750 protein-coding genes, 3 tRNA genes, 25 pseudogenes and 1 riboswitch (2 of these 779 only partly in view) are annotated in these 922,746 nt (G+C 61.9%); of the genes and pseudogenes, 418 read left to right on the forward strand and 360 right to left on the reverse strand.

Translation table 11 applies throughout. From position 1 onward, the window contains the following. The 4 genes in view from P7C00_RS15210 to P7C00_RS15225 are tightly spaced (at most 57 nt apart) and all read left to right on the forward strand, a layout consistent with a single transcriptional unit that may run on beyond the window. A protein-coding gene (locus P7C00_RS15210) for a beta-ketoacyl synthase N-terminal-like domain-containing protein (RefSeq protein WP_404939741.1) crosses the window boundary here: on the forward strand, positions 1-9,158 show its 3' portion. The gene continues 2,332 nt to the left of window position 1, outside the view; only the last 9,158 of its 11,490 coding nucleotides appear in the window; the start codon falls outside the window, past its left edge; it ends in the stop codon at positions 9,156-9,158. A 53-nt stretch (positions 9,159-9,211) separates the two neighbouring features. After that, positions 9,212-10,627: a cytochrome P450 gene (locus P7C00_RS15215; RefSeq protein ID WP_404939743.1), complete on the forward strand. Its 1,416-nt coding sequence runs from the start codon at positions 9,212-9,214 to the stop codon at positions 10,625-10,627. A gap of 57 nt (positions 10,628-10,684) precedes the next feature. Further along, positions 10,685-11,440 (forward strand): metallophosphoesterase, encoded by a 756-nt coding sequence (locus tag P7C00_RS15220; protein WP_346632830.1) that lies wholly within the window; start codon positions 10,685-10,687, stop codon positions 11,438-11,440. Then, on the forward strand, positions 11,437-12,246 hold the full coding sequence (locus tag P7C00_RS15225) for a 4'-phosphopantetheinyl transferase superfamily protein (RefSeq protein ID WP_346632831.1): 810 nt from the start codon (positions 11,437-11,439) through the stop codon (positions 12,244-12,246). The genes P7C00_RS15220 and P7C00_RS15225 overlap by 4 nt, the downstream gene beginning before the upstream one ends. Positions 12,247-12,450: 204 nt before the next feature. Here P7C00_RS15225 and P7C00_RS15230 read toward each other — a convergent pair whose 3' ends face one another. Further along, positions 12,451-13,110 carry an HD domain-containing protein gene (locus P7C00_RS15230; protein WP_346632832.1) on the reverse strand — a complete coding sequence of 220 codons (660 nt, stop codon included), beginning with the start codon at positions 13,108-13,110 and terminating at the stop codon, positions 12,451-12,453. Positions 13,111-13,257: 147 nt separating this feature from the next. On the opposite strand from P7C00_RS15230, the gene P7C00_RS15235 reads away from it, so the two are divergent. After that, entirely contained in the window at positions 13,258-14,046 is a 789-nt protein-coding gene (locus P7C00_RS15235; protein WP_404939745.1) for an APH(3') family aminoglycoside O-phosphotransferase, read from the forward strand. Between the two features lie 68 nt (positions 14,047-14,114). Then, positions 14,115-14,430: pseudogene (locus P7C00_RS15240) on the forward strand (transposase); the annotation flags it as partial. Between the two features lie 103 nt (positions 14,431-14,533). On the opposite strand, the gene P7C00_RS15245 reads toward P7C00_RS15240, so the two are convergent. Beyond that, positions 14,534-16,147 (reverse strand): carbohydrate porin, encoded by a 1,614-nt coding sequence (locus P7C00_RS15245; RefSeq protein ID WP_404939747.1) that lies wholly within the window; start codon positions 16,145-16,147, stop codon positions 14,534-14,536. 207 nt (positions 16,148-16,354) lie between these two features. Here P7C00_RS15245 and P7C00_RS15250 point away from each other — a divergent pair, with 207 nt between their 5' ends. The 4 genes from P7C00_RS15250 to P7C00_RS15265 all read left to right on the forward strand — a co-directional run bounded on the left by P7C00_RS15250 (position 16,355) and on the right by P7C00_RS15265 (position 20,841). Next, entirely contained in the window at positions 16,355-17,644 is a 1,290-nt protein-coding gene (locus tag P7C00_RS15250; RefSeq protein ID WP_346632835.1) for an MFS transporter, read from the forward strand. A 13-nt stretch (positions 17,645-17,657) separates the two neighbouring features. Then, on the forward strand, positions 17,658-19,133 hold the full coding sequence (locus P7C00_RS15255) for a glycoside hydrolase family 32 protein (RefSeq protein ID WP_404939749.1): 1,476 nt from the start codon (positions 17,658-17,660) through the stop codon (positions 19,131-19,133). A 102-nt stretch (positions 19,134-19,235) separates the two neighbouring features. Beyond that, positions 19,236-20,234, forward strand: coding sequence for a LacI family DNA-binding transcriptional regulator (locus P7C00_RS15260; protein ID WP_404939751.1), 999 nt, complete (start codon positions 19,236-19,238; stop codon positions 20,232-20,234). A 235-nt stretch (positions 20,235-20,469) separates the two neighbouring features. Continuing rightward, on the forward strand, positions 20,470-20,841 hold the full coding sequence (locus P7C00_RS15265) for a DUF4156 domain-containing protein (protein ID WP_346632838.1): 372 nt from the start codon (positions 20,470-20,472) through the stop codon (positions 20,839-20,841). Between the two features lie 25 nt (positions 20,842-20,866). Here P7C00_RS15265 and P7C00_RS15270 read toward each other — a convergent pair whose 3' ends face one another. After that, positions 20,867-21,256, reverse strand: coding sequence for a MerR family transcriptional regulator (locus P7C00_RS15270; protein WP_346632839.1), 390 nt, complete (start codon positions 21,254-21,256; stop codon positions 20,867-20,869). Positions 21,257-21,329: 73 nt separating this feature from the next. Here P7C00_RS15270 and P7C00_RS15275 point away from each other — a divergent pair, with 73 nt between their 5' ends. After that, positions 21,330-22,400 (forward strand): SDR family oxidoreductase, encoded by a 1,071-nt coding sequence (locus tag P7C00_RS15275; RefSeq protein WP_346632840.1) that lies wholly within the window; start codon positions 21,330-21,332, stop codon positions 22,398-22,400. 520 nt (positions 22,401-22,920) lie between these two features. Further along, positions 22,921-23,123: pseudogene (locus P7C00_RS15280) on the forward strand (IS3 family transposase); the annotation flags it as partial. A 178-nt stretch (positions 23,124-23,301) separates the two neighbouring features. Here P7C00_RS15280 and P7C00_RS15285 read toward each other — a convergent pair. After that, a pseudogene (locus tag P7C00_RS15285) lies at positions 23,302-23,487 on the reverse strand (transposase); the annotation flags it as partial. 186 nt (positions 23,488-23,673) lie between these two features. Here P7C00_RS15285 and P7C00_RS15290 point away from each other — a divergent pair. After that, a complete protein-coding gene (locus P7C00_RS15290; RefSeq protein ID WP_404939753.1) occupies positions 23,674-24,996 on the forward strand; it encodes an AAA family ATPase in 1,323 nt (440 codons plus the stop codon). A 2-nt stretch (positions 24,997-24,998) separates the two neighbouring features. Next, a complete protein-coding gene (locus tag P7C00_RS15295; protein ID WP_330213280.1) occupies positions 24,999-25,841 on the forward strand; it encodes a hypothetical protein in 843 nt (280 codons plus the stop codon). Positions 25,842-25,906: 65 nt separating this feature from the next. Here P7C00_RS15295 and P7C00_RS15300 read toward each other — a convergent pair whose 3' ends face one another. The 5 genes from P7C00_RS15300 to P7C00_RS15320 form a co-directional block, all read right to left on the reverse strand. Then, entirely contained in the window at positions 25,907-26,881 is a 975-nt protein-coding gene (locus P7C00_RS15300; RefSeq protein ID WP_404939755.1) for a toll/interleukin-1 receptor domain-containing protein, read from the reverse strand. A gap of 925 nt (positions 26,882-27,806) precedes the next feature. Next, complete coding sequence (locus tag P7C00_RS15305; RefSeq protein ID WP_404939757.1) at positions 27,807-28,163, reverse strand: hypothetical protein; 357 nt, start codon at positions 28,161-28,163, stop codon at positions 27,807-27,809. Between the two features lie 46 nt (positions 28,164-28,209). Beyond that, entirely contained in the window at positions 28,210-29,985 is a 1,776-nt protein-coding gene (locus P7C00_RS15310) for an SIR2 family protein (protein ID WP_404939759.1), read from the reverse strand. A gap of 141 nt (positions 29,986-30,126) precedes the next feature. Further along, positions 30,127-31,650, reverse strand: a complete 1,524-nt coding sequence (locus P7C00_RS15315) for a purine phosphorylase (RefSeq protein ID WP_404939761.1) — start codon at positions 31,648-31,650, stop codon at positions 30,127-30,129. 52 nt (positions 31,651-31,702) lie between these two features. Continuing rightward, positions 31,703-32,611 (reverse strand): WYL domain-containing protein, encoded by a 909-nt coding sequence (locus P7C00_RS15320; RefSeq protein ID WP_330213284.1) that lies wholly within the window; start codon positions 32,609-32,611, stop codon positions 31,703-31,705. A 238-nt stretch (positions 32,612-32,849) separates the two neighbouring features. Here P7C00_RS15320 and P7C00_RS15325 point away from each other — a divergent pair, with 238 nt between their 5' ends. The 4 genes from P7C00_RS15325 to P7C00_RS15340 all read left to right on the forward strand — a co-directional run bounded on the left by P7C00_RS15325 (position 32,850) and on the right by P7C00_RS15340 (position 35,832). Further along, positions 32,850-33,797 carry a CBASS oligonucleotide cyclase gene (locus P7C00_RS15325; RefSeq protein WP_330213285.1) on the forward strand — a complete coding sequence of 316 codons (948 nt, stop codon included), beginning with the start codon at positions 32,850-32,852 and terminating at the stop codon, positions 33,795-33,797. Further along, a complete protein-coding gene (locus P7C00_RS15330; protein WP_404939763.1) occupies positions 33,794-34,291 on the forward strand; it encodes a hypothetical protein in 498 nt (165 codons plus the stop codon). The genes P7C00_RS15325 and P7C00_RS15330 overlap by 4 nt, the downstream gene beginning before the upstream one ends. Beyond that, complete coding sequence (locus tag P7C00_RS15335) at positions 34,288-35,184, forward strand: AAA family ATPase (protein ID WP_404939765.1); 897 nt, start codon at positions 34,288-34,290, stop codon at positions 35,182-35,184. Before P7C00_RS15330 ends, P7C00_RS15335 begins: the two co-directional genes overlap by 4 nt. A 96-nt stretch (positions 35,185-35,280) precedes the next feature. Further along, a complete protein-coding gene (locus tag P7C00_RS15340; protein ID WP_401126146.1) occupies positions 35,281-35,832 on the forward strand; it encodes an exonuclease domain-containing protein in 552 nt (183 codons plus the stop codon). Positions 35,833-35,836: 4 nt separating this feature from the next. Here the strand turns inward: P7C00_RS15340 and P7C00_RS15345 are convergent, their stop codons facing one another. The 4 genes from P7C00_RS15345 to P7C00_RS15360 are packed head-to-tail and all read right to left on the reverse strand — an operon-like array spanning position 35,837 to position 38,953. Next, positions 35,837-36,628 (reverse strand): aldo/keto reductase, encoded by a 792-nt coding sequence (locus P7C00_RS15345; RefSeq protein ID WP_404939767.1) that lies wholly within the window; start codon positions 36,626-36,628, stop codon positions 35,837-35,839. Next, complete coding sequence (locus P7C00_RS15350; protein WP_404939769.1) at positions 36,625-37,206, reverse strand: AAA family ATPase; 582 nt, start codon at positions 37,204-37,206, stop codon at positions 36,625-36,627. The genes P7C00_RS15345 and P7C00_RS15350 overlap by 4 nt, the downstream gene beginning before the upstream one ends. Continuing rightward, positions 37,203-37,817 carry a 3'-5' exonuclease gene (locus P7C00_RS15355; RefSeq protein ID WP_404939771.1) on the reverse strand — a complete coding sequence of 205 codons (615 nt, stop codon included), beginning with the start codon at positions 37,815-37,817 and terminating at the stop codon, positions 37,203-37,205. Before P7C00_RS15355 ends, P7C00_RS15350 begins: the two co-directional genes overlap by 4 nt. Then, a complete protein-coding gene (locus P7C00_RS15360) occupies positions 37,817-38,953 on the reverse strand; it encodes a radical SAM protein (RefSeq protein ID WP_404939773.1) in 1,137 nt (378 codons plus the stop codon). The genes P7C00_RS15355 and P7C00_RS15360 overlap by 1 nt, the downstream gene beginning before the upstream one ends. A gap of 393 nt (positions 38,954-39,346) precedes the next feature. On the opposite strand from P7C00_RS15360, the gene P7C00_RS15365 reads away from it, so the two are divergent. Continuing rightward, positions 39,347-39,739 carry a hypothetical protein gene (locus tag P7C00_RS15365; RefSeq protein ID WP_404939775.1) on the forward strand — a complete coding sequence of 131 codons (393 nt, stop codon included), beginning with the start codon at positions 39,347-39,349 and terminating at the stop codon, positions 39,737-39,739. Positions 39,740-40,047: 308 nt separating this feature from the next. Here the strand turns inward: P7C00_RS15365 and P7C00_RS15370 are convergent, their stop codons facing one another. Then, complete coding sequence (locus P7C00_RS15370) at positions 40,048-40,962, reverse strand: LysR family transcriptional regulator (protein ID WP_047304668.1); 915 nt, start codon at positions 40,960-40,962, stop codon at positions 40,048-40,050. Positions 40,963-41,231: 269 nt separating this feature from the next. On the opposite strand from P7C00_RS15370, the gene P7C00_RS15375 reads away from it, so the two are divergent. Then, positions 41,232-42,254: a zinc-dependent alcohol dehydrogenase family protein gene (locus P7C00_RS15375; protein WP_346632841.1), complete on the forward strand. Its 1,023-nt coding sequence runs from the start codon at positions 41,232-41,234 to the stop codon at positions 42,252-42,254. A 253-nt stretch (positions 42,255-42,507) separates the two neighbouring features. Further along, a complete protein-coding gene (pgm, locus tag P7C00_RS15380) occupies positions 42,508-44,154 on the forward strand; it encodes a phosphoglucomutase (alpha-D-glucose-1,6-bisphosphate-dependent) (protein ID WP_346632842.1) in 1,647 nt (548 codons plus the stop codon). 178 nt (positions 44,155-44,332) lie between these two features. On the opposite strand, the gene P7C00_RS15385 is transcribed toward pgm, so the two are convergent. Beyond that, positions 44,333-45,028, reverse strand: coding sequence for a pirin family protein (locus P7C00_RS15385; RefSeq protein ID WP_346632843.1), 696 nt, complete (start codon positions 45,026-45,028; stop codon positions 44,333-44,335). Positions 45,029-45,303: 275 nt separating this feature from the next. Between P7C00_RS15385 and P7C00_RS15390 the strand changes: the two genes are divergently transcribed. Beyond that, positions 45,304-47,763: a UvrD-helicase domain-containing protein gene (locus P7C00_RS15390; protein WP_404939777.1), complete on the forward strand. Its 2,460-nt coding sequence runs from the start codon at positions 45,304-45,306 to the stop codon at positions 47,761-47,763. A gap of 51 nt (positions 47,764-47,814) precedes the next feature. Here P7C00_RS15390 and P7C00_RS15395 read toward each other — a convergent pair whose 3' ends face one another. Continuing rightward, positions 47,815-48,084, reverse strand: a complete 270-nt coding sequence (locus P7C00_RS15395) for a DUF1652 domain-containing protein (RefSeq protein WP_102865161.1) — start codon at positions 48,082-48,084, stop codon at positions 47,815-47,817. A gap of 279 nt (positions 48,085-48,363) precedes the next feature. Between P7C00_RS15395 and P7C00_RS15400 the strand changes: the two genes are divergently transcribed. The 4 genes from P7C00_RS15400 to P7C00_RS15415 are packed head-to-tail and all read left to right on the forward strand — an operon-like array spanning position 48,364 to position 52,178. Beyond that, a complete protein-coding gene (locus P7C00_RS15400) occupies positions 48,364-49,179 on the forward strand; it encodes a helix-turn-helix domain-containing protein (protein WP_346632845.1) in 816 nt (271 codons plus the stop codon). A gap of 51 nt (positions 49,180-49,230) precedes the next feature. Beyond that, positions 49,231-50,637, forward strand: coding sequence for an NAD(P)/FAD-dependent oxidoreductase (locus P7C00_RS15405; protein WP_404939779.1), 1,407 nt, complete (start codon positions 49,231-49,233; stop codon positions 50,635-50,637). A gap of 57 nt (positions 50,638-50,694) precedes the next feature. Next, positions 50,695-51,036: a cupin domain-containing protein gene (locus P7C00_RS15410; RefSeq protein WP_404939781.1), complete on the forward strand. Its 342-nt coding sequence runs from the start codon at positions 50,695-50,697 to the stop codon at positions 51,034-51,036. A 47-nt stretch (positions 51,037-51,083) separates the two neighbouring features. Continuing rightward, complete coding sequence (locus P7C00_RS15415; RefSeq protein WP_404939783.1) at positions 51,084-52,178, forward strand: polyamine ABC transporter substrate-binding protein; 1,095 nt, start codon at positions 51,084-51,086, stop codon at positions 52,176-52,178. Positions 52,179-52,288: 110 nt separating this feature from the next. Here P7C00_RS15415 and P7C00_RS15420 read toward each other — a convergent pair whose 3' ends face one another. From P7C00_RS15420 to P7C00_RS15440, 5 genes are all read right to left on the reverse strand, one after another. Beyond that, complete coding sequence (locus P7C00_RS15420) at positions 52,289-53,050, reverse strand: SDR family oxidoreductase (RefSeq protein ID WP_404939785.1); 762 nt, start codon at positions 53,048-53,050, stop codon at positions 52,289-52,291. After that, positions 53,047-54,429 carry an aspartate aminotransferase family protein gene (locus tag P7C00_RS15425; RefSeq protein ID WP_404939787.1) on the reverse strand — a complete coding sequence of 461 codons (1,383 nt, stop codon included), beginning with the start codon at positions 54,427-54,429 and terminating at the stop codon, positions 53,047-53,049. The genes P7C00_RS15420 and P7C00_RS15425 overlap by 4 nt, the downstream gene beginning before the upstream one ends. Before the next feature lie 61 nt (positions 54,430-54,490). Further along, positions 54,491-55,306 (reverse strand): molybdenum cofactor biosynthesis F family protein, encoded by an 816-nt coding sequence (locus P7C00_RS15430; protein ID WP_404939789.1) that lies wholly within the window; start codon positions 55,304-55,306, stop codon positions 54,491-54,493. An 89-nt stretch (positions 55,307-55,395) separates the two neighbouring features. After that, a complete protein-coding gene (locus P7C00_RS15435; protein WP_404939791.1) occupies positions 55,396-56,070 on the reverse strand; it encodes a LuxR C-terminal-related transcriptional regulator in 675 nt (224 codons plus the stop codon). 169 nt (positions 56,071-56,239) lie between these two features. Continuing rightward, positions 56,240-57,574 carry an aspartate aminotransferase family protein gene (locus tag P7C00_RS15440; protein WP_404939793.1) on the reverse strand — a complete coding sequence of 445 codons (1,335 nt, stop codon included), beginning with the start codon at positions 57,572-57,574 and terminating at the stop codon, positions 56,240-56,242. A gap of 563 nt (positions 57,575-58,137) precedes the next feature. Here P7C00_RS15440 and P7C00_RS15445 point away from each other — a divergent pair. The 4 genes from P7C00_RS15445 to feaR all read left to right on the forward strand — a co-directional run bounded on the left by P7C00_RS15445 (position 58,138) and on the right by feaR (position 63,033). Further along, complete coding sequence (locus P7C00_RS15445; protein WP_346632859.1) at positions 58,138-59,625, forward strand: aldehyde dehydrogenase family protein; 1,488 nt, start codon at positions 58,138-58,140, stop codon at positions 59,623-59,625. Between the two features lie 240 nt (positions 59,626-59,865). Further along, entirely contained in the window at positions 59,866-61,386 is a 1,521-nt protein-coding gene (locus P7C00_RS15450) for an APC family permease (RefSeq protein WP_404939796.1), read from the forward strand. Further along, positions 61,352-61,945, forward strand: coding sequence for a DUF3156 family protein (locus P7C00_RS15455; protein ID WP_346632861.1), 594 nt, complete (start codon positions 61,352-61,354; stop codon positions 61,943-61,945). Before P7C00_RS15450 ends, P7C00_RS15455 begins: the two co-directional genes overlap by 35 nt. A 149-nt stretch (positions 61,946-62,094) precedes the next feature. Continuing rightward, positions 62,095-63,033 carry a transcriptional regulator FeaR gene (gene feaR, locus P7C00_RS15460; RefSeq protein ID WP_346632862.1) on the forward strand — a complete coding sequence of 313 codons (939 nt, stop codon included), beginning with the start codon at positions 62,095-62,097 and terminating at the stop codon, positions 63,031-63,033. A gap of 294 nt (positions 63,034-63,327) precedes the next feature. Here feaR and P7C00_RS15465 read toward each other — a convergent pair whose 3' ends face one another. Next, positions 63,328-64,104 carry a response regulator transcription factor gene (locus P7C00_RS15465; protein ID WP_404939992.1) on the reverse strand — a complete coding sequence of 259 codons (777 nt, stop codon included), beginning with the start codon at positions 64,102-64,104 and terminating at the stop codon, positions 63,328-63,330. A 232-nt stretch (positions 64,105-64,336) separates the two neighbouring features. Here P7C00_RS15465 and P7C00_RS15470 point away from each other — a divergent pair, with 232 nt between their 5' ends. The 12 genes from P7C00_RS15470 to P7C00_RS15525 all read left to right on the forward strand — a co-directional run bounded on the left by P7C00_RS15470 (position 64,337) and on the right by P7C00_RS15525 (position 84,297). Continuing rightward, positions 64,337-65,701 carry an APC family permease gene (locus tag P7C00_RS15470; protein ID WP_346632864.1) on the forward strand — a complete coding sequence of 455 codons (1,365 nt, stop codon included), beginning with the start codon at positions 64,337-64,339 and terminating at the stop codon, positions 65,699-65,701. A 9-nt stretch (positions 65,702-65,710) separates the two neighbouring features. Continuing rightward, entirely contained in the window at positions 65,711-66,811 is a 1,101-nt protein-coding gene (locus tag P7C00_RS15475) for a P1 family peptidase (RefSeq protein WP_404939798.1), read from the forward strand. 299 nt (positions 66,812-67,110) lie between these two features. Next, positions 67,111-68,559 carry a serralysin family metalloprotease gene (locus tag P7C00_RS15480; RefSeq protein ID WP_346632866.1) on the forward strand — a complete coding sequence of 483 codons (1,449 nt, stop codon included), beginning with the start codon at positions 67,111-67,113 and terminating at the stop codon, positions 68,557-68,559. A gap of 93 nt (positions 68,560-68,652) precedes the next feature. Then, complete coding sequence (locus P7C00_RS15485; RefSeq protein ID WP_346632867.1) at positions 68,653-69,039, forward strand: AprI/Inh family metalloprotease inhibitor; 387 nt, start codon at positions 68,653-68,655, stop codon at positions 69,037-69,039. A gap of 208 nt (positions 69,040-69,247) precedes the next feature. After that, positions 69,248-71,041 carry a type I secretion system permease/ATPase gene (locus P7C00_RS15490; protein WP_346632868.1) on the forward strand — a complete coding sequence of 598 codons (1,794 nt, stop codon included), beginning with the start codon at positions 69,248-69,250 and terminating at the stop codon, positions 71,039-71,041. Positions 71,042-71,055: 14 nt separating this feature from the next. After that, a complete protein-coding gene (locus P7C00_RS15495; protein ID WP_404939994.1) occupies positions 71,056-72,372 on the forward strand; it encodes an HlyD family type I secretion periplasmic adaptor subunit in 1,317 nt (438 codons plus the stop codon). A 2-nt stretch (positions 72,373-72,374) separates the two neighbouring features. Further along, positions 72,375-73,736 carry a TolC family outer membrane protein gene (locus P7C00_RS15500; RefSeq protein ID WP_346632870.1) on the forward strand — a complete coding sequence of 454 codons (1,362 nt, stop codon included), beginning with the start codon at positions 72,375-72,377 and terminating at the stop codon, positions 73,734-73,736. Between the two features lie 48 nt (positions 73,737-73,784). Further along, positions 73,785-75,470: a polyurethanase gene (locus P7C00_RS15505; protein WP_346632871.1), complete on the forward strand. Its 1,686-nt coding sequence runs from the start codon at positions 73,785-73,787 to the stop codon at positions 75,468-75,470. Positions 75,471-75,629: 159 nt separating this feature from the next. Next, positions 75,630-78,617: an autotransporter domain-containing protein gene (locus P7C00_RS15510; RefSeq protein ID WP_404939800.1), complete on the forward strand. Its 2,988-nt coding sequence runs from the start codon at positions 75,630-75,632 to the stop codon at positions 78,615-78,617. Between the two features lie 165 nt (positions 78,618-78,782). Beyond that, positions 78,783-81,782: an autotransporter domain-containing protein gene (locus tag P7C00_RS15515; RefSeq protein ID WP_404939996.1), complete on the forward strand. Its 3,000-nt coding sequence runs from the start codon at positions 78,783-78,785 to the stop codon at positions 81,780-81,782. Between the two features lie 110 nt (positions 81,783-81,892). Then, positions 81,893-83,746: a polyurethanase gene (locus P7C00_RS15520; RefSeq protein ID WP_346632873.1), complete on the forward strand. Its 1,854-nt coding sequence runs from the start codon at positions 81,893-81,895 to the stop codon at positions 83,744-83,746. A gap of 170 nt (positions 83,747-83,916) precedes the next feature. Continuing rightward, complete coding sequence (locus P7C00_RS15525; RefSeq protein ID WP_404939802.1) at positions 83,917-84,297, forward strand: hypothetical protein; 381 nt, start codon at positions 83,917-83,919, stop codon at positions 84,295-84,297. Between the two features lie 14 nt (positions 84,298-84,311). Here P7C00_RS15525 and P7C00_RS15530 read toward each other — a convergent pair whose 3' ends face one another. Further along, on the reverse strand, positions 84,312-84,536 hold the full coding sequence (locus P7C00_RS15530; RefSeq protein WP_346632875.1) for a YgdI/YgdR family lipoprotein: 225 nt from the start codon (positions 84,534-84,536) through the stop codon (positions 84,312-84,314). Positions 84,537-84,741: 205 nt separating this feature from the next. Between P7C00_RS15530 and P7C00_RS15535 the strand changes: the two genes are divergently transcribed. Both P7C00_RS15535 and P7C00_RS15540 read left to right on the forward strand, forming a co-directional pair. After that, complete coding sequence (locus P7C00_RS15535; protein WP_404939804.1) at positions 84,742-86,394, forward strand: VRR-NUC domain-containing protein; 1,653 nt, start codon at positions 84,742-84,744, stop codon at positions 86,392-86,394. Next, positions 86,391-88,685 (forward strand): ATP-dependent DNA helicase, encoded by a 2,295-nt coding sequence (locus P7C00_RS15540; RefSeq protein ID WP_404939807.1) that lies wholly within the window; start codon positions 86,391-86,393, stop codon positions 88,683-88,685. Before P7C00_RS15535 ends, P7C00_RS15540 begins: the two co-directional genes overlap by 4 nt. Positions 88,686-88,736: 51 nt before the next feature. Here P7C00_RS15540 and P7C00_RS15545 read toward each other — a convergent pair whose 3' ends face one another. The 6 genes from P7C00_RS15545 to P7C00_RS15570 all read right to left on the reverse strand — a co-directional run bounded on the left by P7C00_RS15545 (position 88,737) and on the right by P7C00_RS15570 (position 98,276). After that, the gene (locus P7C00_RS15545; protein WP_346632878.1) at positions 88,737-89,150 is read right to left on the reverse strand and encodes a TIGR03067 domain-containing protein; all 414 of its coding nucleotides are present in this window, start codon (positions 89,148-89,150) and stop codon (positions 88,737-88,739) included. A gap of 26 nt (positions 89,151-89,176) precedes the next feature. Beyond that, positions 89,177-89,824 (reverse strand): response regulator, encoded by a 648-nt coding sequence (locus P7C00_RS15550; protein ID WP_346632879.1) that lies wholly within the window; start codon positions 89,822-89,824, stop codon positions 89,177-89,179. 74 nt (positions 89,825-89,898) lie between these two features. Further along, positions 89,899-93,135 (reverse strand): response regulator, encoded by a 3,237-nt coding sequence (locus tag P7C00_RS15555; RefSeq protein ID WP_404939809.1) that lies wholly within the window; start codon positions 93,133-93,135, stop codon positions 89,899-89,901. 109 nt (positions 93,136-93,244) lie between these two features. After that, positions 93,245-94,435: an EAL domain-containing protein gene (locus tag P7C00_RS15560; protein WP_346632881.1), complete on the reverse strand. Its 1,191-nt coding sequence runs from the start codon at positions 94,433-94,435 to the stop codon at positions 93,245-93,247. Further along, positions 94,422-97,256 (reverse strand): ATP-binding protein, encoded by a 2,835-nt coding sequence (locus tag P7C00_RS15565; protein WP_346632882.1) that lies wholly within the window; start codon positions 97,254-97,256, stop codon positions 94,422-94,424. The genes P7C00_RS15560 and P7C00_RS15565 overlap by 14 nt, the downstream gene beginning before the upstream one ends. A gap of 198 nt (positions 97,257-97,454) precedes the next feature. Next, positions 97,455-98,276 carry an aldo/keto reductase gene (locus P7C00_RS15570; RefSeq protein ID WP_346632883.1) on the reverse strand — a complete coding sequence of 274 codons (822 nt, stop codon included), beginning with the start codon at positions 98,274-98,276 and terminating at the stop codon, positions 97,455-97,457. 243 nt (positions 98,277-98,519) lie between these two features. Here P7C00_RS15570 and P7C00_RS15575 point away from each other — a divergent pair, with 243 nt between their 5' ends. Genes P7C00_RS15575 through P7C00_RS15595 form a run of 5 tightly spaced genes read left to right on the forward strand, consistent with a single transcriptional unit; the run spans position 98,520 to position 102,297 of the window. Continuing rightward, positions 98,520-98,735: a molybdopterin-binding protein gene (locus tag P7C00_RS15575; RefSeq protein ID WP_102865121.1), complete on the forward strand. Its 216-nt coding sequence runs from the start codon at positions 98,520-98,522 to the stop codon at positions 98,733-98,735. Between the two features lie 42 nt (positions 98,736-98,777). Then, the gene (locus tag P7C00_RS15580) at positions 98,778-99,815 is read left to right on the forward strand and encodes a 2-oxoglutarate and iron-dependent oxygenase domain-containing protein (protein WP_346632884.1); all 1,038 of its coding nucleotides are present in this window, start codon (positions 98,778-98,780) and stop codon (positions 99,813-99,815) included. 30 nt (positions 99,816-99,845) lie between these two features. Further along, positions 99,846-100,655 carry a MetQ/NlpA family ABC transporter substrate-binding protein gene (locus P7C00_RS15585; protein WP_404939811.1) on the forward strand — a complete coding sequence of 270 codons (810 nt, stop codon included), beginning with the start codon at positions 99,846-99,848 and terminating at the stop codon, positions 100,653-100,655. Then, a complete protein-coding gene (locus tag P7C00_RS15590; RefSeq protein WP_346632886.1) occupies positions 100,652-101,629 on the forward strand; it encodes a methionine ABC transporter ATP-binding protein in 978 nt (325 codons plus the stop codon). Before P7C00_RS15585 ends, P7C00_RS15590 begins: the two co-directional genes overlap by 4 nt. Continuing rightward, positions 101,626-102,297, forward strand: a complete 672-nt coding sequence (locus P7C00_RS15595) for a methionine ABC transporter permease (RefSeq protein WP_346632887.1) — start codon at positions 101,626-101,628, stop codon at positions 102,295-102,297. Before P7C00_RS15590 ends, P7C00_RS15595 begins: the two co-directional genes overlap by 4 nt. Positions 102,298-102,301: 4 nt before the next feature. On the opposite strand, the gene P7C00_RS15600 is transcribed toward P7C00_RS15595, so the two are convergent. Further along, a complete protein-coding gene (locus P7C00_RS15600; protein WP_346632888.1) occupies positions 102,302-103,228 on the reverse strand; it encodes a LysR family transcriptional regulator in 927 nt (308 codons plus the stop codon). Positions 103,229-103,315: 87 nt separating this feature from the next. Here P7C00_RS15600 and P7C00_RS15605 point away from each other — a divergent pair, with 87 nt between their 5' ends. Beyond that, the gene (locus tag P7C00_RS15605; protein WP_404939813.1) at positions 103,316-104,842 is read left to right on the forward strand and encodes an MFS transporter; all 1,527 of its coding nucleotides are present in this window, start codon (positions 103,316-103,318) and stop codon (positions 104,840-104,842) included. An 8-nt stretch (positions 104,843-104,850) separates the two neighbouring features. Here P7C00_RS15605 and P7C00_RS15610 read toward each other — a convergent pair whose 3' ends face one another. Continuing rightward, on the reverse strand, positions 104,851-105,762 hold the full coding sequence (locus P7C00_RS15610) for an AraC family transcriptional regulator (protein WP_346632890.1): 912 nt from the start codon (positions 105,760-105,762) through the stop codon (positions 104,851-104,853). A 104-nt stretch (positions 105,763-105,866) separates the two neighbouring features. On the opposite strand from P7C00_RS15610, the gene P7C00_RS15615 reads away from it, so the two are divergent. Genes P7C00_RS15615 through P7C00_RS15635 form a run of 5 tightly spaced genes read left to right on the forward strand, consistent with a single transcriptional unit; the run spans position 105,867 to position 110,307 of the window. Then, on the forward strand, positions 105,867-106,427 hold the full coding sequence (locus P7C00_RS15615; RefSeq protein WP_346632891.1) for a carboxymuconolactone decarboxylase family protein: 561 nt from the start codon (positions 105,867-105,869) through the stop codon (positions 106,425-106,427). Positions 106,428-106,474: 47 nt separating this feature from the next. Further along, entirely contained in the window at positions 106,475-107,542 is a 1,068-nt protein-coding gene (locus tag P7C00_RS15620; protein ID WP_404939815.1) for an acyl-CoA dehydrogenase family protein, read from the forward strand. Further along, positions 107,539-108,378: an ABC transporter ATP-binding protein gene (locus P7C00_RS15625; RefSeq protein ID WP_346632893.1), complete on the forward strand. Its 840-nt coding sequence runs from the start codon at positions 107,539-107,541 to the stop codon at positions 108,376-108,378. Before P7C00_RS15620 ends, P7C00_RS15625 begins: the two co-directional genes overlap by 4 nt. Further along, positions 108,344-109,543, forward strand: coding sequence for an ABC transporter substrate-binding protein (locus tag P7C00_RS15630; protein WP_346632894.1), 1,200 nt, complete (start codon positions 108,344-108,346; stop codon positions 109,541-109,543). Before P7C00_RS15625 ends, P7C00_RS15630 begins: the two co-directional genes overlap by 35 nt. Next, positions 109,543-110,307 carry an ABC transporter permease gene (locus P7C00_RS15635; RefSeq protein ID WP_404939817.1) on the forward strand — a complete coding sequence of 255 codons (765 nt, stop codon included), beginning with the start codon at positions 109,543-109,545 and terminating at the stop codon, positions 110,305-110,307. The genes P7C00_RS15630 and P7C00_RS15635 overlap by 1 nt, the downstream gene beginning before the upstream one ends. Before the next feature lie 149 nt (positions 110,308-110,456). Here the strand turns inward: P7C00_RS15635 and P7C00_RS15640 are convergent, their stop codons facing one another. The 11 genes from P7C00_RS15640 to P7C00_RS15690 form a co-directional block, all read right to left on the reverse strand. Further along, positions 110,457-111,251, reverse strand: coding sequence for an ABC transporter ATP-binding protein (locus P7C00_RS15640; RefSeq protein WP_346632896.1), 795 nt, complete (start codon positions 111,249-111,251; stop codon positions 110,457-110,459). Between the two features lie 10 nt (positions 111,252-111,261). After that, positions 111,262-112,023, reverse strand: a complete 762-nt coding sequence (locus P7C00_RS15645) for an ABC transporter permease subunit (RefSeq protein WP_346632897.1) — start codon at positions 112,021-112,023, stop codon at positions 111,262-111,264. 10 nt (positions 112,024-112,033) lie between these two features. Further along, a complete protein-coding gene (locus P7C00_RS15650) occupies positions 112,034-112,801 on the reverse strand; it encodes an ABC transporter permease (protein WP_404939819.1) in 768 nt (255 codons plus the stop codon). 425 nt (positions 112,802-113,226) lie between these two features. Beyond that, positions 113,227-115,698, reverse strand: coding sequence for a TonB-dependent receptor (locus P7C00_RS15655; RefSeq protein ID WP_346632899.1), 2,472 nt, complete (start codon positions 115,696-115,698; stop codon positions 113,227-113,229). A 342-nt stretch (positions 115,699-116,040) separates the two neighbouring features. Further along, positions 116,041-118,311, reverse strand: a complete 2,271-nt coding sequence (locus tag P7C00_RS15660; protein WP_346632900.1) for a TonB-dependent receptor — start codon at positions 118,309-118,311, stop codon at positions 116,041-116,043. Positions 118,312-118,990: 679 nt separating this feature from the next. Further along, positions 118,991-120,049 (reverse strand): ABC transporter substrate-binding protein, encoded by a 1,059-nt coding sequence (locus tag P7C00_RS15665; protein WP_123727342.1) that lies wholly within the window; start codon positions 120,047-120,049, stop codon positions 118,991-118,993. 37 nt (positions 120,050-120,086) lie between these two features. Further along, positions 120,087-121,139 (reverse strand): ABC transporter substrate-binding protein, encoded by a 1,053-nt coding sequence (locus tag P7C00_RS15670; protein ID WP_346632901.1) that lies wholly within the window; start codon positions 121,137-121,139, stop codon positions 120,087-120,089. Positions 121,140-121,158: 19 nt separating this feature from the next. Further along, positions 121,159-122,316: an LLM class flavin-dependent oxidoreductase gene (locus P7C00_RS15675; RefSeq protein ID WP_404939821.1), complete on the reverse strand. Its 1,158-nt coding sequence runs from the start codon at positions 122,314-122,316 to the stop codon at positions 121,159-121,161. A gap of 340 nt (positions 122,317-122,656) precedes the next feature. Beyond that, on the reverse strand, positions 122,657-124,495 hold the full coding sequence (locus tag P7C00_RS15680) for an ABC transporter ATP-binding protein (RefSeq protein WP_404939823.1): 1,839 nt from the start codon (positions 124,493-124,495) through the stop codon (positions 122,657-122,659). Next, positions 124,488-126,269, reverse strand: coding sequence for an ABC transporter ATP-binding protein (locus P7C00_RS15685; RefSeq protein ID WP_404939825.1), 1,782 nt, complete (start codon positions 126,267-126,269; stop codon positions 124,488-124,490). Before P7C00_RS15685 ends, P7C00_RS15680 begins: the two co-directional genes overlap by 8 nt. Positions 126,270-126,619: 350 nt before the next feature. After that, positions 126,620-127,867, reverse strand: coding sequence for an acyl-CoA dehydrogenase family protein (locus P7C00_RS15690; RefSeq protein ID WP_346632904.1), 1,248 nt, complete (start codon positions 127,865-127,867; stop codon positions 126,620-126,622). A 492-nt stretch (positions 127,868-128,359) separates the two neighbouring features. On the opposite strand from P7C00_RS15690, the gene P7C00_RS15695 reads away from it, so the two are divergent. The 8 genes and pseudogenes from P7C00_RS15695 to P7C00_RS15730 all read left to right on the forward strand — a co-directional run. Further along, positions 128,360-129,415, forward strand: coding sequence for an ABC transporter substrate-binding protein (locus tag P7C00_RS15695; RefSeq protein ID WP_346632905.1), 1,056 nt, complete (start codon positions 128,360-128,362; stop codon positions 129,413-129,415). Positions 129,416-129,430: 15 nt separating this feature from the next. Further along, positions 129,431-130,162, forward strand: coding sequence for a class II aldolase/adducin family protein (locus P7C00_RS15700; RefSeq protein WP_404939827.1), 732 nt, complete (start codon positions 129,431-129,433; stop codon positions 130,160-130,162). Positions 130,163-130,417: 255 nt separating this feature from the next. Continuing rightward, positions 130,418-131,617 (forward strand): LLM class flavin-dependent oxidoreductase, encoded by a 1,200-nt coding sequence (locus P7C00_RS15705; RefSeq protein ID WP_346632907.1) that lies wholly within the window; start codon positions 130,418-130,420, stop codon positions 131,615-131,617. Between the two features lie 10 nt (positions 131,618-131,627). After that, positions 131,628-133,199 (forward strand): ABC transporter substrate-binding protein, encoded by a 1,572-nt coding sequence (locus tag P7C00_RS15710; protein ID WP_404939829.1) that lies wholly within the window; start codon positions 131,628-131,630, stop codon positions 133,197-133,199. After that, entirely contained in the window at positions 133,192-134,253 is a 1,062-nt protein-coding gene (locus tag P7C00_RS15715) for an ABC transporter permease (RefSeq protein ID WP_346632909.1), read from the forward strand. The genes P7C00_RS15710 and P7C00_RS15715 overlap by 8 nt, the downstream gene beginning before the upstream one ends. 23 nt (positions 134,254-134,276) lie before the next feature. Beyond that, positions 134,277-135,122, forward strand: coding sequence for an ABC transporter permease (locus P7C00_RS15720; RefSeq protein WP_404939831.1), 846 nt, complete (start codon positions 134,277-134,279; stop codon positions 135,120-135,122). Continuing rightward, positions 135,119-136,912, forward strand: a complete 1,794-nt coding sequence (locus P7C00_RS15725) for a dipeptide ABC transporter ATP-binding protein (RefSeq protein WP_404939833.1) — start codon at positions 135,119-135,121, stop codon at positions 136,910-136,912. Before P7C00_RS15720 ends, P7C00_RS15725 begins: the two co-directional genes overlap by 4 nt. 192 nt (positions 136,913-137,104) lie before the next feature. Beyond that, a pseudogene (locus tag P7C00_RS15730) lies at positions 137,105-137,560 on the forward strand (REP-associated tyrosine transposase); the annotation flags it as partial. A gap of 286 nt (positions 137,561-137,846) precedes the next feature. On the opposite strand, the gene P7C00_RS15735 reads toward P7C00_RS15730, so the two are convergent. The 6 genes from P7C00_RS15735 to P7C00_RS15760 form a co-directional block, all read right to left on the reverse strand. Continuing rightward, positions 137,847-138,938 (reverse strand): LLM class flavin-dependent oxidoreductase, encoded by a 1,092-nt coding sequence (locus P7C00_RS15735; protein ID WP_404939835.1) that lies wholly within the window; start codon positions 138,936-138,938, stop codon positions 137,847-137,849. Positions 138,939-138,976: 38 nt separating this feature from the next. Further along, on the reverse strand, positions 138,977-141,559 hold the full coding sequence (locus tag P7C00_RS15740) for a TonB-dependent receptor plug domain-containing protein (protein WP_404939837.1): 2,583 nt from the start codon (positions 141,557-141,559) through the stop codon (positions 138,977-138,979). Between the two features lie 462 nt (positions 141,560-142,021). Next, on the reverse strand, positions 142,022-143,605 hold the full coding sequence (locus tag P7C00_RS15745) for an ABC transporter substrate-binding protein (RefSeq protein WP_404939839.1): 1,584 nt from the start codon (positions 143,603-143,605) through the stop codon (positions 142,022-142,024). A 4-nt stretch (positions 143,606-143,609) separates the two neighbouring features. Then, positions 143,610-144,818 carry an LLM class flavin-dependent oxidoreductase gene (locus P7C00_RS15750; protein WP_346632915.1) on the reverse strand — a complete coding sequence of 403 codons (1,209 nt, stop codon included), beginning with the start codon at positions 144,816-144,818 and terminating at the stop codon, positions 143,610-143,612. Between the two features lie 15 nt (positions 144,819-144,833). Further along, positions 144,834-146,057 carry a lipase family protein gene (locus P7C00_RS15755; RefSeq protein ID WP_404939841.1) on the reverse strand — a complete coding sequence of 408 codons (1,224 nt, stop codon included), beginning with the start codon at positions 146,055-146,057 and terminating at the stop codon, positions 144,834-144,836. Between the two features lie 22 nt (positions 146,058-146,079). Further along, on the reverse strand, positions 146,080-147,153 hold the full coding sequence (locus tag P7C00_RS15760; RefSeq protein ID WP_346632917.1) for an ABC transporter substrate-binding protein: 1,074 nt from the start codon (positions 147,151-147,153) through the stop codon (positions 146,080-146,082). Between the two features lie 522 nt (positions 147,154-147,675). Between P7C00_RS15760 and P7C00_RS15765 the strand changes: the two genes are divergently transcribed. Further along, a complete protein-coding gene (locus P7C00_RS15765; RefSeq protein ID WP_346632918.1) occupies positions 147,676-148,743 on the forward strand; it encodes a sigma-54 dependent transcriptional regulator in 1,068 nt (355 codons plus the stop codon). Positions 148,744-148,795: 52 nt separating this feature from the next. Here the strand turns inward: P7C00_RS15765 and P7C00_RS15770 are convergent, their stop codons facing one another. The 4 genes from P7C00_RS15770 to P7C00_RS15785 all read right to left on the reverse strand — a co-directional run bounded on the left by P7C00_RS15770 (position 148,796) and on the right by P7C00_RS15785 (position 153,041). Then, positions 148,796-149,584, reverse strand: a complete 789-nt coding sequence (locus tag P7C00_RS15770; RefSeq protein ID WP_346632919.1) for a type 1 glutamine amidotransferase domain-containing protein — start codon at positions 149,582-149,584, stop codon at positions 148,796-148,798. Between the two features lie 124 nt (positions 149,585-149,708). Beyond that, complete coding sequence (locus P7C00_RS15775) at positions 149,709-150,548, reverse strand: metal-dependent hydrolase (RefSeq protein ID WP_404939843.1); 840 nt, start codon at positions 150,546-150,548, stop codon at positions 149,709-149,711. Positions 150,549-150,586: 38 nt separating this feature from the next. Continuing rightward, positions 150,587-151,486, reverse strand: coding sequence for an SDR family NAD(P)-dependent oxidoreductase (locus tag P7C00_RS15780; RefSeq protein WP_346632921.1), 900 nt, complete (start codon positions 151,484-151,486; stop codon positions 150,587-150,589). Continuing rightward, positions 151,473-153,041, reverse strand: a complete 1,569-nt coding sequence (locus tag P7C00_RS15785; protein ID WP_404939845.1) for a flavin-containing monooxygenase — start codon at positions 153,039-153,041, stop codon at positions 151,473-151,475. Before P7C00_RS15785 ends, P7C00_RS15780 begins: the two co-directional genes overlap by 14 nt. Before the next feature lie 265 nt (positions 153,042-153,306). Here P7C00_RS15785 and P7C00_RS15790 point away from each other — a divergent pair, with 265 nt between their 5' ends. From P7C00_RS15790 to P7C00_RS15835, 10 genes are all read left to right on the forward strand, one after another. Beyond that, entirely contained in the window at positions 153,307-154,302 is a 996-nt protein-coding gene (locus tag P7C00_RS15790; protein WP_404939847.1) for an alpha/beta fold hydrolase, read from the forward strand. A gap of 293 nt (positions 154,303-154,595) precedes the next feature. Further along, complete coding sequence (locus tag P7C00_RS15795; RefSeq protein WP_404939849.1) at positions 154,596-155,888, forward strand: alkane 1-monooxygenase; 1,293 nt, start codon at positions 154,596-154,598, stop codon at positions 155,886-155,888. 173 nt (positions 155,889-156,061) lie between these two features. Beyond that, positions 156,062-156,511 carry an alkane oxidation protein activator PraA gene (gene praA, locus P7C00_RS15800; protein WP_404939999.1) on the forward strand — a complete coding sequence of 150 codons (450 nt, stop codon included), beginning with the start codon at positions 156,062-156,064 and terminating at the stop codon, positions 156,509-156,511. 207 nt (positions 156,512-156,718) lie between these two features. Continuing rightward, a complete protein-coding gene (praB, locus tag P7C00_RS15805) occupies positions 156,719-157,219 on the forward strand; it encodes an alkane oxidation protein activator PraB (RefSeq protein ID WP_346632926.1) in 501 nt (166 codons plus the stop codon). A gap of 122 nt (positions 157,220-157,341) precedes the next feature. Continuing rightward, entirely contained in the window at positions 157,342-158,757 is a 1,416-nt protein-coding gene (locus P7C00_RS15810) for an outer membrane protein transport protein (RefSeq protein ID WP_404939851.1), read from the forward strand. Positions 158,758-159,036: 279 nt separating this feature from the next. Continuing rightward, positions 159,037-161,586 carry an acyl-CoA dehydrogenase gene (locus tag P7C00_RS15815; RefSeq protein ID WP_404939853.1) on the forward strand — a complete coding sequence of 850 codons (2,550 nt, stop codon included), beginning with the start codon at positions 159,037-159,039 and terminating at the stop codon, positions 161,584-161,586. Positions 161,587-161,616: 30 nt separating this feature from the next. After that, entirely contained in the window at positions 161,617-162,969 is a 1,353-nt protein-coding gene (locus P7C00_RS15820; protein WP_404939855.1) for a 3-oxoacyl-ACP reductase, read from the forward strand. Between the two features lie 3 nt (positions 162,970-162,972). Beyond that, positions 162,973-163,863, forward strand: coding sequence for a MaoC/PaaZ C-terminal domain-containing protein (locus P7C00_RS15825; protein WP_346632930.1), 891 nt, complete (start codon positions 162,973-162,975; stop codon positions 163,861-163,863). Further along, entirely contained in the window at positions 163,863-165,161 is a 1,299-nt protein-coding gene (locus P7C00_RS15830) for an acetyl-CoA C-acetyltransferase (protein ID WP_404939857.1), read from the forward strand. The genes P7C00_RS15825 and P7C00_RS15830 overlap by 1 nt, the downstream gene beginning before the upstream one ends. A 19-nt stretch (positions 165,162-165,180) precedes the next feature. Continuing rightward, positions 165,181-166,884 carry an AMP-binding protein gene (locus tag P7C00_RS15835; protein ID WP_404939859.1) on the forward strand — a complete coding sequence of 568 codons (1,704 nt, stop codon included), beginning with the start codon at positions 165,181-165,183 and terminating at the stop codon, positions 166,882-166,884. Positions 166,885-167,042: 158 nt separating this feature from the next. Here the strand turns inward: P7C00_RS15835 and P7C00_RS15840 are convergent, their stop codons facing one another. From P7C00_RS15840 to P7C00_RS15855, 4 genes are read right to left on the reverse strand one after another with little or no spacing between them, the layout of a single operon-like run. Continuing rightward, positions 167,043-168,329, reverse strand: a complete 1,287-nt coding sequence (locus P7C00_RS15840) for an efflux RND transporter periplasmic adaptor subunit (RefSeq protein WP_404939861.1) — start codon at positions 168,327-168,329, stop codon at positions 167,043-167,045. Next, positions 168,319-169,818, reverse strand: a complete 1,500-nt coding sequence (locus tag P7C00_RS15845; protein ID WP_346632934.1) for a TolC family protein — start codon at positions 169,816-169,818, stop codon at positions 168,319-168,321. Before P7C00_RS15845 ends, P7C00_RS15840 begins: the two co-directional genes overlap by 11 nt. Beyond that, positions 169,811-171,010: an ABC transporter permease gene (locus P7C00_RS15850; protein WP_346632935.1), complete on the reverse strand. Its 1,200-nt coding sequence runs from the start codon at positions 171,008-171,010 to the stop codon at positions 169,811-169,813. Before P7C00_RS15850 ends, P7C00_RS15845 begins: the two co-directional genes overlap by 8 nt. Further along, positions 171,007-171,711 (reverse strand): ABC transporter ATP-binding protein, encoded by a 705-nt coding sequence (locus P7C00_RS15855; RefSeq protein ID WP_404939863.1) that lies wholly within the window; start codon positions 171,709-171,711, stop codon positions 171,007-171,009. The genes P7C00_RS15850 and P7C00_RS15855 overlap by 4 nt, the downstream gene beginning before the upstream one ends. 353 nt (positions 171,712-172,064) lie before the next feature. Between P7C00_RS15855 and P7C00_RS15860 the strand changes: the two genes are divergently transcribed. Together P7C00_RS15860 and P7C00_RS15865 are read left to right on the forward strand one after the other, a co-directional pair. Further along, on the forward strand, positions 172,065-172,820 hold the full coding sequence (locus tag P7C00_RS15860) for a TetR/AcrR family transcriptional regulator (RefSeq protein WP_123728268.1): 756 nt from the start codon (positions 172,065-172,067) through the stop codon (positions 172,818-172,820). 92 nt (positions 172,821-172,912) lie between these two features. Next, a complete protein-coding gene (locus P7C00_RS15865) occupies positions 172,913-173,860 on the forward strand; it encodes an alpha/beta hydrolase (RefSeq protein ID WP_346632937.1) in 948 nt (315 codons plus the stop codon). A gap of 142 nt (positions 173,861-174,002) precedes the next feature. On the opposite strand, the gene P7C00_RS15870 is transcribed toward P7C00_RS15865, so the two are convergent. From P7C00_RS15870 to P7C00_RS15880, 3 genes are read right to left on the reverse strand one after another with little or no spacing between them, the layout of a single operon-like run. Continuing rightward, positions 174,003-175,316 carry an NAD(P)/FAD-dependent oxidoreductase gene (locus P7C00_RS15870; RefSeq protein ID WP_404939865.1) on the reverse strand — a complete coding sequence of 438 codons (1,314 nt, stop codon included), beginning with the start codon at positions 175,314-175,316 and terminating at the stop codon, positions 174,003-174,005. Then, positions 175,313-176,401, reverse strand: coding sequence for a polyamine ABC transporter substrate-binding protein (locus P7C00_RS15875; RefSeq protein WP_346632939.1), 1,089 nt, complete (start codon positions 176,399-176,401; stop codon positions 175,313-175,315). The genes P7C00_RS15870 and P7C00_RS15875 overlap by 4 nt, the downstream gene beginning before the upstream one ends. A gap of 48 nt (positions 176,402-176,449) precedes the next feature. Continuing rightward, positions 176,450-177,808, reverse strand: coding sequence for a glutamine synthetase family protein (locus tag P7C00_RS15880; protein WP_346632940.1), 1,359 nt, complete (start codon positions 177,806-177,808; stop codon positions 176,450-176,452). A 163-nt stretch (positions 177,809-177,971) separates the two neighbouring features. On the opposite strand from P7C00_RS15880, the gene P7C00_RS15885 reads away from it, so the two are divergent. From P7C00_RS15885 to P7C00_RS15900, 4 genes are all read left to right on the forward strand, one after another. Next, positions 177,972-178,877 carry a helix-turn-helix domain-containing protein gene (locus P7C00_RS15885; protein ID WP_404939867.1) on the forward strand — a complete coding sequence of 302 codons (906 nt, stop codon included), beginning with the start codon at positions 177,972-177,974 and terminating at the stop codon, positions 178,875-178,877. Positions 178,878-179,188: 311 nt separating this feature from the next. Beyond that, on the forward strand, positions 179,189-180,529 hold the full coding sequence (locus P7C00_RS15890; protein ID WP_346632942.1) for a hypothetical protein: 1,341 nt from the start codon (positions 179,189-179,191) through the stop codon (positions 180,527-180,529). Positions 180,530-180,583: 54 nt separating this feature from the next. Next, positions 180,584-182,863, forward strand: coding sequence for a P-loop NTPase fold protein (locus P7C00_RS15895; RefSeq protein WP_404939869.1), 2,280 nt, complete (start codon positions 180,584-180,586; stop codon positions 182,861-182,863). Positions 182,864-183,083: 220 nt separating this feature from the next. After that, a complete protein-coding gene (locus P7C00_RS15900) occupies positions 183,084-183,833 on the forward strand; it encodes an SDR family NAD(P)-dependent oxidoreductase (protein ID WP_404939871.1) in 750 nt (249 codons plus the stop codon). Here the strand turns inward: P7C00_RS15900 and P7C00_RS15905 are convergent. Further along, on the reverse strand, positions 183,830-184,747 hold the full coding sequence (locus P7C00_RS15905; RefSeq protein ID WP_404939873.1) for an AraC family transcriptional regulator: 918 nt from the start codon (positions 184,745-184,747) through the stop codon (positions 183,830-183,832). The genes P7C00_RS15900 and P7C00_RS15905 overlap by 4 nt on opposite strands. 131 nt (positions 184,748-184,878) lie before the next feature. Between P7C00_RS15905 and P7C00_RS15910 the strand changes: the two genes are divergently transcribed. Then, the gene (locus P7C00_RS15910; RefSeq protein ID WP_404939875.1) at positions 184,879-186,351 is read left to right on the forward strand and encodes an aldehyde dehydrogenase family protein; all 1,473 of its coding nucleotides are present in this window, start codon (positions 184,879-184,881) and stop codon (positions 186,349-186,351) included. A 365-nt stretch (positions 186,352-186,716) separates the two neighbouring features. Next, positions 186,717-187,814, forward strand: coding sequence for a P1 family peptidase (locus P7C00_RS15915; RefSeq protein ID WP_404939877.1), 1,098 nt, complete (start codon positions 186,717-186,719; stop codon positions 187,812-187,814). A gap of 107 nt (positions 187,815-187,921) precedes the next feature. On the opposite strand, the gene P7C00_RS15920 is transcribed toward P7C00_RS15915, so the two are convergent. Then, positions 187,922-188,731, reverse strand: coding sequence for a response regulator transcription factor (locus tag P7C00_RS15920; RefSeq protein ID WP_404939879.1), 810 nt, complete (start codon positions 188,729-188,731; stop codon positions 187,922-187,924). 114 nt (positions 188,732-188,845) lie between these two features. Between P7C00_RS15920 and P7C00_RS15925 the strand changes: the two genes are divergently transcribed. Next, on the forward strand, positions 188,846-189,661 hold the full coding sequence (locus P7C00_RS15925; protein WP_346632949.1) for a carbon-nitrogen hydrolase family protein: 816 nt from the start codon (positions 188,846-188,848) through the stop codon (positions 189,659-189,661). A 99-nt stretch (positions 189,662-189,760) separates the two neighbouring features. Continuing rightward, positions 189,761-190,861 carry a polyamine ABC transporter substrate-binding protein gene (locus P7C00_RS15930; RefSeq protein ID WP_404939881.1) on the forward strand — a complete coding sequence of 367 codons (1,101 nt, stop codon included), beginning with the start codon at positions 189,761-189,763 and terminating at the stop codon, positions 190,859-190,861. Between the two features lie 245 nt (positions 190,862-191,106). Here the strand turns inward: P7C00_RS15930 and P7C00_RS15935 are convergent, their stop codons facing one another. Next, complete coding sequence (locus tag P7C00_RS15935; protein WP_404939883.1) at positions 191,107-192,123, reverse strand: MFS transporter; 1,017 nt, start codon at positions 192,121-192,123, stop codon at positions 191,107-191,109. 291 nt (positions 192,124-192,414) lie between these two features. Next, a complete protein-coding gene (locus P7C00_RS15940; RefSeq protein ID WP_346632952.1) occupies positions 192,415-193,122 on the reverse strand; it encodes a peptidoglycan DD-metalloendopeptidase family protein in 708 nt (235 codons plus the stop codon). A 255-nt stretch (positions 193,123-193,377) separates the two neighbouring features. Here P7C00_RS15940 and P7C00_RS15945 point away from each other — a divergent pair, with 255 nt between their 5' ends. Together P7C00_RS15945 and P7C00_RS15950 are read left to right on the forward strand one after the other, a co-directional pair. Beyond that, positions 193,378-193,599 carry a PLDc N-terminal domain-containing protein gene (locus P7C00_RS15945; protein WP_346632953.1) on the forward strand — a complete coding sequence of 74 codons (222 nt, stop codon included), beginning with the start codon at positions 193,378-193,380 and terminating at the stop codon, positions 193,597-193,599. Positions 193,600-193,652: 53 nt separating this feature from the next. Next, positions 193,653-194,174, forward strand: coding sequence for a hypothetical protein (locus tag P7C00_RS15950; RefSeq protein ID WP_346633060.1), 522 nt, complete (start codon positions 193,653-193,655; stop codon positions 194,172-194,174). A 27-nt stretch (positions 194,175-194,201) separates the two neighbouring features. Here P7C00_RS15950 and P7C00_RS15955 read toward each other — a convergent pair whose 3' ends face one another. Further along, positions 194,202-194,744, reverse strand: coding sequence for a histidine phosphatase family protein (locus tag P7C00_RS15955; protein ID WP_404940001.1), 543 nt, complete (start codon positions 194,742-194,744; stop codon positions 194,202-194,204). Positions 194,745-194,761: 17 nt separating this feature from the next. Next, positions 194,762-195,832: an SDR family oxidoreductase gene (locus tag P7C00_RS15960; RefSeq protein WP_346633062.1), complete on the reverse strand. Its 1,071-nt coding sequence runs from the start codon at positions 195,830-195,832 to the stop codon at positions 194,762-194,764. 179 nt (positions 195,833-196,011) lie between these two features. Between P7C00_RS15960 and P7C00_RS15965 the strand changes: the two genes are divergently transcribed. Further along, the gene (locus P7C00_RS15965) at positions 196,012-196,893 is read left to right on the forward strand and encodes a LysR family transcriptional regulator (protein ID WP_346632954.1); all 882 of its coding nucleotides are present in this window, start codon (positions 196,012-196,014) and stop codon (positions 196,891-196,893) included. A gap of 19 nt (positions 196,894-196,912) precedes the next feature. On the opposite strand, the gene P7C00_RS15970 is transcribed toward P7C00_RS15965, so the two are convergent. The 6 genes from P7C00_RS15970 to P7C00_RS15995 all read right to left on the reverse strand — a co-directional run bounded on the left by P7C00_RS15970 (position 196,913) and on the right by P7C00_RS15995 (position 205,984). Then, entirely contained in the window at positions 196,913-198,913 is a 2,001-nt protein-coding gene (locus P7C00_RS15970) for a U32 family peptidase (RefSeq protein ID WP_404939885.1), read from the reverse strand. Between the two features lie 124 nt (positions 198,914-199,037). Beyond that, a complete protein-coding gene (locus P7C00_RS15975) occupies positions 199,038-199,418 on the reverse strand; it encodes a RidA family protein (protein WP_232642144.1) in 381 nt (126 codons plus the stop codon). Between the two features lie 59 nt (positions 199,419-199,477). Continuing rightward, entirely contained in the window at positions 199,478-200,617 is a 1,140-nt protein-coding gene (locus tag P7C00_RS15980) for an HNH endonuclease (RefSeq protein WP_404939887.1), read from the reverse strand. Beyond that, positions 200,610-202,499: an AAA family ATPase gene (locus tag P7C00_RS15985; RefSeq protein WP_404939889.1), complete on the reverse strand. Its 1,890-nt coding sequence runs from the start codon at positions 202,497-202,499 to the stop codon at positions 200,610-200,612. Before P7C00_RS15985 ends, P7C00_RS15980 begins: the two co-directional genes overlap by 8 nt. Continuing rightward, positions 202,500-204,143 carry a restriction endonuclease subunit S gene (locus P7C00_RS15990; protein WP_404936816.1) on the reverse strand — a complete coding sequence of 548 codons (1,644 nt, stop codon included), beginning with the start codon at positions 204,141-204,143 and terminating at the stop codon, positions 202,500-202,502. It abuts the gene before it with no gap. Beyond that, positions 204,140-205,984, reverse strand: coding sequence for an N-6 DNA methylase (locus tag P7C00_RS15995; RefSeq protein ID WP_404936817.1), 1,845 nt, complete (start codon positions 205,982-205,984; stop codon positions 204,140-204,142). Before P7C00_RS15995 ends, P7C00_RS15990 begins: the two co-directional genes overlap by 4 nt. A 261-nt stretch (positions 205,985-206,245) precedes the next feature. Here P7C00_RS15995 and P7C00_RS16000 point away from each other — a divergent pair, with 261 nt between their 5' ends. The 8 genes from P7C00_RS16000 to P7C00_RS16035 all read left to right on the forward strand — a co-directional run bounded on the left by P7C00_RS16000 (position 206,246) and on the right by P7C00_RS16035 (position 213,076). Continuing rightward, entirely contained in the window at positions 206,246-206,857 is a 612-nt protein-coding gene (locus P7C00_RS16000; protein WP_346632960.1) for a helix-turn-helix transcriptional regulator, read from the forward strand. A gap of 24 nt (positions 206,858-206,881) precedes the next feature. After that, positions 206,882-207,694: a ubiquinol-cytochrome C chaperone family protein gene (locus P7C00_RS16005; protein ID WP_123728234.1), complete on the forward strand. Its 813-nt coding sequence runs from the start codon at positions 206,882-206,884 to the stop codon at positions 207,692-207,694. 47 nt (positions 207,695-207,741) lie between these two features. Then, positions 207,742-207,885 (forward strand): hypothetical protein, encoded by a 144-nt coding sequence (locus P7C00_RS16010; RefSeq protein ID WP_185073911.1) that lies wholly within the window; start codon positions 207,742-207,744, stop codon positions 207,883-207,885. Between the two features lie 68 nt (positions 207,886-207,953). Continuing rightward, positions 207,954-209,183, forward strand: coding sequence for a hypothetical protein (locus P7C00_RS16015; protein WP_404936818.1), 1,230 nt, complete (start codon positions 207,954-207,956; stop codon positions 209,181-209,183). Positions 209,184-209,275: 92 nt separating this feature from the next. Continuing rightward, positions 209,276-210,304 carry a radical SAM protein gene (locus P7C00_RS16020; RefSeq protein ID WP_346632962.1) on the forward strand — a complete coding sequence of 343 codons (1,029 nt, stop codon included), beginning with the start codon at positions 209,276-209,278 and terminating at the stop codon, positions 210,302-210,304. After that, complete coding sequence (locus P7C00_RS16025) at positions 210,301-211,146, forward strand: histidinol-phosphatase (RefSeq protein ID WP_346632963.1); 846 nt, start codon at positions 210,301-210,303, stop codon at positions 211,144-211,146. The genes P7C00_RS16020 and P7C00_RS16025 overlap by 4 nt, the downstream gene beginning before the upstream one ends. A gap of 2 nt (positions 211,147-211,148) precedes the next feature. Further along, the gene (locus tag P7C00_RS16030; RefSeq protein ID WP_346632964.1) at positions 211,149-212,285 is read left to right on the forward strand and encodes a hypothetical protein; all 1,137 of its coding nucleotides are present in this window, start codon (positions 211,149-211,151) and stop codon (positions 212,283-212,285) included. Continuing rightward, positions 212,282-213,076, forward strand: a complete 795-nt coding sequence (locus P7C00_RS16035) for a glycosyltransferase (protein WP_346632965.1) — start codon at positions 212,282-212,284, stop codon at positions 213,074-213,076. The genes P7C00_RS16030 and P7C00_RS16035 overlap by 4 nt, the downstream gene beginning before the upstream one ends. Positions 213,077-213,101: 25 nt before the next feature. Here P7C00_RS16035 and P7C00_RS16040 read toward each other — a convergent pair whose 3' ends face one another. After that, positions 213,102-214,565: a glycosyltransferase family 9 protein gene (locus P7C00_RS16040; protein WP_404936819.1), complete on the reverse strand. Its 1,464-nt coding sequence runs from the start codon at positions 214,563-214,565 to the stop codon at positions 213,102-213,104. Next, positions 214,562-215,182, reverse strand: a complete 621-nt coding sequence (locus tag P7C00_RS16045) for a TetR/AcrR family transcriptional regulator (RefSeq protein ID WP_404936820.1) — start codon at positions 215,180-215,182, stop codon at positions 214,562-214,564. Before P7C00_RS16045 ends, P7C00_RS16040 begins: the two co-directional genes overlap by 4 nt. Positions 215,183-215,320: 138 nt before the next feature. On the opposite strand from P7C00_RS16045, the gene P7C00_RS16050 reads away from it, so the two are divergent. Then, positions 215,321-215,764: a nuclear transport factor 2 family protein gene (locus tag P7C00_RS16050; RefSeq protein WP_346632968.1), complete on the forward strand. Its 444-nt coding sequence runs from the start codon at positions 215,321-215,323 to the stop codon at positions 215,762-215,764. A gap of 9 nt (positions 215,765-215,773) precedes the next feature. Here the strand turns inward: P7C00_RS16050 and P7C00_RS16055 are convergent, their stop codons facing one another. After that, positions 215,774-216,034: a hypothetical protein gene (locus tag P7C00_RS16055; RefSeq protein WP_346632969.1), complete on the reverse strand. Its 261-nt coding sequence runs from the start codon at positions 216,032-216,034 to the stop codon at positions 215,774-215,776. Between the two features lie 216 nt (positions 216,035-216,250). Between P7C00_RS16055 and P7C00_RS16060 the strand changes: the two genes are divergently transcribed. Then, complete coding sequence (locus P7C00_RS16060; RefSeq protein WP_404936821.1) at positions 216,251-216,592, forward strand: hypothetical protein; 342 nt, start codon at positions 216,251-216,253, stop codon at positions 216,590-216,592. Between the two features lie 14 nt (positions 216,593-216,606). On the opposite strand, the gene P7C00_RS16065 is transcribed toward P7C00_RS16060, so the two are convergent. Next, complete coding sequence (locus P7C00_RS16065; protein WP_080774193.1) at positions 216,607-216,750, reverse strand: DUF2256 domain-containing protein; 144 nt, start codon at positions 216,748-216,750, stop codon at positions 216,607-216,609. After that, a complete protein-coding gene (locus P7C00_RS16070) occupies positions 216,747-218,225 on the reverse strand; it encodes a cryptochrome/photolyase family protein (RefSeq protein WP_404940003.1) in 1,479 nt (492 codons plus the stop codon). Before P7C00_RS16070 ends, P7C00_RS16065 begins: the two co-directional genes overlap by 4 nt. 499 nt (positions 218,226-218,724) lie before the next feature. On the opposite strand from P7C00_RS16070, the gene P7C00_RS16075 reads away from it, so the two are divergent. From P7C00_RS16075 to pelG, 13 genes are all read left to right on the forward strand, one after another. Continuing rightward, complete coding sequence (locus P7C00_RS16075) at positions 218,725-218,925, forward strand: hypothetical protein (protein WP_232642140.1); 201 nt, start codon at positions 218,725-218,727, stop codon at positions 218,923-218,925. A gap of 88 nt (positions 218,926-219,013) precedes the next feature. After that, positions 219,014-219,448 (forward strand): hypothetical protein, encoded by a 435-nt coding sequence (locus tag P7C00_RS16080; protein ID WP_404936822.1) that lies wholly within the window; start codon positions 219,014-219,016, stop codon positions 219,446-219,448. After that, positions 219,445-220,905 (forward strand): ATPase domain-containing protein, encoded by a 1,461-nt coding sequence (locus tag P7C00_RS16085; protein WP_346632973.1) that lies wholly within the window; start codon positions 219,445-219,447, stop codon positions 220,903-220,905. The genes P7C00_RS16080 and P7C00_RS16085 overlap by 4 nt, the downstream gene beginning before the upstream one ends. Before the next feature lie 9 nt (positions 220,906-220,914). Next, complete coding sequence (locus tag P7C00_RS16090) at positions 220,915-221,679, forward strand: sensor histidine kinase (protein WP_404936823.1); 765 nt, start codon at positions 220,915-220,917, stop codon at positions 221,677-221,679. Beyond that, entirely contained in the window at positions 221,607-221,999 is a 393-nt protein-coding gene (locus P7C00_RS16095; RefSeq protein WP_404936824.1) for a sensor histidine kinase, read from the forward strand. The genes P7C00_RS16090 and P7C00_RS16095 overlap by 73 nt, the downstream gene beginning before the upstream one ends. Positions 222,000-222,319: 320 nt before the next feature. Then, a complete protein-coding gene (locus tag P7C00_RS16100) occupies positions 222,320-223,252 on the forward strand; it encodes an NAD-dependent epimerase/dehydratase family protein (protein ID WP_346632975.1) in 933 nt (310 codons plus the stop codon). A gap of 80 nt (positions 223,253-223,332) precedes the next feature. After that, positions 223,333-226,143: a bifunctional glycoside hydrolase 114/ polysaccharide deacetylase family protein gene (locus P7C00_RS16105; RefSeq protein ID WP_346632976.1), complete on the forward strand. Its 2,811-nt coding sequence runs from the start codon at positions 223,333-223,335 to the stop codon at positions 226,141-226,143. Continuing rightward, a complete protein-coding gene (locus tag P7C00_RS16110) occupies positions 226,121-229,708 on the forward strand; it encodes a tetratricopeptide repeat protein (protein ID WP_404936825.1) in 3,588 nt (1,195 codons plus the stop codon). The genes P7C00_RS16105 and P7C00_RS16110 overlap by 23 nt, the downstream gene beginning before the upstream one ends. A gap of 28 nt (positions 229,709-229,736) precedes the next feature. Continuing rightward, the gene (locus tag P7C00_RS16115) at positions 229,737-230,258 is read left to right on the forward strand and encodes a penicillin-binding protein activator LpoB (RefSeq protein ID WP_102865063.1); all 522 of its coding nucleotides are present in this window, start codon (positions 229,737-229,739) and stop codon (positions 230,256-230,258) included. A 5-nt stretch (positions 230,259-230,263) separates the two neighbouring features. Further along, complete coding sequence (locus P7C00_RS16120; RefSeq protein ID WP_346632978.1) at positions 230,264-231,634, forward strand: PelD GGDEF domain-containing protein; 1,371 nt, start codon at positions 230,264-230,266, stop codon at positions 231,632-231,634. Beyond that, complete coding sequence (locus P7C00_RS16125; RefSeq protein ID WP_346632979.1) at positions 231,612-232,601, forward strand: HEAT repeat domain-containing protein; 990 nt, start codon at positions 231,612-231,614, stop codon at positions 232,599-232,601. Before P7C00_RS16120 ends, P7C00_RS16125 begins: the two co-directional genes overlap by 23 nt. Continuing rightward, positions 232,598-234,130 carry a GT4 family glycosyltransferase PelF gene (pelF, locus tag P7C00_RS16130; protein ID WP_404936826.1) on the forward strand — a complete coding sequence of 511 codons (1,533 nt, stop codon included), beginning with the start codon at positions 232,598-232,600 and terminating at the stop codon, positions 234,128-234,130. The genes P7C00_RS16125 and pelF overlap by 4 nt, the downstream gene beginning before the upstream one ends. Continuing rightward, positions 234,131-235,501: an exopolysaccharide Pel transporter PelG gene (gene pelG, locus P7C00_RS16135; RefSeq protein ID WP_346632981.1), complete on the forward strand. Its 1,371-nt coding sequence runs from the start codon at positions 234,131-234,133 to the stop codon at positions 235,499-235,501. 135 nt (positions 235,502-235,636) lie between these two features. Here pelG and P7C00_RS16140 read toward each other — a convergent pair whose 3' ends face one another. After that, entirely contained in the window at positions 235,637-236,404 is a 768-nt protein-coding gene (locus tag P7C00_RS16140; RefSeq protein WP_404936827.1) for a substrate-binding periplasmic protein, read from the reverse strand. Between the two features lie 498 nt (positions 236,405-236,902). Between P7C00_RS16140 and P7C00_RS16145 the strand changes: the two genes are divergently transcribed. From P7C00_RS16145 to P7C00_RS16170, 6 genes are all read left to right on the forward strand, one after another. Continuing rightward, positions 236,903-239,044: a type I secretion system permease/ATPase gene (locus tag P7C00_RS16145; protein ID WP_404936828.1), complete on the forward strand. Its 2,142-nt coding sequence runs from the start codon at positions 236,903-236,905 to the stop codon at positions 239,042-239,044. Then, complete coding sequence (locus P7C00_RS16150) at positions 239,041-240,429, forward strand: HlyD family type I secretion periplasmic adaptor subunit (RefSeq protein ID WP_404936829.1); 1,389 nt, start codon at positions 239,041-239,043, stop codon at positions 240,427-240,429. The genes P7C00_RS16145 and P7C00_RS16150 overlap by 4 nt, the downstream gene beginning before the upstream one ends. A 2-nt stretch (positions 240,430-240,431) precedes the next feature. After that, entirely contained in the window at positions 240,432-242,591 is a 2,160-nt protein-coding gene (locus P7C00_RS16155) for a type I secretion system permease/ATPase (protein WP_404936830.1), read from the forward strand. Positions 242,592-242,712: 121 nt separating this feature from the next. After that, positions 242,713-251,715 carry a TcdA/TcdB pore-forming domain-containing protein gene (locus tag P7C00_RS16160; RefSeq protein ID WP_404936831.1) on the forward strand — a complete coding sequence of 3,001 codons (9,003 nt, stop codon included), beginning with the start codon at positions 242,713-242,715 and terminating at the stop codon, positions 251,713-251,715. A 78-nt stretch (positions 251,716-251,793) separates the two neighbouring features. Beyond that, positions 251,794-253,287, forward strand: a complete 1,494-nt coding sequence (locus tag P7C00_RS16165; protein ID WP_404936832.1) for a TolC family outer membrane protein — start codon at positions 251,794-251,796, stop codon at positions 253,285-253,287. A 79-nt stretch (positions 253,288-253,366) separates the two neighbouring features. Then, entirely contained in the window at positions 253,367-256,594 is a 3,228-nt protein-coding gene (locus P7C00_RS16170; RefSeq protein WP_404940005.1) for an ATP-binding protein, read from the forward strand. Here P7C00_RS16170 and P7C00_RS16175 read toward each other — a convergent pair. The 9 genes from P7C00_RS16175 to P7C00_RS16215 all read right to left on the reverse strand — a co-directional run bounded on the left by P7C00_RS16175 (position 256,591) and on the right by P7C00_RS16215 (position 266,856). Further along, entirely contained in the window at positions 256,591-257,508 is a 918-nt protein-coding gene (locus P7C00_RS16175) for a LysR family transcriptional regulator (protein ID WP_236185959.1), read from the reverse strand. The genes P7C00_RS16170 and P7C00_RS16175 overlap by 4 nt on opposite strands. Positions 257,509-257,528: 20 nt before the next feature. Then, the gene (locus tag P7C00_RS16180; protein WP_404936833.1) at positions 257,529-258,509 is read right to left on the reverse strand and encodes a two-component system response regulator; all 981 of its coding nucleotides are present in this window, start codon (positions 258,507-258,509) and stop codon (positions 257,529-257,531) included. A gap of 176 nt (positions 258,510-258,685) precedes the next feature. Beyond that, on the reverse strand, positions 258,686-259,936 hold the full coding sequence (locus P7C00_RS16185; protein WP_404936834.1) for a TIGR02270 family protein: 1,251 nt from the start codon (positions 259,934-259,936) through the stop codon (positions 258,686-258,688). 24 nt (positions 259,937-259,960) lie between these two features. After that, positions 259,961-260,842: a hypothetical protein gene (locus P7C00_RS16190; protein WP_346632990.1), complete on the reverse strand. Its 882-nt coding sequence runs from the start codon at positions 260,840-260,842 to the stop codon at positions 259,961-259,963. 27 nt (positions 260,843-260,869) lie between these two features. Further along, entirely contained in the window at positions 260,870-261,982 is a 1,113-nt protein-coding gene (locus P7C00_RS16195) for a PAAR-like domain-containing protein (protein WP_346632991.1), read from the reverse strand. Further along, positions 261,982-263,022 carry a hypothetical protein gene (locus P7C00_RS16200; RefSeq protein ID WP_346632992.1) on the reverse strand — a complete coding sequence of 347 codons (1,041 nt, stop codon included), beginning with the start codon at positions 263,020-263,022 and terminating at the stop codon, positions 261,982-261,984. Before P7C00_RS16200 ends, P7C00_RS16195 begins: the two co-directional genes overlap by 1 nt. Beyond that, positions 263,022-264,134: a DUF2169 domain-containing protein gene (locus P7C00_RS16205; protein WP_346632993.1), complete on the reverse strand. Its 1,113-nt coding sequence runs from the start codon at positions 264,132-264,134 to the stop codon at positions 263,022-263,024. Before P7C00_RS16205 ends, P7C00_RS16200 begins: the two co-directional genes overlap by 1 nt. Positions 264,135-264,148: 14 nt before the next feature. Next, positions 264,149-264,595 carry a DUF6484 domain-containing protein gene (locus P7C00_RS16210; RefSeq protein WP_346632994.1) on the reverse strand — a complete coding sequence of 149 codons (447 nt, stop codon included), beginning with the start codon at positions 264,593-264,595 and terminating at the stop codon, positions 264,149-264,151. 11 nt (positions 264,596-264,606) lie between these two features. Beyond that, entirely contained in the window at positions 264,607-266,856 is a 2,250-nt protein-coding gene (locus tag P7C00_RS16215) for a type VI secretion system Vgr family protein (RefSeq protein WP_404936835.1), read from the reverse strand. A 610-nt stretch (positions 266,857-267,466) separates the two neighbouring features. Here P7C00_RS16215 and P7C00_RS16220 point away from each other — a divergent pair. Further along, positions 267,467-269,158 (forward strand): SulP family inorganic anion transporter, encoded by a 1,692-nt coding sequence (locus tag P7C00_RS16220; RefSeq protein ID WP_346632996.1) that lies wholly within the window; start codon positions 267,467-267,469, stop codon positions 269,156-269,158. Between the two features lie 72 nt (positions 269,159-269,230). Here P7C00_RS16220 and P7C00_RS16225 read toward each other — a convergent pair whose 3' ends face one another. Further along, on the reverse strand, positions 269,231-269,890 hold the full coding sequence (locus P7C00_RS16225) for a hypothetical protein (RefSeq protein WP_346632997.1): 660 nt from the start codon (positions 269,888-269,890) through the stop codon (positions 269,231-269,233). 338 nt (positions 269,891-270,228) lie between these two features. Between P7C00_RS16225 and P7C00_RS16230 the strand changes: the two genes are divergently transcribed. The 4 genes from P7C00_RS16230 to P7C00_RS16245 all read left to right on the forward strand — a co-directional run bounded on the left by P7C00_RS16230 (position 270,229) and on the right by P7C00_RS16245 (position 275,954). Next, positions 270,229-271,089 carry an RNA ligase family protein gene (locus P7C00_RS16230; protein WP_404936836.1) on the forward strand — a complete coding sequence of 287 codons (861 nt, stop codon included), beginning with the start codon at positions 270,229-270,231 and terminating at the stop codon, positions 271,087-271,089. Between the two features lie 13 nt (positions 271,090-271,102). Further along, a complete protein-coding gene (locus P7C00_RS16235) occupies positions 271,103-272,248 on the forward strand; it encodes an AAA family ATPase (RefSeq protein ID WP_404936837.1) in 1,146 nt (381 codons plus the stop codon). A gap of 118 nt (positions 272,249-272,366) precedes the next feature. After that, a complete protein-coding gene (locus tag P7C00_RS16240; RefSeq protein ID WP_346633000.1) occupies positions 272,367-272,879 on the forward strand; it encodes an Imm15 family immunity protein in 513 nt (170 codons plus the stop codon). A gap of 1,254 nt (positions 272,880-274,133) precedes the next feature. After that, the gene (locus P7C00_RS16245) at positions 274,134-275,954 is read left to right on the forward strand and encodes a caspase domain-containing protein (protein WP_404936838.1); all 1,821 of its coding nucleotides are present in this window, start codon (positions 274,134-274,136) and stop codon (positions 275,952-275,954) included. A 3-nt stretch (positions 275,955-275,957) separates the two neighbouring features. On the opposite strand, the gene P7C00_RS16250 is transcribed toward P7C00_RS16245, so the two are convergent. The 8 genes from P7C00_RS16250 to P7C00_RS16285 all read right to left on the reverse strand — a co-directional run bounded on the left by P7C00_RS16250 (position 275,958) and on the right by P7C00_RS16285 (position 293,893). After that, complete coding sequence (locus tag P7C00_RS16250) at positions 275,958-276,389, reverse strand: hypothetical protein (protein WP_404936839.1); 432 nt, start codon at positions 276,387-276,389, stop codon at positions 275,958-275,960. Between the two features lie 276 nt (positions 276,390-276,665). Continuing rightward, complete coding sequence (locus P7C00_RS16255; RefSeq protein ID WP_404936840.1) at positions 276,666-281,951, reverse strand: AAA family ATPase; 5,286 nt, start codon at positions 281,949-281,951, stop codon at positions 276,666-276,668. 379 nt (positions 281,952-282,330) lie between these two features. Beyond that, positions 282,331-283,398, reverse strand: a complete 1,068-nt coding sequence (locus P7C00_RS16260) for a UvrD-helicase domain-containing protein (protein ID WP_404936841.1) — start codon at positions 283,396-283,398, stop codon at positions 282,331-282,333. Beyond that, positions 283,391-284,995: an ATP-dependent nuclease gene (locus tag P7C00_RS16265; protein ID WP_404936842.1), complete on the reverse strand. Its 1,605-nt coding sequence runs from the start codon at positions 284,993-284,995 to the stop codon at positions 283,391-283,393. Before P7C00_RS16265 ends, P7C00_RS16260 begins: the two co-directional genes overlap by 8 nt. Before the next feature lie 113 nt (positions 284,996-285,108). Further along, positions 285,109-285,360 (reverse strand): AVAST type 1 anti-phage system protein Avs1c, encoded by a 252-nt coding sequence (gene avs1c / locus P7C00_RS16270; RefSeq protein ID WP_059397355.1) that lies wholly within the window; start codon positions 285,358-285,360, stop codon positions 285,109-285,111. Between the two features lie 17 nt (positions 285,361-285,377). After that, positions 285,378-291,149 carry an AVAST type 1 anti-phage system protease Avs1b gene (gene avs1b, locus P7C00_RS16275; protein WP_404936843.1) on the reverse strand — a complete coding sequence of 1,924 codons (5,772 nt, stop codon included), beginning with the start codon at positions 291,147-291,149 and terminating at the stop codon, positions 285,378-285,380. Positions 291,150-291,171: 22 nt separating this feature from the next. After that, positions 291,172-292,359 carry an AVAST type 1 anti-phage system MBL fold metallo-hydrolase Avs1a gene (avs1a, locus tag P7C00_RS16280; protein WP_404936844.1) on the reverse strand — a complete coding sequence of 396 codons (1,188 nt, stop codon included), beginning with the start codon at positions 292,357-292,359 and terminating at the stop codon, positions 291,172-291,174. 481 nt (positions 292,360-292,840) lie between these two features. Continuing rightward, positions 292,841-293,893, reverse strand: coding sequence for a DNA-binding protein (locus P7C00_RS16285; protein WP_404936845.1), 1,053 nt, complete (start codon positions 293,891-293,893; stop codon positions 292,841-292,843). A gap of 87 nt (positions 293,894-293,980) precedes the next feature. Here P7C00_RS16285 and P7C00_RS16290 point away from each other — a divergent pair, with 87 nt between their 5' ends. The 3 genes from P7C00_RS16290 (at position 293,981) to P7C00_RS16300 (ending at position 298,750) form a co-directional block, all read left to right on the forward strand. Then, positions 293,981-295,102: a site-specific integrase gene (locus P7C00_RS16290; RefSeq protein ID WP_404936846.1), complete on the forward strand. Its 1,122-nt coding sequence runs from the start codon at positions 293,981-293,983 to the stop codon at positions 295,100-295,102. A 266-nt stretch (positions 295,103-295,368) separates the two neighbouring features. After that, positions 295,369-296,526, forward strand: a complete 1,158-nt coding sequence (locus P7C00_RS16295) for an ATP-binding protein (protein ID WP_404936847.1) — start codon at positions 295,369-295,371, stop codon at positions 296,524-296,526. A 1-nt stretch (position 296,527) separates the two neighbouring features. Next, positions 296,528-298,750, forward strand: coding sequence for a hypothetical protein (locus tag P7C00_RS16300; protein ID WP_404936848.1), 2,223 nt, complete (start codon positions 296,528-296,530; stop codon positions 298,748-298,750). Between the two features lie 1,001 nt (positions 298,751-299,751). Here the strand turns inward: P7C00_RS16300 and P7C00_RS16305 are convergent. The 7 genes from P7C00_RS16305 to P7C00_RS16335 all read right to left on the reverse strand — a co-directional run bounded on the left by P7C00_RS16305 (position 299,752) and on the right by P7C00_RS16335 (position 309,767). Then, the gene (locus tag P7C00_RS16305) at positions 299,752-300,156 is read right to left on the reverse strand and encodes a hypothetical protein (protein WP_404936849.1); all 405 of its coding nucleotides are present in this window, start codon (positions 300,154-300,156) and stop codon (positions 299,752-299,754) included. A 631-nt stretch (positions 300,157-300,787) separates the two neighbouring features. Then, entirely contained in the window at positions 300,788-301,681 is an 894-nt protein-coding gene (locus P7C00_RS16310; RefSeq protein WP_404936850.1) for a TniB family NTP-binding protein, read from the reverse strand. A 30-nt stretch (positions 301,682-301,711) separates the two neighbouring features. Beyond that, complete coding sequence (locus tag P7C00_RS16315; RefSeq protein ID WP_404936851.1) at positions 301,712-303,556, reverse strand: Mu transposase C-terminal domain-containing protein; 1,845 nt, start codon at positions 303,554-303,556, stop codon at positions 301,712-301,714. Between the two features lie 242 nt (positions 303,557-303,798). After that, on the reverse strand, positions 303,799-304,203 hold the full coding sequence (locus P7C00_RS16320) for a DUF2251 domain-containing protein (protein WP_123728170.1): 405 nt from the start codon (positions 304,201-304,203) through the stop codon (positions 303,799-303,801). Positions 304,204-304,722: 519 nt separating this feature from the next. Beyond that, positions 304,723-305,163 (reverse strand): carboxymuconolactone decarboxylase family protein, encoded by a 441-nt coding sequence (locus P7C00_RS16325; RefSeq protein WP_123728169.1) that lies wholly within the window; start codon positions 305,161-305,163, stop codon positions 304,723-304,725. A gap of 179 nt (positions 305,164-305,342) precedes the next feature. Next, positions 305,343-308,546, reverse strand: coding sequence for an efflux RND transporter permease subunit (locus P7C00_RS16330; RefSeq protein WP_404936852.1), 3,204 nt, complete (start codon positions 308,544-308,546; stop codon positions 305,343-305,345). A 21-nt stretch (positions 308,547-308,567) separates the two neighbouring features. Beyond that, the gene (locus P7C00_RS16335) at positions 308,568-309,767 is read right to left on the reverse strand and encodes an efflux RND transporter periplasmic adaptor subunit (protein ID WP_404936853.1); all 1,200 of its coding nucleotides are present in this window, start codon (positions 309,765-309,767) and stop codon (positions 308,568-308,570) included. 258 nt (positions 309,768-310,025) lie between these two features. Here P7C00_RS16335 and P7C00_RS16340 point away from each other — a divergent pair, with 258 nt between their 5' ends. From P7C00_RS16340 to P7C00_RS16350, 3 genes are all read left to right on the forward strand, one after another. After that, positions 310,026-310,223: a co-regulatory protein PtrA N-terminal domain-containing protein gene (locus P7C00_RS16340; RefSeq protein ID WP_404936854.1), complete on the forward strand. Its 198-nt coding sequence runs from the start codon at positions 310,026-310,028 to the stop codon at positions 310,221-310,223. Between the two features lie 223 nt (positions 310,224-310,446). Continuing rightward, positions 310,447-311,886: a PLP-dependent aminotransferase family protein gene (locus P7C00_RS16345; RefSeq protein ID WP_402895026.1), complete on the forward strand. Its 1,440-nt coding sequence runs from the start codon at positions 310,447-310,449 to the stop codon at positions 311,884-311,886. Between the two features lie 420 nt (positions 311,887-312,306). After that, positions 312,307-312,891, forward strand: a complete 585-nt coding sequence (locus P7C00_RS16350) for an SAM-dependent methyltransferase (protein WP_404936855.1) — start codon at positions 312,307-312,309, stop codon at positions 312,889-312,891. Positions 312,892-313,068: 177 nt separating this feature from the next. Here P7C00_RS16350 and P7C00_RS16355 read toward each other — a convergent pair whose 3' ends face one another. Further along, on the reverse strand, positions 313,069-313,902 hold the full coding sequence (locus P7C00_RS16355) for an enoyl-CoA hydratase/isomerase family protein (protein WP_404936856.1): 834 nt from the start codon (positions 313,900-313,902) through the stop codon (positions 313,069-313,071). Positions 313,903-314,195: 293 nt separating this feature from the next. Next, positions 314,196-314,296, forward strand: a riboswitch (guanidine-I (ykkC/yxkD leader). A gap of 61 nt (positions 314,297-314,357) precedes the next feature. On the opposite strand from P7C00_RS16355, the gene P7C00_RS16360 reads away from it, so the two are divergent. From P7C00_RS16360 to atzF, 7 genes are all read left to right on the forward strand, one after another. Continuing rightward, positions 314,358-315,440, forward strand: coding sequence for a putative urea ABC transporter substrate-binding protein (locus tag P7C00_RS16360; RefSeq protein WP_404936857.1), 1,083 nt, complete (start codon positions 314,358-314,360; stop codon positions 315,438-315,440). Between the two features lie 32 nt (positions 315,441-315,472). Next, positions 315,473-316,288 carry an ABC transporter permease gene (locus tag P7C00_RS16365; RefSeq protein WP_404936858.1) on the forward strand — a complete coding sequence of 272 codons (816 nt, stop codon included), beginning with the start codon at positions 315,473-315,475 and terminating at the stop codon, positions 316,286-316,288. Beyond that, on the forward strand, positions 316,285-317,073 hold the full coding sequence (locus P7C00_RS16370; protein ID WP_346633004.1) for an ABC transporter ATP-binding protein: 789 nt from the start codon (positions 316,285-316,287) through the stop codon (positions 317,071-317,073). The genes P7C00_RS16365 and P7C00_RS16370 overlap by 4 nt, the downstream gene beginning before the upstream one ends. A 13-nt stretch (positions 317,074-317,086) precedes the next feature. Continuing rightward, complete coding sequence (locus tag P7C00_RS16375; RefSeq protein ID WP_346633005.1) at positions 317,087-317,809, forward strand: urea amidolyase associated protein UAAP1; 723 nt, start codon at positions 317,087-317,089, stop codon at positions 317,807-317,809. Positions 317,810-317,819: 10 nt separating this feature from the next. After that, positions 317,820-318,461 (forward strand): urea amidolyase associated protein UAAP2, encoded by a 642-nt coding sequence (locus P7C00_RS16380; RefSeq protein WP_404936859.1) that lies wholly within the window; start codon positions 317,820-317,822, stop codon positions 318,459-318,461. A gap of 195 nt (positions 318,462-318,656) precedes the next feature. Continuing rightward, complete coding sequence (uca, locus tag P7C00_RS16385) at positions 318,657-322,235, forward strand: urea carboxylase (RefSeq protein WP_404936860.1); 3,579 nt, start codon at positions 318,657-318,659, stop codon at positions 322,233-322,235. Between the two features lie 33 nt (positions 322,236-322,268). Beyond that, positions 322,269-324,047 carry an allophanate hydrolase gene (gene atzF, locus P7C00_RS16390; protein WP_404936861.1) on the forward strand — a complete coding sequence of 593 codons (1,779 nt, stop codon included), beginning with the start codon at positions 322,269-322,271 and terminating at the stop codon, positions 324,045-324,047. Between the two features lie 90 nt (positions 324,048-324,137). Here atzF and P7C00_RS16395 read toward each other — a convergent pair whose 3' ends face one another. Then, on the reverse strand, positions 324,138-325,085 hold the full coding sequence (locus P7C00_RS16395; protein WP_404936862.1) for an ABC transporter substrate-binding protein: 948 nt from the start codon (positions 325,083-325,085) through the stop codon (positions 324,138-324,140). Between the two features lie 197 nt (positions 325,086-325,282). After that, positions 325,283-325,774 (reverse strand): alkane oxidation protein activator PraB, encoded by a 492-nt coding sequence (gene praB / locus P7C00_RS16400; RefSeq protein ID WP_346633010.1) that lies wholly within the window; start codon positions 325,772-325,774, stop codon positions 325,283-325,285. A 344-nt stretch (positions 325,775-326,118) separates the two neighbouring features. Here praB (P7C00_RS16400) and P7C00_RS16405 point away from each other — a divergent pair, with 344 nt between their 5' ends. Then, positions 326,119-326,280: a hypothetical protein gene (locus P7C00_RS16405; protein WP_185073897.1), complete on the forward strand. Its 162-nt coding sequence runs from the start codon at positions 326,119-326,121 to the stop codon at positions 326,278-326,280. A gap of 44 nt (positions 326,281-326,324) precedes the next feature. Further along, positions 326,325-326,924, forward strand: coding sequence for a helix-turn-helix domain-containing protein (locus P7C00_RS16410; RefSeq protein ID WP_404940007.1), 600 nt, complete (start codon positions 326,325-326,327; stop codon positions 326,922-326,924). 84 nt (positions 326,925-327,008) lie between these two features. On the opposite strand, the gene P7C00_RS16415 is transcribed toward P7C00_RS16410, so the two are convergent. Beyond that, positions 327,009-327,512, reverse strand: a complete 504-nt coding sequence (locus tag P7C00_RS16415; protein ID WP_404936863.1) for a hypothetical protein — start codon at positions 327,510-327,512, stop codon at positions 327,009-327,011. 398 nt (positions 327,513-327,910) lie between these two features. Here P7C00_RS16415 and P7C00_RS16420 point away from each other — a divergent pair, with 398 nt between their 5' ends. The 5 genes from P7C00_RS16420 (at position 327,911) to P7C00_RS16440 (ending at position 331,358) form a co-directional block, all read left to right on the forward strand. Continuing rightward, the gene (locus tag P7C00_RS16420) at positions 327,911-328,720 is read left to right on the forward strand and encodes a helix-turn-helix domain-containing protein (RefSeq protein WP_404936864.1); all 810 of its coding nucleotides are present in this window, start codon (positions 327,911-327,913) and stop codon (positions 328,718-328,720) included. A gap of 84 nt (positions 328,721-328,804) precedes the next feature. Then, the gene (locus tag P7C00_RS16425; RefSeq protein WP_404940009.1) at positions 328,805-329,440 is read left to right on the forward strand and encodes a LysE family translocator; all 636 of its coding nucleotides are present in this window, start codon (positions 328,805-328,807) and stop codon (positions 329,438-329,440) included. A 190-nt stretch (positions 329,441-329,630) separates the two neighbouring features. Beyond that, the gene (locus P7C00_RS16430; RefSeq protein WP_404936865.1) at positions 329,631-330,047 is read left to right on the forward strand and encodes an NUDIX domain-containing protein; all 417 of its coding nucleotides are present in this window, start codon (positions 329,631-329,633) and stop codon (positions 330,045-330,047) included. A 226-nt stretch (positions 330,048-330,273) separates the two neighbouring features. Beyond that, positions 330,274-330,879 carry an SCO family protein gene (locus P7C00_RS16435; RefSeq protein WP_346633014.1) on the forward strand — a complete coding sequence of 202 codons (606 nt, stop codon included), beginning with the start codon at positions 330,274-330,276 and terminating at the stop codon, positions 330,877-330,879. Further along, positions 330,879-331,358 carry a copper chaperone PCu(A)C gene (locus P7C00_RS16440; protein WP_404936866.1) on the forward strand — a complete coding sequence of 160 codons (480 nt, stop codon included), beginning with the start codon at positions 330,879-330,881 and terminating at the stop codon, positions 331,356-331,358. The genes P7C00_RS16435 and P7C00_RS16440 overlap by 1 nt, the downstream gene beginning before the upstream one ends. Positions 331,359-331,466: 108 nt before the next feature. On the opposite strand, the gene P7C00_RS16445 is transcribed toward P7C00_RS16440, so the two are convergent. Further along, positions 331,467-332,084 (reverse strand): class I SAM-dependent methyltransferase, encoded by a 618-nt coding sequence (locus tag P7C00_RS16445; protein ID WP_346633016.1) that lies wholly within the window; start codon positions 332,082-332,084, stop codon positions 331,467-331,469. Positions 332,085-332,214: 130 nt separating this feature from the next. Then, positions 332,215-333,132 (reverse strand): LysR family transcriptional regulator, encoded by a 918-nt coding sequence (locus P7C00_RS16450; protein ID WP_404936867.1) that lies wholly within the window; start codon positions 333,130-333,132, stop codon positions 332,215-332,217. Positions 333,133-333,293: 161 nt separating this feature from the next. On the opposite strand from P7C00_RS16450, the gene P7C00_RS16455 reads away from it, so the two are divergent. Together P7C00_RS16455 and P7C00_RS16460 are read left to right on the forward strand one after the other, a co-directional pair. Continuing rightward, positions 333,294-335,000, forward strand: coding sequence for an AMP-binding protein (locus tag P7C00_RS16455; RefSeq protein ID WP_404936868.1), 1,707 nt, complete (start codon positions 333,294-333,296; stop codon positions 334,998-335,000). 49 nt (positions 335,001-335,049) lie between these two features. Next, entirely contained in the window at positions 335,050-338,322 is a 3,273-nt protein-coding gene (locus P7C00_RS16460; RefSeq protein ID WP_404936869.1) for a carboxyl transferase domain-containing protein, read from the forward strand. A 114-nt stretch (positions 338,323-338,436) separates the two neighbouring features. Here P7C00_RS16460 and P7C00_RS16465 read toward each other — a convergent pair whose 3' ends face one another. Both P7C00_RS16465 and P7C00_RS16470 read right to left on the reverse strand, forming a co-directional pair. Next, positions 338,437-339,756, reverse strand: coding sequence for a DUF6687 family protein (locus P7C00_RS16465; RefSeq protein ID WP_404936870.1), 1,320 nt, complete (start codon positions 339,754-339,756; stop codon positions 338,437-338,439). Between the two features lie 37 nt (positions 339,757-339,793). Continuing rightward, on the reverse strand, positions 339,794-341,209 hold the full coding sequence (locus P7C00_RS16470) for an MFS transporter (protein ID WP_404936871.1): 1,416 nt from the start codon (positions 341,207-341,209) through the stop codon (positions 339,794-339,796). Between the two features lie 224 nt (positions 341,210-341,433). On the opposite strand from P7C00_RS16470, the gene P7C00_RS16475 reads away from it, so the two are divergent. From P7C00_RS16475 to P7C00_RS16500, 6 genes are all read left to right on the forward strand, one after another. Next, positions 341,434-342,102: a helix-turn-helix transcriptional regulator gene (locus P7C00_RS16475; protein ID WP_404936872.1), complete on the forward strand. Its 669-nt coding sequence runs from the start codon at positions 341,434-341,436 to the stop codon at positions 342,100-342,102. After that, the gene (locus P7C00_RS16480; protein WP_404940012.1) at positions 342,093-343,577 is read left to right on the forward strand and encodes an alpha/beta hydrolase; all 1,485 of its coding nucleotides are present in this window, start codon (positions 342,093-342,095) and stop codon (positions 343,575-343,577) included. The genes P7C00_RS16475 and P7C00_RS16480 overlap by 10 nt, the downstream gene beginning before the upstream one ends. A gap of 90 nt (positions 343,578-343,667) precedes the next feature. After that, positions 343,668-344,138 carry a sn-glycerol-3-phosphate transporter gene (locus tag P7C00_RS16485; RefSeq protein ID WP_404940014.1) on the forward strand — a complete coding sequence of 157 codons (471 nt, stop codon included), beginning with the start codon at positions 343,668-343,670 and terminating at the stop codon, positions 344,136-344,138. Positions 344,139-344,315: 177 nt separating this feature from the next. Next, a complete protein-coding gene (locus P7C00_RS16490) occupies positions 344,316-345,803 on the forward strand; it encodes an aldehyde dehydrogenase family protein (RefSeq protein ID WP_404936873.1) in 1,488 nt (495 codons plus the stop codon). Positions 345,804-345,876: 73 nt separating this feature from the next. Then, entirely contained in the window at positions 345,877-346,587 is a 711-nt protein-coding gene (locus P7C00_RS16495; RefSeq protein ID WP_404936874.1) for an AzlC family ABC transporter permease, read from the forward strand. After that, complete coding sequence (locus P7C00_RS16500) at positions 346,584-346,901, forward strand: hypothetical protein (protein WP_346633026.1); 318 nt, start codon at positions 346,584-346,586, stop codon at positions 346,899-346,901. The genes P7C00_RS16495 and P7C00_RS16500 overlap by 4 nt, the downstream gene beginning before the upstream one ends. An 18-nt stretch (positions 346,902-346,919) precedes the next feature. Here the strand turns inward: P7C00_RS16500 and P7C00_RS16505 are convergent, their stop codons facing one another. Together P7C00_RS16505 and P7C00_RS16510 are read right to left on the reverse strand one after the other, a co-directional pair. Continuing rightward, positions 346,920-347,390, reverse strand: a complete 471-nt coding sequence (locus P7C00_RS16505; RefSeq protein ID WP_346633027.1) for a hypothetical protein — start codon at positions 347,388-347,390, stop codon at positions 346,920-346,922. Beyond that, positions 347,384-347,839: a glucosaminidase domain-containing protein gene (locus P7C00_RS16510; RefSeq protein ID WP_346633028.1), complete on the reverse strand. Its 456-nt coding sequence runs from the start codon at positions 347,837-347,839 to the stop codon at positions 347,384-347,386. The genes P7C00_RS16505 and P7C00_RS16510 overlap by 7 nt, the downstream gene beginning before the upstream one ends. A 224-nt stretch (positions 347,840-348,063) precedes the next feature. Between P7C00_RS16510 and P7C00_RS16515 the strand changes: the two genes are divergently transcribed. Next, entirely contained in the window at positions 348,064-348,276 is a 213-nt protein-coding gene (locus P7C00_RS16515; RefSeq protein WP_346633029.1) for a DUF4880 domain-containing protein, read from the forward strand. 11 nt (positions 348,277-348,287) lie between these two features. Here P7C00_RS16515 and xerC read toward each other — a convergent pair whose 3' ends face one another. Next, positions 348,288-349,223, reverse strand: coding sequence for a tyrosine-type recombinase/integrase (gene xerC / locus P7C00_RS16520; protein WP_346633030.1), 936 nt, complete (start codon positions 349,221-349,223; stop codon positions 348,288-348,290). A gap of 457 nt (positions 349,224-349,680) precedes the next feature. Between xerC and arnB the strand changes: the two genes are divergently transcribed. The 11 genes from arnB (at position 349,681) to P7C00_RS16575 (ending at position 361,691) form a co-directional block, all read left to right on the forward strand. Next, positions 349,681-350,820, forward strand: a complete 1,140-nt coding sequence (gene arnB / locus P7C00_RS16525; protein WP_404936875.1) for a UDP-4-amino-4-deoxy-L-arabinose aminotransferase — start codon at positions 349,681-349,683, stop codon at positions 350,818-350,820. 5 nt (positions 350,821-350,825) lie between these two features. Continuing rightward, positions 350,826-351,845 carry an undecaprenyl-phosphate 4-deoxy-4-formamido-L-arabinose transferase gene (gene arnC / locus P7C00_RS16530; protein WP_346633032.1) on the forward strand — a complete coding sequence of 340 codons (1,020 nt, stop codon included), beginning with the start codon at positions 350,826-350,828 and terminating at the stop codon, positions 351,843-351,845. Next, entirely contained in the window at positions 351,842-353,848 is a 2,007-nt protein-coding gene (gene arnA, locus P7C00_RS16535) for a bifunctional UDP-4-amino-4-deoxy-L-arabinose formyltransferase/UDP-glucuronic acid oxidase ArnA (protein WP_346633033.1), read from the forward strand. The genes arnC and arnA overlap by 4 nt, the downstream gene beginning before the upstream one ends. Beyond that, positions 353,848-354,732 (forward strand): 4-deoxy-4-formamido-L-arabinose-phosphoundecaprenol deformylase, encoded by an 885-nt coding sequence (arnD, locus tag P7C00_RS16540; protein WP_404936876.1) that lies wholly within the window; start codon positions 353,848-353,850, stop codon positions 354,730-354,732. Before arnA ends, arnD begins: the two co-directional genes overlap by 1 nt. After that, positions 354,729-356,378: a lipid IV(A) 4-amino-4-deoxy-L-arabinosyltransferase gene (gene arnT / locus P7C00_RS16545; protein ID WP_346633035.1), complete on the forward strand. Its 1,650-nt coding sequence runs from the start codon at positions 354,729-354,731 to the stop codon at positions 356,376-356,378. The genes arnD and arnT overlap by 4 nt, the downstream gene beginning before the upstream one ends. Continuing rightward, positions 356,375-356,719, forward strand: a complete 345-nt coding sequence (arnE, locus tag P7C00_RS16550; RefSeq protein WP_092314836.1) for a 4-amino-4-deoxy-L-arabinose-phosphoundecaprenol flippase subunit ArnE — start codon at positions 356,375-356,377, stop codon at positions 356,717-356,719. Before arnT ends, arnE begins: the two co-directional genes overlap by 4 nt. Continuing rightward, a complete protein-coding gene (gene arnF, locus P7C00_RS16555) occupies positions 356,716-357,129 on the forward strand; it encodes a 4-amino-4-deoxy-L-arabinose-phosphoundecaprenol flippase subunit ArnF (protein ID WP_346633037.1) in 414 nt (137 codons plus the stop codon). Before arnE ends, arnF begins: the two co-directional genes overlap by 4 nt. Beyond that, positions 357,126-358,490 (forward strand): UDP-glucose/GDP-mannose dehydrogenase family protein, encoded by a 1,365-nt coding sequence (locus tag P7C00_RS16560; RefSeq protein ID WP_346633038.1) that lies wholly within the window; start codon positions 357,126-357,128, stop codon positions 358,488-358,490. The genes arnF and P7C00_RS16560 overlap by 4 nt, the downstream gene beginning before the upstream one ends. Beyond that, entirely contained in the window at positions 358,491-360,116 is a 1,626-nt protein-coding gene (locus tag P7C00_RS16565) for an ArnT family glycosyltransferase (protein ID WP_404936877.1), read from the forward strand. A gap of 41 nt (positions 360,117-360,157) precedes the next feature. Then, positions 360,158-360,673 carry a GNAT family N-acetyltransferase gene (locus P7C00_RS16570; RefSeq protein ID WP_404936878.1) on the forward strand — a complete coding sequence of 172 codons (516 nt, stop codon included), beginning with the start codon at positions 360,158-360,160 and terminating at the stop codon, positions 360,671-360,673. A 313-nt stretch (positions 360,674-360,986) separates the two neighbouring features. Next, on the forward strand, positions 360,987-361,691 hold the full coding sequence (locus P7C00_RS16575) for an HPP family protein (RefSeq protein ID WP_404940016.1): 705 nt from the start codon (positions 360,987-360,989) through the stop codon (positions 361,689-361,691). Between the two features lie 173 nt (positions 361,692-361,864). Here the strand turns inward: P7C00_RS16575 and P7C00_RS16580 are convergent, their stop codons facing one another. The 8 genes from P7C00_RS16580 to P7C00_RS16615 all read right to left on the reverse strand — a co-directional run bounded on the left by P7C00_RS16580 (position 361,865) and on the right by P7C00_RS16615 (position 368,733). Next, positions 361,865-362,728 carry a LysR family transcriptional regulator gene (locus P7C00_RS16580; protein ID WP_346633041.1) on the reverse strand — a complete coding sequence of 288 codons (864 nt, stop codon included), beginning with the start codon at positions 362,726-362,728 and terminating at the stop codon, positions 361,865-361,867. 59 nt (positions 362,729-362,787) lie between these two features. Further along, a complete protein-coding gene (astA, locus tag P7C00_RS16585; protein WP_404936879.1) occupies positions 362,788-363,822 on the reverse strand; it encodes an arginine N-succinyltransferase in 1,035 nt (344 codons plus the stop codon). Then, complete coding sequence (ctlX, locus tag P7C00_RS16590; protein WP_404936880.1) at positions 363,819-364,757, reverse strand: citrulline utilization hydrolase CtlX; 939 nt, start codon at positions 364,755-364,757, stop codon at positions 363,819-363,821. Before ctlX ends, astA begins: the two co-directional genes overlap by 4 nt. A 372-nt stretch (positions 364,758-365,129) precedes the next feature. Continuing rightward, the gene (locus P7C00_RS16595; protein ID WP_346633044.1) at positions 365,130-365,609 is read right to left on the reverse strand and encodes an Lrp/AsnC family transcriptional regulator; all 480 of its coding nucleotides are present in this window, start codon (positions 365,607-365,609) and stop codon (positions 365,130-365,132) included. 12 nt (positions 365,610-365,621) lie between these two features. Continuing rightward, positions 365,622-366,383, reverse strand: a complete 762-nt coding sequence (locus P7C00_RS16600) for an ATP-binding cassette domain-containing protein (protein WP_346633045.1) — start codon at positions 366,381-366,383, stop codon at positions 365,622-365,624. A 65-nt stretch (positions 366,384-366,448) separates the two neighbouring features. Then, the gene (locus P7C00_RS16605) at positions 366,449-367,159 is read right to left on the reverse strand and encodes an ABC transporter permease (protein ID WP_404936881.1); all 711 of its coding nucleotides are present in this window, start codon (positions 367,157-367,159) and stop codon (positions 366,449-366,451) included. After that, entirely contained in the window at positions 367,156-367,881 is a 726-nt protein-coding gene (locus tag P7C00_RS16610; protein WP_346633047.1) for an ABC transporter permease, read from the reverse strand. Before P7C00_RS16610 ends, P7C00_RS16605 begins: the two co-directional genes overlap by 4 nt. A 72-nt stretch (positions 367,882-367,953) precedes the next feature. Beyond that, positions 367,954-368,733 carry a transporter substrate-binding domain-containing protein gene (locus tag P7C00_RS16615; protein ID WP_346633048.1) on the reverse strand — a complete coding sequence of 260 codons (780 nt, stop codon included), beginning with the start codon at positions 368,731-368,733 and terminating at the stop codon, positions 367,954-367,956. A gap of 460 nt (positions 368,734-369,193) precedes the next feature. Between P7C00_RS16615 and P7C00_RS16620 the strand changes: the two genes are divergently transcribed. Both P7C00_RS16620 and P7C00_RS16625 read left to right on the forward strand, forming a co-directional pair. Next, positions 369,194-370,300 carry an enoyl-CoA hydratase/isomerase family protein gene (locus P7C00_RS16620; RefSeq protein WP_404936882.1) on the forward strand — a complete coding sequence of 369 codons (1,107 nt, stop codon included), beginning with the start codon at positions 369,194-369,196 and terminating at the stop codon, positions 370,298-370,300. A 4-nt stretch (positions 370,301-370,304) separates the two neighbouring features. Next, the gene (locus P7C00_RS16625) at positions 370,305-371,456 is read left to right on the forward strand and encodes an acyl-CoA dehydrogenase family protein (RefSeq protein WP_404936883.1); all 1,152 of its coding nucleotides are present in this window, start codon (positions 370,305-370,307) and stop codon (positions 371,454-371,456) included. Positions 371,457-371,730: 274 nt separating this feature from the next. Here the strand turns inward: P7C00_RS16625 and P7C00_RS16630 are convergent, their stop codons facing one another. The 8 genes from P7C00_RS16630 to P7C00_RS16665 form a co-directional block, all read right to left on the reverse strand. Next, positions 371,731-373,326: a DUF2875 family protein gene (locus tag P7C00_RS16630; protein ID WP_404936884.1), complete on the reverse strand. Its 1,596-nt coding sequence runs from the start codon at positions 373,324-373,326 to the stop codon at positions 371,731-371,733. After that, positions 373,326-375,491: a DUF3274 domain-containing protein gene (locus P7C00_RS16635; protein WP_404936885.1), complete on the reverse strand. Its 2,166-nt coding sequence runs from the start codon at positions 375,489-375,491 to the stop codon at positions 373,326-373,328. The genes P7C00_RS16630 and P7C00_RS16635 overlap by 1 nt, the downstream gene beginning before the upstream one ends. Before the next feature lie 279 nt (positions 375,492-375,770). Next, the gene (locus P7C00_RS16640) at positions 375,771-376,544 is read right to left on the reverse strand and encodes an enoyl-CoA hydratase (RefSeq protein WP_346634424.1); all 774 of its coding nucleotides are present in this window, start codon (positions 376,542-376,544) and stop codon (positions 375,771-375,773) included. A 20-nt stretch (positions 376,545-376,564) separates the two neighbouring features. After that, positions 376,565-377,692: an acyl-CoA dehydrogenase gene (locus P7C00_RS16645; protein WP_346634423.1), complete on the reverse strand. Its 1,128-nt coding sequence runs from the start codon at positions 377,690-377,692 to the stop codon at positions 376,565-376,567. Positions 377,693-377,704: 12 nt separating this feature from the next. Further along, positions 377,705-378,895 (reverse strand): acetyl-CoA C-acyltransferase, encoded by a 1,191-nt coding sequence (locus tag P7C00_RS16650; protein ID WP_404936886.1) that lies wholly within the window; start codon positions 378,893-378,895, stop codon positions 377,705-377,707. Between the two features lie 12 nt (positions 378,896-378,907). Next, positions 378,908-379,669, reverse strand: a complete 762-nt coding sequence (locus P7C00_RS16655; protein ID WP_346634421.1) for an SDR family NAD(P)-dependent oxidoreductase — start codon at positions 379,667-379,669, stop codon at positions 378,908-378,910. 14 nt (positions 379,670-379,683) lie between these two features. Then, positions 379,684-381,348, reverse strand: a complete 1,665-nt coding sequence (locus P7C00_RS16660; RefSeq protein WP_404936887.1) for an AMP-binding protein — start codon at positions 381,346-381,348, stop codon at positions 379,684-379,686. A gap of 424 nt (positions 381,349-381,772) precedes the next feature. Then, the gene (locus P7C00_RS16665) at positions 381,773-382,795 is read right to left on the reverse strand and encodes an AraC family transcriptional regulator (RefSeq protein WP_346634419.1); all 1,023 of its coding nucleotides are present in this window, start codon (positions 382,793-382,795) and stop codon (positions 381,773-381,775) included. Between the two features lie 389 nt (positions 382,796-383,184). Between P7C00_RS16665 and P7C00_RS16670 the strand changes: the two genes are divergently transcribed. From P7C00_RS16670 to P7C00_RS16700, 7 genes are all read left to right on the forward strand, one after another. Continuing rightward, positions 383,185-384,456, forward strand: a complete 1,272-nt coding sequence (locus P7C00_RS16670; RefSeq protein ID WP_404940018.1) for an ABC transporter substrate-binding protein — start codon at positions 383,185-383,187, stop codon at positions 384,454-384,456. A 156-nt stretch (positions 384,457-384,612) separates the two neighbouring features. Next, positions 384,613-385,539 (forward strand): carbohydrate ABC transporter permease, encoded by a 927-nt coding sequence (locus tag P7C00_RS16675; protein ID WP_404936888.1) that lies wholly within the window; start codon positions 384,613-384,615, stop codon positions 385,537-385,539. Positions 385,540-385,549: 10 nt separating this feature from the next. After that, on the forward strand, positions 385,550-386,380 hold the full coding sequence (locus P7C00_RS16680) for a carbohydrate ABC transporter permease (RefSeq protein WP_346634417.1): 831 nt from the start codon (positions 385,550-385,552) through the stop codon (positions 386,378-386,380). Between the two features lie 23 nt (positions 386,381-386,403). Then, positions 386,404-387,507 (forward strand): ABC transporter ATP-binding protein, encoded by a 1,104-nt coding sequence (locus tag P7C00_RS16685; protein WP_404936889.1) that lies wholly within the window; start codon positions 386,404-386,406, stop codon positions 387,505-387,507. Between the two features lie 17 nt (positions 387,508-387,524). Continuing rightward, positions 387,525-389,024 (forward strand): mannitol dehydrogenase family protein, encoded by a 1,500-nt coding sequence (locus P7C00_RS16690; protein WP_404936890.1) that lies wholly within the window; start codon positions 387,525-387,527, stop codon positions 389,022-389,024. Continuing rightward, positions 389,024-390,517 carry a xylulokinase gene (xylB, locus tag P7C00_RS16695; RefSeq protein WP_404936891.1) on the forward strand — a complete coding sequence of 498 codons (1,494 nt, stop codon included), beginning with the start codon at positions 389,024-389,026 and terminating at the stop codon, positions 390,515-390,517. Before P7C00_RS16690 ends, xylB begins: the two co-directional genes overlap by 1 nt. A gap of 13 nt (positions 390,518-390,530) precedes the next feature. Next, positions 390,531-391,466, forward strand: a complete 936-nt coding sequence (locus tag P7C00_RS16700; RefSeq protein WP_404940020.1) for a carbohydrate kinase — start codon at positions 390,531-390,533, stop codon at positions 391,464-391,466. A 167-nt stretch (positions 391,467-391,633) separates the two neighbouring features. Here the strand turns inward: P7C00_RS16700 and P7C00_RS16705 are convergent, their stop codons facing one another. Next, positions 391,634-392,935 (reverse strand): OprD family porin, encoded by a 1,302-nt coding sequence (locus P7C00_RS16705; protein ID WP_404936892.1) that lies wholly within the window; start codon positions 392,933-392,935, stop codon positions 391,634-391,636. A gap of 646 nt (positions 392,936-393,581) precedes the next feature. Between P7C00_RS16705 and P7C00_RS16710 the strand changes: the two genes are divergently transcribed. The 18 genes from P7C00_RS16710 (at position 393,582) to P7C00_RS16795 (ending at position 412,423) form a co-directional block, all read left to right on the forward strand. Then, on the forward strand, positions 393,582-394,934 hold the full coding sequence (locus tag P7C00_RS16710; RefSeq protein WP_346634412.1) for a UDP-glucose/GDP-mannose dehydrogenase family protein: 1,353 nt from the start codon (positions 393,582-393,584) through the stop codon (positions 394,932-394,934). Next, on the forward strand, positions 394,931-395,950 hold the full coding sequence (locus tag P7C00_RS16715; RefSeq protein WP_404936893.1) for an NAD-dependent epimerase: 1,020 nt from the start codon (positions 394,931-394,933) through the stop codon (positions 395,948-395,950). The genes P7C00_RS16710 and P7C00_RS16715 overlap by 4 nt, the downstream gene beginning before the upstream one ends. Before the next feature lie 58 nt (positions 395,951-396,008). Next, the gene (locus tag P7C00_RS16720; RefSeq protein ID WP_404940022.1) at positions 396,009-396,761 is read left to right on the forward strand and encodes a sugar transferase; all 753 of its coding nucleotides are present in this window, start codon (positions 396,009-396,011) and stop codon (positions 396,759-396,761) included. A gap of 1 nt (position 396,762) precedes the next feature. Beyond that, a complete protein-coding gene (locus tag P7C00_RS16725) occupies positions 396,763-397,407 on the forward strand; it encodes a CpsD/CapB family tyrosine-protein kinase (RefSeq protein WP_346634429.1) in 645 nt (214 codons plus the stop codon). A gap of 22 nt (positions 397,408-397,429) precedes the next feature. Then, the gene (locus tag P7C00_RS16730; protein ID WP_346634409.1) at positions 397,430-398,449 is read left to right on the forward strand and encodes a polysaccharide biosynthesis/export family protein; all 1,020 of its coding nucleotides are present in this window, start codon (positions 397,430-397,432) and stop codon (positions 398,447-398,449) included. Positions 398,450-398,460: 11 nt separating this feature from the next. Beyond that, complete coding sequence (locus P7C00_RS16735) at positions 398,461-400,053, forward strand: lipopolysaccharide biosynthesis protein (protein WP_346634408.1); 1,593 nt, start codon at positions 398,461-398,463, stop codon at positions 400,051-400,053. Next, entirely contained in the window at positions 400,038-401,165 is a 1,128-nt protein-coding gene (locus tag P7C00_RS16740; protein ID WP_404936894.1) for a glycosyltransferase family 4 protein, read from the forward strand. Before P7C00_RS16735 ends, P7C00_RS16740 begins: the two co-directional genes overlap by 16 nt. Beyond that, complete coding sequence (locus tag P7C00_RS16745; protein WP_404936895.1) at positions 401,162-402,529, forward strand: O-antigen ligase family protein; 1,368 nt, start codon at positions 401,162-401,164, stop codon at positions 402,527-402,529. The genes P7C00_RS16740 and P7C00_RS16745 overlap by 4 nt, the downstream gene beginning before the upstream one ends. A gap of 27 nt (positions 402,530-402,556) precedes the next feature. Further along, on the forward strand, positions 402,557-403,522 hold the full coding sequence (locus P7C00_RS16750) for a glycosyltransferase family 2 protein (protein ID WP_346634405.1): 966 nt from the start codon (positions 402,557-402,559) through the stop codon (positions 403,520-403,522). Beyond that, on the forward strand, positions 403,515-404,651 hold the full coding sequence (locus tag P7C00_RS16755; protein WP_346634404.1) for a glycosyltransferase: 1,137 nt from the start codon (positions 403,515-403,517) through the stop codon (positions 404,649-404,651). Before P7C00_RS16750 ends, P7C00_RS16755 begins: the two co-directional genes overlap by 8 nt. A 1-nt stretch (position 404,652) precedes the next feature. Further along, positions 404,653-405,651: a polysaccharide deacetylase family protein gene (locus P7C00_RS16760; RefSeq protein ID WP_404936896.1), complete on the forward strand. Its 999-nt coding sequence runs from the start codon at positions 404,653-404,655 to the stop codon at positions 405,649-405,651. Beyond that, positions 405,648-406,955: an oligosaccharide flippase family protein gene (locus P7C00_RS16765; RefSeq protein WP_346634402.1), complete on the forward strand. Its 1,308-nt coding sequence runs from the start codon at positions 405,648-405,650 to the stop codon at positions 406,953-406,955. The genes P7C00_RS16760 and P7C00_RS16765 overlap by 4 nt, the downstream gene beginning before the upstream one ends. Continuing rightward, positions 406,955-408,883: a hypothetical protein gene (locus tag P7C00_RS16770; RefSeq protein WP_404936897.1), complete on the forward strand. Its 1,929-nt coding sequence runs from the start codon at positions 406,955-406,957 to the stop codon at positions 408,881-408,883. Before P7C00_RS16765 ends, P7C00_RS16770 begins: the two co-directional genes overlap by 1 nt. After that, positions 408,880-409,584: an N-acetyltransferase gene (locus P7C00_RS16775; protein WP_346634400.1), complete on the forward strand. Its 705-nt coding sequence runs from the start codon at positions 408,880-408,882 to the stop codon at positions 409,582-409,584. The genes P7C00_RS16770 and P7C00_RS16775 overlap by 4 nt, the downstream gene beginning before the upstream one ends. Continuing rightward, a complete protein-coding gene (locus P7C00_RS16780) occupies positions 409,581-410,705 on the forward strand; it encodes a GNAT family N-acetyltransferase (RefSeq protein ID WP_404936898.1) in 1,125 nt (374 codons plus the stop codon). The genes P7C00_RS16775 and P7C00_RS16780 overlap by 4 nt, the downstream gene beginning before the upstream one ends. After that, the gene (locus P7C00_RS16785; protein ID WP_404936899.1) at positions 410,702-411,481 is read left to right on the forward strand and encodes a ChbG/HpnK family deacetylase; all 780 of its coding nucleotides are present in this window, start codon (positions 410,702-410,704) and stop codon (positions 411,479-411,481) included. The genes P7C00_RS16780 and P7C00_RS16785 overlap by 4 nt, the downstream gene beginning before the upstream one ends. A 190-nt stretch (positions 411,482-411,671) precedes the next feature. Beyond that, positions 411,672-411,926 carry a DUF2790 domain-containing protein gene (locus P7C00_RS16790; protein ID WP_346634397.1) on the forward strand — a complete coding sequence of 85 codons (255 nt, stop codon included), beginning with the start codon at positions 411,672-411,674 and terminating at the stop codon, positions 411,924-411,926. 230 nt (positions 411,927-412,156) lie between these two features. Continuing rightward, complete coding sequence (locus tag P7C00_RS16795) at positions 412,157-412,423, forward strand: DUF2790 domain-containing protein (protein ID WP_404936900.1); 267 nt, start codon at positions 412,157-412,159, stop codon at positions 412,421-412,423. Between the two features lie 58 nt (positions 412,424-412,481). Here P7C00_RS16795 and P7C00_RS16800 read toward each other — a convergent pair whose 3' ends face one another. Then, entirely contained in the window at positions 412,482-412,748 is a 267-nt protein-coding gene (locus P7C00_RS16800; RefSeq protein ID WP_404936901.1) for a DUF1652 domain-containing protein, read from the reverse strand. A gap of 571 nt (positions 412,749-413,319) precedes the next feature. On the opposite strand from P7C00_RS16800, the gene P7C00_RS16805 reads away from it, so the two are divergent. Then, positions 413,320-413,625, forward strand: coding sequence for an NIPSNAP family protein (locus P7C00_RS16805; RefSeq protein WP_346634394.1), 306 nt, complete (start codon positions 413,320-413,322; stop codon positions 413,623-413,625). A gap of 208 nt (positions 413,626-413,833) precedes the next feature. Here P7C00_RS16805 and ilvA read toward each other — a convergent pair. Further along, a pseudogene (ilvA, locus tag P7C00_RS16810) lies at positions 413,834-414,850 on the reverse strand (threonine ammonia-lyase, biosynthetic); the annotation flags it as partial. A 287-nt stretch (positions 414,851-415,137) separates the two neighbouring features. Here ilvA and P7C00_RS16815 point away from each other — a divergent pair. Together P7C00_RS16815 and map are read left to right on the forward strand one after the other, a co-directional pair. Beyond that, a complete protein-coding gene (locus P7C00_RS16815; RefSeq protein WP_123725234.1) occupies positions 415,138-415,338 on the forward strand; it encodes a ParD-like family protein in 201 nt (66 codons plus the stop codon). Then, positions 415,335-416,099, forward strand: a complete 765-nt coding sequence (gene map, locus P7C00_RS16820) for a type I methionyl aminopeptidase (protein ID WP_346634393.1) — start codon at positions 415,335-415,337, stop codon at positions 416,097-416,099. Before P7C00_RS16815 ends, map begins: the two co-directional genes overlap by 4 nt. A 3-nt stretch (positions 416,100-416,102) precedes the next feature. Here the strand turns inward: map and P7C00_RS16825 are convergent, their stop codons facing one another. Together P7C00_RS16825 and P7C00_RS16830 are read right to left on the reverse strand one after the other, a co-directional pair. Then, positions 416,103-417,044, reverse strand: coding sequence for a magnesium transporter CorA family protein (locus P7C00_RS16825; protein WP_346634392.1), 942 nt, complete (start codon positions 417,042-417,044; stop codon positions 416,103-416,105). A gap of 7 nt (positions 417,045-417,051) precedes the next feature. Continuing rightward, positions 417,052-418,638, reverse strand: a complete 1,587-nt coding sequence (locus P7C00_RS16830) for a RimK family protein (protein WP_346634391.1) — start codon at positions 418,636-418,638, stop codon at positions 417,052-417,054. Positions 418,639-418,731: 93 nt separating this feature from the next. On the opposite strand from P7C00_RS16830, the gene rimI reads away from it, so the two are divergent. Continuing rightward, positions 418,732-419,835, forward strand: coding sequence for a ribosomal protein S18-alanine N-acetyltransferase (rimI, locus tag P7C00_RS16835; RefSeq protein WP_404936902.1), 1,104 nt, complete (start codon positions 418,732-418,734; stop codon positions 419,833-419,835). A gap of 101 nt (positions 419,836-419,936) precedes the next feature. Here the strand turns inward: rimI and P7C00_RS16840 are convergent, their stop codons facing one another. The 3 genes from P7C00_RS16840 to lpxO all read right to left on the reverse strand — a co-directional run bounded on the left by P7C00_RS16840 (position 419,937) and on the right by lpxO (position 422,730). Continuing rightward, a complete protein-coding gene (locus P7C00_RS16840; protein ID WP_346634389.1) occupies positions 419,937-421,088 on the reverse strand; it encodes a PQQ-dependent sugar dehydrogenase in 1,152 nt (383 codons plus the stop codon). An 80-nt stretch (positions 421,089-421,168) separates the two neighbouring features. After that, entirely contained in the window at positions 421,169-421,543 is a 375-nt protein-coding gene (locus P7C00_RS16845; RefSeq protein WP_404936903.1) for a hypothetical protein, read from the reverse strand. 287 nt (positions 421,544-421,830) lie between these two features. Next, positions 421,831-422,730, reverse strand: a complete 900-nt coding sequence (gene lpxO, locus P7C00_RS16850) for a lipid A hydroxylase LpxO (protein ID WP_123725241.1) — start codon at positions 422,728-422,730, stop codon at positions 421,831-421,833. On the opposite strand from lpxO, the gene P7C00_RS16855 reads away from it, so the two are divergent. The 4 genes from P7C00_RS16855 to P7C00_RS16870 all read left to right on the forward strand — a co-directional run bounded on the left by P7C00_RS16855 (position 422,693) and on the right by P7C00_RS16870 (position 427,202). Next, positions 422,693-423,094: a hypothetical protein gene (locus P7C00_RS16855; RefSeq protein WP_346634432.1), complete on the forward strand. Its 402-nt coding sequence runs from the start codon at positions 422,693-422,695 to the stop codon at positions 423,092-423,094. The two genes, lpxO and P7C00_RS16855, sit on opposite strands and share 38 nt — an antisense overlap. Beyond that, the gene (locus P7C00_RS16860) at positions 423,091-423,825 is read left to right on the forward strand and encodes an alpha/beta hydrolase (protein ID WP_346634387.1); all 735 of its coding nucleotides are present in this window, start codon (positions 423,091-423,093) and stop codon (positions 423,823-423,825) included. The genes P7C00_RS16855 and P7C00_RS16860 overlap by 4 nt, the downstream gene beginning before the upstream one ends. 248 nt (positions 423,826-424,073) lie before the next feature. Further along, positions 424,074-425,660 carry an ABC-F family ATPase gene (locus P7C00_RS16865; protein ID WP_159890447.1) on the forward strand — a complete coding sequence of 529 codons (1,587 nt, stop codon included), beginning with the start codon at positions 424,074-424,076 and terminating at the stop codon, positions 425,658-425,660. Positions 425,661-426,014: 354 nt separating this feature from the next. Further along, positions 426,015-427,202, forward strand: a complete 1,188-nt coding sequence (locus tag P7C00_RS16870; protein ID WP_346634386.1) for an MFS transporter — start codon at positions 426,015-426,017, stop codon at positions 427,200-427,202. A gap of 1 nt (position 427,203) precedes the next feature. On the opposite strand, the gene P7C00_RS16875 is transcribed toward P7C00_RS16870, so the two are convergent. After that, positions 427,204-428,241, reverse strand: coding sequence for a dienelactone hydrolase (locus tag P7C00_RS16875; protein ID WP_346634385.1), 1,038 nt, complete (start codon positions 428,239-428,241; stop codon positions 427,204-427,206). 264 nt (positions 428,242-428,505) lie between these two features. Then, on the reverse strand, positions 428,506-429,117 hold the full coding sequence (locus P7C00_RS16880) for an FMN-dependent NADH-azoreductase (protein WP_346634384.1): 612 nt from the start codon (positions 429,115-429,117) through the stop codon (positions 428,506-428,508). Between the two features lie 130 nt (positions 429,118-429,247). Here P7C00_RS16880 and P7C00_RS16885 point away from each other — a divergent pair, with 130 nt between their 5' ends. Together P7C00_RS16885 and P7C00_RS16890 are read left to right on the forward strand one after the other, a co-directional pair. Beyond that, positions 429,248-430,156: a LysR substrate-binding domain-containing protein gene (locus P7C00_RS16885; RefSeq protein ID WP_404936904.1), complete on the forward strand. Its 909-nt coding sequence runs from the start codon at positions 429,248-429,250 to the stop codon at positions 430,154-430,156. Further along, positions 430,153-430,512 carry an MmcQ/YjbR family DNA-binding protein gene (locus P7C00_RS16890; RefSeq protein ID WP_346634382.1) on the forward strand — a complete coding sequence of 120 codons (360 nt, stop codon included), beginning with the start codon at positions 430,153-430,155 and terminating at the stop codon, positions 430,510-430,512. The genes P7C00_RS16885 and P7C00_RS16890 overlap by 4 nt, the downstream gene beginning before the upstream one ends. Here the strand turns inward: P7C00_RS16890 and P7C00_RS16895 are convergent. Next, a complete protein-coding gene (locus P7C00_RS16895) occupies positions 430,509-430,931 on the reverse strand; it encodes a DUF1294 domain-containing protein (RefSeq protein ID WP_404936905.1) in 423 nt (140 codons plus the stop codon). The two genes, P7C00_RS16890 and P7C00_RS16895, sit on opposite strands and share 4 nt — an antisense overlap. Beyond that, positions 430,928-431,758, reverse strand: coding sequence for an undecaprenyl-diphosphate phosphatase (locus P7C00_RS16900; RefSeq protein ID WP_346634380.1), 831 nt, complete (start codon positions 431,756-431,758; stop codon positions 430,928-430,930). Before P7C00_RS16900 ends, P7C00_RS16895 begins: the two co-directional genes overlap by 4 nt. Positions 431,759-432,052: 294 nt before the next feature. Between P7C00_RS16900 and P7C00_RS16905 the strand changes: the two genes are divergently transcribed. The 9 genes from P7C00_RS16905 (at position 432,053) to P7C00_RS16945 (ending at position 440,166) form a co-directional block, all read left to right on the forward strand. After that, entirely contained in the window at positions 432,053-433,687 is a 1,635-nt protein-coding gene (locus tag P7C00_RS16905; RefSeq protein ID WP_346634428.1) for a methyl-accepting chemotaxis protein, read from the forward strand. Between the two features lie 88 nt (positions 433,688-433,775). Next, positions 433,776-434,339, forward strand: a complete 564-nt coding sequence (gene pnuC / locus P7C00_RS16910) for a nicotinamide riboside transporter PnuC (RefSeq protein ID WP_346634379.1) — start codon at positions 433,776-433,778, stop codon at positions 434,337-434,339. Further along, positions 434,336-434,860, forward strand: a complete 525-nt coding sequence (locus P7C00_RS16915) for an AAA family ATPase (protein ID WP_346634378.1) — start codon at positions 434,336-434,338, stop codon at positions 434,858-434,860. Before pnuC ends, P7C00_RS16915 begins: the two co-directional genes overlap by 4 nt. 332 nt (positions 434,861-435,192) lie before the next feature. After that, positions 435,193-435,645 (forward strand): hypothetical protein, encoded by a 453-nt coding sequence (locus P7C00_RS16920; RefSeq protein ID WP_346634377.1) that lies wholly within the window; start codon positions 435,193-435,195, stop codon positions 435,643-435,645. Position 435,646: 1 nt separating this feature from the next. Further along, positions 435,647-436,225, forward strand: a complete 579-nt coding sequence (locus tag P7C00_RS16925; protein ID WP_346634376.1) for an adhesin — start codon at positions 435,647-435,649, stop codon at positions 436,223-436,225. Between the two features lie 63 nt (positions 436,226-436,288). Then, positions 436,289-437,278: a heme utilization protein gene (locus tag P7C00_RS16930; RefSeq protein ID WP_346634375.1), complete on the forward strand. Its 990-nt coding sequence runs from the start codon at positions 436,289-436,291 to the stop codon at positions 437,276-437,278. 64 nt (positions 437,279-437,342) lie between these two features. Next, positions 437,343-438,023 carry a C39 family peptidase gene (locus P7C00_RS16935; protein ID WP_346634374.1) on the forward strand — a complete coding sequence of 227 codons (681 nt, stop codon included), beginning with the start codon at positions 437,343-437,345 and terminating at the stop codon, positions 438,021-438,023. 58 nt (positions 438,024-438,081) lie between these two features. Continuing rightward, positions 438,082-438,816 (forward strand): hypothetical protein, encoded by a 735-nt coding sequence (locus tag P7C00_RS16940; protein ID WP_346634373.1) that lies wholly within the window; start codon positions 438,082-438,084, stop codon positions 438,814-438,816. A 54-nt stretch (positions 438,817-438,870) separates the two neighbouring features. Then, complete coding sequence (locus P7C00_RS16945; RefSeq protein ID WP_346634372.1) at positions 438,871-440,166, forward strand: hypothetical protein; 1,296 nt, start codon at positions 438,871-438,873, stop codon at positions 440,164-440,166. Between the two features lie 69 nt (positions 440,167-440,235). Here the strand turns inward: P7C00_RS16945 and P7C00_RS16950 are convergent, their stop codons facing one another. Further along, a complete protein-coding gene (locus tag P7C00_RS16950) occupies positions 440,236-441,561 on the reverse strand; it encodes a sigma-54 dependent transcriptional regulator (RefSeq protein ID WP_346634371.1) in 1,326 nt (441 codons plus the stop codon). A 354-nt stretch (positions 441,562-441,915) separates the two neighbouring features. Here P7C00_RS16950 and P7C00_RS16955 point away from each other — a divergent pair, with 354 nt between their 5' ends. Then, positions 441,916-442,182 (forward strand): hypothetical protein, encoded by a 267-nt coding sequence (locus P7C00_RS16955; protein WP_346634370.1) that lies wholly within the window; start codon positions 441,916-441,918, stop codon positions 442,180-442,182. Positions 442,183-442,365: 183 nt separating this feature from the next. Here the strand turns inward: P7C00_RS16955 and P7C00_RS16960 are convergent, their stop codons facing one another. The 4 genes from P7C00_RS16960 to paaY form a co-directional block, all read right to left on the reverse strand. Then, positions 442,366-444,513 (reverse strand): phosphocholine-specific phospholipase C, encoded by a 2,148-nt coding sequence (locus tag P7C00_RS16960; protein WP_404936906.1) that lies wholly within the window; start codon positions 444,511-444,513, stop codon positions 442,366-442,368. 240 nt (positions 444,514-444,753) lie between these two features. Next, the gene (locus P7C00_RS16965) at positions 444,754-445,764 is read right to left on the reverse strand and encodes an adenylate cyclase (protein ID WP_404936907.1); all 1,011 of its coding nucleotides are present in this window, start codon (positions 445,762-445,764) and stop codon (positions 444,754-444,756) included. Positions 445,765-445,951: 187 nt separating this feature from the next. Then, positions 445,952-446,875, reverse strand: coding sequence for a phenylacetic acid degradation operon negative regulatory protein PaaX (gene paaX, locus P7C00_RS16970; protein WP_404936908.1), 924 nt, complete (start codon positions 446,873-446,875; stop codon positions 445,952-445,954). 75 nt (positions 446,876-446,950) lie between these two features. After that, complete coding sequence (gene paaY / locus P7C00_RS16975) at positions 446,951-447,544, reverse strand: phenylacetic acid degradation protein PaaY (RefSeq protein WP_346634366.1); 594 nt, start codon at positions 447,542-447,544, stop codon at positions 446,951-446,953. A gap of 479 nt (positions 447,545-448,023) precedes the next feature. Between paaY and paaG the strand changes: the two genes are divergently transcribed. The 9 genes from paaG to nhaB all read left to right on the forward strand — a co-directional run bounded on the left by paaG (position 448,024) and on the right by nhaB (position 458,168). Next, positions 448,024-448,815, forward strand: coding sequence for a 2-(1,2-epoxy-1,2-dihydrophenyl)acetyl-CoA isomerase PaaG (paaG, locus tag P7C00_RS16980; RefSeq protein ID WP_346634365.1), 792 nt, complete (start codon positions 448,024-448,026; stop codon positions 448,813-448,815). 193 nt (positions 448,816-449,008) lie between these two features. Beyond that, a complete protein-coding gene (gene paaK / locus P7C00_RS16985) occupies positions 449,009-450,328 on the forward strand; it encodes a phenylacetate--CoA ligase PaaK (protein WP_404936909.1) in 1,320 nt (439 codons plus the stop codon). A 179-nt stretch (positions 450,329-450,507) separates the two neighbouring features. Continuing rightward, positions 450,508-451,497: a 1,2-phenylacetyl-CoA epoxidase subunit PaaA gene (gene paaA / locus P7C00_RS16990; RefSeq protein ID WP_123725264.1), complete on the forward strand. Its 990-nt coding sequence runs from the start codon at positions 450,508-450,510 to the stop codon at positions 451,495-451,497. A 32-nt stretch (positions 451,498-451,529) separates the two neighbouring features. After that, positions 451,530-451,811, forward strand: coding sequence for a 1,2-phenylacetyl-CoA epoxidase subunit PaaB (paaB, locus tag P7C00_RS16995; RefSeq protein ID WP_110597045.1), 282 nt, complete (start codon positions 451,530-451,532; stop codon positions 451,809-451,811). Between the two features lie 8 nt (positions 451,812-451,819). Further along, positions 451,820-452,581 carry a 1,2-phenylacetyl-CoA epoxidase subunit PaaC gene (gene paaC / locus P7C00_RS17000; RefSeq protein ID WP_346634363.1) on the forward strand — a complete coding sequence of 254 codons (762 nt, stop codon included), beginning with the start codon at positions 451,820-451,822 and terminating at the stop codon, positions 452,579-452,581. Further along, the gene (paaD, locus tag P7C00_RS17005) at positions 452,568-453,098 is read left to right on the forward strand and encodes a 1,2-phenylacetyl-CoA epoxidase subunit PaaD (protein ID WP_346634362.1); all 531 of its coding nucleotides are present in this window, start codon (positions 452,568-452,570) and stop codon (positions 453,096-453,098) included. The genes paaC and paaD overlap by 14 nt, the downstream gene beginning before the upstream one ends. A gap of 29 nt (positions 453,099-453,127) precedes the next feature. Then, positions 453,128-454,204: a 1,2-phenylacetyl-CoA epoxidase subunit PaaE gene (paaE, locus tag P7C00_RS17010; RefSeq protein WP_404936910.1), complete on the forward strand. Its 1,077-nt coding sequence runs from the start codon at positions 453,128-453,130 to the stop codon at positions 454,202-454,204. 122 nt (positions 454,205-454,326) lie between these two features. Beyond that, positions 454,327-456,381, forward strand: a complete 2,055-nt coding sequence (gene paaZ / locus P7C00_RS17015) for a phenylacetic acid degradation bifunctional protein PaaZ (RefSeq protein ID WP_404936911.1) — start codon at positions 454,327-454,329, stop codon at positions 456,379-456,381. 284 nt (positions 456,382-456,665) lie between these two features. Next, complete coding sequence (gene nhaB / locus P7C00_RS17020; protein WP_404936912.1) at positions 456,666-458,168, forward strand: sodium/proton antiporter NhaB; 1,503 nt, start codon at positions 456,666-456,668, stop codon at positions 458,166-458,168. On the opposite strand, the gene P7C00_RS17025 is transcribed toward nhaB, so the two are convergent. Genes P7C00_RS17025 through gnd form a run of 3 tightly spaced genes read right to left on the reverse strand, consistent with a single transcriptional unit; the run spans position 458,165 to position 461,477 of the window. Next, positions 458,165-458,986, reverse strand: coding sequence for a Cof-type HAD-IIB family hydrolase (locus P7C00_RS17025; protein WP_346634358.1), 822 nt, complete (start codon positions 458,984-458,986; stop codon positions 458,165-458,167). The two genes, nhaB and P7C00_RS17025, sit on opposite strands and share 4 nt — an antisense overlap. Then, positions 458,983-460,500, reverse strand: coding sequence for a glucose-6-phosphate dehydrogenase (gene zwf / locus P7C00_RS17030; protein ID WP_346634357.1), 1,518 nt, complete (start codon positions 460,498-460,500; stop codon positions 458,983-458,985). Before zwf ends, P7C00_RS17025 begins: the two co-directional genes overlap by 4 nt. Then, positions 460,497-461,477, reverse strand: a complete 981-nt coding sequence (gnd, locus tag P7C00_RS17035) for a phosphogluconate dehydrogenase (NAD(+)-dependent, decarboxylating) (protein ID WP_346634356.1) — start codon at positions 461,475-461,477, stop codon at positions 460,497-460,499. The genes zwf and gnd overlap by 4 nt, the downstream gene beginning before the upstream one ends. A 493-nt stretch (positions 461,478-461,970) precedes the next feature. On the opposite strand from gnd, the gene P7C00_RS17040 reads away from it, so the two are divergent. The 5 genes from P7C00_RS17040 to P7C00_RS17060 all read left to right on the forward strand — a co-directional run bounded on the left by P7C00_RS17040 (position 461,971) and on the right by P7C00_RS17060 (position 467,076). Continuing rightward, positions 461,971-462,153, forward strand: a complete 183-nt coding sequence (locus P7C00_RS17040; protein ID WP_404936913.1) for a DUF6026 family protein — start codon at positions 461,971-461,973, stop codon at positions 462,151-462,153. A gap of 244 nt (positions 462,154-462,397) precedes the next feature. After that, complete coding sequence (locus tag P7C00_RS17045; RefSeq protein ID WP_404936914.1) at positions 462,398-464,140, forward strand: phosphoethanolamine transferase CptA; 1,743 nt, start codon at positions 462,398-462,400, stop codon at positions 464,138-464,140. Positions 464,141-464,431: 291 nt separating this feature from the next. Then, on the forward strand, positions 464,432-464,656 hold the full coding sequence (locus P7C00_RS17050) for a hypothetical protein (protein ID WP_346634353.1): 225 nt from the start codon (positions 464,432-464,434) through the stop codon (positions 464,654-464,656). A gap of 321 nt (positions 464,657-464,977) precedes the next feature. Beyond that, complete coding sequence (locus P7C00_RS17055) at positions 464,978-465,652, forward strand: heavy metal response regulator transcription factor (RefSeq protein WP_346634352.1); 675 nt, start codon at positions 464,978-464,980, stop codon at positions 465,650-465,652. Then, positions 465,649-467,076 (forward strand): heavy metal sensor histidine kinase, encoded by a 1,428-nt coding sequence (locus P7C00_RS17060; RefSeq protein WP_404936915.1) that lies wholly within the window; start codon positions 465,649-465,651, stop codon positions 467,074-467,076. The genes P7C00_RS17055 and P7C00_RS17060 overlap by 4 nt, the downstream gene beginning before the upstream one ends. Here P7C00_RS17060 and chrA read toward each other — a convergent pair. From chrA to speB, 6 genes are all read right to left on the reverse strand, one after another. After that, positions 467,073-468,266 (reverse strand): chromate efflux transporter, encoded by a 1,194-nt coding sequence (gene chrA, locus P7C00_RS17065; protein WP_404936916.1) that lies wholly within the window; start codon positions 468,264-468,266, stop codon positions 467,073-467,075. The genes P7C00_RS17060 and chrA overlap by 4 nt on opposite strands. Beyond that, a complete protein-coding gene (locus P7C00_RS17070) occupies positions 468,266-468,757 on the reverse strand; it encodes a GNAT family N-acetyltransferase (RefSeq protein WP_346634349.1) in 492 nt (163 codons plus the stop codon). Before P7C00_RS17070 ends, chrA begins: the two co-directional genes overlap by 1 nt. A gap of 158 nt (positions 468,758-468,915) precedes the next feature. Next, positions 468,916-470,043, reverse strand: coding sequence for a cell division protein ZapE (zapE, locus tag P7C00_RS17075; protein WP_404936917.1), 1,128 nt, complete (start codon positions 470,041-470,043; stop codon positions 468,916-468,918). A gap of 104 nt (positions 470,044-470,147) precedes the next feature. Beyond that, positions 470,148-470,486, reverse strand: a complete 339-nt coding sequence (locus P7C00_RS17080; protein ID WP_346634347.1) for a nuclear transport factor 2 family protein — start codon at positions 470,484-470,486, stop codon at positions 470,148-470,150. 52 nt (positions 470,487-470,538) lie between these two features. Further along, positions 470,539-471,258, reverse strand: a complete 720-nt coding sequence (locus P7C00_RS17085) for a YafY family protein (protein ID WP_346634346.1) — start codon at positions 471,256-471,258, stop codon at positions 470,539-470,541. Between the two features lie 95 nt (positions 471,259-471,353). Then, the gene (gene speB, locus P7C00_RS17090; RefSeq protein WP_346634345.1) at positions 471,354-472,313 is read right to left on the reverse strand and encodes an agmatinase; all 960 of its coding nucleotides are present in this window, start codon (positions 472,311-472,313) and stop codon (positions 471,354-471,356) included. Positions 472,314-472,481: 168 nt separating this feature from the next. On the opposite strand from speB, the gene P7C00_RS17095 reads away from it, so the two are divergent. Next, on the forward strand, positions 472,482-473,375 hold the full coding sequence (locus P7C00_RS17095; protein ID WP_346634344.1) for a LysR family transcriptional regulator: 894 nt from the start codon (positions 472,482-472,484) through the stop codon (positions 473,373-473,375). 22 nt (positions 473,376-473,397) lie between these two features. On the opposite strand, the gene P7C00_RS17100 is transcribed toward P7C00_RS17095, so the two are convergent. The 3 genes and pseudogenes from P7C00_RS17100 to P7C00_RS17110 all read right to left on the reverse strand — a co-directional run. Beyond that, positions 473,398-475,836, reverse strand: coding sequence for a TonB-dependent receptor (locus P7C00_RS17100; RefSeq protein ID WP_404940024.1), 2,439 nt, complete (start codon positions 475,834-475,836; stop codon positions 473,398-473,400). A gap of 161 nt (positions 475,837-475,997) precedes the next feature. Continuing rightward, positions 475,998-476,954, reverse strand: coding sequence for a FecR family protein (locus tag P7C00_RS17105; protein ID WP_404936918.1), 957 nt, complete (start codon positions 476,952-476,954; stop codon positions 475,998-476,000). 4 nt (positions 476,955-476,958) lie between these two features. Beyond that, positions 476,959-477,459 (reverse strand): annotated as a pseudogene (locus P7C00_RS17110) (RNA polymerase sigma factor); the annotation flags it as partial. Positions 477,460-477,718: 259 nt separating this feature from the next. Here P7C00_RS17110 and P7C00_RS17115 point away from each other — a divergent pair. Both P7C00_RS17115 and P7C00_RS17120 read left to right on the forward strand, forming a co-directional pair. After that, positions 477,719-479,158, forward strand: a complete 1,440-nt coding sequence (locus P7C00_RS17115; RefSeq protein WP_346634341.1) for a nucleobase:cation symporter-2 family protein — start codon at positions 477,719-477,721, stop codon at positions 479,156-479,158. 73 nt (positions 479,159-479,231) lie between these two features. Then, positions 479,232-479,693: an LEA type 2 family protein gene (locus P7C00_RS17120; protein ID WP_346634340.1), complete on the forward strand. Its 462-nt coding sequence runs from the start codon at positions 479,232-479,234 to the stop codon at positions 479,691-479,693. A 3-nt stretch (positions 479,694-479,696) separates the two neighbouring features. On the opposite strand, the gene glsB is transcribed toward P7C00_RS17120, so the two are convergent. Next, positions 479,697-480,605 (reverse strand): glutaminase B, encoded by a 909-nt coding sequence (gene glsB / locus P7C00_RS17125; RefSeq protein ID WP_102863474.1) that lies wholly within the window; start codon positions 480,603-480,605, stop codon positions 479,697-479,699. 504 nt (positions 480,606-481,109) lie between these two features. Between glsB and P7C00_RS17130 the strand changes: the two genes are divergently transcribed. Further along, positions 481,110-482,363: a ferredoxin reductase family protein gene (locus P7C00_RS17130; protein WP_346634339.1), complete on the forward strand. Its 1,254-nt coding sequence runs from the start codon at positions 481,110-481,112 to the stop codon at positions 482,361-482,363. Here P7C00_RS17130 and P7C00_RS17135 read toward each other — a convergent pair whose 3' ends face one another. Continuing rightward, on the reverse strand, positions 482,364-483,902 hold the full coding sequence (locus P7C00_RS17135) for an MFS transporter (RefSeq protein ID WP_404936919.1): 1,539 nt from the start codon (positions 483,900-483,902) through the stop codon (positions 482,364-482,366). Between the two features lie 127 nt (positions 483,903-484,029). On the opposite strand from P7C00_RS17135, the gene P7C00_RS17140 reads away from it, so the two are divergent. Together P7C00_RS17140 and P7C00_RS17145 are read left to right on the forward strand one after the other, a co-directional pair. After that, entirely contained in the window at positions 484,030-484,944 is a 915-nt protein-coding gene (locus P7C00_RS17140; RefSeq protein ID WP_404936920.1) for a LysR family transcriptional regulator, read from the forward strand. Beyond that, the gene (locus P7C00_RS17145; RefSeq protein WP_404936921.1) at positions 484,941-485,489 is read left to right on the forward strand and encodes a GNAT family N-acetyltransferase; N-acetyltransferase; all 549 of its coding nucleotides are present in this window, start codon (positions 484,941-484,943) and stop codon (positions 485,487-485,489) included. Before P7C00_RS17140 ends, P7C00_RS17145 begins: the two co-directional genes overlap by 4 nt. Before the next feature lie 14 nt (positions 485,490-485,503). Here the strand turns inward: P7C00_RS17145 and P7C00_RS17150 are convergent, their stop codons facing one another. The 9 genes from P7C00_RS17150 to P7C00_RS17190 all read right to left on the reverse strand — a co-directional run bounded on the left by P7C00_RS17150 (position 485,504) and on the right by P7C00_RS17190 (position 531,985). Next, the gene (locus P7C00_RS17150; RefSeq protein ID WP_404936922.1) at positions 485,504-486,424 is read right to left on the reverse strand and encodes a carbon-nitrogen hydrolase family protein; all 921 of its coding nucleotides are present in this window, start codon (positions 486,422-486,424) and stop codon (positions 485,504-485,506) included. Positions 486,425-486,542: 118 nt separating this feature from the next. Beyond that, the gene (locus tag P7C00_RS17155; RefSeq protein WP_404936923.1) at positions 486,543-487,493 is read right to left on the reverse strand and encodes an acyltransferase domain-containing protein; all 951 of its coding nucleotides are present in this window, start codon (positions 487,491-487,493) and stop codon (positions 486,543-486,545) included. 29 nt (positions 487,494-487,522) lie between these two features. After that, positions 487,523-488,365 (reverse strand): ACP S-malonyltransferase, encoded by an 843-nt coding sequence (gene fabD, locus P7C00_RS17160; protein WP_346634334.1) that lies wholly within the window; start codon positions 488,363-488,365, stop codon positions 487,523-487,525. Positions 488,366-488,401: 36 nt separating this feature from the next. After that, complete coding sequence (locus P7C00_RS17165; RefSeq protein ID WP_404936924.1) at positions 488,402-493,144, reverse strand: SDR family NAD(P)-dependent oxidoreductase; 4,743 nt, start codon at positions 493,142-493,144, stop codon at positions 488,402-488,404. A 17-nt stretch (positions 493,145-493,161) separates the two neighbouring features. Beyond that, positions 493,162-502,734, reverse strand: a complete 9,573-nt coding sequence (locus P7C00_RS17170; RefSeq protein ID WP_404936925.1) for an SDR family NAD(P)-dependent oxidoreductase — start codon at positions 502,732-502,734, stop codon at positions 493,162-493,164. Next, positions 502,727-517,471: an amino acid adenylation domain-containing protein gene (locus tag P7C00_RS17175; protein ID WP_404936926.1), complete on the reverse strand. Its 14,745-nt coding sequence runs from the start codon at positions 517,469-517,471 to the stop codon at positions 502,727-502,729. The genes P7C00_RS17170 and P7C00_RS17175 overlap by 8 nt, the downstream gene beginning before the upstream one ends. Then, positions 517,468-528,177 (reverse strand): SDR family NAD(P)-dependent oxidoreductase, encoded by a 10,710-nt coding sequence (locus tag P7C00_RS17180; protein WP_404936927.1) that lies wholly within the window; start codon positions 528,175-528,177, stop codon positions 517,468-517,470. Before P7C00_RS17180 ends, P7C00_RS17175 begins: the two co-directional genes overlap by 4 nt. Before the next feature lie 157 nt (positions 528,178-528,334). Beyond that, a complete protein-coding gene (locus P7C00_RS17185) occupies positions 528,335-530,083 on the reverse strand; it encodes a fatty acyl-AMP ligase (RefSeq protein ID WP_404940026.1) in 1,749 nt (582 codons plus the stop codon). A gap of 1,068 nt (positions 530,084-531,151) precedes the next feature. Continuing rightward, positions 531,152-531,985 (reverse strand): helix-turn-helix transcriptional regulator, encoded by an 834-nt coding sequence (locus P7C00_RS17190; RefSeq protein WP_404936928.1) that lies wholly within the window; start codon positions 531,983-531,985, stop codon positions 531,152-531,154. Between the two features lie 846 nt (positions 531,986-532,831). On the opposite strand from P7C00_RS17190, the gene P7C00_RS17195 reads away from it, so the two are divergent. Continuing rightward, positions 532,832-533,767, forward strand: coding sequence for a LysR family transcriptional regulator (locus tag P7C00_RS17195; RefSeq protein ID WP_123725290.1), 936 nt, complete (start codon positions 532,832-532,834; stop codon positions 533,765-533,767). Here P7C00_RS17195 and P7C00_RS17200 read toward each other — a convergent pair. After that, positions 533,739-533,993 (reverse strand): hypothetical protein, encoded by a 255-nt coding sequence (locus P7C00_RS17200; protein WP_011061196.1) that lies wholly within the window; start codon positions 533,991-533,993, stop codon positions 533,739-533,741. The genes P7C00_RS17195 and P7C00_RS17200 overlap by 29 nt on opposite strands. A 222-nt stretch (positions 533,994-534,215) precedes the next feature. On the opposite strand from P7C00_RS17200, the gene P7C00_RS17205 reads away from it, so the two are divergent. Further along, the gene (locus P7C00_RS17205) at positions 534,216-534,536 is read left to right on the forward strand and encodes a YqjD family protein (protein WP_123725292.1); all 321 of its coding nucleotides are present in this window, start codon (positions 534,216-534,218) and stop codon (positions 534,534-534,536) included. A gap of 55 nt (positions 534,537-534,591) precedes the next feature. On the opposite strand, the gene P7C00_RS17210 is transcribed toward P7C00_RS17205, so the two are convergent. Continuing rightward, the gene (locus P7C00_RS17210) at positions 534,592-535,629 is read right to left on the reverse strand and encodes an Ldh family oxidoreductase (protein ID WP_404936929.1); all 1,038 of its coding nucleotides are present in this window, start codon (positions 535,627-535,629) and stop codon (positions 534,592-534,594) included. A 290-nt stretch (positions 535,630-535,919) separates the two neighbouring features. Here P7C00_RS17210 and P7C00_RS17215 point away from each other — a divergent pair, with 290 nt between their 5' ends. Further along, positions 535,920-536,921, forward strand: coding sequence for a FecR family protein (locus tag P7C00_RS17215; protein ID WP_404936930.1), 1,002 nt, complete (start codon positions 535,920-535,922; stop codon positions 536,919-536,921). Between the two features lie 52 nt (positions 536,922-536,973). On the opposite strand, the gene P7C00_RS17220 is transcribed toward P7C00_RS17215, so the two are convergent. After that, positions 536,974-539,307 (reverse strand): acylase, encoded by a 2,334-nt coding sequence (locus P7C00_RS17220; RefSeq protein ID WP_404936931.1) that lies wholly within the window; start codon positions 539,305-539,307, stop codon positions 536,974-536,976. A gap of 300 nt (positions 539,308-539,607) precedes the next feature. On the opposite strand from P7C00_RS17220, the gene P7C00_RS17225 reads away from it, so the two are divergent. Beyond that, positions 539,608-539,988: a fe2+ zn2+ uptake regulation protein gene (locus P7C00_RS17225; protein ID WP_346634324.1), complete on the forward strand. Its 381-nt coding sequence runs from the start codon at positions 539,608-539,610 to the stop codon at positions 539,986-539,988. 17 nt (positions 539,989-540,005) lie between these two features. On the opposite strand, the gene P7C00_RS17230 is transcribed toward P7C00_RS17225, so the two are convergent. After that, entirely contained in the window at positions 540,006-540,194 is a 189-nt protein-coding gene (locus P7C00_RS17230) for a hypothetical protein (RefSeq protein WP_042941707.1), read from the reverse strand. A 171-nt stretch (positions 540,195-540,365) separates the two neighbouring features. On the opposite strand from P7C00_RS17230, the gene P7C00_RS17235 reads away from it, so the two are divergent. Next, a complete protein-coding gene (locus P7C00_RS17235) occupies positions 540,366-540,494 on the forward strand; it encodes a hypothetical protein (protein WP_256596732.1) in 129 nt (42 codons plus the stop codon). 93 nt (positions 540,495-540,587) lie between these two features. On the opposite strand, the gene P7C00_RS17240 is transcribed toward P7C00_RS17235, so the two are convergent. Then, a complete protein-coding gene (locus P7C00_RS17240; RefSeq protein ID WP_346634323.1) occupies positions 540,588-541,502 on the reverse strand; it encodes a LysR family transcriptional regulator in 915 nt (304 codons plus the stop codon). A gap of 118 nt (positions 541,503-541,620) precedes the next feature. On the opposite strand from P7C00_RS17240, the gene P7C00_RS17245 reads away from it, so the two are divergent. Continuing rightward, positions 541,621-542,616 carry an aldo/keto reductase gene (locus P7C00_RS17245; RefSeq protein WP_346634322.1) on the forward strand — a complete coding sequence of 332 codons (996 nt, stop codon included), beginning with the start codon at positions 541,621-541,623 and terminating at the stop codon, positions 542,614-542,616. A gap of 50 nt (positions 542,617-542,666) precedes the next feature. Here P7C00_RS17245 and P7C00_RS17250 read toward each other — a convergent pair whose 3' ends face one another. Then, positions 542,667-543,203: a hypothetical protein gene (locus P7C00_RS17250; RefSeq protein ID WP_346634321.1), complete on the reverse strand. Its 537-nt coding sequence runs from the start codon at positions 543,201-543,203 to the stop codon at positions 542,667-542,669. Between the two features lie 99 nt (positions 543,204-543,302). Between P7C00_RS17250 and P7C00_RS17255 the strand changes: the two genes are divergently transcribed. The 17 genes and pseudogenes from P7C00_RS17255 to P7C00_RS17335 all read left to right on the forward strand — a co-directional run bounded on the left by P7C00_RS17255 (position 543,303) and on the right by P7C00_RS17335 (position 564,165). Further along, a complete protein-coding gene (locus P7C00_RS17255; RefSeq protein WP_404936932.1) occupies positions 543,303-543,608 on the forward strand; it encodes a hypothetical protein in 306 nt (101 codons plus the stop codon). Positions 543,609-543,722: 114 nt separating this feature from the next. After that, a pseudogene (locus P7C00_RS17260) lies at positions 543,723-544,793 on the forward strand (cache domain-containing protein); the annotation flags it as partial. 339 nt (positions 544,794-545,132) lie between these two features. Next, a pseudogene (locus P7C00_RS17265) lies at positions 545,133-545,654 on the forward strand (methyl-accepting chemotaxis protein); the annotation flags it as partial. An 80-nt stretch (positions 545,655-545,734) separates the two neighbouring features. Continuing rightward, on the forward strand, positions 545,735-546,190 hold the full coding sequence (locus P7C00_RS17270) for an SRPBCC family protein (protein WP_346634318.1): 456 nt from the start codon (positions 545,735-545,737) through the stop codon (positions 546,188-546,190). A gap of 396 nt (positions 546,191-546,586) precedes the next feature. Then, complete coding sequence (locus P7C00_RS17275; RefSeq protein WP_346634317.1) at positions 546,587-547,036, forward strand: DUF411 domain-containing protein; 450 nt, start codon at positions 546,587-546,589, stop codon at positions 547,034-547,036. Next, positions 547,033-547,470 (forward strand): YqaA family protein, encoded by a 438-nt coding sequence (locus P7C00_RS17280; RefSeq protein ID WP_346634316.1) that lies wholly within the window; start codon positions 547,033-547,035, stop codon positions 547,468-547,470. Before P7C00_RS17275 ends, P7C00_RS17280 begins: the two co-directional genes overlap by 4 nt. A gap of 220 nt (positions 547,471-547,690) precedes the next feature. Next, positions 547,691-548,644, forward strand: coding sequence for a D-2-hydroxyacid dehydrogenase family protein (locus P7C00_RS17285; RefSeq protein WP_404936933.1), 954 nt, complete (start codon positions 547,691-547,693; stop codon positions 548,642-548,644). Between the two features lie 483 nt (positions 548,645-549,127). After that, the gene (gene glgA / locus P7C00_RS17290) at positions 549,128-550,696 is read left to right on the forward strand and encodes a glycogen synthase GlgA (protein WP_404936934.1); all 1,569 of its coding nucleotides are present in this window, start codon (positions 549,128-549,130) and stop codon (positions 550,694-550,696) included. 14 nt (positions 550,697-550,710) lie between these two features. Beyond that, positions 550,711-552,507, forward strand: a complete 1,797-nt coding sequence (treZ, locus tag P7C00_RS17295; RefSeq protein ID WP_404936935.1) for a malto-oligosyltrehalose trehalohydrolase — start codon at positions 550,711-550,713, stop codon at positions 552,505-552,507. Then, the gene (malQ, locus tag P7C00_RS17300) at positions 552,504-554,585 is read left to right on the forward strand and encodes a 4-alpha-glucanotransferase (RefSeq protein WP_404936936.1); all 2,082 of its coding nucleotides are present in this window, start codon (positions 552,504-552,506) and stop codon (positions 554,583-554,585) included. Before treZ ends, malQ begins: the two co-directional genes overlap by 4 nt. Next, the gene (locus P7C00_RS17305) at positions 554,582-557,368 is read left to right on the forward strand and encodes a malto-oligosyltrehalose synthase (RefSeq protein ID WP_404936937.1); all 2,787 of its coding nucleotides are present in this window, start codon (positions 554,582-554,584) and stop codon (positions 557,366-557,368) included. The genes malQ and P7C00_RS17305 overlap by 4 nt, the downstream gene beginning before the upstream one ends. Before the next feature lie 21 nt (positions 557,369-557,389). Further along, the gene (locus tag P7C00_RS17310; protein ID WP_404936938.1) at positions 557,390-557,689 is read left to right on the forward strand and encodes a DUF2934 domain-containing protein; all 300 of its coding nucleotides are present in this window, start codon (positions 557,390-557,392) and stop codon (positions 557,687-557,689) included. A gap of 116 nt (positions 557,690-557,805) precedes the next feature. After that, positions 557,806-559,965 carry a glycogen debranching protein GlgX gene (gene glgX, locus P7C00_RS17315; protein ID WP_346634309.1) on the forward strand — a complete coding sequence of 720 codons (2,160 nt, stop codon included), beginning with the start codon at positions 557,806-557,808 and terminating at the stop codon, positions 559,963-559,965. Positions 559,966-560,385: 420 nt separating this feature from the next. Then, entirely contained in the window at positions 560,386-561,144 is a 759-nt protein-coding gene (locus P7C00_RS17320; RefSeq protein ID WP_404936939.1) for a PIG-L deacetylase family protein, read from the forward strand. 84 nt (positions 561,145-561,228) lie between these two features. After that, complete coding sequence (locus tag P7C00_RS17325; RefSeq protein WP_404936940.1) at positions 561,229-562,035, forward strand: endonuclease/exonuclease/phosphatase family protein; 807 nt, start codon at positions 561,229-561,231, stop codon at positions 562,033-562,035. A gap of 106 nt (positions 562,036-562,141) precedes the next feature. Beyond that, positions 562,142-562,831, forward strand: coding sequence for an alpha/beta hydrolase (locus tag P7C00_RS17330; protein ID WP_346634306.1), 690 nt, complete (start codon positions 562,142-562,144; stop codon positions 562,829-562,831). 356 nt (positions 562,832-563,187) lie between these two features. Further along, positions 563,188-564,165, forward strand: coding sequence for an autotransporter outer membrane beta-barrel domain-containing protein (locus tag P7C00_RS17335; protein ID WP_346634305.1), 978 nt, complete (start codon positions 563,188-563,190; stop codon positions 564,163-564,165). Between the two features lie 56 nt (positions 564,166-564,221). On the opposite strand, the gene glgB is transcribed toward P7C00_RS17335, so the two are convergent. The 3 genes from glgB to P7C00_RS17350 form a co-directional block, all read right to left on the reverse strand. Next, positions 564,222-566,456 carry a 1,4-alpha-glucan branching protein GlgB gene (gene glgB / locus P7C00_RS17340; RefSeq protein ID WP_404936941.1) on the reverse strand — a complete coding sequence of 745 codons (2,235 nt, stop codon included), beginning with the start codon at positions 566,454-566,456 and terminating at the stop codon, positions 564,222-564,224. Then, on the reverse strand, positions 566,453-569,803 hold the full coding sequence (treS, locus tag P7C00_RS17345; protein ID WP_404936942.1) for a maltose alpha-D-glucosyltransferase: 3,351 nt from the start codon (positions 569,801-569,803) through the stop codon (positions 566,453-566,455). Before treS ends, glgB begins: the two co-directional genes overlap by 4 nt. A 136-nt stretch (positions 569,804-569,939) precedes the next feature. Further along, positions 569,940-571,934, reverse strand: coding sequence for an alpha-1,4-glucan--maltose-1-phosphate maltosyltransferase (locus P7C00_RS17350; protein ID WP_404936943.1), 1,995 nt, complete (start codon positions 571,932-571,934; stop codon positions 569,940-569,942). Positions 571,935-572,138: 204 nt separating this feature from the next. Here P7C00_RS17350 and P7C00_RS17355 point away from each other — a divergent pair, with 204 nt between their 5' ends. The 9 genes from P7C00_RS17355 (at position 572,139) to P7C00_RS17395 (ending at position 580,707) form a co-directional block, all read left to right on the forward strand. Continuing rightward, positions 572,139-572,306 (forward strand): hypothetical protein, encoded by a 168-nt coding sequence (locus tag P7C00_RS17355; protein ID WP_346634301.1) that lies wholly within the window; start codon positions 572,139-572,141, stop codon positions 572,304-572,306. 211 nt (positions 572,307-572,517) lie between these two features. Continuing rightward, positions 572,518-572,751, forward strand: a complete 234-nt coding sequence (locus P7C00_RS17360; protein ID WP_346634300.1) for a DUF3203 family protein — start codon at positions 572,518-572,520, stop codon at positions 572,749-572,751. A 208-nt stretch (positions 572,752-572,959) separates the two neighbouring features. Next, positions 572,960-574,375 carry a cytochrome c oxidase accessory protein CcoG gene (ccoG, locus tag P7C00_RS17365; RefSeq protein WP_346634299.1) on the forward strand — a complete coding sequence of 472 codons (1,416 nt, stop codon included), beginning with the start codon at positions 572,960-572,962 and terminating at the stop codon, positions 574,373-574,375. 155 nt (positions 574,376-574,530) lie between these two features. Then, the gene (gene mapR, locus P7C00_RS17370; protein WP_053151441.1) at positions 574,531-575,940 is read left to right on the forward strand and encodes a GntR family transcriptional regulator MpaR; all 1,410 of its coding nucleotides are present in this window, start codon (positions 574,531-574,533) and stop codon (positions 575,938-575,940) included. A 579-nt stretch (positions 575,941-576,519) separates the two neighbouring features. Then, a complete protein-coding gene (locus tag P7C00_RS17375) occupies positions 576,520-577,575 on the forward strand; it encodes a hypothetical protein (RefSeq protein WP_346634298.1) in 1,056 nt (351 codons plus the stop codon). Positions 577,576-577,588: 13 nt separating this feature from the next. Beyond that, on the forward strand, positions 577,589-578,386 hold the full coding sequence (locus P7C00_RS17380; RefSeq protein WP_404936944.1) for a PoNe immunity protein domain-containing protein: 798 nt from the start codon (positions 577,589-577,591) through the stop codon (positions 578,384-578,386). Positions 578,387-578,517: 131 nt separating this feature from the next. Next, on the forward strand, positions 578,518-579,303 hold the full coding sequence (locus P7C00_RS17385) for a PoNe immunity protein domain-containing protein (protein ID WP_404936945.1): 786 nt from the start codon (positions 578,518-578,520) through the stop codon (positions 579,301-579,303). A gap of 14 nt (positions 579,304-579,317) precedes the next feature. Then, positions 579,318-580,109 carry a PoNe immunity protein domain-containing protein gene (locus P7C00_RS17390; RefSeq protein WP_404936946.1) on the forward strand — a complete coding sequence of 264 codons (792 nt, stop codon included), beginning with the start codon at positions 579,318-579,320 and terminating at the stop codon, positions 580,107-580,109. Between the two features lie 43 nt (positions 580,110-580,152). Continuing rightward, positions 580,153-580,707, forward strand: a complete 555-nt coding sequence (locus P7C00_RS17395; RefSeq protein WP_346634294.1) for a hypothetical protein — start codon at positions 580,153-580,155, stop codon at positions 580,705-580,707. A 205-nt stretch (positions 580,708-580,912) separates the two neighbouring features. Here P7C00_RS17395 and P7C00_RS17400 read toward each other — a convergent pair whose 3' ends face one another. Both P7C00_RS17400 and P7C00_RS17405 read right to left on the reverse strand, forming a co-directional pair. After that, complete coding sequence (locus P7C00_RS17400) at positions 580,913-581,659, reverse strand: SDR family oxidoreductase (RefSeq protein ID WP_346634293.1); 747 nt, start codon at positions 581,657-581,659, stop codon at positions 580,913-580,915. A gap of 139 nt (positions 581,660-581,798) precedes the next feature. Then, positions 581,799-583,874: a putative bifunctional diguanylate cyclase/phosphodiesterase gene (locus P7C00_RS17405; protein WP_404936947.1), complete on the reverse strand. Its 2,076-nt coding sequence runs from the start codon at positions 583,872-583,874 to the stop codon at positions 581,799-581,801. Positions 583,875-584,238: 364 nt separating this feature from the next. On the opposite strand from P7C00_RS17405, the gene P7C00_RS17410 reads away from it, so the two are divergent. From P7C00_RS17410 to P7C00_RS17425, 4 genes are read left to right on the forward strand one after another with little or no spacing between them, the layout of a single operon-like run. Next, positions 584,239-586,314, forward strand: coding sequence for a type VI secretion system tip protein VgrG (locus P7C00_RS17410; protein WP_404936948.1), 2,076 nt, complete (start codon positions 584,239-584,241; stop codon positions 586,312-586,314). Continuing rightward, complete coding sequence (locus P7C00_RS17415; protein WP_404936949.1) at positions 586,311-587,159, forward strand: DUF4123 domain-containing protein; 849 nt, start codon at positions 586,311-586,313, stop codon at positions 587,157-587,159. Before P7C00_RS17410 ends, P7C00_RS17415 begins: the two co-directional genes overlap by 4 nt. After that, positions 587,156-587,950, forward strand: coding sequence for a hypothetical protein (locus P7C00_RS17420; RefSeq protein WP_404936950.1), 795 nt, complete (start codon positions 587,156-587,158; stop codon positions 587,948-587,950). Before P7C00_RS17415 ends, P7C00_RS17420 begins: the two co-directional genes overlap by 4 nt. Continuing rightward, positions 587,947-590,253 carry a lipase family protein gene (locus tag P7C00_RS17425; RefSeq protein WP_404936951.1) on the forward strand — a complete coding sequence of 769 codons (2,307 nt, stop codon included), beginning with the start codon at positions 587,947-587,949 and terminating at the stop codon, positions 590,251-590,253. Before P7C00_RS17420 ends, P7C00_RS17425 begins: the two co-directional genes overlap by 4 nt. 89 nt (positions 590,254-590,342) lie before the next feature. Here the strand turns inward: P7C00_RS17425 and P7C00_RS17430 are convergent, their stop codons facing one another. From P7C00_RS17430 to P7C00_RS17460, 7 genes are all read right to left on the reverse strand, one after another. Beyond that, the gene (locus tag P7C00_RS17430) at positions 590,343-591,836 is read right to left on the reverse strand and encodes an efflux transporter outer membrane subunit (protein ID WP_346634287.1); all 1,494 of its coding nucleotides are present in this window, start codon (positions 591,834-591,836) and stop codon (positions 590,343-590,345) included. Continuing rightward, positions 591,833-594,940 (reverse strand): efflux RND transporter permease subunit, encoded by a 3,108-nt coding sequence (locus tag P7C00_RS17435; protein ID WP_346634286.1) that lies wholly within the window; start codon positions 594,938-594,940, stop codon positions 591,833-591,835. Before P7C00_RS17435 ends, P7C00_RS17430 begins: the two co-directional genes overlap by 4 nt. 37 nt (positions 594,941-594,977) lie before the next feature. After that, a complete protein-coding gene (locus tag P7C00_RS17440) occupies positions 594,978-598,076 on the reverse strand; it encodes an MdtB/MuxB family multidrug efflux RND transporter permease subunit (RefSeq protein WP_404936952.1) in 3,099 nt (1,032 codons plus the stop codon). Next, entirely contained in the window at positions 598,073-599,392 is a 1,320-nt protein-coding gene (locus P7C00_RS17445; RefSeq protein WP_404936953.1) for an MdtA/MuxA family multidrug efflux RND transporter periplasmic adaptor subunit, read from the reverse strand. Before P7C00_RS17445 ends, P7C00_RS17440 begins: the two co-directional genes overlap by 4 nt. Before the next feature lie 176 nt (positions 599,393-599,568). Then, positions 599,569-600,069 carry a thiol peroxidase gene (tpx, locus tag P7C00_RS17450; protein ID WP_123725341.1) on the reverse strand — a complete coding sequence of 167 codons (501 nt, stop codon included), beginning with the start codon at positions 600,067-600,069 and terminating at the stop codon, positions 599,569-599,571. A gap of 166 nt (positions 600,070-600,235) precedes the next feature. Further along, a complete protein-coding gene (locus tag P7C00_RS17455) occupies positions 600,236-600,913 on the reverse strand; it encodes a type 1 glutamine amidotransferase domain-containing protein (protein WP_404936954.1) in 678 nt (225 codons plus the stop codon). A gap of 30 nt (positions 600,914-600,943) precedes the next feature. Next, entirely contained in the window at positions 600,944-601,402 is a 459-nt protein-coding gene (locus P7C00_RS17460) for an SRPBCC family protein (protein ID WP_346634282.1), read from the reverse strand. 387 nt (positions 601,403-601,789) lie between these two features. On the opposite strand from P7C00_RS17460, the gene P7C00_RS17465 reads away from it, so the two are divergent. Continuing rightward, a complete protein-coding gene (locus P7C00_RS17465; RefSeq protein WP_404936955.1) occupies positions 601,790-603,412 on the forward strand; it encodes a J domain-containing protein in 1,623 nt (540 codons plus the stop codon). After that, complete coding sequence (locus P7C00_RS17470) at positions 603,409-604,389, forward strand: DUF3829 domain-containing protein (protein WP_404936956.1); 981 nt, start codon at positions 603,409-603,411, stop codon at positions 604,387-604,389. Before P7C00_RS17465 ends, P7C00_RS17470 begins: the two co-directional genes overlap by 4 nt. A gap of 42 nt (positions 604,390-604,431) precedes the next feature. Here the strand turns inward: P7C00_RS17470 and P7C00_RS17475 are convergent, their stop codons facing one another. The 3 genes from P7C00_RS17475 to P7C00_RS17485 all read right to left on the reverse strand — a co-directional run bounded on the left by P7C00_RS17475 (position 604,432) and on the right by P7C00_RS17485 (position 607,444). Continuing rightward, on the reverse strand, positions 604,432-605,103 hold the full coding sequence (locus P7C00_RS17475; RefSeq protein ID WP_404936957.1) for a DUF3313 domain-containing protein: 672 nt from the start codon (positions 605,101-605,103) through the stop codon (positions 604,432-604,434). Between the two features lie 176 nt (positions 605,104-605,279). Continuing rightward, positions 605,280-605,774 (reverse strand): DUF934 domain-containing protein, encoded by a 495-nt coding sequence (locus P7C00_RS17480; protein WP_346634278.1) that lies wholly within the window; start codon positions 605,772-605,774, stop codon positions 605,280-605,282. Next, a complete protein-coding gene (locus P7C00_RS17485; RefSeq protein ID WP_346634277.1) occupies positions 605,771-607,444 on the reverse strand; it encodes a nitrite/sulfite reductase in 1,674 nt (557 codons plus the stop codon). The genes P7C00_RS17480 and P7C00_RS17485 overlap by 4 nt, the downstream gene beginning before the upstream one ends. 273 nt (positions 607,445-607,717) lie before the next feature. On the opposite strand from P7C00_RS17485, the gene ccoN reads away from it, so the two are divergent. Both ccoN and P7C00_RS17495 read left to right on the forward strand, forming a co-directional pair. Continuing rightward, positions 607,718-609,145, forward strand: coding sequence for a cytochrome-c oxidase, cbb3-type subunit I (ccoN, locus tag P7C00_RS17490; protein WP_346634276.1), 1,428 nt, complete (start codon positions 607,718-607,720; stop codon positions 609,143-609,145). 59 nt (positions 609,146-609,204) lie between these two features. Then, positions 609,205-609,423 carry a hypothetical protein gene (locus P7C00_RS17495; RefSeq protein WP_060843700.1) on the forward strand — a complete coding sequence of 73 codons (219 nt, stop codon included), beginning with the start codon at positions 609,205-609,207 and terminating at the stop codon, positions 609,421-609,423. A gap of 101 nt (positions 609,424-609,524) precedes the next feature. Here the strand turns inward: P7C00_RS17495 and P7C00_RS17500 are convergent, their stop codons facing one another. Both P7C00_RS17500 and P7C00_RS17505 read right to left on the reverse strand, forming a co-directional pair. Next, positions 609,525-610,016: a hypothetical protein gene (locus P7C00_RS17500; RefSeq protein WP_346634275.1), complete on the reverse strand. Its 492-nt coding sequence runs from the start codon at positions 610,014-610,016 to the stop codon at positions 609,525-609,527. A gap of 86 nt (positions 610,017-610,102) precedes the next feature. Next, complete coding sequence (locus P7C00_RS17505) at positions 610,103-610,882, reverse strand: helix-turn-helix domain-containing protein (protein WP_404936958.1); 780 nt, start codon at positions 610,880-610,882, stop codon at positions 610,103-610,105. A 79-nt stretch (positions 610,883-610,961) separates the two neighbouring features. Here P7C00_RS17505 and P7C00_RS17510 point away from each other — a divergent pair, with 79 nt between their 5' ends. After that, positions 610,962-611,663 (forward strand): aspartate/glutamate racemase family protein, encoded by a 702-nt coding sequence (locus P7C00_RS17510; RefSeq protein WP_404936959.1) that lies wholly within the window; start codon positions 610,962-610,964, stop codon positions 611,661-611,663. A gap of 12 nt (positions 611,664-611,675) precedes the next feature. Here P7C00_RS17510 and P7C00_RS17515 read toward each other — a convergent pair whose 3' ends face one another. The 11 genes from P7C00_RS17515 to P7C00_RS17565 all read right to left on the reverse strand — a co-directional run bounded on the left by P7C00_RS17515 (position 611,676) and on the right by P7C00_RS17565 (position 622,794). After that, positions 611,676-612,194: a GNAT family N-acetyltransferase gene (locus P7C00_RS17515; RefSeq protein ID WP_346634272.1), complete on the reverse strand. Its 519-nt coding sequence runs from the start codon at positions 612,192-612,194 to the stop codon at positions 611,676-611,678. A gap of 282 nt (positions 612,195-612,476) precedes the next feature. Next, positions 612,477-613,454 (reverse strand): LysR family transcriptional regulator, encoded by a 978-nt coding sequence (locus P7C00_RS17520; protein WP_346634271.1) that lies wholly within the window; start codon positions 613,452-613,454, stop codon positions 612,477-612,479. 178 nt (positions 613,455-613,632) lie between these two features. Beyond that, on the reverse strand, positions 613,633-614,589 hold the full coding sequence (locus P7C00_RS17525) for a peptidylprolyl isomerase (protein WP_404936960.1): 957 nt from the start codon (positions 614,587-614,589) through the stop codon (positions 613,633-613,635). Continuing rightward, positions 614,586-615,071, reverse strand: coding sequence for a YbjN domain-containing protein (locus P7C00_RS17530; RefSeq protein WP_404936961.1), 486 nt, complete (start codon positions 615,069-615,071; stop codon positions 614,586-614,588). Before P7C00_RS17530 ends, P7C00_RS17525 begins: the two co-directional genes overlap by 4 nt. Before the next feature lie 20 nt (positions 615,072-615,091). Next, positions 615,092-615,739, reverse strand: a complete 648-nt coding sequence (locus P7C00_RS17535; RefSeq protein WP_404936962.1) for a DNA repair protein — start codon at positions 615,737-615,739, stop codon at positions 615,092-615,094. A 17-nt stretch (positions 615,740-615,756) separates the two neighbouring features. Beyond that, positions 615,757-617,448, reverse strand: a complete 1,692-nt coding sequence (locus P7C00_RS17540) for a putative porin (protein WP_404936963.1) — start codon at positions 617,446-617,448, stop codon at positions 615,757-615,759. Positions 617,449-617,488: 40 nt separating this feature from the next. After that, the gene (locus P7C00_RS17545; RefSeq protein WP_346634266.1) at positions 617,489-618,205 is read right to left on the reverse strand and encodes an energy transducer TonB; all 717 of its coding nucleotides are present in this window, start codon (positions 618,203-618,205) and stop codon (positions 617,489-617,491) included. Between the two features lie 3 nt (positions 618,206-618,208). Next, positions 618,209-618,634, reverse strand: a complete 426-nt coding sequence (locus P7C00_RS17550) for a biopolymer transporter ExbD (protein ID WP_011061113.1) — start codon at positions 618,632-618,634, stop codon at positions 618,209-618,211. A gap of 11 nt (positions 618,635-618,645) precedes the next feature. Then, on the reverse strand, positions 618,646-620,463 hold the full coding sequence (locus P7C00_RS17555) for a DUF2341 domain-containing protein (RefSeq protein ID WP_404936964.1): 1,818 nt from the start codon (positions 620,461-620,463) through the stop codon (positions 618,646-618,648). A 19-nt stretch (positions 620,464-620,482) separates the two neighbouring features. Next, entirely contained in the window at positions 620,483-622,117 is a 1,635-nt protein-coding gene (locus P7C00_RS17560; RefSeq protein WP_404936965.1) for a ShlB/FhaC/HecB family hemolysin secretion/activation protein, read from the reverse strand. A 74-nt stretch (positions 622,118-622,191) separates the two neighbouring features. Continuing rightward, positions 622,192-622,794, reverse strand: a complete 603-nt coding sequence (locus P7C00_RS17565) for a transposase (RefSeq protein ID WP_011061110.1) — start codon at positions 622,792-622,794, stop codon at positions 622,192-622,194. Between the two features lie 975 nt (positions 622,795-623,769). On the opposite strand from P7C00_RS17565, the gene P7C00_RS17570 reads away from it, so the two are divergent. Both P7C00_RS17570 and P7C00_RS17575 read left to right on the forward strand, forming a co-directional pair. Next, the gene (locus P7C00_RS17570) at positions 623,770-624,033 is read left to right on the forward strand and encodes a short-chain dehydrogenase (RefSeq protein WP_404936966.1); all 264 of its coding nucleotides are present in this window, start codon (positions 623,770-623,772) and stop codon (positions 624,031-624,033) included. Positions 624,034-624,280: 247 nt separating this feature from the next. Further along, positions 624,281-628,297 (forward strand): hypothetical protein, encoded by a 4,017-nt coding sequence (locus P7C00_RS17575; protein WP_404936967.1) that lies wholly within the window; start codon positions 624,281-624,283, stop codon positions 628,295-628,297. A gap of 439 nt (positions 628,298-628,736) precedes the next feature. On the opposite strand, the gene P7C00_RS17580 is transcribed toward P7C00_RS17575, so the two are convergent. Then, positions 628,737-629,114: a hypothetical protein gene (locus P7C00_RS17580; RefSeq protein WP_110653312.1), complete on the reverse strand. Its 378-nt coding sequence runs from the start codon at positions 629,112-629,114 to the stop codon at positions 628,737-628,739. A gap of 24 nt (positions 629,115-629,138) precedes the next feature. Further along, positions 629,139-629,702 (reverse strand): hypothetical protein, encoded by a 564-nt coding sequence (locus P7C00_RS17585; RefSeq protein ID WP_404936968.1) that lies wholly within the window; start codon positions 629,700-629,702, stop codon positions 629,139-629,141. 891 nt (positions 629,703-630,593) lie between these two features. On the opposite strand from P7C00_RS17585, the gene P7C00_RS17590 reads away from it, so the two are divergent. Further along, positions 630,594-630,926, forward strand: coding sequence for a type II toxin-antitoxin system HigB family toxin (locus tag P7C00_RS17590; protein WP_404936969.1), 333 nt, complete (start codon positions 630,594-630,596; stop codon positions 630,924-630,926). Beyond that, positions 630,923-631,561 carry a type II toxin-antitoxin system HigA family antitoxin gene (locus P7C00_RS17595; protein ID WP_404936970.1) on the forward strand — a complete coding sequence of 213 codons (639 nt, stop codon included), beginning with the start codon at positions 630,923-630,925 and terminating at the stop codon, positions 631,559-631,561. Before P7C00_RS17590 ends, P7C00_RS17595 begins: the two co-directional genes overlap by 4 nt. A gap of 50 nt (positions 631,562-631,611) precedes the next feature. On the opposite strand, the gene P7C00_RS17600 is transcribed toward P7C00_RS17595, so the two are convergent. The 3 genes from P7C00_RS17600 to P7C00_RS17610 all read right to left on the reverse strand — a co-directional run bounded on the left by P7C00_RS17600 (position 631,612) and on the right by P7C00_RS17610 (position 632,842). Next, the gene (locus P7C00_RS17600; RefSeq protein ID WP_404936971.1) at positions 631,612-632,208 is read right to left on the reverse strand and encodes a hypothetical protein; all 597 of its coding nucleotides are present in this window, start codon (positions 632,206-632,208) and stop codon (positions 631,612-631,614) included. Positions 632,209-632,285: 77 nt separating this feature from the next. After that, the gene (locus tag P7C00_RS17605; RefSeq protein ID WP_346634257.1) at positions 632,286-632,708 is read right to left on the reverse strand and encodes a hypothetical protein; all 423 of its coding nucleotides are present in this window, start codon (positions 632,706-632,708) and stop codon (positions 632,286-632,288) included. A 2-nt stretch (positions 632,709-632,710) separates the two neighbouring features. Then, positions 632,711-632,842 (reverse strand): hypothetical protein, encoded by a 132-nt coding sequence (locus tag P7C00_RS17610; protein WP_350024079.1) that lies wholly within the window; start codon positions 632,840-632,842, stop codon positions 632,711-632,713. Between P7C00_RS17610 and P7C00_RS17615 the strand changes: the two genes are divergently transcribed. Beyond that, positions 632,841-633,293, forward strand: a complete 453-nt coding sequence (locus P7C00_RS17615; RefSeq protein ID WP_346634255.1) for a DUF6896 domain-containing protein — start codon at positions 632,841-632,843, stop codon at positions 633,291-633,293. The two genes, P7C00_RS17610 and P7C00_RS17615, sit on opposite strands and share 2 nt — an antisense overlap. 14 nt (positions 633,294-633,307) lie before the next feature. Next, positions 633,308-633,739 carry a hypothetical protein gene (locus P7C00_RS17620; protein ID WP_404936972.1) on the forward strand — a complete coding sequence of 144 codons (432 nt, stop codon included), beginning with the start codon at positions 633,308-633,310 and terminating at the stop codon, positions 633,737-633,739. Here the strand turns inward: P7C00_RS17620 and P7C00_RS17625 are convergent. The 3 genes from P7C00_RS17625 to P7C00_RS17635 all read right to left on the reverse strand — a co-directional run bounded on the left by P7C00_RS17625 (position 633,734) and on the right by P7C00_RS17635 (position 636,971). After that, positions 633,734-634,393, reverse strand: a complete 660-nt coding sequence (locus P7C00_RS17625) for an HAD family hydrolase (protein ID WP_404936973.1) — start codon at positions 634,391-634,393, stop codon at positions 633,734-633,736. The two genes, P7C00_RS17620 and P7C00_RS17625, sit on opposite strands and share 6 nt — an antisense overlap. Before the next feature lie 122 nt (positions 634,394-634,515). Beyond that, on the reverse strand, positions 634,516-635,700 hold the full coding sequence (gene tssI / locus P7C00_RS17630) for a type VI secretion system tip protein TssI/VgrG (protein WP_404936974.1): 1,185 nt from the start codon (positions 635,698-635,700) through the stop codon (positions 634,516-634,518). 167 nt (positions 635,701-635,867) lie between these two features. Continuing rightward, positions 635,868-636,971, reverse strand: coding sequence for a polyamine ABC transporter substrate-binding protein (locus P7C00_RS17635; RefSeq protein WP_346634251.1), 1,104 nt, complete (start codon positions 636,969-636,971; stop codon positions 635,868-635,870). A 138-nt stretch (positions 636,972-637,109) separates the two neighbouring features. Here P7C00_RS17635 and P7C00_RS17640 point away from each other — a divergent pair, with 138 nt between their 5' ends. The 3 genes from P7C00_RS17640 (at position 637,110) to P7C00_RS17650 (ending at position 639,250) form a co-directional block, all read left to right on the forward strand. After that, positions 637,110-637,895 carry a response regulator transcription factor gene (locus tag P7C00_RS17640; protein ID WP_404936975.1) on the forward strand — a complete coding sequence of 262 codons (786 nt, stop codon included), beginning with the start codon at positions 637,110-637,112 and terminating at the stop codon, positions 637,893-637,895. Positions 637,896-638,028: 133 nt separating this feature from the next. After that, positions 638,029-638,439 carry a hypothetical protein gene (locus P7C00_RS17645; protein ID WP_404936976.1) on the forward strand — a complete coding sequence of 137 codons (411 nt, stop codon included), beginning with the start codon at positions 638,029-638,031 and terminating at the stop codon, positions 638,437-638,439. Between the two features lie 28 nt (positions 638,440-638,467). Further along, positions 638,468-639,250 (forward strand): hypothetical protein, encoded by a 783-nt coding sequence (locus P7C00_RS17650; protein WP_404936977.1) that lies wholly within the window; start codon positions 638,468-638,470, stop codon positions 639,248-639,250. 578 nt (positions 639,251-639,828) lie between these two features. On the opposite strand, the gene P7C00_RS17655 is transcribed toward P7C00_RS17650, so the two are convergent. Continuing rightward, a complete protein-coding gene (locus tag P7C00_RS17655) occupies positions 639,829-640,416 on the reverse strand; it encodes a TetR/AcrR family transcriptional regulator (protein WP_404936978.1) in 588 nt (195 codons plus the stop codon). Between the two features lie 149 nt (positions 640,417-640,565). Between P7C00_RS17655 and P7C00_RS17660 the strand changes: the two genes are divergently transcribed. The 4 genes from P7C00_RS17660 to P7C00_RS17675 all read left to right on the forward strand — a co-directional run bounded on the left by P7C00_RS17660 (position 640,566) and on the right by P7C00_RS17675 (position 644,519). After that, the gene (locus P7C00_RS17660; protein ID WP_404936979.1) at positions 640,566-641,666 is read left to right on the forward strand and encodes an alkene reductase; all 1,101 of its coding nucleotides are present in this window, start codon (positions 640,566-640,568) and stop codon (positions 641,664-641,666) included. Positions 641,667-641,719: 53 nt separating this feature from the next. Further along, a complete protein-coding gene (locus P7C00_RS17665; RefSeq protein ID WP_404936980.1) occupies positions 641,720-642,508 on the forward strand; it encodes an SDR family NAD(P)-dependent oxidoreductase in 789 nt (262 codons plus the stop codon). A gap of 75 nt (positions 642,509-642,583) precedes the next feature. Beyond that, positions 642,584-643,453: an alpha/beta fold hydrolase gene (locus P7C00_RS17670; protein WP_404936981.1), complete on the forward strand. Its 870-nt coding sequence runs from the start codon at positions 642,584-642,586 to the stop codon at positions 643,451-643,453. Between the two features lie 67 nt (positions 643,454-643,520). Then, positions 643,521-644,519 (forward strand): NADP-dependent oxidoreductase, encoded by a 999-nt coding sequence (locus tag P7C00_RS17675; RefSeq protein ID WP_404936982.1) that lies wholly within the window; start codon positions 643,521-643,523, stop codon positions 644,517-644,519. 231 nt (positions 644,520-644,750) lie between these two features. Here the strand turns inward: P7C00_RS17675 and P7C00_RS17680 are convergent, their stop codons facing one another. Further along, positions 644,751-645,152, reverse strand: a complete 402-nt coding sequence (locus P7C00_RS17680; protein WP_346634242.1) for a hypothetical protein — start codon at positions 645,150-645,152, stop codon at positions 644,751-644,753. 177 nt (positions 645,153-645,329) lie between these two features. Between P7C00_RS17680 and P7C00_RS17685 the strand changes: the two genes are divergently transcribed. Continuing rightward, a complete protein-coding gene (locus tag P7C00_RS17685; protein WP_404936983.1) occupies positions 645,330-647,549 on the forward strand; it encodes an OsmC domain/YcaO domain-containing protein in 2,220 nt (739 codons plus the stop codon). Positions 647,550-647,708: 159 nt separating this feature from the next. On the opposite strand, the pseudogene P7C00_RS17690 reads toward P7C00_RS17685, so the two are convergent. Both P7C00_RS17690 and P7C00_RS17695 read right to left on the reverse strand, forming a co-directional pair. Then, a pseudogene (locus P7C00_RS17690) lies at positions 647,709-647,894 on the reverse strand (hypothetical protein); the annotation flags it as partial. Between the two features lie 104 nt (positions 647,895-647,998). Further along, positions 647,999-648,358 (reverse strand): hypothetical protein, encoded by a 360-nt coding sequence (locus P7C00_RS17695; RefSeq protein ID WP_346634238.1) that lies wholly within the window; start codon positions 648,356-648,358, stop codon positions 647,999-648,001. A 189-nt stretch (positions 648,359-648,547) separates the two neighbouring features. On the opposite strand from P7C00_RS17695, the gene P7C00_RS17700 reads away from it, so the two are divergent. From P7C00_RS17700 to P7C00_RS17725, 6 genes and pseudogenes are all read left to right on the forward strand, one after another. Further along, the gene (locus tag P7C00_RS17700) at positions 648,548-649,396 is read left to right on the forward strand and encodes a Suppressor of fused protein (SUFU) (RefSeq protein ID WP_404936984.1); all 849 of its coding nucleotides are present in this window, start codon (positions 648,548-648,550) and stop codon (positions 649,394-649,396) included. Between the two features lie 20 nt (positions 649,397-649,416). Next, the gene (locus tag P7C00_RS17705; protein WP_346634236.1) at positions 649,417-649,863 is read left to right on the forward strand and encodes a hypothetical protein; all 447 of its coding nucleotides are present in this window, start codon (positions 649,417-649,419) and stop codon (positions 649,861-649,863) included. A gap of 146 nt (positions 649,864-650,009) precedes the next feature. Next, positions 650,010-651,722: an amidase gene (locus P7C00_RS17710; RefSeq protein ID WP_404936985.1), complete on the forward strand. Its 1,713-nt coding sequence runs from the start codon at positions 650,010-650,012 to the stop codon at positions 651,720-651,722. Between the two features lie 102 nt (positions 651,723-651,824). Beyond that, positions 651,825-652,298 (forward strand): hypothetical protein, encoded by a 474-nt coding sequence (locus P7C00_RS17715; RefSeq protein WP_346634234.1) that lies wholly within the window; start codon positions 651,825-651,827, stop codon positions 652,296-652,298. Positions 652,299-652,374: 76 nt separating this feature from the next. Then, complete coding sequence (locus tag P7C00_RS17720; protein ID WP_346634233.1) at positions 652,375-652,545, forward strand: YhfG family protein; 171 nt, start codon at positions 652,375-652,377, stop codon at positions 652,543-652,545. Next, a pseudogene (locus tag P7C00_RS17725) lies at positions 652,545-653,144 on the forward strand (putative adenosine monophosphate-protein transferase Fic). Before P7C00_RS17720 ends, P7C00_RS17725 begins: the two are co-directional and overlap by 1 nt. A 31-nt stretch (positions 653,145-653,175) precedes the next feature. On the opposite strand, the gene P7C00_RS17730 reads toward P7C00_RS17725, so the two are convergent. Further along, a complete protein-coding gene (locus P7C00_RS17730) occupies positions 653,176-653,706 on the reverse strand; it encodes a hypothetical protein (RefSeq protein WP_404936986.1) in 531 nt (176 codons plus the stop codon). Positions 653,707-653,990: 284 nt separating this feature from the next. Between P7C00_RS17730 and P7C00_RS17735 the strand changes: the two genes are divergently transcribed. Further along, positions 653,991-654,488 (forward strand): hypothetical protein, encoded by a 498-nt coding sequence (locus tag P7C00_RS17735; protein WP_346634231.1) that lies wholly within the window; start codon positions 653,991-653,993, stop codon positions 654,486-654,488. A 147-nt stretch (positions 654,489-654,635) separates the two neighbouring features. Further along, positions 654,636-654,785 (forward strand): hypothetical protein, encoded by a 150-nt coding sequence (locus P7C00_RS17740; RefSeq protein ID WP_015635448.1) that lies wholly within the window; start codon positions 654,636-654,638, stop codon positions 654,783-654,785. 89 nt (positions 654,786-654,874) lie between these two features. Here P7C00_RS17740 and P7C00_RS17745 read toward each other — a convergent pair whose 3' ends face one another. The 6 genes from P7C00_RS17745 to P7C00_RS17770 all read right to left on the reverse strand — a co-directional run bounded on the left by P7C00_RS17745 (position 654,875) and on the right by P7C00_RS17770 (position 662,809). After that, positions 654,875-657,001 (reverse strand): TonB-dependent receptor family protein, encoded by a 2,127-nt coding sequence (locus tag P7C00_RS17745; protein ID WP_404936987.1) that lies wholly within the window; start codon positions 656,999-657,001, stop codon positions 654,875-654,877. 154 nt (positions 657,002-657,155) lie between these two features. After that, positions 657,156-657,389: a DUF4287 domain-containing protein gene (locus P7C00_RS17750; RefSeq protein ID WP_346634229.1), complete on the reverse strand. Its 234-nt coding sequence runs from the start codon at positions 657,387-657,389 to the stop codon at positions 657,156-657,158. Then, entirely contained in the window at positions 657,386-657,889 is a 504-nt protein-coding gene (locus P7C00_RS17755) for a hypothetical protein (RefSeq protein ID WP_346634228.1), read from the reverse strand. The genes P7C00_RS17750 and P7C00_RS17755 overlap by 4 nt, the downstream gene beginning before the upstream one ends. A gap of 128 nt (positions 657,890-658,017) precedes the next feature. Then, a complete protein-coding gene (locus P7C00_RS17760) occupies positions 658,018-659,592 on the reverse strand; it encodes an FGGY-family carbohydrate kinase (protein ID WP_404936988.1) in 1,575 nt (524 codons plus the stop codon). 21 nt (positions 659,593-659,613) lie between these two features. Further along, complete coding sequence (locus P7C00_RS17765) at positions 659,614-661,209, reverse strand: glycerol-3-phosphate dehydrogenase/oxidase (RefSeq protein ID WP_404936989.1); 1,596 nt, start codon at positions 661,207-661,209, stop codon at positions 659,614-659,616. Positions 661,210-661,213: 4 nt separating this feature from the next. Beyond that, on the reverse strand, positions 661,214-662,809 hold the full coding sequence (locus P7C00_RS17770; RefSeq protein WP_404936990.1) for an FAD-binding oxidoreductase: 1,596 nt from the start codon (positions 662,807-662,809) through the stop codon (positions 661,214-661,216). Positions 662,810-662,986: 177 nt separating this feature from the next. On the opposite strand from P7C00_RS17770, the gene P7C00_RS17775 reads away from it, so the two are divergent. Further along, positions 662,987-663,691 carry a hypothetical protein gene (locus P7C00_RS17775; RefSeq protein ID WP_404936991.1) on the forward strand — a complete coding sequence of 235 codons (705 nt, stop codon included), beginning with the start codon at positions 662,987-662,989 and terminating at the stop codon, positions 663,689-663,691. Between the two features lie 169 nt (positions 663,692-663,860). Next, positions 663,861-663,935 (forward strand) — tRNA-Gln (locus tag P7C00_RS17780). A 13-nt stretch (positions 663,936-663,948) separates the two neighbouring features. Here the strand turns inward: P7C00_RS17780 and P7C00_RS17785 are convergent. Next, positions 663,949-664,857, reverse strand: a complete 909-nt coding sequence (locus tag P7C00_RS17785; protein WP_346634224.1) for a LysR family transcriptional regulator — start codon at positions 664,855-664,857, stop codon at positions 663,949-663,951. Positions 664,858-664,980: 123 nt separating this feature from the next. Here P7C00_RS17785 and P7C00_RS17790 point away from each other — a divergent pair, with 123 nt between their 5' ends. After that, positions 664,981-666,192 carry an MFS transporter gene (locus P7C00_RS17790; protein WP_404936992.1) on the forward strand — a complete coding sequence of 404 codons (1,212 nt, stop codon included), beginning with the start codon at positions 664,981-664,983 and terminating at the stop codon, positions 666,190-666,192. A 6-nt stretch (positions 666,193-666,198) separates the two neighbouring features. Here the strand turns inward: P7C00_RS17790 and P7C00_RS17795 are convergent, their stop codons facing one another. The 3 genes from P7C00_RS17795 to P7C00_RS17805 are packed head-to-tail and all read right to left on the reverse strand — an operon-like array spanning position 666,199 to position 666,960. Then, positions 666,199-666,348: a hypothetical protein gene (locus tag P7C00_RS17795; protein ID WP_404936993.1), complete on the reverse strand. Its 150-nt coding sequence runs from the start codon at positions 666,346-666,348 to the stop codon at positions 666,199-666,201. 15 nt (positions 666,349-666,363) lie between these two features. Further along, positions 666,364-666,498 carry a hypothetical protein gene (locus tag P7C00_RS17800; protein WP_404936994.1) on the reverse strand — a complete coding sequence of 45 codons (135 nt, stop codon included), beginning with the start codon at positions 666,496-666,498 and terminating at the stop codon, positions 666,364-666,366. A 42-nt stretch (positions 666,499-666,540) separates the two neighbouring features. Beyond that, positions 666,541-666,960 (reverse strand): hypothetical protein, encoded by a 420-nt coding sequence (locus P7C00_RS17805; protein WP_346634425.1) that lies wholly within the window; start codon positions 666,958-666,960, stop codon positions 666,541-666,543. A gap of 196 nt (positions 666,961-667,156) precedes the next feature. Between P7C00_RS17805 and P7C00_RS17810 the strand changes: the two genes are divergently transcribed. Further along, entirely contained in the window at positions 667,157-667,609 is a 453-nt protein-coding gene (locus tag P7C00_RS17810) for a hypothetical protein (protein WP_346634221.1), read from the forward strand. Between the two features lie 78 nt (positions 667,610-667,687). Here the strand turns inward: P7C00_RS17810 and P7C00_RS17815 are convergent, their stop codons facing one another. The 11 genes from P7C00_RS17815 to gspG all read right to left on the reverse strand — a co-directional run bounded on the left by P7C00_RS17815 (position 667,688) and on the right by gspG (position 693,886). Next, a complete protein-coding gene (locus P7C00_RS17815) occupies positions 667,688-668,401 on the reverse strand; it encodes a class I SAM-dependent methyltransferase (protein ID WP_346634220.1) in 714 nt (237 codons plus the stop codon). Positions 668,402-668,585: 184 nt separating this feature from the next. Next, on the reverse strand, positions 668,586-681,122 hold the full coding sequence (locus P7C00_RS17820) for a filamentous haemagglutinin family protein (RefSeq protein WP_404936995.1): 12,537 nt from the start codon (positions 681,120-681,122) through the stop codon (positions 668,586-668,588). 192 nt (positions 681,123-681,314) lie between these two features. Continuing rightward, positions 681,315-682,487, reverse strand: a complete 1,173-nt coding sequence (locus P7C00_RS17825) for a substrate-binding domain-containing protein (RefSeq protein WP_404936996.1) — start codon at positions 682,485-682,487, stop codon at positions 681,315-681,317. Positions 682,488-682,651: 164 nt separating this feature from the next. Beyond that, the gene (locus P7C00_RS17830) at positions 682,652-683,845 is read right to left on the reverse strand and encodes a substrate-binding domain-containing protein (RefSeq protein WP_346634217.1); all 1,194 of its coding nucleotides are present in this window, start codon (positions 683,843-683,845) and stop codon (positions 682,652-682,654) included. A 554-nt stretch (positions 683,846-684,399) separates the two neighbouring features. After that, a complete protein-coding gene (gene gspF, locus P7C00_RS17835) occupies positions 684,400-685,611 on the reverse strand; it encodes a type II secretion system inner membrane protein GspF (RefSeq protein ID WP_346634216.1) in 1,212 nt (403 codons plus the stop codon). Further along, entirely contained in the window at positions 685,611-687,032 is a 1,422-nt protein-coding gene (gene gspE / locus P7C00_RS17840) for a type II secretion system ATPase GspE (protein ID WP_346634215.1), read from the reverse strand. Before gspE ends, gspF begins: the two co-directional genes overlap by 1 nt. A gap of 1,294 nt (positions 687,033-688,326) precedes the next feature. Then, positions 688,327-690,717: a type II secretion system secretin GspD gene (gene gspD, locus P7C00_RS17845; RefSeq protein ID WP_346636320.1), complete on the reverse strand. Its 2,391-nt coding sequence runs from the start codon at positions 690,715-690,717 to the stop codon at positions 688,327-688,329. Then, positions 690,714-691,274, reverse strand: a complete 561-nt coding sequence (gene gspM, locus P7C00_RS17850; RefSeq protein ID WP_346636321.1) for a type II secretion system protein GspM — start codon at positions 691,272-691,274, stop codon at positions 690,714-690,716. The genes gspD and gspM overlap by 4 nt, the downstream gene beginning before the upstream one ends. Continuing rightward, the gene (gene gspL, locus P7C00_RS17855; RefSeq protein WP_346636322.1) at positions 691,267-692,451 is read right to left on the reverse strand and encodes a type II secretion system protein GspL; all 1,185 of its coding nucleotides are present in this window, start codon (positions 692,449-692,451) and stop codon (positions 691,267-691,269) included. The genes gspM and gspL overlap by 8 nt, the downstream gene beginning before the upstream one ends. After that, positions 692,448-693,431: a type II secretion system minor pseudopilin GspK gene (gene gspK, locus P7C00_RS17860; protein WP_346636323.1), complete on the reverse strand. Its 984-nt coding sequence runs from the start codon at positions 693,429-693,431 to the stop codon at positions 692,448-692,450. The genes gspL and gspK overlap by 4 nt, the downstream gene beginning before the upstream one ends. A gap of 8 nt (positions 693,432-693,439) precedes the next feature. Beyond that, positions 693,440-693,886 (reverse strand): type II secretion system major pseudopilin GspG, encoded by a 447-nt coding sequence (gene gspG, locus P7C00_RS17865; protein WP_123725119.1) that lies wholly within the window; start codon positions 693,884-693,886, stop codon positions 693,440-693,442. 148 nt (positions 693,887-694,034) lie between these two features. Here gspG and gspI point away from each other — a divergent pair, with 148 nt between their 5' ends. After that, complete coding sequence (gspI, locus tag P7C00_RS17870; protein WP_404936997.1) at positions 694,035-694,421, forward strand: type II secretion system minor pseudopilin GspI; 387 nt, start codon at positions 694,035-694,037, stop codon at positions 694,419-694,421. Between the two features lie 3 nt (positions 694,422-694,424). Here the strand turns inward: gspI and P7C00_RS17875 are convergent, their stop codons facing one another. Next, entirely contained in the window at positions 694,425-694,853 is a 429-nt protein-coding gene (locus P7C00_RS17875) for a type II secretion system protein N (RefSeq protein ID WP_404940028.1), read from the reverse strand. Positions 694,854-695,025: 172 nt separating this feature from the next. On the opposite strand from P7C00_RS17875, the gene P7C00_RS17880 reads away from it, so the two are divergent. Next, a complete protein-coding gene (locus tag P7C00_RS17880) occupies positions 695,026-695,445 on the forward strand; it encodes a GspH/FimT family pseudopilin (RefSeq protein ID WP_404940030.1) in 420 nt (139 codons plus the stop codon). Then, positions 695,442-696,053 (forward strand): type II secretion system protein GspJ, encoded by a 612-nt coding sequence (locus P7C00_RS17885; protein WP_404936998.1) that lies wholly within the window; start codon positions 695,442-695,444, stop codon positions 696,051-696,053. The genes P7C00_RS17880 and P7C00_RS17885 overlap by 4 nt, the downstream gene beginning before the upstream one ends. Before the next feature lie 222 nt (positions 696,054-696,275). Here P7C00_RS17885 and P7C00_RS17890 read toward each other — a convergent pair whose 3' ends face one another. From P7C00_RS17890 to P7C00_RS17900, 3 genes are read right to left on the reverse strand one after another with little or no spacing between them, the layout of a single operon-like run. Further along, complete coding sequence (locus P7C00_RS17890; protein ID WP_346636328.1) at positions 696,276-697,226, reverse strand: FecR domain-containing protein; 951 nt, start codon at positions 697,224-697,226, stop codon at positions 696,276-696,278. A 38-nt stretch (positions 697,227-697,264) separates the two neighbouring features. After that, positions 697,265-697,810: an RNA polymerase sigma factor gene (locus tag P7C00_RS17895; RefSeq protein WP_123725113.1), complete on the reverse strand. Its 546-nt coding sequence runs from the start codon at positions 697,808-697,810 to the stop codon at positions 697,265-697,267. Continuing rightward, positions 697,807-698,463 (reverse strand): secretin and TonB N-terminal domain-containing protein, encoded by a 657-nt coding sequence (locus P7C00_RS17900; RefSeq protein WP_346636345.1) that lies wholly within the window; start codon positions 698,461-698,463, stop codon positions 697,807-697,809. The genes P7C00_RS17895 and P7C00_RS17900 overlap by 4 nt, the downstream gene beginning before the upstream one ends. 243 nt (positions 698,464-698,706) lie before the next feature. Between P7C00_RS17900 and P7C00_RS17905 the strand changes: the two genes are divergently transcribed. From P7C00_RS17905 to P7C00_RS17915, 3 genes are all read left to right on the forward strand, one after another. Beyond that, entirely contained in the window at positions 698,707-699,021 is a 315-nt protein-coding gene (locus tag P7C00_RS17905) for a hypothetical protein (protein ID WP_346636329.1), read from the forward strand. 185 nt (positions 699,022-699,206) lie between these two features. Further along, positions 699,207-700,571, forward strand: a complete 1,365-nt coding sequence (locus P7C00_RS17910; RefSeq protein ID WP_404936999.1) for a hypothetical protein — start codon at positions 699,207-699,209, stop codon at positions 700,569-700,571. A gap of 362 nt (positions 700,572-700,933) precedes the next feature. Continuing rightward, entirely contained in the window at positions 700,934-701,659 is a 726-nt protein-coding gene (locus P7C00_RS17915) for an META and DUF4377 domain-containing protein (RefSeq protein ID WP_346636331.1), read from the forward strand. 100 nt (positions 701,660-701,759) lie between these two features. Here the strand turns inward: P7C00_RS17915 and P7C00_RS17920 are convergent, their stop codons facing one another. Continuing rightward, entirely contained in the window at positions 701,760-706,619 is a 4,860-nt protein-coding gene (locus tag P7C00_RS17920; protein WP_346636332.1) for an NAD-glutamate dehydrogenase, read from the reverse strand. 552 nt (positions 706,620-707,171) lie between these two features. Between P7C00_RS17920 and P7C00_RS17925 the strand changes: the two genes are divergently transcribed. From P7C00_RS17925 to P7C00_RS17980, 12 genes and pseudogenes are all read left to right on the forward strand, one after another. Continuing rightward, positions 707,172-707,528, forward strand: coding sequence for a hypothetical protein (locus P7C00_RS17925; RefSeq protein ID WP_346636333.1), 357 nt, complete (start codon positions 707,172-707,174; stop codon positions 707,526-707,528). 552 nt (positions 707,529-708,080) lie between these two features. Beyond that, on the forward strand, positions 708,081-709,040 hold the full coding sequence (locus tag P7C00_RS17930) for a MoxR family ATPase (protein ID WP_003218556.1): 960 nt from the start codon (positions 708,081-708,083) through the stop codon (positions 709,038-709,040). A gap of 5 nt (positions 709,041-709,045) precedes the next feature. Then, complete coding sequence (locus P7C00_RS17935) at positions 709,046-709,987, forward strand: DUF58 domain-containing protein (protein WP_346636334.1); 942 nt, start codon at positions 709,046-709,048, stop codon at positions 709,985-709,987. Further along, complete coding sequence (locus P7C00_RS17940) at positions 709,984-710,478, forward strand: DUF4381 domain-containing protein (RefSeq protein WP_346636335.1); 495 nt, start codon at positions 709,984-709,986, stop codon at positions 710,476-710,478. The genes P7C00_RS17935 and P7C00_RS17940 overlap by 4 nt, the downstream gene beginning before the upstream one ends. Continuing rightward, positions 710,471-711,547: a VWA domain-containing protein gene (locus tag P7C00_RS17945; RefSeq protein ID WP_346636336.1), complete on the forward strand. Its 1,077-nt coding sequence runs from the start codon at positions 710,471-710,473 to the stop codon at positions 711,545-711,547. The genes P7C00_RS17940 and P7C00_RS17945 overlap by 8 nt, the downstream gene beginning before the upstream one ends. Then, a complete protein-coding gene (locus P7C00_RS17950; RefSeq protein ID WP_404937000.1) occupies positions 711,544-713,286 on the forward strand; it encodes a VWA domain-containing protein in 1,743 nt (580 codons plus the stop codon). Before P7C00_RS17945 ends, P7C00_RS17950 begins: the two co-directional genes overlap by 4 nt. Continuing rightward, positions 713,283-714,917 (forward strand): BatD family protein, encoded by a 1,635-nt coding sequence (locus tag P7C00_RS17955; protein WP_404937001.1) that lies wholly within the window; start codon positions 713,283-713,285, stop codon positions 714,915-714,917. The genes P7C00_RS17950 and P7C00_RS17955 overlap by 4 nt, the downstream gene beginning before the upstream one ends. Before the next feature lie 255 nt (positions 714,918-715,172). Further along, entirely contained in the window at positions 715,173-716,417 is a 1,245-nt protein-coding gene (locus P7C00_RS17960; RefSeq protein WP_404937002.1) for an exonuclease SbcCD subunit D C-terminal domain-containing protein, read from the forward strand. Further along, entirely contained in the window at positions 716,414-720,058 is a 3,645-nt protein-coding gene (locus P7C00_RS17965; RefSeq protein WP_404937003.1) for an AAA family ATPase, read from the forward strand. The genes P7C00_RS17960 and P7C00_RS17965 overlap by 4 nt, the downstream gene beginning before the upstream one ends. After that, positions 720,055-720,675 (forward strand): glutathione S-transferase, encoded by a 621-nt coding sequence (locus P7C00_RS17970; RefSeq protein WP_404937004.1) that lies wholly within the window; start codon positions 720,055-720,057, stop codon positions 720,673-720,675. Before P7C00_RS17965 ends, P7C00_RS17970 begins: the two co-directional genes overlap by 4 nt. A gap of 355 nt (positions 720,676-721,030) precedes the next feature. Beyond that, positions 721,031-722,989 carry an HAF repeat-containing protein gene (locus P7C00_RS17975; protein ID WP_404937005.1) on the forward strand — a complete coding sequence of 653 codons (1,959 nt, stop codon included), beginning with the start codon at positions 721,031-721,033 and terminating at the stop codon, positions 722,987-722,989. A gap of 80 nt (positions 722,990-723,069) precedes the next feature. After that, a pseudogene (locus P7C00_RS17980) lies at positions 723,070-723,258 on the forward strand (glutathione S-transferase); the annotation flags it as partial. Here P7C00_RS17980 and P7C00_RS17985 read toward each other — a convergent pair. Both P7C00_RS17985 and P7C00_RS17990 read right to left on the reverse strand, forming a co-directional pair. Next, on the reverse strand, positions 723,242-724,828 hold the full coding sequence (locus tag P7C00_RS17985) for a DUF2875 family protein (protein ID WP_404937006.1): 1,587 nt from the start codon (positions 724,826-724,828) through the stop codon (positions 723,242-723,244). The pseudogene P7C00_RS17980 and the gene P7C00_RS17985 sit on opposite strands and share 17 nt — an antisense overlap. Further along, positions 724,828-726,983 (reverse strand): annotated as a pseudogene (locus P7C00_RS17990) (DUF3274 domain-containing protein). Before P7C00_RS17990 ends, P7C00_RS17985 begins: the two are co-directional and overlap by 1 nt. A 239-nt stretch (positions 726,984-727,222) precedes the next feature. On the opposite strand from P7C00_RS17990, the pseudogene P7C00_RS17995 reads away from it, so the two are divergent. The 10 genes and pseudogenes from P7C00_RS17995 to P7C00_RS18040 all read left to right on the forward strand — a co-directional run. Continuing rightward, positions 727,223-727,369, forward strand: a pseudogene (locus tag P7C00_RS17995) (glutathione S-transferase); the annotation flags it as partial. A 1,004-nt stretch (positions 727,370-728,373) separates the two neighbouring features. Next, on the forward strand, positions 728,374-729,015 hold the full coding sequence (locus P7C00_RS18000) for a DUF1345 domain-containing protein (RefSeq protein WP_404937007.1): 642 nt from the start codon (positions 728,374-728,376) through the stop codon (positions 729,013-729,015). A gap of 78 nt (positions 729,016-729,093) precedes the next feature. Continuing rightward, positions 729,094-729,933, forward strand: a complete 840-nt coding sequence (locus tag P7C00_RS18005) for an AraC family transcriptional regulator (protein WP_346635387.1) — start codon at positions 729,094-729,096, stop codon at positions 729,931-729,933. Between the two features lie 50 nt (positions 729,934-729,983). Further along, complete coding sequence (locus tag P7C00_RS18010; RefSeq protein WP_404940032.1) at positions 729,984-730,592, forward strand: LysE family translocator; 609 nt, start codon at positions 729,984-729,986, stop codon at positions 730,590-730,592. An 81-nt stretch (positions 730,593-730,673) separates the two neighbouring features. Beyond that, positions 730,674-730,991 (forward strand): annotated as a pseudogene (locus P7C00_RS18015) (alpha/beta hydrolase fold domain-containing protein); the annotation flags it as partial. Between the two features lie 156 nt (positions 730,992-731,147). Further along, on the forward strand, positions 731,148-732,173 hold the full coding sequence (locus P7C00_RS18020) for a LacI family DNA-binding transcriptional regulator (protein WP_404937008.1): 1,026 nt from the start codon (positions 731,148-731,150) through the stop codon (positions 732,171-732,173). A 76-nt stretch (positions 732,174-732,249) separates the two neighbouring features. Then, entirely contained in the window at positions 732,250-733,032 is a 783-nt protein-coding gene (locus P7C00_RS18025; protein WP_346635390.1) for an AP endonuclease, read from the forward strand. After that, a complete protein-coding gene (locus P7C00_RS18030; protein WP_346635391.1) occupies positions 733,025-733,987 on the forward strand; it encodes a sugar kinase in 963 nt (320 codons plus the stop codon). Before P7C00_RS18025 ends, P7C00_RS18030 begins: the two co-directional genes overlap by 8 nt. Positions 733,988-734,125: 138 nt before the next feature. Next, positions 734,126-735,421 carry an MFS transporter gene (locus P7C00_RS18035; RefSeq protein ID WP_404937009.1) on the forward strand — a complete coding sequence of 432 codons (1,296 nt, stop codon included), beginning with the start codon at positions 734,126-734,128 and terminating at the stop codon, positions 735,419-735,421. 18 nt (positions 735,422-735,439) lie between these two features. Next, on the forward strand, positions 735,440-736,435 hold the full coding sequence (locus P7C00_RS18040; RefSeq protein WP_346635393.1) for a D-glycerate dehydrogenase: 996 nt from the start codon (positions 735,440-735,442) through the stop codon (positions 736,433-736,435). 121 nt (positions 736,436-736,556) lie between these two features. Here the strand turns inward: P7C00_RS18040 and P7C00_RS18045 are convergent, their stop codons facing one another. The 3 genes and pseudogenes from P7C00_RS18045 to P7C00_RS18055 all read right to left on the reverse strand — a co-directional run. Then, positions 736,557-737,756, reverse strand: coding sequence for an aminotransferase class I/II-fold pyridoxal phosphate-dependent enzyme (locus P7C00_RS18045; RefSeq protein ID WP_346635394.1), 1,200 nt, complete (start codon positions 737,754-737,756; stop codon positions 736,557-736,559). A gap of 85 nt (positions 737,757-737,841) precedes the next feature. Next, positions 737,842-738,390 (reverse strand): methyl-accepting chemotaxis protein, encoded by a 549-nt coding sequence (locus P7C00_RS18050; RefSeq protein WP_404940034.1) that lies wholly within the window; start codon positions 738,388-738,390, stop codon positions 737,842-737,844. Between the two features lie 357 nt (positions 738,391-738,747). Continuing rightward, positions 738,748-739,503, reverse strand: a pseudogene (locus tag P7C00_RS18055) (MCP four helix bundle domain-containing protein); the annotation flags it as partial. 343 nt (positions 739,504-739,846) lie between these two features. On the opposite strand from P7C00_RS18055, the gene hpaB reads away from it, so the two are divergent. Together hpaB and hpaC are read left to right on the forward strand one after the other, a co-directional pair. After that, positions 739,847-741,409 (forward strand): 4-hydroxyphenylacetate 3-monooxygenase, oxygenase component, encoded by a 1,563-nt coding sequence (gene hpaB, locus P7C00_RS18060; RefSeq protein ID WP_346635396.1) that lies wholly within the window; start codon positions 739,847-739,849, stop codon positions 741,407-741,409. A 128-nt stretch (positions 741,410-741,537) separates the two neighbouring features. Next, positions 741,538-742,050, forward strand: coding sequence for a 4-hydroxyphenylacetate 3-monooxygenase, reductase component (gene hpaC / locus P7C00_RS18065; RefSeq protein ID WP_123725454.1), 513 nt, complete (start codon positions 741,538-741,540; stop codon positions 742,048-742,050). A gap of 17 nt (positions 742,051-742,067) precedes the next feature. Here hpaC and P7C00_RS18070 read toward each other — a convergent pair whose 3' ends face one another. Next, positions 742,068-742,418, reverse strand: coding sequence for a VOC family protein (locus P7C00_RS18070; protein WP_346635397.1), 351 nt, complete (start codon positions 742,416-742,418; stop codon positions 742,068-742,070). A gap of 83 nt (positions 742,419-742,501) precedes the next feature. Beyond that, positions 742,502-743,353 carry a helix-turn-helix domain-containing protein gene (locus P7C00_RS18075; RefSeq protein WP_404937010.1) on the reverse strand — a complete coding sequence of 284 codons (852 nt, stop codon included), beginning with the start codon at positions 743,351-743,353 and terminating at the stop codon, positions 742,502-742,504. Positions 743,354-743,567: 214 nt separating this feature from the next. Between P7C00_RS18075 and P7C00_RS18080 the strand changes: the two genes are divergently transcribed. The 4 genes from P7C00_RS18080 (at position 743,568) to P7C00_RS18095 (ending at position 747,953) form a co-directional block, all read left to right on the forward strand. Continuing rightward, positions 743,568-744,545: a LuxR C-terminal-related transcriptional regulator gene (locus P7C00_RS18080; RefSeq protein WP_346635399.1), complete on the forward strand. Its 978-nt coding sequence runs from the start codon at positions 743,568-743,570 to the stop codon at positions 744,543-744,545. A 136-nt stretch (positions 744,546-744,681) separates the two neighbouring features. After that, on the forward strand, positions 744,682-745,554 hold the full coding sequence (locus P7C00_RS18085) for a transporter (protein WP_404937011.1): 873 nt from the start codon (positions 744,682-744,684) through the stop codon (positions 745,552-745,554). 24 nt (positions 745,555-745,578) lie between these two features. Then, positions 745,579-746,769 (forward strand): MFS transporter, encoded by a 1,191-nt coding sequence (locus tag P7C00_RS18090; protein WP_404937012.1) that lies wholly within the window; start codon positions 745,579-745,581, stop codon positions 746,767-746,769. 62 nt (positions 746,770-746,831) lie between these two features. Beyond that, the gene (locus P7C00_RS18095) at positions 746,832-747,953 is read left to right on the forward strand and encodes a class II histone deacetylase (protein ID WP_346635402.1); all 1,122 of its coding nucleotides are present in this window, start codon (positions 746,832-746,834) and stop codon (positions 747,951-747,953) included. Positions 747,954-748,601: 648 nt separating this feature from the next. Here P7C00_RS18095 and P7C00_RS18100 read toward each other — a convergent pair. Then, entirely contained in the window at positions 748,602-749,609 is a 1,008-nt protein-coding gene (locus tag P7C00_RS18100) for a helix-turn-helix domain-containing protein (RefSeq protein WP_346635403.1), read from the reverse strand. A gap of 307 nt (positions 749,610-749,916) precedes the next feature. On the opposite strand from P7C00_RS18100, the gene P7C00_RS18105 reads away from it, so the two are divergent. Genes P7C00_RS18105 through P7C00_RS18125 form a run of 5 tightly spaced genes read left to right on the forward strand, consistent with a single transcriptional unit; the run spans position 749,917 to position 755,866 of the window. After that, positions 749,917-750,450 (forward strand): 2,4'-dihydroxyacetophenone dioxygenase family protein, encoded by a 534-nt coding sequence (locus P7C00_RS18105; protein WP_346635404.1) that lies wholly within the window; start codon positions 749,917-749,919, stop codon positions 750,448-750,450. Between the two features lie 33 nt (positions 750,451-750,483). Beyond that, positions 750,484-751,755 carry an MFS transporter gene (locus P7C00_RS18110; RefSeq protein WP_404937013.1) on the forward strand — a complete coding sequence of 424 codons (1,272 nt, stop codon included), beginning with the start codon at positions 750,484-750,486 and terminating at the stop codon, positions 751,753-751,755. After that, positions 751,752-752,816, forward strand: coding sequence for a 2,3-butanediol dehydrogenase (locus P7C00_RS18115; RefSeq protein WP_404937014.1), 1,065 nt, complete (start codon positions 751,752-751,754; stop codon positions 752,814-752,816). Before P7C00_RS18110 ends, P7C00_RS18115 begins: the two co-directional genes overlap by 4 nt. A gap of 51 nt (positions 752,817-752,867) precedes the next feature. Then, positions 752,868-754,169, forward strand: coding sequence for a carbohydrate porin (locus P7C00_RS18120; protein ID WP_404937015.1), 1,302 nt, complete (start codon positions 752,868-752,870; stop codon positions 754,167-754,169). 35 nt (positions 754,170-754,204) lie between these two features. After that, positions 754,205-755,866 carry a GMC family oxidoreductase gene (locus P7C00_RS18125; RefSeq protein ID WP_404937016.1) on the forward strand — a complete coding sequence of 554 codons (1,662 nt, stop codon included), beginning with the start codon at positions 754,205-754,207 and terminating at the stop codon, positions 755,864-755,866. An 8-nt stretch (positions 755,867-755,874) separates the two neighbouring features. On the opposite strand, the gene P7C00_RS18130 is transcribed toward P7C00_RS18125, so the two are convergent. Together P7C00_RS18130 and hpaA are read right to left on the reverse strand one after the other, a co-directional pair. Then, the gene (locus tag P7C00_RS18130) at positions 755,875-756,966 is read right to left on the reverse strand and encodes a DUF1176 domain-containing protein (protein WP_404937017.1); all 1,092 of its coding nucleotides are present in this window, start codon (positions 756,964-756,966) and stop codon (positions 755,875-755,877) included. A 126-nt stretch (positions 756,967-757,092) separates the two neighbouring features. After that, positions 757,093-758,022 carry a 4-hydroxyphenylacetate catabolism regulatory protein HpaA gene (gene hpaA / locus P7C00_RS18135; protein ID WP_346635410.1) on the reverse strand — a complete coding sequence of 310 codons (930 nt, stop codon included), beginning with the start codon at positions 758,020-758,022 and terminating at the stop codon, positions 757,093-757,095. A gap of 206 nt (positions 758,023-758,228) precedes the next feature. Between hpaA and P7C00_RS18140 the strand changes: the two genes are divergently transcribed. The 8 genes from P7C00_RS18140 (at position 758,229) to hpaI (ending at position 765,682) form a co-directional block, all read left to right on the forward strand. Beyond that, entirely contained in the window at positions 758,229-758,888 is a 660-nt protein-coding gene (locus P7C00_RS18140) for a fumarylacetoacetate hydrolase family protein (protein WP_346635411.1), read from the forward strand. 9 nt (positions 758,889-758,897) lie between these two features. Then, positions 758,898-759,698 (forward strand): fumarylacetoacetate hydrolase family protein, encoded by an 801-nt coding sequence (locus tag P7C00_RS18145; protein ID WP_346635412.1) that lies wholly within the window; start codon positions 758,898-758,900, stop codon positions 759,696-759,698. After that, the gene (gene hpaE, locus P7C00_RS18150; RefSeq protein WP_325984799.1) at positions 759,699-761,159 is read left to right on the forward strand and encodes a 5-carboxymethyl-2-hydroxymuconate semialdehyde dehydrogenase; all 1,461 of its coding nucleotides are present in this window, start codon (positions 759,699-759,701) and stop codon (positions 761,157-761,159) included. Between the two features lie 54 nt (positions 761,160-761,213). Continuing rightward, a complete protein-coding gene (hpaD, locus tag P7C00_RS18155) occupies positions 761,214-762,071 on the forward strand; it encodes a 3,4-dihydroxyphenylacetate 2,3-dioxygenase (RefSeq protein WP_404937018.1) in 858 nt (285 codons plus the stop codon). 135 nt (positions 762,072-762,206) lie between these two features. Beyond that, positions 762,207-762,596 carry a 5-carboxymethyl-2-hydroxymuconate isomerase gene (locus P7C00_RS18160; protein WP_325984803.1) on the forward strand — a complete coding sequence of 130 codons (390 nt, stop codon included), beginning with the start codon at positions 762,207-762,209 and terminating at the stop codon, positions 762,594-762,596. A 161-nt stretch (positions 762,597-762,757) separates the two neighbouring features. Beyond that, positions 762,758-764,065 (forward strand): MFS transporter, encoded by a 1,308-nt coding sequence (locus P7C00_RS18165; RefSeq protein ID WP_346635414.1) that lies wholly within the window; start codon positions 762,758-762,760, stop codon positions 764,063-764,065. 2 nt (positions 764,066-764,067) lie between these two features. Then, positions 764,068-764,871 (forward strand): 2-oxo-hept-4-ene-1,7-dioate hydratase, encoded by an 804-nt coding sequence (gene hpaH, locus P7C00_RS18170; protein ID WP_404937019.1) that lies wholly within the window; start codon positions 764,068-764,070, stop codon positions 764,869-764,871. Positions 764,872-764,881: 10 nt separating this feature from the next. After that, positions 764,882-765,682: a 4-hydroxy-2-oxoheptanedioate aldolase gene (gene hpaI / locus P7C00_RS18175; protein ID WP_346635415.1), complete on the forward strand. Its 801-nt coding sequence runs from the start codon at positions 764,882-764,884 to the stop codon at positions 765,680-765,682. An 84-nt stretch (positions 765,683-765,766) separates the two neighbouring features. Here hpaI and P7C00_RS18180 read toward each other — a convergent pair whose 3' ends face one another. Continuing rightward, positions 765,767-766,909: a glycerate kinase gene (locus tag P7C00_RS18180; protein WP_346635416.1), complete on the reverse strand. Its 1,143-nt coding sequence runs from the start codon at positions 766,907-766,909 to the stop codon at positions 765,767-765,769. A 207-nt stretch (positions 766,910-767,116) separates the two neighbouring features. Then, entirely contained in the window at positions 767,117-768,247 is a 1,131-nt protein-coding gene (locus tag P7C00_RS18185) for a sugar diacid recognition domain-containing protein (RefSeq protein ID WP_346635417.1), read from the reverse strand. A 155-nt stretch (positions 768,248-768,402) separates the two neighbouring features. On the opposite strand from P7C00_RS18185, the gene P7C00_RS18190 reads away from it, so the two are divergent. Further along, a complete protein-coding gene (locus tag P7C00_RS18190; RefSeq protein ID WP_346635418.1) occupies positions 768,403-769,713 on the forward strand; it encodes an MFS transporter in 1,311 nt (436 codons plus the stop codon). 78 nt (positions 769,714-769,791) lie between these two features. Here P7C00_RS18190 and P7C00_RS18195 read toward each other — a convergent pair whose 3' ends face one another. Then, positions 769,792-770,202 carry a hypothetical protein gene (locus P7C00_RS18195; protein ID WP_404937020.1) on the reverse strand — a complete coding sequence of 137 codons (411 nt, stop codon included), beginning with the start codon at positions 770,200-770,202 and terminating at the stop codon, positions 769,792-769,794. Next, the gene (locus P7C00_RS18200) at positions 770,199-770,930 is read right to left on the reverse strand and encodes an SDR family oxidoreductase (RefSeq protein WP_404937021.1); all 732 of its coding nucleotides are present in this window, start codon (positions 770,928-770,930) and stop codon (positions 770,199-770,201) included. Before P7C00_RS18200 ends, P7C00_RS18195 begins: the two co-directional genes overlap by 4 nt. A gap of 100 nt (positions 770,931-771,030) precedes the next feature. On the opposite strand from P7C00_RS18200, the gene P7C00_RS18205 reads away from it, so the two are divergent. From P7C00_RS18205 to rarD, 3 genes are all read left to right on the forward strand, one after another. Then, on the forward strand, positions 771,031-771,930 hold the full coding sequence (locus P7C00_RS18205; RefSeq protein ID WP_346635421.1) for a LysR family transcriptional regulator: 900 nt from the start codon (positions 771,031-771,033) through the stop codon (positions 771,928-771,930). 185 nt (positions 771,931-772,115) lie between these two features. Then, the gene (locus P7C00_RS18210) at positions 772,116-773,129 is read left to right on the forward strand and encodes an aldo/keto reductase (RefSeq protein WP_346635422.1); all 1,014 of its coding nucleotides are present in this window, start codon (positions 772,116-772,118) and stop codon (positions 773,127-773,129) included. A 203-nt stretch (positions 773,130-773,332) separates the two neighbouring features. Then, on the forward strand, positions 773,333-774,214 hold the full coding sequence (rarD, locus tag P7C00_RS18215; protein WP_346635423.1) for an EamA family transporter RarD: 882 nt from the start codon (positions 773,333-773,335) through the stop codon (positions 774,212-774,214). Between the two features lie 51 nt (positions 774,215-774,265). On the opposite strand, the gene hpaR is transcribed toward rarD, so the two are convergent. The 3 genes from hpaR to P7C00_RS18230 form a co-directional block, all read right to left on the reverse strand. Continuing rightward, positions 774,266-774,688: a homoprotocatechuate degradation operon regulator HpaR gene (gene hpaR / locus P7C00_RS18220; RefSeq protein ID WP_123725484.1), complete on the reverse strand. Its 423-nt coding sequence runs from the start codon at positions 774,686-774,688 to the stop codon at positions 774,266-774,268. Between the two features lie 129 nt (positions 774,689-774,817). Beyond that, complete coding sequence (gene hppD / locus P7C00_RS18225) at positions 774,818-775,894, reverse strand: 4-hydroxyphenylpyruvate dioxygenase (protein ID WP_346635425.1); 1,077 nt, start codon at positions 775,892-775,894, stop codon at positions 774,818-774,820. Positions 775,895-776,145: 251 nt separating this feature from the next. Then, positions 776,146-777,102, reverse strand: coding sequence for a DMT family transporter (locus P7C00_RS18230; protein WP_404940037.1), 957 nt, complete (start codon positions 777,100-777,102; stop codon positions 776,146-776,148). A gap of 85 nt (positions 777,103-777,187) precedes the next feature. Here P7C00_RS18230 and P7C00_RS18235 point away from each other — a divergent pair, with 85 nt between their 5' ends. The 3 genes from P7C00_RS18235 (at position 777,188) to P7C00_RS18245 (ending at position 780,312) form a co-directional block, all read left to right on the forward strand. Beyond that, complete coding sequence (locus P7C00_RS18235) at positions 777,188-778,081, forward strand: LysR family transcriptional regulator (protein WP_404937022.1); 894 nt, start codon at positions 777,188-777,190, stop codon at positions 778,079-778,081. A gap of 81 nt (positions 778,082-778,162) precedes the next feature. After that, positions 778,163-779,701 carry an EAL domain-containing protein gene (locus P7C00_RS18240; RefSeq protein WP_404937023.1) on the forward strand — a complete coding sequence of 513 codons (1,539 nt, stop codon included), beginning with the start codon at positions 778,163-778,165 and terminating at the stop codon, positions 779,699-779,701. A 245-nt stretch (positions 779,702-779,946) separates the two neighbouring features. Then, on the forward strand, positions 779,947-780,312 hold the full coding sequence (locus tag P7C00_RS18245) for a histone-like nucleoid-structuring protein, MvaT/MvaU family (RefSeq protein ID WP_123725488.1): 366 nt from the start codon (positions 779,947-779,949) through the stop codon (positions 780,310-780,312). A 230-nt stretch (positions 780,313-780,542) separates the two neighbouring features. Here P7C00_RS18245 and P7C00_RS18250 read toward each other — a convergent pair whose 3' ends face one another. Further along, positions 780,543-781,070, reverse strand: coding sequence for a DUF4946 domain-containing protein (locus tag P7C00_RS18250; protein ID WP_404937024.1), 528 nt, complete (start codon positions 781,068-781,070; stop codon positions 780,543-780,545). Between the two features lie 199 nt (positions 781,071-781,269). Here P7C00_RS18250 and gloA point away from each other — a divergent pair, with 199 nt between their 5' ends. Further along, entirely contained in the window at positions 781,270-781,791 is a 522-nt protein-coding gene (gene gloA, locus P7C00_RS18255) for a lactoylglutathione lyase (RefSeq protein ID WP_346635429.1), read from the forward strand. A 168-nt stretch (positions 781,792-781,959) separates the two neighbouring features. On the opposite strand, the gene ahpF is transcribed toward gloA, so the two are convergent. The 3 genes from ahpF to P7C00_RS18270 all read right to left on the reverse strand — a co-directional run bounded on the left by ahpF (position 781,960) and on the right by P7C00_RS18270 (position 785,312). After that, positions 781,960-783,525 (reverse strand): alkyl hydroperoxide reductase subunit F, encoded by a 1,566-nt coding sequence (gene ahpF / locus P7C00_RS18260; protein ID WP_404937025.1) that lies wholly within the window; start codon positions 783,523-783,525, stop codon positions 781,960-781,962. Between the two features lie 133 nt (positions 783,526-783,658). Beyond that, a complete protein-coding gene (gene ahpC, locus P7C00_RS18265; protein ID WP_011061677.1) occupies positions 783,659-784,222 on the reverse strand; it encodes an alkyl hydroperoxide reductase subunit C in 564 nt (187 codons plus the stop codon). Positions 784,223-784,373: 151 nt separating this feature from the next. Further along, positions 784,374-785,312 carry a site-specific integrase gene (locus tag P7C00_RS18270; protein WP_346635431.1) on the reverse strand — a complete coding sequence of 313 codons (939 nt, stop codon included), beginning with the start codon at positions 785,310-785,312 and terminating at the stop codon, positions 784,374-784,376. A 181-nt stretch (positions 785,313-785,493) separates the two neighbouring features. On the opposite strand from P7C00_RS18270, the gene P7C00_RS18275 reads away from it, so the two are divergent. Beyond that, on the forward strand, positions 785,494-786,501 hold the full coding sequence (locus tag P7C00_RS18275) for a DNA-binding protein (RefSeq protein ID WP_404937026.1): 1,008 nt from the start codon (positions 785,494-785,496) through the stop codon (positions 786,499-786,501). Here P7C00_RS18275 and gorA read toward each other — a convergent pair whose 3' ends face one another. Further along, positions 786,502-787,860, reverse strand: coding sequence for a glutathione-disulfide reductase (gene gorA / locus P7C00_RS18280; protein WP_404937027.1), 1,359 nt, complete (start codon positions 787,858-787,860; stop codon positions 786,502-786,504). A gap of 131 nt (positions 787,861-787,991) precedes the next feature. Then, entirely contained in the window at positions 787,992-788,831 is an 840-nt protein-coding gene (gene galU, locus P7C00_RS18285; RefSeq protein ID WP_003182953.1) for a UTP--glucose-1-phosphate uridylyltransferase GalU, read from the reverse strand. A 466-nt stretch (positions 788,832-789,297) separates the two neighbouring features. On the opposite strand from galU, the gene P7C00_RS18290 reads away from it, so the two are divergent. After that, entirely contained in the window at positions 789,298-789,579 is a 282-nt protein-coding gene (locus P7C00_RS18290) for a hypothetical protein (protein ID WP_102863257.1), read from the forward strand. A gap of 15 nt (positions 789,580-789,594) precedes the next feature. Here P7C00_RS18290 and P7C00_RS18295 read toward each other — a convergent pair whose 3' ends face one another. The 4 genes from P7C00_RS18295 to P7C00_RS18310 form a co-directional block, all read right to left on the reverse strand. Further along, the gene (locus P7C00_RS18295) at positions 789,595-789,825 is read right to left on the reverse strand and encodes a hypothetical protein (protein ID WP_102863256.1); all 231 of its coding nucleotides are present in this window, start codon (positions 789,823-789,825) and stop codon (positions 789,595-789,597) included. 69 nt (positions 789,826-789,894) lie between these two features. Next, a complete protein-coding gene (locus P7C00_RS18300; RefSeq protein WP_404940039.1) occupies positions 789,895-790,746 on the reverse strand; it encodes a c-type cytochrome in 852 nt (283 codons plus the stop codon). A 65-nt stretch (positions 790,747-790,811) separates the two neighbouring features. Further along, positions 790,812-791,462, reverse strand: coding sequence for a c-type cytochrome (locus tag P7C00_RS18305; protein WP_404937028.1), 651 nt, complete (start codon positions 791,460-791,462; stop codon positions 790,812-790,814). Positions 791,463-791,619: 157 nt separating this feature from the next. Then, the gene (locus P7C00_RS18310) at positions 791,620-791,970 is read right to left on the reverse strand and encodes a hypothetical protein (RefSeq protein WP_346635436.1); all 351 of its coding nucleotides are present in this window, start codon (positions 791,968-791,970) and stop codon (positions 791,620-791,622) included. Positions 791,971-792,179: 209 nt separating this feature from the next. Between P7C00_RS18310 and P7C00_RS18315 the strand changes: the two genes are divergently transcribed. The 5 genes and pseudogenes from P7C00_RS18315 to ada all read left to right on the forward strand — a co-directional run bounded on the left by P7C00_RS18315 (position 792,180) and on the right by ada (position 795,126). Beyond that, positions 792,180-792,482, forward strand: a complete 303-nt coding sequence (locus tag P7C00_RS18315) for a DUF1883 domain-containing protein (RefSeq protein ID WP_011061687.1) — start codon at positions 792,180-792,182, stop codon at positions 792,480-792,482. 32 nt (positions 792,483-792,514) lie between these two features. After that, on the forward strand, positions 792,515-792,685 hold the full coding sequence (locus tag P7C00_RS18320) for a hypothetical protein (RefSeq protein WP_317068900.1): 171 nt from the start codon (positions 792,515-792,517) through the stop codon (positions 792,683-792,685). A gap of 171 nt (positions 792,686-792,856) precedes the next feature. Next, positions 792,857-793,297: pseudogene (locus P7C00_RS18325) on the forward strand (2OG-Fe(II) oxygenase); the annotation flags it as partial. Continuing rightward, positions 793,287-793,967 carry a DNA oxidative demethylase AlkB gene (alkB, locus tag P7C00_RS18330; RefSeq protein ID WP_404937029.1) on the forward strand — a complete coding sequence of 227 codons (681 nt, stop codon included), beginning with the start codon at positions 793,287-793,289 and terminating at the stop codon, positions 793,965-793,967. The pseudogene P7C00_RS18325 and the gene alkB, both read left to right, overlap by 11 nt. 85 nt (positions 793,968-794,052) lie before the next feature. After that, positions 794,053-795,126 carry a bifunctional DNA-binding transcriptional regulator/O6-methylguanine-DNA methyltransferase Ada gene (gene ada / locus P7C00_RS18335; RefSeq protein ID WP_404937030.1) on the forward strand — a complete coding sequence of 358 codons (1,074 nt, stop codon included), beginning with the start codon at positions 794,053-794,055 and terminating at the stop codon, positions 795,124-795,126. Here the strand turns inward: ada and P7C00_RS18340 are convergent. Beyond that, positions 795,090-795,578 carry a GyrI-like domain-containing protein gene (locus P7C00_RS18340; RefSeq protein ID WP_346635439.1) on the reverse strand — a complete coding sequence of 163 codons (489 nt, stop codon included), beginning with the start codon at positions 795,576-795,578 and terminating at the stop codon, positions 795,090-795,092. The two genes, ada and P7C00_RS18340, sit on opposite strands and share 37 nt — an antisense overlap. Positions 795,579-795,780: 202 nt before the next feature. Between P7C00_RS18340 and P7C00_RS18345 the strand changes: the two genes are divergently transcribed. The 4 genes from P7C00_RS18345 to modC all read left to right on the forward strand — a co-directional run bounded on the left by P7C00_RS18345 (position 795,781) and on the right by modC (position 799,592). Then, the gene (locus P7C00_RS18345) at positions 795,781-796,845 is read left to right on the forward strand and encodes an NAD(P)H-dependent flavin oxidoreductase (protein ID WP_404937031.1); all 1,065 of its coding nucleotides are present in this window, start codon (positions 795,781-795,783) and stop codon (positions 796,843-796,845) included. Positions 796,846-797,056: 211 nt separating this feature from the next. Further along, positions 797,057-797,824, forward strand: coding sequence for a molybdate ABC transporter substrate-binding protein (gene modA, locus P7C00_RS18350; RefSeq protein WP_346635441.1), 768 nt, complete (start codon positions 797,057-797,059; stop codon positions 797,822-797,824). Continuing rightward, positions 797,825-798,505, forward strand: a complete 681-nt coding sequence (modB, locus tag P7C00_RS18355; RefSeq protein ID WP_346635442.1) for a molybdate ABC transporter permease subunit — start codon at positions 797,825-797,827, stop codon at positions 798,503-798,505. Between the two features lie 4 nt (positions 798,506-798,509). Continuing rightward, positions 798,510-799,592, forward strand: a complete 1,083-nt coding sequence (gene modC, locus P7C00_RS18360) for a molybdenum ABC transporter ATP-binding protein (protein ID WP_346635443.1) — start codon at positions 798,510-798,512, stop codon at positions 799,590-799,592. Between the two features lie 194 nt (positions 799,593-799,786). On the opposite strand, the gene P7C00_RS18365 is transcribed toward modC, so the two are convergent. Further along, positions 799,787-800,542 carry a carbonic anhydrase gene (locus tag P7C00_RS18365; protein WP_346635444.1) on the reverse strand — a complete coding sequence of 252 codons (756 nt, stop codon included), beginning with the start codon at positions 800,540-800,542 and terminating at the stop codon, positions 799,787-799,789. Between the two features lie 403 nt (positions 800,543-800,945). Between P7C00_RS18365 and P7C00_RS18370 the strand changes: the two genes are divergently transcribed. After that, entirely contained in the window at positions 800,946-802,586 is a 1,641-nt protein-coding gene (locus tag P7C00_RS18370; RefSeq protein WP_404937032.1) for an ABC-F family ATP-binding cassette domain-containing protein, read from the forward strand. An 88-nt stretch (positions 802,587-802,674) separates the two neighbouring features. After that, positions 802,675-803,067 (forward strand): VOC family protein, encoded by a 393-nt coding sequence (locus P7C00_RS18375; RefSeq protein ID WP_346635446.1) that lies wholly within the window; start codon positions 802,675-802,677, stop codon positions 803,065-803,067. Between the two features lie 45 nt (positions 803,068-803,112). Here the strand turns inward: P7C00_RS18375 and P7C00_RS18380 are convergent, their stop codons facing one another. The 4 genes from P7C00_RS18380 to P7C00_RS18395 form a co-directional block, all read right to left on the reverse strand. Then, positions 803,113-803,433: a YbjQ family protein gene (locus P7C00_RS18380; RefSeq protein ID WP_346635447.1), complete on the reverse strand. Its 321-nt coding sequence runs from the start codon at positions 803,431-803,433 to the stop codon at positions 803,113-803,115. Between the two features lie 144 nt (positions 803,434-803,577). After that, the gene (locus tag P7C00_RS18385; protein WP_221811941.1) at positions 803,578-803,736 is read right to left on the reverse strand and encodes a hypothetical protein; all 159 of its coding nucleotides are present in this window, start codon (positions 803,734-803,736) and stop codon (positions 803,578-803,580) included. Between the two features lie 224 nt (positions 803,737-803,960). Continuing rightward, complete coding sequence (locus P7C00_RS18390; protein ID WP_346635448.1) at positions 803,961-804,353, reverse strand: MliC family protein; 393 nt, start codon at positions 804,351-804,353, stop codon at positions 803,961-803,963. A gap of 182 nt (positions 804,354-804,535) precedes the next feature. Next, positions 804,536-805,135, reverse strand: coding sequence for a GNAT family N-acetyltransferase (locus P7C00_RS18395; protein WP_346635449.1), 600 nt, complete (start codon positions 805,133-805,135; stop codon positions 804,536-804,538). Between the two features lie 203 nt (positions 805,136-805,338). On the opposite strand from P7C00_RS18395, the gene P7C00_RS18400 reads away from it, so the two are divergent. Further along, the gene (locus P7C00_RS18400) at positions 805,339-806,274 is read left to right on the forward strand and encodes a hypothetical protein (RefSeq protein ID WP_346635450.1); all 936 of its coding nucleotides are present in this window, start codon (positions 805,339-805,341) and stop codon (positions 806,272-806,274) included. 112 nt (positions 806,275-806,386) lie between these two features. After that, positions 806,387-807,160 (forward strand): methanethiol S-methyltransferase, encoded by a 774-nt coding sequence (gene mddA, locus P7C00_RS18405; protein WP_404937033.1) that lies wholly within the window; start codon positions 806,387-806,389, stop codon positions 807,158-807,160. Positions 807,161-807,308: 148 nt separating this feature from the next. Here the strand turns inward: mddA and P7C00_RS18410 are convergent, their stop codons facing one another. Both P7C00_RS18410 and P7C00_RS18415 read right to left on the reverse strand, forming a co-directional pair. After that, complete coding sequence (locus P7C00_RS18410) at positions 807,309-808,040, reverse strand: ABC transporter substrate-binding protein (protein ID WP_346635452.1); 732 nt, start codon at positions 808,038-808,040, stop codon at positions 807,309-807,311. Positions 808,041-808,733: 693 nt separating this feature from the next. Then, positions 808,734-808,874 carry a hypothetical protein gene (locus P7C00_RS18415; protein WP_346635453.1) on the reverse strand — a complete coding sequence of 47 codons (141 nt, stop codon included), beginning with the start codon at positions 808,872-808,874 and terminating at the stop codon, positions 808,734-808,736. 321 nt (positions 808,875-809,195) lie between these two features. Between P7C00_RS18415 and P7C00_RS18420 the strand changes: the two genes are divergently transcribed. From P7C00_RS18420 to P7C00_RS18430, 3 genes and pseudogenes are all read left to right on the forward strand, one after another. After that, on the forward strand, positions 809,196-809,726 hold the full coding sequence (locus tag P7C00_RS18420; protein ID WP_404937034.1) for a GNAT family N-acetyltransferase: 531 nt from the start codon (positions 809,196-809,198) through the stop codon (positions 809,724-809,726). Between the two features lie 33 nt (positions 809,727-809,759). Beyond that, a pseudogene (locus P7C00_RS18425) lies at positions 809,760-809,897 on the forward strand (XRE family transcriptional regulator); the annotation flags it as partial. 46 nt (positions 809,898-809,943) lie between these two features. Continuing rightward, on the forward strand, positions 809,944-810,153 hold the full coding sequence (locus P7C00_RS18430; protein WP_346635455.1) for a hypothetical protein: 210 nt from the start codon (positions 809,944-809,946) through the stop codon (positions 810,151-810,153). 699 nt (positions 810,154-810,852) lie between these two features. On the opposite strand, the gene P7C00_RS18435 is transcribed toward P7C00_RS18430, so the two are convergent. Next, positions 810,853-811,236 carry a c-type cytochrome gene (locus P7C00_RS18435; RefSeq protein ID WP_404940041.1) on the reverse strand — a complete coding sequence of 128 codons (384 nt, stop codon included), beginning with the start codon at positions 811,234-811,236 and terminating at the stop codon, positions 810,853-810,855. Between the two features lie 1,112 nt (positions 811,237-812,348). Between P7C00_RS18435 and P7C00_RS18440 the strand changes: the two genes are divergently transcribed. Both P7C00_RS18440 and P7C00_RS18445 read left to right on the forward strand, forming a co-directional pair. After that, a complete protein-coding gene (locus tag P7C00_RS18440; RefSeq protein WP_404937035.1) occupies positions 812,349-813,236 on the forward strand; it encodes an ETX/MTX2 family pore-forming toxin in 888 nt (295 codons plus the stop codon). A 732-nt stretch (positions 813,237-813,968) separates the two neighbouring features. Next, a complete protein-coding gene (locus P7C00_RS18445) occupies positions 813,969-816,374 on the forward strand; it encodes an acyltransferase family protein (protein ID WP_404937036.1) in 2,406 nt (801 codons plus the stop codon). Positions 816,375-816,583: 209 nt separating this feature from the next. Here the strand turns inward: P7C00_RS18445 and P7C00_RS18450 are convergent, their stop codons facing one another. Next, entirely contained in the window at positions 816,584-816,991 is a 408-nt protein-coding gene (locus P7C00_RS18450) for a thioesterase family protein (protein WP_346635459.1), read from the reverse strand. Positions 816,992-817,116: 125 nt separating this feature from the next. Here P7C00_RS18450 and P7C00_RS18455 point away from each other — a divergent pair. Beyond that, positions 817,117-817,445, forward strand: a pseudogene (locus P7C00_RS18455) (hypothetical protein). A 123-nt stretch (positions 817,446-817,568) separates the two neighbouring features. On the opposite strand, the gene P7C00_RS18460 reads toward P7C00_RS18455, so the two are convergent. Continuing rightward, positions 817,569-817,886 carry a hypothetical protein gene (locus tag P7C00_RS18460; protein ID WP_346635460.1) on the reverse strand — a complete coding sequence of 106 codons (318 nt, stop codon included), beginning with the start codon at positions 817,884-817,886 and terminating at the stop codon, positions 817,569-817,571. Positions 817,887-818,220: 334 nt separating this feature from the next. On the opposite strand from P7C00_RS18460, the gene P7C00_RS18465 reads away from it, so the two are divergent. Beyond that, positions 818,221-818,412, forward strand: a complete 192-nt coding sequence (locus tag P7C00_RS18465; protein WP_404937037.1) for a DUF4224 domain-containing protein — start codon at positions 818,221-818,223, stop codon at positions 818,410-818,412. 20 nt (positions 818,413-818,432) lie between these two features. After that, positions 818,433-819,466 (forward strand): annotated as a pseudogene (locus P7C00_RS18470) (tyrosine-type recombinase/integrase). 222 nt (positions 819,467-819,688) lie between these two features. Here P7C00_RS18470 and P7C00_RS18475 read toward each other — a convergent pair. Continuing rightward, positions 819,689-819,886: pseudogene (locus P7C00_RS18475) on the reverse strand (DUF4113 domain-containing protein); the annotation flags it as partial. Between the two features lie 411 nt (positions 819,887-820,297). Here P7C00_RS18475 and P7C00_RS18480 point away from each other — a divergent pair. The 7 genes and pseudogenes from P7C00_RS18480 (at position 820,298) to P7C00_RS18510 (ending at position 827,765) form a co-directional block, all read left to right on the forward strand. Continuing rightward, entirely contained in the window at positions 820,298-820,834 is a 537-nt protein-coding gene (locus P7C00_RS18480) for an AidA/PixA family protein (RefSeq protein ID WP_346635462.1), read from the forward strand. A 466-nt stretch (positions 820,835-821,300) separates the two neighbouring features. Beyond that, positions 821,301-821,508: pseudogene (locus P7C00_RS18485) on the forward strand (hypothetical protein); the annotation flags it as partial. 1,236 nt (positions 821,509-822,744) lie between these two features. Next, positions 822,745-822,981: a hypothetical protein gene (locus P7C00_RS18490; protein WP_041752391.1), complete on the forward strand. Its 237-nt coding sequence runs from the start codon at positions 822,745-822,747 to the stop codon at positions 822,979-822,981. An 819-nt stretch (positions 822,982-823,800) separates the two neighbouring features. Beyond that, the gene (locus tag P7C00_RS18495; RefSeq protein ID WP_015636211.1) at positions 823,801-824,127 is read left to right on the forward strand and encodes a hypothetical protein; all 327 of its coding nucleotides are present in this window, start codon (positions 823,801-823,803) and stop codon (positions 824,125-824,127) included. Positions 824,128-824,239: 112 nt separating this feature from the next. After that, positions 824,240-826,114 carry a D-arabinono-1,4-lactone oxidase gene (locus tag P7C00_RS18500; protein WP_404937038.1) on the forward strand — a complete coding sequence of 625 codons (1,875 nt, stop codon included), beginning with the start codon at positions 824,240-824,242 and terminating at the stop codon, positions 826,112-826,114. 67 nt (positions 826,115-826,181) lie between these two features. After that, on the forward strand, positions 826,182-826,895 hold the full coding sequence (locus tag P7C00_RS18505) for an SOS response-associated peptidase family protein (protein ID WP_404937039.1): 714 nt from the start codon (positions 826,182-826,184) through the stop codon (positions 826,893-826,895). 189 nt (positions 826,896-827,084) lie between these two features. Continuing rightward, complete coding sequence (locus P7C00_RS18510; protein ID WP_404937040.1) at positions 827,085-827,765, forward strand: EndoU domain-containing protein; 681 nt, start codon at positions 827,085-827,087, stop codon at positions 827,763-827,765. Positions 827,766-827,853: 88 nt separating this feature from the next. On the opposite strand, the gene P7C00_RS18515 is transcribed toward P7C00_RS18510, so the two are convergent. From P7C00_RS18515 to P7C00_RS18570, 12 genes and pseudogenes are all read right to left on the reverse strand, one after another. Further along, on the reverse strand, positions 827,854-828,369 hold the full coding sequence (locus P7C00_RS18515) for a lysis system i-spanin subunit Rz (RefSeq protein WP_404937041.1): 516 nt from the start codon (positions 828,367-828,369) through the stop codon (positions 827,854-827,856). Then, positions 828,366-828,796 (reverse strand): annotated as a pseudogene (locus P7C00_RS18520) (lysozyme). Before P7C00_RS18520 ends, P7C00_RS18515 begins: the two are co-directional and overlap by 4 nt. Before the next feature lie 57 nt (positions 828,797-828,853). Then, on the reverse strand, positions 828,854-829,372 hold the full coding sequence (locus P7C00_RS18525) for a hypothetical protein (RefSeq protein WP_346635469.1): 519 nt from the start codon (positions 829,370-829,372) through the stop codon (positions 828,854-828,856). Positions 829,373-829,384: 12 nt separating this feature from the next. Beyond that, positions 829,385-830,332 (reverse strand): hypothetical protein, encoded by a 948-nt coding sequence (locus P7C00_RS18530; protein WP_346635470.1) that lies wholly within the window; start codon positions 830,330-830,332, stop codon positions 829,385-829,387. Between the two features lie 57 nt (positions 830,333-830,389). Continuing rightward, on the reverse strand, positions 830,390-830,989 hold the full coding sequence (locus P7C00_RS18535) for a tail assembly protein (RefSeq protein WP_404937042.1): 600 nt from the start codon (positions 830,987-830,989) through the stop codon (positions 830,390-830,392). A gap of 646 nt (positions 830,990-831,635) precedes the next feature. Then, positions 831,636-832,046, reverse strand: coding sequence for a hypothetical protein (locus tag P7C00_RS18540; protein ID WP_346635472.1), 411 nt, complete (start codon positions 832,044-832,046; stop codon positions 831,636-831,638). 128 nt (positions 832,047-832,174) lie between these two features. Further along, a complete protein-coding gene (locus P7C00_RS18545; RefSeq protein ID WP_346635473.1) occupies positions 832,175-832,534 on the reverse strand; it encodes a DUF2388 domain-containing protein in 360 nt (119 codons plus the stop codon). Between the two features lie 514 nt (positions 832,535-833,048). After that, a complete protein-coding gene (locus tag P7C00_RS18550) occupies positions 833,049-833,432 on the reverse strand; it encodes a Rap1a/Tai family immunity protein (protein ID WP_306393865.1) in 384 nt (127 codons plus the stop codon). A gap of 42 nt (positions 833,433-833,474) precedes the next feature. Further along, positions 833,475-834,245: a C40 family peptidase gene (locus tag P7C00_RS18555; RefSeq protein WP_404937043.1), complete on the reverse strand. Its 771-nt coding sequence runs from the start codon at positions 834,243-834,245 to the stop codon at positions 833,475-833,477. 2 nt (positions 834,246-834,247) lie between these two features. Then, positions 834,248-834,391: a hypothetical protein gene (locus P7C00_RS18560; protein ID WP_346635475.1), complete on the reverse strand. Its 144-nt coding sequence runs from the start codon at positions 834,389-834,391 to the stop codon at positions 834,248-834,250. Further along, entirely contained in the window at positions 834,328-835,050 is a 723-nt protein-coding gene (locus tag P7C00_RS18565) for a hypothetical protein (protein WP_404940130.1), read from the reverse strand. Before P7C00_RS18565 ends, P7C00_RS18560 begins: the two co-directional genes overlap by 64 nt. A 301-nt stretch (positions 835,051-835,351) precedes the next feature. Then, a complete protein-coding gene (locus tag P7C00_RS18570; RefSeq protein ID WP_170003564.1) occupies positions 835,352-835,528 on the reverse strand; it encodes a hypothetical protein in 177 nt (58 codons plus the stop codon). A gap of 105 nt (positions 835,529-835,633) precedes the next feature. On the opposite strand from P7C00_RS18570, the pseudogene yejK reads away from it, so the two are divergent. Both yejK and P7C00_RS18580 read left to right on the forward strand, forming a co-directional pair. Beyond that, positions 835,634-836,641: pseudogene (gene yejK, locus P7C00_RS18575) on the forward strand (nucleoid-associated protein YejK). Positions 836,642-836,690: 49 nt separating this feature from the next. Further along, complete coding sequence (locus P7C00_RS18580; protein WP_346635476.1) at positions 836,691-837,095, forward strand: hypothetical protein; 405 nt, start codon at positions 836,691-836,693, stop codon at positions 837,093-837,095. Positions 837,096-837,138: 43 nt separating this feature from the next. On the opposite strand, the gene P7C00_RS18585 is transcribed toward P7C00_RS18580, so the two are convergent. After that, positions 837,139-837,309: a hypothetical protein gene (locus P7C00_RS18585; protein ID WP_346635477.1), complete on the reverse strand. Its 171-nt coding sequence runs from the start codon at positions 837,307-837,309 to the stop codon at positions 837,139-837,141. A 295-nt stretch (positions 837,310-837,604) separates the two neighbouring features. On the opposite strand from P7C00_RS18585, the gene P7C00_RS18590 reads away from it, so the two are divergent. Then, entirely contained in the window at positions 837,605-837,781 is a 177-nt protein-coding gene (locus P7C00_RS18590; protein ID WP_404937044.1) for a hypothetical protein, read from the forward strand. An 11-nt stretch (positions 837,782-837,792) separates the two neighbouring features. Here P7C00_RS18590 and P7C00_RS18595 read toward each other — a convergent pair whose 3' ends face one another. The 6 genes and pseudogenes from P7C00_RS18595 to P7C00_RS18620 all read right to left on the reverse strand — a co-directional run bounded on the left by P7C00_RS18595 (position 837,793) and on the right by P7C00_RS18620 (position 841,279). After that, entirely contained in the window at positions 837,793-838,062 is a 270-nt protein-coding gene (locus tag P7C00_RS18595) for a hypothetical protein (protein WP_110652669.1), read from the reverse strand. A gap of 945 nt (positions 838,063-839,007) precedes the next feature. After that, a complete protein-coding gene (locus P7C00_RS18600) occupies positions 839,008-839,238 on the reverse strand; it encodes a hypothetical protein (RefSeq protein WP_346635479.1) in 231 nt (76 codons plus the stop codon). Between the two features lie 234 nt (positions 839,239-839,472). Next, positions 839,473-839,793: pseudogene (locus P7C00_RS18605) on the reverse strand (integrase arm-type DNA-binding domain-containing protein); the annotation flags it as partial. A 282-nt stretch (positions 839,794-840,075) separates the two neighbouring features. After that, positions 840,076-840,162: transfer RNA gene (locus P7C00_RS18610), tRNA-Leu, on the reverse strand. 367 nt (positions 840,163-840,529) lie between these two features. Next, positions 840,530-840,736, reverse strand: coding sequence for a hypothetical protein (locus P7C00_RS18615; protein WP_404937045.1), 207 nt, complete (start codon positions 840,734-840,736; stop codon positions 840,530-840,532). Positions 840,737-841,015: 279 nt separating this feature from the next. Continuing rightward, a complete protein-coding gene (locus tag P7C00_RS18620; protein ID WP_346635481.1) occupies positions 841,016-841,279 on the reverse strand; it encodes a DUF1652 domain-containing protein in 264 nt (87 codons plus the stop codon). Positions 841,280-841,451: 172 nt separating this feature from the next. On the opposite strand from P7C00_RS18620, the gene P7C00_RS18625 reads away from it, so the two are divergent. After that, on the forward strand, positions 841,452-841,940 hold the full coding sequence (locus P7C00_RS18625; RefSeq protein ID WP_346635482.1) for an ATP-binding protein: 489 nt from the start codon (positions 841,452-841,454) through the stop codon (positions 841,938-841,940). A gap of 91 nt (positions 841,941-842,031) precedes the next feature. Here P7C00_RS18625 and P7C00_RS18630 read toward each other — a convergent pair whose 3' ends face one another. Both P7C00_RS18630 and P7C00_RS18635 read right to left on the reverse strand, forming a co-directional pair. Beyond that, positions 842,032-842,532, reverse strand: a complete 501-nt coding sequence (locus tag P7C00_RS18630; protein WP_346635483.1) for a hypothetical protein — start codon at positions 842,530-842,532, stop codon at positions 842,032-842,034. A gap of 27 nt (positions 842,533-842,559) precedes the next feature. Continuing rightward, positions 842,560-843,168, reverse strand: coding sequence for an NAD(P)H-dependent oxidoreductase (locus tag P7C00_RS18635; protein WP_404937046.1), 609 nt, complete (start codon positions 843,166-843,168; stop codon positions 842,560-842,562). A gap of 93 nt (positions 843,169-843,261) precedes the next feature. Between P7C00_RS18635 and P7C00_RS18640 the strand changes: the two genes are divergently transcribed. The 4 genes from P7C00_RS18640 to P7C00_RS18655 all read left to right on the forward strand — a co-directional run bounded on the left by P7C00_RS18640 (position 843,262) and on the right by P7C00_RS18655 (position 846,405). Then, complete coding sequence (locus tag P7C00_RS18640; RefSeq protein WP_346635485.1) at positions 843,262-843,894, forward strand: TetR/AcrR family transcriptional regulator; 633 nt, start codon at positions 843,262-843,264, stop codon at positions 843,892-843,894. 56 nt (positions 843,895-843,950) lie between these two features. After that, positions 843,951-844,487, forward strand: a complete 537-nt coding sequence (locus tag P7C00_RS18645; RefSeq protein ID WP_404937047.1) for a hypothetical protein — start codon at positions 843,951-843,953, stop codon at positions 844,485-844,487. Between the two features lie 105 nt (positions 844,488-844,592). Beyond that, on the forward strand, positions 844,593-845,309 hold the full coding sequence (locus P7C00_RS18650; protein ID WP_404937048.1) for an HAD family hydrolase: 717 nt from the start codon (positions 844,593-844,595) through the stop codon (positions 845,307-845,309). A 190-nt stretch (positions 845,310-845,499) separates the two neighbouring features. Next, on the forward strand, positions 845,500-846,405 hold the full coding sequence (locus P7C00_RS18655; protein ID WP_346635488.1) for a hypothetical protein: 906 nt from the start codon (positions 845,500-845,502) through the stop codon (positions 846,403-846,405). Here P7C00_RS18655 and P7C00_RS18660 read toward each other — a convergent pair. Next, positions 846,392-846,877 (reverse strand): helix-turn-helix domain-containing protein, encoded by a 486-nt coding sequence (locus P7C00_RS18660; protein ID WP_346635489.1) that lies wholly within the window; start codon positions 846,875-846,877, stop codon positions 846,392-846,394. The genes P7C00_RS18655 and P7C00_RS18660 overlap by 14 nt on opposite strands. Positions 846,878-846,992: 115 nt before the next feature. Between P7C00_RS18660 and fabF the strand changes: the two genes are divergently transcribed. Beyond that, positions 846,993-848,261, forward strand: coding sequence for a beta-ketoacyl-ACP synthase II (gene fabF, locus P7C00_RS18665; RefSeq protein ID WP_346635490.1), 1,269 nt, complete (start codon positions 846,993-846,995; stop codon positions 848,259-848,261). 70 nt (positions 848,262-848,331) lie between these two features. On the opposite strand, the gene P7C00_RS18670 is transcribed toward fabF, so the two are convergent. The 3 genes from P7C00_RS18670 to P7C00_RS18680 all read right to left on the reverse strand — a co-directional run bounded on the left by P7C00_RS18670 (position 848,332) and on the right by P7C00_RS18680 (position 849,651). Continuing rightward, complete coding sequence (locus tag P7C00_RS18670; RefSeq protein WP_346635491.1) at positions 848,332-848,784, reverse strand: anti-virulence regulator CigR family protein; 453 nt, start codon at positions 848,782-848,784, stop codon at positions 848,332-848,334. Between the two features lie 126 nt (positions 848,785-848,910). Further along, positions 848,911-849,144: a YceK/YidQ family lipoprotein gene (locus tag P7C00_RS18675; RefSeq protein WP_346635492.1), complete on the reverse strand. Its 234-nt coding sequence runs from the start codon at positions 849,142-849,144 to the stop codon at positions 848,911-848,913. 75 nt (positions 849,145-849,219) lie between these two features. Continuing rightward, on the reverse strand, positions 849,220-849,651 hold the full coding sequence (locus P7C00_RS18680; protein WP_346635493.1) for a hypothetical protein: 432 nt from the start codon (positions 849,649-849,651) through the stop codon (positions 849,220-849,222). Positions 849,652-849,921: 270 nt separating this feature from the next. Here P7C00_RS18680 and P7C00_RS18685 point away from each other — a divergent pair, with 270 nt between their 5' ends. Continuing rightward, a complete protein-coding gene (locus P7C00_RS18685) occupies positions 849,922-850,167 on the forward strand; it encodes a hypothetical protein (RefSeq protein WP_346635494.1) in 246 nt (81 codons plus the stop codon). Between the two features lie 116 nt (positions 850,168-850,283). On the opposite strand, the gene P7C00_RS18690 is transcribed toward P7C00_RS18685, so the two are convergent. Both P7C00_RS18690 and P7C00_RS18695 read right to left on the reverse strand, forming a co-directional pair. After that, positions 850,284-850,586: a hypothetical protein gene (locus P7C00_RS18690; protein ID WP_346635495.1), complete on the reverse strand. Its 303-nt coding sequence runs from the start codon at positions 850,584-850,586 to the stop codon at positions 850,284-850,286. A gap of 567 nt (positions 850,587-851,153) precedes the next feature. After that, positions 851,154-851,567, reverse strand: coding sequence for a hypothetical protein (locus tag P7C00_RS18695; protein WP_346635496.1), 414 nt, complete (start codon positions 851,565-851,567; stop codon positions 851,154-851,156). 228 nt (positions 851,568-851,795) lie between these two features. Here P7C00_RS18695 and P7C00_RS18700 point away from each other — a divergent pair, with 228 nt between their 5' ends. Genes P7C00_RS18700 through P7C00_RS18710 form a run of 3 tightly spaced genes read left to right on the forward strand, consistent with a single transcriptional unit; the run spans position 851,796 to position 853,860 of the window. Next, positions 851,796-852,356: a hypothetical protein gene (locus P7C00_RS18700; RefSeq protein ID WP_404937049.1), complete on the forward strand. Its 561-nt coding sequence runs from the start codon at positions 851,796-851,798 to the stop codon at positions 852,354-852,356. Positions 852,357-852,367: 11 nt separating this feature from the next. Further along, entirely contained in the window at positions 852,368-852,757 is a 390-nt protein-coding gene (locus P7C00_RS18705; protein ID WP_346635498.1) for a hypothetical protein, read from the forward strand. A 59-nt stretch (positions 852,758-852,816) separates the two neighbouring features. Further along, positions 852,817-853,860, forward strand: coding sequence for a hypothetical protein (locus P7C00_RS18710; RefSeq protein WP_346635499.1), 1,044 nt, complete (start codon positions 852,817-852,819; stop codon positions 853,858-853,860). A gap of 307 nt (positions 853,861-854,167) precedes the next feature. On the opposite strand, the gene P7C00_RS18715 is transcribed toward P7C00_RS18710, so the two are convergent. Then, positions 854,168-854,527, reverse strand: a complete 360-nt coding sequence (locus tag P7C00_RS18715) for a hypothetical protein (protein WP_404937050.1) — start codon at positions 854,525-854,527, stop codon at positions 854,168-854,170. A gap of 265 nt (positions 854,528-854,792) precedes the next feature. On the opposite strand from P7C00_RS18715, the gene P7C00_RS18720 reads away from it, so the two are divergent. Continuing rightward, on the forward strand, positions 854,793-855,275 hold the full coding sequence (locus P7C00_RS18720; protein WP_404937051.1) for a hypothetical protein: 483 nt from the start codon (positions 854,793-854,795) through the stop codon (positions 855,273-855,275). Here the strand turns inward: P7C00_RS18720 and P7C00_RS18725 are convergent. Then, a pseudogene (locus P7C00_RS18725) lies at positions 855,258-855,444 on the reverse strand (hypothetical protein); the annotation flags it as partial. The gene P7C00_RS18720 and the pseudogene P7C00_RS18725 sit on opposite strands and share 18 nt — an antisense overlap. Positions 855,445-855,580: 136 nt before the next feature. Continuing rightward, positions 855,581-855,889: a hypothetical protein gene (locus P7C00_RS18730; protein WP_404937052.1), complete on the reverse strand. Its 309-nt coding sequence runs from the start codon at positions 855,887-855,889 to the stop codon at positions 855,581-855,583. 37 nt (positions 855,890-855,926) lie between these two features. Between P7C00_RS18730 and P7C00_RS18735 the strand changes: the two genes are divergently transcribed. From P7C00_RS18735 to P7C00_RS18750, 4 genes are all read left to right on the forward strand, one after another. Further along, entirely contained in the window at positions 855,927-856,838 is a 912-nt protein-coding gene (locus P7C00_RS18735; RefSeq protein WP_404937053.1) for a GNAT family N-acetyltransferase, read from the forward strand. Positions 856,839-858,003: 1,165 nt separating this feature from the next. Then, entirely contained in the window at positions 858,004-858,423 is a 420-nt protein-coding gene (locus P7C00_RS18740; protein WP_404937054.1) for a hypothetical protein, read from the forward strand. Between the two features lie 120 nt (positions 858,424-858,543). Next, a complete protein-coding gene (locus P7C00_RS18745; protein WP_404937055.1) occupies positions 858,544-859,062 on the forward strand; it encodes a hypothetical protein in 519 nt (172 codons plus the stop codon). A gap of 325 nt (positions 859,063-859,387) precedes the next feature. Continuing rightward, entirely contained in the window at positions 859,388-860,227 is an 840-nt protein-coding gene (locus tag P7C00_RS18750; RefSeq protein WP_404937056.1) for a hypothetical protein, read from the forward strand. Positions 860,228-860,760: 533 nt separating this feature from the next. Here P7C00_RS18750 and P7C00_RS18755 read toward each other — a convergent pair. From P7C00_RS18755 to P7C00_RS18775, 5 genes are all read right to left on the reverse strand, one after another. Beyond that, positions 860,761-861,351, reverse strand: coding sequence for a hypothetical protein (locus P7C00_RS18755; protein WP_404937057.1), 591 nt, complete (start codon positions 861,349-861,351; stop codon positions 860,761-860,763). Positions 861,352-861,416: 65 nt separating this feature from the next. Then, positions 861,417-862,214, reverse strand: coding sequence for a DNA adenine methylase (locus P7C00_RS18760; RefSeq protein WP_404937058.1), 798 nt, complete (start codon positions 862,212-862,214; stop codon positions 861,417-861,419). A gap of 150 nt (positions 862,215-862,364) precedes the next feature. Beyond that, positions 862,365-862,886 (reverse strand): lysis system i-spanin subunit Rz, encoded by a 522-nt coding sequence (locus tag P7C00_RS18765; RefSeq protein ID WP_404937059.1) that lies wholly within the window; start codon positions 862,884-862,886, stop codon positions 862,365-862,367. Further along, on the reverse strand, positions 862,883-863,434 hold the full coding sequence (locus P7C00_RS18770; RefSeq protein WP_404937060.1) for a glycoside hydrolase family 19 protein: 552 nt from the start codon (positions 863,432-863,434) through the stop codon (positions 862,883-862,885). Before P7C00_RS18770 ends, P7C00_RS18765 begins: the two co-directional genes overlap by 4 nt. 26 nt (positions 863,435-863,460) lie before the next feature. Then, on the reverse strand, positions 863,461-864,504 hold the full coding sequence (locus P7C00_RS18775) for a phage late control D family protein (protein WP_404937061.1): 1,044 nt from the start codon (positions 864,502-864,504) through the stop codon (positions 863,461-863,463). 80 nt (positions 864,505-864,584) lie between these two features. On the opposite strand from P7C00_RS18775, the gene P7C00_RS18780 reads away from it, so the two are divergent. Beyond that, entirely contained in the window at positions 864,585-865,055 is a 471-nt protein-coding gene (locus P7C00_RS18780; protein ID WP_016966892.1) for a hypothetical protein, read from the forward strand. Here the strand turns inward: P7C00_RS18780 and P7C00_RS18785 are convergent. From P7C00_RS18785 to P7C00_RS18840, 12 genes are all read right to left on the reverse strand, one after another. Next, positions 865,052-865,258, reverse strand: coding sequence for a tail protein X (locus P7C00_RS18785; RefSeq protein ID WP_102863714.1), 207 nt, complete (start codon positions 865,256-865,258; stop codon positions 865,052-865,054). The two genes, P7C00_RS18780 and P7C00_RS18785, sit on opposite strands and share 4 nt — an antisense overlap. After that, positions 865,233-866,078 (reverse strand): phage tail protein, encoded by an 846-nt coding sequence (locus tag P7C00_RS18790; RefSeq protein ID WP_404937062.1) that lies wholly within the window; start codon positions 866,076-866,078, stop codon positions 865,233-865,235. The genes P7C00_RS18785 and P7C00_RS18790 overlap by 26 nt, the downstream gene beginning before the upstream one ends. Positions 866,079-866,087: 9 nt before the next feature. Further along, entirely contained in the window at positions 866,088-868,646 is a 2,559-nt protein-coding gene (locus P7C00_RS18795) for a phage tail tape measure protein (protein ID WP_404937063.1), read from the reverse strand. Between the two features lie 141 nt (positions 868,647-868,787). Continuing rightward, entirely contained in the window at positions 868,788-869,093 is a 306-nt protein-coding gene (locus P7C00_RS18800; protein WP_404937064.1) for a phage tail assembly protein, read from the reverse strand. A gap of 11 nt (positions 869,094-869,104) precedes the next feature. Continuing rightward, positions 869,105-869,614: a phage major tail tube protein gene (locus P7C00_RS18805; protein WP_041118645.1), complete on the reverse strand. Its 510-nt coding sequence runs from the start codon at positions 869,612-869,614 to the stop codon at positions 869,105-869,107. Between the two features lie 12 nt (positions 869,615-869,626). After that, positions 869,627-870,793 (reverse strand): phage tail sheath subtilisin-like domain-containing protein, encoded by a 1,167-nt coding sequence (locus tag P7C00_RS18810; protein WP_404937065.1) that lies wholly within the window; start codon positions 870,791-870,793, stop codon positions 869,627-869,629. 99 nt (positions 870,794-870,892) lie between these two features. Then, the gene (locus P7C00_RS18815; RefSeq protein WP_404937066.1) at positions 870,893-871,321 is read right to left on the reverse strand and encodes a phage tail assembly chaperone; all 429 of its coding nucleotides are present in this window, start codon (positions 871,319-871,321) and stop codon (positions 870,893-870,895) included. A 4-nt stretch (positions 871,322-871,325) separates the two neighbouring features. Further along, positions 871,326-872,717, reverse strand: a complete 1,392-nt coding sequence (locus P7C00_RS18820; RefSeq protein ID WP_404937067.1) for a phage tail protein — start codon at positions 872,715-872,717, stop codon at positions 871,326-871,328. After that, complete coding sequence (locus tag P7C00_RS18825) at positions 872,714-873,319, reverse strand: phage tail protein I (RefSeq protein ID WP_404937068.1); 606 nt, start codon at positions 873,317-873,319, stop codon at positions 872,714-872,716. The genes P7C00_RS18820 and P7C00_RS18825 overlap by 4 nt, the downstream gene beginning before the upstream one ends. 1 nt (position 873,320) lies before the next feature. Continuing rightward, positions 873,321-874,202 (reverse strand): baseplate J/gp47 family protein, encoded by an 882-nt coding sequence (locus tag P7C00_RS18830; RefSeq protein ID WP_404937069.1) that lies wholly within the window; start codon positions 874,200-874,202, stop codon positions 873,321-873,323. Further along, positions 874,199-874,525: a GPW/gp25 family protein gene (locus P7C00_RS18835; protein ID WP_072444073.1), complete on the reverse strand. Its 327-nt coding sequence runs from the start codon at positions 874,523-874,525 to the stop codon at positions 874,199-874,201. Before P7C00_RS18835 ends, P7C00_RS18830 begins: the two co-directional genes overlap by 4 nt. 4 nt (positions 874,526-874,529) lie before the next feature. Continuing rightward, positions 874,530-874,730 (reverse strand): hypothetical protein, encoded by a 201-nt coding sequence (locus P7C00_RS18840; protein WP_404937070.1) that lies wholly within the window; start codon positions 874,728-874,730, stop codon positions 874,530-874,532. Between the two features lie 278 nt (positions 874,731-875,008). On the opposite strand from P7C00_RS18840, the gene P7C00_RS18845 reads away from it, so the two are divergent. Beyond that, positions 875,009-875,557: a hypothetical protein gene (locus tag P7C00_RS18845; RefSeq protein ID WP_123394371.1), complete on the forward strand. Its 549-nt coding sequence runs from the start codon at positions 875,009-875,011 to the stop codon at positions 875,555-875,557. A 125-nt stretch (positions 875,558-875,682) separates the two neighbouring features. Here the strand turns inward: P7C00_RS18845 and P7C00_RS18850 are convergent, their stop codons facing one another. From P7C00_RS18850 to P7C00_RS18930, 17 genes are all read right to left on the reverse strand, one after another. Then, a complete protein-coding gene (locus P7C00_RS18850) occupies positions 875,683-876,264 on the reverse strand; it encodes a phage baseplate assembly protein V (RefSeq protein ID WP_404937071.1) in 582 nt (193 codons plus the stop codon). Then, positions 876,261-876,773, reverse strand: a complete 513-nt coding sequence (locus tag P7C00_RS18855) for a hypothetical protein (protein WP_404937072.1) — start codon at positions 876,771-876,773, stop codon at positions 876,261-876,263. Before P7C00_RS18855 ends, P7C00_RS18850 begins: the two co-directional genes overlap by 4 nt. Then, positions 876,766-877,419, reverse strand: coding sequence for a hypothetical protein (locus tag P7C00_RS18860; RefSeq protein WP_404937073.1), 654 nt, complete (start codon positions 877,417-877,419; stop codon positions 876,766-876,768). The genes P7C00_RS18855 and P7C00_RS18860 overlap by 8 nt, the downstream gene beginning before the upstream one ends. Further along, positions 877,416-877,730, reverse strand: coding sequence for a hypothetical protein (locus P7C00_RS18865; protein WP_123394373.1), 315 nt, complete (start codon positions 877,728-877,730; stop codon positions 877,416-877,418). The genes P7C00_RS18860 and P7C00_RS18865 overlap by 4 nt, the downstream gene beginning before the upstream one ends. 2 nt (positions 877,731-877,732) lie before the next feature. Then, complete coding sequence (locus P7C00_RS18870) at positions 877,733-878,728, reverse strand: major capsid protein (protein WP_404937074.1); 996 nt, start codon at positions 878,726-878,728, stop codon at positions 877,733-877,735. 63 nt (positions 878,729-878,791) lie between these two features. Further along, a complete protein-coding gene (locus P7C00_RS18875) occupies positions 878,792-879,136 on the reverse strand; it encodes a head decoration protein (protein WP_161467334.1) in 345 nt (114 codons plus the stop codon). Beyond that, positions 879,133-880,275: a head maturation protease, ClpP-related gene (locus tag P7C00_RS18880; protein WP_404937075.1), complete on the reverse strand. Its 1,143-nt coding sequence runs from the start codon at positions 880,273-880,275 to the stop codon at positions 879,133-879,135. The genes P7C00_RS18875 and P7C00_RS18880 overlap by 4 nt, the downstream gene beginning before the upstream one ends. After that, a complete protein-coding gene (locus tag P7C00_RS18885; RefSeq protein ID WP_404937076.1) occupies positions 880,272-881,753 on the reverse strand; it encodes a phage portal protein in 1,482 nt (493 codons plus the stop codon). Before P7C00_RS18885 ends, P7C00_RS18880 begins: the two co-directional genes overlap by 4 nt. Next, on the reverse strand, positions 881,753-881,959 hold the full coding sequence (locus P7C00_RS18890) for a phage head-tail joining protein (RefSeq protein ID WP_047287306.1): 207 nt from the start codon (positions 881,957-881,959) through the stop codon (positions 881,753-881,755). Before P7C00_RS18890 ends, P7C00_RS18885 begins: the two co-directional genes overlap by 1 nt. A 1-nt stretch (position 881,960) precedes the next feature. Beyond that, positions 881,961-883,976, reverse strand: coding sequence for a phage terminase large subunit family protein (locus tag P7C00_RS18895; protein WP_404937077.1), 2,016 nt, complete (start codon positions 883,974-883,976; stop codon positions 881,961-881,963). Next, on the reverse strand, positions 883,957-884,589 hold the full coding sequence (locus P7C00_RS18900) for a terminase small subunit (RefSeq protein WP_404937078.1): 633 nt from the start codon (positions 884,587-884,589) through the stop codon (positions 883,957-883,959). Before P7C00_RS18900 ends, P7C00_RS18895 begins: the two co-directional genes overlap by 20 nt. 207 nt (positions 884,590-884,796) lie before the next feature. Beyond that, the gene (locus P7C00_RS18905; protein ID WP_404937079.1) at positions 884,797-885,141 is read right to left on the reverse strand and encodes a phage holin family protein; all 345 of its coding nucleotides are present in this window, start codon (positions 885,139-885,141) and stop codon (positions 884,797-884,799) included. A gap of 520 nt (positions 885,142-885,661) precedes the next feature. Further along, complete coding sequence (locus P7C00_RS18910) at positions 885,662-886,027, reverse strand: hypothetical protein (protein ID WP_093403712.1); 366 nt, start codon at positions 886,025-886,027, stop codon at positions 885,662-885,664. After that, positions 886,020-888,239 carry a VapE domain-containing protein gene (locus P7C00_RS18915; protein ID WP_404937080.1) on the reverse strand — a complete coding sequence of 740 codons (2,220 nt, stop codon included), beginning with the start codon at positions 888,237-888,239 and terminating at the stop codon, positions 886,020-886,022. Before P7C00_RS18915 ends, P7C00_RS18910 begins: the two co-directional genes overlap by 8 nt. Continuing rightward, positions 888,232-888,456 (reverse strand): TraR/DksA family transcriptional regulator, encoded by a 225-nt coding sequence (locus P7C00_RS18920; RefSeq protein ID WP_060839754.1) that lies wholly within the window; start codon positions 888,454-888,456, stop codon positions 888,232-888,234. The genes P7C00_RS18915 and P7C00_RS18920 overlap by 8 nt, the downstream gene beginning before the upstream one ends. Beyond that, complete coding sequence (locus tag P7C00_RS18925) at positions 888,449-888,967, reverse strand: phage regulatory CII family protein (protein WP_263001015.1); 519 nt, start codon at positions 888,965-888,967, stop codon at positions 888,449-888,451. The genes P7C00_RS18920 and P7C00_RS18925 overlap by 8 nt, the downstream gene beginning before the upstream one ends. Positions 888,968-889,293: 326 nt before the next feature. Continuing rightward, the gene (locus tag P7C00_RS18930) at positions 889,294-889,518 is read right to left on the reverse strand and encodes a helix-turn-helix transcriptional regulator (RefSeq protein ID WP_080774206.1); all 225 of its coding nucleotides are present in this window, start codon (positions 889,516-889,518) and stop codon (positions 889,294-889,296) included. Between the two features lie 101 nt (positions 889,519-889,619). Between P7C00_RS18930 and P7C00_RS18935 the strand changes: the two genes are divergently transcribed. The 6 genes from P7C00_RS18935 (at position 889,620) to P7C00_RS18960 (ending at position 891,986) form a co-directional block, all read left to right on the forward strand. Next, complete coding sequence (locus tag P7C00_RS18935) at positions 889,620-890,369, forward strand: XRE family transcriptional regulator (RefSeq protein ID WP_041118665.1); 750 nt, start codon at positions 889,620-889,622, stop codon at positions 890,367-890,369. 77 nt (positions 890,370-890,446) lie between these two features. After that, positions 890,447-890,626: a hypothetical protein gene (locus tag P7C00_RS18940; protein ID WP_258717740.1), complete on the forward strand. Its 180-nt coding sequence runs from the start codon at positions 890,447-890,449 to the stop codon at positions 890,624-890,626. Next, a complete protein-coding gene (locus P7C00_RS18945; RefSeq protein WP_275927163.1) occupies positions 890,623-891,207 on the forward strand; it encodes a hypothetical protein in 585 nt (194 codons plus the stop codon). The genes P7C00_RS18940 and P7C00_RS18945 overlap by 4 nt, the downstream gene beginning before the upstream one ends. A 9-nt stretch (positions 891,208-891,216) precedes the next feature. Next, positions 891,217-891,501, forward strand: coding sequence for a phage antirepressor KilAC domain-containing protein (locus P7C00_RS18950; protein WP_404937081.1), 285 nt, complete (start codon positions 891,217-891,219; stop codon positions 891,499-891,501). After that, positions 891,488-891,667 carry a hypothetical protein gene (locus P7C00_RS18955; protein WP_016966897.1) on the forward strand — a complete coding sequence of 60 codons (180 nt, stop codon included), beginning with the start codon at positions 891,488-891,490 and terminating at the stop codon, positions 891,665-891,667. The genes P7C00_RS18950 and P7C00_RS18955 overlap by 14 nt, the downstream gene beginning before the upstream one ends. Beyond that, positions 891,660-891,986: a pyocin activator PrtN family protein gene (locus P7C00_RS18960; protein ID WP_404937082.1), complete on the forward strand. Its 327-nt coding sequence runs from the start codon at positions 891,660-891,662 to the stop codon at positions 891,984-891,986. The genes P7C00_RS18955 and P7C00_RS18960 overlap by 8 nt, the downstream gene beginning before the upstream one ends. 53 nt (positions 891,987-892,039) lie before the next feature. On the opposite strand, the gene P7C00_RS18965 is transcribed toward P7C00_RS18960, so the two are convergent. After that, positions 892,040-892,633 (reverse strand): hypothetical protein, encoded by a 594-nt coding sequence (locus tag P7C00_RS18965; protein ID WP_404937083.1) that lies wholly within the window; start codon positions 892,631-892,633, stop codon positions 892,040-892,042. A gap of 190 nt (positions 892,634-892,823) precedes the next feature. Here P7C00_RS18965 and P7C00_RS18970 point away from each other — a divergent pair, with 190 nt between their 5' ends. Next, complete coding sequence (locus P7C00_RS18970) at positions 892,824-893,243, forward strand: hypothetical protein (RefSeq protein WP_404937084.1); 420 nt, start codon at positions 892,824-892,826, stop codon at positions 893,241-893,243. A gap of 302 nt (positions 893,244-893,545) precedes the next feature. On the opposite strand, the gene P7C00_RS18975 is transcribed toward P7C00_RS18970, so the two are convergent. Continuing rightward, positions 893,546-894,142, reverse strand: coding sequence for a hypothetical protein (locus P7C00_RS18975; RefSeq protein WP_404937085.1), 597 nt, complete (start codon positions 894,140-894,142; stop codon positions 893,546-893,548). Positions 894,143-894,216: 74 nt separating this feature from the next. Here P7C00_RS18975 and P7C00_RS18980 point away from each other — a divergent pair, with 74 nt between their 5' ends. The 3 genes from P7C00_RS18980 to P7C00_RS18990 all read left to right on the forward strand — a co-directional run bounded on the left by P7C00_RS18980 (position 894,217) and on the right by P7C00_RS18990 (position 898,110). After that, positions 894,217-894,477 carry a DUF4224 domain-containing protein gene (locus tag P7C00_RS18980; protein ID WP_123473537.1) on the forward strand — a complete coding sequence of 87 codons (261 nt, stop codon included), beginning with the start codon at positions 894,217-894,219 and terminating at the stop codon, positions 894,475-894,477. 3 nt (positions 894,478-894,480) lie between these two features. Beyond that, positions 894,481-895,545: a tyrosine-type recombinase/integrase gene (locus P7C00_RS18985; protein ID WP_375538789.1), complete on the forward strand. Its 1,065-nt coding sequence runs from the start codon at positions 894,481-894,483 to the stop codon at positions 895,543-895,545. A gap of 282 nt (positions 895,546-895,827) precedes the next feature. Then, positions 895,828-898,110, forward strand: coding sequence for a restriction endonuclease (locus P7C00_RS18990; protein WP_404937086.1), 2,283 nt, complete (start codon positions 895,828-895,830; stop codon positions 898,108-898,110). Positions 898,111-898,145: 35 nt separating this feature from the next. Here P7C00_RS18990 and P7C00_RS18995 read toward each other — a convergent pair whose 3' ends face one another. The 3 genes from P7C00_RS18995 to P7C00_RS19005 all read right to left on the reverse strand — a co-directional run bounded on the left by P7C00_RS18995 (position 898,146) and on the right by P7C00_RS19005 (position 901,098). Beyond that, the gene (locus P7C00_RS18995; protein WP_404937087.1) at positions 898,146-899,294 is read right to left on the reverse strand and encodes a hypothetical protein; all 1,149 of its coding nucleotides are present in this window, start codon (positions 899,292-899,294) and stop codon (positions 898,146-898,148) included. Next, on the reverse strand, positions 899,278-900,441 hold the full coding sequence (locus P7C00_RS19000) for a nucleoid-associated protein (RefSeq protein WP_404937088.1): 1,164 nt from the start codon (positions 900,439-900,441) through the stop codon (positions 899,278-899,280). Before P7C00_RS19000 ends, P7C00_RS18995 begins: the two co-directional genes overlap by 17 nt. Before the next feature lie 583 nt (positions 900,442-901,024). Then, positions 901,025-901,098, reverse strand: a tRNA-Cys gene (locus P7C00_RS19005). A 394-nt stretch (positions 901,099-901,492) separates the two neighbouring features. Here P7C00_RS19005 and P7C00_RS19010 point away from each other — a divergent pair. The 3 genes from P7C00_RS19010 (at position 901,493) to P7C00_RS19020 (ending at position 905,023) form a co-directional block, all read left to right on the forward strand. Further along, positions 901,493-902,593 carry a polyamine ABC transporter substrate-binding protein gene (locus tag P7C00_RS19010; RefSeq protein ID WP_346635513.1) on the forward strand — a complete coding sequence of 367 codons (1,101 nt, stop codon included), beginning with the start codon at positions 901,493-901,495 and terminating at the stop codon, positions 902,591-902,593. Positions 902,594-902,651: 58 nt separating this feature from the next. Then, positions 902,652-904,067 (forward strand): aminotransferase, encoded by a 1,416-nt coding sequence (locus P7C00_RS19015; protein ID WP_346635514.1) that lies wholly within the window; start codon positions 902,652-902,654, stop codon positions 904,065-904,067. A gap of 77 nt (positions 904,068-904,144) precedes the next feature. Further along, on the forward strand, positions 904,145-905,023 hold the full coding sequence (locus P7C00_RS19020; protein ID WP_404940043.1) for a LuxR C-terminal-related transcriptional regulator: 879 nt from the start codon (positions 904,145-904,147) through the stop codon (positions 905,021-905,023). 14 nt (positions 905,024-905,037) lie between these two features. Here P7C00_RS19020 and P7C00_RS19025 read toward each other — a convergent pair whose 3' ends face one another. After that, positions 905,038-905,655, reverse strand: a complete 618-nt coding sequence (locus tag P7C00_RS19025) for an extracellular solute-binding protein (protein ID WP_404937089.1) — start codon at positions 905,653-905,655, stop codon at positions 905,038-905,040. A gap of 157 nt (positions 905,656-905,812) precedes the next feature. On the opposite strand from P7C00_RS19025, the gene P7C00_RS19030 reads away from it, so the two are divergent. Further along, positions 905,813-906,781: a LysR substrate-binding domain-containing protein gene (locus tag P7C00_RS19030; protein WP_346635517.1), complete on the forward strand. Its 969-nt coding sequence runs from the start codon at positions 905,813-905,815 to the stop codon at positions 906,779-906,781. Between the two features lie 67 nt (positions 906,782-906,848). On the opposite strand, the gene P7C00_RS19035 is transcribed toward P7C00_RS19030, so the two are convergent. The 3 genes from P7C00_RS19035 to P7C00_RS19045 all read right to left on the reverse strand — a co-directional run bounded on the left by P7C00_RS19035 (position 906,849) and on the right by P7C00_RS19045 (position 910,623). Then, a complete protein-coding gene (locus P7C00_RS19035; protein ID WP_346635518.1) occupies positions 906,849-907,889 on the reverse strand; it encodes an ABC transporter substrate-binding protein in 1,041 nt (346 codons plus the stop codon). A 546-nt stretch (positions 907,890-908,435) separates the two neighbouring features. Then, positions 908,436-909,383: an AEC family transporter gene (locus P7C00_RS19040; RefSeq protein ID WP_404937090.1), complete on the reverse strand. Its 948-nt coding sequence runs from the start codon at positions 909,381-909,383 to the stop codon at positions 908,436-908,438. Beyond that, the gene (locus P7C00_RS19045) at positions 909,376-910,623 is read right to left on the reverse strand and encodes a pyruvate carboxyltransferase (RefSeq protein ID WP_404937091.1); all 1,248 of its coding nucleotides are present in this window, start codon (positions 910,621-910,623) and stop codon (positions 909,376-909,378) included. Before P7C00_RS19045 ends, P7C00_RS19040 begins: the two co-directional genes overlap by 8 nt. Before the next feature lie 391 nt (positions 910,624-911,014). Between P7C00_RS19045 and P7C00_RS19050 the strand changes: the two genes are divergently transcribed. From P7C00_RS19050 to P7C00_RS19060, 3 genes are all read left to right on the forward strand, one after another. Then, positions 911,015-912,163, forward strand: a complete 1,149-nt coding sequence (locus P7C00_RS19050; protein WP_404937092.1) for a MalY/PatB family protein — start codon at positions 911,015-911,017, stop codon at positions 912,161-912,163. A gap of 282 nt (positions 912,164-912,445) precedes the next feature. Beyond that, positions 912,446-913,504, forward strand: a complete 1,059-nt coding sequence (locus tag P7C00_RS19055; RefSeq protein ID WP_404937093.1) for a Rieske 2Fe-2S domain-containing protein — start codon at positions 912,446-912,448, stop codon at positions 913,502-913,504. Positions 913,505-913,563: 59 nt separating this feature from the next. Continuing rightward, complete coding sequence (locus P7C00_RS19060; protein WP_404937094.1) at positions 913,564-914,514, forward strand: PDR/VanB family oxidoreductase; 951 nt, start codon at positions 913,564-913,566, stop codon at positions 914,512-914,514. 4 nt (positions 914,515-914,518) lie between these two features. Here the strand turns inward: P7C00_RS19060 and P7C00_RS19065 are convergent, their stop codons facing one another. The 6 genes from P7C00_RS19065 to mdlC form a co-directional block, all read right to left on the reverse strand. After that, positions 914,519-915,232: a GntR family transcriptional regulator gene (locus P7C00_RS19065; RefSeq protein ID WP_346635524.1), complete on the reverse strand. Its 714-nt coding sequence runs from the start codon at positions 915,230-915,232 to the stop codon at positions 914,519-914,521. A 195-nt stretch (positions 915,233-915,427) separates the two neighbouring features. Next, positions 915,428-916,684, reverse strand: coding sequence for an OprD family porin (locus tag P7C00_RS19070; protein ID WP_404937095.1), 1,257 nt, complete (start codon positions 916,682-916,684; stop codon positions 915,428-915,430). A 120-nt stretch (positions 916,685-916,804) separates the two neighbouring features. Continuing rightward, positions 916,805-918,280: an aldehyde dehydrogenase family protein gene (locus P7C00_RS19075; protein ID WP_404937096.1), complete on the reverse strand. Its 1,476-nt coding sequence runs from the start codon at positions 918,278-918,280 to the stop codon at positions 916,805-916,807. 137 nt (positions 918,281-918,417) lie between these two features. Continuing rightward, positions 918,418-919,341 carry a 2-dehydropantoate 2-reductase gene (locus P7C00_RS19080; RefSeq protein ID WP_346635527.1) on the reverse strand — a complete coding sequence of 308 codons (924 nt, stop codon included), beginning with the start codon at positions 919,339-919,341 and terminating at the stop codon, positions 918,418-918,420. Between the two features lie 38 nt (positions 919,342-919,379). Continuing rightward, the gene (locus tag P7C00_RS19085; RefSeq protein WP_404937097.1) at positions 919,380-920,771 is read right to left on the reverse strand and encodes an MFS transporter; all 1,392 of its coding nucleotides are present in this window, start codon (positions 920,769-920,771) and stop codon (positions 919,380-919,382) included. Between the two features lie 81 nt (positions 920,772-920,852). Beyond that, complete coding sequence (mdlC, locus tag P7C00_RS19090; RefSeq protein ID WP_404937098.1) at positions 920,853-922,439, reverse strand: benzoylformate decarboxylase; 1,587 nt, start codon at positions 922,437-922,439, stop codon at positions 920,853-920,855. Positions 922,440-922,555: 116 nt separating this feature from the next. On the opposite strand from mdlC, the gene P7C00_RS19095 reads away from it, so the two are divergent. Beyond that, on the forward strand, positions 922,556-922,746 hold the 5' end (the start) of the coding sequence (locus tag P7C00_RS19095; protein WP_404937099.1) for a LysR family transcriptional regulator. The gene runs 706 nt beyond the window's last position; only the first 191 of its 897 coding nucleotides appear in the window; its start codon is at positions 922,556-922,558; the stop codon falls past the right edge of the window.

Genomic DNA, 922,746 nt, shown 5'->3' on the forward strand with positions numbered 1-922,746 from the left:
CGCATGCCCTGGAAGACGCCGGCTACACCCGCCAGAGCCTGCCCCGGGAGGTGGGGGTCTATGTGGGGGTGATGTATCAGGAATATCAGCTGTACGGTGCGCAGCAGACGGTACTGGGCAATCCGATGGCCTTGGGCGCCAGCGCCGCGAGCATCGCCAACCGGGTGTCCTATGTGTGCAATTTCACCGGGCCGAGCATGGCCGTCGATACCATGTGCTCGTCGTCGCTGACCGCCTTGTATCTGGCCTGCCGCGCGCTGGAGCGGGGCGATTGCAGCAGTGCCCTGGTGGGGGGCGTGAACCTGTCGCTGCACCCCAATAAATACTTGATGCTGGGCCAGGGGCGCTTCGTGTCCAGCGAAGGCCGCTGCCAGGCCTTCGGTGACGGCGGGGATGGTTATGTGCCGGGTGAGGGGGTCGGCGCCATGCTGCTCAAGCCCCGTGCCCAGGCCGAGGCCGATGGCGATCATATCTATGGGGTGATCAGGGCTTGTGAGATCAACCATGGTGGCAAGTCCGCCGGCTATTCGGTGCCGGGGGTCAAGGCCCAGGCGCAGGTCATCGCCCGCACCTACGCACGGGCCGCTATCGACCCGCGGCATATCGGCTACCTGGAGGCCCACGGCACAGGCACCGCGTTGGGCGACCCGATTGAAATCGCCGCCCTCAGCGCGGCGTTCCGGCCTCACACCGAGGACCGGCAGTTCTGCGCCATCGGTTCGGTGAAATCCAATATCGGCCACTGCGAAAGCGCTGCCGGGATTGCCGGGATCACCAAGGTGCTGTTGCAGATCAAGCATCGGCAAAGGGTGCCGTCGCTGCACAGCACGACCCTCAACCCACGGATCGACTTTGCCGCATCGCCCTTTGTGGTCCAGCAGCAATTGGCCGATTGGCCGGCGATGCACCTCAACGGAGTGGCCTTGCCGCGCCTGGCCGGTCTGTCTTCATTCGGTGCCGGCGGCTCCAATGCCCATGTGGTGTTGCAGGAGTATCTTCAGGCCGAGGACCTGGGCGAGGTTGCGCCACAGTCGTTTTTGATTCCGCTGTCCGCCGCCAGCCTGCCGCAGCTGCAGCGCCTGGCCCAGGCGTTGCGCGTCCGGGTCGCCGGCTTGCTGGAGCAGGTGACCGCCGCGGACGTCGGTCAACGCCGGTTGGCGGACATCGCCTTCACCCTGCAGACCGGACGCGAGGTCCATCAGCATCGCCTTGGCCTGCGGGTGGATTCCCTGGCCCAGCTGGCGGAGAAACTCCAGACTTTTCTGGAGCACGAGCTGCTCGATGCACCGGCGTTGGCACGTTTGCGCGAGCATCAGGTGTACCTGGGTGTGCGGCCATCGGCAGGCGAAGCAGCGCAGGGCCAATTGGCCGAGGCTGATGTCCAGCTGTTGGTGAATGCCTGGCTCGATCAGCAACGCCTGGATGAAGTGCTGCGGTTCTGGTCCCAGGGCGCCGCATTGGACTGGCGCGCTCTGCAGCGACCCGCCGGCAAGCACCAGTATCGGCCACGGCGCATCAGCCTGCCGGGCTATCCCTTTGCCCAGGAGCGCTACTGGTTCGAGGACCGGGCGCAGCCAAGCGCGGAGGTTTTACCGGCCCATGTCCAGGCACCTGAATCGGCTCCGGCAGTCTCGGCCACGGCCCCGGTAATTGACGAAAGCACAATGTTCGAGCGCCTGGCGCAGGCGCTGTTTGAAATCACCGGCATCAGCCCCGCACGCCTCGATCCCCATGGGGATTTTGAAAGCCTGGGCCTGGATTCGGTGATGATCATGAAGCTCAACCAGCGGGTCAGCGCCTGGACCGGCGAAACCGACGCTACCTTGTTCTACAAGTACAAAACCTTGCACGAACTGGCCGGTTATCTGCAGACACGCCCAAGCCTGATCTTGCCGACGCCGACGCCGACGCCGACGCAGGTCCGGGCCGAGGCGCTCGAACCGGGCGGCGCCAGCGCGCCTGTGGGCCGGGCCGAGGGCACGCTGGCGAGCGACGACCACAGCATCGCGATCATCGGCATGAGTGGCCGTTATCCGCAGTCCGAGACCCTGGAAGCCTTCTGGCAGAACCTGCGGGACGGCGTCGATTGCGTGACGGAAATTCCCCTGGAGCGGTTTGACTACCGCTCGATCTTTACCCCGGGGGTAAAAGGCCGTGCGGATTCGATCTACTGCAAGTGGGGCGGCTTCCTGGGAGACGTCAGCCAATTTGACGCGCCATTTTTTAATGTCTCGGCAGCGGACGCCGCGTTCATGGACCCCCAGGAGCGGCTGTTCCTGGAAATGGCCTGGACCTGCCTGGAAAGCGCCGGCTACCTGTCACCGCGCTGGCAGGCCACGCCCCGGGACTTCGGGGTGTTCGCCGGGGTCAGCGTCAACAACTACCAGCTGGTGGGGGCCGATGCGCTCAAGGGCCGCGCGCCCTTTTACCCGGCGGGGTCACAAACCTTTTCCGTGGCCAACCGGGTGTCGTTCTTCTTCAACCTCACCGGTCCCAGTCTGACCGTGGACACGGCCTGTTCTTCATCGCTGTACGCCTTGCACCTGGCCTGTGAAAGCCTGCGCAACGGCGAAACCCGTGCGGCGTTGGCCGGCGGGGTGAACCTGACCTTGCACCCCAGCAAATACCTGACGTTGTGCGCCTCAGGCTTCGCCGCCAGCGATGGCCGCTGCCGGGCATTCGCCGCGGGCGGTGACGGTTATGTGCCCAGTGAAGGGGTGGGCGTGGTGCTGCTCAAGCGCTACGCCGATGCGGTGAAGGATGGCGACCGGGTACTGGCGCTGATCAAGGGCACCGGGGTCAGCCACGACGGCAAGACTCAGGGTTTTACCGTGCCCAACCCGGTCAGCCAGACCTTGGCGATCAATGCGGCGCTGGCCCGCGCCGGCGTGCCCAGAGACACCATCAACTACATCGAGGCCCATGGCACCGGTACGGCCTTGGGTGATCCCATCGAGATCCAGGGGCTGATCGATGCCTATGTGAGCGGCAGCGATGCGCCGGTCTCGCGGGCCCTGGGATCGGTCAAGGCGTCCATCGGCCATGGCGAGGCCAGTGCCGGGATCGCTCAACTGACCAAGACCGTCCTGCAATTGCAGCACGCCACCCTGGCGCCGAGCCTGTTGCATGGTCCGCTCAACAGCGATATTCCCTTCGCCAAGGCCGGGTTCCATATCCCCGACCGGGCGATGCCGTGGCCGGTGATCGAGCGTGAGGGCAAGGCCGTACCGCGGCGTGCAGCGATCAGTTCCTTTGGCGCCGGCGGGGTCAATGTCCATCTGATCCTGGAGCAGGCGCCCGAGGTTGACAGCCCGCCAGCCACCCCGGACAGCCCGTGCGTGCTGGTCCTCAGTGCCCAGGCGACGTCGCCGCTGAAAGAGCAGGCTCGACGCTTGCTGGCATTTCTCGACAACCCGGCCAATGACCGGCATGCCTTGAGCGATATTGCCTTCACCCTCGCTCATCATCGGGCGGCGTTGCGTTTTCGGTTGGCCGTGCGGGTCAGCGATCGCCAGGACGCCCGCGGGCGTCTGCGGGCCTGGCTGGAGGCCGATGGCGCCGCGCTGCCGGGTGTGCATCAGGCCGATAGCCTGGACCGGGCCGCCAGTGTGGCGCTGACTTGCACCACCGATCTGGATGACCAGGCCCGGGCCTGGGTGACCGGCGCACCGATGCCCGGGTTGGGGATCATCGCCAGCGGGCGTTGCGTGCCGCTGCCGGTGTATCCGTTCCAGACCAAGCGCCACTGGATCGCCGACCAACTGGCGGGGCTGGACGCGCCTGCGCTCCAGGCCGCAAGCGTTGCGCCTGCGGGCAACCTCGACCACTGGTTGATGCAGACGCGCTGGGTCGAGGCGCCGGTCAACCCTGAATCCAAGGCCCCGCGCCAGCTGCTGGTGCTCGGCGAGGATCAGGCGGCGCTGCGGCTGTGGTCGTCACGGCCGGGTGTCACCACCGCGGCGGATGTGTTCGATGAGCGCCGCATGGCGCAACTGCTCCAGGACAGCCAGGCCGATACGGTGGTGCTGCTGCAGCCGTATTCGGCGCTCTCGGGCTTGTCGGGGGCCGCCCTGGATCAACGCTTCACCCAGCAGGCCGGGGTCCTGACACAAAGGGTGCAGGCGCTGGTCAGCCTGGCCGCGAGCCACAAGGGCCTGAAGCTGGTGCTGCTGAACATCACCCATGACGGTCAGACTGATGGGGTTCAGGAAAGTCTGGCGAAGTACTTTAGTTTCCTGCGCTACGAAATCCCGGAAATCGGCAGCCTGGTGCTGGACACCGACAGTCTGGAGGGCGCCCGCCTGGAGCAGATCAGCCAACACTTGCATTGCCGGCAGGCACAGGTGCGGGTGCGCTTGCAGGGGGGCCATTGCTTGACCCCGACCTTGCAACCGCTGGCCATTGCCCGGGCTCCGGAATCGGTCCCGGCGCTGCAGCTGTCGGGCAGCATGATCGTCACCGGCGGTTTTGGCGGGATCGGCCTGACGCTGCTGCGCTGGCTGGTGAGCAAGGGCGTGAAATCGCTGATTGTCATCGGTCGCAAACCCTTGTCGGCGCCGTTGCAACACCCCAGCCTGAACCAAGGCACCACCGTACAGGGGCTGATCGACAGCTGGGCACGGGAGCAGGGCGTGCGGCTGCACTACCTGCAAGCGGACCTGAGCGACGAGGGCGCCTTGGCCGGGCAATTGGACGGACTGCGGCCGATCCTCGGCGGGCCGATCACCGGTGTGTTCCATCTGGCGGGCGTGACCACCGAGGCCGTGGCCATCCAGGCAACCTCGGCGACCCTGTTGGCCGACGTGGTCCGGCCGAAACTGTTGGGCGCGCACCTGCTGGAGCGGCTCACTCAGGGTGATCCGTTGCGCTTTTTCTGCCTGTTCTCGTCGATCTCGGCGGTGGAAGGGATGCAAGGCAACGGGCTCAGTGCCTACAGTGCCGCCAACGCCGGCCTGGTGGCTCTGGCCGCCGAGCGGCGGCAGCGGCGGTTGCCGGCGCAGCTGATCCAGTGGACCGACTGGGATGGCGCCGGCATGGCCGTGGCGCACAATCACCGGGCCTTTTTCAACGCTCTGGGCATGCACATGCTGACCCCCGAGCAAGGGGTGGCATTGTTGGAACGCATCCTCGCCACTGGCATCGACGAATGCATTGTGTTCGATGCCGATTGGCAGCGTTTCGCCGCGATCAACCCGGCCATACAGACCGCACCGGTGTTTGCCCATTACCGCGAGCGCCTGCAGCAGTCGTCTGCGCTGCAGCCGGCGCCGGGTCAGGCCGCAACGAGCCAGGCCACAACGGGCGAACCCCTGGACATTACCGCGTTGCTGCGCGACGACCTGCAACGACTGCTGGGCCTGGAGGACATCCATCCGGACCAGACATTCGCCGAAATCGGCCTGGATTCGGTCAACTCGTTGGCGTTCTTTTCAACCTTGTCCCAGCGCCTGGCTTATCAGGTGCTGCCGTCGGCGATCTTCCGTTACCCGACCATTCGTGGCCTGGCGGACTACATCGCTGCCCACCGTGAGCAAGGCCCGCTGAGCGACAACCCCACTCCGGCTGCGCTGCCTGGCCCGCAGTCGTCCATGACCCCCCGGGTCGCAGACAACGCCGCCATCGCGATTGTCGGCATGTCCGGGCAGTTCCCCAAGGCGCCCGACTTGCCACGGTTCTGGGAGCAGTTGTGCGCAGGCTTTGACGGCGTCGATCACTACCCTGGGGCCCGACGCGACCTGTTGGGGCTCAATGACAGCTTCAGCGATCAGGACTTGCAGGGCATCCATGGCGGTTACCTGGACGACATCGAGCTGTTCGATCCGGGGCTGTTCAATATCTCGCCTCGGGAAGCGCGCTTCATGGACCCCCAGCAGCGGCTGCTGCTGCTCAATGCCCATCGGGCCATCGAGGATGCGGGGATCAAGGACCATCCGGGCTTTGCCCGCACCGGGGTGTTCGTTGCGCAATACGCCAGCGAGTACATGCAGTTTGCCAATGACTACGACAAGGACAATGCGCTGTTTATCGCCACCGGCAACGCGGGCTCCATCGCCGCCAACCGGCTGTCCTACCACTACGGTTTCCGTGGCCCCAGCCTGGTGCTGGACACCGCGTGTTCCTCGACCCTGGTGGCCATCGACATTGCCTGCCAGTACCTGCGCAGCGGGCAGATCGACTTTGCCCTGGTGGGCGGTATCAGCCTCAACCTGAGCCCGGCCCTGACCCGTCTGTTGCAGGATTCGGGCATGTTGTCGCCCACTGGCCGTTGCCAGACATTCGATGCCAAGGCCGACGGCTATGTCCCGGGCGAGGGTGTGGGCATGATCGTCCTGCAGCGCGAGGCCGATGCGCGTCAGCACCAGAAGCAGCACCCCGATGCGCGTCTGTACGCCCTGATTGCCGGTTCCGCGGTCAACCAGGATGGCAAGAGCAATGGCATGACCGCGCCCAACGGCCTGGCGCAGGAAGAAGTGATCCGCCAGGCCTTTGAGCGTGCTGGCCTGGCGCCGTCCCAGGCGGGATACGTCGAAACCCATGGCACCGGGACCTATCTGGGCGACCCGGTGGAAATCGAAGCCCTGGGCAATGTGCTCAATGAAGGGCGCGGCGCCGGGGAGGGATGCATTCTCGGTTGCCTGAAAACCAATATCGGCCACCTGGAGCCCGCCGCCGGCATTGCCAGCGTGATCAAGGCCGCGTTGTGCCTGTACCTGGGCAAAGTCCCCGGCAACAAGCACCTGGCGACCCTCAATCCGTTACTGGCGCCGACCCGGCCGGCGTTTCGCCTGCCGGACCACCCGCTGGACTGGGAGGGGCCGGGCCGAGTGGCCGGGGTCAGTTCCTTCGGCTTTGGCGGGGTCAACGCCCACGTTGTGCTCACCGGTGTCGACACCCCCGGGCTGCCGCCCGTGCCCGCCGGTGAACGCGAGCGCTTGTTCCTCGCCCAGTACCCACGACCCAAACTGGCCCTCAAAGCCTATTGGGCCCGGCGTCCGCTGAGCGCTGTCACGCCTGTGGCGCCCGTCGTGGCGCAGACCCAGAGTGGATTCCTCAGCGTGGCGTACCTGGGGCAGGGCAGTGCCACCCGTGAGGCAGTGTTCACCTTGCCTGCGGACACCCCAGGCTTGCTGGACACCGGCAATTTTCATGTCGGTTTCTATCTGGAGGCCATTTACCAGGTGTTCCGCGAGCGCTTCGGGCGCAGCAACCTGCATGTCAGCCGTTTCGACTTCCAGTCGCCGTTGCTGATCTCCCACAACCTGACCACCCAGGTGCGGATGAGCATCGAGCCACTGGCATCCGAGCAATATCGCTTGCAGTTCGATTACCGGGCTGTGGCTGCGCAACCGGCTGAGTGGATGCAGACGGCGCAAGCCTGGGTGGATTTCGCCTCGCTGGCCCAAGCCGACACCGCTGTGCAGGCCCGTCTGGCGGCGGTGTTGCAGACTCCGGGCAACCCGTCGCGGACCCTGGACGAGACGGCGTTTTACGCCCGCTACACGCAAATGGGCTTTCCCGCCGCGGGCTTCGTGCGGGCCATCGACGAATGCCGGCTGCACGAGCGTTTCAGTCTTTCGACCCTGACCGCGCAAGTCGAGCCCGAGCGCTATGCCTTCGGCGCTCACCCAGGGGTCATTGACGCGGCCTTGCAGCCTTCGATTCTGTTGGCCGATGGCGATCAGAACCTGCCGTACATGACCACCCGGATGGAGGATATCTACCTCAATGGGCCATGGCGCCGGGATGAGGTCTACCGCTTGGTCAATCTTCTCCACGCGCCGACCGCGGACGCGGCGGGCGGTGGCGTGCGTCGTTTCCAGACTGCGTGGGCGGTGCTCAATAGCCGTGGGGACAGCCTGATCACGTGCCGCAGCGCCAGTTTGCAGCAGTTGGCGGTGAGCAATCGGGAACTGTCCGACGCCGCACAGACACGTTTGGCAGAGGAAGGCGGGCTGTCCAGTGATGGCTTGTTGTTCATCATTGCCGACCTGCTGGACTGCACCCCCGAGGAGATCGACCAGGACAAGGCGCTGCTGGAACTGGGCATGGATTCGCTGATGCTGATCAAGCTGCAAAAACGCCTGGATCATCAGCAGATTGCCATCAGCGGCCTGTTCAAGATGACCCTGCAGCAATTGCTGGATCAGGTGCGGCCGGGCACACCCAAGAGCCCCGAGGCCAGCCCTGCGCAGCCCGTGGTGGACAGCGCCTATCCACCCTTTACCCAGTTCAAGCCCTGGTCGCGGGACAAGAGCCGCTGGTTGCGCGGGCAGGAGCGGCCGCAGAGCCGGATTCGCTTGTACTGCTTCCCCTACGCGCATCTGTCCAGCACGGTGTTCAAGGAGTGGCAGGCGTTGCTGCCCGACTGCGTGGAAGTGCGCCCGATTGAGCTGCCCAACCGTGGCGACCGCCTGCGGGAAAGGCCGCTGCAGGATATGTGGACCCTGGCGGCGACCCTGACCGAGGTGCTGGGCGATGAGTTGGACCAGCCCTTTGCCCTGTACGGCCACAGTGCCGGGGCGTTGATGGCGTATGTGTGGTGCCAGCACCTGCGGGCGGTCGGCAAGCCAATGCCTCGGCATCTGTTCGCGGCGGCCTATTCCGCGCCGGGTCAGGAGGTCAATCCGGTGATCCGCGACATGCTCACGGTGTATCGCCAGCACGGCCTGGAGCGGATGCCGTCGCTGGACGATATCTGCCAGCCCGGTGCCGAGCCGTTGATTGGCCAGTTGATCGATGCCCTGGAGTCCTCGATGAAACAGGCCGGGCTGTTCAATTTCAGCCGCGAGCTGATCCATGCGCAATTGCCCTCGCTGGTGGCGACGTTCGAGATGGTCGACCGCTTCCAGCCAGGCGCACCTTCGCCCTTGGCGTTGCCGATTTCCGGCTTGCATGGCTTGGGGGACATTCAGGTGCCGGAGGCCGATGTGCGTGGCTGGCAGCACCTGGGCAACGCAGGATTCACCTTCAAGGCGTTCGAGGGCAACCACTTGTTTATCGAGCCGGGACAGAGCGTCGAGCAGGTTACGGCCTATGTCGGTCAGGTCCTGCAAGACATTGTGCTGAATGATCTTGAGTGCCCGCGTGCTCCTGAAACCGATCTTGCGTCCCTGGGCATGGCCGCTGCGATGTACGGCAGCGGAGAGGCTGGGGCCTGAGGGGCCCCGTCTTGGCTTTATGTGTTGATCAACTCATTACAAGGTAAATGGATATGAAAACGCTCAAGGATCTACCCCAACGCCGCGGCCTGCCCTTGCTGGGCAACCTGCACCAGTTGGATAAAACCGCGTTGCACCTGTCACTGGAGCAGTGGTCGCGGGACTTTGATCACCAGCCGTTCCGCCTGCAGTTGGCCCATATGCACTTCGTGGTGTTCAGCAAGCCCGAGCAGGTTCGCCATATTCTCAAGCACCGACCTTCGCAGTTCCGGCGCATGAAAGAGATGGCCAGGTTGTTCGATGAAGTGGGTTTCAGCAGCCTGTTCACCGATGAAGGGGAGGCCTGGAAACGCCAGCGGCGGCTGATCATGCCGGCGTTTTCCAAGCGCAGCCTGGTGGCGTTCACCCCACAGATCGCCAGTACCGCGCTCAAGTTGCGCGATCGCCTGCGCACCCGTTCGGGGCAAGCGCTGGATCTGCGCGACGACCTGCGGCGCTTTTCGGTGGATGTCAGTTGCCTGCTGGTGTTCGGCTTCGACCTCAAGAGCCTGGATAACGACGACAGCCAGTCGCTGCAAACCTTCCATGACGTGGTCAACACCATCAATAGACGCATGCAGACGGTGGTGCCTTACTGGCGCGTGCTCAAGCTGCCGTCGGACCATCGCTTCGACCGTTCCATGCATGAGCTCAAGAGCATGGTGATTGGAATCGCCCGGGACACTCAGGAGCGCATGCGGCGCCAGGAGGACATGGGTGCCCATTGCGTCCTGCACAGCATGCTCGAAGCCGTGGACAGCGAAGACAGCGCGCTCACCGATGATGAGCTGTTCGCCAACATGATGATCCTGATTCTGGGCAGTGAGGGCACCACCGCGGCGATGCTCAGCTGGTTGTGCTTTTTCCTGGGCCAGGACCCGGACTTGCAGGACCGGCTGCGCCGCGAAGTCGCGCGCCTGGACCTGCATCAGCTTGACTATCATGCGCTGGCCGACTTGCCGCTGACCGAGGCGGTGATCGAGGAAACCTTCAGGATCAAGTCCACGGTGCCCGCACTGTTGGTGGAGACTCTGGAAGACACGGTCATCGACGATATCCAGCTGGAGAAGGGCACCCGGATCTTTGCCCTGACCCGTATCGACGGCCTGAAGAACCTGGAGCAGGACTCGCTGTTCAACCCTTATCGCTGGCTGGATGAACAGCACGCCTTGATCGATATGAAAGAGGCGCGGCAAAAGCAGTTTCCATTCGGTTATGGCCCACGTTCCTGTCCCGGCGCGCCGCTGGCCAACGTCGAGTTGAAAGTGGCGGTGGCGATGCTGGTCAAGTACTTCGACATGGAACTGATCGACAAGGATCAAGTGAAAGACGTGTTCACCACCTCGGCGGTTCCGGACAATCTGAAGATCCGCCTCAGCCCCCGTGTGGAGCAAGAGGTGCCTGCTGCCAGCGAAGTTGATCTTGTCTGACGCCGCGGCTTGCGCCGGCGAGTGGTTTCCAGTGCTTATGTCTACTCAGGTATCTCAATGCGGCTATTTACCGTTTCAGATCTTCATACCGACCATCCGGAGAACTGGAAATGGCTTGAACAGCTGTCTTGTGAGGATTATCTCGACGATACCTTGATTGTGGCGGGGGACGTGGCCGATGAAATAGGCCTGCTCAGGGCCAGCCTTGAGCGGTTGAGCAGGCGTTTCCGGCATGTGTGTTTCGTGCCGGGCAATCATGATCTGTGGGTGATCCGCTCGGACCTGAGCTCATCCTTCGAAAAGTACCGCACGGTCAGCCAGGCGTGCCGCGACGCGGGTGTCCACACCCAGGCCTGTCGCGTGGGCAGCACCCTGATCGTGCCGTTGCTGGGCTGGTATGACTATTCCTTCGGGCCGCTCAACGAGACGTTGCGGGCCAACTGGATGGACTTCAAGGCCTGCCACTGGGAGGGGCATGACGACGAGACGGTGAGCCGAACCTTCGATGAGCTCAACCGTTTGCCCGATACGCGTGGGGCAGGGCGCATCGTGTCGTTTTCCCATTTTCTGCCCAGGATCGACCTGATGCCCAACGGCGTGCCGGCCCAGTACCGCTACCTGTACCCGGTGCTGGGCTCGGCGCGCCTGGAGCGGCAAGTGCGCCGGCTCGGGGCCCAGACCCACATTTACGGACACAGCCACCTCAATCGCAGCGTCACCCTGGAGGGGGTGACCTACATCAACAATGCCTTTGGCTATCCATCGGAGCGACATATCGCCAACAAGGCCTTGTTGTACCTGGGGGCACTGTGAACGCGTTTGATGATCGAGGGTTGCGGCTGGGGGCGGGTGAAATTCACGTGTGCAGCACCCGTGATCAGCACATCGGCGACGAGGCCTTGCTGGCGTTGTATCGCTCCTGGTTGAGCGCCGAGGAAACCGAGCGCATGGCGCGCTTCAGGTTCGAGCGTCATCGCCATCAGTACCTGATTACCCGGGCGCTGCTGCGCTCCACCTTGTCGCGCTACGCACCCTGGGTGGCGCCGCAGCAGTGGAGGTTTGCCAACAATGCCTGGGGCAAGCCGGCGATTGTCGCACCTGCTGTGCCGATGGCCTTCAACCTGTCTCATACCGAGGGCTTGGTGGTGTTGGCGCTGACCCTGGAAAACAGCGTCGGGATCGATGTGGAGTCGAGCCAGCGGCCGGTTGATCCCGACCTGGCCGAGCGTTTTTTTTCGGCCGCCGAAGTCCGCTACCTAGCCAGCCTGTCAGCCACCGACCAGACCTCGGCCTTCCTGACCTTATGGACCTTGAAGGAGGCCTATATCAAGGCCTGTGGCCAAGGCTTGTCCATCCCGCTGGAAAGCTTTTGCTTCGACTTGGCGACACCGGGGCAGATTGGTTTTTCCTGTCAGGCACTGGCGCTGTTTCAAGCCAGACGCTGGCGTTTCTGGCAATGGGAAAGCGGGCCGTTTGTCCTGTCCCTGGGCTGCTGCCCGCCATCGCAACACCTGCCCGCGATGGCCGTCAGGGTCTACGAGGTCATACCCGGGCTAAGCCATGAACCAAGGGAGGCGGTCATGTGTCGGACGTCCGCTGATTGTTCTGCGCTGTGCTGATTAAAAAAATACTGGATGGTGGTGGTATTCGATCAAATCCTGTTGGCATCCGGGGCGAGCGGGCTGTTGAGCTTTCGCAACAGCCTATGGCGCAATGCGTCATACGAACGTCCCTTGCACAGCATCGGTTGCCGATGCTGTGGCCGTGGAGATCGTTTGCAGCAAAGTGACTAGCGTATGAAATAACCCGGATCGATCACACAGTTAACACTCTGGCGATCCAATCTCCGCCATGAATTCTTTTACAAAGTGCTCAAGGCTTTCATGCCTTTTAGCCGCAATGCGCGCGCCTTCCTGTGTCTGGAAACCGTAGGCCAGCTTGAGCAGCTTGGTGTGGAAGTGCTCGATAGCGAAGCGCTTATCCTGGTACTCCCTATCCAATGCCAGGGGGTTGGTGAAGTCGTACAAGGCCGATCCCATCCGCCCGGCAATATAGAAACACCTCGCTACCCCGACCATGCCTATGGCATCCAGCCGGTCACTGTCCTGGAGTATTTTGGCTTCGAGGGTGGTCGGTTCGAATCCTGCGGAAAAACTGTGAGTTTTTACGGCGTGAGCTACAGCCAGCACCTTTGATTCCGACCATCCCAGGCCCGCTAAAATACTGGCGGCTTTATCTGCCGAGAGCGTTGAGGCTTTGGCCCGCAGTGGTGAGTTTTTTTCGACAGCGACGCAGTCATGCAAGAGGGTGGCCGCCAAAAGCGTTTCCAGATCCCCACCTTCGATTTTCTGAATGGCTCTGGCGTTAATCCACACACGATGGATGTGGGAAAGATCGTGGGAACCATCGCCGTTGTCTTCGGGAAGATGCTGTAACAGATCCCTGGCCAGGCTTTGAAAGGGAAAAAATGGGGCATCAATCATGTTTAGTCGTCTTTGTGAGGAGAATGAAACCTGAAGGCGATTATTAGGCTCTGTACGAAAAATTTCGAAATATTATTTCATAGCGACGGCTTCCGGTTCACTGTAAACCGGTCTGCGTATTCACCTTGTATCCACCGTTCCGAGTACATGTCATTGCGGACTCCTTTCGAGTTACCCGTCGCCATTGCCCAATTTATTGGTAGTAATCAACTCGTAGCCGACGAGGTGGGCGAGTCTCCCGCCAGCGTTTACGGCTTCACCCGAGGCAATGAACGTTTTTTCCTTAAAACCTGCGCAGCGGTCTATACGCCCACGACCTACAGCGTCTTACGTGAAGCTCGCGTGCTGCAATGGCTGGATGGCCGGCTGAGTGTTCCCGAGGTTGCAGTCGTTGCCGAAAGCGATGCAGGGGAGTTCATGATCACGCGTTGTGTGCCTGGAGAACCGATACAAGCACGCTGCGACGATCAGGGCGCAATGTTGGCGCTGTTGCGCGAAGCACTGCGGCAACTGCAGGCTGTGCCGATCACTAATTGCCCGTTTGACTCAAGTGTTTCGGTGCGCCTGAATGAACTGGGGTATCTCATCGCTCGCGAACTGTGTGCTGATGATGTCGACCTGGAGCAATGGCCGAGCCTCGGCACACCCAGGAAATTGCTGGCCCACCTGCACGCCACACAACCGGTCGAGGAGAAGGCGTTCAGTCATGGCGACCTATGTGACACCAATGTTTTCGTCGACGCCCATGACCAGTTGCATTTCATCGATCTGGGGCGTGGCGGTATCGCGGATCGCTGGCTGGACATTGCGTTTGCTCATCGAAACCTGCGCGAAGATGTTTCGGACAATGCAGCAAACGACCTTCTTCGGGGGCTTGGCGAGCCCGACCAGTCTGCGAAGCGTATATTTTTCGAGCAGTTGGATGAGTTGTTCTAGGTTTTGAACGAAAATCCTTGAAACACCAAAATGGGTAAAATCGCCGCCATCAACAGCAGGAGCCCCTGATAACCAAGCGATACAAACTCAGCGATTCATTTTGGGAAATGATCGAAGATCTCATCACCCAGGATAACGGGACGTCCACGACACGATGACCGACTGATGCTCAACGGCATCTTGTGGGTGCTCTGCTCAGGTGCCGCATGGCGCGATATGCCCGAACGTTTTGGCCCTTGGTCGACGGTTTATCAGCGCTTTCGCGACTGGCGAAATCGAGGCACGTTTGACCAAATGCTCAAGCGCCTGCATATCAGGCTCAACGAGCAAGGTCTGATAGCGCCAGAGCCGCTGACGGAAGCTACGACGGCCATATTGGCTACCTTGCTCGCTGTGAAACAGGACGCCCCGTGGAGGTTATGGCTGTACGGGAAGACCCGGTTGGACGCAGACGTATTGGCGAGATTAGCTATAGGCACCCGTGCCTCTAAAACCATGTTTCCATCTGTACACCTAGTTGCCAGTCGCCACCGGACTTGAAGCCCTTCTGGCCGAAATCGTCTGTTGCACTGAAGTTGTCCAGGTCTCTGGACCAGTTCATGTAGGTGGCGAACAGGCGCAGTTCCGGGCGAATGAAGAAATCACCGGTCTGGGCCTTGAAGGTCGGGGCGAGGGTGAGTTTCCAATAATCGCCCTTGGCCGCCTGGCGGCCATCGTAGCCCCGGGCGTCGAGGTCCATGGTCTGCCAGCTCAGTTCATATTGCATCTCGAAGTTGCTGCTCAGTTCGTTGGCCAGGCGCACGTTGAATGTCATGTAGCGATAGTCGTCGCCGGGAACATAACGATCCTTGCTCTGCTCGGCGATCAAGGCCGGGGCGATGCGCCAGTCCTGATTGAGGCGCGTATGGCCATAGAACGCCAGGCGCAAGGTCCTGGCCTGGTCCAGCAAGTCGCCATCGGCACCGATGTTGTTGACCTCCGCCCCCAGGCCCTGGCCATACAGCAGCACCGCCTTGGCGTAGCCCTCATGGCCGAAGAAATCGGGCCTATGGTAGGCGAGCAGGCCATGGCCCCCACCCGTGGCGGGGCTGAAGCCGGACTTGTTCACTCGGCTCTTGCACTCGGGTTCTGCTCTGTTCCCGGAGTCCAGGTCGGCATCGTTCTGGCCTGATGAGATGCCATTGAGCATGACCTGCCAGCGGCCCTGGTCGAAGAATTGATTCAGGGTCGCGACATAGCTGCGGATATCCTTGTTTTCCTCGGTGCCGAAGTCTCCGTAGGAGCGGCTCATCACTGATGCGTTGAGGCGCCAGTCCGGGGTCAGTTGCAGGTCGTAGATGCCGCCGCCAGTACCGGCCAGGAACACGATCCCTCTGTCGAGCCAATGCAGGTCGTAATTGTCCCGATCAAAGCGCTTGCCTGCCCATAGTGTGGTATTGCGCAGCAGCGGGCTGTCCTGGAACGAGGCCAGGTGGCTCAGTTCGGTGTAGGCCTGGCGCACATTGAGCTGGCTTTGCGCCGCGGTCCAGTCATTGGGCGTCTCCAGGCCGTCGGCGAGCATCAGCAGGTACTTGGCACGTGTGCCGTTGTCGGCCTGGCTTTCCTTGGCGAACTTGGCCTCCATGTAGGTATCGACTTCATTGCCCAAACGGCCGACCGCACCCCCCACCGAGCCGGCAGGGGTCACATAGGGGCCGCCACGACCGGCGCCTGATCCATTGCTCATGATGCCGGAGCGGGCGTAGGCGCCAAAGGTGAAGCCATCGCTCAACCGTTCGCTCGCCTTGGCTGGAGGCGCGGTCGCCGGGGCCGCGCTTGCCAAGGCCTGCTGAGTGGCCTCTATCCGCGCTACGCGTTGGTCGAGGGCATTTTCTGCAGGCGCGGGCAGCCGGCCGACGACTTGCTGGTTGAGCAGTTGGACTTCCCGGCGCAACCGCGCCGCGTCGGCTTCGGCCGCTGAGGCACGCGCTTCGGCGGAGGAGGTCCGGGCTTCGAGCCTGGCCAGACGCTCCTCGATGCTTTGCGCGGGTGCGGCGAACAGTTGAGTGGACAGCACGAACAGAGAAAAGCCAGCCCAGGGCCGGCACACCGCAGAACGCATAGTTAACCCTCTTGTTTTTGTATTCGGGCATTGCAGACATCTTTCGAACGGCTCGCGGGCTTCAGTCGGGCAGGGACCTTCTGCGGGTCATGCAGGGCGCATTGAGCGCCTTTTTGCAGCGGACTCCACTTGACAGCGAGGCGTTTGAAGACGCGTAATGTGTTGCGATGTTAACGTTAACCTAAATAAAAACAAGAGGGTCGTCACATGCAGATTGCCGCCAAACGCGAGTACTGGCTTATCAGTGGTTTATTGTTTTTCTTCTTCTTCTCGTGGTCATCGAGCTATTCGCTGTTCTCTATCTGGCTGCATCGAGTCATTGGCTTGAATGGCACGGAAACCGGCTTCATTTTCGCCGCCAACGCCATTGCGGCACTGCTGGTTCAGCCCTTCTACGGCGCTCTTCAAGACCGCCTCGGGTTGTCCAAAAAACTTCTGGTATGGATCGGCATCCTGCTGTGTGCCGCAGCCCCGTTTGCAATTTATGTCTACGCCGGCCTGTTGGCGCAGAACGTGGTGCTCGGCGCGTTGGTCGGTGCGGCATTCCTGGCGCTGGCGATGCTGGCAGGCGTGGGGGTGATCGAGTCCTACACGGAGCGCTTGTCACGTCATGCAGGATTCGAGTTTGGCACCACCAGAATGTGGGGGTCGTTGGGCTGGGCCAGTGCGACAGGCGCGGTCGGCGTGGTGTTCAACATTGATCCTGACATTGCGTTTTACATGAGCAGCGTCGCCGGCGTCGTGTTCCTGGTGATCCTGTTCCGTCTGGACCTTGACCGGTTGAGCCAGCCGGCGGCCCAAGCTGACACAGCTGCCCAACCCGTGCGCCTGAACGATCTCTGGAAGTTGCTGGCCCTCCCGCGATTCTGGGCGTTCAGCCTTTACCTGACGGGGGTGTGCGGGATCTACATGATCTACGAACAACAGTTTCCGGTGTATTTCTCCTCGTTTTTCCCGACCCCGGAGGAGGGGACCCGCGCCTATGGCTACCTGAACTCGTCTCAGGTGCTTGTCGAGGCGGTCCTGATGCTGTTTGCACCCTGGGTGGTCAGCCGCACAGGCGCCAAATACGGGCTGATCCTGGCCGGCAGCATCATGTTCGTACGCATCCTTGGCTCCGGGCTGGCAACGGAGGCCTGGGCGATCGCCGCCTGCAAGATGTTGCACGCCTTGGAGGTGCCGATCTTGCTGGTCTCGATATTCAAATACATTTCGCTCAACTTCGACTCTCGACTGTCCGCCTCGATCTACCTGGTGGGATTCCAGTTCGCCCAGCAATTGACCGCCATGCTGCTATCACCGCTGGTGGGCTACGGCTACGACCATTTCGGTTTCTCCAGCGTCTACGTGCTGATGGCCGGCCTGGTCGGCGCCTGCCTGCTGCTTTCATGGAGCTTGTTGCGCAAGGACCCTGTGCGTGACGCCTCTCAAGTCGGGGCTGGCGATTCGCGGGAACTCCCCGCCATCGCGCAATCTGCCCCTCGTTATGAACCCTAGACAGGAACCAGCCATGCACGCTGCACTGTTAGAGCAAGCGCATCGCGCTATCGAAAAAAAGCTGCCTGGGCGGGGTAATGACTATCGCCTTGCCTATCATCTCGCGCCGCCGGCAGGGTGGATGAATGACCCCAACGGTCTGGTTTATTTTCGCGGCGAGTACCATGTGTTCTACCAGCATCATCCCTATTCGGCGCAGTGGGGACCGATGCACTGGGGGCATGCCAAGAGCCGCGATCTGGTGCACTGGGAGCATCTGCCCATCGCGTTGGCGCCTGGCGAGGACTATGACCGCGACGGCTGCTTTTCAGGGTCTGCGGTGGTCGCGGACGACAGGCTGTATCTGATCTACACCGGGCATACCTGGCTGGGTGCGCCGGGTGACGAGCGGAGCATTCGTCAGGTCCAGTGCCTGGCCAGCAGCACCGATGGGGTTGCGTTCAATAAGCACGGGCCGGTGATCGATGCGGCGCCGGAGCCGGGCATCATGCATTTTCGCGACCCCAAGGTATGGCGGCGAGCAGAGCAGTGGTGGATGGCCCTTGGCGCTCGTCAAGGCGACGACCCCCAGCTCCTGCTCTATCGCTCCGACGACCTGTATCACTGGACGTACCTCAGGTGCGCACTGCAGGGGCGACGCGAGTCGGACGGCTATATGTGGGAATGTCCTGACCTGTTCGAACTGGATGGCAACGATGTGTTTCTCTATTCGCCTCAAGGCCTGAAGCCCAGCGGTTATGACAACTGGAACAAATTCCAGAACAGCTATCGGATGGGCCTGCTGGACGATCGCGGGTACTTCAGCGAGTGCGGTGAGCTGCGTGAACTGGATCATGGTCACGATTTCTATGCGGCGCAGACCTTGCTGGCGCCGGACGGGCGCCGCCTGTTGTGGGCCTGGATGGACATGTGGGAGAGCCCGATGCCGAGTCAGGCGCAACACTGGTGTGGTGCGCTGACGCTGCCTCGTGAACTGAGCCGCAATGGCGAACGGCTACGCATGCGGCCGGCCCGCGAACTGACGGCGCTACGCCAGTCACACCGGACACTGGCGATCGGCGTGGTCGAATCCGGCAGTTGCCTACTCGATGAGCAAGGTACGCTGTTGGAATTGGAACTGACCCTGGATCTGGCTGGCAGCACGGCTGAGCGTTTTGGGCTGGCGCTGCGTTGCAGTGAGGATCAGCAAGAGCGGACCCTGGTGTACTTCGATGCAATGGCGCGCCGTCTGGTGCTGGACAGGCAACACTCGGGAGCGGGTGTCAGCGGTGCGCGCAGCGTGCCGATAGCCAAGGGCCAAACCCGGATAGACTTGCGGATTTTTCTGGATCGCTCCTCCATCGAGGTGTTTGTCGATGACGGCGCCTATAGCTTGAGCAGTCGGATCTATCCTCGCTCCGACAGTCAGGCGGTCAGGGCGTTTGCGGTCAATGGCTGCGGTGGGTTTGGTGACGCGTCGGTCTGGCACCTGGCCGATCTGCGCCTCTGACCCCGGTGATTGGCTACGGTTGGCGCGGCGTCCGGTGGCGTGTTGTCATGCTTTTGCCAAGCATGACATGATGCCCGGCCATACAAGCATTGGCACCTGCGAATGGCCTCAGTTAAAGATGTCGCGCGCCTGGCAGGGGTTTCCTTCATGACCGTGTCCAGGGCGCTCAATACCCCGGAAAAGGTCAATCAGGAAACCCTGGCGAAAGTTCTGCAAGCGGTTGAGACCCTGGGTTATGTCCCCAGCCTTTCTGCCCGAAAGATCCGCGGCGGCGCCTCCGGAGGCAAGACCATTGGCGTCTTCGCGTTGGATACCGCCACTACGCCCTTCGCTGTGGAAATGCTCCTGTCCATGGAGCGCACCGCCCGGGAACACGGCTGGAATGTCTTCATCCTCAACGTGTTCGAAGTGCCGCCGAGCCAGCAGACCATCGACCTGATGCTGTCCCACCAGCCTGACGGAATCATCTTCAGCGCCATGCAGTTGCGCACCGTGGAGATCCCCACGGTGTTGCGCAGCCTGCCGCTGGTGCTGAGCAACTGCATGAGCCTGGACCCCGGGGTGGCCTGTTATGTGCCTGACGATGCAGACGGCCAGTATCAAGCGGTGCAACACGCGCTCAAACGCGGCTACCGGAGTCCGCTGTGTATCAACCTGCCGCAAACCAGTCTGGCCTGGGAGCAGCGCCAGCTGGGCTTGTGTCGCGCCCTTGTCGAGGCCGGAATATCCGTGGCCGATGTTCCTCAATACAGCCTGTCGCAGGATGACGCCTATCAGGAAACGATTGCTGTGCTGGAGGGGCAATTGCGAGAGTCGCAAGGAACGCCAGCGTTCGATCTTCTTATCTGTGGTAACGACCGTATCGCTTTGGTGGCTTACCAGTACTTGCTAAGTCGTGGTCTGCGTATTCCAAACCAAGTGGCGGTTCTGGGGTATGACAACATGATCGGTGTTGCAGAGCTGTTCTACCCGCCGCTCAGTACTGTGCAGTTGCCATATTACGAAATGGGACGACGCTCTGCCCAATACATCATTGAACGCAGGAGCGAACCCGGGATTCAGCGGGTGGAATGCCCCTTGGTTGAACGTGAGTCCTGTTAGCAAACTATGCAGGTAGATTGGCAAGTCACTAGATGGTGCTTGGTTAAGTTGCTGGTGGCGAGTCGTTGCCAGGCTCTTGATAAGACGTCTGTGGGCCAGTTTTTACATTTTTAGACCATACATTTACTGATTAATACACCTGCAGTTTGACTAAAGCTTGATACTGCGCGCCCTACCGCCCTGACAATTTATCCCTTAAGGGCATCGCTCTAATCGTACGAAAGGAATCATGTAGATGTATCTCCCCCATACTCTCGCGGGCATTGGTCTGTGCGCGTCGCTGTTTGGCCTGATGGGTTGCGCGCCCACCTCCGTTGCCGGACCGGGCGCCAACAACGTGCGCATCACCCACAATGAACCGGGGCGAGAGTGCCAGTTCCTGGGTGATGTCACGGGTAGTCAGGGCAACTTTTTATTGGGCAGTATCACTGGTAATGCCGATCTGGAGACCGGGGCGCGCAATGACCTCAAAAACAAAGCAGCGGCAATGGGGGGTAACAGGGTTTATCTTCTCACTCAGCGTGCCGGGCAAACCGGCTCGGATAATCGATTGGAGCAAACCAACGTGACTCTTTCAGGCAATGTCTATCACTGTCCAGAGCGTTGAGTCGCTCCGGACTCTCTCTGAAAGTTCAGTTGGAAGAGTTGTTCAGTTGCTGAAGCTCTAGTTGTCTGGCGGCACTGGCTTCGAGGTTTGCACGCTCTTGATCCAAATACCGATAAATGCTTTGAAGGTTGGCGATTTTCTGTTTGATCTGCGCCATCTTCTTTTCAATTAGCTTGGCGCCGTCAGCACAATCGATCAGCTTGTTGCGCTGCGCATCCAGAATCTCGCCTATTTCTCCCAGGGAAAACCCCATGCTTTGTGCGCGCTGGATAAAGTCCAGATCCTGCAGCGTCTGTGGCGTGTAAACGCGATAGTTGTTACTTCGCCGCTGCGGTGAGATCAGGCCGATTTGCTCGTAGTAACGCAGTGTATGGCGGCTGGCGCCGCTGCGGGCCTCGAGTTCGCCGATTTTCATGAAAACACCCCTTGACTGTAGAGTTGGGTCGATAGTTTACGCTTGATTTCTTACCTTAACTAGGAGCGGAGAAATGAGCGTGGAGTGCTTTGTCACAGGGGGAACCGGCTTCATCGGTCAACATTTGGTGGCGTACCTGAGTGCAAAAGGTCACACCGTTCGGGTGTTGATGCGTCGCCCAGAGCGACTAACTGCGTTGCGGGAGCAAGTTGAAAATTTGGGAGGGAGCGCAAGCCGGGTATTTGCCGTAGCTGGCGATCTTGAACGGGACAGCCTCGGGCTGAGTCCTGCTGACCGAGAAGTGCTAAGGCACGCCAGCGTCGTATTCCACCTAGGCGCCCACTTCGCCTGGGGGCTTTCCTTGGAGCAGTCTCGTGCGGTGAACGTAGAAGGGGCAAAGCGGGTGGCGCTGTTGGCGGCTGAGCAAAACAGCCGCTTGGTGATGATCGGCGGCTACATGCTGAAAAATCATCAACATCTGCAACGCATCGGAATTGATCCTCGTTATCCGGAGCGGACAGATTGGCCAGCCGTCTACCGGCGTGTAGGTGGTTACGAGGCGAGCAAGCTGGAGGCGCATTTTGCGACCCTGGAGCTCATGTCCGCCAAGGGCGGGGAGATTACCGTTGTACACCCCTCGACAGTGTGTGGCCACAGCCGCACGGGGCATATCCTTGACGGCCAGCCGCTGGTGGAGCTGATACGCAACCTGGTGCAGGGAAAGCTGACTGCAGTGCCCGGTACCGCCAAGCACTGGCTGCCACTGGTCACTGTGGATTACCTGGTTGAGCTGACGGCGGTGTGTGCTTTTGATCCTGCCATGGCGGGCCAGGAACTGCTGGCGCTGGATGAGCAAACGCCCAACTTGCGAGAACTCCTGGTACAGGTGGCACAGCCTTTGGGCTTAAAGCCTCCCAGGCATCACATTTCGCTTCGATTGCTGAAGTTGCTACTGAGCATTCCTCTCGTCGCGCGCTTTATGAATACCAAACCCGAAGCCTTGGACTTTATCCAGACCACTCGTTTTGACACGGCGGCGGTTGAGCAATTTGCCAACAGGCATGGATTAGCCAAGCCGGATATACGTCAGTCCGTGCAACACACGGCAAAGTTCGTCAACTCATATTACATAGCCAAGGGCTAGGTCCGCTGACTTCTCCTTTGGGGGCATCCCTTCCAAGAAGCTAGAGTTTGCCCCCACTCATGCTCCAAACATCTCTCAAACCAGCGGAATTTGACGGACGGTCAGGGAGTAAAATTATTCGGTAGGTTATTGTTTTTAAAATAATTTATTGAATTTTTTGGGGCTCGATCAAAGACTGTCCGGATCGCCGAAGAACATTTTGACTAGGCTCTAAAACGGTAGTTATAGCCAGAAAAAATCGAATTGTGCCCCCAGTTTTGCCCCCATTTGCACCGACTAGGCTAGTGATCGCGAATGGCGATCTCCGACGGGCTCCAGTATGGCAGTGGCTGGTATTCAGCGCGCCTCCGTGTACTGGATCAGAAACCCAAGCTGCCTAGAGTGTCGGCGCTGATGCGATTTTGACCCAGGTTGCTGATTTTGACTGAGCCACACGCAGCCTCCGAAATCACCCGCAAGGTAATCATTTCTTGAATACTCGGGTGGGTCAATGAATTCCGGTAGCCTGCGTCAAAATCGCATCAGCGCCAACAGGCAGTCCTTCATCCGCGGCATGCAGCCCGAGAAAGTCCTGAGCAAGGAAGAGCGCGAGCAGATACGCAAGGACAAGAAACGTATCCAGCAGCTTGAGAGCGAACTTCATCGCAAAGAGAAGGCGCTGGCCGAAACAGCCGTGTTGCTGGTGCTGCTAAAAAAGCTCAACGACTACTGGGGGATCCCCGGGGGGAATACCAAGGTGGTAGGGGTGCCCACTCATGCGCGCCGACTGGATCAGGCTCATGATCGCCGCCGCCCGTTTACCACTGCGCAGTGATCCTGCGAAGAGCCAGTTCGAAGACCCAAGCGCCCATGGCCTGATTGTGTTTTCGACCTAGTTGAATGCCGTTGAGTCAATACACTAGGTGTCCAGGTCGATCAGACCTTGAGTGTTGAGTTTGACGTGTAGGCGCTTGAGCATCTTGTCGAAGATGCCCTGGCTACACCAGTGTCTAAACCGCTGATAAACAGTAGACCAAGGGCCGTATCGCTCAGGCATGTCTCGCCAGGTCGCACCGGAGCAAAACATCCAGAACACGCCATTGAGCATCTGTTAGTCATCGGCTTGTGGAGGACGATTCGGAGAGGCGCGCGCTGATTGTACTGGTACACTGTCAACAGAAAGCTATGTGTTCCGTTGTGCGAGAGTGAGAGTCCAAAGCGGCTATCATGAAATGCTCAATGAGTCAGTTGAAACTTGTGTAAACTGAAGAGGCACGCACTGGAAGGGGGACAGATGTTTTTAGTACGAGTTGCACTTCAAGATGTACGCTCAATAAAGTCTATCGAGCTTGACTTTCGATCGCCTAGAAGTAAAGCAAGGCGTTGGACTCTTTTGTTGGGTGAAAACGGGTGCGGAAAGAGCTCTGTGCTACGTGCTATCGCATTACTACTTTCCGGGAGTGATGCTTTGCCAGAGCTTTTGGGTGAGCCAGACATCTGGATCCGTAATGGTGCCAAAAAGTGCAAAATTGAAGGCACATTAGTTACCGCGAAAGGTGAGGTTCGTGAAATTGCTTTAGAGATTCACCGAGGTGATGGAATTCGAAGTATTTTCAATCGGAATCATACGTCTCTAGAGGCGTTGGATAATGCCTTGTTTAAGGCAGAGCGAAATTATTTTGTGCTCGGTTACGGCGTTTCACGAAGACCAACTTTGGCAAATTCTAGATCAACTTTTCCTGAGGAGCGATCACGTAATCCTCGCGCCCAAGGCTTGGCTACTATGTTTTCTCCTGACGCCTCGCTTATATCCTTGGAACAATGGGCAATGGATCTTGACTATCGCAAAGGTAGAAAATCAATTGGTGCGGTGAGCCAGGCATTGAATCAACTCCTTCCAGGTATGGAATTTGCGCGTATTGATAGAGACCTGAGGCAAATTATTTTTAAAACTGTAGACGGTGAAGTACCTTTGAGTCAGCTATCTGATGGATATCAGAACATGGCTGCGTGGTGCGGGGATCTTCTTTTTAGAGTGACTGAAGCTTTTCCCGATCGGAAAGATCCCCTACTAGCTCGGGGGGTGTTGCTCATTGATGAGCTGGATCTGCATCTCCATCCAGTGTGGCGTCGTCGTCTGGTGGATTTTCTTTCCACGACGTTGCCAAATTTCCAGTTCATTGCTACGACACACTCAGCGTTGACAGCTCAACAAAGCGGGGAAGGTGAGCTCTATGTGATTCGTCGAGACGGGCAAACCAATGCCCCCTGTTTGGTTCCGTTCCAGGGTGAACCTCGAAAAATGATGCTGCACCAGTTGCTAATGAGCCCCATGTTCGGATTGGAAACTTTGGATTCCGTGGAGGTGGAAAAAGCCCGCACTGTGGTTCGGGAACTGAGTGCCAGATCCGCCCCCTTAAGCACTGTCGAGCAACAACAGCTTCATCGAATGGAAAAGGTTCTGAAGGATGCTCCGGATTGGGATGTGATCCCTGAGTACGCGCTGGCTCAAAAACAACTTCTGGATCAAATAAGCTCGTCTATCAGTCGTGGCAAAAAGCGTCCCTCTGTATCTGCCTCAAAAATACGGGCGGTTGTTAAAAGCCTGGAGGGCTAGGGATGATTAAAATTGTCCGCATTAGAACCAGAAAAGGACTGGAAGGTTATACGGGGTCATACCTCCAGAAAAAATTGAGCAAGTTACTGGGTTATTATTATTCGGATGGCGCTACTGGGAAAGTAAGTTTTAAGTTCAAGAACCGTCAGGTTTGGCGTAAGGCCAAGCCGCAATTAAAAAAAGAGTCTCACAGTAAATGTGCATATTGTGAGGCGGATACAGCGGTTGTAGCTCATGGTGATGTCGAGCATTTTCGGCCGAAAAGTGAGTATTGGTGGTTGGCTTATTGTTATGATAACTATACGTTCAGCTGTCAGGTGTGCAATCAGGTCTATAAGGGGGATAATTTTTTTGTTTCCGGGCCTAAACTTCCCTCTCCAGTAGTCCCGCCTATTTTGCCAACTGACTCTAATGCGCTTGCCCAGTTGATAAAAAGTCTTTGTCCTGATCCGGTGACTTCGAGTGATCTAGATGTGTCTGGGTTGTTTTTGGTCGAAGATGCGAATCTTCTAAATCCCTACTTGAACGATCCGGAGCTGGACTTTTCGTGGGACCCGAAGCCGGCCACAAAGGAAGTATGGTTGGTATCAAATTCTACTGCGAGATCAACTAGGGTAGTGGATGCAGCTGTTGATATGTTGGGGCTGAATAGAGAAGAGTTACTAAGGCTCAGGTGGAATGCGTATTATGAGCTTGAAACTTTAGCGCTTGTTTTTCAGGGTGCAAACTTTACTGTTGAAAAAAGAAAAGATCTGCTGGCGCGTGTTCGATTGCATGCTTCGGACGATAAGCCGTTTGCTGGGATGAAACGCTATTTTTTGAGAGAGTGGGGCTTGCTTGATTGATGTCTCTATTTAGCGTCAAGGCCAGGTGCCCCCTGGGTTCTGGCTAATTCGCACCCAGCAATGATTTACCGATTGCGTTGTAGCGGTGCGATGAGAAGGCCCCAAAGCGTCTCGGCACCGCCTTCTTGGGAAAGCTTCTGGTCTTGCCGAGTGTGGAACGCCATGCCGAAGGTCTTCAGGTACATGGATTGGTCGTCCGTATTTACGGTGAGCGCCTCGTTGTACGAGCCGCCGCCAAACGAGTCTCCATGGCTGTAGTAGATACCGGCGCCCATCTGGCCCTGGCCGCCGGTAAACACTGCCGCTTTTGCAACGTCGTGGCCGTCCTTGTAGATATTCGCAGAAAAGCGATTTGCATCTATCCGACGGAACACCCCTTCATACCCTGAGTTGCGCGCTTGGAGCTCCAGCAACGAGTTCTCGAAATAGCGGGCGATGTACTCGAAGCTGTCGAGCAAGAAGCGGTCTTTGTCCAGCTGGGTGAAGCTCTTAGCCATTCGAAGGTTACTCGACCTAGGGCCAGCCGGGGCGATAAGGGAGGGCGCTGAACCTCCATTGAAATCGTTGCGTTCAGCTCGCGGAGCAGTGTTCGGTTGGCCACGGCTGCGTCGCTCGGCGGCCTTCCGAACCTCCTTCGCAACCTGCAAAAATGCTTCGTCCCGATCAGGCCAGAGGGTCACTGGCTTACCATCTTGGGGCGTACCAAGCAGCTTGCCGAAGGGGGCATGATGCCAATCGCATGGGCGAAGAATCACAGGAATGACAGTCGCTTCTTTAGCGGCATGGCGCTCCATCGCGCGAGCCATCTCGATGTTGTAGCAATAGTCGGAAGCGATGAAATCGGGGCTTACCAGCAACAGGATAATTTCGTCGCTGTTGATGTGATCATCAATGGCAACATCGATCTCTTGACCTGCTCCGATTCTGCGGTCGTGCCAAGTCTCAATGACGCCTTGGCGCTTGAGCATCGAAAGCTGCTTTTCCAGCTGGTCGCGCAGCGCTTCGTCAGCATGGCAATAAGAAAAGAACACGTTCGGCAAAAGGGTCACTCCTACTCGGATAGGTGCGACGTCAATCTTACGGGCAGCTTGGCTGCGAAGTACAGACGTGGGCTTGGTTTGACTGCTGATTGGATGCCCTTCAGTTGAACCTGTTAGCCAAAAAACAACGGTGCTCGAGTCGTGACATGGTCGTAGATCATTTTGGCTCGCTCGTAATGAATGATGTGCTTGCCGTGAGGCGTTGGCCACACGAACTGACGGATCTCAAGTGGCGCAAATGTAAAGGAATGTGGAAGGCCTAGGCGTCTCTTAACCGTGCCGTCAGCACTGTTGCATTGCTCGCAGATGATGACGGGAGCAAATGTGGTGATCCGATGAGGTTCTCCAGGAAGCGGTTTTCGTACGTAAGGGTCGGTTCCATGGTCATGGTGAGTATGGAGACCTACAGCCCAGCCTTCTCGCCTATGCGGTTTGTTCGGGTAAAGCATCGTCCAACGTAGCAATTGGTATCGTGTCCGTTCGCAGCACGGGCATCGCCAATGATCATCAAGCTTCGCCCATAGCTGGTGGCAATGGGCGCCATCAAAGCTCAGGTATTCCTCCCAGCTAGGAATGCGCCGGAGCAGATTGCTATTCAGCGTTTTCTCTCTGTTAGCATTCTTGATTTTGGTACCGTCGCAGGCCAAACAGTAGCCATTGGCCGAAAACTCGGGCTTGCAGGGACAGAGGTTTTTGGTCATCAGAGCTTCTCAGTCTGCCGTTGGGTTAACCCACGTGATGACCGCGCGCCAGGCATTTGTGCTGGAGTTGCTGGCAGCCACCATCATTTGTAGCTACTAACGGTATGCGGGTCTCTGAGGGTCTCATCTGTCCACGCAAGGCCAATGCAGAACATCAGGGTCAAGGAGGCGTAGTTGATCACTGCATGTACTCCTCCTGCACTCACGTCATCAACTGCTCGGTATCACCATACAAGCAGATCACCAATCATCGCCCCCAACGCAGCCCTACAGGCAGTCAGCAAGCTACCTCCTACGTTGATGAAGAACGTGTGCACTTCCCGCGACCTTCCAATGAGGTGAAAGGATCGAAACGTCACCCTAAGCGTGAAGATGCTGACGATAGCGAATGCTATGAGCAGGTACACGTAGTAAGCCATGAGCTCGGGTGCGGTCAGTAGCGCGGTCACCAAAACGCTCACCTCTTCTGGTGAGGTGGTGGCCAGGAGTGGCAGTGACCCGATGAAGAACGCATAAATCACCTCCCTCGATGCCCGCTGCCAGAATCCAAACTTGTCCTGGGTTTTCACCAGCAAACGCATGTACCCCATTTGAATCGTATTTGCATTAATTGGAATGCGTGAGGCGTCAGTACCTGGACAGCCGCTTCAGTCCTTCAAGCATTTGCTCCAGGTAGCTTTGCGACCCAAGTGCGAACCCTGCTGCCAGCAGCGGGGCCCTGTACTCTTCGGTCGCATATTCGTGAGCGAAGCGGTTGATGGTCTCTGAATGCCAGGAAAGCCGGCCCAATGCGATTTTCTTGAAACCGTGGTTTTTCACCGCATCCGCGAGTGATTCTTCACTGACTCCGCGTTGCTCGCAGAAGAACAGGAAACTGAAAAACTCAAACCGTTCGTAAAGCAGCCCGTGATCCTGCAGACCTGCGAAGTCAGGCGCCCACCGAGGCGTAAGACGGTCATGGAGTCGGTTGCACAAGGGAGTAAGAGCTCTACTTTGGTCTTCGAAGCTCTTCCATAATTCAAACAGGCCATTGACTCCCTCAACGTAGAACGGTGATAGATCAAGTCCCACAGGGAAAGGCATTTCGCGCCGGTTGATAAGTGTCGTGTTAAACAGCTCGTTTAGCTCGCTCAGGCGATTGGCCCGCACAAGTCCCATGCCATACGCATAGGTAACAAGTGCTATCGGGTAACTCTTCAATGCAAGTCCAGCTACCCACCCTGACTGCTCGACCTGAGACGCAGCGTGCAGGCCCTTGATCGCATCCAAAACGATCGTATGCTCAACACCTGCACCCCATCGCCCTAACACTGCACAAAGGCGTGCTAGTGGCTCGATGGCCGCTTCGTAGATCTCAACCAGGTCGGTAAAATCCTTGGACGTGCTGCCCTGAGGTCGTTCTGCGAAGAGAGGAGCCAGATGGCTGATCGCTTGATGAGCCTGGCTGGTCACTAAATCATCGAGCTGAATCCTGTGTTCGGGTCTGGCCATAAAGCGTTTGGCCATAGCGAGAGTCAGCTCGATGCCGGCAGGGTTCTGCAGGCGGGATTGCTGGATGGTTTCCAGTTTGAGGTTCAGCCCATCGAAGAAGGTGTCGGCATCCAGGCCCGTCACGACGTTGGCGCGCCGCTGAATGATGAGCTCTTGGCCACGCTCGCTCAATTTTCCTCGCGAAAGCCAGTAGGTCGGGTAGCGACGGGAGGGCGCCCTCAAAAACGCCGCCCTCAGCGCATGATCCCACTCACCTGACCAGCCCGCGACGATCAGCCCAAACTCATCGATGATGCGGTCAAGCAACGTATTGAACGCTGGCGGGTACTTGCCCAGCTCCCCATCGGTATTGAGGATCCTGGCATCCTTGTAATCACCATGGATCTTCAGGATGTAGCAGGACGCATGAGTGAGTGGCTCCGCTCCTGCGAGGGTGTCTTCTGAGCTGACGACAGTTGGCTCAACGCCGACATCGCGCAGCGCATTTTCCATGAGTCGGTCGAAGTTCGTCGTGATGATCACGCGTACATGACCCGCTTTGACCATCGCAGCGATCGCTCGATGTGCGGGGGTAGGCAGTTTAAGGCCATCCTCTAACTCGTCTTCGCTAGGTTCCAGAAAGCCTTGAATGATCGCTCGCCGTTCAGTCTGGGTTGTCGCCAGGCGTTCGAGCAACGTGGAGTAATTGGGCTGCTCTCCTGTTTGACCTACGTACCACGCGAGCCAATCTTCCTGTTCGCCGGCACCAGACGCTATACCCCATCGTTTCACCAGCTCCATGGTGATTTCCCAGCCGGTCGGTATGCCCGCCGAGCGTGATACGCCCGAGCCAAGAAGCACTGCGTAGACGCCTTTGTTCTCAAACATTGAAAACGCGATTTGGGCTGTTGAATCACTGATGGCAGCGGTCATGCACATTCCTAAATTTCAGCGGGGAGGTGAGGTTTCTGCACGAGCATCGGCTTATCTAAGAGTAGTCAGATCCGTGTCGGTCGGTGGCAGCGACGGTGGCTGGTGACGACTTGCTGCATCTCCAGCCAATCGCAAATCGACCTATTTGCGGTGCAAGATAAGCCCATGAGCGATGTAGTCAGCAGTCACGACTGCCGCGGCCATCGATGCCACATAATGAAGTGCATCGTCCTTGAGGTGGTCACCATGGTCACTGATCCCTCGAATCACCAGAGCGGGGACTTCATGTCTAGAGCAGGCTTCAAATACACCGTGGGCCTCCATCTCAGCGACACACACCTTGCCATGCAGCTCCTGCATTTTCTTGAAGAGCTGCTCATCGCGTACGAGCTTTTCGCCTGCCGCAATCGTGGTGAGTGTTGGGTTCAGGGCCGTTGACACTTCGCCGGCGGCTGATGAAGGCGGGAACACCAGTCCTACGGACTCAGCGTGTCGTGCTAGGCGTGCTAAGCGGGAGCCGCGGGCAAGGTAAGCCCCCATGTCTTGTTGGGTTCTGAACTCGGGCTTGGACATGTCTGGCCTCGCAACCATGACACCGCCCGAAAGCGCGGCAGCACCTTCATAAGCAACTACGCGCTCGGACAAGATCACATCGCCGAGCTTCAATTTCGATCGCATCCCGGCAGCGATGCCCATCATGAACACCGCATGGGGTCGGAATTCGGAAATGAGCATTGATGTCACTGCTGATGCCTGGGTATTTCCGGCACCGTTGAACGACGCTACAACACAGGTGAGAGGGCCGTTCCGGCCTTCAACCTTGACTCGCCAGACATGGATGCCATGCTCGCTCTGAAAACCGTAATCGTCTTCATCGATGCCAAGGGCATGCTTAGCTGCGGCCAGTTCGACAGGCAACGCTGTCAGCACCAGGACATCCGGGGACGCTGCCGCGTCCTTCGCCGCAAATTCATCAACGAAGAGCTGAATGGTTTTGTCGGCCAGTGGCTGGAGGTCACCCAGGGTATGTTGAGCTGATAGCCCAAGCATCTTGCGACGAACGCTCTCCCCGGTATGAGGCAGGTAGGCGGCTGGATTTTGGGTGAACTGCCGGTGGAGCAGGGGGGCACCCGGGCCATCATCGCAGAATGCCCCGACATCAATGTCAAAAGGAAAAACTGGAAGCTTAAGCTTGAGCGCGCGTTGGGCACGGTCGAGAACGCCTTTGCCTCCACTGATGGCAATCATGGCTGTCGCCAGATCCAGCTGCGCGTCGCGAATATTTCCACCCGTGACGACGTCGTCATCTACGTATTCAATCTGGGCGATGTCTTGGCCAACCAGGCGGCTGACCAACTCACGACCTTCGTCATCCATCTTGCTGTACAAGGAGCGCTGGGATGTGACGATGTGCAGCCTGCCCTTAACGTCCAACTGGGTGCTCAACTGCTCCACTTCACGGGCAATCGTCCAATCGAATACCATGGAGTCGCCGTGCTCATTCTTCGGCTCGCCGCTGAGATAGACAACCAGTGAAGCCTTTTCAGCCAGCGCTGCTTTCGTCAGGCCGCGAACCAGCTGATGCGCCCGTCCGACCTGTGTTCGATCCGTTGATTTCGAAATGCTCCCTGCGATCAGGAAGCACTGTTTTTCTAAGCTGGCCATCCAGAGGCTCCTAGTGCTGATAAGTGTTGGGGCAGGCATCTTGCTCGTTTAGTCAGCTCAGCGGCGGTAGCAGATGCTCTATTTTTTTGCGGTTCTTAAGGGTCAGCTGCTGCCGCAGGGGAGAGTTCTCAGGCTTCTCCTCCTGCAGGTTCAACTGGTACAGCAAGTAGAACGTCAGAGCCTGCCGGCACTGCAAGGTGATCTCGCCGTTTTCCATGGCATAGTCCCACTCGATGACCCTTTTCTGATGCGGCTTTAAGCGAGGATTGGCGCCGATAACGAGATCCACGATGGTGTGCCACTGAGTATCCCCAGCAGCTCGATCCTCATCAGGGCCAGCGTCGCGGGCCGTGATCACTCGGGACAGCGAGAAATCTCGAAACTCATGCTTGGTGTGGCAGAACGCTCGGAAATGCCAACGCGCGCCATCCTGAACAAGCGCATGAGGCGTCAACTTCCTATCAGTCGGTTCCGGAGTCGATAGCGAGCTGTACGTCACGAAAAGGGCATGGTGCTGACGAATCGCTCTCAGCACCAGACCGACAGTATCTGCATCCAGGCGTCGTCCAGGGCGGGGCACTGTCGCTACAGGCGCGTGCCAACCCAGAAAGCTTCCGTATGGGATGTCAGGCTGGATCGCGATTCTGAGCAGGTCGTCCAGGTAGCGATCCAATGCGCTTGAGGCGAAAACCGGTGAGAAGGCCGCGGTGGATCGGTAGACACGAGTGCGGTTGTCGTACTCAAGATTATGCGACGCCAAGCGCGCGTACTCGGAAAGGTCGATAGATGCCTGCGGTACGGAAATTCCAAAAAAATCAGTCAGATCGCTTCGGTTGATCTGCCCGTCCCACCTGAGTCGGTAGTCAATAAATTCTAAACGACGCTCTTGACCCCAGCGCGCGCCTGGGCGTGCAGGTGAAGCTGGGCTGTTGCCCGGCGCATTGGGTTCATCAGTCATCATGGTTGCCTCTGTGCGTATAAAAACTAGACTACATCTAAAAAGTAGTCGTATAGTTAGGCTACGCGAGCAACCTGTAGATGGCAATCGGTCTTCCCGGAAACCTAGAGGCTCCGGCTCCAATTCCACGCATGCGCCGCCGTTAAATAGGTGCCCTGGCACCTGCTGTCACCTGGCTGGCCGGCTCATGGGGAGGCGTACGGTAGGTGGTGGCTGGCTCAAATCATCGAGGCTAAGTGTCATGCCATTGAATAACGCTGAGATTCGACGCTACGACAGTAACGTGCTGCGCCTGCCCAAGGATAAACGGGAGATATACAACGCCCAGGTCGACAGGCTGATCAAAGCGCTGCGGAGCAAGATTCGCGAACAGCACAAGATCACCATCGAACGGGTGGTCAAGGCTGGCTCCTTCGCTAAGCACACCATCTTGCGCAAAAGCAGCGACAACCCCGTCGATGTGGATGTGGTCTTCTACATCTCGGGTAAAAGCGTTAGCCAGGAGACCTACAAAAGCCTGAGCGACTTGATCCACGCCGCGCTGATCGAGATGTACCCAAACAAGGCGGTTGACGATTTTGTCATCCAGCGTAAGGCAGCGACGGTGACCTTCAAGGGCACGGGGCTTGATGTGGACATCGTCCCGGTGATCGCCAACCCAAACAAAGAAGGTTACGGCTGGCAGTTTGATCGTGTGGATGGGTCGAAGGTCGAGACGTGCGCCCCCTGCCAGATCAAATTCGTCGCTGATCGTAAGAAAGAAGACGCCGATTTCCGTACCTTGGTGCGCTTGGCCAAACGGTGGCGCAACTACACGGAGTGTACCCTCAAATCGTTCGCCATCGAGCTCATCATGGCCCACGTGCTGGAGGTCAACGGCAAGGAGGGATCGCTGGAAGAGAGGTTTCGCGCTTTCCTGCTCTACATCGCTCAGTCTCAGTTAAAGGAAGTGATCAAGTTCCCCGAAAATACTGGGGTAATCCCGGCTTTCGATGACGCTGTCGTCATCCTTGATCCAGTGTGCAACGCCAACAACGTTGCCAGTCGTATCACCGAGGCGGAGCGTAAGGAGATTGTCGCGCTCGCCAAATCGTCGTGGGAGACCGCATACCTGGCGTCTGTCGACGATGACTTCGACGTTTGGAAAGAGCTGTTCGGTAAAAACTTCAGCGTGGAGGACGCGGCATGAGTCAGACAGCTACTCGGACAGAAACTTACTCGGTCGCAGACATCGAGACCGTCATGCGGCGAGTCAAGATGGACTTGATGATGATCGCATCCAGCACTGGCGCAGCTACTGAGGAGCGCGCGAAGGAGTGGGCTCATGATATTGATTTGTTGGCCAAAGGCGGCTACTTGAAATCGGTGGACGTTACCATTCTCTCCGGCGATAAAAAGGAGTTGAAGGCAACATGCTTCACCATCGACGCGGAGTCGGGAACGTTGAGCAATGAGCGGCCTGGTGACAGCCTGTGGCCAAGGTGCCCAGAGGGAAGGCTGCGTATTGTGTTGTCCTACACCCACCATTACGACTCTGCAGCTGAGGAAAAACTGACCCCTAAGTTCAAGCGCACCTGGTCACCCTCCACGGCTGACATCAGCCATGCCTCGCTGGCTTCAAAGCCAGGCCGCGAGTATTCCAGCAACGGTTACGGTGTACAGCGCAAGGATTTCGGCCAATGAGCAAAGTAAGTGTTTTTGATACCGAAACGGTGCTGCCCGATGGTGAACTGTCTGCGCGTGAGGCAGGCCTCCTAGGATTCGCTAAGCGATACGACCGGGTTTATAACCAACTCCGGCTGTTACTGGATGTCGGCCAACTAGGGGCTTGGAGCAAGGATTACCACCAAAGTGTTTTGCCGATCTGCAGCCTGGTTGCAGATCAGTACCCACTGGTCATCTTCCACGGTGACGTTGGTACGGGCAAAACGGCCATGGCCGAGTGCATCGCCAATCGCATCGTGCGCGAATCCGGGGCGGAAGATTCGGTGCTGCTCAAACTGAGCAACCGTGTCCGCGGTAGCGGGCGTGTGGGTGAAATGGGCACGTTGCTGACTCAAGTTTGGGCGGAGGTCGCGGACGCGGCCGGTAAAAACCGGCGAGCGATTCTGCTGATTGATGAGGGTGACTCCATCGCTGCATCCCGCTCTCAAAGCCAGAGCCATCATGAAGACAAGGTTGCGGTGAACACGCTTATCCAGGGCGTGGACGAGATGCGTAAGTACAAGGGGCGAGTGGTCGTGTTCCTGTGTACCAATCGACTGTCGGTGGTCGACGCCGCGCTCCAGCGCCGTGCAGCGATCGTCGAAGAGTTCCGCAGGCCCGACGCTGATGAGCGCAAAGCCCTGTTCGAGATGGATCTGCAGGGGTTGCGCTTGACCGACAAGCAGTTCCAAGAGCTGGCTGCGCTGACCGGAGAGCGTAGCGAGCGGCCGGCATGGACGTACTCTGACCTTCGCACCCGTCTCTATCCGGCAGCACTCGCACTGGCTTATCCGGATCGCGCGCTGACGTTCAAGGACTTGAAGGACTCCATTGAGTCACTGCGTCCTTCGCCTGTTATGGAAGACAAGTAAGTGCTGTTGCACCTGCGCGGCTGATGTACCTCGGCCGCGCACCGCAATCGAGTTGCGAACGGGCTGACTCGATGACTGATTGCCGAGGAGTAGCTAATGACTGCAACACCAGAAGTTTTCATTTCCGTGGATGTCGAGGCATCAGGGCCTATCCCCGGGGAATACAGCATGCTGTCGATCGGGGCGTGCCTTGTATCTGATGACACCCAGACGTTCTCCTGTTACCTCAAACCTACCAGTGACCGATATGTCCCGGAGGCGCTGGAGGTTACAGGGTTGTCTTTGGAGCAGCTTCGTTCCGAAGGGCTAGATCCCCGCGAAGCCATGCAGCAATTCAAGGCTTGGGTTGAACAGGTGGCACCTGAGGGCACGCGGGCCGTATTTGTCGGCTTCAACGCCTCGTTCGACTGGGCATTTGTGAACCATTACTTCCATTACTTCCTGGGGGAAAACCCTTTCGGTATCGCGGCTCTGGATATCAAATCGATGTACTTCGGCGCCGCGCGCAGCACCTGGGAGCAGACCCGCTCCAGTGAGATCGCCAAAATCGTCAACCCTCGCAAGAAAGGTGACCATGACGCTCTCCATGACGCGGTTTACCAGGCCGAACTGTTCAGGCTGATCCAAGCCCAGTTGATGAGTGGCTAGTCGTCTAGTCTGCGTCCGCGGCCCTCATGTTCTCCAGCAGGTGCGAGGCGTTTGATGTCCCTGGGATGGGGAACATAGCGGGCGAGTAATCCAGCAGCCACCGGAGGGCGTCCTGCGCTAGAGCCGGGTTCGCTGGTTCCCTAGAGCCTTCTACTGCCAAGCATCGACCAGTTCCCAAGGGGGCATAGGGCACGAAGGCAACGTGGTTGCTCTCGCACCATCGCACAACGTCATCCGAGTCGGTATTGATCAAACTGAAAGAATTCTGGATGGCAGCTATTGGAGCAATCTTCGATGCTTCCACCGCTTGCGCGATGGTCGCCTTGGACAGTCCCAGCGCTTTGATTTTACCCTCCGTGCGCATTTGCTCCAGCTCTCCGACCTGATCGGCGAGCGGGACGTTTGGGTCAATTCGGTGCAGGTAGTAAAGGTCGATGGCATCGACGCCAAGTCGGCGCAGGCTAAGTTCAACGCACTGGCGCAGGTAGGCTGGTACTCCGCAAGGTGTCCATTGGCCCGGGCCTTGGCGCGTGAACCCACCTTTCGTTGCAATGACCAGATCATCCGCGAAGGGGTGCAGAGCTTTGCGGATCAATGTTTCGACATCGTGCGGGCCATAGGCATCGGCAGTGTCGATATGCTGAACGCCTGACGCGACTGCCAAGCGGAGGACTTGAATCGCGTTGCTCTCGTCGGCAGGCGGCCCCCAAATACCTGGCCCTGTCAGCCGCATGGTGCCGAAACCAAGGCGACATACCGACTTCCCAGCCAGCATCCCGCGTGTAGTCAAAGTCATGCTAATCCCATGCGTAGGAATACGTCGGCGGTAACTTGCGCAAGAAGCGCTTCGCGCAAGCCGTGAGATAGAACCTGGTGATGGATTGAATGCCGACCCAGAAGCTCATGAAGGTGCGTGTCCACTGCTGCCCTGTAGTGACTATCTGTGTCTCGACCAGGGCCGAGAGCAATTGAGGGTTCAAGTTTTGTGGCAAGAACGGTCGTATAGTTGGGGCTATGACCCGTCATCAAGGCGCCGATCGCTTCCAGCTCATGTGCCGCTACTTCGCAGCCCCGATATTCAACAGCAGCGTTCCAGTACGCCACCGCGTCCATGATTGGGCGATCAACAAGTACAACTTCCGCGTTAATACGGGCTGCCTGCTCAGCCTCGAGCGTCCTTTCGATGAACCACATCGTCGAGTCATACGTGTGTTGAGTTAGCAGTGGAATGCCTTGCTGCACGGCAAGAGCCCCAAAGGAGGGAATGGTTTCGACGCGAACTCCTTTCGACTCAAGTACCGTCCGCAGCTCATTACAGAAGGTTGATTTGCCGGTTGAGTGGGTGCCGGCGACCCCAATCACAACGGAGCTCACCATAAGCTTCCTTGTTCCGGTGGCGAAGCTTCTTTCTCCTTTTGAATCTTGAGCTGGGCGATTTTGCACACTTCAATCCAGCTCTTGATGAGCGAGTCCTTGATCAGGCGATTCAGGAGGAGGGCGGTCACTCGTGCATCCTCTCCAGCGCGATGCAGTTCACCCGAGACTTCAGCGTCCAAACCTGTCAAGGCCAGCAGTGATGAGAGGCTATGGCTTTCTGCATCTGGGTACACATGGCGTGCTAGCTTGAGGGTATCGATCACTCCAATTGGCGCCCAGTCGGGCAGGTAGCGCTTCATCACGCCATAGTCGACTGAGGCGTTGTGTGCGACAAACCATTTGCCCTGCAAATGTTGTTCGACGCTGGCCCGCAGCTCCTCCCAAACTGGTGCAGTCTTCACTTTCGAGTTGCCGATGCCATGTACACGCTTGGCTTGCCAAGTGATTGGATTCGGCGGCTTGATGAGCCAGCTGGAAGGCTCTGCTCCCTCGATGACAGGGAAACCGGCAATAGCGAGCTCCACGAGGTCAGGCGGCGTCTGGCCATTTCCTTCAACGTCGACGATTACGATGGGCTCGGAGGGCCACTGAAACTCCGTGTCTGTCATCAGATGTTCCTATGCGCTTCCGCGCGTCCATGGCGATCATAGTGGTGCGGCTTGTCGGCATCGTGCACTTGATATCCCAGCGTGTGCTGCATGAAGTAACGTCGCTGTTCATCAAGACCCCGAACGATGATGGATCGCTCGGTAATAACAGGGTCACCTTCGGCTCCCATGCGCTGACATAAGCTATTGAGCACTGACTGTTCAGGTTTCTTCCAGGCAGCTTTGCACGTGGAGTACTGAGCAGTAGGGCAGGTGTCACACAACTCGGTGATCCCGAAATGACCGTTGTAGTCGGGCTGCTGGTGAGCATAGGCAACCCCGCAAGAAGTCTTTCTGAAGATCGGAGTACCTGGAGCTTGCGCCTGATACATCCCCAGCAAACGTTGCTCCTCCTCCAGCGGCAGAAGCTTGCGTCTTGCGGTTGAGGTGTAAGGTTCAGGGATGCCTTGGCTTTGGTAGTATTGGGCAATCTCCTGGCGATAAAACAAACCGCTGAACACCGTGGCGTGAGCGTGTTTCGCCAGCTGAGCAGCGCGGGCGATATGCTGTTCAGAATCGTTGAGCCCAGGGACTATGGGACGCCAGTACAGGAGCGTCCTGTACCGCTGGGCATGCTTGAAAAGGGTACGTAGGCTTTTAGCCGCAATCGACGATTTGATCGGCTCGACCTTCGGATCTTCGATCCCCGAGTAGGTCACCAAAATTGTCAGCTTGATGTTGGTCAAGGCGTTGAAGCGTTCGCAGTCCTCGGGCGTTACACGCCAGCGAGTGATGACCAGGACGTTGTTGGTCAGGCCTGCTTCATCTAACAGCCGCAAGAGGTTATGCGTGTGGCTTTTCACGTCCGACAGCATCGGGTCAGTCGCCCGATTGAAAAGCTGGATTGGCGTGATGTGGGGCTGGAAAAATCGATGTGAGACGAACCGTTCGAACGCCTCTTCGTCACTCATCAACGCCTGGGGCGTACGCTGATCAAAGTTTCCGAACAGGTGCCTCACGCAATAGCTGCAATCTAGTGGACAGCCGACGATATGGTTTAGGCTCAGACCGCTTTTGCGGTACTCGACAGGATCCCTGAGGCTTGGGTTGACCAGTGACTGCTGCGTGGCGTCGATGATGGCGACGTTTCTTTCCATTGACGCACTCCTTGCGGCTCGACCAAGCCGCAGATGCTCCTTAGAGGTATGCCTATCCATCCTGGGACGTGTGCGCTGCAGAGCGATGTCTACCAGGCAGGCGAGCTGATAGACTATCAATCTGCCATCAAATTGGGCAATGATGGATCTAAAATTTCCACGCGAACAAACAGTCCCGTCCTCTGACTTGACGTCCTCGCATCCGAAACGCCCGAGGTAAGGTTTCCGACGTTAGATCGGCCGGGACTATAAATGGCTGTCCTATGGGCACTGACGGAGCTGCCCTCGAGTCATCCGGGAGGTGCATAGATTGGACGTAGATTTCTTCCTCAAAGAGCGTACGGCATTTATCCAGACTATTACGATGAGGCTGCAGCCCCGTTCGTTGAAACCATGTGCAAAATTGATGCACAGGAAGCGCCTTACCAGCCACCGCCATTCGATCCCGACACCATGAGCCTGGAGCCGGAATTTTTGCAGGAGTGGCTTCGGGCTCAGGCAGGTTTCCAAATGGTTGGCCAAACCTGCTTGTCCATGCTGTCCGATACCTTGAAGATCTTTTTCATGACGCATGAAGAAATTAACGGCTTCGACTGCATGGGGGCGTGCGGAAAGGGTTTTTTCAAGAAAAACGGATTCATCCAAGGCTATCGAACGGGTTTCGCTCATTACGGCGTTGACTGGAGTCAGTGCCTTGTAGATTTCGACATTCTGGAACAGGTGGTGCTGGCAAGAAACTCGACTCAGCACGGTAATGACATCATCTCTACGTGCATTCATGACTGAACGGCATCGGTAAGCTGCCCATCACTGGTTACGACAATCGGTTTAGAACAGACATCGAGACTAGTAGAGTAGAGCCTACACTCTATTGCTAATGATCAAAACAGTTGGTGCGATGGTGGTTTGCGAGCAGTAGCGTAGGACTTTTCCGAAAAAGGGCTGTTGGACCTCAGGCTGGGAGCATCCTTTTCAAACCATCCAAAGCATGCCCTCAGATGTGCCCCCAATGTAGCAATCCACCGGAAGTGAATGGAGCTCCATGGTTTGTGGAAAGGCAGAAATGATCAGCCGAACAGCCTGCCAGACGACGCCTAAAGACTCTCAGGGTCGCCGAAGAACATCTGAATCCGCGAGCGCAACCAGCGTTCCCCCGGGTCGTTATCCTGTGAACCACGCCAGGCCATGTGCAGTTCAAAACTGCGCACCGGCAGCGGCGGGTCTTCGGCGCGTACGCCACCGGCGGCGGTCAGGGCCTCGGCGGTGTAGTCGGGCACGGTGGCGAGGATGTCGGTGCCGGCCAGCAGGGTGCTCAGGCCGTTGAACTGCGGTACGGCGAGCACTACGTGGCGTTTGCGTCCGAGCTTCTCCAGTTCTTCATCGATGAAACCGCTCAGGTCCCCGGCGAACGACACCAGGGCGTGGGGCCGGGCGCAGAAGTCGTCCAGGCTGAGGGCGCCGGGTACGGTGTCGGCACGCAGCAGTTTGGGTAGGCTGCGGCGCAGCACCTTGCGCTTGGCGTTGGCCGGCAGGTCGGCGGTGTAGCTGACGCCGATGGAAATCTCGCCGGAGGCCAGCAGCGACGGCATCAACAGGTAGTTGGCCCGACGCACCACCAGCACGATGCCTGGGGCTTCGGCCCGCAGGCGCTTGAGCAGCATCGGCAGCAGGGCGAACTCCACGTCGTCGGACAGGCCAATGCGGAACACTGTGGTGCTGGTAGCAGGGTCGAACTCGGCGGCGCGGCTGACGGCGGTGGAGATCGAGTCCAGGGCCGGTGAGAGCAGGGCGAAGATTTCCACTGCCCGGGCCGACGGCTCCATGCTACGGCCGGTGCGTACGAAGAGCGGGTCGTCGAACAAGTTGCGCAGCCGTGACAGGGCGGCACTGATGGCCGGTTGGCCGAGAAACAGCTTCTCAGCGGCGCGAGTCACACTGCGTTCGTGCATCAGTGTTTCGAACACGATCAACAGATTCAGGTCGACACGACGCAGGTCATTACGATTCATCTGGAGTCCTGGCAGAGTCAGCGAACTTGACGGGAGCGGCCATATCGGAACAATGGCCGGCGTGAATCTTACGGGTAAAGGCTGGTACTCTGCATCGGCTAAATGTTGTTTGTTTGTAGTCAGGCTGGGGCCTGGCACGCTGTCCGCCCTGATTTTCAAGGGCACGGAATCAATGACAGACATGTCGACTATTAATAGGCACTGATAGTCTTGCTTTCAAAGCCCGGATAAAGTTCGTGGCATTAGAGGTTAATTTGACGAGGTTTGCGATGTCCCGCACGATTCGTTTTCACAAGTTTGGACCGGCCGAGGTGCTCAAATGCGAAGAGCATGCGGCCTCGTTGCCTGCGCCAGGCGAAGTGCAGGTACGAGTCGAAGCCATCGGTATCAGTTGGTACGACGTGCTCTGGCGGCAGAACCTGGCGTCGTCCCATGCGCGTCTGCCATCCGGCCTCGGGCATGAAATGGCCGGCGTGGTCACGGCTGTAGGCGAGGGCGTCGACGACCTTGCGGTCGGTGACAAGGTCGCCAGCTTTCCCGCGCAAAGCCCCAATGACTATCCGGTGTATGGCGAGCAGATCGTCCTGCCACGCTCGGCGCTGACCCGTTATCCGGATGTGCTCAGCCCTATCGAAGCCGCGGTGCACTACACGCCGCTGTTGATCGCCTATTTCGCCTACGCCGACCTGGCACGGGTCAAGCCCGGGCAATTCGCCTTGGTCACCGATGCCAGCCACTGTGCCGGCCCGTCTTTTGTGCAGTTGGGCAAGGCCCTGGGTGTGCGGGTGATTGCCGCTACCAAGACCGCTGAAGAGCGTGAGTACCTGCTGTCCCTCGGTGCCGAGAAGGTGATTGTCACCGAAGAGCAGGACCTGCTGATGCAGATCAACAAGCTCACCGACAATCGCGGGGTCGATGTGGTGTTCGACGGCCTGGGCGGTCCACAGATGTCGATGCTCGGTGATGTCCTGGCACCTCGCGGCAGCCTGGTGCTGTACGGCCTGCAAGGCGGCAACCAGACTCCGTTCCCGGCCTGCGCGGCGTTCCAGAAGAACATCCAGTTCTTTGTTCACTGCATCGGCAACTTCACCGGCAAGCCGGAGTTGGGGATCATTCAGGATCAGGTGGCGTTGCAGCGTGCGCTGCGCGACATCAACCAGTTGACTGCGGATCGAGTGCTGATGCCCTTGAAGACCCGGGTCTTCCCCTTCAGCGAGTTTGTCGAGGCGCACCGTTACATGGACGAGTGTCCATGTCGCGAACGGGTTGCGCTGCAGGTCGAACCGGCCTGATTCCCCAACGCCAGGCTTAGCCTGGCGTTTTTGCATCTGGCCAGTAGGAACCGGCTTGTCGGCGAAGAGGTCGCCAAGCCATGCGCTGCTCATGCAGACGCCTTCGCTGGCAAGCCAGCTCCTACACCAGCCAACTCCTGCATGAGTCAGCTCGAAAAGGCGCTGTTGTGCCGGGATAGATTTCATCGCGCCGTGGTCAAACTGCCAGTAAACTGCGCTCCATTCCCGAACCATCCTTTTTCAGAGGTTTTGCATGACTCTCAGTCCTTTTGCGGGCAAGCCGGCACCCGTTGAGTTGCTGGTCGATATCCCGCGACTGGTTACGGCGTATTACACCGGTCAACCCGATGCATCGGTGTCCACCCAGCGAGTGGCTTTTGGTACCTCCGGGCACCGCGGCAGCTCGTTCGATCTGAGTTTCAATGAGTGGCATGTCCTGGCCATCAGCCAGGCAATCTGCCTGTACCGCGAAGCCCAGGGCATCACTGGCCCGCTGTTCGTTGGCATCGATACCCACGCCCTGTCGACCCCAGCCGGGGCCAGTGCCCTGGAAGTCCTGGCGGCCAACGGCGTGACCGTGATGATTGCTGCCGGTGACGAGTACACCCCGACCCCGGCGGTGTCCCATGCCATCCTCTGCTACAACCGCGGCCGCACCTCGGGCCTGGCGGACGGGATCGTCATCACCCCGTCCCACAACCCGCCACAAAGCGGCGGCTACAAGTACAACCCCACCAATGGCGGCCCGGCCGACACCCACATCACCAAGTGGATCGAAGCCAAGGCCAACGAACTGCTGGCGGCCAAGCTCGCCGGGGTCAAGCGCATCAGCTACGAGCAAGCGCTGAAGGCCGACACCACCCATCACCACGACTACCTCAACACCTATGTCGCCGACCTGATCAACGTCATCGACCTGGATGCGATCCGCAACGCCAAGCTGCGCCTGGGCGTAGACCCACTGGGTGGAGCAGGGGTGCGCTACTGGTCGGCGATCGCCGAGCACTACCGCCTCGACCTGGAAGTGGTGAACAAGCAGGTGGACGCCACCTTCCGTTTCATGTCGGTGGACTGGGACGGGCAGATTCGCATGGACCCATCCTCCAGCTACGCCATGCAAGGGCTGATCGGCCTGAAAGAGCGCTTTGACGTGGCCTTCGCCTGCGACCCCGATCACGATCGCCACGGCATCGTGACCCCAAGCGGCGGCCTGCTGGCACCGAACAACTACCTGGCGGTGTCCATCGACTATCTGTTCCAGAACCGTCCGCAATGGCGGGCCGATGCCGCCGTGGGCAAGACCGTGGTCAGCAGTGGCTTGATCGATCGGGTGGCGGCGCGCCTGGGCCGACGCCTGTACGAAGTGCCGGTTGGCTTCAAATGGTTTGCCGATGGCCTGTTTGACGGTTCCCTGGGCTTTGGCGGCGAAGAAAGTGCCGGTGCTTCCTTCCTGCGCAAGGACGGCGGCGTCTGGTGCACCGACAAGGACGGCCTGATCCCGTCGCTGCTGGCTGCTGAAATGACTGCCCGCACCGGCCGCGATCCGAGCCAGGCTTACCGCGCGCTGTGCGACGAGCTGGGCGAACCGTTCTCGGTACGGGTCGACGCCAAGGCCAATCCGCAGCAGAAGGCCTTGCTCAGCAAGCTTTCGCCGCAACAAGTGACCTCGACCCAATTGGCCGGCGAGCCGATCCAGCAGATCCTCAGCCAGGCCCCGGGTAACGACCAGGCCATCGGCGGCCTGAAAGTCATGACTGAGAACGGCTGGTTCGCCGCACGTCCGTCCGGCACCGAGGACATCTACAAGATCTACGCTGAAAGCTTCATCGGTGACGACCACCTCAAGCAACTGGTGCAGGAAGCCCAGACCCTGGTGGACGCCGCCATCAGCGGCAACTGATCCGCGTAGCCGGCGGGCCGGCGAAAAGGTCCTTGAGACGGATACAGGTCTTGCGGACGCTTTCGCTGGCAAGCCAGCTCCTACGGTCGTTGTTCATTGCGCGGTCTTTGTAGCCGGCACGCCGGCGAAAAAAAAGGGGCGACCATCACGGTCGCCCCTTTTTATTTGCCCCTGCGTTTCAAGCCAGATCCACCAACACGATTTCGCTGTCTTGCACGGCGCTCACCCGCAGTACTCGCTCATCCTGGACCGCAACACCGTCTCGAGCTTCGGCACGCAAGCCGTTGATCTCGATCACCCCGGTTGCCGGCACCAGATAGGCCCGGCGTCCCGGGTCCAGGTGGTACTCGGCGGTTTCCCCGGCCTTCAGGTTGGCGGCCACCAGCCGTGCATCGGCGCGAATACGCAAGCTTTCCTCATCGCCTTCCTTGCCGCTGGCCAGGGTCACGAACCCCTCGCGCAGCCCCTTGGGAAAAGGCTTGGCGCCCCAGGATGGCGCGGAGCCGGCCTGATTGGGAATGATCCAGATCTGGAAGATCTTGGTCGGCGTGGCTTCCAGGTTGTATTCACTGTGGGCGATCCCGGTCCCCGCACTCATTACCTGCACGTCACCGGCTTCGGTGCGCCCCTTGTTGCCCAGGTTGTCCTGGTGGCTGATGGCGCCTTCGCGAACGTAGGTGATGATTTCCATGTCCCGGTGCGGATGCTGGGGGAAGCCGGTGCCGGGGGCGATCACGTCATCGTTCCACACCCGCAGGTTGCCCCAGTGCATGCGTTTGGGGTCATGGTACTCGGCGAAGGAAAAGTGATGATGGGCATCCAGCCAGCCGTGGTGAGCGCCGCCCAGGGAGCTGAAAGGTCTGAGTTCAAGCATGATCGTCTCCTCATAAAGGGCTCGTAATGGCTCGTTGGACCCGGGCCAAAAAACGATAACCGTTGGTTGATGGCGTGCATCATCCATCAGCTATTGATCGATAAAAAGCGCAAAAAATGCCGTAATCCAATCGTAAAATTAGATGGTTATTTTGTCGAAAAGCTGGTGTTAAACCTTCGGTTCATCGCTTAAGTTAATGACCCGCAAGCAATTCGCTGGATACCGTGAAAAAATCCGGCGACCATTACCGCTCAGCCTCATCCCCTGGAGTCCGCGTGTCGCAACACAGCCCCGATCTGCCCCCCGATCTTTTGCCCCTAGCCCAGATGCCGCTGTTGAAGCGCCTGGCGGCGCGGTTCTTCGGCCATGGCCTGAACCGTCTGCGGGCCCAGCACCGTGCGTCCTGGCTGCATGGTCAGGCCGACGGCTTTCGCAGCGGGCACACGGCTGGAGTGGAGTACGGCTACCAGGAGGGGCGGCTCGAAGGGCTGGAGGAAGGTCGGCAGGTGCTGCTGATTCGCGACAGTCGCAACACTGAGCACCGGCCGCCGGGGGTGGATGATCGGCTGTTCGACGACTGGCGCCTGCCGCTGACCGCCGAATTGAAAAAGCGCTTCAAGGCCGATGTCGCCCGGTTGCTGGCACCGCAGGCCCAGCCCAGCGCGGCCCAATGGAAGATGATTTTCAGCGACACGCCTGCCACAGCGGTGATTGCCGGAGCCGGGGCCGGCAAGTCGACTTCTTTGGTGTTGCGTCTGCTTTTGCTCAATCACTACCTGGGGTTCGAGTTGGATTCCATGACCGTAGTGACTTTTACCCGGGAGTCGCGCAAGGATTTCATCAATAAGCTGGTGCAGGTCTTTGCCCTGTGGAACCGGGCGCTCAGCCCTCGGGAAGCCCGGGATCTGGTGCGCACCTTCCACTCGCGGATCTTGCCCATGGTGCGCAGTCTGCCGGGGTTCGAGCGCCTTCAAGCCTTCGAGAACCTCAGTGAGCGGGTGCAGGGTGCCGAAGACGAGGTGGACAGCAACCCCTTCGACCTGCGTATCAACGACGCCCAGCGCAAGCACCTCAATGCCTGCTACCAGGCGTTGTACCGCAGCGATGAGCGCTTCCGCCTGGCACTCAAGCCCTTGCTGCGCCATGCCTTGCAGCTCAAGGAGCTGGAGCGCGATCACCCCGATGTACAGAAGCGCGTGGCGGTCACCGAGCTGGCGGCCAAGCGTGATGAGGAACTCTGCGACACGGTGGAAGACCTGTGGTTTCGTGCCGGGGCCTGGCCGATCAAGGGCATCGAGCCTCAGCGTCAGAGCTTTGAAATCAATGGATCGACCTTCCATTGCCATGGCTATGCCGCTGAGCTGGATGCCTGGGTGGTACTGGGCTTCGACCCTCGGGAGAATCCGCAGATCAGCCGGCCCGGAGCCAAGCTGACGGTGCGGGCGGAGTGGGCGGTAAAGCGCACCCTGTTTCAAGCTTTCTGTCGTAAGCCATTGATTTGGCTAGATAGTTACGAGTCGTCCAAGCGTGCTTTGGGCGCCTTTTCTGCCGAGGTGAGTGCCGGCCCGGGGTTCGACTACAAGGTCAAGGGCGAGCTGGCTTCGGCGCCGTTGCTGGATTGCTTTGTCGCGGCTGCCGGTTTTATCGAGAACCTGGGGCTGGATGTGGGCGACGCGGTCGGCAACATGAGCTTTGCCCAGGATGATCCGGACCGATTCTTCTTCGAGGCCTTGAGCCTGTTCTGGCGAGCCCTTGAAGACCACTTGCTTGACCAGTCACCGCCGATCATGAGCTACAACCGGATGTTCGCCCTGTTCAGCGAGCGCTCGCCGGAAAACTTCAAGCTGCTCAGCGACAGTTGCCTGAGGCCGATGTCGCACTTGATGATCGACGAGTTTCAAGACGTTTCGCCGCAGATCGTTTCCTGGATCAAGGCCAGTCTCCGGGAGATTCGCAGCCGCGGCGCGGCCCTGCACGTGGGGCGGGGAGCTCAGCATTCCTCCCTGCTCTGTGTGGGCGATGACTGGCAATCGATCTACGGCTGGCGTGGCAGTTCGCCGAAATACTTTATCGAGTTCAACAAGGAGTTCCCGTCCCCGGGCACCACTCGAGTCATGCTCAGCGAGAACTACCGCAGTCACCAGCACGTGATCGATGCGGCGGAGCATATTGTTCGCGCAGCCCCGGCGATTGCCGGGAAGAAGGCCAAGGCCAGTGGCGAAGCCAAGGACGCATGGCCGGTGCAGGTACTGGATCGTGACGATCAGGGCCTGGCCCTGCGCCTGGCAGAGCACTATCGACAGGGTGACTCAATCTTGATGTTGTTTCGAAAAACTAGCGATAAGTTATTGATAGAAGAGCATATTTCACAAATAGTTAATGTTGATTCTAGCTTGCCGCCGGCAGCTCGTCGGCTCAAGCAACTCACCTATCACAGTGCCAAGGGCCTGCAAGCGGACGCGGTGTTCCTGCTGGGGGATTGTCAGCACCTGAGCAGCTCGCCCTACAAGAATCAGGTGTATCGCATGGCCGGCCTGGGCAAGGATGGCGACGCCGAACCCTACGACAGTGCACAAAAGGACGAGATCCTGCGCCTGGCTTATGTAGGGATCACTCGGGCGGCCAAGCACTGCTACTGGTACGTCGATCGTCAGGAGGCGGCGGCCGGCAATGCGCCCAAGGCTTCGGATCGGGTGCCCCGTGACAAGCCTTATTTCCGCGACCTGCGGCAGTGAGCACGAAAAAAGCCCGCCGGTCAGGCGGGCTGCGGTTGATGGGGCCTGGCGTCAGGCCTTGAGTGTCAGGGACGGAGCAAAGGCTTCCAGTTCATCTTCCACCGCCTCGATTATTCGTTCGACATCCGCGGCGCTCATCACTGTGGCGCAGGGAATGCCGGCGATGGCGATCATGGTTTCGCCGCTGGCACGATCGAAGAGCCGGGCGATCATGCTGCCTGGCGCATCCATGCTGGCCTCGAAGCCCAGGGGATGAAAATGCCAGCGCATCAGCTGGCAGGCGTTGGGAAAGGTGACTTTACTGGCCCAGACTCTGTTCATCGGTGGCCCACCTTGATTCATTGAGCGCTTCCTTGTGCTCGCGGTAGGAACGATCGGGTCGTCAATGGCCCGATCAGTCAAGGGTTTAAAAATAGCACTGGCTTGTGACCGATCGCGGTTTTTTTGCCCACCGTCCGGCGGTTCAATCGCAGATTTTTGATGCAGGTCATGTATTGGCCCTGGCGGGGCTGCAGAACCTGGGGCCTTGGCTGAAGGACGGTCATTGATGCCTCTGCCGAAGTTCGGCAAGCTGCGTTTTTTTCGCTGTTCGAGACCCTTATGACTGTCCCTGACGACGGGCCTCTGCAAACCCAGGCCACCGGTGAAACCGTGATGCGCTATCACCTGTGCTGGAAGCACCGCGACCTCGATGGCGTGATGGCGCTTTACCATCCTGAAATCCAGTACAACGACTTTTTCCAGAATCGCACCCTAGGCCTCGCCGAACTGCGGGAATACGTGCGAGTGAGCATGCCCCGGGCCCCCGACGAGGCCCTGGAGCACAGCGATCGCATTCGTCTGGATGGCAATACGGCCTTTATCCAGTATCAGGTGACCCTGCGAGGTGGCCAGGGCCTGGTGTCGTTCCGCTCCAGCGAAGCGATTACCGTGCGCGACGGTCTGATCTGGCGGGTCAATGAATATGCGTCCCTGGTGCGTGAGTCGGCGACGGACACCTCCTCGGGCAGTCTGCGTCCGGCGGCCAGTCGCCTGGGGCTGTCGCCGCGCCAGTTGAGTTTCATGGCCGAGGACTTGCAACAGTACTTCCAGCGCCAGCAGCCTTATCTTGATCCGCAGCTGGACTTGCAGCGGGTAGCCCGTGAGTGCGGCTACAGCCGCAATCAGATTTCTTACCTGCTCAATCAGGTGCTGGGTCAGAGCTTCTACCGCTATGTGAACCAGGCGCGCCTGCAGCATGTGCTGACCGCCCTGGACAATGCCGCGCCACCGCTGCGGGTCGACGAACTGGCCTTTGCGGCCGGGTTCAATTCCCTGTCGGCGTTCTACAGCTGTTTTCGCCAGCATACCGGGCAGTCGCCCAAGGCTTATGCCAAGCAAATTTCTTTGCGTGCACGCGCGCAAGACAGCCCCTGAAGACAGGGACTAGGATCGCCGCATTCGAAGTTCGGGTTGCGGAGTGCTTGCATGCCAGCGTGGCGCAGTATCAGTTTGTGGATGGACCAGTTGGACGAGCCGCTATTGCCGCGGCCGTCCCTTGAACAAGACCTGGACCTGGACGTGGCGATCATCGGCGCCGGTTACACCGGGCTGTGGACCGCCTATTACCTCAAGCGCCAAGCGCCGCAGCTCAAGGTGGCGGTGATCGAGGCCCAGACTGCAGGGTTCGGTGCCTCAGGCCGCAATGGCGGCTGGCTGATGGGCAATCTGCTGGGGGAAGACCGCCTGCTGGCAGGGCTGTCGCCGGAACAGCGTCGAGCCTCTTTCGATCTGCTGCATGGCATTCCGGATGAAGTGGCCAGGGTCCTCGAACGTGAAGGCATCGACTGCGATTACCGCAAAGGCGGGGTGCTGTATTGCGCGGCCCGCTATCCCGAGCAGGAAACCAGCCTGCGCCAGTACCTGGACAAGCTCTACGCCCAGGGCCTGAACCAGGACGATTACCGCTGGCTGAACCCCGAGCAACTGGCCCGGCAGATCCGCGTGGCCAAACCTTATGGCGCTATCTATGCCCCCCACTGCGCCACTATCCAGCCGGCCAAGCTGGTACGCGGCCTGGCTCGTGCGGTGGAGCGCCTGGGGGTGAGTATTTACGAGAACAGCCCGGTAACCCACTGGCAGGCCGGTAGCCTGCAGACCCGCCACGCCGCGGTGCGCAGCCGTTGGATAGTGCCAGCGGTGGAGGGGTACTCGGTGACCTTGCCGCCCCTGGGCCGCTATCAGTTGCCGGTGCAAAGCCTGCTGGTGGCCACCGAGCCCTTGCCGGAATCGACCTGGGACGAAATCGGTCTGAACCAGGGCCAGGCCTTCAGCGAGAGCAGCCGTCAGGTTACTTACGGTCAGCGCTCCATGGATAACCGCCTGGTCTTTGGTGCCCGGGGCGGATATCAGTTTGCCAGCAAGCTGCGCCACGATTTCGACTTGAGTCGGGACGAGGTTGAGCTGCGTCGCTACCTGTTCGGCGAACTGTTCCCGCAACTGAAGAACGTGCGCATCACCCATTCCTGGGGCGGCAACCTGGGCATGTCCCGGCACTTCAAGCCGCACATGCTGTGTGACCGACGCAAGGGCATCGCCTTGTCCGGCGGCTACGGCGGCGAGGGCGTTGGCGCCAGCAATCTGGGTGGCCGGACCCTGGCCGACCTGATTCTCCAGCACGACAGCCTGCTGGTCCGCCAACCCTGGGTGCTGGCGGATAGCCGCCTTGACGCCCTGCGGACCTGGGAGCCCGAACCCTGCCGCTGGCTGGGCTACAACGCGATCATTCGCAGCTTTGTCCATGAGGACCAGACCCTGGCCAACCCGGCGTCTCCTCCGTGGCGCAGACGCATGGCCAGCCGGGTCGCCGAATTCATGGAAGGTTTCATGCACTGAGTGGGGTTTCTTGCACCGAACGATGTCCGTTCGGGTTTTCCAGCGAAAGGTAGAGCCATGAGCATCACGCAATTCAAGCACGCCGCAACGGTCACCCTGGACGAGTCGGCGCCGGTCGCCGTACCCCTGGGGACGCCCGTGGCCGTGACATCGGTGACCGCCGTCGAACGCAGCGACGGGGTCGAAACCGGGATCTGGGAATGCACCCCGGGACGCTGGCGGCGGCAGATCGTCGCCCAGGAGTTCTGTCATTTCATCCAGGGCCGCTGCACCTTCACTCCCGACCATGGCGAGCCCCTGCACATAGAAGCCGGCGATGCACTGATGTTGCCGGCCAACAGCACCGGAATCTGGGATATCCAGGAAACGGTGCGCAAGACCTACGTCTTGATTTTCTGATCCCTTGATTGCCTGCCAATAACAAAACCAGCCACAGGTATCGACTCATGATCCGCAAGACTTGCACTTTGCTGTTACTCAGCCCGTTGTTCCTGGGCGCTTCCCTGGCCCAGGCCGCCGACACGGTAAAGATCTACAACTGGTCGGACTACATTGCCCCGGACACCACCAAACAGTTCCAGAAGGAAACCGGGACAGGGTTCACCTACGACGTCTACGACAGCAACGAGACCCTGGACGGCAAGCTGATGACCGGTAAATCCGGTTACGACGTGGTGTTCCCCTCCAACCATTTCATGGCGCGGCAGATCCAGGGCGGGGCGTTGAAGAAGCTCGACAAGAGCCAGTTGCCCAACTGGAAAAACCTCAACCCGGTGCTGCTCAAGGCGCTGGAGGTCAACGATCCGGGCAACCAGCACGGTTTTCCGTACCTGTGGGGCAGCACCGGGATTGGCTACAACGTGGCCAAGGTCAAGGAAGTGCTGGGGGATGACGCACCGCTGGACTCCTGGGACCTGATCTTCAAGCCCGAGTACATGCAGAAGCTGCAGAAGTGCGGGGTAGCGATTCTCGACAACGGCCCCGAACTGATTCCCACGGCCTTGAATTACCTGGGGCTGCCACACCACAGCAAGAACCCGGCGGACTACAAGAAAGCCGAGGCGCTGCTGATGAAGGTCCGGCCTTATGTCAGCTACTTCCACTCGTCGAAGTACACCAGTGACCTGGCCAACGGCAATATCTGCGTGGCGGTAGGTTTCTCCGGGGACATCCTGCAAGCGGAGAGCCGGGCCAAGGAAGCGAAGAACGGGGTGGAGATCGGCTATTCGATTCCCAAGGAAGGCACGCCGATCTGGTTCGACATGGTGGCCATGCCGGTGGACGCACCGGATGAGAAGGCCGGTTACGCCTTCATGAACTACCTGCTGCGTCCGGACGTGATGGCCAGCATCAGCAATTACGTGCATTACGCCAATGGCAACCAGCAAGCCGATGGTCTTGTCGACCCGGCGATCAAGAACGATACCAAGGTCTATCCGAGCCCGGCCATGATGGACAAGTTGTTTGCCCTGGAAGCTATGCCGCTGGACATCGACCGTATCCGCACCCGCTTGTGGAACAAGATCCGCAGCGGCAGCTGATCCCCACCAACGAATCAGCCCCGCCGATTTTTGTAGGAGCCGGCTTGCCGGCGAAGAGGCCTCAGAGGCGAGCACTGCCCCTGAGGACGCCTTCGCTGGCAAGCCAGCGCCTACAATCGGCTGTTTTCCGGGAGCAGGGCGCCGCCGTCCACTATCAGGGTCTGGCCGGTGATGTAGCCGGCCTGTTGCGAGGCCAGGAACAACATGGCGTAGGCAATGTCTTCAGGCGTTCCCAGGCGCCCAAGGGGAATGCCCCTGGACAAGGTCGCGGCGTCGCCGAGGTTGTCCAGGGCTTGGGTGGCGATAAGCCCGGGCTCGACGCCGTTGACGGTGATTCCGTACTCCGCCAGTTCCAGTGCCGCTGCGCGAATGAAGCCATTGACCCCGGCCTTGGACGCCGCGTAGTGGGCCAGTCCGGGAATCGCCGTGCGTGGACCGGTCACCGATGAGGTGACGACGATCCGTGGTGCTCGGGCCCGACGTAGCGCCGGCAAGGCTGCCTGGGTCAGCCAGAAGCAGCTTTTCAGATTCACCGCCAAGGTGCTGTCGAGGGTCTGGTCCTCAAGCTCGGCCAGCTTCTGCATGGGAAAGATCCCGGCGTTGTGCAGCAGCAGGTCCAGGCCGCCAAAGGCCTCCAGGGTCGCCGTTACCGCCTGTTCGGCGGCTGCCCGGGTGCTGAGGTCCAGGGTCAGCAGTTCCGCCGTTCCGCCGGCCTGACGAATCAGGCGTTGGGTTTCGGCGCCTGACGCAGCGCTGCGGGTGGCCAGCATGACTTTGGCGCCCCTGGCAGCGAACACCTGGGCGATCGCCCGGCCAATACCCTGGCCCGAGCCGGTGATCAGGGCGATACGCCCGTGAGCATCCTGGCTCATGACCGGACTCCTGGCAGGACCTGGGCCAGGCACTGGTCCAGCAACCGATTGTGCAGATCGACCTGCTCCTCGCGGGTGGCCGGACACATCAGGGCCATGTTGTGGAATGGGGTCAACAGCACCCCGCGATTGAGCAGGTACAGGTGCAGGTACGCCTCGATCAGACCATGGCGGGCGTGGTGGGCTTCGCCACCGTTGCGCGGAGGCTGCTGCATGAACAGGTATTCGACCCGGGCACCGATACGGGTCACATGCCAGGGCAAGCGGTGCTTGCCAATGATGCTGTCGACGCCGGCTCGCAGGCGTTCTGCGAGGAGGAACATGCGTGCGTAGTTTTCATCGTTCATCACTTCGCTGAAGGTGGCGCGCATGGCGGCCATTTGCAGGGCGTTGCCGGCCAGGGTTCCACCGAAGCCGAAGTGATTGATCGCCTGGCCCGGCTGGAAATGTGGCAGTACCCGCCAGATCCGCTCGGCCATGGCCTGGCTGGTGCCCCAGACGGCGGTGGGAATGCCCCCGGCGATGGATTTTCCCAGGACGAAGAAGTCCGGCTGCAAGCCATGCTCGCCGCAATAGCCCCCCGGTCCACAGGACAGGGTATGGGTTTCGTCAATGATCAGCGGCACGTCATAACGCTGGGTCAACTGCCGCAAGCCGTCATGGAAGCCCGGGGCCGGTGGCACCATGCCCACGTTGGTCATGAAGGGCTCGGTCAGCACGGCGGCCACGTCGCCGTGGGCCAGGGCCGCTTCCAGGGCCGACAGGTCGTTGAATTCCACCAGTCGGGTGGTGGAGTCGTGCTGCAAGCCGTTGGGGTGCACGCCGTCCCGGGGAATCATCTGTCCCTGGGCGTCGAACTCCACCTGGGATTCGTCGACGCTGCCGTGGTAGTTGCAGTTGAACACCAGGACCTTCTGCCGTCCGCTGATCATTCGGCACAGGCGCAGGACAAAGCGGTTGGCATCGGTGGCTGAAGTGGTGACCTGCCAGTAGGGCAGGCCAAAGCGTCGGGTCAGCTCCTTGCCGACCCACAAGCTGTCGGCGGTGGGCAGCATCAACGTCGAGCCATGCAGTGCCTGTTCGGCAATGGCTGCGGCTACCGCCGGCTGGGCATGGCCGAACATGGCGCCCGTGTCGCCCAGGGCAAAGTCCACGTACTCGCGGCCGTCGCAATCGGTGAGGGTCGCACCACGGGCATCCGCCACCATGATCGGGTAGGCGCCGGGCCATTGCTGCATCCAGTGCAGCGGCGCGCCGTATAGCCAGTGCTTGAGGTTTTCCTGATAGAAGGCACCGGAGCGCGGGTGTTGCTCGGCAAACAGCTGCAGTTCGGACTGGTAGCAGCTGGCGACGCGTTGCAGATCAAGGCCCAGAGTCATGGGAGTGTCCTATGAAAAGCGTTGCAGGCTGGCGCTAGGACAAGCCTGCAGCGGTACGGAATCAGGGGTGCAGGGTTCGGTTGAGTACTTGGGCCAGGGCGCCCACCGGGAAGTTGGCGGCATGACTGAAGTCTGCACCCTGGTAACCGAAGATCTTGCCGTCGGTACGCCCGGCCTTGAGGTCGATGAGCACCAGGCCCAGGGTCGGGACGATCTTCTCGCGCCAGACAAACAGGTACAGTTGCTCGTCGATCTTGTAGTAGTGACAGCGGTCGGTGTCCGCCAGGCCTTGCTCGACACCCCTGAGGCACTGCCAGCTATAGAAGTTGGCATTCAGGTAGATGTGCTCGTAGGCCTCGCTGGCGCTGTAGACATACTGGTTGCGCAGGCCGATCAGTTCGGCGGTGGGCGTATGTCGCGCAGTCTCGGTCGTGGGCACGGCATCGATTGCGCCGTGGAGGAACTGCGCCTTGACCGAGGTCAGCTCACCGCCGGCCAGGGCCCGGCTGAACAGGTCGACGCTGCACTCGGCCTGGCTCGGCATCTGGCCGACCACGGCGGTGAAACATCGGCGCTCAAGATCGAGAATCAGGCTCACCGAGTGGGGCTGGCCATGCTCCAGCTTGAGAAAGTCCACCAGGTAGATACCGGGGCGCACCGAGGTTGCGCGATAGGGCAGATCGTCACTGGCAGGCTGGCCGACGCTGTTCCAGCGCAGGGTGTCGGCAGCGAAGTGGTGTTCGATCTGCCAGCCATTGTCGAAGTGCAGGGACAGGGTGCGACCGGACAGATCATCCACCCTCGCAAGGATGTGATTGTCGTCTGCAAAACCGTCCGCCAGGGCGCCGACGGTGATCCATTCAGGTTGCTGATTCATGGCAAGGCTCTTGTCCGGGAAAGGAGAACCCCATGTTCTGCCTGGGAGCCGGTGCTGCCCATCAACCGAATGGTTGAGCCTGTGGCCCTTTACAAGAACAGCGCGCTCACCAGCTCCGTACGATTGCCGACCCCGACCTTGCGAAACAGGTTGATCAGGTGGGTCTTGACCGTGGGCAGCCCCAGGTCCAGGCGCCTGGCGATGCTCTTGTTGTCGGCGCCATCGCGCAGCAGCCAGGCGATCTCCCGTTCCCTGGGGGTGAGGTTGGCCAGACGTTCGTCGACCTGGGAGTAGGGTGCCAGGGCAGCGATTTCCAACAGGCCCTGCAAGGCATGCAGGGTACCCAGTTCGTCGACACTGAAATGCCCCAGGGCGTTGTCCCGCAGCAACGACAGGCCGGCGACGGGCCGTTCACCATCACAGGCGAGAATCTCCACCACATCCAGTACCCCGTGGCGTTGCAGGAATCCCTGGTAGACCTCGGTTGCATGACGGCCCTGCTGGGCCATGCCCATGTGCAGCGAAAGCACTGGGCGCCCGGCGGCGGCGCAGTTGCGTGGCTGCAGCGGGTCGTAGTGGCGGTAGCGTTGCAAGTAGGCCTGGTGCATTTGTTCGGGCATGCGGTACAGCGAGAAGTCCCGGGCCTGCAGACTCGGATCGATGCGGTAGAAGGCGCAGAGGGTGGCGGGGACCACCCGGGTGAAGGCGGCGATGCAGCGTTGCCCCAGTTCATGGGCCCCGGGCAAGGAAGTGGGCGCAATCATTGGATAGCTCCTGGCTGCCGGCTGGGCAGTGGCTCGGGTGGTTGGAGGCTGCGACGGGGGGGCGGTGTCCGTGTCAGGGCGAGTGAATACCAGAGGTGAAGCGCCTGGCAAGTAGGGATGCAGCGCAGGCTGCGGTCGCTGTTGCATCGACCGCAGCCTGTTGCAACAATTAGCGGCGGGCCTTGCTCAAACCCTCGGCCAGGGCATCGACTATGGCATCCACCTGTGGCTGCTGGATTACCAAGGGCGGCGAAAGAATGATCTTGGTGCCCACTGGACGCACCATGACGCCATTGTCCCGGGCAATTTGCGCCACCTGATTGGCATAGCCGCTCATGGGGTCAATGGGTTCGCGAGTGGTCTTGTTCGCCACCAGATCCAGGGCCAGCATCAGGCCCTGGCCCCGCACCTCGCCGACGCTGTCGAAGCGATCGACGAAGGGCCGCAGCTTGTCCAGCATGTAGTCGCCCATCTTCGCCGCGTTGGCCGGCAGGTCCTCCTTGACCACGATATCCAGGCACGCCAGGGCTGCAGCACAGGCTACCGGGTGTCCGGAGTAGGTGTAGCCGTGCATGATGGCGCCGGTAAAGTTGGCGTTTTTCTCGAAGGCGGCCTCGATCCGCCGGTTGACCACGGTCGCGCCCAGGGGGATGTAACCCGAGGTGATGCCCTTGGCCAGGCACATGATGTCGGGTTTGACGCCCCACAAGCGGCTGCCGAACATCGATCCGCTGCGGCCGAAGCCGGTGACCACCTCGTCGGCGATCAGCAGGACGCCGTACTTGTCGCAGACTTCGCGGATCAGCGGCCAGTAGTTGGCGGGGGGCACTATCACGCCGCCGGCGCCCTGGATCGGCTCGGCAATGAAGGCGGCCACGGTGTCCGGGCTCTGGAACTGGATCTCCCGCTCCAGCAGGTCGGCGCAGATCTTGCCCAGCTCTTGCGGGTCCTGGCTGTAGGGGTTGCGGTACAGCCAGGGTGTGTCGATGTGGTAGCAACCGGGCAGCAATGGTTCGTAGTTGCGGCGGAACACGGTGTTGCCGTTGACCGAGGCACCACCGAAGTGAGTGCCGTGGTAGCCCTGGCGCAGGGAAATGAACTTGGTGCGGTCGGCCTGGCCTTCGAGCTTCCAGTACTGGCGGGCCAGCTTCAGGGCACTTTCGATGGCATCCGAACCGCCGGAACTGAAGGACACCCGGGACATGTCCTCGGGCTCCAGCAGGTTCATCAGCACCCGGGACAGTTCTTCGGCACGAGGGTGGCTGACCCCGTCGAACAGCTGGAAGTACTCCAGCTCATCGAGCTGTGCGGTGATGGCCGCTTTCACTTCCTTGCGGTTGTGGCCGACGTTGACGTTCCACAGCCCGGCGACGCCATCCACCAGCTGGTGGCCTTTGTCGTCATAGACATAGCAACCATCGCCACGGACGATGCGGATCGGTTCGCGTTGCTTCATTTCGTTGGGGTGCAGCATGGGGTGCCAGAAACGGCTTGCTTCGCTCACGTTGAGTCTCCTGAAAACGCACGGACAGCGTGGAGCTATTAGTGCGTCATTTGTGGGCTCCTGGCTTGCCTCTGTGTGCCAGGACATTTGACCCAGGCTGCCAGTGGCGGCTTGGCGGGTGTCGCTGCCGCCCATTCGCAGGGTCTGGCTTGCCAGCGAAAGCGTCCGTGCAGGCTGTGCAAGACTTGCGGGCCTGTTCGCCGGCAAGCCGGCTCCTACGGGGAACTGCACGGTGTATCTGACTGCTGTAGGAGCTGGCTTGCCAGCGAAGGCGTCCGCCTGGGCGCTGCATGACTTTCGGGCCTGTTCGCCGGCAAGCCGGCTCCTACGGGGAACTGCACGGTCTATCTGTCTGCTGTAGGAGCTGGCTTGCCAGCGAAGGCGTCGGCCTGGGCGCTGCAAGACTTTCGGGCCTGTTCGCCGGCAAGCCGGCTCCTACGGTCTGCGTAGGTGCCGATGGCGCTGGCAGCCAGGGCCAAGTTTTGCGGCAGCCAGAATCAAGACGGCATCCGACTTTGGGCTCAAAGTCCACCTCGAACAAGGTCTACCTGCGAGGAATCAAGATGAGCGTTGCCATCGACCCACGTGTCGCTGCATTCATAGACAGTCAGCACGGTCTGCTGATTGACGGTCTCAGCCAGCCAGCACTCTCCGGAGCGCGGATGCCGGTGTACAACCCCGCCAGTGGTGAGCAGTTGACCCAGGTTGCCGCCGCCGCCCAGGCTGATGTGGATCTGGCGGTGGGGTCCGCGCGCCGGGCCTTCGAAGGCAGTTGGAAGGCGTTGCGTCCCGCCGATCGTGAGCGTCTGCTGTTGAAACTGGCGGATCTGCTGGAAGCCAATGGCGAGGAGCTGGCTCAACTGGAGACCCTCAACAATGGCCAGTCGATCCATCTGGCCCGGGCCCTGGAGGTGGGTGCGGCGGCGGAGTTCACCCGCTACATGGCCGGCTGGGCCACCAAGATCGAAGGCAAGAGCCTGGATGTGTCCATCGCTGCGGTGCCGGGGGCACAGTACCGGGCCTATACGGTGCCGGAGCCGGTGGGCGTGGTGGGGGCCATTGTGCCGTGGAATTTTCCGTTGCTGATGGCCATCTGGAAAATCGTCCCGGCCCTGGCTTGTGGCTGCACCGTGGTACTCAAGCCGGCCGACGAGACCCCGTTGACCGCGCTGCGCCTCGGCCAGCTTTGCCTGGAAGCGGGGATCGCTCCCGGCGTGGTCAACGTGGTGACCGGCAGTGGTGCCCAGGCCGGTGCCGCGCTGGCTGCCCATCCGGGGATCGACAAGCTGGCGTTCACCGGTTCGACCCAGGTCGGCAAGCTGATCGGCCACGCTGCAGTGGACAATATGACGCGCTTTTCCCTGGAATTGGGCGGCAAGTCGCCGGTGATCGTTCTCGACGACTGCGATCCGCAGACTGCGGCCGCTGGGGCTGCCGGGGCCATCTTCTTCAATCAGGGACAGGTCTGCACGGCGGGCTCGCGGTTGTATATCCAGCGCGGGATCTACACCGAAGTGCTGGAGCGTCTGGTCGCCATCGCCGAATCCTTGAGCATTGGCCCGGGGTTGGACGAGCAGGCACAGATCAATCCGCTGATTTCTGCCAAACAGCAGAAGCGCGTGCTGCAGATGGTCCAGCGCGGGGTCGAGGAGGGCGCCAAGGTGCTCTGTGGTGGAGTCGCCCATGGCGAACGGGGCTTTTATGTCCGTCCCACGGTGGTGGCCAACGTCAACGCCAACCTGCAGTTGGTGCGCGAGGAGATCTTCGGCCCGGTGGTGGTCGCGACGCCTTTCGACTCACTGGAGGAAGTGGTGGCCCTGGCCAATGACAACCAGTACGGGCTGGGGGCGAGTATCTGGTCCAACGATCTGAGTCAGGTCATGCAGCTTATTCCACAGATCAAGGCCGGCACCGTTTGGGTCAACACCCACAACATGCTGGACCCGTCGATGCCCTTCGGTGGTTACAAGCAATCGGGCATGGGGCGCGAGATGGGCCATGCGGCCATCGAGGCCTATACCGAGAACAAATCGGTGTGCATCGCTTATTGAGCGCGCCCCACGCAGACGCCTTCGCCGGCCAGCCGGTTGGCTGTAGGAGCCGGCTGGCCGGCGAAGAGGCCCCCGAGACAGGTGTCACTCTCATGGGCGCCTTCGCTGGCAAGCCAGCGCCTACGGGGCGTGAACATGATTTCAGCTGCGTCAGACAGCCAAGCTCTGCGCCCTTGCCGGGCGTGCCCTTGAAATGCCTAGAACAACAATCATCAACCCATGCTTTCGAGGTTTACCATCATGTCGCTCAACGACAGACTCAACCACCACCTGGATCAGGGCGTGGTCGGCTTTCCCACCGCGCTGGCCAGTGCCGTGGGCCTGATCATGGCCAGCCCGGTGATCCTTACTGCCACCACCGGATTCGGTATCGGTGGTGGAGCATTCGCCGCAGCGATGGTGATCGCCCTGCTGATGATGCTGGCGCAATCCACCACGTTCGCCGAAGCGGCTTGCCTGCTGCCCACCAATGGCTCGGTCTATGACTACCTGGCCTGTGGCCTGGGCCGTTTCTTCGCCATCACCGGCACCTTGTCCGCCTACCTGATCGTGCATGTGTTTGCCGGGACGGCGGAAACCATTCTCAGCGGCGTCATGGCCCTGGTGAATTTCGAATCCCTCAATACCCTGCTGGAACAGAGCGGCAGCGCCTGGCTGGTAGGTGTCGGGCTGGTGCTGTTTTTCGGCCTGCTCAACGCGGTGGGCATCACCGCTTTCAGTCGCGCCGAGGTGATCCTGACCTTCGGCATGTGGACCACCCTGATCATCTTTGGCTTGCTCGGGGTCATCAAGGCCCCGGCGGTGGCGCTCGATGGCTGGTTCGGTGCTTCCATGGTGGGGACCGACCTGTCGACCATCCTGTCCTTGGTGGGCATGGCCATGTTCATGTTCGTCGGCTGCGAGTTCGTCACCCCCCTGACCCCGGATGTGCGCAAGGCTGCCAGAACCATTCCCCGCGCCATGGCCCTCGGCCTGGTAGGCGTCGCGGTCTGTATGTTCATCTATGGCGCGGCCATGAAGCGTCAGGTGGAAAACATCGCCCTGAGTGAGGACGGCAGCGTGCATTTGCTGGATACGCCCATGGCCATCCCGCATTTCGCCGAGCAGATCATGGGGCCGTTTGGCCGCATCTGGCTGGGGATTGGCCTGCTGTTCGCCGGTGCCGCGACCATCAATACGCTGATGGCTGGCCTGCCGCGGATTCTCTATGGCATGGCCCTGGACGGTGCATTGCCCAAGGTCTTCACCTACCTGCACCCACGCTTCAAGACTCCGCTGCTGTGCATCGCCGTGGCGGTCCTGATTCCCTGTCTGCACGCCTGGTGGCTGGGTGGCAGCACCGACAGCATCATGCACCTGGTGCTGGCGGCGGTCTGTGCCTGGAGCACCGCTTACCTGCTGGTCACCTTGTCGGTGGTGATGTTGCGCATTCGCCGGCCGGATTTGCCGCGGGCTTATAAATCGCCATGGTTTCCGTTGCCGCAGATCCTGTCTTCGGTGGGGATTCTCCTGGGTATGTGGTTCATCACCCCCCCTGGGATGAATCCACGGGATATCTATGTGCCCTTCGGCAGCATGTTGGGCCTGACCGCTATCTACGCCCTTGTCTGGACCTTGCTGGTACAGAAGGTCAATCCGTTTCGTCCGGTGCCGGTGGAGGAGGTGCTGGAACAGGCGCTGAACCTTGCACCGGAAGATGTCCCAAACCCTCGGGAGGCCCTGTCTGATGAATCTTTCAAGCTGGCGACAAAACCTCTTTGAATTTTGGCACCGGGCACCCTCGGGCTATCGCCCGGGGGTCACCCTGGGTCAGGTGCGACGGGATCTGGCGGGCCTCGATTTCACCCCTCGCGCTGTTGGGCGTGGTGTTTTCCATTGCCCGAAAAGCGCTCTGGAGTTCGAAGTACGGGAGCGCCCCCAGGCGCAGTTCCTGATGCATCTCGTGGTCTGTGAGTGGCGTCTGCGGGTGCCCAGTGAGCGTCCCGGACAGGCGCGGATCGGCCTGCGCCATACCGGGACAATTCGTCGACAGGGCGTCGCCGCGCGATTGCTTGCGGGAGAAGCAGGGCAATGGGCGCCCCTGCTGCAGAGGTTGTGCAGTGATCAACCACTGCTGGAACGGCTGCTGCCACTGGACTTCAAGCACCTTGAGCTGTGGCGGGATGAACAGGGCTGGCAAGTGCGCCTTGAACACTTTGGTGCCAGCGAGGTGGTCAATCGTTTACCGGGGTTCAGACGCTATATCCGCTTGAGTGCTGAACAGCGGGTGGCGTTATTGGGCAGCTTCACTGAGTTGTACAAGCTTCTACGAGAATTCTGACCGACATAACCGTAAGCACTGGCATACACCCTGCTTAAGCCATAACAGACTATCCATGCTGTCAGGCTCCTTGCCTGACAAATAGATAACATGTTAATGATATCGCCATAACAACAACGGCGGTCTGAACCGGCTTATGGAGGTGCACAGTGCTTGCTTCGCATAGTTTCAGTTCCTGGGTAGGTGCCCTGCAGGGTGTCTGTGGTCGATTCGACGCCCGTCCGGCGCGCAATCCCGCCTTGTTTATCGGAGAAGTGGGTTTACAGGATTATGCCGGGCTGGAGGTGGCGCAGATCCGCACCAATGCCGGGCTGATCTCCCGTCAGAGCACCAAGGTCGACCATGAGGACGATCGCCATTGTTTCCTGATCATCCAGCGCAGTGGCCACGCTCGCCTGAGCCAGGATGGCGAGAGTATTGAGCTGGCCCCCGGCGACATGGCGTTGCTGGATTCGGCCGGCGCTTGTGAAATCGTGCCCCACGGCCTGATCGAGCACGCCTCGTTCCACCTGTGCCGAGAAGAGGTGTACCGGCATCTGCCGGCCCAGCAGCGCAAGTTCGGCAAGTTGTCGCAAAACTGCGCCAGTGGCCGCTTGATGCGTTTGCTGGTGGAGCAGATCTGCGCCGGCGATCTGCAGGGGTGTGCAGCGCAGCAGGAGGGGCAGGCTCTGCAGGAGGCCCTGATCGCCTTGCTTGGGCCAACCCTGCGTCAGACGGCCAGTACCCTGGATGGCTTTGACGATAACCTGCATGGCCAATGCCTGCGTGATCAGGCTCGGCAACTGATCAATCAATCCCTCAATGAGCCGGGCCTGACCCCGGTATCCCTGGCCGGGCAGTTGAACATTTCGGTGCGCCAGTTGTACCGGCTGTTTGAGGAACAGGGAGATAGCGTGTGTCGTTTCATCCAGCGCTCCCGGCTCAAGCGCAGCGCGGCGGACCTGAGCAACCCGCACCTGCGCAACGAATCCATTACCGACATCGCCTTCAAGTGGGGGTTTACCGATTCGGCGCATTTCAGCCGGACCTTCAAGAAGCATTTCGAACAATCGCCCCGTGACTTCCGCGCCCGCTCCCTGAACGCGTAGGCGCTGGAGTATCGCATCGCCCGACACTTCCGCTGGCGTTGTAGGCGCCGGCTCGCCGGCGAAGAGGTTCCTGAATTTTGTATTGCCCTCAAGGATGCCTTCGCTGGCCGTGTAGGAGCCGGCTTGCCGGCGAAGAGGTCCCTGAATTTTGCATTGCCCTTGAGGGCGCCTTCGCTGGCAAGCCAGCTCCTACGGTAGGCAGGCATGCGGGCAGGTAGGTAGGCGGTCAGGTCAGCAGGCAGGTGAGAGCGCGGTAACGCGAGAAGACCGGCAACAGCAGCTTGAACGGGGGCTTCAGGGATTGTCCAGGTCATGCCCCAGGGATTGGATGAACAACGAAAACAATTCGGGCTGGCTGGAGATATCCAGCTTGGCGTAGAGGTGCCGGCGGTGCACCTTGATGGTGTCCGGCGAGATCTTCAAACGCTCGGCCATGGCTTTGGAAGAAAAACCCCGGAGGATCAGCCGGGCAATCTCCAGCTCTCGGTCCGACAGCACCGCGCTGCCGAAATGGCTCAGGGCATCGCGAATCTGGCTGGCCATTTCCTCTGCAACCGGGGCCTGGGGACGTATCTGGCTGTGCTGCCAATGCTGTTGCATCAGTGGCAGCACCCAGGCCGCAAAGGTCGTGAGCTGGCCTATTTCTTCACGATTGAAGACCCGTTGGTTGCCCAGTGACAGGGACAGGGTGCCGGTATCGGGTAGTTGCAGGATGAATTGCACTTCATCTTCCAGGACGTTGTCGTGGAAGTAGCTGAGAAAGTACTCGCTCTGGCGGAAGTGGTCCGGGGCCACTTCTTCCAGACGGTACAGGCCGCTGGGGTAGCCCTCGCGACAGGCCTGGAAGAACGGGTCCAGCAGGTACAGGCCATTGAGGTAGGTGAGCATCGACGCCGGCTTGCTGCTGGGCTCCGCGTCATATTCTTCAAGGGCTCGGGGCGGGCCATCCACCGGGTAGAAGATCGCCAGGGCATTGTCGAACGGCGTGGCCTGGTGCAACAGCAGGATCAGCTGTTTCCAGAATCGCGGGTTGCCGATCAGCGTAAGGGTGCGACCTAGGCCGGCATGCATGCCGACTTCCCAGAACAGATTACTCAAAGTCCTTGCTCCCCTGATGCGCCGTAAGTGCCGTAGAACGGTGTCGTCGATTTGCCCATTGCCGTCAAGGGGAGTACTCCAATAGGGGAATTGGTCGCAGCCATGTGACTGCCTAGAGTAGCTCCCAGCAAGTGCGTCCCAGAGCGCACCCGCCCGATGGATTTCGTTTCTGCCTCAGACCAACAATAAACACGAGGATAACGATATGAGCTCTCCCTCCGCGCCCGACGGCGCGCTGAAACCAACCCTGAGTGTGTTCGATGTGGTGGCTATCACTGTCTCCGGTGTGACCCCCGCCAGTTCCGTGTTCGTGATTGCGCCCTTTGCCATCCACCAGGCCGGCAGCGGGGTGTTCCTGGCGTTCGTCATGGCCGGGTTGCTGGCATTGATGTTTGCCTTTTGCTACGCCGAGCTGGGTCGGGCCCATAACAGTGCCGGCGGTGAGTACGTCTACGCCAAGCGCGTGTTTGGCGGCATGGCCGGTTATGCCACCTTCCTCACGGTGCTGGTGATGCTGCTGTTCATCCCTCCGGTGCTGGCCACTGGCGCCGCCACCTATTTGAACAACGCCCTGGGTACGCACTTCGACTCTCAGACCGTAGCCCTGGTGATAGTGGTCTGCAGCTATCTGCTGGGCATTCTCAACATCAAGCTCAACGCCTGGATCACCGGTACTTGCCTGTTGCTGGAGGTAGCGGCGTTGCTGGTGATTGTCTGGCTGGGCTTTGGCAATGCCACGCAACCGGTGAGCATTCTCCTGCAGCCGCAGATCGTCGATCACGGTGCGCTGCAGATGGCGCCCTGGGCCCTGGTGATCGGTGCGGTGGGCATCGGCCTGTTTTCCTACAACGGCTACGGGCCGGCGGTGCTGCTGGCCGAAGACATGAAGTGCAAGGGGCGCGGCGTGCACAAGGCGGTGCTGTGGTCCCTGGTGCTGGTGGTGATCATCGAACTGGTGCCGCTCACTGCGCTGCTGATCGGCGCCCCGTCCCTGAGCGCGATGCTGGCCAGCCCAGATCCCATCGGCTACCTACTCACCAGCCATGGCAATGAAACCCTCGCCAGGGTCGTCAGTGGCGGGATCTTCCTGTCGGTGTTCAACGCCATTGTCGCCATCGTCATCCAGATCGGTCGCGTTGTGTTCAGCAGCGGCCGCGACGCCCTGTGGACGCCCACCGTCAACCGCCTGTTCACGCGGATCCATCCACGCTGGGACTCGCCATGGCTGGCTACGTTGTTCCTGGCGATTCCTTCGGCAGTACTCAGTTTTAGCTCGAATCTGGCGGACCTCACGTCCTTCAGCGTGTTGCTGATCATGCTGGTGTACCTGATCGTTGCCCTCAGCGCGCTGATGAGCCGGGTGCTGCTGCGCGACCGCGAGCATCCCTATCGCATGCCCCTGTGGCCTTTGCCGGCACTGCTGGCGGTGGTCGGCGCGGGGTATCTGCTGATCAATCTGTTCCTCGAGGCTTCCCTGCGGGACATCATGGTGATTATCGGGCTGCTGGCGCTGTCGGTGATTCTCTATGGCACCAATGGCCGGTACAGCCCGGCGTTCCAGAAATTGTAAGGAGTGGTTATGCGAGCACGTCAATTGGGCATCAGCCTGGGGCTGGGGTCACCAGGCCCGTTCAATGCGATCACCGACGTACCTGGGGTACGGGTGGGGCACAGCACCCTGAAAACCACCGTGGGCGGCAAGCAGGTGCGCACCGGGGTCACTCTGGTCCAGCCCCGGGCCGGGCATGCACGGCAGCAGCCCTGTTTCGCTGGTTGTCATGTCCTCAACGGCAATGGCGATGCCACGGGGCTGGAGTGGATTCGCGAGGCGGGCACCCTGACCACGCCGCTGGCGATTACCAATACCCACAGTGTCGGCGTGGTGCGCGACACCCTGATCGCCCTGGAGCGCGAGGCTCTGGCGGACCCCGCCGTTTACTGGTGCATGCCGGTGGTAATGGAAACCTACGACGGCCTGCTGAACGACATCTGGGGTCAGCATGTGGGAGCGCAACAGGTGCGCGAGGCCATGGCCTGCGCCGAATCCGGGCCGGTAGCCGAAGGCGCGGTGGGAGGCGGCACCGGGATGATCTGCCACGAGTTCAAGGGTGGGATCGGCACCGCATCCCGAAGGCTGGCGGCAGAGCAGGGCGGCTACACCGTCGGCGCCCTGGTCCAGGCCAACCACGGCAAGCGTGAAGAACTGCGGGTGGACGGTTACCCGGTGGGGCGTCGTCTGGGTGGGATTGCCTCACCTTTTGCCGAGCGCGGCACCCCGGGCATGGGCTCGATCGTGGTGATCCTGGCCACCGATGCGCCGTTGCTGCCCCATCAATGCCAGCGCCTGGCTCAGCGTGCCTCCATCGGCATTGCCCGCACGGGCGGCGGCACCGAAGATTCCAGTGGCGATATCTTCCTGGCCTTTGCCACGGGAAACCGGGACTTGCCCGCTGCGGATTATGGGCGCAAGGACCTGGCGTTCACCGCACCTCTGGCGATGCTCAACAACGATCACATCTCGCCACTGTTCAGCGCAGCGGCCGAGGCCGTTGAGGAAGCCATCATCAACGCCCTGTTGGCAGCCGAGCCGATGACCAGTGCCGACGGGGTGCAAGTACCGGCGCTGACCCCGCAAGTATTGAGGGACGCATTGGAACTAACTGGTTGGAACATGAAATAACTAACTAAAAAGTGCGACCCAGTTGGCATAACTGTCTATATGGATATTTAATAATTAAATTGTAGATTGTCGGACAATGCCTGCCGTTAATCGGCTGGAAAAGAATCTTTTGACTGCGCAGTCATTGTTTGCGGGAGTTTGTCGGAACAGTGGAATTTGACGTCAAAAAATGAGTGGACGCCTGATTTCAAATTGTGTCAGCTTTCTTTCGCCTGCTTAGGGCGAGTGATAGGACGATCTCGCCAGGGATTGTCGCTATCTGACAAAAACTGTTCCATTGATTACAAGGAAGTGTGTTTATGTCGAAAGTAACAGAGAGTGCTATTGCATCTGCCGAACAGCAACTCGTGCCACTGGCCGCAGCAAGTTCGGCGTATAACCAGATCAATAGCTTTAGCCACCAATACGACCGTGGCGGCAATCTCACGGTCAATGGCAAACCTTCGTTCTCGGTCGATCAGGCCGCCACGCAATTGCTGCGTGACGGCGCTGCCTATAAGGACCTGAACGGTAACGGCAAGATCGATCTGACCTATACCTTCCTGACCTCGGCCTCCTCGAGCACCCTGTACAAGCATGGTATCTCCGGGTTCAGCCAGTTCAGTGCCCAGCAGAAGGCCCAAGCAGTGCTGGCCATGCAATCCTGGGCCGATGTGGCCAACGTCGTGTTTACCGAGAAAGCCTCGGGTGGCGACGCCCACATGACCTTCGGCAACTACAGCGGTGGCCAGGACGGTGCGGCGGCCTTCGCCTACCTGCCGGGCACCGGTGCCGGTTATGACGGCACCTCCTGGTACCTGACCAACAGCAGCTACACCCAGAACAAGAACCCTGACCTGAACAACTATGGCCGTCAGACCCTGACCCATGAGATCGGTCACACCCTTGGCCTGGCTCACCCTGGCGACTACAACGCCGGCGAAGGCAATCCAACCTACAAGGACGCCACCTACGGGCAGGACACCCGCGGTTACAGCGTCATGAGCTACTGGAGTGAAAGCAATACCGGCCAGAACTTCAGCAAGGGCGGGGTCGAGGCCTATTCGTCCGGTCCGCTGATGGACGATATTGCGGCCATCCAGAAGCTCTACGGGGCCAACTACGGCACCCGTGCCGGTGATACCACCTACGGCTTCAACTCCAATACCGGGCGCGACTTCTACAGCGCCAGTTCGTCTGCGGACAAGCTGGTGTTCTCGGTGTGGGACGGTGGCGGCAACGATACCCTGGACTTCTCCGGGTTCACCCAGAACCAGAAGATCAACCTCAATGAAGCCTCATTCTCCGACGTTGGCGGCATGGTTGGTAACGTTTCCATCGCCCAGGGCGTGACCGTGGAGAACGCCATCGGCGGTTCGGGCAACGACCTGCTGATCGGCAACAACGCTGCCAACGAGCTCAAGGGCGGTGCCGGCAACGACATCATCTACGGTGGCGGTGGCGCCGATAAGCTCTGGGGCGGTTCGGGCTCGGACACCTTCGTGTTCGGTGCCAGCTCGGACTCCAAGCCGGGTGCGGCCGACCAGATCATGGATTTTGTCAGCGGCCTGGACAAGATCGATCTGACCGGTATCACCAAGGGGGCGGGCCTGCATTTCGTCAACGCCTTCACCGGTGCGGCGGGTGACGCCATCCTCACCACCTCCGGGGGCGTCAGCACCCTGTCCGTGGACTTCTCCGGGCACGGCGTGGCGGACTTCCTGGTCAGCACCGTTGGCCAGGCAGCCGTCAGCGACATCGTGGCCTGAGTGAAGTAGGCGGAGGGCGGCGCCGATGCGCTGCCTTCCGTTCTTGCATTGGCCCCGGGGCTGAGCGAGTCTACCGGGCGGACGGAGCACCCTATGACCCCACACACCTTGAGTTGCAAGGCGGCCACCTGGCTGCTGGCGACGCTGACGATCTTTTATGGAGCACTCACTATGGCAAGCAGCCTGCGCTTGGCGGACCCCTCGGAATTGGTTGGACACTGGCAACTGCAGCAAGCGGCGGAGCCTGCCAAGGGCTGCACCCTGGACCTTCTGCAGAACGCTGCTCTGGGCGATGGCGCCGAGTGCCTGTCGAAATGGATAGGTGAGGCCGCGGTGGGCTGGTTTCCGGAGCCCGATGGCATTGCCATCACTGGGCGCGAAGGGTCGAAAGTGATCTTTTTCAGCCGCCAGAAAGACGGGCTCTATGAGGCGCGCCTGAAAAGTGACGGCCTGATTGTTTTGCAGCGTGCCGCTAATTAAAGGCTAAGAATGTTCGTCTGATAATGGGCGGCCATTACATTGCCATTCTCTTGATCGGCAGGAACATGTTCGGGCTGCTGTTGAATACAGCTGTCCGAATTGTCCGTGTCCGCAGGCTTTATTAACTAAGAGAGGCATCTGTTAGTTATGCACTATATTGGTTCTTCGCTATCGCGCGTGGATTAACGGCTCGGGGAATTTGTTAAAAATGGTGAAGAACACTCATCCTGCTCCACTGTTCAAGGCACTGGGCGAATATAAGGGCATCCTGATCAGTGTCGGCTGTTTCACCGCGTTGATTAATGTGCTGATGCTGGTGCCCTCCATCTATATGTTGCAAGTCTACGATCGGGTGCTGTCTTCGCAGAATGAGACCACTCTGGTGATGCTGTCCCTGATGGTCGTGGGCTTTTTCCTGTTTATCGGGCTGCTGGAAGTGGTGCGCAGCTTTATCGTCATCCGCATCGGCAGCCAGCTGGAGCGCCGCTTCAACCTGCGGGTCTACCAGGCGGCCTTCGAGCGCAACCTGTCCCGTGGCGAAGGCCATGCCGGCCAGTCACTGGGCGATCTGACCCATATCCGCCAGTTCCTTACCGGGCCGGCGCTGTTCGCCTTCTTCGACGCCCCCTGGTTTCCCATCTACCTGCTGGTGATCTATGCCTTCAACGTCTGGCTCGGAGTGTTCGCCACAGTGGGCGCGGTGTTGCTGATCGGCTTGGCGTATCTGAACGAAGCCATGACCAAGAAGCCCCTGGCCGAAGCCAGCGGTTTTTCGCAGCGGTCCACCCAACTGGCTACCAGTCATTTGCACAATGCCGAGACGATCCAGGCGATGGGCATGCTCGGGGCCTTGCGCAAGCGCTGGTTCGCGGTGCACTCGCGCTTTCTCGGCTTGCAGAATGAGGCCAGCGACACAGGTTCGGTGATCAGTTCCCTGAGCAAGACCCTGCGCCTGTGCCTGCAGTCCCTGGTGCTGGGCCTGGGTGCATTGCTGGTGATCAAGGGCGACATGACCGCGGGGATGATGATCGCCGGGTCGATCCTCATGGGCCGGGTCCTGAGTCCCATCGACCAGTTGATCGCGGTATGGAAGCAATGGAGTTCGGCCAAGCTGGCCTATGGTCGGCTGGACGCGCTACTGCGGGAGTTCCCGCCCAGTGACAGCGCCATGTCGTTGCCGGCGCCCAAGGGCCAGGTGAGTTTCGAGCAGGTCAGCGCCGGTCCTCCTGGGCGCCGGGCGGCGACCCTGCAGCAGGTGACCTTCAGCATCAATGCCGGTGAAGTGCTCGGGGTGCTGGGGGCCTCCGGTTCCGGCAAGTCGACCCTGGCTCGGGTTCTGGTGGGCGTCTGGCCGACCCTGGCCGGTACGGTGCGCCTGGACGGCGCCGACATTCATCGCTGGAATCGCGACGAGCTCGGCCCTTATATCGGCTACTTGCCCCAGGACATCGAGCTCTTCACCGGCAGCATCGCCGAGAACATCGCGCGCTTTCGCCAGGCCGACCCGGAGCAGGTGGTTCAGGCCGCGCAGCTGGCCGGGGTGCACGAGTTGATCCTGCGCTTGCCCCAGGGCTACGACACCGTGCTTGGCGATGACGGCAGCGGCCTGTCCGGTGGCCAGAAACAACGGGTGGCCCTGGCCCGGGCCTTGTATGGCAATCCCAGCCTGGTGGTGCTCGACGAACCCAACTCCAACCTCGACACCGTGGGCGAGAGTGCCTTGGCGGCAGCCATTGCCCAGCTCAAGGCCCGGGGCACCAGCGTGGTCCTGGTGACCCATCGCTCGTCGGTGCTGGCCCTGGCCGACAAGCTGCTGGTGCTCAATGAAGGTCGCCTGCAGGCCTTTGGCCCCAGCCAGGAAGTGCTCAAGGCGTTGGCCGGTACCCAGCAGCCCCAGCAACCCCAACCCCAGGAACCGGCCAGACCCGCCGCTGCGGCCGCTCCCGGTGGTTTGAGCATGAGTCGCCAGTATCAGGCTCCGACACGGAATAAAGGCGCATGAGCAAGGACAGCAACATGATGATCGAAGAGGGTTACGCGCCGGAACGGGTCGAGCGTGATGCGGGCTTTTTTGCCCGCATGGGCTGGATTCTGGCCCTGGTGGGCGCCGGCAGTTTTTTCGTCTGGGCAGCCCTGGCTCCCCTGGATCAGGGAATTCCCGTGCAAGGCACGGTGGTGGTGTCCGGCAAGCGCAAGGCGGTGCAGTCCATGAGTAGCGGGGTGGTCAGCCGGATTCTGGTGCGTGAAGGTGAAAGTGTGAAGCAGGGCCAGCCGCTGTTCCGCCTGGATCAGACCCAGGTGGCGGCGGACGTGCAGTCGCTGCAGGCCCAGTACCGCATGGCCATGGCCAGCCTGGCGCGCTGGCGCAGTGAACGCGACAACCTCAAACAGGTGGACTTCCCGCCGCAGCTGAGCAGCAGCGACGATCCACGTCTGGCCCTGGTGCTGGAAGGCCAGCGCCAACTGTTCAGCAGCCGCCGTGAGGCGTTCTTCCGTGAGCAGGCGGGCATCCGCGCCAATATCGAAGGCGCCACCGCGCAACTGGCCGGCATGCGTCGGGCCCGCACCGACCTGGGCAACCAGGCCGAGTCCCTGCGTCAGCAGTTGAGCAACCTGCAACCTCTGGCGGACAACGGCTACATCCCGCGCAACCGCTTGTTGGAATACCAGCGCCAGTTGTCCCAGGTGCAACAGGAACTGGCGCAGAACACCGGTGAAAGCGGGCGGGTCGAGCAGGGCATTCTCGAGTCCCGGCTCAAGCTGCAACAGCACAGCGAGGAGTACCAGAAAGAGGTCCGCAGCCAATTGGCCGAAGCCCAGCTCAAGACCCAGACCCTGGAGCAGCAACTGACCTCCGCCGGTTTCGACTTGCAGCACAGCGAAATCATCGCCACTGCCGACGGCATCGCGGTCAACCTTGGGGTGCACACCGAAGGCGCCGTGGTGCGCCAGGGTGAAACCCTGCTGGAGATCGTGCCCCAGGGCACGCACCTGGAAGTGGAAGGGCGGTTGCCGGTAAACCTGGTGGACAAGGTCGGCACCCATCTGCCGGTGGACATTCTGTTCACCGCCTTCAACCAGAGTCGTACCCCACGGGTGCCTGGGGAAGTCAGTCTGATTTCCGCCGACCAGATGGTCGACGAGAAGACCGGTATGCCGTACTACGTGCTGCGCAGCAGCGTCAGCGACCAGGCCATGGAAAAGCTCAACGGCCTGGTGATCAAGCCCGGGATGCCGGCGGAAATGTTCGTGCGCACAGGTGAACGTTCACTGCTCAATTACCTGTTCAAGCCTCTGCTCGACCGGGCCGGCTCTGCATTGACCGAAGAATAAGGATGTCGCGTTGTATGAGTAAGCTTTCCATTCTCGCGGCGGCCCTGGCGCTGTTCGCCTGCCAGACGGCCCAGGCCATGGGTCCGTTCCAGATCTACGAGCAGGCCCTGCGCAACGATCCGGTGTTTCTCGGCGCCATCAAGGAGCGCGACGCCGGCCTGGAAAATCGGGCAATAGGCCGTGCCGGGCTGTTGCCCAAGGTGGGCTACAGCTACAACAAGGGCCATAACAACTCCAAGGTCAGCTACCTGGACACCGTGCGCGGCACCGTCACCGAAAAACGCAACTACGACAGCTACGGCTCGTCCCTGACCCTGCAGCAGCCGCTGATCGACTACGAGGCCTATGCCAACTATCGCAAGGGCGTGGCCCAGGCGCTGTTCGCCGACGAGAACTTTCGCGGCAAGAGCCAGGAGTTGCTGGTGCGGGTGCTGAGCTATTACACCAAGGCGCTGTTCGCCCAGGACCAGATCGACATTGCCCAGGCGAAGAAAAAGGCCTTCGAGCAACAGTTCCAGCAAAACCAGCACATGTTCCAGCAGGGCGAGGGCACCCGCACCGATATCCTCGAAGCCGAATCGCGCTACGAGCTGGCCACCGCCGAGGAGATCGAAGCCCGGGACGAACAGGACGCCGCCCTGCGTGAACTGGGGGCACTGATCGGCGAACCCGCTATCGATGTCCGTGACCTGGACCCCTTGCAGGAGAACTTCCAGTCGTTCTCCCTGACGCCTGCCAACTACGACACCTGGCACGAGATGGCCCTGAGCAACAACCCGGTGCTGGCCTCCCAGCGCCAGCGGGTCGAAGTGGCTCGCTACGAGGTCGAGCGCAACCGCGCCGGGCACCTGCCCAAGCTCAGCGCCTACGCCACCCTGCGCCAGAACGAGTCGGAAAGCGGCAATACCTATAACCAGCGCTATGACACCAACACCATCGGCATCGAAGTCAGCGTGCCGCTGTACGCCGGTGGCGGTGTCTCGGCGTCGACCCGCCAGGCCAGTCGCTCCATGGAGCAGGCCGAGTACGAGCTGGACGGCAAGACCCGCGAGACCCTGATTGAACTCCGCCGGCAATTCAGTGCCTGTCTATCGGGGGTGAACAAGTTGCGGGCCTACCAGAAAGCCCTGACCTCGGCCGAGGCCCTGGTGATTTCGACCAAGCAGAGCATTCTTGGCGGCGAGCGCGTCAACCTCGATGCCCTCAATGCCGAGCAACAGCTCTACACTACCCGGCGTGACCTGGCCCAGGCCCGCTACGACTACCTGATGGCGTGGACCAAGTTGCATTACTACGCAGGAACCTTGCGAGAAGAAGATCTGGCCAGAGTCGATGAAGCCTTTGGCCAGCGCACAGTGCGTTAGGCTGCCCGAGACCGGACCTGACGGCACTGAAATAACAAGGAGAAAGGAATGAGCATCTTCGACTACAAAAACGCCCTTGGCAGTGCCGGCAAAGCCCAGTACAGCGATGCCATCACGCTGGCCCTGTATGCCTCGTCGCCCACCGGTGAAGCCCTGCCGGGCACCTCATGGCGGCCGATCAACGCCTCCCAACTGGGCTACCAGGGCAATATCAGCGCCCAGGGCACCATTTCCGGCGAACAGTCTTCGGTCAGCGACGCTCAGGTGGAGATCCTGGGCAAGTACGACGCCGCCGGTCAATTGCTGTCCATCGGCATCAGCTTCCGCGGCACCGAGAGCCTGGCAGATGTGGTGAATGACTTGCAGGCGGCCTTTGTCCCGGGCTTTGCCGACAACTACAGCCGCTTGGCCTTCGACAATCTACTGGGCAAGGTTGCCGCCTTCGCGGCTGCCCAGGGCTTGAGCGGCAGTGATGTGCTGGTCACCGGGCACAGTCTCGGCGGTTTAGCGGTCAACAGCCTGGCGGCCATGAGCGCAGAGCATTGGGGCGGCTTCTTCAAGGACGCCAGCTATCTGGCCTTTGCCTCGCCGACCCAGAGCGCCGACAACCAGCAGGTGTTGAATATCGGTTATGAAAACGACCCGGTGTTCCGCGCGCTGGACGGCACCCATTTCAACGCCTCGTCCCTGGGCACCCATGACCGGCCACAGGAGTCGGCCACCAACAACATCGTCAGCTTTACCGATCACTATTCGTCGTTGTTCGGCAAGCTGGTGCCCCAGAGCATCCTCAACCCCTGGTCCTGGTCGGCCCATAGCGCGGTGGACTACGCCGGTGGGCTCAACCGCCTGATCAATTCGGATTTCTATGACCTGACCAGCCGCGATTCGACGGTGGTGATTTCCAACCTGTCCGAGGGCAAGCGCGACAAGGTCTGGGTCAAGGACCTCAATCTTTACGCCGACAAGCACAGCGGCAGCACCTTTATCATCGGAACCCAGAGCAACGACCTGCTGCACGGTGGCAAGGGCAACGATTACCTCGATGGCGGTGCCGGTGATGATCGTTTCCGCGACGACGGTGGCTACAACATCATCCATGGTGGTTCGGGTCACAACGTTCTGGAGTTGCAGCAGCCGCTGAAGAACTTCTCCATTGCCAATGACGGTGACGGCACCTTGTACATCCGCGATGCCTACGGTGGCATCAGCATGACCCGGGACGTTGGCGCCCTGGTCAGCCACGAGGCCGGGAGCTGGTGGCAACTGTTCGGCAAGGACGTCAGCTACAACGTCACCGCCGACGGCCTGCAAAACGGCAACCAGTGGACCGCCTACAACCACTCCCTCAATGGCGATGCCTATGGCAATGCCCTGGTGGCCAGCGTCAATGGCGATTGGCTGTTCGGCCATGGCGGTGACGACCTGCTGAGCAGCGACAAGGCCAACGTGACCTTCGTCGGCGGTGCCGGCAACGACGTCATGCACTCCAGCGGAGGCGGCAGCAACACGTTCCTGTTCAGCGGCAACTTCGGCCTCGACCTGATCCACGGCTACCAGAGCAGCGACAAGCTGGTGTTCATGGGCGTGCCCGGCATCGATGCCCATTACGACTACAGCCAGCACCTGTCCCAGAGCGGCAATGACACCTTGCTCAAGGTGGGCGACTACTCGGTGACCCTGGTGGGAATCGGCATGGAGGGGGTCAACGGTTCAGGCATCGTGTTTGCCTGATTCACCCTCGGCCGGGGGCGCGCAGGATTCGCTCCCCCGGGCTTTGCGGACGTTGAACTCAAGGAGGCAGTCGGGGTGGCTCCCCTGAAGTAGCCGGCAACAAGCTGATCCGTCCCGGATGGACGATCGAACAACAACAAAAAACGAGAAGTCATCAACATGGATGTGAGATGTCATCAGCTCAAGAGGCTGGCGGGCACTGTGTGCCTGGCGTTTGCCGCAAGCCTGCCGTTGGCGGCCCTGGGCGCCTATCGGGAAGCCGGCCGTTCGGGCGACGCTGCCAGTTGGCATTCCGCCGAATACCTGCAGGACTGGGGCCTGGCGCGCATGCAGGCGAGCCAGGCCTACGCCGCCGGTATCAGCGGCGCCGGGGTGCGGATCGGTGCCCTGGATTCGGGGTTCGATGCCAGCCATCCCGAGGCCAGCCCCGATCGCTACCACCCGGTCACTGCCGACGGCCATTACCTGGATGGCAGCCTGTTCAGCGTTTCCGGGGTGCTCAACAGCGCCAACGACAGCCATGGCACCCATGTCACTGGCACCCTGGGCGCCGCGCGTGATGGCAGCGGTATGCACGGCGTGGCGTTCAATGCCCAGGTGTACGTAGGCAACACCGACCATAACGACAGCTTCCTCTTTGGCCCGGGCCCCGATCCCCGCTACTTCAAGGCGGTGTACGGCGCGCTGGCGGACGCTGGTGTGCGGGCCATCAACAACAGTTGGGGCAGCCAGCCCAAGGATGTCAGCTACCAGACCCTGGGCGATCTGCATGCCGCCTATGCCCAGCATTTCCAGCAGGACACCTGGCTCGATGCGGCTGCCGAGGTCTCCCGGCATGGCGTGATCAATGTGTTCAGCGCCGGCAACAGTGGCTATGCCAATGCCAGCGTACGGGCCGCGTTGCCGTACTTTCAGCCGGATCTGGAAGGTCACTGGCTGGCGGTGTCGGGGTTGGACAAGAACAACCAGCAGAAATACAACCAGTGCGGGATCGCCAAGTACTGGTGCCTGGCGACGCCGGGGGCTGCCATCACCAGCACTGTGCCCGGCGGCTATGCCACCTACAACGGCACCTCGATGGCCGCCCCCCATGCCACCGGCGCCCTGGCCCTGGTCATGGAGCGCTACCCCTACCTGGACAACCAGCAGGCCCTGCAGGTGCTGTTGACCACCGCGCGCCAGCTCGACGGCGCCTTGACCCAGGGCCCCAACAATCAGGTGGGCTGGGGCGTGCCAGACCTGGGCCGGGCCATGCACGGGCCGGGGCAACTGCTCGGCGAATTCAACGTCAACCTCGGTGCCGGACAGGGTGATCGCTGGCGCAACGGCATCTCCGATCAGGCCCTGGCCCAGCGGCAGGTGGAGGACCGCGCCGAGCACTTGGCGTGGCAGCAAACCTTGAAGGATCGGGGCTGGGAACAAGGCTTGGGGACGGGGGCCAGCCAGCAGGATCGGACCGACTACGCCCTGGGCCAGGCCCGTGATGCGGCGGCCGGGCAGCGGGTGTACCAGGGCAGCCTGATCAAGTCCGGGGCCGGCTGGCTGGTGCTCGATGGCGACAGCAGCTATCGCGGTCCGACCCGGGTTGACGGTGGCTTGCTGGCGGTCAACGGCCACTTGCAGTCGACGGTCACGGTCAATGCCGGAGGCACCCTGGGTGGTTCCGGGCAAGTGGCCGGGCTGACCGCCAACGCCGGCGCGATTGTGGCCCCGGGCAACTCCATTGGCACTTTGCACGTGGCCGGCAATCTGGACTTTCAGCCCGGCTCCCGCTACGTGGTGGAGCTGTCGCCCGAGGCCAGTGACCGGATTGTCGCCACGGGCCAGGCCAGCCTCAGTGGCGCCCAGCTGAGCCTGGTGCCACAGCGCCCAGGCAACCTGTTCGGCGCCGGGCCGGTGCCGAGCCTGATCGGCCGTCAGTTCGACATCCTGCAAGCGGCGGGCGGGGTGCTTGGGCATTTTGCCGAGGGCGCGGCCGTTTCGCCGTTCCTGGGCAGTGTTCTCGATTATTCGGCCAGTGCCGTGCAACTGGCCGTGGTGCGCAGTACGACGACCTTCGCCAGTGTCGGCGCCACACCCAACCAGCGCGCCAGCGGTGCTGCGCTGGAGCGTCTGGGGCCAGGCCATCCGCTCTATGAAAGCCTGCTGCTGTTGCCTTCGGCAGCCCAGGCCCGGGGTGCACTGGAGCAACTGTCCGGGGAGGTCTATCCGGCCCTGGGCGCGATGCTGATCAACCAGGGCTCGGTGCTGCGCGAGGCCTTCGGGGAACGCATGCAACGCGCCGGGCAGGATGTCGCGGCAGCTGAAGATCAATCGGCCAGTCTGTGGATCAAGGGCCTGGGAGCCTGGGGGCGCAACGCCGGCGGCCAGGACCACTCGGCCTACACCAGCTCCCTGGGCGGCGTGCTGCTGGGGATCGAGCGCGATCTCGGCTCGCCGCAGACCCGGGTGGGCCTGGCGGGAGGCTACAGCGACAGTTCATTGCACATGGGCACCGGCAGCCGCGACAAGGCCCAGGTCGACAGCTATCACCTGGGCGCCTATGTCCGGCATGACCTGGACGCCCTGCGCCTGAGCCTGGGCGTCAGCCAGAGCTGGCATCGCGCCCAGGTGCGGCGCGAGTTGGCCTATGGCGAGGTGTCCGCCCGGGACAAAGCCCGGGTGGCGGCCCGCAGCCAGCAGCTGTTGGCCGAGGCGGCTTACGCCGTGCCCCTGCAACCGCTGGTGCTGGAGCCTTTCGTCAACCTGGCCTACCAGCACCTGGACCGCGATGCCTTCCATGAGCAAGGCGACGCGGCGGCTTTGCACGCAGATGCTGACCAGCGCGATGCCTGGCTTGGCACACTCGGGCTGCGAGGGCGCCGGCAGTTGCAACTGAGCGCCCGCCAGACCCTGGAGCTGTCGGCGAGCCTGGGCTGGCAGCGGCGCCTGAGTGGCAGGCAGTCCCGCGAACACCTGGCCTTTGCCGGCACTGACAGCGAGTTTCGGGTGAGCAGCACGCCGGCGTTGCGCGATGCCGCCCTGGTGGGGGCTGGAGCGCGCCTGGCGCTGGCCCGGGACCTGGACCTGAGCCTGGAATACCAGGGCCAGTGGGCCAGTCGCGAGCAACACAATGGCGTCGGACTCAACCTCGAATGGCGTTTCTGAGGCGTCATTCGGGCGGGCGGCGGGCATGGAGCCCGCCAAGGCAATTTCGCAACACAACTAAGGAAGGTCGTAGTGAAGCAAGTCAAACGCAAGGATGGCGCTGTGCTTGGGCAGGACCGGGGCTGGTTGCCCCTCGCTCCGGCATTGTTGGGCTGGGTGGCGCTGATGGGCACGGCCCAGGCGGCGCCTTATGTGGAGAGCGGCCGTCGGGGCGATGCCGCCAGCTGGCGCAGCACCGAGTTCAAGGCCGATTGGGGCCTGGGGGCGATTCATGCCGACAGCGCCTATGCCGCCGGCTACAGCGGCAAGGGCGTCAAGCTGGGGATCTTCGACCAGCCGGTGTATGCCCAACATCCGGAGTTCGCCAGCCCGGGCAAGGTGGTGACCCTGGTCACCAGCGGTACTCGTCAATACACCGATCCCTATATCCCGGTGAAGGCCGGCGATACCTTCGTCTATGACGGCCGCCCTTCGGTGGGCTCGGACGGCAAGCTGGGGTCCCATGGCACCCACGTCGGCGGGATAGCCGCCGGCAACCGCGATGGCGGAGCGATGCACGGGGTGGCCTTCGATGCCCAGATCATCAGCGCCGACAACGGCGATCCCGGCCCGGAGGACGGCATCATCCTCGGTAACGATGGTGCGGTGTACAAGGCCGGCTGGGACGGCCTGGTGGCCAGTGGTGCGCGGATCATCAACAACAGCTGGGGCATCGGCATCACCGATCGCTTCAGCAAGGGCGGGCGCGATCCGGCGTTCCCGCACTTCACCCTGGACGATGCCCGGGCGCAGTTCGCGCAGATCCAGCCATTGCTGGGCAGCTTGCCGGGCGGTGCCTACGACGGGGCGATCGCCGCGGCCCGCAGCGGGGTGCTGACGATTTTCGCCGCCGGCAACGATTACAACCTGAACAACCCCGACGCTATTGCCGGGCTGGCCTACTTCGTTCCGCAGATTGCCCCCAACTGGCTGACCGTGGCGGCGTTGCAGCAGAACCCCGACACCGGCAGCGCCGATCCCTATGTCATCAGTACCTTTTCTTCCCGCTGCGGTTACACCGCGAGCTTTTGCGTGTCGGCCCCCGGCACCCGGATCTACAGCTCGGTGATCGGCGGCACCAGCCTGGAGAACATGACCCTGGGCTACGCCAACAAGAACGGCACGTCCATGGCTGCGCCCCATGCGGCTGGCGCCGCGGCGGTACTGATGGAGCGTTTCCCCTACATGAGCGCGGCACAGGTCGCCAGCGTCCTGCGCACCACGGCCACCGACCTGGGCGCTCCGGGCATCGATGCCTTGTACGGCTGGGGGATGATCGATCTGGGCAAAGGGATTCGCGGGCCCGGGATGCTGGTGACCGAAGCGGATATCCCTGAGGAGTTCCGCATCCAGGGCGGCTACGGTTCGACCCAGTTCGTCGCCGACCTGCCGGGCTATGGCGCGCTGCTGGATGCCGGCAAGCCGACCCAGCGGCGCTGCAATGACATCAGCTGTGTGCTGGATATCTGGAGCAATGACATCAGTGGCCACGGTGGCCTGACCAAGCAGGGCGTCGGCACCCTGGTGCTCAGCGGCGCCAACACCTACGCCGGGCCGACCCTGGTCAATCAGGGGCGGCTGGCGGTCAACGGCTCGCTGCTGTCGGCGGTGACGGTGAACGCCGGCGGCATCCTTGGCGGCACAGGCCGCGTGGGCGCACTGACCGCCAACGCGGGCGCGATTGTGGCCCCGGGCAACTCCATCGGCACCTTGCATGTCAGCTCCGATGTGAACTTCCTCCCGGGTTCGACCTACGCGGTGGAGGTGTCCCCCAGCGGCAGTGACCGGATTGTCAGCGATGGCCAGGCAACCCTCGGTGGGGCCAGCCTGGCCCTGGAACTGGAAAACCCCGGGCTGTCCCTCAATGCACAACGGGTCCCGAGCCTGGTGGGGCGGCAGCTGGATATCCTGCAGGCCGCCAATGGCGTGCAGGGCAGCTTCGGCCCGGTGCTGTCCAACTCGCTGTTTCTGGGGGGCAACCTCGGTTACAGCGCCGGCGGTGTACAGCTGGCGGTGGCGCGCAATGCCACGTCGTTCAGCAGCATCGGCCTGACCGCCAACCAGCGCTCGGTGGCCGGCGCCGCAGAGCAACTGGGGGCGGGCAACCCGGTGTATGAAAGCCTGCTGCTGGCCGCCAGCGCGGCCAGTGCTCAAGAGGCCTTCGAGCAACTGTCCGGGGAGATTCATCCGGCCGTGGGCAGCCAGTTGCTCAACGACAACCGCTACCTGCGTGAAGCGATGGGGGAGCGGGTACGCCAGCAGGGCGGGGTCGCAATCCCGAGCGTCGAGGGCGGCGAGCAGGGGGTGTGGCTCAAGACCCTGGGCGCCTGGGGCAAGGCCGACGCCGGCCAGGATCGAGCGGGCTATACCAGCTCCATCGGCGGCCTGCTGGCCGGTGTCGACGGGCAAGTGGACCCCAGTACTCGTCTGGGCGTGTTCACCGGCTACAGCGACAGCTCACTGAGCATGGGCGATGGCCGGCATTCTTCGGCCAGCATCGACAGCTACCACCTGGGTGCCTACGCCGGACGGGAGCTTGCACAACTGTGCCTGAGCCTGGGCGGTTCCTACAGCTGGCACCGGATCGCGACCCGGCGCGAGCTGCAATATGACGAGGTTGCCGATCGCCAGAAGAGCAAGCGTGACGCCCGCAGCATGCAGCTGTTCGGCGAGGCGGCGTGGCACCTGGATCTGCAGCCCATGGCCCTGGAACCCTTTGCCAGCCTGGCTTATGTGCATGTGGACAGCGACCGTTTCAAGGAACACGGCGGCGCCACGGCACTCAAGGGCGATAGCGACAATCGCGAGGCCTGGCTCTCGACCCTGGGCATGCGTGCCGGCAAGCAGTTGCAACTGTCTTCCGGGCAGACTGTGGACCTGTCCGCTACCCTCGGCTGGCAGCACAATCTGAGCGCCACCGGGGCCGATCAGCATCTGGCGTTTGCCGAGGGTGGACAAAGCTACAAGGTGCAGAGCCTGTCACTGGACCGCGATGCGGCGGTCGTCGGTGCGCGGGCGGGCATTGCCCTGGGTCGACAGACCCGGGTCAATCTGGATTACAACGGGTTGCTGGGCAGTCGGGACCGGAACCATGGGGTCGGCTTGACCCTGGACTGGACTTTCTAAGACCCAGGCAACGGATGTGCAAGGTGTTGTACAGGTCCTCCGGTCCCGGAAACGGGGCCTGCGAGGGCCTGAGCTTTCTCTGACAATTCCAACAATAGAGAGGCAATACCATGGGTGTCTTTGACTACAAGAACTTCACCGCAGCCGACTCCAAAGCGCTGTTTTCCGATGCGCTGGCGATCACGCTGTATTCCTATCACAACCTCGACAACGGCTTTGCCGTGGGGTACCAGCACAACGGCTTCGGCCTTGGCCTGCCGGCGACACTGATCACCGCGCTGATCGGCAGCAGCGATTCCCAGGGGGTCATCCCCGGCATTCCCTGGAACCCGGATTCGGAACAGGCCGCCAAGGACGCGTTGCACCAGGCCGGGTGGTCCACCCTCAGTGCCCAGCAACTGGGCTACAGCGGCAAGGTGGATGCCCGGGGCACATTCTTCGGCGAGAAGGACGGCTACGGCACGGCCCAGGTGGAGATCCTCGGCAAGTACGATGCCCAGGGCCATTTGAGTTCCATCGGTATCGCCTTTCGCGGCACCAGCGGTCCCCGGGAGTCGGTGATCGGCGACACCATCGGCGATGTCATCAGTGACCTGCTGGCCGCCCTGGGACCCAAGGACTATGCGAAGAACTATGCCGCTGAAGCCTTCGGCAAGCTGTTCGGGGATGTGGCGGCCTTTGCCCAGGCCAACGGTCTGTCGGGCAAGGACATCCTGGTCAGTGGTCACAGCCTGGGCGGGCTGGGGGTCAACAGCCTGGCGGACCTGAGTGCCGATCGCTGGTCCGGGTTCTACAAGGATGCCAACTACATCGCCTATGCCTCGCCGACCCAGAGCACCAGCGACAAGGTGTTGAACATCGGTTATGAAAACGACCCGGTGTTCCGTGCCCTGGACGGTTACAGCTTCAACCTGTCGTCCCTGGGGGTGCACGACGCCCATCAGGACTCGGCCACCAACAACATCGTCAACTTCAACGACCATTACGCCTCGAGCCTGTGGAACGTGCTGCCGTTCTCGATCCTCAACATCCCCACCTGGATCTCTCACCTGCCCACCGGCTACGGCGATGGGCTGACCCGGGTGCTGCAATCGCAGTTCTATGACTTCACCAGCAAGGACTCGACCATTGTCGTCGCCAACCTGTCGGACCCGGCCCGGGGCAGCACCTGGGTCCAGGATCTGAACCGCAACGCCGAAACCCACAAGGGCAGCACCTTCATCATCGGCAGCGACGGTAACGACCTGATCCAGGGCGGTGGAGGCAACGATTATCTGGAAGGCCGCGACGGCAACGACACCTTCCGTGATGACGGCGGCTACAACATCATCCTCGGCGGCAAGGGCAGCAATACCCTGGACCTGCAGCACTCGGTGAAGGACTACAGCTTCGTCAGCGACGGCGCTGGGACCCTGTACGTGCGCGACGCCAGCGGCGGGATCAGCATGACCCGCGACATCGGCGCCATTCAAAGCAAGGAGCCGGGGTTTCTCTGGGGTCTGTTCAAGGATGACGTGTTCCATCAGGTCACTGACCAGGGGCTGAAGGTGGGCGGCCAGCTGACCCAGTACGCGTCTGCGGTCAAGGGCGACGGCGGTGACAATCTGCTCAAGGCCCATGCCGCCGGCGATTGGCTGTTCGGCCTGGACGGCAACGATCACCTGATCGGCGGCAAGGGCAACGACGTCTTCGTCGGCGGCGCCGGCAATGATCTGCTGGAGTCGGGTGGGGGCAATGACACCTTCCTGTTCACCGGCCATTTCGGCCAGGACCGCATCCTCGGTTACCAGAGCGGCGACAAGCTGGTGTTCATGGGGGTGAGCGGCGTGCTGCCGGGCCAGGACTATCGGGCCCACGCCAGCAGCAGCGGCAATGACACCGTCCTGACCTTCGGCCACGACTCGGTGACCCTGGTGGGCGTCAGCCTCGCGCACCTCAACGGCTCGGGCATCACCATCGCCTGATGGACCTGCAGCGCGGGGCTTGCAACGGGCTCCGCGCTGACTTGGCAAGAAAAATCGTGACCTGTCGGTCGGTTGGCGACTCAAATACCTGTAAAACCCAAGCCTGGTCATGCGTTACCCAAGGTATTGAGCAGTAATCGATTCAAGGAAAAGGCAGGAGAGTTTTGACAGTGAGTAATAGCAAGAGGTGTGCGAGCGGTCTGGTGCTGGCCCTGTGGGCGTTCATGGCATCGGCCGAGGAGCTGCCTCACAGCTCGATTTTGAAACGTTACGGGGTGACCCCGGATCAATTGCCGGCAGGCCTGCCGGCGCCACCCGAAAAGCAGGAACCGGCCCCCAGCCGCTTCAATCTGCAGCCGGAGCAGCCCTTTGCCAATCTGCGTCTGGGGGATGGCAAGGCGCCGGAGAGTACGGGCAACATCAGTATCGATAACGCCGAAGCTCGGGAGCGGCAGCGCTGCCAGCAAGTGCGTGACGAGCTGTCAAAGCGCGGCAAGGCGCTGGGGATTTTCTGCGAGCCGGGGCAGGGCCCCTTTCCCTGGTCGCACTGAGTCACACGGCTGAGTCATTTTTCCTGGCGGACGGTGGCCACATCGTCCGCCTTGACCCGGATGGTCTTGCCGGAAATATCCTGGAATTCGTAGAAGCCATCAGCGGTTTTGGTCTTGGGCTGGTCCCGGGTCAGGTACTGAGTACCGTTCTGCAAGGTCACCACGGTGGGTGAGGCGCAGCCGGCCAGGGCCAGGGCGGCGACACCGGCCAGGAGCAATCCCAGGTTCTTCACGTTCATACAGACCTCTCATCGGTAGGGGGCATCCGTGTTGCGTCGGACACTATAAGCATGGCCCCTTGGTGTAGCGAAGACGACGAAAGTTCGCCAGGGCAGCGGAAAAATCTTCTTCCCGCCATTTATCCAATAGTGTTTGCCAGACCGGGGCGTCGGCTGTTATCTGTACGCATAACCAGTATCAGTCCAGCCGTGGCGTCTTCGTTCAGTGACTTCCAATCCCCTCGAAAATCCCCTTTATTACCTGCATAACTTCCAGCAAGTCCTGAACTGGCTGGAGCAGCGCTACGCCGATGTGCTGTGTGACGAGGAGCAGCGTTTCATCGCGGATTTTGCCCAGTTGCCCCAGCCATCCCAGGCTTTGCTGGTGCGCATGGTGATGCGCAAGGGACGACATTTTCGCCTGGGCAAATTGAGTTACCCGGAGATCGGCGACTGCACCCGGGCCCTGGCGCCGTTGCTGGAATTGGGCTGGGTCGACGAGCAGGCGCCATTGGCCCTGGACGAGTTGTTCGGCCTGTTGCAAAAGGCCGAGATCCTGCAGTGCTTTCGCGACCAGGGGCTGGCGGCCAAGGCCAAGAAGAACCAGTGGCTGGAGACCTTGCAAGCGCTGTATCCGCATCCCCAGGCCTTCGGCCAATGGTGCCCGGCACTGGCAGACCGGCTGCTGAGCCTGACGGTCATGCCGTTGTGCGATCGCCTGCGCCTGATGTTCTTCGGCAACCTCTATCAGGACTGGTCGGAATTCGTGCTGGCGGACCTGGGGATCTACAGCTACGAAAAGGTCGAGATCAGTGCCGACGCCCGGGGCTTGCGCAGTCGTGACGATGTGAACGGCTTCATCTATCTGCACCAGTGCCAGGAAGCCTTCGAGGCCGGGGAGGAGGTGGGCGCCGTACTCGCGCAGATTGGCGCGTTGAGCACCGCCAACCCCTGGCTGGAGAAACGCCGCGGCAAGCTGTTGTTCCAGCTGGGGCAGCATTGCGAGCGGTTGACGGAATGGTGTCAGGCCCGGGAGATCTACCAGCAATGTGCCTACCCGGGTGCTCGCCTGCGGTTGATCCGGGTGCTGGAGCTCAGTGCCGAGTACCCGGCGGCCCTGGCGTTGGCCGAGCAGGCTGCGGCGGCGCCCCAGAGCGCGGCCGAGGCCCAGCAGTTGCTGCGGGTCATGCCCCGGCTGCGGCGCAAACTGGGTGGCCCGCCGGCGCCTCGGGCGGTCAGCCGCGAAGTGGCGCGACTGGATCTGTGCCTGCCCCGTGACGCCGACGGACTGGCGGTGGAGCTGCATGTCCAGGCTCATCTGCAGCAACCCCAGGCACCCGTGCACTACGTGGAAAACACACTGATCAATTCGCTGTTCGGGCTGCTGTGCTGGCCGGCGATCTTCGCCCCCTTGCCGGGGGCCTTCTTCCACCCGTTCCAGCGTGGGCCGGTGGATCTGCTGAGCGAAGACTTCCATGAGCGGCGCAGCGATCTGTTCCAGGCCTGCCTGGAGGAGCTGAACGATGGTCGCTACCGGGACAGCATCCGCCAGCGGTTTGTCGACAAGTGGGGTCTGCAGTCGCCCTTCGTGTTCTGGGGGGCCTTGACCGAGGAATTGCTGGAGCAGGCCCTCGACTGCCTGCCGGCCGAGCACCTGAAACACTGGTTTGAGCGCCTGCTGCTGGATATCAAGGCCAACCGGGCCGGGATGCCGGACCTGATCCAGTTCTGGCCCGAAGCAAGGACCTACCGGATGATCGAGGTCAAGGGCCCGGGGGACCGGCTGCAGGACAACCAGCTGCGCTGGCTGGATTTCTGCCAGGAGCACCGGATGCCGGTGGCGGTGTGCTATGTGCAATGGCAGGACCTGTCAACGTGAGCTACCGCATTGCGGTGCGCGCCTTGTGCGAGTTCAGCGCCAAGAGCGGTGACCTGGATCTGCGTTTCACCCCATCGCCTACCGCCCTGGAGGGGATAGTCGGGCACCGCACCGTGGCTTCCCGGCGCAATCCCGGCTACCAGAGCGAAGTTGCTCTGGAGGGCCAATACGGCGAGCTGCTGGTCAGGGGCCGGGCGGACGGTTATGACCCGGCGCAGAATCTCCTGGAGGAGATCAAGACCTACCGGGGCGACCTGACCCGCATGCCCGACAATCACCGGCAATTGCACTGGGCCCAGGCCAAGGTCTATGGCTGGCTGTTGTGCCAGAGCCTGCAGCTGCCGAGTGTCCGTGTTTCGCTGGTGTATTTCGACATCCTCAGCGAGCAGGAAACCGCCCTGGTGGAGGAGCACAGTGCCGAGGCACTGCAGGGCTTCTTCAATCGGCAGTGCGCGGTGTTCCTGGAGTGGGCGCAGCAGGAAATGCGTCACCGAACGGCCCGCGACCAGGCCACCGGGGCCCTGGTTTTTCCCCATGGCGAGTTTCGCCTTGGCCAGCGACATCTGGCGGAATCGGTGTACAAGGCGGTCAGTACCGGCCGTTGCCTGCTGGCCCAGGCTCCCACCGGTATCGGCAAGACCCTGGGCACGATCTTTCCCATGCTCAAGGCCATGGCCCCGCAGCAATTGGACAAGCTGTTGTTTCTCACTGCCAAGACCCCGGGGCGGCAGTTGGCGCTGGATGCAGCCCGGGTGCTGTTCGCCAGCCAGTCCCAGCTGCCGTTGCGGGTCCTGGAACTGGTGGCCCGGGACAAGGCTTGCGAGCACCTGGACAAGGCCTGCCACGGCGAGTCCTGCCCGCTGGCCAAGGGTTTCTACCAGCGCCTGCCCGCAGCGCGCCAGGCGGCCAGCCAGGTGCCGATGCTGGATCGCCAGGCGCTGCGCGAGGTAGCCCTGGAGCATCAGGTCTGTCCTTACTACCTGAGTCAGGAGATGGCCCGCTGGAGCGATCTGGTGGTGGCCGACTACAACTATTACTTCGATTTCAGCGCCTTGCTGTTCGGCCTGGCCCAGGCCAATCAATGGCAAGTGGCGGTGCTGGTGGACGAGGCCCATAACCTGGTGGAGCGCGGGCGGGGCATGTACAGCGCCAGCCTGGATCAACAACAGCTGGCCAGCGTGCGCAGCACTGCGCCTCAGGCGCTGAAAAGCGCATTGCAACGGCTCAACCGCGAGTGGAACGCCTTGCACAAGGAACAGCTTGCGCCTTACCAGGCCTATGAGCAGTTGCCGACGGCCCTGCTCAGGGCGCTGGCCTTGTGCGTCGCCGCCCTGGGGGACTACTTCAACGAGCAGCCCCTGGGCCTGGACAGTGGTTTGCAGGGGCTGTATTTCGAGCTGTTGCAATTTGCCCGGGTGGCGGAGCTGTTTGACCAACAGCAGTTCATCTTCGATATCAATAAGCGCTCCCTGAGTGCCAAGCGCAGCCTGTCGCGGCTGAGCCTGCGCAATGTGGTGCCGGCGCCGCTGCTCGGGCCTCGACTGGCGGCGGCCCGCAGCACGGTGCTGTTTTCCGCGACTCTCAACCCGCAGCATTACTACCGCGACCTGCTGGGATTGCCGCAGACCACGGTGTGGCTGGACGTGGAGTCGCCGTTTGCCGCCGCGCAACTGGACGTGCATATCGTCAGCCGCATCTCCACCCGCTATGTGCATCGACAGGCGTCCCTGGCGCCCATCGTCGAGCTGCTGGCCCGCCAGTTCGCTACGCGGCCGGGCAACTATCTGGCGTTCTTCAGCAGCTTCGATTATCTGCAGCAGGTGGCCGAGCTTTTGGCCCGCGAGCAGCCGCAGATTCCCCTGTGGCTGCAGTCCAGGGGCATGGATGAAGCGTCGCGCCTGAGCTTTCTCCAGCAGTTTCGTGCAGAGGGGCAGGGCATCGGGTTCGCTGTGCTCGGCGGGGCTTTCGGCGAAGGCATCGACTTGCCCGGCTCAAAACTCATCGGCGCCTTTGTCGCCACCCTCGGACTGCCTCAGCTCAACCCGTTGAACGAGCAGATGAAGCAGCGCATGGCCAGGCTGTTCGGCTCCGGATACGACTACACCTACCTCTATCCCGGACTGCAGAAAGTGGTGCAGGCGGCAGGGCGGGTGATTCGCAGCCAGGCCGATCGAGGGGTGTTGATGTTGATCGACGATCGCTTTGCCGAGCCCAGGGTGCGGCAGTTGTTGCCGAGCTGGTGGGCGGTGGATGCCCAAGGGAAGGCGCCGGCAGGGGAGATTTCGAGGTGATGGCAGGGACTGTGCGGCTTGCCCCCGGCGTCTGTTCGCCGGGGGCGAGGGTCACTGGCCTTGGCGGACCCGGACGAAGCGCCGCAGGGTCTGGCCCGGCCCGGTGCTGAAGCGGGTCGGCCGGGGTTGGCCTTCATCGGCGGCGATGAACACGAAGTCGTCCTCAGTCAACTCATAGCTGGCGGGCAGGGGCTTGCCCGCATCCGCGCCGATGGAGTCGATCCAGGTGATCGACTTGGGGGTGGTGCTGCTGTCGAGGGTGAAGCTGCCGGCCAGCAGCACTTCACCCGCCACCGTCAGCACGCGAAACCTATCACCTTCGATCAGGGTCAGGGCCCCGGGCGCACTGTGTTCGTCAGGCGGATTCAGTACGCCGCTGTCCTCCATCCCGGTTTGCTCCCAGGCTCCCTGCAGGCGTTGAAGTTCCAGCGAGTCGTTGCTCCTGGTGGATGACAAAGTATCCATTGTCGATCAATTCCTTGTGGGGGCGTTCAGTTGAAGATGTTGCGGCCAATGCAGTAGGTCAGCAGGTCCTGGTCGCTCTGTACTTCCAGCTTGCGCATGGCGGAGATCTTCTGGGCGCTGATGGTTTTGGAGCTGCGGTTCTGGCTGCGGGCGATGTCGCTGACACTTTTGCCGGAAACGAACAAACGGAGGATTTCGAACTCCTTGGGCGACAGGGTGGAGATGCGCTCATCGATCGCCACATTGGACTCCATCACCGAGTTGGAAGCAGGTTCCAGGCTGCGGTAGATGCCTTTTTGCGCGATGGCCTTGAGGGCGGTCTGGATCTCTTCGTGCAGCTGGCTTTTCTGGATCACCCCGACCACACCCAACTCATGCAAACGGGTGAGGATCAGTTGGTTGGAAATCATGGTGAGGATCAGAATCTGCAGGTGCGGAAAGTTGCGCTTGAGGTATTCCACCAGCTTCAGGCCATCACCGTAGGGCGAGTCTCCGGGCATGTTGTAGTCGGTGATGACGATGTCCACCGGCTGGGATTCCAATTGCTGGATCAGACCTTTGGAACACACCGCTTCACCGACGATTTCGAAACGTTCGTCGCGCTCCATCAACTCGCGTACGCCCAGCAAGACAATAGGGTGATCGTCAGCAATGACTACTTTCAGTTTTTCCATGGCAAACACACCCGTGTAATACGCAAATTAGTAAAGAAACATGAGACTGACGGTACATTAAACCCTGCCACCCATTATTCAAGGGGCAACAGGAGTTCCGACAAGCGCTGCATCAGTTGCCTGACTTGAGCTACCAGTGCCGGGTTCAGGGTGTTTTCCAGTAATTGGCACTCAAGTTCGGCGCAGGCCCTGGCCAGCGCCCCGGCCTGCACCGCGCCCATGGCCCCGGCAATACTGTGCAGACGCTCTGCCGCAGCCTTGCTGGAGCCGGTCTCCAGGGCCTTGGCCAGTCGTTGCAGGTCATCGTGCATGGTGCTGAGAAATAGCGGCCGCATCCGCTCCGAGACCTGAATAGTGTCTGCTACGGGGCGGGGCGGCGCTGGCCGGTTTTCGGTCTGCAACGCAGGTCCGGCGGCAGGCGAGGCGCTTTTGCCGGGCACCTGGCAGAGTTTCGACAATTGCCCCCGCAGGGTCTGCAGGCTCATGGGCTTGACGATCCAGGTGTTCATGCCGGCAGCCAGGCAGCGGCGGCCTTCTTCGCGCAGGGCATTGGCGGTGACGCCGATGATCGGCAGTTCCGGCTCGCGCAGACGCAGCTCCCTGGCCAGGTCGTAGCCGTTCATGACCGGCATGTTGACGTCGGTCAAGGCGATGTCGAACCGCTGCGGCTGCCACTGCTCCAGGGCCTGTTCACCATTGGCCGCCAAGGTTACCTGGCAACCCAGGGCCTCCAGTTGCTCCTTGATGATGGCCTGGTTGATGGGGTTGTCTTCGGCCACCAGGATGTTCAGGTTCAAGTGTTGCAAGGGACCGGGCTCGCGCCGTGCCAGGTGCAGTGGCTGTCCCTGGCGAGCCAGCGCCGCGGCCTGGGCGATGGCACGGATGTCGTGGGCGTCGACCTCCCATTGCGCCGGCTGCAGGTTGCTGTTCCAGCGACCGCTGGAACTGGCGCTGACACAGGGGCCGGGCCAGGGTGCCTGGGTGTCCCGGGGCAGCATGTCGATCAGCACGTTGCTCTGGGGCTTGTCATCCCGGTTGAGGGGCAGCGGATAGGCCTGGACCCCAAGGCGGTTGAGCCAGTCGCACGTGCTTTTCATCAGTTCCGGCACCGGTGCGCGCACATAGACTGGCGGCCCTTCGGGCAGTGGCTCGGCTCCCGACAAGGTCCCTGGCAGGCGTTGCAGGGTCAGGCGCAGGGAAAAGCTGCTGCCCAGCCCCGGTTCGCTGATGACCTGCATCTGCCCGTCCATCATCTCGCTCAGGCGTTGGCAGATCGCCAGACCCAGCCCGGCGCCGGCTTCACTGGAGGCGTCGCGGACCTGATAGAAGGGGTCGAACAACTGGGGTTGCTGCAACGACGAGATGCCAATGCCGGTATCGGTGACTTGCCACTCTATGCTCGCCTGGCGCGCATCCTGTTCCAGCACCCGCACGCGCAGCACCACCCGGCCGCAGTCGGTGAACTTGATCGCGTTGCTCAGCAGGTTGTTGAGAATCTGCCGGATGCGGGTGGCGTCCCCGAGCATCAGGTCCGGCAGGCTCGGGTCGATGCAGGCATAGAGCAGCAGCCCGCGGCGTTCGGCAAAGGCTGCGTAGGTGTGCAAGGCATCCTCCACCATGTCCAGGGGGCAGAACTCCACCGGGTCGATGCTCATTTGCCCGGATTCGATCTTGGAGACGTCGAGAACGTCGCTGATCAGCTGGAACAAGGTACTGGAGGAGCGCTGGATGGTCTGCAGGTAATCGCTCTGGCGCGGGTCCAGTTGGGTCAGGCCCAGCAGTTCCAGGGTGCCGAGCACGCCATAGAGCGGGGTGCGGATCTCGTGGCTCATGGTGGCCAGGAACAGGGTCTTGGCTTCGTTGGCCGCGTCCGCTGAGCGTCTGGCCTGTTCCAGCACCTGGGCGTCTTCGACATGCTGGGTGACGTCATTGAAGGTGCAGAGCAGCACGTCCTGGCCCTGGTAGCGGGTCGAGACCAGGCCGACCTGCAAATGGCGCCCATCGACATCGAGGTAGGTTTCGCCGTTGTCGCTCAAGCCCTGTTCCCGCTGCAGCAGGGCCAGCAGTTTTGTCGTGCCTTGCCATTGTTCGGCCTGGCGATTTTCCAGCAGCACCTTGAAGTCTTCACGACGCACCACGCACAGGCCGGTGGGCGCGGTGTCGAGCACCACCCGGCTGAAGGCTTCACTCTCGGCAATGCTCTGGTGCGCCAGTTGCGCCGGCGTTACGACCTTGTCGCGATACCAGCGACTGGCGGCCCAGCCGCTGAAGAGGGCGCCCAGGGCCAGGGTCAGCAGGCCGATCAGGGTCCATAGGGCGTAGCCGAAATAGCTCTTGTAGCTGATGGTGTAGATCCCGGTCCAGAGTGCCGGGGTGTGGCTCGTCACCTTGAAAATCATCCCCTGCCAGCCGAAGTTGAGACCCTCGTGCAGGGCGTCGGCAGAGGCATGGGAGCCGGTAAGGATGCTGCCGGAGGGCTCGATCAGGGTGAAGTCGTCATAGATCGACCAGTCCATGAGGCGCTCGATGTTATTGACTTCGTCCAGGTTCAGCAGCGAGGCCACCACCATCCAGTTGTTCGCGCCCTGGATGTGCAACTGTTGCGGGCCAAGGTGCAGGTTGATGTAGGCCAGCAGCTTGGGGGAAACCTGCATCGAGGCCGGGAGGTGGTATTTCTCCCAGTAGACCTGATTGTCCGGGAAGCCGTTGTTCTTTACTGCCAGGTGCCGCAGGACCCTTTCCACCACACTGTTGTAGGGCCTGTTGCTGCTCCAGGGGTTGCCCCGTGCATGCCGCGCTGCGGGTACGCTGATGTCGAAGTTGCCGAAGGTATTGAACAGGAAGGTACGTGGCGCGTGATAGTGCGAAGTGGACCAGAAGGCGCTGTAGAACGTCGACAGGTGCAGGCCCAGGGCGAACACCTTGGGCAGCTCGCTGGCGGCCAGTTGCTGGTGATTGAAGTTCAGGCTGAAGGGAATCGAATAGGGGGCTTGCTGCCCTTCGTAGGCGGTTTTGCCTTCACTGGGCAAGGGCTGCTGCAGGTACAGGGCGGATGGTTCGTCAGCCAGCAGCGCTTCGATGGACTGGCGGCTGGCCAGGCGTCGGAGGAACAGCTCCTGCTCCTGAATGTTTTCCATAAGCCGGGCGAAATGAAACCTCACTGTGCTGTTCTGCTCATCGATCAGGCGTTGGGCGGCCCAGTAGAGGGTAGCGAACAGCAGCAGCGCCAGCCCCGCGAGAATCAACAGACCCTTGTTCAACCGGATCGAGCTTCGAGTGAGATTCTCCAGGAAGGTGTCGCTGTATTTCATCACTGAATTCCCAAATGCATATAAGGGCCTTGATTCCGAGATTCCTCTCTCTGAAGCAAGGCCGTCAGCGATGAGTGAAGGTTGCGTGGGTGAGCAATGGGCTCATCGGCTAGTACAGGGTCGCCGGACCATCTTGGGCCAGCAGTTGTTGAAACTGTTGCGAGGACACGGCGTGTGAAATCAGAAAGCCCTGCACCTGGGTGCAGTCGATTTTTCGCAACAGGGCCAGTTCCTGTGCGCTTTCCACGCCCTCGGCGACCACCGTCAGGCCCAGTTGACGACCCAGCGCAATGATACTGGTCAGGGCCTGGGCGATTTCCTCATTGTTGTGGCAGCCCTGGACCAGGGCTCGATCGATCTTCAGCTCGGTGAAGGGCGTCGACACCAGATTCATGTAGGAGCTGTAGCCCTTGCCGAAATCGTCCTGGGACAGGCCGAAACCCTTGATGCGCAGGCGGCAGGCACCGGCGTAGAAGTTGCTGATGTGTTCTGGAGTGGAGCACTCCATCAGCTCGAAACAGATCTTGCCGGGTATGCCTTGGCGCTGGATCACGAACTCATGCAGACGATCCGCCAGGTCGGCGCTGTTGAGCAGGTGGGTTGGCAGATTGATCGACACTGGGATGTCATAGCCGTCTTCGCGCCAGTGCACCTGGGCTTCCAGGGCCTGCTCCAGGATCAGCCACAACAGTTCCTCTTCGAGTCCTGCGGCGGTGAGCTCCGGTAGAAAGTCGCAGGGCAACAGCATGCCGTGTTGCGGGTGCATCCAGCGCACCAGGGCTTCGGCGGCGACGATCCGGCCGTTGTTGAGGGATTTTTTGGGCTGGAACCAGGCTTGAATCTGCGAATTGCGCAGGGCGTGTTGCAGGGTCTCGCTGCTGCGCTCGACCCAGATCGCCGGTGGCGGCTCGCTGCTGGCCAGCCCCGGCAACTGCGCAGTGAGGCTACGCAACGCCGCCAGGTTCACCGGTTTGGATATCAGTCCTATGACCCGCAGGCCCAGGTTGCGGGCCACCAGGCTGGCGCCCATCAGCATGCGCCGGGAAGAGGCACTCATGATTGCCAGGGCCGGGCGCACGCGGTGCGTGGCCAGGCCCTGGATGAATTGCACACCGTCCATGCCAGGCATCAGCAGATCCGTCAGTACCAGGTCGAAATGCCGTTGCTTGAGGCGCTCGAGAGCCTCGGAACCGTTGCTCGCGACCTCCAGCTGGTAAGGCCCCAGCTCGTTGAACAAGTGTTGCAGGTACATGTACTGAAACGGCTGATCTTCGACGATCAAAATGCTACAGGACTTCATGAGGGGCTCTTTCATAGGGCGCCAGATAGTTGAACAACGCTCTTAATGCAAAGGGCTTGACCAGGCAGTGGTTCATCCCGGCTGCAAGACAGAGCTCTTCTTCTCCGCGCATTGCATTGGCCGTCGCCCCGATGATCGGGATCGAACAGCCTTGACGTCGAAGCTCCTTGGCCAATTCATAGCCGTTGAGCTTCGGCATGTTCACATCGGTCAACACCACGTCGAAGTGTCCGGTTCTCCAGATGGACAGGGCCTCTTCTCCGTTCGAGGCCAGTTCCACGCTGCAGCCCAGCTCCTCCAACTGGTCCTTGAGGATCAACTGGTTGATCACGTTGTCTTCGGCCACCAGCACATGCAGGCTGAGTTTTTTCAGTTCGCGGCTGTCGGAGTGTTCCTCGCTCTGTGCCACCCAGACGCCCTGGGCCTGGCTCACCGCCTGGTGGATCGCCCGCAGGTTGTTGGTGTTGACCTGCCAACTGCCGCCACGGATCCGTGGTTCGTTGTGGCCGTCGCCACTGGTGAGCACCAGGGGGCCTTGCCAGTCGGGCTCCAGGCGATGCTCCACGATCCCTGGGTGCAGCTCGATCAGCACGTTGCCCCGGCTGCGATCGGACTGAGTGGGCAGGCTGAACTGGGCCCGGGCGCCCCAGCGCCGCAACCAGCCGGCCACGGATTCCGCCAGTTCGCGTACCGGGGACACCACATAGATCATTTCTGGCAGCAACGGGCTGATCAGGGGTGCGCTGGACAGCATGGAACAGGCTTCCAGGGGCAGGGTCAGGGTAAAGCTGCTGCCCAGTCCGAGTTCGCTGACCATGCGGATGTTGCCGTTCATCAATTGCGTCAGGCGCTGGCAGATCGGCAGGCCCAGGCCCGTGCCGGCGATGACATTGGTGTTGCCCTCGGTCTGGTAGAAGGGCTCGAAGATCAGCGTCTGGTCGTCCTGGGCGATGCCGCGTCCGGTGTCGGATACCTGCCAGAGGATGTTGCTGCGTTCGCCGTCACGACTGTCCACCCGGACTCGCAGGACGATGCGGCCCGAGTCGGTGAACTTGACCGCGTTGTTCAGCAGGTTGCTGAGGATCTGGCGGATCCGCGTGACATCGCCAAGGAGCACTTCCGGCAACTGCGGGTCCACGCAGGCATAGAACTGCAGACCCTTGGCGTGGGCGGCAGCGGCGTAGCCCTGGATGATCTCGTGCACCAGGTCCAGGGAAGAGAATTCGCTGAGTTCCAGGGCCAGCTGCCCGGCCTCGATCTTGGACACATCCAGCACGTCGCAAATCAGTTGCAGCAGAGTGCCGGAGGAGCCTTCGATGGCCCGCAGGTAGTCCTTCTGCTGGTTGTCCAGGTGGGTCCGGGAGAGCAGCTCGAGGGTGCCGAGCACGCCGTACAGCGGTGTGCGGATTTCGTGGCTCATGGTGGCCAGAAACAGGGTCTTGGCTTCGTTGGCGGTATCGGCCAGGCGCTTGGCTTCTTCCAGTGCCGCTTCGATCTGCTTGCGTGCGCTGATATCGCTGAAGGCGCAGAACAGCACGTCTTCGCCGTTGTAGCGGGTCGGTGCCGAGCTGAGGTAGAGATGGCGACCATCGGCGGTTTCAAAGTAATCCGAACTATTGGGCCGGTTGGGATCGAAGGCCTGCTCGATCCACCCGGCACACAGTTGATCGCGCTCGGTGCCGTTGCCCAGCCATTGCTGGGACAGGGTGTTCTCCAGCACCACCCGGCCATCGCTGCGGCGCAGTACGCACAGGGCTACCGGGGCGATCTGGATCACGTCGCGGCTGAAGGCTTCGCTTTCGATCAGGGCCTGGATCCGGTCCAGCGCCGGAGCGATCAGGCGGACTTCGACCCAGTGGGTCAAGAAGCTGATCAGGGCCATGCCGAACAGGCTGATGAGCAAGGCCACAAGCAATTGCGGCCAAAGACTCTTGAGCAGATTGTGCAAGTCGAAGGAATACACCAGTTGCCAATCCGATGACCCCAGTTGCTTGCGGATCACCAGGTGGTCAGGCCACCAGCGGCCACCGAGAAAACCGAAGAAACTGTCGCCCTTGACCTGCTGCACGTCCTCGCTCAGTTGTGCGCTGGGGGTGCTGCTGAAAATCAGCCCGCCCTGGGAATTGAACATCATGAAATCCCCGGCGCTCTGGTCGCTGAGGGCGGCGGAGACACTCTTGCCATCCATCTCCAGGCCCAGCCAGCCAGAGTTGGCGAAGCGTTCGTCAAGGCGAGTGAAAATGTACAACTGGGCAGCACTTGAGGAGTGGTCCATCAGCCACAATTCTTCACCCGGCGGCACTTCGGAAAACTTCAGAGTGGCCAGTTTGGCCAGCAGCGGTCCGGGCAGATAGGCGCCTTCAGGCTGAGTGCTGAACAGGCGTTGCACCTGAGGTTGCTCGCCGCCGTGGACATAGAGCAGATTCAGCTGTTTGTTTCTCAGATAGTCGCGCATGCGCTGGGTGAGCCAGACCCCCCATTGGTTTTCTCCCGGGGTCCCCAGTTGCAAGTGGATTTCCTCAGCCGAGTCTGCACTGGGCGCATAGATTTCGTTCTGCCGGGATTTGTGTACGGCGGACAGGCTCAGACTTTCCAGCAGGGCTTCGCGGCTGGTGAAGAATGTCTGGGCTTCGGCAATGGCACTGCTCATGTAGCTGCGCCGTTGTGACAGTTCGTTGCTGATGCTTGAGCGCAAGAAGTTGTAAACGGCGCCCAGCAGGCCGATCAAAAAAATCAGCGCCACGACACGAAGCAGCCGACGGGCTGCTTCAGGACTGGAAAAAAGGGGATTGATCTGATGCAGGTAGCTTTTTAATCTCATGCGCCAACTGTAATTGGGGGGCATGCCAAGCAGGGATCAGACAATTCTTAAATAACTGGGTACAAAGTAGTTTTATGGTGTTTATCGGGAACTTAGTTGTTTGTCTGAAATAGCAACTTTTCTCTGAACCATTTTCCTACGATTAGTTTTTTGCAACTTTTCCTGAGGTTGAAAATTTCTTATTCCGTTATAGCGGTATCAAACCATCTCCAGGCGCTGTTTACGCCGAGGCGGAGTAAACACTTGATCCAGGGCTTGCAGGTCCTGGGGTTCCAGTTGCAGTTCGCCGGCCTGGGCGTTGAGACGCAGGTGCGCCGGGCGCACTGCCTTGGGAATCACCAGCACCTGGTCCTGTCGCAGCAACCAGGCCAGGGCCACCTGGGCTGACGTGACACCGTGGTTCCGGGCAATTTGCTGCAATACCGGTTCGGCCAGCAAGGCGCCGCCCTGACCGATCGGGCAATAGGCCATAAGCGGCATCCGTCGCTGCTGGCAGGCGGGTAACAAATCGAACTCGATACCCCGCGATTCCAGGTTGTACAGCACCTGATTGGTGGCGCAGACCGGCGAATCAAGCTCCTCCAGGTCGGCCACGTCGAAGTTGGAGACCCCCCAGCGGCGAATCTTGCCGGCTTCCCGCAGCCGCTCGAAGGCCTCGATGGTTTCCGCCAGCGGATATTGGCCGCGCCAGTGCAACAGGTACAGGTCGATGACCTCGGTACCCAGGCGTTGCAGACTGCGTTCGCAGGCCAGTGGCAGGCCTTTGCGACTGGCATTGTGGGGATACACCTTGCTCACCAGGAACACCTGATCACGGCGGCCGGCAATGGCCTGGCCGACCACTTCCTCGGCGCCGCCTTCGCCATACATTTCCGCGGTGTCGATCAGGCTCATGCCCAGGTCGATACCGGTACGCAGTGCCGCGATTTCCTGGTCCCGCTGCCGGCGATCCTCGCCCATCCGCCACGTGCCCTGGCCAATGACCGGAACCTGTGTGTCCGCGAGTTTCAGCGTGCGCATGGCTGCCTCCTGGTGTCTGTCACGCGTTGACTGTGGAGGCACAGGGAAACAAAGCCGCCGGCAACGGTCAAGGGCACGCCGATGTACTCGAACGCTGAAAATCAGCGAAGAGGGCAGAGATCTCATATTCTCAAAAGGAATAAAATACTAATTATTTATTCCTTTGAAGGCTTTGGCCAAAGGTGCATGTTTGTCACCAGCCGCTCAATTTCAGAGTCCGGTGCCAGCAGAGGATTTTTCAGCATGACCATTCAAGCGATCAACGTACGCAACCAGTTCAAAGGCGTGATCAAGGAGATCCACGAAGGCCAGGTGGTTTCGGAAATCGACGTGCAGACCGCTTCGGGCATCGTCACCTCGGTGATCACCACGCGCTCGGTGCGCGACCTGGAACTGAAGATCGGCAGTGAGGTGATCGCCTTCGTGAAATCCACCGAAGTGTCCATCGCCAAGCTCTGAGCCACGCACCTCGGACGTCGTCAACTCACAGGGGAGTGAAACATGCCGCACTCGCTGGATATCACCGCGTTACCTGTGCTCGACCTGAGCCAGCTGGAGGGTCACCCGGAGCAGCGCCAGGCCTTTCTCCAGAGCCTGCGCCAGGCGGCGCGGGATGTCGGGTTCTTCTACCTCACCGGGCACGGCATCGACAGTGGCCTGCTGCGTCGGGTGCAGGATCAGGCCCGGGCCTTCTTTGCCTTGCCCGACGCCGACAAGGCGGCGGTGGGCATGATCCATTCAGCGCATTTTCGCGGCTATAACCGAGCGGCCTCGGAGATCACCCGGGGCCAGCCGGACCTGCGCGAGCAGTTCGACCTGGGGGCCGAGCGCCAGGCCTTGCCCCTGGACCCGCAAAGCCCGCCCTGGGCCCGTTTGCAAGGGCCCAACCAGTGGCCGGCACAGTTGCCGCAGCTCAAGCCCCTGTTGCTGGAATGGCAGCAGGCAATGACCCGCATGTCCCTGCGCCTGCTGCGAGGTTTTGCCCAGGCCCTGTCATTGCCGGAGCACGCCTTCGATCCCTTGTACGGCGAACGGCCCAACGAACACATCAAGCTGATCCGCTATCCCGGCCACGCCCCGGGGCAAAGCAACCAGGGCGTGGGCGCCCACAAGGACTCCGGATTCCTCAGCTTTCTGCTGCAGGACCAGCAGGCCGGTCTGCAGGTGGAAGTGCAAGAGGGCCGCTGGATCGACGCGCTCCCCAGGGACAACACCCTGGTGGTGAACATCGGCGAGCTGCTGGAGCTGGCCACCCATGGCTACCTGCGGGCCACGGTGCATCGGGTACTTTCGCCACCGGCGGATCGCGATCGCTTGTCCATTGCCTTTTTCCTCGGTGCCCAACTCGACGCCCGAGTGCCGCTGTACCCCTTGCCCGCAGCGCTGTTGCAGGAAGCCCGGGGCCCGGCCAGCGATCCGGACAATCCATTGTTTCGTGAGGTGGGCTGGAACTACCTCAAGGGGCGCCTGCGCTCCCACCCCGACGTCGCCCAGCGCTTCTACCCCGATGCCCTGGTACCCAAGGCCCTGAGTGCCTGACCCCCGATTCGCCGACCCAAGGACATCACCATGTTGAAGAAGAACCTGTTTGCCCTGGCGCTGCTGACCGGCCTGGGTCAGCTCTTGCCGGCCGTTGCCGCGCAGCCGTTGCGGGTCGCGGCAGACCCGGTGCCCCACGCGCAGATCCTCGCGTATGTGCAGAAACTCGACCCGCAGCTGGCGTTGCAGATCATCGAGATTCCCAACGGCGTGAACTCCAATGAGTTGCTGGCCCACGGCGACGTGGACGCCAACTACTTCCAGCACCTGCCTTATCTCAAGTCTCAGGAACAGGCCCTGGGCCAGCCGTTCGCGGTGGCCGCCAGCGTGCACATCGAACCCCTGGGCATCTACTCCCGGCGGCACAAGAGCTTCGATCAGGTGCCTCAGGGCGGCACAGTGGCGGTGCCCAACAATGTCACCAACCTCAGCCGCGCCCTGTACCTGTTGCAGAGCTACCAACTGATCCGCCTCAAGCCCGGCTTCAGCGATCCGGCTCGTGACCAGGCCACCCCCAAGGACATCGCCGACAACTCCAGGCAACTGAAGATCCTGGAAATCGAATCGCCGCAGATTCCCCGGGCCCTGGAAGATGTCGACCTGGCGGTCATCAACGGCAATTACGCCCTGGAAGCCGGCCTGGTGCCGGCCAAGGATGCCCTGGGGCTGGAGAAGGCCGAGCACAATCCCTACGCCAATATCCTGGTGACCACCCCCCAGCTGCAGGACGACCCGCGCATCCGTCAGTTGGCCAAAGACCTGCGTTCTCCTGAAGTGGCCCAATACATAACCGAGACCTACTCGGGCTCGGTGCTCCCGGTTGCGGATCGCCAGCCATGATCCAGGTGGAGCAGGTCAGCAAGGTCTATGGCGAGGGCCAGCCACCGGCCCTGGATCGGGTGTCACTGACGGTTCCCGATGGCGCGGTCTACGGCATTCTCGGCCGCAGCGGCGCCGGCAAGTCGACCCTGCTGCGCTGCCTGAACCTGCTGGAACGCCCCAGCAGCGGGCGCATCCTGATCGATGGCCAGGACCTCGGCACGCTGTCCGAAGGCCAGTTGCGCAGGCAGCGCCAGGGCATCGGCATGATCTTCCAGGGTTTCAACCTGCTGCATTCACGCACGGTGCAGGACAACGTCGCAGTGCCCCTGGAAATCGCCGGCCTGGGCAGGCCGCAACGTCAGGCCCGGGTCCGGGAACTGCTGGATCTGGTGGGGTTGAGCGACAAGGCCCAGGCCTTTCCCTCCCAACTGTCCGGCGGCCAGAAGCAGCGGGTAGGGATTGCCCGAGCCCTGGCCGCCGGCCCCCGTTATCTGCTGTCGGATGAAGCCACCAGCGCCCTGGACCCGGAAACCACCGCCTCGATCCTGCAACTGCTGGCGCGAATCAACCGCGAACTGGGGCTGACCATCGTGCTGATCACCCACGAGCTGGAAGTGGTCAAATCCATCTGCAGCCATGCCGCTTCCCTGGCCCAGGGACGCTTGCTGGAGTGCGGTCCGATTGCCCAGTTGCTCGCGGACCCGCAATCGGCCCTGGGCCGCGCCTTGCTGCCGGGCTACAACCTGCCGTTCAACGGCAACCAGCCCGAGGCCGAGCTGACGTTCTTCGACAACCAGCGGGCCGCGCCGCTGCTTGCGCAACTGAGTCGCCAGCAGGCGTTGGAACTCAAGGTGCTGGCCGGCGGTGTCGAGTCGGTGGGCGGCCGGCGGGTAGGGCGCCTGCGCATCGCAGCCGCCGGTGCCGACGTCGGCAAATTCCAGCAACTGCTGACGGCCCTGGCCCAGCGAGGCATCCGGAGTGAACGCCTGTGAACCGCAGTATTGATTGGCAGGAACTGGCGCAACTGCTGATAAACGCCACTGGCGAAACCCTGTACATGGTGCTCCTGGCCTCTTTGTTCACGGTGTTGATCGGCCTGCCTCTGGGCGTGCTGCTATTCGTCAGCCGCAAGGGCGGCCTGTCCCCCATGCCACGGATCAATCGCCTGCTGGGGGCCCTGGTCAACCTGGGGCGCTCCTTGCCCTTTGTGGTGCTGCTGATTGCCTTGATTCCCCTGACCCGGCTGGTGGTAGGCACCACCCTGGGCAGCACCGCAGCGGTGGTGCCCATCACCATCGGCGCCTTTCCATTTTTCGCGCGGATCGTCGAGAACGCGCTGGATGAAGTGGACAAGGGCCGGATCGAAGCGATCCTGGCCATGGGCGGGCATATCGGTCATGTGATCTTCAAGGCGCTGCTGCCGGAAGCCTTGCCGGCCCTGCTGGCGGGGCTGACCCTGACCCTGGTGATGCTGATCGGCTTCTCCTCCATGGCCGGGGTCATCGGCGGCGGAGGCCTGGGCGACCTGGCGATCCGCTATGGCTATCAGCGTTTCAACAACCAGATCATGGTGGCCACGGTGCTGGTCCTGGTGTTGCTGGTGCAGGGAGTACAGAGCTGCGGCGACAGGCTGGTACGCTCCCTGGCGCACCGCCGCTGAGTCCTCAAGTCACGGGCGGCCTGGGGCCGGGCAGTTGCTGCCAGCACTCGGCCAGCCAGTCGCTCAGGGCGCTGACCCGCTCCGGGACGAAGCGACTGTGCAGACGCAGCAGGTTCACCGGTAGCGCGGGCAATTGCCATTGCGGCAGCAACCGGCGCAATTCGCCCCGTTGCAACGCTTCGTCGAGCAACCAGTCCGGCCCGGCATGCAGGCCGGCCCCAGCCAGCAATGCGGCCCGTATGGCGCCGACGTTATTCAGATAGAAACTGCCATTGAGCTCGACGTTCTCCACCTGGCCCTGGCGGGTCAGTGTCAGTTGGCTCGGGCTGTGTTCGGTCATCCAGGAATAGATCAGCGCCCGATGGGCCGGCAGGTCCCCGGGATGTTGCGGCGTGCCGTGGGTCTGCAGGTAGCCGGGGCTGGCGTACAGTCCATGGGACAACGCTCCCAGGGGACGGGCCACCAGGGACGAAGCGGGCAGGTGGCCGACGCGCAATGCCAGGTCGATGCCCTCGGCCATCAGATCCAGGGCCCGGTCGCACAGCAGCAGATCGAGGACGATGTGCGGGTGGCGCTGCTGAAAGGCCGCCAGCCAGGTGGCTACATGGCGCTCCCCGAGGGCCACCGGGGCACTGACCCGCAGCCGCCCGGACAATGTCGTCTGCTGTTGATCGAGGCCGGCCAGCAGGGCATCCATTTCCTCGATCAGCGGCCGCATCTGCTCATAAGCCCGGGTGCCGACCGTGGTCAGGCTGATCTTGCGGGTACTGCGATTGAGCAATTGGCTGTTGAGACGCCGCTCCAGGGCGGTGAGCTGACGGCTGACGGAGGAGGGTTCCAGGTGCAGGTCCTCGGCGGCCAGCGTCAGGCTGCCACGCTCCACCACCCGGAAGAATATTCGCCAAGCGGCGTTGTCTTGATTTTTGCGCATGGCGCAATTTGCTTTTGATGTTGCGGACATGTCAATGCGTAAAGTGCAGCAATAGCATCGCAGTCCCTGTTATCCGGAATCCCTGCCATGTCCTCGATCCCCCCCTGCATATCTTCTGCCGATCGTTACTGGGTGCTGTTCGCCGTGTGTGCGGCGGGTTTGATCCTGCCCCTGGAGTACACCGGTCCGGCCATGGCACTGCCGGCCATCGAGCGTGCCCTGGGGGGCAGCCCTCTGGCCCTGGCCTGGGTCATCAACGCCTTCGCCCTGAGCTTTGGCAGCGTGGTGATGGTGGCCGGAACCCTGGCCGACCGTTATGGGCGCAAACGCATCTTTACCCTGGGCATGGCCAGCTTCACCCTGTTCTCGCTGGTGATCGGCTTCTCGCCCAATGTGCTGGTGCTGGACCTGTTGCGCGGCCTGCAGGGCATCGCCGCCGCCCTGGCCATGTCCGCCGGCGCGGCGTCCCTGGCCCAAGTGTTTGAAGGGCGGGCGCGGACCCAGGCCTTCAGTCTGCTGGGCAGCGCCTTTGGCCTGGGGCTGGCTTCGGGGCCAGTGATCGCCGGGGCCCTGGTACAAGGTCTGGGCTGGTGGGCGATCTTTCTCCTCGGGGCGCTGATCGGCATCGCGGTACTGACCCTTGGTGTACCGCGCATGCAGGAAAGCCGCGACCCACAGGCCGGCAGCCTGGACAAGCTCGGCAGCCTGACATTCAGCGCCTTCCTGGTGTTTCTCACCTTTGCCATCATGCAGATTCCCCAACACGGCCTGGGCAGCTTCGAGGTCGGGGGCCTGCTGGCCGGCGCGGTTCTCTGGTTAGGGGCCTTCATCCGGGTGGAGCAACGGCAGCGGCGACCGATGCTGGATCTGCGGCTGTTCGGCTATCGGCGCTTTGTCGGCATTCAGCTCCTGCCGGTGGCCACGGCCGCCTGCTTTATCGTGCTGTTGATCATCCTGCCGCTACGCCTGATCGGTGCCGAGGGCCTGAGTGAATGGCAGGCCGGGGTGCTGATGATTGCCCTGTCGGCACCGATGGCCATAGTGCCCTTCAGTGCGGCACTGCTGACGCGCTGGGTCAGCGCCGGCGCCCTTGCATGCCTGGGCCTGCTCATTGCCGCTGGCGGTCTGCTCTGGCTCAGTCAGGTGCCGGTGGGGCAGGCCGGGATGTCGATGGTCTGGCCGCTGCTGGTGATCGGCATCGGCACGGGCCTGCCCTGGGGGCTTATGGACGATCTGGCCATCAGTCAGGTGCCGGTGGAGCGGGCCGGCATGGCCACCGGCATCTTCACCACCATGCGCGCCTGTGGCGAAGCCATCTGCGTGGCGGGGGGGCTGGCCTTGCTCAAGGCATTCCTGTGGCGCGAAATGGCCGATGGCGCCACGCTGGAAGCCATTGACGGCGTCCGCCTTGAGAGCGCCGCCAACGCCATGGTCATGGGCGATATGTCCGGCGTCCAGTCCCTCGCCCAGGGGCTGCCGAGGATGGAGCAACTCTACGGCAATGCCTTCGCCAGCCTGTTGCAGGTCCTGGCGGGCATCACCTTGCTTGCCGCGGTGTTCAGTGCCCTGGTACTGCGCCGGCCCCGGGCGGCGGACTGCCCGGTAGTGCCCTGAAGCCTGAATCAGCGCCCTTCATGCTGCTTGCGATAGGCCCCGGGTTGTAGGCCCACGGCCTTGGTGAAGGCCCGGGTGAACGCGGCGATGGACTGATAACCCACGCTCGCCGCCGCCTGCTCCACGGTCTGGTTGGCCTTGAGCAACTGGCAGGCGTGGCGCATGCGCAGGGCCAGCAGCACCTGCCCAGGGGACTGACCGGCCAGTTCATTGAAACGCTTGAAAAACGCCGAACGCGACAACCCGGTCAGGGCCGCCATGCTTTCCAGAGGCCAAGGCTGGCCGGGTTGCTGGATCAACTGCTCCAGCAGCGGGGCAAACCCCGGGTGGCGGGCCAGGGCCACCAGGCCGCCGAGGTCCTGGTTGGCGCTGACCTGCTGGCGCAGCACATAGAGGAACAGCAGATGGCTGAGGCGCTCCAGCAAGGCCGAGGACGGTGCCGGGGTGCGTTGGCACTCGTCGAGAATCAGCTGGAACAGCGCACGGGCGGCGCTGAGGGACGGATCGCCGGCCCGCAGGATCAGCCAGCCCGGCAAGCCGTCGATGATCAGCGAAGACAATCCCGACTTGAAGTGGAAGAAGCCGCAGACCAGGCCCACGCCATCCTGGGCAGTGGCATCCAGGGCGCTCATGGTCATGCGCGGCAGTTGCTGCGCCGCTTCGCACTGTTGGGCGCTGGACAGTCGATAGCCCAGGTCCTGTAGTAGAAACACCGCATCCCCGGCGTCCAGGCGCAGCGCCTCGGGCACGCCATCGAGGTGCAGCCAGCAATGACCCTGGACGATCAGGTGGAAACTGGCCCGGGCCAGCCCCTGAGTGCTGGCGTGCCAGCCACCGCAGTAGCGCCCGACATGAAACAGGCTGGCGTCCAGTTCCAGGCTTTCTAATAACCAATCAACCAAGGGGCTTGATGAAATCATCTAAGGGAAACACTCAGGAGCAAGTAATCGCTACTTTAGAATATGGATCGGAATTCTTATAACCAACAGACTTGACGCACACCTACACAGCAGGAGTCCACTCCATGTCCCGCGTCACTCTACACACCTTGCACAGCGCCCCAGAAGCCGCCCGGCCATTTCTTGAAAATGCCCTGAAGAATTCCGGCTACATCCCCAACCTGCTGGGCATCCTGGCCAACGCCCCGGCGGCCCTGGAAACCTACGTCACGGTCTCGGGCCTCAATGCCAAGGCCGAGCTGAGCCTGGCGGAGCGGGAAGTGGTGCAGTTGATCGCCGCCACCACCCATGGCTGCGATTTCTGTGTCGCAGGTCATACCGCGGTCGCCCTGAACAAGGCCAGACTCCCGGACCCGGTGGTCAGCGCCCTGCGTGAACAGAGCACCTTGCCCGAGGCCCGCCTGGAAGCCCTGGCGGATTTCGCCCGGGAAGTGATCGCCACCCGGGGCAAGGTCAGCGACCCGGTTTATGCCCGGTTCAAGGCCGCAGGGTACAGCGAAGGCAACGCCCTGGAAGTGATCCTGGGCATCAGCCTGGCGACCCTGTGCAATTTTGCCAACGTGTTCGCCGGGACCGAACTGAACCCCGAGCTGGCCAAGTATCGCTGGTCCGCCCAAGGTCAATGATTCAAGGCGCCGGTTATCCAACGGCGCCCCTTCAAGGAGAAAACCACATGCTCAGTGCACACTTGAGTGAATGGCTGGATGCCCAGGCCCAGGCGCTGGACCAGGGTCACTGCGATCCCCAGCAGGTACTCGCCCGACTGGCCGGGGCCGATGTGCTGCGGGTCGGCATCGGCCAGGAGCAGGGGGGCAGCGGCGGTGAATTGACCGATGCCCTGGAAGTCATGGCCGCGGTGGCCAGTCACTCCCTGGCGGCCGCCTTTGTGTTCTGGGGCCAGCGGGCCTTTATCGAATACCTGCTGCACAGTCCCAACCAGGCGCTGCGTGAGCGCTTGCTGCCATCGCTGCTCAGTGGCGAGCTGGCCGGAGCCACCGGGCTGTCCAACGCCATGAAGTTCCTGTCCGGGATCGAGGCGCTGCAAGTCAAGGCCCGGGACCAGGGCCAGGGCTGGAGCCTCAACGGCCGCCTGCACTGGGTCACCAACCTGCGCAAGAGCGGTTTCGTGGTGGCGGCGGCCATCGAGCACGAGGAGGGCGGTGCGCCCTTTATTCTGGCGATTCCCGACGCCTTGCCAGGGCTGCAGCGCTCCGACGATCTGCAACTGATGGGCCTGCAGTCGAGCAACACTGCAGCCCTGGACTTGAGCCAGGTGCAGGTCCCGCGAGATTGGCTGCTGCACGAGGACGCCCGGGTATTCCTGCCGGCCGTGCGCCCGGCCTTTCTCGGTCTGCAATGTGCCCTGGCCATCGGCCTGGCGCGCCGGGCTCTTAGCGAAGTGCAAAACCATGTCCAGGGCGCCCGCTCGATCCTCATGGAGCCGTTGCACGAGCAGCGCCAGCACCTGGAACAGACCGTTGCCGAGCTCAAGAGCGGTCTGCTCGACGGGCGCTTCCTGACCCAGCCCGGAGCGCTGTTCCGGGTGCGCATCGCCTTGGCCGAGGCCACTGCCAACGCCGTGCAACTGGAGTTGCAGGCCAGTGGCGGCAAGGCCTACCTCAACGAATTCGGCAGCGGCTTTGCCCGGCGCTGGCGCGAGTCGGCCTTTGTGCCCATCGTCACGCCAAGCCTGGTGCAATTGCGTGCCGAACTGCAGCGCCAGGCGCGCAACGCAGCATGAGCCCGTTGTTGAACGCACAGAGCATCAGCCTGGGCTATCCCGGGGCCGAGGGCTGGCACACGGTGCTGGAAGACTTCGAGCTGCAACTGCAAGCCGGCGAAGTGGTGTCGATCCTCGGCCCCAGCGGGGTCGGCAAGTCCAGCCTGTTGCGGGTCCTGGCCGGCCTGCAGCAGCCCCACAAGGGGCAGGTCAGCCTGTTGGGAGAAGTGCTCAGCGGACCTCACCCTCGGGTCGCGGTGGCCTTCCAGGACCCCAGTCTGTTGCCCTGGTTGACCCTGGAGCACAACGTCGCCTTCGGCCTGGATTTTGCTCGCCAGCCGCACCTGAGCCAGGGGCAGCGCCAGGCCCGTATCGACCACGCCATCAGCGCCGTTGGCCTGGACCACGCTCGTCGGCAGTATCCGGCCCAGCTCTCCGGCGGCATGGCCCAGCGCACCGCACTGGCCCGCTGCCTGGCCCGGCATCCGCAAGTCTTGCTGTTGGACGAACCCTTCGGCGCCCTGGACGAGGTGACCCGGGCCGACATGCAGCAACTGCTGCTCAAGGTGATCGGCGAACAGCGCACGGCCGCGTTGCTGATCACCCACGACATCGACGAAGCCCTGCTGTTGTCCGATCGGGTGCTGCTACTGGGTAACAGCCCGGCGCGCACCCTCGGCCAGTGGCACATCGACCTGCCGGCGCCCCGTGCCGAGCGGATCGAGGAACTGGGCGCCCTGCGTATCGAGATTCTCAAAACCCTTCGGCGGGCGAGCCGCAATCCCCTTAATTCCCCATTGCCTGCACCGTCGGAGATTGACCATGTGCCTGGACGACTTCACTCACACGCGTCGTGACTTCCTCAAACTCAGCGCGCTGCTGACCGCCGGCGGCGCCTTGCCGCTGCTCAACAGCCTGCACGCCCGCGCCGCCCAGGAGCCGGATGCGCCGGTACGCATCGGCTACCTGCCGATCACCGACGCCACGCCCTTGCTGGTGGCCCATAACAACGGCCTGTTCGAGGCCGAGGGCATCCAGGCCGAACGCCCGGTGCTGCTGCGCAGCTGGGCCCAGGTGATCGAGGCGTTCATTTCCGGGCAGGTCAACGTGATCCACCTGCTGTCGCCGATGACCGTCTGGGCCCGCTACGGCAGCCGGGTGCCGGCCAAGGTGGTGGCCTGGAACCACGTCGGCGGTTCCGGCCTGACCGTGGCCCCGGGCATTACCGAGGTCAAGCAACTGGCGGGGCAGTCGGTGGCGATTCCGTTCTGGTACTCGATCCACAACGTGGTGGTGCAGCAACTGTTTCGCGACAACGGCCTGGTGCCGGTGAGCAAGGCCGCCGGCAGCACCCTGGGCGCCAACGAGGTCAACCTGCTGGTGCTGCCGCCCTCGGACATGCCTCCGGCCCTGGCCAGCAAACGCATTGCCGGCTACATCGTCGCCGAGCCCTTCAATGCCCTGGCCGAGGAACTCAAGGTCGGCCGGGTGCAGCGCTTCACCGGGGATGTCTGGCGCAACCACGCCTGCTGCGTGGTATTCATGCACGAGCATGACCTGAACAACCGCCCCGAGTGGTCGCAGAAAGTGGTCAACGCCATCGTCAAGGCCCAGCTCTGGACCCGGGATCACCGCGCCGAGGCGGCGCAACTGCTGTCCAAGGACGGCAGCAACCGCTACACGCCCCATGCGCCGCAAGTGCTCAAGCGGGTGCTGGCGCCGGCGGCCAGCGACCGCGAGGCCTACCTGGCCAGCGGCGCGATCCAGCACAGCCACTGGGACGAGTCGCGCATCGACTTCCAGCCGTATCCGTTCCCCAGCTATACCCAAGAGCTGGTCAAGCGCCTCAAGGACACCCTGATCGAGGGCGACAAGGGCTTTCTCGCCGGCCTCGACCCGGCGCACACCGCCCAGGATCTGGTGGACGAGCGCTTCGTGCGCAACGCCATTGCTTCGGTGGGCGGGCTCAAGGCCTTCGGCCTGGCGGAGAGTTTTGAGCGCAGCGAGGAGTTTGGTCTCTGATGGACAAGCAACCTTCGGCACTGAGTCACTGGGGCCTGGGCCTGGCGGGGCTGTCGAGCCTGTTGCTGGGCTGGTGGCTGGGGGTGCATCTGCTGGGCGGCGGCGGCGGGCTCGCCGCACGCTTCTCACCCGAAGCGACCTTCGCCAGCCTGCTGGAGCTGCTGGGTCGCGCCGAGCTGTATGAACACATTGCAGTGAGCCTCAAGCGCATCCTCGTGGGCCTGCTCCTGGCCTTGCTGATCGGCGTGCCCCTGGGTCTGCTGGTGGGCAGCTACCGGCACCTGGAGGCGGCCACCACCCCGGCGTTCCAGTTCTTGCGGATGATTTCACCGCTGTCCTGGATGCCCGTGGTGGTGATGCTGATGGGGGTAGGGGACCAACCGATCTACTTCCTCCTGGCGTTCGCCGCCCTGTGGCCGATCCTGCTCAATACCGCGGCCGGTGTGCGCCAACTGGACCCGCGCTGGCTGCAACTGAGCCGCAGCCTCAGCGCCACCCGTTGGGAAACCCTGCGCAAGGTGATCTTGCCGGGCGTGGTGGGGCATGTGCTGACCGGGGTGCGACTGTCCATCGGCATCCTCTGGATCGTCCTGGTGCCCTGCGAAATGCTCGGTGTCAGCGCTGGCCTGGGCTACTTCATCCTCGACACCCGGGATCGCCTGGCCTACTCGGAACTGATGGCCATGGTGCTGCTGATCGGCGTCCTCGGATTTGCCCTCGACGCCTGCGCCCGCGCCCTGCACCGACGCTGGTCCCACGCCTGACCCCCCGTATTGCCGGCGCAACCCCGGCTCCCCTTGTAGGAGCCGGCTTGCCGGCGAAGAGGCCCGCAGCCTTGCACCGCTCTGGCCGACGCCTTCGCTGGCAAGCCAGCGCCTACGGCGCCCACGTAATCGCGGCGCTAGCCCGATAATCAATGCCCGACCAATTCCTCCAGCAATTGCTCCTTGTAGCCTTGCAGCACCGCTGAGCTGCGGTCCCGCGGATGGGGCAGGTCGACCCGAATCTCATGCTTGATCCGCCCCGGGTGCGCGTCCATCACGATCACCCGATCCCCCAGGTACAGCGCTTCTTCAATGTCATGGGTGACCATGATCACCGTGCAGCGCTGCTGCACCCAGATCCGTTGCAGCTCATGCTGCAAACGCACCCGGGTCAAGGCATCCAGGGCTCCCAGGGGCTCATCCAGCAACAGCACCTTGGGCTGGTTGATCAAGGCACGGGCGATGGCGCCCCGTTGCGCCATGCCGCCGGACAGTTGATGGGGATAGGCCTGCTCGAAGCCTTGCAGGTTGACCAGGGCGATATGCTCGGCCACCCGCTGCTGTTTCTCGGCCTCGGACAGGGGGTGATTCTTCAGCGCCAGGGCAATGTTCTGGGTCAGGGTCATCCAGGGAAACAGTCGGTGATCCTGGAACACGATGCCGCGCTCCAGGCTGGTGCCGGTCACCGGCTTGCCGTCCAGGAGCATCTGGCCCTGGTAGTCGCCTTCCAGGCCGACGATCAGCCGCAGCAAGGTGGATTTGCCGCAGCCGCTGGCGCCGACAATGCTGATGAACTCACCGGGGCGCACGGCAAGGTCGATCCCTTGCAGCACCGGCAGGGACTGGCCCTGGATCTGGTAGCGCTTGCTCAAGCCGCGGATTTCAAGGGCGCCGGACTGTTGCTGGCGGCTTTGCAGTGGGGCGTGTTGGGCGATTGCATTCATGGGAGAGGCCTTAACGGGTTGGCCGCCAGCGCAGCAGGCGGCGGCTCAGAAGGGTCAGCAGCAGGGTCATCAGGTAGCCGCACAGGCCGATGCACAGCACGCAGAGCACGATCACTTCCATGCGCGAGCCAGCCTCGGCATTCATCATCAGGTTGCCCAGGCCGGCGCCGGAGGACAGGAACAGTTCGCTGCCCACCGCCGTGACCCAGGCGAAGGCCAGGGCCTGCAGCAGGCCGGTGGCAATACTGGGCAGGGCCGCGGGCAGCAGGATATGCCGCAGCCGTTGCCAGGGTCCCAGCACCAGCACCTGGCCCACTTCGCGGTAGCGGATCTCCACCTGGCTGAAACCCTGGTAGGTGTTGAGCACCATCGGGTAGAAGGCCGCCAGGCTGACGATCAGCATCTTGGAGAACTCGCCGTTGCCGAACCACATGGCGATCAGTGGAATCCAGCCCAGCATCGGTACCTGGCGCAGGGCGTGAAACAGCGGCCCGACCAGGCGGTTGACCAGGGTCGACTGAGCCATCAGGGCGCCCAGCAGCACGCCCCACAGCGTGCCCAGCAGCAGGCCGCCACTGGCCCGTCCCAGACTGGCCAGCAGATTGACCAGCAACTCACCGTTGCCCAGCAGTTCCAGCAAGGCACTGCCGATGGTGGCGAGCGGCACAAAGGCATAGGCCCCGGCAGCGTCTTGGCGGGACAGGTACTCCCAGCCGCCGATCAGCAACAGGGGCAGCAACAGGCCGCGAAACTTGGCTATTAAAGAGGTCATGCGGGGGCTCCTAACGGGTCTGCCAGCGCAGCACACGCTGCTCCAGGCGGCGGAAGGAAAAGTCCAGGGCAAAGCCGATCACGCCGGTGACCAGAATCCCCACCATCACCACGTCGATGCGCAGCATCTGCCGGGCCATTTCGATCATCTGTCCCAGGCCGCTGTCGGCGGCCAGCAACTCGGTGGCCACCAGCACCACCCAGGCCCGGGTCAGGCTGATGCGCAGCCCGGTGATGATCGGCGGCGCCGCGGCGGGCAGGGCGATTTCACGCACCAGGGTCGGCCAGCGCAGGCGGTAGACCTCGGCCACCTCGAAGTAACTGCGGGGAATGGCCTTGACCCCCTCACTGGCGGCCAGGGCCACCGGGAAGAACGCGGTCTTGGCGACGATGACGATCTTGAAGGTTTCATCGATGCCCAGCAGCAGCACGAACATCGGGATCAGGGCGATGCTGGGGATCTGCCGCAGGGTATGGAACAGCGGCGCGCAATAGGCCTCGACGCTCTTGGACAGCGCCATCAACACCCCGAACACCAGGCCCCCGAGGGCCCCCAGGGCAAAGCCCAGGCCCAGGCGGGACAGGCTGTTGTGCAAGTGTTCCCACAGTTCGCCACTGGCTAGCAGCGCCTCGAAGGTCTGCAGCACCTGGGCCGGTGGCACCAGCAGATTGCGCGGAAAGATCCCGGCGTCGGCCACCAGGGTCCAGAGCAGCAACAGGGCCAGGGGCGAGATCAGCCAGGACAGGGAAGTGAACGTGTAGCGCAAGGAATGAGCCATGGCAGGTCTTATATCGGCGAAGTACCCGATGCCTGTCGCAAGACCTGTGCCATCCCGCCTTTGTAGGAGCTGGCTTGCCAGCGAAGGCGTCGCCCCAGGCGCTGTATGGCTTGAGGGCCTCTTCGTCGGCAAGCCGGCTCCTACGGGGCACGGCACGGTCTATCTGACGGCTGTAGGAGCTGGCTTGCCAGCGAAGGCGTTGCCCCAGGCGCTGCATGGCTTGCGGGCCTCTTCGCCGGCAAGCCGGCTCCTACGGGGGAACTGCAGGGTCTATCTGACGGCTGTAGGAGCTGGCTTGCCAGCGAAGGCGTCGCCCCAGGCGCTGTACGGCTTGAGGGCCTCTTCGTCGGCAAGCCGGTTCCTACATTGTGATGCCTGGGCAGCAGCCACTGCTGCCAGGGCAGCACCCCAGCAGCAGTCGGGCATCAGAAGTCGTAACTGATGCTGGTGTAGTAGAACGCGCCCTGAGCCCCCTCGGGGCTGGTGATGGAGTATTTCGGCACGCCATACAACTGCGCCCCGGAGGCCTTGTCCGGGTGGGTATCGAACAGGTTGATGGCCCCCACGGACAGCTTCAGCGACTTGTCGAAGCTATAGGAAATGTCCAGGTCAGTGACCCATTGCGCACTGTAGGTCTGGTCCAGGGTCGGGTTGCTGGCATTGAGGCTTTTCCATTGCCCGTAGCGGCGCTGGGCCAGGGTCAGGCCCCAGCTGTCATACAGCCAGTTGGCGCTCAGGGTCAGCTTGTTCTTCGGTGTGCCGTCCTCGATCAGGCCCTGGGTGGTGCGACCGACAATCTGTGAGCCGGCGATGTTGCCCACGTCCCGCAGGGCGGTGATCCTGGTGTTGTTCTGGCTGTAACCGCTGGACAGGTTCAGACGCCCCCATTGCTGCAGGTCCAGTTGGTAGTTGCCGGTCAGCTCGACACCATCGGTGCGGGTGTCGGCGACGTTGGTGTAGAAGGCAGCGCTCTGGATGTTGGCGTAAGGGGTGCCGGCAAAGATCGGCGTAACCACCGAGGCCGGCAACTGGTCGGACAGGGTGATGCGGTTGTCGATGTTGATCCGGTACGCATCCAGGGTCACCGAAGCGTTGGCCAGGGGCCGCCAGACCAGGCCCAGGGAGTAGTTGGTGGACTCTTCGGGCTTGAGTGCCTTGCCCCCCAGCAGCTTGGCTTGCGGGCTGTCGGCGCGCAGGGTGCGTTGTTGCACTTCGACGTAGTTGCCGCTGCCCGGCGGTTGCTCCACCACCTGCACGCTGAACGAGGACAGCCCACTTTGCACCAGGGACGGCGCTCGGTAGCCGGTACTGGCAGTGGCCCGAGCCGCGAGCTGCGGGGTGAAGTCGTAGCGCAGCGACAGCTTGCCGTTGGTGGTGTCGCCAAAATCCGAGTAGTGCTCGGTGCGCACCGCGACCCCGGCCTGGAACTTCTCGGTGATCTGGCCTTCGACGTCGATATAGGCGCCCCAGACCTTGCGCTCCAGAGAGGCGGCGTCGACCTGGGTGATGCCCGAGTAGTAGCCGGGAATGCGTCGGCCGGTGATCGGGTCGACGGTATTGAACAGCGGCCCGTTCTGCCAGCCTGCGGCCTCGCCGGCGCTGAGCTCATAGTTCTCCTGGCGCCAGGCCAGGCCCGCCGACAGGGTCAGGGGCTTGAACAGCAGGTCGGTGGGGAAGTCCCGCACCCAGTCCAGGGTCAGGTTGGTCTGGTCGGCCTCGCGCTTGCCGGTGTAGATCTTCGCCGGGCTGGCGTCGCCCCAGCTGGGGTTGATGGCGTTGCGGTCGGCGGACTTGAGGCTGTTGTCACCGTGGTTCAGCGCCAGATCGAACTTGCCCAGGCGTTCGTCCTCGTAGCGCAGCCCGCCGGTCAGGGCATAGTCCTCCAGCGCGTAGCGGGTGATCGGCAGGCGGCCGTCGGGGTAGCGTTGCAGGGCCGTGCTGCCGTAGTTGTTGCGCAAGGTGGTAGGCGGGTCGAAGAAGCCTTCGGCGTCGGTGTTCTTGTGGGAATAGGTGGCAAAACCGTAGGCGGTCAGGCCCTCGCTCAGGCCGAACTCGCTGTTGGCGGCAAAGTTGTACTGGTCCGAGACATTGCCCGCCCCCCAGCGCCAGGTGCGGTAGCGGTTGTTCTGCTCCCGGGGGGTGTTGGTGCTGGTGGAACCGGGATAGAAGATCCGGTTGTCGGGGTTGGTGTCACTGGCCGGGTCCTGGCTGCCGGCGTCGAAACTCAAAGTCAGGAAACCATCGTTGGGCAGGCTGAAGCCTTTCCAGCCGCTGAGCTTGCGTTGCAGGCCGTCGCCCTTGTCGTAGCCGCCGAAGCGATAGCCGATGCTGCCGCCGTCGTCCTTTTCCTTGAGCACGATATTGATCACCCCGGCGATGGCGTCGGAGCCGTATTGCGCCGCCGCGCCGTCGCGCAGGATCTCCACCCGCTCGATGGCACTCAGGGGGATCAGGCTCAAGTCCACCGCGGCGGCGCCCCGGCCGTTGACCAGGCTCTGGCGGGTGACGTTGGCGCTGGTGTGGCGGCGTTTGCCGTTGACCAGCACCAGCACCTGGTCCGACGCCAGGCCGCGCAGGGAGGCGCCCTGGGCGATGGAGCCGGCGAAGGCGCCCTGGGGCGACTGCGGGTAACTGAACGAAGGCGACAGGGCGGTGAGGGCACCGGACAGGTCACTGGCGCCGGTCTGCTGCAACTGCTGGGCGGACAGCACGTCCACCGGCGCGGCGCTTTGCAGCGCAGTAACGTCACTGCGGCGGGTGCCCAGGACCACTACGGTATCCAGGTGATCGGCGCTGGCGCCGGGGGCATTGCTTGAGGTCTGGGCAGCGAACGCGGGCACGGCAAGGCTGCCGACGACCAGCGCCACGGCGCCGGCCAACGGATTGCGATGGAACATCTGCGGATTCCTTCTGAAATGGATGACCCCAACCGGCCCGTGGGAGCTGGCTTGCCAGCGAAGGCGTCGTCATGGACGGCACAAGGCTTGCGGGCCTCTTCGCCGACAAGCCGGCTCCTGCACGGTGGGGGTGGGCGGTGGTTAGCGATACCGGCAGCCCGGAAATCAGGGTTCGGGTTGTCCGCCCCGGTAGGCGCTGGCTTGCCAGCGAAGGCGTCGTCATGGACGGCGCAAGGCTTGCGGGCCTTTTCGCCGGCAAGCCGGCTCCTGCACGGTGGGGGTGGGCGGTGGTTAGCGATACCGGCAGCCCGGAAATCAGGGTTCGGGGGCTCGCCGCGGGGCTCAGAAGCGGCTGGTGACGCTCAGGCCCACGGTGCGCGGGTCGCCGTAGGTGATGACGTATTGCCCCAGGGTGCCATTGGGCCGGCCATGGACCTGGTAGCGGCGGTCGGTGAGGTTGTTGACGAAGCCGGTGACGCTGAGCTTTTCATCCGGGCTGAACCAGGTCAGGCGGGTGTTGGCCAGGGTGTAGTGGGGCTGGCTCAGGGTCTTGTCGGCGCTGCTCTGGCGGTCGGCGAGGAAGTATTCCTTGTCACGGAAACTCAGGTCGCCGCCGGCCACCAGCTTGCCGCCGATTTCCAGGGGAATGGTGTAGTCGGCCCCCAGGGACACCACGTTGCGCGGCGAGCGCACGAAGCTGTTGCCGCTGTAGTCGCCGGTGACCGCGCCGGTGTTGGGGTTGGTGTTCTTGAAGTCGGTGTATTCGGTATCCAGGAACGAGATCGCCGCCCGCAAGTGCAGGTAGTCGGTGGGCTGGCCTTCGAGCTCCAGCTCGGCGCCCTTGACCTTGCCCTTGGCGCCGTTGGTCAGGGCGGTGGTGAGCACGCCGTTGTTGACCGTCAACAGGTTCACCTGGATGTCCGAGTAGTCGTAGTAGAAGACGTTGGCGTTGGCCGTCAGGCGGTGGTTGAACCATTCCGACTTGAGGCCGATTTCGTAGGCGTCGAGTTTCTCCGGGTCCACCGTGGTCAATTGCGCCAGGCTGGTGGAGAGCCCGGTATTGAAGCCCCCGGAACGGAAGCCGTGGGCGTAGCGGAAGAACACCCGGACGTTGTCGTTGATCCGGTATTCCGGGGTCAGATCGTAGGTCCAGGCTTCCCAGGTCTTGCTCTCGTCGCGGCTGCCGTTGCTGCCGGCGGCGCCCAGGGGAATCAGCGGGCCGTTGGCCGTGGCCCGGGTGAGTTGGGTCAGGTCCAGGTCGATGTCTTTCTTTTCCTGGGTCCAGCGCAGGCCGCCGGTCACGGTGAAATCGTCGGTGAAGTCGTAGGTCAGGTTGCCGAACAGCGCGTAGCTGTCGGTGCTGTGCTGGTAGTTGAGGTCGCGAAAGTCGGTGGCGCCGCCGGTCTGGTTGGAACCGGTGCCGTTGGGCGTGGGCCCCGGGGTGATGAGGCGCTTGGCCGAGCTGTCCAGGTCTTCATGGAAGTAGTGCACCCCTGCCAGCCAGCGCAGGGTTTCCTGCTGTGGCGAGGCCAGGCGCAGTTCCTGAGAGTACTGGTTGTAGCGGTTGTCGCTGATGGCCGCACCGTTGACCTCGTAGGGGGTGTAGTCGGCATCGCTGGTGGACTGCCCGCGAATGTAATCGTAGGCGCTGATGGAGGTCAGGGTGTAGTCCCCCAGGCGCCAGTTCAGGGTCAGGGACGTACCGTCGTGATCAAGCTTGGCGTCCTCGTTGACGTTGAGGGCGATATTGCGCCCGTTGGGCCGTTGATAGCCGACGTTGTAGTAGCGGCCCACCGGCAGCGAGCCGTTGCTGCCGTCGCCCTTGTATTCCCGGGCGTGGATCTTCAGCAGGGCGTCCAGGTCCGGGTTGAGCTTGGCCAGGAACTGCAGGCGCACGGCTTTCTTGTCGACGTCGCCGTAGCTGTGGTCATCGGTGAGGTTCTTCTGGAAGCCGTCACGCTCTTCCGAATACAGCGACAGCCGCGCCGCCAGCCGGTCATCCACCAGGGCGCCGCCGATGGCGCCATTGAGGATGCGTTCGCTCTTGCTGCCGATGCCCAGGGTGCCGTAGCCGTCGGTGTCGAAGGTCGGCTTCTTGGATATCACGTTGACCGCACCGGCGGTGGTGTTCTTGCCGTACAGGGTGCCCTGGGGGCCGCGCAGAATCTCGATGCGCTCCAGGTCGAACAGCGGCCCGCCGCCGGCGATCGGCGCGTTGAGGTAGACGTCATCGGCGTAGATGCCCACCGGGAACACCGTGGCCGCCCCGGTATCACCGGTGCCCAGGCCGCGGATGTACCAGCGCGGGCGGCCGTCGCCGTCGGGGTTCTTGGCCGAGGCATTGGGGATGAAGGTGGTGATGTCCCCCATATTGCGTACCCCGTCGGTCACCAGGCTGGTGCCCTGGACTGCCGACACTGCCACCGGAACCTCTTGCAGGGTTTCCTCCCGGTGCTGGGCCGTGACGGTCACCGTCTTCAAGGCGGGTTCGGTGCTGTTCCTGGTGGTGTCGGTGTCGGTGGTTTCAGCGGCCAGCAACCCCTGGCTGAATGTGCCTCCAGTGAGGGCCAGTGCCAGCCATAGACTCTTGGTGATCGGATTAAGCGTATGCATGTTGAACTCCCCCATTTAAAGTTTCGCTAAGAGGGCTAGAGCAGAGATCGTGCCAAGAGGCTTAGAGGGTTTTTTGGGTAAGCGTTAGTTTGATCAAGGTATTGAAAAATAACGATTAATTATAATTTTATGGAATGTTCTGGAAGGGTGTTTGGCGGGGCTGAAGCGTTGCGATGCAAAGGTGTAAAACAGTCTGCGCAGGATTCAGCAGAAGTTGCTTGGCTGGTGCTGCTGGAGCAGCACCGATTGCTCGCTCGACTGTTGCCACACCAGCAACGACCGCGACCCTACGGGGGGACGCGGTGCATCTGCTTGTGTAGGAGCCGGCTTGCCGGCGAAGAGGCCCGTGAGACATGCATCGCCTAAGCCGACGCCTTCGCTGGCAAGCCAGCTCCTACGGGGGGCGCGCGGTGCATCTGCTTGTGTAGGAGCCGGCTTGCCGGCGAAGAGGCCCGTGAGACATGCATCGCCTAAGCCGACGCCTTCGCTGGCAAGCCAGCTCCTACGGGGGGCGCGCGGTGCATCTGCTTGTGTAGGAGCCGGCTTGCCGGCGAAGAGGCCTGTGAGACATGCATCGCCTAAGCCGACGCCTTCGCTGGCAAGCCAGCTCCTACGCAGAGCGTGGTGCCGTGGTTATGTGCAGGTCCCCCGTCAGTTCGTGCGGGGGAGTGGGGCGGGGTTACACCGCCACTCGGGAGGTGGAACCGATGACCGTCTCCAGCACGCTGAAGTCGATCCATTCGCGCACGTCGAAACGCCGGGGAATGAATTGCCAGCGGTGCAGGAAATCGGTGAAGTCCTGCAGGGCTTCGATGGAGCGGGCATCCAGGGTGGTGCGCAGGCGCCGGTGGGCGTCCTCGCCATAGGCTGCCGCCACCCAGTATTCGCTGGTGTTCAGTTCCCGGGCCAGAAAGCGCCGGGTTTCTTCGGGATTGGCCCAGGCCCACTGTTCGGTGCGCAGCACGGTGTCGACGATTTTCACGCTGGCATCGAAGTGCTCGCGCAGCAGGTGGGTGTCCACGGTCAGGGTCCGTGGCGTGCCGTTGTTGGAACGGATCAGCGGATCGGGGTGGGAGCCGGTGTCCACCACCACTTGCAGGCCGAACTCATTGGCCAGGTGCACGGCGTGGGCGCCCTTGAGGAAGATCGCATCGATGTCGCCCCGCAGCAGGCCGATCAGTTCGTTGTTGCGCCGGCTGAAGCGGGTCACCCCGAGGCTGACTTCGGAGCCGTACAGGTGTTGTTTTTGCTCATCGCTGTAGGTGCCGCCGTAGGGGTAATCCACTAGTTCGACGTCGCTGACCGCCAGGCCTTCAAGCTTGAGGGCGTTCTCCAGCCCGCGCAGGGCCTGGGCGCGGGTGAAGTCAATCTGCACGTTGGCCCATTTCGGCAGGCCGAAACGCCGGTTCTTCAGGTCGCGGATGCTCTTCACGCCGCTTTCCGCGGTGGTCAGGATCAACTGCACCTCGTCGCTCCAGGACAGCCCCAGGACCCGGGTCTGCACGCCGCTGGAATAGGCCCAGATGGCCGGGATGTTGCCGCCGTGGCGCACCGAGTTCTGCAGGTGGTGGTCGTAGTGAGCCTCGCGCACCTCGCGTTCGCTGGATTCGCGCAGGGACTGGATATTGGTGCCGAAGGGCAGGAAGGCTTGCGCCAGTCGCCCGGACTGCACCGCGATGCCGAGCCCGGTGGGCACCGGGCTGTGGGTGTACCAGAGGGTATCGAGTGGTTTGCTCATAAGGGTCTTCAGTTCGAATCCATGAAACCTGGCGCGGTCAGCCGGCCAGAGCGGTAGGGGTGGCCAGCAACGCATCCAGCGGCCGGCGGTCGATCCATTGGCGCACGTCGACCTGTTGCGGGATGAAGCGCCAGCGCCGCAGGAAGGCGCTGAAGTCCTGCAAGGCGTCGATGGCCTGTTCGTCGAGGCCGGTGCGCAAGCGCAGATGGGCGTCATCGCCATAGGCGGCGCTGACCCAGTACTCGCTGCTGTTGGTTTCCCGGGCCAGGTAGCGGCGGGTGTCTTCCGGGTGCCTGTGGGCCCAGTCTTCGGCCCGCAGCACCGCGCCGAGAATGCCCCTGGCGACGTCGAAGTGCTGCTCCAGCAGATGACTGTCCACCGTCAGGGTACGGGGCGTGCCGTTGTTGCAGCGGATCAGCGGGTCGGGGTGGGCGCCCGTGTCGATCAAAGTGCGCAGGCCGAATTCATGGGCATGACGGGCGGCGCTGGCACCCTTGAGAAAGATTGCATCGACCTCGCCGCGCAACAGGCCCTGCAGTTCCAGGTTGCGGCCGCTGGCGGGCTGGACGCTGACCGGGGTGTCAGCCAGGGTTTGCACCAGCGGGTCGCTGAAGGTACCGCCGTAGCGGTAGTTCACCAGTTGCAGGTCGCCCACTTGCAGGCCGTCCAGGCTCAGGGCATTTTCCAGGCCGCGCAGGGCCTGGGCGCGGGTGAAGTCGATCTGCGCGGCGGCCCAGTCGGGCAAGCCGAAACGCCGGCCCTTGAGCTCCTTGATGCTGTGAATGCCGCTGTCGGCGCGGGTCAGGATCAATTGCACCTCGTCGGCCCAGGACAGGCCGATCAGCCGGGTTTCCCGGCCCTGGGCCCGGGCCCACAGGGCCGGGATGCTGCCGCCGTGGCGCACCGAGTTGCGCAGGCTGTGGTCGAAGTGGGATTCACGCACGGCCTGGTCGAGGGACTCGCGCAGCGACTGCACCTGGGTGCCCAGGGCGCCGAGGCTGTCCTGCAGCCAGCCTTGCTGCACGGCGATGCCCAGGCCCGTGGGGACCGGGCAGCGGGTGTACCAGAGGGTATCCAGAGGATGAGACATGAACGGGCTCCTTAAGGCGTCAGGCACGCGCCTGCAAGGGCGTCGCCTGGGCGACGGGGCGTTGATGCACCAGGGGCAGCACTTCCTGGCCGATGCGCAGGGCTTCTTCCAGATGCGGGTTGCCGGCCAGGATGAAGGTGGAGAAACCGGCGTCGCGGTACTCCACCAGGCGCTCGGCGATGTTCTGGTGGCTGCCCACCAGGCCCACGGTAGGGCCGGGCTTGGCCTTGGCGAAGCCGGCCCAGAGGTTGGGGCCGAGGATCAGGTCATCGAAGCGATCGATGTTCTGGTGATAGGCGGTCTGCCGGGCGCCGCCCACGGAATCGGAGCCGCTGGTGAAGTTCTTGGCAATCAGGCTGCTCTTGCCTTCGAGCTTGTCGAACTGCCGGCGCAGATCGGCCCAGGCCTGCTCCTCGGTCTCCCGGGCGAACAGATCGACCCGCAGGCCGAAGCGCACCGTGCGCCCTTGCTTGTCCGCCAGCTCCCGGACCCGCTCGATATGCGGTTTGAGCTGGTCGATGGGCTCGGCCCAGTTGAGGTAGACGTCGGCATGCTTGGCCGCCACATCCAGGGCCGCGTCGGAGAAACCGGAAAAATACACCCCGGGCTTGCGTTCATGTTGCAGGCCCGGGGGCAGGGCGCCGTTCTCCAGTTGATAGATATCGCCGTCGTAGGAGAAGCGCTCGTTCTCCCATAGGCCCTGGATGATGTCGAGGAACTCGCCGGTGCGCTGGTAGCGCCGGTCGTGCTCCAGGTAGTCGCCATTGGCTCGCTGACTGACCGGATTGCCGCCGGTGATGATGTTCCAGTCCAGGCGGCCGTGGCTGAGGTTCTGCAGGATCGCCGCCTGCTGGGCGGCATAGGCCGGCAGGGTCCAGGTGGCCTGGAAGGCGATCAGAAACTTGATGCGTCGGGTTTCCCGGGCCAGAGCGGCGGCGGAGATCCACGGCTCGGGTCCGGTGGGCAGCAACGCGCCCTCGAAGCCTGCGAGCTCGGCGGCCTTGGCCACCTGAGCGATGTAGTCGATGTAGGTGAAACCGTCGGCCTCGCCATTGGGCAAGCGCCCGGGGGCGATATGCCCGGGACGGTGTTGGGGATTGCCGCGATTGTGTTTGTCGGTGCTCAACTGCGGACCGTCGGTGCCCAGCGGCAGGCGCCAGAAAAATTCAGTGCTCATGGGTGCTCCTGATTCAGTAACGCGTTGCGCCGCGCGGATGCGAAGACGCCTGTCAGGGGTGATTGCAACGGCCATGCCATGGACCGCAGAGGCCGCAGGCGTGGGGTTTGAGGGGCTATGCCAGAGACTGTGGCGAGGGCCAGTGCTGCTGTAGCAGCACCCCGTCAGCAGCGGTTGCTGAGCGCGCAACAGATACGCCGCCCCCCATATCAACGCTGCCCGTGTAGGAGCCGGCTTGCCGGCGAAGAGGCCCTTGAGCCCTGTGTTGTCCTTGCGGACGCCTTCGCTGGCAAGTCAGCGCCTACGGCTGGCGCAAGATCGGCGTCGTCCTTATGGGTGGTCAGGCCGGGGCGGTCTCGGCGCTGCGCAGGTAGGCCTGATACAGCGCGGCGTAGGCGCCGTCGCGTTGTATCAGTTGCCGGTGCGGCCCCTGTTCCACCAGCCGGCCATGACGGATCACGGCAATCCGGTCGGCGTCGCGGATGGTCGCCAGGCGGTGGGCGATGATGATCGCCGTGCGCCCCTGGCACAGCCGGCGCAATGCCTGCTGGATACGCCGCTCGGTATGGATGTCCACCGCCGAGGTGGCTTCGTCCAGCACCAGCACCGCCGGGTTGGCCAGGTAGGCGCGCACCAGGCACACCAGCTGGCGCTGGCCGTGGCTCAAATGCCCGCCCAGGGGCCCGACTTCGCTGTGGTACTGGTGCGGCAGGCGCTCCAGCACTTCATCGGCCCCCAGTTCCCGGGCCGCGGCAATCAGGGTCGAGTCATCGGCGTCGGGAGCCGCCAGGCGCAGGTTGTCGAGAATGCTGCCACTGAACAGCACATTGTCCTGCAGCACCACGCCCACGGCCCGGCGCAGTTCATGCTGGGCCAATTGCCGGATGTCCACGCCGTCGAGCTTCACGGCACCGCCTTGCACGTCGTAGAAGCGCGTCAGCAGTTGCACCAGGGTGCTTTTGCCGTGACCCGAGGGGCCAACGAGCGCCAGCACTTCCCCGGCCTCGATCTTCAGGTCCAGGTTGTGGATCACTGGCGTGGGGCTGTTGGGGTCATAGGCGAAGCGCACCTGTTCGAAGCTGACGTCGCCCCGTGGACGCGGCAACGGCTGTGGCTTGTGCGGGTCGAGGACCTGGGGCCGGGTATCGAGCAGCAGGAAGATCCGCTGGGCCGAGGCCGAGCCGGTGGCGTAGCGCTCGAACAGGTCGGACAGCTCCTGCAAGGGGCCGAGAAACAGAAACACGTAGAACAGGCTTTCCGCCACCTGGCCCACGCTGACTTCGGCGCTGGCCAGGCCGAAGGCGCCCACCAGCAACAGCGCGGCCATGCCGGCTGAGCTGAGCAGGGCAGTGAACGGGGCGAACCAGCTGGAGCGCAGGCTGCCGCGAATCAGCGCCTGATTGAAGTCCTCCAGCAGGCCGCGATAGCGCTGCAAGTTGCGCCCTTGCTGCCCACATTGCTGGAGCATGCGCGCACCGCTGACGCTTTCCACCAGGTGCGCGGTGAAACGGCTGCGGTTCTCCGCGACCTTGGCCCAGTTGCGCTGGGAGATGCGCTTGAATCCCCAGGTCGCCACTGCCAGCAGCGGCACCGTGGCCGCCAGGCTGAGGAAGAATCGCGGGTCGATGCGCCACAGCATCACCGAGGCCAGCCCGCAGCGCAGCAGGGCACCCAACAGCTCCGGTGGCCCCTGGATCAACAGCGGCTCCAGGCTGTCGACGTCGCGGTCGGCGCGGGAAATGATCCGCCCGGCACGAGTCTGGTCGAAGTAGCTGATGCTCAGGGCCTGGACATGGGCGAAGACCTTGATCCGCAGGTCGTTGAGCACCCGGATCGCCGCGCTGCCGGCGACGAACTGTGACAGCCCGGCGAGGACAAAGCGCCCCAGCCAACTGGCTGCCAGCCCCAGTCCCAGCCACAGCAGCAGCGACTCGTCCAGCAGCCAGTGCCCCTGGTCGAGCACCAACCCATGGTCCAGCAGTTCACGGACGAACCAGGGCCGCAGAAAGACGGTGAACACCAGCAGCAGCTCGATGCCGATCACCGTCAGGATGGCCCCGCGAATCGGTCGCAGCAGGGGCAGCAGGCGGGAAAACATGCTGCGGTCCAGGGCCTGCCTGGCGAGCATTTCTTCTATTTCGATGTCGCTCAGGGCCTTGCCGGCGATTGGGTTAGCCATGGTCGATTCCCAGCAGATCGCGGTAGTGCGCGTTGGAGTTCAAAAGGTCGGCGTGACGGCCGCTGGCGCTGATGCGCCCGTCCTGGAGCAGCAGTACCCGGTCCGCCAGGAGAATGGTCGAGAGCTTGCTGGAGATCACCAGCAGAGTGGTGGCCCGGCCCTGGTCCCGGCGTAGCTGGCGGATGTTGTGCAACACCTGGCGTTCGCTGATGGCGTCCAGGGCGCTGGTGGCATCGTCCAGGCAGAGGATGTCCGGCTCGCCGAGCAGGGCCCGGGCCAGGCTCAGGCGCTGGCGCTGGCCGCCGGACAGGGTCACCCCGCGATCGCCGAGTCGGCTGTTCAGGCCTCGGGGCAGGCGTTCGAGTACATCTTCGGCAGCCGCCAGGGCCAGGCCTTGGCGCAGTTGCTGATCACTGGCGCCGGGGGCTGTCAGGCGCAGGTTGGCGGCCAGGGTGTCGGAAAACAGGAAGCTTTCCTGGGGCACCACATGCACCCGGCGCCGCAGTTGGTCCAGGTCCAGGTCGCGCACGTCCTGCCAGCCGCTCTGTTCGCAACCCAGCAGCAGGCGGCCTGTGCCGACTTCCGTGAGGCGCGGCAGGAGGCTGGCCAGCAGGCTCTTGCCGGTGCCGGTGGCGCCGACCAGGGCGACGATCTCGCCGGGCTGCAGGGTCAGGGAACAGTGCTCGAGAATCTTGCGGCCGCCGCCCGGAGCGCTGACGCTGACTTCTTCCAGCTTCAGCCCCAGGGGCGTGAGTGGCAGCAGGGCCGTGCCGCTGCGAATGCCGGCCGGCTCATCCAGCAGGTGCCAGATGCGTTCGGCGCTGGAGCGGGCGTCAGCGAAGGTCTGCATCACTCGGCCAATGCCTTCGATGCGAAACACCAGGGCGGTGACGATCAACAGGGCGCTGACCAGCTCGCCGATCCCCAGTAACCCGGCGGCCACCTGATGGGCGCCGTACACCAGCACCCACACATGGCTGAGGGCGACCACCGCCTGGGGCAGAGGAATCCGCGAACTGGAATAGGCCAGGGCCCGGCGTGCCTGTTCGGCGAACAGCGCGACCTGGGCGGCGAAGCCCTGGATACGGCTGTGCTCCAGGGCGAAGGACTTGATTACCCGCACGCCGCCGATGCCTTCGCTGAGGTCCTGGTTGACTCGGTCGTAGGCCGCACCCACGGCGCGGTCGAGGCTCACCAGATGCTCGGTCTGGCGCACGAAGATCCACAGCCCGCAGGCCGTCAGCAGCAGCGGCACCACGCCGAGCCAGGGGCTGTACCAGCTCAGCAGGCCGACAGTGGCCAGCACCACCAGGGGCGTCTCCACCACTTGGCGCCAGAAGCTGATCAGGGCATCGCGGACCTTGTCCGCATCGCGGGTGGTCCGGGTGATCATCTCGCCCATGCCGTGCTGCCAGTGGTAGCCCAGGTGCAAGCCCTGGACCTGCTGCAGGATGCGTTCGCGCAGGCGGGTCAACAGCTCCTGGCTGAGCACCAGGGACAAGACGCTGGCGGCGTACTGCAAGGCGCCACGGCCCAGGGCCACCGCCAGCATCAGCCACAACCAGTACCAACCGAGGCGGGCATCCAGACTGCCGTCCGCCAGACGCTGCACCGCGCGTCCGGCGCTGACATCGTTGATGGCATGGCCGATCAGCCACTGCTGCCAGACCAGCCCCAGATTGACCGCGATATAGAGCAGCGCCACCAGAGCGAAGCGCCAGGGCATTTCCCGGTAGATCGCCAAGGCGCGCAAGAGAGGGTGTTTTTTGATCATGCAGGGCTCATTCAAAAAAGTCGGACACTCCCCGTAGGAGCCGGCTTGCCGGCGAAGAGGCCATCGAGCCTTGTGCCGGTCTTGAGGACGCCTTCGCTGGCAAGCCAGCTCCTACGGTGCTGGGTGATGCGTGCTTCTTCGTAGGAGCCGGCTTGCCGGCGAAGAGGCCCCGAGCCTTGTGCCGGCCTTGAGGACGCCTTCGCTGGCAAGCCAGCTCCTACGGTGCTGGGTGATGCGTGCTTCTTTGTAGGAGCCGGCTTGCCGGCGAAGAGGCCCCCGAGCCTTGTGCCGGCCTTGAGGACGCCTTCGCTGGCAAGCTAGCGCCTACGAGAGGGGTGGCAGTGGGTGGGTTATGGGGTCGGGCGAGTTGCGCCCTGTTGTTCCTTGGCGTTGAGGATGGCGGTGTATTCACCCGGGTCGACGCCGTTGAGGTAGTAGTTGCCAACGTGATGCAGGCGCCAGCGGATCGGGTCGTGGGTGGTGTGCACCCGGGCGTTGCGCCAGAAACGGTCGAGGTTCCATTTGCTCAGGGAGGAACTGGCCCCCAGCAGCGAGAAGATGTCGCTGGAAATCTTCAGCGAGGCACTGTCGGAGTGGGCGCGGGCGGTGGCCACGCAGAGGATCAACTGGTCCTGCAATTCCTTGTTGTCCGGGTCCTGTTCGTGCTCATCGAAGACTCGGGCGGCGTCCCGCAGCAAGGATTCGGCGGCGCGCAGGGCCACGGCGTATTCGCCGATCTGCTTGATGATGTGGGGCTCTTCGCTGGCGTGGTCGACGCCGCTTTCCACCCAGGGCCGGGCGTGCTGTTTCAGGTAGTCCACCGCCGCTCCCAGAGCCCCGGCGGCGATCCCGGTGTCGATGGCCGCATGGAGGATCTGCGGAAAGGTCAGACCAGTGCGCTTCATCGGCCCCTTGCGCGGCGAGACGAAGTCTTCGTCCAGTTCGATGTTGTCGAAGATCACCGTGCCGCTGACCGAGTTCTGCTGGCCGAAGGCGTGCCAGTCGTCCACCAGGGTCAGGCCCGGGGTGTTGCGGTTGAGCAGCACCCCGGCACCGCCTTCCTCACTGGCGGCGGTCAGGGAGATCCACTCGGCCAGGTAGGCGCCGGTGGAGTAGAACTTGCTGCCATTGAGAATCAGCTTGCCGTCGGCGCGGCGCTCGATGCGGGTCTTGAGGGCAAACTTGTTCTTGCCGCCGACTTCCGCCAGGGCGTTGCCAAAGCGCTTGCCGGCCAGCACATCGCTGATCAGGCGGTCGCGTACCGCCTCCGGGTAGCCAGTGAAGATGCCCCGCAGCATCACATTGTGGATCTGCAGCAACTGGCCGACGCCGCCGTCGGCCACCGAGATCAGGCGCACGGTCTCGACGATGGTGGCCACCGAGGCCCCCAGACCGCCAAAGGCCTTGGGCACGCCGATGGCAGTCAGGCCGCTTGTGGACAGCAGTTCGGCCTGACGCCGGGGCAACTGGCCGTTGGCCTGACTGTCGGCGGCAATGGCGGCGATTTGCGTGGCGATCTCCCGGGCGGCGGCGATGGCTTCGGCCTCGCTGCGCAGGACACGGACCGGAGTGACAGGAAGGGCTTGGACGCTACTCATATGGAACCTCTCTCAAAGAAATCTGCCCCCAGGGGCGTGTGTATCGGCCTGATCCGTAGGAGCCGGCTTACCGGCGAAGGAGCCCTTGAGCCTGGCGCCAGTCCTGGTGACGCCTTCGCTGGCAAGCCAGCTCCTACAGAGGGTGTATGCATTGACCTGATCCTACGAAGAAGGGGGCGTGCTTGAGGGGCTTGAGCAAGTTCTGCGCCAGGGCCTTTTCAGTGTGCTGAAAATCCGTTGCAGGCCCTGTGTAGCAGGGCTTGCAGACGGGGGTGCAGCTGGCGCTAAAACGTCTGTTGCTGCTCCAGCAGCAATGCCCGTCGGCCCGTTGCTCCAACAGCAGCAGTCGCCGCGCAATGCTGCTGGTCGGGCAGCAATTGGCATCGCGCGGCTTTCGCCGACAGCGGCCCAGGCCCCGGAATCCGGGGCTTTGCCCGGTTGGCACGGGCGCTGCAATGGCTCCGGCAACTGCCATTGCACAGGAACCGGTCCATGACGCTTGCTGCCTCTTTACCCTTATCCGCTGCCCAGCCTCGGCTGGAGCAGATCTGGTTCACCCGCTGCCCGGTGCCCACCGCTTCCGGGATCGCCTACAAGCTGGGCTGGCTCAGCGAGGAATTCGCTGCCGACGGCCTGCCGGTCGCGACTCTGCAGGAAGCCCGGCAGCTGGGCCATCACCACTACGATCACCAGTTGCCCGGGCTGTTTCGCGAGGGCGGCAACGTCCCGGCCCTGGCCGCCCGCGCCGCCGGTTCCCCTAGCCGACTGATCGGTCTGACCTGGATCGAGGAATGGCAGACCCTGCTGGTGCGCCCCGACTCCGGTATCCGCCGCCCCGAGGATCTCAAGGGCAAGCGCCTGGCCCTGCCGGCCTGGGGCGAGAATCGTCCGGGCAGCATTGCCCGGGCCATGAGCCTGCATGGTTACAAAGGCGCGCTGAGCCTGGCGGGCCTGGGTTTCGATGATGTCGAGCTGGTGGAGGTGGCGCTGCAGGATCAGGAACGTGCGGCGACTCCCCAGGAAGGTTTGCAGCGCCTGTGGTCCGGCCTGGACTACCTGGTGCGCGGCGAGGTGGATGCGGTCTACGTCAAGGGCGCTGCCGCCGCCGATGCGGCGCGGCGCCTGGGGCTGGTGGTGGGCATCGATCTGGATCAGATCGCCGAGCCGCGCTACCGCATCAACAACGGCACGCCGCGACCGATCACCGTGCACCAAAGCCTGCTGGACAACCACTTCGATCTGGTGGTGCGCTTTCTCGCCCAGACCCTGCGCGCCGCCGAATGGGCGGCGCAGAACCGCCCGGCGCTGAACGCCATTCTTGAAGAGGAAACCCGTGCCGGCAGCGCCGGCGTCGCCCAAGCCTATCGCGGCGATTTCCACACCACCCTGGCTCCCGACCTGTCGCCCCAGCGCCTGGAGTTCCTCGATATCCAGAAAAACTTCCTCTATCGCCATGGCTTCCTGGAACGGGATTTCGCCATCGCCGATTGGGTCGACCCACGCCCCTTGCACGCCGCCCATGAACTGCTGGCCCAGCGCCGCGCCTGAACCCGGAGAATTGCCATGACTGTATTGATCAACGAAACCCCCATTACCCAGGAACTGCAGGCCTTCATCGATCAGGTGCTGCTGGAGGCCGAACAGGCGTTCACCGTGTTCCGCGAAACCCAGACCATCACCGCCAACGGCACCGTGGGCTTCATCGAGCGGGTGCCGGGCCAGGAGCTGCTGGTCTCGGTGAACTACGGCGGCCCGTGGAACTACCGCAAACCGTTGCAGGCCACGGTCACCGACTTTGTCGGCAAGGTCATCCTCGGCCAGGGCAAGGGCGGCCTCGGTCGCTACACCAAACTGTTCCAGCAACACCCCGACATCACCACCGTGTCCCACGTGCATTCGCCGTACCTGGGAGCCTGGGCCCAGACCCACCGGACCTTGCCGTTCCACTACGTACCGGTGCAGCGCTACCAGCTGGCCCGGGAACTGCCGGTGTACATCGACCGACGCCAGCCCGAGGTGGACTTCATCCTCGACAGCATTGCCCAGAACCCCTTCAACCTGGCGATTCTCGAAGCCAACGGCGGCTCTACCGTGTGGGGCAAGCAAGGCCTGCGGGCCACGGCGGAATTCATCCTGTTGCTGGAAGAGGGCGCGCAACTGCAACTGCTGGCCGATGCCTTGGGCGGCTCTCGGCCTTACGGCCCGGGGGTCTTGACCCAGCAATGGAAGATGAGCGGCCTCTACGAGCGCGCCACCGAGCTGGGCCTGGTGCCCGCCATCGACCGCCGCACCTGACCCGCCGCCCCGCGGGATCGCGCCGGGCTCCTGCGGGACTTATCTGACTGCTGTAGGAGCTGGCTTGCCAGCGAAGGCGTCCGCAAGAGCGATGCAAGACCCGAGGGCCTCTTCGCCGGCAAGCCGGCTCCTACACAAGCACTGCCGGTATCGCGCCAGCTGTAGGAGCTGGCTTGCCAGCGAAGGCGTCCGTCAGGGCAACGCAAGGGCAATGCCCAGGCGCTAAAGGCGTTCAAACATTCAAGGAACAGGCACATGGCCGTCAAGATTCTCTGGTACCTCACTACACCCGATGGCCCCTATCCCTGGGAGCCCGAAGGACGCTGGAACACCGATTTCGAGCACCTCAAGCAGCTGGCGGTGGCCAGTGATCGCCTGGGTTACTACGGCTCGCTGCTGGGCTCGAGCCCCAATGAAAGCCTGGCGGTCTCGGCGGCGCTGATCGATGCCACCCAGCGCTTGCGCTTTCTGGTGGCCCAGCATCCGGGGGAGCTGTCACCGGCGGTGCTGGCCAAATGGGCGCTGACCTTCGATCAGTTCTCCAACGGCCGCTTGCTGTTCAACGTGGTCAACGGCAGCGATGCCGGGCTGGCCACGCTGGGGGTGCACTATCCCCATGATGAGCGTTATGACTTCAGCCTGGAGTACTGGCGGGCCTTCCAGGGCTTCTATGCCGGCGACACTGCTGGCTATGACGGTCGCTACGTCAAGCTGGCACCGCGTTCCCCGGCGGCGGCCAGCCATCCCCTGGGCGGCTGGCACGCGCCGCGGCAGGTCCCCGGCATTCCCCTGTGGGGCGCCGGCACCTCCGGCCCGGGAGTGGCCCATTCGGTGCAGTTGCTGGACGTGTACCTGAGCTTTGCCAACACGCCGCCGAAACTCGGCGAAAAATTCCGCCAGGTGGCTGCCGAGGCGGCGAAGATCGGCCGCGAGCTGAGCTTCGGCACGCGCCTGCAGATCATCGTCCGGGAAACCGAGGAGGAGGCCTGGGCCCACGCCGAGAAACTGCTGCAGCGCACCTCGTTGCAGACTGCCCGGGCCTCCATCGAGCGCCAGTTGCCACCCGGAGAAACCCTGGACAGCTTCCACAGCGACGACCCGCAGATCCAGCGCAATGTCGAGGCCATCCGCGCCGGCCGCCTGCCCAAGGCCCGGGACCTGGAGATCTACCCCAATGTCTGGCTTGGTCCGAGTCTGTTCGGTTTCAACATCCTCGGTCCGGCCGCGGGCACCTACCTGGTGGGCAGTGCCGAGCAGGTGGCCGAGCGTATTCGCGAATACGAAGAGCAGGGCACCTCGGCCTTCATTCTCTCGGGCTTTCCGCTGATCGACGAGGCCCATCGAGTGGCGGACCTGCTGTTCCCGCTGCTGGACCTGGATCACGGTTTCGAGGTGCCGCGCCTGGGGGCCGTCGCGGCGGCCCGCCAGCCAGCCACTGCCACTGAGCAGGCCTGAGGAGCGAGCCATGAGCGAGGTGTTTTCCCGCCGGGTATTTCTCGGCAACTCCCTGGCTGTCGGTGGCGGCCTGTTGCTGGGCACGGGCCTGCTCGGCGGCTGCGACAGTGGCGTGGCGGTGAACGGTGCGGCGCTGGCGTCCAGCACCCCGGTGCGCGGCGGGCGCCTGCGGGTGGGGATCATCGATGGCGACCAGTCCGGCAACCTCGATGCGCACAAACCCGTGGGCGGCGGGATCATTCGTGGCTGGGCGCTGTACAGCAAGTTCTGGGAGTGGAACCCGGACGTCAGTACCCGCCTGGCCCTGGCGGAGTTTGCCGAGCCCAATGCCGATGCCAGCGCCTGGACCATCCGCATCAAGCCGGGGCTGGAGTTTCACCACGGCAAGAGCATCGGCGCCGACGACATGCTGTTTTCCATCCTGCGCCTGACCGATCCGCAGCTGGCTTCACCCTTTGCCGGGCTGGTGGGGGCCATCGACCGCCAGGCCTTGCGCAAGCTGGACGAGCGCACCATCGAGATTCGCTTCAAGCAGGGCCAGAGCTTCTTTCCCCTGGACGAGACCCTGATCAGCTTCGGCGGCATCGTGCCCACCGACTATCACCCGGTGACCAACCCGGTGGGAGCCGGTCCCTACAGGCTCAAGCGCTTCATTCCCGGGCAACGCTCGCTGTACAGCCGTTTCGAGAATTACTACAAGCCGGGACAGCCCTATGCCGATGAACTGGAAATCATCGAGTTCAAGGATCAGGTCTCCCGGGCGGCGGCACTGCGTGCCGGGCAGATCGATGTAGCCAGCGGGGTCCAGGCCGAGCACAGCGCGCTGCTCAAGGCCGATCCGCGGCTCAGGTTCTATGCCTCGCCGAGCACCTCGTTCACCGGCTTCAACCTCAATCTGGCCAAGGCGCCGTTCCAGGATGAGCGAGTGCGCCAGGCGTTTCGCCTGCTGGCCGACCGCCAGGAACTGGTGGATCGCGGCCTCAACGGTTTCGGGCGGGTCGCCAATGACCTGTATTCGCCCCACGATCCCACCTACAACCACGGCATTGCCCAGCGCCCCTACGACCTGGACCAGGCCCGTTCCTTGTTGCGTCAGGCCGGGCACAGCGATCTGCGGGTGGAGCTGACCAGCACCCCGGGTGCTGGTGTCAATGCGGCCCTGGTGTTCGCCCAGCAGGCGAAGAAGGCCGGGGTCGAGATCAAGGTGACCCAGGTCGACGGCTCGGTATTCAACGGCCCCCAGCGGGAGAACTGGCTGCTGTCGCCCGGGGCCACACCAGCCCGAGGCTTTCTCGCCTCGGCGTTGCACAACGATGCGCCCCAGGCCATCTACAACCGCAGCAATTTCCATGATCCGCGTTTCACCGAGCTGTACCAGCAAGCCCTGGCCCAGCCCGACCTGGAATTGCGCAAGCCACTGGTGCACCAGGCCCAGGCCATCCAGCACCAGCGCGGCGGCCTGCTGATCTGGGGCTTCAATGATGTGCTGGACGCCGCCTCGGTGCGGGTCGGCGGCCTGGTGCCGGAACAGACCACCTTCGCCTCCTGGCGCTTTGACGAGTTGTGGTTGAACCATGTCTGAACCCTGCGCAAAAACCTCCAGAACGCCAGCCTGGCTGTCCTGGTTTATCGGTCGCCTGGGCTATGGCCTGCTCACGGCCTGGGTCATCAGCCTGGTGGTGTTCGTCGCCACCCAGGCACTGCCCTCGGACCCGGCGCGGGTGATCCTCGGTCCGGACGCGCCCCTGGAGAGCATCCTCACCCTGCAACGGCAACTGGGGCTGGACCGGCCGCTGCTGGAGCAATACCTGCGCTGGCTGGGGCAGACCCTGGCCGGTGACCTGGGCCAATCCCTGGATTCCAGCGCCCCCGTGGCCGAGATCCTTTTTGCCCGGCTGGGCTACACCCTGGCGCTGTTGGCCGGGGTCGTCGTGCTGGTGGTGCCCGTGGCCCTGGCGTTGGGGGTGACCCTGGCCCTGCGCCGGGACAGTCGCCTGGATCGCTGGAGCCTGTCGCTGCTGATCTTTCTCAAGGCGACGCCGGGTTTTCTCCTGGCCATTGGCCTGGTGCTGCTGTTCTCCATGCCCCACATGGACCTGCTGCCGGCGGTGTCGATCCTCGATCCCCAGTTGCCGCTGTGGCGGCAGTTGCAGTTCCTGGTGCTGCCAGTGCTGGCCCTGGCGCTGTCGGCCTTGCCCTACCTGACACGCATGGTGCGTGCGGCGATGATCGAGGCCCTGGAGTCCGACTATGTGATTGCCGCGCGGCTGCGGGGCATCCCGCAGTGGCGCATCGTCTGGCGCCACACCTTGCCCAATGCCCTGGTGCCGGCGATCCAGGGCCTGGCCCTGACCCTGCGCACCCTGATTGGCGGGGCCCTGTTGGCGGAAGTGGTGTTCAGCTACCCGGGCATCGGCACCTCGCTGAACGCGGCGATCCAGATGCGCGACCTGCCGATGATCCAGGCCATCGTGCTGGTGATCACCCTGGGGGTGGTGCTGATCAATCTGCTGGCGGACCTGGCCACGGTATTGCTGACCCCCAAACTGCGCACGGCGAGGCGGGTCGGCCTGATCCGCCGCAACCGGCGCGGCATCCAGCCTTGGTGGCGTCGCTCGGCGCCCAAGGCCCCCTGAACCTGCGGCATGAGAACCGATGCATGAGTGATTTCCGTACTTCCCGCTGGCGCCTGTGGCTGGCCGAATCGCAAACCCGCAAGGGCGCCCTGATCACCTTGCTGGTGGTGCTGCTGGCATTGCTAGGGCCCTGGCTGGCGCCCAGGGGCAGCACCGACATGCTGGGCCCGGTCTACGGCGCCCCCGACGCCGGCGCCTGGCTCGGCTACGACTTTCTTGGCCATGACGTGCTGTCGCGCCTGCTCAGCGGTGGTCTGTCAGTGTTGTGGATGTCCCTGGCGGCAGCGTCCATCGCCTTGCTGCTGGGCGGCGCACTGGGGTTGCTGGCGGGGCTGTCGCGGCGCCGCCTGGATCAACTGATCAGTTGGCTGGCGGATGTGTCCCTGGCCTTTCCCGACCTGATCCTGGTGCTGCTGATCGTCTCCATGCTGGGGCGTGCGCCCTGGCTGATCGTGCTCACCGTGGCCATTGCCTTCACCCCCGGGGTGGTGCGCCTGGCGCGTGGCAGCGCGGTGGCGGTGGCCGGCCAGGAGTTCGTCGAGGCGGCGCAGATGATGGGGTATTCACGCTGGCGGATTTTGTTGCGCGAGATCCTGCCCAACATCCTCACGCCCTTGCTGGTGCACTTGGGCAACATGCTGACCTGGGGGGTGGGCATGCTCTCGGGCCTGAGCTTCCTCGGTTATGGGGTGGCGCCGCCGGACGCCGACTGGGGGCTGATGATCAATGAAAACCAGGCCGGCCTGCTGGTGCAGCCCTGGGCGGTACTGGCCCCGGCGGTGCTGATCGGCATCTTCGCCTACGGCACCAATATCCTCGCCGAGGGCATTGGTCGCAGTCAGTCGCGGATCGGGGAGAAACGCCCATGAACGCGGTCGCGGAAATTGCCCGGGATGTCCGGGTGCTGCAGGTCCGTGACCTGCGGGTGGAATTGACGCCCGAGGTCGATGTGCTGTCCGGGGTGTCCTTCAGTGTGGTCACCGGGGAGATTCTCGGTCTGGTGGGAGAGTCGGGATCGGGCAAGACGACCCTGGCCACGGCGCTGCTGGCCCATGCTCGCCAGGGTGCGCGTATCGTCGGCGGCCGGGTCGACGTGGCCGGGGAGTCCTTGCTGGAGCTTACCGGCGAGGCCCTGCGCCGGGCCCGGGGCAGCCTGATCGGCTACGTTGCCCAGGACCCGGCCACCGCCTTGAACCCCGCCCTGCGCATCGGCAGCCTGCTGCGCGAAACCCTGGCCGTGCATCAGGTGCGCCTGGCGGCGACGGCGCAACACCAGCGCATCGTCGACACCCTGGAACAGGTAGGGCTGCCGGCGGACCCCGAGTTCCTACGGCGCTTTCCTCATCAACTCTCCGGTGGCCAGCAGCAACGGGTAATGCTGGCCCTGGCCTTTGTCTTGCGGCCCAGGCTGATTGTCCTGGACGAACCCACCACGGCCCTGGATGTGACCACCCAGGCGCACATCCTGGCGACCCTGCGCCAGCTGTGCAAAAGCCAGGGGGTGGCGGCGATCTACGTCTCCCATGACCTGGCGGTGATCAAGGATCTGGTGGACCGGGTGCTGGTGATGTATGCCGGGCGGATCGTCGAAAGCGCATCCCGCGAGGCGCTGTTTCGCCAGCCGGCCCATCCCTACACCCGGGGCTTGCTGGCGGCGATTCCCGACGTCGGCCAGCGCCGGCCATTGCTGGCGATCCCCGGGCAGGCCCCGGCCCCGGGCCAGCGGCCCCAGGGCTGCGCTTTCGCACCCCGGTGTCCGCGTCGTGGCCCGCAATGCAGCGTGCTCGAACCGCCATTGCGCGCCCTTGCGCCTGAGGTTCAGGTGGCCTGCGTCGATCCGCATCGGCAGGCACTGCCGGAGCCTGTACCCGTGTCCGCGCCTGCGCTGCAGTTGGCGCCCGGAGCCGGGCTCGTGCCCCTGCTGGAGGTCGAAGACCTGAACCTGGCCTACGACCGTCAGGTGCTCTTTGATGTGTCACTGCAGGTGGCGCCTGGAGAGTGCCTGGCCCTGGTGGGCGAGTCCGGCTCCGGCAAGACCAGCCTGGCCCGTGCCCTGGCCGGACTGGGCGACAATGCCGAAGGCCGGGTGCGTTATGCCGGCCGCCCCTTGAGCCTGTCGGCGCGCCAGCGAGAGAAAGGCTTGCGGCATCAGATCCAGTACATCTTCCAGAACCCGTACCGGGCGCTGAACCCGCGGCACACGCTGTACCAGACCCTGAGTGCGCCCCTGGAGCACTTTTTCGCGATCAAGGGCGCCGAGGCCCGGGCCCGAGTGGACGCGGTGTTGCAGCGGGTGTCGCTGTCGCCGGCCCTGGCGGACCAGTATCCCCACAGCCTGTCGGGGGGCGAACGCCAACGGGTGGCGATTGCCCGGGCGTTGATCTGCGAACCGAAACTGTTGATCTGCGATGAAGTCACCTCGGCCCTGGATGTGTCGGTGCAGGCGTCGATCCTGGCCTTGTTGCGGCAACTGCAGGAAGAAGGTTTGACCCTGCTGTTCGTCACCCATGACTTGGGCGTGGTGCGGGCCATTGCCGACCGAGTGCTGGTGCTCAAGCAGGGACGGGTGGTGGAGCAGGGCACGCTGGATCAGGTGCTGGACCGGCCCGAACATGCCTACACCCGGACCCTGCTGGAGAACTCGCCGCGGCTGGGCTGACGGCGACATCTTCTGCGGCAATTGCACCGTCTTCGCTGGCAAGCCAGCTCCTACAAGGCCTGCGCGCACCCGTAGGAGCCGGCTTGCCGGCGAAGAGGGCGCCCGAGACACACCCCGATCCACAATCCGCCGTCGCAATCGTCCCCACGCTTTAGCCTTCCAGTGTGAACCCGGCATTCGGAGGGCAACGCAATGTCCCAGCGTTTTCACGGCAACCGGCTGCGCACCGGGCGCTACTCGCAAACCGGTCAGATCTACCTGCTCACCGCGGTGACCCACTGTCGTGAACGGCTCTTCGACGATTGGCGCATCGGCCGTCTGGTGGTGCAGCAACTGCGTCAAGCCGAGCTGCAAGGGTTGGCCCATTCCCTGGCCTGGGTGGTGATGCCGGATCATCTTCACTGGCTGCTGGAGCTGGGCGGTTGCTCATTGTCGGCCCTGATACGGCGGATCAAATCCTCCAGCGCACGGGAGATCAACGCCCACCTGCAACGTAGCGGTCGGCTTTGGCAAAAGGGTTACCACGACCGGGCCCTGCGTCGCGAAGAAAACCTGCGCGTGGTTGCCCGTTACCTCATTGCCAACCCGATCCGCGCCGGCCTCGTCACCCGCGTGCACGACTACCCCCTCTGGGATGCCATCTGGCTTGCCGGCGAAGAGGCCCCTGAGCCTTGCGCTGCCCTTGCGGACGCCTTCGCTGGCAAGCCAGCTCCTACGGGTTCTGTGTAGCACGCGGTTTTTGTGTGTAGGAGCCGGCTTGCCGGCGAAGAGGTCCCTGAGCCTTGTGCTGCCCTTGCGGACGCCTTCGCTGGCAAGCCAGCTCCAACGGGTTCTGCGTAGCGCGCGGTTTTTGTGTGTAGGAGCCGGCTTGCCGGCGAAGAGGCCCCTGAGCCTTGTGCTGCTCTTGCGGACGCCTTCGCTGGCATGCCAGCTCCTACACGGATGGGTGGGGCGCGCGGCGGCGGGCGGCGGCTTCGCGGACGGCGGGGATGATCCAGCGGCCATAGTCGATGGTGTCGTAATAAGGGTCGTAACCCCGGTTGAGGAAGGTGGTGACTCCAAGGTCGACATAGTCCAGCAGGGCCTGGGCCACGGTCTCGGGGGTGCCGACCAGGGCGGTGGTGTCGCCGTAGGCGCCCACGGCGGTGGCAGTGGGCATCCACAGGGCGCGGTCGTGGCGGTCGCCGCGGGCCGCAGCCGCCAGCAGGCGTTCGGAACCGGTGCCCTTGAGGCGTTTCTGCCAGGGGCTGCCGGCGGCGAACTGCGGGTTGGCCTGGATCTGCGCGAGGATCTGTTCGGCGCGTTGCCAGGCCAGTTCTTCGGTGGCACCCAGGATCAGCCGTACCGAGAGGCTGACCCTGGGCGCGGTCACGCCTGCGGCGCTGGCGGCGGCCTTCAGTTTGCCGATCTGTTCGGCTACCCCGTCCAGGGGTTCGCCCCACAGGGCATAGAGGTCGGCGTGCTTGACCGCGATCTGGTAGGCGATGTCGGAGGAGCCGCCGAAGGAAATCGGAATGTGCGGCTGTTGCAGGGGTTTCACCGGGGAGAAGGCGCCCTTGATGCTGAAGTAGCGGCCCTCGAAGTCGAAGGGTTCCTCGGCGGTCCAGGTGCGACGGACGATCTCCAGGTATTCGTCGGTGCGTTTGTAGCGTTCGGTCTTGTCCAGCAAGGTGTCGCCTTCCTGAGGCTCGGCGGTGATGCCGGTAATGGCGTGCAGGCGGATACGTCCGCCACCGGTGGTGTGATCCAGGGTGGCAAAGGCCCGGGCGGCGACGGTGGGGGCGCTGAGGGCCGGGCGGTGGGCGATCATGAAGCCCAGGCGCTCGGTGTGGGCGGCGGCATAGGCGGCAATCTGCAGGCTGTCGGCGCTGCCCGGGCCGCTGGCGATCAGTACCCGGTCAAAACCGGCGTGTTCATGGGCGCGGGCGTGCTGGCGGATGAATTCCAGGTCGAAGTCCGGGCTGCGCACGCCGCGGGTTTCGGACCATTGACGGGGGAAGATCATGCCGACGAATTCGATGCTCATGTGCAGGCTCCTGGGGCGAAAGTTGGGGGGAAGGGGGGTTAGAACTGGTAATCCATCTGGGCCAGCACGGTGCGTCCGGGCATGGGCTGCAGGAAGGTGTTGGTGGAGCCGGCCAGGCCGCTGACGAAGTTCAACTCGTTGGTCAGGTTGAGCACGCGCAAGGTGGTGCTCCACTGGGGCTGGCGGTAGTAGAGGGCCAGGTCGAGGTTGTATTCGTCGGGGATCTTCACGGTCTTGCTCAGGTTCAGGTACCAGCTGCTGGTCCACCAGCCGGAGAGTTCGGCACCAAAGCCGGAATCGAAGCGGTAGTCGAGGTAGCCGCTGGCGGTGTATTCGGGAATCTGCACGGCGTCGAAGCGCCCGGACGGCCGTCGGTTGAGGCTGTTGTTGTCGCCGAATAGCGTGCCGTTGTCGGCGATGAACCCGGCTGAAGCGAAGCCGGCCTGGGAGGTGAATTCGTTGTAGGCGCTGAGCCTGGACAGGTTCAGGCCGCTGCGCAGGTGGTTGTCCGGCTGGTAGCGCAGGGTCGCTTCGGTGCCCTTGATGATCAGCCGGGCGATGTTGTTGTTGCTGTCCGGAGACTGGTCCCGGGCCTGCTTGAACGCCGCCAGGGTCATGAACAGCTGGTCGGGCACGGCTTCGACTTTCAGCCCCACTTCATGCAGCACGCTGAGGCTCTGGAAGGCCAGGGGGTTGAGCTGGTTGGCGCCACTGCCGCTGCCCCAGCCCAGGCCGTTGGAGAAGAACCCGGTGTTGACCGCCAGGGAGCGGTCGAAGGTGTAGTACAGGGTGCTGTTCTCGGTGGGCTTGACGTAGGGGCTGACCTGGAAGGCGAACAGCCGATAGTTATGGCTGTCGCGGCGGTCGTTGCCACCGGCAAGGACGAAGGGGTTGTCGATTTCGGCATCGATCCAGCTGCGGCTGGCGCCGATGTTCAGGCCCACTCGGTCGCCCAGGCGCAGGTTGTGCTGGCTGAACAGGGTCTTGGTGGTCCAGGTGCTTTCGGCAGTGTAGGGCGCCACCGATTCGGCATACAGGCCGTGGCCGGCGGGGTACATGGCCGCCAGGTTGAGCCAGCCGTAATAGTTGGAATATTGGGGGACCCCGGGCTGACCGATCCAGGCGCCGTTGCCGCCGGCGGGGTTGCTGCCGGTCAGCCCCAGCAGGTCGCCGGGGTTCTTGCCCGAGGGGTCCTGGGTCAGGTCGTAGGCGTTGATGGTGGAGCCGAAGTGGTTGTTGGCGGCGATCGACTGGTTGAACTCGCGGCGGTAGATCAACCCACTGTTGCTGTCGTCGCGCAGGGTCAGGTCGCCGAGCCGGGTTTCATTGCGTGAACGGAACTCGAAACGGTTGTCCAGCAGGTTGTCCTTGGATTGCACCTGGAAGGCGCCGACGGCGTCGGTCAAGTCCCTGGAGCGCTGGTAGAAGGTGCTGTTGGCCAGGGTGATCGTCGGGGACAGATCGGCCTCGACCCGCAACTGGCTGGTGAAGCGCCGCGAGCTGCTCTGGTCTTCGCCGCGCTGACCGACCTGGGGCGACAGGGAGGTCAGGCCGTTGCCCGCCAGGCTCGGGTCATAGACCCAGCCACGCAGGGTGCCGGGGCTGGCCTGGGTGTTGGGCGAGGCGGCCTGGAAGCTGCCGTCGACCACGCTGTACTGGCCCAGGGCGTTGCGCTGGCGCTCCACCCAGCCCAGGGTCGGGGCATTGGCGGCGCCGGAGGCCAGCACTGGCGACCACAGGCTGTTGCCGTTCTGGATGATCGGCGTGGCGCGCCCGGCGTAGTACTGGCCGTTGTCCACCAGTTGCTGGGTGGCGCGGTTCCAGCCATGGGTGATGTTGTAGTCGTAGTAGTTGTCGTAGCTGGCGTTCCAGTCCACCCGCAGGTTGTCGTTGCGCCAGGCCAGGGCGCCGTAGAAGGCATCGAAGTTGTTGTCGACGTTGTCGTAGTAGTCCTGCTGGCGCTGCTGGGTGATGCTGACCCGGTAGGCCAGCTGGTCGCTCAGGGGGCCGGTGTTGTCGATGCTGAACTTGCGCGAGTCCCGGGACTGGCCGTCCGGCACCCAGGCACCGAGCTCGCCGCTCAGACGGGTCTTGAATTCGCTGAAGTTGGGTTTCTTGCTCAGGTAGTTGACGTAGCCGCCGCTGCCGGACACCGAGCCATAGGTCACCGAGGAAGGGCCGGCGACGATATCCGCCCCCTCGTAGGCGTTGAAGTTGGCCGGATGGCGCACACCGTAGGCACGCTGGCCGTCCTGGAATACCTCCGAGCCCTGGGCGCGGAACTGCGGGGCGATGCCGGCGTTCTGCCCGCCACCGCGGGTGATGCCCGGGGCGTACTTGACCAGATCGTCGGCGCTGCGGATCGGGTCGTTGGCCAGTTGCTCGGCGTTGATCTGGGTCACCGAACGTGGCGTATCGAGCACCTTGGTTTCGGTGCCGCCATATACCGAAGTCGGCGGCCGGGTGGGCAGGGCATCGTCGTCGGACTGGCTGCTGCTGGCCTGGACGGTGACGGTTTGCAGCTGGGTATCGGCGGCGCACAGCGGCGAGGCCAGGGGAGAAAACATCACTACGGCCAGGGCCGGGCCGAATGCGGGGCGAGCGAAGGCGTTGGAGGGCATGGCACATGAGCCTCATATTGAATCGCATGGGTGTTCTGCAGGAGCCGGCTTGCCGGCGAAAGGGCCTGGAGGCTCGCGGTGCTCTTGCGGGCGCCTTCGCTGGCAAGCCAGCTCCTACGGGTTGTGTGGCGGTTGCGGTGGTTCCTTGTAGGAGCCGGCTTACCGGCGAAAGGGCCTGGAGGCTCGCGGTGCTCTTGTGGGCGCCTTCGCTGGCAAGCCAGCTCCTACGGGTTGTGTGGCGGTTGCGGTGGTTCCTTGTAGGAGCCGGCTTGCCGGCGAAAGGGCCTGGAGGCTCGCGGTGCTCTTGCGGGCGCCTTCGCTGGCAAGCCAGCTCCTACGGGTTGTGTGGCGGTTGCGGTGGTTCCTTGTAGGAGCCGGCTTGCCGGCGAAGAGGGCCTGGAGGTTGGCGGTGCTCTTGCGGGCGCCTTCGCTGGCAAGCCAGCTCCTACAGTGGGCGGTGGGTCAGGCGCTGTCGTTGAGCCACAACCTTTCGAAACGCCAGGTGCTGAACAGCGATTGTTCTTCGTGGGCACCGCCCACGCGGGTGGAGACGCTGTCTAACAGGTCGGCGTAGCCCCAGATCAGCATGCCGCCCCGTTCGTACTGGATCTGCTGGGCCTGGTGTACCAGGGCCGTGCGCCGTTGCAGGTCGGGCTGGGCCATGGCGGCGAGAAACACTTCGCTGAATTGCGGATCGTTGAAGTGGGTCTTGTTGGATACGGCAAAGGGCGCGTCGGTGTGGATGGCGCTGGCCAGGAAGGGCGCGCCGATGCTGCCGCCGGTGCTCAGGGTCCAGTCGTTGCGCTGTGGGCCCTGGAAGGTCGCCAGGTCCACTTGCTTGACCTTGAGGGTCACGCCAATGCGCTTGGCCTGTTCCGCCAGGACCAGGGCCGAGGTCAGGCCCGGCCCGGGAGTCGTCACCAATTCCAGTTCCAGGTTCTCCTGGCCGGCCTCCTTGAGCAGTTGCGCGGCGCGCTGCGGGTCGTGGGCGCGCGGCCCCAGGCTGTGGTTGAAGGTCGGGTCGCTGGGGGCATACAGGTCGTTGGCCACCCGACCCTGGCCATTGAGGGCGCGGCGTACCAGTTCCTCGCGGTCCGCCAGCAGGCGGAACGCCTCACGCACCCGGGGATCGTTGAACGGCGGCTTGTCCAGGTTCATGTCGAACGACAGCCAGTTGCCGGTCACCGATTTCAACAGCCGTACCCGAGGGTCGCGCTGCAGCACCTGCAGTTGTTCGGTGGGCATCACGTTGGCCATGTCGATCTGCCCGGAACGCAGGGCTGCCAGGCGTGCCACCTGATCCTTGAAGTCGATGATTTCCAGCTCGTCGGCGTAGGGCTGGCCGTCCTTGTAGTAGTTGTCGAAGCGGGTGAACAGCGAGCGCTGCCCCGGAGTGAAGCTTTTCAGCTTGTAGGGGCCGGCGCCCACCGGATTGGTCACCGGGTGGTAGTCCACCGGGACGATGCCGCCGAAGTTGACCCAGGTTTCCGCCAGCGGCATGTAGCTGCGGCCCTCGCGAAAGCTCAGGCGCACGGTGCGCTCGTCGAGCTTTTGCAGGTTGTCGCGATCGACCCAGTGCAGCAGCGCCGCATAGGGCGAGGCCAGTTGCGGGTCGGTGAGGCGGCGGATGGAGAAGATCAGGTCATCGGCGTCGATGCTTTTGCCGTGGTGGAATTCCAGGCCCTGGCGCAGGCGCAGGGTCCAGCTGCTGGCATCGGCATTGGGTTCGGCGAACTCGGCCAGGGCCAGGCGCGGTTGCATCTGCTCGTCCCATTCCCAGAGTTTGCTGTACAGCGCAAAGCCTCGGACGATGCCGCTGCCGATGGGCTTGTGGGCATCCAGGTTGCCGCTCTGGTTGCCGTCGAGAATGCCCAGGCGCAGGCGCCCGCCGTAGCGTGGTTGATCGCTGGCGAGCGTGCCAGGGGCGCTGGCATTGTCCGCGTCGCAACCGGCCAGCAGGCCGCTGCCCAGCAGCAGGCCACCGCCGAACAGCGCGCTGTGGCTCAGAAAGCGGCGGCGACTGAAACCCGAGTAATCCTGGCTCATGACATCAGGCTCCAGCCGGGCCGTTGGCGCTGCGCAGTTCCAGCGGCGCTTGCGGCTGACGACTCAAGGCGGCGCGCTCGGCGCGAAAGTGCGGCAGGATGTGCTCGCCCAGACGGTAGGCTTCTTCCAGGTGCGGGTAGCCGGCGAGGAAGAACAGGTCGATGCCGATGGCGTGGTACTCGCGGATACGCGCCACGACGTTTTCGTAGCTGCCCACCAGGGCGCAACCCGGTGGAATGCCGATGTAGCCGAAACCGGTCCAGACATTGGGGTGGATGAAGAAGTCGTCGAAACCCTGGGTCTCGTTCTTCTGCGCGAACTGGTTTTCGTAACTGAGCTTGCGCGCAGTGCGCAGCCCGGCATGAGCGGCCACGGCCTTGACCGCGCCCTTGGCGATACCTTCGTCGAAGAAACGCTTGGCTTCGGTGCGCGCCAGTTCCTCGGTTTCCCGAGTGATGACGTCGATGGACAGGCCGAAGCGGATGTCGCGGCGCCCGTACTTGAGGGCCCGCTCGCGGATATCAGCGATCAGCGCGGCGATCTCGTCCGGGTGCTCGGCGCGCATCAGGTAGAAGTCGGCATGCTTGGCGGCGAACTCGCGGGCGGCGATCGATGAGCCGGCGGTGCAGATCAGCGGCAGTTCGGCCTTCTTCAACGGCCCGCGCAGGCCACCGCCTTCGGCGCGGTAGAAGCGGCCTTCGTAGTGGAAGTTCTCGCTGTGCCAGTAGCCCTTGACCACGTCCATGAACTCGGTGGCTCGGGCATAGCGCTCATCGTGGTCGCTGAAGTCGCCGACCTGGCGCTGAATCGCGTCCGAGCCGCCGTTGATGATGTTCCACACCAGGCGGTTGCCGGTGGCGCGCTGGTAGGTGGCGGCTTGCTGTACCGCGACCCATGGCGTGTAGTGATAGGGCTGGAAGGCGGTGACGAACTTCAGGGTGCGGGTTTCCCGGGCCAGCAGCGAGCACACGGTCCAGGGCTCTTCGCCGGAGGGCGCGTTGACCATCAGCGCACCGCCAAAACCGTTGATTTCAGCGGCACGGGCGATCTGCCCGAGGTAGTCGATGTAGGTGAAGTGATCACCGACGCTGAAGCTTGAGACGGCGCCGGTGCTGGGCCCGCCGCGGTGCCAGTCGCCGCGGTTGCGCGGGTCGCCGGGGAGGAACTGGGTTTCGCCGTGCAGGGGCAGGCGGGTAAAGAATTCGATGCTCATGGCAGGGCCTCCTGGCTATTGCACGCTGGGGTTGCAGATGGGGGTAATGGCTTGGCCGTTGATGACCTTGTGGGCGAAGGGCACTGAGTCCTTGAGCGAGGCATTCACTGTTTCGCTGTGGCCCAGGCCCTTGTACAGGTGGCCCTCGACCAGCGAGCCGGCCTTGCAGGCGTCCTGCATCAGCGCCACCTGGGTCGCGGCGGCCGGGGTCTTGTCCTCGGCACCGGTGCCGATGAACACCGGCTGGGCGGTTTTCAGGGTCGGGTAGGACACTTGTTTCTGCCAGGCCGCCAGTTGGCTGCCCTGATAGTCCTTCTTGGCGTTGGCCGGGGTCAGGCCGACCCCCACCACGTCGCTGACCAGGGACGCCAGGCAACTGGTACGGGCCTGTTCGAACAGCGGCAGGGCCTTGTCGGTATAGAAGTCCTTGGGGTTGATGCTCGGGTCGTACTGCTGGGCGGCCAATAGGGTGTAGAAGCCGTAGGCCAGGGAGGCGTCGACCTTGTTCGGGTCCTGTTCGCCGACATTTTTCGCGCCGATGGTGTAGATCACCCCGGTGCCGATGCTGCCCTTGACCCCCAGCTCCGGTGCGTAGGTGGAGGCGTAGGCGGCCGAGGCGAAGGCGCCGGCACCGCCCTGGGACTGGCCGACGATCAGCACCTTGTTGGCCAGCCCGGGCACCTCGGCAACCACCGCTTTGGCGGCGTCGAGAATGCCGTAGGCGGCCATGCGGTTGTTCAGCAGCGGATGGCCGCCGGGCACGCCCAGGCCCTGGTAATCGCTGGCGACAATGGCAAAGCCTTCGTCCAGCCAGCGGCTCAGGTACTGCACGTCACGGTAGGAGCGGCCCTGCCAGGAGGGTGCGCAGACATCCGCCACGCCCACGGTGCCGTGCCCCCAGGACGCCACCGGCCAGCCGCCGGCCGGAGCCTTGCCCTTGGGCAGGAACAGGGTGCCGGAGACCACCACCGGGGTCTTGCCATCGATGCCGTCGGTGGAGCTGTAAAGAATCCGTTGCGCACTGGCTGCGTTGGGCAGGCTCAGGGTCGCTTCCAGGGGCTCGCTGCGCAGCAGCTTGCCCGGGGTGGCGGGAATCGCGTCCTGCCAGGTGTAGAAGACCGAGACCCGGCCGTCGCCCTGCAACGGGTCGGGCTTGGGTGCGTAGGTCGGGCCGGCCAGGGCCGACAGGGAGACAGCCAGGACACTCAGGCCGAAGGCGAATTTTGCGGACAGTTTCATCAAGAAGACTCGTACTCAGGGTTCAAGGAAGGGTGGTGACCTGGCCGCGCAGGGCGGGCCAGTAGTCAGCGAGGTGCAAGTCGATCAGCGCCTGGTTGGTGAAACCGGTGGCCAGGGCCGGGGTGATGTCGTAGGGCGTGCGGATCAACTGGTTGTCCAGGGCATAGGTGCTCAGCGCCTGGTAGTGGGCCTTGAGCTGCTGGTCGCTTTTCGGCGCCCAGCGTTCCTTCCACGTCACCGGGTCGCCCTGGTCGTCGCGGCGCAGCACGCTCTCGGCAGTGCCGGCCCGGGAGGACAGCTGGTAATAGGCGTCCTGGTTCTGTTCCTGGGAAATCCACCAGGCCGCCTTGACCCAGGCGGTGGCCAGCAGTTGGGTAACTTCCGGGTGCTGTTCGATGAAGCTGTCGGTGCCCCAGAGGTCGGAGACCAGGCGCCAGTCGTTGGCTCCTTGCTTGGTGGACCAGATGATCTTCCCCACGCCCTTGTCTTCCAGGGCGTAGGCCTCACTGAGCAGCACCGCCGCGTCGACCTTGCCGGCGGACACCGCCGCCGCGCCGACCTGGGGGTTGAGGTTGGCGATCTTGAAGTCGTCGAGCTTCAAGCCCTTGCTGGCCAGGAAGTTGCTGAAGGCAAACTCCCAGGGCCGGCCGCGATGCAGGGCCAGGCGCTGGCCCTTGAGGTCCTCGATGCTCTTGGCCGTGGAGTTCGCCGGCACCACCAGATAGATATTGTTGCCACTGCCGCCGGGCACGATCAGCTTGCCCGGCACACCGCCGGCACCGGCGATCACCGAGGGCAGGTCGCCGCGCACGGCGAAGTCGATGCTGTTGTTGCTGAAACCTTCGTTGATCTGTGGCCCGGCGCCGGCGTGGGGCAGGGCGATCCACTGCAGCGTGATCCCGCGCTGGCTCAATTGCTGCTCCAGCCAGCCGTCCTCGATGACCCGCCCGGCAATCCCGCCGAACACCGGCTTGCCGCCTTGGGTAAAGGCGACGATGGCGATCTTCACCGCGGTCGGAGCCGGATTGGCCAGGGCGGTGACACTGATCAGCAGCGCGGCCAATGCGGCCAGGGTGTTGCGCCATAAAGCTTGCATTGCACTCTCCCTAAAAATGTTTGCCTTCATCGCCCCAGCGAATCTCGGCCTGCGCCCTTGGGCCTTGTGTTGCCCTGGCGGACACCTTCGCTGGCAAGCCAGCTCCTACGGCGGATATCGCGGTGTTTCCTGTAGGAGCCGGCTTGCCGGCGAAGAGGCCCTTGAGCCTTGCGTTGCCCTTGCGGGTGCCTTCGCTGGCAAGCCAGCGCCTACAGGGGGGTGGGTTGCTGCGGCGTAGGGGCCGGTGTTGGCAGGGTGAGAGCAGAATGCATGCCAGGGCGCGGAAAAATCGCTGCAGGCCTTGCAGGACAAGGGTTTTAGAAGGGGCGGGGAGGTGTGTCGAAGGCCTCTGTTGCTGATCTGCGAACAGCCAGGTGCTGGCCGATTGCTGCTCCAGCAGCAGGGCAGGAACAGTCACTGCTTATATTCGTAAAAGGAATATCTAAAGATTAATTAATAATTATTTAGTCTAAATATCTTCGTGCACTATTGAACCCGCGCTTTTACTGCCAGGAATGCACCATGTCGCTGATCACTCATCCAAACGCCCGCGAATTGACCAAGTCGGTACGGGCCACCGTTCTGGTGTTCAAGGACCCGCGCTCCCAGGAGTTGCTCAGTCGCATCGAGCGCCTGGCCCCCAGTGAGGCCAATACCCTGATCATTGGCGAGACCGGCACCGGCAAGGAACTGGTGGCCCGGCACATCCATCATTTGAGTCGCCGCGGGCGCGAGCCCTTTGTCGCGGTGAACTGCGGGGCCTTTGCCGAAACCCTGGTGGAAAGCGAGCTTTTCGGCCATGAGAAAGGCGCCTTTACCGGCGCCACTACCCACAAGGCCGGCTGGTTCGAAGCGGCCAACGGCGGCACGCTGTTTCTCGACGAGATCGGTGACCTGCCGCTGAACATGCAGGTCAAGCTGCTGCGAGTGCTGCAGGAGCGGGAGGTGGTGCGCCTGGGCTCGCGCACGCCGATCCCGATCAATGTACGGCTGGTGGCGGCCACCAACGTCAACCTCGCCGATGCGGTGGTGGCCGGGCATTTTCGTGAGGACCTGTTCTACCGCCTGCACGTGGCCACCATTCGCCTGCCGCCGTTGCGCGAGCGCCCGGGGGACATCCTGCCCCTGGCCGAATTCTTCCTTGAGGAACACTGCCAGCGCCTGGGCTACAACCGTGCCTCGCTGACCGAAGAGGCCGAACGCAAGCTGCTGGAACACAGCTGGCCGGGCAACATCCGTGAGCTGGAAAATGCCATTCACCACGCCTTGCTGGTGTGCCGCCAGCAGCGGGTCGCTCCCGGCGATCTGCACTTGGTGGACATGCGTTCTTCCGGCATCCGCCAGGAACAGGCGCCGCCGTCAGCGTCGCTCCCGGCCGCTCCGGCGGACCTGGGGCGGGCGCTGCAGGCGCTGTTCGAACAGAACATTCCGGACCTGTACGAACACATCGAAGAGACGATTTTCCGTGAGGCTTACCGCTACTGCCACGGCAATCAGTTGCAGACCGGGCGCTTGCTGAACATCAGCCGCAACATCGTGCGCGCGCGGCTGGAGAAGATCGGTGAGTTGAACAAGCCCCTGGCTTCCTGAGGATCGAACCCATTGGCGGCCGGGATGGTTTGCCGTGCATGCAGTGACGGCTTCAAGCCGGGTCAGCGAGCGCCGGTTGAACCTGGGCGTCGCGGGCCTGCTGCAGCAGGGTGACCCATTCATTGGCAAAGCGGTGACAGTCCCCCGGCCAGCGCGCAGTCAATAGATTGCGGTCACGGACCACAAAGCCGCGCTCGGGATGCTGCGCCGAGTCTCGGCGTGGCAGCCAGGGTCCGGAAAGAAAGTCCGCCGGGCTGGCCAGTACCTGTTTGATCTCTTGCTCGACGCTGTGGTCGTAGGTGCGGTAATAGCGCCCCAGCCACGGCGCGGTGACGATCCAGGCCGCCAACTCCATGGGCCCGGCGAGCAGGGCGGTGACCTTGCGCCCGTAGAGCACCGAGCGCCCGCTTTCGGGGTCGATGCAACGGGCCAGCGCGAGTGGGCCGTGACACACCGCGGCCACGGGTTTGTCGGCCTTGAAGAACGCCAGGATGATCCGCCTCACGTCGGCAGACTCCAGCAGGCTGCGCATGCCCCGGGCATGCCCGCCCGGAATCAGCAGGCCCTCGAAGGCTTGCGGATCGACTTGGGCATAGTTCAGGGGGCTGAGAAACGCCGGATCGCGGGTCATGCTGTGGTAGCGCTCAAGGTCTGCGGCCGGGGTCATCAACAGCGGATTGAGCGGGCCGAAGCCCAGGCTCACCAGGCGCGAGTCGGCATAGGCCACAAACCCCAGGGGCGTGGCGAATTGTGCGGCAAAACCCGCGTCCCTGGCGGCCTGCCACGGCAGGCTGCTTTCGCTGGGGTCGTAGTCGGCGTGGGGCAGCAGGATCAGGATCATGGCGCGAGCTCACAGCACAAAGGGTGCGCTGCAGGTTAGCAGGCCCTGGCGTGCGCGCAGGCGCTCATGGCACGCCGCTGTCGCCGCGTGTCATGGCTGTCCACTTGGCCGCTCATTTGGCCGCTCACTTGGCTGCGGCGGCCCGGGTGCGCTCGATGTCCTGGACCAGGCCGTCGATGCGTTGCAGCTGCTCGCGGTTGTCGTGATCCCAGGGATGGAAGCCCGGTTTGAAGAACTGCAGCCAGGGCAGGGCGATGCGCGGGAACACACCCTTGGGGCCGTAGAGGTACTTGATCACCTGCCACAAGCCCCGCCAGTGGCCACCACGACGCCGGTCGGCGATGAGCATGCGCACATGGAAGTCGAACACCACCAGCCAGAAGGTCAGGGTGGTGAAGAGCATGGTCCCGGTGCGGATCAGGTAGCGCTTGGGCCCGGGCTTGAGCACGCTGTTGAAGACGTCGTAGGACACCGATTTGTGTTCGGTTTCCTCCAGGGCGTGCCACAGCCACATCTGCCGATAGCCCGCCACCGAATCGCCGAAGAGGCTGGGGTCGCGCAGTAGCAGGTCGGCGAGGATCGCCGTGTAGTGTTCCAGGGCCACGGTGATGGCCAGGTTGAAGGCCGCCGGGAAGTGCTTTTTCTGGAAGTCGAGGATCATCCGCAGCCGCCGGTCGAGCAAATGGGCCGGCAGCCCGGCGTCCTGCAGCAAGTCGTTGTAGCGCACGTGCTCGCGGCTGTGCATGGCTTCCTGGCCGATGAAGCCCTGGATCTCGCGCTTGAGCTCGGGGTCGTGAATCTGCTCGCGGTAATGGCGCACGCTGTCCATGAAGAACAGCTCGCCGGCAGGAAACAGCAGGGACAGGGCATTGAAGAAGTGACTCACGTGGCTGCCTTGTTCGTGCCAGTCGCAGGCACGTTCGGCAGGCAGTTCGACCTTGATGTCGCGGCGGATGGGCAGCATGGCTGGCGCTCCTCTAGACATGAAATGGGTACGCGGCGCTACAGGCCGCGCTCGTCCTGGGCCTCGTAGACCGCCGGCCGTTCCTGGCCCGGCTTGGGCGCCATGCGCCGGCTGATCCACACCACCAGGGCCTGATAGGCGCCGGGCAGCAGGCGCACAAACAGATCGAGGAAGTGCGCGTCGCGGCCGATCAGTACCCGGCGCTTGTTCTTGCGCACCCCGAGCAGGATCACCTTGGCGGCGGTTTCGGCCGAGGTGATGAAGAGCTTTTCGAAGTCGTCCCGGGCCTGCTGTTCGTTGTCGATCAGGAACCCCTTGACGTTGTCGCTGATGCGGCTGGTGCGGGCGATGTCGGTGCGGATGCCGCCCGGGTGCACGCAGGTGGCAGAGACGCCGTTGCCTTGCAGGTCCAGCTCTTGGCGCAGGGACTCGGTAAAGCCGCGTACGGCGAACTTGGTGGCGTTGTAGCCGCTCATGCCCGGTTGGGAGAACAGGCCGAAGACGCTGGAGGTGTTGATGATGTGACCGTCGCCGGATTGCTTGAGGTAGGGCAGGAAGGCCTGGGTGCCGTGGACCACGCCCCAGAAATTGACGTCGACGATCCACTCCAGGTCCGCCAGGCTCGAACCTTCCACGGTGCTGGACAGGGCCACGCCGGCATTGTTGAAGATCAGGTTGATCTGCCCGTGTTCGGCGGCGCTGGCGGCGGCCCAGGCGAACATTGCCTGGCGGTCGCCGACGTCCAGTTCCTGGCTGCTGATGCGCAATGGCAGCAGGGTTGCGGCTCGGGCCTGGGCCACGGTCTGCGCCAGCCCCTGGGGGTTCTTGTCGGCCAGGGCCAGGTGGCAACCCTCGCGGGCCAGGGCAATGGCCAGGGCGCGGCCCATGCCGGAGGCGGCGCCGGTGATGGCCGCGACTTTACCGTTAAAATTTTTCATCGATGGCGGCCTCTTGCAGGTTCAGCGGGCGTGTTGCAGCCGGCGTGGCGGCAATCCCGGGATGGAGCAGGTGAGTGGTCAGGTAGTCCTGGAGCTGGAAGTGCTGCACGGTCTTCCTGAAGCTCCAGGTAGAGCCGGGCCAGAGGGTGGTGTTCTGCCCGCTACGGGGGTCCAGGTACCAGCTGCGGCAACCGCCGGTGGACCAGATGGCCCCGGCCAGACGTTGTTGCAGGCGCTGGTTGTACTGGCTCTCGACCTGGGGCTTGACCTCCAGGCTGGCGATGCCGTCCAGACGCATCCGCTCCAGCGCCTTGAGGATGTAGTCCACCTGGGCCTCGATCATCAGGATCATCGAGTTGTGCCCAAGGCCGGTATTGGGCCCGACGATCATGAACAAGTTGGGAAAGCCCGGCAGGCAGGTGCCGAGATAGGCATGGGCCCCCCCGGACCAGGCGGCCATCAGGTCCTGGCCCTGGCGGCCGAAGAGCAGGCCCTGGGGGATCGGGTCGGTGGCCTGGAAACCGGTGCCGAAGATGATGCAGTCCACCGGATGTCGGGTGCCGTCGGCGGTGATCACCGCATCGCTGTCGATGCGCTGGATGGCATCGCCGATGACCGCCACATTGCCCCGGGACAGGGCCGGGTAGTAGTCGTTGGAAATCAGGATGCGCTTGCAGCCGATGGTGTAGTCGGGCGTCAGGCGTTGGCGCAGGAGCGGGTCGGGCACCTGTTTGCGCAGATGGCGCAGAGCCACGCGCTGCACCACTTGCATCAGTTTCGGCCGACGGGCGAAGGCGATCACCCGGCTTTCCAGGGCCCAGTACAGCGCCGAGCGCACCAGCCGCTGGGTGAAGGGCAGGTGCTTGAAAGCCCAGCGTTCGGCCGCACTGAGCTCGCGGTCGGGCTTGGGCATGATCCACGGTGGGGTGCGCTGGAACAGCTTGAGCTGAGCCACCCGGGGAGCGATTTTCGGGACGAACTGGATGGCGCTGGCGCCGGTGCCTATCACCGCCACGCGTTTGCCTTGCAGTGAGTAGCGATGGTCCCACTGCTGGGAGTGGAAGCGCTTGCCGGTGAAGGTTTCCAGGCCGGGAATCTGCGGGATCGCCGGACGCGACAGGCCCCCCATGCCGGACACCAGCACGCGTGCGCTGACCTTGCGGCCATTGCCGAACGTCAGTTGCCAACGCTCGGAAACCTCATCGAAGACCGCCTGCTCCAGGCCCATGTTGAAGTGCAGAAAGGGCGCCAGGGCGAAGTCCCTGGCGCAGTTCTCCAGGTACTCGCGGATTTCCGCCTGGGGCGCGAACTGCCGGGTCCAGTTCGGGTTGGGCGCGAAGGAAAAGGAGTAAACGTGGGATTGCACGTCGCAGGCGCAGCCGGGGTAGTGATTGTCGCGCCAGGTGCCCCCCAGGGACGCGGCTTGTTCGGCGACCAGGAAGTCTTGCTGCCCGGCTTGCTTGAGCTTGATCGCCATGCACAGCCCGGCGAAGCCGGCGCCGATGATGGCGATGTCAACGACCTCGGGGTCGTTGGGTGGCGAGTACGCATTCATGGTGTGTACCTCGATTGTGGTGACGCTTGGGGTGACTTTCGTCGGTGAGTGAAATCTCAGGATTGCACAATTTAAAATAATGTTTTAAAAATTAATTTAAATAAATCACCTGGAAATGTCACCTGCGCCATTCGCTTGTGGATCTTGCAGGGCTCATCCGGACCTGGGATGAGACGCCACAGGCGGTACCCGGCCAAGGCGACAGCCACTGCTGCGGATCATCCTGATCCTGCAGTGCGGCGCAGGGAAGCTGAGGGGACGGGTTATGGAGTGGCTGGTAGCGGCAGCGGTATTCCTGGTGGTCAGCGCGGTGCTCTGGGTGGTGAGCTTTCGCATCAACCGCAGGATCGAACGTCAGGTCCCGATCAACGGACGCTTTCTGGAAGTCGGTGGTGAACGCCTGCATTACACCGACGAGGGGCGCGGCCCGGCACTGCTGATGATCCATGGCCTGTCCGGCTGCGGTCGCAACCTGACCCACTCCCTGGCGCCGCAACTGCGCGAGCGGTTCCGGGTGATCACCCTTGATCGCCCCGGCTCAGGCTATTCCACTCGGGCCCGGGGGGCGCCGGCGGACCTGCCGGCCCAGGCCAGTCTGGTGGCCAAGTTCATTCGCACCCTGGACTTGGGGCAGCCGCTGGTACTCGGGCATTCCCTGGGCGGCGCCGTGGCCCTGTCTTTGGCGCTGGATCATCCGCAGTCGGTGTCCGGGCTGATCCTGGTGGCGCCCTTGACCCATCCGCAACGCATGCTGCCCTGGGTGTTCCTGTCCCTGGGAGTGCGTCCGGCCTTCCTGCGGCGCTGGATGTCCCTGACCCTGGCGGCCCCCATGGCCATGCTCGGGCGTCGTGGCCTGGTGAAGGCGATATTCGCGCCGGACCCGGTGCCCGAAGACTTCGCCGAGCGTGGCGGCGGCTTGCTGGGCATGCGTTCGGACAACTTCTATAACGCCTCCAGCGAGATCGCGGTGGTCAATCGCGCTTTGCCGGGCATGGTCAAGCACTACCCCAGCCTGAAGCTGCCGGTGGGCCTGATCTATGGTTCGGCGGACTCGATACTCAATTACCGCCGGCATGGCGAGGCCATGGTGGGCAAGGTGCCAGGGCTGCAACTTGAGATCGTTCAAGGTCGGGGGCACATGCTGCCCATCAGCGCCGTCGAGCGGGTGGTGGCCATGGTCGAGCACATTGCTTCCCAGGCTGCACCGCAGCGCAGCGCCACCGTGCTGCACCCGCCGTTCGCGGCATCACGAGCAGGCTAGGGGCGTTGTGGGGGGCGATTCCGATCGTCGCGCAACGACTCTGGCAGCAGCTGTAAACGCTTCACGGGCGACATTCAAAACAAGCCGAGAAAATAGTTGACGAGCTAACGAACCCGAGCTATTTTTTTAAAAAAATGTTTTTAATGTTTTTTTTGAAAGTGCAATTGAGCGATTAAAATAATGAAAATAACGCCATTTCACGCTTTTGTTTTTTCATCTGTCCACGCTCCGTACAGCGCTATCGCGCTGTCCTTTATAGCATCCCTGCCGACGGCCATCCTGCGGAGGCTGCCATGACTGTTTCCGTGGCGGCAACCGGCGTCTGGACCGATGGCAAGCGGCACCTCTGGTGGCTGGGCACCTTGCCGATGATCACCCCTCTGCTGGCTGGTCTGTTCGCGCTGACCACCGGTGTCCAGGTGTTCTGGTGGAGTGGGGTGGTGGTGATCTTCGGTCTGATTCCGCTGATTGACGGCCTGCTCGGAGAGGACGCCAGCAACCCGCCGGAATCCGCGGTTCCCGATCTGGAAAAACAACCCTACTACCGCTTTATCGTCTACAGCTGCGCCGTACTCTCGGTGGCGTCCCTGGTGTTTACCGCCTGGATGGCCATCCAGGGTGTCGACTGGATCATGGCCGGTGGCTTGTTGCAACTGAGTGAACAGTTGCACCTGCAGGGCAGCCTGGCGAGCTTCGCGGCCTTTCTGACCGAGCGTGCGCAACTGCATGGCAGCGTCGGCTGGTTCACTTACCTGGGCATGGCCATGTCCACCGGTGCCGCCACTGGCATCGCCATCAACATCGCCCATGAGCTGGGGCACAAGAATCGCGGGATGTCCAAGTTCCTGGCCAAGCTGGCCCTGGCTTCGACTTTCTACGGGCACTTCTTCGTCGAGCACAACCGTGGCCATCACGTTCGCGTGGCGACTCCTGAAGATCCCGCCAGCTCCCGTCTTGGCGAATCCTTCTGGAGCTTCCTGCCGCGCACCGTGTGGTTCAGCCTGCGTTCGGCCTGGCACCTGGAAAGCGAGCGTCTGCACAAACTCGGGCTGCCGACCCTGCACTGGAAGAACGGCGTGCTCAGTGCCTGGCTGTACAGCGTGGTGCTCTGGGGTGGGCTGATTGCCTGGCTCGGCGCGGCGGTGATTCCCTTCCTGGTGATTCAGGGCATCTACGGTTTCTCCCTGCTGGAAGTGGTGAACTACGTCGAACACTACGGCCTGCTGCGGCAGAAACAGCCCAATGGCCGCTACGAGCGCTGCTCGCCACGCCATTCCTGGAACAGCAACCGCATCGTCACCAACATCTTCCTGTTCCAGCTGCAGCGTCACTCCGACCACCATGCCAACCCGACCCGGTCGTATCAGGCCCTGCGCCACTTCGACGAGTCGCCGCAACTGCCCTATGGCTACGCCACGATGATTGTCTGGGCCTATGTGCCGGCGCTCTGGCGGCGGCTGATGGACCATCGGGTCCTGGCCCACTACTCGGGGGATGTACGGTTGGCCAACCTGCACCCGGCCAAGCGCGCCGAACTGCTCAAGCAATACGGTTTCACCGACACCGATTCAGACACCGCTCTTTAGTTGTACCGCTCACCCCTTCAAGTGGCCGTGAACCGCCTGCGTTTGCCTGCTTGAAGGGTGAGCCCCGCAACACAGAAGTCCTTTAGCACGTTGACCGACAACAACAATAAGCAACTGTAAGGAAGTCACGGATGTCTATTTCACCTCTGCTCGCTGCCCGTCTGTTCGTGGTCATGGTGGGTGTGTCGCTGATGGGCGCCGCCGAAGCGGCGCGCATCGAGCCGGCCAACACCGAGTTCACCGCCAAGGGGCCCATCAGCTTCGCCAAGAGCATCATCAATGCCGACTGCACCATCCAGGTCAGCGGCAAGGTCAGCCCCGACGGCAGCTTCGCCAGCGTCGAGAAAGTCGACTTCAGTGGCGGCCTCAAGTGTGGCCAGGTGGAAGCCACGCACTTGCCCTGGAAGCTGATTGCCAAGGACGAAACCCGCGGCGCCATGTCCGGCATCCAGGTCACCGTGCACGCCCCCCTGGTGGGCGGTGATTGCGGGCCAAGCACCGCCGAAGGCAGTTGGAACAACAGCACCGGCAAGCTGGAGGCGGCCCAAGTCAGCCTCGAAGGTGGCTGCACCATCAAGACCGTATCGATCCAGATGCCACCCACCTTCCGGGTCGCACCCTGAGTCACAACAGATTCCATGGAGGGACGCTGATGAACTTGCGATCGAGTAGTCCGAAAGCGCCGGCAGCTGAGGCCGGGTCGGTATCGCCATAGCGTGCTCCAGCACCGAATTCGGTCGAACTGGAGAGCCGATGGCGTCATCGACCCCCTGGCAAGGCTGATAACCCCCTGGCAACTGACCGTTGCCTAAATCTTGAGGAAAACAACAATGCAAAGCATCAAGACTCTGGTATCCGTAGCCTCTTTCGCCATCTGCATGGGCGCCGCGTCGATGGCCAGCGCTGCCACTATCGGACCCTCCACCAACTTCGGTAAGACCTTCTCGGCACCGGGCACCATCTCGGTATCCTCGCCGGCATCGTTCGGCATCCCGGTGAATTGCAACATCAACTTCACTGGCACCGTGGCAGCTGACGGCTCCAATGCCTCGATCACTGGCGCCACCGTTGGCGGCAGCAACTCGCTGTGCGGCGTACCGGTTCTGCTGAACCTGCCTTGGACCCTGACCGCCTCCAGCGTCAGCGCCGGCACAGTGACCGGGGTCAATTTCAAGATCCTCTCCAACTGCAGCAGCACTCCGGTGACCATCAACGCCACCTGGAACAACGCCACCAACACGCTGAGCATTCCTTCGGCGCAAACCGTCGGCAGCTGCAAAATCACGGCGCTGAGCGTCAACCCGAACCCAGCCTTCACCGTAACTCCATGAAGTTGATCTGACTTCAGCCTGTTGATCACTTGCTGAAAAACAGGCGCCTCGTTTGGGGCGCCTGTTGCAACACCCTGGATCGGTGGTGGCCGATCGCGGTCGATAATAATAAGGAGTGGGGCATGAATAATAAGAAACACAAGATCCAGGCAGCTATCGGCCTGGCGGTGCTGGGCGGCCTGATCAGTTCCGGGCCGGTGCAAGCGGGTGGTTTCACTACTCCTACCTTTGGTGCTCCCGGCTGGGGCCGGGCATTCGGTGGGGGCTCGCTGTTCAAGAACGATCCCAGTGCGGCCTACAACAACCCGGCGGCTATGGCGTTCATCGATCAAAACGTGGCACAGATGACCGTGGATTACGCGCGGATCAAGATGAAATACAAAGGCAATGCCTACGATTATCAAGGCAAGCCGGCCTCCAGTTCGCCGATCGACGATCCGTTCGCCCAGACCCCCCTTGAAGGTGATGGTGGCCAGGGTGGTTTTACCGCCTGGTTGCCGACCGGCTTCATGGTCATGCCCATCAATGATCGTTTTGCCTTCGGCCTGGCTCAAGTGGTGCCCATGGGCATGCGCAGCACCTGGGACAACGGCTGGAAGGGACAGGATTTTGCGGTGGACACCAAGATTGAAACGGCGGGGGTCTCGGGCTCCTTTTCGTTCAAGGTCAACGATCAATTTGCCCTCGGCCTGGGCGCCATCCTTCAGCACACCAACGGTTTTGTCAGTCAGAACCTCAACTTGAGCGGTTCGGCGGGGGTCTCCCTGTTGCCTGGCGCGCCTTCAGGTGTGGGGTCCAACCTGATGCGGGTCAAGGTGGATAACACCTCCGTCGGCTGGTTCACCGGGGTGACCTGGAAGCCTACCGAGCAGGACACCCTGGGGCTGAACTATCACGCCAAGATCAAGAACAAGCTCGAGGGCAAGTACAACATCCGTGCCGACGCGCTGGGTCGCTCCTACACCGACTCCTCCGGTGGGCCATCCCTGGTGGAGATCGCCTACCCGGGGCTCAAACTGTACCCCGATGGCGCCAATGCCTCGGCGCAATTGGACATTCCGGCCAGTGCCGGTCTCGACTGGGTGCACGTGTTCAATGATCGCTTCACGCTCGGGGTCAGCGCGCTGTGGACCCAGTGGTCGTCGTTCAAGGACCTGACGCTCAAGTCCGACGGCAACACCCTCATCGCGATCCCCTACAAATACAAAGACTCGATGATGTACTCGGTGGGTGGCGATTACCGTTTCACCGAACAGCTGACACTGCGTGCCGGTGTGGCTCTGGACCAGACGCCTACTCGCGGCGAGACCCGTGACCCGCGGATTCCGGACAACGATCGCTGGTTCACCTCCCTGGGTTTTGGCTACGACATCAAGGCGATTCCCGGGCTGACCATCGACGGTGCCTACTCCCGGCAATTTGTTAAGGAAGCGCGGATCCGCACCCAGAACCAGGACCGCCTTGGCGGCTCGCGCCTGGACGGCAAAGTCGACTCCAAGGGCGAAGTGGTGAGTCTCTCCGCGACCTATCACTTCTGAGGTCTCGCGCTTCATCCGTGTCTTGAGATAACGGCAGTACCAAGGGATTGTGCTACTGCCGTTGGCTGGGCGGGTCACTTCAGGACCCGTCTCGACCTGCCTGCTTTTCCAACCCTTGGCTGACATCGTTCAGCCGTCGTGCGTTGCTGAAAACACTCAAAATAATATTTAAAAATAAAATTTGAAACATGCTTCTTTCCTTTGTAGGGTGATCTTCGAGGGGCCGGCACAACGCCCGGGCTCCCAGTGGTTGTCTCGTTAGAACAAGAGAGGTATTCCATGATTGTCTGGTTATTGGTGGGACTCGCCGCAGCCTGTGCACTGGCCTATCGCCAGGCCGCCGCGGCCCTGTGGCTGGGCAGCGGCCTGGTGTGGCTGGCGGCAGGTTATCTGTTCAATCTGGTGGGCACCCTGGGACTGACCCTCGGCGTACTGCTGGTGCTGGCGCCGGCCGCGCTGCTGAGCATCAAGCCGCTACGCCGTGCCTTGCTCACCCGCAAGGCCCTGGCCATGTTTCGCAAGATCATGCCGGCCATGTCCGACACCGAGCGCGCCGCCATCGAGTCCGGTACGGTCTGGTGGGACGCTGAGCTGTTCAGCGGCAAGCCCGACTGGCCGCGCCTGCTGCAGGCCGCCCCGGCCAGCCTGAGCGCCGAAGAACAGGCGTTCATGGACAACGAAGTGGAAACCCTGTGCGACATGGCCAACGACTGGGAAACCACCCAGATCTGGCAGGACCTGTCGCCCAAGGCCTGGCAATACACCAAGGACGCGGGTTTCCTGGGGATGATCATTCCCAAGCAATACGGCGGCAAAGGCTTCTCCCATTACGCTCACTCCCAAGTGGTGATGAAACTCTCCACCCGCTGCTCGGCGGCGGCGATCTCGGTGATGGTGCCCAACTCCCTGGGCCCGGCCGAGCTGCTGCTGCACTACGGCACCGAGGCCCAGCGCCAGCATTACCTGCCGCGCCTGGCCCGGGGCGAAGACATTCCCTGCTTTGCCCTGACCAGCCCCTATGCCGGTTCCGACGCTGGGGCGATTCCCGATGTCGGGGTGGTCTGCAAGGGCCAGTTCGAAGGTCAGGAAGTACTGGGCTTTCGTGTCACCTGGGACAAGCGCTACATCACCCTGGGCCCCATCGCCACGGTGTTGGGCCTGGCGTTTCGCGCCGAAGACCCGGACGGCCTGCTGGGCGGCAACGGCAGCCTGGGGATTACCTGCGCACTGATTCCCACCACCCATCCGGGGGTCAATACCGGGCGTCGTCACTGGCCGCTGAACGCGGTGTTCCAGAACGGCCCGACCACCGGCAAGGACGTATTCATTCCCCTGGAGTGGGTGATCGGCGGTGGCGATCAAGTGGGCAACGGCTGGCGCATGCTGATGGAGTGTCTGGCGGCCGGACGGGCGATTTCCCTGCCGTCGGCCAACGTCGGCCTGGGCAAGGTGGCGGTGCGCGGCACCACGGCGTATGCGGCGATGCGCAAGCAGTTCGGCTTGCCCATCGGCAAGTTCGAAGGCGTTCAGGCGCCCCTGGCGCGCATGGCCGGGCACCTGTATGCCTGCGATGCGGTGCGCAAGGTCTCGGTGGCGTCCCTGGATGCCGGTGAGAAACCTTCAGTGATCTCGGCCATCGCCAAGTACCACGTCACCGAACGCGCCCGGGCCATCGTCAACGACGGCATGGACATCGTCGCCGGCAAGGGCATCTGCATGGGCCCCAACAACTTCCTGGCCCGGGCCTACCAGCAAAGCCCGATCGCCATCACCGTGGAAGGCGCGAACATCATGACCCGCTGCCTGATCATCTACGGCCAGGGGCTGATCCGTTGCCATCCTTATGTGTTCCGCGAAATGGAAGCCGCCCGGGATAGCGGACGCAAAGGCCTGGAAGCGTTCGACAACGCCATGTTCGGCCACATCAGCTTTGTCTTCGCCAACACCGTGCGTGCCGCGGTGCATGCGCTGACCGGCGGCCGCCTGATCAAGGCCCCGGCCAATACCGACAAGGCCCTGGCCGCCTATTACCGGCAGATCCAGCGTCTGTCGGTGGTCCTGGCCCTGGCTTCGGACATTTCCATGGGCGTGCTGGGCGGTGCCCTCAAGCGCAAGGAAAGCATCACCGGGCGCCTGGGGGACATTCTGTCCCAGCTGTACATCCTGTCCTGCGTACTGAAGCGCTTCGAAGACGATGGCCGGCCCCAGGCCGATCTGCCGCTGGTGCACTGGGCGGCCCAGGATTCCCTGCTGCGGGCCCATGAAGCCCTGGCCGAGGTACTGGACAACTATCCGTCCAGGGCGGCGGCGCGGATTATTCGTGGCCTGAGCTTCCCCCTGGGCATTCCCCAGCACAAACCCAGCGACCGTTTGCTGGCCGAGGTGGCCGAGCTGGTGCAAACCCCGGGCGCCACCCGCGACCGCCTGCTGGCCGACTCCTACATCCCGCAGCCGGACATCGACAAGCTGGCCTACGGCGAACTGGCGTTCCGCCTGCAACCGCAAGTGGAACTGATCGAGGCCCGGCTCAAGCCGGTGATCAAGCAGGGCGCCCTGGCGCCGTTGCCGATCTCCCGCGAGGCGTTCGTCATCTGGCGGGTCAAGGCCCTGGAGCAGCAGTTGATCAGTCAGGAGGAGGACGAACTGCTGGGCCGTTATGTGGAGTACGGCGATCACGCGATTCAGGTCGACGACTTCCCCCAGGACTTCGGTCTGCTGGAAGCCCTGCAACAGCGTCAGGCGCACTTCGAGCAAAGCGCCAAGCCGGCCTCGCGCAAACGCGCCGCCAGCAGCGAAGACACGGTGGTGGCCAGCGACTCGGCCTATTGACCCTCTACTGGTTCTGATCGGGATCTCTTTATGTCTGACGGTTATCTTTCGTTCGTCAATTCCGGGTGGGGCCGCTGGCTGGCCCAGCGTGCCGGCCTGCCACAACCGGTGCCGCTGCAACGCCACCGCGAGGGGCAGGGCGGCAACCTGATCAACCCGGTGGTCCTCGCCGCGGCGCCCGAGGGGCGCCTTTTAGGCGAGCTGCAACGGATCTTCGCCGCCACCGACACCGTGGCGGCCCAGGCCGCGAGCATCAACGCGCCCTCGACCGTGAAGGTCCAGGGCCTGGTCTTCGACGCCAGCGGGCTGGCGGATATCGCCCAGCTCGATGAGCTGTACCGCTTCTTCCACGCCAATGTCCGGCGCCTGAGTGCCCATGGCCGGGTGCTGGTGCTGGGCACACCGCCGGAGCACTGCAAGGCGCTGGCCCAGGCTGTGGCGCAGCGGGCCCTGGAGGGTTTCGTGCGGTCCCTGGGCAAGGAGCTGCGCCGGGCCATTACCGCGCAACTGCTGTATGTCGAGCCCGGCGCCGAAGGTGAGCTGGACAGCAGCCTGCGGTTTTTCCTGTCCCGTCGTTCGGCCTATGTCTCGGGCCAGGTGGTGCGCATCGGCGAGCCGGTGGATGTGCCCAGGTACATCGATTGGACCCAGCCACTGGAGGGCCGTCGGGCCCTGGTCACGGGGGCCTGTCGCGGCATCGGCCTGGCCATTGCCAAGGTCCTGGCCCGGGAAGGCGCCCAGGTGGTGTGCCTGGACATTCCCCAGGTCGAGGCCGAATTGCAACAGGCGGCAGCCGGCCTCAAGGGCAGCGCCCTGGCCCTGGACATCACGGCTTCTGGCGCCGGGCAGCGGCTGCTGGAGTTCGTCGGAGAGCACGGAGCCTTCGATATCGTCGTGCACAACGCCGGGATTACCCAGGACAAGACCCTGGCGAAGATGACCGAAGCCGCTTGGCGCAAGGTCATGGCCGTCAACCTGGAAGCACCGCTGCTGCTCAGCCAGGCGCTGCTGGAGGGCCAGGGCCTGAACCCGGGGGGACGGATCGTCTGCGTCTCGTCGATTTCCGGGATCGCCGGCAACCTCGGGCAGAGCAACTACGCCACCTCCAAGGCCGGAGTCATCGGCCTGGTGGAGAACCTGGGGCCTCTGGCGGCGCGTCAGCAGATCACGGTCAACGCTGTGGCTCCGGGCTTTATCGAAACCCAGATGACCGCGAAGATCCCGCTGATGATTCGCGAGGCCGGACGGCGCATGAACTCCATGTCCCAGGGCGGTCAGGCCGTGGATGTAGCGGAAACCATCGCCTGGCTGGCCCATCCGGCCTCCGGCGGGATCAATGGACAGGTGGTCCGCGTCTGCGGGCAAAGCCTGCTGGGGGCCTGAACCATGAATGCCGATTCTGCCATTCGCATCATCGAACCGCCTCCGTCCCGGGGGCAGTTGCTGTACGACGGCATCCGCAGCCTGCGCAAGCCCAAACCGGACGCCGCCCCCAAGCTGCCTAGCGAGCGTCTGGTGCGCCCGGCGGTGGAACTTGAGGCCGCCGAAGTCGCCCGTTATGCCCAGGCTTGCGGCTTTCGCCGGGAGCACGGAGTGCCGCTGGCGTTTCCCCATACCCTGGCTTTTCCATTGCACCTGTTGTTGCTGACCCACCCGACGTTTCCCTATCCGGCCAGCGGCATGGTCCACCTGGCCAACCGTATCCGTCAGTACCAGAAGCTTGCGGAGGGGCAGGCCCTGCGCCTGGAGGTGTTTGCCGAGCGTTGGCTGGCCCATCCCAAGGGCCAGGCCCTGTCGATTGCCACCCGGGCCCACAGCGGTGGCAGCCTGGTCTGGGAAAGCGACAGCCTGTATTTGCGCCGTGGCGTCAGCGGGCCCATTGGCGAGCCCTGGCAAGGCTCGCTGCCGCTGGATGAGCAAGCCTTGATACGCACTCAGCGCTGGAGTCTGGCGGGCGACCTGGGACGCCGTTTTGCCCAGGTCAGCGGCGATTTCAATCCGATTCACACCTCCTGGCTCGGTGCTCGGCTGTTCGGTTTCCGTCGGCCCATCGCCCACGGCATGTGGACCCTGGGCCGGGCACTGGCCGCGCAGCAACCGCCCCATCCACTGGCGGCGGCCCAGCTGGACTGCGAGTTCAAGCTGCCGATTTTCCTGCCGGCGGCAGTGACCTTGTGGAACTGCCTGCCCGACGGTCCGCGCCATGCATTCGAAGTGCGCAATAACGCGGGGGACAAACCCCACATGCGCGGCCTATTTATCTGGGGAGCTCGGTGATGACTGAGTACAGTTTCAATCCGGCGCCGGTGCGCCGGGTAGCGATCATTGGTGGCAACCGCATCCCGTTTGCCCGTTCCAACACGGTGTACGCCCATGACAGCAACCAGGACCTGCTGGTGGCGGCGCTGCAAGGGCTGGTGGATCGCTTCCGCCTGTCGGGCCAGCGTCTGGGGGAGTTCGCGGCGGGGGCGGTGATCAAGCATTCCCGGGATTTCAACCTGGCCCGGGAAAGCCTACTGTCCACCACCTTGTCGCCGCAGACGCCGGCTTACGACGTGCAGCAGGCTTGCGGCACCGGGCTTGAAGCGGCGCTGCTGGTGGCCAACAAGATCGCCCTGGGGCAGATCGAAGTGGGCATTGCCGGGGGGGCCGACACCACCTCCGATGCGCCCATCGGCATCAACGAAGGCCTGCGGCGGACCTTACTCCAGGCCAACCGCGCCAAGGGCACCGGCAACAAGTTGCGCAGCCTGCTCAAGGTGCGCCCGGGGATGTTCTTCAAGCCGCTGCTGCCACGCAACGGCGAGCCGCGCACCGGGCTGTCCATGGGCGAGCATTGTGAAGCAATGGCCAAGCGCTGGCAGATCAAGCGCCTGGCCCAGGATGAACTGGCCCTCACCAGCCACCAACAGTTGAATGCGGCGTACCAGCGCGGCTTTTTCGATGACCTGATGACCCCGTACCGGGGCCAGACGCGGGACAACAACCTGCGGGCCGATGCCAGCCTGGAGAAACTCGCCGGCCTGGGCCCGGCCTACGACCGCCACAACGGCACCCTGACCGCCGGCAACTCGACGCCGCTCACCGACGGTGCCTCGGTGGTGCTGCTGGCCAGCGAAGACTGGGCCGCCGCGAACAATCTGCCGGTGCTGGCCTACCTGCGTACCGGGGAAACCGCCGCAGTGAACTTCGTCGATGGCACGGAAGGGCTGCTGATGGCCCCGGCCTACGCGGTGCCGCGCATGCTGGCCCGGGAAGGCCTGGGCTTGCAGGATTTCGATTTCTACGAGATTCACGAGGCTTTCGCCGCCCAGGTGCTGTGCACCCTCAAGGCCTGGGAAGACCCCGACTACTGCAAGGACAAACTCGGCCTCGACGGCGCCCTGGGCAGCATCGATCGCAGCAAGCTCAACGTCAACGGCGGTTCCCTGGGCTGCGGGCATCCCTTTGCCGCCACCGGCGGGCGGCTGTTGGCGACCCTGGCCAAGGCGATCCACCAGCGCGGCTCCGGCCGCGGGCTGATTTCCGTTTGTGCAGCAGGCGGGCTGGGTATCACCGCCATCGTCGAAAAATAAAATAACAAGGAGACTGCCAATGAGTGTCGTGAGCCTGCAAGCCGCCGAGCGTATCTGGCTGAACGCTTACCTGCCGGGTGTGCCCAGCGATATCGAAGCCGACATCGACCGCTATCCGTCGCTGCGGGAAGTGTTCCTCGAACACGTGGACAAGTACCGTCAGCGGGTGGCCTATGTGAGCATCGGCACCGAGATGGGCTACGACCTCTGGGAGAAGCGCGTATTCGCCTTTGCCGCCTGGCTGCAATCCAAAGGGGTGAAGAAGGGCGACCGGGTGGCGTTGATGATGCCCAACTGCCTGCAGTACCCGATCTGCCTGTTCGGCACCCTGTTGGTGGGGGCGGTGGTGGTCAACGTCAATCCGCTGTACACCGCTCATGAGCTGCGGCACCTGCTCAAGGACAGCGGCGCCGAAACCGTGGTGATCTTCGAGAACTTCGCCCACACCCTGGAACAGGCGATGCCCGGCAGCCAGTTGAAGAACGTGGTGGTGGCCGCCATTGGCGACCTGCTGGGCACCTTCAAGGGCGCGGCCTTGAACTTTGCCTTGCGCCATGTGCAGAAGCAGGTGCCGAAATTCAACCTGCCGGGCAGCATTCGCTTCCCGGCGATGATGAAGCTGGCCGCCGTGCTGGAGCATCGTCCGGTGGACCTGAAGCAGGACGACATTGCCTTCCTGCAATACACCGGCGGCACCACTGGCGATGCCAAGGGCGCCATGCTCACCCACCGCAACATCCTCGCCAACCTGATGCAGGCCAAGGCCTGGGTCGGCGACCAACTGGACGAGAACCAGCAGGAAACCAACGTCACCTTGCTGCCGCTGTACCACGTGCTGTCGCTGACGGTGAACTGCCTGATGTTCATGTGCCTGGGCGGGCGCAACATCCTGATCGCCAACCCCCGGGACGTGAAGCGGGTGCAGATGATCCTGCGCAAGGAAAAGTTCAGTGGCATCGTCGGGGTCAACACGCTGTTCAACGGCTTGCTGGAGAACGAAGAGTTTCGTGGCCGGGACTTCTCCGACCTGAAGCTGGCCATCGCCGGCGGCATGGCCACCCATACCGCCGTGGCCCGGCGCTGGAAGGAAGTCACTGGGGTGCCGATCATCGAAGGCTACGGCCTGACCGAATGCTCGCCGGTGGTGAGCATCAGCCCCATCGACATTGCTCGCATGCGCGAGGGCGAGTTCACCGGGACCATCGGCGTGCCGCTGCCTTCGACCTGGGTGCGTTTCGTGCGTGAGGATGGCGAACTGGCGGAGCTGGGCGAAGAGGGCGAGTTGCAGGTGCGTGGTCCCCAAGTGATGAAGGGCTACTGGCAGCGTCCGGAAGAAACCGCCAAGGTCCTGGATCGTCATGGCTGGCTGTCCACCGGGGATATCGGGGTGATGAACGAGCAGGGCTTCATCCGCCTGGTGGATCGCAAGAAGGACATGATCCTGGTGTCCGGCTTCAACGTGTACCCCAATGAGATCGAAGATGTGGTGGCCCTGCATCCGGGCGTGGCGGAAGTGGCGGCGATCGGGGTCGAGGATGGGGTCACGGGGGAGAAGGTGAAGATCTTCGTGGTGCGCAAGGACCCGAATCTGACCCAGGACCAGTTGCTGGCCCACTGCCGGGAATACCTGACCGGCTACAAGGTACCGCGGTATGTGGAATTTCGCACCGAGGAATTGCCCAAGACCACCGTCGGCAAGGTCCTGCGCCGAGCCCTGCGCTGAGCCCCTGAATGGACGGCCGCGGCCGTTAGCGGCGACATGCCGGCGGTCTTCCTGTAGGAGCCGGCTTGCCGGCGAAAGGGCCGTTGGAGAGGGCGTAGTTCTTGAGTACGCCTTCGCTGGCAAGCCAGCTCCTACGGGATGTTGTTGGTGTTTGGGAGTCAGGGGGCGCCGGGGAGGCGCACCTGGCCCGGCTGCAGGCCGAACACTTCGATACCCTCCGCCGTCGATTGGCCGACGCTTACCGGCAGGCGTTTTGCCGGCTGATCGGCGCTCGGCCGATATTCCACGCTCATGCCGTCTGCGCCACGCTGGATCGCAGCCGTCGGGATGACGATTGCCTGATCGTTGCGGTAAGTGATGATGGTCAACCGCGCGCTCATGCCCAGGCGCACACGCTGCAGTTGTTCGCGGGTCAGCGTGGGGATCGACAGGGTTACCGGGAACTGTGCGCTGGCGCCGCTGGCGTCGCCGGGCAGGGCCAGGCTGCTGACGATGTCCACCTGGCCATTGAGGCGTTCGCCATCAAAGCCGTCGCCAAGAATTTCCACGCTCTGGCCCTGGTGCAGCTGGTTGATATCCAGCTCCGAGACCTTGCTGACGATCTTCAGTTGCTCGATGTTGGCCAGGCCGAACAAGGCTTGGCCCTGGCCGACCTTGCTGCCGGTCTGCACCGGGCCCGAGGTCGCCGCCGAGGCCATCTGGGTCAGGTTGACGCCCGGCGCCGGCACCACGATGCCGGCAAACGGCGCGGTGACGTCCTTGCCCGCCAGCAGGGCGCGCAGGGCTTCGTACTTGACCGTGGCATTGGTCAGTTCCATCTCGGCAATCTGCCGGTATTCGCCCTTGCCCTGATCCAGAGCCTGTTGCAGCTCGCCCTGAGCCGCGGTCAGGTCCAGGCGCTGGGTCTGCAGTTGCTGGGTGAGGTCGTCCAGCTCGTTGCGGGGAATGATGCCCCGGGCAAACAGGCTCTGGCTTTCACTGAGCTTGCGCTCGGAATTGCTGACCGCCATCTGCGAAGAACGCAAGGTCCGCCGGGCACGGGTGACCTGGGCGCTGTTGTTCCAGTCCTGCAGTTCCTGGACGCTGCGTCGCGCCTTGAGCTGGACCGACAAGGCCTCACGCAGCTGGATCTCGATCAGGCTGGGGTCCATTTTCAGCAGGGTCTGGCCGGCTTCCACGCGCTGGCCCTGTTCCACCAGGTTGGCCAGGACATTGCCGTCGAACGGCGCGGTCAGGCTGATGGTGCGCTGCGGTTCGATCTTGCCCACCAGGCCGATCTGATGAATCAGCGGCGCGCTGCTGACCTCGATCCAGCGGCCCTTGTCGGCCGCCGTGTCAGCCGGGGCGCGGTAACCGATCAGGGCCACGCCGGCCAAGGCCAGCACCACCAGCGCCGCGCCCCCTTGCAGGTAGCGCTTGCGCGAGGTTTTCTGCTCAGTAGTCATTGAGCGCAATGTCCCAGGTCTCCAAGGTCATGCCCAGGGTCAGATCCAGTTGGGTCTGGGCGTTGAGGTAAGCGATAAGTGCGTTGAGGCGGGCGTTTTCACTGGTGCGCAGATCGCTTTCATAGCTCAGCACCTGAAAGTTGCTGGAGCGCCCGGCGCTGAGTTTTTCCCGTTCGATATCCAGTTTGCGCTTGGACAGCTCCACCGCGCGCTGGGCAATTTCGTACTGGCGCCAGCGGGTGCCCAGGTCGCGCACCACGTCATTGACACTGCGTTCCAGGGCCTGGCGGGCATCGGCCAGGACCAGCGCCTGGTTTTCCACGTCGACCCGGGCATGCACTTCGGCCTGGCGTGTGCTGAGGTCGCCAATGGGTATCTGCACCTGGACTCCCGCATAGCTGTCCCAGGTTCTGCCGGTGCCATTGCCGCCGTCGTTGTCGTAGCGGTTGCGCACCTGGTTGGCACCGGCCACCAGGGACACGTCCCAGCGGCCCTGGTCCTTGGCAATCACCAGGTTCAGATCGGCCTGCTGGCTGCCGAGCAAAGTCGCCAGGTAACTGGGTTGCTGGAGCTGGGCCAGGCGCAGGGCGTCCTGCTGGTCGATGCTGATCCTGGCGGCCTCCAGACCGTCGCTGGCGCGAATGCGCGTGGACAGGTCCAGGGCCAGCAGACGCAGCAGCGACAGGCGATTGATGTCCACCTGATTGCGCGCTTCTTCGACCCCCAGTTCCTGGCTGGCGATATCGGCTTCGGTCTGCACGATTTCGAACTCGGCCATGCGCCCGGCGGCGATCAGCGCCTTGTTCACCTGGAGCAGGGCATTGGCGCGCTTGAGGGCATCCTCGACGATCGCCAGCTGTTGCTGGGCCCGCAGCAGCTCGCGGTAGGCGCCGATGATGTCGCTGATGGTCTGCGCGACGTTGGCCTTGAGGTTGAGGCGATAGGCCTGTTCGTTGATCCGCGCCAGGCGTAGCGGGGCGGTGGTCACATCCCAGCCGGCACCCTTGAGCAGGGGTTGGATAATCGCCAGGTCGAGGCCGTCGCGACGGTAGTAGCCGGCCCGATTGGCGTTGTTCAACTCCTGCCGCCAGGCCATGTTCAAGCGGGTGCCGTACTCCCCCAGCAAACTGGAACTGGGCGTCAGCATGGCGTTGCGCACCCCGTCGTTGCTGCCCTTGTTGGCCTGGTAGGTGCCACTGAGCAGCAGCTTGGGGTTGAAGGCATCTTCCGAGACCCGCAGATCGAACTTCTGCGCCACGCGCTGCAAGTAGGCGCTGCGAATCCCGCGGTTGTTGCGCAGGCCCAGGTAGACCGCATCGGCGAGGGTCAGGTCGGTCTGCTGCTGGCTCAACAGGACGCTGCGTTCATAGCCGCTGTGCATGGTCGGGGCTGACGCCTGGCGAGCCACATTCATGTCCTGGGAGGCGGCCAGCCCCAAGGGGCTGATCAGCCACAGCAGCAACAGCCCGGCGCGTTGGCGATCATTCATCGCGCAGCGCCTCCACCGGTTGCAGGCGCGAGGCCGAGATGGCCGGGTACAGGCCGAAGAACAGGCCGATCAACAAGGTGCTGCCGATGCCCAGGGGCAAGGACGCAGAGGCCAGGGAGAACTGCCAGCCGGAAACCCGGGCATAGAGGTAGGCGGCGCTCATGCCCAGCACTGCCCCGGACAGGGCACCGACCGCGGTCAGGGTCACCGCTTCGAGCAGGAACAGATTGCGGATATCCCGGCGCCTGGCGCCCAGGGCCATGCGGATGCCGATCTCCCGACGCCGCTCCGAAACGTTCATCAGCATCACGTTCATCACCCCGACGCCGCCCCCCACCAGGGAGATGCCCCCCAGGGCCATCAGCAGGTAACCGAAGGTGCGACTTTGCCGGGTCATGCCGTCGATGATCTTTTGCGGTATCTGCACTTCCACGCTCCGCCCCGGCAGCTGTTTCTTCAGCGCATCGCCCAGGGCCGCGGCCAGTTGGTTCATGTCCTGGGAAGGGCCGGCGCGAGCAATCAGGTTGCTGATCTGCGCACTGGAGGAAATTCGCCGCATGCCCTCCAGGGGGACGAACAGGGATTCGTTGGTCTGCACCGGGATCAGCACGGCAGCGGGTTGCGGGTGCAGGATGCCAATCACCTGGAACAGGTAATCGTTGATGCGGATTCTGTCGCCCAGGCGCAGCGGGTCATGGGGCTGGCTCAGAGCCTGGGCCACTTGCGCCCCCACCACCGCGTAGGTTTCGGCGGCATCGAACTCCGAGAGGAAGCGTCCTTCCTGCAACTGCAGGCGCATGGCGTCGGTCAGTGCCGCGGTGCTGCCCACCAGGTTGGCGTTGGTGGTGCGTCCCTGGAACACCACCGGGCCGCTGAACAACGCCACCGGGGCGATGTGCAGCAGGCTGGGCAGGGCCTTGTACAGGGTGGCGATGTCCAGTACCGCCGGCATGGGCGTGCGCGCGCCCGAGGCGTCGGGGAACTGTACCGCCAGGGTATCGGTGCCCATGTCCTGGAAGATGGCCGCGGCGTCTTCGGCGGCGTTGTGGCCGATATTGATCAGGGCCACCACCGACGAACTGCCGATGACGATCCCCAGCAGAGCCAGGATCGAACGCTTGCCGAGGGTGCGCAGGCTGACGAAGGCTTCATGCAGCAACTGGCTGGCGCTTTGCTCGACCTTGAGGCTCATGCCGGGCAGACCTCCTGGACCACGCCGTTGGTGACCCGGATCTGCCGCTCCAGGCGCTGGGCAATGCCGGGGTCGTGGGTGACGATGATCAGGGTTACCTGGCGCTCGCGGTTCAGCGACAGCAGCAGGTCCATGATCTCCTGGGCAGTGTGGCTGTCGAGGTTGCCGGTGGGTTCGTCGGCGAGGATCACCGAGGGTTCGCCCACCAGGGCCCGGGCAATCGCCACCCGCTGGCGCTGGCCGCCGGAGAGGTCCGCCGGGCGGTGGTGAGCCCGTTGCCCCAGGCCAACTTGATCGAGCATATGCAGGGCACGTTCCAGGGATTCACGCCGGGCCACGCCGCGGTAGCTCAGGGGCAGGGCGACATTGTCCAGGGCACTGAGTCGCGGCAGCAGGTTGAAACTCTGGAAGACGAAGCCGATCTGCTGGTTGCGGATCGCCGCCAGCTGGTCGGGGCTGGCGCGGAAGATATCGTGACCGGCAAAGCGGTAGTCGCCGTTGTCGGGCAGGTCGAGCAGGCCGAGGATGTTGAGCAGGGTGCTCTTGCCGGAACCGGAGGCCCCGAGAATGGCACAGCTTTCACCGGCTTCGATGGACAGGGATACGTTCTTGAGAATATGGAGCGGTTGCTCCGCCAGCCGATAGCTCTTGCCTATGCCCTGCAGGGAGATAAAACCTGGGTCGATTATCGTCGCTGTCATCGCTTACCGCGCCGGATGGCTCGACTGAATGCTTGAACACTCCCACCGCGTACGGTTCGTGCAGCGGGGATTCAGGGGCAACGCCAAGCTCTGGTTTTATTTATTATTTTAAAAACTTTGTTTGAATAGTAACTGCGTTCATCCTGGTGCGCCAGCCGTCTGAACCGGGTAATTGCGGGCTTTTTTCGGCAAATTTCCGGCAGGAACCCATGAGTCACAAAACGGCCTTGGGCCGCTGGGGACGTCCCTTGGACGCTTGCTTTTAGGGCTTCTCACGGGTATAAAAAATCAAATTTTTTTTTAAAACACTGTTCGAACGGTCAGTTTTTCATCCCAGCAAAGGTTAGTCCTCCATGGTCGCCAAGAAACTCAGTGCCCCCAATGTCACCAAGACCCGACTGCTGGAAGCGACCGAGGCATTGTTCATCAAGTACGGCTACGACGCCGTGCTGTTGCGTCAGATCACCGAGCGCGCCCAGGTCAACCTGGCGGCGGTGAACTATCACTTCGGCGACAAGGATTCGCTGATGAAAGCCCTGCTGATGCAGCGCCTGGGCCCCCTCAACGATCAGCGCCTGGAACTGTTGGCCAAATGCGAAGAGCAGGCCCAGGGACCTCTGGATTGCGAGACCCTGCTCGGCGTGCTGTTCGCCCCGGCCATGGGCCTGGAGCGCAGCGATGCCAACGGCGGCGTGGAAGGCCGTTCGTTCATTCGTTTTCTTGGCCGGGTGTACAGCGACACCTCGCCCTTCATCCAGGAATACCTCAAGGAACACTACCAACCGGTATTCGAGCGTTTCTTCAAGGCCTTTGCCCTGGCCCTGCCGGACCTGCCGCGCAACGAGCTGGGGGTGCGCCTGCAATTTGCCCTCAAGGCAATTTCCGGGGTCATGGCCGGCACTGAACTGCGCCTGCTGATGCAGGCCATGAGCCTGGGTCGTCCGGCCACTGATGCCGAAGTCATGGCCAAGCTGATCAGCCTGGTGTCGGCGGCCATCCGTGCGCCGATGCAGGACCCGGATTCGGAACAGGCCCTGGAAAAGGTCCTCGACACCCAACGCCTGATCCGCCAGCACAGCCAATCCCTGGCGGGCTTGATTCCCGGCTGAACAGGCCCGTCATTCGATTGATCAATGATGACCAGGATCGCCACCAGCATCTGTTAGGTTCTGCTCCCTGCACCGGCTTTGGAGCACCCGACATGACTGCCTATCAACAGCACCTTCTGTCCGTCAACGGCATCGAGCTCAGCGTCCAGGTGGCCGGTCCCGAGCAGGGGCGGCCAGTCTGGCTGCTCCACGGCTTTCCCGAGTGCTGGTATTCCTGGCGCTATCAGGTGCCGGCCCTGGTCGAGGCCGGGTTCCGGGTGTTCGTGCCAGAGATGCGCGGCTATGGCCGCAGCTCCGCTCCCGAGGCCGTCGAGGCTTACGATCTGCTGACCCTGTGCGCCGATATCCAGCACGCCATGGACGCCTTCGGCCACCAGCGTGTGTGCATGGTCGGCCATGACTGGGGCGCGCCGGTGGCCTGGCACCTGGCGCTGCTGGAGCCCGAGCGGGTGGGGGCGCTGGTGACCCTGTCGGTGCCCTTTGCCGGGCGGCCGAAACGCCCGGCCAGCGAGATCATGCGCGAGGTGCATGGCGAGCATTTCAACTACATCCTCTATTTTCAGCAGCCCGGAGTGGCCGAGGCAGAACTGGATGCCGACATCGACGCCAGCTTGCGGCTGTTCATGGGCAACGTCGGCGCGCTGCTGGTGGCGAAACCGGCCGCTGCCCGACTGTTTGACGGAGTAACGGTGCCCGACGGGCTGCCCGCCTGGTGTTCCGAGGAAGCGTTCCAGGTTTATCGTCAGACCTTCGCCGGCCGGGGATTTCGCGGTGCCTTGAACTGGTACCGCAATTTTGAGCGCACCTGGCAGCGCACCGAGTTTCTGCAGGACGCCCAGGTGCAGTCGCCGACCCTGTTCCTGATTGGCGACCGCGACCCGGTGGGCGTCCTTGAAGCCCATACCCTCAAGCGCATGCCGAGCCGGGTGAGCGACCTTGAACAGCATGTACTGGCCGATTGCGGGCATTGGCTTCAGAGCGAACGGCCGCAGCAGGTCAACGAATTGCTGCTGGATTTCCTGCAGCGCCGTTTCCCATAGGCGCCGCTGTGGGTAGGAGCTGGCTTGCAGGTAGGAGCTGGCTTGCCAGCGAAGGCGTCAGCGAAGGGCGGTGCAGGACTCGAGGGCCTCTTCGCCGGCAAGCCGGCTCCTACGGTGGTGCAGTGCGGGGCGGGGTGGGGCGTCAGGCGAGGGTTTCGCGCAGGCGGTGCCAGAGCATGCCCAGAGCCAGCAACGGGGCGCGCAGGGCCGGGCCGCCTGGGAAGGTCATGTGGGGCACAGCGCTGAACACATCCAGGCCATGGCTGTGGCCGGCATGGATGGCTTCGGCCAGCAGCCGTGCGGTCCAGTGGGTGACATTCAGGCCGTGACCGGAATAGCCCTGGGCGTAATACACGTTGGGGTACTGGCGCAGGCGCCCCACCTGGGGGAAACGATTGGCGGTGATGCCAATCTTGCCGCCCCACTGGAAGTCGATGGCCACCTCCTGCAGTTGCGGGAAGACCTTGAGCATCTTGGGCCGCATATAGCCGGCGATATCCGCAGGATCACGTCCTGAATAGTGGCAGGCACCGCCGAACAGCAGGCGTCGATCCGCCGTCAGCCGGTAGTAGTCCAGGCCCACTTTCTGGTCGCACAGCGCCAGGTTCTGCGGGATCAACTGTGTCGCCAGCGCCTCCGGCAATGGCTCGGTGGTGATGATGTAGCTGCCGGCTGGCAGCACCTTGCCGCTCAGGCGTGGCTCCAGTTCATCCAGGTGGGCGTTGCAGCCCAGCACCAGGCTTGCGGCGCGCACGGTGCCTGTGGCGCAACGCACCTGGACCCGGTTGCCATGCACCAGTTCCAGCACCGGGCTCTGTTCGAAGATCTTCACCCCCAGGGAGGCCGCCACCCGCGCTTCCCCCAGCACCAGCTTGAGTGGATGCAGGTGCCCCGAGCCCATGTCCACCAAGCCCCCGGCATACACCGGGGAGCCCACCACCTGATGCATGTCCTGGGGAGCCACCAGGCGGGTAGGGTGGCGGTAGCCCAGACCCACCAGGCTGTCCTGCTCGGCCTGGAACGCGGCGAACTGGGCCGGGGTGTTGGCCAGCTCGCAGAAGCCCCAGCGCAGGTCGCAATCGATGCCGTGCTCGGCGATGCGCTGGCGCACCACGTCCACCGACTCGATCCCCGCATGCTCGAGGTATTTCACCCCTTCCTTGCCGACGTAGCGGGCAAAGCCGCTGACGTCGTGGCCAATGCCGCGGATCAGCTGGCCGCCGTTGCGCCCACTGGCGCCCCAGCCGATGCGCCGGCCCTCCAGGAGGATCACCGACAGCCCGCGCTGGGCGAGTTCGATGGCGGTGTTGACCCCGGTGAAACCGCCGCCGATGACACAGACGTCGGCGCTCAGGTCACCGTCCAGGGACGGGTAGCCGGGCAGGCTGCCGGCCGAGGCCGCGTAGTAGGAGCGGGCGTGCCCGTTAGCAATGCCCGAAAGGTTTGGCTGAATCATTTGTTGGACTTCACTTTGCTCCAGGAGCGGGTCATCAAGCGCATGATGGCCGGCGACTGGGTGGTGGAAATGTACAGTTTGTCGAGAACGTCCTGAGGCGGGTACACCTCGGGATTGTTCACCAGCTCGGCGTCCATGTACGGCTGGGACGCCGGGTTGGGGTTGGCATAGCCGACATAGGCGCTGACTTTGGCGATCACTTGCGGGTCCAGCAGGTAATTGATGAAAGCATGAGCCTCCTTGACGTTGCCGGCATCGGCGGGAATCGCCAGCAGGTCGAACCACAGGTTGCTGCCTTCCTTGGGAATGGCGTAGGCGATGTTCACCCCGTTCTTGGCTTCCTTGGCCCGGTTGGCGGCCTGGAACACGTCCCCGGAGTAGCCGAAGGCGATGCAGATATCACCGTTGGCCAGGTCCGAGACGTACTTGGAGGAGTGGAAGTAGGTGATATAGGGGCGCAGGGTCAGCAGCTTGGCCTCGGCTTTCTTGTAGTCCTCGGGGTTTTCGCTGCGCGGGTCCAGGCCCAGGTAGTTGAGCACCGCCGGAAACACCTCATCCGGCGAGTCCATCATCGACACCCCGCACTGCTGGAGTTTCTTCAGGTTCGCAGGCTCCAGCAGCACCGCCCAGGAGTCGATGCGCTCGATGCCCAGCACCTGCTTGACCTTGTCGACGTTGTAGCCGATGCCGTTGGTGCCCCACAGGTAGGGCACCGAGTACTGGTTGCCGGGGTCGTTCTGCTCCAGCAGGGCCAGCAGCTTGGGGTCCAGGTTCTTCCAGTTGGGCAACTGCGAGCGGTCCAGCTTGAGGAACGCGCCGGCCTTCACCTGGCGCGCGAGGAAATGGTTGGAGGGCACCACCACGTCGTAGCCGGTGCGACCGGCCAGCAACTTGCCCTCCAGGGTTTCATTGGAGTCGAAGACGTCATAGATCACCTTGACCCCGGTTTGCCCCTGGAAGTCGGCGAGGGTGGTCTGGCCGATGTAATCGGTCCAGTTGTACACGCTGACACTGGGTTGGGCCTGGACGGCGGTGCTGCACAAGACCGCCAGTGCGGCCGGGATCACTGTTTTCAAAAGACGCATGTCGACACCTCTTCGGGTTGTTTTTGTTGATTGCAGACTGCGGGCAAATCAGACGCTGAGCAGCAGGAACTCACGCTCCCAGGAACTGATCACGCGCTTGAAGTTTTCGTGTTCGGCCCGCTTGACCGCCACATAGCCACGGACGAATTTGCGCCCCAGGTAGTGCTCGATGGTCGGGCAATCCTCCATGTGCGCCAGGGCGTCTTCGATGGTGATCGGCAGGCGCAGGTTGCGCCGTTCATAGGCCCGGCCTTCCACCGCGGCGCTGGGCTCGATGCCCTCGACCATGCCCAGGTAGCCGCACAGCAGGCTGGCGGCAATCGCCAGGTAAGGGTTGGCATCGGCGCCGGGCAGGCGGTTTTCCACGCGCATGGCATCCGGGCTGGCAGTCGGCACCCGCAGGCCGACGGTGCGGTTTTCTTCGCCCCATTCGACGTTGACCGGGGCCGAGGTGTCCGGCAGGAAGCGGCGGAACGAGTTGACGTTGGGGGCGAACATCGGCAGCACCTTGGGGATGTACTTCTGCAGACCGCCGATGTGGTGCAGGAACAGCTGGCTCTTCTGGCCGTCGGCATCGACGAAGATCGGCTTGCCGGTGGCGATGTCCACCACGCTCTGGTGCAGGTGCATGGCGCTGCCAGGCTCGTCGGCAATCGGCTTGGCCATAAAGGTCGCAGTGACGTTGTGCTTGAGCGCCGCCTCGCGCAGGGTGCGCTTGAACACGGTGATCTGGTCCGCCAGATCGAGGGCGTCGCCGTGGCGGAAGTTGATTTCCATCTGCGCCGGGCCGTCTTCGTGAATCAGCGTGTCCAGGTCCAGGCCCTGGGCTTCGCACCAGTCGTAGACATCCTCGAACAGCGGGTCGAACTCGTTGGCGGCGTCGATGGAGAACGACTGGCGGCCGCTTTCCGCGCGGCCCGAACGGCCCAGCGGTGCCTTGAGCGGCAGGTCCGGGTCTTCACAGCGCTGGGTCAGGTAGAACTCCATTTCCGGAGCCACGATCGGCTGCCAGCCCTTGTCGGTGTACAGCTGCAGCACTTTTTTCAGCACGTTGCGCGGCGACAGCTCGATGGGGTTGCCGAACTTGTCGAACGTGTCGTGGATGACGATGGCCGTGGGCTCGATGGCCCAAGGCACCAGGTAGATCGATGACGAGTCGGGGCGGCAGATCATGTCGATGTCCGCCGGGTCCAGCAGTTCGTAGTACAGGTCGTCGTCGACAAAATCCCCGGTTACCGTTTGCAGCAGGACACTTTCCGGCAGGCGCATGCCGCGCTCATGCAGGAACTTGTTGGTGGGCGCGATCTTGCCGCGGGCAATGCCGGTCAGGTCGCTGACCACGCACTCTACTTCGGTAATCTTGTGATCTTTCAGCCAGGAGGAAAGCTGATCGAAAGGGGCGTTCATAAAGACCTCGATGATTGGTTTTATCTGCACCGAGGTGAGCGGGAGTATCCCGGCAAGGCTTCCCCTGCGGCGCATTGGCGACTATCTTGGGCGAGCCTTGTTGTTCCATCTATCCACTTTAAGCAGCACCAAAGCGCACCAAAAGAGTGCGCAAGGTCCCCCGATGACAGCGTCCAATCCGCTTCAGGTTCAAGCCTTCAACACCTTCGATGTCGCCGAGCAGATCCGTGCCACCCCGGGTTGGGTCCAGCACTACCAGCAGATGTCCCCCGGGCATTTCAACGGCCTGGTGCGTTACCTCGACCTGCAGGGCGTAGAGATCTACGAGGAGTGCATGAACACCCGGGTCGAGCAGAACTTCAGCGCCCCTCAAGGCGCCCTGGCGTTCTGTTTCGATCGCAGCGACAACGCCCTGTACCTGCTCAATGGCGAGAGCCGCAATATCTGGATCACCCCGGAGAACTACCAGGAAGTGGCGGTGGTGTTCGGCCCCGAGTTCGTCCAGCGCCAGGGCCTGGGGATGGAGCGCCTGGACGGGCTGTTCATGGCGCCGCTGACCAACCAGCAGAATGCCCTGTTCTGCCGTTGGCTGAGCGCCACCTTGACCCGCCTGTCCCAGACCCTCGACCCACCCAGCCGCGAAGCCTTGACCCAGCAACTGCTGGACGACTGCCTGTACATCCTCGACAACGCCTGCGCGCGCCTGGACCCGGGCAGCCTGCAACGGCGCAACGAGGAGCGGGGCATCATGCAGCGGGTGGCACAATGGGCCGCCGACGTCCCCGAAGAAACCCTCAACCTGCTGGAGCTGTCCCAGGTGGCCGGGGTTTCCCTGCGCCAGTTGCAGAGTGCGTTCAAGGCCTTTACCGGCATGGCCCCGAGCCAATGGCTGCGCCTGCGCCGGCTCAACAGCGCGCACCGCGAACTGCTCAGCCGCGGTCCCGGCGAAACCACCGTGGCCGAGGTGGCGATGCACTGGTCGTTCTGGCACTTGGGACGGTTTTCCAGCAGCTATCGGGCGCTGTTCAGGGAGTTGCCCAGCGAGACCCTGAAGCGTCGCCCGAGCTGATCGGCACCATTCCTTTACGCTTGTTGCAGGGGGGGCTCGCTTCAGTTGAGCCGGCTCAGGCCAGAGAAGGAGGGCAAACCTGATGATTGAATGTAGACCGATGCGACCCGGGGAGCACGGTTAAACGGTTTAAACATTCGCCAGTGGCGCCTTACGCTGATCTGGAGCGAGGAAGAGAGGGGTGGCAATACGCCATAAAGGATTTAAAGTGAACGCCCCTCACCCATGCTCAAGGATTGGCGATGCGCAGAACCGGACTCTGGACCCGTTGCAAGACAACCTTACTGACAAGCTGCCTGCTAAGCCTGCCATTGGCTGCTCTAAGCGTTGAGACCCAGGCAGCGGAGCCTGATTTCATCACCCTGGTGATCGAGAACGAAGGCGACTATCCCATCACCTTCGAGCCGCCTTTCAACGTCAATTCCTCGGACTTCGAGCGCAAGTACCCGGTCGATGTGCCCAAGTACGCCACCGTCAAGGGCCTGGAGTCGGGGCCGGTGGTGATCGGCGCGCGCCAGCAGGGGATGCTGGTGATGGCCTTGAGCAAGCCGATGTTCAACTTCCTCGATATCTTCAGCAAGGACTGGGGCTTCAACCTCAAGTTCTGTCAGGAGCGTGGGGCCTGCGACGAAGCCCGACTCAGCGGGACCATCCGCTCCACCACCAGCTTCAACTGGAACCAGTCGAAAAACTTCAGCCAAGCGCAAGTCAGCAACATGACCAACGACGAGCTGGACGCCTATGCCAAGACCAAGAGCCTGGTCTCGGGCATTCTGACCACCCTGGGCAGCGTCCTCGGCCTGCCGTTCGGAGCCGGCGGCATGATCGGTGGCCTGCCGGACGTGCAGAACTTCAAGGTGACCCTGAAGCAGCAGTGCAACGCACGCTTCTCGATGAACCTGGAGCCCTCGCTGGCGCCCAACGGCGATTTTCTCGTCGACTTGCGGGTCAACCGTGTGCTGCCCAGCGACATGACCAACTTCAACGGTTTTGTCATCGACGACAGCGCCGTGGTCGGCAAGGGTCTGCGCCTGATGGACAACGGCTGCCGCGACGGCCGGCAAGCCCAGTGCCTGATCAGATTCAACGGCGGCACCGACATGAAGAACCTCAACACCACCGAGTTCGCCGTCACCGATCGCGCCGGTTGCCAGGCTGGTGACAAGCTGGCCTATTCCCAGGGCGCGTTCATGCTCAGCAACAAGGTCGGTTTCCCGGTGCTCTACACACTGTTCATCAAGGACCGCATCGTCGACAAAGGCGAAGTCTGGCCCGACCAGAACAAGGACCTGCGCCAGTTGGTGGGCCAGGTCATGGCCACCGTCGGCGACCAGGAATGTCCGCAGGCCCAGGACCCCTGGATGGGTGGGCGACGCATGGGGGTCTGCCCACTGCGCCTGGAAGTCCAGGGTGACGGCGGCCCGGGGCTCAAGGGCAGCCTGCGTTGCAGCCTGTCCATGCGTCAGGGCACCGTGGGCGATCCCAATGCCGACTACATGAACCTCTACAGCCTGACCGGCTGCACCCCGGCCATGCCGGCGTCCATCAGCCCGGTGGCCGGTTTCTACCAGATGGATATCAAGCGTCTGGTGCCCCTCAGTGGCATGCACAAGATGATTTCCATCGACCTGATCAAGCCGCAGCAGCAGTAAGGCCTGCGGGCATAGGCCGCAGGGAAACGCAAACCAGCACAAGGACGTAAGCAGATGTCGGTAACACAGGCCTTTACCGCCCCGGGCGGGCACGATGCGGCGCTCACCCAACGCGCCGACGACCTCCTGGAGCGTTGGCCTGTGGCCAAGCTGATCTATCGCATGATTACCGCGACGCCCTTGGGCTGGTCGACCCGAATTGGGCTCTATGGTCAGTGGGGCAGCGGCAAGACCAGTGTGCTGAATTTTCTGCAGCAGATTGCCGAGGAGGCAGATGACATCGTTGTACGTTTTCCTGCGTGGCAGGCCACAGGGGAGGAGGGGTTCATTGCTCAGTTCTATCTGCAATTGACTGCAGTGTTGGAGCACGAGGGACTGGCTGAACCCTTGCGGCCCTGGCTGAAGCGCTTGAGCAAAAAGGTCACGGACACCCTGAACAAAGTGTCGAATTGCGCTGCGCAGGTGACGCTTCCCGACTCCGTCGAGTGCGCCCCGGTGATCAGTGCCGCAGCCCATGTCTCGGGCGTGGCCTTTGACAAACTCAGTGGCATGTTGCAGCTGGATGCAGAAGACCTTAACGCGCTGCATCAACAACTGGGAAAGAGGCGGGTGATCGTCTTTATCGACGACCTCGACCGGGCCGATCCGAAGGCCCTCCCGCAGACGCTACTGGCCTTGCGAGAGTTGCTCGACTGGCCGGACTTCGTGTTTGTCCTGGCCTTCGACAAGGAGGTGGTCAGCCGGGCGCTGCACAGCTACTCCGCAGCCTTTGGCGAATCTGCCCAGCATTTTCTCGACAAGATCATCGACGTGCCCTTCACCTTGCCGGCGCCGACGCCCAAGCAGGTGCAGAGAATGGTGGCGAAGAATCTGCAGGACAGCTGTGGGTTCCTGCCGCCCCTGGCCATTGAGCAGTGCGCCCAGTGGTTTCCCGGTAATCCGCGCTATGCCAAGCGCATCTGCCGCAGCCTGTCGGTCTTCGGCGCGGCGCACGATCGACACGAAAAGGACGAGCTGGATTGGCGCGGGATTATCCTGCAGACCCTGTTGCGCGAGAGCGAGCCGGGCATGGCGGAGTATTTCATGCAGAATTTCCAGGAGATCATCAGTGCGTTCAGGCCACCGATGTTGGCTTCGCCCAAAGAAGAGGCGTGCAACCGGCACCGGCAGGCCGCGCTGGCCATGACGCCTCATGCCGCCAACAGCCCTCAAGGCACCTGGGCGCTGGGGCTGTTTGAGGAGGTGACGAAAGCCCGGATCGATAGCCACTCGTGGCTGGAAAAAATCAACTACGAGATGAGCCTGGCGGTGCTTGTACCGGCCTTTACCTTTCCTGGTCTCAAGCAGTTCTTCAACACCTGGCGTGAGCACAGGGCTGCGCGGATTATTCATGAATTCATCGAAGGGGCAGTGGAAAGAAGTGGCGAAGCTGAATCGGCCGTGGCTGCGAGCATGCTCAAGGCGGTCAATATTCTCTATACCCAATTGTCCAGGGAGGCGGTCTCGAGTTACTCGCGCGACGGCTTTGAACGCGCCTCTGGAAAGCGTGTTGAGCTGCTGGAACTGATGGCGCTCTTGTATGGCGGCGAGCTGGGAGGTGAGCTGGCCGTTGTCGGTCGTGAACCTGAGACCTGTGTGATGGCGATCCGCACCTTCTTTGATTTCTCGACCCAGGATGACACCGCGCTTGATCGCGACCAGCGCCGACGTGAACGGGCGCTGGCCCGCGACATTGCCCGGCGTTGCAACGACCCTACGGTGATTTATCGTCAGGCCCAGGAGTTGCAGAACTACCTGACTCACAGCCGGCAGGACCCGGAACTGCGAATGGCTTATCTGCAGGACATAAGCCAGTCAGTGATACCGGAGCTCATCAGTCGCGCCCTGGAGCTTTTCTTCACCCCCAACGGCATCGCCAACGCCTATCTCACGGGGGAGTCGAAGTACCTCTGGGTCCTGAACGCCATGACTTCCCCGTTGTATCAAACACCGGACGCAGTACAGCAACTGGAGCGACTCATGCGGCGTCCTAGAGACCCTGGGCAGCAGGCGGTAGTGGCCGAAAACGCAATGAGCTACCTGGGCAACTTCGGGCTGGAGCAGGACGCGCACTTCCCGCCGATACTCCAGTACTCGGCGCCGATTCACGCCGGATACATTGAGTTGGCCTGGGAAGCGCTGATGCGGGTTGAGCCAAGAATACAGACGCTGGTCTACCTGGAAGAGCTGCACCAGCGCCTGGTGCGTGCCGGCGTGGCAGTGGAGCTGCTGCCGCTGCCCGAGTGGTGGAATGGCCGGGAAGGCGACATTCGGCACCCACTGCAAGGCTTGTGATCCGCAGCTTTTGATCAGCTTTGTTTACCTGCTGTTATCCCATCACGTCACGGTGTTCCTGGCGCAACGCTGCGAGCGAGCCTTCCACTGCCTTGGACGCTGGAGCATGTTTCCCGGCTTTTCAGTGATTAACACGCCCGGACCTCAGGCTTAAGCTCAATCCATCGCCCGGCCCCACAGGGCGAACGGATCACTGACGAGCACAGCGCAAGGTTCAAGCATGAAAAAACTGGAAAAGAAAATCGCCCTGGTGACCGGCTCCTCCAAGGGCATCGGCGCCGAGATTGCCCGGCAACTGGCCGCAGAGGGAGCCACTGTTATCGTCAACTACACCCGCAGCCAGGCCGACGCCGACCGGCTGGTGACGCAGATCGTCGAGGAGGGCGGCAGGGCCTTTGCGGTCCAGGCCGATGTGTCCAATGGCCTTGAGGTCAAGACGCTGTTCAAGACCATCGGTCATCAGTACGGCCACCTCGATATCCTGGTGAACAATGCCGGGGTCTATTCCACCGGGGCCCTGGCCGAGGTCACCGAAGAAGCCTTCCACCGGCACTTCAACTTGAACGTACTGGGCCTGATTCTCTGCTCCCAGGCCGCCCTTGAATACTTCAACCCGGCCGGGGGCAGCATCGTCAACATCAGTTCCAGCGTCACTTCGTTTACCCCGGCCAACTCCACGGTCTACACCGCGTCCAAAGGGGCGGTGGACGCCATTACCCGCACCCTGGCCAATGAACTGGGGGCCAGGAAGATCCGGGTCAACTCGGTGAACCCGGGGCTGGTGGAGACCGAGGGGGTGCACGCCAGTGGTTTCTTCGCCGACGAGTTCCGCAGCCAGATCGAGTCCATCACCCCACTGGGACGCATTGGCGCTCCCCGGGACATCGCGCCGGCGGTGGCCTTCCTGGCCTCGGACGCTGCCGGCTGGATCACCGGCGAGACCCTGATCATCGGCGGCGGTTTGCGCTAGAGGGTTTGCTGGGCGCGCTGATAGTGCCGCGGCGCTTCACTCATGATCCGCTTGAACGCGGTACTGAAAGCGCTTTCCGACTCGTAGCCCAGGGCGAAGGCGATGCTGGAGATGCTGTCCTCGCTATTGCGCAAGCGGTCGCTGGCCAACAGCATCCGCCAGCGCGTCAGGTACTCCATGGGGGCGACCCCGACAATGGTTTTGAAGCGCTGGGCGAAGGCCGAGCGCGACATGTTGGCCAGGCGCGCCAGCTCTTCCACGCTCCAGCGCCGTGCCGGCTCGCCATGCAGGGCGCTGATCGCGGCACTCAAATGACGGTCGGCCAGGCCGGCGAACCACCCTGTGCCTTCACTGTCGAGGGTGCTCAGGTGCGCCCGCAGCACTTCGACCAGCATGATGTGGGCCAGGTGTTCGGTCATCAGCGAGCGCCCCGGCCGGTGCTGGTGCAGCTCCGAGGTAAAGCGCTCCAGGGCCCAGCGCAGGACTGAGGCCTGGGCGCAAACGCCAGTCAGGTGGACCAGGGAGGGCAGGGTGCTGAGCAAGACCTGGGCCGGCACCCCGGTGAACTCGAAGCGACCGCCCACCAGCTGGGTTTCCTGGCCGCCATAGTCGAGGCGGATCTCATCCTCGGCGATGCGCTGGAAGTACTGCTCGGAATCGAGTGGAACCTGGGTCATGTCGCTGTAGAGGGCAAAGGGCGCGCCCCGGGTCATCAGGAAACAATCGCCTTGTTGCAAGCGTTGTGGCTGTTGTTCGCCCTCAACCCATAACCAGCCGCCGCCCTGAACCACGGTGGTGAACTTGATCCCGGCATTCTCGGGAAAGCTGAACGCCCAATCGCCCGCCAACTTCAAAGTTGCAGAGTGATAGTTGCGAACTCGCAATAAGGAAAGAACACCCGACAGTGGGTCCATGGATAAGCCTTTTTAAATATTGAGAAGCAGGAGGGAACTCTAACATCGAGATTGTTGTGCTGGATATATAAACCTTATCTCGATGGGCATCGGCAATATGACCTTAAATCTTTAACTTGTAGAGGCATGATATGACTATCTTATTTGATCCTGTATACGGCCCGTTGATTAACGGCGTATTTGAAAACAACGACAATGCTCCCGTTCCCGCCCTCGATCCGGCCACGGGCCAATGCCTGGCGCACATCCATTACTGCAACGCGGCCGATGTAGATCGTGCGGTTGACGCCGCCCAGGCAGCCTTTGCCGGCTGGAAGGCCCTAGGGCAGCAGGAGCGGGGCCGGTTGATCAATGCCCTGGCCGACGCGGTGGAGGCCGACAGCGAGCGTCTGGCGCGGATCGATGCCCAGGATGTCGGGCGCTGCATCAGTGAAGTGCGCAAGGACTATCAAACCGCCGTGCGTCACTATCGCTACTTTGCTGCGGTGATCATGGCCCATGAGGACTATGGCCGGGAGATCGTCGGTGGCTATGCCCTGGGCAAACGCGAGCCTCTGGGCGTGTGCGGGCAGATCATTCCGTGGAACGCGCCGGCCATCATGGCCGCGTTCAAGCTGGCGCCGGCCCTGGCGGCAGGCAACACCGTGGTCCTCAAGCCCGATGAGAACGCGTCCCTGTCGACCCTGGAACTGGGCAAGCATATTGCGCGGATTTTCCCCGCTGGGGTGGTCAACATTGTTCCTGGCCTCGGCGAAGTGGTGGGCGCCGCCCTGAGTGTCCATCCGCTGGTGCGCAAACTGTCGTTCACCGGTAGCACCGAGGTGGGAAGAATCGTTGCCGGGGTGGCTGCCGAGCGCCTGGTGCCGGCCACCCTGGAGCTGGGGGGCAAGAGCGCGAATATTGTGTTTGCCGATGTCGAAGATCTCGACGCCGTGGTGGACAATGCCACCTTCGCCGCCATTCACAACAATGGCCAGTCGTGCCTGGCCGGCACCCGGCTGTTTGTCCATGCGGATATTTTCGAGAGCTTCAAGGACAAACTGATCGAGTCGTTCCAGCGGGTCAGGGTCGGTGCGCCCCTGGAGGAAGACTCCCGCGTCAGTTGCCTGGTCTCCGCCAGTCAGGGCCGCAAGGTCCTGGCATACATCGATGCAGGTATCGCAGAGGGGGCCACGCTACTGGTGGGTGGTTCTCGGGTCGAGGTAGCCGGTTGTGAGGCTGGCTACTTCATCCAGCCCACGGTGTTGCTTGCCCGCAATCACATGCGCATCTGCCAGGAAGAAATTTTTGGCCCGGTGCTGTCGCTGATCCAGTGGAGCGATTACGAGGAGATGATCGCCCAGGCCAACGACACCGAGTACGGCCTGGCTGCGGGGATCTACACCAGCAACCTGAAGCACGCCATGCACACCGCCAACCGCCTGCAAGCCGGCTCGGTCTGGATCAACCGCTACTCCAACATCAGTGACGGCACCGCCTTTGGCGGCTACAAGAACAGCGGTATTGGCCGTGAGTTCTGTCGCGAGACGCTGAATGCCTACACCCAGATCAAGACCATCACGATCCAGGCTGAAGTGCCGGCGCCCTGGTTTGCACCGCGCTAGCTCTAAGCTGTTTTCGGAACGCCTGAAGATGATCTTTTCAGGGCGAATGGTGCTCGATTGAATATATTTCCTAATACCTAAAGAGGATGTTCGTGATGGTTGAGTGGTTTGCTGCGAGTTGAGCAGGCTGGGGCTTTCGAAGATCAAGGCAGACCACCAAATTGTGCAGTTCAAGAATATCGCCGGGTATATTTTTATTAACTTTGTTTCGCAGGTGGTATCAACTTTTTCGGCGAGGTCAGCTCGCTTTAGTTGCCCCTGTCGGGCATTAACCTGCTAGGGGTAATAAATGAGGGTTATCGTCAATGGCGTTGCAGGTTCCTACACTTCGAGCCCTTAATCGATCGAATGTGGAGAGTAAAACAATGCGTTTACGCGACCTTGGCATCACCTTGGGTTCGGGTACCCCAGGCGTCTACAACGCGATTACCGATGTGCCCGGCGTGCGGGTCGGCCATCACACCCTCAGCCTGGAAACTGCCGAGGCTTCCATTCATACCGGGGTGACGGTGATCGAGCCTCGGGCCGGATCGGCGCACCTGGAACCCTGCTTTGCCGGGGTTCATGTGCTCAATGGCAACGGTGACGCCACGGGCCTTGAGTGGATTCGCGAAGCGGGCCTGCTGGCTTCGCCGATCGCCTACACCAACACCCACAGTGTCGGCGTGGTGCGCGATGCGCTGGTGGCGGCCGAGCGGGAGATGGCCAAGCAACACACCTACTGGTGCATGCCGGTGGTGCTGGAAACCTACGACGGCGTGCTGAGCGATATCTGGGGGCAGCATGTCACGGCCGAGCATGTAACGGCGGCCTTGGGCGAAGCGCGTTCCGGGCCTGTGGCCGAGGGCAATGTCGGGGGCGGCACCGGGATGATCTGTCACGAATTCAAGGGCGGCATCGGTACGTCGTCGCGGGTCTTGAGCCAGGAGCAGGGCGGCTGGACCGTCGGCGCGCTGGTTCAGGCCAACTATGGCGTGCGCGAGGAGCTGCGCGTGGCAGGTTATCCGGTGGGTCGGGTGCTGGCTGACGTGGCCTCGCCGTTCAAGGGCGCGAGTAATGTCGGCGAGCCGGGCATGGGCTCGATCGTCATCACCCTTGCCACCGATGCCCCCTTGTTGCCGCACCAGTGCACCCGGCTGGCACAGCGGGCCAGTGTCGGTCTGGCGCGGGTCGGTGGCGGTACTGAAGATTCCAGTGGCGATATCTTCCTGGCGTTCTCGGTGGGCAATTGCAATCTGCCGGTGGCCAATCACGGGCACCCGGGCGCGCCGACCACCGCCTTGCAGATGGTCAACAACGACTACATTTCGGCGCTGTTCCTGGCGGCTGCGGACGCGGTGGAGGAGGCGATCCTCAATGCGCTGCTGGCCGCCGATGACCTGAGCGGCTGCGGCAGCCAGGTCCTGGCCTTGAAGCCCCAGCGCCTGCTGGCGGCCTTGGAGCAAGTGGGCTGGCGGCCCTGAAACCGATCGGACGGCACCCGGCGGTGGGTTGATCCACTGCCCGCCTGCTCCGCGATGTGACCTGGCGAGCGCACCTTGAGTGGTCCGCTCGCTTTTTTTTGCCCCTTCTAGCCTTGCTCGCCACCTTCCTGCGCCTGCAGAAACAGGGCAAACAACTCGGACTGGGACTTGATCCCCAGCTTGCTGTACAGGTGCTTGCGATGGACCTTCACGGTCTCCGCAGAAATCGCCAGCTTGCGCGCGATCTCCTTGTTCGAGCAGCCGCTGAGCAGCAGTTGGACCACATCCATTTCCCGTGCCGAAAGCGCGGTGCCCGATTGCAAGGTGGCCTGTTCCAGGCGGCTTTGCCAACTGGGTGCGGTTTGTGGCGCATCCGCCGACTCACGCTCGAACACCAGCCGCTGGCGCATCAGCGCCGCGACCCAAGGTTGGACCAGGCCCAGCAGGGCGGTCTGCTCGGGGCTGAAGCGGCACTGGCAGCCCAGGGACAGGCTCAGGGTGCGCGCGCCATCGAGCTGGACATTGATGTGGACCTCGTCGGCCACCACGTTCAGGCGGAAATAGCGCTGGTAGTAGTCGGTCTGCTCGAAGCATTCCGGCGCCACATCTTCCAGGCGAAACAGGCCGCTGCGGGGCGTTTCCCGATTGTGGATATAGAAGGGGTCCAGCAGGTACAGGCCCTTGAGGTAGTCCTGGAACAGCGCGTCCGGCTCGCCGTCCGCCGCCGGGGACTCGGCCAGTACCTGGGGGCGGCCGGGGCTGAAGACCAGCACCACCCAATTGTCCACGGGCACATAGTGCTGCAACAGGCGCACCAGTGCGCTCCAGAAATGGTCCCGGTCCAGGGTGTCGATCAAGCGGCCCACGGCATCGTGCCAGGCCACGTCCTGCAAGGTCAGGTGTGTTTCGCTACCCATAGCGGGGTACCCCATCGAAGTGATTCTGTGCCGCGTGGCGGCGCTCCATACTCTGTGCGTCCCCGGCGCCTGCAGCGGCGATCGGGGCACCTCCAACGCGTGCAAGGATCAACGATGAAGATCGAACTGGTGCAACTGGCTGGCCGTGACGGCGACAGCGTTTATAACCTGGGGCGGGTGCTCGAAGCCATTACAACCTGTGCCGAGGACACCGATCTGCTGGTGTTTCCCGAGACGTGCCTGACCGGGTTCATCGGCGCCGAACAATTGCCGCTCTACGCCGAGCCTCTTGAAGGGCCGAGCGTGCAGGCGGTGCTGCAGGTGGTGCGCCAGCGTAATGTCGCGGCCGTCATCGGCCTGGCGGAAAGCGCTGAAGGCCGCTACTACAACACCTCGTTGCTGGTGACCCCCGAAGGCATCGCCCTGCAGTACCGCAAGACCCATCTGTGGCCCTCGGAACGGGGCGAATTCTGTCCCGGCGACCGTTATGCCACGGTGCTGTGGAAAGGCCTGCGGGTCGGCATCCTGATCTGCTATGACATCGAATTGCCGGAAAGCGCCCGGGCCCTGGCACAGCTGGGGGCCGAGCTGATCATCGTCACCAACGGCAACATGGACCCTTACGGCCCGGTGCACCGCACCGCGATCATGGCCCGGGCCCAGGAAAACCAGTTGTTCGCGGTCATGGTCAACCGGGTGGGCGAGGGCGACGACGGGCTGGTGTTCGCCGGCGGCAGCGCTGCCATCGATCCCTTTGGCCGGGTGCTGTTCGAGGCCGGGCGCGATGAGTGCCGGCAACTGGTCAGCCTCGATCCGCAGCAGCTCCAGGCCGCCCGCCGCGACTATCACTACCTCAGCGACCGCCGGTTGCTGTTGCACGGTGAACGGATCGACCACCCGGACGGTCGACGCGAGCTGTTGATTCCCTGATTGACCTTCACCGCACTGATTCCTGCCACAACAATCCCAATATCAGCAGGCGCGGTGCCGGTCCTCAAGGGCCGGAAACTGGCGCTGTGGAGTATCCCGATGAAAACCATGCGCTGCGCCCGATGGGCCCTGGCCTCAATGTTCAGCTTCAGCCTGGCCTGCGCCGCCAATGCCGAACCCCAGGTGCACATCTACAACTGGTACGACTTCATCGCCCCGGACACCACCAAGGACTTCCAGGCGCAAACCTCGATCGTTGCGACCTACGACGTGTTCGACAACAGCGATGTCATGCAGAGCAAACTCATGGCCGGGCGCAGCGGCTACGACGTGGTGGTCGCCACCGGCGACCTGCTGCCGAACCTGATCAAGGCCGGGGTGCTCAAGGAACTGGATCGCAGCCAGTTGCCCAACTGGTCCCACCTGGACCCGCAGATCCTGGCCAAGGTCCAGGGCAACGACCCGGGCAATCGCTACGCCGTGCCCTATCTGTGGGGCACCACCGGCATCGGCTATGACGCCGACAAGGTCAAGGCCATCCTCGGGGCCGACGCCCCGGTGGACTCCTGGGACCTGATCTTCAAGGAAGATAACCTGGCCAAGCTCAGCCAGTGCGGCGTGGCCATGCTCGATGCCCCTGGCGAGGTCATTCCCATCGCCTTGCACTACCTGGGCTTGCCCTACAACAGCCAGAACCCCGAGGACTATCGCAAGGCCGAGGCCCTGTTGCTGAAATTGCGCCCCTATGTGCGCTACTTCGATTCCTCGAAGTTCATCACGGACCTGGCCAACGGCAACATCTGCGTGGTGCTGGGCTGGGCTGGCGGCGTACTGGACGCCAGGACCGCCTCGGAAGCCGCCGGCAATGGCCGCCATATCGAATACCGCATCCCTCGGGAAGGCGCACCGATCTGGGTGGAGAGCCTGGTGCTGCTCAACGATGCCCCCAATCCGCAACAGGGGCTGCAGTTCATCGACTACATGCTGCGCCCGCCAGTGATCGCCCAGACCACCAACTACCTGAAGTACCCCAATGGCAACCTGGCCGCCAAGGCGCTGATCGAACAGAAGATTCGCGACAACCCCAGCGTCTACCCGAGCCAGGCAGTGCTCGAAACCCTGTTCCCGCTGGAGCCGCTGCCATTGAAACTGGAGCGGGTCCGCACCCGGGTCTGGAGCAAGGTCAAGAGCGGCAGCTAGCGGTGAGAGACGGCGGTCTGCCCCCTGCGTTGGCACTAAGACCGAGCGGGGGCAAGGCGGACCTTGTGCGCCATCAGCAACAGCGCGCTGCCGACCATCAGGAACAGCATGAGTGCACTGTGGACGGCCTGAGCCATGCCTGATGAGTCCAACACAAACCCGAGGGGAATCGGCACGGCATTGAACAAGTAGATCGTCATGTAGAAGTAGGCGATGAGCTTGCCGTGTCCACGGCCCACGGCCAGCTAGTTGATCAGCCGGGCACTGCCGACAAAGATGGCGCCGTAGGCATAGCCGCCGACGATCAGGGCCAGCACTGCCAGGAGCAAAGAGCCCTGGTAGAAGGCCATCAGCAACATGACGAAGGCGAGGTTCTGGCACAGCAGGCCACTCAGCAGGGCGCGCCGGGCCTCGAGGCGCTGGCAGAACAGCTGGCTGGCCCCGGCGATCAGCAGATAGGCCGATAGGCCGTAGCCGAACGCTGCGTGATCATGCAACCCCAATAACTGCTCCGCAGCGCCGGGACCGATCACGAACACACAGGCGGCAAACGACCAGCTGAAAAACACTGACCAGGCGCACAGGTGATAGGGCACACCAATGCCTTTCAGGCTCTGGAGCAAGCCGGGTGCCTTGATCGACGGCGTGTCGGCAACGGCCGTCGGCACGGTTGGCGATGACGGCCAGCATCCCAGCACCCCCAGGATAGCCACCAGGCCCAGGAACATGATCAGCCAGAACGGCAGCGCCCTGGGATAGCAGTCCAGTTGCAAGGCGGCCCCGCTGAGCAGCGGTCCCAAGGCCAGCCCCACGACCATCGCCAGGGTGGCCAGCAGCGCCGCGAGCTTGCCGTTGTCGGCTGGACCGAAGCGCACCAGCGCCATGTTGATACCGGCGGTCATCGCCCCCGAACCTACACCAGCGATCAGACGCCCCGTACCCAGTTGCCACAAGGAACTGCCCTGGGAAAACAGCCAGGCGCCAAATACCACGAGGGCGGCGGAGGGCACCAAGAGTCTGCGCAGATCCTGCAGGCGCCCGGCGAACCCGGCTAGGGTCAGCAGCGACAGCAGGACGCCCACGCCGTAGACGCCGAAGATCAATGTCAGCTCCACGGCACTCAACTGCAGCTGTTGTTTATAGAAGGGGTACAGCGGCGTTGGCGCGCTGCTGTTCATCAAGGACACCATCAGTGACAGCGTCAGAAAGAGTAGAAACACCGGTGACGGCGCTTTATTGCAGGCGTGCGGATGCGTGGACATGACTTATCCGGTATGTGCATGACTGTAAAAGGAGCTCGACGAAGCGAAGGGAAAATGGGCGGGCAGGTTATCGGACGCTCGATAACCGAGGTGCTTTGCCGGACAACGCTCGGGATAGGGTAGTGAGGGGCGAGGGGGTAAACAGGCCTTTCAAACCCTGATGCAAATGATAGCGCCTGGCCCGGTCACTACCATGCTCGAAACCCCTGAGTTCATTTTCCTGCGTCCAGTGCGGCGAAGCGGTGCGGGCAATAGGGCCGCTCGAACGTCATCGCCGGCGAGCGCCTCGACTCAACCCGGCGGCAGCAACCGCAACGGGTCCACCGGTACGCCATTGGCGCGGATCTCGAAATACAACTGGGCGCGGTCGGTGTCCTGGGACCCGGCCTCGGCAATCTTCTGGCCCTTGATCACCATCTGGCCTTCCTTGACCAGCAGGCGGCTGTTGTAGGCGTAGGTGCTGGTGTAGGAGGGACCGTGCTGGAGGATCATCAGGTTGCCGTAGCCGCGCATGTAGCCGGCGAACGCTACCTTGCCGCCCAGGGTGGCGTGGATCGGCTGGCCTTGGGTAGTGGCGATGCGGATGCCCTGGTTGAGCTTGCCGGTGGGGGAGAAACGACCGATCAGCACCCCGCGCAATGGCCAGCTCCAGCCTTGCAAGGTGACCTTGGGCATCGGCGGGGCAGGCGGGGCGGCCTTGCCCTTGCTCTTGCTGGCGGTGCTACGCGACTTGCTGCTGACCACCCGGGTGCTCTTGGCCGCGCCGCCGACCCGCAGCACCTGGCCGACTTCCACGGTATAGGGCGCCTTGAGGCCGTTGAGCCGCGCCACTTCCTTCCAGTTGGTGCCGTTGCGGCTGGCGATCGAATACAGCGTGTCACCACGCTTGACCCGATATTCACCGGCCTTGAGGGGCGCGGTGCCGCCAGGGCTGGAGGAATTGGAGCTGCAGGCCGTCACCGCCAGCAGTAGTGCAATCAATAGAAGTCTTACCAACACACGGCAACCATTAAGTCCTGATAAAGCCCTGCAGCTCGAGCTGCCCGCGACGCGCCAGGCAAGCCGGCAACTATACCTGTTTGCGGCTTGAGAGGCGCGTTATAGACCGCAACATGCAGCGTTAAATTCAATCAGGATGTCACTGCGCGCAGGTTCTTGTCCGTCGTTTCCCTGCCCGGGGGCTGCGACCGTGCAAACTTAATGAACCCTCGCTCCCGCCGCCGACCTAAGGCAGTTCAGACCGGGAGGAACTCCATGCATATCGAATACATCTGGATCACTCTGGCAGTGATGGTGCTGCTGGCTGAACTCTGGGCCATCAAGCGTTTGCTCAGAAGCGGTGCGCGGGCCGAAAACAAGGGGCTGTGGATCGTCGTGATCATCTTTGTACCCTTGCTGGGGCTGCTGCTCTGGCTGTGCATCGGCCCCAAGGAGCTGAGCCGTGACGCCTCGGCGTCGCATGTTGGCAAAAGTTGAGACGCAGCGTTCATTGCATAAGCCAGGAAGACCGCGCCGTGCCCAGAATCCTCATGTCCCAGGTGGATGAAGCCGAACTCAGCGAGCACAACGCCAAGATGTTCGGCTCACCCAAGGAGCGCCTGGACTTCTACCGCCGGGAAATCCAGTACGAAACCACCATCCTGGCCAACCGCACCGACGCGTACCTGACGGCTCAGGCCTTTCTGGTGATCGCCTTCGCGTCCTGCATGGCCAACCTCAATCCGGAGTGGGGCAAACTCTTTACCCTGTCGGTGCCGCCGTTTCTGGCGTTGCTGGGAATCCTCAGTTCCCTCAATGCCTGGCCGGGGATCAGGGCCGCGTACGAGATCATTGATCACTGGCACTTCAAGCAGAGCCACCTGCTGCACAGCGAGCCGCTGATGGGCCTGGCCTACGACGAGTCGCCACTGTTCTGCGAGAGCGAATCCAGCCACAAGGGCTATCGCAAGTCGTTGCTGTTTTCCATGCGTTCACCCTGGTTGTTCGCGGTGTTCTGGCTGCTGTTGGGGAGCTGGGCGGTGTATATCCAGGTGACCAATCCGGGAGCCTGAAGGAGGCAGGACCAAGGGCCGCCCCCCTCAGACACCATCACGCCGATAAACCGTCGCACTCCAATAGCGGCTGCCGGTGCGTTCTTGTCGACGCCAACCAGCGCCAGCCAGCTGTTTGCCAATCAGGCGATTCATCCAGCCATGGCCGAGCAACAGCACTGAGCCGTCCTGGGTCAGGGATTGAAGTTGCAGCGCGGCGGCTGCCGCCCGACTCCGAGCCGTAGTGGCGGTTTCGACGTGCCTGGAGTAACCGCACAGCCACAGGACTCGAAGAATGGACGCCCAGGCAATAGGCGACAGGCGTGGTTGTCGCCAAGGACCATAAGGCAGTTGCGCCTCGCAGAACAGCGGGTCCACCAGGGTCGGTTCCAGCCCCAGGGCCCGGACGGAGGCCAGCGCTCGAGGAGCGCTGCTGGAGACAATCACCGCTGCGCTGGCGGCCAGTTGCAGACTGGATGGCGGAGCAGGGTGCGCGGTGATTGCCGAACGATCGTAGTCCTGTATCCAGCCCTGCATGTCGAGTGCTGAAATCCGCTCGGTGGTTATGCCTTCGGGTGGACCGTGACGCATGAGGATGATGGTGCTGTTCAAGGTCTGGTTGCGTCCTGCTCGGTGCGGTTCGATGAGTGGGCGGCCGGTGCCCGCCTGGCCAGCCAGCCGTGGTCCTGATACCAGGCCAGGGTATCGCTGATGGTGCGTTCCAGGGTGCGGAAGCTCAGGTCCAGCTCCTGTTCGCTCTTGCTCGGGTCGAAGCGACTGCGCCCGGCTTCCTGGCGCATCAGGCGCACGGTGGCCAGGCTCAGCAACACCGGCTTGCCGGTCAAGCGCGCATAGAGTTCCTGCGCCGCCGCCAAGGTATACAGCAACGGTACTGGCAACGTCCGCACGGGAGTCCTGACGCCGGCGATACGTCCCAGCAGCGGCACCAGCTCTGCCATGGTCATGTGGCGGCCCGCCGCCAGGTAGCGTTCGCCCCTGCGTCCCTGGCGCGCGGCAGCAATCTGCGCCAGCGCCACATCGCGGGCGTCGACCACCGAGAAACTGCCTGGAACCAGGCCGGGCAGGCGGCCCAGCACCACGTCGTTGAGCAATTGTCCGGAGGACGTTGGCCCGATGTCGCCGGGGCCCCACATCCAACCGGGCAGCACCATGCAGGCCTGCATCTGCGGATGGGTCTCGAGGAATGCCAGCACTGCTTGGTCGGCGAGAATCTTGCTGCGGTAGTAGGGGTCCGCATCGGCGGGGTCACGCAAGCAAGTCTCATCGATCAGATGACCGGGCTCGCCCTTGAGCACGGCAATCGACGAGGTGTGGATGAAGCGGCGGATACCGGCACTGTAGGCCCGCTCCAGCAAGCGCTGAGTGCCCAGGACGTTGATCCGCTGCAGTTGTTCCCAGTGACTGCCGCCCTTGTAGTTGTCGCGAAAGAACGCCGCGGTATGAAACAGCGTGTCGCAGCCATGCAACGCGGCGGCGAACCAGTCGACATCGGCCATGTCGCCCACTACCAGTTCCAACCCTCGCAGAGCACCGAACTGTTGTTCACCCTTGGCTCTTGAACGTACCAGGGCTTTGACTTTGCAGCCTCGGGCCAGCAGCTCCCGTACCAGATTGTTGCCCAGCAGACCGGTGGCTCCGGTGACAAAGGTGTAGTGCATTTCAGGGCGATAGCCGCTATCGGTGGCCGCTTGGGTGCGGTGTTCGGGGGCAGTGCTCATACAGTCCGTTCCATGGGGTTCGAGGGCGCTAGATATACCTTGGCCAGCACCACGGAAAAACAGCGAGTCCTGCATAATGGCTTTGCGAATTTGCAAAGCGACAAGCATGGAGTAGGGCTTTGGAAGCGAATTGGGATGATCTGCGCCTGTTGCTGGCGGTCTGGCGGCGCGGCAGTTTTCTGCAGGCCGGGCAGCTTCTGGGGGTAGCGGCCTCGACGGTATCCCGTCGCTTGAGCCAATTGGAAGCGGCCCTGGGCGAGCCGCTGCTGCAAAGAGGCGTCGAGGGCTGCTGGCTGACGCCTCGGGGGCAATCACTGGTGGAAGTCGCCCTGGCGGCGGAGGAAGGGTTGAGGCGCCAGAGCACGCTGGGCCTCCCAGAGTCGCAGGGCCAATTGCGCGGCAGCATCCTGATCAGTGCAGGCGAGGGCTTTGCCCCTTGGGTGCTTGAGGCGGCTCATCGGGTGACCTCGATTCATCCAGGGTGCTCGGTGGAGCTGCAGGTGAGCGCCGAGTTTCACAAGCTCGCCCGCGGCGTGGCGGACATCGCGGTGCGCACCGCGCATCAGGGTGAACCTTCGCTGATCTATCGGCCATTGGGCAAGCTGGAGTACGGCGTGTTCGCCAGTGCGGAGCTGTTGCACAGGTTCCCGGACATCACCCCGGCGTCGGCCACCACCATCGGCCTGCTTCCTCCCCTGGATAACCTGCCGCAGATGCGCGCGGCCAAGGCCGCTGGTCTTGAGGGACGGCAGATCAGGGTCAGTTCGTTCACGACGCAGGTCGAGGCGGTACGGCGGGGGATGGGGATTGCGGTCATGCCGCGGATTCTGGCGAGCGATCTGGTGGAGCTGTTTGCGTCGATGGCGTTTCCAGCGATGGAGATCTACCTGGTAACCCGGCCTCAAGCCTTGAAGCAGGCTCACATCAAGCACTGTTTCGCGGTTCTGGAGCAGGTACTGGGTGAGGCACTGTCGACTGAAGCAACCGGCGCAATCCCTTAGGGCTGCGCCGGTGCGTCACTCAGTGTGGCGCGCGAGGGATGGTCTTGAGCAGGTCTGCGGGGCTGATATGGCCGACGACGGAATCGGCGGCGCTGCCCGGCAGCGGCAGGTCGAGGATGTGGCCCTTGATCTTGCCCACCACGTGCATCTCGCAGGGCTTGCAGTCGAACTTCAGGGTCAGCACTTCGTCACCGTGTACCAGTTGCATCGGCGCCACCTTGGTGCGCACGCCGGTCACGCCCTTGGCCTGCTTGGGGCACAGGTTGAAGGAGAAGCGCAGGCAGTGCTTGGTGATCATCACCGGTACGTCGCCGTGCTCTTCGTGGGCCTCGAACGCGGCATCGATCAGTTGCACGCCGTGACGGTGGTAGAAGTCACGGGCCTTCTGGTTGTAGACGTTGGCCAGGAATGACAGGTGTGACTCCGGGTACACCGGCGGCGGGTTGCTTTCGGCCTTGCGCCCGCCCCGTGGATGAGCGGCGACGCGGGCCGTGTCCAGGGCCTCGATGACTTCCCGGCGCAGGGCCTTGAGCTGGGAATTGGGGATGAAGTATGCCTGGGGCGCATCCAGTTTGATGTCGGTGGCGTGGTAATGGGTGGTGCCCAGTTGCCCCAGCAGGTCCTGCAGTTGCCCCAGGGCCTGCTCCGGTTTGTTGGCCACGCCGAACGGACCGTCCAGGGCGACGCTGGCGCTGATGCCTTCTTCGCTGGTGGCGGTCAGTTCCAGACGCTCTTCGCGCAGACGGGCCAGCCAGGACAGGCCAATGCGCCGCTCGGCGGAAGTGCGGGTCAGGGCCTGCTGCCAGTTGTGGTCGAGGTTGCGGCTCAGCGGATGGTTGGGACGCAGGCGCTGCAGGGCTTCGGGCATCTCGTTGGGCTCGACCCGATAGCGGTAGCGTTTCTCGCCGTCTTCTTCGAATTCGCCGCGGGCTTCGGCGATGTTGGCGCGGAAACCCACCACTTCACGCTTGACCAGCAGGTTGAGGCCGTCGCCATTGGACAGCGGCTCGAAGGTCACCACTTGCAGGTCGCGCTTGCCGACTTTTTCCACGGTGCCCACTGGCAGCCCGGTGAAGGTCGGCGAGTCGAAGGCGCCGATGTCGATCTTGCGCTCGCTGACGAAGTAATCGGTGCTGCCCCGGTGGAAGGTCTTGTCCGGATCGGGGACGAAGAAGTGCGCGGTGCGGCCGCTGGAAGCGCGGGCCAGGTCCGGACGGTCTTCGAGAACGTCATCCAGGCGCTGACGGTAGTAGGCCGTGATGTTCTTCACATAGGCCATGTCCTTGTAGCGTCCCTCGATCTTGAACGAGCGCACGCCGGCTTCCACCAGGGCGCGGATGTTGGCGCTCTGGTTGTTGTCCTTCATCGACAGCAGGTGCTTCTCGTAGGCGATCACGCCGCCGTGCTCGTCTTTGAGGGTGTAGGGCAGGCGGCAGGCCTGGGAGCAGTCGCCGCGGTTGGCGCTGCGACCGGTCTGGGCGTGGGAGATATTGCACTGGCCTGAAAAGGCCACGCACAAGGCGCCGTGAATGAAGAACTCGATGGCCGCGTCGGTTTCGGCGGCGATGGCGCTGATTTCCTTCAGGTTCAGTTCACGGGCCAGTACCAACTGCGAGAAACCGGCCTGATCGAGGAACCTGGCCCGCTCCAGGGTGCGGATATCGGTCTGGGTGCTGGCGTGCAGCTCGATGGGCGGAATATCCAGCTCCATCACTCCCAGGTCCTGGACGATCAACGCATCGACACCGGCGTCGTACAACTGGTGGATCAGCTTGCGCGCCGGCTCCAGTTCGTTGTCGTGGAGGATGGTGTTGAGGGTGGTGAACACCCGCGCGTGATAGCGGCGGGCGAATTCCACCAACTGGGCGATCTCGCCCACCTCGTTGCTGGCGTTGTGACGGGCGCCGAAGCTCGGGCCACCGATGTACACCGCGTCGGCGCCATGCAGGATGGCTTCGCGGGCGATGGCGACGTCGCGGGCGGGGCTGAGCAGTTCCAGGTGATGTTTGGGCAAGGACATGTTTTTTTAATCAGGCTTATCAGGGTCAAGGCGCGCATTGTAGCGGCGAAACGCTTGCCCGGCACCCGTGTCCTGCCAGGTGGCGGCCGCGCCGGGTGCGCGGCCACCGGATAGCGTCGACGGATCAGGCCTTGGCGGCCATCGCCGTGACTTCCACACGCATGCCTTCCACCGCCAGAGCGGCCACGCCAACGGCGGCGCGTACCGGCCAGGGCTTGGCGAAGAAACGCTGGTAGACCGCATTGAATGCCGCGCGGTCGGCCATGTCGGTGAGGTAGATGGTCAGGTGCATGACCCGGTCCATGGAACTGCCGGCGCGCTCCAGGGCCACTTTCAGTGCCTGCAGGGTGCATTCGCTTTGCAGGGTGATGTCCCCCAGCTCCAGGCTGCCGTCGGCGCGGGTCGGGATCTGGGTCGAGACCAGGATGCCGTTGAACGCGGCGACGTCGGAGGAGATGGAATCGGCGTCCGGGTCGGGGGTGAAGACGAGGTCTGGGTTGGCCATGGGAATCTCTTGTTCGAGGGGAAAAAGGTTCGCAAGGATGAGTGGGTGCCGACTGAAGTTCAAGTTGCGAGCATCTTTTTACGGTCCTCAACCAATGCATCGTCCAGGTCGCGCTTCCAGGCGGCAATTCGCCGAGGGTCACACAGGGCCTTGGCCAAGGCCTGGTGCACTTCATAGTTGGGTTCGGTTTCACTGAGCCCGTCGGTCCAGTCCTTCACCTGTTGATAGATGCTTTGGAGCGGCGTTGGGACATCGTTTTTTCGCTGACGGGTCAGGATGGATTTGTACAGCTTGCGGTTCTCGCCCTTGAGCTCTCGGGTCCAGCGATCTTCGAGGTTCAGGAGGGTGTTCAGGTTGGCCACCCTTTGAGTGTCGGCGGTGCGAGTGCTGCTGAGGGTGATGCCAAGTTTGTCGTCATCGAATTCCAGCTTCAAGGTTCCGGCAGGGTTGCGCTTGTAGGGGTGGAACCACTCCTGGAACGAACCGGCGCTGTGTACCGCGCGTGCAGCCTTGTTCTGCGGCCCGTTGCACTCGCCGCAGATGGGCACCAGGTTTTCCGCGCACACCGAAAGCAAAGGGTAGGCGCTCTTGGGAATCCAGTGATCGACCGAGATATTGCGCAGTTCGCCACCACACATCACGCAGACATGCCGGGCGTCCGAGTGCTTGTCGCCCTTATGAAACTTGAGAAACTCATCGCGGAAATCTTCATATTTCAGTAACTGCTTCTTGTCGCTGGTCGGCGTGCCGTTGGACAGATAGGGCAGCCCGTCCTTCAGCCCCTTGTTGTAAAAGGCCTCCATCAGGTCCTGGAGATTTTTCTTGTGGGCATCGCCTTGGGGATCTCCGGTAAAGGGGTACTCCAAGGGAATGGTCGCGGTGATGGGTGGCGACTCGAAATATGCTCCGATCCGGGTAGTCGCATGAATCCATTCCTGCAAGCGAGCCTTTTGAGTGGTGTCGAGTCCAGCCAGATGTTCGGCGCGCTCCAGAAGCTTGCGCTCCTTGAGCTTCTTGTTCAGAAAGCCCCAGAGCCACAGGCCTTCTTCTCTACTGGGCATCTCTGCTTCCAGCTGTGCCTGGGTCAGATCTGTCACCCCAGTGGTGGGCCGGCACAGCCACAAGGCGAACTCCTGAATCAGGACCTGGCAGGCGCTCAAGGCCCTGGAGCAATCGATGGGAGATATGGGCTTAATCAAGGGCACCATCCGGGTTGGATTTGCTGAGTTTGTGTTTGTCGATCAGATCCTGCAAACCCGCTTTCAGGTCGGATGCCCCGACCTTTTCGATCAGAGCATGGATGGTCCGAGTATCCTGATTCTCTTCCCAGCGGTTGAGCCGGGTGCGTAGTTCGGAGCGATAGAAACCGGTGCCCAGCCGATTGATCACCGCTTTGAGCTGTTCCACGTCCTGGTCGGTGGGGGTCTGCACCTGTTTGACATACTCGAGAAAGGCCTCGATACGCTGCTGTGCTCGGCTGCCGATGCTGTCTTGCGTGTGAAACAGATTCATCATCAGCGCCCCGGGATCGGTGGCGAAGGTGCGGGTGCCAACCTGATTGGCTGAAGAACTGCCGTCCGCTCCCTTCTTGATAAAGATGATTTCTTCATCGAACACATCCGACAGCACGATGGCCGAATGGCTGGCGATCAGCACGCTGTTGGCGTCCTGGCCCATGGCCTGCTCGATATTGCTGACGATTTCGCGTTTCCAGGCGTCGTTGAAGTGGGTTTCCGGCTCGTCGAGCAGCAGCAGGGCGTCCTGCTGGCCCGCCAGCAGGTGGAACAGCGCCCAGCGCCGCAACACCATCTGTTCGCCATCGGAAAGGTCGGCGTAGCTCATGACCCCGCTGTCGCTGGCGAACTCGTCCTCGGGCTTTTCGTTGCGCCGCAGTGACATTTCGATGCCGTCGATCAGGCCTACAGCCAGCCAGCGCGACAGTTCGTTGAAGCGACTGAAGGCACTCTGGCCGGCTTCGCCCAGCATCAGGGTCAGGGCCTGTTCCTGAGTCGTTGCCTGCTGCAGTTGCGGGTTCAGGTACTGGTTTTTGCCCAGAGCCGGTAGTGGGGCACCCACATCAAAGTGCAGCACCCGCAGGCGATTGGCGGGGTCGGATTGGTTCAGCACCTCGCCGGCCACCAGCATCAGGTCATGCATTTTGTTCTGCAAGGCCCGGGGGGCAGCCAGGGCCCGCTCCAGGTCCAGGCACAAACGTACACTGACCAATCGATGCCAGCCGGCCTTTTCGAACAGGCCGGCCAGCCCCCGATCATTCTGTTGCGGCTTGCGTTGCTGCATCAGGTCCTGCAGGACCACGGCCAGCAAGGCTGCATCCGGGCGACCGTCGCTGAGCAGGATGGGGCGGTTGAGCTGGTCGCTGGCGTCGTCAGTGCTGTGGGGCAGGGGACTGGGCTCCCGAGGGCCCGGCTCACTGGCATCCAGTGATGCTTCGTCATGGTGAGTCCAGCCTACGGGACGCTCCAGCTCGAAGGGGTAGCCCTCATCAACCTTGAAGCGCGAAGCGCTGCTCGACTGCTCAAGGGGGGGACGCCAGATATCCTGCCAGGCCCTCCAGGAGCCGGAGGTGTAGGCCAGCACCCTTGGCAGCAGGTCCGTCACCGCCTGCGGGTAGCTGCCTTCCCTGACCCGGGCAATGAATGGCAGTGGTTGCTCCGGGGCGGTCGGCTCCGTGCCCAATCGCTGGATGGCCGCTTCGAACGCCTTGCCGTCGGTGCTTTTAGCAAAGGGCGCGTCCTGCGCCAGCCACAGGCTGGTGGACGCATTGGAGCCTGCGCTCTTGAAGATCACCGTGCGCAGGTTGCCGCTGGCTGCGGCGCCCAGTTCATAGACCAGAGTGAAGGCAAACCCCGGCAGCTTGCCATCGGCCAGGGCGATAAAGATCGAGGCGATGGCGCGCAGCAGGTGGCTCTTGCCGCTGCCGTTGAGGCCCACCACAAAATGGATGGCACAGGGCGCTGCCTTGTCCTGGATAAAGGCGTCCCAGGGGGCATCCTGGGCGAAGCTCACCTTGAGGTCGCTCAGGGGTGCATAGAGGTTCAGACTCAAATAACGCAAACGCATTTATTGCCCCTTGTCCGAGCTTGCACGGTTGTCAGTGAAACGCTTCAGATCACTTCCCCGGTTGTCTTCCTCGGCGTGGCCCGACGCGTTGAGTCGACAGGCCCTGAAGGCGGTCATGAAGCGGCCATCACCGTGGCCCCCGGCACCGGGAATGCCGACTTTGCGGATCAGCCCCAGGGCCGTGATCTGCTCCAGGGCGCGGCGCAGGGACACCTCGGAGATCGGGGTTTCCTGGTTAAACAGCGGATGGCGGCAGAAGGCGTCGACGGCATCCTGGTCATCGATCAACAGCGCGAACGGCAAGTTGCTCAAGGCCTCCCAGACCCGCGCCTGAAAGACCGACAACTGCGCAGCGACCCGTGCACGCGCGGTGCGTTGTGCGGGTGTTGCCCACCCCAGCACCGGGCGAGGAGCCAGGCGCGGGGTTTGCTCGACTCGGTGTGGAGCAGGGTTTTGCGTGGATCGTGTTTGGCTGCGCCACTTGCGGGAAAGACTTGCGGAGAAGGCCTCGGTCAGCATGGCTGCTGCCAGCATCCGAGCCTTCTCCAGAGCATCGTGCAGCTGTTGGCGTGGGACCTTGTGCAGCAGGTCGACAATGATCTGCTGCTGCGCCAAGGGCGGGAGTGGCAGTTCCATGCGCTCGAAGAGTGATCGGGAGACCATTCCGCGATCACTGATGCTTTGCACCTGTTTACCGAGCCAGGACAGCCCCATGAAGCAAGCCAGGTACTCCGGGAGGACCTTGTTGTTTGGCCGCAGCACCTGGAAAGCACTCGACGCGAAAGGCGTGGCTGATTTCTCCTTGGGGACAACGAAGGCGCTGCCACTTTCGCCAAAACCCTCGGCCAGTGCGAACAGCACATCGTTGGCCTGGACTTCGATGCAGGACTTTCTCAGCGTCTCGAACTTGACCTTGGCGGGCTGCACCTGCCCGGTTGCCCGATCAATGCTTTCGGGGGTGAAGAGAAGGACTCTTGCCGGCCTGCGGCTCTCCCTGGGACTGTGCCTTGGTGGCCTGAACTTGCAAATGGACGACATGGTGACCCGGGGCCAGGCCTGGGCCTTGACCCCGGAAACCAGCAGCTCCAATGCCAGGGCATCGGACAGGTGAGCGGCTTTATGCAGCGCTTCCTCGTAAGGCCTCAACGAGGCTTGCTGCAAGAGGTCGACAAGGTAGGCCTGCTCATCGAGGGGCGGCAGCTGCATTCTCAGATTGCGGAAGAAACTCAGGGGAATGCTCAGCTGGCTTTGAGTTCCCCGGTTGGTATCCAGAGCGGCCTGCTTGAGCCAGGGCTGCTGGATGAAATGCAGCAAAAAGGCCGGAAGCACCTGAGGGCCCGGACGCAAGGCGAGAAAGTGCTGGGCAACCCCGAATTCGGTGGTCAGCCCCGACATGATCCTGGCTTGCATGACATCCCGCCCACGGGTGGCGATCAGTACATCCCCCTCCTGAAACAGCGCGCCCTGTGAAGATGTTTCGCCATAGGGGCGGATATTGGCGGTCGGGCTCTGTCCGTCCAGATCGCCGAGTGCCGAATTGGGGTAGAAGCTCACCAGCACTTCAGGGGCCGGACGCAGCGCACGGGGGTTGAGTTCGCAGACGTCCAGCAGCCCGACTTCCCTCCAAGAGGGAGGAAAGCTCATTGCACCTCTCCAATCAGCTTGCGCAACTGGCGCAGGCGCTCAAGGACATCGACTTCTATGGCCTCCAACTCATCGATCAGTTCCAGGGCCGAACGTTCCTCCGTGGGTTTTGGTTGCTCGATGACCTTGTAGTCTTCGAGGTCCAGGCTCCAATCGTTACCTTCGATGCAGTGTGGGTCCAGGAGGCCCGGGCGCAACTTGTCATTGATATAGAGCCTGGGCTGCATCACTTCCACATAGGCGGAGCGGACCTGTCCCTGCTCATCGTGAGAGCCGTGGATCTTGTTATTGACCAATCGCCATGCTGGCTTTTGCAGCCAGCGGCGTACCGGAACCAGCCACTGCTTGAGCTGGGTCGCTTCGCGCTTGGGGATCGCATCGAGGGACGCCCAACTGGCGTCCTGCCAAGTGTCCGGCCGGAAATACCGCTCCTTGCCGGCATCCCACACATGTTCACCCTTGTGACGCTGTCGGAAATGCACCAGGGCATCGAACAAGTCGTTATCTGCGCCAGCGGGCAGCTCATCGCGCTTGTGGTCCATCGAGTAACCATCCTGGGTGACTTCATAGAACCAGACCGCATCGGTTTTCGGTTCCTTGCTGAATGAAGTCGATGCGCCATTGAGCCCGGTGACCTTGCGCACCACCAGAATCGCGGCCTCAATGCCGGTATAGGGATTGAAAATCTCTCCCGGCAACAGGATCACCGCCTCCACGTGATGCCGGGACAGCAGCTCGCGGCGCAGTTCAACCTCGGCTTTCGAGCTGCCGTACAACAGGCTCTGGGGAATGATCAGCGCCGCGCTGCCTCCGACCTTCAACAGGCTCAGTGCACGCCAGACAAACAGCAGATCAATCTTGTCGGACTGATTGACCTGATCCTCCCGGGTGTAGCTCGGCAAGTACTGAGTACCTGCGGCTTCCTCCGGATCGATGCGGCCACCAAAGGGCAGGTCACAGAGCACGAAGTCGAAACTTTCGCTAAGCAAAGGCTGTGCAGGCCCCTGGAAGTCAGTCATGACCAGGCTGTTGCCCTGCATGAACTGCGGCAGTTCGATGCCGTGCAGCAGCAGGTTCACCCAGCCAATCCGTGCCAGGGCGTGACTGAGGTCTACTCCCACCAGGCCTTCGCCAATCGGCGCCAGGCGTTTGCTCCGGGCTAGCGGGCCGGGCGCATCGGCCAGCATGTAGTGCAGGGCGCTGACCAGCAACCCGCCGGTGCCGGCCGCGGGGTCGATGATCCGCTGCCCGGGTTTGGGGTCCAGCAAGGCCACCATGAATCGGGTGATATGCCGTGCGGTGACCAGTGGGCCGATCCTGCTGTTGGCCGAGGCCTCGGTGAACAGGTGTTCGAACACATCGCCGGATGAGAAACCGTTCTTGCTCTGGCGTCCTTGATAGGGGAACAACTTATCGATTTCTATAACCAGGGATTTGAGCGCCTGGGGTTTGCTCAGGTCGAGCTGAAAGTAGGCGTCGCGCAGCATGCCGTTCAAGCTCAAGCGCCTGGCCAGGGACGGATAGTCACTGATCATCAGTTCCAGTTCCCGCAGCCACGGAAACACCACGCCATTCAGGTAGCTGCCAGGGTCCTGGTGTTGCAGCAAGGTGTTCCAGAACGAAGGGCGCTCGTCGAACAAGTTCTCATCATCAGGCATGAGCAACTGGAAGATCGACGGCAACCCATCCTCATCCGGCTCAGCGGCCATGCCATCCAGGCGCTTGAGAAATATCAGGCAGGCAATCTGTTCCAGTGCCACGTAGGGCGAGGCGGCCAACCCGGCGCCAGAAACCAGGTCCCAGAGTGAGGCAACTTTTTTCCGGATATCAGCAGGAAGCATCGTAATCCTTTGCGATTGAGGTCGGGGGCAGCGAAAAGGTGGCAAGTATAGGGGGTTTGCTGCGGTGCGATAACAGCACAGGGCTATCGTGCGGTGCGCCCGCAGGTCGGCACCAGAGGCCGTGTTTTCGAGCATTTTGGCCATTTATGGAGTGTTTGCACTCCATATTCTTTAGCAAATGGAGTGTATAGGCTCCAAGTTTGATATCCATTGGCCACTGCTGCGGATATTGTGCGTCCATCAAGTTGCAGGACGACAGCCATGGATACCAACGCATCAGCGCAGCCTCTGCCCAGGACCCTGGGGCAATGCTTCAGCGACAACCTCAGCGCGGTACTGGCGGTGGCCGGTGAAGCCCGGGACAACCACGCACCGGGTGCTTTTTCAGCGGTGCGCATGCAGCGCAGGACAGGGATCGCCCGCAGTACCCTGCGCGCACTCAAGTCGGCCGAGGCCAATCCGGATCTGAGCACCATCAGCCGCCTGGCCGATGCCCTGGGTGTGCCGCCGGCTTTCCTGCTCATGCGCCCGGAAGATTGGGAACAGTTGGCGGCGGCCATCGGCGACAGCGGCGATTACCTGGCAGCGGCCGACAAACTGCTGCGCGAGGAGCGCCTGGAGGCGAGAAATCCGGTGGAGAAGGTGTTGCGTGAATGCAAGGTCCATCCGGATGCGCGGCCCATTGGAGTGGGCGCATCGCCCGAGGTCAGCCGGGTCAACGCCAGGGATGAATGGCGGCGGCGCAGCTGTCTCAAGTTCGATGCGTTGATGCTGCGCCAGACTCGTGCCCCGCGGACTCGGGTCATGCTGACCGCCATCGCCGGTGCGCTGGTGAGCCGAGCGACCCCACATAACCCCAGCAACGACCAATAAACTTTTTTAAAGAGGAGTCGCAGCATGCCCATCATCCACGACCCCGATCTTGCCGATGTCCTGATGAGCGCCGCCGCCGACGATGTCAGGTTGCTGATCGATGTAATCACCGACAACGGCAAGGGTCGTATCTCTCTGTCGTCCTCTGTGTGTCGCCAACTGACGGCGGCCAAGGACAGCGAGCTCAATGAGCTGGCGCGGGCCATGGTGGCCGAAGAACTGACCCGCTTTGGCGGCAACTCGATGATGAACATCCTCCGGGGTGGGAGCGGGGTGCCGTACCGGGAGCTGTTGAGCGACGTCGCCAGTCATGTAAAAGCCTCGAAGAACGACACGGACACCTGCGCCCAGATGGAAATGACCATCATCGGCAAGGTGCTTGAACAGTCCATCGGCCGGATGAGCGAAGAGGACAAGGCGACCTTTTTTGAATCCATGGGTACCACTTACCGTCCGGGCATGGGCCCTGGAGCCCTGGCGACCCTGATTGCCACCCTGAGCGCCTCGGGGCTGGGTTCCTACAACGTGGCCGCCCTGGTGGCGAGCGCGACCCTGAGCAGCCTGGTGGGCAAGGGCGTGGCTTTTGCGGCCGGCTCGACCGCTCTGGGCCGGGGCCTTGCAGTGCTCGCCGGGCCAGTGGGCTGGGCCATCACCGGCATCTGGACCGCGTTCGATCTGGCCAGCCCGGCTTACCGGGTGACGGTGCCCTGTGTGATTCAGATCGGCCACATGCGCCAGAAAATGCTGCTCAAGAGCACCTGTCCCGGTTGTTACGCGCCGATCACCCCAGGCAGCAATTTCTGTGGCCGTTGCGGTGCCCGGCTGAACCCGGGATAAGCGCACGGCCCTGGTCTACCACGCCATCGATAAAGGAAGAGTTCGCCATGAATCCTACGATTTCGCCCCTCGAATTCCTGCTGGTCAATGTCATCTGTTTCGCCGCGGGCGCGGCAGCGGCTGGCGCTATTTACCTAGGGGCCAAGGCCTTCTACGCCGCTGGCCGGCGCTCGGCGCACAGTGCCTGTTGAGCCCTGTATCCATTGAAAGGCTCGACCGTCTGCGTTGGGCGTATTGATTGAAATAAGGATCAGATACCGTGTATACCAACGACCACGCGACCCGACTTGTATTCCTCAACACCGAGGCCGAGCGCATTGCCTCGAGCATGCAGCGCACCCAGGACAAGCTGGACTGGTTGAACGACTTTGACAGTGCCCAGAGCCACTCCAGCCTGGCCCAGTTGAAGCGCGAGATGCGGGCCTCCCGGGAGCGCCAGGGGCAACTCGAGCAACTGCTCAAGTCCAATCAAACCCAATTGGACAGTGCCCAGGAGCAGGCCGCCGCCGGATTCAATCCTGGCCACTGGTTCTCCACCGAGCGCAGTGTCGCCAAACGGCTGGTGGAGACGTTGACGGTGCGGATCAAGGCGCTGCAACGCAACCTGATCGACGTTCGCGCCGAGCTCGTCGAGCACGGTGCGCAGGAGCAGCGTCTGGAGCAGGACCTCAAGCGCTACCGCAGCTTCGACCCCCTGGAAGCCCAGGCATTGATGGCCCAACTGCGCGATGAGCAGGGGCAACTGAAGCTCACCATCGAGCAGACCCGCAAAGCCAGCGAGCGCTGGGAGGCCGCCGCCGGCCAGGTTTCCCGCGAATGGCAGAGGGCCAAGAGCACTCTGGAACGCCTCGAACGGGACATTGCCGAGGCCGACGCATTCTATGAGGCCTTGAATCAGGCCCAGAGCGCTCGGGAGCGCGCGCAGATCCACGAAGCCTGCGCCCGGCACTTTGGCTCGGGTAACAGCAGCCCGCGCAGCCTCCTCAAAGACCTCAAGTACGAGCAGCGCAAGGTGACCCAGGATGCCGACAAACTGCAGCTGCGCCTGCGGGACGTGGTCCGTCTTCTGCAGAACGAGATCGGCACGCTGATCGTCGACGGCAACAACCTGTGTTACGCACCTATGGAGAACGGCCAACGGCGCTTTATCGGCCTTGTGGCACTCAAGGCGCTGGTGAGCCACCTGTGCGCCACTTACAAAGTGACCCTGGTGTTCGATCCAGGTATCCGCCAGCAGTTGAAGATGGACGACGGCGCCCTGCAAGCGGCCTTTCCCAACGCCACCGTGGTGGTGATGAACGACAAGGCCAAGGCCGACGAAGCCATTCTGGCGGCCGCCGAATTCGACGAGAGCGCCTACGTCATCAGCAACGACCGCTATGCGGACTTCCCGGAAATGGCCAGCGTGCGCGAGGGCAGGGTGCTGACCCACATCATCCACCCACGCTCGGTACAGATTCAGCAACTGCAGATCAATCTCCAGTACTGACCGGCATCGGCAAGACCCTTGACGACCTGCTCACAGGATCTGCGTGATCCTGGGGCCAGGTATTTGCAAACCATTGGAACGAGTCAACAGGCATGGACCTCCAAGGACATCTGCTGTACATCGACATCACCCAGATCTGTGGCATCGGCTGTGCGTTCTGCATGTACGCCGACAAGCACAAGTCGGGCATGAGCATGGAACTCTCGACCCTGGCCCGGGAGAACCTCGCGGCCCTGATCAATGCCCCCGCCGTGAAACGGATTTCCATCAGCGGCGAAGGCGAGCCTCTGAACAACGCCAAGGTGTTCCACGAGATCCTCGGGCTGTCCCAGGGCGGCAGGAGCTTCGAGTTCATCACCAGTGGTTTTTTTCCCCACGACAAGATGCTCGACTTCTACGAGACCACCAATCGCATCGTGGTGGGCAACGGCGATACCTGCAATATCCGCTTGAGTGCCGACAGCCACCATATCGAGAAAGTCAAATGGCGCGCCCACGGCCTCAGCCTGGATTACCTGCGCAAGCAGCGCCCGGCCGGCCTGGGGTTTTCGTTTCGCTCCATTGACACCGATCGCCAGTTCACCCGGGACTACCTGCTGAGCGAACTGGCCCAGTGGGGCATCCACGGCAGTATCGAGGCGCGCAACGCTCTTGAGGATGTACTGGTCACGGCAGACGGGCGCTTCGGCATCGACTACAAGAATCTGGTACACCCGGCAGCGGACACTGCGCCGGGTTATCTGAACCTGCACGACTACATCGAGGCCATCGAGGCCAAGATCAACAAGCGTTTCACCTTCGGTAGTCTGAACCAGCCACCGCTGAGCAACGGCATGGATGTCACCGTCAAGCCCAATGGCGATGTCTATCTCTACGGCATCGAGAACCAGCGCCTGGGCAACCTGCATTTTGACCGCGTGTGCTGGGAGCAACTGGCCGTCCATGTGCGGGAAACACCACTGGTGCGCACCCTGTATACCCAGCCCCTGGCCGACCTGCTGGCACGCTTCGACAAGATGGAACCGATGCAGTCGATCCTGGCCAAGGCCAACAATCCCTATTGGCTGGTCAAGGAACTGGCGAACCACGATGGCCTGCTCGAACAACTGGTGCCCGCATGATCGATTCCCACAGCCACACTTTCTATTCCAAGCACGCCGTCGGCACGGTGGATGAACTGGTTCGCGCCTCGATCAAGGCCGGGGTGAGCATCCTCACCATCACCGATCACGCACCCTTTACCGTCGACCGCGACAACCGCCTGCGGCTGTCCGAACTCGACCGTTATTTCGCCGATATCCTCCAGGCGCAACAGACCTATCAGGGGCAGATCCAGATCCTGCGTGGCCTGGAGTTCGACTACATGCCCGGTTCCGACGTCTACAACCGTGAACTGCTGGACCGCTACGAACTGGACTTCGCCATAGGTTCGATCCATTACGTCGAAGTGCCCGGCGAGCCCATGGTCAAGGTCTGGGAACTGCCCCGGCTGGCCGGTCAGGCGTTCCTCGATCGTTATTTCGCCGATCTGGAGGCGCTGCTGGACAGCGGCCTGTTTGATGCCGTGGGGCATGCCGACACCTTGCTGCGGGGCGTGCCCGAGGAGGTTGTGCTGCGCCGACTGGAACCGCTGCTGGGGCTTTTTGCGCGCAACGGCGTGGCCTATGAATTGAATGCTTCGGGGCTGCGCAAATCGAGCCTGGACCCTGAGTCGGGGTGCGAGGTGCAGGGGCTGTGGTCCTACCCGTCACGGTTGTTGTTGCCGCAATTGATCGCACACGACGTGGCCTTCACTGTCGGCTCCGATGCCCACGATCCTCGGGATGCTGGTGAGGGCATCCGCGAACTGTTGCACGCACTGCAACCCCTGGGGCTGCAGCGCATCAGCTATTTCCAGCACCGTCGGCGCATCGACGTGCCCCTTGGGGACGCCATGGCCATCAACATGAAGGGAGAGGTCTGACTATGGAGACGACCCTGTCCGATACCTGGACCGAGGCTCAATGGAGCACCCTGAACGCTCTGCCTGTCGATCTGCAGTTGCGCCGGTTCCGTCAGGCGTCGGCACAGTGCCGTCCCCAGGACGTCAAGCTGGGCTTGCGAGCATTCGCCGCGGACCTGTTGTCCCGCAACCTGATCGACATGCCGGAGTACGTGTCGGTGTTGGGTGGCCACGCCTTGAACTGCCTGTCGCCGGGCGCTCCGGGTTCGTTCCGCGACATGGCCAGCGGCGCCGATGCCACCCCTCTGGTACAGGCCTACAGCCGGGCCAAGTACGGCAGCATGCAGGACATCCGCTACTTGGCGTGGCGGTTGATCGAGCACTTGTGCGAGCAACTGGACCAACCCCAATCCCATTGGGCGCGGCTATTTCGCAGCGCCAAGGCGAGCGGCGACAACGTGGTGATGATGACCACCGGCTGGCGCAATGTGCCGTCCACCGCAAACGTGCTGTACGACCTGGTGGTGGAGGAGATCAACGTCAAGCTGGCGCACATGGGGCTGCCGACGATCATCAACGTCAAGCTCCCGCGGATTGCGCCGCCTTGCGAGAATTACGCCAGCCTGAGTACCGAGGAGCGTGAGCGGGTGAATCTGGTCCAGGACCATGTCATTCCCGCTGCGAATTTCTATCGCTGGAGCGGGGTGCATGTGATTTTTGGCGACGATGTGCTGGTCACCGGTTCGACGGCAGACAAGGTGCTGTACGAGTCCCTGTGCAACGGCGCCAAGTCGTTCCAGGCGATCTACCCGGTGGCCATCGATCCACGGGTCGCCCTGGCGGACGCCACGATTGAAGAGCGGCTCAATCATGTGGTGATCAAGCAGGCATTGGACGAGACCCTGGCCGCACTGCTGTCCGAAGCCGGTTACCAACCGATCCTGCGGACGTTGCGCTTGCTGTTTTGCGCCAGTAATCGGCAGGCCCTCGCTGGGTTCCTGCCCAGGGTGCCCATGGACAATTGGCTGCGCCTGTACAAGTCGGCCCTGGGCAACGAGTTCCTCGCGCAGGACGAGTGCGCGCCGTCCCTGGCGCTGCTCAAGCAGTACCTGGCCGAAGCCGGGTTGCTCAGCCCCAATGGCATGGCGGTGCGCCGATGAACTCCGGTGCCGTGCGCTATGTGAGCTACTGGGAGACGGCCCCGGGACAATCGATGCCGCCCTACGTTGCACTGGGGCTGGTTTCGATCCGGCGGGCACTGGGCGACGCCTTCCTGCTGCTGACCCCCGCCACGGCGGCCAGGCTCATTGACCCACAGATTCTCGGCAAGGCATGGGGCTTCGAGCCCCTGGCCTTCACTTTGGCAGCGGGCATCGAGGCCATCGTCGCCAAGAGCGACCTGATCCGCATGGCCTACGTCCACCAGTACGGCGGTGCCTGGGTCGATGCCGACAGTATCTTCCTGCGTGACCCAACCCCCATCCTGTTTCCGGATGGACTCAGCCCCGGGCTGCACTGGTACAACGAAAGCCTGTTCGCCTCACAGCCGGGCAATGCGCTGCTGGCCGAGGCCCTGACTGCCGCCTTGGCGGGCGGCACTCATCACTGGGGCAATCCGGGAGGCATCAAGGACATCGTGCAGCGCCGGAGCAAAGAGCTGGTGCCCATTGCCCCCGCCGTGGTCGACCCCGGCTACCACCCGCAGTACAACTTCGCCAGCTGCGAGGTGATGCACCGCCAGGATTTGCCGGTCGCCGACTTCCTGCTGGCTGACGTGGCCCTGCTCAAGCTCTACAACACCTACTTCAAGCGCACCGCCCAGCGTATCGAGACGGTGGCGCAGTTCCTGGCCGGCGGCACGTTACTGGCCAGGTTGTTCCTGCATATCGAGCCCGATTCCGGCTACTGGCTGGAGGAGACCGAGCGGCTGATCCAGAGCTGCGAGCAGTAATGCCGTTACGGGCCTGCGACAGGGCTCACGCCTCGAGCGCAGCCACGGCACTGGCGCGCAGGTGGACGCGACAGCTGGAGACACCGGACAGATCCAGGCGTGGGGCAATCACTTCATGGATGGTCGGCGTCTGCCGGTGGGGAGAACCGTGGGCGATATACAGCCAGGCAGGAATGCGCAGGGGGCGTTGATCGAGCTGCAACTCGATGCGCAGCAGGTCGAACACTTCAGTGGTTCGACCGCTGGGCGTCCAGGCGAGGGGCGCGCTGCGGTGATCGGGCGCACTGATCACCAGCGGGCGTTGCAGCTCCAGGTTGATGGTTCCGGGGTGGCAACTGCCGACTTCCGGAAAATCCCGGCTGAGCAGCGGCAGCTGGCGGGCCAGGGTGCCGGTGGCCACCCCCAGGCCGGAAACAATGCGAGCCTGGAGCACGAGTTGCGGGCCGGGATCAAGCGCGTCGGCCAGTAGCCTGTGCAGGCCATCGACCACCTCCTGGATGGCAAACCGGTTCATGTCCTTCCTGCCTGTACGTCGGTACTGCGCTACGTCCTGTTGGCTGTAGACCACCAGGGTGGAAGACGCGGGCGGTGGCAACCACGGATTGTGTTCGGCCCCCATGGCCGGGTAAATGGCAATCAGCCGGGTCCCCAGCCCGACGGCCATGTGCACGATCGCGGTATCGACACTGATCACCACCTGGGCGCGTTGCAGGTACCCTGCAGCGTCTCTGGGCGTGGCCAGGTCCTCGAGGGCATGCACATTGTTCCGGGCCACGGCGGCCGCCAGTTGCGCGGCGTCTGCGCGGGTGGCGGGGCTGCAGAGAATCCCCAGGGACTTGTCGGGGCAGGCATCGGCCATGGCGCGCAGCAGTGCCAGCGACTGGGCCTGGGACAGGCTCTTGTCCGCCCGGCTTCCATAGGGGTTGAACAGGATCTGCGGCGCGGCGGGTGGTTGGAAGTGCTTGGGAAGCGGGACGATGTACCGAGACTCGACCGCGCGTGCTCCCAGATCCACGAGCACGCGCTCCAGGCACTGGGCGTAGCTCAGGCCCAGGGTCGCGGCGCCGAACTTGCGATTGACGCAGCGCAGCTCGTCATCGAAGGAGTAGACCCGCGACGGCCGCAGTAACCGCAGAAAGACGATTTCTGCCGGCTGAATCCGGCCCACCAGATGGATCACTACATCCACCTGGCCCAATTGCCCGGCAATCTTGCACAGCTCCAGCAGCCCGGGATTGGCCTGGGTGACTATGATGCGGTCCACGCCAAAGTCCTGTACGTGCAAGGGCGCAAGCTCCGGCACCGTCAACACGGTGATCCGGGCATTGAGCTTGCGCGCCTCGCGAAAGAAGAACGAGGAGACGATCGAATCGCCCAGTTTGGCATCCCACCGGGGGACCACTATGTGCAGGCCGGCAGCGGGCGTTACCGATCCAGGCCGGCGATCCGCCAGCGCTCGGAACAGACAGCGGGCGATGGCCTTCTTCATGTCCGGTTACCGGCCTGGAACAGTTGCAGGAAGCCTTGCAGGGTGCTGTCGACGAAGCGCTGGTCCGAGGTGCCGGCAGGAAAGTGCAGGACGCCATGGATCACCAGTGATGCCAGGCCGTGGGTATAGGACCAGCCGGCGAGGGCGGCCCGGCGGACCTCGGGGTGTTCGATGTCCAGTTCGAGGATCTGCGCAATGATCCGTCGCAGTTCGCCAAAGGCCTGGTTGCGGGCATCGAGCAATGTTGGAGGCATCTGGCCGTTGGCGAACTCGGGGCCGAACATCAGCTGGTACAGCGCCGGGTTGGCGCGGGCAAAGCTGAAGTAGGCCAGGCAGGCATCGCGCAATTTCTGCTGGCCGCTCTGGGTACTGTCTCGGGGCAACACCTGGGCCAATTCGTGAAAGCCTTGAGCCGCCAAGTGACCGATGAGCTCCGCGCGATTGGCGTAATGGTGATAGGCCGCGGTGGCACTGACCCCGACTCGCTCGGAAACAGCCCGCAGCGACAGCTTGGTCGGGCCTACTTCCTCGAGCATGTCCCGGGCCGCATCGAGCAGTTGCGGTGCCAGATTGCCCACGTGGTAGGAATCCCGGGAGCGTGAGGAGTGCTTGGTCATGTCTGGGAGGCCCTGAATGGCTTCGACTGGAAGGCAAAAAAACGCCGGAATCTTATCATGAGCAATAATCTTGACGGCGCTAAGATTGGCTCGTAGCCTGGGTCCCACAACAACAAGACCACTCAAGGAAGCCCCCCTATGTCAGAACTGAAACTGCAACCCCAGGCCGCCGTATCCTTGCAACGCTGGCACGCCATGGTCGCCGGGCAAGACCTGGGTGACTTGCCCGAACTGCTGGACTCCAAGGTGGTGTTTCGTTCGCCCATGGCCCATACCGCCTACCCGGGGGCCCAGGTCGTGGCGACCATCCTTGGCACGGTGCTCAATGTTTTCGAGGCGTTCGCCTATCACCGTGAACTGGCCAGCGCTGATGGCCTGAACGTGGTGTTGGAGTTCAGCGCGCGAGTCGGCGACAAACAGGTCAAGGGCATCGACATGATCCGCTTTGACGAGAGCGGCAAGATTGTCGAATTCGAGGTCATGGTGCGGCCCATGAGCGGGTTGCAAGCCCTGGGAGAGGAAATGGGCAAGCGTTTGTCCGCCTACCTCGCTGCCAGCAAGGGTGCGCCGCCGGCACCCTGAGAACCCGGGTTATTCGAGGGTTTCACCGGCGTCCAGGGTCAGCCAGGACGCCACCACCCGCCGGTCCAGCTCTTCCCAGTCAGCCATTCCCAGCACCCGAGTGGTGTTCAGGCCACGCAAATAGCCGCGCAGTTGATAGGCAACCGCCTGCAGCGTCTGCGGTTCTGTGCTGTTGTCACGCAATACACTTTCATACTCGACCAGATAGTCGGCCACCCGCTCGCGAAATTCCGGCAGGACGGCATCACGGATCAGATCAAAAGTTCTCACATGCAAATCCTTTTTTTAGTTGTAGTTCGGCTGTCAGCCAGTCTGCACGGGGCACAACTATTGGTTCAAGCAATAGTGACAATCAAGCAACACAAGTTCTGCCCGGGTCGATAAGCATGGACAATTGCCCCCGACGAAAAACCTTGATCGCAAGGGCGGCGCCCGTGACGCCGACCCCTTGCGCACCGAACCCGGCTTTATTTCAGGACTTCACCGATGCGCCTTCCATTGATTCCCGCCATGACCCTGGCCTCCTTGCTGCTGGCCGGCTGCGCAACTGCACCGAACGACCCGACCCTGGTCATGCAGACCCACAAGACCCCGGCCGAATACGCCGAATGTGTGGTCCCCAAACTGCAGAGCCGCGCCCAGACGGCCAGCGTCTCGCAATCACAGCGCGGCTACCGGATCGTGGTCACCAGCAAAGTCGCAGCGGACAACGTGCTGGAGGCTTACAAGGCGCCCAATGGTGGCAAGGTATTCCTCTATGAGCGGCATTTGCTGGCCTCCAGCTTCGCCCCGTCGAGCTTCGAACAGACCGCACAAGACTGTCTGTAATCCGCCCCTGAGGCTCATTGCGTCCTGGCGCGGGCGGTCCGCCGACAGCGTTCGGAACACCAACGCACCTGGTCCCAGCAACGGGCCCAGCGTTTTCGCCAAGTGAAGGGCCGGCCGCACGCGGCGCAGTCCTTTCTTGGCAGTTCGGATTTCTTCATAGGGCTTGCCCTGCATCCAGACGCGCCAGCAGCTCCTCGCCGCGTTGCCAGATGGCTTCCCGGCGTGGCTCGTCCATGCGCTGCAGGTTGCGATAGCTGATGGCCAAGCGTGGATTGCCGCCCAGTTGTGTTTCGTGACGCATCAGGAAGTGCCAGTACAGGGCGTTGAACGGGCAGGCATCGGTGCCGGTGGCCTGGTCCACCCGGTAGCGGCAGCCGCCGCAGTAATCGGACATCCGCTGGATGTAGCGACCGCTGGCGCAGTAGGGCTTGGAGCCCAGGTAGCCGCCGTCGGCGTGCATCACCATGCCCAGGGTATTGGGCAGTTCGACCCAATCAAACGCATCCAGGTAGACCGCCAGGTACCAGTCGCAGATGGCTTTGGGCGCAATCCCGGCCAGCAGCGCGAAGTTGCCGGTGACCATCAGCCGCTGGATATGGTGGGCATAGCCCAGTTCCAGGGTCTGCCCTATGACCTGGGACATGCAGCGCATGTCGGTGGCGCCACTCCAATAGAACTCCGGCAGCGCCCGGGTATTGCCCAAACCGTTGAGTTCGGCGTATTCAGGCATGCGCAGCCAGTAGATCCCCCGCACATATTCGCGCCAGCCGATCAGCTGGCGGATAAACCCTTCCGCGGCATTCAGGGCAACCCGTTTCTCGCGGTACGCGCGTTCGACATCACGGCACAGCAGGCGCACATCCAGCAGCCCGATATTCAGCGCCGCACTGATGCGCGCGTGGAACAGAAAGGGCTCGCCCTCGGCCATGGCGTCCTGGTAATCGCCGAAGGCGGCCAGGGAGAAGTCGAGGAAATGCTGCCAGAGTTCCTGTGCCTGCTCGTGAGTCACCGGATAGTCGAAATGCTCCACGTCGCCGTAGTGATCGCTGAAGCGTTGGCCCACCAGCTGCAGCACCTCGCGGGTGATCCGGTCGTGGCCGAAGCGGGCCTGAAAGGGCCCGCGCAGGCCGCGGGGCAGGGCCTTGCGGTTGTCGGCGTCGAGATTCCAGGTGCCGCCGCAGGGGCGGCCATCGGGTTCCAGCAACAGGCGGCTTTGCTTGCGCATCTCGCGGTAGAAGAACTCCATGCGCAACGACGGGCGAGCGGCGGCCCAGTGGCGGAACTGCTCCCGTGAGCAGAGGAAACGTCGGTCCACATGCCAGGTCATGGGCAGGCCGCAATCGCGCAGCGCCTGTTCGAGCCGCCATTCGCCGCACTCAGTGACATGCACCTGATCCACGCCAAGGGCGGCCTGCCAGCGCCGCAGCTCGCCCGGGAGACTGCCGCTGTTGTCGGGATCGTCCAGCTTCACGTAGATCACCCGCCAGCCTTGCTCGCGCAGGCGCTCGGCGAAGTGGCGCATGGCACTGAAGACCAGCACGATTTTCTGCGGATGATGACGGACATAACGCGCTTCGCTGTCGACCTCGGCCATCAGCAGGGCGTCGCAGGCTGGGTCCAGCGCCTCGAACATTGCCAGGTCGAACGACAACTGGTCGCCGAGCACCAGGCCCAGCCGGCCGGCAGAGGAGACGGCTACCACGGCAGACGCTCGCCATCACAGGCAAACAGCTGGCCGCTTTCGGCCGGCGTCAGGACATCGCTCAGGACGTTCGTGTTCAGGGAATCGCTCATTGTGTTTCTCACGCAGACAGATGCCACAGCCGGTCTGGCTCCTTGCTCTAACAGTCAAAAATTCATGATTTATATTTGTACATGAAGTCTTGTTTTGTACAGGTTTTTGAGCGATTTCCTGCTGGAAATTCTCCAGGGTGAGGCCGCCGCTGGAGTCGGCTCCGGTTTACTCAACCAGGACGTTGAGAGTGTCGGTGATGGCAGTGAGGGATCTGCAGCTGCTGCCGTTGGCGCCGGATCCCCGAACAGCATCGATTTGAACTAGTGGTTTTGCAGGCACTCAACGGCAGAAGGGACAAGATTTCTTCGTGCAGATGGGTCGCCACCAGGGAAAAACCATGAAATCCGACGACGATTTCCGGCTTGAAGCGTACAAGCTGCTACTTGAGCTGGATGCCGCAACGACGAGCATGATGATGCTGGTTTCCGCACGACAGGCCTGCGGGCCTGAGTGGGCGAACGCAACCCGCAGGCACCAACAGGCTTATGAGGCCTGGACGCTGTTTCTCGAAAGTCGGGCCTCGGAGCCCTGTTTGTAAGGGCCGGAACGGGGCCGCAGCCAATAGCGCTTCTATACGCGGATATAGGGTGTACTATCGAACTCTTCCCACCCACTATCAGCCCATCATGTCCACGCTAAGCGAAGAGAGCCGCCAGATCGTAGCTTCTCTGGCGCGAAGTGTTGGCCCTCAGGCTGACATTGCCAGCATCGCCCAGGCGATTGTCTCGACCTTGCAGGGTATGAGCAGCGCCCTTACGCCGATCATCGGCGAACAGGGGCTTGCTGCTCTTTACTGCCGCAGTCTTCATCTGTGTACCTCGGCGCAACCGCGCCTGGCCGGCCTCTATGACGGGCTCCAGGGTGAGTTGAACCTGGCGGCCCTGAAGTCGGTACTCATTGAGCAAAGCCCGGCCGAGGCGCTGTTTTTCGGTGAAGTGATGCTCACCACCTTCTACGAATTGCTGACCACGCTGATTGGCCCCTCGCTCACTGCACGCTTGCTGAGTGGCGTGTGGGAGCCTTTCTTGAGCGATCCCCCCTCGCAGGAACATACGCCATGAGCAGCAAAGTCACGATCAACCGCTTGGCCACTGGCGTGCCAGGACTGGACGAGGTGCTGGGCGGAGGATTGCCGGAGTTTTCGTTCAACCTGATCGCCGGCCCGCCGGGCTGCGGCAAGACCACCTTGGCTCACCAGATGATGTTTGCCCTGGCGACGCCGGAGCGTCCGGCGCTGTTCTTTACGGTGCTCGGGGAGCCGCCGCTGAAGATGCTCCGGTATCAGCAACAGTTCGATTTTTTCGATAGCGCAGCGATCAACCAGTCGATTCACTACATCAACCTGGCCGACGACACCCAGGCCGGCGACCTCAATGAGGTGCTACGGCGCATCGTCAGCGAGGTCCAGGCTCACTCGCCGGGGTTGGTGTTCGTCGATTCCTTCCGTTCGGTGGTGCTGGCAAGCCAGACCCAGGACAACCCCAACAATAATCTGCCGCTGTTCGTCCAGCAGTTGGGTATGTTGATGACCACGTGGCAGGCGACCACCTTCCTTATCGGTGAATACTTCAATGAAACCGACACCAACCCGGTGTTCACCGTTGCCGACGGCTTGATCTGGTTGCGCCAGAGCGTTCAGCGCAACTCCATGGTGCGCAAGATGGAAATCATGAAGATGCGCGGCCAACCGACGCTGCCGGGGCTGCACACCTTTCGCATCGCCACCTCGGGAGTCCGGGTCTTTGCACCGGCGGCCACCAGCGTCGTTGAAACGCCACTGGAGTTCCCCATCAAACGCCTGAAGATGGGGGTTGCGCGCCTTGACGACATGCTCGGTGGCGGACTGCCGCAGGGCTATTCGCTGCTGGTTGCCGGGCCGTCGGGCTCGGGCAAGAGCATTCTGGCGGCCACCTTCCTCGCCGAAGGCGCGCGCAACGGTGAAACCGGCGTGATTGCGGTGTTCGAGCAACGGCCCAACCACTCACAAAACCCCACCCTGGCCGCCTTGATCCAGAGTGGCCAGGTTGGCCTGGTGGACAGCCGGGCCGCTGATTTGTCGATCGATGAAATAGTCCATCTACTGCTGACCGAGATCACCCGGATCAAGGCGACCCGGGTGGTGGTGGACTCACTGTCCGGTTTCGAACTGGCCCTGGCGCCGACCTTTCGCGAGGATTTTCGTGAGTCACTGGCACGGATGGTCACCGCGCTGACCAGCGCCGGTATCACCGTGCTGATGACCTCGGAGTTGGAAGATCGCTATACCGACCTACGCTTCAGCCCCTACGGTACGGCGTTTCTCACCGATGCCATCATCGTCCAGCGCTACATCGAAGTGGAAAGCCGTTTGCAGCGCATCATGGCGGTGGTCAAGGTGCGGGCCAGCGCTCATTCGGATGAGCTGCGCCTGTACCGCATTGATGATGACGGCTTGCAGATCGGCGAAATGCTGCCTGATCAGGAAGGCCTGCTCGGCGGCCGTCCCACCCGCAAATACTTGGACAAAGGTGAGGTGTGAGTAAAAAAAATGGACGAGGTCAATGGCAAGACTGACCAGGCCGCCACGGCGGCACGCGAACTGTTCCTCCTCGGACAGAAGATCGTCCAGGCGCGCGCGGTACTGGCGTCGTTGCAAAATGAATTGGGTGAAGCCAACACCCGGCTCGTCGATAACCAGTACATCGAGCAGTTGATCGAGGCCAATCAGCAACTGGTGCAGGCAATCCTGCTGGCGCAATCCAACGCGCAGGAAGCCTTGCGTACCCAGCAAGAGCACCCGTTGAACCTGGAGATGCGTGAAGCCAATGAACAGTTGGTGATTGCAGCGCTCAGCGCGCAACACCTGCAGGCCACGGCCGAGCAACTGCTGGAGCAACAGCGGCACATCCTTGTGCTGGTGGCCCACGAACTGCGCCATCCGCTCACCCCCATCAGCATGATTGCCGGGCGCCTGGCCCGGGTCCCCAGTGAAGAACTGCCGCGAATGCAGGCATTGATCGAAGGCCAGGTGCAGCATATGTCGCGGCTTGTGGATGATCTGCTGGATGTCTCCCGGGTCAGCACCGGCAAGCTGCATCTGGATCGCCGTGTGGTGGACCTGAGGCAGGTTGTCGATGACGCCATCGAGACCTGTAGACCGGTGATGAATGCACGGCATCTGCACTTCAGTGCCCAGCGACCGGATGACCGGATGACCCGTTGCCGGTCGACGGTGATCCGGTGCGCCTCAAACAGATCCTCGGCAACCTGTTGGGCAACGCTGCCAAATACACCCCGGCAGAGGGGCAGGTGACGCTGACGGTCAGCACTCAGGGCGACGTCGTGCACATGACGGTTTGCGATAACGGTATTGGCATTTCTGCCAAAGCCCTGCCGTTTATCTTCGAACCCTTCATTCAGGACGCCCATGCGATCGGATTCAATGGCGCCGGCCTGGGTATCGGCCTGACGGTGGTGCGCGAACTGGTTGAAGCCCATGACGGAACGGTGACAGGCATGAGCGAAGGCAGTGGCAAAGGCAGTCGCTTCGTGGTGATTCTGCCCCTGGTGAGTGATTTAATTTCCCCCCCAACCCGTTGTGATGATCCCCTGGGCCATCACCCTCAGGGCTGATCGCCTTGATCCAGAGCCTTGAAACCCCAAGTCGTCAATATATTGGCCTATTTTTGACCGTGTAACTGAAAAAATAATAAATCGACGCAATATTGACGCAATGGCATTTTTATCCCAGTATCCCGGCCCTGAGCGCTTGATTCTATTGATGTTTTTTTGACGTCAGCGTTTCGAAAGTTCTGCCAAAAAGGCGGTTTAGCCTTTGAAAGAGAGCAAGTACCCAGGGAAATACTGGCCATAGGGGCTGATAGCCATGGCGTATTCAGTGGGTGTGCTAGCTTCAAACGGCGCAGCAGCGATATTTTTCTTCGGGATGATCTATGTCTACTGAACGGATACTGGTGACAGGGGGCGCGGGCTTTATCGGTTCCCACCTGGTCGATGCGCTATTGGCCAAAGGCTATGGGGTCCGGGTTCTGGATGACCTTTCTACCGGCAAGGTCAGCAATTTGCCGATGGACAATGCGGCGCTGGAGCTTGTGGTCGGCGATGTCGCCGAGGCCGCGACCCTGGCGGAAGCCATGCAGGGCTGTGGTGCGGTGGTGCATTTGGCAGCTGTTGCATCGGTCCAGGCTTCGGTCGAAGACCCGGTGCGTACTCACCAGAGCAACTTCATCGGCACACTGCGAGTGTGCGAGGCCATGGTCGCTGCCGGTATCCGCCGAGTCGTGTTTGCGTCCAGTGCGGCGGTTTATGGCAATAACGGGGAGGGCACCCCGATACACGAAGACACGCCCAAGTCTCCCCTTACGCCCTATGCGGCGGACAAGCTCGCCAGCGAGTACTACCTGGATTTCTACCGTCGTCAGCATGGCCTGGAGCCGGTCATCCTGCGCTTTTTCAATATCTTCGGCCCGCGCCAGGACCCATCGTCGCCGTACTCCGGCGTGATCAGCATCTTCAGCGAACGGGCCAAGAGCGCACGCCCCATCACCGTGTTCGGTGACGGCGGTCAAACCCGCGACTTTGTCTATGTCGAGGACCTGGTGAAGATCCTGGTCCAGGGCCTCGAACGCCCGACACCTGCAGTGGATGCCACCAACGTCGGCCTCAGTGGCGTGACTTCGCTCAACGACCTGATTGCCGCGCTGGAACAGATCAGCGGCCAACCACTGAACGTGAGCCATGGGGCGGCCCGTTCCGGCGATATCCGTCATTCGAAGGCTGACAACCGGCGTTTGCTGGAGCGCTTCGACCTGGGGACGCCAACCAGCCTGACCGAAGGCCTGGCCCGGCTCTACCGCAGTCTTTAGCTTCCTGGTCTTGCGGGGGCCCGCTTGAGGGCGCTTGAGAGTTTGATGTTGTGCGGATTGATCTACTTGAAGAGTGAGTTATGGACATGGAGTTTCGCCGGGGGAGTGTCTGCACAGTGGTACGGCGTCTGTTTACTGCATTAGCCTTGTGTGCCACGAATTCGCTGGTGCAGGCCGCACCGGCAGCTCCCGCCAGCGTCGGCTTCTGGTACGCCGAGCAACCGCCGCTGCCGGAGCTGGCGCAGTTCGAATGGGCGGTGGTCGAACCCGGCCATATGGCCCCCGGGGATGTCGCCACTTTGCGCAAGCTGGGCAGCCAGCCGTTCGCCTACCTGTCGGTGGGTGAGTTCGACGGTGATCGCGCTGCACTGGACAAGGAAGCCTTGAGCAAGGGGGCCAGCGCCACCCGCAACAAGGCGTGGAACAGCCAGGTGATGGATATCGCCACACCGGCCTGGCGCGAACACCTGTTCAAGCGTGCCAAGGCGTTGCAGGACCAGGGTTATGCCGGTCTGTTCCTCGATACCCTGGACAGTTTTCAGTTGCTCCCCGAAGCCAATCGCGAACCGCAACGCCAGGCTCTGGCCTCGTTCCTGCGGGAACTGCACAGCCGCCAGCCGAACCTCAAGCTGTTCTTCAACCGGGGGTTCGAGGTGTTGGGCGAGCTCGATGGTGTCGCCTCGGCCGTGGCCGTGGAATCGATCCACGCCGGCTGGGACGCCTCGGCCAAGCGTTATCGCCCGGTTTCCGAGTCCGATCGCAACTGGCTCGAAGGCGAGCTCAAGCCGCTGCGTGCGAAAAACATTCCGTTGGTGGCCATCGACTACTTGCCGCCCAACCGTCGTGAAGAGGCGCGCAAGCTGGTGCGCCAATTGAGTCAGGAAGGCTTTATCCCGGTGGTCACCACCCCGGACCTCAATGCCATCAGCATGAGCACCGTGGAAGTGCAGCCGCGCCGCATCGCCATGCTCTACGACCCGCGTGAGGGCGAACTCTACGATCACGCCGGACACCGGATGCTGGGCGGCCTGCTGGAATACCTGGGTTATCGGGTCGACTACCTGCCGGCCGATGACAGTCTGCCGTCCTACAGCTTCGCCGGCCTCTACGCCGGGGTGGTGCTGTGGATGACCAGCGGCCCGCCCCAGGACAGTCGTGCCTTTAATAGCTGGCTTGGCCAGCGCCTGGACGAACAGGTGCCGCTGGCCATCATGGCCGGGCTGCCGATCGAGGATCGCGCATTACTCAAGCGCCTGGGGTTGAACCTCGCGGCGCCGGGGGCCCGTGGAGCACTGCACGTGCTGAGCCAGGACAAGTCGCTGATCGGTGGCTTCGAAGCACCGGTGGTGGCCCGTACCCGTGAATTGACCCGAGTGACGCTGCTGCCCGATGGGCCGAAACCGGCGCTGTTGCTGGGGGATGACAAGGGTGGCAAGTACGCCCCCGTGGCCATCGGCAGCTGGGGCGGCATGGCCCTGGCACCTTATGTGGTGGAGGCCAACGTCGAGCGCAGCCGCTGGATTCTCGACCCCTTCGCCTTTATCCAGAAGGCCCTGCGTCTGCCGGCGCAACCGCGCCCGGACACCACCACCGAGAACGGCCGGCGGATCGCCACCGTGCATATCGACGGCGATGGCTTTCCCTCCCATGCCGAAGTGCGCGGCACCCCGTATTCCGGGCGCCAGGTGCTGGATGACTACATTCGTCCCAACCCGTACCTGACCTCGGTGTCGATCATCGAAGGGGAAATCGGCCCCAAGGGCATGTCGCCGTTCCTCGCCAGGGAACTGGAGCCGATCGCCCAGGAGATCTTTGCCGACCCCAAGGTCGAGGTGGCCACTCACACTTACAGTCACCCGTTCTACATGCAGCCGGAGAAGGCCAAGAAGGACGAGGATTTCCACGCCGAATACGGTCTGCGCCTGAATATCCCGGGGTACAAGAACCTGGATTACAAGCGCGAGATCCTTGGCTCGCGGGACTACATCAATAGCCGCCTGACCACCGCACAAAAACCGGTGAAGCTGGTCTTCTGGCCGGGGGATGCGCTGCCCAGCGCCGAGACCATCAAGCTGGCCTACGACGCCGGACTGAAAAACGTCAACGGCGGGCAGACCATCCTGACCAAGGCCAATTCGTCGCTGACCGGCCTGTACCCCTTGTTGCGTCCCACCAAAGGCGGCTTGCAGTACTACGCACCGGTGATCAACGAGAACATGTACACCAACCTCTGGAAAGGTCCGTATTACGGCTTTCGCGACGTGATCGACACCTTCGAGCTGACCGACAGCCCACGGCGCCTGCGGGGCATTCACCTGTACTACCACTTCTATTCGGGGACCAAACAGGCGTCGATCAAGGCCATGACCGACATTTACCAGTTCATGCGTGGCCAGCAGCCCATGTCCTTGTGGATGAGCGACTACCTCGATCGGGTCCATGGTTTGTACCAGGCCAGCCTGGCCCGCACCGTCAACGGTGACTGGCAGGTTCGCGGCATGGACGGCTTGCGCACCCTGCGCCTGGACCCGGCGCTGGGCTGGCCGGACCTTGGCCGTTCCCAGGGCGTAGCGGGGGTCCGCGATCTGCCTCAGGGGCGTTATGTGGCCTTGAGCCGCGAGCATGCGCTGCTGGCCCTGCGCCCTGAGCGTGATCCACGTCCGGCACTGGAGCTGGCGAACATTCCCCTGCGGGACTGGCGTTATGTGAGCGACCGACAGGTGACGTTCTCTTTTGCCGGTCAATTCAACCTGGAGTTTTCGGTGCGCTCGGCCAGCGCCTGTCGGGTCGAGGTCCAGGGCCAACGTTATGCCGGCAAGTCCGAGCAGGGCCTGTGGCATTTCCAACTTCCCATGAAGCAGGTGAGTGATGCCCAACTCTTCTGCAACTAAGGCCCCACGCGCGCGGCTGCTCAATCCCTGGGCATTGCTGCTGGTGGCGATTGTCGTCGGCGTGCTGCTGTGGGCGACCTATCGCAACGAAGATGCGTTCCGTCCCAAGGGCGGCCAACCGGACGAAGTGTCCGCCAGCTATGCCGAGGTGCTGCTGGCGGCCCACCCGGACAACAACGAGTTGCGCACCCAGTTGCTCGACCTGCTGATTCAGCTGGGCGATTACTCGAGAGCGGAAAAACACCTGGCGCAGTGGCCACAGCCCGATCCCGCGCTGAAGGCCTACTACCGCTTGCAGCTCGATGCCCTGGCATTGAACAACAGCACCGACAGCGCAGCGTTGCAGGCCCTGGCCGAGCGCTTCAAGGCCTTTGACTACAAGACACTGCCCAGCCCGCAGCTCGAGCGCCTGGCGACGCTGGCCCTGAGTGCCCAGGCCCCGGGACTGGCAGCGGATGTCTATACCGAACTGGCGCGCCGCGATCCCAAGCAGCGCGATCAATGGCTGCCCGAGGCGGCGAAGTGGTACCAGGCCAGCGAGCAACCCGGGCGCGCCGCCGATCTCTATGTGCAATTGCTCGACGCCAGCCAGACGCCGGAAGCCCGTCGCCCGCTGCTTGAGCAAGCCTTCAAGACCCTGGTGGCCGCGGATCGCGGCGACGAGGCCGCCGAGCTGCTGGCCCGGGAGTTGGCTGCCCAGCCGGGGGAACTGGACCCGGCACTGCTTGACCAGGGCGTCGATGTGGCGGTAGCGCACAACCGCCCGGACCTGGCCGAACAATTCTTTAGCGCCTGGCGCAAATTGCAGCCCGACAGCCCGGAAATCCTGGCCAAGGAATTCAAGCAGCGCCTGGCCTTCGGCGACCTCGAAGGTGCGCATGCAGTGGGCACGCAACTGCTTGAACTGCACCCGGATGATCCGCTGCTGCTGGAGCAGATGGCCCATCTTGCCGAATGGCAGGGCGACTCGGCCTCGGCGCTGGGCTACTGGATCAGCCTGAGCAAGCTGCGTCACAACCCGGCCGAGTTCGAGCACACCTGGCGCCTGGCGATGCAGACCTACGATTTCGACCGGGGCATTCCGCTATTGGCGGGGATCATGGAGACCCGGGCCCTGAGCAATATCGAGCTCGATGCCCTGGTGTACGCCGAAGAATCTCGGGGCACGCCCGAGCAGGGGGAAAAGTGGCTGCGCCGCTATGTCGCCAAATACCCGAAACACCGTCTGGCCTGGGTCCGCCTGTTGCAGAACCTGGAAAACACCGAGCAGTACCCGGAGCGGCTGGTGGTCTGGAAGCGCTTCGCCGGCCTTTATCCGTTGACCAGCACCGAGCGGGTGGACTGGGCCAACAACCACCTCAAGCTGTTTGACAGCCAGTCGGCCTGGAAGGTGATCACCGCAGTCGACGGCAACAAGATCGACGACCTCAACTACTGGCAGTCCCGTGCCGCCCTGGCCTGGGACCTGGAGTTGGACGATGAACTGCAACTGGCACTGGAGAAGATGCTGGCCATCAAGGGCTCGCTCAATAGCGGTGACGAGAGTGAATTGATCGCTCTCTATCGCGTCCGCGATCCGCGCAAGGCCTTGCAGTTGACCGTCGACAGCTGGCGCCGGGAGCACAATCCGCAGCGCCTGATTGCGGCCCTGCAATTGGCCCAGGAGCTTCAGGACTGGCCACTGGTGGTCGACCTGCTCAAGGAAGCCGATCAGTACCCGGATGCCTCCGACCGCTCCCAGGTCCTGGCCGCCCGCGGTGCACTGGCGGTGCAGCAGGGCCACACCGACGAGGCCCTGCGCCTGTATCGCCTGGGCTTGAGCCGCTTCCCGGATGACAACACCTTCCGCGAACGCCTGATGTGGCTGTATGTCGACCTGGGTCGCACCGGCGAGCTTAAGCCGCTGTTGCAGCAATGGCGCTCCCTGGCCCGTGGTGACAGCACCCTGTGGCTGCCGTTTGCCGCGGCCAGTCAGTTGCTCGGGCGCAATACCGAGGCCCTGGCCTGGTACCGCCTCTACCTGCAGGCCAACCCTCAGGACTGGATGGTCCAGGCAGCCTACGCCGATGCCCTGGAAGGCGCAGGTTATGCCGACTCGGCCCAGCGCTTGCGGCTCAAGCTCAATCGCGAAGTGACGCCTGAACAGATCCGCGCCACGCCCCAGGGCTATGCGACCTGGCTGCGCCTGGTGGCCAGCAGCTACTCGTCGCGCAAGGCGCAGAACAAGGCGATGCAATGGCAGGACGGCTCCAAGCCGATGCTGCAGCTGTGGTTCGACCAGATGCTGGCACGCCTGGACGACATCAATCAGTCGGCGCAGAAGGATGAATGGCTGGCCTGGGCTCGCGCCCGCGGCCTGAAAATCAGTCGCTACGAGCAGATCCAGGAAGCCCTGCGCGGCAACAACCGCCAGGCCCTGGAACGACTGGTGGCCAGCGGCGATCTGGACCCGGCGCAGCAGGCCGAGGCCCTGAACAGCCTGGGGCGCAGCGGCGAAGCACTGGCGGTGGACCTGTCGGCGCTGGGCGAGGACCAGCCAGCGGCGCTCCGTGAGCAATTGCGGCGCCAGGCCATCGAGCTGACCGAGCGTACGCCCCAGGGTGTGCAAATCGCCTGGGACCGCCAGGACTACGGCGGACTGGTGTTCAACGGCCCACGCCTCACCGCGGCGCGTTACTTGAACGACAACTGGTACGCCAAGCTGGTACTGGAGCAGGGCCGATACAGTGGCGATGTCCTCGATGAATCGCGCCTGGGCAATGAGACCAACACCGAATTGACCTTGCAGCGGCAACTGGAGAACGGCAACTACAAGCTGATCTTCGACAGCAGCCTGCGCAAGGACGATGACCGCAACGGCCTGGGCGCCAGCCGCACCTGGCAGGTGGACAGCGGCAACGAACTGGACGTCGGCGCCGACTGGCATCGCAAGAACGAGGACAGCGGATACATGCGCACCTTCGGCCGACAGGATGATGTCTGGGTCGGCGGCCGGCATCGCTATTCGGCCCGTGACCAGTTGTCCTGGAGCCTGGCCCAGCGCTGGTTCTCGACCCGCAGTGGCGACGACCTGGGCAGTGGCCAGGCGTTGAAGATCGAGTTCGACCACACCTTGCAGTTCGAGGGGCCGAACTGGGAATTGCGCAGCGGTATCGACTACCAGCAAAACAGCCTGAACAACCGCTCGCTGCCCAACCTGGCCAATACCCTGGGCGGAGGCATCGACCTGATCGGGGCCGAACTCGACAATCCGAACCAGATCAACAGCCAGACCCTGCTGCAGAAACGCTACGGCCAACTGTTCTTTGGCAGTTCGTGGCGCCGTGGCTTCCCGGGGGCACTGAACCGCACACGTGGGCAGTACACCTGGCTGGTGGACGTCAGCTCCGGCTGGCAGTGGACCGACAACACCATCAACTACGCCATCAGTACCGGTATCGGCACCGAGGTCATAGGGGATGACGAATTGGCAGTGACCTTCGGCTACCAGTCGGCGCCTCAAGGCGGAACTGGCCAGTCCGGCGGCACCGCAGGTGTCAGCTACAGCGTGCGTTTCGGACGCTGATCATGGAATTAAAAGAGGAGTGAACCTTATGCAATCCATTCGTTGCGTGAGTCTGGCGATGGCCGCTTTGCTGATGGCCGGCTGCACGAGCTTTACCGGTCAAGACAGCCCTGAGCTGTCGAAGAGTGCGCGTTGGGGCGTGCTGCCGCTGGTCAACTATTCCCAGACGCCCCAGGCCGGGGAGCGCAGTGAGCAGATTCTGTTGAGTGTGCTGAGCAGCCGCGGCCTGCAACCCCAGGTCTATAGCGGCGCGCCGGGGCAGGGCGAGCAGGCCCTGCTCGACGACAACGAGCGTCTGGCCGGCGCCATGGATTGGGCCCGTGAGCAGAAGCTCGACTATGTGGTGTCCGGCAGCGTTGAAGAGTGGCAGTACAAGAATGGCCTGGATGGCGAGCCGGCGGTGGGCATCAGCCTGCGGGTGGTCGAGGCGGGCACCGGCAAAGTGCTCTGGAGCAATAGCGGCGCCCGCGCCGGTTGGTCCCGCGAAAGCCTGGCTGGCGCCGCGCAGAAGGTGCTCGACAAGCTTGTCGGTGGCCTTAGGATCGAGTAACTGTCATGAGCTCTCCACACATGGACTACGCGCTGGCGCCCCGCGCCAGCGGTCCGGCGTCATGGCTGGAAACATTCCTGGTGACGGCTCTAGTCATCGGCGTGGGACTGTGGCTGGCGCCACAGGACCCTTTGCAAGTGCAGGGCGAGTTTCCCTGGTCAGTGCTGGCGCCGTTGTTGCTGGGCGTGCGCTACGGGTTTGTCCGCGGCCTGATCAGCGCCAGCCTGCTGGTGGCGGCATTCTTCATTCTGCGTCAGTCGGGGCTGGCGGGTTACGCGCAGATCGCGCCGTCCTACATTGTCGGCGTGCTGGTCTGCGGCATGCTCGTCGGCGAGGTGCGCGACCTGTGGGAGCGACGACTGTTGCGCTTGCAGATGGCCAACGAGTATCGCCAGTACCGGCTCGACGATTTCACCCGGGCGCACCAGATCCTGCGGGTGTCCCATGATCGCCTGGAGCAGCGCCTGGCCGGCAGCGACCAGAGCCTGCGCAGTTCGTTGCTGGGCCTGCGCGAGCGCCTGCGTGCGGTGCCCAATGGCGATGATTCGCTGACCCTGCTGGCCGAGCCGGTGCTGACCCTGCTGGGCCAGTACGGCTCGTTGCGAGTGGCCGGGCTGTACCGTGTGGAGCAGGCCGGCAGCGCACCACCGACCCTGACCTTGCTGGCCTCCACCGGGACCATGGGCCCCCTGGACAACAAGGACCTGCTGGTGCGCTTGTGCCTGGAGCGTGAAGAACTGGTGAGTGTGCGTGAAGAACTGCTCGACAGCGGCGGACAGGCTTCGGTGTCGTCGCTGCAGGCCTGTATTCCCTTGGTGGACACCCAGGGGCGGGTGCTGGCGATCCTCGCGGTGCGGCAGATGCCGTTCTTTGCCTTCCAGGAGCGCACCCTCAGCCTGCTGGCGCTGCTGGCGGGGCATATCGCCGACCTGCTGCACCCTGACTCACAGGTGCTGCAGCTGGAAAACGCCGATGCCCAGCACTTCACCCGCCAGCTCAAGCGTTCGCTGGTGGACGTCGAGCAACACGGCCTGTCCGGATGCCTCTATGCCTTTGAACTGACCCAGCCCAACGATGAACTGGCGCGGCTGTTCGAACGCAGCCAGCGCGGACTGGACCTGCACCTGAGCCTTGTCAACAGTCGCGGGCACGGGCTGTTGCTGGTGCTGTTGCCACTGACCAGTGCCGAGGGGGCCCAAGGCTACCTGACGCGCCTGGGCAAGCTGGTTCACGAGCACTTCGGCATGAGCGTGGACCTGGCCGGCCTGGGGGTCACGGTGCTGCCTTACGACCTGGAGTCGGCCCGGCAACGCGATGGGCTGCGTAACTTCCTGTACAACGAGTGTGGCCTGAATGATCAGCAAGTGGCTGTTTAGCGGAGCGCTGTTTTTCGAGGTGGGGAGCTGGGCCAGCCTGACGGCGCAGTTGCCCGACCTGCAGACCGCGCTGCTGTATGCAATGTCCCACGGTATCGCCTGCGGCCTGCTGACGGCGGCGGTGTGGCTGCTGTTGCCGGCGCGCTATCGCCGGCCGCTGCCCTGGAGCCCGCTGTTCATTTTCAGCCTGGCGTTCTTTGTGCCGCTGCTGGGTTCGGTCGGGGTGATTGCCGCGATCTTTCCGGCGCTGTACCTGCCGCGCAAGCGCGAGACGCAGATGTGGCAGGCGGTTGGCATTCCTGACCTGCCGTTTCGCGCACAGTCCCATCTGCATTCGCCGACCTTCGGCGACAGCGGCTTGCAGGACGTGCTGCGCCACGCTCCGGACCCCGACCAGCGCCTGGCGGCGCTGCTCGCCACCCGCAAGATGCCGGGCAAGGAAGCGGTGCCGATCCTCAAGCTGGCCCTGGGCGATCCCAGCGACGATGTGCGCCTGCTGGCGTATTCGATGCTCGACAAGCAGGAAACCGACATCAACCAGCGCATCCAGACGTCCCTCGAACAGTTGCCCGGTGCCGCGCCCAAGAAGGCCGGCGCCTTGCATGCCACCCTGGCGCGCTGGTACTGGGAACTGGCCTACCTGGGCCTGGCCCAGGGCAGCGTTCAGCAGCACGTGCTGGGGCAAGCCGGCGAGCATGCCGAGCTGGCGCTGGAGGCGGGAGAGGGCGGCGAGTTGCTGTTGCTGGCCGGGCGTATTGCCCTTGAGCGTGGCGACATCGGCAAAGCGCGACTGCATATGCACCAGGCCCAGGAAGCGGGCATGGACCCGGCCAAGGTCTTGCCGTTCCGTGCCGAAATCGCCTTTGAAACCGGAAACTATTCAGAGATTCCCGCGCTGTTGAAAAGCTTGCCGCCGCAGATGCAACAACGTCCGCCCTTTGCCGGGCTGGTAAGGACCTGGACATGAAAACCGCCGTCAACCCAACGCCCATTGCCGATGTCTGCCTGCTGCTCGAGGGCACCTGGCCTTATGTGCGCGGCGGTGTGTCCAGCTGGATTCACCAGATGATCCTCGGACTGCCGCAACTGACCTTTTCCGTACTGTTCATTGGTGGCCAGCGCGAAGCCTACGGTCAGCGCCGCTATGAGATTCCAGTCAACGTGGTGCACATCGAAGAAGTGTATCTGGAGGAGGCCTGGCGCAATCCCAAGCACAAGCGAGTCGCCCACACCGCGTCCCTGGACGAGTTGAGCAACCTGTACCGTTACCTGCACAACCCGGAGAAGCCAGCCGCCGAACTGGGCATTGGCGTGCTCGATTCCCTGGCCCAGGCGCGTATCACCCTGGATGACGTGCTCTACAGTCGCCCCAGTTGGGAGGCACTGACCGAAGGTTACGAACAGCACTGTGCCGATCCGTCCTTCGTCAACTATTTCTGGACCCTGCGCACCATGCAGTCGCCGTTGCTGATGTTGGCCGATGCCGCGCGGCGCATGCCGCGGGCTCGGGTTCTGCACTCGATTTCAACCGGTTATGCCGGGCTGGTGGGCTGCATTCTCAAGCAACTGTGGGGCTGCCAGTTGCTGCTCAGCGAACATGGGATCTACACCAAGGAGCGCAAGATCGACCTGGCTCAGGCCAGCTGGATCGCTGAAAGCAGCAACCAGGCGCTCAACGACAGCATGGACACCGGCTCGGGGTACATCCGCATACTCTGGGTGCGCTTCTTCGAGCGCATCGGTCATCTGGTCTATGAAAGCGCTGACCAGATCATCGCCCTGTACGACGGCAACCGTCAGCGCCAGATCAAGGACGGTGCTCCGGCCGAGCGCAGCCAGGTGATTCCCAACGGCATCGACCTGGACGTCTGGACCCAGGCCCTGGAGTCCCGGGCCGATGGCATCGCCCCGGTGGTCGGGCTGATCGGCCGGGTAGTGCCGATCAAGGACGTGAAGACCTTCCTGCGGGCCATGCGCGGGGTGGTCAGTGTCATGCCCGAGGTCGAAGGCTGGATCGTCGGGCCGGAAGAGGAAGACCCCGAATACGTCGCCGAGTGTCGCAGCCTGGTGGCCAGTCTCGGGCTGGAGCAAAAGGTGTTGTTCCTCGGGTTCCAGAAGATCCAGGACATCCTGCCGCAACTGGGCCTGATGGTGCTGACCTCCATCAGCGAGGCCCAGCCCCTGGTGATTCTCGAAGCCTGGGCCGCCGGTACGCCGGTGGTGAGCAGCGACGTGGGCTCCTGCCGTGAGCTGATCGAGGGCGGCGAGGCGGCCGACCGCGATCTGGGGCTGGCCGGGGAGGTGGTGGCAATCGCCGATCCCCAGGCCACGTCCCAGGCGATCATCGACCTGCTGCGCAGCCCCGAACGCTGGAAGTCCGCCCAGGCCGCCGGCTTGTTGCGGGTTCACCGTTACTACAGCGAAACCCTGATGATCGAGCGCTATCGCGCGCTGTATCAAACGGCTATGGGCACCGCACACAAGGAGGCTGTGTAAATGGCCGGCATTGGTTTCGAACTGCGCAAGATTCTCTCGCGCGACTCCTACACGGCGACGCTGCACGCCTACGTCTATGCCGGCCTGATCAGTTCCGGGCCCTGGGTGCTGTCGATTCTCAGCGTGATGCTGGTGGGGGTCATCAGCCTGGGGTTGGTGGTGCCGGAGGTGCTGATCCGCCAGTTCCTGATCACCGTGACCTACCTGATGGCCACGTCGCTGATCCTCACCGGCGGTTTGCAGCTGTTCTTCACCCGTTTTGTCTCCGACCGCCTGTTCGAGCGCAAGTACGAGCAGATCCTGCCGAACCTGGTGGGTGTGCTGCTGCTGGTGACCCTGGGCTCCGGGGTGCTGGGCATTCTCCTGTTGACCAGCTTGTTCGACCAGCCGCTGATCTACCGCCTGCTGACCCTGGCCAACTTCGTGGTGCTGTGCAACTTGTGGCTGGTAATCATCTTCCTCTCGGGGATGAAGGCCTATAACCGCATCCTGCTGGTGATGCTGGTGGGCTATGGACTGATGGTCGGCAGCGCTTTCTTCCTCCGGCACATGGGCATGGAAGGCCTGTTGCTGGCGTTGCTGCTGGGGCACAGCTCACTGTTGTTCCTGTTTCTCTACGACATCCTGCGCGAGTACCGGGCCGAAAAGCTGGTGGCCTTCGACTTCCTCGACCGCCGTCAGGTGTTCCTCAGCCTGCTGTTGACCGGGTTTTGCTACAACCTGGGCATCTGGATCGACAAGTTCATCTTCTGGTTCAACCCGGACACCTCGAGCCAGGTGATCGGGCCGATGCGCGCCTCGATTCTGTACGACTTGCCGATCTTCCTCGCCTACCTGGCGATCATTCCCGGTATGGCGGTGTTTCTGGTCAGGATCGAAACCGACTTCGCCGAGTGGTACGACCGGCTGTTCCGCGCGGTGCGCGATGGCGAGACCCTGCAGCATATCGGCTCGCTGAAAGCCGAGATGACCTTCTCGATCCGCCAGGGCCTGCTGGAAATCTGCAAGGTCCAGGGGCTGACGGTGGTACTGCTGTTTCTCTTCGGCCCGCGCCTGCTGGAGTGGCTGGGAATGTCCAGCTACTACCTGCCGCTGTTCTACATCGACCTGATCGGAGTGAGCATCCAGGTGGTGTTCATGGCGATCCTCAACGTGTTTTTCTACCTCGACAAACGAGCGATCGTGCTGGAGCTGTGCCTGTTCTTCGTCGCTCTCAACGCTGCGTTGACCCTGCTGAGCCTGCACCTGGGGCCGAGTTATTTCGGTTATGGCTTTACCCTGTCGCTGCTGATCTGCGTATTGCTGGGGCTGGCGCGGTTGTCGACGGCGCTGGATGACCTGGAGTACGAGACCTTCATGCTCTCGCGTTGAGGCGTGCACGATCACCCATCCAGGCTCGCGTTCATGACGCCAGCGCAAGCCTGGTACAGGGCCGAGGTGCTGCTGTGCACTGCGCGAACAGATCCTTGGCGCGGGGTGCTGATGGACCTGCGCCGGGGCAACGGGTCACGGCTGTTTCAGGTAAGCGTCTTTTATTCGCTCCAGCGTGCCGTCCTTGCGCAGCGTCTCGACTGCCGCCCTCAAGTGGCGCACGAACACCGCGTTGCACTGTTTGGAGCAGGCCAGATACAGATCGGTCTTCATCAAGGACGGACTGACCTGCAACGTCCTGTTTGACACGTTGCGCCAGATAGCTTGCGTTTCAGGAATGCCATTGAACCAGGCATCGACGCGCCCCATCAGCAGCAATTGCGCCGGATTCTCACCAATCTCAAACGGATAAATCTGGGTATCGCTAAAACCCTCTGCCCGCAGTTTTTGCTCTTGGGCGCTGCCGCGGCCAACGGCGATACGGGCAAAGGTTTCCCGCGCTTGCTGCATGCTCTGGACGCGTTTATCGAGGCTGAAAAACGCTCTGTCCATGGTCATGATGGGCGCGATCCAGGTGTAATCAGCCTCTCTTTCTGGCGTGCGCGACAGGGGAATGATCAGCTTGTCGACGCCTTTGCGCACGTTTTGCTGGGCTCGGGCCCAAGGCGCTTCTATGAAGTGCAGGGTATAACCGGCGCGGGTCGCCGCTTCCAGCGTCGCGTCGCCGACGATGCCATGCAGGCCAGCCTGGTCCAGCATCGATAAAGGCGGCGCGTCGACGACGTACAGGTCGAGGCTAGGGGACTCTGCGCCAGACCCTGAAGGCACCCAGACCATCAGAGCGAGCAGCGTCGTCAGGATCAGCGCCCCCCGCTGGCGCAACGATTGACTCACATGAGTCATGGCAGTAACTCAACAAACAGTGGCATTTCATGCTCTCGGATTAACGCTGCGTATTCGACACGTACAGAGACCGACCCGCAACGACCTGCAAAACGTGCCGCCAAGATTAGAGGGTTATGCGCAGAGATGAATGGGTTTGACGGATTTTTTTGACCGCTGATAACCATCACGGTTCAGGGCTCGCGCAACCGGTAAGGGCATTGACTGGCACGCGCTGATACTCAGGTTGAACAGCCGTGGGCAGCGCTATATCAGTAGCCTCGCCACCCTCACCAGTCTGGGGCCAGGCTCTCTGCATGCGCCGTATGAGCATGCAGGGGATTTACGGGACAGCCTTAAGTTTTAGTTAAAACGCTTCAATCAAACTGCTGATTATCATTCGTAATTGGCTGACTCAGACTGCGTTCGTGCCTCCATGCTCCCTGGAGCAAGAAACGAGCGGTCTATGCCAGTCAATACTGCAACAACCCGCAGCCCGTCCTCAGCGGATGCTCCGCTATGATAGCGCTGTCTGCCCCATCAGCCGCGGCCGATACGGCCGTTCACTCAGCCTTGGCCTGCTGCCATCTGCTGCTGCAACTGACCCAGGAACGCGTGCCGCAAGCCGCGGACCCGCAAGCCCTGCACCCGCATCCCTCACGGGACCTGCGCCAGGCCGTCAGGGACTATGCACGCAACGCCGGCGTCGATCTGCGCCTTGAACGTCTGGCGCTGACCCGGCTGACCCCGAAGATGCTGCCCCTTGTCTGGCGCAACCACAGCGGCGACTTCATTTTGCTGGCGCGGCTCTCGGACACGCAGGCCCTGGTGCAGCGACCTGCAGTGCCAACCCCGGACATGCTCGATCGCCCGCAGTTGGCCGAGCAGTGGAGCGGGGAGGTGATTCGCCTGCGCCAGAGCGGTCTGCGCTTCGATCTGTCGTGGTTCATTCCGGAGCTGCTGCGCCATCGGCGGATACTGGGCGAAGTGCTGCTGTGCTCGCTGTTGCTGCAGGTGCTGGCCCTGGCGACGCCGTTGTTCTTCCAGGCGGTGATGGACAAGGTCATGGTGCACCGGGCGCTGTCGACCCTCGACGTGCTGGTGATGACCCTGGTGCTGGTGGGCCTGTTCGAGGTGCTGCTCAAGGGCTTGCGTGAATACCTGGCAGCGCACACTGCCAATCGCATCGACATTGGCCTTGGGGTGAAGCTGTTGCGCCATCTGCTGGGCCTGCCGCTGCTGTACTTCAAGCAACGCCAGGTGGGGGCGATCATCACCCGAGTCCAGGAGCTGGACAGCATCCGCGAGTTTCTCACCGGCTCGCTGCTGACCCTGTGTGTCGACGTGGCCTTCACCCTGGTGTTTTTTGCGGTCATGGCCTGGATTTCCTGGCCGTTGACCCTGCTGGTGCTGTTGACCCTGCCACTGTATGCGCTGCTGGCCTGGTTCAGCACCGGCCCGCTGGAGAAACGCATCGAGCGCCAGTTCTACAGTGCGGCGCGCAACACGGCCTTTCTCAATGAAAGCGTCAGTAGCAGCGAAACCATCAAGAGTCTGGCGGTGGAGCCGCGCATGCAGCGTCGCTGGGAGTCGCAGACGGCGCAGATGGTCGAGGCCGGGTTTGCCAGCCAGACCCTGGGCAGCGCCATCAGCCAGGCCGTGATGCTGTTGCAGAAAGTCACGGCGGTGGCGGTGATCTGCTGGGGCGCAAGCCGTGTCATCGACTTGCAGATGAGCATCGGCCAATTGATTGCCTTCAACATGATGCTGTCCCACGTCAGCCAGCCTGTGGCCAAGCTGATCGAGGTCTGGCAGCAGTTCGTCCGGGTGCGGGTGTCGGCGGACAAACTGGGCGACATGCTCAACCTGCCGGTGGAGCAGGCCGAGGGGGATCTGCGCCCGGCACAGGCCTTGCGCGGCGAAGTGCGCATCGAACAGTTGGTGTTCCGCTACCGTCCGGAACTTGCGTGGGTGCTGCGCGGCCTGGACTTGCAGATCGCCGCGGGGCAGACCCTGGGCATCGTCGGGCCGTCCGGGTCCGGCAAGAGCACACTGACCCGCTTGCTGCAGAAACTCTACACCCCCGATGGCGGGCGCATCCTGATCGACGGCTTGCCCCTGGATCAGTTGCAGCCGGCCTGGTTGCGCAGCCAGATTGGCGTGGTGCTCCAGGAAAACTACCTGTTCAACCGCAGCGTGCGCCACAACATCGCCCTGCGGCATCCCACGGCCTCCCTGGAAAGCGTGATCGCTGCAGCACGGCTGGCCGGTGCCCATGATTTCATCCTGCGCCTGCCCCTGGGCTACGACACGGTGCTGGCCGAAGCCGGCAGCTCGTTGTCCGGTGGCCAGCGGCAACGCATCGCCATTGCCCGGGCACTGATGGGCGACCCGCGCATCCTGATTTTCGACGAAGCCACCAGCGCCCTGGATGACGAATCCCAGGCGCTGATCCAGGACAACATGGCGAGCATCGCCCAGGGACGCACGGTGATCATCATTGCCCATCGCCTGTCTGCGGTACGGCATTGCCAACGCATTATCGCCCTGGAGCAGGGGCGCATCAGCGAATCCGGCAGCCATCAGCAACTCTTGGCCAACGGCGGTTGCTACTCACGGCTGTGGGCGCTGCAGCAGGCGCTGTGCAAGGAGGCGTCATGATGTTCGACGCTCTGTTGTCTCGCTGGCGCCGCGCCTGGCAGCGCCTGGGTGACGCACGGACGCGGCTCAAGCGCAGCCGCGACGAGTACGAGTTTCAGCCCGGCTACCTGGAAATTGTCGAGCGGCCACCCGCGCCCTGGGCCCGGGGCACGGCATTGCTGCTGATCCTGGCGATCCTGCTGGCCCTGGGCTGGGCGATCCTCGGCTTTCTCGACATTCATGCCAGTGCCGCTGGGCGCCTCATGGTCTCCAGCTACACCAAGGTGATCCAGGCGCACGAGGCGGGTGAAGTTCAGGCCATCCATGTGCGTGACGTGCAGCGGGTCAAGGCCGGCGAGGTGCTGGTGGCGCTGAACCCGATCGGCATCGACGCCGAACTCAGTGAGTTGCGCACGCAACTGGACTTCAAGCGCCTGGAACTGGCCCGGGCCCGCGCACTGCTGACCCCGGAGCCCTTGCACAGCTACCAGACGCCTGCTGGCCTGGATGCACAGCAGGCCGCGGCGGCCCGGGAGCAACTGCTCAGTACCTGGAAGGAAATCAGCGCCAACCTGGACAGCCTCAACGCCGAAATCGCCATCAACCAGGCCAATCAGCGGGCTCGGGGCAGCGAGATCAGCGCCTTGGGCAAGCTGGCCAGCAATGTGCGCAAACGGCTCCATGCACGCCGGGCGATGGCCGCCGAACAACTGATGCCCCTGGTGGAATTGCTTGAGCAGGAAAAGGAGCAACTGGACGTCGAGCGTTCGCTGGCCCAGCAACAGGCCGAGCTGCAGGTGCTCAAGGCCCAGGCGCAGAACCGTCGGGAGCAGCGCGACAGCTTCCTGGCCCGAACCCAGCGCGAACAGCATGAATTGCTCAACCGCAGCCAGCAGGAGATCGCCGTGCTCGAGCAGCAACTGATCCGTGGCCGCGACCGGCAGCGCCTGCAAACCCTGCTGGCGCCGGTGGACGGCGTGGTCCAGCAACTGGCGGTGCATACCCTGGGCGGCGCCGTGCAAGCGGCGCAGCAGTTGCTGGTGATCGTGCCCGAGGGGGCCGAGCTGGACGCCGAGGTCATGGTGCTGAACAAGGACGTCGGTTTCGTCAAGGCCGGCCAGCCCGTGGAGATCAAGGTGGATGCGTTTCCCTATACCCGCTACGGCACCTTGCGCGGCACCGTGGCCCATGTCTCCGGTGACGCCATCAAGGACGAACAGCTGGGGCTGGTGTTCCCTACGCGGATTCGCCTGGAGCGTGCGGCCATCGCTGCGGGGCAGGGCTGGATGCCCTTGCAGGCCGGCATGAGCGTGACCGGCGAGATTCGCACCGGTGAGCGACGGGTGATCAATTACCTGCTGAGCCCGATTCGCGAGTATCAGTCCGAAGCGTTGCGGGAGCGTTGAACATGACCCACGCCTTCGATCTGGCTTCTGAACCATCATCGACGATGCTCGACACTGGCCTGCACGCCCTGGCCTGGGCTGCCCGGCGCTTCGACCTGAGCATCAGCGTGGCGCAGCTGACTCACCGCCTGGGACGGGTTGAAGGCCCGGCCGACAGCCTTGACCTGCGGCGCTGCGCCGGCTGGATCGGCCTGCGCGCACGGGCAGTACAGAGCCGGGTGCAGCGCCTGCATCACCTGCCGCTACCAGCGCTGCTGGATACCACTCGGGGCTGGGCGGTGCTGGACGCGGTGGAGGGCGATCGGGTCCGGGTGTTCTGGCCGTTGCAGGGGCAATGCCAGACCCTGTCGCGCCAGGAGCTGGCGACGCTCTGGCAAGGCCATGATCAGGGACAGGGAGAGGTGTTGCTGCTGGCCGAGCGGCATGTGCAACTGAAGACGAGTGGTTTCGGCGTCTCCTGGTTCCTGCCGTCGATCCTCAAGCATGGGCGGCAGTTTCGCAGCGTGCTGCTGGTGTCGCTGATGCTGCAAGGAGTAGCACTGGTCACGCCGCTGCTGTTCGAGAACATCATCGACCGGGTCCTGGTCAGTCGCGGCCTGTCGAGCCTGCAAGTGCTGGGTATCGCCATGCTGGCCCTGGCGTTGTTCGAGCCCTTGTTCGGCCTCTTGCGATCCTGGCTGTTCAGCAATGTGGCGAGCAAGATCAACGCCGAGCTGTCCGCGCGCCTGTACCAGCACCTGATCCAGCTGCCGCTGGGGTATTTCCAGCGGCGCCAGAGCGGCGAGATCATCGCCCGGGTCGGTGAGATGCAACAGATCCGCCAGTTTCTCACCGGCTCGGCCTTGACCCTGGTGCTGGATCTGGCGTTCTGCGGGCTGTTCATCGCCGTGATGTACAGCTACGCACCGCTGCTGACCTGGGTGGTGGTGGGCTCCCTGGCCCTGCATTTCCTCTTCTGGCTGTGCGTGGGCCCCTTGCTGCGCAGCCGGGCCTTGCGCGAATACGAGTTGAATGCGGCCAACACGGCGTTTCTCACCGAGACCGTGACCGGCATCGAGACCATCAAGACCGGGGCCATCGAAAGCGCCTTCCAGCAGCAGTGGCAGCGCCAGCTGGCGGCCTATGTACGTGCTGCGTTCCACACCCGCGTCGTCGGGATCTGGGCCGGGCAGGGCATCGGCCTGATCCAGAAGCTGACCGCGGCGCTGTTGCTGTGGTGGGGCGTGATGCTGGTGCTGGATGGCCAGTTGAGCCCCGGCCAACTGGTGGCCTTCAACATGCTTGCCGGGCATGTGGTGGAGCCGATCCTGCGCCTGGCCCAGGTCTGGCAGGACTTTCAGCACACGCTGATTTCCCTGCGCCGCCTGGGGGACATTCTCGACAGCGACTGTGAAAGCGGCAGCGGCGGTCTGGCTTCGGTGCCGGCGTTGCAGGGCGGGGTGAGCTTCCAGGGGGTGCGTTTTCGCTACGAGGAAGACGGCCAGGAAGTGCTGCGCCAGCTGGATCTGGAGATCCAGCCGGGCGAGTTCGTCGGCATTACCGGGCCCTCCGGTTCCGGCAAATCGACCCTGACCCGCCTGCTGCAGCGCCTCTATGTGCCTCAGCACGGCCGAGTGCTGGTGGATGGCATCGACCTGGCCATCGCCGACCCGGTGGCCCTGCGCCGCAACATGAGCGTGGTGCTCCAGGAAAGCGTGCTGTTCGCCGGCAGCGTTGCCGAGAACATTCGCCTGTGCCGGCCTCAGGCCAGCGACGCCGAGGTGCGGCACGCCGCCAGTCTGGCCGGGGCGGCGCCTTTTATCGAGGCCCTGGCCCAGGGCTACGAGACCGAGGTGGGCGAGCGTGGCGGCCAGCTCTCCGGCGGCCAGCGTCAACGCATTGCCTTGGCCCGGGCCCTGCTGACCAACCCCGGCATCCTGTTGCTGGACGAAGCCACCAGTGCCCTGGACTACGAGTCGGAAGCGGCGGTGATGGCCAACCTGCAGGGCATCGTCCGCGGCCGCACGGTGATCAGCGTTGCCCATCGCCTCAATACCCTGCGCCATGCGGACCGGATTCTGGTCATCGATCAGGGCCGGGTGCTCGAACAAGGCACACACCAACAGCTGCTCGCCCTGGACGGGTTGTATGCCCGGCAGTGGGCGCTGCAGATGAAGGATTGACCCCACCGACGGCAGGAGGACTCGCCCACCTGTCATGTCTCCCCACCCCGCAGTTCCATACCCATAGGCAGCCTTTCGCGACGCGCAGGGCTTTGCTCAAAACAGACAAAGGATCATTGCAATGGCTTTTATGTCCAAGGACTTCACGCGCCTGCTCAATTCCCTGATCGACCAACAGATCAAGACGGCAGGGCGGCAAACCGAATGGTTCAACATGAGCGCCGACGAGCGTGCCGCGTACATCGGCCAGGTCGGCGACCGCTTGCTGGAAATGCAGCAGAGCACCCTGAGCGTGCTGGCCGCCCAGCACTACCAGATGCAGGACAACCCGGTCTCGGTGGGCGACCAGTTGCAGGTGCTGCAACAACGCCGCAAAGAAATGAACACCATCGCCGACACCCCGGCCACCCGTGCCTACAAGCAGCAACTGGACCGTGACATTGTGCTGTACAGCCGCCAGCACACGGCGATCACCCACTATGACAGCACCTGGAACAAGGCCCTGCGGCTGCTCAGTCCCGGCGGCGCCAAGGCCGAGGTCCTGCAAGCCGATGCGCCGGCCAAGCAGAAAGAGCTCAAGGGCCGGATCAATCGCCTGGAGAAGCTCCTGAGCGTGCAGGTGGCCGACTCCACCTTCAGTCAGTCCTACGTGACCCTGTTCTCCGAGCTGCAGGCCTACAAGGAAGTGAGTACTCGCTACAACGCCTGGCTCAAGGCCGCCCCACAGCAGCAGGCCGCGAGCCTGGACGCACTGGCCAAGGCGCCCCGGGCCTCCGACGAGCTGCCGGTGAACCTGTCACTGCTGATGATGGAGGAGCGCCCGGGCTACATCCGCATGAACGTGGCGCTGGTCAATGCCAGCACCGATGGCCGCTTCAAGGACTTCTACCTGGAACACGGCCTGCTGGTGGTGCCCACCGACGGCGTGCTGAATTTTTCCTTTGGCACCGCAGCCCGTTCCCTGGCCTGGCAGCAACAGTACCGGCTCAAGAGCGAGCCGCCGTCCATGCGTTCGCCGACCTATGCACCGATTCGCTCGGTGCTGGTCAAGACCGGGTTCGTCGAGCAGTACTTCGCCAACCACCTGGTGTCGGAAAGCTCCCTGCGCGAAGGCTTCAAGGCCCAGGTGCTGAGCAACGGCCGCAAGCTGCTGTTGACCAGCGTCGATCGCAAAGTGCCCAACCAGATCGGCATCCAGGTATCGGGCCAGTCGCCCGGCACCAGCGTGAGTCGCGAAGTGCCCTTGGCCGGCGCCTTGAGCGAGCTGATCAATCAGAACGCGGACATCACCAGCTTCCAGACCCTGGGTGTCGAAGACTATCGACAGAACAGCTACCACCCGGACCGCGACGGCCTGTTCGTCAATATTCACGAGCTGGAGCGCTCGGTCGGCTTTGCCGAGCATCAGTACCTGCTGGAAATGCCCCAGGGCGACGCTTACCGTTCGGCGACACCTTTTGCCCTGATGACCGTCGAGGGCGACAAGGTCAGCAGCAGCCACCTGAGCAAGGCCCAGACCGAGATTCTGTATCAATACAACGCGGCGTTTTTTGAGCGTCTGGAACAACTGCGCGGCGAGGGCTTCAAGGCCAGCCGGCTGTTTGCAGGCAGCAGCGAGCGCGCCACCTTCGTGCAGCAGCTGACGCGCCTGCTCGAACGCAACCACATCACCCCGGCCGGGGTGCTGCTGGCGCAACACAGCCGCCCGAGCCTGCGGGATATCAAGGGCAACAACCTGAACAAGGTGCTGTGGGAACAGGCCTTCGCCGCGTCGGTCTGGCAGAGTCACGACAACGATGAGCTGCTGTTCGGCCTGGGGCAGAATCTGGTGAAGAACCAGGCACTGGACAAGGTCCTGCAAGGCGGTTATCTGCAGAGCGACATTGCCCAGGCCAAACTGCTGCTGGCACCGCTGTACGAACAGTGGCGTGCCCAGGCGATCGAGGTGGAAACACAGCGCGTGGCCAGCGCCAACGCCGGGCAGCATCCAGGCAACCCGAAGGTGCATGTCTTTGATCAGGTGGCAGTGGAGCGCGGCCTGGACAGCAAACTGCTGAACCTGTTGTTGAGCGGCCCCCAGGGCCTGGCGCCGGCCGACGGTGCCTTGCGGCCGACGGTCGAGGCGCTGTTGTCCGGCGACCAGGGCCGCAGCCTGCGTAAACAGGCGTTGTTCCATGCCCTGCGCCCCGTGGCCGACAGCTTTTCCAAGGCCGCGGTGCCGGTCAATGCCCATGTCGCGCTTGCGCCAAAAACCGGCGCCGACAAGGTCATGATCAACAACCGGCTGAATCAGCCCGACCCCTACCTGATCCTCAATACCCACCCGGAGCAGGCCCAGACCGCTGCCGCGTTGCTGATCCAGGACGACAAGTACCGCAGCTACAGCCAGTTCCGTCCCGATCCGAACAATGAAGCCACGCGCTACATGAACGACCTGGACACCCCGTTCGTGGGGGGCATCTCCGGCACCACCCAGACCGTCAGCAATGCCTTGCCGGAGTTGTTCGGCAGTGCGCCGAGCGTCAAGCAGTACTGGCAGTTCCAGATGGCCAACGCGGCCTTCATGATCCGCAACGGCTATCACTCGTTCTTCGAAACCCTGTATGTCGCCGCCCGCTATGAACCACAAGGGCCGGACAGCATCGGCAAGGACCTGCTGCAGACCTTCGACCGCTACCGTGCCCAAGGGCATCGGGAGGCCTTGCACGGAGAGCTGTACGACGCCGTGATGGCCCGAGTGTTGCCTATCGTCAATCAAGGCTTGGCGCCGAGCGAGGAGTTCCATCCACCGCGTTTCACCGACCTGGGTCCGCTGCCCGCGCTGTTGGGGCAGGCCACCAGGGACCAGCAACTCAAGAGCGGACTGGCAGGGCACGGGGCCGGCTTCGAACCGCGCCAGGGCAGCGCCGACATTCATCAGTTTGCCGCCGACCCGGTGCAGTTCGCCCAGACTCACACCCTCAGCGCCGAGGCCCTGGTCAAGGCCGGGCGCTTGCCGGCCCAGGGCAACGTGCAGTTGGTGGAAGTCGCGCCCAAGCTGTATGAGCTCGAATACACCGAGCACAACGCCAACTCCGTGAGTGCCGCGAGCCCGGACAGCGTGCCGGCGTATTTCCTCGGCTACAACGGGCCGAACCAGGCCAACGCCGCACCGGCCTATGTGGACATTCCCAAGCAGGGGCGTGCGGGCAGCTTCCTCTTTACCGGCACCTTGTCGGGCTGCTCGCTGGTGGTGACCAGCCTGGACGCCAATACCTATCGGGTCTATCACGACGGTCGGGTCAACAGTTCGCTGCTGTACGACAACGTGGTGATGGCGGTCGACTACAAGGACTACCAAGTGGCCGGCACCGCCGAGGGCCTGGCTGCGGCGTACATGCAGGTCGTCGACGGCCAGTGGCAGTTGGTGTTCCAGCGCCAGGAGTACCAGCGCGAGGGGCAGATGGTCTGGCCGAAGTTGCGCGACGGTGCCCAGCCTCTTTCCATCCAGACCGCCGACAGCCAGGTGCAGGAACGCAACCGGAGCCAGTTCGCCGACTACCGCGAACTGGTGCACCAGAACCTGAAGAAGGTGGCGACCCAGTTCGGCGTGTCCACTGAAGGGGTGGCCGATGGCGTCTACAGCGGCGGCGACTTTTCTCCCGAGCATCCGGCCATTGCCGCTTGGAACCGGCTGCGCGAAGCGGTTCAGGCCAAGGTCAGCGCCGACATCGAGCAGCTCAGCGACCAGCGCTATCAACTCCAGGAGCAGCGGCGCGGTACCAGCGACAAGAGCCTGATCGACCAGCAGATCAAGCAGCTCAACCTCACGCAGGACTTCTACCGGGCGCAGTACGAACCGGTGTTGCGTGAGGCCGCTTCGGTGGAAAAGACCTGGCTCTGGCAGCAGATCCAGGCCAAGCAGGGCAGCGCTGCGGTGGTGCGCACCGACGACACGGCGATCCAGGGCGGCGGCGATGAGCGCAGCACCAGCGTGGGCGAGCGCTACGCCATTGCCGAGGCCTATCAGCGCGGGGCCCGGGGCACGGCATTCAGTGACGGCGTGCGCGATTTTCGCGAGATCAAGATTCCTGGGCTGGACGACAAGAAGTCGGCTCTGGAGATGAAGCGACTGTTTCTCGACGGCCAGCTCACACCTGGACAGCGTGGCGCCCTGAGTGCCCGCATCAGCGAAACCAGCCAGGCCGAATACATCGACAAGGTGCTGCGCCAGACCGCGACCTTCAGTGAAGACTTCCGGGGCGCCGGCAGTATCTTCGGCCAGTTGGCGCCCCAGGATTTCTACCTGTCGCTGGTGGGTGACCGCTCCGGAGGCCGCTGCTACCCGCTGGTCAGGGCCATGGCCGTCGCCCTGGCCAGGGGCGGCGAGGCGGGGGTCAACAGCCTGGTGCAGAAGCTGTTCCTGGCCTCGGCCGATCCCCAGGCGGGCAGCTCGACCTTGCTCAAGAACAGCCTGATCCGGCTGCATTCCAATGTCGACGCGGTCCAGGCGTCCAAGGAGCTGGGGCAGTTCCAGTTGTCCGACGTGGTGGCACGGCTGGCCAACAGCAGCAGCGACTCGATGTTTGCCCTCAACACCCAGAACCACTCGATGATGGTGGGCAGTACCCAGGGCCCCGAAGGCCGTCGTTTCTACTTCTACGACCCGAACGTGGGGATCTTCGCTTTCGACTCCAGCAAGGGCTTGGCCAAGGCCATGGAGCAGCATCTGGTGCGCCGAAAACTGGCGGCGCACTACGGCTCGTTCGGCAGCCAGTCGCAGCCGGCCTTCAACCTGATCGAGATCGACACCCACAAGATGGCCGAGGTGCCGGTGGGCAGCGGGCTGAACGTTGCCGATCTGTCGCGTCCCGAGGAGTTGGCCGGCGTCATCGGCCAACGCCGCCAGGTGGAGCAGGCGGTGGGTGCCCAGCAGCGCGTCAGCCAGGACCTGCGCCTGGGCGCGGCGCTGACCACTTTCGACGCCGAGCAATGGGGGGCTCGCTTCGACGCCGCCAGCACCCGGCTGGCCCGGGAACACCAGCTGAGCAGCCAGTGGATACCGATCATCGCCAACACCGAGCCACAGCCGGAGGGCGGCTATCGGGTGCAGTTCATCAACCGTGACCAGCCCGATCAGACCCGCTGGCTGAACACCGACGATGGCACCTTTGTCGAATTCCGCCGTTTCGTCGATGAGCACATGAGCGTGCTCAGCGAGCACTTCACCCTGGAACACGGGCAGATCCGGCCGCGCGGCGGGGTCGGCGAAGCGGCGCCGGTGGACGGCCTGAACGCGGGCTTTGCGGTACAGACACTGATCCAGTGGTTTGCCGACAAGAACCGCAAGGATGCGGCCCAAGGCGTGGTTTCACCGGACCTGGCCACCGCCCTGAAGATCCATAGCTACCTGGGTCTGGCGCAGATCGGTCATGGCACCTTGCAAGATGTGGCCAAGGTCACCCAACTGGTGCAAACCGCGTTGCGCGGCGAAGCCCTGGCCGCCGAATCCTCGCTCAAGGATTTTGCCTCGACCCTGGGACACACGGTCAACGAGGGTGCAGGCGTGCTGTTTGGCGGGGCCATGGTTGGCCTGGATGCCTACGAACTGGCCCATGCCGAGAACGATGTGCAGAAAGCCGTATTCGGCACCCAGCTGGCGTTCGATTCGGCGAGCTTCGTCAGTGGCGCGGCGGGTATCGGTGCCGGGCTGATCGGTGCCTCGACCACCGCGGCGGTGCTGGGCGGCGCGGGGGTGATCCTCGGTGGCCTGGCGGTAGGGTTCACGGCACTGGCCCAAGCCTTTGGCGCCGTGGCCGAAGACGCCAAGGCGGTGGGGCGTTACTTCGACACCCTGGACAAGGCCTACCAGGGCAACGGCTACCGTTATGACGAGAAACAGCAGGTGCTGGTGCCGCTGCCCGGGGCGGTGGTCAAGCGCCTCGATCTGCGGGCCAACGAGGTCGGTTTCGACAGCCAGTACATTTACCGCACCCACCACGGCTCCACCGGTTCCGGGGCGATCAACTACTTCTTCTGGGTCGGGGACTTTCCGCGGATGATCCACGACCGCGCCCAGGCGATCGAGGTGCGCAGCGGCATTGGCCACGGCGCCAAGCCGCCGAAACTCGAACACGGCGACAACAGGACGGTGATCCTGCCGGGCACGCCCAAGTCCTACATCAGCTACGAGTACATGATCCTGCCGGGGGCCACCACCCGGCATGACACGGGTTTCGATGTGATTCGCAAGCTCGAGCAGGACCGGCGCTTCGACTACGACTTCTACATCTTCCCGAGCGAGGAGACGATCCGGCGCATTCACCAGGAGTACGTCGAGACGCCGGTAGAAGTGCTGCTCGATGGGCACAGCCGGCAATTGGTGATACCGCAGCTGCCCAAAGAGCTGTACGGCTACCTGCGCTACGACATCCAGGGCGCAGGCGGCGAATACCTGATCGTCCTCAACGAAGGCACCGAGGTCAGGCTCAGCAACGAGGCCGGCACTCAGCCGTCACGCTGGATCATCGACAGCAGCCAGCTTGAAAGCGACAGCATCACCGTGGCGAAGGACCACTTGCTGGTGGGTGGGGTCACGGTCAAGCTCGATCCGGCCCAGAGCGGCCAGGTGCTGCTGGTCAACGCCAAGGGCGAAGTGCGGGCAGCCGATTTTGCCGGCCAGACCACCTATGTGGTGAAAGAAGACGCAAGCCAATGGCAAGTGCCCGGGCAGCGCATCGAACAGCACCTCAAGGAGCTGGCCCAGGCCCATCAGTTGCACGGCCAATACGTGCTGGTGGAGAACTACAAGCACGGTGAGCGCAATGTCGGCCGGGCGTACTACGACGTCGCCAAGGACCGCATGCTGTTCACCGACACCGATGTGCAACAGGCGCGCAACGCCCAGTTGGGGGCGGTCATCGGCGAGCATGCCTACTTCGTCGATGCCGAGAACGCCGCCGCCTGGCGGGTCGATATTGCCAGCGGCAAGGTCGATGCGCAGTTCGCCCCTTCGTTCAACCAGAGCGCCGGCCAGATCAGCCGGTTCTGGCAAGAGGGCGATGCGCTGTATCTGGCCCGTCGCTATCAGCTCAAGGAGCGGGAAGCCGAACTGAGCTTCCGTATCCTCGGTGACCGGATGGAGCTGGTGGGGGTGGTCGGCGATGAGTCGCTGCTGCAGCTGTCGGCGCGCACCGGCCAGCATGGCGACGGCCTCAAGACCCTGCTCAAGGGCTACGAGACGCAGGCCACCGAGCGCGACACTCCGCTGTACAGCCTGGGTGCCCCCATGCTGGAACCGACCGCGGCAGAACTGATCACGGTGTTTGGTCTGGATAACGCCAAGGTCGCGCACCGCTACTGGGTGCGCAGCAGCGACGGCATCGTGATCAAGCCGAACCTGGCGCCACCGGCCGGGCAGGCGCCACGTGCCGATGCCCCGGGGCAAGCGCAAAGCGCCTGGCAGATTCCGGCGGATCTGGTGTTGGCGGGCAGCCTGGCGCAGCCCGGTGGCCACGAAGTGTTTTATTTCTACAGCAAGGCGCAGCAGGTGCTGTTCCGCCAGGAAGGGCCGGGGCAGAAGGTGCTGGATGCCGGCCAGCCGAGCGCTTTGCGCCTGACCACGCCGCCCCTGGCCAATGTGCTCAACCTCAACGGCCATCTGCTGGCCGTGACCGAGGACGGGCGCATGGCCCGGATCGAGGCGAGCGGACGACTGAGCTATGAGGCGGTCAACGAGCATTGGCTCAAGAGCCACAATAACTGGTGGACGAACCTCGCCGAGGTCGCCGGCAGCAACGCCACCCTGGCGGTATTCGGGGTCAAGACCGCCGACGGCAAGCGTGCGCTGCCGGTGTGGTACCACAACGGTCAGGTGGTGGTGGCCTCGTCCCCGCTGCAAGGCAAGCCGCTGCAGTTTCTCGGCTTCGACAGTGCCAGCGCCAGTGCCCGGCTGTTCGAGCCCGAGAGCGGCAAGCTCTATCTGCAGCCGCCGCTGACATCGCAAGCACTGGCCACCGCGTTTGGCAACGACGAGGTGCTCGAGGCCTCGGCGCAATTGCCGGCCGCCATTGACTGGATGCCCAAGCAGCCACTGCGTTCGGCCGTCCAGGTCGATGCCGGGTTGCGCCTGACCACGGTGCAGGGCGAAGTGCTGCTGCGCAACAACAACGGCGATGTGCAACTGGTGGCCGTGGACAAGGGCTGGCAGCAGGCGCGGCTGGGTAATCTGCCTCAAGCACTGGCAACGGTGGCCGGCCAGTGGGGCGCCAAAGGCGTGTTGACCTTGCAGGACGGCGACACCCGCGGCTGGTTCGATATCGCCAGTGGGCAGATGTTTGCCAGCAACGGCATCCCGGGCGGCAGCGACCTGCGCTTTATTGGAGTCGCTGCCGGCGCGCCGCACTCGGCCTATGTCTACAGCCCGACGGAGCAGGCGCTGTATCAGGTCAAGGACGGCAAGGCACTGCAGCTGGGCCATTACGCAAATATCGAGCGCATCGGCTCCTCGCTGCTGATTCAGGGAGCCAGCGGCAATGCTCGTCAGGATGACCTGACGCCGCCGTTGATTGCCGGGGTCGACAGTGTGGTACTGCACGGGGGCGCCGGGGATGACACCTATCGTTTCAGTCCGGCGATGTGGGCGCATTACCGCTCGGTGGTCATCGACAACGATGATCCGGGCCTGGCCCTGGATCGGGTGATCCTGCCGGTGGCCGATGGCAAGAACATCCTCGTCAGCCGTCGGGGCGAGGACGTGCAATTGACCGACACGGGCAATGGCACGGCCCTGGTGCTGCGCCAGGTGCTGGGCAGCCAGGCGGCCGCCCACGGGCATTTGCTGATCGAGCTCAAGGGCGACTCGTCGATGATCAGCGTCGAGCAACTGCTCAAGGGCTTTGGCCCGAGCGGATCGACCAGGGACAGCGTGTTCGAACTGGCCTGGAGCCAGCGCGAGACGCTGCCGACGGCGAACGCACTGAGCTCGGCGGCGGATGGGCTGGACTCGGCTGCGGATGGCCGGGGCCCCAGCCTGGCAAAACTCAGCGGGGCCATGGCGGCCTTCGCTGACACTGGCGGCGCTCGCGAACAGCTGCCGAAAAACCATCAGGCCGCGCAGGCGGTGCTGGTGCCTTCACTGACCTGACCTCGCAGGAGAAACACAGGAGGGGCGCAAAGCCTCTCCTGTCTGCGGCTCCCTCTTTTCCCGGTGTTAGATCCAACCATGAGCAAATCCATGATTTCGCGGCAGCGAGCCCTTGCCGGCTGGCTGCTTGCCGTCCCGCTGCTGGTGGCGCCTCTGGCGCAGGCGGCCCCATTGCACCGGCAAGACCCGCTACAAGACTCAGCACAACATCCGCCACAACACCGGCCCGAGGCCCTGCCCAGTGACCTGTGGCGGGTGTACCTGGATGCCCGGCAGAACAATAGCGAGCTGGCGGCGGCCCAGGCCGATCAGGCGGCCCGCGCCGAGGCGGTGCCCCAGGCCAGGGCCGGTCTGCTGCCCACGCTGTCCGCCAGTGCCGATCTCAATGCCACCAGCACCTCCCTGGAGCAGCCGCGGCAGGACACCCGGCGCAGTGGCACCAGTTATCAGGCGGTGCTGAACCAGCCGATATTCCGCGCCGATCGCTGGTTCACCCTCAAGGCGGCGCAAGCACAAGACCAGCAGGCCCAGCTGGAGCTGGCCGCCGCCGAGCAGAAACTCATGTTCGACAGCGCCCAGGCCTACTTCGGCCTGCTCAAGGCCCAGGACGCCCTGGCGGCGGCCAAGGCCGAAGAAGCGGCGCTCAAGCGCCAGCAGCAACTGGCCGAGCGCGGCTTGCAACTGGGCCTGTCGGACCGCACCGATGTGCTGCAGGCCCAGGCCGGGCATGACACGGCGCGGGCCAACCGCATCGTGGCGCAGAAGCAGACCGACGATGCCTTCGAAGCCCTGGACACCCTGACGCATCAGCAGTACCAGGCGATCCAGGGGCTGCGCCACGACATGCCGGTGCTGTTGCCCGAACCCAACGACGCCCGGCGCTGGGTGGACACGGCGGTGCGCCAGAACCTGACCCTGCAGGCCAGCCAGTTTGCCCTGGAGGCGACGCAGCAAACCCTGAGCGCACGCAAGGCCGGGCACGCGCCGACCCTGGACGCGGTGCTGCGCTACCAGACCGGTGACAACGACACCCTGGGTTACGGCAACAGCGATATCCGTGGCAATGGCTACGGCGGCAATGTCGAGCAGCGCACAGTCGGGCTGCAGTTGAACATTCCGCTGTTCAGTGGCGGCCAGACCCGCTCCCAGGTGCGCGAAGCCCACCAGCGGATGAACCAGCGCGAGTACCTCAACGACGGCCTGCGGCGTCAAATCGTGGAGCAGACCCGCAACCTGCATCGTGGCCTCAACAGCGGTGTCGACCAGGTGCAGGCGCGACGCCAGTCGATCATCTCCAACCAGGGCGCGGTGCTGGCCTCGCAGATGGGCTTTCAGGTCGGAACCCGCAATATCGTCGATGTACTGGAGGCGCAGCGTCAGCTCTATAACGCCGTGCGCCAGTACAACAACAGCCGCTATGACTACATTCTCGACACCCTGCGGCTCAAGCAAGCGGTGGGGACATTGTCGCCCCAGGACCTCAAGGCGCTTGGTGATTACCTCAAGGCCGACTACGATCCGGACCGCGATTTTCTGCCGCCGGAGTTTCCACGCCGGCTGGCTAAGCGCTGACAGGGCCTGGCAATGCCCCAGGCAAGGGTTGGCGGGCACGGTTTTTTTAAGGCAAAGGGGCAAACGGTTGTACGGTTTTTTGGACTTCTTCGACAGTCACAGGCGCTGCTGTTATGCCCTGGGCGTGGTGATCGCGGTCGGCGCCGCAGTGGCGCTGGGCAATTACTACCGTGTGCAGGTCGAAGACGTCTACCGCGCGAGCATCGAGATGCAGACCCGGGAGCAGGCCCAGGATCTGGAACAATGGAAATCCAACGGTTTTGCCATCGGCGCACTGTCGATCCTCGGGCGTCACAACCCCTCGCTCAAACGCATCGTCCTGGAGCCCAAGCCCTCTGCCGACCTGATGCAACGGGCCACCATTCCCCTCAAGACCCTGTCCCTGGTGGTGGACGCCAACCATGCGTTTGTCCTCAACCGCGACGGGGTGGTGGTGGCGGCCCATGACCAGCAGGGGCAGACGCCACTGGGGCTGAATGTGGCCTTCCGCCCCTACTTCAAGGTGGCCCTCAATGGTGGCAGCAGTGTCTACGGCGCCATCAGTGCCACCACCGGCACTCGCATGTTCTACATGGCGGTGCCGATCTTCGAGTCGCGTACGCGTCAGGACAAGGTGATCGGGGTGCTGGTGGCGCGTTTTGATGCCGATAGGCTCGACGCCAGCCTGAGCAAGCCGTACAGCGACGACCTGAAGATGATCCTGTCACCCAGTGGCGTGGTGCTGGCCGCCAGTTCCCCGGCCTTTGTGCTCAAGTCCGATCGGGCCTGGCCCTGGAACCGCTTCACCGGAGAGATCCGTCGCCAGTTCAGTGACTACCGGTTTGCCAACGGGGTGCCCGAGCGCTTGCCCTTCGATGCCCATCAGCCGGTGGTTCGGCTGGACGGCCGGCGCTACAGCCTGTCCCGGGTGGATTTCGACTGGAATGACCCCAGCGGTCCCTGGACCCTGATCACCCTGGGCGACCTGGATACGCTGTTGCCGGGGGAACAGGTGCTGTTGATCGAGGGGCTGAGTGCCCTGGTGTTCTTGCTCTTGCTATGGGGCGGCCTGCGGCGTCTGGCCGATGCCCGGCGGCACAAGCGCGACGTGGCGCAGATCGAGCAGAGCGAACAGCGCCTGGACATGGCCCTGCAAAGCGGGGCCCTGGGGTTGTGGGACTGGAACCTCAGCCTGGGAACGGTCATCAACAACGATGTCTGGCTGCAGATTCTCGGCTACAGCAAACAGCAGATGGAACAGGCTTTCGGCCATGGCCTGGAGCGCTGGACCGCTCTGGTGCATCCGGACGACTACGAGCCGGTCATGGCCCGGCTCAAGGCGCACCTGAACGATGAAGTCGGCGAGTACCGCGCCGAATACCGCATGCGCAACAAGGCGGGGCAATGGCTGTGGGTGCTGGACATCGGCAAGATCATGCAGCGCGACGCCAATGGGGCGCCGACGCGGGTCACCGGGGTGCTGCAGGACATCAGCGAGCGCAAGGCGGTGGAGGCGCAAATCCAGCAGTCACGACGGGATGCCGAGCGGGCGACCCAGGCCAAGTCGGAGTTTCTCGACTGCATGTCCCATGAGATCCGCACGCCGCTCAACGCAATCATCGGCATGGCTCATCTGGCACTGGACTTGCCGCTGGAGCCGGTGCAGCGCGACTACATCGAAAAGATCGACCGTGCGACCAAACACCTGGTGGGCACCATCAACGGCGTGCTTGATCTGTCGAAGATCGAAGCCGGCAAGCTGAGCATGGAGCAAGTGGGCTTCGATCTGCGGGAGCTGGTGGACGATGTGTTGCTGCTGGTCCGCCAGCGCGCGGAAGAAAAGGCGCTGCGGCTGCAGCTGGATATTCCCGCTTCACTGCCGCGCCGTTATGTCGGTGATCCACTGCGCCTGGCCCAGGTGCTGACCAACCTGGTGGACAACTCGATCAAGTTCACCGAGGCCGGCCATGTCTGCATCGGGGTGTGCCTGATGCGGCAGTGGGATCAGCAGGCCCTGCTGTGCTTCAGCGTCACCGACACGGGGGTGGGCATCAGCGACGAGCAGCAGGCCCGCTTGTTCAATGTCTTTGTCCAGGCCGACCGGTCCATCAGTCGGCGTTATGGCGGCAGCGGCCTGGGGCTGACCATCTCGAAGAAAATCGTGCAACTGATGCAAGGCGATATCTGGGTGAAAAGCCGGCCGGGGCAGGGCGCTACGTTCAAGTTCAACGTGCAGTTGAGCCTGCCGCCGGTAGCGCGTGAGGCAAACTGCACCGCGCCTGCCGGGCCATCGAGCGGCGCCGCAGCGGGGCAGGGCGCGATCAATGACCCGGCACGCTGGCTGGCGGGGACGCGGGTGCTGGTGGTCGAGGACAACCGGCTCAACCAGGAAGTGTTGCAGGGCCTGCTGCAGCGCGTCGGGGTACAGGTGGTGCTGGCGGCGAACGGCGCCGAGGCCCTACGTCTGCTGCTTGAGGAAGGGCGCTTTGACGCCGTGCTGATGGATTGTCAGATGCCGGTCATGGACGGCTTCGGCACAACCCGCAAGATTCGCGGTTATCCGCACCTGCAGTCGCTGCCGATCATCGCCGTGACTGCCAGTAGCCAGACCGATGTGCAGGGCAGGGCGCTGGCGGCCGGCATGAGCGATCTGTTGAGCAAGCCCCTGGAGGTCGCGGCGTTCTATCGGACCCTGGTGCGCTGGATCAAAGCGACGGACGTGCCGCTAGCGCAAGTTCCGGCGCCTCCGGCTACAAGCGTCTTGAACTCGACTTATGAAGGAATCGACACCGCGCGCGGGCTGGCGGTGGTGAACCAGGACCTGGCCCTGCACCGCAAACTCCTGGCCGACTTTCGTGACAGCCAGCAGCAGGTCATCGAGCGCTTGTGGCAGGCCCATGCCGCAGGCGACTTGGCCGCCATCGGCTTTCTGGCCCACAGCCTACTGGGCAATGCCGGGAGCATCGGTGCCACGGCGGTCCAAGAGGCCGCCGGGCAATTGGAGGAGCAGGCGACCGGGCCGGCAGAGCTGGGGCCGCTGATCGAGCAGCTGGCGCAGTGCCTGGAGCCAGTGCTGGCCGGCCTGGCATCCCTGCCAGCGGCGGCGGACGGGGATCAGGCACCGCAACACCGGGAACTGGACGCTGAACAAGTGTTGGCGCTGGCGCGTCTGGCCAAGCTGCTGCGCAGCCATAATGCCCAGGCCCTGGCGCTGATCGATGAGCTCTACGAGCAATACCCGTGCGGCCCTCTGCGGGCCATTCAAGAGCGGATCTACCGGTTGGAGTTCCAGCAGGCCCATGACCTGCTTGTCGACTTTGAGGGCTAGCGGGTGTTCTGGGTCAGGGCCTGATAGCGAGCCATACGGTCGGTGCAGTGCTCGACCAGGCATTGATGCAAGGCGCGCAACGACGAAGTGATCTGCGAGCGGTGCGATACCACCAGATTCAGCGGCGCCGCGTCGGACTGCCAGCCGGGCAGCAGCGGCAGCAGGCGACCGGCGAGCAGGTCCTCGACCACATTCAGCAGCGGCAGGTTGACCACGCCATGGCCGGCCACGGCCCAGCGCCGCGCCGCATCGCCATCATCACAGCAAAAATGCCCTTGCACCGGCACGTCCTCGACCTTGCCGGCCCCATGGAAACGCCAGCGGCTCTCCGGGCGGCCAATGCTGTGGCAGATGATGCATTCGTGCTCGCTCAGCTGTTCCGGCGACTCAGGCTGGCCATGCTCAGCCAGGTAATCGGGCGCGGCGCAGGCGATGAAGTAATGCTGCTTGAGCACCGGCAGCTCGACCAGATCCAGGGCCTGGTTCTTGCCGTAGCGCAACGCCGCATCGAAGCGGCCCTTGAGCAGGTCCTCTTCCTTGTCGCTCAGCGCCAGCTTGATGTACATGCGCGGCCGCTCCTGCTTGAGCCGGGCGAGCATGTCCAGCAACAGGTTGCGGCCCAGGTCGGAAGACACCGTGAGTTCCAGCATGCCGTCATCGTGGCGCAGCGAACGCTTGCCGTTGGCCAGAATCTTCAAGGCGTGCTGGGCACTTTCCAGGTAGCGTGCGCCCTCGGGGGTAAGTTTCATGGTGCGGGTGGAGCGGGTGAATAGCCGCACGCCGAGGCGGTTTTCCAGGCGCTTGAGCCCCAGGCTGGCGGCAGCCGGGGTGATCGACATGACACGAGCGGCAGGGGACAGGCCCTGCAGCTCGGCGATCAGAATGAACAGCTCCAGATCTGCGAAGTTAGGCATTGGCCAGGCTCACCATCCGTTCACCGGCCGAGAAAACTCTGTGACGAACTCAGCAAGGCCGCCGACAGTAGCTCCGGGTCGCCGGCGATGCATTGCTCGAACCCGGGCTGGCGATACATCTGGCCCATGGCTTGCGTATGTCGACTGTGGAGGTCCTCGGTGCTGGCCTGGAGCAGGCTCAGGTGGTAGTTCAGCGCCAGGGCGAACAGACGGGCCGACAGGGACAACTGCTCGCAGAGGTGCAGCTCGCTGGGGCCCTTGAGCAAGGCATCGGCGTGGGTGAGTTTCCAGGCCAGGTTGAGGATCGGGTCTTCCGGCTCGGCGTGGGCAAGAATCTCTTCAATCAGCAGCCTGCTGTTGCCCAGGGCCTGATCGATGCGGCTGCCCGGCTGATTGAGGCCCATCAGCGCCAGGCAGGCAGCGCTGCGCAAGGCTGCGGGGTCGCGCCGGCTCGGGCTGCTACGCAGCAGAATTGACAGGGTATCGAGCAGGGCCTGGAGGCGGATCTGCGGATTGCCGGCCAGTTGCAGGGACAATGCACTGACAAAACCGTCGCGCATGTCGCTGCCGGCGCAGGGTCCGGCAACGGCTTGCAGGCCATGCAGGGGTTTGTTGCGGTAGCCCAGTTGCGTTGCCACCCGCGCCAGTACCACCGGCGGCGAAATCGGCTTGGCGATGTAATCGGCGGCGCCCAGCAGCAACCCCAGGCGTTCGTCTTCGACGCTGCTGCGCGAGGTCAGGAAAATCACCGGAATGGCCGCAGTCGCGGGATGGCTCTTGAGCTCGCTGAGCACCTGGAAGCCATCCATCTCGGGCATCAGGATATCGAGAATGATTAGATCGGGGCTGGCACTGCGAGCCAGGGCCAGACCACGCTCGCTGTTCTTCGCCAGCAGCACTTCGTATTCGGTGGTCAGGGTTTTCGACAGCACGATCAACGACTGCGGATCGTCGTCGATGGCCAGGAGCGTATAGGGCTTGGGAACATGCTCTGCGGGCATGACGAGGGGCCTGAACAAAATAGGCCGGCAGTCTAGCGTATTTGGTTTATTGGCACCTAGCGTCCAGCTGCCGCAGTCACTGTGTCGTGGGGTTGTTGTTGGAACGGTTGGCTGTGGAGGAGGGGCAGGGCATTTGCAGGGGGGGGCGGCACGAAAGAAGAGAATGAATCGCCTGCTCATCCTCCGAACAACAACCGCTTTTGCCGCCAGGCCGGTGCGCTGGTGGGAAAAAGCACCTCGGTCGGCCGGAAGCGGGCGATGCCGTAGGCGGCAGCAATACGCTGGCGTTGCTGGCCCCGGACAAGCGCTTGCTGAAAACTGCTTTCGCGCTGCGCCAGCCCCAGCACATAGCCCACGCCCGCCTGGAAGTCGCCTCCATGGGCCTGCCACCAGGCTGCGATCAACTGCGGGTCGGGCCAGGGCAGATTCTCATCGGGGTCCATGGCCACATTGGCATCCTCAGGGTCGTCGTTCGGTCCTGCAGCGAAATCCGGCAGGTCCTGCAATTCCAGATCGAGTAACGCCAGGTCAGCCCCAGTAATCTGGCTGAAGGCCTCGCCGGCGACGCGGGCATGAGGCAGGTCGCTCATCTGCTGGATCAGCCAGGGCACGCTGACCGGATCGCCCAGCAGCCCAACGGCCTGGATGCCGACGCGTTGCTGCTCAGGGTTCTGTATCAACTGGCGTATCCAGGCGATGCTGTGCTCACGCCTTTGCCAGGCCAGCAATACACAGAGCGCGCGGTACTGGAACTGGCCCGGTTGCTCGGCGAACTGCCGCAGCGGCTCCAGCGCTTCCTCGTCGCCCATCTGTGCGGTGGCCCAATTGGCCCAAAAGCGCGTGGCGGTGTCCTGGTGTTGACGGTGGGTACGAATTGTCGGCATCAGGTCACGACGGCGCAGCTCGCCGGCAGTGCGGGCGGCACGTGCCAGGACGCTTGGGTCGGCGTGGGAAAGTCCGGTAAGCAGGGCAGGGCCGGGGTCGTGGCGGTGCATGCCACAGGCGGCCAGGCCGAGGCGGAGAAACAGGGGGGCGGGGGAGGCGAGCAGGCGATCAACCCAGGGCGATACCCACTTCCAGTCGAGCCAACCCAAGGCCATCAGGTAGCCGCTCTCCGTTTCTACGGCACTTCGCAAATGCTCACTGAGCCGTGACAACACCTGTGCGTTACCCGCCTCGAAGGCCAGCACCACACTGGCGAACAGCTCGCCAATAGCGTGTGGGCCAAGTTGAGCCAGCAGGGTTTCCAGGCCGCAGGTGCCGGCGACTCGAAGGCCGTCAAGGTGGGCGTCGATGCGGTCGTCGAGTTGGCTGAGGTGGTCGAAGTCGTAGTGCGGTGCGCCCAAGGCATAGTCCCGCAGGACGGCGAGGAAGCTGGCTTCTTCGACATGTTGATCCAAAATCAGCGGAATCAAATTCGAGTACATTTCAAAGTCTTGAGAAATAGTGAGTTAAGCAAGTTTCCTCCAGCGCTGCCCATCATGTACCAAAATATCCTTTTGGCCGACAGACCAAAGCGCCCCGTTTTTAGCGGATAGACAGTAGCAAGTATTGGGCTTCGGCATGTTCCAGTTGACTGGCTGCAAAGAATCTTCATCGAGAACGAATACTTCGAACAAGGTGGCTAAATATATTTTTCCTTGGTGTTCAGCAATGCTCCAGAAATCATCGGTGAACTCGTCGAGATCGATAATTTCCCATGTGTCCGCTCTACCACGCAGCAAAGTGCCTTGGCGGCCACATAAATAACAATAACCATCAGAGGCGCATATCAATGCAGTTATTTTAAAGTTGGTTGGACTGTCGATTTGCCGCCAGTTACCTTGCTCCCGCAGCCATATTTCTCCCTTCCAGCCGGCGGCATAGATTTCATCATTGGAGAAACCGCCCAGTGCTTCGAAGCCAAAAACACTGTCTTTACTCGTAGGCTTTGGGGCATGTATAGGCTGCCAAGCAGAAGATCCATGGCGTACATACACCTCTCGGGACACTCCGCATAAGTAGGTATATTCGCCTATCGAGCTTATCCCTCTGAGCATTAGCGGTGGCGGATCCATTTCTGACAAGCTGAGGGTCGAGCCGAGATAACCTTCGCCAATTTCACCCTCTTCGGATATTGCCAGCATTTGTTGTGACCGGTCGGTGGTCATGGCAACGGTATCCCAAGTCGCCTCGCCAACTTCTCGCCACTTTCCAGAGTTGTACTCCAGGAAAATCGTGTGCGAAACGTCCTGAGCATCTAGTCCTATTTCCCGAAAAGCGAAAAAAGATTTCTCTGCGTCTACGGCGGCAACATAAGCATAGTAATAATCTTCCAGCCATTCGTCAGCCATATGAATATCCGTTTATTGGGTGGTGGCTCAAGGGGAGGGTCTTCTCGCGGTACGGTTCAATACCGCCGGCTTACTTCTTCCGCTTGGTGAATGTTTTACTTTAGGGGGCTTGGTATTTGGCGGTAGCATTTTTTTATGCCCGTCGGCCAACTGTGCCGTTAGGCAGCGTTCGCTACAGTTTGACTCGGGAAACGCGCCACGAGTACTTTGGGCCGCCATGGAGGCCTCTTTACTGAATTCGCGCATATCGCCTTTCTTGACCCCAGCGATAACCCCCAGAGCTTTATGCTCGCTGTGTCGTACACCATGACTCCCATGAGTGTTCCCCCAGCCCTCAACGCACATACAAGGTGCTGAATCTTTCGAATACTCTTCCCAGCCAGGCTGGCGCTTGTTGTTACTGAACGCTCCTACAGAAAATGAGCTTTTCGGTATGACATGGTCAGGTGTTTGTGCTGGACAGCATCCAGCTACACCTGCTTCGTCCTTAGGACGGTACGGTACTAACTGACAGCGGCGAGCCGACAAGCATTTGTTTGCTTTGGCTCTTGTCGCTGCTTTGCTGGCCCAAGCGCTTTCATTGACCATTTCACCGCTCAGATCGGCCTCTTTACACACATTCTTTTCACCGTACGGTTTGTATTCCTGGCAGGATTTTCTTTCTCTTTTTTTCTCCCTTTTGCATTTTCCCTGGGTGCTCGGCGACATCTTGGAAAGGTGAGGCCAGGGAGGGGTATTACCTGGCTGTGAAGCATGGTTATGCGTCGTGATATCAAGGTGCCGTACTACGTTTTGACCTTCGAACTTCACATTCATTGACCAGGAAGTGAAGTACACCTTCCCCTTGATCTTGCTAGTGATGACCCCCTTCTTGGGGGCATTCCCAGCCTCATCCCCATAACTTGTCTTGAAGTAACTCTTGTCCTTGAGCATCACCTCTTTGCGGGTGATCTTGACCGTTCGTGTGCCCCGGGTGGTGTCCTTGGACATACCCGTATTGGGGTAGGGAATGGGCACCCCTATCGGTGTCGGCGGAGCCACGGGCGGGGTGAAGCAGACATCCGGAAAGCAGGCGACGGACTTGCCGTCGGCCGCCTTGCAGGAAATCTCCATATTGTTGGCATACACCTCGTTGGCCATCAGGCAGCCCTCACGGTCTGGTAGCTGAGCAGGGCGGCGGCGCGTTGGCCGGCGTCGTTGCCGAGGTGGCAGAAGATATTCGGGCCGTCACCGTAACCCTTGCGGCTGGCGGCCAAGGCCACGGCCAGCATCGTCGGGCCGATGGCGGCGCCGACTTCGCCGATGCAGTCGGCCGGGTGCCAGAGGTGGAAGAACTCCTTGCGCACCCGCAGGGTACGGCTCAGGGCCAGGGAGGCTTCCTTGAAGTAGTACTGCTCGCCGGAGATGTCGGTGAGCCGATAATCCATTTGCTCCAAGCCACAGCCGACTTCGCTCAGGGCAGCACGTATGGCTTGAGTCAGACCTTCGGCGCGCAGGGGAGTGTCTTCAGACTCCACGGTGGCCTTCTCCACGCCGAATCCCAGGCCGAGGCAGGCCAATTGCGGCTCTTCGCTGGCAACGGGGGCGGCCAGCACTACGGCGGCGGCGCCTTCGCCGGGGATAAATCCGTTGGAGTTCTGGCTAGTGAGCAGGCGATCGCGTGCTTCGAAAGCGGCCAGCGTCGGTCCACTCAAGAAGGAGTCGACGCCGGCAATCAGCACGTGGCGATGGCCGCCCTGGTAGATCAGCGTACGCGCATCAAGCAGGGCCACGGCAGCGCTGACCCGTCCATAGGCGATGACGTTGGAACTGAGATGAAAGCGCAGGCCCAGTTCGGCTTCGATGGCGTGTATCAACCCCTTATCGAGGCCGTCGAGGCGGCCGGGGCGCTCGACTTCCGCCACCCCCAGCAGCAGCGGGGTCTTTTCCGGATCGACGTTAGGGGTGCTTTGCAGCGCCTCGGCGATGGCGCAGGCGGCCATCTTGATCAGCTTGCTGCGCCCACGCCAGGGCTGTTCCAGAGGCACGCTGGCAGCGATCAGCCATTCGCCGCCGCAGTCGATGAAGCGGGTCTCCTGGAAGTTATCGATAGAGCAGCGGATCGCCGCGCAGCTCGCGGGTGCGCTGAGGCCAACGGCGCTGACCATGCCGGAACCGATGATGCAAAGTGCAGTAGTCATCAGTCTGTCTCCTCGGGGGCGTGCTTGGCTTTTACCAGGGAGGAGAGCGACGGGTAGTAATCCTTGCCCAGTTCGTGGGCGCGCCACCAGCCTGTGGACATAGTGCCGACCAGCACCTGAGCGATCTCGAAAATGTTGTGTCGTAGCGCACGGGAGACACGCCAGGTCAGCTGCACCTGGAGTGCGTCTGTGTCGATCAGCAGGGTGTCGATCACCGCTTGCACAGTCTCGTGACCGCCTTTTTTCAGAAAGAAGGTCACCGGCACCTCCATTTCGGGGATGCGAAAGCCTGCGCGCTCCTGGCGTGTGAGGTTGAGCAGCAACACCTCCTCGCCGCCACGCAGGTAAGGAATCTGCTGATCGTCAGGGGCTGCCTGAAAGTAGCGACGGTCGAAATCACTCGGTAGAAACGGAAAACGGTCGGCCAGCCAGGCATCGTCGTAAGTTCCAGCGAAGCGAGCACGTTGCGGCCAGCTGCGGCCGATGGGGCCAAGGGCCATAGGACGGAAGTCGCCAGAGGGACTGTCGATCGCCTTGCCCAATTCCTCGGTGCTCGGCATCGGCATGCCGACGATGGCAGCACTCCCCATGCTGCTTGGGAACCAGCCACAACCGCTCGGATTGTCCAGGTAGCAGTGACGCAATTCGGAGTCTTTCGCTATCGGATGGCTGCCGCCAAAGGCCTGGGTATAAGAGATGTCCTGCTCGATGAAGGGCTGCGGCAAGCCGGGAGAAACGCCCAGTAGCCCCAATTGCCATTGTCGGGGGCCGAGGACGGAAAAGGCCTTGCTCATCTGACCGACGCGAATGCCCGCTGCCAGCTGCCTGACGGGTCGCCCGCCTGGGGCATAGGCCTTGCCGCGCACCAGCACATCGCAGAACGGCTTGACCGGGGCGAAGTCCATTTCCTGCAGCGGGGCGCTGAGACCGGGTTCACCGAGGAAGGTATCGGCCATCAGCAGCGGTTGCTGGGTCTCGGCGAGGGTCGCCGGGCGGCCGTCCAGCGGCAGATTAAACGTGCCTTTGGCCACCACCACCAGCGATTCGCGGCCATCGGGCTCCATGCCCTGGGTATAGGCAGCAAGCAGTTTGCTGGCGTTGAGCAGTTCCATAGGCGACTACCTGTCTAGTTGATCTGCACCGAACCACCCTTGATGCGGTTGACCCCGCTGGAGCGACTGGACAGGTAGGCGCCCTGGATGATCACTTTGCCCGCGCGGGTCAGGGTGATGCTGGCCTTGCCGCAACGCAGCACGATCTCGCGTTCGGCGCGCAGTTCCAGGCGCTGGTCGTCCAGTTGCACGCTGGCAAGCGGTTCGGGCGCCATGGCCTGGCTCAGCAGGCGGCCGATCACTAGTGGGCGGGAAGGGTCGCCATCTTCGAACATCAGCGCCACTTGGCTGCCGATGTCTTCAGGGGAGAGCAGGGTGGTGCTGCGGGCGGCGATGCTCTGTTGCTCGGGGCAGCCGGGGTAGGTCACCAAGGGCGCACTGGCCTGTGGCAGGTCGAGCAGTACACCGACGACTACGCCATCGATGCGGGCCTGCGCGGGCAGTGAGTATTGAACCGTCATACGCGTTACTCCTAGTTTTGCAGGATCTTGCGTCCCTTGATCACCACGTTCTTGTTGGCCTTGATGTTGATCGCACCAGAGCCGTCTATGGTGATGTCCTTGCCGCTGATGCTGATGGTGCCGTCCTTCTTCATGACGATGCTGGCTTTGCCGGTCTTGATAGTCACCGAGTCACCGGCATCGATGACAAGGTTCTTGCCCACCGTCAGCTCATCGTCCTTGTCGATATCGGTCGTGCGTCCTGCACCGACCTGGCGCGATTCGTTTTCTTTTACCGTAGTTGAAAGATTGGCTCCGACGTCCACCGAGCGGTCGGCGCCCACATTGGTCGACTGGTAGAGGCCAACGTTGACGTTTTGGTAGGCCCCGACATTCACCGTTTGAAAGGCACCGATGACTACTTCCTGCGCGGCGCCGATGGCGATCGTCTCGTTGATACCTACCGCATGGGTGCGTTGCAGGGCCACGGTCGCGGTTTCGCTGGCGCCGACGCTGATCGTGCGGTTGCGGCCTATGCTGATCGTCTCGTTACTGCCGACGCTTTCGGTACGGTTGACGCCAATGCTGATGTCCTCGTTGTTGCCCACGCTTTCGGTGCGGTTGACGCCGATGGTGATGGTCTCGTGGTGATCGACGGTTTCGGTGCGGTCGTGTTTGACGTGCACAGTCTCGTCGTTGTCGATGGTCTTGCTGCGGTCGTGGCCGACCCAGTGGGTCTCGTCGTTCTCGACCTCGATGTCCTGATTCTTCTCGGCATGGATAAACAGTTGCTCTGCACCTTTCTTGTCCTCCATGCGGATTTCATTGAAATTGGCCGGTGAGCCGTCCTTGCTCGAACGGCTTTTCACCCCGCTCTGAGTGGCATTGGCCGGTAGCGCGTAGGGCACGGTCTGTTCGGCGTTGTAGACGCGGCCAGTGATGATCGGCCGATCCGGGTTGCCTTCGATGAAACTGACGATCACTTCCTGACCGATCCGCGGGATCTGCACCGCCCCCCAGTTTTTGCCGGCCCAGGCCTGGGACACGCGCATCCAGCAGGAGCTATTGGCATTGGATTGGTCGTGGCGGTCCCAGTAGAAATGCACTTTGACCCGGCCATACTGGTCGGTCCAAATCTCCTCGCCATCGGGGCCGACCACCACGGCGGTCTGCGGCCCGCGAACAATGGGCATGGGGGTCAGGGGGAGAGGGCGGAAGGCCTGGCTGGCATCCATGCAGTCCAGCTCGCTGGTGAACTGCTCGGACAGGTCCAACTGCGCACTTTCATAGAGTTCCTGGCGGATCTGATAGCGTGCGAACACCACCAGGTATTCGCGGTTCTGGTCCTCGCGCTCGTAGCCGGTCAGCTTGAACAAATGGCCGCAGCCCAGCCCCCGGGCGCGGCCGCGTAGCTGCACGCGCTCGAACTGGCTGTGAATGGCTTCGATGCGGGTACGCGCGTAGTGCTCGCCATCGTTGCTCTGTACGTATTCACCGGGGTAGTCGTAGAGCGGGTGGTCGCCGTTGCTGTGACTGCGCGACACACTGGAGCGCACCTCTAGTCTGGCGCGGGGGCGCTTGAAGTCGTAGTCGTTTAGCTCCAGAGAACCGGGTTGGACTTCCCGCTCAAGTTGCCAATCGTAGAAATGGTCGCGCTCGCGCATTTGCCGATCGGGCGGGAAGAAGGGCACCGAGTCATAGTCGGCCACCGTGGAGTGGGCGCCATAGGCGTCGGCAAACACCAGTACATGACGCGCCTGCTCATGGCGAAAGTAGTAATAGATGCCTTCGTGCTCCATCAACCGGCTGACGAAGTCAAAGCTGGTTTCGCGGTACTGCACGCAATATTCCCACTCGCGGTAGTTGCCGCTCAGGCTGTCTTCGAAATCGGAGTACCCGAGGTCGCGGAACACCTGCTTGATGATCTCCGGCACCGTTTTGTTCTGGAAAATCCGGCAGTCCGAAGTGCGCGTGAGCAGCCAGAACCAGGGCCGTAGGCTGACGCGGTAGCCGGCGAACTGACCGTGGCCGGTCACTTGCCGGCAGCTGCAGACAATGCCGTGGAAATAGCGTTTGCTGCTGTCGTGTAGCTCCAGGGTCAGGCCCATCGGCTTGCCCAGCAACTGGTCGAACGTGATCGCTCGGTTTTCGGAGGTGAGGTCCAATTCGTAGTGGAACAACCGCCCCAGCTCTTCGCTGCCTTCCATGCTCTGCAGCAACAGGACATCGCCGCCGAGGGGACTGTCAACCTGTACCAAACGGTTGTTTTGCGTTATTGCCATAAACGGCTTCCTCTGGCTCGTGTTCGGGCGTCAGTCGGCCGTCTCGAGGGGGTCAGGGGAAATCGTGTCCATCCATCGCGGTACATCCACCACAGAGATGATCTCCATATCGGCCTCATAGGCACTAGGTCAGAGCGAACGTACGAGTCAATCCGTTTCCTGCGGATTAACCTTCTGTCCAGAGCCACTTGGGCATCACCTCTAACAATTCCGGTTAAAGTCTTAGCGCGGTTTAATGCTAGTCAAGAAACTCTCCGACCAATGGAGCGAACACCGAGACGTTTCAAGGTAGGTGACCGACGGTCATTAGCTGCTTGGCTACGAGCGCGACGACATGCACCGGGAGGTGGCGCGTCATCAAGGCAACGCGCCGTTATAGCTGGCTTGGCGTCCCATGAATGGGGGTGGTTGTTCATCTATAGCGGCCGAAGCTCACCACCAGCTCCGCCTCAGCGGGTTGCCCATGGCCAATCACCTGGGTGAATCGAAGCAAAAGCTGCTCCAGCTCATGGCGCTAAGTTGCCCGATTCGCTTGAATAACGCCCCGCGTCGCCTTGCCAAACAAGAGCGCAGCCAAAGAACAAAACGGAATATTTCGAAAGGACCCGGCATGTCGTTATCCCGCTGTCTATCTGGCCTGTCCAACTTGTTGCACTACCGCCGCGAATGGTTGCGCGCTGACCTGCGGGCCGGGTTGTCCGTGGCGGCTATCCAGATCCCCATCGCCATCGCCTATGCGCAGATTGTCGGCCTGCCGCCGCAGTACGGGCTTTACGCCTGTGTGCTGCCGATGATCGTCTATGCCTTGATCGGCAGCTCGCGGCAACTGATGGTCGGCCCCGATGCCGCCACTTGCGCCATGCTCGGCGGGGCCGTGGCGCCTTTGGCCATGGGCGACCTGCAGCGTACTGTCGAATTGTCGATGATCGTCACGGTGCTGGTGGGCCTGATGCTGATTGCCGCCGGGATTGCCCGGGCGGGTTTTATCGCCAGCTTCTTCTCGCGGCCGATCCTCATCGGCTACCTCAACGGGATCGGTTTGAGCCTGATCGCCGGACAAATGGGCAAGGTGGTGGGCTTCAAGATCGAAGGCGACGGCTTCATTCTGGGGCTGGTGGACTTTCTCCAGCGTCTGGGGGAGATCCATGGCCTGACCCTGGTCGTTGGCCTGGCCAGCCTGGGCCTTTTGATCTGGCTGCCGCGACGCTACCCGCGCCTGCCAGCAGCGCTGCTGACGGTGGCGCTGTTCACCTTGCTGGCCGGGCTATTGGGTTTCGACCGCCTCGGAGTGGCGATCCTCGGTCATGTGCCGGCCGGGATGCCGGAGTTGTCCTGGCCCAAGACCACCCTGGAGGAAAGCAAGAGCCTGCTGCGCGACGCGCTGGGCATCGCTACCGTGAGCTTCTGCAGCGCCATGCTCACTGCCCGCAGCTTCGCTGCGCGCCATGGCTACGCGATCAACGCCAACCATGAATTTATCGCCCTGGGCCTGAGCAACCTGGCGGCCGGAGCCTCCCAGGGCTTTGCCATCAGCGGTGCGGATTCGCGTACCGCGGTCAATGACATGGCCGGAGGCAAGAGCCAGCTGGTGGGCATCATCGCCGCCCTGGCGATTGCGCTGATTCTGCTGTTTTTTACCGCGCCCATGGCGTGGATTCCGCAGCCGGCCCTGGGCGCGGTGCTGTTGATGGCGGGCTGGGGCCTGCTCGACGTCAAGTCTCTGAAGCAAATCTACCGACTCAGCCGCTTCGAGTTCTGCCTATGCCTGCTGACCACCGTCAGTGTGCTGGGGCTGGGCGTGCTGCCGGGCATCATGTTCGCCGTGACCCTGGCCATCCTGCGCCTGCTGTACAGCATCTACCAACCCACCGACGCGGTGCTGGGCTGGATGCCGGGCATCGAAGGCCAGGTGGATATCCGCCAGTACCCGCAAGCCCGCACGGTGCCCGGCCTGGTGGTGTATCGCTTCGACGACGCGATCCTGTTCTTCAACGCCGACTACTTCAAGATGCGCCTGCTGGACACCGTGCAGCGCGAGACTCAGCCCGAGGTGGTGCTGTTCGATGCCGAGGCGGTGACCGATATCGATGTCAGCGGTATCGCGGTGCTGCGGGAAATCCGCGAGACCCTGGCCGCCCAGGGCATCTACTTCGCAATCGCCCGTGCCCGCGGTACTTTCCTGGCGATGCTGGAACGTTCGGGGATGACCCGGGAAATGGACAGCCAGTTGCTGTTCGGTTCGGTGCGTTCGGGGATCAGGACCTACCGCATATGGCGCAACAGCATGCGCGGCAAGCAATGAAGCAGAGGAGGGTGACCGGCAGGGAGCGACCCTGCCGGCGCTGGAGCGACGTTCAGCCGAGCCGGCGAGGCCTCACTGGGTGATGGTCATGCTGCTGGTGGCCTGGACTGAGCCGTAGCGGATGCGCGGATAAGTCGGATCGGCGTAGCTGAAATCCATCACCGTGCCGACGGAACCGAAGTACAGGGCCTGGCAATTGAAGTTTACCGCCACCTGGCCGCCGTAAGGGGTGACTCCGATGGCGACCTGGGTCGGCCCGGTCCATTCGATCTTGCACCCCAGCGTACCGCCTGCTGCGCCGGCATTGTATCCGCGACAGTTCAAGGTGGCGTTGCCGTTGCTGGTATTGGGAAAGCCCGCCCATTTGGCGATGGCCAGGTTGGCCGAGCATGAAGTGTTGACGCTGCTGGCTCCCGGAGCGAGCTTGTAGACCCCGGACGGTGGCGCAAGCGTTGCCGTGACAGGTGTCAATGGCAGCGCGGCAAGGCTCGATGCCGCCTGGTTTTCCACCACGGTGGTGGGCGACGGCGGGAGCTTGCACACCACCACGGCGCCGACGTCGTCGGATTTCTTCAACTCCCCCAGCGCAGTGATATCGGCGCCGCCCTTCGATTCGCAGAAGAGTTTGCGTAACTGGGCTTTTTCTTCGCTGTCAGCCATGGACGAAGCCTGGGCCAAAGGTGCTAGTGCCAGGCCAATGACTCCAGCCATCAGCACGCCTGAAAGTTTCATGATCGATTCCTTATCGGGTTATGACTGGCTGCACCCTATGAGCGCCAGGCGGTTTTTTTCATGACAAAAGCTCGGGTGTTTCGCGTAGACAGGGACGCTGGGGTTTTGTCCTTTCGGGGCTTGACCTGATGCCGCTATCTGCTGTTGAATGCGCGCCCTAAAGCCTCTGCAACCTATTCTCCAAGTGGTGAAGCCAGTGCCCTACGCCAGCCAACACGCCTGATACCGACGACGGTCCATCCTGCCTGATGGCTGCCCGTGCTTGCGCGCGGCGGCGCTTCATTGCCATGCCTGCCTGATCCTGTCGTTGGTTTTTCTCTTTTTTCGAGGACAAACCCATGCACACGGATATTCGTGCCACCGCGCACAACCTGGAACTGCTCAAATACCCCCGTACGCCCCACCTGCAAGGCTCGCGCCTGCAAGATGGCGACACTGATACTGGCCAGATGCGCTATGCCGCTTTGGCCGGACAGTGGCTGGTGGTGGAAGAAAAACTCGATGGTGCCAACACCGGCATCAGCTTTAGCGCAGGCGGCGAGTTGCGCCTGCAATCTCGCGGTCACTACCTCACCGGCGGTGGGCGCGAGCGTCAGTTCAATCTGTTCAAGCAGTGGGCCTCGGCCCACGAGCATTGGTTGCTGGAACGCCTGGAAGATCGCTTCGTGCTGTATGGCGAGTGGCTACACAAGAAGCATTCGGTGTTCTACGACCACTTGCCACATTACTTCTGCGAGTTCGATGTGTGGGATCGCGCCACAGGGCTGTTCCTCTCCACCGCGGCGCGCCGGTGCCTGCTCGATGGGGGGCCAGTGCTGTCGGTGCCTGTGCTGTACGAAGGCCCGGCGCCGCGCCGGCATGCCGAGCTGCTAGCGCTGGTGGGCGATTCGCTGGCCAAGACCGCGCACTGGCGCCAGGTATTCGAGCAGGTGGTGCGCCGCGAAGGCCTCGACCTGGCCCGTGCCTGGCGCCAGTGCGACCGCTCCAGTCGCATGGAGGGCCTGTACCTGAAGCTCGAGGACGAGCAGCAGACCCTTGGCCGGCTCAAGTGGGTACGCCAGGACTTTGTCCAGGCCATCCTCGATGCCGACCAGCACCATGCCAACCAACCCTTTATCCCCAATCAACTGGCCGACGGCGTCGATCTCTATGCGCCGCGCCTGTCCATGGACTGGCAGGGCCCACGCCACGGCTACTGAAGGAGCATCCGAAATGGATATTCGACAACTGCAACAACTGGTCCCCGAGCCGGGGCGCGATATGGACACCGCCGCCTGCCTGGCGGCCATTCCGGCCCTGGCGCGCCTGGCCGACACACCGCAGGACCCGATCTACCACGCCGAGGGCGATGTATGGATTCATACCTGCCTGGTGGTCGAAGCATTACTGGCCCAACCCGCCTACCAGCAGGCCAGCGCCGAGCAGCGCTTTGTGCTGTTCTTCGCTGCCCTGTTGCACGACATCGCCAAGCCTGACACCACAGTGATCGACCCGGATACCGGGCGTATCGGCCAGCCCGGTCATTCACGCCGGGGCGCGGTGGATGCGCGGCTGCTGTTGTGGCGCGCCGGTGTGCCGTTCGAGTTGCGTGAGCAGATCTGCCGCATCATCGCCGTGCACCAGGTGCCGTTCTTCGCCCTGCAGGGTGATCGCAGCGGCCGCAGCGCTGAGTTCCTGTTGCACAAACTGTCCTGGGAACTGCCGTTGTGGATGCTCTGTGCCGTGGCCGAGGCCGATATGCAGGGCCGCGATTACGCCGGCAAGGCCGATGTGCTGAGTGCCATCGAACTGTGGCGCGAACTGGCGGAGGAGGAGGGCTGCCTGCACGGGCCGCGGGCCTTTGCCGACGACTACACACGTATTCAGTACCTGCGTGGCGCCCGGGTACATCCCGACTACCCGTTGCATGCGCCGCAGGGTTCGTCGGTGGTGATGCTCTCGGGCCTGCCGGCCAGTGGCAAGGACACCTGGACCGCACAGCACTACCCGGATCTGCCGGTGGTGTCATTCGACGACGCGCGCCAGGCCCTTGGCCTGCGCCATGGACAGAACGAGGGCGCCGCTGCGCACTACGCCATCGACCGGGCCAAGGCGCTGTTGCGCAAGCACAAACCCTTTGTGTGGAACTCGACGCACCTGTCGGCGCAGATGCGCAACCGCACTCTGGACTTGCTCTACGGCTACGGCGCCGAGGTGGAGATTCTTTACCTGGAGCGCCCCGAGAACGAGATCATGCGGCGCAACCAGAAGCGCGACACCTCACTGCGCAACGACGATATCCGCCGCATGCTGTTCAAGTGGGAAGTGCCGCTGCCGACCGAGGCGCACCGGGTTGTTTATCAGGCGGTGACGGGGTAAGCGGTACTTAAGTTCCTGATATAAGGCCGCACTTCATTAACAGTTTTTAAAGTTTTATAGCAGAGCAAAAGAAAACAAATTAATGACTTAACAAGTGCGGATGGAGCCCGTCCTAAAGATGAAGCTTACAGATATCTACAGTAAAATAATCAGCGAAGAACCGTACAATGACATGGATGTGTTCTTTGAGAACTATGAGAGCTTTGAAGAAATTCCGCTTGTATCAAGATACAGCCGCTTAAAGCTTTTGAAGGATGAGCTGAGCGGCAGCGGGGCTTCTAGCTTTCTGACAGGGCTTGCTGTGTTTCTTTTGAATACTTTAAGAATTCTAGAAGTATCAAGAAGTGAACGTGTGTTTTTTGCCGTGACTTTTACAGACTTTGAGGGCTTGGAGGAACAAGGCATCCTCATACCTAATATATTTATTTATCCAAAGCCGGCCTCGGTCGGTTTTTTGGAAAAGGTACGAGGAAATGATGAAGGTCTTGAATCACGGGAGATGCAGGAAGTAAAAAGGCTTTTTTCCAACTGCGGGGTAGAAACTGCTTTTGATTTTTATGAAAGCAGATTTCATGACGCCGTTTGCGCTGAGGAAATTGTAAGGGTCTTTGCTGTTCCCAGGACTTGTTGAGTGCAAAGAACTCGTCTGTTCGATGAAGATGAGAAGTTTCTTTGGCGCTAGGTTAAGGTTCAGTCCGTGGCACTGTAGGTGCTACATGGAGCAGTGGAGTCATCCAGTTGTTGGCGCTGAGAGATGTGGCGATTGTTTATCACAAGCCTCTTGCTTGTTGATCTGGGAGGGCTGGTCAGAGCTGGTTTATGACCAGGCCACTCAAAACGTGATTGGCGCATCAATGCCCTGAATGCGACAGATGCTTAACCGCGTGAGCGAGCAGCAGATCAATGCCGGCATAATACGTAATTTAACATAATATACATTATGTGTAGTTATGTAATGCGCTATCAAGGTCAGTTGTCGAGATTTTTTAAATATGCGAATAAACAGCTAAATATGAAACGACCGAAAAATCAGCCCTTTAGGGACCTCCGCTCACTGCATCGTCCAGAAAATATTATTTAAATATGCGCACCAGCTTTAAAACGTCAGCGTGGTAAATCGAGCCTGGTGTCCTTTGTTGCCGGTGTTGCTGTAGATCGCCTGCCCAGTAGTCGTTTGACTTCTCAAAGGTCTAGCGCTGATCTTGCCGCATCCGTCGAACCGGATCGGCCTGCATGAACAACGCTTCCAAGAATGGCAGCAATCATGATGCTGTGTGAAATCTGAGGCTTTCGGCATGGTTTCGGTGCGCGGATTTCAAGGAAAGCCATACCGTTATTGGCCAACGCCTGGTGACGCCGTCGAAAATTACGCTCCTCGCGACCCGTGCACCAAGCATTCTTGGTGCTCATGCTGTACGCTCGAAATGCGGGCCAACATGTTATAGATAAAGACAATGGCTCCCATGTGATAAATACGATGAAGTACGGTTTTTTCATTGTGAATGATATACAACTATTTATGCGATCTAAGCGTGTTTGGAAATGTCGAATAGATTAGCTGAACGCCTGTTTTAAAGGTGTCGCAGGGTATCCCGAGCTGGAAATAACGCAATTGGGGATTGCCGACTTCACCCGTTCCGATTATTCACGGGTGCTTTTCATTAGCGAACTTTTTAACTACCGTTTCTCGCAACACGTTCGTTTTTGGAGGTGCAACGTTATTGGTCTGGGTTCAACTCAACTAAACATATATTTAGTTTAGTTATATGCGGCATTGCCAACCCTTATCTGAGTCGACCTTTCTTTCTCGGTACGCGTCCACGTCATACTTGCCCCTGGCTCCGCGCTCGCAGAAACTCCACCGTCTTGAACTTGGAGATCTGCAATGAAGCGCTATGGACTGGTGATCGGCAACGCGGCCTATGCCCTGGAACCATTGGACAACACCCTGAACGACGCCAGGACCGTACACCAGGCACTTCAGGCCCGTGGCTTCGATGCCTCGTTGATCTGCGACGCCTCCACGGCACAGATGGCCGACGCGGTGGCCGCACTCAAAGCCCGGCTCGAACCTGGTGACCTGCTGTTTTTCTTCTTTGCCGGTCATGCCTTCGAGCATCTCGGTTACGGCTACCTGATGCCGGTTGACATCCCCGAGTTCACCGCAGGTGCCATACGGCACTACGCCTATCCCGTGGATGAATTACTCCGCGAGACCCAGGGGCTGGGTACCTGCAGGGTGGTCGTGCTCGATGCCTGCCGGGATGCATTCGACGAGGCAGACCTGAGTTTTCGTTCACTCATCGAGTCGATCCATCAGCAGCGCGCGGATAGCGAAAAGCATCAGCGCAACCTGTTGCTGTCCTACTCCACCAGCTATGGCGCGTCGGCGTCGGACGGCAGCGAAACCAACAGCCCCTTCACCAAAGTACTCACGACGCTTTTGCCAAACCATCGCCTGAACATCGAGGAGATGTTCAAGGAGGTCGGCTGCTCAGTGATCCGCAACACGAACAACCAGCAGCGCCCCTGGTTCTACTCCAGCCTGGAAACCGACGTGAAAATGTCGGATCTGCCCACGTACCAGCAACGCCAAAGCTTCTACGCGCCGACCAAGGGCAGCCTTTACGCCCTCGCCAGCTCACGAGACCACAGTGCCTTGTTCCTGGTGGGCAGTGCCCCGTACATTTACCATCTGGGCAGCCATGGCCCCAAAGGAAGCATACGCTGCGAAGACGGTGTGAAAGCGGCGTCTGTTAGCAATTCAGGCGCGGTTTTCCTGCTCAATGGCAAGGACTGCCTTGTCATTCCACATCTGAGCCACACCGTCGATCTCAGCCACATCGAGCCCATCGGCATTACCTCCAGCAATGACGGGCGATTCGTTCTCGTCTATGGCGATCAAGAGTTCGTGATTTTTCAGATAGGGCCTGCCACATGTGATCGCATCCATTACCAGCACGGCAGTGATCGGTATTTCTACTGCGCCGAGTTCGTCGATGACTCGCAGGTCTGGATCGGCGGTGACTGTCATGCCATTCACGCCATACAACTCGATGGCGCCACTGCGGTGTGCCAGATCATCGAACTGCCCTTCACGGACTATGTGTACGCCATGACGCCTGTCACCGATGCGCGTGTCCTCCTAGCAACGTCATCCGGGGGGGTGTACATGATCAACAGGGCGTCGAGGGTGGCGGGCTTGGTGATGAACCTTGGAGAAAGCGTCCGTCTGCCTTCCTCACGCCGCAGTTCGCTGCTCCATGTGACCGGCGAAGATCAGATCATCAACACGTTCCTTTTTGCCCCGAAGGAGATGGACCACATCACACTGAAAAGGTTAGGCGAACACCTGCGCTCCAACGAGCTGCTCTATGCCGTGCGCTCGACCAGCCTTCCCCTGATGGCCATCGGCAGTTCCGAAGGGCTCATCACGATCATCGACACGCGTAACTGGGACAACTACCAGCAACTCGATGCAAGCGGTGGCAGGGAAACAGAACTGACCGGCCTGGCGTTCACGGCCGACAATACGCTGGTGGCCGCCACGAAGGACTGCCATGTACTGTTTTACGCGCCGATCAATGAGCGTTACTCGGCATCGCTTACGCATATCGATACGCATGTCCACAGCTCCCCCCACCGTCCTGGAGACACCGGTGATACTGGGCTTGCCCCGCGATGGGCTGCCCAGCAGCCCCAATAGATCTTATCCATATGTTGAGGGGCTTGGGGCGATAGGCGCAATTTTCGCCCCTAGCTTGATCGAAGGCCTTATGTCGAGTTTGGTCAACTCCTCATCGATTCTGGCATGGCTCTCCAGCTTGAGGAACTCCAACGCCTTCAACCGATGCTTTTGCAATACGTCGACCCGATCTAGGTGTTTGCGTAGAAAGTCCCGCTTCCCATCGATTTCAAGGCCCCGAAAATCGCTCAGTTGCTCCGTAATTTCCCCGTAGGTTTTTTTGAGCTGTAAGTCTTTGCATTCGATGATCAGCACCCTCCCCTTGGTTGGGCTCCAGGCCAACACATCAACGTCGCCGTAGTCACGGTCAAGCGGCATACGCAAAATTTTCGTCAATTTAATCTCAGGTGCAACCTGCCAGCCCAATTCGGTGTAGCTGATCTGCTTGTGGCCCATGCTGAGTCAGTCTTAAAACGGGAACCGAAGCCTAGAAAAATCGGTGCGCACACAATCGTAAATATTTAGTTAGGGCGAAGCTCCCCTTCAATCGATAGCAGTGGGTGAACATCCCCGCAAAGAGCATGCCTCCGCAAGGTTGCAGCGGATGTCACTACTCAACCGAATGAGGAGAAGTTGACCCACCGTTCATTCAGGATCTGTCATTCGGCCGCAAATTTCAGAAGACGGTGCCGCTTTGAGAACCGGCACCGTCACTTTACTGGCAATACAAAGTCAGCAACTTTTGCGTACATCCCTGAACGCTTCACTCTGTTCCAGGGCAGAGCTGCGACGGTCACCTAGATCGATCAGCGTGTCGAGTATGCTTAGCAAGCCAAGCGATTGGTCCTGGTCAAGAGGGAAGTGTTTATCTGCGAGGCGTTGCACGACACCTGCAATGCGTGCTGGAAGCGCGGTACCTGCCCAGCTCCCCTGGGCCAATTCAAGGGACTTAAGTGCGGTTGATACCTGTTTGATGAACGCATCCAAAGGATAGGCGTCTGCAGCTCGCTCACAGAGTGTCAAGAACTTGCCCATTACATACGAAGACCAACCGATGGAGGTCATGATGCTTGAAACCAATGGCATGATTACCGCGATTTGTGACCAGTCGCCATTCGCGAATCTACTCGCACCTGGAGCATCCTCTATCTCAACAAAAAGCAACGCAGTGATGAGTCGTGACAACGCATTATCGTGGACAGAACCGTCATTGCGTTTGGAAAACGCCCGATCGTTGATGAGCCTTTCCGCGCACAACTCCAGCAGTGGTAGCGTGCTAGGAGGAATGCAGGCGGCATCAACAACATGACGGATAGTCACGGACTGAGCTATACGGCTCAGCATTTGAAGTGCATTGCGCTCTGGCACTAAGTACGGTCTCAAGCAGACATCAATGAACCATTGCTCGTCTACTAGAGGTGCTGAGCGAGCACACAGATGACCGAGTGAGTTATGCCACTCGTACTCCTCTGGGTGATGTTGCTCCCTTCCGGGAGGCTCCGGTGGTATCAATCGTGAAGCTGTCCATCCTGCGAGCCCGGCAAGCGCTGATTGCCAAAGGGGCCCATATTTATCTGAAGCACACCAACGTTCGACGGGGAAGAACTTGAAGATGCTCGCGGCAAAACGCCAATCAAAAGACGGGTCAGGATCACGCAGAACCTGATCGCTCCCCTCCTCCACACTCCCTGGCAACTTATCCCAGGCCTTTGGCATAGTCGGGAACTGGGTAAGTTGCACCTCACAAAGTGCTTCCTGGGCGAGCTGCAGAGACTGCTCCCGACTGACATGGTCTTGGGAGTGATCATGACCACCTTCGGGTGTCCAGCGAGAGCGCCACCGTATGGCCATCCGCATGGCCAACTGAGCGGCTACCCAAGTCACGACCAGGTCGGCATCTCGGAGCAAACCAGCAAAAGCTAGCGCAGAAACGCCCTCCAGCGGATGAGCAGTTAAATCGACTAGGGCTGTAACAGCATCAGTGTCTGGGTTATCGGTTTGCCTCTGATGCACCAACGCCACAATGAGGTGGTTGAAAGGATGCCATGAAACCTGAGAGCCGTTGAGGGGCCGCTCCTGCATGTTCCAGACGCGCCTCATGACCTCCCATGCCCATCCAAAGTCGCCACCTTCCTCTGGGCCAAAGCGTATAACACATGCGGCGATGCAGGAGATGGCACTCTGCACCGCATGATCACCGACGTCGTAGCGCACATCAAACATGTCATCGGCATCATGCTCCTTGGCAAATACAATCGCACTCTCTAGGTTCAAGCGAGGCTGTAACGCATTTTGCTCCAGTGAGTGGGTTGCCCAGTCAAGAACGCTCGAAGCGCGAAGGAATGCCGTCGTTTCCTCCAATCGCGTCTGCTGTTCTGAATCTAACGGCACCGGCGACTCGTAGGAGATTTCCGTAAAGCCTGATTGAGTCGGTACCGCTCGGTAGTTGTCGCTATCCCCCTGGCCTGCCCACTGTACCGCTAATTCCTTCAAACGCTTGGTGGCGTGGATATCGTTAGTGTCTTCCTCAAATTCGAAAGGAAGTTCGGTGGGGAAAGCGGCAAGGGCTGCCCGAAAACGAGCACGTAGCTGATCATCGCCGGTTATGGCAAACGCCACCGCGAGTTGCCGCACATTGCGAGTCCGGCTTTGCCGTGTCTTCAGAAAGTCTTGGGCCTTGGCCTTGTCGCCCGTCAAGCGTGAATGCAGGCCAAGCCCAAAGATGTCAATGTCCAAGGTGGGCGTTTGGACCAGGCGCTTAATGTCATGCTGCCAGAGCCTCTGGCAACCTACCAATGCCAGGGTGGTTTCTGACACATGCAGCGTTTCAAGCGCAATCACCAAGGCTAATCCAAGCGTAGCGATGCATTCCGAGTCTTGTACCAGCACGCGGATAAGGTCATCAGTCGCCCGGCCTTGTTCAAGCTGTCGGTATGCCCAATAGCTCATTGCCAGAAATGCGCATTCCAGTGGTGCTGCCGTCAATTGGCCCTGAGACCAGCTGTAAACAAGCCAATCACCCCAGAATGTCTGCTTGCCCCAGGGGAATTCCACGATGACTGGCAAGGGTGTCTTCATGTCACCCCGTAGCGCATGGACTTGCCGCCACCCTTTCACCGCGTGGTTGGCCATGTCTCTGATGAGCTCCAGCGCACTATCTGGCGCGTGGGCAAAAAGGCTGGCAAAGGGCTCATGCAGCGCAGACGTGTCAGTATAAAAAACGTGGTATTTCCTGATACCGATGTCATCGAGCCCTGGCAGCTGTTGGCCCAGAGAATAGAACGCGTGGTCAAGCAGCTGTTGTTGCTTATGGGTTCGGTCTGCTTCGGGGATTGCTCGTATGGCTTTCCTGCGTTCCATACGCTTCTGGTTTTCCTCTTCCTCACGCGCAAAGCGGTCACCAGGAAGCTCTTCCAGTAGCTCTGATTTTGCCAGCGTAACGATGGCTTCTGGGGCAACGGTCGCCATGATGTGGGCGTAAGCCATCAGGTTGCCGTACACGTCATCGCGTGAGTGCTCGGTTTCTGCCGCACGTTTATAAAGTTCAATAGCTGCATCGGGGAATGTCGGCGCGCTTCGCAGAATCGCCCGACGTAGTGTTGCCGCGAGCTGGCCAGTCGCCTCGCGTCCGAGATCGTTCCATTTACCATTGTCTAAATCGGCACGGCCGCTATTTTCCAGTTGCAATAGCCATTGGCTGCTTTGAGCCACGATGCCGGCAGTGCGTTTATTGTGGTGGTTCGCCCACATGTTCAGCCACACCTCAAAGACCTCCGCGGCATGCAGTATCAGACGCCCGGGCAATGTAGCGGCAACTGACAACAACCAATCTATTAGTCGCCCCCAGCTTCTGACATCGGAGGGCCAACCCAGCAGGTGGGCTATACGGATGGAATCCTCCCCGTCCTCGGCACTTCCTGCACGCCCTAGGATTACGGGATTAGGGATTGCATGTTCTGCCTGGAACCACACGAGAAGCTTTTCAAGCAGCTGAAAATTTGCTTCCTGCATGACCGAAGTAAATTCTGCCTGCGCGCCTGGTGCCATTAAGGCTGCGGTAAATGGTGGAGCGGTCAGCCAGACTCTTCGCCATTGCGGTCTCAATGGCTTGCTCTCCAGTAAGCGATACCCTTTCGTCCAACGCCCGGGACTGCTCAGGCTCTGCTGGGCCAACAACCCCACCACTCGGCCCAGCAAGGGTGGTTCGCCGGATGCGGCGATCGCGTCGTGCCAATCAGGCCCGAGGTCGACCAACAATCGATAAAATGCCCACTCAAAGAAAATGTCGTGGGTAAAGGAGACGGCCGCTCCATCGTCTTGGTCGCGAACAATGAGGTCGACCTTGAGCGAGGCCAGCTGGGCAATAGTGCTTGGCTCCAATCTCCGAAGCCGAATGCTTTTTCCCAGCTCACCGACACCTTTTTCCGCTAGGTCAATAATGGCCCGCCGGCGTACGTCAGCAGAGTCAGGTGACGCATCGTAGCCGGCGCGCGACCACCAAGCTGTGATCAAATCGATTTCTGTCTGGGGAGCTGAGCCTTGAGTTGTGGTGCTGTCCCTTGCCAGCACGGCGGCGAAGAACGGTCTGCGTGCGATTTCCTTGACCACAGACGAACTGCTTAACAGTGAACAGAGTGCTGGAAGCTGGTCTGCCAGTTGATTGGCCTCTCCGTCCGAGAAGGCTTTTACGAGGACATCGCCAATCCCATCTTCTTGATAGAAGCTGCTCGGAAACCAAGCTCGGTAGGGTTCCATGCCTTGGTCTCGGGAGGTCGCTAGGACTTTCCAATCGCTGAGGCTGTCATGGGTTTCGATGACCCTCAGCAAATCGGTAATGACACCCTTCTGATCTGGCCGAACCCTATCAATGCCGTCAATAAACAAGATCGGCGTTCCCGCGCTACCAATTTCTGCGAGTATTTCTTCTGCGGTATGCCGTAGGCCCAGCATTGCTGAGAAGGCAGACCAACTGTTGCCGAGTAAACGGTCTGACTTGAGGAACAGTAACGGCCCCTTAGCGGATGCCCTCTTGGCGAACTGCTTTAAAGCCACAGACTTGCCACAGCCTGGCAAGCCGGCGAGATTCACTAGCCGAAACTTCTCTAGGTGCGCATCAATTTCATCGCAGACGCTGGGGCGCTCGACGTGGCACCCGCCAATGGTCTCCAGGATATCGGCCATGCCCTCAGAGGAAAACCGTTGAACCAAGTCAAGGTCAGCGAAATAGCTCGGCGCGCAGCGCAGTGGTGCGGCGCCCCGAATCTGCTGCACAAGTGTTGCTCGGGTCCATTTTCTAGCAAGCCCTGCTCCATCGCTTGCAAGCCGGCACAACCGATCGAACAGCAGCTCCGCTAGGCCGCCCTGATCATTCGCGATCAAGCCTTGTAACTGGGTCACTACGGAGCCTCGATTGAGTCCGCCCTCGCCGAGTCCATCGATACGTAGCGCAACGAGGTGCTGATAGAAAGCTACTTCCTCTTCGTCTGTTTGAGCCTCGGTAAGGGAGCGCAAATCTTTGCGCATTTCCCGCTCCGCAGCGGCGGCACTTCCTCCGGCTTCAAAGCGTCTAGCGAATTCCTTTCCGCAGACCTCAGCTCGTGCCCAATCGATCAACCGATTGATTGAGCGGTAGCTTTGCATTGCCACATGCTCGACCACAAAGCCATATGCATCGCGGCCTTCCTGGAAAGCTGGCAACCGTCGGGTGGCTACTGCGGCAGCCATGGTGTTGAGGAAATCTGAATTGCTGGTGGCTGCCGTGAGGCGTAGCGAGCGCTTTATTTGCAGGGCGAGTACTCGGTGGCCGATCTCATCCTCCAACTCCACGACAAGATCATCCATCGGGTGATCGGCCGCCTGCTGTACCGCAACGGACCTCACCACTCCTGTGCCCCCAGCAGCATGCCCTTCGAGCAGTAACGCAGCGAGGTAGTAAGCAACCACCAAGTCTTCGTAGTTGAAACCTGCGCCACCGGTCAGCTCCGTGGAGGTGGATTGACTATTGCTGCCTGCAGTCATGAAGGGACCTATGATGTTGAAGTACCGGGCTCACCAGCGAGGGAGCGCTAAGTGGTGATCAATCAAACCACTCGCCGGGCTGATGTCCTAACCTAGTGTTTACAGTAAGGGCTAATTCATGAATTGTAGGGTGTTGTGAACCCAGCTGTCAGTGAGCTTCTAGCGCACTAATGCGAGACATGGAATTTCTGCATCGTGCACTGCAAGACGCTAGATTGATTGCCGAGTTTATGGAACCGTTCCTGATGCAACGTGAGACCGTTGGCTTGAGCGGCTTGTAGATCCCTGAAGTCGCATAAGACCGCCCTCAGACCACCACAGGACTTGCACGTCGCCCCCTGGCATTAGGGTTTAATCGATAGTTTGGCTTGTTGCGCACCTACGGTTCCCACACTGGTAGTGTCGACTTTCCTGGCTTGTCCGTCACGATCGCGAGACTCTGTTTTGCCCGAGTAACCGCCACATAGAAGGCGGCGGCCGTCGTGGACTCCAATAACGTTGATTGGCTGATAAATTGTTCGATCTTGCCTGTGGGGACAATCAGGACGCGTTCGAACGTAGAACCCTTCGAACCTTTGAAGTTAACGTATTCAAGGTCGTACTGCTTACCCGAGTTGGCCGAGTGTCGGAGGCAGCGCGGTTGATAGCGTTCGACATAAGTATCTAGGTCTTTACTGTGTACCAAGAACACCCCGTCATGGCCCGATACTTCGTGATTCTTGGATGTCGTGGGTGGGTACTCCCAGTCGGCATCAAAAATGGAGTCTGAAAACGTGGCGATCTCGGTACGACAACGGTATGTGGTCGTCGCGTAAGTGATGCTCAGCAGCCCAACTATTTCACGCTCTCGAAACCACTCCAACGCACCCGCATAGCCATATTTCTTGTTCTTCCGTCCGCGTGGATTCGTCGATAGAACCGCCTGGCGGACGTCCCCCACCATGCAGACATCAATCCGGGAGAGAAGCAACGCGTGCATGATTTCCCAGTCATAGCCACTCAGATCCTGCACTTCATCGATCAAGATCTCATCGTAGAGGCACTCTAGCCTCCGAAGTAGTGCCGGCGTGGCCCCCATCAGCTCGAACGCAAGGCGACCGAGCTCACAGGCATAAACTTGGTTACTTTTGTTCAAGTAGCGATCTTTATCACGGGCCATTCGGAAGGGGCGCCCATCAAAGTCGAAGCCCCCTACCCGCTCTTTTGGAAATTTGAAGCGCAAAAAGGGTTGGGCGAAGTGGCGCAGGAGGAACGTGTACCACCCCAAAACCTCTAGGTTGTGGCGATCACCGGCCTGAGTGGCTAGACGATTACGGATTTCTTGCTGGTTCGACTGAGTGAACGTAATTACCGCGATTTTTCGATCGATGGGCAGCGCCCTGCATTGCTCTATCAGCCCCTGTGTCTTTCGACCCCCTGCTACCGCCAGCGTCAGGTGGTTAGGCATTGACGATGAACTCAGCTGCAGCCTTCATGTATTTTGGGGCGTGGAGCACCTTTTTTGAGCTCGCGAGGCGCAAGGCCCCTTCTGTCTTCTCTCGGGTCATCCAAACCAACAGATTTGCTGCCGGTGTAATGGCCAGTACATCGCGCAAGTGCGCCTCCGTGTTTGCGGTGATAAGTTGCGGTTCCAACGTGTGTCCATCGGCAACGTCGCCGATGAACAGTTCCCTTTTAGCGCCATCGAGCCATTCCTTGTTTGGCTCACGCAATTCGGACGGGTCGATTCCGTCGTTATCTCGCATCACTGCAACAGGTTTATTGATCGCGGCACAGAGTTCCAGGCAGCGCGCGAGAGCCAGGCCGCGCATGCTCACCACATCAATGCCAGCAGCCATCGGCCGGAGGTCGAATAGATCCGAAAACACCCGTTCAAAAATGATTTCGTCTGATGGCCCCTCGACAAGGACTACCCTTTTTGCCAGGACTAGGCGCAACGTGTCATAGCCCGGCAGCCGCTTGAAGTAGCTAACCGTATCTGGATCAAGCTCTGTGATCTTGGACACTGAGTTCCGGTTCAACAGGTGGAGTGCATCCAGTCCGAGTCGATTGAGGACATAGGTGCTGTGAGTCGATATGAAGAGCTGTTGATTGTCTGAAGCCAAAGACTCAATACGCTCCAACAGCGTCGTTAGGCTTGTATGTGACAAGTGGTTCTCGGGCTCCTCGATCATAACTATCTTGACATTCGCGGAGTGACGTTTCATTGCCAGAGATATTTTGATCGCCGCTTGTTGGCCTTGGCCCGCCATCGCGAACGGAACACCGTCTACATGAGGTGTCACAACGCTTTCCCATGATGTACGCGAGGTCTGATCCATTGCTAAGGCCATTGGTTCAGCTTGCAGGGATGCATCCAGCGTGGAGAGACGTTTGTTCACTGGCGCAAGCGCGCCGGTGGTCATATTCGCCTTTACCTCACGAAAGTCTAGCGAGATGGATGCCTTCTCAGCGGTCTCCAAGTGGTCGCTCAGGATCTGACGCAGGTGATAATCCACTCCGGCAGTCGACTTTACGGTGCGGGAATCGATGGTTGCAATGGACAGCATTCTTGGACGTTTGGTGAGCTCTTTGTCCGCAAAAGAACGCCATTCATAAGTGTAGTACTCGACGGGCAGCAGCGGATTGGGATCCTTTAGCCACGCATCCAGCATGTCCTGATACTCCTCATTTGGGAAAATCCTGAGGAACACGCCCGGGCAAGCGTTTGTGGGCACTTCGGTATTGACAGCACCACAGAGCCCCTGCAACTCATCGTTATCTTCGAAATACAGCTCAATCAGTATTTCGGGCAGCGCAGCCTTTTGTCCTGCCTTACGTTGCGATACAAACTGCTCCACCAGGTTGACGTTGAACCAATGTGGATTTAGCTCCTCAAGCACACCTCTCCCCGCAATTCGCCCGTTGAGCGCCAGCGCTATCGCTTCCATGAGGGTCGACTTTCCGGCGTCATTATCACCTACAAGAATGTTCAACTTTGCGTTTGGACGCAGGGTGAAATCCTTGTAGATACGGTAACCGCGAATGTGGATTTTAGTGATCAAGGTCGACATTCCTTTGCGTGAGTACGGGTCGCCAAGGCTTCGGATCGCTTTGCTATTTCAGCCTGCTTGTATGCCAGACTTCGGTGGTTTCAGGTACTAGTAGCCGTGGCGATTCAATCTTCATAGGAGGCAAGCGAGGGGGAGAACTTTGGCATCTGATGAGCCATGTTCGCTTGCAAGCGAGCTGACTCGTCAATGCTGAGCAAATCTACCCTGCCGTTCGGTAAACATCTGACTCGGGTCAGGCTCTCAAGCCCCCCTACTCCCTCGACAAAGCGCATGCGGCCGGTTCGGCAGAGTTCGGCCAGGACGCCCACTCGCTCTTCAAAATCAGCTCGCGTTACTGGCGTGTCAAAAAAAGCCATCGTGATCTCCAGTCCTATCAAGCATTTAAAACTGCCAGGACTTTGCCATTTAGGCGAAGCTCCCAGCCGATATCCCAGCCACGCGGGAGTGTCAAAGCACCTTCATGGATCGCAAGCATAGCCGCCTCGTAGCGACGACTGCCTCCGCTTCCCACCACGGTGCTGGCATCACGCCAGTGGTATCGGACAGTTGCCGATTCGCTGGCTCCGATCAACTGGAGGAATTTGCGCGTCGGTACGGCAGGTGCGCGCGATGCAAAATAAGCCACCATAGGTTGGGCCCGCACACAAATGGCCATCTGCCCGTCAGGCGCCTGTGGGGCGACCTCGTTGGCTTTGAATCCTTCAAACGATAAATACGGTGACTGCCGAGGATCAGGTGAGTGAAGGTGAGCCAACAGTTCAACAGTGGCCACTTTCCCATTGAGCTCGATAACGCATTGCACGTCTAGAAGTACTAAACCATGACTAAACGGCCGGAATCCTTGCAGTGAACGGTTTTTTAGCGCAGTGATGAGGTCTGAGAGCAGCTGCGGCCCGTTCTGCGGCGTCGCGCAATTGCTGGGGTTATAGCACCGCAGCAGATTGTCGATGGCGTACAACTGCTCTCGGGACATGGGTTGATATAATGCGGTATGGAACGCATAACGTACCCTGTTGGCCCAGCGGCCCGTCGGGAATTGGTCCGGTTCTCTGAAGTTTTCTGCAACCCGCTGCTCCAGCAACTGCGCGACGTCTGTCGATAGCGGCGAGCAGATGTGCGCTAGCGTCTTATCGGTTGTGCTCCGTGTGCCTGGCGTCACCACTCCTTGCTTCACCAGTGCATCCCAGTGCGAGCGCAGTTCTCGTGGGAAGTAGTCTGGCGGGTCGACGTCCTCGACAGACAACTCAGTGGCCTGCTGGTCAAACATGGTGCTTATCGCTGCCCGCGCTGCATGTGCCGTGGCGCTGTCCTTTTCTGCGGCGCGATCAACGATACGTGAAAGGATGGCCAAGCGCGACACGTGTCGACATTCGCTGAGCAGCGTTGCAATCTCGATATGCGGAGCGAGGTGCTCCCAGAAATCCACAGGGTTTCGACGGGACAGCATATCCAGCACCGCCGCCGCGAGATCCGCCCGATTGTGCGGATCCATCGAAAACGCCAGGCGTGCCGCTGGGGCAAAATAGGTCTCCCCTTGGCTCATCAACCAGAGCAACATCGCTGCAGCACCATCCCGCCGTTCCCAAGACGGATGATCGAGCGTCCACAGCAACAAGTCGAATAGCGCTGCCGCAGCACTTGTTGTGGAGCCTCCCAAGTAGTCGAATCCCTTTGGTGAGGCTGTTCCGACCATGTAGCCCACGTGCTCGATAGCAATATCGAGTACCGTGCTTTGCTGTTCCGCATCCAGCTTGCTGGCCACCTTGTCGATGAGGTGGGACGCGATCAACCAGCGTTGCGCATGGCGTTCTTCCAGAACCAGAGGACCATAGAGCCTAGCTACGGCGTCAGCCTCTAGGATCTCGTCTTGGATCATCTGCTCCGCGGGTGAGCCGGTGTGGTTGCTCGTCCAGATGGACCAGCCGCCTTCCTGCAACGTTTGTAATACGTTGACAGCCGCCTTGACGGCGGCCGATGTGTTACCACGACGCTTGAGCGTAAGCACCGCTTGCAAGTCGATGCGCGCCTGCTCGTCAACCGAGAACTTTCCAAACACACCGGGTTGGTAGAGCGATTCTTCCACTGAGGGGGCGCTGGTGGAGTGGCCCCCTGGCGTCGCCTCAGGTCCAACCGGTGCAGGCTGCGCAGCGGAAGCGGAATGGCTGGAGCTGGACGCGAACTGCTCGAATGGCTCTGGCCCTGCCCGCTTCTCGATGGCCGAAAGCAATGGCTCAAAAGTGGGTGCATGTGTTGTCGGCAAAGCTGACACCAAGGCTTGCAGCAGACTGCGCGACCGTTCGGTATTCATGCCGTGCGAAATGGTGCGAATGCGCCGCGTCGCCCAGGAAAGATCATCGGAGTCTGCAGCCATAGCGCTGATCAAACGGGCATATTGCATCCCCCAGCCGCCAAGGTGGCGTTCGTCGCCGTCCTGGAAGACTTCCAGCAAAGCCCAGTGCAACCGCCAATCAACAGTCTCTGGGGTTTCCTGCAGCAGCGCGAGCAAGGCGGCCTGCTCTTCAAGCGCTCCGCCAGGGAAATGCATGCCGGTCAATGGCGCGACCCGGTCCAGGTCCCCAGCAGCTGCTTGTGCATACAGTTGCGGCAATGTTCCACACGATTGATGTTTGAAGTAGTCAACGGCTTGGGTGTACAGCGATCGTCGGCACAGTTGAGCAATGAAATTGCCCTTGTCTGCCCGCACATAGCGCTGAAACGTCATCTCCCCGCTCGCGCGCTCCAGGTAAGCCGCAACTTGCATCAGCGATGCGGACGGTACCGGCGTGGCCGCAGGCAGCGATGCCAGCGTGCTGGACATCAGCGACAGCTGATCTTCCTTGTACCAGCTGGGCCCCATCGAAAAGCGCAAAACAGCCTGGTAAGTTCTGGCCGCCTCTTCCTGTGCGTCCAAGCGCGCCAACAACGGAACTATACGCAGCAGCTCCGGTATCAGTTCGTAGCGGTTTTCCACGTTTATCTGGACGTAATCGCGCCAGCGGATTACAAGGTCGAACAGTGCATCAGCAGTCTCCGGCTCCAGCGCCACGGCCATGAATTGGTCTGCCGCCAAGGCCAAGGTCTGTCGAAAACCTTCATTGTACAGCCCCAACTGCTCGGCGAACCCCTGATCGAATACGTCTAAAAGTCGGCCGGCTTGTTTTGGGAGGCAGTCCAGCAGCAGTTTCGCTAAACGCTGGAAAAGCGCAGGGAAAATAGTTTCCGGTATGGCATACGCCTGCTGCCATTGGATGCGAACACTCAACGGACGCGTAACAATCGGCAGTACGTGGTCCGATAGAAACGCCCATACCTGGCCAAGGGTCTGCTCATCAGTGCTTGCTTTTGCCCGACGAGCAGTGCCGTCTGCCCAGGCGACAGCAGCCACCAGCGAGCGCAACCATGCCTCCCAGTCGTCGCGTGGGGCGGGTTGAATTACCGGTTGCGCCTGACTTTCATCGAGAAAGTCCGCAGCCCGCCACTGCTCATACGACTCTTGGAACCCCTCAAGGTCCGGTCGTGCTCGATTGGATGCATACAGCACAAGTGGCTGGGCCTTGGCTACATTGGTCCCCCCACACTTGCGGATAAGGTCCAGCGACGCCCCGGTTTCGATCAATGTATTGACCACGCCTAAACGCAATTCGGCGGGCTGCTCGAGTCGGTCACTGGCCTTTGCCAGATCGCTCAGCAGCAGTGCAATCATAGTTGGAGGTAAGGGAATTCCATAGAGGCGCGAGTTCAGGTCGGCATGAATGAGGACGCCGAGCAGCATCGATAGCAGCGATTCAGGCGGAACAGCAACCAGAGGCAATTGCGCTACCGGGGTATACAGCCCGCTTAGGCATAATCTGGCACCATAAAAGCTGCCGCCCAGGTTGGCGATGACATCAACCGAGTTGTTTGCGCTGAACGCTTGCGGCGCAGCACGGACCTGCCGTATCGCCGCCGCTAAAATGCGCCCTACCGGTGGCTCACCACCGGCTGCGCATTCCAGCGCGAATCCATGAAGACGCTGCAGGATGGTTTGAATAAACAGGTCGGTTTCGATACTGCCGGTAGCTTGAAACTGCTCAAAAACCGTATCCAATGATTGTTGAATTTTGTCCAAGAGCTGTATGGCTTGCTCAGTACTGCCGATCCGAATCAGGGCCTGAACGACAGCGTAGGCGCCCAGCGGAGGGGCAACCAGGCGACCGTTGCGAATCACATGACGAAGCGCATGGTCGGTCTGCCCCAGCGCGCACAAGGCCAAGGCCACTTGCTCGGCTGCTTGGGCGAACAATGTGTTGTACCGGAAAGTCAGGCGTTGCGACAACAACAGCAAGCGAATCGTGTCCTGGGCGGCGCCGATCCGCGTCGCGGCGGCAAGCGTCGCCTCAATGTCGCCAAGGAGCACATCCGGTTCAGCCCCCAGTGTGACCGAGATGTCCACCCAGCTTTGATGGCAGTGCTGGATCGCCTGTAGCTGCGCCACGGTTCCGCCCAGCAGCCCGTGATAGACCCGGTTCAACTGTCCATAGTCGCCGCTTTGCGCCGAGCAGCAGAAGGCGGCCAACCGTTCCTGCAGCCGCTCACTCACCGCAGCGGTTTTGTGCGCAACAAATTCCGAAAACGAAGCATGGTAGATTTCGGTGTTGTCCGCTTTAGAGAGCAGATGGCGGATCCTGCTGAGCGTGGAAACATAAACCGCGCTCTCGGCCGGCTGCAGCATCACGGTCAAGTCTTTGGTGGGTATTCCCCAGCGCAGTCGCGCCAGAAGGCCCAGCAGATTGACCGCATCTTGATCGGGCAGCAACTGTCCCCACAAGGTTTCATAGTAGTCTTGGATGGTGCCACTGAATGCCGGCATCTGGATAATGTCGGCTTCGCTTGCCCCAGTGTTCACCATGTCCGTTAGGTAACGCAGGTACAGTGGATGCCCCTTTGCCCGCTCGCATAAAAGGGAGACGAGACTTGAGGTCGCCACGCCCAGATCCAGCAAGTCTGCGCATAGCTCTCGTTGGCAGTCCTGTCCCAGCGCGGGCAGCGTTAACCGTATGGCACCCTGCAACACTGAGCCGATGCTCGCGGCATGCGCGTCTAAGCCTACACCGGTGATCACAATCACCAGCCCGGTCGGCAGTGCTGACGGGAGTAACGCCGCTAGGCGTTGCAGTGCGTCTATGCCGGCGCTGGCGGCTTCGTTCAGGCCGTCGATGAAAATCACGCCGATCTTACCCGCCGCCGCGTGTCGACTGGCCAGATCTTGGAGTCGCTTATGACTGGTCCGGATCAGCTCTGGATAAGAAAGCTCCAGCAACCGCGCCGGTTTTCCGCTCACCGAACTCGACCACAGCGAATTGACCCAATCGAAAAAAACCTCCGGCTGGGCCTGGTGCGCAGGCGTGATCCCACGTCCCTGCTCAGAGAGCGCATATACGCCTATCACCTCGATCGATTCGCTGGCGGGCACAAATTTCTGGCAATAGCTCGACTTGCCGATGCCGTGTGCCCCCTCCATGACCAGGTAACCGTTCTGTAGCGTGGCCAGACGGTCTTCAAACAGCAGGTCAAAGTCCGGACGAGTGCCGAAGGGCAAGCTCGGCGTTGCGTCTGGAGCGACCTCGGCCAACACCCCATGGGTTTCAAGGAACGGGCGCAGTTGAAGGAAGCTGATGGCCGCAAGAGCGGTATTCACACTAACCCGCAACAGCCCGCGACAATCCCCTTCGACCATCAATGCCGCGCCGGAAAGACCGTCATAATGCGTAAGCTGGGTATCAGCGCTGACTGAGAGGTCTAAATCCACGCCGTGAATGAGTTCTTCCAGCGTCTGCTGGATCGTGCCGTTGAGCGCATGCCCCAAGTTAAGCTTGTGCACGGGATAGCCAAACGCAGACCATTTTTCGCCTACCCTGGGAAGCCTGGTATCGATCACGAGGGGCTCGATCTGCAGAGCTATAGGAAGACGCAGTAAGCAGACATCCAAGTTCTCATCGTGGGCCTGAAGCTCTACGCAGTGCTGGATCGCTGCGACACCGGTGCCAAATTGGACCGTCAGGGTTTCACCAGACACCACCGCCGTCTCCACGCAGTGAAAGGCCGTCAGCACGAGTGAGGGGGTAATGAGCCAGCCCGTGCCCACCTCGTGGACATTGGTGATCATGCATGTCGCTTGTTTGACAGCTTCATCCGTCACAGGTGACGTCTCCTAGTTGAATCCATTCACCCTCGACGACGTGAACACTGAAGCGCGCCCCGGCTTTTGATGAATAGTTCCGCAGTCGTTGTGCGGCCGCGGTTTCATAGTTGAAATAGAGTTTACGTTCATAGGTCGCTGGTCTATCAACGATCGCTGCCAGGACTTCAAAGTCTGGATGACCGTGCCCTAGCCCATTGGTAGAAATTAGGTAGCAAGGCGAATCTACCAATGCAAGCAGCTCTGGGCTGGTGTTGTGAACGCTTCCGTGATGGGCAATTTTAATGGCACTGAACATGAGGCGCTGGGCGTCCGGGTGACGCTGTTTCAATTCAGCGAGGATATCCTCTGCCCAAGCGTCGCCTAACAGCAGCACGCGGGCAAGACCGGCGGTGAGCATCAACGCAATGGAGCTGCCATTGGCCGCCGAAGTATCCGGGGAATAGACCTCAGCGAGCGTCGGCTCACGGCGCGCGGCAATGGGTCGAACACTCGGCGTACTGGATTGCTGCGCTGAGTAACTGCACCACATCTCGTAGGCATCATCGACAAGGTCGTCACTCAGCGGTTTACCCCGATATCCAAGCCGGCGCATCTCCTTTAGCCAAAACGTGCGCAGTGCCTCCAGTCGTTCGACGGTCGGCCCGAGCACCTCCAGTTGCACCTGGTTGGGCAAGGTGTAGGTAGCACTGCGGCGATCGATGGAGCGAGAGCCGTCGCCATGATTCCAGTGATAACCTTTGGACCTTAGAAGCTTGGCCAGGGAACTCCCCTGGACAGCCCCGATAGGATTGGGGGCAAACGCCAGCGGCACAGGGAAGCCGCGGCGCTTGATGGCTTCCAGCACTCCTGCATGATTGGTCAAACACGGACCATCAACTGTGCAGGGCAATGAGCGCAAACTGTTATGCCAGACCGCTTCGATCTCGATCCGGCGATGCTCGGGACTGCCATTATCAGTGAACAAAGCCAGCAGACCACCGATGTGATCTGCGTCGATGTGGGTGCACACTACTAGCCTGAGGGGTATGCCCCGCTCTGCCAGCTCGGCCAACTCCCCCGCGAGGTATGTGGTGTACGTGCTGGCATAGCCGGCATCGACCAGCACATGCTGACCATTGGCTTTGATTAAAAACGCATCACCATTATTAGCTGGGTACATTTTGAGTTTAAGCATGCGGCTGCATCGACAGGATTGGCGGCATGAGGCGGTAAGGATACGCTTGGAGCAGCTCCTGAAATTTGATGGTAATGCGGCTAAATCGCATGCGTGATCTTCCCTTTTCGATGTTGTGATATCAGATTTGTCGCCTGATCACAATCGAACACCCCGCACGCTTCGGGCGCGGATGCAGGGCGGCGAGCTCGGCAGCCAGATGAATCAGGCAGGATATCATCTGCCCTGAATGTCATTCGATCACTCATCAGAGTGATCGGCATCAGCACTTGGCCACTCAATCCAGACCGACACACTGGCCCCGTGCGTGGGAGTTGGTATTCAACCTATAAGCGCACCTGACCAGTGACTTGAGCCTTGCTTTCAAAGATTGCCAAGGGCATCACTCCCGCAAAAACACCTGGCGGGACCAAAACGTACACTGCATGCTTGGACTTGTCTGGGTTCGGGTTCGGCGTGATCGACGCCCCGCCCCCTTCTGCTATTGTTTGTTGGCGACAGTGACCTTGGGGCTGGCAGCTCCGCGTTTTTTGGAGGCTGCCTTACCCGGGCGCCGAGCAGGCTCCGCTGGGGCACTGCTATTGGCCGCCGCCAACTGATCGGCCAGCATCTCGGCGCGTGCCTGCGCCGCCGCCGCGCGTTCGCGCGCGCCCATTAACTCGGCTTCGGCATGCAGCAAACGCTGCTGCACGGTGTTGCGCTGTTCAGTCGCATCCAGGCTTGCCTGACGATACTGCTCCAGCTGGTCCCGCAGACCTTGAGTGTGACTCAAGGCCGCGCCAAGCTGCTCACGCGCCTCGGTAAGCTCCGCCTGTCCCGATAGCAGCGTCTGCTGCAGGGTCTGCAGGCGGCCACCGGCCTCCTTAAGCTGGACGGCCAGGGCTTTACTCTCCTCGCGAGCCCGATCGATCTCGCGATAGGCCCGGTCTTCGACCTCGCGGCTGTAGCCCTGCTGTGCTTCGCGTGTTTGCTCCGCCTGCTTGCGCGTTTCCTGCAACTCCTCATGCGCCTTGGCCAGCTGCGCACGCATCTCATCGCGCTGACCGAGTAATGCCTCACGCTGCTCGCGCAAGTCATCGATCTGGGCCTGACGCTGGACCAGCAATTGCTCTAGGTCGACTAGGCGGGTGTCCGCGACTTGGCGCGCGGCCAGTGCTTCGGCGGCCTGCTGCCGGGCTTGGGCCGCGTCCAGGCGAACCCGCGCTTCCACTGCAGCTAATTGCTCGCGTTCGCCTGCCAGGATCTGGCGCTGACTCTCCACGGATTGTTCGACAACTCCATGGGCCAAGATGGTCGCTTGCTGCCAGATGGCGACAAAAGCCTGCGCCACTTCCGCCGGCAATCCCGGCAGACGGGTCTCGCCGCGCAGGCGCCCGGCCAGCTGTTCCCACCACTGATCGAGCAAGGTACCAACCCGCGCCGGGCTGCCGCGGCCCAGTTCCAGGCGCACCCGCTCCACCGTCGGTCGTTCACCGCGGGCCAGCACCGCATCCGCGGCGGCAAACACGTCGTTTTCCGGTACCCCTACCGCCATGGCTCACCTCTGGCTATATTAGGTCTGATAATGAAAGATTATCCGACCTTATAAATTGAAATATTCAAATATAATACGTAGAACGTAATGAAAAATACACTTCCACTCAATGGACTGCCAGTGATCCCGTTGGCGCTGCACGGCCTGACGGACAGCACCAGGGCCGCCGCCGAGGCTTTCATCGCCGCTGGCACCGCGGCCAACACCGTGCGCAGCTACCGCAGCGCCCTCGCCTACTGGGCCGCATGGCTGCAACTGCGCTACGCCCGGGCACTCGGTGACGGCCCTCTGCCCGCGGAGGTCGCGGTGCAGTTCATTGTCGACCACTTGGCCCGCCCGAGTTCCGACGGCATCTGGAGCCAACTGCTGCCGGCGCCGCTGGATATGGCGCTGGTCGCCGCCGGCGTCAAGGGCAAGCTCGGCGCCCTGGCCTTCAACACGGTGAGCCATCGCCTGGCGGTGTTGGCCAAGTGGCACCGTCTGAACACCTGGGACAGCCCGTGCGACGCGCCGGCGGTGAAAACTCTGCTGCGCGAGGCACGTAAGGCCCAGGCGCGCCAGGGCGTCGCGCTGCGCAAGAAAACCGCAATCGTGCTGGAGCCCTTGCAGGCGATGCTCGCCACTTGCAACGATGGCGTGCGCGGGTTACGTGATCGCGCCCTGCTATTGTTGGCCTGGAGCGGTGGCGGCCGCCGGCGCTCGGAGGTGATTGGCCTGCAGGTGGAAGACCTGCGCCGCCTGGACGGCGACGCCTGGCTATATGCGCTCGGTGCGACCAAGACCGACACCGGCGGTGTACGCCGCGAAAAGCCGCTGCGCGGGCCGGCAGCACAGGCGTTAAACGCCTGGCTGGCGGCAGCGCCGGCGCGCAGCGGGCCGCTGTTCCGCCGCCTGTACAAGGGCGGCCGGGTCGGCACCTCCGGCCTCTCCGGCGACCAGGTCGCGCGCATCGTCAAGCGCCGCGCCGAGCTGGCCGGGCTCGACGGTGACTGGGCCGCGCACAGCCTGCGCTCAGGTTTTGTTACCGAGGCCGGACGCCAGGGGGTGCCGCTGGGTGAGGTCATGGCGATGACCGAGCATCGCAGCGTGACCACGGTGATGGGTTATTTCCAGGCTGGAGCGCTGCTGGAGAGCCGCGCCAGCCGATTGTATGGCGAGCCTCCGCCTACTGAAGCCCTCAGCGACAAGCCGGAGGTGGAGGCTGGCTAGCAAGCCAAGAGCTGGCCGGATAGCCGCTTGACTTAGCCTCCGCCTTGTCGACGATCGCTGCCGATTGAGTTGGCCCGGTAACTGCCGCCCTGGTTTTCTGCCGAAACCCCGGGACCGGCCGGTTACGACGACTCTGTAAGCAGATAGATACTCAACCTTGTGCAGCGGTATATCTCCTGATACTTACCGAACGCTATGATGGCGCGGGGGGGGTGTGTCCAGGCATTTGGTTCAACACTCATAACGATGGACTGTCAGAGGTGCCGATGAAGATCACCAAGAACCTGAACACCTACGAAATTGAAGACCTCTACCCGTTTTGCCATGAAGATGCCTCCCTTCGGCTGCCCAAAAGCATGAGCCATGGCGGCTTGTTCGGGGTTGATGCTGCACTGGCTCAGTTGGTGATCAGCTGGGCTCGCGCCCATGAGCAAAGCGTTCTGCACCTCTATGCCGATATGGCAAGCGCTCCCGACCAGATCCTGCACCTAGGCAAGACAGCCGCAGGTCTTGCGGCATTGATCATGTCCTCTAGCATCGAGACAGAAGCTCACGAGACAATAGAAAAGCGCGCCGCGCTCACCGTCATCAGACCCCTCATTGAAGCTATGTACGAAGGAGATCTTCGTAACACGTCAAGCGAGCGAGGCGCTCGCCCTAAAGCTATCAACCTCTTCAGCATCAACTTTGCGAAGATGGAGTTCATCAAGCCCTTCTACTACGGTGGGACTTCTCCGCAGATCCACTCTCACACCTCGTTTGCGAGCCTGCTGGAAATGTCGTCTGCGCTCATGCACACGAAGCAGGACAAGAAAGCACTTCATCGAAGCGGATTGCCTGCCTTAGGCAGCGTGCTTGCTGAGTTGATCGCAAATGCCGACCAGCACTCGGTCACCGATGTCCATGGGGTCAAATATAAGAAGGGGCTGCGAGGCACCTCAGTGAAGGCCAGTCGGATCAAGAAAGAGGATATCCACCTCGTTTCAGACAAAGAGCCGCAATTTGCCTTGTTCGTAATGCGAAATATGCTCAGAGGCGCGGAATACCTCGACTTTATTGAAATTTCAGTGATCGACAGTGGGCCGGGCCTAGCACGTCGGTGGCTATCAGCCAAGAAAGGCGCTCCCGTGGAGGCCTTGAGCGACCTCCCCCTGGCAGAAGAGCTTGAGGCCACTTTGGAATGTTTCAAAAAGCATGTCACTACCAAAGATTCGGCAACCTCCGGCATGGGACTGCACAACGCAGTCCAGGCACTCAATAAGCTGAAGGCCTATGTACGTCTCCGCACCGGGAGGGTTTGCCTTTACCAGGCCTTCCAAGGCCAAGACCAGGTCGTGGAATACAACCCCAAAAACTGGAGCGGTGACCGTGAGCTGGCGGCGGCTGAAGGCACTGTATTCACCATCTGCATTCCGGTGAACTGAGATGCCAGACCTGTTCGATTTTGAAGTAATCCTCACCCCCGCCCCGGATGCTGAGCCCGCTCACGTGGTGGTGTTTTTCGCAGGTCCAGAACAAATCACGGACGCCCATATTACCGAGGCCCTGCAGAAACGGCTGAACAACTACATCCTCCCCGATCATGTGACCTTCCTCGTCCCCGACTGTCACCGGACATGGATTCAGGAGCAATGTGCTGACAAGTCGTCACCTATCGCCATCGCCCTTGAGCGTCGCTCTAGCGGCGGAGCGCCCTCCTACGGCTTCTCCTTCTTCAATGAGCATGGGGATATCATTAGATACGTAAAGGTCGCCGGCACTGACAAGGGGATTGGCAAGCTAATCACGGGAGCGGCTGACGCGTTTGTACAGGCAGGAATGAAGAAGCTGGTCAAATGCACCTCCGTACTGACGAAGGCTCCTGCTGGCTTCTTGTTTTCGAAACCCTCGTCCCGAGCCTCCAACTACTTCATTCGTGCCGAGAATCTGCTCACCGAAACGCTTCATTCGCATTTCCTGGCCTTCACCTGCCTGAAAGTGATCAAGGAGGCTTCCGAGGGGGGGATGCGAGAACCAGACACCATTTACCTCGATACCATGGCATTCCTACCAGTTGCGCTCTCGATTCAACTGCTCCAGGCGAAGTTCGGTACGCAGACGATTCAGAACATCCAGTCCTTCCACTCTCATGACGGCCTGAAGGACGGCCCATTGCCTGATGGATCCTCGTCGCTTTGCTTGATTTCTGCCTCGACCAACTGTGGTTTGGCAAAAGAGTGGGTCAAGGTCAACGGAGCGCCGCCTACCCGGGTAGCCACCTTCCTCTCGTTCCTCGCAGATTCTGAGTCATGTACGGTACTGCATACCATCGAGAAACCTGAGGATTTCGAATCGTTCGCTGAGACGGAATCGACCGAAGGCCGCAAGTTGATCCGCATCCACGGCGAGCGGTTTGTGGCCCAGCACACCGAGACTCGACTGCTCAACATCAGCATGGGGCATTTACCAGAAGGACTGCAGAGCAGATTTTTCTCGTTTATGGGCAAGGGCCTCTTTACCTGCTTCAGTCAAATTCCCAACAGAGAACGATTTCGGACTGTCCAGGTAGACAAGGACAAGCTGGTCCGTACCAGCGACTTCGATCAATGGTTCAAGAAGGTGTTGATGGAGGAGTCTCCCGCATCGACCTCACTTATCATTCATGACGATGACAAGGCCAGTGCGAAGATGGCTGCGGACGCCTTGGAGTTCCTTCAAGCTATGGGCCTCACCTGCGACGTCGTAAGCGCTTTAATGTTTGACCCTAAAGAAAAATTTCACGGATCGGTGATCGTCGTGGCAGCTGCAGCAGAGCGAGGCACCTTGCTCCTCAGCATTAGCCGTCGTCTGCGGTCAGCCCAACAATCTGGCACGCGCATTTATCTTGTGGGTGCGCTGTTGGGTCGCTCCTATGAGTTGATGGCAGAGCTGGCCGCAAACCTTACGCAGCCGCCAAAAGGAAGCCGAAAGTACGTTTTCAAACCCTTCATCGAAATTCCGTCTGCCAGCCTGGCCTGTAACAGCCACTGGCACCAGGAGTACAAACATCTCAGCCGCATGATCACGTTCGATGGCGCCGGCGTGTCGGAATTGGTCAAAGCTCGCATTGAGGCGTTCGACACCGCGGGTGCGAACGGCCTTATCGACCAGGCTTTCTGGCCGAGCAGCTATCAAACTGGCCAGATGAAGCTTACTAAGGGCTTTGCCTTCGTGAGTAGTGATAAGGACGTCACCGTCGCCGCTTGCGCTGACATCTTCCTGACTATTTTGTGGATTCTGCAGAACGCCCGGGAAAGCGCCAAGATTGCAGACTCGAAACGCCTTGAATCGGGTGAGCTTCAACAGGTGCTGCTCTCGCCCGAAATATTTTCCCGCTATGACGACGGAATCATTCAAGGGGCGTTTCTCCGAGCGGCACTGCCTACCGAACTGGACTACAGCGCTCATGAAACTCACAGCGCGTCCATGGCAGACATCATCTTGCGAGTCGTCCAAGGCCACGGCTTCGAGCGTGGTGATGCCTCAATGGAATTCGTCACTGCCCTGGCCATTGGGAAGATTCGTCTTCACAAAGAGGTTGATGAGAAGTTGCGAAGCAACATCAAGATAGCTCTCCTGGGTAAGGTCGAGGACATCGAGCTTCTGCTTGGCGAGGAGTCACCTATCTAGCATAACCATGGTACCGGCAGCCGGCTAACTTTCGTTCTACAAGTTGGGTATCAGGAACTAGAGCACCAGATTCCGGGACGCAATTGTCAGTGACCACCATGCTGGGGATATCGCAACATAGAAGAGCTCGGCGACGGCCTACTCGGTGAGAGAATACGGCATCGGAAATATGCATGTGGTCGTACTCTACTGGCGCTGACGCCGAATTGACCCGGTGGCCGATGCCGCGCCCCAACACCAATCGGAAAAAATCCAGCACTGAGAATGGTTCACAAGGTGTGAGCCTGGGTCAGTAAAACTTCGGTAGCTAGGTCAATCCTGTGGTAGCGATAACAAATAGACATCTGATCGTTACGTTTCTAAGCAAAGGGGATCAACGGGAAACTCCGAGTTGTAAGGCTTGTGCTAGCATCCAATTTGATCCGAAGATCGAGGTCGGCAGCGATGAAGCACCCAGTTCAGCCGGAAAATAGTCTCTCTGAGATTTTGGAAGGTAAACAGAATCGCCGTGATGCGTTAATGCTTGCTGTTAGCCTTGCTTCGCCGTCTGAGTTAGAAGGACCTGCTAAGCGTTTGAAAGAGGTGATGAGAAAACCTGATGAATCGCACCGTCAACGCATTCCGCCCCCAGAGTTCTCTCGTTAGATAAGAGTGGTTCCCTATCTCAAATGCCGACGCTCATTCAGTCTAGGCTTGCTTTATATCTGGAAAACCACGTTGCGCCGACGGTATACCGTAGTGATAGGTCAATCAGCTGCCAAGAATCATAGACTGTTGGCACTGACACCGAATTGACCCAGGGGCCGGTGCCGCGCTGACCCAACACTAATCGGAAAAATCCAGCGCTGGGAATGGTTCAAAAGGTGTGAGCCTGGGTCAGTAAAACTTCGGTAGCTAGATTAATCCTGTGCTGGCGATAACAGGCCAGGCTCAGTTGTAGCTCTTCGCACAATCGTCGCTCGGCATGAGTGCGGTAGCATTAGATTACGTATACAGTTTGGTTAGCTTTCCAATAAATAGCGAAAATGTGCGCGAATGGGAGCGCTCCAACCGTCGGCGCGCTCCTTCAGCCAATCCAGGTAACTGGGCATCCTCACCGCGTCGCTGTGCATCGATCTCCAGAACCGCTCAATATTGTTGTCGTATATTGGGACACCGCTGAGCCGCCACATGCACACGCAATTCGGCAGCTTCAAAAATAAACCTAGCAAGGCAAACATGGCCATGCGGATCTGAGCGGAGTGTTCCCCTACGTCTTTGCACAAAAAAGCTTCACAACCTGCCTCTGGCGGTAAATTAGAGCGCAGAGAACAACATGCCTTGATATTCAGAAGCCAGGCGATTTGCGAGCGTGGATCAAACGGATAGATTCTCTTTTTTCCTATTATCGCCAGGATATCGTCCATTAACAGCTCAATCTCAGGGACGCTCGCCGCAAGCTCGACATCGCCGATGGTAACGGTCCCGCGCTGCACACAGACCTGATACCAGCACTGAAAATGCCAGGCCATGAGCGTCAAAATTTGGCGCGTCGAACACCGATAACTCCAGCATTGCTCAGTTGACTGAAACGCCCCGTGCGTAAAAAATCTCCATGGTAAATCGAACTGGACGATTGAAAGCAGCTCGGCAGGCGCCGAGGTACTGTCTCCTATATACAGGCAGCAACCGTGTACCGGACACACATTGAACCACCAATAGAACCAGTTGATTCTCAATGAGGGTTGTCGACCGCATCGAAAATCATTGAGGAGGCAGAACTGGCAAAACTGCAGGCGCCTCTCGGGCGGTGCCTTGAGCCAGTCACCGGGTAAGGGAAATGATCGTCTTAAGCATTCGTTTGAAATTCCTAGTGCCATGGATAACTCTTCCGTCACCGCGCGAGTTAGGTTCCCATCAGCGTCTTCGACACACAGCCGTTTTAGGCAGTCAGTGGCACGTATAAAGGGTGCAGGATTTCGGGTGCGCAACCCCCTGGCAAGCCACGCAGAAAAAGCCTCTTGAGGTACCGGCTTAAGCAGTCCGCCGAAGTGCGCGTTACTCCTCATGGTCGAAACGTTCGAGATATGGCGGGATATCGGCGGCTTTTTCCAAGCAGTCCAAGTCAATTTCTTCCTTGCGGTCCAAGATTGCCCAAACCGCGCCCCGGGTAATCCGCTTGACTATGGCATCGGTGATGCCGCCCGTCGTGCTCAGCAGGAACTTGACCTTCTCTTGCCGCCAGAGTTCCGATGGCCTCCTCAGTGGCAACGCGCTTTCATACCCGGCTAGAAATGACCTGAAGCTCTCGTTTTCTTTCCAGCGCGGCAGATTGTATATTTGAAAGCGGCGTTCCAGCTGGGCATCACTGCTGATGGCATGCACGGCGTCATCGACGCCGAATGCAATGATCGACAGCGACATCGGCGGGCTACTCAGCGCTCTCAGAAAGGCCAGGTTCTTTCGCTGATCAACCCGCCCGGCATTGAGGAGGTTGTGCACCTCATCGATCAGCACCAGGCGCATACTCCTCAGCTGAGCCAGTCGACAAAACGCCTCGGGAACCAGACCATTGCGAATTTTGCCAATTGGTACTCCCAGAGCCTCACTGATGCTGTCTTCGAAACCGCGCAAGCTAGGATCCGGGGACAGGCTGAATGAAATGTAGCCGTAGGAATCTACATGCCTCTTTCTGAGGCTCTCCATATCCAACTGAATTCTTTCAAAAAGACTGGTTTTACCCATTCCCGGGCGACCGGAAATCAAGATGCATTGCGCCTGAGTTTTGGGAGGCATTTCATAGACCGCTCTGACCGCGGTCCTGACCGAACTAACTTGAGGGTAGTTGACCCAGCAATCCTTATAGATGCTGCCGATTCGGCCCTTGTCCCCGAGGAGCGCGAGGTTTCGACGCTGCGGTGAAATGTGCTCCAGGCTCAATGCGTCTTTCATAGGCACTCGCCTCATCATGGGCTCCGGGCCCTATTCTTCGATCTCGTAAGCTTTCGGCTTAAGGCTGTAATCCGTCGACGCGGGGTGATCCGGAACCGCAATTTTTTCATTAAGTGGATGACCCGGATCGGTGAAGCGAGTTTTTTTTCGCTCTCTCATTTTTCGCGCCTGCTTGCTTTTCACACCAGCGGCATTTACGAGTGTTTCGTTTTTTTCAATTAGATTGAATACTTCCGCAGCGGGAACCCTGCGTTCGCTCTCATCCTTTAATTGTGCTCTCAACCGCTTAAATTCCGTGAGTGTGGTATTCGGCAACCGCAGATCCGCGTAACCCAGCTCTATATACGTCCGCTCGCCGGTGGGGAGTACCCACACTTTGCTTAATGACTCCGGATCGTAGCGCACAGTGCACTTTGTCCCGATGTCAAAGCGCTTCAAGGTTGAAGAGTAATAATCGATGTTATGAAGCCTGACGCCCGCCCGACCGATCACCCTTTTTTTTATTGGCATGAAGTCGATCAGCAGGCGCAATTGATCATCAATAATCGGTGGAGAGGCAAAGCCACCATCCTTGTTGAGGTAATGATTCTCCCACTGAAGCAGCGGTGAGCAGCCGAGCGCTGAGTGTGTTGTTTTGTGATAGATCTCCACCTCTCGGATGAACCACTCTCGAAATTCAGGAAACGACAGCGTGGCATGCTGATCACTTTTGTAGTGGCCTTTATCTTTTGCCGAGGACATGGTGGTTCCCGGCAACACATGGACTTTTCCCATCAACGTGCCGATCAGGCGTTCAATGTGGGCTCCGTTGTGGGGCGTACCTTTGGGTCTGAACGTCAACTCAATGCCATACCACCGACAACTGTCAGATAAATTTTTCGACCTGAACTCCCTGGCATTGTCGACGTGGATTCTTTTCGGTACACCGTAGAACGGATACTCCCCACCAGTAAAACCGTACGTTTTTAACCAGCGCTCCTTGGGTAATATTGAATGGGCGATACACAGCGCTACCGACATCGCCGAGGGATACGACAAGGATAAATAAAAGCCGAGCACCACCCGCGTATATACGTCGATAGCGATAGTGACCCAGGGGCGCGTCAACGGCAGGCGCCGTTCACTGTCGACGATGATGCAGTCGACAAGGGCATGATCTATCTGGATCAGCTCCAGAGGCGCCTCAGGTTGTATCTTTCCTCCCCGAACCTCGTAGGCCTGACGCGCGGCTTTCGAGCCCGATTTCTTGGCCAGTAGTGCGCGAGGCTTACGTTCTCTAATTCTGCTGGCTATGGTGGCGGCGCTCGGGGCCGGGATAGATGACGCCAGGCAGCGCTCTGTGATTTTTTCGATAACGCGCTGGTGGGTTGCTCCAGGACCGGCATAGTACTCATCAATGGTTTCCTGGATGATGTCCTCGGTGGCTGCCGCGATCAACTTGACACCCTTCGTTCTGCCCCGTCGCTGCTGCAGCAGACTCAACGGCCCTACATTCAGATCCAGCCTAGCGAAGAGCCTGCGCACCTGGGAAGCGCTAAGCCCTAACGCAGCAGTGCATTGCGCAACATCCTGTTTGGAGAGAACCTTGTTGCCGGCCATTGAGGACAGGACGCTAAACCGCTCTGACGCCAACTGGAGGTCGGCCTCCTTTACATCGCCGATGTCGGGAGGTTCTTTTTCCGTTGCTGCCTCACGATCCACTACAGTTGGAGTTCTTTTCAGTTCGCACTCAATTTCTCCAGGCGATATCAATACCGCTTCCCCAGTGACAAGATCCCTAGCTTGGATTTTGTTCGAGGAAACGGGGGCGATTATTTCCAGCTGTTTATTCCCGGCGAGCACTAAAATGCCAGGGGCTATGCTTATTTGTTGCATGGCTTCACCTACAACAAAACATGCACCAATTTAATTAAATCTAGTTAAACATGCGAAAATTTCAATACTCAGGTGTTTCGCGCATCGACTTTTCATATAAATCGTTGCTTTTCAATGATCTATACAATTCGCACATTTAAAAAATCTCGACATCAGTGCAGGCCAGATTTGAAGCTCCGACCTGCAGATTTTCACTGGCTTTGGCTCATAAGGAAAAACAACCTGGTTACCCAGGCCTCTTATCAGGCAAACAGCTCCAATGCAGCTTCGTCCCACTGATGACCCGCCTCGGACCAGCCTTTGCCTATCTGGGGTGGAAATCCGGATCGGCAATATCCCTGCTGAGCGTCGAAATCAAAAACCGCGTGCGGATAATCATTGATCAGCAACACCGCCTTGCGGTGATCGGTGGACCAGCCAACTTTCACAACGGATGGCTTTTCACGGTCCGAAACGTCCGTGACGTTGTAGATATGCAGCGCGTCCTGAATCGGGTTGTCGCCGCTGGCGGTATCCAGGGCATAGAAATAGCCGGTGTGTTCATCGTCCTCAAAAACCACGACGCAGGTTCCTGACTCTGCGGGTGCTTCCAGCACCAAGGCGCTCCCGACCTTGAGTTGACTGTCAGCGGCTAGATAAATGGGCATGTGTGGCGGTCCTTGTTCTGGCAACTATTGAAGTGGGCGGATGATGACAACACTCGAGCAGCACGGCAATCTCCCGGTTGATTGGGTAACCGAATAGACTCTCTACATCCCCTCTTGCTTTGCACTTTATAGGTTTTATTTATAACTAAACTAAACATCTATTTAGTTGAGTTATAAGTAACTGGCCTTCAAGCAATTTTTCGTTGTTCCAGTAGCTCTTTTGGAAATCTCTTTGCTCACGTAGCTCTGTGTGGAGGCTACCTTTCTTGAAGTGAGGCTTCGGCTAAAGGGCTTTGACTTGGCGAGGACTGGTAAAATCAGTTATGCGGAGTATTCTCCTGAGGAACACATGTTCATGTGCCTTTAGTGATGCAATGTGTCATTGGATGTGTGCCATCTCCAAGTAGAGTAGTCCTCCCCTGCCCCAGCACTCCATTGGTTCCCGATTGGCTGTCGATTATCGAGTACAGCGATACGTTTACCAGGACGAGCCAGTCGCGGCCATCGGTAACACCTAAACTAGGTATTAGGCTTTTGGCGAAAGCTTACTGCGAGCCGATTCCAACTGTTGATTGAGTTAATTGCCATGGTCAGGTCAACCATTTCTACCTCGGTGAACTCAGAGCACAACTGTTCGTAAACATCGTCAGGTACGCCACTGCCAGTCATCTGTGTGAGTGCGTCCGTCCATGCAAGGGCGGATCTTTCTCGGGCAGTGAAAAAGTCGCTGTTGCGCCATACGGAAATTGAATACAGGCGGCGTTCGGACTCGCCCAGGCGACGCGCGTCGATCGAGTGCATATCCGTACAGAACGCGCAGTTGTTCAATTGTGAGGCGCGAATCTTGATCAAGTGCAGCAGAGTTTCATCAATGCTCAAGTTACTGGTCATAGCTTCAAGAGTCATCATCGCCCTCATTGCCTTGGGTGACGCTGTGTAGTAATCCAGTCGAAATTCCATCAGTCGGCTCCATCTCGGTTGTGTTACGAATGTAGGATGTCCTGCCAGGGCAGACCACCGCCAATACTTAAAGAAATAGCAGGGCCATTGACCTGCAGAGTTTCACCTTCACGTCGCCCAAGTCCCGGTAGTGTTTTTTGCGAGAGCGACTTGTTCGGTATCTGCCTTTACCCAATTGCTCAAGCCTCCTCGGTGAGCGGATGAGGAATAGCATTGTTGGCGATGTTGCTTGGCGACACTTGGGGCAGGCGCAAGAGACGCACCGACAGATTACGAAGCAGCACATAGAACACTGGAGTCAAAAACAGGCCAAAGAACGTTACACCAATCATCCCCGAGAATACGGCGACCCCCATGGCTTGACGCACCTCAGAACCTGCACCGCTGGAGGTAATTAGTGGTATAACGCCCGCAATAAAGGCGATCGAGGTCATCAGAATTGGACGCAGGCGAAGGCGCGCCGCTTCAACTGCGGCTTGGCGAATCGAACGGCCTTGATGCTCCAGTTCATGTGCGAACTCGACGATCAATATCGCGTTCTTGCAAGCCAGCCCCACGAGCACCACGAAGCTGATCTGGGTGAACAGGTTATTGTCTCCGCCGGTCAACCAGACTCCAGTGATTGCAGAAAGGATGCCCATGGGAACAATCAGCAGAACAGCGATTGGCAACGTCAGACTTTCGTACTGTGCAGCGAGCACGAAGAACACCAACAGCATCGACAGCGGCAAGATGATGAACAGCGTGTTGCCCGCAATCTTGTTCTGGTAGGTCAACTCTGTCCATTCGTAGCCTATGCCACGAGGCAGGGATTCGGCTGCAATGCGTTCGACTGCCTCTAGCGCCTGGCCACTGCTGTATCCCGGAGCCGCTCCACCGCTGATGTCTGCCGAGGGGAAACCGTTGTAACGCGCCGCTTGATCTGGCCCGTAGGTCTGCGTCATTTTCAACACCGACGCCAACGGCACCATGTCACCTTTGTCGTTACGCGCCTTGAACAAGCCGACGTCTTCCGCATGCCCCCTAAACTCGGAGTCGGCTTGTACTTTAACCTGGAAGGTACGTCCGAACTTGTTGAAGTCATTGACGTAAATGGAGCCCAGGTATATTTGCAGTGTTTCGAATACCGACGGGATTGAAAGCCCCAACTGCTGAGCACGAGTACGGTCGACATCAGCGTACAGTTGAGGCACGTTCATTTGGAAGCTGGAGAACATTCCGGCGAGTTCAGGGGCTTGCTTGGCCTTGACCATGAACGCTTGCAGCGCATCATTCAATGCCGGTGTGCCGAGTGCAGCACGATCCTGAAGCTGCAACTTGAAGCCGCCTACGTTCCCCATACCTGACACCGGCGGTGGTGAGAATACTGCGGTGTAAGCGCCTTTGATCTCCCCGAACCTGGCATTGAGCCGAGCAGCAATTTCGTTGCCCGTCATGCCTGGTCCTTTACGCTCGGCGAAGTCTTTGAGCAAGAAGAACGCAACACCGGAGTTAGGGCTGCTAACGAAGCCGTTAATGGACCAGCCTGCATAACCAGTGACCGCGTGCACGCCTTCCTCCGCCAACGCTGTGGTAGTCATGTCGCGCAATACTGCTTCAGTACGATCCAAGGATGCAGCATCTGGCAGTTGAACTAAGCCCAGCAGGTATTGCTTGTCTTGTGGAGGGACAAAACCTGCCGGAACTTTGTTGAAAATCAACACGGCAGTTACGACCAGTACTCCATAAACCAGTAACGACAGTGATTTGCGCTTGAGAACACGTGAAACGCCCGTCCCATAGTTGTCAGAGGCTCGGCCGAACAACCGATTGAAGTGTTTGAAAAAAACACCGAAGATTTTGTCGAATGCTTTTTGAAACGCGTCCTTTGGCGCGTCGTGCTCCTTTAGCAAAATCGCAGCCAAAGCAGGCGACAAGGTCAACGAGTTGAACGCGGAGATCACTGTCGAAATGGCAATGGTCAAGGCGAACTGTTTGAAGAACTGCCCACTAAGCCCACTGACGAACGCCAATGGCACGAAGACCGCACACAGGGTCAGCGCGATCGCAATGATCGGCCCCGACACTTCGCGCATGGCCTGATACGTCGCTTCACGGGCCGACAGGCCGAGACCAATGTTACGCTCGACATTTTCAACGACTACGATCGCATCATCGACCACTACCCCGATTGCCAAGACAAGCCCGAACAGGCTTAAGGCGTTGATCGAAAAACCCATCATCAACATGATGGCAAATGTACCAACCACCGATACGGGCACTGCCAGCAGTGGAATGATCGATGCACGCCATGTTTGGAGGAAAATAATGACCACCAAGACGACCAGCACAATAGCCTCAAGCAGTGTGTGAATGACCGCATCAATCGAAGAGCGCACGAACTGCGTTGGGTCGTAGATAACCCGGTAGTCCACGCCTTCTGGCATGTCCTTTTTCAGTTCCGCCATGGTCTTGCGCACATCGTCAGAAATCTGCAATGCATTGGAACTAGGAAGTTGGAAAATGAAGATGGCGTTAGCCTGTTTGTTGTCCACCAACGTGCGTAACGCATCCTCGCCGGCCGCCAGTTCTACACGGGCAATATCACGAAGACGTGTGACGCGACCGTCAGTTGAAGTGCGAACAATCACGTCCCGGAATTCTTCCTCGGTTGTCAAACGGCCTCGAGCGTTCACCGAAATTTGATAGTCAACACCCGGAGCTGAAGGAGCTGCGCCGATCACACCTGCGGCTGCGTTGACATTCTGCTCGCGCAGCGCCTGCACTACATCAATGGGTGCCAGGCTGCGAGCCGCCAACTTGCGCGGATCAAGCCAAATACGCATCGCGTAGTCGCCCGAGCCCCCAACCTGAACCTGTCCCACGCCTGGAATACGCGCGAGTTGGTCCTTGATGTTGATCAGGGAGTAGTTGCGAAGGTACTGCATGTCATAGCGTTCGTTTGGTGAATGCAAATGCACCACCATCGTGAGGTCAGGCGAGCTTTTGAGAGTGGTGACACCCAGGCGCTGCACCGCTTCGGGCAAACGAGGCAATGCCTGGTTTACGCGGTTCTGCACCATCTGCTGTGCGAGGTCAGGATTGGTGCCGAGCTTGAAGGTTACGGTCAGGGTTAGCTGTCCATCCGGGGTGGCTTGGGAATTCATGTACAGCATCCCTTCCACGCCGTTGATTTGCTCCTCCATAGGTGTTGCCACAGTTTCGGCGATTGTCTGTGGGTGCGCGCCAGGATACTGAGCTTTGACCACTACGGACGGTGGAGCTACATCCGGATACTCGGATAGGGGCAAATTGAAAACTGCAATCAGACCGGCAATGAACACAATCGCTGAAAGCACTCCAGCGAAAATCGGCCGATCAATAAAAAAGCGCGAGATGTTCATGTGAACCTTACTGACCGAAGATCAGGATCTTCCAGGTTGATTTTGGGCGCCGACTGCAACTGCGCTGACGGCTGGCTGCGGCTCGACTAGATCGTTAGGGCGGATTTTTTGCAGCCCTTCTATGACGATGCGCTCACCTTTTGAGAGACCGGAACGTACTACACGCCAGCCATCAATTACTGGGCCTAGAGTTACCTCGCGGTAGACCACCTTGTTGTCCGAAGTGACTACAAACACGTACTTTTTGGATTGATCAGTGCCTACCGCCTGATCGCGTATGAGCGTCGTAGCCCGCGGGGCGGAATCACCAGTGCGAACGCGGGCGTACATTCCAGGTGTGAGCTCGCCGTTCGCGTTGTCGAACACCGCGCGCACCCTTAGCGTTCCGGACTGACGATCGAGTTGGTTGTCCAAGAATTTGATGCGCCCGCTATAAGGGAAATCACTCTCATTCGCCACGCCCATGAATACCGGCAAGTTGTTGACTCCGGTGTTACCCTTCGCGCCGTTGCGAACGAAGCGAATATAGCTCGCTTCATCAAGCTCAAAGCTCACGTAGACCGGAGACACAGAAACGATGCTGGTGAGGACTGGAGCATCCTGACCACTACCTACCAGGTTACCAACGGTGAGCTCGGCACGAGAAACCCGGCCGGTTACTGGCGCAGTGATAGCCGTGTATTGCAGATTCAGCTGCGCGCTCAGTACGTCTGCCTGTGTTGCGTTCAGGGCCGCTTGAGTTTCAAGCACTTCATTCGTGCGTTGATCGTGCTCGCGCTGAGAGATTGCCCGCTCGACAATTAATTTGCTCGAACGAGCCAGTTCAGTTTTAGCTAGCGCGAGGCGCACCTTGGCAATTTCGCGAGTCGCTTGGGCTTTAGCCAAAGCCGCTTGGTAAGGGCGTGGGTCGATTGTGAACAGCGTCGCCCCTTTGGTGACCATCTGCCCTTCCTGGAAATGCACAGCATCGATGGTGCCATTGACTCGTGGGCGAATCTGGACATGTTCAACCGCTTCTACCTGGCCAGAAAAGTCACTCCACTCGACAACCATTTTTTCAATGACTTGCGCAACGCTCACAGATGTCGCTGTGATTTCAGATTGGGCCGCTGGAGCGGCGACTGGACGTTGTATTTGGTAACTGCCCACGCCCAGTATGATCAATACACTGACAGCGAGTGCAGTTTTGCTTTTTTTAGCCATTGGCTTTGAGGTCTTCATGTTAGGTCTCGCACATGGATGAATGCAACTACTGAGCAGTGATAACTTCATCAGCCAGCCGCCACGGTAGATGCTTAGGCAGCGAAGCGGAACATCCAATTTTTTATAAAATCGATATACCGGCATCCTCCATCTTTTGAGCCAGATTCGAGAATTGGTCATCTTGTTTTTTTGTACATTGGGCGTTCTCCAAGTGCAGGCTTTCAAATATCCTAAATATCAAATCACAAACAGTGGCACTACTCGGAAGACGCTCTCATGAAAGAGATTATTGTTACATTCACTTTGTTTTTGTCCGCACTTAGTTCTTTGGCTTTCGCTGAAGGTGGTGCTGACAGACTTCAGGAAAAAAATGAAATCCTTGTTCAGGAAGCAATGGCTGCACAAGCCGAAGCCAAAAGCGATACTCAAAAAACCACCAAGTCTGATGAAGAAGCGAACTTAGAAAGCAACTAATCGGCGATGACTGCATCGCCCTAAGTAGAAGTTAAGTAGCCCTCACGCCACGCGTAAGGGCCGCTTCATTCTTTTTCGATCATCCATTTTGGATCGGTAAAAAATGCAAGCGCCGAATTGGGCCAATACTGAAAAATAATGCTTTACCACGGCTTCACCGCTGGCCTTCAACACCTTCTAACGTCATGCTATTTTGAATAGCATCTACGAGGAGACTAGCGGTATGGAACTACATGTTGTCATCAATGGCCGTAAAGATCTCGCTGCGCAGTTGTATAAACAACTGCGTGAAGCGATCGAAAGCGGCCGATTGGCAGCAGGCATGCAACTGCCGCCAACTAGGCTACTCACAGAGCAGCTAGGCATTTCGCGGAAAACCATTTCCGACGTTTACGCACAAATGGCGTACGAGAATTTTCTGATAGCCAAGGTTGGCAAGGGAACCTACGTCAATGCTCGTCCTTCGAAGACGCTGCGCAAGCAGAAAACTTCTGAGCTGGCATGTGCCGAAACCTTAAATTTTTGGAAGTCACTTCACTCCCCTCTTCCCGATCCGTCTTTGGAAGGCACACTGCGCTGTGAATTTGTAGGGGGAGCAACCAACAAGAGTCAATTTCCTCAAAACGAATGGCGTCGCTGTGTGCAATATGGCCTGCGTCAGATGCAACGATCGTTAGGTTTCTACAGTAACATCGCGGGCATTCCCGCCTTACGCGGAGCTATCGCTCAACATGTAGCCTTCTGCCGGGGAGTCGTTTGCCAAGATAGTGATGTGGTTGTTTGTCATGGAGCGCAGCAAGCGCTGGATTTGATATCCCGCATAGTGTTGACGAAAGGCAGCATAGTGGCAGTGGAAGATCCGGGTTACCCGCCGGCTAGATTATTGTTCGCGTCTCAAGGGGCCGCCGTGGTAGGCGTGCCAGTAGACAAGGATGGTATTCGTGTTGACCTCATTCCGGACCAAACACGCCTCATCTACGTCACCCCAGCTCATCAGTTTCCGTTAGGCATGCCGATGAGTCTTGAGCGGCGACGGGCCCTGCTGAATCGGGCTAGAGAACTTGGCGCTATTATTATCGAAGACGATTACGACAGTGAGTTCAGATATGAGGGGCTACCAACGGACTCACTACAAAGCATGGATGAGTACGGGATAGTCGCGTTCGTAGGAACATTCTCTAAGACTATGCTGCCAGAATTGCGCTTGGGTTATGTCGTTGTTCCACCCGTGCTTTTAGAGGCTGTGATAAAGGCCAAACAGTTCACTGATTACCATACTTCATTGCTACCACAATGGGCTTTGGCCAAGTTTATGGCTGACGGGGAGCTGCAGAAACACATTCGGCGGTGCCGTGCTATTTACGCCGGGCGCAGGGAGTGTATTCGTAGCCGTCTCAATGGTGATTTGTCTCCTTGGCTGGAGCCGATCCACACCACAGCTGGCTTCCACATAGCAGCCTTGTTCAAGAATCCTATCGATCTCAAGCTGCTGATTGAGTTATCCAGAAAGGTAGAGGTAGGCCTTTACTCAATTGAGGGTTATTTTTATCAGGAAGCCCCCAGAAAAGGCTTATTATTTGGATTCGGCTCTATCGAAACGCTCGATATTGACCCCGCGTTGGATCGTTTGTATGACATTCTTTTACAACTTGATCCAAGGTGATCTGCAACATCGAAATTTATAATTTTATGAGGCGCCAGTGATTCTTGTTGCTACCGCCACGAAGGGAACTGACTTGTTACCTTCAGGCTAGAGCAGCGTGTGGCTAATCAGGTCAAGACACGTGCGATAACACCTACTCCGGGCGGCAGGTAATACCTCGCGAAATACCCAAGTAAGTCGCAATGCCGGATTTTCTAACGTCTTACCTGCGCCAGGTACTTAACACTCTCGGATTGTTCGACCCCCAGTTCACCTACTTTCAGGGCATGGTGTTCGGTGAAGAGGCCGTCCGAGCAACCGTCCAGGATACCCGCGCCGGGCTGTCACAGGAGCAACTGTTCAAACACCTCATTTGCGCTTGATCCGTCGGGCCTCAGAACTGCCATTTAACGTAGGAAATAGACCAAGGAGTCGAACAGCATGTGGGACGCACACTATTCCGCTGACGAATATGTATATGGAATGACGCCGAACGCCTTCCTGGCGGAGCACGCAGGCCTACTTTCCGGGCCTGTGCTCAGCGTCGCCGAAGGCGAAGGACGAAACGCTGTTTACCTTGCTTCGCTGGGTCTGGATGTCCTTGGCGTGGACAGTTCCGCCGTTGGCCTCACTAAAGCGCACAAACTCGCGGCACTGAAAGGCGTAACAATCCGCACCGAAATTGCCGATATGGCAACGTACAGGCCGCCGGAGGGTGCTTTCGGAGCGGTCGTCTCGATCTTCGCGCACATGCCTAGCTACGTGCGTAGAAGGTTGCATGGCTTGGTAGCTCAGTCACTAAGTCCGGGGGGAATCATCCTGCTTGAGGCCTATCGAAAAGACCAACTCACCCGGGACACGGGGGGCCCGGATGATCTGGACATGCTCATGGCTGGCTCAGAGATAGAGCAGGAATTCCCGCACTTTGATGTGCTGATGTCCCGCGAGATCGAACGGGATGTAATCGAAGGAAAGTTCCATACCGGGCCAGCGTGCGTGGTTCAATTCATCGCAAGAAAGAGATAGGCCGAGCGCGCGCCTAAAGTTTCGACCGCGCAGGAACCCAGGTCTTCAATATCGGAGGATTTTCTTAGCCGCCCTGTTAGCTCGCGCATCAGTGCGATAGCGTCAGCGTACTCTCCAGCGCCGACACCACGGCGGACAACAGCGCCTCGCAGAAAGCCTGAAACCCGGCGCCGGGCCTCAATCCCTGACAATGCCCGGCGTGCCGGGGGCTTGCCGAGCCCCGCGATCTGGGTGATCGCGATCGATGAAGCGGCGCAATCCTTCCTGGGTTTCAGGGGCGTGGATCGAGCGATTGAAGCACTGGGCTTCTATCTTCAAGCCTTCGGCCAAGGGCAATCCGTAACCGCGGATGGCCGCTTCCTTGTCCGAGCGCATCGCCGGTTGCGGCAGACCGGCAAGCACCTGGGCCAATTCCAGCGCGCGCTTCAGGGAGCGCCCGCTGGGCACTATTTCGTTGACCAGGCCGATGCGGTACGCCTCTTGGGCATCGATCACCTTGCCGGTCAAAATCAGCTCCATGGCCCGCCCCATGCCGATAATCCGCGGCAAGCGCTGGGTGCCGCCGTCCGCCAGGCCGATGTTCCAGCGGCGGCAGGTGACACCGAACGAGGCATGCTCTTCGGCGATGCGCATATCGGCAAAACAGGCCCACTCCAGGCCGCCGGCATAGGCCACGCCATTGACCGCGGCGATCACCGGTTTGTAGACGTCGACCCAGCGGCTGGGGCCGATGATTCCTGGGCGCTCACCGCGATCATGGGCGGCGATTTCCTCGGCGCTCGACGGCACCAGTTGCGCGGCAGCCTTGAGGTCGCCGCCGGCACAAAAGGCCCGATCGCCGGTGCCGGTAATGATCGCGACCAGGGCTGTGTCGTCGTCGCGAAAACGCGTCCAGGCATCGATCAATTCACGGTGGGTCACGGGGCCGATACAGTTACGCTGCTCGGGGCGATTGAAGCGGATGACCACTACGGGTCCATGTTGCTCGTAGGCGATTTCCTTGAAGTTCATGGCAGTTCCTGTTGCAGGTCGTGGCACGGTTGAACGAAATCCGGATTGCAGTATAGGCAGCCCTGGCTTTTCTCTTGGTGCTCACCGGACCTGACGCCCGAATTGAGTGCGCATGCACCAAGTTCGCGCCGGCAGAACGCTTGAGTCAGGCCCCTTGCCCGGTTTTGCCAACCACGCTTCGAGCGCTCTGCAACAGCTAATGCAGCGATCTTTGTGCCCTCCAGGCAAAGCTGGCATGGATCTCGCTATCTCTGGATTGTGCAGGAGCATTACAGGTTCGCGGCACCACAATTTCAATGGCTGACTAGGGTTCCGGCTCGCAACTGCGAGTGACTGGTCCGAGAGTCGGCGACCTCCAGTTGAGGTTACACGGCGGGAAAAAAGCCCGGGAGACAAGACACCGTTAGCGGTGCCGCGTTGCCTCCTGTCCGCCCTTGATCAACTGGAGAATCCCTATGCCCCCTCTGCGTCTACCCGCCTTGCTTGTTGCCGCCTTTGCGGCCCTCGTCAGCCTCTCGTCTGCGGCCGCGACCAAGGATCATTTCAGTGTCTGCTGGACGATTTATGCCGGCTGGATGCCGTGGGAATACGCCGGCAGCCAGGGCATCGTCGACAAATGGGCGAAGAAGTACGGCATCAGCATCGATGTGGTGCAGCTCAACGACTACGTCGAATCCATCAATCAGTACACCGCCGGCCAATTCGACGGCTGCACCATGACCAACATGGACGCCCTGACCATTCCCGCAGCCGGTGGCGTGGACAGCACGGCGCTGATCATCAGCGACTTCTCCAACGGCAATGACGGGGTGCTGCTCAAGGGCAAGGACCGGCAACTGGCCGACCTCAAGGGCCTGTCGGTCAATCTGGTGGAGCTTTCGGTCTCCCACTATCTGCTGGCCCGAGCCCTGGACTCGGTGGGCCTCAAAGAGCAGGACCTGCGGGTGGTCAACACCTCCGACGCTGACATCGTCGCCGCCTTCAACACCGATCAGGTGCAGGCGGTCACCACCTGGAATCCGATGCTTTCCGAGATCAAGGCCCAGTCGAACGCTCGCACCAGCGGCGTCAGCGAAGTCTTCAACTCCAGTCAGATCCCCGGCGAAATCATGGACATGATGGTGGTCAACAGCGCCACCCTCAGAGACAACCCGGCCCTGGGCAAGGCATTGACCGGAGCCTGGTTCGAAGTGGTGGCGCTGATGTATGCCGGCAACGCCGACAGCCAGGCCGCACTGCAGCACATGGCCCAGGCCTCGGGCACCGATCTCGGCGGTTTCCAGGCCCAGCTCGCCACCACTCGGCTGTTCGCCAGTGCCCGGGAAGCCTTGGCCTTCGCCACCAGTCCCGAACTGCCGAACACCATGGCCCGGGTCGCCGATTTCTCCTTTCGTCACGGCCTCTTGGGGGAAGGTGCCAGGGACAGCAGCGCCGTCGGCATGAGCTTTGCCAATGCCGTGATCAGCGGTGCTGCGGACAATCTCAAGCTGCGCTTCGACCCCAGCTACGTGCAAATGGCCGCCGACGGCAAGCTGTGACCCGGGCCGCGTTTCGACAAGAGGAACTGGCCATGCGCCTGATCAATCGTCACCCGGATCGTCCCGGCCGACTGCTGTTGGTGATCCTGCCTTTCACCCTGTTGCTGCTGGCCTATTTCCTGGGTTCGGCCGAACGGCTGACGGCCAACCCCAATGACAAGTTGCTCCCCAGCGCCGTGCAGATGACGGATGCGCTGCAACGCATGGCATTGCAGGCCGATGCTCGCACCGGCGACTACCTGCTCTGGCAGGACAGCGCCGCCAGCCTCGGACGGTTGGCCATGGGCTTGGGCATCAGCGCCCTCGCCGGCCTGTGCCTGGGGGTCGCGGCCGGCACCCTGCCGCTGCTGGGCGCGCCGTTGTCGCCCTTGCTGACGGTGCTGTCCATGGTGCCGCCCCTGGCAATCCTGCCGATCCTGTTCATCGTCTTCGGCCTCGGCGAGTTGTCCAAGGTGATGCTGATCGTCATCGGCATCACCCCCTGCCTGGCCCGGGATCTGGAACAGCGGGCCCGGGAAATTCCCGTGGAACTGCTGATCAAGGCCCAGACCCTGGGCGCCTCCACCTGGACCCTTATCCTGCGGGTGGTGCTGCCACAGTTGCTGCCGCGGCTGCTGATATCCCTGCGGCTGATGCTGGGTTCGGCCTGGCTGTTCCTGATTGCCGCCGAAGCCATCGCCGCCACCGACGGCCTGGGCTATCGCATCTTCCTGGTCCGTCGCTACCTGGCCATGGACGTGATCCTGCCCTATGTGGCCTGGATCACCCTGCTGGCCTGGCTGATGGACTGGGGCCTCAAGCGCCTGACTCTGGTGGCCTTTCCCTGGCATGGGGAGGCTCGCCCATGAGCTTTATCAAGGTCAGCAACCTGTGGCAGCAGTACGCCGGTCAGGTGGTGCTCGAAGGTCTCAATCTGCAAGTCGAAGAAGGCGAGTTCTGCACCCTGGTGGGTGCCTCGGGCTGTGGCAAGTCGACCTTCCTGCGCCTGCTGCTGGGCCAGGAGCAGGCCAGCCGCGGGCAGATCCTGCTGGATGGCCAGCCCCTGGCGCGGGAGCCGGATCCCAGCCGTGGCGTGGTGTTCCAGCGTTATTCGGTATTCCCCCACCTGTCGGCGCTGGACAACGTGGTCCTGGGCCTGGAACTGCCACGCTCACCACTGCTGGGCCGGTTGTTGGGCCGTACCAAGCAACAGGCCCGGGAACAGGCCGCGGCACTGTTGCACAAAGTAGGCCTGGGTCACGCCCTGGACCAGTACCCGGCCCAACTCTCCGGTGGCATGCAGCAGCGCCTGGCCATCGCCCAGGCCCTGATCATGCGCCCCCGTGTGCTGCTGCTGGACGAGCCCTTCGGGGCCCTCGACCCGGGCATCCGCAAGGACATGCACCACCTGCTGCTGGAGCTGTGGCAAGAAACTCCGCTGACCGTGTTCATGGTCACCCATGACCTGGCGGAAGGCTTCAGCCTCGGCACCCGATTGCTGGTGTTCGACAAGGTGCGCGTCGATCCCCATGCCCCCGGTGCCTATGGCGCCCGCATCACCTACGACATCCCGTTGAACAGCGACCGCCGCGCCCTGCGCGCCGCCGTGCCGACCTTGCCGCCCGCGCTGGCGGCCTCCCTGCTCCGGACCTGAAAGGACCTTTCCCATGCTCGATACCCGCCTATTGCTGCCCTTCGCCGAGGAACTGCTGCCCGGTGGCGGCCACCGCTCCTTCATCCTCAAGCGCGGCCAACTGCTGCGCCTGACCGACCTGCGCGGTGGCGCCAATGTCAGCCTGACCCTGCTCAATGCCAACGAGAAAACCGAGCGCCTGAACCTGCCGGACAGTCTCAAGTGCCAGCACACCGCCAAGCTCACCGCCGGGCATTGCCTGTACTCGGACATGGGCCGGGTACTGGCCGCCATCACCCGCGACACCTGCGGCTGGAGCGACAGCCTGGGCGGTGTGCTCTGTGCCGAGGAGGTTGCCGAGAAATACGGCCAGGGCCGCTACCAGGAGCTGCGCAACGGCTACTACCGCAACGGTACCGACAACCTGCTGGTGGAACTGGGCAAATGGGGCCTGGGCCTGTCGGACCTGACGATGACCCTCAACCTGTTCAGCCGGGTCCGGGTCGACGACGCCGGCCGCTTGCAGTTCGTCCCCGGCAACTCCCGGGCCGGTGACTGCATCGAGCTCTACGCCCCCATGGACACCCTGGTGGTACTCACCGCCCTGCAGCACCCCATGGACCCCAACCCACAGTACGCCCCCCAGCCGCTGAAACTCAGCTGGATGCATGCCGGCGCCGACGTCGCCGAGCACTGCCGCACCTCGCGCCCGGAGAACGAGCGCGGCTTCATCAATACCGACCGCCTGTTCGCCTGAGGATTGCCCCATGTCGCTTGCACTTGCCGCCCTTGAACGCTCACCGGACACCGCGCAGTACCGCGCCACCATTCCCGCCGGCGAACCCTGGCTGATGGAACTCAGGACCGGGCAGACCCTGCGCATCCTCGACCTGGAAGGCAACCAGGCCGTGGACACCCTGTTCTACAGCCTGGCCAATCCCAAGGAGCGCTATGACGTACAGCGCACCCTGCGCCGGCAGCAGCGGGTCTACCTGAGCACCGGCAGCGTGCTCTATTCCAACCTCGGCCGGCCCATGCTGACCCTGGTGGCCGACACCTGCGGCCGCCACGACACCCTGGGCGGTGCCTGCGCCCAGGAGAGCAACAGCGTGCGTTACGCCCTGGAAAAGCGCCACATGCACAGCTGCCGCGACAACTACCTGCGGGCCTGTGTCCATGACGGTCGCCTGGCCAAGGGCGACCTGGGGCCCAACATCAATTTCTTCATGAATGTGCCGGTTACCGCCGACGGCGGCCTGAGTTTCGAAGACGGACTCTCCGCGCCGGGCAAGTACGTCGACCTGCGGGCCGAGATGGACGTCATCGTCCTGATCTCCAACTGCCCGCAACTGAACAACCCCTGCAACGCCTACAACCCCACCCCTGCGGAGCTACTGGTATGGAACTGAAGATCGCGCGCCTGCGTCGCTGGCTGTACACCCTGTGCCAGAGCCGTTCCGCTCAATGCCTGAAGCGCTAGGGCCCTGCCCCGCCAGCTGACTGCACCCTGGCCCCCGGGACGACCCGGGGGCTGACTCGAAAACTGCGGGACGGCCCGCATCCCAGTGGGGGGCAGTCCAGCACTCACCCCCAGGGGTCATGCCATGTTCGAAACACTGTTGATCGCCAACCGTGGTGCCATTGCCTGCCGTATCCTGCGGACCTTGCGCGAGCTGCAAGTCCAGGGGGTCGCGGTCTATTCCGAGGCCGACGCCGCCAGCCTGCATATCCGCCAGGCCGACCAGGCCCACAGCCTCGGTGAAGGCCCGGCCGCCGCGACCTACCTGGACGTGGAAAAAATCCTCGCCATCGCTCGCGCCAGCGGCGCTAGCGCCATTCACCCGGGCTACGGCTTCCTCTCGGAAAACGCTGCCTTCGCCGAAGCCTGCGAAGCGGCCGGCATCGCCTTTGTCGGCCCGACCCCGGAGCAGTTGCGGGTGTTTGGCCTCAAGCACACCGCTCGGGCCCTGGCCCGGGAATACGGGGTGCCACTGCTGGAAGGCAGCGACCTGCTGGACGACCTCGACGCCGCACTGCACGCCGCCGCGCAGGTCGGCTACCCGGTGATGCTCAAGAGCACCGCCGGCGGAGGCGGCATCGGCATGCGTGTCTGCCATGATGCGCACGAGCTGGGGGAATCCTTCGAGGCGGTCAAGCGCCTGGGGCAGAACAACTTCAGCGATAGCGGCGTGTTCATCGAGAAATACATCCCCCGGGCCCGGCACCTGGAAGTGCAGGTCTTCGGCGACGGCCAGGGCCAGGTCATCGCCCTGGGCGTACGTGACTGCTCGGTGCAGCGCCGTAACCAGAAAGTCCTGGAGGAAACCCCGGCGCCGAACCTGCCCCAGGGCATGGCCGAGGCTCTGTGCGCCGCCGCCATCACCCTGGCCCAGGCGGTGAACTACCGCAGCGCCGGCACCGTGGAGTTTGTCTTCGACAGCCACGACCAGCGTTTCTACTTCCTGGAAGTGAACACCCGCCTGCAGGTCGAACATGGCGTCACCGAGCAGGTCTGGGGCGTGGATCTGGTGCGCTGGATGGTGCAGCTGGCGGCCGGTGAACTGCCGCCTCTGGGCACCTTGAAAGAAGGCCTGGAACCCCGCGGCCATGCAATCCAGGCGCGGCTGTACGCCGAAGACCCGGGCCGGGATTTCCAGCCCAGCCCGGGGCTGCTCACCCAGGTGGAGTTCCCCGCCGCCGATGGCCGCCAGTTGCGTATCGACACCTGGGTGGAAAGCGGCAGTGAGATCCCGCCCTACTTCGACCCCATGATCGCCAAGCTCATCAGCTGGGCAGAGGACCGGCAAAGCGCACGCCTGGCCCTGCATCACGCCCTGGGCGAGAGCCGCTTGTACGGCGTGGAACACAACCGCGACTACCTGCGGCAGATCCTCGTCGATACGCCCTTCGCCAGTGGCCAGCCCTGGACCCGCTGCCTGGATGGCCTGGTGTACCGCGCCTCGACCTTCGAGGTGCTCAGCCCCGGCACCCAGACCAGCGTCCAGGACTACCCGGGACGCCTTGGTTACTGGGCTGTGGGCGTACCGCCCTCCGGGCCGATGGACAGCCGCGCCTTGCGTGCAGGCAACCGCTTGCTGGGTAACGCCGAAGGTGCAGCGGCCCTGGAAATCACCATGAGCGGCCCCCTGCTGCGCTTCAACTGCACAGCGCGGGTTGTGGTCACTGGCGCTTCCATTGCCCTGAGCCTGGACGGCGTTGCACAGCCGATGAACAGCGTGCTGTCGATCCCTGCGGGGGCCACCCTGAGCATTGGCCAGATCAGCGGTCCCGGCGCCCGCAGCTACCTGTGCCTGAGTGGTGGCGTGCAGGTTCCCGACTACCTGGGCAGCAAGAGCACCTTCACCCTGGGCCAGTTCGGCGGTCACGGCGGCCGCGCCCTGCGGGCCGGCGATGTGCTGCACCTGCTGCCGCTCAAGGCGGGCCCCAGTGGCCATAGCCTGCCCCTGGAACAGGTCACCGTGCTCCCCACAGTCCGGCGAATCCGGGTGATCTATGGCCCTCACGGCGCGCCGGAGTATTTTGCCCAGGGTTACATCGACACCTTCTTCAACACCCAGTGGCAGGTGCACTTCAACTCCAGCCGCACCGGGGTCCGGTTGATCGGCCCCAAGCCCGAGTGGACCCGCAGCGATGGTGGCGAGGCCGGGCTGCATCCGTCGAATATCCACGACAACCCCTACGCCATCGGCGCCGTGGATTTCACCGGGGACATGCCGGTGATCCTCGGCCCGGACGGCCCGAGCCTGGGCGGCTTCGTCTGCCCGGTGACGGTGATCGAGGCCGACCTGTGGCAGTTGGGTCAGCTCAAGGCCGGGGACCTACTGCAGTTCTTCCCGGTCTCCCTGGAACAGGCCCGGCAGGCTGCGCTGCATGACCTGGAACTGGCGGACAATCCCGCCGCCGAACCGCTGCGCTCCCCGGTGGTGCTGGACATCGGCGAGGACGCCAGCCGGTTGGTGGCGCGCCTGTCCGGGGACACCCACCTGCTGCTGGAAATCGGCGCCGCGGAGCTGGACCTGGTGCTGCGCTTTCGCGGCCATGCACTGATGCAGGCCCTGGAGGCCAAGGCCTTGCCGGGGGTGATCGACCTGACCCCGGGCATCCGCTCGCTGCAACTGCACTACCGGCCGGAACAACTGCCCCTGGCTGCATTGCTGGCGATCATCGCCGGCGAATGGACCGCCGTATGCGCCACCGAGAACCTGCAGGTGCCGTCACGGATCGTCCACCTGCCGCTGTCCTGGGATGATCCGGCCTGCCAGTTGGCGATCGACAAATACATGACCACAGTGCGCAAGGATGCCCCCTGGTGCCCGAGCAACCTGGAGTTCATCCGTCGCATCAACGCCTTGCCCGACTTGGCCCAGGTGCAGCACACCGTGTTCGCCGCCAGCTACCTGGTAATGGGCCTGGGAGATGTCTACCTTGGCGCACCGGTGGCAACGCCCCTGGACCCGCGCCACCGACTGGTGACCACCAAGTACAACCCGGCCCGCACCTGGACCGCGGAGAACTCGGTGGGCATCGGTGGCGCCTATCTGTGCGTGTATGGCATGGAAGGCCCCGGCGGCTATCAGTTCGTCGGGCGCACCCTGCAGATGTGGAATCGCTACCGCGAGGTGGCGGCGTTCCAGGGCCGGCCCTGGCTGTTGCGCTTCTTCGACCAGATCCGTTTCTACCCGGTGAGCGCCGCCGAGCTAGCGCGCATCCGCCGGGACTTCCCCCTGGGGCGCTATGCCCTGGAGATCCAGCCCAGTCAGCTCAACCTCGCCGACTACCAGGCCTTCCTGGACCGCGAAGCCGACAGCATCGAGGCCTTCCGGCACCAGCAGCAGGCGGCGTTCAATGCCGAGCGCGAACGCTGGATCACCAATGGCCAGGCCCATTACCAGGCAGAGGACGTGGCGGTGCAAGAGGACCTGGAGCCGCCTCTGGAAAGCGGCCAGCACAGTGTCGACAGCCAGATCGCCGGCAATCTCTGGCAGGTCCGGGTCAGCCCGGGCACTCGGGTCGCCGCCGGTGACGTGCTGGTAATCCTGGAGTCGATGAAGATGGAAATTGCGCTCGTGGCGCCCCTGGCCGGCGTGGTCCGGGAGATCCGTGGGCAACCCGGTTCGGCGGTACGCGCCGGGCAGCGGGTCGCCGTGCTGGAACTGGATTGAGTCGTTCTTCCCCTTATTCGATGGACCCTGACCATGACTGTGAATCTGCAACTCGATGCCCTGCGCGCCGCCTACCGTGACGGTCGCACCACCCCTCGCAAACTGCTGACGCACCTGCGGGACAAGGCCGCAGCGTTGAACCCCGACTATCACCTGTTCATCCACCTGCTCAGCAACGCGGAACTCGAGCCCTACCTGGCCGCTCTGGAGCAACGCGACCTCGACAGCCTGCCCCTGTATGGCGTGCCCTTTGCCATCAAGGACAACATTGACCTGGCCGGTATTGCCACCACGGCCGCCTGCCCGGCCTTCGCCTATGTCGCGCAGCGTTCGGCCACCATCGTCCAGCAACTGCTGGACCTGGGGGCGATCCCCCTGGGCAAGACCAACCTCGACCAGTTCGCCACCGGGCTCAATGGCAGCCGCTCGCCTTATGGCGCCTGCCCCAATAGCGTGCTGGGCGAGTATCCCAGCGGCGGCTCCAGCGCCGGTTCGTCCCTGGCGGTGGCCCTGGGCGTCTGCAGCTTCGCCCTGGGCACCGACACCGCCGGCTCCGGCCGGATACCGGCGGCGCTCAACAATCTACTGGGGCTCAAGCCCAGCAAGGGGCTGTTGTCCACCGCAGGTGTGGTACCGGCCTGCCGCACCCTGGATTGCGTCTCCACCTTCACCGCCACAGCGCGGGAAGCCAGCCAGCTGCTGGCCCTGTGCGCCCGCCTCGATCCCGGCGATTGCTACAGCCGCCGCAACCCTCAGTGGAATGACGCCTCAGCCTTTGGCGCGCCACGGCCTTTTCGCTTTGGCGTGCCTCGGGCCCAGGACCTGGAGTTCTTCGGCTGCAGTGAAGGCCCGCAGTTGTTCAACGACGCCATTGAACAACTCAAGGCCCTGGGCGGCGAAGCGCAGGAGCTGGATCTGTCGCCCTTTCTGGAGGCTGCGCGCCTGCTCTACGACGGCCCCTGGGTTGCCGAACGCTACAGCGTCGCCGGCACACTGATGCAGCAGCAACCCGATGCCGTGCTGCCGGTGATTCACCAGGTACTGGCCAAGGCCCCGAAGGTGGACGGCGTGCAGACCTTCAATGCCCAGTACCGCTTGCAAGCCTTGAAGGCCCGGTGCGACCCACTCCTGGCCGGTCTCGATTGTGTGCTCACGCCCACCCTCGGCCGCCCGGTGACCCTGGCCGAACTGGCGGCCGAGCCGCTGCTGCGCAACGCTGAACTGGGTTACTACAGCAACTTCATGAACCTGCTGGACTACGCCGCCGTCGCAGTGCCCAGTGGTTTCATGAACAACGGCCTGCCTTGGGGCGTGACCCTGTTTGGCCGGGCCTTTACCGATCAGTACCTGCTGAGCCTGGCTGACGCGATGCAGCGCCGGCAAGGCTTACCGGCCCCTGCCCCGTCCACCCCGGCGCGCCATGACCGGGTGCAACTGGTGGTGTGCGGCGCACACCTGGAAGACCTGCCCCTCAATAGCCAACTGACCCGGCGCGGTGCCCGGCTGATCGAAGCCATCCACAGCTCCCCGGACTATCGCCTGCACGCCCTGGCGGGCGGTCCCGTCCGGCGCCCGGGCATGGTCCGGGTCAAGGAAGGCGGTGTAGCGATTGCCGTGGAAGTCTGGGAATTGCCCAGCAGCGAACTGGGCTCCTTGCTCAACGGCATCCCCGCGCCCCTGGGACTGGGCAAGGTGCAACTGGCTGACGGCCGCTGGGAGACCGGCTTTATCTGCGAGCCCTGTGGCCTGGAGGGCGCCGTCGATATCAGCCACCTGGGGGGCTGGCGCGCTTACCTCAAACAACACCCGTAAGAGCTGGTTTGCCGGCGAAGCAGCCCTTGAGCCTTGCGCCGGTCCCGCAGGCACTTTGGCTGGCAGCCAGCGCCGGTAGAAATCGAGGAATCAATCCGCCAGGGCTTGCTGGAACGAATGATCAATCAGCGGCGCGGTGGCCAAAGGCGCCGGCAAGGCCTTGACCTTGAACAGGAAGTCCGCGGTGCTTTGCAGGTCCGAGGCTGCCTGCGGGTCCACCGGGCCCAGGGTCAGGTGGGCCTGGCGCAACCAGTGGCGGGATACGCTCTGGTCGAGGTTGGCTTTCTTCGCCCACAGATCGGCGTACTCGTCGGTGTGGGTGTCGACCCACTGCCGGGCCTTTTTCAGGCGCACGAGAAAGTCGGCAATGGCCGCGTGCTTGCTGTCCACGGCCGCGGTGGACGCCGCCACGGCACTGAGACCGGGCATCAGGTTGCGGGCGGTGAGGATCGGACGCGCACCGGAGAACACAATCTGCTGGGAAATGTAGGGTTCCCACACCGGGAACGCACCGATACCGCCCTGGGGAAAGGCCGCTGCAGCATCGATGGGCATCAGCTTGACGAAGTTCACATGGTTTTCCGGCAGGCCGGCCTGCTCCAGGGCGCGCAGGGTCAGTTGCTGGCTCCAGGCGCCGGGCCAATAGGCGACTTTCTTGCCCTTGAGGTCGGCGATGCTTTTTACCGGTGAATCCTTGGGCACCAACAGCGCAATGGTGTCCGGATTCTGTCGGGAAACACCGATCAGCTTCACTGGCGCCTGCTTGGCCGCCAGAAACAGAAAACCCGAGTCACCGAGAAAACCCAGGTCCAGCGCGCCGGTATTCAGGGCCTCGGCCAGCGGTGCCGCTGCCTGGAAGTGCCTCCACTCGACCTTGTAGGGTGCACCTTGCAGTACCCCGGAGGCCTCCACCGAGGCGCGAATGTTGTAGTAGTTCTGATCGCCGATATTCAGCACCAGAGGTTCGGCGGCCTGGGCCAGAGGAGTGAGGAGCAAGGCGCTGGCGAGCAATTCGCGCAGGCGTCGTGAGAGGTTCATGGGGGCGGTTCCTTGGACTGGGATCAGGGATTCGCATAGACCATAACGGTCTTGGCAGACCGTCCTGAAATTCTCTTTTTGCATAAGCTAAGAGAGCCTTGAGCGCGTCCTGGCCAGCAGCGGACCGCAGCTGGCGTCCAGAGCCCCGGGACCGAAGGCCTCAGGGCAGGTGCAACCGGGTTAGCCGCGACCGGGGATCAATACACCACCATCAACTGCGGTGAAATCACCACATCCAGGGAGATGAGCTTGCAATAGCCGCCCAGCGACTGGTTGGAGGCGTTCAAACTGGAGGTGGCATTGTTCCATTGGATACGGATGGTATTGATCCCGCAGTTCGAGGAGGTTCCGGTCAGGGCCAGCCCCATCTCCGAAATGCCGCCGCTGAGCTGGCTATCCATGTACATCGGCCAGGAAAGGCTCTTGGCTACCAGCAACGAGCAAAAGGGCGAGCTGCCCGCGAACCTGGCCGAAGTGATTTTGGCGCTGTACACCGGATTGACCGAGCCGTCGATGCTGATGTTGCAGACGATCGTCTGCTGGAGCGTGGCGGGGGTTTGCAAACGGATGGTGCCATGCCCCTGGAAATACACCACAGGGGTGAAGTGCGGGTCGGCCAGCGCGGGAGAGGCGACTGTGCAAGCCAGTATCAGCGTACTGGCAACAAACAGACCATTCAGGTTTTTCATTGTTATTCCTCGCAGATAGGGCGATGGATATCGCCGGGTAATGGCCGTGATCGAGAAGTCACGAGAAACGGCAGGACATCCCTTTCCAGCCAAATTTCAGAGCTATTACCGCTGCGCAGGGGCAGCCAGGAGGTACGCGATAGCATCACACTTCGAGCGAATTCAAAATATACATTCAAAAATATTTTTTAATTTCGCCGTTGCTCGGGTTTCGGCGCAAGAGTCGCTACGACTGATATAGACCCGAAAAGAATTAATAAATGAATATTGATTATTTATGGCTATATGAATATCCACGTACTCTCAGCTCCACCGACTCCTCGTCATCACAGTGAGTGCCCACCATGCAGCCGACTGACAACCTCATCGACCTGGCCAGCTACCGCAAACGCAAACAGGCTCAGCAACGGGCACGGCTGATGTGGGAAATCTATGCGCGCAATGCCGCCTGCCAGGCCATGCAATGGGTTCAGGCCCAGCACGGCAATGAGACCCGCCACGGGTGAACGCTCAAGACCCCTCGCGCTTTCTGGCCAGCGATGCCCCGCCGCTGCTGGACCTTGCGCCCCTGCATGCCCAGGACGAAGACCCCATCAGCCAGCGAGTCGCGCAGAACCTGCTGCGCCTGCGTGGCAAGCGCCATCTGTCCCTGGATGCCCTGGCCCGCCAGTGCGGCGTGAGCCGGGCGATGCTGGCGCAGATCGAGTCCGGGCGCAGCGTGCCGTCGATCAAGGTGCTGTGCAAAATCGCCAAGGGCCTGAAAGTTTCAGTGGCGGCCTTTCTCGAGCATCGGGCCTTCGAAGGGGTCGCGCTGCTGACGGCGAGCCAGAGCAAACGCCTGGTCAGCGCCAATGGCGCCTTCGTCAGCCGTGCGCTGTTTCCCTTCGATGTGGCGCGCCAATCGGAATTCTACGAATTGCGCATCGCGCCCCTGGGTGAAGACCGCTGCGAAGGCCACGGCCCGGGGGTTCAGGAAAATCTGGTGGTGGCCCAGGGCGTGCTGGAAATCAGCGTCAACGAGGAGCGCTATCTACTGTCTCCTGGGGATTCGATCCTGTTCTACGCCGACCAGCCCCATCGTTATCGCAACCCGGCGGACAGCGAGGCCGTGGCCTATCTGGTGGTGACCCATCCCGAGTGCCTGGACTGATCAGCCCACGCAATAAGCCCACGCAATAAAAAGCCCGGCGAGGGAGTCATCCCCGCCGGGCTTTTGCATGCAACCGCTGCTGGCTTAACAGGTGCAGCACATCATCGGCATGCCATTGCAGCTCATCATCATCGGCATGCTGCAATCGTTCATCATCTTCATCATCAGGGCGCAGCAGTTCTTCATCATGTCCATGTTCATGCCGGCCATGGGCATCAGCTTGCACAGCATGCCGTCAGCCATCGGGGTGCATTCCATCACGCACTTCATCGAGGGCATCGGCATGCCCATCATCGGCATGGGCATCATCATGTTCATCATCGGCATGGCCATGGTCGTCTGGGACATGCACAGCATGCTCATGTTGGCGCAGTGCATCATCATCGGCATGCCACAGTTCATCATCATCTGCAGCATTTCGGCGCTGTTCTTGAACATGGCCATGTCCATGCCCGCGGCCGGCATCATCTTGCACTGCATGCCGTCTTCAAGCATCTCGCAGCTCATGGTCGCCATCATCATCGGCATGCCCATCATCGGCATCATCGGCATGGCGGTGTTCATTGGCATCTGCATGGCGTTCATCATGATCTTGTTCCCTGAAGTATCGATAGTTGGATGAAGCGAATGGAGCGGATTCTATGGAACGCCGCAGGGTCGGCAAGAGGCCGGTCCAGCAGCGGCAACGGCTGTCGCGACCCGCTTTTCAGCGTGGCGCAGCCGAGAACTTCCACTGTTGCATCGACCTGTCTTCCATAGCGGATGGAAATGGTTTTGCAGCGTCATTGCGCCTGCTTTGGATATGTGAAAAACAGCTATCTACATAACCCAGAGAAATAAACGGTCTAACCCAGCCACGGTTTTTTTCAACGCTCTACTTGCGTAGACCCCGGCATGCCGGTGAACCCTCCTTCAGCGCTAACTGGCACCCTTGCAATCCACCCTGTTAGCCTACCCGCCCGCTCCCCTTACCGCAGACCTGCACCATGACGCCTTCAGCGCAATTCTGGCGCGACCCGAACCTGCCCTACGTAGAAAGCCGTCGAGCCTGTGACAGCCGCGCCAACTACAGGGCCCACAGCCACCCGACAGTGTCCATCGGCGCCGTGGACCGGGGTGTCAGCCTGTTCAGCGGCGGTGCCGAGGGGCCAACCCTGATAAAGGCCGGCAGCGTGGTAATCGTCCCGGCCCATTGCGCTCATGCCTGCAATCCCCAGCCCGACACTGCCTGGAGCTACCAGATGCTGCACCTGGACCCGCGCTGGGTCGAAGGCGTGCGCCTGGAAGCGCAGCAGCAGCCGGTAACGGCGCTTGGCCAAGTGCTATTGAGCCACGATGAGCAGCTGTACCAGCGTTTTTGCCGCCTCAACGACCTGCTGTTCTGCGCTGCCAGCTGGCAAGACAAGGAAGCTGCGCTGATCGAGTTCATTGGCGATTTTCCACTCCAGGGGCAGCCGGTGATTGCCCACGCCGCCGACCCGGCACGGGCCAGCGTCGGGGTGCGACGGGTCATGCAATTTCTGCAACAGGAGGCGCAACAGGCTCACCCTCTGGAGCGCTTGGCGACGCTGGCCGGCATCAGCCGCTACCAGCTGATCCGGGCCTTTCGCGCCGCCACCGGGATGACACCCCACGCCTACCAACTGAACCAGCGCATCATCCAGGCCCGGACCTCACTGCAGGCCGGCGAGCCCCCAGCGGCCCTGGCCCAGCGCCTGGGCTTTGCCGACCAGGCGCATTTCCAGCGCGTGTTCAAGGCCCATGTCGGTGTCACACCGGGTTTGTACAAGCGCTGAAGACCGCGCAATTTTCTTCAATACCCCGGTCCCCACGCCCAGCACACTTCCAGCCCCTCACGTCTCTGGAAGTCTGCCTCCATGTTGCAACAGTTCCTGCTGGTCGCCGCTGCGCATTTTCTCGCCCTGCTCTCCCCAGGGCCGGACTTTTTCCTGGTGGCGCGCCTGTCCATGGCCACCGGTTGGAAAGCGGCCACCGGTGCCTGCCTGGGCATCGCCCTGGCCAACGGCCTGTTCATTGTCCTGGCCTTTGGCGGGGTCTCGGTATTGCGTCCCGACGGCGGGTTGTTCCTGGTGATCCAGCTGGCCGGTTGTGGCTACCTGCTTTACCTGGGCTGGCTGTTCATCCGTCATGCCGGCGCCAGCTCCCTGGCAGCGGTGGATGCCCAGGGCGACACCCGGGCGCTGCCCCGGGCCACCTGGTGGCGAGGCCTGGGCATGGGCCTGCTCTCGGGTCTGCTCAACCCGAAGAACGCTCTGTTCTATGTCAGCCTGGCCTCCCTGGTGGGTACCCAGACCAGCACCGGCTGGAAACTGGTCTATGGCCTGTGGATGTTCAGCGTAGTGCTGTTGTGGGATCTGTTGGTGGCACTGGCCATTGGCAATGGCCGGGTGCGGGAACGCTTCTCTCGGGCCCTGCCCTGGCTGGAACGAATCACCGGGGTGATCCTGATCTTCCTGGCACTGGCAGTGATCGCGGCCACTCTTTTTCGCCACTGAGTCGAGCACTGCAGTCGGGTTCCAGGCCGGGGACTGAAGCGGCTTAGAGCCCTTCGCCTTGAAAGTTACAAATAAACAACAATGCAACACGCGGTTGTCATCCTCGACAGTCGATAGTGTGCGAACCGCACAGCAACTGCCGGGCAGGACCACGGGCCTTGCCCCTCCCCCAACGCACAGGAGCACCGCCATGTCTCAACAGCCCCGCCTGGGATGCGGCGCCGCCATCGTCCGCGACGGCCAGTTACTTCTGGTCAAGCGCCTGCGGGACCCCGAAGCCGGTTGCTGGGGATTGCCCGGTGGCAAGGTCGACTGGCTGGAACCGGCGGAGCAGGCCATGCGCCGTGAAATCCTCGAAGAGCTCGGACTGACCCTGCAAGGCGTCAGCCTGTTATGCGTGGCGGACCAGATCGACCCCGAACGGCAGGAGCATTGGGTTTCCCCGGTGTACCTGGCCTCGGCCCCGGCCATGGAGCCGCGTAACAACGAGCCGCACAAGCACAGCGATATCGCTTGGTTCGAGCTGGACCGGCTGCCCAAGCCCCTGACCCTGGCCACCCGCGTCGCCGTGCGGGCGCTGGTGCAGATCGCGGCGCTGGAAGATTGAACGCGCATATCGCCCAAGGCCCTGAGGCTGCTCGTCCAGGGCCTGGCGGCAACAGCGCTGCGCGCCTCCCGACCACGATCGACATTGCCCTTGAGTCGGCACAATCCTCAGCCCAGGCTGCGACCGATGGCCGCAGGCATTGGTCTAATTAGCCCGCCGCCGCTTTCGTCTGTTTGTTACCATGCGCGGGTTTTTGCCTGTCTGGCTGTTCAAAGGGCGTTATTTCATGAGTGTTTTGCTGACTCGCCGCACCCTGCTTACCAGCGCCGGGGTGCTCGGCCTGGGCCTGCTCGCCGGTTGCGACAACAGTCCCCGACTGTCCTTCAAATATGGCAAGGACCTGAGCAATCAGATTCTTGGCCGCACCTTCAAACTCACCGACTCCCAGGGCGAAACCAAGTCGCTGTCCAGCTACCGTGGCCTGATGCCGATGATCTTCTTCGGCTTCACCCAGTGCCCGGCGATCTGCCCCACTACCCTGGCCCGCGCCGCCCAGGCCAAGAAGCTCATGGGCCGTGACGGCGAACGCCTGAAAGTGGTGTTCATCACCCTGGACCCCGAGCGCGACACGCCCGAGGTGCTGGACGCCTACGTCAAGGCCTTCGACCCGAGCTTCGAGGCGCTCTACGGCACCCTGGAAGAAACCGCGGCCACCGCCAAGGAATTCGGCGTGTTCTACGAGAAGATCCCCAGCGGTTCGACCTACACCCTGTCCCACACCGCCACCAGTTTCGTCTACGACTCCCGGGGCACCTTGCGCCTGGGTCTGTCCCAGTCCCTCAACGCCCAAGAGTGCGCGGAAGATCTGCTCACCGTCATGGAGGTCTGCTAATGAACTCGCAACGTCGCCCATCCCGGATTAAATCCGCCCTGCTGATGCTCTCCCTGCTGGGCCTGGCCGGCACCGCCGGCGCCGCGACCCAGGTGGACAATGCCTGGGTCCGCGCCACGGTTCCTGGCCAGCACGCCAGCGGCGCCTTCATGGACCTCACCGCCAGCAGCGACAGCAAGCTGGTTGAAGTGCAATCGCCCGTGGCCAAGAACGTGCAGATCCACCAGTCGAGCATGCACAACGACGTGATGAGCATGCAGCAAGTGGACGCCGTGGCTCTGCCGGCCGGGCAGAAAGTCAGCCTGGACACCCACGGCTATCACGTGATGCTCATGGAGCTCACCGGCCAGATCAAGGCCGGCGACAAAGTGCCCCTGACCCTGACAGTGGAAAACGCCAAGGGCGAGAAGGAAACCATCAAGGTCGAAGCCCAAGCCCGAGCGCTGAATGCGCCGGATCACAGCATGATGAAGCACTAAAGTACGGTGAGCGAAAGCGCTCCCAAGACCTGATACAGCCGGTTTCTATTCAACGGAAACCGGCTTTTTTTGCCCTGTGCCTTGCCAAGAGACGGGGCCGCCGGAACCTCAATAAATCCCCCGCGCCAACCACACCGTCAGCCCACAACACTCCGGGTCTTCACTGACCTGCTGCACCACCTCGAAACCATGGGTGTCGAGCAAGGTGCAATATTCCCCCGGGTCCAGGCTGGCGTGGTACAGGGCCTCGCCTTCGAACTCGCCGATGGCCTCTCCTGCCGCAGGTCCGCTGGTGAACATCAGGGCGCAGCCCGGGCCGGCGTGGCGTTCGAACACGGCGAACATGGCGCGCTGATCATCCGGGCTCAGGTGGAACAGGCTGTTCCAGGCCAGGATGCCGGCAAAGTCCTGGTCCAGGGCCAGACCGCGCATGTCGGCGTTGATCCATTGCTGCTGGGGAAAGCGCTGGCGGCACTGCTCCAGCAAGGCGGCGGAGCTGTCGACGCCGGTGACCGCGTATTGCTGCTCGATGAGATAGCGCGCTACCGGCTCGCCACCTCCGCAGCCCAGGTCCAGTACCTGTCGGCCCGAACCCATGACCTGGCGAAAGCGCTCGAACCAGGCTTGTTCACTGTGAAAGGCCTGGGTGCTGGCCTGCCGCGCCCGGTCCCAGGCCTGGGCATGACGCTGGTACAGATCGACGATGTGACGAGCGGATTCGTGCATCCACGGGCTTCCTTGTGCTGTTCGGTGGCTGCGGATTACAGCACAGCAGCAGGGGGCAAGGCGAAGTAGGTGGTACCGTCGGGCCGCGAAACGGCTGTCCCCGGTGTTGTCCACTTGATAAAAGACCGCTTCAAGTGCGCCCCGCCAGCTCCAGCAGTTGCCCACGCAACCAGCGGTTGGCCGATTCGTTCTGCACCTGCTTGCTCCAGTACAGGTTCAGGCATACCTGCGGCAGGGTCAGGGGCATGTCGAGAATGCGGTTGTTCAGGCCGGCATTGATCAGTTGCGCATTGTTGCGGGTCAGGGTCAGGAGGAAGTCGCCCTGGGCCACCAGTTGCGCGGCGGTGAGGAAATGCTGGCAGTGCTGGCGGATCCGCCGCACCACCCCCAGGTGCCCCAGGGCCAGGTCTTCGACGCAGATGCCTCGGCGCCGGGAGGTCACCGCCACATGTTCGGCCGCCAGGTAGCGTTCCACCGTCAGCTCGCCGCTGAAGCCGGGGCCGGCCATCACACAGAAGGAATCCTGCAGCAGCAATTGCTGTTGCAACTGCGCATCGGTCAGGCGTGACAGTTCGATCGCCAGGTCGATGCGTCCGGCAATCATCTCCAGCTTCAGGTCGGCCCAATGCACGCTGGTGCTGCGCACCTCCAGGTGCGGAGCGACGCGGTTCAGGTGCGCCAGGATCAACGGCAGGATCACCGGCTCCAGTTGTTCCGGCATGTTCAGGGTGAAGCGCCGGCGGTCACGCTGGGGGTCGAAGGCCTGGTTCGGGTTGAGGCTGCGGCGCAGGCCGCTGAGGGCGTCCTGGATGCCCGGCGCCAGTTGCTTGGCCAGGGGCGTAGGCGCCACGCCGTAGCCTTCGCGAACGAACAGCGGGTCATCCAGTTGTGCCCGCAGGCGCGCCAGAGCGTGGCTGATGGCCGATTGGCTCAGGTGCAGAATCGAGGCGGCGCGGGTCAGGTTGCGCTCCTGGTACACCACCTCGAAGACCCGGAACAGGTTCAAGTCCAGGCGGCTGAGCCCCGACCATTCATGCGGTGAGTTCATGGTTGCGTCCTCGCAGTCTCGACCCGGTGCAGGCTAACAGTCCGCCATGGCGGACCGAACCATGTAGCGCATTCATGAATCTCGATGAATAACCGTCGGTTCTGTGACCCCGCGGGGGCTGCCTAAGATGGCCCCGCCCATAACAAAAATCAGGAGGCACCATGGACCTTGCGGATCAGCATCTCGCGGCCTATCAGCAGCATCTTCACGCCTTGCAGCAGGCCGCCTGGCCCGAGGGAGCACCGCGTACTGCGCAATATCCCCACGGCCGGCAACCGCTCACCCAGTACCTGCGGACCTGGGCCCAGCTGCGAGGAGATGCCGTGGCCGTGGATTTCTACGGTCACAGCCTGAGCTACAGCGAGCTGGATCGGCTCTCCGATCGTTGCGCCGCCCTGCTCGGCGAGTTGGGGGTCGGCCCTGGCGATCGGGTGGCGGTGTACATGCCCAACTGCCCGCAATTGCACATCGGCTTCTGGGGCATCCTCAAGTGCGGCGCGGTTTACGCCCCGGTCAGCCCCCTGGCCCGCACGCTGGAGCTGGAATACCAGCTCAAGGACTGCGGTGCACGGGTGATCCTGTGCTTCGATCAATTGCTCGATGTGGTCCACGCCGTCGCGCCGACGTGCGCCCTGACCCGGATCCTGGCCACCAGCCTGTCGGAGCTGTGCCCGGCGACTCCGAGCATTCCGGTGCCGGACCTGCTGCTGGCGCCCAAACGCCTGGATGCCGGGGTTCTGGACTTCTACCCTGCCCTGGAAAACTGTCGCGCCGCCACGCCCGGGCACCGCCCTGCCCTTGAGGACATCGCCGCCCTGAACTACACCGGCGGCACCACCGGCCTGCCCAAGGGCTGCGTGCATACCCACGGCGACATGCTCTACACCTGCGCCAGTTACGTGCCCGTGGCCCTGGGCCTGGAGCAGCGCAGCGTGATGTTGAATTTCCTTCCCGAGTTCTGGATCGCCGGGGAAAACGCCGGCCTGCTGTTTCCCATCTACGCCGGTTGCCGCCTAGTGTTGCTGGCGCGCTGGGACGCGCTGGCGTTCATGGCGGCGATCGAACACTACCGGGTCAGCCATTGCGGCTTGCTGGTGGACAGCGCCGCCGAAGTCCTGGAGCACCCCGCCGTTGCCGACTTTGACCTCGGCTCGCTGCGGGCCAGTGGCTGCATCTCCTTCGTCAAGAAGCTGACCCCGGACTACCGTCGGCGCTGGCGGCAACTGACCGGCTGCACGCTGTTCGAATTCAGCTTCGGCATGACCGAAACCCACACCTGCGACACCTTCACCGCCGGTCTGCAGCATGACGACTTCGACCTCAAGAGCCCTCCGACCTTTGTCGGCCTGCCGGTGCCGGGCACCGAGTTCAAGGTCTGCGACTTTGTCAGCGGCGCCCTGTTGCCCCTGGGCAGCGAAGGCGAACTCTGCGTGCGCAGCCCGTCCCTGCTGCAGGGCTACTGGCAACGGCCGGAAGAAACCGCAGCGGTGCTGCGCGACGGCGGGCTGCACACCGGCGACCTGGGGCAAATCACCGAACAGGGTTTTATCCGCTACCTGGGACGGCGCAAGGAGATGCTCAAGGTCAATGGCATGAGCGTGTTTCCCAGCGAGCTGGAGGCGCTGTTCGGCCAGCATCCCCAGGTGCTGGCCAGCGCGGTGATCGGCCGTGTCGATGAGCGTCGCGGCCAGCAGCCGGTGGCCTTTGTGGTGCTCAAGCCGGACGCCCCCCAGGACCCGCTGGCCCTGACCGCGTGGTGCCAGCAGGTGATGGCCGCCTACAAGGTGCCGGAGATCCGCCTGGTGAGCAGTCTGCCCATGACCGCCACCGGCAAGGTCAAGAAAAACGAGCTGGAACAACAGCTCTGAGCGACTGTGTGAAACGCCTGAGCCGCCCTTTGCCATTGTGAGAATTGCCATGTTTCAGAGTCTGTTGATCGCCAATCGCGGCGAGATTGCCATCCGTATCGCCCGGGCCTGCGCCGACCTGGGCATTCGCAGCGTCGCGGTGTACGCCGAGGACGATGCTGCCAGCCTGCACCTGCGCCGGGCCGATCTGGCCCTGCCCCTGAAAGGGCGCGGGGTAGCCGCCTACCTGGATCGGCAGCAGTTGATCAGCCTGGCCCAGGTGCACGGCTGTACAGCGATTCACCCCGGCTACGGCTTTCTTGCCGAGAACGCCGACTTCGCCCGGGACTGCCTGGAGGCCGGCCTGACCTTCATTGGACCGGCGCCCGAGGTGCTGCAACTGTTCGGCGACAAGGCCGCGGCTCGGGCCCTGGCCCAGGACTGCGGGGTGCCGCTGCTGGACGGGATCAACCATCAGGTGAGCCTGGAACAGGCGGCCGCCTTCTTTACGCGACACGGCGCGCTGATGCTCAAGGCCCTGGCCGGAGGCGGTGGTCGGGGCATGCGCGCAGTCACCGAAAGCGGCCAACTGGAACAGGCCTTTGCCCGCTGCCAATCCGAAGCCCAGGCGGCGTTCGGCAATGGCGCACTCTATGTCGAACAGTTGCTGCAACGCGCTCGGCACATCGAGATCCAGGTGTTGGGAGACGGCAGTGGCGCGGTCAGCCACCTGTGGGAGCGCGATTGCAGCCTGCAGCGCCGCCATCAGAAGCTGGTGGAGATCGCCCCCAGCCCGGACCTGCCCGCCGAGCTGCGCCAACAACTGATCGACGCCGCCTTGCAACTGGCCAGTCGGGTGCACTACCAGGGCATTGGCACCTTCGAATTCCTCCTCGATCAGCAGCGGCCGGGGCGCTTCTACTTCATGGAGGCCAATCCGCGAATCCAGGTGGAGCACACGGTGACCGAGGCGGTGACCGGTATCGATCTGCTGCACACCCAACTGCGCCTGGCCGCCGGTGCGTCCCTGGACAGCCTGGGCCTGACCCGAGCGCCGACGCCCCAGGGTTTTGCGCTGCAGGTGCGGATCAACCTGGAGGAACAACTGGCCGATGGCGGCACCCGCCCGGTGGCCGGAACCTTGAGCGCCTATGAGCCCCCCAGCGGTCCCGGGTTGCGGGTCGATGGCTACGGCTATGCCGGGTACCCGGTCAACCCCAGCTACGACTCGCTGCTGGCCAAACTCATCGCCCATGGCACGGACTATTCCAGCGCCCTGGGGCGGGCCTATCGCGGGCTCTGCGAGTTCCGCCTGGAAGGCGTGGCCAACAACCTCGGGCTACTGCAGAACCTGCTGCGCCATCCGGCGGTGGCCGAGCATCAGGTCAACACCGGCTTCGTCGAGCAGCACTGGGCCACATTGGCCCAAGTCGCCCCCGATGGGCACCGGTCGCTGTTCTTTGCCCAACAGCCGCTGGCCCCTGGGCAGATCCGCGCCAACGTACAGGCGCCCCCGGGCACCTTGGCCCTGGAGACCCCGAGCACCGGCGTTGTGGTGACCCTGGAAGTGGCCGAGGGCGATACCTTGCAGGTCGGCCAGCGAGTGGCGGTGCTGGAAGCGATGAAGATGGAGTTCGAGGTCAAGACCCAGTGCAGCGGGATCGTCCGGGCCCTGACAACCCAGGTCGGTGACGCGGTCAGCGAAGGTCAGCCGCTGCTGTTCCTGGAGCCGGCCGAAGTCGCCGGTAGCGGCCTGTGCAGCGAAGAGCAGATTGACCTGGAGTTGATCCGCGCCGATCTGGCCGAAGTCCGCCAACGCCACGCCCTGTTGCAGGACGCCCAGCGTCCGGAAGCGCTGGCCAAGCGCCGCAAGACTGGCCAGCGCACCGCCCGGGAGAACCTCGACGACCTGCTGGACCCGGGCAGTTTCATGGAATACGGCGCCATGGCCCTGGCGGCTCAGCGCCGGCGGCGCAGCCTCGAGGAACTGCAAGCCTTGAGCCCCGCCGACGGCCTGGTGGGCGGCATCGGCACGGTCAATGCCGAGCTGTTTGACGGCCCGTCTGCCCGTTGCCTGGCCCTGGCCTACGACTACACGGTGTTCGCTGGCACTCAGGGGGTGATGAACCACAAGAAAACCGACCGCCTGCTGAGCCTGGCCCAGGAGTGGCGGCTGCCGGTGGTGCTGTTTGCCGAAGGCGGCGGCGGTCGCCCCGGCGACAGCGATTTTGTCGGGGTCGCTGGGCTCGACTGCCATACCTTTGCCGCCATGGCCCGGCTCTCCGGCTGGGTGCCGACGGTGGGCATCGCTTCAGGCCGCTGTTTTGCCGGCAACGCCGCGCTGCTGGGCTGCTGCAACCTGATCATCGCCACGGCCAACGCCAGCATCGGCATGGCCGGCCCGGCGATGATCGAGGGCGGCGGCCTGGGCAGTTTCACTCCCGAGCAAGTGGGCCCGGCATCGGTACAAGGCCCCAATGGCGTGATCGATGTTCTGGTCAAGGACGAGGCCGAAGCCGTGGCGGTGGCCAAGCAATACCTGGGCTACTTCCAGGGGCCGCTCAAGGATTGGCACTGCGCGGACCAGCGGGAACTGCGCCAGCTGATCCCGGAAAACCGCCTGCGGGTCTACGACATTCGCCGGGTGATCCAGACCCTTGCCGATCGTGGCAGCGTGCTGGAGTTGCGGCGCCAGTTCGCTCCGGGGCTGATTACCGCATTGATCCGGATCGAGGGCCGGGCCTTTGGCCTGATCGCCAACAACCCAGCGGTGCTGGGGGGCGCCATCGACGCCGCGGCCGGCGACAAGGCCGCGCGCTTCATGCGCCTGTGCGAAGCCTTCGGCCTGCCCCTGGTGTCCCTGTGCGACACCCCGGGGTTCATGGTCGGGCCCGAATCGGAACAGCAAGCCACAGTGCGCCATGTGTCGCGGATGTTCGTCAGCGCCGCCAGCCTGACGGTGCCGTTCTTCACCCTGGTGCTGCGCAAGGGCTATGGCCTCGGAGCTCAGGCCATGGCGGCCGGCAGCTTCCACAACCCGATGTTCACCGTGGCCTGGCCCAGCGCCGAGTTCGGTGCCATGGGCCTTGAGGGTGCGGTACGCCTGGGCTTTGCCAAGGAACTGGCGGCCCAGCCCGAGCCCCTGGAGCGTCAGGCGCTGTTCGACAAACTGGTGGCCAAGGCCTACGCCCAGGGCAAGGCCCTGAACATGGCCAGCTACCTGGAGATCGACGCCGTGATCGACCCCCTGGACAGCCGCTCCTGGCTGCTTCGTGGTCTTCAAGCAGCGCCTCGGCCGACACCCTGGACCGAGCGCCCCCAAGGCTTCGTCGACACCTGGTAACCCACCTGCAGCCGGCCTGTGCCGCAGCTGGCTTGTGTAGGAGCTGGCTTGCCAGCGAAGACGCCCGCAAGAGCAACACAAGCCTCAAAAGCCGCTTCGCCGGCAAGCCGGCTCCTACAGGTTGGCATCCCAGGCCACCGGGGCCTGGTCGAGGAACTGGCGCAGTTCGGCCAGCAGCTTGTCGCTGGAGTGGCTGCTGGGCCGGTCGGCGACAAACCTCAGGCTCGGCATGATTGCCTGCACCCCGTCGTAGTGCCACTGCCCTGGAGTACGCTCCGTTTCCTGCAGGGCCCGGGCGAAAATCGCCAGGTCCCGACGGGCCCGGGGAATGCCGCTGCTGCGCTCGACCCAGCTTTCGTAACGCTGGCGGATTTCGATGCGCCCCTGGTTGACGATGGCCAGCACCGCGCAGCGACTGCGATTGTGCAAGGCCACCGGCGACAGGCCGAAGTACTCGCCCTCGCCCTGCCATGCCCCTTGCGGCAGGCGAAAGATCGCCAAATCGATATCCGGGTATTTCTCGATCCGTGTGGCGGGATGCTCCACCAGCGCCGTGCTGCGCTGCAGGTCCTGCATGGCCGGACGGTAGAGTTCGGTGTAACGCCGGGTGTTATCCAGCACATCGGCCAGTTGCGGCAGCAGTGCGGTGAAGCGCGCCATGAGTTGCCGGTCGTTGCCACCCTGACTGTCGCTGCGCACTCGGGCGGCCAGGGCATGCAGGGTAAAGGCGCAGTGCAGGGCCTGGGGCGAAGTGCCCCGGGTGAAGTCGCCGAGTCGAGCGATATCGATCAGCAATTGACGGTGCCGCAGAGCATGCTCGGGGGCCAGGAAGGCGTAGACCGAGGCCAGTCCGTCAAGATCGAAATGGTCGCTGGTGATCACCTGCGCCGGCTCCACCCTGAGCCCCTGCTGAAGAAAAATCAGGGCACTGGCGGTGGACAGGTTGGCCTTGTAGGCACTGGGGGTCTTGTTGGCCGGCCAATGGGACAGGGTCAGCACAGTGGCCGGATTGTCGATGGAGTCCAGGGAAATATTGTCCCGTCTGCGGGTCTGGCCCAGGGGCAGGAATCCGTAGGGGCTGTGGGGCCCCAGGCGCCAGGGTTGCAGGCCAAGCTCCAGCGGCGCTTCGCCGGCGCCGGAGGTCAGTCTCTGGGGCAGCTCCCGCAGCGCCGGCGTTGCGCTTTTGAGTTCCCCCGAACCGTCCAGGCGATAACTGAACTGGCGCAGATTCTCCTGGCGCAAATCCCTGGGGTTGCCATTGCGCACCCCGCAGCCGGGGCCGCCGAGAACGCTGAGCAGATCGGTGAACTGATTGTCGGCAATGCCGATGGCGCGTCCTCCCAGCAGCCTGAGGTCCAGGTGCGCGAATACTGGGGCGACACCCGGATCGAAAAGCCAACCCTGTTCCTGACTTGCGGTATTGAGGCTGTTCATCTGTACGTCCTTGCCAAGTGATGAATCCAGGTAGGCTTCAAGCCTCGGCCAGGGCCCGGGCATGGCTGCGCCGGACCTGGCGCATGCTGATAAACAGCAGTGCCGACACCCCGGCATAGAGACCGAACAGCCAGGCCGCGGCCTGGGCCGCACCGGCAGCGCCTGCGGTGGAGCTGAGGCCGGCCAGGTTGACAATCATCCCGGCCAGCGCCGCGCCCAGGGCCGTGGCCACCAGTTGCACGGTGGTGATCGAGGCACCTGCCAGCTCCTTCTGATCATCGGTAGCGTTTTCCAGGACCCGGGACAACAGATGCGGCCACGCCAGGCCGATCCCTGTGCCCACCAGCAACATGGCCAGGCACACCGCCCCCAGACTCAGGACTGGCGTAGCCGTAGCGGGCATGAACAGGCAGGCCAGAAGCAGACCGGCCACCACCAGGAATGGCCCGCTGGCGATGGCGCGGGACGCACCCCGGGGGCTCAGGCCGGAGCTGAAGATCGCCCCCAGGGTCCAACCGGCCGCCATCAGCGCGGCGATGTAACCCGCCAGCAAGGGAGTCTGCTGGTGCAGCACTTGCAGGAACAGCGGCACAAAGACCTCGCTGGTCATGCCCACCACCAGCAGCGCCATGGAGAGGTACAGCGCCAGCAAGGGGCTGCCGGACTTCAGGCTGTCACGGGGCAGGAGACGTTTGCGGGAGCGGTTTTCCACGAGCACCACCACCAGCAGCAGGCCCAGGCCGACTCCCAGGCCCAAGGCGTTGTACCCGGGTGAAGGCGTAATGCTGCCAATGGAGATCGCCAGCACCACCGCCGTCAGCAACACCAGTTGCAGGCCGGGAATAGGACTGCGCGGCACCGCTTCACGGCTTTTCCCCGGTAACAGGGCGATCGCCAACAGCATGAACAGCAAGGTGCACGGCAGCAGCACCCAGAACGCCGCACGCCAGGCTCCGTGTTCGGCGAAGACCCCGCCCACTGCAGGGCCGATCAAGGTGGCCGCGCCCCACATGGCGGAAATCAGCGCCATTGCCCGGGGCCAGAGCGGCTCATCGAATACCAACCGGATCATCGCGTAGGGCAAGGCGAACAACAGCCCTCCGCCCAGCCCCTGGACGCTGCGCCCGAAGATCAGCCAGCCCATGTCCGGGGCCAGGGCACACAGGCCGCAACCGAGCATGAACACCAGCCCGGCCAGGGCATAGGCGACTTTCGGCCCCAGTACCCCCAGAGCTCGGGTGGACAGCACCGAGCCGATGATCGAGGCCACCACAAACAAGGTGGTATTCCAGGCGTAATAGTCCAGGCCGCCGATATCCTTGACCACCGAAGGCAACAGCGTGGTGACCAGGTACACGTTGATTGCATGCAGTGCCACGCCACCAGCCAGGGCTGCCGAGCGCAGTCCGTTCTTGCCCAGTAACAGTGCCGACCATCCGCTTGTCGAAGCCATGCTTTGCTCCCTTCGGGTTGTTCGATGAAGCCGCACTGTATTACACAAGCAATTACTTTGATAATTAATTTTTCATGGCTTAGCCCCCTTGCCCAATCCGCCGTTCGAAGAGCGACAATGGCCGGGTCCCGAGGCTGCAGCCTGTTATGCTTGCGTGGTTTGCCGCGTCCTGTACGCCCTTGATACCCCACTTGCGCATTGGTTAATGGCCCAGCATGTCCTCGATGTCCTCCCCTGCCGAGAAGAAGAACCCCGGAGCTACCGCCGAGCGGATTCTGTTTCTGCTGAAAACCCGCGGCCCCTTGAAAACCGCCGACCTGGCCCCGCTGCTCAAGGTCTCCCTGGAAGCCACCCGCCAGCAGCTACAGAAGCTGCTGGACGGTGAACTGATCGCCGGGCAGATGATGCCGGCCCAGGGCGCCGGGCGTCCGTCGCAGAAATGGGTGTTGACCGAGCAGGCCCAGGCCCGCTTTCCCGACACCCATGCCCACCTGACCCTGCAACTGATCGACTCGATTCGCGCGGTCTATGGGTCCGACGGCGTGGAGCGCATCGTCACTGACATGGAGCGGGTCAACACGGCGCAGTACCTCGACGTCTGCGCCCCGCTGCCGACCCTGGAAGAGCGGGTCCGGGCCCTGGCGCAGATCCGTGAAGTCGCCGGCTACATGGCCAGCGTCGAGGCCGACGGCGACGGCTGGCTGTTGATCGAGAGTCACTGCCCGATCTGTGTCGCCGCCCAGCAGTGCCAGGGCTTCTGCCGCTCCGAACTGCAGGTGTTCCAGGCCGCCATTGGCGAGCTGGGCCAGGTGCAGCGCGTGGAACACCTGATTACTGGCGATCGACGCTGCGTCTATCGCATCTGTGCCACTCAACCGAGTCCCTGCCCGTGATCGCTCCTGCCCTGTCCCGCCTGCTCAAGCGCGGCGCGCTGATCCTTGGCGTTGCCGCATTCACCCTGCTGGCCTGGCGCGCCTTCGACAGTGAGCGCGGTCCGGCATTGCAACCCTGGCACCTGCGGGTGCCCCATGAACTGAGCATCGAACAGATCGATAGCGCTGACTGGGCGGCCTGGCTGCAGGCCGAGGACAGCTTGTTTGCCGAAGTCCGGCATGAAGTCAGCGACCGCCTGGACCCGACCCAGGTCCCGCCTTTCAACCGTTATCGCGTGGACAGCCGGGTCTACCCGCCCCGCTTTGCCACCGACTGGAACCGCTCCTACCTGCTGCGGCCCCCAGGCACGCCACGGGGCGTGGTGGTGCTGCTGCACGGTTTGACCGACTCGCCCTACAGCTTGCGCCACGTTGCCCGGCGCTACGTCGAACACGGCTACCTGGCCATCGGCCTGCGCCTGCCCGGCCACGGCACCGTGCCGGCGGGCCTGACCGACGCCCATTGGCAGGACTGGCTGGCCGCCACCCGCCTGGCCCTGCGTACCGCCCGGGCCGAAGTCCCGGCGCCTGGGCCCTTGCATATCGTCGGTTACTCCAACGGTGGCGCCCTGGCAGTCAAGTACGCCCTGGACGCCCTCGACGATCCGCAGTTGCCACAAGCCCAGCGCCTGGTGCTGATTTCGCCGATGATCGGCGTGGCCCCATCGGCGCGCTTTGCCGGTCTGGCCGGCTGGCCGGCGGTGTTTCCGGCCTTCAGCAAGGCGGCCTGGCTGAACCTGCGCCCTGAGTACAACCCGTTCAAGTACAACTCGTTTCCGGTCAATGGTGCGCGCCAGTCCTGGCTGCTGACCGACGCCCTGCAAAGCCAGCTGCTGGCCAGGGTGGGCGATCCACGCCTGGACCGGTTGCCACCGATCCTCAGCTTCCAGTCACTGACCGATGCTACGGTCAGTACCCCCGCCCTGGTCACCGGCCTGTACCGGCAACTGCCGGCCAATGGCAGTGAACTGGTGATTTTCGACCTCAACCGGGACCGCGACTTCGAAGGCCTGCTGGACCCCGCCAGTCTCACCTCCCTGGCCAGCCTGCTGCCGGCACCGCCGCGCAACTACAGCACCCGGGTGCTGACCAATGAAGGCGCCGGCGGTGCGAACCTGGACGAGATCAGCACCCCAGCCCTGAGCCTGGACAGCCGTCGGCGGCCCCTGGACCTGGCCTATCCGGCCGGGGTGTTTTCCTTGTCCCACGTGGCCTTGCCGTTCCCTGTGGACGACGGTTTGTACGGGACCCAGCCCAACCCCGGAGAAGACTTCGGCGTGCACCTGGGCACCATCGCCGCCCGCGGCGAACGCGGCGTGCTGGTGGTACCCATGGATGAGCTGATGCGCCTGACCGCCAACCCGTTCTTCCCCTACCTGATGCAGCGCATCGAAGCTGATATAGATCAAGCAACAGTTCAGTCATTGATTCGTTGAATGGTCGGGTGTTAGCGTCAGCGCCCTTTTCCCCCCTTGATTTGCGAGGGGGCACGACTGCCGTGATGGCAGGGAATCCTGATGAAACCCATGCTTCGAACCCAAGCCGCGAGCCTGGCCCTGCTGCTGGCCGCCGCCACCCAGACGCTGCAAGCCGCCGAGCAACAGGACTACTGGAACGTGCAGACCAGCGTCTACACCAACCACTGGAGCAACGATCCCGACCACAACAACCACCAGGACCTGATCGGCCTGGAGCACAACTACGCCGACGGCCAATTATGGGGCGTGAGCACCTTTCGCAACTCCTTCTCCCAGCGTTCCTACTACGCCTACGTCGGCAAGGCCTGGGAGCATGCGGACTGGCCGGTCTACGCCAAGCTCAGCGGCGGCCTGATCCAGGGCTACAAGGGCGACTACAAGGACAAGATCCCGCTGAACCACTTTGGCGTGGCGCCGGTGCTGATTCCTGCGCTGGGCGTGCATTACGGGCCGGTGGGCACTGAACTGGTGGTGCTGGGCGCTGCAGCAGTGATGGTCAACGTGGGCTATCGCTTCTGAGCACCCGGCAAAGTCGCACAATCGTACAAGACGCTGTCCCAGTCCCTTTCCTAGACTCCCCCGACGAATGACCGCGGCGCCGCCCCGGGTCTTTGCCCAGGCCGTCAACGCCCAGGTTTCAACGGTGCGGCGTCCACACAGTTGCCAGTCCCGGCACACTTGGAAAGGGACCTTCCAATGCACGGATTTCAACCCCGGACCCCGCAGTTCTATATCAATCCGCTGTTCCTTCCGGCGTCTGGCAGTGATTCCCGCCAGGCGGTGAATCCGGCCACGCTGGAGCCTGTGGGGCAGATTGCCTATTGCGACAAGAGCGATATTCGCCTGGCCGTGGATGCGGCCAACGTCGCCCATGAATTGTGGCGCCTGCTGGACGGCGATCAGCGCAGGGCACTGTTGCATCAGTTGGCGGACAGCATCGAAGCCGCCAGCGCCCTCAACCGACAGATTGTCCAGCTGATGATCCTCGAGCAGGCGCTGTCCCCGGCTGAAGCCAACCGCGAGCTGAGCCACTGCGCGGGGATCTTGCGCTACTACGCGGATCTGACCGACGCCGGCAGCCCTGCTCCAGCCCACGGCACGCCCGGCGCGGCACTGTGCCAGCTGCGCTACGAGCCCTACGGGGTCAGCGTGCACATCCTGCCGTTTGTCCAGGGCATCGAGCTGATGTGCCGGACGGTGGCGGCAGCACTGGCCGCAGGCAACAGTTGCATTGTCAAACCTGCGGAACACGCCACCCTGTCGACCCTGGCGTTCATGCAGCACTTTGTCGGCCTGCCGGCGGGCCTGGTGTCCTGCATCCCCGGAGACGCGCGCACCGGACAATGGCTGTTGCAGTCCTCCGGCACCCACGCCGTGGCCTTCACCGGCAGTGTCGCCGCCGGCAGCGCGGTGGCGGTGACCTGCGCGGAGCTGCTCAAACCCTGTGTGATCGAGAGCGCCGGGCGCGGCTCGATGATCGTGTCCCGGCATGCCCGATTGGACCTTGCCGCTGCCTGCGGTGTGAGCGCCGCCTTTGGTCGCAGTGGCCAGAGTTGCCTGTCGATCCAGCACTTCTTTGTCGAAGAATCGATCCATGATCAGTTCGTCCGCCAGTTCATCGAGCACAGCCGCGTCCAGTGTCAAGGGCACAAGGCGGCCTGCTCCATTGGCCCGTTGATCAGCGAAGCGGCGCAGCAAAAGGTCATGCGGCTGGTGAACGATGCCCTGGCCAAAGGCGCGACACGGGTGGCAGGCGGGGATGAATGCCCGGATGCGCCGGTGCTCGGTTGGTTCCATCCGTGGGTGATCCTCACCGAGATCGACGACGACATGGCCATTACCCAGGAAGAATGCCTGGGGCCGGTGGCCCTCATTCGCCGGGTGACCGATCTTGGCGAAGCCGTGCAACTGGCCAACGACTGTCCCGCAAGCGTTGAGGCGACCCTGTTTTCCAATGATCCGGCTGAGGCGCTGCTGGCCTGCCAACGGCTCCTGGCCACTCGGGTCCGGGTCAACCAGGCGCTCACTGGCGACAGCGCCACTGATGGCAACCGCTGGCTCGACGACCTGGCACCCAGGGCACTGGACGCTTTCAGGCGTCCCAAGACGGTCGTTATTCGTCACGACCTCGGGCAGGAACTATCGGCCTCGTACGATTTCGACGAGGTCGCGCCGGGGAGATAGTTCAGGGAGAAAGCTCAAAGAGATGATGTTCTTGTCTGTTTATTGCAGCAGTGATTCAAAGGTGGAGAAACCTATGCAGGTCGAGCAACAGATGCCGTTAGCGCAAAGCACGCCAGCCACCCTGCGCAGGGTGGCCCCGGCCGCGTTGGCGATTGTCCCGGTAAGCATGCTGTTCGGTCTGTTGGCCGGTCGCGCCGACTGGTCGCTGCTGGAGGTGGCGCTGGTGGGGCTCCTGGGATTCACCGGCAGCGGTCAGTTCGCCGCCCTGCCCCTGGCCCAGTCGGGAGCCGGGTTCTTCACCCTGTTGCTGGTCTCGGCCTCGATCAACAGCCGCTACCTGCCCATTGCCTTCACCTCGAGCCCGCGGTTGCCCCGGGGGTTCCTGCAGAAGGTCGGTGCGGCCCATATGCTGGGGGACGAGGCCTACGCCACCGAGCACGAACGGGACAGTCCGGCCACGCTGCTGATGATACGCGGGACGATTTTCCTGACCTGGGCACTGGCCGGGGTTCTGGGGGCATTGCTGGGCAAATGGCTGCCTCTGCAGTGGATCGGCACCGAGGTCAACCTGGGCTACCCCGCCAGCGTAGTGCTCATGTACCTGTCGCTGGCGCAGTTGCGCAGCCGCTTGAGCCTTGCGCACGAACGCCGCCTGGCCTTCTTGTCGATGGTGGCGCTCTGTGTGGCGCTGACCCTGGTACTGATCATGTTCCTGGGCCCCCTGTATTTCTGGATTCCCAGTGTGCTGATCACCACAGCCTTGCTGACGAGGGCCAAGCTATGAGCGATTCGGCCTGGGTCACCATCGCTGCACTGCTGGCCACCAGTTGCCTGGTACGGATTATTCCGGCGTTCGTCAGCATCCGCTTGCAGCCCGGCCTGCAGCGTTGCCTGGAGCGGGTACTGCCGGTGGCAGTGTTCATCAACTTCGCGGTGTACATCGCCTTCAGCGAGATGAGCCGCGAGCCCCTGGCGGCCTCGGTGTCCCTGCTGCTGGTGGGGGCCATCGCCCTGAGCAACCGCTTGGGCCTGATCAGCAGCGCAGTGATCGGTACGGCGGCCTATTTTGCGGTGCTGCACCTGACCGCCGCGGCCTGATGCAGGCCGGTGCCGGGACTATTGTTCATCCTCGCAACCCAGTCCCTGGCGCTGGGGTTCTTCATCCACCAGGGTCTTGCCGGTACGGGCCATGATCTGTCCCTGCAAGGCCCGCAACTCACTGCCGTCCAGACGCTTGCAGCTGTTGATTTCCCAGACATCGCCGGTGGCGGTGCTCACCGAGAACAGGCCCCAGTACTCAGTGGCGCCGGCCTTGGGGTCGTTGTAGCCGAGGCTGAAGTCGAAGTACCCCGGATGCGGCGGCTGGCCGCTGTCGTCCTGCAGGTCACCATCGACAAAGACCCCGGGCTTGTTCAGTTGATAGTCCTGATGCTTCAAGGCCACCAGCAGCACTTCCTGGGCCTGCTCGCGGGTCAGGCCTGTGGCCTTGACCTCGGCCGGCTGCAGGGCGTTACCGGCGCAGGCGACGAGCGCGGCGCAGGCCAGGGGCAGGCCCAGCAACCATGAGTGGGGATTTTTTCTCAGCACGCCATGCGCCCTCTGACCGCGACGATGATCTTCGCCAGGTACTCGGCGAAACCGTTGCGACCACCGGTGGCCGCGTCGCCGCTGTTGTAGCCGCTGCGCACCAGGGCCTGGGCGAACTCCATGGGGTCGCGCTTGCTACGGACCGACGAGCCATAGCGCAAGGCGAAGGACTGGGCGCATTTCTGGAAAGAGTCGAACTTCGCCACCTTGATGCTGGCGTTGCCCTGGGGCGCCTCGGCACCGCTTTGCAGGGGCGCCGGGGCATGCAGGGAGAAGTAATTGTTGAGCTCGCGGGCAATGCGTCCGGCGCCGTACTGGCTCTCCTGGGCTGCCAGGCCGAGGATGTTTTCCACCGGCAGGTCCAGTTGATCGGCGATCGGCTGGCAAGCCGCCTTGTATTTACTGACGAAGGTGACGGCATTGGTGTTGTTGCACAGTTTGGCGCTCACGATTGCTCCCTCATTTGACTGGTCGATTCCATTTGCCACAGGTGAAACATGCCGATTATAGAGCAGCATCCAGGCCTTGCCTCAGACCGGTGCGCCGACACGAATGACTGATCTCACGCAAAAAATTGACGCTTTTTTCTCGTTATACACTCTAGATTGCAAGTGATTTCTACGTGCCGCACGTCGCCCTCATGACCCGCGCCACTTTGAACAAGGACAGAGCGATGAACAGTCCTGCCAGCGAAGCAGATGAATACTTGATGATGCAGGCCGCCCATTGGTGCATACGCCTGCGCGAGGCCGATTGCAGCCTGGAGGAACGCCGGGCTTTCGAAGACTGGCTGCAGAGCGATCCCAGCCACGCGTTTGAATACGCGAAAATGCTTGAGGCCTGGGATTTTACCGGGCATCTGTCCCCTTCCCTGCCGACCTCTTGAACGGCTGACACTCACAGGTCGAAGCGATCGACGGCCCGACGCCGCTCGTTGTCGTCACGCATGTCATAGCTGGCGGTGGTCTGGATATTGGTGTGGTGCGCCAGCTTCTGGGCGATCGACAGGTCATGTTCCTCGATCACCCGGGTAATGAACGAACGGCGAAAGTCGTGGGGCATGATCCGCACGCCGACCTGGGCGCCCCGCTGGCGGGCAATGTAGTAGATGGCGTGCTTGCTGATGCGTTCACGGGTGATATGACCGCCGCGACGAATCCGGTTGAACAGAAAAACATCGTCCTCCAGGCCTTCGGGCAGGTACGAACGGCGCAGTTCCAACCAGGCCTGCAGCTTGTCGAAGGCCCAAGAGGGAGCGTACTTGATCAGTTGCTTGTTGCCCTTGGCCAGCACCTGCAGGCTGCGCTGGGCGAAGTCCACCTGGGCCAGGTCCAGGTTCACCGATTCGGACTTGCGCATGCCCGAGCCGTACAGCACCGCAATGATGGCCGCGTCGCGCACGCCCTGGGGACGCGGATCGGCGGCACACACCGCCATCAGTTCCTGGATCAGGCCGCGCTTGAGATTGCGCCCCCGGGACAGGCGTGTACCGCCCATGGCCTTGACCGAGCGCATTTTCAGCAGGTGATCCTGGCTGATCAGGCTGCTGCGCCAGGCTTCGTTCATCACTCCGCGCAGGGCATTGACGTACAGCGACGAGGTGCTCGGGGCATAGCCGTCACGGCGCAACGTGGCCACCAGGGCGGTCACCTGTTCGGGTTGCAGTTGGTGCCAGGGGATGTCCTCGAGGTTGAGTTCGTCATACCCCAGGCGGTCGGCGGCGTCCTGCAGCACGTAACGCAGGGTCGACTGGCTGGAGGGCGCCAAACGGGCCAGGTACAGGCGCAACGGGTTGGCAATGGCAGTACAGGGTTGATGTTGCTGGCTATTCATCGGTACTCCAGCCCCCAGGTTGCACCCGGTGACACCCGGAGCAAGCCGAAAAGAACAAGCTTGGCAGTCCCTTTAACAGTCACTGCAGAACAGCTAAAACAGTCGCTGCCAGGGGATTGATTCACAACGATATAAACAAACTGAACAGCAGCTGTCTGGCCCGCAGAAAAACGGACTTTTGCCCTATTTTTCATATTCGTTTCACATTTTTCCGCTTAATCTCAGCCACCAACACGCCACCTGCCAAACGCAGTGTTTTCTCAGGTTGCCAAGATAACATCTTGATCCGCATTTACTTTTAACAAACATCGTCTTTACTCAAACGCTGCATGGATCGCCACCCCGGCCCAATAACTGGATGAGCCTTGATGACTGCATGACCTCCCCCGCTTTTCCTGAACCGTTCGTTCACGCGCAACACCCCGTATTTCCGGCATCAGCTAAACCCGAGGTAACCATGAACCAGGCTTTCCTTCCCTTCTCGCGTCCGAGTATTGGCGACGAAGAGATAGCTGCAGTGGAGCAGGTTCTGCGCTCCGGCTGGATCACCACCGGCCCGAAAAACCAGGAACTGGAACAGCAATTCGCCGAGCGCGTCGGTGCTCGCCATGCCGTGGCCCTGTCCTCGGCCACCGGCGCCATGCACATCACCCTGCTGGCCCTGGGCATTGGCCCCGGCGACGAAGTGATCACCCCGTCCCAGACCTGGGTCTCCACGGCCAACATGATCTGCCTGCTGGGGGCTACCCCGGTATTCGTCGATGTCGACCCCGACACCCTGATGAGCGACGCGGCCACCATCGAAGCGGCCATCACGCCACGAACCAAGGCCATCATTCCGGTGCACTACGCCGGCGCCGCCTTCGACCTGGACCCGCTGTACGTCCTGGCGGACAAGCACGGTATCCCGGTGATTGAGGATGCCGCCCACGCCGCCGGCACCGTCTATCGCGGCCGGGCCATCGGTGCCCAGGGCACGGCGATCTTTTCCTTCCACGCCATCAAGAACATGACCTGCGCTGAAGGTGCGATGTTCGTCAGCGACGACCAGGCCCTGGCCGACCGGGTGCGCATGCTCAAGTTCCACGGTCTGGGCGTGGACGCCTACGATCGCCTGACCCACGGCCGCAAGCCCCAGGCCCAAGTGATCGAACCCGGATTCAAGTACAACCTGGGGGACATCAACGCGGCCATCGCCTTGGTGCAGTTGCAGCGCCTGGACCAAATCAACGCCCGGCGCGAAGTGCTGGCCAAGGCTTACCTGGAACGCCTCAAAGGTCTGCCGGTGCAGCCCCTGCACCTGCCCCAGTACCCGCAGCAGCACGCCTGGCACCTGTTCATCCTGCGTATCGACGCCGAACGCTGCGGCCTGGACCGTGAAGCCTTCATGAAGGGCCTGCAGGAACAGAACATCGGCACCGGCATCCACTTCATCGCCACTCACCTGCATACCTATTACCGACAGCGCTTCCCCGATGTGCGGCTACCGCACACCGAATGGAACTCGGCGCGTCTATGCTCGATTCCACTGTTCCCGGACATGACCCTCGACGATGTCGTACGGGTCTCCGGTGCCATTGCCAACCTCCTGGACTGAAGCCTTTGAAACCTTATCCAATCCAGTTCGTGTCGATCGTCATTCCGGTCTACAACGAAGAACAGAGCTTGCCCGAGCTGCTGCGGCGTACCGAAGCGGCCTGCCGCGAGCTCAAGCACGAGTTTGAAATCGTCCTGGTGGACGACGGCAGCCGCGACGAGTCGGCGAACATCCTGCAAGAAGCCGCCGAACGCGAAGGCAGCCCGGTAGTGGCGGTGATCCTCAACCGCAACTACGGTCAGCACGCGGCGATCATGGCCGGCTTCGAGCAGTGCCGCGGCGATGTGGTCATCACCCTCGACGCTGACCTGCAGAACCCGCCGGAAGAAATCCCGCGCCTGGTAGCCCAGGCCGAGCTCGGCTATGACGTGGTCGGCACCGTGCGCAACAACCGCCAGGACTCGGCGTTCCGTCGCTGGCCGTCAAAACTGATCAACCTGGCCGTGCAGCGCTCCACCGGCGTCGCCATGAGCGACTACGGCTGCATGCTGCGAGCCTATCGGCGCACCATCATCGACGCGATGCTGGCCTGCACCGAGCGCAGCACCTTTATCCCGATCCTGGCCAACAGCTTCGCCCGGCACACCACCGAGGTGCTGGTGGAGCACGCCGAGCGCGAGCACGGCGACTCCAAGTACAGCCCGATGCGCCTGATCAATCTGATGTTCGATCTGATCACCTGCATGACCACCACCCCCCTGCGGCTGCTGAGCATCATCGGCTTCGGCATGGCCGGCCTCGGCGCGTTGTTCGCCCTGATGCTGATCGTCCTGCGGCTGATCTTCGGCGCCACCTGGGCCGGCGACGGCACCTTCGTGCTGTTCGCGGTGCTGTTCGTGTTCACCGGTGGCCAGTTCATCGGCATGGGTTTGCTGGGTGAATACCTGGGACGCATGTACAGCGACGTACGGGCCCGCCCGCGCTTCTTCATCGAAAAAGTCTTGCGCAGCCAGCCTGCGGCCCCGGCCCCTGCTGTGACTGTCGACGGTTTATCTTCCACTCATACTGATCAGGTTTCGCCATGAGCAATAAAGCTGTTGTCTTCGCCTACCACGATATTGGCTGTGCAGGCATCGAAGCCCTGCTCAATGCAGGTTATGAGATCGCTGCGGTCTTCACCCATGCCGACGACCCCAAGGAAAACACCTTCTACGGGTCCGTCGCCCAGCTGTGTGCACGCAAGGGCATTGCCGTGCACGCCCCGGAAGATGCCAACCACCCACTGTGGATCGAGCGCATCAGCAAGCTCGACCCGGACTATCTGTTCTCCTTCTACTACCGCAACCTGCTGAGCGAACCCCTGCTGGCCACCGCTCGCAAGGGCGCGTTCAACCTGCACGGCTCCCTGCTGCCGCACTACCGTGGTCGCGCACCGGCCAACTGGGTACTGGTCAAGGGCGAAACCGAGACCGGCGTGACCCTGCATCGCATGGTCAAGCGCGCCGATGCCGGCGCCATCATTGCCCAGGAACGCGTCGCCATCGAGCGCAGCGACACCGCGCTGAGCCTGCACCACAAACTGCGTGACGCCGCTGCCAGCCTGCTGCGCGACACCCTGCCGGCACTGGCCCAGGGCAAGATCACCGAGACCGCACAGGACGAATCCAAGGCCAGCTACTTCGGTCGTCGTACCGCCGCGGACGGCAAGCTGGAGTGGAAACGCCCGGCCGAAGAGCTGTTCAACCTGGTACGCGCAGTGACCCAGCCTTACCCGGGCGCTTTCTGCGCCGTCGGCGAGCACAAGCTGATCGTCTGGAGCGCCGAAGTTGCAAAAGGCAACGAAGGCCAGGCCCCGGGCCGGGTCATCAGTGTCGACCCGCTGCGCATCGCCTGTGGCGAAGACTCCCTGGTGATCACCTCCGGCCAGCGCAACGCCAACGGCCTGTACCTGGGCGGCCCGCAACTGGCCAACGAACTGGGCCTGGTGGACGGTTCCCTGCTGCGCGGTGCCGAGTCCGGGCGCAAGCCACGTCGCACCCGCGTGCTGATCCTCGGCGTCAACGGCTTTATCGGTAACCACCTGTCCGAGCGCCTGCTGCGCGACGACAAGTACGACGTCTACGGCCTGGACATCGGCTCCGACGCCATCGAGCGCCTGCGCAGCCATCCGAACTTCCACTTCGTCGAAGGCGATATCAGCATCCACTCCGAGTGGATCGAATATCACATCAAGAAGTGCGACGTGGTCCTGCCGCTGGTGGCCATCGCCACCCCGATCGAATACACCCGCAACCCACTGCGCGTGTTCGAGCTGGACTTCGAAGAGAACCTCAAGCTGGTTCGCTACTGCGTCAAATACAACAAACGCGTGATCTTCCCGTCGACCTCGGAAGTCTATGGCATGTGCCAGGACAAGAACTTCGACGAAGACACTTCCAACCTGATCGTCGGCCCGATCAACAAGCAACGCTGGATCTACTCGGTTTCCAAGCAGCTGCTGGACCGGGTGATCTGGGCCTACGGTGCCAAGGGCCTGAACTTCACCTTGTTCCGTCCGTTCAACTGGATGGGTCCGCGCCTGGACCGTCTGGACTCGGCCCGTATCGGCAGCTCCCGGGCCATTACCCAACTGATCCTCAACCTGGTGGAAGGCACGCCGATCCGTCTGTTCGACGGTGGCGAGCAGAAGCGTTGCTTCACTGACATCGCCGACGGCATCGAAGCCCTGGCACGCATCGTCGACAACGACAACGACTGCTGCAACGGCCAGATCATCAACATCGGCAACCCGGACAACGAAGCCAGCATTCGTCAGTTGGGCGAAGAGCTGCTGCGTCAATTCGAAGCTCACCCGCTGCGCAGCAACTTCCCGCCGTTCGCCGGTTTCCGCGACGTCGAAAGCAAGGCCTTCTACGGTGCCGGCTACCAGGACGTGGAACACCGTAAGCCCAGCATCGACAACGCCAAGCGCCTGCTGAACTGGGAGCCGACCGTGGAGATGAGCGAAACCATCGGCAACACCCTGGACTTCTTCCTGCGTGAAGCCATGCTGGAAATCGCCGATCGTTCCAAAGAAGAAGCTCGCTGATGCAGGCAGGTCTGCGCATTGATGTCGATACCTACCGCGGCACCCGGGAGGGGGTGCCACGGCTGCTCGAATCGCTGGACGAAGCCGGGGTCAAGGCCACGTTCTTCTTCAGCGTCGGGCCGGACAACATGGGGCGCCACCTGTGGCGCCTGATCCGTCCGCAGTTCCTCTGGAAAATGCTGCGCTCCAATGCCGCGGGCCTGTACGGCTGGGACATACTCCTGGCCGGCACTGCCTGGCCGGGTAAACCCATTGGCCGGGACCTGGGGCATCTGATGCGCCAGACCCTGGCCGCCGGCCATGAAGTCGGCCTGCACGCCTGGGATCACCACGGCTGGCAGGCCAACACCGGGCGCTGGAGTCAGGCACAGTTGATCGAACAGATCCGCCGTGGCGTCGACAGCCTCAACGATATTCTCGGGCAAGCGGTGAGCTGCTCGGCGTCCGCCGGTTGGCGCGCCGACGAACGCGTCATCGAAGCCAAACAACAATTCGGCTTTCGCTACAACAGCGACTGCCGCGGCCAGAGCCTGTTCCAGCCGCGACTGGCGGATGGCAGCCTGGGCACCCCACAGATTCCGGTGGACCTGCCGACCTTCGACGAAGTGGTCGGGCCGGTGGTGACCGCCAAGGATTTCAATCGCTACATCCTCGACCGGTTCAGCCCGGACAAGCTCAACGTCTACACCGTGCATGCAGAAGTAGAAGGGATTCTCATGGCCAACGATTTCCGCCAGCTGCTGGCCAGTGCCAAGCAGCGCGACATCCATTTCCAGCCCTTGGGCGAAATGCTCCCGACGGACCTTTCCAGCCTGCCTGCAGGCAAAGTCGTGCGTGGTGTGCTGGAAGGCCGTGAAGGCTGGCTGGGAGTGCAAGGCGCATGACCAGACGTTGGGCCCTGCCGCTGCTGCTGATCGCTTTCGGTCTGTTCTACCTGTTGCCCATGGCCACCCACGGCCTGTGGATTCCCGATGAAACCCGCTACGCGCAGATCAGCCAGGAAATGCTCCTCGGCGGTAAATGGGCGTCGCCGCACTTCATGGGCATTCGCTATTTCGAAAAACCCGTGGCCGGCTACTGGATGATCGCCATCGGCCAGGCGCTGTTTGGCGACAACCTGTTTGGCGTGCGCGTGGCTTCGGCCCTGAGCACCGGCCTCAGCGTGGTCCTGGCCTATCTGCTGGCCCGACGCCTGTGGAACGATCCGCGCAAGAGCCTGGCCAGCGCCCTGCTCTACATGAGCTTTACCGTGGTGGCGCTGCAAGCCGGCTACGCCAACCTCGATCCGCAGTTTACCTTCTGGGTCAACCTGAGCCTGGTGGCGCTGTGGTTCACCTTCGACTGCCAGACCCGGCGCGGACAGATCGGCGCCTGGGTACTGCTAGGCCTGGCCTGCGGCATGGGCTTCATGACCAAGGGCTTTCTCGCCTGGCTGCTGCCGGTGCTGGTGGCCCTGCCCTACGCGGTGTGGCAGAAGCGCCTGCGCTCGCTGCTGATTTACGGCGGCCTCGGCGTGCTGGTGGCGATTCTGGTCAGCCTGCCCTGGGCTCTGGCAGTGCACGCCCAGGAACCGGACTACTGGCGGTTCTTCTTCTGGCACGAGCACATCCGCCGCTTTGCCGGTGAAGACGCGCAGCACGCCTCCCCCTGGTGGTACTACCTGCCGTTGCTGGTGGGCTTCTGCGTGCCCTGGGTGCTGCTGTTGCCGGCCAGCCTGAAGCAGGCCTGGGAACAACGACGGCTGAACAGCAGCGGCTTCCTGCTGCTGTGGCTGGTGCTGCCCCTGGCCTTCTTCAGCCTGAGCAAAGGCAAGCTGCCGGCCTACATTCTTCCCTGCCTGCTGCCCCTGGCCCTGCTGATGGGCCACACCCTGATGGACCGTCTGGCCGCCGGCAAGACCCGGATCGTCAGCCTCAATGGTGTGCTCAACCTGCTGGCGGGCCTGGTGGCCCTGCTGGCTCTGGTGTACTTCCAGTTGAAGAAGCCAGTGTATGTGGACGAACCCCAGCATTTGGTCTTGGTTTACGTCTTGTTGCTGGGCTGGATCATCAGCAACCTGTTGCAGGCCATGCGCCCCTTGAGCCTGTGGGCCGCCCCGGCCCTGGGCAGCTTCCTGCTGGTGGCCCTGGCCCCGGCGGCGCTGCCGAACAAGGTGGTCTACAACAAGATTCCCGACCAGTTCATCATCGATCACGTGGCCGAGCTGGGCCAGGCCAAGGCCCTGCTGAGCAACGACCTGGGCGCGGCTTCCGCGCTGGCCTGGCGTCTGCGCCGCCCTGACGTGACCCTGTACAACACCGAGGGCGAAGTGAAATACGGCCTGGGCTATGAAGACAGCGTCGCGCGCAAGGTCGACCTGAATCAGGTCCAGCCGTGGATCGCCCAAGCCCGCAAGCAGGGTTCGGTGGGCGTGGTGATGCGGGTCAAGAGCAGCGACGAGGAACATGAAGTCGAGCTGCTGCCCAAGGATGCCAAGCGCTACGAGCAAGGCAATATCGTGATCTTCATCATTCCCCAGAGTCAGCCATGAGCCTGCTGTTGCTATTGCTGGCCTGCGGGCTGACCTGCCTGGGCCAGGTGGCGCAGAAATTCGCCGTGGAAAGCTGGCGTGACCAACCTTCCGGTGCCCTGCAAAAACTGCGTTCCGGCTGGCTGTGGCTGGCCCTGTTCAGTCTCGGCCTGGGCCTGCTGGTGTGGCTCCTGGTGTTGCAACGCATGGAGGTGGGCGTGGCCTACCCGATGCTCAGCCTGAATTTCGTGTTCATCACCCTGATTGCACGCTTCGTCTTCCATGAGCCCATCGACCGCCGCCATTGGCTCGGTGTCGCCCTGGTGATTGGCGGCGTGCTGCTGTTGAGTCGCCACGCATGAGCCGGGTCAAGGGCTTTGCCTTCGCCCTGGGCAGTGTGGCCCTGGTCAGCGGCGCCCAGCTGGGCATGCGCTGGAGCATGACCCGCCTGCCCGCCCCGGACCAGTGGCTGACGGCACTGAGTGCCGGCAGCGTCGACCTGGCGGCTCTGGCGGTGGTGGTTGCGGCGATCGGCGCTTACGCCTTGTCGATGCTCTGCTGGCTGCTGGCGCTACGCGATCTGCCCCTGGGCCGGGCCTACTCGCTGCTGAGCATCAGCTACGCGCTGGTCTACCTGCTGGCCGCCAGCCTGCCGCTGTTCAACGAACCCTTCACGCTTTCCAAAAGCCTTGGAGTGGCCTTGGTCATCCTCGGCGTGATCACCATCAACTCTCGATCTGCACCCGCGACAAGTCCCAGGAATACCCCATGAAAATCAGCGTATTTGGAAGTGGTTACGTCGGCCTTGTACAAGCCGCCGTGTTGGCTGAAGTCGGCCACGATGTCATCTGCATGGACATCGACGAGCAAAAGGTCAAGCAACTGCAACAGGGACATGTGAGCATCTTCGAACCCGGGCTTGCCAGCCTGGTGAAGGAAAACCTCGAAGCCAAGCGCCTGCAATTCACCAGCGACGAAAAACTCGCGGTGCAACACGGCCAGGTGCTGTTCATCGCCGTGGGCACGCCTTCCAGCGAAGACGGTTCGGCGGACCTGCGCTACGTGCTGTCGGTGGGCGACGCCGTAGCCCGCCACCGCCAGCAACCGGTGATTCTGGTGGAGAAGTCCACCGTTCCAGTGGGCACCGGCGACACCCTGAAGGCGCACATTGAAAAAGCCCTGGAAGGCCGCGCCCTGGAATTCGACATAGTGTCCAACCCGGAATTCCTCAAGGAAGGCTCGGCGGTCAGCGACTGCCGTCGCCCGGACCGGATCGTCATCGGCTGCGAGCGCGAAGCGGTGCAGGATGTGATGCGCGATCTCTACGCGCCGTTCAACCGCAACCACGACCGCATCATGTTCATGGACCTGCGTAGCGCCGAGCTGACCAAGTACGCGGCCAACTGCATGCTGGCCACCAAGATCAGCTTCATCAACCAGATCGCCGAGCTGGCCGAGCACCTGGGGGCCGACATCGAATCGGTACGCTTGGGCATCGGCGCCGACTCACGGATCGGTTATCACTTCATCTACCCGGGCTGCGGCTACGGTGGCTCGTGCTTCCCCAAAGACATGCGCGCGCTGATCCACAGCGCCGAGCAAGCCCACTGCTCCAGCGACCTGTTGCAAGCGGTGGAAGCCATCAACGAGCGGCAGAAACACAAGCTGTTCGAGCGCATCAAGGCCTTCTACAAAGGCGACCTCAAAGGCAAGACCTTTGCCCTCTGGGGCCTGGCGTTCAAGCCCAACACCGATGACATGCGCGACGCCCCGAGCCGGGTGCTGCTGGACGCGCTGTTCGCCGCCGGCGCTGAAGTCCGAGCCTTCGACCCGGAAGCGATGCAGGAAACCCAACGTCTGTACCCAGACGAGTCGCGCCTGATGCTCATGGGCACGCCGGAATCGGTACTCACCGGCGCCGACGCCCTGATCATCTGCACCGAGTGGCAGCAGTTCAAGGCCCCGGATTTCGACCTGATCCAACAGCGGCTCAAGGCCCCGGTGATCTTCGACGGACGCAACCTGTACGACGCCGAGCGCCTGGCCCGCAACGGGTTCACTTACTTCCCGATCGGTCGCGGTGAATCGCGCCACCTGCCGATTCCTTACCAGCAGTGGTCCACCGAGGCTTGAATGAACCCGCACTCCAGCTCCCCTTCGAACACATTACTTTGGCAATCGTTGGGGCTGGGGCTGCTGGCCTTGCTGCTGTTCTGCGCCGGCACCGGCCACGATTCGGCCATCGGTTTCGACTCGCGCTTCGTGCTCTTCGCCAAGGAAATGCTGCGCCATGGGCCGGGGTTCTTCCCCACCACCTATGGCCAGCCCTACGCTGACTACTCCAGCGCCTCGACCCTGCTGGTGTGGCTGTTCTCCCTGCCCACCGGGCAGGTCACCAGCTTCAGCGCCTGGCTGCCGACGGCCATTGCTTCGGCGCTGATCGTCAGCCTGATCTATCGCCTGCTGGCGCCCTACTCCCGCACCTGGGCCCTGCTCAGCGTCGCTTTACTGCTGCTGAGCAATACCTTTATCAGCGAAACCCGTGCCGTCTCCCTGGACCAGATGCTTGCCGCGGTGTCCCTGGCGGTGTTCTACCTCGGCTATGCCCACGACCACTTCGGAGCCCGCCGGCACCTGGGCTGGATCTTCCTGCTGCTGGTGCTGGGCTTTGCCATTCGCGGACCCATCGGCCTGGTGATTCCCACCGGCATGCTGTGCAGCTACTACTTGCTCAACGGCCAATGGCGGCGGCTGTTCAGCGTCGGTTTTGGCGCACTGTTGCTGCTGGTGGCCTGCGTAGGCCTGCTACTGTGGCTGGCCAAGCTCAGCGGTGGCCAGGCCTTTGTCGACGATGTGATCCGCATGCAGTTCATGGGGCGCATGGACGGCAGCGAAGGCTCCAGCGATGTCTTCTATTACTTCACCAGCTCTCTGGGCAACTACGCCCTGGCCTATCCCCTGGCGATCCTCGCCTGGGTCGCGGTGCTGCTGAGTCGCCCCACGGAACAGGGCCCAGCCCTGAAACTGCTGCGCCTGTGCACCGCTGCCGGGTTGATCGTGATGATCGGCCTGTCGATTCCCCAGGCGAAGAAAGCCCGCTACTTGCTGCCGATGTTGCCCATGGCGGCGATCATCGCGGCGTATCCGTTCCAGGCCGGCCGCGGGCGGGTCATGGGCTGGCTGCGGGTGTTGATCCAGGGCCTGTGGTTGCTGCTGCCGGGGTTGCTGATGGTGGGGCTGCTGGTATTGCGCCGCAAGTTCCCCGAACAACTCACGGCACTCACGCCCATGCTGCTGATCCTCGGCCTGCTGCAGGCGGTGTCCCTGGGATTGCTGTTCAAGCGCCAGTGGCGCGCCGTGGGTCTGGCCTACAGCGCGGTGCTGGCGGTCTGGGCCTGTTACATCGGGGTGTTCGAACCGGTGGAGCACCGGCTCTATGACACTCAGGCGTTCAGTCGCGATGCCATGCAATTGATCGATGCCGATCCGGCGCCGGTGATCCTGCACCGCATGGGCAAGGACGCCAAGGCGATCAAGTTCATGGTCAACCTGGATCGGGACCTGCAGCCACAGTTCACCGATCAGGCTACCGCCCTGGCACAAGTGCCGGCCCCGGCCTGGGTGATACTTGACCAGAGCGACCTGCCCAGCCTGCAAGGCACGCCACTGGCCGGGTTGAAACCGGTGCTGAGCGGGCGTTTCGACAAGAATGACTTTGTGCTCCTGCACCTGCCCAAGGCCACTCAGGCACAACCCTGAAAGCGTTGCGCAGCCCCTGCCGCCTCCTTACACTCGCGCCCATGACTATTCAGATTCGCCGGGCGCGAGTGGCCGATGCGGCCTTCCTCCCCGCCATTGAAACCTCGGCTGCGGAACTGTTTCGCAGTGATCCGCAACTGGCCTGGCTGGCAGACGCCGAAGTGGCCGATGCCCAGAGCCAGCGCGAGAACATCCAGCACCACCCGGTCTGGGTTGCAGTGACAGTGGACGGCGACCGCTGTGCCTTTCTCAACGCCCAGATCTGTGACCGGGAACTGCATGTCTGGGAGATTTCCGTCGCCAGCGGCCACCAGGGCCAAGGCATCGGCAAGCGCCTGTTGCAGGCGGCACGGCAATACGCCGAGGAGCAGCAGCTTGAAGCCCTGACCCTGAGCACCTTCCGCGAACTGGCCTGGAACGAACCCTTCTACCAGCGCCAGGGCTTTGTCACCCTCGAACCGGCACAGCTTGGCCCGCGGTTGCGCCAGGTCCTGGCCGATGAAACACAGCACGGCCTGCCCGCACCACGCCGCTGCGCCATGCGCCTGAGCGTGTAAAAAGCGCACCGCCACCGCTGGCTATGGAACTGGCAGCAAGAGCTGGCTGTAGGAGCTGGCTTGCCAGCGAAAGCGCCCTCAAGACCAGCTACCCAATTCGCCCCCCCCTTTGCCGGCAAGCCGGCTCCTACGCGGGGCGCAATACCTCAAAATAAATGCACTTAAACAGCATTATTATGAATTTGTCAGCTACACGAATGCTCGGCACACTGTGCCCGTTCCTCCCCCAAATGTTGGAACGTTCAAGGGCTTTCTGGCGATCCAGACAAGCCCTTCTTTTTGCCCGTCGTTTAGCCCTGGACCGTTCTTGCCGATGTTTACCCGCTGGAAACCCGCCGCCATCAATACCCGCCCCCTGGAATGGAGCCGCGCCGCTGTCGGCATGGCCCTGGGCACCCTGTTCAGTGTCTGGCTCTGCGCCCAGGTGTTCGGCATGCCAGTGGCGCTGCACCTGATCGGCCCGCTGGGGGCTTCGGCGGTGTTGTTGTTTGCCGTGTCTTCCGGCGCCCTGGCCCAACCCTGGTCGATCCTGGGCGGCTACCTGTGCGCCGGGGTCGTGGCCTTGCTGGTGGCCCATGTCCTGGGCCGGACCCTGGGCAGCGCCTGCCTTGCGGCGGGCGTGGCCCTGGTGCTGATGTGCTGGTTGCGTTGCCTGCATCCCCCGGCCGGTGCTCTGGCCCTGACCCTGGTGCTGGCGGACCCGGCCAGCGCGGCCCTGGAGTGGCGAGAACTGGGTCCGGTGATGCTCGCAGCGGCCAGCCTGTTGGCCAGTGCCCTGCTCTACAACAACCTGACGCGAATTCGCTACCCCAAGGGCCCGAGCGAAGCTCCGGTAATGCTGCCCTCGGCGGCCCCCGCCGACAGCCTGGCGATCACCGCCGAAGACCTGAAGCGGGCGTTGGCGGAGATGGAAGAGTTCTTTGATGTCACCCCTGAAGACCTCGAGCAACTGATCCACGCCAGCGAAGCCCACGCCCGCCGGCGCAGTATTGGCCAAGTCCTGTCCTCACGCCCCTGATACCGCCTCAACCCTCTCCCTTTGCTGGCGCGGGCGGCCCAGCGAAGACAGCCTCAGAAGCGGCGCAAGATTCAATGGCCTGTTCGCCGGCAAGCCGGCTCCTGCAAGGGCATCGCCGGTATTGCGCCAGCGAAGGCACTCTCAAGCGCAACGCAAGATTCAAGTCAGCCGGTTCAAACCATCGGTGACCAGCGCTGGGACCAATCGTGGTCGCACTCGATCACCTCGCGCAGCACCGCGAACGCCTGCTGCAACACTGCTGTATCCCGGTCCCGGGCATACAGCAGATAGGTGGGAAAACTGAATTCCGGAGCCTTTTCCACCCGTTCCAGCACCCCGCTGTCCAGGTAGCTCTGCACCACCCGGGTGCGGAAATAGCCGCTGCCACCGGCATCGAGGATGAACTGCAGCGCCAGGGGCCCAAGGTTGAAACCCACCGCGGCCTTGGCCTGCTCCGGCAATGCGGCGTCGTGCTGACGGCGAAAATCATCGCCCCAGTCGATGTACACATAAGGCTCCGGACGACCGGCCAGGCGGACCTGAATCAGTTTTTCCTCCAGCAGTTGCTCCACCTGCAATCCCGCGCAATACAGCGGCTGGAACACCAGCGCCGCGTCCAGCACGCCCAACTCCAGTTGCCGCTGCAGGCTCGCGCCTTCGGCGATCTGGGTGCGCACCGCATGGTTGGGCAGCGCCTGGCGCAGGCCTCGCACCCAATTGAGCATCAGCGGGTTGCACAGGCTCAGTTCGCCACCGATGTGCAGCACATTGCGGTAACCCGCCAGCAGCGGCAGGTCGCGCTGGGCGGCCTCCCAGGTCTGCACCAGCTGATTGGCATAGGCGATGAAGGCCTCGCCATCGGCGGTAGGTCGAGCGCCGGCGCGGTTGCGTATCAGCAGCTTGCAGTTGAGCTGGCCTTCCAGGTTCTGCACCCGTGCGCTGATGGCGGTCTGGGTCAGGTGCAGGCGCTCGGCGGCGGCAATCAGGCTGCCACTGCGGACGATTTCCAGGAAGGTGCGGGCCAGATCGATGTCCATGGTGCCTCGCCGGCAAAAAATTCGAGCGCCATTGTAGCGGCGCTCGCCCCGCTGTGCCCCTAGGCCGCGGACATTTGCCGGGCCGGCACCGCCAGGCTCACGGCCCGCACCGAGGCACCGGCTGTGAGCCCCAGAGCCTTGGCGCTCTGCGCGCTGACAATCAGCGTGCCGGCCGCCACCCGTGCCGGCGCGGCGCTGATGCGGCAGTCGGCGAACTGGCGGTTGTGAATCAGATAGGCTTCGGCCTGGTCTCCTGGAGTGCCGATGCTCAGTTGCAAGATCTGGCTGTCGCGCACCGCACGGATCTCCCCGGTGGCGCATTCGATCAGCGGCCCGCCGTCGAAGATATCGATGTAATCCTTGAAGCCGAAGCCTTCAGCCTTGAGCATGCCCAGGGCCGGCTCGGTGTTGGGGTGCACTCGCCCGATCACCGCTCGGGCCGACTCTGGCAGCAGGCAAGTGGGCAGCGGGAATTTGGGCATCAGCTCAGCGATGAAGGTCTTGTTGCCAAGGCCAGTGAGGTAGTCGGCATCGGCGAAGTCCATCTTGAAGAAGTGCCGCCCCAGTCCTTCCCAGAACGGCGACACGCCTTGCTCATCCGAATAGCCGCGCATCTCGGCGATCACCTTGTCGCCGAAATGCTCGCGGAACTCGGCCAGGAACAGGAAGCGTGCCTTGGACAGCAGCCGGCCGTTGAGCCCCTGACGGTGATCGGCATGCAGAAACAGCGAGCACAGCTCCGATTGACCGGTCATGTCGTTGCCGAGAAACAGGGTCGGCAGTTGCTGATTGATACCCAGGTTCTTCGAGGCGGCGACAAACAGCCCCAGACGATAGTTGTACCAGGGCTCGCGCAGGCCCACGGCGCCGGCCAGGGCACAGATGCCCACCACTTCGCCCTGGGGCGTCTGCAGCACGAACAGGTAGTCGGCATCGGCGCGGGACGCCTGCCCGGCGAACGTCTGCTCGGCCCACTGCAGGCGTGAACGCAAGCGCCCGGCGTCGGCGGGCAAGGTGGTGAGGCCGGCACCGGCGCTGTGGGCCAGGGCCAGCAGGGCCGGCAGATCGGCCTGGGTGGCGGGACGGACAATCATCGCGAATGCTCCAGCTGAGGTTGACGTTCGGGCAGGTAGATTTCCGCCAGCATGCAGCGGGCGCTGCCGCCGCCGATGCGTTCAATGGTGTCGATGTTGACGGGCAAGGGTTGCACATGGCGCTCGATCAGCTGGCGCTGCTGGGCGTCCAGGGAGCGCCAGGCAGTGCGGGACATCACCAGTAGCGGTTCACCGGCACGGTTGTGCACTTCCAGCATATTGCCGGCGAAGGACTCCAGCTGGGCCCAGGTCAAGGGCAGCACCTGTTTGCCGCTGCTTTCCAGACGCTGGCGCAGAGCGGCACGCTCTTGCGCAACGTCCAGTGACTGCAGGCAAGCCACTGCCAAGCGGCTGCCGACGCTCATCATCACGTTGGTGTGGTAGATCGGCACCCCATGCCGGTCCCGAGCATGAAAGGCGCACAGCTCGTAGCCCAGGTGGTCCACCCACTGATCCAGGGCCCGGGCGTGGGTGCGGCTCGAATAGCCGGCGTAGCAGATCCGCTGCTGGCGATCGAGGACCATGCTGCCGGTGCCTTCGAGGAAGGTTTGCTCTTGCTCCAGGGGCGTCAGGTCCAGGGTGCGGGCCACCTGATAGTGCTCATGCAGATGAGCCAGCACGCCTTTGAAGCGCTCCAGGCGGCGATTGCGGCCTTGCATCGGGTACAGCACCAGTGTGCCGTCCGGATGGCTGCTCCAGCAGTTGTTGGGGAAGATCGAATCCGGAGTATGGGGCGCGGCACCGTCCTCGTGGACCAGCACCTGGACCCCCTGCTCGCGCAGGGCTGCGACGTAACCGTCGAACTCCTCCAGGGCCTGGGCCTGGACGTCTTCGGCAAGGCCGGCCGGATGCTGGAAGCTGTTGTTGCCTGCGGTGTCCTGATTGAACGAGAAGCGCGTGGGACGAATCATCAAAAGGCTATGGGTGGTCTGCATGGGGCACGCAATCAATGAGGTTTCAGAGGTGCTCATTGTGGTTTTGTACGCGGGCAAAACCCGGCTGATCCCAAGGGCTGCACGGCAGGAAACGGCTGAAAGCGGCGGGTTGCTCAGCCGATTCCGCCAGCCCCCAACACCGCCCTCGAGGATCAGCGCACCAGGCACGTAGGAGCTGGCTTGCCAGCGAAGACGGTCTTGAGGGCAGTGCAAGACTTGCGAACCCTTTCGCCGGCAAGCCGGCTCCTACGCAAGGTTCACGGATGTTGCGACAGGCACGTAGGAGCTGGCTTGCCAGCGAAGGCTGGTCTTGAGGGTGGTGCAAGGCTTGCGGGCCCTTTCGCCGGCAAGCCGGCTACAGGGGGGCGACGGTTATTCCATGCCGGTCTTGACCATGGCCAGCTCGGGATGGCTGACCAGTTTGTCGATGTGCAGGTCCGGGTCGTCGAACCAGACTTCGGTCAGCACCCGGTAATGCTCCATGTCCCGGCAACGCATGCGCAGGCTGTAGTCGAAGGCGCCGCTGATCAGACGACACTCCAGGACCTGGGGGCAGCCCCGGACTTTGGCTTCGAAGGCTTTCTGCGCCGCGCGCCCGCTCTGGTTGGACAGGGCTACCAGCACCAGCAGCGACAGGCCCGGGGTGAGTTTCTTTTCGTCGAGGATCGCGCCGTAACCACGGATGACCCCGAGCTGCTCCAGCTTGCGCACCCGTTCCAGGCAGGGCCTGGGCGTCAGGTGCACGCGCTCGGAGAGTTTCTGGTAGGTGATGCGCCCTTCGTGGCGCAGCACCTCGATGATCGCCTGGTCGATTCGATCAAGCACGATCGACAAGTCGCGGATGTCCGCCATGGATGCCTTCCCTCACTTCAAACGGCCGGATAGAAACTGCTGCAAACGTTCACTCTGGGGCTGGTCGAGGATCGCCGCGCTACCCTGCTCCTCGACTCGCCCTTGATGCAAGAACACCACCTGGCTCGACACCTGCCGGGCAAAACCCATTTCGTGGGTGACCATGAGCATGGTCCGCCCTTCTTCCGCCAGGGCCTGGATCACCTTGAGCACCTCCCCTACCAGCTCCGGGTCCAGGGCCGAGGTCGGCTCGTCGAACAGCAGGATCTGGGGCTCCACCGCCAGGGCCCGGGCAATCGCCACCCGTTGCTGCTGGCCACCGGACAGAAACGCCGGATATTGCTCGGCCACCCGCTGCGGCAAACCCACCTTGTCCAGGTAGGCCCGGGCGCTGGCCTCGGCGTCCTTGCGGCTGCTGCCCAGCACCCGGCACGGCGCCAGCATGATGTTTTCCAGCACGCTCAAGTGGCTCCACAGGTTGAAGTGCTGGAACACCATGGCCAGGCGCGTGCGCAAGCGCTGCAACTGGGCCGGGCTGGCCACCTGCATGCCCCCGGGAGCCTCCCGGGTGACCACAGCTTCGCCATCCAGAGTAAAGGCCCCGGCGTCGGCCCGCTCGAGGAAATTGATGCAACGCAGCATGGTGCTCTTACCCGAGCCACTGGCGCCGATCATGCTGACCACGTCACCGGCCCGGGCTTTCAACGAGACGCCCTTGAGCACCTCGTTGTCACCAAATCGCTTGTAGAGATTTTCAACGGTCAACTTGTACATCGGACACTCCTGGAGCGTCGCCACGGTCAACGACACTCTGGACAGATAAATAGGGATGAATGCACTCAGTGGGCAGGGCCGAGAAAGCTCAGCCAGCGCCGCTCCGCCAGGCGGAATGCGCCCACCAGGCCGAAGGACAGACCCAGGTACAGCAGCCCGGCGATGCCAAAAGCCTGGAAGGTCAGGAAAGTCGCGGCATTGGCGTCCCGAGCCACCTTGAGGATGTCCGGGATGGTCGCGGTGAAGGCCACGGAGGTGGCGTGCAGCATGAGGATCACCTCATTGCTGTAGTACGGCAGCGCCCGGCGCAGGGCTGAAGGCAGGATCAGCCGCCAGTACAGGCGCCAGCCACTCAGGCCGTAGGCATGGGCCGCCTCGATCTCGCCGTAGGGGATGCTGCGGATAGCCCCGGCGAAGATTTCCACGGTGTAGGCGCAGGTATTCAGGGTGAACGCCAGCAAGGTGCAGTTCATGGCATCGCGGAAGAAGGCTTCCAGCAGCGGTTGCTCGCGTATGGCGGCAATGCCGTAAAGACCGCTGTAGCAGATCAGCAGTTGGATATACAAAGGCGTGCCGCGAAACACATAGGTGAATAACTGCACCGGCCAACGCACCAGAGCCCAGTGGGAGGTGCGCATGATCGCCAGGGGCAGCGACAGGACAAAGCCCATGGCCAGGCTCGCCACCAGCAACCACAGGGTCATGGCCAGGCCGGTCAGGCTTTCACCGTCACTGAACAGAAAGGGACGCCAGTATTCCTGGATCAGTTCGATCATCGCGACAGCCCTCGCACGCCTTGGTTGTAACGTCGCTCCAACAGCCGCAGCAACTGGTTCGAAGCGCTGGTGATCAGCAGGTACAAAGCGGCTGCCAGGAGCAGGAAATCCAGCATGTTGAAGGTGCTCTTGCCGGCTTCCTGGGCCACCTTGACCAGGTCCGAAAGGCCGATGATCGACACCAGCGCAGTGGCCTTGAGCAGCACCAGCCAGTTATTGCCCAGGCTGGGCAAGGCAAAGCGCATCATCTGCGGGAAGACCACGAAGCGGAACCGCTGCCAGCGATTGAGGCCAAAGGCCGCCGCCGCTTCCTGCTGGCCTCGGGGTACGCTGAGAATCGCCCCGCGAAAGGTCTCGGTGAAATAGGCGCCGTAGATGAAGCCCAGGGTGATAATCCCGGCGACAAAGGGGTCGATCTCCATATAGGGCCAGTCCAGCAGTTCGGTCAGGGCGGTGAGCCAGCCCTGCAGGCTGTAGAAGATCAGCAGCATCAGCACCAGGTCCGGCACCCCGCGAATCAGGGTGGTGTAGCAGGTCGCCGGCAGGTTCAGCAGGCGCAGTGGCGAGAGCTTGGCCGCCGCGCCCAGCAACCCCAGGGCCATGCTCACCAGGAGCGCCAGGGCCGAGAGTTTCAGGGTCACCCAGGTGCCGTGTAGCAGCAGCGGGCCGTAGCCTTGCAGGACCGTCAGGTCCAGGCCAAAAAGAGTCGTCGAGGTATTCACGCCATTCACCTTGCAGGCGCCGCAGCCCGGCCCGGGACCGCCCACGCAAGTCCCGGGACCGGCCAGGGGCAATCAGTTGTTGTAGAGGTCGAGGTCGCCGAAGTACTTGCGCTGGATCTGGGCGTAGATGCCCTTCTCATGCAGGGCCTTGATGGCGCCATTGAGCATGGCCTTGAGCTCGTCCTGGTCCTTGCGCAGGCCGATGGCGATCTCCGAGGGCACCAGGGGGTCGCTGATCCCGGCGCTGTTCTCGAAATCCGCGCCTTGTGGCGATGCGAGGAAACTCATCTGTGCCTGCAGCTTGTCCTGGATCGAGGCGTCCAGGCGCCCATAGACCAGATCGGCGTAGACCTGATCCTGATTCTGGTAGGCCCGCAGCTTGACCCCTGCCGGCCCCAGCTTGGCCCTGGCGTAGGTCTCCTGGATGGTGCCTTGCATATAGCCCAGGGTCTTGCCTTTGAGGGACTCGCCGGTTGGCTCAAGACCTGCGCCCTTGCGGGTGACGATGGCGGTGGGCCCGGCATACAGGCGATCGCTGAAGTCGATCTGCTTGCGCCGTGCATCGGTGACAGTCATGGACGACTCGATGGCGTCGAACTTGCCGGCCTTGAGTGCCGGAATCAGGCCGTCGAAGTCGTTACTGATCCAGACGCACTTGAGCTTCAGTTCAGCGCAGATAGCATTGCCCAGATCGACGCCAAACCCCTGCACGCCGCCATCGGCGGTGGTGGATTCAAAGGGCGGGTAGCTTGGATTGACACCGAAACGCAGTTCTTTCCACTCTTTGGCACTGGCGCCCATGGAAACGCACGCGATTGCCAGTAACGGCACGGCCAGCCATTGTTTAGTCATCTTCAGAGTCCCGGATTATTTGGATTTATAGCGGTCCGACGAACAAGCCGGACCCCACTTGTGACAGGGGCAGAGAGTGTGTGCGGGGTCACCGCAGTCGGTTTCTTGTTGTGATTGAACAAGCTCGGCGCGCAGAGCCGGACCTGTACCTGATTGCCGCGGTCTACGCTGCAACGGAGCGCCAGAATGCCAACAGCCACTCCCACCCAGGTGTCGTAAGGGGCTCCTGAAACAGCCGGGATCGGCTGATCACGGCTATTTCACAGCCGATTCTGTCGTCAACGCTCTAAGCCAAGGGCCAGAGCGCCGACGCGAGATCGATAGAGGCTTTTTCAACATGCAAAAATGCACAGCCAACCTGCAGTTTTCGGGGTTGTACTGGGCAAAATTGCACTGTTACGATCCGCCGATGCTCGCGCGCGAGCCTCATATAAAAAACAATAAAAGCAGGGAGTTAGTGATGACTGCTCAGGTTTCATCCCAGGCGACACAGGACCTCGACGCCACCCCCGACGAAGTGCTGGTCGAGGTGCGCAACCACATCGGTCACCTGACCCTCAACCGCCCCGCCGGTCTCAATGCCATCACCCTGTCGATGGTGCGTACCTTGCAGCAGCAACTGGACACCTGGGCCCAGGACCCGCTGATCCACGCGGTGGTGCTGCGCGGCGCCGGTGAAAAGGCCTTCTGCGCCGGCGGCGATATCCGCTCGCTGTACGACAGCTACCAGAGCGGCAACACCCTGCACGAGGACTTCTTCGTCGAGGAGTACGCCCTGGACCTGACGATCCACCATTACCGCAAGCCGGTGCTGGCCCTGATGGACGGCTTTGTCCTCGGCGGCGGCATGGGCCTGGTGCAAGGCGCCGACCTGCGAGTGGTCACCGAGCGCAGCCGCCTGGCGATGCCGGAAGTGGCCATCGGTTACTTCCCGGATGTGGGCGGCAGCTACTTCCTCTCACGGATTCCCGGCGAGCTGGGCATCTACCTCGGCGTCAGCGGCGTGCAGATCCGCGCCGCCGATGCCCTGTACTGCGGCCTCGCGGACTGGCACCTGGAGAGCGACAAACTGAGCCTGCTGGACCAGCGCCTGGATCGCCTGCACTGGAGCGACTCACCGCTCAAGGACCTGCAGGGCCTGCTGGCCAAGCTGGCGGTACAGTCATTGCCCGATGCGCCCCTGCAAGCCTTGCGCCCGGCCATCGACCACTTCTTCGCCCTGCCGGACATAGCCAGCATCGTCGAGCAGTTGCGCAGCGTGACGGTTGCCGACAGCCACGAGTGGGCCAAGACCACCGCTGACCTGCTGCAAAGCCGCTCGCCCCTGGCCATGGCCGTGACCCTGCAGATGCTGCGCCACGGCCGCCAGTTGAGCCTGGAACAATGCTTCGCCCTGGAGCTGCATCTGGACCGTCAATGGTTCGAGCGTGGTGACCTGATGGAAGGCGTACGCGCCCTGATCATCGACAAAGACAAGACCCCCCGCTGGAATCCGCCGACCCTGGCAGCCCTTGAGGCTGAACGGGTAGCGAGCTTCTTCAGCGGTTTCGACGGCAGCGGGAGCTGAACTCATGCACGACATCGAATTGACCGAAGAACAAGTCATGATCCGCGACATGGCCCGGGATTTTGCCCGGGGCGAAATCGCGCCCCATGCCCAGGCCTGGGAAAAGGCCGGCTGGATCGACGACACCCTGGTGCGCAAGATGGGCGAACTGGGATTGTTGGGCATGGTGGTTCCCGAAGAATGGGGTGGCAGCTACCTGGACTACGTGGCCTACGCCCTGGCGGTGGAGGAGATCTCTGCCGGTGACGGCGCTACCGGGGCCCTGATGAGCATCCACAACTCGGTGGGCTGCGGGCCAATCCTCAACTACGGCAGCGAGGAGCAGAAGCATGCGTGGCTGCCGCGACTGGCCAGCGGCGAAGCCATCGGCTGCTTCTGCCTGACCGAACCCCAGGCCGGCTCGGAAGCCCACAACCTGCGCACCCGCGCCGAACTGCGGGACGGCCAGTGGGTGATCAACGGCGCCAAGCAGTTCGTCAGCAACGGCAAGCGTGCACAACTGGCCATCGTCTTTGCGGTGACCGACCCGGAACTGGGCAAGAAAGGCCTGTCGGCGTTCCTGGTGCCCACCGACACCCCGGGTTTTATCGTCGACCGCACCGAACACAAGATGGGCATCCGCGCCTCGGATACCTGCGCCGTGACCCTCAACCAATGCACGATCCCCGAAGCCAACCTGCTGGGCGAACGCGGCAAGGGCCTGGCCATTGCCCTGTCCAACCTCGAAGGCGGACGCATCGGCATTGCCGCCCAGGCCCTGGGCATCGCCCGTGCGGCTTTCGAAGCGGCCCTGGCCTACGCCCGGGAACGGGTGCAGTTCGACAAACCGATCATCGAGCACCAGAGCATCGCCAACCTGCTGGCCGACATGCACACCCGGCTCAATGCCGCGCGCTTGCTGATCCTGCATGCCGCGCGCCTGCGCAGCGCCGGCCAGCCGTGCCTGTCCGAAGCCTCCCAGGCCAAGCTGTTCGCTTCGGAAATGGCCGAAAAGGTCTGCTCCTCGGCGATGCAGATTCATGGTGGCTATGGGTATCTGGAGGACTATCCGGTGGAGCGCTACTACCGTGACGCACGGATTACCCAGATCTACGAAGGCTCGAGCGAGATCCAGCGGCTGCTGATTGCCCGAGAGCTGAAGCACTATCAGCTCTAGGCACCAGCGCCGCCCACAAAAAAATCGCAGCCCAGGCTGCGATTTTTTATGGCGGCTCCCCGTAGGAGCCGGCTTGCCGGCGAAGAGGCCCTTGAGCGTGGTATCGCCCTGGCGGACGCCTTCGCTGGCAAGCCAGCTCCTACACAAGCCAGCCCCTTCGCAAACCGCTTTCTACAACCGGCGGTACTGGACTGGCCGTCAGCGCCGGTGATCTACGGCTGCAAGTTCACCCCAAAGTGCTGACTGCCAAGGGGCTTTTTACCGGGGGTTAGTGCTAGAGATCATCCATCCAATTGTCCTTAGGTCTCAGTTCAGCCAGAAACTCTTCCAGCGCATAGTCCTCTCCCGCGATCGGCATGAGTGGGGACGCTGAAGCCACAGAGGCTGGTTTTTCAGGGGTACTGTCGTCACTGCTGGCGGTCTGTGGCATCAACCTCACGCCAAAATACTGATTAGCCGGTTTTTCTCCCGGAGTCGGCGAGGTGATGGCAATAATCGTCGCCTGGTCTTGACGGCGCATGGGCATGACCACGCTGGTATCGGCATTCAGGTAACTGGCCATGGTAGCCAAGGCAATCCCCACGAAGGGCGACGCCGAACCGGTATCACCCAGGCGCTGGGTCAGGTCGTAGCCTTCGCGGGAATCGAGCAGGTCCAGGGAGCTGCGGGCAGCAGTCAGAGCAGGAAGCAACTCGGCCAATGGCGTGCTGTTCAGGCCGCTGTCGTAGAACACCCGGGCCGGTGCTGGTGTAACTGTGTCAGTGGCTTTTTTCCAGCCAGCAGCCAGTTGAGCGGTCAAGGCTTCGCGCTTGAGACGCTCGCCGTTGTCCGGGCGCTGCAGGGAAACCGTGACCGGACGATGAATCCTGGCCAGCACCGGCAAGGCGTCCCATTGTTCAAAGGCGCGCTCGGTCCAGGGTTGCGGGATGAACTCCGAAGGTTGGAATTCGACAGCAGGTTTACGCCAGCCCCAACCTGTGAATTCGGGATCGATCTTGTTCTTGTTGACCTTGGTGAAGGGGGCGTAATAGCGCAGCCATTCGACACGTTCGGGGCGGCCGACGACCAGGGCGACCATTGCGTCGGTGAGCTTGTCAGGTTGGCGTGGACCCGCGACAGCCCCAAGTGACTTCAAAGAGACATCTCTGCTCGATAGAGCGCCAGCCATGCTTATTCCCTCATTGACATACACCAAAAGTGCAGGAAGATCGGGGCTACTCTCGAATATCTGGAACAGCGACTCCATCATTCCCTCAGGCGTGTCATTACAGATAATGCCATCCTGAAAACTACGAATACGGTGCCAATGCAATCCTGCGGGTGTTCGCATGTCATTGACCATGACAGACAAACTGCGACGAGTTCTTTCGGGCGTAAAGCGAAGGTTCGGGGTTTTAGGATTCCAACTTCGAACCACAGTGATGGTAGGAATCGGCCACTTCTCCAGAAAGTCCCTTAACCCCAGTTCCAATGCATCCGTTTCCCGTTTGTCATAGGCCATATTCTTGTCATCAGCAGTCTGGGGATACTGCTTCGGGTCCGTAGGCAGAACACTGCCTACGTGCAGTGACTCCGTCTGTTTTGTACTCTGGTCTTGCAATGCTTGCCAAATCTGCCCCTGACGGAAAACATCCAGACTTACACCGAGGCTGAGCACATCTAGAGTTTCCAATTGCGGCGATGTAGTGGGGGCACGGTAACGAGGTTCAACAGTCATGGTGGTAGCCTTCCTGGCTGAGGTATAGGCCGTCACGGCCGTGGCCGGACTGGCAAAGCAACGGATAGATGTCAACTCGGGTTCAGCAGCCTGAGTCAAGTGACTGGTCAGTAGCAGGCTGGAAAGAGACCAGTACGTAAGCACGCGGCGCATCAGACGGTCTCTCCAAAGCTGACGGGGATTCCCGCTTTGCGTCCCGCCAGAGACTGGGTAGCTACCAGAGAAGGCATTTTGTCCTTGACGGTAGTTGGTAATGCACCGCTTATTCGGTACGTTACTGTTGAGTTAATCAGCTCGCGATTACTACTCTCCTCTTGAAGATAGAGTGCCTCCACATCTTCGTCTGGAAGGTCAATATCCACATCTTCCTCACTGTAGATATCCCCTCTAGTTCTCTCCCAATCCAACCGCCAATCCGCCACCCGACACAAATACGCATAAAACGTCACATCATCCACGCTCTCACCCGCCCCTATCGCCACGTCATACGCCAGCACTCGCCGGCTATGTTCAGGGTTGTTTGGAATGGCCGAGTGAAAAGACAGCGCTTCCTCGTGCTCCTTGTTCTTGCCTCCACTTTGCAGGCGCATGCGTGCCTCGTAGGGTGTCTCTGAACGCGTCACCAGCACCTTGCCGTTGTCTGTCGCTCGAGCGGCAAACACATGGGTGGTTTCAGATATTTCCTTGCCTTCGTTGAGGGCCTTTTGAACGCTGCCAATATCACGCCCGTGCTTGAAGGCGACGGTTTCGTCGATCGACTCCAGCCGGGTGTGCCGGGTGCTTTCAGGGGTCCAGGCCTTATTGCTGATCGCAATGGCTGCGTCGATGGGCGCCAGTTTGTCCTTGACCTGATAGACACCGCTGTTTGAGTCCTCCCCCGGCATGACCACCGTGCCATCGGCGTCAAAGTTGGTTGCAACGGGCACTGGCAATAACGGTGCGGTCAGCATCACCGACTTCCCTTGCTCAAGGGAGGCGCGGGCCACGGACATCCGCTGCAGGCAAGGCAGACCGGTGTCTTCCCAGGTGTCCTCTCCTCGAAGCAGCAATGGGTAGACATAGGGCGGCGTGTGCAGACCGATCAGTTCCTTTTCTCCGCCGCGCTTGCGCAGGGTAAAGATTCGTTGGTGAAAGCTCATCGGCAAAGTCCGGCGCAGTGGCTTGCCATACAGGTGCTCGTCAACGCCCTGCCAGCCGATCCCCTGGACGTTGGCCAGGCCAACGGTCTGGTCCTGTGGGGTGAAGTACAGGTAGACGCTGCCTCGGTTGTCGCGCTCGTTGAAGGCAATGCGCTTGGCGTCAATCGTGGTTTCACAGGCGCTGCCACCGCTCCAGCCAGGCCCGCCAATAGCGCCATAACCCTGGCAGTTCTTGAGGGCGATACTCGACAAGGCCGGGTACGGATTGGGCGCTGCGGTCATGAACTTCAGGATGGCATCAAGGGTCGCCAGGCGGGCCTCGGCCGTCTGCTGCGCGCCAAAGCCCTGAAGCTTCTCCATGTTGGGTTCGCGCAGGCTGTAGGGCGAGTTGATCATCACCACGCCGTCGGCCGGCCGCACCTTGTCCTCATTGAGAAATGCATGGGCCAGGAGCGTGATGAGCGTGCCTTGGCTGTGGCCGACCACATTCACTGTGTCGTTGGGGTAGCGCTTGCGGATGATCCTGATCAGCATCGCCAGGCGCATCGCCGCCAGCACCATGTAGCGGCGACCAGGCGCGGAGAACAATGGGTGAGTCAGCTCTCCGGCAAGCAGATTCAGGGAAATGAAGCCAAACAGCTTGCCGTTGAAGCCCTTGCCCCACATGTCCGGCAGGTTGGTGGTGGCATTGACGAAATGCCCCCCCTCCAGGGTGCCGGCCTTGTCCAGGCGGTTTTTATTGCGATCCATCCACTCGCCGTGGGGCGCATCCTTGATGATGTGCTGCTCTTCCTCACGAAAGCCCCAATAGAACGGAATGACCACGCTGCGGCTGTCGGCGCCGTTGGCCGAGGCGCCGAACTTGCGCCGGTAGTACACCGCGTCGGGGTTGCTGGCCTTGCCATCATCGTCCTCGGGCAGGCTGTAGCCGGCCGGGCGCAGCAAGCCTGGATTGCTCACGCCATTGGGCAGGGTCGGCGACATGTCCAGGCGTTCGTTGAGCCCCTCGCACAGGCCGCGCTCGATGCGCTCGTAGCAACCGGCAAGGTCATTGACGCCATGCACCACGATGGTCACGCAGGGCTTGGGGGGCGGCGCGATCAGGTGTACGTCGCCACCGCCCGGCAGGGTGATCGCTTCACCGGTGCAAATGGTCCTCATCCGTACGGCGTCATTCATCGTGCGTGTCCTCCTTGGTGGCACTGATGCTGCGCAAAAAAAAGCGGGCGCCGCACCATAACAAAGGACCCGGACGATAAATGTAGGAGTTCTCTGAAAGGCACTCGGACTAGGGTCGCCTGATGATCACAGGTGCCGCCGAGGCAAAAAAAATCGCAGCTCAGGCTGCGATCTTTTTTCCGGATTCCACTGTAGGAGCCGGCTCGCCGGCGCAGGCGTCGTTGAGTCTTGCACCCGTCTTGCGGACGCCTTCGCTGGCAAGCCAGCTCCTACGGAGGTTTATTGGTCCTTGAACTGCGGGTCGCGCTTGGCGATGAAGGCGGCCATGCCTTCTTTCTGGTCCTGGGTGGCGAATGCGGCGTGGAATACTCGACGTTCGAAGCGCACGCCTTCGGACAGGCTGACTTCGAAGGCGCGGTTCACGCTTTCCTTGATCATCATGCTCACCGGGATCGATTTGCCGGCGATCAACGCAGCGACTTTCAGCGCTTCATCCACCAGTTCATCCGCCGGCACGATGCGCGCGACGATGCCGCAACGTTCGGCTTCCACGGCGTCGATAAAGCGTCCGGTCAGGCACATTTCCATGGCCTTGGCCTTGCCCACGGCGCGGGTCAGACGCTGGGTGCCGCCCATGCCCGGCAATACGCCGAGGTTGATTTCCGGCTGGCCGAACTTGGCGTTGTCGCCGGCCAGGATGAAGTCACACATCAAGGCCAGTTCACAGCCACCACCAAGGGCGAAACCGTTGACCGCGGCGATGATCGGCTTGCGCCGGTTGGCCACGCGGTCGCTGTCGCTGAACAGGTCGTCGAGGTAGATCTGCGGGTAGGTGAGTTCGGCCATTTCCTTGATGTCGGCACCGGCAGCGAAGGCCTTCTTCGAACCGGTGATGACGATGCAGCCGATCTGCGGGTCGGCTTCCAGGCGATCCAGGGCCTGGTTCACTTCACCGACGATCTGCGCGTTGAGGGCGTTCAGCGCCTGGGGACGGTTGAGGGTGATCAGACCGACGCGGTCCTTGATGTCCAACAAAATGGTTTCGTAGCTCATGAATCAGCTCCTGCTAAAAGTCAGAGATTGCGCGAAATGACCATGCGCTGGATGTCGCTGGTGCCTTCGTAGATCTGGCAGATGCGCACGTCGCGGTAGATGCGCTCCAGCGGGAAGTCGCTCAAATAGCCATAGCCGCCCAGGGTTTGCAATGCCGCGGAACAGACCTTCTCGGCCATTTCCGAGGCGAACAGTTTGGCCATCGAGGCTTCCACCAGGGCCGGCTTGCCACTGTCACGCAGGGCCGCAGCGTAATGCACCATCTGCCGCGCCACGGCGATTTGGGTAGCCATGTCCGCCAGACGGAACGCCACTGCCTGGTGCTCGATGATCGGCTTGCCGAAGGTCTCGCGCTCACGGGCGTAATCGCGAGCCGCTTCGAACGCCGCCCGGGCCATGCCCACCGACTGCGAGGCAATGCCCACGCGCCCGCCTTCAAGGTTGGCCAGGGCAATCTTGTAGCCTTCGCCCTCCTCCCCCAGGCGGTTGGCCACTGGCACCTTGACGTCCTCGAAAAGGATCTGGCAGGTGTCGCTGGCGTGCTGACCGAGCTTGTCCTCGATGCGCGCGACCTTATAGCCCGGCGAATCGGTGGGCACGATAAAGGCGCTGATACCGCGTTTGCCCGCCGCCGGATCGGTGACCGCGAACACGATCACCACCCCGGCGTTCTGCCCGGAGGTGATGAATTGCTTGCAGCCGTTAAGGACATAGTGATCGCCGTCGCGGCGGGCCCGGGTCTTCAAGCTGCTGGCATCGGAGCCGGCCTGGGGCTCGGTCAGGGCAAAGGCCCCGAGCATGGCGCCGCTGGCCAGGGGCTTGAGGAAACGCTCTTTCTGCTCGTCATTGCCGAACTTGAGGATCGGCACACAGCCCACCGAGTTGTGCACGCTCATGATGGTGGAGCAGGCGCCGTCACCGGCGGCGATTTCTTCCAGGGCCATGACATAGGCCAGGTAGCCGGTGTCGCAACCGCCCCACTGTTCAGGCACCAGCATGCCGAAGAATCCCAGCTCGGCCATCTCGGCGATGGCTTCCTTGGGAAAGCGGTGCTCGCGATCCCACTCGGCGGCGAAAGGCTTGAGGCGTTCCTGGGCAAATTGCCGGGCCGCGTCGCTGATCTGCAGTTGTTCGTCATTGGGCAACATCGGGATTCCTCGTTACAGGCATTCAACGGCCATGGCCGTGGCTTCACCACCGCCGATGCAGATCGCGGCCACGCCACGCTTGAGGCCTTTCTGGCGCAGGGCCGACAGCAGGGTCACCAGGATCCGCGCACCGGAAGCACCGATCGGGTGGCCCAGGGCGCAGGCGCCGCCATGCACGTTGACCTTGGCGTGGGGGATTTCCAGCTTGCTCATGGTCACCAGACTGACCACGGCGAAGGCTTCGTTGATCTCGAACAGGTCCACGTCCTGCAAGGACCAGCCGGTCTTTTTCATCAATCGCTCGATGGCGCCCACTGGAGCCACAGGGAACAGCCCAGGAGTGTCGGCGAAGGCCGCGTGACCATGGATGACCGCCAAGGGCTTGAGGCCGCGTTTCTCGGCTTCGGAGCGACGCATCAGCACCAGGGCCGCAGCACCGTCGGAGATCGAACTGGAGTTGGCGGCAGTGACCGTGCCACCGTCACGGAACGCCGGCTTCAGGGTGGCGATCTTGTCCAGCTTGGCCTTGGGCGGCTGCTCGTCATCGCTGATCAGCTTCGATTCCTTGCCGATCATCACTTGCAGGGGAACGATCTCGTCCTTGAACAGACCGTCCTTGATCGCCTGCTGGGCGCGGGTCAGGGAGGCCACGGCAAACTCATCCTGAGCCTGACGGGTGAAACCGTTGGCCTCGGCGCAGTCCTCGGCAAAGGTGCCCATCAGGCGGCCCTTGTCGTAGGCGTCTTCCAGGCCATCGAGGAACATGTGGTCGAGGACCCTGCCGTGGCCCATGCGGTAGCCGCTGCGGGCACGGTCCAGCAGGTATGGGGCGTTGGACATGCTTTCCATGCCGCCGGCGATCACCACCTCGGCACTGCCGGCCAGCAGCATGTCGTGGGCGAGGATGGTGGCCTCCATGCCGGAACCACACATCTTGTTCAGGGTGGTGCAACGGGTGCCCTTGTCCAGGCCGGCGCCCAGGGCGGCCTGGCGCGCCGGGGCCTGGCCGAGGCCGGCAGACAGCACGCAGCCGAACAGCACTTCTTCTACTGCGTCAGCCGCAATGCCGGCCCGCTGTACCGCGGCGCGGATGGCCTCGCTCCCCAGTTGCGGAGCGCTCAGGCCTTTGAGTTCACCCTGGAAACCGCCCATGGGGGTGCGGACGGCGCTGACAATGACAATCGGATCGTGGGCAATGGACATGATGAATCCTCCTTACTTGGCGGCCATGCGCAAGGCACCGTCGAGACGGATCACCTCGCCGTTGAGCATGCTGTTTTCAATGATATGCCGCACCAGCGCGGCGTACTCGGCGGGTTTGCCCAGGCGTGGCGGAAACGGCACGCCAGCGGCCAGACCGGCCCGTACTTCATCGCTCATGCCGGCCATCATTGGGGTTTCGAAGATCCCCGGGGCAATGGTCATCACCCGGATGCCGAAACGTGCCAGTTCACGGGCCACCGGCAAGGTCAGGCTGGCGATGGCGCCCTTGGAGGCGGCATAGGCGGCCTGGCCGATCTGCCCGTCGAAGGCCGCGATGGAGGCCGTGTTGATGATCACCCCGCGCTCGCCTTCGGCATTGGCGGTGCTTTCGGCGATGGCGGCCGCCGCCAGACGCAACAGGTTGAAACTGCCGATCAGGTTGACGTTGATCACCTGGCTGAAGCTGGCCAGGGCGTGGGGGCCGTTCTTGCCGAGGACCTTCTCGCCACGCACGATGCCGGCGCAGTTGATCAGCCCGTTGAGGCCGCCAAAGGCCTTGACCGTGGCCTGCACCGCCGCTTCGGCCGCCGTTTCCTGGCTGATGTCCGCCACCACGCTCTGGCAGCCCAGTTGCTGGGCCTTGGCCGCCACGGCCTCGGCGTTGAGGTCCACCAGCATCACTTTGGCGCCGGCGGCGACGAGCATTTCGGCGCTGGCGGCACCGAGGCCGGACGCACCGCCACTGACGAGAAACACCTGGTTTGCAATGTCCATCATTCAAATCCTGTTCATGCGGTAGCTGTTGACGCCGCGGCCTCTTGAGCCTTGGCGATTTCCTGGTTGCGCAAGATAAAGCGCTGCAATTTGCCGCTGGGGGTTTTCGGCAAGTCGCTGACAAATTCGATTTCACGGGGGTAGGAATGGGCCGCCAGGCGCTTACGCACGTGCTGACGCAACTCCTCGGCCAACTCCGGGGTGGCGCGGTACTGCTCGCTGAGCACCACGAAGGCTTTCACCAGCTCGGTACGCTCGGGGTCGGGCTTGCCCACCACCGCCGCTTCTACCACCGCTGGGTGCTCGATCAGGGCACTTTCCACATCGAAAGGGCCGACCCGGTAGCCGGAAGTGGTGATCACATCGTCGCTGCGGCCGACAAAGCTGATGCTGCCGTCCTGGTTCAACTCCACGGTGTCGCCGCTGAGGTAGTAATCGCCGACAAAGGCCTTGGTCGGCACCCCGGCGTAACCGGCGAACCAGCACATCGGCGACTGGCTGCGGTCGATGGCGAGAATCCCCGGCTGGCCCACGCCCAGCTCCCGATACTCTTCGTCCAGCACCACAATGCGGTGGCCCGGCGAGGCGAAACCGGCGGCGCCCACATGCACCGGATGCTCCAGGCCATGGTGGTTGCACAGCACCATGCCCAGCTCGGTCTGGCCGTAGTGGTCATGGATCACCACGTCCAGTTGCTCGGCGAACCAGCGAATCACTTCCGGGTTGAGCGGCTCGCCGGCGCTGCTGACGATGCGCAGACGCCCCTTGATCGAAGCGGCGAACCGGTCGCCACCGGCAATCAACAGGCGATAGGCCGTAGGTGAACCAGTGAGGTTGGTGATGCCGTACTTGTTGATCACCCGGCAGGTACTTTCCAGGGTGAAGGGGCCGTCATAGAAGGTGATCGGATGGCCCAGGCCCAGGGGCCCGGTGACGCCAAAATAGATGCCGTAGGCCCAGCCCGGGTCGGCGACGTTCCAGAACGCATCCTCAGGTCGCAGGTCCACCGCGTCGCGGGTGTAGTTCTGGAACGCGACGATGGCCTTGAGCGGCACTTCCAGGGCTTTCGACGGGCCGGTGGTGCCCGAGGTGAACATCAGCAGGAACGGGTCTTCGCCGCTCAGCAGCAGCGGCTCGCACTGGGCCGGGTATTGCTCCAGCTCGGCCCAGAAACTGAAGTCGCCACGCACGATGCCCTGGCCCTTGGCGCCTCCCACAGTGACGACGGTGGGGCAATCGGCGACTTCCAAGAGCTTGGCTCGGTTGACCCCGTCAGTGACCACCACCTTGGCCCCCGAACTGTTCAAGCGATGCTCGATGGCCTTGGGGCCAAAGGCGGTGAACAGCGGCTGGTACACCGCGCCGATACGCCAGGTGGCAAGCACCGTGATCAAGAGTTCGACATTGCGCGGCAACAGTCCGGCGACCTTGTCGCCCTTGCCGACCCCCTGGGCCAGGAGGAAGTTGGCCAGGCGTGCGGCCTGGTCCTGCAGTTCAGTGAAGGTGTAGGTAGCGCTGCTGCCGTCCCGGCCTTCCCAGAACAACGCAATACGACCGGGCAATGCATGCCGGTCACAACATTCGACACAGGCATTGAGTGCCGACAGCGAGCCCGCCAGGGCTGCCTCGACGGTGTGCTGATAGTTGAACTCTTTGATAGCGGACAAGTAGTTGCGCATTGCCAGAATCCCTCACTGTTCTTATTAGGATGGGAACCTCATGAAAATCAGGGAAATACTGGCGCCAGAGCCCTCGCGGAACAATGGTCAAAGCTATCAAGTTGCGTGACCGGTTTGGCCAAGCGCCCGCGCTGCCCCGGCGAGATTGCTGGGGCAGCGCGGGGTGGTGCGAGGCTTGCGGGCCCTTTCGCCGGCAAGCCGGCTCCTACGGGGAGCTGCACGGTGTATCTGACTGCTGCAGGAGCTGGCTTGCCAGCGAAGGCGTCGGCCGGGGCGGCGCAAGGCTCAAGGGCCCTTTCGCCGGCAAGCCGGCTCCTACGGGGAGCTGCACGGTGTATCTGACTGCTGTAGGAGCTGGCTTGCCAGCGAAGGCGTCGGCCGGGGCGGCGCAGGGCGCGCGGCCCCTTTGTCGGCAAGCCGGTTCCTACGAGAGGTCCGGGTCGTTGAGGATCAGGCTACGGTAGTGTCCGGGGTTGGAACCGGACCATTTGCGAAACGCCTTGTAGAACGAGCTGGTATCGGCAAACCCCAGGCGCCCGGCTATTTCGGCGAAACTCAGTTGCGGCTCCGCCAGCCAGACAATCGCCAGTTCCTTGCGCACGCTGTCCTTGAGGGCCTGGTAGCTCTGGCCCTCTTCCGCCAGGCGCCGGCGCAGGGTCGAGGCGGACATGCACAGACTCTGGGCCAGGCTTTCACTTTCCGGCCACTGTTCCCCCGGCAGTTGCCGCAGTTGCTGCTTGATGCGGCTGGCCAGGCTTTCGGGATCGCGGTATTTCACCAGGATATTGGCCGGGGCATGGGCCAGAAAGCGCTTGAGCTCCGCCTCGCTGCGCTTGATGGGCAGGTCCAGGCAGTCGGCGGCGATGATCATCCGCGTGCGTGGCCGGTCAAAGCGCAGGTTGTCGGAGAACATCACCCGGTAGTCGTCGCAGAAATCCGGCTGGGGGCAACGCAGTTCGATGGCCAGGATCGGAATCCGCCGGCCCGCCAGCCAACAGGCCACACCGTGGACGATCATCCAGTAAGTGAAGTAGGTAAAGGCCCGCTGCGGCTCGTGTTCATCCTCCAGCAGGACGATTTCCGCCAGGCTCTGCTGGTGCACCAGTTGCGCCGGCAGGCGCTCGAACATCAGCGACAGAAAGCCCAGCACCGAGTCCAGCCCCGTGGCCAGGGTCGGCTGGGCCATGGCCGAGCGACAGAGGAAGGCCAGGCTGCCGGATTTCAGCTTGCGCGGGTCCATGCCGAAGAACTCATCGTCCAGACGCCGGGCCAGCAGGCGCCAGAGCCGCGCATAGGCACTGGCCGGGACCCGTGCCCTGCCCTGCTGCAAGCCCGCCGGGTCGATGCCGACCTTGAGCAGCACTTCATCGGTGGCCGCGCCTGGAGCGCAGCTTTGCAGCAGCGCCTCACGCACCAATTGCATGGAGATGGTGTCTTTTTCGGACATCGGGACCAAGGCTTTCCTGGATCTGGGGTTAGGACGGCCATCTTAGGCAGTGATCGGGAAAAAGCCAGTGGGCTTTGGGCTAAGTGTCGCCTTCCGGATCAGCTTGAAACCGATACGGATTCACGGACTCCATAGCGGGTTCAACCCGAGACAGGCCCCGCAAACCAGCATCCGATGCCTGAGCGCCGCCTCACGTCAGTGCAAAATAGTATCAATTCAAGTGTCATGGACGATTTGTCAGCGCCGCGTTTGAGGGCTGTAATCAGCCCACATTCTTCCTCTCTGGCGGAAGACATAACAACAATAACCGTCCTTCTGTCGCCAGCACTGGCGCAGAAGTGGAGTGACCGATGAAAACTTGCACCCAAGCCCTGCTCCTCAGCACCTGCATGACCCTCAGCAGCATCACCTTCGGCGCCCAGACCCTGACCATCGCCACCGTCAACAACAGTGACATGATCCGCATGCAACGGCTGTCGAAAACCTTCGAGAGCCAGCACCCGGAGATCAAGCTGAACTGGGTGGTGCTGGAAGAAAACGTCCTGCGCCAGCGCCTGACCACCGACATCGCCACCCAGGGCGGTCAGTTCGACGTACTCACCATCGGCATGTACGAAGCCGCGCTCTGGGGCGCCAAGGGCTGGCTGCAACCGATGCAGGACCTGCCCGCGGCCTATGACCTGGACGATGTCTTCCCTTCGGTCCGTGAAGGGCTGTCGGTCAAGGGCACCCTCTACGCCCTGCCGTTCTATGCCGAAAGTTCCATGACCTACTACCGTACCGACCTGTTCAAGGAGGCCGGACTGAGCATGCCGGAGCGGCCGACCTGGGAGCAGATCGGCGAATTCGCCGCCAAGCTCAACAAGCCCGAACAGGAACAGTACGGCCTGTGCCTGCGGGGCAAGGCCGGCTGGGGCGAGAACATGGCCCTGATCACCACCCTGGCCAACAGCTACGGCGCACGCTGGTTCGATGAACAATGGCAGCCCGAGTTCGCCGGGCCTGAATGGAAGAACGCCCTGAGCTTCTATGTCGACAACATGAAGAAGTCCGGCCCGCCCGGGGCCTCGAGCAACGGTTTCAATGAAAACCTGGCGCTGTTCAATAGCGGCAAGTGCGCGATCTGGGTCGACGCCAGCGTGGCCGGCTCCTTTGTCACCGACAAGAGCCAGAGCAAGGTCGCCGAGCACGTGGGCTTTACCTACGCGCCGCATCAGGTCACCGACAAGGGCAGCGCCTGGCTGTATTCCTGGTCCCTGGCGATCCCCGCCAGTTCCAAGGCCAAGGACGCCGCGAAGACCTTCACCACCTGGGCCACCTCCAAGGAATACGCAGCCCTGGTGGCCGAGAAGGACGGCATCGCCAACGTGCCACCGGGCACCCGCGCCTCCACCTACAGCCAGGCCTACATGAGCGCCGCGCCGTTCGCCCGAATCACCCTGGAATCGCTGAAGGCGGTGGACCCGAGCAAGCCGACCCTCAAGCCGGTGCCCTACATCGGCATCCAGTTGGTGACCATTCCCGAGTTCCAGGCCATTGGCACCCAGGTCGGCAAGCTGTTTTCCGCGGCGCTGATCGGCCAGACCACGGTGGACCAGGCCCTGGCAGCGGCGCAGCAGACCACCGAGCGGGAAGTGAAGCGCGCCGGCTACCCCAAATAACCCGGCGCTTCCTGTAGGAGCCGGCTTGCCGGCGAAGGGGCCTGTGAACCTTGCGTGGCCCTTGAGCACGCCTTCGCTGGCGAGCCAGCTCCTACCGTCCGCCGGCAACGCCAGCGCGCTGTCGCGCACTCTTGTACCCAACGGGTTGTGATCACCATGAATACCTCGACTGCCAAGCTCCATCTGCAAGCGCAGGCGGCCCCCCGCAAGCGTCGCCTGGCCAACCCCGGCTGGTTCCTGGTCAGCCCCTCGGTGGCGCTGTTGCTGCTGTGGATGGTCGTGCCCCTGGGCATGACCCTGTATTTTTCGCTGATCCGCTACAACCTGCTGTACCCCGGCGAAAACCAGTTCGTGGGCCTGGAGAACTTCAGCTACTTCCTCAGCGATTCGGGCTTTGTGCCCGGAGCCACCAACACCCTGTTGCTGGTGGGCAGCGTGCTGCTGATCAGCGTGGTACTCGGGGTGCTGATCAGCGCCCTGCTGGAGGCCAGCGAGTTCCTCGGCCGGGGCATTGTCCGGGTACTGCTGATCTCGCCGTTCTTCATCATGCCCACGGTGGGCGCACTGATCTGGAAGAACCTGATCTTGCACCCGGTCTCGGGGATTCTGGCAGCGCTGTGGAAACTGTTCGGCGCCCAGCCGGTGGACTGGCTGGCCCACTACCCGCTGCTGTCGATCATCATCATTGTCTCCTGGCAGTGGCTGCCGTTCGCCATCCTGATTCTGATGACCGCCATGCAGTCTCTGGACCAGGAACAGAAAGAGGCCGCGCGCCTGGACGGTGCCGGCCCCATCGCAATCTTCTGGCACCTGACCCTGCCGCACCTGGCGCGCCCCATCGCCGTAGTGGTGATGATCGAAACCATCTTCCTGCTCTCGGTCTTCGCCGAAATCTTCACCACCACCAACGGCGGCCCGGGCTACGCCTCGACCAACCTGGCGTACCTGATCTACAACCAGGCGCTGGTGCAGTTCGACGTGGGCATGGCTTCCGCCGGCGGCCTGATCGCCGTGGTCATCGCCAATATCGCCGCGATCATCCTGGTACGGATGATCGGCAAGAACCTGACTGACCAGAGCTGAGGTGCCCGCCATGACCCTGCAACAATCCCGACGCCTGCAAAGCCTGCTACTGGGCACCCTGGCCTGGGCCATCGCGATCCTGATCTTCTTCCCGATCTTCTGGATGGTGCTGACCAGCTTCAAGAGCGAGATCGATGCCTTCGCCACACCGCCGCAGTTCATCTTCACGCCAACGCTTGAGAACTACCTGCACATCAACGAACGCAGCAATTACCTGTCCTTCGCCTGGAATTCGGTGGTGATCTCCTTCAGCGCCACGGCTCTGTGCCTACTGATCGCGGTGCCGGCGGCCTACTCCATGGCCTTCTACGAGACCCGCAACACCAAGCGCACCCTGCTGTGGATGCTCTCCACCAAGATGCTGCCACCGGTGGGGGTGCTCATGCCCATCTACCTCCTGGCCAAGAGTTTCGGCCTGCTGGATACCCGCATCGCGCTGATCCTGATCTACACCCTGATCAACCTGCCGATCGTGGTGTGGATGGTTTACACCTACTTCAAGGACATCCCCCGGGACATCCTCGAAGCCGCTCGCCTGGACGGCGCCACCCTGGCCCAGGAGATGCTGCGGGTGCTTATGCCCATTGCCAAGGGCGGCCTGGCCTCCACCGCGCTGCTGTCACTGATCCTGTGCTGGAACGAAGCCTTCTGGTCGCTCAACCTGACCTCCTCCAATGCCGCCCCGCTGACCGCGCTGATCGCGTCCTACTCCAGTCCCGAAGGGCTGTTCTGGGCCAAGCTCTCGGCGGTTTCGACCCTGGCCTGCGCGCCGATCCTGATCTTCGGCTGGATCAGCCAGAAGCAACTGGTGCGCGGCCTGTCCTTCGGCGCAGTGAAATAACCCATTCAAAGTGGAGGCCCGTCATGGCCCATCTGAAAATCAACAATCTGCAAAAAGGCTTCGAAGGCTTTTCCATCATCAAGGGCATCGACCTTGAGGTGAACGACAAGGAATTCGTGGTGTTCGTCGGCCCCTCGGGCTGCGGCAAGTCCACCCTGTTGCGGCTGATTGCCGGCCTGGAGGAAGTCAGCGGCGGCAGCATCGAACTGGACGGGCGCGACATCACCGAAGTCAGCCCGGCCAAGCGCGACCTGGCCATGGTGTTCCAGACCTACGCCCTGTACCCGCACATGAGCGTGCGCAAGAACATGTCCTTCGCCCTGGACCTGGCCGGGGTCGACAAGGCCCAGGTGCAGAAGAAGGTCGATGAAGCGGCGCGCATTCTCGAACTGGGTCCGATGCTCGAACGCAAGCCCAAGCAACTCTCCGGCGGCCAGCGCCAGCGCGTGGCCATCGGCCGGGCCATTGTGCGCAACCCGAAGATTTTCCTGTTCGACGAACCCCTGTCCAATCTCGACGCCGCACTGCGGGTGCAGATGCGCCTGGAGCTGGCACGCCTGCACAAGGAGCTGCAGGCCACCATGATCTACGTGACCCACGATCAGGTCGAAGCCATGACCCTGGCGGACAAGGTAGTGGTGCTCAACGGCGGTCGGGTGGAACAGGTGGGTTCGCCCCTGGAGCTCTATCACCACCCCGCCAACCTGTTTGTCGCAGGCTTTCTCGGCACGCCGAAGATGGGCTTTCTCAAGGGCAGCGTCAGCCAGGTGGACGGTCAGGGTTGCGAGGTGCAACTGCAGGCCGGGGCACGCCTGCGCCTGAGCCAAAGCCATCCGCAGCTCCAGGTCGGCAGCCTGGTGACCCTGGGCATCCGTCCCGAACACCTGGAACTGGGCGAGCCCGGCCCCGGCAGCCTGCACGTCACCGCCGATGTTGCCGAGCGCCTGGGTAGCGACACCTTCTGCCATGTGCTCAGCGCCTCCGGCGAGGCACTGACCCTGCGCATCCGCGGCGATCTGGCCAGCCGCTACGGCGAGCAGTTGCACCTGCGCCTGGACCCGGAGCACTGCCACCTGTTCGATGCCCAAGGCGTCGCTGTTCCCCGTTCCCTGCGCGCCGCCGCCTGATTACCGAGAGCCCATGCATGAAACTCAATCGCTTCAACCTCAACCAGCTCCCGTCCCAGGTGCAGGTGCCTGCCTACAGTGCCGCCGACACCCGCCAGGGCATCGTGCACATCGGCGTCGGCGGTTTTCACCGGGCGCACCAGGCCTACTACACCGACGCCCTGATGAACCAGGGCTGGGGCCTGGACTGGAGTATCTGCGGGGTCGGCCTGCGTCCCGAAGACCGCCGCGCCCGGGACGACCTGGCGGGCCAGGACTGCCTCTACACCCTGTTCGAACTGGGGGACGGTGACGACCATGAAGTGCGGGTGATCGGTTCCATCAGCCAGATGCTGCTGGCCGAAGACGGCCCCCAAGCGCTGATCGACAAGCTGGCCAGCCCACAGATCCGCATCGTCTCCCTGACCATCACCGAGGGTGGTTACTGCATCGATGACAGCAGCGGCGAGTTCATGATCCACCTGCCGCAGATCCAGCACGACCTGGCCTATCCCCAGCAGCCACGCACCGTGTTCGGCTTCCTCTGTGCCGCCCTGGCCAAGCGTCGCGCCGCGGGCATTGCGGCCTTCACCCTGATGTCCTGCGATAACCTGCCCCACAACGGCGCCGTGACCCGCAAGGCGCTGCTGGCCTTTGCCGCCCGGCGCGACGCCGACCTGCACGACTGGATCGCCACCCAGGTGAGCTTTCCCAATGCCATGGTCGACCGCATCACCCCCATGACCAGCACCGCTCACCGTCTGCAACTGCACGACCAGCACGGCATCGACGACGCCTGGCCGGTGGTGTGCGAGCCCTTTGTGCAGTGGGTCCTGGAAGACAAGTTCGTCAACGGCCGCCCGGCTTGGGAACAGGTGGGCGTGCAGTTCACCGACGACGTCACGCCCTACGAAGAGATGAAGATCAAGCTGCTCAACGGCAGCCACCTGGCCCTGACCTACCTGGGCTTTCTCAAGGGTTACCGCTTCGTCTACGAAACCATGAACGATCCGCTGTTCGTCGCCTACATGCGCGCCTACATGGACCTGGACGTGACCCCGCAACTGGCGCCGGTGCCGGGCATTGACCTGGCGGCCTACAAGGACACGCTGGTCCAGCGCTTTTCCAATCAGGCCATCGCCGACCAGTTGGAGCGGGTGTGCAGCGACGGGTCGTCGAAGTTTCCCAAGTTCACCGTGCCGACCCTCAACCGCCTGATCGCCGATGGCCGCGATACCGAACGCGCGGCCCTGGTGGTCGCCGCCTGGGCCCTGTACCTGCGGGGCGTGGACGAAAACGGCGTGAGCTACAGGATTCCCGATCCACGGGCCGAGTTCTGCCAGGCCCTGGTGGCGGACGATACCCTGCTGACCCAGCGCCTGCTGGGGGTGGAGGAAATCTTCGGCCCAGCAATTCCCAGGTCCGCCGAGTTCGTCGAAGCCTTTGAGCGCTGCTTCAACAGTCTGCGCGAGTACGGCGTCAGCCAGACCCTGGAACGCCTGCTGGTGAAGCCGGCGCGTCCATCACGGAGCGCATGATGAGCACCGCCGCGCTGTACCTGGGTATCGATTGTGGCACCCAAGGCACCAAGGCCCTGATCCTCGACAGCCAGAGCGGCGCCGTCCTGGGCCTGGGCGCCGCGCCCCACAGCCTGATCAGCGGCGCCAACGGCCGTCGCGAGCAGGACACCGGACAATGGCTGCAAGCCTGCATCAGTGCCACCCACCAGGCGTTGCAAGCGGCCGGAGTCGATGGCCGGGACATTCTTGGCCTCGCGGTCTCCGGCCAGCAGCACGGCCTGGTGCTGCTGGATGATCAGGGCCAGGTGCTACGCCCGGCAAAGCTCTGGTGCGACACCGAAACCGTGGCCGAGAACCAGCGCCTGCTGGATCACCTGGGGGGCGAGCAAGGCTCCCTGGAGCGCCTGGGTATCGCCCTGGCGCCGGGTTACACCCTGTCGAAGCTGTTGTGGACCCGGGAGCAGCACCCCGCCGTGTTCCAGCGCATCGCCCATATCCTGCTGCCCCACGATTACCTCAACTTCTGGCTGACCGGGCGCTGCTGCAGCGAATACGGCGACGCCTCCGGCACCGGTTACTTCAATGTCCGCAGCCGTGACTGGGACCGGGCCCTGCTGGCCCATATCGACCCCGACGGACGCCTGGAACGTGCCTTGCCGGAACTGATCCAGGCCCAGCAGCCGGTGGGTCGGATACTGCCGCAGATAGCCGGGCTCCTGGGCATCAACCCCCAGGCCCTGGTGGCCAGCGGCGGTGGCGACAACATGCTCGGGGCTATCGGCACCGGCACTATCGAGCCCGGCATCATCACCATGAGCCTGGGTTCTTCCGGCACCCTGTATGCCTATGCCGAGCAGCCGCTGGTCAGCCATGGGTCGGTGGCGTCCTTCTGCTCTTCCAGCGGTGGCTGGCTGCCGCTGGTCTGCACCATGAACCTGACCAACGCCACCACCCTGGTGCGGCAACTGCTGGACCTGGACCTGGACAGCTTCAACCGCTTGGCGGGCCAGGCGCCGATCGGCGCCGAGGGCTTGTGCCTGCTGCCGTTCTTCAATGGCGAGCGGGTCCCCGCCCTGCCCCACGCCCGTGGCAGCCTGCAGGGCATGACCCTGGACAACCTGACCCAGGCCAACCTGTGCCGCGCGGTGCTGGAGGGCACCACCTTCGGCCTGCGCTACGGCCTCGACCTGCTGCGGGCCAATGGTTTGCAAAGCCAGAGCATCCGCCTGATCGGCGGCGGCTCAAAAAGTCCGCTGTGGCGGCAGATGGTCGCCGATATCATGCACACCCCGGTGATCTGCACCCGCGAAGCCGAAGCCGCCGCCCTGGGTGCGGCGATCCAGGCCGCCTGGTGCCATGGACGGCAAACGGACCCGGCCTTTAGCCTGGCGCAACTCTGTGAACGCTGCGTGAGCCTCGACCTCGACAGCCAGACCTGGCCCCGGGCCGAACAGGTGAAGGCCTACGAGACCGCGTATGAACGCTATCAACAGCATCTGGCAACCCTTTGAAGAGCGAATGACTATGTATCTGGTGTGTGGCGAAGCACTGTTCGATTTTTTCAGCGTCGATGACGCAAGTACCCAAGCCAATAAAGTGCAGTTCCAGGCCATTGCCGGGGGCTCACCCTTCAACGTAGCGCTGGGCCTGCGCCGCCTGGGCATTGACGTGGCGCTGCTGGCCGGGCTGTCCCGGGATTACCTGGGCCAGCGCCTGCGACGGGTGCTGCAGGACGAAGGGGTGAACACCCGATACCTGCACGAGTTCGACGCCCCCACCACCCTGGCCATGGTGGCGGTCGGCGCCGACGGCTCGCCCCACTACAGCTTCCGTGGCGAAGGCTGTGCCGATCGCCAGCTTCTGCAGGAGCACTTGCCGGAGCTGGACCCGAGCGTGCGCGGCTTGCATATCGGCTCGTTTTCCCTGGTGGTGCAACCGATTGCCGACACCCTGCTGACCCTGGTGCGCCGCGAGCGGGGGCGGCGCCTGATCAGTCTCGATCCCAATGTGCGCCTCAACCCGCAGCCGGATATCCAGCTGTGGCGTCAACGTATCGGTGAACTGGTGCAGCATGCCGACCTGATCAAGGTCAGCGACGAAGACCTGGCCCAGTTGTATCCCGGGCAGGCGCCCGAGGAACTGATCCAGGGCTGGCTGCAAGAGCATGCGCAGTTGGTGTTCCTGACCCGTGGCAGCCAGGGCGCCACAGTATTCAGTGCACGGCATGGCAGCTGGTCGGTGGCCTCGCCCCAGGTGCAGGTGGCCGACACCGTGGGCGCCGGTGACACCTTCCAGGCGGCGTTGATCGCCTGGCTCACCGAGCACGGGCTGGATTCACCGCAAGGCCTGGAACGGCTGAGCCGCGAACAGATCGACGCCCAATTGCGCTTTGCCGTGCGCGCCGCGGCCCTCACCTGCAGCAAGACCGGTCCCGACCTGCCCTACCGCCATCAACTCTAGGCGCCGCCTTCGCTGGCAAGCCAGCTCCTACAGCTCACCACAATCCGTAGGAGCCGGCTTGCCGGCGAAGACGCCCGTCAGCCTTGCGCCGATTCGGGCGACGCCTTCGCTGGCAAGCCAGCGCCTGCAACATTCAGTGCCACCGTGGTGCTTTTCCTGGGCCTTGGTCAGAGCAGCGAGAAGTTGTAGCTGACGATCAGGCGGGTATCGTCCATGTCACGGGCAATCTTCTGGTAGTTGCTGCGGTAAGTGGCGTTGCGCAGGCGCAGGCTCACGTCCTTGAAGGTGCCGCTCTGCACCACGTACTTGAGCTCGCTGTCGCGCTCCCACTCACGACCTTCACGCAGGCTGCCCGGCACCTTGATGTGGTCACCGCTGACGTAACGGGTCAGGAAGCTCAAGCCATTGAGGCCGAGCGCCTTGAAGTCGTAGTCGTAGCGCAGTTGCCAGGAACGTTCCTGGATCGCGGCGAAGTCGTTGACCTGGACGTAGTTCACCAGGTACGGGTTGCTGCCATCGAGGTAAGGCATCGAGTTGTCGCCATACATACGCTGCCAGCCGGCACTGAACACATGGCCGCCCAGGCTGTAGCCAAGCAGGGTGCTCAAGGCACGGTTGTCGATGCTGCCGGCGCGCTCGGCGCCACTGTCGGCACTCTTGAGCAGGCGCAGGTCGCCCTTCAATACGCCGGGGCCCAGCGGCTGGTTGGCCAACAGGCCGACAAAATGCTGGCGGTAGATGTCTTCCAGTTCGGCGTAGTGATACTGGCCGGTCAGGCGCTCATTGAACTTGTAGTCCACGCCATAGGTGTCGAAGTGGTCCGCCGTGGTGTTGCAGGCATAGCGCTTGTTCTTGCAATGCACGCGAATGTCCTGGGCATCGGTGGAATCCCGGGCGGTGTACTGGTTCAGGCGCGCGGCCGTCAGGGTCAGGCCCTTGACCTCCTTGGAGGTGAGCACGGCACCGTTGAACATCGTCGGCAGCAGGCGCCCGTCGTTGTACTTGAGCAACGGCAGGTCCGGCAGTTGCGCCCCGTATTTGAACACGGTCTGGGACATCCGCACCTTGGCGGTCAAGCCCAGCTTGGCGTACTGATCCGCAGAACCCCGTGGGTCATGTCCGCTGGAAGGCAAGAGACCACTGTTGCTGCGGTCCGGGCTGGAATCCAGCTTGATGCCCAGCATGCCCAAGGCATCCAGGCCAAAACCCACGGTGCCTTCGGTGTACCCCGATTGCAGGTTGAGGATGAAACCCTGGGCCGACTCTTCACGCTTGGAAGCGCCCTGGTCAGTGCTGGTGTGACCGTCGCGAAAATCCCGATTGAAGTAGACCGTGCGTGACTCCAGCTTGGCGCTGCTGTCCTCGAAAAAGCCGTCGGCCTGGGCCAGCGGGGCAAATCCTGCGCACAGGACGACCGCTCCGAGGCCCAGGAGTGGGCACGGATTGAGTAAAGGAAAAGGGGGACGCATGAACGGGCTCCAGCAGAAAATCAGTGACGCGAGGTAAAGAAAGACCCAGGTGAAATCCATCCTGCGAATCAGCGATCACAAGTTGAATTGATTGAATCAATGAAGACCGCCAATGATGGCAGATGGCCCCACCCACCCCAACTCGACTTTAGTCTGACTCCTCGGTCGCAGCGCCGGCAGCCATTCCTCTACGCCACAAAGCAGGCATAATCAGGAAAAAACCTATCAATTTCGCTAATTTTTGCCACGAAAAAACCTGTCAAAAAACCTGACGCCATGATCAGAAAGCCACCTGACGAGGACAGTGCCGTAGTCGATAGTGGCGAAAAAGCATCATCTTTTTGTGATTTTTATCTACCGTTCGTCGGTTTTATTATTTTTTCTGAACACCTGATCAAGTATTTGACGCTTTCCATGATGACCATCATGAGCAATCCTAAGATATTGTTTTTATTGATGTTTTTACCAATATAAAAATCAATGAAAGCACCTGTGTCATTTATGTAACACCGCAAAACGTCAATTAAACGTCTCGCACCTATGGTAGTGTCAAAAAAAGAGCGTGATAGCGGCCATGTGCCATACGCCTTTTAAAGAAGGTGAGTAACTCTCTCACCCAACACTCATCATGGACGAGGTCGTTCCCTTGGAAGTCAGCGTTTTTGGTACTGGCTATGTCGGTCTGGTGCAAGCAGTTGCCCTCGCCGATGTCGGGCACAACGTGGTCTGTGTCGATATCGACAGCCATAAGATTGCCCAGCTGCAACGTTCCATTCCTCCGATTCACGAGCCGGGTCTGGCGACCCTGATCGAAGAGAATCAAAAGGCCGGCCGACTGCATTTCACCACCCAGGCCAGCGATGCAGTGGGCCACGGCCAGGTGATTTTCATCGCGGTCGGCACTCCCTCCAACGAAGACGGCTCGGCGGACCTGGACCATGTCCTGGCGGTGGCCCGCAACATTGCCTGTCTGATGCACAGCGACAAGACCCTGGTGATCAAGTCCACCGTGCCGGTGGGTACGGCCGACCTGGTGATCGAGACTGTCGCCGAACAACTGGCGGACCTGGGCAAATCCCAGCTGCGAGTGCACGTGGCCTCCAACCCGGAGTTCCTCAAGGAGGGCTCGGCGGTGGCCGACTGCATGCGTCCGGACCGGATCGTCGTCGGCTGCTCCCACGAGCGGCCGCGCCAGCAGTTGAGCGAGCTGTATGCACCGTTCAACCACAACCATGACCGCCTGATGTTCATGGATAACCGCAGCGCCGAGCTGGTCAAGTACGCCGCCAACGCGATGCTCGCCACCCGTATCAGCTTCATGAACGAGATGGCCAACCTGGCGGAACGCCTGGGGGTGGACATCAACGCGGTGCGCAAGGGCATCGGCGCCGATCCGCGCATCGGCTACCACTTCATCTACCCCGGGGCCGGTTTCGGCGGCTCGTGCTTCCCCAAGGACCTGCGGGCGCTGATCCACACCGCAGAAAGCCACGGGCTGGAGCCGCATATGCTCAAGACCGTGCGCGACGTCAACGAACAGCAGCGCCATGTGCTGTTTCGCAAGCTCAAGGCGCACTTGGGGGACAACCTCAAGGGCAAGGTCATTGCGTTGTGGGGGCTGGCCTTCAAACCCAACACCGATGACATGCGCGAAGCCACCAGCCGCTACCTGATGGAAGCGCTGTGGCAGGCCGGAGCCAAGGTCCATGCCTACGACCCGGAAGCCATGACCGAATGCCGACGGCTGTACGGCTACCGCGACGACCTGCAGCTGTGCGCGACCCGCGACGACACCCTGCAAGGCGCTGACGCCCTGGTGATCTGCACCGAGTGGAAAGCCTTTCGCGTGGTGGACTTCAAGCTGCTGCACGACACCCTCAGCGATCGCCTGATCGTCGACGGCCGCAACCTGTACAACCCGCAACAGGCAGCGGACGCCGGCCTGCATTACCTGAGCATCGGCCTGCCCTACCGCGTCCCGGAGGCGTTGCGCGCATGAATATCCTGATCACCGGGGCCGCCGGCTTCATCGGCGCCCATACCGCACTGCGTTTGCTCAAGGATGGGCATCAGGTCACCGGACTGGATAATTTCAACGACTACTACGACCCCCAGCTCAAACGCGACCGGGTGCGCTGGGTCGAACAGCAAGCGGGGCACTTCCCCCTGCAACGCCTGGACCTGGCGGACAGCGAGGGCCTGGAGCGGCTGTTCGCCGAGATCCGGCCCCAGGTGGTGATCAACCTCGCCGCCCAGGCCGGGGTGCGCTACTCCCTGGAAAATCCCAAGGCCTACCTGGACAGCAACCTCTCAGGCTTCCTCAACCTGCTGGAAATGTGCCGACGCTACCCGGTGGAGCACCTGATCTACGCCTCTTCCAGCTCGGTGTACGGGGCCAACCAGCAAACGCCGTACAAGGTCAGCGACAACGTCGACCACCCGCTGTCGCTGTATGCGGCGAGCAAGAAAGCCAACGAACTGATGGCCCACAGTTACAGCCACCTGTTCGGGGTGCCGGCCACCGGCCTGCGCTTCTTCACCGTCTACGGTCCCTGGGGCCGGCCGGACATGTCGCCGATCCTGTTCGCCGATGCCATCAGCCAGGGCCGGCCGTTGAAGCTGTTCAACTACGGCCTGCACCAGCGCGACTTCACCTATGTCGACGACATCGTCGAGTCGCTGGTGCGCCTGCTGGGCAAGCCGCCGGTACGCGACCCGCTGTGGGACCGCGAGCAACCGGACCCGTCCACCAGCATGGCGCCCTGGCGTCTGTTCAATATCGGCGGCCAGCGCCCGGTGGAACTCAAGGAGTACGTGGCGACCCTGGAAAAACTCCTCGGGCGCCAGGCCCAGGTGGAGTACCTGCCTCTGCAGCCCGGTGACGTGCTCAACACCTGCGCCGACGTCAGCGCCCTGGAAAACCTCACCGGTTTCGGCCCCCAGGTGACCCTGGAGGAAGGCCTGAAGCATTTCGTCCAGTGGTACCTGAGCTACTACCCGGGCGGCGCGCCCTGAGCCCACGCCCCTGGGCGTTTTTACCCAACCATTTGCAATGGAAGTATTCCCGGTGGATATGGAAAGACCCTTCTCATCGCCTGCAATCGAGGTGCCGGCGCCTGCTCGCATCGACCGGCGCAACGATCCGTTCCGGCGCAAGGTCCAGGCCGCCATCGAGCTGCAACAGCACGGCTGGATCAGTGGCCGCGACGGCGGGCGGCCCTGGACCCTGTCGCGCAGCAAGCGCCTGACCTCGGCGCTGCTGGCGGCCACGCTGCTGGTGCTGCTGTCGCCGGTGCTGTTGACGATCGCATTGTTGATCAAGCTCACCAGCCCCGGGCCGGTGTTCTTCGTGCAGCTGCGCACCGGTTTTCGTGGTCGGCGCTTCGGCATGTACAAGTTCCGCACCATGGTGGTCAACGCCGAAGCCTTGAAGGACTCGGTGCGCCACCTGAACAAGCACGGCCCGGATTCGGTGGATTTCAAGATCGATCGCGACCCGCGGATCACCGGCATCGGTGGCTTCCTGCGGCGCACCAGCCTCGACGAGTTGCCGAACCTGATCAACGTGGTGCTCGGCCAGATGCGCATCGTCGGCCCGCGCCCCACCTCGTTCCACGCCCAGACCTACAAGGAACACCACCTCGGCCGCCTGAGCATCTACCCCGGGATCACCGGCCTGTGGCAAGTGTCCGGACGCAGCGACGTGGACTTCGACGGTCGGGTCACCCTCGACATGACCTACATCTTCCAGCAGAGCCCCTGGCTCGACCTGAAGATCCTGATCAAAACCCCTTTCAAGGTCCTCAATGGCCATGGAGCAAGTTGAAATGGCGGCAGCAACCTTTGCCAGTCTGAAGATCCAGCGTCCCAGCGAAAGCAACCTGGCGGTGACCGTGCTCGACAAAGAACTGCGGGTGATCCTGCTGACGGCGGCCAACCGCAACAGCGGCATCACCAGCAGCAGCTTGAGCATGGCCAGTGAACTGGCCCGCACCAGCCGCGGCCGGGTACTGCTGGTGGACACCAGCCTTTCGGACAACAGCCTGACCCGGCGCCTGAACCTTGGCGAGCGTCCGGGCTTTCTCGATCTGGCCCTGGCCGAAACCCCGCCGCTCCTGGCGGCGTGCATCGAAAGTAGCGATGAACTGGGCTTCGATTTGCTGCCCCTGGGCCGTCGCCAGCAATACGCCGAGCGCCTGACCCCGGAACTGCTGCAGGAACTGTTGCAGGAACTGGCCTCGGACTATCGCTTCGTGATCATCGACGGCGACCCGGTGTACAGCAGCGGCGACATCCTCACCCTGAGCACCCAGGTGGACGGTGTGGTGCTGGTGGTGCGCAGCGAGGAAACCCGCTGGGAAGTGGCCCAGGCTGCGGCGCAGCGCTTGATCCAGGCCGAGGCGAAGCTGATCGGCAGCGTGTTCAACGCCCGCAAGTACTACATGCCCAAGTGGGTTTATGACCGTCTCTGACCGGCACAAGGACCGTGTAACCATGAACAAGCCAAGACTTTCCCTGCTGGGCCTGTCGTTGCTGGCGGCCCTCGGCGGCTGCGTCAACCGTGAGCCGCAGCAGATGCCGGTGCAGATCCTCAGTGCCCCGGCCGATCAGGCCCAGCTCACCGAAGTCATGCCCATCGAACAGGTGCTGCGCCCGCAGGACGTGCTGGACGTGATCTTCCATATCGGCACCACCAGCCAGCAACGCTACCTCGTACAGCCCGGCGATCAGGTGGACGTGAGCTTCCTCACCGCCCCGGAACTGGGGGGCAGCAAGCTGGTCCTGCCCGACGGCAGCATCGACATGCCCTACGTGGGCAACATCCAGGTCGCCGGGCTGTCCGCCGAACAGGCGCGCCAGGCCCTGGAAACCCAGTACGCCAAGGTCCTGAAGAAGCCGCAGATCACCTTCTCGATCTCCCATGCCATGGCCCAGCTGGACAACCTGCGCACCAGCCTGACCAACCCGGCCACCGGCCTGAGCCGGGAGATCGTGGTGGGTTCCGATGGCCGCGCCAGCTTCCCGCTGTTGGGCAGCCTGTCCTTGCAGGGCAAGAGCCTGAGCGAGCTGCAGACCCTGATCAACCAGCGCTATGCCAAGGAAGTGGGACAGGTGAGCGTCGATGTGCTGCTCAAGACCACCGCCGCCAACGAAGTGTTCGTCATGGGCGAAGTCGGCCAGCCCGGGGCCTACCCGATCCGCCGGCCGATCTCGGTGCTCGAAGCCCTGACCCTGGCCAAGGGCGCTGGCCCCACCGCGCGCCTGGACTCGGTGGTGATCATGCGGCGCAAGGGCAATCAGGTCGAAGCCCGGGTCTATGACGCCGATGCAGCGCTGGATGGCAAGGCCCTGCAGTTCGCCTACCTGCAACCGGACGACATGCTCTACGTGCCCAAGACCCGCCTGGCCAAGGCCGGCGCCCTGAGCAAGCAGCTGGCGGACGTGATCATGTTCCAGGGTGTCGGGTTCAGCTTCGGCTACCGCGTCGACAACAAAGAAACGAACAACAACTGAGTTCCCTCTTGATGACCAAGATCGAAAACTACCTGCACGAGTTCCTGCTCGTGTTCTTTGTCAATCGACGCCTGATCAAGCGGGTGTTCCTGGGTTTCGCCCTGATTGCGCTGTTGCTGCCGCTGGTGCTCAAGCAGAGCTTCGAGATCACCGCCGAAGTCATTGTGCAGTCCAAGAAACTGTCCCAGACCGACGCCAATACCGTGCTCACCCCGGACAGCGACAAGTTCATCCCGCCATCCCTGGCGGACATGGAGACCGAGAGCAATATCCTGCGCTCGCCGACTCTGATCCGCGACACCATCGACCAGCTGCGCCGCGAAGGCCAGTTCGGTGGCAGCGAAGGCCTGCTGACCAGGCTGATCGTCAAGCCGATCCGCAACGGCCTGATCGATCCGCTGCGCAACCATGTGATCAACCCGGTGCGCGGCTTCTTCGGCCTGGCCGTGGACCCGGTGCGCGACACCAGCCTGGATGCCTTCACCGACCAGGCGGTCAAGGACCTGAAGATCGGCACCCTGCCCGGCTCCAACGTGATCTCCATCGTCTACGCCAGCCCCAATGCCGCCGAAGGCACGCGCTTCGTCGAGCGCCTGCTGGCCAACTACCTGAAGAGCCGCCAGGACCTGCAATCCAACGAACTGCCCGAAGCCTTCTACGAACAGAAGAAGGCCCAGTACCAGTCGCGCCTGGATGACCTGGAAGGCAAGCGTCAGGCCCTGCTGGAAGCCGCTCATGCCTCCGACCCCAAGGAAGAGATCACCTTCCGTCTCAATGCCATCAACACCGAGGAACAGTCCCTCAACGGCTACCGCGACCAGGCCCTGGAGAACCAGCGTCGCCTGGATTACCTGCAGAAGAACCTGAGCGCCGCACGCAAGGCCGGCATCACCGACTACACCTTCCCCTTCGCCTTCGCCAACACCGTGGACAACGTTGCTTACGAAGACCGCGAGATCAAGCAACTGGGCGAGCAACTGACCAATCTGGTCAGCCAGTACGGCACCACCGCCGACACCTATCGCTCCGACAGCGTGCCCATGCAGCAGCAGCGCGAGCAGATCGTGCGGGCCCGGGCGCAGTTCCTCAAGGTGGTGGAAAACCGTGTTCGCGAGCGCAGCAGCGACCTGCAGATCACCCAGTCGGTGATCGCGCAGAAAACCGCGCGGATCAACGACTACAAGGCCCGGGTTCGCGACCTGCAGGAAGTGCTGAGCAAGCTGCGCCAGCTGGACACCGAGATCGATGCCTTGCACAAAGCCTTCTTCACCTACACCCAGCGTTACGAAGAGAGCCGCGGCGAGCGCCTGATCAGTGGCGAGCTGTCCAACGCCCGGGTGCTCAGCCAGCCTTACGAACCCAGCGAAGCGGCCTTTCCCAAGCCGATGCTGATCATTCCCCTGGGCCTGCTCACCGGCCTGCTTTTGGCGATTGCCCTGGGGTATGTCTACGAGTTCTTCGATCACCGCTTCAAGCACCCGGCCCAGGTCAGCGATCACCTCGGCCTGCCAGTGCTGATGGTGCTCAACGCGGTTGAAGAGCAGCAGGTCAACCCCTATCCACGCTGGACCTGGCGCTGGGCCTGGTATTGGGCCAAACAGTGAACGACCTGAGCCTGGCCGCGCGGCCTATCGTGCACCTGATCCACAGCGGCGGCTTCTATGGCGCCGAACGCATGCTGCTGGATCATTGCCGGATCACTCCGGGGCAGCACCGGGTGGTGTTCATCAACGCCCCGCAAGCCTTGTTGCAGCGGTTCATCGAGGCCGGCGTGCCGAGCCACAACTGCCACTGCCTGAAGGCGCTGCTGGCCCATCTGCGGCAGCAGCCCGGCCTGCTCAACGCCCACAACTTCAAGGCCCAGGTGTTTGCCTGGGTCTGTGCCCGGCGTCTGCAACTGCCCCTGGTGGTGACCCAGCACGGCTTCACGCCGCGCAGCCTGAAACAGAAGCTCTACACCTGGATCAGCCTGCGCCTGTGCCGCAGCCCTCAGGTGCGCCGGGTGGCCTGTGTGGCCCAGAGCATTGCCCAGTTGCACCTGCAAGCCGGCGTGGCCGAAGACAAGCTGCGGGTCATTCCCAACGGCCTGCCGGAGCCCAGGCTGGTGCTGCCGGTCAATCAGGATGGGCCTCCGCTGCGGGAGGCCGAAGTGCGCCGCGACGAAATGGCGCCACTGGTGGGCTTCGTCGGACGCCTGAGTGCGGAAAAGGGCCCGGACCTGTTTCTCGACGCACTGATCAGCCTGTGCCGGCAGCGCCCTGCGCTCAAGGCGGTGTTGCTCGGTGACGGCGAACAGAACCAGGCCCTGCGCCAACGCATCGACGCCGCCGGGCTGTCGCTGCGCATTCTGTTGCCCGGTTACCAGCAAGACATGCAGCCCTGGCTCAAGCGCCTCAATGTACTGGTGCTCAGTTCGCGCACCGAAGGCACGCCGATGATCCTGCTCGAAGCCATGCAGGCCGGCACCCCGGTGGTGGCTTTTGCCGTGGGGGGCATTCCCGATGTCCTGCAACACCGGCAGAACGGCTTGCTGGCCAAGCCCCTGGACAGCGTCGATCTGGAGCGGCGCATCGGCCAATTGCTGGATGACCCGGCACTGGCCGAGGAACTGGCCCAAGCCGCCCGCGTCACCCAGCGCAAGCACTATCACCTGCCCACCCTGGCCCGAAGCTGGGATGAGCTGTATCGCCTGGCCAGGGAGAGCATCCCGGTATGATCGCCGCCCCTTTTCTCGGCCTCTTCCTGGGTCTTGCCAGCCTGCTGCTACTTGCCAGCCCCTGGCCGTTTCTGGCGCCGCTGGTGGTGGTCGGGCTGGTGGGCCTGGCCCTGCTCTATCGCCGCCCGAGCTGGGGCCTGCTGGGCATCTGCGCCCTGGTGCCTTTCGAGGGCCTGTTCAAGGACAGCGCGTTCTCCGGGGCCAAGCTGCTGGGGGCCTCTCTGATCCTGATCATGCTGTTCAAGCTGCTGTTGCGGCAGATCCCCGACACCCGCCTGCGCAGCAACCTGTGGCGGGCCCTGGGACCATTCCTGCTGTGCCTGCTGCTGAGCCTGATGTACAGCGAGAACCTGATGGTGTCCCTGGACAGCCTGCGGGAACTGGCGGTGGGCCTGGTGCTGTTCTTCGTCACCTTGCTGATCGCCCGGGAAACCAACCTGCTGATGCTCTGCCGCCTGTTGGCGGTCAGCGTGGCCATCACCTGTGTGATCGCGCTGATCTCCGCCAAGTACCAGGTAGGCGGCCGGGCCATCGGCCTGCTGCAGGACGCCAACTACTTCGCCCTGCTGATCGCCATGGCGGTACCGCCGGCGATCCTCCTCGCCCTGCGCTCGCCCTACTGGCCAGTGCGGCTGTTCTGGGTCGGCATCAGTCTGACCCTGATGGCCGGGATGACCAAGACCGACTCGCGCTCCGGTCTGTTGGTGGTGCTGTTCACCCTGGTCATCGGCGCCTGGCACTACCGCGACCGGCTCAAGGGCCTGCGGCCCAAGCACCTGGGGTTCGCCATGTTCGCCGTGGCGATCGTCGTGCCCCTGGGCATCGCCGTGCTGCCGGCGGACTACGTGGCGCGGATTCAGTCCCTGAGCATGCTCAAGTCCGGCGCGCATTCGGCGGACACCTCCCTGGGCCGACGTACCTCCTACCTGGTGGTGGGCGGCCAGATGATCCGCGAGAACCCACTGCTGGGCTCGGGCCTGGGCACCTTCCCGATCCACTACGCGCAGACCGGCTTCGCCAGCAGCTTCTCGGAAAACATGAACGAGCCCGACCTGTTCCGCCGGGCCCACAACACCTACCTGGAGCTGTTCAGCGAACTGGGCATTCCCGGCGGCCTGAGCTTCGTGGTGCTGATGCTCATGGGCCTGCGCAACTTCGAGCGGGCACGCCAGGCGTTCCTCGCCCGGGGCGCTCGAGAACAGGCGGATATCGCCACCCACCTGGGCCTGAGCCTGTTGGCCATGGCGGTGTTCCTGCTGTTTCTCAGCGCGCCGAACCACAAGTACCTGTGGATCTTCCTGGCCCTGTCCAGCGTGCTGCGGCTCGAGGCCGAAGCCGCGCCAGCGCCAGCGCCCGCCCCATAAATGCAAATCTGGCCAAGGGAGGCAAAGATGCAAAGGATCAGCGTGATCGTGCCCATGTACAACGAGGCGCGTCACATCACCCGGACCCTGGACAGCGTGATCCTCGCGGCCCGGGTTGCGGCCATCGACTACGAGTTGATCGTGGTGGACAACGGTTCCACCGACCAGGGGCCGCAACGGGCCCGAGAGCTGGGGGCGCGGGTGTTGCTGTGCCCGGGCCTGGGCATCGGGGCCTTGCGCAATCGCGGCGCTGGCGTGGCCACCGGCGATTGCCTGGCGTTTCTCGACGCCGACATCGAGGTGCCCGGCAACTGGTTGCAACTCTGGCAACAGACCCTGGCGGATAACCGCGCCGAGGTCTTTGCCCTGGACTGTGCCGCCCCGGACTGCGCGCCCTGGTACGCCCGGGCCTGGCAGCGCCGCAGCCTCGCCGGCAGTCGGCAGGCGCGCCTGCTGCACTGGATGCCGACCCCCAACCTGTGCCTGAAACGGGTCTGGTTCGAGCGGGTCGGCGGCTTCGACGAGCACCTGCGCACCGGTGAAGACAAGGACTTCGGTCTGCGTCTGCACGCTGCCGGCGCCCGCCAGTTGAGCCTGTCTGAGCCCCAGGTGCTGCATTGGGGCTTCGAAGGCAGTTGGGGCGAATGGGCCGGCAAGGAGCGCTGGCGCCAGGGCAGCCATCTGCAGTTGCTCCAGCGGGGTGGCCTCAACCTGCGTCTGTTGCGCTTTCCCCTGCTGTGCCTGGCCTGCGCCTTGCTGAGCCTGCTGGCGTTGTTCGGCCTGCTGCTGGGCCAGCCGGGCGGCGCCGCGCTGTGCCTGCTGCTGGGTTCCCTGGCGCCTCTGGTCCTGGCCTTGCGCCAGGGCTTGCGCCAGCGCGATCCGCTGTTTGTCCTGCAACTCTGGCTGCTGCACTGGGTGCGCCTGCACCTGGGCGCCGTGGCCCTGGTTCAGGGTCTGTTCAACCGTTCTGTCGTGAGACCTGACCGTGGCTAAAACAATTTTCTGGCTGTGCCTGTTACTGCCCTTCTATGCCTGGATCGGTTATCCCGTACTGCTGGCCCTGCTCAGCCTGTTCGTGCGGCCGCGTCCGCTGCAAGCGGGCGAGCCGCTGTCGGTCAGCGTGATCATCGCCGCCCACAACGAAGGCCCGCACATCGAGCACAAGCTGCGCACCTTGCTGCAACAGGACTACCCGGCCACGGACCTGCAGATCATCCTCGCCAGCGACGGCTCCAGCGACGACACCGTGGCCACCGCCCTGGCGGTGCGTGACTCGCGGGTGCTGGTCCTGGACCTGCCGCGGGTGGGCAAGGCCGGAGCCCTGAACGCCGCGGTGGAACTGGCACGCAACGACATCCTGGTGTTCACCGACGCCGACAACCAATGGTCCGGCGACACCCTGGGCAAGCTCCTGGCGCCCCTGGCCGATCCACAGGTCGGCGCCTGCGGCGGGCACATGATCATCCCCAACCCGGGGCACAACCTGAGCCTGGGCGACAGCCTGTACCGGCACTACGAAGCCTGGTTGCGCCAGGCCGAGAACCGCACCGGCTGCATGGTCTCCGCCGACGGCGCGCTGCTGGCCCTGCGCCGGGAGCTGTTCCAGCGGATTCCTGCCGAGGTCAACGATGACTTTTTCATCAGCACCTGCGCCCCGGTGGCGGGCAAACGCATCGTCTATGTGGAGGAGGCTCAGGTCCTGGATCAGGGCGTGGACGAAGCCGGCAAGCAGTATCGGCGGCGCCTGCGGGTCACGGTCGGCGGCCTGCAGAGTCTGGCTCAGCGCCGCGAGCTGATGAACCCCTTGCGCCACGGTGCCTACGCCATTGCCCTGATCAGCCACAAGCTGATCCGCCGCCTGGCCCCGGTGCTGTTGCTGCCGTTGCTGCTGTGCAATCTGTGGCTGTGGAACGCCGGCGCCTTCTACAGCCTGGGCCTGGCGGCCCAACTGCTGGGTTACGCGGCCGGCGTGCTGGGGCTGCTGGACAGTCGTGGGCGCCTGCCCAAGGTATTTCGTCTCGCCGGCTTCGTGCTGGTGACCCTGGCCGGCATGAGCATGGGCCTCTGGCAATTTCTCCGCGGGCAGCGCTACGCCCTGTGGAACCCACAACAGAACCGCTGACATGGCCATCAAACAATCCTTCAAGCGCCTGCTGGGCAGCGCCTATCTGCACAGCCTCGGCCGTGTCCGCCTGAGCGAAGCCGGAGTGGTGCTGATGCTGCACCGGGTGCTGGCGGATTCCGCGGCCGCCAGCCTGCCCCATCGAGCGCCGCTGTGTATCGGCCAGGAGCATTTCCAACACCTGCTGCGCTGGCTGCGCCGGCACTTCGACTGCGTGCCCTTGCAGCACCTGCTGGAGTTCCCCGGTGGCGACCGGCCCCGGGTGGCCCTGACCTTCGACGATGGCTGGCGCGACAACGCCGAAGTCGCCTATCCCCTGCTGGAGCGCTACGAGATGCCGGCGAGCATCTTCCTGTCCACGGACTTCATCGGCAGTCGCCAGGGCTTCTGGTGGGAGTCCATCGGCGAAACCCTGTGGCAACAGGTCGACAGCGCCGCAGCCCAACCGCTATTGGCACAGTTGCGGGCCTTGGCGCTGGCACCGCCACCGGAGCTGTTGCAGCCCGGGACCGGTCACGCTCGCAGCCGCGCCCTCGGGGGCTATCTGCAACACCTCAAAGGCCTGTCGCCCCAGACCCTGCAAGCCCTGGCCGACAGTTGCCCCGACGACACCGCGCCCCACAGCCTGGACTGGGCCCAGGTCCAGCGCCTGGAGCGCTCGGCACTGGTGCGCTTTGGACCCCATGGCGCCAGCCACGGCATTCTCACCCGGCTCGACGGCGCCGCGTTGCAGGCCGATCTGCAACGCTCTCACCACGCGTTGCAGGAACACTGTGAGGCGCCGCTGGGGGTCTATTGCTACCCCAACGGCGATCACAATCCCGAGGTCCGCGCCGCGGTGGCCGAACTGGGTTATCGCTATGCCCTGGGTACCCGTCCGGGCCTGATCGAGGCCGATGGCAATCCGCACCTGGCCCTGCCGCGCATCGATGTCAGCCACGCCAGCGCCGGCCGCCCCGGGCTGCTGGCCTGGCGCCTGCTCCAGGGAGCCCGGGCATGAAGCGCGGCAGCTACCTCTGGCACTTGGCCCTGAGCATGGGCACCCGACTGGCGATGATCGGCCTGCGCCTGCTGCGCAACGTCTTGCTGGCGCGTCTCCTGGGCCCGGCCGATCGCGGCCTGTTCGCCCTGCTCAGCACCCTGCCGGACCTGATTGCGGCCCTGACCAGCGGCGGCCTCAACACCGCCGTCGGCTATGAGGCTGCGCGCCAGCGGCCCATGGGCCTGCTGCTGACCCAAGTGCTGGTCTATGGCTGCCTGCTGGCAAGCCTGCTGACCCTGGCGGGCCTGACCCTGATGAACACCCTGGGCAGCCAGTGGGACCTGAGTCTGCAATTGGGGGACCTGGCCTGGCTGTTACTGCTGGCGGTGCCGATCACCGTACTCAAGAGCGGCCTGTTGACCCTGCACAACGCCGACGGCCGGGTCGAGGCCTTCAATGCCTTGCGCCTGCTGGAATCCCTGGTGCCGCTGCTGCTGTTCGTCGGCCTGTGGTGGATCTGGCGCGACCAGCCGCTGTCGGCGGCGCTGGTCAGTTGGCTGGGGGGCACCCTGCTGGTGGTGATAGTGGGCTGGTGCTGGATGCGGCGCTGGCATGACCTGCGCCTGCGCTGGCAGGCCGGGGAGCAACGCCAACTGCTGCGTTATAGCGCCCAGAGCCATCCCGGGGTGCTGTCCCAGCAATTGATGCTGCGCTCGGACTACCTGTTCATCGGCGCCCTGCTGGACCCGGCCGCCCTGGGCTGGTACGCCATGGCCAGCGCCGCCGCCGAACTGCTGCTGATCATCCCGGAAGCGGTGACCACCCCCTTGATGAAACGCCTGCTGCAACAGGGCTCCGGCATCGAGCAACTGACCGCCCTGGCCCTGCGCCTGACCGCCACGGTGATGCTGGGGGCCTGCCTGGGCATGGCGCTGATCGGCCAATGGCTGATCGTCACCCTGTTCGGCGCCGCCTACGCCCCGGCCTACGGCGCTCTGCTGGCCCTGCTGCCGGGCCTGTTCGGCCTGTGCTACGCCAGCATCCTGCGCCTGGACCTGCTGGGTAAACAGCGCCCCGGCAGCCTGTCACTGCTGCTGGCTGGGGGCGCACTGCTGAACCTGATCCTCAATGCCGTATTGATTGGGCCACTGGGCATAGTCGGTGCAGGCCTGGCCTCGTCGATTGCCTACCTGGCGGTGAGCCTGGTGATGCTCGGCCTGTACTGCCACCTCAGCGGCGTGGCCTGGTATCGCACCCTGATCCTGCTGCCTGGAGACATTGTCTACGTGCGCCATTTGCTGCGCCCTAAGGAAACGGCCTGATGAAACCCTGTTCCCTGCTCGCCCTGATGCTGATCGCGGCGGCCTCATCCCTGCACGCAGCCCCCATGCAATGGGGGGATATCCGCGACGGCAGCCTGTATCTGCAAGCCGATAGCGCCGACACCCTGCAACTGCGCTGGAGCCCGGCCTGGCAAAGCGACGCCAACCAGGAGCAGTTGTACCTGCTGCAACCGAACGGGCAGTTGCTGCAACAGCTGGAGATCCGCGCCGACCAGCCTTACGGCCAGCGGGAGATCCAACTGCCCGCCGCCCGCGGCGACTATCGCCTGCAGGTGCCGGGCTACAGCTTTCGCAACTTCAAGGTCGGCCATGACAGCTCGACCCTGGCCCAGTTCGAGCCGGCCAAGGTGCATTTCAGTGCCGATGTGCCCAGCGGCGTCGAGCTGTACTTTCACGTGGCCGCTGGCGAGCAGGCGCTGCTGGCGGGCAAATACTACGGCGGCGTCAGCGTGCTGCAAGCCACGCGCCTGGGCGACGGCCAGCAGGTGCGCCTGAAGCTGGTGGAGCACGCGCAATACGGGCAGTTCGACCAGGCCGCCCTGCCGGTGGCCCAGCAGGACGAAGTCTGGCGCCTGTCCCTGGGCGGCTCCGGCAAGGTGGCGTTCTGGCTCGATGGCACCGCCAACCTGTTCGCCCAGGACCTGCGCCAGCTGCACCCGCTGCAATGGACCCCGGCCCGGGTCGAGATGCGCCTCAAGCCTGAAGTGCGAGGCCCCAGCCCGCACCTGGGGATCGCCCTGCCCTATGCCGAGCCACCGTCGTCAACCTTCGAACTGCTACGAGCCCTGGGCCCACGGGCCGCCAACTTCTACAGCTTCGTCGATGTGATCAAGCAAGAACCCCAGCGGGAAATCACCTTTCGCCGGCTGTACCGCGAACACTTCAAGATCGACCGCGACATCACCTTGCTGGCTGGCACCGGGCGCCGGGCAGTGCTGGACGCCGACAGCACCAGCTTCGCCGGACTCGACGCCTGGCTGGCGGACAGCGTGCAGTTGGGCAGCCAGGGTCTGCATTACCTGGCCTTTGCCGACGAACCCAACCTCAACTACCCCAGCTACGCGGTGTTTGCCGACTATTTTGCGCGGATGCTGGAGCACACCAAGGCCAACCCCGATGCCCGCGCAGCCGGGGTGCGCATCGCCATGCCGGTGAGTTCGCGGCTGCTGGACGGCCCCTTCCGCATCGGCGCCGGACAACGTCGGGGCATCGACTGGGCGCGGCAATTGCTGGCCGAACACGGTGCCGACATCGATGCGCTGGCCTGGCACGAATGGATGGTCCGCGACCTGCTGGCCACCCGTCGCTATCGCACCAGCGTGCGTGCCGCCGCCGATCTGGTGGGGCTCGATGAGCAGGGCCGGCCACGCAAAGCGCTGTTGCTGAGCCAGACCAACATCTCCAGCGGCCCGGACCTGAGCCCCTATCAGCAGGACACGCACTACGCCGCCCTGTGGTGGGCCTCGGTGGTGATCAACGCCTCCCAGGATGGCCTGCTGGACATGCTCAACTGGTTCCAGGCCGCCGACGAACCCGAATACCCCAAGGGCATGCTGTCCCAGCAGGATGCCCAGCGCTTCAGCCTGAAGCCGGTGGCCGTGGCTCAGCAGTTCATCCAGCAGCATTGGCTGGGTGAGGTCCAGGCCCTGGACAACTCCTCCTTTGAAGTGGATGCCCTGGCCCTGCGGGACGGTCAGCGCCACAGCCTGCTGGGGGTGGCCAAGACGCCCCGTACTCAAGACGTCGAGCTGGGCGACGCCAGCGCCCTCTGCCAATCGAACCCCACCCTCGAACTGCTGGGCCCCGAAGGCCGCAGCCGTCACACCACGCTGCACTGCAGCGATGGCCGGGCCAGCTTCCAACTGCCCGGTGAAACCTTGTTTGCCTTGACCTGGAAAACCCTATGAGTCGCTTGACCGGCCTGTTGGCCAAAATCCGCCGCAAGGGCCTGCGGGGCAGCCTGCGGGTCTTTTCTGAACGCTTCTTCTATTACCACTGGGAGCTGCTGACCCTGGAACGCTCACTGAGCTTGCCGGTGCCCTGCCCCATCAACCCCGGCCGCTGGCCCCAGGTGCGCATCACCCGGGAGCTGCTGCCGGCCTTCGACAAGTACTTCAAGGCCCAGCTGCCGGCCATTCGCGGTCTGCTGGACAAGGGCAACCGCGGCAGCGCGCACCTGGACCCGGACGGCAACGTGATGATGATGGTCTGGGTCAGTGAGCGCGATTACTACGACGATCAGCTGTACCGCTGCTGGATGCGCATGCCGCCGGGCTGCCTGTACCAGTTCGCCGGTGAATGCGCGCCGCCGTTTCGCGGCTCGGGGGTGGTGATCCTGGCGCAGAAGATGCTCTGGGACGAGTACCGCGAGCGGGGCTTCAAAGCCACCCGGGCCCTGGTCAATGTGCGCAACGAGCCGGCGCTGAAGATGCACATGCGCCTGGGTTTCCAGGAAGTCGGCGAATCCCTGCACGTCTATTGCCTGCTGCGCTGCCTGCATTTCCACCGACGTCGCCCCTATCACCAGACGCGCCTGCATCACCTGCGCCGGGGCCGCCTGGCCGAATCAGCGGTCCCGGCCACTCAAACAGACAAGGAGCGGATGTGAAGCTGCGTTGGCAATGGTGCACCAGCCTGAGTGCCCAGGACTTCCCCGTGGAGGCTTATGAACAGCTGCGACAAACAGTCGAACAGGCCACGCCGTTCAATCGTTTGAGCTGGCTGCGGGGCGCCGAACAGGCACTGCAGAATCAGCAGTTGCAGATTCTGCTGGGCTGGCAGGAACAGCGCCTGCTGCTGTGCCTGCCACTGATCCGCGGCCGCGAGCCCAGGGCCGGGCTGAACCTGCAGGTGGTGCGCCACCTGGGCCATCCCTTGAGCGACCGCCTGGCGCTGCTGGTGGACGCACAAGCACAAGGCGCCATGCCCGAAGTCCTGCGGGAAATCCGCAGACAACTGCCCCATGACCTGCTGCAACTCCATGAACTGGTGGATGCCGCCCCCCTGCTGGCGTCCTGGCGCCGGGCAAGCGGGTACAGCGATCAGTCCCTGAGCTGCCGCGCGCCAGAACACCTGATCGTCCCCAGCGACCACGAGGAAGCCAGCGGCACCTTGCGTTACGAGCTGCGCCGGGCGAGGAAACGCTGCGCCCAAATCGACGCCCGGGTGATCCGCGTGGCGCCCCAGGCCGATGGCATCGACGCGGTACTGGACATGCTCCGCGGGGTGGAACAGGCCAGCTGGAAAGGTGCCGAAGGCCTGGGGATCTTCTCGGGAGCACAACGCCAACAATGGATGCACACGGCGTTGCACGGCCTGGCTGCCGAGGGTTGTGTGCGGGTGGTGATGCTGGAACACCAGGGCCGCTGCATCAGCTATCGCCTGGGCCTGCTGGAACGGGGTCGCCTGTATGACTACAACATCGCCTTCCTCACCGACTACGCCAACCTGGGCAGTGGCCGCCTGCTGCTGGACGAATGGATTCGCTGGGGCCTGGAGGAAGGCTGGCAGTGGGTGGATGCCTCCCGGGTCAGCCTCAGCCGCTCCAGCCATCAGTTGCATGAACGCATGAGCGGCGTGGTGGAGCACCAGCGCTGGAGCTTCTACTCCTGGCGCCCTCGGGGCCTGCTGGCCGGTATGGCCGAGCGCCTCTGGCAGCAGCTCAAACCTCGTCTCAAGGCCTGGCGCGAACGCCGCCAGGCCACCACCGCACAAGGGGCTCGCCCATGAAACAAACCCTGGCTGTCACCCGACCGCACCGGGTCATCGTCAACGCCGACGACTTCGGCCTCGACCTGGACTACAACCAACTGACCCTGCGTGCCTTCAAGCGCGGGGTGATCAGTTCCGCCACCCTGATGGCCAACATGCCGGCCTTTGAGGATGCCTGCCGCCTCACCCACGAGCACGCCCTGCTAGGACGCATAGGCCTGCATTTCAACCTCACCTACGGTGCGCCCCTGAGTCAGGGCATCCGCAGCGAAGCGCTGTTCTGCAATGCCCAGGGGCAGTTCGACCTGAACCTGCCGCGCTCCGTCCTGCACCTGCCGTCGGCAGCCGCCGATGCCGTCTGGCAAGAGCTGGCGGCGCAATGGCAGCGCTGTGTCGACCAGGGCCTGCGGCCCAGTCACATCGACTCCCACCAGCACGTGCACAATCTGTGGCCGGTGGCGGCCATCGTTGCCCGCTTCGCCGCCCGCCAAGGAGTGCCTGTGCGCCTGGCGCGCAATGTCGGCGGCAATATCGGCCCCCTCAAGCGCCTGTTCAAAAGTGCATTGAACCGACGCATTGGCTGGCTCACCGGACGCCGGGTGAACGCGGTGTGCACGCCCAAGGATCTGCTGGACGGCTTTCTCCCCACGGGGGTGGTCGAAGTGGTGGCTCACCCGACGCAGCTGGCCGACGGAGATTTTGGCGACGATTACCTGCCCCCGGGACAATCCCTGGAGCAACTGTTGAACCGCACCTTGCCCAGCCATCAGCGGATTGCCTACAGCGAGCTGTGAACTCCGCTGTAGGCGGGAGGTTATTTTCAGAAAATTAATTAGCTCCCTACCTAATTTAATCAACCGTTAATCCTGCGGCTCAACAGTGTTCTTGACCGCGCCGAATCAGATCTTTCTGAAGAGCTGCGCGGCAAGTCCTGAACCTCATCAGGTACAGAACTGTACGTTCAGTCTGTTTTGGAGAGCCCCCATGAACCTGCGTACCGGATTGACCGCCGCCCTCTTGCTCAGTGCCCTCGGCGGCCTGGCCCAGGCGGACAGCACCACGGCCGTGCCCTACCACTACGGCATGCCGCTGCATGTGGCCAAGGTGATTTCCATGAGTGAGCCTGACACCCAGGATTGCAAGGTGATCACGGCGGATATGAAGTACATCGACCAGGCCGGCAAGCCCGCGGAAATCACCTACAGCAAGCTGTCGGACGCCTGCAGCAACCAGAACTGATCCACCCGCTGCCCAGGCCCGCCAAATCGCTAACCAATAGGACGGCCCCTCGTCCTATCGGCCAATTCGAAAGATTTTTTTACAAAATCTATCGATCATCTCTTAACGATAGATTAATCCTCAAAATCGACTCTGTTCCGGACAGCACTGGCCCGGAATGCTTCTGGCGCTTCGTGCAGCAGGTTCGGCGACCACGCTGAACCGTCTTTATCTGTAGCGGAGATACCACCATGAATAACCGTATCAAGTGGGTCCTTGGCACTCTGGCTGTATGGGGTTTTGCCGGCCTGGCCCAGGCATCGGACGCCCCGAACGTCGAAACCGTGCCCTACCAGTACGGCATGCGCCTGGACATCGCCAAGGTCGTGTCGATGACTGAGCCCCACACCACTCAATGCCAGGTAGTGACCGCGCACATGCGTTACATCGACAAGTCCGGGGAGTTGGCGGAAATTTCCTACCAGAAACATGCCCATGCCTGCATGTACGAGAACTGAAGCAGCACGCTGGGTCAGGGCTGTGCCAGACAGGATCGGTATTGCCAACGTTCCCGGCTTAATGCGCTTTGCGTTTGAGCTCGGACAGTTGACTTTGGGAATGGGCCAGGTCGTAGCGCAACTCGGCGATCAGCTCGTTGATTTCACGGCAGCCATTGAGCAGGGAAGCATCAATGCCGCTGACCACCAGATCGACGCGGTCGGTTTGATGGTCACCGAACACCTTGACCGTCATCGACAGATCGGGACTCAAGGTGCATTGGCAGCGTTTGGGCAGAAAACTGCTTTCAATGATGTTGCGCAGTTCCAGGGCAGATAAAAACATGGCGACTCTCTCCTTTTATTCGAGACGGCCAATCAATGGGCACACAGCTTTGACTTCCGTGTTCGTCTACGCTCCCGGCTCAGTCTTGGTTGTCCTTGCAGACGGGGCCAAGTTACAGACTAAGCCGCTTTTCGGGCGCCGCTAAATTCGATTTCGCTCTGAGCTCCGGGCTTTTTCGCCTGAAGGGCGAAAAGCTCTCAGAGCAATCGGGCGATCCAGCCTTTGGAACGCAGGCCTCCCGTCTCAAGGCTCGGCCGATTTCGCGCGCGCAGTTGGAAGGAGCAGGAAACGTGCCCACGCCGCACTCCGTGACAGGGTCGTCAAATCAGCCACTTGCTCGGTGCCGTGATGGCCGCAGCCATGCAAAGTGCAATAGAGGCACTGATTCGCCTTGCAAAATGCCCTGTCATGCAACCGGATTGCATGGGTGCTTTGACGCCCTTCGAAATGCCTCGGCGAGGCTTTTCCTTTGCTTGCATCCAGACGGATGGCGGTTCTGCTCCTGGGGCAAGACCTGCAATCTAGAGCCAGCCCGCGAGGCATGACCTGCCCCTCTCACTGGAGTACCGCCTTGATTACCTGTCACGTCAGATATGTCATCGATCCCTACCAGTTGCCTGAGTTTGAAACTTATTCCAAGGCCTGGATTGCCGTGGTCAGGCGTTTGGGCGGCACCCACCACGGTTACTTCCTGCCGTCCGAAGGCGCCAGCAACATTGCCTATTGCCTGTTCAGCTTCCCGTCCCTGGCCGATTACGAAGCCTATCGCCAGAGCGCCCTGAGCGACGCCGAGAGCGTGGCCCTGGTGGCATCGGTGATGGAGAAGAAATTCATCCTCAGTTACGAACGCAGTTTCCTGCGCCCTCTCCTGTCCTGATCCTCAATCCGTCGTAGGAGCCGGCTTGCCGACGAACAAACCCTCAAGCCTTGCATCGCCTCGGCCGACGCTTTCGCTGGCAAGCCAGCTCCTACAGCAGTCAGATACACCCTGCAGTTCCCCGTAGGAGCCGGCTTGCCGGCGAAGAGGCGCGCAAGACATGCATCGCCCCGGTCGACGCTTTCTACAAGGGGGCGCTGTGCACGGCTGCGCGTTCGGCTACGTGCCGCAGGCTGTCGAAGTTGATGTTGGCGCCCGAGTCGATGGCCACCAGGGTTTGGCCCCTGGCTCCGCTCCGGGCCACATACTCCTTGATCCCAGCCACCGCCAGGGCGCCAGAAGGTTCGGTGATGGAACGGGTGTCGTCGTAGATGTCCTTGATCGCGGCGCACAGTTGGTCATTGCTGACGCTGATCACCTGATCCACGTGATGCCGGCAGATCTGGAAGCCATGCTCGCCAATCTGCGCCACCGCAACACCGTCGGCAAAGGTCCCGACTTGGGGCAAGACCACCCGCTCCCCCGCCGCGAGCGCCTGTTGCAGACAATTGGAGTGCTCGGATTCGACGCCAACGATGCGGATCTCCGGCCGCAGGTATTTGACGTAGGCAGCAATCCCGGCGATCAGTCCGCCCCCGCCCACGGGGACGAAGATGGCATCCAGCGCGCCCTGTTGCTGACGCAGGATCTCCATGGCCACGGTGCCTTGGCCGGCAATCACGTGGGGATCATCGAAAGGTGAAACAAAGGTGCCCCCAGTGCGCTGCGCCAGGTCCAGGGCATGGGCCAGGGCAAAGGGAAAACTCTCGCCATGGAGAATCGCCTCGGCGCCACGGCTGCGTACGCCCAGCACCTTGAGTTCTGGAGTACTGGCGGGCATGACGATACGGGCCTTGATCCCCAGCTCCCGCGCCGCCAGGGCCACGCCCTGGGCGTGATTGCCGGCGGACGCGGTGACCACCCCTCGCTGCCGTTGCTCAGCGCTGAGCTGGGCCAGACGGTTGTAGGCGCCGCGGATCTTGAAGGAAAAGGTCGGCTGCAGGTCTTCGCGCTTGAGCAGGATCTGGTTGCCCAGCCGTTGCGACAGCGCCGGTGCCGCCTGCAGCGGCGTGCAGATCGCCAGGTCGTAGACCGGCGCCGCAAGAATCATCTTCACATAGCGTTCCAGCAGGGCCATGTCGGCGCTGGGCTGGGGCGTGCTGGCAAGACGGCTGGGGCAATGCATGATGGATCTCCTGGCTATGTTCGGAGCCCGGGAGACGGAAAGAAAAAACCCGCCTCGAGGGCGGGTTGGGTGCAGTCGTCAGCAAGCCCGCCAATAAGGAATGGCGGTAATAATGCTTGGCTGGGAGCGAAGGGTTTGCAAAGTCATGGACGGAAACTAGCGAATTCGCCGGCAAGCCGCAAGCCACCAGCAGTGAATTTCTCCCTTGTCCCCAGGGCGTGCCGCTTGAGTCGCTTTATACGAAACATATATGATTCGTATATTCCCTCAAGAGAGACCCTATCAACATGGGTATCGTCAAAATCTCCGATGAGCTGCACGAGCAGATCCGCGTCGCCAGTGCCGCCATGGACCGCTCGATCAATGCCCAGGCTGAATTCTGGATCAAGATCGGCCTCTTGGCCGAGCTCAATCCACACCTGGCCTACAACGACCTGATCAACAAACTGCTGCTGAACAAACCCGACCTGCTCAGGGGGCGCCCATGACCCAAGCCCTGATCAAGACCCCGGAACAACTGGCGCTGATGCGCGAATCCGGGCGCCTGCTGGCCCAGGTGTTCACCTTTCTCGACGGTTTTGTCGCCTCGGGCCTGTCCACCCTGGAGCTGGACAGCGCGGTGGAACACTTCATCCGCCATGAGCTCAAGGCGCGCCCGGCGAGCAAGGGCCAGTACAACTACCCCTACTGCATCAACACCTCGATCAACGAGGTGGTGTGCCACGGCATGCCTCACCCCAAGGCGGTGCTCAAGGACGGGGACATCGTCAACATCGACATCACCCTGGAGAAGAACGGCTACATCGCCGACGCCAGCAAGATGTACCTGATCGGCCAGGTCGGTCCCAAGGCTCAGCGCTTGGTGAACACCACCTTCGAGGCCATGTGGGCGGCAATCGAAGTGGTGCGCCCGGGGGCGCGCCTCGGCGATATCGGCCATGCCATCCAGTCTCACGCCGAAGCCAGGGGCTACAGCGTGGTCCGCGAATACTGCGGCCACGGCATTGGCCGGCAGATGCACGAAGAACCGCAGGTCCTGCACTTCGGCCGCCCAGGCACCGGCCTGGAACTGCGCGAAGGCATGGTCTTCACCATCGAACCCATGCTCAACCAGGGCAGTGCCCGGGTCCGCGGGCTCAAGGACGGCTGGACCGTGGTCACCCGCGACAATGGCCTTTCCGCCCAGTGGGAACACACGGTGGCGGTGACTCGTGACGGCTTCGAAGTGCTGACCCTGCAAGCGCAATAAGGCTCATATGACCTTGTCGCCATGGCCGGTGAGCCTTCGCAGCCCCAGGGACATGGCCCCGGCGGCCAGCAACATGGCCAGCAGCAACAGCGCGTAGGCAATCCACCACGGCGTGCCCGCGGTCATCATGCTGAACTCGGACATGCCACCGATGCTGGCGATCAGGTTCAGCGGCAGGAACACCACGTTGATCAGGGTCAGCTTGCGCAGCAGCTGGTTGGTGCTGTTGTTCATCAGGTTGCCCCGGGCATCCATCAGCCCGGCGAACACCGTGGAGTAGATCTCCGCCTGCTTGTAGCACTGGTTGTTCTCGATGATCAGGTCGTCGATCAGGCCGATGGCCTGGCTGCCGAACTGCTCCTTCTCGGCGTGGTTGCGCAGGCGGGTCAGCAGCGCGCCGTTGCTGTGCAAGGCATTGAGGTAATAGATCAGGCTCTCGCTGAGATTGAACATCTGCATCAGGTGGCGGTTTTCCATCGAGCTGTTGAACTTGTGCTGCAGCTCCCGGGCCACCAGCTTGATCACCTTGAGATGGCCCAGATAGTGATGGATGTTGTTGAACAGCAGGTCCAGCAGCACATCCAGCGGCGTGTGCAGGTTGTGCCGCGCCCCCAGCCCCTGGAGCGGCGTATCGTCGGGGGCGATCACCAGCAGCCGGTCTGGCGAAAACAGCAGGCCGCAGGACGACACCTCGAAGGACAGGCTGCCGCCGCCGGAATAGTTTTCCGGGCGCTTCCAGATCAGGAACAGGTAATCGGGATGAAACTCGATGCGCGACACCTCGTCCGGGTCCAGCGCCGAAGCCAGGGCGTGCTCATCGAGCTTGAAGGCACTGTGCAGCAAGTCGCGCTCCGCCAGGTCCGGGTTGCTGAACAGCATGACCTGGGCGTCCAGTTCAGGGACGGCTTGCAGGCCGCCATGGGCCAGTCGATAGCTGTGGATCATCGCCGCCTCACCAGGCCTGGCCGCGACGCTTGAGCTCCAGGCGGCGCACGAACTCCTCCAGTACCAGGGAATACAGGTCGTCCTGCAGGTAGGCATCTTCGATGCCGGCGTCGAGATTGGGATTGTCGTTGACCTCGATCACCACCACTTTGTCGCCAGACTGCTTGAGGTCAACCCCGTACAGACCGTCGCCGATCAGGTTGGCGGTCTTCACGGCCAGTTCCACCACGGCCCGTGGCGCCTCATGGACCGCCAGGGTGCGGCATTCACCGTTGATGTCCTGGCCCTTGGCCTTGTGGTTGTAGATCTGCCAGTGGCCCTTGGACATGAAGTACTGGCAGGCAAAGATCGGCTTGCGGTTGAGCACGCCAATGCGCCAGTCGTACTCGGTGTAGAAGAACTCCTGGGCCAGCAGCAGCACCGAGTGCTCGAACAGTTCGGCTGTGGCCGTAAGCAGCGCCTGCTGACTTTCGACCTTGATCACCCCGCGGGAAAAACACCCATCGGGAATCTTCAGCACCAGGGGAAAGCCCAGGCGTTCGCCGACCCGTTCGAAGTCTTCCGGTCGCTCCTTGTAGAGGATCTCGGTGGCGGGCATCCCCAACTGATGGCCCTTGAGCAGGTCGGTGAGATAGACCTTGTTGGTACAACGCAGGATCGAGGTGGGGTCATCCATCACCACCAACCCTTCACTTTCGGCCTTCTTGGCAAAACGATAGGTGTGGTTGTCGACGCTGGTGGTTTCGCGGATCAGCAGCGCATCGTATTCGGCAAGACGGGAGTAATCCTTCTTCTCGATCAACTCCACATCGATGCCCAGCCCCTTGCCGACCCGAATGAAGCTTTCCAGTGCCCGGGCATTGGAAGGCGGCAGGATTTCGTGGGGATCGTGGAGTATCGCCAAGTCATAACGGGCCAACTGCCTTGAGCGTGGAATACGCCAGACCTTGCGGCTGAAACTGTCCAGGGAGTTGGCAAATTGATCTTCCTGATCTTCTCGCAACTTGTGCAGGGCACCGGACTTCACCCCTTCGATATGCCAAGTGTTAGTGCGCTTGAAATCAACTAGCAGGATCGGACAAGGAAAGAGTTCAAACAATTGACGAGCCAGTTCCTGCAACGGCTCGATATGGGTCCGACCAAAATACAGCGTCAGAGTAAAACCTTCGGTATCACTGTAGAGGTGATTGCTCAGGGCTTTTTCCAGGGTCTTGTCCAGGTCGTCCAGGGCCAATCCATAGAGGGCCTTGCGGGTCAGTTCACTGATGGTGCGTACAGATGGAATCACCCGGTGGCCGCGGGCTTCAGCCAGCAGCGAACAGTAGTAACCGTGTCCCAGGTACTTGTAACTACGGCACAGATTGATCACCTGAACCCTTTTTCCCGGGGCGTGTTCCCGGCTCTGCTCAAGGTATTCCTGGGCCGTGAGAATATCTTCACTGGGAAAGTAGGAGGCCCAGTCTTCCTTGCGTTCGACAATGATAATCACCTGACTTGAAGCTTTATCCCCGGGGGAAAAATAACTTGCCGAAGTGATTGTCGCCGGCAAACTTTGCTCGGATACTTCTCGCCAATGACCTTGTACCGCTGACATAAAGTTCGCTCTCGCTTAAGAACCTGACCCTTTCTATTAAGCACGAACTTTTTTCGAAGTCTCGTTTCGTTACGCAACTTTTACGGCGGTTATATGGATCTTGTCTTTCGCACTGCAACCCCCGACGATCTGCCGGCGCTGGTGGCCCTGGAACAGCAATGTTTCACCAGCGACCGGCTGACTCCACGCAGCTTCCAGTGGATGATCAACCGCGCCCACGGGCAACTGCTGGTGGCCGAGCATCAGGCGCGGTTGCTGGGCTATGCCGTGGTGCTGTTTCATCGCGGCACCTCCCTGGCGCGGCTGTATTCCATCGCCATTGCCGAAGACGCCCGCGGCCTTGGCCTGGGCCGGCGCCTGCTGCAACGGATCGAGGCCTGTGCCCTGGCCCATGATTGCGCCTATCTGCGCCTGGAAGTGCGCACCGACAACCCGGCAGCGATTGCCTTGTACGAACGCCACGGCTACCGGCGTTTTGCCCGCATCCATGATTACTACGAAGACCACGCCGACGCGCTGCGTCTGGAGAAACGCATTCTCCAGCACCGTGAGACCCGCAGCATCCGCGTGCCCTATTACCAGCAGACCACCGACTTCACCTGCGGTCCGGCCTGTTTGCTGATGGCCATGGCGGCCCTGCAACCGTCGCGGCCCCTGGAGCGACGTGAGGAACTGCAGATCTGGCGTGAAGCCACCACGGTATTCATGACCGCCGGCCATGGTGGCTGCAGCCCTCAGGGCCTGGCCCTGTCCGCCTGGCGCCGGGGCTTTGGCGTGCGCCTGCAAGTCAACAGCGCCGGGCCACTGTTTCTCAGCGGCGTGCGCGACGAGCATAAAAAGGACGTCATGCGCCTGGTTCACGACGAGTTCTGCAAGGAACTCGATACCAGCGATGTGCAACAAGTACTGGGCGGCCCTCTGGACCTGCCGAGGTTATTGAGTGAGGGCGGCCAGCCCCTGGTGCTGATCAGCAGCTATCGCCTGACCCGTTCCAAGGCGCCTCACTGGGTGATAGTCACCGATTGCGACGAGGACTTCGTCTACCTGCACGACCCGGATGTCGACCATAGCCAGCACCGCCAGCCGATGGACTGCCAGCACCTGCCGGTCAGCCACAGCGAGTTCGACAAGATGTGCAGCTTCGGCAGCAGCAAACTGCGGGCCGCCGTCATCCTCTCCCAGCGCGCCCAAGCGTAGGAGCCGGCTTGCCGGCGAATAGGCCTTCGGATTTTGTGCTGTCCTCGTTGACGCCTTTGCTAGCAAGCCAGCTCCTACAGCAATGGTGTCGGGCGGGCGGATTATTCCAGGCCAACCTTGTACAGGCCGCCCTGCTCCTCGTCGGTAAGGATGTACAGATAACCGTCCGGGCCCTGGCGCACGTCACGGATGCGCGCATTGAGGTCGCCCAGCAGGCGCTCTTCATGGGTGACACGGTCGCCGTCGAATTGCAGGCGGATCAGTTCGCGGCTGGCCAGGGCGCCAATGAACAGGTTGTGCTGCCAGGGCTTGAAGCGATCACCGTCATAGAACGCCATGCCGCTGATGCCGGGGGACTTCTCCCAGACATGATGGGGGGCCACGGTGCCTGGCGCTGTCTGGCCACCGGCCTCGGGAATCGGCTGGCCGGAATAGTTGACCCCGTGGGTTGCCAGGGGCCAGCCGTAGTTCTTGCCCCGTTCGATGATGTTGATCTCGTCACCGCCCTTGGGTCCATGCTCGTTCTCCCACAAGGTGCCGCTCCAGGGGTTGAGCGTCGCGCCTTGTGGATTGCGGTGGCCGTAGCTCCAGATCTCCGGACGCACCCCGGACTGACCGACAAAGGGGTTGTCGTCCGGCACCCGGCCATCCGGATACAGGCGCACTATCTTGCCCTGGAGCTTGTCCAGGTCCTGGGCGGTGACCCGGTTGTTGTTCTCGCCCAGGGTGATGAACAAGTAGCCGTCGCGGTCAAACACCAGGCGGGAGCCGAAGTGGTTGCCGGTGGACAGCTTCGGCTCCTGGCGGAAGATCACCCGGAAATCCTTGAGCCCGCTCAGGTCGTCGGCCAATCGGCCCCGGCCGACCGCGGTGCCGGCTGTGCCGTTCTCGCCACCGCCTTCGGCATAGGACAGATACACCATGCGGTCCTGCCTGAAGTCCGGCGACAGCACCACGTCCAGCAAGCCGCCCTGGCCATTGGCCCAGACCTTGGGCACGCCGCTCAAGGGGGCCGAAAGCTTGCCATCCGGGCTCACCACCCGCAGGTTGCCGGGACGCTCGGTGACCAGCATCCCTTGGCGATCCGGCAGGAAGGCCAGGGCCCAGGGATGGTTCAAACCTTGCACCAACGGCGTCAGGCTCAGAGTACCCTGCTCGCTGGGAAACGACTGTTCGCCCGCCGCCGAGGCCGGCAACACGCTGCCCAGCAGGACGCTGGCGCACAAGGTGGCGAAAAAGGTTTTACGCAACATGCTCGCTTCCTTCTGTGGATCAAGAAAATCCCTCGCGCGCCACGCACAGGCGACGGTCGACAACGCAGTGCACAGGCGCCTCAGCGCCGGTTGCTCGGATCGTTTTCTCGGGGGCTTTGCACTCGGGGATCGGGATTGGCTCGCTGTACACCGCCCCGGGGGTAACCGTTGCCGATACCGCCGTTCTCCAGGGTCGGCGGCCGTCCGCTGGGTGCTGTGCTGGGGCCACGAACAGGCGGACTGCTGGGCTGGGTGCCCTGCATGCTGTTGGGATTGGCCCGGCGAATGGGGTTGCTGTAGGGATCGTTGTTGCCGCTGTTGGGCAGGGTCTGCGCCAGCAACAGAGCACTGGGCAACTGCGGGGATGGGAGCGGTTCAGGGACGGCGGCCCAGATCGCGCCACTGGCCCAAGTCAGCGCGATGAATGCGGCAAACCCGCGAGCCAGACTGTTCATGACAAGCCTCCTGAAGAGCGACAAGGTATCGAATTCGATTCCACGCTACGCCCAGGGTTCGGCTTTGTTAATTAAATAATCCTGCAGAACATGTAACACCCGGTATCCACGGCGCGCCATAGTCGCCGCGGCGTAAGAGCCGGCTTGTCGGCGAAGAGTCCGCTGAGCCGTGCATTGCTCGGGCCGACGCCTTCGCTGGCAAGCCAGCTCCTACACAAGCCAGCCCCTACACAAGTCGCAGGCCCGCATCCAGACGCTGGAGCAGGCCAAGAGGCAGGATGGGCCGATCAGATATAGATGAAGAGCAACAGCAGCGCGGCGAAGATCGCCCACTTTTCCAGGTAGTAGCGGGTGCGGTTGCGCTTTTTCAGTTCCTTGCCCCGCAGGCGGATCTTGTACAGCTTGTTGAAGGCCCGGTTCAGGCCACCGGTCTTGTCTCCGGCATCATTGGGCGAGCCGGCAGCGGACATCACGGTGCGGCTGAACCAGCCATTGAGCGCTGCAGCCCAGCGATACTTCATCGGCCGCTCGACATCGCAGAACAGAATGATGCGGTTTTGATCGGTGGTGTTTTCCGCGTAGTGGATGTAGGTCTCGTCGAACATCACCGCTTCGCCGTCGCGCCAGTGATAGCGCTCGCCATCGACCTCGATGTAGCAACCTTCATTGTTCGGCGTGGACAGCCCCAGATGGTAGCGATAGGAACCGGCATAAGGGTCACGGTGGCGCACCAGCTTGGAGCCCGGTGGCAGCTCGGCAAACATCGCCGCCTTGATCGAGCCGATGCTCTGCACCAGCTCGGTGGTGCGCGGGCACAGTTTCATCGCCGAAGGGTGGCTGTCGCCGTACCACTTCAGATAGAAGCGTTTCCAGCCGGTCTTGAAGAACGAGTTGAAACCCACATCGTTGTACTGGTCCGAGCGTTTGATCTCACCGGCCTGCAACAGGTTCTGGCCCTCGGTGCGAATCTCTTCCCAGTGTTCCTGCAGCTTGTTCATCTCGGGAAAGTCGGCCGGGTCCAGGTAGGGCCGGTTGGGAAACCTGGAGAACAGGTAAAGAAAGCAGTTGATGGGGGCCAGGAAGGTGGAGTGATCACTCAGTTGGCGACCCAGCTTATGGCGCACGCGCCCCCGCAGGTGTACGTACGCAATGGATAAAACGTATACAGCGGCAATGATGAGTTTCACGGAAATTGTCACACTTCAGAAGAGAGCATGCTGCGCCCCTGAAAGCCCGAAGGGCCAAAGGCAAATGGCAGCGTCTGAGTTGAAAAAAGCGCAATCGGCGAACGTCTTCGTCGCCGATCCGACCCTCGGCGTCCGGCCGTCGGCTGGCATTTTAGCCACAGTTTGTAACCAATGGTTAACTCAAATTTGTGAAAAGCTGCGCGACTTCTGTCGAAATTTGCCTGTATTGCGCCAGGTTTTGATTCAGCTCAAGAGAATGCCCTCCAGCCCTCTAGCCAGCACAATCGAGCTGTGCTGGCCGGGTTCCCGAGGTATCCTGCCGGGCGCCTTTTTCCTTTCTGCCTGGCAAGGACCGCTGAATTGATCGACCTCACCCCACTTCCGACCCTGGTCCTGCTACCCGGGATGGATGGCACCGGCAGGCTGTTCGACCCGCTGCTTCAGGCCCTGCCCCCGAGCGTACCGGTGCAGGTCCTGCGCTACCCCGCCGATCAGGTGCTGGACTACCCCGCCCTGGTGGAACGCGTAGGGCAACAATTGCCACTGGACCGTCCTTTCGTATTGCTGGGCGAGTCGTTTTCCGGCCCGGTGGCCGTCAGCATCGCCGCTCGGCGTCCAGCCGGGTTGAAGGGGCTGGTGCTGTGCAGCAGTTTTGTGCGCAATCCGCGTTCGGCACTGGCCCCTCTGTCTCCGTTGCTCAAGCTTCTGCCCTTGCGACACTTGCCGTTCTGGCCCATGGATGCCTTGTTGCTCGGTGGTTTTTCCACGCCCGCGCTACGCGCCGCACTGGCCGCAGCCATCGCCCAGGTGCAATCCCGGGTACTGCGAACCCGATTGCAGTCAGTGATGGCGGTGGATGCAAGCCAGGCGCTGGTGGCCACGGAGGTACCGCTGCTGTATCTCCAGGCCCGCCACGACCGGTTGGTGCCTGCCTCGGCGTCCACCCTGATCCGGCAACTGCGCAACGATGCCCAACTGGTGGCCATCAACGGCCCCCACTGCCTGCTCCAGGCCGCACCGACTGAGGCCGCCGAGCACCTGCTGCGGTTCATGCACGAGTTGGCACAGATCCGAGTTGCGGTCGACGGCCGTTGAACATCGACCATTGCGGCAAAAATCCCTAGCCGAGCGTCATACAACTGCTCGGTTACATATGCGACAATGCGCACAAATTCCAACATGCACCCCGCACTCTTTGCTCAGCAACCCGGCCCCGTCGCCGGAATGTTGCGCTCGACGTACGCCCGCTGGCTCAGCTCCACACCCAGACCGGCCCGACCTGGAAGGCTCCAGATCGCGCTTCGTGGATTCAGGCCGGCGCTAAATCATTGGTAGGTAAGTAATTGATCTCCACAGCTAACATCACCATGCAGTTCGGCGCCAAGCCACTGTTCGAGAACGTTTCGGTCAAGTTCAACGGTGGCAACCGTTACGGTCTGATCGGCGCCAACGGTTGCGGCAAGTCGACCTTCATGAAAATCCTCGGTGGCGACCTCGAGCCGTCCGGCGGCCAGGTCATGCTGGAGCCGAATGTGCGCCTGGGTAAACTGCGCCAGGACCAGTTCGCCTACGAAGAATTCACCGTGATCGACACCGTGATCATGGGTCACGAAGAGCTGTGGAAGGTCAAGGCCGAGCGCGATCGCATCTACTCGCTGCCGGAAATGACCGAAGCAGACGGCATGGCTGTGGCCGAGCTGGAAACCGAATTCGCCGAGATGGACGGCTACACCGCCGAATCCCGCGCCGGTGAATTGCTGCTGGGCCTGGGTATTCCCCTGGAACAGCATTTCGGCCCGATGACCGAAGTCGCTCCAGGCTGGAAGCTGCGGGTGCTGCTGGCCCAGGCGCTGTTCTCCGATCCGGAAGTGCTGCTGCTGGACGAACCGACCAACCACCTGGACATCAACACCATCCGCTGGCTGGAAAACATTCTCACGGCGCGTAACAGCACCATGATCATCATTTCCCACGACCGGCACTTCCTCAACAGCGTCTGCACCCACATGGCCGACCTGGACTACGGCGAGCTGCGTCTGTTCCCGGGCAACTACGACGAGTACATGATCGCCGCGACCCAGTCCCGCGAGCAGCTGCTGTCGGACAACGCCAAGAAGAAAGCCCAGATCGCCGAGCTGCAGACCTTCGTCAGCCGCTTCTCGGCCAACGCCTCGAAAGCCAAGCAGGCCACGTCCCGGGCCAAGCAGATCGACAAGATCCAGCTGGCTGAAGTCAAGCCGTCGAGCCGGGTCAGCCCGTTCATCCGCTTCGAACAGACCAAGAAGCTGCACCGCCAGGCGGTGACCCTGGAGCGCATGTCCAAGGGTTTCGATGGCAAGACCCTGTTCCAGAACTTCAGCTTCACCGTCGAAGCCGGCGAGCGCGTGGCGATCATCGGTCCCAACGGTATCGGCAAGACCACCCTGCTGCGCACCCTGGTGGGCGAACTGACCCCGGACGCCGGTACCGTCAAGTGGACCGAAAGCGCGGAACTCGGCTACTACGCCCAGGACCACGCCCATGACTTCGAAGACGACGTCAGCCTGTTCGACTGGATGGGCCAGTGGACCCAGGGCGAGCAGATGATCCGTGGCACCCTGGGCCGCATGCTGTTCTCCAACGACGAGATCCTCAAGTCGGTCAAGGTGATTTCCGGTGGTGAGCAAGGCCGCATGCTGTTCGGCAAGCTGATCCTGCAAAAGCCCAACGTACTGGTGATGGACGAACCGACCAACCACTTGGACATGGAATCCATCGAGGCCTTGAACCTGGCCCTGGAAAACTACCCGGGCACCCTGATCTTCGTCAGCCACGACCGTGAGTTCGTATCGTCCCTGGCCACTCGCATTATCGAGTTGAGCCCAAGTGGCGTGACCGACTTCAGCGGCACCTACGACGATTACCTGCGTAGCCAGGGCGTGATGTTCTAAAGCAGCAGGCCGTTTCAAGCGACAAGCGTCAAGCAAAGCCCCGTCCGTTGTGACGGGGCTTTTTCGTTTGCCCCTCCTCTCGCAGGAGCCGGCTTGCCGGCGAAAAAGCCCTTGAGTCGGCATTGCCCCTGCCGGCGCCTTCGCTGGCAAGCCAGCTCCTGCACGGATTCACGGGCCTCTGTAGGAGCCGGCTTGCCGGCGAAAAGGCCCTTAAGTCGGCATTGCCCCTGAGAACGCCTTCGCTGGCAAGCCAGCTCCTACGGGACGGCGGGGAGATATCGTTAGCCTGCTTCCTTTTATTATCGCGGCACGCGATGATGCGGTTCTCTAACCGCCGCACGCGAACGAGCCTTCATGCCCGAGCCACACAGCCCCGCTCAAAGCTCCATGGCGATCACCCTGCAGATCGTCTCCATCGTCATCTATACCTTCATCGCCTTCCTCTGCATCGGCTTGCCGATTGCCGTATTGCCCGGGTATGTGCACGAACAACTGGGCTTCAGTGCCGTGGTCGCCGGCTTGACCATTGGCTCGCAATACCTGGCCACCCTGCTCAGCCGCCCCATGGCCGGGCGCATGTCGGACACGGTCGGCACCAAACGCTCGATCATCTACGGACTGGTGGGGATTCTGCTCAGCGGGGTGCTGACGCTGCTGTCGGTACTGCTGGAACAACTGCCCCTGCTGAGCCTGACCATCCTCCTGTGCGGGCGCCTGCTGTTGGGCGTGGCCCAAGGTTTGATCGGGGTCGGGACCATCAGCTGGTGCATGGGCCAGGTCGGCGTGGAACACACCGCCCGCTCGATTTCCTGGAACGGCATCGCCTCCTACGGCGCCATTGCCATTGGCGCGCCGCTGGGGGTGGTGATGGTTCAGCAATACGGTTTCACCAGCCTCGGCTTCGCCCTGTCGATTCTGGCAGTGCTGGCCCTGCTGCTGATCCGCAACAAACCCTCGGTGCCGGTGATTCGCGGCGAGCGCCTGCCATTCTGGGCAGTCTTCGGACGCATTGCTCCCTTCGGGGCCAGCCTCAGCCTCGCCTCCATCGGCTACGGCACCCTGACGACCTTCATCACCCTGTTCTACCTGAGCCGCGGCTGGACCGGCGCCGCCTATTGCCTGACGGTGTTCGGGGTGTGCTTCATCTGCTCGCGGCTGCTGTTCATCTCCAGCATCAGCCGCTTTGGCGGCTTTCGCTCGGCCATTGTCTGCATGTGCGTCGAAACCCTGGGGCTGACCCTGCTATGGCTGGCGCCCTCCACTGCCTGGGCGCTGATCGGTGCCGGGCTCACCGGCTTCGGCTTGTCGCTGGTGTATCCGGCGCTGGGGGTGGAAGCCATCAAGCAAGTGCCCAACAGCAGCCGCGGTGCCGGCTTGAGTGCCTATGCGGTGTTTTTCGATCTGGCCCTGGCCATCGCCGGCCCCTTGATGGGAGCGGTGGCCTTGAACCTGGGGTACTCGTGGATCTTCTTCTGCGCCGCCCTGCTCTCGATCACGGGCCTGGGACTGACCTTGCTGCTCAAGCGCCGGGCCGGCGCCTGAATCACTGGTCGGCGGTCTGCATCCCTGCCCGGCTCGGCCGGCCCAGGGTATGGGCGAAGAACTTGCCGGCTTCGGCAATCAGGTTGCGATGGATATCCTCGCGGTCGACACCGTCGGCGTCGGTACACAGGGCCGGCATGGCCGCCAACTGTTGGGCGGTGCACGGCGCCATGAATACGAAGTGTCCGGCACCGGCCAGCAGCTTGAAGTCCGGGGCCACGGGCAACTTGCGCGCCAGGGCCGCAGCATTCTTGTCCAGGGCCACGAGCTTGTCGCCATCGCCGCTGTAGAGCAGCACGGGCACATGCACCCCGGCCAGGGTCTGGCGACCGAACTTCAGGCTCAGGGGCGCCATCAGCATCAGCGCATGCACCCGCGGGTCGGCCACCGGTTGCAGATCGTCGCGGTCGACAATCAGTTCGCCCTGGGTATTGCAGGCATCGCGATCATCGGGACGTTCCTGGCAGTAACGCCGCAGACGGTCCAGGTCAGGCGTGGCGCCGGACAGGATCAAGGCGGTCTCGCCACCGGCGGAATAGCCGATGACCCCGACCTGATCGGCATTGACGAAGGGCGACAGCATAGGGTCGCCGAGGGTGGCAGTTATGGCTTCGGAAATCTGAATCGGCCGCCCATAGAGGTTGCTCAAGGTGCCCAGGCGGCTGTGGTCCTTGGAGTTGTCACCGGGATGAATCACCGCCACCACGACAAAGCCCTTGCGCGCCAGGGACGTGGCCAGGTCGTGCAGGGCCAGGGGCGTGCCGGTATTGCCGTGGGACAGCATCAGCATCGGGAAGCGGCCGATGGCGATCTTGGCGTCCCGGGATGCGGCAATCTGATAACCCTCGACCTGGCTGGGGTGCTCGATGCCGGTGGACGGGTAAAAGGCGATGGCGCGCATCGGCTGCTGGTCCAGGGGATCGAGAAAGCTCATCTCATGAAAGCCAACGCTCCAGTGCGGATGTGGCGCAGGGGCGGCCTGCACCGAAATCAGGCTGCTGAGCAGGCAGATCAGTAACATTGCACAAAGACGTTTCATCACACGCCCACCTTTGCCGCTGGATCGAGAAAGCCCGTTGCCCCTGCCATCCCTTGCCGCCAAGGCCTTGAAGCGAGATTGGCCCGTCACTCCGGATGCACCGCCAGGGAGCAGGACTCCCCGCCGCGAAAAACTTGCATAACCTGGGCCAGAAACATTGAAAACCGCCAACAAAAAAACTCCGCATTCCGATCACTTCAAACAGTGATCAGAATACAGAGTCTAGTGGCGCTTGCCGTGCAGGAAAGCGTCTTTACACAAGTCTTACGCCGCGGCGAAGAGCTGCTCGCTGATCTGAGCCTGAGCATCGCTCATGGCTTTGTTGCGCACGTCTTCACCGTAGGCCAGGCCGTGGGCACGAACGAATTCGATATCGGTGATACCGAGGAAGCCGAACAGCACCTTGAGGTAGTCCTCATGAGCCGCCCCAGTGGCCTGGCCAACGTGCAGGCCGCCGGAGGTCGAGACCACTATGACCTTCTTGCCGCCGCACAGGCCTTGTGGACCGGCTTCGGTGTAGCGGAAGGTCTGGCCGGCCACGGCGATGCGGTCGATCCAGGCCTTGAGCTGGGTCGGGATGGTGAAGTTGTACATGGGCGCCGCGATCACCACCGCGTCGGCGGCCTGGAATTCGGCCAGGGCCTGGGCGCTGAGCTCGGCCTCGTGTTTTTGCGCGGCATCACGCAGTTCCGCGGCGGTGCCGGCGGCCACCAGGGTCGCAGCCGAGAAGTGGCTGATGGCATCGCCGGCCAGGTCACGATAGGTCACTGCCAGGTCAGGCTGGGCGGCTTTCCACGCCTGGACCACGCTGTGGCTCAGTTGGCGCGATGCCGAGTTGTCACCCAGGATGCTGGAATCGATATGCAAAAGTTTCATGTGGGATCTCCAAGTGAGGACCGCCACTGGGCGATCGGATGCTGGCAATCCTACAGATGAATTCAATAGCTGATTAGTCGGCATAAATGCGATAGTTCGTCCCATCAGCAGGACAATCGAGCCCTTCCCCATGCAAGACCTCAACGATCTCTATTACTTCGCCAAGGTGGTGGAAGCCGGTGGCTTCGCCGCCGCCGGACGCCAATTGGGCATTCCCAAGTCGCGCCTGTCGCGGCGCATCGCCGAACTGGAAGAGCGTCTCAAGGCCCGGCTGCTGCAGCGCACAACCCGGCAGCTCAAGCTCACAGCCGTGGGCGAACGCTACCTGCGCCATTGCCAAGCCATGTTGCTGGAAGCGGAAATGGCCGACGAGGCCGTGGCCAGCATGGCCAGCGAGCCCCGAGGACGCCTGCGGGTGTCGAGCCCGGTGGGCCTGGCCCATGAATTGCTGACGCCACTGGTGAGCAGTTTTCTGGAGAAATACCCTCAGGTGCAGCTGGAGATGCTGTTGCTCAACCGCCGTGTCGATCTGGTGACCGAAGGCATAGATGTGGCGTTGCGGGTGCGTGAGCAAGGCGACGAAGATCCTTTGTTGGTCACCCGACGCCTGCGCCCGGCACAGACAGCGGTGGTCGCCTCGCCGGCCTTCCTGCGGGACAACCCGGTGACCCACCCGCAAGACCTGAGGCGCCTGCCGATACTGGGCGCCCTTGAGGCCGACCGCTTGGTGCACCTGCGGTTGCTGGATCAACAGGGCAACGCCTGCGACCTGGCCCTGGAAGCGCGCCTGGGCATCGATGACTTCATCGTCCGTCGCGCCTGTGCCCTCGCCGGCCTGGGCTGCACCGTACTGCCAATGCTGTACTGCGAGGCGGAACTGACCAGCGGTCAGCTGGTGCAACTACTGCCCCAGTGGTCACTGCCCGGCGGCTGGCTGCAAGCGGTGTATCCTCACCGCCGGGGTGTGCTGCCGGCCGTGCGGGCCTGGATCGAACACCTGAGTGAATCCTTCGAACGCTGTGGAGAACGTGCCCTGTGAAAGCCGCAACCCTTAATGAAGAGCAAGTGGCGCAATTCTGCCTGGGCCTGCCAGGCGCGCGGGAAGACTACAAATGGGGCGGCGTGCGAGTGTTCTCGATTGCCGGCAACAAGATGTTTGCGCTGCAGAACCTGCGGGGCGACTCCCTGGCTTTCAAGGTCGACCGGGAACTGTTTCTTGGCCATGTCGACCGTCCGGGCATTGCCCCGGCGCCCTATCTGGCCCGGGCTCACTGGATCATCATGCACAGCCCCTACCCGCTGGGGGCCGAGGAACTCAAGGCCTTGCTGCAAACGTCCCATCAATTAGTGGTGAGCAAGCTGCCCAAGCGCACCCAGGTCGGCCTGCTGCTCTAGAACAGGCTCAGCAGGCGGTTTTCCAGGAACAGCCGATCAATCCAATAGACCTGATGCAGGGCGACGATCAGCCAGAACAGCGTCTGATAGGACACCTTGCGGGTCTTGTGTCGCAACAGCTGCTGAGCCAGCAAGGCGCCGGGCCAGCCACCGGCCAGTTCCAGAGCGTGCAGGACCTTCTCCGGCGTGCGCTGCCCCTCGGCCCTGGCCCGACGCTTGTCGTGCCAGTACAGCAGGAAGGTCAGCAGGCTGACGGCGGCATAGGCGACCAGGGGGATGATCGAGATCCCTCGCCACCATAGAGACAACGAGCCGAACAACGGCAGTGCACACAGCAGGACAAAGACCAGCAACTTGAGCTTCAGGTTGTGGACACGCGCGCCGCTGCCGGCACGCGGTTCGCTACGGCCCGTCGTCACGGCTTGACCGCCGTCCAGTCAACCCAGCCGAACTGCCAGGTCGCCAGGATCAGCAGGCCGAAGGCGATGCGATACCAGGCAAACGCCGCATAACTGTGGCTGGCAATGAATTTCAGCAAGCCCTTGACCGCGATCATGGCGAAGATGAAGGCGGTGACGAAGCCGATGGCGAACACCGGGAAATCATCCGGCTGGAACAGGTGGCGGTACTTGTAGCCGGAGTAGACCGCGGCCCCCACCATGGTGGGCATGGCCAGGAAGAACGAAAACTCGGTGGCGGTCTTGCGCGACAAGCCGAACAGCAGCCCGCCAATGATGGTCGAGCCGGAACGCGAGGTGCCCGGGATCATCGCCAGGCACTGGGCACAGCCTACCTTGAGCGCGTCCTTCCAAGTGATTTCGTCCACCGTTTCGGCGTGTACCTGATGCTGCCGGCGCTCGGCCCACAACATGATGATGCCGCCGACCACCAGGGCCGTGGCCACGGTGATGGGGTTGAACAGGTAGGCGTGGATCAGGTCGGCGAAGATCACCCCCAGCACCACCGCCGGCAGGAAGGCGATCAACAAGTTGACGGTGAAGCGCTGGGCCTTGGGTTGTGTGGGCAAGCCCAGCACCACATCGAAGATCTTGCGGCGAAATTCCCAGACAACCGCGAGAATTGCCCCCAGCTGAATGATGATGTTGAAAGCCATCGCCCGCTCGCCCCCGAAGTCGAGCAAGTCGGCGACGATGATCTGGTGCCCGGTGCTGCTGATGGGTAAAAACTCGGTCAGGCCTTCGACAATCCCAAGTATCAATGCCTGCGCGGCGGTCCAAAGATCCATCAATCCCCCATAAGGCGATGCACCAGGCATGCCTCTTTTTTAAGTATTCAAAGCGTTCACTGCGACGAGCGTAGCCGAGATTTCGGCGCCCATAAGATCAACACAACTCCATGAAAATTCTGTGAAAACTTCAGAAAGGTTCAGGTTTTGCGCGAAGGCGCCGAAATCCTAACAGACAGGCGCAAAATACGCCGCGATGTTATTGGACTTCCGTAGGGTTGGCGCTCGAAGGCAGGCGTGCTTGGATGCTCACGGCCTTTTATGACAAGAACAAGAATCTGGAGTGACCGGATGATGAATAGCTTACGCAAGATGTCCATCAGTCAGCGCTTGTGGCTGATCCTGATCGTGGCGGTGCTGACCCTGGTGACCCTGGGCGTGATGATGCTCAAGCAGATTCATGGTGACCTGTACCAGGCCAAGGCGCAGAAAACCCAACACGTGGTACAGACCGCCGCCGGTGTATTGAACTACTACCAGGGCCTGGAGGCCGCCGGCAGCCTGAGCCGCGAACAGGCGCAGAAGCAGGCGCTGCAGGTGATTCGCGGGCTGCGCTACAACCAGAACGACTACTTCTGGATCAACGATCTGACGCCGGTGATGATCATGCACCCGGCCAACCCCAAGCTCGACGGACAAAACCTTGCGGCAGTCAAGGACCCGGACGGCTTCGAGGTGTTCAACGAAATGGTGGCCCTGGCCAAAAGCAAGGGCGCCGGCATGGTGGACTACCGCTGGCCCAAGCCCGGGGCCGAGCAGCCGGTGCAGAAGACCTCCTATATCCAGCTGTTCCAGCCCTGGGGCTGGATCATCGGTTCCGGGGTCTACATCGATGACCTGCAACAGGAGTTCTATGCCCAGGTACTGCGGGCCTCTTCCATCGGCCTGGTGATTGCCCTGCTGATGGCCGGGCTGGTGGTACTGATAGTGCGCAGCATCGTCAGCCCACTGCGCGAAACCGTACACGCCATGGCCAATATCGCCAGCGGCGAAAGCGACCTGACCCGCAGCCTGGATACCCACGGCCAGGATGAAGTCACCGAGCTGGCCCGGCACTTCAACGGTTTCACCGCCAAATTGCGTGGCGTGGTCACGCAGTTACAGACCAGCGCCGCCGCTCTGGAACAATCCTCCAGCGAGTTGGGCAGCAATGCCACCGAGGCCCAGGAGCGTAGCCAGCAACAGTCCCAGCAGATGGAACAGGTGGCCGCGGCCATCAGTCAGGTCACCAGTGGCGTTCAGGATGTCGCGAAGAACGCCGAGCACGCCGCCGGTGAAGTGCGCGAGGCCGAAGCCCAGGCCCAGCAAGGCCAGGTCAATATCGACGGCAGCCTGCAACAGATCGAACAACTGTCGGGCACCATCGACCAGGCGGTGGAAGTGATCCGCACCCTGGCGGCAGAAAGCACCCAGATCGGCACCGTGCTGGAAGTGATCCGCTCCATTGCCGAACAGACCAACCTGCTGGCCCTGAACGCCGCCATCGAAGCGGCCCGGGCCGGGGAGCAAGGCCGGGGTTTTGCCGTGGTGGCCGACGAGGTGCGCCTGCTGGCCCAGCGCACCCAGCAATCGACCGCGGAAATCCAGGGCATGATCGAGCGCCTGCAGAATCACTCGGAAGCGGCGGTCAAGGTGATTGGCGACAGCAGCCGCGCGTCCCAGTTGACCATCGAGCAGGCGGGCCTGGCCGGGGCCAGCCTCAACGCCATCGGCCAGGCCCTGCGCACCCTCAACGGCCTGAACGCCTCGATTGCCAGCGCCACCCTGCAACAGGCCCATGTGGTGGAAGACATCAACCACAACGTCGGTCAGGCAGCTGGCCTGTCCCAGGGCACGGCTCTGGCGGCCCAACACTCCAGCGCCGCCAGCCGCCACCTCAAGGAGCTGTCGGAACAGCTCAACAACCTGCTGCGCCAGTTCCGCGTCTGAGTCACCACAGGGTCATGGCCCCGGGCTAACGCCCAGGGCCCAGACTGGGTACAATCCGCCCCCTCCTCCACTTCCCCAAGGAACCGCCATGTCCGGGCTTGAACTGTTTGCCGCTGCGCTAGGCGTCATCGCCGTCTGGCTGACGGTCAAACAGAATCCCTGGTGCTGGCCCATCGGCCTGGTCATGGTGTTGCTCTACAGCTGGATCTTCTACGAGGTCAAACTCTATTCCGACATGCTGCTGCAGGTGGTCTACGCCGTGCTGCAGCTTTATGGCTGGTGGCAGTGGACCCGGGGCGGCGAGCAGCATCAGGGGCGCCCGGTCAGCCAGCTGCAGGCCGTTGGCTTGCTCCAGGGCCTGGCCCTCGGCGCGCTGGGCAGCCTGTTATTGGGGGCGGCCATGGCCCACTGGACCGATGCCGCGCAACCCTGGCTCGACGCCGCCCTGACCGCCTTCAGCCTGGTGGCCCAATGGTGGATGGCACAGAAGCGCGTGCAGTGCTGGCCGCTGTGGATCGCCGTGGATGTGATCTTCGTCGGTCTGTTCCTCTACAAGGAGCTGTACCTGACCGCGGCGCTCTATGCCCTGTTCACCCTGCTGGCAGTCCAGGGCTGGCGCACCTGGCGCGCCGACCCGGCGTTGCAGTCGTGAAGGTACTGGTACTGACCGGCCCCGAATCCAGTGGCAAAAGCTGGCTGGCGGCCGAGCTGCAAAAGCACTTCGGCGGCATCCAGGTGGGTGAGTACGTGCGCCACTTCATTGAGCAGGAGCGCCGCGATACCTGCCTGGCGGACATCCCCGAGATCGCCCGTGGCCAGTTGGCATGGGAGGACCAGGCCCGGGCCCGGCAACCCGCCCTACTGATTCTCGACACGCACCTGCTGAGCAACCTGCTGTGGAGCCGGACCCTGTTCGGCGATTGCCCGTCGTGGCTGGAGCCCCAGTTGCTGGCCCGGCATTACCACCTGCACCTGTTGCTGTCCCCGGAGGATGTGGCCTGGAGCGACGACGGCCAGCGCTGCCAGCCGCAACTGGCGCAACGCCAGGCCTTCTTCGAAGCCACACGGCAATGGCTGGACCTGCACGCGCAACCTTACCGAGTCATTCGCGGTGATTGGCAGGAGCGCCGGCAGCAGGCCTTCGCCCTGGTCCAGCAACTGCTGCTGGACTGATCCCGTAGCGGGCGCGTGCGCCCCCCAACGTGTCCATTCCTGAAACACCTCCCTGGCGATCAGGCCGCCATTTTCCGGGGCCCGGCCAACTGTCGGCGAAACTGTTGCGCTACTGATACACCCCCGCAGCAACCCCCGTTCCAGAGCATTGTCCCGGTTATGGCCAATGGCCGTCGGCGGCGTCTGTCTCAATCCTGAAACACCTGCTGCGCCCTTCCCCTCTGCATTTTCACAAGCCCTTGATTCTGCAAAAGAAATCAAAAGCGGCACGGCTTCTGCTCTCTCCCTCTCAACGCTGACTAGGGCCAGCACTGAGAAGAAGGAATACCGCCGTGGGGACTCTGAACCAAAGTTTCACCCGCCTACTGCTGATCGGCTGTGCCGTCAGCGCGGTGTCCAGCCTTCCGGTTCTGGCGGCGGGGAATGGCGAGATCATCATCCAACGCACCGTACAGGCACAGCCCATTGGCCGTGCGCCTCTGCAAAAAGATCCCAATCCCATATCGGTCAATACCAACCCTTCGGCTTTGGTCAATCAAATGACCGGCAATGAAATGACCGATGGCGATTTCGCCGGGATCAGGACCGGCTCGCTGATCCGCGGCACCGTGCTGTCCGGCAACAACGGTGTACCGGGGATGAATGTCCTGAGCAACAGCAATAGCAATGGCCTGCCCGGCATGGCGGTCGGTCATGGTGGCGGCGCCGGGGCCAGCATTTCCGGCTCGATCAATCGGAGCATCAACGCCGGCATGGCTCCCTTGAACAATATCGGGGGCCAATAAGATGAATCGCTCAGTCCTGCTCCTTGCCTTGCTCGCCTGCTCCGGGGCCATGGCCGACTCTGCCAGTCAAGTCGCCGACACCTCCAGCATCCAGAACTCCGGCGCCGGCTACACCGGCAACTTCAACGTCAACCAGGCAGCCGGCGACCAGCAACAACAGACCAACGTGCGGGCCATTGCCATCGGCACCAACGCCACGGCCACCACCAGCATCACCCAACGCATCACCACGCCAGCCGACCGCTCGGTCAATGCCAGCAGCACCATCGGCGGCAACTCTTTCAGCAACGGCAGCGGCGCACTGGGCGTGAACCAGTCGGCCGGGGCCAACAACCAGATGGCCAATGCCCTGCGGATCAGCATCAGCGCCAATCCGCAAAGCATTGACGACAGCGCCCTGTCCCAACAGAACGTGGCGCTGTTACCAAACTCGGGAGCAACTGGCACTCAACAAGGCAGCCGCCAGGTCGTTACCAGCGACCAGGCCTTCACCGGCAGCCGCGGAGTGATTCAGGTGAACCAGAGTGCCGGGGTGGGGAACCGCATGGCTAACACCCTGAGTATCCGGGTCGCAGATTGACCCCTCGTAGTGCAATTAGAAAGTACCAACACTTAACCAACTAATAAGCACCGGAGAAACACCATGAAACCTACAATGGCTCTCAAACCACTGGTTTTCGCACTGGCCGCAGTCATGGCAATGGCCGCCCAGGCAGGTGGAAATAACAACGGTCACAACGGCGGTCATGGCAATGGCCATGGCGATCATGATCAAGGTCCAGACCTCAGCACCCTGCTGCAAATCACCGCCGGGGCCGGTGCTGCAGTGATCGACGTGCAGAACAGCAACACCAACGTGGTGAAAAACCAAGGCACCAACAACAACGCCAAGATGGACAACTCCCTCAACAATTCCAACGGCAACATGGGTGCCAACGTCGCCGCCGGCGACGGCAACCAACAAGACAACGCCGCCGCCCTGGCAACCGCTGACGAAAGCTTCATCTTCGGCAGCGCCGTGGCTGCTTCCAGCGCCACCCAGGTCAACAACAATAACTATGTGAAAAACTCTTCGACACAGAACAACGCTGTGTTGAACAACTCCGGCAACAACGGTTCCGGCAACATCGGCATCAACGTTACCGCCGGCGACTTCAACCAACAGAAAAACAACCTGGCAATCGCCGTGTCCGGTGGCCGTGTAGCCACTGCCGCCGCTGCAGCCAACCAGCAGTCGACCAATCTGGTCGTGGATAACAAAGGTGTCCAAGCCTACAAAAAAGACACCCTCACTGGCGGCTTCGTAGCCCATGGCAGCTACAAAGGTACCGGCAGCGGCAAAATCGAAGGCGACGATCATGGCGGCGGCCATGGCCACGACAACAAAGGTGGTCATGACAACGACGATCAAAAATTCACCTTCAAGGAACAAGGCACCATCGAACTGGCTGGCTACTGGACCCAGCAAGTGCTGACCAAAGACGGCTGGAAAAACCCAGTGGTCAACAACGCCAGCATGACCAACTCGATGAACGGCTTCTCCGGCAACGGCGGCGCCAACGTCTCGGCCGGTGTGGGCAACCAACAAAGCAACTCGCTGTCCATCGCTGCTGGCTGCAAAGCCTGCATGTAATCGCGATCGTAACGAAAGCCCCGGAAACGGGGCTTTTCCACAGTCCGACTCAGGCGTAACGATCATGCGTACTGCGATCCTCTCTCTCTTGCTTTGCCTCTGTGCTCCCGTCCAGGCTGCGCAGATGGCCGTCGCCGGCCTGCCCGGTGGCAACCTGATCTTCAAACAGGTGCAGAGCGTGCGTGAGCGCAAGTTCAGCGACATCGTCGAACAGAAGACCGACTTCAGCTGCGGTGCCGCCGCACTGGCGACCATTCTGCGTCAAGCCTACTGGCTTGATGTCGATGAGGAGCACGTCATCAAGGGCATGCTGGTCAATTCGGATCAGGGCCTGGTTCGCACCCAGGGCTTTTCCATGCTCGATATGAAGCGCTACGTGGAAAGCATCGGCATGCGCGCCCGAGGCTACCGGATTCCGCCCGACAAGCTCGAAGCGGTGACCATTCCGGTGGTGGTACTGATGGAAATTCGCGGCTACAAGCACTTCGTGGTGATGCAGCGGGCCCAGAAAGACTGGGTCTACATCGGTGACCCGGTGTTGGGCCACAAGCGTTACTCCCACGAAGACTTCGTCAAAGGCTGGAATGGAATCGTGTTCGCCATCATCGGCCCCGGCTACGACAAGACTAACGCCTTGCTCGAACCACCTGCCCCGCTGACCGCGAAGAACAAGTTCGATGGTTTCTACCCGGTCAAAGACGCGGACCTGATGGACTTCGGTTTTATCCAGAGTGACTTCTTCTAGCAGTTCTAGAAGCCCGAACAATCATAAAGGGGCAGGACGCTCCGGGAGCAGCAAGCAGATGAAGACTTCATACTGGCTGGCAGCCGCCTGCCTGGCAGCAGCTCTTCCAGCCCATGCTGGTTTCAAGCCCGAACTCATCCAGGATCAGGAGTTATCGCAGTTACGGGGCCGTTACGTAATGCCGGGGCGGATTATCAGCTTCGGCATTGTCATGAGCAGTACCTGGCGCAACGCCAGCGGTGACCTGATCGGTGCGACCACCTCGCTGCAGATCCAGCAAGCCACCATCAAACCGGAATTCTACGTTTCCACCATCACCCAGACCGGTAACGGAACTACGCCGCCCCCAGGCACCGGCAACGTGATCGGCGGTGCAGGCCTGGCCAGTAGCCAGGGCGTGACCCAGAGCGTGAGGGCTGCCGGCGACGGCAACTCTGCCTACAACAACATCAGCATCAATGTCACAGAGGCCAACCAGGCACCCGCCTTGGCCGCCGGGGTCGGCCAGGCCTTGATGAGCGGCCAGACCATCACCGGCAGCAACGCCGCCGGCAGCGTGGCGGTATCGGCCCTCAATGGCGGTATCCAGATGGCGATACAGGCCAACGGCAATCAGGGCAATGCACTGCAGCAGGTGGCCCAGGGCAATCTGCTGCAAAACACCCAGTTGATGGGTAACAGCAACCTGGTCAACAACCTGACTCAACTCAATGTGGTACTCAGAAACAACGGTCCCAGCAACGGTGCTTTGGACTGCAACCTGACTACGCTCGACGCTCTACGCAAATTCTGATCTTGAACTACGCTGATTCTCGACCATTGGGGTTCACAAGGGACGGTTTATTTCATGTATCGATCGGTTTCACTGCGCGCAGTAATGTGTTTAAGCACTCTATTACCGGCGGCGCTGGTCCAAGCAGCGCCGGATGCCGATGTAGAGACCCTGAAACGCGAACTTCTGGAGCTCAAGCAACGTTACGAAGTACAGCAGAAGGCCTTGGCGGTACTTGAGCAACGGGTGCGTCAGGTAGAGGATCAGCCAGCAGCGCCACCGCCCAAGCGCCTGGCCAAGTCGCCGGCGGACCTCAAAGGCAATCAACAGGTTGCCGGCACAGGCGCCGGAGCGGCGTCCGGAGGAGCAGCCGGGGGCGCTTCCTATGGTCAGTCGCTCAAGGATGATTCGGCTCCGGCACAAAGCGTCAGCAACCTTTACGACGAAGCCAGTGGCTTCTTCGGCGGCGGCAAGTTCAGCGTCGAGACCGGCTTGACCTACGCCCGCTACGACGCCCGACAACTCACGGTCAACGGCTTCCTCGCGCTGGACTCGATCTTTCTCGGCAACATCAACCTGGACCGGATCAAATCCGATACCTGGACCCTGGACCTGACCGCGCGCTACAACCTCAACAACCGTTGGCAATTCGACATCAACGCACCCGTGCTGTATCGCGAGTCCACCTTCCAGTCCGGTGGTGGCGGCGGCTCCGGCACCCAGACCACCGAGGAATCGGTGACCCGTGACCCGACATTGGGGGACGTGAACTTCGGCGTGGCTTACAAGTTCCTCGACGAATCGGAGTTCTGGCCCGACGCCGTGGCCACCCTGCGAGTCAAGGCACCCACCGGCAAGGAACCGTTTGGCATCAAGCTGGTTCGATCCGCAGGCAACAACAACCTGTACGTGCCTGAAAGCCTGCCCACCGGTAACGGCGTCTGGTCGGTCACCCCCGGGATCTCCCTGGTCAAGACCTTCGATCCGGCCGTGCTGTTCGGGACCCTGGCCTACACCCACAACCTGGAAGAGTCGTTCGATGACATCAGCTCCACGGTTGGCAGCAAGACCCCCGGCAAGGTCCGCCTGGGTGACAGCTTCCAGATCGGTGCCGGTGTAGCCTTCGCCCTCAACGAGAAGATGAGCATGTCCTTCTCGGTGTCCGACCTGGTGCAGCGCAAGAGCAAACTCAAGCAGGACGGTGGCGATTGGCAATCGGTGGTCTCCAGTGACGCCAACGCCGGTTACTTCAACGTCGGCATGACCATCGCGGCCACCGAAAACCTGACCATTGTGCCCAACCTGTCCATCGGCATGACCGAGGACGCTCCGGCCTTCACCTTCAGCCTGAAGTTCCCCTACTACTTCTGATCCACCGGCAAAAACGCCAAGGCCCGCTGCGATTGCTCAATCGCAGCGGGCCTTGGCGTTTTCGCCGCCCTAGCGGATCTGGTGCTTGTGCAACAAACGGTAAAAAGTCGGACGCGAGATGCCCAGCACCCGGGCAGCCACGCTGAGGTTGTCGCTGTGCCGGTTGAGCACGTCGCACAGGGCCTGACGCTCGGCGCGGTGCTTGTAGTCTTCCAGGGTGCCCATGGGCAGATCCTGGGCTTGCAGGCCCTGCAATCCCAGGTCACTGGCCTGGATCTGCCGCCCCTCGGCCAGCACCAGGCCCCGGCGCACCCGGTTGGCCAGTTCGCGGACATTGCCCGGCCAGTCATGTTTGCCCATGGCCACCAGAGCGTCCTCACTGAAACTGCGAGGCCGGCGCCCGGTTTCCTGGCTGTAAAAGTGAGCAAAGTGGCTGGCCAGCATCCCCAGGTCGCCGTGACGCTCACGCAGCGGCGCCGTGATCACCTGCAGCACGTTCAACCGGTAATACAGATCCTCGCGAAAACGACCACTGGTGATGGCCGCCTCCAGGTCCACGTGGGTCGCAGCCAGCACCCGTACATCCACGGGTATCGGCTGGCTGCCGCCTACCCGCTCGATGTGCTTTTCCTGCAGGAAGCGCAGCAGATTGGCTTGCAGTTCCAGCGGCAAATCACCGATCTCATCGAGGAACAAGGTGCCGCCATGGGCCGCCTCGATGCGCCCGACCTTGCGTTGGTGTGCCCCGGTAAAAGCGCCCTTTTCATGGCCGAAAAGCTCGGACTGGATCAGGTGTTCGGGAATCGCCCCGCAGTTGATCGCCACAAAGGGCTTGTCGTGACGCTGGGACTGGCGATGCAGAGTCCGCGCCACCAGCTCCTTGCCGGTGCCGCTCTCGCCACGGATCAGGACCGGTGACTCGGTGGGCGCCAGTTTGCTCAGCAGCTTGCGCAGGTCGCGGATCGGCCGGCTGTTCCCCAGCAACTCGTGCTCGGGCTGGTCCACATGGATCGAGCCCTGGCCCCTCAGGCGGGCCATGCCGAAGGCCCGGCCCAGAGTCACCTGAACCCGGGATACGTCGAACGGCAAGGTATGGAAGTCGAAAAACCATTCGCAGACAAAGTCACCGACCTTTTGCAGGCGCAGGACTTCCGGACTCAGCACCGCAATCCACTCGGTGCCGCTGTGGCTGATCAGGTCCTTGACCGCTTCCGGGCGCTCCAGGTGAAAGGGTTGCAGGCGCAGCAAGCCGACATCGCAGGAACGCTCACGGGCAGACTCCAGGTCACAGCTATCCACATCCCAGCCAATGGCGCGCAGACCGGGTAGAAGGCGATGGCAGTCGTCACAGGGATCGACCACCAGCAAGCGGCGCTGCACGGGAGCTTCGAGCATGACTGTACCTTGGCGCCAAGAGGATGGAAAAGTTATTAGAAACAGTGGTTTGGCTAACCTGGCTGTAACACTAGCAAGAACTTGACGCGTGAATGTACCAATTGCTTATAGCGCTTCTTCCCAAAGGAACTAAGGTGCCGCCAGAACTTCGCCCAGAGTGACTGATTGTCGCAGTTGTTTTTTAGAAACCCCGTAACTAATGGCCCTGTCACAGGGCTCAGACGCGAAAGTTGTAAAAACTTGTTTTTCCGTGTGACCCGATCACTACCTCAGTGCATCAGTACAAGTGACCAGCCGAACGGTAAGCCCAACCGACGGCACATCATCTGATTGGGCACATAGAGAGAAGACCCCATGAACGCCCCGCTCCGTAGAAACGAAGCACTTTTGATCGCCGACCGCGCATTCAAGCCTTTTCAATGCGTGGCCTGGGCCCCACAGGACGGGAACGGCGAACTGAGCCTGACCGTCATCGACCGTACCAGTACCCGTATCGGTCAAACCCGGATTCCCAGCAGTGCCTACTCTGATCCAGCCCAACTGGAAGACCTGCTCAAACAAGCCCGCGCTGAACTGAGCCAGGAAGGTTATATCTTGCAGTCTTGGGCCATGCCCAAGTAAGCGATGCTGTTAGCGGATCACCCGAACAGGTGATCCGCTATTTAAGCAAAACAACTAAGCACGCTATCTATTTCCCCTTCGCTACAACTTTTACCTTCAGGGTAGTGGTTGTTTTGGCTATTGCAGAAGCGCCACCTCCTCGCTGTTTCCAGCTGTTGTCCCCTTTGCCTCTCCGATGGCCTCTCAGGGCCGCCCCATCAGTGGGTCACTGATGCTGTGCGCCCCGGTTTCCAACCGTCCGGCCACCCGGCGCAACCAGCCTGCGTCACTGCGCAGGGTCAAGTCATACCAGCCACCGCTGGACTCACAGGCAAAGACCTGGCGCACCTCTGCTCCCCCAGGCACGGCCAGGGTCCAGGGTCCTTGCTGGGTATAAGGGCAGCGATCGATAGTGACCGATACCCCACGCGTACCCGGATTGCTCAGGGTGAACTGCAGTTGGTTGTTGCTGGACGTCACCAACAGCTCCGGCTGCAACTGTTGCAGTTGACCGCTGAAACTGCGGTGGAAGCCATTGGGACCCAATACCCACAGCTGATAGCGCTCCACCACCGGCCAGCTGTCCTGCAGCGCCTTGCCGGCCTCCACTGTGTAACGACGCGGAATATCGCTCAGGTGCAGGCCGTCATAGACATGGAACACTGCACCCTGCCCGCCGGTGTTCTGCAGGCTCAGAGACAGCGTCTTGGCCTTGGGGTCTACCTGGCTGTCGACATGCAGACGATATGGCAATGCCCGTGAGGGGCGTGCCAGCCGCGGCTGGTGCGGTGGCAGCTGCTGGCTGGCCAATGGCACCGGCACCTGAAGCAGTTTTTCCTGGCGCTGGCGCAAACCATCGGCGGCCTGGCGGGTGGTGGTCTGCAGCGCCGGCAATGGCTCATGGTTAGGGTCGACGAAATTCAACGCCGACGTCAGGTCGCCACATACCGCACGCCGCCATGCACTGATATTCGGCTCCCGCACACCAAAGCGCTTCTCCAGAAATTGCAGCACCGAGGTGTGATCGAACACCTGGGAGTTGACCCAGCCTCCCCGGCTCCAGGGAGACAGCACCAACATCGGCACCCGCGGTCCAGGGCCATACACGCCGCCATCGGGCAGTGGTTGCTGGGTCGAGCCGGGTGGCGCCGGATGCTTGAACAGTTCGCTGTCGAAACCCAGCGTGGACTTGCCGGCAAAGCTGCCATCCTGGCGCTGGGAAGGTGCCGACGGCGACGGCACATGGTCGAAGAAGCCATCGTTTTCATCGTAGGTGAGCAACAGCACAGTCTTGCTCCAGACCTCGGGATTGCTGGTCAGCGCCAGGAGGATCTCCTGGGTGAACCAGCCGCCCTGGACCGGACTCGATGGGCCGGGATGCTCGGAATAGGCGGCCGGCGCAACAATCCAGCTGACCTGGGGCAACTTGCTGGCCTGCACGTCATTGCGAAATCCACCAATGATGGTCTCCAGATTGCTGCCGCTGCTGGCCGGCAAGGTATTGCCATTGCCCTTGTACAGCGGAGCCACGGCGTTCAAGGCATCGCTGTAGGGCACAAAGGCATTGAAGTCCTTGGGCGGCTGGGCTGGATTGCCCACCTGCACGCTGGCGGCACGGTACTGACGGAAGCCGGCCAGGGGGTTGTCGCCAAAATTGTCCGGCAGGTGCTGGTAGACCTTCCAGCTGACGCCCTGCTCTTCCAGGCGTTCAGGATAGGTCTTCCAGCTGTAGCCGACGTTTACCGCGCCCGGACCATCCCATTCGTTGACCACCGCGGCGACCTTTGCCGCTGTCGGGCCGTTGCAACCGGTCCAGAGAAACAGCCGATTGGGGTTGGTGCCAGCGTGCACCGAACAGTGATAGGCGTCGCACAGGGTGAAGGTGTTGGCCAGGGCGAACTGGAACGGCAATTCCTGCTCACGGTAATAACCCATGGACGTGGTGGTCTTGTGGGTCGGCCAGGCATTCATGCGGCCGTTGCCCCAGGCCGCATGTGCATCTGCCCACGAATGGGGCGTGCCACTGACGCGCTGGGCGTTGCCTTTGGTGCTGTCCAGGTGATACGGCATCACCAACCGGCCCTTGCCCTGTTGTTCCCAAACCTCGCGCTGACCGGGCAGCGGAATGGTAAAGCGGTCACTGAAACCCCGCACCCCGGGAAAAGTACCGAAGTAATGATCGAAAGAGCGATTTTCCTGCATCAGGATCACTACGTGTTCGACGTCCTTGATCGTCCCCGTACGGTTATTCGCCGGTATTGCCAGGGCTTGGCGAATAGCCACTGGCAAGGATGAAAAGAATGAACCGATAGCGGCCGCTTGCAATAGCTTCCTGCGTGAAAGACTGGGCATGGGTGATTGAATCCTTATGGTTGCAGCGCGATATATGACGCTGCAATAAAAGTATTCACCTCAAGTAACAATGCAGTGACATTGTCATTGCACTTGCATCAAGTCGATATTGCTCAGGCCTGCTGCCTCACAAACATTCCACGTTCTCAAGGTTGCAGAAGAATATTTCATGAATAAAACACCCGAGCTTGCAAAGCCGTCTTGGACAACCAGACCCAGGAACAATATCGACCCGTGGCCTTATTGAAGATTGTCCGCCACTTCATTGCGTTGAACCCGCAACGGATTGAATACCAGCCGGATAAACTGCGGGTCCCGTGCGAGTTTGTAGTCCGGACCGACAAAGTACTCCTTGGCCTCCGGATCATTCTGGCCAAGATATAGAATCCAGGCCGTTGTAATACCGGCGAACTCGTTTTCCCGGACACTTCGCACCGGACTGAAATGGGTGGCGTTATGGGCCGTGGCACTCCATCCCGGCACTGCCTTGATCAACCCACCCTGCCAGAGCCGCGGCCAGGCCCAGGCCGGCACCACCACATCCGCGGCCCCGGTGAGCACCAGGGTCGGAGTCTTGACGGTAGAGCCAAGGCCTATGGGCCCGGGCTCGATGGGCAGCGAGCCGATGTAGCGCAGCTGTGGATCGATGTCCTTCAAGGTGCCAGGCAGCAGACTCGACGACAGGATCGACGCCCCGCCGCCGGCGGAATGCCCCGCTACTATGGTGCGGGACAGGTCGACCTTACCGAACAACGGTGAGGTTGGGTCCTGGTTGAGCTTGCTCAACTCAAGAGCGCCGAGTACATGCATGCTGGGCGCGGTATTGATGAAGTCGGAGGAGATGATCACGATAAAGCCGTAACTCGCCCACAGCTTCAGCAGATCGGTGTATTGCCCCTGATTGGAAAGGATGCCGCCAACAAAGTTGACCACCGGCAACTTGTCCAGATTCTTTATATTGCTCGGGTAATAAACGCTGGTGGAAATCGGACTGGAAAAACCATATGGAAAGGACGAGTTACATTGAACGCTGTTGTCCAACAGCATGATCTTCGCCAACACCCCCAACAAACCACGACAATCACTCAGGACCGCATTGGTAGTTACTTTGTAGGGCCCCGGTGACTTGGCATATTGATCATTGGCCAGCCCCAGCGCCGGAACAAGTTGCGAGGCACCAGCCAGACTCCCGCTAGTAATGAACAGACCGGCCAAACACAGTTGCACTGCCACCTTGCGTATCGATCTCATTGATAAGTCCTTTATCTACCTGCGTTCCCTGCATGACCGAATATTCCCTCACGGCCGTGCCCCTCTTACTGCCAATCACCTGAACTTCATCCAACTGCAACAACGCTTAAACATTTCAAACTTAGTTGCCCAGCAGACCCTGGCGACCCTAAAACAGGTCAATTTCCAAGGTCAATCCTTATTTAAACTAGAGCAATCCGCCGAAGCGCCGATAGAAGCTCTCGCCTACATCCGGTAGTGGACCATCGGCGCTCTCCAGAGCCGTGGCCAGCCACTCCTCGGCCTTGGCCTGGATCAAGCGATAGATGTTGCGACACAGCTGGCGTGCTGCCCGGCCCTCCCAATCGCCGGGAAGCAGTTCGTCTGGCAGTTGCGGGTCGCGCAGCAACAGCTTGCGGTACTCATGAATCAGCAGCAGGCGAGCCAGGAAACAGTCGGACGGCTGCAGTTGCTCCTGTTCCCGCAGGGCCTGCCAGAGGGGACGAAACAGTTGGATGAATTCACTGTAATGGGCCGCCAGCTCTTCAATGTTCCAGCTCTCGCGCACTTGCTGGCGCAGGGCTCTGGAACCGAGCGCATCCTCGGGCGTGGTGGCAAAGACGATGGTGTCGTCCTGGGCGCCAAGCTCCAGCAAGGTGGCATTGATATCGGCGCGATCGCTGCGCGGGCATGCCAGCATCAGCGGCGACATCGCGGCAAACCCTTGCCACTCCAACTCTTCACGCACTTGCTTGCGCAACTCCGGCTGCAGTTGCCCGAGCATCACCAGGCACCAGGAACCGTCCCAGGCCGGCACACCGGCGCTGTAGACCCGCTTGAAGGCCTTGTCGAAACGACGGCGACCGGCCAGGGTCAGGCTGTAGTAACTGCGGCGACCGACCTTTTCGGCAGTCAGCCAGCCCTCCTTGCTCAGGCGGAAAATCGAGGTACGGATCAGCCGCTCGTTGATCCCCATGGGCTCCAGCAGTTGAATCAGGCTGCCCAACCAGACGGTGCCGCCATGGGGCTCGATGGCATCGCCGTACAGGGTGATGATCAGCGAACTGGCGCGGATCGGGGTCTGCTCCTGAAAGCGTTTGATCAGGTGATTCAGTGGCGCTAGGGACGACATGGACGTACCGGAAAAAAAAGGAAGGAATATAGCCGGTTTAAGGCCGTTGCAGCGGCCCGGCGTATTCATGGGGGTTCATTGGCCTGCCTTGGGACGAAAGCCGCCGTCAGCGATTCGCGGCCGATCGACCTCGACCCGAGACAGCGGCTCACAGGCTTGCATCCGCTCCAGGCAGCGACGGGTCAAATGCTGGTACTCCCGGGTGCCGGCCAGCTTCCAGGCCACTTCCTCGTCGCTCAACTGACGCGTGACCCGCGCCGGCGCGCCCATGACCAGCGATTGCGGTGCGCATTCGAAGCCGGCCTTGACCAATGCTGCCGCCGAGACGAAGGAGCGTGGCGCAATAAAGGCGTTGTCCATCACCACCGCATTCATGCCCACCAGCGCATCGGCGCCAATCCGGCAGCCGTGCAACACAGCGCCATGACCGATATGACCATTGCGCTCCACCACCGTGTCGCTATCGGGGAAGCCGTGCATGACGCAGGTGTCCTGCAGATTGGCCCCCTCTTCGAGGACAATCCGGCCGAAATCCCCCCGCAGGCTGGCCAGGGGGCCGACATAGCAGTGGGGGCCGACTATCACATCGCCGATCAGCACCGCCGAAGGGTGTACATAGGCACTGGGATCGACCACCGGAGTCAATCCGTCAAGGCTGTAGCACGTCATGCTGTTTCTCTCTCTGATCAACAGGAGCTGCTGTTGTTGGAGCGACCGGGGAGGCGGTCCACTTACCCGCGAATACACCGCCGAGAATGCACGACACCAGTCCCCCCAGGATACCGATACAACGCGGACGGCATTTTGTATCAGATTATTCTCGGCACACAACAGCCCTTGAAAAACACTGGCCTGCTCCGCCACTAACCCCACAACCGGCAAACCATAAAGGATGTAGCCTGAATCAAGGGCGCCAGGCAGCATCCCGTCGACCTTCCGTCCCGAACAGGTCGCAGTCGAGAGCGAATAATAGGACACATTAATAATCTTTTAATCTTGATTTTATGTATCGCATTGGCGATATACTCGGCGAAAACCGGCTCCCGGGCCGACCCAACAATCGAGCCGGCAAACGGCCGCATCACGCCGAGGACATCCACCATGCCTCAATACCTTGCCGTCAAAACCCTGAACAGAGTGTCCCGACCATGAACTTCGCCACCATCCTGTTCTCCATCAGCGAGGGCGTCGCCCTCCTCAGCCTCAACCGCCCCGAACAGCTCAACAGTTTCAACCCGCAGATGCATGGCGAGGTGCAAGCGGCCCTCAAACACGTGCGCAACAACCCCGAGGTGCGGGTCCTGCTCCTGACCGGCGAAGGCCGCGGCTTCTGCGCGGGGCAGGACCTGGGCGAGCGCAACGTCGCACCCGGCGACGCAGCGCCGGACCTGGGTGCATCCATCGAACAGTTCTACAACCCGCTGGTGCGCGAGCTGCGCGACCTGCCGTTACCGGTGATCTGTGCAGTCAATGGTGTGGCCGCCGGCGCTGGCGCCAACCTGCCCCTGGCCTGCGATCTGGTGCTGGCGGCGCGCTCCGCGAGCTTTATCCAGGCCTTCTGCAAACTCGGACTGATTCCCGATTCCGGCGGCACCTGGCTGCTGCCACGCCTGGTGGGCATGGCCCGGGCCAAGGCCCTGGCCCTGCTCGGCAACCGCCTGAGCGCCGAACAGGCCGAGCAATGGGGGTTGATCTACCAGTGCGTGGACGACGCCTTGCTGCGCGATGAAGCCCTGAGCCTGGCCCGGCACCTGGCGACCCAACCCACCTATGGCCTGGCGCTGATCAAGCGCAGCCTGAATGCCAGCCTGCACAACAGCTTCGATCAGCAACTGGAGCTGGAGCGCGATCTGCAACGCCTGGCAGGGCGCAGCGACGACTACCGAGAAGGCGTCAGTGCCTTCATGGAGAAACGCGCTCCCGTGTTCAAGGGACGCTGAAATGGCCCCGCTGCCCGATATCGCAGAGACTGCCGCAGTCGTTACCGGGGCACGAGCGTCCATCACCCTGATCATTCAGAGGCGCTAACCCGCGCCTGCAGGACTCTCCCGGGAGCCAGCCGTGGCGCTCCCGGGTCATGCACTCAGAACCCGCAGCGGCGGGTTGAAAGACAACAACAATACGAGTGACACCATGAACATGCCGATAGCCCGAACCGTGCCCGAAGTGCCGCTGGACCCGATGGAAACCGCCAGCATCGACCACCTGCGCCAGCATCAGCTGGAGCGCCTGCGCTGGAGCCTGAACCACGCCTACGCCAAGGTGCCCCTGTATCGCCAGCGCTTCGACGCCCTGGGCGTGCATCCCCAGGACATCCAGCGCCTGGAGGACCTTGCCCAACTGCCCTTCACCACCAAGTCCGACCTGCGGGACAACTACCCCTACGGCATGTTCGCGGTGCCCATGCAGGAGGTGGTGCGCCTGCATGCCTCCAGCGGCACCACCGGCAAGCCCACCGTGGTGGGCTATACCCGCAACGACATCGACACCTGGGCCCAGGTGGTGGCCCGGTCGATCCGCGCCGGCGGCGGCCGGCCCGGAGACAAGGTGCATGTCTCCTATGGCTACGGCCTGTTCACCGGCGGCCTGGGGGCACACTACGGTGCCGAACGCCTGGGGTGCACCGTGATTCCCATGTCCGGCGGCCAAACCGAGAAACAGGTGCAACTGATCAAGGATTTCCAGCCGGACATCATCATGGTCACGCCGTCCTACATGCTCAACATCGCCGACGAGATCGAACGCCAGGGTCTTGATCCCCACAAGCTGGCCCTGCGCCTGGGAATCTTCGGCGCCGAACCCTGGACCGACGAACTGCGCGACGCCATCGAGCAGCGCCTGGGCATCAAAGCCCTGGACATCTACGGGCTGTCGGAGATCATCGGCCCGGGAGTGGCCATGGAATGCGCCGAGACCCGCGACGGACCGACCCTCTGGGAGGATCATTTCTATCCCGAGATCATCGACCCATTGACTGGTCAGGTACTGCCCGATGGTGAAATGGGCGAGCTGGTGCTCACCTCCCTGACCAAGGAGGCACTGCCGATGATCCGCTACCGTACCCGCGACCTGACCCGCCTGCTGCCGGGCACGGCGCGGCCCATGCGGCGCATCGACAAGATCACCGGACGCAGCGACGACATGCTGATCATTCGCGGGGTCAATGTGTTTCCGACTCAGGTAGAGGAGCAAGTGCTCAAAGCCGTACACCTGGCCCCCTGTTACGAGATCCATCTGTATCGACACGGCAACCTCGACAGCGTCGACATCCACGTCGAGCTCAAGAGCGAGTACCAGCAGTTGGGGGATGAGCAGCAAAGGGCCATCTGCAGCGAACTGAGTCGCCACATAAAAACCCATATTGGCATCAGCTCACGTATCGTTTTGCAGCCCCCTTTCAGCATCAAGCGCTCGGAAGGCAAGGCCTGCCGGGTGGTCGACAGCCGTAAATAGCTTTAGCGCAAGCATTGGAGCCCCGTGATGACGGGGCTTTTTTTCGTCTGTCATTCGGGTATGGAGGCAAAGCGATACAGAAACAAAACATGACACGTTATTTTGTGTTTGATATTTATTTATGTATCACATATAAACATTCACAGCCTCACCCACACCTGCAACCCGGGAGACACTGCATGTACGCACAGCTGGTAGAGACGGGGGTCAAGCGCATCAAGCCGCTGGCAGAAATGTCCGAGCAGGAGCGCACCTTCCAGGAAAAGATCGACGGGGAAATCAAGATCGAGGCCAAGAACTGGATGCCCGATGCCTACCGCCAGACCCTGATCCGGCAGATTTCCCAGCATGCCCACTCGGAAATCGTCGGCATGCTGCCCGAAGGCAACTGGGTCACCCGCGCGCCGACCCTCAAGCGCAAGCTGCAACTGATGGCCAAGATCCAGGACGAAGCCGGCCACGGCCTGTACCTGTACAGCGCCATGGAAACCCTCGGCGCCGATCGCGACGAAGAAGTCGCCAAACTCCACAGCGGCCGGGCCAAGTATTCCAGCATCTTCAACTACCCAACCCTGAACTGGGCCGACATGGGCGCCGTGGGCTGGCTGGTGGACGGCGCCGCCATCGTCAATCAGGTGGTGCTGCAGCGCACCTCCTACGGCCCCTACTCCCGGGCCATGGTGCGCATCTGCAAGGAAGAGAGCTTCCACCAGCGCCAGGGCTACGAAATCCTCCTGACCATGATGCGCGAGGGCAACCAGGCACAACGGGAGATGGTCCAGGACGCCATCAACCGCCTCTGGTGGCCGGCCCTGATGATGTTCGGCCCCAGCGACGAACACTCCCCCAACAGTGCCCAGTCCATGGCCTGGAAAATCAAGCGCCAGAGCAATGACGAACTGCGCCAGCGCTTCATCGACCAGACCATCCCGCAGCTGGAGCTGCTGGGCTGCACCTGCCCCGACCCGGAGCTGAAATGGAACGCCGAGCGCGGCCATTACGACTTCGGCGAAATTCAGTGGCAAGAGTTCTACGAGGTGCTCAAGGGCAATGGCCCGTGCAATCAGGAACGCCTGGAGACTCGCCGCAACGCCATCGACGACGGCGCCTGGGTACGGGCCGCCGCCGTGGCCCATGCACAGAAGAAAGCCAACAAGAACGCCGCCTGAGCGCGCACCCAGCCTGATCCGGAGTCAATACAATGTCTGAATGGACCCTCTACGAAGTCTTCGTGCGCAGCAAGCACGGCCTCAATCACAAGCATGTCGGCAGCGTGCATGCCGCCGACGACGCCATGGCCATGAACAACGCCCGGGACCTGTACACCCGGCGCAGCGAAGGCGTAAGCCTGTGGGTGGTGCCCTCGGCGCAGATAGTCGCCTCCTCCCCCGATGACAAGGACCCGCTGTTCGACCCTGCGGACGACAAGGTCTACCGCCACGCCAGCTTTTATCAGCTGCCCCCCGAAGTCGGACACATGTGAGGCCGGCCATGAACCCTACAAACGATCTGATCGACCACCTGCTGCGCCTGGGCGACAGCGCCCTGATCCAGGGCCAGCGCCTGTGCGAATGGTGCGGCCGGGCGCCGGCCCTGGAAGAAGAACTGGCGCTGATGAATGTCGGCCTCGACCTGGTGGGCCAGGCCCGCAACTGGCTGGACTATGCCGCCGAGCTGCTGGCCGATGGGCGCGACGCCGACCATCTGGCATTCCGCCGGGACGAGCGGGCCTACCGCAACCTGCTGCTGGTGGAGCAGCCCAACGGTGATTTTGCGCTCACCATGCTCAAGCAGTTCTTCTATGACGCCTGGCACCTGGAAACCCTCCAGGGCCTGAGCCAGTCCAGCGACCCGCGCCTAGCCGGAATCGCCGCCAAGGCGCTCAAGGAAGTCACCTACCACCTGCGCCGCTCCAGCGAATGGGTCGAGCGCCTGGGGGACGGCACCGAGGAAAGCCACCAGCGCATGCTGCAGGCGACCCCGCGGCTGTGGCGCTTCACTGGCGAGCTGATTGAGCACCACGCCGGTGAGATCCAGCTGCATCAGGCGGGTCTGTGGGCGGACCCGGCCCGGGTTGCCGAAGCCTGGCGCGCCACCGTAGAAGCCGTGTTCTGCCGGGCGACCCTGCCCGTGCCCGAGGCCCCGAGCCCTTTCTACCTGGACGCGCGCCGGGGCCTGCACAGCGAACACCTGGGCCCGCTGCTGGCCCAGATGCAATTCCTGCCGAGGGCCTACCCCGATGCGGTCTGGTGAGTTGATCGGCAGCGACCAGGGCGCGCGGCCGATGCGGCCTGGGGACCTGGACCTGGCCTGGGCCACCCTGGATCGGGTGATGGACCCCGAGGTGCCGGTGGTCAGCGTGCTGGACCTGGGCATCGTTCGCGACCTCGGCTGGCAACAGGGCCACCTGCGGGTGTCGGTCACTCCGACCTATTCCGGCTGCCCAGCCACCGAAGTGATCGAGAGCGACATTCGCCAGGCCCTGGAACAGGCAGGCTTCGCGGCACCCAGACTATTGCGCCAGCTGACCCCGGCCTGGACCACCGACTGGATCACCGAGCGTGGCCGCCAGCGCCTGCAGGCCTACGGTATCGCGCCACCTTCGGGCAGCAGCAAGCGCAGCCTGCTGGGGGAGGCGCCTGCGGTGCACTGCCCGCAGTGCGGCAGCGCCCACAGCGAACGCCTCAGCGAGTTTGGTTCCACCGCGTGCAAGGCCCTGTATCGCTGCCGTGACTGCCTGGAACCCTTCGACTACTTCAAATGCATCTGAGCCGCCAGCCGCCTCAGAGGAGAACCGCCATGAGCCAGTTCCACCGCCTCACCATCAAGGACGTACGCAGCGAAACCCGCGACGCGGTGTCCATTGCCTTCGAGATTCCCCAGCACCTGCAGCAGCAGTTCCACTTCACCCAGGGCCAGCATCTGGTATTGCGTACCGAGCTGGATGGCGAGGAAGTGCGCCGTTCCTACTCCATTTGCACCGGGGTCAATGACGGTGAACTGCGCATCGCGGTGAAGCGCATCAATGGTGGGCGTTTCTCCGCCTTCGCCAATGAGCGGCTGCAAGCCGGACAGTCTCTTGAAGTGATGCCCCCCGCCGGGCGTTTCCATGTAGAGCTCGACCCCCAGCGTCGCGGCCATTACCTGGCGGTGGCCGCAGGCAGCGGCATCACGCCAATCCTGTCGATCATCAAGAGCACCCTGGAAACCGAGCCCCACAGCCGCATCACCCTGCTCTACGGCAACCGTTCCAGCGCCTCGGCGCTGTTTCGCGAACAATTGGAGGACCTGAAGAACCGCTACCTGCAGCGCCTCAACCTGGTGTTCGTCTTCAGCCGCGAGCAGCAGGACATAGACCTCTACAACGGCCATATCAACCAGGACAAATGCCAGCAGTTGTTTGCCCGCTGGCTCGATGTCCGGCAATTGGACGCGGCCTTTATCTGTGGCCCCCAGGCCATGACCGAGAGCGTGCGCGACAGTCTCAAGGCCGCGGGCATGGACGCCGAGCGAATCCACTTCGAGCTGTTTCATGCAACCGGCGACGGACACAAACGCCAGGCCCGTGAAGCCGCCCGAGTGCTGGACGCCCAGGTCAGCCGGATCACCGTGATCAGCGATGGCCGGGCCCTGGCCTTCGACCTGCCGCGCAACAGCCTGAGCCTGCTGGACGCCGGCAATGCCCAAGGCGCCGAACTGCCCTATTCGTGCAAGGCCGGAGTCTGCTCCACCTGTAAATGCAAGGTCATCGAAGGTGAAGTGGAAATGGACAGCAACCACGCGCTGGAAGACTACGAAGTGGCGGCCGGGTACGTGCTTTCCTGCCAGTCGTTCCCGGTCAGCGCCAAGGTGGTGCTGGACTTCGACCAGCTCTGAACCCTGCCCTCACGAAGATCCCGGATTGGCACTGGTGCCTCCGGTGCCAGCAGTCACTGGGTCCACTCACCGGCACGGAGCACTCCGCGCCGGCCTTAATTCACCGTTCGGAGCGTTCTTCCATGTCACAGTCTCCTACCCTGCAAAGTTTTATCGCCGGCCGCTGGGTTGGCCAACACCCGGCCCAGGCACTGCGCAGCGCCATCGATGGCCATGAAGTGGCCCGCACCCACGAAGAGCCCCTGGACTTCGCCGAGGCCCTGGAGCACGGGCGCCAACAGGGTGGCCGCGCCTTGCTGGCCCTGGATTTCCAGCAGCGGGCCCAGCGTCTCAAGGCCCTGGCGCTGTACCTCAGCGAACGCAAGGAACAGCTGTACGCCCTGTCCCACCACAGCGGCGCGACCCGGGCCGACAGCTGGATCGATATCGAAGGCGGCAACAGCACCCTGTTCAGCTACGCCGGACTCGGCTCTCGGGAGCTGCCGTCGGGCAACCTGCTGCATGAAGGCCCGGCGCAATCCTTGAGCAAGCTCGGCAGCTTTGCCGGCACCCACATCCTGGTGCCCCGTGGCGGCGTGGCGGTGCACATCAACGCGTTCAACTTTCCCATCTGGGGCATGCTGGAGAAGTTCGCCCCGTGCTTCCTCGCCGGCATGCCGTGCATCGTCAAACCCGCCAGCGCCACCAGCTACCTGACCGAAGCCACCGTGCGCCTGATGCATGAATCCGGCTTGCTGCCAGAAGGCAGCCTGCAACTGGTGATCGGCGGCACCGGCGACCTGCTGGATCGCCTGCAAGGCCAGGACCTGGTGACGTTCACCGGTTCCGCCGTCACCGCTGGCAAACTGCGATCCAACCCCAACCTGATCCGCCACTCGGTGCCCTTCAATGCCGAAGCCGACTCCCTGAACTGCGCGATCCTGGCGCCGGACGTGACCCCGGACGACCCGGAGTTCGAGCTGTTCATCAAGGAAGTGGTGCGAGAGATGACGGTCAAGGCCGGTCAGAAATGCACCGCCATCCGCCGCGCCATGGTCCCGACACAACACCTGGATGCCGTGGCCACGGGATTGCGCGAGCGCTTGTCCAGGGTGGTGGTGGGCGATCCGTCGGTGGAAGGCGTACGCATGGGCCCCCTGGCCTCCCATGAGCAACAGCGGGACGTGACCGCGCGCCTGGAAAGCCTGCTGCACAGCAGCGATCTGCTGTTCGGCGCCCGGGACGGCTTCGAACCCCGGGGGGGAAATGTCAGCCAGGGCGCGTTCTTTGCCCCGACCCTGCTGCTGTCCCGTGATCCCCTGGCACAGGGTGGTGCCCACGATATCGAGGCCTTTGGCCCGGTCAGCACCTTGATGGCCTACGACGATCTGGACCAGGCCCTGGACCTGGCCGCTCGCGGCAAGGGCAGCCTGGTGGCCAGCCTGGTGACCAAGGACCCGGGCATCGCTGCCCAGGTCATTCCTCGGGCCGCGGCCTGGCATGGCCGGCTGCTGGTGCTGGACCGCGAATGCGCCGGCGAATCCACTGGCCACGGCTCGCCGCTGCCGCAACTCAAGCATGGTGGCCCGGGCCGCGCCGGCGGCGGCGAAGAGCTGGGCGGCCTGCGGGCGGTCAAGCACTACCTGCAGCGTGCAGCCGTCCAGGGCTCCCCGAGCATGTTGGCCGCGGTAACCGGCGAACACGTGCGTGGCGCCAAGGTTATCGAGACGCAGGTCCACCCGTTTCGCCGGCACTTCCAGGACCTGCAGATCGGCGAATCCCTGCTGACCCACCGGCGCACTGTCACCGAGGCCGATCTGGTGAACTTCGGGTGCCTGTCAGGGGACCACTTCTATATGCACTTCGACGAGATCGCCGCCAAGGAGTCGCAATTCGGCAAGCGTATTGCCCACGGCTACTTCGTGCTCTCTGCGGCGGCCGGGCTGTTCGTGTCCCCGGCACCGGGCCCGGTGCTGGCCAACTATGGCCTGGATACCTTGCGCTTCATCAGCCCGGTGGGCATTGGCGACACCCTGCAGGCGCGCCTGACCTGCAAGCGCAAGATCGACCAGGGCAAACAGAGCCCCCAGGGCACCCCGCAAGGGGTGGTGGCCTGGGACGTGGAAGTGACCAATCAACTGGGTGAACTGGTGGCCAGCTACGACATCCTGACCCTGGTCGCCAAACGCACCACCTGACCGCAGGAGCCGGTTTGCCGGCGAACAGGCCCTCACGACGAGGTCGACCTTGAGGCTGCCTTCGCCAGCAAGCTGGCTCCTACAAGAGTTGGCCGCAGCACCGACACCGTAGGAGCCGGCTTGCCGGCGAATGGCTCTCACGACGATGTCGACCTTGAGAAGGCCTTCGCCAGCAAGCTGGCTCCTACAGGTGGGGGGGATATTGTGGCAAAAGATTTCATGGATTCTTGATTCTCGATCCGGCTTGCGGCAAGTTGCGCGCTTCTCACTACTAGGAGCAGCCCATGTCCGGCTCAATGGCCCAGGCGTTCGCGCACAATTTTCTCGGCCACTCACCCCGCTGGTACAAGGCAAGCATCATCGCCTTCCTGCTGCTCAACCCCCTGCTGTTCTTCTGTGTCAGCCCGGCAGCGGCCGGCTGGTGCCTGGTGATCGAATTCATCTTCACCTTGGCCATGGCCCTGAAGTGCTACCCCTTGATGCCCGGCGGTCTGCTGTTGGTGCAAGCGCTGTTGCTGGGCATGGCCACGCCCCAGGCGCTGTACGACGAGCTGGTGCACAACTTCCCGGTGATCCTGCTGCTGATGTTCATGGTGGCGGGCATCTATTTCATGAAGGAACTGCTGCTGTTCCTGTTCTCGCGCCTGCTGCTGGGGGTACGGTCCAAGGCCCTGCTGGGGCTGCTGTTCTGCTTTCTGTCAGCCTTTCTCTCGGCCTTTCTCGACGCCCTGACCGTTACCGCAGTGATCATCAGTGCCGCCGTGGGCTTCTACTCGGTGTACCACCGGGTGGCCTCCGGCAATGACCCACGCCAGGACAGCGGCTATGGCGATGATCAGCATCTGCCTTCCCTGCACCACGACGACCTGGAGCAGTTCCGCGCTTTTCTGCGCAGCCTGCTGATGCACGGTGCCGTGGGCACGGCTCTGGGGGGCGTATGCACCCTGGTGGGCGAACCACAGAACCTGTTGATCGGCCATGAAATGGGCTGGCACTTTGCCGAATTCTTCCACAAGGTGGCGCCAGTTTCCCTGCCGGTGCTGGCCGCCGGACTGGTGACCTGTGTGCTCCTGGAAAAACTGCGCTGGTTCGGCTACGGCACCTTGCTGCCGGACAACGTGCGCCAGGTACTGGCCAACTACGCCGCCGAAGACGACGCCCAGCGCACCGCACGGCAACGGGCAGCCTTGCTGGTCCAGGGGCTGGCGGCGCTGATCCTGATTGTCGGCCTGGCCCTGCACGTTGCGGAAGTCGGGCTGATCGGTCTGTTGGTGATTGTGCTGATCACCGCCTTCACCGGAATTACCGACGAACACCGGCTGGGCAACGCCTTCAAGGACGCCATGCCCTTCACCGCCCTGCTGGTGGTGTTCTTTGCCGTGGTGGCGGTGATTCATCAGCAACAGCTGTTCGTGCCACTGATCCAGTGGGTGCTGGCGCTGCCGGCGGACCAGCAGCCAGGCATGCTGTTCATTGCCAATGGCCTGCTGTCGGCCATCAGCGACAATGTGTTCGTCGCCACCATCTACATCACCGAAGTGAAACAAGCCTTTGTCTCCGGGCAGATGAGTCGCGAACACTTCGAGACCCTGGCCATCGCCATCAACACCGGCACCAATCTGCCCAGCGTCGCCACCCCCAATGGTCAGGCCGCCTTCCTGTTTCTGCTGACTTCGGCAATTGCGCCACTGGTGCGCCTGTCCTATGGACGGATGGTGTGGATGGCCCTGCCCTACACCGTGGTGATGGGCCTGCTGGGCTGGTATGCGGTGAGTTACTGGCTTTAACGCAGGAGGATGTAGCGCTCGATCGCTTCGGCAGCACCATCATCCTGGTTGCTGCCGGTGATCACGTCGGCCTGGTCCTTGACCTGCTCTTCGGCCTGGCCCATGGCAATCGACAACCCGGCACGCTGAAACATCGCCGGGTCATTACCGCCATCCCCCAGGGCCGCTGTACGCTCCAGGGGCACGCCGAGGTGCTCGGCCAGGGTCACCAGGGCTTGTCCCTTGTCCGCCTGCACGGCAGTGACATCAAGGAACCGTGGTTGCGAACGGGAGGCCTGGGCCAGCCCGGCCGTTTTTCCCTGCAACCGCGCTTCCAGCTCCAGCAGCAGCCGGTGGTCATTACTGGCGGCAACGATCTTGTCGATCCGCGGCAGGTAATCCGCGAAACTGTCCACCACCTTCGGCCCATAGCCCAGCGCCTGGCGCTCAAGGGGCATCAAGGGACCGTCGAGGTCGCGCACCAGCCACTCGTTGTCGGCAAAGACCCAGGTTTCGATCTGCGGATACGGCTGGAACAGCAGCAAGGCGGTGACCGCCGCCTCCACCGGTACATGATGGCGAACCAGGAAGCTGCCATCGGGATTGACGATACTGCCACCATTGAACCCGGCAGTCGGCAGATCCACACCCAGGGCCTCGATCTGCTGCTGCATGGCCCGCGGCGGACGCCCGGTGGCCAGGCTGAAGGCTACGCCGGCTTCACGCAGGGCGCGGACTGCGTCCAGGGTTCGAGGGCTGAAGCGGTGATCCGGGCGCAACAGGGTGCCGTCCATATCGCTGAGCAGGAACTCGATGGGCCGCACCTTGCCCCCCTTCATCCGAGAGCCCGCCACACGCGACCGTCCCGGGCCAGCAGCTCATCACCGGCATCCGGGCCATCCTCACCCGCAGGGTAGGTCTGCACCGTCGCGTCCTGCTTCCAGGCATCGAGGAAAGGCTGCACGGCGCGCCAACCGTTCTCGATATTGTCCGCCCGCTGAAACAGCGTCTGGTCACCGATCAGGCAGTCGTAGATCAGCGTCTCGTAGCCGGTGGACGGCTGCATTTCAAAGAAGTCCCGGTAGGCGAAGCCCAGTTCGATATTGGCCATGTCCAGGCTTGGCCCGGGCTTCTTCGCCAGCAGGTCGAACCACATGCCTTCGTTGGGCTGGATCTGGATCCGCAGGTAGGTCGGCGACAGTCGATCAACTTCGGTATCGCGAAACTGCGCGTAGGGTGCCGGCTTGAAGCAGATGACGATTTCGGTGTCACGCACGCTCATGCGCTTGCCGGTGCGCAGGTAGAACGGCACCCCGACCCAGCGCCAGTTGTCGATCATCACCTTCAGCGCGACATAGGTTTCGGTATTGCTGTGCGGCGCGACATTGGCTTCTTCGCGGTAGCCCGCCAGGGCCTTGCCCGCAACGGTGGCGGCGCGGTACTGGCCGCGCACCGAGTTGGCCCGAGCCTCCTCCAGTGACCAGGGGCGGATCGCCCCCACCACTTTGGCCTTCTCGCCGCGCACTGCATCGGCGCCAAAGGCCGCTGGAGGCTCCATGGCCACCATCGCCAGAAGCTGGAACAGGTGATTGGGCACCATGTCCCGCAGGGCGCCGGTGTGTTCATAAAAGCTGCCACGGGTTTCGACCCCGACGGTTTCCGCCGCGGTGATCTGCACGTGGTCGATGTAATGGTTGTTCCAGAACGCCTCGAACAGGCTGTTGGAAAAACGGCTGACCAGGATGTTCTGGACCGTTTCCTTGCCCAGGTAATGGTCGATGCGATAGATCTGTTTCTCGCTCATGACCTTGAGCAAGCAAGCGTTGAGAGCCTCGGCAGTCTGCAGATCGGAGCCGAAGGGCTTCTCGATCACCACCCGGCGAAAGGCATCCGGCCCCTCCTCCAGCAACCCCGAAGCCCCCAGGCGCTGCACCACTTCACTGAAGAAGCGCGGCGCGGTGGCCAAGTAGAACACCGCGTTGCCGGTGCCGCTGGCGGCAATCCGCGCCGCCAGTTCGGCATAGGTGGAGTCGTCGAGGAAGTCGCCCTGGACGTAGCTGATACCACGGGTCAGGCGAGCCCAGACGGCGGCGTCCACGGACGCCCCCTGGCCTTGTTTGTTGAGCACTTCATCGCGAAGGAAGTCTTCTAGCAAGGTGGCGAACTCAGCGTCGCTCACCGCGTTGTGGTCGACGCCGACAATCCGCAGTCCCTCATCCAGCAAGCCGTCGCGGCTCAGGTTGTACAGCGCCGGAGTCAGCAGGCGCTTGACCAGATCACCGCGGGCGCCGAACAGGAACAGCGTGGTCGGCGGCGCGGGCAACGCCTTGGACTTCTTTCGCGTAGAGGTCATTTCTTACCGGTCTCCACATGGCCGCCAAAGCCGAAGCGCATGGCTGACAGCAGCTTGTCGCCATAGGTGCCCTGGCCGCGAGAACGGTAGCGGGAGAACAACGAGTTGGACAGCACCGGAACCGGCACCGCCTGCTCCATGGCCGCTTCGATGGTCCAGCGCCCTTCGCCACTGTCGGCCACGGCACCGGAAAAACCGTCGAGCTTCGGATCGCCGGCCAGGGCATCGGCGGTCAGGTCCAGCAGCCAGGAGGACACCACGCTGCCGCGACGCCAGACTTCGGCGATGTCCGCCACATTGAGGTCAAAGCGCTGGTCTTGCGGGAGGATGTCCGAAGACTTGGTCTTGAGGATGTCAAAGCCCTCGGCGAAGGCCTGCATCATCCCGTACTCGATGCCGTTGTGGATCATCTTGACGAAATGCCCGGCACCGGCAGGACCGGCATGGATATAGCCACGCTCGGCACGGTCGTCATCGGAAACGCGATCCTTGGTCCGTGGAATCGAACCCAGGCCGGGGGCCAGGGCCGAGAACAGCGGGTCCAGACGCAGCACTTCATCAGCATCGCCGCCGATCATCATGCAGTAGCCGCGCTCCAGGCCCCAGACGCCGCCGGAGGTGCCGACGTCGATGTACTTCAGGCCTTTTTGCGCCAGATCCCGAGCGCGGCGGATGTCGTCCTTATAGTAGGTGTTGCCGCCGTCGATGATCACATCACCCGGCTCCAGCAACTGGCTCAGGGTGTCGATGGTCTCTTCGGTGGGTGCGCCGGCCGGCAGCATGACCCAGACCGCGCGGGGTTTTTCCAGGCCGGCCACCAGGCCTGGCAGGTCGGCGACGCCCTTGGCGCCTTCGGCGGCCAGGGTGCTGACGAAATCGGTGTTGCGGTCAAAGACTACGGTCTCGTGCCCATTGAGCATCAGGCGCCGTGCAATGTTGCCGCCCATGCGGCCCAGTCCAATAATCCCCAGTTGCATGTGCTGATGCTCCTACTGCAAAAAATTCAGATCAAAAATGTATAGCCCAAAGGGCTGGGTGCAAACGTCGAGGGGCGCAACTATACAAGGCGAGACGCTCCAAGACAGCGCAATCTTCAGACAAAACGCCAGTTTTTGCGGCGACCTGCGCGCAATGCGGCGCACCCAAGCCCGATCACCTGCCCCAGCCGGCGCGGACTGCGTGAAGATTAGTCCCGACACTTGGGACGAAGTTTCTGAAAACTTGGAGGGATAACGACGCAAAACGCCAGGAAGGCACAACGACCACGAAAAATAAAAAAGTTCCAATTGCCCAAAAAAGAAATAAAATCGCCGCCATCAGGCGCTGTGAAAACGTCACGAGTGAAGGCAAGACTGTTTTTAACGCGGTATTGCCGAACACAGTAGTTTTCACGCTGCCTGCGATGGTGCTTTGCGCAAGGGATGCGGCCAGCAAAGCATAGTTGAGGCATACCAGTTGCGAGGTGAAGCAATGGGCACAGTACTACCGGCACGACCAGCACAGACTCTCTACGTGACCATTCGTCGTGACGAATTGCGCCAACTCAAAGACGAGCGCGATCAATTGCAACGGGAACTCGCCCAATTGCGCCTGATGTTGCAGAACCAGGGGCAAGCCCCCGCAGCAGTGCGGCACCTTCCCTCCGCAGGCTGAACCTCGCCCCGGAACGCAGGCCCCGCCTGCGTTCACAGCTCTACTCACTCCCCGCCACAAATCCCCCGCCACGCCTGATCCTGGCGCCTGCTACGCCGAACAAAAATCCAACGCTGTGCTAACGAACTTTTCACACTTGCCTATCGATACTCGCGGCCATTGTGGCCGTCTTGTTACAGACGACGGCCTTCATTCGCGGCGCTGAACCGGCGCGCAATGATCATGGAATTGTGGGGAGCGCTCAATGGCATGGTTCAAACGCAGTAGCACGTCTGCGGCAGGTTTTGACTGGATGGGGCTGCTCTGGCTGTTCCTGTTCTTCTGGTATTTCTCCGGCATCACCCAACTGCTGATTCAACTGACCGACACTTCCGGATTCGCCGGTTTCCGCCAGGCGTTCTTCATGAGCGCCATCTGGCTGGCGCCGATGCTGCTGTTCCCGGCACGCACCAAAGTCATGGCCGCAGTGATCGGCGTGGTGCTCTGGGCCTGTTCCATGGCCAGCCTGGGCTACTTCTTCGTCTATCAGCAGGAGTTCTCGCAAAGCGTCATCTTCATCATGTTCGAGTCCAACCCCTCGGAAGCCGGTGAATACCTGACGCAGTACTTTGCCTGGTGGATGCTCCTGGCGTTCCTGGCCCACACCGCCTTCGCGGTCTTACTCTGGACCCGTCTGCGCCCGGTTTACCTGCCCCGGGGCCAGGCCCTAGTGGCTGCCGTGGCGATCCTGGTGGCGATTGTCGGCTACCCGCTGGTCAAGCAACTCGCTCGCACCGACACCCTGGCGGACGGCCTGGAAAAGTTCGAAACCCGTATCGAACCTGCCGTGCCGTGGCAGATGGTGGTCGCTTATCGCCGCTACCGCGAGCAACTGGACGGCATGCAGGGCATGCTCGACAGCGTCAGCAAGATCCCGCCGCTGACCAACCTCAAGGACAGCATGGCCAACCAGCCGGCCACCCTGGTGCTGGTGATCGGCGAGTCCACCAACCGCCAGCGCATGAGCCTCTACGGCTACCCACGCCAGACCACCCCGGAACTGGACAAGCTCAAGGACCAGTTGGCGGTGTTCAACAACGTCATCACCCCGCGCCCCTACACCATCGAGGCGCTGCAACAGGTGCTGACCTTCGCCGACGAAGAAAACCCCGATCTCTACCTCAAGACCCCGTCCCTGGTCAGCGTGATGAAGCAGGCCGGCTACAAGACCTACTGGATCACCAACCAGCAGACCATGACCAAGCGCAACACCATGCTCACCACCTTCTCCGAGCAGGCGGACGAGCAGGTATACCTGAACAACAACCGCAACCAGAACGCCCGCCAGTACGACGGCGATGTGCTCGAGCCCTTCTCCAAGGCCCTGGCCGACAGCGCTCCGCGCAAGTTCATCGTGGTGCACCTGCTGGGCACCCATATGAGCTACCAGTACCGCTACCCGCCGAGTTTCGACAAGTTCACCGATCGCCAGGGAGTGCCGGCCGGCGTGCGTGACGATCAACTGCCGACCTACAACAGCTACGACAACGCGGTGCTGTACAACGACTTCGTGGTCTCCAGCCTGATCAAGGACTACGCCAAGAGCGATCCCAACGGCTTCCTGCTGTACCTGTCGGACCACGGCGAAGACGTCTTCGACTCCGCCGGCCACGACACCCTGGGGCGCAACGAAGGCAAGCCCACGGCGCCTATGTACACCATCCCGTTCATGGCCTGGGCCTCACCGAAGTGGCGGGAAACCCATGACTGGAACTTTGCATCCGACCTCAGCCGCCCTTACAGCAGCTCCCAGCTGATTCATACCTGGGCCGACCTGGCGGGCTTGAGTTTCGACCAGCTGGACCACAGCCGCAGTCTGGTCAGCGACAGCTTCAAACCGCGTCCGCTACTGATTGGCGACCCCTACTCACGCCAGAGCAAGCCGCTGATCGACTTCAGCCTGATGAAACCCAAAGCGCCGGTGGACGCGACCGTGGTACAGAAGTAAGCACCCGACTCGGGGGCCGCAACGGCCCCCAAACCCGTCCCTACGCAACAGTCCCCCTTACACCCGTAGCAGCCGGCTTGCCGGCGAAGAAGCCATCAAGCCCTGCACCGACCTCGCAGACGCCTTCGCTGGCAAGCCGGCTCCTGTCCGCGGACACATGATGTCAAGAATGTAATGTCCCGTTCAGGCTGACGTTAACCCTCACTTAATACACTTCGGTGAAACTTCTCCCATCACTTCTTGTGCAGGGACGAAACAAGTTACCGAACACTCTTAAGTAGGAAACACAGCATGAAACTTTCAACTTTGGTATTTAGCGGCTTGATTCTGGCCAGTTCCAGTGCAGCCTTTGCCGAAGGCGGAGCCGAGCATATGCAACGCTTCTATGACAACTTCCGCGTCGCCCAGCAACAGATTCACGGTGATAAGACCGAGAACACCGCCAAGGCCGAACAGAAGAAAACCGACCCGCACTATTCCGCTTCGGACGCCAAGCAACAGCAGCCCGACGCCTGACACATCTTTAAAGCAGTACCCACTCTGGACAATGTGCTCCTTTGGCAGAGATGGACGTTTGGCGCCCGCCCAGGGCGCCTTTTTTATATCTGCGGGCAACCACTCACTGTCACGACAATGACTGGAATATTACAACTCTGTCATTCGCCACTTTCCTTGCGCCCGTTCAACTAGCATGCCTGCGCCCGAGCGCTCACCGCTTATCGGGTCACCTGGCTAATCCCATGAATTAGCTGATTAATTTTGTTGACCCTGTAGCTACTTCAGGCTTCACCCTGCACTCATTCGATAGTACCCAAGCGGTTTGGAGAGGATCTGGCAATGCGCATTCTGGTGGTTGAAGACGAGCCCAAAACAGCGGACTACCTGCATCAGGGCCTAAGTGAAAGTGGTTATGTAGTGGACCGCGCCAATAATGGTGTGGACGGCCTGCACCTGATACAGCAACAGCCTTACGAATTGGTGATCCTGGATATAAACCTGCCGGGCAAAGATGGCTGGCAAGTATTGGAACATATGCGTGGACATTCTCCGGCCCGGGTCATGATGTTGACCGCTCGCGGACGCCTGGAAGACAAGGTCAAGGGCCTGGATATGGGCGCCGATGATTATCTGGTCAAACCTTTTCAATTTCCTGAATTGCTGGCTCGGGTCCGGACCTTGATTCGCCGCAGTGAACCCGTGGCCCAACCGCAAGTATTGCAGGTGGCTGACTTGCAACTTGATCCCCGACGCCATCGGGCTTATCGCGGCAACCGACGGATAGATCTCACGACCAAGGAATTCACCCTGCTGCATGTATTGATGCGCCACTCGGGTGAAGTGCTGACCCGCACGCAAATCATTTCCCTGGTCTGGGACATGAACTTCGACTGCGACACCAATGTGGTGGAAGTCTCCATCAGCCGCCTGCGGGCCAAGATCGATGATGCCAGTGAGGTCAAGCTGATCCACACCCTGCGCGGTGTCGGTTATGTCCTGGAAGTGCGCCAATGACGCCCTACCCGGCCGCGCAGACCAACAGCAGCCTGTCCATGCGTCTGGGGCTGACCGTCAGCCTGATGGGGGCGGCTCTGGTCCTGCTGCTGGCGACCCTGGCCTATCTGGCCCTGAGCCACGAGTTGGGCAACCTGGCGCGCAAGGGCCTGGAGAGCAAGCTGGAGCAGATCCAGCACAGCCTCACCAGCGACCTCAAGAGCAGTGACCTGGCCGCCCGCCCCCACTCCCTGCTGGACCTGGTGATGGGCCACGACAATCTGCAATTGAACATCCTGAGCAGCGATCCCCAGGCCGAGCCCCTGCTCAATGTCGGCGGCATGGCTCAGCAACCGCTGCCCCAGGCCCTGAGGGAGAACACCGCCGAGGGTTACCTCGACTGGCGCGACAACCGCGGCAACCAACTGCTCAGCGCGACCCGGCCAATGAATTTGCGCAACGGCGAGCAGGTGCGAGTGGTATTGAGCCTGGACCGCAGCAACGACCAGGCGCTGCTCAGCGCCTACCTGCGCTCCACGGTGATTGCCCTGCCCCTGCTGCTGTTGCTGATCGGCATCGGCGCCTGGTGGCTGGTACAGAGGGGTCTGCTCCCGCTGCAGCAGTTCACCCGGGTAGCCGCCAAGGTCACCACCCAGGACCTGACCCATCGCCTGAACCTGGACAAGCTGCCTCGGGAACTGGCGGAACTGGGCCAAGGCATCAACGTCATGCTGCACCGCCTGGATGGCGGCGTGCAGCGCCTGTCGCAGTTCTCCGACGACCTGGCCCACGAACTGCGCTCGCCCATCAGCAACCTGATGGGCAAGGCCCAAGTGACCCTGTCCCGGGAGCGTCCTCCGGAGGAATACAAGGCCGTGCTGGAAGCCAGCATCGAGGAGCTGGAGCGGGTCACGCGGATCGTCGCCGACATGCTGTTCCTGGCCCAGGTCAGCCAACCGGCGTCCCAGGCGCGCTTCGCCCGGGTATCCCTGGCCGAGGAAGCGCTACGGGTCATGGACCTGTTTGCCCTCAGCGCCGAGGACAGGCAACTGAAGCTGGAACTGCGCGGTGACGCCTGGGTGCTGGGGGATCGCCTGATGATCCAGCGGGCCATTTCCAACCTGCTGTCCAATGCCATCCGCCATTGCCCGGACCGGGGCCGGATCGACCTGCGGATCGAGCGCCAACTGCAGAGCGTGAGCCTTGCCGTGAGCAATCCCGGACCGGGTATCGCCGCCTGCCACCTGCCCCATCTGTTCGAGCGTTTCTATCGGGTCGACAGCAGTCGCACCCGAGCCGAAGGCGGCACCGGACTGGGCCTGGCGATCGTGCGCTCGATCATGAACCTGCATCAGGGGCGCACCGAGGTCGACAGCGTGCCGGACAGCCTTACCGAGTTCCGTCTGGTGTTTCCCAAGCTCGACCCGGCATTGCACGACGCTTAGAGCAGCCAGCCGCCCAGCGCCGCCCCCAACAGCACCAGGGCCCAGGGCGGCAGCCGGCCGCTGTGCAGCAACACCAGGGCCAGCAGCACCGCCAGCAGTTCCGGGAGCCCGGTCACGCTGCTGGTCCACAGGGGTTGGTACAGCGCGGCGGCCAGGACACCCACCACAGCGGCGTTGACCCCGCACAGCGCGGCCTGAATATCGCGACGATGACGCAGGGTCTGCCAGAAAGGCAGCACACCGATCACCAGCAAGAAGCCCGGCAGGAAGATCGCCACCAGACAGATCAGCGCCCCGGGCCAGCCGCCGAGGGCCGTTCCGATAAAAGCCGCGACACTGAACAGGGGCCCAGGCACCGCCTGGGCGCTGGCATAGCCGGTCATGAACAGCTGATCGCTGATCCAGCCCGACTCCACGACCTGGCTCTGCAACAGCGGCAACACCACATGACCGCCACCAAACACCAGGGCCCCGATGCGATAAAAACCGTCGAACCAGCGCAACCAGGGTGTTGGCCACAGCGCCGCCAGCCCGGGCAGTAACAGCAACAACAGCAGGGCCGTCCCCAGCAACAGCCAGCCCAGGCGCCGACTGCCCCAAGGCGCCAGGGCATCCGCCTCGGGCCGGGCCGCCGGGGTGATCAGCGCGGCTCCCGCCAACGCCGCCAGCAGCATCACCAGCAATTGTCCCCCCAGGCCCGGCCAGTGCAGCACCCACCCGGCGGCGAGCAGCGCAATGGCGATGCGCAAAGGCCCGCGACACAGACAACGGGCCATTCCCCAAAGCGCCAGGGCAACCACCGCGACCGCCACCAGCAGCAGGCCCTTGAGCACCCCGGGAGCGATTCCATTGCCAATACCCAACGCCAACAAGACCAGGGCCAGCGCCGATGGCAAGGTAAAACCGGCCCAGGCGCAAACCGCGCCGGACAGGCCCGCACGCGACAGGCCCAGGACCATGCCGACCTTGCTGCTGGCCGGTCCCGGAAGAAACTGACACAGCGCCACCAGCTCGGCATAGGCCGCCTCTCCCAGCCAGCGGCGATGCTGGACGAACTCCTGGCGGAAATACCCCAAGTGCGCCACCGGCCCACCGAACGAGGTCAGCCCCAGGCGCAGGAAAATCAGGAAAATGCGCCAGGGGCTTTCCTTGGCATCGGGTATTCCAGCCGGGGGCGTGACCGTGGGCATTACAAGGCTTTGCTCCAGAACAGCATGCGGCCATGGGCGGGATCGAGCATGGCATTGGCGAAACCGCAGGCTTGGTAAGCGGCCTGGGCCTGGGCGTTGCCTTCCAGCACCTCCAGGGTGATCTTGCAGCAACCCCGTTGCCGGGCGATGTCCTCAACCTTCTGCAGCATCCGCCTGCTCAGGCCCTGGCCGCGAAAGCTGTCCAGCACCACCACATCATGGACATTCACCAGGGGCCGGCAAGCGAAGGTGGAAAAACCCTCGAAGCAGTTCACCAGCCCCACTGGCTGGCCACCGGCAAAGGCCAGCACGCTGAACGCCTGAGGTCGCTTGGCCAGCTCTGCCGGCAGTTGCTGAAGCTGGTCCGGCGCCAGGGGCTGGCCGCCGCCCATGGGGTCCTGGGCATAGTGATTGAGCAGCACGCCTATGGCTTCGGCATGCACCGGGTTGCTGTAACTGGCTTGCAGCACCACGACATCGGCAACGTCCATGTTCATCCTCGATCAACGCATTGAAAGTGAGCGCTCAGGGCTCAGGCAGCCTCGATTGTAGGCTGGGGGATTTGACCAAACGAAGATTTTTCACCCACTTGCAGCAGAAAAATCCTAATGATTGGCCAGGATGAACCGCAGCCGGAAGCCCTTCCCCCTCAAGCGCCAGGCGCCGTGGCAAACCGTTGCAGCTGCATTTCCTGCAGTCGGCTCAAGGTGCGGCGGAAGGGAAACTCCAGGTAACCCTCGGTGTACAGCTGGTCCATCGGTACCTGGGCCTCCAGATAGAGCGGCACCTTGCGGTCGTAACATTCATCCACCAGGGCAATGAAGCGACGCACGCTGTCGTCATGGATCGACAGTTGGGGCAATTCGCGGTCACCGGCCACCACCCGCTGGGCGCCATCCTCGGTGCCTCGGGCAATGCGCCCCGGGCGTTGCTGGGCACTGAGGTTGGGAACTTCGCTGAGGAGAATCGCGCTGAACCTGTCACACAGCGCCATGAAGTCCATGGCGGAAAACGGCTGTTCACACAGATCGGCAAAACGGCACCAGATCACGCTGCCGGCGGCCTTGACCACCTGCACCGGCCGATAGCCGATCAACAGCGGCTCAGTGGAGACCGACTGGCCCTCGCTCAACTGCCGGAACAAGGGTTCCAGGGCACTGGGCTGGCCCTCGGCCCTGAGCCAGTAGCGCTGCGCGGCGGCCCCCGGGTGCAGACGGTGATCCTGCTCGCCGTCCACCGCCACCACTTGCATATGCTGGCTGATGGCGCTGATTGCCGGCAGGAAACGTTCACGATTGAAGCCATCGGCATACAACTGCTCGGGGGGCTGGTTGGAGGTGCAGACCATGACCACGCCCTGCTCGAACATCACCTGGAACAGGCGCCCGAGAATGATTGCGTCACCGATATCGTTGACGAACAACTCATCGAAGCACAGCACCCGCACCTCTTCGGCGAGCTCACGGGCCAGGGCCTGCAAGGGATCGGCGGTGCCGGTGAGCTGGAACGAACGCTGATGCACCCAGCCCATGAAGTGATGAAAGTGCTGACGCCGCGCCGGCACCCGCAGGCTCTGGTAGAACTGATCCATGAGCCAGGTCTTGCCCCGCCCGACCGCCCCCCACAGATAGACCCCTTGCACCGCTGTACGCCCCTGATGCAGGGCCTCGTGGCAGTTCTGCAAGGCCTGCACGGCCCGCGCCTGTGCCTCGTCGGCGACAAAGCCGTCCTGCTCCAGGGCTTGTCGATAGGCGCTCAAGGGGGAATCGAATGGCATGAGCCGCTGGCCTCCCGGCAAAAAAGCCGCAGTATGCCATCGCCACCCGTTCCATGTAGGAGCCGGCTTGCCGGCGAGGCGGCCAATACACTGGCCGACAAGCTTCAGCGGGAAATGTCCAGCCGTGCAATCCGCCCCTGCGGGTCCAGGCGAAAGGTGTAGCGCAGCGTCTGGGGACTGCCGGGAAAATCCCCGCAGACCAGGCTGTCCAGCAACACCTTACCGGTGCGCTGCTGGACCCCGAGGACCTGCAGCCGGGGACGCTGGCGATGGCTGGTGTCCATCCAGCGGGCAATCTCCTGCGGCCCTACGCGGTGTTCTCGCTCGTCGAACACCTGGGCCTCGGCGGCGAAGATCGCTGCCGCCGCCGAGCTGTCGCCGGTATTGGCAGCCACCACGTAAGCACGGATGGCCGGGGCCAGCGAAGGGTCGATTCCTGACATGACAAAAGCTCCTGGTGAGTCGATGAGCGCGCCATGTTAAGAGCCCCCTGCGTCACTTCCTGTCAGGAGTGAATTGACTGCCCTGGCCATCCCCTTGCAAGCCCTTGCGCCAGGTCCGCAGCCAGTCGCTGCGACGTCCCGGGTAGGCTTGGCCCTGCTCCTGGGCGGCGGCAATGCGGTCGGTGCGAAAGGTCCGGTAGTCCTCCCGCAGTTCGCACCAGGCGACGATCACTCGGGCCTCGTTGAGAAACCCCAGTGCCAGGGGCCAGATCAGCCGCTGGCTGGGGGTGCGGTTGACGTCGGCATAGTCGATCAGCAGCTTGGCCTGATGCCGGATCGCCTGGCGGAACACGTTCAGCGACACCGGATTGTCCGGAAAGCCATAACCCGCCGGCCCCGGCAGCAAAGTCGGGTTGCGCAAGGCGTCCTGGGCCGCCGGGGCCAGCACCGCGGCAATCTTGGCCATGGCATCGGCAGCGGCCTTGCTCAGCACCTCATCGCCGCGCTGATCGACATAACGCAACCCCAGGACCACGGCCTCGGTCTCGTCGGCATTGAGCATCAAGGGCGGCAGGAACAGCCCGCTGCGCAACACATAGCCGATGCCCGCCTCACCGTAGATCGGCGCGCCCAGTGAAGTGAGCTCGGCGATATCGCGATACAGGGTGCGCTCGGACACCTCCAGCTCCGCCGCCAGGGTGGCCGCGGTAACGGGACGGCTCTTGCCCCGCAGCATCTGCAACAGGGTGAGTAAACGGCTGGCTCGCGACACCTTGGGTGGACTCCGGAGAAAAAACACCGGCGCAGAATATCAGAGCCTCCTGACAGTCAGTGTCAGGAGGCTTGCGGGACGAGACAGGCCACGAATCAGCGGTCGACCTTGTGCCGGGCGGCATACAGACAGAGCATCTCCATGGCCAGGGTCGCCCCCGCCAGGGCGGTGATCTCGGCATGGTCATAGGCCGGGGCCACTTCCACCAGATCCATGCCCACCAGATTGATCCCCCGCAGCCCGCCAAGGATCTCCAGGGCCTGGGTGGTGCTCAGGCCACCACAGACCGGGGTGCCGGTACCGGGGGCGAACGCCGGGTCCAGGCAGTCGATGTCAAAGGTCAGGTACACCGGGTGATCCCCTACCCGTTGACGAATCGCCGCGACAATCGCCTCGCAGCCCTGACGGTGCACCTGCCGCGCATCCAGCACCTGGAAACCCTGATGATCGTCATGGGTGGTGCGCAGACCGATCTGCACCGAGCGGCTCGGGTCCACCAGGCCCTCCCGGGCGGCGTGCCAGAACATGGTGCCGTGATCGATGCGCTGCCCCTCTTCATCGGGCCAGGTATCGCTGTGGGCATCGAAGTGAATCAACGCCAGGGGCCCGTGACGCCGATGGTGGGCCTTGAGCAGCGGGTAGCTGATGAAATGATCGCCGCCCAGGGTCAACATCCCGCAGCCGGCATCGAGGATGCGCCGGGCATGGGCCTCGATACGCTCGGGCACCGATTGCGGAGTGCCGTGATCGAAGGCGCAGTCGCCGTAGTCGATCACCGCCAAATGATCGAACGGGTCGAAAGCCCAGGGCCAGTGGCGCTCCCAGGCAATGCCCGCGGAGGCCGCGCGGATGCCACGAGGCCCGAAGCGTGCTCCGGGGCGGTTGGTGGTGGCGGTGTCGAAGGGCACGCCACTGACCACCAGGTCGACGCCGCGCAAGTCACGGCTGTAGCGCCGGCGCATGAAGCTGGTGATGCCGGCGTAAGTGGCTTCGGCCCGGGTGCCGTACAGGCTGTCGCGGGTCAGGGCCTGATCGTTGAGATCGGCGATATCCATGGGTCTCTCCTCGGGGGTGGCGCTGACGCAAGAGGCTGCCGCTACGCGAGGACCAAGACCGACGCGTGAGGAGCACCTGCGAAGAAGCGGTGGCGCCAGCTTGCCCGGGCCCATACATTAGAAAAATACACACTTCGTTACGCTGACATGCCACAGGAGTAATGTTTGATGCTGGGTCAATTGCACGATCTGGACTTGCAGCTATTGCGGCTATTCGTCCGCGTGGTGGAGTGCGGAGGCTTCAGCGCCGCCCAGGGTGAGCTGGGCTTGAGCCAGTCGAACATCAGCCAGCAGATGGCCCGTCTGGAAACCCGTCTCGGCTACCGCCTGTGCAGCCGAGGCAAGGCCGGCTTCAAGCTGACCCCCAAGGGCGAACAGCTGCTGAGCGCCACCCGCCCGCTGTTCCAGTCCATCGAAGTGTTTCGCCATCAATCCAACGGGGTCGCCGGGCGCTTGATCGGCGAGGTGCGCCTGGGGCTGTCCGAAGCCCTGGACCGGTCGGTGTTGCAGAAGGTTGCCGCGGCGATCCGCGACTTTCGCCAGCGCGACGAATCGGTGCGTATCGAACTGATGAGCGCCATGCCTGGAGAAATGGAGCGTTTGCTCCTGCAGCAGCGCCTGGACCTGGCCATCGGCTATTTCTCCCAGGTTCAGCGCGCCTTTGACTACCGCCGCCTGTTCAGCGAAACCCAACACCTGTATTGCGCGGCCGGCCATCCGCTGTTCGAGGTGGCGCAGCCGGACCTCGACGCCCTGCGCCAGGCCAATCAGGTCGACCATCCCTACCGCTTTCTCGGTCCGGACGAGCCCTTGCAGAACCCGCGTTGCTCGGCCCGGGCCGAACAGGTGGAAAGCACCCTGGCCTTTATCCTCTCCGGACAGCACATCGGCTACCTGCCCAGCCACTTTGCCCGCAGCTGGGAGGACGCCGGTCAACTCAAGCCCCTGGGGCAGCCCGCGTTGAGTTTCGAGGTGGACTTCTACCTCGCCCGACACCGCGCCCAGGCTCCCGGCGAGGCCCAGCAAGCCTTCGAAGAAGACCTGCTGCGGGCCTTTGCCTGAGCCGAGCCCAGACCCGGGCGCCTCAGTAGGCCATGCTCCAGCTCAGGGTGTAGGTGCGGCCACGGCCCTGGTAGTCGTACAGATAGTCCGGCCCATAGGTCGGTGAGTAGAACAGCTTGGCGCGCTGGCCCCAGACGGTGCTGTATTGCTTGTCCAGCAGGTTCTGGATACCGCCGCTGAAGGTGCCGAACTCGGTGTCGTGGCTGCCCAGCAGGTCGAAGGTGGTGTAACCGTCGATGGTGTTGGGGGCGTCGACGCTGTGAGTGGCGTCGATGACCTTGACTGCATCGTCCTTGAGGGTGAAAGCGTGGTTGCCCTGCAGGCGCACGTTGCTGCTGTCACCTTTCCAGCCGACAAAGGCGGTGAGTTTCGACAGCGAGGCGTAACGGGCGTCGCGCTTGCTCCAGCCGCCGTTCTTGTTCTCCTCCTCGGAACGCACGGTATGCAGGGTGCCGCCCATTTCCCAGCCGTTCTGGAAGTGCCGGGTCAGGGCGCTCTCAAAGCCGTAGTCGCGGCTTTTCTGGTCCTTGACGTCAATGGTCAGGGTGGCCTGGTCGGTGGTGATCACCTTGTCCGACCAGATGTAGTACAGCGCCGCCTGGGCCTCCCAGTCGCTATCGGAGAAGCGCCAGCCGGTTTCCACCTGGCGACTCTTGATCCCGGCCAGGGGGTTGTCGCCGACGCTCAGCCCCGGCTTGCCGTAGAACTTGGCCGGGTCCGGCAGATCGAAGCCCTCACCGTAATTGACCCAGACCTGATGACCGTTCTTGAAGTCATAGATGCTGCCCAGGTTGTACAGGTTGACCGCGTATTCGTTGCTGCCACCGGGCACGTTCTTGAAGCGGCCGACATCCACGTCCATCTGCTGACGCCGGTAGCCGCCGGAAACCGTCAGGTTATCGGTGGCATGCCAGTCCAGCTGGGCGTAGCCGGACAGGCCGTCGACCCGATAGCTGGGATAGCGCGGCGCCTTGCTCAGGGTCACCAGGTCGAGGCCGCCGCTGCCCGATGAGATGCCCTGGTCGAAGGTGCTCTGCTCAGCGTTGAAGCGCTCCCGGTCCAGGTCCACGCCGTAGGTGAGCTTGAAGGCGTCGAACTCCTTGGCGAACAGCGCTTTGAGGCTGGTGACCTCGAAATTCTGCTGCGACGCGGCAAAATACACGCCCTTGGAGCCCGCCGGACTGCCGCTGTTGTAGTAGGGGAACGGAAAGAAGTTGTTGTCTTCCTTGCGGTACGAAGCCTGCAGGTAGAAGTCCTGGCCCAGCACATCACTGTGGTGATAGTTGGCGTTGAGCAGCAGGCGCTTGGTACGCGGTTCCAGGTCCGTGGAATAGCCGCCGCGCAGCTCGGCGTCTTCCAGGTTGGACGGTGCCTTGTACTTGAGGTTGGGGAAATAGATACCGGTGCTGCCGTGGTTGCCGGAGTCGTAGTACTGGGCCAGCAGGTCCAGGCTCTGCTCTTCGTTGAACTGCAGGGCCAGGCTGCCCATCAGGTCCAGGGTGCGGTTGTACTGCAGGTCGGTCTGAGTGTTGTCGATGAAGATCTGCTTGCCGGCGCCGTCATAGAACGCCTGGTTCTGCTCCCCCGCCACCGCCAGCCGGCCGCTGATGGCTTGGTTGCCGCCGCTCACCGACTGAGCAATGCGGGTGCTCAGGTCGTCGCTGTTGTTGAAGCCACTGCTGGCCCCCAGCTGGGTCTCGAAACGCGCCGGGCCCGGTTCGCCTTTCTTGGTGACGATATTGATGATGCCGCCGGTGGCGCCGCCGCCGTAGATGGCGCTGGCCCCGGACAGCACTTCGACGCGCTCGACGTTGAACGGCGAGATGCTGTCGAACTGCCGGGACAGGCCCCGGGAACTGTTCTGGCTGACCCCGTCGATCATCACCAGGACGTTGCGCCCGCGCATGTTCTGGCCATAGTTGGTGCGCCCTTCAGGGGCCAGGTCGAGGCCCGGCACCAGCTTGCCGATGGCTTCCTTGAGGCTGACTCCGGTGCTCAGTTGCTCACGCAGCTGGCTCTGCTCCACCACCCACACCGTGCCGGGGATCTCACTGATGGCGGTGCTGGTACGCGACGCCACGCTGACCTGGGTCGGCTTGAGGTTGAGGCTGGCGGCCGGGGCCGTGGCGCGACGCAGGATCACCGTGCGCGAATCGCTGAAGGACCAGCTCATGCCGCTGCCGGCCAGCAGCGTCTGCAGGGCCTGGGCCACCGTAACCTCACCGTTCAGGGCCGGCGCTTGCAGGCCGTCCACATCAGCGGTGGTGTACAGCAGGCGCAGATCGGCCTGATCGGCAAAGCGGGTCAGCGCCTGATCCAGGGACTGGCCCGCCAGCTTGAGCGCCACCCGGCGCTCCTGGGTGCTGCTGCCCTGGCTGGTAGAGCTGGCGTCCTGTGCCTGGGCCAGCAACGGGCTCACGGCGCCGGCGAACAGCGCCTGGGCCAGTAATGTGCGACGCATGATGTGTTGACCGCGCCCCAGTATCGACAGCTTGAACATAGCTTTCACGTGTTCCTTCCCAGCCCGTTGAAATGACGTCAATGAGAATGATTGTCTTCTCAGTCTCACTACGACGATTGGCCGGGAAAGAACTTGCAGTGCCCCAAGCAAAAAAAATCGACTCAGTGCAAAACCGCCAGCCACGGCAGGTAGGTCACCTGCAGCGGATAGCGCTGCTGCAAGGCCTGCAGCGAACCCTGAGGGTCGTGCAGATCGAACACACCGCTGATGGCCAGGGCCGCCAGCTGGCTATCGGAGATCAGAATACGCCCGTGCTGATAACGCTCCAGCTCGCCGATCACCTCCCCCAGGGGGCGACCGTTGAAAATCAGCTTGCCCCGCTGCCAGGCGGTGAGACTGGCAGCGTCCACGGCTTGCTGGGCCAGCAGTGGCTGGCCGGATTGATACTGCAGACGCTGATCGGCCTGGAGCAGCACCGGCGCATGATCGCCAGTGAACTGCACCTGGCCTTCGCGCACCACCACCGTCAACCGGCTGCCGTCGCGGCGCAGGCTGAAGGCGCTGGCGGCACTGTGCAGAGACTGGCCGTCGGCCTGCACCACAAACGGCCGCTGCGGGTCGGCAACGGGCTCGAACAGCGCTTCGCCAGCTTGCAGGATCACCCGGCGCTCACCCGCCGAATAAGCCACCGACAATGCGCTGCCGCTATTGAGCGTGACCCTGGAACCGTCCGCCAGGGTGATGTTCTGTTGTTGGCCGACAGCGGTGTGGTAGTCCGAGGTCAGGGCCGGCCACTGCAACCAGCCGACGCCGCTGGCCACGGCCAGTACCAGGGAAGCCGCCAGCGCCGGCCACCCACGCCAGGAACGGGGGGGCGTCGCCGCCCGGTGCTGTTGGGCGGCCTGGGTCTGGCCCAGGTCGCCCCACAACTGCTGCGCCGCTTGCGCTGCTGCCGCGTGGGCCGGGCTGGTCTGGCGCCATTGCTGATAGGCCATGCGCTGGGCCGCCGTGGCGCTGCCGGAGTGCAGCAACACCAGCCATTGGATCGCAGCGTCTTCAAGGCTTTCGGGGTGTTCGGTCATGGGGGTGTCGGCGACTGGCAAGGGGGAATCACTCATGATGCTGTTGCAACCAGTCGCGGCAATGGCGCAGGGCCTGGCCGATGTATTTTGCCACCATGCTTTCGGAAACGCCCAGCCGTAACGCAATCTGCGCCTGGGTCAGGCCTTCCAGGCGATTGAGCAGCAAGGCCTGACGGGCATTCTCCGAAAGTTGCTGCAGGGCCTCGTCGAGCACTGCCAGGCGTTCCTTGGCCAGCAGCACCGCTTCCGGCGCCGGTGCCGGGTCCACCACTTCACGGTGTTCCTGGGTGTCGCTGAGATTGGCCGCCAGGCGCTGCTCGCGGCGCAGGGTATCGATGGCCAGGTTGCCGGCAACGCGAAAAATGAAACGGCGATCGTTCTGCACCGCCACTGTCTGCTGGTCGACCTTGAGCAGCTTGAGGTAGGTCTCCTGGGCCACGTCCGCCGCCCGTTGGCGATCGCTCATACGCCGGGTGAGAAACCTCAGCAAGTCGTCGTAGTGCTCTTGAAAGCTGCGCAGCAGGCTGGGTATGGGCAGCATCGAGGGAAGGTCCGCAAATCGGGGGGGGCGGATTATTCCACAACGGCAAATGAGAAACAGTATCTTTCGTATCCCTGCAAAGTTGCGCTTTTCCGCCTGTTTGCCCTTCTGACAGCGGTACCTTTCTGGCATCCTGCGCCTCCTTTTTTCTGACCGGGTGCGCAAGTCTTGTCCGATGACATGACGTTGCGGCCCAAGTCCCGTCCACATTCCGGCGTGCGCCTTGCTGTATTCGCACGCCACTGGCAGGCCTTCTCCCATGACCGCACCTGATCGTTCCCCTCCCCGTTACAAGTCCGACCTGATCTACGGCCTCAATGACCGTCCGCATTTCAGCGCGGCGATCTTCGCCGCCCTGCAGCACGTGCTGGCCAGTTTCGTCGGCATCATCAGCCCGACCCTGATCTTCGGCGGCGTGCTGGGGCTTGAGAGCGAACTGCCCTACCTGATCAGCATGGCGCTGTTCGTCTCCGGCCTGGGCACCTTCGTCCAGGCCCGGCGCCTGGGACCCATCGGTTCCGGCCTGTTGTGCGTGCAGGGCACCAGTTTCTCCTTTATCAGCGTGCTGCTCAGCGCCGGCTTCATGGTCAAGGGGCGTGGCGGCGACACCCACGAGATCCTCTCCACCATCTTCGGCATCTGCTTTGTCGCAGCCTTTATCGAGATGTTCCTCAGCCAGTTCATCGGCAAGCTGCGCAAGCTGATCACCCCGGTAGTCACCGGCACCATCATTACCCTGATGGGCCTGTCGCTGATCAAGGTTGCGGTCACCGACATGGCCGGCGGCTACGGCGCCAGCGACCTGGGCGCGGCGAGCAACCTGGGGCTGGCAGCCCTGGTGCTGCTGACCATCGTCGTGCTCAACCGCTTCAACCACCCGATGCTGCGCCTGGGCTCGATCGTCATCGGCCTGACCCTGGGCTTCGTGGTGGCCTGGATGCTTGGTCGGGTGGACATGGCGGCCATGCCCGAGGTGCCGCTGGTGAGCGTGCCGGTGCCGTTCAAGTACGGTTTTTCCTTCGACCTGATCGCCTTCATTCCTCTGGCGGTGATCTTCCTGATTTCGCCCCTGGAAGCGGCCGGCGATCTGACCGCCAACTCGATGATTTCCCAGCAGCCGGTCAAGGGTCCGCTGTACATCAAACGCATCAAGTCCGGGCTGCTGGCAGACGGTTTCAACTCGGCGGTGGCAGCGGTGTTCAACAGCCTGCCGATGGTGACCTTTGCCCAGAACAACGGCGTGATCCAGTTGACCGGCGTGGCCAGCCGCTACGTGGCCTACTTCATTGCCGGGCTCCTGGTGCTGCTGGGGCTGTTCCCGGTGATCGGCGCGGTGCTGCAACTGATGCCCAAGCCGGTGCTGGGCGGTGCCACCCTGATCATGTTCGGCACCGTGGCCGTGGCCGGGATCAAGATCCTCGCCGAAGCCGGCCTGCATCGGCGCAACGTGCTGATCGTGGCCATTTCCTTAGGCATGGGCCTGGGGGTGGCGGCGGTGCCGGAAGTCCTGCGTGAGCTGCCCAAGGCGCTGCATAACATCTTCGAATCGCCGATCACCGTGGGCGCCTTCTGCGCGATCTTCCTCAACATTTTCCTGCCGGAGGAGTTCCTCGAGCTGGAGGAGGATGAATTCGACCCCGAAGCGGCGACCCTCAAGGTCATGCAGGACCCGGACATGAGCGGCAAAGCGAACTCCTGAGGCTGGCGGGCGTCTATGCTGCGTGCGCGGCGCCCGTCGTACACCCCGCCCTTTTTTTGCAAGCAGGTGCTCCATGCGCAAACTCATCGCCCTGACCCTGGTACTGCTCAGTCTGAGCGCCTGTGCCCTGCTGCCCAACCGCGATCCCCTGGCGATCAACGTGGTGGGCATCGAGCCGCTGCCCAGCCAGGAACTGGAAATGCGCTTCGCGGTGAAGCTGCGCCTGCAGAACCCCAACGAAAACGCCATCGACTACAACGGCGTCGCCCTGGACCTGGAAGTCAACGGCCGCCCGCTGGCGTCCGGGGTCAGCGACCAGCGCGGGCATATCGGCCGTTACTCGGAGGACATCCTGGTGATTCCAGTCAGCGTCTCGGCGTTTTCCGTACTGCGCCAGACCCTGGGCCTGAGCCAGACCCAGACCTTGGACAACCTGCCCTATGTACTACGAGGCAAGCTGGCCGGCGGCCTGTTCGGCACCCAGCGCTTCATCGATCGCGGGCAGATCAGCCTGAGCAACCCGGGCGCCTGGTAAGTCCTAGAACACCGACCAGCCGATGCGCTGGCTGAGCAGTTCCAGGGCCGCCATGCCCACCAGGGAGTTGCCGGCGCTGTTAAGTTCCGGTGACCAGACGCAGACCGTGAACTGCCCCGGCACCACCGCGACAATCCCCCCGCCCACCCCGCTCTTGCCCGGCAAGCCGACCCGATAGGCGAAATTGCCGGCTTCGTCGTAGAGCCCGCTGGTGGCCATGATCGAGTTGACCTGCTGAGTCTGGCGCCGGGTGAGGATCTGCTCGCCGCTGTGCTTGCAGAAACCGTCGTTGGCCAGAAAGCAGAACGCTCGGGCCAGATCGACACAGCTCATGCGCAAGGCGCAGTGACTGAAATAACTGCGCAGTACCGCCTCCACATCGTTATGGAAGTTGCCGAAGGACTGCATCAGGTAGGCCATGGCCGCGTTGCGGGCACGGTGCTGGTATTCCGAATCGGCCACCCGGCCATCCACCATCACCTGACTGTTGCCCGACAGACGCCGGACAAAGTCGCGCATGGACAAGGCCGGCGCGGCGAACCGCGACTGGTTGATGTCGCAGATCACCAGAGCCCCGGCGTTGATAAAGGGGTTGCGTGGCCGACCACGCTCGAACTCCAGCTGCACCAGGGAATTGAACGGCTGCCCCGAAGGCTCATGACCCAGGCGCTCCCAGATCGCCTCGCCGGAATGGCCGATGGCCTGCACCAGACTGAAGACCTTGGAAATACTCTGCACTGAAAACGGCGTATCGGCGTCACCGGCGCTGAACACCTGGCCGTCGTTGCCATACACGGCAATCCCCAGCTGATTGGCCGGCACATCGGCCAGGGCTGGAATGTAGTTGGCGACCTGGCCTTGGCCGATCAGGGGGCGGACTTCATCGAGGATCTGGTTCAACAGGGCTTGCATGGTCGGGCTCATCATCACGGGCCCCGATACGGCTGCGGGGCTATGGCTGCTAGACGCGCGCCAGGGCCTGCGCAGCACACCCGAGTGCAAATCCGCCGCCACTTCGCAGGCGCTAGCCGGGCCTACGCCATCCCGTAGCCGCTGGCTTGCCAGCGAAAACAATCCAGGCCCTGCACAGGTCTCCAGACCCCTTCGCCGGCAAGCCGGCTCCTACCCGCCAGCCGCGCCAACGCCCTGCACATGAAATCGAAATGCAATTGATATTCGATCATTTTTAGCAATCATAAAAAACCGAATCCATGACCAGCATCAGCTTGAATTAAGGTTTAAGCGCTAGAATGGCATCCGGTCACGCGCGAAAAACCTGTCATATCCAGCTTAATCTCAGCGCCACACCACTCCATACATCGCTCCCTTTGGCAGCACCCACCCGTTGCAAAGGGGCCCTTTGCGGCAGTCGATGTTCACGCCATGACGGCATTTCCTGAGCGGAGTCATGCACCCTTGAAAACCTGGCACACGATCGTTGGTGTCCTGCTGATCACCACCTTCACCCTCCTGCTGGAGATTCCTTCCGCCACCTGGCTGACCTCCGCCACCCTGAGCATGATCCTGGGCAGCGCCGCCCTGGCCTACATGGCCCTGTCCTGCCTGCTGGCTGCCCGCTGGGGTTTTGTCGAGCGCCTGTTCGGCGGCCTCGACCGGGTCTACGAAGCGCATAAATGGCTGGGCATCTGGGCCCTGGCGTTCGCCAGCTATCACCTGGTGTTCAAGGCCAACCTGGAAGAATGGAACAGCGTGCCGATCCTCGAACTGTCGAAGTACTGGACCCGCCTGGTGCGCCAGCTGAGCTACGTGGCCCTGGGCCTGATCGTGCTCCTGGCGCTGAACCGCAACATTCCCTACAGCCAGTGGCGCTGGTGGCACAAGCTGTCCGGCCCGCTGTTTTTGATCGTCATCCTGCACTGGCTGAGCTTCAAGTCGCCCATCACCCTGGACTCGCCCTCGGGTCTCTGGCTCGGCGCGCTGTGCATCCTCGGGGTGCTCGGGGCCCTGTACAAGCTGCTGCTCTACCCTTTCGTGGCCAAGGTCGGCGAGTACCAAGTGAGCGCGGTCAAGGTGGAAAAGAACTCCCTGCACCTGGAACTGCAGCCCCTGGGTCGGGGCTTTCCGTTCAAGGCCGGCCAGTTCGCCTTTTTGTCGATGCAGGAAAAGGGCCTGCGCGAGCCGCACCCCTTCACCATCGCCAGCGCCCAGACCGAAGACGGGCGCATCGAGTTCGTGATCCGCGCCCTCGGCGACTACACCCAACGGCTGCGCAAGCAGGTGCAACCCGGCATGCGCGCTGACCTCTACGCGCCCTATGGCCGCTTCAAGCGGCCTCGGGAAGCGGCTCGGGAAATCTGGATTGGCGGCGGCGTAGGCATCTCGCCGTTCATTTCCTGGCTGCAGGATTCGGCCGCCGGGCAGTTCGACAAGGCGACCCTGGTGTACTGCTACAACCCGTCTCGGGCCTTTCCCAGCGTCGACACCCTGCAAGGCATGGCCCAGGCCCGTGGTGTGGACTTCGTCGCCAACAGCGGCGGCACTCAATCCCTGGCCCAGACCCTCAAGCGCACGGCCACGGAAACCGACCCGCAGCAGATCCAGATCAGCTTCTGCGGACCCAAGGGCCTGCTGGCCCAGGTGCGGGAACTGATGAACGAGTACAGGATTCCCGAAGGCAACCTGCACTATGAGTTCTTCGAATTCCGCTGATCAGTCGCCGGCCTGATGCGGGTGGCGCGGCTCATGCAACGCCACCCTCACCACCAGGGCAGACAGCAGGGTGATGACCATCAACACCTGCAACAGCTGGCTGAACGCCTCGGAGTAGAGGTGCAGCACCCCCTCCCGGGTCAACGCCGGCAAGGACCCGGCGCTGGCCTTCAGATCGCCACCGGCCAACTGCCGCGCGGCCAGCAGCAGCGACTCTCCCGGCGCCGCGAGGCTTGCAAGGCGGTGTTGCAACAGCCCCGCCAGCAGCGCCACCACTAAGGCCAGGGCTATGCCCTCACCCGCCACCCGGGTGGTGCTGAAGATGCCGCTGGCCATGCCGGCCCGCTCCTTGGGCACCACGCTCACCGACAGCCCATCCATCAAGCCCCAGGGCAATCCGCTGCCCAGGCCGATCACCAGCAATGGCCAGGCCCGCTCGACAGCGGCCTGCCCCGGTTCGATCCGACTGAGCCAGAACAGCCCGCCGGCAGCCACCAGCAAACCCAGGCTCGACAGGTTGCCAGCGCTGAACCAGCGGTTGAGCCAACCTGCGGCAAAGGGCACCACCAGCATCGGCGCCGACAGGGCCATCATCAGGATTCCGGCGTCGATCTCGCTGTAGCCTTCGACGCCGATAAAGCGGATCGGCAGCAGGATCAGCAGCACCACGTAGCAGTAGCAGGTGGCGATGGGCAGCACTTGCACCCCGACAAAGCGCGGGTAGCGAAACAGCGACAGGTCAAGCATCGGCCGAAAGGCCCGGCGCTCCACAACAATGAACAGCCCCAGCGCCAACAGCGCTCCCGCCAGCAACAACAGGACCCAGGGGCTGTCCCAACCACTCTGGGGCGCCTGCAGAATGCCCCAGGTGAGCAGCACCAAGGCCAGGGTGAAACTCAAAGTGCCGGGCCAGTCCACGCCTTGGGCCTCGGGGTCCCGGGATTCCTCCATGCGCGGCACACCAAAGCCCAGGGACAAGCCGCCGATCAGCGCCCCGGAGACGAAGATCCCGCGCCAGCCGCTGTGCTCGATCAGCACCCCGGCCAGGATCGGCCCAAAGGCCAGACCGACGCCGAAGGTGGTGCCCAGCAGGCTGAAGGCGCGGGTTCGCGCCGGTCCTTCGAAGGCCTGGGCCAGGGCGGCCGAGCCACCGGCCAGGGCGGCGGCGCCTGCCAGGCCCTGGACCCCGCGCAACAAGTTGAGCCACAGCAGCGACGGCACGAACACCAGGGCCAGGGAGCTCAGGCCGAACAGCGCCACCCCCAGGCTGAACAAACGCTTGCGACCGTACTCATCGGCCAGGGTGCCGGCCGCCATCAGCACACTGCCGAAGGTCAGCATGAAGGCGTTGGTGGTCCAGCTCAGGGCCAGCGGGCTGCCCCCCAGTTCGCGGCCAATGGCCGGCGTCGCCACCGCCACGCCGACAAAGGTCAGGGGCAACATCAAGGCCGCCAGACAAACCGCGGCCAGTACCCCATAGGAAGCCCGTTCGCGGGCGCGGGCCGCCGGCCTCAGGGACAATTCGAGTTCAGGATTCACGCACACCTCTCAGCCCTGACAACCCGGGCGATTTGCAGAAAAATCCATGATAGAGGTGCCGCAATAGGCAAAAAACCAGGCATTCTTCCGCTCTTTACGGACAAAAACGCTGCAATCGAGGTGAGAGATGGACAACCTTAACGGCCTGCAAGTGTTTGTCTGCGTAGTCCGGAGCGGCAGCCTGGTGGGGGCCGGCGAGCGTCTTGGACTGTCCGCCTCAGCGGTGGGCAAGGCCCTGGCGCGCCTGGAACAACGACTCGGCGTACGCCTGCTCAATCGCAGCACCCGGCGCCTGAGCCTGACGGACGAAGGCACGCTGTTCTACGAGCGCGGCCAGCGTATCGTCGACGAGGTGCTGGAGGCCGAGGCCGAGCTGGCGCGGATCAGCGACAAGCCCCGGGGCCGGCTGCGGGTCAGCCTGCCCGCCATCGGCTATCGCATGCTGCTGCCGATCCTGCCGGAATTCGCCGCACGCTATCCGGACATCGAGCTGGACCTGGACTTCAACGACCGGCTGATCGACGTGATCGCCGAAGGCGTCGACGCGGTGATCCGCAGCGGCGAGCTGCCAGACTCCCAACTCAAGTCCAGGAGCCTCGGCCCCTTCGGCTTCGTGCTGATCGGCGCCCCCGGCTACTTTGCCCAGCGCGGCATCCCTCACACCCCCCGGGACCTGGAGCAGCACGCCTGTCTGCGCTACAAGTTCCCCGGCGGCAGCGTGCTGCAGCCATGGAGTCTGCGCCTGCCCGACGGCGCGCCACCGCTGGTACTGGGCAGCGCCCTGACCAGCAACAACCTGGAGTCGTTGATCCACGCCGCAAGCCAGGGCCTGGGCATCGCCTACGTGCCCGAATTCGTGGTCTGTGGCGCCCTGGCCGACGGCAGCCTGATCTCGGTGCTGGACGACTATCAGCAAGAGCGCGGCAAGTTCTCCATTCTCTGGCCCAGCAGCCGGCACTTGCTGCCAAAATTGCGGGTCTTCGTCGACTTTCTCAGCCAGCGACTGAGGCTAGGCAACCCCCACAAGGAGTCCCGCTCATGATCGACCCTGTTCCCACCCTGCACACCGAACGCCTGCTGCTGCGCCCCCTGGAACTGGCGGACGCCGAGGCCATCCAGCAGCTGTTCCCGCAGTGGGAAGTGGTGCGCTACCTCAATGCCGTGGTGCCCTGGCCCTACCCGGCCGACGGCGCCCTGAGCTACCTGCGGGACATGGCCCTGCCGGCAATGGCCCGGGGCACAGAATGGCACTGGACAATCCGTCTGCGCAGCGAACCGGAGCAAATGATCGGCAGCATCAGCCTGATGGACGAAGCCGACAACAACCGCGGCTTCTGGCTGGCCCCGCCGTGGCAAGGCCAGGGTTACATGAGCGAAGCCTGCACCGTGGTCGACGAATTCTGGTTCGAAGTGCTGCAACAACCGCTGATGCGGGTGCCCAAGGCTGCGCCGAACCAGGGCTCGCGGCGAATCTCCGAGCGCGGCGGCATGCGCCTGGTCCGCTCCGAGAGCGGCGATTTTGTCGGCGGGCATTTCCCCCTGGACATCTGGGAAATCACCCGCGAACAGTGGCGCCGCCGACGCTGAACAACGCCGGCGAGTCAGATAAAGCGCACCCCGGATCGGGGGCGTTGGTCCACGCTCAGTTCAAACACATCCGGACGCGCATAGTGGCCGACCACGTCGTAGTCATAGCGGGCCTTCACCAGGTCAGCCGTGTCGATCTCGGCGCTGATCAGCCCGCTGCTCCCCACCAGCGGCCCGGCCAATACGTCGCCCATGGGCCCCACGATGACGCTGCCACCGGCGATCAGCGGGCGTTCTGCCGGCCAGTTGGCAATCTCCAGCCCCAGTTCCTGGGGCGAGGCCTGGACCTGACAGGCGCTGACCACGAAACAACGACCTTCATGGGCGATGTGACGCATGCTCACCTGCCACATCTCGCGCTCGTCCACCGTGGGCGCGCACCAGACTTCGATGCCCTGGGCGTACATCGCGGTGCGCAGCAACGGCATCATGTTTTCCCAGCAGATCACCGCGCCGACCCGGCCCACCTGGGTGTCCAGCACTGGCAGGGTCGAGCCGTCGCCCTGGCCCCAGATCAGGCGCTCGGTGCCAGTGGGCATCAACTTGCGATGCTTGGCCACCAGCCCCTGCTGCGGATCGAAATACAGCGCCGTGCAATACAGGGTGCTGCCACTGCGCTCGATCACCCCCAGCACCAGATTGGCCCCGGTTCGGGCCGACAAACCGGCCAGAGCTTCGGTCTCGACCCCGGGTACATCAATGGCATTGGCAAAGTAACGGGCAAAGGCTTCACGCCCCTCGGGCAAGCGGTAACCCAGTTGGGTGCCGAAGCCTTCACCCTTGGGATAGCCCCCCAACAGCGCTTCGGGCATCACCACCAACTGCGCACCCGCGTCGATGATGGCGCCCTCATAGGAGAGGATCTGCTCCAGGGTGGCGGCCTTGCCTTCTGGCAGGGCACCGATTTGCAGGGCAGCGACTATGGACTTGGGCATGACATGACTCCTCGTACGATCAGGTGTTGCGCATTGTCCTGCGGCCGCTGATCAGCGATAAACCCCAACTCAGTGCTTAATGATATGAACCAGATGAATATCGCCAAGCGCGCCGTGGTTACAGCAACCAAAGTGCGGGATCGAGCGAGGGGTGCTTGGAAAACGGGGTGTACACCGCGACAGTCCTGGACGCTGAATCGGCAGGCAGGATGTATTTGCAATAAGTCGACAAGGTACCGGAGGGGCTGACATCCACATACAGGTTCGGCCCCTGCTGCTCCAAAATGGTCAAGGTGTCCTTGAAGTGAATCGGCTCTCTGAACACGGCATCGAAATGATCGTTTGCATAGGCGCGAATAGTGGCTTTTTTCTGACAGGAAAATACCGTTATCAGCGGATGTCCCGGCGTGCAGTTCCCATAGAGCTCACGCAAGACCGGACGAGCCGGGTCTATCGCCGCCGAATGAAAACCGTACTCGACTGGCAAACGGCTCGTTATGTGGTTGCCCGCCTTGAGATGGGCTTCGACCCGCTCGATCTGCGCACGCTTCCCGGCGACCACAAAATGCCTGTCGAAAGACACCGAAGCCAGCTCGCAGTACTCGTGCAACAGCGGCTCGTCATCGAACAAAGCGGGAGGCGCGAACACCGAGAGCATAGCGCCTGGCTCACAGGTCTGGGCCAGCGCCCGAGCGCTGTCCGCCAGCAGGCCGATGCACTCCTGGGGGCTGAGCGCCCCGGACACCACCGCACACACCAACTCCCCCAGGCTGGCACCCAGCAACACGTCGGGATAGACACCGCGAGCCAACAGGGACTGGGTCAGGGCGTATTCGAAACAGAAAACCGCCTGATTGGAGTAAAGGGTTGCCTCAAACGGAATCAAGGCACTGACCTGTTCGTTGAATACATAATCGATGACCGAGCCGCCGATTTCGGCGCTCACCCAACGGTCCAAGCGTTGCAAGCTGTCACGAAAAACACTGTCGTGCGCGAATAGGGTCTTGCACATGTGGAAATACTGAACGCCTTGTCCGGGGTACATGAAGATCGTTTTGCGGGGGGGCATGGGGCTGCCCGCCCCCGGCGCGCCCCTGGTCATTGTATTTTCTCGCTGAGCTTGGTCAGGACATCCCCAGGCCCGACTTCCGTGAACTGCGTGACCCCGGTGGCGCGCATCTGCAACACCGAGTCGCGCCACATCACCGAACTGCACAGTTGCGCAGCCAGACGCTGGGGCAGATCGTCATCGTTATAGAGCCCGGCGTCGATATTGGATAACACCGGGACCTGCAAAGGGGAAAACCGCATCCCGCGCAAAAATTCGGCGAACACCTGCTGCAACGGCGCCATGTGTCGGGAGTGAAACGCGGCACTGACCTTCAGTGGGACGTAAACAATGCCCTGCTGATCAAACACCGCATAGGCCGACGCCAGATCGGCGTGCAACCCGGCGATCACAAGCTGCGCGTCCGAGTTGTAGTTGGCGACGTCGATGCCTTGCAGTCCGTCTCGGTCAAGGCAGTCACGAAGTTGTCCGATGTCGCAGTTGAGCACCGCCGCCATACCACCACTGCTAGCACGACTCATCAGTTGAGCCCGCTTGTGAACAATCCGCAGGCCATCGTCGAAACCGAATGCCCCCGCCACCAGCAATGCGTTGTACTCACCCAGGCTGTGGCCGGCCAGACACGCAGCCGGGGTGGGGTCTTCCTGAATCGCCTTGAGGTAACACAGAGTGTTGACCGTAAACAGTGCCGGCTGGGTGTAGAGCGTGTTGTTGAGCTGACGTTGCGGATCGTTCAGGCACAGATCCTTGATTGAGTAACCCAGGATCTCGTCGGCCTGGCGGGTGTAGCAGTCAAACTCATCGAACAGTTCCCCTCCCATTCCCTGACGTTGCGACCCTTGACCGGGAAAAATATAAGCCTTCATGTGCATGTACTCCTTTTCATTTAGGGCGCGCCCGCAGACGCATCACGCCTCAAGCTTCGCCACCAGCGGCGTATTCGTGGTTTCAGGCCGTGCGTGCTCGGGGTAGGCATACAGTCGTTGGCAAAACGCGCCAATCTGCTCCAGAGCCGGTTGTGTCGACAGCATCAACATATGGCACTGCGCATCCACCTCGACGATTTCGAGGTCGGGCATCTGGCGCTTCCAGCCCTGTGTGTAATCGCTCTGCCCCAGGTCGCTGCCCTCGCCGCGAACGAACAGATAAGGCTGCAACCCAGCAAAATAGTCGCCGCCCCGGTTGTGCAGATAATGGCAGCGCACCTCCTCAGGCCGGGGTAGCGGCAGGATGTCGAAGCGCCCGCTGTCATAGGCGCTCTGCACCTTGGCGTTATGCCGTATGCGCTGCATCAACTGACTGACCGACAGATCCAGGCTGTGCTGACTGGCCTGCTCGGCCAGGGCCTTGAGGAACGCCTCGTCACTGACCTCGCTGTCGATACGCGCCTGGTGAATCATGTTCTCCAGGGCTTTTTCCAAGTCATCGCCGTAGGAGGCGCCAATGGCAATGTTGGCGCTCTGCAGGTACAGGGTCTTGATTGAAACGGCGGGGCCACTCATTGCCTGACTGTCCAGACTGTCGACCATCACCAGGCTGTCCACGGTTTCGCCAAGCTCCTGCAACTGTCGGGTGACCTCATAGGCCAGTGCGCCGCCCAGGGAATAGCCGCCCAGGGAATAAGGACCTTGCGGCTGATGCATCAGGAGCAAATGGCAGTAGTAAGTCGCCATCGCCTGCAAGCCTTGCAGGGGCTCACGTTGGCTCATGTAGCCACGCGCCTGGATACCGAAGAAGGGCCGTTCGATACGCTGCGCCAAAACCTGATAGGCCTCGACGCCACCGATCCCGGCATGAATCCAGAACACGGGGCGACCGTGGCGATCCTGATTGAGCGCCACCAATTCCGGATACCGCCCGGTGCCAAGGTGGGGTGCCGGTGCCGGCGCAATCGCCTCGCACGCCTGTGCCGCTAACAGGTGCGCGATGTCGTTCAGGGTCTGGCAAGCGCGCAGATCGCCCAGGGTGAACTCACCGAAACGCGCACGCAGTTGCTGATAGAACAAAAGGAATGTCGAAGAGCTCAGCCCGTATTCGCTCAATAGCCGCAGATCACTCCAGGTCGTGCTGGGCAGCCCGGTGACTTCACTGAGGACACCGCGAATCTGTTCCGGCAAGGCTTCTTGCGGCACCTGCACGGCACGGTGCGAATCCGCCTTTGCCAGGACGGGCGCCACATCGACCCAGCAACGGACCCGATCAAATGGATACAACGGCAGTGCCACGGGACGCCACCGGCCGCTGCCATCCAGACCCGCCCAGTCAATCTCGACACCGTTGGCCCACAAGGCGGCCAGCGTCATCAGGCGGCGTTGACTCACAGCCTCATCCCGTAGGCTGTCCAAGGTCCGCCCGCGAGCCAACGCCTCCAGCAGATGGCTATCCGGCGCGTCGAGCGACCCGCTAAAGCCACCGCCATCACGGCTCGGCCAGTCCGTGGAACCAGCGCCAAAGGCTTGCAGGTTCTGCCGCAGCTCACTCACATCGGACACCACCACAGCCAGGCGCACGTCCAGGGCTTCGCGCTGCTGGCGCAAGGCGCGGGCGTATTCGTCAAAACGGCAGTCCGGGTCGTGGCTCAGGTGCTGGCAGTGAGCACGGGCCAAGGCACGCAGCGCGCCAGGGCTCTTGGCCGACAGCACGATCAACTGTTCACCGTCATGCAACAACGGCAACGCTGCAAAACCAGGTTCAGGCTCGGCAAATTCTTCAATAATCACATGGGCGCAAGTGCCGCCTGCGCCCAACGAGCTGATGGCCGCACGCCTTGGCAATCGACGCTCCTGGCCATCGACCTGAAGCACCGGTTGCGGCCAGGGACATAGCGTCGGCTGTAACCCGAACGGTGCCTGTTGCCAATCGATGTCAGGATTCATCTGTTCGATACGCGGCGTAGGCAACCACTGCCGATACTTGAGTTGCAGTAGGACCTTGGTCAGTTGCGACATCCCGGATGCCGCCTCGGCATGGCCGATGTTGGATTTCACCGTGCCTATGGCACAGGCCACGCCCGGTTCGTGAAAAACCTTGCGCAACGCCAGCATTTCCACCGCGTCACTGAGGGGCGCACCGTTGGCCGCCGCCTCGATGTAACTGATGCTGTTGGCCGCCACCCCAGCCTGCTCCAGGCTTTCCTCGATCAGCGCTGCCTGCGCCTTGACGTTCGGTGTAGCGTAATGACTATCGCCACCGGTGTGGCTGACATGGCTCGAACGGATGACGCCCAGTACCTCATCATGGTCCCGCAAGGCATCGCTCAAAGGACGTAACAACACAGCGCCCACGGCTTCCGCGGGGAGATAACCACTGCCATTGCTGAAACTGCGGCTGTCCGGCGAACTACCCAGCAGGTTCGAGGCCCCCAGGCCGATGTACTTCTTGGGGTGCAGCGACAGGTTCACGCCCCCCACGACAGCCCCCTTGCACTCCCCCCGCAGTAGGCTTTCACGGGCGTAGTGCAAGGCCACCAGCGAGGATGAGCACATGGTGTCAAGGGCCAGGCTCGGGCCTTGCAGATCAAAAGCGTGGGACACCCGGTTGGCGATGGAGCTGTAGGAGGAGATCGACACCAGCGACTCACTCAGCAGGTCGCTGCTCACAGCACTGTATTGCTGGTACATCGCCCCAACGAAGACCCCGACCTTGCTCTGATAGCGTTCGGCGATGCGCTGCCGCGTCAGCCCCGCACTGTCAAAAAGATGCTGCACGGTCTGCAGGAACAGACGCCCGTTAGGGTCGAGCACGCTGGCCTCACGGGGTGTCAAGTTGAAGAACCCCGGATCGAAGGCTGCAATGTCATCCAGGAACCCCCCCCACTTGCAGGTGCTCTTGCCCAGCGTCGGGGTCTGACAATAGAAAGCCTCGGCGGGCCAGCGCTCGGGGGGGATCTGGGTGATGCCGTCATAGCCTTCGGCCAGCCGTTCCCAAAACGCATCCACCGAGTCGGCACCGGGATAACGCCCGGCCATCGCGACGATCGCGATCAACCCGTCTTGAGTGCTTGCAGCCTCCCCTGCCCGTTCAGCAACCCGCCCGACCACGGGTGCGGGCGCCACGGCAGTTACAACCTGGGCAGGCGCGACAACGGGTTGCACGGGGGCCTCCACTGCCTCGGTGGGCCAACGCCGAGCCACCACATCAGGATGCTGCGCCAGCAGAAAATCAGCCAGTTGCGCCAGCGTCTGGTACTCAAAGAACAGGGTCTTGGGTAATGAGCCAAAGTCCGCCTCCAGCTCGGCGATGACCCTCATCATCATCACCGAGTCGATACCGTACTTGCTCAGAAGCGCATCACGCTGAATCCGTTCTTTGGCCAGCCCCAACTCCGCCGCCACCAGGGTGCTCAGGTGAGCCTGCAAGGCACACAGCGACCCGCTCGCCTCCACCACGCTCGGCGGCGCGATGGTGGGCGGCGTAGCTAGCGGCGCGCTAAAACCACGCAAACTGGCCGCTACCTGGCGAATACGCTGCACATCACCCTCGACCACCAGCACCTGTTCATCGCCCAGAGCCAGGGCCTGATAGAAGGCCTTGAGCGCGTTAGCCGTGGATAAGGCACGTAGGCCGCTGTCCTGCCACATGCGCTGTACCTGTTGCGGGTCGATGCGCATGCCGCCGTCCTGCCAATAAGGCCAGTTGATGGCGATCGACTGGCCGCTGCCCTCACCACTGCGCACCCGCTGCGCCCGCTGCCGGGCATAACCGTCCATGAAACCGTTGCCCGTGGCGTAGTCAGCCTGGCCAACGTTACCCAACACACTTGAAAGCGAAGAAAACAAGGCAAAGAACGACAACGGCAGCGCTCGGGTCGCCTGATCCAGATTCACCGCTCCGCGCACCTTGGGCGATAACACCTGAGCGAATTCACCGAGCGACTTGTTCAACAGCAGGTTGTCGCGAATGATCCCCGCACAATGCACCACTCCATCGAGCCGGCCACAGTGCTCAAGCACCCAGCCGATCAGGCTGTCGACCTGCTGCGCATCGGCAACATCGCCACGCCGGTAGCTCACCAGGACCCCGGCACGGGCCCAAACCTCCAATTGCTTGCGTGCCGGCTCATCGAGGCTGGAGCGCCCCACCAGAATGACCCGGCAACGGACGCCCAGCGCCACGATGTCGTCAATCAACAGTCGACCTACCGCGCCCAGCCCACCCGTGATGAGGTAGACAGCGCCGGTTTTCCAGGGCTCCGGGCAATGCTCGGACTGTTGCTGCTCCTGCCAGTCCATGACATAGCGCTGATCGTCGCGGTAGAGAATCTCCACATGCTGATCTGCAGCCTGCGCGTTGGCGCGCAGTTTATCGGTGAGCGCGGCGAGACTCTCCTGAGCGTTGACCGCGATCACCTGCCCGCGAAATCCCGGGTACTCGCTGGCGATCGCACGAAACAGGCCGGCCATGCCGGAGCGCTGGGCGAACTGCTGCTCGCTGAGCACCACCTGTATCAGCGGCAGTTGCTTGCTCTCGTGTACCAGGCATTGCTGAACCTGCTCCAGAACAGCAGCTGACAGCCGTTCAATGGACTGCGCCTGCGTCTCTTGCGGGTCCACGTAGTCATGGCATTGGGCATCGTGGCAATGCGCACTCAAGGCCGTGAACGGCAGCGAGGCCGTGTGACAAAAATAGATCTGCTGAACTGCTTGCGACATGTTGTCTTCCTCACACTTCAAAGGTTGGCCAGGGTCCAGCGGGGACTGAGGATGACCAGCGCGTCCTCTGCCATAGAGGACATGGTCTCGACGCTCGGTCCACGGGTCACCAGACCACGCAGCGACAGGCACAGGTTTCCGGCCTGGTCATAGAGGTCAATGTCGGTTTTCGCTCCCAGAGCGTTGAACACCGGTTGCCGGCGCAGTTCAGCCCACAGCGCGCCGCGACAGGCAGCGAACAACTCGATACTGTCCAGGGCAAAAGGCAAGGCCAGCGACGCCAAGGCCCCCTCTTGCGGTGCCGGCTCGAACAACGCCAAGGCTTGCAGGACACCATCGAGCACGCCGGGGTCGATCACATAGCGGGCATCGGCATACGCTTGCGCATCGGACTTCAGGCCAACCAGCACGCTGTCCGCCTTGCGGCCCAGCCAGATCAGGCTGCGCAGCGACGCGCCGTACTCCAGGCCTTGGCCAGCCAACTGCTGGTAGAACGCATCAGGACTGAGCTCCAGAGCGGGGTAGCTGGCACGCAGGGCCGTGAGATCCACTGCGTTCGACGCCGGCTGCTCGGGGAAGTCGACGCTGCCTTGGCAATGCACGACTGCACCGGGCGCAGAGCCAAGACTGAATTGCAGCCCCACCGCGGAGCGCTGGAGCAGCACATCCAGGCTCAGCGGCTGTTCGGCGCTGATCGGTGTTACCCACGCCAGGTCACGCAGGCGCATCGGCGTCACGCGCTCCGCTGCATGCCCAAGTGCCAGGGTGACCGCGCAGCGGATCATTTCCACCTGCGCCGCTGCCGGCAACAAGCGGCGCTGCGCGACACGGTGATCGCTGAGCACCGCTTCGCTCCCACTGAAGTGACTCACGTAGTGAACCGCGTCCAGCCCGGAACGGTTCTCGTGAACTAACGGATGCATGTGCGCCGGGGCCGCCAATGCCTGTTGCGACGCCTGCCGCCCCAGGTCAAGCCAGAAGAATTCTTTGGCGAACGGATAGGTCGGCAAACTCACGCGACGCCCCGGACGCTCGGCATAAAAGTGCTGCCAGTCCACCCGCAGGCCCTTGACCCAGAGTGCCAGCAACTTGCCAAGCTTGCCCTTTGCAAACCAGTGATTGATGGTTTGGCGCAAGTCCTCATCATCCTGCAACAGGTTCATCGCCTCTCGGTGTTCCTGCACGCAGCCCTGGTACAACTCGCTTCCCTGCACCTGCTGCCCTTCGATAAACGCCTTGAGGGCAGCGCAGACCGCCTCGACTGTGGCGGCGCCAAACGCCAGCCGATGTTCCATGGCTTCGCGTCCCACTTGCAGGGTGTAAGCCAGATCACGCAGATCGACCTCGGCGCCACTGCCCTGCAAGTGAGCCAGCAAACGCTCGGCGCGCTGGCGCAACTGTTCGGGTGATTGTGCCGACAACAGAATCAGCACCGGTGCCGTGGTGCGAGCGACCGGCGACCTGGGGTCGGCGTACTCCTGAATGATCAGATGGGCATTGGCCCCACCGGCGCCAAATGATGAAACACCGGCACTGCGCGGGACTTGCTGCAGACGTCCATCAATCTCCACCAACGGCGCCTGCCATTCCTGCACTTGGTGCTGCAGCTTGAACGGCGTCCGGGAAAAATCGATGCGTGCATTGCTGCGCTCGCTGTGCAGGGTCGGTACCAGTGTGGTGTGCTTGAGCTGCAGCAACACCTTGGTTACACCGGCGATGCCGGCCGCGCTTTCGCAGTGACCGATATTGCTCTTGACCGAACCCAAGGCGCAGAACTGCCGCTCGACCCCAGCCTCGGCAAACGCATCACTCAAGCCCTTGATCTCGATCGGGTCACCCAAGGGAGTACCGGTGCCGTGAGCCTCCAGATAACTGATGTGCCGCGCGGCAATACCCGAGCGATGCAGGGCCTGGCTCACCACGGCTGCCTGGGCTGTGGGGTTGGGCACGGTGAAGCCGCTGGTTCGGCCGCCGGCATTCATCGCACTGCCCTTGATCACACCGTAGATATGATCCCCAGCCTCCACCGCCGCCGACAGGGGCTTGAGCAAAATGGCGCCAACCCCTTCGCCGTCGACAAAGCCATCGGCATCGGCACCGAATGCCCGACACTGATCGCTCTGCGAGAGCATGCCCATCAGCGACAACCCCATGTAATGGGTCGGACTCATGATCAGGTTGACCCCCCCGGCAATCGCACTTTCGCACGAGCCCGAAAGCAGACTGTCGATGGCCAAGTGAATGGCGCTCAAGGAGGAGGAACAGGCGGTGTCCACTGCCAGACTCGGTCCTTTGAAATCGAACAGATAAGACACCCGATTGGCAATCGACCAAAAGCTGGCGCCATTGACGTAATCGGCATTCATCGCGCCGACGAACACCCCGACCCGATTCCCCGGTGACAGAGTGCCTGGGGTGTAGCCGGCCTCTTCGATGCAGGCATAGGCTTGTTCCAGGAACAACCGCGCCTGAGGGTCCATGCGCTCGGCTTCGGTGGGCGATATCTGGAAAAACAGCGGATCGAACGCCTCGATATCGCGGATAAAGCCCCCCCATTTGCTGTAATGCTTGCCCCACTTGCCACGCTGAACATCGAAATGCTGCCGCCAGTCCCAGCGTTTGGGCGGAATTTCACTGATGCAGTGACGGGCTTGAGACAGGTTCTGCCAGAACTCCTGCAGATCATCCGCCTGGGCATAGCGCCCGCTCATGCCGATGACCGCGATGTCACAGGCGCTTCCCCGCGCCTCGACGGCCGGCGCTTGAGGCCGAACGGGCGCGACCATTGCTGGCGGTGGCACAGCGGCAGGCGGTGCGCCAGGTGAAGTCGCTTGCAGGCCCAAGAGCGCCTCCAGTTCGGCCCGATGTTGGTGAATGAAGTGCATCGCCAGGGCCCGCAGGTTCTGTACCTCGAAAAACAGGGTATTGCTCACCTCGGCGAAAGACTCGTTGAGCAGCGTTACCAGGCGCACCGAATAGATCGAATCGAGGCCATAGCTGTCCAGCGGCTCATCGACTTGCAGGCGCTCGATGGGAATGCGCAATTCCTCAGCGATCAAGCGTTTGAAGTAGGCCAGCGATGCCTCAAGCAAAGCCTCTTCGCCAACCTCTGACACCCGCGCCTGCCGGACCATGGCGGGTGCCGTCGGAATCGCCGCTGGACTGTGCTGTGTGCTGTTGGCTGCTGACGACGATAGACGAATCACCCCATCGCTCATCGCCTCCAGCAGCGGACCGCTGATCGGGTCCTGCCACTCGCCCACAACCTTGTAGCCCTCTTGATGCAGGGCCGAGCGCAGCTCATCCAGGCGCTCATGACAGGCTATGAACAGGCTGGCTCGGGATTTGAGCAAGACCTTGATGTGACGCAGCGTTGGCAGCAAATCGCCGGTTATCGGCGCCAGTGCAATGATCCCATCGTAGGTGCCAGGCTCCAGGCCCTGGGCCAGTGGGTCGTGCTGCGGATCAAAGGCTATCTCTTGCAGTGCATCGACCTGTCCTCGCAGTGGGTCAATGCGCAAGCGATCGCTTTGCGTGCTGTAGCTGCACACATAGCGCCGGGTCAATGACTGGGGCGGTTGCAGGTGCTCCAGCACACCGCCACGAGCGCCCAGGCAGGCCCCTATGTCGAGCAACGACAGTGACGCATCCGGCGCGACCAACTGCTGACGCCAGCGCTCAACAATATGCTCGGCGAAGTGGGTTGCGGGCCACACCTGATGAACATGGGCCACAGCGCGTGCCGCCAACACGTTCAGTCGTTGGTCGGAGGGAATCAGCGCCGGCGGGTTTTGCACACGGTCGGTGACTTTGAGCAGCGCCAACTGATTGAGATCATCGGCGAACAGGTGATTCAAGGCCTGCATGCCATCGGCTGGTTCGATGGAAGCAATGCCGTTGCGCGCCATACGCTCACGGTACTGCGCAGACGCGGCAACGCCGGTATGTCCCCAGAATCCCCAGTTGATGACCTTGACCTGGCTTGGCAACTCACGCGCCAACTGCTCTGCCAGTGCGTTCTGGAACAAGCAGCCGGCGCTATAGTTGGCCTGGCCCGGTGGCGGAGTGAACACCACGGTCGAGGAGAAAAACAGTAGGAACTGCGGGGGGGCCTCGCGCAGCGCCACCCCCAGGTTCAGGCTGCTCTGGAGTTTGGCGAAGTACACCTTGCGCAAGGTCGCCTCATCCATGTTGACCAGAGTGCTGTCCTCCAGCGACAAGGCCGAGTGAATGACCCCGTGGATCGCGCCGAAACGCTGGCGAATCTGTTGCAGGCAGACTTGCAGCGCGTCCAGGTCACAGGCGTCGGCCTGGTAATACAGCGGTGCCCGCCCGGCCTGTGCGCAAGCATCGATCTGCTCCTGGATCTGCGCATCCAATGCCCGACGTCCCAGCCAGATCACCTGCGCGTGGCAACGTTCGATCGCGTATTGGCTCCAGGCCGTGCCCAGACCGCCTGCGCCACCGATCACCACATAGACGCCGTCCTGACGCAGGTAATCGCCCTGTGCTGGCTGCTGGAACTCAGTCTCCAGCCACTGACGGACGTACCACCGATCCTGACGCAGGACCCGCTGCAGCCCCAGCGGGTCACACGGCTGCTGCAGGATAGTGTCCAGGGTTGCCACGCTGTCGCGCTCGATGTCGACGCTGCGCACTCGCCAGCGTGGCGCTTCCTTGGCGATGCTGCCCACCAGCCCATGAACCCCGGCCTGGGTGAAGTTGATCGCCTGTGAGTCGAACCCGCTGGTCTGGTATTGCACCACGGTCAACTCGAAGGCACCGCTGGCCTGAGGTAGTTGCTGCAAGGCCTTGAGCAGGTTGAACAGGAACATGACCCCGCCCTGCTGCGCCTGGATAACCGCCTCATGATCAAATGCCGAATGCCCCACGCTGGGCGCGATCCACATCAGGTGCTCGATATCGCGTGCTTCGAGCAGGGCCAACAGTTCGGCACTGCTGCTGTTGGGACCGACTTGTAGACAGAGTGCTGAAGGCTGCCCTTCGACCAGCCGCGCCAGATCGTCCTGGTCGCTCCCAAGAATCAGCAACCGCCCCAGATCAGAGCCCCGTTGAGCAACGGGCTCGGGGGCCAGACTCCACTGCGGCAACAGATAGACCTTGCGCTCGGCAGCGTGGTGGACCTGGGTACCAGAACTGGTCACGGCCAACCCAGTCTCGGTGGTCTCGGCCGGCTTGAGCCGCAGCGCGCTGTAGCCACGGATAGCCACACACACCTTGCCGTGCGAATCGCACAGATCGATGTCAAAGCGGGTAACCGCTTGACTCGACGGCGACTGCCGCCGCACGAAAGCCCACAGACTGTGCTCGCACCGGCCATAGAGTTCCAGGCTGTCAATAGCAAACGGCAGAGCCACCGACAGATCGGCTTGCAGATCCCCCAGCAGCAATCCCGCACACGCCTGCAGCGCGCCATCAAGCATCGATGGCGACACCTCGAATGATGGCGTCAAACGCGTCGCCGGCCCCTGGGGCAGGTGCAACCGGGCAATCACGTGCTCATCATTGCCCCACAAGGTTTCAATGCTCTGGAACGATGCGCCGTACTCATAACCGGCCTGACGGTAACGCTCATACAACTCAGTGCCCGCCACTTGACGGCTACAGCCAGCGATCAATTGTTCGATGTCATGCTCGATCAAGCGCGCCGCACAGTCCGTGACCGTCGCCTGGCAATACACCTGCTCCGGTGCTTGAGCGTTGACACAACGTAAATGCCAATGCGCAGCGTCAGCCTCGCCCTGAACCTCGACGTCCAGTTGCAACTCACCCTCGCCCTGCCACACCGGCTGCAACCACGCCAACTGACTCAGGCGCCGGGCAGCCTCAACATGCGGCAGAGGTTGGCTCAGACGGGTGGCGGCCAGGAACATCTCGATCGACGCGGCCGCGGGCAAGAGTTTCTGGCCATTGATACGGTGTTCGTCAAGAAAGAACTCGCTGCCATCAAAAGCACTGCTGAAACGTTGCTGACCAACACAGGAGGTATTGCGCTGCACCAGCGGATGCAGCGCCTGGGTGAGCGCCACTGGTCTCATGGAATCGCCGGCGGCCGCCATCGCGGCCTCGACTTCGTCTTCGACCCAGTAGCGCTCTCGGGCGAATGGATAGGTCGGCAAACTGATTTTTTGCGGGTAAGGCCGCGCATACGTTGCCCGCCAATCCACCTCCTGCCCTGCAATCCAGGCGGCGATGAGCACCGACAGATCGTTCGTGGCAGGGGCTGCTCCGCTGCCCGAAGCACCGCGAACCGATCCAGTCAATAGGCCGTCAACCGTTGATTCGCCTTGCAACCAAGCCTCTAAAGCAGCGCGCAACGCTTGATGCGAGCTCACGCACAGGGCCAGTCGCTCGCTCATCGCTTCGCGGCCCACCTGCAGGGTAAACGCGATACGAAATAGATCGGCGCTGCCAAGCACCGGTCCCGCCAGCGCTGTGACCAACCGCTGCACACACAGGCGCAAGGCGCTGCCGGTCTTCGCCGAGAGCACGATAGCGACAGGCAGTTGGCGCTGCACTGGCGGCGCCAACGCCGAAGGTAGGTACTCCTCGATCAACAAATGGGCATTGGCACCGCCCGCGCCGAACGAGGAGATACCCGCCACACGTGGCCAGGTGCGCTCGCTGCCTTGGTCGTTGAGCACCGGACGGACCCACGGTGTCAGGCTGTTTTGAACATAGAACGGACTACTGGCGAAATCGATGTTGGGGTTCAACGGCGTGGCATGCAGCGAGGGCGCCAGTTGCCCGTGACGCATCTGCAGCAGCACTTTGCTGATCCCGGCAATACCCGCCGCACTCTCGCAGTGGCCGATATTGGACTTCACCGAACCGATGGCACAGAACCCGGTGTCCTGAGTATGTCGTGCAAATGCCCGAGTCAGTCCGCTGATCTCGATCGGATCGCCCAACGGCGTACCCGTGCCGTGGGCCTCGATGTAGCTCACGGCACGTGCCGGAACCCGGGCCTGAAGCAGGGCCTTGGCAATCAGCTCAGCCTGGGCCAGCGGATTGGGCACGGTGTAGCCATTAGTCTTGCCGCCGTGATTGAGCACCGAGGCCTTGATGACGCCGTAAATCTGGTCGCCATCGGCGATGGCCTGGCGTTTGCGCTTGAGCAACACCGCGCCCACGCCCTCACCCGGCACATAGCCTTCACCACCTTCGCCAAAGCTCTCGCAGCGACCTTTGGACGAGGCGAAACCGCCCTGCCCCAGCATCAGGTATTTATTGGGGTGAATTGACACGTTGACGCCACCGGCCAAGGCCATTTCGCACTCGCCATCGCGAATGCTGCGACAGGCCAGGTGCAAAGTGGTGATGGACGAGGAGCACATGGTATCGAGCGCAATGCTCGGGCCATGCAGATTGAAGATGTAGGACACCCGATTGGCGATTGATGCCGGGTGCCCGGGAACTGCAAACGGATAGCCTCGGGCCGTCGATTGCGCACCGAACAGCTGGTACTCCTCGTACATGACCCCGACGAACACTCCGACACTGCGCCCTTTGCCCACACCTTCCGCGGCTGGCAGGCTGCTGCGGGTGTAGCCGGCATCCTCCAGGGTTTCGTAGGCACATTCCAGAAACAGCCGCTCCTGGGGCTCCATGCCAATGGCTTCACGGGGAGAAATCCCGAAAAACAGCGGATCGAACTTGTCGACATCGTCGATAAAACCACCGTGTTTGCAGTAGGTTTTACCAATGGTATTGCGGGCCGGATGATAGAACTCACGGTGATCCCAGCGCTCGTCCGGGATTTCCCGAATAAGGTCCTGTCCGCTGGCCAGGCAACTCCAGAACTCCTCCATGTTGCGCGCCCCGGGATAGCGGCCGGCGAGACCAATAATGGCTATCTCCTGATCATCGTCCTCGGGCTCGGGCTCGGCGGCGACCTGAGGGGCCGGCTCCGGGCTGAGGGATACGGCGGCCGTCTCGCCATGCCCCGAGGACGTGGCCTGCGAAGGCGGTTGCAGCAGCCCAAGCAAAGTTGCTGCATGCTCGGCGACAAAGTAGTCGGTGACTTGCGCCAGCGTCTGGTACTCAAAGAACAGTGTCTTGGACAGGCGCCCAAAGGTCTTTTCCAGCTCATCGGTCAGACGAATGATGATGATCGAGTCAATCCCGTACTGCTCCAGTTGTACCTGCTCCTGAATATCCTCGGCATTCAGACGCAATACCTGGGCGAACTGTTGACGCAGGTACTCCAGGGACGCGTGACGCAGGTCTGCTGCGGTCGCGGTCACCTCAGGCGTTGCCTGAGGCAAGGCCGCCACGGCCTCGGATTCGCTGCTGGCGGACAGCGTGCGCGAAGCCAAGCCATGCATCAGAGCCACCGGCTCGCCCTCGGCATCGAACAGGTCAATATCGATCAGTTGCAGCCCGGTCGACGCCCGAGCATCCGGCTGCGGCCTGAGCCAGGCCCAGCGCGGTGGCGCGCACTGGCGCAGCAGCTCGAAGTGCGCAAGCGCGAAGGGAACGCTCACTCGAGCGGCACTCGCCTCCTCCAGTTTTAGGCCCAGGGCCGCTTGCAGAGCCGAGTCCAATACCCCCGGATGCAGCACAAAGTCCTCTTGGGGCGGCTCGCTGGTTGCAGGCGTCGACAGTTTCACCAGCACTCCGAAATCGCCCACCCACAGGTGCTCCATGCACTGGTGACCCGGGCCGTAGTCCAGGCCCATGTCCGTCAACTGGGCATAGCACTGGGCCCCACTGAAATGCGTCCGGGCTTGCTGTTCAAGCGCCGAGACATCCAGGCGTCGGGCACTGCCCGAAGCCGTGCAGACTTCAGCCTTGCAGTGCACCGTCCATTGGCCACCCGCGTCTTGCGAGCGAACTTCAAACCGTGGTCCCCGATCGCCCTCTGGCAGCAGCCAGACCTGCAACTCAAGCCCGCTCTCATCCCCCCATAGCGGCTGTAACCACAGCACATCGCGCAATTGAAAGGGTGCGCCCGCGCGCCCTGTCGCGCGCCATGCGCGGTTCATCAGCTCGAGGTACATCACGCCGGGCAAAATTGCCTGACCGTCGAGCTTATGGTCGCGCAGGAAAAATTCGTGGCCGTTCAAGTGCACCACATACTTGTCCCCTTCTTGAGCTCCCGGCGGCTCGACCTGAGCGGGCTGCACCCAATGCCGCTCGCGCTCGAACGGGTATCCCGGCAGACGCGTGCGGCGCACAGCCTGCCCGGCCCAGAGCGCGGTCCATGGCAGCGTGACACCCTCGACCCAGGCCTGGGCCAGGGCCTCCAGGGAGGCCCCATCGGCTTGCTCAATGCTCCAGGACCGAGCCTGAGCGCCCTCGACAGTGCCGCTCCAGAGCGAGGCCGCGGGCGCCTCCGGGGACTGGACGTAATCCTGGAGGCGGACGATCAGTTGTTCCCTGGACGCGGCCAGCAACGCCAAGCGATGCGGCAAGGCTTCGCGACCAACCTGAAGGGTATAGGCGATATCCGACAGCGCCGTTTGCGGACGCCCACGCACATGTTCGAGCAACTGCTGCGCCAACACGGGCAAGGTGTGCGCCTGCAGGGCCGAGAGCACGATCAGTCGATCAGCGTGATCATTCATCAGCGGATTCCTTAGAAAATTCTTCAAAGAGCAAGTGAGCGTTGGTTCCGCCGATGCCGAACGAACTGATGCCGGCCATGCGTGGCTGGCCGGAGTCGCTCAACCAGGGTCGGCTGTGCTGGAGCAGGTAGAAAGGGCTGTCCTGCAGATCGATATAGGGATTTGGCTCTGCGCAATGCAGGTTTTTCACCAGGGTCTGGTGCTTGAGGCACAGCAGCAGCTTGATTGCACCGGCGACCCCAGCGGCCGCTTCAAGGTGGCCGATATTGCTTTTCAGGGCGCCCAGCGCGCAGCGCGCTCCGCTGCCAGGCTGATAGCCGGAGCGCTGCCAGGCCTCCTTGAGCGCATTGATTTCGATCGGATCACCAATCGGTGTACCGGTACCGTGGGTTTCGATGTAGCTGACCTGCTCCGGACGGATGCCCACACGCTGGTACAACTGATGCACCAGATCGGCCTGAGCCTGCGGGTTGGGCGCGGTCATCGAACCGCCACGGCCGCCGTGGTTCACCGCACTGCCGCGAATGACTCCATGGATTTGATCGTTGTCGGCCAAGGCCTGCTTGAGGGTCTTGAGCACGAGCACCCCGGCGCCCTCGCCCCGCACGTAGCCATTGGCATCTGCCGCGAAGGACTTGCAGCGCCCTTGGGGGCTGAGCATCTTGGCCTTGCCCATGGCCTGGGTGATGCGCGGTTCCAGCAGCACATTGACCCCACCCACCAACGCCCAACGGCAGTCACCGTTACGGATCGCCTTGACCCCTTCGTGGATCGCCACCAGCGAGCTGGAACAAGCGGTGTCGATGGCCAGGCTGGGGCCAGTCAGGTCGAGCAGGTAGGACACCCGGTTGGCCAGCATGCTGTGGCCGTTGCCAAAATTGGCCAGTGGATCGACCTCGCCGTGGATCATCAGCTGTGCGCCGTAGTCCATGGAACTGACCCCCACGAACACCCCGACATCACGCTCGGGCAAGCTACGCGGCGCGTAGCCTGCGTCTTCCAGGGCATGCCAGGCCGACTCCAGGAACAACCTATGCTGCGGGTCCATGAACTCGGCCTCCAGCGGCGACAGGCCGAAAAAAGCCGGAGAAAACTTGTCGACATCCTTGATGAATCCGCCCCAGCGCAAGGCTTCGCCACCCGACTGCTCGCGGTAGTCTTGCCAGCACCAGCGGGCGGCGGGTGTCTCACTGATCAGATCGTCCCCGTCATGCAACTGTTGCCAGAAATGCTCCAGGTCATCGGCGCCGGGAAACACCCCGGCCATTCCAACCACGGCAATCGCGTCATCCATGGCACACGACTGGGGCTGGCCTTCAGCGGCCAAGTCACTGTCAGGCAACGCCAGGCTGTCCAGCCATTTGCGTGGCGTGGCGTGACGATAGAAATCCGCCGGCGTGCTGTTGACCCCGAACGCCGAGTTCAAGGCATCCGCCAGGCGCACGAAGCGAAACGAATCAAAGCCCAGCTGGTGGAAGTCCTGGTCCAGGCTCAGTTCGTCCGCCGAGACTTGAAGGATATGCGCCACCACCTGCAGCAGGCGTGCCGCGTGGTCACTGTTGCGCGAGCCATCATCACCGCCTGGCTGCGCCTCATACGCCAGCAAGCGAGCAGCCTGTGGTGACAGGCTCAGTCGGTCGACTTTGCCGCTGGCCAGCCTGGGCAGTTGGTCCAGCTCATAGAAGCGGCTGGGCACCATGTACAAGGGCAAGGTCCGGCCAAGGTGTTCACGCAGGGTGTGACCATCCAGGGTTGCACCGAGTGTCAGAAAAGCCTGCAGGGCACCATCGTCGCCAGGTTTGACCAGAGCCTCCAGCACCCCGGCATGCGCCCGCAAGGCGGCTTCGATTTCACCGAGTTCAACCCGCTGCCCGTTGACTTTGACCTGCTGGTCATCACGGCCCGCCAGCACGATATCGCCGCTGTCCAGCCGATAGCCCACGTCGCCACTGCGAAAATAGCGTTGCGTACCGTTGCCATCGAGGTCCAGTTGCACAAACCCCTGTGACGGCCGGTCATCGTCAGCGATATAGCCCAAGGCCAGTGCCGCACCGGTGACCAGCAACTGCCCGGGGACCCCGATGGCACAATGACGATCCAGCTCATCGACGATCACCACACTGACATTGTCCAGCTCCTGGCCAATGTTGATCTGGGATTCATGCCCTGGAGTGATGCGTTTGAAAGTGGCATCCGCACTCATTTCGCTGGAGCCGTAGATGTTGATCAGCTCGGACTGCGGACAAGCGTCGAAAAACCGCCGGGCCAGATCCGCCGACAACGCTTCGCCACTGCTGAAGCAGTAACGCAGGCTGCCCAATGCCGTAGACGCTGAAGGCTCTTGCAGCATCGCCCGGAGCAATGAAGGAATCACCACCAGCCGCGTGATTCGATACTGATCCAGAACCTCAAGCAGCATCGCTGGCCCACCTTCACGCAGGCGCTGATCTGGCACGATCACGCTCGTCACGCCTTGCAACAGCGGAGCAAACAGCTCTGCCACATGGTCGACAAAGTTCAGTGAGGTCTTTTGGCAGCAGCGCTCGTGCGGCTCATACGGGAAGGTCTTCCACCCCCAGTGCAAGCGATTGAGCGTGCCGCGTTGACTGCCCTTGACTCCTTTAGGACGGCCACTGGAGCCAGAGGTGTAGATCACATAGCAGAAATCCTGACACCGCGTGCGCGGCAGATCACTGCCCTCTTGGGCGTCGATCTGCTCGCGCAGTGCATCGAGGTCGAGCATGCTGCCCGGCAGTTTTTCACCCAAACGTCGCTGCGCGGCACCGTCGCTGACCAACAACAGGCAGCCGCTGTCGGCCACCATGTAAGCCAGACGCTCGGCGGGAAGCCCCGGATCCAGTGCCAGATAGGCCAGACCCAACTTCCAGACCGCCAGCACCGCGGCGACAAATTCCGGGCCCGGCTCCAACAGCAGGCCGATCACCCCCTCCCGCTCCTCCAGGAGTGGCAGAGACTGGCTGATCTGCCGGGCCAGCCGGTTGGCGTGCTGATTGAGTTGGCGGTAATCAATCTGCTGGTGATCGCAGATCAGGGCCACATGTTGCGGGGTGAGCGCCGCCTGGCGTTCGAACAGGCTTGCCAGCCCGGGCTCTACCGAGTCGGGTTGAGCAAGCGCAACCTCCAGCCTGGGCAGCTCGGCCAGCAACTCCAGGTACTGCGCCTGCAAACGCTGCATCAGTGCCGGCGGATACAGCGCTGCGTTGAAATGACAGAACAGCGTACTGCCCTCTTCGCCTTCGAAGACTTCAAAAGCCAAGGGGAAATCGACCTGCTGCTGAATCTGCAACAACGGTTGCAACTGCATGCCGCTGGAGGCCAGTCGCCGTTGTGTGGCGCGCACCCAGTTCTGATACATGAATACCGCGTCATACAAAGGCTGCCCCGGTTGCTCGGCCAGCTCTTTGTGCAGGCATGGATACGGATAATGTCCGTGCTCAAGGGCAACCAGCAGCTCGCGGTGCAAAGTCGGCAACCAGTCGCCCAGCACCGGGTCTGCCGGCACCTCAAGAGGCATGACCAGCAAGTTGACGAAATAGCCCGCCAGGTCTTCGAACTGCGTGTGCGGACGTCCATAAAACGGCGTGGCGATGCGCAACGAAGCGCTCGCACCCTGGCGTCGCAACAACAAGCCAAAGGCTGCCAGCATCAAGCTGTAGGTACTCAGGTTGTAGCGCGCGGCCAGCTCGGCCAAGCCCTCAAGGGTAGAGCCGGGCAATGCCACCTTGAGTATCTGCGGCTGGTGTTGGCCGCTGTCGAGTTGCTGGCCTGGTAGTGTCAGTGCTGAGTGAGGCGCGCTCAGGCGGTTGTGCCAGAAACGCCGGGCGCGGGCGCCTTCCTCGCTGTCCAACCACTGCTGCTGCCAGGCCACAAAGGCCGCATAGCTGCTGCGCGGTGCTGGCACATCGGCCTCGGTTCCCTGTTCGTAGAACGCCAGGAAAGTACTCAGGAAAATCGGCAACGAACTGCCATCGAACACGCTGTGATGGAATGTCAGCAACAACACCGTGTTGTTCTGCTCCGGCGCCTGGACGAACAGATCGACACGCACCAATGCATCGCTGGCCAGGTCGAAAGGTTTTCTGGCCAGCGCGCGCATCGCAGCCTGCTGCGTCTGTTCATCGTCGCCCTGGTAGGGGTGGATCGTGCATTGCGGGCGTGGATGAGCGTTGTTGCACACCCACAAGCGGTCCTCGCGCAAGGTAAAACTGGCGCCCAGCAAAGGCTGCCGGGCAACCGTCGCTTGAGCGGCAGCGAACACCCGCTCGGCGTCCAGGCGGCCATCAACCCGGAACGCGTAGGGGATGTTGTAGCCGACCTGCTGGGCAAAATGGCGCTGTTCGGTCCATAACCCCTGCTGCCCGATGCTCGGCGGATGCTCGCTCACCGGCGCCTCGCTGGACACAACTACAGGCACGACCGGCACCTGCGGCAAATGACGAGCCAGCTCCGCGAAGGTTTGACAGTCCAGCAACTGCGCCAACGGTAAGCGCACGCCGTACTGCTCGAAAATACGGTTTTGCAACAGCACCGCCGTCAATGAGTCGACCCCATACCGAGCCATCGGACACTGAAAATCCAGCTCGTCGGCGGCCAGTTGCAGCAGGCTCGCCAGCATCTGCCGCAGTTGAGCTTCGGCTTGGCTCTGGGCCGTCCCATCCCCGGCAAGCACCTGCTGCTGGTCCTGCGGGATCGCGCCTTGCGCGGTCGCCGGCGCGACGCTCAGCAGGTTCGGCAGGCTGAAGCCGTGAACATGCGCCGGCAGTTTGCAGAGCCGCTCATCGAACACGTAACCAGGCAAGCGCAGTGCCGGCACGCCCCGCAGCGCCGGATCCAGATCCAGGGTCACGCCGCTGCACCACAGGCTCGCCAGGCGCGGGTAGTCACGCTGCTCTCGCAACGCCTTCATCAGCGCGTCTGCCGAGGGGCTGTCAAGCAATCCGTGCAAGGCCGGTGAGCGGTCGCTCTCATCACCGTAATAGGCTCCCTGCAACGGCGCTCTTTGCCCGGGCTCGCTGCTGATAAAGGCATTTAGCCGGGCGATCGCCTGCGTGATATCCGTCACCACCAGCGCCAGGCGCACCGGCCACGCGCTTTTGCGCCACAACGCTGCGGACAGTTGAGTCAGCTGCAGTTCGGGGCGCTGCTGCAAAAACGCCAGCAAGGCCTCGGCATTGCGCCGCAACGCGCTGTCATGCTTGGCGCTAAGCAGCAACAGTTGCGGTTCGTCCGATACAACGGCTTTGGCGGCTGGCGCCACATACTCCTCTAGCACGGCAAACCCGTTGACCCCGCCAAACCCGAAGCTGTTGACCCCGGCACGCCGCGGCTGGCCGCCGTTGGAGGCCGGCCAGTCACATGACGCGGCACTGATGCTCAATCGACTCTTGGCCAGGGAGAGGTGTTGGCTGGCGGTCGCAAACCCCGGCACACCAGGGCGCACGCGGTGCCGCAGGGCCAGCGCGGTTTTGATCAATGCCCCGATCCCCGAGGCGACTTCCGCGTGACCTATCACCGGTTTGAGACTGCTCAAGACGCAGGGTTGCAGGGCATCACCCTGGTCGAGGGTGGACTTGAGCGCCTGGATCTCGATGCTGTCGCCAATGGGCGAGGCAATGCCGTGGGTCTCGACGTAGGACAAGGTTTGCGGCTCGACCCCGGCCCGCTCCAGCGCCTGGTTGATCGCCTCTTTCATGCCCAAGGCATTCGGAGCGGTCAGCGAAACCCCTTTTCCGCCGTGGGCCACGCCGCTGCCCTTGAGCACTGCGTAGATATCATCACGATCGTCAATGGCCTGTTGCAATGACTTGAGGACCAGCACCCCCACGCCTTCGGAGCGGACAAACCCATCTGCGTCGGCCTGAAATGAACGGGATCGGCCATCACTGCTAAGAAAGCCCACCGCGCCCAGGTTGATCGCCCCCAAGGGTGACAACACCAGTTGCACGCCCCCCACCAATGCCTGTTCGCACTCGCCATTGGCCAGTGCCAGCAAAGCCCGGTGCAACGCCACCAGCGACGACGAGCAGCCAGTGTCGTAGTGTTCGCTGGGGCCGCGCAGATTGAACAGGTGAGAAATCCGGTTGGCCACCATCGCCGATGAGATGGCCGAAGCCACCAACGGATTGCCCACCGGCAATTGCACGGTGCAGGCGTAGTCGGAGGCACCGACAGCCATGAAAACCCCGGTCTTTTTCGTCGCAAAACGCTTGAGCGCGACGCCGGCGTCTTCGATCGCCAACCAGGCATGCTTGAGCAACAGACGCTGCTGCGGATCCATCAACGCCGCCTCATGGGGCGACAGCTCGAAGAACAACGGATCGAAGTGGTAGACGTTGTCGATGAAACCGCCCCAGCGCGACTCAGTGCGCGGGCTGTTGCCATCGCTGGGCCCAAAGAACTGCCGCCAGTCCCAGCGCTCGCTGGGAATCTCCTGGGTGCAATCGATGCCTTGCTCGATGTTGTTCCAGAACGCCGAGAGCGAGTTGGCCCCCGGAAACTGCCCGCTCATGCCAACGATGGCAACATCCCGCTGGCCCTGCCGACAGTCCTGCGGGACTTGCGCCAATGGCTGTTCGGCTTCGATCACGGCATCAGCCACCGATGTCGGTGCTGGGGCCAGTGCAGGGGGGGCAGCCGGCGCCGGGAGCAATCCGGCAATGTGCGAGGCCAGCAGATTGAGTGTGTTGAACTCGAACAACACCCCCGCCACCAGTTCCAGGCCCACCCGGGCATTAATCTGCTGCACCAGCTTGACGCCAATAATCGAGTCCAGCCCGTAATCCCCCAGGGACTCATCGCCATCGATGTCTTGTGCAGCAACCCCCAGGGTCTGACTGAACAGCTCGGTCAAGACGTCGTGCACGTTCCTGAGCTGCGATGCTGGCGCCGGGACGCAGGCGCTGCTTTGCCGGATCGGGTTGTGCTCCGCAGGCGGGGTCGGCTCAGGGCCTGCGCCGACGCTGACGTCGGGTTCGACAAGCGGCTCCAGGGTCCAGCGGCGTGGCGTCTGCGGGCCCAGTCCAAAGCCGCTACTGCGCCCCACCACCACTTGCAGATCGCTGCGCTGCAGGGCTTGGCAGGGAAAACTGACGCGATCAAAGGCTTGATCCAGCAGTACACTGCGCCAGCTTGCCGCCGCCAGCGCCGGGCCGTAAGGCATCCGCAATTCGGGATCGCTGAAGCGCCACCAGCCCTCCAGCAAGCCGAAGGTGAGGTGGGAAAACAGCGAGTTTTCGCTCAGCTCCAAAAGCAGAAACTGCCCATGGGTCTTCATCAACGACTGGATATTTCTAACTGCGGTACGAATGTCCTGGGTTGCATGGATCACGTTGGCGGCGATCACCACATCGTAATGCTCAGCGCTCATGCCCTGGGCTTGCGGGTCCTTCTCGGCATTGAAAATGCGTGTGGCCAGGTACGGATGCTCGGCGCGATAGCGGCGCTCTGCTCGGTGCAAAAACAGTTGCGACAAGTCGGTGAAGCAGTATTCGTCGATGTTTCGGGCAAACGGTTTGAGTGCTGCCAATACATGCTCGGTGCAACTGCCGGTTCCGGCGCCGACTTCCAACAGGCGAATTCGCGCCTCTGGCTGGCGCGCCACAATCGCCTGAACCTGCGCGGCAACCAGGCTGCCAACCACGGAGCTGTAATAATGGACCACCGGATTTTCCTTGTAGATCGACTCCACCAGGGCCATCGAACTGTTGGAAAAAAATACGTCGGTGGCTTTTTTCCGCCCGCCCAACACGTCGGGAACCGCCTGCAGCGCAACGTCAATGAAGCGACTGACCGATGCCAGGAATGGGTCCTGTTCCAGCTCGGCCTTGACTGCCTGCCAACGCTCCCAACTGGTACTGACGCGCTCTTCCAGGGCACTGGACAGCAGCACCTGATCACCCACGAGGGTCACTTCCTCGCGGTCTTCCAGAATCCGCAGGCTCGCGTTGAGCCAGCGCAGCAGGTAATGGCCGTCATTCAGCGCCGATTGCAAGTGCTGCAACGAATAGCGGCCACGGCGGTTGCCTGCTGTCAGGCCTGCCTCCGCCAAGAACACCTCGATCTGACGCCACATCAACGCCCGCAACAACGGCGCAATTTCATCCAGGCGGCCGTAGGTGAACTCAATCAGTTGCTGAGCGTGTTGCAGTTCCAGTGGCGGCGCTGGGAACGCCTCGACCGCGCACGCCTGCTGCTTGGGCGCCAGGCCCAAGCCACTGAAACTCAACGCCTCCAGTTTGGCCGGGGCGGTCAAGCGCAGACTGACCAGATGGGTAAAGGGTTGTGCCAGAAAGGTTTCGAGTTCAACCATGGCCTCATCAGCGGGCAGCACACCGAACCCCAGCCTTGCCAGATGCTGGCGCACGCCCTGGACATCCTCGCGCAGCGAGGTGGTTTCCCAATGCGGCCAGTGAACGACTTTCACGCGGCGCTCACCGCGCTGATTGAGCTGGTCGGCCAAGGCACTGATAAAGTGTCCGCCGGCAGCGTAGGCACTGCTGTTAGGTGCCAGATAGAGATCGTTGATCGATGAAAAGAACAGCAGGAAATCGAGCGAATCAGCACTGAACACCTGAGCCAGGTTAAGGGCGATGGCCACTTTGGTGTTGAGTCGCTGGGCAAAGTCTTGGGGGGGCTGCTGGAGCAGGGGTTGATTCTCGCGCACCATGGCTGAGTGCACGACCCCGTGAATCCGCGCAAAGCGCTGGCGAATCCCGGCGCAGGCACGCTGCAATTGTTCCAGATCAGTGGCATCCGCCTGGACATACAGCGGTGCCGGTCCCCATGCCGCCAACCGTTCGATACGGGCCTGCACTTGAGCATCCGCCGGACTGCGTCCGATCCACACCAATTGCGCCTGGTACCTGCGCACCAGATAGGTGCTCCAGTCCTGCCCGACGGCCCCGGCGCCGCCCACGATCACGTATACGCCCCCTTGGCGATACATCGATCCAGCCGGCTCAATGACGCTGTTCAGGCACTCGTCCAACACATGCAATGAAGGCCGGAACCAGTCGCCCGTACGGTGCGCCCAAGGCCTGCCGGTGCGCTCGAACGGCAGCGCGGCAAAGCCCGGGGCCAGGACCACGCCAAGGTCTTCGGCATCGACAATCCGCAGCTGCCAATGCGCATGCTCCTTGACCACCGTGGCCAATAACCCGTGAACCCCGCTGTGAGTCGCCACCACCGGGTCCTGGTCGACAATCGCAACACTGCGCCGGGTGATCACGGTGATTCGCAGCGCGCTGTCGTGGTAGCGGCTGCGGCTCAGAGCGCGCAACAGGGTCGCGCCCCAGAGCACGCCCCGCTGTTGCTCGGCCTGCATCGCGGCCAAGGTCCCGGTACGGTCCTCAGGCACCACCCAGATCAGGTGTTCAAGCGGCGCCTGCTGGGTAAACAGCGCCAGCAGCGCGGACTCATCGGGGTAGTGTTCAGGGTTAAGAACCACGCCCTGCCCCCACGCTGTGGGCCAATCGGCGCCGTCATGGAAGATCGCCGTTACCCCGACCTGCGAGGACGGTGCAAGTGCCACGCTGACCCGCTCCCAGCAGCCCGCCCCGTAAAGGGCATGGCAGTCGGGTGCGGCTGTCGCCGCCGTGACAGAAGGCGCGACCTGATCCTGGGACAAGGACTCGGCGGTGGTGGATAACTGGCTCGGCATAGGCTGTCTTTCGCGGTCAGTGATGAAGGGGTACGTCGGCAGATGAATGCGCCGTGGCGGGCGCTCACCCACCGGCGCTTGATAACCCTCGATGGCGCCGCCCAGGCACCAATGCCGGGCCAGGCTGTGGACGTCGGCAGGCGCGTCATGCACCTCGCCGGCTGCCGTCTGACGCAGGGTTTGCCCCTGGTACACACCGTCCTCGGTCCGCCCCTCGATAAAACTGCCCAGCATGCGGCACAGCTGGTTGCGATCAGTGACGACAAGGGCCACCCGCTGGTTCCAGGCTTTGCGGCCCACGCGCAGGGTGTGAGCGAGATCGGCGAGGTCCAGGGTCGGATCGGCGTTGCGTACAAAGTCCAGGAGCTGTTGGACCGCCAGTCGCCGTTTGTCCTCGGTCTTGGCCGACAGCAACACCAGGTGTGGCCCTGGACCTGCAGAGCCGAGGCGCCCGGGCCAGTCGTCGGCACCACGGAACAAGGCGTGGGCGTTGGTGCCGCCCACGCCAAAGGAACTGACGGCTGCATGCCGCGGGTTCTGCTGCTGCGCCGGCCATGGATACAGTTGATCGACCAGAAAGAACGGCGAATGCTCAAGGTCGATCTGCTGATTGGGCGCGTCCAGGTGCAAGGTCGGCGGAATCTGCTCACGGGCCAGACTGAGGATGGCCTTGATCGACCCTGCGAGCCCAGCGGCGGTGTCGGTGTGACCGATATTGCTCTTGACCGAGCCCAGGCCGCAGTATTGCGCGTCCCCGGTGCCGGCATAAACCTGGCTGAGCGCCGCGAACTCCACTGGATCACCCAGCGCCGTGCCCGTACCGTGGGTCTCGATGTAGCCGACTTGCTGCGCACCGACCCCCGCCTGCTCCAGCACCCGGCCAATCACCGCGGCCTGGCCGGCGACGCTTGGGGCGAAGAACCCGGCCTTCAGCGCTCCGTCGTTATTGATCTGTACATCCTTAAGCAGGGCGTAAGGCTGATCGCCATCGGCCAGCGCCAGGCTGGCGCGCTTGAGCAACAGCATGGCGACCCCTTCGCCACTGACCATGCCGTCCGCCTCAGCATCAAAGGGCCGACATTGACCACTGCTGGAAAAGTTCAGCCCCGGTTGATGCAGATACCCGGCCATGGATACCGGAAACACCGTAGCCGCCCCGACCAGGGCGTAATCCACGGCGCCGCTACGGATACTTTCCAGGCCGGCCTGCAGCGCCACCAGGGACGAGGAGCAGTTGGTCTGCATGAACACGCTGGGACCGGTCAGGCCGAGCTTGTAGGAGATCATGGTCGGAATGCTGCCGCCCTGCCCCATCAGCCAGCCTACATACTGATCGGCGTCTTCGATGAAATACGCCGCGTCGGCCGCACTCTGCTGACCGCTCATGCTTTGCCCGGCGCACATGTAAACCGCGGTGCGCGGCGCTTGTTCCGGCACGTAACCGGCATCCTCGAACGCTCGCCAGGCATGCATCAGCAACTGCTTGAAGGCCGGGCTCATGAAACCGGTATCCCTGGGCGAAAGCCCAAAGAAGCTGGCATCGAACGCGTGCTTGTCATCCAGGATCGCTTTGACCGGAACAAACTGCGGGTGACGGATCATCGACTCCGGCACCTTCAGCTCACGCAATTGCTCCTCGCTCCAACGCGTGACACACGCATGCCCCTGACACAGGTTGTCCCAGAACGCCTGCAGATCGGCGCTTTGCGCGAACTGGCAGGACAGACCAATCACCGCGGCGCTGCTCTGCAGCGCGTCCGGCAGCGCCTCGGGCACCTGCTCTGGCGCGACCTCGTCCCGCTCTGGCAACGCCTGCTCGGCCTCGGTCAGGCGATCCAGCGCCGCCCCCAGTAGGGTGACCGTGGGATGCTGGAACAACAGCGTAACGGCCACCTTGCGCTGCAACTGCTGACTCAATAGCTGAGCCACCTGCACCGCACTGACCGAGTCACCGCCCAAATCGAAAAAGCCGCTTTCGTCATTTTCCAGGGGATACCCCAGAACCTGCTGCCAGGCCTGGCGCACCCGCTCCAGGGTATTGCCACGAACGGTCGGCGCGAAGGCTTCTACAGGGCTATCTGCTACGTCAGGCAGCACGCGCACCATCAGCGCCTTGCGGTCGATCTTGCCGTTGGCGGTCAGGGGCAGTGCCGGCTCACAGACGAACCGCTGAGGCATCATGTAGCCCGGAAGTTGCCTGGCCAGTTGCGCCTTGACCGTGGCGATCAGCGATGAAGCTTCAACTGCGCTGATGTCGGCCTGCAGGTACGCCACCAGGCCCCCGGCCTGTCCTTGCTTGTGCTGCTGGACAACGACCGCGCTCTGCACCGGACACAAATTGACGATGCAGGTTTCGATTTCTTCAATATCGATACGATGGCCACGAACTTTGATCTGTAAGTCCTGTCGTCCCAGGCAACGAATATCACCGTCTTCCAGACGCAACGCGCTGTCGCCAGTCAGAAACATGCGTTGTCCGGGATGAAACGGGTCGGCGATGAACTTGTCCGCCGTTTGCTCCGGCAAACGGTGATAACCCACTGCCACGCCGGCACCGGCAATCGCCAGCTCACCCGGCACGCCCAACGGCTGCAGGCGTCGATACTGATTGAGCACATGCAGTTGGGTGTTGGCAATCGGTCCACCGATGGTCACGCCCGTCGCCTGGTCCAGGCGCTTGGCACTGGACCAGATGGTGGTCTCGGTGGGCCCGTAGAGATTCCAGATCTTTGCCGAAGCCGCCTGAAACTGCTGCAGCAAGGCCATGGGCATGGCCTCTCCGCCGCATAGCACCTGCAATTGCGGGGATGGCTGCCAGCCAACCTGGAACAACAACTGCCAGGTGGTAGGAGTCGCCTGCATCACAGTGGGGCGGGTGTGTTCGATCAATGCCTTGAGACGCTCGGCGTCGCTGGCCACGGCAGCATCGCAGAGGACACATTCAGCACCGCGAATCAGCCCGAGAAACAACTCCAGCCCGGCAATATCGAAACTGAAGGTGGTCACCGCCAGCAGCCGGTCACGCTCATCGACTTCGAGCATCTGCGCCATGCTGTACAGGAAATTGTTCAACGCACGGTGAGGCACCATGACACCCTTGGGCTTGCCGGTTGAGCCCGAGGTATAGATCAGATAAGCCAGGTCATCGGCACTGCGGACCTTGATCTGCGGTAACTGGCTATCGGCATACCCGGCGATGTGGGTGCGCTGCTCATCCAGGCACAGCACCTCACAGGGCACCGACCAGTCGCGGCCGATACTCGACTGGCTCAGCAGCAGACACGCGTCACTGTCCTGGAGCATGTAGCACTGACGCTCAGCGGGATACGTCGGGTCCAGCGGAACATAGGCCGCGCCGCTATGCAGCACCCCGAGGATGGCCACCGGCAGGTCCAGGGAGCGCTCCAGGCAAATCCCCACCCTGGCGCCGACACCGATCCCCCTCGCGTTCAAAAAATTCCCCAGGGCCTTGGCTCGGTGCAACAGCGTGCGGTAATCCAGTACCTGCTGCTGATGCCTGAAGGCGGTTTTCTCCGGGTAGCACTGAGCCTGGTGCTGCACCCACTGCAACAGGCTCGTCACTACGGGCACCGCCACTTCACTGGCGTTGCAGCGTTGCATCAGTGCCTGTTCTTGCTCGTCCACGATGTCGTGATCGGCCACGCAACGCTGTGGATCGGCAAGCACGGCCTGCACCAATTGCAGGTAGTGCGCGAGCATGCGGCTGATGCGCGCCGGTGCGAACAACGCCGTAGCGTATTTGAAGTTGATCACCGTGCCATCGGCATTTTCGATGATCTCCAGCTCCAGCTCATACTCCCCCTCCTGGCGCAGTTGCTCGAGCATGGTGATGCTCAGGGGCTTGATGTATTGCTGCTCCAGGTGCTGCAACCAATGGCTGCTGGCGAAGTTCTGATGGGCGAACGCCACGTTGAATAACGGGCGCTGTCGATGATTGCGCGGCACCTTAAGTGCCTTGAGCAAGGTCGGGAACGGATAGTCCGCATGGTCCAGCGCATCGAGCACCGTCTCCTGCAGGCGGTGCAGGTAGTCAAGTGCGGGGGTGCTTTCGATGCCACGGCTACGGATCGGCAGCATGTTCATGAAATAGCCGATGCTTTGTGCAAAACGTTCTTCGGGGCGGCCCAGGGTCGGCATGCCGACCACAATGTCCTGCTGCTGGGTGTAGCGGCTGAGCAAGCCGTTGAAAACTCCCAGGAAAAACACTGCCCTGCTCAAGCCATGCTCGCCACAAAAAGCCTCTACGCGCTCGTTCAGGGCCTCAGCCAGCGGCAGACGAAGGCTGCTGCCTGCGAACGACACCGAGGGGCCGCGAGGAAAGTCCGTGGTCAATTCAAGGGGCAGCGGCACCTGATCCAGGGTTGTTTTCCAGTAGTCCAGCAGTGGCGCCGCTTCCGCCTCTTCAAGCCTGGCGCCTTGCCAGGCAACAAACTCGCCAAAGTGCGCCGCGGGCGGCTCTACCCGCGCCGGCGTACCCTCGGTCAGGCTCTGGTAGGCATCGAACAGGTGCCTGAGAAACACCAGTGCAGAGGTGCCGTCGAAAATGATGTGGTGAACTCGGAACAGGCACCACCACTGGTCAGCGTCGCCTTTCAAGACATGACCATCGATCAACGCCGGCCCTTCCAGCGCCAGCGGCTGTTGGCTCAGGCCGTGCAAGGTATCGAGCACCTGTTGCGAGGGCATTGCCCCCACGTCCTGTAGCGTCAGACTGAACTGCGAGACGGCCTGAGGTTGCAGACACAGCTCCCCTTGCGCCTCGTGCAGCCGGCTGGTGAGCAGCGGATAGGTGCCCAGAACCTGCCGGTAGGCCTGTTGCAGCGCCGCAAAATCCAGAGGGCGCGCACAACGAAAGCACAACGGGATCTGATAGGCGGTGATCTCCGGCACCGTCTTGTGCAGTGCCCACAAGCCCTTTTGCCCGGCCGACAGGGTCAGCGGTTCGCTGGCGAACAGCAGGTTCTTGAGTTGTGTGGTGGAGATTTCTCCCGCTTTGTACGCGGCCAGAAGCTGTTTTTGGGTAGCGGCTGCATTCATTTCAACAGCTCCTTAACGTCGTCGAGGGATTTCTCTTGGTGAATGATCTGGTCGAGCATGGCGATCACCTGGGCGTCCTGAAACGCCGCAAGATCTCGACTGGCTGCCGGGGCGCTAGCTGGTTGTTCACGGATGTGCGCGATAAGCGCGTGCAGGGTGGGGTTTTCATGGAAGGCACGGGCCGACAATCGCACCTGGAATCGCTGCTCCAGCGCATGCGCAAGCTTGATGGCAAGCACCGAGTCCATACCGTATTGACGCAGTGGCCTGTCCATCGACAACTGGGCGGCACTGAGGCCCAGGTGCTGTTCGATGAACGTCAGGATGAAGGCCTGTAGATCGCTTGGCGGGCGGGCGTCATCCGCTGGCGCTGCCTGCACATCGGCCATGGTGACAGCGGACCAGCACGGGGTACGCAGGAACACAGTCAGCGGCAAGCCGATACGCCGCCCTGCAAGCATCGGACACTCGGGTATAGGCAAACCGCTCACCCAGCTGGCGGCCAGAGCCTGCAACGCTGTGCGGTTGGCAGGTTCAGGCCATTGCACAGGTGCCAACGGCGGCACCATCTGGTCCTGACCGCGCGCCCCCTGGGCACCGCTATCGAACTCTTGCAGAACGCGGCGCAATTGATCCCGCGAATCCACGACCCAGGCCGCACGACACTCCAGCGCCTCGCGCCCGCGCATCAGCGTGAAGGCGATGTCCTCGACGCGCAGCGAGGGGTCATCGTCTATCTGCTGCAGCAGTGCGTTGACAAGACGCTCCAGTCGCGGCGCATCCGGCGCTGATAGCAGGATCAACTGTTCGCTGGGAGCCTCGGAGGTTGCCTCGAGGGCTGGCGGCGCCTCTTCAAGCACTAAACAGGCGTTCGAGCCATTGATCCCGGTGGTACTTATCATGCCGCGCCGACGCTCGCCGGCAGCCACCTTCCAGGGTTGAAGAGCCAGCACCGGAGCCACTGCGGACGACTCGAAGCCGATGTATTCGTTGAGCTGCCGCAAGCCCTGCAAGGCCGGCTTGCCGGCATGCCGCAAAGCCATGAGCATGGCCATCAGGTCAACGCCACCTGAGGCCGCGAAACTATGGCCCAGCAACGGCTTTATCGAAGTCAATGAACAGGGCTCGCCCTGGCCCGGGGTAAATACTTGCTGCAAGGCCTGGACCTCGACCGGATCCCCCAGAGGCATGCCGATGCTGTGGGCCAGAACCAGTTGCACCTGCCCAGGTTCAAGCCCGGCGCGATCCAGAGTCTGGGCAAACAGTTCAGCCTGGCGCAACGGACTCGGCGCCATCAGGCCGTTGGTCCGGCCGTCGTAGTTCACCGCGCTGCTGCGAATCACCCCGTAAACCCGGTCGCCATCGGCCAGCGCCTGTTCCAGAGGCTTGAGGATTACCGCGGTCACAGCCTCGGCCGGCACCAAGCCGCTGGCGTTCTGATCGAACACTCGGCACGCAGGCTCCTGAGCAAGCGGCATGACTTCGGCCAACGTCCCCAGTTCTTTGGAGGACACCATCAGGCTGACACCACCAGCCAGGGCCATGGTGCACTCCCCCAGTTGCAAGGCGCGACAAGCCTGATGTATCGCCACCAAGCCCGAGGAGCATGAAGCGGTCAGGCTGTAGTTGGGGCCCTGCAGGTCCAGCGCATAGGCAATCCGCGCCGACAAGGTGGCATTACGGTTGGCGTTGATCCGTCCGCACTGGGCCAGTTGCTCGCCGTAGAAACTCTCTTCGGCGCCGACAAACACACCGCACTGACTGCCGCGGATCGATTCTCCCAGGTAACCGGCATCTTCGAATGCATGCCAGGCCGCTTGCAGAAACAGACGCTGCTGCGGATCGATCACCGCCGCTTCCTGGGGTGAGATTTCGAAGAACAGTGGGTCAAAGCCCTCGACATCATCGATGAAGCCGCCGTAGAGCTGGGACTGCGTGGCGAAACCAGCGCTGTCGGCGCGCAAGCCGCGGCACGCCGACGCCGCCTGAATGGCCGAGCGGCCTTGCGTCCAGTTCTCCCATAACTGTTCCACGGAGTCGGCACCGGGAAAGCGCCCACTGATACCAATGATGGCAATCGGTTCATAACGCTCTGGTGATGCTACGGCTGCCGTTTGCCCCGCCCTTTGCGGCTGCCGCCGTTCTGGCGTGGCCTGGCCCTGAGGTATCAGGGTGTGCTCCAGAAACGCAATCAGGTCATCGGCGCTCGGGTGGCCGAAAAACGTCGCGGGGGTCAGGTTGCATCCCAGCAGTTGGCTCAAGTGCTTGCCCATCTGCGCCAGCTTGATCGAGTCGAACCCCAGCTCAGTCCAGTTCAGATTCGTCCTGATGCGCGCCACCGGCAGTTTCAAGTGTTCCTCAATGGCCTCAAGCACCTGTTGCCGCAGGGGTTGCCCATCCCGCGCCAGCGTTTGTGGCACCAGCGCTGCGGGGGGCTCACTGACGATGGACGGCGCCACGGGGCGGTGCCCCTGCAAACGGCGCTGCAATGGATTTTCACTGCCCACCAGAACGATGGCCTGAGGTACGCCTGCGGCCAGAACCTGTTCGAATAGCGCCAACGCATCAGCGCTCTCCAGGTAGTCCTGACCGCTGCCGTCCAGATAACAGCGCTCCTCGCGACGACTGTTAAGGCCCATCGCGCCGTCGCGCCATAACGGCCAATTGATGACGATATGGCGTGTCGAACTGTCCCTGTCCTGCGCGTTGGCCAGAGCGAAAGCGCTTTGATAACGGTTCGCCACCGCATAGCTGCAAGAGCCGAAGTCCCCCAAAATGGCCGACGATGAGGAGAACTGCACATGCCAGGACAGCCCTTCGTTTGCAAAGACCCTGGCCAACACCCGCGTGCCTTCAACCTTAGCTGCCAACACGCGCTGGAAATCCGCCAGGTCGATCCCCTCCAGCGTGGTACTGGGGGCGACGCCCGCGGCATGAACAACCCCGTGAATCGCGCCAAAACGTGCCTTGGCCTGCTGCACCGCACGCCGCAGGCTGATTTCGTCGCTGACCTCGGCCTGCACGTACAGCACCCGCCCGGCGCCGTGGTCCAATGCCTCCACTTCTCGACTTAACGTCGCTGTCAGTGGCGAGCGTCCAGTGAGCACCAGATTCGCGCCCTGCTCGTGCAGGCGACGCCATAGCAGTTGGGCCAGCGCACCCATGCCGCCGGTGATGAACCAGGTCTTGCCGGCCTGTTCGATGGGCGGGCACTGGGTCAGCGGCAGGGGTTCGATGATTGCGACATGACGTGTGTCATCTCGATAGAACACGCTTTCATCGCCACCGCCCTGCACTTCTGGCAATGCGTAACGGGCAAACCAGTCGGCCAGCGACAAGTCACTTGAGCGCTGAGAGTCCTGGCAGGCCAGCAGGCTGACCCGGGTCTGTGGCAAGACCATGGGCAACGAATGCACAAAGCCCATCCAGCTGTCGATCTGGGGCTGCCATTTCGGCTGCGCATAGCGTGCCAGCAACCACATGCGCGCCACAGGCAACGCGGTCGCCAACAGGGCCTGGAAGCTGTAGAGCAGGCCTTGATAGCGTTCACAGTAGTAAAGGTCGCAGGCACCCAGGGCGTGGTAGCAGACATCCACCGCGGACCAGCGTTGGCGAACCTGGGCAAAGGCGGCGGTAAATCCTTGCAGATCGTCGCTGGCAACCGCCAGCCCATTGTGCAAACCGGACGCCTCGCCTTCGCAGACCAGGAACATCAGCTCACAGCCTGGGTGTGCTTGCTCGATCAATGGCTGCAATGCTCGAGCATGTTCGTCATGGTCTACCAGACACAGAACTCTACGGGCCTCTGTCTGCGGCGAAGGGGCCGGCAGTGGTTGTGGCGACCAACACTCACGGTAGGTCAAAACCGGCTGTCGGGGACGCTCCGGCTGCCGATCAATGCCGCAACTGGGGGCGGGCGCATGGTCGCTGACGGTGGGCGTCAGACGGCGCAGGTCATGGCTCGGCGCAAGCCAGTAGCGCTCACGACGAAACGGGTAGCTCGGCAGGCTCAGGCGTTGCGGTTGCCGGACATGGCAACCGACCCACTCTACGGGCTCGCCCTGCACCCAAAGGTCAATCTGCTGTTGCAGGGCCGCCGCCGGCCAAGGCGCCTGGGCGTGCACTGCTGGCTGCGTTGGCTTGGCGCGTGATGGCCCATTGGCACTGGTCAGCCAGCTCAATTGCGCCCAGTCGATCCCAAGCACCTGCTCCAGGCACTGCCCCAAGTGGCTCATGTCCCGGACGATGAAGCCCAACCGCCAATCGAGAGTCTCGCGGCCAGTCTGCAAGGTGAATGCAAGGCCGGCCAGGTCAGTGTCCTGGAGCTGTTCACGGTCCAGATGGCGTGACAGATCCTCAACCCGCTGCCTCAGTTGCTCGCGACTTTGCGCCGACAGCACAATCGCGCTGGCGGGCGGACACGGTACCGGCAGTGGCGGCTGATCATCTTCGGCCAACAACAAATGAGCGTTGGCCCCTCCGGCGCCGAAGGAGGAAAGGCCGGCAATGCGTGGCAGCAACCAGGTAGTTCCCTCCTGATTCCGGGTCCGGCGCTCCCAGGGCTGCGCGGTGTGCACCAGGCGCAAGGGGGTCTGGGTAAAATCGATCCGTGGATTGCCCGGTTGCGCATGCAAGGTCGGCGCTAGCACGCCGTGTTTCATTTGCAGCAATATTTTGCTCAGACCGGCCATGCCCGCCGCACTTTCGGCATGGCCAATATTGGACTTCACCGACCCCAGCGCACAGGTCTGGCCTGCCTCGGCCAGCGCAGCATAGGCGCCGACCAGGCCCTTGATTTCAATGGGGTCGCCCAAGGCGGTCCCGGTTCCATGGGCCTCAATGTAACTGACATCCTGTGGGGCAATGCCGGCCCGCTCCAGGGCCTTGAGCATGACCTGGGATTGGGCGCGCGGGCTCGGAACGGTGTAACCCGAGGTACGCCCGCCTGCACCGATCATGCTGCCTTTGATCACCCCGTAAAGATGATCGCCGTCTGCCCTGGCCTGCCCCAGGGATTTGAGCATCACCACCCCTACGCCTTCACTGGCGACAAATCCGTCCGCGTGATCGCCAAAGGCACGGCAGGCATCGCCGTGGGAAAGCATCTGCATGAACGACAGGCTGGAAAGGTGCACCGGATCGGTAATCAGATTGACCCCGCCTACCAGGGCGCTGCTGCAACTGCCGCTACGAACACTCTCAACGGCCAGGTGCAGAGCACTCAAGGACGAAGAGCAGGCGGTGTCCAGGGCGACGCTCGGCCCGCGCAGATCAAACACATAGGACACGCGATTGGCGATCGACCAATAGCGCGACACCAACGGATAGTCACTGTTCATGACCCCGACAAACACCCCGACTGCGCCGCCTTCAGACAATGCCTTGGGGGTGTAGCCAGCGTCCTCGATGCAGGCATGAGCCTGTTGCAGGATCAGCCGCTCCTGGGGGTCCATCAGTTCAGCTTCGGCCGGGGAGATATGGAAGAAAACCGGATCGAACTCGTCATGCCCCTCGATAAATCCGCCCCAGCGGGTGTAGCAGCCACCAATCCGCTCGGGATCGTCACAAAAACCGATGCGCCAGTCCCAACGCTGGGCAGGGATTTCTTCGATGCAATGCACCCCGTTAAGCAGGTTGTGCCAGAACGCCGGAAGATCCAGCGCCTGGGGATAGCGTCCGGCCATGCCGACAATCGCAATGTCGTCGTCACGGTTGATCGTCAGCATCGGTAGCGGCGTCGCCTTCATCGGCTGGACCGGCGGCGGTGCAGCCGCCAACGGTGGCGCTGCGACCGCCGTGCTCGCTCCCCCCCCGGGGGCCTCGGCGCACAGTGCGGCGCAAACATCGGCTTGCTCAGTCAGGAAGTACTCGGCCAGTTCGTCAATGGTCTGGATATCGAACAACAGACTGCCATCCACCGCGCCGAACAGCTCGCCCAGCGCATTGGTGATGTACACCGCCGAAATAGAATCGACGCCGTAACGTACCAGTGGCGTGCGATCATCGAGCTCCTCTAGAGGCACCTCCAGTGCGCGGCTGACCAACGCCCTCATGCGTGACACCGTATGGGCTCGCAAGTGCTCATCGGACAGATGCTCAGGCGGGCTCATCAACGCTTGGGGCTGCGCACTCACCTGAGTGTCGAAGTAGGCGGCGTAGACCTGCGGATAAGCCGTAAGAAAATGCTCGGCCAACTCCTCGATCGTCTGCAGATCAAACAACAAGGTGCCATCGACGCTGCCGAACACTTCACCCAACGCGTTGGTGATGTACACCGCTGAGATCGAATCGACGCCGTAACGTACCAATGGCGTACCGACCTCCAGTTCTTCGGGTAGCACTTGCAGTGCTGTGCCGACCAGCTCTTTCATATGGGCCAAGGCCTTGCTACGAAGATCGAGCGGTGCTGAGGCGACCGGCGTCGGCACCATCGGTCCCGCCCCTGCTGGCGTGACCTGGGGAGCCGGGTCAGCAGGTACTTGCGCCGGCGGCGTAGCGAACCCATCGAGGCCCGTCGGCAACAGTGCTGCCAACTGTTGCTCGGCACGAGCCAGCACCCTGTCCACATCGCTTACCAAGGGCTGCCCGGCGCCGATCTCCAGTGCGCTGTCAAGCACCATGCCTGGCATCACACTGAGTCTGTTGAAGTCGAACATACGGATAAAGCCCAGTTGCGCCAGCGAACTGCGTAACAGGAATTCGACCGCGGCGACGCCATCGGCCGTATCGATGCTGGCAACGCCGATACTGGCCATGCGCTGACGATAATGCTCAGATGCGCCGGCCCCAAAGTCGCCCCAGTAGCCCCAGTTCATGACCTTTACCGGAAACCGGCACACATGGCGCAAGTGCTGGGCAAACGCGTCCTGGAACACCGAGCCTGCGGCGTAGTTGCTCTGCCCTGCGGTCTTGAGGAAAGCCACCAGGGAAGAGAAGAACAACATGAAGTCGAGCGGCTCTTCACCGAACACTTGCACCATGTTGACGCTGCTACTGACCTTGGCCCCCAGTACCCTGGCAAAGGTCTGCTCTTCCATGGCCAGGACACTTTGATCCTGCAGCACAATCGCCGAGTTGATCACCCCGTGGATCTGCCCAAAGCGCTGTTTGATCTGCCGATGAGCCTGGGCCAGAGCCGTTGCGTCGGTCGCGTCGGCCTGGAGATAAACCGGTGGATGAGGCAGGTCGGCGAAGTGTTGCAGTTGCTTGGCGATGCCCTGCTCCAGTGGCCGCCGACCCAGCCAGATCACCGTCGCTTTGTAGCGTGCAATCAGGTAACGGCTCAGGGCACTGCCGATACCACCGGCACCGCCGATAATCACGTACACCCCGTGTTGCCGGAACGCCTGTGCCTGATGCGTTAGCGGCTCATGGCACGCCAACAGGCACTGCTGATACCACTGGCCGTCACGCCAGGCCCAGGTTTCACCCTTGGCATCAAAGGGCAGCGTCAACAACTGCTCCAGCGGCCAGAAGCGCTCAGCGGCCAGATCCACCACGCGCAAACGCCACTGGCGCATTTCCTTGGCCAATACCCCTGCCAAGCCGTGTACCGACGCATGGGCAGCGGCCACTGGCTCGCCCTCGTGAACGGCCTGGGCCTGGCAAGTCACTAGCGTCAACGCCAACGCCTGCTGCTGGTAGCCGTGGGCCAAAAGCGTCTTGATCCAGCGGAACAGTCCAAGCACTCCGCTTTCCTGGGCTTGGCTCAGATCACTGGCAGCGCTGGGCGCAATCCACAGGAGCTGATCAAATGCCCCCACACGGGCCAGCAAGCGCTCGCAGGATTCGCGGCTCTGCAACTCCTGGTGGTCGGCATAAACGCGCTGTGGCAAGAGCCTCGACAGCTCGGCCTCAATCCCTTCACGGCTGCCAATCTGCAACACCAGGCCCGGAGCCGATTCGGGCTTGGCGCTCCACTGACGCACGCGCCAGTCCACGGCCAAGAACACATTGCTGCCCGAGACGCGGGTATCCGTCGCGAGGTGACGCGCAACGGGCTTGGCCGTGGAGAAATCCTTGATGGTCAACGCGCTGAACAAGGCACACAGTCGCCCGTCATCGTCGAGCAACTGAATATCGAAAACCTGGCCGCCCTCCTCCGCCGAGCGTGAAACGATGCACCACATCTGAGCCGTGCAAGGGCGGTGCAGATCGACCCGTTCCAGGGCAAAAGGTACCGGTACGCCAAGGCTGTGACCGCCCCCCAGATAGAAGCCGATGATGGCCTGAAACGCACCATCGGCCATCGACGGATGGAGCTGATACTGGCTGTGGAACGACGCCATGTTCAATCGCGCCACGACCTGAGACTCACCACAATGCAGGTATTCAATGCTCTGATGACTGGGTCCATAGGCCAGCCCCAGGTCAGCGAAGTGACGATAGCAGTCCACCCCTTCATAACGCTGGTGACAATGTCGGGCTATAAAGGCCGGAACATCCAGTGCGGGTGGCGCTGGTTGTTGCAACTTGCCGATCACGCCTCTGGCGCAGGCCAGGTAGCCCCCTTGCCCATCGCAGCTTTCAATGACGAATGCCTGGGTACCTGGCTCCCGGGCAGTCAGGGTGATGCGTGTGTCGAGTGCTGCGCCAGTGACCTGGGCCGGCCTGGACCACAGCAGTTTGTGCAAGCTCAACGGCACTTGATCCGGCCACAGCACTTCATGGGCTGCTCTGGCCATCTCCAGATAAGCCACCGCAGGCAATATCAGGCTGCCGTTGACCTGATGATCGGCCAGGAATGTTTCCTGGCCGCTGAACGTCGAAGAAAAGGCCGAGCTGCCGGGCTCCCGTGACCCCAGCAAAGGATGGACTGACGCGGCCATCTGAACAGGCGACGCGCTGGCCTGACGGCTATCGGTCTTCAGCCAGAGCTTGTTCCGGGAAAACGGATAGGTTGGCAGGCTGACGCGGGCTGGGCGCTGGTCGCCATACAGGCTGAGCCAATCGACATCCGCCCCCTCCAACCAGGCACCGAGCCATTGCTGGGGATCGGCCGTGCCACCCTCGACTGTCAGCGGCACGGCCGAAGCCGCAGCGCCCTGCACCCGCCCCAGCCGGATGGGTCCCTGTGGCGACTGGGGCGCGGCCAGAAAACCCTCCAGTGCGTCGATGGCCGCTTGCCGATCCCGGGCTACGAAGCCAAGCCGCCAGTCGAGGGCCTCACGCCCTACTTGCAAGGTGTAGGCACAATCAAGCAGGGCCTGGGGGGTGGCGGCCCCACCCGCCTGGAAAAACTCCAGCAGGTGCCTGGCCTGAAGCTGTAACGTTGCCTGATTGGTGGCCGACAACAGCAGCACCGGCACCACCTGCGATGGTGGTTGTGCCGCCACCTGCGGCGGAAGGTACTCAGCAATGATCAGGTGAGCATTCGAACCACCAGCACCGTATGACGACAGGCTGGCCAGACGCGCACGCTCTTGCCCTCGCTCATCGATCGCACGCGGCCAGGGTTGTAAGTCGCGCTGCAGGTAGAACGGCGAGTTGCTGAAGTTGAGATCGGGACTGACTTCGTTGGCATACAAAGAAGGCGCCAACTGGCAATGCCTGAACTGCAGCAGGATCTTGCTCAGCGCTGCCACACCGGCGGCGCTTTCACCATGGCCGATGTTGGATTTGACCGAACCGATGGCACAGAACTGCTTGTCCCGGGTATAGGCGCCAAAAGCGCTGCTCAGGCCTTGCAACTCCACCGGATCGCCCACCGGCGTGCCGGTGCCATGGGCTTCGACATATTGGATCTGCCGTGGGTCGATACCCGCCTTGTCGATGGCTTCCTTAATCAGCGCCGACTGCTGCTCGGCATTGGGTACGTAATAACCACTGGAATCACCACCGTGATTGATCACGCTGGCCTTGATGACCCCGTGGATCTGATCGCCATCGCGCACAGCGGCCGCCAAGGGCTTGAGCACCACGACCCCGACACCTTCGCTGGGAATGTAGCCATCCCCACCGCGGGCGAAGCTGCGGCAATGCCCTTGTTGCGAGAGAAACTTGTTGTCCTTGAGCAAACGATACTTGTTGGGGTGCAGGGACAGATTGACGCCGCCAGCCAACGCCACCTCGCACTCGTGCAGTTGCAGACTCTGGCACGCCAGATGAATAGCGGTGATCGAGGAAGAACACATGGTGTCGAGGGTCAGGCTAGGGCCATGGAAACCGCAGAAGAAACTGACCCGGTTGGCGATGGAGGCCGCCACTGCACCACAGGCACCACTGTCGCCGATCAATGAAGCTTCGACACCATAGAACTGATACTCCTGGTACATAGCCCCGGCGAAAACCCCTACCCGGCTCTGCTGCGTGGGGTCATTACCGCGGGACCTGCCCAGTGTCTGACGGGTGTAACCGGCGTCTTCGATGGCTGTGTAAGCACACTGCAGGAACAGTCGCTCCTGGGGGTCCAACTTGACCGCATCACGCGGAGCAATGTTGAAGAACAGCGCGTCAAAACAATCAGCATCCTGGAGGAATCCGCCGCGAATTTCGCCAAAACCCTGCAACTGCGGGTGACCGGCCTGCCATCGATCTTCGGGCAGCCCACGGATACAGTCACGCCCCGAGGCCAGGTTGCGCCAAAACTCGTCAAGGTTTTCGGCCAAGGGATAACGACCGGCGACGCCGATGATCGCGATGTCCTGAAGCGCTGTCCGAACAACGCCAGACTGTTGCTTCTCAGGAAAAACTGCTGATGTATTCATAGTGCCACCCGAAAATGATGCAAATTGTGGGAGGTTGAAATTTGCACCGCGCACAGGCCGCCTATACCACTGCCGCGCTAGTAACAGGCGGTATCCAGAGGCAGGCTTATCAGGGGATGTGCTTGCGGTTTCGCTGTATCAACCTCTCGGCATGAACTCAGCCAGCCATCGAAGGCTCCTGCGCCCAGTGATCGAGGACCTTGAGTTCGCCGCGCTCCCAGGCCTGACGACAGGCTTTGCGACGAACCTTGCCACTGGAGGTACGCGGCACCTGGCCAGGCGCCACCAGCACTACGCTTTGCGGATTGATCTCGTGCTTCATCCAGACTTCCTTCTGGATTTCCATCATCACGTCTTGCAGGTCACCGTGACGCTGAGTGCGCTCCAACTCGGCGACGATCACCAGTTTTTCCTGAGCATCATCTTCGCTGACAAAAGCCGCACAACCGTTGGCGACCACTCTGGGCTGGCTGCTCACGATCGACTGCTCGATGTCCTCGGAGTAAAAATTGCGTCCGGCGATGATGATCATGTCCTTCAGGCGACCGGTCACATACAGCTCCCCTTCATGCAGGAACCCAAGATCACCGGAGCGCAGGAAGCCCCTGGCACTCTCGTCGCGCACCGAATTGAAGGCATGCTGGCTGGCTTCTTCCTGTTGCCAATACCCCCTGGCGACGCTGGGGCCCGATACACAGATCTCACCGACGCAACGCTCGGCCACTGGCAAACCAGTGTCAGGATCGACTATCAACAATCGTTGCTCGCCGATAACCGGCCCGACACTGACCAGGGACCGCCATACCGAGCCGTTCTGTACCTGCGGCGTATCAAGGCGCTGATGGATGATCGCGTGTTTTTCATCCTGCAGGATCTGACGGTCGGCCAGCAGGCTGGAAGGTTGTTTGTTACCGGCATAACCGGTAACGATCAACGTGCTTTCCGCCAGCCCATAGCACGGAGCAAAGGCTCGCGGATCAAAGCCGCTGACAGCGAAACGTGAAGAAAACTCGACCATGGTCCGCGCCCTGACCGGCTCGGCACCGTTGAAAGCATGACGCCAGCGGCCAAGATCCAGCGTTGAGAGCTGTTCCGGGGTAATCCGCTGACAGCACATGCCGTAGGCAAAGTTCGGTGCGCCACTGATCGTGGCGCGATAGCGGCTGATTGCATCGAGCCAGACGAAGGGACTATGGGCAAAGGTCTCCGGCGGCATCAACACACAGGGATAACCACCCACGACCGGCGCGAGCAGCCCTGCGATCAAACCCATGTCGTGATAAGGCGGCAACCAACTGACCATAACTTCGCCAGGCTTGCCTCCCAGCCACTGGTTGAGCATCCCCAGGTTGTGCTCAATATTGCGGTTGGAAACCATCACGCCTTTGGGATTGCCCGTGCTGCCCGAGGTGTACTGCAAGAATGCAATGTTCTCAGGAAGCTGCGCCGCGGGCTCTGGCAAGGCACCGGCATATTGCTCGCAGGCATCGAGCGTCAACAAGGACGAGGCAGGCACCCCCATCTCGGAGAAAAACGCCCCGTAGCGCATCACGCCCTTGGCATTGCACAGCGCCAATGATGCTTGGGCATCGTTCAAAATGCTGACGACGCGGGAAACATGCAAACGATTGCGCGGCGGAAACAAAGGAACCGCTACCGCTCCGGCATAGAGACAGCCAAAAAATGCAGTAACGTACTCCGCCCCTGGCTGGCACAGAATCAGCACTCGGTCTCCAACACCGACTCCGGCTACCTGGAGCATGGCTGCCACCCGACTGGCGGCACGCTTGAGTCCGAGGTAATCCAGAATCTGCTCGGAGACTCCCTTGGATGACAAAAACTCGAAGGCCCGTTGCGAAGCAGAGGTTTTGGCACGTTCGCAAAGCTTATCTATAATCGAACTCATATGTTTCACTCCCTTAAAATCACTATTAAGTAGTTTCTTTCGACACACATGATAGTTAGTGCCAAACGCCCAAAAACAACGCCTGTACCTCAAGGTTGATTAGCGATCTTTATACTCGCCATGACCGAGGTTACAGGCCACCGGAACATTAAAATTAACGACTCAGCACGTTAACCAGAAAGCCCCGAGAAACCTGGACAACTCAATTTAGCTTCCTGCTTACGAGAAACACCGCACTGATTATCTAAAGCAGGCCACTCTCAGAAAACCCCAATCTCGCCCCCAAACACACCGTTCCAATAGCCACGCAAAATGGATGCCCCCATGAGTCAGCACGGATTTAGATTAGAGCCCCAATCGAACCAGCCAAAAAGTTAAATTTATAGCAAGGGTAAGCACAAGTGCCTACCGAAAGAAAAAATCCTACGACTGTGACACACAAACAACTGCAACGGATAAGGGGGACAAGTGAGATAAAAGACCAACCAACAGCGGCAATATTCACTGAGAGGGTGACATATCGAGAGCGATGGCTTATCGCCACAATCCTCATTGAAACCTTAATTCCCTTGGAGACCGAGAGCCCCGCAATGCCGCAGCAGATAGTCTAACAGGGCCACATTAAGGAGCGTTGAATCCTTCCACGCCGCCACTTCTATACCATAAAGTCTCTATTCAGAACGAAATCTGCACGATGGGCGCCGACAAACACCTCAATTACTTTTCGAGGCGCTATCACCAAAACCAAAAGCCAATCTCGCACAGAGACAGTCCGGTGGAAAACATTGCCCACCCCTGAAAAAACATCCGTGCATATTTCACGCCCCCTGCAAGATTAGACTCGAAACTGCGACCACCCTCCTAAAAATCACAACCAATCAGATAACTTACATGCTCCACCAACGAAACAAGCCTGATCATTGGTCTCTTGAATCCTAACAAAATAAAAAAACAAGACCTTATACAAATAGGCGTTTTTTTATCACTTTTCTAAAACAGCACGACACCAACTTCCAAGCCCCACAAGAGCGCCCGATGACTTTATCGAGAGCTCCGACTTAATGAACATTACGCCTGTGCACTCAGCAGCAATTCCTTGCCCTGCCTGGAACGACTGGGCGTACAGCCAAATCGGCGTCGATAGCTGTGAGTAAAGTACGACTGACTGGAAAAACCACTGGCCATCGCCACATCAACAATACTCAGCTCGCTGTTGAGCAATAGATGATGAGCGTGCAACAGACGCCTTTCGCTGATCCAGGCCCGCGGAGAAACGCCATACACCACGCCGAACAGCTCCTTGAATGTTGTCAGCCCCACCCCGAACTCTCGGGCAAACTGGCTAAGCCGCCACTCCATGAGAAAGTACTGCTCCATAAACAACTGAAGCCGCTCGACATGCCTGTTAGTCTGCTGGCGCAGCAATGACATCAACTCAGAACCCTGGGAACCAAAGACAAACAGTATCAATAACTCTTCAACCTTCAAGGATGCCAGCATCGGAGGATGCTCATGCACAAGCAGATTCCTCAAGCTCTTGACACAATCGACGAGCAGTGGACTATTAGCAAAAACAATAATATTACTATCCGATCGCTCTTTACGCTCCAAAGTACTAAGTAATGCACCAAAACGCTGAACAAAGTTCTGTAAAAACTGATCCGGCAGTGAAATCCACAACAATTCACTCCTATGTTCCTCAGTACTAACTAGATAACTTCCACGCCTAACAAATAGTAACTCTCCCGCTTCAAAGCGCCTAGTAACGCTGACATCCCTTATCGTTAACCCGCCTTTCAGCAAAATATAAATACCTTCCACAGAAGTGTAGAGCGACTGAAAGGCAGGAATACACCACCTACACGGAGACACCTTTGGTTCTAGCGCGTTAGCATCTTGCATATTATTTTTACCCCAAACCTGCACTGCACGCCTATTCCGCTATACCAGAACAGCTCGCCCACAAAAATTCTGTGCTTTTTTTACAGAGCATCATTCTTCCAGGTCAAGTAGCTTTTCGCCCCGAAACCAACAGTTTAGAGCAATAGCTCTTATCTATTCACAAAGAGCTTGATCACCATGGACCTGATCACTGCAAGCCAACTGCCATTTGAACGGCACAGTAAAAGCTAACAATGAGGCCTTAAAGAGACTGCCAAAGCACATTAAATATCAAGCCAGTCAGAGTTAGCAGAAGCGCCCTCAGCAAGACCAACCAAAACACTCTGAAATGAACAATAGATTTCTCTCGCCTGCCGAATGCTAACACGCAGGCGAGCAAGATTTTGTCACTGAGAGCCATATATTTTTAAAAAAAAGCCACTCTAGGCACTAAGATTTCCGCTTGGAAAGCACATATCCCCATACAATTTTATATTACAATTTCAATTTAACGCTCGACACTCAGGATTTTCTTATCGATCACTACAGCCAATCTATTTAAATCAGTCGCCAAACCACTAGACAGAGTCGCTATTTTTACTTTCTATGGTGAGCAGAGCTTAGTCCGTTATCGCTAATTAACGGCTTATCCATTTGCGAAAACTGGCTCATGCGCGATTTCGATATAAAGGCTCGTTTACTCCCTCTAAGCCGAAAGCCATGCCGGACACTTATCATCTGCTCGACTCACCATGCAGCCCCTCAATACCCACCTGCCGCCGCGACATCCATAGGTCATCCCATGGGTATTGCATAGGCCAGCTTGACCACTAATTATCGATCTTCTCCAACTCAGTGCTTAATGATATGAACCAGATGAATATCGCCAGCGTCGACCTCAATCTGCTCAAGGCTTTCGAAGCCCTACATGACGAGTCCAGCGCCAGCCGCGCGGCCCTGCGCCTAGGAGTGACCCAATCGGCCATGAGTGCGGCCTTGCGCCGCCTGCGCGAGTTGTATGGCGATCAATTGTTCGTTCGCACCGGCCGCGGCCTGGCGCCGACTCTCAAGGCCAATCAATTGAAGCCGGTGGTCACTGAGGCCCTGAACAAATGCCGCCAGAGCCTGGCCATGGTCGCCCCGGACAGCGCCGACTATCAGGGACGCTCGGTGACGGTCGGCCTGTCGGATGATTTCGAGATTGCCTACGGCCGACGCCTGATCGAAGCCGTGGCCCGCCGCGCGCCCAAGTTGCGACTGATCTTCCGCCAGACCCACAGCCAGATCGTCGCCGAGGCGCTGTTGCAGCGCAGCGTCGACCTGGCCATCAGCGCCGGTGGCTTTGCCGAGCGCCTGCTCAGTCGGCAGGTGCTGGGGGAAGGCGACTACCTGTGTTTGGCGGACCCGGCCAGCCTGGCCCCCGGGCAACGGCAGATCGACCTCGAAGAATTCGTTCGGCGCGAACACCTGCTGGTGTCGTCACAAGGGTTTATCGGCATCACCGATGAAGGATTGGCGAATCTGGGACTCAGTCGCCAGGTCTGCGCCTCGACCACGCATTTTGCCGCTCTGCCCTTTCTGCTCAAGGGCAGCCAGGCGGTGGCGACCATTCCCGCCCATGCCGCGCGGCGCATCGCCGAGTTCACCGGCCTGCAACTGCTGCCCTGCCCCCTGGCGCTGCCGCGCTATCCGATCGAACTGGGCTGGCGCACCAGCCCGCAGATCGACCCGCTGCTGGTGAAGGTGCGTGAAGCGATTGTCGAGAGTTTCGCGATTACTTGTTCGCCGCCATCAGCCGATTGACTTCACTGCGCACCATGTTGGAGTACTCCGGCGGCGACATGCCGTCCAGTTCTGCACGAACCCACTCGGCCCATTTGCCCTTGCGCTTGCCGCGCTCGCCGAACAGCCGTGCCGCCTCGCCCTTGGCCTTGCCCAGGTTGCTCTGCCACAAGTCGAACAGACGGGACTTCTCGTCCTCGATGGCGGCGCGTTCGGCCAGGGTCTTGTTAGCCAGATTGAAACTCATGGGAAATTCCTGCTGCGTAAAATAGGCGCCATCTTACACTGTAGGGGCTGAGGGTTTTACTCAAGGGTGGCGAGCAAGGCGCAAAATGGCTGCAACTTTTGCCCCCGCGCCGAACTCCATTGCTTGCCACCCATTCACCTGTAGCCGCTGGCAAAGGCAGCAATCGGCCCAGCAACAGAGGCTGGCGTTGCACCAGCGGCGATATTTCCAAGGAAAAACTTCATGGCTCGTAAATCTGCCGCGCAAGCGGAAAGCGATCAAATCAAGGACCAGGCCTTCAGCGAACTGCAGGCGCTGATCGAAGAATCGGAAAAGCTGCTCAAGGGCAGCGCCAGCCTGGTGGGCGAAGAAGGTGAAAGCTTGCGCCAGCAAGTGAGCCTCAAGCTCAAACAGGCGCTGGAATCGGTCAGCAACGTGCGCGAGCGCAGCAAACCGGTGGTGGATGCCACCGAGCAATACATCGGTGGCCACCCGTGGCAGACCGTGGCCATCTCCGCCGGCTTTGGCCTGGTGGTCGGCCTGTTGCTGGGCCGGCGTTCGTAACCGCCCCCCGCTCCAGGGCCAGGCGCACCAGTGGCGGCCTGGCCCTTTTTTCGTTTCAGTCCTGCGCCAGCGCCCGCAGCTGCTGCAGTTGCTCCACGCCCATGGCGATTCCATTTTGCAGCGAGCGCTCGCGCTGCTGATGCCGACGATCCCCCGGTAAACGCTTGAGTCCCACCGCATGCATCTGCCGCACCAGTTCCTGACTGCGCTCGGCGAAGTTCTGTCCGGCAGCCTTGCTCGGGTCGATGACGATCAGCAATTGCCCGGTCCAGGGCGTCTTCGCCCCGGGGTGATTGGACCAGTCGAACTCGAAGGAAAAGTGACCTCCGGTCAGGGCCGCGGCCAGCAACTCCACCATCATCGAGAGGGCCGAACCTTTGTGGCCGCCAAACGGCAGCAAGGCGCCCCCTTCGAGAATCGCCTTGGGGTCCTGGGTCGGCTGTCCCAGGCTGTCGACGCCGATGCCAAGGGGCAAGCGCTCGCCCTTGCGCGCGGCGATCTGCACATCGCCGTGGGCGATGGCACTGGTGGCGAGGTCGAAGACGATCGGCTGGCCCTGGGCCTGGGGGGCGGCGAAGGCAATCGGATTGGTGCCGAACAACGGCCGGTCGGCGCCGTGGGGGACGACACAGGTCATGCTGTTAACCACGCTCAGGGCCACCAGCCCCTCTTCGGCAAAGGGCTCGACATCTGGCCAGAGTGCGGCGAAATGGTGCGAGTTACGGATCGCCAGCACCGCGATCCCGGCGTTGCGGGCCTTGTTCACCAGCAGCTCGCGAGCGGCCGCCAGGGCCGGCTGGGCAAAGCCGTTGCCGGCGTCGACCCGGACAAAGGCTGCCGCAACGTCCTCCACCACAGGCACCGCCCGACCATCGACCCAGCCACTGGCCAGGGTCGAGACATAACCGGGAATACGGAACACACCATGACTCTGGGCACCGTCGCGCTCGGCAGCGGCGCAGTTCTCGGCCAGGCAGCGGGCCACTTCGGCGCGGCAGCCATGGCGCAGGAAAATCGTCTCCAGCAACTGCACCAGAGCGGGTAGAGAGAGGTATTGGCAGGGCGTTTCAACAACCGGGGATGATGCAGACATCTGAAGCTCCAGAGTAATTATTGGAGGGGGCGACAGCATGTGACCCGTCGATTAAACAACGGCGACTGTTGGCCCTGTCAACCCGATCCCATGGGTTGCAGGGAAGGTGCCAGTGTTGCTGACACACAGACACTGTCGTCAGGCTTGCCGATTTGTAGACACTTTCGATACACAGCGTGTTTTCAAGGCGTGGCAGATGAAAATAAGTTCACTTTGATGCGCATTAGCCATGACGCCTGTTCTACAAGCCTTACGGCGGAGGGTAGAATGCGGGAAATCAGGAAGAGTCAATGAGCGAACAGATCCTCTCAGAAGCCGAATACGACGCCATTACCCAAGCTGCGGCGCAATGGTGCATGCGCCTGCATGAAGCCGACTGCAGCGATGCGGAGCGTCTGGCCTTTCAGCAATGGCATGATGCCGACCCCCTGCACGCTTTCGAATACGAGGCGATGCGGGAGATATGGGAAGTGGCCGATCAACTGCCTCCCTCCACACTGGCACCGACTCCGGTCAAGCTTGCCCCTCGACGCACCTGGCAACATTACGGCGTGGCCGCTGCCGTCGCCCTGTGCGCCCTGCCCCTGGCCGCCTACAGCGGCTGGGAGCTGGGCTGGCTGCCGTCGTCCTACGAACGCTTCGAAGCCGGCGACAGTCTGCGCAATGTGACCCTGGCCGACGGCAGCCAGGTGGAACTGAACCTGGGCAGCAGCCTGACCTACAGCAACTACAAGGATCAGCGCCGGGTCACTCTGAAAAAGGGTGAGGCGTTCTTCAGGGTCAGCCACGACAGCAGCCATCCGTTCGTGGTCAAGGCCGCCCATGGCCAGGTCAAGGTCACCGGCACCCAGTTCAACGTGTGGATGTATGAAGATCAGGTACGGGTCACCCTGCTCCAGGGCTCGGTGCTGGTCACCAGCAATACTGCCCTGCCCGGCGAAGGCTTCCGCCTGGAGCCGGGCATGCAGGCCCGCTACAAGGATGGCGACTACGCGCCGCAGATCAGCCAGACCTACAGCAACGACAGTTCTCTGGCCTGGCGCAACGGCAAGCTGGTGCTGGACAACCTGGCCCTCAGCGATGCCCTGCCGCTGATCAATCGCTACCTGGACACCCCGGTGCAACTGGCTGACAACTCGACCGGCAAGATCCGCGTCGGCGGCATCTACAACACCCGGGAGATCAAGAGCCTGCTGACTTCGCTGCCCAAGGTGCTGCCGGTCTACCTGACGCGCAATCGCGAAGGCAACCCGGTGATCAACTCGTTGCCTCAGTCGCCGCCAAAAAGCTGAAGGCCGCCCCGTTGCGGGGGCGGCCTCGATTCACTTCAACCGCTGACATCCACTACTTGAGCAATGGCTGCCAATCCCGCCGTGGCTCCTGGATCAGTTGCGACTGATACTGGCCATCGGCGCGGATCTGCGCTTCGGTAAAGGGCAGCACACTCCACTGATTCCGGGCAAAGGCCTCGGTCTGGTCGCGAAAGTGCGGCGACGCCGGATCGCTGGACAGGGAAAACGCCAGCAGCCCGAGGGCTCGCGGCCCCTGCTCGTCGAAACTGACCACATTCAGGTAGCTGGTGCCGCTCACCACCTCGCGCTTGCCGTCGGCACCCGGCACGCTCTGGATAGCGTTGTACACCCCCAGGCTTTCCGGGCCGCCAGGCACCGGGGTCGGCCGCCCACCCTGGCTCACCTGCTGGATATCGCCCCAGCGCACATCGGCGCCCAGCCCGGCCTGCTCCACTTGCTGCGCCGAGGCCAGCATCGCCTCACGCAGGGCCTGGGCCACTGACGGACGGCTGATGGCCAACCCCCGTGGCGTGTGCTGCGGGTCCTTGGGGTCGAAGGCCACACGCCAGATGTCGGGACTCTGCAGCAACGGCTGCATGATGCCCTGGAAGTGCACGAACCCCAGGCCCGTCTGCAGCCCGGCACTGCGATCCCAGGACTTGAGGCTGGCGCACAGCGTGGCCAGTCGCCGGGCGTCGGAGCCCAGGTCCTGCGCGCAGAATTGCAGCAGGTCCGGCATCACCTGACCGGCCAGGTACACCTGATCATCGGTGACCATATGCTGCAGATCGCTGACCTGGGCCTTGGGCATCCGGCTCAAGCGATCCAGGGCGAAACGCGCGCGCATCTTCAGGGGCACATCCTGCTGGCTGATCACCGGCGAGAAGCCCTGCAGCGGCGCCGCCGGGTTGACCATCCAGGCCGAGTCATTGGAGTGCTGCAAGTAGTCGTTGCGGGCCAGTTGCGGCAATTGGCCGGCGGCGAAAATACCCGGCTGGGCCGCCGCCGGGTCGATATCCCAGGCACAGGTGCTGCGGGAGCCGTCGAGGACGATGACCTGAGTGCCGATCCGTGGATCGCTGCACTGGGCCAGCTTGGCCTGGGTGACGTTGGGCACCACCGACTGGTTCATGTAAAGCGCACGGCCCTGGTCGTCCACCGCCAGGGTGTTGACCCAGGGAATGCCCTGTAACTGATGCACGCTGTCTTGCAGGCCGGTCACGCTGTTGGCCTGGTTCATCGCATACCACTGGGCCAGTACTCGGGTGTTGTCGAGGTTGGCATCACGCAGGCTGTAGGCATGTTCGCGGTCCCAGTCCAGTTCCCCAGGCCACTGCACCACCGGGCCGAAGACCGAGCTGTAGAGCGTCCGCGACTGGCTGTGCAACTGGCCATCCTGGCCTTTGACCTGCACCGTGACCGTCTGGCGCTCCAGGGGTTGGGAGCGACCGTCCAGCAGATAGCGGGTCGGGTCCTTGGGGTCCAATTGCAGGCGGTACAGGGTGAAATGCTTGGACGCATCCACCGTGTGGGTCCAGGCCAAGTGCTGGTTGAAACCTATATTGATCAGCGGCAGGCCCGGCAAGGCCGCCCCCATCACATCCAACTGACCGGGAATGGTCAGGTGCATCTGATAGAAACGCATGGCGCCGATCCAGGGGAAATGCGGGTTGGCCAGCAGCAGGCCGCGACCGTTGAACGAACGCTCGCTGCCGATGGCCACGGCATTGCTGCCACGGTCCAGGGCAAAACCTTGCTGGCGGACTGCTGCCAGTTGCCAGCGACGTTCGCTCAGTGCCGCCTGGGCGGTGACGCCCGGCGGCGTGGCTCCCGCCAGGGCCTCGGCGAACTGACCGGCGCCGCCTTCCACCAGCAAGCGCCGAGTCAGCTTTACCAGGTCCGAGGTAGCCAGCGGCCGTACCCAGTCGCCCTGGCACTGCTCGGGCAGCCCCTGGCCCCGGCGCTCCGCCAACTGGCGGTTGTAGCCCTCAACATAACCCTGCATGCGCTCACGCACCGCCGGGGTCTGTGCCTGCCAGAAGCCGGCTACCGCCTGGGGCGTGTTCAGCCAACTGAAAAACACATCGCTGCTCAGGTTGTCCCGTTGCTCCAGAGTCTGGCCTTCGGCACCGAAGTACTTGGCCCGCTCGGCGTTCACCGTCAGCACTTCATTGGCCATCAGGCACAGATTGTCCTGGGCGTAGGCGTAACCGATGCCGTAGCCCAGGCCGCGCTCGTCGCTGGCACGGATATGCGGGACACCAAAGCTGGTGCGGCGAATCTCGGCACGGGTCTGTTCAGGCTGCGCCAGTGCGTAGGCACCGCAACTGAAACTTAGAAACAAGGCTGCAAGGCAAAAATGCGGTAACTGCCTGGAAATGATCACGCCGACTCCTGATGCAAAAATACAGAACCAGGACTGGTGTGCAGGAAGGGTTTGGCAACGCCGCCAGTCTGGGAATCCAGCCGCGCACGGATCAACCGACGCCTGCCTGACCCTATGGACGAATCAGCGCAGAAAAAATTACCCCCAAGAGGTCGGCACGGACCGGCCAATGACATGTCAGCAACTTGATACCGACAAATTTTCTACATCCTGGGCTTCATGATTTGCCGTGCTCGTACGTCTAGTTACTAGAGCACCCATCATTCTTTTCCTGATAAGGCTCTGATAAGGAGTTTTTGCATGTACAACCCGCAACTGCCAATGGACGGCATCACCGTGAACAACACGCCTTCCCTGAATGCCGGCGCCGGTGTCTTCGGCAAGAACGCCGAGCGCAACAGTAATGAACGAATCAAGCACCTGCTGAAAAGCTTTGGCCTGCGCACCAGTCTGATTCGCCTGAAAGTCATCGACGCCCTGCTCACAGCAGCCCAGAGCGAGCGCTCCCTGGGTGTGCGGGGGGTTCACAGTCAACTGCTGGAACTGGATATTCCGCTGTCGTTTCTAAGCGTCCGGGAAGTCTTGAAGCGCCTGTGCACCGAGGGCGTCCTGACCCTCAATGCCGACAAGAGCTACAGCCTGCACCAGCAGGCCGCAGCGGTGCTCGACGGTCTCTCCTGAGACGGTCGAGCCACGGTTCAAGGCTTGACCTTGCGGCGCATCACGCCATTGATCACCACCACGACCACCGCCACACCAATGGCGATGTACTGGAACAGTTTTTCGCTGATGACGCCGTGGTTCTGCAGGTAGGAAAGGCCAAGCATGATCCCCAGTACCACCAGGGAAATCAGGATCGAGTATTTCAAGCGTTGTGACTGGGTCATTGCGGGGTCCTGAAGCTGAAAATGTATCCGCTGTGTATCAAGAACGATGCCAAGCACATACCCGGATTCGGGGATGCGCCGGGGAAATCGGGGTCACATGGTACAGGCGCGAAGGAGATTTTTCTCCTTCATCGTCCTGTCGAGTTCCCCGTGCCCTTTGAGGATTGAGAAATGTTCCGTCGAATCACACTGCTGATTCCCCTGCTGGCAATCCTGACCCTGTCAGGCTGCATCATCATGCCCCGCGATGGCGGGCATCACCGTTACTACGACGGCGGCCCGGGCTACTACCACCGCTGAGTCATCCGGCCAGTTCATCGGCCCCGCTGAATCTGCCACTCCCCCAGCCAACGCCCGCCCCGCCGCGGGCGTTCTGCTCTTTGCGGCAAGCCTTCAGGGTCGCGAGGTGCCATTGCCAGGGCGGGCGAACAACTCCAGCAGCCAGTCGACGAACACCCGCACCCGGGTGGACAGATGACGCTGGGGCGGATACATGGCGGTCAGCGGCAGCGACGGCACCGGAAAATCCTCCAGGACCTCTCGCAAGACTCCGGCCCGCAACTGTCGGGCAACGTTGTAATACGGCGTCTGCACCAGTCCGTAACCGGCTTCGCAGGCCGCCAGGTAGCCGTCGGCACTGTTGACCGCCACCTGCTTGGGCAACTCCATCGGGCGCAACTGGCCATCGATGTAGAACTCCAGACCATAACGTTTGCCGCTGACGCTGGAGAAATACTCCACCATCCGATGCCCTTCCAGGTCTGCCGGCGACTGGGGCGTTCCCCGCTGCTGCAAGTAGCCGGGGCTGGCGCACGTCACTTGTTGCAATTGCACCAGCGGCCGGGCCACCAGGCTGTCGTCCAGGGCCGGGCCGCCCCGCAAGGCGCAATCCACCCCCTCACGGATCAGATCCACGGGGCGGTCATTGAGGCCGATCTCCAGTTCGATCAGCGGGTAGCGGGCAGAGAACTCCGGCAACGCGGGAATCACGATCAGCCGACCGATTCCCACCGGCATATCGATGCGCAAGAGCCCCCGCGGGTTGTGCCGGGTGACCGAGAAGGCCGCTTCGGCCTCCTCCAGGTCCGCCAGCAGGCGCACGCAGCGCTGGTAATAGGCGGCGCCGTCCAGGGTGGGGCGGACCTGGCGTGTGGTGCGGTGCAAAAGCTGCACACCCAGGTGAGCTTCCAGTTGCTTGATCAGGATGGTGACCGAGGCTGCCGGCATGTGCAGATCCTCGGCGGCCCTGGCGAAACCGCCCAGCTCGACAATCCGGGTGAAGACGCGCATGGCGTTGAAACGGTCCATGAAACAGGCTCGCGATTATTTAGATAATGATAATAGTGATAGCGCTTTTAGCCGGTTTATAGGTCTTTTGTCGAGTAGCAAACTGAGCGCTCTTCCCCACTCATCGGAGTAATCGGCAATGCACACTCGACAACTTGGCCATCAGGGTCCACAGGTTTCCGCCATTGGCCTGGGCTGCATGGGCATGAGCGATTTCTATACCACCGGCAACGACCCCAAGGAGGCCATCGCCACCTTGCACCGAGCCCTGGAACTGGGGATCAACCTGCTGGACACCGCCGATATGTACGGTCCCCACAGCAACGAGGAATTGATCGGCCAGGCGATTCGCGGCAAGCGTCAGCAAGTGTTCCTGGCCAGCAAGTTCGGCATCGTCCGCGATCCGGGCGACGCGGATGCCCGCGGCGTCAACGGCCGTCCCGAATACGTGCGTGCTTCCATCGACGGCAGCCTGCGGCGCCTGGGCGTGGACACCCTGGATCTGTATTACCTGCATCGGGTCGACCCGGACGTGGCCATCGAAGAGACCGTCGGCGCCATGGCGGAACTGGTCAAGGCCGGCAAGGTGCGCTACCTGGGCTTGAGTGAAGCGTCGGCAAGCACCCTGGAGCGCGCCCACAAGGTACACCCCATCAGCGCCCTGCAAAGTGAATACTCGCTATGGAGCCGGGACCAGGAAGACAACGGCTGCCTGGCCGCCTGTCAGCGCCTGGGGATCGCCTTTGTCCCCTACAGCCCTCTGGGTCGAGGCTTTCTGACGGGCGCCCTGAAAAGCCCTGACGACTTTGCCGCCGATGACTTCCGGCGCTCCAACCCACGTTTCCAAGGCGAGAATTTCCAGCGCAACCTGCAACTGGTGGCGCAGGTGCAGCAACTGGCGGCGGACAAACAGGTCAGTGCCGGGCAACTGGCCCTGGCCTGGGTACTGGCTCAGGGCGACTACCTGATTCCGATTCCCGGAACCAAGCAACGGCGCTATCTGGAGGAAAACGTGGCAGCGCTGCAGATCCGCCTGAGTGCCGGGGAACTGACTTCGCTGGAGGCAATCTTCAGCCCGCAGACCACCGCCGGCCCCCGGTACACCGAGGAGGTGATGGCGCTGCTGGATCGCTGACGCAGGGAACGCGGCGCGGGCTCGACCAGGGAGCGCGCGCCGTTGGTGGGTCAGGCTTTGGCGGAAACGTTCTTGTCGGTCACCGTGGTGCCGTTGCCCTTGCCATAGCTCTGCAGGCTCTGCAGAACGTAGATCGCCTTCTTGTACTCGGGAACGAGGTAGTTGGCGTACTTGTTGCCCTTGATGTTGTTGCTCTGGATGTCATCGAGCTTCATCGCAAAGTACTCAAGAGCATTGAACGGCTCATCCGGGTTCTTCGGAATGCCGAAACGGTCGAACTTGTCGCCGGCGTTGATCAGGTTCAGCGCGGTGATGTCAGAAATCAGGCCATTGTTCTTGAGAAAGGTGCTCATGCCACCCAGGGACTTGGTGGTCACGTTGGTCGGGTCGAAACCCTTGATCTGCTTGTGAAGCTTCAACTGGTCCATCTTGCGGATATCCAGCACGGTGGGGTTGCTTCCCACCAGGCTCAACATCTGCCGTACCTTGGCACTTTGCGAGACCGGCTTGGAAGAACCGCTGCCACCGCCGTCCTGAACCAACAGACCCGCCTTGCTGGTCCAGCCTCCAACGTATCCGATTGCCATGCTGACACTCCTGTAGTCCGGCTTGCCAATCCCCCTGTTCAGCCTGGCTCAGAGAAGACCGGAAAAGTCTTGTCTAGCGTCTGAAACTGGGCGCAAACCGTGTTGAATCATCTGAATGGGCGCAAGTATCAACGCCAGGACGACTTCCCAACAACGCTTTATTTCCGCAATTTACAATTTTTGTACAAACTCGACACAATTAGCCCAAAGGCCCGATTTAAGCGGCGCCGGCTGTTTGCGCATCCTTCAAATCGTCATCTTTTCATGCTCACGATTGAACCGTTCAGCCGCTGTCGGCCCCTCCTGCGTGTCACCTGCGACAGCTTTTTTAAACACCACCCAACTTTTTTGGACGAACGTACTAAAGAGCACAAAAACCGCGCCGACATCCTGTGGATACCCTGACAAGGCTCACCCTCTCCAAATAATAAAAAACGCTCGGTAAGGACAGGTCCCATGCCCGCTTTGCGCACGATTCAAGCCCGCTACACGCTCTTTCTGGTCCTGTTCATTGTCCTGATGCTGGTGCTCACGGTCGTGGGAATCAGCCAACTGGTGGCGCCCAAGCTGCGCCATACCGAGGAGCAAGTGGCCCTCAATCGCATCGCCGAAGTGGCGCAGCGCATTCAGGGCGAGTTGAACAAGGTCCAGGCCCAGCAACGCAGCATCACCCAGACCATCCCCCTGCTCGACAGCGACAGCATCGACAAGGTCCTGCCAGGCCTGGTGGACCAGTACGGCGAGCAAAAGGTCTTCGGCGGCGGGATCTGGCCCCTGCCCGGCCAGCGCACCCCGGAGCGCAACAAGCACAGCACCTTCTGGCACCGTGATGCGTCCGGCAAGCTGGTGGTCAACACCTTCTGGAACAGCGACCCGGCGCCCAACTACTACGACCAGTCCTGGTACAAGGGCGGCATGCAGACCGCTCCCGGCCAGTGCGCCTGGGCCGCGGCCTACAAGGACGACGCCAGCGCCGAGCCGCGCACCAACTGCGCCATGGCCATCCGTCGCGACGGCCAGCCCTGGGGCGTGGCCACCATCGACGTCACCCTGGGTTTCTTCAACGACCTGGTGGCCCGTCAGGAGAAGGAGCTCGACGCCGAGATGCTGATCGTCGAAGCCGACGGCAAGATCATCAGCAACAGCTCGCGGATCAACGGCCCGATCGTGCTGAAGAACATCCGCGAACTGGCTGCCGGCTCGCCCTTCGCGGCCCAGGTCCAGAGCGCCCTGGAACGTCGCGACAACAACGCGCAACGCATCGAGTTCGATAACGCCGGGGTGCCCAGCACCTTCTTCATGCGCGCCATTGAAGGCACCCCCTGGTTCCTCGCCAGCGCCCTGCCCACCCACCTGATCACCGCCCAGCGCGACGACGTGCTGAGCACCCTGAGCCTGTTGCAGATCCCCATGGTGATCCTGCTGGTGCTGCTGCAGGTCTATGCGATCCGCCAACTGGTGCAGCGGATGAAGATCCTCAAGGGCAATATCGATGCACTGGCCACCGGTGACGCCGACCTGACCCGACGCATCGTGATCCGCGCCGAGGACGAACTGGGGGCCATCGGTCACTCGGTCAACCACTTCATCCAGTACCTGCAGAACATGATCGGCGAAGTCACCCAGGCCACCGAAGCCATGGCCGGCAGCCTGGCGCAGTTGCAGCAGACCTCGGCCCACAGCCAACAGATACTGATGCGGCACGCCTCGGAAACCGATCAGACAGTGACCGCCATCACCGAGATGAGCAGCACGGCCGACAGTGTCGCGGCCAACGCCGCCCAGACCGCGGACTTCACCCGGCGCGCCAACGAGCATGCCGAACACTCGCGGGTCGTCGTGGGCGAAGCCTCCGGCAGTGTCATCGCGCTGATCGACGAAGTGGCTGATGCCACCCACAAGGTCGAGGCCATGCAAGCCGACGCTCAACGCATCACCGAGATCCTCGGGGTGATCGGTGCCATTGCCGGGCAGACCAACCTGCTGGCCCTCAACGCCGCCATCGAGGCGGCCCGGGCCGGGGAGCAGGGACGGGGCTTTGCCGTGGTCGCCGATGAGGTCCGGGCCCTGGCCGCACGGACCCAGGACAGCACCTCGCAGATCAACGAAATGCTCAGCCGCCTGACCCAGGGCGTGAGCTCCTCGGTCAGCGCCATGGAAAACACCCAGGCCAGTTGCCAGTCCGCGGCGGACGCCACGGCCCGGGTCAACAGCGGTCTGGATGAAATGGCCGACTCGGTGAATCAGATCAACAGTCTGAGCACCCAGATCGCCACCGCTGCCGAACAGCAGAGCGCGGTGACCGAGGAGATCAACCGCAGCATGGTCAGCATCCGACACATGGTCGAGGAGCTGGTGGAGAGTGCCCGGGCCGGTGAAAGCAATACCCAGAGCCTGTTGCAGGCCAATGCCCGGGTCAGCCACCTGATGGGCCGCTTCAAAGTCCGCTGAACGGTCGGCCCCCGCCGCTGGCGACGCGCCACGGCGGGGCTATATTTGCAGCCTCAGGTCACAAGGAAGTGGGGGGCAACATGGGCCAGCGCCAATCACATCTGCTGCAAGAGCGCATCAGCCATGAACTGTATATCCAGGCCGGAATCGACACTGTCTATTACTACGTCACCCAACCGGAGCGCTGGCCGGAGTGGCACCCATCCAGCCTGCGGGCCGACACCGGTCTGTGTGGCTCGCTGCCGACGGGTCACCGCTTCAGCGAAGTCATGAATCTCCTCGGGGTACAGATCCCCATGAGCTATCGCGTGCTGATCGCGGTATTTCCCAAAGAGTTCAAGGTCGTCTTCAGCTCCGCGGCCCTGGACGGCACTGTCCATTACCAACTGAACAAGCAAGGCGACGGCACGCTGTTGCGGCACACACTGGACTATTGCACCGACCTGCAACTAAGCAGCCTGCGGGCGCGCATGGAGCAGCTTTCGACCCAGGCCCTGGGCAATCTCAAGCAACGTCTGGAGCACCCGGGCGACTGACAAATCTGTAATGCCCGCCTCAGTTTCCTGACAGCCAGCGCTGATTAGAGTCCCCTCCAATCCGCTGACCGACTGAAAGCCTGCCATGCCGCTCCCTACCTCAAGGCACACCCCGTCCCGACGCACCCTCGTCAAGGCCCTGGTGGTCGGCCTGCAAGGCGCGGACCGCTGACTACGCCCGCAACGATGACGCCCCGGACAACGGCGCCTGTCTGGTTTTGCGGTGACGGATGTAATTCTAGAACCCTTCATCCGCTCCCGGAGCTTGGTATCAACTTGAAACAAAAGCCCCCGGCAGCTGGCAAAAAAAACCGCAAAATGCACCACCCCGAGCGCGCACCCGCGGGGCCCGGCCCTGCCAGCGCCCCTTATTCAACAGCGACAACGAGACTTTCGATGAAAACTTCACTGCGTCTGGCGGCCCTGTCCGCCCTGCTGATCGGCTCCCTGGCTCAGGCTGGCGAACTGATCCCCATCGACGTGCACCGCGACGCCAACTGCGGCTGCTGCAAAAAGTGGATCGAGCACCTCCAGGACAACGGTTTTGCCGTCACCGACCACGTGGAAAGCAACATGAGCGCGGTCAAGCAGCGCTTGGGCGTGGCCCCGCGCCTGGGGTCCTGTCACACCGCGGTGATCGACGGCAAATTCGTCGAAGGCCATGTCCCCGCTGAACAGGTCCTGGCCCTGCGCAAGCGCAACGACCTGCTGGGCATCGCCGCCCCGGGCATGCCCATGGGTTCCCCCGGCATGGAAATGGACGGCATGGGCGCCGAGGCCTTCCAGGTCATCGGCCTGACCCGTGACGGCCAGGATGTCGTAGTAGCGGACTACCCGGCCCGTTGATCGCCAGCGCCTACCTCGGCCTGTTTCTCGCCGCCTTCGCCGCCGCCACCCTGCTGCCCCTGCAGTCGGAAGCACTGCTGGTCGGCCTGCTGCACAACAGCCAACTGGCGGTACTCGGGCTCTGGCTGGTGGCGACCCTGGGCAACGTCCTGGGCTCCCTGGTCAACTGGTGGCTGGGGCGGCGCCTTGACACCTACAAGGACCGTCGCTGGTTTCCCGTCAGCCCGCGTCACCTGGAGCGGGCCCGGGTGCACTACCAGCGCTACGGCCACTGGACGCTGCTGCTGAGCTGGATGCCCGTGATCGGCGATCCGCTGACCCTGGTGGCAGGCGTCATGGGCGAACCCCTCAAGCGTTTCCTGCTGATCGTCAGCCTGGCCAAGGGCGCCCGCTACGCCGTGCTGGTGTGGCTGACCCTGGGCTGGCTCGGCTGAACCACGCCCACGCACACGCCCCCCCGTAGGAGCTGGCTTGCCAGCGAAAGCGCCCTCACGACAAACGCCCACTTCACAGACCTCTTTGCCGGCAAGCCGGCTCCTACACCGTTAACCATGGCTTTTGTAAATGGAATCCGAGGCCAATCTGCGACATGATCGGCTGCGTCAACAGGCCCTGCCAGGCCACGTGAACCGTCCCCCAGAAAGGAGCCTGAACATGGCTGTACAGATTGCGGTCATCGATGATTGGCAAGACGTGGCCCGCGACGTGGTGGACTGGTCGGTGCTGCAAGGCATTGGCCAGGTCAGCTTCCTGCATGACTATCCAGCGGACCACGCCACGCTGATCCAGCGTCTGCAGCCCTTCCAGGTGATCTGCCTGATGCGCGAGCGCACAGTGTTCGACGCAGCCCTGCTGCAAGGCCTGCCCCGGCTCAAATTGCTGCTGACCGGCGGCATGCGCAACGCCGCCATCGACCTCAAGGCCGCCACGGCCCTGGGGGTCCAGGTCTGCGGCACCGACAGTTACAAGCACGCCGCTCCGGAACTGACCTGGGCCCTGCTCATGGCCCTGACCCGCAATCTGCTCAATGAAGCCAATGCCCTGCGTGCCGGCCATTGGCAACAGGGCCTGGGGGGCGACTTGCACGGCAAGACCCTGGGCATTCTCGGCCTGGGCAGCATCGGCCAGCGGGTGGCGCAGTTCGGCCAGGTGTTCGGCATGCGGGTCATTGCCTGGAGCGAAAACCTCACCGCCGAGCGCGCGGCCATCGCCGGGGCAACCCTGGTCAGCAAACAGGAGCTGTTCGAGCAGGCCGACATGCTCTCGGTGCACCTGGTACTCAGCGAACGCAGCCGTGGCCTGGTGGACGCCCAGGCCCTGGGCTGGATGAAGCCCGAGGCCTTGCTGGTCAACACCGCCCGGGGCCCGATCGTCGATGAGACGGCCTTGATCGCCGCCCTGGAGCATGGCCGCCTGGCGGGAGCCGCTCTGGATGTGTTCGCCCGCGAGCCGTTGCCCGCCGACCATCCGTTCCGGCGCCTGCCCAATGTCCTGGCCACACCCCATATCGGCTATGTCAGCCAGCAGAACTACCGGCAGTTCTTCACCCAGATGATCGAGAACCTGCAGGCCTGGCACGCCGGCCAGCCGATCCGTCCGCTCAACTAGGCGCAACACCGCAAGCCTCTCCCGCGGCGGCCTTGCCCATTTTCGGGCAAGGCCGCCAGGTGCCTGCACCAACCCCTCGCGCGCCCTCACCGTTTTCGCGCCGAGGCCATTTCGCCCCCGCTCTGCGGCGGTGCACGACCGACCTTTCGTCGGGATAAATCCGTTGTCCAACTCCCGCCCCGGGGGAAAACCCCGCCCCGCCCGGCACCGCTCTAGGTTCTGTCCTAGACTGCTTTTCGCATCGTGACCGAGCGGTCACTTTGGCATTGAAAAAGTCGAAACTTTTCGCTTCGGCCCAAGGTCAGGTTAAAGGTAGGGCCGCTGCCACTGGTGCATTCCTTGCAACGGCTCCTCCATCCTTTCTGCTGCAGCGCTCGAGCAGCTCAGGCTGATCGATGTGTGGCGCGATTGCGCCCGGCCACAGGAATGGCCCGACAGTAGCGCTTGAGTCACCAGAACAGATCAATAAAACGGGAGAGACCTATGATCAGCGCCGCATTGGACACTCAGGGAGAGCATCCTCAACAGCAGGCCGGTGAACGTGCCCCCCAGGCGATTTCCATCCCTGGAGGCAAGACCGTACTGCCGCTGGCTCGTCAGAACCCCAACCGCAAGCGGGTGCTGTTCGTCACCTCGGAAATCGCCGACCTGGTGAAGACCGGCGGTCTCGGCGACGTCTCCGCTGCCCTGCCCCGGGCCATGGCCCACCTGCACGATGTGCGGGTGCTGATCCCCGGCTATCCCCAGGTGCTGCACAGCGAGAACCCCATCCATATCATCGGCGAGCTGGGGGGCCACGCGGCGTTGCCGGCCTGCAAGATTGGGCGCATGGACATGCCCGACGGCCTGGTGATCTATGTACTGATCTGCCCGGAGCTGTACGAGCGCGAAGGCTCGCCCTACGGCGCCAACAATGGCCGCGACTGGCCCGACAACCACATTCGCTTTGCCCGCCTGGGGCTGGCCGCTGCCGACATCGCCGCCAACCTGGCACAAATCCACTGGTGCCCCGATCTGGTGCACGCCCACGACTGGCCCGCCGGTCTGGCCCCGGCCTACATGCACTGGCGCGGGCAGCGCACGCCGACGCTGTTCACCATCCATAACCTGGCGTACCAGGGCGTGGTCAGCCTGGCCTCGTGCCCGGAACTGGGCATTCCCGAACACGCCCTGCAACAAGAAGGCATGGAGTTCTACGGCAAGCTGTCGTTCCTCAAGGCCGGCATGGCCTACGCCAGCCACATCACCACCGTGAGCGCCACCTACGCCCAGGAAATCACCACCCCAACCTTCGGTTGCGGACTCGACGGTTTTCTCGCCAGCAAGACCCAGCAAGGTTTGCTCAGTGGCATCCCCAATGGCATCGACGAAAGCTGGGACTCGGCCACCGATGCGCACCTGTTCTGCCCCTTCAGCATGGGCGACTGGGACGGCAAGGCGGCCAACGCCGCCCATGTGCGGCAAATGTTCGGGCTTGACGCCAGCAACGGCCCGCTGTTCGCCGTGGTCTCGCGGCTGGTCTACCAGAAGGGCCTGGACCTCACCGAGGGCGTGGCCGAATTCATCGTCGCCAGCGGCGGCCAGATCGCCATCATCGGGCGCGGCGAACCGGAAGAGGAACAATCCATGCGGGCCCTGGCCCGGCGCTTTCCCGGGCGCATCGGGGTCAATATCGGCTTCAATGAAACCGATGCCCGGCGCATGTTCGCCGGCAGCGACTTCCTGCTCATGCCGTCGCGCTACGAGCCCTGCGGGCTGAGCCAGATGTACGCCCAGCGCTTTGGTTCGCTGCCAGTGGCGCGCAACACCGGCGGCCTGGCGGACACCATCGAGAATGGTGTCACCGGTTTCCTCTTCGACGAATCCACGGTCGCCAGCTACCAGGAAGCCCTGACCCGGGCGTTCAAGGTCTTCGCCTATCCGGCGCTGCTCAACGCCATGCGCTGCCGGGCCATGGCGGCCCCGTTCAACTGGTGCAAGGCGGTGGAACCCTACGCCGAACTCTACGAACAACTGGTGGCCAAGGCCCTGGGGCAGGCTGCCAGACAGTAAGGGGGCCTGGATCGATGCCATCAAGCACCCGGCACAGCTGGACCCATGGCGCAGTGATGCTGGACAGCGAACACACCCGGTTCGCCCTGTGGGCCCCGGATGTCCGTGAGGTCTGCGTGGAACTGGCGGACGGCCGGTCACTGCCGATGCTGGCCGAAGCTGACGGCTGGTTCGTGATTCAGGCACGTTGCACGGCGGGCAGCCGCTACCGCTTCACCCTCGATCGGCAGATCCAGGTGCCGGACCCGGCCTCCCGGGCCCAGGACGGCGATGTACATGGCCCCAGCCTGGTGGTCGACCACAACGTCTACCCCTGGCAGCAGCCACAGTGGCGTGGCCGGCCCTGGCACGAGGCGGTGATCTACGAACTGCATGTCGGCGTCATGGGCGGCTACAAGGCGGTGCAGCAGGCCCTGCCGGCGCTGGTGGACCTGGGGGTGACCGCCATCGAGCTGATGCCCCTGGCGGAGTTTCCCGGCGAGCGCAACTGGGGCTACGACGGCGTCCTGCCCTATGCCCCGGAAGCCTCCTATGGTTCTCCCGACGACCTCAAGGCCCTGATCGACGCCGCCCACGGCCTGGGCCTGGCGGTGATCCTCGACGTGGTCTACAACCACTTCGGCCCCGACGGCAACTACCTGCAACGCTACGCCAAGGGTTTCTTCCGGGAGGATCTGCACACTCCCTGGGGCGCGGCCATCGACTTTCGCCGGCGACAGGTGCGCGACTTTTTCATCGACAACGCCCTGATGTGGCTGCTGGACTACCGTTTCGACGGCCTGCGCCTGGACGCCGTGCACGCCATCGACGACCCGGACTTCCTCCATGAACTGGCCCAGCGAGTACGCCAGGCGGTGCCGGCTTCGCGCCATGTGTGGCTCAACCTGGAAAACGAGTTCAACCAGGCCAGCCTGCTGCAACGGGGTTTCGACGCCCAGTGGAACGACGACGGGCACAACGCCCTGCACGTGCTGCTCACCGGAGAAACCGACGCCTATTACGCCGACTTCGCCGACGAACCCACCGCGCAACTGGCCCGCTGCCTGAGCCAGGGCTTCGCTTTCCAGGGCCATGCCAACCGCCACGGCGAACCCCGGGGCGAACCCAGCGGCCACCTGCCCCCCAGCGCCTTTGTGCTGTTCCTGCAGAACCACGACCAGATCGGCAACCGGGCCTTCGGCGAGCGCCTCAACCAACTGGCGCCGACCCAGGCCCTGCAGGCGGCCACGGTGTTGCTGCTGTTGTCACCGATGATTCCGTTGCTGTTCATGGGGGATGAAGTGGCGGCCCAGGAGCCGTTCCTGTTCTTCACCAGCCATCAGGGGGAACTGGCCGAGGCCGTGCGCCAAGGCCGGCGCAACGAGTTCGCCGCCTTCAGCGCCTTTGCCGACGCCGCGCAGCGCCAGCGCATCCCTGATCCCAACGCCCTCTCGACCTTCCAGGCGTCACGCCCCCTGCCCCAGTCGAAACAGGCCGAGACGACCCGTGAGCTGTACCGCAGCCTGCTGCGTATCCGCCACCGCGAGTTGATCCCGCGCCTGCCCGGTGCCCAGGCCATGGACACCCAAGTGCTGGCCGAAGGTGCCCTGAGCGCACGCTGGCGCCTGGGAGACGGCAGCCTGCTGCGCATCGACCTCAACCTCAGCCCGCACCGGGTCGAGCTGGAGCCCGAAGCAACAGCGCAACTCTGGTTCGAACACCCACCGCACACCCTTGAGCACTGGCAGCAGGGCTGGCTACCGGCCTTCAGCGTACTGGTGCAACTGGACAGCGGGCCTTGCCCCACCGCCCCCCATGGAGAACGCCTATGAGCGATGCGCAACTGGAAATACTCGCCAGCCGCGCCGGCCTGGCAGTGGACTGGACCGACGCCAACGGCCGGCCGCAAAAAGTTGAGGCTCGGGTGTTGCGGGCCGTGCTGGCAGGCCTTGGCCACCCCGCCGACAGCGACCAGGAAATCGCCGACAGCCTGCAGCAGTTGCACCAGCTGCAGCAAAGCCGACACCTGCCACCGCTGCTGACCGCCGACGTCGGCCAGGGCCTGGACCTGGCTCGGTACTTCGCCCCCGGGACCCGCTGTGCCATCGAACTGGAAAATGGCGAACCTTTGTCGTTGCTGCTCGATGAACAGAGCGTACTGCCAGGACAGGTCCCGGTGGGTTACCACTCGGTGCGCATCGAGGAGGAACACTTCATCCTCGCGGTGGCCCCCGAACGCTGCTACAGCGTGGCCGACGCCGTGGCCCAGCCCACCCCGCGTGCCTGGGGCCTGAGTGTCCAGCTGTATGCCTTGCGCCGCCCCGGTGACGGCGGATTCGGCGACACCCAGGCGCTGGAAGAGCTGGCCCGGCAAGCCGCCGAGCGCGGCGCCGATGCCCTGGCCATCAGTCCGCTGCATGCCATGTTCAGCAGCGACCCTCAACGCTACAGCCCCTATTCGCCCTCCAGCCGGCTGTTTCTCAACAGCCTGTATGCCGCTCCCGGGGCCATTCTCGGCGACCGCGCCTGGCGCAGCGCCATCGAATCCTGTGGCCTTGGCGAGACTTTGCAGGCACTGGAACAGCAACCGCTGATCGATTGGCCCCAGGCGGCCCAGGCCAAACAGCAAGCGCTGCGCGCCTTGTACGAAGGCTTCTGCCATGGCCAGCACCCCTTGCACGAGGACTTCGCCAGCTATCGGCGCAGTGCCGGCGAAGCCCTGGAAAACCACTGCCGCTTCGAAGCCATCCAGGCCGAGCGCGCCGCCCGCGGCGAAGACCCGGACTGGCGCCACTGGCCGCAACACTGGCGCAACCCGGCGAGCCCGGCCCTGGCCCGGTTCGCCGAGGAGCAGGCTCATGAAATCGGCTTCCATGCCTTCTGCCAATGGCTGATCGCCCGCAGCCTGGAACGGGCGCAGAGCGCGGCCCGCAGCAGCGGCATGGGCATCGGCCTGATCGCCGACCTGGCGGTGGGCGCCGACGGCGGCGGCAGCCAGGCCTGGAGCCGCCAGGAGCAGTTGCTGGCAGCCCTGACCGTGGGTGCGCCACCGGACATTCTCAATCGCCAGGGCCAGGGTTGGGGCATCTCGGCCTTCTCTCCCGAAGGTTTGCAGCGCCATGGTTTTCGCGCCTTCATCGAAATGCTCCGAGCCAACTTCGCCCATGCCGGCGGCTTGCGCATCGACCATGTGATGGGCCTGCAACGGCTCTGGGTGATTCCTCTGGGGGCGCCTCCCAGCGACGGCGCCTACCTGTATTACCCAGTGGACGATCTGCTGCGCCTGCTGACCCTGGAATCCCATCGGCACCAGGCCATTGTCCTCGGCGAGGACCTGGGGACGGTGCCCGACGGCTTGCGGGAAAAACTCGCCGCCCGGGCCATGCTCGGCATGCGCGTGCTTTTGTTCGAACAGGATCACGGCTGCCACTTCAAGCCGATCCTGGACTGGCCGGACAACGCCCTGGCCACCACCAGCACCCACGATCTGCCGACCCTCAACGGCTGGTGGCAGGGCCGCGACATCGACTGGAACCTGCACCTGGGCATGGTGGATGAACAAGGGGCGCGGCAATGGCGCGAACACCGCCAGCGCGAACGTGACGGCCTGCGCCAGGCCCTGGCAAGGGACCCACAGAACTTTCACCAAGAGGCCCACGAAGCCGATCAAGTGCTGGACGCCAGCGTGCGCTTTCTCGGCCATACCCGCGCGCCCCTGGTGCTGCTGCCCCTGGAAGATGCCCTGGGCATCGACGAGCAGGCCAACCTGCCCGGCACCCTCGACAGCCATCCCAACTGGCGCCGGCGCCTGGCCAGTGCCAGCCGGCGCCTGCTGGACGACAGCGATGCCGCCCGGCGCCTGGAACTGCTGGCCTGCGCCCGGCAACAAGCCCTTGAGCGTGACCGATGACCTTGCCGTCCCTGCCCTTGCTGCGGGCCAGCCTGCGCCTGCAGTTTCATCAAGGCTTCACCCTCGATGACGCCGTGCCCCTGGTGCCCTACTTCGCTCGCCTGGGCATCAGCCATCTCTATGCCTCCCCCCTGCTCTGGGCCCGAGCCGACTCCCAGCACGGCTATGACGTGGTTGACCCGACCCGGGTCAACCCGGAGTTGGGGGGCGAAGCGGCCCTGCGGCGTCTGGTGGCGGCCCTGCGTCAACATGAAATGGGTCTGATCCTCGACATCGTGTCCAACCATATGGCCGTGGGCGGCAGCGACAACCCCTGGTGGCTGGACCTGCTGCAATGGGGGCGCCTGAGCCCCTATGGCGAATTCTTCGATATCCAGTGGCACTCGGCGGACCCGCTGATGGAAGGCCAACTGCTCCTGCCGTTCCTTGGCAGCGACTATGGCGTGGCGCTGCAGGAAGGCAGCTTGAAGCTGCAACTGGACGACGAGCTGGGTGGCTTTCATGTGCAGCACCATGAACACCACTTTCCCATCTGCCCCTGGGACTACGCACAACTGCTGCGCCTCCCCGAGCCGCTGGACGCCGAGTCCAGCGCCGCCCTGAAGTCCCTGGCCGACGGTTTTGCTGCGCTGCGCTTCAACAGCGACGCCCATACCCAGGCCCGGCCCCTGCAACAGGCCCTGGCACACCAACTGCAGCAGCCGTCAGTACGCCAGGCCATCGACGCCCACTTGCAACGCTACGACTCGCGCCAGGCCAACGGTTTCACCCGTCTGCATCAGTTGCTGGAACAACAGAGCTACCGCCTGGCCAGCTGGCGCACCGCGGCCGATGACATCAATTGGCGACGCTTCTTCGACGTCAATGAACTGGGGGGGCTGCGGGTCGAACGCCCGGCCGTGTTCGAAGCCACCCACGCCAAGATCTTCCAGCTGATCGAAGAAAATCTGGTGGATGGCCTGCGCATCGACCACATCGACGGCCTGGCCGATCCCCGGGGTTACTGCCGCAAGCTGCGGCGCCGGGTCGACCGCCTGCGCCCGGGGCAGCACCTGCCGATCTACGTCGAGAAGATCCTCGGCCCTGGCGAGACCCTGCATCGCGATTGGGGCGTGGACGGCAGCACCGGCTACGAATTCATGAACCAGCTGTCGCTGTTGCAACAGGCGCCCGACGGCCAGCCGCTGCTGGCGGAACTCTGGAGCCGGCACAGTCAGCGTTCGCCGCAATTCGGCGAGGAAGCCCTGCTGGCACGCCGGCAGATCCTCAACGGTTCCCTGGCCGGCGACTTTGAAAACGTGGCCCAGGCGCTGCTGCAAGTGGCACGGCTGGACCTGATGAGCCGCGACCTGACCCTGGGGGCCATCCGCCGGGCGCTGCAGGAGCTGATCGTGCACTTTGCGGTGTATCGCACCTACATCAGCGCCCAGGGCCGCGGCCCCCAGGACCAGCTGTTTTTCCAGCAGGCCATGGACGGTGCCCGAGGCAGCCTGAGCGAGGCCGACTGGCCGGTGCTGGACTGCCTGGAACGCTGGCTCGGTGGCCAGGGCTGGCGCCGGCAGCCACCGGGCCGGGCGCGCAAGTTGTTGCGCCACGCCTGCGTGCGCTTCCAGCAACTGACTTCGCCAGCCGCGGCCAAGGCCGTGGAAGACACCGCCTTCTACCGCTCGGCGGTGCTCCTGGCGCGCAATGACGTGGGCTTCAACAGCGAACAGTTCAGCGCGCCGATCTCGGCCTTCCACAGCGCTTGCCAGCAGCGCCTGGAGAGCTTCCCCGACAACCTGCTGACCAGCGCCACCCATGACCACAAGCGCGGCGAAGACAGCCGCGCGCGCCTGGCCCTGCTCAGTGAGCGGGCTCCCTGGTATGCCCGTCAGGTGGCCAGCTGGCGACTGTTGGCCGCACCCTTGCGCCAGCACCCCGACGCCCCCTCGGCGGGCGATGAACTGATCCTCTACCAAACCCTCCTGGGCAGCTGGCCTCTGGATTTGCAGGCTGAGGATCAGCCGGGCCTGGAGCGCTATGCCCAGCGCATCTGGCAATGGCAACTCAAGGCCCTGCGTGAAGCCAAGCTGCACAGCAGTTGGGCAGCGCCCAACCCTGACTACGAAGAGGGAGTGCAGGCTTTTGTCAGCGCCGTGCTGGGCTCGCCGCAAGGCCTGGCCCTGCGCCAGTCGCTCGCGGCGGCCGCCAACAGCATCGCTCCTGGCGGCGCCCTCAACAGCCTGGCGCAAACTTTGCTGCGCATGACCGTACCGGGGGTGCCGGACCTGTATCAGGGCAACGACTTCTGGGATTTCAGCCTGGTGGACCCGGACAACCGCCGACTGCCGGACTACCCGGCCCGGCAACGGGCTCTGGACAGCCCGCGCGATCCTCGGCAGTGGCTGGTCCAGTGGCGTGACGGACGCATCAAGCAGGGCCTGATTGCCCGCACCCTGGGCCTGCGCGGTCAATACCCGGAGCTGTTCCAGCGCGGCAGCTACCAGCCATTGCCGGTGCTGGGTCAGGAAGCCGGTCGGGTGCTGGCGTTCATGCGTGAATACCAGGAGCAACGGGCCGTGGTGATAGTGCCGATCCGGGTGGCCGGCCTGCTGGATGACAGTGCAATCCCCCAGGTGGATGCGCAGCGATGGGGCGATACCCGGGTGCAACTACCGTTCACCGCTTCGGGCCGCAACCTGAATGGACTTTTTTCAACCGGAGCAGTCACACCCCACAAGGAATTGCTGATCAGCGCCGTATTGCAAGACTTTCCGCTCAACCTTTTGATTCAACATTGAGTTCAGTCCAGGAGCATTTCGATGAGTACCGACGACAAACGCATTCGTGAATTCGCCTATCAGATCTGGGAGTCGGAAGGGAAACCGGAGGGCCACGAAGCCCGACACTGGGAAATGGCCCGCAAGCTCGCCGAGGCCGAGGCCCTGGCCCCCAGCCAGCCGCCCAAGACCGCCAAGGCCAAACCTGCCACGGCCAAGCCGGCCAGCAAGAGCACGAGCAAACCCGGGGCCAAGTCGGCCGCCGCGGTGGTAGTGCCGCCGGGCGAGAAGCCTGCTGCGGCGAAGAAACCCCGGGCCCCGCGCAAGCCGCCAGCGCACTGAAGACACTCCCGCCCCGTCTATCGCCCTAAACCGGTGGCGCGCCCCTGCGCCACCCAGGATGGCTGCGCCCCGGAAAACCTCCGGCTGGCCCTCCGATCCTTTTTGCAGGAGCAACCATGAGCAGATCCAAGCAGACCCCGTCGACTCCCGAAAACGAACCCTCGCGCATCCGTGAAGGCCTGCCCTTCCCTCTGGGCGCCACCTGGGATGGCCTGGGCGTCAACTTCGCGCTGTTCTCGGCCAACGCCACCAAGGTCGAACTCTGCCTGTTCGACGCCGCCGGCGAAGTGGAGCTGGAACGTATCGAACTGCCCGAATACACCGACGAGATCTTCCACGGCTACCTGCCCGACGCTCACCCCGGGCTGATCTACGGCTACCGGGTGCACGGCCCCTATGATCCGGCCAACGGTCACCGTTTCAACCCCAACAAGCTGTTGATCGACCCGTATGCCAAACAGCTGGTGGGCCAATTGAAATGGTCCGAGGCGCTGTTCGGCTACACCATCGGCCATCCTGACGCCGACCTCAGCTTCGATGAGCGCGACAGCGCGCCCTTCGTGCCCAAGTGCAAGGTCATCGATCCGGCCCACACCTGGGGCCACGACCAGCGGGTCAGCGTGCCCTGGGACAAGACCATCCTCTACGAAACCCACGTGCGCGGCTTCACCATGCGCCACCCTTCGGTGCCCGAGAACCTGCGGGGGACCTTTGCCGGGCTGATGGTGGATGACGTGCTGGAGCACATCCGCAAGCTCGGGGTGTCGTCGGTGGAGCTGCTGCCGATCCACGCCTTCGTCAACGACCAGCACCTGCTGCACAAGGGCATGACCAACTACTGGGGCTACAACAGCATCGCCTTCTTCGCCCCGGACCCGCGCTACCTGGCCAGCGGCAAGATCGCCGAATTCAAGGAAATGGTCGCCCACCTGCACGAAGCCGGGCTGGAGGTGATTCTGGACGTGGTCTACAACCACACCGCCGAAGGCAACGAGCAAGGCCCGACCCTGTCCATGCGCGGCATCGACAACGCCTCCTACTACCGCCTGATGCCCGACGACAAGCGCTTCTACATCAACGATTCAGGCACCGGCAACACCCTGGACCTGAGCCACCCCTGCGTGCTGCAGATGGTCACCGACTCGCTGCGCTACTGGGCCACGGAGATGCACGTGGACGGCTTCCGCTTCGACCTGGCGACCATCCTCGGTCGTTATCACGATGGTTTCGACGAGCGCCACAGCTTTCTCGTGGCGTGCCGCCAGGACCCGGTGCTGCGCCAGGTGAAAATGATCGCTGAACCCTGGGACTGTGGCCCCGGTGGCTACCAAGTGGGTAAATTCCCGCCGGGCTGGGTGGAGTGGAACGATCGTTTCCGCGATACGGTACGGGCCTTCTGGAAAGGCGACGACGGCCAGTTGGCGGACTTTGCCGGACGCCTGACCGCCTCTGGCGAGATGTTCAACCAGCGCGGCCGCCGCCCCTATGCTTCAGTCAACTTCGTCACCGCCCACGACGGTTTCACCCTGCACGATCTGGTGTCCTACAACGACAAGCACAACGAGGCCAATGACGAGAACAACCAGGACGGCAGCAACAACAACCTGTCCTGGAACCATGGCGTCGAAGGTCCCAGCGACGACCCCGAGATCAATGCCCTGCGCCTGCGCCAGATGCGCAACTTCTTCGCCACCCTGCTGCTGGCCCAGGGCACGCCGATGATGGTGGCCGGCGACGAGTTCGCCCGCACCCAGCACGGCAACAACAACGCCTATTGCCAGGACAGCGAGATCGGCTGGGTCAACTGGGAGCTGGATGCCGACGGCAAGTCGCTGCTCAAGTTCGTCAAGCGCCTGATCAAGCTGCGCCTGAGCTACCCGATCCTGCGCCGCGGGCGTTTCCTGGTGGGCAACTACAACGAGGACATTGGCGTCAAGGACGTCACTTGGCTGGCTCCTGACGGCAACGAAATGACCACCGAGCACTGGCAGGATACCCATGGCCGCTGCCTGGGCATGCTGCTGGACGGCCGCGCCCAGGAAACCGGCATCCGCCGCCCCGGGGCGGATGCCACCGTGCTGCTAGTGGTCAACGCCCACCACGACATCGTCAATTTCCGCCTGCCGCACGTGCCCGCCGGAGAGTTCTGGACCTGCATGCTCGACACCCACCAGCCGGCGGTGCGCGGCCAGGAGCGCTTCGCCTTTGGTCACGAATATTCGGTGACCGGGCGTTCGCTGCTGTTCTTCGAACTTCAGCATGAAGAGGATGACTGAGCGCAAGGCTTGCAGCGCCCTCGATGCCGCCTTCGCTGGCAAGCCCGCTCCTACAATCCACCACAACCCGCAGGAGCCGGCTTGCCGGCGAACAGACCCTGCGCCAATCCACCGATGCCTTTGCTGGCACGCCAAACACCGACAAATTCCAGGCTTTCGTCAGGACCTCGGCCCTGACAACAAAATGCGACTACCCTGAGAAACGGGTCGCAATCGACAAATTCAATTCAATCCTCTGTGTAGGCAGCCACGGGCTGAGTATGATTGCGCTCGGATCAGGGTGCCCCAAAGGTATGGAGCATCGGTACTTCACGCTGAGGCAGATGCCATGGAATCAGCGTGCGTGCAAACCCAGGGTCGCCACTGAACGGATGTTCAGGCGCCATTGCCGTGACCCGGAAAACAGGGATGTGACACCTCATGAAAGCCATAACCGCAATAGACAGCAGATGGCCCAGCCAGATCTGGAACGGTGCCCGCCATCTGGCCGACGTTCCCCCCATCAACCTGGGCAATCTGGTTCCACCCGGCTCCCGGGCCGTGATCATCGCCCCCCACCCCGGTGATGAAGTGGTGGCCAGCGGCGGCCTGCTGCAAGTGCTCGCCCACCATGGCCACCCCCTGCAACTGATTTCCATCAGCGACGGCAGCGCCAGTCACCCAGGTTCGGAGCTGTGGCCCAAGCGCCGCCTCAGCGTGTTCCGGCCCCAGGAAAGCGCCGAAGCCCTGCGTCGCCTGGGCCTGCCCCTGCACAGCCTGAAGTGGATTCGTGGCGGCTTTGCCGACAGCGCCCTGAGCGAGCGCGAACAGCAATTGGTGCCATTCATCAGCCGTTACCTGCGCGACAGCGATGTGGTGTTCAGCACCTGGCGCGGCGACGGCAACCTCGATCACGAGGCCGTGGGCCGGGCCGCGGCCAAGGCTGCCGGGCAGGTGGGCGCACGCTTCTACGAGATTCCGATCTGGGCCTGGCATTGGTCCTCGCGCGAGGAGCACCAGATTCCCTGGCAACGGGCACGCAAGCTGCGCCTGGACACCTGGACCGTGGCCCGCAAGCGCCACGCGGCCCACGCCTATGCCAGCCAGCTGCAGGGCGAACCGGAGATCGGCCTGGAACCGTCGCTGTCGCCGATTCTGCTGGAGCGCCTGCGCCTGCCCTACGAAATCATCCTGATGTAGGCCGGGCCCGGGCGGAAAATAAGCTGAACGTGAGTGCCGGCCATCAGTCCCATGAGTAACCGTCACTGAATCACAGGAGCGAGCGTGAGCAGCGAGTCCACCCGCCAGCCCCAGCCGGGAAGCATCCAGCGTCTGCAGATCCTGACCGTCAACACCCACAAGGGCTTCACCGCCCTCAACCGACGCTTCATTCTCCCGGAACTGCGAGAAGCGGTACGCAGCACCCAGGCCGACCTGGTGTTTCTCCAGGAAGTGCTGGGCGAGCATGAACGCCACGCGTCGCGGCTGGACAACTGGCCGCAGCAATCGCAGTACGAGTTTCTCGCCGACAGCATGTGGAGCGATTACGCCTACGGCCGCAATGCGGTGTACCCCGACGGTCATCACGGCAACGCCCTGTTGTCCAAGTATCCGATCCGCCAGTACCGCAATCTGGATGTCTCCATCACCGGCCCTGAGCGCCGCGGCTTGCTGCACTGCGTCCTGGATGTACCCGGATATGCCGAGGTCCACGCCATCTGCGTGCACCTGAGCCTGCTGGAAAGCCACCGGCAACTGCAACTGGCACTGCTCTGCCAACTGCTCGAATCCCTGCCCGAGGAGGCACCGGTGATCATTGCCGGCGACTTCAACGACTGGCAGATGCACGGCAATGTCACCCTGGGCCGACGCGACGACCTGCACGAAGCCTTCGAACGCCATTACGGCCGCCCGGCCAAGACCTACCCCGCGCGCTGGCCCTTGCTGCGCCTGGACCGGGTCTACCTGCGCAATGCCAGCAGTCACCGGCCGCAGATCCTCGGCAACAAGCCCTGGACCCATCTCTCCGATCACCTGCCTCTGGCGGTCGAGGTGCAACTGCCGCCCGTGGCCGCACATCAGAATCCCTGAACAAAGAAAGCCCGCCGAAAGCAGATTCGTCCATGCTTTTGCCCGGACATGAACCCCGGGGCATCCGTCCCGGGGCGGCCCTTGTCCGCGCAGAAGGAGTCAAACGATGAGCGATAAACCCACGATCGTCCTGGTTCACGGCTTCTGGGGCGGTGCCGCCCACTGGAACCGGGTCATAGTCGAACTGCTGAACCAGGGCTACGAGAAGATCCGCGCGGTGGAACTGCCACTGACCTCCCTGGCCGAGGACGTCGCCCGTACCCGCAAGCTGGTGGCCCAACAAGCCGGACCGGTGCTGCTGGTGGGCCATTCCTATGGCGGTGCGGTGATCACCGAGGCCGGCCATGAAGCCAATGTGCAAGGCCTGGTGTACATCGCCGCCTTCGCCCCCGACCAGGGTGAGAGCCCCGGCGGCCTGACCCAGGAGTTTGTGCCCGAAGGCGCCGCCAATCTGGAGCCTGACAGCGACGGTTACCTGTGGGTTCGGCCCGAGCGCTTCCAGCAGAGTTTCTGCCAGGACCTGAGCCCCCAGGAGGGCCTGGTGATGGGCCTGACCCAGAAAGCTCCCTTGGCCAGTACCTTCGGCGACACCCTCGGGGCCCCGGCCTGGCGTGACAAACCTTCCTGGTACCAGGTATCGAACGCCGACCGCATGATCGCCCCGCAGAACCAGGAGCGCATGGCGGCGCGCCTGAACCCGCGCAAAGTCCTGCGCCTGGACGCCAGCCATGCCTCCCTCGCTTCCCAGCCTGCTGCCGTAGCTGCGCTGATCATCGAAGCCGCGCAGTCCCTGTAGTCCTGCCCCTCGGCAATACCTGCTCCCGGGCACTGGCAGCAGGTATGCCCGGGGGCTGCCCCCTCCTGACGACTCTGCTCCGCCCCGCATCCCAGGCATCCCGATAAGCGCCAATTTTCAGCTATTTGGCCCCCCTGAAATAACCCTTCCATTTGTCAGGCATTTTCTTGACGAGCCCCCTGCTCTCTCCTTAGCTACACATGACCACCCCTGGAAACAGTAACCGGGAAAAGGCCGAAAACACCTGCTGCAGAGCGGGTCGACGGACTTTACCCGATTGAATCCGGCTGCCTCTCGAACGGGGGTGGGAGAGGCGCCCCAACGAGATAAAGCATGCATTTGCAAGGTAGACCTCCATGAATACCTCACTCACCTCAAGCCCTCTGCCACTCACCTTGTGCAGCCTGTGCACACCCCTGCTGTTGTGCTCCATGGAGGTCGCGGCGTCCCCGGGGGAGGACACCGACAACACCGGCTATCCCCCAGTTTCAAGCAGCCTGCCGATCAGCGCCCTACCCCTGGACAACCCGCGCCCGAGCGACTTCGCGGTCCTGGACCGGCCCGGACTGCCGGCGCACCTTGAAGTCGGCTACCTGGCGCTGCCCGGCGCAGGCAGCGAACCGCGCAAGGGCCCCCTGCTCTACAGCATCCAGAACAACGGCACCACCCAGCGCATCGGCCTGCTGAGCAGCACCCACACCTACCAGCTCACCCAAGGCGGCGCCCCTGCCACCGTCAACGACCCACGCAATGCCGGGCTCAGCGTCCAGGGGCAAGGCCTGGGCGCCTTCTGGAGCCTGCAAGATGCCCGGGGCTGGCGTCTGGACATGTCCGCCAGCGGCGGCCGGGTCAGCGGTTTCAGTCGCAATGAACAGGGCCGGGCCTTGACCACCGAAGGCAACGCCCTGACCTTTTCCGTACAGGGCGGCGTGGCCATAGGCCTGAGTGACAACTGGGTGATCGAACCTCAGGCCCAAGTGATCAACCAACGCATTCGCCTGGACGGTGGCAGCACCGGCAGCGACCTCAACGCCTGGAGCGGCCGGGTCGGAGCACGTCTGCAAGGGCGCTATGACGTCAACGGCCTGCCCCTGGAACCCTATGTGCGCACCAACCTCTGGCACACCGTCTACAGCGGCGACACCCTGAGCCTGGGCCAGGTGGACAAGATCAGCAGCAGCCGCAACGCCTCCACCGTAGAGGTTGGCCTGGGGCTGGTGGCCAGAGTCACCCCCGCTGTCAGCCTGTATGTCAGTGCCGACTACAGCAGCGATGTGGATGACAACGACCTCAATGGCCTGATCGGCAGCCTGGGCGTGCGCATGCGTTGGTGATGCGCTGAGTAAGGTGCCGGTAATGGCCCCTGTTCGCCATTACCGGTCGCCCGCCACTAAAGGCTGTCGGGGCGCAGGATCAACACCGCCAGGGGTGGCAGGTTGAGCACCAGGGACAGGGCCTGGCCATGGCTGCCCTGTTCTTCACTGAAGGCTTCGCCGCCATTGCCATAGTTGGAACCGGCATAGAGTTGCGAATCGCTGTTGAGCAGCTCGCTCCAGCGTCCCGCCAGCGGCACGCCGACGCGGTACGCCTGGCGCGGTACCGGGGTGAAGTTGGCCACCACCAGCAAGGGCTCGCCGGCCTTGCTCCAGCGCAACCAGGCATAGACGCTGTTGATCGCATCGTCGCCGATCAGCCACTGAAAACCCTGGGGCGCGTGGTCCTGGTCATGCAGCGCCGGGTACTGGCGATACAGCCGGTTGAGGTCGCCCACCAATTGCTGGACACCCCGGTGCTCGGGGTATTGCAGCAGGTACCAGTCCAGTTGCTGGTCGTGGTTCCACTCGCGCCACTGGCCGAACTCGCAGCCCATGAACAGCAGTTTCTTGCCCGGATGGGTCCACATGAAGCTCAGGTACGCCCGCAGGTTGGCGAATTTCTGCCAGCGGTCGCCGGGCATCTTGTCGATCAGCGAATGCTTGCCGTGCACCACCTCGTCGTGGGAGATCGGCAGGATGAAGCGCTCGGACCAGGCGTACACCAGGCCGAAGCTCAGTTCGTTGTGGTGATGGGCGCGGTACACCGGGTCCTGCTGGATGTAATGCAGGGAGTCGTGCATCCAGCCCATGTTCCATTTGTAGGCAAAGCCCAAGCCGCCCTGGTCGGTGCGCTGGCTGACCCCGGGCCAGGCGGTGGATTCCTCGGCGATCACCAGGGCTCCCGGCGCTTCCAGGGCCACCACCTCGTTGAGGTGGCGCAGGAAGTCGATGGCTTCCAGATTCTCGCGACCGCCGTGGCGGTTCGGCACCCATTCACCGGCCTTGCGTGAATAGTCGCGATAGAGCATCGACGCCACTGCATCCACCCGCAGGCCGTCGACATGGAAATGCTTGAGCCAGTGCAATGCCGAAGCCAGCATGAAGCCATGCACCTCGGTCCGCCCGAGGTTGTAGATCAGGGTGTCCCAGTCCTGGTGAAAGCCCTCCAGGGGGTTGCCGTACTCATACAGCGCGGTGCCGTCGAACTGCTCCAGGCCATGGGTGTCGGTGGGGAAATGCGCCGGTACCCAGTCGAGGATCACGCCGATATCCGCCTGGTGGCAGGCATCGACAAAGGCGGCAAAATCCTGGGGCGAGCCATAGCGGGCACTGGGGGCGAACTGTGACAGCGGCTGATAACCCCAGGAACCGCCGAAGGGGTGCTCCATGATCGGCATCAGCTCGATATGGGTGAAGCCCAGGTCCTTGACGTAGGGGATCAGGCGTTCGGCCAGCTCGGCCCAACTGTACTGGCGGGCCACCTCCCCCAGGTCATCCACTTCGCACTGCCAGGAGCCGGCGTGCAACTCGTAGATGGACAGGGGCGCATCGGTTCGCTGATGTTCACCCCTGGCCTGCATCCATGACTGGTCCTGCCAGTGGAAATTCAGCGGCTCGGCGACCCTGGACGCGGTGTCCGGCGGCAACTGGGTGGCCAGGGCCATGGGGTCGGCCTTGAGCGGCAGGATGCCCTGGGGCCCGAGAATCTCGTACTTGTAGGCTTCTCCAGGCTGCAGGCGCGGAACGAACAGCTCCCAGACTCCGGAGGGGTGCCGCAGGCGCATAGGGTGGCGACGCCCGTCCCAGATATTGAAGTCGCCCACCACCGAGACCCGCCGGGCGTTCGGCGCCCAGACCGCAAAGCGCACCCCCGGGACGCCGTCCACGGTGATTGCCTGCGCTCCCAGGCAGGAGCCGAGGTCACGATGATTGCCTTCGGCGAACAGATACAGATCCATCTCCCCCAGCAGCGGGCCGAAGCTGTAGGGGTCTTCACTGACCTGCTCGCCACCGGCCCACTGCACCCGCAGCAGATAGGCCCGGCTCTCGCTGAAATGCCCGACAAACAGCCCGGGCACTGCGGCGGCCTGAAGGCTGCCGAGTACGTTTTGCTGGTCCCGGTCCAGTACCTGCACACTCAGGGCTCCGGGCAGAAAGGCCCGGATGAACTGCCCGTCGGCACCGTCGCCGTGGGGCCCGAGCACAGCGAACGGATCACGATGCTCCGCGCGCACCAGGGCATCGATGGTCTTTGCCGAAGGGAGCAATGCCGGTTGGTGCTTTCCCTGTTCCTTGTTCGAGAAACTCATGACTGCTCTCCACCACGCTCAAGATCGGAAAAGGGTTCCAGTTCAGACAACAGCCCGACCAGGCCGTGCAAGGGCACGGGCAGCCAGCTGGGCCGGTTTTCCGCTTCATAGGCCAGCTCATAGGCGGCCTTCTCCAGACTGAACAGGGCCAGGGCGGCATCCGCGGCCCCCGGGTCCTGCCATTCATGGGCAAGATTAGCCGTCGCCAGCCGATACGCCTGGACAAAGGCTTGCCGCGCCTCCTGCAGATAACGACGGACCACCCGTTGCCGGGCCTGCACGGCCATCTGCGCGCCCTCCATCGCCGGTGCCTCCAGGGCCATGGCCGCGGCGTAGTCGAAGGAGCGCAAGACCCCGCTGACATCCTTGTACGGGCTGTGCTTGCCCCGGCGTTCTGCCAGGGGCCGCGCCGGCTCGCCCTCGAAGTCGATCAGGTAGGCATCGCCCTTGATCACCAGCACCTGCCCCAGGTGCAGGTCGCCATGCACCCGGATGCGCAGCCCACCCAGCAACTGGCTGGCCAGTTGCTGGATGTGACCGAGAATTTTCGTCTTGTGCTGCAACAATCGGCTCACCCGCTTCTGATCGCCAGGACTCAGCTCGCCCTGACGCTGCTGGAGCAACTGCAACCCCCGTTCCACTTGCTCCGCTACCTGACGATTCCAGGCCTGGGTGTCCTTGAGGGTGCTCACTTGCGGGGCAAAGTCCGGGGGGTTGCCGGGGGCCGCCAGCAACAGGTGCATTTCTCCCAGGCGCTGCCCCAGCAGGCCGGCGAAATCCTCGAGTTCCCCCAGGGCGTTGTAATGCTGTTCCTGCTCGGACATGGCATCCGCCCACTCATCGCGGATGGCCCGTTCCAGGTTGTTCTGGGTCCACTCCCAGGCATCCCCCTGATTGCTCAGGTAGCCCTGGGCGATCATCAACAGATGCTCCTCGCCCTGGTCATCACGGCGCACCACCGAGCCCAGCAAGGGCGAGATATGGCGGAACCCGGCCTGGGTGAGGAAGGCGCCCATTTCCAGTTCCGGGTGAATGCCTCCTTCCACCTTGCGAATCAGCTTGAGCACCAGGCTGCCACCCACTACCACCGAGCTGTTGGACTGTTCCGCCGAGAGGTAGCGCACCTCGGATTCGCCGGTCAGCCCCAACTCGGCCAGTGGCTCGGTGCCGTCGAAGCGGATCTGCCCGGCAGCGCTGTCCAGTCGGGTCTGCGCCTGCAGGGCCAGCAGCACGCTGCGCACGAAACCGTCGAGGGCGAAGGCGTCGGTGATCAGCCCGACCTGGCGTCCGCGACGCACCCGGGCCATGGCCAGTTGCTGAGGCAAGGCACTGCCGAGCTGCTCTTCGGCGAGCAGGCCGAAGGGCAGTTGATAGCGCTGGCTCTGCCCGTCGCTGGTGACCTCGATCTCGCTGAGCAGCACGGGATGCTGGGGGTCGCCAAAACCTGCACCGTAGGCAATCTGTACCTGCTCAATGGCGCTGTCCTTGCCGGCGAACCAGCGGCGCTTGGGCAGCCAGTGGGGCAAGACGTTGTGCTCCAGCGTGGTGCGCGAGGGCGCTTCGAGCAATTCTTCGAGGCGTTTTTTCAGCACCAGGGTGGTGAAGTCCGGCAGGCTCTGGGCCGGTTTCACATGCCAACTGGGCATCTGGTTTTCCGCCGCCAGGACAAACCAGTAGAAGCCGTAAGGCGCCAGGGTCAGGAGGAAATGCAACTGGCCGATGGGGGGAAAGGCATTTCCGCCGAGCATCTCCACCGGCACCATGCCGGCGAAGGCCGACAGGTCCAGTTCCGCCGCCTGGGCGCTGCGCGAGACGTTGGCCACGCAGAGGATGATCTCCTGCTTGCCGTCAGGCCCGGTGTATTCCCGGGTATAGGCCAGAATCCGCCGGTTGCTCGGCGACAGCATCTTCAGCGTGCCCCGGCCAAAGGCCTTGGACTGCTTGCGCACCGCCAGCATGCGCCGGGTCCAGTTGAGCAGGGAATGGGGATCGCCGGACTGGGTTTCGACGTTGACCGACTGATAGCCATACAGCGGGTCCATGATCGGCGGCAGCACCAGGCTCGCCGGGTCCGCGCGGGAAAAGCCGCCGTTACGGTCGATGGACCATTGCATCGGCGTGCGCACACCGTCGCGGTCACCCAGGTAGATGTTGTCGCCCATGCCGATCTCGTCGCCGTAATACAGGGTCGGGGTGCCGGGCATCGACAGCAGCAGGCTGTTGAGCAATTCGATGCGGCGCCGGTCTCGTTCCATCAGCGGCGCCAGGCGCCGACGAATCCCCAGATTGATCCGCGCCCGACGGTCGGCGGCGTAGTAGTTCCACAGGTAGTCGCGCTCCTTGTCGGTGACCATTTCCAGGGTCAGTTCATCGTGGTTGCGCAGAAAGATCGCCCATTGGCAGTTGGCCGGAATCTCCGGGGTCTGGCGCAGGATATCGGTGATGGGGAACCGGTCTTCCTGGGCCAGGGCCATGTACATGCGCGGCATCAACGGGAAGTGGAAGGCCATGTGGCATTCGTCGCCGTCGTTGCCATTGGTTGATTGACCAAAGTACAGCTGGGTGTCTTCCGGCCACTGGTTGGCCTCGGCCAGGAGCATGCGGTCCGGGTAGTGGGCGTCGATCTCGGCGCGAATCTGCTTGAGCACGTCGTGGGTCTCGGGCAGGTTCTCGTTGTGGGTGCCATCGCGCTCGATCAGGTAGGGAATGGCGTCCAGGCGCAGGCCGTCGATGCCCATGTCCAGCCAATAGCGCATCACCGAGAGCACCGCCTTCATCACCTGGGGGTTGTCGAAGTTGAGGTCCGGCTGGTGGGAATAAAAGCGGTGCCAGAAGTACTGGCCGGCCACCGAGTCCCAGGTCCAGTTGGACGTTTCGGTATCCAGGAAAATGATCCGCGTACCGGCGTACTTCTGATCGTCGTCGGACCACACGTAGAAGTTGCGCGCCGCCGAACCGGGCCTTGCCTTGCGCGCCCGCTGGAACCAGGGGTGCTGGTCCGAGGTGTGATTGATCACCAGTTCGGTGATCACCCGCAGCTCGCGCTTGTGGGCCTCGGCGATAAAGCGCCGGGCGTCGGCCAGGGTTCCGAAGTCGGGGCTGACTCCGCGGTACTCGGCGATGTCGTAGCCGTCGTCACGCCGTGGCGAGGGGTAGAACGGCAACAGCCAGATGGTGTTGACCCCCAGGTCCTTGATGTAGTCGAGCTTGGCGATCAGCCCGGGAAAGTCGCCGATCCCGTCGTTGTTGGAATCGAAATAGGACTTCACATGCACCTGGTAGATCACCGCGTCCTTGTACCAGAGCGGGTCCTTGATAAAGGTCGCTGAGCGGGGTTTCTTGGCCATCTCGGACTCCTGAAAAATGAATGAGCGCCGACGCACCTGCCGATGCGCCACGACAACCGTAGGAGCTGGCTTGCCAGCGAAGGCGTCAGCCAGCCCGGCGCAAGGCTCATGGGCCTCTTCGCCGGCAAGCCGGCTCCTACAGGGGACTGATGCGCCAGATGCCGAAGGGCTGCGCCGGTTCCAGGCGCATGAATTGGGTCTTGCCGTACCAGGTCCAGCGATGGCCGTTCATGAGGTCCTCTCCCTGGGTGGCGGCGGCGTCAGCCAGCCCCAGCTCCCACAGCGGCAGTTCGAAGTGCGCCTCCTGGGCATTGAAAGGATCGAGGCTGACCGCCACCAGGACGAAGTTGCCGCCCTCGGCGCTGCGTTTGCCGAAGTACAGGATCTGATCGTTCCAGGCGTTGTACAGCTTGAGCCCCAGGTGACTGTGCAGCGCCGGGTTCTGCCGGCGGATGCGGTTGAGCTGGGCGATCTCGGCAATGATGTTGCCGGCTGCGTTGAAATCCCGGGGCCGGATCTCGTACTTCTCCGAATCCAGGTACTCCTCCTTGCCCGGCACCGGTGCCGATTCGCACAGTTCAAACCCGGAGTACATGCCCCACAGCCCCGAACCCATGCTGGCCAGCACCGCGCGGATAAGGAATCCCGGACGCCCCGAGTCATGCAGAAACGCCGGATTGATGTCCGGGGTGTTGACGAAGAAGTTGGGCCGGAAGCAGTCGCGCCACGGCGGCTGATTGAGTTCGGCGAAGTAGCTGGCCAGCTCGCTCTTGGTGTTGCGCCAGGTGAAGTAGGTGTAGCTCTGGGTGTAACCGACCTTGCCCAGGCGCGCCATCATCGCCGGGGTGGTGAAGGCCTCGGCGAGGAAGATCACCTCCGGGTACTGGCGGCGCACGTCGCCAATCAGCCATTGCCAGAACGGCAGCGGCTTGGTGTGGGGGTTGTCCACGCGAAAGGTCTTGACCCCCTCCTCGACCCAGCCGATGACGATGTCCCGCAGTTCCAGCCACAGGCCGGGTATGGCATCGGCGGCATAGAAGTCGACGTTGACGATGTCCTGGTACTTCTTCGGTGGGTTCTCGGCGTACTTGATGGTGCCGTCCGAGCGCCAGTTGAACCAACCCGGGTGCTGCTTGAGCCAGGGATGGTCCTGGGAACACTGGATGGCGAAATCCAGGGCGATCTCCAGGCCGTGGTCGGCAGCGGCAGCCACCAACCGGCGGAAGTCATCCAGGCTGCCCAACTGTGGATGGATCGCCTCGTGACCGCCCTCCTCGCTGCCGATCGCATAGGGACTGCCGAGGTCGTCCGGGCCCGCCGTCAACGCGTTGTTGCGCCCCTTGCGGTGGCTGCGGCCAATGGGATGGATCGGCGGGAAATACAGCACATCGAAGCCCATGTCATGGATCATCGACAGCCGCGAGTGGACGTCGTTGAAGGTGCCATGGCGGGACGGATGGTCGGTGATCGAGCGGGGAAACAGCTCGTACCAGCTGGCGAACTGCGCCTGCACCCGCTCCACATCCAGTGGGTATTCGGGGCTCAGGCTCAGATAGGGCCGGTGATCGGCCTCGGCCATCAGCCGGGCACTGGAATCCCTGAGAAACAGGGCGACCTGTTCGGTCTCCAGCAAGCCGGCAAGCTGTTGCTGCAGCGCCAGCAACCGCTCGCGCAACGGCCCTTCGCTGCGCTCGGCGGCTTGCTGCACCTGGTTGCGTCCCTCTTGCAGCTCCAGGCTCACCGGCACCCCGGCCAGGTGTTTTTTCTCCAGCTCGTAACAGAAACTGGCGAATTGATCGATCCAGGCTTCGATACAAAAGCGATAGCGGCCCACGGTTGGCACGGGAAAGTGCCCCAGCCAGCCATCGTTGCCCTGGTCCTCAAGGGCCTGGCTGTCCCAGGCCTCCTGCTGCTCGTCGCGCCAGCGTACCCGCACGGCCAGCTTGTCGTGGCCGTCGGCGAACACCTTGCACGTCACCTCGATCTCCTGGCCGGCCACCGCCTTGACCGCGAACTGCCCACCATCGAGCACCGGGCGGGTGTTCTCGATGGCAATGCGCGGCAGCAACAAGGCCTGAGACAAGGGCACCTGCGCCTGGTATTGCTGTTCGGTCGGTTTTTCTGCTGTCATTGAGCATCACCCCTTTAACGCGCCATGGACGCTCTGGTTGGAGGGCGGTCAGCGCCCCGATGAATCAATGCACCTAGTTTCCGAGCCACAGGCATCGGCGAAAGTTCACCGCGATTGGCGGCGAAATCGACGGGAATCAATTCCGCGCTCCCAGGGTCCACCGAAGGAGCCCGTGCATCGACAAGCACAAAGGAGGCCACAGCGATGAACATCCCGATCCCGGCAGAAACTCCCGATCCGAACATCGACCAACCGACCCTGCCCCCCAGCGAGCCGCAACCGGTTCCCGAGCAGGAACCTCCGGAAACCACCCCGCCGCCCAAGGGCGACCCGCCCAGCACCATGCCGCCCGTGGTGGTCAAGCATAGATAAGCGTCTGCGCTAACACCGTAGGAGCCGGTACGCCGGGGAAAGCGCCTGTCAGATCGCCGCCCTCGTGCCGCGACCGTTCGCCGGCAAGCAGGCTCCTGCACGCGGACTCCTGCGCAAGCAGGCCCGCAACGGCCACCGTTGATCGCCGCTGCCGAACCCCGGCCAGGCCCCGCAGCCTAATCTGTATGCCCATTGCCAAGAGGTACGCATCATGAGCCTGCGCATCGAAAACCAGACCTGCTACATCGACACTGACACCCTCCACCAACACCTGCCCGCCAGTGCTCTTACCGTCATCACCGACGGTGCCAAATCCATGTCGGCGGTGGACCTGGCGGGAGAACGCATCTACATCACCGAAGCAGAAGCCGATGCTTTGACCGTAGCAGGCGCCACCGACGGTCGGCGCCATCTGAAGGCCACCGACGGTGATTCGGTGATTTGACTGATCTGGATCAGGGCTCGCCGCGAAGGCCTGTGCCAGAGGCCCCTGCGGCCTTCCCTGGTGGCGCTTGAGGGGGTGCAGCAAGTTGTCGCAGGGGCACCGTAAAAGCTCATCTGATACGGTTTTTTATCAAATAGCTGAGTCTGTTATGCAAACAGATCCATGGTCATAGTTGCCGGGCCTGATGGAGGCTGATGAGCGAACGACCATGAGCGAAAGAATCCCCGTCCGATTAGTAGAGAACTTCGAACCTTCACAACCCAAACAGATGAAGACGAAGACCACCGACAAACACGTTTACACCCGTAGCTTCAGCGGTTTGTTCCGCACCCTGCGCATGACCGGCGCGGGCTTCCTGTTCCTGCTGTTCTTCGGCACCGTCTGGTTGAACTGGGGCGGCCGTCAGGCGGTGCTCTGGGACCTGGCGCAAAGCAAGTTCCACATCTTTGGCGCGACCTTCTGGCCCCAGGACTTCATCCTCCTCTCGGCGCTGCTGATCATCTGTGCCTTCGGCCTGTTCGCCATCACGGTGTTCGCCGGCCGGGTCTGGTGCGGCTACACCTGCCCGCAAAGTTCGTGGACCTGGCTGTTCATGTGGTGCGAAAAGGTCACCGAGGGTGAGCGCAACCAGCGAATCAAGCTACAAGCCGCGCCCTGGGGGCTGAACAAGCTGGTCCGCCGGGCGATGAAACACACCTTGTGGCTGGGCATCAGCCTGCTCACCGGCCTGACCTTCGTCGGCTACTTCACCCCAATCCGCCCCCTGGCCCAGGAGCTGCTGACCCTGCAGATCGGTGGCCTGAGCCTGTTCTGGGTGCTGTTCTTCGCCGCGGCCACCTACATCAACGCCGGCTGGCTGCGCGAGGCGGTGTGCATGCACATGTGCCCCTATGCACGCTTCCAGAGCGTGATGTTCGACAAGGACACCCTGACCATCTCCTACAACCCGGTGCGCGGTGAAAGCCGCGGCCCGCGCAAGCGCGATGTGAAGCCTGCCGACGTCGGCCTGGGCGACTGCATCGACTGCCAGGTGTGCGTGCAGGTGTGCCCTACCGGTATCGACATTCGCGACGGCCTGCAGATGGAATGCATCGGCTGCGCTGCCTGCATCGACGCCTGCGACTCGATCATGGACAAGATGGGCTATGCCCGGGGCCTGATTGCCTACACCTCGGAACACCAACTGCAAGGGGGCAAGACTCACCTACTGCGGCCGCGCCTGGTGGGCTACAGCGCAGTGCTGCTGGTGATGATCGGCGCCCTGGCGCTGGCCCTGGTACAACGGCCGATGGTGTCCCTGGACGTGAGCAAGGACCGTGGTCTGTTCCGCGAAAACGCCCTGGGGCAGATCGAGAACATCTACAGCCTGAAGATCATCAACAAGACCCAGGAACGCCAGAACTACCGCCTGGCCCTGGTGGATGGCGATGGCTTCGAACTGCAGGGCAAGACCGAACTGAGCCTGGCCCCGGGAGAAATCACCGACCTGCCGGTCTCGGTGGCCATGACCCAGGATCGTGCCCAAAGCAGCTCCCAGGCCATCAGCTTCAAGGTCGCCGACAGCGATGAGCCAAGCGTCTACGCCATCGCCAAGAGCCGTTTTGTTGCGCCGATGAACCGCTGAGCCACTAGAATGCCGTGGCCAGGGAGCCTGCTGCCGTCCCTGAGCCACGGGAACTCTGTACTCGACGCCGCCATGGGCCCATCCATGGTCGTCGAGCCTTCCCTTGCGAATCTGAACACCTAGACCCGATGACCAGACTGGATCTTGCACCGCAGATGAAACGCTACGAAAAATTCGCCGACGACATCGCCGAACTGATCCGCTCCGGAGTCCTGGGCCCCGGCCAGCGCGTGCCTTCGGTGCGCTACGCCAGCCAGACCTATGGGGTCAGCCCGTCAACGGTGTTTCAGGCCTACTACCTGCTGGAGCGTCGCGGCCTGATCCGTGCCCGCCCGCGCTCCGGCTACTTCGTCAATGCTCACGCACCCAGCCCGTTCTCAGAGCCGGTGATCAGCAGCGAAGTCAACGAATCCACCGAAGTCGATGTCAGCGAACTGGTGTTCTCGGTGCTCGACTCGATCAAGGACCCGAGCACCGTGCCCTTCGGCTCGGCTTTCCCCAGCCCGACCCTGTTCCCCCTGCAACGCCTGTCCCGCTCCCTGGCCAGCGCCAGCCGCGAGATGGACCCGCGGGTGGTGGTCACCGACATGTCCCCAGGCAACCCGCAACTGCGCCGCCAGATCGCCCTGCGCTACATGGTGGCCGGGCTGATGCTGCCCATGGAGGAGCTGCTGATCACCAACGGCGCCCTGGAGGCCCTGAACCTGTGCCTGCAGGCCGTGACCGAGCCGGGCGATCTGGTGGCCATCGAAGCCCCGGCCTTCTATGCCAGCCTGCAAGTGCTGGAACGGCTCAAGCTCAAGGCGGTGGAAATTCCCGTGCACCCGCGGGACGGCATCGACCTCGGAGTCCTGGCCCAGACCCTGGAGCGGCACCCGATCAAGGCCTGCTGGTGCATGACCAACTTCCAGAACCCCATGGGCGCGAGCATGCCCGAGGCCAAGAAGCAGGAGCTGGTGGAGCTGCTGCGCCAGCATCAAGTGCCGCTGATCGAAGACGACGTCTACGCCGAGCTGTACTACGGCCAGCAAGCGCCAAAACCGGCCAAGGCCTTCGACACCGAGGGCCTGGTGATGCACTGCGGCTCGTTCGCCAAGAGCCTGGCCCCGGGCTACCGCATCGGCTGGGTCGCCGCCGGGCGTTACGCGCAGAAAATCGAGCGCCTGAAACTGATGACCTCGCTGTGCGCCTCGATGCCGGCCCAGGCGGCGATTGCCGACTACCTGCAGCACGGCGGCTACGACCGCCATCTGCGCAAACTGCGCTATGCCCTGGAAGAACAGCAGAGCGCCATGCTGGCAGCGATTGCCCGCTATTTCCCGGCGCAGACCCGAGTCAGCCAGCCGGCGGGCGGCTATTTCCTGTGGCTGGAACTGCCACCGCAGATGGACTCACTGAAATTGTTCCAGATGGCCCTGGCCCAAGGCATCAGCATCGCCCCAGGGCCGATCTTTTCCCCGACCCAGCGCTTTCGCAACTGCATCCGCCTGAACTACGGCAGCCCGTGGAACGAAGCGGCGGAACAGGCTATGGAAACCCTGGGCCGCATCATCCGCTCCTTCTGAGCACAACCGCCCCACCAGCCCGCGCATTTGCGGCTGGCTTACCAGCGAAAGCGCCCGCAAGCCCTGCTCCGCCCGGGCCGACGTCTTCGCTGGCAAGCCAGCTCCTACATGGGGCGCTACACACCGCGCCAGCTTCAGGCCGGCCGCAAGGCCGCCGTCGCGCTCTTGATTTTGATCTTGATCTGAGCGCCCCGTTAACCACGATGGCCGAACGCAGGCATTGATCCGTGGGTAACCCGGCAGGGATGCCGGGTTAGCCGCCACCCGGCCAGGGATGGCCGGTGGCGGCGGCCCACGGATCAATGCCGGGCATGCCGAGCCTAGGCGAGGCACCGAGTGGAGGGGCAAAGCCCTTTGGTTACTTTGGGGCCCCAAAGTGACTCGCCGTAAGGGCGAAACCGCCACCCGCCCCACCCGCAGCAACGGATATGCCCCCTCACCACCCACACAAAACCAAACGCCCCCCATAACCACAACAATGAACACCTCCCAACATAAAAAAACCGCCAAAGCACCTTGCCCCACCCCCTCAATTCATTCAGCATCCGCGCTCCAATTTTCCAGGGAAAGGAACACGTCATGGTCGAAGACCTGTATTACGACGACTACCCAGAGGCCAAGACCGAACTGATCAAGGCCATCGAGCGCGGCCGCCTGCCACTGCTGACCCAGGAACTCAACGCCTACGACTGCATCCAGGCGATCTTCGAGCTGGACGCCATCAACAACCCCAAGGACGAGGAAGATGCCTTCTTCGACCTGGCCCTGGCCCTGATCGGCTGGATTCCCGGCCCCGGGCAAGGCCTGAAGATCCTCCTGCGCCTGATCAACCGCGCCCCCCAGCGCCACGCCGAAAAGCTCTTCGACCTGATCCGCTACACCCTGCTGGCCTGCCGTCTGAAGACCAGCCCCGAACAGTTGCTGGAAAAGTGCCTGGACCCAGTGCGCCTGGCCGAGGAACTGCCCGAGATCATCAGCGGCGTGCGCGCCTCCTCGATCTTCAACAACCTAACGGCCCAGCAGCAACGTCTGGTGATCCACAACCTCAACGAAGCCCAGGAACACACTGAGTTCCTCATGGTGTCGGTGCAAGAACGCATCGCCCCCTGGATCGCCGAGCAGCGCAACAACTCGGCCGCCGCCCACAGCAGCGGCCCGGCTCTGGTGCCCAAGCCACAGTCCTCCCTGGAACCGCGCACAACGACCCTCACCCCCGCGCCACAACCCGGGGCCCACGACGCGGCGAGCATCGCCCAGAACATCAACCAGGGTCTTGAACACCTCACCGGTGAAGGCCACTGGCTGGAGCTGAACCTGCACTACCCCAACCTGGAACCGGTGCCCGGCGCCGCCTACCGAGCGGTGTTCAGTGACGGCTCGCAAGCCGAGGGCAACCTCGACGAAGAAGGTTTTGCCCGCCTGGAAGGCATCCCTGAAGGCCCGGTGAAGATTTACTACGGGGAAGACCCGCGGCCCTATCTGCGCCTGCCAATCAAGGCCCTGGCGGCCGATCCGCAGCAACTGGAAGAAGAGCTGGAAGAGCTGGAACTGGAGCCGGCCGAGGTCGACCTGCCGACCCTGATGCTGGAAGCCTCGCAGCGCAAGGCGCCCTTCACCCTGATTCCCGTCTACTGAAGCCAGGCACCGAATGAACCGCAGACAAGTGTTTCTCAGCCACGCCCATTACCACCGCTACCTGCAAAGCCTGGCGGGCACCGAAGCCCGCTGGCAGATGCACTCGATGACGGCCGACAGCCCCGAGCAGGAAGCCGCCCTCAAGGCCGCGGAAGTCAAGGACGCACGCCTGCATCATCTGATCCTGAACTACACCGGTGGTGCGTCCATGGAGGCCTTGGCCCAGGAGCTGGACGGGGTGATCGAAGGCTACGAGGACTACCAGCGCAAGCTGGGACTTTGTGAAGAACTGCCGAATATCGCGCCGCTGAACATCGACGACTACCCCCACGATTACGAGGAATATGTACAGGTCATCAGCCTGTGCATCCTGCTGCAGCGCGGCGACCTGCTGCCGCGGGTGGCGCTGTTGCAGGACCGTGCCGGCTACCATGCCGAGGACACCCTGATCGAGGATCTGCTCAAGCCCTACCTGCCGGATCGCGCCGACCTCGATGAGTGGTACCACACCCTCTACTCGCCCCTGATCTGGGCGATCTACAGCGAAGACCCGGACGAGCCTCGGGAGCTCCTGGTGGAGTACTGCAACCAGTGGTACCAGTCCTTCGAGCACGCCTCGTGGTACGACAGCCACCTGGACGGCGACGAGGGTTCCTACTTCGGCTACTGGGCCTTTGAAGCAGCGGCGGTGGCCTACCTGTACGGCCTGGACGACAGCGCGGTGAAGCATATGGTCTTCCCCCAGGACATGCTCGACTACGCCCGGCGCTTCACCCCGCCACCGATTCCCCAACCGGCGGCGCAGGACTGAAGCGCGCCTGGCTAGACGCCGCCCCCTGCCGGCGATGAATGGCCCACCAGTTCCTGGACCAAGCCCTGCGGGCCTCGCCGCTCGCGGGCGCCCTTTTCCCTGATTCGCGTCTACCGAGCCAAGGCACCGACATGAACCGCAGACAAGTGTTTCTCAGCCACAAGCAGTACCACGACTACCTCGAAAGCCTGGCCGGCGAAGAGGCCCACTGGCAGACCCACTCGATGATGGCCGACAGCCCCGAGCAGGAAGCCTCCCTCAAGGCCTCCAGTGTCCGCCGCGCGCGCCTGCACCACTTGATCCTGGGCTACACCGGTGGTGCGCCCATGGAGCAACTGGCCCAGGAACTGGACGGGGTGATCGAAGGCTACGAAGACTACCAGCGCAAGATGGGGTGCTATGAGGAACAGCCAGATATCGCGCCACTGAACATCGAAGACTACCCCGACGAGTACGAGGAATATGTTCAGGTGATCAGCCTGTGCATCCTGCTGCAGCGCAGCGACCTGCTGCCGCGCATGGTGTCGTTGCAGGACCGCGCCGGCTTTGGCGGCCAGGACACCCTGATCGAGGACCTGCTCAAGGCCTATCTGCCTGATCGCGAAGACGTTGATCAGTGGTTCCACGACGTTTCCACGCCCCTGATCAGAGCCATCTACACCGAAGACCCGGAGGAACCCCGGGAACTGCTGGTGGAGTACTGCAACCAGTGGTACGAGGCGTTCGAGCAGGCCCCATGGCACGACAGCCACCTGAACGGCGACGAGGGTTCCTACTTCGGCTACTGGGCCTTTGAAGCGGCGGCGGTGGCCTACCTGTACGGCCTGGACGACAGTGCGGTAAAGCACATGATCTTCCCCCGGGAGATGCTTGAATACGCCCGACGCTTTACCCCGCCGCCGATGCCCTTCCACTGAGGCCAGGTACTGACATGCAACGCAGGCAAGTGTTTCTCGACCCGAAGCAGTACCACACCCTCCTGGAGTTCCTGGTGGGTACCGAAGCCCATTGGCAGTCACATTCTATGGAAGAGGACTACCCCGGGCAGGAAGCCTCGCTCAAGGCCTGGGAGGTCAAGCGAGCACGCCTGGACCATCTGATCCTGGGCTACACCGGCGGCAAGGCCATGCCTGAGCTGGCCCAGGAGCTGGACGCACTGATCGCCAGCTACGAGGAGCATCAGCGCACCCTGGCCCTGTGCAATGAAATGCCGGATATCGCGCCGCTGAACATCGAGGACTACCTCGACCAGTACGAGGAATACGTGCAGGTCATCAGCCTGTGCATCCTGCTGCAACGCCGCGACCTGCTGCCCCGGATGGTGGCGCTGCAGGACCGCGCCGGCTACCACGCCGAGGACACCCTGATCGAGGACCTGCTCAAGCCTTGCCTGCCGGACCGCGCAGACATCGATGAGTGGTACCACCCGGTCTACACGCCGCTGATCAGGGCCATCTACTGCGATCAAGCGGACGAGTCCCGAGCGCTGCTGGTGGAGTACTGCGACCAGTGGTATGAAGCGTTCGAGCAGGCCCCATGGCACGACTCCCACCTGGACGGTGAATCCTACTTCGGCTACTGGGCCTTTGAAGCCGCGGCGGTGGCCTACCTCTACGGCCTGGATGACAGCGCGGTAGAGCACATGGTCTTCCCCCGGGACCTGCTCGAATACGCCCGGCGCTTTACCCCGCCGCCGATACCCCAGCGAGCGGCACAAGACTGATACGCCCCGTCTACCTCCCCTCCACACAGGTTATGCATTGCCCATGAAGTCCTGGATCAAGACCCTGCTGATCACCCTGCTCGCGGCCACCCTGTGCCTGCTGTTCGCTCGCGTTGTGCTGCCCCCGCTGCTGGTGCACCTGATGCCGCCAAGCTGGGAAGGCGGAGGGTGGTACTGGGCCAATCTGCTGCTGGCCGGCTTCCTGGCCGGGCTGCTGGTAGCGCCCCTGCTGCGGACCCGGCGTTATTACCCGGTGCCGCTGCTGCTTCTGCTGTCTGCCCTGGTGGTGGTCGGCAGCTGGGCGCAGAACCGCTGTAACGACGCCCAGTTGCAGGCCATCGAACAGCTGGCGATGCGCAGCGCGAGCCATTCGAACCTGGGGTTCTCCAATGAGCAACCCGAGCCTTCAGCGCCAGTGGACGTGAGCGCCACACCGGGCGTCTGGGCGGATGAACAAGGCTATGGATTTGGCTACAGCTGCACCCGCCCGGAGGAAACTCTGGGTTACGTAATGCCATTGGCGATGAGCTTTGGCATCAGCGTGCTGGGGCTGTTGCTGGCCTTGCTGATCGGCCCCGGCCGACGCCAGGGAATGTAGGAGCTGGCCTGCCAGCGAAGGCATCCGCAAGCGCGGCGCAAGACTCAAGGGCCGCTTCGCCGGCAAGCCGGCTCCTGCGGGTTAGGCCAGAAGCTCGGAGGGAAACCGTAGGAGCTGGCTTGCCAGCGAAGGCGTCCGCAAGCGCGGCGCAAGACTCAAGGGCCGCTTCGCCGGCAAGCCGGCTCCTGCGGTCAATCGGAGGGGCTCAGCGGCCGCCGCCCAGGTCGAGGAAGGTGCCGGTGGCATAGGAGGCTTTGTCCGACAGCAGCCAGACAATCGCTTCGGCCACTTCGTCCGGGCGGCCGCCACGGCCCATGGGAATGGCAGTTTCCAGTTTGCTGACCCGGTCGGCATCGCCGCTCAGGGCGTGAAAATCGGTGTAGATGTAGCCCGGGCGCACCGCATTGACGCGGATGCCCTCGCCCGCCACTTCCTTGGACAGGCCAATGGTAAAGGTGTCCAGCGCGCCCTTGGACGCGGCGTAGTCGACATACTCGCCGGGAGAACCCAGGCGCGCCGCCACCGACGACACGTTGACGATGCTGCCGCCCTGCCCGCCATGGCGCGGCGACATGCGCAGCACCGCGTGCTTGGCGCAGAGGATCGGCCCCATGACATTGGTCTTCATGATCTTCTGGATACGAAATTCGGACATTTCGTCGAGACGGGACTTGTGCCCCACGGTGCCGGCATTGTTGACCAGGGCGGTGACCCGGCCCAGTTCGTTGTCGACCCGGTGAAACAGGCCAATGACCTCGTCTTCGATGCTGACATCGGCCCGCACCGCAATGGCCTGGGCGCCCAGGGCGCGGATCTGTTCCAGTACCTGCAGGGCCGACTGTTCGTCGGCCTGATAGTTGATGCAAACCTTGAAACCCTGCTGAGCAGCCAACAACGCCGTGGCTGCGCCGATTCCCCGCCCGCCACCGGTGATGACGATGACTTTGTCCATGCTGCCGACTCCCTGACTGATCGTTTCAACGCCCGTCATTAAACACTGCACCGGCAGCGATGAAAACCGCAGTGACATCAATCAGCCCCTATCCAAAGGTCGCAGCAACTGCAGCCCAGGTACGCGCTCAGGGCCGTAGTCAGGACTTGTGTTCAGCCAGCTGAATGCCCTGCATGAAGCCTTCGGGTGGCAGCGGGTGGCCCAGGTAATAGCCTTGCAACGAGTCGCAGCCCAGCTGGGTGAGGAAGGTCTGCTGCACCCCGGTCTCCACGCCCTCGGCGACAATACGCAGGCCCAGGGCCTGGCCCAGGGCGACAATCGCCGAGACGATGGCCGCGTCGTCGCTGTCATGCTCCAGGTCGCGGACAAAACCACGGTCGATCTTCAATTCGTTGGCCGGCAGACGCTTGAGGTACATCAGGCTCGAATAGCCGGTACCGAAGTCGTCGATGGACAGGTCCACGCCCATGTCCGCCAACTGCTGCAGGACGATCATGCTGACATCGGCGTCGTTCATCGCCGTTGTCTCGGTAATTTCCAGGGTCAGGTTATTGGCCGGCAATTGATAGCGCTGCAGGGCACCCTGCACGCTCTTGACCAGGCCCACATGACAGAACTGCAGGGCCGAGAGGTTCACCGCGATCCGCCAGTGGGTATAGCCCAGGACATACCACTCGCGCATCTGCCGGCAGGCTTCCTGCAGCACCCAGTCGCCGATGGCGATGATCAGCCCGCTCTTCTCCGCCAGCTCGATGAACTTGTCCGGCAGCAGCATGCCGTGCTGCGGGTGCTCCCAGCGCAACAAGGCCTCGGCCCCCACCGGACGACCATTGCTGGCATCGAACTTGGGCTGGTAATACAGGCGGAACTGATGATGCTCCAGGGCATTGCGCAGGTCCTGAAGCAACTGCAGTTGACGCCGGGCATTGGTGTTCATCGAAGCGTCGAAAAAACTGTAGCCGTTCTTGCCGGTGGCCTTGGCGTGATACATGGCCGCGTCGGCGTTCATCAACAGTTCCTGGGCGGTCAGACCATTGCCGGGGTACACCGCAATGCCGATGCTGGCGGAAATCTGCAAGTCGTGGTCGGCCACGCGGAACGAACGGGACACCAGGCCCACCTGGCGCGCCGCCAGGCGCAAGGCATCTTCCGGCTCGTCGAGCTGCACCAACAGCACGAACTCGTCGCCACCGATCCGCGCCAGGGTGTCTTCGCTGCGCAGGTCCTCGCGCAGGCGCTGGGCCACTTCGCGCAGCAACTGGTCACCCATGTGGTGGCCGAAGGCGTCATTGACCGGCTTGAAGCCGTCCAGATCGATGAACATCAGCGCAAAGCAGCCACCATGGGCGGTGACCCGGTGCATGGCCTGATCGATGCGGTCCGCCAGCAGGATACGGTTGGGCAAACCGGTCAGGGTGTCGTGCAGGGCCAACTGGGTCAGCTCCTTGTTGGCCTCGGTCAAGGACTGCGCCAGCACCGCGGTGCGGGCTTCCAGACGCGCGTCCAGCACCGAGGTCAGCAAGGCGATGATCAGCACCGCCAGGGTGGTGATCAGCACCAGATTGTCCAGGCCCTTGCCGCTCAGGCCGTTGCCCACCGCCCCACAGAAACTGCCATCGGCAAACCGCGCCGCGGCCATGCCGGTGTAGTGCATGCCGACGATGGCAACCCCCATCACAATCGCCGCGCCGGTACGCGCAAGCCGAACATGGGGCGTGTTCTGGCGCAGACGAAAGGCAATCCACAGCGCCGCCAGCGAAGCACCAAAGGCGATCAGCAGCGAGGCACCGAACAGGCTCGGGTCGTAGTCGATGCCCGGCTGCATGCGCAAGGCCGCCATACCGGTGTAATGCATGCCGCTGATGCCCGCGCCCATGATCAAGGCGCCGAACAGCAACTGCCCCAGCGGCAGGCGCGGCTGACTCACCAGCCACAGGGCAAAACCGCAGGACAGGATCGAAATCAGCAACGACAAGGCGGTCAGCACGGTGTCGTAGCCCAGGTCGATGGGCAGCTCGAACGCAAGCATGCCGATAAAGTGCATCGACCACACGCCAACGCCCATGGCCAGCGCTCCGCCACACATCCACAGATGGGCCGCACGGCCTGTAGTGGTGGCAATACGCCCCGTGAGATCGAGAGCGGTATAAGAGGCGAGGATCGCCACAAAAATGGAAATCACGACCAGTGCGGGGGAATAACTACCGATGAGCATGGGGCATCTCTGGGCCGTTGTGCCGACAGTTTGCTCGGCGGGCAAAAGCGCAGATTGTACTGATTGCGTAGAAGAACGCATCTACAAAGTGAGCAAAAAGCCAGTAGCCAGACAGAACGTCTGGCACAGGCCCTTGATACCCCTACAGGCCTTGTGGGCAAAGGCTTTGCGTGCTTTGAGCAGTACCTCCGGTCAGAGTCTGGATCAGGCCTAGCTCCAGCTTCGCTTTTTACTACAGGAACCAGAGCACTTTCGCCTGGACCTCAAGAATCATCCCATATTCAGCGGCCTCCCCTCTCTCTAGCATCTGCGGGTAGCGTTCTCCCAAGCGTTTTTTTGCCCCTTCCAGCTTAAGGACAAGCTCATGTTCGCGCCGGCCGACTCTGCACAGTTCGAGCTTTTTATTCCCTCCGTCCGCCACGATTTCCAAGTGCTGGCCTTTGATGGCCTCGAAGCCATCAGCGCCTTGTATGCGATCCACGTTGAACTGGTCAGCGAAAAACCCGATTTCGATCTGCAAAGCCTGCTCTGCCAGCCCGCCTTTCTGCGCTTGAGCCTCAACGGCGAGGGCCTGCATGGCCGCATCGAGGAGGTGAAGGTGGGTGAGTCCGGCACGCGCCTGACTCATTACCACCTGACCCTGGTGCCAGCGCTGCATTACCTGCAGTTCAGTCACAACCAGCGGATTTTCCAGCACCTGACGGTGCCGCAGATCGTGGCTCAAGTGCTCCAGGAGCATGGCATTTTGCCGGATGTGTTTACCTTTCATATCGGCAATGCCCCACAGCGCGAATACTGCACCCAATACGCTGAAAGCGATTTTGAGTTCATCCAGCGCCTGTGCGCCGAGGAAGGAATCACCTGGCACCACCAGCACTCGATCGATGATCACCTGCTGGTGTTCAGCGAGGATCAAACCTGGTTCCCCAAGCTCGGCGTCACGCCCTTTCAACCCGGCAGCGGCACCGTCGCCGATCACCCAGTCATCAGGCGTTTTTCCCAGCGCTTCAGCACCCGCACCCGTGTGGTCACGCGCCGTGACTATGACCTTGAGCGGCCAAGCCGTTTGCTGGAAAGCAGGCACGCCAGTCAACAGGGCCCGCTGCTCGAGGACTATCGCTATCCGGCGTCGATGCCGGCCGAGGCACGTGGCAAGCATCTCACTCAGCGCGCCCTGGAAAGTCATCGCGCCGACTACCAATTGGCCGAAGGCGAGAGTGACCAGCCGACCTTGCGCACTGGTCATTTCTTTACCTTGAGCGAGCATCCGCGCCGCGCCTGCAACGATTTGTGGCTGCTGCTCAGCGTTCATCACACCGGCAAGCAGCCTCAGGCCCTCGAAGAAGCCATCACTCACGACTCTGCGGCTGACGGAGGTTTTACTCAGGGTTACCGCAACCAGTTCAAGGCAATTCCCTGGGATGTACCTGTGCGCCCACCACTGCCCAAGCGCAGACCGTTGCTGGTGAGCCAGACCGCACGGGTCACCGGGCCTGTGGACCATGAGATTTTCTGTGATGCCCATGGCAGGGTCCGCGTCGAGCTGCCCTGGGACCGAGCAGAACTCAATAGCGACAAAAGCAGTTGCTGGTTGCGGGTTTCATCCAGTTGGGCTGGGGAGAGCTTTGGTGCAGTGACCATTCCCCGGATCGGCATGGAGGTGGTGGTGACCTACCTTGAAGGCGACCCCGACCAGCCCTTGATCACCGGTTGTGTGGTCAACAAGGCGACTCCGGTGCCCTATCCCTTGCCGGCGAACAAAAGCCGGACCGTGCTGCGTAGCCACAGCACCCCCAACAGTGGCGGCTACAACGAACTGATGATCGAGGACCGGGCCGGGCAGGAGAAGATCTTCCTGCGGGCGCAACGGGATCTCGAACAACTGATCCTCAACGACAGCGACACCCGCATTGGCCACTCGCGCCGAGAGCAAATCACCCAGGATAGCCACAGCCTGATCGGCAACGACCGTTCCGCGCAGGTCGACGGCAACAGCTCAAGCCTGATCCAGGGCGATGAAACCCACACCACCCAAGGCCTGCGCAACACCGTGATTGTCGGTGACGAGTTGCTTTCCATCAGCGGCAGCGCCAGCACCACCGCGGCGGGTACCTGGGTAATCCAGGCAGGCGCCCAGGCCCGGGTCAACGCCGCCAACGTGGTGATCGATGCCGGCATGAGCCTGACCCTTCAGGCGGGCGGGCAACATATTGTGCTCAGCTCGGGCGGGATCTTCAGCAGCGTTCCGATTGTCGTTGGTGGTGCACCGTTGGCGGGTGTCGCAGCGCTGCAAGCCCTGGAGGCCTTGACGGATACGCCACAGGCAATCATCGACAACCCACTTTCCATCATGCACGCGAGCAAGCAACAGTCCCTGGATCTCTGCCCATTGTGCGAAGCCTGTCGCCGGGGACTGTGCGATACAGGAGAGCTTGCATGAATACGCCCGAACAATGGCGGTATGAACAATCCCGAATGGGGCGGTGCATCTATCTGCTGCTGGACTCCGATGGTAACCGGCAAGAACGCGATGCTCTGGTGGCGGAACTGGGCAACGAACGCTTTCGTGAGGTTTATCTGGGAACTCCGGCGCACTCATTGGCAAGCGCCGGGCCTTACCTATTTCAGATCGATCAGGTGAACCATCCGGTGGTGCTTGCCCTGATCAAGGTGCTTGAACCTGATTGGGGCTGGCTGGCCAGCGGTTCGGACAGCGACCTGGATACCCTGACTCAACATTGGCGAGACCGATTGGTAACGGGCGAGCCCCCAAATCAAGCCCTGTACCGTTTTCACGACAATCGTGTGCTGGCACGTGCCCTGGCTGTTCTACAGCCCGAAGACTATTCCGGCTACCTGGGGCCCATGGCCAGTGTGTGCTACTGGCAAACCGAGCAATGGAAGGTCACCGATAACCCCGCTCCCGGGACTCATCCGCTGCCAGCTGAGCCAGCGTGGCTGAACATACCCACTCCACAAGCCACCTACGCCGCTGTGCAGTTTGACAATATCCGTCGTTATCTCATGCGCCAACACACGGAGCCACTGGCGGGGCTTGCCGAGCAGCAGAACATCGATGTCTGGCTACGAACCCAGCTCGATCTGGCCCGAACGTGGGAGTGGCAGGAGCCCGACGCGATCTATTTCCTGCTGACCCAAAGCCTGCGAGCGCCGGGTTACGCCCCGCCTGCATCCTGGCAACCCAAGCCCAACGAAACCCCGGCGCAACACTTTGCGCGCCTCTATCAGGAAGCCCTGTATTGGCAGGGTGAGGAGCCGGTATGAAAACGCTTGTTCAACGCTTGTTCCTCACTGGCTGCCTGGGTTCGGCAATGGGCTGTTCCGCCACGGGCCAGTCAGACAGCTTTACCTTGAGCGCCGAGTTGCCCATGGACTTCACTTACGAAGCCACAGCTGCTTACGTTCCGGCTCCGGGCGAAACATGCAGCGTGCCCGGTGGTAAAAACACCCGAATCGGCATCAATAGAAAATGGCAGGAAAGCTATACCCGCGACTCCGAAATAGTGCTGCGCAGAACCGTGAGCGGCTGCCCATTGGTATTGCAGTACGTTGAGTTCTATATCAATGGAACTTATGGCAAGGATCGGTGGGATTTTACCCGCGACTTTGGAAAAATTCTGGTGCGTGAGTACTTGAGCAGTGCTGATAGAGGCACCTTCAACGCTGCCGGTGAAAGTGAAATTCTGGGTCAGTGTCAGTGGTTGTTTCGGACGATTGGCCCTAAGCGCTACATCACGAAAATCCTCACCTGCAAAAGCACCGATGCCCAGGGCAAGGTGACCCGAGGGCAACCCTTTGCGGCTTACACCCTGGACCAACTGCCGGGTAAAACCGTGCGTTTGAAAATCAAGTTGGCGGATGAGGAAGAACCCTATATGGGAGACACGTGGGTCAAGGTGCCGGGTGGTTGGAAGCGTTGCATGGGCGATAACTTTGAAGATCAAGATGCTTTTTGCTTCGGCAACTACACCGATTTCAGCACCTTCAGAATGCCCGATGGCCGTATTTGCAGCATTTACCCTGGCTGTAGTGAAAACAAGGAAGTGAGCCCATGAGCTTCAAGTCTTTACCGCCCGGTGATGGTCCCTCCATGGAGGGGCGTATGTACACCTGCCCATTGCGCGGCCAGGCGACCAGTTTTCAGTTGGTGGATGAGTTCGGTGACGGTAAGCCTTATGCGGGGCTGGCCTATGAAGCGACTGATTACGAAGACGTCACCTATACCGGCAGATTGGATGCCAACGGCGTGGGTCGCGTAGAGGACCACTACTGTGGACCTGTGCTGCTCAAACTGAGTCGGCCCTACGAAGGGCAAGACAAGACATATGTACGTTTGAAAGAGAGAAAGCACTACCCACTCCCCATCACCGAGCTACAAGTCCGTGCCGAGAGCACCCGGTTTTTCAACAAGGATGGGGCTCGTACTCGCAGCAACCCGGCGCAAGCCGAGGCTGGCAGTTTTTATCAGGTCGAAGTGCGTGAGCTGGTGGAGCATGACGCCCACTTGCCGTCCATGGTCGAGCGATACTTTCCCCCCAATCGGCATGTGTACTCGCTGTTTCGACAGCCGCCCCAGGCCACGGGTTTCCTCGATGGCGGGGCAGCGCAGGGCGACAGGTCGACCGACAGTGCAATGGCTGACCTGGGGTTTGCCCCGCCGTCGCCCAAGGTCCAGGGCATTGCCTTGCTGCCCAACCGCCACCATGTGCTGGAGGTCCGACCGCTGCGGGCCTTGCGGCCGATGCTGTCGACCGGCGCGCAGTTTTGCGCGCTCAACCTCTACCAACTGGCGCTGCTGGCGACCTTGAGTTACAGCGGGTTTGGTCAAGAGCCGCGCTTTCAACCGGTGGATAGCCCGCGAGTGAGTTTTCCGGGGCAACCCAGCAGCGGTAACTGGTTTGGCGCCGTGCTGCCGACCTTTGCCGAGTTGTGGCAGGTCGATGCCGACCAGGCCGGCGGCAAAGCCTATTACCCGCTGTATGAAGAGGTGCCTTACTCCAGGCGCCTGGAAATTGTCCCGTTCGACCCGCAGTTGTACCCCGAGGTCAATCACCCGAGCCTGGGGGAAGCCCAGGAAAACCCGGCCAACATTCATTTCTTTGATGACGGCCAGGATAAGGACGGCACGGACACCCAGGCCTATATCACCCATCACGAAGATCTGATTCTGATTGCCGTGCGCGGCACTGCGGAAAAGGCCGATGCGTTGCGTGATATGGACGCCGAGCAAGTGCCCTTCGAGGAGGGCGAAGGCAAGGTGCATAACGGTTTTTATGGCGCGGCCAAAGTGGCCTACGGGTTTGTTGCCCGCTATCTGGACAAGTTCTACAACGGGCAAAAGCTCGTGATCACCGGGCACAGCCTGGGCGGGGCCGTGGCGCTGATACTCTCCGAGATGCTGCGGCGGAGTAAGCGCTACGAAGCGAATATTCTGCTCTACACCTATGGCAGCCCAAGGGTCGGCGATACCCGTTTTGTCAGCGGTGCCGAAGCCCTGGTGCACCACCGCTTTGTCAATCATAACGATCCGGTACCGAGTGTCCCCGCCACCTGGATGAGCACTTCCAAGCCCAAGGTGCTGGCGGCGCGTGGGGCGGTGACGGTGTTCAATGCTCCGGTGGGCTTGGCGTTGTTCATTACCGGGTTGATCAATTTTACCGGCGAGCCCTACGCCCACCACGGCACGTTGCGCCACTTCCTGCCGGTGGATTTTGGCGCAGGGCGCAAGTCAGCGATTCTCTGGGCGCCGGGTTGTAGCACCATTCTCGATCAGGGCTGTGCCAGGGTCTTGCAAGAAGTCGACGGCCTGCCGGTGCGTGGCTCGCTCCTGCGGCAACTGCTGGATAACGCCGATCACAAGATGGTCGTCAGCTATATCCCTCACTGCTGGGCCACCCTGCGCCGTTGGCAGGAGTCACAGGCGTTCAAACGCCCCTTGGTGACCGAGCGGGAGTTCAGTCGGATCGATGGGGCATTGGGCAGTATCACCCAGCAATTGCGTGATCTGGACCGCAGCCTGTGGGGGCGGCCCGATGCCTACCTGCGCTCTCAACAGAGCGTGCTCGCTGTCGACAGGCTGCGCAATGAAATCAATGCGTTGGACATGACTCGTCAACGTCTGCGTGAATTGAGCGTTACCAGGATCGACGAAAGCGATGTGTACGGTGCTTTCGCCGGTCAAACGCAATTGCTGGCCGAAGGCCTGCCGCGTTGGCTGGATCACCCGGAAAACACCGTGCAGGAGCAATTGGCGATGATGGCGCCGCCAGTCGACGACTCTGAACAAGCGATAGCCGAGTTGCTGGGCGGCCATGTAGCGGGAGCGCCCTACCATCTGGATATCGACTCACTCATTTGAAGCCCGTTGCAGCAGGCAAGGCAGCGCTCGTCGCAGGGCCTTGCCTTGCAAGGGTGGCAGGAAACCGGGTTCGCTAGCTTCCCCCGGGCCTATTTCCGCTCGTCGGCCTGCAACTGACCATCCCAGCCACCGCCCATGGCGGCGATCAATTGCACACTGGCAATCAACCGGCTCTGCAGCAGACTGAGGACGCTGCGCTCGTTGCTCAAGGCGGTGGTCTGGCTGGTGACCACGTCCAGGTAGGCGATCAATCCGGCCTTGTACTGGTTCTCGGTCAGGCGCAGGGCCTCCCGTGCCGAATCCAGGGCCTGCTGACGCACCTCGGCCTCGTCTTCCAGGACCTTGAGCTGGACCATGTAGTTCTCCACCTCGCGGAAACCGTCGAGAACGGTCTGTCGGTACTTGGCCACGGTCTGGTCGTAGGCCGCTTCAGTGCGATCCACTTCCGCCGAGCGCTGGCCACCGTCGAACAGGGTCATGGCGAGCTTGGGCCCCACCGACCAGAACCGGTTCGGCAGGCTGATCCAGTCGGCGTAGGTACTGCTGCTGTAGCCACCGGCCAGGCTCAGGGTCAAGTCGGGGTAGTAGGCGGCCTTGGCTACACCGATATTGGCGTTGGCGGCGATCACCGAACGCTCAGCCGAGGCAATGTCCGGACGCCGCTCCAGCAGTTGCGAGGGCACCGCCAGGGGTACCTGGGGCAAGCCGGGAATACGGGTGTTTTCTGCCAGGTTGAACTCGGCCGGCGGCACACCGATCAGCACCGCGATGGCGTTCTCGAACTGCGCCCGCTGCCAGATCAGGTCGATCAGGTCGGCCTGGGTGCTTTTCAGCTGGGTCTGGGCCTGGGCGACTGCATCCTTGCCGGACACCCCGGCCTGATACTGATTCTGGGTCATGGTCAGGGACCGCTGGTAGGCCGCCACCGTGGCTTCCAGCAAGCGCTTCTGCTGATCGATCACTCGCAGCTGCAGGTAGTTCTGCACCAGCTCCGACTGCTGGCTCAGGCGCATGGCCGCCAGATCGGCAAAGCTCGCCTCGGCGCTGGCTTCGTTGGCTTCCAGGCCGCGGCGCAGCTTGCCCCAGACGTCCGCCTCCCAACTCACCCCCAACTGGGTGTTGTAGGTGTCGCGAATACCGCTGCTGGAGCTGCTGAGGGCCGAACTGCTGCTGCCAGTACCCTGGCTGGCCCGGGTCTTGCCGGCGCTCAGGTCGACACTGGGAAAGAACGCCCCACGGGAACTGCGGACCAGGGCCTGGGCCTGACGGTATTGCGCTTCCGACTGGGCGACGCTCTGGTTGGAGCTGTTGAGCTTCTCGATCAAGCCGTTGAGCTGCGTGTCACCGTACAGCTCCCACCAGGCGCCACGGGCCAGGGCATCGCTGGGGTTGGCCTGACGCCAGCCCTGGGCCTCCTTGTATTGCACCGGTTCGGCCACCTGGGGCCGTTGGTAGTCGGGACCGATGGCGCAGGCGCTGAGCAGCAGCACGCACAGGCCCAGGCTCAAGGCCCGCGACCCCCGGGCCATGGCCAGGCGCTGGGCGGACAGCGGAGAAACAGGACGGGACGAATGGTCGGTCATAGCGGCGTTTCCAGAGCAGCATCGGTACGGACCCCACGCCAGTGGTTGAACTTGTGGCGCAGGCGATCGAGATAGAGGTAGACCACCGGGGTGGTGTAAAGGGTCAGGATCTGACTGAAGACCAGGCCGCCAATGATGGTCAGGCCCAGGGGCTGGCGCATTTCCGAGCCTTCGGCGTTGCCCAGCAACAGGGGCAAGGCACCGAGAATCGCCGCCAGGGTGGTCATCAGGATTGGCCGCAGGCGCTGCAGGCAGGCACTGCGGATCGATTGCAGCGGGTCCATCCCGTGGTGGCGCTCCAGTTGCAGCGCCAGGTCGATCATCAGGATCGCGTTCTTCTTCACCACCCCGATCAGCAGGAACAGCCCCAGCAACGAGATCAGGCTGAACTCGCCGCCCAGCACGTAGATCGAAAGCAAGGCGCCGACCCCGGCCGAAGGCAAGGTGGAGAGGATGGTCAGCGGGTGGATGTAGCTTTCATAGAGCACCCCAAGCACCAGATACACCGCCAGCAGCGCGCCGAGGATCATGAACGGCTGGCTCTTCTGGGTGGCGGCGAAGGCATCGGCGGTGCCGGCCATCTTGACGATCACGTCCTCGGGCATGCCCAGCTTGGCGATCGCCCGTTCGATGGCGGCGGTGCCCTGCTCCACCGTCACGCCTTCGGCCATGTCGAAGGAAATGCTTTCCGAAGCGAACTGCCCTTCGTGGCTGACCCGGTCGTCTTCCAGGCTGTTTTCATAGTGAGCGATGGCCGACAGCGGAATCCGCGCCCCATCGGCGGTGATCACCTGCACCTGATTCAGGGTAATCGGGTCCTGGGCATATTTCGGGTTGACCTCCATCACCACCTGATACTGGTTGAGGCTGTCGTAGATGGTGGAGATCTGCCGCTGGCTGTAGGCGTTGTTGAGCACGGCGGTAACCATGTCCATGTCCACCCCCAGGCGCTTGGCCTGGTCGCGGTCCACCATCAGGGTCACTTGCTGGGCACCGTGGCCTTCCCGGGCATCGATGGCCGTGAGCTCCGGCAGGGCCCGCAGCGCAGTGACCACTTTCGGGTACCACTGGCGCAGCTCGCCCAGGTCGCCGCTTTGCAGAATGTAGGAATACTGCGAGGTGGTCTGCTCGCGGCCGCCGCCGAACTGCAGGTCCTGGTCGGCCATCAGCATCAACTGGGCGCCGGCCACCTTGGGCATTTCCTTGCGCAGGCGTTCGATGACCTTCTGCGCCGAGATATTGCGTTCCTTGATCGGTTTGAGGCGCACCAGCATGAACGCGTTGTTGGTGCCGTTGCTGCCACCGATGAAGCCGGCCACGCTTTCCACTGCCGAGTCCTTGAGCACCGCACGACGGAAGACCTCCATCTTCGGCTGCATCACGCTGAAGGACAGGCCATCGTCGCCACGGACAAAGCCGATCAACTGGCCGGTGTCCTGCTGGGGCATGAAAGTCTTGGGCACCACCACGTACAGGGCCACGTTGACGCCGATGGTCAGCAACAGGCTGAGCAGGGTCAGGCGCCTGTGCCGCAGCACCCAGTCCAGGCTGGTGGCGTACTTGCCCACCATCCACTCGTTGCTGCGCCGGCTCCAGCGTTGCAGGGCGTTTTCCTGACCCGGGGTGTGGGGCTTGAGCCAGCGCGCGCAGAGCATCGGGGTCAGGGTCAGGGACACCACCAGGGAGACGACGATGGCCGCCGCCAGGGTGATGGAGAACTCACGAAACAGGCTCTCGATGATCCCGCCCATGAACAGGATCGAGAGAAACACCGCCACCAGCGACACGTTCATCGACAGCAGGGTGAAGCCCACCTCCTTGGCCCCCAGGTACGCCGCTTTCATCGGCGCGATACCTTCGTCGATATGCCGGGAAATGTTCTCCAGGACCACGATGGCATCGTCCACCACCAGCCCGGTGGCGAGGATCAGCGCCATCAGCGACAGGTTGTTCAGGGAGAAACCGTACAGGTACATGATGGCGAAAGTGCCCACCAGGGACACCGGCACCGCCAGGGTCGGGATCACCGAAGCGCGGAAGTTGCCGAGGAACAGGAACACCACCAGGATCACCAGCGCCACGGCGATCAACAGGGTCATCTCCGCCTCGTGCAGGGTGGCCTTGATCACCGGCGAGCGATCCATGGCCAGGTTGAGCTTGACGCTGGCTGGCAGCACCGCCTGCAACGCCGGCAACTGGGCCTTGATCTCGTTCACCGTCTCGATGATGTTGGCCCCGGCCTGGCGGTTGATCACCAGCAGCACCGCCGCATCGTCGTTGAAGAAACCGCTGTTGTAGCGGTCTTCCACGCCGTCGGTGACCTTGGCCACGTCTTTGAGCCGCAGGGCCGCGCCATTGTTGTAATGGATGATCAGCGGCTCGTAGTCGCGGGCCTTTTCCAACTGGTCGTTGGCCTGGATCTGCCACAGCCGCTGGTCATCTTCCACCGAACCCTTGGGCCGGCGCTGATTGGCGTTGGCAATGGCGTTGCGCACATCGTCCAGGGCCACGCCGTACTGGTTGAGCAACTGCGGCTCCAACTCGATGCGCACCGCCGGCAAGGAGCTACCGCCCACCTGCACCTCGCCCACGCCCTGCACCTGGGACAGGCTCTGGGACAGGATGGTCGAGGCCAGGTCGTAGAGCTGGCCCTTCTCCAGCACATCGGAGGTCAGGGACAGCACCATGATCGGCGCCTGGGACGGGTTGACCTTCTTGTAGGTGGGCATGCTGCGCATGCCGCTGGGCAACAGGTTGCGCGAAGCGTTGATGGCCGCCTGCACTTCCCTGGCGGCACCGTTGATGTCGCGGTCCAGGTCGAACTGCAGGATCACCCGGGTCGAACCCTGGCTGGAACGGCTGCTCATGGTGTTGACCCCGGCGATGGCGCCGAAGGAGCGCTCCAGGGGCGTGGCCACGGTGGACGCCATGACCTCGGGACTGGCCCCGGGCAGGCTGGCCTGGACCACGATCACCGGGAAGTCCATCTGCGGCAGCGGCGCCACCGGCAGCAGGCCGAAGCTCACGCCGCCCAGCAACATGATCGCCAGACTCAGGAGCATGGTCGCCACCGGGCGCTTGATGAACGGTCCGGACAGGTTCATGGCTGAACGCCCCAGGCTTGAGGCTTACTGCGGCCCTTCATGCCTCCACCTCTTGGGCGTCTTCACGCTTGCCGAAGCGCCGACCCAGGCGGTCGAAGTACAGGTAGATCACCGGCGTGGTGAACAGGGTCAGCACCTGACTCACCAACAGGCCGCCCACCATCACCAGGCCCAGGGGCTGGCGCAGTTCGGCACCGGAACCGGTGGCCAGCATCAGCGGCACCGCACCAAACAGCGCGGCCAGGGTGGTCATCAGGATCGGTCGGAAGCGCAGCAGCGCCGCCTGATAGATCGCCTGTTCCGGGGCCATGCCCTGGTGGCGTTCGGCGTCGAGGGCGAAGTCGATCATCATGATCGCGTTCTTCTTGACGATGCCGATCAGCAGGATGATGCCGATGATGGCGATCATGCCCAGGTCGTTGCCGCTTAGAATCAGCGCCAGCAAGGCCCCCACCGCCGCCGAGGGCAAGGTGGAGAGGATGGTGATCGGGTGGATGTAGCTCTCATAGAGCACCCCGAGGACGATGTACATGGTCACCACCGCCGCCAGGATCAGCAGCAAGGTGCTCGACAGCGAGGCCTGGAAGGCCTCCGCCGCGCCCTGGAAGCGGGTCTGCACCCCTACCGGCATGCCGATCTCCTGCTGCACCTGCTCGATGACATTCACCGCCTCCCCCAGGGCTACACCGGGAGCCAGGTTGAAGGACATCATCACCGCCGGGAACTGGCCGATATGGGCGATGGCCAGTTGCGCCTGGCGCTCCTCGACATGGGCCAGGCTCGACAGCCGCACTTGCCCGCCGTCGGTGGTCTTGACGTGGATCTGCTCCAGGGCCTGGGGTCCGATGCGCTCCCCGGCCTGGGCCTGGAGCACCACCCGGTACTGGCTGGCCTGGGTGTAGATGGTGGAAATCTGGCGCTGGCCGAAGGCGTCGTACAAGGCGTCGGTGATGTTCGACACCGAAACCCCGACCCGGGACGCCGCATCGCGGTCGATCACCAGATACACCTGCAAGCCCTTGTCCTGCAGGTCGCTGGCCACGTCGGTGAGCTGCGGACGTTGCGCCAGGGCTTCCACCAGACGATTGCTCCACAGGCTCAGCAGCTCGGCGTCCGGCGACGACAGGCTGAACTGATACTGGGTACGACTGACCCGGTCTTCGATGGTCAAATCCTGCACCGGCTGCATGAACAGGCGGATGCCCAGCAGTTTGTCCACTTCGGGCTGGATCCGCGCGATCACCTGGGTCGCGCTCAGGTCACGCTGGCTGTGAGGCTTGAGGTTGATCAGCAAGCGCCCACTGTTGAGGGTGGCGTTGTCGCCGTCGACGCCGATGTAGGACGACAGGCTTTGCACTGCCGGGTCCTGCAGGATGATCTTTGCCAGGTCTTGCTGGCGCTGGCTCATGGCGGCGAAGGACACCGACTGCGGCGCCTCGGAAATGCCCTGAATAACCCCGGTGTCCTGCACCGGGAAGAAGCCCTTGGGCACCACCAGATAGAGCAACACGGTCAGGCTCAGGGTGCCGACGGCCACCATCAGGGTCAGGAATTGGTGCTTGAGCACCCACTGCAACTTGCGCCCGTAGCTTTCGATCAACCAGTCGATCCAGGCTCCGCTGGCGCGGTAGAAGCGCCCCTGCTCTTCAGGCTTGGGCTCACGCTTGAGCAGCCGCGCGCACATCATCGGGGTCAGGGTCAGGGACACCACCAGGGAAATCAGGATCGCCACGGCCAGAGTGATGGCAAATTCACGGAACAGCCGGCCCACCACGTCGGCCATGAACAGCAGCGGGATCAGCACCGCGATCAGCGACAGGGTCAGGGAGATCAGGGTAAAGCCAATCTGCTTGGCACCCTTGAGCGCCGCCTGCATCGGGCTGTCGCCCTCCTCGATGAAGCGCGAGATGTTCTCTAGCATGACGATGGCATCGTCCACCACAAAACCGGTGGCGATGGTCAGGGCCATCAGGGTCAGGTTGTTCACCGAAAAACCGGCCAGGTACATCACGCCGAAGGTGCCGATCAGCGACAGCGGTACGGCAATCGATGGAATGAGGGTGGCGCTGGCCCGACGCAGAAAGAGGAAGGTCACCATCACCACCAGGGCAATGGCGATAAACAGTTCGTGCTGCACATCGGTGACCGAGGCGCGGATGGTCTGGGTGCGGTCGGTGAGCACCGTGACGTCCAGGCCCGCCGGCAGGTTGTCGGTGATGCTCGGCAGCAGCGCCTTGATCCGGTCCACCACCTCGATCACGTTGGCCCCGGGCTGGCGCTGGATATTGAGCAGCACCGCCTGGTTCTCGTTGGCCCAGGCCGCGAGGCGCTCGTTCTCGGCGCCGTCGACGATCTCGGCCACATCCTTCAGGCGCAGCGGTGCGCCGTTCTTATAGGCCAGGATCAGCTCGGCGTAATCCTTGGGCGAGGTCAGCTGGTCATTGGCATCGAGCATCGAGACCCGGGTCGGGCCGTCGAAGTTGCCCTTGGGCTGGTTGACGTTGGACGCGGCAATCAAGGTGCGCACATCCGCCAGGTTCAGGCCGTTGGCCGCCAGGGCTTCAGGGTTGACCTTGATCCGCACTGCCTGGCGCTGGCCACCGGCGATACTGACCATGCCGACGCCGCTGATCTGGGCAATCTTCTGTGCCATGCGGGTGTCCACCAAGTCATTGAGCTTGGGCAACAGCATGGTCTTGGAGATGATGGCCAGGGTCAGCACCGGGGTGTCCGCCGGGTTGACCTTGTTGTACACCGGCGGGGCCGGCAGATCCTTGGGCAGCAGGTTGGTGGCCGCGTTGATGGCCGCCTGCACCTGTTGCTCGGCCACGTCCATATTGATGTCGAGGCTGAACCGCAGGGTCAGCACCGAGGCGCCGCCGGAACTGGTGGAGGCCATCTGGGTCAGGCCGGGCATCTGCCCGAACTGACGCTCCAGGGGCGCGGTGACCGCGCTGGTCATCACGTCCGGGCTGGCCCCGGGGTACAGGGTCATGACCCGGATGGTCGGGTAATCCACCTGGGGCAAGGCCGAGACCGGCAACAGGCGATAGGCGATCAGGCCGGCCAGGACAATGGCCAGCATGCTCAGGGTGGTGGCTACCGGACGAAGGATGAACAGCCGCGAGAAATTCATGCGCCGACCTTTTGCGCCTTGCCATCAACCGGCTTGCCATCCGCTGCCGGCGCACCGGCGGGCTTGCCCTGCAGGTGTTCGGTGGGGGTGGTGGGCACTTCGCTGCTGTCGTTGACCACTTCCACCTCGCTGCCATCCTTGAGGCGGTCGGTGCCTTCCATCACCACCCGGTCACCGGCCTTGAGACCGTCCTTGATCACCGTCAGGTCGCCGTTGCTGTCACCCACCTGCAACTGACGGATCTTCACCTTGTTATCACCGTCCATGGCGTAGACGAAGGTACCGTTGGTGCCGAACTGGATCGCTGCCGAAGGTGCCAGCACCACGTTCTTCAGGGTGTCGGCCAGCAGCCGCACATTGACGAACTGATTGGGGAACAGGCCCTGGTCACGGTTATCGAAGCGCCCCTTGAACTTCAGGGTGCCGGTGGTGGTGTCGATCTGGTTGTCCAGGCTTTGCAGCACGCCGCTGGCTTGCAGTTTCACGTCGCCACGGTCCCAGGCTTCCACCGCCAGTTTGGCGCCGCTGTGGTAACGCTTGAGCACGGTTTCCAGGCTGTTTTCCGGCAGGGTGAAGGCCACGCTGATCGGCTGGGTCTGGGTGATGATCACCAGCGCCGTGGTGTCGTTGGCGGCCACCAGGTTGCCGACGTCCAGTTGGCGCAGGCCCAGGCGACCGGCGATGGGCGCACGGATGTTGGTGAATTCAAGGTTGAGCTTGGCGTCGTTGACCGCCGCCTGATTGGTCTTGACCGTGCCCTGGTACTGGCCCACCAGCGCCGCAGCGGTGTCCAGGGTCTGTTTGGCGATACTGTCCTGGGCGTACAGGCCGCGATAACGCTCAAGGTCGACCTGGGCGTTCTTCAGCTGGGCCTGATTCTGCAGCAAGGTGCCCTCGGCCTGGAGCAAGGCATTCTGATAGGGCCGCGGATCGATCTGTGCCAGCAGGTCGCCGGCCTTGACCATCTGCCCTTCCTCGAAGTTGATCTTGACCAGCTCCCCCGCGACCCGGCTGCGCACATTGATGGTGTTGAGTGCCGTCACCGTGCCCAGGGCCTTGTAGTACAGCGGGAAGTCGCCCTGAGTCACCGGCGATACGCGCACCGGAATCGGTCCGCTGGCGCCGCCGAAACCGGGACGCACGCTGCCACTGCGCCCGGTATGCCCGGTCGCGGCTTTCTGCCCGGCAGCCTCCTGATGGGTACTGGCCGGCCAGAATTTCCAGCACAAGCCCACGACCAACAGCAGGACGAACAGGCCGAACAGCCAGCGACGGGAGTTGCGGGGAGCAGAGGATTGCATGGAGTGATCAACCATTGGGCGCGTGGGAGTCTTCTTGAGAAGGCTGAAAGATAAGCACTAGAGCTGTTTTAGCAAAGCGCCTTTACCGGCAATTTACCTTTGACTGACGTTTTAAGGTGCGGCGCTAAGCCACTGAAGCACAAATAAAAACGGCCTGGACAGGGCCAGGCCGTGAATAATTGTAAAGGCTGTTACTTGAGTACGGCCAAGGCCGCGTCGTAGTTCGGCTCTTCAGCGATTTCCTTGACCAGTTCGCTGTGCAGCACTTTGTCGTTTTCGTCCAGCACCACCACGGCGCGGGCCGTCAGGCCGGCCAGTGGGCCGTCGGCAATGGCGACACCGTAGTTCTCGATGAACTCACGACCGCGCAGGGTCGACAGGTTCTGCACGTTTTCCAGGCCTTCGGCGCCGCAGAAACGGGCCTGGGCGAATGGCAGGTCGGCAGAGATGCACAGCACCACAGTGTTAGCCAGTTCGTTGGCCTGAGCGTTGAACTTGCGTACCGAGGTAGCGCAGGTTGGGGTGTCGACGCTTGGGAAGATGTTCAGCACTTTACGCTTGCCGGCGAGGCTGCTCAGGGAAACATCGGCCAGACCCGCGCCTACCAGGGAGAACGCAGGAGCCTTGGAACCCACTTGCGGCAGCTGGCCGTTGACCTGAACCGGGTTGCCTTTGAGAGTGACTTGAGCCATGAACGGAGTCCTTTATTGAACAGTGATGATGGAACAGCAATGAGAAATTCTTGAGAGGCCGAAGTTAAGCATGAAACGGCGCGGGCACCTATTGCCGGGCGGATAAATTGTCCAACAAACCGCTTCAACAGCGCCCAGGCGGACCGCGCAATGATCGGCAATGCTCCTACAGGTGCGCCAGCAGCAGCTCCGCTACCGGGCCGCCGGACGCCGGGTTCTGCCCGGTGATCACTCGCTGGTCTTGCACGGCAAACGGTGCCCAGGGCGCGGCGGCCTTCTGGTACAGGGCACCCCGCTTGACCAGCTCGGTTTCCGTCAGGAAGGGCACATACGGGTCCAGCTCGACCAGCTTCTCCTCTTCATTGGAGAACCCGGTGACCTGCTTGCCGGCAATCAGCAGCGAGCCATCGCTGAGCTTGATGTTCAGCAAGCCCACCGCGCCATGGCAGACCGAACTGACATAACCGCCCTGCTCATGGATTTCACGGCTCAAGGCCTGCAGCCGAGCATTGTCGGGAAAGTCCCAGACCACGCCATGCCCGCCGGTGTAGTAGATCGCCACATAATCCTCTGAGCGGACCTGCTCCGGCTTCAGGGTCGCGCCCAGGCGGCTCATGAAAGCGCTGTCCTGGTAACACTGCCAGTCGGTGTCGTCAGCCATGGCCAGGCTATGGGGATCGATGGGCACGTAGCCGCCCTTGGGGCTGACGTAGTCCACCTCGAACCCTGCCGCCTCGACCTTTTTCACAAAGTGCACCGCCTCCCCCAGCCACAAGCCAGTGGCACGGTTCAAGGTCGGGTATTTGGCCACGCTGGTCAGGACCACCAGAATTTTCTTGCTCACGGCATGCTCCTTGGATATCCACACAGAGAATCACGAAGACGGCGCAACGCTCAGCAAGCGCACCATGTTGCGCTGCCGGGCATCGAAAATACGCGCCATGTAGCGATTGACCACCAGCCGCTCCAAAGGTGCACCGCCAATGGCCCGATAGGTCACCCGGTCGGTGTACAGGGCTCCCCCTTCGGCAGCCTCCACCCGATGCTCATGGCGAAAGGCTCGCAACGGCCCCTTGAGCATTTCATCGACAAAATGCCGGTCGCTCACCTCACGGATGACCACCGTCCAGTTCGCCGGAATGACACCCCACATCCAGTGCCTGAAGCTGAACTGGCGCCCGGCGCTGATGCGCAGATCGTTGAGATCGATACCCCCCAAGGGCGTAACGGGCTCGGGAAAGATCTTCGGAAAGTTGACCCCCTCAAGACAGAAATCCAGCACCTGAGCCGGACTGCAACCTGCCAGAAAAGTCGTGCGTTCAACTACGGGCATACCTGAAAGCTCCTTCCTCAACCAAAAGATACATCACACGCAGGATTAGAATAAATCTATAAATAGTTGTTTTTATTGATTTTTTTAATCTATAAACAACATTAACTAAACCACTCAAAGAACAAGGTTATAGTCACAATCCACTTGAGGTTGCTCACTCCCTTCGAGCAGTCCCATACCACTCGGAGCGTACCTTCCGGGCGTAGCAAATCAGCGCAGACGAGATCCTTACCGCACCACACGGCCAACGCTGAACCGCCCTGGCCTTCCCACTTTTCAATAGACGGATTCGAGTCGGGGACTTTTATCCGAGAAACCGGTAGGGTGCGCAATTTCATCCATCCATCACTGGATGCTGCTGCGGGTTGCACGGAGTCTTACCGCCCAATGAGCTGCTGGACCCTACTCGGCCTGCCGGCCACCGCTGACATCCGAACCATCAAGCGCCACTACGCCAGGCTGCTGAAGCAGACCCGCCCGGATGAAGATCCGCAAGGTTTCCAGCGCTTGCGCGACGCCTATGAAGAGGCACTGGCCCATAAGGATTGGGAGCAACAGAACGAGACCCTGGAGACGGTCGAGACCTGGGCAGACAACGAGCCGGTCACCTTGGCGCTCTCACCCGTGCAGCGAGTGGCTATCCTGCTCAAGGAGCTGCATGTCGATCAGCTCGACCAGCGCTTTGAGCAGGCCCAGGAGCAGGCATGCGCCTATGAGTTCGAACTGGCCCTGCTGCGCTATTGCGTCGAACACCCGGCACAGGCCGACGCGGTGTTGCACTGGGGTTTCGAGCATCTGCGCTGGATGAGTGCCTGGCAACGCCTGGATCTGCCGGAATATCTGGTGCTGGAGTTGCAGCAACAGCTCTATCAGCGAGTGCAAGAGCCGCTGGCCGCAGCCCTGGAGGCCAAGGATGAAGCGGCGTTCCTGCAGGCCTACGCCCAGCGTTCAGCCCATTCCTGGCTGCTCCACCTGCAACATCGACAATGGTTCAACCAGTGGCTGGCACAGACACTGGCCAATAGCCCCTATTGGTCGGTGGCGGTGTTCCAGGCGGTCTGTGCCGGCCAAGGCTGGCACACCAATACCGGTGACAACTGCCCGGAAGTGCTCTGGCCACGCCTGTTGAAACGCCATCAGGCACCGCTGTACCTGGCCCACCAGCAACAACTGGCGAGCGAACCGCCGAGCACCCCGGAGCACCGTGCTGCACGCTTGTTGCTCGCGCCCCTGAGCTTCCGTCAGCGCCGCGCCTGGGCCCGGCAGCTGGGCAGCCTGGACTGGCAAGCCTGCCACACGCTGGCCGCAAGCCTGGCCGCAGACTACCCGGAAGTCGCCGCCGGCATGCCCGCCAGCAACCCCTACTTCTGGCGGGACTGGGAACACGCGATCAACAGCTGGCCGATGCTCCTGGGCGTGGTTCTGGCCAGCCTCACCGGCGCAATGGCCGATTACGCCGGGCAAGACAGCAGTCCCTGGGAGATTGTCGGAGTGACGCTGGTCTGGGCTCTGTGCTTGTGCGCCGCAGGCGAAGGGCTGCAGCGACTTTGGCGGCCCCTGAGCCAACGTCTGTTCCAGTGGGACGAGCGCCTCAGCCAACGCCTGCCTCGGCACCGGACGCCCTATCACGGCGTGCAACTGATTCGCGACCTGTTGCCCGCAGCGCTGCTGGGCGGACTGCTGGGCGTGGCGGTCCACCCGGTGGCCACGATCACTTATCTTGGGGTCCTGCTGCTGGTGGCCCTGGCCCGTCAGCGCCAGATCGACCCGCTGAACGCCTGGCAACGCATCAATCCCTGGCCGCGCCGCCTGCTGCTGGGCACGGGACTGGTGCTGCTGGTGGCGGCAATTGCCACCCTCAAGTGGTTCGACGAGCGCCACACCACCGGGCGTTACCAGGGCCTGCAGCCCTGGACCGAGCGCCTGTGCGCGCGCATGCCGGCCAATGTCCCCGAGTGCGCAGCACCGGCCACCGAGGCACAGTGGTACCCCAAGGAGAACCGGCCATGAGCCAACGCCCATTGCTGATTTTCGGTTGCGCGCTGATTTTTGGCTTGTTTGCACTCCTGGGTGCCGGAGCCCCGATCGCCCGCTTCGAACTGTGGCTGGCCGGCCTGGACAGTGCCGCCAGTGCCCAGGCTGCGGCCAGGGCGCCGCTGATCGACTGCGTCAACCAATACGATGTGCCATGGCGCCTGGGCTATTACACCTACGGCACTCAACCGGCCTGGCGCATGGCGTTCGCCGATCTGCTGAACAATGCCAAGGACTTCGCAGACGGCGCGAAGACCGACATGGACACCCTGCCCGCCCGCGACTGTGAACCGCGCATGCTCTATCGACTGCGCCACCTGCAACCCGACGCCCCGCTGATCGGCCTTGCCGAGCGCTACATCGACGCGCTGCACCAGGCCAACCTTGCCCGTCGCGCTCATTCCAGCGCCGTACCCGGCGCTTACATGCCGGCCGAGGAAGACACAGCCACTGTTGCCCTGCTCCAACCCAAGTTCGACCACTACCTGCAAGCCTCCGCCGACCTGCGTGACGCCCTGGCGAGCGCAGACATCGGCGCCCGACGCGAGCAACAGCGGCTGCTTGAGCAACGTCTTGGACAGGACATCCACTGGCACCTGCTGGACTACATGATCCAGGCGCGGCTCACGGTGGAGCAGATCAGCCAGGGCGTGCGCGAAAAAAAACTGACCCCGGAACAACTGGCACAAGCCAGCCAGGATCTGCAACGGGCCTGGGATGCCGGCCAGCCCTTGCGCAACCGACCACAAAGCAGCCGCACACAACCGGCCTATTACCTATGGAGCCAGATCACGCGGCCAGCGCAGCGCTACCAGCAAGCCTTGCTCGCCTTGCATCAGAACTGGCAGAAACAGGCTGCACCACAGCGTCTGAGCGAGGACTATCACGCCGTCATGCGGGCCTACGACTCGCTGCTCAGTTACTACAACAAGCAGGCCCAGATGGACTATTGAAGCGGCAGCAGCCCCTGTTGGCCGCCGCCGGACAATCAGGCCCTAACGCGCCTTGAGCTTGGCAAAAGACTGGTGGAAGTCCGCCGCCCAACCGTCGATGACGTTCTTCACGTCATCGGCCTTCATCACTTGCGTGTCGTTTTTCAGGGGCTTGCCGGTGCCCTTGCGCACCACCTGAGCAATCACTTTGCCACTGCTGCCATCGAGAAACACCGCCTCGGTGCCCAGCGTGGTTTCCTGGTCGCGAATTCCGGTGGCGGTGCTGACCGCCGCTGCCACCAGGGCCACGGGAATGATTTCATACGGCTTCAGGCCTTCGGTTTTACTGCTGACAGCGGTGATCGCCGCCCGTACGACCACCACGCCCGGACCAGGGCCCTCGGCGAGGGGCAAGCTGCGGGCCGCCTCACGCCTGAGGGCCTGGTCGTAATACTGATTGATACCGTTGAGGGTGCTCTGGGGAATCTTCGCTGTGGCTTGTGGCTGCGGGTAGAACTGGGTGGGCTCGATATAGATCGCGCGGTACCGGCCTACATCCAGTTTGGGATCGATCCAACGCATCACCTCCACCCCGGAGGGCGACTTGGCCTCCTTGAGCCGGCTGTAGTCCTGGAGAAACCCGGAATATTCGTCGGGCTGGGTCACTTTGCTGGAGCAGCCGACCACTGCCAAAGAGGCAAGGCACGCGGTGCCGATCATCAATGCAAGTTTCATGGGTAACTCCTGTAGGTGAAACAGCCAGGAACTGGCCAGGGGAATTACAGGTATAGCCAAAGGATTGTTGCTGAGCCGGGTGTTTTTAGGATGGAAAGACCCCAGGGACCCCGACAAAAGCCATCTTCGGGGCCCCTTCGCCGGCAAGCCGGCTCCTACGGAAAAGGTGCCGACGGTTACCGGCGGCGGAACAGCGGGCGAGGTTCGATCACTGAGCGACCATAGAGCACGCTCATGCCCACCAGCCCCTTGAGGGCGTCCTGGGCGCACTTGTCTTCACGCACGGCAAAGCTGTCGAAGCCGCACTGACGCATATGGCTCAGTTGATCGCGCAGCACGTCGCCAATGGCCCGCAACTCGCCCATCCAGCCCAGGCGGGTACGCAACAGGTAGGCCTGGCTGTAGCCCCGACCATCACGAAAACTCGGAAAATCCACGGCAATCAGCGGGATCAGCTTGAGCCAGGGCTTGAGGCTTTCCACTTCGTCATCCGGGCCGATCCATACGCCGTCCCGGGCCGGGTGATGCTCGATGCGCCGCATCAGCCACAGGGCCAGGGGCAGGATCAGCGGCCCGTCGGGCAGCGTATCGTCGACCCCGCGCACCAGGCTCCAGGCATCGTCCTCCACCAATTGGGCTTCGCCCTCATGCAGACGCAGCAGGTTGTTCATGCCAGCGCCTCCACAGCCTTGGGATAGACCCGCTCCTTGAACGGCTCCAGGCCGATGCGCTGCAGGGTTTCGACGAAGGGTTCGTCGCTTTCGCGGTAGCGCACGAAGGTGGCAATGATGCGCTCGATCACTTCGGGGATTTCCTCGGCGCTGAAGGACGGCCCGATCACCTTGCCCAGAGCACTGTCACGGCCCTTGGCGCCGCCCAGGGTGACCTGAAACCACTCGCTGCCGTTCTTGTCGACCCCGAGGATGCCGATATTGCCGATGTGGTGGTGGCCGCAGGCGTTCATGCAGCCGGAAATGTTCAGGCTGATGTCCCCCAGGTCGTGGAGGTAGTCCAGGTCCTCGAAGCGCTGCTGGATGGCCAGGGTAATCGGCAGTGACCTGGCGTTGGCCAGGGCGCAGAAGTCGCCGCCCGGGCAGGCGATGATGTCGGTCAGCAAGCCGGCATTGGCGGTGCCCAGGCCGTGCTCGCTGGCACACTGCCAAAGCTCGAACAGCTGCGACTTGGGCACATCCGGCAGGACGATGTTCTGTTCATGGGCAATACGGATTTCGCCGAAGCCGAAGCGCTCGGACCAGTCGGCCACCGCCTCCATCTGCTGACCGGTGACGTCCCCCGGCGGCGAGCTTGGCCCCGGTTTGGTGGACAGCACCACGCAGGTGTAACCCGGCACCTTGTGCGGGTGCACATTGCGCGCCACCCAGCGCGCGAAGGCTGGGGACTCGGCCAGGTGGCTGCCGTAATCCAGATCGGTGTCCGCCAGGCGCTCGTAGATCGGCGGCACAAAGGCGCTGGCGACCCGCTGGTACTCAGCGTCAGTGAGCTGCGCCGGGCCGTCCTTGAGGTGCTGCCACTCCTCCTCCACTTCCTTGGCGAAGGCCTCGATGCCCAGGGCCTTGACCAGGATCTTGATCCGCGCCTTGTACTTGTTGTCACGCCGGCCGTAGCGGTTGTAGACCCGCAGCACCGCCTCGACATAGGACAGCAGGTGCTGCCAGGGCAGCCCGTCGCGAATCTGCAGGCCAAGGATCGGCGTGCGCCCCAGGCCCCCGCCCACAATCACGCGCAGGAGCATTTCGCCGCTGCGGGCGCGGTAAAGGTACAGACCGATGTCATGCATCATGATGGCCGCGCGGTCCTGCTTGGCCGAGCAGATGGCGATCTTGAACTTGCGTGGCAGGAACAGGAATTCCGGGTTGATGGTGGACCACTGGCGCAGGATCTCCGCCAGGGGGCGCGGGTCCAGGTACTCATCGGCGGCAACCCCGGCAAAAGCCTCGGTGGTGATGTTGCGCACACAGTTGCCGGAGGTCTGGATGGCGTGCATCTCCACCTCGGCCAGGCGCTGCAGGATGTCGGGCACCTGGGCCAGCTCGATCCAGTTGAACTGCAGGTTCTGCCGGGTGGTGAAGTGGCCGTAGCCGCGATCGAAGTCCCGGGCGATGCTGGCCAGGGTGCGCATCTGCCGGGCGCTCAGGGTGCCGTAGGGAATCGCCACCCGCAGCATGTAGGCGTGCTTCTGCATATACAGGCCGTTCTGCAGGCGCAGGGGCAGGAATTCCTCTTCGCTCAGCTGGCCGCCCATGAAGCGCTCGACCTGATCGCGAAACTGCGCCACCCGCTCAAAGACCAGGGCCCGGTCATAGTCGTCGTACTGATACATGTGCCTATCTCGTCCTCATCGGTGCTGGTCGTGCTCTAAACGGCGCGTGTTGTGAGGGGGCGACTATGCGCGTGCGGCGCAGAACGTTACAGATTCAGGTAAAAACTAAAAAACCATATCAGCCACTACCGAAGCACCGTGGACATGAGATAAATCTGATCCGTATTAATGCTGTTTTTCTGAGTCTGTTTTGTTTCCCCGCTGATTCCTACAGTGCACCCCGTGCCAGACCGGGTGGCCTGGCAAGACTTTGCAACCGTGGAAGCATTGACCATGAACTCAGCAACAATCGGACAGGCTTACAACTACAAGGTGGTTCGCCAATTCGTCGTCGCAACCGTGGTATGGGGCGTGATCGGCATGGCCATGGGGGTGTGGATCGCCTCGCAACTGGTGTGGCCGGAGATGAACCTCGATCTGCCCTGGAGCACGTTCGGCCGCCTGCGGCCGCTGCACACCAGCCTGGTGATCTTCGGCTTCGCCGGCAGCGCCCAGTTTGCCGCCAGCTACTACGCCGTACAGCGCACCTGCCAGGTACGGCTGTACTCCGACACCCTGGCCGCCTTCACATTCTGGGGCTGGCAGTCGGTGATCGTGATCATGCTGATCACCCTGCCCCTGGGCTACACCACCACCAAGGAATACGCCGAGATCGAATTCGCCGGCGCGGTGTGGATGGCCGTGGTCTGGGTGGCGTATGCCATCGTGTTCTTCACCACAGTGGTGCGGCGCAAGTGCCGGCACATCTATGTCGGCAACTGGTTCTTCGGCGCCTTCATCCTGGTGATCGCCATGCTCCACGTGGTCAACCACCTGTCGATCCCGGTGGACTGGTTCAAGTCCTACCCGGTGTATTCCGGGGCCACCGACGCCATGGTCCAGTGGTGGTACGGGCACAACGCCGTAGGCTTCTTCCTCACCACCGGCTTTCTCGGGATGATGTACTACTTCGTGCCCAAGCAAGTGGGACGCCCGGTCTACTCCTATCGCCTGTCCATCGTGCACTTCTGGGCGCTGATCACCCTGTACATCTGGGCCGGCCCGCACCACTTGCACTACACCGCGCTGCCGGACTGGGCGCAGTCCCTGGGCATGGCCATGTCGCTGATTCTCCTGGCCCCCAGCTGGGGCGGGATGATCAACGGCATGATGACCCTCTCCGGGGCCTGGCATAAGTTGCGCACCGACCCAATCCTGCGGTTCCTGGTGCTGTCCCTGGCGTTCTACGGCATGTCGACCTTTGAAGGCCCGATGATGGCGATCAAGACCGTCAACGCCCTCTCCCACTACACCGACTGGACCATCGGCCACGTTCACGCCGGGGCCCTGGGCTGGGTAGCGATGATCACCTTCGGCGCTATCTACCACATGGTGCCCAAAGTGTTTGGCCGCGAGCAGATGTACAGCATCGGCCTGATCAACACCCACTTCTGGCTGGCCACCATCGGCACCGTGCTCTACATCGCCTCGATGTGGGTCAACGGCATCACCCAGGGCCTGATGTGGCGTGCAGTCAACGAAGACGGCACCCTCACCTACTCCTTCGTCGAGGCCCTGGTGGCCAGCCATCCGGGGTTCGTGGTGCGTTTTGCCGGTGGCGTGTTCTTCCTCAGCGGCATGCTGCTGATGGCCTACAACACCTGGCGCACCGTACGCGTGGCCGATGAAAAACTGGCCCTGAGCGACGCGCAGATCGCCTGACCCAACCAATGCCCGCCGGTCCCAGTGACCGGCGTTTTTTTCAGGGAGCCGGATGACCGATGGATATTCTGTTCAACCTGCTGGGGGTGGCGTTTCTCTACCTCTGCATCGAGTACTGCCTGCGCCACCAGAGCGCCAAGAGCCTGGATGACGCCAGCCTGATTCCTTTTGCCGACGACCCCGACGTGGCCCGCCGGGTGGAGTTGGCCACGGGCAAGAAGATCAATGCCGTCGCGCCGGAAGAGCCCAAGCCGGGATGGATCAACCTGGACATGTAACGCCCCGTAGGAGCCGGCTTGCCGGCGAAGAGGCCCGCAAGACGTGCACATGACCGGCGATCGCTTTCGCTGGCGAGCCAGCTCCTACATCAGACGCGCTATCAGGCGCGCTCGCGGGGGATCAGGCTCTGCAATTGGGCCGCCAGGAAGTTGCCGTCGAAAACGAAGATATCGGGGTCCTTGAGGCCATTGGTCTTGCGCCATTGCCAACTGCCGGAGGGCTCGCCCACCAGGGAAACACTGCCCAGGCGCGCCGCGGTCAGGCCGATCACCGCCAGGGATATCTGCCCATTGGGCCCCATCACATCCGGGACGAACTCCACCGGCTTGCCCGCTATGGCGATGGTCAGTTTCTCGCTCTTGAAAGTGGAACTCTCCACCGGCAATGCCGGGCTGAAGGCCACATAAGGCTCGCGGTGCAGCTCCAGCAGGTCCGGCAGCAGCACTGGCGCCAACCACTCTTCAATCTGCCCGAACAACTCATGAATACGCTGGGCCCAGACCACCGACTGGCTGTCGAACAGCTGCTTTTTGTGGGCTTCGCTGGCGGCGTAGTGCCGGAGCATCTCGCCCAGTTGCTGGATATCGTCCATTGCGGTGTGTCCCTGGCATCGACCCTTGGGAACAGCAGGTCGCCGGACTTGATCATGGCAGATGCCGGTGCCGGACGTTGGGGTGTTTACCCAAGGGCGCGCGGGTGAAAGCGCAGCCGGTACTGGCGCGGGGTCAGGCCGAGGCTTTTGCGCAAGGCGCTGCCCAGGTGCGATTGGTGGGCAAAACCGCTGTCCTGGGCAATCGCCGCCAGGGGCAGGTCCGTGTGTTCCAGCAGGCGCCGGGCCGCTTGCAGCCGCACCTCGGTGATCCAGGCATGGGGCGTCATGCCGACGGCGCGGCGAAAGTCGCGCAGCAGGCGCAGTTCGTTGTGGCCGTAAGTGAGCGCCAATTGCGCCAGGGACAAGGGCTGGGCGTACTGGTCGGCCATCTGCTCCAGCACCTGGCCCAGTCGTGGTAACGGCGCCGTGGGAGTGTGGCGGGACTGGGACAGACCGACAAAGGCCAGGGCACAGTGCTCCAGGGCCAACTCATCGATTGCAGGCGCCAGCAACAGACGCCGGGCTTCACGGCCCAGGGCCAGAGCGCCGGCATGCCCCGGACTCTGCAGGCGGCGCTCGCCGGGGATCAGTGGCGTCTGCTCCTGCCAGCGCGCCAGCAGGTATTCACCGCCACAGGCAGATTCGGAGAACACTTCAACACCCTTGGGCGTCAAGGCCAGGGTGCCGGGCCAGGTGTCGAAATCCTCGCGCCGGTCGGAGTCGATGGCATGCACCCCACGCTGGCGTTCCAGGGTCACGCCCAGGGTCTGCCACTGCGCCGGATCGCGAGCGCTGTAGGCGGCTGCGGGCAACAGTTGCAGGCAGAGCCGACCGTCCAGCAGGCTGCGGTTGAGAACCTCGGGCATATGAAATTTCCTGATAGATCGATACCACGGGCCACGGGAGACTGAAGGCCCTTCTACACCATGACTCAAGGAGCTGCACATGCGCACCATCGGCCTGATCGGCGGCATGAGCTGGGAATCCAGCGCCGAATACTATCGCCTGATCAATCAGCAGGTTCGCGATCAATTGGGGCCGCTGCGCTCGGCGCGGTTGCTAATGTACAGCGTCGACTTCGGGCCTGTCGAACGGGCCCAGCACGCCGGGCACTGGGATGAAGCGGCGCGGATTCTGATAGATGCCGCCCAGCGTTTGCAGGATGGCGGGGCCGAGTGCCTGGTGCTCTGTACCAACACCATGCACAAGGTGGCGCAGCAGATTCAGGCGGCGACTGCAGTGCCCTTCCTGCACATCGCCGACCCCACGGCCCAGGCCGCGCTGGCGGCCGGCACCCTGAACGTCGGGCTGCTGGGCACCGCCTTCACCATGGAGCAGGAGTTCCTCAAGAGCCGCCTGAGCCAGCAAGGGCTGAAGGTACTGGTGCCCGATGCGCAGGAGCGCCAGGCCGTGCACCGGATCATCTATGAGGAGTTGTGCGTGGGGGTCATCAGCGACGCGTCGCGCCGGGTATACCAACAGGTGATCGAATCCCTCAAGGCCCGTGGTGCCCAGGCGGTGATCCTGGGCTGCACGGAGATCGGCCTGCTGCTCAAGCCCGAGCACAGCCCCCTGCCCCTGCTCGACACCACCGAACTGCATGCCAGGGCGGCGGTGGCCTTTGCCCTGGCGGACGAGCCGGCCTGACGGGGTCACAGATCAAGCGGGACGGCGCAGGCGCGCCATGCTCAGCACGTCGACGTACTGCCCGCCACGGATGGCGTAGTCCCGCAGTTGGCCTTCGGTTTCAAAACCGAACTTGTGGTACAGGCCGATGGCCGCCTGGTTATCGGCATAGACCGTGAGTTCGACCCGACGCAGGTTCATCCAGTTGTCCGCCACCTCCAGCACCGCTGCCAGCAGGCGGCTGCCGATACCCTGGCGTTGCCAGGCCGGGGACACGCCCATGCCGATGTCGGCGCAATGGGCCCGGCGCACCCGCGCCACCTGCAGCAGGCTGCAACTGCCGATCACCGCGCCCTGGTGCAGGGCCACCAGGGCCACCAACCCTTCGTTGTCCTGGCCCAACCCGACGCGCTTGCGCCACAGTTCACGGGATTGGTAAGGCAGTTGCAGGGTCTGGGCCGCCACGCTGGGTTCGCTGTACAGCGCCGTCAGACCCTCGATATGGGCTTCGTTGCAACGCTCGATAACGATAGTGGGATTGGCGTTAGGCATGGCCAGGTCTTCCTTGAAGTGGAAATGACCATCGAGTGTAAGGGCATGAGCCTCTGCATGACGAGGGGATCCTCGCCCGTTGGAGCTGGCTTGCCAGCGAAGGCGTATCGCAGAGCGACGCCAGGCTTGCGGGCCTCTTCGCCGGCAAGCCGGCTCCTACGGGGGGAGCGCGCAGTATCGGCAGTTGTGGGGGCTGGCCTGCCGGCGAAGGCGTCGGCAGCTCCAGCCGCGTGCCCTTTCGCCGGCGAGCCGGTCCCTACGCAAAGGCGGATCACGGGTGGATCAGGCGAACCAGTCCTCTCGCTCGCTGAAGGTGTGCAGGATCAGGTCCACTAGCTGCTGCACTTCGGCTTCATGGGCCACCTGGGCATTCACCGCCAACCAGGCGCGGCGTTGCATGGGCTCGGTGAACAACCCCGGCAAGGCGGTCAAGCCACGGTCGAAGCGGCTGATGTATTGCGGCAACAGGCCGATGCAGGCGCTGCAACGGATCATCTCCAGCATCAGTTCATAGGCATGTACGTGCACCACCCCCGCCAGGCGTTGTTCCACCAGGCTGTTCCAGGGCCGGAACGGCTCTACCTGACGGTCGTGCTGCCACTGCACCAGCATGTAGTCGGCCAGGTCGTCGAGGCTGTCGGGACGCGCCGCGACCCGGGAGTAGCGCTTGGCGATATGCGGCAGGTAGTCGATACGCGCCAGGGGCAGCGGCTCGCGGGTGGCGAAGCTGGGGCCCGGCAACGGCGAGTCTTCGGCCGCCAGCCACAGCACCAGATCGGCACTCAGGGCCTGCAGGGACAGGTCGCTGTCGATGGAGATGATCTCCAGGCGTGCGCTGGCATTGCGCCGCAGCAAGGCGATCAGGTCGCGACCGAGAATGTCGTGGAGGATGGTTTCCGCCACGGCAACACGGATCAACGGCTGCTCGATCACCGGCAGCCGCCGCTGGTGGGCCAGGGCAATCAGTTGCGCCTGCAGTTGCAGGCCCTCGCGACTCAGGCTCAAGGCACTCCCCTGATAACAGAACAGTGAGCGGCGCAGGTGCTCTTCCAGCAGGGCCAGTTGCTTGCGTAACAGCGTGGCCTTGATGTTCAGGCTGCGGGCTGCCTGCATGAAGCAACCGCAGCGGGCACTGACCAGGAAATACTGGGCGACCTCCGGATCGATCCCGGCGGCCAGGGCCAGCCAGGCTTCCCGGGGTTCCTGGGGCGCAACGTAGGGTGCAACACCCTGGAGTGGAGCGGGTTCGAGAAATGACATTGGTGACTCCCTGTCTTGTTGAGTGTTGCTTCCTTGGCTAGCGGGCGGCGGAGTCCGCAAGACCGCCTTCGCTGGCAAGCCAGCTCCTACAGTTGCCGATGCTGCGTGTTGCCCCCCCGTAGGAGCCGGCTTGCCGGCGAAGAGGCCCGCAAGATCGCCTTCGCCGGCAAGCCAGCGCCTACAGCTTGTCCTCCAGGACCTGATTCAGTAAGGCACCGTCGATGCTCAGGGTCGCGCTGTTGAGCATGCCTTCCAGGTAGGCCTTGGCGATCTGTTCCTGGCGCTGGGCGCGCAGGGCCTGGGTCAGGCGATCACGCAGTTCGTCCAGGCTGGCAGTGCGCGCCGGTTGCTGTTCGGTGAGCTTGAGCACGTGAAAACCCGCTGCGCTCTGCACCACCTCAGAGACACCACCGACCTTGAGCCGGGCCACGGCGCTGCGCACCTCCGGCAGCAGTTGCTGCAAGGGCTGCAGGCCGGAGTCGCCACCGCGCTGGGCGCTGTCGCGGTCCTGGGAATACTGCGCCGCCAAGGCGGCAAACTCCCCCGGCACGGCCTGGGCCTTGCGGCTCAGTTCCAGGGCCTGTCGACGCACCTGCTCCAGCGCCTGGAGGTCGCTCACGCCCAGGAAGATCTGGCTGACCCGGTACAACGCCGGGGTCATCCAGGCCGACTTGCCGCTGTCATAGGCCTGCTGCAGTTCGGCGGCACTGGGGTAGTCCGCCGGCACCTGGCTGACCGACTGCAAATAGTCGCGAAACACGATCTGCTCGGTGGCGGCGCGGGTCTGCTGTTCCACGTCCGGGCGCTGGCGCCAGCCCTGGGCGTCGGCCTGTTCCAGCACCGCCTTTTCCGCCAGCCGCGAGCGGATCCAGGCCTCCAGGGCCGGGCGATTGGCCCGCAATTGCCCCCGGGACTCCTCGGGCAGGCTGGCGAACAGCGCCTTGAGCTCCTGCGCCGCCACAAGCTGGTTGCCCAGGCGCGCCACGGTCGGGGTTGTCGCCAGTTGCTGTGCCAGTACGGTGGGTGCCGGCTGCTGCGCCGCCACCGGGTCGTTGCCCGGGCGCAAGGCCAGGCCGAGCGCCAGACCGAGCAGGGTCAGCGCTCCGGCACCGACCACCAGGGTCGGCTTCTTCACAGGCTGACCGCCTCTTCCAGGGGTTGGCTTTCAGGGCTTGGCGCCTGCTCGGCCTGGGCCTGCAACTGCGCCGCCTGCTGGCTGTATTCGCGCAGGTAGACGATGAACTCCTGCAGCAAGCGATCCCACAGTTCCAGCTGGCTGCGCAGATGGGTCTCGCCGACCCCGGCCACCACCACGTCCATCTCCATCACCAGGAACTCGCCCTGCAGCGACAGCCGGGCAAAGCGCCGCGAGGCGTTCCACAGTTCCGCTAGCCCCGCCGGCAGTTCGCCCTGCACCCGCAAGGCGCAGCTGTAGGTGAAGTCCACATAGTGCCCGGCTTCGCTGCCCGGGTTGCCGAAACGCACGGCGTAGCCGATGCCCTGGCTGGCGCTGAGCAGTTGCACGATGCCGTTCTGTTCGGTCTGGTTGACCCGGTAGCCGGCGCCTTGCAGCAGGTCGGTGAGGCTTTCGGTGGTGACGCTGGTAATCAAAGTCATGGTCATCTCTTCCCTGGTGATCAGTGGGTGCTCGCCGCCCGGGGGGCATCGAACTGGGTTTGGTAAAGCTCGTCGCCAAAACCCTGGGCCAGCTCTTCGAACTTGACCCGGGCGCTGCCGGCGAAGGGCTGGCGGATTTTCACCAGCTCAGCCACATCGATTTTTTCGTAGGCCGCCAGAATCTGTTTGGCGATGCCGTACATCTGCTGATTCTTGACCGCACATTGCTGCACTTGTGTGTCACGTTCGCTCAATTGCGCCTGCAATTTCGCCCGCTCGGCTTCCTTGCCTCGGGCCAGCACCAGTAAGTCCTCGTAGGCTTTCTTGAACTTGCCCAACTGCTCGCTGCTGGCCGCCGCCTGAGCTTGTGCCTGGCTTTGCAGGTTCTGCTGCTGGCCGAGCAGTTGCTCGGCCACGCCGCGGGTCTTGGCCAGCTCGGCGCTCAGTTGCTTGACCTGGGCCTGGGCTTCCCTGGCTGCGTTCTCGGCGGCAATCCGCGCCGCCGCAGCCTGGGCCTGCTCGCTTTGCAGCGCCTGCAACTGCTGGGTAGTGCTGCGCAACTGGGTGCGCAGGCGCTCCTCCATGCCTTCGGCGCTAGCGCTGGCGCTGGCCAACACGCCCCAGGCCACTAACAGGCTGACCGCCCCTGCCCTCGCTCGGCTGTTCATAACCTTCCTCCTGATGCTTAGAAGCGCGTGTTGAGTTCAAGCTGCATGACGTCGACTTCATAGCGCGGCCCGTAGACTTCCGAGGCGCTCATGTAGCGGGCCGTGGCGTAGATGTTCTTGTCGATGCCGTAGTTGCCGCCGACGAAATAACCCTTGGCGTTGGTGCCCCCCAGGTGGAACGAGGAATCGTTGAAGCCGTCGGGCAAGGCATCGGGCTGGATGTACTTGTAGCCAGCCAGCAAGTTCCAGTCGCCGGACTTCTTCATCTCCAGGGCGTTGCCCAGGGTGAACTGCACCATCAGCGCGTTGCCGCCGCTTTCGAACTGGCCGTTGCGATTGATGTTGTTGACGATCTCGCCCTCGCTGCGCTTGAGCATCTCGCCCTTGTCGTAGGCCAGGTTGCGGATGAAGTTGGTCTGGCTGCGCAGGCGCAGGTCGTCTGGCAGCTCGGTGTCCCAGGCCAGGTTCAGGTCGAGCACGTCGAACTTCGAGGCCAGGCCGACGAACTGCGGCTGCGGGGTCAGGCCCGGCGTGGCCGGGTTGGGGGTGATGTCGCGCAGCAGGAACACGCTGTTGCCCTTCTGCATGAAGGCCACGCGCGAGCCGTCGGTGTCGCAGCCCGGGGCCCCGGCCCAGGGCGCGCAAGGGCTGGAGCGCTGGCCTTCGATGTCGTCGAAGCGGTAGTAGGCCAAGGCGCCCTTCAGACTGTTGCTGCGGTTGATCTTCCAGTTGGCGCCGATCTGCCCGCCGAACAGCCACTTGGTGTCGCTCTCGTTCTTGTCGAAGCCGTTGCTGGTGGCGGTGTCGTTGGTGTACTCCACCGGGAAGGCGCCGAGGGTGCCGAACAGGCCCCAGTCGCTGTTGAGTTTGTGGTTGAAGATCGCCGCCACGCCGTCGAAGTTGAGGTCGTTGGAATACAGCATGTCGGTGGAATAGAACGGGTTGGCAATCCGCCCCCCGGTCAGGGTCAGGTCCTGGGTGGCCTTCCAGGTCAGGTAGCCCTGGTCGAGCCAGATGTCCTTCTTGCCAAAACCGCCGCCCAGGGTCTGGGTGGTGGACACCGGGTTGTTGTCCGAGCCGGTGCCGATGCGGATGCCGGCGGTCCATTCCGGCGAGATCACCGCCTTCATCCCCAGGCGCGCCCGCAGGCGAAACAGATTGTCGCGGTCTTCACGGCTGTTGAGCAGCGGCGGCAGCTTGCTGTTGGTGTCTTTGTTGACGTCGTAGGGACCGCTGTCGTTGAGCTTGGCGTAGTCGACGATCTCGTTGCTGTTGTTGTCGGCGAAGAACCGCGACTCGTCCCGCAGGCGGATGTCGCCGTCGAAGCTGATGCGCGAGATCCAGTCCGGGAAGGTGTTGGGCTGGGCCCAGTTTTCCTGCTTGGCGGTGGCCATGACCTCGGCCTTGACCTGATCGCGGATCTGCTCGCGGACGATGGCCGGCACATATTGCACCCGTACATCACCGGGCGCCGCAGCGGGACCAGTAGCGGCCACCGCTGTGGCGGCACGGGCCTGCTGGGCCTCTTTCTCGGCCTGGGCGATCAGCCCGTCGGCCTGCTCCTGCTTCAATACCCCCTGCTGCACCAACAGACGGATCAGGTTGATCGTGGCGTTCTCCGAAGGCGCGGCGGCAGCCGCGGCCTGTCCGGCCAGGGTCAGGGCGACCATGCCGAGCGCCAGGGTCAATCGATTCACGGTGGAAATCATCTGCACACAACTCCTGTAGAAACTGCAAATAGGGGTTCGCTCATTCCGGACGCCGACCCTTGAGGGACAGGCGTACCGGCAAGGTCAGGGAGGCCGGCATGCGCTCTTTCAGGCGCGGCGTGGCCCGCAGCGCCGCCAGCACCTGCTGGTCGGTCTCGGGATTGCCGCTGGAGCCGGCCAGTTCAGCGCGGGTCACTTGCCCGTCGGCGCCCAGCCACAGGTCGACCTGCAGCGCATAGGCCTTCTTGCGCAGCTCCGGGTCCTCGCGCAGCGCGCGCTGGAAGGTCGCCGCCAGGTACTGCTTGTAGGTGCCGGTGCCCAGCCCGCCGCCACCGGCGCCGGCCATGCCGCCGCCCTTGCCGGCACCGACGTTGAAACCGTCGTTGCCGGACTGGGCCTCGCCGTCCATCTGCATCGGATTGGCCAGATCATCCGCCGGCGATGGCGGAGCCTCCTCCTCCGGCTTGACCTCCTCGGGGGTGGGCGTGGGTTCGGGTTCCGGGATCTTTTCTTCCACCGGCTCCGGCTCCTTGGGTTTCTCCGGCGGCGGTGGCGGCGTTTCCGGAGGCGGCGGCAGCGGGATGATGGTTGGCACTTTGGGCGCCTCCCGGCGTACCCCGGCCATGTCATTGGCCCACTGCCACAAGAACCAGGCGGCCACGGCCCCCAGCAGCAGGCCGACGCCCCACTTCAGCAGTTGCACGGCTCGCGGCTTGTTCTGCACCGGGGGCAGCTGGATAGGTTGTTGTGCGGTCATGTCTCAGCCCTGGCTCGGTTTGCCGGTGACCAGGCCGACCTGGGACAACTCCAGGCGGCGCAGCAGGTCGAGGACTTCGATGACCTTCTGGTACTGCACCGTGGCATCGCCACGGACGATGATCGGGAAGTCCGGGTTCTGCGCCTTCTCGATGCGCAGGCGCTCTTCCAGCTCGCCCAGGGTCACCGGGTAGGCGTCGAGGAACACCTGGCCGCCATCGTTCACCGAAATGGCCTTGGTCTTGGCCTCGGACAGCGACACCGAGGCGCTGGCCTTGGGCAGGTGGATCTGGATGCCCGAGACCTGGGCGGTGGCGGTGAGGATGAACATCACCAGCACCACCATCAGCACGTCCACCAGGGGCGTGATGTTGATGCTGTCGACGGCGGCATCGTCTTCGTCGTCATGGGAGGCGTTCACGGAAGCCATGGCAGTTCTCCTCAGGCCGGAACCGACGCGTTGCTGTGACTGACCCGCCAGTGGGCGTTCTCGCTGTGCTGGCTCTCGCCGTGCAGCTCCGCCAGCCGGGTGATGAACTCGTCGACGAACACCCGCATGTCGGCGCCGACTTCCTTGTTGCGGGTGATCAGGCGGTTGTAGCCAAACAGCGCCGGGATCGCGACGAACAGGCCCATGGCGGTGGCCAGCAAGGCCGCGGCCATGCCCGGGGCGATGGCGTTGATGTTGACGTCACCGGCCATGGCGGTGCCGAGGAACACCACCATGATCCCCAGCACCGTGCCCAACAGACCGATGTAGGGGCCGCCGGCGATGGCGTTGGACAGGGTCGAGAGCTTGGCGCTCAGCTGCTGGTTTTCCCGGGTGCGCACGCCGTCCATGGAGCAGCGGATGGCCTCGATGGTGGCCGCCGACACCGACGAGGTATCAGCGCCCTGCTCGCGGCGGGTGCGGATCTCCTTTACCGCCACCAGGTACAGGCGCCACAGCGAAGAGTGCTCCAGGCGGCTAGCCAGGACCTGGTCGTCGGCGAACATTTCCAGGCGGGTGCCGACCTTGGCGAACTGCTCGCGGAACAGCGAATTGGCGGCGCTGACCCGGCTGACCATGCGGTTCTTGCGCAGCATGATCACCCAGGACTGGATCATCATTCCCACCAGCACCAGGATGATCACCCAGGCATCCACCGGCACCGCCTTGAGCAGGAAACCCAGACTGCCGAAACCGAAGCCCGACTGCTCTTCATCCACGCCATAGGCCACCAGCTTCGACTCGGCACCCTGGGCGCTGGCATCGGCCAGGATCAGCGCCGCCGGACGCGCCACCTTGGACAGGCGCAGCTCATCCAGGGCCCCGGTGAACGGCAGGAAGTGGCTGGCCTCGGCCCCAGCGGCTGCGGGCAAGTCGGCACCGATGGCCAACGGCGAATTGAAGGTGGGAATGGCCTGGGCCAGGCTCGCGGTTTCGCGGCCATTGACGTACAGCGCGAGTCGGCTGCCCTCGCCGCTCAGGGCCAGGTGCTGCCATTGCCCCGGGTTCAGCGGCTGGGTGGAGGTGGCGCGCTGGCCGTCCACTTCCACGAAGGGCATGCCCTGGTTGATGCCAACCAGCAGGCTGCCGGCGCCTTCGCGACGGGCCAGCAGCAGCTGTTCGCCACTGGCCTGGTCCAGGCGTACCCAGGCGCTGAAGGTAAAAGCGCCGCCGGCGTTGTGCTGCAACGACGGGCTGGCCGGCAGCAACAGCGGCTGGCCGCTGAACTGCAAGGCGCGGCCGATGACCCCGTCAATGCTGGCGCCGGTGGCGTTCTGCGCGGTGTTGCCGTAGGCGGTGGTGTCCTTGGCCGGGGTGCCGTTGCTGCCGTCAAAGTGATAGATCGCGGTGTAGCTGGGGTCGAAGGTCAGCTGGCCATTGGCGGTGCTCGGGGCCTTCTGGTTGCCGTAGTACATCCAGATGTCCTGACGCTGGCCGCCTTCGACCTTGGGCACATCGACCCAGATCAGCGCCATGCCCATCAGCGGGTCGAAGCTTTCGATCTGGTGGTTGAGCAGGGTCTTGTCATCGGCGGCGACAAAGCGCAGGTCGGCGCCGTCTTCCTTGACCCCGTCGAAGGTGAAGTTGCCGGTGTGCAGGCGCACCAGCAGCGCGGTGCGGCCCAGGGCTTCATTGATGGCGGCGCCCTGCGGGGTGGTGTCCACCGAGATCTGCTTGCGGTAATGCCAGTCGTCCTGCCACCAGGCATGGGCCGTGGCCGGGAGCACGAAGCCCAGGCAGATCAACAGGCTCAGGAATAAGCGTTGCATGTGAAGGGTCTCCGTAAAGTCAGAACGTCGCTTGCACACTGAAGTGCAGGCGCGGGTCGTATTTCTGGGTGTTGGGGCCATCCTTGAGCGGGTAGCCCCAGTCGAGGCTGCCGGACAGCCACTTGCTCAAACTGGCGCGGGTGCCCAGGCCGACGCTGGCCAGGCTGTACTGGTCCTCCTGCTCGGGCAGCGGCTCGTGCAGGGACAGGTGCGCGCCTTCGGCAAAGGCGTAGAAACGCCACTCCTGCACGTAGCTGCCGAGGAACTTGGCCAGGGATGGCGTGCGCAGCTCCTGGGAGAACAGATAGCCCTCATCCCCGGTGCGCTCGGCGGCCAGATAGCCGCGCACCGAGGTGGCGCCGCCGGCCGAATACTGCTCGTTGGACACCAGGGGCCCCGAGGCCAGCTGGAAGGCGGTCTTGGACGCCGACTGCCAATCGTTGGCGAAGGTGTAGGTGAAATTCAGGTCGCCCTTGAGCACCGAGAAACTGGCGCTGGCCTCGTCGCGTTTGTAGTGGAACTCCTGGGCGTCGCTGCCGTAGCCGAAGAAGCGCCGGGTGCCGATGATCAGGTTCAGGCCCAGGCCCAGCTGGGATTTTTCGCTGTAGCGATAGCCGTTGTAGCCGAAGGTCATGGGGGCGTACTTCAGCGGAATCTGGTCGCTGCTGCGGCCAAAGCGCATCTCTTCCTCGAAGTCCTTGAAATCCACCCCCACCGACAGCGAGTTGGCCCAGCTACCCGCGGCGGGCAAGGTGTAGATCGCCGACACCCCGTAGGAGTGGCCCTTGCCCAGCACGTTGCTGCCACCGATGGTGGCGATGTTGCTGTCGGACTGGTAACCGGAGAACTGCAGGGCCCAGCGATCGCTCAGCGGCGCGGTGTAGGAGCCGGACCAGACCTTGGCGTTGTCGGTGTCCTGGGGCGCGGTGAAATAGGTCAGGGAAATGCTGTGGCCCAGTTGCCAGAGGTTGTCGTAGCCGACATTGACCACACTGCGCAGCTTCTCGGTGTCGGCGCTGTAGTCGTTGTTCAGGCCGACACTGGCGTGCCAGGGGTTCTGGTCTTCCACTTGCAGGTCCACGTCCATGGTCCCCGGGCGCTGGCCTTCGCGCACCAACGGCATGACCTGGCGCCCGGCGCCGCGGTTGAGCCCGGCTAGCTGGGTCTGCACCGTGGCAAAGTCAGGCACCTCGCCTTCTTTCAGCGCCGGCACCTGATCGCGGATCTCCACCGGCGAGTAATGCTTGGCGCCCACCACCCGCACCCGACCGACCTTGGTTTCACTGACCTGCAGGTAGACGATGCCGTCGTCGACCTTCTGCTCCGGCAGCTCGACGAACACCGACTGGTAGCCGCGTTCCTGATAGACCTTCTGCAGCGCATCCCGAGCGCCTTCGATATCGGCCAGGGCCTTCTGCGGCCCGAGGAACGGGTACACCGCCTCCTCGATGGCCCGGGCATCGAGCACGGTATTGCCGCGCACGAAGTATTCATTGACGTCCACCAACCGCGCCGCAGCCGTGGCCTCGACCGGGACCGCCTCGCCCTCCTCGGCCTGCACCGCCGGCGCCAGTGCCGCCAGCGTCAACCAGCCACACAACGGCCACCAGCGCCCGCCACTGCCGGGTCGCCCTGATTTGCCCAGATGCTCCACACCGCCCCCTAGAAGTCTGAAAATTGGCGCGCACACGCGCAATGCCGTCGCCGTCTGCACAGCGTTTGGCCGATTCAATTGCTGGTGATCGAGGTGTTTTCGTGGCGGGCCAGCCAGGTGTGCAGCAGCGCGAAGTTCAGCGAGAACTCGGGCATTTGCAGCAAGGCACCGCAGAACACCTCACCGATGATTTTCTGGATCAACTGTACCGCCCGCGGGTTGTTCAACAGCGTGGCGATGTCGCGACTCAGGACACTGAAGCTCCAGACCTTCTGGTTCAGATCGAGACCGACGAACCAACGGAACAACAGGTTGTAACTGAGCTGTTCATACAGCTGCTGTTCACTGGGCACCGAATACAGCAACTGCAGCAACAGAATGTGCATCACCGTACGCGGCGCGATCAGCATGCCGGGCTCGGCATTGAGACCCTGGAGCAGATCGCGGTGCTGATCCAGCAACTCATCGATCTGCGGACGCAGCAGCACCAGCGAATGCCCCGGCGGGATATAGCTGGCCACCTCCTTCAAGGCGCCCTGCCAATCATCCTGGGACACGATCCAGACCCACGGCGCGCCGTAGCGATAGACCGACACCGGCTTCTTGCGCGCCGCCTCGACAATCTTCGACAGCCGTTGATCCAGCTCCTGCATGCCCACTTTCGAGTAGCGTTCCATAGTCCCCATAGCCTCACTCCCGGCGTCCCGCCTCGGCTTAAAAAAGTGGCCTTGCGGCCCCCTCAAGCGCGTTACATACCCAAGACGTGCGTGGCCATGTGCTACCGAACTTTTGTCATAAAAGCTTCATTCACAAGAGGAACGCGCGAACGTTGTAGGAGCCGGCTTGCCGGCGAAGACAGCCGCCAGTGCAGCGCTGGGCTGTCGTTATTCCGCGCACGACCAGACCGCCCTCTTCGCCGGCAAGCCGGCTCCTACGAGAGGGAATTGTTGTGCTGGAGAAGGCTTAAAAATGCACCGCCCGGACGGGCGCGCCGTTAGCCGTGGCTCTGGCTTTGGCTCTGGCTTTTGATCTTCAAGCCCCTTCCCAGCCGGCCGAGCGTAGGCGTTGCGTAGGGGGCAGCTCGGCAAGGATGCCGAGCTAGCCGCCACCCGGCCATGGATGGCCGGTTGGCGGCGGGCCACCGGAGCAATGCCGGAGAGAGGGAACCCCGAGCCCCAGCGAGGGGCCCATGGAGGGGCAAGCCCTTTTGGTTCCTTTTGTGGCGTTTGACAAAAGGGACTCGCCGTAAGGGCGAAACCGCCAGCCGCCGCACCCGCAGCAACGGATATGTACCCCAACCACCCAGAAAAACTGGCCGGCTCTCAGGCCGCCAAGTCCCCCTCCGCAATCCTACAAAACTTGCAGACGCGTCTGACTTGTCCCCCCAAGACCCACCGTCCATAGTCCCCACTCGCCCCAATGGCGACCGGGTTTGGCGACCTGGAAATCAACCAACAGGCAGTCACGCTTGCAGCGCTAGCCGTCGAACATTTATGGTCACGGCTGCCTTCTATGGTGGCTGTGCGCGGGAGACCTTCATGGTCTGCCGGTTTTCTGTTGGTTAATCCGGTTCGCCAACCTGCGTACAGCTGCCACCCTTTCGTTTGGCGACGATCTGAGCAGCTCCCTTAACCAACAGCGGAGTGATCCTCATGAACCAACGATTTATTCCCATCACCGGCATCGACTGCCTGATTCCCTGCCTGTTTATCGACAAGACCGCCCCCTTGGACGTGCTGCACGCCAACGGCGCCGCACGTTTGCTGGCGGTCACTCAACTGCTGGAAAGCCTTTCCCGCGCAGAACTGAAGAATGCTGACGACACCGATCTGCAACATGTATCTAACGTTGCTGCGATTCTGCTGCGCGACAGTTGCGATCTGTTGGGAGTGATGGGCTGGCGCCTTCAAGCCTGACGCCTGGGCGCTCCGCGCTGCTTGGTAGCGCGGAGCATTTCAAATGGGGCCTTGGACTTTTTAGGGGGGAAAAGTCTTTTAAAAGTGGCTGCAATCGGCCAAAAGCGGTCACTCACAGACCGAAAGGTCTACCATTATAAAATGACGTAATATCCGGAGCAGGATGTGTCATTTGAAATGAATGGCTCTCAAATAAATGGCGCCGGTTTTTTGGTGCTTTCAACAAGCCATCTTCAGACTTCTGCCCATGATCTCTACTCTTTATTTACCGCGCAAGATATCCAGCAATGACGTGGCCTACACTGAAGATGAGCTTCTAGTTACGTCAAATTATGTCGTTGTTCTGGCCGAACCGGGTGGTGGAAAAACTGAGTTAATGCGCAGTTTGGCCCGGAAGCTGGGCACTTCTAGCGTTACTGCGAACAAATTCAAACGTATAGGCACAGACTCTGATAACTCTCCGCTCGTGATCGATGCATTTGATGAGTTGGCCAAAATCGATCAAACAGGTATTCACGACCTCCTGGCTAATGCGAGTAAAGCTAAGCCAACGCACGTGATCATCTCGAGCCGCTCCAGCGAGTGGGGAACTGCATCGACGAGAGCATTCGAAGAGTACTTCGGATGCTCTCCGCTCTTAGTGAGGCTGGTCGAGTTTGAAGAAGAAGAACAGCAGGAAATTTTTCATCACCATGTACAGGGTGAGGACTTCGCAACATTCCAAGCGGAAGTCACTCGATTCGATTTAGAAGCACTACTACCCAATCCCCAGTTCTTAAAGATGTTCGCAGACGCTTACATCGAAAGCGGCAGACATTTCACAGACAAAAGAAGCATTTTTTCTCAAGCGGTCGAGCATCTAGCAAAGGAGGCTAATGACACCGTGGCGAAGACCGGCCATACCCTTTCGATCGCGCGAAAGGTTGACTTGTCGTCTGAGGTATTCGCCAAGCTCTTGCTTTCAGGTGCAGATGGTATAGGAACGAGCGAAGCGACAGCAGACCGAATTTATCCACTACTAGCGTCACTGTTCGAAAACACCACCGTAGCTGAAGGCATCCTCGCGACTAGACTTTTCAAGCCTGGAGACAGCGCAGATCAGCATCGACCGGTTCACAAGATCGTTGCCGAATACTGCGCTGCGGACTACCTTGCCAAGCGAATAGCTGATCCAACGGATCATCTAACGACTCATAAATGCCTACCCATAATTGCTCCAAACGCCACTGTACGGGACGAACTACGAGGTCTGCTGGGTTGGTTGGCCGCGGTAGGCAACAAGTCTATTCAGGAATCAGCAATCGAACTTGATCCCTACGCGGTACTAGCGAACGGTGATCCTTCTCAACTTGAACAGTCCTCAAAGCGCCTGCTCATAAGGCGTTTAAAAGATGTGGAAACGAGAGATCCGTATTTCCGGCGGGGAGATTCTTGGCGCAGGTTCAGTGCTGTAGGTTTCTTCACCCAAGACGTAATGAGTGAAATCAAGCCTCTCCTTAATTTTGGAAACGATGGGCACTTACGTGATCTGATACTCGAGCTTTTGGCGGGATCACCCGCGATTGCGCATTTGACAGATGAATTACGTCAGCTCGTATTGGGTGAAAGCCAGAGTGAACATACTCGATTGTTGGCCAGCAGGTGCCTACTCGATCTGATCGGGTATGACCATCGCGCTGATGTAGCGGTTCTGGTTGCTGAGGCTAGCGATACTTCGCTTAAGATTGTAGCGAACTTAATAAAAACCATAGGCCCTGAAGAATTTGATATTTCTTTCCTGTCTAGTTTTTTTTACGCATGCACGAAACTATATCCTGCCTCTGAAGAGCATTTAGAGCGATCAGTTGGTGCGCGCTATTTTATTAGAAAATTTGTGGGCAGCTTAAGTTTAAAACTTATCAAGCCTCTACTAGATGAATTATCTATAGGCGTGAAATGCGTATGCGGAAAGGAACGTTACGCTTGCTACTGTCGAGATGGCATATGCAAGATAATTGGATTAGTTCTAGATAGATATTTTGAGTTATCGTCCGCGCCCTATGATCCTGAGCAAGTTTGGCAATGGCTCGAAAATTTAAATTTCCATCATCAACAAACAGCGAGTCATAGCACTTCTGTCAAAGTACTTCAAAACGACGATAATCTGCGCCAAGGGATTATGGCTCACGTTTTCGGAGCGATTACTGACAGAGATAAAATTTTCAAGATCAAAATAGAAAAATTTGAATTTCATACTCATTCAGGCCTACAATTCCAATATAAAGATTACGACTTTATAGTAGATCTTGCATTTGAACTCGAAAATCCAGCACTTTGGGCGAATTTTATCGCCACACATCAACGTTATCGCTGCAAAACAGAGTTAGGATCGAACCACTTAAGAAGACGCATGCGTGAGCAGGCTTTAGAAAAACCTCAATTCATGGTTGAATGGGTACGCTCTAACAGAGCGTACTCGCAATTGGCAAAAAGCAGTCGGCTGCCGCGCTTGAATCGCAGAGCGAAACGCCATCAACGGCAGAGAAATGACAGGCGTGCATCGAGTATTCAGTATTACCAAACCAATCGAGCGCTAATTGAAAGTGGCTGCGATTGGCAAAGCCTTGTCCACTTTGCAGAATTGGTTCTTATGAATCCCAATCGGATTGATGAGCGAGTTGGTGACGCGCCGTTAGTTCGTACTGCCCTCAGAAACTGTATAAATTTTATCGCGTCGAGAATCCCCGATTTATCAGAGCTCGCACAGTTACAGTGTTCAGGTAAAATATTGTACGCAGAAATGGTTCTACTGGCAGCTTGCCTAGAGATCATGCGTGCAGATGGTAGTTTGGAAGACGTTGATTTGCGGTTGTTAATCGCGCTACGGACCAGTATTGATCGATCCTACAGTTCAGTTATCGAGGAAGAACGTAATGCGCTAAAGTCTGAACTTGATCGTCTTATTTTTGCAGATTCATCGAGTCCTGAGCGCTATCTCCGTCAGTATCTAGAGCCTCAGTTGGCGCAGAAAGGCTGCAGTCGCCCGGATATTTGGCTTTTACGTGGTGACGAGATTTTCAGCCATCTACGGGCGGAACTTTCAATAGAGTGGCTTGAGCGCTTCTCTGAGTTAGACATTGGCACTTTAGAAACGCTATTTGAGACTGCGGCTCAGTTTGGTGATCGTAGTGATCTTCAAAAGATAATCGCAGAGCGCTGCGCAAATATAATATCCGACTGGCCCGAGCCAACAGATGATGAATATATAGAGGGAAAACGCACCTTCTGGCTCGTTCGAGAGTTTTATTTTATAAAAGACATCTGCGGCACGCATTGGAATTGGCTCAAATCTGATAAGGACATGGTTTTTTCACTAAATATTCGTTCCGGACGCTTCAATCACGGCGAAAATTCTTATTGGCCAATACTTACGGCAACTAAAGTGGAAGCTATTCTCGACGCTTTTATCGATAAATGGCCAAAAGTTCATCTGCCGAGCCACTGGGGAACGGAGAGTCCTCGCGAGGAAGTCGCATATCGTTTTTTGACCGATATAGTCTGGTTAATAAACTCGGATGATACTGGTGAGGCCGTCCTTGTCTTAAATCGTCTTTTAAGCGATACGCGCTTTATAGACATCCACAACGACTTTAAGAGCTTATTAGCTACTAAACTCAGACAGCAATCGCTGAGAGATTTTGAGCCGCCTTCTCCTCAAGACGTCATCGCGCTACTGGATCGCGACACTGTTGTGAACGTCGAGGGCTTGCGCAAACTCGTCCTCCAAGAATTTCAAGATTTTCAGAAAGCTATAGACGGTGGAGAGTTCAATCCAGCTGACCGCTTTTACAATGGTGGTAAGCGTTTGGGCGAAATCAAGGCCACCGAGGTTATTGCTGAGCGTCTAAGTCTCAGACTCGAAGCACAAGGCATCGTGATAACGTCTGAGCATCAGATGAAAAGTGAAAACCGGACTGATTTCACTGCGACCAAGATCATTGGTGGCAAAAGGAGGTTGCTTGTTGTCGAAGTAAAAGGTCAGTGGCATAAAGAACTATACACAGCCGCATCTGCGCAATTGTATGACCGATATTCCATCCATCCCGACGCAGAGCAACAGGGAATTTATCTTGTGATCTGGTTCGGCGGCGATGAACTGGTCGCAAACAAAAAAAATACAACCTTAAACTCCGCTTCGGAACTGAAGACCAGCATCGAAGAGACGCTCCCGCCTGAGCTAGTTGGGCTAATTGATGTGTTCGTTTTGGACGTTTCCGAGTCCTAAAATTGAGTCTGGAACGCAGAGACGAAGACTATATGCAACAGGCCCAGAAGATTCGAAAAAACAGCACTCTGAGTCGTCCAGGTTTTTTATACGCTTGGTGCAGTGACAACGCCCGCTAATGGCCGGTAGCGTGCGTTTCCAAACGTCCGCTTATGGCCAGTTCCTACCCTTCGTGAAGTGCCGCTTTGGGAGACTCTGTACGAAAACCCGGAACTCCAATCATGGCCCCTCGTTGGCTCAGTTTTTGTAGAGCCCCTACTCCTCTACAAGAAGGAACTCTGCAATTGCAAAGCGTTACGAGTTCTCGGATGAGACCTGGTACATGGTTGCCGATCTCTTCAAACCCCAAAGTGGGCCATGCACGCGCCCGTAGCGCAGGTCGACGACCACTGTCTTGATGCGCATGTTCGTGGAATCTGTCCTCGCCAGTGGCCCATTCCTACCCTGCCGGCCCCATCTCGACCGCTACACAACGCCCTTTAGTTCGCACCTTCTCCACCAATCGCGCTCTGTTGACGAACACATTGATTTCGCAACTGCCTGAGTGCTGCACGTCTTCCCAGTATTCTGCGTGCACAAGTTGCCCGTTCTGCGGCCCCGTGTAAGTACCCGCGGCTTCACGTGAAACATAGCTACTGTCACGTACATATCTGAGCACGACCATATCTTCCTCCGGCGCCACCATGATCTGCCTTGGCACGCCGAAGAAGTCGATCAGTTCGCCCACCGGGCGATCTTTCCAGGCACTGCTGGCCGACAATGATGCGCAGCCACTGAGCAAGGTGGCGAGCAGGGCCAACATAAACAATCGGTTCATAAGGTCTTCTCCCTGAAGGCCAGGTTACTTGGCAGGCATCTGCGCGAACCCTTCATCTATCTTCTGCATGATGGCCGCCTTGGCTGCCTCGCGGTTCAATATCTCGAAGAACTGCGGCCCTGCCTTGCTCATTTGCGACGCGGACATCACACCCAAGTGCTCCATCTTCTTGGCCTGGCGTTCAGTCGGCTTACAGACAAAGTCACGGCTTTGTGCCAGCCAGGCGTCAGGTTTGCTCTGCCACTGGCTGGAATACTTCACATTGCGAAACTCATTGAACACGCTGCGGAAATCCGCCGCACCCATGATGCGCACGCGGTTCTTCGCACAATCGATTTCGACATCGTAAGAGGTGAAGTTGGGTTTACCGGGCTCTTCGTAAAGTTGATAGACACCCAATGATTTCGCGCCACCTGGACGATTGATGATGTGAGTGGGGTCGCCGTCTGCGATGAACACCTGATTCTTGCCCAAGGCACCCTGGTAGTGAACGACCCAGAAGTCGCCCTTCAGCACTTCGCTCGCTTGGGCAGCGAGGGCACTGCACAGTAATGCGGCAGGCAAGAGATGCCTTGTAAAAGCGATCATGGGGCCGGTCCTTTGCCGTTATTTTTGAAGGCAATAGCTTGGCACCCTGGACATGTAGCAAAGGGCTATCTAGCACATCCGTCCTATGCCTTTGACGAAAACAGCGGTCGCACGCCCCCCATGGAGCAAGCCAGCGGAACCCTCGCTGCGCCGCCAGGTGGGCCATGGCGTTGGCCCTGGTGGCCGAGGAACGTCCGCAAGTGGCCGCGAGCATTTTCGCGGACAAAAACAAGCGAAGTGCAATCTGCCAGACCGTCTTACTTTTTTAAATTCCACCCTATACATGTTCCAGGTACTCCAAGAGAACCTCTCCGCCGATGTAAGGGCCGTCATCACTGCAATCCATTGCCGGCTCGTCAAAATCAATCCATACACAGGTAATAATCCTGTCTTTTCCAGCCATAGTTCGTTGAGTGCTAGAGAGCTCCACTTCACCACCCAAGGCTTCCTTCACATATTCTGGGGGTAACGAAACCACTCCAACCCCGCCATTCGGCCACCACACGTGGGGCTTAACTTTTACCCTGTCACCGTCATTGAATTTCATTTATTTACTGACCCGTTCTCAAACCGCCAAGCCCCATAATGCAATCCTACAAAACTTACAGACGCATCTGACTTGTCCCTTCCGGGACCCAACGCCCATAGTCTCTCTCGGTTCGCCAACTCGCGTTTCGAGCGCATCTCGCGCACCGAAAAATGCTGACGACACCAACCGGCAGCACATCACCCAGGTCGCTGAAATGACTCTGCGCGACGGTCGCAGCTTGCTGGAGGAATAGCCCAAATAGCCCCCTCGCAAGGTGGAACCATTAAGTCTCAGGCTGTCGACAAACCGCAGTTGTTAAAAAACACAACCAGAGTAGCATTGGCTCGAAGACAGGGAAGCCTATGGACATTCTCACGCCGTCACGTTTTGCCGAGGCTGCGATCTTGTATCCGAACGACAAGGCCGGGCTTGATCGTTGCCTGCGGATTTTGAGGATGGCACGCCCAAAAGGATTCGCAGGCCTGCAAAAGCTTTTCGGTACGCAAGGGATCGACTTGTTCAAACCGAGAGCCGCAGCGAACTGGGTCGTGATCGACGTAGGCGGCAACAATCTCAGGGTGATCGGCGGCGTCAACTACACCCGACAGAAGTTTTACGTCAAACACATCTACACACATGCCGACTACGACCTTGCCAACGCCTGGTATGCAAGAAACCAAGGGGTAAAACGATGAGCACAGCCCGAAACGAACTTCAAACCGTGATCGCAACGCTTGGCGAACTGCACGCGGTACTGGAGCGCCTGCGTGGTGAGTTTGTGCACGGCATCAAGACCCCCGCCGACTATGAGCGTGCGACCGACCTGCTCGATGAACTCACTGACGGACGCGAGCTGAGAAAGGTCGAAGAGGAAATTCTTGTCGAACTCGAGAATGAAATTCTGGCCTACCAGCGCCACTCCGAGGAGTTTCGGGAATCGAACGCTGCATTTGAGGCAACCTGCTCCCCCGTGCAGTTGATCAAGGATCTGATGGAAACGCTCGGGCTCACGGGCTCTGACCTCCCTGAAATTGGCGATAAAACAGCGGTGTCCAAGGTACTCAATGGAGATCGCCCCATCAGTCACAAGATGGCATACGCGCTGGCAGAGCGATTTTCGATGGAGCCTAGTGCTTTCGTCTCGGCCGCCTCGGTAAAGGCCGCTCCTCTCGAAAGCGTTCGTCCCAAGGCTAAACAAACTTCAGCTTCTTACCGCACTAGCAACATCTCCCGGAACTTACTCCCAGTGAAAGGTGACGACGTAGGTGAATCCAAACGGGTAGCGTCCAAGAGCCGCAGACACTTGGGTAAAGCTCCGACCAAGGGATAGCGCGTTTCCATCCTGCCGTTCTGAGTTCCGTAGGCTAACGCCATATCGCCCTACCCCAACTGCAAAAAGAACCGACCAATCCCCGCGCCTGTCCTCTCTGAAAAGTCCTCATCCAGAAACAGATACCCCATGCCATCCGAAAGCACGCCTTTGTGCTCAGGCAGCGCTCTATCCAGATCGCCCCCATAAATGGAAAGCCTTCTGCGCCCTGCCCCCGCTAAAACAGGCGACTGTAACCAAGCGTCCACGCCATCCAACTTCGAGGCCAGGTTCTCATCATCATCGGCGTCGCAGTTCACCTCCAGCCGCACCGTCCCGCAATCTGAAATCGGCTGAGCTGCCTCATCCCGCTCGGAACCGGCGCGCACATAGCCCATGACAACCGCTTGCGAGCGTCCCTGGACGGCACGCAACTTTCGATAGTGGCCGACCTCGCCCGGCAAGTACGGCACAAAAACCGAAACCCAATAATTCCTGTCGAGCAAGGCCTCTGAAAACCAACGTCCAGGAAAGGCCATCAGATGTGTCAGCGGCACTCCATCAGGCGAACAGGGCCAGGCCAGATCCGTGGGCAGGCAGGCCCCGCCACCAGCATATGCATCATCTTTTGCTGGCGCTTCACCGGTAAATATCAGCTCATCAAACATCCGTATCTTTCCAATCAGTCATGGGTTGCAGCGTTCGTGAACAGTCTCTGGCCAATACTTGGGTCAAGACTTCACCCCTACACCGCACGTCCACAATCCACCATCAGTTCTTCCAGAAAGGGCCGCAACTGCTCCTCCTCCATCAACCCCAACAATTGCCCGGCAGCCTCCCGCAGCGACTGCCACTGCCCATGCTCGAAGATCCCCCGATCGCCACAATGAAAGGCCGCCTCGGACAACCCATTGCATTGCTCCCAGAGGCTTTGCACTCCAGCCCGAACCTCATCCGGCAAAGCGCTCGCGCAGGTTGCCAGCAGCGCCTGCAACGGCAACATCGCCATGGACCAGACCTCACAGGCGGCGCAATCAGGGATGCTGGCCTGCTGAGCGTCGGCATCCAATGCCAGGAAGCCTAGGGCATCGATCGCCTCGCCCACCGCCAGCACCCGCTTGTACTCATGCTGCCCGTACCATTCCCAGACAGTGGTGGAGAACCCCATGTTCAAACTCCAACATTCATCCAGGCGAATATACCGGCATCAAAGTCTTTGCGCGCATCAAGCGCACTCGCACCTTGTATCGCGCCGCAATCTCTGAAATCTTCTGCCCCCTTGATCACGATGCCAATCCCCATGAACCCGCACCTCGCCCATCTTGTTTCCGACTACCAAGCCAGCATCCGCACGGCTGTCGAACTGATGCAGCAATCCGCCATTCCCCTCCCTGTCAGCAACGCCGATTGGGTGGGAACCGATATCCCGCAACAAGGAGAGCTGGCAGGCGGCATCCGTTACTTCAAGCACGGCTATGGCTGCGCCGTTCACCTGCCAACGGCAACGGTGAGCTTTGACTTTGGTGAGCAGGGCGAAATCGACGGCGTAACCCTATCGAGGCTGGCCGGCTTTGCCGAGAACAGGCTCGTGGAATACGGTTTTACGGATGAGGATGAACTAAAGCAGTGCTTCGACCATGAAGTGGCAGCAGGCTCGCTGGTGTATTCGGGCTATATCCTCTTCTACGTCGCAACCGTTAAACCCCAAGCGCGCACGCTCGAAGATAACGACAGTCTTTCACCACCCGAATAACCCGGAAGCCCATCATGAAGTTCACCTCAGCCGGCCAAATCATCGACCCACGAACCGTTGGCTATCGCAGCCTGGGCTTCGGCGAGACACCCACGATCCCGGTAACACCCTATGAACTACGCATCCACCACGGCGATCTGCCGCAACGCTTTCTTGAATGCGCGGACACCTTTGCCGCCGAATGCAAAACCGACGACATCGACCAGGGTTTTGTCGACATCCCGGAACTTGCAGAGCTGGGCTACCCAAGCTTCAGGACGCTGTTGAAGGAGCATCCCGATCTGGCAGCGCGCCTGGTCCAGGACTACCTGTACTTCGAGTTGTTCTTTTCGCTGTTCCCGCATTCCAGCGGCCTTAAAGTCGTTATCAACAGCCTCACCCGCGTCTGCTCCAAAGAAGGCGTCATCCTGCTGACGGGCGAGACCTACGCAGCCAGAAACTCATGAAAATGCCCTGGCGTCAGGATCGAGCCCGGGAATCAGGCCAATGATGTCAAACAACGAATCACTATCGAGTGTGGTCCGGGCCTTCTCCCTGGCGGCTTGATGCGCGTTCAGGGCAATGGAATAGCCCACCGCCTCAAACAGTGGAATATCCGACACCGAGTCACCAATGTGAAAAACCTGCGACAGGTCCACCCCTAGCGACTGGCACATTGAACCCACGAATACCGGCTTGTCGTACTCGGTGAAATGCGCTTCAACCTCTCCGGTGAAAACGCCCATGGGGTCGGTTTTCAGTACCGGCCCGCTAGAGCCGATAAACCCGTAGCGCTGGGCAAAATAGTCACCCACACACTGCCAGGCCAGGGTGCAGATCACCGAGGGGATGCCATGGGCTGCAAGCCAATCGGTGGTTTTCCTGATATCGCGTATGACTGGAATATCATTGAGCATGCGGGCGATGTCGGCCTGGCCAAAGCCCCGGTAATACAAGCCATCGACCCGGGCCACTTCGATATTACTGACCTCGCCCGCCTGGTAGCCGTCCTCCAGCGTGCGCATGACATCGCCATGGCCGATTTTTTGCGCCAGATGCAGGCCGGTGCTGCTCCGGGCCAAGGTCCCATCCAGATCAAAACAGGCAAGCTTCCAGGTCAAGGGTTGTGACTCCTTTCAAACAGGGTTGTGGTGTTGCAGAACAACACCCAACTCTATCGACAGCGATGGCCCTGAAGATAGAGTCTGAACAAGGCCTACGCTTCGAGACCAAGGCTCGGTTATCAGCCGCAACACAGGCAACCGCTGATCAGCGGTTGATCGGGGTCGTTTTCAAGAAACGCGACCTTGACCTCCACGCCGGGTCGCAGCGGTGTCACTTCACAGCGCCAGTTGGCAGTGCCGGCTAGCCAACAACTGCTCTTGTCGTCAAACCGACCTTCGCGGTCCCAGGGAAACTTGACCTTGACCCTTTCGACACGCCGATCAGGCGGGTTCGCCTGGTCTTCCAGGGCGATGACCAGCGCCGTCTGGTTGCCCGGCGCCAGAGGTTTCTCATGAGCCAAAGGCGGGCGATAGCAAAGGTCCAACGCAAGCGCGGTGAAACGGTTGCGATACCCCTGACGCAGTTGATCCTGGTTGTCAGTGCTGACATTGGCGACGCTCTGCCCCGAAACCTGTGCTTGCTTGCCTTCATGGATGACCTGAGTCAGTAGCCACAGTTCGCCACTCCGGCCCGAGGTTTCCAGTACATGACCACTGAGCAACCCGCTCTGCTCCCCTTGCCCGTCAACCGCGCGCTGCTGCAGGGCTCGCAGGCTTGTCTGCTTGTGGTGACGGGTCGGTAACTCGTTGGCGGGCCTGGCGCGCTCTGGTGCAAAAGCCGTGGCTTGCCCAATCGGCGGAAAAGCCGCCCGGTTATCGCCAAAGACCAGCACATGGCCTTGAGCGTTATGTTGGAAGTGGAAGTGAATGCCCTCTTCCTCGCACAAGCGCTGAATAAAGTGCAAGTCCGTTTCATCGTACTGGGTACAACAGTCACGCTCGGGATAGCTCGACGCCAGCTCGAACCTGTAGGCGTCGCCGAGGATTCCATGCTCTTCGAGGATCAAGGCGACGATGCTCGGCACCGAGAACTGTTGATAGATCCGCTGATTGATGCGGTGGCGCAAGTAAGACAGGTGCGGTACCAGGGCCAGATTGTAGTGCGTCAAACCCTGAGCGTTACTGCCTTGAGCCATGTGATAGATGCGTCCATGAACGCCGTTGCCCTTCATGTCGAAAGCCAGAAAAGCCTCCCTGTCGAAGAGGCTTTGCAGGTCCAGATCCGGCCGCTCGCACACACACTCCACATTGAAGAAATAAGGCTTGCTGATCGCCTCTTCTCCAGTAAATGCGAGCACTTGAAAGTCGTGCTCAAAACCGTCGATGGTCAAACTGAAGTGCGTTTGATTGGCTGGGCTGAACATCCACTGTGCTCCTCTTGCATCAGGTGTTGAATGGACGCAGGCGCATACCGCCCTGCGGAAAGAAACGGATTCCGCAAGGCGAGTACATTTCACCGAATGTTTTAAACAATGAGCCCGCACTCACCACAACGACGTGTATGAAGCAGCAGGCGAAAGGTCAAACCCGATCAGATACTGCTCTTGACCTTGGTCCAGACCCGCGTGCGGATACGTTCCAGTTTCAATGGCAGCGGCTCAAGCGGAACCAGTGTCGCGACAGTTGCCTTGTCTGGATAAATCCACGGATTATCGCGCAACTTCTGCTGGACAAACTCAGTGGCATCTTTATTGGCATTAGGATACAGCGTGTGATTTGACGTCTTGGCAATCACTTCCGGCCGCATCATGTAGTTGATAAACGCCAGGCCTTCCTTTGGGTGGGGGGCGTCTTTTAGCAGCACCAAATTCTCCGACCAGACCAACGCGCCTTCGCGAGGCAGGCTGTAGTTGATCGTGCGTCCGGTATTGGCACTCTCGTTGGCAGCCTGCGCCGCCAGGGCGCCATTAGCCCAACCCACAACAACACAAATGTTGCCGCCCGCCAGGTCCGTATCGATTTTCGACGAGTCGAAATAAACGATATAAGGCCGGATCTTCAACAGCAGTTCCTGGGCTTTCTGGTAATCATCCGGGTTCTTGCTATTGCTGGGGAGCCCCAAGTAATTCAAGGCAATCGAGATGATCTCGCTGGGCGAGTCGAGCATCGCCACGCCACAGGACTGTAGCTTGCTGATGTTCTCTTCCTTGAAGATCAAGTCCCAACTATTGACCGGCGCATTATCACCCAGTGCCGCTTTGACTTTATCAACGTCATAGCCAATGCCGGTGGTGCCCCACAAGTAGGGCACAGCGTAACGATTGCCAGGGTCATTGACCGCAAGTTGGGCGAGGATGTCAGGATCGACGTGGGACAGGTTACTCAGCTGGGCAGGGTCCAACGGCTGCAGCACGCCCGCCTTGATCAGGCTGGGCAACACATTGGAGGTTGCCACCACCACGTCATAGCCCGTGCGCCCGGCCATGACCTTGCTCTGCATGATCTCGGCGCTGTCGAAGGCATCCATGTGAATCCGGGTGCCCGTGGCCTGTTCAAACTCTTTTGGGGTCTCCGGCGCGAGCAGCCCGAACCAGTTGTACAGGTACATCCCAGGCTCTACCGCCACCGCGGATGTACTGATCCCGGCACAGAGCAGCGCGACCGAAAAAACGGTTCGCAAAGGTAATTTTCTCATGCAACATCCTTGTCTAGACGACGTGCCCTCATGGCTGTCGTAAACCCTGAAGGCGAATATACCGAGCCTTGATCAATAGTAAATACCTACGATTACTTACCCTTGACCCACAAATCCCTAACCCTAAAGGGGTAGAAAATGCCACTCGACCTGCATAGCCTGGCTTGGCACCGCTCGATTGGAAAACTGATCATGCAGTTGAACCGCCCAGACTTCTGGAGCTCGCTTATTCGCACACTCAATGAATATGTGCAGATCGATAACTGGGTAGTCCTGATCTTCAGCAATCAACAGGTGCAAGTGGTCAGCCTTCCCGAAGTAGCCGATGTGGAAGAGGTGGATGCGTTCATTCATCTCTATGTAAAGGGGCTTTATCTGCTCGACCCGTTTTATATCGCCAATCGAGAAAAACCGCAGAGCGGTTTCTTTCACTTGCTGGATATTGCACCGGAGTACTTTCTGGAAACCGAGTACTACCACAAGTACTTTGCGCAATATATTTCTGTCGATGAAGTCCAGTACAACATCCAGCTCGATGCCGACAGAACCCTGTGCATCTCCATTGGCAGCGGCGTCCACTTCAATCAGGAACAAATTACGATGCTCGACCTGATCAAGCCATGGGTCACTGCCTTGATGCATCAGCGCATGTGCTTTGAGACGGATGTAGAGAAAAACCTCAGCGCCCCGCCTCAATGGCCCGAAACGGTCAGCCAGCTTGGCACGCAAATAACAACCCGCGAAAGCGATGTACTCAGGCTGTTGCTCAGTGGTTTTTCCAACAAGGAGATCGCTGGCAAACTTTCACTCTCGGCAGAAACGATAAAGGTTCATCGTCGCAACATTTACGCCAAGCTGAACATCAAGTCCCAATCCGAACTCTTCGCTCGATTCTTCATGCCCAAACAGGACGTTCTCTCTTGACGCTATCGACCTCGATGACGATCCTTCCCGGGAAGCCGTAAACAAACCACTGCTTTGCCTGGATGCCTCACGAACCGCGCATCCAATCAGCAACACCCTCCAAGCCCCTCTCAACACGGATGTCGAACACCCCATGTTTAAAGCCATTCTCTTCGGCCTGCTCTCCTGCGTCCTGGTGCTGCCTGTGTTCGGGCTGGCCATTTCACAGTTTCTCCCTCCTGCGTTCGTTGCCCTTGGCGAACCGGGTTGGAGACAACAGCACGATCAACTGGTCAGCATCAACACCGTTCAGTGGCTGACGGTGCTTGGCTGGACCGTCACGGCGGGCGTTGGGGGATTTGTCAGCACCCGGACCCAGGCGACCCGCACCTTGCGTCCTGCCATCTGGGTCGGGGTCATCATCCTGCTGGTCTGGGGCATTCCCGTGGGGATCTTCTCCTTAAGCCAAATAAGCTGGGTGCATCTCACCTGCTGCCTGGCCATCATGCCGGCGGTGCTAGCGGGAGGTGCGCTGGCGCGCAGAAAAGCTGAATCATTTGTCTGAACATCAACAGTGAACAGGTAGCCCTTCGATGGATATCCAATTTCGCGGTAACGCAATGCCTGGCAACCCCGCTGCCGGCACCTGCGATGAGTACAGCCTGAGCGGCATATCCAGCCTGGACGAGCTGATCGACGCCTACCGCCAGATCGCCGACAACCACCCAGGCTTCAGGCCCCTGCTCTCGCTGGATGACCTGCCCCAGGCCCGCTACACCTCCGGCCATGCACGCAACAACCTGGGGCTGGACGATGCCTCGGAACAGGACATCGTCCAGTTACCTGCAGAGTGCTTCGAACAGGGCGAATACCTGGGCTATCCCACCACCAAAGCCGAGTTCCCGATCTGCTTGCGCAACTTCACCGATCTGGTGGCCGGTAGCTCGTTCGAAGACGCGTGCGCCCACGGACTGACCCTTGACCAGCCCGCCCTGCAGGAATGGATGGACTATCAGGACAACCCGGTTTCACTGCTCGACCAGCCCCTCTCGGCACTCCTGGTTCCGGTCGAGCATGCTTGCCAGGCCCTGGCTGCCTTTCCCAACGGCTATTTCAGTTGCGACCTGGGCCCTGCGCAGAACTTCGCGGTGGCCCGCCATTTCGCCCAGGCCCACGGTTATGAATTGATGGGGGTGGGCGCGTCTTACCTCGGTTTCCTGCGTGCAGTGCCTGCCGACCTGAGCGTCGCCAACGCAGTGGCGAGCGATTTTTGTGCGCTCTACAACACCCCTGAGGAGAACAAGCAAACGGTGATTTCAGCAGTCGTCCAGGCGATCCGCGAGCGGACACACCTGTGGCTGCGTTACGTGGAATGACGCTCGGAGAAAGGGCACTGCCAGCAAGAAGAACTCCTCCAGCGGTTGCAGCACATCCCCGGCTGAGTTTTTTTTCCGAGGCTATTTCTGCATGCAGCGCAGTGCCGGTGAGCCGAACCAGAACACAGCCCGGCCGGCCGCTTGGGCATGGCAGGATGGTCAGCGTCAGCCCATCCTTTTGACTTATTTCTGCGGGCATTGACGCTCCGTTGTCGCCTATCAGAAGCACGATCTTACTTAAGCAAACACTTAAAACTCAGAGGCTGGTTTTAGTCAGTACTTTTTTGTCATAGAGATTTTTTAGCTAAGGAAGGATCCAGGTATGTCAGACATGTGCGGTATATGCGGTCGAAAACTGGGCCTCAAAGACGATCCGCTTTCGGTCGATTGTGGCGGTGACTGCTGGGGTTGCATTGGCCCCATTGAGGCTGATCTTGGAAATGCCGAATCGTCAGTCAAGGTGAAGGAAGAATTTGACACGGGTGTGCGCCCAGGCAGATCCGAGACACGTTTCAATTCATAATTGACGCCGACGTGCGCTCAACGACCGCAAGCGCACAACCCTGGCATGCCCCCCTTTATGCCGGCTTGCCTTTATCAACCGGCAATGACGCAAACATCTCAGCGCGGCACACCTCAAGAATCTCATCCGCCAGCGCTGAATCATCCGGGCAGGCACGCGACAACATAATCGCACCGACCGCTCGCGACAGCAGGTCGATCATTTTCCGTCGGCCCTCCCCCGGAGCGGCATTCGGCCTGGTCGGGTATTTGTCCCCCAGGGTTTGCAGGGTGTGCTCGACCCCTTCGGCAAACGTCGCTTTCACATCCTCCGATTGGCGCGCCGCATCGCCACACAACGCGGCCATGGTGCAACCGCTGCCACGTCCGTCGCGATGTTCTCTGCTCACATAGACGTCGATGAAGCCAGGAACATCCAGCGCTTGCGCGCCCGCCAGCGACTTGGCAAGGCTGCAGGCCGAGGCTTCGGCCATGAGGTCGGCCTTCGAGCCGAAATGCTTGTAGAAACCTCCGTGGGTGAAACCGGCCGCCGCCATCAGATCCGACACACCGACACCGTCGAAGCCGCGCTCACGGAACAATTCAGAGGCCGTTTCAACGATGTGCTCTCGATTGGCCTGCGCCTGGGCCTTGCTCACTCTCACGTGCAATACCTCATGTTCATTGGGAAATCATGGGCCCAATCATACATAGATGTCGACCATAATCAAAACCGTTGACAGTTTAGATTTCGATCATCATCCTAATTGCACGCACCACCGACCTCCACCACCAGGCACGGAAGAGACACCAGATGACCGATCAGAATCTGTTCACTCCTTACACCCTTGGCACCCTCGCGCTGTCGAACCGCATCGTCCTCGCGCCACTGACCCGCAACCGCGCGGGCGAAGGCTTTGTTCCAAGCGAATTCGCGGCCACCTATTACAGCCAACGCGCTAGCGCAGGCTTGCTGATCAGCGAAGCCACGCAGATTTCCCAACAGGGCCAGGGCTATCAGGACACCCCCGGGATCTACACCCAGGCGCAGATTGATGGCTGGCGCACGGTGACCGACGCGGTGCATGCCAAGGGCGGCAAGATCTTTGTGCAACTGTGGCATGTCGGCCGCGTATCCCACGTTGATCTGCAAGAAAACGGCGCCGCCCCCGTGGCTCCTTCCGCGCTGCGCGCGGCCACCAAGGTGTTCGTCAATAACCGCTTTGAGGACGTCTCCGAGCCCCGCGCGCTGGACATCAGCGAACTGCCGGGGATCGTCGCCGATTTCCGCCAGGCCGCGGCAAACGCCATTGCCGCCGGCTTCGACGGCGTGGAAATTCACGGCGCGAACGGCTACTTGCTGGATCAGTTCCTCAAGGACAGCGCCAACGTGCGCACCGATGCTTACGGCGGCTCGATTGAAAACCGTGCGCGGCTGTTGCTCGAAGTCAGCGCAGCCGTGGTCAATGAAATCGGCGCGGCTCGCACCGGGGTGCGCTTGTCACCGGTGTCGCCGGCCAACGGTGTTTCCAGCAGCGACCCGCAGGCGCAATTCGATTACGTCGTCGATCAGCTCGACGCCCTCGGCGTGGTTTACCTGCACATGGTCGAAGGCGCTACCGGTGGCCCGCGCGACGTGGCGCCATTGGATTTCGCCGCCCTGCGCCAGCGCTTCAAAAACACCTACATCGCCAACAACGGCTATGACCTGGAGCTGGCGACCTCGCGGCTCGCCGAAGACCAGGCCGATCTGATCGCCTTCGGTCGCCCGTTCATTGGCAACCCGGATCTGGTGGAGCGCCTGCAAAGCGGCGCGCCGCTGTCCGCCTTCAATCCCGCCACCCTCTACGGCGGCGGTGCGGCGGGCTACATCGACTACCCAACGCTGGTTGAAGCAAGCGCCAGCGCAAGCTGAGCAGTCCGATTCACGCTGTCTGTTCCCCCTCATTCTGAAAGAGAGATGACCCCATGAACCCTCGCCCTACCGTTCTTATCACTGGCGCCTCCACTGGCATCGGCGCCGTCTACGCCGAGCGCTTCGCGCAACGTGGCCACGATCTGGTCCTGGTCGCCCGCGACCGGGCACGCCTGGACGCACTTGCCGCCCGCTTGCACAGCGAACACCGGGTCGCCGTCGATGTCATGAAGGCGGACTTGACCCAACTCAACGACCTGACAACCGTTGAAAGCCGCCTGCGCGATGACGCCCGTATCGGCATTCTCATCAATAACGCCGGCGCCGCGCTATCCGGCAACTTCATCGAGCAAAGCACCGACAGCGTTGCGCAGCTGGTTGCCCTTAACACCACGGCACTGGTGCGGCTCGCCAGCGCCATCGCTCCACGTCTGGCCAAAGCCGGCGATGGCGCGATCATCAACATCGGTTCGGTGGTGGGTCTGGCACCGGAATTCGGCATGTCGGTCTACGGTGCGACCAAGGCCTTTGTGCTGTTTCTGTCCCAGGGCCTGAGCCTGGAGCTTTCACCCCTTGGTGTGTACGTGCAGGCCGTGCTGCCGGCCGCCACCCGCACGGAAATCTGGGATCGCTCCGGCGTCGACATCAACACCCTGGACGAAATCATGGAAGTGGCCGATCTGGTGGACGCCGCGCTACTGGGTTTCGATCGTCGCGAACCGGTGACGATCCCGCCGCTGCAGGAAGCGCAACGCTGGGATGACCTGCAGAGCGCACGTCAGGGCCTGCTGGGGCAAATCCGTCAATCCGAGGTTGCCCAGCGTTACCAGCCCCAACAGTGATCTTTAGGCAGCGAGCGTTCGCGGCGGATTCGCGGCAGGCACTGCGACGAATCCGGCCCGCTGTTCGGAGTAGCAATGAATCCAACGCAGACAACACTCCCCCCGGCTTTGCAGACGTCGTTCATCAACGCGGCGAACCAGTCGATCATGCTCAGGGGCATTCCCTTCGCCTATCGCGATACCGGTCCCGCGGACGGCGTGCCTCTGGTGCTGTTTAACCATTGGGGCGCGGTGCTGGACAACTTCGACCCGGCAATAATCGATGGGCTGGCACAGACCCGGCGGGTCATCACCACCGACTATCGCGGCATCGGCGGCTCGGGTGGAACCGCCCCCCTGACGGTCGGCGAAATGGCGCAAGACGCCATTGAACTGATACAGGCCCTGGGGTTCAAGAGCGTCGATGTACTGGGCTTTTCACTCGGCGGCTTCGTCGCTCAGGACATCGCCCTGAAGGCCCCCGAATTGGTACGCCGCTTGATTCTCACCGGCACCGGACCGGCCGGCGGCACCGCTATCGACAAGGTCGGCTCAGTGACCTGGCCCTTGATGCTCAAAGGCTTGCTGACCTTGCGCGATCCCAAGTTCTACCTGTTCTTTACCTCGACGCCCAATGGTCGTCGAGCCGCCTCGGAGTATCTGCAACGCCTGAAAGCCCGCCGGAAGAATCGCGACAAGGGCCCGACGCCCGGCGCTTTCCTGCGCCAGTTGCAAGCCATCACCGCGTGGGGCAAACAGGCGCCGCAGTATCTCGGGCGCCTGCGGGCGCCGACACTGATCGTCAACGGCGACAACGACATCATGGTGCCCAGCGTCAATTCCCTTGCCCTGGCCAACCGCGTCCCCAACGCACAGCTGGTGATGTATGAGGATGCCGGGCACGGCGGCATTTTTCAGTACCACGCTGACTTCGTGGCCAGGACCCTGGCATTCCTTGACGACTGAGCCCCATGACAGCCACCCCACCCAAGCACCGTCCACACCTATTCCCACTGACACGAGCCGCACACCGATGAAGGCATTTTCAATTGATCGCTATGGCAAGAACACCGGGCGCATGAGCGAAGTGCCCGTTCCCGAGGTCGGTGCCCACGACGTCTTGATCGAGGTCCACGCCAGCGGCGTCAACGCGCTGGATTCGAAGATCCGCAACGGCGAATTCAAGCTGATCCTGCCCTATGCATTGCCACTGATACTGGGCAATGACCTGGCGGGCGTCGTGGTTGAAGTGGGCTCACAAGTGCAACGTTTCAAGCCCGGAGACGAAGTCTACGCGCGCCCGCCCGAAGCGCGGATCGGGACGTTCGCCCAATGGATCGCCGTGAACGAAAACGCAATTGCCCTGAAACCTGCCAACACCACCATGACGGAGGCCGCGTCGATCCCCTTGGTCGCACTCACCGCCTGGCAAGTGCTGGTGGAAACCGCCCAACTGAAAAAGGGCCAGAAAGTGCTGATCCATGCGGGCGCAGGCGGGGTCGGCACCCTTGCCATCCAGCTTGCCAAACACCTCGGTGCCTTCGTCGCGACCACCACCAGCACGGCGAATGTCGAATGGGTCAAAGCCCTGGGCGCCGATCAGGTGATCGACTACAAGCAGCAGAACTTCGAAAGCCTCTTGCATGACTACGACCTGGTGTTGAACAGCCTGGGCACCGACGTACTGGAAAAATCCCTCAAGGTCCTCAAGCCCGGCGGCCAGCTGATTTCCATCTCTGGGCCACCCACTGTGCAGTTCGCCCAGCAGCAAGGGCTGGCCTGGCCGTTGCAGCAGGTCATGCGCCTCTTGAGCTTCGGTATCCGGCGCAAGGCGCGCAAGCTGGACGTCAGCTACGCCTTTGTGTTCATGCGGGCCGATGGCGCCCAGCTGCAACAGATCACCGCGCTGATTGAGGCCGGAATCATCAAGCCCGTGGTTGACCGCACCTTCGCCTTTGAAGCCACGGCACAAGCACTGCAATACGTCGAGCAGGGACGGGCCAAGGGCAAGGTCGTGGTCAGGATCAAATGACGACACCATCTATCGATGACTCAACTAAGGGGGCCGAGCCTGAGCACCTTCTGTCGCCTTGGCAGTCATCGCCAGAGCAAAATCCGGCGACGTCTGCTGAGGTGCTGGACAAGCAGGCAAGGCGACCGGAAGTTGTGCCTGTTGAACCGCTAGAGATCGTTTGGCGCAGCTTGATGCTTGAGCAGTAGGGCGAAACAGGGCGAACCCGCCCTCTTTCCCCCAAACATTTGCCTACTGCACGCCGCCAGCTTCTCCAGCACCTACATCCCGCAAAATCCTTTCCAGCTCCGGCCGCGTCCACCGCTCCCAGGGCAGCACATCCTGCACATCACCGCTGTGCCCATACTCCCCCGCATCGAACGCAAGGTAGATGGAAAAGGCCGGCTCAGGCATGTCCGCGTTCAAGGACAGATCAACGATGTCGCTGAACAAGGTATTCATCACTGCGTCGCAGTCATGAAAGTCGCGACGACCGCTGGTAAAGAGCCGGGCCACGGCAATTGCGAGCTGGTTCAAGAGCTCACGCCGATCGATCTGCAATCCCTCATAAAGAAGATTCAGGTCCTGGCTGGAGCCGTTTTCAATAGTTTCCAACACCTTGTGAAGATCAACCTCACTCAACACTGTGGTCATTGACTCCAATACCTTTTATCCGATTAGCCGACATTAGCATCTGCCAAACGCCCTGTTCACCGGCTCCCGACCGCGGCTCAAGGCCCGTCAGTCCGCCATTGCCAAAAACCGCCCCACTGCCGCGTAAAATCCCGGATAATGCCCGCCATTTTTTGCTTTGTGATGCCGGTGCCCCCCATGGAAATCAAGGTCAACTTTCTCGACAACCTTCGACTTGAAGCCAAGTTCGACGACTTCACGGTGGTGGCCGACCAACCGATCCGCTACAAGGGCGATGGCTCGGCGCCGGGTCCGTTCGACTATTTCCTCGCCTCCTCGGCGCTGTGCGCGGCGTACTTCGTCAAGCTGTACTGCCAGACCCGCAACATCCCCACCGAGAATATCCGCCTGTCGCAGAACAACATTGTCGATCCGGAAAACCGCTACAACCAGATCTTCAAGATCCAGGTCGAACTGCCGGCGGACATCTCCGACAAGGACCGCCAAGGCATCCTGCGCTCCATCGACCGCTGCACGGTGAAGAAGGTGGTGCAGACCGGCCCCGAGTTCATCATCGAGGAAGTGGAAAACCTCGACGCCGATGCCCAGGCGCTGTTGATGCCGCAATCGGGCTCCAGCGAAGGCACTTATATTGCTGGCAAGGACCTGCCCCTGGAGCAGACCATCGCCAATATGTCGGCGATCCTCGCCGGCCTGGGGATGAAGATCGAAATCGCTTCGTGGCGCAATATCGTGCCTAACGTCTGGTCGCTGCATATCCGCGATGCGCAGTCGCCGATGTGCTTCACCAACGGCAAGGGCGCCACCAAGGAAAGCGCACTGGCGTCGGCCCTGGGCGAGTTCATCGAGCGCCTGAACTGCAACTTCTTCTACAACGATCAGTTCTGGGGCGAAGAGATCGCCAACGCCGAGTTCGTGCATTACCCGGACGAGCGCTGGTTCCAGCCGGGGCGCAAGGATGAGCTGCCCAAAGAGATCCTCGACGAGCACTGCCTGGCCATCTACAACCCCGATGGCGAGCTGCGCGGCTCCCATCTGTACGACACCAACTCGGGCAATATCGAGCGCGGCATCTGCTGCCTGCCCTATGTGCGCCAGTCCGACGGCGAGGTGGTGTATTTCCCCTCCAACCTGATCGAGAACCTGTACCTGAGCAACGGCATGAGCGCAGGCAACACCCTGGCCGAAGCCCAGGTGCAGTGCCTGTCGGAGATCTTCGAGCGGGCGGTCAAGCGCCAGATTCTCGAAGGCGAACTGGCCCTGCCGGATGTGCCCCAGGAGGTGCTGGCCAAGTACCCGAGCATTCTGGCCGGTATCCAGGGCCTGGAAGAGCAAGGCTTCCCGGTGCTGGTCAAGGATGCGTCCCTGGGCGGTGAATTCCCGGTGATGTGCGTGACCCTGATGAACCCGCGCAGCGGTGGCGTGTTTGCTTCGTTCGGTGCTCACCCAAGCTTCGAGGTGGCGCTGGAGCGCAGCCTCACCGAGCTGCTCCAGGGCCGCAGCTTCGAAGGCTTGAACGACCTGCCGCAGCCGACCTTTGAAAGCCAGGCGCTGATGGAGCCGAACAACTTCGTCGAGCACTTCATCGACTCCAGCGGCGTGGTGTCGTGGCGCTTCTTCAGTGCCAAGGCGGACTTCGAATTCGTCGAGTGGGACTTCACCAGCCAAAGCGGCTTCAGCGAAAGGCAACAAGCCAGCGCCGAGGAAGCCGCCACCCTGTTCGGCATCCTCGAAGGCCTGGGCAAGGAAGTCTACATGGCGGTGTACCAGCACCTGGGGGCCACGGCCTGCCGCATCCTGGTGCCGGACTATTCGGAAATCTACCCGGTGGACGACCTGATCTGGGACAACACCAACAAGGCACTGTTCTTCCGTGAAGACATCCTCAACCTGCACAGCCTGGACGAAGATGGTCTGCGCTCACTGCTGGAACGCCTGGAAGAAAGCGAGCTGGACGACTACACCGACATCACCACCCTGATCGGCATCGAGTTCGACGACAACACGGCCTGGGGCCAGTTGACCATCCTCGAACTGAAGCTGCTGCTCCACGTGGCCCTGCAGCAGTTCGATCCGGCCAAGGAGCTGGTGGAGATGTTCCTGCAATACAACGACAACACCGTCGAACGCGGCCTGTTCTATCAGGCCTTGAACGCGGTACTGGAAGTGGAACTGGACGACGAACTGGAGCTGGCGGACTACGAGGGCAACCTGCGGCGCATGTTCGGCAACGAACGGATGGACGCTGTGATCGGCTCGGTGAACGGCAGCGTGCGTTTCTACGGCCTGACCCCGACCAACCTGCAGCTCGAAGGCCTGGACCGCCACCTGCGGCTGATCGACAGCTACAAGAAGCTGCACGCAGCGCGGGCCAAGTGGACCGCAGCCAACCGCTGACACCCCGCCCTTCCCTGTACCTGTACCTGTACCTGTACCTGTACCTGTAACTGTAACTGTAGGAGCGAGCTTGCTCGCGAAGCACTCAAGAACGCCGCGTTCCCCCAGTGGGCGCGGCGTTTTCGTTGACGATCATCGCGAGCAAGCTCGCTCCTACAGTCAGACGGCCAATAGCTGGGCGATTCTTTCGCGCAACGCCCCATGCTCCGCCTCGACATAGGGCGGCGCGGTTTTCCAATCGTAGAACCACACCGGCATCCTGCGCTTGCCTTCCGGCTCCGAGGCATAACGGGGAAAGATATGGCAGTGCAACTCAGGCTCGGAGTTGCCGAGGATTTCATAGCTCCAGTTCTACTCGTTGCGAAATCAGCGACATTCATAAGCCTTGATGAGGGGCTCATCGTTTCGAAGCCACAGTGCCCGGCGCTTGCATCCAGCCGTCGAGAAACCTAGGCCACGCCGGCGGGCCAGGGCTTGCTGTCGTCACGATCGGGCGGCCCGTACAGTTCCTGCTCCCATTCCTCGAATGCCGGCAGGGCCGTGTAGCCCGGGTCGCAATACTGACGAATGTATTGGGCGGCGCGGTGCTCGGCGTACTTGGCATTCACCGGAACGCCCTGCTCGTCCAGCTCCAGCACATTGGCAAAGATGGCGTAGACCATTTCCAGCATACTCGGCTCGTCGCCGAGGCAACTGCGATAGTCGACGCCTTCCAGCAACGGGTAGCCGAGGGTGCCGTTGGCGACCCAGAAACTGAAGGTTCTCAGTGCTCCGGAAAACTCCGGGCTTAGCTTTTTCGGGTAAGACATGCAGATCACTTTCCTTGATAGGGGGCCGGAGCGGATTCTCAGGTGGCGGCTTCGGCAAGGCAAGGCTTCAAGCAACACGTATCCGTCAGTTTCCACGGGCACGGCAAACCGGTCACAATGCGCGCCCCTGTCTTTCTACCCGTGCGCTGTGCACTGCATGCAACGCACGGACCCCGCAAGGATCGCCCGATGAACTTTCTGGAAAAGCTGCTCAGCGTCTTTAAAAAGCCGGCGCCACAAAAAGCCGAGCCCGCCCTGCCCGCCAGCGAGCCAGCCGCTGCAGAGGAGCCCTACGCCCAGTACCAGCCAAGCGAAGCGGACCTGGCCAGCATTGCCCTGATGGAAGCCGGCGCCGCCTGCCTCGAGCGCCACTGGCAAGCCGTCGGTACTTGCGAAGCCGACGTCCTGGGCTTTGCCATCAGCCCCAGCTTCATGGGCGGGCCTCATTGGCCTTCCACGCGCCAGGCTTACCGCATCGTGCGCCGCAACAACGGCATCATCCTCGCCACCGAGGGCCTGTCCGACCCGTTCGACGGTGTCCAAGGTGACGATCTGGGCAACGGTTTCGAGATGGAGCTGTTCGTGGAAACCCCAGATATTCCGGCCCACGCCCAGGGCGCGGTCGGCGACGTTTATCCCTTTGCCGACAGCTGGACCTTCGAACTGCTGCGCTGCGTGGCCGGCACCGTGGCCGATGCCGGTGGCTACACCTCGCGCCTGGAACGCTACGGGGTGCTGTCCCTGGAGCTGCCTGGGGTCAGCCAGTCCCGGGCCATGAGTGAGCAGTTGCCCGCGCACTTCGTCAGCGCCGACGACTGCGCCGGGGTGCTGATCGGTGGCCCGGCCCCGGACTTCCCGACGCGTCTGGAAGACATGCCCCTGTCCCCCGTGACCCTGGTGCCGGTGGTGCTGATCACCGCCTCGGAGCTGGAATACGTGCGCAACGGCGGCGCCCAGGCCCGGGAAGACCTGGCGGCGCGCTTGAGCGCCGCTGGCATTGGCCATGTCAGCCACCTGCAGCGCGAGAGCCTGATCTGAAGAAAGGAGCCTTGCCGTCCATGTCAGAAGCCGAGAACTACTTCCCTTTCTACCTGTTCGCCGCCCGCTTCCCGAACCAGGCAGAGGCCGAACTGTTTGCCTTCGAACAGTGGGAGCCCGAACCTGCAGCGGATGTCAGCGCCGCCGAATTCAGCGCCTGGGAAGCACGCAATCCCAGCTGGCGCCTCAGGCAGGAATTGGGCTACTACATGGACGCCGATTTCGTCGAGCTGATCGACAGTGAAGACGGCCCGCAATACCTGGAATCGCTGATCCATAGTGATGCCGAGCAACAGCGGCTGCGCTCGCGGATCAAGGGGCATTACAGCCACTTCATCGTCGTCGGCAGCGAGTCGATTCATGGCGACCAACAATCGGCTGCATCCGGCCCCAATCAGCGCACCCCGCAAAGCACGCCGACGCTGGACTACCTGGGCGAGTTCAACGGTTCCTCTGCCCCGCACTAGATGCTAAAAAGGCCCACAGTTTTCCTTGCCACCCTTGTCGTGCCCAGCCGTACCACGAGAATCACCATGCACAACCATTACCCGAACACCCGCGCTCCGTTGCGCCCTCTTTACCTCATCTCCCACCAGCCAACGGCGGTAGCCCCATGATCGAAGTCACCGAAGTCTCCATCGCCGACCTGCGCGCCGCCCTGGAATCGGGCCGGACCACCTCCGTGGAGCTGGTCCAGGCCTATCTGGCGCGGATCGAGGCCTATGACGGGCCGAACACCGCCACGGCTCTCAATGCCCTGGTGGTGCGCAACCCCGAGGCACTGAAAGAAGCCGAAGCCGCCGATGAGCGTCGCGCCAAGGGCCTGACCCTGGGCCCGCTGGACGGCATTCCCTACACCGCCAAGGACAGCTATCTGGTCAAGGGCTTGACGGCTGCCTCGGGCAGCCCGGCCTTCGCCGAGCTGGTGGCCTATCGCGATGCCTTCACCATCGAGCGTCTGCGGGGCGCCGGGGCCATCTGCCTGGGCAAGACCAATATGCCGCCCATGGCCAACGGCGGCATGCAGCGCGGCGTGTATGGCCGCGCGGAAAGTCCCTACAACGCCGCGTACCTGACCGCGCCCTTTGCTTCGGGCTCCTCCAACGGCGCCGGTACGGCTACCGCCGCCAGCTTCGCCGCCTTCGGCCTGGCCGAGGAAACCTGGTCCAGCGGTCGTGGCCCGGCCTCCAACAACGGCTTGTGCGCCTACACGCCGTCGCGTGGGGTGATTTCGGTGCGCGGTAACTGGCCGCTGACCCCGACCATGGACGTGGTAGTGCCCTTCGCTCGCACCATGGCCGACCTGCTGGAAGTGCTGGACGTGGTGGTGGCCGAGGACCCGGACACCCGCGGCGACCTGTGGCGTCTGCAGCCCTGGGTGCCGATTCCCAGCGTGACCTCGGTGCGCCCCGCGTCCTACCCGCAACTGGCGGCCGATGCCGCGGCGCTCAAGGGCAAGCGCTTTGGCGTGCCGCGCATGTACATCAACGCCGACCCGGAAGCCGGCACCAGTGACAAGCCCGGTATCGGCGGCCCCACCGGCCAGCGCATCCACACCCGCCCCTCGGTGATCAGCCTCTGGGAGCAGGCGCGCCGTGCCCTGGAAGCCGCCGGCGCGCAAGTGCTGGAAGTGGACTTCCCCCTGGTGTCCAACTGCGAGGGCGACCGCCCCGGTGCGCCGACGGTGTACAACCGCGGCCTGGTCAGCAAGGAATTCCTGCATGACGAGCTGTGGGAACTGTCGGGCTGGGCCTTCGATGACTTCCTGCGGGCCAACGACGATCCCAAGCTCAACCGCCTGGCGGATGTCGACGGGCCGCAGATCTTCCCCCACGACCCGGGCACCCTGCCCAACCGTGAAGACGACCTGGCCGCCGGCATGGACCAATACGTGAACATGGCCAAGCGCGGCCTCAAGACCTGGGACCAGATCGCCACCCTGGCCGACGGCCTGCGCGGCCTGGAGCAGACCCGACGCATCGACCTGGAAGAATGGATGGATCGCCTGGGGCTGGACGCCGTGCTGTTCCCCACCGTGGCCGACGTTGGCCCGGCCGATGCCGACATCAACCCCGAGTCGGCGGACATCGCCTGGAGCAACGGCGTGTGGGTGGCCAACGGCAACCTTGCGATCCGCCACCTGGGGGTGCCCACCGTTACCGTGCCCATGGGCGTCATGGCGGACATCGGCATGCCGGTGGGGCTGACCTTCGCCGGGCGTGCCTATGACGATTCGAGCCTGCTGCACCTGGCTTCGGCCTTCGAAGCCACCGGCAGCAAGCGCCTGATTCCACCACGGACTCCGGCATTGCACAGCGGCCACTGACTAACCGGGACCGGGGCCGCAACGGCCCCGATCCTCAACGCCGCCCCGTCGAGTCCCCCACTGCGCATGACCTTTTGCGCTCAACCCGTTGGCAAGAGCCCCATGAACAACCTTCGCGCCGCAATGCATCAATCGAAATACACCAAGGCCCCCCACCCCGTCTTCACCGTCGATGGCGTCCCCCTGGACAGTTGGATCAAGGGCGTTATCTACGATGGCACGGGGGCAGACAGCACCGAGGGGCTGGTACCGGCCCAGGGCTGGCTGATCGATGACGAGCACGCAGAACTTGCCTGGCAGTTACTGGCTCCCGCGAGCGAGGACTGCTCGAGCATCGTCCCGTTGCTGATCTGCCCCGACGACATGGATCTCAGTTGCACAGTGGCCGTGGTCGAGCAGGTGGTACGGGGAGACAAGCTGATCTGGGAACGTTTTGGACGAGCCGTCACAGTGATCGGCGGACTGGTCACTGCGGTGGCCTGGAACAGCAACGCTCAACGCGCCGAATTCTCCAGGCAACAGTTTGATGAGGCCTGCACTGAATTCAAAAGATTGACCGAGCATGAGTGGGCTTGATTGCAGATGGCTATGGCTGCCACCCCCAACTGGATCGACTATAATTCGCCCACTCACGCCATCGAGGTACAGTCCCATGGGCACCATCAGTCTTGAAACCAAAAGGGCCTACGCGGCCAAGACTCGTAAATCCAACTACGCAGCCAGCTTGCGTCTGGAAGGCTTCAAGGTTTCCCCGGCAGACGTTGAGCGCGCGCTGCCTTCCCGTGAAGAACTGTTGAAGGCCTTTGCCAAGACCGACGCCTGATGCCTGACAAATATGGCGTAGGCCAAGACCCCTACTGTTACCCCGGCTCTGCTGTCCTGCGCAACAAACTCGGCATACGCAACGATCCGACCTTGAGCACAGCCGAACAACTATTCTCTGCCCTTGCTGCGCAAAGCCTCGAATTCAGTCCACCTCCTTATGGACTCGACTCTCTCAGAACCATCCACCTGACGCTGTTCGCGGATCTGTATGAATGGGCCGGAGAACTTCGAACAGTGGGGATATTCAAGCAAGACACACGATTCTGCCAACCAGCCTATATAGAGAAAGAAGCGGACAAGATCTTCAAGATCATGGCTGCGGCCAACTGGTTCGAAGGTATGTAGCGCGAGGAGCTGATAATCGCTGTTGCAGAAACTTACTCCGAGCTCAACGTAGTGCACCCTTTTCGTGACGGTAATGGCCGCGCACAACGAATCCTTTTTGAGCATCTCATCATGAATGCCGGGTTTGAAATCAGCTGGTGGGAAATCGAAGGCGGCGAATGGATCAAGGCAAACATCGCAGCCTACAACGGCAATCTCAGACCGATGGAACAGGTTTTCCATCGCTGCATTGGTCAGCCGATACAAGCCTGACCAGGCAACTGCCTGGATCACCCCGGAGCCATCACTGCTCATCCTCAGGTCGCAATGGCGCGTGTTCCCAGTCGAACCGGTCGAGTAGCTGTCTGCCAAGGTCGTCCAACTGCGGATGGTAGTGATGCGTATGGGGCACCGGCAGTTGCGGCTCGCCATGGCTGAAGCCAAGCGCTCGCAAGGCGCTGGTGTAGTCGTCAAGCGGGCCGTAGGCGTAGATCAGATTGTGTCGGTCCCAGACCACCGTGGCCTGTTGCGCCGGCGAGTGAACCCAAAGATCAAAGCGGCTATCGCCACAAAGGAATGGCTTGAAGTCCTGGATGAAATCTTCAACCTCTTCACGCGACAGTTGCGGGCTCCAGTAACGCCCCGCTTGCGACTCATCCCGCGGCGTGTGCAGCACGAACAGCAGCACCAGCGGTTCGGCCAGGCAGCCCAGCAGGCTGAGCAGGACTTGCGGGTCCGAGCCTGGAACGCCGGCCACCACGCGCTGCCCTTCGCCAATGGGCGCCACCACGAATACAGGCGGATAACTGTGCTCCACCCACTGGTTGTCTATCATGTGCCCAAGTCTGTACATAGCCAGCCGGATCCTCCTGATCAATTCCTGGGTTTAAGCAAAACGGCCGTGCATTATGCCGTACCCTGCAGGGCCGCTCACTGCCTGACTGAGCGATCACCGCGCTGAAGCGCTTCCCATCAAGGATATTCATTGCGTGCTTCATGCCCCGATCCGCACCGGCCCGCATGCCGGCATGACTGACGGGGCGCCACGGCCCCTGCCGTTTCGCGCAGCGGCTGACGTACAATCCCCGACCTTCAGGGACAGCCATCACCAGGACAACGATGACCACACACAGCATTACCCTCGCCAATGGCTGGACCGCCGAGTTTACCGAGCAAGGCGAATTCCGCATGGGCGCCGTCGGCTGGAACCTACAGCTGCGCGGCCCCGAGCAACAGGCCATCCGCTATTTCGAAACCCAGATCGTGCTGGTCAACGACGAAGATGGCGAGCAGGCACGAAAAGCCATCAGCCTCTCCGAGGACGGGGTTTACGGTTACCTGGGCAGTGACTTGAGTCACGGTTGGGTGATCGACTTTTCCCGCGGCATGATCGCGCCCCATCGGGTGACGGTTTCCCACTACCACTACGCCTATGACGAGTACATTTCGCTGCTGGAGCAACCGGCGTACAAGCGAGTGCGGGAGTACATCAGTGTGATCGGCCGCACCGTCTACCTGACCTTTCCCTTCACCCGGGACGAGGACTTTCCCAAGGTCTGGGAGGAGTACCTGGTGATACGCCGGCGGCAGTTGGACGAGCTGTATTTTCGCAACTGAGTCAGCGCCAGGCCGCGCAATGATGGGAATGGGCCATTAGCACACTCGGGCTAATGGTCCCTGGCTCAGGGCGAGCTTATAGTCCGCACCACCCCCTTCAGGATGGCGCTCACAAGAACGTGCGGATTCATAACAAGGAGTACTCCCATGTCACTCAAGAAAATCGTCTACGCCTCGGCCATCGCTCTGGCGCTCACTGCTTCCAACGCCCACGCCTTCGCCAGCGACTGCGGCGATTCGTTGTGGAAATTCAGCGCCATCGAAGCCCTGACCTGCGTCTTCTCGGGCCAGTGGTAAGCCGCTGCTGCCTGGGCTGACGCGGCCAGGCCTGTACAAGGTGCCCGCAATTGCGGGCACTTGTTCTTGTTGATCTCGGCGCCCCGCTGTCAGCGCAGGCTCCAGGAAACCCCCAGGTACACCCCCAAGCCTTCTCCCGGCGTCGAGCGCGCCAAGTCTTGCCCTTTGTCGTCGTAGCCCGGGGTCACGGTGGCGGCGTAGCGTTTGTCGGTCAGGTTGCGCAGGTCGAGCCAGGTCTGCCAGTCGTTCTTCGGTGCGTTGTAGCCCAGTGTGGCGCCGAACAACGCGTAGGGATCGGCGTAGTAGCTGTTGGCATAGTCCACCGCCACCTTGGACACCAGCTGGGTGTTGACGGCGGCGAAGAAACCCAGGGGCCAGTCGTAGCGCAGCTCGCCCTGGTAATAGTGCATCGGCAGGCCCGGCAGGCGGTTGTCGCCAAAGCGCGAATCGTCGCGATAGTGGAAATCGCTGAAGGTGTAGGCCTGGCGCAGGCTCAAGCGGCCGACGCCCGGCTGCGACCACAGTTCACTCTGCAGGCTGGCCTCCACGCCCTGGTGCACCGTGGGGCTGGCGTTGAGTTCATAGGGTGTGGTGGCGCTGGGGTCCGGCAATACCGAGAGCAGTTCGTGGCGCACCTGGGCGTAGTACCAGGCCAGGCTCCATTGTCCCAGGGCGCTGTCGCCGCGGCCGCCCAGCTCCAGGGTGGTGGCGGTCTGATTGCGCAGCTCGATCGGATCGCGCTGAGCGCCCGTGGCCACGCCGCTACCCGTTGGGAAACGCCGGTTGGCACTGTAGATCAGCGACCAGGGGTGCGGTGCTTCCACCGAGCGGCTGAGGTTGGCGAACAGTTGCAGATCCGGGTTCAGCTGGTAGCGCAGGCCCAGGCGCGGCGCATAGTCCCAATCGCCGAGGCTGGTCTTGCCGCCCCCTTCGGGGTAGGTCACCGCACTTTCACGACGGGTGTAGATGGCCGCCAGGCCCGTGGTCAGCCACAGGTCATCGGCGATCTCCAGATCATTGCCAACGTGCAGGACGGTATCCGAGCCCTGGTAGGTGAAATTGCGGATTCGCGTGCCTGGCGTATAGCTGGCGGTGTTGCCCGCGGGAATCCGCACAAACTCGCTGGCGCCGTCATTGGGCAGGTGCTTGGTCACCCGCAGGCCCAGGGTGCTGTGGCTTTCCCGGCCCCAGAGAGTGTCGCGGCGCTTGTAGTCGAAGGTGCCGCTGACGTCGCTGTAGGCCACCTTCAGGCGGTTGGGGCCTTCGCGCAAGTCCATGGGGTAGTCGTGGTAGACCAGGCCCGTCTGGATGCTCGAATCGTCGTCGATGTAATAGGTGGTCTTGTTGCCGACAAAGGTGCTGCCCGGCTGCTTGCGACGATCGTCGCGGCTGACGTAGGCCGGGTTGGCCGCTCGCGGGTCGTGCTCGATGGAATGCTTGCTGACCCGCCCGGCCAGATCGTTGTCGGTCTCGCGGTAGCGCAGGTAGAAACGCGTCTCCAGGTTCGGATTGAAGCGATAGCCGAAGTTGCCAATCACCCCCTTGCTCTGGCTGCGGGTGTGGTCCTGATAGCCGTCCGCGTTGGCATCGGTCAGCGAGACGTAGTAGTCGAAATCCCCCAGCACTTGCCCGGAGCTGACCTGACGCTGCTGATAACCGTGGCTGCCGGTGGCGTAGCGCACCTGCAACAGCGGTGCGTCGTAGCCGGTGTGGCTGACGTAATCGATGGCGCCCCCCAGGGCCAGGGCGCCACGGTCGAAACCATTGGCGCCGCGCAGCACCTCTACGTGGTCGATCCACAGGGGCTCCAGCAACTCATAGGGGGTGCCGCCGGGGCCGGTCAGGGGCAGACCGTCGAGCATCGTGTACAGCCCAGAAGCATGGGCACCCGGGGCGCGGTTGATGCCCGAACCACGGATCGAGATCTTTACCCCTTCGTTCCCTGCGGACTGGGCGTAGACCCCGGGCTGATAAGCCAGCACATCCTGGTTGCTGGCGACCCGGCCTTGCAGCGGCCGGCGCATGTCCACCACATTGCTGGCGCCCGGCACCTGGGCCAGCCGCGCCTCGGCCTCTGCCAGCCGCTGTCCCTCGCCGCCCTGGTCCTGCCCCAGGACCTGCGCCGGGGCCAGCTCCACGCTCCGGGTCTCGGCGATTGCCGGGCAGGCAAGGGCCAGGCCCAACAGGGCCGTGGGCAAGGATTTTGGCGAAGACATCGAGAAAACTCCGACAGGCAGAAAGGGGGCAATGCAAGTTGCGACGCAGGAAAGAACCAAGAGAACACAGGGGATTTGGGCTTTTTTTCGCCAGGAAAGCGGATGTCGGCAGTCACGCCTTCACTGGCGAAGCCACAGCGTCCAGCACGCAGCGCTAAGGGGTCTTGGCCCCCGCCAGAAAGTGCGCCACCAAGGCATTGGCATGACCATGGCCCATGCCGTGTTCAGACTTGAGCCAGGCCACCAGTTCCATGTGCTTCTTGCCGCTGACGGCGCCAAGCAGCTCCAGCCAGTGGCTGATGGGCTGACCGTAGTTTTTCTCAATGGAAGGAAAGTACGACGCCGGGCCTTTGACCTGGCTGTCTTTGTTTTTGCTGTCTTCGCTCATGCTTCACCCTGTGCTTTTTTACTGCCCTTGATGTTTTCGATCAGATCGACCACGTAATTCTGGTTGAAACCCGCAACAAAGGACCAGAACAGCAACTTGCCATAGGCGGCGTAACCTCCAGCGTGCTGGCAGAAAATCACATAGAAGCTGTTCTCGGGGTAGTTGCAGCTCTTGTCACTGACGATCTCGGGAAACAGCTCCCCTTGCACCACCCCGGAGATAAACAGGATGTACAGCAGGCCCGCCAGGATGCCGCCGATGAACGAAGGCAGCAGCACGTTGAACCAGGAGCTGCACAGGCTGATGATCTCCTCCTCGCTGAGGTGGGACAGTTGCCGGTGAAAGCCCACGTAACCGCCGATGTTGCCAACGATGAACACCACCGAAGGGATGGTGTAGCCATCGGCCAGGGCGACCGCCCCCAGGGACGCCGCCAACAGCAGCACAAAGATGATGAACAGTCGCTTCCATAGGATGTTCAGCGCTTCCTGGCGGTTCATGTTCAGCTCGTCGGTTCAGTTTGTCGGAGAGATCCGTCCACCTTGATGACGATAGATGAGCCTTGCCAGGCAAGCAGTTTTTTTGAACAGGGAATCCTTGCCCCTCCTGGCCGGCGCCCGCCGTGCCTTCAAGCCGGGTACCCGGTGATCTCGCGAATGCTCTGGTACAGCGGCTTGAGCTGGCGGTACATGCGCAGATAGACCTCGCTGTACAGCCGCTGGTACATCTGCTGCGCTTGCGGCTGCGGTTCGAACACCGCGCCCACCCGGGTCATGGCGCTGATGGCCGTGGGAAAGTCCGGGTACAAGCCCAGGCCCACCGCGCAGGCGATCACCGCCCCCAGCCCCGAGGCTTCATAGACATGGGGGCGCTCCACCGGCAGGCCGAAGATATCCGCCGTCAGCTGCATCGCCGCATCGCTCTGGGAGCCGCCGCCGGCCACCCGCAGGCGGGTGATCTTCAGCTTGGAGCGTTTCTCCATGCGTTCCATGCCCTGGCGCAGGGCATAGGCCAGGCCTTCAAGGATGGCCCGGTAGATATGGGCCCGGGTGTGCACGTCACCAAAGCCGATCATGGCGCCCTTGGCTTCCATGCCCGGCTCGCGGATGCCCGGCGACCAGTAGGGTTGCAGGGTCAGGCCCATGGACCCGGGCGGCACCGCCTGGACCAGGGCATCGAACAGCTGCTCCGGCTCCAGCCCCTGCTCGGCCGCCTGCTGCACTTCCCGCAGGCCGAACTGTTGCTTGAACCAGCTGACCATCCAGTAGCCGCGAAAGATCATCACCTCGCAGTTGTAGTGATTCGGCACCGCCGCCGGGTACGGCGGGATCAGCGGCACCACTTCCAGGTAACGGGAACGGGTGGTGGTGATGGTGGCCGTGGTGCCGTAGGACAGGCAGGCCGTGGTGGAATCCTGGACGCCCGAGCCCAGCACTTCGCAGGCCTTGTCGGCACCGGCGGCAATCAGCGGCAGGCCCTCGGGAATACCGGTGTGACGACTCGCTTCGGCGCTGATCCGGCCCAGGGTTTCACCGGGTTTGAGCAGGGTCGGCAACTGCTCCTGACGCACGGCCAGGGCCTGCCATTTCCAGTCGCTGGGGGCGGCCCAGCGCAAGCGCTTGTAGTCGAACGGCAGGTACGCCACGCAACAGCCAACGGAGTCGACGAAGTTGCCGGTCAGGCGATGGGTGAGAAAGCCCGAGAGCAGCAGGAACTTGTCAGTGGCCGCCCACACCTCGGGTTGCTGCTGGGCCACCCAGTTGGCTTCGGCCTGGGCCCGAAAGTACTCCACCGTGGCCTCGGCGCCGATCAGCTTGAACAGCCAGCCCCAAGGCCCCTTGATGCGGCCCTCGACCTCGGCCTGGCGCTGGTCGAGCCAGAGGATGGCCGGACGCAGGGCTTTACCCTGGGCGTCGACATTGATCAGGGTGCCGCGCTGGGTGGTCAGGGACACGCCGCGGATCTGTGAGCGGTCGACGCCGGTCTGCTGCCACAAGCGCTGGCAGGCTTCGCCGAGCTTGGCCCAGTAGTAGTCCGGGTGTTGTTCGGCCCAGCCGGGCTGGGTCGAAAAATAGGCCTCCAGCTCCACCTTGCCCTTGCCCAGCAAGTTGCCCGACAGGTCGAACAGCAGCGCGCGCACGCTCTGGGTGCCGTTGTCGATCGCCAGCAGGTAGTCCTGCTTATTGTTGTTGTGGTTGTCCATGCGGCTCTCTTGGTTGGGGCATCAAGGGGTGACGGGCGGCAGGCTGTGATGGCGTTGCCACAGGTCGCGATAGCGCTGTTCTTCGGCCAGCCAGCGCGCGTCGTCCCAGCCCAGCCGGGGCTGGCACAGGCGGCGGATGGCCGGCAAGTACTGCGCCGCGCCTTCGGCCAGCAGCAGACCGAGCCGGGTACGGCGCAGCAGCAGGTCGTCCAGGTGCAGGACCATCTCGGCCTCGGCGGCAAAGGCCAGCTCGGCCCACAGGGTGTCGCTGGCGCCGACGCAATCGCCTCCCAGCTCGGCCACCCGCTGCGCTACTCGGGGCAAGTCGCGGCCATGACGCCCGGCCAGGCGCCGCAACTGAGCCGCGCTGAGCCCGGGAATATCCAGGAGCGCCAGCGGGGAGAACACCGGTTCGCCGTCGTCCTCCACGCTGCGCCCGAGCATCGCCCCACAGGCTTGCAGCACCTCGATGGCCTGGGGCCGGAAGGTGGTGAGCTTGCCGCCGGCCAGGGTCACGCAGCCCGGTTCCTGCCACAGCACATGCTCGCGGGTTTCATTGGACGGCTTGCCCGGTTGCTCCCCACCCGCGCCGGCCACTACAGGACGCACCCCGGCCCAGGTCGAGAGCACATCGGCGGCGCTCACCTGAGCCTGGGGAAACTGCTGGGCACAGGCGGCCAGCAGGTACTGGAGTTCTTCCTGGCTGATGCTGGCGCTCTGGTCCAGATCGTCACGGTGATCAAGATCGGTGGTGCCCACCACCGTGGCCCCTTCCCAGGGGAAGACGAACACCGGCCGACCGTCCTCGGCATGCATGAAGCTGAAGGCATGGGCCACCGGCAACCGCCAGCCCGGCAGCAACAGGTGGCTGCCGCGCAAGGGCCGCAGTTGGCGGGCACTGCCCGGCGGGCGCAGGCGCTCGGCCCAGGCTCCGGTGGCCACCGCCAAAGCGGCGCAACGCAGCTGTTGCGGCGCCCCGCCTTCACGGTCCTCGATCTCGACCCCGCAGACCCGCCCGCCTTCGCGCAGCAGTCCCGTAACCTGCAGGCCGCTGAACACCTGCGCGCCATCGGCCCGGGCCTCGGCCAGCACCCGCATCACCAGGCGCGCATCGTCGGTCAGGGCATCCAGGAAACAGGTGCCCCCCAGCAGGCCCGGCTCCTTCACCCCCGGAGCCAGGAAGCGCAGGTGCGCGGCATCATGAAAACTGTGGTTGCGGCGCCCGGCCAGGGCGTCATACAGGGTCAACAGGCCACCGAACACCTTGGGCCCGGGAAACTGGCCACGGTAATGGGGCATCAGGAAACTCATGGGTTCCACCAGCCCGGGGGCCTCCTGCAGCAGGCGCTGGCGCTCGCGTACCGAGTCCCGGGTCAGGCGCCACTGGCCCTTGGCGATGTAGCGCAAGCCGCCATGGACCATCTTCGATGAGCGGCTGGAGGTGCCCCAGGCAAAGTCCCGCTGCTCCAGCAACAGGCAACGCCAGCCGCGCCGCGCCGCTTCCCGCACAATCCCGGCGCCGCTGATACCGCCGCCGATCACGATCAGGTCCCAGGTTTGTGCCCCGAGGCCGGACAGCGCTTGTTGGCGCCATTGGCCGTTCCAGTCCTGGCTCATGGCTTCACTGCTCCAACAGGGTGCCGGGGTTGAGGCGCCCGGCGGGGTCGAAGTGGCGGCTCAGGGCCTGCAGGGTGTCGATGGCCAGCGCGCCCTTTTCTCGCAACAGGTACGGCGCATGGTCCTTGCCCACCCCGTGCTGGTGGCTGATGGTGCCGTGGTGATTGACGATGGTCTGGCTGGCGGCGTGCTTGAGGGCCTGCCAGCGGGCCAGGGTCGCCGGGTACTGGACGTCCGGGCGGAATACGTAAGTGGTGTAGATGCTCGACCCTTCGCCATAGACATGGGACAGGTGGGTGAACACATGCACCTGCTCGCCCACGGCAGCCAGGCCGTCCCGCAGGCTGCCCTCGATGCGTTGCAACAGGCGGTCGACATTGCTCCAGTCGGTGGCGGTTTCCAGGGTGTCCACCAGGTAGCCGGCATTCCACAGGCTTTCGCGCAGGTAGGGAAAGCGAAAGCGGTTCTGCGCCCATTTCTTGCCCAGCAAAGTCCCGGTAAAGACCCCGCCAAACCCCTTGAGGTGCCGCCGGGCGTGACGCAGGGACAAGGCGTTCTGCTGGCGATTGCCGGTCACGCCGAAGGTCAGCAGGCACTTGCCCGGCCCCGCACCGCGCAGGGCCAGGTATTTTTCCAGCCAGGCGATCTGCGTGGGATGGCCGGCCAGGGCCAGTTGGGTTTCGGTCTCAAGGGCATTGGACAGGCGCAGCATCGACAGCGGCACCCGGGCCTGGGCCAGGGCGCGCACCGCTTGCAGGGCCTGGGTCCAGTCCGGCAGGAACACGCCGTAGAAGCGCTCGTCGTCCGGCAAGCGGCTGACCCTGACCTTGACCTCGGAAATGATCCCGAAGCGCCCTTCGCTGCCCAGCACCACTTCCCGCAGATCCGGTCCGGCCGCAGACGCCGGAAAAGTCGCGATAGGCATCGGCCCGGCAAAGGTTTCCAGGGTGCCCCCGGCGAACAGCTGCTCGATGCGCCCATAGCGCAGCGACTGCTGGCCACTGGAGCGGCTGGCCACCCAGCCCCCCAGGGTCGACAGCTCCCAGGACTGGGGGAAGTGCCCCAGGGTGTAGCCGCGAGCCCGCAGTTGGCTCTCCACCTGCGGGCCGCTGGCACCGGGGCCGAAAGTGGCCAGCAGGCTGTCTTCATCAAGGTCCAGGAGGCGGCTCATGCGCGCCAGGGACACCGTCAGCACCGGCCGCTCCGACCCGCCCGGATTGATGTGCCCGGCCACCGAAGTGCCGCCGCCGTAGGGAATCAGGCACAGGTCGCGATCCTCGGCCAGGGCCAGCAACTGACGGATCTGTTCGGCGGTTTCCGGAAAGGCCACGGCATCCGGATAAACCCCCAGCTCACCTTCGCGCAGGGCCAGCCAGTCCGGCAGGCTCTGGCCGCGTGCATGCAGCAGGCGCTCCTGAGGGTCGATGCAATACAGCGGGTGGGCAGCAAGGCGAGAGGCCGGCACCTTGGCCAGCGCCTGTTCCAGAGTCGCCTCCGGCAAGCGGCGCCCCGGTCCTAGGCGCTCGGCCAGAAACCCCGCGCCCTGGGCCGGCAATTCGACCACCGTGGATGCATCCCCCCAGCCGTTCCAGCGTCGCATACGTGTGTCCTTCTGCTGTTCTTATAGGTCTTGCTTCAGGCTCCCTATACTAGTGCGCGGCTGGACGCTGTCACGGTCGCATCGCGCCAGGGGATGTAGCCGATTGAGTCAGACAGAGGTGACATCCGGCGCCAGTTGCCGAAGAATCCTCCCCCTCCCCATCACAGGCTCGCTCCCATGCCGGCACCCCTGAAAACCTGCGCCCCACTGTTCTGGTCCACCGATCTGGGCATCGACTACGGCGCGCCGACCTTGCACCTGCATGACTTGCTGCCGGTGGTAGGCGAGGAACACTCGGCCTTCTTCCAGCACCAGGACGGCATCGTGATCGGCGAAACCCTGCAACTGATCTGGTGCCCGCCGGTTGCCGACCTCAATGGCTGGAACGAGCAGCCTTCGGAAATTGCCCTGAGCCAGCTGCTGCGGGTCAGGATCACCGGCCCGGCAGCCGAACCTCCCGCTCCACGCAATGCCATCCACCATGGCCGGCCGAGGTACCGCTTCCTGGTCCTGTCCTGTCAGCCCCTGCCGGCGGCCCTGCGCGCCCAACCGCTGGTACAGGACGCCTGGCACATGCCGTTGATTGGGAGCGAACAGGGTAGTTGCCTGACCTGGGAGGCCATCGACAACTGCAGTCGCGCCGAGGTCCAGGGGCTGCTCTACCTCTGCGCCCACGCCCCGTACGAAAGCTATATGGAAATGTTCATCGAAGACGTGGGCGGGCAACTGTTCGGGCTGCTTTCGGTGCACCTTGGCCCCGGGGGTGACGACTATGAATTGGGCCGCCGCGCCCTTGAAGGCGCAGAGTTGCGGGCCATCCGCCGCGCCCTGGACATGGCCCGGCCCTTGACGGATTCACAGGCCGCTTACCTGGCGATCTGAGCCCTACAGACTGCAAAAGAGCACTGAAAAAGACTAAGCAGCTGTTTTCAAACTCATTTTTTTGCTTTTGGGGCTTCACAGCCCGCGCAGAAATTGATAAATTTGCGCCCGTTCTTGCAGCGGCCCTCCCCGGTCCGGCAGTCAAAGCAAGTAACGTCGCAACAGCTACAGGGGCGTCGCCAAGCGGTAAGGCAGCAGGTTTTGATCCTGCCATGCGTTGGTTCGAATCCAGCCGCCCCTGCCATTTTTCTTCATGTTCATCCCCCCAGATTCCGTTCCAGCACCTCCAGCAATGCGCTGACCTTGGGCAACCCCTGCCGGCTTTTCAGCCACAGCAGATGAATCGCCTGCCCTTCGCTGGCCCACTGCGGCAGCACTTCGACCAGGGTGCCCTGCGCCAGCTGCTGCTTGACCAGCCACGAAGGCAATTGCGCGATCCCGTAACCTTCCAGCACCGTCATCAACAAGCCCTCGCCATCCCCCACCACGCAACTGGCGGACATCACCCGGCGCTCGCTCTCGCCCGGACGCCCGGTGGCGAAGTTCCAGGGGCTGACTCGGCCGTCCACCCAGCCATAGGCGATGCACTGGTGCCGTTCCAGGTCCTGGTCGGTCAGCGGCGTGCCATGGCGGCGCAAGTAATCGGGGGAGGCGCAGAACAGGTGCCACTCACGACCCAGGCAGCGATGCCCCAGTGCCGCCGGCCACAGGCCCGAACCGCCGAGGCGCACGGCAATGTCCACGCCGGCTTCGAGCGGGTCGATGGCGGAATCGGAAAAGGTGATGTGCGGCTGCAAGCCGGGGTGTTCCCGGGCGAACCGCAAGACGGCGGCCAACACCTGGGAGCGGCCAAAGGTCCCGGGCAGATCGATGCGCACCCGCCCCCGCAGTTCGGTGTTTTCTGCGTTCAGCGCCAGCTCGGCCTCTTCCAGATCGGCCAGCACACCGCTGCAGGTGCGGTAGAAAGCCGTCCCCGCGTCGGTCAACGCCAGGCTGCGGGTGGTGCGCTGGAACAGCCGCGCCTGCAACCGCCCCTCCAGCCGGGCAATGGCCTTGCTGACGGCGGAAGCGGTGAGGTTGAGACGCTCGGCGGCGCCCTTGAAGCTGCCGCAGTCGGCGACGCAGACAAATACATCGATCCCCTTCAAGCGTTCGGAAGAAAACATCGGCGCCTCACATTCATGAATCTGATTCCATTCATTGGGTAAAAATCATCATAAAACAGAATCAGATTCCCCAGTAAGCTGGCTGCATTCTCCCCAGACCCTGCTACGGACGATGAGGCACGGATGCTGCGCACCCTGAAAGGCTACCCGAAGGCGATCAACCTGCTGCTCACCGGCACCCTGGTGCTGACCCTGGCCCGGGCCATCACCCTGCCCTATCTGGTGATCTACCTGAACAGCGCTTTTGGCCTGCAGGTGAGCGACATCGGCCTGGTGATCGGCAGCAGCCTGATCCTCGGTTCGCTGCTGAGCCTGTATGGCGGTTTCCTGGTGGACAGGACCGCCAGCCACCGCCTGATCCTCGGCTGCTGCGCACTCTTCACCCTGGGCTTTATCGGCACCTTCACGGCCCGCCAGCTGTGGCTGTTCTACCTGTGCCTGGTGCTGATCAACCTGGCCTACGCGGTGATCGACATCGCGATCAAGGCCGGCTTTGCCCAGCGCCTGCCGGTGGAGCAACGTGGCGAAGCCTTCTCGATCAAGTACACCCTGACCAATATCGGCTACGCCGTGGGCCCGTTTCTCGGCGCCGGGCTGGCGCACCTGGAGATCAGCCTGCCGTTTCTGATATCCGCTGCCCTGGGTGCCGGGTTCCTGGCAATCCATCTGATCTGGGGCGATAGACAGTTGGACGGCGCCGGCGCAACGCCAGCGCCGCTCTCCTTCCCGACCCTGGGCAAACAGCTGCTGCGCGATTACCGCCTGGTGTGCTTCACCCTCGGCGGCCTGCTCAGCGCCGTGGTCTTTGGCCAATTCTCGGCCTATCTCTCGCAGTACCTGGTGATCACCACGTCCCCAGAGGCCACCTACCGCATCATCAGCACCCTGGTGGCGACCAACGCCCTGCTGGTGATTGCCTTGCAGTACAGCATTGGCCGGCGGATTTCCCCGCGCCATCTGAACCGCTGGCTGGCAACCGGGCTGGGGCTGTTTCTGCTGGGGGTCAGCGGGTTTGGCCTGTCCACCAGCCTGCCGCTGTGGGTACTGTCGATGGTGGTGTTCACCCTGGGGGAAATCATCGTGTTTCCCGCCGAGTACATGTTCATCGACCTGATCGCCCCTGAGCCGTTGCGGGGCCTGTACTACGGCGCACAGAACCTCTCCAACCTCGGCGGCGCCCTGGGTCCGATACTCTGCGGCATGGTCCTGGCCAGCCAACCGGCCCACTGGATCTTCTACATGCTGGGGGCGTTCATTGTCGCCGGCGGGCTGTTCTACTGCCTGGGCGCGGCCAACCTGAGCCAGCCAGGCGCCAGGAAAGCGAATGAGGCTTGATCCTGCTCATGCCTTCAGGGGCATCCCCAGGCGCTCGGCTATCCGCAACAGGGCTGCCCGACAATGCGCTGAAATCACCAGAGGTGGCTCATTGATCATGTACAGCAAATGCTCGAAGGCGACCCCGGCCTCGTTGTGCTCCAGGTAATCGAGCACGATTTCCCGCCCATGCTACAAGCCCGCCTGGGCCAATGCGTGATCCTGCGGTACGGGTCCGAGTTGCTCATAGGCACGGGCCAGCAAGGGTGACACTTCATCCAGGACGTCAATGAAATCCGCTCGCAGGCGGCGTACTCGCTCAGGCATAAAAGCCACTCCTCATAGGGCAGAAAACCCTCCACTCGCCAATCACCCGTGATCGACCTGTCCCAGCAACTCGCGCCGGACTTGCAGCGCGATGGCCGTGAAGCCCTTGCCTGTACCTCGGTTGCACGTCGAATGATTCAGAGTGGCGGTGATGTCTTTCCAGCACTCCACCGCTTCAACCTGCCGGTGAGTGGGGTCGGTTTCGATTTCAAAATCGATGAAGCGCTCGTCCTGGGTCAACAACAAGCCAAACAGACTGGACATTCCAGGAAAGTCGATATCCAACTTGAGGACGATGGTTGCCGACCAGTCGACACCCTGTGACTCGGCGTAATCCAACAAGGCCTGGGGCATACCCGCGTCCCGCCAGCTCCTTGCGGTGCATTCCAGTTCGTAGGCTCTGAGAGTGTTTTGTTCCTGAACATTGAGCTGACGTTTTTTCAGGAGACGTTCGATGTCCATATCCAACCCGTGTGCTTCGTTGATGACTGCCGGAATCCGCAGGTAGAACCTTCATTTGGCGCCATGGGGTAATGACCGGCCCTGTTCATTGCGGGCCGCGAAGAATAGCCCACCCCACCCATGATCTGGCCAGCAGATTCACACCCGCCACCTTCCGCACGTTCCTCTTTGCACCCCCAACGAAGAGGAATACCCCATGAAAAACACCGACCTCAGCCAACTCATCCTGAGCGACCACGCCCGCATCGAAGCCGCCATCAGCACCGGCGCCGCCTGGGAAGTGTGGTTTCAAGTCGAGTTTCTGATGCTGCTGCGCTCGGCCCAGCTGTCCGCCGCCCGCGAAGTGCCCTATCCCGAACCGAATTCGACCTTGCGCCTGGACGTGCTGGCCAAGCACAACAACGAGCTTTATGCCATCGAGCTGAAAGTCGAAAGTGCCACCAACGCCGGCAACAAGCTGCTGGCCGAAACCCAGAAAGACATCGAAAAACTCACCAAGTACACCAGCCCCGTCACGGCACGCTGGGCCGTGGCCCTGGGTTACAGCGACGTTGCCAAACGTGGCTTGCGGGCCTTCGCCAACGCTCACAACACCCGGGTCATTTACCAGGAGTCTGGCGCCATAGGGTGCATGATCGCCACGGTTTGACCACCCGCAGCACCACGGCCCCGCCACGGCGGGGCCCTCGACGCCCAGGGCCTTCGGCCCCCTGGGCAGCCCCCTTCATCACACCTTGCGGCTCAGCCAGGCGCCCCAGAACAGGCTGCTGAAGAAGCGCGTTCCCTCGCTGAAACCACCCTCCTCAAGCAACCGCTGCACCGCCGCCTCGGAGTGCGGCGGGTCGGCGCCCTGGAGGATTTTCCCCAGCTTGGCCTGCACCTCATCCGCAGTCGCACCCTGTTGACGCCAGCGTTGGCCCCAGGCCTTGAGCAACAAGGGTTGACTGGCGTAGGCGTAGTGATTGCCCGCAACAACCAGCGGCGCACCGGGCTTGAGACGTCGGCCTATGGCTTGCAGGAGCTGGCGCTTGGCGTCATCGCCGGGCAGATGGTGCAGCACCCCGATCAGGGTGGCCGCCTCGTAGAGCTCCTCCGTCGGCAGATCATCCACCGTGGCCAGTCGCAGCTCTGTTCTGTGCAGCAACCGGTTCGCTTGCAACTGCTGGCGGGCCGCCTCCAGCATCGGCGCCGAAGGGTCCACCGCGGTAAAGCGCCAGCCCGGCTCCAAGGCCGCCATGGCGATGATTTCCTGAGCCGTTCCACCCGCCCCTACGGCCAGTATGTTGGCCGAGCCCGATGGACCCAGGCTGGCCGCCAGCATGCAGGCGGTCAGATCGTGGCAGGCGTCATACCCGGCCAGGGCGATGCGACTCTGGCGCGCATATTCCTCGGCCCGGGCGGTATCGAACTTTTCAATCGAGTTCACAGAAGATGAGTTCACAGCGTGGCTCCAAAGGTTGTCGAGCCAAGCTAGGTCATGGCGATCAATAATAAAAATTCATTGTTTTTATCCGCTGTATTCCCATAAGGAATAGCCAGTCAACACAACGCCCGCAACGCCGGTACAGCGCATAAAAAAGGGGCGATCAATGATCGCCCCCAAGCCTTGCTACCACGAGAGAACCTTACAGCGTCAGTTGTCCACGCTCCTCATCGGTCAGGCGCGCCCGGGCCTGTTCGCTCAAGGGCCCGGCCCCCAGTACCTGCACCGGGCTGTCGGGGTTGTAGCCCGGGGTGCGGCTGGCTTCTTCACGCTGGCGTTGCACCGGTTCGGAACCAAAGCCCAGCACTTCCACGGTGACGATGGACGCCCGGCCCTGCTTGGCTGCCGCCTGCTGATTGCGCGCCGCGTCCTCCGCGGCCTGGGACGCCGCCGAGCCCGCGGCACTGGCCGAGCTCATGGCCCCGGTGTTGACCGCCGCCGTCACCGGCACCCCGGACGACTTGCCCTGGGTCTGGATGTTCGCCGCGTTGACCACCCGCAGTGCCGCGATATTGACGTTGCCCGAGACCCGGATGCCCGCCTCGCCGGCATCGATGGTGCCCAGGGGGGCGATCAAGTCGATGTCCCCGGCCGCCACTTCGGCAATCGGATTCAGGGTGGCGATCCCCGCCCCGGTGCTGGGCACCGACGGCGACAGGCTGACGTTGCCCCAGTTGTCGTAGACCCGCTTGGGCGGGGTGTAGACCACGGTGGTCTTGGAACCGCGACCGGCGTTGATGTCGCCCGCTGCCGACCAGCCCATGATCGAGCCGCCGAAGGTGGTCATGATCCGGCTCTGGCCCAGAAGGATGCTGCCCAGGGAGTACAGCTGGATGTCCCCCGTACCCTGGGTGATGACCCCGGCCGACGCCGGTGGCGCTGTGCCTTCGATGCCGAAGGTCTGGTTGCCGCCCGGGGTCAGCATCTGGATGTTGCCGCCGAAATCGGTGTGCACCCCGGCGCCGCCGAACAGGGTGATATCGCCCTTGTAGGTGATCGGGTTGCCGGCCACATCGGTGCTCGGGAACAGCCCGGCAATCGCCGCCCGGCCCCGGGCGTAGCTGCCCTGGCGTATCCCGCCGTCCTGGGTGTACTCGCGGCCGGCGGCCTTGAGCTCGGCAAAATACACATCCCGGGCAAACACCCGCTGCTGCTCCGCCGGCAAGCTCGCGTAGTAGGCCCGGGCCTGGGTGCTGTCGCCGACAAAACCGAAGCGCTGCGCCAGCCAGTCCACCAGCTCAGCCTCGTAGGTCTTGGCCACCTTGCCCGCCGCCAGGCTTTCACCGGGCTGAGCCAGCCGGCTCGGGTCCAGATAGGCCTCGACGAAGCGCCGATAGTCCGGCCCCGAGGGTCCGACCCCGGCCTGCATCACGATACTGGCCCCGGGACGAGTGTCCCCCGGTGCCACGGCGCCGATGCTGGTGATGCTGACCTTGTCCTCCATGAGGATGTTGCGCCCCGCCGTCAGTTCCAGGGTGCCGGGACCGGCGACGTTGAAGTTGCTGTAGAGGATGTCGCGCCCGGCGCTGACGATGGAAATGTCGCTGGGACTGTTATGGACGAACAGGTTGCCCTGGGCAGACGAAGCATCCCCCGGATCGCCGACGCCGTAGACCCGGCCACTGCTGACGATGTCGCGCCCGGCCATCATCCACACCGCACGACTGCCTTCGTACCAGGTCTGCCCGGCGTGCAACTGCGAGGCCTGGGTGCCGAAGGTAATGATCCGCCCGCTATTGACCCCCAGCAGGTCGCCGTTTACCGCGTAGAAGCGTGCCGGGTCCATGGCGCCCTCGATGATCCCGGAGACGCTGCCGGAATCGAAGGCGAACAGCGGCAAGGTCGACACCGCCGGGTTGCCATTGACTGACAGGTTGCTGGCCACCAGCGTATTGCCGATGCGCCCGACAAAGGCCGGATGCCATGGCGTCGCCAGCGCACTGGCGGCAGCCCCGGACTGGCTGACCGTGAAACCACCGGCATAAATCGAGTCCTCGGCCAGGAACTGCAACTGCCCCTTGGCACCGGGCGCCAGCAGCAAGGGGTAGCGATAGTTGACGTCCTCACGCTGAGGCGCGGCGGCCTTGCCGTAGTAGAGGCTGCCACTGCTGGCCACGGCGCGCAGTATCGACGGGTAGACCACCGCCAGATCGGTCGCGCTGGAAGAGGTGGTGAACGGCGTCAGATTGCCGCCCAGGGACAGCAGGTCGACGGCGGTGCTGTCGGTCCACAGGGTGAACCAGCTCTGGCCAGTGCCTGACTGGGTTCCACGGCTGAAAGGCGCCGGGTTGAACTGCTTGATCCGTCCCGGGTCCTCGACGTTCTGCACCACCAGATCCCCCAGGGTCTGCAGCTGGTAGGTGGCATCGCCCGGCACCAGGGTCATGCCGCCCTGGGCCAGCCCGCGCGTGGCACGCAATGGATCGAAAGCCCGGGTTTCGCTGGGGTTGTGGTCAACGCTGGTGCCGCCATAGAGCAGATTGATGCTGCCCTGGGAGGCACTCTGCAGTTGGGTGTTGCCGCGCAGGTTGACCAGCATGCCGCTGCGATGATCGTTGCTCAGCTCGGCGAGCGGGTTCAGGGCTCCGGCAATACGCACCCGCAGGTCGCCACCGCCGGTCAGTTGCAGGCTGCCATCGCTGGCAACCCGGCCGGTGCTGCCCACCGCCAGCACCAGTCCCTGGCTGCGCGGGCTGATGCCGGCAGCGCTGGAAAGCCCCTGCAAAACCCCGGCGTCACCGCCGACATTCACCGCCAGGTTGCCGCCCCCCAGGGTGCCGAAGCCGGTGAAGCCCACCATCTTGTCGGCAACGCCCGCGGCGTAGGTGCCGAAGTTGATCCACCAGGCCGTGGGTTGGGCCGAGCCGCCGGTAGCGACATCGGCGCTGCCCTGGCGCCACAACCAGTTGCCCACCTCGGCCGAGTCCAGGCCGCTGTCCTTGGGATTGGGCCAACTGCTGCTGTTGCCGGCGACACTGGTGATGTTGCCGGTCAGGTCGCCACCGACGTCGACCCGCAGGTTGCCCCCCGCCTCCGGGTACCAGGCGCGATACAGGCTGGTGCCGCTGCCATTGACGAACTGCTCGAAGTAGCTGCCCGGATCGTTGAGCACCGTGCTGCCGCTGCCCAGGCCGCGAGGCTGGTTGTAGGGATCGCCGGCACGAGTGACCGTGGATGAAGTCCCGGCGGTATAGACCCCATACAGCGAGTCCATGCTCAGGTTGCCGGCGCTGAGCAGTTCCAGGTCGCCGGTACCGGTACGCACCACACTGAAACGGCTGCTGGACGGCCGGGCCTCGTACTCCTTGGCGCTTTGCGCCTGGCAGAAGCTCGGCGTCTCGGCGCACATGGCCGCTACCGAAGGCAGCCCCAGGTCCTGAATGAACTTTTCATCGATCACCTCCCCCGCCTTGACCACGATATCGGCCTGGGCCAGTTCGTCCACCGCGGCCTGGGTCCAGACGTAGGTGGCCTTCATTGCGCAGAACTCCGGCGTCTGCGCGCAGAACTCGGCAATGCTGCCCTGCTCCAGGTCATCGAGGACTTTCTGGTCCACCGGGTCGCCTTCCTTGACCACCACGCCGTTTTCCGCCAGGGCCTGGACCGCCGCCAAGGTCCAGGTCATCAAACCCCTGGCCGGCAGTTCCTTGGCAAACATGCCGTAGTGACTGTCCGCCAGATGCAGGTCGCCGCTGCGAGGCGTGGCTTGCAGGATGCGGCTGTCGGCGGCCTCGGTATCGGCCCCGGCCACCAGGCGCAGGGACCAGGATTGCGAGCCCTCGGCGAGCATCGGCGCAATGGCCCAGAGCCGGCCCTGGGGCCCGGTCACGTCTGGTCGCAACTGCACCGACTCGACGCCTCCCGGCAGCTTGACGTTGGTTCCGGCAGGAATCAGCGCGCCCTTGGGCAGCGCCTTGCTGCCGTCGAGCAGCACCAGCCCGGCACTGACCTTGGGCAGTGCCACCCCCTTGGGCCAGGTCATCGGCTGCAAGCGCACGTTCTGGGTCAGCAGGCTGCCGGCGTCGAGCCGGGTGCCGGCCACCAGGGTCTGGGACTCGCTGAGCAGAGTCCCGGCGGCGAACAGCAGATTGCCCGCCGCATCACGCACCGCGGCCGCAAGTACCGTGCCCGCCGGCAGTACCAGGCTCTGGTCGAGCACTGCGGTGACCGGCAGGCGGGTGCCCGCACTCAGGCTCAAGCCCTTGATCGGCAGGTCGTAGTTGAGGATGGTGCCCGAGGGGAAGCCCGTGCCATCGGCCAGGGTCACTCCGCTGCCCGGCACAAGGGTGGAGCCGCCACTGAAGTCCACTCCCGACAACAGCACCCAGCCCTTGTCGTCTGCGCTCGGGGGCGGTGGGGCGAAACCATCGTTGATGCTGCCGTAGATGTTCAGGTCGCCGCCGGCCCGCAACGTCAGGCTGCCGACCTCGCCGGAGCCGTAGACCGAGGTCTTCTGGCTATGGGGATTGAGGCTGGCATAGCGATAGCCGGACAAGTCCAGGTCACCCTGCACCACCAGATCGCCGTCCGCAGTCTTGCTGACGATCTCGACCCCCGGCCGCAGATGCAAGGCATCGGCGTAGCTGGCGTTGTTCAGCCCGGCCAGTTTGTTCTGCAGCAGGTCGCTGTTTTGCAGGGCCGCGTTGATAAAGGCCGTGCTCTGGGCATGTTTGGCGTTGAGATAGGCCTGGGTGATCTCCTGGTAAGGGCGACCGCTGGCGGTGGCATCGGACTTCTGCGGTGCATCGTCGTAGCGCAGCATGCCGTTGACCGCGATCGAACGCGCCCCGCGGATATCCAGCGCGCCGCGGGCATCGATATCGATGTCATTGCTGCTCTGGTCCGCCTGGACGATACGCGGCGCATTCAATTCCAGGGTGCCGCGGCTGCGGCCGTCGTTCTGCCCCGCCGCACTGCCCGACGCCACCTCGGTGCCATGGCGCAGGTCAATGCGCACACCCTCGGCCAGGGTCAGCCGGCCCTGGCCGGAATTGAGCACCACGGTGGCACGGTTCGGCGCATCGATGATCTTGCCGTAGCTGTCCACGCGTAGCTGGTTGCCATGGGCATCGAGCACCGCGCTGCGGTCCAGCGTCAGACCATTGCTGGCGGCCAGGTTGATGCTGCCGACCTGCTCGCCGCTGGCGTCCACCCGCCCGCTGACCCGCAGGCTGCCGTTGTCCAGCGAGACGTTCACGGTGTTGGCCTTGACCCCGTTGCCGATGTTCAGGTCGCCCTGTTTGAGCTGGAAGCTGCGCGCCCCATGGACCTGCCCCTGATTCAGACGCTGGTTGAGGGCGGCGAACTGCTCGTCCAGGGTGCCGCTGCTGCCCAGGCGCTGGGCCTGGATTTCCACCGCACCGCCCAGGTAAGGCACCCGGGTACCGCCGGCATCATAGGTACCGCTGCTGCTGCCGAGGATCTTGCCGGCCAGGTCCACTGTGCCGGCAGCGCCGTCCAGCGCCACCGCCCGCAGTTTGCCGGCCTGGTTGTTGCTGGCCGAGAGGTCGATGGTCGAGCCCGCCGCCTGCAGCACATTGCCCTCGCGGCTTTGCAGCAGCACTTCACCACCGGCACCGTAGCGGGTCAGGTCATTGAACGCGCTGGCCCGACCGGCCACATCGATCAACGCCGCATCGCTGAGCAGCACATCGCCACGGGCACTCAGGGTCACCTTGCCGCTGGGCAGCACCACGGCGCTGGCCAGACGGAGGCTGTCGCCCTGCAGGGACAGTTCCGCGCCCTGGCCATTGGCCGTGCCACGGGGCCCGGCCGAGGCGCTGATATCGATGGCGCCACCGGCAGTGATGCGGTTCACCGATCCGGCCTCGCCGGTCATCAGCGGGGTGAGGATATTCAGCTTGCCGCCGCTGTAGGCAAAGCCGCTGACCGGGTCGTAAGCCCCCTGGTGCTGATAGACCCTGAGGCTGCCCTTGTGGTTGGCGGTAATACGCTGGCTGGCATTCAGGTTGACCCCGGCAAAACCCAGGGCCAAGCGGTCCAGGCTCTTGCTGCTGCTGGGCTGAGCAAAGGCGCCATAGCCGAATTCAATGCGCTCGGCATTGATTTCCAGACGTCCGCTGCCAGTACCGGCACCACCGGCCACTACCGCCCCGGCCGGTGCCTCGGCGCCCTGCCAGATCAGGTTGGCGGTGTGGATGCTGGCCACATCGTTGGCACCACCTGCGCCATAGATCGCCGGAGTGGACAGCATCAGGTTGCTCAGCAGCGACTGGCCGGTGAGCGGGTCGTAGGTGTCAAGGCGAGTGCTGCCGTAGAAGTTGAAACTGTCCCGGGCCGAGAGCTGCAGAGTCTCCAGGGCCGGCGCGCCGGACTGGGTATCGCCGCGCAGCAGGCGGTCCAGCACTTGCTGAGTCAGGGTCATGCCGCTGGGCAGGCGATTGCCGGCCGCCGCGGCCGCCAGGGCTTCGGCACTGCCGACATTGATGGTGTTCAACCCCAGGTTCAGATGGCGGGTGCCATAGCGCACCTGATCGCCCAGTTCAAAGGCGTTGTCGGTCAGGGCGACGATGCTGCCGTCGGAGTACAGCGCGGTCTGGCCGCTGCAGGGAGCGCTGCTGCACACCCCGAGCCGGATGCCGCCACTGGATTGCCCGCCCGCTTGCGCCTTGCCGATCACATTGAGCAGGCCGTTGGAGACAGCCAGCATGTTGGCCACCTGATAGGTGAAACCGTCACGGGCGTCATAGCTGGCCTTGCCGCGGCCCAGGCTGTTGATCGACGCGCCCTGCTCCAGGACGATCTGCCCGGTATTGCTCACCAGGAACACTTCCGGCGCCGCCAGGGTCACGCCCTCGCGCAAGGTGATGGAGCCCTTGGGCGCATTGATGCCTTCGGCCAGGGTGATGTAGTTGCCGCCCTGGCCATATTTGACCAGGGTCAGGCCACCGAGCATCAGGCGCGCCGCGCCCATGGCATTGAGGCTGTTGGCGTCCAGGGTGACCCCATTGAAGCCGCCGGTGGCGGACTTGCCGCTGGCCACCACTTCGATACCGCCCTCGCCCATGTTCAATACCGCGACCGTGCCGCCGTAGCCCCCGGCAGCGGCATCGAAGCGCCCGATGCCCTGGAAGGAGAAGGCATCGGCACCGGCGCCCGGCTGCAGGGCCAGTTTCAGGGTCTTGGCATCCACCGGCAGCATCGGTCGTGGCACGCCGAGCTTGGCCGCGTCGGCCAGGGCGAACTGGGCATAGCCGGTTTCGTTGTACTGGGAATAGCGACGCAGGGTATCGGCCGACGTCAGGATCAACTGGCTGGCGACACTGTTGCCGATCCCGGTATGGGCGATCGACAAGCGCCCGGCGGTGGACCAGGAGCCGTTGCGCAGTTGCTGGGTCGCGCCTTCGGTGCCGAGCCCGGCCAGGCCGTTGATCTCCACGCGCAAGGCCCCCGGCATCAGTGCATAGGTGGACGGCATCAGGGTGTAGGTGCCCGCCGCCAACCCCGGCACTCCGGCGCCGATAGTGATCTGCTGGCCGATCAGCGGGTCCACCGCGCCGCCCTCCGGCGCCACCGGTGCATAGCCCGGCTGCACTCCGGGGACGATGGCGTAGATCGGGTTGCTGGCCAGGCCCGGCAGGATGAAGCTGCCATTGGCGCCGATCTGCACCAGCGGGCTGTAGCGCGCATCGGTGGAGCCGCCACGCCCGGAAATGAACCCGGCGCCCAGCAGTTCGCCGCCACCGGACAGGTCCACGGTGGCATTGGACTGCACCTGGACCGCCTTGCCCCCCAGGATCACCCCGACGCTCAGGTCGCTGTTCTCGTTCACCAGGGCGCCCTGGCCGAGGAAGGTCACGGTCTTGCCGTTGTACTTGTAGACCTGCCCATCGACGGTGCCGCCGTAAGGCAATACCAGGCCCTTGCCGCTGACCGAAGTCAGGCTGCCGGGCAGCAACTCGACCTGGCTGGCGCCCAGGTTGCCGATCTCGATCAGGCCCAGGGGCGCCCGAATCACCCCGCCTTGCTTGATGCTGGCCGCGCCCAGTTGCAAGCGGCCGAAGGCCGAGTAAGGCACAGGCGCCTGGTCATTGCCGGTGCGGCCGATGGTCAGGGTGCGCGCGGGGTCGAAGTTGATGCTGGTACCGGAGATATCGTTGAGGTAACCGGCAATCACCCGGGCCCCGACCTCGGTGGCCGGGTACAGCTGCGCGGCCCGCAGGGTCATGTCGCCCTGGGTCAGCAACTGGGTGCTGATGCCCTTGGCGATCACATCGGCACCGGCCCCGGCAAGAAAGCGCAGGTCGCCCTGGCTGGTCAGTTGCACATGGTCGAAGCCCCGGCGCTCGACGCTGAGCAGGCTGTTGTCGGCCTGGCGTAAGGTACCCTTGCTGCCGAACACCACGTTGCCGCGCACATCGATCAACTGGCCGCTGGCGTTGAACTGCGCCTGTGTGCCCCGTTGCGACGGCGTGCCGGTGGCGACCGGACGCACGTATTGATCCTTGGCCTCCAGGGGCGCGAGGATGCCCGCCAGCAACAGGTAGGGTGCCGACAGGTTGACCCGGCTATTGGCCGCGGCGCTGTCGCTGAGGTTCAGGGCGCCGCTGTACAGGCGCAGGCTCTGGCCCATGTTCAGCGACACATCGCCGTCGAAGCTCAGCAGACCGTTGCTCAGCAGTGCCAGGTTGTCGAAGCCGCCGGCTGTGACCTGATCCACCCCGAGGCGGCCGTGGCCGTACTCCAGGCTGGCGGCTGCGGCGTCGGCGCTACCGGGCAGCGCACTGCCCTGATGGCTCTGGCTGAGCACCAGCTCCCGGGCCTTGAGCACCCGATCGTTGACCGCGTTCTTGATGTAGTACGGGCTTTCCAGGGCCAGGGACAAAGTGCCCCCCGCCGCGCCGGCGCCCCCGGCCCGGGCGACGAAGCTGCCGTCCAGGTACAGGCCGTTGTTGGAGGCGAAACTGATGCTGCCACCGTTGCTGGCCACCTGCACCCGGCCCTGGCCGGGAATGTCCAGGGCCGCCTGGGCCCCGGAAGCGTCGAGACGCGCGCCGTCGCGCACCACCACAAACAGGTCGCTGGCCTTGGCAATGCCGGTGGCCAGGTCAATCTCGCCACCGATAGCGATCTTGCCGCCATTGCGCACCTGACCGTAACGGCGACCGCGGTTGTCCACGGCGCTTACCGCCCGCGCCGCCACGTCGATCAGCGCCTGCTCGCCGACCCAGATCGAACGCCCGTGACCGGCGGCATTGGCGGCCTCGGAACTGGCCACCGTCAGGCCGCCCAGACTGACGCTGCCGCCCCAGGCATTCAGCGTGCCGTTCATGGTCAACTGGCCGACGCTGCGCAGGTTGATGGCCTGCCCCGGATCGACATTGATCACCGCGCCCTGCCCCACGGTCAACGCCGTGGTGGCCAACTGGGCAGCCGTGGAGTACTGATTGCCGGCGCTCAGGGTCAACCCGGCGCCACGGCGCTGGGTCAGCACGCCCTTGGCCGCGTCCTGCGGGTAGAGCTCCGGCAGCCATGGCTGCAGAACGCTGGCCGGATCGCTGCCAGTGGCACTGCTGCCAGCCTGGGCGGCGAAGCGGTAGAGCGGCATCTTGACCTCAACCTGGGCACCGTCGGCCACCGTCAGGCCTTCGTTGCCGGTGATGTCGTAGGCGCCGAAGCCCTTGTTGAAGAAGTCCCCCGCCAGTTGCAGGGTGCCGGCTTGCGGGGCGACGTCCTTGGCGCCGATCAGCACCTTGTGGGCCTGCAGGGCCAGGGTGCCGCCGCCGTTGACCCCATAACCGCGCAGCTCGCCCTTGAGGTCGAGCTTGCCGTCGGCCGCCAGGGTCACGTCACCGCCCTTGCCGCCGCTGGTCTTGCCGTCATAGCCAATGCCGGCGCCGGAGCCGGCATCCACCAGGGTGCCGTTGCCCAGGTTGAGGTCGCCGCTGCTGCGCAACGACAGCTTGCCACCGTTGATAAAGGCCAGGCCGCTGCTGTCCGACGGGTCCAGGGCCAGGTTGCTCCAGCGCCCACTGACATCCAGCTTGACCCCGCTGGCCACATCGACCCGGGCCTGGGCACCGCCAGCGGGCGCGAGGATCACATCGCCGACCACGAAGTTGCGGTTCACATCCACCTGGTTCAGTACGTTGCCGGCGTTGATGCTGCCGCCATGGGCCGTGAGGTCGGCGTTGACCTTGACCTCTGGCCCGAACAGGGTGATGTCGCCGCCGTGCGCCACTTGCAGCGCGCTGTTGACCTGGATCTGCTGCTTGGCGCCGACCTTGATCGCCCCCAGCTGGAAGCCGTTGAGCGTGTCGCTGTCCAGCACCAGTTGGCCCTGACGGTTGGCCGGCAGCGCTGTAGTGAGGTCCAGGCCGTCGGCGATCTTCTGCTGGTTGGCCTCGATCAGCACCTTGTCCACGGTGGGACTCAGGGCATAGCGCAAGGTGCCGCTGGCCTTGTTGTAGATCGGCGTGTAGTTGCCAATGATCAGCTGCGCACGCTGGGCCGCGGCCTTGTGCGATTGCTGATAGCCATCGAGGTTGAGGTTCGGCGCCTGGGTCTGGCGGTCGCCCTTGAACACTTCGCTGACCAGCTGGCCTTCAAGCACCGCGTTGCCGGTACCGATCACCAGCTTGCCGGCATCGCGGCCGACGCTGTAGCCGGCCTCGTAGCGGCGCTGCTGGGCGATCAGCGGATTGTAGTAGTAATCGGTGCGGCCCCAGCGCGGGCTGCTGTCCACATAGCCCTTGTAGATGCCGGTGTAGAGCAGGTCTCCCGGAGCCCGGGACAGTTCGTACAGACGCCCGTCGGCGCCCTTGAGCCAGGTCTGCTGGATATAGCCGCCCTGCACATCGACGGTGCCGCCGGACAGGTTCAACTGAGCCCCGGATTGGGTCACCACCTCCTTGCCGGTAAAGGTCAGGGTGCCGCCCTGGGCCATCCACTCGCCAATGTTGTGGCCCTGGGTGCCCAGGTAGCCGCCCACTTCCAGCAGGCCGCCGGCGGTGTACCAGCGATCGGTGGCGTAGCCGTTGGTGCCCGCCGGGACGAACACCAGTTCGCGCAGGTCGACCCAGACGTCGTTGTTGATCAACTGGCCGCTGTCGCGGTTGCCCGCCGAGTCGCGCTGCTCGTTGCCCTGGACGTTGATCTTGATGTTATTGGACTCCATCGCCACCTTGACCCCGACGGCGCCGGCCACATCGATCACCGCACCGTCACGCACCAGGCTGCGCTGCCCGGCGCTGACCGCCACCTGACCACCGGTGGCCAGGGTGATGGAGCCGTTCTGGAAGTCCACGCTGCCGCCGCTGACGATCTCCACCCGGGACTGGTCGGTGCGGTCGGCGACGCTGCTCAAGTTATTGAACTGGCCGGTGATCAGGTTGGTCGGGGTGCCGTCGAGGTTGATCAGGCCATTGTTGCGCTGGCTGTCCAGGGCGGTGCTGCCGGAGCTGTCCAGCACAATCGCCGTGGTGCTGCCCTGCCCCAGGGTCACGCTGCCGGTGCTGTCGCTGGCGGCGTTGAGCAAGTGGATAGTGCCGCGGGTGTCCACCGAGGTGCTGGCCAGGGCCACGCCGTTCTGTTGCACCTGATGCCCGGTCAGGGTGATGTCGCCGGTGGACGCCATGATCAGCCCGCTGTTGCTGACCTTGCCGGCGCTGCTGCCGGGCTTGAGCGAGGTGGCGACCTCGTTGCCCCGTGTCGTCGAATGCTGGTTGCCGCTGGTGCCGACCCCGCGGCGGATGTAGAAACTGTCGCCGGCAGCCAGAGTGGTCTGGCCCTTGGCGGTGACGAGGGTGCCGGCGTTCTCCACTTCCGCGCCCAGGAGCAAGGCATAACCGCCGGACTCGGTGGAACTGGCCGGAGCGTGGGTCTGGATCAGCGCGCCACGCTGCACCTGGACCTTGCCCAGCGCGTCGCTGAAGGTCGGCTGGGTGCCGTTGGCGTCCACATAGAGCCCGCGCTGGGTGAACTGTTCATCGCTGATGGTGGCCGCGGCCGCCACCAGATTGCGCACGTTGACCTGACTGGTGCCGGTAAAGATCACCCCATTGCGGTTCATGATCATCACCGTGCCGGCGCCCTTGATCTGGCCCTGGATCTCGCTAGGCCGACCGTTGGGGTCGTTGACCTTGTTCAGCAGCGCCCAGTTGGACTGCTGCTGGAAGTCCACGGTGGTGTTGCGCCCGACGTTGAAGGTCTCCCAGTTGAGGATGGCCTTGTCGGCGGTCTGTTCGATGGTCACCGTGGTCTTGCCGCCGGACTGGCTCTGCACCGGCCCCTTGGCGTTGATCCAGCCCTGGGTCAGGCTGTTGTCGACCTTGAGCCCGCCCTGGCCAAGGCCGTCGGGAATACTGCTCACCGTGCCGAAGGCCGCCTGACGCGCCGCGGCCTGGGCCGCCTGCTGGGCGGCGATGGCGGCGACGCTGGCATTGAGATTGCTCAAGGAACGCTGCAACTGCTGGTTGGCCCGAGTCTGCTGGGACAACGGCGGAATCCCCGGTACCTGGCCGTTGGTGCGCGCGGCGGTGGCGGCCTGGGAGGCGCCCTTGTCGGCAAACCAGCCGGAACTGAACGCCGTGGCGCCATGGGCACTGCCCGCCATCATCAACAGGGCGATGGCGTGGGCCAGGGGCTTGAGCCGCAGGATCGGCATCTCGCCATCAAGGCGCAGGACTGGGGATTTGACCGGAGGTTTGCAGCGAACCATTACTACTCATCCTTTGTTATGACGCCCACGGGAGCGCGACGCTTGTAGGGCCCAGGGCGCGCGTCACTGCTTTAGGGAATAGGCCGTTGGCGCAAGGCGCGACCGAACGGATGTCACGGAAAATTCATCTTCCGGGTGTAATGCGGGCCACAACAGGTTGCGGCAACGGCCCGGGCCGTTGCCGCAGCGCCCTCAAAGAGGACGCCCAATACCGTTGCAGACGTTGGGATTGCCGATGCTCAAGGCGCTGGTCGGGGTGAGAAAGGTGTTGCGAATCGCCGTCTTCCAGTTAGCGGGCAGCGGTTGCAGGCGGTTGTTTCTGATGGCCGCGTCGTTGAGCCCAAACACGCTGTAGTGACGAGAGAAGAACGCCCGGACCTGCGCAGTCTGGGTGGCATCGGCGTAGCACTGGCTGAACACCAGATTGGTGAAGCCCAGAATCGGATACCCGACATGCGGATAAGCCACCACACTGGGATCGTAGGGGCTAGGGTTTGCGGCAAACTGCGGCACCCAAGTGTTGGGGTCGCTCAGGTACGGCATGAGCTCCGGCGACAATGGGGTTCTGATGGCGTTGATCGTATCAACGATGTTGGCCGGTGTCGGGGCGATACCGTCCACCCGCGCCACCTTGCTGCCATCCTCAAGGCCCGCCAGGCTGCTCGCCGCGTACGTCGCTCCGATGAAGGTGATGCTGCCGACCGTGGCATTCACCGTCGCCATGATCTGCGCGTTGCTGACAGCGGTGACGGCATTGGCCGGAGGCCCGGAAGGATGGGCGTAGGCGAAGTATCGGCTAGGCGAAAACAGCCCACTGGATTCGTTGCAACGGGCATTGAGAAAGCGCGTGAACACTTCCGTGGTAGCGCTTGAACCCTGGGGGTAGACCACGGTGATCGGGCCGTTACGCGCCGAACCATAGAGCTGACTCCAGTCAACCAAGCGCCCGGAAAAAATGCCGCATAGGTCTTGGGTGCTCAGATTCAAGGCACCACCGGGCTTGTTGAACGCGATCGCGATACTGGTGGCCGCTGACGGCACCTGTATCAGTGGCCCCCAGGCCGGCTTGTGCAGCAAGGCATAGTTGTTCAGCTGGGCACTGGTCAACTTGGACTCAGTGGCTATCCAGTGCACATTCTTGCTGTTATCCCCCGGCACCAGGGCGCCGTAGTCGTTGTTCAGAAACGCTTCCCGGTCGCGCTGATCCAGCCCCAGATACGGTGCGAACCCCGCACTCAGTACACCGGGGGTCTGGTACAGCGGCTGGGGCAAGGTTGAACCGCCACCATTCAAATCCGCCAGCGCTGACTGGGCGCACACGGCACTGCAAAGCAATGAAGCCATCCACCAATGGACGTTGGGCATGATCAGACTCCTGTCGAATCAGGGCGTGCCAGGGATCGCTCAGCGGACCTGGGCAGCGCCGTGCGGATGCCTGCAACGCCGTGGGTGGCGGCTGCAGGACAAAAAAAATCAGCAACGGCGCAAACCGTTGCTGATCGGGTGTTGCGACTCGGTTGCAGCCCGCGTTACAGCGGACGACCGATGGTGTTGCAGACGCTGGTGTTGCCGATGCTCAGCACGTTGGAAGCGTTGACGAAGTTGTCACGAATGGCGGTTTTCCAGGCCGCTGGCAGCGGTACGAAGCGGTTGTTCTTGATGGCGTTGTCGTTGTTGGTCAGCGAGCTGGAACCATAGTGACGGCCGAAGAAAGTACGCACTTGCGAGGTCTGGGTAGCGTCGGCGTAGCACTGGCTGAAGATCAGGTTGGTGAAGCCCAGGATCGGGTAGCCGGTGGTTGGGTAAGGCACGACGCTTGGATCGGTGGCGCTGGCAGTAGCCGCGAATACCGGTACCCAGTTGTTAGGCTTGGTGCCATCGACGATGGTGCCATCCTTGCGCAGCACGGTCGGAGGCTCGATGGCTTCGATGGCGGCGGAAACGTTGGCAGGCGCTGGCGAAACACCGGCCACCTTGGCCACCTTGGTAGCGTCGTCCAGACCGGCCAGGGTCGTGGCGGCGTAGTCCGGGCTCATGTAGGTGATGCGACCGTCGGCAGCGTTCAGCGCGTCCATCACGCCTTGGCTGGTGACCGCGGCTACAGCACCGGCAGGCAGGCCACCCGAGTAGCTGGAGGCGAAGTTGGTGGTCACGGCGAAGGTGCCGGTTTCAGCGCACTTGGCGTTGAGGAAACGGGTGAACAGCTCGGTGGTGCCGCTGCTTTCGTTGCGGTAGACCACGGTGATGGCACCGGTACGGCCCGAACCGGCGATCTGGTTCCAGGTAGAGACACGGCCCGAGAACACGCCGCACAGGTCGTTGACGCTCAGGTCAACGGCAGCAGTGCCGGCCTTGTTGAACGGAATGGCAACCGAAGTGGCGACCGAAGGCACCTGGATCAGCTTGCCCCAGGCGGCTTCGTGACCGCTGGCGTAGGCGCTCAGTTCAGTGGCAGAGAGCTTGGAATCGCTGCCGGCCCAGTGCACGTTCTTGCCAGTAGTGCCGGCCACGAACTTGGTGTAATCGTTGTTCAGGAAGGCAGATTTGCCGTTGCCGCTGCCTACGCCGATGTAGGGAGCGAAGCCGGCAGTCAGTACGCCGGAGGTCTGATACAGCGGTTGTGGCAGGGTAGCGCCACCACCGTTGATGTCAGCCATTGCAGCTTGTGCCGAGCACAGGGCTGCCAGGGTCATGGATGCCGCCAGAACGTTGCGCTTAAACATGAAGAATCTCCTTTCGTCGTGTTCGTACGTTGGGTGAATAGCTCTTGCATGACGCCATGGCGCTCGGGCCAAAAGCCTTGTTCCAGACGGCTTGAGGGGTGAGGCCATGGAAAGAGAAGTTCGCAGTTTCCGGTGACAGATAAAGGAAAAAACCTCGGGAGAAACCGGCTGTTTTTGCAAAAGATTCTCGGGTGTTTGTCGCCGTTTTTCGGGCCTTTCCCGGGAAGGTGACAGCCAGGTTTCCGAGGCTGGCGCCGGCATCGCCCTGCAAGCGCCGAGGGTGGTGCAGACAGCGCTGGAACATGACAGAACGAGGAACCCGAGCTTGGCCCGTTGCCCGGTCGGGAGTGAGGCTGGCGGGATGAAAATTTATGCCTGCCCTGCCCTGTACCTCGGCTGCGCCCCCCTCGTAGGAGCCGGCTTGCCGGCGAAGAGGCCCGCGAGACCTGCATCGCCGGTGCCGACGCCTTCGCTGGCAAGCCAGCTCCTACGGACCGAGCCAGATCGGGCCGGACGGGGCCAGACCGGGGTCAGGTCGGGTCGGGTTGTGCGGTTCAGGTCACCAACTGGTTGATCTCGATGATCGGCAGCATCACCGCCATGACGATCACCAGCACCACACCGCCCATGACCACGATCATCAGCGGTTCGAGCAACGCGGTCATGCCCATGGCCCGACGTTCGATATCCCGGGACAGGGTCAGGGCCGCCCGCTCCAGCATCGGCGGCAAGGCACCGGTCTTTTCGCCACTGGCGATCAGGTGGATCAGCACCGGCGGGAAGACTTTCTCCACCCGCAGCGCAGCCGCCAGGTTGGCCCCTTCGCGCACCTTGGCCGTGGCCTCGCTGACGCTCTGGCTCAGGCGGTCGTTGGACAGGGTCTGGCGCGCCGCGTCCAGGGCCCGCAGCAGCGGCACCCCGGCGCCGCTGAGAATCGCCAGGGTCGAGGCGAAACGCGCGGTGTTCAACCCCAGGACAAAACGCCCGAACAGCGGCAGGCGCAGAATCCGACTGTGCCAGCTCAAGCGTGCCCGGGGGTTGCGCAGGTACAGCCGCCAACCCCAGAACCCCGCCACCATGGCGCCGAAACACTGAATGCCCCAGGCACGAATGAAGTCGCTGGCGTTGAGCATGGCCAGGGTCAGCCCCGGCAGGTCCTGGCGGGCCTGGGAAAAGGCGCTGACCACCTGGGGCACCACATAACTGAGCAGGAAAATCACGATGCCGATGGACACCAGTCCCACAACCCCGGGGTAGATAAAGGCGGTCAGGATCTTGCCCCGCAGGCCGTTGCGCTCCTCGATATAGTCCGCCAGCCGCTCCATGACCTGGGCCAGGTCGCCGGACTCTTCACCCGCGGCAATCAGCGCCCGGTAGATGTCCGGAAAGTCCCGCGGGCGCGCCGCCAGGGCCTCGGCCAGGCGCATGCCGCTGCGCACATCCGCGCGCACCGCGCTCAGGGTCTGGGCGATGTGCTTGCGCTCGGCCTGCTCCACCGTGGCACTCAGCGCCGCCTCCAGGGGCAGGCTGGCCCCCAGCAGGCTGGCTAGCTGGCGCGTGGCCCAGGCCAGGTCGTTGTCGCTGAGCCTGGGGCTGAAGAGTCCCCCTGCTGCGCCGGTGCCTGGGTTGCTGTCCAGTTGCACCTGCAGCGCAGTCAGGCCCCGGCTGCGCAGGCTGGCGAAAGCCGCGCCCTGGCTGTCGGCTTCCAGGTGGCCGGACTCGATCTTGCCGAGCGCGTCGGCGGCTTCGTAGCGATAGCGATTCATCAGGCGTCCCGTGTCACACGTAGGATTTCTTCCGGTGCGGTGGCGCCGCTGCGTACCCAGCGCTCGCCGTCCTCACGCATGCTCAGCATCCCCGCCCGCCGCGCGGCGGCCCGCAGGGCCTGCTCGTCGGCGCCCTGGTGGATCAGGCTGCGGATGTCATCGTCGATGCAGAACAGCTCATGAATCCCGGTGCGGCCGCTGTAGCCGATGTGGTTGCAGGCCGGGCAGCCCACCGGGTGCCAGGTGCCGGGATGGGCCGGATCGGCTTGCTTGCACTGGTTGCACAAGCGGCGCACCAGCCGCTGGGCCAGCACCCCGAGCATCGACGAGGCCAGGAGGAAAGGCTCCACCCCCATGTCAATCAGGCGGTTGACCGCCGACACCGCGTCGTTGGTGTGCAGGGTCGCCAGCACCAAGTGCCCGGTGAGCGAGGCCTGGACTGCGATCTGCGCGGTTTCCAGGTCGCGGATCTCGCCGATCATGATCACGTCCGGGTCCTGGCGCAGAATCGCCCGCAGGGCCAGGGCGAAGGTCATGTCGATCTTGGCGTTGACCTGGATCTGACTGATGCCCGGCAAGTCGTATTCCACCGGGTCCTCGACGGTGAGGATATTGCTGGTGCTGGCATCCAGCCGGGCCAGGGCGGCGTAGAGGCTGGTGGTCTTGCCGCTGCCGGTGGGGCCGGTGACCAGGACGATGCCGTGGGGCTGACGGATCAAGCCATCCAGACGCGCCAGGACATCCGGGTCCATGCCCAGGGTTTCCAGTTGCAGGCGCCCGGCCTGCTTGTCCAGCAGACGCATCACCACCCGCTCGCCGTGGCCGGTGGGCACCGTGGACACACGAATGTCGATGGGCCGCCCGGCCACCCGCAAGGCAATGCGCCCGTCCTGGGGCAGGCGTTTTTCGGCGATATCCAACTGGGCCATGATCTTGATCCGCGACACCAGTGCCCCGTGCAGCGCCTTGCGTGGCGAGACCACGTCGCGCAGGGTGCCGTCGACCCGGTAGCGCACCACCGAGTGGGTTTCAAAGGGCTCGATATGGATATCACTGGCCTCATCCCGCGCGGCCTGGGTGAGCAAGGCGTTGATCATGCGGATCACCGGGGCACCGTCCTGGGTGTCCAGCAAGTCGGTGATTTCCGGCATGTCTTGCATCAGGCGGTCCAGGTCCACCTCATTCTCCGCTGCCCCGACCACCGCCGCGGCGCTGCCGGTGTCGGCGTAGGCCGTGGCCAAGAGCCCGTCGAGTTCGTCGTCGCGGATGCGCTCCAGGCGTGCGGGGCCGAACTGGCGGCGGGCTTCGCTGATCGACCAGCCGGGGGTCGAGGGGCAGACCAGCAGGGTGGCGCCCTCCTCGCTGTGACGCAGGAGAATGCGTTGGGATTTGGCCCAGGCGTAGGGGAGCTGGGTGGTCATTGCTTGTGCCTCCTGGTGGGGTGCATATCCGGTGGTGCGGGTGGGGCTGATTACGGTTTTTGTTCTTACCGCGGGGTTGGGTACATATCCGTTCCTGCGGGTGTGGCGGCTTACGGTTCCGCTTTTACAGCGGGGGTTGGGTGCATATCCGGTGCTGCGGGTGCGGCCACTTATGGTTCCGCTCTTACAGCGGCTCACTTTTGAAAAGCGCAAAAGTAAGCAAAACGCTCTGCCCCTCCACTCGGTGCCTCGCCTAGGCTCGGCATGCCCTCACTCCGGCATTGATCCGTGGGCCGCCGCCACCGGCCATCCCTGGCCGGGTGGCGGCTAACCCGGCGTCCTGCCGGGTTACCCACGGCTCAATGCCTGCGTTCGGCCATCGTGGTTAACGGGGCGTTCAGATCAAGATCAAAATCAAGAGCGCGACGGCGGCCTGCCGGCCGGCCTGAAGCTGGGGCGGTGTGTAGCGCCCCCCCATGTAGGAGCTGGCTTGCCAGCGAAGGCGTCGGCCCAGGCAATGCATGTCTTACGGGCCTCTTCGCCGGCAAGCCGGCTCCTACGGGAAACTGCACGGTGTATCTGACTGCTGTAGGAGCTGGCTTGCCAGCGAAGGCGTCCGCCCAGGCGATGCATGTCTTACGGGCCTCTTCGCCGGCAAGCCGGCTCCTACGGGAAACTGCACGGTGTATCTGACTGCTGTAGGAGCTGGCTTGCCAGCGAAGGCGTCCGCCCAGGCGATGCATGTCTCACGGGCCTCTTCGCCGGCAAGCCGGCTCCTACAAAAAGCGCGTAACACGCGCTTGGCTCTGGCTTTTGATCTTGATCTTGATCTTCAGGCCCCTTCCCAGCCGGCCGAGCGTAGGCGTTGCGTAGGGGGCAGCTCGGCAAGGATGCCGAGCTAGCCGCCACCCGGCCATGGATGGCCGGTTGGCGGCGGGCCCCCGGAGCAATGCCGAAGCGAGGGAACCCCGAGCCCCAGCGAGGGGCCCATGGAGGGGCAAGCGTTTTTGCTTACTTTTTTGGCGTTTGAAAAAAGTGAGTCGCCGTAAGGGCGAAACCCTAAGTGGCCACACCCGCAGCAACGGATATGTACCCCACCCCCACGCCATAAAAACGAAACCACCAGCGGCCGTTACCGCAGCACCGGATATGTACCCCGTCAACATCGCCGCAAAGACAAAACCGCAAACCACCGCAACGGATATGTAGCCCCTCCATTGGCCGTCAAAGCCCCCGCAAAAGTGGCCATGACCACAACCACGGACATATGCTCCATGCCTCTGAATGAACACCTTCATTGCACCGGCACCGCCCTGATCGTCGCCCGCGGCCCCTGCCCAGCCCCAGGCGTCTGCAACGACACCGGCACCGCCCCCGGAATCGCCTTCGCCGCCGAAGGCAACTGCGGCGCCTGCATATCCGGCATCGCCCAACTGCGCTCCGGCTGCAACTCCCCCTGCGCCCGGCGCATGAAGTCGTAACGATTGAGGGTAATGCTGCGCCCCGCGCCACTGTCACGAATGATGTAAGGCCGCAGGAACACCATCAGGTTGGTCTTGGTAATGCTGCGCTTCTCATTGCGAAACAACGCCCCCAGCCCGGGAATGTTCGACAACCACGGCACCGCGTCATTGCTCTGGCTATAACCGTCCTGCAGCAACCCGCCCAGCACCATGATCTGCCCGTCATCCAAGAGGATGCTGGTATCGATCGCACGTTTGTTGGTCACGGTCCCGGCATCCACCGAGGCACGGGGATCGACGCTGCTGACTTCCTGGTAGATGTCCAGTTTGACCGTGCCACCCTCGGAAATCTGCGGCCGCACATTGAGCTTGAGACCCACTTCTTCGCGCTGCACGGTCTGGAACGGGTTGTTGCTGGTGCCGCCGCCTCCGGTGACATAACTGCCAGTAACAAAGGGAATGGTCTGGCCAACAAAAATGCTCGCTGCCTCGTTATCCAGGGTCAAAAGATTCGGCGTCGACAACACGTTGGTTCCGCCCTTGCTCTTCAACGCCCGGGCCAGGACCTTGAGGTCCAGCACTTTGCCGATCCCCGGGATGTCCACGGTGCCGTTGACCACGCCGATGTTCAGGCCCTTGGGCAAGACGTCGATGCTGGTCTTGCTGGCCGGGGTGCCCACCAGCCCGCTGCCGCCGAGGTTGACCCCGCCAAAGCCGCCACGCCCACCGAGGTTGCCGGCCTGCCATTGCACGCCGAATTCACTGGCATCGTCCTCGCCGACTTCGACGATCAGGCTCTCGATCACCACTTGGGCGCGACGCTGGTCGAGCTGGTCGATGACTTCCCGCAGGTTGCGGTACAGCGGGTCCGGGGCGGAGATCAGCAAGGTGTTGGTGGTGGCGTCGGCCTGGATGGTGACCCCGCCGGCGCTGAAGGCGGTGTTCTGATCCGTTGCCTGGCCAGTGCCGCTCAAGCCGCTGCCGGAGTTGCTGCCCTGGCCGTAGGCGCTGCCGCCACTGCTGCTGACGTTGCCACTGCCGGTGGGCGTGCCGCTGCTGTTCTGAGTCGGGCTCTGGCCGCTCTGGCTGTTGCCGCCCATGCCGCTGAGCATGGCCCGGGCGCCGTCGTTGCCGCCGCTGTCGCTTTCGCCGGTCAGCAGCCCGCGCAGGGCCTGGGCCAGCTTGCCGGCCTGGGCGTTGCGCAGGTAGACCACGTGCAGGTTGCTCGGGTTGCTCTGGGCGTTGTCCAGTTTGTAGATCAGGTTGCGCGCCAGCTCGGTGCGCTCCGGGCTGCCGGCACGGATGATGATGGAGTTGGAGCGCGGGTCGCCGATCACGCTGATTTTCTGGGTCTGGTCGCCGCCCTGGGTTTCCAGCAGTTCGGCCACCATGGTGGCAATGTCCACGGCGATGCCGTTCTGCACCGCTACCACATCGGTGTCGATGGCGCTGGGGGTGTCGATGCCGTCGATGATCTGCGCGACTCGCTGCAGGTTCTCGGCATAGTCGGTGACCACGATGCTGTTGTTGCCCGGGTAGGCGTTGATCGGGTTGTTCGGCGAAACGATGGGCCGTAGCACCGGGATCAGGTTCACCGCATTTTCGTATTGCAGGCGAAAGGTGCGGGTCAGCATGCCGTTGCCCATCGGCTTGTCGGCGCTGTAGATCGGCCCGCCCAGCAGCTTGGCGTCGGCCTCGGGCACCACCTGGGCCACGCCGCCCACGTCCACCACGGAAAAGCCCTGCATGCGCAGCGCCGCCAGCAGCATGTCGTAGGCCTGATGGGCCGGCACCTGGCCTTCGCTGACCAGGGTCAGGTTGCCCTTGACCCGCGGGTCCACCAGGAACTGCTGGCCGGTGGAGCGGGACAAGGCCCGTACCACCGCCTGGATATCGGCGTCGACGAAGTTCAGTTGCACCGGCTGATCCCCCAGGGGGTTGCGCGGCACGCTGGTGCTGCGCGGGCTGCCGTGGCCGCGACTGCTGTTGGTCACCGGGTGCAGGACCTTAGGTCGTTGAGCCTGTTGTGCCTGCAAGCGCTGGCGATCCAACAGGGCATCGCCGCTGCGCCGGGTATCGGCCAGGGGCTGGCCCAGTTCGCTGTCCACCAGCAAGGGCGGCGGCGTGGTGGACGGGGTGTTGCTGCAGGCCCCCAACGCCAGCAACAGAAAAGGTGCGGCCTTGCGACACTGGCGCACGTAATTGCAACCTGACCACTTCATGAAGCTTCCTTAGCGCCCTGCGCCTGATCCATGCGAACGGTCCCGGACAGTGTGCCTGCCGAGTCTTGGGCGGCGGCCGCGGCTGCGCGTTGCAGACGGGCCTCCACCACCTGCAGTGAAAGCTGCCGGGGAGCCCCCAGCAGCCAGCCGACCACGGCATCCGCCGGGGCCTGCTCAAAGGTCAAACGCCAGCTCTGGGGGCCGGCTTCATCAGGCTGTTGCAACTGGTAGTGGTCCTTGAGCCCGGCCCCGTCCAGGGTCTGGCGCAAGGATTGCTCAAGGCTAGTGCCACGGCTGTTGCTGCCCGCCGCCTCGTGCAACAGCACCTCCAGGGCCTCGGCCTGGGCGCGCAGCTTCGGCGTCTCGGCTTGCCAGTAGTCGATCTTCTTCAGCGGCGGCTGGATCAACAGCCACCACAGCAGCAGCCCCAGCACGCCCAGGGCGGTGGCGCTGAGCAGGCGTTTTTCCCTTGGCGCCAGAGTGCTCCAATAGCCCTGGGCCTGGGTCCGCAGGCGCGACCAACGCGCCTGATACTGCGCCAGCATGGCCTTATTCATCTTCAGCTCCCGGGGGGGTGTCGGCGACGTTGGCCGGTTCGTCTGCGGCCGGGCTCAGGCTCCAGCCATTGCCTTCGGCCCGGACGCTGTAGCCGGCCTGGGTCAAGGCGCCCTGCCAGCCGCTGTCAGCGCTCTTGGGCGTGTCCGGCAGCAGCTCCAGCTGCAAGCGCTCCTCGGCAAAACTCAGGCTCTGCACGCTGCCCACCATAAAGGGCATGGCGCTACCGGCCTGTTGCAACAGGCGGGTGAACACCTGGGTCGGGTCCGCCGCCCCGCTCTGCTGCGCCGCCAGTTGCTGGCGGGCCTGCTGCAAGGGATTGAGCACCACCGGCAACTGGGGGAACACCTGCCTGACCCGCTGACTCATCTGCGCCTTGAGCCGCTGGCCCTGTTCGGCCTCACGGGCGGCATACAGGTTCAGCCCCACGATCCAGATCAGCACTGCCAGGGCGCAGCAACCCAGGGCCCGGCCCCAGCCTTGGGCCTTCACGCCCCCCGCCACCGCGCCGGCGTGCAAGCCCCATCCCGGCAGCGGACCACTCCAGCGTTGCTCGGCCGGCAGCGGCTGGCAGGCCGGCGGCGCGGCATCGCCGATCCAGCCCACCTCGCAGCCCGAGGCCTGCAACTGTTCCAGGGTTTCTTCCACCAGCGGCTGCACGCTGCCCTGCCCGCTGCTCTGGCGCAGCAGTAGCTGGCCATCGAGCAGGCACAGGTTGGCTTGCCCCGACGGTGGCACCGGCAAGGCATAAGGCGCCGGGTACAGCCCCTGAAGCTTCAGTCCGGCCTCTGCCAACACACGTCCCAGGGCCTGCAGTGCGGTCTTGGGCAACCAGCTCAGGGCCACCTGTCCCTGGGCATCCCGGGCGCCATGGGCCACATGCATCTGCTCACTGGGGCCGAGGATCAGCGCCTGGGCAGCGCAGTCCACCGCGGCCTTGATCCGCGCCGCCGGCAACTGAGGCAACTCGATCTGGGTCAGCAGGCTGTCCAGCGGATGCAGGAAGCACTCCACCGGCACCGGTTTGTCACCCTGGGCCAGTTGCCCCAGGGGACAGCGGCCGATCTCCCCGACCCGCCCACTGCGATCGAGCCGGGCGAAGTCCACCGGGCTGGCCAATGGCGGTTCAGCCGCGAGCAACTCGGCCAGGGGCGGCAAGGCGATACGCAAGCGACTCATGCCCCCACCCGCGACCAGATCACCTGGGGCATGCGGTCCTCGGGACGGTGCAACAGGGCCTCCAGGCTGACCCGACGCTGATCGCGGCGAGCCTGGCCCTGGAGCAGGAACCATTCGCTGGTGATGCCGACCTTGATCTGCTCCACCGCAAGATGGGGCATGCGCAGACGGTTGAGGAAGTCGCCACGATTGATGAACCAGTGCCCGGCATCGCGTTCCGCCACCAGGGCCTTGGCCCGGGACAGTGGCAGCCCCGGCACCGCCGCCGTCAGTACCTCGGCACTGGCGGTGTTGCCGTTGATCCAGGTGTTGCCCGGCAGGATGCTGACGTAGGGTTCAAGACGGGCCAGCCGGGCCTGGTCCAGACCCTGGATGCCGCGCAGGTCGTCCAGGCTGCGCAGCATCGGCTGACGGGGCGGCAAGGTCTGGGTCGCTGCGCCCGGGGACGTCAGGCGACCGCTGTTGAAGCTGCCCGGGTGGCTGGCAGCGGGCGGTGTGCTGCCCAAGCGCTGGGGATAGGAAGCGATCACCCGCTGGCTGATGCGGCGGCTCAGGGCGCTGTCGATGCCGATCAGCTGACACAGCTGTTCGAAGGCCTGCAACTGCACCGGGTCCACTTGCTGGTTGAACACTAGATTGCGCAGGTTGAACTTGCCTTGCAGGTCTTGCAGGCGCCCCTGGAACCCAGCGTTGAAGCCGCCCAGGGCCTGATCGCCGATGGGCCGTGCCCAGGCCTGGTCGAGTCGGGTCAGGACATCGCGCTGACGGGCGTCCCACAGCAATTGCCGGCTGTATTCCAGGCCGCCCTGCAACACCCCGATCCCCATCACCCGCGCCTGCTCGGCTTCCACGGTGCGGGTAAAGGTGCTTTGCCGGGAGAGCATGGCAGCGGCAATCACCGCCACCACCGCGGCGATCAGCAAGGCGCTGATAATGGCCATGCCACGCTGCTTCGCCGCATTGGGCGAATGGCTGTTCATGGCCGGCCTTACAGCTGCCAGGAGCCGATATCGGCATTCACGCCGTCGCCATCGGGCTGGCCGTCGGCACCGAGGGAGAACACATCCACCTCACCATTGGCCCCCGGGTTGAGGTAGTGATAGGGACGGCCCCAGGGATCGTTGGGCAGCCGCTCCAGGTAGGAGCGCCAGTTGCTGTCCTTGGCATTGGCCGGACGCTCCACCAGCACCTTGAGGCCCTGGTTCATGTTCGGGTAGCTGCCGTGGTCGAGGCGATACAGCTTCAGGGCCTGCATCAGGCCGGCGATATCCTGCTTGGCCGCCGTGGCCCGAGCCTGGTCCGGACGGTCCAGGACCTTGGGCACCACCATCACCGCAAGAATCCCGAGGATGACCACCACCACCATGATCTCGATCAGGGTGAAGCCACGCTGGCTTCGGGGTGGAGCGGTTGAGGTGACAGGCGCGATATCCATCTCGACATTCCTTGGCTTGAGTTCGATTCGTCGCGCAGTGTTGCAAGAAGATATGTCAGTGGTATTGAAAAACCTCGGGAGTTTCAGTCGCCATTCGGTCAAGCCTGCAGGCTAGTCTGCGAGGCTGTTTCCCAGTCTCGAGGGGCCCATGCGAGCCTTGTCCAAACAAGCTGGATTTACCCTGATCGAGGTGCTGGTGGCCCTGGCCATCATTGCCGTGGCGATGGCCGCAGCGGTGCGCGTGGCCGGGCTGATGACCCAGAGCAACGGTCTGCTGCGGGACAAGTCCCTGGCCTTGCTGGCAGCGCAGAGCCGGCTCGCCGAGTTGCGCCTGGAAGGCCGTTTGCCCAGCGGATTGAAGAGCGTCGATTGCGACCAGGGGCGCCTGAAGCTGCGCTGCGAACAGGCGATTGGCACCGCAACCGTGCCCGGACTGTTGCGGGTCAGTGTCCAGGTGCGTGACCGCAGCCGCGAAGCGCCGCCCCTGGCCCGCCTGGAAACCCTGGTCAGCCGGCCCCAGGCACCGCGCCAATGAGGCTCAACGGGTCAGCCGTGGCAGCAGCGGCGAGTCCGGCAACTTGCTGACCTTGACCCGCGACTGCTCGCCGCCGCGCTCGATCAGCACGCCGTCGGCCTCGACGGCCGCCAGGCGCACCCCCTGGGTCAGTTGTTCGCCGGCCAGGAAGCTGCGCGGTGGACCGTCGTTCAAGCTGAGGATTGCCACCGCACCCTGGGCGCCGGCCATGACCCCGGACACCTTGATCTCCACCTGGACCGGCTGGTTGGCAAACCACTGCAAGGCCGGGTTGTCGGAGCGCGCGGCAAGCACCTGGGGCGCCACCGCCGGGGGCTGGGACTGCGCCGGGGTCAGCAGCAGCGACGACCAGGTGGCGACACCGGCCAGGGCCGCCAGCAACGCCGCGTATTGCAGCAGCCGGGGGGCGTCAAGGCGCGACGGAAATGACATGGCACGTAGCATCGGCGGGACCTCCTGTTTGTCCGTTGCCACAGCCTACAGCTCAATTCTCACGGTTTTATTTCACTGCACGATCATCTGCATCGGACGGGCCCGTCCCGTCGCCAAGGAGCACAAGGTGCGACACACAGGCAAGCAACAGGGCTTCACCCTGATCGAACTGATGGTGGTGCTGGTGATCATCGGCATCGCCAGCGCCGCCGTGGGCTTGAGCATCAGGCCCGATCCGCTGCAGACCCTGCGCAAGGACGCCGAAGGCCTGGCCCAGTTGCTGCAAGTGGCCCAGGCCGAAGCTCGGGCCGATGGCCGGCCGATCACCTGGCGGGCCACGGCCAAGGGCTACACCTTCAGCCGCCGCGAGGACCAGGGCAGCGGCATCGACGACTTTCGCCACGACCGGCAATTGCGGCCACGGCCCTGGCAAAGCCCGGCGCTGCAGGTGCATATCGAGCCCAGGCAGCGCCTGGTACTGAACGCCGAATGGATCAACCCGCCGCTGCAGGTGGTGCTGTCCGACGGCCAGAACAGCCTCCGGGTGGAGCGCAGCGCCAGCGGCCAGTTGCGGGTGGTGAGCCAGCCATGACGACACAACGCGGCTTTACCCTGATCGAGGTGATGGTGGCGATCATGCTCATGGCGCTGGTCAGCCTGATTGCCTGGCGCGGCCTGGACAGCGTCACCCGGGCCGACGGCCATCTGCGGGCCAGCACCGAACAGACCGAAGAACTGCTGCGCAGCCTCAATCAGCTGGAGCGCGACGTAGCCTTGCGGGCCGGTTCCCAGTTGCGCGAACCGAGCCTGGGAGAAAGCGACGAAGCCGAACCCGACAGCCCCGCCCCACTGAGCGTGCGCAGCTCCGACAGCAAGGGCTTTCGCCTGGAAGTGATCCGCAGCGCACCCGCTCCGGGGGTCGGCTTGCAACGCGTGCGCTGGTGGCTCAAGGGCGACACCCTGTACCGCGCCGAGGCCGAGGTTCGGGACCGCTACCCCTTGCCGGCACCCAAGAACGGGGTGGCCGTGCTCGGCCGGGTCAGCGACTTGCAGGTACGGGTCTGGAACCCTGACAAAGGCTGGCGTCAACTCAGTGGCAATCGCCAGGACAATCCCCCGGGCCTGGAAATCCGCCTGGTGCGACAAACGCCCCAGGGCGAAGAACGCTACCGCCAGGTGCTGGGCCCGCTCACCCCGTAGCAGCCAGGCACTGTCGATCCGGGAATTGTCGGTGAGCCCACCGGCCTCTTCGCTGGCAAGCCAGCTCCTACAGACACCCACCCCCTTGTAGGAGCCGGCTTGCCGGCGAACCGCGCAGCGGCCAGGCAACATCGATCCGGGAATTGCGGAAAGCCCACCGGCCTCTTCTCCGGCGTACCCCCGCAGCGCATCAGGCAATCAGGCGGTGCGGGTGGGGCCGTGTCAGCTCAGCAGGACAACGCCGCCCGGCAGTTCGGTGCATTTGGCACCATAGGCGTCACGGATCAGCAAGGCCACGCCCGCCAACTGGTTGAGGTTGAAGCGCGCCTGGACCTTGCGCTGGCCCAACTCGGCATTGAGCAGCACCAGCATCCCCGGACGATAGCGGTTGATCTCGCTGATCACGGTGTTGAGGCTGGCGTTGTCGAACACCAGCACCTGTTCGCGCCAGGCGATCACGCTGCGGGGGTCCACGGCGATCGGCTCACCCACCGCCCTGGCGTCGTAGGTCAGTTGCCGACCACTGTCCAGGCGAATGCTGCGCCCCGCCACTGCCACTTGCAGGCTGCCTTCGATGCAGGTCACGCACACCTGATGATCGGTGTTGCGCAAATTGAAGCGCGCCTGACGCGCACTCAGCCAGCCATCACCGGCCTGGACCTTGAGCGGCTGGGTGCCGTGGCTGAAGACTTCCACCTCGCCCTCCAGCAGCTCGATGCCCTGCTCGCCCGCGCCCGGGTCGCGGCGGCTGATGCGGGTCTGGGTATTGAGCTCCAGGCTCACGCCCTCGGCCAAGTCCACCCGCCGCTGCTCGCCGACTTCGGTGGCGAAATCCGCGGTCAGCCCGGCAAAGCCACCCGGGACGGTGAGCCGGACCATGAACAGCGCCGCCGAGGCCGCAATCGCCCCGCCCAGAAAAGCCCGACGCCCCAAGTGCCGGGGCCGGGACTGTTGCTCCAGCTGCTGGGCTGCCGGTTGCAGGCAGTGCCACAGGGCCTTGGTGTGCTCGAAGGCGGCCGCGTGCTGCGGGCTTTGCGCGCACCACTGGCGCAGTGCCCGGGCGTCGGCCACGGTGGCCCGACCCGAGGTCAGGAGGACCAGCCAGTCCCGGGCTTCCCTCAGCAGTTGCGGGTCCGCCGAGGCCTGGGGAGTGGAGATGCTAAAAATGTTCAAGCGCGCAGGTACTCACGGATTGATCAGGGACTCATTGTCTAGGACAGTTTTCCGGCCCCGGGACCGAACCGCTGAATGACTTTTCTTTCAAGGCGCAAGGCGCAATGGCCCAGGGCAGCCTTGATTTCCTTCTCCACCATCCGTGTGGAAATGCCGAAACGCTGGGAAATTTCCAGGTGCGGCGCCTCTTCCAGGCGCGCCGCAATAAAGATCTTGCGCCGCCGCGCCGGCAGTTCGTAGAGGGCCTTGAGCAGGGTCTGGATTTCTTTCTGGCCGCCCACCACCCGCGACGGGTCCTGGGTGTCATCGGCGATGTGCAGCAGTTCCTCGACCTCGTCGCCGGTCAGCAGCCGGGCGTCGGACTGGCGGCGGTCGGCGGCAATGTTCAGGGCCATGCGATAGAGGTAGGCATTGGGTTGCAGCAGGTTGGGCGGCTCTTCCATGCGGTCGACCCGCAGGTAGGTTTCATGCAGGACGTCGTTGGCCAGGTCCTCGGAACCCAGGCGTCTGCGCAAGCGCACCCGAAAGTCCTCGTAGGACGTCAGGAACAGCCTGACCATCGCACTCTGTCCGGTATTTTTCATACCCCGGAAGCTCCTTCCCATTCCCTGCAGTCCATGCGTTTCCCTGTTGTGTCCGGTATCAAGAGTAAGGTCAGCGGCTGGCGCAGCGAGCTGGGTGCCTGGCGCTGAACCCGGGTATCGGCCAGGCGCTGCACCAAGGCCTCATCCCGTTGCGGATCGCCGGTGGAGCTCACCAGACGGCTGTGCTGCACCGTGCCATCGGCGCCGATCCACAGTTGCAGCAAGGCGCGAAAGCTGCCCGGACGGGTCAGCGCCGAACCACACAGACTGTGCTCCACCGCCTGTTGCACGGCACTGGCATAACTGCTGTTGAGCCGCGCCGCCCGACTGCTTCCCGCACCCTGTAACGGCGTGGCCGGCGTCGCCTCCGGCACCTGCAGGGTGAAGGCATCGCTGCGGGCATAACGGGCCATCAGGCCACTGCCTGCCAGCAGGCGACTCAACCCCTCCCGAGCGCTGTAGCGGCCCTTGATCCCCACCGAACGCCGCCCCCGGGTCAACTCCCGATCCACCAGCACCGCCATCCCTGTGGCGCGGCTGAACAGCTCCAGGGCATCCACCAGGCTCTGCGCCGGAATCTCCAGCGCCAGCAGGGTCTGGGAATCCACCCGGGGTGGTCCCTCGACAGCGGGCTGGCCCCAGCCCTGCGGCATCGGTGCCAGCAGCACAAGCCCCAGCACACAGGTCGCCAAGCCCCCGTGCAATGAAGTCCATCGCCCGACCTGCGCGCTGCGTCGCTGCACTGCAGTCCAATCCCTAAAAGCGTCATCCTGAGGCCAGTTTATGAATCTGGTGTTACGGCCACGGCAAAAAAACCATCACTTTTCCAGTCATCGGTTTGCACTACACTCGGCCGGCATCGAGGCCCGCTTTCCCGGGCCTGCCAGGAGGCCAGGATGAATCGTTCAAGCCAATACGCCGTCACCTTGTTGCTGCTGTGCGCCCTGCCCTGGACGGTGCAGGCCGAGGAAGCCAGCGAAGGTTGCGTGGAAGTCAGCGTCGGCGGCTACAAGGCTCCCGACTACAACTGCCTGAGCAAACAGATGGGCAACAACCCGGACGCCGTCAAGGCAGCCCAGGCCAATCAGCAGGCCATGGAGAACCCGGTGCACAAGCGCCCGCCGAACCAGGTCGGGCTTTCGACACCGGCCGCCACCAGCGTGCGCATGGGCAATACCTTCGGCACGTCGGTCAAGCCGCAACGACCCTGAGGGCATTTCCTCGCGCCTCATGCGGCCTATTACCGGGACACTGCCCGTATACCGGCCGTTAACGTCTGCCGCGCTAGATTGCTGCACCTTAAACACCGGTGCCAGCAACGTCCCACGCCGCCATGCGTGCTTGGCGTTCGCCTACTGGCCACCGTATCGTCAGTATTTTTGTGTGTGTTGAGAGCATGGAAAGCGTTCAAAGACAAATCTGGCAACGACCCGCCCTGAGTATTTTCCTGGTGGCCCTCGTGCTGTTCATGGGCCTGCAGTACAAGCCTGCAGTCCTCAACTACACCACGCGCTTCGTCGACTTCGCCGACTACATGCTGCAGCACGGCATGACGCTGTTCCCCATCGCCGACGATCTGCAGCCGTATCCCGACTACACCGTTGTCAACACGGTGCTGGTCTACCTGGCGTCGCTGCCCTTCGGCCAGCTGTCCGTGCTGTCGATGGGCCTGCCCCTGTGCATTGCCGCGTCGCTGATGCTGGTGTTCATCTACAAGCTGGGGGCCCTGCATGAGCAGAAATGGGGCGTCTGCGGCGTGCTCTTTGCACTGTTCACCTGGGCGTTCCTGGACAGCGTCAACTCCCTGGCCCTGGACATCTATCCGGCCCTGATCACCGTGAGCTGCTTCTACCTGGCCTACACCGCCGATCTCAAGCAACAGCGCGGACGCCTGGCGCTGGTGTTCCTCGGCCTGATCCTGGGCTTTGCCCTGCGCGGGCCCATTGGCATGATCGGCCCGGCGCTGGTGGTCGGCACCTATTACCTGCTGAGCCGACAGTCGCGCAGACTGTTCGGGTTCTCATTGCTGAGCGGCCTGCTGTTTCTCGCCGGGGTCGCCCTGCTGGCCTGGGCCGCCCATGTGCAGGGCGGCGAGACTTTCATGCAGCAAGTGCTGGAGATGCAGGGCCTGGGCCGAATCGCCAGCGATCACTCGCCACGCTATTACTTCTACTTCAGCGTCGGGCTGGTCACCTACAGCTTCACCGCGTTCTACGCCCTCTGCGTCATGGCCAGAAGCGCCAGGCAGTGGTTCAGCGCCCCGCCGCCGTCGGCACCGCGCCTGCTGCTGTACCTTGGCGCCTGGTTCTTGGTGCTGATTGTGTTCTTCACCGTTCCCAACTCGAAGAAGGCGCGTTACATCGTGTCCATCACCCCGGCCATTTCCCTGCTGGCGGCCTATATATTCGTCGACCCCAACGGCCTGTTCAGCACCACCCGCAAACGCCTGCTGCGCCTGTGCCTGAACCTGCCGGCCAGCGGCGCGGTCCTGGCGCTGCTGGTGCTGGGCTACAACGCTTTTGCCGCCCAGCCCTTGCAGCCCAACTTCGCCGGTGTGTTCGCAAGCTTTGCCCTGCTCAGCGGCGTGCGCTACTGGATCGGCCGGCAATACGCCGAACACCGGCATTACGAGGTGATCGTCCTGGCGTTCGGCGTGGCGGCGTTTCTCTTGCTGGATGGGTTCTTCTTCAACGCCATCACCTATCACCTGGAACTGGCCAACGAGCCCACGCCCAAATTCCTGCCTTACTGGTTCTGGTAAGCCCTGGGCAGTGGGCGGCGCAGCGCAAGGTGCGAGGCCTGTTCGCAGCGCGCGTGCAAGATTTGGTTACACTCCCGGGAGCCACCGGCCATGAAACCGAACTGGCACAGTGCTGTCACATCGCAATCGGTAACGGCAGCGGTCGTCCGGCGGCGCCCGGCCCAGGTGGCGGGCGCCACGCATCGGACGCCTGATTGACTGCCCCAGGTTACCGGCCTGGGCCTGCCGCCAATGCCGCAGGTCATACTCCATCAAGGCTGAAAGAGCGAACCATGAAGCAAAACATCCTCCTCGTATCCGTCTGTGCCGCCCTGCTCCAGGCCTGCACCCCGGCGTCCACTCCCCCTGAAGGATCCTCTTCCATGCCCGCCAGCACTGCATCCGTCAGCGCCCAGCCAGCACTGGCTGCCTACTACTGGCAACTGGTCTCGGCCAGCGACGCGGCGGGCAAACCCGTTGCCGCCCTGAACAAGGGCATCGAGCGTCAGTTGCGCCTGACCTTCGTCGGGCAGAACCTCAACATCAGCGGCGGCTGCAACCGCCAGTTCGGCGGCTTCCAGTCTGCAAACGGCGTGCTCAAGGTGCAGCCCCTGGCCTCGACCATGATGGCCTGCGACCCGAGCCTGATGACCCTGGACGCCGAAGTCGGCCGTCTGTTCAAAGGCGACCTGCGCAGCACTTTCGGCGGCGACGAATCGACGCCGACCCTGCAACTGACCACCCAGGACGGCACCCAGCTCAAGTTCGAAGGCCAGCCCACCCCCGAGACCCGCTACGGCAGCCAGGGCGAGACCCGCTTCCTGGAAGTGGCCGCCAAGACCGTCAAGTGCAGCCACCCGCTGATCCCCGACTTCCAGTGCCTGCAAGTGCGTGAGCGCCGCTACGATGCCGCCGGCCTGCAACTGCCGACCCAGGACAACTGGCATCCGCTGTACCAGTCCATCGAGGGTTACGAGCATCAGGACGGCGTGCGCAACGTGCTGCGCGTCAAGCAGTACGAATGGAAGAACCCGCCTGCCGATGCCCCGTCCACGGTCTACGTGCTGGACATGGTGGTCGAGCAGGACGCCTCGGCCAAGGCCCGCTAAGCGCCACCCAGCACCCGCTTGCCGACGCAATCGGCAGGCAATAAAAAAGCCCCGTATCGCAAGATACGGGGCTTTTTTGGTTCAGGGCGGGGTCAGGCCGTTACAGCACCGACTGACCGCTCATGGCCAGGTCCAGCAGTTCCCGGTTGGCCACTGCATACATGGCGTAGTCGGTGCCGCTGGCGGCACGGATTTCCACCATCATTGCGCGCCAGCGATCGGCCATGCTCGCGTTCTGCTCCAGCCACAGGGCCACGCGGGCTTCCATGTCGTCCGGCGCATCGGCCATCTGCAGAACCTTGATGGTGATCGCCCGTTGCTGCCAGTCCACGTCATCGCGGAAGGCTTCACGGGCCTGGGCCTGCCAGTTGTTACCCACCGGCAGATCGCTGATCTGCTGCAGGTACCACGGCAAGTCCAGGGCGCTGCCCACGGCGAAGTAGGCCTTGGCCACATCGGCTGCGCTCTGACCGGTCACGTCGGCGGCTTCGATGATCGGCAGCAGGGTGTACAGGTGGGTAGTGCCTGCCACCATGCGCGCCAGCAACTCCGGCACACCGGCTTCGACATAGGCCTGGTAACGGTTCTGCCAGCCTTCACGGGTCGGGCCTTCCAGCAGTTCGTCGAGCTTGAGGCCCAGCGCCGCCAGGTGCGGACCGAAGTGCGCGACGTCGCGCGCCGCATCCTGCTCGTTGCGACGGCTGCGCAGGAACCAGCGGGTCGCCCGACGGCCCAGACGCATCAGCTCGTCCATCAGCTCCAGTTGCACCTGAGCCGAGACCTGGTGATCCAGGGCTTCGATCTGACGGAACCAGTGCGGCAGGTGGAAGATGTCCCGCACGATCACGTAGGCACCGGCGACGTTCGCCGGGCTCATGCCGGTGGACTCCTTCAGGCGCTGCACGAAGGTGATGCCCATGTGGTTGACCAGGTCGTTGGCGATCTGGGTGCTGACGATCTCGCGCTTCAGACGATGGCGACGCATGGCTTCGGAGAACTTGGCCACCAGGCTTGGCGGGAACGCGGTCTCCATGTCACGGGTCAGGTAGTCGTCATCCGGCACCAGGGACTTGAGCAGGGCTTCCTTGAGGTCGATCTTGCTGTAGGAAATCAGCACCGACAGCTCTGGACGGGTCAGGCCCTTGCCGGTCGCGGCGCGCTCGGTGAGCTGCTCCTCGGTCGGCAGGTACTCGATGGCGCGGTCCAGCTTGCCACGGCCTTCCAGGTCACTCATCAGGCGCTTGTACTCGGCAGCACGCTCGTAGGCACGGCGCGCCGCCAGGGACAGGGCCTGGGTCTGCTTGTAGTTGTTGCCCAACACCAGGCCGCCGACTTCGTCGGTCATGCTGGCCAGCAGCTGGTTGCGCTGCTTGTCGGTCATGTCGCCCGCCTGCACCACTTCGTTGAGCAGGATCTTGATGTTCACTTCGTGGTCGGAGCAGTCCACGCCACCAGCGTTGTCGATGAAGTCGGTGTTGGAACCGCCGCCATTGAGGCCGAACTCCACACGACCCAGCTGGGTCATGCCCAGGTTGCCGCCCTCGCCCACCACTTTGCAGCGCAGCTCGTTGCCGTTGACCCGCAGCGCGTCGTTGGCCTTGTCGCCGACGTCGGCGTGGCTCTCGGTGCTGGCCTTGACGTAGGTGCCGATACCGCCGTTCCACAACAGGTCCACCGGCGCCTTGAGCAAGGCGTTGAGCAGTTCGGTCGGGGTCAGCTTGTCGGCCTGGATGTCGAAGCGTTCTTTCATCTGTGGCGAGATGGCGATGCTCTTCGCGCTGCGCGAGAAGATGCCGCCGCCTTCGGACATGATGCTGGTGTCGTAGTCGGTCCAGGCCGAACGCGGCAGCTCGAACATGCGCTGGCGCTCGACGAAGCTGGTGGCCGGGTTCGGGTTCGGGTCGATGAAAATGTGCAGGTGGTTGAACGCGGCCACCAGTTGCAGCTTGTCGGACATCAGCAAGCCGTTGCCGAACACGTCGCCGGCCATGTCGCCGACGCCGACCACGGTAATGCTGTCTTCCTGGACATTGATGCCGCGCTCGCGGAAGTGGCGCTGTACGCCGACCCACGCGCCCTTGGCGGTGATGCCCATCTTCTTGTGGTCGTAACCGGCGGAACCGCCGGAGGCGAAGGCGTCACCCAGCCAGAAGCCGTAGTCGATGGCGATGCCGTTGGCGATGTCGGAGAAGGTCGCAGTGCCTTTGTCCGCCGCCACCACCAGGTACGGGTCATCGTTGTCGTGACGCACCACGTTGGCCGGTGGCACCAGGGCGCCGTCTTTCAGGTTGTCGGTGATGTCCAACAGGCCGGAAATGAAGATGCGGTAGCAGGCGATGCCCTCGGCCGCGATCTCGTCCCGGCTGCCGCCCAGTGGCAGGCGACGCGGCAGGAAACCGCCCTTGGCACCCACCGGCACAATCACCGAGTTCTTCACTTGCTGAGCTTTTACCAGGCCCAGGACTTCGGTACGGAAGTCCTCTTCACGGTCAGACCAGCGCAGGCCGCCGCGAGCGACGTTGCCAAAGCGCAGGTGCACACCTTCGACCCGTGGCGAGTAGACGAAGATTTCGAACTTCGGCACCGGCTTGGGCAGCTCGGGGATCAGGTGCGGGTTGAACTTGAAGCTGAAGTAGGACTTGTTCTGACCATTGGCGTCGGTCTGGTAGAAGTTGGTCCGCAGGGTGGCCTTGATCAGGTCCAGGTAGCGTCGCAGGATGCGGTCTTCGTTGAGCACCTGAACGTCGTCCAGGGCGGTGAGGATCGCCTGCTCCAGACGCTGCTGCTTGTCTTCCAGGTCTTCGCTGGTGAGCTTGCGCGCCAGGTAGAAACGGGTCTTGAACAACCGGGTCAACTCGCGGGCGATGTCGGTGTGGTTGTTCAGGGTGCTGGCGATGTAGCCCAGGTCGAAGCCCAGGCGGATCTGCTTCAGGTAGCGGGCGTAGGCACGCAGCAGCGCCACGTCGCGCCAAGGCAGGCCGGCAGTCAGCACCAGGCGGTTGAAGGCATCGTTCTCGGCATCGCCACGCACGATGTGGACGAAGGCGTCCTGCAGCGTGTCGTTGAGCTGCTGGATGTCCAGGTCCAGGCCTTCGGCGGCGGTGAAGGCGAAGTCGTGAATCCAGTACTCGCGGCCGTTGTTGTGACGCAGGCGATAGGGGAATTCACCCAGTACCCGCAGACCGAGGTTTTCCAGGATCGGCAGCACGTCGGACAGCGCCAGCGGGGTGTCGGCGTGGTACAGCTTGCAATGCAGCTCGCGCTGGCCGGAGACCTGGCCCAGGGGCTGGTAGAAGCTCATCACCAGCGGGTTGGCTTCGGTGAGGCTCAGCAGGTGCTGCATGTCCACCACGGCCGAGTGCGCGGCAAAACGCTCGCGGTAGCCGGCCGGGAAGCCTTTGGGGAAGTCCGCCAGTACATTGGTGCCGTGGGCTTCGCCGAAGCTTTCCACCACCAGGCTGGCGTAGTCGTCCTGCCAGCTGCGGCAGGCCTGCACCACTTCTTTTTCCAACAGCAGCGGATCGATGTCGATGCGCTGTTTCGGGTCCACCCGCAGGATCAACTGCACGCGGGCCAGCACCGACTCGGAGAAGAAGGTCCAGAATTCGCAGTCAGTGGCTTGCAGGCGATCCATCAGCACTTGCTGGATCTTCTGCCGCACTTCAGTGGAATAGATGTCGCGCGGCACGTAGGCCAGGCAGTAGCAGAAGCGACCGTAGGGGTCTTTGCGCAGGAACACACGGATCTTGTTGCGTTCCTGGATCTGCACGATGGACATCACGGTGCTGAACAGCTCGTCCACCGGGGTCTGGAACAGATCGTCCCGTGGCAGCACTTCCAGGACCTGGGCCAGTTCCTTGCCCAGGTGCGCCTTGGCCTGGAAGCCCGAGCGCTGCTCGATGACTTCGACCTTGCGGCGGATGTAGGGAATCACTCGCACGCTCTCGCCGTACACCGAAGAGGTGTAGAGGCCCATGAAGCGGCATTCCTTGATCACCTTGCCGTCGGCATCGATCTGGCGGATCGAGACGAAGTCCGGGTAGGCCGGACGGTGCACGCGGCTCGGGTGCGCGGCCTTGGCGAACGACAGCGGCGTCGGTTCGCGCAGGTAGTTGACGGCGTAGTCTTCGATGCGCAGGTCATCGCTGGTGAGGCCGGCGCGCAGCAGCTTGGCCAGGCCGAGGAACGAGCTCGGGTCATATTCGATATGCCCGCCATCCTGATCGGTGCCGACCACGAACTCTTCGTAGCCGAGGAAGGTGAAGTGGTTGCCCACCAGCCATTCCAGGAAGCTCTTGATCTCGGTCTTTTCATCGGCAGCGATGGCGAACTGGCTGTTGTCGATGCTTTCGATCAGTTCCTGGACCTTGGCCTTCATCGGCTCGAAGTCGGCCACGGCGACGCGCACTTCACCCAGTACCTGTTCCAGCTCCTTGCCCAGCACGCTGAGTTCGGCAGCGTTGGCGCAGCGGTCGATCTCCAGGTACATCAACGACTCTTGCTGCACGCCCTCGCCCTGGGTGCCCTTGGGCAGGATTTCCAGCAGCTCGCCCTTGCTGCCGCGACGTACGCTGAGCACGGTGGTCTGCAAGGTGTGGATGCTGTAGCCGCGACGGTTGAGCTCGGTGCGGACCGAGTCGACCAAAAACGGCAGGTCATGGTGCAGGACTTCCACCGCGGTGTGGGTCGACTGCCAGCCATGACGTTCGTAATCGGGGTTGTAGACGCGCACTTGCGGTTGCGCGTGATCGAAGCGCTCAAGCAGGCGCCAGGCAGAAAGGGTGCAGCCCGCCAGGTCGGACATGCGACGCTGGGTGAGTTCGTCCAGGGAAATGATGCCGAAGAATTGTTCAGCGAACAGCGCCACTTGTGGCAGTGCCTGTTCACTGATGTGCTGCGCCAGTGCCGCTTGCAGTTGGTGCTGGAAGTCGGCCTTGCTGGCTGCGGTGAAGAACGCCATCTGTGGTACTCCGCTTGGGCTTGTTATTGATGGTAGCGTCGCGTGCAAACCCCTTGCGGGGCGGTGGTGCATCCTGATCCTGGTCTCGGGCAGAGGTTGCAGGATGCCAGGTGGGTGAAGCTGGACGAGACGCGCAGGTCACATTCACCTTCCCGGGATGGGCATCTGCAAAAACGACTGGCGCTTGCATATCGCGCAATGCCTTTACAGGTGACCATCGCAAATCAGACGCAACCTATTGCACTTGAGAACAAATTGTCCGCTGCGCAGCTTAACGAGTGGAACGCGACAGCTGCTTGCGATGCTGCGACATATTCGGTCAACGGCACGCAACCGGCTGAAGGTGCCCTGAACAACACTAGCAGCCAGTACAGAAAAATCAGGGTTTTCTCCCGGTTTCACGGTACTTGCGTACCAGAAGTGACTCTGCAGGCGGTTTGCGTTCACGACCTGTTCTCTGACAGACAGGCCAGCAGAAATTCCATCGGGCTGGCAGAATTGCTTCTTTTTGCACCGTCCGGCCGCTGCCGGCCCCAGCCCCAGGAATACGCCATGCACATGACCACTGCCCACCTGATCGCCAACCCTTGCGACGACGAAGAAGACAACATGGCCATGCTCTGCTGCCACAGCAGCCAGGGCGAGATGTTCCTGATGAGCCGCTACCCGGACGAGGACGAACTGGAAATCACCCTCGACGGCGAGCCCTCGACCCTCGATGGCGTCAAGGTCACCCTGAGCCCCACCACCCTGCTGATCGAAATCGCCGCGGCCGACGCCGATGCCCTGAACGGCTCCGACCACCTGGAAATCCGCCACAGCACCGCCGCCTCGGACCTGGCCGAAGTGGAAGCGACCCTGCAGAACATCCTCAAGGGCACCGGCACCTATATCAGCCAGTTGTCCTGAGCGCCCTCGTTCGTCCGCAGGAACGATGCACGGCTCAAGGGCCCCTTCGCCGGCAAGCCGGCTCCTACAACTTTCTGCTGCGCGGTCCCTCCGCAGGAGCTGGCTTGCCAGCGAAGGCGTCCGCAAGAACGATGCATGGCTCAAGGACCCTTTCGCCGGCAAGCCGGCTCCTACAACTTTCTGCTGCGCGGTCCCTCCGTAGGAGCTGGCTTGCCAGCGAAGGCGTCCGCAAGAACGATGCATGGCTCAGGGGCCCTTTCGCCGGCAAGCCGGCTCCTACAACTTTCTGCTGCGCGGTCCCTCCGTAGGAGCTGGCTTGCCAGCGAAGGCGTCCGCAAGAACGATGCATGGCTCAAGGACCCTTTTGCCGGCAAGCCGGCTCCTACGGGGAGATGGCGCGTGGGGCTGAATAAAACACGGATTTTTTTCGACTAATTGGCTAAATCAGGTTTTCCCCGTTAGTCGCCGACCCCCGCTATGGATTAAAGTATCGCCCCCAGCCCCGACGTTATTTCAACGCCCGGGGCGCACCCTCTCCAGGAACAGTCACCGATGGAACATCGTGAAGCGCTATTGGCGCTGCGAACCTTTCTTTCAACGCAGATTCTCGGCCAGGAAAAACTCATCGAGCGCTTGCTCATCGCCCTGCTCGCCGACGGCCACATGCTGGTCGAGGGCGCTCCAGGACTGGCCAAGACCAAGGCCATCAAAGAGTTGGCCGAAGGCATTGAAGCGCAATTCCATCGGATTCAGTTCACCCCCGACCTGCTGCCCGCCGACATCACCGGCACCGAGATCTATCGCCCGGAAACCGGCAGCTTCGTGTTCCAGCAAGGCCCGATCTTCCACAACCTGGTGCTGGCCGACGAAATCAACCGTGCCCCGGCCAAGGTCCAGTCGGCGCTGCTGGAGGCCATGGCCGAGCGTCAGGTCAGTGTTGGCCGCAGCACCTATGAACTGTCGCCGCTGTTTCTGGTGATGGCGACCCAGAACCCCATCGAGCAGGAAGGCACCTATCCCCTGCCCGAAGCCCAGCTCGACCGCTTTCTGATGCACGTCAAGATCGGTTTCCCGGACGCTGCCGTGGAACGCCGCATTCTCCAGCAGGCCCGCGGCGAAGCGCTGAATGGCGAGACCAAGCCCGAGCGCCGGGTCAGCCAGCAGGCGATCTTCGCCGCGCGCAAGGAAATCCTCGGCCTGTACATGGCCGACGCGGTGGAGGAATACCTGGTGCAACTGGTGATGGCCACCCGCACCCCGGCCAAGTTCGACCCAGAAATGGCCGAGTGGATCGCCTACGGCGCCAGCCCTCGCGGCTCCATTGCCCTGGACCGCTGCGCCCGGGCCCACGCCTGGCTCGCCGGCCGCGATTTCGTCAGCCCGGAAGACATCCAGGCCGTGCTGTTCGACGTGCTGCGCCACCGCATCATTCTGTCCTTCGAGGCTGAAGCGGCAGGCATCGACCAGGACCGTGTGGTACAGCGCATCCTCGACGTCGTTGCCGTCGCCTGATCTCCATGACTCAAGCCATCGCCGAACCCGGCATTCGCATCACCCTCGGCGAGCTGATCGAGATGCGCCATCGCGTGCGCGAGGTGCAGCTGTTCTCCACCCCCAGCCAGCGCAGCCCGCTGATCGGCCTGCACCACTCCAAGTTGCGCGGACGCGGTGTGGACTTCGATCAGGTGCGGGTCTACCAGGCCGGCGACGACGTGCGCACCATCGACTGGCGGGTCACCGCCCGTACCCAGGAGCCCCACACCAAGCTGTTCCACGAGGAGCGCGAACGGCCGATCTTCATCATGGTCGAGCAGAGCCGCCAGCTGTTCTTCGGCTCCGGGCTGATGTTCAAGTCGGTACTCGCGGCCCAGGCCGCGAGCCTGATCGGCTGGGCCGCACTGGGCCACAACGACCGGGTCGGCGGCCTGGTCTACGGCGACGACGAGCACTACGAAATCAAACCGCGGCGCAGCAAGCAAAGCCTGTTGCAACTGCTCAACCGCCTAGTGCGGGTCAACCAGTCGCTGCACAGCGACGCCCAGCCCCAGCGTGATGCCCTGGGCACCGCGCTGCTGCGCGGCCGTGAAGTGCTGCGTCCCGGCAGCCTGGTGATCGTGATCTGCGACGAGCGCGCCCTGAGCGACGCCGCCGAGCAGCAACTGAGCCTGCTGTCGCGGCATTGCGACCTGTTGCTGATGCCCCTGTCCGATCCTCTGGACCATGCCCTGCCCGCCGCTGGCCTGTTGCGTTTTGCCGAGCGCGGCGCCCAGTTGGAACTCGACACCCTGAACTACGAGCTGCGCCAGGCCTACCGGGCCATGAGCGAGGCGCGGATTGCCCGCTGGGAGCGTCTGGCGCAAAAGCTGCGGGTGCTGCTGATGCCCCTGAGCACCCAGAGCGAGATGGTCGAGCAGTTGCGCGAATACCTCAATCCGCAGCGTCCGGGAGCCGGCCGATGAGCAGCCTGGAACAACTGCAACCGCTGCTGCTGCCTGCGCAGGTGAGCCTGTGGCCGCCAGCACCAGGCTGGTGGTTGCTGGCGCTGCTGCTGCCGGTGCTCGGGTTCGCTATCTGGCGCTGGCGTCATCTGTGGCCGCGCAAGGCCGTGCGCACACGCAGCGAACAACCCCTGGACCCGGTGCGCCTGGCGGCCCTGGCAGAACTGGCGCTGTTGCCCAAGCCCTATGACGGCGCCCCGGCGGGAGCCTGGCTGCAGGCCCTCAACGCCCTGCTCAAGCGTCTGTGCCGCAACCACTATCCCTACAGCCAGAGCCACACCCTCAATGGCCGCAAGTGGCTGGCGTTTCTCGACAACCGCTGCCCCGCCGCCGGCCTGACCCGCTGGATGGTGCTGGTGGAAGGCGCCTACAAGCCCGAGTGCAAGCTCGATGACAAAGCCATCGCCGGCCTGACCCAGGCGGTGGACACCTGGATTCGCAAACATGTTTGAGTTCGCCTGGCCGTGGATCTTTGCCCTGCTGCCGCTGCCCTGGCTGCTGCGCCTGGTGCTACCGGTGGCCGACAGCGGCGAGCCGGCGCTGAAGGTGAGTTTCCTCAGTGACCTGGAAGGCCTGTCCAAGCGCCGGGCCCGCGCCCACCTGCCGGCCTGGCGCCAGCAGGCACGGTTCATCCTGCTCTGGGTCCTGCTGCTGTTGGCCGCTGCCCGTCCGCAATGGCTGGGGGAGCCGCTGCCGGTGGCTGCCAGCGGCCGCGACCTGCTGGTGGCGGTGGACGTCTCCGGTTCCATGGACTTTCCCGACATGCAATGGCAGGACGAAGACGTCAGTCGCCTGAGCCTGGTCAAGCACCTGCTGGGGGACTTTCTCGAACACCGCGAAGGCGACCGGGTCGGCCTGATCCTGTTCGGCAGCAAAGCCTACCTGCAAGCGCCCCTGACCTTCGACCGGCACACGGTGCGGGTCTGGCTCGACGAAGCGAAGATCGGCATCGCCGGCAAGAACACCGCCATTGGCGATGCCATCGGTCTGGCCCTCAAGCGCCTGCGCCAGCGCCCGGCGCAAAGCCGGGTGCTGATCCTGGTCACCGACGGCGCCAACAACGGCGGCGAAATCCCGCCCATTACCGCCGCGCGCCTGGCCGCCGAGGAAGGGGTGAAAATCTATCCCATCGGCATCGGTGCCGACCCGGACCAGAGCGCGACCCTCGGCGTGCTGGGGCTCAACCCGAGCCTGGACCTGGACGAGCCGGCCCTCAAGGAACTGGCCGAAGTCACCGGCGGGCGCTACTTCCGTGCCCGTGACGGCCAGGAGCTGCAAGCCATCAAGGAAACCCTCGACCAACTGGAGCCGGTGGCCCAGCAACCGACCCAGGCCCGCCCGGCCCAGGCCCTCTACCACTGGCCCCTGGCCACGGCGCTGCTGCTCAGCGTGTTGCTGGTGCTGCGCGAGCGCTGGCCGCACAACCCGCTGCAACGCTTCTTCACCCAGTCACACTTTCTGCAGCCGACCCATGATTGGCGCCAGCGCCTCAAGCGCCTGCGTCTGCGGAGGCGTCGATGATCAGCCTCTGGCCCCATTGGTTCCGTCCCGGGTGGTTGCTGGTGCTGCCAATGCTGGCCCTGCTGCTATGGAAACTCTGGCACCGGCAGAAGCGCGCCGGGCGCTGGCAGATGATCCTGCCGCCGGCCTTTCATGCCGCCCTGCTCAGTGGCGGCAATGGCCGCGAGAGCAAACTGCCCTGGGTCGCCCTGGGCCTGGCCTGGCTGCTGGCAGTGCTGGCCCTGCTCGGCCCGAGCTGGCAGCGGGTGGAGCAAACCAGCCAGAAACCCGCCGACCCGCTGGTGGTGCTGCTGGAGCTGACCCCGCAAATGCTGGCCAACGATGTGCCGCCCAATCGCCTGGAACAGGCCCGGCACAAACTGCTGGACCTGCTGCAATTGCGCAGCGACGCCCAGACCGCGATCGTGGTCTACGCCGGCAGCGCCCACACCCTGGTGCCGCTGTCCGACGATCTGGCCACCAGCCGCAACCTGCTGGACGCCCTCAAGCCATCGATCATGCCCCAGGCCGGCCAGCGCGCCGACCTGGCCCTGCTCAAGGCCCTCAAGCTGCTGGACCAGGGCGCCCTGGGCCAGGGCCGGGTGCTGCTGATGGCCTCCTCCCTCAGCGAACAGGAGCGCCAGGGCATCCGCCAGGCGCTGGACGGTGAAGCACCGCAATTGCTGATGCTCGGCATCGGCAGCCGCGACGGTGCCCCGGTGGCCCTGGAAGACGGCAGCTATCTCAAGGACGACCTGGGGGCGATCCTGGTGTCGCGCCTGGACAGCCCGGACCTCAAGCAGTTCATCGGCGAGGTGGGCGGCCGCTACCGTCAGGCCCGCCTGGACGACAGCGACCTCAAGGCCCTGGGCCTCGCGGGGGGGCCTCAAGGCGTGCGCAGCGACGGCCAGACCCTGCGCCTGGACACCTGGGCCGACCAGGGCTATTGGCTGTTGCTGCCCCTGTTGCTGCTGGCGGCCTGCGCCGGACGCCGGGGCTGGTTGTTCTGCTTGCCGCTGCTGTTGTTCGGGCTGCCACAGCCCAGCTACGCCTTCGACTTCAACGACTTGTGGCTGCGCCCCGACCAGCAAGGCCGGCGCCTGCTGGAACAGCAGCGCCCGGCAGAAGCCGCACGGCACTTCCAGGACCCGCAGTGGCAAGGCGTGGCCCTGTACGAGGCTGGCAACTACAATGCCGCCGCCGAGCGCTTTGCCGAAGGCAACGACGCCCGCGCCCACTACAATCGCGGTAATGCCCTGGCGCGCAGTGGTGAGTTGGAAGCTGCCATCGACGCCTATGAACAGGCCCTGGAACGCCAGCCGGACCTGCAGCCGGCACTCCAGAACAAGGCCCTGGTGGAAAGCCTGTTGCAACAGCAGCAAGCCACCCCGCCAACGCCGCCACAGAAGCCGGAAAACCCCGACAGCGACGCCAGCAACAACCCCGGACCCAGCGGAGCGGCCACCCAGCCGGCCACCGGTAGCGAAACCCCGGACAACCCCGGGCAGCCACCGGCCAACGAGGGCGAGGCCACAGCGCCCGCCCCACAGAGCAATGGCCACAGTGAGGTGCCCGGCAGTGAGCTGGACGACCAGCACACCACCACGCCCTTGCGTCCGGCACAGGACAGCCTGGACGCTGAACACCAGCAGGCGCTGGAGCAATGGCTGCGCAAGATCCCGGACGATCCGGGAGAACTGCTGAGGCGTAAATTCTGGTACGAACAGCAACAACATCAGGATCAGGGAAAAATTCGATGACCCGCTGCACCGCCCTTCTGCTTGCCCTCGCGCTCTGGACCTCGCAGTCCCAGGCTGCCGGGCTGCTCGCCAGCCTGGACCGCAGCCAGGTGAACTCCGGGGAAACCGTCGAGCTGACTCTGGAGTCCACCGATGTCACCCAGTTCGGCAAGCCCGACCTGACGCCCCTGGACAGTCAGTTCGAAGTGCGCGGCACGCGCCAGGTCAACCAGCTCAACAGCCTCGGCGACAGCCACGCCAGCACCCGCTGGATCGTCACCTTGCTGCCGCGCCTGACCGGCACCCTGGAGATCGCCCCGCTGCAACTGGGCGACCTGCAGAGCCAGGCGCTGACCCTGCAGGTCAACGCCAGCCCGGTCCAGGATCAGGACGCCCGCCTGGAACCGGTGTTCATCGACGCTGAACTGGACCAGCCCAAGGTCTATGTCCAGGCCCAGGCCCTGCTGACCCTGCACATCTACCATTCGGTGCCGCTGTTCGACGACAGCAGCCTGAGCCCGTTGCAACTGAGCGACGCCCGGATCGAGCAACTGGGGGAGCCACGCACCTACGAAAAACTCATCAATGGCGTGCGCCATGGGGTGATCGAGATGCGTTACGCCGTCTATCCCCAGCGCAGCGGCGTACTGCAGATTCCGGCGCTGACCTTCACCGCCACCCCAGCCAACCCGGGCACCGGCACAGAGCCCACGTCCCAGACCCCCAAGCCCGGCAAGCTGATCCACGTCAGCTCCGCCGAAATGACCCTGCAGGTGCTGGCCAAGCCTGCCACCTATCCCGCCGATGCCCCCTGGCTGCCGGCCCGCAGCCTGAGCCTGAGTGAAAGCTGGAACCCGGAGCCCGATCACCCGCAGGTGGGCGATTCCCTGACCCGTAGCCTGACCCTGCGTGCCGAGGGCTTGTCCAGCGCCCAATTGCCACCGCTGCCCCAGGCCGAGATCAACGGCCTGCGCAGCTACCCGGACCAGCCGCAACTGAGCAACCAGCACGTCGAGCACGGCCTGCTGGGGATTCGCGAAGACCGCCAGGCCCTGGTGCCGACCCGCACCGGCGAGGTCGAACTGCCGGCCCTCGAGATCACTTGGTGGAACACCCAGGAAGACCGCCTGGAGCAGACCGGCCTGCCGGCGCGGACCCTGCAAGTGGCGAACAACCCGAGCCTGGTGGTGGACACCCCGGCGGGCAACGCGCCGATCAGCGTCGACAGCGGCAACCTGTGGCTGTGGCAACTGAGCACCTTGCTGCTGGCCTGCACCACCCTGCTGGGCTTCGGCCTGTGGTGGCGCGCCCGCTGGCAACCGGCGGTGCTGCGCGCGGCCCAGACCGGGCCCAGCCCACGTTCGCTGCTGGACGACCTCAAGCGTGCCTGCCAGGCCAACGACCCCCAGGCCACTCGCCAGGCCCTGGACGCCTGGGCGCGCCAGCAGCCGGAAACCCTGGCCGACATGGCCGCGCGTTTCATCCCCCTGTCCGACGCCCTGGACGGCCTCAATGGCGCCCTCTACAGCGAGACCGGCCAATATTGGCAAGGTGAAGAGCTATGGCGAGCGATCCGCGCCATCCCCATCAACGACCGGGTCCAGGACCCGGTCGCGGACACCACCAGCCTGCCGCCGCTGTATCCCAAATAACCCGCTGCCGCGCAGTCCCCTCCGCGTAGGAGCCGGCTTGCCGGCGAAGAGGCCCGTAAGTCATGCAGCGCCTGGGCGGGCCCCTTCGCTGGCAAGCCAGCTCCTACAGCAACCGCCCCCCGTAGCGCCTCGCGGGGCCAATCGCGCCTGCATTTGCCGCAGCGTCGGGCATAAACACGCGTTTGCCAGTAAACTCTCGACCCTTTCGCCGCGGTCATTTTCTGTGCGGCCAGCCTTTTTCATGCGGAGCTTGCCTTGCGTCTGTTTCACACCTCCGACTGGCACCTGGGCCAGAACCTCCACGGCCAGGAACGCGACTTCGAACATGCCTGCTTTCTGGAGTGGCTGCTGCGCCAGCTCAAGCACGAGCAACCGGACGTCCTGCTGATCGCCGGCGATATCTTCGATACCGTCAACCCGCCGGTCAAAGCCCAGGAACGCCTCTACGACTTCATCGTCAGCGCCCACGAGCAACAGCCGGCCCTGACCATCGTGATGATCGCTGGCAACCACGATTCCGGTTCGCGTATCGAACTGCCCGCCCCCTTGATGCGCCGCCTGCGCACCCACGCCCTGGGCCGGGTGCTGTGGCTGGATGACGGCCAACTGGATGCCGAACGCCTGCTGCTGCCCTTGCCCGACGCCAGCGGAGCGATTGCCGGCTGGTGCCTGGCCTTGCCCTTTCTGCGCCCGGCGGAAGTCACCGGCCCGCACCTGGGAGACGACTACCTCAAGGGCATCGCCCAGGTCCATGAATGGCTGATCGCCGCGGCCAATGCCAAGCGCCAGCCGGGGCAGGCCCTGATCGCCGTGAGCCATGCGCACATGGCCGGTGGCTCGGTGTCCGAAGATTCCGAGCGCAGCCTGATCATCGGCAATGCCGAGGCCCTGCCCGCCAGCCTGTTCGGTGCGGACGTCAGCTACGTGGCCCTGGGGCACCTGCACAAGCCGCAGAAGGTCAATGGCGAGGAGCGCATCCGCTACAGCGGCTCGCCGATTCCCCTGTCGTTTTCCGAGATCGGCTACCAGCACCAGATCCTCGACGTGCGCCTGGACGGCGAGACCCTGGTCAGCGTCGAACCGCGGCTGATTCCCCGGGCGGTCAACCTGCAACGCCTGGGCCCGGCCCCCCTGGGGGACATCCTGGCCCAGCTCGGCGAGCTGCCGGACATCGACCTGCTGGCCGAAGAACAGCGCCAGCCCTGGCTGGAAGTGCGGGTGCGCCTGGACGAGCCGCAACCGGACCTGCGCCAGCAAGTGGAAAGCGCCCTGCAAGGCAAGGCCGTGCGCCTGGTACGGATTGCCGCCGAATACGCCGGCAATGGCGGTCGCGACGGTGAAGACAGTGGCGCCGAGCTGATCGAACTGGATCAGCTGAGCCCCGAAGAACTGTTCCGCCGGGCCTGGCGCGATGCCTACGCCAACGAGGTGGACGAAGCCACCCTCAAGGATTTCGCCCTGCTGTTGCAGGACATTCAGCAAGAAGGTGAACAGCCATGAAGATCCTGGCCATCCGCCTGAAGAACCTGGCCTCCCTGGCCGGCCCGTTCGAGATCGATTTCACCGCCGAGCCCCTGGCCAGCGCCGGGCTGTTCGCCATTACCGGGCCCACCGGCGCCGGCAAGAGCACCCTGCTGGACGCCCTGTGCCTGGCGTTGTTCGGCGCGGTGCCACGGCTGAACAATATCGGCCGCGAGACCAAGGTCCCGGAAGTCGACAGCGAGATTCTCACCAGCGACCCGCGCACCCTGCTGCGCCGGGGCACCGGCAGCGGTTATGCCGAGGTGGACTTTGTCGGCATCGACGGACGCCGCTACCGCGCCCGCTGGGAAGCCAACCGCGCCCGCGACAAGGCCAACGGCAAGCTGCAAGCCAGCCGGCAGAACCTCACCGACCTGGACAGCGAACAACTGCTGAGCAACCAGAGCAAGAACGAATACAAGCAGCTGATCGAAGCCCGGCTGGGGCTGAATTTCGAGCAGTTCACCCGGGCCGTGATGCTGGCCCAAAGCGAGTTCAGCGCCTTCCTCAAGGCCGACGACAAAGAGCGCAGCGAGCTCCTGGAAAAGCTCACCAACACCGCGATCTACAGCCAGCTGGGGCGCCGCGCCTACAGCAAGAGCAAGGAAGCCGAAGAGGTCCACAAGGCGCTCGAGGCCCAGGCCAGCGGTATCGTGCCCCTGGAGCCCGAGGCCCGGGCCGAACTGGATCAACGCTTCAACGACGCCCAGCAACAGCTCAAGACCCAGCAAGCCCAGCTCAAGCAGCTGGAAGCCCAGCACAGCTGGCTCAAGGAATTGCGCCAGTGGCAGGAGGCGCAGCAAGACGCCGCCGAGCAGTTGCAACAGGCTGAGCAGCAAGCCCTGACCCTGGCCCCGGAGCGCCTGCGCCTGCAACGGCTGGAGCAGTTGGCGCCGCAGCGTCACCAGTTCCTGCGCCAGATCGAGCTGCACCAAGCCCTGGAGCCTCTGCGCCAACAGATCGAGCAGCAGGCCGCGCAACAGGTTGAGCTGCAACAACGTCACCAACAGCAGCAACAGCAAGTGCTCGACGCCGGCAGCGCCCTGACCCAGGCCCAGAGCCAGCACAGCGACAGCGTCCCGCTGCTGCGCGAAGCCTTTGCCGAGCAGGGCAACCTGAGTCGTCTTGGCCAGAGCCTGAACGACGCCGGCGAAACCCGTAACCGTGCGCAAAGCGCCAGCGCCGAAGGCCAGCAAAGCATCCAGCAACTGTTGGAGAAGCAGCGTCTGGTGGGTGAGCGCCTGGAGCGGATTGCCGGGCAGTTGGCGCACAGCGCCGCCCTCGCCCCATTGAGCGAAGCCTGGACGCTCTACCGCGAACGCCTGCAGCAACTGATGCTGATCGGTAACCGCCTGAACCAGGGCCAGGCCGAACTGCCGGCCCTGGAACAGCGAGCCGGCGCCGCGGCTCAGCAACTGGCCGAACAACGCAGCCACCTTGAATTGCTCTACAGCGAAGCCGGTGCCGAGCCCCAGGCCGTAGCCGAGCAGATCCAACTGCTGGACGGCCTGCTCAAGGACAACCGCAAGCAACAACGGGCCACCGAAGAGCTGGCACGACTCTGGGCCCAGCAACAGGAACTGGACCAGCGCGGCCAGGCACTGCAAGACAAGCAACAGGCCGTGGCCGTCCAGCGCGAAGCACTGAACAAGGCCGGCCTGCAAGCCAAGGCCGAACTGAGCGTCGCCGAGCAGACCCTGAGCGTCACCCAGGCCTTGCTGGAACGCCAGCGGCTGGCCCGCAGTGCCAGTGTCGAGGAGCTGCGCGGGCAGTTGCAGGACGATCAGCCCTGCCCGGTGTGCGGCAGCGTCGAGCACCCCTATCACCAGCCCGAAGCCCTACTGCAAAGCCTGGGGCGCCATGACGAAAGCGAAGAAGCCAACGCCCGCCAGGCGGTGGACAGCCTCAAGGAACAGCTCAACGAACTGCGGGCCCAGGTCCAGGGCCTGATCGCCCAACAGAAGGAATTCCTCCAGCAACAGGAACAACTGGCCAGCCAGCAACAGGCTCTGGCCCCTAGCCTGCAAGCGCATCCGCAGAGTGCCAGCCTGCTGGACCAGGACCCGGCTCGACGCGATGCCTGGCTACGCCAGCAACTGGAGCAGTTGCAGCAGAGCATCACCCAGGATGAAGGCCGCCTGGATGCCTTGCTGACCCTGCAAAAAGACGCTACACGCCTGCAGCAACAGTTGCAGCAAGCACTCGAAGCCAGCCAGCAGGCTGCCCAGCATCTGCACAAACAGCAGGAGCAATTGGCCGCCGACCAACAGCGTCTCGAAGAAGAACTGGCCAGCTTCAACAACCTGCTGCCAGCCGAGGTGCTCGAAGGCCTGCGCCGCGACCCGGCCAGCACCTTCATGCAGCTGGACCAGCAGGTCCTGCAACGCATCGAACAGCTGCGCGAACGTCAGGACGAAACCGAAGAGCAACAGCAGCGCCAACTGCTGCTGGAGAAGGAACAGGACCGCCAACTGACCCGCCAGCAGCAACTGAGCGACGCTCAGCAGCAGCTCGACGCCCTGAGCCAACAGCAGCAGGCCTGCCAGGACAGGCTGGCCGCCCTGCTGGGATCGCACCCTAGCGCCGAACTCTGGCAGCAGCAGCTCGATCAAGCCGTGGAACAGGCCCGCACCGCCCAGGCCAAGGCCCAGCAGGACCAGCAGGAGCTGCAGCAGCAACTGATCCAACTGAGCGCCGAGCTCAAGGCCCGGCAAGAGCGTCTGCAGACCCTGGAAAGCGAACAGCAGCAACTGCTCGGCAGCATCGAACAATGGCGCGCCCAGCACCCGGAACTGGATGACGCCGGGCTGCAACAGTTGCTGGAACTGGATGACACCGACGTTGCGCAGCTGCGCCAGCGCCTGCAGGCCAACGACAAGGCCATCGAACAAGCCAAGGTCCTGCTCCAGGAGCGCCAGCAACGCCTGGAACAGCACCAGGCCCAGCACAACGGCAACCTGGAGGCCGGACAACTGCTCCAGGCCCTTGAAGCGCTGCAACAACAAGCCCTCGCAAGCGAACAGCAAGTGGCGGAACTGCGGGCGCAACAGGCCGACGACCAGCGCCGCCAGGACGCCAACCAGGCCCTGGGCCAGCGGATCAGCGAGGCCTACAACGAGTGGCAGCGCTGGGCCCGTCTGAATGCCCTGATCGGCTCGGCCACCGGCGACACCTTCCGCAAGATCGCCCAGGCCTACAACCTCGACCTGCTGGTCCACCACGCCAACGCCCAACTGCGCCAACTGGTGCGCCGCTACCGCCTCAAGCGCGGCGGCAGCATGCTCGGCCTGCTGGTGCTGGACACCGAGATGGGCGACGAGCTGCGCTCGGTGCACTCGCTGTCCGGCGGCGAGACCTTCCTGGTGTCCCTGGCCCTGGCCCTGGGGCTGGCGTCCATGGCCTCCAGCACCCTGAAGATCGAATCGCTGTTCATCGACGAAGGCTTCGGCAGCCTCGACCCCGAGTCCCTGCAACTGGCCATGGACGCCCTCGACGGCCTGCAGGCCCAGGGGCGCAAAGTGGCGGTGATTTCCCACGTGCAGGAGATGCACGAACGGATTCCGGTGCAGATCAAGGTCAGCCGCCAGGGCAATGGCCTGAGCACCCTGGAGGTGAAATGAGCAACCTGCCAACGCCCGGGGCGACCCTCTACTCCTTCCGCCGCTGCCCCTACGCCATGCGCGCGCGGCTGGCGTTGCGCTATGCCGGGGTGCAATTGCGGATTGTCGAGGTCAGCCTCAAGGCCAAGCCGGCCGAGATGCTCGCGCTGTCGGCCAAGGGCACGGTGCCGGTGCTGGCGGTGGAGGATCGGGTAATCGATGAAAGCCTGGAGATCATGCACTGGGCCCTGGACCAGCATGATCCGGACAACTGGCGGCTCATGGGCGCCCCCGAGGCCCAGAGGCAGATGGCGGCCTTGATTGCCGAGAACGATCAAGTGTTCAAGGTGCACCTCAATCGCTACAAGTACGCCGAGCGTTATCCCGAAGCGCCCATGGAGCACTACCGGGCCCAGGGGGAAGTGTTTCTGGCGCAGTTGGATAGCCTGCTGCAAGAGCAACGCTATCTGCTGGCGGAGCATCCGAGCCTGGCGGACATGGCGCTGCTGCCGTTTGTTCGCCAGTTTGCTCATGTAGATCGAGAGTGGTTTGCGCAGACGCCTTATCGCTTCTTGCAGGAGTGGTTGCAGGGGGGGCTCGAATCAGATTTGTTTCTGGCGGTCATGGCCAAACAATAACTTTCATAAGAGGCGCGGATCGGCAGTTTCAAATAGGTTGAGCTGCCGAAACCAACAGGCTTTCAGAATTTTCCTAAAGACTTCATGCACAACTAATAACTAAACTAACCCAACTCATTAAGTTCATACCCAACGCGACAATCACTTTACGCGCCTAGTTACTCCCCTCATGTAAGCAATACAACTTCGATTCACACCATCACGCCCAAAGCGGCCAACCCCCAAGCCAGACTGGCCTCAAAGCCTAATTACTGCGCAAACCAAGCCTCTACCTCGGCAGTAGCCTGCTCGCCCATAAAAAACTTCCATTATTCAGGCCGCTGTAATCATTTCCTATATTGCCAGGTTCATTACATTGAAATCGCCTTTTGCAACAGCCGCATTAATACTGATCTATGGAGTGATTTATTCAGCACAGTCCTGTGCCGACACTACTATCGACTTAAGTTCTTTGGGCGGTGATGGCTCGGTAGCCTATGGCTTATCGGCTGACGGCGACTTCATCGTCGGCACTGCGTTCGCGAACGGCAATCAATATGCGTTCAAATACAGCGATGCCACCGGCATGGTCAATCTGGGCACGCTGGGTGGCGTTCAATCCTATGCCAAGGCCGCATCCGCTGACGGCAAGGTGGTCGTGGGATTCGCCGGCGTCTCCAGTAACAACGCTCACGCCTTCAAGCACACCGACGCAACCGGCATGATCGACCTGGGCACCTTGGGAGGACTTACCTCACAGGCCACGGGCGTATCCGCTGACGGCTCCGTTGTCGTAGGCGATTCGACTACAACCAATGGCGACTATCGTGCGTTCAAACACACCGATGCGATCGGCATGATCGATCTGGGCACCCTGGATGCGGGCAACAGCGGCTACTCCCATGCCACTGCCGTGTCTGCGGACGGCAGCATCGTCGTGGGACACGCTGATATCGATGCCAGCACAGGCACGCAACACGCTTTCAAGCACACCGACGCGACCGGCATGATCGATCTGGGCACCCTGGGAGGCCAAACCTCACAGGCGCTAGGCATCTCGGCTGACGGCAACGTTATCGTGGGAATGGCCAAGACCGCCACAGGCGCTACGCAGGCGTTCAAACACACTGACACCGCCGGCATGGTCGGCCTGGAGTCCTGGGGTGGCGATTCCTTTGCTTATGGCGCCTCCGCCGACGGTGCCGTCATCGTGGGTATAGCCGCGACGGCCACTGGCTATGCCCACGCATTCAGGCACACCGATGCCAGCGGCATGGTCGACCTGGGCACCTTAGGCGGTGAAACGTCAGCGGCGACCGGCGTCTCCGCTGACGGCAATGTTGTCGTGGGCCTCAGCCTGACGGGTGAAGGTGCCATGCACGCCGCGCTGTGGAAAATCACCGACACAGGCTCCCACCTTGTCGACCTGGACAACACTCGCACCGCCATGGCCAAGAACGCCAATCGGGCCTGGGGGATGCTCGATTTGCGCAGCGCGCAACTGGCTCGATTGATGAGCCAGGAATGCCAGATCGACAGTGGCTCGTTCTGTATCGGTGTTGGCCCAAGCTACAGTCGCAACAGCGGGGCCAAGCAGACCACCATGAGTCTGACCTTGGGGGTTCGTCCCACCGAGCATCTGCGCCTGGGCGTCACCCTGGATCAGGACCTCGATCAGCAACTGCCGGACAACTACGCCAAGGCAGGGTCGGCAGCACCGGCGGTCGCCATCTTCGCGGCCGTTGATGAGTCAGGTCACGGGCTGGGTTGGCAGGGCCGTGTGGCCGCAGCCTATGTGTCTTCCAAGGTCGACATCACACGCGAACAACTGGCTTATACCGAAGCCGGCCAAGGGCGTTCGAGCCTGCGCGGCAAGTCCTTCAGCATAGAAGGCGCCTATGGCGTGATGCTCAATGCGATGACCCTGACGCCGTATCTCGGCCTCAGCCAGACGCAGGTCAGCCGCCAGGCTTATCGCGAAAACAGCGGCGCGGTGTTTGCGGCCAGCTACGCGAAAATGGGCCGCACGACGACCAGCCTGAACGTCGGTGTACGGGGCGCCAGGAAGCTCACCCAGCAGCTTGAACTCAGTGCCAACCTGGAACTGACCCAGGACCTGCGCAACAACCGTGACGCCTTTCAAGCCCGGATGGAGTATCTGGGGCGATACACCTACCAGGCCGAAAAACAGCACAACGCTCGCCTGGGCGCAGGCACAGGAGTGAGCTATGCCCTGAACCAACACAGCGCCGTCCATACGGGCGTGTTCTGGGCACAGCAGCCAGGCGGCAAAGATGTGACCGGCATTCAGACCGCCTTCACTTATCAGTTCTGACGGCAGCCTATCCAGCCTGCCCGAGATCGCGTGCGGCCGAGGCCCCTTGTGCACGTTCGCCAATCAGTGACTCGGGCAGGCCCGGGAACCAGGCGCAGATGGCGGCCTTGATTGCCGAGAATGACCAGGTGTTCAAAGCGCACCTCAATCGCTACAAGTACGCCGAGCGCTATCCCGAAGCGCTCATGGCGCATTACCGGAGCCAGGGCAAGGCATTTCTCGCTCGGTTGGATGGCCTGCTGGGGCCGAAGCTTACAAATCATCCATCCAGTCGCCCTTGGGTTTCAGGCTGGCCACAAACTCTTCGATTGCATAATCGTCATTCTCAAATTTCGCCAAAGAAGGGGCTGCCGGATTGCTTGCGGGCGCGGGTTGCTTAGTGTCTGTGCTGGCAGTTTGCGGCATCAGATTGACGCCGAACCTGTTGTCGAGAGGTTTTTTACCGGGTGTCGGTGAGGTGATGGTGATGATGGTTGCCTGGTCCTTGCGACGCAGGGGCATCACCACACTGGTGTCGGCGTTCTGGTAACTGGCCATGGTGGCCAAGGCAATGCCCACGAAAGGTGAGGCAGCGCCGGTATCGCCCAGCCGTTGAGTCAGGTCGTAGCTTTCACGGGAGTCCAGCAGATCCAGGGTGCTATGGGCAATGGTGAGCGCAGGCATCAGTTCGGCCAGTGGCACGCTGTTCAAACCACCGTCGTAGAACAACCGGGCCGGTGCTGGGGCAATCCCGTCGATGGCTTTTTTCCAGCCTGCGGCCAGTTGCGCACTCAGGGCTTCACGCTTGAGGCGTTCGCCGGTGTCAGGGCGCTGCAGGGAAACGGTGACCGGGCGATGGATCTGGGCCAGCACCGGTAAAGCGTCCCATTGCTCAAGAGCACGTTCGGTCCAGGGCTGAGGGATGAACTCTGAAGGTTGGAACTCCACGGCAGGTTTACGCCAACCCCAGCCGGTGAACTCGGGATCGATCCTGTTCTTGTTGACCTTGGTGAAGGATGCGTAGTAACGCAGCCATTCGACGCGTTCGGGACGGCCGATGACCAGGGCGACCATTGAGTCGGTGAGCTCTCCTGGTTGTCGAGGGCCGGTTCCAAGTCCTATTGGCTTATTGCCTTTCGTTGTCAATGACAACGCCATGTTGAAGCCTTCAACGCTGTAAACCAGTACAGCCGGGAGATCCGGATGACGCTCAAATAGCTGGAATAGGTTTTCTAGCAATCCTTCGGGAGTGTCATTACAGACAATGCCATCCTGCACATTACGAATCCGGTGCCAATGCAAACCCGCTTCTGTACGGTAACTATTCACCATGCTGGTGAGCATTTCACGAGTCTCACTTGGAGTGAAACGCAGGTTCGGTATTTCAGGCTTCCAACCACCGACCACTGTAATAGTAGGGATTGGCCATTTCTCTAAAAAACTTCGCAGTCCCATTTCTAGGGCATCCGCCTTACGTTTTTCCCAGGCCATGTCCTTATCATCGGCAGTTACCGGATACTTCTTCGGGTCCATGGGCAAGATACTGCCGACATGCAGTGACTCCGCTTGCTTCGCACTCTGCTCTTGCAAAGCCTGCCAGGTCTGCCCCTGCCGAAATACATCCAGGCTTATGCCAATGCTGAGCACATCCAGAGTTTCCAATCGATACGAAGTAGTGGGTGCACGATAGCGAGTTTCAGCGGTCATGTTGGAAGCCTTCTTGGCCAAGGTATAAGCAGTCACGGGCGTGGCCGAACTGGCAAAGCAGCGAATGGATGTCAGTGAGGTTTCGGCGGCCTGAATCAGTGGGCTGATCAGTAGCAAGCCGGAGAAAGACCAATACGTAAGTATGCGGTGCATCAGACGGGCCCTCCCAAACGGACAGGATTGCCCGCTCTGCGTCCCGCCAGAGACTGAGTAGCTACCAGAGAAGGCATTTTGTCCTTTACGGCATCCGGCAATTCGCCACACGTTCGATACGTCACTGTGGAGTTGATTAAGTTGCGATTACCAGATGTTTCCTCCCGATAGAGTTCCTGCACAGCCTCATCTGGAACGTCAAGTTCAGCATCAGCTTGACCTCGTCCTCCACTGTCTTTCGCTTTCCAATCCAACCGCCAATCCGCCACCCGACACAAATACGCATAAAACGTCACATCATCCACGCTCTCTCCCGCCCCAATCGCCACGTCATAAGCCAGCACTCGCCGGCTATGGTCAGGGTTGTTGGGAATCGCCGAGTGAAACGACAGGGCCTCTTCATGCTCGCCGTTTTTGCCTCCCCCTTGCAGGCGCATACGAGCCTCGTAGGGGGTTTCTGAACGGGTCACCAGCACCTTGCCGTTGTCTGTCGCTCGGGCGACAAACACGTGGGTCTGTTCTGCCGTGTCCTTGCCTTCATTGAGCGCCTCTTTGACGCTGGCAATATCGCGTCCGTACTTGAAGGCGACGGCCTCATCGATCGAATCCAGCTTGGCGTATTGCCTGCTTTCGGAGGTCCAGGCGCCGTTACTGATCGCGATGGACGCATCGATGGGCGCCAGTGTGTCCTTGACCTGATAGACACCGCTGTTTGAGTCCGCTCCCGGCATGACCACCGTGCCATCGGCGTCAAAGTTGGTTTCAACAGGCACCGGCAACAACGGCGCGGTCAGCATCACCGACTTTCCTTGTTCAAGGGAGGCGCGGGCCACGGACATCCGCTGCAGGCAAGGCAGACCGGTGTCTTCCCAGGTGTCCTCACCCTTCAACAGCAATGGATAGACATAGGGTGGCGTGTGCAGGCCAATCAGCTCTTTTTTCTCGCCGCGTTTGCGCAGGGTAAAGATCCGTTGGTGAAAGCTCAGTGGCAAGGTACTGCGTACCGGCTTGCCATACAGGTGTTCGTCAACGCCCTGCCAGCCGATCCCCTGCACGTTGGCAAGGCCGACGGTCTGGTCCTGAGGGGTGAAGTACAGAAAGATACTGCCGCGGTTATCGCGCTCGTTGAACGAAATCTTTTTACCATCGATGGTGGTTTGCGACGCAGGCCCGCCGCTCCAGCCCGACCCGCCAATGGCGCCATCACCCTGGCAGTTTTTCAGGGCGACGCTCGACAATGCCGGGTACGGATTGGGCGCTCCGGCGATGTATTTGAGGATCCCCTCCAGGGTCGCAATGCGCGCTTCTGAGGTTTGCTGGCTGCCGTAACCCTGAAACTTCTCCGTGGTGGGCTCACGCAGGCTATAGGGGGAGTTGATCATCACCACGCCGTCGGCCGGGCGTACCTGAACCTCGTCATCCTTGAGAAAGGCATGGGCCAGCAGATTGATCAGCGTGCCCTGGCTGTGACCCACCACGTTCACCGTGTCGTTCGGGTAGCGTTTGCGGATGATCCTGATCAACATCGCCAGACGCATGGCGGCCAGCACCATGTAGCGCCGGCCAGGTGCGGAAAACAACGGGTGGGTCAGCTCACCGGCAAAGAAGTCCAGGGAAATGAACCCAAACAGCTTGCCGTTGAAACCCTTGCCCCACATATCGGGAAGGTTGGTGGTGGCATTGACGAAATGGCCCCCCTCCAGGGTGCCGGCCTTGTCCAGACGGTTGTTGTTGCGGTCCAGCCATTCACCGTGGGGCTCGGTCTTGTTGATTGCCCCCTCTTCTTCGCGAAACCCCCAATAGAACGGAATCACCACGCTTCGCGTATCCGCGGCACTGAACTTGCGCCGGTAACCGCATCCGGGTTGGTCGCCTTGCCATCATCGTCCTCAGGCAGGCTGTAGCTGGCCGGCCGGAGAAAACCTGGGCTGCTCACCCCGTTGGGCAGCACCGAGGGCATGTCCAGGCGTTCATTCAGCCCCGCACACAAGCCGCGCTCGATGCGCTCGTAGCAACCGGCCAGGTCGTTGACCCCATGCACGACGATGGTCACGCAGGGCTTGGGCGGGGTCGCGATCAGGTGCACGTCACCACCGCCCGGCATGGTGATTGCCTGGCCTGTGCAAATGGTCCTCATCCGAACGGCGTCATTCATTGTGCATTTGCTCCTTGATGGCCTGAAAGACAACCTTTCACGTCGTCCAGCCGGATCACGTCCAATCCTTTCAGGGACGAGGCTGCGCAGCAGGGCTGAATGGTTTGGCCTGACGACACGGGTGCCAGACCTGACCCTCTACTGATGCTGCGCAAAAAAACCGGCGCCAGACCATAACAAAAGAGCCAGCGAGTAAATCTAGGAAGTATCTCAAAGCGTTCTGAGCGCAGTGCGGCCCACTGTCACAGGTACCGTTTGTTCGCCAGTTTGCTCATGTAGATCGAGAGTGGTTTGCGCAGACGCCTTATCGCGCCTTGCAGGAGTGGTTGCAGGCGTTTCTTGAGTCGGAGTTGTTTGTAGGGGTCATGACCAAGACTTTGGCGTGAGTTTTATTGTGGGGTTGGGGGGGACATATCCATTGCTGCGGGGGTGGCGGCTGGCGGTTCCGCTCTTACAGCGGGGTTGGGGTACATATCCGGTGCTGCGGGTGTGGCCACTTATGGTTCCGCTCTTACAGCGGCTCACTTTTGAAAATCCGGAATGCCGGCCCAGACAAAAGTAAGCAAAACGCTCTGCCCCTCCACTCGGTGCCTCGCTTAGGCTCGGCATGCCCTCACTCCGGCATTGATCCGTGGGCCGCCGCCACCGGCCATCCATGGCCGGGTGGCGGCTAACCCGGCGTCCTGCCGGGTTACCCACGGCTCAATGCCTGCGTTCGGCCATCGTGGTTAACGGGGCGCTCAGATCAAGATCAAAATCAAGAGCGCGACGGCGGCCTGCCGGCCGGCCTGAAGCTGGAGCGGTGTGTAGGGCCCCCCATGTAGGAGCTGGCTTGCCAGCGAAGGCGTCGGCCCAGGCGCTGCATGTCTCACAGGCCTCTTCGCCGGCAAGCCGGCTCCTACGGATGGCGCGTAACACGCGCTTGGCTTTTGCTTTTGATTTTGATCTTCAGGCCCCTTCCCAGCCGGCCGAGCGTAGGCGTTGCGTAGGGGGCAGCTCGGCAGGGATGCCGAGCTAGCCGCCACCCGGCCATGGATGGCCGGTTGGCGGCGGCCCCCGGAGCAATGCCGAAGCGAGGGAACCCCGAGCCCCAGCGAGGGGCCCATGGAGGGGCAAGCGTTTTTGCTTACTTTTTTGGCGTTTGAAAAAAGTGAGTCGCCGTAAGGGCGAAACCATAAGTGGCCACACCCGCAGCACCGGATATGTACCCCAACCCCGCTGTAAGAGCGAAACCGCCAGCGGCCACACCCGCAGCACCGGATATGTACCCCACCCCCAAGCCATCAAGACGAACCCGCCAGCCGCCACACCCGCAGCAACCACTATGCCCCCCGATCCAAATCCCCCCACATGCTAATGTTCCCCCTCTGCCCAGAAGCTGCGAGCCCCCATGTCTTTCGTGATCCGAACCCACCCCCGCTTGACCATCGGCGTACTGATCGGCTGTGCCATCGGCCTCCTCGCCCCCGCGCAAACCCTGACCGGCAAGATCCTCATCGGCTGGAACGCCGCGGTCTGGACCTACCTGGCGCTGATGTTCTGGCTGACCGTGCGGGCCCAGGCCGAGGACGTGAAACGCATCGCCGAAGTCGAGGACGAAAACGCCGGGCTGGTGCTGTTGATCGTCTGCGTCGCCGCCATCGCCAGTCTGGTGACCATTACCCTGGAACTGGTGGGCAGCAAGGATCTGGATACCACTCAGCGCCTGCTGCATTACGGCTTCACCGGGCTCACGGTGATCGGTTCCTGGTTGCTGGTGGGGGTGATCTTCAGCGTGCATTACGCCCGCCTTTACTACACCTGGAACGGTAAGGAGCCGGCCCTGCGCTTCGCCGAGGAACTGACTACGCCGAACTATTGGGACTTCCTCTACTTCTCCTTCACCATCGGCGTGGCGGTACAGACTTCGGACGTCGGCGTGGCCACCCGCGAGCTGCGCAAGATCGTCCTCGCCCAATCGTTGATCGGCTTTGTGTTCAACACCGCGATCCTCGGCTTTTCCATCAATATCGCCGCCGGGCTGTTCAGCTGAAGCTGCACAAAACTTCTAGACCCAAGCCCTGGCACAGGCGCTAACTGCCAGGGTTGAACCTCGCTTTTCAGGTAGCCCATGACCGCCGACAACTGGATCGATCTGGCCCAGGACGCCGACACCGGCATCGAGACCCTGCGCGCCCATTTCACTGGCCACGCCTATGACCCTCACTGGCATGACAGCTATCTGGTGGGCGTCACCGAGCAAGGGGTGCAGCAGTTCAATTGCCGTCGGGCCCGGCACCAGAGCACACCGGGCAAGGTGTTCCTGCTGGAGCCCGGGGAAATTCACGATGGCGAGGCGCCCACCGCGGGCGGTTTCACCTATCGCATGCTGTACCTGGACCCACAGTGGCTGGAGCGGGAACTGGGGGCGCTGTTTGCCGAGGCGCCGGCCAATACCCAGCTGGGCTTCGGTACGACCCTGGCCAGTGACCCGCGCCTGGCCCAGGCCACCAGCGCCGCCTTTCACAGCCTGCATCACGGTGAACTGCGGATTGTCCGCCAGAGCGCCCTGGACCAGTTGCTCGAACAATTGACCGGGCATCTGCATTGGCGCCAGCGCTATGGCCAGGACCCGCGCCTGCCGCTGGTGGCGCAACGGGCCCGGGACTACTTGCATGCCCAGCTGTGCCAGGACTTGAGCCTGGACGCTCTGAGCCGGGCCTGTGGAGTTGACCGTTTTCGCTTGAGCCGCGCCTTCAAGGCGGCTTTCGGCTTGCCGCCCCACGCCTATCTGGTGCAACTGCGCCTGAGCCGGGCCCGGCGCCTGCTGGCTGGCGGCGCAGCCCCGGCGGACGTGGCCACGGCCCTGGGTTTTGCCGACCAGAGTCATCTGGGGCGCTGGTTCATGCGTGCCTATGGCCTGAGTCCGGCGCTGTACCGCAAGCGCTGCACAAAGCTTCCAGACGCTTGACGGGCCGACGGCGAAGATCACCTTCTCGATCTTCTCTGGAGTTGCCGGCCATACCCCCTTCCATCTCGACCCTGCTGCCGTTCGTGCTGTTCGCCTTTGTCGCCTCCATCACCCCGGGGCCCACCAATATCCTGGTGTTGAGCAACAGCGCCCGCTATGGCCTGCGGGCCGCGCCGCCGATCATCCTCGGTGCCACCTTGGCCGCGGCGGGTATCGTGCTCCTGGTCGGCAGTGGTTTGGGTGACTGGCTGGGGCGCCTGCCCGAAGTCCGGCAGAGCATGCAGTGGGCCGGTCTGTTGTGGCTGAGCTGCCTGGCCTGGCAGATCTGGCGGGCACCGGCTACGAACCTGGACGCCAATGGCCACGGCCGGCGCCTGGGGCTGCTGGGGGCCGCGGCCTTGCAACTGGTGAACCCCAAGACCTGGATGATGGCCCTGGCGGTGGTCAGTGTGTTCGCCGGCAATGGCGCCGAGCGCCAGGCCCGGGTGCTGTGCCTGTCCCTGGTGTTCTTCTTCGTCGCCCTGCCCTGCCTCGGCACCTGGGCCCTGCTGGGTGCCGGCTCTGCCCGCTGGTTGGGGTCGCCCAGGGCGCTGCAACGCTTCAACCGCGCCATGGCCCTGCTGTTGCTGATCGCTACCTGGATGAGCCTGTGGGCGTGAGCGCGCCCAGGCAGTCGTCACCGTGCAAAAGCCGGTCGCCACAGAGCGTTTCCCGGACCGTTGGCGCCACGTAAGGTGGCCAGCAGCAGCGACTTGGACTGTTTCCAGGCGCTGTACCTGCCCGGGCCCGAACAAAGGTCGCCCTACGCCCGGCCGCTGCTGGCAGAGGACCTCAGTAACCTACCGGCGGCCTTTATCGCCCTGGCACAGTTCGACCCTTTGCGCGATGACGGCCAGTGCTATCACCAGCGCCTGTTGCACGCCGGCGTCACCAGCCAGCTGTACCCGGGCCTGGGCCTGGTGCACGGCTGCTTGCGGGCCAGAGGGCTGGCGGCGGAAGTCGATGAGCTGTATGACGCCCTGCTGCAGGCCCTGCGCCCATGCCTTGAGCAACCCTGAGCCCCTACCGTTGGTCAGCCACCTTCAGCGCTGATGCAGATTTATCGATGTTTCGCCCTTGACGACAGAATGGGTTTTGCGGTTTCCTGAAACCGGTTTCAGCGCCGCACTCGGAAGGACTGCAAACCGATAATTCCAAGAATAAGGTCGTCGCCCGTGAATCAGTTTTCCGCCGCCCAGCGCAGCCGCGTCACCATGCTCGATGTCGCCCGTCATGCCGGGGTCTCCAAGGCCAGCGTGTCGCGCTTTATCGGCGAAGACCGGGCCCTGCTCTCCGATGCCATTGCCTTGCGCATCGAGCAGGCCATCAGCGCGCTGGGCTACCGCCCGAACCAGATGGCCCGCGGCCTGAAACGCGGGCGCACCCGCCTGATCGGCATGCTGGTGGCCGATATCCGCAACCCCTACTCGATTGCCGTGATGCACGGCGTGGAAACCGCCTGCCGCCAGCACGGCTACAGCCTGGTGGTGTGCAACACCGACCGTGACGATCAGCAGGAAGCCCAGCACCTGGCCAACCTGCGGGCCTACAACATCGAAGGCCTGATCGTGAACACCCTGGGTCATCACCTGGAGCAGTTGCTGGAGTTGCAGCAGGAAATGCCCATGGTCCTGGTGGACCGCAAGCTTGAATCACTGCACGCCGATCTGGTGGGCCTGGACAACCCGGCGGCGGTGCACAGCGCCGTCGAGCACCTGGAACAACAGGGTTATCGCGACCTGCTGCTGGTCAGCGAACCCCATGACGGCACCAGCTCACGGCTCGAACGCAGCGCCGCCTTCCAGGACGAGGTCGCCCGGCGCCCGGCCTTGCGCGGCCAGTCACTGGAGACCGGCGAGACCCTGGCCCGCCATCTGAAAGACTTTCTCGACGCTCCCGGCCCCGGCCCCAAGGCGCTGTTCTGCGCCAATGGCGTGGCGGCCCTGGCGGCGACCCGGGTCCTGCGTGAACTCCAATGCCCGTTATTCGACGGCATCGGCCTGATCGCCCTCGACGACCTGGACTGGTACCCCCTGGTGGGCAGCGGCATCAGTGCCCTGGCCCAACCCACCGAGGCCATAGGCACCGCCGCTTTCGAATGCCTGCTCAAGCGCCTACGAGGCGATGCCGGCCCGGCGCGGATACTGGACTTTGCGGCGCAACTGATGATTCGCGGCTCCACCCGAAAACACTCTGTGTAGTCCTGGGAACCCCTGCATTGCAGCGCGTCCCGGGTTTTCTCGAATAAAAATGAAACCGGTTTCAGAGGTCTGAAGCATGCATCAATCTCCCGTCTCCATCAGTCTGTCCAGCTACGGCGCGGATCTGGTCCGCCGGCACGGCCAGGGCCATTTCATTGCCCTGGTGGCCGCCGCCGGCGCTTCGTGCATCGAATGGCGCGAAGAACTGCTGACCCACGAGAAACCCGAGGAGCTGGCCCGCAGCGCCCGGGAACAGGGCCTGGAAAGCGTGTTTTCCTCGCCGCTGGAGCTGTGGCCGGCCGAGCACAGCGAACCCAATCCCGAACTGTCCGCCACCCTGCAGCGGGCCCGGGCGTTCGGCGCCAAGCGGCTCAAAGTGTCCCTCGGCCACTTCACCGAACATCACGACCTGCACAGCCTGGCCAGCCTGCTCTCAGGCCAGCCCCTCGCCCTGCTGGTGGAAAACGACCAGACCGCCCATGGCGGGCGCATCGAGCCCTTCCAGCGTTTTTTCAACGCCGTGCAAGGGTGGAACCTGCCCCTGCGCATGACCTTCGATATCGGCAACTGGGAGTGGCAAGAGCAGTCGGCGCTGACGGCCGCGCACTTGTTGGGCCGGCATGTGGACTACGTGCACTGCAAGGCAGTGCGCCTGCGGGTCGACGGCAAGCGTGTAGCCCTACCGCCCGGCGCCCCACAGTTGCAGCAGTGGGAACAACTGCTGCGGCACATGACTCAAGGTATTACCCGGGCAGTGGAATACCCCCTGCAAGGCGACGACCTGCTGCAAGTAACCACCGAGCAGGTCGACCTGCTGGCCCGCCTCGGCCAGTCGCGACTGGAGCCAGCCGATGTCTGAGATCGATATTCTGTCCTTCGGGGAAACCATGGCCATGTTCGTCGCCGAGCACAGCGGCGACCTGGCCCGGGTCGAGCACTTTCACAAGCGCATTGCCGGTGCCGACAGCAACGTGGCCATCGGCCTGTCGCGCCTGGGTTTCAAGGTGGCCTGGCTGAGCCGGGTCGGCAACGACTCCCTCGGGCGTTTCGTGCTCGACACCTTGCAGGCCGAAGGCCTGGACTGCCGCTTCGTGCGCCGCGACCCGCTGCACCCCACGGGCTTTCAGCTCAAGTCCCGCGAGGAAACCGGCGACGATCCACGGGTCGAGTACTTCCGCCGTGGCTCGGCCGCCAGCCACCTGAGCCTCGACGATCTGGCTCCGGCCCTGCTCCAGGCCCGCCATCTGCATGCCACCGGCATTCCCCCGGCGCTGTCGGAGTCGGCCCGGGAGCTGTCCGGCCACCTGATGCAGACCCAGCGCGCCAGCGGCCGCAGCGTGTCTTTCGACCCCAATCTGCGTCCCGGCCTGTGGGCCAGCGAGGCTCTGATGATTCGCGAGATCAACCGCCTGGCGGCCCTGGCCCACTGGGTGCTGCCGGGCTTGAGCGAGGGGCGCCTGCTCACCGGGCGGGACGACCCGGCGGACATCGCCGCCTTCTACCTGGACCAGGGCGCCGAAGCGGTGGTGATCAAGCTCGGTGCCCATGGCGCCTACTACCGCACCCATCTGGATGCCGGCTTCGTCGACGGCGTACCGGTGGCCCAGGTGGTGGACACCGTAGGTGCCGGCGATGCCTTCGCCGTGGGCCTGATCAGTGCCCTGCTGGAAAGCCGCAGCGTGATCGAGGCGGTACAGCGGGCCAACTGGGTCGGCAGCCGCGCCGTACAAAGCCGTGGCGACATGGAAGGCCTGCCCTTGCGCCACGAACTGCCGGAGCACACGCCCGCCCTGAAAACCGCCAGCGCCCTGTAGGAGCTGGCTTGCCAGCGAAGTTGCCCGCCAGGGCGATACAAGGCTAAAGGGCCTCTTCGCCGGCAAGCCGGCTGCTACGGAAAACGAAAACCAAGAACCACCTGTTGCGACAAAAACAACAAGCTCAGGAGAACTTTCATGGACACGCTCAAACTCGCCGCCCGCCGCTGGTGGTACATCATGCCCATCGTCTTCATCACCTACAGCCTGGCCTACCTGGACCGCGCCAACTACGGCTTCGCCGCCGCCTCCGGGATGGCCAATGACTTGCAGATCACCCCGGGGCTGTCATCGCTGCTGGGGGCGCTGTTCTTCCTCGGCTACTTCTTCTTCCAGGTGCCGGGGGCGATCTACGCGCAAAAACGCAGCGTGAAGAAACTGATCTTCGTCAGCCTGATTCTCTGGGGCGGGCTGGCCACCCTCACCGGCATCGTGTCCAACGCCTACATGCTGATCGCCATCCGCTTCATGCTCGGGGTGGTGGAAGCCGCGGTGATGCCGGCGATGCTGGTGTACCTGTGCCACTGGTTCACCCGCGCCGAACGCTCCCGGGCCAACACTTTCCTGATCCTCGGCAACCCGGTGACCATGCTCTGGATGTCGGTGGTCTCGGGCTACCTGGTTGAGCATTTCAGCTGGCGCTGGATGTTCATCATCGAAGGCTTGCCGGCGGTGATCTGGGCCTTTATCTGGTGGCGCCTGGCCGATGACCGGCCCAGCCAGGCCCAGTGGCTCAGCGACCAGGAGAAGCAGGACCTGGAAAGCGCCCTGGCCGCCGAACAGCAGGGCATCAAGGCGGTGAAGAACTACGCCGAGGCCTTCCGCTCGCCCAAGGTGATCATTCTCGCGCTGCAGTTCTTCTGCTGGAGCATCGGGGTCTACGGTTTCGTCCTGTGGCTGCCATCGATCCTCAAGCACGGCGCGCAAATGGACATGGTGGAGGCCGGCTGGCTCTCGGCCCTGCCCTATCTGGCGGCAGTGATTGCCATGCTCGTGGTGTCCTGGGGCTCGGACCGCACCCAGAAGCGCAAGCGCTTCGTCTGGCCGCCACTGCTGGTGGCCGCCATCGCCTTCTACGGCTCCTACCTGCTGGGCGCCGAGCACTTCTGGTGGTCCTACAGCCTGCTGGTGATCGCCGGGGCCTGCATGTACGCGCCTTACGGCCCGTTCTTCGCCATCGTCCCGGAAATTCTCCCGGCCAACGTCGCCGGCGGCGCCATGGCCCTGATCAACAGCATGGGCGCCCTGGGCTCGTTCGGCGGCTCCTACCTGGTGGGCTACCTGAACAGCGCCACCGGCTCGCCGGGGATGTCCTACCTGCTGATGAGCGGCGCCCTGCTGCTCTCGGTGCTGCTGACCCTGCTGCTCAACCCCGGTGCCAGTGCCCCCCAGGCCAAGGGCCTGCCCCTGCGTCGCCGTCTGGCCCACCCCTGAATTGCCACCGAGACCCTCATGAAAAAACACCTGGTGCTGTACAAGAAACTCTCGCCGTCGCTGATGGCCCGCCTGCAGGAACAGACCGAGGTCACCCTGATCGAAGACCTGGGGCCCAGCGGCCTCAAGGCCCTGCGCCAGGCCCTGCCCAGCGCCGATGGCCTGCTGGGGGCGAGCCTGCGCCTGGACGCCGACCTGCTGGACCTGGCGCCGCGCCTACAAGCGGTGGCCAGTGTCTCGGTGGGGGTCGACAACTACGACATCGACTACCTGACCCAACGGGGGATTTTGCTCAGCAACACCCCGGACGTGCTCACCGAAACCACCGCCGACACCGGTTTCGCCCTGATCCTGGCCACCGCCCGGCGTGTGGTGGAGCTGGCCAATATGGTTCGCGCCGGGCAATGGAACCGCAACATCGGCCCACTGCATTTCGGCAGCGACGTGCACGGCAAGACCCTGGGCATCATCGGCATGGGCCGCATTGGCGAGGCGCTGGCCCAGCGTGGGCATTTCGGCTTCGGCATGCCGCTGATCTACCACAGCAACAGCCCCAAGCCCGCGGTGGAGCAACGTTTCAATGCCCGCTACCGGAGCCTGGAGCAACTGCTGCAAGAAGCCGACTTCGTCTGCCTGACCTTGCCCTTGACCGAGAAGACCCAAGGACTGATTGGCCGTCGGGAGCTGGCGTTGATGCGCCCGGAGAGCATCTTCATCAATATTTCCCGGGGCAAGGTGGTGGACGAAGCAGCCTTGATCGAAGCCTTGCAGGAGCGACGGATACGGGGCGCCGGGCTGGACGTGTTCGAACGCGAACCGCTGGATCACCGTTCACCGCTGCTGCAGTTGCCCCATGTGGTGGCCACTCCGCACATCGGTTCGGCCACCCACGAAACCCGCGAAGCCATGGCCCGCTGCGCGGTGGACAACCTGCTGGCGGCCCTGTCGGGACAGCGCCCGCCCAATCTGGTGAACACCGCCGCGTGGACCACCAAGACACGGCAGGCCGGATAACGGCTTGACAACAACACAGCGCCCCCTTGTAGAAGCTGGCGTGCCAGCGAAGGCGCCCGCCAGAGCACCACAAGGCCCAAGGCCCTCTTCGCCGGCAAGCGCAACGCCGCCCGACAGGCGCCTACGGGTGGCGGGTTGGGGGGCGGCGTTCGAGGAGTTCGCCGGTGCAGCGGGCAATGCGCCGGCAGGCCTCGGCCAGGCGTTCGCAATCCAGCACCAGGCCTATGCGAATGTGGCCTGCCGCGCTGGGACCAAAGGCCTCTCCGGCCAGTACCGAAACCCCGTAGCCCTCCAACAGGCAGTCGGCAAAGGCCTGGGCGTCCAGCCCGGTGCAGCGTATATCCACCATGACGAACATGCCGCCATCCGGGCAGATCGGGGTCAGCCCCGGACACTGGCCCAGCAGCGTGCACACCAGGTCCCGTCGCCGACGGTACTCGTCGCGCATCTGCGCCAGCTCCGGCAGGTCGCGGTCCAGGGCCACCACCGCGGCGTTCTGCACAAAGTCCGGCAGGCCATACAGCATGCACAGGGCCAGATTGCTCAGGTGCCCGACCAGGGCCGGCGGGGCAATCACCCAACCCACCCGCCAGCCACTCATGGCATGGGACTTGGACAGGCTGTTAATGGTGGCCGTACGCTCACCCATGCGCGGCAGACTGCCGGGGCTCAAGTGCTGGCCCTCGTACAGCAGGTCGCAATAGACCTCATCGGAAATCAGCCACAAGTCATGCGCAAAGCACAGCCGCGCCAGGGCTTGCCAGTCGTCGAGGGACAGGCTCGCGCCTGATGGGTTGTTCGGGCTGTTGAGCAACATCGCCCGGGTGCGCGGAGTGATCCGCGCCGCCATCTCCCGCGGGTCGACGCGAAACCCCTGCTCGGCCCGCACCGGCACCGGCACGATGCGCGCCCCGCAGGCACCGAATACGCCTTCGTAGGTGACATACATGGGCTCGGCCACCAGCACCTCGTCCCCGGGATTGAGCAGGCACTGGGCCACGGAAAACACCGCACATTGGGCGCCCGGCAAAACCACCACATGCTCGGCGTCGACAATCTGCCCGCTGCGCTGATGATGGCGACGGGCAATGCAGCTGCGCAGGGCCAGGTTGCCGCGCACGTCCGAATAGTGGGTATCACCGGCCAGCAAGCTGTCGATTGCTGCCTGGACCACGGGCTTGGGGGTATCGAAATCCGGGTCGCCGATGGTCAGCAACAACACATCCCGCCCCTGCTCGCGCAGGGCCAGGGCCCGGTAGTGGATGTTCCAGGCTGCGGAACCTTCTCCGACAATCCGTTGGGTCAGGGCTGAGTAGCGCATCGTTTTCTCCATGAAAGATGCTTCAGCCAAAACCCTAGGTGCTGGCGGGGCACTCGTCGAGCGCCCCGCCCCACCGTTCGCGCCCTTAGACCACGAAGCGCGCCACCATGGCGTTGAGATCCACCGCCAGGCGCGACAGTTCATGGCTGGCTGAACTGGTCTGGTTGGCCCCGGCCGCCGACTGGATCGCCAGGTCGCGGATGTTCACCAGGTTGCGGTCCACCTCGCGGGACACCTGGGCCTGCTCTTCCGAGGCACTGGCGATCACCAGGTTGCGTTCGTTGATCTGGTTGATGGACTCGGCGATCTGCTCCAGGGACACGCCAGCGGCGCGGGCCAGTTCCAGGGTGCTCTGGGTCCGCTGATTGCTCTGCTGCATGGACTCCACCGCTTCGCCGGTGCCGTTCTGGATACCGGCCACCATCTTCTCGATTTCCTGGGTCGACTGGGCGGTGCGATGGGCCAGGGCCCGAACCTCATCGGCCACCACGGCAAAGCCGCGCCCGGCCTCACCGGCACGGGCCGCTTCGATGGCGGCGTTGAGCGCCAGCAGGTTGGTCTGTTCGGCGATGGCGCGAATCACGTCCAGCACCTTGCCAATGTCCCGGCCCTGAGTCGCCAGGCCTTCGATCATCACCGAGGTGTTTTGCACGTCGTGGGCCATGGTCTGGATCGCCTCGACGGTCTGCACCACGCGGTCGCGGCCTTCACGGGCGGCCTGGGTCGACTGCTGGGAAGCCTCGGAGGTGGACACCGCGTTGCGTGCCACCTCTTCCACCGCCGCGGTCATTTCGTTGACTGCGGTGGCGGCCTGTTCAATCTCGGTGTTCTGCTGCTGTACGCCGCGAGAGGCCTCCTCGGTCACCGCGCTGAGTTCCTCCGAAGCCGAAGCCAGCTGAGTCGCCGAGCCGGCGATCTGCTCGATGGTGCGGCGCAGGCTGGCCTGCATTTCCGCCAGGGCGCGCAACAGGCGCGCCGGTTCGTCCTTGCCGTCGACCTCGATGGCCTGGCGCAGGTTGCCGCCGGCGATCACCTCGGCGGCGTTGAGGGCCTTGTTCAGGGGGGTGACGATGCTGCGGGTCAACAACAGCGCCAGCACGATGGTCAGCAACGCGGCCAGCAGCGCGACGATGACGATCCCGGCAATGGCACTGTTGTAGTGCTCGCCGGCCGCCTTGGAGGCACTCTTGGCGTCCGCGGCATTGATCGCGATGAGCTTGTTCAACTGCTCGCCCATCTGGTCGGTGCCGTCCTTGATCCGGGTGTTGATCAGGGTGCGCAGCTCTTCCAGCTTGTCCTGGCGCGACAGTTCGAGCATCTCCTTCTGCGCCTGCAGGTAGTTGTCCAGGGTCGCGCTGAAGGTCTTGTACAGCGCCACTTCTTCCGGACCCGCCGGCAACGCCGCGTAGCTGGCCTGGGCCTGCTTGGCCTTGTCCACCAGCACGCCGATGCGGGTCTGGGCTTCGGCAAGGCCGGCCGGTTCGCGGTTCACCAGCACGCGAAATGACAGAATCCGCAGGCGCAGGACGTTCTCGGTCAGGTTGCCGAGGTAACCGACGCTGGGCAGCTGATTGCTTTCCATCTCCAGGGACGCGTCGCGGATGATCGACATGCGGTTCACCGCAAACACGCCCAGCACCATGACCAGCAAGGCAATGAAGGCAAAACCGAGGAAAGCACGCGGGGCGATATTCAGGTTACGCAAGGACATAGGGCGAGTCTCGAAGGAGAACGGGGCGGCGAGCATCCATGCCCTTGATCCGCCGACGCATCAGGACTGCATCGACGTGGGACACCATGGAAACAGTGTCCATGGGCCTATCAGAGATATCGGCCGAACTTGAGCTTTCATCTGGCTGATTGGCAAAAATATTTCGAAATGTGACCCCTGTTTCAGGACTGATACAGCACAACGCGAAGTGAATCGATAAAGCAGTGATTCGCTGCTCCGGGACAGTGCGCTGTATCCCGCCCGAGAGCACCAACGCGCCCTATGAAAAGTGCAATTCATTCGCCGTAAAAGCCATTTTTTCAGCGCCCGCCCCTGCCCATCATGGTCCCAGTCAATAAAAACAACGCCGAGACTGGATATGAAACCCGAAGACTTTCGTGCCGCAACCAACCGTCCGCTGACCGGTGCCGAATACCTGGCCAGCCTGCGCGACGACCGTGAAATCTACATTTATGGCGACCGGGTCAAGGACGTCACCACCCACCCGGCTTTCCGCAACTCGGCGGCCTCCATGGCCCGTCTGTACGACGCCCTGCACGACCCGGCCACCAAGGAGCAACTGTGCTGGGACACCGACACCGGCAACGGCGGCTACACCCACAAGTTCTTCCGCTCGGCGAAAAGCCCCGATGAACTGCGCCAGCAGCGCGATGCCATCGCCGACTGGTCGCGCCTGACCTATGGCTGGATGGGCCGCAGCCCCGACTACAAGGCCGCCTTCGGCAGTGCCCTGGGGGCCAATCCGGAGTTCTACGGGCGCTTCGCAGACAACGCCCGCACCTGGTACAAGCGCATCCAGGAAGCCTGCCTCTACCTCAATCACGCCATCGTCAATCCGCCCATCGATCGCGACAAACCAGTGGATCAGGTCAAGGACGTGTTCATCTCGGTGGACGAGGAAGTCGAGGGCGGGATCATTGTCAGCGGCGCCAAGGTGGTGGCCACCAACTCGGCCCTGACCCACTACAACTTCGTCGGCCAGGGCTCGGCCCAGCTGTTGGGAGACAACACCGACTTCGCCCTGATGTTCATCGCGCCGATGAACACCCGGGGCATGAAGCTGATCTGCCGCCCCTCCTACGAATTGCAGGCCGGCATGACCGGCTCGCCCTTCGACTACCCGCTGTCCAGCCGCTTCGACGAGAACGACGCGATCCTGATCATGGACAAGGTGTTCATCCCCTGGGAGAACGTGCTGATCTACCGTGACTTCGAGCGCTGCCGCCAGTGGTTCCCGCAAGGTGGTTTTGGCCGGCTGTTCCCGATGCAGGGCTGCACCCGGCTGGCGGTGAAGCTCGATTTCATCACCGGGTTGCTGGTCAAGGCCCTGCAGTGCACCGGCTCCCTGGAGTTTCGCGGGGTCCAGGCCCAGGTCGGCGAAGTGGTGGCCTGGCGCAACCTGTTCTGGTCCCTCACCGACGCCATGCATGGCAACGCCAGCGAATGGATGAACGGCGTCTACCTGCCCAGCACCCAGGCGCTGCAGGCCTACCGGGTCCTGGCGCCCCAGGCCTACACCGACATCAAGAAGATCATCGAGCAAGTGGTGGCCAGCGGCCTGATCTACCTGCCGTCCGGCTCCCGCGATCTCAAGGACCCGGTGCTCAACCAGTACCTCGGCACCTACTGCCGCGGCTCCGGCGGCATGGGCCACGAGGAGCGGATCAAGATTCTCAAATTGCTCTGGGACGCCATCGGCACCGAATTCGGCGGCCGCCACGAGCTGTACGAGATCAACTACGCCGGCAGCCAGGACGAGATCCGCATGCAGTGCCTGCGCCACGCCCAGGCCAGCGGCTCGATGAAGGCCATGACCGACTTGGTGGACAAGTGCCTGGGTGACTACGACCTCGACGGCTGGACCGTTGCGCACCTGACCAACCCCGACGACATCAACATGCTGGACCGCATCCGCCAGTAACCGCTGGCGTCTGGTAGGAGCTGGCTTGCCAGCGAAGGCGACCGCCAGAGCGGCGCAAGGCTCAAGACTCTCTTCGCCGGCAAGCTGGCTCCTGCAGCGCAATGCCCTGCGTCCATGAGGAATTCGTTATGTCTGTACTCGATCCCAAGCAACTCGCCTTCCGCAACGCCATGGCCCACATGACCGCTGCGGTCAACGTCATCACCAGCAACGGCCCCGCCGGCCGTTGCGGCATCACCGCCACCGCGGTCTGCTCGGTCACCGACAGCCCGCCGACCCTGATGGTCTGCGTCAACCGCAACAGCGCCCTGAACCCGGTGTTCAAGGGTAACGGCCATTTGTGCATCAACGTCCTCAGCGGCGAACACGAGGAAGTGGCCCGGCACTTCGCCGGCATGACCGGGGTGGCCATGGACCAGCGCTTCGGCCTGCACCCCTGGCGCGACGGCCTGCAGGCCCTGCCGGTGCTGGACGGCGCCCTGGCCAGCCTCCAGGGACGCATCACCGAGGTCCAGGAAATCGGCACCCACTCGGTGATGCTGGTGGAACTGGATGAAATCAGCGTGCGCGAGCAAGGCGACTCGCTGGTGTATTTCAGCCGTTGCTTCCATCGCCTGCAGCGCCCTGGCCAGGCTGCCTGAACAGCTCCCAGCCCTGGCTAGGATTCAAGGAGGTCCGGCTGATGCAGGCCGAAGCACACGCCCTGGGGATCGTGGCACTGGCAGAACCGGCCGAAACCGGGTTCGTGGGGACTGATGTCACCGGCCTGCCCCCCCAGAGCCCGGACCCGGGACACGCTGTCGGCCATGTCGCTGACCCGGAAATACACGACCATGCGCGACTGCGGATCGTCGCCATGGACGCCGACCCGGATCGAGGGCGCCTGCAACCAGGCATCCTCCGTTGCACCTAACCGCTGCGGCGACCAGTCGAACAGGCGCTGGAAAAAAACCAGCGACTGCGAAGCGTCGGCAACCCCGATTTCCACATGAGAAAGACTTCCTGGCATACATCCTCCACGTTCACAGAGTCAGAGCCGTCACTGTCCGCTGCAAAGGCTCGGCGGGTCTTGAATAAAACTGACCGGGCCACTCAATTCTCCCGGCCTTCGAGCAACGATGCCGGTTTGCCAGGAATATCGGCCCAGCCGCCTCGGGCATAGGCTCCCGGGGAGCAGCCGGCGAATGCCTGGAACTCCCGGGTGAAGTGGCTCTGGTCGCTGTAGCCGCACAGCACCGCAACCTGCACCAGCTCCAGCGCCGGTAGCGATTCCAGCAACTGCTGGGCGCGAGCAAAACGAATATGCCGGGCGCAGGCCTTGGGCCCTTGTCCCAGATGGGCCTTGAAGCGACTGGCGAAATGCCGTCCGCTGCAGCCGGCCTGCCGACTCAGATCAGCGATCGAGGTACCGCCAGCGCTTCGCTGCAGTTCCTCCCAGGCCCGGCGCAGCATCTCGGGCACCTCACGGCGCGAGTTGTGCAAACGCTCGGCAAGAAAGGTTTCGACCCGCTGCAATCGACTCGTCCAGCAAGGGCTTTCTTCCAGTGCCTCGACCAACAAGCCAACCGACGTGCCCCACAGTTCCCGCAGATCCAGCCAAGGGCTGGCAAGCACTTGGCCATCGCCCTGAAACAGGCGATACGCGGCCCAGGGTGGTAGCTCCACCTCGATGCATGAATGCACACCGCGCTGCTCGACGAGCATCGGAGCTGCCGGGCGGCTCACCACGAACGCCTGACACCGCTCCTCGCGCCCATTGGCGGCAAGCCCGTAGGGGGACGCCAGCCCGATGACCAGCTTGACCTGTGGCTGCGCGACCTCAAGTCGCCGCACGGTGCCCGGCAGCGTCTCGCTGAAGCCATACAAGCGACCGCCCCAGGGCCGCAGCCTGACGGCATCAAACCCTGTGACGCAGTGCGAAACAGAGAAAGGCTGCATTGGCATCGAACTCACTCCCAATAGTGATCATGGTTTACCAACTGAAGCATAAGCGACCCGCGCCGCCGGGCCATGGGCCACCTCCTGCATCTGTAGGATGGCGGTGGCCGGCCAAGCCATCGATACTCGCACCAGGCCCTGCCCACGTCCCCCCGGCGTAACGGTCCTCAACCACTTCCGTGACGAAAACAATAACAACGTCGCACAGAGGTAAAGCCCCATGAACCGACCCGATCATGCTCCGGCCAGCCTGTTGCAGGCCTTCAGCGAGCTGACCCTGGAACTGCAGCAACTGGCGCAGAACAAGGACATCGAAAACCTTCACCAGCATGCCCTGGCGCGCATCAGCAAACTCTTGCCCTTCGACAGTGCCTGGTGGGGCCGCGCCGCACTGATCGACGGCTTGCCGGATGAACACAGTTGCTACCTGTACCGCCTGCCACCAAGCTACCTGCCGGACTGGCAATCGATCCGCCACACCGATGTCACCGTCAGCCGGGTCCACGAGGTGCCGGGACGGGCGGTGATCGTCAACATGGCCGATCCGCACAGCGGCCCTGGCCTCAACTGGCTGAGCCGGCTCTATAACATCGGCGAACTGCTGTGCGTGGTGCACATCGATCCCCATACCCAACTGAGCAACCACCTGGCCCTGTACCGTGCCCCTGGCGCCCCGGCTTTCACCCTGGACGACTGCCATGTGCTGAACAACCTGATGCTGCACCTGGTGGCAGCGGTATCGGCCAATCAGATCCGCACCCTGGTGGCCATGCGCGAGAAGCTCACCCGCCCGCGCAACCTGGCCCTGGCCGTGTGCGACCGGCGCGGTGTGCTGCAATGCGCCGAGCGCGGTTTTGTCGATCTGCTGCTCCATGAATGGCCGCAGTGGAACGGTCCGCAACTGCCCATGGCGCTGGACAGCAACGGCTTCGAAGGCAAACGCCTGCAGATCGACTGCTCGGCCGTGGGCGACCTGTACCTGCTGGCCGCCCGCAGCCGCAGCCTCCTGCCCAAACTCAGCCCCCGGGAAAATGCCGTCGCCCAGTGCTTCGGCGACGGCAAGACCTACAAGGAAGTGGCCCGGGACCTGGGTATGTCGCCCAACACCGTGCGCCATCACATTCGCGCCATCTACAGCAAGCTCGGGGTCAAGGACAAGGCGCGCATCGCCCAGTTGCTTCACGCCCCGCCCGACTGACCCCGGCCCCTGACCAGCGCTGATTTGCGCCGTCGCATTTGACGGCCACGGGCTGCCTTTGCCCTTTTTTTGCCCCACTGCCGTGTGCCGGCGAGCCCCTCGCCGAACAACAACGCCAACAAGAGACGCACCGCCCATGACAAGGCTCATTACCCGTACCACCCTGGCCGTGGCTGGCGCCCTGGCCAGCCTGTCGCTCAACGCCGCGGACCTCAACGCCCGGGACTTCTTCGCCGCCCCCGTGGGTACCAGCCTGGGGGTGCTGTACCTCCCGGCCACCCGCGCCGGCGACTTTCACGGCCCGGCCGACAGCACCGGCAAGGCCGAGCTGCGAGTCAATGCCATGGCCTACCGCCAGGTGTTCTTCAGCGACCTGTGCGGCACCCTTTGCACCCCCCAGTTCATCGTGCCCTTCGCCGACATCAACGCTCGCTTGCCCGGCGCCGAACGCCATACCGGGGAAAGCGGCTTCGGCGATCCCCAGGTGGGGGGCACGCTGTTTTTCATCAACCAGCCGCAAACCCGCACCTACAGCGGCCTGTTGACCCTGATCACGCTGCCGGTGGGCGAGTACCACAGCCGCAACCCGGACGTCTCCCCGGGGGCCAATCGCTGGGGCGCGACCTTTGTCTACAACTACACCCAGGGCCTGGGGGAGAAATGGGTGCTGGAGGCCAACCTCGAAGCCCAGCTGTACGGCACCAACGACGACTATTTCGGCAGTGACCTGAAGCAGGACCCGCTCTATCGCCTGCAAGCCTTCGCTTCCTACGACTTCACCCCCAGCACCTACGGCGCCCTGCGCCTGATCCACGCCGATGGCGGTGAACTGCGGATCAACGACCGGCGCATCGACGACACCCACAAGCGCTACACCCAGGTCGGCTTCGAGCTCGGGCACTGGCTGGACAAGCGCAACCAGCTGATGTTCAGCCTGTCGCAGAACGTCGCCACCGATAACGGCTTTGCCGGCACCGACGCCCTGCTGCGCCTGGTCCACGTGTTCTGAATCCCTTGCCTTTGGAGCCTGTCCATGAACACCCAGAACCCTGTTTTGAGCCCCACCGCGCCGGCCACCCGCCAACCCCTGGGGCTGCTGGCAGCCATAGTGCTGTTCGCCGCCATCACTCCCGCCGTGCTGCTGATGGCCCCGGCCATCGCCGCCCAACTGGCCAGCCAGTGGCACTTGAGCCCCGCACAGATCGGCGACCTGTTCTCCGCCGAACTGGGCGCCATGAGCCTGGCCACGCTGCCGGCCATCTGGTGGCTGAAACACATCGACTGGCGCCGCGCCGCCCTGTGCAGCGCCGTGCTGTTCATCTGCGCCAACCTGCTGTCGATGCTGGCCCATGACTATTCGCTGCTGCTGATGGCGCGCATTGGCAGTGCCCTGGCCGGCGGCTCGCTGATGATCATCTGCCTGGCCAGCGCTGCCGCCAGCCCCAGCCCCAGCCGTGCCTACGGCTTCTGGGTGATGGGCCAGCTGGTGCTGGGCGCGGTCGGCCTGAGCCTGCTGCCGATGCTCTTCGAACGCTTCGGCCTGGGGGCCTGCTACCTGATCCTGGCGCTGCTGATGACCCTGTGCCTGCCCCTGGCCCGTTGCTTTCCAGCAGGCGCTGCGCGCCCGGCCGTCGACGCCCCGCAAGCCCCGGCGATCTCCTGGCTCAAGGCGAGCCTGGGTATTCTCGGCATCCTCACCTTCTACATCAGCCTCAGCGGCGTCTGGACCTTCATCGGCTCCATCGGCAGCCAGTCCGGCCTCTCGGCGCAGACCAACGGCGACATCCTGGCCATTGCCACCTTGATGGGCATAGTCGGCGCCTTGTGCGCCACCCTGTTCGGCGACCGCTTGCCCCGCAGAGCTCTGCTCCTGCTGGGCTACGGCCTGATGGCCGGCTCGGTGCTGCTGCTTCTGGGGCAGCCGCAGCTGGCGCGCTTCGCGCTGGCGGCGCTGGTGTTCAAGTTCACCTGGACCTTCATCCTGCCGCTGATCCTCGCACGCATGGCAGAGATGGATCGCAGCGGCCGGTTGATGAATGCCTCCAATCTGGTGATCAGCGCCGGCCTGGCCATAGGCCCGACCCTCGCCGGACGCCTGATCGAAAGCAGCGGCGGCTTCCAGGGCCTGTTGCTGGGGGGCGCCGTCATCACCCTGCTGTCCCTGGCCCTGGTACTCAGCTGCCGGCCCGCCCTCCAGGCCCCTTCCCATCCCCAAGGGCGATGACTGCCACCGGGCAGCGCCAGCGTGTCCTTGAACAACACTTTCCTTGAAAAATGGATATCACCATGACCTGCAGAACCGCTTTTTTCTTCGATGAACTCTGCCTGTGGCACAGCGGCGGCCCCCACGTCCTGACGCTCCCGGTAGGCGGCTGGGTCCAGCCGCCGTCTGCCGCCGGGCACGCCGAATCACCGGAGACCAAGCGCCGGCTGAAAAGCCTGATGGATGTCTCCGGCCTGACCCGACAGTTGCACCTGCGCAGTGCCCCAGCAGCCACCGAAGACGACCTGCTGCGGGTCCACAGTGCCGCCTACCTGCAACGTTTCAAGGCCTTGAGCGATGCCGGTGGTGGTCACCTCGGTGACGAGGCGCCGGTGGGCCCCGGCAGTTATGAAATCGCCAAGCTGTCCGCCGGGCTGGCCATGGCCGCCGTGGACGCCGTGCTCAGCGGCGAAGCCGATAACGCCTATTCCCTGTCCCGTCCACCGGGACACCACTGCACCCGCGACCAGGCCATGGGTTTCTGCTTCCTGGCCAACATCGCCATTGCCATCGAGGCCGCCAAGGCCCGTCATGGACTGGGCAAGGTCGCGGTCATCGACTGGGACGTGCACCACGGCAACGGCACCCAGTCGATCTACGAGGAACGGGCCGACGTACTGACCCTGTCCCTGCACCAGGACGGCTGCTTTCCAGCGGGTTACGGCGGTGAACAGGACCGTGGCCGCGGCGCCGGGCTGGGCTGCAACATCAACGTCCCGCTGTTGCCCGGTGGTGGTCATGACGCCTACCTGTACGCCATGCAGCGCATCGTGATACCGGCCCTGGAACGCTTCGAACCCGAGCTGATCATCGTCGCCTGCGGCTATGACGCCAACGCCGTGGACCCATTGGCGCGGATGCTGCTGCACAGCGACTCCTTCCGCGAGATGACCCAGTGCCTGCGGGACGCCGCCGAACGCCTGTGCGGGGGGCGCCTGGTGCTGGTGCATGAAGGCGGCTACTCCGAGGCCTATGTGCCCTTCTGTGGGCTGGCCACCCTGGAGGCGCTGTCGGGCGTGCGCACCGCGGTCAAAGACCCGATGCTGGCCTTCGTGCATCTGCAGCAACCCAAGGAAGCCTTCATGACCTTCCAGCGCCAGTTGCTGGACCGCCAGGCCGAGGCCATAGAGGCCGCCGGTCGCTAAATTCCCTTTGCAGTGGTGGCCGATGATCATCGGTCGCCAACTGTCCGGCAGCGCCCGTCGCCGGACAGCCAGCCTCACGGGCCTTTTCGGCCTTTTCGCCGGCAAGACGGCTCCTACGATCGTGCTGTAGGGGCCGACTGGCCGGCGAAGGCATTCTCTCTGTCCAGCACATTGGTCTCGGCAAAGCTGAAAGGTTTCCTATCCTCTCCTCAGCTACATGACCCTCAGGACAAGCACCTCAACACCCAATAACCCTGCGTGCCGCTGCGCCCCATGCCTTGAAGGCCGGGTGTGCCGCGCGCGCGGGGCTGCCCGTCTGCTTGTCCGCCCCTCCCTCGATGCCAGTGCTGTCCGGCAACGAGTCACTTGCGTTCCCGCTGAGACAAAGGAGATGTCCATGCACCGCAAAACCACGGATTACCTCGACGAAATCGGCTTCTGGCACTGCGCCCGGAGCCGACTGCTGCACCGCGCGGCCCAACTGCGGAACAGCCCCGAGGTCCCGCCGCAACCAAGCCCACCCACGATGCCCAGGGCCGCCCTGGATGACCTGTTGCAGAGGTGCGGCCTGGGGGAGCTCTGTCGCTGCTCCAGGCATGCAACACGAGGTGGTCCCGAAAGCGATTTGCCGGACTCACCCTCCGACTCTCAGGACTGATGGGCACCCGGGGCTGTTACTGGCCACTCCGATAAGGCGCCCTGAGCCCGCGCTTCACTGGGTGTGTGCTGATAACGAGCCTTGAATGCCCGGGCAAAATGCGCCTGGCTGGCAAAGCCATGACGGTAGGCGATTTCACTGATGTCCAGGCCCGCCCCCTGGCTGCTGCAGAGCAGCTGGCGGGCCTGCTGCAGGCGTTTTTCCAGGATGAAGCGGCTGGGCACGGTGTCTTCCATGGCGAACAGCCGGGCCAGGTGCCGGGTAGAAATGCCGGTCTGGGCCGCGACCCGTTCGCAGCTCAGGGTCGGGTCCCCCAACTGTTCATGGATGCACTGTTTGGCCGCCAGCAGGTAGGAGGCACTCAGGGCATTGATGGGCCGCTCTCCCACCTGTCCGGCGATGATGCTGGCCAGGAGTTCGAAGGCCTGCTCCTGGTAGGCCTCGGCCTCGCCACACAGCGGCTGCTGGAAAAACGCCCGGGTGTGCTCCCCAAGGGTGCGTAACAACAGGCGCTGGACTCCGCTGTGCACGCTGATCTTCAGCGTCCGGTCGAAACGCTTCAGACAGCGCGCGGCAAACTGCTCCTGGGGAATATCGAAAATGAACTGGCGCATCGCCCCGGAGAAGCCGAACAGGTAAGGCTTGTCGGTGCGGTAGACCACCAGTTCCCCCGGCTCCAGTACCTGGCAGGCGCCGTCCTGATAGAAGAACGAACCGCTACCGGTGACCAGGGACACGAAGATCGAGTCCTTGGGCACGCCACGGATCATCGAAGTGTCGCGTTCCACCACATGTTCATTGCCAACGATGCGCGCCAGGCGCATGGCACCCAACTGCAGGTTGTCCTGGCTGGCCATGAAACCGTCTTCGGCGTAGGAGTTGCACTTGAGCCCCACCAGGGTGCTGGCGTTGTAGTCCTCCCAGAACCTCAGGCGGTGATCCGGGTCGACCGCCTGGGTGCTGGCGTGCCGGGTTTCGAGCAAGGCGCATGGAGACATTGTTGTTCTTCTCATGGGCGGCGGGATGTTCCCCGGACGGCAAGGCAGTGTCCGGGCACCTGGGCCGCATGATCTGCGGGCTGCGGCCATTCATTAACATCTGAACTATATAGCCTGTCAACTTGAAACGCAGTGGGAGCCGTTCGCCGGAACGACCTCATTACATCGCTATTTTCGGTAGGAAAAATCCCTGTCCGAAACAGACAACAAACCGGTCCGATTCGATCAAACCGGCGCCCAGCCATGGGCCTAAAGTCGCCTCAGTCACCCCCATGACGCCCCCCTATAACAACAATCGAGGTCGACCATGCCTGAAGCCGCCACCCGTGAGTTCTGGAAAGACCTGCAACCCATCGCCAACTGTTTCAAGCCCGATGCCAAACCCGAGGTCTACCTGCCGGATGCCGCCAGTGACGACCTGAGCCTGTACGTGCCCTTCACCGAAACCGTGTCTTCGCGACCGCTGTGGATTTCCCCCAGCGAGAACCGCTGGTGCGACATCCTCATGGCCCGCAGCGCCGGGTTGGTCAACCGCCACTACCACCCCCACGAAGTCTTCGCCTACACCCTGTCCGGCAAGTGGGGCTACCTGGAGCATGAGTGGACCGCCAGCGCCGGCGACTTCGTCTACGAAACCCCGGGCGAAGGCCACACCCTGGTGGCCTACGAGCACGAGCAACCGATGCGGGTGTTCTTCATCGTCAAGGGCCCGCTGATCTGGCTCGACGAACAGGGCGAGCCCGACGGCTACTTCGACGTGCACTCCTACATCGCCCTGTGCCGCGAACACTACGAAAAGATCGGCCTGGGCGCGGCCCATATCGACACTCTGTTTCGCTGATCGGCGTTTCTCACGCCTCCTCGGAGAACCACCATGGCTTATAAAAACAACAAGGCCGGTTACGAGAACACCTTGCTGGGGGTGCTGTTCCTGACCTTCGGCTTCGTCTTTTTCGATCGTCTTGCGCTGTCCTTCCTATTCCCCTTCATGGCCGACGAACTGCAATTGAGCAACAGCCACCTGGGCATGCTGTCGTCGGTGCTGGCCCTGGCCTGGGCGGTGTCCGGTGCCCTGGTGGGCGCCTGGTCGGACCGCCGAGGCGTGCGCAAGCCGCTGCTGATCGTCGCGGTGATCCTGTTTTCCCTGTGCTCGGCCCTTTCCGGGCTGGTCACCGGCTTCCTCAGCCTGCTGCTGTTTCGCGCCATCATGGGGCTGGCCGAAGGGCCGATCCTGCCCTTGTCGCAATCCTTGATGGTTGAGGCTTCATCGCCCCAACGCCGGGGCCTGAACATGGGCCTGCTGCAAGGCTCGGCGGCCGGGCTGCTGGGGGCCGTGATCGGACCGCCGGTGCTGATCGCCCTGGCCGAAGCCTATGGCTGGCGCCACGCCTTCATCATCTCGCTGGTTCCCGGCCTGCTGATCGCCCTGTTGATCTGGCGCTACGTGCACCCGGACCCGCCACGGGGCGAGCCCCGGACCAACGCCGCACCGAGCAACGGCGGCGGACATCGGCTGGCCCTGTTGAAAAGTCGCAACATCGTGCTCTGCACCCTGATCAGCTGCGTGTTCCTGACCTGGTTCATCATTCTGATTTCCTTCACCCCGACCTTTCTGGTCAAGGTCCGCGACTACAGCCCGGCCAGCATGGGCACGGTGATGAGTTGCCTGGGCGGCGCCTGGGTGCTCTGGGGCTTCGGCGTGCCGGCGATCTCCGATCGCATCGGCCGGCGACCGACCCTGGTGCTGTTCTCGCTGATCGCCGCCTGCTGCCCCATGGCCCTGCTCTACGCGTCTTCGCCCTGGATGCTCGGCGTACTGATGCTGCTGACCTACACCGGCCTGGGCTGTTTCACCCTGTTCATGGCCACCATTCCGGCGGAGACCGTGCCCCGTGAAGTCATGGCCACGGCCCTGGGCATGATCATGGGGATTGGTGAACTGGTGGGCGGCTTCGTCGCCCCTACCATCGCCGGGTTCGCCGCCGACCGCTTCGGCCTGTCCATCGTCATGTGGATGTCATGTGGCGGCGCCTTGCTGGCAGCGGTACTGGCGTTGTTCCTCAAGGAAACCGCCCCGGCGGTGCTGGCCCGTCAACAGCGCCGGCACGCCGACGCCTCCTCTGTCCTGCAAGGAAACCAGCCATGAACGCACTGCGTTGGCACGCCGCCCGGGACCTGCGCCTGAGCCAGGTACAACTGCGCGAGCCCGGCCCCGGGGAAGTCCTGTTGCAGGTGGCCTATTGCGGTATCTGCGGCAGCGACCTGCATGAGTACGCCGATGGGCCGCACTCGATTCCCCAGCACGCGGCCCATCCGCTGTCCGGCTGCCGGGCGCCACTGACGCTGGGCCATGAGTTCTGCGGCCAAGTGGTGGCCCTGGGCCCCGGCGTCGACCCACGTCTGCTGGGGCAGCGGGTGGCGGTGGAGCCGGAGTATCGCTGCGGTGAATGCCAGTACTGCCGCATGGGCCAGTACAACCTCTGTGAATCCATGGGTTTTATCGGCCTGATGGGCGACGGCGGTTTTGCCGAGCAGGCGCTGGTGCCCGCCTACATGCTGCACCTGCTGCCGGAGCGCGTCAGCTTCAAGCAGGCCGCCGTGCTGGAGCCGGCGGCGGTGGCCTACCACGCCCTGAACCAGAGCAGCCTGATGGCCGGCGACAGTTGCGTGGTGTTCGGTCTGGGCCCCATCGGCCTGCTGCTGATCCTGCTGGCACGGCTGCGGGGCGTGGAGCGCATCTACGCCGTGGACCTGGACCCGCAGCGCCGACGCCTGGCCCTGGAACTCGGCGCCTCGGCCGCCCTGGACGGCCGCGATCCGCAACTACAGGAACACCTGCGGCAACTGAGCGATGGCGGCCTCGACACGGCCTTTGAGGCCGCCGGCACCCAGCAGACCCTGAGCCATGCCCTGCACTGCCTGCGCAAGGCCGGTGAAGCGGTGCTGGTGGGCTTGATGGGTCAGGTGCAATTCGACGCCTTTCATCTGGTGAACAACGAACTGCGCCTGCTCAGCAGTGTCGGCTACCGCCATGTGTATCCCGAACTGATCGAGCTGCTGGCCAGCGGACGCCTGGACCTGTCCCGAGTGGTGACCCGCTGCCTGGCCCTGGAGCAGGCGGTGGAACAGGGTTTCGAGGTGTTATTGCACGACAAGAGTCAGATCAAGGTGCTGGTCAACCCGACACCGGCCCTGGCCGAGGCCTGACCCATCGGTTTCAACACTCAAGACAAAAACAACAAGAAACGAGTACCCGACATGAATGCTTCCTATGCGCTGTGCCCGCTGCTGGCAGCCCTGCTGCTGCCCCTTGATTGCTTCGCCGATGCCCCAGTTGCGCCTCGTAGCGGGCCGCTGTCCGGTCTGGGCGACTACCTGGCCGACCGGGGCATTACGCCCCACGTGCAGTTTCTCAGCCTGGCCATGAAGAACCTCGACACCGGCCCCCGCCCCCACAGCTTCGGCAACAGCGGCGATCTGTTCGTCGGCGCCGACATCAACCTGGGGACCTTCGCCGGGCTCGACGGCGCAGCGCTGCACTTCGAGCAGACACTGTTCATCCTCGACCACCAGACCGGCGTGCCCACCTCACGCAACTGGCAGGGCGCCGCCGGCAGCTACTTCGGCGGCGCGCCGATCCACAACGACCTCACCAGCAACCAGTTGAGCCTGCTGACCTACCAGCAGACCTGGCTCGACGGCCAGGTCGACCTGAGCCTGGGGCGAACCAACGCGCGGCGCTACTTCTATATCTACAACTGCGAAAGCACCATCACCTGCAACGACCCGATCATCGATTCTTCCACCGGCATCCTGCCGCCGCCCTACGGCAGTTGGGGCGGCTACCTGAAGTACCAGCTGACACCCCAGTGGTACGTGCACGGCGGCGCCTTCGAATCCAACCCGGTGGACTACCTGAAGGAGCGCAAGGGCCTGGATTTCAGTACCGACGACGCCAGCGGCACCAGTCTGTTGCTGGGCATCGGCAGCCAGAACCGCGATGCCTACAGCTCCCACTACGAACTCAACGGCTACTACAACACCTCCAAGCAGGTGGACCCGCTGACCGGGGCCATGGCATTCGGCAGCGGCGGCGCCTTCTTCAAGTTCCAGCAGTCGCTGTGGCGCGCCGACGCCGGCACCGGTACTGCGCCCCAAGCCTTGCTGCTGTTCGGTTCGCTGTCGGCGGCGGCCGACGATAAACAGCCCTTCAGCCAGTTCGCCGAAGCCGGGCTGACCTACCTCGCCCCCTTCGACCGGCCCCAGGACAAGCTCAACCTCAAGGCCAGCTACCTGCGCCTCAACGATCACCAACTGCGCTTCCAGCAGCAGGCACGGACCGCCAACGGCGGCGACCCGCGCCTGGGCGAGCGCAATGTCTATGCCCTGGAAGCCAACGCCCACATCGCCCTGACCCGGCAACTGGCCCTGGAGCCCAGCGTCCAGTACCTGATCAACCCGGACAATTTCTACAACCCCGAAGCCCGCGAGCTGAGCGGCAACGGCTTTGTCGTCGGCCTGCAAGTGACCCTCGACGTCGGCTCGCTGCTGGGGCTGTGAGATGGATTTCTGTGACTGCCCAAGAGGTATCCCCCATGAGTGAACACACCACGCAAACCTTCGACTACATCGTGGTGGGCGCCGGTTCCGCCGGTTGCGTGCTGGCCAACCGTCTGTCCGCCGACCCCAAGCTCAAGGTGTGCCTGATCGAGGCCGGGCCCAGTGACCGCACCGTGCTGCCCGCCGCCTATGTGTGCACCCCGGCGGGGATCATCCGCCTGATCGCCAACCCGCGCTGGAACTGGATGCATCAATTCAGCGCCCAGGCCGCCAGCGGCGACCAGCCCATCCCCTGCCCCCGTGGCCGGGTCTGGGGCGGCTCCAGCGCCATCAACGGCATGATCTACATCCGAGGTCACCGTCAGGACTTCGACCGCTGGGCTGCCGCCGGCAACCAGGGCTGGAGCCATGACGAGCTGCTGCCCTATTTCAAGCGTTCGGAGCATTTCGAACCGGGAGACTCGCCCTGGCATGGCCAGCACGGCGAGCTCAACGTCGCCGAGCAGCGCAGCCCGAGCCCAGTCAATCAGGTGTTCTATGAAGCGGCCACGGAGCTGGGCTGGAGCTACAACCCGGACTTCAACGGCCCGGAACAGGAAGGCTTCGGGCCCTTCCATGTCACCCAGATCAACGGCGAACGCTGCAGCGCGGCACGGGCCTTCCTGCATCCGATCCTGCAGCGGGAAAACCTCACCCTGCTCAGTTCCACCCTGACCCACAGAGTGCTGCTGCAAGGCACTCGCGCCAGCGGCGTGGAGATCAGTCAGAACGGACAGGTCCGTCAGTTGCAGGCGCGCCGGGAAGTGATCCTGTGCGCCGGGGCGATCAACTCGCCGCAGTTGCTGCTGCTCTCCGGTATCGGCCCGGCAGAGGAACTGAAACCCCACGGCATCCTGCCGCGCCACCCGTTGCCGGGGGTCGGCCTGAACCTGCAGGACCACCAGGACATCGTGCTGATGTACCGCAGCGACCCCGAGCTGAGCTACGGCCTTTCGCCCAAGGGACTGTTGCCCCTGGCCCGTTCGCCCTGGCAGTACCTGACCCGGCGCCAGGGCCCGCTGACCTCCAACACCGTCGAGTCCGGGGCCTTTCTGCGCCTTACGCCCGAGGACCCGGTGCCGGAGCTGGGGCTGATCGTCGCCCCGGCCCTGAAGAACCAGCCCCAGCGCCTGATTCCCGTGGGCCATGGCATCAGCCTGCATGTGGCGGTGATGCACCCGCAAAGCCGAGGTCGGGTGCGCCTGAACTCCGCCGATCCCCACGACAAACCGCTGATCGAGGCCAACTTCCTCAGCCACCCCGAGGACTTGCGCAAACTGGTGGCCGGCTTGCGCCTGGTGCGCCAGCTGGCCGCGACCCGGGCCTTCTCCCGGCGGCTCAAGGGCGAACTGGTGCCCGGCCCGCAGGTACAGAGCCAGGAGCAGATCGAGCAATGGATTCGCCAGCACCTGGGCACCGTGTTCCACCCGGTGGGCAGCTGCAAGATGGGCCATGACGAACTGGCGGTGGTGGACGATCAACTGCGGGTCCACGGCCTCCAGGGTTTGCGGGTGGCGGACGCCTCGATCATGCCGAGCCTGATCACCGGCAACACCAACGCGGCGGCGATCATGATCGGGGAAAAGGCCGCCGACCTGCTGCTGGGCACGGCACCGGCGCAACCGCGCAGCATGCCTCAAGGCGAAACATGCACTTGAACCGGGGCTCAGGGGCGCTTCGGCGCCTCGGCACTCCAGAGTACCGGCCAGTTGTCGTAGCCCAGGCCACTGCAATTGGGCATGCGCCGGTAGTCGGTGAGCTGGAAGGCCTGGCCGTCGAAGTGCCAGCTGGCCATTTCACCGCAGTCACCCATCCCGCGGCCCATGAGGAAACTGCTGAGCTCGCCGGTCTCGGGGTAATAGTTGATGCCCCCGGCATGGTCGACGCTACCGTTCGGCAATGCCTGCATCTGCAGGGGTTGCAGCGCATAGGGCGCGGTGCGCGAGCGGCTGCTGATATCGAACAGGCAGATGTAGGCGCCGCAGTCGGAGAACTTGAACACCAGCGCCTGCTGCGCGGTCAGGGGATAAAGCTCGATCCTCGGCGGCATGACGTAGTCGTCGTCCTCTTCAGACTTGGGCGGCGGCAAGGTTTTCTGCACCGCTGCCCGCAGCCCGCTGCGTTCCCGGGCACTCAGGGGCGTCACCCCGGGATAGGCGCCCAGGGCCTTGGCCGCCTGGACCCTGGGCACCGCACTGACCGGTTGCGCGCCGGGAGCCGCCAGAGCGCTGACCGTACCCAAGCGTTCCTGTACCTGATCCACCCGTTGCAGCAGATCCGGCAACCCCTTGAGCTGCACCTGGGCCGGCTCCTCTCCCGGCAGTTCCAGCACCTGCCCGGTGCGCAGCCGCGCCAGCCATTGCCGGGCCAGGGCCTGATCGTCAACCCGGTAGTACTGTTGTTGACGGGTGCTGTCGGAGGCCTCCACTTCTTGCACCAGGGCTGCCAGCAAGCCGGGTTCCAGCGGCTGGCCATCCAGGCGCAGCGCGGCCGGATCGAAGGGCGCGCCCTGGTGTTCCAGTTGCAGCTGCACCTGGCCCTCGGGACCGGCCTGGCTGCGGATCAACAGGGTCAGGTGGTTGACCTGCTCGGCAAAGGCGATGTTCGGCGCGTAGAGCAGTTGACAGTCGCGGCGGTTGTCGCACGCGCTGATCCAGCCTTCTTGCTGCAGCCACAGCGGCGTCAGTTCCGGCAGCTCTCGAGCCAGGCACGGCGTGGCGCCAAGCGCCAGCAGGGACAACACAACGGCACGCAGCATGACGACGCTCCTTGTCGGGCAAAGGCGCGGATTCTGCCATGGTCGAAAGGCTTCGAATACAGCCATTGGCGACGGTCTGTGCAACGCCACGCGGCCCCCGCGGTCAACCTTGCCCTTCCCGCGGTCTCAGGGGCCGGGCGCCTCGGCCACTGGCGGGTTCGTCAGCCCCTGGCGCGCCCGGTATTCCCCCGGTGCGGTCTTGGCGTAGCGCTGGAAAAACCGACTGAAATAGGCCGGATCCTTGAAGCCCAGCTGGTAGCAGATTTCATTCACCGAGCTGGCGGTGAACAGCAGCAAGCGCTTGGACTCTTGCATCAGGCGCTCGTACACCAGGCGTTTGGAGGGCAGATCGGCGATGCGACGGCAGACGTCGTTGAGGCGCGCTTCGGTGACCCCCAGCGTGCTGGCGTAGCGCGCCAGGGGCCAGTGCTCCAGGTAGCGGGCCTCGATCAGTTCGTTGAAGCGATGGAAGATCTGCAAGTCTTCATGCCGGGCCGGGCGGGCCTTGAGGGAATTGGCCGAAAGCCTGAGCAGGCTGATCATCAGCAGCCGGGTCAGGGCTTCCAGGGCCGGCTCGCGCCCAGCCCCCTGCCCGCCGATTTCCTGCTGCAACTCCTGGAACAGAGACTCCAGGCGCCGCACCTCACCGGCAAACTCCGGCCCCAGGCGCGCCAGCGCCACACACACCGGCGGCACCTGGGGCGCGGGGGCCAGCGTCGGATCGGCACCGATCAATTCCCACACCAGCTGTTGGCGCACGGTGAGTACGTGGCCTTCGCTGTCGGCCTCGGTGACGAAGGCATGGGGAATGGTCGGTGGCGTGAGAAAGAACATCGGTCCCGACTCCAGGTATTGCTGGTCGTCCAGATAGACCCGCACCGCGCCGCTTTGCACGTAATGCACCTGGAAGAAGCGGTCGTGGCGATGCACGGGCATGTTGCGCCCGAAGAAGCCGGCGAGATTGCTCAGCTTGTCGTAATGCACCTGGGCATCGGCGTAGCGCTGATCGTAGACCTGGCCGATGTTGATATTGGGAATGGGTTGGCGTGGGTTCATGGCACCCTTCTGTTTTTATTTTTCAGCACGCAGAGCGTTGGCATCCTGCGGGATTCACGGCTTGCCCGCCAGTGCACGAAGCAATCGATCAGGCTGTCGCTTGACGATCGTTAACATATTAAATATAACGTTAATACATTAACGAATTCACCCCGCGAGCGGCAAGCGCATTGCGGGCCCCGACACCAGGAACCAGGAGACGCTCGATGAGCCGTGCACTGAACGATCACGCCGGCGGCACCCTGTTCGGCGTTGCGCTGAACTACCAAGGGTTGCTGCAGAGCCATCTGCAAAGCTTCACCCAGCCGCCCTACCAGAAGCCTCCGGTGAAACCGGTGCTGTTCATCAAGACCCCCAACACCCGCAATACCCATGAGGCGCCGGTGGTGTTCCCCAAGGACGTCGAACGCCTGCAACCGGGCCCGGCCCTGGGGGTGGTGATCGGCAAGCGTGCCAGCCGCGTGCGCCTGGAGGACGCCCTGGAGCATGTGGCCGGCTACACCATCGTCAACGAGTTCAGCCTGCCGGAAGACAGCTACTACCGCCCCGCGGTGAAGGCCAAGTGCCGGGACGGCTTCTGCGCCATCGGCCCGCAACTGGTGCCGGCCGCCCAGATCAGCGACCCCCACGACCTGAGCCTGGAGCTGTTCGTCAACGGCGAGCGGGTGCAGCACAACAGCACCGCCAATCTGGTGCGCAGCATCCCTCAGCTGATTGCCGAGATCAGCGAATTCATGACCCTGCATGCCGGAGACGTGCTGATCACCGGCACCCCCGAGGGCCGGGTCGATGTGCGGCCCGGCGACCGGGTCGAAGTACAGATCAGCGGCCTGGGCCGCCTGGCCAACAGCATCGTTGCCGAATGAGGAACTGACATGAAACACGCGCGCATCCGTTATCAGGGCCAGGTCCACCAAGCTCGGGTCACCGGCCCCAATACCCTGGAGCTCGAAGACGGCCGGACCCTGGCCGAGGATCAGGTGCAGTGGCTGCCACCGGCCACCGGCACCATGTTCGCCCTGGGCCTGAACTACGCCGACCACGCCGCCGAACTGGCCTTCAAGCCGCCCACCGAGCCCCTGGTGTTCATCAAGTCCCCGGGCACCTACACCGGCCACCAGCAGGTGACCTGGCGCCCGGACAACGTCGCCTACATGCACTACGAGTGCGAGCTGGTGGCAGTGATCGGCAAGACCGCACGCAACGTCAAGCGCGAGGACGCCCTGGACTACCTGGCCGGCTACACCCTGTGCAACGACTACGCGATCCGCGATTACCTGGAGAACTACTACCGGCCCAACCTGCGGGTGAAGAATCGCGACGCCACCACGCCAGTCGGCCCGTGGATCATCGATGCCGCCGAAGTACCGGAGCCCAACAAGCTGACCCTGCGCACCTGGGTCAATGGCGAACTGCGTCAGCAAGGCAGCACCGCCGACATGATCTTCGACATCCCTTACCTGATTGAATACCTGTCCGGCTTCATGACCCTGCAACCGGGGGACATGATCGCCACCGGCACCCCCGAAGGCCTGTCCGACGTGGTGCCCGGCGATGAGGTGGTGGTGGAAATCGAAGGTGTCGGCCGGCTGGTCAACCGCATTGTCAGCGAGCGCGATTTTTTCGCCCATCACGCCCAACCAGAGCCCACTGCCGTGGCCAAGGAGCACGCATAAATGATCAAACACTGGATCAACGGCCGCGAAGTCGAAAGCCGTGAAGTGTTCACCAACTACAACCCCGCCACCGGTGAAGCCATCGGCGAGGTGGCCAGCGGTGGCGCCGAGGAAATCGCCCAGGCGGTGGCCGCGGCCAAGGACGCCTTTCCGAAATGGGCCAATACCCCGGCCAAGGAGCGCGCCCGGCTGATGCGCCGCCTGGGCGCTTTGATCGAGGAGAACGTGCCGCATCTGGCGGAGCTGGAAACCCTGGACACCGGCCTGCCGATCCACCAGACCCGCAACGTGCTGATTCCCCGGGCCTCGCACAACTTCGACTTCTTCGCCGAGGTCTGCACCCGCATGGATGGCCACAGCTATCCGGTGGACGACCAGATGCTCAACTACACCCTGTACCAGCCGGTGGGCGTCTGCGCCCTGGTGTCGCCGTGGAACGTGCCGTTCATGACCGCCACCTGGAAGACCGCACCCTGCCTGGCCCTGGGCAACACCGCGGTGCTGAAGATGAGCGAACTGTCGCCACTGACCGCCAATGAGCTGGGCAGGCTGGCGGTGGAAGCCGGGATTCCCGCCGGGGTGCTGAACATCGTCCAGGGCTACGGCGCCACTGCCGGCGATGCCCTGGTGCGCCACCCGGACGTGCGGGCCATCTCCTTCACCGGCGGCACCGCCACCGGCAAGAAGATCATGCAGACCGCCGGCTTGAAGAAGTACTCCATGGAACTGGGGGGCAAGTCGCCGGTGCTGATCTTCGAGGACGCCGACCTGGAACGGGCCCTGGACGCCGCACTGTTCACCATCTTTTCCCTGAACGGCGAGCGCTGCACCGCTGGCAGCCGGATCTTCATCCAGGAAAGCGTCTACCCGCAGTTCGTCAAGGAATTCGCCGCTCGGGCCAAGCGCCTGATTGTCGGCGACCCGCAAGACCCCAAGACCCAGGTCGGTTCAATGATCACCCAGGCCCACTACGACAAGGTCACCGGCTACATCCGCATCGGTCTGGAAGAAGGCGCAACGCTGCTGGCCGGCGGTCTGGAACGCCCGGTCAACCTGCCGGCGCACCTGGCCCGCGGGCAGTTCATCCAGCCCACGGTGTTCGCTGACGTGGACAACCGGATGCGCATCGCCCAGGAAGAAATCTTCGGCCCGGTGGTGTGCCTGATCCCGTTCAAGGACGAGGCCCAAGCCCTGCAACTGGCCAACGACACCGAATACGGCCTGGCCTCCTACATCTGGACTCAGGACATCGGCAAGGCCCATCGCCTGGCCCGGGGCATCGAGGCCGGGATGGTGTTCATCAACAGCCAGAACGTCCGCGACCTGCGCCAGCCCTTCGGCGGCATCAAGGGCTCGGGCACCGGCCGCGAAGGCGGCGAGTACAGCTTTGAAGTGTTTGCCGAGATCAAGAACGTCTGCCTCTCCATGGGCAGCCACCACATCCCGCGCTGGGGCGTGTAAGGTTCAGAACCGTCCCGGATCACGCCAACAATAAGATGTTTCAGGAGAAGCACCATGGGCGAAGTCGTCATGGCCGCCAAGGTCTGCCACGTACCATCGATGTACCTGTCCGAACTGCCGGGCAAGCACCACGGCTGCCGTGAGGCGGCCATTGCCGGGCACAAGGAAATTGCTCGCCGCGCCCGGGAGCTGGGGGCCGACACCGCGGTGGTGTTCGATGTGCACTGGCTGGTCAACAGCGGGTACCACATCAACTGCGGTGAAGCCTTCAACGGCACCTACACCAGCAACGAGTTGCCGCACTTCATCAAGAACATGACCTACGACTACCAGGGCTGCCCGCCTCTGGGAGAGCTGATTGCCGCCGAGGCCAACGCCGCCGACGTGCGCACCCTGGCCCACAACATCCCCAGCCTGGAGCTGGAGTACGGCACCCTGGTGCCCATGCGCTACATGCACATGGACGTGCCCACCGCCGAGCACTTCAAGGTGGTGTCCATCGCCGCCTGGTGCGCCTGGCACCGGCTTGAGGACAGCTTCACCTTCGGCGCCGCGGTGCGCCGCGCCATCGAGAAGAGCGACCGTAAGGTCCTGGTGCTGGCGTCCGGTTCGCTGTCCCACCGTTTCTCCAACGACCGCGAGGCCGAGGCCAACATCCACAACTGGACCCGGGAATTCGACAAACAGGTGGACCAGCGGGTGGTGGAACTCTGGCAGCAGGGTCGCTTTCGCGAGTTCTGCGCCATGCTCCCGGACTACGCCACCAGCTGCCACGGCGAGGGCGGCATGCATGACACGGCGATGCTCCTGGGGCTCTTGGGCGGCGCTGAATACAACCGCCCGGCCGAGATCATCACCCCGCTCTTCGGCAGCTCCGGCACCGGTCAGATCAACGCCATTTTTGAAATTTAGAAGCAGCTGCAAGCTCCGAGCTACCCGCTGCAAGACGACATCGACAGCAGCGACAAACCACAAGCGCCAAGTCACAGGAGTCCCCTCTTGCGGCTTGTAGCTTGCCGCTTGCCGCTGCCTGCGAAGGAGGCCCTCATGCCCCATTTCATCGCTGAATACACCGACAACATCGAACAGGCGGCCGATCTGCCAGGGCTGTTCTCCAAGGTTCATGACTACCTGGGCGCCACTGGCGTGTTTCCCCTTGGGGGCATTCGCAGCCGCGGCGTGCGCCTGGACACCTGGCGCATGGCCGACGGCAAGCACGACTACGCCTTTGTCCATATGCGCCTGCAGGTGGGTGCCGGTCGTGACCTGGCCACCCGGCGACAAGTAGCCGAGGGGCTGTTCGAAATCATCAAGGCGCACTTCGCCGAGCTGCAGGCGCAGCGCTTGCTGGCCCTGTCGTTCGAGATGAGCGAGCTGGATGCCGAACTGAACTTCAAGCACAACAACGTGCATGAGTTTCTGCGCGGACAGGCCTGAGCATTGTGCCGGTGCTTTCGCCGGCAAGCCGGCTCCTACCAACGCCCATGTGCCCCGTAGGAGCTGGCTTGCCAGCGAACAGGCCCGCAAGCCTTGCGCCAACCCAAAGTGCGCTTTCGCCGGCAAGCCGGCCCACACAAGAACAATAACGAGATCGCCCCATGTCCCATCCCGCAATCGCCGAGGCTCCTGTGGCCGAGGTCAACGACTGTTATCGCAAGATCACCTGGCGCCTGATGCCGTTGTTGTTCGTCTGCTACATCTTCGCCCACCTGGATCGGATCAATATCGGCTTCGCCAAGTTGCAGATGACCCAGGATCTGGGCTTCAGCGACAGCGTCTACGGCCTCGGCGCCGGGCTGTTCTTCGTGGCTTACGCGCTGTTCGGGGTGCCCAGCAATCTGGCCCTGGACCGGGTCGGGCCACGGCGCTGGATCGCTTTCCTGATGCTGGTCTGGGGCTTGCTGTCCAGTGCCCTGATGCTGGTGGACAGTGCCTGGGGCTTCTATGCCCTGCGCTTTCTGCTGGGGGTCGCCGAGGCGGGTTTCTTCCCCGGCATCCTGGTGCTGCTCAACCGCTGGTACCCCGCCAGTCGCCGCGGTCAGGTCACCGCGCTGTTCGCCATCGCCGTGCCCATGGCCGGAGTGATTGGCGGGCCCTTGTCGGGGTGGATTCTGGAAAGTTTCCACGACTTCGGCGGCCTGCGCGGCTGGCAATGGATGTTCCTGATCGAAGGCTTGCCCGTGGTGTTGCTCGGGCTGGTGGTGCTCAAGGCCCTGCCGGAAAGCATCGAGCAGGTGAACTGGCTGACCCCGGCGCAGAAAACCCAGCTGTTGCAGGCGCTGCAACAGGAAGAACAGCGCAAGTCCATCAACCGCTTCAGCGACATCCTCACCGACCGCCATGTCTGGCTGCTGGTGTGCATCTACTTCGCGGTGATGCTGGCGGTGAACACCATCGCCTTCTGGATGCCGACCCTGATCCACCACGCCGGCATCGCCCGGGACAGCAACGTCGGCATGCTCAGTGCCCTGCCCTATCTGGCCGGCTGCCTGTTCATGCTCGGCGTTGGCCGCTCCTCGGACCGCCTGCGCGAACGCCGCTGGCACCTGGGGGTACCACTGCTGATGTCCAGCCTTGGCCTGATCCTCACCGGGCTGGCCCCGGAAAACCCCTGGCTGGTGATGTTCGGCCTGCTGGTGGCGGGCATGGGCGCCAGCGCCGCGCTACCGATGTTCTGGCAGTTGCCGCCGGCCTTTCTCGCCAGCAGCACCCAGGCGGCGGGCATTGCCCTGATCAGTTCCTTCGGCAGTGTTGCCGCTTTCCTCGCGCCCTACCTGATTGGTGTGGTGCGTGACGCCACCCAAAGCGCCAGCCTCGCCCTCTATGCCCTGGCCCTGCTGATCGCCCTGGGCGCCTGGCTGGTGCTGCGGGTGCCTGCCCATATCGTCAACCCTCGGGAGAAATAAACATGCTCAGCCCCTCGGATATCCAAGAGGCCGCCGCACGCCTCAACGCCGCCGAACGCAGCTGCGAACAGATCGGCCAGTTGTCCCTGCAATACCCGGCCATCAGCATCGAAGACGCCTACGCCATCCAGCGCAGTTGGGTGGAGCAGAAGATCCGCGACGGCCGCAAGCTGGTGGGCCACAAGATCGGCCTGACGTCCCGGGCGATGCAAGTGTCGTCCAACATCACCGAGCCGGATTTCGGCGCCCTGCTGGACGACATGCTGTTCGATGAAGGCAGCGACATTCCGTTCCAGCGCTTCATCGTGCCCCGGGTCGAAGTGGAGCTGGCGTTCATCCTCGGCAAACCCTTGAAAGGCCCCCACTGCACCCTGTTCGATGTGCTGGACGCCACCGACTGGGTGATTCCGGCCCTGGAGATCATCGACGCCCGCATCCAGCAGGTGGACCCGCAGACCCAGGCCACCCGCAAGGTCTTCGATACCATCTCCGACAACGCCGCCAACGCCGGGGTGGTGATGGGCGGCCGCGCCGTGCGTCCAGGGGATGTGGATTTGCGCAAGGTGCCGGCGGTGCTCTACCGCAATGGCGTGATCGAGGAGTCCGGGGTATCCGCCGCGGTACTCAACCACCCGGCCAAGGGCGTGGCCTGGCTGGCCAACAAGCTCGCGGCCTATGATGTCGGCCTGGAAGCCGGGCAGATCATTCTCGGCGGCTCCTTCACTCGCCCGGTGGCCGCCCGTCCCGGAGATGTATTCCATGTGGACTACGACCAGTTGGGCAGCATTGCCTGCCGTTTTGTCTGAGGAGACTGCCATGGACATGCCGCTGAACCTGTTCAAGCAACGCCTGCAACAGCGCGAGCCGCAGATTGGCCTGTGGCTCGGCCTGGCGGACGGCTACTGCGCCGAGCTGGCGGCCAACGCCGGTTTCGACTGGCTGCTGCTGGACGGCGAACACGCGCCCAACGATCTGCGCAGCCTGCTGGCGCAGTTGCAGGCCATCGCCCCCTACGCAGCCCAGGGCATTATCCGCCCGCCTATTGGCGATACAGCGCTGATCAAGCAATTGCTGGATATCGGCGCCCAGACCCTGCTAATCCCCATGGTGGAAAGCGCTGACCAGGCCCGTCAGCTGGTTCGAGCCATGCGTTATCCACCCCAGGGCATTCGCGGGGTTGGCAGCGCCCTGGCCCGGGCGTCGCGCTGGAACAGCATCGCCGGCTACCTGGACCAGGCGGACGAGCAGATGTGCCTGCTGGTGCAGATCGAGAACCTCGAAGGCCTGCGCAACCTGGATGAGATGCTTGCGGTGGACGGGGTCGACGGCGTGTTTATCGGCCCGGCGGATCTGTCGGCGGCCATGGGCCAGCGGGGCAACCCCGGGCACCCTGATGTGGTGGCCGCGATTGAAGACGCCATCGTGCGGATTCGTCGAGCGGGCAAGGCCGCGGGAATTCTCAGTGCCGATCAGCGACTGGCGCGGCGTTGCATCGAACTGGGGGCGAATTTTGTCGCGGTGGGCGTGGATACCACCGTGCTGATGAAGGGCCTGCAGAGTCTGGCCGGCCAGTACAAGACCCTGGACACCCCCACCAGCGAAGGCGGGGTCTATTGAGCGGCGATTGCCGACGAAGGCAATCTGACGGGTGCGGCAAGGCTTGAGGGCCTCTTCGCTGGCAAGCCAGCTCCTACAGGGCGCTTATGCGGGGGTGCTGGCCAGGCGCCAGAGCCGGGCGATGTCGGCGGCGCGTTCGCGCAGCAGGCGCGGGGCTTCGCGGCAGGCCTGTTGCAGGCTCATGGGGCCTGAGGTCAGGGCGAAGGCTGCATCCACGCCGTGGGCATACATCTGCTGGTAACCCTCGCCCAGGGTGCCGGCAATGACGATCACCGGAACGCCCTGCTCCCGGGCAATGCGTGCTACGCCAAAGGGGGTCTTGCCGCGCAGGGTCTGGGCGTCGAAGCGGCCCTCGCCGGTAATCACCAGATCGGCACCGCACACGGCCTGCTCCAGGCCCACCAGCTCCGCCACCACTTCCACGCCGGGGCGAAATTGCGCGCCGAGGAACGCCTTGGCGGCAAACCCCAGGCCGCCAGCGGCGCCGCTGCCGGGCTCGTCACGGACATCCCGGGTCAAGACGCCGGCACACAGGTCGGCGAAGTGCCCCAGAGCCCGGTCCAGCGCTTGCACTTGTTGCGGCGTGGCACCTTTCTGCGGACCGAAGATCGCCGAGGCACCGTGATCGCCACAAAGCGGGTTGTTGACGTCGGCGGCGATTTCAAAACGCACCTGGGCCAGACGCGGGTCCATGCCATCGGGCTCAATGCCGGCCAGATCAGCCAGGGCCAGACCACCACGGGGCAATACCTGACCCTGGCGATCCAGCAATTTGAGACCCAGCGCTTGCAGGGCGCCGGCGCCGCCATCGTTGGTGGCGCTGCCGCCGATGGCCAGGATGATGCGTTGGGCACCGGCCTCCAGCGCGGCCAGGATCAACTCCCCCGTACCGAAGGTGCTGCTGTTGCAGGCATCGCGCTGGTCCAGCGCCAGCAATTGCAGGCCGCTGGCCTCGGCCATTTCGATGATTGCCGTGTGGCTCTGGGGCAGCCAGCCCCAGCGGGCTTCGACCGTCGCTCCCAGCGGCCCCTGGACCCGATGGCTGCGCAGTTGCCCGTCACAAGCGGCAAGAATCGACTCCACCGTGCCCTCGCCACCGTCAGCCATCGGGCATTGACGTAGCTCGGCGTCGGGCCAGACTTCGGCCAGCCCCAGGGCAATGGCCTGGGCCACGCCTTCGGCACTCAGGCTGTCCTTGAACGAGTCGGGGGCGATGATGATCTTCATGGGCTATCTCCGGTTCTTGTGCTGCCATGCTGCCATCTGGCGCAGGCGCTGACCCCGGTCCGCTGCACAAGTCCGAGGGCGCTTTATTGTTCATTGCTACAACGGCGCAGGAGACGCCGCGATCTCAAGGCCGTCAGCACCTCGACGACGAGTCGCCAGGCAGGGTCCCGGGGACCTTTGCGCCGCCTCGCTGACGCTCGGCAGCGGCTACAGGGAATGCTGTTGATCGGTGCTGTGAGGCAGTAATTGCACCCCCAGGTACAGGGCCAGCATGCCATCCAGACGCAAGGGGTCGACGCCGCTGAGTTCGGCAATCCGCTCCATGCGATAGCGCAGGCTGTTGCGGTGGATGCCCAGGGCATCGGCGCAGGCCTGGCTCTGGCCATCGTGGTCGCACCAACTGCGCAGGGTCGCCAGCAACTGGCCGTTGCTGTCCTTGGCCAGGACCTTGCGCAACGGTGTCAGCAGTTCGTCCAGGGCGTCGTCGTTGCGGTGGCGCCAGAGCATCACCGGCAAGCGGTAGCGGTTGAGGGTCAGCAGGCGCGAGTCCGGCAGGATATCGCGGCCGTAGGCCAGCAGGTCGCCGACCCGACGATAGCAGCGGCGCAATCCGGCCAGGCCATCGGCCTGCCCACCCACGGCGACCCGCAGGATGTTCCAGCCCTGGCCGTCGAGTTTTTCCAGCAGCCGCGGGTTGTCCAGGCTGAGGTTCGCCGGGCGGCACCAGAGCAGGGATGTCTTTGACGAACTGACGCACCAACTGTCCGGGTAACGGCTCATCAGCCAGCTGCTGAGGGTCTCGACGCCCTGCCCCGCGGCCTGCTCCGGCGCCAGTTCGAACAGATAGGGGGTTCGCGCCAACTGCGGTTTGAGTCCCATCTGCTGGGCTTCGTCCACCAGGCGCGGGGAGTCGCCGCTGTCGCTCAATAGCAGGGCCAGCAAATCGTCGCAGCGCTGGCGCCGCCATTGCTGCTCAGCCTGCTGGTGGCGCTGGCTCACCAGCATCTCGGCGGTCATGCGCACCAGTTCGGCGTAGGTGCGCAGCAGCGCCGGATCACCGGTGATGCCCAGCACGCCAATCAGCCGCTGGTCGTGCAGCAACGGCAGGTTAATCCCCGGCTGCACCCCCTTGAGCTGGCGCGCGGTGGGCTCGTCAATCTCCACCACGCGGCCGTTGGCCAGCACCAGTTGCGCGCCTTCGTGGCGGGTGTTGATCCGCTCCGGCTCGCCGCTGCCGAGGATCAGGCCCTGGCTGTCCATGACATTGACGTTGTAGGGCAGGATGGCCATCGTGCGGTCGACGATGTCCTGCGCCAGGTCATGATCGAGTTCGAACATAGAGGGAAGATCCTTGGACGTTGTTCAGAGGCACAGGGTCGGCAGCCAATCGCTGTGCGCAGGCACAAAGACAGCGCTCTCGGTGTGACCGAGACTCTCAGGGCGGTCAACGTTACCCTTGCACCGCAAAAAATCATAATAAAGAGAGACACACCATGTCACAGAGCGCCGCTGCCCCACTGGCCCAGGCTGACGACAAGAACGCCGTCTACAAGCGCATCACCCTGCGCCTGATTCCCTTCATCTTCGTTTGCTATCTGTTCAACTACCTCGACCGGGTCAACGTTGGCTTCGCCAAGTTGCAGATGCTCGATGCCCTGAAATTCAGTGAAACGGTCTACGGCCTGGGCGCCGGGATCTTCTTTATCGGCTACGTGTTGTGCGGCGTACCGAGCAACCTGGCGCTGAACAGGTTCGGCCCACGGCGCTGGATCGCGCTGATGATGATCACCTGGGGCACCCTGTCCACCTGCCTGCTGTTTGTCACCACGCCGACCCAGTTCTATACCTTGCGCCTGTTCACCGGGGCCGCCGAAGCCGGCTTCTTCCCCGGGGTGGTGCTGTACCTCTCGCAGTGGTTCCCGACCTTCCGCCGTGGCCGGATCATGGCCCTGTTCATGTCGGCGATCCCGGTCTCGGGCCTGTTGGGCAGTCCGTTTTCCGGCTGGATCCTCAATCACTTCGCTGCCGGGCAAGGCGGTCTCGCCGGCTGGCAGTGGATGTTCCTGCTGCAGGGCATTCCCACGGTGATACTCGGCGCCCTGGCGTTCTTCCTGCTCAGCGACAGCTTCGCCCACGCCAAGTGGCTGACGCCGGCTGAACGCGCGGTGCTGGAGGCCGACCAGGCCACGGACGCCGCCAACCAGCCGAAAACCGCCAGTGACTCCCTGACAGCCGTGTTCAAGAATCCGGCGATCTGGGCCTTCGGCCTGATCTACTTCTGCATCCAGAGCGGGGTCTACGCGATCAACTTCTGGCTGCCGTCGATCATCAAGAACCTGGGCTTTGCCGACAATCTGGTAATCGGCTGGCTGAGCGCGATTCCCTACCTGCTGGCGGCGGTGTTCATGCTGCTGGTGGGCCGCTCGGCGGACCTGCGCAAGGAGCGCCGCTGGCACCTTGTGGTGCCGATGCTGATGGGCGCCGTGGGGCTGCTGATCGCGGTGAACTTCGCCACCACCCCGGCCCTGGCCATCTTCGGCCTGACCCTCGCCACCATGGGCGCCCTCACCGGCCTGCCGATGTTCTGGCCGGTGCCCACCGCCCTGCTGAGTGCCGGAGCGGCGGCCGGTGGCTTGGCGCTGATCAACTCCATGGGCCAGATGGCCGGCTTCCTCAGCCCCTATCTGGTCGGTTGGGTCAAGGACAGCACCGGCTCCACCGATGCCGCGCTGTACCTGCTGGCCGGGGTGATTGTCGGCGGTAGTCTGCTGGCGCTGCGCATGACCCGCACCCTGAACCGCTAAGCCCCGGCCATACACAGCCCCGGCAACGACAAAAGCCCGTTCGAGCCTCTGCTCCAACGGGCTTTTTCACGCCTGGCCTCAGGCCGGTGCGCCACCTTGCTGGGCGTAGTCGTGACTGATGCTCAACTCCCCCGCCGCCGGAGCATCCAACTCCAGCACCAGGCCACCGGGCAAGCGGACGAAGATCTGCCAGATGCCGTCTTCCGGCACCTGCGCCACTTGATGCTCCAGGCCACTGGCTTGCACCCGCCGCAATACCGCTTCGGCCGCCTCCTGGGTGCTGAAGGCGATGTGGCTCAGCTGCGGCTCAGGGCAATCGGCCTGTTCGATGACGTGAACCAGCGCCTGCTGGTCCTGATACAGCCAGCGTCCGGGAAAGGGAAACGGTGGACGCCGTCCCGCTTGCAGGCCCAACAGATCGGCGAATGCCTGCTGCAACGCCTCGCCCTGGACGCAGTTGAACGCCAGGTGATCGAAGCGCCAGTTCACAGCAGGCCACCGCCATCGACATCGATCAGGCTGCCGCTGATAAAACCGTTCTCCATGGCCAGGATAAAGGCCGCGGCTACATCGTCCGGCTGCCCGACACGGCCCACCGGCAAGTTTGCAGCGGTGCGGGCGAACATGGCCTGCCGAGCCTCCTCGGGCATCCCGGCATAGGCTTCAGTGTCGGTGACCCCGGGGCTGATGACATTCACCCGACGCGGCGCCAGTTCCTTGGCCAGGTGCTTGCCCAGGGCTTCGAGGGCGGCATTGAGGGTGGTCTTGAGCACTTGCCCGGGGACCATTTTGCGCGACAGCAGACCCGAGGTCAGGCTGATGCTGCCCTGGGGCGCGAGCGTCGGCAGCGCCGCCTGGACCGCACGCCACACGCCCCAGAACTTCACCTCGAAAGCCCGCTGGGCATCCAGCAGGTCAGTGTCGGCCAGGGGCTTGGCGGCGATGGCCGGACCGGCACTGATCACCAGATGGTCAAAGGCACCCACGGCGCTGAACAGGTCACGGAGGCTGGCGGCGTCGGTGATGTCCACGGCGATGCTGCGGGCCGAGGGCGGCAACTGCGCCTGCTGCCGTTGCAGGGCTTCCAGGCTGCGCCCGGCCAGCACTACCTGTGCCCCTCGTGCGGCTGCCTGACGGGCCACGGCAGCACCCATGCCGCTACCGGCGCCAATCACCACTACGGTCTTGTGCTGCAAGCTTGCGTTGGAAAAACTCATTGCGATCACCTGGGTCATGTAAAGGTGATTGCATCTTCACAGCTTGCCAATCGAGGAAAAATCCCGCTAAAACGCAAAGATCTTTAAAGGATTTTTACTAATGAGCTCAATCCTCGACCTGGAAATCTTCATGCGCACCGCCGATTCCGGGAGCATATCCGCCGCCGCACGCTCCCTGGGCATGACGGCTGCCGCGGCCAGCATTGCCCTCAAGCGTTTGGAAACCCGCCTGGGCAGCCGCCTGCTGGCGCGCTCCACCCGCAGCATGCGCCTGACCGAAGAGGGGCGCCGCTACCTGGAAAGCGTGCGCCTGGCCCTGGCCACCCTGGAGGACGGTGAACAGGCGCTCAAGCAACAGAGCCAGGGCCTGGCTGGTGTGCTGCAACTGTCGGCCCCGTCGGACTTCGGCCGCAACGCGCTGCTGCCCTGGCTTGACGAGTTCAAGGCCGAGCACCCGCAACTGCGCCTGCAACTGCGGCTCAATGACCGCCACGCCGACCTGTTCCGCGACACCGTGGATGTGGCCCTGCGCTTTGGCGTGCCCGCGGACTCGAGTCTGGTGGCCCTGCCCATTCTCCCCGAACATCGCCGCCTGGCGTGCGCCAGCCCGGCTTATCTGGCCCGTTGCGGTACCCCGCAGTCCCCCGAGGCACTGTCGCACCACAGCGCCCTGCTTTACCTGCGTAACGGCCAACCCTATGACAGCTGGCGCTTCAGTCGTGGCGACGAGATTCGCGAGGTGTCGGTGCGTGGCGACTACCTGTGCGATGACGGCGAAGTGGCCCGACGCTGGGCCCTGGCCGGCCACGGCATTGTCTACAAGGCCCGGCTGGATGTGGCCGAGGATATCCGTGCCGGGCGCCTGGTGCCGCTGCTCGGCGACTGGCAAGGGGAACCGGCGCCGTTCAATCTGCTGTGTCCCCATCGCCTGCAGGTTTCCGAGCGGGTGCGCCTGCTGCACAGCTTTGTGTTGCAGCGCTGTCGGGCGCTGTGTCCCTGACCAGCACCGGCCCGGGGCGACTGGCCGCTGCGCGGTTCGCCGGCAAGCCGGCTCCTACACGACAGCAGAATCTCCTTGCAGGAGGCGCCATTCAGGCATTGCAGAAGCCGGGCTTTGTGGTATTTGATGGTCGCCCCAATGGCCGGAAATGCCCTGGCCACCCCTCTAGCACAAGGATTTCGCCCATGAGCTATCGCATCCTCGGCCATTCCGGTCTCAAGGTTTCCAGCCTGACCCTGGGCACCATGATGTTCGGCGAGCAGACCAACACCGAAGACTCGCTGCGCATTATCGACAAGGCCTGGGACCAGGGGATCAACTTCATCGACACCGCCGACGTCTACACCCAGGGCCGCTCCGAAGAAATTGTCGGCGAGGCCATTGCCAGCCACCGTCATGAGTGGGTGCTGGCATCCAAGGTCGGCTTCGGCCCGGCGGATGGCGTGCCCAACCGCAGCGGCCTGAGCCGCAAGCACATCTTCAACGGCATCGACGCCAGCCTGACCCGCCTGGGCACCGATTACCTGGACATCTACTACCTGCACCGCGAGGACCACGACACGCCGCTGGAGGTGAGCATCTCGGCCATTGGCGATCTGTTGCGCCAGGGCAAGATCCGCTACTGGGGCCTGTCCAATTACCGGGGCTGGCGGATTGCCGAGGCGATTCGAGTGGCCGACCAGTTGGGGGTGGACCGTCCGGTGATCAGCCAACCGCTGTACAACATCGTCAACCGCCAGGCCGAGGGCGAGCAGATTACCGCGGCCAAGGCCTATGGCCTGGGCGTCGTGCCCTACAGCCCCCTGGCTCGTGGTGTGCTCAGCGGCAAGTACGCTCCGGACGTGGCCCCGGACAGCGCCAGCCGCGCCGGACGCCAGGACAAGCGCATCCTGGAAACCGAGTGGCGGGTGGAATCTCTGCGCATCGCCCAGCAGATCCAGGAATACACCCAGGGTCGCGGGGTCGGCATCGTCGAGTTCGCCATCGCCTGGGTGCTGAATAACCAGGCGGTGAGTTCGGCCATTGTCGGCCCGCGCACTGAAGCCCAGTGGGACGCCTACACCCGGGCCCTGGAGGTGAAGATCAGCCCTGAGGATGAAGCCTTCATCGACGCCCTGGTGACCCCGGGACACGCCTCGACCCCGGGCTTCAACGATGTGAGCCATTTCGTCTCCGGTCGTTTTCCGCACCTGGGCTGAACGCTGCCGGTGGCGGCGCAAAGGCGTGCGCCACCGGCCTTGGGCTCAACCGGCTCTGCTGCACTTTGGCCTTAAACGAGAAAAAATCCCGCCGCGATGGCGCAATCAGAGCAAATATCTCGCGTCTGACCCTCTATATTCCTCCTCGCTTCTCCCCCCCTTATTTCTATGTGTCCCGAGCGTTCGGGTATTACGAGGACAGTGTGTCTAAAGGAATTGCGTTATCGGTCCTGGCGTCGGTGCTGTTTGCCGTCATGTATTTCTACACCTCCCTGCTGACGCCCCTGACCGGGGTAGAGATTTTCGGCTGGCGCATGCTGCTGACCCTACCCTGCATGACCCTGTTCATGATCTTCAGTGGCGAGTGGCACCGGGTCGGCGAAGTGCTGCGACAGGTGGCGAGCAAACCGATGCTGAGCCTGGCGCTGCTGCTCTCGTCAGCCCTGGTGGGGGTGCAGCTCTGGTTGTTCATGTGGGCACCGCTCAACGGCTACAGCCTGGATGTGTCACTGGGGTATTTCCTGCTGCCACTGACCATGGTCCTGACCGGACGCATCGTGTATGGCGAGCGTCTGTCGCGCTTGCAGAAAGTCGCCACGGTGCTGGCCTGCCTCGGGGTGCTCAACGAGCTGTATCAAGTGGGCAGTTTTTCCTGGGCGACCCTGGTGGTGGCCGTAGGCTACCCGTTGTATTTCGTCCTGCGGCGTCGCCTGGGCACCGATCATCTGGGCGGCCTGTGGCTGGACATGGCGTTGTTGATCCCGGTGGCACTGTGGTTTGTGCAAGGAGGCGAACAGGGATTTGCCGTGGTGGACAGCCATCCCGGCCTGTACCTGCTGATTCCTCTGCTGGGGGTGATCAGCGCCTCGGCGCTGGCGTGCTACGTCATCGCCAGTCGCTTGCTGGCCTTCAGTCTGTTCGGCCTGCTCAGTTATGTGGAGCCGGTACTGCTGCTGTTTGTCGCGCTGCTGCTGGGGGAAAGCATCAAGGCCGGGGAATGGCTGACGTACATCCCGGTCTGGCTGGCGGTGCTGGTGCTGGTGCTCGAAGGGGTCAAACACCTGCTGCGCCAACGCCGCAACTGATCGACGCGCCCGCATGGGCCTGGGCAGGCCAGGTTCGGGCGCCGTTGGGGATCAGGGCTTGATCTGCTTCAGCTCATTGAGCAGGGCCAGCAAGGCCTGCATCTTGTCCTCGCCAAATTGCTGCTGGATTTTCTGGTAATTGATTTCCATGTCACCGCTCATGGACTCGAAACACGCCTGGCCCTTTTCGGTCAGGGTGATGAACAGGCGGCGCTGGTCCTCCGGAGATTTGCGGCGGCTGACGTACTCATCGCGCTCCAGGCGAGTCAGCACGCCGGTCATGCTGGGCGGCAGGATGCAGGCCATCTTCGCCAACTGGTGGCTCTCCAGCTCACCGTTCTGGCGCAGGATGCGGATGACCCGCCATTGCTGCTCGGTCAAGTCGTGCTGGTTCAGCGATGGGCGGAAAAATGCCATGGCGGCCTCACGGGCCTGCAGCAGGGTCAAGGTCAGGGAAGGTCTGGGTGTTTTCATCGAGGCATCGGTCAAGGGCTGGGAAACAAAGGCGGAAACATTAACACATTCACTATCGCCAACCGACAGGCAAAATAAAGCCCGATCAGGCATGGCCTGATCGGGCTCTGTGCTCAAGCCTGCCGAGGGTTACTCGGTGGCCAGTACACCGCGACGCACCTGGTCGCGTTCGATCGATTCGAACAGTGCCTTGAAGTTGCCCTCGCCGAAACCATCGTCGCCTTTACGCTGGATGAATTCGAAGAACACCGGGCCCATCAGGGTTTCCGAGAAGATCTGCAGCAGCAGGCGCTTGTCACCGGCTTCCGAGGAACCGTCCAGCAGGATGCCGCGGGACTGCAACTCATTGACCGGCTCGCCGTGGTTCGGCAGGCGACCTTCGAGCATCTCGTAGTAGGTTTCCGGCGGCGCGGTCATGAAGCGCATGCCGATCTTCTTCAGCGCGTCCCAGGTCTTCACCAAATCGTCGGTGAGGAAGGCCACATGCTGGATGCCCTCGCCGTTGAACTGCATCAGGAACTCTTCGATCTGCCCGGCGCCCTTGGACGATTCCTCGTTCAGCGGGATGCGGATCATGCCATCCGGAGCGGTCATGGCCTTGGAGGTCAGGCCGGTGTATTCGCCCTTGATGTCGAAGTAACGGATCTCGCGGAAGTTGAACAGCTTCTCGTAGAAGCCGGCCCAATAGGCCATGCGCCCGCGATACACGTTGTGGGTCAGGTGATCGATGATCTTCAGGCCGGCACCCGGTGGGTTGCGGTCCACGCCTTCGAGGTAGACGAAGTCGATGTCATAGATCGAGCTGCCTTCACCGAAACGGTCGATCAGGTACAACGGCGCGCCGCCAATGCCCTTGATCGCCGGCAGGTTCAGTTCCATCGGGCCGGTTTCAATGTGGATCGGCTGGGCGCCGAGTTCCAGGGCGCGGTTGTAAGCCTTTTGCGAGTCCTTGACCCGGAACGCCATGCCGCACACCGACGGGCCGTGTTCGGCCGCGAAGTAGGAAGCGACGCTGTGGGGCTCGTTGTTGAGGATCAGGTTGATCGCGCCCTGGCGGTACAAATGCACGTTTTTTGAACGATGGGTCGCGACTTTGGTGAAACCCATGATCTCGAAGATCGGTTCGAGGGTGTTGGGGGTAGGCGATGCGAATTCGATGAATTCAAAGCCCATCAGGCCCATTGGGTTTTCGAAGATATCTGCCATGGTTGGCGCCTCATCATATTTTTAGAATTAACGGATCGTTAGTTGCTATCAATGCTGAGGAAAGAAGGTGGTGCGCAGGAGATACCCCGCACGCTGCGGGCGAGGAAGTCACCGTAGATCAGTTGAAACCCGAGAATCTTCATTTCGACCCTGTCTTACAGGCTGGGGGACGAGGCTTCTGCTGCCAGAAGACTTTATTATTGTATGCGTAACCGGATTCTACACAGCGTAAAAGCCTTTGTCCGCATTCTCTATAAAATCGCCTTTTTCGCCTGGCCCGCAAGGGGTTTGTTGCACTGGTAGATGCCGCCGAGAATCAACACCCCGCCCAATCCCATCACCAGGCTCAGTTGCTCTCCCAGCAACAGTGCGCCCAGCAGCACTGCCGTCAGCGGGTTGAGGGCAATGAACACTCCGGAGCGGGTGGCACCGATGCGTCGCAGGCCGTCGTAGTACCAGATATAGGCCAGCGCCGATCCCAGGACACCCAGGTACAGCAGGCTCAAGCCCTGGCTCAGGTCCAGGCGGACAATGGCATGCAGGTCGAACTCGCCCCGGGCCAGGGTCGTGGCCCACAGCATCAGGGTTCCCATCAGGATCGAATAGGTGACGGTCTGCAACGGGCCGAGGTGCTGATTGAGGTCTTTGGAAAACAGCGAGTACACCCCCCAACCCAGGACGCAGCCGAGTATCAACAGGTCGCCATACCAGCCCCCTGCCCCGGCAGCCAGGGCCGAAGGATCGCGACTGCAGATCACCAGGGCGGCACCGCTCAGGCACAACAGGATGCCCAGCAACTTGCGCCGGCTCAGGCGCTCCTTGAACAGTGCCCAGGACGCCAGGGCAATCAGTGCAGGATTGAGCGCCACGATCAAGGATGCCCGCGATGCGTTGACCTGTTGCAGGCCGAGGAAGAAGCACAGGTTGTAGAAGAAGATGCCGAAGAACCCCAGGAGTGCCAGTTGGCCGAGCTGCTTGAGGCTGGGGCGGACCAGGGCAATACGCGCCACCGCCATGAAGCCAAGTAGGGCCAGGCTGGCGAGCAAGAAACGCAGGCTGGCAGCCAGCAAGGGGGAAAAGCCACCGGCCAGGTAACGTCCGGCGACGAAGGTGCCGCCCCAGATCATGGTCACTGCTGCCAGTTTGCAATAGACCACCAGGTCCCCGTGATCGGCCGCGAGGGGGCCGCTAATACCGCTTTCATTCATGTTCATGCTGCTCTGTGGCCGTGGATTTGTGCTGCGAGGCCATTCTTTGTCTAATAGTTAATCATCGTAAAATGAGCGTTTACTCATGACCCTGACCCAATTGGAGATCTTCTCCCGGGTGGCCGAGCTTGCGGGCTTCACCAGCGCCGCCACGCGCCTGGGCATCACCCAGTCGGCCGTGTCCCACGCCATCAAGTCCCTGGAACAGGAACTGGGGGTCGAGTTGTTCCGCCGCCATCAGGCCCAGGTCGAGCTCACCGATATCGGTGGCCAACTGTTGCTGCGGGCCCGGGCCATGCTGGGGCTGGCAGCGACCTTGGAGCAGGAGGCCGCCGATGCTCGGGGCATGAAGCGCGGCACCTTGCGCATCGGCTCCTTTGGCCCCACGTCCTCCATGCACCTGTTGCCATCCATCCTCAAGGAGTACCGACGCGAGCATCCGGGAATCGAGGTGCATATCGACGAGGGACCGGATCGCCAGGTGCTGCAATGGCTGGAGGAGCGACGGGTCGACGTGGGGTTCGTGGTGTTGCCCGAGGAGCGTCTCGATACCTTCGCACTGATCGAGGACCAGTTGGTCGCGCTGATTCCCGCAGGCCATGCCCTGGCCCGGGAGCAACAGATCCGCCTCGAACAGCTGTGTCACGATCCCTTCGTACTTACCGAAGCCGGCTCGGCCGAGCTGGTTACGCGCTTATTCACCGGCGCCGGCCTGAGTCCCAACATCCGCTATCGCAGCTCGCAACTGCTCAGCACCCTGGAAACCGTGGCCCGGGGTGACGCCTTGAGCATTCTGGCCGAGCTGTCCTTGCCCCCGGCTGCGGACGCCCGCTATGAAAGCAAGCCCCTGTCGCCGCCGGTGCGGCGCCAGGTGGGGATCGCCGTGCTCGACCGGCGCCAGGCATCGCCGGCAGCTCTGGCCTTTATCCAGCATGCGCAACGCCTGTATCGTCATCCAAAGCCGTCTATCCTGCGATGATCGAGACAACACCAGGAGGCTGCTGCCCCTGCTGCGGCAGCCACACGCTGGCAGGCCCCTCCTCTTCCACAGGTTCGATCCATGCCCCTGACCGCCAAAGGTCCGCTAAAGCGCTCTACCCGCACACTCTGGACATTGCTGGCGATTGTGCTCCCCATCGCACTGGGGGTCGTCATTCTCTATGCCCAGGCCGAACGAGCGCTGGTACGCAGTAGCCTGGAAACCGCCGAAGAAGCCGTTCGCCAGTTCGACCTGATGCTGGACAACACCGACATCGCCGCCAGGGCGCTGCTGCCCCAGGCAGGCCTGGAGTGCGACGAGGTCCGGCAACTGGCCCTGCGCGACCAGGTGACTCGCCGGCCATTCGTGCGCTCGACCAACCTGGTGTGGCGCAACAACAACTATTGCAGTTCATTGCTGGGCAACTATCCGGTACCCCTCGAGCCCCGGGACTACGTTGATGGCCGGCTCTGGCTCATGAGTGGCAACCCCATCACCCCCAACACCGCGCTGCTGGTCTACCGCTGGAGTGAGGGCGAGCGCTCGGCCCTGGCGACCATCGACGGTTATCACCTGACCAACGCCCTGCGCCTGATCAGCCGCTTCGCCCATTTGCAACTGCAGGTGGGCGAGCACTGGTTGTCCAGTGACGGCAGGGTCCACGACGGCGCGCCGCCACTGGCAGCAGTGGCCAGCGAGCAATTAAGCTCATCACGCTATCCCTACAGCGTCAGTGCCGGATTTCCCGAGGGGGACACCTGGAAATACATGAAAAGCCAGTATCCGGCGTTGTTCAGCCTGCTGGTGTTTCTCGGTGCCGCCGCCGGTGTCCTGGCCCATTGGCTGCAAAAGCGCTCCGCCTCTCCCAGCCATGAATTGCGCCGGGCACTGGAAGCCCGGGAATTCATTCCATACTTTCAGCCGGTGGTGCGCGGCGACACGCTGCAATGGGCCGGCATTGAAGTGCTGATGCGCTGGCAACATCCGAAAGAGGGGCTGGTGCGTCCGGACCTGTTCATCCCCTTCGCCGAACACTCGGGGCTGATCGTGCCCATGACTCGTTCACTGATGCAGCAGACGATGCAGGCGTTGGCCCCCCACGCTGCCGACTTCACTGACGGTTTTCATATCGGCATCAACATCACCGCCAGTCACTGTCATGACCTGCAGTTGCTGGAGGACTGTCGGGAGTTTCTCGCCGCCTTCCCTCCCGGCAAAGTGATCCTGGTACTGGAGTTGACCGAACGCGAGCTGATCGAGCCCACGGCCACCACCCTGCAGCTGTTTGCCGCCTTGCATGAGCTCGGGGTAATGATCGCCATCGACGACTTCGGCACCGGGCATTCCAGTCTGGGTTATCTGCGTCAGTTCAATGTCGATTACTTGAAGATCGATCAGAGCTTCGTCGCCATGATCGGTGCCGACGCACTGTCGCTGCATATACTCGACAGCATTATCCAACTCTCGGCCAAACTCGATCTGGGCATCGTCGCCGAAGGTATTGAAACTGCCGAACAACGGGATTACCTCGCAGCTCAAGGGGTGGATTTCCTGCAGGGTTATTTATTCGGACGCCCCATGCCCAGTGCAGAATTTGTTGCGACCGTTGCGCGCCATTAAATGGCCATACCAGAACATCAAGTACTCGATACCGATAACTCGGGACATGCACCAATTTGATTAAATTGGCAAATACAGGCTTGAACAAGAACAACCTGATTTACTCGCGCGCCATTAACTACTACAATTTTTCCCGCCTGTACAAGATTCACAGGTAGGCCACTTAATCGAGCCTTAACCGGCTTATGGCTTATAGCTTTGTTTGTGGTTTGTATCAGCCAAAATAGACTATTGGAGTGAAGATATTGTCCAGACTTGCTGAATTTCGTGCTGCAGAAAAAGCACTTCAAGAACAGCTCGCGCAGCTTGAATCCCTGAAGAATGACGCCGGACTCAAAAAGGAAATCGAGTTCGAAGAGAAACTCCAGGCCCTGATGAAATCCTACGACAAGAGTTTGCGTGACATCATCGCAATCCTTGATCCCAACCTGGGCAAAGGCGGCCTGCCACAGGCCAACGCCCCTAAACAGCGCCGCGCACGCGTGGTGAAGGTCTATCAGAACCCGCACACCGGTGAACTGATTGAAACCAAGGGCGGCAATCATCGCGGCCTGAAAGCTTGGAAAGAACAGTACGGTGCTGCCACTGTGGATTCCTGGCTGCGCGCTTGAACAAAGCCGCAACCTGAAAAAGGCCCTGCATATGCAGGGCCTTTTACATTGATAAGAATATTCTTATTACGACTTGAATCTAAGGGAAGATCCAGCCCAGCTGCTGGCGATGAGCCAGCCCATGATAGACCTTGCAATAAGGCCAGCCCCGAACCAACTACTCGCTTAATGCCTTTTCGATAACGAACTCGCCACACGCGAAAAGCAAACCGACTATTTCAGATTTTTCCTTAAAGTTTGAGGCTATTTCGTACAGCGAGTATTTGATCCTGACTGTCGGCATAAGCCGCTGCTTGGCCGGCGTATGAAAGTACATAAGCCTTATCCCCATCCAGCGCCGCCACCAGTGTTTGCGACAACACATGTCGCCCATTCTGGGTAATGGTACAAGTGGTCTCCAGAGCGTCGAGACGACTCAACTGCGCGGCATGAATCTTGTTACAGACACTCTGATATCCGCCTCGGGCAAAGTCTTTCTGTACCGACTTGCGCATTTCCAGCAATACCCCTTGAAGATTGACTACATGCCCACTCTCCACCTGGGTCATGGTCAACTCCATGACCAGTTGCGGATTGCCCGCGGCATCGTTCTTCACCGCCCGCTGCCGGGAAACCTGGGCGGCCTGATCCGCCTCCTGGACGGGCACTGGCTCCACGGTCCAGCCCTCGGGCCAGGCAACCTCCGGTTGCGCCTGGACAGCGCCCGCAAACATCAGCAGCAACAGGCCCGCAGCCTGGGTTTTAAACGACTCGATCATGGACTGGCACACTTGAGGAACAGGCCTTGAAGTCTGAGCCTGGCGCCAGGAATGGGCAATAGATCAGGAGCTTTGGGTTTGGCGCCATCCTGCCCAGTTGCGTATCATTGCCCGATTCCAAGGATGTCCGAACCATTGCCTGCCAAGGACTTCCCCGCCCTCGCGGGAAGCCTTTGCCGCACTTTCTTCTGGAGGGCCCATGAGCCTTAACGAACTCAACACTTTCCCCGGCGTGACTGCCCAACCGGACCCAGCCACTGCCCGTTTCGTGTTCAACCACACCATGCTGCGGGTCAAGGACATCACTCGCTCCCTGGACTTCTACACCCGGGTCCTGGGCTTTTCCCTGGTGGAAAAACGCGATTTCCCCGAAGCCGAATTCAGCCTGTACTTCCTCGCACTGGTGGACAAGTCGCAGATTCCGGCCGACGCTGCGGCCCGTACCGAATGGATGAAGTCGATCCCCGGAATTCTCGAACTGACCCACAACCACGGCACCGAGAACGACCCGGACTTCGCCTATCACAACGGCAACACCGACCCGCGTGGCTTTGGTCATATCTGCATCTCGGTGCCGGACATTGTCGCTGCCTGCGAACGTTTCGAGACCCTGGGCTGCGACTTCCAGAAGCGCCTGAATGACGGCCGCATGAAGAGCCTGGCCTTCATCAAGGACCCGGATGGCTACTGGGTCGAGATCATCCAGCCGGCGCCGCTGTAACCCTTTGCCGGTACAGAGCCGGCCTGTGTAGGCGCTGGCCTGCCAGCGAACGCGTCCTCAACGGCGCAAGGCCCAAGGGCCTCTTCAGCGGCCAACCGACGCCTACCAGCACAGCAATAAAAAACCCCATGAGCCAAGCTCATGGGGTTTTGTTTTTTCAGCGGCCGATCAAGCCGGTGCTGATGTGCGGATCAAGTGATCGAATGCACTGAGGGAGGCCTTGGCGCCCTCGCCCACCGCAATCACGATCTGCTTGAAGGGCACTGTCGTTACGTCACCGGCAGCAAATACTCCAGGCAGCGAAGTCTCGCCACGGGCATCGACGATGATCTCGCCACGGGGCGACAGTTCCACCGCGCCCTTGAGCCAATCGGTGTTGGGCAATAGGCCGATCTGCACAAAGATGCCTTCCAGGTCCACCGTGTGGAACTCACCCGAATCGCGATCCTTGTAGGCCAGGCCGGTGACCTTCTGCCCATCACCCTTCACTTCACTGGTCAGGGCACTGGTAATGACCTTGACGTTGGCCAGGCTGTACAGCTTGCGTTGCAACACGGCATCGGCCCGCAGCTTGCTGTCGAACTCCAGCAAGGTTACGTGGCTGACGATACCCGCCAGGTCGATCGCCGCTTCGACGCCGGAGTTACCGCCACCAATCACCGCCACCCGCTTGCCTTTGAACAGCGGACCATCGCAGTGCGGGCAGAAACACACGCCCTTGGCCTTGTACTCCTGCTCACCCGGCACACCCATTTCACGCCAGCGGGCACCCGTCGCCAGGATCACCGACTTGGCCTTCAGGCTGGCGCCGCTTTCAAACTGAATCTCATGCAGACCGCCCACTTCCTTGGCCGGCACCAGGGCACTGGCACGCTGCAGGTTCATGATGTCGACGTCGTATTGCTTGACGTGCTCTTCGAGTGCCGCGGCCAGTTTTGGCCCTTCGGTCTCTTTCACCGAAACAAAGTTCTCGATGGCCATGGTATCCAGTACCTGGCCGCCGAAGCGCTCGGCCGCGACCCCGGTACGAATGCCTTTACGAGCGGCGTAGATGGCTGCCGCAGCGCCGGCTGGACCGCCGCCGACCACCAGCACATCGAAGGCCTCTTTGGCGTTGAGCTTCTGCGCCTGCTTCTCTACCGCACCGGTGTCGAGTTTGGCGAGGATCTCTTCCAACCCCATGCGACCCTGGCCGAAGTTCACGCCATTGAGGTAGACACTGGGCACCGCCATGACCTTGCGTTCATCAACTTCGGCCTGGAACAGCGCGCCGTCGATCGCCACATGACGGATGTTCGGGTTGAGCACCGCCATCAGGTTCAGGGCCTGGACCACGTCCGGGCAGTTCTGGCAAGACAGCGAGAAGTAGGTCTCGAAGTTGAACTCACCTTTGAGCGAGCGGATCTGTTCGATCACTTCAGCGCTGGCTTTCGATGGGTGACCGCCGACTTGCAACAGGGCCAGCACCAGCGAGGTGAATTCGTGGCCCATGGGAATGCCGGCGAAACGCAGGCTGATATCACTTCCCGGGCGATTCAACGAGAACGACGGCTTGCGCCCATCGGTACCGTTGTCGAGCAACGTAATCTGGTTGGAAAGACTGACAATGTCTTTGAGTAACTCGAGCATTTCCTGGGATTTCGCACCGTCGTCGAGGGAGGCGACGATCTCGATCGGCTGGGTGACCCGTTCCAGGTATGACTTCAACTGAGCTTTAAGATTGGCGTCCAACATACGGGCGATTTCCATGTTCTGAATAAAGAGATGATTCGGTAAAAAAAAACGCCCGAGCGAATCTCGCCCGGGCGTTTTGGGGGCGGTGCAGCTTACTTAGGTGCGGATCACCGCCCTGGAGTCAAACATGGACTTAGATCTTGCCGACCAGGTCCAGGGACGGAGCCAGGGTGGCCTCGCCTTCTTTCCACTTGGCTGGGCAGACTTCGCCTGGGTGCGCGGCAACGTATTGAGCGGCCTTGATCTTGCGCAGCAGCTCGGAAGCGTCACGGCCTACGCCGCCATCGTTGATTTCAACGATCTTGATCTGGCCTTCCGGGTTGATCACGAAGGTGCCGCGGTCAGCCAGACCGGCTTCTTCGATCAACACGTCGAAGTTGCGAGAGATGGCCAGGGTTGGGTCGCCGATCATGGTGTACTGGATCTTGCCGATGGCTGGCGAGGTGTTGTGCCAGGCAGCGTGAGCAAAGTGGGTGTCGGTGGAAACGCTGTAGATCTCAACACCCAGCTTCTGGAACTCGGCGTAGTTGTCGGCCAGGTCTTCCAGCTCGGTTGGGCAAACGAAGGTGAAGTCAGCCGGGTAGAAGAACACGACAGACCATTTGCCTTTCAGATCAGCGTCCGACACTTCGACGAATGCGCCGTTTTTGAATGCGGTAGCTTTGAACGGTTTAACTTGGCTGTTGATGATAGGCATCGTTGACTCTCCATCAGTGGTTGAAAACATTGGGTGAAAACTTGATGGAGAGAATCCTAACCAATGAGTCTCCGCTTGGCTCATTGGCAAACCTGATGCTACCGATTGGTTTTGGCTATCAGCCGACAGTATTAATAGAAGAAACCTCTGACTACTGGCGAACCGGCTTCGGATCAATCAGTGCCATCCCCATGAACGGGCTGGCCTCGACATAGCGCATGGCGGACTTCAGGTCCTTCCAGCCCACATAGCTCATCAGGGACTTGAGGTCCCAACCGCTGCGGTGGGCCCAGGTGGCAAACCCACGGCGCAGGGAGTGGCTGGTGTAATGCTCGGCGTCGATGCCGGCACGCTCCAGAGCCTGGCGCAGCAATGGAATCACGCTATTGGCGTGCAGCCCCTGTTCGCTCAGGTGGCCCCAGCGGTCGATGCTGCGAAACACTGGGCCGCGCACCAGTGCGGCGCCGTTGATCCACTCGACATAGGCCTGTACCGGACACAGACGCTGCAGCGCCGGCGTGTGAAAGGTGCGCCCCAGATTGTCGCGATCACCCTTGCTGCGCGGCAGATAGAGGCTGATGCCGGAACCGGCCATGGCTTGCACATCCTCGACCTGCAGGCGACACAGTTCATCACTGCGAAAACCCCGCCAAAACCCCAGCAGGATCAGCGCCCGGTCGCGGCGCGCTCGCAACAGGTCGGCCTGACGGCCTTCGGCGGCAGCGGCTGCCCCCTCCTCGTCAAGCCAGGCAATCACCTGCTCCAGATGCTGCAACTGCAAGGGCTCGGCTTGTTTCTCGCGCACTGGATGCAACGCACGAATGCCCTTGAACACCTGGCGTACCACTGGCGCCTTGGTCGGATCGGCAAAACCCTGGCTGTTGTGCCATTGAGCCAGTGCAGAAAGGCGCAACCTCAGGGTGTTGATCGACAACTCCCCGGCGTAAGCCGCGAGATAACGGGCCACGCTCTCCGCCGTCGTCGGCAGGAACCCGCCCCACTGCACCTCGAAATGCTCGATCGCCGCCCGATAACTGCGACGGGTGTTATCGCGGGTAGCGGCTTGCAGGTAACGCTCCAGCTCACTCATGACAGTTCAACCCCGACAGATGTACGCCAGCGAAAAGACAAAGAAGCGCCGAACGCCCCATGACACTGGGTAATACTACAATATCCCAGGTCATATTCTCTCTATCTTGAAACTTTACCTACCTGTATAATAATCACTAATTACATACCATGTATCACAGTATTAAATCGTTGGAGGAGCCATGGCTCGCGGAGGCATAAACAAGGCGGTGGTGAAGAAAGCGCGTCAGGCGATTCTTGCCCGCGGCGAACACCCCAGCATCGATGCAGTACGCATAGAAATGGGCAATACCGGCTCGAAAACCACCATCCACCGCTATTTGAAGGAGCTGGATGACGGCACCAGCCGCCGAGATGCGGGCCCGGTGCCACTGGATGAGGAGTTGAGTGAACTGGTAGGACGACTGGCTCAACGCCTGCAAGAGCAGGCCCAGGAACCTCTGGAACAGGCCCTCGCCCACTCCGAACAACAGAAGCAGGCCTTCGAGCAACAACTGGAGCAAGCGCGGCACACCCAGGAACAACTGCAGCAGCAGCTACAGATCCAGGCCAGCGCCCTGGCCGGGGAAAGTGCCGCCCTGCAAGACACCCGCTCCATGCTGCAGAGCGAACAAACCCGCAACGCCGAACTCAATCAGGCTTTGAAGGATTGCCACCTGCGTCTGGAAGACAAGGAGCAACAGATCCGCTCCCTGGAAGAAAAACACCTGCATGCAAGGGACGCTCTAGAGCACTACCGCGCCGCCAGCAAGGAACAACGCGAACAGGAACTGCGTCGCCACGAAGGCCAGATCCAACAGGTGCAGATGGAGCTGCGCCAGGCTCAGCAGAGCGCACTGGTACGCCAGGACGAAATCACCCAACTGCATCGCGACAACGAACGCCTGCTCAGCGAGCAGCGAGCCACCCACAAGGAGCTCAAGCAGGCCCAGGACGCAGCGAGCAAGAGCGCTGTATCGCAGGCACTGCTTAACGAACAACTGGCGCGCCAGGACAGCGCCGGCACCCTGCTTCAGGAACGCTTGCGCGTCGCCTCGGAGGAGATTCAGGCACTCAAGGAAAGAGCCGACAAACAGGCTCGATTGAGCAAGGAGATGGAGTTGCGCGCCACCAAGGCCGAGGTCGGCCTCGAGGCGCTGCGCCTGGCTGCGGCAACCAAGGCGCAGCCAGACACACCCGCGGACTCGTGATCAGTCCGCGACAGGGGTACGCATGGTAACGAACTCTTCGGCAGCCGTCGGATGCACCCCGATGGTTTCGTCGAAATCGCGCTTGGTGGCTCCCGCCTTCAGGGCGATCGCCAGGCCTTGGACGATTTCCCCGGCATCAGGCCCAACCATGTGGCACCCCAGTACCTTGTCACTGTCGGCGTCCACCACCAGCTTCATCAAGGTGCGCTCCTGGCAGTCGGTCAGGGTCAGCTTCATCGGCCGGAAGCGGCTTTCGAAAATCTGCACCTTGTGCCCCGCCTCGCGCGCCTGCTCTTCGGTCAAGCCAACGGTGCCGATATTCGGCAAGCTGAAGACCGCCGTCGGAATCATCCGGTAATCCACCGGGCGGTACTGTTCCGGCTTGAACAGACGCCGAGCCACGGCCATGCCTTCCGCCAGGGCCACAGGCGTCAGTTGCACACGCCCAATCACATCGCCAATGGCCAGAATCGACGGCTCGCTGCTCTGGTACTGATCGTCAACCTCGATAAAGCCGCGCTTATCGAGTTTGACGCCGGTATTCTCCAGCCCCAGGTTGTCGAGCATCGGCCGACGCCCAGTGGCGTAGAACACGCAATCCGTCACTAGCTTGCGACCATCCTTGAGGGTGACCTCCAGGCTGCCATCGGCCAGCTTGTCGATGCGCTCGATATCCGCATTGAATTGCAGCCCCAGGCCGCGCTTGGTCAGCTCTTCCTGCAAGTGCTTGCGCACCGCGCCATCAAAGCCACGCAGGAACAGATCACCGCGATACAGCAACTGGGTATCGGCACCCAGGCCGTGGAAGATCCCGGCAAACTCCACCGCAATATAACCACCGCCCACCACCAGGACACGCTTGGGCAAAGCCTTGAGGAAGAACGCCTCATTGGAACTGATGGCATGCTCGCGGCCGGGAATATCCGGAATCTGCGGCCAGCCGCCCGTGGCAATCAGGATGTGCCGGGCACTGTAGCGCTGGCCATTGACCTCCACCTGATGGGGATCGATCAACTTGGCATGGCCTTCGTGCAGGGTCACACCACTGTTGACCAGCAGATTGCGGTAGATGCCGTTAAGGCGATTGATTTCGCGATCCTTGTTGGCGATCAGGGTCGCCCAATCAAAGTCCGCCTCGCCCAGGGACCAGCCAAAACCCGAGGACTGCTCGAAGTCTTCAGCGAAGTGGGCACCGTACACCAGGAGTTTTTTCGGCACACAGCCGACGTTGACACAGGTACCGCCCAGATAGCGGCTTTCGGCCACCGCGACTTTCGCCCCGAAACCCGCGGCAAAGCGCGCGCAACGCACACCGCCGGAACCGGCACCAATTACATAAAGATCAAAATCGTAGGCCATTTCACTCTCCCAGGCAGGCTGACAAGCATAACCGCAGATGGCGATTGGGTCAGCGCAGAGGATCTACATAAGGACGACAAATGAAAAAGCCACCCGAAGGTGGCTTTTCCGACAAACCCGTGCAGCGGCTATCAGTACGCCTTGCCGGTCTTGTAGAAGTTCTCGAAGCAGAAGTTGGTCGCGTCGATGTAACCCTCGGCGCCACCACAGTCGAAACGCTTGCCCTTGAACTTGTAGGCCATTACACAGCCGTTCTGCGCCTGCTTCATCAGGGCGTCGGTGATCTGGATTTCACCCCCCTTGCCCGGCTCGGTCTGCTCGATCAGATCGAAGATATCCGGAGTCAGAATGTAACGACCGATGATCGCCAGGTTCGATGGAGCGTCTTCCGGCTTTGGCTTCTCGACCATGCTGTGAACGCGGTAGATGTCGTCACGGATCATCTCGCCGGCGATCACGCCGTACTTGTTGGTTTCCTGCGGATCGACTTCCTGGATGGCCACGATCGAGCAGCGGAACTGCTTGTACAGCTTGACCATCTGGGTCAGTACGCCGTCGCCTTCAAGGTTGACACACAGGTCGTCCGCCAGCACCACGGCGAAGGGTTCGTCACCGATCAGCGGGCGACCGGTAAGAATGGCGTGGCCCAGACCTTTCATTTCGGTCTGGCGAGTGTAGGAGAACGAGCACTCGTCCAGCAGTTTGCGGATACCGACCAGGTATTTTTCCTTATCGGTGCCCTTGATCTGGTTTTCCAACTCGTAACTGATGTCGAAGTGGTCTTCGAGGGCGCGCTTGCCACGGCCGGTCACTATGGAGATTTCAGTCAGTCCAGCATCCAGCGCTTCTTCAACGCCGTACTGGATCAGTGGCTTGTTCACCACCGGCAGCATTTCTTTAGGCATGGCTTTAGTCGCTGGCAGGAAGCGAGTACCGTAACCGGCTGCTGGGAACAAGCATTTCTTGATCATATGAGTCCTTAAAAAGGCTGTGCGTACGAGTTTCGGCGCAGTCTAATCAGGCGGCGTGCACCTTACAATGCCCCGCGCTGGCTAACCGCTGCCATCATAGAGAAATAAAGCGCCAGATAGTTCCGCAGCATCCTCTAGATAGCGCATGGCGTAAACCTTCATCACCTCACAGGGCTTGTAAACCGGTGCCTGAGCGCCTTGACCGGCCAAGTCGAGACGCTTTCCGGGCAAGCCCATAAGGGCACGCTCAATTGCATTTTCCACGCGACACTGATGGCACCTTCAATGGCAGCGAAATACCCCCGAAATGCCCGATTCAAGGTCCGTCATATCCAGGCGTGGCACTTTTCGCCAACGCTCGCGGACTAAGGTGATGCGCTGTACCGAAATGGCCATTAGCTATAGCATCGCCACATCGATACCCACCCCCCCCCAAGACATCCCTCTTCCAGACGACGAAATCCCCATGAACAGACTTCTCGCAGTCACCGCTGTACTGGCTCTGACCGGATGCGCCACGGCTTCCAACACCTATCTGACCAATGGCGAACAAGGCCTGAGCATCGATTGCTCCGGGGAAGCCGGCTCCTGGGCCAGTTGCTATGAAAAAGCCGAAGCGTCCTGCGCCGGCACTGGCTATCAGATCGTCAGCACCGAAGGCACACCTGCCCCCAAGGAAAGTGACAAGACCCTGGGAGTCGACGTTGGCAACTACAAAAGCCGTAGCGTGATAGTCGTCTGCAAGTAGTGGGCGAACGCGCCACTACATGTGAATCTCGGCGAACTTGATGCCCAGGCCGCGAATGGTTTCAATCAGATCGTCAAGACGGGAAAAGGATTCCACCTCGTCGCTCTCATCCACCAGAAAGTAGCTGCGCCCGGCGCTCTTCTTGAAAAACACAATCCATTCCCCGGAATTGGCCGGGTTCTGAATCACGTGGGTGGCAGAGATCAAGCCCTCTGCATGCTTTTCCCTGACGTGTTCCCGCTTCATGCTTTCTCCCAAAAAGACGATGCCGCCAAGGTTTGAACCCGGGCGGCATCGTTGACGATGAGGGATAGTTTATCGGATGCCCTGGCCTATCAGCACGCCCTCTACCGTCTGACCGTACAAATTTACCCCGTCATTGGCGTGGAATTTGACTCGGGTCTTCTCGATGGAGCCCTCCACCAGGCGCGGATCCTGCGGCCGCTCGTGGCTGTTGACGAAGGCTGCCACGTCCCAGGCCTGCTGGTCGCTCAGGCTGCCGCCCTTGCCCAGTGGCATGTTGTGCTTGATAAAGGACGCTGCGGTATTGATCCGATGCATCCCCGCTCCCCAGTTATAGGAATCCTTGCCCCAGAGCGGCGGCATCACATAGTCCGTCCCGGCTTTCTGGCCCTGGCCTTGCTCGCCATGGCAGACCGCGCACTGCGCCTGATACACCGCCGCGCCCTGCTTGAGGTCATAGCCCTTAGCGGGCTGGGCCACATCGGGGTACCCCCTTCCAGGCAACTCCACACCCAGGGGCGCCTTGCTCGCCAACCAGTAGGCATATACCGACAGCGCGGTAATCTCCGGACTGTCCGCCGCCGGCGGCTTGCCACCATTCATGCTGAACTGGAAGCAGCCCTGCAAGCGTTCGGCAAAGGTGTTCACCTTGTCGTTCTTCTTGCGGTAGGCGGGGTACATCGGATAGGCGCCCCAAAGCGGCGCGGAGTTGGCCAGACGGCCCTGGTCAAGGTGACAGTTGCTGCAATTGAGCCCATTGCCCACGTACTGCGGCGCCAGGCGCTTGGTGTCGACAAACAAGGCATGACCTTCGCGCACCAGCCTGCCGTAGGCATTGTCCGGCAACTCACTCTCGGCCGGCGACTGGAAGTACTCGGCATGAACGGAAGCGCTTGGCGCCGGTATCTGCGACTGATCTTCCATGGCAATGGAAGCCGCCTGCACTTGAACCGCAAGAAATGCCATCAACGATCCTGCAATCAATGGTTTCATGGCCGCGCCTCCTGAGGTTTCAAGCTGGCAAAGTAATCCGCCACTGCGGTGACTTCTTCAGCACTCAAGGACTTGGCAACATGCCCCATCAGGTCATTGGGGTCGTTGTGCCGACTGCCATCACGCCAGGCATTGAGTTGCGCCACCAGGTAGCCGGCCGGCTGCCCGGCCAGGGGCGGAAAAGCCACACCGACACCGACACCGCCAGGCCCGTGGCAACTTACACATTCGGGAACCTGCCGCTCCCAGGCGCCACGCAAGGCCAGGCGCTCACCGACGCCGCTGGCGACTTGACTACGGCCGACCGCTTGGGTTTTCGGCCCGGGCATGGCCGCGAGGGTGCCGGTCACGGCGCTGATTTCGTCTTCGCTCAATGCCTTGGCAAGAGGCTGCATGACCGGGCTGCTGCGCGCACCGCTGCGAAAGTCATGCAGCTGTTTGGCGAGATAGCCTGCCGGTAAGCCGGCAAGACGCGGGAACCCGGCGGGGGCCAGGCCCATCGCATCAGCCCCATGACAGGCCTGGCAGGCTGTTGCCCCTGGCTGGGTGCCGCCCCGGGTGAAAACTTTCTGCCCATCCACGGCGTGGGCAGATTGCACAAACAGCAGCATCAGGCCACTCAATAGCATTCGATCCAGTGGGATCATATGGACTCCATTATTCTAGTTATATGCTTAGACCCAGTCGGCATAAGCACACAAATAGTAGGGCAATCGATCCATAGCGACAATGCGAAATTGGTGCGGCTAGCTGTTGCTGCTCACCAGAGCAGTCACAGGCCCTGGCAAGGCCCTGGGCTTGGGGTCAGCCAGAGATACAGGCCTCTCCTGCCTTGCGCACATCCTGTGGCCGCAGGGGGTTGTTGGACATTTGCTCGTGCAGTTTGATGCTACTGCCGCCCGAGCGTTCATCGATGTAGAACACCGCCGCCGGAGCCGCCGACAGGCTCTGGGGCACGATCACCCGGTAACCTTCCTTGCGCGGCTCGACCTGCAGTGCGCCACGGCTGTCGGAAAGCTTCCCAGATAGGCACTTGGCGTAATCCTGGGGCTTCTTGCCAGAGATGACGCTCAGGGTCGGCGGCGTCTGGTTGATATCCGAGACGGAGGCACAACCGCTGATGGCCAAGGCCAGAACCCACACCCAGCGCTTCATATAAAATCTCCAATAAAAGTCCCTCCGACAGCAAAGGCGCTGTTTTTCTCCAGAGGCACGGCTTTATCGCCGATAAAAATCCAAATAACTGTTTTAAATTGTCAAAGCCCGAGGCTGGGGCCGAATAATAACCCTTTGGGCCTGATAAACTGCGCCATCGCCCACGCCAACGTTTTGTTTTTGTAGATATAGCCCTTCTGGAGGCGCCCATGAAATTCATCCACCAGCGCGAGCACCTGAACGAAGACGATATCGTCGTCATCGAATGCTCCCAGGTCTGCAACATTCGCCTGATGAGCGACGCCAATTTCCGCAGCTTCAAGAATGGCGGCCGTCACACCTATCACGGCGGAGCCTTCGACAAGTTCCCCGCCAAGATCACCGCCCCCAGCACCGGCTTCTGGAATATCACCATCGACACCGTCAACCGGCGCCCCATCAGCGTGACCCGCAAGCCGAACCTGACTCACTCGATCCGCATCATTCGTCGCTCCAGCTCGAAACTGCGCTAAGCCCCAAACTCCTCGCGACAACAGGTAGCCCCGTGCCCCAGACCACCAAGTACGTCATCAAATACAAGCTCAATGGTGAGCGCCGCTTCGAATTTGCCCAACTTGAAAACGGCACTCAGGAAGAGGCCCTGGCCGCCCTGGAAGCCCTGCATGGCCAGTCCGACGACGTCATCAGCGACGTCAGCGTCAGCAAAGCGTTGTAGAGCCGCCCTCCCCGCGACCGATTCAAGCGCAAGCAACGGAGTGTTCAGCAGGCACCCCAGCCGCAGACTGGCCAGACTCTTACTGCCCAGGACACTCCCGCCATGCCCGCCTCATCGCTCCATGATCGCCTGCAACAACTGGATTGGGCCTGCATCGAGCAGGCCCTCGACCAGGCCAACCGCTGGAACCGCCTGATGAACATCGACGTTCACTACCCGTCGGAGCATTGCGCATTCATCCAGCGCTGCCATGGCGCCGGGCAACTGCGCCCGACCCCATTGCTCCTGCAATATGGCCCTGGGGACTACAACTGCTTGCATCAGGATCTGTATGGCGAACACGTTTTCCCCCTGCAAGTGGCCTTCCTGCTCTCACAGCCGGGAACCGATTTCAGCGGCGGCGAACTGGTGCTCACCGAACAGCGCCCGCGCATGCAATCACGGCCACAGGTCATTGGTCTGAAGCAGGGTGATGGCCTGGTATTCGCCGTGCATCATCGCCCAGTAGTCGGAGCGCGCGGGCCCTATCGAGTGACCTTGCGCCATGGTGTCAGCCGCGTTGACAGCGGCCAGCGCCACACCCTTGGAGTGATTTTTCACGATGCGTTGTAATGACGGCGGGCCCGCCAACCTCGGGCTGTTCAGTGACAGCGACCTGCAACAGCCGGCCCGCATCGAAGCGCTGGGCCCACAATCCAGGGTCTTGCGCGGCTTCGCCCTCCCCTGGATCGAAGCACTGCTGCCTCAGCTCGACGCCGTGCTTGCCGCGGCGCCGTTTCGCCACATGATCACGCCAGGCGGCTTCACCATGTCTGTCGGTTTGAGCAGTTGCGGCCAATTGGGCTGGACCACCGACAGCAACGGCTATCGCTACAGTCCCATTGATCCGCAGAGCCAACAGCCCTGGCCGGCAATGCCCGAGGTGTTCCGACAACTGGCGGAGATGGCAGCCGATGCCGCCGATTTCAAAGGCTTCAATCCCGACTCGTGCCTGATCAACTGCTACCAGCCAGGAGCGAAGATGTCCCTGCACCAGGACAAGAACGAGCGCGACTACAGCGCGCCCATCGTCTCCCTGTCCCTTGGTCTGCCGGCGATCTTTCTTTTCGGCGGCCAGCAGCGCGGCGACAAGAGCCAGCGGGTGCCGTTGCTCCACGGTGATGTGGTGGTCTGGGGCGGCGTCGATCGCCTGCGCTATCACGGGGTGCTGCCCCTCAAGGACGGCAGCCATTCCCTGCTCGGCCGGCAACGGATCAACCTGACCTTTCGCCACGCCGGCTGAGACGTGGAATTCAACCGCAAGCCCCGGAGTGCCGAACGGGGCCCGGGCCGTTAATCTGACCGCCACTCCCCGTCGAGCACCGACCATGAATGCCCTGACACGCAAACAACAGATTGAACAGGACCCACGTTGGCAGGCCGTGCTCAAACGCGACGCCAGCGCCGATGCCAGGTTCGTCTATGCCGTGCGGACCACGGGGGTGTACTGCCGTCCCAGCAGCCTGTCGCGCCTGCCGAAAGCGGAAAACGTCGAGTTCTTCGACAGCGCCCAACAGGCCGAAGCGGCGGGCTATCGTCCGAGCAAGCGTCAAGCCAGCGACCAGACCCAGGTCGCCGCGCACCATGCGGCGCTGGTGGCTGCCGCCTGCCGGCTGATTGAAGCTGCCGAATCGGCTCCCAGCCTGGAACAACTGGCGCAGCACGCGGGCGTCAGCAGCTATCACTTCCACCGGGTGTTCAAGGCTGCCACCGGGCTCACACCGCGGGGCTACGCCAATGCGCAACGCTCGCGCAAAGTCCGCGGCCATCTGCAAAGCGGACACTCGGTGACCACAGCGCTGTACGACGCCGGCTTCAACTCCAACAGTCGCTTCTATGAAGCCGCGGACCAGTTGCTGGGCATGAAACCCAGCGACTACCGCGCCGGTGGGCCCAACACCGATATCCGCTTCGCCGTGGGCCAATGTTCCCTGGGAGCGATCCTGGTAGCCCAGAGTCACCGGGGTGTCTGCGCCATCCTCCTGGGGGACGACCCCAACCCGTTGGTGGAGGAACTGCAAGACACCTTTCCCCGGGCCAACCTGATCGGCGCCGACGCTGATTTCGAACGCCTGGTCGCCCAGGTCGTGGGCTTTGTCGAAGCGCCAGCCCTCGGCCTGGACCTGCCCCTGGACCTGCGCGGCACCGCATTCCAGGAGCGGGTGTGGCAGGCCCTGAAAAGCATTCCCGCCGGCAGCACCGCCAGCTACGCCGAGATTGCCCAGCGCATTGGTGCCCCCAAGGCCATGCGTGCGGTGGCCCAGGCCTGCGCGGCCAACACCCTGGCGGTGGCGATCCCCTGTCACCGGGTGGTACGTAGCGACGGCAATCTTTCAGGCTACCGCTGGGGAGTGGAACGCAAGCGTCAGTTGCTGGAACGCGAGACGCCATCCGAGGCCTGAATCCCGATGTAGATCGCCACCGAATCGGCGCTGGTATAAACCTCAAAGTCCGTAGCGAAGGCGCGCTGCACCTGCGGGTTGTCCTGGAAGTAGGCCCAGATCAGGCCCCAGGTCTGGATCACGCAATCGGGCATCGCGCCCTTGGCGCTGAACACCAGATAATCACCGCCCTGGATGTCCACGTTGGGGTAGTCCGCACAGGCACTCGTCACTGCCACACCGGCGGTCACATCGAAATGCCCCGAAGCGTCGGACTCGTAATTGGAATAGACGCCATAGACGAAAGAGTCCGCCTGACGAGGGCCGATTTTGTCGAACAGGCCATCGACATAAAAGCGCTGCCACATCGGTCCGATCCTGGCGCTGTCCGCCTGCTGCTCTTCGATATTGAGGGTGCGAACTTGCAGGCCTGCGACGCTGAAGGGCAATACTTCGCGCAGTTTTACTTCCATGATCAAGCTTCCTTACGCCGCGATGAGGGAAAATATCCGCCGCAGTCTAGCGTCGGATCAACCTCCGCGACAGCCACCCTGCCACCGCGGTAAATGCCTGTATTTGAGCCCACCCGGGAAAAGTCAGCTGGCCTAGGGCGCCCTTCTCCTGCTAAAAACCATCGCCTGCCTCGTCCAATCCTGCCGCCGGAGAACCATGCACATGAGCCAATGGACCGATAGTCGCCTCCTCGATCTGCTGGGCATCGACCTGCCCATCATTCAAGCCCCCATGGCCGGCGCCAACGGCTCCGCCATGGTGATTGCCGTGTCCCGGGCCGGCGGCCTGGGCTCGTTGCCATGCGCCATGCTCACCCCGGAACAGATTCGCCAGGAAGTGCAGGTCATTCGCTCGGCCACTCGGCACCCGCTGAACCTGAACTTCTTCTGCCATCAGGTGCAAGCCGTGGACAGCGAACAGGAGCGCCGCTGGAAGAACGCCCTGCAACCCTACTACCGGGAACTGGGCGCCGACTTCGATGCGCCAACCCCGGTCAGCAATCGGGCGCCCTTCGACGAAGCCGGTTGCCAGTTGGTGGAAGAGCTGCGGCCCGAGGTGGTGAGTTTTCACTTTGGATTGCCGGAGCCGGCGCTGCTGGCCAGGGTCAAGGCCACCGGGGCCAGGGTGCTCTCGTCGGCCAGCACCGTGGACGAAGCCTTATGGCTCGAAGAGCGCGGCTGCGACGCGGTCATTGCCATGGGCTACGAAGCCGGTGGTCACCGGGCGATCTTCCTCAGCGACGACCTCAACAGCCAGGTGGGCACCATGGCCCTGGTGCCGCAGATCGTCGATGCGCTGAAGGTACCGGTGATCGCCGCTGGTGGCATCGGCGACGCCCGAGGCATTGTCGCGGCAATGGCCCTGGGCGCATCGGCGGTACAACTGGGCACCGCTTACTTGTTCACTCCGCAAGCCCACATCAGCGCCGCCCATCACCGGGCCCTACGTACCGCCAAGGAAAGCCAGACTGCGCTGACCAACCTGTTCACCGGCCGCCCTGCCAGAGGCATCGTCAACCGGGTGATGCGCGAAATCGGTCCCATCAGCCCCCTGGCTCCGGCATTTCCCCGAGCCGGCGGAGCATTGCTGCCGCTGAAGGCCAAGGACGATGCCGACTTCGCCAACCTCTGGTCCGGCCAGGCCCTGCGCCTGGGGGTGGAGCTGCCAGCCTACGAGTTGACCCTGCGCCTGGCCGAACAGACCCTGGCGCAGCTCAAGCGGCGCTGACCGCCCGGCGCCGCGACCGTGATCGCGGCGCCGGGTGCTGCACCGGTTAATGTGCCGGTTGCAGCCCATTGCCAGCGAGGCCTGCAGCACAGTTCCGTTCATCGAGAATTCGCTATATATTTCGCTATACAGCGATAAGCCCTGCCATGGGTGCAGATTCCCTCCAAGCATTCGCTGCCCAACGCGTCCTTCCCCCCAATGGAGCTGTTCGATGAACCTTCGTGCCTCAGGTTTTGCCCCGACTTGCCTCGCTGGCCTGCTCGCCCTCTTCGCCTTCGGCTCGGCCCAGGCCGCTGAAGTCCAGGTGGCGGTCGCTGCCAATTTCACCGCACCGATCCAGGCCATCGCTGCCGACTTCGAAAAAGACACGGGCCACAAGCTGGTGGCCGCTTATGGTGCCACCGGGCAGTTCTACACCCAGATCAAGAATGGCGCGCCTTTCGAAGTCTTCCTCTCCGCCGACGACAGCACCCCGCAGAAGCTCGAAAACGAGGGTGATATCGTCAAAGGCTCGCGCTTCACCTACGCCATCGGCACCCTGGCCCTGTGGTCGGCCAAGGACGGCTACGTCGATAGCAAAGGCCAGGTGCTCAAGGACAACCAGTACCAGCACCTGTCCATCGCCAACCCCAAGGCGGCGCCTTACGGCCTGGCCGCGACCCAGGTGCTGGCCAAGCTGGGCCTGACCGACAAGGTCAAGGCCAAGATCGTCGAGGGCCAGAACATCACCCAGGCCTATCAGTTCGTCTCCACCGGTAATGCCGAACTGGGTTTTGTCGCCTTGTCGCAGATCTATAAAGACGGCAAAGTCACCAGCGGCTCAGCCTGGATAGTCCCGGCCCAGATGCATGATCCGATCAAGCAGGATGCGGTGATCCTCAACAAGGGCAAGGACAACCCGGCTGCCAAGGCGCTGGTTGACTACCTCAAGGGGCCCAAAGCCGGCGCTGTCATCAAATCCTACGGCTATCAACTGTAAATGACCCTTTCGAGTGCCGATTTTTCCGCCATCTGGCTGACCCTTAAACTGGCGTCCCTGACGACCCTCATCCTGTTGGTCATCGGCACTCCGATTGCGTTGTGGTTGTCGCGCACCCGCTCCTGGTTGCGCGGGCCGATCGGCGCCGTGGTGGCATTGCCCCTGGTATTGCCACCGACGGTGATAGGTTTCTACCTGCTGCTGGCCCTCGGGCCCAACGGCTTTTTCGGCCAGTTCACCCAGTCCCTGGGGCTGGGCACCCTGACCTTCAGTTTCAGCGGCCTGGTGCTGGGGTCAGTGATCTATTCCATGCCTTTTGTGGTGCAACCGCTGCAAAACGCCTTTTCTGCCATTGGCAGCCGTCCCCTGGAGGTGGCCGCCACCTTGCGTGCCAATCCCTGGGACACCTTTTTCTCGGTGATCCTGCCCCTGGCGCGGCCGGGCTTCATCACCGCCTCGATTCTCGGCTTTGCCCACACCGTCGGCGAGTTCGGGGTGGTGCTGATGATCGGCGGCAACATCCCTGACAAGACCCGGGTGGTCTCGGTGCAGATCTACGATCACGTCGAAGCCATGGAGTACGCCCAGGCCCACTGGCTGGCCGGAGCCATGCTGGTGTTCTCGTTCCTGGTGTTGCTGGCGCTGTATTCCAGCCGCAAGACCAAAGCAGGCTGGAGCTGAATCGATGAGCATTCACGTCAAGCTGCACCTGGGCTACCACGATTTCGCCCTGGACCTCGACTTGCAACTGCCGGGGCGCGGCGTCACGGCGCTCTATGGCCATTCGGGCTCGGGCAAGACCACTTGCCTGCGCTGCATAGCCGGCCTGGAAAAGGCCGGGCATGGGCGGATCCAGATCAACGACGAAATCTGGCAGGATAGCCAGCGCAAGCTGTTCGTCCCGCCCCACAAGCGCTCCCTGGGTTATGTGTTCCAGGAAGCCAGCCTGTTTCCCCATCTGTCGGTCCAGGCCAACCTGGAATTTGGCCTGCGCCGCATCCCCAGGCTGCAGCGCCGGGTGGACATGGCCCAGGCCACCGAGTTGCTGGGTATCGGCCACCTGCTCCAGCGCCACCCGCAGAACCTTTCGGGCGGCGAACGCCAGCGCATCGGCATCGCCCGAGCCCTGCTCACCAGCCCACGGCTGTTGTTGATGGACGAGCCCCTGGCAGCCCTGGACTCGAAACGCAAAAGTGAAATCCTGCCCTACCTGGAACGACTGCACGACGAGCTGGATATCCCGGTGCTGTACGTCAGCCACTCCCAGGATGAAGTGGCGCGCCTGGCCGACCATATCGTCCTGCTCAGTGACGGCCGCGCCCTGGCCAGCGGCCCCATCGGCCAGACCCTGGCGCGACTGGATCTGCCCCTGGCTCTGGGGGATGACGCTGGCGTGGTGGTGGAAGGCCGGGTCAGCGACTATGACGCGACCTACCAACTGCTGACCCTGCAACTGCCCGACAGCCAATTGCAGGTGCGTGTGGCCCACCAGCCCCTGGCGCTGGGCAAGTCCCTGCGCTTCAAGGTCCAGGCCAGGGACGTCAGCCTGAGCCTGCAGGCCAGCGAACACAGCAGCATTCTCAATCGCCTGCCGGTAACCGTCAGCGACGAGATTCCCGCCGATAACGCCGCCCACGTCCTGGTGCGCCTGGACGCAGCCGGCACCCCTCTGCTGGCACGCATCACCCGCTACTCCCGGGACCAGCTCAACCTGCACCCCGGGCAGCAACTCTGGGCGCAGATCAAAGCGGTGGCAGTGCTGGCATGACACTGGACAACTCAGCCCTGCGGCATACGCGAAGAACCGGCACCGATCGCCTGAGCGTCAGGCTGAAACGCGCTTGAATATAAAAAGAAACAAGTACAGTAGAAAGCGTTCGATTACTTCATCGTAGTTGCCCGAAATGCTCGGCCCATCGAGCAACTACGACTAATACCAGCACTGTTTCAGAAGGAAATCTTTCAGACAGTAAATTCAACCATTCCGCCATTCAAGTGATACATAGCACCGACTATTTTTATTTTTCCTTCTTTTTCCAGCTGGCTCAGTATCGAACTTTCCTGACGAATTTCATTGAGGGTGTTCTGCACGTTGGTCTTGGCCACTGCATCCACAAACTCATCATTCTTACTGCTGCGTTCTCCGGAGTACTTAGTTGCACCGATTGCCGGTTTGATCTTGTTCAGCAGCCCGGTCAGGCTACCCAACTCGACATTATCGATAGCACCTTTGACGGCGCCGCATGCGGTATGCCCCATCACCAGAATGACTTTGGCGCCGGCGGCCGCACAGGCGAATTCCAGGCTGCCGATCAGGTCACTGTTGGTGACATTCCCGGCTATACGGGCATTGAAGGTATCGCCAATCCCGGCATCCAGAATGATCTCCGCCGGCGCCCGCGAGTCAATGCAACTGAGGATGACCGCTGCAGGAAATTGCCCAGTCGCACTGGCTCTCTTCTGTGCCAGGTAGTCGTGCTGATCCATTTTTCCGTTGCGAAAACGCAGGTTGCCCTCCTTCATGCCGGCAATGATCTGATCCGGCGTCATGTTGTCGCGCTCTTCCTTGGTCAAGGACGCGGCATAGGAAAAACTTGATATACCCAGCCCCGCCCCTGCAACAATACTGACAGCAGTCAACCCTAGTGCTGTTTTCAACACCGTGCGCCTACTATTGGATAAGCATTCTTCACAATCATTACCAATGTTATTCTGCATGCCAGCTGCCTCAAACAATAAGTTTCAGAGATCCACCGCCTGAATTAAAGTTCGCACCCCAACCTTAGTCAACCTGAACACAGCCAAACAATCTGAAGTCCAAACAACTGCAATAAAAACAATAGCAATAAAGAATAAAAAAACTTTCACATTGATAATATCCAGTCTCATTCCAGGACTGGGGAGCCATCTGCGGGACCTGGAGCAAGTGCCGAAATCCACCTGAAAGATCCCGACTGCGAATCAGCGGACTTGTCAGCCAGATAATTCCGCGGTTAGGCTACGCACCTTCTTTCCCGTCCCAGGACGATTGCCGACGTGAACAACTAAGCCTTCCAAAATGTATCCGCGACGAGCCTTGCTAGCGCTCGTTGGCCTGTTCCAACATTTTCTGGAGGTGCTGATGACTCACGTCACCCGGCTGCCTGCGCTGGTTTCACTGAACCAGCTGACTTATCAATTCGCCAATGGCGAAACTTTGCTTGATGCCCTGAACCTGAGCTTCGATCGCCTGCCCACGGCCATAGTCGGGCGTAATGGCATGGGTAAATCCCTCTTGCTGCGCCTGATCGCCGGTGAACTGCAACCCTCTTGCGGCAGCCTCAATCGTAACGCCAGCCTGGCCTATGTCCCCCAGGACCCGCTGCCGGCCCCACAACAGACTGTGGCTCAGGTCGCAGGCGTCGCTGATACGCTGCAAGCCCTGCAGCGCCTGGCAGCCGGCACCGCCGCCCCGGAAGACCTGCAACGGGTGGATGATCGCTGGGACCTGGCCGAACGCCTGCGCCAGGCTCTGGATGAGGCCGGCCTGCAACATTTGGAACCGGATCATCCGGCGGCCAACCTGAGCGGCGGGCAACTGGCCCGGGTGGTGCTGATCGGCGCCCTGCTCAGCGACGCCGACCTGCTGTTGCTTGATGAGCCCAGCAACCACCTGGACCGTGCCGGACGCCGTTGGCTGATGGAGCAACTACAACAGTGGCGCGGCGGTCTGATCCTGGTCAGCCATGACCGCCAGTTGCTGATGCAGGTGCAACGCATCGTTGAACTCAGCCCCCAGGGAGCCCAGGTCTACGGCGGCAACTACGCGCTGTACCAGGCTCAGCGTCAGGCCCATAACGATGCCGCCCAGGCGGCACTGGAACACGCTCGTACCCAGCGCAGCCGTGAGCACAAACGTCTGCAACGCGAGCACGACACCATCCAGCGCCATGCCGCTACATCGCGCAAATACGCCAAGACCGCCAACGTCTCCGGCTTTGAGCGAGCCAAGATACTGGGCGCCGCCCGGGACATCATGGGCCAGGTGCGTCACAGCCATCAGGGGCACAAGAGCACCCTCGATGAACAGGTACGCAGTGCCTACGCCCGGGTCGCTGCGGAACAACCGACCTTGCTGACACTGCCCGATACCAACCTGCAGGCAGGCCAGCCAGTGCTCAACCTGCAGCAGGCGCAATTGCCCTGGCTGGACAGTCGGTCGCCGGCGTCCTATCTCACCTGCCACGTCAGCGGCCCGGCACGTATTGCCCTGATCGGCCCCAACGGTTGCGGTAAATCCACTTTGCTGAAGATGCTCGCCGGTCAATTGCAGCCCCTGAGCGGCGAATGCCGGGTGGCGGTGACCGGTGCCTACCTTGACCAGCACCTGCTGCAACTGGCCCCCGAACCTTCGCTGCTGGAGCAACTGGCCAAGGCCGCTACACCGCTGGAGGAAAGCGCCTTGCGCACCTGCCTGGCACGCCTGCAACTGGACGCTCGGCGGGTGCAGCAACCCTGCGCCCAGCTCAGCGGTGGAGAGCGGCTGAAAGCGGCATTGGCGCTGGCATTGTGGGGAGGCAGCCCGGCCCGCCTGCTGCTGCTCGACGAGCCAACCAACCACCTGGATCTGGAATCGGTACAGGCCTTTGAGCGAGCCCTGTGGGACTACCCCGGGGCACTGGTGGTGGCGTCCCACGATCAGGACTTTCTCCAGGCCCTGGCACCGACCCATGAACTGCAATGGTCCCCACGTGGCTGGCAGCTGCTGGAGCGTCGCCAATGAATCAGCGCCTTACCGCAAAAAGCCGCGGGCAAGCGAGCGCCCATGCTAGATTCGCGTCCTCTTATCCATAGACAAGGAGCGTCACGCCATGCAGTTCGGCTACACCATCATCTATGTGCCCAAGGTTGAAGACTCCCTGGCCTTCTTTGAGCAGGCCTTCGGCTTCAAACGGCGGTTTCTCCATGAGTCCGGCACCTACGGCGAACTGGAAACCGGTAGCACCACCCTGGCTTTCGCCGACCACGACCTGGCAGAACTGAACTTCAAGGCCGGCCACGTCGCCGCCCACTCCTCGCCGCAACCCCTGGGCATGGAACTGGGACTGGTGACCGATGACGTCCATGCAGCCCATGCCCGGGCCCTGGAACAGGGCGCCCAGGAACTCGCGGCCCCCAGCAGCAAACCCTGGGGGCAGACGGTGTCCTACGTGCGTTGTCCGGATGGCACCCTGGTGGAGCTCTGTACCCCGGTAGGGGCTTGAGTCCAGGGGGGGCGGGGACAGTTGGGCGGGAAGTTGGGTAGAGCGTTACTTGAGCTTGACGGCGGTCCCGGTGGCAAACACCACCACCATGCCGCCACGCCCGGAAGGCATGCTGATCTCGAAATCCACGCCGACCACTGCATCAGCGTTGAACTGACGGGCCCGCTCCTTGATTTCATTGGTGGCCTGGATCCGCGCCTCCTTCAAGGCGCGTTCCAGGGTCTGGGAGCGCCCGCCAAAAAAGTCGCGCATGCCGGCAAAGATATCGCGGACCACGTTGATGCCCTGGACGGATTCAGCACTGACGATATCCAGATAGGAGGCAATTTCCCGACCTTCGATATGGGCGGTAGTGGTGACAATCATGTATTTCTCCCTTGAACAGATATTCCGCCCCGAGGTCCCGGGACATTAAGGCTGGGGATGGTATCAGAGCGACGGCGACGGTCGGTCATGGGCAACAATGGCTTCGCCACAAACAGCAGCCCCGCTCTGGAGCGGGGCTTTGGATCAGGGTTTCAAGGGACGCTCTTCGTCCCGTTCCGACAGGCTCTTGCCATCGTCCGGGTGTTTCCAGGTTTGCGGTGGCGGCTCTTTGTGTTCGACCTCGTACTGCGCCGCCTCATCGCTCCGTTCCTGCTCATAAGGGCGTTGCTGTTGTGTTGCCATGCCCACCTCTCTTCCTGAAGGGATTTTTGACTCGCCATTTCAGGTTAGAACAGATCCGACAACGGCTCGGCTGAGCCGACAAAACAACCACCACGCAAGATGAAACTTCTTTCACCCAGACGCCGATCCCGCCTGTGTATAGTTCCTTCGCTCATTCAAGCAACTACGTTCGCCCGCGCTCTGCCGCGGGCTTTTTTTGCCTGAAGGCCAGCTGCGTGGAACTGTTACTGCGGATCGATCTCCTGGCAATCCTTGAGCAGTTGCTGTTCCTTGGCGGTGTGATCTGCCTCCAGGAACGACAACATGCCCAGCTTGCCTTTGGTGTGCCAGCGAAAGCTGTTCTGCTCGTCGTCCGCCACATACAGCGCGCCGGAAGCCGAACGGGCAATGTGCATGGGAATCAATTGGTCCTTGTAGTAGAGCGTGGCGAACGAGGTGCCATTGTCGATGTTCAGATAGGCCGCATCGATGCGGACATTGCCCTCGCACTGATAGCGCGCCACCTGGCTCTGATAGGTCGGTTCAGGAGCGGGTGACTGAGCCTGGGCAGCCTCGGCCAGAATTGGCAGGGCCGAAGCCAGAGCTGCGGCGCAGAGCGTTGCGAGACGAGTTTTCACGGTATTTCCCCGAATGGTCAAAGATGTCCCATGGGACTGGCGACAGCGGTTTTAGTTCATGCCCGAGAGGCCTTCACCATGTCCTGCCGACCGCTCCAGAACAGCGGTTGCGTATGTTCAGGACTAGCGCTTGCGGCCCCAGAAATCGATGACATACAGCTCGCCATTTTCAACCATTTTTATCAGACCGACACCAGAGGCTCGACCCGGTCGCGGGGCATAAGGGTCAGGTAGTCTTCGAGGGAGTCCGAGGACAGCGGCTTGATCATGATGCGCACCCGGTGCCGTAACTGGCCTAGCTCTATCCCGTCACGGGTACGGGCCTCGACATAGCCACAGGCTCTCCAGAAACCCTCGGCCCGGACGTTCTCGAACACCACGCTCAACCGCAGCCAGCGCGCGCCCTGCCCGGCCGCCCAGTCTTCAAGCTCGCGGTGCAACTGCCGGGCAACGCCCCGGCCCTGCAGCGAGCTGGCCACCATGAACAGACCAATGTGCCAGACCCTGGATGCCAGCAGATCACTGACGATACTGACCATTGCCACCAGGGCACCGGTCCCGTCGAAGTAACCGATCTTCCACTTGCGAGTGAAGGACCAGCCCTCTGGCAAGCTGTCATCGATTTCATTGCGGGCTTCATCCGGCTGCGGTGCACAGCCGTGGACGATGTGAAAGTAGTCCGGATTCTCAACGAAGAACGCCTGCAGCCGCTCGACATCTACCAGGGTGATCTCCCTGGCCAGCAATCCAGTGGATGAATGAGGCAATAGCCCTTGTGGCATGGGGTAACACTCCGAAAGGTCCACAGGACCCGTGCATGAAAGGGCGATCCTAGCGCTCCCTGCGCCCCCGGGAACATGGTTGATTTGTTGAAAAAATGTGTAAGGCACTGTGCCGGACCAAGACTCAGGTAGGCGCCAGGACTTATCATGGCCGCCCCTAGCCAGCGGCTCAGCCCGGCCCCACCCAGCAGCGGATTCCAACCATGTCCCTCCCTCTGTCTTCGCCGGGCTACCAGCGCCTGCTGGCCCTGCAGCAACGCATCCATGACTTCACCCGGGACCAGGCAGCCGAGCGCGACGACAACCCCGAAGACCTGACGGGGCCGATGTGGGTCAGCGACTACAACTACCTGGCCCTGGCCCCAATACGTGGTGGCCTGCACCTGGAGTTTCATGGTGACCTGTGGGAAGAGCCGTTTGCCTGGACCCTGGAGTGTCTCGCCGACCAGGCAGTGGCCGACACCCTCAGTTCCCTGGCCTTTTCCGGCCCGGACCAAGGGGCAAACGGCACCCGCGAATGGGAGTTCACGCCCTTGTTGGACAGCGCCGTCAGCTTTCCGATTCTCAGGTCACTGTCCATTCGCCCCAGCGAGCCCCAGGACCACAACGCCTCGCTGATCCAGAAAGCCGGCACGCTGATGGAGGAAGCAGGAGAAATCGCCCGCTTTGTAGCGAAAGCCCCGCACTTGAGCGAACTGACCCTGCCCAACGCCCCCGACTCGAGCTTCTTTCAGGTCCATCTGCCGCACCTTGCCCACCTGCGCATTGGCGGCCATTGGGACACCCAGCACTTCATTGCCAACCTGGCCGGCTCGGACAATCTGCCGCGGCTGAGCAACCTGGACTTCACCGAGTCCAGCGAACTGCAGAACAACTGGGCGGATCAGCGCGAAGAACAGGCCGTCACCTCCTTCGCCAGCTATGAAAAACTATTCGCCAGTGCTGCCTGCGAGCCACTGAAAGTGCTGCGCCTGCGCAACACCTGCCTGAGCCTGGAACAGCTCGAGACCCTGCGCCAGCTCCGCCCTGCGTTGCAGTTCATGGTGATCCAGGCCACCCGCGGCGGCTACGTAACGCATTTTGCTCGACAGGTATTCCCCTGGCGGCATCTGGTGCAGCCTGATCCGGGACAGCGCTGAAACAGACAAGCAACGGCAACCGACAATCAGTGCTAGGTTTAAGTGTCGATTAATTGAGTTTCCACTCTGGGCGCAAGTTTGCAATCTCCGCCATGACCGAAAGGAATCGTTCATGAACGCGGACTCCACACTGAAAAAAGCACCAAGAAGCACTGCCACAAACCTGCTCTATCTGCTCTACAGCCTCAGCAGCTATGTGATTTTTCTCCTGACCTTCCTCTACTTGATTGGCTTCCTTGGTGCGTTGTCGGTACTGAAGAACATTGACTCAGGGGAAAACCGCCATTGGCTGGTTGCAACAGCCATAGATGTCGCCCTTATCACCCTGTTCGCCGTCCAGCACAGCGTCATGGCCCGCGAAAGCGTCAAGAAAAAAATGTCCAGGATTATTCCCGTCCCCATAGAGCGAGCGACTTATGTTCTATGCAGCAGCCTGGCGCTGATCCTCTTGTTCATTTTGTGGCATCCCATACCGACCATGGTCTGGAGCGTTCAGTCCGAGGTGCTCAGGGCGTTGCTGAACGGCTTGTACTGGGCAGGATGGGGGATTGCGTTAGTGGCAACGTTTCTGATCAGTCATTTTGAGTTGTTTGGTTTGAAACAGGCTTACCCTAGCCTCTACAAAACCCAGCCGGAGCCCCTCAACTTCATCACGCCCTTTCTCTACAAGATTGTTCGCCACCCCATGTACCTGGGCTTTCTCATTGCCTTCTGGGCAACACCGGCGATGAGTGTCGGACACCTCGTATTCGCACTGACCTGCACCGCTTACATATTCGCGGGAACCCATCTCGAAGAGAAAGACATGGTCAGAGTCTTTGGCAAGCAGTACCTCGCTTATCAAAAGCAGGTCGGCATGCTACTGCCTTCACGCAGAAAGCCCTGAGTTGGCCAAGAAGGTTGAGAGTTCTTGAAATCTTGATCAGGAGAATGACTTCAACTGTCGCGCGCCTCCCGCCCTCACGACGAGACCACAGACCCTCCAAGAGACATGCACCTGTCGCCTGCATGGACCTGAAATGACCAATACGCAGTCATTGAAGAGGTGCGACAGTCACGTCGGCCTGACCGCTCTGGGCCAATGCGGCCTTAATGAATCCTTCGGCCTTCTTGCGCTCGATGAAACCCCTGACATAGGCCGCTCCTGCTTCCCGCGGCCGAGGCACTGCCATGGCCTGCCGAATAGCCGTAAAGGCCCCCTCCAGTACTCGATAACCCGGAGTGTTTGCCGCCATCAACTCCAGGGGTTGGCGCACACCCGCCGCCGCATCCAGGTGCTGTTGCAGATAAAGATCTACCGCGCCCGCCGAGGTTTCCGCCCGTTCAAGCTGAGCATGTTTCAACGTGCGAGACAGAAACAGGTCGTAGGCCGCGCCCTTGCCCACCGCCAACCGCAGGCCTGGCTGGTCGAGATCCTCGACCGCCTGGAAAGGTGAGTCTGCCGCCACCAGATAGGTGCCTTCGATGATGACGTAAGGCTCGCTGAAGGCTATCTGCTCCTCACGCACCGGCTCGATAGCCAGAAAAGCGACGTCCCAGCCCCCCTCCTCCAGCGCCGCAAAGACCTTGCCGGCCGCATCGAAGGTGGTCATCTGCAAGCTTACGCCGAGCTCTTCAGCCAAAGCTTTTGCCAAGGCGACCGACACACCTTGCGGCGAACCATCGCTACCTTTTTGCGCCAGGACAGGGTTGCCAAAATTAATCGCGGCCCGCAGCACGCCTTGCGGTGCCAGGTCGTCCAGGACCGCGCGGTTGATAGCACTCATGTTTTGCTCCGTGAATGAGGTTCAGAAAAAAGCAGGACCGGTTGACCGGCGACAACTACCTGATGGGCTCGGACTAGCGCATTACTGTCTCTGCACTAGCAGCACAGCGACCTCAATCCTTCTGCCGTTGTGACCACCCGATCATCATAAACACGCTCCCGGGTATCCAAAAACCGGGGTTTGAGGTCCCTATTCCTACAGCAAGCAGAGTCATGCCGACTACGAACAACGGTTGCTTGAACACATTTTCCATAACAAAGAACCTCCTGTAAAAATGAGCCACATTTAACCAGAAGCACGCCGTTTGAGTACGGTAAACACCAGACACCCTCTACCGCGCCCGTTTGGCACGCCTGCCGATCTTTTCTCAGTGCAATAAAGAGCCCGCTCAGGGCGGGTTCTAAGGGAGCGCGCTTTACTGCCTGCTCGGGAGCGGACAATACCAACTTCACAAAGCAGGTCCGGATCCAACCGGACCCGCCAGATAACCTCCCTAAGGGCATTCGCAGGTAGACGGACCAAACACCGGACCACTGCACGGATCCTCAGATGGGCCAAACACCGGGCACGCTGCCTGGGCAGTCAGGGAAAAACCACAAAGCAGCAGTACAGCCAACATGACTTTCTTCATTTGTAACCTCCTGGTCAGTAGACGAGCAATCCATGCCCCCCTATCGAGGGCACAAGCCAATATCAGGGACATTCGCAAACCGTAGGCCCTAGAACCGGGCCCGCACAGGGATCTTCCCCAGGCCCCAGTACCGCGCAATCCGCCTGCGCCGTCAGCGAGAACATCCACAACAGCAGCGAAGCCGCCAACATTTTCCTGTTCAATATAAGCTCCTTGGTCGAAACATCGATAACGATCCGTGTAGGCTCCTGTAGCCAGGCCGTTGCCTGCCGAAGGATCAAACACCCGTCCCTCGCGCGCCTGCCGCCAGACCGGTCAGCGAGCACAACAACGGACCCGAAACAGAAAAGACCAGTCACGTCAGTTGCGCCAGTGCGGTGTATTGTCACGTCAGAGGCGAAGCTGATCAGGCAGTCATCGTCCCTATCGGAGAGACTATGACTTTTCGAAGGCAGTCCAATCGATAAATGCGCCAATGTGACAGTGAACGGACAAAACCACTCTTGAGCCCAAAGGGAAAAATGATGCAACTGCTGCCACTCGCCCCCTCAACTATTGGTGAATCGCTAGAACTGCGCCCACTGGAAATTGATGACTTCGAAGCGCTGTACCGTGTTGCATCCGACCCGCTGATCTGGGCTCAGCATCCAAGCCCAACGCGCTATCAGGAGCCCGTTTTTCAGCAATGGTTTAACGAGGCGCTTGCTTCAAAGTCTGCGCTTATCGTGATCGACCGCAGGAGCAACCAAGTGATCGGCTCCTCTCGCTACTCCGAGTTCGATGAGAAAAAACGAGAAGTGACGATCGGCTATACCTTCCTGGCTCGTGATCATTGGGGAGGCGGAACCAATAGAGAGTTGAAACATTTAATGCTGACTCATGCATTCCAATGGGTCGACACTGTTTGGTTTCAGGTTGACAGCCAGAACGTTCGATCTCAACGCGCCATGGAGAAAATCGGTGGACGCCTCTTCCGTCGCGCCACTAGACAACTCACCGATCGCACTCAAGAGTACCTGCTCTACAAAATAGATAAGCCGAGTCGCTCTGCTTGAAGAACAGATAAGCTCAACAGCATGGCGTCTCCACTGCGAGTGAAGCAAGTCTAGCGACTGCCAACAGGGCGGCGCCTGCGCAGCTTCTATCAGGATGAGCGTCAGCATGAGAGCTACACATTTACTGAGCTTCAGGAGCTGCAGGTTACAACCCTAGGTCACGTGTTCTAGTGGACAATGTATTCGCGCTGATTCTCAAGCGCCCAGGAAATATTGAATGCCAAAGAAACAGCCAGCGGATAAAAAAACAGCGACTGCCGCTGATATAGAACGATCCATTCAGGCGCTCAACACGATGGCTGAAAGGCTTTGGGGAGATGGCCGGGAGGCTGAAGCGCAAGCCTTGTTGAATGCGCTGGATGCGTTAAACCGAGCGCTTGATCGTATCAGAATTGGAGAAAATCGCAGGATTGCGACTCTCCATTAGAGTCAAGGGGAAACGTCGGACACTGATGGACTTTTTAGAATTCATATCCAACCTTCTCAGTGTCTTCGGTAACTACCAAACTTCTGGCACCAAGCCTCGCAGGGTTTTTACTCGAGGTTTTGTCGGGTTCTGCCTGATGGTTGTGATGTTTGAGCTGATAACGCTGAGCTACCTCTATCGACAGACTTGATGGTGTTTGGGCACAGGTAGCTCGTCACTAACATTTGGCCCCAACAGCCCCGACTAGCCAATCAGGGTGGTAATACAGTCCCGATGAAAGAAGTGACATGCCTGGCTGTTATGATTCCCAGCCCAGACAGTCAGGCTTCATATCCAGTGTCTCCGATCATCTGCGCCAATGAATTCGACCTCAGCGTATCCATGCCTGTTATCGAACCCCAGACGTTGCTGGGGCTCGTCTGTGAACGGCATCTGGAAACGAGCTACACGGCCAAAGTCTTTCAAACAAGTGATCACAAGTGGGCAGCCGTGCAAGATATGAAAGCCACGCCGAAAAAATAACCAACTGCGGAACGAAAACAAGAAGGGCCTGCATAGTAAAAACCAGGCAAACCCTTGATATGAATGCTGCCCGAAGTTTGAATCGAAATGCCACGTCCTTACGAGCGGTAGCCTTTAAGCCCCTAGGCAAATCGTTAAATACCCCTTAAAACTCCATATCGCACTCTTACCTCAACATCATCGCTTCTTTAAAATCACACCACTCATATATTGATTTAAATCGCGAAAATCATTAACCCGCCAAGAGAATGGCGATAGCTTCACACCATTTTCTCGCAAAGTTTTAGGAATCAAGTCGCCATTTGGACGCAATATTATCGATGACACAATAACGCCCGGGTAATCATTCAGTCGTTTTTTGAAAGCGGACGTTGTTAGATCTGGCGTAGGAGGATTGCTTTTATTTGCCAATGGTCCTGTCCCTTTGATATCTGCTCCATGGCACATAGCGCAGCGCTGTAAATAGATATTTTTTCCATTGGCATCATCCGCGAAGGATAGTGATGCTTGAAACAGCGATAGAATCCCTAGCGAAGCGATGAATAGTACTTTTATTTTCATTTTTCCATATGGCCTTATTGGATAAATAAGATCTGAATCGAAGGCAAATCCCTGGCGTGCTTCTGCAGCACTCAACTCTCTCGAGAACATTTGAACCGAGGCTGTTCATGAGCAATGTGTTCGCGCTCGTAAGAGAAGAACTTCAGATCACACGGTGTTTCGCTTGGCATGCCCGTCCACAAGCTTGATACCAACTCACTGATTTCACTGAGCAATCCTGGTGACGGTGATTAGAAGCCCGCCATTCTCCTTCGGGACGCCCTTGCGTGCAACGATCGCCCAGAGGAGTTGATGACCAGTCCCGGGGCAATGCTCGCGTCGATAAGGTCATCCCCGGGCATTTCTTCCGCAAAATCTGGGCAAACCGGACGGTCCCCCCAATCGATAGCTTGTTTGAATGGATCAATGAGGGTGGGCCCAAGAAACAGCACTGTCTTATTCGATACCGCGGCAACCTGCAATACTCTGCAGCTCAATTGGACTTCTCCCGGATCATCAGCGCCAGTCGATGGTCCTGGCGCCAGACCCGACAACGCCAAAAGAGCGCACCAAGCAGAAGCAATCAAAGCTCGGAACCAATAGAGTCACTGACCAAGGCCACAGGTGGTGGCATGGTGAACAGCGGCTGATCAGCGGCAGGTTTACTGAAGGAATAAATGCCCGATCCATTGCCGGCGCTCGGCCAGGCCGACATGCACCGTCAATGGAGACTGAGGGCTGTACAGATAGCCATACGGGCAACACCGCTTACGCCATCGCTTTAAGCGCTGGGATCAGGGCTACGTATTACCGGACTTTATCGCTTAGATGTCTAAATGCTTTTGCATAAAAACCACTAGTGTCCGACGGCGTAAGCCTTAAGTTCGACGAAGATGCTGAAGCCAAGCCGAAGATGAAAATTCTGTGCTTGGAAGGAAAATACCTTCAACCACATACCTTGGCCCCCATTTAAAGGACCAAGAGGGATAAATCTTTCAAACTACAGTGTCAGGCTGGACGAATGTTGATGGCGTAGTTGAGCGGATGTCGTGCCCTCCACAATATTGACACCGAAAACCAATCTGCTAGCGTTAAATTCTATGGAGAATTCATAATCAAAGGACGCTAAAAAAATGAAAAAGGATAGTGTTGATACAAGTGCACGATCTGGGGTGGATTTAGACACCATGCTCAGAACCATGTTGGTAAATTATGCAACACATACCCAGCGGCCCGGTACTGCAAACACCCCCCTTGATTATCTGGGGCATCGAGTTGATGATGCCAAACTGTCAGGACAGAGCATTCCCGCATCAGTCGCTGGATCAGTCGAAATATTAACTGTTACGCAAAACATCATGAGCAATGATTTGTCGCATGAAATATCTCTCCCTGTGCCCGGCTTCAGCTATGTAGAGACAAGCGAAACATCAACCACAAACTCAAGTGGATGGGTGTTTACTTATGGAGTAGAGACTACTGCATCTGTAGATGTACTATTTGCCAGCGGAGGAATTACTCACAACTTTAGCGTTGAATACAATATGTCCACTCAAAATACCGTCACAAGGACAACGCAGAGGAGCTGGACCGTTGACCCGTTTTCGATTTCGGTCCCTGCAAACAGAAGGTATCGAGTTGATTACATTATGGAGAGAGTGATTGCTTCGGGTAGAAGTACAGTTCGTGCCGAGCTTTATGGCACTGCCAACTATAGAGCTCGGACTAATCATGTGCGACATGACTCTCCGCTTGGTAGTATTGCAAGAGTCATGAGTAACTGGGGAGAAAACCCGTCTCAATCTGAAGGTTTTTTAGACGGTGGCTGGCCACTCAACCCAGCAATAAACTCGGCAGAAACAAGGTTCGTCACTAATCATGGACTTCGATTTGACGTTCGAATTTTTGATATAACCAATATCAGAAACCTAGAAGAAAAAGGTGTATTGATTGAGGAGAGTCACTTCCCAGCAAGATTTGAAATAATCCATGACAATGTGGCCGTTTCACAGTCAGTGTAAATATTGGTATGCGTTCAGGATTCAACCCTTGTGTAACTAGACCAGCTGCCACTTATGTGGCAGCACGTCATCAATCTTGCTCTCCCACTGCGGCGGCAGGAGCGTAAGCCAGGCAGCCGATTTCGGTCATACCTTTCTCGAAGCCGATTTTAGTAGCCCATGAAATCGTCGCACACCCGCTTGCTGCTCCGAACACCAATGCCTTTGTCTATAAGAGGTCTAGCCAACAAAGTAGATTGCGGCTACATAGAGGATTGCGACAACTTGCTTTCTGCCTAAGAAGCGAGGAAACACGCCTAAGCTCTTGAAGTAGATGGGTCCCGAAGCCGGAGTCTAATTAAGCCAAAAACGTCAATGTTTGATAGGAAAAACTGGACTGGCGCAATTCAGATGTATTTCCTGCTTTACTATTTTTTCGGCGCTGGATGGCATCCAAATCCTGATGAGCGCCAAGGCATAATATATCCCGGCGTCCTGCCGAACAGAATTGGCGATGAGTCGGTCACCGCTGCGACTCTACACATCGCTTACCAGTTCTCAGGCCTCATTTCAGCGCCAGAAGGCTTGTACCGCTGCAGATTCGATGATCAAGGCATCTAGACCGATAACCCCTAGTTCGTTATATTGAAAAGTCACCAAATCAAGATATGTCACAAGGATGATGACGTGATAGATTTAAGTTTCAGACTCATACTGCACACTCTAAAAATTTAAACCAAACCCTGGTGTAGAATGATACGTTTATTCGCAAAAGCATCTTCTATATTATTGATCGCCCTACTCGCTATATATGTGGCACGTCCAACAGCATCAGTAGACTTAAATAATATAAAACACCAAGATCGCAACGCTTATATTGCAGCCGTACCTTTCTGGATTACAATATTTTCCGCGCCAGAGAATCAAAAAAGCATTTTTAAGGATGGCATTTTATTCGAAAATGGCAGGCCGATAGGACGCGGAGGAGCACTTCATGACGACATAAGCGAAAATGGAGGGGGAAAATGGTCTTACTGGGGGAGAGATATCTATCTCTCCCAGACGAAACACAACTCAAGCACCACCCCATCAGAGATGGCCTACAGGCTCTCCGTTAGCTTTGATCCGCCACTTTATATAATATTGCCAACAGCAACACTCCTTATACTATTCATCCTCCTTCACACAACCATAAGAACAAGAGAACTAAGTACCGACCATTTAAAAAGAGCTGCCCCCTGTAAAAGCTGGAAAATAAAAGCCTTAAAGTACTCTCCAGAAATTGACGGAATCCGCGCTATAGCCGTAGGTCTTGTATTACTTTATCACTTTGACTTTCCGCACCTTAAAGGTGGTTTTGTAGGAGTTGATGTATTCTTTGTAATCAGCGGATACCTAATAACAAGCATCATATGCCAAGACTTGCACTCTGAAAAATTCTCTTTTAGAAAATTTTACTTCAGGAGAGCCAGGCGAATATTCCCCGCATTGATAGCAGTGTCGCTGCTTACGATTTTATGTGCGACTGCAATCACCCCTCCTGAAAATTATAAAGAATTCGGTGGCTCGCTCCTTTCCTCATCATTATTCATTTCAAATATTTACTTCTATTTTCAGTCAGGATATTTCGACTCAGACGCCATTAGCAAACCGCTACTACACACATGGTCGCTTGGAGTTGAAGAACAATTCTACATATTCTTTCCACTGCTTTTATTTTTTACTGGGCGACTCTTAAATCAATCAAAGGCCATAATTTCAATAATAGCTTTTGCATTAATCTCTTTAATCTCCGCAGAGATCGCATTAAGCTTTAGCAGAAATGCCGCTTTCTTCCTGTCTCCGTTTCGATTTTTCGAGTTTACTTTTGGCGCAATTCTTGTATTTATAAACAAAGACTATTTAAATCAAAAAAACAAGGAAGTCGTGGCTGCTATAGGAACATTGCTAATCTTAGCCCCAAGCTTTCTTTACTCAAGCCAGATGAGTTTCCCAGGAATCGCCACATTACCAATATGTATAGGGGCGGCGTTACTAATATATTGCAATGACGCTCCGATAACTTCAAAAATTCTCAGCTCAGGAGCTTTTGTTGCTATTGGAAAAATTAGCTATTCTGCATATTTGGTGCACTGGCCAATCGTTGTTTTTTACAAGTCCATAAGAGTAAGTCAGGCTCCGCTATCACTACTGGAAATTGCAGCCTTGCTATCTGCAACATTAATTATCGCAAAATTACTATATCAATATGTAGAAACACCATTTAGACACATCGAATACTTAAAGCAGCATGGCCGCATTAAGGCAGGCCTCATATCTTTCTGCGCATTACTGGCACCACTTGCAATTATTGGAGGCTTAATTTACTCCTCCAGCGGTCTGCCACAACGGTTCTCAGATGCTACTCAGCAGCTACTCAAAACGCCAATAGAGCAACATCGTGCATATGTATGGAATCGCTTCAACAAGCTTGAAGGGAAAAAATTTTCAAACAACCACAGAAAACGAGTACTGATTATTGGAGACAGTCAAGCTGCTGACTTTTTGAATATAATAGAAGAAACAACCCCTGAAAAACTGGACATCTCCACAATTTTAATACCAGTTTCATGCCAAGCGGTAATACCCATAAATACAGAGTTTTACGACAACATTCCCACTGATACCATGCAAAAAAAAGAGTGTCGAGAAAGGCAAAATAACATCTTAAATGACATACGCATTTCATCGGCCGACATTATAGTAATAGCCTCATCCTGGACAGACTATGGAATAGATCAAATACAAAACACCATACATGCACTGACGACATCAAACCGAAACGCCAAACTAATCATCATACCTTCAAAAGCTCAAGGTAAAGGGGGCATTGACGTAATGCTTCTATCTCGTTGGAAAGATGTCATCCCAGAAAAAATAGCTTTCGCCTCTCGAACCTCAAATCTTGAAAGCAAGAGAGCCAAGCTTATGGATCAAGCTCACGGGGCGCAAATCCTAGACATTGGAAAATACATCTGTAACTGGAACAAAAAAACATGCTCTGTTTTTTCAAATACCGGTGATCCAATATTCTCTGATGTCTCTCACATTACAAAAAGTGGAGCGATTTTTATTGGAGAGAAGCTTCAGAAATCAGGCGAACTTGAAATTTTCAACTAGGATGAATGGACTGCCCCCGCCCTTCAGTCAGATCTGAACGAAAGAGATCAGCGCATAGACGAGCTGACCTTCAACGACAATGATCGCGAACTGTCACGACGCAGCTGGGCCGCCAGCGCTGAAGATTGAGAGCTCGACAGTGACGAAGCTGGTCATTACCGGCGAGCCAAACTTCGATCCGCTGCGCCCTGTCCAAGCAACTACAACTCTCAAGACAGGAGTAGCGCCCTCAGTTGCTCAGGAACCTCAATAACTTCTCTGGTAACCGGCGAGACGCAAACGTGCGTAAGACTAGAAGTAAATGCTATGACACCTGGCGCTACATGCCCCTCGACTTCAAATGTGAACGAGTGAAGTCCAACACTGGAAACACTCACTTTCATCGAAAGCTCATCATCCCAAGTGACTGGGCGAAGAAACTCTAGAGAGAAAGCCCTCGCTGGAGGCAGTAGATTAAAACCCAGCAGAGTTCTTAATCCGGGGCCGGAGAGCCACACTGTAAGTGCATCATGAACAGCCTCAACAACGAAGTACGAAAACCTAGGTGTATAGACTATCCCCTCCGGATCACAATCGCCGAACAATACCTTTCTCTTAATAATCACAGAGCTCGGCACTAGATCAATCCTTAATATTGAGTGATAGAGATCGCAAGACCACATCGCAGCTCCTGCGTGTTCGGGTCGGACGATACCTCCCTCCCCCTTCAAAGTCAGCCGCTATAGCGGCCAAGGACGAAGTCATGCCTGAAGAAATCAAACTGACCCAAGCAGCACCGGTCGTTCGCGACGAATACGGAATGTTCCAGCACCCGGGCTGCCGGACTTCGACGAGGGCGACGGCGAAAAGTGCAAGGCTTGGGTCGCACAGCAGGGCCTGAAGCTCGTCATGATCAGCCTGGAGGCAGACGCACCGGAAGAGGTCGCAGATCGCTACTTCCAGTCCGATGAGCCGCACTGCGGCTACTGGGAGCCGGGCAAGCCTGAAGGCGAAGGCTGGTTCTGCTTGGCTATCCATGACACCAACGATGGCCCGGTCTGTTGGTGGGCGCGCCGGGAGGTGCAGCCATGATCCTCCCCGCCCTCTACATGCTCTACCTGATCTACACGGGGCCAAGGCCATGAATGACGTTGCCGAACCTGCGCGGCCTAGACAAAATCCAGCGTTACCCATAACCGTAAATGCACTTTTGGTTCATTGCCCAAGGTTAGGCTGGACGGGAATCAGATCCTGAACTTCTGCGCAAGAGTAGGTGTTGGAATAGTCGAAGAATTTCGGCCTTAATTCGGAGCCGTAGCTCATACATTGGAACGCAGACGAGCCTTTTTGCAAGATTAGAAAGTGAACCGTGCCGACTCTTGCTGGCGACTGGTAGGCGGCTTTGATCTCATAGCCACTGCGTAACAGATCGGTCACCTTTTGAGTTTCCGCCAAGGCCAATGTGCTAGTGACTAGTAGGCCCAGCAGCGAGATGCTCAGGGCATTTTTTGCAATACGATTCGTTCTTGGCATGAATCCGTCATCCGTGAAGGGAAAATGCCAAGTTACCTAAGTTCAACAAAACCGTCACGGCCCAAGCCAGCTGAGTCGTAAAACTCAGCGGACTGGTCACACTCCGACAGGACTGGTCCAGAAGAGTCCACCCGACCCGAGAGCCCAGGACTTGGATGAAGGACTAGGCCGGACGAACGCTGCAACCCTGCCACGGCGCAACGCCGGCGGCGATCAGCGCCATCTGCCCCCCCTCAACAATCGGAAAGCCTATCCGCGGCGCCGGTACACCACCTACTACCAGCTACAGGCCGAATAACTACTTTCTGCCGCCACGCGCGGCATGGATATCTGCATGAGTATTATTGAATTTTTGAGTCATGACGAAGCGTGTGAGCTGACTGGCGCAAAAACAAAAGCCAACCAGATTGCTGTGCTGTGCAAAAACGGAATCAGGCACACAATCAAGCGTAACGGTTGGCCCTGCGTCACCACCGCAGCACTGATCGCGGGGAAAGTGGAGCTACCGACAGGGCGTGCCAAGTGACAACCGCGTAAGGCTCGATGATGGGCAGAAAACCGACACTTCCCGGGAGCATCCCTCGCCTGAGACTTCGCAAGCGCGGGGGACAAGATCTACTACCTCTACGACACTGGAGGCAAGCCACGAAAGGAGATTTCCCTGGGGACTGATTACGGTCTGGCCATCATGGAGTATGCCAAGCTCGAGCAAACAAGAACCGCGTCAGCTCTGGCACAATCAGTGCTGACCTTTGCCTATGTGTCCGACCTCTACATGAGCGAGGTCGTCCCAACCAAGTCAGCCGTCACCCAGAAGGACAACAAGCGCGAGCTGAAAAACCTACTCGATTTCTTCAATGACCCACCGGCGTCGCTCGAGGATATTGAGCCGCAACATGTGCGGCAATACCTACGGGAACGAGGAAAGACCGCGCCGGTTCGGGCGAACAGGGAAAAGGCGCTGCTCAGCGCTATCTGGAACTTTACACCCGAGTGCGGATACACCGCGCTGGCCACCCCCTGTGCCGGGGTAAAGGGGCACAAGGAGACCGGTCGTGACGTATACGTCGAAGATGAAATGTTCGCGGCTGTCTACGCGAAGAGTGATCAGCCACTCAAAGACGCCCTGGATCTCTTCTATCTAACCGCACAGCGAATCGCCGATACGCTGAAAATGGATGAGCGGGACATCAAGGATGGAAAACTTGCTGTTGCCCAGAGCAAGACCGGAGCCAGGCGCAGGATTGAGACCATTGGGGAACTAAGGGTCGTGATTGACCGCATTGCGGCCAGGAAAGCGGGCTACAGAGTGAGATCTACTCGGCTTGTAGTGATGGAGGATGGACAGCCAATGACCACCAGTATGCTGCGGGGAAGGTTTGATGCGGCGCGCCAGGTGGAAGGAGTTGAAAAAGCTGATTTTCAGATGCGAGATTTGCGAGCGAAGGCCGGCACCGACAAAGCGGAATCCAGTGGCGACATACTTGCAAGCAAGAGATCAGCTCGGGCACACCACGGTGGTGATGACAGAGAACTACATCCGCAAACGGATAGGCAAAAAGGTCACGCCTACAAAGTGAATTGCGGAGCAGTATTTGAAATTGCGGAGCAGTTCAGGATAAGGCTCACTCAAAAAAACCGTGCAAGCCCTTGAAATAGATGGTGCCCGAAGCCGGAGTCTAATTCAGCGCAAAAACATCAACGTTTACTGGCCAAACCTAAAGCGACGCTATTCAGATGTACTTCCTGCTGTACTTTTTTCTCAGCGCTGGCTTGCATTCAAGCCCTGATGAAAGCTGATGTTACCACCCTCCAGCGTCCTGCCGACCGAACATCTCCCACTCAAATGCATGTTTCCACATCAGATCTAGCCTAGTCGTGTAGCTCTGACTCATCATTTCGCGCCGCATCCCCCAGTCCGGATTGCTCGGCACGCTGGCCGAACGAAGCGTTCTCCTGCCCCATCGTTGATTGATCTCGTCCAGCCCCCCCTTCAGCTTTGTCGAGGCGCGCGAATGTGAACAAATGGTGACGTAGCAAGGCAGGCCGTTCGAGGATATTGGAATATTCAGGGCTGTATGCTGAATTGATCGCCCCGTGGGTAAGTGCACCATTTGCGAGTTTATGTGTATTGATAGCAATATCAGAGCTGACAAAGTCCAAAACTCCGCACCGTACCTTTAAGCCAAAACTGAATATTGAAATAACAAAATACAACCCTTTGCAATAAAAAAAACACCTATTCAACCCATGCTGGGCTACCGCTCATCTCTTGTCTACAAATATTTAAGATAATTATTTGACTCCCCAAACCTTGGACCTATAGTCAACTCGAAAACTGCTTAACAAAAGCCAATCCGCCGAGCATTTAATTCATTGCACCCCTCTAACCCAGACAAAGGAAAGTCATAATGGGAATTATTGTTGATGTACTAACCGTGATAGATGTAGACACCATTATTCAATACTACAACGAAAAGGGACACCCGGACATCAGCACTAACCGCAACCAACCAACTGCGCTGAGCTATGATTTAGCCCAAAAAACAATCCACATGACTGCCAAGTTTAGCAATGGACTTCGACATCAAGGAACAGGCGACCTATATCTCCCAGTAGGAGTTGGCGATGTCATTCGATGGCGCGCAACAGACATCTCAAGGAACCTCGGCACTGCGGTGATATTAGATAAATTCAATATCCTTAGTTCCACCCCCCCTGGAATTATTACCCAGCCTAGACTAACGCCAATCACTGACAACGTATCATCGCTTAATCCCAATAATCCAAACGGACCACCAATCCCACAGATGATCACTATAAATTCATGGGAGGCTACTGCAGAAGCAAGAGGTACCGTATTATACACATGGTCCTTTATTATCGTCGACAGATTTAACAAAGTCGTTGGATGCTGCATATGGGATCCAACACTCAACATCGAATAAACTGGACGACTATTAGGCAGCAAGACTCTCGCCCAACACAAATTGGGCGAGAGCCCTAGTACTGTTCACCTATTACGAAAGTCTATTTAGTACATACGCCACACTCGCAGCACTAAGTCGCCCCCCCTAAGCGCTGACATTTAAAGAATTCAATACTTGTAAAAACCCCAATTTTCAGAAACATCCATTGCATACGCTTGACACGCAGCCAGCGCGATCATTCCTCGGTCTCCGTCGTCGGTGATACCGATAACGGGATTTTCCGCCACAAATTCCAGTTAACTGGATTCGGTCCAGAACACCCGACTCAGAGCGCTCGTACCCGGCATGCTAATTTTTACGCCCATAAATGTAGGCGAAAGCGTCATTCTTCTTAAAGCGGATTTTCAGCTGAATTTTATTCTTTTTGAATTTCCCGAACATACGCTTGGCAGGCCCGCAGCGCGATCAGTCCCCGGTCGCCGGAATCGGTGACGATGTGACTGAAGGGTTCAAGGCCACGCTAATCCAGGCCGCCGCCGGCAAGATCAACATCGCGGTGTCGAGCAGCCACATGATCTACAGCAACGCAGGGGGCCGCACGCGCACGCTCACCCCCCCTAGATGAATTGGAAGTCAGCACCTTCCCATTCGGCCCGGTGTACCTGGCCTTCCGTGTCAGACCTACTGCATAACGATCTGTCGCGCGCCGGCTGAGCCTTCACTCAACGCCAGCGTCGTACTCACATCCGAGCCACCGACAAACCTGGTCGACGATACCGGCCAGCGGCATCGAAGAGCTAGGCCATGGCCAAGACCAACGCGGAATTGCAACAGCAGAAACGCGCCAAGGAGAGGGCGTTGCTCGAGCGGATCGGCGCTGAGCAGCCTACAGCAACTACTGAGCAGCCGAGGTAGTAGAGGTAGTGGATGAATTCGATTAACGCTCCACGGTTGCCACTAGCAACACTGCCAAGATCAACCATAGGCGCCAAGCAAGCGTTGTGGGCGACAACACTTCCCCAGGACCGGAATCTGCTGAGCGCTCCGGCTTCGAGATAACTACGTCTATTGACAGGTACCGAAGTAGTTCTTGTTGCCCTGCTTCTTATATGAGAAAGCGTGGCATGACTTAGAGGGCCTCGCGCTGGTGGGTTTATCATAAATATAAACAGTCACATGCACATCCTCCGAAAAAGGAACTGAACCCCCTTTATGCCATAGGTCTTTCTTGAGGTAAAGATTTTTACCTTTCGGATCCTTAGTCTTGTAAGCACTGGAAATTTCTGTCTTTACTGAATTCTCCAGGGTCGCCTTAATAGTGGTTTTATTACTATCTGGAGACTTTATATTACGTTGATCTTCTGTGAGTGGAGTCGGCTCCCAAGTATTACAAGGATCGGATGTACAAAGGTATACATCCGCTAGAGCATAACTAGAAAGAACAGATAGACTCAGCGCCGAGGCAAGTGAAATCAAACAGGCTGGTAGTTTTTTCATTGGTATCCCTCCCAATGGGAATTTGCTAGATATAACTGTGAAAAGTGGCCGATTCCTACCCTGCACTGAATGCCTCCTGGCACGCTGAAGTAAGAACTGAGATAGACCTTAGACCGGTCAGGGAAATTAGCAAGGTAGCAATCGCAGCGTCCACTGTAGCGGCCTAATAAAACCGGACACCTGCAACCTGAACCTATTTCACTGCCCGCCAGCATTTCCAGGGGCAACTAACTCTCTTCAGTTATCCCTTCTTACCAGAAGGAATTGAGAGAGCACGCTGAGCGAGCGCTGAAGGCAGGTGTCCCACCGGCTTCTGCCGTATCCGCCCCTGGAGCTCGGCATCGATATTGGCAATATCAAGACCAATGCCACTACCACCTTGCCCGGCATCAGCAGTAACGTGTTGCCTCTCTCAAAGACAAGGAGCGGTGATGTCAATCAGAAGCCTCAGGAAAAACCTTCCCGCTGACCCAGACAACAACGGCTGGGTACTCGGCTGGGCAGTGATGAGGGACGTTCCCGGATCATGGCAATTCATCGATATCTACGCAGATAAACCTACCGCCGAAGCGCAGGCTAGACGTCTTGGTGGGTGGTACGTCGTCGAATACGGTGCCCACCAGCCTGGTACTGAAAAATTCATTGGCGGCTCTGCACCTCCGCAATAACGGGCCGATTCTCCTCGGCCAATCCCCTGCGGCACGAACCAGGCCCGGTTCAGCAGTGAGCCCGGCTTTACCCTTTTGTGCCGCCAATCAGCACCCCGGATCTCGCGCCCGCATCCACCCTGGATGCCGTGCTTGCGGTCCCTATCCTGCAGGTGGTGCATCTGCATCAGCCGTGCAACGGCGCACTGACGCGCTGCAAGCCTGTCGCGCCCGCTGCTTCAGGTGCAGGTTCGCGCTCTGCCCCGCCAGCCATCCTTCTGCTCGGGGATAGTGCATGCCGAATTGATCACCGCCAGGTAGTTACGCCCCGCAAGACGTCTAGCAGTAGAGAGGCCCACCCTCTATAACCATCAACAGCTTGATTGCTAAAAACATCCTGTTTTTATCGTATTCCCGAATGCCCCGTTTAATAGGGACAACTATTAAACCCAACTCAAAACTACACCCACATTAAAAATATGCTTGCTACAGTTTAAGTAGCCAAAGCGCAGCAACCGCCATTCAACCCTTACATAAAATTGAATCACCCTATCGACAACAACGCTCGTTCCTGCTGTGATATTTGGCCCGCAACAGCTGTTGCAATTGTTTCAACAAGCTTCAACCCAACCCACGAAAACAGACCCAGCATCAAGCAGCATCGATTGGCATGCCACACAACCCACATGCCATTCAACAGCACTAAGGAAAGCAGACAAGAATAATTGCTTTATACATCCCTAGTTCAACACTTGTCGAACAAGAAACAAGGCATCCACCCGCCAATGGTGGATATCGAATTATCTTGATTGAAAACTTTTACCCTAACAGGAGATTACTATGAGACCGGTCCAGAAAATCACCGTTAACAACAAAGGCGGCTACGTATTCAACTTCTCGGTCCAATGGCTGGGCAGCGACGGCAGGTGGGTGACTTCCGAATGGAATAGCGGCAACTATCCCGTGGCGACCTCGCGGACAACTCCCGATCTGAACACCATTGGGGTTCCGGCCAATGCGCTGGCGGTCACGGTCTATGGACACGCAGTAGCCGGGACTTCCGGTCAGGGAACGCCGTTTGTCGCGTTCGCGGCTAACGGTCAGATCGCCACCTATGACGCTGTCGGTACCACGTTCATTGGCTTTGCAATCAACTTGATCGAGTAGACCGCAACCCTTGTCCCGATGATGCCTGGCGCCAATGCTCCATGGAGGGTTGGCGCCAGCGCATTTCATCGACCGCATGTTTCATGCCGCCACCACCCAACTGGACATCACCATGAGAAAAGTCGAGCGCATTGGCTGCCTTAACAATGGCATCTTCATCATGAACTTTTCGATTCAGTGGTTTGATTCGAAGGGAAGCTGGCATACCTCAGCCTGGAACAGCGGCAACTTCAACAACGGCCTGTACAAGGTAAGCCCGGCACTTTCGTCGCTCGGAGTTCCAGCCGACGCGATCGGGGTGGCCCCTTATGTTTGTGCAGTGCTTGGAACAAGTAGTCGAGGGACGCCCCTGGTGCAGTCGGCAGATAACGGCAGGCTGGCAGCTTACGAAGTGACAGGAACGACCCTGGACTTCAAGGTCCAGCCTCTGCCGTGGAGGAACTGGGCTCAGAACATCGTTCATACAATGTCGATCGATGGGGAATATTACTTCTCGCCGACGAACCTGGTTGAACTCCAGGCCATCGTCAGTCAAGCCGTACTGGCTGGCGCGACTGTCCGCGTTTCCGGCCAGCGGCACGCGCAGCCGGCCCTGGTGGCCGAAGACAATCGCCTCGCGCCGAACCCGGCGCGCTGGCTGATCGACCTCTCCTGCTACAAGGACCTGGGGCCCGAGGGCAATCAGTCCATCGTGCTGCACCCCTCCGAAACCAAGGTCACGGTGAACACGGGTGTACGCGAGGATGCACTGGATGCGTTTCTGACGGGCCACGACATGATGCTCAAGACCGTGACCGCCGGCGGTTTTTTCAGCCTTGGTGGGATGACCGCGGTGGACGTGCACGGTGCCACCATCAACGCGCCGATCTTCGCGGAAACGGTCTCGGCGTTCAGCATCATGGGCCCGGATGGCCAGGTAAGGACCCTCGACACACAGACCCCAGCGGTGGATGGCTGGTCGCCCCTGCAGTTCGCCCGCGTCTCTCTGGGGGCCCTGGGAATCGTCACCTCGGTCACCGTGGAGGTGATGCCACGCCCCTGGGCCACGACCTTGAAATCGGGCAAGGAGGGCAACATCACCTGTAACGATCAGCAGGCGTTCATTGCCCAATTCAAGACCCTGCTCGCGAGCCATGACCGCGTTGAGTCCTTCGTCAATCCGTACACCCACCACTTCCTCATCCTGTGGTGGGACCTGGTTTCGTCCCCAGCGACGAAGATTCCGAACCTGAAGGCAAGCGTTCCCGATGCCTGCGCCCTGACGCAAGAAAACATCTTCGGCGCGCCCTATTTGATACCGATGGAGCCAATCCTCGAACCGCCCCTGATTGCGGCGCAGTATCTTGGAAACAAAACGGCGGCCAACGCGATCATCGATGCGGGCTACCTCACCATCGAAACGCTCTTCGATCAGGCTGCGGCTGTCTACTCCGACTTGTGGCTGACCCGGGCGTCGCGGGTGATCTTCATGTCTTATTTCATCGAACTCCCGGCACTCGATGACTCAGGGCTGGGCAAGGCCTGGCAGGGTCTTGACGCGGTCATGGAGCGCCTCAAGCGTTCCAGCGACTTCCTGCTGGTTGCCCCCATGGAGTTCCGCTTCGTCCGTGGCGGCGACAGCGTACTGGCCGGAACCTACACCGAAACCCCCAACGCGACCTTCGTCAATCTGGACCTGATCGGTTACGTACCGGCCGTCGCGGGGGCTGAATACCCCCAGCTCCTGCTGCACTTCTTCGCCGACATCGAGCGCGCCTGGGTGGCCCTGGGAGGAATGCCGCACACCGGCAAGATGTTCGGTTTCTACGACCCGAGTCGCCCCGTTGGAACATTTTCGCCACCGTTCAACCCGGCGTTCCTCAAGGATCTGGCGACGCGGCGCGGTGCCAGAATCAAGGCCTTCGATTCCTACCGCAGAAGCTGCGATCCACAGGGTGTGTTCCACAACCGTTTCGTAGCGGCGCTGTTGGGAGACACGCCCCAGTAGAGCTGCCCCGCCAAGGAAAGCGTCCGGTGCCTGATCTACAGTTGAAGCAGGCATTGAGGACATGACCATGTGCGGGCGCCTTTCCCAGTACCGTGGCATTCATGATTTCGTGGCGGCCTTGAGCATGCCCGGGGCCCTGGTCGACAACCTGGGCGAGCAGCCTCTGGGACACTACAACGGCGCACCGAGCATGCAACTGGCCCTGTTCCATGTCACCGCTGGCAGGCTTTACGCCGACCCGGTGCGCTGGGGCTGGAAGCCGCACTGGGCCAAGGATCGAGCCCCACCGATCAATGCCAGGGCCGAGAACGTGGCCCACGGCCCGTTCTTCCGGCAAATCTGGCCACACCGGGCCCTATGCCCAATAGACAACTGGTTTGAATGGGTGGACGAAGGCGGCCCGAAGAAGCAGCCTTACCTGATCCGGCACCGGGACGGCTCGCCGATTCTCTGCGCTTCGATCGGACAACTTCCGAATCCAGACGAAGGCCACGGGGAGCACGAAGGCTTTGTGATCATCACCGCCGACAGCGCCGGCGGCATGGTCGATATTCACGACCGCCGACCTGTGGTCCTTGCGCCTGAGCTGGCCCGGGAGTGGCTCGACCCGGCCACGCCGAAGGAGCGCGCCGAACAGATGGCCCTGCACCAGGGCGAGGTCGCCAAGGCCTTCGAGTGGTTCAGGGTCAGCACTGCAGTAGGAAATGTACGCAACCATGGGCCGGAGCTGATAGTGCCGCTGGCCAAGGCCGTCGGCGACAACATGATGAACTGCGGATAATCACTAGCGAGCAACGACAGCCGCCACCAACCAGAAACTCCGTTCGTCAGTTCTACATGAAATACCAAACTCTCACGTTTGAAAGTAGAGTGCTAGGATCTACAGTGAAATCGCAACATCGCCTTTTAGCACCCTGCATAGCCTCCGAACACAGAAAAAATTAAACACTCGTTATCAAGGATGATAAAGATGAGCGCAACCCAAAAATTACTTCTAATTTCCATATCGACACTGGCACTCATCTCATGCAGTAATTTCACATCACCACCTACCACGAAGCTAGCAGCAACCACATGCCTTCCCAAACAAGTAGTGTTGCCATCTACAAAGACGCCAATAGATCAGGGACATATTTTTTGCGGAGAAGTGAAGTCCGGTATCGCAAAAGGCTTTCATTCAGCGGCAAATGCCACATTCGTCAGTACAATTCTTGCCGAAACAACGATAACAATGACAAAAATCACAACAACTACAACTACAAAAACAAGTCCACCGCCTACTTCATTACCCCCAACACCCTTACCACCGCCCTTAATATTCAATCTCAACAACACTCAAATATACAAACTGTTCAACTTCATTATTCATGATGGATCAAACTCTGCAGTCAAATCAAGTTCGACAATGTTTCCAAACAGCTGCACAGCAAGCCAAGTACTAATGAGTATTGATTATGCCTATAATCATAAGTACGATCAAAAAAACCCTATACCAACCTCGTATAACTGCGACGCCGACGCAAATAGTAGGTGCGGCCCCTCCTCACCCATTCCCGTAGACAAAAAATACTGTCTGGTCTTTAACAAACCGATTCCGCTGCAAACTTTTTTCGACGGCAAAACCATCACAACTGCGTATCCAATTTTCTAAAAGGCACGCCCCAACAAAGGTTACAACCTGGCACGCCATTTATAGGAGAGTGATGGAGCATGAATTGAGGTGATGCTTAAAATGTAGGTCAGTGCGTAACCTCTCTGACATACGCTTGACACGCGGCCAAGGCGATCAGTCCTTGATCGCCGTCACCGGTGATGGCGACAATTCGTTGAGCAGCCGCTGGGGCAAGTTCGGCTCGCGTTTCTCCATGAACCACGCCGCAGGTGCCGGCGGTGGCTGACACCCCACTGCCACCACCCGTGGCGGCGGTGTTGAGTAGGACTGACAACCGCAGGTCAGCAGTAGCAAGCCGATCACGCAGGCGAGCTTGGATCGATTGAGCATCGCGTAATTCCTTGTAGTGGTTTTTGTCATTCGCCTGCAGGCGGTCCTCCAGCGCCCGGCGCGTGTCCTGCTGGGTTTCCTGCCAGTTGATCACCGCCGTGGCAGCCTGCTCGCGATCCGTGCTGTACGCCTGAGCCTTCTCGGCCAGAGCCTTACCGTAGGCGTTGGCCTGCCACGCCCATGCGCTCCAACCGCCCAGGGCGACCCCCAGAACCAGGGCCAGGGCTGGCAACAACCAGCTCAAGGCCTTCATGCAGCCTCCAGGAACAACGCTCGCTCGGCCTCCCGGCGGCGCGTCAGGCCGGGAAGCACCTTTCCTCCTGCCTTATTCCAGCGCGGGAACTGCTCGGCCGCGGCAGCATAGTCGCCAGCATTGAGCAGACGACGCAGCGTCGACGACTCCAGGTTCGCCGCTCCCAGGTTGTAGGTGAAGCTCATCAGGGCGTCCCACTGGTTCTGGTTCAGAGGCACCGTAATCAGGCGCTGCACCTCGGGCTCGAAGCGCTGCGCATCGTTCAGCAGCATGCGCTCGGCCGCTCTTTGCTGATCGACATGCAGGCCTTCACACCGCGCGTTGTTCCATAGCCAATGGTCCAGACGCCAACACTGTCTTGGTAGGCCTGCAGGCGCAGGCCTTCGAACGACTTGATCAAGTTCAAGCCGCGTTGTGATGTACGCATTACTTTTCTCCAGGCGATAAAAAACCCGCTCAAGGCGGGCGTGTTTACACGTCGCAGTTACAACTGCGGATTGAAGGGGTATGGGTATTCAGCAGTGTCTATGTACGAGCAAGAAGGCATGCGATCTGAAAGCAGCGACATGAACCCCTGGGGGGTCGTGCTGTGAACGCCGTCGTACGTAGTTTCCGGCGAGTTCCACATGCAGTGCACAATTGACCCCTGCTGCCCGTAGCAGCACTCATGAACAGCGCCTCTGAAGACAGTGCCGCTGCCGAGCTGGCTCACAAAGCCGCAGCCGCGGTCCCATGGAATATGCGCGGCATATGCCTTGCTTGGATTGAGGTTAACCGTGTAATGCGCCCACAACACGCCGCCAAGTGTCGAGCCCGTCGGCTGCGGTATGTAAACCGGGTCCTCGGGTATGTCGGCAATAGCCATGACCGAACCGGCAGCCCAGTAGGACATGCCGCGGAACGTGGTGGCCAAGTCCTGCAGCACGTCCAGGGCGTTGGAGCGGGTCTGCAGGAACAGATTGCAGGTGAACCGCGGTTCTTGGCCGCCCTTCCCGTCCGGCACCAGCTGATCGCATTACTGGCCGATGCGGTACAGCTCCCATCGGTCCACCTGGCCCTCGTTCAGCAGGTGGCCCAGGCCATAGCGGAAGTGCAGCAGCAGATCGTAGAAGATCCAGGCTGGGTTATCGGTCCAGGCGGACTTGAACGAGCCATCCCAGACGCCGGAGTACAGCCGGCTTTCAGGATCATAGTTGCTCGGCACGCGTATGATGCGCCAGCGCAGGTCGAAAGACCCGGTGGGGATTGCCTGGAACTGCGAGGCGTCGAACTGCAGGCCGACGACAGCGGAACCCGGATAGCGCAGCTTGGCGTCGATGACCTCGGTGATGGCTTCGATGTTGGTGGTGTCGGCGATCACGCTGCTGGTGCCGTTCGGCGTTAGGCGAGTGACGCGAATCTGCCAGTTGCTGCTCGCCAGCGGCAGGTCCACCCGGTGGGAGCGCTCGTACTTGGTCGAGGTCTTGCCGCTGAACGCCGAGGCCAGCACCTGCACATAGGGCCCGCCGTCGGTGGAAACCTCGATCTTGTACTGCACGGTGTAGCCGTTGGTGTCGCCGTTGCTGGTGTTGGTCTGGGCCAAGCACGGGGTGGACAAGCGCACGCGCACAGCCGACAGCTGCAGGTTCTGCACAGCGCGAACCCAGGGCTGGCCATACTTCAGCTCGACTCCCGCGGCGATCTCGCTTTCGACCGCTGGAAAGCCCGGGATATGCAACTGATCCTGGCTGCCGGTGCGGGCATCCAGAGTGACACCACTGAAGTTCCTGGTGCCGTCGGCATTGGCCAGCGGAGTCTCGTCCAGGTAGACCGAGCGCTCACCCGCGACCAGGCCCTGGATCTCTCCCTCACTCACCAGGTCGAGAATCCGCGCATAGGCGGTGCTTTGCAGGCTATCGGGAGCCTCAACGGACGGCCGCGGCTTCGACTCGCCCCCTTTGCTGCCGGTAATGTGCTGGTTCATGACTTTCCTTCAGGCAAAAAAATACCCGCGCTCGGCGGGCCTGGTGGCGGGTTCGATTTACATCTGGTCTTCGGAATAGATCCCGGCGCTTATCACCGCACTGCCGACGATCATCCGGCCATAAAGCAGCGGGACAGGATTGCCCTGGACGCTGGTGTTCACGGCGCCGTTGAAGCTGTAACTGGGGCGGTTGTTAGGGCTGTCCTGAGACCCTAACCCCTTCGCCTGGGGGCTCAACATCATGACCACGCCACCCAGAGCCATGGATGCCCCTGTTGCGCCTGCAAACGAAACGGCGGCCGCAGACCATCCCAGCGGGTTCCACCAGGCAAGGGCGAGAATCACCACGCCAACAACTGTCTGCAGCATCCCCGCTCGCTTTGATCCAGCAATCACGGGAACGAAACGGATAACGTTCTTTCCCGTCGGCTTCCCAAGATCATCCCCGCCGGTATTTTCCTTGCCGTTGAAGATTGCATACCGCAGCCCTTTGCCTTCGCTTTCGACCATGCAGCGCTCGAAACCAGGAAATTGTTTGAAGTAGCCAATCACATCACGGAGGCCGCCACTGGTAATCATTCGGTGTCGACGACCGAATTGACGAGCCAGGGACCCGGACAGCAGGACGGTTTGCATTTTCTCAACAGGGTTTGACATGTTTTCTCCTCATATAAAAAAGCCGCCCTAGGGCGGCCGGTGTCAGACATGAGCTACTTGTTGGTGCAATCACTCACCACTTTTGTGACTTGGGCAGATGGTGACTGCCAGGTTCTGAAGAAGTGATATCGAACAGCTGATCCGCCCCCGACGGGCACAACATCAGCAACATGCCATGGCGACTCGCTATTGGGCGCGATGACAGAGAAGCGCTCCCCAGACTGCTGGAGGATGCCGCCAACACTCCCGCCCACGATGGAAGTGGCCTGCCATCCATCCCGAATGCACTCGGCAACGGCCCTGGCCGGTTTTTGACTGGAAAGATTCAGTACCGCGGGTGTTGCCCTTATTTCGGCAACGCTTGAGCAGCCCGCCAACAGCGCCACCGCAACCGCCCCTACCAGAATTCGCATTTCGGTCCCTCTATATGGTTTGAGGGGAATCTACCACCGACATGGAGCATGTCAGTCTAATCGTGTATGAAAAAGGAAACGTTTATGCCTGGGGGAAACCATCAAAATGGCCAAACTGGTTAAAGCCATCTTGCTCGTAGAAAGCAGGGGGCTGGAAATCAAAGGTATCGGGCCCACCCCAGGGCAGCCCCTTTCATGAGTAACCTCTTCCACCATTCGAATTAAGCGAGAACCTAGCCGTAAGGCGACTTTTGGCTGCGTTGATCGATACTTACAGCAATACCTGCAAGCACAATGGCCAAGGCGTAAGCCACCAGCCCTAAATTGAGCCCAAGGATCATTTTCTCTGATCCGTCGGTGAGGACCATTGATCCACCGTAACCATCCCGAAGCCAATAGGCCAACAAGAACCCGCCCGTTACGAACGTCGTGAGAAGACTCGCGAGCTTAAGCTGATTCGCCCCCCAAACAAGCCAGACACTGAATGCCCCAATCGCAGTATTGGTAAATAACTGCCAAGTCTCATGCAGCCTGGCATGTGGCTCCCATGCGGGGTTGAATACATGAGTGTCGTTAATCTCTAAAATCGGTACGACCACGGCATAGAAAACAATGCCAACCGTTACCAATAGCTTTGCTAACATCAGCCACCTCCTTGTCCGTGGTTTGCTCCAAACCATCGACCCGCACTGTAACGTGACGCCAGAAAGTGTTCCAGAAGCAAAAGTCAGGCGCGGGGCTGGGCTCGTTACCAGTGATCGAAACGCTTTAGTTAACGATATTCGTAGACCAAAACCGCTTGAGCCAGTGTTATGTCGCTAACAGCACCCATTTTGTTCTGAGTACGTAGCACCTCAAATGCAGCCTCTAAGCTCGCGCCTCGAATATCTCCATCACTTGCGACGAAAGCCGCAGCATCGTCGAGAGCGGCCAGTATTTTTGGGTCACCGCTCTGAGAGCTATTCCGGCTACTTTCTTGACTGTCTTCGGTAAGGGTGAACGGGAAAAAAGTCACAGCAAGAGTCGATGAAACAATCGCCCCATAGATTGAAACCTTGACGCCGCCGTCACCGGCCACCACAGGAAAACTGCACGATAAACTCAGCAGAAGCACAGCAATCAACTTGCGCAAAAAATCCACTCCATAGATAAGAACCGTCCTTTCTGTCTGAATCTACCGCGTTGCTATCCACCCATCCAGCGTGGATGACAGGCCGCGACTGATCCAAGAAAACACGATCAGGTCTTATAAATGCGGTGGAAACGCGTTTTGCCACGATAAAAGCGCGTGCAAACTTTCTGAGCCACATACCCGCTAGCAAGAAAGGCGGCCCCGAATACTATCCAGAGCACTGTCGAGTTGGTGGTAATCAAGGTGTGCACACCTTTGGCAGCCCACCAGCCTGCTATAACGCAAGCGAAAATGAAGAAAACGACGACTCCCTGGGGCGTGCCGTAGCTTATCTCCGCATGGCATCCCCTACATACACTTGCGCCCCATGGCACTGAATTCATGCAGTGAGGACAAGTTACAGTCGAACCAGAAGTCATTGATCATTCCTTTGAGAGCTTGCGCAAAATGGCGAAGTTTAAGATAGGCAACGATCTTATGCACTCCTGGCTAGGCATCCAGTGTGGATGGAGTACTATTTACAGGGGTACTCAGCTTTGAGTACGAGCAATGCTATCAGCGTAGGGCTTTTCGTCGAGAGATCAGAGTGGTCTTCAGAGTGCTTGACGATCGCCTGTATGCCCATTTGATCAATGTAATTTTCTGGCAAGCAAATACCTGGGAATTTGTTTTCTGCTCCTCCGGTAAGGTACTGAAGAGTCTCACGAACCCCAGCAACCACTCCCACGCAGTAACCCATACTAACTTGATTGTCGTTCGCGGCCATTTGCTTCGTTTCCCAGAAGCGTAAGGCGAGTTTGCACCCGCTTAGAAACCTCGTTCCAGCGCCACTTTCAGCAAACACCACATTACTTGTCAGTACTCCAAATAGTAATACCGCTGCTATCAAAATCCGCATGCCTTCCGTTCCTTGTGAGATCGGCAGACGATAGCATTTTGATCAGGGCCTGGCGTCTCGGTGTCGCCAGTAGCTGACGGTTACTTCGCGCCAATAGCCGCCATAGGGGTCCCGTTTGCTGTCCCGGTTGTAGAGGTGATGCAGGATCGACCCGGGCGCCGGGAAGTGCTGGGGCCCGGTCCTCAGCACACCGTCGGCCAGATAGACCCCGGCGTGGTTCGGCACCTTCGAGCGAATTTGCATCAGCACGATGTCACCGTGCTGCGGCGCACTGACCTGCGTGAAGCCGGCCGCCGGCAGGTTCTCCAGGTACAGGTTCCCGCCCTTCTCCCACCAGCCATCCGTACGCTCGTACTGGCCCAGGTCGATGCCCATTTCGCGACAGTAGAAGTCGAGGATGATGCTCAGGCAGTCGTGCACGCCGTGGGCGAACTTGCGGCCGATCAGTGGGGCCTGGTAGCCCTCAGGCACGAAGCTCATAAGCTCGCCTACGCGCACCTGTTCATCATCGCCCTTGCGGACCTCAAGGATGTGCCAAGGAAGCCCGGAGGCCTCGCAGGAGACGCGATCGGCCTCGCTGGGTGCTGCCGGGTAGTCTGGGTGGCTGTGCACGACCGCCAGAACCTGGCCGCGGTCCTCGGCAGCGGCGAAGTCCTCCGGCGCCAGGCGGAAATGCTCGCTGGGCGTCGAGGCCGTGTTGCGGCAAGGCACATAGACCTCCTTACGTCCCTCGCGGATCCTTAGGCCGCAACACTCACGCGGGTACTCAGCCAGCGCATGCCGCTCGATCGCGGCGCGGGTGGACTTATTCATGGTCAGCTCCGAAGCAGGCCGGCGGCCGGGAATGAGCCGTAAGGCAGAGGGTTGTTCTGTCCGAAGCGCAGTTTGCAACTGCTCAAGCGCCCGCCGCATTTGTCCTGGGAGGCATCGGTGACGATGATGTCGTTCTCATCGGCCACCGGCCCGCCGTTGTAGCCGCAGTAGGGCCCGCGATACCCGTCAAGTACTTTGCCTGATCTCCAACTGCTGGAGCCGGAGCAAGCCCAGGCTTGCCGGCGGACGACGCCGTTGCTCCAACCATCTGTGCGGTGTAGAACGAGGCAGGTTGGCCTCCGAGCTTTTCGGAGTCGGTTGCCGCCTCACTCCTACTCAGCTTGGCGTTGAGCTGGCCCTGCAGCTTTGCAAAAGCCTGCAGCAACGTGTCGGTTGCCAGGATCGCAGCATTGACCAGAGCGCCCAGGCCAGAAAGAGTCGTCGAGCGCACGCGGGACTGCGTGAAGTATTGGTTTGTCGATCCTTCCGGGACTTGATCCGTCGAGCCCGGAGAGGACGGGATCAACACATACGCTGAGCCGCTCCACCGGTACTGACGAGTAGGATTAGTCGGGCTGTCGCCATCATTGATCGCAAGGTAGATCTTCCCTGTCTCGCCCACCGCGGGGAAATCGACCCGCGCCGGAAACTCCAACACATCATCAACGAAGCTCGGCAACTGAGAAGCGGGCACAACACCACTGACCAGTTGAGCGACAGAAATCCCGAGCGCAGCGCCTGGAACCGCGGCGTCAGCCTTCGATTTGGCAGCTTCTGCGGCGGCGTGTGCCGCAGCAGCATCCAAAACGCCCTGCTCAGCTTTCTCCTGGGCGGCAGCCGTGCGGGTACCCGGCAGATTGCACAAATCGGGCGGCGTACATCACCCAGCGGGAAAGTCACTAGATTGAAGCTCTGGCCGCGGTTGAGGCGGGCTTCAACACCGTTCGCCCTGCCGGCACCGCGGATCAAGATCAGATGCCACTGCACCTCGCTGATCCGGCCTGATCGCTCCAGATGAACGCCGAAGAAGACGGCGAAGCATAACCCACCCTACTCGCTGCATCCGGATGTCATCGCAAATGTGAATAAAGCCGTCTAGTTTAGGCTCAGACCTTTGTCGACTGAGTGAACATCCAACCAAGTGCAACGGCAGCAATGATAGGGCGTACTAGATCCGTTGCCGGAGCCGAACCAGCAAACACCTGCAGGCCGCTTGTTACGAAGACTGCCAATGCAGCAAGAATGCCCAGCACCGAAATCCAGCGGAAGTATCTTGGAAACATCGAGTAGCTCCTTTTAGAGGGGCACGATCGTAATTGCAATTAGCCACCACATCAACTATCGCTGCATCCGGCTACGGAGGGCGGCGCGCACCCGAGATAATCGCAATGCCAGTACTCCACAGCATCATCCACAAGATCGACAAGAAGCCAGACGGCAGCCCTGCAGTGCTCCACTACGCAGGCGCCGAGCTGGCGGAAAGCGAGATTCGCGACGACCTGATGCACCAGCTCAACGAAAGCTACAACGCCAAGTAGGGTAAAGCCCGGGGCCTGTTCCATCCTGAATCCGGCGCATACCCCCTCAGCGGCTGGCTGGCCAAGTACCTGGCCGGCGGGGAAGACTTCATCGGGTTCAGTAATTCGGCGGTCGAGCACCTGACCAAGCTGATGGAGGAATCCAACCTCTCCATAGGCGGGCACGCCCTCTTCTGCCACTACCAGCAAGGCCTGACCCAGTACCTGGTTATTGCCCTGTTGCAGGAAACTGAAGCGGTGACCGTGGCTGACGGCCTCGCACTGGCTCCTGTTCGGCGCCTGGATCTGGACCACATCCACCTGGCCGCCCGTATCAACCTGAGCGAATGGAAAGGCAACCCGAAATCGCGCCAGTACATCTCGTTCATCAAGGGCAAGAGCGGCCGCAAGGCGAACGACTACTTCCGCGACTTCATCGGCTGCCAGGAAGGCGTCGACGGCCCGGGCGAAACCCGAACCCTGCTCAAGGCCTTCAGCGACTTCGTGGAGAGCGAAGACCTGCCAGAAGACTCCGCCCGGGAGAAGACCCAGACCCTGGTCAGCTACTCCATGGCCCAGTCCAAACTTGGCGAGCCGGTCAGCCTTGAGGAGCTGTCCGAACTGATCGACGAGGACCGTCCCAAGGCGTTCTACGACCACATCCGCAACAAGGACTACGGTCTGTCGCCGGAGATTCCTGCGGACAAGCGCACCATCAACCAGTTCCGCCGCTTCACTGGCCGCGCCGAAGGCCTGTCCATCAGCTTCGAGCAGCACCTGCTGGGCTCTAAGGTTGAGTTCGACCAACCCGGTGGAACCCTCATCCTCCGCGGCCTGCCAACCCAACTTGTCGAACAGCTAAAGCGCGCAGGCGCCTGACATCAGTCACGCGCCGCCGCCAAGGGCGGCGCATGCATGGAGATAAACCATGATCGGTACACCCTGCGAGTACGTGCAGCAGTATTACCAAGTCCCGGCGTGTATCGGACGCCGCGTCATCGCCTACGGCAAGTCCGGCGTCATCCTGGCGGATCGCGGCCACTACATTGGCGTGGTGCTGGACGAAGACCCGAAGAAGCGCATCACCAACTATCACCCGACTCACGAAATGCAATACGGCGAGATGGCCGAAACGCTACCACTCAAAGAGTGGCTGGTCCTGCCATTCAAGCATGATTGGGAAGATCTCAACTGGAGTCGAGAAGCCCGAGAGGATTTGGTTAGGGTTTGGGCAGCTACCCGAGGTCAGGCCAAGTACAAGGCCTACGAGCGACTTCGGGACTACTGCCACAGCATCAAGGCGATGCTTCACTTCAAAGTCCGTCGCGCCTGATAAGCCCTCACCTATTACGCTGAGCGTCGGCGCACGAACTTCCTTATTGCTCAGGGTCGGTGGTGTGCAGGTTTTTTATGTCGTTGTTCTGCTCAACGGCAACCAACTGCCCATCTTTCAGCAAGACTGTTTTGTACTTGTCCGGATATTGAATTTGCTCGATGTCTTCGTAGGTGTACTTAGTACCGTCGTGCTTCTCAATCACTACTTTCATTTGACTCTCCTGCTGTTCCGGCTTCATGCCGAGCCATCAACCAATAGCCCACAAACTCACTTCTCGCCAGCCTGGCCAAGCCGACGGCTGTCCGGAGGAAACCTATGCAAGCAGTCACCTACGCGGGCCTGCGTAACGGCGCCCGCGACCAGCAGATCCACGACGCCCTGATCTACAAGCGTGTGATCGAGGTAGCCCGGGAGTTCAAGCTTTCCCCAGGCACCATCCGCGCAGCTGAGAAACGCATCTCCAACACATCTGTGTTCGAGCTGAGCCTATTGGGGGGGGCAGCCCGATGCCGATCGGCAAGGTCGTGGCCGACTCCTTCCGCAAGGCCGCGCTCGGTGCGTACCGGAACTACCACGGCACCTTTCGAAACCTTGAACTGCCCTGCTGGGTGATCACCGACGGCACGCAGAAAATCGAAGTGCTCGAACTCCGCAAGATCGATACCGGCGAAGTCTCGATTTGACCCGCCCTCACCTATTGCTCCGGAAGGTAGGAAAGGACTGCTTGGCTTATCGCGGCAATCGCAGCAAATCCGGCAGCCCACTTGTTCCATTTTGTCTGAAGTTCTGCTGTCTCAAGTACATCGAAGTGCCCTCTTTCAGTTTTGAAAGAAATACTTGCCTCCAGCATTCCGCTCGCATCTTGCTTCGCTTTATACGGCGCCTTAGCTGTCGCGGAGCGCACCCAAAATGCACAAGAGACGGCTGAACTGGCACATAACACCAGCGTAAAAACATCCTTCACGCTCTCCATCCATATCCCCAAAAGGTTTGCGTTATTTGCCCCATTGCAATAGATCGCGTCAGCCTCGCCAAATCGCGCGGCTGGCCGTCGCGGCGTAGATCATGCAAACCACAGTTGCCAAGGTAAGCCAGCGATCCAGTCAATCGCGTAATGAATGTGTTTCTCCATCTGCTCAATCAGCATTTGGATAAGCAAATCTTCAAAGATTCGAATAATCACCATAGAGCCCCTCGTTAAGCTAACCGGTAAAAACCGCCCGTACTTGTAAGGGTATCTCTGATCTCAAAAACGCAAGTCCGTATGCGCAATTAGTTGGTTCCGGCCTTCCGCCCCCCCACAACACCACCCGGGCAAGCCCCGGATAGGACGCCCCATGCCCACAGAAACCCAACACCTGGAGCAGCGAGTAGCTGCCCTTCAGTCAGATCTGAACGGAAGAGATCAGCGCATAGATGAATTGGTCGCCCAGCTGGCCGAGCGGGATGCACAACTCACCGCATGCATTGCCGCATTGCGTGAAGCGGGAGACTACCGATCAGCCGCAAGCATCTAAGCCCTATCCGCCAGTGCAGAGCAGCGCGCGCCGGTTGCGCAGCCAGAACTGCAGCTCGACGACCCTGAGCGCCAGAGGCTGATCGCCTGGGGGCGCAACTGTGGGCTTGAGGAGGCATCGAAAGTCTGCCAGCGCATGGCTCATGAGGCGTACTACCCGCCTGGGACCAGGTTCAAGCACTTCACGCCCAAAGCCCAAATGCGCCTGGGCGACATCCTGATCAAAGCGGCGAATGCAATCGGCGGCCTACCTGACGGTCCCTACGAGCGCTTTCATGCGCGCCGGGGCAACAAAACCCGCCAGGAGTACATTTGTACTCCCCCCCCCCCCCGCAAAAACCTCACCCCCTCCCCAACTTTCAAGCCAGCCGCTATAGCGGCCAAGGACAAGGTCTACGGTACAAACTCACCCAGGCTTTTGCGAGCAGTTGGGATGGCGTGCTCAAGCAGCTCTAAAGGGACATCCTGTTCGAACAAGGTCACTTCAAAACGCAGCGTTTCGTCATTCCTGAACACCTCAAAGACCATATCGTCGCCGCGCCAGCACTCGAGCCCCAAGCCGTCATGCCCTTTGGTTACGTGTGAGGCGGTAAAAAACTTGTACTCAACTCCGTGTACGACCACATCGCACCTCCCTATCTGAGGTGGCAACGATACCTATCCCTTCTATAAATTTGATAGCCGCTTTAGCGGCCAAGGACGAAGTCATGCCTGAAGAAATCAAACTGATCCAACCAGCGCCGGTCGTACGCGACGAATACGGAATGTTCCAGCACCCCCAGCTGCCCGACTTCGACGAGGGCGACGGCGAGAAGTGCAAGGCCTAGGTCGCACAGCATGGCCTGCAGCTCGTCATGATCAGTCTGGAGAACGACGCACCGGAAGAGATCGCAGATCGCTACTTCCAGTCCGATGAGCCGCACTGCGGTTGACGCCTCCTTTCTTTGCGGCAACCATGCGGGGTGACTTAAATGCATGCCATTCGTTCGCAACGACCTCAAACGTTTTCACGGCTCCGGTGGTGGCCATGCGTTTCTCATCACGTCGTTCGGTTCGAGGGTCAATACCCTTCGCGACAAGAGCTCTAGCCTGGCCGCGGCGCTCGCGCGCTTCTTTCAGTGTAATTTCGGGATAGGTGCCCAGGGATATACGAGGCTGCTTTCCATGCCATGAGAAACGGAAGTGCCACGCTTTCGTGCCTTTGGCGGCTACGAATAAGGAAAGGCCTGCGGATCGCTGAGGCTGTAGTCCTTGTCTTTGGGCTTTGCTTGCCTGGCGGCCGTGTCAGTGAGGGGCATTAGTACATCACCATGAGCTATCTAATTCAGATGTGCTGAGCAATGTACTAAAAATATTGAGAAGGGGTGAAAAGAGTTAGCAAAGGTTGAAAGCAAAAATCCCCGCAGGCATTGGCCTTGCGGAGATTTTTGAGAAGGCTTGGTAAGGCCTGAGAATCGAAAATGGTGCCCGAAGCCGGAATCGAACCGGCACGCCCTTACGAGCGGGGGATTTTAAGTCCCATGCGTCTACCAGTTTCGCCATTCGGGCGGTAGCGCGATCACGCGACACTGGAACAATCAATCGGCAGCAAGCCGGCCAGTGCTTAAAGCAGGGTGTGGAATATATACATCCAGTCCTTGTGAAGCAAGGTCGAAGCAGGCAAAAAAACCTCTCCCTCCACTCTGAGTTCTGTGTAAAAAAGCACAGGAAATCAGGAGCCTACAGCGGCGATCTGATCATCCTCGAGAGGCTCACCAAACACTGCGTCGACTTTTTCAGCGGCGCCAAGACTAACATGGAGATATTAGCCAACCAACTGATTTATAAAGACTTATCATCAGCCCCATGCTCGTTCGAGTCTGGCACCAGCCAAACCAAGCAAAGCGTTCGGCGCGAAGCAGCCCATTGGCAGGCCTCAGGCCTCAGCCAGAAAACGCAACGATAGTTTGAGTTTGAGCGGGTCTTCCTGGGAGGCGGCCAACTCGGTCTCCAGGTGAGTCGAAAACGCCTGCTCCACTGGCGCCTCAGGGCCTTTGACCTGGGCCACTGTTCGGTTGTTTTCCAGCACCTTTGAAAGTTGCGCATAGGTGTAATTGGCGGGAGGCGTATTGCCTATATTCATGGAGGTCGTCCTTGATATTGAGTCAATCCGCGAGGACAGATCGAAGAGTAAAAAGTCATGGCATGCCGCGCTCAGGTCATTGATCAGATGCAGGCACTGCGATGGGATACTACAGGCTTTGAGCTGGAAACAAGCACGTCAATAGCCAACAGAGTTCGCCCAGTACACATGACCTCGCCATCCATGAACCGGTAAAGAGCCATAGATACCGGGCGAACGACACAAAGCTATGCGTTCAGAATGACATGTTCAACTGTCACCAATAACGTCCAGATGGCGTTATCCGGCGTAGTTGGTAAAACCACCAGCAAAGGCTCTGCGCCCAGCCCGGAGTTCGGTGCGCAACTCGCCGATCAGGTTGGAGATGTCGCGCACACTAGTGAGTTCGGCGGTCGAGACACCGGTCAGCAACAAGTCCACCCGGCCAGATTCGGCATCGTAGATCTTGATCGTCAAGGAACCGTTGGGATGCACGCTGCAGACGCAAGAAAGCGGGAGAAAGCCAGACTCCAATATGTGACAAAGCTCGCTGGTGGAGAGCATGGCTTCTCGCCTGTGTGGGATTTTGTGGATTTTTCCTATTGAGAATAGGTCAGCGTCTGATCCTGTGTATCGAAAAACACACAAAAATGCTAACTACCTCTCAGTTCTGCTACGCAGTTTCTGAACCCGACCATTCTCCGATCGTCTGAGGCGCAAAGCCCGGGAGAAAAGCATGAACCATTCATCCCCTGCCGTTCTACACCTGCTGTGCGGCAAGATCGCCTCGGGCAAATCCACCCTGGCCAAGCGATTGGCCGAGGCTCCCGGCAGCGTGTTGATCTGTGAGGACCAATGGCTGGCGCAGCTGTACCCGGGCCTTATTCATTCAGTTGCTGACTATGTACTGCATGCCCAGCGCCTGAAAAATGCGCTGGAGCCTTTGGTCATCACCCTGTTGCGCGGGGGAACCCATGTCGTGCTGGACTTCCCCGCCAATACCCTGGCCCAACGCGCCTGGTTGCGAGCCTTGGCAGATAAGGCTCAGGCCGAGCATCAATTGCACCTGTTGCATGTCGATGAGGATATCTGCCTGACAAGACTGCGGGAACGTAACAGCCAGGGGGATCACCCCTTCAGTACCAGTGAGGAGCAATTCGAGCTGATCTGCCGTTACTTCGTGCCTCCACAGGCGGAAGAAGGACTGCACATCCTGGAGCACTGAAATCCGGGATTGCTGTGCCGGGCCCTATGCTGGGCCCGTTTCCGAATCTTGCGTGGGAAAAGTGCGCCGAGAACGGTGACGACGGCAAATTTCAGGCAAAAAAAAGCCCAAGTAGCTGATGGACACTTGGGACTAAAAATGCATAAACCGTGGTAGGTGAACGCGGAGCTATAGTAACGGAACAGTACATTCTGTAACAAGATATTTTGAAGAAAAAAACGTAAATAAAATCACCTAAGTCATTAAATATCCACACTTTTTTTGAGTCTTTGAATTTCAGAGCACTTCTTCCCGAGCCTTTTCCAGGCTCCACGGCGATGCGCCTGAGCTGGCCATCGCCGTACTGCGACCAGCCGTCCAGGTTTAAACGAAAATGCGCTGAAAATTCACAGAATCGCAACAGACAGACAACATTGCTCACCTTAAATTGCCGGCACTTGCCTGAATGGAATGTGTTGGTATGAATGACTTTCTCGACGCCCTGCCCCTGATGCTGTGCCTGACCACCTTTGCCTGGTGTTGCTGGGGCTAGGAACTCGAACCGGCCCTTCCCGAAGCGGACCGTGACGCCAAGTACGAAATCTCGCCGCACAACTGTTCCAGCCCCCAATCCCCACTCTCACACCGATTCGACGACCGCCGCGGGACTAAACAGTGCCTGCCCTAGCGCTCGTGCCCGCTCCAGGCAAGGCGCCACATCCCCGCTCTCCGAGTCAAAGATCAGTTGCGAGGTCACCACACTGGCCCCGCAGTAGTCGAAGATCCCATGGTCGACCTGGGTCTGCATCGCGTCGAGATACCCATGTCGCTCATAAGTGCCAGCGTCGGCACCGGCAACCCCCACCAGGTGCACTCGCAGGCGCCCAAGCTTTTTCTCCAGCTTGGCATCCGCGCGAAAATCGAAGGCCCAGCCATTGGAGAACACGCGATCGATCCAGCCCTTGAGTAGCGCCGGCATGGACCACCAGTAAATCGGGTAGACCAGCACCAGGGCATCGGCGCGGTCGATGCGTGCCTGTTCGGCGAGCACATCGGCGGGAGGAAGCGCCTGGCTTCGATGCACTGCGATATCGGCAGCACCGAATCGTGGCTCGAACCCTTCAGCCCAGAGATCGGCAATCTCCAATGAATGCCCGGAACCGCGCCCCAGCCCCTCGGCAATCTGCGACGCAAGGCTATGGGTGAGAGACTTGGGATCATGATGAGCGACAACAACAAGTGCATGCATGGCGAGTACTCCTGCGGACGGATTGCGCTAGGGGATCTAGCTTTATATACTTTTAGTAAGTTACTGCCGATAAGTTACTTTTGGTATATAGCCATGTCAAGCAATCAGAAAACCGATTCCGTTTCATCGCCGCGACGGCGCCTGTCACGGGAGCAACGCTTGCAACAACTGATGGCCGTGGCCTGGCAGATTGTCCGTGAGCACGGCACTGAGGCACTGACCCTGGGGCATCTGGCGGAACAGGCCGGCGTCACCAAGCCGGTGGTTTATGACCATTTCAGTACTCGAGCGGTGCTCCTGGCGGCGTTGTATCAGGACTTCGACCAGCGCCAGACTCTGCTAATGGAACAGGCCCTGCAAACCAGCGAACCGACCCTTGCCGCCCGCGCAGCGGTCATTGCCACGTCCTATGTCGACTGCGTGTTGCTACAGGGCCGCGAAATCCCGGGGGTGATTGCCGCCCTGGCCAGTTCACCGGAGCTGGAAATCATCAAGCGCGACTACCAGGCGATATTTCTGGAAAAGTGCCGCAGTACTCTGGAACCCTTCGCCGCCGAAGCCGTGATCCCAAGGGCCGGGCTGCGCGCCATGCTCGGTGCGGCCGAAGCGGTGTCCCACGCAGCAGCGTTGGGAGAAATCACTCCCGCACAAGCCCAGGAAGAACTCTGCGCCACCATAGTGGCCATGGTTGAAAGAGCACGCGCCAGCACCTCTGCAAGCCAATGAGCCCCTGCCTGGATATAGACGACCGGCCCCTGCGCCAGTCCCGCAAGGAAGAAGCAATGTTGCTGACCCGATTGGAACCGCTGGATGAATTGCTGCAACGCTATCGACAAGAATTGGGCAAGGACTTCACCGGCTATCGCAACCATGTGTACCGGGTGATCAACTTCTGCAACCTGCTCATCAGTGCCGATGCCCAGCAGTTGCAGAAGCTGGCCATTGCCGGCGCTTTCCACGACCTGGGCATCTGGACCGCCAGGACTTTCGACTATCTACCGCCGTCGCTGCGCCTGGCTGAAACCCACCTGGATGAAATCGCCAGGCCCGAGTGGAAAGCCGAAGTGCTGGCAATGATCGAACAACACCACAAGCTCACTGCCGCCGCCCCTCGCCCAGACAGCCTGGTGGAAAGCTTTCGTCGAGCCGACTGGATAGATGTGTCGCTGGGAATGTTGAGTTTCGGCATCTCGCGGGACGATCGGCGCCGGGTATTTTCAGCCTTTCCTGATGCGGGCTTTCATCGGCGCCTGGTTCAGCTGTCTTTCAAACAACTGCTGATCCGCCCCTGGAAGCCATTGCCCATGCTGCGCCTTTGATCCGCCGGCTGCCCGGCCCGCCGCTAAAGGCCGGAGCGCGTAAACTGCACCCATTAATGGCAATACCGGCCGCGAGTCAGGCGGCTGCAACCACCGAGAACACCTATGTCGCCCCAACCCCCTACGGCCCTGCCGCCCCTGAACGCAGACGCTGAAACACAGCCGCTGCCCCCAGACACCGTTGGACTCAATGCCGAGGCCAACCGAGTGCTTTCAGTATTCGACTTCGACGGCACCCTCACCCACCACGACAGCTTCGTGCCCTTTCTGAAGTTTGCCTTCGGGCAACGGGCGTTCAGCCAACGGATACTCAAGCTGGCGCTGCCCAGCCTGGGCTACCTGGCTCGTCGTGTTGAACGCGACCAACTCAAGGCGCAACTGATCAGCACCTTTCTCAAGGGCATCGAGGCGACGTGGCTCCAGCAACAGGCCGAAGCCTTCTGCCTGAAATCCTGGACCCGGCTGATGCGCCCGAGTGGACTGCAAGCGGTAGCCGGGGAACTGCGTTCCGGGGCGCTGGTAACCCTGTGCTCGGCGTCGCCGGCCCTGGTCCTGCAGCCTTTCGCCACGCGCTTGGGCGTCAGGCTGATCGGAACCGAACTGGAGGTGATCGATGGCGTGCTGACCGGCCGCATCGCCGGCCACAACTGCCGTTGCGAGAACAAAGTGCTGCGCCTGGAAAGTGTCTACGGCCCATTGAGCCAATACCGACTCAGGGCCTGGGGCGATACCCGGGGTGACCGCGAGCTTCTGGCTGCGGCACAGGACGCCCACTGGCGACACTTCCACCCGGCCTGGCGCCGCGGGCTTGGCGCTCGCTGACACCCACCGCCCCCACACAAAGCACCCGACCAACGGCAAACGGCCAGGAAAAAGATTCGCTATACCCAACAGCAGGCGCTCCGGCGGCCATAGGCCGGAGGGCGCTGGCGACGGTAAATAGCCTGAGAACAAGAGCAGCCTCGCAGACCAGGGACAAAGAACCGCTTACACAAGGAGAGGGCCTGCCACGATGAAGACCAATGGCTATCTGCTGCGTACGCTGGCCGTATTGCTTGCGGCCGGAGCACCCGCCGCCCTACTTCTGAGTCACCCCAGTCCTCCCCCTTACCTGGCAGTTGCACCTGCATTCGATTGGCCGCGCCTGGGCGCCTGGGCCAGTTGCCTGGCAGGCCTGTTGGTCTTGTTCGTCCTCGCCGGCCTGCGAATTCGCGGCCGGGTACTTGGAGTACTGATCGACGAACGCAACCGCTACTCGCTGTCACGTCTGCAAATGACCCTATGGACGCTGCTGGTGCTGGCCACCCTGTATACGGTGTACATCGGCAACATTGTCCGGGGAAACGCCACTACAGCGCTGATGGTGGACCTGGACTACAACCTGATCGCATTGATGGGCTTCAGCCTGGCCAGCTTCGTCACTGCCCCCATGGCCTTGAACCGCAAGGCCGAGCAACCCGCAGATCATAGCGCTCTGGCAACCACTGGCCAGCAGTTGCTCGACAGCCAGAGCCTGGTGGCACTGCCGTCGGCCAAGGGCCAGGTACTGATGAAAAGCGACCCGAAGGACGCACGATTGGCCGACCTGATTCGCGGCGAGGACGTGACCAATGGCGCCATCGTCGACCTGCCACGCCTGCAGATGCTGCTGATCACCATGGTGGTGGTGTTTGTCTATGGCGCCGCCGTCGGCCATATCCTGGGTTCCGGCAGCTGGGTGCTGGAGGTATTGCCGAAACTGCACAACACACTGCTGTTGTTGGCCCTGATCAGCCACAGCGGCTACGTGGCGGGCAAGTTGATCCCCAGCAACCTCAGCCCTTCCGCCATTTTTCCGGGGCCCACCGTCCAGGCCGACCCGCCAGGCACCGCAGCCGCGGTGCGCAGCCTGCCCCAGGCCGGACTCACTCCACCATAGCCATCAATCGCTGACGCATGCCGTCGCTGGCAGCCGGCCCCGCCTGCACCGTACACGCCTGCAACGGCACCAGACGACCATCGGCAACATCCACCATCACGGGCTGCACAGGTCGTCCGCTTTCACGTTCGACCAGTTGCACGCTCTCGCCCTCGGGCGCGTAGTGACGATTGCCCCAGGCTACGAAGGCCATGAGTACGACACGGAAGTCCTCGCCCTTGGCAGTGGGCACATATTGATAGCGCAAGGGGCGCTCGCTGTAGGCCTGGCGCTCCAACAGACCCGCCTCCACCAGGGAGTTCAGGCGGCGGGTCAGCATGTTCGGGGCGATCTCCAGGCTGCGGGAAAACTCGTCGAAACGTCTCAGACCGTGCAGCGCGTCGCGCATGATCAAGATGCTCCACCATTCGCCGACCCGTTCCAGGCTGCGGGCAATTGGACATTCAGCGTCGATCAGACTTTTTCGTTGCATGGCTGGCTCCTGCGATGCACCTCAGTATTTGTGGATTTGGATGTTACTTTCATGATGATAGTATCGTCCACGTTTCGTTGTTCCCCACGCAAACCAACTAAGGAGCAGGACCCGCATGAGTAAACGCATCGTAGTCACCGGCATGGGCGCAATCACTCCACTGGGTTGTGGGGTCGAGCAGGTCTGGCAGCGCCTGCTGGCGGGACAATCCGGAATCCGTCAATTGCCGGAAGAGTTTATCCAGGATCTGCCCACCACCATTGGCGGCCAGGTGCCCGACGCGCTCGAAGATCCCCAGGCCGGCTTCGATCCGGACCAACTGCTGGCCCCCAAGGAACAGCGCAAGATGGACCGTTTCATCCTCTTCGCCCTGGCGGCGGCGGAAGAAGCCCTGGCCCAAGCCAACTGGAAACCCGATAACCCTCAGGCCCAGGAACGTACAGCCACCATCATCGCCTCAGGTGTAGGGGGCTTCCCAGCCATCGCCGATGCCGTGCGAACCACCGACAGCAAGGGCCCGCGACGCCTGTCACCGTTCACCATTCCTTCATTCCTGAGCAATATGGCTGCAGGCCACGTCTCGATCCGCCACAGCCTCAAAGGGCCACTGGGAGCGCCAGTCACCGCTTGTGCTGCCGGGGTCCAGGCCATCGGCGACGCCGCACGGATGATCCGCGCCGGTGAAATCGACATCGCCGTCTGTGGCGGAGCCGAGGCGGCGATCCATCGGGTCAGCCTGGGTGGCTTCGCCGCGGCTCGGGCCCTGTCCAGCGAGTACAACGACACCCCGGAACGGGCTTCACGTCCCTTCGATCAGGCACGGGATGGTTTTGTCATGGGTGAAGGTGCCGGGCTGCTGGTCATCGAGGAACTGGAGCATGCCCTGGCTCGGGGCGCACAGCCCATTGCGGAGTTGGTGGGCTATGGCACCAGCGCCGACGCCTACCACATGACCGCGGGCCCGGAAGATGGCGACGGCGCCCGGCGCGCCATGCAGCAAGCCTTGCGCCAGGCCGGCGTACAAGCCTCCCAGGTCCAACACCTGAATGCCCATGCCACCTCCACGCCGGTGGGCGACAAGGGCGAACTGGCCGCCATCAGGAGTGTATTCGGTACCGGCAGCGGCCTGGCCATCAGCGCCACCAAGTCTGCTACGGGTCATCTGCTGGGTGCCGCCGGCGGGATCGAGGCAATCTTTGCCATCCTTGCCCTGCGTGACCAGATCGCTCCCGCGACCCTCAATCTGGACAACCCGGACAGCGCCGCCGAGGGCCTTGACCTGGTGCGCGGCGAGGCACGCAAAGTGGCCATGGAATATGCACTGTCCAATGGTTTCGGCTTTGGTGGGGTCAATGCCAGCGTGCTGTTCAAACGCTGGCAGTAACGCATCAAGAAGACAGGCTCAATGTTGAGGTTTCAGCCGCGACAGGCTGGAACCTCTTCAGGCCCGTCAATCAGTTGAGGACGTCATTGAGCACTTCGTAGATGATCCCGCTGGCGATGGCCACCAGAATCAGGTCGGTTCCGGCCTGCCGCCATTCATAGCCGTCATAGCGAGGGAGCTGTCCCAGCAGCCGGTGGTCCAGCTTCTTGGCAATGCCCGGGGGCAGAGGTTTACCCCGAGCCAGATTTTTCTGGATGCCTGGAGGCAATGCCGGTCCCGGGCTCCAATAGTCACGATGCACACCCAGTATGCTCAGGACACTGCCGCGATCGACACTGGGGCCATGACTCCAATCATCGGCGCCTGACTTCTTGCCCTTGCCATGCCCACCCTGGTCATCCTGCGAACTGTGTTTGGAGTGCCCCTGCCCCTTGCCATTTCCGGGGTCGGCCAATGCCAGAGGGGAAGCGCCAGCCAGGAACACGCCGGCAAGAACAACGATCAACGAACGGGACTTGAGCATGTCGGTTCTCTTTAGGAGGCCAAGGTCACACTCAACTGTAGACGGCAGTTCCTGTCATTGATCGAAGATCAGGCAGATAGAGCTCCGCCTCCATCAGTGCTCATCAGGTCATCGGCCAGCTGAGGATCAAAGCGTGCAGCTGTACTGATACTCGAAGGGAAACATCAGCGTATCCACCACGCCGGAGAATGGAGCATCCAACGCCAGAAACGGCCAGAGCACACCGTTGTTCTTCTTAGCCAATGCCCAATCCATGCGTACGCCAATATAGGGGCAACTCAGGGGAGTAGTGCGAGTAATCAGGGCCGTGCATCCACTCAAGACAAAGATCAACACCAGCAACAACAGGCTTCGCAACACATAACTTCCTTTTTACGTTCATGACATGGGCACTCTGGACTCGGCGCCAGAGGCCGAGGCAGCGGCACCTGGCTATCAGGCCTTGTAGTCGCAATGGATCTGCAGGCTCTCCGTGTGATTGCGATGAATCTCGAAACCGTAACGCCTCAACACATCCTTGACCTCATCAACGACAGCCGAGTACCGCCCTTGCAACTGATGCTGCCGCGCCGGCGAAGTAAACACCCCCAACGGCAGAAAGCGCAGGCGCTTGCCATCAAAGACAATGGACACATCGATATGAGTGCCATCCACATCATGGCCATTGGAGCCGAAGATATCCTCCAGTTCCTCTTTACGCCCCGGATAACACAGGCAGAACAACCTGATCCCCAGCCAGCGTGACAGCGTCCTGAAAAACCCCAGGTAACTGCTTTTGCTCTCGTAGCCCCGGGTCACCAGCAACTGCACCGAACGCGGCAGACTGGACTGGACCTTGAGCAGTTGTAGAAAGACTTCGCGCTCCATCAACACCTTTGCAGACGGCCAGCGCGGCCCCACTCTCAAGCCTTGGTTGTCGCCCCTCTTGAGTATCAGCATGCAGATCGACCCTGGTCCTTTTTCACGGGCCGCAATGGTACACAGAGCCACCGCAAGCGTGCTGAAAATTCAAAAGCGCAAACAGCTATCAGCCTGCGACACCGCCCATCTTCTCCCGGTGACAGCGCACCCGCCGTTTAGTTAAACTGATCATGGCTCATAGCCATTACTCATTAGCACAGTGACCACAGGGGCTGTATGTACGATTTAACGAATCTGGTCATTGTCGATAGCCGCTTTGGATTGAATGTCCTGCAAGTCACCGCCGATCTGGTAGCCGGCGCCCTGGATGAACTCCTGGCCAATTGCGCAGGCGGCGCCAACATCACCCAAAAGCTGGATTACTCCATCCTGACGATCTATCAGGACAAACTCGCGGCGGCCATTCGCGACATGAGCCTTCCGCCCCTGTCCCTACCCTCTCCAGCCGATAGCCTTTGCTGAATCGAACAACTTGCCAGCACTTGGCAAGTTGAGCCCGAACCTGCGTTCATTCAGGTAAAGAACTCCCGACTCCACAAAGTGGCCGCTGCCATCCACTGTCGCGGCCTGGGTCCGAATCACTGCGAATCAGATACCAGCATCAGATACCAGGTAACAAAGCCTGCTAACACCATGCCATGCACAATCAGAAAGTGCCGCAGCCCAATGGGCCGCCCCGAGACCCACCAATAGGCGAAGACCAGCGGGTAGCACAGCAGGCAGGTCAGCCCCAGGGTAACGATCGTCAGGGTGCTGCCGATCCCAGGAAGAAACCCGGCAGAAGAACCCAGCAGAAAGACGACGAAGGCAATGCCGCCTAACGTGATGACAATGATTAAAAGAGCAACGATAGCGCGCTGGGCGTCGAGGCGATTATCCATAACTGACTACTTGCAATCCTTTTGGGCATGGCTGAGTTGGAGCCATAGTATCGGGCCAAACACCCAGCAGACGGTAAGACAAAATGTTGAACCTTGTGCCATCGGCGGCACATGCGCCGACCCGCTTGGCGGGCAAAATCCAGATTCTGCGCCAACCAGTGAACGGGCTTGCGTCGCCTCTCGCGGGCACGCGCAACATCGGTCACCTGGAACCTTTTCCCTCAATGAGGATCAGTGCTGCACATTTCCCTATCACACAGTAAGCGAGTGCCAGCATGGCCCTGAGAAAAACCGTCCTCTACATTGCATTGGTGTCCGTCGGCTTCTTTGCCGGGTACGCGGCAAAACCAACAAGCGGACTACAGGTCACGGCGGGACAACTGATAAGTTGCGGCAAAAGCACCATGCCGACTATCGAGATGTGATTGCCAGGCAACTCAGCACTCGATGACACAGCGCCCAATACTCAGCAATACCGGCTCAATCCACAGCGACAGTCGCCAACATCAGGCAGCCGGAAACGAAAAAGCCCGGCAAGCGAGCCGGGCCATAAGCAATCTTGAAGACTCACTTGGAAGACATGAACAACCAAGCGACAACAGCTGCACCAGCGGCCATATAGGTGCCAACCGTCTTGGTCTTCTCCCAGCCACCCTTCTCGGCCCAGGGCTTGCCTGGCTCAGACGAAACCTGCGGGTCTTTGTGCTTGGTCTGCTTGGCAGTAATCGAGGCAACTCGCTGCTTCAAGTAAGCGACTACTTCAGCCCCGCCCTTGCTGAAGCCTTCAAGATCCACCTCAACGACGCTTTCATGCACCGCCTTGTTACGTACGCTCGCAATCCAGCGAATCTTTTTCACCATCGGCGGGCTGATCATTCCCTCAACCGAGCTCAGTTTTTCATGCAACCCTCGGCCTGATGCGCCCAGCTGCAGGAGCAACGATTCGACCTCTGTCGAGATATCCAGTATCTGACCCCGCATACCGCCCTCCCTTTTCAATCGCGGCACTTTAACACCGGGGTTGTACCTGCCCAAGGCTCTGAACGTGCACACGAGCGTCCTTTGCAGGTTTCGTTGACCCAATCGATAAAGGCAATGCGCCATTAGCACATCCGCCCTAATCGACCCCCGCTGCCGGCCAGCCCTATATTCCTTCTCTTGGACGGTCCCGTGCGGCCGCGGACAAGCACCCTCAAGGAACGAAATATCATGGCGATCCCATTCCCCCACGCCAGATGGTTGCCGCTATCACTCATCCTGCTGTGCACCAGCGTCACGGCCCTCGCCAACCCTCAAGGTGAATACTGGATCGTCTACGGCAAGGGCGAGCGCTACCACAACGAGGTATTCGTCGCCGATGCCGCCGGCATCCTGCAAAAACCCCAGGGGGTGCAGTCGGCCATGATCATGCAGATCTTCGAAGACCCGGCGATGCCCGTGCTGGCGGCCTACGAGATCCAGTACAAGTGCAAGGAGCGCAAGGTGCGCTTCGACAGCGCCCGAGCCATGCGCCGTTTCGACCATGCCATGAAAGACGTGACCACTGCCCAAGGCTGGATCGCCCCGAAGGACTACTGGCTGCAGCGCACCTTCGCCTTCGTCTGCGCACCCGGCAACCGCGAACACAACCAGATGCTGCCAATGGGCAAGATGGCCGCCGGCCGCATGGTCGAGACCGTCCAGGCCATGTTCCAGCAACTGTACGGCATACAGGCCAACAGCGAGGCCGTGCAGAGCCTGGACGCAATGCTCGGCAACAGCCCGCAATGAAGGAGGCCGCCATGACCCGGCACCTACTTGCCCTCGGCCTGCTGTTGCCTTTGCTGAGCGGCTGCATACCCACCCTCCCGGAATACATGGCCGGCCAGCAATGGAAGGGACGCGACGCCAAGGAAGCCATCGACTTCTTCGGCCCGCCTGGACGCATGCAGCCCTCGCCCGATCGCAGCGAGGTGCAAATGCAGTGGTACCGCGACACCTCCTACGTAAAGAAGGAAGTGGTTGGCGGCTCCAGCGAGATGCAGGGCGGCGTGATGGTCCACACCAACTACTGGGACGACGTCACTCACACGAGCGGCTGCACCCTCTCCATGACTGTCGACAAGGCCAGACAGATCAAGGACTTCTCCATTCGTGGCCGCTGCACGGGCGTGGCCCTGGCGCCGCAGTGACTGGCCCGACATAAATAGCCCGCAGAGTACGATCGCCCATGGCCTTCAAGGATTGCTACATGAAACTGTTTCGGCCGCGTTCGGCCCTACCCGCTGCGTTACTTCTCTCTCTTTCCCTCTCCGGCTGCATGTCCGATCTTGATTCGGGTGCCTACGGCAGCATGGACGATCCGCGTTACGCGCAGTTGCTGGACCTAATGGACGCAGCACTCAAGGGGAACATGGCGGTGGTACTGGTGGCCGACGTAATGCCACACAAGTCGCTAAGCGACGCGCTGACCATGACTCAATGGACGCCGACGGTAATCTGGGAATACGAGAAAGATCCGAAGATCACCTTCGGCCGCAAGTTCCAGACCAATGCCCTGCAGAGAAAGCCTGACGAAACCTATCTGTTCAAGGCCTTCGAGGTGCATATCCTGCCGCCCGGCAAATACCTACTGACCGGCGGCGATGACTACCAGATCAAAGGATTGCTCGACCAGGTCGGCGCCCGCAGCGGCCCACCCGGTTCGGGTCGTGGTGCCAACGGTACTGCGTACCTGTCCCCCGAGCTGTATCGCGAGTACTACAGGGAAGAGGTCTGGAAGGACGCCACCTATGGCAGCGAGACCAAGACCGAAACTGTCTGTACCTCCGTGCTCAGGGCCTCGGGTGCCTGCGTGAGCTGGGGTGAACAGCAATATACCCAGACGACGGCGGGCTCCCCGGCCGGCTATTACCAACAGACCGATTCTCGCGACGTTCCCGCAATCAAGGTCCAGGCGCGCCTGCCGGTCGACAAGGCGCTCGCCAGTTTCACCATCCAGGGCGGGCAATTGCTGCTGGCCCCGCGCATGCATCTGAAGACCCCTGGCTACAAGTACCAGCAGTCGAAGTGCCGGGCGATCGATCCGAAAAAAGTCGAGTGTCCGCTCGACAACCTGACCGTCTACACCTGGCCGGCACCCATGAGCTTTACACAGAACCTCATTGAGCAGCGCAACCTGAGCGAGAAGCACCGGCAACTGCTGTCCAGGCTCCAGCCCATGCAGATCACGCCGCTGGGCAAGCAAGGCATGGAAGATCCCATCTGGGGCGTGCCGTTGTCGCTGCCCAAGTAAGGCAAGTCCGGGGGGTATTGGCTGCTCATCGAACATCGTGTTGAACATGGGCAGCCTGCCGATCAACGGTGGATGCCTTGGCTCAGTTCGACGCAGATGCATCCGCAAGCCACGCTCAATGAAGTTGCAAGGCAGCTAAATAGCCGTCCTCGGAAAACACTAGACTACGAAACACCCGCAGAACGATTTAGCCAATCTGTTGCATCGACCGGTTGACTCCACAGCCAGGAGCGGTCACCGCATAAAATCCGCGCTCGCGAACCGGCAAACCGGAACGCCTGCGGTGTCCACGCTCCTGAAAAAAGACTCAGTTGCCCAAGCACTTTAACAATAGGGCCAACACCCAGTCTTCTTGCGAAGCCAATGCCGCGCTGATCTCCTCGCATCTCCCATTCAGAGACAGCAGGTCGCCAGCCAGTACTTCTCCACTGGACATGCACATATCCAAAGCAACACTAAAAACCCCGCTACTTACCTGCTTGCTCTCAAAAACAAGCTCAACCTCTTTAGGGAAGATCGTCACGTAGACGAAGAGTATTTCATCCGCGTATGTGTAGTGGCCATGATTCCTTTTGAGTAAAACACTCTGGCTTGTCAAAGCCTTCTCATAAACATGATCTAGAAACCTTTGAAGGATGAACAAAAGCTCTGGCTTTTCAGCGCTCATTGGATTCCCTTGCGAGCAATAGACTTCAACACGCCATTCTAACCAACATCGACGGTGCCCAAGCTGCACAATGCGCAGGGGCGATTCAGTTTGGCGTATGGATTGCTCCATTTTTGCCCCACAACCTCACCTCCCTAACCAACAACCAGTTCGCCAAATGCAATCAGGGTAGCGAGAATAGGGATTCGAACCCCTTCCCGAATCTGCACAGGCCGCTTTAGGCCGATTGCTGCTGCACGATGAGAGTAAAAGATGGAGCTGTATAATGATTGATAGCCTGGAGGTTCAAGAGTTTGATCGCCTTGAAGAGGCGTTACTTGAAGCGAGCGTGTCTTTCGGTGAAATGACACGTCAGTACGCTCGCTATTTGCTCAGTCTGATTGACGGCGGTGTACTTGCTAGCATTTCTGATTCTAAGTTGAAGGTGCTGATTCCATATATCGAAGAAAGTATCCTGCGAGAACGTATAGAAAGCGATGGATATCTCCGGAGAAAGCTTGCACTAGAACTCTGGGCGGTAGAGAAACAGCACCGTCAATCAGATGAAAACTTTGCGAGTCTCATACGCTGTGTACTTTTTTGCTTTGAAACTGAAGAGCGCTGGATAGAGGAAGGCACAGGGGACACAACACCTATCTATCTTTACTTTCTGATTCTAAAAAAAATATTGCCTGACATAAGACAAGGCTTTATTAAAAGCTTTCAAGATTTTATTGCAGCCAACAGGAAACATACGTTCAAAGAATAGATCGGCCGGGCCGGGCATCTCCAGGCGCACATCGGCGGTGCTGCGCTGAAACGCAGCCAGGCGGAACTGATAGCGGCTCACGTCGCCGCGGGTGATGGTGACGGAGCCAAAGGCTTTGCCGCTCGTGGCTTTGCCCGGCCTACCGAGGCAACAGCAAAAGCTTGCCTTCGATACTTGGCTGATGACCCTCCTGAACTGGACATTCCCCTTCCCTCCCTTGATAGAAAATTCCACTCAAAGACCATAATTGAAAGGAACTACGCGGCCTCTCGACGAACCTCCAGCGCACCGTCAATCCAAGCCATTCAGGCCTTCCAGAGCTGACGAGTCCTCTCTTCGCCGAACTTCATTTTCTTGCCGACTTCCATCAGCAAGGTGTCTCGGCTGGTTGGGTAGCGCATCAAGGGGCAGAACGATACAGAGCTGATCATTCTGAATGTAGTCGGCTTCATCGAGGCTTGAGCGCTTGGCTGGCTCGTGCTCGTGCTCGTGCTCGTGCTCGTGCTCGTGCTCGGCAAAACGATGATTTCCTCGAACTCGCCGGGATGTTCGCCATTACTCGCGGTATATCTTAAAATGGCCGGCTGCCGACGAACCGTAATGACCATAGCCATGGACGGCTTCCATTCTTTACAAATAAGTGTGGTTTAGATGAACAAGCCTTTCATTTCGCTGTGCCCTGAAATTACTCGGGCGCACGCGCTGACATTAATGGATTGGTTGGAGGATGAGCGCGTTACCTGCTATCTGAGCGATTCACGCGATGTCTCCCGCTCCATCGAGCAAGTCATCGATCGAACTCAATTGCCGATCCTGACCCATCTGTTCAACCGGGGCGGCCGATTCTTCATGGCCTATGACCGGCATGACGCCCCGGTGGGCTTTGTCCGTCTGATCAAGACCGGCTCCAATTGCGAGATAGTTCTGGTCATCGGAGACAGCGACAAATGGGGCCGAAACCTTGGCGCCCGCACCATCCGCGAAGGCATGAAACTGGCCTTCCTCGACATGCGGGCCGAGAAACTCATCGCCAAGATCCACCCGGACAACACGCGCTCGCTGAAAGCCTTCCAGCGCAGCGGCTTTCTGCTTGAAAGCGAAACGCCGACATTGAAATCATTTTCCATGACGGCGGGGCACTATCTCCAGTTCTTGCGCGAAGGTACCGTTGCCGACGCCACTGAGATCTACATCACTGAAATCGACAAGGCCAGGCTCGAGAGCTTGATCGCACTCGAGCAAGGCCCGGCCGTTTTTGAACTCGAACATGAGCTTGAGCGAGCCATTGTCGTCAAGCCGCAGCAGGTGGCGCGCAATGTCGTTACGATGAACTCCAAGGCCTTGCTGCAACTGGACGACGAAGAGATCGAAGTGGCCTTGGTCTACCCGGAAGACGCGGACAGCAAAGCAGGGAAGCATTCCGTGTATTCCGATATAGGCGTCGCCATCCTTGGCTATCAGGAGGGGGACGCCATCGACTGGCGAGTTTCTGATCGGACCCGCCGGATTGAGATCAGGAAAGTGCTTTATCAGCCGGAGGCTGCGGGCGATTTCCACCTATAATTGCGCCTTTCGCTTGGTGTTCACCCATCAGACGCGAGGACTCCCCAAAGGACGGTGCCTCGCTTTCTGTGCCTGAGCAGCTCGTTGTAGGGTCAAGGGTGGGCGCGGAGCCAGTTGCGAAAGCAGGAGTCGGTAGAACAGATCTAGCCGGCTCCGGCGACAATTTGAATTCTCTAAATCGACGGATTCCCGTAATCCCCCAACCCAAATCAAATTGCCGCCACCGGCCACGGAGGGCGGCGCCTGCAGCATTGAAGAGCAAATAGGAAACTGACTAATTTAATGCTTACGGTCTCCTCCCAAGACCGAAAGCACCGCCGGCGATAGTGATCACGCTGCGAACTTTCTTCTTTTTCTTTTTTGGGCTGAATAAGAGTCGCAGGCATCTGGCTCTGGCGGCACCAGCCAGGTCACAAACTCTCATGCCTTCAGGGCCTTTGCATGTGTCGAGATGTTTGCGTAAGCGCTTAAAATTCTCGATCCAGGCGATGCAAGCCGGCTTCTCGGACACTCAAAACAGGAGGCTACGAAGAAGATCTACGTTCCCGTGGGCGTCATCGCGAACCCGACGAAATAGGAAAGTTTTGGTACGCCAGCACTTTCAAGCGGGCAATAAAAAACCCCGTAGACGTTAATCTACGGGGTTTTCAAGGGTGGAGGCCGAGGTCGGAATCGAACCGGCGTAGGCGGATTTGCAATCCAGATAAAACTTCATAATTTTCAGTTAGTTAATAACAAAACCGTTCCGCAAGCGGTATAATCTAGAGAGGCTGTAACCCACGGCCTATGCGGGGTATGAATTTGATTGCGGAACTGATTTGCGCCCCGCCTAGAGGCTCAGAACCCAATGACAGTTGCCACTCGATAAGCCTCTAGCCCTTCGTCCTCTCGCCAGTTCAGTCAATCCGATGATGAATCGGGCATGCCGAGTAAAAAATACTTACAATTCAGAATCTTACTCAAATTAATTCTTTTACTGTCGCAAAAATCCAGGAAACTGAATTCTGCTAGCGCTAACTGGCAGCTATCGACCCAAAGCTGCCTATTGCCAGCGACGACTATGGGCTGGCACCATCCGTTGGCGACTGCTGATTTGCAGCTCAAGCTGATAAATTCCGTGTAAAATTAAATCATTATAATAGTAAGTGCATCTTGAACTGCCTAGATGCTTGAAATCAAGGAAGAAGAAGTGGATAGTATTTATAAGCTTTATACCTCGCTCAAAAAAACACGCGGCCTTGACGAGCAGGTAAATCTCACACTGAATGTTGAGATGGGGTCTGCGCCAAAGTTTCTATCTGAATTTGTAGGTGGCTTTGGGGAAATATATGACGGCTACTCAACAACCACAAGAAAGTTTGAAATATTTTTAGATCAGGATGAGCGACGACTTAGGTTGAACTTCAGTGATGGAGCTCGTGAGACTCTTAACCCCCAGTTTGAGCGACTTCTCAACCCTATTGACCCTTTAAATCAACTTCAAGTAGTCCCGCTCAGTATCGACCAAACTTTACTCCTGAGCCAAGAGGGTGAGTTTTTTTCTAAAGAATACTTAGTTACTGGGAGTAATTGGTGGGGTCAGTAAAATCTGAACCGCATTTGGTTACCCCCCTAAGCGCCCGGGTGACCACGTGTAATTTTGTCGCAGACTGCTCTGAATTTTGGCTAGCTTGATCACTGGCCCTCAAGAGATTTGGTTTCTGCCATGCACTACGAACACATTACGTCATTGGAGGAGTTCCTTTCTCAGGTTGAAGGACATCTTTTGGAGCCTGGGCAGCGAGTACGCGTGTTGTTCCCAGCGACCGCAACAACCCCTTGGGACGGTAATGCGCTTGCCCGAGCGAATAGATCGCTATTGGGAAGCGTTTCAGGATCCGCAAATCTGTACGCCATTTTTACTAGTGACGACGATATATCAGAAAGCACACTCAGATATTTCGGAAAAACAACCAAGAAACTGGCACGACAACGCGTGACGAACCATCTCTTCCGAAAGCACAAGAAGACAGGGTCGAAGTTGGCTAACATCATGGCACATGCCTATGGCGGAGGAACGGTAGAGATTTCTTGGATAGAGGTGCACCCTGAGTCGCTCAGAAATTATCTTGAGGAAGAATTGATACATCGACACCCGGGAGCCGACTGGAACAGGGAAAATAGAGTTAATTTTAAATCTTCGCTCGAGGCTCTTAGTCTTAATCTGAAGGATACGGCTGGCTGAAATATGAGATTTTTTTGGGGCTGAAACAGGCCGCATCTGGCCGACTGCTACCGTTCGAGAATGGCGGCTCTCGGCCAAAAGCGGTCAGTCCCGTACGATGGCTTTTGCCCCTAATCAGTTCCTTCAATAGGCTTGGGCAGTTGAGGAGCATCTGTGCTAACGATGACGAGAATGCTTTCATGGATGGTGCAAAACTGATACCTTCCGATCGCTCATGAAACTCAGCATCGCTGAGTATCGAGATGTAGATTAAAATAGCTAAGCTACGGTAGCGAACAATTCTATTTTCTGGAAATAAAACTAATTTTTGCCGGCCTAGAAAATAATGCCTTCTAAAAATCCATTAAGATTAGCGGATAACAAAAACGCGAATGAAGTAGCAATAGTTGATGCCTTTGCTCTTTGCATTATCATCGCCTGCTCATTTATAGCGCCAATAATTTTAATTTTTGTTTGTGCAGAAAAGAAAGACTGGACGGCTTGGATTCAGGCGATTGGGAGTGTGGAAGCTATCATTGCTGCAGCTCTCATTGCGGTCGGTACTCATCGTATGAACATCAAAGCTCAGCGCGCTAGGCAGGCCGCAGAGCATGCGCGCACTCTCTCTAACCTGAAAAGTTTGATTGAGGAAACGTACTCCTACCTAGTTTATGTTCGTGACCACGCTAAGGGAGGCTTTGATAAAGCTGGCTCAGCGGTGCTATTTCCTCCTACGCTTGGAAGTAACAAGAGCAGTTGGTCTGATTATGGCTGGAAGGCTTCAGACATACGAAGAAGTATGTCGTTATTTGAAAAGAATATTGAGCAGCTGTCGACAATTGGCTTCACCAACCTGGATGATCCATTTCTTACTAGGAATATATTGACCTTCATCTCCTATAGTAGAACCCTGCTTGAAGAGATAAGCGCAGGCTGGGATTTGTTGGATTCAGACAAAAAAGATGAGGCCGAAAATTGCGCTCCTGAAAATTCCGATTCATTTAAATATCCTCCAGGCACACCAAATTTGTCGCCGACTCAAAAGAAGATTGGCTTGTCTCATGCCATCGCACGAGGCTTTATGACCTATTATTTTGAGAATGATTTGCCAGTATTAATCCATAGCGTCTATGAAAAAATAATGATTCGATTTGATACGGAATGTGGCGCGCAAGACCTTCCATAAATGGTTTGACAGCAGGTATTTACGACCGTCCGCAACGGGTCGAAAGGAGACAATCACACGCCGATTGTGCTCGGGTATTAGTGCAAAAAAGCCCTACAGCCCCAAATAATAAGAGCTGTAGGGCTTTTTAGATGCTGCCGTATATTAAGCCACTTGGCATTAAATGGCATTGATTGGCGTACAGATTGCCCCATTTTTGCCCCATGCCAACCGACACTGAGCCCGCACCTAGGGGCCAGGCTTAAAGGCTGTCCTCGCCCTCCTGCACCGTCAGCGCCCTCCACCTAGCCGACTCTGTGAACTCCAGCATGTCAGCCAACTCGCCGGCATCGCCCCCGGCCGGCGGTGCTGTCGCCAGACCTTGCCCAGGAATGGATTGCGGCTGATATGCCCAGTGCTCATGCTGAACAAATTGCGCTCAATCTAGGCGAACCGGCCGAGATGCTCGAATGGCATAGAATAAGTAACGCAGTTGGCAATGTGCGCAACCAAGGCAAGGAACTAATTGCGCCACTTACCACCTGAAGTACCTCTTATTTGGAAAGCGTATTTTTCAGCACATTGTAGTGCTCATCAATTTTTTCTAACTGCTTCATCGCATTCAACTTCTGAACTTTCGTTATCGAACTTAGAAGGTCCCGACGCGCCTTGCGATCCCCCTCCAACTCTTCCAACTGATCGGCAACCCCAGGTAACAATGATGGCGCAACGAGCAGCTTTTCTGCCGCCTTCCCCAGCAGCACCAGGTGCAACGTCAGCCCAAGCACTGCTGAAACCTGACGACCCGAAGCAAGCTCGTGCACTGGCACGCCCTGAAGGGCTCTAACCAGACCAGCCGTAACCTCTGCGTGATACACGTTCCATAGAGTTGCGTTGCTGCCTGCTTCCTCGTCAATCAACTCAATGGCCGCCCGAACCTCGCGCGCGTATTCATAGGCAGCCTCAGCTATAGAGAAAATAGTTTTTTGCCTGAGCAGGCCCGCCTGTTCTATTGAACGCCGGGATACATATATGGCTACGGCCAAAGCAAGTAATGCCCCGACAGCCTGGATCCATGCGGGCGCCGATGGATTCGAGACCCACCCCCAAACCAAACTCTTAAACGCTGACCACTCAAGTTGCATGTCACACTCCCCGGAACGAACTAAGACCTGCGGCCCAGCAAACCAAGACCGCAGACTCAATCACATCAGAACAACAGCCCGCCTAATTGTGCAGGAGTCCAGTTCATGATCACCAGCTCGCCGGTAACTTCTGCCTTGCCATGGCGCTGGTTGGCGGTGGTGTAGCGGATGTCCAGGCACTCGAAGTGGAAGCCGTCGAACGCCCGCCGGATGTCCGGGTGGTCGTTGATGCTGACCATCACCCTACTCTTGCAGCGCCGCATGAAGTCGGCTATATGCTCGTACTCCTCGAACGGGAAGTCGACGCCGTAGCCGGCGGTCTGCCAATAGGGAGGGTCCATATAGAAGAACGTGTGCGCCCGATCGTAGCGCTCGGCGCAGGCGAGCCAGGACAGGTTCTCGACGTAGGTGCCGGCGAGGCGTTGCCAGGCGGCAGAGAGGTTCTCCTCGATGCGCAACAGATTGATGGCGTGGCCAGTCGTTGCGGTGCCGAACGTCAGCCCGGTCACCTTGCCCGCGAAGGCATGGTGCTGCAGGTAGAAGAATCGGGCGACACGCTGAATGTCGGTGAGGGTTTCCGGGCGGGTCATCTTTTGCCATTCGAAAACCTGTCGCGAACTGAGCGCCCACTTGAACTGGCGCACAAACTCCTCAAGGTGGTTCTGCACGACCCGGTACAGCGTCACCAGGTCGCCATTGATGTCATTAAGGACTTCAACTGGCGCGGGCTGAGGCCGCAGGAAGTACAACGCGGCACCGCCAGCGAAGACTTCAACGTAACACTCATGGGGTGGAAAGAGAGGAATAAGCCGGTCGGCCAGACGGCGTTTGCCGCCCATCCAGGGGATGATAGGGGTAGACATTAAAAGCAAGACCTTTGCTGTAGAGAGAAACAGGTGCTAGGCTCGCCGCGCTTTGTGCACAGAGCAGGAGCCTTGGCTGGACTTGCAGGACCATTCTGCGGGGACAGCGCCCGGGTTAGATGTTGACGCATCTGACCCGGTCGCTCCTTTTCACTTCGTTGAAACGATTTCTTTGATGTAGCTCTGGCAGGCCGCCAAAGCGATCAATCCTTGGTCACCGTCGCCGGTGATGGCGACAATTCGTTGAGCAGTCGTTGGGTCAAGCTCGGCTCGCGCGCTTCCATGAACCACGCCGCAGGTGCCGGCGGTGGCTGGCAACCCACCGCCACCACCCGAGGCGGCGGTGTTGAGTAGGACTGACAGCCGGAGATCAGCAGTAGCCAGCCGATCACGCAGGCGAGCTTGGTTCGTTTGAGCATCGCGCAATTCCTTGTAGTGGGTTTCGTCATTCGCCTGCAGGCGGTCCTCCAGGGCCCGGCGGGCATCCTGTTGGGTTTCCTGCCAGTTGATCACCGCCGTGGCGGCCTGATCGCGGTCCCGGCTGTACGCCTCGGCCTGATCAGCCAGATCCTTGCCGTAGGCGTTGGCCTGCCACGTCCAGGCCAGCCAACCACCCAGGGCAAACCCCAGCACCAAGGCCAGGACCGGCAACAGCCACCCCGGGGCCTTCAAGGCAGCACCTTCAATGCACGCTCATACAGTGCCTCACGATCCGCCAGGCCGTTGGTCCCGCCATTGATGCGCTTGGTGATCGTGAGAAAGTCGCCCCTGTCGGCCAGGGTGTTCAGGCCCGCACGCTGCCAGAACCAACCCGCCGACATCGCAGCGTAGACCGGGCTTTCCAGCAACTCAGGGGTGTTGAGCAATCGAGCATCGCTGAACAGCGCTTCGCTACAGGCTTCATAGTTCGCCCGGCCGGTGACCTGGATCAGCCCCCTACCCCGGTACTTCTGGCCGTCGCCATCGGCCTGCGGGGTATTGCCCAGCCGAGCGGCCAGAGTGCCGGTGTCGTACTTGCTCAAGTACTGGTCGTTGCCCAGCTCGCGGACATAACGTAGCTGGCCCGATTCGTGGCCGATCTGCGCGATGAACGCAGCCATACGCAGGCAGGTGATGATCGCGTACTTGCTCATGGCGGCGTTGAGAGCAGGAACAAAAACGCCGGCTTTTGCGCCGGCGTTGGGGAGGATCTGCAGCAGCTGCTGCGCGGTAATCGTCATGCCTGATATCTCCAGTGATGGTGGGGTTAAAGCTGCACAACCTTGAGCGGCTTGGTTTCTTTCTTTTTCTTGCCCTTGGCTTTCGCCTTGCCATTCTTGCCGCCGTTGCACTCGACCGTGGTGCTCCACCCGGACTGGGTGAACACCTGCTCGACCGAGTCCACCAAGTACTCGCCATCGAGGCCGGCCTTGAAGCCCTGGGCATTGATCATGCGCTCAGCGAATAGATCGGTTCGGCCGGGCATCTCCAAGCGCACACCGGCGGTGCTGCGGTTGAATGCCGCCAGACGGGCCTTAGCGGCCTGCTCAGCGGCGGACTTGTTCGGATAGATATGACGGTCGGTGTGCACCGGTGGCAGGCCGTCCGGCGAGTCCTCATTGCCCAAGTCGACGACCCGCAGCTTTCCGCTCTTCTTGTCCTGGTGCTTGGTCTGCACCGCCTTGTGGGTGCTCTTGTCACCCAGGCGGAACTGATAGCGGCTCACGTCGCGACGGGTGATGGTGACGGTACCAAGGGTCTTACCGCTCGCGCTTTGCCCGGCCTGTCGGGGCAGCACCAGCAGCTTGCCGTCGGCCACCTTGGCCGTGCAGTCGTACTGCTTGGCCAAGCGGGTGATGAAGTTGAAGTCGGATTCATTGAGCTGGTCGACCCGGGGCACCTTGGTGGTGACCGGGCAGACCGGCTGCCAACCATTGCGAATCGCTACATCGCGCACGATCTGCTGCAGCGGGACGTTTTCCCAGCTCCCGCTGCGGGTGGTCTTGCCACTGCCGCGCATGTCACTGGCCTTGCCCCGGATCTCGATAGAGTCGGGCGGCCCCGTCACCACGACCTCGTCCACCATGTAACGACCCAGGCGCGTCAGTGACTGGCCAGCGTAGCCCATGAACACCTCGATGCTGGCGCCACGGCTGGGCAGCGCCACAGCGCCGTCGCGGTCGTCGATGCGCAGCTCAAACTCGTCCGACTCCATACCCGGCTTGTCCGAGGTGCGCAGGGTCAGTAGCCGGTCATTGATCAGTGCGGTGATGTTCTTTCCGTCCGCAACGATTCGGAATACAGGCGTCATGCAATAAGCCTCCCCCTGGGTGACAGTGCGACGGGGACTTCATAGAATCCCCAGCCGTTGCCCCTACAGGAGTTGAGAAAGTGAAAAGGATTTTTGGATTGACGCTGTGCCTATTAGCCGCCTCGATGGCACAGGCAGAACAGAAACTGCGAGTTATAGACCTGGGTGACGATGCGCCGGTGAGCGCCGAAGCCGCAGAGCGCGGCAGGCAGGCCATCGCCGCCCAAGAAGCAGCAAAGAAGATCAAACCCGAGGAGGCCCGCGACTTCCTCAAACGCCTTAACAAGGCAGTAGAGCATGGCCAGAACCTAGCCAAATCCGGAACAATGGACAGCAAACAAGCTCGTGAGCAGGCCATTGCGCTGAACAAGCTACAAGACGAAAGCGACCGCTTCGGATCGCTGTTTGCCCCCTTCGCTAAATGTCGTTCCGCCGCAATCGACGCGGCTTCATCCTGGCAGGGCATGATTTTCAAAGATGCTCGTCAGTACTCCGAAGACAACACGTCCTACCAGGCCAACGCCAAGGAATGCGCCAAGGCCGCCGGCTAATCCCACAACTGCAGCGCGGCCTCCGTCACCGCCGGCAGCTCCGGCAACACGATCAGCACCCCAGCCCGGAACGGCTGGGGCTCATCGGCCAGCCCCTGGTTTGCATCCAGCACCGCTTCGACACTGCCATTGAGGTGCCCGTAATACTGGTGACACAAGGTGTCGAGCAGATCCCCGTCAGACGTTCTGCATGTCGTCGCCATAGCTCACGAACTCCATTGAAAAGCCCTGTTTACGCGGGATGCCCCCGGCCAGCAGATGGCTCTGTTCTTCCTCAAGGCTGGTCAGGCACCAGGTGCCCAGCACTTCGCCATAGCCCGTGGTCAGGCTCAGCGGCTGCAGGCGTCGCCCGATGCTGCGCAGTTTTTGCAGTTGGCCCAGACCACCCTTGAACCCAGGAAACACCGCGCCCTTGAGGGTGATCTTGTCGTCACCCTGCCCTACCGCCTGCTGCGCGATGCTGCGGGTCAGGCGTTCCTGAGCAGCCCAGCGGAACCCGGTCTGACGCCGCAGCTCTTCAAAGGCTGCGGTGTCGAGGTTGAAGTAAAACGCTGCACCGGCAGCCCGGAACGGCTGAATGATCAGCAGGTGCGGGAACGGCTTCACCGCCTCGGCCGCCGGGGTACCCAGGTTGCCGAATGAACCGGTCGGGAGGATGTTGCCCAGGGAAGGACTGACCTGCCCACCGATCCGGTTGATCGCAGCACTGGCCTTGGCGGTCTGTTCCTGCAGCGTACCGAGCCGCTGCTGGATCTGCCCCGCCGCCGACACGGCCTGGCTGTACTTGGCCGCCACCTCACCGACCACGGACTGCGCGGCGGTGATGCCGCGCAAGGTCCGCTGCAGCTTTGCGCCCATCTCAGGCCCCACAAACGGGATGTTCTCCAGCTCCGAGGCGGCGCCGGTAATCTCGCTGATGGCTCCGTTCAGCGGGGTCAGCATGCCATCCGCACTGCTGCGGCCCGCCTCCCCCGCTTCAACCAGGGACTGAAACCCCGACTGCAGTTGCTCCATGTACGCCATGGCACCTCCTTAAACGTGTGGTTCATCCGACAGCTGACGAGCCGCAGCCTGGCGGCTGTACTCGTCGAACATCCGGCGCATATAAGGCTCAACCTCCCGGGCCACCTGAGCCGGGTCTTTAACGTCCCCCTGCACCGTGACCTGCAGGCTCGGCGAGAAAGCAAATTGCTGGTCGACCTTGGGCACCTGCTTCGCAGGCTCGGGCGCCTTGAGCATTGCCGGCACAGCTGCCGGCGGTGAGGCGGTCCCCATGGAGCGCACCACCTGCCCCATCATCGGGGGTGTCTGTCCGGTCTTGAACGATTTCGCGATGTCACCCAGGACCGGAGGAATGTCCTTTCCGGCGTTGACCATCATCAGCGGCCCCGCTGCCGGCATCCGCTTGAGCGAATCGTCGGAACCAAACATCGCTTTGCCGGCATAGGAGCCCAGGGCATCCCCTCCCAGGTAACCGACAGTGCCCCCGATGGCGGCACCGATAGCCCCACCAATGGCAGTGCCAAGCACTGGAACGACAGAGCCAATGGCCGCACCGGCAGCCAACCCCATTTTTGTCCCGACCAAAGCACCCGCCAGACCGCCAGCCGCGCCGCCATAGCCCTCCGCTTTCTCGTCCTTGGTCTTGGCATTCTGATAGGTATCCGCAGCCTTGAGACCTGCACCCAGTACCGACAGGATGGCCCCACCCTTAAGCACCGGTGCCAGCCCCTTGAAAAGGGAACCGACACCCTTTAAGGCCGTCGAGCCTAAACCCACCGCACCTTTTGCAACGGTCCCCACACCGCCGCGGCTAAAGACATTCCTGAGCGCCTGGCCGACACGACCAAGCCGCCCCGCCCTTCCTGCACGGGTTCCCTTACCGCCTTTACCACCCTTCTTTTCCCTGCCGCCATCGAGGTCGTAGTCGCCACCACCCAACCCGCCGGCGTTAGTAACGAACACCCGCTGAATCACGTTCGGGTTACCCATCAACGAGCCCCGGGCGACATTGAGCAGGCCCTTGCCGATTTTGAAAGCGGATACCACGCTCTTCAGCGCGACCAGCCCTGCGCCCAAGGCGGTGATCCCCATCACTAGGGGCGGGGCTTTCTCCGCCAGCCCAGTCAGCGACCTGGCCACCGTGGTGATGTGCTTGGCTACCGCATCCGTTGCCGGCCGCAGAGCATCCCCCACTGCCCGCATACCGTCGTTCATCGCGTGAGCTGTTTCGGCCCAAAGCTGCGATGAGGTTTCCCGGCGCTCGGCCAGGTTCTTGTCGAGGATGCCCTTAGCGCCTAGCGAATCTTTCTTGAGCTGCTCGTACAGCTCCCGGTTCTGCGAGTACGCCGTCAGCGCCGCTTTGACCTGCATGTCGGCGAACAGATCGCCGGTTCGCAACGACTGCTCCAGCGCATCGAGCATGGCCTTAGCCTTGGCCGGATCAACCTCCTTGCTGATCTTGGCCTGGGCCTTCTCCATCTTCGCGGCCTTGGCCGGGTCGGTCGCCTTGATGTACTTCATGGCCAGGGCGAAACTCGACTCTAGGGTCGACATGCCACCCTGAATACCGGTGTTGAGAGAAGCGTGATAATCAATACCGGCATCCTTATACGCCTTGACCACTTCCCCGGAGCCAATCTTTTCCATCCAGTTTTTCAGGTTGTTGGCCGCTTCATCTGTTCCGCCGGCGGTCTTCATCTGCACCTGCAACATCGAGCCGAGCTGACTCACCGCATCCATGCCGTAAATCTTCATGTTGCCCATGCTAGCCAACAACTGGGGAAACCAGCGCGCCATGTCGGACGCCTCAAAGCTGCCCGCCTGCCCCTGCAGGGCAATGGCCTCCAGGGCCTTCTCCATAACTTTGGGGTCAGTGATATTGGCGTTCTGCTGCAGCGCCTGGATCATGTTCGCCGTGTCGACCCCAGTTGCGCCCTGCCCCACAGCGAACTTGGCCGCCACCGGCGCATAAGACAGCGCCTTGTCCAGCTCCATGCCGGCACCGACCAACTGGTTCACCAGGTCGGCCACATCGTTGCGGCTCATCCCTGTGTCTTGCGAGGTCTGAATGATGGTGCGGGTCAACTGGGCTTCTTGTGGCTTGTTGGCCACGTCCGCCTTGATCGCAATGTCACGTATGATCGCCTGATAGTCCGCGCTTATCTTGGTCGGAATGGCCACCGCCCCGACCCCGGCCACTGCCTGGCCGATGCTGGACTTAAGGCCCTCCTTGCCCTGCTGGATCTGCTGGTGCCCCTTGAGCTGCAGATCCGCCCCCCTGGCCACGCGGCCGAGTGCCTGATACTCCTGGCGCAGTTTGTTTACCTGAATACCCTGCTTCTGCAGGCTGCTCAGGTTTCCCTCCAGCTTGCGCAACAAACCGGCGGCCGAGGCCGCACCGGTTTCGTGGGCCTTCTTCCATTCATCCCGCAGGCGCATGGTTTCGCCGATGGTGTTCTTCAGCACCTTGGCCTTGTTGCCTTGTTCCTCCAGCTTCTTGATCCGGCCCTCAACCGTCTTGAAGGCTGCCCCCACCGTCGAACTGACGGCGCCGCCGATCACCAGCCCCAACGCCAGTTTGCTTGCCATCTGATTCACCTATGCCCGAGTTGATGGGCTCAGTCCGTGAGCCACCAGACCATGTCGGAAAACCTCATGGTCATGATTTCCTCGGCGGAGAAATGCAGCTCGCTCGCGAGCCGCTTCGCCGCCATCTTCATCACCGCCGGGTCAAAGTTCGTCGTCTTGCACCAGGCGAAAATAGCCGGCCTGCAGGCGCTGGTAATCCTTGAGGGTCATGCCCTCCAGATCCTTGGCGCCGACCTCGGCCAGACTGGAGAACAGCATGAGTTCGCGCTGTTCGTCGTCACTGCCGGCGGCAGTGTTAGCGGCACGCACATCCCGCACGGTGGGTGCGCGCAGAGTGACCTTGTCGCAGACCACTCCATTCATCTCCACCGCCTTAGTGAGGGTCACGACCACACTCTCGGCGCTCAGGGTCATCCAGGCCGGTGTCTTTTTCGATACTTGAGTCATTGCTGTTTTCCTTACAGGCCCAGGGCCGAACGTTGGGCGGCGAGCTGGTCGACGCCATTGATCACGCGCTTCATGCCCAGCGCATCGATCTCGTAGATGAGGCGGCCGTCGACTTCGAGCTTGTAGTAAGTCAACGCCACGTTGTGCTTGATCTCGGCCTTGTCGCCGGCCTTCCAGTCTCCCATGTCGACCTCCTTGAGCATGCCGCGCAGGGTGACAATCACCGGGGTGACCTTGCCCTTAAGACCTTTGAAGGCGCCCCGGAACACGCCGTTGAAGGCGGTGCCGTCGGCCAGGCCGAAGAGCTTCAACGACTCGCGGCGCACACCGGTGGTGGTAAAGCCGGCCTCTTGTTTTTCCATGCCCATGTCCAGCTCCACCGGCAGGTCCATGCCGCCGGCCCGGTGCTCCTCGGTCTTGAGCGTGAGCTTGGGCAGGGTCAGGCTCGGGACATCGCCTTGGAAGCTGATGCCATCGGCGAACAGGTTCATGTTCGCCAGGGTTTCGGGAATCATTGCCATTGCTGCGGCTCCTTAAGCGGCGGAATCGAGGACTTCGGTCAACCACTGGTTGGTGACCTCGACACGGAAGTTCGGGTTTTCGGCGGGCGGCACGTCGGTAAAGCGGATGTTCCAGTACACCTTGCCCTGCTCCAGCTGGCTGGCGGTGTTGAGTTCGGTGTCCGCGTAGACCTCGAAATTGATAATCGCGCCCTGGTTCTTCAGGTCGCGCATGAACGCCTGCAGACCCTCGGTCACGTCCTTGACGTAGGTCGCGGTGATCGAGCGGTCGACCGCCCACTTGTGCCCGTAGAGGATCGCGTCCATGACGATGTCCATGGTTCGCACCCGAGTGACGAACGCCCACTTCGGATCGCTCGACAACGTGCGGTTGCCCCACAGCCGAAAGCCCGCATCACGAATGATCGTGGTGATGTTGGCGTTGTTCAGCAGGTTGGCCCGGCAAGTCTCGTCCCCGTCCAGAAACTCAATGGGCCGAGTGGTGCCGGTGAGGCCGACAAACTCCTTGTTTGACGGCGAGGCCCAGAAGCCGTACTCGTTGTCGGTCCAAGCGAACAGTCCCGCCGCCCAGGCCGAGGCCGGCGCATCGACGGTCGCGCTCTCGCCGGTGTCCCAGTACTGAATGCCCGGGTCAACCAGATAGGCCCGCTTGGCGCCGAAGTTCTTGGCGTACTCCATGGCCGCCTCGTCGGTAGTGTTGGGGCCGTCGAGGATGGCCAGGCCCCGCAGTTTGTCGGCCAAGGCCACCAGGGCGGTACCGACCGGCAGATTGGCGCTGTGCTTGGGAGCCACCAGCAAACGCGGCTGGGCGTTGAAACGGCTCTTGCCGTCCAACAGCGCCTGCAGGCCGGTACGCTTGCCGCTGGCCAGCACCCCTCCGATGATCGCCGAGGTCTGCTGTGCGGCGTCCTGAACCTTGGCCACACCGCATGCAACGATCACCGCCTTGGCGCGCTGGTAGATGGCCTTGCAGGCCTTGGTGATGGCCGCATCCGGGCCCCAGGCCGCGATGGCTTCGCGCTCGTTGGTGATTAGCAACAAGTCGTTGGCCTTGGCACTGAAGTCGGGGCCTTCGGTGAAAGTGTCCACCAGGCCGATGATCGAGGACGACGGTAGCGAGATAGTGCGCGCGCCGGTGTCCACACTGGTGACGGTAACGCCGTGAAAGAAACCACTCATGGATAAGCTCCAGACATGAAAAAGCCCCGCATGAGCGAGGCTGTGAGAGGAACGGGCGCCGTAGCGCGGGAAAGAAAACGCCCCGTCAGTGCGGGGCGTTTACTCGGTTTGCTCGGCGATCCAAGGTGGCGCCACCGGGCGGTGCTCGACCTGCGGAAAGTCCGACGACTGTGGCCAGTTACGCAAAGTCTGCATGTACATGAGCAACTCATTGAATTGATCTGATGTAAGTGTTGTCGCCACTTCGATCTCCTGCTGATCGCGGTGCCGATCACGTAACCAAACCACTGACGACAACTCAACATCCCGCCACGCCCGCTCAAGTCTGGCAAGTGCAGCTGGAGACGAATCAACTGGTAGTGGATCTGCGATGGTCGGAGCGCCATCCGCATCTGGCACAAGGGCCTTGCCTTCAGCAAGGGCTCCGAAGAGCTGGCTGTGACGCTCCGCCGTGACCGGGACACCACCATTATCATCAACCGAAAAAGCAAAGCGCTGGTCAACCGGGACCCAGTTTGCATAGAACATCAGATCACCTCCCGAACGCGAAAAAATCGATAACCCCGGCCAGACTCGAACCGGAACCCATCCATTGGTTGTCGACTGTGAAGCCGTTTAGGGACTTGTCGCGCACTTGCGGAACGTTCCCGTTATCGAGCCTGCCGCCTGAGTAGACGAACGTTGCATTGAGCGCGTAAGAGCCCGTGTATGCGATTGGAAGGGTCACTGAAACCGACGCACCGGCCCCCCCTTCAGCTGTAACGTTCACGCTGCCCTTCTGAAGAATCCAGCCGCCGAGCCAGCTTGGCAGCTTGAGCGCCGCGTAGTTGCCCGTGATGATCACAGCACCGTTGAACAGTTTCTTCGGCGTGACGACAGCAGTGTCATCGTTTCCAGCATTCACATCTTCTATTGTTGCGATCCTTACCGCGCCGCGAACTGTTTCTGAAGCTTGAGCCTTGACGACCGTTTCAACCTCGAACTTTGTGTAAGCGTCAGTGATGCCATACGCCGCCAACGTAGTCGCCTTGTTCGCCTTGCTCTCTGGATTGAAGTTGCCAGCATGCCAAGCGATGTTTCCGAAAAACGATGCAGTCTTGTCAGGAACGCTCATTACTAAAGGGAATGTTAATTCCCCGTTAACGACTGCGAAGAACCGAATACTCTTATTAGCAACATCGAGCCTTGCATCTATCTCAGGTGTACGCCATCCGATTTCTGGAGAGTCAACAGCCCCATTATCGAGCATGATAGACCCCGATACCACGCCGCCAGCCTTCGGCAATAGCCCGCTAACTGCCACGTTCATCTCCGCTTTAGTCACCCCATCAGTGATACCGAAGCCACCCAGCGTCGTCGGGTTGGACCCGCTAACAACGATGCCCCGCTTGTCGATGGTGACCACCCGATAAGTACCGGGAGCCTTGTCTGCCGGCAACGCCGCAGCCAGCGAGTCGTCGACATATTGCCGGGTCGCCAGCACCACCGCCGGGTCGATCTTCAACACGATCTGCGCAGCGTTCGACACGATAAAGTTCATGCGAATGACCTGGGTCTTTCCGGTGCCCTGGGCCAGCAGGGGCTTAAAGCTCGGCGCGCAGTTGGCCACCGCCACCAGATCGCCGTCGGCATCGAACAGGCCGATCTCCCGAATCCAGCGCCCGCCCACATCGGACGGGATCACCTGCTCGGTGATGATGATGTTCGGGTTCGCCGGGTCAGTGCGTACCTGGTTGACCGGGGCCCGGCGCCATTCGTTGATCAGCTTGGTCTGGTTCCGGTTCGGGATGGGGTCGGTGCCGTTGGCATCCCCTACCGCCATCTCTTTGAAGGTCCAGGGCACACCGAGCGCCGTAGCGTTGGCTTGTTTCGCCTCGCCTACCGCCGTGAGGATGGCGAAGAACTGACTGTTAGAGTCGATCATGGGTACACGTCCAGGGTGTCTATTTCATCAATGCACACGACCTGGCCATAACGGCCGGTCACTTCGATATCGCGGGGTGTCGGAGGGTAAACGTCGATCACTTCACCCTGGTCCACATAGGCGCCGTAGCCGATCACGCCGGAGGTTTCCAGGCTGATGGCCAGGCCGGTCATATGCCGACTGACGGGCTTGGCGTCGTCGATCAGCCGGGTCAGTTCCTGATACATCTCCTCGGTGATGCCGGTATCCAGCACGCCGACTTTCAGGGCAAAGGTGGCCGGTTCACCGGCGGGCACCGTCTGCCACCACTCGACCACCTCGATCAGGTAGCCCAAGGGCTCCACCACCCGGCGCAGCGCGCCGATGGTGCCCTTGCGGGCATGGATGAAGTGGGCCGCCCGGATCGCGTTGCGCTTGACCGGCTCGGACCAGCGCGGGTCCCAGCGATCCACCGACCAGGCCCAGGCCAACTGGGGCAACAAATGCGCTGGACAGGTTGCAGGGTTGTAGAGGGTGCGCAGCACAATCGAGGTGTCGCCGGCGTTCGCCGCCTCAAGGGCCCTTTCCAGCGGCGTACTGTTGATCGGCAATAGGCTGGTCATGTCAGCCTCCCAGGGTGACGTTGTAGCCGGTGCAGTACGCCGCCTGGGCTCTGGTCGGGGTGATGTCCTGCCACCCCGGCAACTCGACCCGGGCCACACCGGCCACATGCAACTGCGCATCAATGGCCGAACGCGCCACCTCGATACCCAGACGCCGGCGTGGGTTGACCCAGGCGGCCAGCTTGCGCTCAGCCTCGGCCAGGGCGGCGTCACTCTCTGGCCCCGGTCCCTTCATGTGCAGCACCGCATCAATGCGATACGGCAGCACCTGAGCACTCTGGACCGTGACCCGGTCTCCCAGCGGCCGCACGTCCTCATCGTTGAGGGCTGCCGCCACTGTCGCCAGCAGCCCTGGAGCGGCCGCGCCGTCGCCTTCAAGGCTAAGCACCGTGACCGTCACGCAGGCCGGTGACGGGCTTTCGGCCTCGGCATCTGCCACCAAGGCCGAGGCATTGCGCGCATGCAGGATGTAGCTGTTACGCGGGCCAGCCGTGGTCAGGCCCTCATATGCCAACTGGACACGCTCGCGCAGAGCGTCGTCGGCTTCCTTGACCTCCTCCACCGGCGGCACCGCCTGCGAGTCACCGGCCTGGATCACCAGGCGCTGCAAGTTGACGTTGGCCGCCAGGTGATCCAAGTCCGAGCCTTTGGCGTGGGCCAGCAGCAGCGCCTTGGCCGCGTCGTTGACCCGGGCCCGCAGCTGCATATCCCCGTAGGCTGACAGCTCCAGCTGCTTGGTGACCGGGTCGCTCTCCAGGTTGGCCGTCCAGTTCTCACCCATGTGCCGGCGAAAGGCCGACAACTTGCCCTGGTACAACTCTTCAAAGTCCAGGGCTTCCAGCACCTGCGGCGCCGGCAGTACCGACAAGTCCAGCATGCTCATGCCGTTACCTCCAAAACCGCGTTATTGCCCAGGTACTGACCGACCAGCTCGAAGCTGATCTGGCCACCCACCACCGCTACCACCCGCACCCGCTCCAGCTTCAGGCGTGGCTCCCAGCGCAACAGCGCACGCGCCACCTCGGCCTGCACCGCGCTTTTCCACCCGCCGGTCACCGGTAAGTCGACGTAGCGGCGCAGGTTGCTGCCGTACTCCGGGCGCATCCGCCGGCTGCCCAGCGGCGTGGTCAGGATGTCCTCGATGGACTGCCGCACATGCTCGATGCCGGACAGCGGCTGGCCGGTGCGGCGATCCATTCCGATCATCGCGTTACTCCTGCTGCAGATCCGGATGATTGCTCAGATACTCCAACGCGGTGCTGTCACCGGTGGGAGCGGATACCCGACCCTGGGCCACGGCCAGCTGACGGCCGTCCGGCAGGATCAGCACCCGGGAGGTATAGAGGGTGTCGCGGAACACTGTAGGGCCGGCGCTGGCTGATGCGTCGGTGAGCTTTTTTGAGGTAGTCATGATTTCTCCGTGTATAAAAAATCCCGCGTACAACAGGCTTCCAGCTAAAGCTGCATAGCTTTGAGTAGATCAAACTAACGCGCCCTCCATTAGCTGCAATTGAGAGGCACATAGAAACGGCACCAGGAGATGCCAGCGTCACTCAAATTATTCTGGAATAAATTTTGTTACTACTCAGCAAGTGAGCCGTAGGTGATCTATATAGGATTAAAGAGTCTACTTCCTTACGGTTTAGACTCAGTTTAAAAAGGCGTCTTAAACTCGCAAAAGGAAAGGCTATGATTATAAAAAACGCCATATGCATCAGCTTGTCCTTACTGATGACAGGCTGTATTAACTTCACCTCTCCCGCCCGAAGCTCAAAGCTCCAGGCATCGTCAAGTTACTGGTTTGATTACGACGCATCTCGACGCGGGGCGTTTCTTGTACCAGATGGCACGAAGATCAAAATCTGCGCGGAGCCCCCACCAGATGTTGCACTAAGCTTGGTTTCGAAGCTCGAAGCCGATGTAAAAAAAGACGGTGTTGGGGAGGTATCAGGAAAAACCGAGTTCAATACAACAGTCGTAAAACTGGTGGAGCGAACTCAAATGACAATGCTCCTACGCGAGTCTCTTTATCGACTTTGCGAACAGTCCTTGGGACAGAACTTTACGTCCGCCCAAATACTTAAAGCTTATGAAGACACTGTGCAAGCGGCAGCTGACATAGCAAAGGCAGATTTGATAAAAGCACAGGAAAGCCTAGTTAAATCCGAGACAGTACAAACCCTTGTTAACCAAGGAAAAAGCCCCGTAGAAATACAGGAATTTCTCGAGCACAACTAGGGTATTCGTCTAAACGTAGATTTAACAATCAGCCAATGATTCCTTACCCCACTAGTGCAAAGTGGCAAGTCAAACAAAATAAAAGGAACAACCGCCGGAAGTGCTCCGCACTCCGGCGTATCCTTTTAATGCTTATGGTTCGCTGTATTGCCGGTGGTATCAACAATTCTGCCGCCGCCATTGATGTCACCAGCAACACTCAATGCTCCAACGATTTGGACATTTCCCTCAAGGGTGATTTCTCCTGCTAGCAGGATGGTTGAGGCCTTGCCAGCAATCGAGTCGTCAGTAACCACCGCCGAGCTGCCGCCGACCTGAATGGTCACCGTGCCGCTGGGCAGGTTGATGCTGTAGCTCTTGGTCTGCCAGTCGTAGACTAGCGAGCCGCCATCATCGAAGCGCCAGACCTCGACGTGGTCGCGGTTATCGGGTTGCGGCCCGGCATTGCCATATAGGCCAGGGATGAAAGTGCCTTGTGCCGGCTCACCACTGGGACTGATCAAAGCCCCCTGTTCACCCAGGCTCGGTGCTCGCCAGTGCCGGGCCTTGCCGGCGGCCTGGCTGTGCCAGCGAACCCAGGCGCTGGTCCAGCCGGCGCCGTCAGACACTCGCACCGTCCCACCAGCGAGATCTACACCGACCACACTGCATGGGATGATCAGGCCCGCGATCATGCGGTCATGTGCAGCTGCAACGTAGCCGCTCATGGCTGGACCTCGACACGGACACCCGGGGCATCCTCTCCCAGATTGAGCTCAAGAACACCCGCCGGTTGATCCGGCCACGGCCATTCCTCTTTGCCGAGGTATATCCCCTGGGTCCATTCCACGACCCAGACCGCGTACCCATCCATCTCGGGACGCGTCCAGTCCTGGGCCGACCGCACAAACTCTGCAGCGGCCACCTCGACGCCCCAGGTCTGCATGCGCAGCAGCACCGCAATCTGGGAAGCAACGAAGGCCGCTTGCCGCTGGCATTGCGTCTGTTCAGACCCCACAACCACCCGAGCTTCAAAGCGTGCCTCCAGCGCCGCTTCTCCGGTCATCTGATCGGTACCCGGCTCAAGCTCCGAAAGTTCGACCACCACCGCCGGAATAGCCATACGCTCAAGCATGTCAGGCATGACCGCTACATAGGCCAGCCCGGGAATGGCATCGCGAATATGTTGCTCTATCGCGCAGTACAACTGGTCAAGGCTGAAAGGTTCATCAGACACGTTTGCCACCTCGCAGATACTTCTGCAGCTCAAAGTTCAGTTCCTGTTCGAGGATTTCCAGCAGCCTTTCATCAGCGCGCTTGACCCATTCATCAAAGATCGGCCGCACGTCATCCAGCGACACCTTGGCCTTGGCCAGGGGGAAGCGGTTGTCGTTCTCGTTGATGAAGCCGGACCGCCGCTTTCCCTGCCGCGTTTCGGGGTAGTCGCTCGGGTCGTAGTGCTTGCTACCAGTCCGAATCCAGATGTCAGCCTGACTGCCATAGACCTTCTTGAAGAAGGCCCCCTGATAGCGCCGCCCAGCGACCGACACGCCCGACCGATTCTGGCGGGCTCGACCGATCCGGCTCGACTCAATCGGGTTGATGCCGAACCAGAGCTTCCCCTGCCCTCTGCTGTTGATGGGATACGCCCGCAGACGCTGCCGAACAGCCCCGACGGCAATGCGCTCCTTGCTGCTGACAGCCCGGGCGATGTAGGTCCGCAACCAGCGCAAGGTCTTGTTGATCGCCCGGCGCTGGGCTGCAGCTGCTGCCTTGGGCACCACGGCCGCAAAGTCCTTGAACACCTGCAAATCGACGGCCGAGGGCTGCAGCGTGATCATGCCTTCGCTGGCTGATTGCCGAGCGTAGCTGCCGATGCTCATGGATTGATCCTCAGAATGAGACTGACCAGGCCATCGCCTCCTGGCTCAATCAGAACCAAGGTGTACAGGCCACCTCCATCGTGCGCGGGCAGATCGATGCGCACCTGCTGACGTACCTCTACCCCCTCGGCATCCGATACACGGATCACCAGATGTGGCTCGCGCAGGCCCGTATTCATCTTGCCGAGCTTGGGTTGCAGCCAAGGCGCCGAGAACATCCCCAGCACCTCGCGGCCCTCGATATAGGCCGTATCCCCCAGCGCCTCGAACACCGCATCGTCAACATCGGCGACCAGCTCGCGAATGCCCACGGCTACATCTCCAGCAGGATCTGCGCCAATGGCCGCGTGCACAGGTGCAGCGGGTTCGACTGCGCCTCACCGGCCATGCCCTTGCCGAATGGCATCGGCTCAATCTTGCTGTAGTACGGCAGGCCCTCGGTGTTGACCGTCTCCATGTAGTCGGCCGGGGCAAACACCGAGATGTACAGATCCGGCACACCTTCGGGGACCAGCAGGGCCTTGTCATCATGGACAAAGGAAACCCCAGCAACCTTGCCGCGATAACGCTCCCAGACGATGCCACCGAACTCGAAGCTCTCGCGGGCATCCCCCCGCAGTGCTGCGGCCTGCTGGGTGTTGAGGAAGGTTTGCTTGACCTTCTCGTGGACGATCAGCTTGTTCCAGAAGTTCTTGCCACAGAAAGCCCGTGCTCCGGTGCTGGTGATACTGCCCAAGGCATCCTCTTGCAGGTCCAGGGCCTCGCCGCATTTGACGCGGATTTCAGTGGCAGGGTCGTTGAGCCCCATCGGCATCTTTTTGCGAGTCACCCCAAAGGTCTTGTAGATGTCCAACAGCACCGTCTTGCCGTCCGCATCGAGGATCTGGCCGTTCAAGGCACCCATGCGCTGGAATTCGTGGGTGGCGTCCAACTGTCGACGGCACTTGGCCAGGCGTTTGTTAACCACGTCCTGCACCGATTGCAGCTCGCTGCGGGTACCGAAAGCGCGGATTCCCTGGATCTCGTCGGCCTTGATGGCGAAGCGTTCCGGCAGGTGCACGGTGTTAAACGGGATCAGGTTGCGCTTGCTACCACCGACCACCAGGCCCGAGGTGCCACGCTCGCCCGCAGGGACCAGGGCGATGGTGTCGCCGTCCTTCTCGATCTGCACCGTCAGGGTGGTAATACCCTGCTCCTGAAACAGGCCCAGGCTGCTGATACGACCCGGGAGATACTCCTGATCGTTGATCGCCGCCGTCAGCGAGGAAACAGAAAACGCATCGTCGTTAAAGATCTCAATGTCAGCCATGAAGCTATCTCCAGAAAGCAAAAAACCCGCAAAGGCGGGCTCGGTAAACGAGGATGAATCGCCCTAGCGGACGAACACAAAATGAGTGGCCAGGGCCTTCTCGGCGGCTGGGTCCAGGCCGGTCAGGTGCGCTTCGCTGACCTCGGCCAAACGCACCACGGCTCGACCACGGCGGACCACATCCGACTCGCCCAAGGGGCCATAGAGGATGGCTTGGGCGTTTTCGCTACCGTCTTCGGCGTTCGGGTTGTAGGGGGCAAACTCACCAGTAGCAACCACCAGGCCGAGAATCTGCCCCGGCTCCAAGGCCGGGCCCGCAGCCACGTTGATGGCTTCGCGGGAAATGGTGCCGGCCCCTTCGGACAGCAGGAATTCACCCGCGTGCATCGGTTCACGTTGAATGGTCATGGTCTAGCTCCTTTTACGGATGGGTTTCGTGCGGCCTGGCGAGCGGCCCAGATGGAGGGCTGATCAATCTGTTTGGCCTGCACTTTGGGTGGTGGATCTGCTTCGAGCGGCAGGCTGTTGTCGATCTCGAAACCCTTGCCGCTGCCCACCAGCTTGTCGAACAGCCGCGCCCGCACAGCGGCAGCATCCAGACCGGCCGCCACATACTCGGCACTGAACTCAGGCAAACGGGCCGCCACGCACAGGTCGTTGATGGCTTTGGCCCGGGTCAAACCCGCCTGGACAACGGCCTCGCTTTCCAGCTGGGTGGACTTCAACAGCGGCTCGATCAGGTTGCTGATACCGGCAGCCGTGCAGCGCTGGGTGACCAGCAGCGCAAGCTGTGCGGCATCCACCACCGGAGTCGGCTCTGGCGGATCGGCTGGCACCTGCGGATCGGGCAGAGGCGCATCATCCAACTGAGCCAGGAGTTCAGCCGGAGCGTTGTGAAAGCGTTGCAGTGCGGCGCCCTGGCCCAAGCAAGCTTTGACCGTGACACCGTCGCCCACCTCGTCCGCCAGACCCAGGGCCACCGCCTCATTCGCCGTCAGCCACGTCTCGGCATCAACGAGGCGCCGCAGCTCCTCTTCATCGATGTCCGGTGCCTTGGCCTTATAGGCGGCGATGATGGCTTCCATGGTCTGGTCGAGCACCTGGGCCACCTTGCGAAAGTCCTCTGCATCGCCCGAGGCGTAGGTCCAGGGGTTGTGAATCATCAGCATGGCATTGGCCGCGATCACCACCCGGTGAGCGCCGCACACAGCAACGCTGGCAGCACTGGCGGCCAGGGCGTCGATACGGCCGGTGCAGCGCTCCCCCAACCGCGACAGCGCGTTGTGAATGGCCAGGCCGTCGAACAGGTCACCGCCGATGCTGTTAAACGCGGCGATCACCGGAGACACGCCGTCGTCCAGGGCTCGCAGATCCTGCACAAACTGATTGGCCGTCACGCCCCAGGTACCGATCTCGCCATACACGAAGACTTCAATGCTGCGCTGTTCGGCTTCGCCGCTGGCCCGCAGGGTGTACCAGGATTGGTCCTTGACCGGCACCAGCTTGCCGGCCTTGTCGTAAACGCGCACCTGCGCTTTCTTGCTCATGGTTGCTCCTTGTCGTCGAGCAACTCGACGCTTTCGAGAGTGGTGTAATTGAGGCCAAGGCCCTGCGCACGTTGCAGATCCGCGGCGTTTTCAGCGTCGACCGTTTCGGCGTCATAGCCGGTGCGCAGCACCATCTCGCTGCGCGAGGCGAAGCCGGCCTGCACTTCCATGCGCCGGGCTTGAACATCCTGCACTGGCTGGATGTAGGCCCAGCCTTGAGGCACCCAACGAGTGCGAAGGTACTCACGGCGCCGTTGCGTGTAGTCCTCTAGCTGCAACGCGCCCGAGAGGACGGCCATGTCCATCCAGGCCGCCCGAACAGGGCGGCACAACTGGTGCACGTAAACGCTGAACTGCAGTTGCTCCAGACGGCGCCGGAACTCGTTGAGCACCACCCGCAGCGCCCGGTCGTTAATCTCGCGCATGTCGCCCGTGAGGATCTCGTAGGGCGTGCCAGTACCCGCTGCGGCAGCCATCAGTTGCTGCCGCATGAAGTCGGGGTAGTTGTTGCCCGCGTCCGGCGGCTTGGAAAACTCGACCTCTTCACCCGGCCCCAGCTCCTGCATCGTGCCCGGCTCCAGCGCCACCATCGGCGTGAAACCATCGCGGTCCGCCATCAGCGGTTGGCCAGTGACTGGATCTCGCGGCGCCGGCCCCGTCTCGGGTGTCGGCCGCGAGATGAAACCGGCGAACAGGTTCGCCACCTCCTGCCGGAACAACACCGCATCGTCGTAGTTGTCGAGGCTGCGCAGGCGCTTGAGAACCGGCGACAAACGCGGAACACCGCGCAACTGGCCCGGCTCTATCGGTTCAAAGATGTGCAGCACCTGGGACGCTGGCACCCGTACCAGCTGGTTGTAACCGCCGTTCAACGACGAGGAGTCCCCCGGGTGCGAGCGATACATCCAGTACGCCACCCGCTTGCCCATGGCGTTGAACTCGATCCCGGCTCGAATGACATTGCCGTCGCGGGTGCTTTCAAACTTGTCATGAGGCACGAACTCCGGCGCCAGCAGTTGCAATTGCAGCGGCACCGCCAAGCCTTCGCTCAGACTGCGAGGACGCAGGCGCACAAAGCACTCGCCCGACGTCTCGACCGTTCGAGCCGCCAGGGCCTGCAGGCCATAGAAGTCGGTCAACTCATCGGCGTCCGACTCATCCACCCAGTCCTCCCACAGCTCCTGCAGCAGCTTGCGCAAGTCGTGGTCATCCGTCCGTGGCCTGGGGTTGATCCCGGTGCCGATCAGGTTGCTGACCCGCTTGTCGATCACGTTGAACGCATACGGGTCGTTGCGTACCGCCGCCCGGGAACGCGAGCGCAGGTTGCGCAAGGCCGGGGTGTTGATGGTGTTGATGCCGTTGTCGGGGGCATCCCAGCCCGAGGAACGGCGCCCCTCTCCGGCGCCCTCGTAACTGGCCTTGATATTGGACGGCAGCAAGAAACCGTTACGGGTCAGCGTCGGAAAGTGGCGAGCCATTACAGTCCCTTGCCTCCATGGAAAAGCCGGATCACGCGAGCGCGTGGTCCGGCGGCTGCACTCAGGCTGCCCCGGATCTCCTCGCGGGCCCTGAGCAGTTCATCCACCGTGCGGTACTCCACGGTACGGTCGCCATAGCGCACGGTTTTTTCACCGCGAGCGATAGCGCCCTCGATAGCGTCGAGGTGTTTCTGGGTAAAGGACATATCAGCGTCTCTTCAGATAGCCGCTAGTAGACATACGGCGTTGAGGGGGTGGAGCTGCTGGCTGGGGCCTGACCGCCGGGGCGGTTGGCTGAAGTACCGGTTCAACGACTGGAGCCGGTTCTGGCTCATCAGAAACAGACTCCACCTGCGCAGGTGCAGCAGTTGCCACTTCATCGAATAGCCCGGACTGGGCCATGGCCTGCCGCACGCGGTCCCAGTCGGATTCGAGGTAGCGATTGATGCCCAGGTAATGCGCCATCGCCAGGCAATACACCATCAGGTCGAGTGCCTCGTTCCGGTCGGCCTTGCCCTTGACCCACTCAATGCGCTTGTGGCCTTTGACGTAACGCGCCACTTTGCTCTCGGCCACACACTGGTCGAAGAACTCATCGGGCAAGTCATTGGCAAAGTGCAAGGCACCCGGCCCGCTCTCGAAGGGATAGCGGTTGTAGATCCAGTCCTTGGCGGTATCGGTACCGACAAACCACAGCTCGGCGCCGTTGCGTTCGGTCTGGCCCTTCCAGGTCACGTCCACCATCGACGGCCGCTGAGCGATCACTGGCCGGCCTGGTTTGCTCGCGCCCTTGATGGCGAAGACGTTGCGCCAACGACGTAGCCGACAGAACTGATAAACCTCATCTGTGTGATGCCCGCCCGAGTCGACGCCAGCAGCAAGGATCGCCAGACCGACGCCGCAGGGGTGCCGGTAACGCGCCTTGAGCTTTTCATCCAGCACCGCCCAGGTCTGTTCGTTCGCCGGGTCGCCCCAGATCACCTGGTGGTCGATCACCCAGCGCTCCATGCCGACACCGAAGCCCATCACCATCAGCTCCAGGCGGTTGGCCTGGACGTCGACCGAGGCGGTCAGCATCAGCACACCGGTCGGCATCGACCCGAGGCAATAGCTTTCGAGGCGTGCCCGATCCCGCAACACATGGGCCTTGGTCTGCTCTTGAGCGCAATCCCACACCTTGGCAAGCCGGGTGTTGTAGAACACCTGCATCGGCTCCAGATCGCCCTTGGCCTGGGCTTTCTTGGCCTTCTCGAACTGCCGCGCCAGCGTGCGCCAGTCCATCCAGCCAGGTGGCGAGTACAAGGCGTTGAGGTGGAAACCTACCGTTTCGCCATCACCCTGGGCATGCGAACGCCACTCACCCTGGGCCAGCATCCAACCCTTGTGATGCTCCTCGATCAGCACGTCACACTCGGGCCCGGCACACTGGTAATGCGCCATGGTGAAGTCCGCCGAGTACAGCAAGCGCTCCCACTCCAGCACCTGCCGATGCCCGCAATGCGGACAGGGGACGTAGTAGTAACGCTGGTCGCTGGACTCGAACAGATCGCTGATCCGCGAGGCCCCCTTGATCGTGGGCGAGCTGGAGAAATAGAACTTGGCGTTGCGGCCGAAGGTACTGCCCCGGGTTTCCGCCAGCTCGATGGGATCGCCCTCCTCGCCGACGTCTACTTCCCAACGGTCCACCTCATCACCGTACACATAGCGCGCCGACAGCTCCGCCAAGTTGGCCGCAGACCCCGCCGTCGTCACGTACAGCGACCCGCCTTCAAACTCCTTGGTGTCCATGGTGTTGCGCGAGTCCCGCGAGCGGCTGGACGCCACCCGCTCGCGCAGCACAGGCGTGGCCTTGATCGTCTTGCCGATCCGTGAAGACACCCGTTTGGCCAGGCCCAGGCTGGGCAGCAACGTCAGGATGTTGGACGGCGCCATGTGGATCAGGCCGCCGATCCAGTTCAAGGCGATCTGGGTTTTCATCAACTGAGAGGCCACCATGGTGACCACCCGCTTGCAGGGGTGAGCCGGTGACAGGCAGCGCATGGGCTCCCGGGCATAAGGCGTCCGAGAGGTCCGGTACTGGCCCGGCTCTGCGGCACCGGTGTCGCGGGGGATGCGCATGTATTCATCGGCCCACTCATCAATCCACACATCTGGGTCAGGCTGCAGGCCACGAAAGTAGGCCTCGCGGTAAACCTCCGCGCCGTCAGGTCTGGTCAGGTTCATTGACTACCTCCCAGTTGGTTTCAAGGGTGTGGCCAAAGTCCTCCGCAGACATGCGACTGGCCTCTTCCAGCCGTGTGCGCAAGGCTGCCGTGAGGTGCCTTTCGATCTCCCAGGCGTCGGTCATCGCGGCAAGCTCAGGCGCGAGCTGCGGCGGCATACCCAACAGCGTGTCGCGCAGCATGCGGCCGGCGTTGTAGGCGCCGGACTGCACCGCTGTGACCTCCACGGTCGAGCCCTGGACCTTGTTAAATTCCGCCTCGGCCAGCTGTGCCAGATAGTACTCGCGGTGAGCGCGAGCCTTTTGAAAGTCTGGCTGCTTGCCCGGCGCGGTAGCCAATGGCTGCGGCGCAGCCGTGGAAGTCGGCTCGGCAAGTGGGGTGAGTTGGCTGTGAACATCGCGCTGGACACGATCCTGTTGATGGCGAGCCGAGACAGCGGTCTTGCTCGGGTCTGCGGTTTCAGCAATGAGGGCTTGAGTGGCCAGGACATCGACCTTCTTGCCATCCGGCGAAAGCACCAACCGGTTGTTGTCTTTGAGCCAGGTGATGTAGCTGGGCGACCTGCCGATACGAGCCGCGAAGGCGCTCTTTGACAGGTAGGTTGGTTCTGTCATGAGCCCTCCTTTTTCAACGGGTTTTCAATCGAACCTTTCAATTTCAATGGATTGAATTTCAGTAAGCTGGCAGCCCTGCCGCTAACGAAGTCCCGCGGGTTCCCGACCCCGTGTCCTCGGGATGCTCCCAGGGTCCCCGGCGTTTTTTTTCGCGCACCAAACCAGTGCGAAAACCTGAAAGCCCCGTATTACGTGGCCTCTAGCGCATCAACCCCGATCCTCAGTGACAGGCGGCACCTTGCACACCCCGATCCGCTTCGCCGCCCAGCGCTCGTACAAGCCAATGGCGACATCCGCCCCGGCCATCGCCGTCAGGCAGCCAAAGGCGCCCGCCGTCCACACCGACACCCCGGCACCAATCAGCAACATCATTGCCGCCATCCCGCAGACGATGCAGGCACCGGACCGCAGCGCGAGGCGCCGCAACAGGGCCCACCCTCGCGCCCCTTCCTTGTCTGCTCGCCACATCTCGCCGGACACGCCGCCCACCAGGGCCAGGACGATCACTAACCAGATCGGCATCTCTGCCAGTGCTTGTTGCTCGTTCGTCATCGCCTGCCCCTTAAACGCAAAAACCCGGCACAAGGGCCGGGTTTGGTGTGTGGGTGCCTGCCGCTCTCTGCGGTCGCACCTATCGAAGATGGCTACTTTTTACAGGTGGATTCCGGTGGCAGCAACCCTGTTTTAACGCCACCCGGTGAATGTCTGGTGAACGCCTAGGCAATGTCGGCGAATATCTTTATTTCGGCTACCAGCGCCTTTGGCGCTGTCCTACCTGTCCCACTGATAGTGAGTCAGGCAGGACAGCTACAGGCCCCGAAATACAAAGCTCTGCCCTACTGTCCTGCCTCTATCTTTCCTTTCTCGCCTGTAAGAAGAAATTGAAAGGCACGCGTGCGCGCCCACGGCGCGTAGTGTGTGCCCGCTGCGCTCATGTGTGCGCATGACGCGCTGAGAGGTTGGACAGTAGGACAGCCCACGAATGACAAGGCCCGTGCTTGTCCTGCTGCGTCAAAACGCGGTCGGACAAGGCGAGCCAGTAGGACAGAGGCAAGCACACCAAGGGTAAGCGTCAAGCCACCTTCCCCATCAGCATGCCCTCGATGAACACATGCGCCTGGTGCAGGCGCTGGTAGTAAGTCTCACGACTGCAACCACAGTGCGCGTACTTCTGGGCCAAGAAGCTGTCGTGATTGCAGTAATGCTCCATCACCACCAGGGCCAGCTCGGGCGGCAGGTGCTTGTTGACGATCAGCTCGATATCGGCCGATTCATCCAGCAGCACCCGACTGCCACGGGTTCCCCGTATCAGCTCGCCTTTGCACTCCATCAGCATGGCGATCATGTTACCGCCGCCTGCCGTGCCGATGGCCAGGGTCGTGGGCATGTGCAGATCCTGGGCCCAGAGTTTGAGCATCTCGTCGATTCGCTTAATCAAAGCAAGGCTCCTCCTCTATCTGCGCCACCTGCAATGCAGATCCACGCCCCCAGTTGGTTGGCTTCTGATAGGCCCAAGGGCGCACGCCACTCTTAGTCAACGCCGGCATACGCTTCTTGCGCCACCCCAGGCGATGCATGATTGAGCCGACGCGCATCTGCGCTGGCTTGTCCCAATGGCTAGGATCGATCTTCAGAACCTCAGCCAGGATCTGACTGCCGGTGGTGGTCTCCCCCAAGTGCGACTCTTCCAGCCACTTCAGAATCGGCACCTCCCATTCATCCACCACAAAGCGCTCTTCCTGCGCCTCGGCGAACAACGGCGCTTCGTCACGGATCACCCACCAGATATCACCCGCCTGATAGCAGAACATCGCCTCAGCCCAGAGCTGGTCGCGGATCTGTCGCAGTTGCTCCAGGTCGACCTTGGTGCAGGCCACAGGCCAATAACGCCGGTTGCCGGTGGCGTCCTTGAGGTATTCATCCTGGTTGGTGGTGCCCACGAAAACACACTGGCGTGGCACGTCCATCGTTCTGCGGCCGTAGCTCTCGCGGTAGGTATCCACCGAGGCCGAGAAGAACTGTTTGGCCTTGGTCGATTCGGCTTTGTTGAAGCTGTCCAGCTCACCCAGCTCGATGATCCACTTGCCCCGGATCGCCTGGAACGCATCCTTGTCGCCCAGGGTAAACGGCGTGTCCATAAACCACGAACCACCGAGAATGCTCATGGCTGTTGACTTACCGGCGCCCTGTGCACCTTCCAGAATCATCACCGAGTCCGCCTTGCACCCCGGCGCCATCACCCGGCCCACCGCCGAAACCATCCAGCGCTTGCCGACCTTTGAGCTGTAGTCGGTCGGCTCCACGCCCATGATCTCGGTGAGCCAGGAGTCGAGCCGGGGCACGCGGTCCCACTCCAGGCCGCGCAGGTAATTGCGCACCGGATGAAACGCCCGATAGTGCGCCACCACGCTCACCGCCTCGATCACGTTCCCGACCCTGACCCGCAGGTTGTACTGCTGCGCGAGCCACTTCATCACCAGCATGTCGTCGATGTCGGCCCAGTCGCCGGTGTCGCCGCCATAGGGCGGTACCCGCAGCTTGACGATCTTGGCGCTGAACGAACAGAAGCCAATCACCCCGGCCCAGCGCTCATCATTGCTCAGGATCAGTTCAACGTTCTGCATGTGCGCGATCAGCATGCCGCTGTCGCTGCGAGCCAACAGATCCCGCCAGCCACCCGCAGCGGGTGGCCTGACCACCGCCAGCACCTGACGACGCACTGCCTCCAAACCTTCGGCGCAATGCAGGTCGTTGAAGTCGGTCCACTTGATCTCTCGCTCGCCGGAAAAGATCGGCGCCACCACCTGGCCGCCGACCACCGCCGCTGCGTTCTCCGCTCGTTCCTTGCCGGGATTCCAGGGTTCTCCGTTAGGACGTGTTGTCTTCCAGTCATCATCCCGACAGACAATGATCGGACGACCCGGAAAGCGCTCCCGCATCGCCTTGGACACCTGCATGAGGTTGCCGGCATCAAAGGCAATGGCCACAGTCAGCGAAGTCGCCATATGCAGGCTGACGCCGGTCGCGTACCCCTCACAAACCAGAATCGGCTCACCCGGCTCCGGGTGTGGACCGACCAAATGAAAGGCCCCATCCTTCGACATCCCGTAAGGCCAATAGGACTTGTCGCGGCCAGTGTTCTGCTGCTTCTCAGGATAGATAACCTGCAGGCCCACAATCTGGTCGCGCACGTTGCTCATGGGCACCAGAAAAGCCCCCGAGCGCGGTGCATAGCGCACACCGAAACCAACGATCTGCTTTCGGTCCAGGTAAGCGCTTTTGCCCTTCTCCGGCATACGCTTGAACAACCCGGCGGCACGCTTTGCCGCACGACGCGCTGCATTGACGGCGACTTCCGCCGCCCGGCGTTTCGCCTCTTCCTGCCGGGCGCGCATCACCTCACGCTCCTCGGCACTCATCCGCCCGGGTTTGACCTTGATCTTCTGCGTCACACCCGAACGCCAATCGCCAAAGCTGCCGAAGATCAGTGTTTCGCCCTTCTCGGTGTAGTGCTCATGCACCACGTACCAGCCGTTTTTCTCCTTGCCCTTATCCTGCGCCGTTTTGCAGCGGGTGAGCTTGCCGAACACCAACGGCTGCGCGGGCTCCAGGCCGTAATCGGCGAACTGCCCCAAGACCTCATCAAGCATGGCGGGCCCTCCGCACATCATCGATCTCCTGACAGGTCACACACATGGTGCAACCCGGCTGCGCCAAGCGGCGCGCTTCGGGAATAGGACCGTCACAGTCTTCGCAGATGAGGAAGGAATGCGCCGCCAACTCAGGTCTCAGCAACTGACGCGCCGCAAGCGCTTGATCGAGGCGTTCTTGCACCAGATCGTTGGCAAAATCCGCAATGTCAGCCATGGTCCGCCCCCCGAGTGGTCTGGTTGACGTAGCAGGCACGGTTAAACATGCCTAGCAGCCCCTGTATGCCGCGAAATACCTGCAGGCGAATTTCGGCCAGCTCGGCATCACTTACCACGCCATCGCCGATGCTCTTGGCCCAGGTGTCGGCCAGGTCGGCGACCTGACGGAAGTACACCGCGATGCCCGTGGTCAGCGTCTCCGGCATGTCGTTGGTGTAAGCCTCGGCCAACTCCTGCCAGATCGTGTCCCCTACCAAGGCATGCACCGCGTCGAGAATGCGCCGGTCCTTGGTCAGCTCCAGGATTTCGCCAAATTCTTGAATGTTGATGCTGTGGCTAGGGTGGGTGGGAGACAGCTTGTGCTGCAGCGTGGTCGGGTTGCGGCCGGTGGTGGCGGCGATGGCTGCGGCGCCACCAGGATAGTCCCGGGCGGCATGGTAAAGCGCGAGATCGAGCGGCAAGACTTCCCGCTTGGCCCGCTCAACAGAGTTCAAAGCGATACGGCTCATGGCATTAATCCTTAAAAGTTGCCAGTGCCGCGCAGCATGCAGTGGTGATACATTTGCCGCGTGGCTTGAAAGGGCCCAAACGCCGGCGAGATCTTCGGGATCGACACCGGCACCGTGCCGAGGCGAACAATCCGTTGTTCACCTCTGGCGCAACAGCTGCCCTATCTGTGGTGGAGAAGGCAGCAACCCAAGGCTTCCGAGCCTTGAAAGCGCGGTTGAAGTAGACGTTTTTGCATGTGGTGTGCACGCCTACCTAAACCGCGACCTGGCGACACTGTGGTGGTGTGTGCCGGGAGGAACTGGGCGATCTTCGGATCGCCTTTTTTCTAAGCTGCTTGAGTTCCACCTAAATCAGGCGGAAAAACGTCATCAAGCGAACATGCAGCGCCAAGCTTGTTTAGCGCACGAACAATTGCTCGACATTCCGATAGCCCAGCATTGCGCCGCCCGGCCTCGTAATTGCTAACACGCGTCTGCGTCCAACCAAGCTCAACCACCAAATCTCTTTGCCTAATACCTGCTTTCTCTCGGTGCTCAGCAATACGGTTCATAAGGGGTCTCCGATAACACGCGGCAATCTTAAGCACGAAACGTGAACTTTTCAACACGCAAAGTGTGAAAAATAAATTTCATATCGTGGTAAAAAAAGCACATGAACACACTAGGCAATCGCATCAAGCAATTAAGAAAGGCTACCGGCATGAGCCAACAGGCTCTTGCTCATGCCTGTGGGTGGGAGTCCCAATCTCGTATTGGCAATTATGAGAAAGGAACACGCCAACCTAATCTGCAAGATTTAGAAATACTGGCTACTGCCCTCGGGGTGTCATTACCCGACCTAGTGGCGGGCCGCGATCGATCCGAAATTGAATCGCTACCCGAGCACATCCAAGGCCGTGTTCGCTCTGAGGATCGAGCTGTCAGGGAGTTCGGCCGCTCTAGCGACAAAGGGCAGCCTGTAAGCAGCAACATAGGATGGGCAAAAGACGGGACAGTCCCCGTTACAGGCAATGCTCAGTTGGGTAATGAGGGCTATTTCGAAGAGCTCGCCTTGCCACCTGGGCATGATGATGGATATCTGAATATCCACAGCGATGATCCCGATGCTTATGGGCTCAAAGTGACAGGCGACAGCATGTTGCCCCGAATAAAAAACGGGGAATTTGTCCTAATTGAGCCCAACAAAAGCTTTTACAGCGGTGATGAGGTGATGGTCCGAACCGCATCAGGTAAAACAATGATCAAAGAGTTCATCTACCTGCGTGATGGGATGTACAGGCTAGACAGCATTAATGGTCTGCACGCCCCCATTCACGTGCCAGAAGAAGACGTTTTAGACATTCACCTTGTGGGGGGAATTTTGAAGTCATCACGCTTTCTCCATAACTCGGCCGATATTTAATCACACAACGTATTGACACGGACAAACACACTGCGTGATATTTGCCTCACTCTTCCACCACAGAGCGAGGCAATACCATGCACACCACCGCGACACTGCACGTCCATCCGGCATGTGCCAGAAACCCAAAACTGATCGAGCAGCTGCAATCCAATACCGGCTGCCTGGTTGTCCTTCACGACAGAAAACTTAAGCTCGTGGCAAAAAAACGCGGGCCCTCCCCCTTCGATCCGAACGGCGGAGGCGACGCGGCATGAGCAAATTCAGAGTCGACAACCGCACGCTGCAACTGCTCAAGGCCCAGGTCAACCTGAGCGAAACCTTCCACCACACCCTGCGCGATTCACCACAGCGCACGGCGCTGAAGCTTCGGCTGAAGGTTGATCGCACCCAGGCAGACGTCACTTTTGTGGTCGAGGTCGGCAGCGAACGCCACACGCTGACCCTGGCCAACGACAAGAAAGCCCACTTGAAGCTGGCTGACTTCATCGAAGAAATCGCCAACGGCCCAATCGATCCTAACGCCGAGCTGGCTCCACCACGACACGCCGAGCGCGTGTTCGGAGCCTTCAGCGCCCAACAGCGCGAGCAGGTGTTTGGTGTGGTGTGCCTGGGTGGCTTCCTCGATCTGGATCTCGGATTTGAACTGCCGATTCGTCTGGCCGTGCACCGCACCCGAACGCGCAAGGGCGTCACCGTTATCCTGAGCATCGGCGTCAAAAGCCCAAGGACCAAGTGCTTCACCGTCTCAGGCAGCGACGTGCAGATGTACCAGGACGTCTGTGAATCCATCCTTCACTTGGCAGCGCTGGCGACTCCCGCCGCGCACGCTGCTTAGGAGGCGGTCATGGAACGCAACCTTGAAAAGACCGCCAAGTACTTCGGCCTCACTCGTCCTGCCCTGATCAAGTTGATGCGCGAGAAGCACCTGCTCACCGAAAACAACCTGCCGGCCTTCCCGGTGCGGGATCGAGAGTACCTGCGTATCAAGGACGGCAACTGGTACCACGACAAACTCGGCATGCAATACAGCCAGTCAACGCGGGTTCGACAGGCCGGCATTCCCTGGCTTGCCGAGCAACTGGGCCTCGCCCTGCCCGCTATCCCGGCAGATCGCCGTGACGTGGCCTAGGGAGTACGCCCGCCAGATCATCGCCTTACGGACCAAAGAGGAGCGCAACGCTGCGCTCCTTGAGGTACCCGAGCATCTGCGCGAACTGACCAAAGCCCACTGCCTGATCACCTGGAACCACCCAAAACGCCGCCAGCGCATGGAGAGCCAGCAAGCCAATGAGTAACGCCAACCAGACCCCACTGCGCCTGATGCAAGCACCGGAAACCGCCACCGTCGAGCTGCTGTATCGCACCTTCGGCGATGTCCTGATCCCGCTGGAAAAGATCCGCGTGCAGTACTTCCGCAACCTCAACGAACAATCGTTCGCCGCCGAGATCAGCAGCGGCCGCATTCAACTGCCCGTCACCACCCTGGACAGCAGCCGCAAGGCACCGAAGTACGCACACATCCGCCACGTTGCCGCACTGATCGACATCCGCGCCTACCGGGCGGATGAAGAACACGCCAAGCAACAGGCCGACGCCGCAGAGCACGACCAATAACCCAACGGCTGCCCAAACTAGGAGCGCACCACATGCCCCCAGATACAAAGTCTTCAGTCAATACCTTTCGCCTTCATCTCCTCAAGATAGGTGTTGGCTTTTTCTCTCAATATCTTACAGGCGTTGTAAAAACGGTTCTCTGTCAAAGAGTCTCTGTTCACTCTGCTAACGCTTCGTCTACGAAGATAAGAGTTTCCGCGAATGACCTCGTCATTAATCGCATGAAGCAACTGCATAAACTCACTGTCGCCTCCAAACTCGAACATCGAAGAAAGCCTCGGAAGAAGCCAACTAATCTCCTCGCGGTAATAGTCAATATCTCGCCATGGAGACTGATCAAGCGCATGTGCGACTTGAAGAAAGGTGCTTTCCGCAGTCACCGCGAGGGTATACAGAACTTCAGCATTTTTAATCTTTTCCGCGTGGTCCATTTGGCGCTTCGCAAGCTCTGCTTTTTTATGGCCCCGTTCACTAATCCACCACGCTGCAAGCACAGCGGTAATCGCACCAATGGCCTGAGCCCAACCAGATGTGTCGGGGGGCAACCATCCTTGCTTTACCCAGTAAGCAACCGAGCCAACCATCAACCACAGAGCGGCTGCTCCAAACAACAACCACCACAATGCCAAAAGAGACGTCTCAATCATTCGTTCTTTAAATTTTGGCCCAACCATCGCTCATGGCCCCTCGCCATCAAATGTGTCGAGCATGCCCATTCCGACGCCGTTCGTCCATGAAACAGGCTGATGATTGAGAAGGCTTTTTGACGGACGCCAACGAGCACGACCAATAACCCAACAGCTGCCACCACCAGCCAAACCCACCGGAGCACACCACATGACCCACATACAGATCATTGCCCTGATCGGCCTGATACTCACCGTCGCCCTACTCTACTGGGCCGGTTACCTGATTGGCCGAAGCAATGGCCGAGCAGCCGGGATCGAGGAAGGCAAAGCCGTTGCCGAAGCGGGCAACGCAAGAGCCCTGCGCGAGCTGACAACTGCCCTCAAGTTCGTGCGAGCCGATAACCAAAGGCTGGCCGCACTCCACAAAAACCTGCAGGACAGCCAAGCCCTCAAGCCAGCACACAAGCAGACCTTGCTGGCTATCGCCGACCTGCTGCGCATCGCCGCCGAGACATTCAGCGCCTTCAAGACCGGGAAAAAACTCGAAAGAGACTCACGCTCGCTGCGCGATCAAGCCCTGACCATGGCCGCCCTAGTGGAGCCAGCAGCAAAGGAGGAAGCGGCATGAGCCAGCAGATCGATGGACCAGCCCGCTATCAGAAACCGGAGGAAAGCGGCATGCCGCAAGCTCAGCACACCGCACAAACCATGACCGCTTTGCTCCGCAACTTCACCGGCGTCGACGCACAGAAAACAAAGAGCCTCTGCTGCGCAGCAGCAGGCATTACTGCTCTTGCCCGCAACACGACCGAGACACGTATCCCCCACGAAAAGCTGCGCGGGGCAGCCACACCTGGAGCAATGCTGAACGCTCAGAGTGGGCCGCTCGCGCAGCGTGAAGTGGGGGATAAGCAGCATTGTAAAGACGCCTCAATCAAGACCAAATTTACAGAGTATTTCCGCAGCTCCGTTGACGATTTGGTCAGTGATCTGAAGTGTAGTAGCACAAGCCAACCGATCAACCTTACCCCCCTCAGCAAGCAGCTTCGCAAGTGCCAGTCCCACTTCCATTGCACCTCTCATTTTTATGAAAGGCTCCAACATTTCCACGACAGGCAACTCAACCGGATTAATACCTCTTACGAGAATCAGCTGCTGTTCATAGTCAGACAAGAGCTGAACCTGAGCTGCTTTATCTTCCGAATGAAGAACATCAAAACTGTTGAAGAGATTTGCTGTAGTCGTAGCAGCGTTCCTTGCCACACTGCTAACCAGTTTAAGAATCACGGACTCCCGCGTGCGTCTTGCTTTAGCGGTTTCTCGGGCTTGCTTGTTGGCAACGAAAAGTGCCATCGCTACAGCGGCAACACTTCCAATAGCCTGCACCCAAGCCGCAGCATCCTGCTTGGCATCAAATGCATTAAGCAAGACAAAAAAGGGCCACCCCACAGCTCCTACCGCCAGAAACGCCCAGACAATCCATATGTAGGCGACCTTCATCTCCAGAGGCATGCTGAATCTCTTCATGCGTCATGGCTCCCAGCCATCAAAAAGAGTCGAGCATGCCTATTTTCAAGCCTTCCGTCCATGAGGGTGGCAGCATGACGAATACATACGACGCAGCTAACTCGCTACAAAGCGAAACCTTGACCGAGGAAGAACTCGCAACCATCACGGGTTATCAGCTCCCGTCCAAACAGATCCAATGGCTAACCAACAACCATTGGGAGTTTGTTCTGACCGGTGCCCGGCGACCCATCGTTGGCCGGGTTTACGCCAGGATGAAGTTAGCCGGCGTTAAACCCTCTGCAGCTAGTGCCGTGACTGAAGTCTGGTCACTCAACCTTGCGAATGTGAGCTAACCAGTGCGCAAGAGAACCACAGGCAACCGCGACCTACCGCCGCGCATGGTGCGCCGTATCAGAAAGGGCAAGAACGGTCAGATCTGGACGGCGTACTACTACGACGGCAGGGACCACGCCGGCAAACGCAAAGAAATCCCACTGGGCACCGACCTCGATCAGGCCAAGGTGGAATGGGCCAGGCTGGAGCGCAGAGCGCCACCCAAGCCTAACCACCTGATGAGCTACGTGTTCGACCGGTACGAAAAGGAGATCATCCCCGGCAAATCGATCCGTACCCAGTCGGACAACCGCAAGGAACTCAAGCAGCTCAGGAGAGCCTTTGAGAACGCACCTATCGAATCGATCACCCCCCAGGTGATCGCCCAGTACCGCGATGCCAGAACCGCCAAGGTCCGGGCCAATCGAGAGATCGCCCTACTCTCTCACGCATTCACCATTGCCCGAGAGTGGGGCCTGACCGACAAAGCCAACCCGTGCTTCGGCGTTCGTCGTAACAAGGAAAAGCCCAGGGACTACTACGCCGGCGAGACCGTATGGAATGCCGTCTACGCTGAGGCGGTGCAGGAACTGAAGGACGCCATGGACCTGGCCTACTTGACCGGACAACGCCCCGCGGACGTGCTCAAGATCGCCGCCACCGATCTGAACAATGGGTTCTTGCTGATTGGCCAGGGCAAGACCGAAAAGCGCTTACGCTTGCGCCTGGAGGAAGAAGGCGTCCAGTCAGGCTTGAGTGCCTTTATAGAAGACCTACAGGAACGCAGGAGAATCAACAGCATCAGGACATCGACGCTAATCACCAACGCCTCAGGGCTACGAATGAGCCAGCAAATGCTGCGCAACCGCTGGGACGATGCGCGGGAGAAGGCTGCCGTCAAGGCTGCAGCCGATGGTGACCCAGCACTGGCGGTCAGCATTCGGCAGTTTCAGTTCAAGGACATTCGGCCGAAGGCTGCCAGTGAGATCGAGCTGACGCATGCAAGTCGGTTGCTGGGGCATTCAACTGAGGAGATGACCAAGAAGGTCTATAGACGAGTTGGAGAGATCGTTAAACCTACTAAATAATCGTACGCTGCCAACATCATGATCGGCAGCATACGGCCAAAAGCAGTCATGCCTGATCGACAGCATTCGGTGAAAAGCTAAGATCAACGCGATCACAAATAGCGTCGATCTAAACCACGTGTGCCATCATCTGACGATCCCCCTGAATCACTCTAAGGCAGTACAGCCAAGCTTACCAAGCACTCATCTCAGCTATCGAAATGAACCGTTCATCTATTATTCATGTAGTATGAAAGGCCTTGACACTCAAGCTTAATTAGAAGCATTGAATAAGAGTCTGATATGTCTAAATATGACTTTAAACAGCTGTCCCCTCATGATTTCGAGCAACTCGCTCGTGATTTACTTCAAGCTAGCGAGGGGATCGTTTTAGAATCATTTAAGGCAGGAAAGGATCAAGGTATAGATTTTCGTCATTCCGTCGGAACGAATAACATTGTAGTTCAATGTAAACACTACATAGGAACAGGATTGCCTGGACTTCTAAGAGACCTAAAAAAAGAAGCGATTAAAGTTTTAAACATGAAATCGCCGCGTTACATACTAGTTACATCGGTAGGATTAAATCCTTCAAACAAAGACGAAATACAGTCTTTGTTTAATGGGCATCTAACTACAAATGACATATTGGGTTCGGACGACATCAACAATCTGATCAACCTCTACCCTAAAGTTGAACAGCAGCATTACAAACTCTGGCTTACCAGCCGTGCAATGCTAGATCGGGTGATTTACAACGCTTCACTTACGCAAAGTGATTTTGATGTTGCTCAAGTGCATCGCGACATCCATAAATATGTGAGGAGCGCTGCGTATCCGAGATCACTTGAGATGCTTGCAAATGAGCATATCATTATAATCTCAGGAGCTCCTGGCGTTGGAAAAACATCACTCGCCAAAATGCTATTGTATAAACATATTGAGCTTGGTTATGAAGCTGTTTCAATTTTGACAGATTTCCAGGCCGGTCGCGAACTTTATCAAAAAGGTAAAAAACAGGTTTTCTATTTTGATGACTTCATAGGCGCAACCTTCCTAGGTGAACAAGCATCAGTTTTTAATCGAAATGAAGATCGTGCGATCATCGAGTTTATTGAAATGGTGCGGTCATCATCAAATGCAAAGCTGATCATGACGACACGTGAGCATATTCTGAGGCAGGCTATTGCGACGTCAGAGAGATTCAGTCAAGCAAACATAATCGACAGTCGCTGCGTGCTCTCAATTGGTGACTATAGTAGAATGCAACGCGCTGAGATTTTATATAATCACATTTACTTTAGCGACTTGCCAGAAGCCTATCGAAATGCTTTATTGACAAATCGCTTTTATATGGAGATCGTTCAGCATCGGAAGTTTAACCCAAGATTGATAAGCTGGCTTTCAACTTTTCAACGTGTGAAATCATCTACTCCAGAGAAATATCAAGATTTTGTTAGAGCCTTGTTAGCTAATCCTGCTGAAATTTGGCGGCATGCTTACGAATTTCAAATTAGTGACTGTGCTCGGAGTATTTTATTGACTCTTTACACATACAGCGGAAAATGTGAGCCGGACGTCCTGGAACGTGCTTTTTATTCATTGCACGAACTGCGAGCTCAGCGCTATCGTTTTCAGATCAAGCCTTCCGATTGGCGATCAGGGCTTGCGGAGTTGAGCGGTTCTTTCATTCGCCCTGGGAATAAAATTGAAGTAATTGATCCATCTGTACTTGATATGATGAATGCTGTCGTTCGTAGGGATACTCCAAATGCGCTGGACATGATAGAGGGTGCCATCCGTTTCGAGCAGATTCGTCGTATATGGAACTTTTCTATAGATGAAAATAGCCGTGATGTGCTGCAATACCTGACTTACAACTCCCATCGGGTGGCCCAAATGTTTGAGCGTCTCTTCAGGGCCCCTCGAAAGCTGCATTATAACAACCGCTATTCCTATATCGATGACAGCTTCGAACTACGCGCAGGCACAATGATCGACGCGGCGGAAAAGCTGCAATCAAATGAACTTCTGCAAGCATCTATAGCAGCAATCAATGCGATTCTGGGCGCATGGGAATCGGAAGTTGCGAACATAGAGGGCGGACTAAGCTTACTTGAAAAAATAAAAAATTCAAATATTGAGCTACTACTTCAAGATAAATCACTTCATTCCCGAATTATCTGTGCTCTGGCTGAAGAGGCTTCTACAGGTTGTAGCGCTCAAGAGTTGAAAGATTTACTTATTGCAGCCAAGCTCTATATTTTGGATGATAAACTGAGCGATGACCTACATACCGCTGTTAGTTTTTTTCAAGAAAACTCTTTAAGTGATGAGATACATGAGTGCCGCTCTGTTTCTGAGTTTGAGACTCTTGACGAGACGCTTAGGACTATTGCAGATATGACACAGTTCGATTTCGGAAGTGATATCGAATGGGTGCGTGAAAGAATGAGTGAGTTTGAGAATGAGCAGTCGATCAATACCGACCATATGTACGAAGAATGGAAAGATCTTCGCCATGAGCGTAGCAATAACGATAACGAAATTCACGACATTTTCGATTCATTGCGCGAAATTGAATGAATATATTGACAGGTATCAGCTACACATACTTCTTTTTAACTCAACACCGAAGTGCTGAGCAACGTATAAAAAACGCCCATAACAAAAATCGTAACTGAAAGCGCATTAATGAGCTCCAATCTCCCTTTGGCCTTCTTAAGCATACTCAAGAGTTTTTCCTTCGCACCCGTAGCACTTACTCTTACCGCATCCTCATTTTTCATAACCTCATAGCGTGTCAAAGAACGCGTAATTTGGTCCCTTAACGCATCGTATGCCTCTGAATGTATTCTATTTGCAACAAAGGTTAAAACTGCCACACTTAACAAGCCTGCGCACACGAATAGCAGAGAGACAAGGTCCGCATTTTTTATTAATGCCGCAACAGCGATTAATGCCCCTGGGATCGCGAATGCCTTGGACTGACTAGAGGAAATCGATTCGTTGATTTTTGAAATATAATCCGTAGATTTCTCCTCGATTTCAGACAATAGTTTATTTACAGAAAACTTATGCAAATACACATCATGATTTTCCTGAAAATTTTTCTTAAGTCTCTTTGCTTGTTGCAGAAGCCAGAGCATTGGTGAATCGACATGTGTAACGTCTAGTAATTCTGCCAACGAGGAACGCAGTACCTCACGCCGTTCCTTTTCGTGTGCATCCTCCAGTGAAACAATGTCAACTAAGTATTTAAGACTTACTTTTTCTTCAGGGCTTACATCAATATCAATCAAGTCGGTGAACTCTACTTTCCTGTAATCAACCTCATATTTCTTTGCTCCTTTCTCAGAGCTAATATAAAACGCTAAGATTGGATCGGAAGTGCTGCCGCCGTGATCTTTTATTTTAAAGAGTAGTGAAACCCACTCTACGTAAAACTGCATGAGCATGATAGCTCGCTCGCTTAGATCGTCGCTGTGAATGTGACTTTCAATCACATAAAATCGCTCTGGCAAAGCTTTACGCTGAACAACCTTTTGCCAAAGTTCCGCGTCGGACTTTAAAAACAAAGTCGTCACCCATGACGAGGCAGCCAGATTGATACTTAGAACCTGACCAGATACAAAGTAATCACCCTTGTAACCTAAGCTAGCGAGCTGCCGATAGATATCTACAAGTTCTACTTTCGTAGATTCAACTTCCAAGCTGCCGTCCTCAACACAGCAATTGGAGTGACGTAACAGCTCAGCTAGAACTTTCATCGACATTATCTTTATCTCCGACGATAGCGCGAATTCTTTCACGATCGGCAGCGGAAAGCGGAATCATAAGATAAGTTAGATTATCGTCCACAAAAACTGGTTTGTCAGAGCCTTCGTATCCTAATGAGCCTGACTTGACTGAAACTGAATAGTTGCTTTCAAAATCAACGATTTTTATCGAAACGCCGTTGTTTAAACTCGCTCTGGTCGCTTCAAAAAAATCGTTAATTTGGAAGCCCTTATCGTTTGCGAACTCCGTAAATGACCCTACAGCTTCGTGCCCGTCGGGCAGCTGCTTGTCAACGATATGCTGGATATCTCCTAAGGAAACTTGCTTGCCGATGTGCTTATCCAAAAAATCATAAACGCCTTGCGTTAACTTATCCTGCTGTGCGGGTTTCAATCCGTTATACTGAGAGAAGCTTTTTATTGCTTCGAATAAGTTTGACACACTTTCTTTGTTAGGTACTGTACTATCACATCCCAAAGCCGTTTTGAAAAAATCCGACTTGGATCGCCCCTCTATAAAATGCAAGTACGTGGAGCCCTCCTTCTTCGGATATATAACAGTAAACAGCGTTAGATCAAACATTGCTGCCTGTCTTAATGCATCAGTGTCAATGGGTTGCAGGGCTTTTGGCTGCAAAGTTACATCAAATTCAAAAGCGCTTTTCTTGTCAACCATTACAATCATCAATCGACCGACATCATCATCATCACCGAGCGTCTTATAATGTATAAAAACAAGATTGCCACCTTGCAGGGTGCTGCGTTCATTGCTATTTGCGACATAAACGATTACAGACATCTGCGCTTGGGCAAGATTCTGAAAGTCGATAGTGCCAGTAATATATTTTTCTAGGTTAATAGGAGTACTATTAGAGGGTGACCCGGAAAAATAGCTGTGAAACTTATTTTTCCTACGAAATTTCTTTTCGATTTGCCCTATGAAATCATTAGCGGCTTTACTATTGAGATTCCAGAGATTACCCAGTACGGATTTGAATGGGTTTCCCACCAAGCTCGTGTCACGCTCCATGGACGCCGTAATCGCAGCGACTACCTCAAACTGAGCTGGGAGCGCGCCTGTCGCGTCAGACACCCCTTCGCTAGCTCCAACCTCATCAGTAACGGTAAGGTCATTCATGTTCTGCGTCCTCAAGTCACTCTACGGGATACGCCGCAGCAACAACGCTGAGCCCCTAGCCAAATGGACATGGGGTCAAGATGCCGAGAGGGTCACCACGACTTCCATGTGCCGGTGGCATGTTATATACGCTGAAAAACTGGTGGCGAATAGATAGCACAGGACTTCTCTATACTGTATAAAAATACAGCATTTCACGCAACCGTTCAGAAAAGACAGATTGTGAAGATCTCTTATCCAGCTTTTAACACTGCCAGGATTTCGCCCTTAGATTTCCCCAGCGTGGGCATAGCAGCGATACGCCTTGATCGGCTCTCACGCAAACTATTCGGCAACAGTGAGCAATCGCTTTGCTGAGGTGGATGTCTGCTATTGGCCGAAAGCTGCCACTCCAAAGAACCGAATCTGAATGCAGCTACGACTAGGGAGCGAAAGCAGTTCATAACAAACCGGTGAAATCTCTCTCAGCTCGATGCCAAAAGCAGGCTGCTTGCGGAAGCGATCCAGAATTTTGCGGAAGCGATTGCCCAAATCCCAGGCAATAAAAAACCCCGTAGACGTTAATCTACGGGGTTTTCAAGGGTGGAGGCCGAGGTCGGAATCGAACCGGCGTAGGCGGATTTGCAATCCGCTGCATAACCATTTTGCTACTCGGCCCCAAATGTCCAATGCCTGAAAAACAACACTGCACACGTACAAACTGGAACGGCTTTCGAGATCAATCTCATCTCGCAACTCTTTGATTTCTAAAGAGTTTTTCCGCTTCCTCGCTGAGGAATGGTCGCAATTATGGACATGTTTTCCATTCCTGGCAACTCCTATTCGATATTTTTTCTGCCGGGCTGTTTCTACAGGTTTCCGGGCGGGCAAATACGGCTCGAAGTCGCCGGCGGGGCTGGATGATTGCATAAATCAAGTCCGATAGCTCGCCCTTGCCTGTTCCTCGCTCACCTACCCGATCGGGTTATGGCGTGTGTGCGGCGGCTCGCGGACAGTAGCGCCAACGGCTCGACCCGGGCTCCTCCCATCAGGTTCAAGGCGGAATTCCAGCATGCGTACAGCATTCCCTGCGGTGTTTGGCGTGGTTCTGACGGTAGCGGCGGCCTGGGTGCAGGCCGAGGAGCCTGCAAGCAAGACGTTGCGGCTGTACAACTGGTCGGACTATATCGGCGAGAACACCCTCGCCGGCTTCGAGAAAGCCAGCGGCATCAAGGTGATCTACGACACCTTCGATTCCTATGAAACCGTCCAGGGCAAGCTGCTGCCCGGACGCTCCGGCTACGATCTGGTAGTACTCAATGCGGCGCTGGTGCCGCCCTTGATCAAGGCGCGGGTGTTCCAGCCGCTGAACAAGCAGTTGTTGCCCAGTTGGCAGAATCTCGACCCCCAGGTGCTGACAAGCCTGGAGAACTACGACGCTGGGGTGCAGTACTCGGCGCCCTATACCTGGGGCAGCAACGGGGTGACCTACAACGTCGACAAGATCCGCGAGCGGATGCCGGACGCGCCCATCGGTTCTCTGGCGATGCTGTTCGATCCCAAGGTGGTGTCGCGCTTCGCTGATTGCGGGGTGACGCTGCAGGACTCGCCCACGGATATTCTGCCGCTGGTGCTGGCCTGGCTGGGGCGCAACCCCAACAGCGCCGAGCCCGCAGACCTCAAGGCCGCGCAGGATGCCTTGATGGCCGTACGGCCCTATATCCGCAAGTTCGACTCCACCAGTTACCTCAATGGCCTGGCCAATGGCGACCTGTGCCTGAGTGCGACCTGGTCCGGCGATTACGCCACCGCCCAGGCCAGGGCCAATGAAGCGGGGGCACCGGTCAGGCTCGACTATTTCATTCCCAGGGAAGGCTCGCTGATCTGGTTCGACGATTTCTACATTCCCGCCGATGCGCCGAACGTGGCCAATGCCCATGCCTTTATCGAGTACCTGTTGCAGCCGCAGGTGATGGCCGAAGTCAGCGACTACATCCGCTACGCCAATGCCAACCTCAAGGCCACCCCGCTGCTCACCGCCGAGGTGCGTGACAACCCGGCGATCTACCCCGATGCCCAGACCCGGGAGCGGCTGTTCACCCAGAAGATCCAGTCTCCCGCCAGCACCCGCCTGATCACCCGCACCTGGAACATGGTGAAGATCGGCAAGTGATCCATTCCTACCCATTCCATAGACATTGCGTCCAATGATTCGACCCGAGGTGAAGCCCATGGCTATCCAACCCGAAGCCTTTTTTCAACAGTTCGATGACCCTCAACTGGTGGCCGCCGACAAGGCCCATTACATGCACGGCTTCCATATGTTCGACGAGCACCGCGAGCAGGGCTCGCTGAACATCGCCGCCGGTGATGGTGCCTATATCTATGACACTGCCGGCCAGCGCTACCTGGATGCGGTCGGCGGCATGTGGTGCACCAATATCGGCCTGGGCCGCGAGGAAATGGCCGAAGCGATCGCCGATCAGGTACGGCAGTTGGCCTATTCCAATCCGTTCTGCGACATGGCCAACGTCAGCGCCATCCAGCTCTGCGAAAAGCTCGCCAGCCTGGCGCCGGGGGACCTGGACCACGTGTTTCTCACCACTGGCGGCTCCACTGCAGTAGACACCGCCTACCGCCTGGTGCAGTTCTATCAGAACAGTCGTGGCAAGCATGAGAAGAAGCATGTGATTTCGCGGATCAACGCGTACCACGGTTCCACCTTCCTGACCATGTCCATCGGTAACAAGGCCGCCGACCGAGCTCCCGAGTTCGACTTCATGAGCGACCTGTTTCACCACATCTCCTGCCCCAACTACTACCGTGCCCCGGCAGGCATGAGCGAGGCGGATTTCCTCGACTTTCTGGTGGCCGAGTTCGAAGACAAGATCCTCACTATCGGCCCGGACAAGGTGGCGGCCTTCTTCGCCGAACCCATCATGGGTTCCGGCGGAGTGATCATTCCTCCCGAGGGCTATCACCGGCGCATGTGGGAAATCTGCCAGCGCTACGACCTGCTGTATGTCGCCGATGAGGTGGTGACCTCGTTCGGTCGCCTGGGAACCTTTTTCGCCTCGCAGGACGTATTCGGCATGCAGCCGGACATCATCACCACCGCCAAGGGCCTGACCTCGGGCTACCTGCCCCTGGGGGCATGCATTTTCTCCGAGCGCATCTGGCAGGTGATAGGCGAGCCGGGCAAGGGCCGTTGCTTCACCCACGGTTTCACCTACAGCGGACACCCGGTCAGTTGCGTCGCAGCGCTGAAGAACATCGAGATCATCGAGCGGGAAAACCTGCTGGCCCATGTCGAGGATGTGGGGGCCTACATGGAGCAACGCCTGCAGAGCCTGGCGCAACTGCCCCTGGTCGGCAATGTGCGCTGCAAGCGGCTGATGGCCTGCGTCGAATTCGTCGCCGACAAGCACAGCAAGAGCCTGTTGCCGGAGGCCCTGAACATTGCCGAACGCATCCACCTGCGAGCCCAGGCCAAGGGTTTGCTGGTGCGCCCCATCGGCCATCTCAACGTCATGTCGCCACCGTTGATCATTACCCGCGCGCAGATCGACGAGATTGTCGAGACCTTGCGCGAATGCATCCTCGAGGCTGCAGCCGAGCTGCGCCGTGACGGCCAGTACCTGGGTTGATGAATCGACAACAGGCACCGGCAGCACTGCGAATCGGGGTCTTACCCGGCCTGCGCCCGGCAGTTAAACTGCCGGGCATGAGCGCACCTGCCAATACCCCCGACGCCCCTCTCTCCCTCCATGCCCTGCAGGCCTGGCATGCCGGCTTGGCCAAGGCATTCGACAGCGTGGACGATGAGGCCTTCCTCAGCCATCTGGCGGCAGCGCTGAATGCCCTGACCCCCATCGAATCCATGATGATCAGCCTGGAACGCAAAGGCTTGCCACCACAGCTACTGCATGAGCAAGGCATAGTCGGCGAGTACCGCGACGAGATCATCAACCGCTATTTCTCCCGCGGCTACCTGCTCGACCCCTTTTGCCTGGCGGTGGAAAACGGCTTGGCAGAGGGCTTCTACCACCTCTCGGAAATCGCCCCGGACAACTTCTTCGCCAGCGAGTACTACAAGACCTACTACCTCAAGACCGGGGGCGCCGAAGACAGCTACTACATCGTCGACCTCGACCCGCACAGCAAGATTTCCCTGTGCATGTTCCAGGGTTTGAGTGGCGCGCGCTTCGCCAGCGAACCCTTGGCGCTACTGCGGGCGGTGGAACCGCTGGTACGTGAACTGATCCGCCGCTTCGGCAGTGCCGGCGGCTTGCAGCAACTGGTCCGGCACGCCACTCAGGGCTCGCTACCGGCCCAGGCACCGGCCAACCTCAACCAACAGATCGAAGCCGCCTTCATGAGCTTCGGCACTCCGCTGCTGACCGTACGCGAACGGGAGATCGCCCACTTGATCCTGCGCGGTCACTCGGTGAAATCCACGGCCAAGGTGTTGGAAATTTCTCCGGAAACCGTGCGCATGCATCGCAAGAATCTCTACACCAAGCTGGCCATCAGTTCCCAGGCGGAGTTGTTTTCGTTGTTTATCGACTGGCTGACCCAACGTCATCAAGACCCCGCCCATTGAACCGGCTGGTGCGTTCAGCTCACCGCCGCCCAGTGTTTGAAGCGCTCCTCCAGGGCCTCTCCGTGATCACGCCAGAAGCCGTGATCAACCCGTAGTGCCTGTGCATGGCTGGGGCAGCCATGAATGATCCAGGCAAACAGCTCCTGCTGCTGGGACACACTGGCAAAGGCAATGCAGGTTTGCGCCGCGGCCCTGTCCCGTCCGCCCCTGACCACTCCCCAACTGTCCATGTCGTAAAGACGCCCGCGCCACTGCAGCGGAAAGTCCGCCTCCTGCGGGCGCATATCGATGGCTCGCGCGGTGTAGACCGACGACATGCTCACCTCTCCCGAAACCAGCCATTGCAGCGGTTCGGCTCCCGCGTCCCACCACTGAATGTGGGACTTGATCTGCTCCAATTTGTGAAACGCCCTATCAACTCCACTGCTTTTTCGCAGGGTGGGATACACCTGCGACACCTTCACGCCGTCCGCCAGTAGCGCGAGTTCCAAGGACAATCGGGCACTGTGGCGCAACCCACGGCGTCCCGGAAACGCCGCCAGGTCCCAGAAGTCGGCCCAGTGGGTGGGGGTCCATGGCAGGGCCTTGGGGTCGTAAACCAGCGTGGTCGCCCAGATGTAAGTCTTGAACATGGAGAGTCTTCCTTTTTTCCAGGCCAAAACGGCAAGCCTAGTCAGCCGTCGTAACCATTGAGGTGGAATAAAAGGCAGTGTTCCAGGGAGGTTTTTTCCAATCTGACAGCGTAAGTCTCCTCTGGCACCGTCAGATTTCTCAAGATCGAGGTCATGGATGAACAGCAACCTACGCTCCCGGTCACCCTTTGAGCAGGCACTGGCCAAAACCGCCCTGCACCGGATCAACGACTATCGCCTGCCCAGCCTCGATGCCCTGCTGGCCTTTGCCGTCGCGGCACAGATGATGAGCATTGACCGGGCTGCGAAGTCCCTGTCGCTGACCAACAGCGCTTTGCGCAAACGTATCTTCACCCTCGAGCAGTTACTGGGACTGCAGTTGTTCGATCGCCAAGGCGGGCCCCTGGCATTGACCGTCGAAGGCCAAATTTATCTGGATCAGATCACCCCGATACTCACGCAACTACTGGCTGTGCCCTTGCACCGCCGTCAGGCCCAGCGCAAGCAACGGCTGACGCTCAACTGCCCGCCCACCTTCGCCCGACAGATCCTGGTGCCGCGCCTGGCGGAGCACAGCCTGGCTCATCCAGATATCGATTTGCAGATCCAGCTCTGTGCACCGCTGACCCGGCGCACAGGTCAGGACATCAATATCTGTGGTGACAGCGCCCATGTGGCGCCCCAACAGCGTCTGCTCAATGAACTGCTGCAACCCATGGCGGCACCGGCCCTGTTGGCACGCTTCGGCTATCTGCACCTGCCACGGGACTTCAGCCGCCTGCCGCTGCTGCGCTCGCCCCTGGAGCCTTGGCGCCCGTGGTTGCTGGAAGCACGCCTGAGCCTGCCGGAACCTGACCATGGCCCGGCCCTGCTGGATCTGGGAATGATGCTGGAGGCTGCCGCCAACGCCCAGGGCGTGGTGCTGGCTCGTCCTTCCCTGGCCCACTCGTGGCTGGCAGACGGTCGCCTGCTACCTCTGGGACGGGTGCGCTGCCAACCGGCCTATCACTACGCGCTGCATCAGCACAGTTCGTCGCCCGCTGCGCAAACCCTCTGTAACTGGCTACGACAGGTATGCCGCGACGCGGTGCATCAGGCGGAGAAGCAATTGCAGAACCCGCTTTGAACGCTGCCACAAAAAAGGGCCTGCACAACGTGTGCAGGCCCTTTTTCCTCAGCGCATCAGTAGCCTCTCAACGGGCCGCCCAGGCGTTGAAGCGTTGCTCCAGCTCCTCGCCATGATCGACCCAGAACCCAGCATCCACCGCCCGCGCGCCTTGCAGGTTGGCCTCGTAGGTCGGCAGTTGCTGCTGCACCGCCTCAGGCAACAGGGGCAGTGCCTGACGGTGCACCGGTCCATAGGGGATGTTCTCCGAGAACACCTTCTGCGCCTGGGGCTGGCTGGCGAAGAGAATGAAATCCTCGGCCAGGACCTTGTTCGGCGAGCCTTTGACCACCGCCCAGTACTCCGGGTCGTACAGGCTCTGGGGCCAGAGGATACTCAACTGCATGCCCTCTTTCTGGGCCATGGCAATGCGTCCGTTGTAGGCCGCGCTCATGACCACATCACCGGCCACCAGCCATTGCGCAGGCTGAGCCCCGGCTTCCCACCACTGGATGTAAGGTTTGATCTGATCCAGCTTGGCGAAGGCTCGGGTCACGCCTTGCGGGGTGTTGAGCACCTGATACAACTGGGCCGGCGCCACACCGTCCGCCAGCAGGGCGATTTCCAGGGTGTACTTGGCACTCTTGCGCAAACCGCGCTTGCCGGGGAAATCCTTGAGGTTCCAGAAGTCGGCCCAGGATTCGGGAGCCTTGGCCAGCTTCTGCGGGGCGAAGGCCATGACCATCGACCAGACGTAAGTGGCCACGCCGCACTCGCTCAGGGTGCCCGGAACGAACTGCGCCGGATCACCGAAGCGGGCCAGGTCCAAAGGTTCGAACAAGCCCTCGTCACAGCCGCGCAACAGCTCCGGGCTCTCCACTTCGACCACATCCCAGCTGGTCTTGCCGACATCGACCATGGCCTTGATCTTCGACAGTTCACCGTTGTACTCACCCGCCACCACTCGGGCGGCGCCGCTCTGGTTGAAGGGTTGGAAATAGGCTTTTTCCTGGGCCTGTTTGGTGGCTCCGCCAAAGGAAATGACGGTGAGGTTCTGTGGTTGAGCCGAAGCCCCGGTGCACAGCAGCACCCACGACAATGCAACGCCGCAACGCAAGGTGTTGGACATGAAACCCATCCTCAAGAAAGCCGGCTCGCCCGCACGAACCCGCACAGCAGGAGCCTGGAAGCGACCGTATTCACGGGCGGTACTGCACCAGGCACTACGAGTCTTGGTCAGCGGTGTAAGGCGCCTCGCAGCACAGGCCACGTGGCCGGATCCTCACCGTTGCGGGCTCTGTGGCCCCGTTCGTTTGGAGTGTTTGCAACCGGTCCGGGGTGAGCGGACGCGGTCTTGCTCGAATGGCGGTTCATCGCTTGCTCCCTGTTGTTTTTGTAGGAAGAACAAATCGATCGGCAGTGCATCGCCGGATGCGCCCGTGGCAGTCGGGCAGGCGTATGCAGGGGCTCATTGTTTCCATAACCCGGAACGTTGCGAAACGAGGTTTTTGTGAGGCACAGGCAAGGGAAAAGCTGCTTTGCGGGCAACTGTTGCGGGTTCTCCCAGGGGTATCAGCCCCGCGGCGAACGCCGCGGGACGGGCAAACAAAACACCCCGCAAGCGCATGACGCTTGCAGGGTGCTGAGGCCGGTCATCAACCGGCAGGCTTGAGCATCAGTCCAGCACGACCAGCAACCCCGAGATCACTCCGATGCCCATCACCGCGGAGAGCAGCATGCTGCTGGAGACCTCCGTCTCATAGGTCTTGTAGCGCGACGCCAGGATGAAAACGTTAACCGCCACCGGCAGCGCCGCCATGATCACCGCAATCTTGACCAGGAAGTCGCTGAGGCCAAATACATACCTGGCGGAAACGAACACCAGCACCGGCAGCACCACCACCTTCAACAGAGCCAAAGCCAGGGCGTCGCCCTTGATCAGGTTCTGATTCCTGTGCACGGCAAAGGCAGCGCCCAGGGCCACCAGGGCCAAGGGGCCGGTAGCATTGGTCATCTGCGTGGCGAAGATCTGCAGCGGACCGGGCAACTGCCATTGCAGCGCAATGAACAGCACCGCCAGCAACACCGCCAGGATCAGTGGGTTGCTGACAATGGAGCGGGTCGTGGTGAGCAGCACCCGGGCCAGGTCCGGCTTGGCCTGTACCTCCTGCTGCGCAGTGAGCTCCATGATCAATGCCCCACCCGCCAGGATCACCAGGTTGTCGGCCATGGTGATCATCAACGTCGGCAAGGCCGCCTCATCGCCAAAGGCCATGACCATCAAGGGCAAGCCCATGTACCCCACCACTCCCGATATGGACGACAGCCCACGCAGGCCGGCTACGCGCCCATTACCGCCCCAGATCAGCCGACCGCCCACCGCGGCGATGATGAAGGTCACCAGGCAAGCCAGGTAGTAGGCGCTGAGCAGCCCCCAGTCCAGCTCGCCGTGATCCCGGGTGCCCAGGGTCTTGATGAAAATGAAGCATGGCAGGAACAGCCAGAACACGACCCCCACGAGGCCCTTTACCGTTTCCTTGCCGATGACCCCGATCCGCACTATCCAGTAGCCGGCGAAGATCATGGCAAACAGCGGCATCACCACCGTAAAGACCTTATCCATGAGCGGCATGCCCCCGAACAATCCGCCGTTCGGCATACAACGCCAGTTGCCGGGGGGTGTAAGTCGAGGCGCGGTAGAAATCCATCACCCCGCCCATGACCCGGCGATAGTGGGACTCGATGTCCTTCATGGAGGCCTGCATCTCCACTTTCAGGCTGTCCACTATGGGCCACAGGTCTGCATCGGCAATCGCGGCCACATCCAGTCCTGCCGTTGAATAATGAGTCAGGGCCTGGCGAATGGTCTGCGGATGCAGGCCGACATAGTTGACGAAGTACCCCTTCTCATCATTGGTTTCAAGAAAGTCCGGAATATTCAGGACGCCGTAGTTGGAGAGTGTTTCAAACTTGCCGCTCACCGGCCGATAAACACTGGGCAATTGCAAGAAGGTGTCTTCACATTGATGAGCTGCGTTGATCAACTTATCCAGATCAAGTTCACAGGAACCCAAATTTATATTATTGGCCTTGCACAACTTGACCACTTGTTCCAGGGGCGCAATACCCGATCTATTGCCAAAACCGGCCAACGCCCCTTCAACCATCTGAAAGCCCGAATGAATGGCTTGCATGGTATTGGCAAGGGCCAGTCCGTTGTCGTTATGGGCATGCAGGCAAAACACCAGATGGGGGTAATCCTTCACCAGCTTCGAGCACAGCCACTGGGTCACATGGGGCTGCAGCGAGCCCACCGAATCGTTGATCCTGATGACCTCCACCCCGAGGCTGGCCGCCCAGTCGATCTGCCGGCAGATTTCCCCATAGCGCTGGTCAGACACACCCTTGCGAAAATTGTTGAGCACACTGGCCTTGAACCTGACGGCGCCGATGCTGCGGAACGCCTCGATGGCCCGCTCGAACTCCCGCTCACCCTGCCTGTAGGTGATCATGCCGAAGCTGAACACCGTGTCGGCGATCCACTGGCGATGTTGCTGGCGGGACTGGAAATAGGCGAAAGCGGTTTCCCAGCAGTTGAGCAGAATGATGAAGGTGGCCCGGGTATCGGCGGGCAGTTCATGGGCTTCCCGGGCCTGGTGCAAACGGTCCCAGACCAGCGGCTCTTCAGGCCCGCAGCCCACCACGAAATCTCTCAATCCTGCTGCCGCCATGGATTTGAGAATCGCCACCTTGGCGTCCACAGAAATGGGAAAGGCCGTACGTTCAATACCTTCCCGAAGGGTTTCATCCACTAGATAGGGGACCGAATAATCACGATAGCGAAGTCCACTTTCAACCGTCATTGCCCTGCTCCTTGCCGGTTCGATTATTGATATACCCACTCACGTTGAAACTTTGAACAAGTCCAATAACCGCCACACCATATAACACCGACTAAAAAAGACAAACTAAGACAATTCTTAAAAATTCCAGCAACAAACAATGACAAACAACCCACAAGAAGTCGCTTGACATAAACTCTATAAAAGACAACCAGAGAACACTCGACATTGAATAAACACCTATTTCAATACTTCACTCTGTACACAAACCATATTCGCCACCATCCACTTCACTCCCCTTGAACCTGCCAATGCCTTTGCCCCGGGCCTGGCCCAACACACCCTGCCGGCCACCCTCAGGGAAGGCTAGAATCCCTTCCACCCTCCCCATGCGATTCGACGAGACCCGTTCATGAGCTTCGATTTCGATACCCTGCATCCCCGCCAAGGCACCGGCAGCACCAAGTGGAGCCGCTACCCCGAGGACGTCCTGCCCATGTGGGTGGCGGACATGGACTTTGCCGTGGCGGATGGCATTCTCCAGGCCTTGCACCAACGCCTAGAGCACCCGCTGCTGGGCTACAGCGTGGCCCGGGATGAACTGCGCGAAGCCGTGGTCGCCGACCTCTGGAACAAGTACGCCTGGCGTGTGCAGCCCGACGAGTTGATCTTCCTGCCCGGGGTCGAGCCCGGGTTCAACATGGCCCTGCACGCCTTCGTCCAGCCCGGGCAAAAAGTGCTGGTACAGACCCCCAACTATCGCCCGCTGCGCATGGCCCCGGACAACTGGCACCTGGACAAGGTCGAACTCCCGTTCCAGCTCACCGAGCAAGGCACCTATGTCACCCCCATGGACGCGCTGCGTCAGGCCTTGCAAGGTGCTGGCGCCCTGCTCCTGAGCAACCCTCACAATCCCTTGGGCAAGGTCTTCCCCCGGGAAGAACTGCAAGCCGTGGCCAGCGCCTGTCTGGATCAAGGCGCACTGATCATTTCTGACGAAATCCATGCCGAGCTGTGCTTCGACGGGCGCCGGCATATTCCCACCGCATCCCTGAGCCCGGAGATCGCCCGGCGCACCATCACCCTGATGTCAGCGAGCAAGGCCTATAACATCGCCGGGATGAAGACCTGCTTCGCCATCGTCCAGGACCCGGCCACCCGCCTGGCCTTCAACAATGCCCGCGCCGGCATGGTGGACAGCGTCAGCCCCCTGGGCCTGGAAGCGACCCACGCCGCCCTGACCCACGGCGGCCCCTGGCTGCAGGCACTGCTCGGCTACCTGCAAGCCAACCGTGACTACCTGCTGCACGCGGTGCAGACCCGCTTGCCGGGCATTAGCATGCACGCGCCCCAGGGCACTTATCTGGCCTGGCTCGATTGCAGCGCCCTGGGCCTTGCCGACCCCTACGCCTTCTTCCTCAAGGAGGCCAAGGTCGGCCTCAGCGCCGGGCTGGAGTTCGGCGACGACTGCGGGCAATTCGTGCGACTGAACTTCGGCTGCCCGCGGGCCATGCTTGAAGAAGGCATCCAGCGCCTGCAGGACAGCCTGCAACGGCGCTGATTGCCGCACAAACCCACCCCGCCACCGCAGCCGCCAGATTCCAGCCCCTGGCGCTGCGCCCTCCTGGCCTGGCCCCGCAACCACGCCCCACCCTGGCGCAGACGGTGTCCTGACACGCGCTCAATGGATCCATAAAAATCGCTCAATGGATCCACAACCCCCTAAAACCTCAAGAGCAACCGATTATCGAACAAAATATCCGTGCATTCGTTTGACACTCCTAGAGCGCGAACCCTTTAATGGATCCATTAAATAAAAACAACAAACGCCTGGAGAGACGTCATGTACCCAAAAAATGCCTGGTACGTTGCCTGCACCCCCGATGAATTGCAGGGCAAGCCCCTGGGCCGGCAGATCTGCGGCGAACGAATGGTGTTCTACCGCGCCCATGAAGACCGGGTGGCCGCCGTCGAGGATTTCTGCCCCCATCGCGGCGCCCCGCTGTCGTTGGGTTATGTCGAGAATGGCAACCTGGTGTGCGGCTACCACGGCCTGATGATGGGCTGCGACGGCAAGACCGTGGAAATGCCCGGTCAGCGGGTACGCGGCTTCCCTTGCAACAAGACCTTCGCCGCGGTCGAGCGCTACGGTTTCATCTGGGTCTGGCCCGGCGACCAGAGCCTGGCCGATCCCGCGCTGATCCATCACCTGGAATGGGCCGACAACGAACAGTGGGCCTACGGCGGCGGGTTGTTCCACATCCAGTGCGACTACCGGCTGATGATCGACAACCTGATGGACCTGACCCACGAAACCTATGTCCACGCCTCCAGCATCGGCCAGAAGGAGATCGACGAGGCGCCGCCACAGACCACAGTGGACGGCGATCAAGTGGTCACCGCCCGGCACATGCACAACGTCATGCCGCCGCCGTTCTGGCGCATGGCCTTGCGCGGCAACCAGCTGGCCGACGACGTGCCGGTGGACCGCTGGCAGATCTGCCGCTTCAGCCCGCCCAGCCATGTGCTGATCGAAGTCGGCGTGGCCCACGCCGGCCACGGCGGTTACGACGCCCCCGCGGCATTCAAGGCGTCGAGCATCGTGGTGGACTTTATCACCCCCGAAAGCGACACCTCGATCTGGTACTTCTGGGGTATGGCGCGCAACTTCAACCCGCAGGACCAGGCCCTCACCGCCAGCATCCGCGAAGGCCAGGGCAAGATCTTCAGCGAAGACCTGGAGATGCTCGAACGCCAGCAGCAGAACCTGCTCGCCCAGCCCCAGCGCAGCCTGCTCAAATTGAACATCGACGCCGGCGGCGTGCAGTCGCGACGGGTACTGGAACGCCTGATCGCCCAGGAGCGCAAGCCCCGGGAAGCACTGATCGCGGCAAGCCGATAAGTCCCTCTCCGCCCCCGACAGCCAGCCGGCCCGGATGCGGCCACTGGCGAGGACCGACAATGATCGACGTACTGGTGGTCGCGCGCCACAGCGAAGCCCTGGACATCTGCAGCTTCGAACTGGCCGCGGCCGACGCAAGCCCCCTGCCCGCCTTCAGCGCCGGCGCCCATATCGACGTGCATCTGGCCAACGGCCTGGTGCGCCAATATTCACTGTGCAACCACCCCGAAGAACGCCACCGCTACGTGATCGGAATACTCAAGGACCCCGCCTCGCGAGGCGGCTCAAGCAGCCTGCACCAACAGTTGGAGGTGGGCGCGCGCCTGCGCATCAGCCAGCCACGCAACCTGTTCGCCCTGGCCCCCGGCGCGCGGCGCAGCCTGCTGTTCGCTGGCGGCATCGGCATTACCCCGATCCTCAGCATGGCCGAGCACCTGGCCCACAGCGGCGCGGATTTCCAGCTGCACTACTGCGCCCGTTCGGCCGAGCGCGCGGCCTTTGTCCCGCGCCTGCGGCAATCGCCTTTCGCCGAGCGGGTCAGCCTGCATTTCGACGAACAGCCCGAGACTGCCCTGGATATCGCGCACGCCCTGGGCGCGCCGCAGGATGATCTGCACCTGTATGTCTGCGGCCCCAGCGGGTACATGCAGCACGTGCTGGACAGCGCCAGGGCCCTGGGCTGGAAGGAACAATGCCTGCACCGCGAGTACTTCAGCGCCGCGCCCGTGGACCACAGCTCCGATGGCAGCTTCGCAGTCAAGCTGGCCAGCAGCGGGCAGGTGTTCCAGGTGCCGGCCGATCGCAGCGTGGTCCAGGTGCTGCAGGACCAGGGCATCGAGGTGGCGATTTCCTGCGAACAAGGGATCTGCGGCACCTGTCTGACTCGGGTGCTGGAGGGGGTGCCGGAGCACCGCGACCTGTTCCTCACCGAGGAAGAACAGGCGTGCAACGATCAGTTCACGCCCTGCTGTTCCCGCGCCAAGACCCCGTTGCTGGTGCTGGATCTCTAGCGCCTCACGGCGAGGGCAGGATCAACTTCATGCGCTCGTCGGCCAGCGCCGAACCGAAGATCTCGGCGTAACGCAAGGTGGCGTTGGCATGCTCGCGCATCAACGCTTCGGCCCGTGCGCCCTGGCCGTTGACCAGGGCGTCGAACACCGAATGATGCTGCATGTGGGCGTAGTTGAAGCGCCGGTATTCCCGGGCCATGTCCTGGCGGTCCACCGCCAGGGCGGTAACCGAGGCAAACGGCAGGTGGTCGTTGCGCGCCAGGGCATCGGCGATCGCCGGGTTGCCGCTGCCCGCCACGATCACCTGGTGAAAACGCATGTTGAGGTCGTGATAGACCTCCAGGTCTTCCTCGTTGACATAGCCCTTGTCGAACAGCGCATCGCCCTCGACCAGGCAACGTTCGAGAATCGCCCGGCCCTCGGCCGACAGCCCGCGTTCGGCGGTCTGGCGCGCCGCCAGGCCTTCCAGCACCCCGCGCACCTCCACCGCACCGGCAATGTCCTGGGCGCTGACCGAACGCACCTGAAAACCACGGCCGCCGAAACGCACCAGCAGGCCTTCCTGCTCCAGGGTGCGAAAGGCCATGCGCACCGGCATGCGCGACACCCCGAAGCGCTCGGCGGTAGGCACTTCCATCAAGCGCTCGCCTGCCGCCAGCTCGCCCGAGGCGATCATCTTGCGCAGCGCGACCAGCACCGTTTGACCGGGTTTGCTCATCCGGGCAGCTTCCTGAAAAAAGGTGGGCGGCCATAGTAACGCAAGCCCCGCCGCAACGCGCATCCAGGCGTAGCCTGGCGCCGCCGCCGGGCCACGGCGAGGCGGCGCACAGGCCCACAGGGCCTTGCCTGGCGATCTACCGCAAGACCTCCCGCGCCCTTGCAATCGCCGCCTGCGGCAGCGGCTACAGGCTATTCACAGCGACAACGGGTAGCTGACGATCAGCCGGGTCTGGTCGAAGTCGCTGTTAAAGCTGCGCCGGTTGGTAGCGTTGTTCAGCCGCAGGCTGAGGTTCTTCAGGGTGCCGCTTTGCAGGGTGTAGCTGATCTCGGTATCGCGCTCCCACTCATGGCCGTCCTTGCCGGCCTTGGTGGTGGCGTTGTCGCCACGCCCGTAACGCACCATGGCCAGCAGCCCGGGAACCCCGGAAGCGGCGAAGTCATAGTCGTAGCGCAGCTGCCAGGAGCGCTCGCCGGCGTTGCTGAAGTTGCCGTTGAACATGTCGTTGCCCAGGGTCCGGCCGCTGCTGCCGTAGACCGACATCCAGGGGCTGTCGCCGCTGACCTTCTGCAACCCCAGGTACAGCGTGTGCCCGGCCCGCGCGGCGGAAAACAGGCCATAGGCGGTGTGGCTGTCGACCCGGCCGATGCGCGCGCTGCCATCGTCGCGGTCGATGAAGTAGCCCAGGTTGCTCCCCAGCACCCAGTCGCCCACCGGCTGTTTGTGCTGCAAGTTGAAATAGCTCTGGCGGTAGATGTCCTGCAGTTGCGAATGCCAGGCGCCGAGCAGGGTGCGCTGCTGGTTGAAGCGGTATTCGGCGCCGGCGTAGTTGAAACCATCGGACTTCACCCCCGGCGCGGCCCAGGCCGAAAGGTCCTGCATGTCCGATGAGTTGCGCAGGCTCACGGCCCGGTACTGCCCGGCCTGCAGGCCCAGGCCGTCGATCTCGCGGGACACCAGCATGGCCCCGCGAAAGGTCTGCGGCAGCAGGCGGCCATCGTCATAGCGCAGCAGCGGCACGTCCGGCAGCAGCTCGCCGAGCTTGAATTCGGTGGCGGAAATCCGCGCCTTCAACGCCGCCCCGGCCCGGCCGAAATTGTCCGCCGCGCGACCATCGTCGTGCACCGGCAGCAACTCCGAGCCGCTGACCCGGCGACTGCTGTCGAGCTTGAGGCCGAACAGGCCGATGGCATCCAGGCCAACACCCACGGTGCCCGGGGTGTAGCCGGAACTGAACTTGAGGATGAAGCCCTGGGCCCACTCCTCGATCTGCCCCTTGGGCGCGTCGTGGTCGCGAAAATCCCGGTTGAAGTAGTAGTTGCGCAGCAGCAGGTCGGTCTTGCTTCCCTCGAAGAAACCGCTGTCGTCGCCAGCCCAGGAAGGGGCGCACAGGCCCGCTGACAGACAAGCCCCAACCAGGGAACCGCAGAGCATCGGATGACGGGTGTTCATTATTATTGTTCTCCGTTTTTCATAAGCGCAGCCGTGCCCCGACAGGCCGGTAGCGGCCCGTCCGTTCACGGATGCGCAAGTGCCCGGCCTGGGCGGCCGGGGGTTGTTCAGGTCAGCCCGTCAGAAGGGATACTGACGTGGCCGGTGCTGCACGCTAATCCAGTGGTCGCGGGTGAACTCGTCGATCGCCCAGTCGCCGTTGAAGCGCCCCAGCCCGGAGTTCTTCTCGCCACCAAAAGGCGCGTTGGCCTCATCGTTCACCGGCACATCGTTGATGTGGGTCATGCCCGCGCGCACCTGGCGGGCGAAGTTCACCCCGCGCTCCAGGCTGCGGGTGAACACCGCGCTGGACAGGCCGAACTCGCTGGCATTGGCCAGCTCCAGAGCGTGAGCTTCGTCCCGGGCGCGCAGCAGCCCCACCAGCGGGCCGAAGATTTCATTGCGTGCCAGGTCCATGTCGGCCCGCACCTCGCCGTAGACATGGGGTGCCAGCAGATTGCCGTTCACCCCGCCCTCGTACAGCGGCTCGGCGCCCTGCTCGCGGGCCAGGGCGATCTTGTCCTGCAAGCCCTGCAACTGGCGGGCGTTGATCACCGGGCCGATCACGGTCTCCAGCGATTGCGGATCCCCCACCTTGAGCTGCTTGACCCGGGCCACGAAGCGCTGGGCAAAGGCGTCGTAGAGCCGTTCATCGACGATGATCCGGTTGATCGCCATGCAGATCTGCCCCTGGTGCAGGAACTTGCCGAACACCGCGGCGTTCACCGCTTGCTCCAGGTCGGCATCGTCGAGCACCACGAACGGGCTGTTGCCCCCCAGCTCCAGGGCCACGTGCTTGAGATGCTCGCCACCACTGGCGATGCGACCGATACCACGCCCCACCGGGGTCGAGCCGGTGAAGGTGATCAGCGCCGGCACCGGGTGCTCGACAAAAGCATCGCCAATCTCGCTGCCGGCCCCCACCACCACACTGAACACCCCGGCGGGCAGCCCCGCCTCCTCGAAGATCCTGGCCAGCAGCAGGCCACCGCACACCGGGGTATCGCTGGCCGGCTTGACCACCACCGCGTTGCCCAGGGCCAGGGCCGGGGCGATGGAACGCTGGGTCAGGTGCAGCGGAAAGTTCCACGGGCTGATCACCCCCACCACCCCCAGGGCACTGCGGTAGACCCGGCTTTCCTTGCCCGGCACATCGGACTCGACAATCCGCCCATGCACTCGTGCCGGGAACGACGCCGACTCCAGGGTAATGGCCCGCGCCGCGCCCCATTCGGCCAGGGCCTTGATCCGCGTGCTGCCGGATTCGCGGATGATCCAATTGACGATTTCCTCCTGGCGCCGGTCGAAGATCGCCACCGCCCGGTGCAACACTGCCGCGCGCTGCGACGGGCCCAGGGCCGCCCATTCCGGCTGCACCTGGGCGGCCTTGGCATAGGCCGCATCCAGGTCGCTACGGTTGGCCTGGGCCACTTCCAGCAACAGCGCACCATCGAACGGATTGGTCACCGCCAGGGTCTTGCCGGCGGCTCCGGGGCGCCACTGCCCGGCGATGGGTTGCAGATGCAGATCGCGATAGACCGCGTTGGATTCACTCATGAAAAATCTCCTCATGGAACAGCATTCATAAACCGATGTGTCGCTCATAAACCGCCGGTGTAGGCGCTGGCTTGCCAGCGAAGACACCCACCAGAACAACACAAGACTCAAGGCCCTCTTCGCCAGCAAGCCGGCTCCTACAAGATGGCGCGTTGTTCGATCAGCCGCAGCAGGCCGAGCAGGGTTTCGGTGTGGGGCACCGCCACCCCCGCCTCTCGCGCCCGGGCCACTACCTGGCCGTTGATCGCGCCGATTTCCGTGGGCCGCCCGGCCAACACGTCCTGCAGCATCGAGGGCTTGTGGGTTCGGTGGTGGTCCATGGCAAAAGCCACGCTGTCCAGGCAGCGCTGGGCATCCAGCACTATCCCCTGGGAGCCGGCCACGGCCACCACCTCCATGACGATGGCCCGGGCCAGCGCCACGCCTTCCGGCGCCGCGGCCAACTGGCCCACCGTGCAGCCAGTGGCCGCGCACAGGCTGTTCAGCGCCGCATTGAAGGCAACCTTCTCCCAGATCGACGTCCAGACCTCGGGGTCCACCGAACAATTGAGCCCGGCCGCGTCCAGTACCGCCGCCACTTCAGCGCTGGCCTGGCGCTCACCCTCGTCGAGGGCCAGCACCCGAACCATGCCCTGGCCATGGGAATGCACCTGCCCCGGCCCAAGCATGTCGGCGGGCCAATTGGTCATGCCGATCAGCACCTGCTGCGGGGCCACATGCCGCGACAAGGCTTCGGCGTTGCCCAGGCCGTTCTGCAGGGTCAGCACCCGGGTGTGCCCGGCAATATGCCCGGCAACGCTGCGCAAGGCGCTGTCGGTGTGCAGGGTCTTGGTGAAGACCAGCAGCAGGTCCGGGTGCCCGCTGGCCTGTTCCGGGCGGCAGGCGTTCAAGCCCCTGATGCGCCGCTCGCCGTGGTCGGTGGCCAGCAGCAGGCCGTCACGGTGGATGGCTGCCAGATGCGCGTCATTGATGTCCAGCAGCGTCACCTGCTGCCCGCTTTCCGCCAGCAGGCCGCCAAACAGCGAACCCATGGCACCCGCACCGAGAATGGTGATGTTCATCGAACCTCCTGATTGAATGAGCGTTTCAAGGACGGCGTTCATGACTGGCCCGGCAGGCGCCGGGGGATGTGCCGGCGCACGATCAGCAGCGCGATCAGCGCCATGAGCATCACCGCGCCCAGCAGCGTCAGGTAGCCCTCGGCCCCACCCCGGGTGATCACCAAGGCCCCGGCGAAGGCACTAAGGATCGCCCCCAGGCGTCCGAAGGCCAGGGCCGAGGCGGTGCCAGTGGCGCGCACGCCGGTGGGGTAGATAAAGGCGCACAGCGCGTACATGGTGGACTGCACCGCGTTGACGAACAGGCCGTGTACGCCGAAACCGAAGATCAGCAAACCGGTGTCCTGATGGATATCCACCCCCTGCAACGCAAAGGCGCTGGCCGCGCCGCCGGCACAGCAGATCAGCAACGGCCAGAACGAGCCCCAGCGGGTGATGGCCATCGCACAGACCAGCGCGCCGATGACCCCGCCGAGGTTGTAGGCGGTCAACCCGGACCCGGCCACCGACAGCTCCAGACCTTCGGACAGGAGCATGGTCGGCAGCCAGCTGAAGGCGCTATAGACCGCAGTCAGGCACATGAAGAAGGCCACCCAGAGGGCCAGGGTGTCGCGTCCGTAGCCACGGGCGAACAAGGTGCGGAAACCGCCCTGCTTCTCGCTCTTCTGCTCCAGGGCATCGGTGTAGACCACCCCCGCTGCCATCGGCCGACCCATGCGCCCGAGCAAGGTACTCAGCTCGTTCCAGCGCTGGGGCCGGCGCGCCAAAAAGCGCGGCGACTCCGGCAGCGTCGCCAGCAAGGCAAAGCCCAGGACGATGGGCAGGCTGCCACCGATGAAAAACAGGGTGCGCCAGCCGTACAGCGGCAACACATGGGAAGCGAACAATCCCGCCAGCATCCCGCCCAGGGGCACGCAGACAATGGTGGCAGTCACCGCCAGGGTGCGCCGCCGCGCCGGGGTGAATTCGGCCGTCACCGTGGTCGCGCTGGGCAGCGCGCCACCGATGCCCAGGCCGGCGATGAAGCGCAAGACCGCCACCGCCAGCGCATTGGGTGCCAGGCCAATGGCGCAAGTGGCCACACCGAACACAAAGACACTGGTAATGATCGCCATGCGTCGGCCGAACCGGTCGGCAAACAAACCGGCGCAGGCACTGCCGATGCCCATGCCGATCAGCCCGGCCGCCACCGCCGGAGCAAACGCCTCACGGGTGATGCCCCACTCCTTGATCATCAGCGGAATGGCAAAACCGATCAGTTGGCCGTCGAAGCCGTCCATGACGATGGACAGCGCCGCCAAGAGCACCACCAGTTTCTGCATGCCGGTGAAGGGGCCATGGTCGAGCAAGGTGCCGATGTCGGCGTGGGTGGAGCCGGCACGCGCCGGCTGGGGCGCGTCGTCTATCACAACAGTGACCGAAGTCGTGTTCATAACCACCTCTTTTTATTCTTCTGGTGAGTCCGCAGGTTGCGGTTGGCAAGGCCGGGCTCGCGCCCGGCGACTAGGCAGCCCTCAGGGTTCGATGGTCAGGGTCGGCACCTCGATCAGTACCGGGCGGTTGCCCGCCAGGGCTTCACTCAGGGCCTGGGCGAACTCCTCGCGGGTGTTTGTCTGCACCGAGTGCACGCCATAGCCGCGGCCGATGGCGCAGAAGTCCAGGCCGGGCACGTCCAGCCCCGGGGCGTCGCTGACCTGCAGCACACCGGCGAACCAGCGCAGGGCGCCGTAGGTGCCGTTCTTGAGGATGATGAACACCACCGGGATCTGGTACTGGGCGGCGGTCCACAGCGCAGTGATACCGTAATTGGCCGAGCCGTCGCCAATGACCCCGATCACCCGCCGCTCGGGGCGGGCCAGTTGCACCCCCACTGCCGCCGGCAGGCCGAAGCCCAGGCCACCGGCCGCCGGGAAGTAGTAACTGCCGGGTTCGCGCATTTCCACTCGCTGCCAGAAGGCACCGACGGTTGAGGTGGATTCCTTGACGTAGATCGCATCCTTGGGTGCCAGCTCGTTGATCACGTCGAACACGGTTTCCGGGCGCAGCAGGCCGTCGCTTTCCTCGACCGGCGCCGGTGCCGGCAAGGCTGCCGGCTGCGGCCGGTCGCACTCTGGCAGCGCCCAGACCAGGGCCTGCAAGGTCTCGGCAATGTCCCCCACCAGCGCATCGCCCATGGGCGCTCGGGCCGCTTCACCGGGATCGCAGGTGATGTGCAGCAACTCGGTGCCCTCAGGCAGGTAGTCCCCCGGGGCGAACTGGTGATAACGGAACACCGGAGCGCCCACCACCAGGATCAGGTCATGCTCCACCAGACAGCGACTGATGCCGGCGATGGCCGCCGGCAGTACCCCGCGAAAACTCGGGTGGCGCGTAGGAAACGGGCAACGGGACGCAGACGGCGCAACCCAGGCCGGCATCCGCAGTTTCTCCGCCAGTTGCACCGCCAGCGCGTTGCTCTGGCTGCCGTCCACATCCGGCCCCAGCACCAGCACCGGGTTGCGCGCCGCCGCCAGGCGCTGTACCAGGCTGCGCAGTTGCGCCGCTGAAGGCAGCCCGGCGCTGGCCACCTGGCGCCGCGCCAGATGCTCGACCCCGGCCGGTGCCGCGCGTGCCCAATCGTCATAGGGAATCGACAGATACACCGGGCCCTTGGGCGCCTGGTTGGCCAGGTGAATCGCCTGGCTCAAGGCCCGGGGCACGTCCTCGGCACAGGCCGGTTCATGGCTCCACTTGACCAGCGGCTTGGGCAACTGCGGCGCATCGACGTTGGCCAGCATCGCTTCGACACCGATCATCGACCGCACCTGCTGGCCGGCGGTGATCACCAGCGGGCTGTGGGAGTACCAGGCATTAGTCAGCGCGCCCATGCCGTTGCCGGTGCCCGCCGCCGCATGCAGGTTGACGAACGCCGGCCGGCCACTGGCCAGGGCGAAGCCGTCGGCCATGCCGACCACCGCGCCTTCATGCAGGCCGAGGATGTAGCGGAAGTCTTCAGGAAAGCCCTTGAGAAAGGGCAGTTCGTTGGAACCCGGGTTGCCGAACACCGTGGTCAGGCCGTGTTGCCGGAGGATGTCGTAGGAAGCGCTATGGACGGTTTTCATAGGGACCTTTGCCGCTGCTTTTTTAGAATTTGAGTTACTCTTGCAGCCGCGATTAAATTGATCAAATCGATACTATTTCTATTAAAAATAAGATCCATCTATATCCATGAGGCACCATGAGCCACATCGATCTGAACCTGATCCGCACCTTCGTCACCCTCTACGAAGCCCGCAGCGTGACCCTGGCCGCCGAGCGCCTGTTCGTCACCCAACCCTCGGTCAGCTATGGCCTGGCGCGGCTGCGGGAGCTGTTCGACGACGGCCTGTTCAGCCGCAGCCGCGACGGCATCCAGCCCAGCCAACTGGC

It is taken from the genome of Pseudomonas sp. JDS08PS003 (assembly GCF_045013505.1).
GTDB lineage: Bacteria > Pseudomonadota > Gammaproteobacteria > Pseudomonadales > Pseudomonadaceae > Aquipseudomonas > Aquipseudomonas protegens_B.

Excerpts from the sequence above, each read along its gene's own strand:
- P7C00_RS15400 (WP_346632845.1), top strand. The coding sequence starts at position 48,364 with ATGACTGTCCCTGACGACGGGCCTCTGCAAACCCAGGCCACCGGTGAA.
- P7C00_RS15290 (WP_404939753.1), top strand. The coding sequence starts at position 23,674 with ATGTTTTTAGTACGAGTTGCACTTCAAGATGTACGCTCAATAAAGTCT.
- P7C00_RS18050 (WP_404940034.1), bottom strand. The coding sequence starts at position 738,390 with ATGATCGAAGGCCTGGCGACTCAGGGCCGGGACATTGGCAAGGTGCTG.
- P7C00_RS18795 (WP_404937063.1), bottom strand. The coding sequence starts at position 868,646 with ATGGCAAGCAAACTGGCGTTGGGGCTGGTGATCGGCGGCGCCGTCAGT.
- P7C00_RS16660 (WP_404936887.1), bottom strand. The coding sequence starts at position 381,348 with ATGCGCAACTACTTGTCCGCTATCAAAGAGTTCAACTATCAGCACACC.
- P7C00_RS16215 (WP_404936835.1), bottom strand. The coding sequence starts at position 266,856 with ATGGCAATAACGCAAAACAACCGTTTGGTACAGGTTGACAGTCCCCTC.
- P7C00_RS17750 (WP_346634229.1), bottom strand. The coding sequence starts at position 657,389 with ATGAGCGAAGACAGCAAAAACAAAGACAGCCAGGTCAAAGGCCCGGCG.
- P7C00_RS16070 (WP_404940003.1), bottom strand. The coding sequence starts at position 218,225 with ATGTTCGAGGCGCTGGACCCAGCCTGCGACGCCCTGCTGATGGCCGAG.
- P7C00_RS18105 (WP_346635404.1), top strand. The coding sequence starts at position 749,917 with ATGCCTGAAGCCGCCACCCGTGAGTTCTGGAAAGACCTGCAACCCATC.
- P7C00_RS18755 (WP_404937057.1), bottom strand. The coding sequence starts at position 861,351 with ATGCAACTTGAGTGGTCAGCGTTTAAGAGTTTGGTTTGGGGGTGGGTC.
- P7C00_RS18775 (WP_404937061.1), bottom strand. The coding sequence starts at position 864,504 with ATGACGCCTGTATTCCGAATCGTTGCGGACGGAAAGAACATCACCGCA.
- P7C00_RS18275 (WP_404937026.1), top strand. The coding sequence starts at position 785,494 with ATGGCTCGCGGAGGCATAAACAAGGCGGTGGTGAAGAAAGCGCGTCAG.
- P7C00_RS16470 (WP_404936871.1), bottom strand. The coding sequence starts at position 341,209 with ATGGCTTCGACAAGCGGATGGTCGGCACTGTTACTGGGCAAGAACGGA.
- P7C00_RS17115 (WP_346634341.1), top strand. The coding sequence starts at position 477,719 with ATGACCGCACCTGATCGTTCCCCTCCCCGTTACAAGTCCGACCTGATC.
- P7C00_RS18895 (WP_404937077.1), bottom strand. The coding sequence starts at position 883,976 with ATGAACCTGACCAGACCTGACGGCGCGGAGGTTTACCGCGAGGCCTAC.
- P7C00_RS16840 (WP_346634389.1), bottom strand. The coding sequence starts at position 421,088 with ATGTTGCGTAAAACCTTTTTCGCCACCTTGTGCGCCAGCGTCCTGCTG.
- P7C00_RS16335 (WP_404936853.1), bottom strand. The coding sequence starts at position 309,767 with ATGAAGACCTCAAAGCCAATGGCTAAAAAAAGCAAAACTGCACTCGCT.
- P7C00_RS15600 (WP_346632888.1), bottom strand. The coding sequence starts at position 103,228 with ATGCGCAAAAATCAAGACAACGCCGCTTGGCGAATATTCTTCCGGGTG.
- P7C00_RS15645 (WP_346632897.1), bottom strand. The coding sequence starts at position 112,023 with ATGACCTCTTTAATAGCCAAGTTTCGCGGCCTGTTGCTGCCCCTGTTG.
- P7C00_RS15610 (WP_346632890.1), bottom strand. The coding sequence starts at position 105,762 with ATGATTTCATCAAGCCCCTTGGTTGATTGGTTATTAGAAAGCCTGGAA.
- P7C00_RS18480 (WP_346635462.1), top strand. The coding sequence starts at position 820,298 with ATGGGAATTATTGTTGATGTACTAACCGTGATAGATGTAGACACCATT.
- P7C00_RS17170 (WP_404936925.1), bottom strand. The coding sequence starts at position 502,734 with ATGAATGATCACGCTGATCGACTGATCGTGCTCTCGGCCCTGCAGGCG.
- P7C00_RS17755 (WP_346634228.1), bottom strand. The coding sequence starts at position 657,889 with ATGAACCGCCAGGAAGCGCTGAACATCCTATGGAAGCGACTGTTCATC.
- P7C00_RS17540 (WP_404936963.1), bottom strand. The coding sequence starts at position 617,448 with ATGATTTCCACCGTGAATCGATTGACCCTGGCGCTCGGCATGGTCGCC.
- P7C00_RS18800 (WP_404937064.1), bottom strand. The coding sequence starts at position 869,093 with ATGACTCAAGTATCGAAAAAGACACCGGCCTGGATGACCCTGAGCGCC.
- P7C00_RS18370 (WP_404937032.1), top strand. The coding sequence starts at position 800,946 with ATGACTCACGTCACCCGGCTGCCTGCGCTGGTTTCACTGAACCAGCTG.
- P7C00_RS15995 (WP_404936817.1), bottom strand. The coding sequence starts at position 205,984 with ATGCTTCCTGCTGATATCCGGAAAAAAGTTGCCTCACTCTGGGACCTG.
- P7C00_RS15305 (WP_404939757.1), bottom strand. The coding sequence starts at position 28,163 with ATGCGTTTGCTGGTGAAAACCCAGGACAAGTTTGGATTCTGGCAGCGG.
- gloA (WP_346635429.1), top strand. The coding sequence starts at position 781,270 with ATGAGCCTTAACGAACTCAACACTTTCCCCGGCGTGACTGCCCAACCG.
- P7C00_RS16735 (WP_346634408.1), top strand. The coding sequence starts at position 398,461 with ATGACCAAGATCGAAAACTACCTGCACGAGTTCCTGCTCGTGTTCTTT.
- mapR (WP_053151441.1), top strand. The coding sequence starts at position 574,531 with ATGAAACGCTACGAAAAATTCGCCGACGACATCGCCGAACTGATCCGC.
- P7C00_RS18005 (WP_346635387.1), top strand. The coding sequence starts at position 729,094 with ATGACCGCCGACAACTGGATCGATCTGGCCCAGGACGCCGACACCGGC.
- P7C00_RS18160 (WP_325984803.1), top strand. The coding sequence starts at position 762,207 with ATGCCCCATTTCATCGCTGAATACACCGACAACATCGAACAGGCGGCC.
- P7C00_RS18905 (WP_404937079.1), bottom strand. The coding sequence starts at position 885,141 with ATGACGAACGAGCAACAAGCACTGGCAGAGATGCCGATCTGGTTAGTG.
- P7C00_RS18660 (WP_346635489.1), bottom strand. The coding sequence starts at position 846,877 with ATGCAACGAAAAAGTCTGATCGACGCTGAATGTCCAATTGCCCGCAGC.
- P7C00_RS15475 (WP_404939798.1), top strand. The coding sequence starts at position 65,711 with ATGCGAGCACGTCAATTGGGCATCAGCCTGGGGCTGGGGTCACCAGGC.
- P7C00_RS15250 (WP_346632835.1), top strand. The coding sequence starts at position 16,355 with ATGCAGATTGCCGCCAAACGCGAGTACTGGCTTATCAGTGGTTTATTG.
- P7C00_RS19075 (WP_404937096.1), bottom strand. The coding sequence starts at position 918,280 with ATGAGTGAATCCAACGCGGTCTATCGCGATCTGCATCTGCAACCCATC.
- P7C00_RS17425 (WP_404936951.1), top strand. The coding sequence starts at position 587,947 with ATGAGCTTCAAGTCTTTACCGCCCGGTGATGGTCCCTCCATGGAGGGG.
- P7C00_RS17895 (WP_123725113.1), bottom strand. The coding sequence starts at position 697,810 with ATGAAAAATACCGGACAGAGTGCGATGGTCAGGCTGTTCCTGACGTCC.
- P7C00_RS17155 (WP_404936923.1), bottom strand. The coding sequence starts at position 487,493 with ATGCCCCCCCGCAAAACGATCTTCATGTACCCCGGACAAGGCGTTCAG.
- P7C00_RS17575 (WP_404936967.1), top strand. The coding sequence starts at position 624,281 with ATGATCTCTACTCTTTATTTACCGCGCAAGATATCCAGCAATGACGTG.
- P7C00_RS15860 (WP_123728268.1), top strand. The coding sequence starts at position 172,065 with ATGGTCGCCAAGAAACTCAGTGCCCCCAATGTCACCAAGACCCGACTG.
- P7C00_RS17555 (WP_404936964.1), bottom strand. The coding sequence starts at position 620,463 with ATGCAACGCTTATTCCTGAGCCTGTTGATCTGCCTGGGCTTCGTGCTC.
- P7C00_RS15245 (WP_404939747.1), bottom strand. The coding sequence starts at position 16,147 with ATGCGTTCTGCGGTGTGCCGGCCCTGGGCTGGCTTTTCTCTGTTCGTG.
- P7C00_RS15680 (WP_404939823.1), bottom strand. The coding sequence starts at position 124,495 with ATGGCTAACCCAATCGCCGGCAAGGCCCTGAGCGACATCGAAATAGAA.
- P7C00_RS16575 (WP_404940016.1), top strand. The coding sequence starts at position 360,987 with ATGTTTACCCGCTGGAAACCCGCCGCCATCAATACCCGCCCCCTGGAA.
- P7C00_RS18570 (WP_170003564.1), bottom strand. The coding sequence starts at position 835,528 with ATGTTTCCAAGATACTTCCGCTGGATTTCGGTGCTGGGCATTCTTGCT.
- ahpC (WP_011061677.1), bottom strand. The coding sequence starts at position 784,222 with ATGCCTATCATCAACAGCCAAGTTAAACCGTTCAAAGCTACCGCATTC.
- P7C00_RS15755 (WP_404939841.1), bottom strand. The coding sequence starts at position 146,057 with ATGAAACTGTCCGCAAAATTCGCCTTCGGCCTGAGTGTCCTGGCTGTC.
- P7C00_RS15450 (WP_404939796.1), top strand. The coding sequence starts at position 59,866 with ATGTCGCTCAACGACAGACTCAACCACCACCTGGATCAGGGCGTGGTC.
- P7C00_RS15345 (WP_404939767.1), bottom strand. The coding sequence starts at position 36,628 with ATGACTTTGACTACACGCGGGATGCTGGCTGGGAAGTCGGTATGTCGC.
- P7C00_RS17175 (WP_404936926.1), bottom strand. The coding sequence starts at position 517,471 with ATGAATGCAGCCGCTACCCAAAAACAGCTTCTGGCCGCGTACAAAGCG.
- P7C00_RS18615 (WP_404937045.1), bottom strand. The coding sequence starts at position 840,736 with ATGAATATAGGCAATACGCCTCCCGCCAATTACACCTATGCGCAACTT.
- P7C00_RS17120 (WP_346634340.1), top strand. The coding sequence starts at position 479,232 with ATGCGCAAACTCATCGCCCTGACCCTGGTACTGCTCAGTCTGAGCGCC.
- P7C00_RS17350 (WP_404936943.1), bottom strand. The coding sequence starts at position 571,934 with ATGACAGCAGAAAAACCGACCGAACAGCAATACCAGGCGCAGGTGCCC.
- P7C00_RS16240 (WP_346633000.1), top strand. The coding sequence starts at position 272,367 with ATGAAGCTTACAGATATCTACAGTAAAATAATCAGCGAAGAACCGTAC.
- P7C00_RS15470 (WP_346632864.1), top strand. The coding sequence starts at position 64,337 with ATGAGCTCTCCCTCCGCGCCCGACGGCGCGCTGAAACCAACCCTGAGT.
- P7C00_RS15710 (WP_404939829.1), top strand. The coding sequence starts at position 131,628 with ATGAGCGAGGTGTTTTCCCGCCGGGTATTTCTCGGCAACTCCCTGGCT.
- hppD (WP_346635425.1), bottom strand. The coding sequence starts at position 775,894 with ATGGCAGATATCTTCGAAAACCCAATGGGCCTGATGGGCTTTGAATTC.
- P7C00_RS17405 (WP_404936947.1), bottom strand. The coding sequence starts at position 583,874 with ATGCTCATCGGTAGTTATTCCCCCGCACTGGTCGTGATTTCCATTTTT.
- P7C00_RS17500 (WP_346634275.1), bottom strand. The coding sequence starts at position 610,016 with ATGGACGATATCCAGCAACTGGGCGAGATGCTCCGGCACTACGCCGCC.
- P7C00_RS16560 (WP_346633038.1), top strand. The coding sequence starts at position 357,126 with ATGAAAATCAGCGTATTTGGAAGTGGTTACGTCGGCCTTGTACAAGCC.
- P7C00_RS17380 (WP_404936944.1), top strand. The coding sequence starts at position 577,589 with ATGAACCGCAGACAAGTGTTTCTCAGCCACGCCCATTACCACCGCTAC.
- P7C00_RS16950 (WP_346634371.1), bottom strand. The coding sequence starts at position 441,561 with ATGCTCGAAGCTCCCGTGCAGCGCCGCTTGCTGGTGGTCGATCCCTGT.
- P7C00_RS15855 (WP_404939863.1), bottom strand. The coding sequence starts at position 171,711 with ATGACAGCGACGATAATCGACCCAGGTTTTATCTCCCTGCAGGGCATA.
- P7C00_RS18995 (WP_404937087.1), bottom strand. The coding sequence starts at position 899,294 with ATGAAAGTTCTAGCTGAGCTGTTACGTCACTCCAATTGCTGTGTTGAG.
- ccoG (WP_346634299.1), top strand. The coding sequence starts at position 572,960 with ATGAGCGAAAGAATCCCCGTCCGATTAGTAGAGAACTTCGAACCTTCA.
- P7C00_RS18505 (WP_404937039.1), top strand. The coding sequence starts at position 826,182 with ATGTGCGGGCGCCTTTCCCAGTACCGTGGCATTCATGATTTCGTGGCG.
- P7C00_RS16630 (WP_404936884.1), bottom strand. The coding sequence starts at position 373,326 with ATGCGCCGCGTGCTTACGTACTGGTCTCTTTCCAGCCTGCTACTGACC.
- P7C00_RS17495 (WP_060843700.1), top strand. The coding sequence starts at position 609,205 with ATGGATATTCTGTTCAACCTGCTGGGGGTGGCGTTTCTCTACCTCTGC.
- P7C00_RS17410 (WP_404936948.1), top strand. The coding sequence starts at position 584,239 with ATGTTCGCGCCGGCCGACTCTGCACAGTTCGAGCTTTTTATTCCCTCC.
- P7C00_RS16210 (WP_346632994.1), bottom strand. The coding sequence starts at position 264,595 with ATGACGGTTCAATACTCACTGCCCGCGCAGGCCCGCATCGATGGCGTA.
- P7C00_RS15340 (WP_401126146.1), top strand. The coding sequence starts at position 35,281 with ATGACTGCAACACCAGAAGTTTTCATTTCCGTGGATGTCGAGGCATCA.
- P7C00_RS16600 (WP_346633045.1), bottom strand. The coding sequence starts at position 366,383 with ATGTACAAGTTGACCGTTGAAAATCTCTACAAGCGATTTGGTGACAAC.
- P7C00_RS15765 (WP_346632918.1), top strand. The coding sequence starts at position 147,676 with ATGTCGCTGATCACTCATCCAAACGCCCGCGAATTGACCAAGTCGGTA.
- P7C00_RS18770 (WP_404937060.1), bottom strand. The coding sequence starts at position 863,434 with ATGACGATTACCGCGCAGCAGCTGCTGCAGATCCTCCCCAACGCCGGC.
- P7C00_RS15910 (WP_404939875.1), top strand. The coding sequence starts at position 184,879 with ATGACTATCTTATTTGATCCTGTATACGGCCCGTTGATTAACGGCGTA.
- P7C00_RS19050 (WP_404937092.1), top strand. The coding sequence starts at position 911,015 with ATGAGCTTCGATTTCGATACCCTGCATCCCCGCCAAGGCACCGGCAGC.
- P7C00_RS16690 (WP_404936890.1), top strand. The coding sequence starts at position 387,525 with ATGAAACTCAATCGCTTCAACCTCAACCAGCTCCCGTCCCAGGTGCAG.
- galU (WP_003182953.1), bottom strand. The coding sequence starts at position 788,831 with ATGATCAAGAAATGCTTGTTCCCAGCAGCCGGTTACGGTACTCGCTTC.
- P7C00_RS16620 (WP_404936882.1), top strand. The coding sequence starts at position 369,194 with ATGACTGCTCAGGTTTCATCCCAGGCGACACAGGACCTCGACGCCACC.
- P7C00_RS15465 (WP_404939992.1), bottom strand. The coding sequence starts at position 64,104 with ATGCATGCCGGCCTAGGTCGCACCCTTACGCTGATCGGCAACCCGCGA.
- P7C00_RS15265 (WP_346632838.1), top strand. The coding sequence starts at position 20,470 with ATGTATCTCCCCCATACTCTCGCGGGCATTGGTCTGTGCGCGTCGCTG.
- P7C00_RS16475 (WP_404936872.1), top strand. The coding sequence starts at position 341,434 with ATGTCCTCCCCTGCCGAGAAGAAGAACCCCGGAGCTACCGCCGAGCGG.
- P7C00_RS15920 (WP_404939879.1), bottom strand. The coding sequence starts at position 188,731 with ATGGGTAGCGAAACACACCTGACCTTGCAGGACGTGGCCTGGCACGAT.
- P7C00_RS18670 (WP_346635491.1), bottom strand. The coding sequence starts at position 848,784 with ATGCTCAAGTCCCGTTCGTTGATCGTTGTTCTTGCCGGCGTGTTCCTG.
- P7C00_RS19035 (WP_346635518.1), bottom strand. The coding sequence starts at position 907,889 with ATGTCCAACACCTTGCGTTGCGGCGTTGCATTGTCGTGGGTGCTGCTG.
- P7C00_RS18705 (WP_346635498.1), top strand. The coding sequence starts at position 852,368 with ATGACCCGGCACCTACTTGCCCTCGGCCTGCTGTTGCCTTTGCTGAGC.
- P7C00_RS17145 (WP_404936921.1), top strand. The coding sequence starts at position 484,941 with ATGATCGACCCTGTTCCCACCCTGCACACCGAACGCCTGCTGCTGCGC.
- P7C00_RS17140 (WP_404936920.1), top strand. The coding sequence starts at position 484,030 with ATGGACAACCTTAACGGCCTGCAAGTGTTTGTCTGCGTAGTCCGGAGC.
- P7C00_RS18400 (WP_346635450.1), top strand. The coding sequence starts at position 805,339 with ATGTCCCTCCCTCTGTCTTCGCCGGGCTACCAGCGCCTGCTGGCCCTG.
- P7C00_RS19065 (WP_346635524.1), bottom strand. The coding sequence starts at position 915,232 with ATGAGCAAACCCGGTCAAACGGTGCTGGTCGCGCTGCGCAAGATGATC.
- P7C00_RS16785 (WP_404936899.1), top strand. The coding sequence starts at position 410,702 with ATGAAACAAACCCTGGCTGTCACCCGACCGCACCGGGTCATCGTCAAC.
- P7C00_RS18850 (WP_404937071.1), bottom strand. The coding sequence starts at position 876,264 with ATGAGCGGCTACGTTGCAGCTGCACATGACCGCATGATCGCGGGCCTG.
- modA (WP_346635441.1), top strand. The coding sequence starts at position 797,057 with ATGAACCTTCGTGCCTCAGGTTTTGCCCCGACTTGCCTCGCTGGCCTG.
- P7C00_RS15510 (WP_404939800.1), top strand. The coding sequence starts at position 75,630 with ATGGATGTGAGATGTCATCAGCTCAAGAGGCTGGCGGGCACTGTGTGC.
- P7C00_RS15955 (WP_404940001.1), bottom strand. The coding sequence starts at position 194,744 with ATGCGTCACGGTCCACCCGAAGGCATAACCACCGAGCGGATTTCAGCA.
- zwf (WP_346634357.1), bottom strand. The coding sequence starts at position 460,500 with ATGACCTCTACGCGAAAGAAGTCCAAGGCGTTGCCCGCGCCGCCGACC.
- P7C00_RS16310 (WP_404936850.1), bottom strand. The coding sequence starts at position 301,681 with ATGAAAGACGCATTGAGCCTGGAGCACATTTCACCGCAGCGTCGAAAC.
- P7C00_RS18380 (WP_346635447.1), bottom strand. The coding sequence starts at position 803,433 with ATGATTGTCACCACTACCGCCCATATCGAAGGTCGGGAAATTGCCTCC.
- P7C00_RS18940 (WP_258717740.1), top strand. The coding sequence starts at position 890,447 with ATGCACACCACCGCGACACTGCACGTCCATCCGGCATGTGCCAGAAAC.
- P7C00_RS15790 (WP_404939847.1), top strand. The coding sequence starts at position 153,307 with ATGGAGTGGCTGGTAGCGGCAGCGGTATTCCTGGTGGTCAGCGCGGTG.
- P7C00_RS17165 (WP_404936924.1), bottom strand. The coding sequence starts at position 493,144 with ATGTCGCAAGCAGTTCAGCAGATCTATTTTTGTCACACGGCCTCGCTG.
- P7C00_RS15830 (WP_404939857.1), top strand. The coding sequence starts at position 163,863 with ATGACTGAGTACAGTTTCAATCCGGCGCCGGTGCGCCGGGTAGCGATC.
- P7C00_RS16465 (WP_404936870.1), bottom strand. The coding sequence starts at position 339,756 with ATGAACAGCCTCAATACCGCAAGTCAGGAACAGGGTTGGCTTTTCGAT.
- paaA (WP_123725264.1), top strand. The coding sequence starts at position 450,508 with ATGTACGCACAGCTGGTAGAGACGGGGGTCAAGCGCATCAAGCCGCTG.
- P7C00_RS15780 (WP_346632921.1), bottom strand. The coding sequence starts at position 151,486 with ATGAAAAATTTTAACGGTAAAGTCGCGGCCATCACCGGCGCCGCCTCC.
- P7C00_RS18555 (WP_404937043.1), bottom strand. The coding sequence starts at position 834,245 with ATGAATAAGTCCACCCGCGCCGCGATCGAGCGGCATGCGCTGGCTGAG.
- P7C00_RS16640 (WP_346634424.1), bottom strand. The coding sequence starts at position 376,544 with ATGAGCTACGAAACCATTTTGTTGGACATCAAGGACCGCGTCGGTCTG.
- P7C00_RS16165 (WP_404936832.1), top strand. The coding sequence starts at position 251,794 with ATGAGCAAATCCATGATTTCGCGGCAGCGAGCCCTTGCCGGCTGGCTG.
- P7C00_RS18315 (WP_011061687.1), top strand. The coding sequence starts at position 792,180 with ATGAAATTCATCCACCAGCGCGAGCACCTGAACGAAGACGATATCGTC.
- P7C00_RS16225 (WP_346632997.1), bottom strand. The coding sequence starts at position 269,890 with ATGAAACTTTCAGGCGTGCTGATGGCTGGAGTCATTGGCCTGGCACTA.
- P7C00_RS17735 (WP_346634231.1), top strand. The coding sequence starts at position 653,991 with ATGACCACACACAGCATTACCCTCGCCAATGGCTGGACCGCCGAGTTT.
- P7C00_RS15950 (WP_346633060.1), top strand. The coding sequence starts at position 193,653 with ATGTCCCAGGTGGATGAAGCCGAACTCAGCGAGCACAACGCCAAGATG.
- P7C00_RS18645 (WP_404937047.1), top strand. The coding sequence starts at position 843,951 with ATGTTGCTGACCCGATTGGAACCGCTGGATGAATTGCTGCAACGCTAT.
- P7C00_RS16700 (WP_404940020.1), top strand. The coding sequence starts at position 390,531 with ATGTATCTGGTGTGTGGCGAAGCACTGTTCGATTTTTTCAGCGTCGAT.
- avs1b (WP_404936843.1), bottom strand. The coding sequence starts at position 291,149 with ATGATCACCAATGTCCACGAGGTGGGCACGGGCTGGCTCATTACCCCC.
- P7C00_RS15695 (WP_346632905.1), top strand. The coding sequence starts at position 128,360 with ATGACGCTTGCTGCCTCTTTACCCTTATCCGCTGCCCAGCCTCGGCTG.
- gspL (WP_346636322.1), bottom strand. The coding sequence starts at position 692,451 with ATGAGTCGCTTGCGTATCGCCTTGCCGCCCCTGGCCGAGTTGCTCGCG.
- P7C00_RS18990 (WP_404937086.1), top strand. The coding sequence starts at position 895,828 with ATGTCTAAATATGACTTTAAACAGCTGTCCCCTCATGATTTCGAGCAA.
- P7C00_RS18920 (WP_060839754.1), bottom strand. The coding sequence starts at position 888,456 with ATGGCTGACATTGCGGATTTTGCCAACGATCTGGTGCAAGAACGCCTC.
- P7C00_RS17965 (WP_404937003.1), top strand. The coding sequence starts at position 716,414 with ATGAAGATCCTGGCCATCCGCCTGAAGAACCTGGCCTCCCTGGCCGGC.
- P7C00_RS16080 (WP_404936822.1), top strand. The coding sequence starts at position 219,014 with ATGTCCACGCTAAGCGAAGAGAGCCGCCAGATCGTAGCTTCTCTGGCG.
- mddA (WP_404937033.1), top strand. The coding sequence starts at position 806,387 with ATGAACGCGGACTCCACACTGAAAAAAGCACCAAGAAGCACTGCCACA.
- P7C00_RS17905 (WP_346636329.1), top strand. The coding sequence starts at position 698,707 with ATGAATCGTTCAAGCCAATACGCCGTCACCTTGTTGCTGCTGTGCGCC.
- P7C00_RS17305 (WP_404936937.1), top strand. The coding sequence starts at position 554,582 with ATGACCTTGCCGTCCCTGCCCTTGCTGCGGGCCAGCCTGCGCCTGCAG.
- P7C00_RS18000 (WP_404937007.1), top strand. The coding sequence starts at position 728,374 with ATGTCTTTCGTGATCCGAACCCACCCCCGCTTGACCATCGGCGTACTG.
- P7C00_RS15740 (WP_404939837.1), bottom strand. The coding sequence starts at position 141,559 with ATGCCCTCCAACGCCTTCGCTCGCCCCGCATTCGGCCCGGCCCTGGCC.
- P7C00_RS15520 (WP_346632873.1), top strand. The coding sequence starts at position 81,893 with ATGGGTGTCTTTGACTACAAGAACTTCACCGCAGCCGACTCCAAAGCG.
- P7C00_RS16295 (WP_404936847.1), top strand. The coding sequence starts at position 295,369 with ATGAAGATCACCAAGAACCTGAACACCTACGAAATTGAAGACCTCTAC.
- P7C00_RS16415 (WP_404936863.1), bottom strand. The coding sequence starts at position 327,512 with ATGATGAACGCCATGCAGATGCCAATGAACACCGCCATGCCGATGATG.
- P7C00_RS17465 (WP_404936955.1), top strand. The coding sequence starts at position 601,790 with ATGAGCTGCTGGACCCTACTCGGCCTGCCGGCCACCGCTGACATCCGA.
- P7C00_RS17440 (WP_404936952.1), bottom strand. The coding sequence starts at position 598,076 with ATGAATTTCTCGCGGCTGTTCATCCTTCGTCCGGTAGCCACCACCCTG.
- gspK (WP_346636323.1), bottom strand. The coding sequence starts at position 693,431 with ATGAACAGCCATTCGCCCAATGCGGCGAAGCAGCGTGGCATGGCCATT.
- P7C00_RS17045 (WP_404936914.1), top strand. The coding sequence starts at position 462,398 with ATGGCATGGTTCAAACGCAGTAGCACGTCTGCGGCAGGTTTTGACTGG.
- P7C00_RS16140 (WP_404936827.1), bottom strand. The coding sequence starts at position 236,404 with ATGACTCATGTGAGTCAATCGTTGCGCCAGCGGGGGGCGCTGATCCTG.
- paaD (WP_346634362.1), top strand. The coding sequence starts at position 452,568 with ATGCGGTCTGGTGAGTTGATCGGCAGCGACCAGGGCGCGCGGCCGATG.
- P7C00_RS18745 (WP_404937055.1), top strand. The coding sequence starts at position 858,544 with ATGCACTACGAACACATTACGTCATTGGAGGAGTTCCTTTCTCAGGTT.
- P7C00_RS15320 (WP_330213284.1), bottom strand. The coding sequence starts at position 32,611 with ATGATGACTGATGAACCCAATGCGCCGGGCAACAGCCCAGCTTCACCT.
- praB (WP_346632926.1), top strand. The coding sequence starts at position 156,719 with ATGCAAAGCATCAAGACTCTGGTATCCGTAGCCTCTTTCGCCATCTGC.
- nhaB (WP_404936912.1), top strand. The coding sequence starts at position 456,666 with ATGTCCGGCTCAATGGCCCAGGCGTTCGCGCACAATTTTCTCGGCCAC.
- P7C00_RS15900 (WP_404939871.1), top strand. The coding sequence starts at position 183,084 with ATGAAAAAACTGGAAAAGAAAATCGCCCTGGTGACCGGCTCCTCCAAG.
- P7C00_RS15335 (WP_404939765.1), top strand. The coding sequence starts at position 34,288 with ATGAGCAAAGTAAGTGTTTTTGATACCGAAACGGTGCTGCCCGATGGT.
- P7C00_RS18115 (WP_404937014.1), top strand. The coding sequence starts at position 751,752 with ATGAACGCACTGCGTTGGCACGCCGCCCGGGACCTGCGCCTGAGCCAG.
- P7C00_RS15575 (WP_102865121.1), top strand. The coding sequence starts at position 98,520 with ATGACCATTCAAGCGATCAACGTACGCAACCAGTTCAAAGGCGTGATC.
- P7C00_RS15725 (WP_404939833.1), top strand. The coding sequence starts at position 135,119 with ATGAACGCGGTCGCGGAAATTGCCCGGGATGTCCGGGTGCTGCAGGTC.
- P7C00_RS17740 (WP_015635448.1), top strand. The coding sequence starts at position 654,636 with ATGTCACTCAAGAAAATCGTCTACGCCTCGGCCATCGCTCTGGCGCTC.
- P7C00_RS18785 (WP_102863714.1), bottom strand. The coding sequence starts at position 865,258 with ATGGCGACGACATGCAGAACGTCTGACGGGGATCTGCTCGACACCTTG.
- arnB (WP_404936875.1), top strand. The coding sequence starts at position 349,681 with ATGAACCAGGCTTTCCTTCCCTTCTCGCGTCCGAGTATTGGCGACGAA.
- P7C00_RS18035 (WP_404937009.1), top strand. The coding sequence starts at position 734,126 with ATGGACACGCTCAAACTCGCCGCCCGCCGCTGGTGGTACATCATGCCC.
- P7C00_RS15825 (WP_346632930.1), top strand. The coding sequence starts at position 162,973 with ATGAATGCCGATTCTGCCATTCGCATCATCGAACCGCCTCCGTCCCGG.
- P7C00_RS16500 (WP_346633026.1), top strand. The coding sequence starts at position 346,584 with ATGAGCGATTCGGCCTGGGTCACCATCGCTGCACTGCTGGCCACCAGT.
- P7C00_RS18345 (WP_404937031.1), top strand. The coding sequence starts at position 795,781 with ATGAGCCAATGGACCGATAGTCGCCTCCTCGATCTGCTGGGCATCGAC.
- P7C00_RS17235 (WP_256596732.1), top strand. The coding sequence starts at position 540,366 with ATGTTCCGTCGAATCACACTGCTGATTCCCCTGCTGGCAATCCTGACC.
- P7C00_RS17790 (WP_404936992.1), top strand. The coding sequence starts at position 664,981 with ATGCTGCGCACCCTGAAAGGCTACCCGAAGGCGATCAACCTGCTGCTC.
- P7C00_RS16440 (WP_404936866.1), top strand. The coding sequence starts at position 330,879 with ATGAACTCGCAACGTCGCCCATCCCGGATTAAATCCGCCCTGCTGATG.
- P7C00_RS18200 (WP_404937021.1), bottom strand. The coding sequence starts at position 770,930 with ATGAGTTTTTCCAACGCAAGCTTGCAGCACAAGACCGTAGTGGTGATT.
- P7C00_RS16350 (WP_404936855.1), top strand. The coding sequence starts at position 312,307 with ATGTGGGACGCACACTATTCCGCTGACGAATATGTATATGGAATGACG.
- P7C00_RS19080 (WP_346635527.1), bottom strand. The coding sequence starts at position 919,341 with ATGAACATCACCATTCTCGGTGCGGGTGCCATGGGTTCGCTGTTTGGC.
- P7C00_RS18205 (WP_346635421.1), top strand. The coding sequence starts at position 771,031 with ATGAGCTCAATCCTCGACCTGGAAATCTTCATGCGCACCGCCGATTCC.
- P7C00_RS17460 (WP_346634282.1), bottom strand. The coding sequence starts at position 601,402 with ATGCCCGTAGTTGAACGCACGACTTTTCTGGCAGGTTGCAGTCCGGCT.
- pnuC (WP_346634379.1), top strand. The coding sequence starts at position 433,776 with ATGTCCGGGCTTGAACTGTTTGCCGCTGCGCTAGGCGTCATCGCCGTC.
- P7C00_RS17640 (WP_404936975.1), top strand. The coding sequence starts at position 637,110 with ATGCCACTCGACCTGCATAGCCTGGCTTGGCACCGCTCGATTGGAAAA.
- P7C00_RS18930 (WP_080774206.1), bottom strand. The coding sequence starts at position 889,518 with ATGAACCGTATTGCTGAGCACCGAGAGAAAGCAGGTATTAGGCAAAGA.
- P7C00_RS17915 (WP_346636331.1), top strand. The coding sequence starts at position 700,934 with ATGCCCGCCAGCACTGCATCCGTCAGCGCCCAGCCAGCACTGGCTGCC.
- P7C00_RS15840 (WP_404939861.1), bottom strand. The coding sequence starts at position 168,329 with ATGACTACTGAGCAGAAAACCTCGCGCAAGCGCTACCTGCAAGGGGGC.
- P7C00_RS16720 (WP_404940022.1), top strand. The coding sequence starts at position 396,009 with ATGGAAAGACCCTTCTCATCGCCTGCAATCGAGGTGCCGGCGCCTGCT.
- P7C00_RS18145 (WP_346635412.1), top strand. The coding sequence starts at position 758,898 with ATGAAACACGCGCGCATCCGTTATCAGGGCCAGGTCCACCAAGCTCGG.
- P7C00_RS18970 (WP_404937084.1), top strand. The coding sequence starts at position 892,824 with ATGACCCACATACAGATCATTGCCCTGATCGGCCTGATACTCACCGTC.
- P7C00_RS15295 (WP_330213280.1), top strand. The coding sequence starts at position 24,999 with ATGATTAAAATTGTCCGCATTAGAACCAGAAAAGGACTGGAAGGTTAT.
- P7C00_RS16320 (WP_123728170.1), bottom strand. The coding sequence starts at position 304,203 with ATGCCCATTTATCTAGCCGCTGACAGTCAACTCAAGGTCGGGAGCGCC.
- P7C00_RS18640 (WP_346635485.1), top strand. The coding sequence starts at position 843,262 with ATGTCAAGCAATCAGAAAACCGATTCCGTTTCATCGCCGCGACGGCGC.
- ctlX (WP_404936880.1), bottom strand. The coding sequence starts at position 364,757 with ATGCAGACCACCCATAGCCTTTTGATGATTCGTCCCACGCGCTTCTCG.
- P7C00_RS16875 (WP_346634385.1), bottom strand. The coding sequence starts at position 428,241 with ATGAAACGTCTTTGTGCAATGTTACTGATCTGCCTGCTCAGCAGCCTG.
- P7C00_RS15915 (WP_404939877.1), top strand. The coding sequence starts at position 186,717 with ATGCGTTTACGCGACCTTGGCATCACCTTGGGTTCGGGTACCCCAGGC.
- P7C00_RS16670 (WP_404940018.1), top strand. The coding sequence starts at position 383,185 with ATGACCCTCAGCAGCATCACCTTCGGCGCCCAGACCCTGACCATCGCC.
- P7C00_RS18385 (WP_221811941.1), bottom strand. The coding sequence starts at position 803,736 with ATGGCAACACAACAGCAACGCCCTTATGAGCAGGAACGGAGCGATGAG.
- P7C00_RS16325 (WP_123728169.1), bottom strand. The coding sequence starts at position 305,163 with ATGGAATTTCGACTGGATTACTACACAGCGTCACCCAAGGCAATGAGG.
- P7C00_RS17900 (WP_346636345.1), bottom strand. The coding sequence starts at position 698,463 with ATGCCGCAGGGCTGGGGCCAGCCCGCTGTCGAGGGACCACCCCGGGTG.
- P7C00_RS15430 (WP_404939789.1), bottom strand. The coding sequence starts at position 55,306 with ATGAATCAGCAACCTGAATGGATCACCGTCGGCGCCCTGGCGGACGGT.
- chrA (WP_404936916.1), bottom strand. The coding sequence starts at position 468,266 with ATGCCCACGGTCACGCCCCCGGCTGGAATACCCGATGCCAAGGAAAGC.
- P7C00_RS15925 (WP_346632949.1), top strand. The coding sequence starts at position 188,846 with ATGAAGATCGAACTGGTGCAACTGGCTGGCCGTGACGGCGACAGCGTT.
- glsB (WP_102863474.1), bottom strand. The coding sequence starts at position 480,605 with ATGCAAGCCCTGTTGAACCAGATCCTCGATGAAGTCCGCCCCCTGATC.
- P7C00_RS15650 (WP_404939819.1), bottom strand. The coding sequence starts at position 112,801 with ATGGCTCATTCCTTGCGCTACACGTTCACTTCCCTGTCCTGGCTGATC.
- P7C00_RS17150 (WP_404936922.1), bottom strand. The coding sequence starts at position 486,424 with ATGCCCAAGTCCATAGTCGCTGCCCTGCAAATCGGTGCCCTGCCAGAA.
- paaE (WP_404936910.1), top strand. The coding sequence starts at position 453,128 with ATGAGCCAGTTCCACCGCCTCACCATCAAGGACGTACGCAGCGAAACC.
- P7C00_RS18710 (WP_346635499.1), top strand. The coding sequence starts at position 852,817 with ATGAAACTGTTTCGGCCGCGTTCGGCCCTACCCGCTGCGTTACTTCTC.
- P7C00_RS16795 (WP_404936900.1), top strand. The coding sequence starts at position 412,157 with ATGAATAACCGTATCAAGTGGGTCCTTGGCACTCTGGCTGTATGGGGT.
- P7C00_RS16845 (WP_404936903.1), bottom strand. The coding sequence starts at position 421,543 with ATGAACAGTCTGGCTCGCGGGTTTGCCGCATTCATCGCGCTGACTTGG.
- P7C00_RS16625 (WP_404936883.1), top strand. The coding sequence starts at position 370,305 with ATGCACGACATCGAATTGACCGAAGAACAAGTCATGATCCGCGACATG.
- P7C00_RS17800 (WP_404936994.1), bottom strand. The coding sequence starts at position 666,498 with ATGCCTGAGCGAGTACGCCGCCTGCGAGCGGATTTCATTGACGTCCTG.
- P7C00_RS18190 (WP_346635418.1), top strand. The coding sequence starts at position 768,403 with ATGTCACAGAGCGCCGCTGCCCCACTGGCCCAGGCTGACGACAAGAAC.
- P7C00_RS18760 (WP_404937058.1), bottom strand. The coding sequence starts at position 862,214 with ATGTCTACCCCTATCATCCCCTGGATGGGCGGCAAACGCCGTCTGGCC.
- P7C00_RS15985 (WP_404939889.1), bottom strand. The coding sequence starts at position 202,499 with ATGCGTTTGCGTTATTTGAGTCTGAACCTCTATGCACCCCTGAGCGAC.
- P7C00_RS17475 (WP_404936957.1), bottom strand. The coding sequence starts at position 605,103 with ATGAAACTTGCATTGATGATCGGCACCGCGTGCCTTGCCTCTTTGGCA.
- P7C00_RS16825 (WP_346634392.1), bottom strand. The coding sequence starts at position 417,044 with ATGATCCACAGCTATCGACTGGCCCATGGCGGCCTGCAAGCCGTCCCT.
- P7C00_RS17920 (WP_346636332.1), bottom strand. The coding sequence starts at position 706,619 with ATGGCGTTCTTCACCGCAGCCAGCAAGGCCGACTTCCAGCACCAACTG.
- P7C00_RS19060 (WP_404937094.1), top strand. The coding sequence starts at position 913,564 with ATGATCGACGTACTGGTGGTCGCGCGCCACAGCGAAGCCCTGGACATC.
- P7C00_RS15850 (WP_346632935.1), bottom strand. The coding sequence starts at position 171,010 with ATGAGCCTCAAGGTCGAGCAAAGCGCCAGCCAGTTGCTGCATGAAGCC.
- P7C00_RS16635 (WP_404936885.1), bottom strand. The coding sequence starts at position 375,491 with ATGAATGACGCCGTACGGATGAGGACCATTTGCACCGGTGAAGCGATC.
- P7C00_RS17105 (WP_404936918.1), bottom strand. The coding sequence starts at position 476,954 with ATGAGTGATTCCCCCTTGCCAGTCGCCGACACCCCCATGACCGAACAC.
- P7C00_RS17705 (WP_346634236.1), top strand. The coding sequence starts at position 649,417 with ATGTCAGAAGCCGAGAACTACTTCCCTTTCTACCTGTTCGCCGCCCGC.
- P7C00_RS18810 (WP_404937065.1), bottom strand. The coding sequence starts at position 870,793 with ATGAGTGGTTTCTTTCACGGCGTTACCGTCACCAGTGTGGACACCGGC.
- P7C00_RS17875 (WP_404940028.1), bottom strand. The coding sequence starts at position 694,853 with ATGTCATTTCCGTCGCGCCTTGACGCCCCCCGGCTGCTGCAATACGCG.
- P7C00_RS17955 (WP_404937001.1), top strand. The coding sequence starts at position 713,283 with ATGACCCGCTGCACCGCCCTTCTGCTTGCCCTCGCGCTCTGGACCTCG.
- P7C00_RS18790 (WP_404937062.1), bottom strand. The coding sequence starts at position 866,078 with ATGGCGTACATGGAGCAACTGCAGTCGGGGTTTCAGTCCCTGGTTGAA.
- P7C00_RS16430 (WP_404936865.1), top strand. The coding sequence starts at position 329,631 with ATGTCTCAACAGCCCCGCCTGGGATGCGGCGCCGCCATCGTCCGCGAC.
- P7C00_RS17775 (WP_404936991.1), top strand. The coding sequence starts at position 662,987 with ATGCCGGCACCCCTGAAAACCTGCGCCCCACTGTTCTGGTCCACCGAT.
- P7C00_RS15630 (WP_346632894.1), top strand. The coding sequence starts at position 108,344 with ATGTGCCTGGACGACTTCACTCACACGCGTCGTGACTTCCTCAAACTC.
- praA (WP_404939999.1), top strand. The coding sequence starts at position 156,062 with ATGGTGGGTGTGTCGCTGATGGGCGCCGCCGAAGCGGCGCGCATCGAG.
- P7C00_RS16725 (WP_346634429.1), top strand. The coding sequence starts at position 396,763 with ATGGCGGCAGCAACCTTTGCCAGTCTGAAGATCCAGCGTCCCAGCGAA.
- P7C00_RS17880 (WP_404940030.1), top strand. The coding sequence starts at position 695,026 with ATGGTGGTGCTGGTGATCATCGGCATCGCCAGCGCCGCCGTGGGCTTG.
- P7C00_RS16110 (WP_404936825.1), top strand. The coding sequence starts at position 226,121 with ATGCCCAACTCTTCTGCAACTAAGGCCCCACGCGCGCGGCTGCTCAAT.
- paaX (WP_404936908.1), bottom strand. The coding sequence starts at position 446,875 with ATGTCGTCCCTAGCGCCACTGAATCACCTGATCAAACGCTTTCAGGAG.
- uca (WP_404936860.1), top strand. The coding sequence starts at position 318,657 with ATGTTCGAAACACTGTTGATCGCCAACCGTGGTGCCATTGCCTGCCGT.
- P7C00_RS16900 (WP_346634380.1), bottom strand. The coding sequence starts at position 431,758 with ATGGATCTTTGGACCGCCGCGCAGGCATTGATACTTGGGATTGTCGAA.
- P7C00_RS15690 (WP_346632904.1), bottom strand. The coding sequence starts at position 127,867 with ATGAGTAGCGTCCAAGCCCTTCCTGTCACTCCGGTCCGTGTCCTGCGC.
- astA (WP_404936879.1), bottom strand. The coding sequence starts at position 363,822 with ATGATTGTCCGTCCCGCCACCCAGGCCGATCTGCCGGCCCTGCTGGCC.
- P7C00_RS17210 (WP_404936929.1), bottom strand. The coding sequence starts at position 535,629 with ATGTCTGCATCATCCCCGGTTGTTGAAACGCCCTGCCAATACCTCTCT.
- P7C00_RS15870 (WP_404939865.1), bottom strand. The coding sequence starts at position 175,316 with ATGATTCAGCCAAACCTTTCGGGCATTGCTAACGGGCACGCCCGCTCC.
- P7C00_RS15555 (WP_404939809.1), bottom strand. The coding sequence starts at position 93,135 with ATGAAATACAGCGACACCTTCCTGGAGAATCTCACTCGAAGCTCGATC.
- P7C00_RS17415 (WP_404936949.1), top strand. The coding sequence starts at position 586,311 with ATGAATACGCCCGAACAATGGCGGTATGAACAATCCCGAATGGGGCGG.
- P7C00_RS15385 (WP_346632843.1), bottom strand. The coding sequence starts at position 45,028 with ATGCTTGAACTCAGACCTTTCAGCTCCCTGGGCGGCGCTCACCACGGC.
- P7C00_RS18830 (WP_404937069.1), bottom strand. The coding sequence starts at position 874,202 with ATGAGCATGCTGGACTTGTCGGTACTGCCGGCGCCGCAGGTGCTGGAA.
- gorA (WP_404937027.1), bottom strand. The coding sequence starts at position 787,860 with ATGGCCTACGATTTTGATCTTTATGTAATTGGTGCCGGTTCCGGCGGT.
- P7C00_RS18025 (WP_346635390.1), top strand. The coding sequence starts at position 732,250 with ATGCATCAATCTCCCGTCTCCATCAGTCTGTCCAGCTACGGCGCGGAT.
- P7C00_RS19040 (WP_404937090.1), bottom strand. The coding sequence starts at position 909,383 with ATGGATAAGGTCTTTACGGTGGTGATGCCGCTGTTTGCCATGATCTTC.
- P7C00_RS17195 (WP_123725290.1), top strand. The coding sequence starts at position 532,832 with ATGAACCAGATGAATATCGCCAGCGTCGACCTCAATCTGCTCAAGGCT.
- P7C00_RS18825 (WP_404937068.1), bottom strand. The coding sequence starts at position 873,319 with ATGACCAGCCTATTGCCGATCAACAGTACGCCGCTGGAAAGGGCCCTT.
- P7C00_RS16645 (WP_346634423.1), bottom strand. The coding sequence starts at position 377,692 with ATGTTGCCCAATGACGAACAACTGCAGATCAGCGACGCGGCCCGGCAA.
- P7C00_RS15455 (WP_346632861.1), top strand. The coding sequence starts at position 61,352 with ATGAATCTTTCAAGCTGGCGACAAAACCTCTTTGAATTTTGGCACCGG.
- P7C00_RS18515 (WP_404937041.1), bottom strand. The coding sequence starts at position 828,369 with ATGAAGGCCTTGAGCTGGTTGTTGCCAGCCCTGGCCCTGGTTCTGGGG.
- P7C00_RS18585 (WP_346635477.1), bottom strand. The coding sequence starts at position 837,309 with ATGAAAGTAGTGATTGAGAAGCACGACGGTACTAAGTACACCTACGAA.
- P7C00_RS15375 (WP_346632841.1), top strand. The coding sequence starts at position 41,232 with ATGTCCCGCACGATTCGTTTTCACAAGTTTGGACCGGCCGAGGTGCTC.
- P7C00_RS16230 (WP_404936836.1), top strand. The coding sequence starts at position 270,229 with ATGCACACGGATATTCGTGCCACCGCGCACAACCTGGAACTGCTCAAA.
- P7C00_RS18070 (WP_346635397.1), bottom strand. The coding sequence starts at position 742,418 with ATGCCAGGAAGTCTTTCTCATGTGGAAATCGGGGTTGCCGACGCTTCG.
- P7C00_RS18860 (WP_404937073.1), bottom strand. The coding sequence starts at position 877,419 with ATGAGCATCGGCAGCTACGCTCGGCAATCAGCCAGCGAAGGCATGATC.
- ccoN (WP_346634276.1), top strand. The coding sequence starts at position 607,718 with ATGAACTCAGCAACAATCGGACAGGCTTACAACTACAAGGTGGTTCGC.
- P7C00_RS16085 (WP_346632973.1), top strand. The coding sequence starts at position 219,445 with ATGAGCAGCAAAGTCACGATCAACCGCTTGGCCACTGGCGTGCCAGGA.
- P7C00_RS17395 (WP_346634294.1), top strand. The coding sequence starts at position 580,153 with ATGAAGTCCTGGATCAAGACCCTGCTGATCACCCTGCTCGCGGCCACC.
- P7C00_RS16180 (WP_404936833.1), bottom strand. The coding sequence starts at position 258,509 with ATGCCCGCAGAGCATGTTCCCAAGCCCTATACGCTCCTGGCCATCGAC.
- paaG (WP_346634365.1), top strand. The coding sequence starts at position 448,024 with ATGAACTTCGCCACCATCCTGTTCTCCATCAGCGAGGGCGTCGCCCTC.
- treZ (WP_404936935.1), top strand. The coding sequence starts at position 550,711 with ATGCCATCAAGCACCCGGCACAGCTGGACCCATGGCGCAGTGATGCTG.
- P7C00_RS18290 (WP_102863257.1), top strand. The coding sequence starts at position 789,298 with ATGAACAGACTTCTCGCAGTCACCGCTGTACTGGCTCTGACCGGATGC.
- P7C00_RS16870 (WP_346634386.1), top strand. The coding sequence starts at position 426,015 with ATGCCCGAGCCACACAGCCCCGCTCAAAGCTCCATGGCGATCACCCTG.
- P7C00_RS19085 (WP_404937097.1), bottom strand. The coding sequence starts at position 920,771 with ATGAACACGACTTCGGTCACTGTTGTGATAGACGACGCGCCCCAGCCG.
- P7C00_RS17720 (WP_346634233.1), top strand. The coding sequence starts at position 652,375 with ATGGGCACCATCAGTCTTGAAACCAAAAGGGCCTACGCGGCCAAGACT.
- P7C00_RS16760 (WP_404936896.1), top strand. The coding sequence starts at position 404,653 with ATGGCCATCAAACAATCCTTCAAGCGCCTGCTGGGCAGCGCCTATCTG.
- P7C00_RS15775 (WP_404939843.1), bottom strand. The coding sequence starts at position 150,548 with ATGCTGCCCATCCGCCGCGACATCAAGGTCGAACTGCCTGCCGAACGT.
- P7C00_RS16175 (WP_236185959.1), bottom strand. The coding sequence starts at position 257,508 with ATGCCTAACTTCGCAGATCTGGAGCTGTTCATTCTGATCGCCGAGCTG.
- P7C00_RS16880 (WP_346634384.1), bottom strand. The coding sequence starts at position 429,117 with ATGAAACTTTTGCATATCGATTCCAGCATCCTGGGTGACAACTCGGCA.
- gnd (WP_346634356.1), bottom strand. The coding sequence starts at position 461,477 with ATGCAACTGGGGATTATTGGACTGGGCCGCATGGGCGGCAACATTGCA.
- P7C00_RS15675 (WP_404939821.1), bottom strand. The coding sequence starts at position 122,316 with ATGAGCACTGAATTTTTCTGGCGCCTGCCGCTGGGCACCGACGGTCCG.
- P7C00_RS17240 (WP_346634323.1), bottom strand. The coding sequence starts at position 541,502 with ATGGACCGTTTCAACGCCATGCGCGTCTTCACCCGGATTGTCGAGCTG.
- P7C00_RS16935 (WP_346634374.1), top strand. The coding sequence starts at position 437,343 with ATGCGTACTGCGATCCTCTCTCTCTTGCTTTGCCTCTGTGCTCCCGTC.
- xerC (WP_346633030.1), bottom strand. The coding sequence starts at position 349,223 with ATGAATAGCCAGCAACATCAACCCTGTACTGCCATTGCCAACCCGTTG.
- glgA (WP_404936934.1), top strand. The coding sequence starts at position 549,128 with ATGATCAGCGCCGCATTGGACACTCAGGGAGAGCATCCTCAACAGCAG.
- P7C00_RS17885 (WP_404936998.1), top strand. The coding sequence starts at position 695,442 with ATGACGACACAACGCGGCTTTACCCTGATCGAGGTGATGGTGGCGATC.
- P7C00_RS15370 (WP_047304668.1), bottom strand. The coding sequence starts at position 40,962 with ATGAATCGTAATGACCTGCGTCGTGTCGACCTGAATCTGTTGATCGTG.
- P7C00_RS16770 (WP_404936897.1), top strand. The coding sequence starts at position 406,955 with ATGAAACCCTGTTCCCTGCTCGCCCTGATGCTGATCGCGGCGGCCTCA.
- P7C00_RS16150 (WP_404936829.1), top strand. The coding sequence starts at position 239,041 with ATGATGTTCGACGCTCTGTTGTCTCGCTGGCGCCGCGCCTGGCAGCGC.
- P7C00_RS18650 (WP_404937048.1), top strand. The coding sequence starts at position 844,593 with ATGTCGCCCCAACCCCCTACGGCCCTGCCGCCCCTGAACGCAGACGCT.
- P7C00_RS19020 (WP_404940043.1), top strand. The coding sequence starts at position 904,145 with ATGAGCGCACCTGCCAATACCCCCGACGCCCCTCTCTCCCTCCATGCC.
- P7C00_RS16955 (WP_346634370.1), top strand. The coding sequence starts at position 441,916 with ATGAACGCCCCGCTCCGTAGAAACGAAGCACTTTTGATCGCCGACCGC.
- P7C00_RS15770 (WP_346632919.1), bottom strand. The coding sequence starts at position 149,584 with ATGATCCTGATCCTGCTGCCCCACGCCGACTACGACCCCAGCGAAAGC.
- P7C00_RS18900 (WP_404937078.1), bottom strand. The coding sequence starts at position 884,589 with ATGACAGAACCAACCTACCTGTCAAAGAGCGCCTTCGCGGCTCGTATC.
- P7C00_RS17970 (WP_404937004.1), top strand. The coding sequence starts at position 720,055 with ATGAGCAACCTGCCAACGCCCGGGGCGACCCTCTACTCCTTCCGCCGC.
- P7C00_RS17595 (WP_404936970.1), top strand. The coding sequence starts at position 630,923 with ATGAGCACAGCCCGAAACGAACTTCAAACCGTGATCGCAACGCTTGGC.
- P7C00_RS15845 (WP_346632934.1), bottom strand. The coding sequence starts at position 169,818 with ATGAATGATCGCCAACGCGCCGGGCTGTTGCTGCTGTGGCTGATCAGC.
- P7C00_RS17055 (WP_346634352.1), top strand. The coding sequence starts at position 464,978 with ATGCGCATTCTGGTGGTTGAAGACGAGCCCAAAACAGCGGACTACCTG.
- P7C00_RS18635 (WP_404937046.1), bottom strand. The coding sequence starts at position 843,168 with ATGCATGCACTTGTTGTTGTCGCTCATCATGATCCCAAGTCTCTCACC.
- P7C00_RS18445 (WP_404937036.1), top strand. The coding sequence starts at position 813,969 with ATGATACGTTTATTCGCAAAAGCATCTTCTATATTATTGATCGCCCTA.
- P7C00_RS15810 (WP_404939851.1), top strand. The coding sequence starts at position 157,342 with ATGAATAATAAGAAACACAAGATCCAGGCAGCTATCGGCCTGGCGGTG.
- P7C00_RS17310 (WP_404936938.1), top strand. The coding sequence starts at position 557,390 with ATGAGTACCGACGACAAACGCATTCGTGAATTCGCCTATCAGATCTGG.
- P7C00_RS15530 (WP_346632875.1), bottom strand. The coding sequence starts at position 84,536 with ATGAACGTGAAGAACCTGGGATTGCTCCTGGCCGGTGTCGCCGCCCTG.
- P7C00_RS17535 (WP_404936962.1), bottom strand. The coding sequence starts at position 615,739 with ATGAACAGCCGAGCGAGGGCAGGGGCGGTCAGCCTGTTAGTGGCCTGG.
- mdlC (WP_404937098.1), bottom strand. The coding sequence starts at position 922,439 with ATGAAAACCGTCCATAGCGCTTCCTACGACATCCTCCGGCAACACGGC.
- P7C00_RS16355 (WP_404936856.1), bottom strand. The coding sequence starts at position 313,902 with ATGAACTTCAAGGAAATCGCCTACGAGCAACATGGACCCGTAGTGGTC.
- P7C00_RS16360 (WP_404936857.1), top strand. The coding sequence starts at position 314,358 with ATGCCCCCTCTGCGTCTACCCGCCTTGCTTGTTGCCGCCTTTGCGGCC.
- P7C00_RS18815 (WP_404937066.1), bottom strand. The coding sequence starts at position 871,321 with ATGTTCTATGCAAACTGGGTCCCGGTTGACCAGCGCTTTGCTTTTTCG.
- P7C00_RS15220 (WP_346632830.1), top strand. The coding sequence starts at position 10,685 with ATGCGGCTATTTACCGTTTCAGATCTTCATACCGACCATCCGGAGAAC.
- P7C00_RS18695 (WP_346635496.1), bottom strand. The coding sequence starts at position 851,567 with ATGCGGGGTCAGATACTGGATATCTCGACAGAGGTCGAATCGTTGCTC.
- P7C00_RS18045 (WP_346635394.1), bottom strand. The coding sequence starts at position 737,756 with ATGCGCTACTCAGCCCTGACCCAACGGATTGTCGGAGAAGGTTCCGCA.
- P7C00_RS17710 (WP_404936985.1), top strand. The coding sequence starts at position 650,010 with ATGATCGAAGTCACCGAAGTCTCCATCGCCGACCTGCGCGCCGCCCTG.
- paaC (WP_346634363.1), top strand. The coding sequence starts at position 451,820 with ATGAACCCTACAAACGATCTGATCGACCACCTGCTGCGCCTGGGCGAC.
- P7C00_RS17230 (WP_042941707.1), bottom strand. The coding sequence starts at position 540,194 with ATGACCCAGTCACAACGCTTGAAATACTCGATCCTGATTTCCCTGGTG.
- P7C00_RS18040 (WP_346635393.1), top strand. The coding sequence starts at position 735,440 with ATGAAAAAACACCTGGTGCTGTACAAGAAACTCTCGCCGTCGCTGATG.
- P7C00_RS17320 (WP_404936939.1), top strand. The coding sequence starts at position 560,386 with ATGAAAGCCATAACCGCAATAGACAGCAGATGGCCCAGCCAGATCTGG.
- fabF (WP_346635490.1), top strand. The coding sequence starts at position 846,993 with ATGAGTAAACGCATCGTAGTCACCGGCATGGGCGCAATCACTCCACTG.
- P7C00_RS17245 (WP_346634322.1), top strand. The coding sequence starts at position 541,621 with ATGCACACTCGACAACTTGGCCATCAGGGTCCACAGGTTTCCGCCATT.
- P7C00_RS17660 (WP_404936979.1), top strand. The coding sequence starts at position 640,566 with ATGACCGATCAGAATCTGTTCACTCCTTACACCCTTGGCACCCTCGCG.
- P7C00_RS17950 (WP_404937000.1), top strand. The coding sequence starts at position 711,544 with ATGATCAGCCTCTGGCCCCATTGGTTCCGTCCCGGGTGGTTGCTGGTG.
- P7C00_RS19045 (WP_404937091.1), bottom strand. The coding sequence starts at position 910,623 with ATGACGGTTGAAAGTGGACTTCGCTATCGTGATTATTCGGTCCCCTAT.
- P7C00_RS18890 (WP_047287306.1), bottom strand. The coding sequence starts at position 881,959 with ATGTCCTTTACCCAGAAACACCTCGACGCTATCGAGGGCGCTATCGCT.
- paaK (WP_404936909.1), top strand. The coding sequence starts at position 449,009 with ATGAACATGCCGATAGCCCGAACCGTGCCCGAAGTGCCGCTGGACCCG.
- zapE (WP_404936917.1), bottom strand. The coding sequence starts at position 470,043 with ATGCCATTCGATTCCCCCTTGAGCGCCTATCGACAAGCCCTGGAGCAG.
- P7C00_RS18095 (WP_346635402.1), top strand. The coding sequence starts at position 746,832 with ATGACCTGCAGAACCGCTTTTTTCTTCGATGAACTCTGCCTGTGGCAC.
- P7C00_RS18870 (WP_404937074.1), bottom strand. The coding sequence starts at position 878,728 with ATGGCTGACATTGAGATCTTTAACGACGATGCGTTTTCTGTTTCCTCG.
- P7C00_RS15705 (WP_346632907.1), top strand. The coding sequence starts at position 130,418 with ATGGCCGTCAAGATTCTCTGGTACCTCACTACACCCGATGGCCCCTAT.
- P7C00_RS18310 (WP_346635436.1), bottom strand. The coding sequence starts at position 791,970 with ATGAAGCGCTGGGTGTGGGTTCTGGCCTTGGCCATCAGCGGTTGTGCC.
- P7C00_RS16315 (WP_404936851.1), bottom strand. The coding sequence starts at position 303,556 with ATGCAACAAATAAGCATAGCCCCTGGCATTTTAGTGCTCGCCGGGAAT.
- P7C00_RS16105 (WP_346632976.1), top strand. The coding sequence starts at position 223,333 with ATGGACATGGAGTTTCGCCGGGGGAGTGTCTGCACAGTGGTACGGCGT.
- P7C00_RS17565 (WP_011061110.1), bottom strand. The coding sequence starts at position 622,794 with ATGGAACGCTACTCGAAAGTGGGCATGCAGGAGCTGGATCAACGGCTG.
- P7C00_RS18130 (WP_404937017.1), bottom strand. The coding sequence starts at position 756,966 with ATGCTGCGTGCCGTTGTGTTGTCCCTGCTGGCGCTTGGCGCCACGCCG.
- malQ (WP_404936936.1), top strand. The coding sequence starts at position 552,504 with ATGAGCGATGCGCAACTGGAAATACTCGCCAGCCGCGCCGGCCTGGCA.
- P7C00_RS18085 (WP_404937011.1), top strand. The coding sequence starts at position 744,682 with ATGACAAGGCTCATTACCCGTACCACCCTGGCCGTGGCTGGCGCCCTG.
- P7C00_RS17215 (WP_404936930.1), top strand. The coding sequence starts at position 535,920 with ATGAGCGAACAGATCCTCTCAGAAGCCGAATACGACGCCATTACCCAA.
- P7C00_RS15565 (WP_346632882.1), bottom strand. The coding sequence starts at position 97,256 with ATGAGATTAAAAAGCTACCTGCATCAGATCAATCCCCTTTTTTCCAGT.
- P7C00_RS15315 (WP_404939761.1), bottom strand. The coding sequence starts at position 31,650 with ATGGCCAGCTTAGAAAAACAGTGCTTCCTGATCGCAGGGAGCATTTCG.
- P7C00_RS17205 (WP_123725292.1), top strand. The coding sequence starts at position 534,216 with ATGGCTCGTAAATCTGCCGCGCAAGCGGAAAGCGATCAAATCAAGGAC.
- P7C00_RS18655 (WP_346635488.1), top strand. The coding sequence starts at position 845,500 with ATGAAGACCAATGGCTATCTGCTGCGTACGCTGGCCGTATTGCTTGCG.
- P7C00_RS18945 (WP_275927163.1), top strand. The coding sequence starts at position 890,623 with ATGAGCAAATTCAGAGTCGACAACCGCACGCTGCAACTGCTCAAGGCC.
- P7C00_RS17810 (WP_346634221.1), top strand. The coding sequence starts at position 667,157 with ATGAAAAACACCGACCTCAGCCAACTCATCCTGAGCGACCACGCCCGC.
- P7C00_RS18715 (WP_404937050.1), bottom strand. The coding sequence starts at position 854,527 with ATGAGCGCTGAAAAGCCAGAGCTTTTGTTCATCCTTCAAAGGTTTCTA.
- P7C00_RS15415 (WP_404939783.1), top strand. The coding sequence starts at position 51,084 with ATGATCCGCAAGACTTGCACTTTGCTGTTACTCAGCCCGTTGTTCCTG.
- gspI (WP_404936997.1), top strand. The coding sequence starts at position 694,035 with ATGCGAGCCTTGTCCAAACAAGCTGGATTTACCCTGATCGAGGTGCTG.
- P7C00_RS18975 (WP_404937085.1), bottom strand. The coding sequence starts at position 894,142 with ATGAAGAGATTCAGCATGCCTCTGGAGATGAAGGTCGCCTACATATGG.
- P7C00_RS15885 (WP_404939867.1), top strand. The coding sequence starts at position 177,972 with ATGACAGCGTCCAATCCGCTTCAGGTTCAAGCCTTCAACACCTTCGAT.
- P7C00_RS17770 (WP_404936990.1), bottom strand. The coding sequence starts at position 662,809 with ATGCGACGCTGGAACGGCTGGGGGGATGCATCCACGGTGGTCGAATTG.
- P7C00_RS15360 (WP_404939773.1), bottom strand. The coding sequence starts at position 38,953 with ATGGAAAGAAACGTCGCCATCATCGACGCCACGCAGCAGTCACTGGTC.
- P7C00_RS15905 (WP_404939873.1), bottom strand. The coding sequence starts at position 184,747 with ATGGACCCACTGTCGGGTGTTCTTTCCTTATTGCGAGTTCGCAACTAT.
- hpaR (WP_123725484.1), bottom strand. The coding sequence starts at position 774,688 with ATGAAAACACCCAGACCTTCCCTGACCTTGACCCTGCTGCAGGCCCGT.
- P7C00_RS15570 (WP_346632883.1), bottom strand. The coding sequence starts at position 98,276 with ATGCGCACGCTGAAACTCGCGGACACACAGGTTCCGGTCATTGGCCAG.
- P7C00_RS18180 (WP_346635416.1), bottom strand. The coding sequence starts at position 766,909 with ATGAAGATCATCATCGCCCCCGACTCGTTCAAGGACAGCCTGAGTGCC.
- P7C00_RS17435 (WP_346634286.1), bottom strand. The coding sequence starts at position 594,940 with ATGAACCTGTCCGGACCGTTCATCAAGCGCCCGGTGGCGACCATGCTC.
- P7C00_RS15435 (WP_404939791.1), bottom strand. The coding sequence starts at position 56,070 with ATGATTGCGCCCACTTCCTTGCCCGGGGCCCATGAACTGGGGCAACGC.
- P7C00_RS16340 (WP_404936854.1), top strand. The coding sequence starts at position 310,026 with ATGAAAGAGATTATTGTTACATTCACTTTGTTTTTGTCCGCACTTAGT.
- P7C00_RS18700 (WP_404937049.1), top strand. The coding sequence starts at position 851,796 with ATGGCGATCCCATTCCCCCACGCCAGATGGTTGCCGCTATCACTCATC.
- P7C00_RS18735 (WP_404937053.1), top strand. The coding sequence starts at position 855,927 with ATGAACAAGCCTTTCATTTCGCTGTGCCCTGAAATTACTCGGGCGCAC.
- P7C00_RS16035 (WP_346632965.1), top strand. The coding sequence starts at position 212,282 with ATGAACTCCGGTGCCGTGCGCTATGTGAGCTACTGGGAGACGGCCCCG.
- P7C00_RS17445 (WP_404936953.1), bottom strand. The coding sequence starts at position 599,392 with ATGGTTGATCACTCCATGCAATCCTCTGCTCCCCGCAACTCCCGTCGC.
- P7C00_RS18250 (WP_404937024.1), bottom strand. The coding sequence starts at position 781,070 with ATGATCGAGTCGTTTAAAACCCAGGCTGCGGGCCTGTTGCTGCTGATG.
- P7C00_RS16745 (WP_404936895.1), top strand. The coding sequence starts at position 401,162 with ATGATCGCCGCCCCTTTTCTCGGCCTCTTCCTGGGTCTTGCCAGCCTG.
- P7C00_RS15660 (WP_346632900.1), bottom strand. The coding sequence starts at position 118,311 with ATGCATACGCTTAATCCGATCACCAAGAGTCTATGGCTGGCACTGGCC.
- P7C00_RS16020 (WP_346632962.1), top strand. The coding sequence starts at position 209,276 with ATGGACCTCCAAGGACATCTGCTGTACATCGACATCACCCAGATCTGT.
- P7C00_RS18580 (WP_346635476.1), top strand. The coding sequence starts at position 836,691 with ATGATCGGTACACCCTGCGAGTACGTGCAGCAGTATTACCAAGTCCCG.
- P7C00_RS17945 (WP_346636336.1), top strand. The coding sequence starts at position 710,471 with ATGTTTGAGTTCGCCTGGCCGTGGATCTTTGCCCTGCTGCCGCTGCCC.
- P7C00_RS18030 (WP_346635391.1), top strand. The coding sequence starts at position 733,025 with ATGTCTGAGATCGATATTCTGTCCTTCGGGGAAACCATGGCCATGTTC.
- P7C00_RS15930 (WP_404939881.1), top strand. The coding sequence starts at position 189,761 with ATGAAAACCATGCGCTGCGCCCGATGGGCCCTGGCCTCAATGTTCAGC.
- P7C00_RS17270 (WP_346634318.1), top strand. The coding sequence starts at position 545,735 with ATGGGCCAGCGCCAATCACATCTGCTGCAAGAGCGCATCAGCCATGAA.
- P7C00_RS17745 (WP_404936987.1), bottom strand. The coding sequence starts at position 657,001 with ATGTCTTCGCCAAAATCCTTGCCCACGGCCCTGTTGGGCCTGGCCCTT.
- P7C00_RS15255 (WP_404939749.1), top strand. The coding sequence starts at position 17,658 with ATGCACGCTGCACTGTTAGAGCAAGCGCATCGCGCTATCGAAAAAAAG.
- P7C00_RS17200 (WP_011061196.1), bottom strand. The coding sequence starts at position 533,993 with ATGAGTTTCAATCTGGCTAACAAGACCCTGGCCGAACGCGCCGCCATC.
- P7C00_RS17335 (WP_346634305.1), top strand. The coding sequence starts at position 563,188 with ATGAATACCTCACTCACCTCAAGCCCTCTGCCACTCACCTTGTGCAGC.
- avs1a (WP_404936844.1), bottom strand. The coding sequence starts at position 292,359 with ATGCTTAAACTCAAAATGTACCCAGCTAATAATGGTGATGCGTTTTTA.
- P7C00_RS15865 (WP_346632937.1), top strand. The coding sequence starts at position 172,913 with ATGACTGCCTATCAACAGCACCTTCTGTCCGTCAACGGCATCGAGCTC.
- P7C00_RS18540 (WP_346635472.1), bottom strand. The coding sequence starts at position 832,046 with ATGTTAGCAAAGCTATTGGTAACGGTTGGCATTGTTTTCTATGCCGTG.
- P7C00_RS15230 (WP_346632832.1), bottom strand. The coding sequence starts at position 13,110 with ATGATTGATGCCCCATTTTTTCCCTTTCAAAGCCTGGCCAGGGATCTG.
- P7C00_RS16715 (WP_404936893.1), top strand. The coding sequence starts at position 394,931 with ATGAATATCCTGATCACCGGGGCCGCCGGCTTCATCGGCGCCCATACC.
- P7C00_RS16345 (WP_402895026.1), top strand. The coding sequence starts at position 310,447 with ATGGAACTACATGTTGTCATCAATGGCCGTAAAGATCTCGCTGCGCAG.
- P7C00_RS15655 (WP_346632899.1), bottom strand. The coding sequence starts at position 115,698 with ATGTTCCATCGCAATCCGTTGGCCGGCGCCGTGGCGCTGGTCGTCGGC.
- P7C00_RS15605 (WP_404939813.1), top strand. The coding sequence starts at position 103,316 with ATGTCCTCGATCCCCCCCTGCATATCTTCTGCCGATCGTTACTGGGTG.
- P7C00_RS16830 (WP_346634391.1), bottom strand. The coding sequence starts at position 418,638 with ATGTCAGCGGTACAAGGTCATTGGCGAGAAGTATCCGAGCAAAGTTTG.
- P7C00_RS18075 (WP_404937010.1), bottom strand. The coding sequence starts at position 743,353 with ATGCCAATGCAGCCTTTCTCTGTTTCGCACTGCGTCACAGGGTTTGAT.
- P7C00_RS16370 (WP_346633004.1), top strand. The coding sequence starts at position 316,285 with ATGAGCTTTATCAAGGTCAGCAACCTGTGGCAGCAGTACGCCGGTCAG.
- P7C00_RS16940 (WP_346634373.1), top strand. The coding sequence starts at position 438,082 with ATGAAGACTTCATACTGGCTGGCAGCCGCCTGCCTGGCAGCAGCTCTT.
- pelG (WP_346632981.1), top strand. The coding sequence starts at position 234,131 with ATGGCCGGCATTGGTTTCGAACTGCGCAAGATTCTCTCGCGCGACTCC.
- P7C00_RS17935 (WP_346636334.1), top strand. The coding sequence starts at position 709,046 with ATGACTCAAGCCATCGCCGAACCCGGCATTCGCATCACCCTCGGCGAG.
- tssI (WP_404936974.1), bottom strand. The coding sequence starts at position 635,700 with ATGTTCAGCCCAGCCAATCAAACGCACTTCAGTTTGACCATCGACGGT.
- P7C00_RS18110 (WP_404937013.1), top strand. The coding sequence starts at position 750,484 with ATGGCTTATAAAAACAACAAGGCCGGTTACGAGAACACCTTGCTGGGG.
- ada (WP_404937030.1), top strand. The coding sequence starts at position 794,053 with ATGAATGCCCTGACACGCAAACAACAGATTGAACAGGACCCACGTTGG.
- P7C00_RS17480 (WP_346634278.1), bottom strand. The coding sequence starts at position 605,774 with ATGAACAACCTGCTGCGTCTGCATGAGGGCGAAGCCCAATTGGTGGAG.
- P7C00_RS17180 (WP_404936927.1), bottom strand. The coding sequence starts at position 528,177 with ATGAATACATCAGCAGTTTTTCCTGAGAAGCAACAGTCTGGCGTTGTT.
- P7C00_RS16380 (WP_404936859.1), top strand. The coding sequence starts at position 317,820 with ATGTCGCTTGCACTTGCCGCCCTTGAACGCTCACCGGACACCGCGCAG.
- P7C00_RS15640 (WP_346632896.1), bottom strand. The coding sequence starts at position 111,251 with ATGAATGCAATCGCCCAACACGCCCCACTGCAAAGCCGCCAGCAACAG.
- P7C00_RS18625 (WP_346635482.1), top strand. The coding sequence starts at position 841,452 with ATGAACCATTCATCCCCTGCCGTTCTACACCTGCTGTGCGGCAAGATC.
- avs1c (WP_059397355.1), bottom strand. The coding sequence starts at position 285,360 with ATGGCTTTTTTTGACACGCCAGTAACGCGAGCTGATTTTGAAGAGCGA.
- P7C00_RS16305 (WP_404936849.1), bottom strand. The coding sequence starts at position 300,156 with ATGGACGATATCCTGGCGATAATAGGAAAAAAGAGAATCTATCCGTTT.
- glgX (WP_346634309.1), top strand. The coding sequence starts at position 557,806 with ATGAGCAGATCCAAGCAGACCCCGTCGACTCCCGAAAACGAACCCTCG.
- P7C00_RS19055 (WP_404937093.1), top strand. The coding sequence starts at position 912,446 with ATGTACCCAAAAAATGCCTGGTACGTTGCCTGCACCCCCGATGAATTG.
- P7C00_RS18120 (WP_404937015.1), top strand. The coding sequence starts at position 752,868 with ATGAATGCTTCCTATGCGCTGTGCCCGCTGCTGGCAGCCCTGCTGCTG.
- P7C00_RS16125 (WP_346632979.1), top strand. The coding sequence starts at position 231,612 with ATGATCAGCAAGTGGCTGTTTAGCGGAGCGCTGTTTTTCGAGGTGGGG.
- P7C00_RS15275 (WP_346632840.1), top strand. The coding sequence starts at position 21,330 with ATGAGCGTGGAGTGCTTTGTCACAGGGGGAACCGGCTTCATCGGTCAA.
- P7C00_RS17390 (WP_404936946.1), top strand. The coding sequence starts at position 579,318 with ATGCAACGCAGGCAAGTGTTTCTCGACCCGAAGCAGTACCACACCCTC.
- P7C00_RS15715 (WP_346632909.1), top strand. The coding sequence starts at position 133,192 with ATGTCTGAACCCTGCGCAAAAACCTCCAGAACGCCAGCCTGGCTGTCC.
- P7C00_RS15490 (WP_346632868.1), top strand. The coding sequence starts at position 69,248 with ATGGTGAAGAACACTCATCCTGCTCCACTGTTCAAGGCACTGGGCGAA.
- P7C00_RS17610 (WP_350024079.1), bottom strand. The coding sequence starts at position 632,842 with ATGGGGATTGGCATCGTGATCAAGGGGGCAGAAGATTTCAGAGATTGC.
- P7C00_RS16655 (WP_346634421.1), bottom strand. The coding sequence starts at position 379,669 with ATGGACATTGCAAACCAGGTGTTTCTCGTCAGTGGCGGTGCGTCCGGC.
- P7C00_RS17095 (WP_346634344.1), top strand. The coding sequence starts at position 472,482 with ATGCTGGGTCAATTGCACGATCTGGACTTGCAGCTATTGCGGCTATTC.
- P7C00_RS16025 (WP_346632963.1), top strand. The coding sequence starts at position 210,301 with ATGATCGATTCCCACAGCCACACTTTCTATTCCAAGCACGCCGTCGGC.
- speB (WP_346634345.1), bottom strand. The coding sequence starts at position 472,313 with ATGGATATCGCCGATCTCAACGATCAGGCCCTGACCCGCGACAGCCTG.
- P7C00_RS17025 (WP_346634358.1), bottom strand. The coding sequence starts at position 458,986 with ATGAAGGGGGGCAAGGTGCGGCCCATCGAGTTCCTGCTCAGCGATATG.
- P7C00_RS17590 (WP_404936969.1), top strand. The coding sequence starts at position 630,594 with ATGGACATTCTCACGCCGTCACGTTTTGCCGAGGCTGCGATCTTGTAT.
- P7C00_RS17250 (WP_346634321.1), bottom strand. The coding sequence starts at position 543,203 with ATGGCAATCGGATACGTTGGAGGCTGGACCAGCAAGGCGGGTCTGTTG.
- P7C00_RS19030 (WP_346635517.1), top strand. The coding sequence starts at position 905,813 with ATGAACAGCAACCTACGCTCCCGGTCACCCTTTGAGCAGGCACTGGCC.
- P7C00_RS16245 (WP_404936838.1), top strand. The coding sequence starts at position 274,134 with ATGAAGCGCTATGGACTGGTGATCGGCAACGCGGCCTATGCCCTGGAA.
- arnT (WP_346633035.1), top strand. The coding sequence starts at position 354,729 with ATGACCAGACGTTGGGCCCTGCCGCTGCTGCTGATCGCTTTCGGTCTG.
- P7C00_RS16595 (WP_346633044.1), bottom strand. The coding sequence starts at position 365,609 with ATGGCGGACATCCGCGACTTGTCGATCGTGCTTGATCGAATCGACCAG.
- P7C00_RS16615 (WP_346633048.1), bottom strand. The coding sequence starts at position 368,733 with ATGACTAAACAATGGCTGGCCGTGCCGTTACTGGCAATCGCGTGCGTT.
- P7C00_RS15560 (WP_346632881.1), bottom strand. The coding sequence starts at position 94,435 with ATGAAGTCCTGTAGCATTTTGATCGTCGAAGATCAGCCGTTTCAGTAC.
- P7C00_RS15875 (WP_346632939.1), bottom strand. The coding sequence starts at position 176,401 with ATGCGTCTTTTGAAAACAGTGATCCCGGCCGCACTGGCGGTCTTGTGC.
- P7C00_RS16730 (WP_346634409.1), top strand. The coding sequence starts at position 397,430 with ATGAACAAGCCAAGACTTTCCCTGCTGGGCCTGTCGTTGCTGGCGGCC.
- P7C00_RS16775 (WP_346634400.1), top strand. The coding sequence starts at position 408,880 with ATGAGTCGCTTGACCGGCCTGTTGGCCAAAATCCGCCGCAAGGGCCTG.
- gspG (WP_123725119.1), bottom strand. The coding sequence starts at position 693,886 with ATGGATATCGCGCCTGTCACCTCAACCGCTCCACCCCGAAGCCAGCGT.
- P7C00_RS15480 (WP_346632866.1), top strand. The coding sequence starts at position 67,111 with ATGTCGAAAGTAACAGAGAGTGCTATTGCATCTGCCGAACAGCAACTC.
- paaB (WP_110597045.1), top strand. The coding sequence starts at position 451,530 with ATGTCTGAATGGACCCTCTACGAAGTCTTCGTGCGCAGCAAGCACGGC.
- P7C00_RS17985 (WP_404937006.1), bottom strand. The coding sequence starts at position 724,828 with ATGCACCGCATACTTACGTATTGGTCTTTCTCCGGCTTGCTACTGATC.
- P7C00_RS18340 (WP_346635439.1), bottom strand. The coding sequence starts at position 795,578 with ATGGAAGTAAAACTGCGCGAAGTATTGCCCTTCAGCGTCGCAGGCCTG.
- P7C00_RS17570 (WP_404936966.1), top strand. The coding sequence starts at position 623,770 with ATGAACCAACGATTTATTCCCATCACCGGCATCGACTGCCTGATTCCC.
- P7C00_RS16300 (WP_404936848.1), top strand. The coding sequence starts at position 296,528 with ATGCCAGACCTGTTCGATTTTGAAGTAATCCTCACCCCCGCCCCGGAT.
- fabD (WP_346634334.1), bottom strand. The coding sequence starts at position 488,365 with ATGCACATGAAGGCTTATATTTTTCCCGGTCAAGGGTCGCAACGTCAG.
- P7C00_RS18140 (WP_346635411.1), top strand. The coding sequence starts at position 758,229 with ATGAGCCGTGCACTGAACGATCACGCCGGCGGCACCCTGTTCGGCGTT.
- P7C00_RS17785 (WP_346634224.1), bottom strand. The coding sequence starts at position 664,857 with ATGTTTTCTTCCGAACGCTTGAAGGGGATCGATGTATTTGTCTGCGTC.
- P7C00_RS15495 (WP_404939994.1), top strand. The coding sequence starts at position 71,056 with ATGATGATCGAAGAGGGTTACGCGCCGGAACGGGTCGAGCGTGATGCG.
- P7C00_RS16065 (WP_080774193.1), bottom strand. The coding sequence starts at position 216,750 with ATGAAGAAATCCGAACTGCCAAGAAAGGACTGCGCCGCGTGCGGCCGG.
- P7C00_RS17685 (WP_404936983.1), top strand. The coding sequence starts at position 645,330 with ATGGAAATCAAGGTCAACTTTCTCGACAACCTTCGACTTGAAGCCAAG.
- P7C00_RS18270 (WP_346635431.1), bottom strand. The coding sequence starts at position 785,312 with ATGAGTGAGCTGGAGCGTTACCTGCAAGCCGCTACCCGCGATAACACC.
- P7C00_RS16285 (WP_404936845.1), bottom strand. The coding sequence starts at position 293,893 with ATGGCGGTAGGGGTACCGGAAAACGACGTGTTTGCCGCCGCGGATGCG.
- P7C00_RS17760 (WP_404936988.1), bottom strand. The coding sequence starts at position 659,592 with ATGGACAACCACAACAACAATAAGCAGGACTACCTGCTGGCGATCGAC.
- P7C00_RS17355 (WP_346634301.1), top strand. The coding sequence starts at position 572,139 with ATGAACATCCCGATCCCGGCAGAAACTCCCGATCCGAACATCGACCAA.
- gspD (WP_346636320.1), bottom strand. The coding sequence starts at position 690,717 with ATGAAGTGGTCAGGTTGCAATTACGTGCGCCAGTGTCGCAAGGCCGCA.
- P7C00_RS17580 (WP_110653312.1), bottom strand. The coding sequence starts at position 629,114 with ATGAACCGATTGTTTATGTTGGCCCTGCTCGCCACCTTGCTCAGTGGC.
- P7C00_RS15970 (WP_404939885.1), bottom strand. The coding sequence starts at position 198,913 with ATGTCCTTGCCCAAACATCACCTGGAACTGCTCAGCCCCGCCCGCGAC.
- P7C00_RS16800 (WP_404936901.1), bottom strand. The coding sequence starts at position 412,748 with ATGTTTTTATCTGCCCTGGAACTGCGCAACATCATTGAAAGCAGTTTT.
- P7C00_RS15835 (WP_404939859.1), top strand. The coding sequence starts at position 165,181 with ATGAGTGTCGTGAGCCTGCAAGCCGCCGAGCGTATCTGGCTGAACGCT.
- P7C00_RS17695 (WP_346634238.1), bottom strand. The coding sequence starts at position 648,358 with ATGTCTTACCCGAAAAAGCTAAGCCCGGAGTTTTCCGGAGCACTGAGA.
- P7C00_RS18740 (WP_404937054.1), top strand. The coding sequence starts at position 858,004 with ATGCTTGAAATCAAGGAAGAAGAAGTGGATAGTATTTATAAGCTTTAT.
- P7C00_RS15395 (WP_102865161.1), bottom strand. The coding sequence starts at position 48,084 with ATGAACAGAGTCTGGGCCAGTAAAGTCACCTTTCCCAACGCCTGCCAG.
- tpx (WP_123725341.1), bottom strand. The coding sequence starts at position 600,069 with ATGGCTCAAGTCACTCTCAAAGGCAACCCGGTTCAGGTCAACGGCCAG.
- P7C00_RS17605 (WP_346634257.1), bottom strand. The coding sequence starts at position 632,708 with ATGGGGTTCTCCACCACTGTCTGGGAATGGTACGGGCAGCATGAGTAC.
- hpaB (WP_346635396.1), top strand. The coding sequence starts at position 739,847 with ATGAAACCCGAAGACTTTCGTGCCGCAACCAACCGTCCGCTGACCGGT.
- P7C00_RS18305 (WP_404937028.1), bottom strand. The coding sequence starts at position 791,462 with ATGATCCCACTGGATCGAATGCTATTGAGTGGCCTGATGCTGCTGTTT.
- praB (WP_346633010.1), bottom strand. The coding sequence starts at position 325,774 with ATGAAAAACCTGAATGGTCTGTTTGTTGCCAGTACGCTGATACTGGCT.
- P7C00_RS15620 (WP_404939815.1), top strand. The coding sequence starts at position 106,475 with ATGCTCAGTGCACACTTGAGTGAATGGCTGGATGCCCAGGCCCAGGCG.
- P7C00_RS18535 (WP_404937042.1), bottom strand. The coding sequence starts at position 830,989 with ATGTCAAACCCTGTTGAGAAAATGCAAACCGTCCTGCTGTCCGGGTCC.
- P7C00_RS18730 (WP_404937052.1), bottom strand. The coding sequence starts at position 855,889 with ATGGCTATGGTCATTACGGTTCGTCGGCAGCCGGCCATTTTAAGATAT.
- P7C00_RS16435 (WP_346633014.1), top strand. The coding sequence starts at position 330,274 with ATGAGTGTTTTGCTGACTCGCCGCACCCTGCTTACCAGCGCCGGGGTG.
- P7C00_RS17510 (WP_404936959.1), top strand. The coding sequence starts at position 610,962 with ATGCGCACCATCGGCCTGATCGGCGGCATGAGCTGGGAATCCAGCGCC.
- P7C00_RS16060 (WP_404936821.1), top strand. The coding sequence starts at position 216,251 with ATGCGCCTTCCATTGATTCCCGCCATGACCCTGGCCTCCTTGCTGCTG.
- P7C00_RS15445 (WP_346632859.1), top strand. The coding sequence starts at position 58,138 with ATGAGCGTTGCCATCGACCCACGTGTCGCTGCATTCATAGACAGTCAG.
- P7C00_RS17485 (WP_346634277.1), bottom strand. The coding sequence starts at position 607,444 with ATGTATCAGTACGACGACTATGACCGGGCCCTGGTCTTTGAGCGGGTG.
- P7C00_RS17520 (WP_346634271.1), bottom strand. The coding sequence starts at position 613,454 with ATGTCATTTCTCGAACCCGCTCCACTCCAGGGTGTTGCACCCTACGTT.
- P7C00_RS15990 (WP_404936816.1), bottom strand. The coding sequence starts at position 204,143 with ATGAGCTTTCCTCCCTCTTGGAGGGAAGTCGGGCTGCTGGACGTCTGC.
- P7C00_RS16100 (WP_346632975.1), top strand. The coding sequence starts at position 222,320 with ATGTCTACTGAACGGATACTGGTGACAGGGGGCGCGGGCTTTATCGGT.
- ahpF (WP_404937025.1), bottom strand. The coding sequence starts at position 783,525 with ATGTTGGACGCCAATCTTAAAGCTCAGTTGAAGTCATACCTGGAACGG.
- P7C00_RS17505 (WP_404936958.1), bottom strand. The coding sequence starts at position 610,882 with ATGCCCGAGGTTCTCAACCGCAGCCTGCTGGACGGTCGGCTCTGCCTG.
- P7C00_RS18165 (WP_346635414.1), top strand. The coding sequence starts at position 762,758 with ATGTCCCATCCCGCAATCGCCGAGGCTCCTGTGGCCGAGGTCAACGAC.
- P7C00_RS16650 (WP_404936886.1), bottom strand. The coding sequence starts at position 378,895 with ATGTCCATTGCCCACGATCCGATTGTCATTGTCAGCGCCGTCCGCACC.
- modB (WP_346635442.1), top strand. The coding sequence starts at position 797,825 with ATGACCCTTTCGAGTGCCGATTTTTCCGCCATCTGGCTGACCCTTAAA.
- P7C00_RS18840 (WP_404937070.1), bottom strand. The coding sequence starts at position 874,730 with ATGACTACCTCAAAAAAGCTCACCGACGCATCAGCCAGCGCCGGCCCT.
- P7C00_RS17070 (WP_346634349.1), bottom strand. The coding sequence starts at position 468,757 with ATGGACGTTGCCGATGTCGTGGTGCTGCAAGCCAGTTACAGCAACCCG.
- P7C00_RS16925 (WP_346634376.1), top strand. The coding sequence starts at position 435,647 with ATGAATCGCTCAGTCCTGCTCCTTGCCTTGCTCGCCTGCTCCGGGGCC.
- P7C00_RS15325 (WP_330213285.1), top strand. The coding sequence starts at position 32,850 with ATGCCATTGAATAACGCTGAGATTCGACGCTACGACAGTAACGTGCTG.
- P7C00_RS18720 (WP_404937051.1), top strand. The coding sequence starts at position 854,793 with ATGATTGATAGCCTGGAGGTTCAAGAGTTTGATCGCCTTGAAGAGGCG.
- P7C00_RS16190 (WP_346632990.1), bottom strand. The coding sequence starts at position 260,842 with ATGGCTGACGAATGGCTGGAAGATTATTACTATGCTTATGTTGCCGCC.
- P7C00_RS18435 (WP_404940041.1), bottom strand. The coding sequence starts at position 811,236 with ATGAAAATAAAAGTACTATTCATCGCTTCGCTAGGGATTCTATCGCTG.
- P7C00_RS16250 (WP_404936839.1), bottom strand. The coding sequence starts at position 276,389 with ATGGGCCACAAGCAGATCAGCTACACCGAATTGGGCTGGCAGGTTGCA.
- gspM (WP_346636321.1), bottom strand. The coding sequence starts at position 691,274 with ATGAATAAGGCCATGCTGGCGCAGTATCAGGCGCGTTGGTCGCGCCTG.
- P7C00_RS17830 (WP_346634217.1), bottom strand. The coding sequence starts at position 683,845 with ATGTTTAAGCGCAACGTTCTGGCGGCATCCATGACCCTGGCAGCCCTG.
- P7C00_RS16040 (WP_404936819.1), bottom strand. The coding sequence starts at position 214,565 with ATGAAGAAGGCCATCGCCCGCTGTCTGTTCCGAGCGCTGGCGGATCGC.
- P7C00_RS16790 (WP_346634397.1), top strand. The coding sequence starts at position 411,672 with ATGAACCTGCGTACCGGATTGACCGCCGCCCTCTTGCTCAGTGCCCTC.
- pgm (WP_346632842.1), top strand. The coding sequence starts at position 42,508 with ATGACTCTCAGTCCTTTTGCGGGCAAGCCGGCACCCGTTGAGTTGCTG.
- arnE (WP_092314836.1), top strand. The coding sequence starts at position 356,375 with ATGAGCCTGCTGTTGCTATTGCTGGCCTGCGGGCTGACCTGCCTGGGC.
- P7C00_RS15580 (WP_346632884.1), top strand. The coding sequence starts at position 98,778 with ATGCCGCACTCGCTGGATATCACCGCGTTACCTGTGCTCGACCTGAGC.
- P7C00_RS18365 (WP_346635444.1), bottom strand. The coding sequence starts at position 800,542 with ATGCAGAATAACATTGGTAATGATTGTGAAGAATGCTTATCCAATAGT.
- P7C00_RS18750 (WP_404937056.1), top strand. The coding sequence starts at position 859,388 with ATGCCTTCTAAAAATCCATTAAGATTAGCGGATAACAAAAACGCGAAT.
- P7C00_RS15215 (WP_404939743.1), top strand. The coding sequence starts at position 9,212 with ATGAAAACGCTCAAGGATCTACCCCAACGCCGCGGCCTGCCCTTGCTG.
- P7C00_RS17550 (WP_011061113.1), bottom strand. The coding sequence starts at position 618,634 with ATGGCTTCCGTGAACGCCTCCCATGACGACGAAGACGATGCCGCCGTC.
- P7C00_RS16565 (WP_404936877.1), top strand. The coding sequence starts at position 358,491 with ATGAACCCGCACTCCAGCTCCCCTTCGAACACATTACTTTGGCAATCG.
- P7C00_RS19015 (WP_346635514.1), top strand. The coding sequence starts at position 902,652 with ATGGCTATCCAACCCGAAGCCTTTTTTCAACAGTTCGATGACCCTCAA.
- P7C00_RS18100 (WP_346635403.1), bottom strand. The coding sequence starts at position 749,609 with ATGTCTCCATGCGCCTTGCTCGAAACCCGGCACGCCAGCACCCAGGCG.
- P7C00_RS18680 (WP_346635493.1), bottom strand. The coding sequence starts at position 849,651 with ATGGAGCGCGAAGTCTTTCTACAACTGCTCAAGGTCCAGTCCAGTCTG.
- map (WP_346634393.1), top strand. The coding sequence starts at position 415,335 with ATGACCCAAGCCCTGATCAAGACCCCGGAACAACTGGCGCTGATGCGC.
- hpaA (WP_346635410.1), bottom strand. The coding sequence starts at position 758,022 with ATGAACCCACGCCAACCCATTCCCAATATCAACATCGGCCAGGTCTAC.
- P7C00_RS17185 (WP_404940026.1), bottom strand. The coding sequence starts at position 530,083 with ATGAGTTCGATTATAGATAAGCTTTGCGAACGTGCCAAAACCTCTGCT.
- P7C00_RS16115 (WP_102865063.1), top strand. The coding sequence starts at position 229,737 with ATGCAATCCATTCGTTGCGTGAGTCTGGCGATGGCCGCTTTGCTGATG.
- P7C00_RS16815 (WP_123725234.1), top strand. The coding sequence starts at position 415,138 with ATGGGTATCGTCAAAATCTCCGATGAGCTGCACGAGCAGATCCGCGTC.
- P7C00_RS16375 (WP_346633005.1), top strand. The coding sequence starts at position 317,087 with ATGCTCGATACCCGCCTATTGCTGCCCTTCGCCGAGGAACTGCTGCCC.
- xylB (WP_404936891.1), top strand. The coding sequence starts at position 389,024 with ATGAGCACCGCCGCGCTGTACCTGGGTATCGATTGTGGCACCCAAGGC.
- P7C00_RS15550 (WP_346632879.1), bottom strand. The coding sequence starts at position 89,824 with ATGGAAAAACTGAAAGTAGTCATTGCTGACGATCACCCTATTGTCTTG.
- P7C00_RS17275 (WP_346634317.1), top strand. The coding sequence starts at position 546,587 with ATGAAAACTTCACTGCGTCTGGCGGCCCTGTCCGCCCTGCTGATCGGC.
- P7C00_RS15880 (WP_346632940.1), bottom strand. The coding sequence starts at position 177,808 with ATGAACGCCCCTTTCGATCAGCTTTCCTCCTGGCTGAAAGATCACAAG.
- P7C00_RS17910 (WP_404936999.1), top strand. The coding sequence starts at position 699,207 with ATGGAAAGCGTTCAAAGACAAATCTGGCAACGACCCGCCCTGAGTATT.
- P7C00_RS15895 (WP_404939869.1), top strand. The coding sequence starts at position 180,584 with ATGTCGGTAACACAGGCCTTTACCGCCCCGGGCGGGCACGATGCGGCG.
- P7C00_RS17545 (WP_346634266.1), bottom strand. The coding sequence starts at position 618,205 with ATGACCGCACAACAACCTATCCAGCTGCCCCCGGTGCAGAACAAGCCG.
- P7C00_RS16930 (WP_346634375.1), top strand. The coding sequence starts at position 436,289 with ATGAAACCTACAATGGCTCTCAAACCACTGGTTTTCGCACTGGCCGCA.
- P7C00_RS16160 (WP_404936831.1), top strand. The coding sequence starts at position 242,713 with ATGGCTTTTATGTCCAAGGACTTCACGCGCCTGCTCAATTCCCTGATC.
- P7C00_RS16675 (WP_404936888.1), top strand. The coding sequence starts at position 384,613 with ATGAATACCTCGACTGCCAAGCTCCATCTGCAAGCGCAGGCGGCCCCC.
- P7C00_RS17615 (WP_346634255.1), top strand. The coding sequence starts at position 632,841 with ATGAACCCGCACCTCGCCCATCTTGTTTCCGACTACCAAGCCAGCATC.
- P7C00_RS17530 (WP_404936961.1), bottom strand. The coding sequence starts at position 615,071 with ATGACTTTGATTACCAGCGTCACCACCGAAAGCCTCACCGACCTGCTG.
- P7C00_RS15935 (WP_404939883.1), bottom strand. The coding sequence starts at position 192,123 with ATGTCCACGCATCCGCACGCCTGCAATAAAGCGCCGTCACCGGTGTTT.
- P7C00_RS16000 (WP_346632960.1), top strand. The coding sequence starts at position 206,246 with ATGGATACCAACGCATCAGCGCAGCCTCTGCCCAGGACCCTGGGGCAA.
- P7C00_RS16220 (WP_346632996.1), top strand. The coding sequence starts at position 267,467 with ATGTCGTTATCCCGCTGTCTATCTGGCCTGTCCAACTTGTTGCACTAC.
- P7C00_RS16365 (WP_404936858.1), top strand. The coding sequence starts at position 315,473 with ATGCGCCTGATCAATCGTCACCCGGATCGTCCCGGCCGACTGCTGTTG.
- P7C00_RS17825 (WP_404936996.1), bottom strand. The coding sequence starts at position 682,487 with ATGCCCAACGTCCATTGGTGGATGGCTTCATTGCTTTGCAGTGCCGTG.
- arnA (WP_346633033.1), top strand. The coding sequence starts at position 351,842 with ATGAGCAATAAAGCTGTTGTCTTCGCCTACCACGATATTGGCTGTGCA.
- P7C00_RS15785 (WP_404939845.1), bottom strand. The coding sequence starts at position 153,041 with ATGAATGCGTACTCGCCACCCAACGACCCCGAGGTCGTTGACATCGCC.
- P7C00_RS16395 (WP_404936862.1), bottom strand. The coding sequence starts at position 325,085 with ATGAACCTCTCACGACGCCTGCGCGAATTGCTCGCCAGCGCCTTGCTC.
- P7C00_RS16885 (WP_404936904.1), top strand. The coding sequence starts at position 429,248 with ATGCAAGACCTCAACGATCTCTATTACTTCGCCAAGGTGGTGGAAGCC.
- P7C00_RS15700 (WP_404939827.1), top strand. The coding sequence starts at position 129,431 with ATGACTGTATTGATCAACGAAACCCCCATTACCCAGGAACTGCAGGCC.
- P7C00_RS17225 (WP_346634324.1), top strand. The coding sequence starts at position 539,608 with ATGTACAACCCGCAACTGCCAATGGACGGCATCACCGTGAACAACACG.
- P7C00_RS16420 (WP_404936864.1), top strand. The coding sequence starts at position 327,911 with ATGACGCCTTCAGCGCAATTCTGGCGCGACCCGAACCTGCCCTACGTA.
- P7C00_RS15665 (WP_123727342.1), bottom strand. The coding sequence starts at position 120,049 with ATGAGCAAACCACTCGATACCCTCTGGTACACCCACAGCCCGGTGCCC.
- arnD (WP_404936876.1), top strand. The coding sequence starts at position 353,848 with ATGCAGGCAGGTCTGCGCATTGATGTCGATACCTACCGCGGCACCCGG.
- P7C00_RS16185 (WP_404936834.1), bottom strand. The coding sequence starts at position 259,936 with ATGTACTCGAATTTGATTCCGCTGATTTTGGATCAACATGTCGAAGAA.
- P7C00_RS16515 (WP_346633029.1), top strand. The coding sequence starts at position 348,064 with ATGAACAGTCCTGCCAGCGAAGCAGATGAATACTTGATGATGCAGGCC.
- P7C00_RS18620 (WP_346635481.1), bottom strand. The coding sequence starts at position 841,279 with ATGCTCTCCACCAGCGAGCTTTGTCACATATTGGAGTCTGGCTTTCTC.
- P7C00_RS16685 (WP_404936889.1), top strand. The coding sequence starts at position 386,404 with ATGGCCCATCTGAAAATCAACAATCTGCAAAAAGGCTTCGAAGGCTTT.
- P7C00_RS17730 (WP_404936986.1), bottom strand. The coding sequence starts at position 653,706 with ATGATAGACAACCAGTGGGTGGAGCACAGTTATCCGCCTGTATTCGTG.
- P7C00_RS18805 (WP_041118645.1), bottom strand. The coding sequence starts at position 869,614 with ATGGCAATGATTCCCGAAACCCTGGCGAACATGAACCTGTTCGCCGAT.
- P7C00_RS15750 (WP_346632915.1), bottom strand. The coding sequence starts at position 144,818 with ATGAGCATCGAATTCTTTACCCGCCTGCCCCTGCACGGCGAAACCCAG.
- P7C00_RS18925 (WP_263001015.1), bottom strand. The coding sequence starts at position 888,967 with ATGAGCCGTATCGCTTTGAACTCTGTTGAGCGGGCCAAGCGGGAAGTC.
- P7C00_RS18980 (WP_123473537.1), top strand. The coding sequence starts at position 894,217 with ATGACGAATACATACGACGCAGCTAACTCGCTACAAAGCGAAACCTTG.
- P7C00_RS16120 (WP_346632978.1), top strand. The coding sequence starts at position 230,264 with ATGAGCTCTCCACACATGGACTACGCGCTGGCGCCCCGCGCCAGCGGT.
- P7C00_RS15685 (WP_404939825.1), bottom strand. The coding sequence starts at position 126,269 with ATGATCAAAAAACACCCTCTCTTGCGCGCCTTGGCGATCTACCGGGAA.
- P7C00_RS19010 (WP_346635513.1), top strand. The coding sequence starts at position 901,493 with ATGCGTACAGCATTCCCTGCGGTGTTTGGCGTGGTTCTGACGGTAGCG.
- gspF (WP_346634216.1), bottom strand. The coding sequence starts at position 685,611 with ATGAATCGCTATCGCTACGAAGCCGCCGACGCGCTCGGCAAGATCGAG.
- P7C00_RS18125 (WP_404937016.1), top strand. The coding sequence starts at position 754,205 with ATGAGTGAACACACCACGCAAACCTTCGACTACATCGTGGTGGGCGCC.
- P7C00_RS18965 (WP_404937083.1), bottom strand. The coding sequence starts at position 892,633 with ATGATTGAGACGTCTCTTTTGGCATTGTGGTGGTTGTTGTTTGGAGCA.
- P7C00_RS16450 (WP_404936867.1), bottom strand. The coding sequence starts at position 333,132 with ATGAACTCACCGCATGAATGGTCGGGGCTCAGCCGCCTGGACTTGAAC.
- P7C00_RS18950 (WP_404937081.1), top strand. The coding sequence starts at position 891,217 with ATGGAACGCAACCTTGAAAAGACCGCCAAGTACTTCGGCCTCACTCGT.
- P7C00_RS17420 (WP_404936950.1), top strand. The coding sequence starts at position 587,156 with ATGAAAACGCTTGTTCAACGCTTGTTCCTCACTGGCTGCCTGGGTTCG.
- P7C00_RS17700 (WP_404936984.1), top strand. The coding sequence starts at position 648,548 with ATGAACTTTCTGGAAAAGCTGCTCAGCGTCTTTAAAAAGCCGGCGCCA.
- P7C00_RS19025 (WP_404937089.1), bottom strand. The coding sequence starts at position 905,655 with ATGTTCAAGACTTACATCTGGGCGACCACGCTGGTTTACGACCCCAAG.
- P7C00_RS17050 (WP_346634353.1), top strand. The coding sequence starts at position 464,432 with ATGAAACTTTCAACTTTGGTATTTAGCGGCTTGATTCTGGCCAGTTCC.
- P7C00_RS15615 (WP_346632891.1), top strand. The coding sequence starts at position 105,867 with ATGTCCCGCGTCACTCTACACACCTTGCACAGCGCCCCAGAAGCCGCC.
- P7C00_RS18690 (WP_346635495.1), bottom strand. The coding sequence starts at position 850,586 with ATGGATAATCGCCTCGACGCCCAGCGCGCTATCGTTGCTCTTTTAATC.
- glgB (WP_404936941.1), bottom strand. The coding sequence starts at position 566,456 with ATGAGTTTCTCGAACAAGGAACAGGGAAAGCACCAACCGGCATTGCTC.
- P7C00_RS15745 (WP_404939839.1), bottom strand. The coding sequence starts at position 143,605 with ATGAGCCAGGATTACTCGGGTTTCAGTCGCCGCCGCTTTCTGAGCCAC.
- P7C00_RS17645 (WP_404936976.1), top strand. The coding sequence starts at position 638,029 with ATGTTTAAAGCCATTCTCTTCGGCCTGCTCTCCTGCGTCCTGGTGCTG.
- P7C00_RS17665 (WP_404936980.1), top strand. The coding sequence starts at position 641,720 with ATGAACCCTCGCCCTACCGTTCTTATCACTGGCGCCTCCACTGGCATC.
- P7C00_RS17820 (WP_404936995.1), bottom strand. The coding sequence starts at position 681,122 with ATGGTTCGCTGCAAACCTCCGGTCAAATCCCCAGTCCTGCGCCTTGAT.
- P7C00_RS16260 (WP_404936841.1), bottom strand. The coding sequence starts at position 283,398 with ATGCCTAACCACCTGACGCTGGCGGTAGCAGGGGGTCGAAAGACACAG.
- P7C00_RS16490 (WP_404936873.1), top strand. The coding sequence starts at position 344,316 with ATGCACGGATTTCAACCCCGGACCCCGCAGTTCTATATCAATCCGCTG.
- P7C00_RS15515 (WP_404939996.1), top strand. The coding sequence starts at position 78,783 with ATGGGCACGGCCCAGGCGGCGCCTTATGTGGAGAGCGGCCGTCGGGGC.
- hpaC (WP_123725454.1), top strand. The coding sequence starts at position 741,538 with ATGTCTGTACTCGATCCCAAGCAACTCGCCTTCCGCAACGCCATGGCC.
- P7C00_RS18185 (WP_346635417.1), bottom strand. The coding sequence starts at position 768,247 with ATGTTCGAACTCGATCATGACCTGGCGCAGGACATCGTCGACCGCACG.
- P7C00_RS18410 (WP_346635452.1), bottom strand. The coding sequence starts at position 808,040 with ATGAGTGCTATCAACCGCGCGGTCCTGGACGACCTGGCACCGCAAGGC.
- P7C00_RS17470 (WP_404936956.1), top strand. The coding sequence starts at position 603,409 with ATGAGCCAACGCCCATTGCTGATTTTCGGTTGCGCGCTGATTTTTGGC.
- P7C00_RS16495 (WP_404936874.1), top strand. The coding sequence starts at position 345,877 with ATGCAGGTCGAGCAACAGATGCCGTTAGCGCAAAGCACGCCAGCCACC.
- P7C00_RS15310 (WP_404939759.1), bottom strand. The coding sequence starts at position 29,985 with ATGACCGCTGCCATCAGTGATTCAACAGCCCAAATCGCGTTTTCAATG.
- P7C00_RS16750 (WP_346634405.1), top strand. The coding sequence starts at position 402,557 with ATGCAAAGGATCAGCGTGATCGTGCCCATGTACAACGAGGCGCGTCAC.
- P7C00_RS16290 (WP_404936846.1), top strand. The coding sequence starts at position 293,981 with ATGAAAAATACACTTCCACTCAATGGACTGCCAGTGATCCCGTTGGCG.
- P7C00_RS16005 (WP_123728234.1), top strand. The coding sequence starts at position 206,882 with ATGCCCATCATCCACGACCCCGATCTTGCCGATGTCCTGATGAGCGCC.
- P7C00_RS15795 (WP_404939849.1), top strand. The coding sequence starts at position 154,596 with ATGACTGTTTCCGTGGCGGCAACCGGCGTCTGGACCGATGGCAAGCGG.
- P7C00_RS15425 (WP_404939787.1), bottom strand. The coding sequence starts at position 54,429 with ATGACTCTGGGCCTTGATCTGCAACGCGTCGCCAGCTGCTACCAGTCC.
- P7C00_RS17375 (WP_346634298.1), top strand. The coding sequence starts at position 576,520 with ATGGTCGAAGACCTGTATTACGACGACTACCCAGAGGCCAAGACCGAA.
- P7C00_RS19070 (WP_404937095.1), bottom strand. The coding sequence starts at position 916,684 with ATGAACACCCGTCATCCGATGCTCTGCGGTTCCCTGGTTGGGGCTTGT.
- P7C00_RS17620 (WP_404936972.1), top strand. The coding sequence starts at position 633,308 with ATGAAGTTCACCTCAGCCGGCCAAATCATCGACCCACGAACCGTTGGC.
- P7C00_RS17715 (WP_346634234.1), top strand. The coding sequence starts at position 651,825 with ATGAACAACCTTCGCGCCGCAATGCATCAATCGAAATACACCAAGGCC.
- P7C00_RS18430 (WP_346635455.1), top strand. The coding sequence starts at position 809,944 with ATGCCAAAGAAACAGCCAGCGGATAAAAAAACAGCGACTGCCGCTGAT.
- P7C00_RS17650 (WP_404936977.1), top strand. The coding sequence starts at position 638,468 with ATGGATATCCAATTTCGCGGTAACGCAATGCCTGGCAACCCCGCTGCC.
- P7C00_RS15975 (WP_232642144.1), bottom strand. The coding sequence starts at position 199,418 with ATGGCCAACCCAGACCTCGTCTTCACCCCCGACCCGGACGCCGATTCC.
- P7C00_RS15365 (WP_404939775.1), top strand. The coding sequence starts at position 39,347 with ATGTGCAAAATTGATGCACAGGAAGCGCCTTACCAGCCACCGCCATTC.
- pelF (WP_404936826.1), top strand. The coding sequence starts at position 232,598 with ATGAAAACCGCCGTCAACCCAACGCCCATTGCCGATGTCTGCCTGCTG.
- P7C00_RS16605 (WP_404936881.1), bottom strand. The coding sequence starts at position 367,159 with ATGATCGAACTGATCCAGGAATACTGGCGTCCCTTTCTGTTCAGTGAC.
- P7C00_RS17670 (WP_404936981.1), top strand. The coding sequence starts at position 642,584 with ATGAATCCAACGCAGACAACACTCCCCCCGGCTTTGCAGACGTCGTTC.
- P7C00_RS17940 (WP_346636335.1), top strand. The coding sequence starts at position 709,984 with ATGAGCAGCCTGGAACAACTGCAACCGCTGCTGCTGCCTGCGCAGGTG.
- P7C00_RS18295 (WP_102863256.1), bottom strand. The coding sequence starts at position 789,825 with ATGAAGCGGGAACACGTCAGGGAAAAGCATGCAGAGGGCTTGATCTCT.
- P7C00_RS16090 (WP_404936823.1), top strand. The coding sequence starts at position 220,915 with ATGGACGAGGTCAATGGCAAGACTGACCAGGCCGCCACGGCGGCACGC.
- P7C00_RS17385 (WP_404936945.1), top strand. The coding sequence starts at position 578,518 with ATGAACCGCAGACAAGTGTTTCTCAGCCACAAGCAGTACCACGACTAC.
- hpaE (WP_325984799.1), top strand. The coding sequence starts at position 759,699 with ATGATCAAACACTGGATCAACGGCCGCGAAGTCGAAAGCCGTGAAGTG.
- P7C00_RS17635 (WP_346634251.1), bottom strand. The coding sequence starts at position 636,971 with ATGAGAAAATTACCTTTGCGAACCGTTTTTTCGGTCGCGCTGCTCTGT.
- P7C00_RS18460 (WP_346635460.1), bottom strand. The coding sequence starts at position 817,886 with ATGCCAAGAACGAATCGTATTGCAAAAAATGCCCTGAGCATCTCGCTG.
- alkB (WP_404937029.1), top strand. The coding sequence starts at position 793,287 with ATGCGTTGTAATGACGGCGGGCCCGCCAACCTCGGGCTGTTCAGTGAC.
- P7C00_RS16945 (WP_346634372.1), top strand. The coding sequence starts at position 438,871 with ATGTATCGATCGGTTTCACTGCGCGCAGTAATGTGTTTAAGCACTCTA.
- P7C00_RS16405 (WP_185073897.1), top strand. The coding sequence starts at position 326,119 with ATGCAGCCGACTGACAACCTCATCGACCTGGCCAGCTACCGCAAACGC.
- paaZ (WP_404936911.1), top strand. The coding sequence starts at position 454,327 with ATGTCACAGTCTCCTACCCTGCAAAGTTTTATCGCCGGCCGCTGGGTT.
- P7C00_RS15545 (WP_346632878.1), bottom strand. The coding sequence starts at position 89,150 with ATGGATACTTTGTCATCCACCAGGAGCAACGACTCGCTGGAACTTCAA.
- P7C00_RS16195 (WP_346632991.1), bottom strand. The coding sequence starts at position 261,982 with ATGGCCAACGAGGTGTATGCCAACAATATGGAGATTTCCTGCAAGGCG.
- P7C00_RS18230 (WP_404940037.1), bottom strand. The coding sequence starts at position 777,102 with ATGAATGAAAGCGGTATTAGCGGCCCCCTCGCGGCCGATCACGGGGAC.
- P7C00_RS16155 (WP_404936830.1), top strand. The coding sequence starts at position 240,432 with ATGACCCACGCCTTCGATCTGGCTTCTGAACCATCATCGACGATGCTC.
- P7C00_RS16235 (WP_404936837.1), top strand. The coding sequence starts at position 271,103 with ATGGATATTCGACAACTGCAACAACTGGTCCCCGAGCCGGGGCGCGAT.
- P7C00_RS16050 (WP_346632968.1), top strand. The coding sequence starts at position 215,321 with ATGTCAGAACTGAAACTGCAACCCCAGGCCGCCGTATCCTTGCAACGC.
- P7C00_RS15500 (WP_346632870.1), top strand. The coding sequence starts at position 72,375 with ATGTCGCGTTGTATGAGTAAGCTTTCCATTCTCGCGGCGGCCCTGGCG.
- P7C00_RS18885 (WP_404937076.1), bottom strand. The coding sequence starts at position 881,753 with ATGGCTCGCCACTTTCCGACGCTGACCCGTAACGGTTTCTTGCTGCCG.
- modC (WP_346635443.1), top strand. The coding sequence starts at position 798,510 with ATGAGCATTCACGTCAAGCTGCACCTGGGCTACCACGATTTCGCCCTG.
- P7C00_RS16905 (WP_346634428.1), top strand. The coding sequence starts at position 432,053 with ATGAATAGCTTACGCAAGATGTCCATCAGTCAGCGCTTGTGGCTGATC.
- P7C00_RS16960 (WP_404936906.1), bottom strand. The coding sequence starts at position 444,513 with ATGCCCAGTCTTTCACGCAGGAAGCTATTGCAAGCGGCCGCTATCGGT.
- P7C00_RS18235 (WP_404937022.1), top strand. The coding sequence starts at position 777,188 with ATGACCCTGACCCAATTGGAGATCTTCTCCCGGGTGGCCGAGCTTGCG.
- P7C00_RS18590 (WP_404937044.1), top strand. The coding sequence starts at position 837,605 with ATGCCGATCGGCAAGGTCGTGGCCGACTCCTTCCGCAAGGCCGCGCTC.
- P7C00_RS17930 (WP_003218556.1), top strand. The coding sequence starts at position 708,081 with ATGGAACATCGTGAAGCGCTATTGGCGCTGCGAACCTTTCTTTCAACG.
- P7C00_RS16075 (WP_232642140.1), top strand. The coding sequence starts at position 218,725 with ATGAAATCCGACGACGATTTCCGGCTTGAAGCGTACAAGCTGCTACTT.
- P7C00_RS18835 (WP_072444073.1), bottom strand. The coding sequence starts at position 874,525 with ATGATCGGAATGGATCGCCGCACCGGCCAGCCGCTGTCCGGCATCGAG.
- P7C00_RS16445 (WP_346633016.1), bottom strand. The coding sequence starts at position 332,084 with ATGCACGAATCCGCTCGTCACATCGTCGATCTGTACCAGCGTCATGCC.
- P7C00_RS18420 (WP_404937034.1), top strand. The coding sequence starts at position 809,196 with ATGCAACTGCTGCCACTCGCCCCCTCAACTATTGGTGAATCGCTAGAA.
- P7C00_RS18090 (WP_404937012.1), top strand. The coding sequence starts at position 745,579 with ATGAACACCCAGAACCCTGTTTTGAGCCCCACCGCGCCGGCCACCCGC.
- P7C00_RS16200 (WP_346632992.1), bottom strand. The coding sequence starts at position 263,022 with ATGACTACTGCACTTTGCATCATCGGTTCCGGCATGGTCAGCGCCGTT.
- P7C00_RS15625 (WP_346632893.1), top strand. The coding sequence starts at position 107,539 with ATGAGCCCGTTGTTGAACGCACAGAGCATCAGCCTGGGCTATCCCGGG.
- P7C00_RS18820 (WP_404937067.1), bottom strand. The coding sequence starts at position 872,717 with ATGATCGACTCTAACAGTCAGTTCTTCGCCATCCTCACGGCGGTAGGC.
- P7C00_RS17430 (WP_346634287.1), bottom strand. The coding sequence starts at position 591,836 with ATGACCGACCATTCGTCCCGTCCTGTTTCTCCGCTGTCCGCCCAGCGC.
- P7C00_RS18465 (WP_404937037.1), top strand. The coding sequence starts at position 818,221 with ATGAGTATTATTGAATTTTTGAGTCATGACGAAGCGTGTGAGCTGACT.
- P7C00_RS17285 (WP_404936933.1), top strand. The coding sequence starts at position 547,691 with ATGGCTGTACAGATTGCGGTCATCGATGATTGGCAAGACGTGGCCCGC.
- P7C00_RS18845 (WP_123394371.1), top strand. The coding sequence starts at position 875,009 with ATGATTATAAAAAACGCCATATGCATCAGCTTGTCCTTACTGATGACA.
- P7C00_RS15635 (WP_404939817.1), top strand. The coding sequence starts at position 109,543 with ATGGACAAGCAACCTTCGGCACTGAGTCACTGGGGCCTGGGCCTGGCG.
- hpaD (WP_404937018.1), top strand. The coding sequence starts at position 761,214 with ATGGGCGAAGTCGTCATGGCCGCCAAGGTCTGCCACGTACCATCGATG.
- P7C00_RS17400 (WP_346634293.1), bottom strand. The coding sequence starts at position 581,659 with ATGGACAAAGTCATCGTCATCACCGGTGGCGGGCGGGGAATCGGCGCA.
- P7C00_RS18490 (WP_041752391.1), top strand. The coding sequence starts at position 822,745 with ATGTCAATCAGAAGCCTCAGGAAAAACCTTCCCGCTGACCCAGACAAC.
- P7C00_RS15260 (WP_404939751.1), top strand. The coding sequence starts at position 19,236 with ATGGCCTCAGTTAAAGATGTCGCGCGCCTGGCAGGGGTTTCCTTCATG.
- P7C00_RS16255 (WP_404936840.1), bottom strand. The coding sequence starts at position 281,951 with ATGACTGCAGGCAGCAATAGTCAATCCACCTCCACGGAGCTGACCGGT.
- P7C00_RS18300 (WP_404940039.1), bottom strand. The coding sequence starts at position 790,746 with ATGGAAGATCAGTCGCAGATACCGGCGCCAAGCGCTTCCGTTCATGCC.
- P7C00_RS15585 (WP_404939811.1), top strand. The coding sequence starts at position 99,846 with ATGTTGAAGAAGAACCTGTTTGCCCTGGCGCTGCTGACCGGCCTGGGT.
- P7C00_RS18685 (WP_346635494.1), top strand. The coding sequence starts at position 849,922 with ATGTACGATTTAACGAATCTGGTCATTGTCGATAGCCGCTTTGGATTG.
- P7C00_RS16765 (WP_346634402.1), top strand. The coding sequence starts at position 405,648 with ATGAAGCGCGGCAGCTACCTCTGGCACTTGGCCCTGAGCATGGGCACC.
- P7C00_RS15945 (WP_346632953.1), top strand. The coding sequence starts at position 193,378 with ATGCATATCGAATACATCTGGATCACTCTGGCAGTGATGGTGCTGCTG.
- P7C00_RS16045 (WP_404936820.1), bottom strand. The coding sequence starts at position 215,182 with ATGACCAAGCACTCCTCACGCTCCCGGGATTCCTACCACGTGGGCAAT.
- P7C00_RS17515 (WP_346634272.1), bottom strand. The coding sequence starts at position 612,194 with ATGCCTAACGCCAATCCCACTATCGTTATCGAGCGTTGCAACGAAGCC.
- P7C00_RS18210 (WP_346635422.1), top strand. The coding sequence starts at position 772,116 with ATGAGCTATCGCATCCTCGGCCATTCCGGTCTCAAGGTTTCCAGCCTG.
- P7C00_RS16030 (WP_346632964.1), top strand. The coding sequence starts at position 211,149 with ATGGAGACGACCCTGTCCGATACCTGGACCGAGGCTCAATGGAGCACC.
- P7C00_RS18510 (WP_404937040.1), top strand. The coding sequence starts at position 827,085 with ATGAGCGCAACCCAAAAATTACTTCTAATTTCCATATCGACACTGGCA.
- paaY (WP_346634366.1), bottom strand. The coding sequence starts at position 447,544 with ATGACGTGCTACAGCCTTGACGGATTGACTCCGGTGGTCGATCCCAGT.
- hpaI (WP_346635415.1), top strand. The coding sequence starts at position 764,882 with ATGGACATGCCGCTGAACCTGTTCAAGCAACGCCTGCAACAGCGCGAG.
- P7C00_RS17330 (WP_346634306.1), top strand. The coding sequence starts at position 562,142 with ATGAGCGATAAACCCACGATCGTCCTGGTTCACGGCTTCTGGGGCGGT.
- P7C00_RS16485 (WP_404940014.1), top strand. The coding sequence starts at position 343,668 with ATGCTTCGAACCCAAGCCGCGAGCCTGGCCCTGCTGCTGGCCGCCGCC.
- P7C00_RS17675 (WP_404936982.1), top strand. The coding sequence starts at position 643,521 with ATGAAGGCATTTTCAATTGATCGCTATGGCAAGAACACCGGGCGCATG.
- P7C00_RS15355 (WP_404939771.1), bottom strand. The coding sequence starts at position 37,817 with ATGACAGACACGGAGTTTCAGTGGCCCTCCGAGCCCATCGTAATCGTC.
- P7C00_RS15960 (WP_346633062.1), bottom strand. The coding sequence starts at position 195,832 with ATGCACTACACCTTTGTCACCGGAGCCACCGGTCTGCTGGGCAACAAT.
- P7C00_RS15505 (WP_346632871.1), top strand. The coding sequence starts at position 73,785 with ATGAGCATCTTCGACTACAAAAACGCCCTTGGCAGTGCCGGCAAAGCC.
- P7C00_RS17190 (WP_404936928.1), bottom strand. The coding sequence starts at position 531,985 with ATGCAAGATGCTAACGCGCTAGAACCAAAGGTGTCTCCGTGTAGGTGG.
- P7C00_RS17805 (WP_346634425.1), bottom strand. The coding sequence starts at position 666,960 with ATGGACATCGAACGTCTCCTGAAAAAACGTCAGCTCAATGTTCAGGAA.
- P7C00_RS16965 (WP_404936907.1), bottom strand. The coding sequence starts at position 445,764 with ATGAGATCGATACGCAAGGTGGCAGTGCAACTGTGTTTGGCCGGTCTG.
- P7C00_RS18880 (WP_404937075.1), bottom strand. The coding sequence starts at position 880,275 with ATGAGCAAGAAAGCGCAGGTGCGCGTTTACGACAAGGCCGGCAAGCTG.
- P7C00_RS16855 (WP_346634432.1), top strand. The coding sequence starts at position 422,693 with ATGGATAAAACGTATACAGCGGCAATGATGAGTTTCACGGAAATTGTC.
- P7C00_RS15670 (WP_346632901.1), bottom strand. The coding sequence starts at position 121,139 with ATGTCTCATCCTCTGGATACCCTCTGGTACACCCGCTGCCCGGTCCCC.
- P7C00_RS16705 (WP_404936892.1), bottom strand. The coding sequence starts at position 392,935 with ATGCGTCCCCCTTTTCCTTTACTCAATCCGTGCCCACTCCTGGGCCTC.
- P7C00_RS18375 (WP_346635446.1), top strand. The coding sequence starts at position 802,675 with ATGCAGTTCGGCTACACCATCATCTATGTGCCCAAGGTTGAAGACTCC.
- P7C00_RS18935 (WP_041118665.1), top strand. The coding sequence starts at position 889,620 with ATGAACACACTAGGCAATCGCATCAAGCAATTAAGAAAGGCTACCGGC.
- P7C00_RS18395 (WP_346635449.1), bottom strand. The coding sequence starts at position 805,135 with ATGCCACAAGGGCTATTGCCTCATTCATCCACTGGATTGCTGGCCAGG.
- P7C00_RS15410 (WP_404939781.1), top strand. The coding sequence starts at position 50,695 with ATGAGCATCACGCAATTCAAGCACGCCGCAACGGTCACCCTGGACGAG.
- gspE (WP_346634215.1), bottom strand. The coding sequence starts at position 687,032 with ATGACCACCCAGCTCCCCTACGCCTGGGCCAAATCCCAACGCATTCTC.
- P7C00_RS17600 (WP_404936971.1), bottom strand. The coding sequence starts at position 632,208 with ATGTTTGATGAGCTGATATTTACCGGTGAAGCGCCAGCAAAAGATGAT.
- treS (WP_404936942.1), bottom strand. The coding sequence starts at position 569,803 with ATGGCCAAGAAACCCCGCTCAGCGACCTTTATCAAGGACCCGCTCTGG.
- P7C00_RS18915 (WP_404937080.1), bottom strand. The coding sequence starts at position 888,239 with ATGCTTGATGAGGTCTTGGGGCAGTTCGCCGATTACGGCCTGGAGCCC.
- P7C00_RS18495 (WP_015636211.1), top strand. The coding sequence starts at position 823,801 with ATGAGACCGGTCCAGAAAATCACCGTTAACAACAAAGGCGGCTACGTA.
- P7C00_RS17100 (WP_404940024.1), bottom strand. The coding sequence starts at position 475,836 with ATGCGTCGCACATTACTGGCCCAGGCGCTGTTCGCCGGCGCCGTGAGC.
- arnF (WP_346633037.1), top strand. The coding sequence starts at position 356,716 with ATGAGCCGGGTCAAGGGCTTTGCCTTCGCCCTGGGCAGTGTGGCCCTG.
- P7C00_RS17680 (WP_346634242.1), bottom strand. The coding sequence starts at position 645,152 with ATGACCACAGTGTTGAGTGAGGTTGATCTTCACAAGGTGTTGGAAACT.
- P7C00_RS16145 (WP_404936828.1), top strand. The coding sequence starts at position 236,903 with ATGATAGCGCTGTCTGCCCCATCAGCCGCGGCCGATACGGCCGTTCAC.
- P7C00_RS15270 (WP_346632839.1), bottom strand. The coding sequence starts at position 21,256 with ATGAAAATCGGCGAACTCGAGGCCCGCAGCGGCGCCAGCCGCCATACA.
- P7C00_RS18080 (WP_346635399.1), top strand. The coding sequence starts at position 743,568 with ATGAACCGACCCGATCATGCTCCGGCCAGCCTGTTGCAGGCCTTCAGC.
- P7C00_RS16330 (WP_404936852.1), bottom strand. The coding sequence starts at position 308,546 with ATGAACATCTCGCGCTTTTTTATTGATCGGCCGATTTTCGCTGGAGTG.
- P7C00_RS16455 (WP_404936868.1), top strand. The coding sequence starts at position 333,294 with ATGGACCTTGCGGATCAGCATCTCGCGGCCTATCAGCAGCATCTTCAC.
- P7C00_RS15420 (WP_404939785.1), bottom strand. The coding sequence starts at position 53,050 with ATGAGCCAGGATGCTCACGGGCGTATCGCCCTGATCACCGGCTCGGGC.
- P7C00_RS16580 (WP_346633041.1), bottom strand. The coding sequence starts at position 362,728 with ATGGACATCGATCTGGCCCGCACCTTCCTGGAAATCGTCCGCAGTGGC.
- P7C00_RS16665 (WP_346634419.1), bottom strand. The coding sequence starts at position 382,795 with ATGTCCGAAAAAGACACCATCTCCATGCAATTGGTGCGTGAGGCGCTG.
- P7C00_RS15235 (WP_404939745.1), top strand. The coding sequence starts at position 13,258 with ATGTCATTGCGGACTCCTTTCGAGTTACCCGTCGCCATTGCCCAATTT.
- P7C00_RS18440 (WP_404937035.1), top strand. The coding sequence starts at position 812,349 with ATGAAAAAGGATAGTGTTGATACAAGTGCACGATCTGGGGTGGATTTA.
- P7C00_RS18875 (WP_161467334.1), bottom strand. The coding sequence starts at position 879,136 with ATGACCATTCAACGTGAACCGATGCACGCGGGTGAATTCCTGCTGTCC.
- rimI (WP_404936902.1), top strand. The coding sequence starts at position 418,732 with ATGGATCTTGTCTTTCGCACTGCAACCCCCGACGATCTGCCGGCGCTG.
- P7C00_RS15330 (WP_404939763.1), top strand. The coding sequence starts at position 33,794 with ATGAGTCAGACAGCTACTCGGACAGAAACTTACTCGGTCGCAGACATC.
- P7C00_RS17060 (WP_404936915.1), top strand. The coding sequence starts at position 465,649 with ATGACGCCCTACCCGGCCGCGCAGACCAACAGCAGCCTGTCCATGCGT.
- P7C00_RS15405 (WP_404939779.1), top strand. The coding sequence starts at position 49,231 with ATGCCAGCGTGGCGCAGTATCAGTTTGTGGATGGACCAGTTGGACGAG.
- P7C00_RS16010 (WP_185073911.1), top strand. The coding sequence starts at position 207,742 with ATGAATCCTACGATTTCGCCCCTCGAATTCCTGCTGGTCAATGTCATC.
- P7C00_RS18550 (WP_306393865.1), bottom strand. The coding sequence starts at position 833,432 with ATGCGGATTTTGATAGCAGCGGTATTACTATTTGGAGTACTGACAAGT.
- P7C00_RS15590 (WP_346632886.1), top strand. The coding sequence starts at position 100,652 with ATGATCCAGGTGGAGCAGGTCAGCAAGGTCTATGGCGAGGGCCAGCCA.
- P7C00_RS15485 (WP_346632867.1), top strand. The coding sequence starts at position 68,653 with ATGACCCCACACACCTTGAGTTGCAAGGCGGCCACCTGGCTGCTGGCG.
- P7C00_RS18530 (WP_346635470.1), bottom strand. The coding sequence starts at position 830,332 with ATGAACCAGCACATTACCGGCAGCAAAGGGGGCGAGTCGAAGCCGCGG.
- P7C00_RS15820 (WP_404939855.1), top strand. The coding sequence starts at position 161,617 with ATGTCTGACGGTTATCTTTCGTTCGTCAATTCCGGGTGGGGCCGCTGG.
- P7C00_RS16205 (WP_346632993.1), bottom strand. The coding sequence starts at position 264,134 with ATGGAACTGCTCAACGCCAGCAAACTGCTTGCTGCCTATACCCAGGGC.
- hpaH (WP_404937019.1), top strand. The coding sequence starts at position 764,068 with ATGCTCAGCCCCTCGGATATCCAAGAGGCCGCCGCACGCCTCAACGCC.
- P7C00_RS15760 (WP_346632917.1), bottom strand. The coding sequence starts at position 147,153 with ATGCAAGCTTTATGGCGCAACACCCTGGCCGCATTGGCCGCGCTGCTG.
- P7C00_RS16680 (WP_346634417.1), top strand. The coding sequence starts at position 385,550 with ATGACCCTGCAACAATCCCGACGCCTGCAAAGCCTGCTACTGGGCACC.
- P7C00_RS17040 (WP_404936913.1), top strand. The coding sequence starts at position 461,971 with ATGGGCACAGTACTACCGGCACGACCAGCACAGACTCTCTACGTGACC.
- P7C00_RS17765 (WP_404936989.1), bottom strand. The coding sequence starts at position 661,209 with ATGAGCCAGGACTGGAACGGCCAATGGCGCCAACAAGCGCTGTCCGGC.
- P7C00_RS17585 (WP_404936968.1), bottom strand. The coding sequence starts at position 629,702 with ATGATCGCTTTTACAAGGCATCTCTTGCCTGCCGCATTACTGTGCAGT.
- P7C00_RS17925 (WP_346636333.1), top strand. The coding sequence starts at position 707,172 with ATGCACATGACCACTGCCCACCTGATCGCCAACCCTTGCGACGACGAA.
- atzF (WP_404936861.1), top strand. The coding sequence starts at position 322,269 with ATGACTGTGAATCTGCAACTCGATGCCCTGCGCGCCGCCTACCGTGAC.
- P7C00_RS17080 (WP_346634347.1), bottom strand. The coding sequence starts at position 470,486 with ATGTCAGGAATCGACCCTTCGCTGGCCCCGGCCATCCGTGCTTACGTG.
- P7C00_RS19000 (WP_404937088.1), bottom strand. The coding sequence starts at position 900,441 with ATGAATGACCTTACCGTTACTGATGAGGTTGGAGCTAGCGAAGGGGTG.
- P7C00_RS17360 (WP_346634300.1), top strand. The coding sequence starts at position 572,518 with ATGAGCCTGCGCATCGAAAACCAGACCTGCTACATCGACACTGACACC.
- P7C00_RS18240 (WP_404937023.1), top strand. The coding sequence starts at position 778,163 with ATGCCCCTGACCGCCAAAGGTCCGCTAAAGCGCTCTACCCGCACACTC.
- P7C00_RS18500 (WP_404937038.1), top strand. The coding sequence starts at position 824,240 with ATGAGAAAAGTCGAGCGCATTGGCTGCCTTAACAATGGCATCTTCATC.
- P7C00_RS16460 (WP_404936869.1), top strand. The coding sequence starts at position 335,050 with ATGTTTCAGAGTCTGTTGATCGCCAATCGCGGCGAGATTGCCATCCGT.
- P7C00_RS16570 (WP_404936878.1), top strand. The coding sequence starts at position 360,158 with ATGACTATTCAGATTCGCCGGGCGCGAGTGGCCGATGCGGCCTTCCTC.
- P7C00_RS18960 (WP_404937082.1), top strand. The coding sequence starts at position 891,660 with ATGAGTAACGCCAACCAGACCCCACTGCGCCTGATGCAAGCACCGGAA.
- P7C00_RS15815 (WP_404939853.1), top strand. The coding sequence starts at position 159,037 with ATGATTGTCTGGTTATTGGTGGGACTCGCCGCAGCCTGTGCACTGGCC.
- P7C00_RS15720 (WP_404939831.1), top strand. The coding sequence starts at position 134,277 with ATGAGTGATTTCCGTACTTCCCGCTGGCGCCTGTGGCTGGCCGAATCG.
- P7C00_RS15735 (WP_404939835.1), bottom strand. The coding sequence starts at position 138,938 with ATGAGCATCGAATTCGTCGGCATGATCTTCCCCCGTCAATGGTCCGAA.